Annotated in this window: 753 protein-coding genes, 8 tRNA genes, 2 other RNA genes, 13 pseudogenes and 1 other annotated feature (2 of these 777 only partly in view); of the genes and pseudogenes, 382 read left to right on the plus strand and 394 right to left on the minus strand. The window is 42.9% G+C overall.

The window, feature by feature from the left end; all coding sequences use genetic code 11:
* The 5 genes from A0256_14780 to A0256_14800 form a co-directional block, all read left to right on the plus strand.
* On the plus strand, nucleotides 1-1266 hold the 3' portion of the coding sequence (locus A0256_14780) for a hypothetical protein (GenBank protein ID AMR32598.1). Its footprint begins 1119 nt before the window's first position; only the last 1266 of its 2385 coding nucleotides appear in the window; its start codon lies off the left edge, out of view; its stop codon occupies nucleotides 1264-1266.
* Between the two features lie 23 nt (nucleotides 1267-1289).
* Entirely contained in the window at nucleotides 1290-1844 is a 555-nt protein-coding gene (locus A0256_14785) for a hypothetical protein (GenBank protein AMR32599.1), read from the plus strand.
* 286 nt (nucleotides 1845-2130) lie between these two features.
* A complete protein-coding gene (locus A0256_14790) occupies nucleotides 2131-3678 on the plus strand; it encodes an amine oxidase (protein ID AMR34561.1) in 1548 nt (515 codons plus the stop codon).
* 22 nt (nucleotides 3679-3700) lie between these two features.
* Nucleotides 3701-4873 carry a hypothetical protein gene (locus A0256_14795; GenBank protein ID AMR32600.1) on the plus strand — a complete coding sequence of 391 codons (1173 nt, stop codon included), beginning with the start codon at nucleotides 3701-3703 and terminating at the stop codon, nucleotides 4871-4873.
* 247 nt (nucleotides 4874-5120) lie between these two features.
* Nucleotides 5121-6029, plus strand: a complete 909-nt coding sequence (locus A0256_14800; GenBank protein ID AMR32601.1) for a hypothetical protein — start codon at nucleotides 5121-5123, stop codon at nucleotides 6027-6029.
* Nucleotides 6030-6131: 102 nt separating this feature from the next.
* Here the strand turns inward: A0256_14800 and A0256_14805 are convergent, their stop codons facing one another.
* Nucleotides 6132-7349 (minus strand): hypothetical protein, encoded by a 1218-nt coding sequence (locus A0256_14805; protein ID AMR32602.1) that lies wholly within the window; start codon nucleotides 7347-7349, stop codon nucleotides 6132-6134.
* Between the two features lie 368 nt (nucleotides 7350-7717).
* On the minus strand, nucleotides 7718-8797 hold the full coding sequence (locus tag A0256_14810; protein ID AMR32603.1) for a hypothetical protein: 1080 nt from the start codon (nucleotides 8795-8797) through the stop codon (nucleotides 7718-7720).
* 367 nt (nucleotides 8798-9164) lie between these two features.
* On the opposite strand from A0256_14810, the gene A0256_14815 reads away from it, so the two are divergent.
* Together A0256_14815 and A0256_14820 are read left to right on the plus strand one after the other, a co-directional pair.
* On the plus strand, nucleotides 9165-10358 hold the full coding sequence (locus A0256_14815) for a hypothetical protein (GenBank protein AMR32604.1): 1194 nt from the start codon (nucleotides 9165-9167) through the stop codon (nucleotides 10356-10358).
* Nucleotides 10359-10480: 122 nt separating this feature from the next.
* Complete coding sequence (locus A0256_14820; GenBank protein AMR32605.1) at nucleotides 10481-13867, plus strand: DNA helicase; 3387 nt, start codon at nucleotides 10481-10483, stop codon at nucleotides 13865-13867.
* Between the two features lie 72 nt (nucleotides 13868-13939).
* Here A0256_14820 and A0256_14825 read toward each other — a convergent pair whose 3' ends face one another.
* Both A0256_14825 and A0256_14830 read right to left on the minus strand, forming a co-directional pair.
* Complete coding sequence (locus A0256_14825; GenBank protein AMR34562.1) at nucleotides 13940-14959, minus strand: cytochrome D ubiquinol oxidase subunit II; 1020 nt, start codon at nucleotides 14957-14959, stop codon at nucleotides 13940-13942.
* Between the two features lie 14 nt (nucleotides 14960-14973).
* Nucleotides 14974-16299 carry a cytochrome BD ubiquinol oxidase subunit I gene (locus A0256_14830; GenBank protein ID AMR32606.1) on the minus strand — a complete coding sequence of 442 codons (1326 nt, stop codon included), beginning with the start codon at nucleotides 16297-16299 and terminating at the stop codon, nucleotides 14974-14976.
* Nucleotides 16300-16771: 472 nt separating this feature from the next.
* Here A0256_14830 and A0256_14835 point away from each other — a divergent pair, with 472 nt between their 5' ends.
* From A0256_14835 to A0256_14865, 7 genes are all read left to right on the plus strand, one after another.
* Complete coding sequence (locus tag A0256_14835; protein AMR32607.1) at nucleotides 16772-17692, plus strand: hypothetical protein; 921 nt, start codon at nucleotides 16772-16774, stop codon at nucleotides 17690-17692.
* Nucleotides 17693-18124: 432 nt separating this feature from the next.
* Nucleotides 18125-18421 carry a hypothetical protein gene (locus tag A0256_14840; GenBank protein AMR32608.1) on the plus strand — a complete coding sequence of 99 codons (297 nt, stop codon included), beginning with the start codon at nucleotides 18125-18127 and terminating at the stop codon, nucleotides 18419-18421.
* A 14-nt stretch (nucleotides 18422-18435) separates the two neighbouring features.
* Nucleotides 18436-20997: a hypothetical protein gene (locus A0256_14845; protein ID AMR32609.1), complete on the plus strand. Its 2562-nt coding sequence runs from the start codon at nucleotides 18436-18438 to the stop codon at nucleotides 20995-20997.
* A 47-nt stretch (nucleotides 20998-21044) separates the two neighbouring features.
* Entirely contained in the window at nucleotides 21045-21527 is a 483-nt protein-coding gene (locus A0256_14850; GenBank protein ID AMR32610.1) for a hypothetical protein, read from the plus strand.
* A gap of 142 nt (nucleotides 21528-21669) precedes the next feature.
* Nucleotides 21670-22251, plus strand: a complete 582-nt coding sequence (locus A0256_14855; protein ID AMR32611.1) for a hypothetical protein — start codon at nucleotides 21670-21672, stop codon at nucleotides 22249-22251.
* A gap of 181 nt (nucleotides 22252-22432) precedes the next feature.
* Nucleotides 22433-23302, plus strand: a complete 870-nt coding sequence (locus A0256_14860) for a short-chain dehydrogenase (protein ID AMR32612.1) — start codon at nucleotides 22433-22435, stop codon at nucleotides 23300-23302.
* Nucleotides 23303-23380: 78 nt separating this feature from the next.
* Nucleotides 23381-24235 carry a hypothetical protein gene (locus tag A0256_14865; protein AMR32613.1) on the plus strand — a complete coding sequence of 285 codons (855 nt, stop codon included), beginning with the start codon at nucleotides 23381-23383 and terminating at the stop codon, nucleotides 24233-24235.
* Here A0256_14865 and A0256_14870 read toward each other — a convergent pair.
* The 3 genes from A0256_14870 to A0256_14880 all read right to left on the minus strand — a co-directional run bounded on the left by A0256_14870 (nucleotide 24199) and on the right by A0256_14880 (nucleotide 28444).
* Nucleotides 24199-26619, minus strand: coding sequence for a hypothetical protein (locus A0256_14870; protein AMR32614.1), 2421 nt, complete (start codon nucleotides 26617-26619; stop codon nucleotides 24199-24201). The two genes, A0256_14865 and A0256_14870, sit on opposite strands and share 37 nt — an antisense overlap.
* A gap of 38 nt (nucleotides 26620-26657) precedes the next feature.
* A complete protein-coding gene (locus A0256_14875) occupies nucleotides 26658-27800 on the minus strand; it encodes a hypothetical protein (GenBank protein ID AMR32615.1) in 1143 nt (380 codons plus the stop codon).
* Between the two features lie 110 nt (nucleotides 27801-27910).
* Nucleotides 27911-28444 carry a phosphatidic acid phosphatase gene (locus tag A0256_14880; GenBank protein AMR34563.1) on the minus strand — a complete coding sequence of 178 codons (534 nt, stop codon included), beginning with the start codon at nucleotides 28442-28444 and terminating at the stop codon, nucleotides 27911-27913.
* 296 nt (nucleotides 28445-28740) lie between these two features.
* Between A0256_14880 and A0256_14885 the strand changes: the two genes are divergently transcribed.
* From A0256_14885 to A0256_14915, 7 genes are all read left to right on the plus strand, one after another.
* Nucleotides 28741-30012 carry a phosphohydrolase gene (locus A0256_14885; protein AMR32616.1) on the plus strand — a complete coding sequence of 424 codons (1272 nt, stop codon included), beginning with the start codon at nucleotides 28741-28743 and terminating at the stop codon, nucleotides 30010-30012.
* A 9-nt stretch (nucleotides 30013-30021) separates the two neighbouring features.
* Nucleotides 30022-32064, plus strand: a complete 2043-nt coding sequence (locus A0256_14890) for a polyphosphate kinase 1 (GenBank protein ID AMR32617.1) — start codon at nucleotides 30022-30024, stop codon at nucleotides 32062-32064.
* 7 nt (nucleotides 32065-32071) lie between these two features.
* On the plus strand, nucleotides 32072-32983 hold the full coding sequence (locus A0256_14895) for a hypothetical protein (protein ID AMR32618.1): 912 nt from the start codon (nucleotides 32072-32074) through the stop codon (nucleotides 32981-32983).
* Nucleotides 32984-33048: 65 nt separating this feature from the next.
* Nucleotides 33049-35622 carry a hypothetical protein gene (locus tag A0256_14900; protein AMR32619.1) on the plus strand — a complete coding sequence of 858 codons (2574 nt, stop codon included), beginning with the start codon at nucleotides 33049-33051 and terminating at the stop codon, nucleotides 35620-35622.
* A 404-nt stretch (nucleotides 35623-36026) separates the two neighbouring features.
* Nucleotides 36027-36962: a diguanylate cyclase gene (locus A0256_14905; protein AMR32620.1), complete on the plus strand. Its 936-nt coding sequence runs from the start codon at nucleotides 36027-36029 to the stop codon at nucleotides 36960-36962.
* A 6-nt stretch (nucleotides 36963-36968) separates the two neighbouring features.
* Nucleotides 36969-37592 carry a phospholipase gene (locus tag A0256_14910; GenBank protein AMR32621.1) on the plus strand — a complete coding sequence of 208 codons (624 nt, stop codon included), beginning with the start codon at nucleotides 36969-36971 and terminating at the stop codon, nucleotides 37590-37592.
* Nucleotides 37593-37653: 61 nt separating this feature from the next.
* Nucleotides 37654-37941 (plus strand): acetyltransferase, encoded by a 288-nt coding sequence (locus tag A0256_14915; protein AMR32622.1) that lies wholly within the window; start codon nucleotides 37654-37656, stop codon nucleotides 37939-37941.
* A gap of 79 nt (nucleotides 37942-38020) precedes the next feature.
* On the opposite strand, the gene A0256_14920 is transcribed toward A0256_14915, so the two are convergent.
* On the minus strand, nucleotides 38021-38545 hold the full coding sequence (locus A0256_14920) for a hypothetical protein (protein AMR32623.1): 525 nt from the start codon (nucleotides 38543-38545) through the stop codon (nucleotides 38021-38023).
* Nucleotides 38546-38613: 68 nt separating this feature from the next.
* Here A0256_14920 and A0256_14925 point away from each other — a divergent pair, with 68 nt between their 5' ends.
* The 6 genes and pseudogenes from A0256_14925 to A0256_14950 all read left to right on the plus strand — a co-directional run bounded on the left by A0256_14925 (nucleotide 38614) and on the right by A0256_14950 (nucleotide 45014).
* On the plus strand, nucleotides 38614-39198 hold the full coding sequence (locus A0256_14925) for a HupE / UreJ protein (protein AMR32624.1): 585 nt from the start codon (nucleotides 38614-38616) through the stop codon (nucleotides 39196-39198).
* A 24-nt stretch (nucleotides 39199-39222) separates the two neighbouring features.
* Nucleotides 39223-41628, plus strand: a complete 2406-nt coding sequence (locus A0256_14930; protein AMR32625.1) for an aminopeptidase — start codon at nucleotides 39223-39225, stop codon at nucleotides 41626-41628.
* Nucleotides 41629-41892: 264 nt separating this feature from the next.
* Nucleotides 41893-42648: pseudogene (locus A0256_14935) on the plus strand (MBL fold metallo-hydrolase).
* Between the two features lie 83 nt (nucleotides 42649-42731).
* On the plus strand, nucleotides 42732-43412 hold the full coding sequence (locus tag A0256_14940; protein AMR32626.1) for a pseudouridylate synthase: 681 nt from the start codon (nucleotides 42732-42734) through the stop codon (nucleotides 43410-43412).
* A 70-nt stretch (nucleotides 43413-43482) separates the two neighbouring features.
* Nucleotides 43483-44721, plus strand: coding sequence for a beta-ketoacyl-[acyl-carrier-protein] synthase II (locus A0256_14945; GenBank protein ID AMR32627.1), 1239 nt, complete (start codon nucleotides 43483-43485; stop codon nucleotides 44719-44721).
* An 11-nt stretch (nucleotides 44722-44732) separates the two neighbouring features.
* A complete protein-coding gene (locus A0256_14950) occupies nucleotides 44733-45014 on the plus strand; it encodes a hypothetical protein (GenBank protein AMR32628.1) in 282 nt (93 codons plus the stop codon).
* Between the two features lie 77 nt (nucleotides 45015-45091).
* On the opposite strand, the pseudogene A0256_14955 reads toward A0256_14950, so the two are convergent.
* The 10 genes and pseudogenes from A0256_14955 to A0256_15000 all read right to left on the minus strand — a co-directional run bounded on the left by A0256_14955 (nucleotide 45092) and on the right by A0256_15000 (nucleotide 56574).
* A pseudogene (locus A0256_14955) lies at nucleotides 45092-45469 on the minus strand (hypothetical protein).
* A gap of 212 nt (nucleotides 45470-45681) precedes the next feature.
* The gene (locus A0256_14960; protein ID AMR32629.1) at nucleotides 45682-46473 is read right to left on the minus strand and encodes a hypothetical protein; all 792 of its coding nucleotides are present in this window, start codon (nucleotides 46471-46473) and stop codon (nucleotides 45682-45684) included.
* 222 nt (nucleotides 46474-46695) lie between these two features.
* Complete coding sequence (locus A0256_14965) at nucleotides 46696-47634, minus strand: PA-phosphatase (protein AMR32630.1); 939 nt, start codon at nucleotides 47632-47634, stop codon at nucleotides 46696-46698.
* Nucleotides 47627-48253 (minus strand): fatty acid hydroxylase, encoded by a 627-nt coding sequence (locus tag A0256_14970; protein ID AMR32631.1) that lies wholly within the window; start codon nucleotides 48251-48253, stop codon nucleotides 47627-47629. The genes A0256_14965 and A0256_14970 overlap by 8 nt, the downstream gene beginning before the upstream one ends.
* A 5-nt stretch (nucleotides 48254-48258) precedes the next feature.
* On the minus strand, nucleotides 48259-48864 hold the full coding sequence (locus A0256_14975; protein AMR32632.1) for a CDP-alcohol phosphatidyltransferase: 606 nt from the start codon (nucleotides 48862-48864) through the stop codon (nucleotides 48259-48261).
* A complete protein-coding gene (locus A0256_14980; GenBank protein ID AMR32633.1) occupies nucleotides 48857-49573 on the minus strand; it encodes a CDP-diacylglycerol--inositol 3-phosphatidyltransferase in 717 nt (238 codons plus the stop codon). Before A0256_14980 ends, A0256_14975 begins: the two co-directional genes overlap by 8 nt.
* Before the next feature lie 33 nt (nucleotides 49574-49606).
* Nucleotides 49607-52177, minus strand: a complete 2571-nt coding sequence (locus A0256_14985; protein AMR32634.1) for a hypothetical protein — start codon at nucleotides 52175-52177, stop codon at nucleotides 49607-49609.
* 422 nt (nucleotides 52178-52599) lie between these two features.
* Nucleotides 52600-53922: an inositol-3-phosphate synthase gene (locus tag A0256_14990; protein AMR32635.1), complete on the minus strand. Its 1323-nt coding sequence runs from the start codon at nucleotides 53920-53922 to the stop codon at nucleotides 52600-52602.
* A gap of 246 nt (nucleotides 53923-54168) precedes the next feature.
* On the minus strand, nucleotides 54169-55287 hold the full coding sequence (locus A0256_14995) for a hypothetical protein (GenBank protein AMR32636.1): 1119 nt from the start codon (nucleotides 55285-55287) through the stop codon (nucleotides 54169-54171).
* 81 nt (nucleotides 55288-55368) lie between these two features.
* A complete protein-coding gene (locus A0256_15000) occupies nucleotides 55369-56574 on the minus strand; it encodes an 8-amino-7-oxononanoate synthase (GenBank protein ID AMR32637.1) in 1206 nt (401 codons plus the stop codon).
* 342 nt (nucleotides 56575-56916) lie between these two features.
* Here A0256_15000 and A0256_15005 point away from each other — a divergent pair, with 342 nt between their 5' ends.
* From A0256_15005 to A0256_15020, 4 genes are all read left to right on the plus strand, one after another.
* Nucleotides 56917-58314 carry a transporter gene (locus tag A0256_15005; protein AMR34564.1) on the plus strand — a complete coding sequence of 466 codons (1398 nt, stop codon included), beginning with the start codon at nucleotides 56917-56919 and terminating at the stop codon, nucleotides 58312-58314.
* A gap of 9 nt (nucleotides 58315-58323) precedes the next feature.
* Nucleotides 58324-59523, plus strand: coding sequence for an efflux transporter periplasmic adaptor subunit (locus tag A0256_15010; GenBank protein ID AMR32638.1), 1200 nt, complete (start codon nucleotides 58324-58326; stop codon nucleotides 59521-59523).
* A gap of 56 nt (nucleotides 59524-59579) precedes the next feature.
* Entirely contained in the window at nucleotides 59580-62759 is a 3180-nt protein-coding gene (locus A0256_15015) for an RND transporter (GenBank protein ID AMR32639.1), read from the plus strand.
* Between the two features lie 376 nt (nucleotides 62760-63135).
* Nucleotides 63136-63729: a hypothetical protein gene (locus A0256_15020; protein AMR32640.1), complete on the plus strand. Its 594-nt coding sequence runs from the start codon at nucleotides 63136-63138 to the stop codon at nucleotides 63727-63729.
* Nucleotides 63730-63885: 156 nt separating this feature from the next.
* On the opposite strand, the gene A0256_15025 is transcribed toward A0256_15020, so the two are convergent.
* Entirely contained in the window at nucleotides 63886-65025 is a 1140-nt protein-coding gene (locus A0256_15025; protein AMR34565.1) for an aspartate aminotransferase, read from the minus strand.
* A gap of 114 nt (nucleotides 65026-65139) precedes the next feature.
* Nucleotides 65140-65334: a hypothetical protein gene (locus tag A0256_15030; protein AMR32641.1), complete on the minus strand. Its 195-nt coding sequence runs from the start codon at nucleotides 65332-65334 to the stop codon at nucleotides 65140-65142.
* A gap of 368 nt (nucleotides 65335-65702) precedes the next feature.
* On the opposite strand from A0256_15030, the gene A0256_15035 reads away from it, so the two are divergent.
* From A0256_15035 to A0256_15050, 4 genes are read left to right on the plus strand one after another with little or no spacing between them, the layout of a single operon-like run.
* The gene (locus tag A0256_15035) at nucleotides 65703-66626 is read left to right on the plus strand and encodes a cation diffusion facilitator family transporter (protein AMR34566.1); all 924 of its coding nucleotides are present in this window, start codon (nucleotides 65703-65705) and stop codon (nucleotides 66624-66626) included.
* Nucleotides 66616-67065: an NUDIX hydrolase gene (locus A0256_15040; protein AMR32642.1), complete on the plus strand. Its 450-nt coding sequence runs from the start codon at nucleotides 66616-66618 to the stop codon at nucleotides 67063-67065. The genes A0256_15035 and A0256_15040 overlap by 11 nt, the downstream gene beginning before the upstream one ends.
* Complete coding sequence (locus A0256_15045; protein AMR32643.1) at nucleotides 67062-68327, plus strand: adenosylmethionine--8-amino-7-oxononanoate aminotransferase BioA; 1266 nt, start codon at nucleotides 67062-67064, stop codon at nucleotides 68325-68327. The genes A0256_15040 and A0256_15045 overlap by 4 nt, the downstream gene beginning before the upstream one ends.
* 3 nt (nucleotides 68328-68330) lie before the next feature.
* Entirely contained in the window at nucleotides 68331-68936 is a 606-nt protein-coding gene (locus A0256_15050) for a hypothetical protein (protein AMR32644.1), read from the plus strand.
* Nucleotides 68937-69023: 87 nt separating this feature from the next.
* On the opposite strand, the gene A0256_15055 is transcribed toward A0256_15050, so the two are convergent.
* The 5 genes from A0256_15055 to A0256_15075 all read right to left on the minus strand — a co-directional run bounded on the left by A0256_15055 (nucleotide 69024) and on the right by A0256_15075 (nucleotide 72962).
* On the minus strand, nucleotides 69024-69671 hold the full coding sequence (locus tag A0256_15055; GenBank protein AMR32645.1) for a hypothetical protein: 648 nt from the start codon (nucleotides 69669-69671) through the stop codon (nucleotides 69024-69026).
* A gap of 77 nt (nucleotides 69672-69748) precedes the next feature.
* Complete coding sequence (locus A0256_15060) at nucleotides 69749-70129, minus strand: hypothetical protein (protein ID AMR32646.1); 381 nt, start codon at nucleotides 70127-70129, stop codon at nucleotides 69749-69751.
* Nucleotide 70130: 1 nt separating this feature from the next.
* Nucleotides 70131-71825 carry a hypothetical protein gene (locus A0256_15065; protein AMR32647.1) on the minus strand — a complete coding sequence of 565 codons (1695 nt, stop codon included), beginning with the start codon at nucleotides 71823-71825 and terminating at the stop codon, nucleotides 70131-70133.
* A gap of 71 nt (nucleotides 71826-71896) precedes the next feature.
* A complete protein-coding gene (locus A0256_15070) occupies nucleotides 71897-72232 on the minus strand; it encodes a MerR family transcriptional regulator (protein ID AMR32648.1) in 336 nt (111 codons plus the stop codon).
* A 181-nt stretch (nucleotides 72233-72413) separates the two neighbouring features.
* On the minus strand, nucleotides 72414-72962 hold the full coding sequence (locus tag A0256_15075) for a hypothetical protein (GenBank protein ID AMR32649.1): 549 nt from the start codon (nucleotides 72960-72962) through the stop codon (nucleotides 72414-72416).
* Nucleotides 72963-73099: 137 nt separating this feature from the next.
* Between A0256_15075 and A0256_15080 the strand changes: the two genes are divergently transcribed.
* From A0256_15080 to A0256_15115, 8 genes are all read left to right on the plus strand, one after another.
* Nucleotides 73100-75793, plus strand: coding sequence for an alanine--tRNA ligase (locus A0256_15080; GenBank protein ID AMR32650.1), 2694 nt, complete (start codon nucleotides 73100-73102; stop codon nucleotides 75791-75793).
* 192 nt (nucleotides 75794-75985) lie between these two features.
* Complete coding sequence (locus A0256_15085; protein AMR32651.1) at nucleotides 75986-77203, plus strand: hypothetical protein; 1218 nt, start codon at nucleotides 75986-75988, stop codon at nucleotides 77201-77203.
* 449 nt (nucleotides 77204-77652) lie between these two features.
* Nucleotides 77653-80079, plus strand: coding sequence for an ABC transporter permease (locus A0256_15090; GenBank protein AMR32652.1), 2427 nt, complete (start codon nucleotides 77653-77655; stop codon nucleotides 80077-80079).
* Nucleotides 80080-80218: 139 nt separating this feature from the next.
* Entirely contained in the window at nucleotides 80219-82630 is a 2412-nt protein-coding gene (locus tag A0256_15095; GenBank protein AMR32653.1) for a hypothetical protein, read from the plus strand.
* 104 nt (nucleotides 82631-82734) lie between these two features.
* Nucleotides 82735-85158: a cell division protein FtsX gene (locus A0256_15100; protein AMR32654.1), complete on the plus strand. Its 2424-nt coding sequence runs from the start codon at nucleotides 82735-82737 to the stop codon at nucleotides 85156-85158.
* A gap of 346 nt (nucleotides 85159-85504) precedes the next feature.
* Complete coding sequence (locus A0256_15105; GenBank protein ID AMR32655.1) at nucleotides 85505-86182, plus strand: phosphonate ABC transporter ATP-binding protein; 678 nt, start codon at nucleotides 85505-85507, stop codon at nucleotides 86180-86182.
* A 13-nt stretch (nucleotides 86183-86195) separates the two neighbouring features.
* A complete protein-coding gene (locus A0256_15110; protein AMR32656.1) occupies nucleotides 86196-87536 on the plus strand; it encodes a transporter in 1341 nt (446 codons plus the stop codon).
* A gap of 229 nt (nucleotides 87537-87765) precedes the next feature.
* Nucleotides 87766-88323, plus strand: a complete 558-nt coding sequence (locus tag A0256_15115; protein AMR32657.1) for a hypothetical protein — start codon at nucleotides 87766-87768, stop codon at nucleotides 88321-88323.
* A gap of 71 nt (nucleotides 88324-88394) precedes the next feature.
* Here A0256_15115 and A0256_15120 read toward each other — a convergent pair whose 3' ends face one another.
* The 5 genes from A0256_15120 to A0256_15140 form a co-directional block, all read right to left on the minus strand.
* Nucleotides 88395-89510, minus strand: a complete 1116-nt coding sequence (locus A0256_15120) for a hypothetical protein (protein ID AMR32658.1) — start codon at nucleotides 89508-89510, stop codon at nucleotides 88395-88397.
* A 79-nt stretch (nucleotides 89511-89589) separates the two neighbouring features.
* On the minus strand, nucleotides 89590-90822 hold the full coding sequence (locus A0256_15125) for a nucleoside permease (protein ID AMR32659.1): 1233 nt from the start codon (nucleotides 90820-90822) through the stop codon (nucleotides 89590-89592).
* A gap of 551 nt (nucleotides 90823-91373) precedes the next feature.
* A complete protein-coding gene (locus tag A0256_15130) occupies nucleotides 91374-91973 on the minus strand; it encodes a hypothetical protein (GenBank protein AMR34567.1) in 600 nt (199 codons plus the stop codon).
* A gap of 28 nt (nucleotides 91974-92001) precedes the next feature.
* On the minus strand, nucleotides 92002-92979 hold the full coding sequence (locus A0256_15135; protein ID AMR32660.1) for an electron transfer flavoprotein subunit alpha: 978 nt from the start codon (nucleotides 92977-92979) through the stop codon (nucleotides 92002-92004).
* A gap of 29 nt (nucleotides 92980-93008) precedes the next feature.
* The gene (locus A0256_15140; GenBank protein AMR32661.1) at nucleotides 93009-93746 is read right to left on the minus strand and encodes an electron transfer flavoprotein subunit alpha; all 738 of its coding nucleotides are present in this window, start codon (nucleotides 93744-93746) and stop codon (nucleotides 93009-93011) included.
* Between the two features lie 77 nt (nucleotides 93747-93823).
* On the opposite strand from A0256_15140, the gene A0256_15145 reads away from it, so the two are divergent.
* Complete coding sequence (locus A0256_15145) at nucleotides 93824-94165, plus strand: hypothetical protein (protein AMR32662.1); 342 nt, start codon at nucleotides 93824-93826, stop codon at nucleotides 94163-94165.
* A 12-nt stretch (nucleotides 94166-94177) separates the two neighbouring features.
* On the plus strand, nucleotides 94178-95374 hold the full coding sequence (locus A0256_15150; GenBank protein AMR32663.1) for a chromate transporter: 1197 nt from the start codon (nucleotides 94178-94180) through the stop codon (nucleotides 95372-95374).
* 23 nt (nucleotides 95375-95397) lie between these two features.
* Here the strand turns inward: A0256_15150 and A0256_15155 are convergent, their stop codons facing one another.
* From A0256_15155 to A0256_15175, 5 genes are all read right to left on the minus strand, one after another.
* The gene (locus A0256_15155) at nucleotides 95398-96045 is read right to left on the minus strand and encodes a DNA-binding response regulator (protein ID AMR32664.1); all 648 of its coding nucleotides are present in this window, start codon (nucleotides 96043-96045) and stop codon (nucleotides 95398-95400) included.
* A gap of 1 nt (nucleotide 96046) precedes the next feature.
* Complete coding sequence (locus A0256_15160; protein ID AMR32665.1) at nucleotides 96047-96853, minus strand: hypothetical protein; 807 nt, start codon at nucleotides 96851-96853, stop codon at nucleotides 96047-96049.
* Nucleotides 96834-97493 carry a hypothetical protein gene (locus A0256_15165; GenBank protein ID AMR32666.1) on the minus strand — a complete coding sequence of 220 codons (660 nt, stop codon included), beginning with the start codon at nucleotides 97491-97493 and terminating at the stop codon, nucleotides 96834-96836. The genes A0256_15160 and A0256_15165 overlap by 20 nt, the downstream gene beginning before the upstream one ends.
* Before the next feature lie 9 nt (nucleotides 97494-97502).
* Nucleotides 97503-97985 (minus strand): hypothetical protein, encoded by a 483-nt coding sequence (locus tag A0256_15170; protein ID AMR32667.1) that lies wholly within the window; start codon nucleotides 97983-97985, stop codon nucleotides 97503-97505.
* A 581-nt stretch (nucleotides 97986-98566) separates the two neighbouring features.
* Nucleotides 98567-100126: a replicative DNA helicase gene (locus tag A0256_15175; protein ID AMR32668.1), complete on the minus strand. Its 1560-nt coding sequence runs from the start codon at nucleotides 100124-100126 to the stop codon at nucleotides 98567-98569.
* A gap of 307 nt (nucleotides 100127-100433) precedes the next feature.
* Between A0256_15175 and A0256_15180 the strand changes: the two genes are divergently transcribed.
* Nucleotides 100434-101204 carry a 23S rRNA (guanosine(2251)-2'-O)-methyltransferase RlmB gene (locus A0256_15180; protein AMR32669.1) on the plus strand — a complete coding sequence of 257 codons (771 nt, stop codon included), beginning with the start codon at nucleotides 100434-100436 and terminating at the stop codon, nucleotides 101202-101204.
* A gap of 134 nt (nucleotides 101205-101338) precedes the next feature.
* Here A0256_15180 and A0256_15185 read toward each other — a convergent pair whose 3' ends face one another.
* Nucleotides 101339-102424: a mannose-1-phosphate guanylyltransferase gene (locus A0256_15185; protein ID AMR32670.1), complete on the minus strand. Its 1086-nt coding sequence runs from the start codon at nucleotides 102422-102424 to the stop codon at nucleotides 101339-101341.
* 241 nt (nucleotides 102425-102665) lie between these two features.
* On the opposite strand from A0256_15185, the gene A0256_15190 reads away from it, so the two are divergent.
* On the plus strand, nucleotides 102666-104861 hold the full coding sequence (locus A0256_15190) for an ATP-dependent DNA helicase RecQ (GenBank protein ID AMR34568.1): 2196 nt from the start codon (nucleotides 102666-102668) through the stop codon (nucleotides 104859-104861).
* 78 nt (nucleotides 104862-104939) lie between these two features.
* Here A0256_15190 and A0256_15195 read toward each other — a convergent pair whose 3' ends face one another.
* The 11 genes and pseudogenes from A0256_15195 to A0256_15245 form a co-directional block, all read right to left on the minus strand.
* On the minus strand, nucleotides 104940-110567 hold the full coding sequence (locus A0256_15195) for a hypothetical protein (protein AMR32671.1): 5628 nt from the start codon (nucleotides 110565-110567) through the stop codon (nucleotides 104940-104942).
* Nucleotides 110568-110782: 215 nt separating this feature from the next.
* On the minus strand, nucleotides 110783-113416 hold the full coding sequence (locus A0256_15200) for a hypothetical protein (GenBank protein AMR32672.1): 2634 nt from the start codon (nucleotides 113414-113416) through the stop codon (nucleotides 110783-110785).
* A gap of 108 nt (nucleotides 113417-113524) precedes the next feature.
* Nucleotides 113525-114712: a hypothetical protein gene (locus A0256_15205; protein AMR32673.1), complete on the minus strand. Its 1188-nt coding sequence runs from the start codon at nucleotides 114710-114712 to the stop codon at nucleotides 113525-113527.
* 35 nt (nucleotides 114713-114747) lie between these two features.
* Nucleotides 114748-115974 (minus strand): glycosyl transferase family 1, encoded by a 1227-nt coding sequence (locus tag A0256_15210; protein ID AMR32674.1) that lies wholly within the window; start codon nucleotides 115972-115974, stop codon nucleotides 114748-114750.
* Nucleotides 115971-117308: a hypothetical protein gene (locus A0256_15215; GenBank protein ID AMR32675.1), complete on the minus strand. Its 1338-nt coding sequence runs from the start codon at nucleotides 117306-117308 to the stop codon at nucleotides 115971-115973. Before A0256_15215 ends, A0256_15210 begins: the two co-directional genes overlap by 4 nt.
* 13 nt (nucleotides 117309-117321) lie before the next feature.
* Nucleotides 117322-117936: an acetyltransferase gene (locus tag A0256_15220; protein AMR32676.1), complete on the minus strand. Its 615-nt coding sequence runs from the start codon at nucleotides 117934-117936 to the stop codon at nucleotides 117322-117324.
* Nucleotides 117937-118002: 66 nt separating this feature from the next.
* Nucleotides 118003-119454: pseudogene (locus tag A0256_15225) on the minus strand (hypothetical protein).
* 195 nt (nucleotides 119455-119649) lie between these two features.
* A complete protein-coding gene (locus A0256_15230; GenBank protein AMR32677.1) occupies nucleotides 119650-121797 on the minus strand; it encodes a hypothetical protein in 2148 nt (715 codons plus the stop codon).
* 3 nt (nucleotides 121798-121800) lie between these two features.
* The gene (locus A0256_15235) at nucleotides 121801-122481 is read right to left on the minus strand and encodes a hypothetical protein (protein ID AMR32678.1); all 681 of its coding nucleotides are present in this window, start codon (nucleotides 122479-122481) and stop codon (nucleotides 121801-121803) included.
* A gap of 3 nt (nucleotides 122482-122484) precedes the next feature.
* Nucleotides 122485-123576: a glycosyl transferase gene (locus tag A0256_15240; GenBank protein ID AMR32679.1), complete on the minus strand. Its 1092-nt coding sequence runs from the start codon at nucleotides 123574-123576 to the stop codon at nucleotides 122485-122487.
* Nucleotides 123557-123943, minus strand: a complete 387-nt coding sequence (locus A0256_15245) for a two-component system response regulator (GenBank protein ID AMR32680.1) — start codon at nucleotides 123941-123943, stop codon at nucleotides 123557-123559. The genes A0256_15240 and A0256_15245 overlap by 20 nt, the downstream gene beginning before the upstream one ends.
* A 282-nt stretch (nucleotides 123944-124225) precedes the next feature.
* Between A0256_15245 and A0256_15250 the strand changes: the two genes are divergently transcribed.
* Nucleotides 124226-125737 (plus strand): gluconokinase, encoded by a 1512-nt coding sequence (locus A0256_15250; protein ID AMR32681.1) that lies wholly within the window; start codon nucleotides 124226-124228, stop codon nucleotides 125735-125737.
* Here A0256_15250 and A0256_15255 read toward each other — a convergent pair.
* The 4 genes from A0256_15255 to A0256_15270 form a co-directional block, all read right to left on the minus strand.
* On the minus strand, nucleotides 125732-126136 hold the full coding sequence (locus tag A0256_15255) for a hypothetical protein (GenBank protein AMR32682.1): 405 nt from the start codon (nucleotides 126134-126136) through the stop codon (nucleotides 125732-125734). The two genes, A0256_15250 and A0256_15255, sit on opposite strands and share 6 nt — an antisense overlap.
* Nucleotides 126137-126238: 102 nt before the next feature.
* Nucleotides 126239-128647 carry a DNA topoisomerase I gene (locus tag A0256_15260; protein ID AMR34569.1) on the minus strand — a complete coding sequence of 803 codons (2409 nt, stop codon included), beginning with the start codon at nucleotides 128645-128647 and terminating at the stop codon, nucleotides 126239-126241.
* Nucleotides 128648-128819: 172 nt separating this feature from the next.
* Nucleotides 128820-129908: a tRNA(5-methylaminomethyl-2-thiouridine)-methyltransferase gene (locus tag A0256_15265; protein AMR32683.1), complete on the minus strand. Its 1089-nt coding sequence runs from the start codon at nucleotides 129906-129908 to the stop codon at nucleotides 128820-128822.
* 165 nt (nucleotides 129909-130073) lie between these two features.
* Nucleotides 130074-130748 carry an urease-associated protein gene (locus A0256_15270; GenBank protein AMR32684.1) on the minus strand — a complete coding sequence of 225 codons (675 nt, stop codon included), beginning with the start codon at nucleotides 130746-130748 and terminating at the stop codon, nucleotides 130074-130076.
* A 144-nt stretch (nucleotides 130749-130892) separates the two neighbouring features.
* On the opposite strand from A0256_15270, the gene A0256_15275 reads away from it, so the two are divergent.
* Nucleotides 130893-131324, plus strand: coding sequence for a hypothetical protein (locus A0256_15275; GenBank protein AMR32685.1), 432 nt, complete (start codon nucleotides 130893-130895; stop codon nucleotides 131322-131324).
* Between the two features lie 9 nt (nucleotides 131325-131333).
* Here the strand turns inward: A0256_15275 and A0256_15280 are convergent, their stop codons facing one another.
* Together A0256_15280 and A0256_15285 are read right to left on the minus strand one after the other, a co-directional pair.
* Nucleotides 131334-132578, minus strand: coding sequence for a gamma-glutamyl-phosphate reductase (locus A0256_15280; GenBank protein AMR32686.1), 1245 nt, complete (start codon nucleotides 132576-132578; stop codon nucleotides 131334-131336).
* Nucleotides 132579-133658 carry a glutamate 5-kinase gene (locus A0256_15285; GenBank protein ID AMR32687.1) on the minus strand — a complete coding sequence of 360 codons (1080 nt, stop codon included), beginning with the start codon at nucleotides 133656-133658 and terminating at the stop codon, nucleotides 132579-132581.
* Between the two features lie 459 nt (nucleotides 133659-134117).
* Between A0256_15285 and A0256_15290 the strand changes: the two genes are divergently transcribed.
* Nucleotides 134118-137033, plus strand: a complete 2916-nt coding sequence (locus A0256_15290; protein ID AMR34570.1) for an energy transducer TonB — start codon at nucleotides 134118-134120, stop codon at nucleotides 137031-137033.
* A gap of 95 nt (nucleotides 137034-137128) precedes the next feature.
* Here the strand turns inward: A0256_15290 and A0256_15295 are convergent, their stop codons facing one another.
* The 14 genes from A0256_15295 to A0256_15360 form a co-directional block, all read right to left on the minus strand.
* The gene (locus A0256_15295; GenBank protein AMR32688.1) at nucleotides 137129-138169 is read right to left on the minus strand and encodes a hypothetical protein; all 1041 of its coding nucleotides are present in this window, start codon (nucleotides 138167-138169) and stop codon (nucleotides 137129-137131) included.
* A gap of 163 nt (nucleotides 138170-138332) precedes the next feature.
* Nucleotides 138333-139583 carry a sulfate adenylyltransferase gene (locus A0256_15300; protein ID AMR32689.1) on the minus strand — a complete coding sequence of 417 codons (1251 nt, stop codon included), beginning with the start codon at nucleotides 139581-139583 and terminating at the stop codon, nucleotides 138333-138335.
* Nucleotides 139584-139763: 180 nt separating this feature from the next.
* Nucleotides 139764-140669: a sulfate adenylyltransferase small subunit gene (locus tag A0256_15305; protein AMR32690.1), complete on the minus strand. Its 906-nt coding sequence runs from the start codon at nucleotides 140667-140669 to the stop codon at nucleotides 139764-139766.
* Nucleotides 140666-141391 carry a phosphoadenosine phosphosulfate reductase gene (locus A0256_15310; GenBank protein AMR32691.1) on the minus strand — a complete coding sequence of 242 codons (726 nt, stop codon included), beginning with the start codon at nucleotides 141389-141391 and terminating at the stop codon, nucleotides 140666-140668. Before A0256_15310 ends, A0256_15305 begins: the two co-directional genes overlap by 4 nt.
* Entirely contained in the window at nucleotides 141385-142899 is a 1515-nt protein-coding gene (locus A0256_15315; GenBank protein AMR32692.1) for a siroheme synthase, read from the minus strand. The genes A0256_15310 and A0256_15315 overlap by 7 nt, the downstream gene beginning before the upstream one ends.
* Nucleotides 142877-143668 carry a uroporphyrin-III methyltransferase gene (locus A0256_15320; GenBank protein ID AMR32693.1) on the minus strand — a complete coding sequence of 264 codons (792 nt, stop codon included), beginning with the start codon at nucleotides 143666-143668 and terminating at the stop codon, nucleotides 142877-142879. The genes A0256_15315 and A0256_15320 overlap by 23 nt, the downstream gene beginning before the upstream one ends.
* Nucleotides 143665-145758 (minus strand): nitrite reductase, encoded by a 2094-nt coding sequence (locus A0256_15325; GenBank protein AMR32694.1) that lies wholly within the window; start codon nucleotides 145756-145758, stop codon nucleotides 143665-143667. Before A0256_15325 ends, A0256_15320 begins: the two co-directional genes overlap by 4 nt.
* A gap of 514 nt (nucleotides 145759-146272) precedes the next feature.
* Nucleotides 146273-147667, minus strand: a complete 1395-nt coding sequence (locus A0256_15330; GenBank protein AMR32695.1) for an arginine decarboxylase — start codon at nucleotides 147665-147667, stop codon at nucleotides 146273-146275.
* 206 nt (nucleotides 147668-147873) lie between these two features.
* Nucleotides 147874-148413, minus strand: coding sequence for a hypothetical protein (locus A0256_15335; GenBank protein AMR32696.1), 540 nt, complete (start codon nucleotides 148411-148413; stop codon nucleotides 147874-147876).
* Between the two features lie 426 nt (nucleotides 148414-148839).
* The gene (locus tag A0256_15340) at nucleotides 148840-149757 is read right to left on the minus strand and encodes an amidinotransferase (protein AMR32697.1); all 918 of its coding nucleotides are present in this window, start codon (nucleotides 149755-149757) and stop codon (nucleotides 148840-148842) included.
* 112 nt (nucleotides 149758-149869) lie between these two features.
* Nucleotides 149870-151315, minus strand: coding sequence for an amidinotransferase (locus tag A0256_15345; GenBank protein ID AMR32698.1), 1446 nt, complete (start codon nucleotides 151313-151315; stop codon nucleotides 149870-149872).
* Nucleotides 151316-151372: 57 nt separating this feature from the next.
* Entirely contained in the window at nucleotides 151373-152632 is a 1260-nt protein-coding gene (locus tag A0256_15350) for a hypothetical protein (GenBank protein AMR32699.1), read from the minus strand.
* Between the two features lie 242 nt (nucleotides 152633-152874).
* Nucleotides 152875-153729, minus strand: coding sequence for a hypothetical protein (locus tag A0256_15355; GenBank protein AMR32700.1), 855 nt, complete (start codon nucleotides 153727-153729; stop codon nucleotides 152875-152877).
* Nucleotides 153730-154121: 392 nt separating this feature from the next.
* A complete protein-coding gene (locus A0256_15360) occupies nucleotides 154122-154316 on the minus strand; it encodes a hypothetical protein (protein ID AMR32701.1) in 195 nt (64 codons plus the stop codon).
* 102 nt (nucleotides 154317-154418) lie between these two features.
* Between A0256_15360 and A0256_15365 the strand changes: the two genes are divergently transcribed.
* Nucleotides 154419-155981, plus strand: coding sequence for a hypothetical protein (locus A0256_15365; GenBank protein AMR32702.1), 1563 nt, complete (start codon nucleotides 154419-154421; stop codon nucleotides 155979-155981).
* A 215-nt stretch (nucleotides 155982-156196) separates the two neighbouring features.
* The gene (locus A0256_15370; GenBank protein ID AMR32703.1) at nucleotides 156197-157018 is read left to right on the plus strand and encodes a hypothetical protein; all 822 of its coding nucleotides are present in this window, start codon (nucleotides 156197-156199) and stop codon (nucleotides 157016-157018) included.
* Between the two features lie 2 nt (nucleotides 157019-157020).
* Here A0256_15370 and A0256_15375 read toward each other — a convergent pair whose 3' ends face one another.
* From A0256_15375 to A0256_15385, 3 genes are all read right to left on the minus strand, one after another.
* On the minus strand, nucleotides 157021-158889 hold the full coding sequence (locus tag A0256_15375; protein AMR32704.1) for a hypothetical protein: 1869 nt from the start codon (nucleotides 158887-158889) through the stop codon (nucleotides 157021-157023).
* Between the two features lie 108 nt (nucleotides 158890-158997).
* A complete protein-coding gene (locus A0256_15380; protein ID AMR32705.1) occupies nucleotides 158998-159717 on the minus strand; it encodes a hypothetical protein in 720 nt (239 codons plus the stop codon).
* A 150-nt stretch (nucleotides 159718-159867) separates the two neighbouring features.
* On the minus strand, nucleotides 159868-161031 hold the full coding sequence (locus A0256_15385) for a hypothetical protein (protein AMR32706.1): 1164 nt from the start codon (nucleotides 161029-161031) through the stop codon (nucleotides 159868-159870).
* A 231-nt stretch (nucleotides 161032-161262) separates the two neighbouring features.
* Between A0256_15385 and A0256_15390 the strand changes: the two genes are divergently transcribed.
* From A0256_15390 to A0256_15410, 5 genes are read left to right on the plus strand one after another with little or no spacing between them, the layout of a single operon-like run.
* Nucleotides 161263-165168: a hypothetical protein gene (locus A0256_15390; GenBank protein ID AMR32707.1), complete on the plus strand. Its 3906-nt coding sequence runs from the start codon at nucleotides 161263-161265 to the stop codon at nucleotides 165166-165168.
* Nucleotides 165169-165186: 18 nt separating this feature from the next.
* Nucleotides 165187-166548: a hypothetical protein gene (locus A0256_15395; protein ID AMR32708.1), complete on the plus strand. Its 1362-nt coding sequence runs from the start codon at nucleotides 165187-165189 to the stop codon at nucleotides 166546-166548.
* A 29-nt stretch (nucleotides 166549-166577) separates the two neighbouring features.
* Nucleotides 166578-170714, plus strand: a complete 4137-nt coding sequence (locus tag A0256_15400; GenBank protein AMR32709.1) for a hypothetical protein — start codon at nucleotides 166578-166580, stop codon at nucleotides 170712-170714.
* 30 nt (nucleotides 170715-170744) lie between these two features.
* On the plus strand, nucleotides 170745-171206 hold the full coding sequence (locus A0256_15405) for a hypothetical protein (GenBank protein AMR32710.1): 462 nt from the start codon (nucleotides 170745-170747) through the stop codon (nucleotides 171204-171206).
* A 28-nt stretch (nucleotides 171207-171234) separates the two neighbouring features.
* A complete protein-coding gene (locus A0256_15410; protein ID AMR32711.1) occupies nucleotides 171235-171558 on the plus strand; it encodes a hypothetical protein in 324 nt (107 codons plus the stop codon).
* Between the two features lie 287 nt (nucleotides 171559-171845).
* Here A0256_15410 and A0256_15415 read toward each other — a convergent pair.
* Nucleotides 171846-171917: transfer RNA gene (locus A0256_15415), tRNA-Met, on the minus strand.
* 546 nt (nucleotides 171918-172463) lie between these two features.
* On the opposite strand from A0256_15415, the gene A0256_15420 reads away from it, so the two are divergent.
* The 4 genes from A0256_15420 to A0256_15435 all read left to right on the plus strand — a co-directional run bounded on the left by A0256_15420 (nucleotide 172464) and on the right by A0256_15435 (nucleotide 176896).
* The gene (locus A0256_15420; protein AMR32712.1) at nucleotides 172464-173705 is read left to right on the plus strand and encodes a hypothetical protein; all 1242 of its coding nucleotides are present in this window, start codon (nucleotides 172464-172466) and stop codon (nucleotides 173703-173705) included.
* Nucleotides 173705-174346 carry a hypothetical protein gene (locus tag A0256_15425; protein AMR32713.1) on the plus strand — a complete coding sequence of 214 codons (642 nt, stop codon included), beginning with the start codon at nucleotides 173705-173707 and terminating at the stop codon, nucleotides 174344-174346. Before A0256_15420 ends, A0256_15425 begins: the two co-directional genes overlap by 1 nt.
* Nucleotides 174347-174640: 294 nt before the next feature.
* Nucleotides 174641-174910 carry a hypothetical protein gene (locus tag A0256_15430; GenBank protein AMR32714.1) on the plus strand — a complete coding sequence of 90 codons (270 nt, stop codon included), beginning with the start codon at nucleotides 174641-174643 and terminating at the stop codon, nucleotides 174908-174910.
* Between the two features lie 303 nt (nucleotides 174911-175213).
* Nucleotides 175214-176896 carry a hypothetical protein gene (locus A0256_15435; protein ID AMR32715.1) on the plus strand — a complete coding sequence of 561 codons (1683 nt, stop codon included), beginning with the start codon at nucleotides 175214-175216 and terminating at the stop codon, nucleotides 176894-176896.
* Nucleotides 176897-176934: 38 nt separating this feature from the next.
* On the opposite strand, the gene A0256_15440 is transcribed toward A0256_15435, so the two are convergent.
* The 5 genes from A0256_15440 to A0256_15460 form a co-directional block, all read right to left on the minus strand.
* Complete coding sequence (locus tag A0256_15440; GenBank protein AMR32716.1) at nucleotides 176935-178620, minus strand: hypothetical protein; 1686 nt, start codon at nucleotides 178618-178620, stop codon at nucleotides 176935-176937.
* Complete coding sequence (locus A0256_15445) at nucleotides 178598-179275, minus strand: hypothetical protein (protein AMR32717.1); 678 nt, start codon at nucleotides 179273-179275, stop codon at nucleotides 178598-178600. The genes A0256_15440 and A0256_15445 overlap by 23 nt, the downstream gene beginning before the upstream one ends.
* Nucleotides 179275-181290: a hypothetical protein gene (locus tag A0256_15450; protein ID AMR32718.1), complete on the minus strand. Its 2016-nt coding sequence runs from the start codon at nucleotides 181288-181290 to the stop codon at nucleotides 179275-179277. The genes A0256_15445 and A0256_15450 overlap by 1 nt, the downstream gene beginning before the upstream one ends.
* Nucleotides 181291-181533: 243 nt before the next feature.
* A complete protein-coding gene (locus A0256_15455) occupies nucleotides 181534-183669 on the minus strand; it encodes a hypothetical protein (GenBank protein ID AMR32719.1) in 2136 nt (711 codons plus the stop codon).
* A complete protein-coding gene (locus A0256_15460; protein ID AMR32720.1) occupies nucleotides 183653-185464 on the minus strand; it encodes an ATP-dependent endonuclease in 1812 nt (603 codons plus the stop codon). Before A0256_15460 ends, A0256_15455 begins: the two co-directional genes overlap by 17 nt.
* A gap of 572 nt (nucleotides 185465-186036) precedes the next feature.
* Between A0256_15460 and A0256_15465 the strand changes: the two genes are divergently transcribed.
* The 6 genes from A0256_15465 to A0256_15490 all read left to right on the plus strand — a co-directional run bounded on the left by A0256_15465 (nucleotide 186037) and on the right by A0256_15490 (nucleotide 193147).
* Nucleotides 186037-186846: a hypothetical protein gene (locus A0256_15465; GenBank protein ID AMR32721.1), complete on the plus strand. Its 810-nt coding sequence runs from the start codon at nucleotides 186037-186039 to the stop codon at nucleotides 186844-186846.
* 35 nt (nucleotides 186847-186881) lie between these two features.
* Entirely contained in the window at nucleotides 186882-188834 is a 1953-nt protein-coding gene (locus A0256_15470; protein AMR32722.1) for a hypothetical protein, read from the plus strand.
* On the plus strand, nucleotides 188813-190702 hold the full coding sequence (locus tag A0256_15475; protein ID AMR32723.1) for a hypothetical protein: 1890 nt from the start codon (nucleotides 188813-188815) through the stop codon (nucleotides 190700-190702). The genes A0256_15470 and A0256_15475 overlap by 22 nt, the downstream gene beginning before the upstream one ends.
* 741 nt (nucleotides 190703-191443) lie before the next feature.
* Entirely contained in the window at nucleotides 191444-191644 is a 201-nt protein-coding gene (locus A0256_15480; GenBank protein ID AMR32724.1) for a hypothetical protein, read from the plus strand.
* Complete coding sequence (locus A0256_15485; GenBank protein ID AMR32725.1) at nucleotides 191641-191997, plus strand: hypothetical protein; 357 nt, start codon at nucleotides 191641-191643, stop codon at nucleotides 191995-191997. Before A0256_15480 ends, A0256_15485 begins: the two co-directional genes overlap by 4 nt.
* Nucleotides 191972-193147 carry a hypothetical protein gene (locus tag A0256_15490; protein AMR32726.1) on the plus strand — a complete coding sequence of 392 codons (1176 nt, stop codon included), beginning with the start codon at nucleotides 191972-191974 and terminating at the stop codon, nucleotides 193145-193147. The genes A0256_15485 and A0256_15490 overlap by 26 nt, the downstream gene beginning before the upstream one ends.
* Nucleotides 193148-193154: 7 nt before the next feature.
* Here A0256_15490 and A0256_15495 read toward each other — a convergent pair whose 3' ends face one another.
* Nucleotides 193155-193574, minus strand: coding sequence for a hypothetical protein (locus A0256_15495; GenBank protein ID AMR32727.1), 420 nt, complete (start codon nucleotides 193572-193574; stop codon nucleotides 193155-193157).
* A 184-nt stretch (nucleotides 193575-193758) separates the two neighbouring features.
* On the opposite strand from A0256_15495, the gene A0256_15500 reads away from it, so the two are divergent.
* Complete coding sequence (locus tag A0256_15500; protein ID AMR32728.1) at nucleotides 193759-193995, plus strand: hypothetical protein; 237 nt, start codon at nucleotides 193759-193761, stop codon at nucleotides 193993-193995.
* A 29-nt stretch (nucleotides 193996-194024) separates the two neighbouring features.
* Here the strand turns inward: A0256_15500 and A0256_15505 are convergent, their stop codons facing one another.
* Nucleotides 194025-194444 carry a transcriptional regulator gene (locus A0256_15505; protein AMR32729.1) on the minus strand — a complete coding sequence of 140 codons (420 nt, stop codon included), beginning with the start codon at nucleotides 194442-194444 and terminating at the stop codon, nucleotides 194025-194027.
* A gap of 154 nt (nucleotides 194445-194598) precedes the next feature.
* Between A0256_15505 and A0256_15510 the strand changes: the two genes are divergently transcribed.
* Nucleotides 194599-195024: a hypothetical protein gene (locus A0256_15510; GenBank protein ID AMR32730.1), complete on the plus strand. Its 426-nt coding sequence runs from the start codon at nucleotides 194599-194601 to the stop codon at nucleotides 195022-195024.
* A gap of 305 nt (nucleotides 195025-195329) precedes the next feature.
* On the opposite strand, the gene A0256_15515 is transcribed toward A0256_15510, so the two are convergent.
* The 4 genes from A0256_15515 to A0256_15530 all read right to left on the minus strand — a co-directional run bounded on the left by A0256_15515 (nucleotide 195330) and on the right by A0256_15530 (nucleotide 200515).
* Entirely contained in the window at nucleotides 195330-196667 is a 1338-nt protein-coding gene (locus A0256_15515; GenBank protein ID AMR32731.1) for a recombinase, read from the minus strand.
* Nucleotides 196668-196852: 185 nt separating this feature from the next.
* Nucleotides 196853-196926 (minus strand) — tRNA-Met (locus tag A0256_15520).
* Between the two features lie 233 nt (nucleotides 196927-197159).
* A complete protein-coding gene (locus tag A0256_15525) occupies nucleotides 197160-197867 on the minus strand; it encodes a hypothetical protein (protein AMR32732.1) in 708 nt (235 codons plus the stop codon).
* A gap of 77 nt (nucleotides 197868-197944) precedes the next feature.
* Nucleotides 197945-200515, minus strand: coding sequence for a hypothetical protein (locus A0256_15530; protein AMR32733.1), 2571 nt, complete (start codon nucleotides 200513-200515; stop codon nucleotides 197945-197947).
* 395 nt (nucleotides 200516-200910) lie between these two features.
* On the opposite strand from A0256_15530, the gene A0256_15535 reads away from it, so the two are divergent.
* Nucleotides 200911-201705 (plus strand): hypothetical protein, encoded by a 795-nt coding sequence (locus A0256_15535; GenBank protein AMR32734.1) that lies wholly within the window; start codon nucleotides 200911-200913, stop codon nucleotides 201703-201705.
* Nucleotides 201706-201816: 111 nt separating this feature from the next.
* Here A0256_15535 and A0256_15540 read toward each other — a convergent pair whose 3' ends face one another.
* The 3 genes from A0256_15540 to A0256_15550 all read right to left on the minus strand — a co-directional run bounded on the left by A0256_15540 (nucleotide 201817) and on the right by A0256_15550 (nucleotide 204199).
* Complete coding sequence (locus tag A0256_15540; protein ID AMR32735.1) at nucleotides 201817-202032, minus strand: hypothetical protein; 216 nt, start codon at nucleotides 202030-202032, stop codon at nucleotides 201817-201819.
* Between the two features lie 272 nt (nucleotides 202033-202304).
* Nucleotides 202305-203423 carry a hypothetical protein gene (locus A0256_15545; protein AMR32736.1) on the minus strand — a complete coding sequence of 373 codons (1119 nt, stop codon included), beginning with the start codon at nucleotides 203421-203423 and terminating at the stop codon, nucleotides 202305-202307.
* 365 nt (nucleotides 203424-203788) lie between these two features.
* A complete protein-coding gene (locus A0256_15550; GenBank protein AMR32737.1) occupies nucleotides 203789-204199 on the minus strand; it encodes a hypothetical protein in 411 nt (136 codons plus the stop codon).
* Nucleotides 204200-204336: 137 nt separating this feature from the next.
* Between A0256_15550 and A0256_15555 the strand changes: the two genes are divergently transcribed.
* The 5 genes from A0256_15555 to A0256_15575 all read left to right on the plus strand — a co-directional run bounded on the left by A0256_15555 (nucleotide 204337) and on the right by A0256_15575 (nucleotide 210406).
* Nucleotides 204337-206769, plus strand: coding sequence for a transketolase (locus A0256_15555; protein AMR32738.1), 2433 nt, complete (start codon nucleotides 204337-204339; stop codon nucleotides 206767-206769).
* 224 nt (nucleotides 206770-206993) lie between these two features.
* Nucleotides 206994-207557 carry a hypothetical protein gene (locus tag A0256_15560; protein ID AMR32739.1) on the plus strand — a complete coding sequence of 188 codons (564 nt, stop codon included), beginning with the start codon at nucleotides 206994-206996 and terminating at the stop codon, nucleotides 207555-207557.
* Between the two features lie 996 nt (nucleotides 207558-208553).
* A complete protein-coding gene (locus A0256_15565) occupies nucleotides 208554-208976 on the plus strand; it encodes a hypothetical protein (protein AMR32740.1) in 423 nt (140 codons plus the stop codon).
* Between the two features lie 39 nt (nucleotides 208977-209015).
* Nucleotides 209016-209219, plus strand: coding sequence for a hypothetical protein (locus A0256_15570; GenBank protein ID AMR32741.1), 204 nt, complete (start codon nucleotides 209016-209018; stop codon nucleotides 209217-209219).
* Nucleotides 209216-210406: a hypothetical protein gene (locus A0256_15575; protein AMR32742.1), complete on the plus strand. Its 1191-nt coding sequence runs from the start codon at nucleotides 209216-209218 to the stop codon at nucleotides 210404-210406. The genes A0256_15570 and A0256_15575 overlap by 4 nt, the downstream gene beginning before the upstream one ends.
* Before the next feature lie 390 nt (nucleotides 210407-210796).
* On the opposite strand, the gene A0256_15580 is transcribed toward A0256_15575, so the two are convergent.
* The gene (locus A0256_15580; protein ID AMR32743.1) at nucleotides 210797-211885 is read right to left on the minus strand and encodes a histidine kinase; all 1089 of its coding nucleotides are present in this window, start codon (nucleotides 211883-211885) and stop codon (nucleotides 210797-210799) included.
* A 102-nt stretch (nucleotides 211886-211987) separates the two neighbouring features.
* Here A0256_15580 and A0256_15585 point away from each other — a divergent pair, with 102 nt between their 5' ends.
* Nucleotides 211988-212878, plus strand: coding sequence for a transcriptional regulator (locus tag A0256_15585; GenBank protein AMR32744.1), 891 nt, complete (start codon nucleotides 211988-211990; stop codon nucleotides 212876-212878).
* Between the two features lie 125 nt (nucleotides 212879-213003).
* Here the strand turns inward: A0256_15585 and A0256_15590 are convergent, their stop codons facing one another.
* Nucleotides 213004-214227, minus strand: coding sequence for a sodium:proton antiporter (locus A0256_15590; GenBank protein AMR32745.1), 1224 nt, complete (start codon nucleotides 214225-214227; stop codon nucleotides 213004-213006).
* Nucleotides 214228-214873: 646 nt separating this feature from the next.
* On the opposite strand from A0256_15590, the gene A0256_15595 reads away from it, so the two are divergent.
* Both A0256_15595 and A0256_15600 read left to right on the plus strand, forming a co-directional pair.
* A complete protein-coding gene (locus A0256_15595) occupies nucleotides 214874-215386 on the plus strand; it encodes a nitroreductase (GenBank protein ID AMR34571.1) in 513 nt (170 codons plus the stop codon).
* Between the two features lie 234 nt (nucleotides 215387-215620).
* Nucleotides 215621-216361: pseudogene (locus A0256_15600) on the plus strand (hypothetical protein).
* 266 nt (nucleotides 216362-216627) lie between these two features.
* On the opposite strand, the gene A0256_15605 reads toward A0256_15600, so the two are convergent.
* Nucleotides 216628-217500, minus strand: coding sequence for a hypothetical protein (locus tag A0256_15605; protein AMR32746.1), 873 nt, complete (start codon nucleotides 217498-217500; stop codon nucleotides 216628-216630).
* A gap of 247 nt (nucleotides 217501-217747) precedes the next feature.
* Between A0256_15605 and A0256_15610 the strand changes: the two genes are divergently transcribed.
* Nucleotides 217748-221293, plus strand: coding sequence for a hypothetical protein (locus tag A0256_15610; GenBank protein ID AMR32747.1), 3546 nt, complete (start codon nucleotides 217748-217750; stop codon nucleotides 221291-221293).
* A gap of 115 nt (nucleotides 221294-221408) precedes the next feature.
* Here the strand turns inward: A0256_15610 and A0256_15615 are convergent, their stop codons facing one another.
* Nucleotides 221409-222251, minus strand: coding sequence for an oxidoreductase (locus A0256_15615; protein AMR32748.1), 843 nt, complete (start codon nucleotides 222249-222251; stop codon nucleotides 221409-221411).
* A gap of 262 nt (nucleotides 222252-222513) precedes the next feature.
* Between A0256_15615 and A0256_15620 the strand changes: the two genes are divergently transcribed.
* Nucleotides 222514-224223, plus strand: a complete 1710-nt coding sequence (locus A0256_15620; protein ID AMR32749.1) for a GMC family oxidoreductase — start codon at nucleotides 222514-222516, stop codon at nucleotides 224221-224223.
* A gap of 106 nt (nucleotides 224224-224329) precedes the next feature.
* Here A0256_15620 and A0256_15625 read toward each other — a convergent pair whose 3' ends face one another.
* Nucleotides 224330-226357 carry a hypothetical protein gene (locus A0256_15625; protein ID AMR32750.1) on the minus strand — a complete coding sequence of 676 codons (2028 nt, stop codon included), beginning with the start codon at nucleotides 226355-226357 and terminating at the stop codon, nucleotides 224330-224332.
* Nucleotides 226358-226578: 221 nt separating this feature from the next.
* On the minus strand, nucleotides 226579-226950 hold the full coding sequence (locus A0256_15630) for a hypothetical protein (protein ID AMR32751.1): 372 nt from the start codon (nucleotides 226948-226950) through the stop codon (nucleotides 226579-226581).
* 391 nt (nucleotides 226951-227341) lie between these two features.
* Here A0256_15630 and A0256_15635 point away from each other — a divergent pair, with 391 nt between their 5' ends.
* From A0256_15635 to A0256_15655, 5 genes are all read left to right on the plus strand, one after another.
* Nucleotides 227342-227686, plus strand: a complete 345-nt coding sequence (locus A0256_15635; GenBank protein ID AMR32752.1) for a phosphoribosylpyrophosphate synthetase — start codon at nucleotides 227342-227344, stop codon at nucleotides 227684-227686.
* A gap of 518 nt (nucleotides 227687-228204) precedes the next feature.
* Complete coding sequence (locus A0256_15640) at nucleotides 228205-229485, plus strand: peptidase M16 (GenBank protein AMR32753.1); 1281 nt, start codon at nucleotides 228205-228207, stop codon at nucleotides 229483-229485.
* Between the two features lie 51 nt (nucleotides 229486-229536).
* Nucleotides 229537-230820, plus strand: a complete 1284-nt coding sequence (locus tag A0256_15645; protein ID AMR34572.1) for a peptidase M16 — start codon at nucleotides 229537-229539, stop codon at nucleotides 230818-230820.
* Nucleotides 230821-231021: 201 nt separating this feature from the next.
* Nucleotides 231022-232491, plus strand: a complete 1470-nt coding sequence (locus A0256_15650; GenBank protein AMR32754.1) for an IMP dehydrogenase — start codon at nucleotides 231022-231024, stop codon at nucleotides 232489-232491.
* Nucleotides 232492-232578: 87 nt separating this feature from the next.
* Complete coding sequence (locus A0256_15655; GenBank protein ID AMR32755.1) at nucleotides 232579-233163, plus strand: Rossman fold protein, TIGR00730 family; 585 nt, start codon at nucleotides 232579-232581, stop codon at nucleotides 233161-233163.
* A gap of 7 nt (nucleotides 233164-233170) precedes the next feature.
* Here A0256_15655 and A0256_15660 read toward each other — a convergent pair whose 3' ends face one another.
* Entirely contained in the window at nucleotides 233171-233767 is a 597-nt protein-coding gene (locus A0256_15660; protein ID AMR32756.1) for a hypothetical protein, read from the minus strand.
* A 262-nt stretch (nucleotides 233768-234029) separates the two neighbouring features.
* Here A0256_15660 and A0256_15665 point away from each other — a divergent pair, with 262 nt between their 5' ends.
* From A0256_15665 to A0256_15680, 4 genes are all read left to right on the plus strand, one after another.
* Complete coding sequence (locus A0256_15665; GenBank protein ID AMR32757.1) at nucleotides 234030-235658, plus strand: methylcrotonoyl-CoA carboxylase; 1629 nt, start codon at nucleotides 234030-234032, stop codon at nucleotides 235656-235658.
* Nucleotides 235659-235678: 20 nt separating this feature from the next.
* Nucleotides 235679-236134 carry a hypothetical protein gene (locus A0256_15670; protein ID AMR32758.1) on the plus strand — a complete coding sequence of 152 codons (456 nt, stop codon included), beginning with the start codon at nucleotides 235679-235681 and terminating at the stop codon, nucleotides 236132-236134.
* Nucleotides 236135-236164: 30 nt separating this feature from the next.
* Nucleotides 236165-237340, plus strand: a complete 1176-nt coding sequence (locus tag A0256_15675; protein AMR32759.1) for a dipeptidase — start codon at nucleotides 236165-236167, stop codon at nucleotides 237338-237340.
* Nucleotides 237341-237438: 98 nt separating this feature from the next.
* The gene (locus A0256_15680; GenBank protein ID AMR32760.1) at nucleotides 237439-238395 is read left to right on the plus strand and encodes a thioredoxin-disulfide reductase; all 957 of its coding nucleotides are present in this window, start codon (nucleotides 237439-237441) and stop codon (nucleotides 238393-238395) included.
* A gap of 164 nt (nucleotides 238396-238559) precedes the next feature.
* On the opposite strand, the gene A0256_15685 is transcribed toward A0256_15680, so the two are convergent.
* The 3 genes from A0256_15685 to A0256_15695 form a co-directional block, all read right to left on the minus strand.
* A complete protein-coding gene (locus A0256_15685) occupies nucleotides 238560-239051 on the minus strand; it encodes a N5-carboxyaminoimidazole ribonucleotide mutase (GenBank protein ID AMR32761.1) in 492 nt (163 codons plus the stop codon).
* Between the two features lie 131 nt (nucleotides 239052-239182).
* Complete coding sequence (locus tag A0256_15690) at nucleotides 239183-240322, minus strand: 5-(carboxyamino)imidazole ribonucleotide synthase (protein ID AMR32762.1); 1140 nt, start codon at nucleotides 240320-240322, stop codon at nucleotides 239183-239185.
* A gap of 49 nt (nucleotides 240323-240371) precedes the next feature.
* Nucleotides 240372-240653: a hypothetical protein gene (locus A0256_15695; GenBank protein ID AMR32763.1), complete on the minus strand. Its 282-nt coding sequence runs from the start codon at nucleotides 240651-240653 to the stop codon at nucleotides 240372-240374.
* A gap of 274 nt (nucleotides 240654-240927) precedes the next feature.
* Here A0256_15695 and A0256_15700 point away from each other — a divergent pair, with 274 nt between their 5' ends.
* Together A0256_15700 and A0256_15705 are read left to right on the plus strand one after the other, a co-directional pair.
* The gene (locus A0256_15700; GenBank protein AMR32764.1) at nucleotides 240928-242382 is read left to right on the plus strand and encodes an isocitrate dehydrogenase; all 1455 of its coding nucleotides are present in this window, start codon (nucleotides 240928-240930) and stop codon (nucleotides 242380-242382) included.
* A 216-nt stretch (nucleotides 242383-242598) separates the two neighbouring features.
* Complete coding sequence (locus tag A0256_15705) at nucleotides 242599-243876, plus strand: MFS transporter (protein ID AMR34573.1); 1278 nt, start codon at nucleotides 242599-242601, stop codon at nucleotides 243874-243876.
* 26 nt (nucleotides 243877-243902) lie between these two features.
* On the opposite strand, the gene A0256_15710 is transcribed toward A0256_15705, so the two are convergent.
* From A0256_15710 to A0256_15730, 5 genes are all read right to left on the minus strand, one after another.
* Nucleotides 243903-244718 carry a pyrroline-5-carboxylate reductase gene (locus tag A0256_15710; protein AMR32765.1) on the minus strand — a complete coding sequence of 272 codons (816 nt, stop codon included), beginning with the start codon at nucleotides 244716-244718 and terminating at the stop codon, nucleotides 243903-243905.
* A 2-nt stretch (nucleotides 244719-244720) separates the two neighbouring features.
* Nucleotides 244721-245512 carry an acetylglutamate kinase gene (locus tag A0256_15715; GenBank protein ID AMR32766.1) on the minus strand — a complete coding sequence of 264 codons (792 nt, stop codon included), beginning with the start codon at nucleotides 245510-245512 and terminating at the stop codon, nucleotides 244721-244723.
* 147 nt (nucleotides 245513-245659) lie between these two features.
* On the minus strand, nucleotides 245660-246316 hold the full coding sequence (locus A0256_15720) for a peptide-methionine (S)-S-oxide reductase (GenBank protein ID AMR32767.1): 657 nt from the start codon (nucleotides 246314-246316) through the stop codon (nucleotides 245660-245662).
* 123 nt (nucleotides 246317-246439) lie between these two features.
* Nucleotides 246440-246631 (minus strand): hypothetical protein, encoded by a 192-nt coding sequence (locus tag A0256_15725; protein ID AMR34574.1) that lies wholly within the window; start codon nucleotides 246629-246631, stop codon nucleotides 246440-246442.
* An 82-nt stretch (nucleotides 246632-246713) separates the two neighbouring features.
* On the minus strand, nucleotides 246714-247655 hold the full coding sequence (locus A0256_15730; GenBank protein ID AMR34575.1) for an MBL fold metallo-hydrolase: 942 nt from the start codon (nucleotides 247653-247655) through the stop codon (nucleotides 246714-246716).
* A gap of 437 nt (nucleotides 247656-248092) precedes the next feature.
* Between A0256_15730 and A0256_15735 the strand changes: the two genes are divergently transcribed.
* The 4 genes from A0256_15735 (at nucleotide 248093) to A0256_15750 (ending at nucleotide 255157) form a co-directional block, all read left to right on the plus strand.
* Complete coding sequence (locus A0256_15735) at nucleotides 248093-249709, plus strand: hypothetical protein (protein AMR32768.1); 1617 nt, start codon at nucleotides 248093-248095, stop codon at nucleotides 249707-249709.
* Between the two features lie 277 nt (nucleotides 249710-249986).
* On the plus strand, nucleotides 249987-252764 hold the full coding sequence (locus tag A0256_15740; protein ID AMR32769.1) for a TonB-dependent receptor: 2778 nt from the start codon (nucleotides 249987-249989) through the stop codon (nucleotides 252762-252764).
* 29 nt (nucleotides 252765-252793) lie between these two features.
* Nucleotides 252794-254056, plus strand: coding sequence for a hypothetical protein (locus tag A0256_15745; protein AMR32770.1), 1263 nt, complete (start codon nucleotides 252794-252796; stop codon nucleotides 254054-254056).
* Nucleotides 254057-254122: 66 nt separating this feature from the next.
* Entirely contained in the window at nucleotides 254123-255157 is a 1035-nt protein-coding gene (locus A0256_15750) for a 3-phytase (GenBank protein AMR34576.1), read from the plus strand.
* A gap of 122 nt (nucleotides 255158-255279) precedes the next feature.
* Here A0256_15750 and A0256_15755 read toward each other — a convergent pair whose 3' ends face one another.
* On the minus strand, nucleotides 255280-256389 hold the full coding sequence (locus A0256_15755) for a S26 family signal peptidase (protein AMR32771.1): 1110 nt from the start codon (nucleotides 256387-256389) through the stop codon (nucleotides 255280-255282).
* Between the two features lie 110 nt (nucleotides 256390-256499).
* Between A0256_15755 and A0256_15760 the strand changes: the two genes are divergently transcribed.
* Entirely contained in the window at nucleotides 256500-258125 is a 1626-nt protein-coding gene (locus tag A0256_15760; GenBank protein ID AMR32772.1) for a hypothetical protein, read from the plus strand.
* Nucleotides 258126-258167: 42 nt separating this feature from the next.
* Nucleotides 258168-259010, plus strand: coding sequence for a proline hydroxylase (locus A0256_15765; protein ID AMR32773.1), 843 nt, complete (start codon nucleotides 258168-258170; stop codon nucleotides 259008-259010).
* Nucleotides 259011-259062: 52 nt separating this feature from the next.
* On the opposite strand, the gene A0256_15770 is transcribed toward A0256_15765, so the two are convergent.
* Complete coding sequence (locus tag A0256_15770; GenBank protein ID AMR32774.1) at nucleotides 259063-260373, minus strand: sorbosone dehydrogenase; 1311 nt, start codon at nucleotides 260371-260373, stop codon at nucleotides 259063-259065.
* Between the two features lie 295 nt (nucleotides 260374-260668).
* Here A0256_15770 and A0256_15775 point away from each other — a divergent pair, with 295 nt between their 5' ends.
* On the plus strand, nucleotides 260669-261511 hold the full coding sequence (locus A0256_15775) for a hypothetical protein (protein ID AMR32775.1): 843 nt from the start codon (nucleotides 260669-260671) through the stop codon (nucleotides 261509-261511).
* Nucleotides 261512-261568: 57 nt separating this feature from the next.
* Here the strand turns inward: A0256_15775 and A0256_15780 are convergent, their stop codons facing one another.
* The 6 genes from A0256_15780 to A0256_15805 form a co-directional block, all read right to left on the minus strand.
* The gene (locus tag A0256_15780) at nucleotides 261569-262519 is read right to left on the minus strand and encodes an alcohol dehydrogenase (protein AMR32776.1); all 951 of its coding nucleotides are present in this window, start codon (nucleotides 262517-262519) and stop codon (nucleotides 261569-261571) included.
* A gap of 1 nt (nucleotide 262520) precedes the next feature.
* Nucleotides 262521-262751, minus strand: a complete 231-nt coding sequence (locus A0256_15785) for a hypothetical protein (GenBank protein AMR32777.1) — start codon at nucleotides 262749-262751, stop codon at nucleotides 262521-262523.
* Nucleotides 262752-263046: 295 nt separating this feature from the next.
* Nucleotides 263047-263463, minus strand: coding sequence for a hypothetical protein (locus A0256_15790; GenBank protein AMR32778.1), 417 nt, complete (start codon nucleotides 263461-263463; stop codon nucleotides 263047-263049).
* Nucleotides 263460-264110, minus strand: a complete 651-nt coding sequence (locus A0256_15795; GenBank protein AMR32779.1) for an electron transporter — start codon at nucleotides 264108-264110, stop codon at nucleotides 263460-263462. Before A0256_15795 ends, A0256_15790 begins: the two co-directional genes overlap by 4 nt.
* A complete protein-coding gene (locus A0256_15800; protein ID AMR32780.1) occupies nucleotides 264110-264517 on the minus strand; it encodes a hypothetical protein in 408 nt (135 codons plus the stop codon). The genes A0256_15795 and A0256_15800 overlap by 1 nt, the downstream gene beginning before the upstream one ends.
* A gap of 19 nt (nucleotides 264518-264536) precedes the next feature.
* The gene (locus A0256_15805) at nucleotides 264537-264998 is read right to left on the minus strand and encodes a hypothetical protein (GenBank protein AMR32781.1); all 462 of its coding nucleotides are present in this window, start codon (nucleotides 264996-264998) and stop codon (nucleotides 264537-264539) included.
* Between the two features lie 503 nt (nucleotides 264999-265501).
* Here A0256_15805 and A0256_15810 point away from each other — a divergent pair.
* Nucleotides 265502-266854 carry a beta-galactosidase gene (locus tag A0256_15810; GenBank protein AMR32782.1) on the plus strand — a complete coding sequence of 451 codons (1353 nt, stop codon included), beginning with the start codon at nucleotides 265502-265504 and terminating at the stop codon, nucleotides 266852-266854.
* Nucleotides 266855-266865: 11 nt separating this feature from the next.
* Here A0256_15810 and A0256_15815 read toward each other — a convergent pair whose 3' ends face one another.
* Both A0256_15815 and A0256_15820 read right to left on the minus strand, forming a co-directional pair.
* The gene (locus tag A0256_15815) at nucleotides 266866-268938 is read right to left on the minus strand and encodes a hypothetical protein (protein ID AMR32783.1); all 2073 of its coding nucleotides are present in this window, start codon (nucleotides 268936-268938) and stop codon (nucleotides 266866-266868) included.
* Between the two features lie 79 nt (nucleotides 268939-269017).
* Nucleotides 269018-270199, minus strand: coding sequence for an acyl-CoA dehydrogenase (locus tag A0256_15820; GenBank protein ID AMR32784.1), 1182 nt, complete (start codon nucleotides 270197-270199; stop codon nucleotides 269018-269020).
* A 305-nt stretch (nucleotides 270200-270504) separates the two neighbouring features.
* Between A0256_15820 and A0256_15825 the strand changes: the two genes are divergently transcribed.
* Together A0256_15825 and A0256_15830 are read left to right on the plus strand one after the other, a co-directional pair.
* Nucleotides 270505-270867: a dihydroneopterin aldolase gene (locus tag A0256_15825; protein AMR32785.1), complete on the plus strand. Its 363-nt coding sequence runs from the start codon at nucleotides 270505-270507 to the stop codon at nucleotides 270865-270867.
* Between the two features lie 3 nt (nucleotides 270868-270870).
* Nucleotides 270871-272268 carry a dehydrogenase gene (locus A0256_15830; protein ID AMR32786.1) on the plus strand — a complete coding sequence of 466 codons (1398 nt, stop codon included), beginning with the start codon at nucleotides 270871-270873 and terminating at the stop codon, nucleotides 272266-272268.
* A gap of 1 nt (nucleotide 272269) precedes the next feature.
* Here the strand turns inward: A0256_15830 and A0256_15835 are convergent, their stop codons facing one another.
* Both A0256_15835 and A0256_15840 read right to left on the minus strand, forming a co-directional pair.
* The gene (locus A0256_15835) at nucleotides 272270-272482 is read right to left on the minus strand and encodes a hypothetical protein (protein AMR32787.1); all 213 of its coding nucleotides are present in this window, start codon (nucleotides 272480-272482) and stop codon (nucleotides 272270-272272) included.
* A gap of 311 nt (nucleotides 272483-272793) precedes the next feature.
* On the minus strand, nucleotides 272794-273639 hold the full coding sequence (locus A0256_15840) for a 3-hydroxybutyryl-CoA dehydrogenase (GenBank protein AMR32788.1): 846 nt from the start codon (nucleotides 273637-273639) through the stop codon (nucleotides 272794-272796).
* Between the two features lie 97 nt (nucleotides 273640-273736).
* Here A0256_15840 and A0256_15845 point away from each other — a divergent pair, with 97 nt between their 5' ends.
* The 3 genes from A0256_15845 (at nucleotide 273737) to A0256_15855 (ending at nucleotide 276240) form a co-directional block, all read left to right on the plus strand.
* Nucleotides 273737-274333, plus strand: a complete 597-nt coding sequence (locus A0256_15845; GenBank protein ID AMR32789.1) for a hypothetical protein — start codon at nucleotides 273737-273739, stop codon at nucleotides 274331-274333.
* A gap of 422 nt (nucleotides 274334-274755) precedes the next feature.
* Nucleotides 274756-275556: a sterol desaturase gene (locus A0256_15850; protein AMR32790.1), complete on the plus strand. Its 801-nt coding sequence runs from the start codon at nucleotides 274756-274758 to the stop codon at nucleotides 275554-275556.
* Nucleotides 275557-275565: 9 nt separating this feature from the next.
* A complete protein-coding gene (locus tag A0256_15855; GenBank protein AMR32791.1) occupies nucleotides 275566-276240 on the plus strand; it encodes a hypothetical protein in 675 nt (224 codons plus the stop codon).
* Here the strand turns inward: A0256_15855 and A0256_15860 are convergent.
* The 3 genes from A0256_15860 to A0256_15870 all read right to left on the minus strand — a co-directional run bounded on the left by A0256_15860 (nucleotide 276225) and on the right by A0256_15870 (nucleotide 278400).
* Entirely contained in the window at nucleotides 276225-276848 is a 624-nt protein-coding gene (locus tag A0256_15860) for an ATP-dependent dethiobiotin synthetase BioD (GenBank protein ID AMR32792.1), read from the minus strand. The genes A0256_15855 and A0256_15860 overlap by 16 nt on opposite strands.
* Nucleotides 276838-277968 (minus strand): 8-amino-7-oxononanoate synthase, encoded by a 1131-nt coding sequence (locus A0256_15865; protein AMR34577.1) that lies wholly within the window; start codon nucleotides 277966-277968, stop codon nucleotides 276838-276840. The genes A0256_15860 and A0256_15865 overlap by 11 nt, the downstream gene beginning before the upstream one ends.
* A 69-nt stretch (nucleotides 277969-278037) precedes the next feature.
* The gene (locus tag A0256_15870) at nucleotides 278038-278400 is read right to left on the minus strand and encodes a hypothetical protein (GenBank protein ID AMR32793.1); all 363 of its coding nucleotides are present in this window, start codon (nucleotides 278398-278400) and stop codon (nucleotides 278038-278040) included.
* Nucleotides 278401-278880: 480 nt separating this feature from the next.
* On the opposite strand from A0256_15870, the gene A0256_15875 reads away from it, so the two are divergent.
* The gene (locus tag A0256_15875; protein ID AMR32794.1) at nucleotides 278881-280659 is read left to right on the plus strand and encodes a hypothetical protein; all 1779 of its coding nucleotides are present in this window, start codon (nucleotides 278881-278883) and stop codon (nucleotides 280657-280659) included.
* Nucleotides 280660-280795: 136 nt separating this feature from the next.
* Here A0256_15875 and A0256_15880 read toward each other — a convergent pair whose 3' ends face one another.
* Complete coding sequence (locus tag A0256_15880; protein ID AMR34578.1) at nucleotides 280796-281569, minus strand: transcriptional regulator; 774 nt, start codon at nucleotides 281567-281569, stop codon at nucleotides 280796-280798.
* Between the two features lie 84 nt (nucleotides 281570-281653).
* Here A0256_15880 and A0256_15885 point away from each other — a divergent pair, with 84 nt between their 5' ends.
* Entirely contained in the window at nucleotides 281654-282016 is a 363-nt protein-coding gene (locus tag A0256_15885) for a nuclease (GenBank protein ID AMR32795.1), read from the plus strand.
* Here A0256_15885 and A0256_15890 read toward each other — a convergent pair.
* A complete protein-coding gene (locus tag A0256_15890; protein AMR34579.1) occupies nucleotides 282006-282431 on the minus strand; it encodes a peptide-methionine (R)-S-oxide reductase in 426 nt (141 codons plus the stop codon). The two genes, A0256_15885 and A0256_15890, sit on opposite strands and share 11 nt — an antisense overlap.
* Before the next feature lie 276 nt (nucleotides 282432-282707).
* Between A0256_15890 and A0256_15895 the strand changes: the two genes are divergently transcribed.
* On the plus strand, nucleotides 282708-283382 hold the full coding sequence (locus tag A0256_15895; protein ID AMR32796.1) for a hypothetical protein: 675 nt from the start codon (nucleotides 282708-282710) through the stop codon (nucleotides 283380-283382).
* A 70-nt stretch (nucleotides 283383-283452) separates the two neighbouring features.
* Here the strand turns inward: A0256_15895 and A0256_15900 are convergent, their stop codons facing one another.
* Both A0256_15900 and A0256_15905 read right to left on the minus strand, forming a co-directional pair.
* Complete coding sequence (locus A0256_15900; protein AMR32797.1) at nucleotides 283453-286644, minus strand: tolB protein precursor; 3192 nt, start codon at nucleotides 286642-286644, stop codon at nucleotides 283453-283455.
* Between the two features lie 70 nt (nucleotides 286645-286714).
* Complete coding sequence (locus A0256_15905; protein ID AMR32798.1) at nucleotides 286715-289039, minus strand: transglycosylase; 2325 nt, start codon at nucleotides 289037-289039, stop codon at nucleotides 286715-286717.
* A 228-nt stretch (nucleotides 289040-289267) separates the two neighbouring features.
* Between A0256_15905 and A0256_15910 the strand changes: the two genes are divergently transcribed.
* Nucleotides 289268-290332: a gluconolactonase gene (locus tag A0256_15910; protein ID AMR34580.1), complete on the plus strand. Its 1065-nt coding sequence runs from the start codon at nucleotides 289268-289270 to the stop codon at nucleotides 290330-290332.
* On the opposite strand, the gene A0256_15915 is transcribed toward A0256_15910, so the two are convergent.
* Together A0256_15915 and A0256_15920 are read right to left on the minus strand one after the other, a co-directional pair.
* Nucleotides 290333-290884, minus strand: coding sequence for a protein phosphatase (locus A0256_15915; GenBank protein AMR34581.1), 552 nt, complete (start codon nucleotides 290882-290884; stop codon nucleotides 290333-290335).
* Nucleotides 290874-291773, minus strand: coding sequence for a hypothetical protein (locus A0256_15920; GenBank protein ID AMR32799.1), 900 nt, complete (start codon nucleotides 291771-291773; stop codon nucleotides 290874-290876). The genes A0256_15915 and A0256_15920 overlap by 11 nt, the downstream gene beginning before the upstream one ends.
* Nucleotides 291774-291920: 147 nt before the next feature.
* Here A0256_15920 and A0256_15925 point away from each other — a divergent pair, with 147 nt between their 5' ends.
* From A0256_15925 to A0256_15960, 8 genes and pseudogenes are all read left to right on the plus strand, one after another.
* Nucleotides 291921-292304: a hypothetical protein gene (locus A0256_15925; protein ID AMR32800.1), complete on the plus strand. Its 384-nt coding sequence runs from the start codon at nucleotides 291921-291923 to the stop codon at nucleotides 292302-292304.
* Between the two features lie 11 nt (nucleotides 292305-292315).
* Nucleotides 292316-293125, plus strand: a complete 810-nt coding sequence (locus tag A0256_15930) for a hypothetical protein (protein AMR32801.1) — start codon at nucleotides 292316-292318, stop codon at nucleotides 293123-293125.
* 7 nt (nucleotides 293126-293132) lie between these two features.
* A pseudogene (locus A0256_15935) lies at nucleotides 293133-294058 on the plus strand (epimerase).
* 4 nt (nucleotides 294059-294062) lie between these two features.
* Nucleotides 294063-294533 (plus strand): hypothetical protein, encoded by a 471-nt coding sequence (locus A0256_15940; GenBank protein ID AMR32802.1) that lies wholly within the window; start codon nucleotides 294063-294065, stop codon nucleotides 294531-294533.
* Nucleotides 294534-294631: 98 nt separating this feature from the next.
* Nucleotides 294632-295942: a hypothetical protein gene (locus A0256_15945; GenBank protein ID AMR32803.1), complete on the plus strand. Its 1311-nt coding sequence runs from the start codon at nucleotides 294632-294634 to the stop codon at nucleotides 295940-295942.
* A 22-nt stretch (nucleotides 295943-295964) separates the two neighbouring features.
* The gene (locus A0256_15950) at nucleotides 295965-296351 is read left to right on the plus strand and encodes a Fis family transcriptional regulator (protein ID AMR32804.1); all 387 of its coding nucleotides are present in this window, start codon (nucleotides 295965-295967) and stop codon (nucleotides 296349-296351) included.
* Complete coding sequence (locus tag A0256_15955; GenBank protein ID AMR32805.1) at nucleotides 296348-297394, plus strand: guanylate cyclase; 1047 nt, start codon at nucleotides 296348-296350, stop codon at nucleotides 297392-297394. The genes A0256_15950 and A0256_15955 overlap by 4 nt, the downstream gene beginning before the upstream one ends.
* Before the next feature lie 71 nt (nucleotides 297395-297465).
* Nucleotides 297466-298347, plus strand: coding sequence for a hypothetical protein (locus A0256_15960; GenBank protein AMR34582.1), 882 nt, complete (start codon nucleotides 297466-297468; stop codon nucleotides 298345-298347).
* Between the two features lie 29 nt (nucleotides 298348-298376).
* On the opposite strand, the gene A0256_15965 is transcribed toward A0256_15960, so the two are convergent.
* The 3 genes from A0256_15965 to A0256_15975 all read right to left on the minus strand — a co-directional run bounded on the left by A0256_15965 (nucleotide 298377) and on the right by A0256_15975 (nucleotide 303406).
* A complete protein-coding gene (locus A0256_15965; GenBank protein ID AMR32806.1) occupies nucleotides 298377-298718 on the minus strand; it encodes a hypothetical protein in 342 nt (113 codons plus the stop codon).
* Nucleotides 298719-298993: 275 nt separating this feature from the next.
* Complete coding sequence (locus tag A0256_15970; GenBank protein AMR32807.1) at nucleotides 298994-300304, minus strand: amidohydrolase; 1311 nt, start codon at nucleotides 300302-300304, stop codon at nucleotides 298994-298996.
* An 18-nt stretch (nucleotides 300305-300322) separates the two neighbouring features.
* Entirely contained in the window at nucleotides 300323-303406 is a 3084-nt protein-coding gene (locus A0256_15975) for an amidohydrolase (GenBank protein ID AMR32808.1), read from the minus strand.
* Between the two features lie 286 nt (nucleotides 303407-303692).
* On the opposite strand from A0256_15975, the gene A0256_15980 reads away from it, so the two are divergent.
* Nucleotides 303693-304343 carry a hypothetical protein gene (locus A0256_15980; protein ID AMR32809.1) on the plus strand — a complete coding sequence of 217 codons (651 nt, stop codon included), beginning with the start codon at nucleotides 303693-303695 and terminating at the stop codon, nucleotides 304341-304343.
* A 474-nt stretch (nucleotides 304344-304817) separates the two neighbouring features.
* On the opposite strand, the gene A0256_15985 is transcribed toward A0256_15980, so the two are convergent.
* Nucleotides 304818-305003 (minus strand): hypothetical protein, encoded by a 186-nt coding sequence (locus A0256_15985; GenBank protein ID AMR32810.1) that lies wholly within the window; start codon nucleotides 305001-305003, stop codon nucleotides 304818-304820.
* Between the two features lie 186 nt (nucleotides 305004-305189).
* Here A0256_15985 and A0256_15990 point away from each other — a divergent pair, with 186 nt between their 5' ends.
* Complete coding sequence (locus A0256_15990; GenBank protein AMR32811.1) at nucleotides 305190-308528, plus strand: hypothetical protein; 3339 nt, start codon at nucleotides 305190-305192, stop codon at nucleotides 308526-308528.
* A gap of 567 nt (nucleotides 308529-309095) precedes the next feature.
* The gene (locus A0256_15995; GenBank protein AMR32812.1) at nucleotides 309096-310217 is read left to right on the plus strand and encodes a metallophosphoesterase; all 1122 of its coding nucleotides are present in this window, start codon (nucleotides 309096-309098) and stop codon (nucleotides 310215-310217) included.
* Between the two features lie 6 nt (nucleotides 310218-310223).
* Here A0256_15995 and A0256_16000 read toward each other — a convergent pair whose 3' ends face one another.
* On the minus strand, nucleotides 310224-310703 hold the full coding sequence (locus A0256_16000) for an AraC family transcriptional regulator (protein ID AMR32813.1): 480 nt from the start codon (nucleotides 310701-310703) through the stop codon (nucleotides 310224-310226).
* Between the two features lie 272 nt (nucleotides 310704-310975).
* Complete coding sequence (locus A0256_16005) at nucleotides 310976-311605, minus strand: methyltransferase (GenBank protein AMR32814.1); 630 nt, start codon at nucleotides 311603-311605, stop codon at nucleotides 310976-310978.
* Nucleotides 311606-311897: 292 nt separating this feature from the next.
* On the opposite strand from A0256_16005, the gene A0256_16010 reads away from it, so the two are divergent.
* Both A0256_16010 and A0256_16015 read left to right on the plus strand, forming a co-directional pair.
* Nucleotides 311898-312359, plus strand: a complete 462-nt coding sequence (locus A0256_16010; GenBank protein AMR32815.1) for a GNAT family acetyltransferase — start codon at nucleotides 311898-311900, stop codon at nucleotides 312357-312359.
* Nucleotides 312360-312497: 138 nt separating this feature from the next.
* Nucleotides 312498-313676, plus strand: coding sequence for a histidinol-phosphatase (locus tag A0256_16015; GenBank protein ID AMR34583.1), 1179 nt, complete (start codon nucleotides 312498-312500; stop codon nucleotides 313674-313676).
* Here A0256_16015 and A0256_16020 read toward each other — a convergent pair.
* Nucleotides 313673-314878 (minus strand): multidrug transporter, encoded by a 1206-nt coding sequence (locus A0256_16020; protein AMR32816.1) that lies wholly within the window; start codon nucleotides 314876-314878, stop codon nucleotides 313673-313675. The genes A0256_16015 and A0256_16020 overlap by 4 nt on opposite strands.
* Nucleotides 314879-315020: 142 nt before the next feature.
* Between A0256_16020 and A0256_16025 the strand changes: the two genes are divergently transcribed.
* From A0256_16025 to A0256_16045, 5 genes are all read left to right on the plus strand, one after another.
* Nucleotides 315021-315512, plus strand: coding sequence for a peptide-methionine (S)-S-oxide reductase (locus A0256_16025; GenBank protein AMR32817.1), 492 nt, complete (start codon nucleotides 315021-315023; stop codon nucleotides 315510-315512).
* A 331-nt stretch (nucleotides 315513-315843) separates the two neighbouring features.
* Nucleotides 315844-316731, plus strand: a complete 888-nt coding sequence (locus A0256_16030) for a hypothetical protein (protein AMR32818.1) — start codon at nucleotides 315844-315846, stop codon at nucleotides 316729-316731.
* Between the two features lie 51 nt (nucleotides 316732-316782).
* On the plus strand, nucleotides 316783-317682 hold the full coding sequence (locus A0256_16035; GenBank protein ID AMR32819.1) for a transcriptional regulator: 900 nt from the start codon (nucleotides 316783-316785) through the stop codon (nucleotides 317680-317682).
* An 81-nt stretch (nucleotides 317683-317763) separates the two neighbouring features.
* A complete protein-coding gene (locus tag A0256_16040; GenBank protein ID AMR32820.1) occupies nucleotides 317764-318606 on the plus strand; it encodes a short-chain dehydrogenase/reductase in 843 nt (280 codons plus the stop codon).
* Nucleotides 318607-318637: 31 nt separating this feature from the next.
* The gene (locus A0256_16045; GenBank protein AMR34584.1) at nucleotides 318638-319486 is read left to right on the plus strand and encodes a short-chain dehydrogenase/reductase; all 849 of its coding nucleotides are present in this window, start codon (nucleotides 318638-318640) and stop codon (nucleotides 319484-319486) included.
* A 71-nt stretch (nucleotides 319487-319557) separates the two neighbouring features.
* Here the strand turns inward: A0256_16045 and A0256_16050 are convergent, their stop codons facing one another.
* Both A0256_16050 and A0256_16055 read right to left on the minus strand, forming a co-directional pair.
* Nucleotides 319558-320838 carry a hypothetical protein gene (locus A0256_16050; GenBank protein AMR32821.1) on the minus strand — a complete coding sequence of 427 codons (1281 nt, stop codon included), beginning with the start codon at nucleotides 320836-320838 and terminating at the stop codon, nucleotides 319558-319560.
* 30 nt (nucleotides 320839-320868) lie between these two features.
* The gene (locus A0256_16055) at nucleotides 320869-323376 is read right to left on the minus strand and encodes a TonB-dependent receptor (GenBank protein AMR32822.1); all 2508 of its coding nucleotides are present in this window, start codon (nucleotides 323374-323376) and stop codon (nucleotides 320869-320871) included.
* Nucleotides 323377-323603: 227 nt separating this feature from the next.
* Here A0256_16055 and A0256_16060 point away from each other — a divergent pair, with 227 nt between their 5' ends.
* Nucleotides 323604-325535: a hypothetical protein gene (locus tag A0256_16060; GenBank protein ID AMR32823.1), complete on the plus strand. Its 1932-nt coding sequence runs from the start codon at nucleotides 323604-323606 to the stop codon at nucleotides 325533-325535.
* A gap of 76 nt (nucleotides 325536-325611) precedes the next feature.
* Complete coding sequence (locus tag A0256_16065) at nucleotides 325612-326862, plus strand: hypothetical protein (GenBank protein AMR32824.1); 1251 nt, start codon at nucleotides 325612-325614, stop codon at nucleotides 326860-326862.
* On the opposite strand, the gene A0256_16070 is transcribed toward A0256_16065, so the two are convergent.
* Complete coding sequence (locus A0256_16070; GenBank protein AMR32825.1) at nucleotides 326859-327734, minus strand: hypothetical protein; 876 nt, start codon at nucleotides 327732-327734, stop codon at nucleotides 326859-326861. The two genes, A0256_16065 and A0256_16070, sit on opposite strands and share 4 nt — an antisense overlap.
* Nucleotides 327735-328159: 425 nt before the next feature.
* Here A0256_16070 and A0256_16075 point away from each other — a divergent pair, with 425 nt between their 5' ends.
* The gene (locus tag A0256_16075; GenBank protein AMR32826.1) at nucleotides 328160-328768 is read left to right on the plus strand and encodes a 2OG-Fe(II) oxygenase; all 609 of its coding nucleotides are present in this window, start codon (nucleotides 328160-328162) and stop codon (nucleotides 328766-328768) included.
* Between the two features lie 62 nt (nucleotides 328769-328830).
* Here A0256_16075 and A0256_16080 read toward each other — a convergent pair whose 3' ends face one another.
* Together A0256_16080 and A0256_16085 are read right to left on the minus strand one after the other, a co-directional pair.
* Nucleotides 328831-329529 carry a hypothetical protein gene (locus A0256_16080; GenBank protein AMR32827.1) on the minus strand — a complete coding sequence of 233 codons (699 nt, stop codon included), beginning with the start codon at nucleotides 329527-329529 and terminating at the stop codon, nucleotides 328831-328833.
* 1 nt (nucleotide 329530) lies between these two features.
* On the minus strand, nucleotides 329531-330595 hold the full coding sequence (locus A0256_16085) for a hypothetical protein (GenBank protein AMR32828.1): 1065 nt from the start codon (nucleotides 330593-330595) through the stop codon (nucleotides 329531-329533).
* Nucleotides 330596-330749: 154 nt separating this feature from the next.
* Here A0256_16085 and A0256_16090 point away from each other — a divergent pair, with 154 nt between their 5' ends.
* The 5 genes from A0256_16090 to A0256_16110 all read left to right on the plus strand — a co-directional run bounded on the left by A0256_16090 (nucleotide 330750) and on the right by A0256_16110 (nucleotide 335456).
* A complete protein-coding gene (locus A0256_16090; protein ID AMR32829.1) occupies nucleotides 330750-332420 on the plus strand; it encodes a hypothetical protein in 1671 nt (556 codons plus the stop codon).
* Between the two features lie 73 nt (nucleotides 332421-332493).
* A complete protein-coding gene (locus tag A0256_16095; GenBank protein AMR32830.1) occupies nucleotides 332494-332967 on the plus strand; it encodes a hypothetical protein in 474 nt (157 codons plus the stop codon).
* 148 nt (nucleotides 332968-333115) lie between these two features.
* Nucleotides 333116-334525, plus strand: coding sequence for a uronate isomerase (locus tag A0256_16100; GenBank protein ID AMR32831.1), 1410 nt, complete (start codon nucleotides 333116-333118; stop codon nucleotides 334523-334525).
* Between the two features lie 32 nt (nucleotides 334526-334557).
* Nucleotides 334558-335217, plus strand: a complete 660-nt coding sequence (locus tag A0256_16105; GenBank protein ID AMR32832.1) for a ketohydroxyglutarate aldolase — start codon at nucleotides 334558-334560, stop codon at nucleotides 335215-335217.
* Between the two features lie 11 nt (nucleotides 335218-335228).
* Nucleotides 335229-335456 (plus strand): hypothetical protein, encoded by a 228-nt coding sequence (locus tag A0256_16110; protein ID AMR32833.1) that lies wholly within the window; start codon nucleotides 335229-335231, stop codon nucleotides 335454-335456.
* A gap of 170 nt (nucleotides 335457-335626) precedes the next feature.
* On the opposite strand, the gene A0256_16115 is transcribed toward A0256_16110, so the two are convergent.
* On the minus strand, nucleotides 335627-336940 hold the full coding sequence (locus A0256_16115; GenBank protein AMR32834.1) for an RNA helicase: 1314 nt from the start codon (nucleotides 336938-336940) through the stop codon (nucleotides 335627-335629).
* A 375-nt stretch (nucleotides 336941-337315) separates the two neighbouring features.
* On the opposite strand from A0256_16115, the gene A0256_16120 reads away from it, so the two are divergent.
* Entirely contained in the window at nucleotides 337316-338593 is a 1278-nt protein-coding gene (locus A0256_16120; protein ID AMR32835.1) for a fucose permease, read from the plus strand.
* 79 nt (nucleotides 338594-338672) lie between these two features.
* On the opposite strand, the gene A0256_16125 is transcribed toward A0256_16120, so the two are convergent.
* Genes A0256_16125 through A0256_16135 form a run of 3 tightly spaced genes read right to left on the minus strand, consistent with a single transcriptional unit; the run spans nucleotide 338673 to nucleotide 342611 of the window.
* Nucleotides 338673-339353 carry an arylesterase gene (locus A0256_16125; GenBank protein AMR32836.1) on the minus strand — a complete coding sequence of 227 codons (681 nt, stop codon included), beginning with the start codon at nucleotides 339351-339353 and terminating at the stop codon, nucleotides 338673-338675.
* Nucleotides 339354-339359: 6 nt separating this feature from the next.
* Nucleotides 339360-341912: an ABC transporter permease gene (locus A0256_16130; protein AMR32837.1), complete on the minus strand. Its 2553-nt coding sequence runs from the start codon at nucleotides 341910-341912 to the stop codon at nucleotides 339360-339362.
* Between the two features lie 9 nt (nucleotides 341913-341921).
* Nucleotides 341922-342611 (minus strand): ABC transporter, encoded by a 690-nt coding sequence (locus A0256_16135; GenBank protein AMR32838.1) that lies wholly within the window; start codon nucleotides 342609-342611, stop codon nucleotides 341922-341924.
* Between the two features lie 154 nt (nucleotides 342612-342765).
* Between A0256_16135 and A0256_16140 the strand changes: the two genes are divergently transcribed.
* From A0256_16140 to A0256_16150, 3 genes are all read left to right on the plus strand, one after another.
* Nucleotides 342766-343470 carry a DNA mismatch repair protein MutT gene (locus tag A0256_16140; GenBank protein ID AMR32839.1) on the plus strand — a complete coding sequence of 235 codons (705 nt, stop codon included), beginning with the start codon at nucleotides 342766-342768 and terminating at the stop codon, nucleotides 343468-343470.
* Between the two features lie 100 nt (nucleotides 343471-343570).
* Nucleotides 343571-347083, plus strand: a complete 3513-nt coding sequence (locus A0256_16145; protein AMR32840.1) for a hypothetical protein — start codon at nucleotides 343571-343573, stop codon at nucleotides 347081-347083.
* Entirely contained in the window at nucleotides 347080-348096 is a 1017-nt protein-coding gene (locus A0256_16150) for a hypothetical protein (GenBank protein AMR32841.1), read from the plus strand. The genes A0256_16145 and A0256_16150 overlap by 4 nt, the downstream gene beginning before the upstream one ends.
* 138 nt (nucleotides 348097-348234) lie before the next feature.
* On the opposite strand, the gene A0256_16155 is transcribed toward A0256_16150, so the two are convergent.
* On the minus strand, nucleotides 348235-349710 hold the full coding sequence (locus A0256_16155; GenBank protein ID AMR32842.1) for an RNA polymerase sigma-54 factor: 1476 nt from the start codon (nucleotides 349708-349710) through the stop codon (nucleotides 348235-348237).
* A gap of 147 nt (nucleotides 349711-349857) precedes the next feature.
* Between A0256_16155 and A0256_16160 the strand changes: the two genes are divergently transcribed.
* Both A0256_16160 and A0256_16165 read left to right on the plus strand, forming a co-directional pair.
* Entirely contained in the window at nucleotides 349858-350247 is a 390-nt protein-coding gene (locus tag A0256_16160) for a mechanosensitive ion channel protein MscL (protein AMR32843.1), read from the plus strand.
* A gap of 14 nt (nucleotides 350248-350261) precedes the next feature.
* Nucleotides 350262-350603: a hypothetical protein gene (locus A0256_16165; protein ID AMR32844.1), complete on the plus strand. Its 342-nt coding sequence runs from the start codon at nucleotides 350262-350264 to the stop codon at nucleotides 350601-350603.
* A 48-nt stretch (nucleotides 350604-350651) separates the two neighbouring features.
* On the opposite strand, the gene A0256_16170 is transcribed toward A0256_16165, so the two are convergent.
* Nucleotides 350652-351521 carry a hypothetical protein gene (locus A0256_16170; protein AMR32845.1) on the minus strand — a complete coding sequence of 290 codons (870 nt, stop codon included), beginning with the start codon at nucleotides 351519-351521 and terminating at the stop codon, nucleotides 350652-350654.
* A gap of 374 nt (nucleotides 351522-351895) precedes the next feature.
* On the opposite strand from A0256_16170, the gene A0256_16175 reads away from it, so the two are divergent.
* From A0256_16175 to A0256_16185, 3 genes are all read left to right on the plus strand, one after another.
* Complete coding sequence (locus A0256_16175; GenBank protein AMR32846.1) at nucleotides 351896-352279, plus strand: ribonuclease P protein component; 384 nt, start codon at nucleotides 351896-351898, stop codon at nucleotides 352277-352279.
* Nucleotides 352276-352518 (plus strand): membrane protein insertion efficiency factor YidD, encoded by a 243-nt coding sequence (locus tag A0256_16180; protein AMR32847.1) that lies wholly within the window; start codon nucleotides 352276-352278, stop codon nucleotides 352516-352518. Before A0256_16175 ends, A0256_16180 begins: the two co-directional genes overlap by 4 nt.
* A 140-nt stretch (nucleotides 352519-352658) precedes the next feature.
* The gene (locus A0256_16185) at nucleotides 352659-353348 is read left to right on the plus strand and encodes a tRNA threonylcarbamoyladenosine biosynthesis protein TsaB (GenBank protein AMR32848.1); all 690 of its coding nucleotides are present in this window, start codon (nucleotides 352659-352661) and stop codon (nucleotides 353346-353348) included.
* Here A0256_16185 and A0256_16190 read toward each other — a convergent pair.
* Nucleotides 353345-354787, minus strand: coding sequence for a hypothetical protein (locus A0256_16190; protein ID AMR32849.1), 1443 nt, complete (start codon nucleotides 354785-354787; stop codon nucleotides 353345-353347). The genes A0256_16185 and A0256_16190 overlap by 4 nt on opposite strands.
* 117 nt (nucleotides 354788-354904) lie before the next feature.
* Nucleotides 354905-356515 (minus strand): hypothetical protein, encoded by a 1611-nt coding sequence (locus tag A0256_16195; protein ID AMR32850.1) that lies wholly within the window; start codon nucleotides 356513-356515, stop codon nucleotides 354905-354907.
* 85 nt (nucleotides 356516-356600) lie between these two features.
* Between A0256_16195 and A0256_16200 the strand changes: the two genes are divergently transcribed.
* From A0256_16200 to A0256_16210, 3 genes are all read left to right on the plus strand, one after another.
* Nucleotides 356601-356987 carry a hypothetical protein gene (locus tag A0256_16200; protein ID AMR34585.1) on the plus strand — a complete coding sequence of 129 codons (387 nt, stop codon included), beginning with the start codon at nucleotides 356601-356603 and terminating at the stop codon, nucleotides 356985-356987.
* A gap of 4 nt (nucleotides 356988-356991) precedes the next feature.
* Nucleotides 356992-359481 (plus strand): primosomal protein N', encoded by a 2490-nt coding sequence (locus A0256_16205; GenBank protein AMR32851.1) that lies wholly within the window; start codon nucleotides 356992-356994, stop codon nucleotides 359479-359481.
* Nucleotides 359482-359576: 95 nt separating this feature from the next.
* Nucleotides 359577-360233, plus strand: a complete 657-nt coding sequence (locus A0256_16210) for a protein-L-isoaspartate O-methyltransferase (GenBank protein AMR32852.1) — start codon at nucleotides 359577-359579, stop codon at nucleotides 360231-360233.
* 67 nt (nucleotides 360234-360300) lie between these two features.
* On the opposite strand, the gene A0256_16215 is transcribed toward A0256_16210, so the two are convergent.
* The 4 genes from A0256_16215 to A0256_16230 form a co-directional block, all read right to left on the minus strand.
* Entirely contained in the window at nucleotides 360301-360711 is a 411-nt protein-coding gene (locus A0256_16215; protein AMR32853.1) for a hypothetical protein, read from the minus strand.
* A 149-nt stretch (nucleotides 360712-360860) separates the two neighbouring features.
* The gene (locus A0256_16220) at nucleotides 360861-361310 is read right to left on the minus strand and encodes an SsrA-binding protein (GenBank protein ID AMR32854.1); all 450 of its coding nucleotides are present in this window, start codon (nucleotides 361308-361310) and stop codon (nucleotides 360861-360863) included.
* Nucleotides 361311-361329: 19 nt separating this feature from the next.
* The gene (locus A0256_16225; GenBank protein ID AMR32855.1) at nucleotides 361330-363246 is read right to left on the minus strand and encodes an iron/manganese transporter; all 1917 of its coding nucleotides are present in this window, start codon (nucleotides 363244-363246) and stop codon (nucleotides 361330-361332) included.
* Nucleotides 363243-363893, minus strand: coding sequence for an iron-dependent repressor (locus tag A0256_16230; GenBank protein ID AMR32856.1), 651 nt, complete (start codon nucleotides 363891-363893; stop codon nucleotides 363243-363245). Before A0256_16230 ends, A0256_16225 begins: the two co-directional genes overlap by 4 nt.
* Nucleotides 363894-364022: 129 nt before the next feature.
* Here A0256_16230 and A0256_16235 point away from each other — a divergent pair, with 129 nt between their 5' ends.
* Entirely contained in the window at nucleotides 364023-364493 is a 471-nt protein-coding gene (locus A0256_16235; GenBank protein ID AMR34586.1) for an AsnC family transcriptional regulator, read from the plus strand.
* Nucleotides 364494-364603: 110 nt separating this feature from the next.
* On the opposite strand, the gene A0256_16240 is transcribed toward A0256_16235, so the two are convergent.
* Entirely contained in the window at nucleotides 364604-365284 is a 681-nt protein-coding gene (locus A0256_16240) for a uracil-DNA glycosylase (protein AMR32857.1), read from the minus strand.
* Between the two features lie 72 nt (nucleotides 365285-365356).
* Between A0256_16240 and A0256_16245 the strand changes: the two genes are divergently transcribed.
* Nucleotides 365357-365914, plus strand: coding sequence for a hypothetical protein (locus tag A0256_16245; GenBank protein AMR32858.1), 558 nt, complete (start codon nucleotides 365357-365359; stop codon nucleotides 365912-365914).
* 18 nt (nucleotides 365915-365932) lie between these two features.
* Here A0256_16245 and A0256_16250 read toward each other — a convergent pair whose 3' ends face one another.
* The 4 genes from A0256_16250 to A0256_16265 all read right to left on the minus strand — a co-directional run bounded on the left by A0256_16250 (nucleotide 365933) and on the right by A0256_16265 (nucleotide 369806).
* On the minus strand, nucleotides 365933-366148 hold the full coding sequence (locus A0256_16250) for a hypothetical protein (protein ID AMR32859.1): 216 nt from the start codon (nucleotides 366146-366148) through the stop codon (nucleotides 365933-365935).
* A 295-nt stretch (nucleotides 366149-366443) separates the two neighbouring features.
* On the minus strand, nucleotides 366444-366968 hold the full coding sequence (locus tag A0256_16255) for a hypothetical protein (protein ID AMR32860.1): 525 nt from the start codon (nucleotides 366966-366968) through the stop codon (nucleotides 366444-366446).
* Between the two features lie 5 nt (nucleotides 366969-366973).
* Nucleotides 366974-367882 (minus strand): hypothetical protein, encoded by a 909-nt coding sequence (locus tag A0256_16260; GenBank protein AMR32861.1) that lies wholly within the window; start codon nucleotides 367880-367882, stop codon nucleotides 366974-366976.
* Nucleotides 367883-368084: 202 nt separating this feature from the next.
* The gene (locus A0256_16265; protein ID AMR32862.1) at nucleotides 368085-369806 is read right to left on the minus strand and encodes a lysine--tRNA ligase; all 1722 of its coding nucleotides are present in this window, start codon (nucleotides 369804-369806) and stop codon (nucleotides 368085-368087) included.
* Nucleotides 369807-369921: 115 nt separating this feature from the next.
* Between A0256_16265 and A0256_16270 the strand changes: the two genes are divergently transcribed.
* From A0256_16270 to A0256_16280, 3 genes are all read left to right on the plus strand, one after another.
* The gene (locus tag A0256_16270; GenBank protein AMR34587.1) at nucleotides 369922-370605 is read left to right on the plus strand and encodes an HAD family hydrolase; all 684 of its coding nucleotides are present in this window, start codon (nucleotides 369922-369924) and stop codon (nucleotides 370603-370605) included.
* A 1-nt stretch (nucleotide 370606) separates the two neighbouring features.
* Entirely contained in the window at nucleotides 370607-371230 is a 624-nt protein-coding gene (locus A0256_16275; GenBank protein AMR32863.1) for a chloramphenicol acetyltransferase, read from the plus strand.
* A 176-nt stretch (nucleotides 371231-371406) separates the two neighbouring features.
* A complete protein-coding gene (locus A0256_16280; protein ID AMR32864.1) occupies nucleotides 371407-372420 on the plus strand; it encodes a hypothetical protein in 1014 nt (337 codons plus the stop codon).
* A 38-nt stretch (nucleotides 372421-372458) separates the two neighbouring features.
* On the opposite strand, the gene A0256_16285 is transcribed toward A0256_16280, so the two are convergent.
* The 4 genes from A0256_16285 to A0256_16300 form a co-directional block, all read right to left on the minus strand.
* Nucleotides 372459-374372, minus strand: a complete 1914-nt coding sequence (locus tag A0256_16285; GenBank protein ID AMR32865.1) for an AMP-binding protein — start codon at nucleotides 374370-374372, stop codon at nucleotides 372459-372461.
* Between the two features lie 465 nt (nucleotides 374373-374837).
* Nucleotides 374838-375164, minus strand: coding sequence for a heme biosynthesis protein HemY (locus tag A0256_16290; GenBank protein AMR32866.1), 327 nt, complete (start codon nucleotides 375162-375164; stop codon nucleotides 374838-374840).
* Between the two features lie 91 nt (nucleotides 375165-375255).
* Nucleotides 375256-375669: a scaffolding protein gene (locus A0256_16295; GenBank protein AMR32867.1), complete on the minus strand. Its 414-nt coding sequence runs from the start codon at nucleotides 375667-375669 to the stop codon at nucleotides 375256-375258.
* A gap of 106 nt (nucleotides 375670-375775) precedes the next feature.
* Entirely contained in the window at nucleotides 375776-376987 is a 1212-nt protein-coding gene (locus A0256_16300) for a cysteine desulfurase IscS (protein AMR32868.1), read from the minus strand.
* Between the two features lie 100 nt (nucleotides 376988-377087).
* Here A0256_16300 and A0256_16305 point away from each other — a divergent pair, with 100 nt between their 5' ends.
* The 7 genes from A0256_16305 to A0256_16335 all read left to right on the plus strand — a co-directional run bounded on the left by A0256_16305 (nucleotide 377088) and on the right by A0256_16335 (nucleotide 383936).
* On the plus strand, nucleotides 377088-377525 hold the full coding sequence (locus tag A0256_16305) for a methylmalonyl-CoA epimerase (protein AMR34588.1): 438 nt from the start codon (nucleotides 377088-377090) through the stop codon (nucleotides 377523-377525).
* A gap of 243 nt (nucleotides 377526-377768) precedes the next feature.
* On the plus strand, nucleotides 377769-379148 hold the full coding sequence (locus A0256_16310) for a hypothetical protein (protein ID AMR32869.1): 1380 nt from the start codon (nucleotides 377769-377771) through the stop codon (nucleotides 379146-379148).
* Between the two features lie 213 nt (nucleotides 379149-379361).
* A complete protein-coding gene (locus A0256_16315) occupies nucleotides 379362-380465 on the plus strand; it encodes a hypothetical protein (protein AMR32870.1) in 1104 nt (367 codons plus the stop codon).
* A gap of 173 nt (nucleotides 380466-380638) precedes the next feature.
* The gene (locus A0256_16320; protein AMR32871.1) at nucleotides 380639-380887 is read left to right on the plus strand and encodes a 50S ribosomal protein L31; all 249 of its coding nucleotides are present in this window, start codon (nucleotides 380639-380641) and stop codon (nucleotides 380885-380887) included.
* A gap of 65 nt (nucleotides 380888-380952) precedes the next feature.
* On the plus strand, nucleotides 380953-382149 hold the full coding sequence (locus tag A0256_16325) for a glucose-1-phosphate thymidylyltransferase (protein ID AMR32872.1): 1197 nt from the start codon (nucleotides 380953-380955) through the stop codon (nucleotides 382147-382149).
* Nucleotides 382150-382252: 103 nt separating this feature from the next.
* Nucleotides 382253-383017 (plus strand): triose-phosphate isomerase, encoded by a 765-nt coding sequence (locus A0256_16330; GenBank protein ID AMR32873.1) that lies wholly within the window; start codon nucleotides 382253-382255, stop codon nucleotides 383015-383017.
* 82 nt (nucleotides 383018-383099) lie between these two features.
* Entirely contained in the window at nucleotides 383100-383936 is an 837-nt protein-coding gene (locus tag A0256_16335; GenBank protein AMR32874.1) for a ribosomal protein L11 methyltransferase, read from the plus strand.
* 82 nt (nucleotides 383937-384018) lie between these two features.
* Here the strand turns inward: A0256_16335 and A0256_16340 are convergent, their stop codons facing one another.
* Together A0256_16340 and A0256_16345 are read right to left on the minus strand one after the other, a co-directional pair.
* Nucleotides 384019-384660 carry a hypothetical protein gene (locus A0256_16340; protein AMR32875.1) on the minus strand — a complete coding sequence of 214 codons (642 nt, stop codon included), beginning with the start codon at nucleotides 384658-384660 and terminating at the stop codon, nucleotides 384019-384021.
* A 47-nt stretch (nucleotides 384661-384707) separates the two neighbouring features.
* Nucleotides 384708-385112, minus strand: coding sequence for an Rrf2 family transcriptional regulator (locus tag A0256_16345; protein ID AMR32876.1), 405 nt, complete (start codon nucleotides 385110-385112; stop codon nucleotides 384708-384710).
* Between the two features lie 180 nt (nucleotides 385113-385292).
* Between A0256_16345 and A0256_16350 the strand changes: the two genes are divergently transcribed.
* From A0256_16350 to A0256_16360, 3 genes are all read left to right on the plus strand, one after another.
* Nucleotides 385293-386147 (plus strand): hypothetical protein, encoded by an 855-nt coding sequence (locus tag A0256_16350; protein ID AMR32877.1) that lies wholly within the window; start codon nucleotides 385293-385295, stop codon nucleotides 386145-386147.
* 79 nt (nucleotides 386148-386226) lie between these two features.
* Nucleotides 386227-387591, plus strand: a complete 1365-nt coding sequence (locus tag A0256_16355) for a peptidoglycan synthetase (protein AMR32878.1) — start codon at nucleotides 386227-386229, stop codon at nucleotides 387589-387591.
* A 71-nt stretch (nucleotides 387592-387662) separates the two neighbouring features.
* On the plus strand, nucleotides 387663-388004 hold the full coding sequence (locus A0256_16360) for a transcriptional regulator (GenBank protein AMR34589.1): 342 nt from the start codon (nucleotides 387663-387665) through the stop codon (nucleotides 388002-388004).
* A gap of 23 nt (nucleotides 388005-388027) precedes the next feature.
* Here the strand turns inward: A0256_16360 and A0256_16365 are convergent, their stop codons facing one another.
* The 5 genes from A0256_16365 to A0256_16385 all read right to left on the minus strand — a co-directional run bounded on the left by A0256_16365 (nucleotide 388028) and on the right by A0256_16385 (nucleotide 393055).
* Nucleotides 388028-389146, minus strand: coding sequence for a hypothetical protein (locus A0256_16365; protein AMR32879.1), 1119 nt, complete (start codon nucleotides 389144-389146; stop codon nucleotides 388028-388030).
* Between the two features lie 79 nt (nucleotides 389147-389225).
* A complete protein-coding gene (locus tag A0256_16370; GenBank protein AMR32880.1) occupies nucleotides 389226-389414 on the minus strand; it encodes a hypothetical protein in 189 nt (62 codons plus the stop codon).
* A 136-nt stretch (nucleotides 389415-389550) separates the two neighbouring features.
* Nucleotides 389551-390111, minus strand: a complete 561-nt coding sequence (locus A0256_16375) for an SMC-Scp complex subunit ScpB (GenBank protein ID AMR32881.1) — start codon at nucleotides 390109-390111, stop codon at nucleotides 389551-389553.
* Nucleotides 390112-390310: 199 nt separating this feature from the next.
* The gene (locus A0256_16380; GenBank protein AMR32882.1) at nucleotides 390311-391435 is read right to left on the minus strand and encodes a dehypoxanthine futalosine cyclase; all 1125 of its coding nucleotides are present in this window, start codon (nucleotides 391433-391435) and stop codon (nucleotides 390311-390313) included.
* A 102-nt stretch (nucleotides 391436-391537) separates the two neighbouring features.
* Nucleotides 391538-393055 carry an ABC transporter gene (locus A0256_16385; GenBank protein AMR32883.1) on the minus strand — a complete coding sequence of 506 codons (1518 nt, stop codon included), beginning with the start codon at nucleotides 393053-393055 and terminating at the stop codon, nucleotides 391538-391540.
* Nucleotides 393056-393791: 736 nt separating this feature from the next.
* Here A0256_16385 and A0256_16390 point away from each other — a divergent pair.
* On the plus strand, nucleotides 393792-394250 hold the full coding sequence (locus tag A0256_16390) for an aldehyde dehydrogenase (GenBank protein ID AMR32884.1): 459 nt from the start codon (nucleotides 393792-393794) through the stop codon (nucleotides 394248-394250).
* 53 nt (nucleotides 394251-394303) lie between these two features.
* Here the strand turns inward: A0256_16390 and A0256_16395 are convergent, their stop codons facing one another.
* From A0256_16395 to A0256_16415, 5 genes are all read right to left on the minus strand, one after another.
* Nucleotides 394304-394741 (minus strand): hypothetical protein, encoded by a 438-nt coding sequence (locus A0256_16395; protein ID AMR32885.1) that lies wholly within the window; start codon nucleotides 394739-394741, stop codon nucleotides 394304-394306.
* A 153-nt stretch (nucleotides 394742-394894) separates the two neighbouring features.
* A complete protein-coding gene (locus A0256_16400) occupies nucleotides 394895-395095 on the minus strand; it encodes a hypothetical protein (GenBank protein ID AMR32886.1) in 201 nt (66 codons plus the stop codon).
* A gap of 144 nt (nucleotides 395096-395239) precedes the next feature.
* Complete coding sequence (locus tag A0256_16405) at nucleotides 395240-395446, minus strand: hypothetical protein (GenBank protein AMR32887.1); 207 nt, start codon at nucleotides 395444-395446, stop codon at nucleotides 395240-395242.
* A 93-nt stretch (nucleotides 395447-395539) separates the two neighbouring features.
* Nucleotides 395540-395746: a hypothetical protein gene (locus tag A0256_16410; GenBank protein ID AMR32888.1), complete on the minus strand. Its 207-nt coding sequence runs from the start codon at nucleotides 395744-395746 to the stop codon at nucleotides 395540-395542.
* A gap of 199 nt (nucleotides 395747-395945) precedes the next feature.
* Nucleotides 395946-396182, minus strand: a complete 237-nt coding sequence (locus tag A0256_16415; protein ID AMR32889.1) for a hypothetical protein — start codon at nucleotides 396180-396182, stop codon at nucleotides 395946-395948.
* Nucleotides 396183-396406: 224 nt separating this feature from the next.
* Here A0256_16415 and A0256_16420 point away from each other — a divergent pair, with 224 nt between their 5' ends.
* A complete protein-coding gene (locus A0256_16420; GenBank protein ID AMR32890.1) occupies nucleotides 396407-396976 on the plus strand; it encodes an RNA polymerase subunit sigma-70 in 570 nt (189 codons plus the stop codon).
* Between the two features lie 14 nt (nucleotides 396977-396990).
* Nucleotides 396991-398094, plus strand: coding sequence for a protease Do (locus tag A0256_16425; GenBank protein ID AMR32891.1), 1104 nt, complete (start codon nucleotides 396991-396993; stop codon nucleotides 398092-398094).
* A 205-nt stretch (nucleotides 398095-398299) separates the two neighbouring features.
* Here A0256_16425 and A0256_16430 read toward each other — a convergent pair whose 3' ends face one another.
* On the minus strand, nucleotides 398300-399799 hold the full coding sequence (locus tag A0256_16430; GenBank protein ID AMR32892.1) for a malate:quinone oxidoreductase: 1500 nt from the start codon (nucleotides 399797-399799) through the stop codon (nucleotides 398300-398302).
* A gap of 326 nt (nucleotides 399800-400125) precedes the next feature.
* Here A0256_16430 and A0256_16435 point away from each other — a divergent pair, with 326 nt between their 5' ends.
* Together A0256_16435 and A0256_16440 are read left to right on the plus strand one after the other, a co-directional pair.
* Nucleotides 400126-400602 carry a hypothetical protein gene (locus A0256_16435; protein ID AMR32893.1) on the plus strand — a complete coding sequence of 159 codons (477 nt, stop codon included), beginning with the start codon at nucleotides 400126-400128 and terminating at the stop codon, nucleotides 400600-400602.
* 274 nt (nucleotides 400603-400876) lie between these two features.
* On the plus strand, nucleotides 400877-401887 hold the full coding sequence (locus A0256_16440) for a glutamine synthetase (GenBank protein ID AMR32894.1): 1011 nt from the start codon (nucleotides 400877-400879) through the stop codon (nucleotides 401885-401887).
* Nucleotides 401888-401928: 41 nt separating this feature from the next.
* Here the strand turns inward: A0256_16440 and A0256_16445 are convergent, their stop codons facing one another.
* Nucleotides 401929-402342, minus strand: a complete 414-nt coding sequence (locus A0256_16445; protein AMR32895.1) for a hypothetical protein — start codon at nucleotides 402340-402342, stop codon at nucleotides 401929-401931.
* 312 nt (nucleotides 402343-402654) lie between these two features.
* On the opposite strand from A0256_16445, the gene A0256_16450 reads away from it, so the two are divergent.
* The 5 genes from A0256_16450 (at nucleotide 402655) to A0256_16470 (ending at nucleotide 408510) form a co-directional block, all read left to right on the plus strand.
* Entirely contained in the window at nucleotides 402655-404013 is a 1359-nt protein-coding gene (locus A0256_16450) for a glutamine synthetase (GenBank protein ID AMR32896.1), read from the plus strand.
* A gap of 263 nt (nucleotides 404014-404276) precedes the next feature.
* A complete protein-coding gene (locus tag A0256_16455) occupies nucleotides 404277-405314 on the plus strand; it encodes a hypothetical protein (protein AMR32897.1) in 1038 nt (345 codons plus the stop codon).
* Nucleotides 405315-405399: 85 nt separating this feature from the next.
* Nucleotides 405400-406251 (plus strand): haloacid dehalogenase, encoded by an 852-nt coding sequence (locus tag A0256_16460; GenBank protein AMR32898.1) that lies wholly within the window; start codon nucleotides 405400-405402, stop codon nucleotides 406249-406251.
* Nucleotides 406252-406257: 6 nt separating this feature from the next.
* Nucleotides 406258-407307, plus strand: a complete 1050-nt coding sequence (locus tag A0256_16465) for a glycosyl hydrolase family 43 (GenBank protein ID AMR32899.1) — start codon at nucleotides 406258-406260, stop codon at nucleotides 407305-407307.
* 27 nt (nucleotides 407308-407334) lie between these two features.
* Nucleotides 407335-408510 (plus strand): galactose mutarotase, encoded by a 1176-nt coding sequence (locus A0256_16470; GenBank protein AMR32900.1) that lies wholly within the window; start codon nucleotides 407335-407337, stop codon nucleotides 408508-408510.
* A gap of 218 nt (nucleotides 408511-408728) precedes the next feature.
* Here the strand turns inward: A0256_16470 and A0256_16475 are convergent, their stop codons facing one another.
* From A0256_16475 to A0256_16485, 3 genes are all read right to left on the minus strand, one after another.
* A complete protein-coding gene (locus tag A0256_16475; protein AMR32901.1) occupies nucleotides 408729-410093 on the minus strand; it encodes a two-component sensor histidine kinase in 1365 nt (454 codons plus the stop codon).
* A complete protein-coding gene (locus tag A0256_16480) occupies nucleotides 410090-410770 on the minus strand; it encodes a DNA-binding response regulator (GenBank protein AMR32902.1) in 681 nt (226 codons plus the stop codon). The genes A0256_16475 and A0256_16480 overlap by 4 nt, the downstream gene beginning before the upstream one ends.
* Nucleotides 410771-411184: 414 nt before the next feature.
* Nucleotides 411185-412114, minus strand: a complete 930-nt coding sequence (locus A0256_16485; GenBank protein AMR32903.1) for a xylose isomerase — start codon at nucleotides 412112-412114, stop codon at nucleotides 411185-411187.
* 269 nt (nucleotides 412115-412383) lie between these two features.
* Between A0256_16485 and A0256_16490 the strand changes: the two genes are divergently transcribed.
* From A0256_16490 to A0256_16535, 10 genes are all read left to right on the plus strand, one after another.
* Nucleotides 412384-412713 carry an L-fucose mutarotase gene (locus A0256_16490; GenBank protein ID AMR32904.1) on the plus strand — a complete coding sequence of 110 codons (330 nt, stop codon included), beginning with the start codon at nucleotides 412384-412386 and terminating at the stop codon, nucleotides 412711-412713.
* Nucleotides 412714-412725: 12 nt separating this feature from the next.
* A complete protein-coding gene (locus A0256_16495) occupies nucleotides 412726-414387 on the plus strand; it encodes an altronate hydrolase (GenBank protein ID AMR32905.1) in 1662 nt (553 codons plus the stop codon).
* A 12-nt stretch (nucleotides 414388-414399) separates the two neighbouring features.
* Nucleotides 414400-415164, plus strand: a complete 765-nt coding sequence (locus A0256_16500) for a short-chain dehydrogenase (protein AMR32906.1) — start codon at nucleotides 414400-414402, stop codon at nucleotides 415162-415164.
* Between the two features lie 6 nt (nucleotides 415165-415170).
* Nucleotides 415171-416028, plus strand: a complete 858-nt coding sequence (locus A0256_16505; GenBank protein AMR32907.1) for an ureidoglycolate lyase — start codon at nucleotides 415171-415173, stop codon at nucleotides 416026-416028.
* On the plus strand, nucleotides 416015-416842 hold the full coding sequence (locus A0256_16510) for an amidohydrolase (protein ID AMR32908.1): 828 nt from the start codon (nucleotides 416015-416017) through the stop codon (nucleotides 416840-416842). Before A0256_16505 ends, A0256_16510 begins: the two co-directional genes overlap by 14 nt.
* 8 nt (nucleotides 416843-416850) lie before the next feature.
* Nucleotides 416851-417630 (plus strand): short-chain dehydrogenase, encoded by a 780-nt coding sequence (locus tag A0256_16515; GenBank protein AMR32909.1) that lies wholly within the window; start codon nucleotides 416851-416853, stop codon nucleotides 417628-417630.
* A gap of 236 nt (nucleotides 417631-417866) precedes the next feature.
* Entirely contained in the window at nucleotides 417867-420062 is a 2196-nt protein-coding gene (locus tag A0256_16520) for a pyrrolo-quinoline quinone (protein ID AMR34590.1), read from the plus strand.
* Nucleotides 420063-420146: 84 nt separating this feature from the next.
* The gene (locus tag A0256_16525) at nucleotides 420147-420791 is read left to right on the plus strand and encodes a hypothetical protein (protein AMR34591.1); all 645 of its coding nucleotides are present in this window, start codon (nucleotides 420147-420149) and stop codon (nucleotides 420789-420791) included.
* Nucleotide 420792: 1 nt separating this feature from the next.
* Nucleotides 420793-421776: an FAD-binding molybdopterin dehydrogenase gene (locus A0256_16530; GenBank protein AMR32910.1), complete on the plus strand. Its 984-nt coding sequence runs from the start codon at nucleotides 420793-420795 to the stop codon at nucleotides 421774-421776.
* Nucleotides 421773-424097, plus strand: coding sequence for a hypothetical protein (locus A0256_16535; GenBank protein AMR32911.1), 2325 nt, complete (start codon nucleotides 421773-421775; stop codon nucleotides 424095-424097). Before A0256_16530 ends, A0256_16535 begins: the two co-directional genes overlap by 4 nt.
* Here A0256_16535 and A0256_16540 read toward each other — a convergent pair.
* Nucleotides 424094-425122: a LacI family transcriptional regulator gene (locus A0256_16540; GenBank protein AMR34592.1), complete on the minus strand. Its 1029-nt coding sequence runs from the start codon at nucleotides 425120-425122 to the stop codon at nucleotides 424094-424096. The genes A0256_16535 and A0256_16540 overlap by 4 nt on opposite strands.
* Before the next feature lie 107 nt (nucleotides 425123-425229).
* On the opposite strand from A0256_16540, the gene A0256_16545 reads away from it, so the two are divergent.
* Nucleotides 425230-426708 (plus strand): carbohydrate kinase, encoded by a 1479-nt coding sequence (locus tag A0256_16545; protein ID AMR32912.1) that lies wholly within the window; start codon nucleotides 425230-425232, stop codon nucleotides 426706-426708.
* A 37-nt stretch (nucleotides 426709-426745) separates the two neighbouring features.
* A complete protein-coding gene (locus tag A0256_16550; protein ID AMR32913.1) occupies nucleotides 426746-428074 on the plus strand; it encodes a xylose isomerase in 1329 nt (442 codons plus the stop codon).
* Between the two features lie 138 nt (nucleotides 428075-428212).
* Here the strand turns inward: A0256_16550 and A0256_16555 are convergent, their stop codons facing one another.
* Nucleotides 428213-428434, minus strand: coding sequence for a hypothetical protein (locus tag A0256_16555; GenBank protein ID AMR32914.1), 222 nt, complete (start codon nucleotides 428432-428434; stop codon nucleotides 428213-428215).
* Between the two features lie 548 nt (nucleotides 428435-428982).
* On the opposite strand from A0256_16555, the gene A0256_16560 reads away from it, so the two are divergent.
* The gene (locus A0256_16560) at nucleotides 428983-431841 is read left to right on the plus strand and encodes a peptidase M16 (protein ID AMR32915.1); all 2859 of its coding nucleotides are present in this window, start codon (nucleotides 428983-428985) and stop codon (nucleotides 431839-431841) included.
* Nucleotides 431842-431925: 84 nt separating this feature from the next.
* Here A0256_16560 and A0256_16565 read toward each other — a convergent pair whose 3' ends face one another.
* Complete coding sequence (locus A0256_16565) at nucleotides 431926-432198, minus strand: hypothetical protein (GenBank protein AMR32916.1); 273 nt, start codon at nucleotides 432196-432198, stop codon at nucleotides 431926-431928.
* A 301-nt stretch (nucleotides 432199-432499) separates the two neighbouring features.
* Here A0256_16565 and A0256_16570 point away from each other — a divergent pair, with 301 nt between their 5' ends.
* The 3 genes from A0256_16570 (at nucleotide 432500) to A0256_16580 (ending at nucleotide 435121) form a co-directional block, all read left to right on the plus strand.
* A complete protein-coding gene (locus A0256_16570; protein AMR32917.1) occupies nucleotides 432500-433756 on the plus strand; it encodes a radical SAM protein in 1257 nt (418 codons plus the stop codon).
* A gap of 3 nt (nucleotides 433757-433759) precedes the next feature.
* Complete coding sequence (locus tag A0256_16575) at nucleotides 433760-434518, plus strand: DNA metabolism protein (GenBank protein ID AMR32918.1); 759 nt, start codon at nucleotides 433760-433762, stop codon at nucleotides 434516-434518.
* Nucleotides 434519-434911: 393 nt separating this feature from the next.
* Nucleotides 434912-435121 (plus strand): hypothetical protein, encoded by a 210-nt coding sequence (locus tag A0256_16580; GenBank protein AMR32919.1) that lies wholly within the window; start codon nucleotides 434912-434914, stop codon nucleotides 435119-435121.
* A gap of 311 nt (nucleotides 435122-435432) precedes the next feature.
* Here the strand turns inward: A0256_16580 and A0256_16585 are convergent.
* Nucleotides 435433-435512 (minus strand) — tRNA-Leu (locus A0256_16585).
* Between the two features lie 16 nt (nucleotides 435513-435528).
* Complete coding sequence (locus A0256_16590; GenBank protein ID AMR32920.1) at nucleotides 435529-436065, minus strand: molecular chaperone Hsc20; 537 nt, start codon at nucleotides 436063-436065, stop codon at nucleotides 435529-435531.
* A gap of 272 nt (nucleotides 436066-436337) precedes the next feature.
* On the opposite strand from A0256_16590, the gene A0256_16595 reads away from it, so the two are divergent.
* The 23 genes from A0256_16595 (at nucleotide 436338) to A0256_16705 (ending at nucleotide 461303) form a co-directional block, all read left to right on the plus strand.
* Nucleotides 436338-438809, plus strand: a complete 2472-nt coding sequence (locus tag A0256_16595; GenBank protein AMR32921.1) for a capsule biosynthesis protein — start codon at nucleotides 436338-436340, stop codon at nucleotides 438807-438809.
* Nucleotides 438809-439891: a hypothetical protein gene (locus A0256_16600; GenBank protein AMR32922.1), complete on the plus strand. Its 1083-nt coding sequence runs from the start codon at nucleotides 438809-438811 to the stop codon at nucleotides 439889-439891. Before A0256_16595 ends, A0256_16600 begins: the two co-directional genes overlap by 1 nt.
* A gap of 886 nt (nucleotides 439892-440777) precedes the next feature.
* Nucleotides 440778-441821 (plus strand): hypothetical protein, encoded by a 1044-nt coding sequence (locus A0256_16605; protein AMR32923.1) that lies wholly within the window; start codon nucleotides 440778-440780, stop codon nucleotides 441819-441821.
* Between the two features lie 7 nt (nucleotides 441822-441828).
* Nucleotides 441829-442605 carry a glucose-1-phosphate cytidylyltransferase gene (locus tag A0256_16610; GenBank protein AMR32924.1) on the plus strand — a complete coding sequence of 259 codons (777 nt, stop codon included), beginning with the start codon at nucleotides 441829-441831 and terminating at the stop codon, nucleotides 442603-442605.
* A 2-nt stretch (nucleotides 442606-442607) separates the two neighbouring features.
* Nucleotides 442608-443684, plus strand: a complete 1077-nt coding sequence (locus A0256_16615; GenBank protein ID AMR34593.1) for a CDP-glucose 4,6-dehydratase — start codon at nucleotides 442608-442610, stop codon at nucleotides 443682-443684.
* Nucleotides 443677-444606, plus strand: coding sequence for a hypothetical protein (locus A0256_16620; protein AMR32925.1), 930 nt, complete (start codon nucleotides 443677-443679; stop codon nucleotides 444604-444606). The genes A0256_16615 and A0256_16620 overlap by 8 nt, the downstream gene beginning before the upstream one ends.
* The gene (locus A0256_16625) at nucleotides 444603-446321 is read left to right on the plus strand and encodes an acetolactate synthase (protein AMR32926.1); all 1719 of its coding nucleotides are present in this window, start codon (nucleotides 444603-444605) and stop codon (nucleotides 446319-446321) included. The genes A0256_16620 and A0256_16625 overlap by 4 nt, the downstream gene beginning before the upstream one ends.
* A gap of 20 nt (nucleotides 446322-446341) precedes the next feature.
* Complete coding sequence (locus A0256_16630; GenBank protein AMR32927.1) at nucleotides 446342-447643, plus strand: lipopolysaccharide biosynthesis protein RfbH; 1302 nt, start codon at nucleotides 446342-446344, stop codon at nucleotides 447641-447643.
* Between the two features lie 118 nt (nucleotides 447644-447761).
* Nucleotides 447762-449108 carry a hypothetical protein gene (locus A0256_16635; protein ID AMR32928.1) on the plus strand — a complete coding sequence of 449 codons (1347 nt, stop codon included), beginning with the start codon at nucleotides 447762-447764 and terminating at the stop codon, nucleotides 449106-449108.
* Entirely contained in the window at nucleotides 449096-450073 is a 978-nt protein-coding gene (locus A0256_16640; protein ID AMR32929.1) for a hypothetical protein, read from the plus strand. Before A0256_16635 ends, A0256_16640 begins: the two co-directional genes overlap by 13 nt.
* A gap of 100 nt (nucleotides 450074-450173) precedes the next feature.
* A complete protein-coding gene (locus A0256_16645; GenBank protein AMR32930.1) occupies nucleotides 450174-450779 on the plus strand; it encodes an acetyltransferase in 606 nt (201 codons plus the stop codon).
* A 26-nt stretch (nucleotides 450780-450805) separates the two neighbouring features.
* Nucleotides 450806-451690, plus strand: coding sequence for a hypothetical protein (locus tag A0256_16650; protein AMR32931.1), 885 nt, complete (start codon nucleotides 450806-450808; stop codon nucleotides 451688-451690).
* An 8-nt stretch (nucleotides 451691-451698) separates the two neighbouring features.
* Nucleotides 451699-453027: a hypothetical protein gene (locus tag A0256_16655; GenBank protein ID AMR32932.1), complete on the plus strand. Its 1329-nt coding sequence runs from the start codon at nucleotides 451699-451701 to the stop codon at nucleotides 453025-453027.
* Nucleotides 453028-453030: 3 nt separating this feature from the next.
* Nucleotides 453031-454158, plus strand: coding sequence for a hypothetical protein (locus tag A0256_16660; protein ID AMR32933.1), 1128 nt, complete (start codon nucleotides 453031-453033; stop codon nucleotides 454156-454158).
* A 6-nt stretch (nucleotides 454159-454164) separates the two neighbouring features.
* Nucleotides 454165-454740 (plus strand): lipopolysaccharide biosynthesis protein, encoded by a 576-nt coding sequence (locus A0256_16665; GenBank protein AMR32934.1) that lies wholly within the window; start codon nucleotides 454165-454167, stop codon nucleotides 454738-454740.
* Nucleotides 454737-455870 carry an epimerase gene (locus tag A0256_16670; protein AMR32935.1) on the plus strand — a complete coding sequence of 378 codons (1134 nt, stop codon included), beginning with the start codon at nucleotides 454737-454739 and terminating at the stop codon, nucleotides 455868-455870. Before A0256_16665 ends, A0256_16670 begins: the two co-directional genes overlap by 4 nt.
* Nucleotides 455870-456871 carry a hypothetical protein gene (locus A0256_16675; GenBank protein AMR32936.1) on the plus strand — a complete coding sequence of 334 codons (1002 nt, stop codon included), beginning with the start codon at nucleotides 455870-455872 and terminating at the stop codon, nucleotides 456869-456871. The genes A0256_16670 and A0256_16675 overlap by 1 nt, the downstream gene beginning before the upstream one ends.
* Nucleotides 456872-456929: 58 nt before the next feature.
* A complete protein-coding gene (locus A0256_16680; protein ID AMR32937.1) occupies nucleotides 456930-457883 on the plus strand; it encodes a hypothetical protein in 954 nt (317 codons plus the stop codon).
* 74 nt (nucleotides 457884-457957) lie between these two features.
* Nucleotides 457958-458167: a hypothetical protein gene (locus tag A0256_16685; protein AMR32938.1), complete on the plus strand. Its 210-nt coding sequence runs from the start codon at nucleotides 457958-457960 to the stop codon at nucleotides 458165-458167.
* A 191-nt stretch (nucleotides 458168-458358) separates the two neighbouring features.
* Nucleotides 458359-459708: a hypothetical protein gene (locus A0256_16690; GenBank protein AMR32939.1), complete on the plus strand. Its 1350-nt coding sequence runs from the start codon at nucleotides 458359-458361 to the stop codon at nucleotides 459706-459708.
* 3 nt (nucleotides 459709-459711) lie between these two features.
* A complete protein-coding gene (locus tag A0256_16695) occupies nucleotides 459712-460494 on the plus strand; it encodes a cobalamin-binding protein (protein AMR32940.1) in 783 nt (260 codons plus the stop codon).
* Nucleotides 460495-460590: 96 nt separating this feature from the next.
* Nucleotides 460591-460672 (plus strand) — tRNA-Leu (locus A0256_16700).
* A gap of 130 nt (nucleotides 460673-460802) precedes the next feature.
* On the plus strand, nucleotides 460803-461303 hold the full coding sequence (locus A0256_16705) for a cupin (GenBank protein ID AMR32941.1): 501 nt from the start codon (nucleotides 460803-460805) through the stop codon (nucleotides 461301-461303).
* A gap of 111 nt (nucleotides 461304-461414) precedes the next feature.
* On the opposite strand, the gene A0256_16710 is transcribed toward A0256_16705, so the two are convergent.
* Nucleotides 461415-462419: a hypothetical protein gene (locus tag A0256_16710; protein AMR32942.1), complete on the minus strand. Its 1005-nt coding sequence runs from the start codon at nucleotides 462417-462419 to the stop codon at nucleotides 461415-461417.
* Nucleotides 462420-462772: 353 nt separating this feature from the next.
* On the opposite strand from A0256_16710, the gene A0256_16715 reads away from it, so the two are divergent.
* The 4 genes from A0256_16715 to A0256_16730 all read left to right on the plus strand — a co-directional run bounded on the left by A0256_16715 (nucleotide 462773) and on the right by A0256_16730 (nucleotide 467311).
* Complete coding sequence (locus A0256_16715; GenBank protein ID AMR32943.1) at nucleotides 462773-463630, plus strand: RNA polymerase subunit sigma; 858 nt, start codon at nucleotides 462773-462775, stop codon at nucleotides 463628-463630.
* Nucleotides 463631-463718: 88 nt separating this feature from the next.
* Entirely contained in the window at nucleotides 463719-464057 is a 339-nt protein-coding gene (locus A0256_16720; protein ID AMR32944.1) for a ModE family transcriptional regulator, read from the plus strand.
* A 119-nt stretch (nucleotides 464058-464176) separates the two neighbouring features.
* A complete protein-coding gene (locus A0256_16725) occupies nucleotides 464177-466753 on the plus strand; it encodes a TonB-dependent receptor (GenBank protein ID AMR32945.1) in 2577 nt (858 codons plus the stop codon).
* 123 nt (nucleotides 466754-466876) lie between these two features.
* A complete protein-coding gene (locus tag A0256_16730) occupies nucleotides 466877-467311 on the plus strand; it encodes a histidine kinase (GenBank protein AMR32946.1) in 435 nt (144 codons plus the stop codon).
* A 73-nt stretch (nucleotides 467312-467384) separates the two neighbouring features.
* Here the strand turns inward: A0256_16730 and A0256_16735 are convergent, their stop codons facing one another.
* Nucleotides 467385-468554 (minus strand): hypothetical protein, encoded by a 1170-nt coding sequence (locus A0256_16735; protein ID AMR32947.1) that lies wholly within the window; start codon nucleotides 468552-468554, stop codon nucleotides 467385-467387.
* An 824-nt stretch (nucleotides 468555-469378) separates the two neighbouring features.
* Here A0256_16735 and A0256_16740 point away from each other — a divergent pair.
* From A0256_16740 to A0256_16760, 5 genes are all read left to right on the plus strand, one after another.
* A complete protein-coding gene (locus A0256_16740) occupies nucleotides 469379-470401 on the plus strand; it encodes a LacI family transcriptional regulator (GenBank protein ID AMR32948.1) in 1023 nt (340 codons plus the stop codon).
* A gap of 249 nt (nucleotides 470402-470650) precedes the next feature.
* Nucleotides 470651-473752: a hypothetical protein gene (locus A0256_16745; GenBank protein ID AMR32949.1), complete on the plus strand. Its 3102-nt coding sequence runs from the start codon at nucleotides 470651-470653 to the stop codon at nucleotides 473750-473752.
* A gap of 11 nt (nucleotides 473753-473763) precedes the next feature.
* The gene (locus tag A0256_16750) at nucleotides 473764-475266 is read left to right on the plus strand and encodes a hypothetical protein (protein ID AMR32950.1); all 1503 of its coding nucleotides are present in this window, start codon (nucleotides 473764-473766) and stop codon (nucleotides 475264-475266) included.
* 10 nt (nucleotides 475267-475276) lie between these two features.
* Entirely contained in the window at nucleotides 475277-476287 is a 1011-nt protein-coding gene (locus A0256_16755; GenBank protein AMR32951.1) for a hypothetical protein, read from the plus strand.
* A 117-nt stretch (nucleotides 476288-476404) separates the two neighbouring features.
* The gene (locus A0256_16760; GenBank protein ID AMR34594.1) at nucleotides 476405-477553 is read left to right on the plus strand and encodes a hypothetical protein; all 1149 of its coding nucleotides are present in this window, start codon (nucleotides 476405-476407) and stop codon (nucleotides 477551-477553) included.
* Nucleotides 477554-477822: 269 nt separating this feature from the next.
* Here the strand turns inward: A0256_16760 and A0256_16765 are convergent.
* From A0256_16765 to A0256_16795, 7 genes are all read right to left on the minus strand, one after another.
* Nucleotides 477823-477898: transfer RNA gene (locus tag A0256_16765), tRNA-Lys, on the minus strand.
* A 99-nt stretch (nucleotides 477899-477997) separates the two neighbouring features.
* On the minus strand, nucleotides 477998-478606 hold the full coding sequence (locus A0256_16770; GenBank protein ID AMR32952.1) for a hypothetical protein: 609 nt from the start codon (nucleotides 478604-478606) through the stop codon (nucleotides 477998-478000).
* The gene (locus tag A0256_16775) at nucleotides 478593-480071 is read right to left on the minus strand and encodes a hypothetical protein (protein ID AMR32953.1); all 1479 of its coding nucleotides are present in this window, start codon (nucleotides 480069-480071) and stop codon (nucleotides 478593-478595) included. The genes A0256_16770 and A0256_16775 overlap by 14 nt, the downstream gene beginning before the upstream one ends.
* Before the next feature lie 12 nt (nucleotides 480072-480083).
* Nucleotides 480084-480956: a hypothetical protein gene (locus A0256_16780; protein AMR32954.1), complete on the minus strand. Its 873-nt coding sequence runs from the start codon at nucleotides 480954-480956 to the stop codon at nucleotides 480084-480086.
* Between the two features lie 88 nt (nucleotides 480957-481044).
* A complete protein-coding gene (locus A0256_16785) occupies nucleotides 481045-482673 on the minus strand; it encodes an ABC-F family ATPase (protein AMR32955.1) in 1629 nt (542 codons plus the stop codon).
* Nucleotides 482674-483216: 543 nt separating this feature from the next.
* Nucleotides 483217-483612: an orotate phosphoribosyltransferase gene (locus A0256_16790; protein ID AMR32956.1), complete on the minus strand. Its 396-nt coding sequence runs from the start codon at nucleotides 483610-483612 to the stop codon at nucleotides 483217-483219.
* A gap of 4 nt (nucleotides 483613-483616) precedes the next feature.
* Nucleotides 483617-484258: an orotate phosphoribosyltransferase gene (locus tag A0256_16795; GenBank protein ID AMR32957.1), complete on the minus strand. Its 642-nt coding sequence runs from the start codon at nucleotides 484256-484258 to the stop codon at nucleotides 483617-483619.
* Here A0256_16795 and A0256_16800 point away from each other — a divergent pair.
* Nucleotides 484257-484889, plus strand: a complete 633-nt coding sequence (locus A0256_16800; GenBank protein AMR32958.1) for an NUDIX hydrolase — start codon at nucleotides 484257-484259, stop codon at nucleotides 484887-484889. The genes A0256_16795 and A0256_16800 overlap by 2 nt on opposite strands.
* Here the strand turns inward: A0256_16800 and A0256_16805 are convergent.
* Nucleotides 484864-485325: a pantetheine-phosphate adenylyltransferase gene (locus tag A0256_16805; protein ID AMR32959.1), complete on the minus strand. Its 462-nt coding sequence runs from the start codon at nucleotides 485323-485325 to the stop codon at nucleotides 484864-484866. The two genes, A0256_16800 and A0256_16805, sit on opposite strands and share 26 nt — an antisense overlap.
* A gap of 108 nt (nucleotides 485326-485433) precedes the next feature.
* On the minus strand, nucleotides 485434-486012 hold the full coding sequence (locus A0256_16810) for a GDP-mannose pyrophosphatase (GenBank protein AMR32960.1): 579 nt from the start codon (nucleotides 486010-486012) through the stop codon (nucleotides 485434-485436).
* 57 nt (nucleotides 486013-486069) lie between these two features.
* Between A0256_16810 and A0256_16815 the strand changes: the two genes are divergently transcribed.
* Nucleotides 486070-486819 carry a DeoR family transcriptional regulator gene (locus A0256_16815; protein AMR32961.1) on the plus strand — a complete coding sequence of 250 codons (750 nt, stop codon included), beginning with the start codon at nucleotides 486070-486072 and terminating at the stop codon, nucleotides 486817-486819.
* A 7-nt stretch (nucleotides 486820-486826) separates the two neighbouring features.
* On the opposite strand, the gene A0256_16820 is transcribed toward A0256_16815, so the two are convergent.
* The 3 genes from A0256_16820 to A0256_16830 all read right to left on the minus strand — a co-directional run bounded on the left by A0256_16820 (nucleotide 486827) and on the right by A0256_16830 (nucleotide 490623).
* Nucleotides 486827-489184, minus strand: coding sequence for an alpha-rhamnosidase (locus A0256_16820; GenBank protein AMR32962.1), 2358 nt, complete (start codon nucleotides 489182-489184; stop codon nucleotides 486827-486829).
* Between the two features lie 99 nt (nucleotides 489185-489283).
* Entirely contained in the window at nucleotides 489284-489835 is a 552-nt protein-coding gene (locus A0256_16825; GenBank protein AMR32963.1) for a 16S rRNA (guanine(966)-N(2))-methyltransferase RsmD, read from the minus strand.
* A complete protein-coding gene (locus A0256_16830; protein AMR32964.1) occupies nucleotides 489811-490623 on the minus strand; it encodes a hypothetical protein in 813 nt (270 codons plus the stop codon). The genes A0256_16825 and A0256_16830 overlap by 25 nt, the downstream gene beginning before the upstream one ends.
* 63 nt (nucleotides 490624-490686) lie before the next feature.
* Here A0256_16830 and A0256_16835 point away from each other — a divergent pair, with 63 nt between their 5' ends.
* Nucleotides 490687-492105, plus strand: a complete 1419-nt coding sequence (locus tag A0256_16835) for an ATP-dependent endonuclease (GenBank protein AMR32965.1) — start codon at nucleotides 490687-490689, stop codon at nucleotides 492103-492105.
* Nucleotides 492106-492232: 127 nt separating this feature from the next.
* On the opposite strand, the gene A0256_16840 is transcribed toward A0256_16835, so the two are convergent.
* The gene (locus A0256_16840) at nucleotides 492233-493597 is read right to left on the minus strand and encodes a hypothetical protein (GenBank protein AMR32966.1); all 1365 of its coding nucleotides are present in this window, start codon (nucleotides 493595-493597) and stop codon (nucleotides 492233-492235) included.
* Between the two features lie 153 nt (nucleotides 493598-493750).
* Between A0256_16840 and A0256_16845 the strand changes: the two genes are divergently transcribed.
* A complete protein-coding gene (locus tag A0256_16845; GenBank protein AMR32967.1) occupies nucleotides 493751-496342 on the plus strand; it encodes an ATP-dependent chaperone ClpB in 2592 nt (863 codons plus the stop codon).
* Between the two features lie 142 nt (nucleotides 496343-496484).
* Here the strand turns inward: A0256_16845 and A0256_16850 are convergent, their stop codons facing one another.
* The gene (locus A0256_16850; GenBank protein AMR34595.1) at nucleotides 496485-497993 is read right to left on the minus strand and encodes a hypothetical protein; all 1509 of its coding nucleotides are present in this window, start codon (nucleotides 497991-497993) and stop codon (nucleotides 496485-496487) included.
* Nucleotides 497994-498144: 151 nt separating this feature from the next.
* Here A0256_16850 and A0256_16855 point away from each other — a divergent pair, with 151 nt between their 5' ends.
* Nucleotides 498145-499161 carry a hypothetical protein gene (locus tag A0256_16855; GenBank protein AMR32968.1) on the plus strand — a complete coding sequence of 339 codons (1017 nt, stop codon included), beginning with the start codon at nucleotides 498145-498147 and terminating at the stop codon, nucleotides 499159-499161.
* 7 nt (nucleotides 499162-499168) lie between these two features.
* Nucleotides 499169-499684, plus strand: coding sequence for a metal-dependent hydrolase (locus A0256_16860; protein ID AMR32969.1), 516 nt, complete (start codon nucleotides 499169-499171; stop codon nucleotides 499682-499684).
* A gap of 201 nt (nucleotides 499685-499885) precedes the next feature.
* Here A0256_16860 and A0256_16865 read toward each other — a convergent pair whose 3' ends face one another.
* Together A0256_16865 and A0256_16870 are read right to left on the minus strand one after the other, a co-directional pair.
* Nucleotides 499886-500518, minus strand: coding sequence for a hypothetical protein (locus A0256_16865; GenBank protein AMR32970.1), 633 nt, complete (start codon nucleotides 500516-500518; stop codon nucleotides 499886-499888).
* Between the two features lie 34 nt (nucleotides 500519-500552).
* Nucleotides 500553-501800 (minus strand): annotated as a pseudogene (locus tag A0256_16870) (MFS transporter).
* A 144-nt stretch (nucleotides 501801-501944) separates the two neighbouring features.
* Between A0256_16870 and A0256_16875 the strand changes: the two are divergent.
* Nucleotides 501945-502655, plus strand: coding sequence for a DNA alkylation repair protein (locus tag A0256_16875; protein AMR32971.1), 711 nt, complete (start codon nucleotides 501945-501947; stop codon nucleotides 502653-502655).
* 45 nt (nucleotides 502656-502700) lie between these two features.
* Here the strand turns inward: A0256_16875 and A0256_16880 are convergent, their stop codons facing one another.
* From A0256_16880 to A0256_16910, 7 genes and pseudogenes are all read right to left on the minus strand, one after another.
* Nucleotides 502701-503792, minus strand: a complete 1092-nt coding sequence (locus A0256_16880) for a chorismate synthase (GenBank protein AMR32972.1) — start codon at nucleotides 503790-503792, stop codon at nucleotides 502701-502703.
* A gap of 77 nt (nucleotides 503793-503869) precedes the next feature.
* Entirely contained in the window at nucleotides 503870-505183 is a 1314-nt protein-coding gene (locus A0256_16885; GenBank protein AMR32973.1) for a 3-phosphoshikimate 1-carboxyvinyltransferase, read from the minus strand.
* 181 nt (nucleotides 505184-505364) lie between these two features.
* Nucleotides 505365-506495, minus strand: coding sequence for a 3-deoxy-7-phosphoheptulonate synthase (locus A0256_16890; protein AMR32974.1), 1131 nt, complete (start codon nucleotides 506493-506495; stop codon nucleotides 505365-505367).
* 216 nt (nucleotides 506496-506711) lie between these two features.
* Nucleotides 506712-507542: pseudogene (locus A0256_16895) on the minus strand (prephenate dehydratase).
* A gap of 497 nt (nucleotides 507543-508039) precedes the next feature.
* Entirely contained in the window at nucleotides 508040-508942 is a 903-nt protein-coding gene (locus A0256_16900; GenBank protein ID AMR32975.1) for a sterol desaturase, read from the minus strand.
* Nucleotides 508943-510001 (minus strand): 3-dehydroquinate synthase, encoded by a 1059-nt coding sequence (locus A0256_16905; protein AMR32976.1) that lies wholly within the window; start codon nucleotides 509999-510001, stop codon nucleotides 508943-508945.
* 1 nt (nucleotide 510002) lies between these two features.
* Entirely contained in the window at nucleotides 510003-510209 is a 207-nt protein-coding gene (locus tag A0256_16910; protein AMR32977.1) for an RNA-binding protein, read from the minus strand.
* Between the two features lie 142 nt (nucleotides 510210-510351).
* Here A0256_16910 and A0256_16915 point away from each other — a divergent pair, with 142 nt between their 5' ends.
* A complete protein-coding gene (locus tag A0256_16915; protein AMR32978.1) occupies nucleotides 510352-511521 on the plus strand; it encodes a proline dehydrogenase in 1170 nt (389 codons plus the stop codon).
* Between the two features lie 58 nt (nucleotides 511522-511579).
* Here A0256_16915 and A0256_16920 read toward each other — a convergent pair whose 3' ends face one another.
* Together A0256_16920 and A0256_16925 are read right to left on the minus strand one after the other, a co-directional pair.
* Nucleotides 511580-512212: a haloacid dehalogenase gene (locus tag A0256_16920; protein AMR32979.1), complete on the minus strand. Its 633-nt coding sequence runs from the start codon at nucleotides 512210-512212 to the stop codon at nucleotides 511580-511582.
* Nucleotides 512213-512297: 85 nt separating this feature from the next.
* Nucleotides 512298-514190 (minus strand): DNA helicase, encoded by a 1893-nt coding sequence (locus A0256_16925; GenBank protein ID AMR32980.1) that lies wholly within the window; start codon nucleotides 514188-514190, stop codon nucleotides 512298-512300.
* A 440-nt stretch (nucleotides 514191-514630) separates the two neighbouring features.
* Here A0256_16925 and A0256_16930 point away from each other — a divergent pair, with 440 nt between their 5' ends.
* Nucleotides 514631-516457, plus strand: coding sequence for a hypothetical protein (locus A0256_16930; protein AMR32981.1), 1827 nt, complete (start codon nucleotides 514631-514633; stop codon nucleotides 516455-516457).
* Nucleotides 516458-516557: 100 nt separating this feature from the next.
* Here A0256_16930 and A0256_16935 read toward each other — a convergent pair whose 3' ends face one another.
* From A0256_16935 to A0256_16945, 3 genes are all read right to left on the minus strand, one after another.
* Nucleotides 516558-517244 carry a hypothetical protein gene (locus tag A0256_16935; GenBank protein ID AMR32982.1) on the minus strand — a complete coding sequence of 229 codons (687 nt, stop codon included), beginning with the start codon at nucleotides 517242-517244 and terminating at the stop codon, nucleotides 516558-516560.
* 94 nt (nucleotides 517245-517338) lie between these two features.
* Nucleotides 517339-518031: a hypothetical protein gene (locus tag A0256_16940; GenBank protein AMR32983.1), complete on the minus strand. Its 693-nt coding sequence runs from the start codon at nucleotides 518029-518031 to the stop codon at nucleotides 517339-517341.
* 293 nt (nucleotides 518032-518324) lie between these two features.
* The gene (locus A0256_16945; GenBank protein AMR34596.1) at nucleotides 518325-518816 is read right to left on the minus strand and encodes a YajQ family cyclic di-GMP-binding protein; all 492 of its coding nucleotides are present in this window, start codon (nucleotides 518814-518816) and stop codon (nucleotides 518325-518327) included.
* Nucleotides 518817-518961: 145 nt separating this feature from the next.
* Between A0256_16945 and A0256_16950 the strand changes: the two genes are divergently transcribed.
* The 7 genes from A0256_16950 to A0256_16980 all read left to right on the plus strand — a co-directional run bounded on the left by A0256_16950 (nucleotide 518962) and on the right by A0256_16980 (nucleotide 526507).
* Entirely contained in the window at nucleotides 518962-521016 is a 2055-nt protein-coding gene (locus tag A0256_16950; protein AMR32984.1) for a polyphosphate kinase 1, read from the plus strand.
* Nucleotides 521013-521891 (plus strand): exopolyphosphatase, encoded by an 879-nt coding sequence (locus tag A0256_16955; GenBank protein ID AMR32985.1) that lies wholly within the window; start codon nucleotides 521013-521015, stop codon nucleotides 521889-521891. The genes A0256_16950 and A0256_16955 overlap by 4 nt, the downstream gene beginning before the upstream one ends.
* A gap of 168 nt (nucleotides 521892-522059) precedes the next feature.
* A complete protein-coding gene (locus A0256_16960; protein AMR32986.1) occupies nucleotides 522060-522623 on the plus strand; it encodes a 3-octaprenyl-4-hydroxybenzoate carboxy-lyase in 564 nt (187 codons plus the stop codon).
* 123 nt (nucleotides 522624-522746) lie between these two features.
* The gene (locus A0256_16965; protein AMR32987.1) at nucleotides 522747-524066 is read left to right on the plus strand and encodes a tRNA (N(6)-L-threonylcarbamoyladenosine(37)-C(2))-methylthiotransferase MtaB; all 1320 of its coding nucleotides are present in this window, start codon (nucleotides 522747-522749) and stop codon (nucleotides 524064-524066) included.
* 30 nt (nucleotides 524067-524096) lie between these two features.
* Nucleotides 524097-525269, plus strand: coding sequence for a diacylglyceryl transferase (locus A0256_16970; protein AMR32988.1), 1173 nt, complete (start codon nucleotides 524097-524099; stop codon nucleotides 525267-525269).
* Nucleotides 525262-525741 (plus strand): hypothetical protein, encoded by a 480-nt coding sequence (locus A0256_16975; protein AMR32989.1) that lies wholly within the window; start codon nucleotides 525262-525264, stop codon nucleotides 525739-525741. The genes A0256_16970 and A0256_16975 overlap by 8 nt, the downstream gene beginning before the upstream one ends.
* Nucleotides 525719-526507, plus strand: a complete 789-nt coding sequence (locus A0256_16980) for an inositol monophosphatase (protein ID AMR32990.1) — start codon at nucleotides 525719-525721, stop codon at nucleotides 526505-526507. The genes A0256_16975 and A0256_16980 overlap by 23 nt, the downstream gene beginning before the upstream one ends.
* Before the next feature lie 64 nt (nucleotides 526508-526571).
* On the opposite strand, the gene A0256_16985 is transcribed toward A0256_16980, so the two are convergent.
* Nucleotides 526572-527453, minus strand: coding sequence for a bifunctional 5,10-methylene-tetrahydrofolate dehydrogenase/5,10-methylene-tetrahydrofolate cyclohydrolase (locus A0256_16985; GenBank protein ID AMR32991.1), 882 nt, complete (start codon nucleotides 527451-527453; stop codon nucleotides 526572-526574).
* Between the two features lie 96 nt (nucleotides 527454-527549).
* A complete protein-coding gene (locus tag A0256_16990) occupies nucleotides 527550-529337 on the minus strand; it encodes an elongation factor 4 (GenBank protein AMR32992.1) in 1788 nt (595 codons plus the stop codon).
* A gap of 88 nt (nucleotides 529338-529425) precedes the next feature.
* On the opposite strand from A0256_16990, the gene A0256_16995 reads away from it, so the two are divergent.
* Entirely contained in the window at nucleotides 529426-530295 is an 870-nt protein-coding gene (locus A0256_16995; protein AMR32993.1) for a hypothetical protein, read from the plus strand.
* Here the strand turns inward: A0256_16995 and A0256_17000 are convergent.
* The 3 genes from A0256_17000 to A0256_17010 form a co-directional block, all read right to left on the minus strand.
* Nucleotides 530285-531925, minus strand: a complete 1641-nt coding sequence (locus A0256_17000) for a hypothetical protein (GenBank protein AMR34597.1) — start codon at nucleotides 531923-531925, stop codon at nucleotides 530285-530287. The genes A0256_16995 and A0256_17000 overlap by 11 nt on opposite strands.
* 255 nt (nucleotides 531926-532180) lie before the next feature.
* Nucleotides 532181-532705, minus strand: coding sequence for a hypothetical protein (locus tag A0256_17005; GenBank protein AMR32994.1), 525 nt, complete (start codon nucleotides 532703-532705; stop codon nucleotides 532181-532183).
* Nucleotides 532706-532738: 33 nt separating this feature from the next.
* Nucleotides 532739-532948: a hypothetical protein gene (locus A0256_17010; protein ID AMR32995.1), complete on the minus strand. Its 210-nt coding sequence runs from the start codon at nucleotides 532946-532948 to the stop codon at nucleotides 532739-532741.
* A gap of 205 nt (nucleotides 532949-533153) precedes the next feature.
* Here A0256_17010 and A0256_17015 point away from each other — a divergent pair, with 205 nt between their 5' ends.
* From A0256_17015 to A0256_17075, 13 genes are all read left to right on the plus strand, one after another.
* Nucleotides 533154-533966: a sugar dehydrogenase gene (locus A0256_17015; GenBank protein AMR32996.1), complete on the plus strand. Its 813-nt coding sequence runs from the start codon at nucleotides 533154-533156 to the stop codon at nucleotides 533964-533966.
* A gap of 272 nt (nucleotides 533967-534238) precedes the next feature.
* The gene (locus A0256_17020) at nucleotides 534239-534718 is read left to right on the plus strand and encodes a hypothetical protein (GenBank protein ID AMR32997.1); all 480 of its coding nucleotides are present in this window, start codon (nucleotides 534239-534241) and stop codon (nucleotides 534716-534718) included.
* Between the two features lie 242 nt (nucleotides 534719-534960).
* Entirely contained in the window at nucleotides 534961-535158 is a 198-nt protein-coding gene (locus A0256_17025; GenBank protein ID AMR32998.1) for a cold-shock protein, read from the plus strand.
* Between the two features lie 113 nt (nucleotides 535159-535271).
* The gene (locus tag A0256_17030; GenBank protein ID AMR32999.1) at nucleotides 535272-536516 is read left to right on the plus strand and encodes an MFS transporter; all 1245 of its coding nucleotides are present in this window, start codon (nucleotides 535272-535274) and stop codon (nucleotides 536514-536516) included.
* A 112-nt stretch (nucleotides 536517-536628) separates the two neighbouring features.
* Nucleotides 536629-537537, plus strand: coding sequence for a coproporphyrinogen III oxidase (locus A0256_17035; GenBank protein AMR33000.1), 909 nt, complete (start codon nucleotides 536629-536631; stop codon nucleotides 537535-537537).
* 122 nt (nucleotides 537538-537659) lie between these two features.
* A complete protein-coding gene (locus A0256_17040) occupies nucleotides 537660-538013 on the plus strand; it encodes a hypothetical protein (protein AMR33001.1) in 354 nt (117 codons plus the stop codon).
* 365 nt (nucleotides 538014-538378) lie between these two features.
* Entirely contained in the window at nucleotides 538379-541024 is a 2646-nt protein-coding gene (locus A0256_17045) for a DNA gyrase subunit A (GenBank protein ID AMR33002.1), read from the plus strand.
* A 2-nt stretch (nucleotides 541025-541026) separates the two neighbouring features.
* The gene (locus A0256_17050) at nucleotides 541027-542139 is read left to right on the plus strand and encodes a hypothetical protein (GenBank protein ID AMR33003.1); all 1113 of its coding nucleotides are present in this window, start codon (nucleotides 541027-541029) and stop codon (nucleotides 542137-542139) included.
* 65 nt (nucleotides 542140-542204) lie between these two features.
* Nucleotides 542205-543449, plus strand: a complete 1245-nt coding sequence (locus A0256_17055; GenBank protein AMR33004.1) for a hypothetical protein — start codon at nucleotides 542205-542207, stop codon at nucleotides 543447-543449.
* Between the two features lie 244 nt (nucleotides 543450-543693).
* A complete protein-coding gene (locus A0256_17060) occupies nucleotides 543694-545619 on the plus strand; it encodes a threonine--tRNA ligase (protein ID AMR33005.1) in 1926 nt (641 codons plus the stop codon).
* 1 nt (nucleotide 545620) lies between these two features.
* Nucleotides 545621-546187 carry a translation initiation factor IF-3 gene (locus A0256_17065; GenBank protein AMR33006.1) on the plus strand — a complete coding sequence of 189 codons (567 nt, stop codon included), beginning with the start codon at nucleotides 545621-545623 and terminating at the stop codon, nucleotides 546185-546187.
* A 152-nt stretch (nucleotides 546188-546339) separates the two neighbouring features.
* Complete coding sequence (locus A0256_17070) at nucleotides 546340-546540, plus strand: 50S ribosomal protein L35 (protein ID AMR33007.1); 201 nt, start codon at nucleotides 546340-546342, stop codon at nucleotides 546538-546540.
* A 76-nt stretch (nucleotides 546541-546616) separates the two neighbouring features.
* Nucleotides 546617-546961: a 50S ribosomal protein L20 gene (locus A0256_17075; protein AMR33008.1), complete on the plus strand. Its 345-nt coding sequence runs from the start codon at nucleotides 546617-546619 to the stop codon at nucleotides 546959-546961.
* Nucleotides 546962-547323: 362 nt separating this feature from the next.
* On the opposite strand, the gene A0256_17080 is transcribed toward A0256_17075, so the two are convergent.
* The gene (locus A0256_17080; GenBank protein AMR33009.1) at nucleotides 547324-548262 is read right to left on the minus strand and encodes a hypothetical protein; all 939 of its coding nucleotides are present in this window, start codon (nucleotides 548260-548262) and stop codon (nucleotides 547324-547326) included.
* Between the two features lie 47 nt (nucleotides 548263-548309).
* A complete protein-coding gene (locus A0256_17085) occupies nucleotides 548310-549557 on the minus strand; it encodes a hypothetical protein (GenBank protein ID AMR33010.1) in 1248 nt (415 codons plus the stop codon).
* A gap of 45 nt (nucleotides 549558-549602) precedes the next feature.
* Nucleotides 549603-549799: a binding site (cobalamin riboswitch), on the plus strand.
* Nucleotides 549800-549899: 100 nt separating this feature from the next.
* Here A0256_17085 and A0256_17090 point away from each other — a divergent pair.
* The 5 genes from A0256_17090 to A0256_17110 all read left to right on the plus strand — a co-directional run bounded on the left by A0256_17090 (nucleotide 549900) and on the right by A0256_17110 (nucleotide 555514).
* Nucleotides 549900-551927: a hypothetical protein gene (locus A0256_17090; GenBank protein AMR33011.1), complete on the plus strand. Its 2028-nt coding sequence runs from the start codon at nucleotides 549900-549902 to the stop codon at nucleotides 551925-551927.
* 9 nt (nucleotides 551928-551936) lie between these two features.
* Nucleotides 551937-553025 carry a hypothetical protein gene (locus A0256_17095; GenBank protein AMR33012.1) on the plus strand — a complete coding sequence of 363 codons (1089 nt, stop codon included), beginning with the start codon at nucleotides 551937-551939 and terminating at the stop codon, nucleotides 553023-553025.
* A 39-nt stretch (nucleotides 553026-553064) separates the two neighbouring features.
* A complete protein-coding gene (locus A0256_17100; protein ID AMR33013.1) occupies nucleotides 553065-553631 on the plus strand; it encodes a hypothetical protein in 567 nt (188 codons plus the stop codon).
* Between the two features lie 103 nt (nucleotides 553632-553734).
* Nucleotides 553735-554427: an NAD-dependent deacylase gene (locus A0256_17105; GenBank protein AMR33014.1), complete on the plus strand. Its 693-nt coding sequence runs from the start codon at nucleotides 553735-553737 to the stop codon at nucleotides 554425-554427.
* 46 nt (nucleotides 554428-554473) lie between these two features.
* Nucleotides 554474-555514 carry a hypothetical protein gene (locus A0256_17110; GenBank protein ID AMR33015.1) on the plus strand — a complete coding sequence of 347 codons (1041 nt, stop codon included), beginning with the start codon at nucleotides 554474-554476 and terminating at the stop codon, nucleotides 555512-555514.
* 9 nt (nucleotides 555515-555523) lie between these two features.
* Here A0256_17110 and A0256_17115 read toward each other — a convergent pair whose 3' ends face one another.
* Both A0256_17115 and A0256_17120 read right to left on the minus strand, forming a co-directional pair.
* Nucleotides 555524-557191 (minus strand): hypothetical protein, encoded by a 1668-nt coding sequence (locus tag A0256_17115; protein AMR33016.1) that lies wholly within the window; start codon nucleotides 557189-557191, stop codon nucleotides 555524-555526.
* Nucleotides 557184-557402, minus strand: coding sequence for a hypothetical protein (locus tag A0256_17120; GenBank protein ID AMR33017.1), 219 nt, complete (start codon nucleotides 557400-557402; stop codon nucleotides 557184-557186). The genes A0256_17115 and A0256_17120 overlap by 8 nt, the downstream gene beginning before the upstream one ends.
* Before the next feature lie 14 nt (nucleotides 557403-557416).
* Between A0256_17120 and A0256_17125 the strand changes: the two genes are divergently transcribed.
* Entirely contained in the window at nucleotides 557417-557617 is a 201-nt protein-coding gene (locus A0256_17125; GenBank protein AMR33018.1) for a hypothetical protein, read from the plus strand.
* Nucleotides 557618-557641: 24 nt separating this feature from the next.
* Here A0256_17125 and A0256_17130 read toward each other — a convergent pair whose 3' ends face one another.
* Nucleotides 557642-558121, minus strand: coding sequence for a hypothetical protein (locus A0256_17130; protein ID AMR33019.1), 480 nt, complete (start codon nucleotides 558119-558121; stop codon nucleotides 557642-557644).
* A gap of 359 nt (nucleotides 558122-558480) precedes the next feature.
* Here A0256_17130 and A0256_17135 point away from each other — a divergent pair, with 359 nt between their 5' ends.
* Nucleotides 558481-559188, plus strand: coding sequence for a hypothetical protein (locus A0256_17135; protein AMR34598.1), 708 nt, complete (start codon nucleotides 558481-558483; stop codon nucleotides 559186-559188).
* On the opposite strand, the gene A0256_17140 is transcribed toward A0256_17135, so the two are convergent.
* The 4 genes from A0256_17140 to A0256_17155 are packed head-to-tail and all read right to left on the minus strand — an operon-like array spanning nucleotide 559181 to nucleotide 562490.
* On the minus strand, nucleotides 559181-560437 hold the full coding sequence (locus A0256_17140) for an aspartate kinase (protein AMR33020.1): 1257 nt from the start codon (nucleotides 560435-560437) through the stop codon (nucleotides 559181-559183). The two genes, A0256_17135 and A0256_17140, sit on opposite strands and share 8 nt — an antisense overlap.
* Before the next feature lie 2 nt (nucleotides 560438-560439).
* Nucleotides 560440-561243, minus strand: coding sequence for a hypothetical protein (locus tag A0256_17145; GenBank protein AMR33021.1), 804 nt, complete (start codon nucleotides 561241-561243; stop codon nucleotides 560440-560442).
* Nucleotides 561243-561758 (minus strand): GNAT family acetyltransferase, encoded by a 516-nt coding sequence (locus tag A0256_17150; protein AMR33022.1) that lies wholly within the window; start codon nucleotides 561756-561758, stop codon nucleotides 561243-561245. Before A0256_17150 ends, A0256_17145 begins: the two co-directional genes overlap by 1 nt.
* Before the next feature lie 54 nt (nucleotides 561759-561812).
* Nucleotides 561813-562490 (minus strand): YggS family pyridoxal phosphate enzyme, encoded by a 678-nt coding sequence (locus A0256_17155; GenBank protein ID AMR33023.1) that lies wholly within the window; start codon nucleotides 562488-562490, stop codon nucleotides 561813-561815.
* 43 nt (nucleotides 562491-562533) lie between these two features.
* On the opposite strand from A0256_17155, the gene A0256_17160 reads away from it, so the two are divergent.
* The 3 genes from A0256_17160 to A0256_17170 are packed head-to-tail and all read left to right on the plus strand — an operon-like array spanning nucleotide 562534 to nucleotide 566366.
* Nucleotides 562534-562914 carry a hypothetical protein gene (locus A0256_17160; protein AMR33024.1) on the plus strand — a complete coding sequence of 127 codons (381 nt, stop codon included), beginning with the start codon at nucleotides 562534-562536 and terminating at the stop codon, nucleotides 562912-562914.
* Nucleotides 562895-565267 (plus strand): DNA mismatch repair protein MutS, encoded by a 2373-nt coding sequence (locus A0256_17165; GenBank protein AMR33025.1) that lies wholly within the window; start codon nucleotides 562895-562897, stop codon nucleotides 565265-565267. Before A0256_17160 ends, A0256_17165 begins: the two co-directional genes overlap by 20 nt.
* A 19-nt stretch (nucleotides 565268-565286) precedes the next feature.
* A complete protein-coding gene (locus A0256_17170; GenBank protein ID AMR33026.1) occupies nucleotides 565287-566366 on the plus strand; it encodes an electron transporter RnfD in 1080 nt (359 codons plus the stop codon).
* Nucleotides 566367-566477: 111 nt separating this feature from the next.
* Here the strand turns inward: A0256_17170 and A0256_17175 are convergent, their stop codons facing one another.
* On the minus strand, nucleotides 566478-566990 hold the full coding sequence (locus A0256_17175) for a hypothetical protein (GenBank protein AMR33027.1): 513 nt from the start codon (nucleotides 566988-566990) through the stop codon (nucleotides 566478-566480).
* Between the two features lie 215 nt (nucleotides 566991-567205).
* Between A0256_17175 and A0256_17180 the strand changes: the two genes are divergently transcribed.
* The 5 genes from A0256_17180 to A0256_17200 all read left to right on the plus strand — a co-directional run bounded on the left by A0256_17180 (nucleotide 567206) and on the right by A0256_17200 (nucleotide 571744).
* Nucleotides 567206-567904, plus strand: coding sequence for a succinyl-CoA--3-ketoacid-CoA transferase (locus A0256_17180; protein ID AMR33028.1), 699 nt, complete (start codon nucleotides 567206-567208; stop codon nucleotides 567902-567904).
* A gap of 125 nt (nucleotides 567905-568029) precedes the next feature.
* The gene (locus A0256_17185) at nucleotides 568030-568689 is read left to right on the plus strand and encodes a succinyl-CoA--3-ketoacid-CoA transferase (protein ID AMR33029.1); all 660 of its coding nucleotides are present in this window, start codon (nucleotides 568030-568032) and stop codon (nucleotides 568687-568689) included.
* Nucleotides 568690-568839: 150 nt separating this feature from the next.
* Entirely contained in the window at nucleotides 568840-569496 is a 657-nt protein-coding gene (locus tag A0256_17190; GenBank protein AMR33030.1) for a ribulose-phosphate 3-epimerase, read from the plus strand.
* Between the two features lie 149 nt (nucleotides 569497-569645).
* Nucleotides 569646-570710 (plus strand): 3-phosphoserine/phosphohydroxythreonine aminotransferase, encoded by a 1065-nt coding sequence (locus A0256_17195; protein AMR33031.1) that lies wholly within the window; start codon nucleotides 569646-569648, stop codon nucleotides 570708-570710.
* Nucleotides 570711-570793: 83 nt separating this feature from the next.
* Nucleotides 570794-571744 carry a 3-phosphoglycerate dehydrogenase gene (locus A0256_17200; protein ID AMR34599.1) on the plus strand — a complete coding sequence of 317 codons (951 nt, stop codon included), beginning with the start codon at nucleotides 570794-570796 and terminating at the stop codon, nucleotides 571742-571744.
* Between the two features lie 756 nt (nucleotides 571745-572500).
* Here the strand turns inward: A0256_17200 and A0256_17205 are convergent.
* Nucleotides 572501-572752, minus strand: a complete 252-nt coding sequence (locus tag A0256_17205; GenBank protein AMR33032.1) for a hypothetical protein — start codon at nucleotides 572750-572752, stop codon at nucleotides 572501-572503.
* A 133-nt stretch (nucleotides 572753-572885) separates the two neighbouring features.
* Here A0256_17205 and A0256_17210 point away from each other — a divergent pair, with 133 nt between their 5' ends.
* The 8 genes from A0256_17210 to A0256_17245 all read left to right on the plus strand — a co-directional run bounded on the left by A0256_17210 (nucleotide 572886) and on the right by A0256_17245 (nucleotide 581192).
* Nucleotides 572886-573365: a DUF4442 domain-containing protein gene (locus tag A0256_17210; GenBank protein AMR33033.1), complete on the plus strand. Its 480-nt coding sequence runs from the start codon at nucleotides 572886-572888 to the stop codon at nucleotides 573363-573365.
* Nucleotides 573366-573381: 16 nt separating this feature from the next.
* Nucleotides 573382-573825 (plus strand): GNAT family acetyltransferase, encoded by a 444-nt coding sequence (locus A0256_17215; protein ID AMR33034.1) that lies wholly within the window; start codon nucleotides 573382-573384, stop codon nucleotides 573823-573825.
* 11 nt (nucleotides 573826-573836) lie between these two features.
* On the plus strand, nucleotides 573837-574460 hold the full coding sequence (locus tag A0256_17220; GenBank protein AMR33035.1) for an AAA family ATPase: 624 nt from the start codon (nucleotides 573837-573839) through the stop codon (nucleotides 574458-574460).
* A gap of 84 nt (nucleotides 574461-574544) precedes the next feature.
* Nucleotides 574545-575936 carry an MATE family efflux transporter gene (locus tag A0256_17225; protein ID AMR33036.1) on the plus strand — a complete coding sequence of 464 codons (1392 nt, stop codon included), beginning with the start codon at nucleotides 574545-574547 and terminating at the stop codon, nucleotides 575934-575936.
* Nucleotides 575937-576018: 82 nt separating this feature from the next.
* On the plus strand, nucleotides 576019-577503 hold the full coding sequence (locus tag A0256_17230; protein ID AMR33037.1) for a sodium:solute symporter: 1485 nt from the start codon (nucleotides 576019-576021) through the stop codon (nucleotides 577501-577503).
* A gap of 22 nt (nucleotides 577504-577525) precedes the next feature.
* Nucleotides 577526-578233: a TIGR00730 family Rossman fold protein gene (locus A0256_17235; protein AMR33038.1), complete on the plus strand. Its 708-nt coding sequence runs from the start codon at nucleotides 577526-577528 to the stop codon at nucleotides 578231-578233.
* 374 nt (nucleotides 578234-578607) lie between these two features.
* Complete coding sequence (locus A0256_17240) at nucleotides 578608-579870, plus strand: tetracycline resistance MFS efflux pump (protein ID AMR33039.1); 1263 nt, start codon at nucleotides 578608-578610, stop codon at nucleotides 579868-579870.
* A gap of 50 nt (nucleotides 579871-579920) precedes the next feature.
* A complete protein-coding gene (locus tag A0256_17245) occupies nucleotides 579921-581192 on the plus strand; it encodes a tetracycline resistance MFS efflux pump (protein AMR33040.1) in 1272 nt (423 codons plus the stop codon).
* Here the strand turns inward: A0256_17245 and A0256_17250 are convergent.
* From A0256_17250 to A0256_17295, 10 genes are all read right to left on the minus strand, one after another.
* Entirely contained in the window at nucleotides 581176-581769 is a 594-nt protein-coding gene (locus A0256_17250; GenBank protein ID AMR33041.1) for a hypothetical protein, read from the minus strand. The genes A0256_17245 and A0256_17250 overlap by 17 nt on opposite strands.
* A gap of 238 nt (nucleotides 581770-582007) precedes the next feature.
* The gene (locus A0256_17255; GenBank protein ID AMR33042.1) at nucleotides 582008-583027 is read right to left on the minus strand and encodes a hypothetical protein; all 1020 of its coding nucleotides are present in this window, start codon (nucleotides 583025-583027) and stop codon (nucleotides 582008-582010) included.
* A 275-nt stretch (nucleotides 583028-583302) separates the two neighbouring features.
* A complete protein-coding gene (locus A0256_17260) occupies nucleotides 583303-585765 on the minus strand; it encodes a bifunctional UDP-N-acetylmuramoyl-tripeptide:D-alanyl-D-alanine ligase/alanine racemase (protein ID AMR34600.1) in 2463 nt (820 codons plus the stop codon).
* A gap of 64 nt (nucleotides 585766-585829) precedes the next feature.
* A tRNA-Leu gene (locus A0256_17265) sits at nucleotides 585830-585917 on the minus strand.
* Between the two features lie 47 nt (nucleotides 585918-585964).
* A tRNA-Gly gene (locus A0256_17270) sits at nucleotides 585965-586040 on the minus strand.
* A gap of 122 nt (nucleotides 586041-586162) precedes the next feature.
* Entirely contained in the window at nucleotides 586163-586645 is a 483-nt protein-coding gene (locus A0256_17275; protein ID AMR33043.1) for a RecX family transcriptional regulator, read from the minus strand.
* 243 nt (nucleotides 586646-586888) lie between these two features.
* Entirely contained in the window at nucleotides 586889-587776 is an 888-nt protein-coding gene (locus A0256_17280; protein AMR33044.1) for an AraC family transcriptional regulator, read from the minus strand.
* 8 nt (nucleotides 587777-587784) lie between these two features.
* The gene (locus tag A0256_17285) at nucleotides 587785-588789 is read right to left on the minus strand and encodes an aldo/keto reductase (protein AMR33045.1); all 1005 of its coding nucleotides are present in this window, start codon (nucleotides 588787-588789) and stop codon (nucleotides 587785-587787) included.
* An 82-nt stretch (nucleotides 588790-588871) separates the two neighbouring features.
* Nucleotides 588872-589237: a glyoxalase gene (locus A0256_17290; GenBank protein AMR33046.1), complete on the minus strand. Its 366-nt coding sequence runs from the start codon at nucleotides 589235-589237 to the stop codon at nucleotides 588872-588874.
* 83 nt (nucleotides 589238-589320) lie between these two features.
* Nucleotides 589321-590283, minus strand: a complete 963-nt coding sequence (locus A0256_17295; GenBank protein AMR34601.1) for a phytanoyl-CoA dioxygenase — start codon at nucleotides 590281-590283, stop codon at nucleotides 589321-589323.
* A gap of 149 nt (nucleotides 590284-590432) precedes the next feature.
* Here A0256_17295 and A0256_17300 point away from each other — a divergent pair, with 149 nt between their 5' ends.
* Nucleotides 590433-591278: an AraC family transcriptional regulator gene (locus tag A0256_17300; GenBank protein ID AMR33047.1), complete on the plus strand. Its 846-nt coding sequence runs from the start codon at nucleotides 590433-590435 to the stop codon at nucleotides 591276-591278.
* A gap of 103 nt (nucleotides 591279-591381) precedes the next feature.
* On the opposite strand, the gene A0256_17305 is transcribed toward A0256_17300, so the two are convergent.
* Nucleotides 591382-592314 (minus strand): AraC family transcriptional regulator, encoded by a 933-nt coding sequence (locus tag A0256_17305; GenBank protein AMR33048.1) that lies wholly within the window; start codon nucleotides 592312-592314, stop codon nucleotides 591382-591384.
* Between the two features lie 157 nt (nucleotides 592315-592471).
* Between A0256_17305 and A0256_17310 the strand changes: the two genes are divergently transcribed.
* From A0256_17310 to A0256_17320, 3 genes are all read left to right on the plus strand, one after another.
* The gene (locus A0256_17310) at nucleotides 592472-593974 is read left to right on the plus strand and encodes an aldehyde dehydrogenase (protein ID AMR33049.1); all 1503 of its coding nucleotides are present in this window, start codon (nucleotides 592472-592474) and stop codon (nucleotides 593972-593974) included.
* Nucleotides 593975-594304: 330 nt separating this feature from the next.
* Entirely contained in the window at nucleotides 594305-594679 is a 375-nt protein-coding gene (locus A0256_17315) for a UDP-glucose 4-epimerase (GenBank protein AMR33050.1), read from the plus strand.
* Between the two features lie 190 nt (nucleotides 594680-594869).
* Nucleotides 594870-596534, plus strand: a complete 1665-nt coding sequence (locus tag A0256_17320; protein ID AMR33051.1) for a hypothetical protein — start codon at nucleotides 594870-594872, stop codon at nucleotides 596532-596534.
* Between the two features lie 4 nt (nucleotides 596535-596538).
* Here the strand turns inward: A0256_17320 and A0256_17325 are convergent, their stop codons facing one another.
* Complete coding sequence (locus A0256_17325) at nucleotides 596539-597906, minus strand: amino acid permease (protein AMR33052.1); 1368 nt, start codon at nucleotides 597904-597906, stop codon at nucleotides 596539-596541.
* 666 nt (nucleotides 597907-598572) lie between these two features.
* Here A0256_17325 and A0256_17330 point away from each other — a divergent pair.
* The gene (locus A0256_17330; GenBank protein ID AMR33053.1) at nucleotides 598573-598995 is read left to right on the plus strand and encodes a secondary thiamine-phosphate synthase; all 423 of its coding nucleotides are present in this window, start codon (nucleotides 598573-598575) and stop codon (nucleotides 598993-598995) included.
* Nucleotides 598996-599016: 21 nt separating this feature from the next.
* Here the strand turns inward: A0256_17330 and A0256_17335 are convergent, their stop codons facing one another.
* The 3 genes from A0256_17335 to A0256_17345 are packed head-to-tail and all read right to left on the minus strand — an operon-like array spanning nucleotide 599017 to nucleotide 602558.
* Nucleotides 599017-601353, minus strand: a complete 2337-nt coding sequence (locus A0256_17335) for a hypothetical protein (protein AMR33054.1) — start codon at nucleotides 601351-601353, stop codon at nucleotides 599017-599019.
* Nucleotides 601346-601705 (minus strand): hypothetical protein, encoded by a 360-nt coding sequence (locus A0256_17340; GenBank protein ID AMR33055.1) that lies wholly within the window; start codon nucleotides 601703-601705, stop codon nucleotides 601346-601348. The genes A0256_17335 and A0256_17340 overlap by 8 nt, the downstream gene beginning before the upstream one ends.
* The gene (locus tag A0256_17345; protein AMR33056.1) at nucleotides 601689-602558 is read right to left on the minus strand and encodes a formate dehydrogenase accessory protein FdhD; all 870 of its coding nucleotides are present in this window, start codon (nucleotides 602556-602558) and stop codon (nucleotides 601689-601691) included. The genes A0256_17340 and A0256_17345 overlap by 17 nt, the downstream gene beginning before the upstream one ends.
* Nucleotides 602559-602664: 106 nt before the next feature.
* On the opposite strand from A0256_17345, the gene A0256_17350 reads away from it, so the two are divergent.
* Nucleotides 602665-602907: a molybdopterin synthase sulfur carrier subunit gene (locus A0256_17350; protein ID AMR33057.1), complete on the plus strand. Its 243-nt coding sequence runs from the start codon at nucleotides 602665-602667 to the stop codon at nucleotides 602905-602907.
* 2 nt (nucleotides 602908-602909) lie between these two features.
* Nucleotides 602910-603329: a molybdenum cofactor biosynthesis protein MoaE gene (locus A0256_17355; protein AMR33058.1), complete on the plus strand. Its 420-nt coding sequence runs from the start codon at nucleotides 602910-602912 to the stop codon at nucleotides 603327-603329.
* Between the two features lie 44 nt (nucleotides 603330-603373).
* Here the strand turns inward: A0256_17355 and A0256_17360 are convergent, their stop codons facing one another.
* From A0256_17360 to A0256_17380, 5 genes are all read right to left on the minus strand, one after another.
* Nucleotides 603374-604420: a thiamine biosynthesis protein gene (locus tag A0256_17360; protein AMR33059.1), complete on the minus strand. Its 1047-nt coding sequence runs from the start codon at nucleotides 604418-604420 to the stop codon at nucleotides 603374-603376.
* Nucleotides 604410-605030, minus strand: coding sequence for a molybdenum cofactor guanylyltransferase (locus tag A0256_17365; protein ID AMR34603.1), 621 nt, complete (start codon nucleotides 605028-605030; stop codon nucleotides 604410-604412). Before A0256_17365 ends, A0256_17360 begins: the two co-directional genes overlap by 11 nt.
* Nucleotides 605031-605568: 538 nt before the next feature.
* The gene (locus tag A0256_17370) at nucleotides 605569-606003 is read right to left on the minus strand and encodes a cyclic pyranopterin monophosphate synthase accessory protein (protein AMR34602.1); all 435 of its coding nucleotides are present in this window, start codon (nucleotides 606001-606003) and stop codon (nucleotides 605569-605571) included.
* A gap of 149 nt (nucleotides 606004-606152) precedes the next feature.
* Complete coding sequence (locus A0256_17375) at nucleotides 606153-607346, minus strand: molybdopterin molybdenumtransferase MoeA (protein ID AMR33060.1); 1194 nt, start codon at nucleotides 607344-607346, stop codon at nucleotides 606153-606155.
* A 15-nt stretch (nucleotides 607347-607361) separates the two neighbouring features.
* Nucleotides 607362-608351: a cyclic pyranopterin phosphate synthase MoaA gene (locus A0256_17380; GenBank protein ID AMR33061.1), complete on the minus strand. Its 990-nt coding sequence runs from the start codon at nucleotides 608349-608351 to the stop codon at nucleotides 607362-607364.
* 370 nt (nucleotides 608352-608721) lie between these two features.
* On the opposite strand from A0256_17380, the gene A0256_17385 reads away from it, so the two are divergent.
* The 4 genes from A0256_17385 to A0256_17400 all read left to right on the plus strand — a co-directional run bounded on the left by A0256_17385 (nucleotide 608722) and on the right by A0256_17400 (nucleotide 612301).
* Nucleotides 608722-609237: a hypothetical protein gene (locus tag A0256_17385; protein ID AMR33062.1), complete on the plus strand. Its 516-nt coding sequence runs from the start codon at nucleotides 608722-608724 to the stop codon at nucleotides 609235-609237.
* A gap of 32 nt (nucleotides 609238-609269) precedes the next feature.
* Complete coding sequence (locus A0256_17390) at nucleotides 609270-610199, plus strand: hypothetical protein (protein AMR33063.1); 930 nt, start codon at nucleotides 609270-609272, stop codon at nucleotides 610197-610199.
* A gap of 128 nt (nucleotides 610200-610327) precedes the next feature.
* Nucleotides 610328-610713: RNase P RNA component class A (rnpB, locus tag A0256_17395), an RNA gene on the plus strand.
* 208 nt (nucleotides 610714-610921) lie between these two features.
* Nucleotides 610922-612301 carry a Fis family transcriptional regulator gene (locus A0256_17400; GenBank protein AMR34604.1) on the plus strand — a complete coding sequence of 460 codons (1380 nt, stop codon included), beginning with the start codon at nucleotides 610922-610924 and terminating at the stop codon, nucleotides 612299-612301.
* A 96-nt stretch (nucleotides 612302-612397) separates the two neighbouring features.
* Here the strand turns inward: A0256_17400 and A0256_17405 are convergent, their stop codons facing one another.
* Genes A0256_17405 through A0256_17415 form a run of 3 tightly spaced genes read right to left on the minus strand, consistent with a single transcriptional unit; the run spans nucleotide 612398 to nucleotide 614927 of the window.
* Nucleotides 612398-613012 (minus strand): thymidylate synthase, encoded by a 615-nt coding sequence (locus tag A0256_17405; GenBank protein AMR33064.1) that lies wholly within the window; start codon nucleotides 613010-613012, stop codon nucleotides 612398-612400.
* Nucleotides 613012-613875 carry a transporter gene (locus A0256_17410; GenBank protein ID AMR33065.1) on the minus strand — a complete coding sequence of 288 codons (864 nt, stop codon included), beginning with the start codon at nucleotides 613873-613875 and terminating at the stop codon, nucleotides 613012-613014. Before A0256_17410 ends, A0256_17405 begins: the two co-directional genes overlap by 1 nt.
* Nucleotides 613875-614927, minus strand: a complete 1053-nt coding sequence (locus A0256_17415) for a bifunctional diaminohydroxyphosphoribosylaminopyrimidine deaminase/5-amino-6-(5-phosphoribosylamino)uracil reductase (protein AMR33066.1) — start codon at nucleotides 614925-614927, stop codon at nucleotides 613875-613877. Before A0256_17415 ends, A0256_17410 begins: the two co-directional genes overlap by 1 nt.
* An 18-nt stretch (nucleotides 614928-614945) precedes the next feature.
* On the opposite strand from A0256_17415, the gene A0256_17420 reads away from it, so the two are divergent.
* Nucleotides 614946-615857: a hypothetical protein gene (locus tag A0256_17420; protein AMR33067.1), complete on the plus strand. Its 912-nt coding sequence runs from the start codon at nucleotides 614946-614948 to the stop codon at nucleotides 615855-615857.
* Nucleotides 615858-615864: 7 nt separating this feature from the next.
* Here the strand turns inward: A0256_17420 and A0256_17425 are convergent, their stop codons facing one another.
* A complete protein-coding gene (locus tag A0256_17425) occupies nucleotides 615865-616764 on the minus strand; it encodes a tyrosine recombinase XerD (GenBank protein ID AMR33068.1) in 900 nt (299 codons plus the stop codon).
* 40 nt (nucleotides 616765-616804) lie between these two features.
* On the opposite strand from A0256_17425, the gene A0256_17430 reads away from it, so the two are divergent.
* Both A0256_17430 and A0256_17435 read left to right on the plus strand, forming a co-directional pair.
* Complete coding sequence (locus A0256_17430) at nucleotides 616805-617233, plus strand: 3-dehydroquinate dehydratase (GenBank protein ID AMR33069.1); 429 nt, start codon at nucleotides 616805-616807, stop codon at nucleotides 617231-617233.
* A gap of 253 nt (nucleotides 617234-617486) precedes the next feature.
* Nucleotides 617487-619910, plus strand: coding sequence for a hypothetical protein (locus A0256_17435; GenBank protein ID AMR33070.1), 2424 nt, complete (start codon nucleotides 617487-617489; stop codon nucleotides 619908-619910).
* A gap of 1 nt (nucleotide 619911) precedes the next feature.
* On the opposite strand, the gene A0256_17440 is transcribed toward A0256_17435, so the two are convergent.
* Nucleotides 619912-621015, minus strand: a complete 1104-nt coding sequence (locus A0256_17440; GenBank protein ID AMR33071.1) for a glycosyl transferase family 2 — start codon at nucleotides 621013-621015, stop codon at nucleotides 619912-619914.
* Entirely contained in the window at nucleotides 621012-621896 is an 885-nt protein-coding gene (locus A0256_17445; GenBank protein ID AMR33072.1) for a lauroyl acyltransferase, read from the minus strand. Before A0256_17445 ends, A0256_17440 begins: the two co-directional genes overlap by 4 nt.
* 40 nt (nucleotides 621897-621936) lie before the next feature.
* Between A0256_17445 and A0256_17450 the strand changes: the two genes are divergently transcribed.
* Nucleotides 621937-622548 carry a hypothetical protein gene (locus A0256_17450; GenBank protein AMR33073.1) on the plus strand — a complete coding sequence of 204 codons (612 nt, stop codon included), beginning with the start codon at nucleotides 621937-621939 and terminating at the stop codon, nucleotides 622546-622548.
* Nucleotides 622549-623673, plus strand: a complete 1125-nt coding sequence (locus tag A0256_17455) for a magnesium and cobalt transport protein CorA (GenBank protein AMR33074.1) — start codon at nucleotides 622549-622551, stop codon at nucleotides 623671-623673.
* A gap of 84 nt (nucleotides 623674-623757) precedes the next feature.
* On the opposite strand, the pseudogene A0256_17460 reads toward A0256_17455, so the two are convergent.
* Nucleotides 623758-624875, minus strand: a pseudogene (locus A0256_17460) (acyltransferase).
* Nucleotides 624876-625017: 142 nt separating this feature from the next.
* Entirely contained in the window at nucleotides 625018-626619 is a 1602-nt protein-coding gene (locus A0256_17465) for an ammonium transporter (GenBank protein AMR33075.1), read from the minus strand.
* 834 nt (nucleotides 626620-627453) lie between these two features.
* Here A0256_17465 and A0256_17470 point away from each other — a divergent pair.
* Nucleotides 627454-629289, plus strand: coding sequence for an ABC transporter ATP-binding protein (locus tag A0256_17470; GenBank protein AMR34605.1), 1836 nt, complete (start codon nucleotides 627454-627456; stop codon nucleotides 629287-629289).
* An 8-nt stretch (nucleotides 629290-629297) separates the two neighbouring features.
* On the opposite strand, the gene A0256_17475 is transcribed toward A0256_17470, so the two are convergent.
* Nucleotides 629298-629510: a hypothetical protein gene (locus A0256_17475; protein ID AMR33076.1), complete on the minus strand. Its 213-nt coding sequence runs from the start codon at nucleotides 629508-629510 to the stop codon at nucleotides 629298-629300.
* Nucleotides 629511-629739: 229 nt separating this feature from the next.
* On the opposite strand from A0256_17475, the gene A0256_17480 reads away from it, so the two are divergent.
* On the plus strand, nucleotides 629740-630060 hold the full coding sequence (locus A0256_17480; GenBank protein ID AMR33077.1) for a hypothetical protein: 321 nt from the start codon (nucleotides 629740-629742) through the stop codon (nucleotides 630058-630060).
* A gap of 61 nt (nucleotides 630061-630121) precedes the next feature.
* Here the strand turns inward: A0256_17480 and A0256_17485 are convergent, their stop codons facing one another.
* Nucleotides 630122-630316 carry a cold-shock protein gene (locus tag A0256_17485; protein ID AMR33078.1) on the minus strand — a complete coding sequence of 65 codons (195 nt, stop codon included), beginning with the start codon at nucleotides 630314-630316 and terminating at the stop codon, nucleotides 630122-630124.
* A 345-nt stretch (nucleotides 630317-630661) separates the two neighbouring features.
* Here A0256_17485 and A0256_17490 point away from each other — a divergent pair, with 345 nt between their 5' ends.
* Entirely contained in the window at nucleotides 630662-630985 is a 324-nt protein-coding gene (locus A0256_17490) for a hypothetical protein (protein AMR33079.1), read from the plus strand.
* Nucleotides 630986-631059: 74 nt separating this feature from the next.
* Here A0256_17490 and A0256_17495 read toward each other — a convergent pair whose 3' ends face one another.
* Together A0256_17495 and A0256_17500 are read right to left on the minus strand one after the other, a co-directional pair.
* The gene (locus tag A0256_17495) at nucleotides 631060-631602 is read right to left on the minus strand and encodes a hypothetical protein (GenBank protein ID AMR33080.1); all 543 of its coding nucleotides are present in this window, start codon (nucleotides 631600-631602) and stop codon (nucleotides 631060-631062) included.
* Nucleotides 631603-631643: 41 nt separating this feature from the next.
* Nucleotides 631644-632303, minus strand: a complete 660-nt coding sequence (locus A0256_17500) for a hypothetical protein (GenBank protein ID AMR33081.1) — start codon at nucleotides 632301-632303, stop codon at nucleotides 631644-631646.
* Nucleotides 632304-632469: 166 nt separating this feature from the next.
* On the opposite strand from A0256_17500, the gene A0256_17505 reads away from it, so the two are divergent.
* Entirely contained in the window at nucleotides 632470-633669 is a 1200-nt protein-coding gene (locus A0256_17505; protein AMR33082.1) for an MFS transporter, read from the plus strand.
* Between the two features lie 28 nt (nucleotides 633670-633697).
* Here A0256_17505 and A0256_17510 read toward each other — a convergent pair whose 3' ends face one another.
* From A0256_17510 to A0256_17520, 3 genes are all read right to left on the minus strand, one after another.
* Nucleotides 633698-634012 carry a hypothetical protein gene (locus tag A0256_17510; GenBank protein AMR33083.1) on the minus strand — a complete coding sequence of 105 codons (315 nt, stop codon included), beginning with the start codon at nucleotides 634010-634012 and terminating at the stop codon, nucleotides 633698-633700.
* A 257-nt stretch (nucleotides 634013-634269) separates the two neighbouring features.
* The gene (locus A0256_17515; GenBank protein AMR33084.1) at nucleotides 634270-635286 is read right to left on the minus strand and encodes a biotin synthase BioB; all 1017 of its coding nucleotides are present in this window, start codon (nucleotides 635284-635286) and stop codon (nucleotides 634270-634272) included.
* 130 nt (nucleotides 635287-635416) lie between these two features.
* Nucleotides 635417-636769: a magnesium transporter gene (locus A0256_17520; GenBank protein ID AMR33085.1), complete on the minus strand. Its 1353-nt coding sequence runs from the start codon at nucleotides 636767-636769 to the stop codon at nucleotides 635417-635419.
* A gap of 198 nt (nucleotides 636770-636967) precedes the next feature.
* Here A0256_17520 and A0256_17525 point away from each other — a divergent pair, with 198 nt between their 5' ends.
* Together A0256_17525 and A0256_17530 are read left to right on the plus strand one after the other, a co-directional pair.
* Complete coding sequence (locus A0256_17525; GenBank protein AMR34606.1) at nucleotides 636968-638302, plus strand: hypothetical protein; 1335 nt, start codon at nucleotides 636968-636970, stop codon at nucleotides 638300-638302.
* A gap of 114 nt (nucleotides 638303-638416) precedes the next feature.
* On the plus strand, nucleotides 638417-639718 hold the full coding sequence (locus A0256_17530; GenBank protein AMR33086.1) for a helicase: 1302 nt from the start codon (nucleotides 638417-638419) through the stop codon (nucleotides 639716-639718).
* A 3-nt stretch (nucleotides 639719-639721) separates the two neighbouring features.
* Here the strand turns inward: A0256_17530 and A0256_17535 are convergent, their stop codons facing one another.
* The 15 genes and pseudogenes from A0256_17535 to A0256_17605 all read right to left on the minus strand — a co-directional run bounded on the left by A0256_17535 (nucleotide 639722) and on the right by A0256_17605 (nucleotide 658941).
* Entirely contained in the window at nucleotides 639722-640387 is a 666-nt protein-coding gene (locus A0256_17535; protein ID AMR33087.1) for a hypothetical protein, read from the minus strand.
* A 110-nt stretch (nucleotides 640388-640497) separates the two neighbouring features.
* Nucleotides 640498-641064: a hypothetical protein gene (locus A0256_17540; GenBank protein ID AMR33088.1), complete on the minus strand. Its 567-nt coding sequence runs from the start codon at nucleotides 641062-641064 to the stop codon at nucleotides 640498-640500.
* Nucleotides 641065-641392: 328 nt separating this feature from the next.
* Nucleotides 641393-641629 carry a hypothetical protein gene (locus tag A0256_17545; GenBank protein AMR33089.1) on the minus strand — a complete coding sequence of 79 codons (237 nt, stop codon included), beginning with the start codon at nucleotides 641627-641629 and terminating at the stop codon, nucleotides 641393-641395.
* 473 nt (nucleotides 641630-642102) lie between these two features.
* Entirely contained in the window at nucleotides 642103-642870 is a 768-nt protein-coding gene (locus A0256_17550) for a DNA-binding response regulator (GenBank protein ID AMR33090.1), read from the minus strand.
* A complete protein-coding gene (locus A0256_17555; protein AMR33091.1) occupies nucleotides 642848-643924 on the minus strand; it encodes a hypothetical protein in 1077 nt (358 codons plus the stop codon). Before A0256_17555 ends, A0256_17550 begins: the two co-directional genes overlap by 23 nt.
* A gap of 35 nt (nucleotides 643925-643959) precedes the next feature.
* Nucleotides 643960-644331, minus strand: coding sequence for a hypothetical protein (locus A0256_17560; protein ID AMR33092.1), 372 nt, complete (start codon nucleotides 644329-644331; stop codon nucleotides 643960-643962).
* 20 nt (nucleotides 644332-644351) lie between these two features.
* On the minus strand, nucleotides 644352-645017 hold the full coding sequence (locus A0256_17565; GenBank protein ID AMR33093.1) for a hypothetical protein: 666 nt from the start codon (nucleotides 645015-645017) through the stop codon (nucleotides 644352-644354).
* A 26-nt stretch (nucleotides 645018-645043) separates the two neighbouring features.
* The gene (locus tag A0256_17570) at nucleotides 645044-649516 is read right to left on the minus strand and encodes a hypothetical protein (protein ID AMR33094.1); all 4473 of its coding nucleotides are present in this window, start codon (nucleotides 649514-649516) and stop codon (nucleotides 645044-645046) included.
* Between the two features lie 38 nt (nucleotides 649517-649554).
* Entirely contained in the window at nucleotides 649555-650646 is a 1092-nt protein-coding gene (locus A0256_17575) for a hypothetical protein (GenBank protein ID AMR33095.1), read from the minus strand.
* 1027 nt (nucleotides 650647-651673) lie between these two features.
* Nucleotides 651674-652299, minus strand: a pseudogene (locus A0256_17580) (transposase).
* A 690-nt stretch (nucleotides 652300-652989) separates the two neighbouring features.
* Nucleotides 652990-653220 (minus strand): hypothetical protein, encoded by a 231-nt coding sequence (locus A0256_17585; GenBank protein AMR33096.1) that lies wholly within the window; start codon nucleotides 653218-653220, stop codon nucleotides 652990-652992.
* 126 nt (nucleotides 653221-653346) lie between these two features.
* A complete protein-coding gene (locus A0256_17590) occupies nucleotides 653347-654804 on the minus strand; it encodes a hypothetical protein (GenBank protein AMR33097.1) in 1458 nt (485 codons plus the stop codon).
* Entirely contained in the window at nucleotides 654801-656660 is a 1860-nt protein-coding gene (locus A0256_17595) for a hypothetical protein (GenBank protein ID AMR33098.1), read from the minus strand. The genes A0256_17590 and A0256_17595 overlap by 4 nt, the downstream gene beginning before the upstream one ends.
* Nucleotides 656654-657814 carry a hypothetical protein gene (locus tag A0256_17600; GenBank protein ID AMR33099.1) on the minus strand — a complete coding sequence of 387 codons (1161 nt, stop codon included), beginning with the start codon at nucleotides 657812-657814 and terminating at the stop codon, nucleotides 656654-656656. The genes A0256_17595 and A0256_17600 overlap by 7 nt, the downstream gene beginning before the upstream one ends.
* A 44-nt stretch (nucleotides 657815-657858) precedes the next feature.
* Nucleotides 657859-658941: a hypothetical protein gene (locus tag A0256_17605; protein AMR33100.1), complete on the minus strand. Its 1083-nt coding sequence runs from the start codon at nucleotides 658939-658941 to the stop codon at nucleotides 657859-657861.
* Nucleotides 658942-659651: 710 nt separating this feature from the next.
* Between A0256_17605 and A0256_17610 the strand changes: the two genes are divergently transcribed.
* From A0256_17610 to A0256_17625, 4 genes are all read left to right on the plus strand, one after another.
* Complete coding sequence (locus A0256_17610; protein AMR33101.1) at nucleotides 659652-660857, plus strand: hypothetical protein; 1206 nt, start codon at nucleotides 659652-659654, stop codon at nucleotides 660855-660857.
* A complete protein-coding gene (locus A0256_17615; GenBank protein ID AMR33102.1) occupies nucleotides 660850-661296 on the plus strand; it encodes a hypothetical protein in 447 nt (148 codons plus the stop codon). Before A0256_17610 ends, A0256_17615 begins: the two co-directional genes overlap by 8 nt.
* A gap of 125 nt (nucleotides 661297-661421) precedes the next feature.
* On the plus strand, nucleotides 661422-664565 hold the full coding sequence (locus A0256_17620) for a hypothetical protein (protein AMR33103.1): 3144 nt from the start codon (nucleotides 661422-661424) through the stop codon (nucleotides 664563-664565).
* A 265-nt stretch (nucleotides 664566-664830) separates the two neighbouring features.
* A complete protein-coding gene (locus A0256_17625; GenBank protein ID AMR33104.1) occupies nucleotides 664831-665562 on the plus strand; it encodes a hypothetical protein in 732 nt (243 codons plus the stop codon).
* A 4-nt stretch (nucleotides 665563-665566) separates the two neighbouring features.
* Here the strand turns inward: A0256_17625 and A0256_17630 are convergent, their stop codons facing one another.
* Nucleotides 665567-667168, minus strand: coding sequence for a hypothetical protein (locus A0256_17630; GenBank protein AMR33105.1), 1602 nt, complete (start codon nucleotides 667166-667168; stop codon nucleotides 665567-665569).
* A gap of 446 nt (nucleotides 667169-667614) precedes the next feature.
* On the opposite strand from A0256_17630, the gene A0256_17635 reads away from it, so the two are divergent.
* Both A0256_17635 and A0256_17640 read left to right on the plus strand, forming a co-directional pair.
* Nucleotides 667615-668715 (plus strand): hypothetical protein, encoded by a 1101-nt coding sequence (locus A0256_17635; protein ID AMR33106.1) that lies wholly within the window; start codon nucleotides 667615-667617, stop codon nucleotides 668713-668715.
* Nucleotides 668712-669404, plus strand: coding sequence for a hypothetical protein (locus A0256_17640; GenBank protein ID AMR33107.1), 693 nt, complete (start codon nucleotides 668712-668714; stop codon nucleotides 669402-669404). Before A0256_17635 ends, A0256_17640 begins: the two co-directional genes overlap by 4 nt.
* A gap of 100 nt (nucleotides 669405-669504) precedes the next feature.
* On the opposite strand, the gene A0256_17645 is transcribed toward A0256_17640, so the two are convergent.
* From A0256_17645 to A0256_17655, 3 genes are all read right to left on the minus strand, one after another.
* The gene (locus A0256_17645) at nucleotides 669505-670290 is read right to left on the minus strand and encodes a hypothetical protein (protein ID AMR33108.1); all 786 of its coding nucleotides are present in this window, start codon (nucleotides 670288-670290) and stop codon (nucleotides 669505-669507) included.
* Between the two features lie 251 nt (nucleotides 670291-670541).
* Nucleotides 670542-670916: a hypothetical protein gene (locus tag A0256_17650; GenBank protein AMR33109.1), complete on the minus strand. Its 375-nt coding sequence runs from the start codon at nucleotides 670914-670916 to the stop codon at nucleotides 670542-670544.
* An 18-nt stretch (nucleotides 670917-670934) separates the two neighbouring features.
* Complete coding sequence (locus tag A0256_17655; protein AMR33110.1) at nucleotides 670935-671126, minus strand: hypothetical protein; 192 nt, start codon at nucleotides 671124-671126, stop codon at nucleotides 670935-670937.
* Between the two features lie 413 nt (nucleotides 671127-671539).
* Here A0256_17655 and A0256_17660 point away from each other — a divergent pair, with 413 nt between their 5' ends.
* Entirely contained in the window at nucleotides 671540-671914 is a 375-nt protein-coding gene (locus tag A0256_17660; GenBank protein AMR33111.1) for a hypothetical protein, read from the plus strand.
* 1210 nt (nucleotides 671915-673124) lie between these two features.
* On the opposite strand, the gene A0256_17665 is transcribed toward A0256_17660, so the two are convergent.
* Nucleotides 673125-674759, minus strand: coding sequence for a conjugal transfer protein TraG (locus A0256_17665; GenBank protein AMR33112.1), 1635 nt, complete (start codon nucleotides 674757-674759; stop codon nucleotides 673125-673127).
* Between the two features lie 69 nt (nucleotides 674760-674828).
* Between A0256_17665 and A0256_17670 the strand changes: the two genes are divergently transcribed.
* Both A0256_17670 and A0256_17675 read left to right on the plus strand, forming a co-directional pair.
* A complete protein-coding gene (locus tag A0256_17670; protein ID AMR33113.1) occupies nucleotides 674829-675038 on the plus strand; it encodes a hypothetical protein in 210 nt (69 codons plus the stop codon).
* A gap of 61 nt (nucleotides 675039-675099) precedes the next feature.
* Nucleotides 675100-676020, plus strand: coding sequence for a hypothetical protein (locus A0256_17675; protein AMR33114.1), 921 nt, complete (start codon nucleotides 675100-675102; stop codon nucleotides 676018-676020).
* On the opposite strand, the gene A0256_17680 is transcribed toward A0256_17675, so the two are convergent.
* Nucleotides 676012-676085, minus strand: a tRNA-His gene (locus tag A0256_17680). The genes A0256_17675 and A0256_17680 overlap by 9 nt on opposite strands.
* A gap of 117 nt (nucleotides 676086-676202) precedes the next feature.
* Here A0256_17680 and A0256_17685 point away from each other — a divergent pair.
* Both A0256_17685 and A0256_17690 read left to right on the plus strand, forming a co-directional pair.
* Nucleotides 676203-678290 (plus strand): ATPase P, encoded by a 2088-nt coding sequence (locus A0256_17685; GenBank protein ID AMR33115.1) that lies wholly within the window; start codon nucleotides 676203-676205, stop codon nucleotides 678288-678290.
* A 67-nt stretch (nucleotides 678291-678357) separates the two neighbouring features.
* Complete coding sequence (locus A0256_17690) at nucleotides 678358-678819, plus strand: ribonuclease HI (GenBank protein AMR33116.1); 462 nt, start codon at nucleotides 678358-678360, stop codon at nucleotides 678817-678819.
* A 74-nt stretch (nucleotides 678820-678893) separates the two neighbouring features.
* Here A0256_17690 and A0256_17695 read toward each other — a convergent pair whose 3' ends face one another.
* Nucleotides 678894-679388, minus strand: coding sequence for a phosphodiesterase (locus A0256_17695; protein AMR33117.1), 495 nt, complete (start codon nucleotides 679386-679388; stop codon nucleotides 678894-678896).
* A 7-nt stretch (nucleotides 679389-679395) separates the two neighbouring features.
* Nucleotides 679396-680055 (minus strand): hypothetical protein, encoded by a 660-nt coding sequence (locus tag A0256_17700; GenBank protein ID AMR33118.1) that lies wholly within the window; start codon nucleotides 680053-680055, stop codon nucleotides 679396-679398.
* Nucleotides 680056-680184: 129 nt separating this feature from the next.
* On the opposite strand from A0256_17700, the gene A0256_17705 reads away from it, so the two are divergent.
* Both A0256_17705 and A0256_17710 read left to right on the plus strand, forming a co-directional pair.
* Nucleotides 680185-682608 carry a penicillin-binding protein 1C gene (locus A0256_17705; GenBank protein ID AMR33119.1) on the plus strand — a complete coding sequence of 808 codons (2424 nt, stop codon included), beginning with the start codon at nucleotides 680185-680187 and terminating at the stop codon, nucleotides 682606-682608.
* A 134-nt stretch (nucleotides 682609-682742) separates the two neighbouring features.
* Entirely contained in the window at nucleotides 682743-683450 is a 708-nt protein-coding gene (locus A0256_17710) for a 3'-5' exonuclease (protein ID AMR33120.1), read from the plus strand.
* A 165-nt stretch (nucleotides 683451-683615) separates the two neighbouring features.
* On the opposite strand, the gene A0256_17715 is transcribed toward A0256_17710, so the two are convergent.
* Entirely contained in the window at nucleotides 683616-684953 is a 1338-nt protein-coding gene (locus tag A0256_17715) for a hypothetical protein (protein ID AMR33121.1), read from the minus strand.
* 374 nt (nucleotides 684954-685327) lie between these two features.
* Between A0256_17715 and A0256_17720 the strand changes: the two genes are divergently transcribed.
* From A0256_17720 to A0256_17735, 4 genes are all read left to right on the plus strand, one after another.
* Nucleotides 685328-687469 carry a ribonuclease R gene (locus tag A0256_17720; GenBank protein ID AMR33122.1) on the plus strand — a complete coding sequence of 714 codons (2142 nt, stop codon included), beginning with the start codon at nucleotides 685328-685330 and terminating at the stop codon, nucleotides 687467-687469.
* 78 nt (nucleotides 687470-687547) lie between these two features.
* Nucleotides 687548-688513 (plus strand): isoprenyl synthetase, encoded by a 966-nt coding sequence (locus A0256_17725; GenBank protein ID AMR33123.1) that lies wholly within the window; start codon nucleotides 687548-687550, stop codon nucleotides 688511-688513.
* A gap of 10 nt (nucleotides 688514-688523) precedes the next feature.
* The gene (locus A0256_17730; GenBank protein ID AMR33124.1) at nucleotides 688524-688937 is read left to right on the plus strand and encodes a hypothetical protein; all 414 of its coding nucleotides are present in this window, start codon (nucleotides 688524-688526) and stop codon (nucleotides 688935-688937) included.
* A gap of 47 nt (nucleotides 688938-688984) precedes the next feature.
* Complete coding sequence (locus A0256_17735; GenBank protein AMR33125.1) at nucleotides 688985-690613, plus strand: hypothetical protein; 1629 nt, start codon at nucleotides 688985-688987, stop codon at nucleotides 690611-690613.
* A 214-nt stretch (nucleotides 690614-690827) separates the two neighbouring features.
* On the opposite strand, the gene A0256_17740 is transcribed toward A0256_17735, so the two are convergent.
* The 5 genes from A0256_17740 to A0256_17760 form a co-directional block, all read right to left on the minus strand.
* Complete coding sequence (locus tag A0256_17740; GenBank protein AMR33126.1) at nucleotides 690828-691208, minus strand: 50S ribosomal protein L27; 381 nt, start codon at nucleotides 691206-691208, stop codon at nucleotides 690828-690830.
* Between the two features lie 50 nt (nucleotides 691209-691258).
* Nucleotides 691259-691567 carry a 50S ribosomal protein L21 gene (locus A0256_17745; GenBank protein ID AMR33127.1) on the minus strand — a complete coding sequence of 103 codons (309 nt, stop codon included), beginning with the start codon at nucleotides 691565-691567 and terminating at the stop codon, nucleotides 691259-691261.
* A gap of 68 nt (nucleotides 691568-691635) precedes the next feature.
* Nucleotides 691636-692139 carry a hypothetical protein gene (locus A0256_17750; GenBank protein AMR33128.1) on the minus strand — a complete coding sequence of 168 codons (504 nt, stop codon included), beginning with the start codon at nucleotides 692137-692139 and terminating at the stop codon, nucleotides 691636-691638.
* A gap of 45 nt (nucleotides 692140-692184) precedes the next feature.
* Nucleotides 692185-692559 carry a four helix bundle protein gene (locus A0256_17755; GenBank protein ID AMR33129.1) on the minus strand — a complete coding sequence of 125 codons (375 nt, stop codon included), beginning with the start codon at nucleotides 692557-692559 and terminating at the stop codon, nucleotides 692185-692187.
* A gap of 92 nt (nucleotides 692560-692651) precedes the next feature.
* Complete coding sequence (locus A0256_17760) at nucleotides 692652-694025, minus strand: C4-dicarboxylate ABC transporter (GenBank protein ID AMR33130.1); 1374 nt, start codon at nucleotides 694023-694025, stop codon at nucleotides 692652-692654.
* Nucleotides 694026-694081: 56 nt separating this feature from the next.
* On the opposite strand from A0256_17760, the gene A0256_17765 reads away from it, so the two are divergent.
* The 4 genes from A0256_17765 to A0256_17780 are packed head-to-tail and all read left to right on the plus strand — an operon-like array spanning nucleotide 694082 to nucleotide 696275.
* On the plus strand, nucleotides 694082-694609 hold the full coding sequence (locus tag A0256_17765) for a hypothetical protein (protein AMR33131.1): 528 nt from the start codon (nucleotides 694082-694084) through the stop codon (nucleotides 694607-694609).
* Between the two features lie 53 nt (nucleotides 694610-694662).
* Complete coding sequence (locus tag A0256_17770; GenBank protein ID AMR33132.1) at nucleotides 694663-695163, plus strand: RNA polymerase subunit sigma-24; 501 nt, start codon at nucleotides 694663-694665, stop codon at nucleotides 695161-695163.
* On the plus strand, nucleotides 695150-695740 hold the full coding sequence (locus A0256_17775) for a hypothetical protein (GenBank protein ID AMR33133.1): 591 nt from the start codon (nucleotides 695150-695152) through the stop codon (nucleotides 695738-695740). Before A0256_17770 ends, A0256_17775 begins: the two co-directional genes overlap by 14 nt.
* A 13-nt stretch (nucleotides 695741-695753) precedes the next feature.
* Nucleotides 695754-696275, plus strand: coding sequence for a hypothetical protein (locus A0256_17780; protein ID AMR33134.1), 522 nt, complete (start codon nucleotides 695754-695756; stop codon nucleotides 696273-696275).
* Between the two features lie 22 nt (nucleotides 696276-696297).
* Here the strand turns inward: A0256_17780 and A0256_17785 are convergent, their stop codons facing one another.
* The 3 genes from A0256_17785 to A0256_17795 form a co-directional block, all read right to left on the minus strand.
* Nucleotides 696298-697143, minus strand: a complete 846-nt coding sequence (locus A0256_17785; GenBank protein AMR33135.1) for a hypothetical protein — start codon at nucleotides 697141-697143, stop codon at nucleotides 696298-696300.
* Nucleotides 697109-697648 (minus strand): adenylyl-sulfate kinase, encoded by a 540-nt coding sequence (locus tag A0256_17790; GenBank protein AMR33136.1) that lies wholly within the window; start codon nucleotides 697646-697648, stop codon nucleotides 697109-697111. The genes A0256_17785 and A0256_17790 overlap by 35 nt, the downstream gene beginning before the upstream one ends.
* Nucleotides 697649-697935: 287 nt before the next feature.
* Nucleotides 697936-699120: a DNA polymerase IV gene (locus tag A0256_17795; protein AMR33137.1), complete on the minus strand. Its 1185-nt coding sequence runs from the start codon at nucleotides 699118-699120 to the stop codon at nucleotides 697936-697938.
* Nucleotides 699121-699190: 70 nt separating this feature from the next.
* Here A0256_17795 and A0256_17800 point away from each other — a divergent pair, with 70 nt between their 5' ends.
* Both A0256_17800 and ffs read left to right on the plus strand, forming a co-directional pair.
* A complete protein-coding gene (locus A0256_17800; protein ID AMR33138.1) occupies nucleotides 699191-699823 on the plus strand; it encodes a hypothetical protein in 633 nt (210 codons plus the stop codon).
* Nucleotides 699824-700073: 250 nt separating this feature from the next.
* Nucleotides 700074-700172, plus strand: an RNA gene (ffs, locus tag A0256_17805) — signal recognition particle sRNA small type.
* A 224-nt stretch (nucleotides 700173-700396) separates the two neighbouring features.
* On the opposite strand, the gene A0256_17810 is transcribed toward ffs, so the two are convergent.
* Both A0256_17810 and A0256_17815 read right to left on the minus strand, forming a co-directional pair.
* Nucleotides 700397-702415, minus strand: coding sequence for a peptidase M13 (locus tag A0256_17810; GenBank protein AMR33139.1), 2019 nt, complete (start codon nucleotides 702413-702415; stop codon nucleotides 700397-700399).
* 157 nt (nucleotides 702416-702572) lie between these two features.
* A complete protein-coding gene (locus A0256_17815; protein AMR33140.1) occupies nucleotides 702573-703034 on the minus strand; it encodes a DNA-binding protein in 462 nt (153 codons plus the stop codon).
* Between the two features lie 76 nt (nucleotides 703035-703110).
* Here A0256_17815 and A0256_17820 point away from each other — a divergent pair, with 76 nt between their 5' ends.
* Complete coding sequence (locus A0256_17820) at nucleotides 703111-704916, plus strand: DNA topoisomerase III (protein AMR33141.1); 1806 nt, start codon at nucleotides 703111-703113, stop codon at nucleotides 704914-704916.
* Nucleotides 704917-705191: 275 nt separating this feature from the next.
* On the opposite strand, the gene A0256_17825 is transcribed toward A0256_17820, so the two are convergent.
* Complete coding sequence (locus A0256_17825; protein AMR33142.1) at nucleotides 705192-707261, minus strand: transmembrane HD family protein; 2070 nt, start codon at nucleotides 707259-707261, stop codon at nucleotides 705192-705194.
* Nucleotides 707262-707371: 110 nt separating this feature from the next.
* On the opposite strand from A0256_17825, the gene A0256_17830 reads away from it, so the two are divergent.
* The 20 genes and pseudogenes from A0256_17830 to A0256_17925 all read left to right on the plus strand — a co-directional run bounded on the left by A0256_17830 (nucleotide 707372) and on the right by A0256_17925 (nucleotide 730653).
* Nucleotides 707372-708229, plus strand: coding sequence for a band 7 protein (locus A0256_17830; GenBank protein AMR33143.1), 858 nt, complete (start codon nucleotides 707372-707374; stop codon nucleotides 708227-708229).
* Between the two features lie 4 nt (nucleotides 708230-708233).
* The gene (locus A0256_17835) at nucleotides 708234-708776 is read left to right on the plus strand and encodes a hypothetical protein (GenBank protein ID AMR33144.1); all 543 of its coding nucleotides are present in this window, start codon (nucleotides 708234-708236) and stop codon (nucleotides 708774-708776) included.
* A gap of 339 nt (nucleotides 708777-709115) precedes the next feature.
* Nucleotides 709116-710294 carry an acetyl-CoA acetyltransferase gene (locus tag A0256_17840; GenBank protein AMR33145.1) on the plus strand — a complete coding sequence of 393 codons (1179 nt, stop codon included), beginning with the start codon at nucleotides 709116-709118 and terminating at the stop codon, nucleotides 710292-710294.
* A gap of 169 nt (nucleotides 710295-710463) precedes the next feature.
* Complete coding sequence (locus A0256_17845) at nucleotides 710464-711342, plus strand: hypothetical protein (protein AMR33146.1); 879 nt, start codon at nucleotides 710464-710466, stop codon at nucleotides 711340-711342.
* 111 nt (nucleotides 711343-711453) lie between these two features.
* Nucleotides 711454-712872, plus strand: a pseudogene (locus A0256_17850) (hypothetical protein).
* 242 nt (nucleotides 712873-713114) lie between these two features.
* A complete protein-coding gene (locus A0256_17855) occupies nucleotides 713115-713846 on the plus strand; it encodes a dolichyl-phosphate beta-D-mannosyltransferase (protein AMR33147.1) in 732 nt (243 codons plus the stop codon).
* 188 nt (nucleotides 713847-714034) lie between these two features.
* A complete protein-coding gene (locus A0256_17860; GenBank protein AMR33148.1) occupies nucleotides 714035-715057 on the plus strand; it encodes a Holliday junction DNA helicase RuvB in 1023 nt (340 codons plus the stop codon).
* Between the two features lie 168 nt (nucleotides 715058-715225).
* Nucleotides 715226-715822, plus strand: coding sequence for a hypothetical protein (locus A0256_17865; protein ID AMR33149.1), 597 nt, complete (start codon nucleotides 715226-715228; stop codon nucleotides 715820-715822).
* An 88-nt stretch (nucleotides 715823-715910) separates the two neighbouring features.
* A complete protein-coding gene (locus A0256_17870) occupies nucleotides 715911-716240 on the plus strand; it encodes a transcriptional regulator (protein AMR33150.1) in 330 nt (109 codons plus the stop codon).
* Between the two features lie 54 nt (nucleotides 716241-716294).
* Nucleotides 716295-716864, plus strand: a complete 570-nt coding sequence (locus A0256_17875) for a hypothetical protein (GenBank protein AMR33151.1) — start codon at nucleotides 716295-716297, stop codon at nucleotides 716862-716864.
* A gap of 11 nt (nucleotides 716865-716875) precedes the next feature.
* Nucleotides 716876-717301, plus strand: a complete 426-nt coding sequence (locus tag A0256_17880) for a hypothetical protein (protein AMR33152.1) — start codon at nucleotides 716876-716878, stop codon at nucleotides 717299-717301.
* Entirely contained in the window at nucleotides 717298-717720 is a 423-nt protein-coding gene (locus tag A0256_17885) for a protein tyrosine phosphatase (GenBank protein ID AMR33153.1), read from the plus strand. Before A0256_17880 ends, A0256_17885 begins: the two co-directional genes overlap by 4 nt.
* Before the next feature lie 48 nt (nucleotides 717721-717768).
* On the plus strand, nucleotides 717769-718854 hold the full coding sequence (locus tag A0256_17890; GenBank protein ID AMR33154.1) for an arsenical-resistance protein: 1086 nt from the start codon (nucleotides 717769-717771) through the stop codon (nucleotides 718852-718854).
* Nucleotides 718855-719170: 316 nt separating this feature from the next.
* Nucleotides 719171-720373, plus strand: coding sequence for a hypothetical protein (locus A0256_17895; GenBank protein AMR33155.1), 1203 nt, complete (start codon nucleotides 719171-719173; stop codon nucleotides 720371-720373).
* Between the two features lie 250 nt (nucleotides 720374-720623).
* The gene (locus A0256_17900; GenBank protein ID AMR33156.1) at nucleotides 720624-724031 is read left to right on the plus strand and encodes a hypothetical protein; all 3408 of its coding nucleotides are present in this window, start codon (nucleotides 720624-720626) and stop codon (nucleotides 724029-724031) included.
* Between the two features lie 22 nt (nucleotides 724032-724053).
* Nucleotides 724054-725550 (plus strand): hypothetical protein, encoded by a 1497-nt coding sequence (locus A0256_17905; protein AMR33157.1) that lies wholly within the window; start codon nucleotides 724054-724056, stop codon nucleotides 725548-725550.
* 80 nt (nucleotides 725551-725630) lie between these two features.
* A complete protein-coding gene (locus tag A0256_17910) occupies nucleotides 725631-727913 on the plus strand; it encodes an alpha-mannosidase (protein AMR33158.1) in 2283 nt (760 codons plus the stop codon).
* A 155-nt stretch (nucleotides 727914-728068) separates the two neighbouring features.
* Nucleotides 728069-729094: an oxidoreductase gene (locus A0256_17915; protein ID AMR34607.1), complete on the plus strand. Its 1026-nt coding sequence runs from the start codon at nucleotides 728069-728071 to the stop codon at nucleotides 729092-729094.
* Between the two features lie 89 nt (nucleotides 729095-729183).
* Nucleotides 729184-730092: a polysaccharide deacetylase gene (locus tag A0256_17920; GenBank protein AMR33159.1), complete on the plus strand. Its 909-nt coding sequence runs from the start codon at nucleotides 729184-729186 to the stop codon at nucleotides 730090-730092.
* Nucleotides 730093-730173: 81 nt separating this feature from the next.
* Entirely contained in the window at nucleotides 730174-730653 is a 480-nt protein-coding gene (locus A0256_17925) for a hypothetical protein (protein ID AMR33160.1), read from the plus strand.
* 279 nt (nucleotides 730654-730932) lie between these two features.
* Here the strand turns inward: A0256_17925 and A0256_17930 are convergent, their stop codons facing one another.
* Entirely contained in the window at nucleotides 730933-731166 is a 234-nt protein-coding gene (locus A0256_17930; GenBank protein ID AMR33161.1) for a hypothetical protein, read from the minus strand.
* Between the two features lie 212 nt (nucleotides 731167-731378).
* Here A0256_17930 and A0256_17935 point away from each other — a divergent pair, with 212 nt between their 5' ends.
* The gene (locus tag A0256_17935) at nucleotides 731379-732311 is read left to right on the plus strand and encodes an epoxyqueuosine reductase (GenBank protein ID AMR33162.1); all 933 of its coding nucleotides are present in this window, start codon (nucleotides 731379-731381) and stop codon (nucleotides 732309-732311) included.
* A gap of 84 nt (nucleotides 732312-732395) precedes the next feature.
* Here the strand turns inward: A0256_17935 and A0256_17940 are convergent, their stop codons facing one another.
* Nucleotides 732396-733424, minus strand: a complete 1029-nt coding sequence (locus tag A0256_17940) for a DNA polymerase III subunit epsilon (GenBank protein AMR33163.1) — start codon at nucleotides 733422-733424, stop codon at nucleotides 732396-732398.
* Nucleotides 733425-733544: 120 nt separating this feature from the next.
* Here A0256_17940 and A0256_17945 point away from each other — a divergent pair, with 120 nt between their 5' ends.
* Together A0256_17945 and A0256_17950 are read left to right on the plus strand one after the other, a co-directional pair.
* Nucleotides 733545-735518: a transglutaminase gene (locus A0256_17945; protein ID AMR33164.1), complete on the plus strand. Its 1974-nt coding sequence runs from the start codon at nucleotides 733545-733547 to the stop codon at nucleotides 735516-735518.
* Nucleotides 735518-737428 (plus strand): hypothetical protein, encoded by a 1911-nt coding sequence (locus A0256_17950; GenBank protein ID AMR33165.1) that lies wholly within the window; start codon nucleotides 735518-735520, stop codon nucleotides 737426-737428. Before A0256_17945 ends, A0256_17950 begins: the two co-directional genes overlap by 1 nt.
* A 222-nt stretch (nucleotides 737429-737650) precedes the next feature.
* Here the strand turns inward: A0256_17950 and A0256_17955 are convergent, their stop codons facing one another.
* The 9 genes from A0256_17955 to A0256_17995 all read right to left on the minus strand — a co-directional run bounded on the left by A0256_17955 (nucleotide 737651) and on the right by A0256_17995 (nucleotide 749698).
* The gene (locus A0256_17955; protein ID AMR33166.1) at nucleotides 737651-738265 is read right to left on the minus strand and encodes a glycoside hydrolase; all 615 of its coding nucleotides are present in this window, start codon (nucleotides 738263-738265) and stop codon (nucleotides 737651-737653) included.
* Between the two features lie 105 nt (nucleotides 738266-738370).
* The gene (locus A0256_17960; GenBank protein ID AMR33167.1) at nucleotides 738371-740980 is read right to left on the minus strand and encodes a DNA mismatch repair protein MutS; all 2610 of its coding nucleotides are present in this window, start codon (nucleotides 740978-740980) and stop codon (nucleotides 738371-738373) included.
* 575 nt (nucleotides 740981-741555) lie between these two features.
* Nucleotides 741556-741795 (minus strand): hypothetical protein, encoded by a 240-nt coding sequence (locus tag A0256_17965; GenBank protein ID AMR33168.1) that lies wholly within the window; start codon nucleotides 741793-741795, stop codon nucleotides 741556-741558.
* Nucleotides 741796-741992: 197 nt separating this feature from the next.
* The gene (locus A0256_17970; protein ID AMR33169.1) at nucleotides 741993-742586 is read right to left on the minus strand and encodes a hypothetical protein; all 594 of its coding nucleotides are present in this window, start codon (nucleotides 742584-742586) and stop codon (nucleotides 741993-741995) included.
* Between the two features lie 632 nt (nucleotides 742587-743218).
* Nucleotides 743219-743503, minus strand: coding sequence for a hypothetical protein (locus tag A0256_17975; protein AMR33170.1), 285 nt, complete (start codon nucleotides 743501-743503; stop codon nucleotides 743219-743221).
* A gap of 270 nt (nucleotides 743504-743773) precedes the next feature.
* A complete protein-coding gene (locus A0256_17980; protein ID AMR33171.1) occupies nucleotides 743774-745192 on the minus strand; it encodes a hypothetical protein in 1419 nt (472 codons plus the stop codon).
* Nucleotides 745193-745265: 73 nt separating this feature from the next.
* Nucleotides 745266-746504, minus strand: coding sequence for a sodium:proton antiporter (locus tag A0256_17985; GenBank protein AMR33172.1), 1239 nt, complete (start codon nucleotides 746502-746504; stop codon nucleotides 745266-745268).
* 289 nt (nucleotides 746505-746793) lie between these two features.
* Complete coding sequence (locus A0256_17990; protein ID AMR33173.1) at nucleotides 746794-749271, minus strand: cytochrome C biogenesis protein; 2478 nt, start codon at nucleotides 749269-749271, stop codon at nucleotides 746794-746796.
* Nucleotides 749272-749281: 10 nt separating this feature from the next.
* On the minus strand, nucleotides 749282-749698 hold the full coding sequence (locus A0256_17995) for a cytochrome C biogenesis protein (protein ID AMR33174.1): 417 nt from the start codon (nucleotides 749696-749698) through the stop codon (nucleotides 749282-749284).
* Nucleotides 749699-750230: 532 nt separating this feature from the next.
* Here A0256_17995 and A0256_18000 point away from each other — a divergent pair.
* Nucleotides 750231-750872 (plus strand): epimerase, encoded by a 642-nt coding sequence (locus tag A0256_18000; protein ID AMR33175.1) that lies wholly within the window; start codon nucleotides 750231-750233, stop codon nucleotides 750870-750872.
* Nucleotides 750873-751115: 243 nt separating this feature from the next.
* Here the strand turns inward: A0256_18000 and A0256_18005 are convergent, their stop codons facing one another.
* From A0256_18005 to A0256_18025, 5 genes are all read right to left on the minus strand, one after another.
* Entirely contained in the window at nucleotides 751116-752552 is a 1437-nt protein-coding gene (locus tag A0256_18005; GenBank protein ID AMR33176.1) for a glutamate dehydrogenase, read from the minus strand.
* A 150-nt stretch (nucleotides 752553-752702) separates the two neighbouring features.
* Nucleotides 752703-752912, minus strand: a complete 210-nt coding sequence (locus A0256_18010) for a CcmD family protein (protein AMR33177.1) — start codon at nucleotides 752910-752912, stop codon at nucleotides 752703-752705.
* 1 nt (nucleotide 752913) lies between these two features.
* Nucleotides 752914-753579 (minus strand): ABC transporter permease, encoded by a 666-nt coding sequence (locus A0256_18015; GenBank protein AMR34608.1) that lies wholly within the window; start codon nucleotides 753577-753579, stop codon nucleotides 752914-752916.
* Nucleotides 753580-753756: 177 nt separating this feature from the next.
* Nucleotides 753757-754941 carry a hypothetical protein gene (locus tag A0256_18020; GenBank protein ID AMR33178.1) on the minus strand — a complete coding sequence of 395 codons (1185 nt, stop codon included), beginning with the start codon at nucleotides 754939-754941 and terminating at the stop codon, nucleotides 753757-753759.
* A 160-nt stretch (nucleotides 754942-755101) separates the two neighbouring features.
* Entirely contained in the window at nucleotides 755102-755785 is a 684-nt protein-coding gene (locus A0256_18025) for an ABC transporter permease (protein AMR33179.1), read from the minus strand.
* A gap of 113 nt (nucleotides 755786-755898) precedes the next feature.
* On the opposite strand from A0256_18025, the gene A0256_18030 reads away from it, so the two are divergent.
* Entirely contained in the window at nucleotides 755899-756708 is an 810-nt protein-coding gene (locus tag A0256_18030; protein AMR33180.1) for a hypothetical protein, read from the plus strand.
* 33 nt (nucleotides 756709-756741) lie between these two features.
* Here A0256_18030 and A0256_18035 read toward each other — a convergent pair whose 3' ends face one another.
* From A0256_18035 to A0256_18070, 8 genes are all read right to left on the minus strand, one after another.
* Nucleotides 756742-758679, minus strand: a complete 1938-nt coding sequence (locus A0256_18035) for a hybrid sensor histidine kinase/response regulator (protein AMR33181.1) — start codon at nucleotides 758677-758679, stop codon at nucleotides 756742-756744.
* A gap of 9 nt (nucleotides 758680-758688) precedes the next feature.
* Nucleotides 758689-759282 (minus strand): hypothetical protein, encoded by a 594-nt coding sequence (locus tag A0256_18040; protein AMR33182.1) that lies wholly within the window; start codon nucleotides 759280-759282, stop codon nucleotides 758689-758691.
* On the minus strand, nucleotides 759272-760111 hold the full coding sequence (locus A0256_18045; GenBank protein AMR33183.1) for a chemotaxis protein CheR: 840 nt from the start codon (nucleotides 760109-760111) through the stop codon (nucleotides 759272-759274). The genes A0256_18040 and A0256_18045 overlap by 11 nt, the downstream gene beginning before the upstream one ends.
* A gap of 1 nt (nucleotide 760112) precedes the next feature.
* On the minus strand, nucleotides 760113-763550 hold the full coding sequence (locus A0256_18050; GenBank protein ID AMR33184.1) for a hypothetical protein: 3438 nt from the start codon (nucleotides 763548-763550) through the stop codon (nucleotides 760113-760115).
* A 97-nt stretch (nucleotides 763551-763647) separates the two neighbouring features.
* Nucleotides 763648-764070: a hypothetical protein gene (locus A0256_18055; protein AMR33185.1), complete on the minus strand. Its 423-nt coding sequence runs from the start codon at nucleotides 764068-764070 to the stop codon at nucleotides 763648-763650.
* A 4-nt stretch (nucleotides 764071-764074) separates the two neighbouring features.
* Nucleotides 764075-764404, minus strand: a complete 330-nt coding sequence (locus A0256_18060) for a gliding motility protein GldC (protein AMR33186.1) — start codon at nucleotides 764402-764404, stop codon at nucleotides 764075-764077.
* Between the two features lie 12 nt (nucleotides 764405-764416).
* On the minus strand, nucleotides 764417-764725 hold the full coding sequence (locus A0256_18065; protein ID AMR33187.1) for a hypothetical protein: 309 nt from the start codon (nucleotides 764723-764725) through the stop codon (nucleotides 764417-764419).
* Nucleotides 764691-766049, minus strand: coding sequence for a DEAD/DEAH box helicase (locus A0256_18070; protein AMR33188.1), 1359 nt, complete (start codon nucleotides 766047-766049; stop codon nucleotides 764691-764693). The genes A0256_18065 and A0256_18070 overlap by 35 nt, the downstream gene beginning before the upstream one ends.
* 158 nt (nucleotides 766050-766207) lie before the next feature.
* Between A0256_18070 and A0256_18075 the strand changes: the two genes are divergently transcribed.
* Together A0256_18075 and A0256_18080 are read left to right on the plus strand one after the other, a co-directional pair.
* Entirely contained in the window at nucleotides 766208-767542 is a 1335-nt protein-coding gene (locus tag A0256_18075) for a dihydroorotase (GenBank protein ID AMR33189.1), read from the plus strand.
* Nucleotides 767542-768054, plus strand: a complete 513-nt coding sequence (locus A0256_18080) for a hypothetical protein (GenBank protein ID AMR33190.1) — start codon at nucleotides 767542-767544, stop codon at nucleotides 768052-768054. The genes A0256_18075 and A0256_18080 overlap by 1 nt, the downstream gene beginning before the upstream one ends.
* A gap of 32 nt (nucleotides 768055-768086) precedes the next feature.
* Here the strand turns inward: A0256_18080 and A0256_18085 are convergent, their stop codons facing one another.
* From A0256_18085 to A0256_18105, 5 genes and pseudogenes are all read right to left on the minus strand, one after another.
* A complete protein-coding gene (locus A0256_18085; GenBank protein AMR33191.1) occupies nucleotides 768087-770243 on the minus strand; it encodes a hypothetical protein in 2157 nt (718 codons plus the stop codon).
* 23 nt (nucleotides 770244-770266) lie between these two features.
* On the minus strand, nucleotides 770267-771292 hold the full coding sequence (locus A0256_18090; protein ID AMR33192.1) for a peptidylglycine monooxygenase: 1026 nt from the start codon (nucleotides 771290-771292) through the stop codon (nucleotides 770267-770269).
* 58 nt (nucleotides 771293-771350) lie between these two features.
* Nucleotides 771351-772808 (minus strand): annotated as a pseudogene (locus tag A0256_18095) (sulfatase).
* 1 nt (nucleotide 772809) lies between these two features.
* Complete coding sequence (locus tag A0256_18100) at nucleotides 772810-775128, minus strand: hypothetical protein (GenBank protein AMR33193.1); 2319 nt, start codon at nucleotides 775126-775128, stop codon at nucleotides 772810-772812.
* A 442-nt stretch (nucleotides 775129-775570) separates the two neighbouring features.
* Nucleotides 775571-776515 carry a DNA-binding protein gene (locus tag A0256_18105; GenBank protein AMR33194.1) on the minus strand — a complete coding sequence of 315 codons (945 nt, stop codon included), beginning with the start codon at nucleotides 776513-776515 and terminating at the stop codon, nucleotides 775571-775573.
* Between the two features lie 53 nt (nucleotides 776516-776568).
* Here A0256_18105 and A0256_18110 point away from each other — a divergent pair.
* The 4 genes and pseudogenes from A0256_18110 to A0256_18125 all read left to right on the plus strand — a co-directional run bounded on the left by A0256_18110 (nucleotide 776569) and on the right by A0256_18125 (nucleotide 779488).
* Nucleotides 776569-776793: pseudogene (locus A0256_18110) on the plus strand (hypothetical protein).
* A 189-nt stretch (nucleotides 776794-776982) separates the two neighbouring features.
* Nucleotides 776983-778008, plus strand: a complete 1026-nt coding sequence (locus tag A0256_18115) for a glycosylasparaginase (protein AMR33195.1) — start codon at nucleotides 776983-776985, stop codon at nucleotides 778006-778008.
* Between the two features lie 206 nt (nucleotides 778009-778214).
* Entirely contained in the window at nucleotides 778215-778964 is a 750-nt protein-coding gene (locus tag A0256_18120) for a copper homeostasis protein CutC (GenBank protein ID AMR33196.1), read from the plus strand.
* A 26-nt stretch (nucleotides 778965-778990) separates the two neighbouring features.
* Nucleotides 778991-779488: a hypothetical protein gene (locus A0256_18125; GenBank protein ID AMR33197.1), complete on the plus strand. Its 498-nt coding sequence runs from the start codon at nucleotides 778991-778993 to the stop codon at nucleotides 779486-779488.
* A gap of 48 nt (nucleotides 779489-779536) precedes the next feature.
* On the opposite strand, the gene A0256_18130 is transcribed toward A0256_18125, so the two are convergent.
* Entirely contained in the window at nucleotides 779537-782350 is a 2814-nt protein-coding gene (locus A0256_18130; protein AMR33198.1) for a hypothetical protein, read from the minus strand.
* A 188-nt stretch (nucleotides 782351-782538) separates the two neighbouring features.
* Between A0256_18130 and A0256_18135 the strand changes: the two genes are divergently transcribed.
* Both A0256_18135 and A0256_18140 read left to right on the plus strand, forming a co-directional pair.
* On the plus strand, nucleotides 782539-784395 hold the full coding sequence (locus A0256_18135; GenBank protein AMR33199.1) for a heat-shock protein Hsp70: 1857 nt from the start codon (nucleotides 782539-782541) through the stop codon (nucleotides 784393-784395).
* 372 nt (nucleotides 784396-784767) lie between these two features.
* Nucleotides 784768-785709: a hypothetical protein gene (locus A0256_18140; GenBank protein ID AMR33200.1), complete on the plus strand. Its 942-nt coding sequence runs from the start codon at nucleotides 784768-784770 to the stop codon at nucleotides 785707-785709.
* Nucleotides 785710-785795: 86 nt separating this feature from the next.
* Here the strand turns inward: A0256_18140 and A0256_18145 are convergent, their stop codons facing one another.
* Entirely contained in the window at nucleotides 785796-786086 is a 291-nt protein-coding gene (locus A0256_18145) for a hypothetical protein (protein AMR33201.1), read from the minus strand.
* Between the two features lie 93 nt (nucleotides 786087-786179).
* On the opposite strand from A0256_18145, the gene A0256_18150 reads away from it, so the two are divergent.
* Nucleotides 786180-787307, plus strand: coding sequence for a hypothetical protein (locus A0256_18150; GenBank protein ID AMR33202.1), 1128 nt, complete (start codon nucleotides 786180-786182; stop codon nucleotides 787305-787307).
* 117 nt (nucleotides 787308-787424) lie between these two features.
* Here A0256_18150 and A0256_18155 read toward each other — a convergent pair whose 3' ends face one another.
* From A0256_18155 to A0256_18165, 3 genes are all read right to left on the minus strand, one after another.
* Entirely contained in the window at nucleotides 787425-788009 is a 585-nt protein-coding gene (locus A0256_18155; protein ID AMR33203.1) for a riboflavin synthase subunit alpha, read from the minus strand.
* Nucleotides 788010-788150: 141 nt separating this feature from the next.
* The gene (locus A0256_18160; GenBank protein AMR33204.1) at nucleotides 788151-789701 is read right to left on the minus strand and encodes a beta-glycosidase; all 1551 of its coding nucleotides are present in this window, start codon (nucleotides 789699-789701) and stop codon (nucleotides 788151-788153) included.
* A 45-nt stretch (nucleotides 789702-789746) separates the two neighbouring features.
* Entirely contained in the window at nucleotides 789747-790244 is a 498-nt protein-coding gene (locus tag A0256_18165; protein AMR33205.1) for a hypothetical protein, read from the minus strand.
* A 76-nt stretch (nucleotides 790245-790320) separates the two neighbouring features.
* On the opposite strand from A0256_18165, the gene A0256_18170 reads away from it, so the two are divergent.
* A complete protein-coding gene (locus A0256_18170) occupies nucleotides 790321-790785 on the plus strand; it encodes an NUDIX hydrolase (protein AMR33206.1) in 465 nt (154 codons plus the stop codon).
* A gap of 77 nt (nucleotides 790786-790862) precedes the next feature.
* On the opposite strand, the gene A0256_18175 is transcribed toward A0256_18170, so the two are convergent.
* The 3 genes from A0256_18175 to A0256_18185 all read right to left on the minus strand — a co-directional run bounded on the left by A0256_18175 (nucleotide 790863) and on the right by A0256_18185 (nucleotide 793680).
* Nucleotides 790863-792344 (minus strand): biotin carboxylase, encoded by a 1482-nt coding sequence (locus tag A0256_18175; GenBank protein ID AMR33207.1) that lies wholly within the window; start codon nucleotides 792342-792344, stop codon nucleotides 790863-790865.
* A gap of 267 nt (nucleotides 792345-792611) precedes the next feature.
* A complete protein-coding gene (locus A0256_18180; GenBank protein AMR33208.1) occupies nucleotides 792612-793091 on the minus strand; it encodes an NADH dehydrogenase in 480 nt (159 codons plus the stop codon).
* A complete protein-coding gene (locus tag A0256_18185) occupies nucleotides 793081-793680 on the minus strand; it encodes an NADH dehydrogenase (GenBank protein ID AMR33209.1) in 600 nt (199 codons plus the stop codon). Before A0256_18185 ends, A0256_18180 begins: the two co-directional genes overlap by 11 nt.
* Here A0256_18185 and A0256_18190 point away from each other — a divergent pair.
* A complete protein-coding gene (locus A0256_18190) occupies nucleotides 793679-794893 on the plus strand; it encodes a DNA-binding protein (protein ID AMR33210.1) in 1215 nt (404 codons plus the stop codon). The genes A0256_18185 and A0256_18190 overlap by 2 nt on opposite strands.
* Nucleotides 794894-795186: 293 nt before the next feature.
* Nucleotides 795187-795966, plus strand: a complete 780-nt coding sequence (locus A0256_18195) for a hypothetical protein (protein AMR33211.1) — start codon at nucleotides 795187-795189, stop codon at nucleotides 795964-795966.
* Nucleotides 795967-795994: 28 nt separating this feature from the next.
* Here the strand turns inward: A0256_18195 and A0256_18200 are convergent, their stop codons facing one another.
* The 8 genes from A0256_18200 to A0256_18235 form a co-directional block, all read right to left on the minus strand.
* The gene (locus A0256_18200; GenBank protein ID AMR34609.1) at nucleotides 795995-796744 is read right to left on the minus strand and encodes a hypothetical protein; all 750 of its coding nucleotides are present in this window, start codon (nucleotides 796742-796744) and stop codon (nucleotides 795995-795997) included.
* Between the two features lie 345 nt (nucleotides 796745-797089).
* The gene (locus A0256_18205) at nucleotides 797090-797563 is read right to left on the minus strand and encodes a hypothetical protein (protein AMR33212.1); all 474 of its coding nucleotides are present in this window, start codon (nucleotides 797561-797563) and stop codon (nucleotides 797090-797092) included.
* A 177-nt stretch (nucleotides 797564-797740) separates the two neighbouring features.
* A complete protein-coding gene (locus tag A0256_18210) occupies nucleotides 797741-798586 on the minus strand; it encodes a hypothetical protein (GenBank protein AMR33213.1) in 846 nt (281 codons plus the stop codon).
* Nucleotides 798587-798736: 150 nt separating this feature from the next.
* Entirely contained in the window at nucleotides 798737-800365 is a 1629-nt protein-coding gene (locus tag A0256_18215; protein ID AMR33214.1) for an alpha-L-fucosidase, read from the minus strand.
* Nucleotides 800366-800444: 79 nt separating this feature from the next.
* Nucleotides 800445-801971: a hypothetical protein gene (locus A0256_18220; protein ID AMR33215.1), complete on the minus strand. Its 1527-nt coding sequence runs from the start codon at nucleotides 801969-801971 to the stop codon at nucleotides 800445-800447.
* Nucleotides 801972-801987: 16 nt separating this feature from the next.
* Nucleotides 801988-805443 carry a SusC/RagA family protein gene (locus A0256_18225; protein AMR33216.1) on the minus strand — a complete coding sequence of 1152 codons (3456 nt, stop codon included), beginning with the start codon at nucleotides 805441-805443 and terminating at the stop codon, nucleotides 801988-801990.
* A 10-nt stretch (nucleotides 805444-805453) separates the two neighbouring features.
* Entirely contained in the window at nucleotides 805454-806491 is a 1038-nt protein-coding gene (locus A0256_18230; GenBank protein ID AMR33217.1) for a hypothetical protein, read from the minus strand.
* A gap of 66 nt (nucleotides 806492-806557) precedes the next feature.
* On the minus strand, nucleotides 806558-807187 hold the full coding sequence (locus A0256_18235) for an RNA polymerase (GenBank protein ID AMR33218.1): 630 nt from the start codon (nucleotides 807185-807187) through the stop codon (nucleotides 806558-806560).
* A gap of 257 nt (nucleotides 807188-807444) precedes the next feature.
* On the opposite strand from A0256_18235, the gene A0256_18240 reads away from it, so the two are divergent.
* The 3 genes from A0256_18240 to A0256_18250 all read left to right on the plus strand — a co-directional run bounded on the left by A0256_18240 (nucleotide 807445) and on the right by A0256_18250 (nucleotide 810232).
* Complete coding sequence (locus A0256_18240; GenBank protein AMR33219.1) at nucleotides 807445-807801, plus strand: transcriptional regulator; 357 nt, start codon at nucleotides 807445-807447, stop codon at nucleotides 807799-807801.
* A gap of 11 nt (nucleotides 807802-807812) precedes the next feature.
* Entirely contained in the window at nucleotides 807813-809696 is a 1884-nt protein-coding gene (locus tag A0256_18245) for a hypothetical protein (protein ID AMR33220.1), read from the plus strand.
* Between the two features lie 194 nt (nucleotides 809697-809890).
* A complete protein-coding gene (locus A0256_18250; GenBank protein ID AMR33221.1) occupies nucleotides 809891-810232 on the plus strand; it encodes a hypothetical protein in 342 nt (113 codons plus the stop codon).
* A gap of 79 nt (nucleotides 810233-810311) precedes the next feature.
* Here A0256_18250 and A0256_18255 read toward each other — a convergent pair whose 3' ends face one another.
* The 7 genes from A0256_18255 to A0256_18285 form a co-directional block, all read right to left on the minus strand.
* The gene (locus A0256_18255) at nucleotides 810312-810857 is read right to left on the minus strand and encodes a hypothetical protein (protein AMR33222.1); all 546 of its coding nucleotides are present in this window, start codon (nucleotides 810855-810857) and stop codon (nucleotides 810312-810314) included.
* A 25-nt stretch (nucleotides 810858-810882) separates the two neighbouring features.
* A complete protein-coding gene (locus A0256_18260; protein AMR33223.1) occupies nucleotides 810883-811551 on the minus strand; it encodes a hypothetical protein in 669 nt (222 codons plus the stop codon).
* 6 nt (nucleotides 811552-811557) lie between these two features.
* Entirely contained in the window at nucleotides 811558-812817 is a 1260-nt protein-coding gene (locus A0256_18265) for a dihydroorotase (protein AMR33224.1), read from the minus strand.
* 28 nt (nucleotides 812818-812845) lie between these two features.
* On the minus strand, nucleotides 812846-814888 hold the full coding sequence (locus tag A0256_18270; protein ID AMR33225.1) for a hypothetical protein: 2043 nt from the start codon (nucleotides 814886-814888) through the stop codon (nucleotides 812846-812848).
* A 238-nt stretch (nucleotides 814889-815126) separates the two neighbouring features.
* On the minus strand, nucleotides 815127-815876 hold the full coding sequence (locus A0256_18275; GenBank protein AMR33226.1) for a hypothetical protein: 750 nt from the start codon (nucleotides 815874-815876) through the stop codon (nucleotides 815127-815129).
* A gap of 10 nt (nucleotides 815877-815886) precedes the next feature.
* Entirely contained in the window at nucleotides 815887-818202 is a 2316-nt protein-coding gene (locus tag A0256_18280; protein ID AMR33227.1) for a beta-N-acetylhexosaminidase, read from the minus strand.
* A 144-nt stretch (nucleotides 818203-818346) separates the two neighbouring features.
* The gene (locus tag A0256_18285; GenBank protein AMR33228.1) at nucleotides 818347-818910 is read right to left on the minus strand and encodes a hypothetical protein; all 564 of its coding nucleotides are present in this window, start codon (nucleotides 818908-818910) and stop codon (nucleotides 818347-818349) included.
* Between the two features lie 111 nt (nucleotides 818911-819021).
* Between A0256_18285 and A0256_18290 the strand changes: the two genes are divergently transcribed.
* The 3 genes from A0256_18290 (at nucleotide 819022) to A0256_18300 (ending at nucleotide 821562) form a co-directional block, all read left to right on the plus strand.
* Nucleotides 819022-819669 carry a pyridoxamine 5'-phosphate oxidase gene (locus tag A0256_18290; protein ID AMR33229.1) on the plus strand — a complete coding sequence of 216 codons (648 nt, stop codon included), beginning with the start codon at nucleotides 819022-819024 and terminating at the stop codon, nucleotides 819667-819669.
* Nucleotides 819666-820163 carry an NADH dehydrogenase gene (locus A0256_18295; protein ID AMR33230.1) on the plus strand — a complete coding sequence of 166 codons (498 nt, stop codon included), beginning with the start codon at nucleotides 819666-819668 and terminating at the stop codon, nucleotides 820161-820163. Before A0256_18290 ends, A0256_18295 begins: the two co-directional genes overlap by 4 nt.
* A gap of 196 nt (nucleotides 820164-820359) precedes the next feature.
* The gene (locus tag A0256_18300; GenBank protein ID AMR34610.1) at nucleotides 820360-821562 is read left to right on the plus strand and encodes an NADH dehydrogenase; all 1203 of its coding nucleotides are present in this window, start codon (nucleotides 820360-820362) and stop codon (nucleotides 821560-821562) included.
* Nucleotides 821563-822425: 863 nt separating this feature from the next.
* Here the strand turns inward: A0256_18300 and A0256_18305 are convergent.
* Nucleotides 822426-824369 (minus strand): annotated as a pseudogene (locus A0256_18305) (peptidase M1).
* Between the two features lie 361 nt (nucleotides 824370-824730).
* On the opposite strand from A0256_18305, the gene A0256_18310 reads away from it, so the two are divergent.
* The 6 genes from A0256_18310 (at nucleotide 824731) to A0256_18335 (ending at nucleotide 831702) form a co-directional block, all read left to right on the plus strand.
* Nucleotides 824731-825681, plus strand: a complete 951-nt coding sequence (locus A0256_18310) for a glycosyl transferase family 2 (GenBank protein AMR33231.1) — start codon at nucleotides 824731-824733, stop codon at nucleotides 825679-825681.
* Nucleotides 825682-825808: 127 nt separating this feature from the next.
* On the plus strand, nucleotides 825809-826777 hold the full coding sequence (locus A0256_18315; GenBank protein AMR33232.1) for a glycosyltransferase: 969 nt from the start codon (nucleotides 825809-825811) through the stop codon (nucleotides 826775-826777).
* A 9-nt stretch (nucleotides 826778-826786) separates the two neighbouring features.
* Nucleotides 826787-827566 carry a hypothetical protein gene (locus tag A0256_18320; GenBank protein ID AMR33233.1) on the plus strand — a complete coding sequence of 260 codons (780 nt, stop codon included), beginning with the start codon at nucleotides 826787-826789 and terminating at the stop codon, nucleotides 827564-827566.
* A gap of 2 nt (nucleotides 827567-827568) precedes the next feature.
* A complete protein-coding gene (locus A0256_18325; GenBank protein AMR33234.1) occupies nucleotides 827569-829074 on the plus strand; it encodes a hypothetical protein in 1506 nt (501 codons plus the stop codon).
* 54 nt (nucleotides 829075-829128) lie between these two features.
* Nucleotides 829129-830316 carry a 1-deoxy-D-xylulose-5-phosphate reductoisomerase gene (locus tag A0256_18330; GenBank protein ID AMR33235.1) on the plus strand — a complete coding sequence of 396 codons (1188 nt, stop codon included), beginning with the start codon at nucleotides 829129-829131 and terminating at the stop codon, nucleotides 830314-830316.
* Between the two features lie 15 nt (nucleotides 830317-830331).
* On the plus strand, nucleotides 830332-831702 hold the full coding sequence (locus A0256_18335; protein ID AMR33236.1) for an RIP metalloprotease RseP: 1371 nt from the start codon (nucleotides 830332-830334) through the stop codon (nucleotides 831700-831702).
* A 95-nt stretch (nucleotides 831703-831797) separates the two neighbouring features.
* Here the strand turns inward: A0256_18335 and A0256_18340 are convergent, their stop codons facing one another.
* From A0256_18340 to A0256_18350, 3 genes are all read right to left on the minus strand, one after another.
* The gene (locus A0256_18340; protein ID AMR33237.1) at nucleotides 831798-832181 is read right to left on the minus strand and encodes a hypothetical protein; all 384 of its coding nucleotides are present in this window, start codon (nucleotides 832179-832181) and stop codon (nucleotides 831798-831800) included.
* A 79-nt stretch (nucleotides 832182-832260) separates the two neighbouring features.
* Nucleotides 832261-833418, minus strand: coding sequence for a hypothetical protein (locus tag A0256_18345; protein ID AMR33238.1), 1158 nt, complete (start codon nucleotides 833416-833418; stop codon nucleotides 832261-832263).
* A 138-nt stretch (nucleotides 833419-833556) separates the two neighbouring features.
* Nucleotides 833557-834057, minus strand: coding sequence for a hypothetical protein (locus tag A0256_18350; protein ID AMR33239.1), 501 nt, complete (start codon nucleotides 834055-834057; stop codon nucleotides 833557-833559).
* A gap of 73 nt (nucleotides 834058-834130) precedes the next feature.
* Between A0256_18350 and A0256_18355 the strand changes: the two genes are divergently transcribed.
* Both A0256_18355 and A0256_18360 read left to right on the plus strand, forming a co-directional pair.
* Nucleotides 834131-835054 carry a glycosyl transferase gene (locus A0256_18355; GenBank protein ID AMR33240.1) on the plus strand — a complete coding sequence of 308 codons (924 nt, stop codon included), beginning with the start codon at nucleotides 834131-834133 and terminating at the stop codon, nucleotides 835052-835054.
* Entirely contained in the window at nucleotides 835051-836226 is a 1176-nt protein-coding gene (locus tag A0256_18360; GenBank protein ID AMR33241.1) for a glycosyl transferase, read from the plus strand. The genes A0256_18355 and A0256_18360 overlap by 4 nt, the downstream gene beginning before the upstream one ends.
* Before the next feature lie 118 nt (nucleotides 836227-836344).
* On the opposite strand, the gene A0256_18365 is transcribed toward A0256_18360, so the two are convergent.
* The 7 genes from A0256_18365 to A0256_18395 form a co-directional block, all read right to left on the minus strand.
* Complete coding sequence (locus A0256_18365) at nucleotides 836345-837286, minus strand: large multifunctional protein- glycosyl hydrolase (GenBank protein ID AMR34611.1); 942 nt, start codon at nucleotides 837284-837286, stop codon at nucleotides 836345-836347.
* A 239-nt stretch (nucleotides 837287-837525) separates the two neighbouring features.
* Complete coding sequence (locus tag A0256_18370) at nucleotides 837526-838641, minus strand: hypothetical protein (protein AMR33242.1); 1116 nt, start codon at nucleotides 838639-838641, stop codon at nucleotides 837526-837528.
* A gap of 53 nt (nucleotides 838642-838694) precedes the next feature.
* Nucleotides 838695-839084, minus strand: a complete 390-nt coding sequence (locus A0256_18375) for a hypothetical protein (protein ID AMR33243.1) — start codon at nucleotides 839082-839084, stop codon at nucleotides 838695-838697.
* Nucleotides 839084-841312 carry a phosphoribosylformylglycinamidine synthase II gene (locus A0256_18380; protein AMR33244.1) on the minus strand — a complete coding sequence of 743 codons (2229 nt, stop codon included), beginning with the start codon at nucleotides 841310-841312 and terminating at the stop codon, nucleotides 839084-839086. The genes A0256_18375 and A0256_18380 overlap by 1 nt, the downstream gene beginning before the upstream one ends.
* A gap of 334 nt (nucleotides 841313-841646) precedes the next feature.
* Nucleotides 841647-842489, minus strand: a complete 843-nt coding sequence (locus A0256_18385; GenBank protein AMR33245.1) for a hypothetical protein — start codon at nucleotides 842487-842489, stop codon at nucleotides 841647-841649.
* A gap of 166 nt (nucleotides 842490-842655) precedes the next feature.
* Nucleotides 842656-843252, minus strand: a complete 597-nt coding sequence (locus tag A0256_18390) for a hypothetical protein (GenBank protein AMR33246.1) — start codon at nucleotides 843250-843252, stop codon at nucleotides 842656-842658.
* 45 nt (nucleotides 843253-843297) lie between these two features.
* Complete coding sequence (locus A0256_18395) at nucleotides 843298-844359, minus strand: hypothetical protein (protein AMR33247.1); 1062 nt, start codon at nucleotides 844357-844359, stop codon at nucleotides 843298-843300.
* A gap of 625 nt (nucleotides 844360-844984) precedes the next feature.
* Between A0256_18395 and A0256_18400 the strand changes: the two genes are divergently transcribed.
* Nucleotides 844985-847159, plus strand: a complete 2175-nt coding sequence (locus A0256_18400; protein AMR33248.1) for a glutamine synthetase — start codon at nucleotides 844985-844987, stop codon at nucleotides 847157-847159.
* Nucleotides 847160-847206: 47 nt separating this feature from the next.
* Here the strand turns inward: A0256_18400 and A0256_18405 are convergent, their stop codons facing one another.
* Nucleotides 847207-847602, minus strand: a complete 396-nt coding sequence (locus tag A0256_18405) for a hypothetical protein (GenBank protein ID AMR33249.1) — start codon at nucleotides 847600-847602, stop codon at nucleotides 847207-847209.
* A gap of 18 nt (nucleotides 847603-847620) precedes the next feature.
* Nucleotides 847621-849402 carry a hypothetical protein gene (locus A0256_18410; GenBank protein AMR33250.1) on the minus strand — a complete coding sequence of 594 codons (1782 nt, stop codon included), beginning with the start codon at nucleotides 849400-849402 and terminating at the stop codon, nucleotides 847621-847623.
* A 66-nt stretch (nucleotides 849403-849468) separates the two neighbouring features.
* On the opposite strand from A0256_18410, the gene A0256_18415 reads away from it, so the two are divergent.
* The gene (locus tag A0256_18415) at nucleotides 849469-850650 is read left to right on the plus strand and encodes a phosphoribosylformylglycinamidine cyclo-ligase (protein ID AMR33251.1); all 1182 of its coding nucleotides are present in this window, start codon (nucleotides 849469-849471) and stop codon (nucleotides 850648-850650) included.
* A 553-nt stretch (nucleotides 850651-851203) separates the two neighbouring features.
* Here the strand turns inward: A0256_18415 and A0256_18420 are convergent.
* On the minus strand, nucleotides 851204-852295 hold the full coding sequence (locus A0256_18420) for a hypothetical protein (protein AMR33252.1): 1092 nt from the start codon (nucleotides 852293-852295) through the stop codon (nucleotides 851204-851206).
* Between the two features lie 38 nt (nucleotides 852296-852333).
* Nucleotides 852334-855597 (minus strand): TonB-dependent receptor, encoded by a 3264-nt coding sequence (locus A0256_18425; GenBank protein AMR33253.1) that lies wholly within the window; start codon nucleotides 855595-855597, stop codon nucleotides 852334-852336.
* A gap of 319 nt (nucleotides 855598-855916) precedes the next feature.
* Here A0256_18425 and A0256_18430 point away from each other — a divergent pair, with 319 nt between their 5' ends.
* The gene (locus A0256_18430) at nucleotides 855917-857305 is read left to right on the plus strand and encodes a dihydrolipoyl dehydrogenase (protein ID AMR33254.1); all 1389 of its coding nucleotides are present in this window, start codon (nucleotides 855917-855919) and stop codon (nucleotides 857303-857305) included.
* Between the two features lie 135 nt (nucleotides 857306-857440).
* Here A0256_18430 and A0256_18435 read toward each other — a convergent pair whose 3' ends face one another.
* Nucleotides 857441-859075, minus strand: coding sequence for a carboxylesterase (locus A0256_18435; protein AMR33255.1), 1635 nt, complete (start codon nucleotides 859073-859075; stop codon nucleotides 857441-857443).
* A 66-nt stretch (nucleotides 859076-859141) separates the two neighbouring features.
* Here A0256_18435 and A0256_18440 point away from each other — a divergent pair, with 66 nt between their 5' ends.
* The 3 genes from A0256_18440 (at nucleotide 859142) to A0256_18450 (ending at nucleotide 860696) form a co-directional block, all read left to right on the plus strand.
* Nucleotides 859142-859420, plus strand: coding sequence for a SelT/selW/selH selenoprotein (locus A0256_18440; protein ID AMR33256.1), 279 nt, complete (start codon nucleotides 859142-859144; stop codon nucleotides 859418-859420).
* A gap of 69 nt (nucleotides 859421-859489) precedes the next feature.
* The gene (locus A0256_18445; GenBank protein ID AMR33257.1) at nucleotides 859490-859924 is read left to right on the plus strand and encodes an Rrf2 family transcriptional regulator; all 435 of its coding nucleotides are present in this window, start codon (nucleotides 859490-859492) and stop codon (nucleotides 859922-859924) included.
* Nucleotides 859925-859982: 58 nt separating this feature from the next.
* Nucleotides 859983-860696, plus strand: a complete 714-nt coding sequence (locus A0256_18450; GenBank protein AMR33258.1) for a methyltransferase type 11 — start codon at nucleotides 859983-859985, stop codon at nucleotides 860694-860696.
* 35 nt (nucleotides 860697-860731) lie between these two features.
* Here A0256_18450 and A0256_18455 read toward each other — a convergent pair whose 3' ends face one another.
* Both A0256_18455 and A0256_18460 read right to left on the minus strand, forming a co-directional pair.
* Nucleotides 860732-862240 carry a hypothetical protein gene (locus tag A0256_18455; protein ID AMR33259.1) on the minus strand — a complete coding sequence of 503 codons (1509 nt, stop codon included), beginning with the start codon at nucleotides 862238-862240 and terminating at the stop codon, nucleotides 860732-860734.
* Nucleotides 862241-862751: 511 nt separating this feature from the next.
* A complete protein-coding gene (locus A0256_18460) occupies nucleotides 862752-863471 on the minus strand; it encodes an RNA pseudouridine synthase (protein ID AMR33260.1) in 720 nt (239 codons plus the stop codon).
* 143 nt (nucleotides 863472-863614) lie between these two features.
* Here A0256_18460 and A0256_18465 point away from each other — a divergent pair, with 143 nt between their 5' ends.
* Nucleotides 863615-864142, plus strand: a complete 528-nt coding sequence (locus tag A0256_18465; protein ID AMR33261.1) for a hypothetical protein — start codon at nucleotides 863615-863617, stop codon at nucleotides 864140-864142.
* Between the two features lie 73 nt (nucleotides 864143-864215).
* Here the strand turns inward: A0256_18465 and A0256_18470 are convergent, their stop codons facing one another.
* From A0256_18470 to A0256_18495, 6 genes are all read right to left on the minus strand, one after another.
* Complete coding sequence (locus tag A0256_18470) at nucleotides 864216-864905, minus strand: DNA-binding response regulator (GenBank protein ID AMR33262.1); 690 nt, start codon at nucleotides 864903-864905, stop codon at nucleotides 864216-864218.
* 104 nt (nucleotides 864906-865009) lie between these two features.
* The gene (locus tag A0256_18475; GenBank protein ID AMR33263.1) at nucleotides 865010-866128 is read right to left on the minus strand and encodes a hypothetical protein; all 1119 of its coding nucleotides are present in this window, start codon (nucleotides 866126-866128) and stop codon (nucleotides 865010-865012) included.
* Between the two features lies 1 nt (nucleotide 866129).
* Nucleotides 866130-867599, minus strand: coding sequence for an aspartyl/glutamyl-tRNA amidotransferase subunit B (gatB, locus tag A0256_18480; GenBank protein AMR33264.1), 1470 nt, complete (start codon nucleotides 867597-867599; stop codon nucleotides 866130-866132).
* Between the two features lie 116 nt (nucleotides 867600-867715).
* Entirely contained in the window at nucleotides 867716-868900 is a 1185-nt protein-coding gene (locus A0256_18485; GenBank protein ID AMR33265.1) for a tryptophan synthase subunit beta, read from the minus strand.
* 4 nt (nucleotides 868901-868904) lie between these two features.
* Nucleotides 868905-869525: an N-(5'-phosphoribosyl)anthranilate isomerase gene (locus tag A0256_18490; protein AMR33266.1), complete on the minus strand. Its 621-nt coding sequence runs from the start codon at nucleotides 869523-869525 to the stop codon at nucleotides 868905-868907.
* Between the two features lies 1 nt (nucleotide 869526).
* A complete protein-coding gene (locus A0256_18495) occupies nucleotides 869527-870516 on the minus strand; it encodes an anthranilate phosphoribosyltransferase (protein AMR33267.1) in 990 nt (329 codons plus the stop codon).
* Between the two features lie 390 nt (nucleotides 870517-870906).
* Between A0256_18495 and A0256_18500 the strand changes: the two genes are divergently transcribed.
* Nucleotides 870907-871851: an ion transporter gene (locus A0256_18500; GenBank protein ID AMR33268.1), complete on the plus strand. Its 945-nt coding sequence runs from the start codon at nucleotides 870907-870909 to the stop codon at nucleotides 871849-871851.
* Nucleotides 871852-871864: 13 nt separating this feature from the next.
* On the opposite strand, the gene A0256_18505 is transcribed toward A0256_18500, so the two are convergent.
* From A0256_18505 to A0256_18585, 17 genes are all read right to left on the minus strand, one after another.
* On the minus strand, nucleotides 871865-872680 hold the full coding sequence (locus A0256_18505; GenBank protein ID AMR33269.1) for a short-chain dehydrogenase: 816 nt from the start codon (nucleotides 872678-872680) through the stop codon (nucleotides 871865-871867).
* Nucleotides 872664-873467, minus strand: a complete 804-nt coding sequence (locus A0256_18510) for a hypothetical protein (GenBank protein ID AMR33270.1) — start codon at nucleotides 873465-873467, stop codon at nucleotides 872664-872666. The genes A0256_18505 and A0256_18510 overlap by 17 nt, the downstream gene beginning before the upstream one ends.
* 38 nt (nucleotides 873468-873505) lie before the next feature.
* Nucleotides 873506-874120 carry a recombination protein RecR gene (locus tag A0256_18515; protein AMR33271.1) on the minus strand — a complete coding sequence of 205 codons (615 nt, stop codon included), beginning with the start codon at nucleotides 874118-874120 and terminating at the stop codon, nucleotides 873506-873508.
* Nucleotides 874121-874461: 341 nt separating this feature from the next.
* Nucleotides 874462-876864, minus strand: a complete 2403-nt coding sequence (locus tag A0256_18520; GenBank protein ID AMR33272.1) for a hypothetical protein — start codon at nucleotides 876862-876864, stop codon at nucleotides 874462-874464.
* A 153-nt stretch (nucleotides 876865-877017) separates the two neighbouring features.
* Entirely contained in the window at nucleotides 877018-879492 is a 2475-nt protein-coding gene (locus A0256_18525; GenBank protein AMR33273.1) for a hypothetical protein, read from the minus strand.
* A 97-nt stretch (nucleotides 879493-879589) separates the two neighbouring features.
* Complete coding sequence (locus tag A0256_18530) at nucleotides 879590-881956, minus strand: hypothetical protein (GenBank protein ID AMR33274.1); 2367 nt, start codon at nucleotides 881954-881956, stop codon at nucleotides 879590-879592.
* Nucleotides 881957-882185: 229 nt separating this feature from the next.
* A complete protein-coding gene (locus tag A0256_18535) occupies nucleotides 882186-884615 on the minus strand; it encodes a cell division protein FtsX (protein ID AMR33275.1) in 2430 nt (809 codons plus the stop codon).
* Nucleotides 884616-884697: 82 nt separating this feature from the next.
* Nucleotides 884698-887115 carry a cell division protein FtsX gene (locus A0256_18540; protein ID AMR33276.1) on the minus strand — a complete coding sequence of 806 codons (2418 nt, stop codon included), beginning with the start codon at nucleotides 887113-887115 and terminating at the stop codon, nucleotides 884698-884700.
* Between the two features lie 262 nt (nucleotides 887116-887377).
* Nucleotides 887378-888397 carry a hypothetical protein gene (locus A0256_18545; protein AMR33277.1) on the minus strand — a complete coding sequence of 340 codons (1020 nt, stop codon included), beginning with the start codon at nucleotides 888395-888397 and terminating at the stop codon, nucleotides 887378-887380.
* Nucleotides 888398-888526: 129 nt separating this feature from the next.
* Nucleotides 888527-890905, minus strand: coding sequence for a hypothetical protein (locus A0256_18550; GenBank protein ID AMR34612.1), 2379 nt, complete (start codon nucleotides 890903-890905; stop codon nucleotides 888527-888529).
* A gap of 242 nt (nucleotides 890906-891147) precedes the next feature.
* Entirely contained in the window at nucleotides 891148-893553 is a 2406-nt protein-coding gene (locus tag A0256_18555; GenBank protein AMR33278.1) for a hypothetical protein, read from the minus strand.
* A gap of 172 nt (nucleotides 893554-893725) precedes the next feature.
* Entirely contained in the window at nucleotides 893726-896116 is a 2391-nt protein-coding gene (locus A0256_18560) for a hypothetical protein (GenBank protein ID AMR33279.1), read from the minus strand.
* 124 nt (nucleotides 896117-896240) lie between these two features.
* Nucleotides 896241-898628 carry a hypothetical protein gene (locus A0256_18565; GenBank protein AMR33280.1) on the minus strand — a complete coding sequence of 796 codons (2388 nt, stop codon included), beginning with the start codon at nucleotides 898626-898628 and terminating at the stop codon, nucleotides 896241-896243.
* Nucleotides 898629-898762: 134 nt separating this feature from the next.
* On the minus strand, nucleotides 898763-901189 hold the full coding sequence (locus A0256_18570) for a cell division protein FtsX (GenBank protein ID AMR34613.1): 2427 nt from the start codon (nucleotides 901187-901189) through the stop codon (nucleotides 898763-898765).
* 111 nt (nucleotides 901190-901300) lie between these two features.
* The gene (locus tag A0256_18575; GenBank protein ID AMR33281.1) at nucleotides 901301-903658 is read right to left on the minus strand and encodes an ABC transporter permease; all 2358 of its coding nucleotides are present in this window, start codon (nucleotides 903656-903658) and stop codon (nucleotides 901301-901303) included.
* A 222-nt stretch (nucleotides 903659-903880) separates the two neighbouring features.
* Nucleotides 903881-904558 (minus strand): phosphonate ABC transporter ATP-binding protein, encoded by a 678-nt coding sequence (locus tag A0256_18580; GenBank protein AMR33282.1) that lies wholly within the window; start codon nucleotides 904556-904558, stop codon nucleotides 903881-903883.
* A 131-nt stretch (nucleotides 904559-904689) separates the two neighbouring features.
* Nucleotides 904690-905946, minus strand: coding sequence for an efflux transporter periplasmic adaptor subunit (locus A0256_18585; protein AMR33283.1), 1257 nt, complete (start codon nucleotides 905944-905946; stop codon nucleotides 904690-904692).
* 395 nt (nucleotides 905947-906341) lie between these two features.
* On the opposite strand from A0256_18585, the gene A0256_18590 reads away from it, so the two are divergent.
* The 5 genes from A0256_18590 to A0256_18610 all read left to right on the plus strand — a co-directional run bounded on the left by A0256_18590 (nucleotide 906342) and on the right by A0256_18610 (nucleotide 912326).
* The gene (locus A0256_18590) at nucleotides 906342-907700 is read left to right on the plus strand and encodes a sigma-54-dependent Fis family transcriptional regulator (GenBank protein ID AMR33284.1); all 1359 of its coding nucleotides are present in this window, start codon (nucleotides 906342-906344) and stop codon (nucleotides 907698-907700) included.
* A complete protein-coding gene (locus tag A0256_18595; protein AMR33285.1) occupies nucleotides 907690-909042 on the plus strand; it encodes a histidine kinase in 1353 nt (450 codons plus the stop codon). The genes A0256_18590 and A0256_18595 overlap by 11 nt, the downstream gene beginning before the upstream one ends.
* Before the next feature lie 228 nt (nucleotides 909043-909270).
* A complete protein-coding gene (locus tag A0256_18600) occupies nucleotides 909271-911154 on the plus strand; it encodes a molecular chaperone HtpG (GenBank protein AMR33286.1) in 1884 nt (627 codons plus the stop codon).
* A gap of 323 nt (nucleotides 911155-911477) precedes the next feature.
* Entirely contained in the window at nucleotides 911478-912041 is a 564-nt protein-coding gene (locus A0256_18605; protein ID AMR33287.1) for a hypothetical protein, read from the plus strand.
* Nucleotides 912042-912092: 51 nt separating this feature from the next.
* Nucleotides 912093-912326, plus strand: a complete 234-nt coding sequence (locus tag A0256_18610; GenBank protein AMR33288.1) for a hypothetical protein — start codon at nucleotides 912093-912095, stop codon at nucleotides 912324-912326.
* Between the two features lies 1 nt (nucleotide 912327).
* Here A0256_18610 and A0256_18615 read toward each other — a convergent pair whose 3' ends face one another.
* The 9 genes from A0256_18615 to A0256_18655 all read right to left on the minus strand — a co-directional run.
* Nucleotides 912328-913257, minus strand: coding sequence for a xylose isomerase (locus A0256_18615; protein ID AMR33289.1), 930 nt, complete (start codon nucleotides 913255-913257; stop codon nucleotides 912328-912330).
* A gap of 188 nt (nucleotides 913258-913445) precedes the next feature.
* Nucleotides 913446-916043 carry a glucosidase gene (locus A0256_18620; GenBank protein AMR33290.1) on the minus strand — a complete coding sequence of 866 codons (2598 nt, stop codon included), beginning with the start codon at nucleotides 916041-916043 and terminating at the stop codon, nucleotides 913446-913448.
* Nucleotides 916044-916051: 8 nt separating this feature from the next.
* On the minus strand, nucleotides 916052-917122 hold the full coding sequence (locus A0256_18625) for a peptidase M19 (GenBank protein AMR33291.1): 1071 nt from the start codon (nucleotides 917120-917122) through the stop codon (nucleotides 916052-916054).
* Between the two features lie 91 nt (nucleotides 917123-917213).
* The gene (locus tag A0256_18630) at nucleotides 917214-918317 is read right to left on the minus strand and encodes a threonine aldolase (protein ID AMR33292.1); all 1104 of its coding nucleotides are present in this window, start codon (nucleotides 918315-918317) and stop codon (nucleotides 917214-917216) included.
* A 16-nt stretch (nucleotides 918318-918333) separates the two neighbouring features.
* Nucleotides 918334-918801: a hypothetical protein gene (locus A0256_18635; GenBank protein AMR33293.1), complete on the minus strand. Its 468-nt coding sequence runs from the start codon at nucleotides 918799-918801 to the stop codon at nucleotides 918334-918336.
* 283 nt (nucleotides 918802-919084) lie between these two features.
* Nucleotides 919085-920182: a hypothetical protein gene (locus tag A0256_18640; protein ID AMR34614.1), complete on the minus strand. Its 1098-nt coding sequence runs from the start codon at nucleotides 920180-920182 to the stop codon at nucleotides 919085-919087.
* A 74-nt stretch (nucleotides 920183-920256) separates the two neighbouring features.
* The gene (locus A0256_18645; protein AMR33294.1) at nucleotides 920257-921069 is read right to left on the minus strand and encodes a hypothetical protein; all 813 of its coding nucleotides are present in this window, start codon (nucleotides 921067-921069) and stop codon (nucleotides 920257-920259) included.
* 28 nt (nucleotides 921070-921097) lie between these two features.
* Entirely contained in the window at nucleotides 921098-922642 is a 1545-nt protein-coding gene (locus tag A0256_18650; GenBank protein ID AMR33295.1) for a PA-phosphatase, read from the minus strand.
* A gap of 8 nt (nucleotides 922643-922650) precedes the next feature.
* Nucleotides 922651-922746, minus strand: partial view of a hypothetical protein gene (locus A0256_18655; GenBank protein AMR33296.1) — the 3' portion only. It continues 846 nt past the right edge of the window; only the last 96 of its 942 coding nucleotides appear in the window; the start codon falls outside the window, past its right edge; its stop codon occupies nucleotides 922651-922653.

The following is a 922746-nucleotide window of genomic DNA, read 5'->3' on the forward strand; positions in this document are numbered from 1 at the left end:
GGTAAACTCCTGAAATCCGGTTTGTCAATAGCAGTGTACCGTGTAGATAGCCTGCAGGCGCCAGATCCAGATGAGATTTTTAGCTACCTGTGGTTAAGTTCAGATCTTCAAGGTCATATCGAATCGCCTTCTTATTATATCAATAATATATCAGCTGAGGCCGAGCAAGCTGCAGATAACCTGATGCTTACACAAGGCTGGAGAAGATTTAACTGGATTAATATTGTAAAAGGAAAGCTACCGGCACTGAAGTTTTTGCCGGAATACAACGGGCATATTATAACCGTTAAAACTGTAGATTCGGTAAAAGGACCGGCGAAAAATGTGACAGCGTATTTAGCTGTGCCGGGCAAACGGGTGCAGGTTTATCCCGCCCGGAGCGATGCGGATGGTATATTACTATTTAATACAAAAGATTTTTATGGTGCCAATGAAATTGTGATACAAACCAATACAGAACGGGATACCGCTCATAAACTTGAAGTGCTGACCCCTTTTTATGATCAGTACAGCAATTCAATACTGCCCGAATTTGGTTTAACCAACGCAATGCAAGCCTCGCTGCAACAGCAAAGTTTGGGAATGCAGGTGCAAAACATTTATGCTGGCAGTAAGCTTAAGCGCTTTTATGAACCACTTGTAGATAGTGCAGGTTTTTTTGGTGAGCCTTATAAAACTTACAAGCTGGATGATTTTACCCGTTTTGTTACCATGGAGGAGGTGATGCGCGAATATGTGAGAGAAACGAGTTCGTCCCGGTCACAGCACCGTTATCACGTGACCATTTTAGGTGAGCGGGGGCCGCTCGAGGGCGATCCCCTGGTCATATTAGATGGTGTGCCAGTCTTTAATTTGGATAAACTGCTTGCTGTTGACCCGCTGAAAGTGCAACGCCTGCAGGTAGTGCGGAGGCGGTATTTCTACGGCCCGTCGGTTTATGATGGCATCCTTAATTACACAACTTACAAAGGCGACCTAGGCGGAACGGAACTCGATTCTCATGCCATTGTTGTGGATTACGAGGGAATGCAATATCAGAGGGAATTTTATTCTCCGCTTTATGAAACCGATGAACAGCAGAAATCCCGCTTGCCCGATTTCAGAAATTTGCTGTTTTGGTCACCTGAGATTAAAACCGGTACCGCCACGCCCAATTCCGTTTCGTTTTACACATCAGATCAAACCGGTAAATATTTTGGAATCGTGCAAGGTATAACCGCTAACGGCGATGCTGCTTCGCAATCCTTTACATTTGAAGTAAAGTAGCTCTGTTGCATTAAAATTGGCTGGTGCCAGCGTCAGCCTACAGTAATCTTCGTTTACAGGTAGTTGCCGAATTGCTTGCTTATTCCATCTTTACATTAAAAAAAATGGAACCACAACTATTTGTAAAGATGGCGCTGCAAGGCTGGAACACCCAGGTGGCAAGGGCTGAGAATTTTTTTAATAGTTTAGCAGATGACGATTTCCAAAAACCTATTGCGCCGGGCAAAAACCGGATCCTATATCTTTATGGGCACTTAACCAGTTACCATGGGTTATTGGCCGAGACTTTAGGTATCGGCGACGCAGTACACCCGGAACTGGCACCGGTATTTCTCCGCAGTCCGGATGGATCAGCCGTTGAGGCGTATTCGGTTGGGCAACTTAAACAGTATTGGACCGATGTGCATAATTACCTTACTGAATTGTTTGCCGCCTTGCCCGCCGAAGACTGGTTTAAACGCCATAACGCCATGACGGATGAAGACTTTGCCAACGACCCCACCCGCAACCGGCTAAGTGTTCTGCTGAGCCGCACCAATCATATTGCTTATCATTTTGGCCAGCTAATCCTGACCTGATATATAACCCGCAGGAATTTGCAAATATTTTGCTGACTAAAGTATTCGCAAGTAATATAAACCCGTTATTTAAAAGCCGCTCACTGGCTAATAGCTGCCATAACTGCTTTCATGGTAAGATAAAAGCCGAATTGCGATGATTTTCACAATTTAATTGTTAATATTTTAAAAAAGTGCTAAGTTTCCATTGTGAATCTATTGGCTACAGCCAAATCCCGGATTTGCAATTAGCACTGATCTGATTTTGGAAAAATTAACAAGGCGAAACTTCCTGAGCAGGGGCGCAATGCTGGCTGGTGGCACTTACCCGGCCATGCTGGCATTGGGTATGGTCAAATCTGCCCCGGCACATGCGTTTGACCTTACCGGAAGCGGTACCGGCAAGCACGTTATTATTTTAGGCGGCGGCCTGGCCGGTATGACGAGTGCCTACGAGTTGAATAAGCTCGGCTATAAATGCACCATTCTGGAAGCCCGTGAAAGGGCAGGAGGAAGATGCTGGAGCATTCGTAACGGCAGCACCAATGAGGAAACGGGCATGCCGAAAGCTACCGCTGCATTTGATGATGGCCTTTACTTCAATGCCGGGCCGTCGCGCATACCACACCACCATGAACTGACTTTACATTACTGCAAGGAATTAGGAGTGCCCATACAGGTTTACAATAATGTTAACGAGGGTGCTTACTACTTCGCCGAAGGAAAAGGGCGCTTATCTAACAAAAAAATTCGCGCCCGGGAAGTACATAATGATGTGCGTGGCTACATGGCCGAACTGTTAAGTAAAAGCGTGGATCATGGCGCGCTGGACGGGGCACTTACCAAAGAAGACACCCAAAAAGTACTTGAATACCTGGCCGCCGAAGGCGGATTGGATATCGACAAGCTATACAAGGCATCTGCCCGCAGAGGTTACGCAGAGTCGCCTGGCGCAGGTAGCAAGGCGGGCAAAATCGCTGATGCGAACAAACTGGCGGATATCATCCAATCGGGTTTGCTGGACCCCGATTTTTATAATGTTGCCGAATATACCTACGAGTTGCAGATGACGATGTTCCAAGCCATTGGTGGTATGGATATGATAGCAAAGGCATTGCAAAAGCAGGTGGCCCCTTCGCTAAAACTGGGTGCCGAAGTGACCAATATAACTAACCTGGCCGAAGGCGTAAAAGTCACTTACAAAGATGCTGCCGGCGAGCATCTGCTGCAGGGTGATCTGTGTATCTGCACTTTGCCATTGCCGGTATTGAGTAATGTAAGTAACAACTTTAGCAGCGATGTAAGCCGCGCTATCGACTATATCAGCTATATCCAAACCGGCAAGATAGGGTTGCAGTTTAAGAGGAGGTTTTGGGAAGAAGATGACCACATTTACGGCGGTATTACACACATTAATAACGATTTAACTCAAATTTTTTACCCTTCATATGATTATTTAGGAAAAAAGGGTATCTTAATTGGGTATTACAATTTCAACGAAAAAGCAGAGCGTACAGGCGAGCTAAACTACCCGGAACGCGAAAAGCTGGCCCTTCAAAAAGGCAGGCTCATTCACCCGCAATATGATCAGGAGTTTGAGCGGTCGTTCTCGGTGAGCTGGCATAAAACAAAGTACAATTTGGGTGGCTGGGCCATTTACAATAACGAAACCCGCAAAACGCAATACCCGGTTTTGCTAAAGCCCGATAAACAGGTTTATTTTGCCGGGGAACATTTAAGCTATCTCAACGCCTGGATGGCAGGAGCGTTTGAATCGGCCAGGAGCGTAGTTGCAGCAGTTCACGGACGACTGTCGGAACAACGGCTAAGTTATCCGGCCACAACGGACAAATAGAGAAATTAAAACGTAAAACGATATGGCAAACTCACAAAATCGCAGAAACTGGATCAAAAGCAGTGCTTTGATGGCCGGGGGACTGGCCTTTGTATCCGGATCTATCAGCAAACTTGCTGCAATGCCGGTTATTCGCAAAATGACTGGCACTAATACCCTGGCGGCCGAAAACGACGCTGTGTTACAAGGAATGCCGGTACTTAAGGCGCGATTGCTGGCTAATGAAAACCCCTTTGGTCCATCTGCCGCGGCCAAAAAAGCCATATCAGATTCACTGGAAACCAGTTATCAGTATTCGTTTTTCGCTTTAGGTACGCTGCAAAATAAAATTGCCCAGCATGAAGGTTTATCATCCGGTAACATTCTTTTAGACGCCGGATCTTCGCCGCTGTTGCTGGCTGCTGCTATGCACTTTAGCAAGGGTGGCAAAAATATTATTACTGCCGACCCATCTTACGAAGACCTGCCGACCCAAGCTGCTAATTTTGAAGGCAAATGGGTAAAAGTGCCAGTAACAGCAGACTATAAGCTGGACCTGGATGCCATGGAAGCCAAGGTTGACGGCAATACCGGCCTTGTTTACATCTGTAATCCCAATAACCCCACCGCAACCATAGTAGATACCGAAAAATTAAAAAGCTTTTGCGAACGAGTCTCAAAGAAAGCCACAATATTTGTTGATGAGGCCTACATCGATTACCTGCCTGATCCGGCCGGATCTTCCATGATTGGCGGTATAAAGGCTGGCCAGAACATCATTGTGGCCAGGACATTTTCTAAGTTGTACGGTTTTGCAGGTTTGCGCTGCGGATACATTGTAGCACAGCCCGAAATGATAAAAACATTGTCCATCTACACTTCCGGGGCTTTTGCCATGTCGGCGACTACCGCCGCGGCTGCTATAGCTGCCTATCAGGAAACCGGGTACCTGCAGGATGCGCTGAAGAAAACTAATGCATCCAAAGAATATTTATACAGCGTTTTGAAGAAAGAAGGCTATACCTACATCCCTTCATCGGCCAATTTTGTGATGTTCCCGCTGAAGATGGATGGCAAAAAGTTTGTAAGCGAAATGATGAAACGAGGCGTCGGCCTGCGCAACTGGAAGCTGAACGGGCAGGAATGGTGCCGCATCAGTATCGGACGCATGGACGAAATGGAAGCTTTTGCTGAAGCATTTAAACAGATCTCGTGAGCAACGGCTTGGGGGCATTACCAGTGTGATATTAACTGTTTATTCAACATACACCTCAATAAACTAATTTCTGTGTTCTCCGTGCCTCCTTTGCGCACGCTGTGGTTAAATAAAAACCATGCTGCGCGGAATTATGCACTTACTTAAGTAATCTTTTATAATGCGAAAACTACTAATTACAATTGGACTTACTTTTATAGTCGTTACTGGCTTTGCCCAGGAAAAAGTTAATCCCCGTCCGCTTACAATGGCCGAGTATACCAAAGGGAAAACTTACGCCATTGCCGACCTTGACAAAGATACCTATGTAAAGTTTGATAATGCTTACGTGCTTGACAGGTACGAAAGCCGTAAACCTTACTTCATTACCGGCAGCGACAACCTGAAGAAGCGGATCGATCTGTATAAATTTATTGCCAAAGAGGGAATGCAGGAGATAGGTACCATGGTTTTTTACACCAGTGAAACCGGCAAAAAATACCAGGCCCTGGTACCAGATTTTACTGCGGATGCCAAAGTGTGGGCTGCTTATTTCCAGGATATCGATGATATTAATAAAGTGGAGAAGAATTTCATCCTGAAGTTGTCATATGTGCTATCTAAAGAGCTCAGTTTTCAGCAATATAAAGTGCTGAATAATGGCAAGGATATGAAAGAAGAATCAGCTACTTATGGCAATGATATCTGTTTTCCGGGTGATGAATTGGTGACGATGAGTAATGGCAGTAAAAAGTTGTTGAAAGATGTAAAAAGCGGCGATGAAGTGATTACTATCGATCCGCTCACCCGTAAATCCTCGGCCACCAGGGTAAAAGAGCTAACGGTTCACGCTGCTAAGAATTATGCACTAACCCGGCTGGTGCTGATATCGGCTAAAGAAAATAATACCATTAGCGCTATCGGTGTAATTCTGCGCGCTAAAGTGCTGCAGGCCACCCCAAACCACCCGATGGCTACTAAAGAAGGCCGATTAAAAATAGGCGATATAAATATCGGTCAGCAGGTACTATGCCTTAACGAGCAAACCGGCAAGTACGAAGCCTACACCGTATTGCAAAAGAATGAGCTTGCTGGCGGGGTACAAAATGTGTACAATATCGTAGCCGAAAAAGGCAGCACGATCCTGATGAACGGGGTGATGGTGCTGCAGAAGTAAGATTTATTGAAAGAGCAGCCGTCATGCCGAATTTATTTCACTGTTGTCCGGTAAAAACTCAAATAATAAAAAAAGTTACGATTTAAGGCCTTTCAGAGTAGATCATGTCTTAAAACCAATTTCCAAGCCCCCCAGTTTTAGTTGTTCGGCATGATCGTACACTGCGGACAGCCGTTCGGGATTGTTAAGGAAGTCGAACAAATGAATGTAGCTCATCAAATGCAACCTGATGATCGACGTTAGATTTGAAAAGGCCCATTTCCTTTTGAGTTGTACCTGTACCAGTTTGATGAGCAGATCAGCAATGAAAGCACACCATATCTGGATCTTAATGGCGTTTTCATTATCGCCAAGGAAGTATTTAAGCGGGAAGTTCTGTTTAACCCGTTTGAAAAGCACCTCGATCAGCCATCGCTTTTTATAAATGTCTGCTACCACTTCAGGAGGCAGAGAAAAGTTGTTGGTCAGGAACTCAAATGTCCGGCCGGATTCCTTGTCGAAAAAGGTAACTACGCGGACTTTTAGCTTGATGCCTTCTTTTTGAGTCCGTGTTCCCTGTAAGAGAGATCTATCCGCTACTACACCCACATCTTTACTGTGTTCGCTCAACTCATGGACAGTGGTTACGGTGTAACGGGCATCTTTTTTCTGCCTTGTAACGAAAAATACGCCCTCATTACAGAATCTTTCATACTGGGCGTAACTGACATAGCCTTTATCAAAAACGATGAATGAACCTGGCTGTAAGTGTATCTCTTTCAAAAAAGGCATATCATTGGCACTGGCAGCGGTAAAGTTCACCTTTAGTGGTACATCGTCCGCAGCATTGATCAACGTGTGCACCTTGATCCCGCCCTTTCTTCTGCCATCTAACTTACCCGGGCTTGGAGCATTTAATATTCGCTGAAACAACGTGATGGTAGAAGCATCAGCTATAAATAGTTTTGGGTCTATACGCAACCGGCTGTCCGGTAAAAGATGCTTATGACGACGGTATAACTGATCATAGATACGGGCAAATACCTCAAAACTTCTCCCGGCATTGGCATCACATAAAGTGCTTCGCGCCGGACACTTAATAACGCCCGTATGGCTGAGTTTATGCAGGCAGGCCTTCATGCCGCTCACTACTTCACGACTACTGGTGCATTTATTGAAAGCACAATAAAGCATCGTTACCAGGTGGGTATAAGTGTCGAAATAACGATAATAGCGGTCATGCTCACCGCGCCGGGCTAATGACCTTATTCCATTACGGTCAAGTAAACTTAACAGCTGATTCAGCACCGGCTGTCCGGTAAAAAAAGTACTTTTGCCCATGTTGAATGTTTAAGTGTGGTAACTCAAATATCAACAACAAAGGGGTAGCTTGTAAACTACCCCTTAACTTTTATCAAAAAATCGTTTTACCGGACAACAGTGAACTTGTTTCGGCACCCCACATGCTAAAACGATAATCCCACCTTGCCGTCATGCCGAATTTATTTCACTATTGTCCGGTAAAAACTCAAATAATAAAAAAAGTTACGATTTAAGGCCTTTCAGAGTAGATCATGTCTTAAAACCAATTTCCAAGCCCCCCAGTTTTAGTTGTTCGGCATGATCGTACACTGCGGACAGCCGTTCGGGATTGTTAAGGAAGTCGAACAAATGAATGTAGCTCATCAAATGCAACCTGATGATCGACGTTAGATTTGAAAGGCCCATTTCCTTTTGAGTTGTACCTGTACCAGTTTGATGAGCAGATCAGCAATGAAAGCACACCATATCTGGATCTTAATGGCGTTTTCATTATCGCCAAGGAAGTATTTAAGCGGGAAGTTCTGTTTAACCCGTTTGAAAAGCACCTCGATCAGCCATCGCTTTTTATAAATGTCTGCTACCACTTCAGGAGGCAGAGAAAAGTTGTTGGTCAGGAACTCAAATGTCCGGCCGGATTCCTTGTCGAAAAAGGTAACTACGCGGACTTTTAGCTTGATGCCTTCTTTTTGAGTCCGTGTTCCCTGTAAGAGAGATCTATCCGCTACTACACCCACATCTTTACTGTGTTCGCTCAACTCATGGACAGTGGTTACGGTGTAACGGGCATCTTTTTTCTGCCTTGTAACGAAAAATACGCCCTCATTACAGAATCTTTCATACTGGGCGTAACTGACATAGCCTTTATCAAAAACGATGAATGAACCTGGCTGTAAGTGTATCTCTTTCAAAAAAGGCATATCATTGGCACTGGCAGCGGTAAAGTTCACCTTTAGTGGTACATCGTCCGCAGCATTGATCAACGTGTGCACCTTGATCCCGCCCTTTCTTCTGCCATCTAACTTACCCGGGCTTGGAGCATTTAATATTCGCTGAAACAACGTGATGGTAGAAGCATCAGCTATAAAAAGTTTTGGGTCTATACGCAACCGGCTGTCCGGTAAAAGATGCTTATGACGACGGTATAACTGATCATAGATACGGGCAAATACCTCAAAACTTCTCCCGGCATTGGCATCACATAAAGTGCTTCGCGCCGGACACTTAATAACGCCCGTATGGCTGAGTTTATGCAGGCAGGCCTTCATGCCGCTCACTACTTCACGACTACTGGTGCATTTATTGAAAGCACAATAAAGCATCGTTACCAGGTGGGTATAAGTGTCGAAATAACGATAATAGCGGTCATGCTCACCGCGCCGGGCTAATGACCTTATTCCATTACGGTCAAGTAAACTTAACAGCTGATTCAGCACCGGCTGTCCGGTAAAAAAAGTACTTTTGCCCATGTTGAATGTTTAAGTGTGGTAACTCAAATATCAACAACAAAGGGGTAGCTTGTAAACTACCCCTTAACTTTTATCAAAAAATCGTTTTACCGGACAACAGTGAATTTATTTCGGCATTCCACATGCTAAGTAACCAACAAGCTAAACCGTTTGGGATGTGTTGACCTGTTCTGTGAGATGCCGAAATAATTTGGTAGGACGACTCTATTGGTTCCGTAGTCGTTTTATCTGGCTAGCCGATAATATCGTTAGAGAATGATTATGTCAAAGAGGCTGCTCACTAATTAAAGTAAACTGGCAGAGATGGTTGGGGCAGCTTTGTTTTTATCAAACATTTGCATATTTTGCGTCAGTATTCCCAATCCTTATGACAACCTATTACACTAATACCCAAACTGATACCCGGCAATACCCTATAGCTGGTTTTTGGCGCTATTTTCTATATATTTCCCTTATTGGTTGTATAGGTCTTTTTTGCTGGCTTGGGTATTACGTGCTTACGGATGTAAAAAGTGATATCCCGGCTTACGTGGTCATTCCGGTATTGATTCTCCTGATCTGCGGCTCCGTTTACCTGCTCGTGCGTACTCATAACGAAAGATTGCTGATAGAAACTGACAGCTTTGTGTATATGGAGGCTTACAGTAGCCGCACTATTTATTTTACTGATGTAAAGGGCTTTAGGCTAGATGAGAACTACATCTCTATCATTCCGATGACCGCCGGTTTGAAAAAGATCAAGATCACCAAATATATATCATCTGCTGAGGAGCTTAAAAAATACCTGGCCGATAATTTTACAAACCTTGACCTGGTAGAGTATGAAGACCAGCTGACTGGCATACTTACCGACAACAGTTTAGGATTTACCGAGGAAGACCGGGAGCAAAAACTTAAACACGCCAAATTGTTATGCGATATTGTGAACTGGCCATCTTACGTGGTAGCCGGACTGCTTATCTTTTATCCTGCGGCATATTTAATTTTGGTCACCGTAGGCGTATTGTATCCGCTGCTGGCTATCGCTGTACTCAAATGTAATAGTCTGATCAGGTTCGACGAGGAAAAGAACAGTCCTTACCCAAGCATCGCATTAGGGTTTATCATGCCTTTAGCTGGTTTGGGTATACGACTAGTTTCGGATCTTTCGCTATTAAATTTTGACAGTTTGTGGCTTCCATCGGGAGGTTTATTTGCCATTTTGGTGCTGGTCTTGTTTTCGGGAAATAAGTCGTTCAATTTTAGCAGTGGTAAAAAGATAGGCACCTCGATTCTCATGATGGTGTTCGTTTATCTTTATTGTATCGCGGCAAGTACAGCAGTCAACTGTTTATACGATAAAGCTCAGCCAACGGAGTACACAGTTAAAGTTACCGGCAAGAACATTACCCGCGGTAAACATACCTCTTACCATTTGGTGCTTGAAAAATGGGGAACACAAACCGAAGGCGAAGAGGAGAGCGTTAGCAGCGAACTGTATGACCGTATCCAAGCGGGCGACAAGGTAACGGTGGGCTGTCGGCCTGGCCTTTTAGGAATAGCCTGGTACACGGTTTATTGATCATTCAGTGGGATATTATTGGCCGGAAGATGACGAAAATCGATTTTACGCCTTCCTGCCGTTCCCCCCGATAACAAATACTTCGCTCGTGTCGGCTATTATTGTAATTTGCAGCCATCCCAATGGAACAAGTTTTAACCGCAAATGATGGCAACAAAAAGAATGACTTTTACTTTCTGAAGGATAAGAGCCTGCCAACGCTCAATGCGGTAATCATTGCTCAACATTCTCCGGCTACAGCTTATGAAGATATGGGTGCCGAATCCTTAACATCGCAGGCATTTCAGATTAATAAAGCAAGTTTTACCGGTCGCGAGGGTGATACAACGGTTGATGTAAGGATACTGCAGGAGCCGGGTGCCATTGTACTTTACTGTAGCTGTAAACAATCCAAAAGCAAGCTTTGCACTCATCAATCTTCTGCATTGCTTCAAATTATCTCTACGGATAACTACCTCCTGTTTTTCGACCATGCGCTCCGCTACGAAAAACTAAATAAGGCAGCCGCAGACTATGGTATGGTTGGTCAGCCCGACCTTGATAGGTATTTTGAAGCCGAACTGGTGGATCATCGTCTGCTGATCCGCCCCAGAGAGCGTTCTTTGCTACCAGTAAATGCCGCGACTTTGCAGGCGATGGAGCAGCAGCTTATGTTTGGCGATACAGCTTTACCACAGGCAACTGTTACAGGTGAAACCACAAAAAATATTATCGTATTAAAGCAGCACAAATTCTATAAGCACCTGGTGATAGAGCTGTATGATGCTGGGTTAACCAAAGACGGGCAGATCAAGAACCCGATGACCGTACTTTCCCCATTGCAATTGGTAATGGAGACCAACGATCCGCTTGAGTTGAAATTTTTTACGGCCGTTTCGCGCTTTCAGCAAAACATCGATGCCAAGATTACAAAAGCCAACCTCGATGGACTAAAGTCGGTTGTGCAGAACCCTTTAAATTTTGATTTTTACCTGCATAACAGCGGCATATCTGAAAAAGTGTCGGCTGCCGCTTTGCAGCAGATTGGTTTGCGCAACAGCGGTCAGGGCATCCAGTTAACTGTGCTGCCGAAAGGTGATTTTTACGAGATCTCGGGCGAGTGGCACATTGGCGAGGGGCGTTTCCCGGTTAAGGACCTGGAGATAATACATTCCTATTTTATCCGGCAGGAAAATATACTATACCTTGTAAAAGATCTGGCCATGCTCGGAGCGATTAACTTGTTCCAATCGCGCAAGGAAAATTTGTTGATACACCGTTCGCAGTTCAAAGCGTTTCGATCACGGATCTTAGATAAGCTGGAGGAAAGTATGGCGGTTAATTATCCCCATATCTTGAAAGCTACTCCTGCACAAATTAAACAGCAGCAGTTTGATAAAAATGAGCAAATCATCTACCTGTCGGATTTTGGGCCGCATGTAATGATCCTGCCCGTAATGCGTTATGGCGAGGCCGAGATCCCGATCCGCAAGGATACCCAGATCTACGCCACCGATGCTAAAGGCAACGAATTTTTGGTACAGCGAAATGACGAAGCCGAAAAGCAGTTTAACCTGCTGATTGTTCAGCAACACCCGTATTTTGAGGAGCAGGGAAATGATGAGATCCAATACTTTTACCTGCACAAAAAGCGCTTTTTGGACGAAGATTGGTTTTTGAATGCTTTTGAAGCCTGGAATAAAGCAGGTATAACCATTTTAGGTTTCAACGAGTTGAGCAATAACAAGCTGAACCCTAACAAAGTAAAGATAACTATAAAGGTACTCAGTGGCATCGACTGGTTCAACGCTAAAATTATCGCGCAATTTGGCAAGCGCAAGGCCTCGCTTAAACATTTGCACAAAGCCATTCGTAATAAAACGAAATTCGTTCAACTGGACGATGGTACCATGGGTATTCTGCCTGCAGAATGGATGACCAAATTTGATGAATACTTTAGGGCAGGCGAAATCTGGGAGGATGAGCTGCGCATTGCCAAAACGAATTATGAGGTAATTGAAGAACTTTATACGGATGAGATGCTGGATGCTCCGGTTAAGCTGGAATTGAAGGAGATCAGGCGTAAGTTTGAAAGCTTCGAATCCATCAGTGATGTGGAGGTCCCCGACACCCTGTTAACTACCCTGCGGCCGTATCAAAAACAGGGATTGAACTGGCTCAATTTTTTAGATGATTTTAATTTCGGTGGTTGCCTGGCTGATGATATGGGGCTGGGTAAAACCATCCAGATCCTGGCCTTTATCTTGTCGCAGCGCAAAAAGGTTCAGCACAATACCAATTTGCTGGTAGTGCCTACGTCGCTAATTTTTAACTGGCAGGCCGAGGTGGCCAGGTTTGCACCATCCTTAAAGATCCATACGGTCTACGGTGCCGACAGGGTCAAAAGTATTGCCGACTTCACCCATTTCGAATTGGTGCTGACGTCCTACGGTACGCTCCTGTCTGATATAAATTTCCTGAAAGATTACACTTTCAACTACATTTTTCTCGATGAATCACAGAATATCAAGAATCCGGGCTCGCAACGTTATAAAGCTGCGCGATTGCTGAAAGCAAGGAACAGGATTGTCATCACCGGTACGCCTTTCGAGAACAACACTTTTGATCTGTATGGGCAACTGTCCTTCGCCTGCCCGGGTTTATTAGGGAGTCATCAATATTTTAAGGAGATTTATGCTGTACCCATCGACCAGTTTAAAGTTAGCAAACGCTCACTTGAACTGCAGAGCAAGATCAAGCCTTTTATTCTGCGCCGCACCAAGGCTGAGGTAGCAACCGAGTTGCCTGAAAAAACGGAGATGATTTTGCATTGCCCTATGGGCGAAGAGCAACGTACGGTTTATGCCGCTTACGAAAAGGAGTTTCGCGAGTATATTTCGGCAACTACACAGGAGGAATTACCGAAACGCTCGATGCATGTATTGAAAGGCTTAACCAGGCTCCGCCAGATCTGCGATTCGCCGCAATTGCTGGATGGTGTAAGGGTACCCGGCGATGCTTCTGCCAAAATTGAAGTTTTGCTGGAGCAGATAGAGAGTAAATCGCCTCATCATAAGATTCTCGTCTTCTCGCAGTTTGTGGGGATGCTCGATCTGATCCACAAAGCGCTTATAAAACGGGGTATTGGGTTTTCGTACCTAACCGGTGCCACGCGCGACAGGGAGCAGGTGGTCAATAATTTCCAGAATAAGGAGGATATCCGCGTATTTTTAGTGAGCCTGAAAGCTGGTGGTACGGGCCTTAATCTCACGGCTGCCGACTACGTTTACCTGGTTGACCCGTGGTGGAACCCTGCCATAGAAAATCAGGCTATAGACCGCGTGTACAGGATAGGGCAGGACAAGAACGTGGTAGCTGTAAGGCTTATTTGCCCTGATACGATCGAAGAGAAGATGATTTTGTTGCAGCAAACAAAGAAGGAACTTGCAGGGAAGCTGATCTCGTCAGATTTAATTTTTAAATCCTTGAATAAAGCAGATCTATTAGGCTTGTTAACGGGGGGATTGTAATACGAGGTTGAAATTAGCACATTGATTCACCCCGGGATTGCTCTTGTCCGGGTACTTCTACTCTTGCCGTAATTAGTGTTCAAATACCTCCCTGTCTTTTCGCTGAAAGCTGTATATCAGGTAACCAAGCGCGGGAAGAATAAAAACACTGCCGGCCAGTAACGCTATTCCCAAGCTCTCGATGGCTTTATCCGCTCCGTGGTTTTCTATCAGAGAGAGATAGCCCCCATTTTTAAGGATAACGATGTTCGGATAGTGCCGGTAGGTAGTCGTTAGCAGGATCATGGTCACCTGGAACCCCGCCAAAATGCGGATAATGAAACGCTTACCCTTAAAAATAAGATACCAAAGTAAAACCAGCGAAACGGAAGCTGCGCTTACTGCCAAAACGCCAACGCTATTACCGAAAACCCAATCTACCAGCGGGATCTTTTCGGTGAGGGAAGCGATAAAAACCATAGCCCCTGCAGTTACAGCCGCCACATTCATGATACGTGCTTTACGCACAAAGCTGCGGCGTTCAGTATAATCACGGGCTTCGCCGATAAGGTAAATAGCTGCCAGGAATCCGCATAGTGCCACGGTAAAAAAGCCGATAGCCACCGAGAACCAGTTGAGCCAGCTATAAATATAGGCCGACATAAAGTCGCTAGCCTGCGGATCTATCCGGCCGCTTACGGCACTGCCCGCTATAATTCCTAAGAACAGCGGGGTGATAAAGCTGGAGTAAACAAAGATCTTGTTATATACCACCTGCATATGATCAGTAACGGCATCATAGTTCCTGAATGTAAGCGCGGTTCCGCGTGCAATGATCCCCATCAGCATAATCAGCAGGGGGATGTGCAGGTAGGTAGACATGGTGGTATAGATGACCGGGAAACCTACAAACAAAATTACAATAGCAATGATAAGCCACATATGGTTGGCCTCCCATATTGGCCCGATGGCGTTGTACATGATCTTGCGCGTGCGCGATTTATTGGCGGAAGAGGTAAACAGCTCAATGATGCCCGCACCAAAATCAGCACCACCCATTACCAGGTACAACAGCAGGGCCAGCCATAAAAACGCCATTACAACATATATCATCATCAGCTTAGTATTTAATGTAAAATGCGTTTAGGTTCATCATAAAGAACAGGTACCATTTTTATTTGCCGGTAAAGCAGAAAAGTTACCGCTATACTCAAAGTAAAATATACCAGGGTAAACAGGTAAAAGGAATAGCCAATTCCCGGCATAGGGGTAACCGCATCTGCTGTTCGCATCACGCCCTGGATGATCCAGGGTTGGCGGCCAACTTCGGTAACTGTCCAGCCTGCCTCTACAGCTATAAAGCCTACCGGGGTAGCTGCAATGAATAATTTAAGGAACCATCCTTGTACCAGCCAGCTTTTCTTTTTTGATGACGCGATAAGGTAAATAATTCCAAGCGCCATCATCATCATCCCCAATGCCACCATCAGCTGGAAGGCATAATGCGTAACAGCTATTAGCGGCTGATCCTTTTCGGGAATTTGGTCCAGACCCTTAACAGGCGTTTTGAAATCCTCGTAGATCATGAAGCTGAGTAAGCCGGGGAGTTGGATCGCGTAATCCACCTTCTTGTTTTTCACATCCGGTATACCGCCAATAATAAGGGGTGAATAAGGCTCCGTTTTAAAATGGGCTTCCATGGCGGCCAGTTTTGCCGGTTGCCTTTTAGCCACCATTTTGGCCGAAATGTCACCACTTAACGGCTGCAAAATAGCGGCCACCACAGCAAATGTAGCCGCAATGCGGAACGATTTCATGTGGAAGTTAATGTTGCGCTTCCGGTAGATCATTAGTGCGTGGATCCCGGCAACTGCAAAACCTGTAGCTGCAAAAGCCGCTATACACATATGCAGGGCCTGCGAAAACCAGGCGGGGTTAAACATCGCTTTTATCGGGTCGATATTGGTGTATTGGCCATTTACGTAATCAAAGCCGGTTGGGCTGTTCATCCAGCTATTGGCCGCAACTACTAAGATGCCGGATGCTAACCCGCTTACGCCTACAACTACACCTGTAAACCAATGAAACCATTTATTAAACCGGCCCCAGCCATACAGGAAAAACCCAAGCGCTATGGCCTCGATGAAGAATGCAGTGCCCTCCAAGGAAAATGGCATGCCGAAAATTGGCCCCGCATGTTTCATAAAGGTTGGCCAAAGCAGGCCTAACTCAAAAGAAAGCACGGTGCCCGAAACTGCACCGGTAGCAAAGAATATTGCAACGCCCTTGCTCCAGGCTTTGGTTACGTTTTGGTAAACCTGGTTATTGGTTTTAAGGTACATGAAGTGTGATACCGCCATAAAAAAGGGCATCACCATGCCTATGCACGAAAATATAATGTGAAAGCCGAGGGACAATGCCATCTGCGAGCGCGCGGCCATAAAATTATCCATGCCCAAATTTAAGCACTAAGTAAAGCAAACCAGTACTTACCAAGGGTTTATCGCAATTTAAATTGATTATGTATTAATGTCTTATTTGGGTTAGTAATTTATTTTTAATTATTGTTCAGATAAACTCATTTGATGAACCGGCGAATCTTGAATCAAATTCATTTGGATAGCCACAGCCATTGGTTTATTTACTATTTTAATAGTCATATTAACTACTAAGCCGCATACCTCGGTATCACAATTCCACCATCAATATGCTCAGTAGCGTTTTTAACTTTACTCCATGTAAATTGCTTTTGCTTTTGTTGGCTAACCATCTTGCCTGCCCTGCTAAATTTACGGCGAAGGGATTAAGGAACTTACCGCAATTGGGGCGACCGGGCCTACCTGTTTTCCAGCAAACTGATTAATGCTTCCTACCCGTTTCCCATTGTCTGGAAATATTAGCAAATTTGAGTTCCTAAATATCACAATGAATAGAATAGAACCAATAGTATGCCTAAAAAGACTTTTATGCATATTTCTGCTGCTATCGGGCACCGGGGCAGTGGCCCAACAAAATGCATTTAGTTATAACCAATATGCGGATAACCTAACACCAGTGAATCCCGCATACTCCCTCCTCGATAAAGCAGGTAATGTCAACCTATTGGGCAGGCGGCAATTCATTGGTTTAGAAGGTGCACCAGCCAGTTTATTAATGAGCGCCAGTTTTCCTTTGGAAGCTTTTGGTGCGGCAGCAGGTTTGTTTTTAGTGAATGATAAATTTGCTGTAGAGAACCAAACAGAAGTAAATGCTTTTTTTGCCAAATCAATACGGTTAACAAGCACTTCTTTCTTATCTGTTTCATTAAATGCCGGTGTTAGAAGTTATTTAGCCAACTACTCATCACTTGATGCTAACGACCCCGTGTTTAGCAGCGATGTGCGCGAAATCAAGCCCAATATCGGTTTTGGCATCATGTTTTTCAGTGAGCACTATTACGTTGGACTATCGGTGCCCGAGCTAAGTTTCAGAAATTTAGGGGCAGGCTCTGTTCAACAGGCCAATTACCTTCGCAGTCACTATTATTTTAGCGGCGGTGTGCTTGCAAAAATAAACGATGATATTCAGTTTAAGCCTGCAACGTTGGTATCCTATCTGCAAGGTTCGCCGGTTATAGCTGATTTATCAGGTACGTTTTATTTGAAAGAGCAATTTGGTTTGGGTGTTAACTACCGCACCAATAAACAAGTAGCGGGTATAATCTCTGTAAATTCCAATAGTTTTAAAGTGGGCTATAGCTATCAGTTCGGCACGTCCTCTGCTAACTTGGGGGGATATAATAATGCCACCCACGAGTTAAGTATCAGCTATCGCTGGGGTACAGATCTGCAGCGAAAGTTGCTTTAAAAATTTAGAGATATCCCTTTCAAAAACAATCATTTATAACTTCATCTAAATTCTGTCTTGGATCTTATACTGAAAAACTAAGAATATAAGCACTGTTGATCCAACCAAATAGCCATTAAGTATTCCAGGGTATGCCCGATCAGGCCATCTTAGCAATTTTTTTTTTAATCACAGCTAAATGTCGTTCAACCACGCCATTTCGCTTGCTGTGGCTTTGAGCGCTTCTGGATACGGAACTGTTAATTTATGCTAAATAATGACGGATGTTAAAATGTTTTTAGGCCATAATCGTCTTTACTGGAAACGCCCGAACAATTACAGAACCGGTATTTTCATTTTAGTGTCACAAACACACTAACCTGATAAAATATCGTAAACTGGGTTGACTAATATAGTCAACTTAGTTTACCTTTGTATCATTATCTCGAAGCCATGAAAACAGCTAACTCAACAACAAACAATAATACTCCGGTTTTCGCCGGGTTTGCTAATAGCGCATTTGTTAAGGCATCTGCCAAATACCTGGCCGATGCCTTAGGGGAGGGTATAAAGCAGAGTTTGAATGGGATGGATATTAATGTTGAGTTCATCACCTTAACTGCTCGCAGCCTTGCACAAACATCGGGCAACATGGTGAAAAAATTCATCTCAAAATACAGCAATGAAGGCCGCCAGTTGGCCGACCGCCGCTACAATTATAATAACAATACAACCTTATCGCACTCTTAATAGCACACATCACAATGAAAACCTTTTACAAAACGCTTTTTTCGAAAAGCATTTTACTTATCACCTTAATTTCGGCCTCACTTACACTTCATGCGCAAACCACCGTGGTGAAAGGTACCGTTACTGACGCTAAAACACACCAGGCAATGCCCTATGTTACGGTAACCTTTGCTAACACAACCATAGGCGGAGGTACTACTACACAGGGCCGTTACAGTATCAGCACCACGGCAAATTACAACCGAATCCAGGTCAGTTTCGTAGGCTTTAAAACCGCCACGCGCAACATTGAAGTTGGTAAAGAGCAGGAGATCAACATTGCGTTAGTTGAGGATAACCACAGTTTGAACGAGGTGGTGGTAAAATCGGGTAAAAAGAAAAAATACACCAATAAAGATAACCCTGCAGTTGAATTGATTCGCCAGGTTATAGCCCACAAAAAGCAGAATCAATTAGAGAATTACAACTATGCCGAGTACAAGCAGTACGAGCGGATGAACTTCGCCCTGAGCAACGTGAGCGAAAAATTCAGGAACAAGCGCATTTTTAAAAATTACCAGTTCCTTTTCCGCGAACAGGATTCTACTGCCATTGGTGGTAAAACCTTGTTGCCTTTGTACCAGGAAGAAAAACTCTCAGATAATTATTTCCGCAAGGCACCTTATGCTAAAAAGCAGGTGATATCTGCCAACAAGCAAGTTAAATACGACGAGAGCTTTATAGATAACCAGGGCTTAACTGCTTATTTCAACAGGATGTACCAGGATATCAATATTTACGATAATAATGTATCCTTACTCAGCAACCAATTGCTGAGCCCAATTGCCGATCACTCCCCGGATTTTTATAAATTCTTTATTACCGATACCCTAAAAGATCAGCAGCCAAACCTGATCGAGCTAAGTTTTACCCCGCGTAATACAAACGGTTTATTATTTGAAGGAAAAATATATATTACGATGGATGGTAATTTTGCTGTGCAGAACGCGCAGCTGAATGTCAACAAAAACATCAACCTTAACTTTGTAAGGCAGATGCAGGCCACCCTTGCTTTTGAGAAAAACAACGATGGCAAATACCATTTGAGTCAAAGCGATCTGAAGATTGAATTTGGGCTGAACAAAAATAAAGGCGGTGGTGTATATGGTGAGCGTTTGGTTACCGTAAATAATTTTGTAATTAACTCGCCCCGTACCGATGATACTTACAAGGGGCCGGCCCAGATAGTGGCAGCCAACGCAGCCGATAAAGACGACACCTACTGGCTCATGAGCCGCCCGGATACGCTGGATGCCGCAGCTGCAAGCATTTATAAAAACATAGATAGCCTGCAAACTATTCCCTCGTTCAAAAAAACGATGGATATTGCAACCCTGCTGTTTGCCGGGTATAAAAACTATGGCAAGTTTGAAGTTGGCCCGGCTAATACCTTTTACAGCTTTAACCCGGTAGAAGGTTTCCGGGGCCGTATTGGTGGCCGCAGCACGCCTGAGCTGAGTAAACGTTACTATTTTGAAACCTACGGTGCCTACGGTACAAAAGATCAGCGATGGAAGTATTTTTTGAGCAGTACATACTCGCTCAACAACAAATCTATCTACTCCTTTCCGCAGAATTATATCCGGGCGAGTTTCCAGCACGATACCAAGGTGCCGGGCCAGGAGTTGCAGTTTGTACAGGAGAGTAACTTCCTGTTATCTTTTAAACGTGGCGCAAATGATACCTGGTTATACAATGATATTTTCAGGTTGGATTATGTGCATGAATTCACTAATCACGTATCCTACGCGCTTGGCTTTAAAAAATGGAATCAAAGCGCTGCCGGCTCATTGGTGTTTGAAAACCTTTTGCCAAACGGTAACCTCAATAATGTGGGAGTTATCCGCACGTCAGAGCTATCAGCACAGCTGCGGTGGGCGCCACACGAAAAATTTTACCAGGGCAAACTGTACCGTACTCCCATACCTGATAAGTACCCGGTATTTACACTTAACTATGCACAGGGTGTAAAAGGCCTTGCAGGTGGAGATTACAACTATCAAAACGTTACTGCCAATATTACTAAACGTTTCTACCTGTCGCAGTTAGGGTTTACTGATGTAAGTACGGAAGGTGGTTATTTATTTGGCCAGGTGCCTTTTCCGCTACTGGATATTCACCATGCCAACCAAACTTATGCCTTTCAGTTGTACTCGTACAACCTGATGAATTTCCAGGAGTTTGTGAGTGATCACTATGCAAGCATCGCTATCGACCATAACTTTAACGGTTTCCTGTTTAACCGTGTGCCATTGTTAAGGAAATTGAAGCTGCGCGAAGTTATCGACTTTAAAGCCCTTTGGGGCGGCGTACGCAGTGAGAATGATCCGACTAATAACGGTAGCCTGCTGCGTTTCCCTTCTGGTGCTAATGGCGGTACTTACTCTTTAGGATCAACGCCCTATGCAGAAGGAAGTATAGGTGTTGGAAATATATTTAAGGTGCTGCGGGTAGACCTGGTGAAGCGTTTTACTTACCTCGATAATCCGGGTGCTCCAAAGTACGGAGTGCGCGCATTTGTTAAGTTCGATTTTTAACGTAAATTCGTAAACCAGGTTGACTTTTAATTGTTAACACTATTAACATGGGAGATACTTGTAATACAATAGAAGATTCACAGCGAATCACCTGTAAACTGGTGTATATGCTGAAGCGGGCTATGGACGAGTGGAGCATGAAAAAGCTTTGCCGGATGAATCATCTCGATTTTAATAATGCGCATTTGCCGTTTTTTATGAGCATTGGTACCACCGGCATCACCAATAATGCCCTGGCCGCTAAACTGAATGTAAGCAAGCAGGCAGCAAGTAAGATTGTTAAGGAGTTGGAAGCCACTAATATGGTGCGAAGCGAAAAAAGTCCGGATGATGCGCGTGCAGTTATGCTGTATTTAACGGACGAAGGTGAAAAATTCTATCACCATTTAAAGGGCCAGGTAGAATACCTGGAGAATGAATACAAAAAAGTTGTAGGCGTAAAAAATTACGAAACAGCTATTGATGTGATGTTAAAACTGGTACAATTTCACGATAATTATAATTGCTCCGGATCAGAGACGACGGTTTAATTGTATCATACGGAAAGTATAATATAAAGGCCACAGGGTTTTACCGCTGTGGCCTTTTTGTATTTGATAAAGGTTAAAATTCAATAAGCGAACAAATTCGTCTTCGTTTAAAATGTGGTAATTAAATTTCTATACTTGCATAATGGATCATTCACCCATTTTAGCCAACATTGCCAAATATGTTATTCTTACCAGCGAGGAAGAAACTTATTTCACTTCGCTGCTTCGTTATAAAAAGATAAAGCGTAAACAATATTTGCTGGAAGAGGGTGAAATTAACACGAAGGTTAATTTTGTGATCAGCGGTTGCCTGCGAAGTTACGCGGTTGATAAAAATGGCGGCGAACATGTATTACAATTTGCCCCTCCCGGCTGGTGGATAGTTGATATGCGCAGCCTCTTGCAACATGAACCCGCACGCCTAAACATAGATGCCATTGAAGAAAGTGAGATCTTTTCTATAAACAAACCAGATCTGGACGCCCTGCAGCTAAAATTTACAAAGTTTGAACGTTTTGGCCGCATGCTGGCAGAGAATGCTATGGCCACTTATCAGCACCGCCAGATAGATGGGATGATCCTCAGCGCGATGGAACGCTACGCTAATTTCTGTACACTTTATCCTTCGCTTATCCGGAGCCTTCCTCAAAAACAGGTGGCCTCCTACATTGGCGTAACGCCCGAGTTTTTAAGCAAAATGCTGAATACCGTGATAATTAAGTAGTATTTAACTCTCATTCTTGTCATTGCAAGCAAGTTCAGCGACTATTGATATTATATCAATCAGCTTGATTACTAAGCTTTAATCTGCTAATTTCTTAATCTACATTAACAATTCCAGTTAACCTACTTTATTGGGCATCGTTAATTAACCGGGTATCTTTGTACTATACCGAGCAATTCAGATGAAAAAATCGATAGAAAGAATGATCCCCCGCCCGGCAAGACCGGGAATGGTTGGTGATGGTTTCAGGGTTTATAATATGATACCCGGTGCAGGTATTTCACAACAGCGCATTAGTCCGTTTTTGATGCTTGATTTTAATGCCGAGTTTGATTTTGGACCGTCGGATCATTTGAGAGGGGTAGATGTACATCCGCATAAAGGTTTCGAAACCGTCACCATTGCCTACAAAGGCAGTGTGGCCCATCATGATAGTACCGGTAATAGTGGTGTTATTAATCCCGGTGACGTACAATGGATGACAGCGGGAACAGGTATACTGCATAAGGAATATCACGAAGAAGAATTTTCGCGAAAAGGCGGGCCATTCGAGATGGTGCAGCTTTGGGTAAATCTGCCGAAAAAATATAAAAACACTCCGGCCAATTACCAGCCGATCACCGCCGCCCAAATGGGCAAAATAACTTTGCCGGATGATGCCGGTTTAGTAAATGTTATTGCTGGTACATATAATGAAATTAAAGGCCCGGCCAGTACATTTTCACCGGTAAATCTTTTCGATATCAAACTGAAGCAAGGGGGGCAGACCAGTTTCACCGTACCGGCCGACCATAATACTGCCTTGCTGGTTATCAATGGAAATGTAACTGTGAACGGTGAGCCGGCTAAAGAACACAGCTTCATCCTGTTTAAAAACGATGGTGAAGACATAACACTTATTGCTGGTACTGATGCAGTGCTTTTAGTTTTGAGCGGAGAGCCTATTAATGAGCCTATAGCCAGTTACGGCCCCTTTGTAATGAACACGCAGCAAGAGATAAGAGAGGCTATTGAAGAATTTCAATCGGGTAAATATGGTGTTTTAAACTAAGCTGCATTTTTTACAAAAGAGCAAGCGAAGTAATAGCCCGCGGAGATATCCGCTGCAGGTATGCTCAATTAATACGTTATGAAAAAGAAGATCCTCCATATCCTTCAGGGCCGCGCAAAGCAGATCACCAAAGATGATACCGTTATACAGCCCTTGCCGCATTTGGATTTTAGGTTTGCTAACCCGTTTATAGTGCTGCACCATATGGGGCCGAAGGAGATTGCACCCGGGCAGCAATTGCGCATGCATCCGCACCCGCATCGCGGGTTTGCGCCGGTGACTTTTATGCTGCAGGGGGAGGGTTATCATCAAGATAGTGCAGGGCACAGTGAAACCATTACAGCAGGTGCTGCGCAATGGATGTTTGCAGGTAAAGGCATTTTACATAGTGAAGGGCCAACAGAACAACTACTGCAAAATGGGGGGACGCAGGAATTGATTCAGCTTTGGGTAAATGTACCGGCAGCCAATAAGTTTGATGAGCCGACTTATCAATCTGCCACCCGGGCTCAACAGCCAAATGTTTTGGAGCAGGAGGGCGTAAACCTGCAATTGGTGAGCGGTGATTTCGATGGAAAGACTGGGCCTCTTCATAGCATTACTCCGGTAATTTTGGTAATAGGCAAAATAGAAAAGTGTAAAACGGTGCAACTAGCCGTTACTTCCGGTTATTGGACGCTAATTTACGTGATCAGGGGCAGCATCTGCGTCAACCAGGAAAGTATCGCACAGCATAATCTAATCGTTTTTGAAAAAGATAACGAAGAGATTATGCTTACTGCGGAAATGGATACTCAAATTCTCCTGCTCTCTGCGGAGCCTATTGAAGAACCCGTTGCTGCTAAAGATAACTTTGTGATGAACAGTTCCGCAGAAATAGAACAGGCAATTGCCGACTATAAAAGCGGTAGGTTTGGTTCGCTGGAGTCGTGATAGTGCAGTTCTTCCAAATCTATTTCTTCCAGTAGTTCCTCGTAAGTATAATGCCTGTCAAATGGTACACTGCTATTATACAGGATACCGATCCGGATGGCTTTAAGGCCCGATACGCCCTGCAGATCCTCCACCTCCAGCATCTCTACATTACTATCCAGCATCTTCTTAGTTTGCAGGAAATGAATGTATGTTAAATATTCCTTTTCTTCATCGCGGTTGGTATACACAATGGTCAGCTTCGCTATATCGGTGATGCGTTTGGTTGTTCCCTTAACACAGGCCTTATCTATCCGTTTTTTTACAATCTCGAAACGGGCGTTATAGGTGCCGTCCACATCAAATCGCTTTTCATCCATCCTGAAACGGATAGAAAGCGGCAGACTAAAAGCCAGGATCAGCGATGTTACTTCCAGCGGATAGGGCAGTACTTCACGGTTAAAATGATGTTCCAGTTCCATCTCGCACAATACCTGTATCTGCCCAAGGCGAAGGTTATGCACCTGGTTCATGTTAAACGGCTGGTTTGGAGCTATTTCTGCACCTATATATAAATTATGCTCTACACCATCAGTTTTAAACCGTTCGTAATAATGCGGAAAAGCTTTTTGAGCCTCCACCTGCCATCTATCCAACATAACGGCAAGGCGCTCGTTAATTATGGCTACAGTAGTTTCATACTTTCGTCGCTGCAAATGAAAGTCGCCCAATTTCTCTACATCTTCAAAGTATTCGGTAATAGCAGGGCAATTGTCAATTTCCAATACCAGCGCTTGTTTCAGAACGGGGTGCACCTGATTCTCCAGGTATTGAAGGATTTGCTGCTCGGTATCCGCTTTTACTTCAGAGCATAGTTCTATTTCAAATTTCCTTAATCGCTGGGCCACATCATCCAGCGAGTCTATTCCAGACGATACAGATAGTTCCTCTACCAGTGCCAGCGCTGATTTTAGCTGGTTCTCCAGGTCGGTTTGCAGGCTTTGATTGCGGGTATTTGATGAACCCTTAATATCTACCTGGCCATATAGCGGATAAACATTACGGAAGGTAATTTCCCGCAAATTATATTGTTTGTGATCGCGCTTTAATGCCAGGAACTTATTTACCTCTTTTTTAAATTTCCAATATACACTCGGATGAATGCTCGTGTACTCATTTTGCACAATTGCCTGAACCCGGTTGCGCATATCACCAAATTTACGCTCAATGGTATCGGTAATGAAAGGCATGACCACATCCAGCTGATTGGCGTTGATACTGTTTAGCTCGCGTTTTGTGCCCGATACCAGTTCGATGATCCCCAGCATCAGTCCGTTTTTAACCACCGGGGCTAGAATAAAGCTGTTGATGCCCTGTTCTTTAAATCTTTTGCCCATTACACTCTCCGGATTCTCTGCTATGTACTTATCCACGTCTGCTATGGCAAAGTAGATGCGCTCGTTGACAAGTGTAGAGAGCGACGTGGTACACAGAGTATCTGAACACAATTCTTCCTCAATCTCATCCGGCAATAAAAAGCTTTTGATCTGCTCATTAAAAGGGGCCAGGGTAAAAGTGTTTTCGTCGGGATCAAACGAAAGGAACCCTACCTGTAAGTCAGGGATCTTATAGATTGAACGGAAAACCGACTCGATGTCATCATGCGCATTTACGTCCAGATCGTCACCCCCAAGCAAAGTTCCTTTTAAAGAGGAAACCGCGCTTTCTACTGTGGCATCAAATAGCGAAACAAGTCCGAAGCCGCGCAGATCCCAGCTGCCCACCGGGAATTTTTCTTTCCAAATATCAATGTTGTTGTAGTTATCGGTCAGCAGCTCAATGTCTTCCGGCGTTAGTTTTACTGCTTTATCTGTTGGCGTCAGCTCTAAAAAGTCTGCGTTGTAAAGGATACGGTAATGTTTAAGGATGCCATCTTTGGTGGGGATGTCATAATAAAGCGGCTTGGAAAAATTAAGATGGGTGCCATATACACTATCCAGGATAATGCAGCACGCCATAATATAAAATTGCTCTTCGTTGTAATCCCTGAATGCGATGTTAAAGGTATCGCCGGCTGATGCAAGAATGTTTTTAAACCGCGCACTTTCATTAAACAGGATGTCCTGATACGGAACAGTTACGGCTTTTATGTCATTATTAGTCAGAATTTTTGGGAACAGAATTTCAAGCAGGTTACTTATTAGGGCCGTGTTATTTATAATCTGCTCCTTGTTGATGATCCCGGTCCGTAGCTCCGGAAACGGCTCCACCTGCTTTAAAATTGCCCTGGCGTAATCTGCCTGCGGGCCGCTTTGGCTGGCTGCTGCTTGTTCAAAGTGCTCGATTAGCTTGTGAAATGATATATGGAGAACAAAAGGGCTCTCGGTTAATGCATTCAGATTCATAATTACGAAATTACGCAGACTATTTTAAATTTGAATGATTACAGCAGCAACACATCTATACGGTGGGCGTGCACCATCTGCATATCTGTCGACCATGCAAAAACAGTAAACTGCCCATCCTGTGAAGCTACCAATGCAATAGCGTCGTTTTGATCGTGCACAAATTGTGCTGCAGCCAAGTGCCTGGTACCGCCATTTTGTGCCGGATGCACTTTGGTAGCTTTGGCGCCTGCCAGCGGTTCGGTTAATACAATCTGGCCCACAGGAGCGCTATTTTCGGCCCGGCTTATTTTTACACCAAAGGCCAGCAGATCATATTTATCCGTAATAACGGTTGCACCATCTACGGCAGTAAACCCGCCTATCAGGTCAATCGCCTCCAGCAAAGCTTCCTGCCACTCTAGTTTTTTCCTTTCGGTAGCGTTAAGTGTGAGTAAACCGGGTATAGCGCTATACGTTGGAATTACCGGGTATTTTATTGGATGCACTACCGATTGCTGCCACTTGTCAGTTCCTGGTGGTACAATTGCTACCAGCCCGCCTTTACCGTGTACACGCATAGATGCTGCAAGCTGTACCAGCACGTTAAAGGATTCGCCCATAAACGACGGCAAAGGCATTTTGGCCAGCGATTGCAGCAAAACAGGGCAATCGGCAACGCCCATGGTCACCTCATCTAAAACCTTTATCTGGTCGCCCTGTAAAACGGCAATATTTACAAACTTACCAAAGCCATCAACCCGGCGGTGTTTAATTACCAGTAGGCCGGGTTCCACAACCTCCAGCACAAAGCAAATTGAGGGGATACTATGCGTTGTTCCCCAGATGAAAAGGTCATCTCCTTCCGGCCATACGCCTAAATGGATGCCCGGCTGTTCAACAGCTGGTGCAAGTTTGTTCAGGTTTTGCGGGGTTAGCCTCAGCTTTTGTCCAAATATCAGTGGTTGTGCAGATTGGTCTGGCCGTAGCAGTGCCAGAGAAATTTTTGGCGAATGCCCCTCCTCACGGCGCAGGCTGGCCCAAAACCCAATATCGATCACCGCCTCGATGATCATATTATCCGGCTCGGTAGCCAGGTTTTGGTGATGCAGCTCATGCGCTTCCTGCAAATGCTTTTTAAAGTGCGCCTCAATTACAGGTGCAACAATCCGGGCAGGAAGGTAAGTAGGTTCTGATAGCATCTGGGGCAGATAGATTATAATTCAAAAATAAACATATTTTGCCCTTAGGTTAAAGCAAATTATTCTTTATGACTTAATTAGGAAAAAGGGCGCAAACGCTATTCTTATGGCTAAAACGCAGGCTTCAATAACAACGCTGTGCCTGTTCCTAGCGCGGCCCCGCTAAAAACATCCGTAGGGTAATGCACACCCAGGTACATTCTTGAGTAAGCTGTACCGCCTGCCCATAAAAAAGCAGGCGCAATTATGTACCATTTTGGATAAGCCTGCGAAAGTGCCATAGCGGTTGAAAAACTGGTAGACGAATGGCCCGAAGGGAATGAACTTTCGCCGGGTATATATACCGGTACTATTTTTAAATTCCGAAGAAAGGGGCGGGGCCGGCCAATCAGTTTTTTGATTAGGTAAGTAGCCACAAAAGTAATGGCGGTGCTGCTGGCCACGTAGCCGGCATTTTCGCGCATGTTACGGTCATTGGTAATAATGCCGCCAATAAGTAAACCGGCGGGTACGCCAATATTGCCGTACATGATATTCCTCGACAGAAAACGCATGGTTGGCGTAGCCTCCGGCGTACGATGCAGTGCAAGGCTAACCATGGTGCGGTCATCAAACCGCTGGATAAAATTATCGTCTTTCGGCACAACAACAGCAACCTTGGGTTTTTCCGCAGGTAAACCCGCAACAGTATCTTTCGCCGGTACCACCACGGTTTGGGCAAATAGTGTTGTGCAGGTACCAGCTATTGCAAAAAGCAGTGTTACAATTGATAACCTAACTGTACGTTTGCAAAAAAAATCAATCATGGGTTGCACCTATGTATTTATATTTATATTTATCCCAAACAGGGCAATACTTTAAGCAAAGTACTTAAAAAATTGTTTTCGCCCCGCATGCAATTGCACACAATTTTATTACGGGTTTGTTATCCAGCATCACTATGAACTACCATCCATTATTAAAACAAATTAACGAGTACGTTTCTGCTTATTACAAGGCCCATGCCGACCCGAGGTTAGTTTACCATGATTTACAGCATACCGATAATATGGTCAATCGTGCTGTTGAAATCGCCAACCATTATCAGCTTAATGACAAGGATTATTTTGTAGTTGTTGCGGCCGCATGGTTTCATGATACGGGCTATATGATTGATGTAAATAATCACGAAGAAAAGAGTGCCCAGCTTGCCGAAAAATGGTTAAGCGAGCAAGCCGTTGAGGAAAGCGACAGAGCCGGCATCAAAAGCTGTATAATGGCTACAAAAATGCCGCAAGCTCCCTCAAACTTGCTGGAGAAGATTATCTGCGATGCAGACCTGTACCATTTGGGTACCGACGATTTTTTTGACACAGACAAACTGTTGCGAAAAGAAGTGCAGACCTTACAAGGGATGGAAATAAGTAAACAAGACTGGCGCCGAAAAAGCATTGTTTTTTTATCAGAACATCAATACCATACCGATTATTGCCAGGTATTGCTAAACGGCACCCAACAAAAAAACATCCGGATCTTGAGGGATAAAGTGGCCAGGGCCGATGAGAAAGCTAAGGACGAAGCAGCAGATAAAAAATCTGAAAAGGTCGGGCAAAAACCAGCTGCGAAACAGCAAGATGATAAATCTGATGCTATTGCTGTTATCAGTAGGCAAGCCAAGGCAAAAGTAGAAGAGCCCAAGAAAGGGATTGAAACCATGTTTAGGATCACCTCTACCAACCACCAGCGGTTGAGTGATATGGCCGATAACAAGGCGCACATCATGATCACGGTAAACTCCATTATTCTTTCAGCAATAATTAGTTTGGTGCTGCGCCGGTTAAGCGAGAATCAATACCTCATTATCCCAACGTTTATTTTGCTGTCTATAAGTTTACTGGCAATCGTATTTTCTATCCTCGCTACGCGTCCGTCTATCCCCAGCGGAGAATTCAAGAAGGAGGACGTCGATAACAAGAGCGTCAACCTGCTATTTTTCGGGAACTTTTACAAATCTACATTAGCAGAATATAACTACGGTATGGAGAAAATGATGGAGGACAAAGATTTCCTCTACGGCAGCCTTATCAAAGACGTATATTCTCAGGGTGTAGTGCTGGGGAAAAAATATCGTTTGTTGCGTATTGCTTATAACATATTCATGTTCGGGCTCATCGTATCTGTACTCGCATTCATTGTATTCTCTGCGTTCTTTTCCGGCAAACCTATATTTTAAAGGCCTCTTATGCATTATTTTAGTCGTGATTTAAGCTGGTTGGGCTTTAACCAGCGTGTGCTTGATGAAGCCGCCAACACTTCTGTCCCGTTATTGGAACGCATCAGGTTCCTGGCCATTTACTCATCCAACCTTGATGAATTTTACCGCGTGCGGATGCCTGTTTTGCGTGCCCTCCAAAAAATTGGGGAAAAGAAAAGCAGCGACATCGATGCGGATAAACAAACCGACTTGCTGGCAAGGGCATCTGCAACTATCCTGGCGCAACAGCAGCGCTTTGGGCAAATTTTAACCACTGTCCTTATTCCGCAGCTGCGTGCGCAGAAAATTCATTTAGTATATAACGAGCCTTTTCCACAAGCGCTACTGACTGATGTAAGCAATTACTTTTTATCGGTAGTGCTGGCATTTTTGCAGCCAGTTGCATTAGATTCTACGCACGGCTATTTTCCGGAAAATAACAAGTTGTATTTTTTGGTGGAGTTGACCGGGGATACTGATAATAAACTTGTACTGGTAAACATCCCGTCGGATGAACTCCCCAGGTTTTTTTCCGCCAATGCTGATGGTGAACAATACATTTACTTTTTGGATGATGTGATCCGTTTTAACCTGGATAAGCTTTTTCCTAAAGCAGAAATAAAAAACTGTTACAGTTTTAAGATCACGCGCGATGCGGAGCTGGATCTGAAAGATGAATACTCAGGTGACCTTTCAGAACAGATTGAAAAACAACTGAATAAGCGCGATTTGGGCTATGCCACCAGGTTTTTATACCAGGCAGATATGCCGCTGCGTATTTTGGATAGCCTGGGCACCTACCTTAACCTCAATAAACCAACCACAGTAGAAGGCGGTAGGTATCATAACTTAAAAGATTTCTTCTCTCTACCCATTAGCGATCCCAAAATAACCTACGACAAGTGGCCTGCGATAGAATTAGCAGATGTGGGTACGGAAGAAAAGCTGACATCGGTAATCGCTCACAAAGACCTGCTGGTCAATCCGCCCTATCACTCTTATCATACCATTCTTCGTTTTTTTAACGAGGCGGCAGCAAACCCCGATGTAGAGGAGATCAGCGTAACACTTTATCGCGTAGCAAGTGATTCTAAAATTGTAAATGCGCTGATCACCGCTGCAAAAAGCGGCAAAAAAGTGCGGGTAGTTGTAGAGTTAAAAGCCCGGTTTGATGAAGCAAACAATATTAAATGGGCAAAAAAACTAAAAGCGGCAGGGGCGGAGATCATCTACAGTGTTACCGCATTGAAGGTACATGCTAAAATAGCGCTGGTAAAAACGCGGACCAATAACCGGATAGCCTATTCGGGGCTATTAGCAACCGGAAATTTTAACGAAGGCACTGCTAAAACGTATACCGATCATATCCTGCTGACCACCAATCATAAATTGCTGCGCGAAGTTGAGCTATTGTTCATCTTTTTAGCGAAACGCGAAAAACCGGCAGCAGAAAACCAGATCAAATTTAAGTATTTACTGGTGGCCCAATTTAACTTGCAGCAACGCTTTTTAGAATTGATAGACCGGGAAATTGAATTTGCCAAACAACAGTTGCCGGCAAATATCACGATTAAGATGAATAACCTGGAAGAGCGCAAAATGATTGATAAGCTCTATGAGGCATCATTGGCCGGGGTGAAGATTTCTTTGATCATCAGGGGCATTTGCTGCCTGGTGCCCGGCATTATTGGGCAAAGTGAAAATATCACCGTTAGACGAATTGTAGACCGCTACCTGGAGCACGGCCGCATTTTCATATTCGGTAACAATGGGCGCGAGGAGATTTTTATGGGATCGGCCGATTGGATGAACAGGAATATTCATCATCGGATAGAAGTTTGTTTCCCGGTATTTGACGAGCAAATTAAGCAGCAACTACTACAAATAATTAATTTGCAGCTAAACGATAATGTGCAGGCGGTGTTATTAGATGAGCATCTTAACAATATAAAACCCGAGGTTACTGGGGAACTGATACAATCGCAACAGGCGATCTATCACTTGTTGAACAGAAAAGATGCCGATAACTAGATTGAATATGAAAAAGATAATATTTTTAATGTCGGCAGTATTGATTGCCGTGACCATAACATCCTGCGGGCAGAACGGCAAAAAGAATACCGATAAGAGTGAGGATATAAAAGACCAAAAACAGGGTACTAATGATGAGGGGGGAGCTCAGCCACTTGCGGGTTATGATCTTTCCAGTCCGGTAAAATACGGTATGCCGGCGGATCTGCAGGAAATATCCGGCATTGCTTTTAATGATGGAGATAGCAAAAGTCTCTACGCGGAACAGGATGAGGACGGAATGATCTATTACCTGCATTTAGGTGATAAAGCAGCTAAAAGTGCTAAATTTGCCAAGCACGGAGATTACGAAGACATAGCCGTTGGCAATAACCAGGCAGTAATACTGCGCAGTGATGGTGAATTTCATAGTTTTCCCTTAAGTGAAGTAGCCTCGGGACAGATCAAAAGCCAGAAGGTGAAACACCTGATGCCTGCCGGAGAGTATGAGGCAATGGAGTTTGATAAGGATACTAAAAAGCTTTATGTACTTTGCAAACAATGCGAAGTGGACAAATCATCAAATAATAACAGCGGTTATATATTCGATTTGAACACGGACGGGAGTATCACTAAAACGGGCGATTTCAACATAATAATGAAAGATCCGTCGGACAGTGAGAAAAGCAAGTTTAAATTCCGCCCGTCAGCATTTGCAAAAAATCCGGTTACGAAACAGTGGTTCATCTTGTCCTCGATCAATAAAATACTGGTTGTTGCTGATGAAAATTGGAAAGTACAGGCCAGTTATCCACTTAAGGGTTTTTTGCAACCGGAAGGTATCGCCTTTGACAGTACCGGCAATATGTACATCTCTAACGAAGGTGACGAATTGGAAAGCGGTAATGTTATGCTTTTCAAATACACCGGGCAAAAGTAAAGCGTTGCGGATCAACAGAGCCGTAACGCATGGTTCATTGTTGTTAAATTTTTATGCCGCACTTTATGTTTAAAAACCTACTTATCCTTTGTGTTGTTTCTGGCTTGGCTTTAAAAAGCTATGGGCAGCAAAATACAGGAATTACACAGCCAGCATTTAGAGATAGCATTATCATAAAGGTGCACCCATCATATAATGATGTCTCAAAAGTGCATCGCTGGCTGTTTGGTGAAAACTACCGCAAGGAATGGGCCACGCCGGTTAAGTTGCCGCTCATCAAAATTTCGGAAATTTATGGCGGCCTGAAACCCCTGCGCGAAGGGGGAGGGATGCAATCTAAGTCACTCAGGCTGGCAGATAAAACCGGTAAAGAGTGGGTGATTCGCAGCGTTGAAAAAACACCTGATAAATTATTACCTGCAAACTTCCAGGGTACCATAGCAATCGACTGGCTGGATGACGCCCTGAGCAGCCAGCACCCGTTTTCGGCATTAATAGTGCCGCCATTGGCCCAGGCAGCCAACGTGCCGCATTCTACGCCGATCATCGGTGTAGTTGCCGATGATGAGGCTCTGGGTAAATACCGTAAAAAGTTTGCCAATACGGTTTGCCTGCTGGAAGAGCGCGAACCGGGCGGGGAATCTGACAATACCGAAAAAGCCCTTGGCAAGATCATCGCCGATAATGATAACCATTTTGACGGTGAGGCTTTTTTAAGGGCCCGGTTGCTCGACCTGCTGTTGGCCGACTGGGATAGGCATGAGGACCAATGGCGCTGGCTGGATAGGCAAAAGGGTAACGGCAAGATGTACGTTGGCGTTCCGCGCGACCGCGACCAGGTGATGCACGTTTCGCAGGGAGTGTTCCCAAGCGTGGCCGCAGTATCGTTCATCAACCCTGCATTTGATGATTTTGGCGGCACCATTCCCCGCCCCAAATACTCCATCTATAAAACCCGTTTTATAAAGCCATATACCGATGCCCAAATCCCCTATGAGGAATGGATGCGCATCACCCGCGAGTTTGTTGCTGCCGAAACCGACGAAGTTTTGGAAGCAGGCTTGCGCCGTTTACCTTCCGGGGTTTATCAAATGCGGCATGAGGAGTTGCTTACTAAATTAAAAGAACGGAGAGGTGCCATCCCGGCCGCAATGGATAACTACTATCATTTCATTAACCGTATTGTTGATATCCGCACCAGCAACAAGAGCGAATTAGTGAACATTAGCGATGCTGCGGATGGCGGCATGTTGGTGCTGATCCGCAAGATAAAAAAGAGCGGCCAGCCTGCCGATACCATTTTGAACATGGTGTACAAACCCGGGCTTACCCATGAGATCAGGCTGTATGTGTCTGACGGGGACGACCATGTAGTGATCAACAACACATCATCACCAATTAATTTGAGGGTAATAGGTGGTAAGGGCACCAAAACCTACGAAGGCATCAGAAGTAAAGGGAAGGTGCTGGTATATGACAAGCGTGACAGCGCCACATTTACAGGGGATGAAAGTGTGTTTGCCAAACGCCTCTCGCGGGATACGATGAACACCAAGTACGTGGCCACCAATCCCTACAATATCTGGATGCCGCTGGCTACCATAGCCCTTAATGCCGATGACGGCTTTTTGATAGGCGCGGGTGTGCAGTATACCAAATATGATGGGTTCCGCAAGGCACCATACACCAGTTTGCAGCAGTTGCTGGTAACCCATTCATTTTCTACCCGGGCGTTCCGCATCCGGTACAACGGCGAATGGATTGACGCCCTCGGCAAGGCGGATCTGGTGATGAGGGCTTATCTGCAGGCGCCGGATAATACGCAAAACTTTTTTGGCTTCGGCAATAATACTGCGCTGCTAAAGTTTCCGGGTTACCGCCGCTTTTATCGTACCCGTTACGATACTTACCAGTTTGACCCCGCCCTGCGCTGGCGGCTGGATAATACCCGGAGCATTACAGTTGGTCCCTCGTTTCAATACTACCACTTGGATGCCAGCGACAACGTGGGCAGGCTGATAGCCCGGCCTAATGCTGTAAACTCCTACGATAGCCTTGTGGTAGGTAATGATAAAGCACACCTGGGCCTTGCAGTGAACTATATTGCCAATCAGCGTAAAGGCGGGATCTTCCCAAATGATGGTTATTATTTTACCGCAACCCTGGCCGGCTACACCGGCTTGAATACCGACTCCAGATCTTTCGGACAGCTGCGGTCTGAATTTACTTTCTATAAAAAGATCACCGGCAACGGCGCATTGGTTTTAAGCGACCGGATTGGTGGCGGTATCACGGTAGGCAACCCGGCCTTTTACCAGGGTATGTTTTTGGGTGGGCAAGGTAACTTGCTGGGCTACCTGCAAAACAGGTTTGCGGGCAGGCACATGCTCTATAATAATTTACAGGCACGGCTAAAACTGGCCAACATTAAAAGCTATATACTACCAGGCCAACTGGGTATAAGCGGCTTTTATGATGCCGGCCGGGTTTGGACAAATGAAAGGGATGCCAACATCATTCACCAGGGCTACGGCGGCGGCGTTTACTTTTCGCCTGCAGCGGTTGTGGTGGTACAGGTCCTTGTAGGGCATTCTAAAGAGGGTACCTACCCATATCTGTCAATGAACTTCAGGCTGTAATACCTGCTTGCAAACTAGAGATCAAGGTTAAGTTGTGTTAATATATTGATAGTCAATTTTTTGTGATCTTCTAATGATAACCATATTAACCCTTAATTATTAGAATAACACTTTTTGCTTTTCTTCGTGAGGCCAATGAAGTTCTATCCCCATAAAGGATGCAACAAATAATAGATATTTTATCTAGCCAGCTATAATAATCACGCAACCACTGCTAACTATAAAGGCTTTGTGTCACTTAGTGCTTTCTCTGTGTAATCCATTCTCACCAGGCGATCTGTAGCTTCACTTAACCTACATTAACTTTTCTCTTTAATGTACATTAAGTTGAAATACTGTGATTATCCCGACATTTGAATCAACAAACAAGGCACTATTAAACACAAAAATAATCTAACAACAACATGGAAAATACAATCAACGGCATCCACCACATCACAGCCATAGCAGGCAATGCCAAACGTAATTACAACTTTTACGCCAATATTTTAGGGCAGCGGCTGGTTAAAAAGACCGTTAACTTTGATGATCCCGAAACTTACCATTTGTACTATGGCAACAGAGAAGGTGAGCCGGGAACTATCCTAACCTTTTTCCCCTGGGAAGGCATCCAAACAGGCAGGAGAGGCGCCAGGCAGGCAACCGAGATTGGTTATTCTGTACCCGAAGGTAGCTTTGATTTCTGGCTGAAACGATTCGAAAAACACAATGTGATCTACAATAAAGTAGCCGAAAAATTTGGTGAGCAATACCTAACCGTGTTGGACCCCGATGGCCTGAAACTAGAGCTGACCGCATCTAAAAACGCTGATCAACGTTTGCCCTGGGAAACAGATGAGGTAAAAGCGGAGAACGCTTTGAAAGGCTTCCACAATGTCACCATCAGCACCAATAAAATGCAACCGACAGCTGATATTTTAACCGGTGTGTTCGGCTACAAATTATTAGAGCAAAGCGTAAACCGTTACCGGTTCGTAACCGACGCAGTTGATAATGCGGCCATTGTTGACCTGGTGGAAGTGGCAGGTGAAGTAGCCGGGCATGTTGCAGGCGGCAGCGTACACCATGTGGCATTCCGGGTGAAAAATGAGGAAGTACTTATGCAGTACCGCGAAAAGATAGCAAGGATGGGTTTAAACATAACGGATAAAATAGACCGTAACTACTTCTATTCGCTATATTTCCGCGAACCGGGAGGTGTATTGTTTGAGATCGCGACCGATAATCCGGGATTTGCGGTAGACGAGCCGGTTGAAGAACTGGGCCAAAACCTAAAATTGCCGGAACAACACGAAAGATTACGTGCTCATTTAGAAAAATCATTACCGCAACTGTTCTAAATAACGATGTATAGCCACACTAAACAAATAAAAACGGCGGGTGCAGCACCCGCCGTTGCCAAAGGCGCTTTGATCCTTCTGCATGGCAGGGGAGGTACAGCTGCCAATATTATCGGTATTGCTAACGAGTTAAATATACCTGACTTTGCTATATACGCGCCGCAAGCCACCAACCAAAGCTGGTACCCTACTAGTTTTTTAGCACCCGATGCCCAAAATCAACCCGCGCTTGATTCGGCTTTGAGTGTTATTGATGAAACCGTGCAGCAGGTAATTGCCGACGGTATTCCGGTTCACAAGATCTACTTTCTGGGCTTTTCACAGGGGGCGTGTTTAACTTTGGAATACATTACGCGCCATGCGCAGCCTTTTGGCGGTGCGGTTGCCTTTACAGGTGGGTTGATAGGTGAGCGGGTTAATTTGGATAACTATACTGGCGACTTTGTGGGCATGCCCGTTTTGATCACTACCGGTAACCCTGACCCGCATGTACCGCTGACCAGGGTAGAGGAAAGCGTAAAGGTTTTGAAAAGTATGGATGCGGCAGTAACCCTGAAGGTTTATAACGGCAGGCCGCATACCATTAGTCGCGAAGAAATAGAATTGGCCAATAACACCATTTTTATATGAACAAACTATTAGCACTGCTGTTGGCTATTTGGACCGCAAGCAATTTTAAAAAAGTAAGGCAATGAACTACGACGATATCGAACTGATCAACAACCAGGCCAGCCACAATTTTGAACTACTTGTGGATGGGCAGCGCGCATTTATCGATTACAAAACGAAGGATAACAAAATTTATCTCGTCCACACTGAAGTCCCCAAAGAATTGCAGGGGCAGGGTGTTGCCGAAGCTTTGGTTGAAAAAGCTTTTAATTATATCGAGCAGCATAAGCTGGTAATGATCCCATCGTGCAGCTATGTACAGTTATTTTTGAAGAAGCATCCCGAGTGGGACCGGATTTTGGCAGCGTAATTCAACGCTTCTAACGGTTAGTATAGGAGTTGGGGTAGCGCCATCTCATTTTTATACGGTGCTACCCCGGCGGGACGAACTAAAACTCCTGCGTAATTTTCCGCGCCGGGCTCTCCAGTTTGCCGCTTTTGCGGATTCCGGCCACTGTCATATGCACAATGTTCAACTGGTCGTCATAAAGGTTTTGCAGTAGGCTAATATCCGCATCAATTTTTTTGGGTGCGCCAACTCTGGGCGATTCGAGGTAAACATTCACCGCTTCCTTGTTGATCTCGTATCCCAAATAGTTTAACGAAAGCACTGCCCCGCCGGTCTTTACCTGCAGGTGCCCCGCAGCATATTTTTTTACGAGCGCGTCCATAGCTGCGTGTACCTCTGGTCTGGTCAGGTCGACTTTGGTGTTGAATTGTTTTTCCAGTGCCCGCTCAAAATCATCGGTAAAAATAGTAAGGATTACCTCTACCTGACCGTCCTTGGCGTTGTAACTGATATCTGATGTGCTTACGTGCAGCGGATGAAAGCCATTGTTGGCGGGCTTTGATATGCCTAAAGTCCCCAATAAAATGTAACAATATAATAGCGGTTTGGCTAATAAAGCGGTCATAATAGTGCGCGGTTTTATTTATAGTTAAAACCTGCTAAATTTACGCTTTCAACCCCTGATTATTGCACATGTCTGATTTTGTTTTTTATTTTGGCTTAGGATGGAAGCACATAATCAGCATCGACGCCTTAGATCACCAACTTTTTATCCTGGCACTTGCCGCCGTTTACACCTTTAAAAATATCCGGCAGGTACTTATTTTAGTTACCGCTTTTACAATCGGGCACAGCCTTACATTGGCGCTCAGTGTGCTGGATGTTATCCGCTTTAGCAGTAAATGGGTGGAGTTTCTGATCCCCTGCACCATTTTTATAACTGCCCTCAATAATATTTTAAGGGTTGATAAAAGAGAAGGCAGCGCTAAGGTGAACTACTACCTTGCCTTGGGTTTTGGATTGATCCATGGGATGGGCTTTGCCAACTCCATTCGCATTATGCTGGCGCAGGGTCAGGGCATCGGGATGGGGCTTTTTGGCTTCAATATCGGTCTGGAGGCAGGTCAGATCATGGTGGTGGCAGTGATCCTGGTATTTGCTTTTGTATTCGTCAATATGCTGAACGTGAAGCGAAGGGATTGGATATTTTTTTTATCTTCGGGTGTGTTCGCATTGGCCATAAAAATGGCTATTGAGCGGCTACCTTTTTTACATTGAAAAACTATTAAACTAAACACATATATGAAGCGGATTTTTACCGGACTTTTATTCGTTCTTGGTACCGTAGGGGCTGCATTTGCGCAGAACATTCAAAACAACCCCGGCAGTAACCACGGCAACAAATTTGAGCAGTTGGGCACTATACTCAGCACGCCGAACGAGCAGCGTACAGCCAGCGGCGCCCCCGGCGTTAAATACTGGCAGCAACGTGCCGATTATAACATCAAGTGCGAGCTGGATGAAAAAAACCTGAAGCTGATTGGCAGCGAAACGGTTACCTATTTTAACAACTCGCCTGATCCGCTGACTTACATTTGGTTACAGCTAGACGAAAACCAGCACAGCACTAAAAATAACGCTGATTACCAAAGCAGCTCAACCATGCCGAAGCAAACTACTATCCAGAACCTGGAGCGTGCGGCTGGACGTAACAGCAATGAAGATAATGGCCTGGGTGACATGATCACCAAACTGACTGATGCTACCGGTAAAAAATTAGCTTTCACTGTTAATAAAACGATGATGCGCATAGAGCTGCCTGTTCCTTTAAAGGCTGGTCAGTCGTTCATCTTTAACCTCGACTGGAACTACAAGATAACTGACCGGATGACCATAGGCGGTCGTGGCGGTTATGAGTATTTTCCGGAGGATGGCAATTACCTGTTCACCATGACCCAGTGGTACCCGCGCCTTTGCGTTTACAGCGATTTCCAGGGATGGCAAAACCACCAGTTCACCGGCCGCGGTGAATTCGCGTTAACGTTTGGTAATTTCCACGTTCAAATGACGGTGCCTGCAGATCACGTTATCGGTGCTACAGGCGAGTGTTTAAATTATTCAGCCGTACTAAGTGCGGAAAAATTGGCCCGTTACAACAAAGCCAAAACGTCTCCGGTGCCAGTACAGGTGGTTAACCTGGCCGATGCTAAAAAAGCAGAAGCTGCACCGTCCACTGCTAAAAAAACCTGGGTATTCCAGGCAAACAATGTGCGCGATTTTGCATGGGGTTCTTCACGTAAATTCGTGTGGGATGCCATGGGCCAGAATGTAGGCGGCAAAAACGTAATGTGCATGAGCTTTTATGGTAAAGAAGCTTACAACCTGTACAGCAGATACTCTACCCGTTTAGTGGCGCACACCATCAAAAGCTATTCAGATTTTAGCATACCTTACCCGTATCCGGTGGCGCAAAGTGTAGAGGCATCAAACGGTATGGAGTACCCGATGATCTGCTTTAACTATGGCCGTACCGAAAAAGACGGTACGTACAGCGAGAGCACTAAAAACGGTATGATAGGGGTGATCATCCATGAGGTTGGTCACAATTTCTTCCCAATGATCATCAACAGCGATGAGCGCCAATGGAGCTGGATGGATGAAGGCCTAAACTCTTTCATTGAATACCTTACCGAAGAACTTTGGGATAATAAGTTCCCAAGCAAAAAAGGTGCGGCTTATACCATGGTTGATTATATGAAATTGCCAAAGAATGAGCTGGAGCCAATCATGTCTAACTCAGAGAACATTGTTCGCTTTGGCCCTAATGCTTACACCAAACCTGCAACCGGCTTAAACATTCTGCGCGAAACCATTATGGGCCGCAAACTGTTTGATTATGCCTTTAAAGAATACGCAAGGCGCTGGGCGTTTAAGCACCCAACGCCTGCAGATTTGTTCCGCACCATGGAAGATGCCAGCGGCGAAGATCTGGACTGGTTTTGGAGAGGCTGGTTCTACGGAACCGACCCGGTTGATATATCTTTAGATTCTGTTAAAGTAGCTAAGGCTGATCTGAAAGACAGCTACACCGCTCCGAAACGTAACGGTAACGCGCCAAAACTTGCGCCGCCGTCTGTTAATAGTTTTGAAGATATTTCCAAGGTTCGTAACCGTACCGATAAGAATATCAAGTTTCAAACGGATCTTGATACCGCCACTCATGATTTCTATTGGAAATATGATCGTGGAATGGTAGGTGCCGATTCGGTGAAATTTAATGAACTGATGAAGGCCCAGCCGGTACCAACTATGGCAACTGAAGCGATGACCGAAGAGGACAAAGCAAAATACGGGTCTAAATATTTTTACGAGCTAAATTTCACCAACAAAGGTGGTTTAGTAATGCCGATTATTGTTGAATTTAAGTTTGCAGATGGTACAACTCAAACAGATCGTACGCCGGCACAAATTTGGCGGATGAACGAAAAAACGGCCAGCAAATTTTATGTAATGGATAAAGAAGTAGTTTCTATTCAACTGGATCCGATGCGGGAAACTGCCGATATCGACGAGAGTAATAATTACTGGGGTAAAGGCGGCGAGGTATCTAAATTCCAGCTGTTCAAACAAAAGATGGGCGCAAATGGTCCGGTAAGAGGCCAGTCATCAGGGATCAACCCGATGCAGGTGACCACCGGCACTAAATAGTAAAAGCGTTATTATAATTGAAAAGGACCGGTTGATCTATTCAGCCGGTCCTTTTTTTGAACTTATAGGTGATGCTATCAGTTTTCGATAAAGTAATAATAGGTAGCTGCTGGTAGGTAATCTCTGTTCCTCTACTCAGTCCGTACTACGGTGATCTTCCTCAGTTGCAGCAAGTTTTTAAGGTGAATGTTTTTTTATTAAAAGTTAATAAATACCCGGCGTTAACCTTTCTATTGTAGCCTAAAATGTTTTATTTTGTAGCTTATGCCGGTATATATAGCATCATTAAATTCGGGAAGTAACGGCAATTGTTATTACGTTGGTAATGAGCACGAAGCAGTGCTGATCGATGCGGGTATCTCCTGCCGGGAAACCGAAAAAAGAATGTTGCGGTTGGGGCTGTCCATGCAGAAAGTGAAGGCCGTTTTTATCTCTCATGAACATTCTGATCATATTCGCGGTTTAGCCGTGTTAGCAAAAAAATACCGTTTACCGGTTTATGTTACCGACGGCACCGTTCATCATTGCGGAGATGTGCCTAAAGAGCTTTGCTACAGCCTGGGATCATATAGGCCCGTAACTATCGGCAATTTAGTGGTAACCGGCTTTCCAAAGCACCATGATGCTGTTGAACCTCACAGCTTTATGATCGCCGATGGGGACATTAAAATTGGTGTATTTACCGATATCGGTGCGCCCTGCGAGCACCTTATTCGCCATTTTACGCAATGCCATGCTGTGTTTTTAGAAGCCAATTATGATGAAGCTATGCTGGAGCAGGGCAGGTATCCGTATCATTTAAAACGACGCATTCGCGGCGGCAAGGGGCACTTGTCCAACGGGCAGGCTTTGCAGCTTTTTATAGATCATAAACCAAGTTTTATGAGCCATATATTGCTGGCCCACTTGTCTAAAGATAATAACGACCCTGAACTTGCGCTGCAATTGTTTATCCAGCATGCAGGGTCCACCCATGTAAGTGTAGCTTCCCGCTATTTTGAAAGTGAGGTTTTTTGTATTGATCCCGCCGTTGCGGCAGTAGCCGACCGGGTAGCATTTAATCAGATCACCGGGCAGTTTCAGTTTGCTTTAATTTAATTTTGATGCTGGAAATACTTTACCAGGACGATTACCTCATCGCTATAAATAAACCACATGGCTTACTGGTGCACCGGTCTTCAATAGCGGCCGATGCAGAAGAATTTGCGCTTCAAATGCTGCGCGACCAAATAGGCCTGAAAGTGAACCCGGTACACCGGATAGACCGTAAAACCGGGGGCGTGCTGCTTTTCGCCTTTGATAAACAAACGGAAATTGCCATGCAACAGGCCTTTATGGAAAACCGCGTGGGTAAAAAGTACCTGGCAGTGGTAAGAGGCTATACCCCGGATGAAATGGAAATAGATTACCCGTTACGGAAAGAGAACGGAACCTTGCAGGACGCCTTAACCCGTTTCACAACGTTGAAACAAGTTGAATTGGATGTTCCCCTGGGTAAACATCCTACTTCCAGATATTCTTTGGTAGAAGCTGTTCCGCAAACCGGCAGGATGCACCAGTTAAGAAAGCATTTCGCTCATATATTTCACCCCATTATAGGGGATCGTACCCATGGTTGTAATAAACAAAACAAAATGTTTAAAGAGAACTGGGAGATGGAGACCATGTTACTGCATGCTGCAGAGCTCAGTTTTAAACATCCGGTGAATGATGCCGAAACTATTTTGATCCTTGCACCGCTTCAACCCGGATTTTTGCAAGCGATGGCAATAATGGGATGGTAAAAAAATTGTTAAATATTAAGTATTACTGTAGTATTTTTGCGCCGCAGTAATTTAGTTGTAGAGATAATAGATGAAAAGAGTTGTAGTTACCGGCATGGGTGTAGTTTCCGCAGTAGGGATGGACATTGCCGGCTTTTGGAAGAATATTGTTGAGGGTAACAGCCCGGCTAAACCCATCACCAGGTTTAATACAGATAAGTTTAAAACGAAATTTGCTACGGAGATCGTTGATTTTCACCCTGCCCATCACCTGGACAGGAACGAAATTAAACGCAGTGATCTGTATACCCAATATGCACTTATTGCGGCTGAGCAAGCGATAAAGGACGCTGGTTTCGATATCAACAAGATGTCGCCTTTTGATGTGGGTGTTATTTTTGGAACAGCCCAGGGTGGGATGGAGACCTTTGAGCAGCAGTATAAAGAATTTGCCGAGGGAGGCTTCGAACCTCACTTTAACCCGTTTTTTATCCCAAAGACCCTGGTTAACATGGCATCTGGTTTAATCTCCATTAAGTTTGGTTTTATGGGGGTAAACTTTTCTACCGCTTCGGCCTGTGCCAGCGCCAATACGGCCATCATGGATGCATTCAACTATATTAAGTTTGGTAAGGCTAAGATCATCATAACCGGCGGATCTGATGCCCCTATCAGCGAAGCATCTATAGGTGGATACAATTCTTTAAAGGCACTATCTACCCGCAACGAAGATCCGACCAAAGCATCGCGGCCTTTTGATATTGATCGCGAAGGTTTTGTTATGGGTGAAGGAGCCGGGGTAATGGTACTGGAAGAATACGAGCATGCAAAAGCGCGTGGTGCGCATATATATGCTGAAGTTGGTGGCGCATCAATGACATCTGATGCCTATCATATCACCGCTACCCATCCGGAAGGAAAAGGGGCCATCAGAGCAATGCATTTGGCATTGGAAGATGCCGGGTTAAATACCAGTGATATTGGTTTTGTTAATGCACATGCCACATCAACTCCTGTTGGCGATTTAAGTGAAGCCAGGGCCATCAGCGCAGTTTTTAACGGCAATGAAGATTTGTTGGTGAGTGCCACTAAATCAGTAACCGGGCACCTTTTAGGAGCAGCAGGTGCGGTAGAAGCTATTATCAGTGTAAAAGTAATTACTGATGGTATTGTGCCCGCTACAATCAATACCACTACTATCGACCCGGAAATACCTAAAGGGCTTAACGTAGTGATCAACCATTCGGTAGACAGAAAGATCAACGCCGCTTTGAGCAATACATTCGGCTTTGGCGGGCACAACGGCGTGGTGGTTTTTAAAAAGATTTAAACAGCAGATTTATGAGCAATAATGATGTAATGAAAAAACTGCGCGTGGCTTTAAGCCTGCGTGATGATGATATTATCGAGATTTTAAAGCTCGCCAATTTCCGTACTACAAAAACCGAGTTGAGTGCCATTTTCCGTGCGGATGACCACCCAAACTTTCAGCCTTGTAAAGACCAGCTGTTGCGTAATTTTTTGAATGGATTGGTTATATACAAAAGAGGACCGCGACCAGATAACCGTGTAAAAAACACGGGAGAGCCTACCAAAGAAAGCGCCAAAACGAAGGAAGACTAGTGCTGATCAACTGCCTTTTGAACAAGGCGGTATTTGCCTGATTTGATCAAACGCTGCTGTTCCGCAGAAAAGGACTCGCGGCCGCCAAAGTCCTGCACCCAGTATTTCCTGTTCTCGGCCACGCCAATTTCTTTGAATTGCGGGTTCATTAAATTTTGGCAATGGCCCACGCTTTTATACCAACCAGCCGTAACCTCTTTAATACTTCCCTGGCCGAAGGCTATATTTTCGCCAACGGCAAAGCTTTTAAAGCCTTTAAAAACATATCCTGCAGCAAGAATGCGGTCGCTCATACTTCGCCCGTCTTTACTGGTATGGCTGAAATAACTCCGCTTAGCCATATCACCAGCATGGCCTTGCGCGGCACGCTCCAGGTTATCATTCCAAACGAGGGGGGCGGCTGCAGGGTAGTATTTACTGCCGCAATTACAGCCTTGTGTTCGTGTTTTGTTGATGAGCGCTAAAAATTCTTGTTTGAATGATTCTTGGTCGTATTGCCCGTATGCAGTGGTAAAAGCACAGACGATAATTACGCCTGATAAAAGAAGAGATACTAAGATCAATTTTCTCATTTCGGGATTAGACTAATATATTAGAAGTTGGTTTAGTCCAACCGCTATACCGTCCCAAAGGTCTTCGGTCGCATTTGAATAAAAAAATATTGTACCTATATGGTAGCCACCAATTTTTTAGGCAAAGGTTTTTTAGTTTTTACCACTGGTTTTTTTGCGGCTAAGATCACTTTTTTTTTCAGTACTGGTACTTTATTTGAAGGTGCAATTGCGGGTGCACCAACGCTATCCTGCGCAAATTTCTGGATGGCCACCATCGAAGCATCACCCTCTACCTTTACATTCGCCATTATCTCTTCAGAACGTTTAAATGCTATCTCACCCTGCTCGGGTTTATCCATGCGGTTATAAAGAAAGCCATAGTTTTTTTGAACTAAAGCCTCCATCTCGGGTATTTTATTTTTGATAGATAAAGCAAGAGCTTCGTTCAAATCGCGCATGGCCAATTTGTAATCCTTAATCTCTGATTTGATAGCGGCCAGCCTGATGAGTGAGGAAATCAACCCGGGCATGTCTTTCTTTATGCGTGAAATGCTGGCAGATTGCAAGTTGAACCATTTAGCCTCGCTAAATTTCCGCTGAGAGTAATAAACCTTAGCAAGTGCATCGAAACTTACCTTTAACCCAACAGAATCGCCATAACGGCTATATTTGTGCAGTGCCAGCATGGTATAGTTCAGTGCTTCTTTCTGGTAATAGTTTTTTAAGTTCCTATTTACAATGGTATCGTATCTCAGATAAACGTTTGCAATTTCGGTATACACAGGGCCCTTAAGCGAATCGGTAGTTAGTTGCAGTTTTTGTTTAAGGCTATCCAGTTCGCTGGGTGCGGCGAACATTTTTAATGAGGCTAATAATAAAAAGGAAAAGATAAAAAGCTTCTTCATCCGTATGGGGATTAGTAAATAGTCAATAACAGCTAATCAAATTGCATGCCCCAATTATCCTTAAGGTTTTGTTTAATACAATATAGAGCTATATAGGATAAGAGAGCTGCTAAGAGGCTGGTATTAAGGCAAAAATGGATAAAATATTTTTAACGGGAGACACTAACGGCCAAATAAAATTAAACATTTGTATCGTGTAAAGGTCAGTATAGTGAATTACACCTAGCGGATCACTTTTTCGTAGCTTAAAAGTGACCTTTTAAGCAGCGCGGAAGAGGAAAGAATAATATTAAACAGGCTAATTCCTAACGTTGCACACAATATGCCTGCTATTACATCTAAAACATAATGATGGCTGGCATACACTGCTGTAAACCAGATACCTAACGTTACTGTCGCGAAGAAAATATTTACGTAACCCAGTCGGTTTTTTAAACCGTAATATAAGACGATAACCGGGTAGGATGAGTGGAGCGACGGCATAGCAGCAAATACATTTGAACCTTTTGAGTAGATGGATTTGAATATACTGACGTTGAAAAATTTATCAAACCTGGCCAGGCCAGCGGTATTACCCATAGTAAGTGGCTGAAAGTTAAAACCGTGTACTTGGATATACCAGGGTGGTGCTGCAGGGTAGGCATAATACACAATAAAGCCAAGCAGATTTACCACCACAAAAGTTAGCGAAAAATATAAAAATTGTTGTTTGTTGCGGAAGAACAGGTAAGCTGCAAAACCAAGTGGTACGGGGATCCAGCACAGATAAAATAAACCAGCGAACACATCCATGGCATCACTTTTTTTAAGGAGCAGGTATTCGTTGGGCGTAAGTATGGTGTTATTGAAATGGATGCCAAACAAACCTTTTTCAGTGTCGTATAGGTCACGGATAGCCACATCGTTATAATTATAATTAGGGAACGCCTTCATATAATCAAAAATGATCCAATACACGATAAAGATGGCGAAGCCCAGGATAAACTTACGGGTTACCGTTGATGCGTAAAACAGCACGTTAAAAATCGCAATCAATACCAGTTGATCGGATTTAAACCCTACCAGGAAGTAGGATATGATTAAGTAAACTAATGACAGCCCCGATACAATACTAACACTTTTTGAATTGACCTGAACGCTGCCTGAAACAGCATCAGCCATTCTGCTTTTTAATAAAATCTGAATTAAAAATTTTGTCCCAAAGGGGAGAGCTTACGCCGTAACCCTTAGTTGGGTCCTGGTAATGATGCAGCATGTGGTGCTGTTTAATCTGTTTCCAGAAGCTGCCTTTAAAGTTAAAGTGGTGAATAGCATAGTGAGAAATATCATACACCAGGTAGCCTAAAATAAAGCCCGGGAAAAATCCAAAGATGAAATTTGCAGGTAATAAGGCATTAAATAAAAAGTAAAAGCCGGTTGCCAAAGGGATACTTGCCGATGGGGGCATTACCAAACGTTTTGCATCACTGGGATAATCATGATGTACGCCATGGAAAATAAAATGCAGACGGAGCGCCCAACCTTGCTTCGGTACAAAATGGAAAACGAAACGGTGCATGATATATTCGGTAAGCGTCCATATAAAAAGGCCCAATAAAAAAAGCCAAATGTAATTAAAGGCGCCAATTTGCTTATCGTAAGCAAAATAGCTGCAAACCAAAATAACAGGTACAAAAATTATAATGGGTACAAAATAATGCACCTTTGATAAACTCTCTAAAAAACTACTCTTAAACATTCTCACAGATTCCTGTGAGTTAGATACAAAATTCTTTGCCATAAAACTCAGGGTTTAAAACGTTCTGTAAATTCTTTTCCTGTTGCCGGGTCCGTTCCTTTCATTTCCACATACACTACGTTTGGCAACCAGAACGAACCTCCCTCTATTTGTATAAATATATAACGTAGCGCCATTGGTTTTCGCGCAACTGTTGCGAAGATATGATATTTTCCGTCAGCACCCTTCATCAAGGTGAGCGGAAATTTTTTGTATGACACAAACCTGATATCATACTTGTCGTCACCCATTGGTTTTTGCACCAATCCATAGGCAAATTTACGCTGGATATAGCTGAGTTCTTCTTTTTGCCCCTTTTCATTGTACCGGATCCAGTAGGGATGTACCGGCTCGTCGACATTTGGCTTGCCTGTTTTTTCGTCTACATTTAACTCGTAAATAAGCGTGTTGGTATTGGGCATCCGCTGGATGTAAAATAACCTTTCAACTGATGCAGGCGGAACCGGAAAAGTTAACTTTCTAATCAGTTTTTTACCTGCGGAATCTACTACGGGGCTGGTGCAAGCCGGTATTGCCTTAGCTTGCATTGGCAATACAAAAATAATAAATGCTGAGAAAATCAGAAGCAGCTTCAGCCAGGACAATTTATTCATGTTCACTCTCCGATAGTGCTTTTTTGGCATCTACCAGTCGCTTAAAGGCGGTTAAATTTGTTAATACAGCAAGTATGGCAATCGGGAAGGTAAAAATAGACATGGTTTCAAAAACATGAAATTTAATACCTGGAATAAAAAGTTTGTAGTCGCCGCCAATGTAGCTTGAGGTAATGCCACATGCAATTGCAAATGCCGCAATAGTAATTACCCTTTCCGGCCGTTGCATTAAACCACCTTTACACTCTACACCAAGCCCTTCGGCACGTGCACGTACATAACTCACCATCATGGAACCAATAAGTGCTATAAATGCGAATATAGAACTCAGGAAATAATGATGAGCGACAAGATAGTAGCAAATCCCCAGGAACATGATCAGTTCGCTGTATCGGTCAAGTACCGAATCATACAAAGCACCAAATACCGATTTCATATTTCCTAAACGCGCTACCTGCCCGTCCAGCATATCAAACAAGCCCGCAAAAAGGATCAGGCCACCTGCCCAGCCGATATAGCTTAAGTTAGCACGATCGCCATCTTCACCACCTATGATAAATATGGCGGCAACGCCTACATTAAGCACAAAACCGATGGAGGTAACCGCATTAGGCGTAAGACCAACTTTTATAAGCAGCTTTACAAAGGGGTCGATAATTTTATAGATCCCCAGCTGAAGGCTTGTCCGTACTGATGTTTGCTGTTCCATTTCTTTAATAATGATAATATTTTTTTTTAATAATTAAAAGTCGAACTTTATTTTCACCCTGACGCCAAATTTGGCAATATCCGGGTGGTCTAAATAGGTGAGACGTTTCACCATATCAACGCGCACAAACTTGAAAATGTTTTCGATGCCAACACTTGCTTCCATATAAGGTTTGCTGCCCAGTGCATAGGTGATCGGTACCCCATTTCCGTCAACCGGGAACTGGTACACGGCTGAATTTAATAAAGGGTTATTATTGTTGCCTATCCCTCCCCAAAGCCCCTTAAAAGAAGCAGTTTCGCGCCATTTTAATTTTTTAAATAAAGGCACTTTATTGAAGAAGAAACCTCCGAAGTGCTGATCAATATTAATGCTGGCATACCGGTCGCTCACGAACTCTAAAAAGTTCATCAGGTTATAAGAATCGATGGAGTAGGCATAGCTTTGATTGGCCCGGTGAATATTGAGCAGGGGATAGGGAATAGTACCAAATGTACGGCCACCTTCAATAGCGATATCTGAGAAACCAAATGGTGCAATATAAAAGCGTTTATCAGCCCGCCCTTTTACGCTTTGGTAACTGTACTGGCCATTTAACACGTTTTTTAAACCGGTAGTAAAATCTAATGAGAAGATCGGATACTGGTTAATTATAGGTGCGCGGAACAATTTCCCCTGGTAAAATTGCTCATGCGGGGCATACCGGATACCGGCTGTAATTTCTGTAGTAGTTAAATTGTTGAGAATTGTTCCGCTGCTGCCTGGTGCGCCCGGTGAATTATTTATGAACGAATACAAGCTGCCAGCAGGGGTTTGCACCCATTTCCTGCCGGTAAAGTTAAACGATAAATGATTCTCCAACTCGTGTACATAATCAATCTTATACTGGTCGGTATACAAATATTTGTCACTGGTACCACGCTTAAAGGATAGTAAAAAGTTATCCTCCTGTACAAACTGGAGTTCCTGCCCCGGAATCTTGGTATCCCGCTGAACACTGAAACGGACATAATTCTGCGGGAATTTATAGATGCTTTTGGCGTTGAAGGAGTAAGTTGCCGCCAGGAAATATTTCCAGCGTTCATCTTTAAATCCATATGCACCATAACCTTCGAAAAAGTAGTGCTTGCTCAATTCTGTTGTGGTACGGCCGCCCAACCTTAATCTGAACCCTTCCACAGGGTTAAAGCTGTAAAAAGTACTTGCGGGGCCAACCTCAAATTTGCCAAAGCTTTTAAATCCTGCAAAAAGAAGGGTTACCACATCAGAAAGGCGCCTGAACGAACGCATATGGGTAAGGCTGTCAATATTCTTGTACACCTTTGATTCTGCTGTAGTTAAGGTGTCCAAACGGTTCTCTGCCCAGAATTGCTCGCTTCGGTGTTTCACCTCCTCGTTATCAACTTCGGCACTTGGCGCGTAAATAAAAGCGGGTTCCTGCTTGTTAACAATGTAATTTTTGTGTGTTATGGAGCGGATGCCAAATAAGCCACCTTTTTGTTTTTCGGATGAGCCAAGAAAATCGGCAGAGGTGGTGCTTTTGCTGAGATGGTACCGGCCATCAGGGCTTGGCTCAAACTCCTGATCGATATACATCGCACGAACAAAATTAACATTAATGTTTTTGTTAATAGTTAAACTGGCTTTCTGCACCGCATAGTTGCCATCGAGCGTGATGTAAATTTCACCTTCGAATAAAACATCATTGGTATTACGAGGCGTAAAACTCAGCTGGATAAGTTTCTTGTTATCATCCGTGGTGATGGTATCGGTAATAAAAAATTTGTAGTAGGTAGGTGCCGCATCGGCAATAGGGCTTAAAAACTGCTTGTTGAGCAAGTATATACTGTTATCGTATATATCAACCTTTTCATAAAGATGCTTGAAGTATTGGCTAAGGCCTTCATTATCAACTGCTGGACCAAGGTTTACGCTTTTTTCGCCCAGTAAATTTTCTTTGGTGGTTTCGGGGCTTTTACGGTAATATACCTGCGACAGCTTTTCCGTAAGATAGATGGGCAATAGGTTCCTGCCGCCGTAAGTAGTACTATCGCGGTTATCAAAAACAAATTTGTATTTCCGCAGGAATTTTTTTTGCGTGAATTGTTCGGAAACGTCGCTAAGCGAAAACTGCAACTTATCATATTCACGGTACTCAACAAAATTGTAAGCTTCGGGTCGGTTATTCTTTTTATTGGCAATTACCTTGCGGATAAGCTCCACAGCGGGATTTTCTTTATTGGTATATCGCTCCCGTTTTTTAGTTCTCACAGTAACTTCGCCGAGTGATTGAGAAGATGGCGCCATCCTGATGTTAATCACCTGCTCTTTGCCGGGCTCAACTGCAACCAGAACATCTTTAAACCCAAGATAAGTTACTTTTAACTGGTTATAAGGTTGTGTGGAGCGGATGGTAAACTCCCCCTGCAGGTTAGTATTCACACCAATAGTGCTACCCGGGAAAGTAATAGTTACGAAGGAAAGGGGTTGTCTTTTTGAGTCGGTTACAACTCCGGTTACTACCGTACTTTGGGCAACCGCAAGGGTGCTTACAAATAAGAAAAGTAAAAAAGATAAAAGCTTAAAGCCCGACTTGAAATTCATTTATTAACATTACTAAACACAAACACAACCTCTACAGGAATTATACGATCAAACTGGTGGTTTTAAAGCCGCCTGCCCGTTGTATCTGGCTAATCAAAGGCGCTGATAATACCCTAAATTAAGCATCAAAGATAAAAAAAATCCGTACAGACTATTGTGGTCAAAAAGTCAAATATCGGTAAAATAGTTTCTTCGGTTGACGATTTTTCTTCATCGTAGGCAATCGCCTGATCACCCCGTTAATTTTACGATGAATTAACGTTAACCCTGTATTTGCTCTATGTACGTAAAAAATATGCCGTTAGTGTTGTAAACAAATAATAAATCTTGAAAAACATTATCTAAATGTTAAAGGCGCCATTAAACAAAAAAACAGGTTAGGCAACTGCCTAACCTGTTTTTTTGTAAAAGTTTAGCGAGGCTTATGCGCCGGCAAACATATCATCATAATAATCCAGGCCAAGGTGAGTAATCAGGTCTTCGCCCATTAAATAGCGCAGGGTATTTTCCAGCTTAATTAATTGCTTGAAGATATCATTCTCGGCATGCAGGCCGGGTGCGGTCTGCGGTGATTTTAAATAGAATGATAACCATTCCTGGATACCGCTCATGTTGGCGCGTTTTGCCATGTCGCTAAACAAGGCAAGGTCTAAAGCGATAGGTGCAGCCAGGATAGAATCGCGGCAAAGGAAGTTGATCTTGATCTGCATTTTGTAGCCTAGCCAGCCAAAAATGTCGATGTTATCCCAGCTCTCTTTGTTATCGCCATGCGGCGGATAGTAGTTGATACGGATCTTGTGGAAGATCTCGCCGTACAGTTCCGGGTTATCTTCAGGGCGCAGGATATGTTCCAGTACACCTAGTTTAGAAACCTCTTTAGTTTTAAAGTTATCGGGATCGTCCAGCACCAAACCATCTCGGTTACCGAGGATATTGGTAGAGAACCAGCCGTGTACACCCAAAGAGCGTGCTGCCAAACCCGGAGCCAAAACGGTTTTCATCAAAGTTTGACCTGTTTTAAAGTCTTTACCCGCAATAGGAGTTTGGGTAAGCTTAGCCAGCTCTATCATCGCCGGGATATCAACAGTTAGGTTAGGGGCACCATTAGAGAAGGGAACACCTAATTTTAAAGCTGCATAAGCATAGATCATACTTGGCGCAATGCGTTTATCATCATCTAATAAAGCCTGCTCAAAAGCTGCTAACGTTTCATGAATTTCAGAGCCTTCAAAGTAAACCTCCGTGCTGCCGCACCACACCAATACCACCCTGTCAAGGCCATGTTGCTCCTTAAAATTGGTGATATCTTCCATTACCTGCTGCGCAAGCTCGTGGCGGGTACCGGTTTTAACGTGTGTGCCATCCAGGTTCTTAGCGTAGTTTTTATCGAAAGCCGCTTTCATCGGCACGATAGATTCCAGGCCTTCTCTAACCTCGTTCAGCAAAGATGCTTCTAATACTTTCGCATTCATTGCAGCTTGGTAAACGTTATCTTCGTATACATCCCATCCACCAAAAACGATGTCTTCCAGTTTGGCCAAAGGCACAAAATCTTTAATTTTTGGGTGGCGGTTCTCTGTTCTTTTGCCTAAGCGTATGCTGCCCATTTGCGTAAGCGAGCCAACCGGCTGTGAAATGCCTTTTTTAACGGCTTCAACGCCGGCAATCAGCGTAGTAGCAACTGCACCTAAACCTGGTATTAATATTCCAAGTTTGCCTGCAGCAGGTTTGATGTTAATTTTCATTTGTACTTTTTGTTTAAATTGGTAGCAGGATAGTTTTATATGCTGCCGGAAGCAGAAGTCATATCCCGCGTAATTGTTTATTTATATTGGCTTCCGGCCTAAGACTTTTGTAAAAGTGTATTTACAAAGGCAAAGTTCTTTTTGGAACTGGCAAAATTAACACCGGCAGCGTGGATATTATAGTCGCTTTCTCAATCAAATGATATCCTAAAAAACCGCTGGCACCGGTTATTAAATCCCGTTCCCTTATATTGTCTTCTCGTAGATCCGGTAGGTTTTGTACTGCTCGCCGCCAATAGCTTCAATAGCACGGTTAACCATATCGTTCTTTTCGAGTGTCCATGATGCTTCGGCATATTTTAAGCCTTTGCGCCTGTACTCTTTTATGATGCTGCCGTATAAACAAGCTTCTATACCCATTTTGCGGTAGCCATCAATTACACCGAGCAGCATGATGCGGATCCCGGTGATCTTCTTTTTGTTAAGTAATAATTTAAATAGGCCGGTAGGCAGTAAGCGGCCCTTTTTAATAGTTTTCAGGATCTGGTTAATATCCGGTATGGCAACACCAAAACCAACTATCTTACCGTTTTGCTCTGCTACCAGCGCAAAATCCGGGTCCAGGATCATCTTCAGATCCTTTGCCGTGTAATCAAATTCATCATTGGTCATCGGAAAAAAGCCAAGGTTTTTATCCCATGCCTTGTTGTATACTTCACGCAGTGCGTCTGCCTCTGCCTTAAAATTCTTTAAATTGATCTTACGAATGGTAATGCCACTATTGCGCGTTAAACGCTCCTGCAGCCTATCCAGCATCTGTAAAGATTTGTCGTTGTAATTTTGGCCGTCCCAGTGCCATGCTAACAAATCTGTTTGTTTTTTAAAGCCGGCGTTCTCAATCAGCGTAACATAGTACTCGGGGTTGTAAGGCATCATAACAACCGGTGAGCTGTCAAATCCTTTTACCAGTAGTCCGCAAGTTTCGTTAGTGGAGGGGTTAACCGGGCCAACCAGGGTTGTAGCACCTTTTTCTTTCACCCATTTGTGCGCTGCTTCAAAAAGCAGGTCGGCGGTCTCCTGGTCATTGATACAATCAAAAAATCCAAAGAAACCATCACTGGCATTATTAAAGGTATTGTGGTTGGTATTAAAAACGGCTGCAATGCGCCCTACTAATTTATCGCCGTCATAGGCTAAAAACGTTTGCAGCGAGGAATGCTTGTGAAAGGGGTGGGTTGTTAAAATGTCCCTTTGAGCAATAAATAGCTCCGGTACGTAAAAAGGATCATTCTTGTACAAATCGTGCGGAAAATCGATAAACGTAGCTAATTCTTTTTTTGAATTTACCGGGACTATTTTTTTCATTTTTAAAAGGGCTTAAAAAATAAGGCCGATGCAAATGCAGAGAGCAAATGATCGGCTTTAAAAATTATAATTTACAATAGGTTAAATTCTTTCTTTAATGCTGGTAACGCCAACTTCTTTAAATGCTTTCGAAAGCTTATCAACGGCTTCATCTATTTGTTCGAATGTATGCGTTGCCATTAATGAGAAACGGAGCAAAGAAGAATCTGAAGGCACTGCAGGAGAAACCACCGGGTTAACAAAAACACCGGCAGATTGCAGATACTTGGTCACTGCAAAGGTTTTCTCGTTATCGCGTACATAAATAGGCAATATCGGGCTTTCGGTAGGACCAAGGTCAAAACCTTCGTCAAGTAATAATTTTGACGCATAATTGGTATTGGCCCAAAGTTTTTCTATTCTTTCCGGTTCAGATTCGATGATATCCAACGCTGCAATAACGCTGGCTACCGAACCCGGAGGCATGCTTGCGCTGAACATTAAAGAGCGCGCGCGGTGTTTGATATAATCAATAGTTTCTGCATCGGCTGCAATAAAACCACCCAGTGAAGCCAGTGACTTACTGAAGGTACCCATGATCAGATCCACATCATCGGTAAGGTTAAAGTGAGATGCAGTACCTGCACCTTTATAACCGATAACGCCTAAGCTGTGGGCATCATCAACCATAATGTTTGCACCATACTGATTAGCCAGTTCAACAATTTGCGGAAGTTTAACAATATCGCCTTCCATGCTGAAAATGCCATCTATAGCAATAACTTTTACAGCATCTTCCGGTAAGTTACTCAATTTACGTTGCAGGTCGGCCATATCATTATGGGCGTACTTTACAACTTTGGAAAAAGATAAGCGGCTGCCATCGATGATACATGCATGATCGTACTCATCAAGTATCAGGTAATCGTTACGGCCCGTGATGCAGGATAGTACACCCAGGTTAACCTGGTATCCTGTACTGAACAGAACGGTAGCTTCTTTACCTACGTAAGCGGCCAGCCTGGTTTCCAGCTCAATGTGAATATCAAGCGTCCCGTTCAGGAAACGTGATCCTGCGCAGCCGGTTCCATATTTATCAATTGCCTTTTTAGATGCTTCTTTGATTAGCGGGTGATTGGTTAATCCCAAATAGGAGTTAGAACCAAACATTAAAACTCTTTTATTATCGATAATAACTTCAGTATCCTGGGCAGACTCGATCGGTCTGAAATACGGATATAACCCCGCTTCCCTGAGTGCATTAGCCACCTGGAACTGAGCTATTTTATCGTGTAACTTTTTAACCATTTATTAACACTTCTTAAATTTTTTGTAAAAATACCATGAATCTGCTTATGTCTTGCATTAGAAATGTAAATTTTTTGACACTATCTTAATAAGCGGAATTTACAATCATAAGGCAAATTAATTAAAATTTTATGGAAAATCCACATAATTTAAAAATTTGTAACAAAACATATCTGATTTGTGTTGTTAATGTAAGAATTACACCGTTTAAGTAAAATTCCTGTTGCTTACTTTATAATATTTTATAATAATGTCATCTTCGTGTTCCCTAATTATTTTGAGTTCAGATTCGCACAGGATTTCGCGCCTGGGTTTCAGCTTCCATTTCGTATTAATATCTTTATGAAAACACTTTCCGGTTTATACATTACTAATATACTACTTTTTTTCCCGGCTTTACTGTTTGCCCAGCGTTCTGCAGATACCACAACGGCAACCATCACTTTAAAACAGAGTATAGATTACGCACTGCGCAATCAACCCCTTTTACGGCAGGCTCAAATTGATGAGCAGATCAATGAACAGGATATCCGTGTCAGCCTGTCGGCTTGGTTGCCTCAAATCAACAGCTCCAATAGTTTGCAGCATTACTTTCAGCGGGTAAACATCCAATCCGCAGGTGTTGGTGCCGGCACTACCACAGGAACTGGCACTGGCACCGGAACTGGTACCGGTACCGGCACAACAACTTCACAGCAAAATTTAGCAGTAGCCAATAACGTTTCATCCCTGGGCGTATCTGCAAGCCAGGTGTTAATTAACAGCGATGTTTTACTTGCCTCCAAAGCCTCAAAGTTTTCCAGGCAATTTTATAAACAAAGCACCGAAAGCAGTAAGATCGACCTGGTATCTACCGTAAGTAAAGCTTTTTACGATGTGTTGTTATCCCAGCGCCAGTTAGATATCATCCGCCAGGATATTGTAAGGCTGCGCCGGAGTCTGAAAGATGCTTATTCGCGCTACCAGGCAGGGGTAGTTGATAAAACAGACTACAAACAAGCCACCATCGCCCTAAATAATTCATTGGCATCGCTCAAGCAAACGCAGGAAGCTATAAAATCAAAAACTGCCACTTTAAAGCAGGCAATGGGTTTTACGCCCGAACGTCGTTTGGTGTTGGCATATGATTCTGCAAGGTTGCAATCCGATGCTTTGGCCGATACCAATCAAATGTTATCATACGGTAACCGGATAGAATACCGCCAGTTGGAGACCACAAAAAACCTTCAAAACTTAAACGTTTCCTACTACCGCTGGAACTTTCTACCCTCGCTATCTGCCGTGGGCGCTTACAATATGGCCTATTTTAGCGATAGCTTTTCAAAGCTTTACAACAACAATTATCCTACAAGCTACGTCGGCCTTAATTTGGCTATCCCAATTTTTACAGGAGGGAAGCGGTTGGCCAATTTAAGTAAGGCCCGTTTACAGGTAAAGCGCACAGACCTCGACCTGGAGAACACCCGTAATGCGATCAATACCGAGTATGCACAATCTTTGGCTACCTATAAAAGCAGCTATACCAACTGGGTTTTGCTGAACGAAAACGTGCAGCTGGCGCGCGACGTGTATAAGGTGGTAGATCTGCAATATCGTGAGGGAATCAAGACTTATTTGGATGTGATCGTTGCGCAATCAGACCTTCGCACCGCCGAGTTAAATTACTATAACGCATTATTTCAACTATTATCAAGCAAAATTGACCTGCAACGCGCACTGGGTACTCTACAAGTGCAATAAATAACGAATATGAAGAACAAATATATTTCCTTCGCCGCCGCTGTGGCTCTGTTATCGGTAACAGCGTGTAAAAACAAAAAAGATGCCGCTCCGGCTGCCCCGCCGGCTACACCGGTAAATACAACAGAGGCTATTAAGGCTGAGGCGCTTTATTATGATAAATACCAGGGCATAGTGGTTTCACTTAATACCGTGGAGCTGCGCAGCCAGGTTGCCGGTTTTATAACAGGAATATTTTTTAAAGAAGGTGATGTGGTAACTAAAGGCACACCCCTTTACGAAATTGACCGGCGTAAATATGTTGCGGCTTACGAGCAGGCAAGGGCCAACGTTTTAAGCGCGAACGCTAATTTGGTAAAAGCCCAAAAAGATGTTGACCGTTATAACATGTTGCTTAAAAATGATGCCGTGGCCCGCCAAACGGTAGACCAGGCTACTGCCACCTACGAAACCAGCAAGAGCCAGGTTGCTGTAGCCCAGGCAGGCTTATCATCAGCCGCTACAGATCTTTCTTACGCTACCATCCGCGCGCCTTTTACCGGCCGGATCGGGATCTCGCAGGTTAGGCTGGGGGCACAGGTTACACCTGGCACTACCTTGCTGAATACCATTTCTGCAGGTAACCCGATGGGCGTGGATGTGGTTATTAACGAACAGGATATCGAACGCTTCTACAAGTTACAGCAGCATAGTGCCGATACTACCTTCAGATTGCAGTTATCTGATGGTACCACCTATGATAAAACGGGTAAGATCTTTGCAATTGACCGCGGGGTGAATAACCAAACCGGTAGCATCAAGGTAAGGGTGAAGTTTGAAAATCAGCACGATGTTTTGCGCGATGGCATGAGTGCTGTTTTAAGGGTGCTGAATGATGATTCCGGCGAGCGGGTGCAGATTCCATACAAAGCGGTTACCGAGCAAATGGGTGAGTTTTTTGTATTTACAAGAAGAGACACCACCGTTAAGGATACCGATAAAGATAAGAATGTAAGAGACCGCCGCGATACGATTGCCAAACAGATCAAAGTAACGCTTGGCCCGCGTATCAACAGCAATGTTGTTGTAATGAAGGGCCTGAAGCCAGGCGACCAGGTGGTTACCGAAGGATTTCAGCGTTTGAAGGATGGCGGCAAAATTACTTTAGGTACGGCGCCACCGGCCCAGGGTGCAGATGGTAAAAAGCCCGCTGCCGCAGCTAAACAATAGGTTATAAAGATAGTATAGGAGCCCGGCTCCGGAATTTTATCTAAAAGATATAAAGAATGATCGCAGATACTTTTATAAAGCGCCCGGTAACAGCCATTGTAATATCACTGGTAATTGTTATTGTGGGCATACTCGCCATGTTGAGCCTGCCTATTGGGCAGTACCCGGAAATAACGCCTCCAACTGTGCAGGTAACCGGTACCTACACCGGTGCCGATGCATTAACGGTTGAACAAACCGTTGCAACCCCGGTAGAGGTACAGGTGAATGGTACACCGGGGATGACCTACCTGCAAAGTAACAGTACCAGTAATGGTGCCATGAGCATGACGGTGAATTTTGAGGTGGGTACAGATATTAATAATGCGGCACTGGATGTGCAGAACCGAGTTGGTATAGCACAGCCTACCTTGCCGCAGGAGGTACAGCGCCTGGGTTTGGTGGTACGTAAGCGTAACCCCAGCATTTTGATGCTGGTAGCCATGTTTTCGCCTAAGGGCAGCCATGATGTTACCTTTACTGATAACTACACCAACGTATTTATAAAGGATGCCTTGCTGCGTACAAAAGGTGTGGGTGATGTATTTACCCGTGCAGATGACTTTAGTATGCGTATTTGGTTAAAGCCGGATAAGCTGGCTGCCTTAAATATGACCGCCGCCGATGTTACCGCTGCCCTTACCGAACAAAATGCACAGGTTGCAGCTGGTACTGTGGGTGCCACGCCACAGCTTAAAGGGCAAACCTTTGAATATACGGTACTGGTGAAAGGCCGTTTGACCGATAAATCGGAGTTTGAAAATATTGTGGTGAAAACCCAGCCGGGCACAGGTTCAATAGTTCATTTAAAAGATGTGGCCCGCGTAGAGCTGGGTAAATTCAACTACTCCGGTAACTCATTTGTGGATGGCAAAAGAGCATCCTACCTGCTGATTTACCAGGCACCGGGAAGTAACGCAATCGAGACTGCGGATGCAGTAACTGCAACGATGAACGATTTAAAAAAATCATTCCCTGCTGATATTGATTACGTGGTGCCATTTGAATCGGTTACGGTAGTAAAAGTTTCACTGGAGGAAGTGGTGGAAACGCTGGTAATCGCACTGGCGCTGGTAATTGTGGTAGTTTTCTTATTTCTTCAAAACTGGCGGACCACGCTTATACCTGTTTTGGCTATCCCGGTATCCATTGTAGGTACATTCATCTTCTTCATACCGCTTGGCTTTACCATTAACACGCTTACCCTGTTTGGTTTTGTGCTGGCGATAGGTATTGTGGTGGATGATGCTATTGTGGTGGTTGAGGCCGTACAGCATTATATGGATGAAGAGGGGATGTCTCCTAAAGAAGCCACGCATCGTGCCATGCAGGATATTTCTGCGCCGGTAATTGCCATCGCTTTAATTCTTGCGGCGGTGTTTGTACCGGTAGGCTTTGTGCCCGGCATTGTGGGACGGCTTTACCAGCAGTTTGCCATCACTATTGCCATCTCGGTGTTGATCTCAGCCTTTGTAGCATTATCATTAACGCCTGCCTTGTGTACTATCCTGTTACGTCCGCATAAAATTGACGAAAACTCGGGTGGTTTAAACAAGCTGTTCTATAAATTTAACCAATGGTTCGACAGGGTTACCGGCCGTTACCGCAACGTGGTTGATAAGAGTATTAAGAACTCCAAATATGTGCTTATTTTACTGGTTTGTATTGTTATAGGTACTGTTCTGCTTTTCAAAAATAAACCATCCGGCTTTATTCCGCTGGAAGATGAAGGGCGTGTTTATGTTACTTATGATTTACCGGAGGGGTCTTCTACAGAGCGTACCGTGGCGGTATTGCACGAAATGATGCATATATTAGATAGTGTACCTGCCATTAACCACTACGCTGCACTGGGAGGATTGAACGCCGTAAACTTTGCAACAAAATCTAACAGTGCCACCATATTTGTGCAGCTTAAGCCGTGGGAGAAACGGGAAGACAAGAAAGATCAGCTGGCAGGTGTAATTGCGGATATCCAGGGCAGGCTTGCCAGGTTCAAGGAAGCAAGTGTTGTAGTGATCTCTCCGCCGGCAATTCCGGGTCTCGGTAATACTGGCGGTTTCTCCTTCATTCTACAGGAAAAAGAAGCCGGAGGTGATATTAAGAATTTTGAGAAGGTACTCAACAATTTTGTTGGCGCAGTTAACAAGCGGCCTGAAATTGGCAGGGCGTTCTCTTTCTTTGGTGCGCATACACCGGCCTACCAGTTAACGATAGACAGGGAAAAAGCTAAAAAGCTGGGGGTGCAGATCTCTGATATTAATAATGCCTTGCAAACCTATATGGGGAGCGCATACATCAACGACTTTACTATTTACGGCCGTAACTTTAGGGTGCTGGCCCAGGCCGATACCAATTACCGTACAAACATCCAAAACATCGGGCAATACTTTGTGCGGAACTCGGCTGGTTCAATGGTGCCGCTGAGTACACTTACCTCTTATAAGGTAATAGAAAATGCACCGTTGATATCGCACTATAATTTGTTTCGCTCTGCGGAGATCAACGGTAGTACCAAGCCGGGTTATAGTAGCGGTGACGCTATTACCGCCTTGAAAGAGGTAGCGGCACAAACCTTACCGCAAGGATATGGCTACGAGTTTTCGGGACTGAGCCGCGAGGAATTATTATCCGGATCTAAGACCGTTTATATTTTTGCTTTGTCAATTGGCTTTGTGTTCTTGTTCCTGGCAGCACTGTATGAAAGCTGGTCGGTGCCATTCTCGGTACTATTGGCCGTACCACTTGGTGCATTTGGGGCGATATTATTTTTAACCTTTAACAGTACTTTAACCAATAACGTTTACGCACAAATTGGATTGATAACCCTGATTGGTTTGGCTGCCAAGAACGCCATCCTGATTGTGGAATTTGCCAAAGAGCGGGTAGATAGTGGTATGGAGCTGGAAAAAGCTACGCTGGAAGCAGTAAGGCTCCGTTTAAGGCCAATTATCATGACCTCGCTTGCGTTTATACTTGGTGTGTTACCGCTGCTGTTTTCATCTGGAGCGGGTGCCGTGGCGCGTAAAACAATCGGCTTTACCGTATTCGGCGGGATGCTTACTGCAACTACGTTTGCCATCTTTATCGTGCCGGTGTTGTTTTTTATCATCACCAAATTTGCCTATGGTAAAGAAAAGCTGGCTGAGTTGGAAAAGAACTACAAGCCCGATAAAGAGCACCAACCGGAAGCTTAAACTTTTGAAGCCCCTGTCAAGGGGCTTTTTTTATGTTAAATAATGACTTAAAATTCCGTTATGGCATGAAAAACAAATGAAATTTAACATTAGAAATGGTTAGTGTAGGTACAACACTATACACTATTGTACCATAAGGCGAACGAATTTAATATTCCCTTAACAAATTGGATGCATGCTCTGCGCATGTGCCCAATGCCGTTAGTTGTGCAGACCAAGCTGGTAATCAGTACAAAAAGCCTCAAATTAGCTTAGAAACGATTGTTTGTGAAATGTAAAAGCCATTGTGGGTACTGTAGATACTGGCACGGTGGCAAAGTTTTTGTTCTTTAGCTGACATAACAATTAATATTGTTTTAATCTAAAGAACACAAAGATGAAAAAAATGACAACTTTAGTAGCAGCAGCTTTCACAGCAGCAGCTCTATTTTTCGGATCAAACGCAAATGCGCAATCAACCACTCCAGTAAACGGTTTACGCTTCGGTGTAGGTGTTGAAGGCTTGTTGCCAGTGAGCGGCCAAATTAAGGATATCTCCAACATTGGTTTAGGTGGTACCGCACGTTTACAATACGGTGTTGCAAGTAATGTTGCGCTTACTTTAACTTCTGGTTATTACAACTACTTTGGTAAATCTAACACTTCTACATTTACTGATGGAACAAATGTTACCAGAGTAACCAACAAAGCAATTGACTTTGGTATGGTACCGGTTAAGTTAGGTGTGAAAGCTTTTTTAGGTAGCGGTTTTTACTTTAGCGCAGAAGGTGGTGCAGGCTTTGAAACAAAAGATGCTTACAGAGGTGTTACAGGCGAATTGAATGGAAAAGCTACCAAACTGATCCTTGCTCCGGGTTTAGGTTATGCAGGCAAATCATGGGATATTGGTGCTCGTTATGAGAACTACTCTGGCCAGGATAACAACTACGGTACAGTAGGTTTACGTATCGCTTACGGATTTGGATTGTAATACTTTTACTTTTCTTAATAAAAACGCCCCTTGTCGAAGCTGACAAGGGGCGTTTTTTGTTTGTATAGATTGTCTGAGCCTGAATTTGTCGGATTGTTGGAATTGATCAGATGCTGACCATTCAGCAAATCAGTTTAATTCAAGCTGAGCTAAAGATTATACTAATTTACCCAGCGCTTCTTTTATCCGTCTTACGGCTTCAATCAGTTTATCTTCTGCAGCTGCATAAGAAATTCGGATAGATTTTTTATCGCCGAAAGAATCGCCGCCTACGGTGGCTACGTGTGCTTCTTCCAGTAAAAAGATGCTTAATTCGTCAGAATCATTAATTACTTTTCCATTGAAGCTTTTGCCAAAGAAAGAAGTAACATTAGGGAAGAAATAAAAGGCACCTTCTGGCAGGTTTACTTCCAGTCCGTCGATTTCCTTTAACAGGTTGTAAACAATATCGCGGCGTTTTAAAAATTGATCACGCATCGCAAAAACAGTCTCTAAGCCACCGGTATAGGCTGCTACACCCGCCTTTTGGGTAATGGAGCAAGTTCCTGATGTAATTTGTCCCTGCAATTTATCACAGGCAGCAGCAATTTCGCTGTTGCTGGCGGTATAGCCAATTCTCCAGCCGGTCATGGCAAAAGCTTTCGACCATCCGTTCACAATAACAACGCGGTCTTTAATATAGTCAAACTGCGCAATAGACTCATGCCCGCCGATAAAGTTGATATGCTCATAGATCTCGTCGCTCAGGATATAGATCTCCGGGTATTTGGCAAATACTTTTGCCAGGCCTTCCAGCTCATCTTTGCTGTATACGCTGCCAGTAGGGTTACAAGGTGACGAAAACATAAACAACTTGGTTTTTGGCGTGATTGCCGCTTCCAGTTGCTCGGGGGTAATTTTAAAGTTCTGTTCTACGGTAGTATCGATAAAAACGCTCACACCTTCTGCAAGTTTTACAATTTCCGAGTAGGATACCCAGTAAGGTGTTGGAATGATCACTTCTTCACCGGGGTTAACCAAACATAAAATAGCATTTGCTAATGCTTGTTTGGCACCGGTTGATACTACTATCTGGGTGTCGGTATAATCGAGGTTGTTTTCGTTCTTTAACTTGGCAACTACTGCCTTGCGCAGATCGGGGTAACCGGCAACAGGGGTGTAGTAGGTAAAATTTTTATCCATTGCTGTTTTAGCAGCCTCCTTAATATGCTCAGGGGTATGAAAATCAGGTTCGCCGAAGCTTAAGCTGATCACGTCAACCCCTTTAGCCGCCAATTCGCGACCCATTTTTGCCATCTTAATGGTCTGAGATTCCGACAGGTTATTTATCCTGTTACTTAATACGCTCATATTATTTGTGTTAATGCGGCAAATATAGAAAATTAGTTTGCCGATGGCAGGGACTGTTTGTCAATAATTCATAAACAAAATTTGATCTTTAATGCAAAGCAGTTTTACTGCATGAATTACAAAAATGCGCATCATCTGCTGCCGGTTTCGGGCTGTTAAAATGGATATATAGCTGATCGGGATTGTGTAATATCTGTGCCTCAACTGTAACAGTAAATTAGAATTTTTAACCACAGCGTAAACAGTTTTCGACAATATATAGCTTAAATCTGTTCCAACTTGTTCCAAAGAGCTGTTCCAATAGTCGTTTTTAACGCATGTTGGTATTTATATAAATATTTGAAAATAAGCAATATATGGATTTTACATCAATAACTGGGATGTTCCAATCTGTTCCATCAAATATTTGTAAGTAATTGGTTATCAAATAGTAATAAGATAAGACTGTTCCACATGCGTCAATTGGAACAACAAACCTTTTGCTAACTATTTAACGATTGAAATGTTATAGTTAGAAAACAAGGCAAGGGTAAATTTATGTAAGTTTGCCCCCTTTAATAATAGCCCCCTTGAAAGAACACAAACGGATTATTTTATTGTCGCTTATCACCGGTGTGGTGCTGATGGTAATGAAGTTTACGGCCTACTTTTTAACTAACTCCAATTTTGTATTAACGGATGCGGCTGAAAGTATAGTAAACGTGGTAGCAAGTTCCTTTGCTTTTTACAGCATTTACCTGGCATCCATGCCCCGCGACGAGAACCACCCTTACGGCCACGGTAAAGTAGAATACTTTTCGGTATTTATAGAAGGGGCACTGATCGGCATAGCCGGGGTTATCATCCTGCTAAAATCGGTCTACAGCTTTTTCAATCCGGAAGTTATTCATGACCTGTTGTTAGGTGCTGTGATCATTGGCATTACCGGCGCCATCAACGGCGGGTTGGGCTACTATATGATCAGGAAAGGTAAATCGCTGCCCTCGCTTACTATTGAAGCCGACGGCCGCCACCTGCTCACGGATACCGTAACCAGTACCGGCCTGGTGATTGGCTTATTGCTGATCTACTTTACAAAAATCCTTTGGCTGGATAGTGCGCTATCTATCCTGGTTGGCATTTATATATTGTATACCGGGTACAAACTCATCCGCCGGTCGGTAGCCGGACTGATGGATGAAACCGATTATATTGTCGTGAATGATGTGGTTAGCTTGCTAGGCCAGCAGCGCCGCGAGGAATGGATAGATATTCACAACTTTCGCGCGCAAAAATATGGTAACGAACTGCACATCGATTGCCACCTAACGCTCCCAAATTACTTCGACCTGAACAAGGTACACGATGAGGTAAAACTGGTAGATAAATTGATCAATACCGAAGCCGGGATCACTACCGAACTTTTTATTCATACAGACCCCTGCCTGCCCGATTGCTGCCATTACTGTAACATGCCCAATTGCCCAATCCGGTCGGAAGCTAAAAGTGAAGAAATAGAATGGACGCTGGAAAAGGTAATGCGAAACAAAAAGCACTATGAGCATTAAGCAATATTTCAATGTACGTGTGTACGGCATCCTGATCAATGCAGATAACGAAGTGCTGATCAGTGATGAGCAAGAGTGCGGGATGCGTTTCAGTAAGTTTCCCGGAGGAGGACTTGAATTTGGTGAAGGCCTGCCAGATGGCCTGAAGCGTGAATTCATGGAAGAGTGTTATACAGAAGTGGAAGTAACCGGACATTTTTACACCACTGATTTCTTTGTGAAATCGGCCTTTAACGATTCGCAGATCATTAGCGTATATTATATGGTAAATGCTGTTGGTAAATTAAACTTTACCACAAAAACCAAAGTGTTCGATTTTGATGGAGAGGGTGATATCCTGCAATCATTCCGCTGGGTAAAGTTGTCGGAATTAAATGCTGAAGATCTCACTTTCCCAACAGACCGGCACGTTGCTAATCTTTTAATAAAAACGATATGAGTTTGGTTGAACGGGATCTGGCCGTTATCTGGCATCCCTACACGCAGATGAAAACCGCCCAGCCGCCAATCCCGATTGTAAGAGGAGAGGGCGCCTGTTTGTTTACGGAGGATGGTACCAAATTTATCGATGCGGTATCGTCATGGTGGGTAAATATTCATGGTCACGCTAACCCTTACATTGCAAAAAAGGTAGCGGAGCAGCTTACCAAACTGGAGCATGTGATCTTCGCAGGATTTACGCACGAAGGTGCTGTTGAATTGGCTGAACGTTTGCTGGCAATCTTGCCATCCAACCAAAAAAAGGCATTTTATTCTGATAACGGCTCCACAGCTATTGAAGTAGCCATAAAAATGTGCCTGCAATACTGGCATAACAAAGGCGAACAGCGCACTAAGATTTTAGCATTCAAAAACGCTTACCACGGCGATACTTTCGGAGCCATGAGCGTGAGCGGCCGGAGCGCATTTACCGCTGCTTTTGATAGTTTACTATTTGAGGTGGAGTTTATCGATCTGCCGGATGCAGGCAATATCGAAAGGCTCAAGGCGCAGATATCCAGTCTCAAATCTCAGGTTTCCTGCTTTATTTTTGAACCGCTTGTGCAAGGTTCTGCAGGAATGGTCATGTACGGCGCGGAGTATCTTGATCAGTTGATGGCGCATTGCCGCAAAGAAGGTATTCTCCTGATAGATGACGAAGTGTTCACTGGCTTTGGCCGTACCGGTAAAAACTTTGCCTGTGATCATGTGCAGGTGCAACCGGATATCATGTGCTTTTCTAAGGGGTTAACCGGTGGCACTATGGCCTTTGGATTAACCACCTGTACTAATGAAATCTACAACGCATTCCTGTCTGACGATAAACTGAAAACGCTTTTCCATGGTCACTCTTACACGGCTAACCCTGTAGCCTGCGCAGCTGCACTGGCCAGTTTAGATTTGTTCCTTGACCCGGAAACCCAGCAAAATATCAATAGAATAGCACAAAAACACAGTGCCTTTGCTGAAAAAATAAAGGGCCATTCTTCCATAAAAACCACCCGCCAAACCGGGACTATTTTTGCGATGGAGTGGGAGACAGGTGCTGGTACTTCCTATTTTAGCGGCTTGCGTGATAAGCTTTATAATTATTTTCTGGCTAAGGGCGTTATCCTGAGGCCGCTGGGGAATGTAATTTACATTTTACCTCCGTATTGCATTACCGATACCGAACTCGACTATATTTACCAAACCATTGAGCAGGCGCTCGATGAGATCTGATTTATGCAACTGAACACTCTTTTACCAAAAATTATAGCTGATAACAGCTTACACGCCCGCTGGTTAAATACCTTGTCGCTGATGGAAAACACCGGCGCACGCAAGATCTCCGCCAGTGAGGATCCTGCTACGGTAACTTACATAATTTTAAAACATGCTGCCGAAGAACATCGCCATGCTTTTTTTCTTAAAAAACAAATAGAGAAAACAGGCCAGGATTGCCCTACTTACGCCGGCGAATACCTGCTGGCGCCGGCATACAGTAAATACTACCTGAATCAGCTGGATATTGATGTTTGCCGCTATTTAAAATATGGCCTGGAACTATCCGGTTGGGAATTGCGCTTCGCAGCCTATTTGCTGGTGACCTACGCCATTGAGGTACGCGCAGATGAATTGTATCCAATTTACCAGGATGCACTTGATGAGGCGCAAAGCAAGGTAAATGTGAAATCGATCATTATAGAAGAAGAGGGGCATCTGGAAGAAATGATCAAACAGCTCAAGGACTTCTCGGTGAATTGGGAACTACACGCCCAAAAAGCAGTGGATTTTGAAAAGGTACTGTTCGACAAGTGGGTGGCTAATCTTGCTGCAGCATTAAGTTGAAAAACAAATCGACTGAAATAAGTGATTAAATAAAAAACGCCGCAGCTTAAAAAAGTTGCGGCGTTCTTTATTATAGAGCAGGTAGGTTTAGTTACCGCCGCCGCCCATAGACTTTAAATCATCATAAGTGATTTTCTCAAAATCTCCCGGAACCGCAAATGTGCCTGCTGGTAATTTCTGCTCAGTGATACTTTTTACCGTTACATCGGTTGTTTTTCCATTTTGAAAGCCGGTGTACTGAATAGGCACACCGCCGGCACCACCATAAATTTTAGCCATTGCGCCCATAGGCATAGTAAAATCATTGGTTACCCAAATATCATAGGTTTTGCCGGCTTTGGCATCTTTTGCAGTCACTTTCTTACAATTGAAACCTGATATTACTTTTGTTTCAGTAGTCGGTGTAAACGTTAATACAGGAATCTGTGCTTGTGACTCTTCAATTTCGGCAGGTGATAAAATCGCTGCTTTCTTTATAGATGCTACAGAAACATCTACCAATATGGCCATATAAGTAGCTTTGGCATCAGATATTACTTTGATGCTTGCGGGTCCTGCATTAAATGCCACCGCAGATGAATCGGTACTGAAGTAACTTTTTGCCTCTGTAGGCTGGCCCATCATACTTGTGCTGATGGTAGCAAAGCCCTCTTTATAAGCTTTTTGGGCGTTGGCATTAATCGCTGTTGCAGTAAGGGCAAGGCCCGCTGCAACGGTAAATAGTTTAAAGTTCATAGTTTTAGTTTGATGAATACAATTTAGTGTGTAATTAATTCTAATGCAAATGTTTTATTATAATTACCAATTTGCTTTTAATTAGATAGGATAGTTACCGATTTGTTACGTTTTAATACCTTACAGTTACCAGGAATATTTTTTAAAGCCTCAATGAATCGGTCCGTATTGCTACCGTCTATTATAAATAATGGAGTTGCAAGGGTGTCATGGTTCCAAAAAGCATTGTTACTTACATATATATAGTTAATGTTTAATTGACGGGGGATAGACTGCAACGGAGCGCCAGGGTTTAACAACAGCACTTTTTTATTCAAAAACTGCACAAGGCTTTCTTTCTTCGCCAGCCAGGGCAATTCAATAAGTCCTTTAGTATTAACTATCGTGTAGTTTGTAATCCGGTTGCTATCCAGCCCGGGGCGTATCGAATAATTAAATACTTTGTCGGTATCTTGCAAGTCAGTTATAAATTACCGCCTTATCGCCATTTTTAAATACGATACCGGTGTGCTTGCGCAGGTTTAAAAAGGTTACCGATTGTTGTTTGTCCGCACGGAATTTCTTAACGCTGATGCTGATACTGAATACCAGTAAAGCAAAAAGCGAAAACTTGATGAGCCATTTTTGTTTATCGCAGAGCCAGTAGTATGCTGCAACAATGATGGCATATAACAGGATTTGCTCAAATCTGCTGATCCAGATCTTATTAATGGCGGCATAGGGGATATGTTCAACAATTGCGAGCATTTTATTCATCAGCAGGGCAGCATGCTCCAAAACGTAGCCTAACCAGCCCGATACAAAAGTAATTTGCGGGAGGGCCAGTAAAAATAAACCCGCGTACATGATGATCACCACCGGCAGCAAAATAAGCAGGTTACTTACCAGGAAGTAAACCGGGAACTGGTGAAAGTAAAATGCGCTTAACGGAAAAGTGATCAGCTGGGCAGCTATAGAAACCGAACAGGCATTCCAAAGATAATTCGCTGCGCGATTCTTAAAGCTCAGCCAACGGTAAACCATCGGCTGGAAAATGATTAGTCCGGCAACAGCGAGGTAGGAGAGTTGAAAACCCACATCCATCAGCAAATAGGGGTCATAAAGTAACAATGCAAATGCTGAAAATGCCAGGATGTTTAAGGTATTGATGTACCGGCTATACGTTTTACCGCAGATCACCATGCTGATCATCAGCGCAGCCCGGTTAACCGCGGGGGAGAAGCCCGTGAGCAGGGCGTAGCCCCATATCAGCACGATAATGATAACAGCTTTAATCAGTTTGCCACGCTTGAAATTATCTAAAAAGCCCAGCATCCAGGCCAGCAAAATATAAATGATGGCCACATGCCCGCCGGAAACGGACAAGATATGGATGGTGCCGGTTTTAGAATACGCCTGCAGCACATCGTTGCTCAAATCTGCCTTGTATCCAAGTATCAGGGTGGAGGCTACTGCAATTGCAGTGGTATCGTGCATGTTGCCCTTTAACTTATTCACCAATTGCTGCCGGGTTTGCAGTGCGTAGGCTATGACCGGGTTACCACATCCTGCTTTAATAACATGGTATTGCCCGGGATACAGGAACGATTGATGGAAAATATTTTTGTTGGCTAAATACTGCTTGTAATTAAATTCCCCGGGATTGTAAGGCGGTTCAACAGCAGTGAAATTTGACGGGATCAACAGTTGTTCCCCATAGAACAGGTTGCTGGCCTGCTTATCTTTTATAGTGATCAGCAGGGAGCCGTTCACCGCTTTTATTTTATCATGATCTATACTTTGGATAATGCTTGCTGTGAATTTTACCAGCCCGTTTTTAAACGTGGGCTCATCGCAGATATTGACTACAAGGTATTGGGCTGGTTGTTTAGAAAAATGCCCGGTGCTGTTTAACTGGTTGTGCTGAATGGTGAGGATCCAGCCTGCAAGTAAGAGTAAGGGAGTGATCAGCACGCCACCGATCCAACTTATTTTAAAAACCTTCAGGCGCTTGTAGCCAAAGCCTAGTAGGCTAAACAAAAGACCCAAACCAATTAGAACGGCCCACAGTAAAAACGGGGTTGTTCCGCGATAATTAAGCCCGGCGAATATGCCGCCCATTAAAGGCAACAACAAAACAACGATTGGAATTTCGCCCTTGTGCTCAGCTATCATACAACTATCCTGGCCCGGTGCAAAACAGGGCGATAAGGTTCAGGAAATAAAAATAGCTTATTAGCTGGTAATTACAACTCTCCGCGCACTTCCAGCAAGAATTTTTTTAGGTTTTCAAGCGAATCTATCACGCGCTGATTATCGCGGCTGTCGCCCATGTTGGTTTTCAGGTAGTCTTTAGCGCCTTGCAGCGTGTACCCCTTATCGCGGATGAGGTTAAAGATGATCTTAAAATTTTCGAGATCTTCGGGGGTGAAGTAACGGTTGCCCTTTTTGTTTTTCTTCGGCTGCAGAACATCAAATTCCTTTTCATAGAAGCGGATGAGCGACTGATTCACATCAAACATGGCCGATACCTCGCCCATTGTATAGTACATTTTACTGATCTCGCGTTCTTTGTAAGGCATATGCAAAGGTAAACGATTAGTAGGAAATCTGCGGATTTAGAGCGTTGGATTTATGAAATTTTTAATGACTCTATAATTATTGGGCATTGCCTTCGGCCCGCGCTTTTCAGGGCTGCGCTGCGCTCCGGCCCCGCTTTCCCTTTCACCGTCCATCGCAAGCGCGGCTAAACCCTTCCAATCGCTAATGCAAACCATTCTTATGTATGAAATTTGTAACCAGCTCAATCCTTTCCTGAACTCGCGTATCGCCCCTTATCTCTAAAACCCGGGTCTTTGCCCGCTGCAGCCAATCCTCATGCGCTTTGATATTTCTGCCGCTAAAGGTAATATCGTCATATTTTGCTGCCCAGGCGATAAAATCGAGATAAAGCTGGTGGCGTACCGGGTCGTTGAAGATGGCGTCGCCGTATCGGCTCACCTCCCGGGCTTGCAGGCGTTCCATCCTTAATTCAGTTGGCAGATACAGAAACACCACCAAATCAAACATTGGCTCCCATTCTTTGCCCCAGTTGATCACCGATCCGCCAAGGATCCAGTGCTCATAAGGTAACATATCCTCCAAAAGCTGCTGATTCCGCAACTGCGGATCGCGCTTTACGGTGTAAGGCACATCTGTTCGTTCCCAAAAGTAATCGTCCGTGTCGAAGTAGGGGACGCGGAGGCGTTCACTTAACGCATGGCCCAGCGTGGTAGAACCCGCGCAGGAAGCGCCCATGATCTGTATTTTCATTTGTCTGATCCTTTTTTAATCAAATTTCTGGAGTAGCCGGATTAGAAAGCGAAAGCAAAATTATAGCAAACCAGGCATTCTGCAAATTCCTTAATTCCTTCAATTCGGGTTCAGACAATTTTTTACCTTTGCATCTTATGACAGCTACCCAGATCCGCCAGGCATTCCTTGATTTTTTTGTTTCTAAGGGACACGTGATTGTGCCCAGCGCACCTATCGTGATTAAAAACGACCCAACGCTGATGTTTACCAACGCGGGGATGAACCAGTTTAAAGATGTGTTCCTGGGCGAGGCACCCGCCAAAGCCCCGCGCGTGGCCGATACGCAACGCTGCCTGCGGGTTAGCGGAAAGCACAACGATCTGGAAGAGGTAGGCATCGACACCTATCACCATACCATGTTCGAGATGCTGGGTAACTGGAGCTTTGGCGATTACTTTAAAAAAGATGCCATTGCCTGGAGCTGGGAATTGCTGACCGAAGTGTACAAGCTGGATAAGGACCGCCTTTACGTAACCTATTTTGAAGGCGACGAAAAAGAAGGCCTGGAAAAAGATACCGAGACTTACGACCTGTGGAAACAGTATGTAGATGAGGCACATATCCTCCCCGGTAATAAAAAGGACAACTTTTGGGAGATGGGTGAAACCGGCCCCTGCGGACCGTGCTCGGAAATTCATTTCGACAGTCGCCCGGATAATGAGCGTGCGGAAGTAAGCGGCGCCACGCTGGTAAATGCCGACCACGACCAGGTTATCGAGATCTGGAATAACGTGTTCATGCAGTTTAACCGTTTGAAGGATACTTCGCTGCAACCATTACCAAATAAGCATGTGGATACCGGAATGGGCTTTGAGCGCTTGGTGCGTGTATTGCAGGGAAAAACTTCCAATTACGATACCGACGTTTTTCAGCCGATGATTCAGTTCATTGCAAAGAAAAGCGGTAAGACCTACAACAGCGCTGCCAAACCGGGTGATGCCGATTGGAACGATGCTGTAGCTATGCGTGTTCTGGCCGATCATATCCGTGCGATCAGCTTCGCGATTGCAGATGGGCAATTACCGGCAAGTAACAAGGCGGGCTATGTCATCCGCCGAATCCTGCGCCGTGCGGTGCGTTACAGCTATCAAACCCTTGGATTTAAAGAGCCTTTCTTTAACGAACTGGTGCCTTTGTTAGCTGAGCAATTTAAAGGGGTGTTTGATGAATTGTGGAGTCAGAAGGATTTTGTGCAGAAGGTAGTCAAAGAGGAAGAAATCGGGTTTTTACGCACGCTTGATAACGGAATAACTAAATTCGGTGAGTTTACCAGTCTTCTAGCGGAAATGAGTAGCTCAAATTACACTGAAGATGCAGATTTGCAAAAGATTGTTCGTAAAATCTTATCTGGACAAAGGGCTTTTGAATTATCGGACACCTATGGTTTTCCAATAGACTTGACGGAGTTGATGGCTCGCGAGAAAGGTTGGACTGTCGATATTGATGGTTTTAACGCTGCTCTCCAAGCCCAAAAAGACCGCTCCCGCGCAGCTACCGCCATTGATACCGGGGACTGGATCCTCGTGAAAGAGGAGGACGAAGCGGTTGAGTTTACCGGTTATGACGAAACGGAGACGATTGCACATATTATTAAATACCGCAAAGTTACGGCTAAGGGAAAAGAACAGTTCCAGATCGTGCTGGATAAAACACCTTTCTATGCGGAAAGCGGCGGACAGGTAGGGGATCAGGGTGAGCTCATCTTTCCGAACGGGGAGATCATCGAAGTAACGGATACCAAAAAAGAGAACGGCCTGATCGTTCAATTCACAGATAAATTGCCGTCGACCCCGGAGGATGCTTTAACGGCGATGGTGGATGCCACCAAACGGGATAGCACCAACAATAACCACAGCGCCACGCACTTGCTCCATGCCGCTATGAAACAGGTATTGGGCAGCCACGTTAACCAAAAAGGCTCGTTGGTAAACGCCGATTACCTGAGGTTCGATTTTTCGCACTTTGCTAAAGTGACAGATGATGAACTGGCACAGATAGAGGCCATCGTCAACCAAAAGATCCGCGAGAATATCTATTTGCAAGAGGAGCGCAACGTGCCGTACGACCAAGCGATCAGTAGCGGCGTAACAGCCCTGTTCGGTGAAAAATATGGCGACTTTGTAAGGGTGATCACCTTTGATGCATCGTTCAGTAAAGAGCTTTGTGGTGGCACGCATGTAAAGGCAACAGGTCACATCGGTTACTTTAAGATCATCTCGGAAAGTGCTGTGGCAGCAGGTGTCCGCCGGATTGAAGCCATTACCGGCATCGCGGCAGAAAACTACATCAACGAGCAAACCAAACTGGTACAACAGGTTAAAGAACTGCTGAAGAACCCGAAAGACATCGGCAAAAGCATAGAGAGCCTGTTGGAAGAAAACAACCGATTGAAGAAAGAAATAGAGAAATCTATCCTTGAGAAATCATCCGGTTTAAAAGATGAACTGGCTAAAAAGGTGGAGAATATTAACGGCATTAACTTCATCGCCCATAAGGTAGAATTGCCGAATGCCGATGCGGTGAAAAACCTTGCCTATAACCTTAAGGATATCGTGTCAGACCTGTTCCTGGTACTTGCTGCTAATATCGACGGCAAACCCAACATCACGGTGATGATTGCCGAAAACCTGGTAAAAGACAAAGGGCTCAATGCAGGAAGCATCGTACGCGAACTGGCCAAAGAGATCCAGGGTGGTGGAGGTGGTCAGCCGTTTTATGCTACAGCAGGCGGTAAGGATTTGAGCGGACTGGATAAGGCATTGGAAAAGGCCCGGGGATTTGTAGCATAGGCGCATAAAATAAATCACAACCGTAGTTTAGAAATAGGTTCGGGATGAAGACATGACGGCATCCTATTCGACGTCGTGCTGAACTTGTTTCACTGTTGTCCGGTAAAACGATTTTTTGATAAAAGTTAAGGGGTAGTTTACAAGCTACCCCTTTGTTGTTGATATTTGAGTTACCACACTTAAACATTCAACATGGGCAAAAGTACTTTTTTTACCGGACAGCCGGTGCTGAATCAGCTGTTAAGTTTACTTGACCGTAATGGAATAAGGTCATTAGCCCGGCGCGGTGAGCATGACCGCTATTATCGTTATTTCGACACTTATACCCACCTGGTAACGATGCTTTATTGTGCTTTCAATAAATGCACCAGTAGTCGTGAAGTAGTGAGCGGCATGAAGGCCTGCCTGCATAAACTCAGCCATACGGGCGTTATTAAGTGTCCGGCGCGAAGCACTTTATGTGATGCCAATGCCGGGAGAAGTTTTGAGGTATTTGCCCGTATCTATGATCAGTTATACCGTCGTCATAAGCATCTTTTACCGGACAGCCGGTTGCGTATAGACCCAAAACTATTTATAGCTGATGCTTCTACCATCACGTTGTTTCAGCGAATATTAAATGCTCCAAGCCCGGGTAAGTTAGATGGCAGAAGAAAGGGCGGGATCAAGGTGCACACGTTGATCAATGCTGCGGACGATGTACCACTAAAGGTGAACTTTACCGCTGCCAGTGCCAATGATATGCCTTTTTTGAAAGAGATACACTTACAGCCAGGTTCATTCATCGTTTTTGATAAAGGCTATGTCAGTTACGCCCAGTATGAAAGATTCTGTAATGAGGGCGTATTTTTCGTTACAAGGCAGAAAAAAGATGCCCGTTACACCGTAACCACTGTCCATGAGTTGAGCGAACACAGTAAAGATGTGGGTGTAGTAGCGGATAGATCTCTCTTACAGGGAACACGGACTCAAAAAGAAGGCATCAAGCTAAAAGTCCGCGTAGTTACCTTTTTCGACAAGGAATCCGGCCGGACATTTGAGTTCCTGACCAACAACTTTTCTCTGCCTCCTGAAGTGGTAGCAGACATTTATAAAAAGCGATGGCTGATCGAGGTGCTTTTCAAACGGGTTAAACAGAACTTCCCGCTTAAATACTTCCTTGGCGATAATGAAAACGCCATTAAGATCCAGATATGGTGTGCTTTCATTGCTGATCTGCTCATCAAACTGGTACAGGTACAACTCAAAAGGAAATGGGCCTTTTCAAATCTAACGTCGATCATCAGGTTGCATTTGATGAGCTACATTCATTTGTTCGACTTCCTTAACAATCCCGAACGGCTGTCCGCAGTGTACGATCATGCCGAACAACTAAAACTGGGGGGCTTGGAAATTGGTTTTAAGACATGATCTACTCTGAAAGGCCTTAAATCGTAACTTTTTTTATTATTTGAGTTTTTACCGGACAATAGTGAAACGAGTTCGGGATGACGGCACCGTTCATCTTTTCCGTGGGATCCCGAAATTAATTCGACATGACGGCATCCTATTCGACGTCGTGCTGAACTTGTTTCAGCATCCCATAGGCAAGGTAGCCAGCCTGGCGTTTACCTGTCCCGTGGGATCCCGGAACGAGTTCGGGATCACGGCACCCTTCATCTTTTCCGTAGGATCCCGAAATTAATTCGGGATGATGGCATCTAAACGCACAAAATGACCGTCGATATTGTATCGTAACCGAACACCCACTGTTACATAGGCGTACACACCGCACAATATTTGCTACATTTAAGTATCTGATAATCAACCTTATAATAAACTGGTACAGCTTTTAACTATCAAAGGCAAATTACCCGTTTATGTTAAAGAATTACTTTAAGATCGCCTGGCGCAATATCATCCGTCACAAAGGTTACTCCTTTATCAATATATCCGGCCTGAGTGTGGGCATTGCGGCCTGTTTGCTGATATTTGTGATCCTGCAATTCGAGCTCAGCTTTAACAACAATTTTCCGGATCATAAAAATATATACCACCTTATTACCCAGCAGACGCAGGATGGGGATGTGCGCTATAATCCGGGTACCTCACCGGCAGCTATTGATGCCCTGCGGAATGATTTTCCGCAAGTGAAATTTGCTGCGGTGAATGCCAGCTATGGCAGCCAGATCACTGTGCCCGGTGCTGACGCCGCAAATGCCGCCGACGCCAAAAAATTTACGGAAAGCAGCGGGGTGATCTTTCTGGAGCCGCAGTTTTTTGATGTTTTTAAAACGGAATGGCTGGATGGCAGCAAGGATGTTTTGAAGGACCCTAACATGGTGGTGATTGATAAGGCCACAGCCACCAAATATTTTGGCGATTATAAAAATGCCCTTGGTAAAACGCTAAAAATGGATAACGTTTTAACCCTTAAGGTTGCAGGGATTGTGGCTGATGCTCCTGTTAACAGTGATTTTCCATTGAAAATAATGGTATCCTACATCACCTGGAAACAGCACCCGGTAGAGTACAGTTACGCTAACGACTGGAACACTGTAAGCAGCAACAACCAGATCTTCATGCAGCTTCCTGCAAACTTATCTGCCGATAACCTTACCAGGCAGCTGGTTGGCTTCACCAAAAAATACCTGGCCACAAAAAACGGCATTACTGATCGTGTGCATTTGCTGCAGCCTTTGGATGAATTGCATTTCGATACCCGCGTAGGGAACACCCTTGGCGATCATATTACCAGCAAAGCAACGCTGCGTACCCTGGGTTTAATTGGTCTCCTTATTATCGTAATGGCGTCTATCAACTTTATAAACCTGTCCACAGCACAGTCGGTGGGGCGGTCAAAAGAGGTAGGTATCCGTAAGGTGTTGGGCAGCAGTCGCAAACAGCTTATCTTCCAAGTAATTGGCGAAACCACGCTGATCATCCTTTTCTCTGCCTTGCTGGCTGTTGCAATAGCAGAGTTAGCATTGCCTTATCTTAAAAACATCGCCAGTGTACCGGATAATATCAGTTTGTTTAATAAAGGGACAGTGCTATTCCTGCTGATCACTACGGTTTCCGTGATCTTGTTATCGGGCATATACCCGGCTTTGGTGGTATCTGGCTTTAAACCCGTACTGGCTATTAAAAATAAAATTACCGCGGCTTCAATTGGCGGTATTCCTTTGCGGAGGGCGCTGGTAGTTGCCCAGTTTGCTATTGCCCAGTTGCTCATTGTTGGTACTATCGTAGCGGTAAATCAAATGAATTTTGTGAATGAGGCTGATCTTGGTTTTAACAAAAGCGCGATATTGATCTTGCCGGGTTATACCGATAGCGTAAGCCTGGGCAAATTGAATGCTTTTAAACAGCAGTTAATGCAGAAACCGGGGGTTAAGTCGGTTAGTTTTTCTTCGGATGCGCCCTCATCAGATAATAACTCCGCACAAAACTTTTACTTTAATCACGTAGATAAAGGGCCCGAATATCCAACCTTTTTAAAATTTGGCGACGCTGATTACTTCAAAACTTTTGAGCTGAGATTTGCCGCCGGGCACGGGTTTGACCAAAGCGATACCGCGAGACAAGCGGTAGTAAACGAAACTTTTATTCACAAACTGGGGATCCAAAAGGCAGAAGATGCCATTGGCAAGGATGTGAAACTAGGCAGTGGCAAATGGCTGCCGATTACAGGCGTAGTGAAAGATTTTAAAACCAATTCCCTGCGCGATGCGGTAAAGCCCATCGTAATTACCTCCCGCAAGCGTTACGAATCGCAGGCGGCGGTAAAACTGGATACGAAAAACCTTTCGGCCAATGTAGGAGCTATCCAAAAACTATGGGAAGGTACCTACTCGGAATATGCCTACAATGGGTATTTCCTTGACGAAAACATTGCCAAATTTTATCAGCAGGAAAATCAGCTTGCCCTGGTTTACAAGATCTTTGCGGCAATCGCTATTTTTATCTCCTGCCTTGGGCTTTACGGCTTAGTCTCTTACATGGCGGTACAGCGCACAAAAGAAGTAGGCGTGCGCAAAGTTTTAGGCGCTTCGGTGTTCAACATCGTATTGCTGTTTTCCAAAGAGTTCATGATCCTGATTGCGATATCATTTGTAATTGCGATGCCGGTATCGTGGTACATGATGTCGGCTTGGCTGCAGAACTTTGCTTACCGCGTTCCTTTAACAGCCGGCGTGTTTGTAATTGCCGTAGTAGCGTCTATGCTGATTGCCTGGGCCACAGTGAGCTATAAGGCCATAAAAGCAGCACTGGTAAACCCGGTGAAGAGCTTGAAGAGTGAATAGTGTTGATGTTTGGAAAATAATGATCTGGTGGGCAGACATTATCCTCAACAATGAACTCCGTACAAACAAAATCAAACCGGTGCAAAAAAAATGAACCGGTGTATTCAAAAACAAGTAATCGGTGTAATCATATAAAACAATGATAAAGAACTATTTAAGAACAGCCTGGCGCAATTTGCTGCAAAACAAGTCTACTTCAGTGATCAGCATGGCAGGTTTGGCGGTGGGTATTTGCTGCTTTTTGCTGCTGGCCACCTATTTAATCAACGAACTGCGGTATGATCGCTTTCACGAAAAGGCGGATCGGATCGTTCGCATAGATCAGGGTTATAAATCTGCTGATGATCCCGAGCCGGTTCTTATCGCCGTAACACCAACTGCTCCCGTGCCTGTTTTCAAACAGGAATTTTTTGAAATTGAGGATGGCGTTCGGATCGTCGACTACTCCAATATGCGCGCCGGCGTGGTGCAATATGGCGATAAGCTATTAAAAGAGAAGCATATACTGGTGGCCGATGATTCTTTCTTCAAGATCTTTACCTTTAAATTTTTGGAAGGCAATCCGGCATCGGCACTAAGCAACCCATCGTCGGTAGTGTTGACGGCTTCCACCGCAAAGAAATATTTTGGCGAGGGGGAAGCGGTAGGCAAGGTCTTAAAACTCGACCAAACCACTAACCTGATGGTAAGCGGTGTAATTGAAGACGTGCCGGCATATTCGCAGCTAAAATTTGATATGCTGGGCAACTACGCCATTATGCAACGTTCCAAAACCCGCAAGTGGGATTCCTCAAGCGATTACTCTTACCTGCTGCTTAAACCCGGGGCACACATGGCTGATCTGGAAAAGAAAATAGCAAGCTATGTAGAGAAGCTTTCTAGTGACAAGTCTAATACCGGAACCAAAACCTGGTTTGCGCTGGAGCCCTTAACTAAAGTACACTTGTATTCCAACGCGGGTGGATTAGAGCCCTCCGGCAACATCAAATATATTTACATTCTGGGCATCGTTGCTGTGATATTGCTGGTTCTGGCCTGCGTAAATTTCCTCAACCTGGTTACAGCAAGGTCTGCCGAGCGGGCCAAAGAAATTGGGGTTCGCAAAGTGATGGGTGCGCAGCGTAAGCAGTTATTCTTCCAGTTCATTACAGAAGCCGGTATTATTACGCTGCTGTCGCTTTTGATAGGGGTGGGTTTGGCGGCGCTGAGTTTTTCAGCATTCAGTACTTTTAGCGGGCAGCAGCTTAGCTTTGCCACCTGGAATATCAGCTGGCTTACCCTGGCGCTTTTCGGGCTCTTTGTTTTGGTAACCTTACTTGCAGGTACCTATCCCTCCTTATATTTATCAGCCTTTAAGCCGGTTGTGATCCTGAAAAGTAAAAGTACAGGCCATGCCGGGGGTAATATAGTGCGCAAATCACTGGTGGTGTTCCAGTTCGTGGTGTCGGTTTTCTTTATTATCAGCACGTTAATCGCTGGTAACCAGTTGCAGTATATCAGGCACGTAAACACAGGGATGAGCCGCGACCAGGTAGTAGTTGTAGATATTGGCGGGATGGCTTTTAGTCAGCTGGAAGCCTTTAAAAATGAGCTTAGCCAGCAACCCGGCATCAAGGGTGCTACAGCATCTTATAATTCGCCTGTGCATATTACCGGCGGCTATTCTATCAACAGCGCAGAGGGCAAAAGCTCAACCTATGAACTGTCGGTTGTGGCCATGCCGGTTGAAAAAGGTTTCATAAAAACCATGGGTATGCGTTTAGTTGCAGGCCGCGACCTTGACCAGGGAGATGTGCAACAGGTAACCGAGGTGCCCGATTCATTGCGCAAATACAGCTTCATTATCAACGAAACCGCACTGGCATCGCTCGGTTGGAAACCCGACGAGGCTATCGGCAAACATATCGGTGTAAATGGCCGTATGGGTACCATAAAAGCGGTGGCCAAAGATTTTAATTTTGCCTCATTGCACCAGAAAATAACACCGATAGTGATATTTCCGGAATACGATTGGTTTAGTAAGATGCTGATCAAAACCGATGGGAAAAATACGGCTAATGTAATTGCCGCCATACAAACCAAATGGCATCAGTTTTATCCAAACACGCCGCTTGAGTACAACTTTCTCGACCAGGAATTTGAAGCCATGTATAAAACTGATCAGCGTACAGGTAATATCTTAACCGCGTTCACGCTGGTAACCATTTTTATTTCCTGCCTCGGGTTGTTTGGCCTTGCCGTATTTTCAACCCGGCAGCGCGTTAAAGAAATCGGTATCCGTAAGGTGCTGGGTGCTAACGTGCTTACAATAGTCAATTTGATCTCGTCAGACTTTTTAAAGCTCGTTGTAATTGCCGTGGTGATCTCCTCGCCGCTGGCCTATTATGCCATGAGCAGGTGGCTGCAGGATTTTGCTTACCGGATTGATATAGGCTGGGGGGTGTTTGTACTTGCCGGCGGTATGGCGGTTGTCATTGCATTCCTAACAGTAGGCTATCAGTCTGTAAAAGCTGCTTTAAGTAACCCGGTTAAGAGTTTGAGGAGCGAGTGAGGGCGATAGTAAATAATCGATGACCTATAGATGCTGCCACATGCAAGGATGAAAGTGTTGAACTATCTATCACATCGTTAACCAATCAAATAAAACAACGGTCAATGTTAAAAAACTATTTTAAAATAGCAGCGCGCAATCTACGGCGCAACAAAGGGTTTTCTGCCATCAATATTTTTGGTTTGGCAATGGGCCTGGCGGTTTGCTTGCTGATTACCTTGTTTGTTGTTGACGAGTTAAGTTACGATAAGTTCAATTTGAAGTCGGCTAACATTTACCGGGTATATTCGGATTTTAAAGTGAACGGCAGCGTGTTTAAAGCCAAGGATTCGCCTGCGCCTATGGCGGCCGTTATGATGAAAGAGTATCCGAAAATTGAGCAGGCAACCCGGATTATAGGTGGTGGCAGAACGCTGGTTCAAAAAGGAAATGAAACGCTGACGGAATCTGGTAGCTTTTATGGTGACGCCAACCTGTTCACTGTTTTTACGTTGCCCATGATAGCCGGCGATGCTAAAACTGCGCTCGTGCAGCCTAACTCATTGGTTGTATCGGAAGCTATCGCAAAAAAATATTTTAACACTACCGATGTGATTGGCAAAACGTTACACCTGGACAATACAAATGATTATAAGATCACGGCGGTAATCAAGGATATGCCAGCGCAATCGCACGTGCATTTTACAATGATCAGGGCAATGTCGGGGTTAGACGACAGCAAACGGACCGAGTGGACCAACGTGAATTTTGGTACCTATATCCTGGTTCGCGACGGCACTACACAGCAGCAACTCGACGGCTATTTGAAACAAGCCACAAAAAAGTACGCGGAGCCCGAATTGCAAACCTTTATCCATACCACTATTGCAGATCTTGAGCGCAAGGGAGATCATTTTATTTATGCTACAACACCACTAACCAGCATCCATTTACAGTCGCCGGTTAGCGACGAGATCGAGCCCTCAGGAAACCTGCAATACGTTTATATATTTGTACTAATTGCCGTATTTATCCTGCTGATAGCCTGCATCAATTTCATGAATCTTTCAACGGCGCGCTCTGCCGGCAGGGCCAAAGAAGTTGGGGTACGCAAGGTTTTAGGCTCAGGCCGGATGACGCTCATCTACCAGTTTTTAACAGAATCCACCCTGACGAGTTTTATAGCACTGGCTATAGCAATAGTTTTCGCTTTGGTTTTATTGCCTTATTTTAATATGCTATCTGGCAAGCAAATTACAGTGAACTTTTTTGCAAATTCCTGGCTGTTGCCAAGCCTGCTGGCAACAACGCTTATCATTGGTTTGTTGGCAGGTTTGTATCCAGCGTTTTTCCTTTCGGCCTTTCAACCCATACAGGTGCTTAATGGTAAAATTGCATCGGGCTTTAAGGGCAGCGCGTTGCGCAATGGCCTGGTCGTATTTCAATTCGCTACCGTTATCATGCTGATTGTTGGCACGCTGGTTATCTATAGTCAGTTAAATTATATCCGTAATGTAAACCTGGGCTATAACCGGGAGCAGGTATTGATCGTCAAAAACACCTACTCGCTATTTAATCACGCAAAAACCTTTAAGGAAGATGTGATGCAGCTGCAGGGCGTTAAGTCGGGTACTGCCACTGAATATTTGCCTACTGCCAATAACGACCAGACGGAGGTTTATAACCTTGCAGATGGCCCCAACGCGGGGCAGTCCAAAGGTATTTCAACATGGCCGGTAGATAATGCCTATATCCCTACGCTGGGGATGAAGATGCTGCAAGGGCGGAATTTTTCTCCGGAAATGATCACCGATTCTACAGCCGTCATTGTTAACGAATCGGCAGCTGCCCTGCTTGGCCTTCGCCATCCGATAGATAAAAATATCTTTCGTTCGGGTGATAGCAAAAGAACCCCTCACCGGATAATTGGCGTGGTGAAGGATTTTAACGTAGGTTCATTGCGTGCCAAAGTAAGGCCCTTAATGCTGAGGCTGAAAGCCCGCTATGGTTCGATGGCTTTCCGTATAGATACAAAGAATGTTTCGGGCCTGCTTGCACAAATAGAAAAGCTTTATCATTCGGCAGATGCTAACATGGCGGGGCAACCGTTTGAATATTCTTTTATGGATGATGACTTTAATCACTTGTATAAGTCTGAGCAGAATACTGGAAAGATCTTTACATCATTCGCGTTTTTTGCCATTTTTATAGCTTGCCTGGGCCTGTTCGGGCTGGTTACTTATGCAGCCGAGCAGCGTACCAAAGAGATAGGGATCCGCAAAGTTTTAGGTGCTAGCGTTGCCAGTATTGTAACAATGCTTTCCAATGATTTTTTAAAGCTGATCGCCATTGCAGCGGTAATTGCATTCCCTGTAGCGTGGTGGGCAATGAATAAATGGCTGCAGGACTTTGCCTATCGCATAGCAATTAAATGGTGGGTGTTTGTGCTGGCCGGGGCCATAGCTATTGTTATTGCCCTTGTAACCATTAGCTACCAATCTATTAAAGCCGCCTTAAGCAACCCGGTAAAAAGCCTCAAGAGCGAATAGGCAGTTAGATTCAGGAAGATAAGACTCATGAGCCAGGATGTAACGCGTCCTGGCTTTTTGTTTTTATATCCCTACTTTAATCTTGCTTCTTGGTTCCTTAACTCTTTTCTGTATACTTTTTCTGTCTTTTCTCCTGCTTCTTCCCGTCTTAATTCCGGGTTGCGAGTGTATCATTACCGTACGCACCCTGTACACAAGCGAACAGTATATATTATTAATATAATTATAAGTGACTGATAATCTGATTTTTGATACTTTGGTATGTTATTGATACTTAATGCCAAAATCAATTACAGTAATATTGAAATCAGGAAACAGCTAAATCACTTAAACTAAAATTCATAACATGTTATCACTGCAGCATATTTCAAAGTATTACCAGGTTGGCGGCAACAAAAATTACGTTATCAACGATATCAGCTTAGACGTAGATCAGGGTGAATTTGTATCCATCATGGGCCCTTCCGGCTCAGGGAAATCTTCGCTGCTCAATATCATCGGCATGCTGGATGAGCCTTCTACCGGCTTCCATTATTTTGTAGAGCAACCCGTTCACCAGTTAAAAGAGAAACAAAGGTCGTCTCTATACAAACAGTACATTGGGTTCGTTTTCCAGGCTTATCATTTGATAGATGAACTTACCGTTTATGAAAACATCGAAACCCCGCTAATTTATCAGGATGTAAAAGGGAGCGAGCGCAAAGCCATGGTGGCCGATATGCTGGATCGCTTTAACATTGTAGGTAAAAAAGACCTGTTCCCGGCACAACTTTCGGGTGGGCAGCAGCAGCTGGTGGGTATAGCCCGCGCGCTGATTGCCAAACCAAAATTGTTATTAGCCGATGAGCCAACCGGCAACCTTAACAGCAAACAAGGGGAGGAGATCATGGAGCTGTTTAGCAAAATAAATAAAGAAGATGGCGTTACAATCATCCAGGTAACGCATTCCGAAAAAAATGCCGAATACGGTTCGCGCATTATTAACCTGCTGGATGGCAGGGTTGAATCATCCAAAAAATTCTGAACTATAACTCACAATGCGATACTTTAAATACCTTTTCTTTAGTCTTACACTTTCAATCCCTGTGCTGGCACATGGCCAGTCGGCAGATACCTCGCTTAACCTGCAGCAATGCATAGATATTGCCATTAAAAACAACCTGGATGTAAAAAAAAGCGAGTTGGCTTTGCAAACTGCGCAGGTAAATTCAAACCAGGCCAAAGAATTTCTTTTGCCGGCCATCAGCGGCCAGGTTGATCACAGCATTAGTAATGGCCGCGGTATAGATCCATCAACAAACACCTATGTAAATCAATCGTTCAAATCGGGTAATTATAACCTCAACAGTAGTCTTACCCTTTTTAGCGGCTTGCAAAATCTTAATAATATCCAACAAACATCGCTAGCTTACCAGGCCGGTAAAATGGACTTTCAGCAGGCTAAAGACCAGGTTACGATCAACGTGATTACCGCTTATTTGTCGGTGCTGAATAATACCGAATTACTTAACCAGGTGAAAAACCAGTTAACGGTTTCGCAAAGACAGGTAGAGCGGCTGGAAGTTTTAGAAAAAGAGGGTGCTAACAAATTACCATCAGACCTGTATGATTTAAAAGGTACCTATGGCGATAACCAGTTAAACGTAGTTAATACCATTGCCACGCTAAAATCATCCAAACTCAGTTTGTTGCAGATCCTCAACATTCCCTATAAGGAGAATATCAGCCTGCAACCCATCAACGCGGCGGAACTGGCCCAGCAAACGCCTTATTCGGCAGATCAGGTTTTTGATGTTGCATTAAACCAGCTGGCTTACGTAAAAGCGGCCACGTTAAGGCGCCAAAGCGCAGAAAAGGGTGTAAAGGTTGCCAAGGGTTCCTTATTTCCAACCTTATCTTTATTCGGCGGCCTATCTACCAATATTTCAAGTTCGGCCCAGGTGGCCGGGCAAAGCCAGGGGTATTATGACCAGTTTAAAAATAATTACGGTACCCAGGTAGGGGTTAGCCTTAGTGTACCCATCTTAAATTATTTCCAAAACCGTAATAAGGTTGCGTTGGCCAAAATCAATCTGCAAAATAATATTTATGTGGAGCAAACCACCAAGGTGCAGCTTAGGCAAAATGTTGAGCAGGCGTACCTGAACATGACCTCGGCTTATGACAGGTATAGCGTTTTGGTAGAGCAGGCGAAGGCGTACACGGAATCGTTCCGTACCGCAGAGATCCGCTTTAATGCGGGTGTGCTTACCTCGGTAGATTTTGTGGTTGCTAAAAACAACCTGGACCGTACTAAATTAGGCTTGATCAACGCCAGGTATAGCGTATACATTTATAACAAGATTTTAGATTATTACCAGGGTAAATTATCATTATAATAAAATTTGGTTCTAGATGTGATATATTATTACATTTATCATAGAATTGACCCCGGTATCCGGTACGCCATTGTCAACGGCGTACCGGATATTTCCAATCCAAACAATCCCCTTTTTTTTGACTCAATTTTTTAACACAAAATTTATAAATTTGGTGTTACTTTTAAAAATATAAACTCTTATGAAAAAATTAACTTTTACTTTATTAATATGCCTTTCTTCTGTTTTAATGAGCCAGGCTCAGATCCTCCCAAATTTCCAGGTCGGCTTAAAGGGTGGGGTGAACTTAAGCAGCCTGTCAACAGATAATAGTGTATTTAGCAGCAGTAACCGGGCTGGTTACCTTGGCGGCCTTTGGGCACGTTTCGGTGCATTGGGCTTCAACTTTCAGCCGGAAGTTTATGTGACGAGTAAAAATGTAGATATCAATACCAGCAACAACACATCCGCCAGAGCTAAATTTACCAGCATTGATGTGCCGCTGCTTTTTGGCGGAAAAGTTGGAGCGTTTGGTTTTGGTGGCAGGTTTTATGCCGGTCCGCTGTTTTCATTTGCCATAAATAAAGATAACTCGTTTACAAACGCCGTCGGCCAGGCAGCCACCCTTAATTACAACAATTCAAACTTTGCTTTAACCGCAGGAGCAGGGATCGATATTAGAAAAATCTCTATTGATCTGCGTTATGAAGCTGGAATCAGCAAGCAAAATTACACGCTTAATAATTCAACCAATTACAAAACCCGCGTGAGTTTGTTTAATCTGAGTGTGGGCTACGCTTTCTTGTAAGGATATCGATTTTCGAAATCATCAGGGCCTGTGTTGATAACACAGGCCCTTTTTGTGGGAGGATACTTTTATTAAACGGTAGTAATAGCGGTAACGGCAGCAATCAGTATAAAACATACACCGAATACCAGGAAGTACATAGCGGATACGCCCATCATTTTGCTTATTGTGCGCCATCTGCTGCGTTTATATACCACTTTGAGCGAACGGTAAATGTAGTATACAATAGCAAGTGTTACGATAAAGTCGATAATATCTGCAATTGCCTTCATACCAGGCGGAATCAGCATTTTAAGAAGGATGGAGGCAGCCAAAAACAGGAACAAGAAGCAATGCAAATGAATGGCATAAATCACATGCTCTACATAAAACTTCCTGTTTTTATAAAAAGCAACGCTCAGAATAAACGCAAACAAAGGCAACAGCAAAAACATCATCTTGGGCACATTGTGTTTAAAAGCTTCAGCAAAAACTTCTCGTGCGTTTTTTCCCTGGTTTTCCCAGTCGAAACTCTTTTTTTCAATATACCTGGTAATGAATCCATCCCGTTGATGGGCGGGTAATGTCTTTTGCTTGGCCAGGTAGTCACCATAATTCCTGATGCTTTTGTCGTCCTCTATAAAATTAAAGATACCGTTTTCATTGCGCTCCTGTTCGGCAATTGCTGGCTTCGACAATTTTTTTGTTGTGTCTTTCGCAAGTGAGGTGTCTAGCGCAACACCTGGTAAAAACCGGTTCAGCTTTTCTTTGACGGATTTCTTTTGAGCGGCGGTAAGGCTTTTATCATTATCAATGTCCTTACCCAGATTATGTTGTATCGTATCGATCGCCATGGCACCGCTTTCTTTTGAGTCTTTTATCTGCACAACATTCCTGTCGTTCCCGTGAAAGAAGAGGACAAAAAAGATCAAGCTAATAAAAATATACATTTTTACCGGATGCAGGTACTGCGCACGATGCCCTGCCAGGTATTCAACCGTAAGCTTGCCAGGATTGGCAAAAAGTGGTTTAAGCGTATGAAAAAACTGGTCGTCGAAGTGAAAATAATCACTCACGGCATGATTCAGCATATGCCAAAAGCTTTCCTTCATCTCCAGGTTTTCCTGCCCGCACTTGTGGCAAAATTTTCCTTCGAGGATCGTACTGCAGTTAAGGCAGTCGTTCTGGTGCCGGTAATGCTTTTTCATGTAAGGCAGGTAAAGTTATGAATAGGATAATAGGGTTATTTTCTCTTTTATCGTGTAATATCAGTTGCTGATAATACCGTTAAGCATGTTGAATGGCATGTTTAAGCGCTGCATTATGTTTGTACCTGAAAACGAAAGGAAAGATAATTGCAATTACCAGTGCATAACCGGCAAAGGCCAGCCAGATGCCATGCCAGTTCTTACTTTGATCTGGCAAAGTAAAGAAATGATCGATGGCAAAGCCGCTGATCCGGCTGCCAAAAAAGGCACCAAATCCGTTTACCATCATCATAAACATCCCCTGGGCGCTGCCGCGGATTTCTGGTGCAGCCTGTGTTTCTACAAACAACGACCCGGATATGTTAAAGAAATCAAAAGCCATCCCGTATACGATACACGATAAAATGATCATCCATAAACCACCGGCCGGGTCACCAAATGCAAATAAGCCAAATCTTAATACCCATGCCAGCATGCTGAACAGCATTACATACTTAATACCAAATTTGCGCAGAAAGAAGGGGATAGCCAGGATGAACAGCGTCTCCGAGATCTGGGAGATAGACATGATGATAGCCGGGTATTTTACTGCAAGCAGATCTTTATAAGCCGGAACGGTAGCAAAGTCATGAATATAGGTATCACCATATGCGTTTGTAAGTTGCAGTGCTGCACCCAGTAGCAACGAGAAGATAAAAAAGATAGCGAATTTTGGTGTTTTGAACAGTGCAAAGGCGTTTAAGCCCAAAAGATTGGCAAATGATTTATTCCCGGTGCGCACCGCATACGGCCGGCATTTGGGTAGGCTAAATGAGTATATACCCAATAACAGGGAAACAAAGGAGGCGATATAGAACTGGTTGGATGAGGTTTCGTTGTGCGTGATGCTCACCGTCCATAAAGCCACGATAAAACCTACAGTACCCCAGGTACGGATTGGCGGATACTCTTTTACGACATCGATGTTTTGGTTTTTTAAGGCCGAATAGGCGACGGTGATAGATAAAGATAGGGTTGGCATGTAGAAAGCCATGTTTAACAGTATCACCCAGAAAAAAGTGGCCGGATCTTTCACCATTGGCAGGCTAAATAGAACGCAGGCACCGAGGATGTGCATGATGCCGTAAAGCTTTTCCGCATTGATAAATCTATCTGCGATAATGCCGGTTATGGTTGGCATAAAGATAGATGCAATACCCATAGTGGAGAATATAGCGCCAAATTGTGCCCCCGACCAGTGTTTGTTTTGAAACCAGTAGGCACCGATGGTGAGTAGCCACGCTCCCCAGATAAAAAATTGCATAAAATTCATCACTATTAAGCGAAACTTAATATTCATACCCACCAGGTTTTTTAGAAACAGTTAATTAATTTTAATTAGAGGCTGAAAATAGCGAAATAAGGTGATATAGGAAAGTGAGATCGTTGTAATGAGGCAAACTGCAGTAAATAGACGAGCGATTTTTTGCATTACCGGCGCCGCACTTTAAGATTCGATAGCTAACCGGGATGGTATGTATTGATATTACGGGTGTCTTATCGTTCATAAATTAATGTACAACTAAAACATGATCGCTTAATAAAAAGTGTCAATGTTTTTCGGTACAACACAACGCTTAAGGGTGATTCACTGAAAGTGATTTATCTAATCATCTGTGTTTTTTATGTTTTATTAAATCACTGCTAATGAGCCTTTTGCAGGCAATACTTCCCGATTAGGGTGATTCGTATAAAAGTGTAAGTATTTGATAATGAAATGTATAAGTGTTTCACCCGATTCGCTTTCGCGGAGTGAAACACCTGAATATTTAATCACTAAAAGGTAAGCTTACTAATTGCTTACCGGTGGGATATTAAAATTATTTACGAAGCCTTACGCTTATTTAATTCATCACGGATCTTGGCCGCCTTTTCATAAGCTTCATCTGACAAGGCCTGGGCTAGTCGGGTCTTCAGCTCATCGTCGCTTAACGAATTAAAAGAACCCGCAGGCGTTGCCGGCGTTTTTTCTTCTGCTGTTTCGTTGATGTTTTCGAGGTATACAAAATCATTACCCTCAATAACAATACCTGCGGTAGAAAGAATAAACTCGTAAGTATAAATAGGGCAATCGAACCTCACCGAGACCGCAATGGCATCTGAGGTGCGCGCATCGATCTCCACCGTCTTTTTACCGTCGAAACAAACCAGTTTAGCATAAAATATGCCATCAACCAGGTTATAAATGATAATTTCCTGCACGGTAATGTTAAACGCCTGCCCCATACTTTTGAATAAATCATGTGTAAGCGGGCGGCTTGGTGTCATCTTTTCAATCTCTATGGCAATGGCCTGGGCCTCAAAACTGCCGATAATGATCGGTAACCTGCGGCGACCGCTAACTTCGCCCAAAACCAACGCATAAGCGCCTGATTGCGTTTGGCTGTAGGAGAGCCCCACTATATCAAGCTTTATCTTTTTCATATCGTTACCCATCACAAAAAATCGTTTTTTAAGCCGTCGCTTTATATTCTTTAACTGCCGCAATTAATTTGGGCAATACTTCAAATGCATCGCCAACAATGCCATAGTCAGCCACCTTAAAAAACGGGGCTTCAGCATCCTTATTGATCACCACAATAACCTTTGATGAACTGATACCGGCAAGGTGTTGGATAGCCCCCGAAATTCCTATCGCAATATACAAATTTGGACTGACAGCTATGCCCGTTTGGCCAACATGTTCGCTATGCGGGCGCCATCCTGCGTCTGATACCGGCTTTGAGCAGGCTGTGGCAGCACCCAGAAGGTCTGCAAGCTCTTGAACCATGCCCCAGTTCTCCGGGCCCTTCAAGCCGCGGCCCGCAGAAACTACAATCTCCGCATCGGGTAAAGAAACTTTATCCGTTGACCTTACGATATCTTTAATCATCGCTTTAAAATCCGATTCTTTAGTTTCGACCGCAAAATCTTCCACCCGTGCCGTTCCGTTACTTTCAACAACTTTGTAGGAGTTTGGTGTAAGTGCAATTACTTTATTAGAAGATGTTAATTCCACCACAGCGAAGGCTTTTCCTGAAAACGCAGTTTTTTTAACGGTGAATTTCCCGCCAACCAGCTCCGGTAAAGCCACTGCTCCATCAGCAACACCGGCATCCAGCTTAACACCTATGCGCGGCGCTAAACCACGGCCGCTAAAAGAGTTGGACAAAACCACGATATCCGAACCCTGTGCCTTGGCTGCTTCGGCAATTACCGATGCATATGCCTGGTTTACAAAGTTCTTTAGCTTCTCATTAGAAACATTCAGTACCTTCTCGGCGCCATACTTACCGAGTATGGATAGATCATCAGCGGCAACATCGCCAATAGAAATGGCTACCAGGTTTGTATTATGCTGATCGGCAATGGCCCTGGCATAACTTACCGCCTCAAAAGTTGATTTTTTGAATTTACCGCCGGCATTTTCCGCATATATTAAAACTGACATAAATCTTGTTCTTCGTAAATAGCAAATAATTAAATTACCCTGGCTTGAGCGTGTAATAGATCTACCAACTGTGCAGGGTCATCAGCGCCCACCAGTTTAACTTGTCCGCGTGGGGCAGGAGTTTCATAACTGATGATCTCTGAAAAGGTTTTTACCTCCGCAGGTTCAACTACGGTAAGTGGTTTGGTACGTGCGCTCATGATACCGCGCATGTTCGGGATCTTTGGTTCGGCAACACCCTCGGCACAACCGGCAACAAAGGGGAAGGGGATTGTTAGTACTTCTTTGCCACCTTCAATCTCCCTTTCAACAGTTGCTTCGGCATCCGTTGCATCCAGTTTTTTGATGATAGATACCGACGGTACATCCAGCAATTCGCCCAGCATACCGGCAACTTTAGAGCCGTTATAATCTATCGATTCTTTACCCGTCAAGATCAGGTCGAAAGGATTCGCTTTTACGTATTGAGCTATTTGATAAGCAACATACCACGCATCATGCGCTTTTGCATTGATACGCACCGCATCGGTGGCGCCTATGGCTAGTGCCTTACGGATGGTAGCATCGGTACTGGCTTCTCCAACGTTAATCACGGTAACGGTGCCTTTGCCGCCATCGGTTAGTTCAATGGCGCGTGCCAGGGCAATCTCATCCCACGGGTTTAAGATGAACTGAACACCATTTGTATTAAATTGGGTGTTGTTATCTGTAAAGGTTATTTTTGTAGTGGTATCCGGAACATTGCTAATACATACTAGTATTTTCATCATTATAATTGGTTATAATTCACAGGTTTTGTTTTGTAGTGGTGATGCAAATTTAGTTAAAAAAGAGAGAGTTTAAAATGGACACGAGCAGATTAGACAAGCTGTTGGCATTTATACAGAACGAGCCGAACGACGAATTTTTGAAGTACGCACTGGCTACGGAGTATCTGCGATTGAATGATACGGAAAAAGCTTTAAGTTATTATGAGGACCTGGTTGAGAATCATCCTAACTATTCAGGCACTTATTACCACCTCGGCAAGCTATATGAGGCGCTTGATAGAAAAGATGATGCTATAAATATCTACGAGAAAGGAATAGAAATAACGAGGGCTAAACGCGATATGCATGCCCTCTCTGAATTGCAGGGCGTTTATATGGCATTAAAAGGCTTTGATGATGATGATGACGATTATTAATTAGCCGAAAATTTGAGACGCAGGGAGTTACTGTTCATCCGGGATGTAACCTTTTATACTTTTACCGCCTTTGGCGGACCACAGGCGCATATTGCAGTTTTATTGCGCGAGTTTGTAGAAAAGCGAGGGTACGTTACCGAAGAGGAGTTGGTGGAATTAAATGCCCTTTCTCAAATAATGCCCGGGCCGTCATCAACGCAAACCCTGGTAGGTATCGCCTGGAAAGTTGGCGGAATCCGACTAGCGCTGGTTACTTTTTTGATCTGGATCTTGCCGTCGGCAGCTATTATGTGTATGGCGGCCATCAGCTATAAAATGTTTGCCGATAAGGATAAATTCAACGCGATCCTTAAATATGTACAACCCATGGCTGTCGGGATAGTGGGTTATGCTACGTATACTTTTGCAATGAAATTTTTACGTACAAAAGTCACCATGATGCTGGCGCTAGGCTCGCTTATCGCAACCCTGATACTGCATAACCCATACGCATTTCCAATACTCATTTTGCTGGGAGGGATTGTTTCATCTGCATTGGAAACTCAACCCATGGAAAATGAACTTCGGGTAAAGCTTTTTAGTAATGTTAACCCTAACAAGGTAGCCTACTTTATTGGCATTCTGTTATTTTTTGCAGCACTGGGTGCCTTGGTTAACCGTACTTCGCCGTTTAGTTTACCCATTCGCTTGTTCGAGAACTTTTATCGTAATGGCATTCTTATCTTTGGGGGCGGTCAGGTTTTGGTGCCCCTGATGTATACCGAATTTGTAGACCTGAAGCATTACCTCAGCAATTCCGAATTTTTAACCGGTTACGCTTTACAACAAGCTCTACCGGGGCCCACATTCTCTTTCACTTCTTTCGTTGGGGGAATCAGTATGGGTAATAAGGGTTATGGTATAGCGGGGCAAGTGGTAGGCAGCCTGGTTGCTGTAATTGGTGTAAACCTGCCGGGTTTAATCTTGATCCTATTCATCGTACCTTTCTGGAACGATCTAAAAAAGATCACCCGGATTAAAAATTCCCTCAGCGGTATTAATGCTGTTGCCGTAGGATTTATGGCAACAGCGCTCATCATGCTGGTTATGCCGTTTGGCCTCAACCTGATGGCGTATGGATTGATGGCAGCTACTTTTCTATTATTGAAGTTTACGCGAATAAAAGCACCTGTGATTATTGTTATCGGGATAGCATTGGGTTTGATGTAACCGAATGATTCCTGATTGAATTGCTATATCAAGTCGTTTTTAACGGCAAACATCACCAGGCCGGCAGTATTACGAACCCCAATTTTATCAATGAGGCGCTGCCGGATACCTTCAACCGATCGGGCGCTCAAGAATATTTGTTTACTTATTTCCAGCGCAGTTTTCTCCTCGCATATCAGTTTTAATACCTCCATCTCACGCTCCGTAAATTCTATTTGCTGATTAAATGATGGTTTGTTGATACCTTTTATCAGCAATTTTTTGATAAGCGCTTTGTTTACGATGTCATTAAAATAGTAGCCGTTTTCATGTACCGCATAGATCGATTTTCTTATTTCGTCGGGCTCAGCATTTTTTAGGAGATAGCCACTGGCACCGTTCTCCATTAAATGAATTATAAATTTGGGGTCATCGTACATGGTTACTGCCAGCACCTTAATGGTGCTGTGCCGCTTTTTCACTTCGCGGGTTGCCTCTATGCCATCCATCCCCGGCATTTTTAAGTCCATTAAAATCACATCCACATATTGCTTTTCCAGCCTGTCTATTAATTCAAAGCCATTTCCGGCTTCAAAAACCACCTGTAGATTGCGGTCGGGTTTTAGGCCAACCTTTAAGCCATCGCGAAAAATAGCATAATCATCGGCAATGGCAATCCTGATCTTTTCCATATCAATTAATTGTTAATGTAGGAATGGTGATTTGAATAGCGTAGGTAGTATCTTCTTTTATAAATGTGATTTCTCCTTGTAAGAGGTAAATACGGTTTTGAATATTTTTTAAGCCCAGGCCGGAACTAATATAGCGCAATTCTTCGAAAACTTGCTGTGTTAATCCGGCGCCATTGTGTATCACTTTTAATACTAAAATATTGTTGTTGTAAACCGAACTTATGCGAATGATAGTGGGAGATGCGTATTTGAAAATATTATTAAGCAGTTCCTGAGTAATGCGGTAAATTGCCAAATCGTTTTGCGGAATGAGGGTTGTATAGCTGTCATCAAGTGAGGTAGTAATGGCCACTGCCGAATTATCTGACAGTTTTTCTGTAAAATGTTTAATGGCTTCGTTTAGTCCAAATTCTTTCAAAATATACGAATGCAGTGTGTGTGAAATTCCCCTGATCTTACTTATGGCCTCATCCAGCAGCGTGTTGCCTTTTTCGTATAATACCTTACTGTCGGCACCTACTTTTTCAATTTCGATCATTCTGAAATGCAATTTAGAAGAGGCTAACAAAGCGCCCACTTCATCATGCAATTCCTCTGCAATGCGCTGTCTTTCTGTTTCCTCACTTCGTACCGCCGCTTCAACCAGGTGAAACTGCTGCGCTTTTTGCATCACGTGCACCTCTTGCTGGTACTGCAGTTTTTTACGCTGCGACAAAATAAAAATGATAAGAAAGCTGATGAAGAGCATAAGCATGGCAGCAATACCCACAACCAGCAGTAACCGTATATCATTGTTTGCCGGATTCATAAAAGCATTTGGCTATAAAAAGGTTAAGGATGATGAAAGATATGTTATGTACCGACCATAAACTGATAGCGAATGCCTGCATCCGGATGGTGAGCTCGTTGTATAACAAAAAAATAAAAAAGTTGATGGTGGTGTATATGCCCAACCCGGTTACCAGCCAAAAATCCGGCGTAAAAATGTTTACTTCTACATTTTCGGTTATTTTGAAAAGGTAGTACTGAAGCGTATAAAATAGTAAGCAGAAAGCTTCTACCGATAGTAGTCTGCTGCTAAACTGCCAATAATTAAAAAACCGCTCAAAGAAGCCAAAGTTTATGACCAAAAATAACAGGAAGACGAGCGGAACACTTATTTTCATCCAAACGATAAAAGGTTGATTAAGCCGGAGGAAAAACAAACTGAACAAAAATAACCGGATAACCGAGTGAATATTGTAAAGGTAGTTGTTGGAATTGATGGCCGCAGGGATATATGCCCGGAATTTCCAGGTAATGTCTATAGCTATATTTATAAACAGAGCGAGCCATAAATAAATAACAACCGGCCTGTAAGCTGCCGGTTGTTTTTTATAAAAAAGTAAAGGGATAAACAGAGCCCAAACTTCCGACCAATCTATTAATAACGATAGGATGTGAAGCATCGGTAAAGTTTACTTAGTCATGGTTGCAGGTGGCGAAGGGTTGGTAGGCACTGTAGGGTCGCCGGTGTTTACTTCGGTATCAGAATTGCCAACGCTAGTATAGGCCACAACATTGTAGTAGAGATAGTTGGTTTCGGTAAGTGCCGGAGTAAATAATAAAAAGCCGTGCGGATTAGTACTTTCGCCATTTTGATAGCCAATCAGCGTTTTCATATCGGCTATAGTAATGTAATTGTTAGACATAATTACTTCCCCGTTTACCAGAAAAGCCTGATCGCGATAGGGTTGTAAAACGGTAGTGAATGCGCTGTATTTGTACTGAGTTGGTGGAACAAACATTCTGCCATGCGAAATTAGTTGCATATAGCCATCACCATCAGTACAGATGTTTGAAAATACAAAATCTGTAATGTCTGGGCAGTTGTCAATCATGGCCACAACATCAAGAATATTGTAGCGTAAATAATAGAATTTAATTGGGTTTTGTTTCATGATAATTTAAAGGTTGAATTTGTTTTTGAGTTAGGTTTTTAAGTTGCACTGCTTAATGTTTAATTATTTAAGCCGCGCCCCTTATCACCAAATCTAAGGTAAGCATTGTGCAGTTTGATGCGTATAAATACGCATTTATAAAAACAGGTATTTATACACAGATTATAATTTGTGCAGGTAATAATTAATTCGCAGAAATGCTTTGAGTAAGAAGTATTATGCGATAGTATTTACGCTGCTATTGGTGTAATTAAGCTGATTGATACTTGAGTTTTTTACGCTACTAAAAGGCTGCAAAAATGCTTAACACGTCAGTTCAAAGTGCAATTAAAGCGGGAATATTTAGTGACGGTTTAAATAAGAAGTCAAAAGTTTAAGATGATGCTGCACGTGCTATTTACAAATAAGCAGCAGTGCTCCACATAGCCACGCCGTGTTTCACAAAGGTAAAGTTGCGCATAACAAACACGCACAAGCCGTATAGCTATTTAATCCATAAAAATGTTTAAGCTGCTATACGTTTTAATGGCATAGCAGCTTAAATTTAAAAGGACAAGATGCATTTAGTAGAAAGGGTGGAATTAAAACGGAGGCTCATCCTCCATATCGTTCATACTGGAAGGGCGAATAATAAAATTGCTTTGCTTCTCAAAATCCTGAGATGGTGCAAGGCCGGCAAAAGCATTGCCTGCCTGAGAGAAACTGTCAATACTTGTTTCTAAATCCTGGAACTTCACGTATTTACCTACAAACTTCAAACGTACCCGTCCGGTTTCACCGTTACGGTGTTTGGCGATGATTACCTCACCAACACCCTGTGTAGGGTTATTATCTTCATCCACATCTAGTCCGTAATATTCCGGGCGGTAAAGGAACAATACCATATCTGCATCCTGCTCGATAGAACCCGATTCACGCAAATCTGATAACATTGGCCTTTTCGAACCACCTGGTCTACTTTCCACTGCTCGACTTAACTGCGATAGCGCGATAACCGGCACATTCAATTCTTTGGCTACTGATTTGAGGGCACGGGAAATACTACCAATTTCCTGCTCGCGGTTACCGCCACCTGCTTTGCCTTCGCCTTTACCGTGCATCAGCTGCAGGTAATCGACGATGATCAGTTGTATATCATGCTGTGATTTCAAACGCCTGCATTTAGCTCGAAACTCGAAGATGTTCAATGCGGGTGTATCATCTATGATCAGGGGGGCAGCTTCCAGACGGCCAATTTTGGAGTGGATCTGCTGCCATTCCCATTCTTCCAAAGTTCCTTTACGAATCTTTTCTTGCTCTATCTCAGTCTCGCCGGAAATTAAACGATTAACCAATTGTACCGAGGACATCTCCAGGGAGAATACCACAACGGGTTTATTAAAGTCGACGGCGGCGTTACGTGCGCAGGTTAGTACGAAGGCTGTTTTACCCATCGCAGGGCGGGCAGCGATGATCACCAAATCAGACTTTTGCCAGCCGGAGGTCATGCGGTCCAAATCAGTAAAGCCGGAAGCTACGCCCGTTAAGCCATCTTTTTTATCTTTAAGCGCTTCAATTTCTTTTAAAGCCTCATTCATCAAATCATCCATCTTGCGGGAATCGCGACGGAGGTTGTTTTGGGCTATCTCGAAAAGATTCTTTTCGGCTTTATCCAGCATGTCTAAAACGTCGCTGGTGTCTTCGTAAGCGCTGTTGATCACATCTGTAGAGATGCGGATCAGTTCGCGCTGTATAAATTTTTGAATGATGATCCGCGCGTGGTATTCAATATTAGCCGCGGATGCTACGCGATTGGTCAATTCCGTAATATAATAAGCACCCCCAACCATCTCCAATTCACCCTGCTGCCGCAATTGGGCGGTAACTGTGAGAATATCCACGGGCGATGTTTTTTCAAACAGCGTGTGGATGGCCTGGAAGATCTTTTTATGAGCCTCTACATAAAATACATCCGGTTTTAGGATATCAATTACCGACGAAAGCGCATCTTTTTCAAGCATGAGTGCACCTAGCACGGCTTCTTCCAAATCTCGCGCTTGCGGCTGTAGTTTACCTGCACCTGCGTAAGGAGTAGGGGCGGTGAGGCGGCTTCTGCGGTCGGTATTGGTTTTATTATTAGGGGCGTCGTTCTCAAAAATCATAGCTTACAAAAATATACAAAATAAGCTCGCGGAGGTCCGATTTTTCGCTAACATCACAATTTATAACTTAATGAAAACGGTATCAGTTATATAAATTTAAGCCAATGTTATCAACGCCACATGTTAATAAGTTGTTGATTGTTTTATAAAATGCTTTAAATGAGATGCATATAATAATGTTAATAAAAGTTCGCAAATGTTAAGTATGTGGTTATGTTGAATTTTAATGACCAAAACGGGTGACCAGTTCAATAAGCGTTAAATGACTTAATATAGCTACTTTTGGTCTGAATTCAATGTTGAAAATATGACGTATAATACGAAGCCGGTGCGCGAAGGAAACCAAATGGTTTTCGGCATCCGGGCTGTGATAGAAGCTATACTGGCCGGTAAAGAGATCGAAGCTTTATACACCCAGCGGGGGTTGGGAGGCGGATTGTTGAACGAGCTGCGCGATGTGATGAATGAATATCAGATCACGGCTCAGCAGGTTCCGGTAGAGAAGCTGAACCGGATCACCATGAAGAATCACCAGGGCGTTATTGCGTTTATTTCGCCGATAACTTATCAAAAGGTTGAGAATATTGTACAAGACGTATTTGAACGGGGTGAGGTGCCGCTGATACTGGTGCTGGATAGTATAACGGATGTACGCAACATGGGCGCTATTGCGCGTACTGCAGAATGTGCCGGGGTGCACGCAATTGTTATCCCAGCAAAAGGCTCCGCGCAGATCAACCCAGATGCCATCAAAACTTCAGCGGGTGCACTGTATAAGATCCCTGTTTGCCGTCACGATAACTTCATGCAAACCGTAAAGTTTTTACAGGAATCGGGCCTGCAATTGGTATGTTGTACCGAAAAAACCAGTGAAGATATCTACACGCCAGACTATACTGCCCCAACAGCCATCATTATGGGCTCGGAAGAAGATGGTATCCGCAATGATATAATCCGTATTGCAGATCATTTGGCTAAAATCCCCATGTTTGGGGAAATTGAATCTTTGAACGTTTCGGTCTCCACTGCTGTGATCCTATATGAGGCGATCAGGCAGCGGGTGCAAGCCGCTCCCTAAATAATGTAAGAGCATTCGACTTTAAAATTTTGGAATTAAATAAACAAGAAACGCCAGGCAAGTGCCCGGCGTTTCTCGTTTAGATTGCAAAAGTTTGCTCTTTATGTGCAGAGGGTGCTTGCCCTCGGTTGTTATTAAATATACTTCGTTCCAAACTTATTCTTCACATCCGCCACTACCTGTTTGATATTCTGCTCCTGGTCGCGTGGGCAGATCAGTAATGAATTATTACTTTCCACCACGATGAAGTCGTGCAGCCCTTGCAAAATAACTAGTTTTTCACCGGGTACGTTTACCATACAATTGCTGCTATCGTACATAATTACCTTTTCTGAAGGAATTACTGCGTTACCGACATAATCTTTATCGGCCAGCTGGTAAATCGAGGCCCAGGTGCCTAAATCGCTCCAGCCAAATTCCGAAGGAAGCACATATACGTTAGCTGCTTTTTCCATGATGCCGTAATCAATAGAAATATTGATACAGCGCTGATAGATCTTATGTACAAAAGAGCGTTCCTCTTCGGTATTGTAAAATGGTCTGGCTTCTGCAAATATTTCATGCATCTCGGGCAAGTAGCTGTTGAACGCATCAACTATAGCCTTTGCCGACCATACAAAAATACCCGCGTTCCATAAAAAGTCCCCGCTTTGAATAAATGTCTTGGCAATGTCCACAGTGGGTTTTTCAGTAAATGTTTTTACTTTATGAAACTCCTCATTGATCGTATTCTCGGTATATTGTATATACCCGTAGCCGGTATCCGGGCGGGATGGCTTAATGCCTAAAGTCACCAGGCAATCTTTTTCGGTAGCCGTTTTCAGAGATTTCTCAATAGCAGTTATAAATGCGGCTTCGTCCAAAATCAGGTGATCGGAAGGGGCAACAATAATAGCAGCATTTGGGTTTATACTTTCTATTTTAAAACAGCCATAAGCAACACAGGGTGCTGTGTTACGCATCACAGGTTCGGTCAGGATCTGTTCATCGGCCATATCCGGTAATTGTTGTTTTACAAGTCCGGTATAGCTATCGTTAGTTACAACAAAAATATTTTCTTTAGGGCAAACCTTCAGGAAACGGTCGTAAGTGTTTTGAATAAGCGTTTTGCCGGTTCCCAGGATATCGATAAATTGTTTAGGGTGTGATGTTCTGCTGATTGGCCAGAAGCGACTGCCAATTCCGCCTGCCATGATTATGGCATAATTGTTTTTATTCATGTTGCGAGTAAAGATTTTTTATTTGGTAAACACATCCTAAAAGTGTACATTAATTTGTAAATTTAGTATTAAATAAAACTAAATATTTTAGGCTTCAAAATACCACTGGTAAACCTGCCAAATAAACAAAATGTTTTTAGCAGAATAATCATTTTTATATAAAATTTTTAACAGAAGTAGCCGTTTAGTAATAAATTTTTGTTATTTTGAACATAATTTTCAAACGTACAAGTAAATAATGATAGAAACGAAAAAGTCGCTTTTTGACAACCTGCAAAATTTCTTCGGGTTCGATAACTTCAAAGGTGAGCAGGAAGCGATTATAACTAATATTTTAGCGGGTAACGATACCTTTGTGATTATGCCTACCGGTGGCGGCAAATCCATGTGTTATCAACTTCCGGCCTTAATGAGCGAAGGCACAGCGATTGTGATCTCTCCGCTTATCGCATTGATGAAAAATCAGGTAGATCAGCTAAGAGCCTTTGGCGGATCTGACAGTATAGCACATTTTTTAAACTCCTCCCTAACCAAAGCGGATATTATCAGAGTGAAGGACGATGTATTGAGCGGAAAAACCAAGCTCTTATATGTTGCGCCCGAATCACTGACCAAGCAGGAAAATGTTGACTTTTTAAGGCTCAATCAAGTATCGTTTGTAGCAGTAGATGAAGCCCATTGTATTTCTGAGTGGGGGCATGATTTTCGCCCGGAGTACCGAAAGATCCGCCAGGTGATCAGTAATATTGGTGACGATATCCCTATTATTGCTTTAACCGCAACGGCTACTCCAAAAGTTCAGCAGGATATCCAAAAAAATCTGCAGATGAATAATGCGACTGTGTACAAGTCGTCCTTCAACAGATCAAACCTGTTTTATGAAGTAAGGGCCAAGCGCACGGCCATTAAAGAAATTGTAAAATTTGTAAAACAGAACCAGGGCAAATCCGGCATTATTTATTGCCTGAGCCGTAAAAAGGTTGAAGAAGTTGCAGAAGCGCTTAACTTAAACGGTGTAAAGGCCTTGCCTTATCACGCGGGTCTGGATCCGAAAGTACGTGCAGACACACAAGATAAATTCCTGATGGAGGATGTTGACGTAATTGTAGCTACCATCGCTTTTGGGATGGGGATAGATAAGCCAGACGTTCGTTATGTGATACACCACGATATGCCCAAAAGCATGGAGGGTTATTACCAGGAAACCGGCCGTGCGGGCCGCGATGGTGGAGAAGGTGTTTGCGTAGCATTTTATTCGGGCAAGGACATTGATAAGCTGCAGAAGTTTATGAAAGATAAGCCTGTTGCCGAGCGCGAAATAGGCACCCAGATCCTGAAAGAAGTAATTGACTACGCAGAGTCTTCGGTTTGTCGCCGCAAGCAGCTGCTGCATTACTTTGGTGAAAACTTTAATGAGGCGGGGTGTAACTGCATGTGCGATAACTGCAGCGCTCCCAAAACGCACTTTGACGGCGAAGAGCATTTGCACAAGGCGTTAAGCCTTATTAAGCTGATTGGTGAGAAATTTGACGATTGCCATATCATCAATATCCTGATGGGTAAAGATGATGCGCAGGTTAAAAATTACCAGCACGATAAGCTGAGTGACTATTTTGGCACCGGTATAGCTGACGGGCAAAACCTTTGGAACTCTCTGTTGCGCCAGGCATTATTAAGCAATTTCCTGGCTAAGGATATAGATCATTATGGCTTGCTGCATTTAACCAAATCCGGCCATGCGTTTTTAGAAAACCCTTACAGTATCCGTTTTGTGCTTAACCGTGAAATGGGGCCAACAGATGAGGACGAAGCAGAAGACGGGCCTAAACAAGGCGGCGGTGCGCTGGATACTCAACTTTTGCAAATGTTGAAAGATCTGCGCAAGAAGATTGCCAAGCAGAAGGCTTTGCCGCCATTTGTTATTTTTCAGGATCCATCGCTGGAGGAAATGTGTACGCATTACCCTATCAATACCGAGGAGCTTAAACAGATCTCTGGTGTAGGTGCTGGTAAGGCTCTTAAATTTGGAAAGCCCTTTACAGATCTGATCCAAAAATATGTGGATGATAACGATATCGACCGGCCGGTTGATATGGTGATCAAAAGCGCTGCAAACAAGTCTGCTTTAAAAGTATTCATCATTCAAAATATCGACCGACATCTTAATCTGGATGATATTGCTGCATCTAAAGGATTAACTTACGAAGAGATCCTGAAGGAAGTGGAAACCATCGTAAACTCGGGTACCAAATTAAATTTGAACTACTACATTGATGAATTGATTGATGAGGATAAGCAGGAAGAGGTATATGATTACTTCAAATCTGCCGAGGTAGATTCGATAGACGATGCGCTGGTTGATTTGGGGCCGGACGATTATACCCGCGAAGAAATACAATTGATGCGGATTAAATTCGTGTCTGAAGTAGGGAACTAATCAGCTGATCTTATATAAAAAACGGCAAAGGCTTTAAGCTCCTTTGCCGTTTTTGCGTTTATGGGCTGCTGCGGGATATTATTTTATCACCTCCGTCCACTGGCCTTTGATCAACGCATTAATATCCTGGTTATACATCGCTTCGCAATAAGCAGCAGGCAGGTAAAACTTCCCTGCGTAGGCAGCATTCAGCATCACAAAGTAGGTGACTTCCTGCCGTTCGTTTAGGCTGAAGTAGGTATTTACCCGGTCGTCGCGGATATCGCGATAATCTGATTGTGAGGATTTGAATGCCTCTTCATTATTTAGCATCCTGGTGTTGAGAATTTCCCAGCCAGACGGGAAGATCTGCGTAAGCGCCATATTATCATAACGCCCGCGCTTGCCTGGGTTCTTGATAGTTACCTGCGCAACAAAATCCGTACCCTGTTTAAGGGTGGTAGGATCAAGCGGTTTGCCGCCAAGCGTAAAATAACCCACGCGCATCTGCAATATATCCGGGTTAACCCGGCTTGCTGTATCCTGGCCTGATGACGGCTGCCCCTGTTGAATTAAACGAACGTAAAGCCTGTTTGCCCCATTGTTCTTCATTGCAACGTTGCCGCCATTGCCTGCCATTGCTGCCTGCCACATGTATGAACCGGAGTTTACGGATGCCTTAGCGCTGTTAGCCTGGTAATTAAAAATTAGCTTACTGCCGGATTTATTTACTCCGCAGTATTCCGCAATTGCAACAAGTGAGTAGGCGGTTGTTTGCGTACTGTACCAGTCATCAACAGATAGCCTGGATGCAATCTTACGCAACAGCTCTGCCGCTTTTTGGCGTTGGCCCAGTATGGTTAGCGTCTCCAGGATCATTGCCTCATCCCGAAGATCAGATCCGTAAGTGCCATACATCAGGTTGTATGGTGCAACCGTAAGCGGTAAGCCGGTAATCATTCGCAATCCAATTTCTGGCTGACCAGCAACCTTATAGGCTGCTGCCAGGCGCCATTTAGCTGCTACACTCAAGTATTTATACTCTTTCAGCAGGTTCATTGCCCCCAATTCCGGTGCGCCTGCAAGAGCTAAGAGATACAGGCGGTAGGCCTGCACCAAATCTGTGTAGAAATAATAATCATTGATGTTTTTCCTCGGATCAGGTGACCAGTTCACCGCTTTTTGTTTTTGGTAACGTTTCCAGTCGGTAAGCATTCCGGCAGGGAGGTTGTACCCCTTAGCTTGTGCAGCCAGCAAAAAGTGGCCTGCATAGTTTGTACCCCACTCGTTGGAGGTGCCTTCACCCGGCCAGTAGCTTAGCCCACCATCCTGTACCCTAAAGCCATTAAGGCGATTAATGGTAAGGCGGATATTGCGGTCGCTTTCTGCTTTTTGGCGGGATGTAAGATCAAGCAGCTGGCCAAGGTATAACTGCGGAAAACCCGAAGACGTTGTTTGCTCCACGCAGCCATGCGGATAGGTGATGAGATAATTTAACCGTTTACCTAAGTTCAGCGGTGGGATGCTGGCTACTTCCAGCGTGGCTTTATTGGTGCCATTAATGCCAATAGCAGCGTAAGGCGTGGTCCATGTTTCGCCGGGTTTTAATTCTTTCTCTAATACCTGTGTTACCGGTGGGTTAGGATTGCGCACTTTCAGTTCTACATCATAAGCGGCGGTTTCGCCTGCGCTTTTAGCAACAATTCTCACTTTGCCAATCCCTACAAAGTCTTTCACATCCAAATCAAAAGTAACGAGTTGATCGCCCGGTTTATCAAAGGTTAGCATGCGGGTATTGTTCCCTGCCAAATTACTAAAGGCGTTGCTTTGAACCTGCAGCGTTACGGTTTTGATATTATTCTCCATGGCAAAAACGGTTACCGGCAATTTGATCTTTTCTGCTGGGCCAAGCACCCTTGGCAGTGTCGCAATGATCATCAGCGGCTTTTTAACGGCCTCTACTTTTTCGGCAGTGCCATATGCGCCTTCGTGCCCGGCAACAACCATCGCCTTTACCGATCCCACATATTGCGGCAGGGTGAATCTCTTCGTTTGCCGCTCACCTTTACCTAATTCAAATGGCCCCAGGAATTTTACTACCGGCTTAAACCGGTTTATCGTTACATTCTTGTTTTTGCCGCCTGTGCCATCGCCCCCGATACTCAAGATGCGCTCCAGGCCGCCGCCATAAGCACCGATCACAAAATCAAACAGGTCCCAGGTTTTAACGCCAAGTGCTTCTCGGGCATAAAAAGCCTCATGTGGGTTTGGGGTTTGGTAATTAGTGAGATCCAGCAGGCCTTCATCCACAATAGCAATGGTATACGTCATTGCTTTGCCCGATGCCTCAGATACTGTTATAGCCGACTGCGTCTCCGGGCGGATCTTATCAGGCATCGTAATTACGGGTCTTAATATCGTTTCTGGGTTTTCTACTGCAAGGGGGATGACACCATACATGCGGATAGGCAGATCGTTTTTTGTTTGCGCGTGGCGCTGTAAAAGCGTAACATTTACAAAAACATTTGGCGCCATAGTTTCATCCACTTTAAAAGTATAGCGCGTTTCGCCTTTTTTGGTATCTATCCACTTGGTGCTGATCACTTTGCTGCCATTTTCAAAGCTGATCAAAGCCCGGCCATCACCTGCCGTTGGAATGGTTAGTGTGGCATCTTCACCAACTTTATAATTCTTTTTATCCGATGTGAAGGATAGCATGGCGGCCTCTGTAGGGTCGGTTTGCTGCAAGCGTTCCGACCAGTTTGGCCAGTCGAAGTAAATGATCTTCCCGGTGGAGTGGCCCGTACCCGGATCTTTAATCCGGATAAGGTATCGGCCCCAGTCGGCCTGGTTTACGCGAAGTTTATAGCTACCGTGACCATTTACTACTGTAAGTTTTTCGGTCTTTACCAGTTTGTTGTAATTATCCTGAGTAAAGTTGCTCATCTCGTTGCCAGTTTCATCCCACCACCAGCGCCACTGAATTTTATAAAGTTCGAGGTCCACGACCCTTGTTCCGGGTAACGACTTACCCTTGGTGTCCACTGCCGCGATATCGATTTGATGGTCTTTGTCTGTGACTAGCATGCCCGATAGTTCGCTGCCCTTTGGCGTTTTAATGCCTACATACCCCTTGTACACATTGTAATCCATGGCCGACTGCTGGATGCTAAAATTGCCGCCCGGCTCAAATACTTTTACCACAAAATTGGCACGCAACTGGCCGGGAGCCTGTTTTTCTACATTCACATCAGTATTAATGGCAGCTACACCGGTCTCATCCAGTTTGCCATCAAAAACGTTTTGTGTTTGGGTATTAAAGGATAGGGTAGGGTCATCGAAAACAAAATCATCATAACCCTTAAAAAGCGTTGTTTTTGAAGACAGAAAGGCATCTACCTTAGCCTTTAAATTTTGCGCCGTGCCGCCAAATAGCCATTGCGCAGTTAGTTTGCCGTTGGCCCCGCTGCCTTTAGTGAGTTCGCTTGCCCCGCCAAAATCAAGTTTGATCTTGAGGCGGTTAGGCATTATGGTTTCTACTTTAATCTTCTTTTCGAAATATGCACCGCCAACTTTGATCCGGGCAGACCAGTTACCTGTAGGAGAAGAAGTTTCCGTTGCTGTATGGAAACTGTAAAAACCGTACACCGAACGGGTCTGCGTAATCTTTTTATACAACTGCCCGTTTGGGTTGTACAATTCAAACTCCACCGGATGATCTGGAGGGAGCGACCTTAATTTATCCTCTAAAATAAAGGTAACGAAGATAGAATCGCCCGGTCGCCATACGCCCCGCTCGCCATAGATAAAACCTTTTAGGCCATTTTGCACCTGCTCGCCACCGACGTTAAACCGTGACAGCGGCAGTGAACTTCCGTCGTCCAGTTTAAGGTAGCCACGTTCTTTGCCATCTTTGGCAACCAGCAAATAAGGTTTGCGTTTCATTTGCACTACTGCCATACCATCAGCGTCTGAAGTTACCGAGGTAATAACTTGTTTTTGATAATCAAGCAAATCTAGCTGTACGCCTTTCATTGGCTGGGCAGTGATGATATTGGTTACCGCTATATTAAGGGAATTATCTGCACTTTTCTTTACGATGAGGCCAATGTTTGAGGCGATAATATTACGGGTGGCCCAATGTTGTTTGTTATAATAAGAACTGCTGCAAGGGTCGCCGCGTTTGCTCCAGTCATAATAGCCGCCGTAGTAATTATCATATCTCGACCAAAAGTCGTCATCATCATCGCTAACAGCACCAGAGTTGTTGCTATCGTTGTAATAGCCGCCACCTTCTTCTTCGTCGCCATTGGAGTTATTGGCTTCGCCGGATACAACCGCCCCGCCGCCCACGCTGCAATTGAAAAGAGAGTATTGTTGCCTGAAACCGATCAGTACCCGGTAAATAGCACCCGGTTCTGCACGAAAAAGCTTATCCACATCCAGCATAAAGCGATTCTTTTTGTGGAGGTTAAGCGCTTTGTCTTCATTTAGATTAATCGTTTTTTCGAGCACAGGTTTGCCTACCTGCCGTAAGCCGGTGCTGCCATCAAAACCATTACCTTGAAAATACTGCGGAACATTGTTTTCATAGATCTTGATGATGGTTACATCCACCGCTTTTAAGTTCACAGCTTCAAAAGGCAGCAATAACTTGCCGGAATCGGGCAGTATTACGCCTTTGCCCGGGATGGAAACCTGTGGCAGGCGGTTCTCAAAAAACACGTTGCCGTTATAAGGACGACTAATCTTTTTATGAAAATAACTTTCTACCCCCGGATTAACCACAATGCTGAAATTGCCTTCCAGGCGCTCGGGTGCATAAACTTTTACCACACTTCCCTCTATGGTGTAGGCCGCATCGCTAATGTTATTTACGGTGATTAGTCCGCTTAGCAATTGTCCAACCATTACAGGGTCCGAAAACTGTACCGATACATATTGATCGTTATCCTGTATTGCCCTGATAGCAAGTATTTTAAAGTCGCCTATGGCAGGTACGTCAAAGGATTGTACGCCCTTTTTTTCAATATCTAAAGCATCACCATCCCATTTAATGCTGATAGGCGAGGCCACATTTGTGCGTTTAATACCAGTAATAGAGAACAAATGCGTTTTAGCTGTGGCATTGTGTTGCCAGCGTATCTTAACAGGGCTTTGGTAATTTGCGGTAACTAGTTTTTCTATCGCAGCGTTATCCTCATTATCGGCAGTCTCCAGGCTACCGTTTAGGTTCATCAGGTCGGCAGATGTATTGGTAGTGCTGGTTAGGCCAACAAAATCTATACTGAAATCCGGTTTGATGGTTTGGAAATCGAATTTAAAATCCTCGTAATCTTCGTCGACCTTTAGTAGCTTATCCAGGTGAAACTCCGCGTCATATTGCTGATTGGGATCAAGTTTGCCGGTTGGTTTAAAAGCAATAGTGCGCTCGTCTACCCAATACGCCTTGCCTTTTATGGCTGGCGAAAATTCAAATAACTTGCTGCTGAGTTCCTGACCTTGCTCATGGCTAACCTGCAAGGTGCCCGCCAGTTTAATAAGGATGGGACTTTGCTTTGAAACTATCCCTGTGGTATACGATTCTATGTACTTGCCAAATTCTTGTCCGGCTGTTTTATGGTGGTGCTGCTTAACGTAGAAAATGATGAATGCTGCAAGTAAGAGTGCAACGGCAGTGGTAACCTGGCCCCTTTTTGAACGAAAGGAGCTGTTAATATAATCCATGGTAGAGGTGTATTGTTTGCCATGAATCTAAGCAAATTTGAAATATAAAAGGCCTGGAATGCGCTTTATAAATATTATTTTTTGGAGTTTTTATTTTGGTATTCCCACACAGTAATTCGTTAATTGAATGAAAAAAAGTTGCTCACACAAAAAAGACGCAAAGTTTTGCGTCTTCAAAATAATGTTAAGTTAAATGGAAATCTATCTGGATTCAACTATTGCTTAGCAGCCTTGTCCAAGCAATCTTGTAATACTTCGGCAAACTGCTTATCATTCGGCGGGGCAAAGATAGTGTTGTGCTCGCCTGGAATATCGTGAACGGCCACGCCTTTTCGTGCGTAGGGGATCCAGCCAAGGTGTTTAAAATCGTCCATGTAGAAAGTTTTCTTTTTTGCACGAAATAGCTCTATCTTTATGTCAACCGGGGTGAGCAAATAGTTCCGCTGCGCAGTCTCACTCTTTTCGTGAATGTCGTCCGTATAAGCAGCGAAGCCTTCTTTCTTTTTTACTTTATTTGGAAAAGCTTTTAGATAGGCCTTTTTAATTCTCCGGCCAATTTCTCTGCTTTTATATTCAATGGTTCGTTTTGGGTCTTCCAGAAACAATACCGGCGTGTAGGCTACCTGTTTAAGAAAAAACCAGGCATCGGTCAGTGCCCTTTTCAATGGCGGTGTGTGTATTTTAGTTTGATCGGCGTAGGTATCAAACATAGCCAGCATTTTTAAATCCTTACCCATGGCCAGCATTTGTTTAGCCATTTCATAAGCAATTAAGCCACCTAAAGAATACCCAGCAACTGCATATGGGCCAACCGGATCGTGGTTGATGATCTCCTCCACATAGTTGGCAGCAATTTCCTCCATCACATCTAAAGGCTCATCTATCCCGTTAATTCCTTTGGCCTGTAACCCGTAAACCGGTTGTTCATTGTCCATATTCATAGCCAAAGCGTTAAATAATAAAACGTTTAAGCCAGCGCCATGCACAATGTACAAAGGCATTTTACTGCCTTGGGGTTTAATCGGTACAAGCGAATCCCAGCTAATCGCTTCGTCGTTAATTTCTAAGCGGGTGGCCAGCTTTTCAATGGTAGAGTGTTCAAAAAGAGTGGCAAGTGGCAGGCGTTTTCCTGTTTTTTCTTCCAGTTTTGCCATTATTTTTACCGCAACAAGCGACCGGCCGCCTAATTGGAAAAAATTATCGATCATACTAATCTGATCCAAACCCATCATTTCCTGCCAGATATCTGCTACCAGTTTTTCATTGCTGGTGCGCGCCGCTATGTAACTCTCAGACCTTACAATGTAGCTGTAATCGGGTTTTGGCAAAGCTTTGCGGTCCACTTTTCCGTTTGGTGTTGACGGTATCGCGTCCAACAACACAAAATCATCCGGCACCATATATTCCGGCAGTTCGGCCAGTAAGGCGTTTTGCCAGGCATCCAACTGGTTAGCAGAAGGGTGACCGGTAGAACCATCGAGAAGTAACAGGTAAGCAACCAGGCGTGGATAGCCCGGAGTATCTTCACGCGCTATAACTACTACATCTTTCACCCCGGGCTGATTACTCAGGTGAAATTCTATTTCGCCGAGCTCTATCCGGTAACCGCGCACTTTAACCTGGTGGTCTATCCTCCCCAGGCAAATGATCTCACCATCGGGTTTGAATTTACCTAAATCGCCGGTGCGATAAATCTTATCTCCAGGTTTGTCAGAGAAGGGATTATCAATAAATTTTTCGGCAGTGAGCTCCTCCCGATTAAGATACCCCCAGGAGACACCGTCGCCACCAATCAGGATCTCGCCAATCTCGCCGTTGGTTAAATTGTTCATGGCTTCATCTACGATGTAGATCTGGGTATTATCTACAGGCCAGCCTACCGTAATGTCTTCTGCATCAGTAACGTGTTTTATAATCGAGTAGATGGTAGTTTCGGTAGGCCCGTAAAGGTTCCAAACTTCATTACAGCGCGGTATTAATTTCAAAGCCAGGTCTTTGGCTAGCGCTTCACCTCCGGTAAAAACCTTGATCGGCAGTTTTTCTTCCCAATCTACTTCCAGCATCATGCGCCAGGTATATGGCGTAGCCTGCAAAATAGTGATGCCTTGATTACGCACAATATCTAACACTGCACGGCCATCTTTAGCGGTAAGTGAATCTGCCACAACCAACTCTGCGCCCACACTAAGCGGTAAGTAAATATCCAGCCCTGCAATATCGAATGATATGGTAGCCACCGCCAACGTTTTATCGGCAGATGTAATGCCGGGTTTTTTCTGGCAGCTCAATATAAAGTTAACCAGGCTATGGTGCGCAATTTGAACACCTTTTGGCTTACCTGTAGAGCCGGATGTGTAAAGGATATAAGCAAGATCGCTGCCGGTTACCTGCGAGTTTGGTTCACTTACTGGTAAGCCAACCGAATCTGCTAATGCTTTTTCGATAATCAACTCCGTACTGTTGCCCGCATAGTGTCCGCTATATTTGGCTTGCGTAATTAAAATTTTAGCAGATGAATCTTCCAGCATGAATTCAATCCGGTCTTTAGGATATTCTGGATCAAGCGGCACGTAAGCAGCTCCCGACTTCATAATAGCCAGAAGCGATATGATCATCTCCGGTGAGCGATCTAGGGCCAAGCCGATAACATCTCCCTTTTTTACCCCCATAACCGATAGCAGGTTAGCGATCCGGTTAGCGGTATCGCTAACTTCGGTATACGTTAAACTACGATCCTGAAAACGAATGGCAACTTTGTTTGGATAACGCTGAACGCTTTCATTGAAGAGGGTGAACAATGCCTTTTCTTTTGGATAATCAACCTTGGTATTGTTTAATAATGCTTCCATATTTTCAATCACACTTTAGCCGGCGCCCCGGCCAAAGCTTACTTTTTCAAATTTTAAATTCAAAAACAACCTTTTATTTTAGGTTACCCGATGCCGCTATTTTAGTCACTAATTACTGGTTGTGCTATGTGGCGTATGTATAAACTTTTTGTTTGCGCCTTTCAATTTAAAAAGCAACGCCAGCATTGCAAAAAATATTAACGGTATTTTCAACACTGCACCCAATAATTTACTGTTGAAAAACTGGCCCGGTACAGCAACCAAAATACCAATGTAGCACAGCGCAGAAGCAGCCAGCCAAAGTTGCCATGAAGGGCCTATACCAGGCGTAAACAGCGATATAAACAACATAAAAGGCATTAGCCCGAGCATTAGAATGCGTGGTAAGATCGCCATTTGATAGATTTCGTTAAAATAATCGAAATTACCGTTTTTGAATAATTCGGTGAAACCGGTAAGTCCGTACTTTTTTAACAAGTTAAACTGTGCTGAAAGCCATCTGCGGCGCTGGTTTTTAAACACTTCTGGGTTACTTACCTTTTCATCATAAACCAATGCTGCATCGGCATATGCCACATGTATGTTTTGGCGGGTAAGCACGAGGCCCATTTCTTTATCAAAACCACCCACGGCATCAATTTTAGCCATGGTTTCTTTGAATAATCTGTATTCAAGGGCCATCCCTGAACCAATTATAGCTGCCGAAAGGTTTAAAACGCGCTGCGATTTGCGGAAGATGTGATTGTTTATTTCTTCACTTATGGCATCTAGAATAGCAACCGGTGTCTCTGTATTTTTAGCTATACGATGGCCCTGTATAACTCTGTCGCCTGCATGCAGGTAATTATTGATATGGCGCAGGTAATCGGTGGCTGCTATATTATCGATATCGAAAACTACTGCTGCATCAAAATCTTCGAATGTATTGGCTATTGCCTTGTGCAGTGCTTTGGATTTTGTGCTGCTTTCAAATACAACTTCTACTACTTGCAGGGGCATTTCTTTAAGTTTAACAATGGTTTCCGGCTGCATGGAATCGGCTATGACACAAACATGGAATTTATCCTGGGGATAGTCAATTGTTAGTGCCTGCGCTGCCGAGTTCAGAATTATAGCGTCTTCTTTGTAAGCACAAATATAAATTACAAACTTACTATAGGCCGCAGCAACAGGGGGGGCTTTTTTGATCATAAGCTTGCCAAGTACCGAAAAAATAAACAAGTACAGGCTATAGATACCAAGGTAAATAAATACCAGTGTAAATAATATCGAAAAAATGAGTCTAATAAAGTCCATGGTCAACCTTGTTTAAAATCTAAAAATTATTCGGATCAAAATGCGACGCCTTTCTCCTTAAGGCCCTTTACTAATAATTCCTTAATATCGGAAATTCTGTGCTCCCAAGTATTATCTGCGGCAATATTTATTCTTTGCTGTACCTTTTCCGGTGCTTTTGCATCTGCCAGGGCTATATTTAAAGCAGCAGAGAACTCGTCTGCTGTGCGGCAGTAGGGTACAAGCCCGGCGGTAAAATTATGCAGATCATCATTGAAATTGGTAGATACGACTGGTTTGCCTGCTCCCAGGTACTCAAATAGTTTGAGCGGAAATATATTAGCGCTAACTTCATCCTTTTTAAAAGGGATGATGCACACATCAAAGCCTTTTAAAACTGCAGGCATTTGCTCATACGCAACAGGGCCTGGTAAATGCAGGTTTGCCGCTGCGAATTGCCCTTCTTTAATATAATCTTCATCAACAGGGCCAACAAATACAAAGCTTTTATCCGGGTTATCACCTATTACTTGTTTGATCAAGGTGTAATCTATCCGGCGTTCAACCGCGCCAAAATAGCCTATCACCGGCTTTTTTATCCCCGATAGTATCTCCGCCAGCGACAACGAATGATCAAGTGCTTTTTGGCTGTGGGTGAGGTTTGCGGCATTGGGAACAAAGTACGAGTGCTTATTTAACAGTGCTTTCTTTCTCTGTAGTTCGCGGCTGGTGCAAATGATCATATCTACACTTTTAGCTAAAATCTGCTCGTTATTTACGCCGTGCTTCAATTGGTATTCCTCAATTATGGGGTCTACACAGTGGTATACAGCTATTGCAGGTTTTGGCTCGAGGATTTGATGAAGCTGCGGATACGAAAAGTTGTAGGAGTTGATATAAATATAGTTTTTAACGCCCAATTGTTTGAATACCTTTTTTAAGCGTGATGCCACCATCCACTCATTAAACTTTACGGCCATGCGATAAGCCTTTCCTTCGGGTATCGCGTTGATAGAAGGAACAGGTGGAGATATTATAATCTTGAAGTTTGGTAGATCTGATTGTATAAAGCTGTCCGCAGAGTTAAAAAAGTGTGCTTTACGTAATTGATAGGCTTTGGTATCCTTATATTTAAAATAATCTTTCCAGGTAAAGGGCCGGTCTACAAAATAAACATAATTGTCTTTTGCCAGCAGGCGCGCCATGGTGTAAATAGTAGACTCTAAACGCCCGTCGAACTGCATTTGCGAAAAAACTACGATATGTTTGCCGGTTAAAGTCATGCACCCTGGGTCTTTGATTTATTTTTTAAATGACCAATCATCGCTTTTAGCTGGCCATAGCCTAGCGAGAATAAGTCATTTAACGTAAAATTAAGATGTTTTTTCAATTGAAGGTATCCAAATATTACTCCTGAATAATAAGTAAACAGGGACGCTATAGCTACCCCGTACAAATTGTGGAAGATGGCTATCCCGGCAAAATCTGCTATCACGTTAACGGTAAGCATCAGAAAAACCTTTAGCATATTCAAATGCGGCTTATTCAGTATATCCAGCGTAATTCCAAAAAACCTGTCGATAGGCATAATGATCACATAACACATAAAAATCCGGAAGATATTGAACGCATCAGAATGCACGTATTTATCGCCAAATAACAACTGGATAACCAGCCCACCTAAAATACAGCCTCCAATTGCCACTGGTAAAAGCAGTACCGTTAACAGGCCGCCGTATCTTTTCATGATGTTGGCAATTTCTGGTCGGTTATCTTTTTGGGCAGCAGCGGATAATTCTGGCAGTGCGGTAGATACAAAACTCCGCATAGGTATTTCGAAAACTTCCATGAGCCGCTGAGGAATATAATATACCCCTACCAATTTTGTAGGGAACATTATTTTGATAATAAAAGTATCCGAACTGCGAAGCAGTGTTGACCCAAGTGAAGTACCCACACTATACTTACCAAAATTAGCCAGCTGTTTCATGGAAGCCAAAGATTTATGTCTGATACTACTCACCTTCGACCATCCGGCAAATACACATAAAAGGCTGGTAACGATATTGGTAGCAAGATAACAGTAAACTACCGAATCAAATTTGAGCTCTTTGAGATAAATAATTATAAAGATCAGGCCTAAAAAGCCACCCTGGTTAACGATCTGTATAATAAACATTTTGTCGAAGCGCTCTTCGGCCTGCAAAATCCAGCCGGCAATGGCTGATGGCAGTGTACATATATAAATAATACCAAACCACCTAAGCGTATCTTCCAAATCGCTGTTGCTGCTTTTTAAAAACAAATAAAGGAGGAGATCGATGAACGCCAATCCAAATGTTAATATAAAGCCGACGGCCCAGGCGGAGCCAGCTATATTAGTAGCGCGATCTTTTGGTGCCCCAGCATAAAATTTTACCAGCGAGGTTTGTAAAAAACCTGTGCGGAACATATCAGCCAGCAGAAAGGTTTGTAGAAAGAAAATGTAGTTACCAAAATCAACCTCGGGTAATTTGTGTGCCAGGATGGAGAGTACCAGCATGCCGATTAGAGGCATAGCTGCACTGCTTGCCAGGTTGATCGTATGTTTGTTAATTATCTTTTTTATAAACGACATTTGGCCAATGAGCTTAAGCTTTTTCCCAGCTAGCGGTTTCAAAATTGTATTTTTTAATTACCCTAGCCGGGTTGCCAACAGCCACGCTGTAAGCCGGCACATCTTTTGTAACAACACTGCCTGCGCCGATAACGGCATGTTTGCCAATGGTAACTCCTGCGGTAATTACACTGTTGGCTCCAATCCAAACATCATCCATTACGGTGATTTGGCCGGTTACCACTTTTTGTACACGCGGGGGGGTATTAATATCCTCATACCCATGGTTAAGGCCAGAAAGTACAACATTTTGCGCCATCATCACATAATTACCCAGCGTAACCGGGCCGATAATGGTATTTGACAAACCAACCCCTACGTGGTGCCCTATCAAAACGGCGCCTACGCCATTGTTAATTGCTGCGAAATCTTCCACAATGCTGTTTTCGCCCAGGGCAAAATCATTAAACGGGAAAACGTCCATCCGTGCGTATAAACCTACTTTTGCTTTCCAGCTGCGATTATGAATAAATGGATTTAAAATCCATCTTACCCATAGCCGCGGCCGGGAATGGCCCGATCTGACGATTAGCCAGTGCGCAAATTTTTTTATACGGGGGTGAGATTTGATTACTGTAAGTAACGACATCTATAAAAAGTTATTTGGCTTCGATATTGTTATGGCAGTGCCCTTCAGTTCGGCCTGCTCATTGTCATCCAATCTTTTGCATACAACAAGCAGCGCGCTTGCCATATAAAACAATATGTTTGAAGGGTATTGTACCAGCGCCTGCTGCGGATAATTACCGATATTATAAACGAATATAGATAATATCATGGCTAAACAGTAAGTTTTGAGCTCAGGATTTTGGATAAGATAGTAGTTATTTATCCCTGTCTTCAAAATAACAAACATCAGTGTGCAAAACAAAAGCAGGCCTATCCATCCCATTTCTACGGCAACGCGTACAAAACCACTGTCTGGCGGAAACTTTGCCAGCATAGAATTAGGCGCGAATCTGCGCCCCCATATACCTACTGAACCTAAGCCGCCACCAATAGGATGTGATAGTATATATGGCTTAATACGGTGCTGATTTTCGGCCCGCACGTTGAAAGAAGCATCTTTTGAGGGATTGAACGCCGATTGAAACCTTTTGATCGTAGCATTTGATGTCGGCATAAAAATAACAACTGCCAGTAGCAATCCTGCAGAAACAACCGCCACAATGATTTTCCGGTTAAACTTTAATATGGCCAGTAGCGCCAAGGCTGCAGGCAAAAGTACATAGGCACCCCTGGTACCACTGTAAAGCATGGTAAGCAGGTAAAATGGAATAAGGCACCCTAAAAAGATTTTTTTTGCTTTGCTGATATTAAGCATGAAAAAACAGATGCACATGGCTGATGCCACAACCATATTATAGGAAAAGGTTACCGGATCCGGGAAAATAGCCACTTTACGTAAATGTCCGTTTATAAACAAAAAGCTTAAGCGCAATGGATCTGAGTAGTACCAGGTTTTTTCGAAACCCATCAGGCCAAAGTTTTCCTGCTGAAAGCCTGATATGGCCGCCAGCAAACACAGAAAAAGCCAAAGCTTAAATAAGAAACGGATATATTTGATAGACCGGATCTGGTAGACAAATACAAAATACATCAACATTAAGAAGCCTACTGTTCGCACGGTATATACCCAGGCTAAAATTGAAGGCGAGGCCGGGTTTATGGCTTCGAGGAAATTGTATGCAAGCCAAATCAACACAAGGTAGCTAATCGGATTTTTAAAATAAAACCAATTATTATCGTATTTCTTCTTAACAAAAAAGCCAAAAATGAGTAAATAGGTGAGGGCATCCAGCAAAATTCCGGATGGAGCATCAGGAGGTAAAAACTCAGAAACATAGTTTAACATGAAGGACACGACTACGAATACGGCGATGCCAAACTCCGGATAAGCGATTACTCCATAAACAACGGGTACTCCAATGATCAGAACAAGTAAGCCTGCGGCGCCAATTATTCCTGCTTTTGCAACTACCAAACTAATGATAACGGCAACAGGCAGCAACAGTAAAATCATAGTTGTGGTGCTCCAATTGCTTATCGCTAATTTTTTGTGCAAATAGCTTCTTAGCCCTTTATTTTCTGCCTGGTTATCAATCATTTTGTAACTCAGCGTTTATGCAAGGATCAATATTTTAACAGCCCAGAAAAAAACACCTAGAAAAACAAAAATCACTGCTGCCTTGCGTGTTTTTTTCTCAATGGGGGTCAAGCCTTCAAACGGATCAACTTTAATATTTGAGTTTGGCGTAATTTTCATGGCAGCAATTGATTAAGCAGAATTTGGCTTAAAGTATTAATTCTCCTGTACGGTAGCCTTATTGAGGATCCAGCCTGCAAATTTCGTGTCAAGGTTTTTCAAATAGGTGATATCATTTTTTTGCGTTTTAAGAACACTTTTATTCGCTTCAAAAACTGCAATCACTTTATTGGCAAATAATATCCACTCCTTTGATTTATTTAGCGTAGATAGGGCAGGTGTCTCTATAATGATGATATCATATTTGGTCTTCAATTCGTTGAACCGGCTTCTGATAAAGTTCTCGTCGCTGACCTCTAAAAGCGTCACATCGCCGCCATGGTTTCCAAGTACCGTAGTTCCGCCGGAAAATGCCTGATAGGTATCCGGATTGTTTTTGAAATAATCTTCAATGTATAATTTTGGCTGTGCGGTAGCGGTAATAGTAGGATTGCTGAAGTTGCCATCTATCAATAATACTTTTTTGTTGATCATGGCGTAGGAGTAAGCCAAACTCAATGCTAATACTGTTTTGCCTTCATGGTGTCCAAGGCTGGTGACTGCTAATATTTTATCTCCTTTTAATTCCTGGTCAACTTCAAACCTTATCGAGCGGATCAGTTCCTTAAATTGCTTCATCTTATCCCTATGCTCAACATCCCATAGTTTGCGAAGATCCAATGTGCCGCCTGTAACGGTGTTAAGGTAGCCCAGCGATGGGAGATTGGTTTGCGTAACCAATTGGCCCGGATGTTTAATGGTATCGTCGAGGAAGAACCTCACAAATAATATAACTACGCAAAATGCAAAAGTGATCACTCCGCTCAGGATGATCAGCAACATCTTTTTAGAGGGCTCCGCGGCATCGGGCGTTGCATAATCAACCTGCCGCAATTTAATGGAAAAAGTAGATTGCAGATTGGTTTGGTTATACTTATTCAAAACATCCAGGTATTCCTTACTGGCGATATCCAGTTCAAAATTGTAAGTTTTCACCGTTGCATCAAATGGAACCAACCGCTGGAATTTTGCATTCAAGCCCGCCAGTGCATCATTAATTGCCCTTAAACTATACTTCGCCAAGTCCCGTGTCACCTCCAAGGTTGCTTTTTGAGTTACCAATGCGTCTTTGCCTACTAATGGGTTTGTAAGGTATTTGTCTGACGTAAGGTTAATCTGCTGGGTAAGTTGTTTCGTTAAAGAGTCTATCTGTGCTTTATACTGCGGGGCGAAGTTGCTGCGAACATACTTATTGGTAAGGAGATGCAATTGTTCCTGCGTCTCCACCAAAGCTGTATTATATTTGTTCAGCGATGCTTCGATATAGTTACGGTCTTTTGGGTCAAATTTATTATTGATATTGCTGATGGCACCGTTGTACGAAGCTACATCTTTTTCAGCCTGTTGTTTACGGTCGCTGTAAACCATAATTTGGTCAAAGATGGACTTTGACTGCTCTTCCAGATTAATCACGCCATTCTGTATTTTGTACTGCTGCAGCTGGGCTGTTTTCTTGTTTAGTGCGTCCCGCTTTTCGGCCAAAAGTTTAGCCAGGAAATTGACGGCATCGGTTTCATTTTGCCTGATGGTGTGCGTGTAGTAGCTAATGAATTCGCGGCATAGTACGTTTACAATAAATGCGGATAGCTGAGGGTTGGCAGATTCATAACTAACCGAAATAAAATCGCTATCCTCATCACGTATGATCTGGAGGTCTTCGCGCAGGTTGCGCTCGTCATACTTCATAGATCGGAGCAACTCATTTAGCCCGTTTTCGTCCTTATTATAAAAGTCCATCGGCTCCATGCGCTTGAGCTTTTGGTTAAATAACGCGATGGCGTGGTTTTTTGCGCCGGCATTCATCGTCAGAAAGAGTTTACTGTAAGGCTTGAAAGGAGTGGGGCTGGTTAAATCGTGCAAAATCAGCTGGTAGGATACCTGATTTATGAGCTTTTTAAGCTTCATGATCTCTATCAGATTGCTAAAGCCTTGTGCAATTTGTTGTTCCTGTGCAGCGCTGTTGCTCTCTTTATCAAGCAAGTGGCGAGATTCATCGATGATACCTGTTGCGATCTGCGCATTTGATACATATTTATCGGCCAGGTTTTTAACAAGGAAATAAGAAATAATTATAGTAGCAAGCGGAACAATTATCAGCAGGTTTTTATGTTTCCATAAAACTTTCAAAAAATTTGCGAACTCCATTCTTTATTTAACCTCTTCTAATTTAACGCCTAAAACTTCTTCAAGATTAGTTTTTGCTGTTAACATGGCCAACTCCGCCTGTACTTTAAACCCTCCCTGCTGATATAGGCTTGTTAAGGCCTCGTTGTACACCTGGAAGGTAGTTTCATTTTTTTGGAACGAATACTTCAATTGCTTAACGGCAGTTTCTCCATCGATAATAGCTCCAGAACGTAAGCGCAATTCAGCTTGTGCCGTAAGATACTGAAAGTATAGCTTTTTTACGGTAGATTCAAGCGCAAGGTTATATTCAGCCTGCTGATATTCGGCAACTTTAACTGTTGCTTTGGCGCCACGCACAGCAAATGGGGTAGTTAAAACCTGGCCTATATTAATTGAAAACGTTAATTGGTAACCGTTAAAAAGAGTTGGCTGAATTAAGTTTATAGAGTTTTTTGGACTGTAAATATAGGATGCCGTGAAAGCGTTGAACCAACCTGCCGCTGCCTGGCTGACAGCTGCCCTAGCCACGTTGACCTGCGACTGGCGAACCTTTATCTCCGGGTAGTTCTTTTTTGCTGTAGCAATAAGTTTTTCCATAAACTGATAGTTAATATCAGGTATCATAGACTCCTGGGCACGTAACCCGGAAGTCAAAAGCATAGCTATTGCAAAAAAGCCGAATAGTTTGAATCTGATAGTCATAATTTAAACTTTCTCTTTCTGAAACATAGCAGGAACGGTCCCGATAATTATCTTAACATCTAACCAAAAAGAATACTTCTGGGCATAAAAATTATCCAGTTTCTTCCTTTCCCTTTCGCTCATATCTTCTTTCCCACGCTTGCTTATTTGCCACAACCCAGTTAAACCTGCAGGTCCTAAGAAACGCATAGACCACTCATTAGAGGTGAGCATCTCTGCTTCGTATACAGGTAGCGGCCTGTTGCCCACTACAGACATGTCTCCTCGTAAAATATTAAATAGCTGCGGTAATTCATCCAAACTGCTATTACGTAGAAAATTCCCCAATTTAGTTACCCTTGGGTCGTTCTTAATTTTAACGAAAGCGGATTTGGCAGTGCCGGTTTCTTCGGCAGCATACTGGTTATTGGTAACGGCCATTTGCGCAAGCATTTGGTCAGCATCCGTACGCATTGAGCGGAATTTGTAAAAATCGAAAATTTTATAACCCGTTCCTACGCGTTTGCTTTTATAAAATACCGGGCCTTTAGAATCAAATTTAATAGCAATAGCAACTATTGCCATAACCGGCGAAAGGCCAATCAGCATCATGCTGGAGATGAAAAGATCAAGAAACCGCTTGCCTGCTGGCATTTGGTAGGTGGTATCTACTTCCTTTGAAAGCTCCAATAATCTGGGCTTGATCAATTTAAACCTTACTAAAAAGTTCAGGCGCTCGCGCAGGTCAGAAGTGGAAAACGGATAGGTATAAAAATCATGAAGTTTCAGCTTCATGGCAGTTTGTACCAGTTTTTTATCGTTGCGGGTAGAAAGCATAACGATAATCAAACCATTCATCAGAAAATTTTTTCTTAACGCATCAACCAGTGCGAAACATTTTTCGTCCTTATCTACTTCAACTAAAATTATATCAGGAATAGTTAAGATAGATTGATCGCCAAGATAATCTTCCAGATCTTTAAGCGTATCGTTAAAAGAAATGCGAAAGCTTTCGCCAAGATCATTTGAAATAAGGTCTTTTAATTCAAGCCCGGCATAGGCTATCCTGACCTGCGAACCTGAATTTTCGTTCCAATCAGTTGTCTGATGCATCATAAACTTGTAAAGCTTGATTAATAGCTGATTTTAAGGTGGTTGGGTTGAAAGGCTTGTGTATATAAGCCTCTACTTTAAAGGGCATTTTGGCAACTTGTTCTTCTAAATCATGCGCGGCTGAAAGCATGATAACGGGAATATTTCTGTAGAAACCACTGATTTTAACGTTTTTAATGAAGGATTGCCCATCAAAGTAAGGCATTTGTAAATCCGAGATGATCAACTTTGGCATATTGCCGTCTTCTAACCAGCTAAATGCTTCGATACCGTTGTTCTTAACAATAATTTCATAGTCCTTGGATAAGATGAAATTCAGTAATTTCAAAATACTCAAATCATCATCCACAATAAGTAGCGTTTTCTTCATGCCGAAATTGTCGTAGTTACTGCTATAAATATGATACTTTTAAATCAAAATATGCTAAAAAATTAATCTAAAAGCGATATTGGTACAAATTAAATCAATGTAAAATATTTATCCCATAACTTAAATGCCTTGTTTTATATCGCTTATATTTTTTATTAAAAGTAGATTAAAAAATTCGATTGTAGATTTTCATCAAATTGATAAAAGGTAAAATGTTGGTAAATTATGCTCATGTGGATTATTTAAACAGATATATTCGGCTCGGTTTACCCGTAATTAACAATGGTAGAAATAAATTCTAAACAATATTTTATCGGAATTGATTTAGGCACTGGAAGCGCTAAAGCGGTGTGTGTTGACGAGGATGGGAAAATAATTGCCACTTCCCAGTATCATTATCCAACCATTAATCCTCAGCCAACTGTGAGCGAACAAAACCCTGAATCTATATGGGATGCGTTTGTGAATTGCCTTAATGAGGTGCTGGGCGAATTGAATTCAGCCCCCTCGTCGATAAGTTTCAGCAGTGCCATGCACAGCATAATGCCGGCTGATGCAAAGGGAACTGCCCTTGCAAATGCAATGCTTTGGGCGGATTCCCGGAGTGCAGGTATAGCGGCCGGGCTAAGGGCATCAAGCGAAGGGGAGGCCATTTACAAGCATACTGGTACGGCAATTTATGCCATGTCTCCTCTTTGCAAAATAATTTGGTTAAAGCAAAATAAGCCGAATTTATTTACTGAAGCAGTTAAGTTCATATCTATCAAAGAATACATCTGGTTTAAACTTTTTGGCGTATTTGAAGTGGATCATTCTGTGGCGTCCGCCACTGGTATGCTGGATATTATTGCTTTAGAATGGTATCAGCCATCACTTGAATTAGCAGGTATAGATAGCGGCCACCTTTCTTCGCCGGTAAGCACTACCCATCTGCGCTTTTTAACGATGGAGAATCCGATGTTTCCGGCTCTGCCAATCACAACGGCATTCGTTATCGGTGCCACCGACGGTTGCTGCGCTAATTTGGGCGGTAACGCCATCAGACCGGGCGTTGCGGCTTTAACCATTGGCACCAGTGGAGCAGTTAGAGTTGGGCGCAGTAACCCCGTTTATAACTATAAAGCAATGACGTTTAACTATTTGCTGAACCGAAATACTTATATCTGCGGCGGTGCTGTTAATAATGGGGGCGCGGCGGTTGACTGGCTACTGAAAAGCTTTTTGAAAACAAACACAGTAGATGACGATGCTTATAAGAGATTATTTGAACAGATAGAGGCCGTTGAGGCTGGCAGTAATGGCTTGCTATTTCTGCCTTATTTGTATGCCGAAAGAGCCCCGATCTGGGATGCGAGTAGCTCCGGTGCATTTCTTGGGATCAATTTTAAACACCAGCAGCAGCACTTTTTGAGGGCCGCCCTTGAAGGAATTTGCTTTGCGCTGTATGATGTACTTCAGGCTGTAGAGGGATCGTCTGAGCCGGTTAGTGAGATTGTGGTGAGCGGTGGATTTATTTCTTCGCCAGTTTGGGTGCAAATATTAGCCGATATAACAGGTAAAAAGCTGGTGCTTTTACAAAGCGGCGACTCGTCTGCAATAGGCGCCGTTTACCTGGGTATGGAAGCCCTGGGGGTTGATATAGCACCTGTGTTAAAAGCGGAAAGCGAATCGCAAACGGTAGTGGAACCAAATGCAGCGCGCCATAAAACTTACAGTGCATTGTTTCCGATTTATAAAAAACTATACGACGATTTAAAAGATAGCATGCACCAGCTAAAACTACTGGACTTATAAAATCATTACACCAGGTTTGTTCACTACGGGTAATTTGATAAAATTACTATCGACGATGCTTTCTGGCAAAAAGATAAATTTTTTATCGAAGATATCTTTACCGATATAGTAGCTAAGCCAATATTCGTTATTTAAGCCAAACGTGGCCTCATCAATGGGTTCTATCAATTTAAACGAATTAGCAGGGATTAAGGGGAAAGCATGTCGAAGTACGGAAGTTTTTACCTGCTCACCGTCTTTTTCACCATAGCCTTTTGAGGTGATCAAAACAGTTTCCAACGGTGCATTTGTCAGATTTATAAGGTACACGTACCAAATTTTGCTCTCAACGGTCTCGCTCTCCAGCGCAACGGCTATGCCTATATCTTTTACCACGTTTACAGGGATATCTTTTATCATTTTGCGTTAGTTGTAAAGCCTTCTATTTATAAAAGGTTGTAAAAGTTGATGAGTGGATTAACACAACACCATTTTCACAACCTTTTAAACGCTCTTAATTAATTATTTCTTCTTTACTGCAGCTTTCTTTTTTGCGGGTGCTTTTTTTGCAGCAGGCTTTGCCGCTGGTTTTGCCGCCGCTGCGGATTTGCCAAACCTACCTTTTTTAGCATCTTTCGGTGCTGCATCTGCCAGGACTTTGCACTCATCGAAAGTTAGCGTAAGCGGATCTTTATCTTTTGGAATTTTAACATTCAGCTTGCCAAATTCAATGTAAGGCCCCCATCTGCCGTTCAAAACTTTTACCGTTTCATCTTCGGCGAATGCTTTAATCAGCTTTTCTGCATCTTTTTTGCGTTTGGCCTCTATCAGTTCTATAGCTTGCTCTTCGGTCACGTCAAGCGGGTCTATTTCTTTTGGCAGCGATACAAACGCACTGTTGTGGCTAATATATGGCCCAAAACGGCCAATGGCTACCTTCATTATCTTACCTTCGTATTCGCCAACAACTTTTGGAAGTTTAAATAACTCCAGAGCTTCTTCTAAACTTATGGTTTCAATGCTCTGGCCCGTGCGCAAGCTTGCATAAGCAGGCTTTTCTTCATTTTCGTCAGATGCACTCTCGCCTAATTGTACAAAGGGGCCATAACGGCCAATTCTAACCGACATTTTTTTGCCGTTTTCGGGATGTACCCCAAGTTCGCGTTCGCCGGTTGCTTTATCTGCAGTTTCTATAGTGCTTTGTACATCTTTATGGAAAGGGTCATAAAAGATGCGGATCATCTTAGTCCAATCCTGCAGTCCTTGTGCAATCTCATCAAACTGCTTTTCTACGTTTGCCGTAAAATGAAAATCAACGATGCCCTGGAAGTGCTGAACTAAAAAGTCGTTTACCACCGCACCGATATCGGTAGGGAACAATTTGCCGCGTTCTGCGCCGGTGTTTTCACTTTTTTCCTCTTTAGTAATGTTTTCTTTCTTCAGCGTAAGCACCCTGAAATTTCTTACCCGTCCTTCACGCTCTTCTTTAACCACATAGCCGCGGTTTTGAATAGTGGAGATGGTAGGAGCGTAGGTGGATGGCCGGCCAATGCCTAACTCTTCGAGTTTCTTCACCAAACTTGCCTCTGTGTAGCGGGCAGGTGGGCGCGAGAAACGTTCAGTGGCGGTCATTTCCTGCAAATCCAGTACCTGCCCTTTTGTTAAAGGCGGCAAAATCGCGTTCTCGCCATCTGCGGTCTGGTTATCTTCTTCATCATCGCTGCTTTCCAGGTAAACTTTCAGGAAACCATCAAACTTCATTACTTCGCCGTTGGCGGTAAGTTCTTCTTTACGCGTTGATATACTGATCTTTGCAACGGTTTTCTCAAACTGTGCTTCGCTCATCTGCGATGCGATAGCACGTTTCCAGATCAGTTCGTAAAGGCGTTTTTCGTTAGATTCGCCATCGATGGTATGGTTATTAAAGTACGTTGGGCGAATAGCCTCATGCGCTTCCTGTGCACTTGCATTTTTAGTTTTATACTTGCGCGATTGATGATACTTACTACCGTATGCCGATACGATCTCACTCTCGGCCGCTGCAATAGCGGTATCAGAAAGGTTTACCGAATCGGTACGCATATAGGTTATGTAACCGGCTTCGTACAAACGCTGCGCCACCTGCATCGTTCGCGCAACCGAGTAACCCAACTTACGGCTGGCTTCCTGTTGCAATGTTGATGTGGTGAATGGTGCTGCAGGAGAACGTTTGGTTGGCCTGGTATCTAAAGATTTAATATCAAAGATAGCTTTGGCGCAGTCCTGCAAAAACTTTTCGGCATCTTCCTGTTTGCTGTAGCGCTCGGCCAGATCCGCCTTGAATGCATTCCTGCCTGTGCCGAAGATGGCAACTATTTTAAAAGCAGCTTCACTTTTAAATCTATTGATCTCCCTTTCGCGGTCAACAATTAAGCGTACGGCCACAGATTGCACTCGACCTGCAGAAAGAGACGGCTTAACCTTTTTCCACAATACGGGAGAAAGTTCAAAACCTACTAAGCGGTCTAAAACCCGGCGGGCCTGCTGTGCATTTACCAGGTTATAATCTATTTTTCGTGGATTATCTATAGCGCGTAAAATGGCTGGTTTGGTGATCTCGTGAAAAACGATGCGTTTAGTGCTGGCATCTTTTAAACCTAAAGTATCAAACAAGTGCCAGGAAATAGCCTCACCCTCGCGGTCCTCATCGGAAGCGAGCCATACCATGTCGGCTTCTTTAGCTAGCTTCTTTAACTCGCTCACCACCTGCTTTTTATCGGCAGGCACTTCATATCTTTGCGCAAAGTTGTTAGCTACATCTATGGCATCTTCAGACTTAACTAAATCGCGGATATGGCCGTAACTCGATTTTACGGTGAAATCTTTACCGAGGTATCCTTCTATGGTCTTGGCTTTCGCCGGTGATTCAACTATAAGTAGATTTTTGGCCATTAAGTACTTTGTTTTTTGCAAAGAAAACATAAAATGCGGTAGAAACGCAAATTGTTTTCGGTTGAGACGGGAAATGTTGGCAAGTTTGGAGCCCTTGGAAAGGTTGTCAAAGTTATAAAATCACCAAACTGACCTAAAACTTCTTAGCCCGATGACCATTTGAACCCTGTAATTAAATCAGAAACCCGCCGCCCAGCAGATCATTGCCTTCATAAAAAACAGCCGACTGGCCAGGAGCAATGCCCGATACCATATGATCGAATGAAACCTTCATGTGGTCGCTGATCTGTACAATCTTACTTTCCGTACCTGCATCCTTATACCGGATCTTAGTAACTGCTTCGATCGGCTCAGGGATGCTCGCGTATTTAACAAGATTGAGGTTACGTACCCAGGCTTCTTTCTTTTCCAGTTCTTCCGGCGTACCCAATACAACCGTATTGGTATCTGGCTGTATCTGCGTTACAAACATAGGTTTGCCTAATGCGATACCTAAGCCTTTGCGCTGGCCAATAGTATAGAAGGGGTAACCCTGGTGCTTACCTACGATGGTGCCATCAGTAAGTACAAAGTTGCCGGGGCCAACACGTTCGTCCAGGTCTTCCACCTTGTGGCGCAGGAATGATCGGTAATCGTTATCCGGCACAAAGCAGATCTCATAGCTTTCGCTTTTGCCAGCCAGTTCCAGCTGACCCATATCAACAGCCATCTGTCTAATATCGGGTTTGGAAAAACTACCTAATGGGAATTTGGTACGCGCTAAATTCTTTTGCGATACCCCCCAAAGTACATAAGATTGATCTTTATTTTCGTCTTTACCTTTTGAAATTACGTAGCGGCCACTATCCTGTAAACGGATATTGGCGTAATGCCCGGTGGCAATGAATTCACAATCCAGTTTATCAGCACGTTTCAACAAGGCCTCCCATTTGATGTGGGTGTTGCACAAAACACAGGGGTTTGGAGTGCGCCCGGCCAGGTATTCATCAACAAAATTGTCGATCACAAAATCGCCAAACTCGTTACGGATGTCAAGGATGTAATGCGGGAAACCATAACCAACAGCTAACGCACGCGCATCGTTGATGCTATCCAGGCTGCAGCAACCGGTTTCTTTAGAACTGCCGCCGGAAGAGGCATAGTCCCATGTTTTCATGGTAAGGCCTATAACTTCGTAGCCCTGCTCGTGCAGCATCACTGCCGCTACCGAACTGTCAACTCCGCCGCTCATGGCCACTAATATTCTTCCGTGCTTACTCATATTGGGTGCAAAGATAAGTCTTTACAGCGGAATATGGTTTAAGCCTGGGTCAGGGGATGGTAAAATAGGTTGGGTGCATTTATTGGCAAACAGCAATGCAGACACTGACATTTGGAAAAAGAGCGTGTTGATACAACAGGGAAACATGCCATGTATGAATAAGTACTAGTCGTATTTATCAAATATTGGGGTGTCCGCCGGTGTCCACAAACAGGCTTTTTGGCCGCATGCTTTCAAGGCATTGTTTGCCCAGGTATTGCAGGTATAAAATAGGTTATACCTGCGTTTGGCTTCGTAAAAAGCATCAAACTCGTTGTAGTTAGCGGTAGTTTTTACATTAATGATATGGCCTGCATTATCCGTTTTAAAGCTTGATTTGATGTAGTCTATTAGCCTGGCATACTGTTCTTTACTAATAAGGATCTTTTTGCAGGATGAGCTTTCTATAAGTTCTTTATGGTAAGTAGCGTGAATGGCGGACGAACTTAAACCCGTAGCTGCTTTAAAAGCCACACTGAACTTTAATTGCGCCCAGGTAGGGGTGTTGAGGTAAAATCCTTTATCGCCCCAGCCCATACCCACAAAACTGGCACTGGTATCTTTGCTAACTGTGTTATCAAATCTGATCTCATTGCTCCAATCTATTTGGCTATTGCGTACCGGCACTACCATATCGGTATGTACGCCGTTGGTTAAAATGTATATGGTTATATCCTGCGTGGTAACAGGCTCGGCATCAATAGTGATTTTACCTAATACCCAAGCAGAAAGCAGGTAAACCGCTATAAAAGCAATTAGACCTAGGCCGACACGTAGCGTGATTTTAAGGAATTTTTTCATTTTTTAATTTAGGCCTGGCTGCTGGTGCCATGTAAACAAGTTAAGGAAACTATTGTGAATATAGTATATTTTACAGTTAAATGGTTAACCGATGCTATCTTTAGGTGCCAATTGCACCCAAGTAAGATCTCAAATTAAACTGCTATGCAAGAATATACAACCGATTTACATATCACCCTCCAAAAACCACCCCTTAACTTGCTTTATGCGCTGCAGAAGGGGTCGGGTTCCAATTACGAGTCGGTACAGCTTCAGCCATCTATGGGTAATGATCTCTATTTTAGTTTAAGTGTAATAGTTAAGGGCACACCGCAAACTCATAATTTGCCAGATTTTCGCGGGCCATTTGTGCAGGGGCCTGTAAGTGCAAGGTTTATTTATTTGAATATCGGCTCATACGCAGGCGGCAGTGGTTGGAGCGGTCGGCTCAAAATACCGCTCACAGGGATTACCTGGGCCCAGATACATTTGGGAACGAAACTAGCAACCAGCGTACAAGGTACCGGGAAAAATGGTGCTCCCAACTGCGCTACAGTAAAGCCTTTTATTGGTTGGAGCATTCACGCAGAAGGCTGACAAGCAGCGCTATTTTCGTACCTGTCCGTTTCCTCTGACTATCCATTTATAACTGGTTAATTCTTCCAGACCCATCGGTCCGCGGGCGTGAAGTTTCTGCGTGCTGATGCCGATTTCGGCCCCGAGGCCAAATTGAGCGCCGTCGGTAAATGCGGTTGAAGCGTTTACGTACACTGCTGCGGCATCTACGCGGTTTAAAAAGTTTTCAATGTTGACCGGGTCTTCTGAAATAATAGCTTCGCTGTGTTTGGAGCTGTTACTAGCGATATGATCGAGCGCTTCTTCCTGCGAGCCGACCGTTTTGATAGCCATTTTCATCGAAAGAAATTCGGTACCGAAATGTTCCGGCTCGGCGATGTGCAATAAATCGGACGGATAATGGCCGGTTAACACTCGAAAAGACGCTTCATCAGCAAAAATTGTTACCTGCTTTTGGGCCAAAGGTTTCGCTAAAGTGGGGAGATCGTTTAAACGGCTAGAATTAATAATTAAACAATCCAGCGCGTTGCAAACGCTTACCCGGCGGGTTTTGGCGTTATCTATTATGGCTGTTGCTTTCTCCAGATCACCTGTTATATCAAGGTAGGTATGCACGATGCCTGCACCGGTTTCTATAACGGGCACTTTACTATTCGCCCGCACATAGTTGATCAAACCCTGGCTGCCGCGGGGGATCAGTACATCTACAAAACCAACGGCATTGAGCAGTGCTTCTGTTGCTTCGCGCTCAACAGGCAGCAGGGTAGTGGCAGCTACGTCGATCTCGTGTGCAATAAGTACAGCATGGATCACTTTCATGATGGCCCTGTTGGAATGATCTGCATCGCTGCCGCCTTTAAGAATACTTATATTTCCTGTTTTAAAGCACAGTGCAAACACATCAAAAGTCACGTTTGCCCTGGCTTCGTATATTACGCCCACAACACCTAATGGTACACGTACTTTTGAGATCTTCAGGCCATTAGGCATCGTTCTATCAGATAGTACGGCACCAAGCGGACTGCTCAGCCCGGCAACAGTTTTTATGTCGCTGGCAATAGCATTGATTCGATCTGCCGTGAGGGCAAGCCGGTCATATTTGGCATCTGCGGCATCCATGCGCTCGAGGTCCTTTTTATTTTCTTGCAGCAGGTAATCCGTTTGCTCAACAGCCGCTTTAGCAACATCCAGCAAAATAGCATTGACAGCGGAAGGAGAGAGGTTTAGCTTTCTGGCGGCAGTAACTGCGTTTTCAAAATATGATGTATAATCCATTTAACCTTGCAAATAAAGATAATCGTAATGTACCAGTGCACGCTGATTTTTTTTGCCTGTGAATTCACGGGCTTTTTCTGCGCCATATTCTGCTAAACCCAAACCGATGAGCTTATTGTTCTCGTCTACTATTTTTATAATTTCGCCTTTTTTGAATTCTTCGAGCACGTTTATAATTCCTATAGGTAACAGGCTCGAGGCTTTGCTGGAAAGCAGCACCGTTTTGGCACCCTCATTTACCTGCACTACACCGGTAGCAGCGGTTTCCGAATGGGCTATCCATTTCTTTTTACCTGACGCTTTTTTAGTTGGCACGAACCGGGTATGGGTTGCCCGGTTTTCAAGCACATCGGTAACAATATTGTCTTTTGTGCCATTGGCGATATGTACCGCAATACCTAACTGCGCTACTTTATGGGCAATGTTTGATTTAGTGATCATACCGCCCCGGCCAAACTGCGACCTCCCGCTGCTTACAAACGAAGCAAAATCGATCCCGTCACCAGTTACTTCTTCAATTACTTTTGACACTTCTAATTTAGGATCGCCGTCGTATATGCCATTAACGTTCGTCAATACGATCAGTGCCTGGGCGTTTAGCATGGATGCGATGAGTCCGGCCAGTTCGTCGTTATCGGTAAACATCAGCTCGGTTACGGATACCACATCGTTCTCATTCACCACAGGTATCACCTCGTGCTGTAAAAGAAGTTCAAGACAGTTACGCATGTTTAAATAATGCAGCCTGTCGCGGAAATCCTCTTTGGTAACCAGTACTTGGGAACAAAGGATCTTGAATTTCTCGAACAGATTTGCGTAAGTATTAATGAGTTTTACCTGCCCAATGGACGCGAGTAACTGGCGGGTAGCCACTGCATCGTATTTGTCGGTAACGGTGATTAAGCTGCGGCCCGATGCTACTGCACCGGACGATACAAGGATTACCTGGATGCCTTGTTTTTTAATGGCGGCGATCTGATCTACCAAATGGGAAATGCGCTCGGTATCCGGCAGTCCGTTTGGTTTGGTGATAACGTTGCTGCCTACCTTAATAATAATGCGCCGGTAATTGAATGACATTAATGTAGATAAAATTAGTCGTCAATTATAAGAAATTATAAGGGGAAAATGGTGTATTACCTGATATTTGCTTGATTGAATTGCAAGGCTATTTTAACGCAAAGAATAGGAAGAAGATCCAAAGATGCGCATAGCCGATCGTTTAGCAATTGATTTTTTGTGGCTTTTCTCATCTGCGTAACGATTCTATTGTACATAAAGTAATGTCTTAGGATGGTGAATATCCAGTTATTTTGAAAAAATATTTGGATTGATATTATTATTTATATTTTTGTCTACATATTCTATAGACAATGTATTACTTTACCTTCCGTACGTACTTACGATATAATAAAATGCAGTACTCAACTGCTTGTTGTTGTTGCTAATCGGCTCATCGACAAATTATTATCAATTCAATTCTATTTCTTTCAAACTTGCTTATACTTTATGGACATTTCTACAAGATTTTTTAAATTCATTGTGTTCTTTTTGCTCCTTGTCCCCGCCGCCAGCTTTGCACAGCTCAACGGGAGCTATATACTGAGTGGAAAAGTAAACGACGAAACCGGCAAGCCGCTGGTTGGTACAACCGTTACCATTAAAGGTACCACCAATGCCGCTGTTACTGATAGTACAGGTAAATTCTCGCTCACCACCAGCGCCAAATTGCCGTTCACCCTGGTATTTAGCGCCGTTGGTTATCAGCCGCAGGAATTTAGCATAAAGAATGCTAACAGTGCAGTCAATATTCAGTTAACGTCTCAGTCTTTATTACTAAATGAGGTGGTGGTTACCGCGTCGCGCCGTGAAGAAAAGTTGCTGCGTTCTCCGGTTGCTATCGAAAAACTGAGCATCAACGCGCTGAAGCAATCGCCAGGCCCAAGCTTTTACGACGCCTTGGAAAACGTTAAAGGTGTGCAAATGACCACGACGAGTATCACACTTAAAGTGCCAAATACACGTGGTTTCAACAGCCCCAATAACTTTAGGTTTATGCAGCTGGCAGATGGGGTAGATATGCAATCTGCCACGTTAGGCGTGCCACTAGGTAATGCCATTGGCCCAACTGAATTAGATATCGCCAGTATAGAGATCACGCCAGGCGCCGCCGCTGCTTTGTATGGGACTAATGCTATCAACGGCCTGTCCAACTTATTCACTAAAGATCCATTCAAATATCAGGGACTCAGTTTTTATCACCGCAGCGGGATTAACCACGTAGGGGATAATTTAGGGTCAAGTGCGTTGACAGAAGATGCGATACGCTACGCCAAGGCCTTTAATAATAAATTTGCTTTTAAACTGAACGCTAGTTATTTAAAAGGGAAAGACTGGCAATCGAATACCCGCCTCGATCAAAATCCTACCAATTTAAAAACGGCAAATCCGGCTTACCCCGAACTGACCGGTACCAGCAACGCTGCGTACGATGGTTGGAATAAATATGGTGACGATGCGCTTGCCGGTAGTAATACGGTATCGGTAAAAGGTATTGTGGTTGATGGGGTTGCCCGCCCAAACCTTACAGTAGCCCGTACCGGTTATAACGAAGTTGACCTGGTAAGCCCAGATGTAACCAACCTTAAACTGGATGGTACACTGGCTTACAAACTTACGCCTAATACCACCTTATCCTATACTTACCGTTATGGCAAAATGGATGGGGTTTTTCAGCGCGGTAACAAGATCTCGCTTAACGGAGCTACGGTTCAGAACCATAAAGTGGAACTCAAGGGAAAAGACTTTCTGATCCGTGCCTACGAATCAATTGAGAATACTGGTAACTCTTTCAACGTAAAACCGCTGGCAGATAACCTGGATTTAAACCACGCCAGTAATTCTGCCTGGGGTACTACTTTCAAGGATGCTTTAAATACTTATGCAAACGCCAATGGCGGTTTAAAATCAACCAACCTTGCGGCTGCAGAACAATTTGCACGTGCCGCCGCCGATAAGGGCAGGGTAGAACCTGGCACCCCCGAGTTTGATGCATTGCGTAAAACCATTATCGGTATCAATAACTGGGATTTTAAATCAAGTCTGATCCCCAATGCACCTGCTACAGGTGGAGCCGCACTGGTGCAAAAGAGTAACATGTACAATGCCGAGGCGCAATGGGACTTAACCAGCAAGGTAAAGTATGTAGATCTGTTGGTTGGTGGCGATGTGCGTATATACCAGATCATTCCTGATGGAAACAACTTTGTTGATTTCACCCGCAGTATTGCTGACAGGAACACGCCGCTGGCAGATGGCAGCTTTGGAGAAAATGTAGTTTATAAAAAATACGGTGCGTTTACGCAGCTTACCAAAACCTTTTTCGAAGAGAAATTGAAAATATTTGGCTCGGTTCGGTGGGACTATAACCCGTATTTCGATCCTAAATTCACGCCGCGTTTGGCCGCCGTTTATTCGCCAAATCAAAATCACAACTTCAGGTTTACTTTCCAGAATGGTTACCGTTTCCCATCACTTTTTGAGGCCTTATCCTATGTTAACAATGGGCGGGTAAAACGGGTGGGCAGCCTGGATTTTATTAATGATGGGCTTGGTTACCTGAATAACAGCTACACCCAGCAGTCGGTAACGGCGTTTAACGCGGCAGTAAAAGCCCAGTCTACCACCGGCGATGATGCAACCGCGTTGAAAAACCGGAGCCTGTTGCAGGTTGCCGATCTGCTAAAAGCAAGGCCGGAGCAGATCACGTCGTACGAGGTAGGTTACAAAGGTATCTTGTTTGATAATAAGGTGTTTCTTGATATAGACGCCTATACCAATCGCTACAATGGATTCCTGGGCCAGGTGCAGGTGTTTGTTCCGAACGGAACGAATGTGGGCACAGATGCTGCCGTACTGGCTATGCTGGATGTCAATCGTGACCCTACAACCGCTACTGCGGCAAACGCCGCCAGCCAGGGCCAGAGCCGCTACCGCGTTTATACCAATGCCAAAAATATTTACAACAACTATGGTTCTTCGGCAGGCCTTACTTATAATTTTTATAAACGGTATACGGTATCCGGCAACGTGAGCTTTAATAAACTGAAGGCACAGCAAACCTCGGATATATTCGTAACCGGCTTTAACACGCCGGAGTGGTCGGGTAATTTCTCCTTTGGCAACCGTGAGGTGGTGAAGAATTTCGGTTTCAATATCGTTTACAAATGGCAGGAAGCTTTCCTGTGGGAGAGCCCGCTGGTTACCGGTGCAGTACCGGCTATCCATACGTTTGATGCGCAGGTTACCTACCGTTTGCCGGTTTATTATGCAACGTTTAAAGCGGGGGCTACCGATATTTTCAACAAACGCTACATCCAGTACGCGGGTGGCCCAACCATCGGCGGCATATATTATGTATCCGTTACGCTGGATGGCCTGCTGAGCGGAAAGTAGCCCGATAATCTAAAGGCAATAATCGCGGAAAAAAAATTTATTAGGTTTATTTAGTTTTTAAAAGAGCGGGCAAGCGAGTTGCCCGCTCTTTTTTATTAATCCCAGGCATCGCCTTTACTTTCAGGCGCGGGCTTTTCTGCTATTTCCTTTAATTTAATTAGCGCACCATTTTTATGGTCTATCTTCATATCAAAGGTTGCTTCATCGCTGCCGCTTGTTAGCAGCCCGCCCAACAAGCCAAACATAGAAGAGACAATCATCGTACCTGTACTTGCCGTTACTTTAGCTTTGCCGGTGAAAAAAAAATCATCGTTAACTTTCTTAAGCAGGTAAAGCCCAAAGGAGGTAACAACATACGGCTCGCCTTTATAAACTAACGCATAAGTTTTATTCAGTTTAATGTCCCTTAGTTTCCCTTTATCATCCAGCGCCTTAACATTGCCGGCGTATGGGTAAGCAGACGTTACAGTGATAGCCTTATCGGGTATTTGGGCTTTGAAAGATTGAAAATTAAGATAAAGCCCATCATTATAAACGGATGTTGTGTAAACCGTGATCTTCCTTTTTTCTATACTATCCATTTTGGCAACATCGTTATAACTGTACATTACGGTATCAGCAGGTTGCCTTAACAAGTTGCTTTGGATAAAGCCGGTTAAAGTATCACGTCCTTTTTCCAGCAACCCGTTGGTTACATCGATAGATGAACGTAAAGTAAATACAGTATCTATTGAAGCCACACGCTGGAATTTATCTAACTTTTGCGCATAAAGATCAGCCCGGAAAGTGCAGTACCCTATTTCTGACATTCCTCTAGTTAATTCCGCGAAACTAAACTGCCTAAGGTGCAGCAGTAAGCCATTAGTCGCGACATCGGCATCTGTTAACGAACTGAATACACTGGTCAATTCTTTTTTCAGGGGGTGTTTTGTAAAAACGGCCGCTGTCCTGTTAAACGCGCCCGTTTTTACGAAACCGAAGCTGGTATCCGGACGGGAATCTAATAGCGTAATACTATTATACAAACTGTGCGGCGTTTTCGCTGCTGATAGCTTGGGTTCAAAATAAACTTTATGCTGTGCATTTACCCTAATAAAGCTTAATAGCAGGAGTGTGCTGATCAGGATCTTAGTCATGTGATGTTTAGTTGGTGCTAAATTAAAAATTTAGTCCAACAAAAGCGGGTGCTTTTTATCGTGGATAGAAGAATGGCACCTAAACAAACAAACCCTACGCGAGTTGCACCTCGCATAGGGTTTTACTGCTCACTCAACAGTTTATAATTGGTTAATCATAGGCTTAATCTACGGCCTGCCTCAGCATGAGTGCTCCCACGGTAACGTTGGTACGGCTATCAATAATTATGGCGCCCCCATTGGCTTTATTAAGCTGGTAAGGGTCAAAAGCCAAAGGCTCTGCGGTCTTGATTACAATCCGGCCAATATCGTTCAGCTTAAACTCTTCATCGTAATCCTTTTCCAGGGTGTTGATGTTGATCTTGTAGAGTACCTCGCTAATCTTGCAGCGGATAGTTTTGGTATTATGCTGTACAAGGTAAGTCAGCGATGGATCAAGCGGACGGGTATCCATCCAGCAAAGGTCGGCCTCAATCAGATTGCTCAGTTGCGGCTGGCCCGCGCTGTTTACGATAATATCTCCACGACTGATGTCGATATTATCAGCCAGGTGTACGGTTACCGACATGCCTGCCAGCGCTTCCTTAGGTTGCGTATCATAAAGTTCTATCTTGGATATCGTAGAGCTGAAGCCTGATGGCAGCACGGTTACTTTATCATTTACCCTGAACGATCCGCTGGAAACACGCCCCGCGTAGCCCCGGTAGTCGTGCAGTTCATCCGTTTGCGGGCGCACCACCCATTGCACAGGCAGGCGGGCATGGGCTGATGTATCATCAATTTCTAAAACTACATTCTCCAGATGCGTCAACAGGCTGTCGCCGGTGTACCAGCTTATCTTAGCCGATGGATAAACGATGTTATCGCCTTTTAACGCACTCACGGGGATATAAGTAACATTTTTAAGTCCTACCTTACCTGCCAGCACTTTATAATCCGCCACAATTTTGTTGAATACATTTTCATCATAATCAACCATGTCCATTTTGTTTATGGCTACCACTACCTGCTGTATTTGCAGTAGCGATACCAGGAACGAGTGCCGGGTAGTTTGTTCGATAACCCCTTTGCGGGCATCTATTAAAATAATGGCCAGGCCTGCGTTGCTGGCACCGGTAACCATGTTACGGGTATATTGGATATGGCCTGGTGCATCGGCAATAATGAATTTACGTTTATCTGTCTCAAAGTATTTGTAGGCTACATCAATGGTAATACCCTGTTCGCGTTCCGCTTTCAGGCCGTCGGTTAATATAGCTAGGTCGATGCTGCCGTCGTCGTTTTTACGGTTGGATGCGTGGAGCGCCTCCAACTGGTCTACCAGGATGGCTTCACTATCGTACAATAAGCGGCCAATTAATGTGCTTTTGCCATCATCTACGCTGCCTGCTGTTATAAATTTTAAAATATCCATTTTCTATATTTCGGATGATCTGTTACTGTATGCCGCATTAAGCGATCACGCTGTATGCAAAACAACTTAAAAGTGTACCTATTAAGCTGTTGATTACTATAAGCGTACTTACAAACTTTAAGGTTCAGGGGCTAATAAAACGCTGAACCCGCCCTCTTTTGGAGGGTGCTGTGCTCAGGGTTAAAAATATCCCCCTTTTTTCCGGTCTTCCATAGCCGCTTCGCTCACCTTATCGTCCATACGGGCACCGCGCTCGCTGATCCTGGATGAGGCTATTTCGTTGATGATATCATCTATTTCGAAAGCGTAGGATGCTACGGCTGCGGTACAAGTCATATCGCCAACGGTACGGAAACGTACATTTTTGTTCTCAATTTTATCGTCGGCATCCATGTTTAAAAAAGGTGATGCCGCCATTAACTGCCCGTTGCGCGTGATACAATCCCGCTGGTGGGCAAAATAAATGGTTGGCAAAGGGATGTTTTCCCGGCGGATGTAGTTCCATACGTCCAGCTCTGTCCAGTTACTGATCGGGAAAACGCGTACGTTCTCGCCTTTATGGATCTTACCGTTATAAATATTCCAAAGCTCGGGGCGCTGGCGTTTGGGGTCCCACTGGCCAAACTCGTCGCGTACAGAAAAAATACGCTCCTTTGCGCGGGCCTTTTCTTCGTCTCTGCGGGCACCGCCGATGCAGGCATCAAACTGGTGTTTGGCTATGGTATCTAACAAGGTAACCGTTTGCAAGGCATTGCGGCTGGCATTTTTCCCTTTTTGCTCAATTACTTTACCCTGATCGATGCTATCCTGAACATGCCCGACAATGAGTTTTTCGCCTATCCTGGCGATCATCTCATCCCGGTAAGTAATAGTTTCTTCAAAATTGTGCCCGGTATCAATATGTACCAGCGGGAAGGGGAACTTGCCCGGGCGGAAGGCTTTCATAGCCAGGTGAACCAAGGTAATGGAATCTTTACCGCCTGAAAATAATAGCGCGGGTTTTTCAAACTGCCCGGCTACTTCACGCAAAATATATATAGCCTCTGCCTCTAACTCGTCGAGGTAATCTAACCGGTATTTACTCATTCTTTTAAATCATTTAGTTCAACTGCATGCAGGCCGCACTCTTTTTTACTTTGGTCTTCCCACCACCACCGCCCGGCACGGAAATCTTCTCCAGGCTGAATGGCCCTTGTGCAGGGCAGGCAGCCTATGCTTGGGAAACCTTTATCATGCAGGGTATTATATGGTATATTGTATTGTTTGATGTAGGCTTTAACATCCTCCAGCGTCCAGTTAAAAATAGGGTGGAATTTGTATAGATGATTACCATTATCCCATTCCACATTGCTCATATCCTCACGGTTGGGCGATTGATCTGCCCGAATGCCGGTAATCCACATTTTGTTACCTGCAACCGCGCGGTGCAATGGCTCGATCTTACGGATGCCGCAACATTCTTTACGGTTCTCTACCGATTCATAAAAGCTATTTGGGCCCTTGGCGTTTACCATAGTTTCCAGGGCAACATTGTTTGGATAGTAGGCGTGGATCGGCTTTTCATAAATCTCCATCGTGCGGTTCCAAACATAATAAGTTTCGGGGAATAACCTGCCGGTTTCCAGTGTGAAAACTTTGATGGGGATGTGGTTAGCGAAGATCATGTGTGTGATGACCTGGTCTTCCCAGCCAAAACTGGTGGAGAACACGATCTCGCCGGGGAACTCGGAGGCCAGGGCCTGCAATGCCCCCACGGGATCGTTCCCTGCTGTTAATTGCGTTATGTAAGAAATATCTGCCACTATAATATCTTCATTAAAAATAAAACAATACTGCGGATGCTGATGAGGATAACGATAACTGCTACCGAAAACATAATTGCTTTGGCGGAGATCTTGTTACTGATGCGCGCCGCGATAGGCGAGGCCAGGGCACTGCCGATAACCAGCCCTGCAACGGCTTCCCAGTGTTTGCCGTTGAGCATGATGATAAACGTAAGTGAACTGATCAGCGCGATGAAAAAACGTGATAATTTCACCGTTCCTAAGGAGAAACGCGGGTGCCGGCCGCCTGCTATCAGCGTAGATAATACGATAGATCCCCAGCCGCCGCCGCCAACGGCATCTATAAAACCGCCGCCTAAGCCCAATAAGGAAATATTTTTGATTTTCTCTTTGGTTCGTTTGCGGTTTAAGCTAATGGCTTTAAACAGGATAACAAAACCCAATATTAAGGTATAAAGCGATACTGCAGGTTTGGTGTAAACGGCGTAATGCTCTAATGAGGATACGAGATAGGCGCCGGTAGCTGCGCCGATAATGCCGGGTATGAGCAGTAATTTAAACAGCTTCCAGTTGATATTGCCCATGCGGTAATGCATCCAGCCGGCAATGCCGTTGCTCATGATCTCAGAGAGGTGTACCCCCATGCTTGCTGAAGCAGGCGGGATCCCCATTGACAAAGAAAAGGTGGTGGAAGTAACGCCGTATGACATACCTATGGCCCCATCTATCATAGCAAAAACAAAACCTGCCCCCAAAAAGTAGTAAAATGCAGGATTAACGTTTTCTACAAAAAGCTTAAAACCGGGTTCTCTAAGCCAAACTGCCGTAAGGGCAATAAGGGCAAACACCACAAAGGTGCCCCAAATGGCAAGTGTAAGGTGTTTTTTATCGGGTGGTTTTGGGCCTGCTATTAAACTGGCCGTAACCCGGTTAAGCTCCTGCACCTTGTAAGCGAAATCGCCAGAAAGGCTGTTACGGATCTGCTGCATTTGCTGCAGTGTGGTATCCAGTTCATCCGGCAGCGCTTCATTCAGCACTTCTTTAAGGCGCTTGGCTACCGTAGGCGATTTTCCATTGGTAGAGATGCCGATCTTGAGGTCGCCTTTCTGAACGATGGCACCCAGGTAAAAATCGCAAAGGCTGGGTTTGTCGGCAACGTTGATCAGTAATTTACGATCATGCGCCGATTGGCGGATAAATAGGTTGAGTTCGGGATCATTTGTGGCCGCGATCACTACATCGGCACCATCCAGATCGGTATCTGCGAACGCCTTTTCGATGATCCGCAGTTTTGGGAAATCACTTGTTAAGGCATGCACTTCGGGCAAAAAAGCTTTGGAAATAATGGTTACAGCTGCCGCCGGGCTATTGTTCAACAGGGCTGTCAGCTTTTCCAAGCCAACGTTCCCTCCGCCAATAACCACCGTATGCAGATTTTCCAGCTTCAAAAACACGGGGAATAATTTATTGCCCTGTGCGTCTAAAGCTGGCTCAGCAGCTTTTAAACTATTATTCCTGGGCAATGATGTCATAAAACTCCTTTATAGGCTGAAACTTCGCATGTAAAGAAACTACTTCGCCAAATACAATTAAAGCAGGTGAAGTAATCCGGGCATCTTTAGCCACCTCTGCAATAGTACCTGCCAGGCCAACCGCTACCTTTTCATTCTCCGTTGTTCCGCTCTGGATCACCGCTGCCGGTAGCCTGCTCTTACCTTCTTTAACGAAGATCTCTGCAATCTGGGCCAGTTTGTGGATGCCCATCAGCACCACAACAGTAGCGTTGCTTTTGGCTGCCTGGTACAGATCGGGCGAAATTTTACCGTCACTTGTGGTGCCGGTAACCACCCAAAAGCTTTCGCTTAACCCGCGATGCGTAACGGGGATGCCCTGCATGCCGGGGACACCTATAGAACTGGATATACCTGGAATAACCTGTGTTGGAATGCTGTAATCTGCCGCATGATCCAATTCTTCAAAACCGCGACCGAAAACAAACGGATCACCGCCTTTTAAACGGACCACGTGGCCGTAATTTAAAGCGTAATCCACCATTAATTTGTTGATGTTCTCCTGCGCGAAAGAATGATCACCGGAACGTTTCCCTACATAAACTTTGGTTGCATGTTTAGGAGCAAACTCCAGTAACTCTTCATTAACCAAAGCATCATACAATACTATATCGGCTGTTTGCAGTGCCTTAATACCTTTTATAGTAATTAGTTCAGCATCGCCGGGGCCTGCGCCAACAAGCGTGATACGCGGTTCTTTTACCGTAGTTTTAATTTTTGTTTGGATCATGACTGTAAAACCGCCTCTCTTTTATCTTTAACTGTTTGCAAAAAGTCTGTGGCCTGCTGTTTATAGGCCGTAGCAAATTCTTCCGATGGCTCGTTCTTGTTGATTTGCAATACCAGGTCAGTGAATGTACCTGATAAGGCCAGTTCGCCGGTAGCTACATAATTGTTATCAAATTCTTTAATAATACCGGATTGGGTGCTGCTGTTTACGCCTTTATCCAGCAATAAGGCCTTGGCCGCGCTGATCATGGTGTTATAGGAGTGATAAATGGCATCACTCCAAAAGCCTTTAGCATAGGCACCATTTGCCCAACCAAGTTTCTCTTCACTTTCAAAAAGGAGAGTAGCTACCAGGTCGATAATTACACCGGCACACTCGCCAACGCCAATGGCGCTCACGTAAGTTTCCTGGTGGCCCCAGTCCACAAATTCGTCATCGGTTAGGGTAGTGAGATCTGCAAGGGGTTTCAACAGGCGGTAAAAATAGTCCTTACCCTGCCTGTCATAATACGCATGATAGCTCTCGTTTTCCTGTGCAAAAGTCTTATAGTCATCAAGTACGGCGCGCAAAGCATGTGTGGCTCTTTTCGATGGGACTTTAATTACCCTGTCTGCCGCGCGGCCTTCTCCGTTTCCAACGGTACCGCCACCCAACATTACTTGGACTGACGGCAATACTTTCGCGCCAGCTTTTAGTGAACTGCCGTGGAAGCCGATATGGGCCAACCCATGCTGACCGCAGCTATTCATACAGCCACTTATTTTAATCTTGATCTCGCGATTGTAGATCAGTTCTTCATATTCGTTATAGATCACATCCTCCAGTACCTTGGCCATGGTCATGCTGTTGCTGATCCCGAGGTTACAGGTGTCGGTACCGGGGCAGGTAGTCACATCGGCCAGGCTGTCGAAACCCGGGGCTGCCATATCTAAGGCGTTCAATCCTTCGTACAAGGCGGGTAAGGCCTCTTTGCGGATGTATTTTAAGAGTAAGCCTTGGTTTTGCGTGATGCGAATCTCGTCGCCCACATAAGGCTGAATAGCCGCCACCATTGCGCGTGCGCTGGCTGTTGGGATATCACCCACCGGTACTTTTATAAATACGCCGTAAAAACCAGCTTGCTTTTGTTCGAAAACGTTTGTGGCCAGCCATTGCTCATAACGGAAAGGATTGCTGATCTCTATTACCGGATAGGTTGTGGGCTCCGGAAGCACGGGGGTTGGGACCGTATCGCGATCAATTTTAAACGTTTTTACTTTAATGGCTATGCGTTCTTCTTTTGCCAGGCGCAGTACTTCATCTAAGCCCAATTTTTGAATCAGGTATTTTAAACGGGCCTTATTACGATTATTACGTTCGCCATAACGGTCGAAAACGCGGATAATGGCTTCTGCGTAGGGAATAAGCTGATCTTCCGGCAGAAAATCTTCAACGGGGCTGGCCAGTAAGGGTTGCGCACCCAATCCGCCGCCTAACAAAACTTTGAATCCGCGTTCGCCGTCTGCATTAACTTTCGGAATAAAACCAAGATCATGAATATACGAAAAGGCAGTGTCCTCATCGCTTGATGAGAATGAAATCTTAAATTTTCGGCCCATTTCCTGGCAGATAGGGTTCCTTAAAAAATAGAGGAACATAGCTTGCGCATAAGGCGAAACGTCAAACGGTTCTTTAGGATCGATGCCTGAAGTGGGAGAGGATGTCACGTTCCTAACCGTATTTCCACATGCTTCACGCAGGGTAATATCATCCTGCTCGAGTTCTGACCAAAGTTGCGGGGTGCGATCAAGACTTACATAATGAATTTGAATATCCTGGCGGGTAGTAAGATGCAGGTTTCCGCTGCCGTACTCATCAGCGATGTCCGCAATCTTAAGTAACTGCTTAAAGGTTACTTTACCAAACGGCAGCTTAATCCGCACCATTTGAACACCCGGTTGGCGCTGCCCATAAACACCACGTGCTAAACGCAGGCTACGGAACTTTTCATCATGGATCTTACCCTCGCGAAATGCGCGGATTTTTTTTTCCAGGTCGATGATGTCCTGCTCTACTATCGGATTCTCCAGTTCGGTCCTGAAGCTTTGCATATCTTGGTGGTATTAATATTGTGTATAAAAAAGCCCCTTCACTTTGGCTGAAGAGGCACATGTTTTTAATTATGCATACCTACAACCATAAATTATCGCCCTGCATGCAGCAATAATTAGCATCGGAAAGATATGTACTGGCGCTCTTGCTCATATAATAAGCCCAAATATATACATACTATAGGGTTTTAGTAGAATTTATTTAAAAAAAGCATGGATTTGATTTTTAGATGAAGGATTGCAGAAGTAGTATTGCTTTTTATTGCTGTGAACGCGGAGGTTACGCAGGGCATCTAAGAGGACTGACTAATGCAAATTGAGCAAACACGAATTATACAGGTAATACAAATTTCACGAATGCTCAGCTTATATCAGGTTTTGAGATCGCCTGAATTTTTGCCAGCTTCAATTAGCAAAATTAATCTCCATTCGTAAAATTCTTATTTACTCAAAAGTGGGTAATAAAAAAGCACCGCCTTGCAGCAGTGCTTTGAAATATCTAAAGCCAAATTGCTTAGGTGGTATAACCGAGAATCTTCAATACCTGCTTACTGTTTTGCTCTTCGCCGAATACCTCAAAGTTGAACGTTTCATCCCGGTTTCTGCGGATGATAACATGCTTTGGTGATGGTAACAAACAGTGATGGATACCGCCGTAACCGCTTAATACCTCCTGGTAAGCACCAGTGTTAAAAAAGCCAAGATATTGCACCTTACGGGTTTTCGGCATAAAAACACTGTTCATGTGTGCTTCCTGATTATAATAGTCCTGGCCGTCGCAAGTGATGCCGCCAAGGTTTACACGCTCATACTCGTTATCCCAGTTATTTACGGGAAGCAGGATGTATTTTTGATTAAGCGCCCAAACATCCGGTAGGTTGGTGATAAAGCTACCATCCAGCATTAGCCACCGTTCACGGTCGTTTTGCTGTTTGCGGCCCAGTACCTTATATAATATACCAGAGGCTTCGGCCACGGTATATTTGCCAAATTCGGTGATGATATCCGGTTCCATGGTATCGTTATCAGCGCAGATCTCTTTAATACGGCTGACGATCTCATTGATCATGTATTCGTAATCAAAATCAAATACCAGCGAATCTTTAAACGGCATACCACCCCCAATATCCAGGGTATCCAGGTGCGGGTTCACCTTTTTAAATTTACAGTAAAGAGTTACATATTTCTCCAGTTCGTTCCAATAATAGGGTGTATCAGAAATTCCTGAGTTGATGAAAAAGTGCAGCAATTTCACCTGGAAGTTAGGATTGTCTTCTATTTTGTTATGATAAAAATCAATTACATCTTCCATCCTTACACCTAAACGTGAGGTATAAAACTGCGAATCCGGCTGCTCTTCTGCCGCTATCCGGATACCTAAGTTGCAAGGTGTATCGATATCTATTTCGTCATCATACAGGTTAAACTCTTCTTTATTGTCCAGCACGGGTATAATGTTTTTAAACCCGTCATGGAGCATGTCGATAATGTAAGTTTTATACTGGAAGGTTTTAAATCCGTTACAGATCACCGTAATGTCTTTGGTAAGCGCACCTTTTTTCTCCAACGCGTCTATCATCGGCATATCAAATGCTGATGACGTTTCCAGGTGGATCTCGTTCTTAAGCGCCTCTTCTACAATATGCTTAAAGTGCGAGCTTTTGGTGCAATAACAATATTTGTAGCTTCCGCGGTAATTATTTTTGATAATAGCCTGCTGAAATAACAGTTTTGCCTGTTGTATTTTCTTGGTTATCATTGGCAGATAAGTAAAGCGTAGGGGAGTGCCATACGTTTCTATCATCTCCATTAAATTGAGGTCCTGAAAGTAAAGTTCATCGTCGATGATCTCGAAACCATCCTGCGGGAAACCTACACTTAAATCAAGAAATTCCTGGTAACTCTGCATTTATTAAAATTTTGGCAAAAATGTAATTTTTAAACGGATTTTTTGCGAAAATATTGGTCTATTTTATGGGTGTATTGTAATTTGTTTGCTCTGGATAGATTTGATAACTATTAAATTGAAATGATATACAAAAAGCGCATTACAAATAAAACAAAAAGTCCCTCGCAAAATAGCGAAGGACTTTCAGTGGAGACCGATTCAATTTGCTATAAGCCATAAGCTACGCGTAACCCGATAGTTCCAAAGTTATCTGAGTGACCGGTGAAACTTTCGTACCGTAGGCCAACATCCCAGCGCTTGGTTGCATACCCAACTCCTCCCGAGCTGATAAATTTAACATAGTTGCTGCCTTCCGAAACCTCAAAGCCGGCCCCAAGTTCTCCGCTTATATAAAGGTTTTTGTACAAAAATGCTTTAAGTCCTAATTTAACGGGGATAATTCCTTTTCGTTGTGTACTATAGCCGCCATAACCATCTTCTTTATGAACAGTTTTCTCAAAAAAATGGTAATAGCCGGAGGAGAGCGTAAGCGCCACATGATCGCCGATGCCATATTGAAGTTGCGGAGTTATACCTAGCCCGAAGTTTGATCGATAGGATTTCAGGTCGCCTACAGGTGCCAGCGTTTCTACCCCGATGCCAAAACGGAACGCGTCTTTAGGTGTGCTTTGTGCAAACGACGTTTTACTTAATAATAATGTCGCCCCAGCGCAAATTACCGCCGCAAATTGTTTAATCTTTTTCATAATGAGTTAATGTGTTTAAGTATGCCGCAAAATTGAGCATAATGATGTGCAGGAAAAATACCCCAGTAGTTAAACAAGGTTAAAGTATGTTAACGGATGTTAAATGAGGAGGGGGACGCGATTCTGTCTTTGCTTTTGAGATACCATCAACGGTTACCACGGTCGCCTTTATGGTGATGCCGATGCATGACCCTCGTAGGTGAAAACAACAACAACGGCGGAAAGGATGCCAGAAAATTTAATTTTGCCTTATGACAATCCAAGAATGGAAATCATCAGCTTTAATACTTACAAAAAAAAAAGTTCCAAGGTACGTTAATGATCAAATGCTATCCTGGGGGGAGCATTACAAGCGGTTACATGATCATCACATACAGGAAAAGACTTTTTTACTTCAAAAATAAGGGAATCGGGATTGTAAAACCTTTACACCTCCTCCAAATGCACTTCCGCCATCATACACCTCGCGCTACCCCCGCCGTTGGTTTCTATGGTGTGGATATCTGCATAAACCAACTTACCGAAACCCGATAAGATTTCCCTTTGCTTATCGCTTAGAGACGAATACGCCGTTTGCGACATCACTATCAGCGTTTCACCAGCTTTGTTTTTCACCTCCAGCATGTTGCCTGCAAAGTGGTTCATCTGTTCAGAATTAATATCGATGATCTGCTTGCCGCTGGCTTCAAGCGATTCCACAACGATAAGCTTTTCGGAATAGTCGGGGATACTATCCAAACAGATCACGGCAAAGCAGCTGCCGATGGCCATTAGCACATTGGTATGATAAATCGCTTTATGGTTTTGGTCGAATGCATCAAAAGTTACTGCCCGGTAGCCGGTGTAATCGCAAAATGCTTTCAATACCTCCGCATTAGTACGGGGAGAATGGCAGGCATAAACAATTTGACTATCCCTATCCAGCACCATGCTGCCTGTGCCTTCCAAAAACTGGTCCTTCGTTTCAAAACCACTCAGATCTATTACATGTTTGGCATTAAAGCGATCTTCCAGCTGGCGGATGATATCCTCGCGGCGCTCTAACCGGCGGTTCTCTGCCTGCATCGGATATATGAAAATATCTCCGTTATCATGAAAGCTCACCCAATTATTAGGAAAGATAGAATCGGGCGTGTGCGGTTCGATGGTATCATCTACTACCGTAACGTTAACCCCGTTTGCGCGCAAAACGGCTACAAATCCATCAAACTCTTCAAGAGCTTTTAGTTGTACGGCCTGCTGATCGGCTTGCTGCACCTGGAAGGCATTGCTTTCGGCAGTCTGCGCATTAAAGCCGAACGCCACCGGGCGGATCATCAAAAGGTTGGAAGTAGATTGGCTCATGTTGTCTCAATCAGAATTTACAGGATTTTTGGATTTTCAGAATAATTAAAATACAAAATAAATATAAAAGCATGTAGAAATTCTGTTCATTCTTTAATTTGTAAATTCAGATTCAGATAACTTTGTCCCGTTGCAACGGCATACTCATGCAGTGAAAACCGCCTCTCGCACGCGATAGTTCTGCCGATGGCATTAGGATGAGCGTGTCCTTCATTGTTTGCGGGTCCAGGTCATCATTCTCAAATTTTTGCAGCAACTCCTCCACTTTTATGATCTCGAAACCGCTTTGTTTAAAAGCCTCAATGGTTTTGTCATTACGATCATAACCTAACACAACACCTTCTTTAAGCGCCAGCAGGTTACAACTGTCGGTCCATTGTTCACGGGCGTCGTAAGGGAACTCGTCATTACCGGAATAAATGAACCGGGTTGATTCTTCGCTGTGGAGGTCTTTCTGACTGATGTTATCCAGCAAGGCTTCCAGCGTGGCAAAGGTTTTTGGTTTTTTGCCTTTGCGAAACTGTACGATCTCAGGCTTGTCCTTATTCTTTTTGTCGGCGAACCAAGCTATAGGTTCGGCCTCTTCCTGGCTCGGCTCAGCAATGGTGAGCGACCGCAGTAATACCCAAACGTTGCGTTTTACCTGGGTAAACACCGTATCGATGTGCATATAATCACGCTTGTGCGGGATCTTTACGATAGTAACCTTGTCAACCACATTGTGATCGAACAGCAATTTAATGGCTTCATTGGCGCCACTTACCGAAGTACGCTCACTACAGCCGATTAGCAAGTGCTGCGGTGCTACCATCATCACATCGCCACCCTCAAGTGTCGTTTTGCCTTCCTGTTCTTCGCCCGGGCGCAGGAAATGCTGTACGGTGTCGGGGATTTCCAGAATATTATCGCGATAGCCTTCAAATAGCGGATGGTTAAAAAAGATGTAGCGCACCAGCAGCGTTTCGCGGGCACGGGCTTTTTTGGCGGGCCTGTTCAGCAACATATGGTTATTGATGGCGATACCAATATCCCTCGAAAAGATCATGTTGGGGATAGGAGCAAAGATCATCTGCTTATCCGTTAGTGAGCCGGAAATAAAGATCTTGGCCAGTTCAATAGGTTCAATATCTATTAACTGCAATTGTAAACGGTAGGTGCATCCTTCGATAGCGCATACTGCCGCAACCAGTTTTTTGCGGATATCTTTTTGTTCCAGGATATCGCTCAGCAAGGTTTGAATTTCTACAACTTTATTTGAATTGTGGAAGTCCGCATTATCGGGCTTAAAAAAACTACGTTTATAAGCAGGGTTGGTGATCTCATTTAGTTTGCCTTTGATCTTGGCAGGATCCAAAAAGTACATCAGTAGTTTGATGTAATGATCGTACTCGCCGCTACGCATGGTATCCAAGTGTACGATGTCTTCAAAAAGCCAGTCCTGCGCCTTGGAAGGTACCACTTTACCCAAGCCGCTATCCGGGCTATGCACTAATAAAACGCGAAGATTACCAATTTCGGAAGTTACATCAAGTTTAAAATCGTTGCTGTTTAATATCATAAAGGTTAAAAGAGAAGCAAATCTATTGTTTTTTATTTTGCCTTCATAGGGGCACTGCTAACCGCTAATTTTCGCCTTCCTCGCAAAGTAAACCGCTGAAAATAGTGTTAGAAACAAACCGATTACTGATAGCCAGATAACGCTGTTGGAAAAGAAGGTTACCCATTTGAGCTGAACTTTAAAGATCTCTTTGGAAAGCAGCACACCTACACTGCCGATGTAGCCGAATGAATCTGCCAGGTAGATAAGGAAGCCTACGTTACCGGCATATTTAAAGGTGGAGATGAGCCTTTCGAAAAAAACCGCGTTGAAGGGGATGTAAACCATATATAAGCCAAGGCCAACAGTAGTCATCCACCAAATAGGGGCCAGTTGGCCATTTACAAAATACAGGGTACATACGCCAGCCAGAATAAAGCCGATAGCAATAAACACATGGGCAGTGATTAACGCTTTGTAGCTGTCTTTTATCATGACCATGCTGCCGATGAATACAAGGATGATGAGTGTAATAGGTGTTTCTGTTTTTGAGAAGATGGCCGGCTGATTGAAAAAGCCCATTTCCTTCCACATTTCGGCGCCAAAATTATCGCGGATATCCCTAAAAATGGTTGCGAAGGTATAGATGAGGATACAAGCCAGCAAACCCGGCAAAAAGGTGCGTATGAACTTACTGCGCTGTGCTTTTGTCATAGGGGTACGTTCCATGCGTTCGGCAATATCTCCGGCATCCGGATCGGGAATGCGTTCCATCAGGTAAATGAAAACCAATAAAGGCCCGGCAAAAAGCAGTCCTGTATAAAAGGGTACCCAAAACTCGGTAATCCCGAAAGTAAGCATGAGCCATCCGCCGGCCGACCGTACAAAACCGGATGCGAAAATAAAACTCACTGCGAGGGTAGCCCCAATAAAATCGGTGCCGCGGCGGCCTTCTATATAGGAAAATACAACTCCCCACAACATCCCCAAAGGGAATCCATTTATAAACAGGAAAAAGATATTGTAGGGCACAGGCACCAGTGCGAAGCCTATCCAGCTAAACCAGGCGATACCGGTAAGCACTACGGTGACTGTTCCGCGCCCGCTGCGTTTTAGTTCGGCAATGTATTTTACACCATAAAATTTGGCCAGCATGTAGCCGAATACCTGGCAAATAACCAGTAGTGTTTTATAACTGTAACCCGCAACGGTAATTCCCTCAAAGGTAGCCACAGTGAACGATTTGCGAAACCCGAAGATCATCGTGTAAGCCAAAAAAACTACTACAGCCGCATAGATATTTACCTGTAATTTACTTCGGCTTTGTGGAAACGGCATAATTGTAATTTGCCGTAAGATAATAATTTTGGTGGACCGTTAGCATTTTACATTAACCCATTATCATCATCGGTTAACCTAGTTTGATAACTGTGTAGCCTTTAATAAAAGGTAGGTTAAAAGCAATAATTGATTAAAGCTTTTGCACAGCCTCAATTTTTTGCTTATTACACCGTTGAGGTACAAATCAATCCGGCATAAATTCAAAAAGCTCTGTGAAGAGCTTTTTGAATTAGTAATTATTATATCATACCTGCGCAGTATTTGTTCCAATAATTCATTAGAAGTTTTTGACCGAACCTTGTTGTGTTTCCTCCCATACTTGGCGTTGGCGTGAATTCACCGAATACTGCGCCATTGTTGGTCGCGTAAAAGTCTACCCGCACAAATATTTCATAAGCCTTACTTAATCTTTTTGCCTGGTCCAACATATCATTGAGACAGGCCGGGGGTGCCTGATATTTACCGCATAAATATTTTTTGTTGATCGGTTTTATTAAATTCCAGTTTGAATCATAGAAGCAAGCTGTACCCGAGGTTGGGCTAAGCCGGTCAATCACCCAGATACAAGCAATTTCGCCGTTGAAACAAAATATCTTGTAATCTTTCAAAATCTCAGTAGCGCCTTGCTCATTTTGCAAAAACTCTTCTACTAAAAAATGAATATGTTTATTTGCTGCAACCTGCTGTTTTAATATTGCCAGAATTTCTTTAGGTTGATAACGTTTTTTGTCAAAGAGGTTATAACCATCTTTCATAATAAAAACGTGATTGGATGAGTGGCCGATAGTTGGCCGAATTACATAGTGCTTAGGTAACGAATTGAAATTTATTTCATCAACGTTTCTGCCTTCCCAAATCAGGCTAGCTACCTTACAGCCAAATTTACCTGCGAATTCTCTGGCATTATGCTTATTACTTAGTTTGCGCTGCCAATGATCAACGTTTTTCCATTCGTCTATGCTATCCTCCGCATCCATGATCGTGTTTCTAATATGCTCCGCATTTGGATCATTCCAAAATTGCTGGTGGCGTTCACGAATTCTTGCAGGGTATGGCCCTCTGTGATCCAAAATGGATTTCAGGTAATTTAACATTGAATTAAAATTGATTTGTTATGATTAGTAATTGGTTGTTCAATATTACAATTAGTTAATTGGTATGCCATTAAAAATATAAATATCGTTATAATGTGTATACTTAAGTGTGTAATATTGCCAGATTGGTAATTGCAATCTCTTCGATTGCTGGCAATAATTAACTAAAGAGAAAATTTATGTTGAGAGATTTGAGTGGTTTCTTAAAATAATGAATGATTGGTGCCACTTGAAAACATAATTTAAACCGGTTGCGAAAAGTCATTATGCGATTTTCGCTTTTGAGGCAACCTTTGTCACTTTGATAACTTTCTCATCAGAAATCTTGCAAGCTTTTTTAAAAACCAATGTAAAGAATGACTATACGTCTCCTTTTAGATAATTTGTAATAACTAATTAACCTTAAATATCAAATCCCAAGCCCAAATAGGAATAGTTCCGGTTTTTATCGATTCGGTAAAATGTCGCAATTCAAAAATGCGGCTCGCTATTATTATTAAGTGCAGCTGTGAGCATGCCCATTTAACAACGAAGATTTTCCGCGCCATTTCACTTGGAATGTTCTCCATGAATTCCGATATTTCCATCTGACAGTCAATGTTATAAGCTCGCCGAACTTCAGGGAAAGTGATAAGTTTGCTGGGCGATTCAGATTGCCGTCACAACGTATTATAACCATTAGCAGGAATATGAAGCCTTTTAACATAAACAAAAAAAAATGGACGATTGCCCTATGCTTTTCCGTTCTGTTGGTTGTCGCGTTATTCATCGATTGGCGGAGTGGCATGGGGATCGGACCGATTCGAAATTTGGCAGCTGATCCCGCGATCCTGGCGAAAGTCAGGAACATTCCGGTTCGTAATACCGGTACCGAAGTCTGGGGGCAATACATAGACCGCATTTCCAGGTTTAGGGACACCATGCTGCAAATCACCTATAGGCACCAGGGCGCGGAAGGCACAACGCCCACCAATGTTTCTATTTTTAACCAGCCGATTTCTTTTTCGTCAGATACCATCGTGACAACGATGGACGGCCTGTACTTCCGGTCTGGTGTCAGTTTCGCATACTCCCGTTTTGAACAAAAAAACGCACATACCAGCAGCGTCATTTTAAAACCATACAGTTCCCTGTTATTTTACCAATGCATTGCTGAGGAACGCAGTAATTTTATTAACAACTCATTTGGAAGCGCTTTTGAAATTGCTTATTGCAGATTCAGGAAACCGGTAAGTTTTTTAAGCAAAGATACACTGACCACCACTGTGAAGTTCGAGGGCAACTTCTTTGGCGACGGCCTTTATTTTAACAACCTTGAAAAATTCGCTGCACTTAGCAAAGAGGTACAGCAAGTGCACATAAGAGATGGTAGAATCGGTTTCCAGCAAATTCGAGGTACGGTTGTGATCCGCGGCTGCGAACTACACGGTAAGCTCGACCTTTCCGGATGCGGCACTATCGGCAGCGGTAAGCTTATCTTCGAAGAAAATACATTGCCTGACACGCTGGACCTTTCCAAATTCAGCGGCAGCGAACTCGACCTGCGTGGCTTCCGCCCCGATTCAGCCGGAAACAGGATCTGCTACCTGAATCTGCTGGAGAACCGGATCGGGAAACTAAATATGGAATATCATAATTACCGGCTTTATTTTCCGGCCGGGACAACGGACGACCAGGTGAGCAGCACCTACCAGTGGCTCATGAAATCGGAAAAGGAAAACGGCTATGATTCGAGCTATGAGCAACTCGACATGGAATACCGCCACACGCTTGCGCTCCGCCATCCGTTAGATTCCAATGCTGGCGTCTTCAGATTTCTGCGACAGCATATCTCGAAAGCGCTGGCTTTCAACATTTGGAGCCTGGCGGAGGGGACAAGGCCCTCGCATTTCTGGGATACCATCCAACGTTTATGGTGGGGTTACGGCTACCGGAAAACGAGGGTGCTTTTTTGGTCGGTGCTGATCATCCTGATTTTCAGCTTCTTCAACATCTTTCATTACGAAAGACTATTGAAAGTATTAAACGTTGAGAACCTCAACCCGGAAAACATCCCGGCAACAATTACCAGCACTAAACGTAAAGTGCTCTGGTACTGGTACTGCCTGATTTACAGTAGCTTCTTATTTTTCAAGGTAAACTTTGAATTCAAGTCCATTGATTTCAAAAATAAATATGTGGTGGCGCTACTTGTGCAATATCTGATCGGCCTGGTCTGCTCTGCCTTTATTGTCAACCTGATCCTAGGATAATAAGGCTAATAGACGATTAACACGAAGTCAATCACCTGATCAATTAATTTTGAGTTTGTAAATCAGAAAAATAGTACACTGCTGACATGACAGCACCCCCGTTAATTTAGCTGCTCCTTGCTGAACCGGGGTTGCATTCAGCCTTTTAAAATGGCTATAAGTAGCTATTTTATAGTTGGTTAATTATATTTTAATTAGAAATATAAACCAACGTTATGAAAATTGAACATGACCTGCTGTTTGCCGACAACGGTGCGCAAATCCCATTCAAGGCTACGCCTAATATGGGAGGAATCTATATCCCGCAATACCTAATCATGCATTACAGCGCGGCTACGACGACTGAATCTACATTGAGCTGGTTCCCGAGCCCGGTTGCCAAGGCTTCGGCGCATTTATTGATTGGGCGCGATGGTGCAATTACACAATTTGTGCCATTTAACAGGGTTGCCTGGCATGCCGGCAAAAGCCAATGGAAGGGATTGGTGGGCATGAATCAGTTTGCGATAGGTATTGAGCTGGTTAATGGCGGGCGCCTTGCTAAAAGCGGCGACAAATGGTTTTGCCCGGTAGATATGCAAAAAGTAGCCGGCGATAACGTTATAATTGCAACGCATAAAAACGAGACGCAGCCGGCAGCGTGGCAAGACTATACGTCCATACAGATGGAAGTGGCTACGGAGATCGGGGCTTTGCTCACAAGTACTTATAAGCTAAAAGATGTTTTGGGCCATGAAGATATATCGCCTATCAGAAAATCAGACCCGGGGCCTGCCTTTCCAATGGGCAGTTTCCGTTCAAAAACAATGGGCCGGGAAGACACGACGATCGACGAGTATATAACTTCAGCCGTACTTAACATTCGGTCTGGCCCTGCAACAACATTCCCAACCTTAATCGATGCTTTGCCCAGTGGTACAAAAGTAAGCGTTTTAAAAACCGACACTACCTGGAGCTTTGTTGATGTTATTGATACTGTACATGGTGTAATGGACCTTGAGGGTTGGGTAGCCTCAAAATTCCTGGTAAAGCCATAAGGCTAAGCCAGATCATCGTTTATCAAATCGCGCTTTTCCATATCCGTGATAATTACATCGATACACTTATCCGCTACAGAGCCTTTACCTGCATTTTTGCCTATAGTGAGGTATAAGCTCATCAGGTTATTGGTAACAGCATTATTAATAAGTTTCTGGAACCATGATTTCTTGCGGATACGGGGCACTATTTTACTTTGCCAGCTTTGCGCCGAATTATTATCAGCGGCATCACTTTCAGCAATGTTTTGTATGTTGTTTAATATGCATTGGATACGTTTTTCAATTGGGTTCTTTAAATTCAATAGGTAGGAAAGCTTGATTTTAGGATACGGAATTATAGCCTCTTCGCCAGGTTTTACCACTTTATAGCCATCGGTATCATTACCTGTTACGCGTATATCGGGCACTATGGGCAGATAGACTTTCCCGTCAGCATCGGCGTCAAAATTAATTCCGTCATAACCAAAAGTAAGAATAGGGTTATTAGCCAAGAGTGGTACAGTAAAATGCCGGTGTAAAAATTGTTGGCAGTTGCGCCTGCCTAAAAAGAAATCGTGCTTTCTGAAATCTTTTGAGAAAAATCCTCCAAAACCACCTAAGGATCCGCAGGCAATGGTATATTTTTCCGATAAGCCTTTATCGTTATACCTAACCGGCATAATCAAAAAGCGCGTATAGTCATCACTTAAATAAGCACGTTTAATTTGCTCGTCCTTCATCATCAGTTGCCCTCTCATAGCAGATAGGATTGATGGCAGCACATTTCTCCATGCTCGTTTAGTTACATAAGAACTTGTTTCCGGTTCGTCATCGTTGGGGAAGGGATCTATCATTAAAACCAGGCTGTTAAAATCAGCTGCACTTGTTTTTACCGCTGCAGCTGATATATTCTGCCTGTCGTTAAGCAGGTTTTGGGTAATATCATAAGGCTCATTATTGATAACGCCTCCATCAACGTTTAAGGTAAGAAAATTTTCTTCGGCGGGTAAAAACTCGTATTTAACAGTAGCTGTATCGTCAAGTTTGCCGGTTAGCATCAAATTGAGATACTTGTTTTGCTCAATATCTAATGTTGACCTTTCAAGGTCCCGGCTTTCCAACCCAACGGGGAACGCGCCTGTCGCCATTGCCGCCTGTTTTAAAATATTTGTATTTAAACCATTAGGCGCATTAAAGTTTACGGGTATGCGGCCGTCGTTATTACCGTTTTCGCCAAGCCTGAAAAATGCATAATCACGATGCATTTTCATTCGATGTTCACGCGGCCCCGTGCTTGTTTCAAAAGTTACCTTGTAGTTAAAGCCCCGTAAATTAGTGATGGTCGTAAATACATCAGCGTCGGCTGCGAAATAGGGGCGTTGATAAACCTTTTCTTTCTCAACCCTTTTGTCGAGCATATTACTTGCTATTTCTTGAATAAACGATGAGTTGAACCCGGCTCTTACTTCTTTGCTTTTGTTATCGTTAATATCGTTTTCAATATCATCTGTATTCAGCATATGATGCATCATATCTTTATCACCCTGCTCTTTTAGATTAACCCAGCAATTATAGAGCGGATTTTGGTCCGTTTTCGCACTATCATTTTGGTCCGCTTGATAAACTGGAGCGAACGCTGACTGAACGGCGGCCGCTGTAATAGCGGCAGTCATGCCCCCGGCCGAAGCGCCCCCTAACACTTCTATTTTAAAACGATGTTTAGGTATACCGGTCAGTTTCCCTTGAGCTTGAAGTGTTTTTGCCCGCTCCCAGTTTTCAAGGGCTTCAAGAAGGTAGTCCATCACACCTGCTGTATAGGCGCCCGCAGATACGGCCCCGGCCATGCAAATACCTGCATGAAACGTGTTTGCTTCAACTTCTACACTCATTGTATATAGGGGTTTATAGTTGTTTCGACGGGCTGAATGCCCACTTTTATAAGCAATTTGAATAAATAATGCTTATAATAAAATAGCTATAAGTAGCTATTTTAAGCTTCATAACAAACCGAAGCAAACAGCCAGCTTGATCAGTTGGGAAAGTGATGTGATCTCCAGTTTATGGATAATGTTTTTGCGATGATTATTAACCGTGTGTTTAGAAATATATAACGTATCAGCAATTTCATTGCTGCTTTTTCCTTCTACAATCAGTTTGATTATTTCTTTCTCGCGCAAGGTGAGATTGTTGAAACGAGCTAAATTTTTGGTGATGAATATATCGTCTTCTACCAGGTTCTTTAACTTTTTGCCCGCGTAGCTAAGCATATTTGCCTGTATGGCCACATGAATCATTTTTAAAGGGCTGTCTTGCGTAATAGTAGGATACAGACGCGATGTGGTGAAATACCAGGTATAATCAGTTGACGCATCGGGCCTTACACGCTGGTAAAAGGATTGCATATTATTACGGTCGCCATGGCTTACCAGTTTTACAAGTTCTGTTTTAAGAACACTTATCTCTTCTACCGGAAAGAATTTTTTAAAGTATTCATCACCCATCAGGTAGAGCTCTTCACGACTGTGTTTCAAAAAATCGCATCCATATTCATTCATGTAAGTATTGGTCATTACACCGAGATCTTGTACCATTACACTCCCGGGTAAATAATCGCCTACATCTTCTATGCGCAGGATGTTTTTGGAGAGATCTTTTCCAACAATAAAAAGCTTTGTTCTACAATCTTGCTGAAATTCAGCTTGGGTGTGGACCTTCATGGTTGAAATATTGATTTCTCTTTACTTGATAAGGTACTATTTATTAATCAATACTATCAAGAAATCCAGTCAATATTTCGGCTTTTTTTACTTTGGGTGAAATTTGTATAATGATTGATTCATACTTGTAAATATTTAGTAATTAAACGTTTAGCCCTTTGCTTCGTTCCCTGTATTTGTTGTGTTTTTAATATCTGCTTCCATAGGTATCCGGGGGTTTTCTGGCCCTTTCGAAGTTAAGTATAACGCTGAGCTTACCCCCGCAAGTAAAAGCAGCGTGTCACTAAAAACGGGCATTGATTTGTTGCTAATAATATACCATATAAAATAGGCGCCTAACACAAGGTTCCATAAAAGTATTTGCGCGCGCTGTACGCTGATATTTATCCCGTCAGATACGATATCTAATAAAAAACTGCGGTGTTTTTTTAGGAACGTCGCTGTGCTTGGCAGCACAGCATTTGTCATTTGGGCTTTGGTTTGTTCCTGCTTTTTATAAAAGTCAATAAAACCGGCAACACCGGTGGTACCGCCGCTTATGCCTAGCAGCACCAGGCTTGACTGATTCAGCGAGTCTGACAAGCCTGTAAGTAATACAAGATAAATAAAACCCCCAAGGATGATAACCGTCCAAAATGCAAGTTGTGTTTGTGCAAGGCTAAAGGGGCCTAATGTTGCATTTATTCTATCGGGATCTCTTATTAGCCCGGTTGAAGAGCATAGGTATATAAAATAAAACGTAAACGCGAAGTATGTCGCCAGCACAATCCAAAATATACGGGGTTCGTAAAAACATACAATTATATCAGATATGGTACTTTTGGTACCGTAACCTAACGGGTACATACCCTGCCAGCCTAGAGAAAGCCCTATCTTGATTTGGCTTTCGTTCCAGTGGGCAAGTCTGAACAGGTTATTCCAGGCATTTTTATTAGTGCTATCTCTCTTGAAAATAAACGGCACCCAGAGTTTATCGGGCCATATTTTTGATTTGTCATTGATGTCTTGCTGCCTTATTTCTTCAAAGTAGGGGGTGGTCATTCCTTTTAAAGGTAACCCATCAGCATATAAGATTAATTTAGTCTGGTCGGTTGGGCGTTGTTGCAAAAATCCTTTCGGATTACTTATCAGTATGCTAATTTTATAATCAACCCTAATAATTTTGGCCTTGGTGCCAGGGGCCAGAATATCCCTTGCTTTAATGTCTAATATCTCCGATTTGACGTTCGTTTCATTTAAACTATCTACCTGTAAGGCAAGAGCATTTGTAAAACATGCAGAACCACAAAAAAGTACGATAATTAAGGTTTTCATAGAAGAGGTATTTGAATTTATGGGTACCCAGGCAGGTGAACACTTAATAGGCGACATAAATCTATGGCTAGCTAAACTTTATGTCAATAGCCATAAGTAGCTATTTATCAGATTTTACATAGGCTAAGCTTCTGTATGGCCATCCGGTAAATGGCTACTAGTAGCTATTTTTTTTGTGTTGAGGGATGATAACTTTGGTATTCATCTACTTGCTTCAAAAAACCTTATAATATGACAAGAGATCAAATTTCCCGGCTGTTGACCAGCATAACCGGTAACCTTCAGGTATCATCTGCAACTGACAAAAAAAGTGTTGACGACCTGCAACAAACACTTGAATCTGTATTGCTTTCGCAAACTACAAGCCCGGATGCTACAAAACGCCTGACCTTTGCAAACGCCGATTTTTTTGCGTCGCGACTACGAGAAAAGGTTAGCACCGATTTTAAAGACCGGGTTGTAAATAAGACCGATACGCAACTTGGCGATAATGAAATGCATGTGGTTGTTAGAGACAGCCCTATACGCTCGACGCAAATTGCAGGGAGCATGACTAAAATTACCGCAGGGGCACGCATAACAAAAACTATTGGGCCTTTAAAAGATATTAGCGGTAGAGACCTCTTCTTTGATTTTATCCGGATACAAAAACTGATTCCGCTGTATATTCAGGGTAATGCACTACCAGCATTGTTGTTCAAAAGTACATTCCTTTCAAAAACACGGAGACCAATAGGTACAAAACCAGGGTTGACGCAGCAATATTCCATTGATGCTAATACGATATGGATAGCAGCGCGCATATTTGATGCCGCTGCACCACAGGACTTGTATTTTGGGCTGAGGGTAAAAAGCGGCTCACTTTTATTAAGCGCAGCCCCTGTGTTTAACGGCGATAAAGTAACCATTGCCGCAACCACCACCGCAACCATCGCACTCAACCTGGAACAAAAAGTTGCCACGCTACCGGCTGCAGACGATACCTATGGCTTAGACGCCACAGCCTGTGAATTACTTTTGCCCGAGACATTTAATTTTAGTTTTACCGGAAATACTAAAAACATACAGGAGATATCTGCTTTAACCTGCAAGATTTACGGTGAGCAGTACACCTTTAGTTACAATGGCAACCTGCCTTCGGGCTACAATGGAATATTAAATCGAATTTGCTTCCCGATAAAATGTGATTGCGCAAATTTTACAGTAACCGATTCCAAATCACCCTTCCTGAAGCTAGATGGAAGCGCGCCCATTACAAACGCCTGGTGGACGGTTGCTACAGCGACCATCGACATCACTAAACCGCTCGAAGCCGATGGCAACGGTGGTTTTCTGATAGCCTGTGGTAAAGGCATATTGGCTGATATAGTAGGTATGGACGGATCACTTGCATTCCCCGCTCCGTTTTTTATTGTTGAACCGGGGCGCATTGGTGTAACTGAGCTTGAAAGCAATGGAAGCGGTTATCGCCATGTATTGGAGGCATGGCGAGATGAACAGCGTAGTTTTGGTACAACTATTGAATTAAAACTGTTAAAAAAGGCACTATTTTTATATAATTCACTTTCTCAAGGGATTGAGGCGCTCAGTTTAATTGTAGACCTAGACTTTAAGGTTGATAGGCCTGTTAAGGTAAATGGCGAAGCAGTAGCGGTAAAATCGAAAAATTCTATTGTGGCTTTGTCTGCTACTAAAGCAAACAAGGGAATAATATTATATGATGATAATATCTTATGGGATAATAATCTTCACTCTACCCAGATACCGGTAGTAAAACCATATGCATTAGCTATGCATAACGCTTTATTTACGGTTACCCCGCCTAACGGTGCAGTACTTTTAGGGGAGTATGAAGATGGGTTAAAAAGGGTTTTTACCGGTAATGTTTATTTAACTTTTGGCTTGCTCTCCTATCTGCCTACCTTGCCAGATCCCTACGCCGCTAACCTTGGCGCATTAAAAAGCCAGTTTGAGAATCGCGGCAGGTCCCAGGTTTGGCTTTGGCTGGTATGTCGTGTCCAATGGGAAAATTCGGGTGAAGTAGCAGGGAAAGTTGGCCTATCCTTTCATTTCGCGCCATTAAAAGAACAATTTACGGTACTCAGGGCCAGTGCCAGCGCGGTCGATGCTGCAGGCGCCCAAATTGACGGTCTTGACCATTCTAAATTATTTTACAGCAACCTCGAACCGTCGGTGGCTGCAACAGATACCCATAGTACAATAGGTGTTGAGCCAGATGGCGGCCTACAAACATTTGCCGCTTCGGTGTTCAATCGGCGCCAGTTACCTGTCGGCGACCAGTTGAATTTAGAAGCCTTTTCACTACTTGACGTCAGTAGCAAGGCTAACCAAATGGGAATTGCATTTACCGGTACTCAACAAAACTTTGCTCTTATGCGCCGCATGGGCGTCGAACTCAACAGCAATAGGGAGGGGGGCACGCTCTTTCCAATACAGGTAAGCGGGCTTAATGTTGTTACCCCCGGATATAACGCCCGTGCGTTCACGGTACCGCAGGTAGCCTGGGAGCCGGTATTAAATGTGAGCCCACCGGCACCAAACCCGGAACCATCAGCCGAATGGCCGAACCCTTCAAATGACCCGCCTCTGGGTTGGAATTATTTTCCGGATGATGGGTTTGCAACAAGGATAGGTAATTCGTCGGCCGTGCCGGTAACCCTTTCGCCAATACCCATGGCTAAATACCTAACGCAAATGTATCAACATCAGACGGATGGCAAAACCTATGCGGTTTTTAATTTGCCGTTTGGCATGTTGGCCATGACGATCTTGAATAACCAATCGGGGCAAATCAACCTGCCGACAATCAGCAATGTTAAACCTTTATTCAATAAATATATACATGGCGGTATTCAATTGGAGCTAGCAGCCGGCTCATCTTTTAAAAGCGGGGAAGATAATCTTTTTCAGGGCCTTACTTTTCAGCTGGTCAACGTGTTGGATATGTATGGCAAATTCAATAACCAAAGTACGCTGGGTTCAAGCGTTGAAAGTATCTTTAACGGGGAGTTTTCCAAGGCACCTGCCAATCCGCAGGATACTACAAGGCCCGGAGTTCCGCTTACGCGTATTGGGCTAAGCGGCTATGGTGCCAACGCCTTTAGCGACTGGCACAACAAAGGTGCAGCTTTTGCTGAAACCAGCCAGGCCACATTTAATATCGTAAGCGGCCGCACTGCCCATGAGGTAGTGCAGGTAAAAAGCGTTATATATCCCTGGGGCATTTTTGTGGTGCGCACAATTACCCTGTTCCGGCTGAGCAATGGCTATGTAGGCCGCGTAGATAGCGGTTGGCAGGCCGAAAGCGATGGCAAGTTTTATTTTGGTGTACGAGACAGCGCCAACCCTTATGAAATACACACTGGTATTGTTAAAGGCTTATATCACATCCGGAACATCCGCGAAAATGAGCTAAGCCATGGCGGCAAAATGGACATTAAGGATGGCGATAGAATTTTTGATCCGAACACAAATGCAGAGGTGGTTTACAACGGCCCAACTTACCAGGAAACTGCTACTTTAAGGGGATTAACTTTTGATGCTGATTTTGATATAGAGGACGTAATTGAAGGGGCGGGTGCAAACAATCTTGTGCCATCTAAACAGCTATTGGGCTATGTGCAGCTTTCGCCGAGGGGTACGGCTATTAGCAGTGAACTATTTAGGTCATTACTTCAATCTCAAAATAATTCTATTGGGGGCGCTGTAAACTGCACTATAAAAGTAGCGGGGACCAACCAGTACATGAAGTTAAACCGTATTGATGTAAACAATTCACTAGACAATGTAGATGCCCCAATATTTGTAGCTGCCGCCAGGGGTTCTGTTGTTTTACCTAAAGACGGCAGCTGGAGTATGGTTACCCACCAGGTAAGTGATGGCACGGTATCTCCATTAACGCAAAGCCTTTCCGTTCCGCTTATTCGCATAGGTAAGTGGGCTAAAGATAGCCTGGCAAATCCGGATGACGCTAATAACTTATTAAGGATTGCGCATCCTGCAGAAATTTTGAGGTTACCGGGAGCAGACACGATAAATTTTGGCTTCCTTCAAAATTTAAATACGCAAAAGGTGCTTTTCTTGACTCCTTCATTTAAGACAGGATTTAATTCGTGATTAAGCAAAACGCCACCTTTGCTTGCAGATGCACATCGCCTGCTCAATACTAAAGGCATTTTCCCCAATATCGGCAATGCAAGTGATAATTTGGGTGCTGCAATTCAATTATTAACGGGTACAGATGATAATGGCAACCCGTTGCAGGCTTTTGAGAAAGCAGCAGATATGGCCGGCGATGTGTTGGATGCCGGCAAACAGGTTTATGAGATACTCAGTATCGATTTAAAAAAGGAAGGTGATAAATTGCTGGATCAGGGGTATAAGCTTATCAAACAAAAGGGAGATGAGATTTTAAATGCCGCCTTCAAATTTGATTTACCCGACCTGGAATACACCTTAATTGATGTTACCGGCTTGAAAATATTTGTTGAATATAAAGCCAGCGGTAGTGCGGGCAATTTTAAAGGCAAGCTTGATTATGATGTAGATTCATTCGCCAATAAAATGGCCGACCAATGGAAGGGCCGTATGAATAATTTAGCCATGGTGGTAAATCTTGGTCCGTTTGATAGGTTAATGACCATAAAAGGCAACTTTAATGCGCAAAAAGGAAAGGAATCTAATTTTGGCAGTAAAGAAACCGCTGATGGCAACACACTACCTACACCTGAGATAGAATTTAGCGATGCGCTTGAGCCGGTGATAAAAATACTGGAGATACTTTCACAGCTCAGCCAGGGTAACTATAAAGATGCGCTTCAAAAAGGTCTCAAAGTAGCCATGAGCAACAGTGCGAATATTTGGGAGTACAAATACGAGGCTACAAAAGACATTCCATTGGTTCGCTTTCCATTGGGAGCTCTTTATGAATCTCCACAGGTTCCGTTGAAACTGGAAGCCAGCATGAGCCTGGGCGTTTACTTTAATGCCGCGTTAAAGGTAACTACAGATCCGTCACAGCTTTTGCCGACTGCCGGGGCGTTCTTCAAATTCCATGGTGGGTTGCAGGTAATGTGCGTAACTGTTGGTGCGGGTACCATTTACGCCGTTGGTAACGTAGACCTTAAATTGGCTGCAGATACCAGCCCGCTTATTGCTTTGGCCATGAAATTTGGCTTTGGCGCCCAGATAGGGGTAGGCCTACCGGTTATTGGTAATGTAAGCGTGTTGTTCATGGTAGGGGTTGAGATCTATGTCGATTCATCGCAAACAATCATCGTAACTGCATTTATGTATTTCCGTGGGCATGCAGAAATTTTAGGCGGCCTTATTGGTGTAACCATCACCATCGAAGCCAAAGGATCTATTATAAAGCCCGGTTCTGGCGCACCTACAAGCTGCAAGGCAAGCGTCTCTTTCGGCCTTGATATAAGTATATTCCTGGTTATTGATATTAGTTTCCATGAAAGTTGGGAAGAGACCAGGCAGATCGCATAACCATTTATCAAATTAAACTTATCCTTGCTATGGCAAATTCTAAAGATACACGGTTTACGCTGATGGCCTTCCCTCAGCTGGTCAAAGAGGATGGTACCCTCACCGTTAATTTTCTTTTTATTCCGCGCAATATCAACCCATTATTGCCGGTTAACACAATTTTTGGCGATGCAGGGCAGGCAGCTCCCTTTGCCACAGCGCAGCTTGTTTTTAACATTGTGGTTGTAAATAACCCCGACGAATTCCCGGGTAAAATTGCAGCTGATGAAAGGGCAGATTGGGCAAATATTGTCTATTCCGATCAAATTGCGGATATCTACAAAACGCTTAGGGATGCCAGGGATGAAGAGGGCAGGCCAAAATATTTTGATATTGATGAAACCTACAGCTCAGACAACGCAGCTCAACCCGAAGAACAAAAAGCGCCGGTTGCTGAAGAAAGAAGTACAGCTATAAAGAAATATTTGCCGGTAAGTTATCGTAAGGCTTTTAATTTTACGTCTCCACGGTTGCCAAACGCGGTCACTGATGACAGTTATCACTGCGCCATGCGCGATCAGCAGCAGCCTGCATCTATCCCCAAAAGCAATAAGATAAGTTGGGGTAAAGTATACGCGCATCTTTTAAGGCAGCCGCTGATGGCAGAAAAAGCCGGCCTGCTTTATAAGACGCAAATAACATTAGCACCTGATGATTTTAAGCGGGGCGGTTGGCTTTATATAGATATTGCAGCGGGTAGCCTATACGCCGCAGAACAGGCAAAATCAATTGCGCTTGCCAGTGATTTTTTTGTAAAACGTTATGCGGCACGTATCCCGTCTCTAAAAAAGGCTGCAGATGGAAAATTTCTTGCAAGAGCGTTGTTCGCTTCAGTATTATTCCCCGTGGTAAATGCCGGCGATAGTCCGGATGGTGCTTATGACGATCTGTACATCGAAGCGGCAGATTATAACAATGGCCTGATAAAGATCATACATGCAAACCAGCCGGTAAGCGCTAACTTACTTGCCGAAAGCCAGGATGGATTTCATCCGCAAAAAGAAGCTGGCATACGCCTTGGCTGGGATGACGAACAGATCTTAACCTGGTATTTACGGCAATTGGCAAAAGACGATAGCGTTGCTGCTGGTGCCGGCAGATTAGATGCACCGCTGGGTATAGCCGGTTATCACATCGATGTAAAAGATGCGGAAATATCAGGCGCCGAGTGGGAAAGCCTTAATGCCGTAACCAGTAATGGCAACATGATGTTGGAAAACATCAATATTGGCAGCTACGCAGGTGAATTGCCTTTTCAGGTTTACCCGGTTAAGCTTTTTGGGGTTGCTACAAGCAACTACTGGCTACCAATGTATTTTGCCAACTGGAACGATTGCTCGTTGGTGATACCTGATAAAACAGCAGCAGAAATTTATCTCAACGCACAGGCCCTCCAAATGGTTGAAGGCGTTACCGAAAACCGCAATGTAAAGGTTAGCGACACTTATACGGCCAATGTTAATGTAAAATTAAAATATGGCCATGCTTATGATTTTAAAGTACGCCTGGCCGATTTAACAGGTGGCAGCCCCGCCATTGCTGGAGAACCAACCGGCAACAGGCCGGGCAGCGTAGCTAGTCTTCGTTTTAAAAGATATGTGGCGCCTTTTGCATTGCGGATTGTAAACGAGGCGGATATTAAAACATCTACCGATGATCTTAATTTCAATGGCAACATGCTTGTCTTGAAAAGACCATTAATGGGGTATCCATCGGTAGTTTATACAGGAAAATACACCGATGCGATAGGTTTGCTGAAAGCATCTGTTGCTGCGCAGCTAACTATAGTTAACGAGGATAACAAAGCGAAGGTTCAAATTGGTTTGGCCGATCCGGATGTAGTGGCTGTGATGATTAAAGTTGAGGTGGAGACGCTTCAAATGGATAATCTGGCTAGCGATGATGGGAAGCAAAATTACATAACCCTTTACAGTTGCAGGCGCAAATTTGCCGACGATTATGAAAGCGATCTTTCCATTTCCTTAAATTATAAAGACTACCAGGTTTTAAACCTGACAGCTATAAACCACCCATTTGGCAATGCTAACGACGACGCAACGATAATTGCCGATAGTGGCGAAATAATATTGCCAACTTGCCGTAACATCAGGATAACGCTGCGCGCTGTTGCAGATGGTTCAGATGATTACTGGGGGTCTTCTTCAACGGATCCAGATTTGGACAGCCGTTATGGTAAGCCTACAGTTTTAAAATTACGCAAGGATAGCGTACAAGAACCTCAGCTTTTTGCCGGCTTAGATGATGCAAGGCTATTACAGGGAATTTACCTGCAGCCCGATCCTCAGCCCGAGTACACCGGAAAGATCACTGTTAAGCAAACCGTTCCAATAAGTGAAGGGCTGCCAGATATTTTACATCGGTTTGCCAAACAACTGGATGTTGCCTGTAACGGCTTGACATTGGCAGCCAATAAAGGCGAGCGGGTTCAGTTTTGGTGCAGCAATTTGCTTAGGCACAGCCTGGCTCCTGATAATAGTAGTATTACTTTTGCCGGTAAAAATGAACTTACGCATCACTGGCTCGTGGTAATAAGCCTTACCGTTAACCGCGATTGGAGCTGGGACGGCTTAAACACTTTAAGTTTTGAAATAGAACGCCGAAAAAGTACGGAAGATAACCCTTTTGATGTTCATGAGCGTAAAACTAAAGCAGACAACTTGACCTATAACCTTATAGGCACGATGGAACTTAGGCGTATAGCCCCCTTCCAAGCCATACAGGCTGGAGATGATGGTTTTATCCATCGAGAGTATACAAAAGTTGTTTTAATTGATGTGATAGACTCTTTACCTGCCCCAGGTAAATTCCCCGATACGATATTGGCACAATACAAGATTACGCCGCGATTTATAGACGGGGTTGTGCCTGATGTGGAATTTTTTGAAACAAAAGATATATTGCTGCCTGCAACTATCAATCCCACACAGTTGCCTAAGGTAATAGGAGCGGGCATAGCACTATCACCTTATGTGCGTAACGATAAATATTCATCTACCGATGCCAGAAAACGTTTTCTATGGTTGGAGATGGATGCCGCGCCTGAAGATAATAGAGATGAAATATTTGCCCGGCATCTTTCCTATTCTCCCGACCAGTTGATCAGCAATAATCACCCACTATTATACGAACCTCCGGCGGAGCCGCCGATACCTCTAGATCCGGAACATGTTAGGGTGATAACGCCCGATTCGGGTCACGATCATTTTGGCTTGAAAGCAATGCAAAAGATGGAAAAATCTGTAGATGCAGGCCGGCAATTTTACTTGTTACCGTTGCCTGAAGGTATGCATAGCGAAAGCGCGGAATTGTTTGGCTTTCATACTTACGAATTTAGATATGGGCATACAGAAAAACTCTGGAGTACCGCGCAAGGCAGGTTTGGCCGGGCCTTTAGGTTAACCGGGCTGCAGCACCCTGCGCCAAATTTACTTTGCACAGTTAATCGCGACGATATAAAGATTAGTGTAAGCGCGCCATATGCCATGGCGGTTTATAACGGGCAAAATGTAACCGCAAATCCGCCAAAAACAGCTATCTGGAGCTTACTCTATGCCCAGGTATCACAGGCCGACGGTTTGGGGTATCGCAATATTTTGATAGCTGAAAGAAAACTGGAGTATGTACCAGAAAGCAGGGACAGCTTTAAGAAAAAAATAGAAATGCATGTGGATTTTAACGGTAAGCCCTGGTCGCCCCAGGTGCAATTACAGTTTATGCAGCAAAAGTATAATCTAAACGTTGCAATTGACCGGGATGCGCCCAAATACGCGCAAACTGAGTGGACGAATAAAGAGATTGAGCAGCAGCTAGCACTATACGGTTTACCGATAGATTCGCCGCTGAGCGTAGTTAGCGTTGAAGTATTTGGCCATACACGAAATATAGCCGAACATATATCTGATTTTGAGAATGTCAAAGAACATGTTATAGCGGGCGTAAGGCTGAACATGGACGAAGTGGCAGCAGATTATATGCAACAAAACCTTACAAAGCCGGTTGAGGCGCAACCCGACGAATCGATGCCATTAAGTAGTCAGCTAGGTTTATACAGAATATTGCGGACCTCCCCGTTAACCGAGGTGCCGTTTATCTGCTGTACAAAATAGTTTTACAAACAACAATAAACAGAATGTTATATGAATACACTTATTAATCAAACTAGACAGGTAACCAAAGCAAAATGGTTGATCTATTTGTTAGCAGTTATTTTATCGGGTTGCAGCAGGGTGGTCCTGGTGCCAGACTATAGCGCCGGGATAGAAGCAGAGATAGTCAACGGTGCCATGTTAAATGATAAGCTATACCTGGACCTGGCAGATGCACAACCTTCTAAAAGGGAGTATATCGATTTTTCGGAACGGTATTCGTCGGTAGAGGCCGTGATAAATTCTATACAACTAAAAAACGAGATCCGGCAAAAAAACACGGATATGCTTGCTATCATTAATAACTTAAAAGCTGCTTTTACCAAATACCGTGATGAACATAAAAAAAATAACACGCTCTCTGATGGCGAAGTAAAGGCCGATCAGGCATTCATCAAGGCTTTTTGGAAACCACTGTTAATAGCCGAGCACGGGTTGAAAAATGCCAAATAAATAATCACCACCAATTAATTAACAGACCATGCAAATAGACATAAACGAAGTGCTGGCAAATATGCTAGGTGCTATAAAAAATAGTGTAAAAGAAGATTGGCCATTAGTAAAAACGGCCGCGTCTGGTTATGTAGAGGATAAAAAACTTCGCCTCGAACTCCTTATGCAGTTGCGGTTGGCAAATGATATAAACGACGATGTTTTTTTGGCAAGGCTTGCTGACGAGAAAGACATCCTGGTATCTGAACTTCATTCTATCGCTATCCTGTCAAAAGTAGCCGCGCAAAATGCGGCCAATGCAGCGCTCGATGTACTGTCTAAAGCGGTTGACACTGCGCTAAAACTTATTTAACATGCTTTTAATTAAAAAAGCAGCCCCACTGTAAGCGAACGGAAATTAGCAAAATTAGTCGCGGGTTTTATAAGCCGATGATCTGAGCCATCTTTACAAGCGTATAAAGAAAATCGTTTTAGACTGTGCAACTAGCAAGAATTTTCTAAAAGCGAGATTAGCACTATCGAATACGGACACATTCTAAACGATTTTAAACTTTAATTTAGTTTGCTTTAGCTAAAAAAATAAAAACCTGTAAATTAATTAATTTACAGGCTTTTTGGGGTCATTTTATTGGATTTCTGTGCGCCCACCTGGGCTCGAACCAGGGACCAAAAGATTATGAGTCTTTTGCGGTAACCAACTTACCATGAGGCAAAATCATTATTCGTGATTTACAGAGGCTAATTTAAGACTATTTTTCAAATTGGTCAAGATTGCGCTGTTACATATTTGTAACAAAATGTTTCCGGCTTTTAACTGCGGTCGAAAACTTCGCTGTCTTTTTTTTCGTTATCTGGCGGAAAATAGACCTAGGGAAATCTGAAATAGACAAAGGCTGAAATCGGTAACGGCGGCCTAAATCCGCCTGAGCAACGAAGAGTGGTGAACAAGCCGGAACAAATAAAACTTTGGATTTTATGCATGCGCTTGTCGCAACGGTGATGTTTTTGCACACAGCAAAAGATTCAGGAGTCGAAATCTGTCAGGCTGTTGTTAGGGATTGCAATATCATCTTTTTCAAAAAAATTTAGTAAAAAGTGCGGTGGGAATGAGACATTCCCATTCCACTTATTCGCTGTAAAAAATCTTACGCATAGGCTATTGAGGAAGTGTAATGTTTTAAAAAATAGAACACATTAAACTATTTTTTGGCTATATTTGGCTGTTTTTAATGTTAATGTTATTTAAAATCAAACGCAATGATCAGAATAGCGAGTTATAGGTTACAACATTTTCGGAATATCAGATCTGCGGAACTGGTTTTCGATAATTACAACGTGATTATCGGCACAAACAACTCCGGAAAGTCTAATTTTATTCAGTCGTTCGGTTTCTTGAACTACATTTTATACAGCGCTTCGGAAGAAGTGACTGCCTCATTTCGCAATGGATTCAGAGGCACGTCGTACAGCAATGCATTGCCTAACAATTGGATAATTACCGAAGATGCAGAAGCTATCCCGGCGATATCTGCGGAATTGGAATTTGAAAACACAGAAACCAACCGGAAATTTACCTACTATATCCGTATTCGTTACCGGATCAGTGAACGGTCGAGACTCCCAATATTTTATATCGACAGCGAAAGCTTTCGTTATAAGGAAAATGGTAAAACCGGCGCCCCTGTGAGGATTTTTGCTCGTCATGAGAACGAGGTCCAGTATGGCAGTGATTTCCCGAAATTCAAGTTTGAAAACGGTGTGCCCGATACTTTCAGCCTCGTACGTGTTCTACAGCTTAGCAGCGGATCGAATGAGGCTTATACGGATGCGCAACAGTGTTTAAGCCAAGTATTAAAGACACCCGTGTTTTATTTTTCGCACACTGAGCTCACCAAAAACGATAGCACGGACCGTTTAGGGCTTTATAATGGTAGGGTCGTTGCATTTGATCTTGAAAGTGAAGTCCTTAACTTGGAAAAAGGTGAAAACTGGGATATTTTCAAAAGTGCTCTTTACAACGTGCTTGGCATCGAAGATGTAAACGTGGTCAGATTCTACATGGGCGACAAACAAAAGACAAACCAAGAAGAAATCAAATTTCTCCGTTTTCGTCATGCGAGCAGCCTGAAAACGTTGAAGGAGCTTTCCGACGGAAGTATTCTTTTGATCGCACTTATCGTCAAGGTGCTGAACAGTGATCACGATATTTTCTTTATCGAGGAACCTGAGAATTCGACGCACCCCAAAGCGCTGATGGACTTGGTAGCTTTCCTGAAAAGTTTCAGCGAAAATAAGCAGTTCATCATCACGTCCCATTCCATCGTATTACTCAATAAAAGCAAACTGGAGGAAATCATTACCAGCCGAACTACGGCTATGGGGATGAGCGAGTTTGAAAATGTCAGCTCCCGTAAGGAGTTAAAGACGCGCCTGCGTTCGGGGAGCAGCAGTTTTGCTGATGAATTATTTTTTGAGCAAACTGAGGAGGAGTTCGACTAGTGGCCAAGACGGAAAAGAACCCGAATTCTATCCTGTTTCTTTACGAGGGTGAAACAGAAGATGATTTTTATAAAAAGATTTTTAAGAAGTATATTCCCGAACGAGCGATCCGTCATAATTTCGGGAATCTGAAGGGTGTATATAATGTAACGGAAAAGGTAAGAAATAAGATCAAGGCGTACCTGGAAAATAAATCTTTTCAGGACTGCCAAGATATAAATGTGTTTGTGGCCATCGACCGAGAAGGTGATCGAAGCACGCCTGCTTTGCTACGGTTAGCCGAGTTGGAGAAGGAGTTTATTTATGAAGGGTCACGTATCAAAAAAATCCACGGACTGATTGCTACGCAGGATCTGGAATCCTGGTTTTTTCACGACCTCGGGGGTATATACAAACATTTGCAAGTACCTGTCAAGCAACGGAAGATGAATGCTTATCCCAATAAGGATAAGGTTAATAACAGGGTTCTTTCAGAGCTGTTTCACCGGTATAAGAAACATTACCAAAAAGGTCGCCGTGTTGCAGGTTTTGTAGATGCGCTTGATCTTGGCTTGATCTATGAAAATGTGCCCGAACTTAAAGAGGCTATTACGGCCATGCACGCATTGATACCGGCCCGGAAATCAGGTGCTAAAAAATAGACTATATAACCATATAAGCTTGTTCGATTTATGCAATTATATATTGATTAGGATCAGAGGTTAAGAGATCATCACTTTCCTATAATGCATATTTAATTAACAAAAACCATCCTTGTTCGCTAGGGAAGAATTTGAACCGTTCGATGTGACAATTTGAAACTTTATGGTTATTCGAAGTGTATATGGTTAGATTTTTCTGAGGAATCTGAAGACAATAGCATGGACATTCCGGTGCCATTGACCATCCGGAATAGCAAACAGTTGATTCCGTAACACTTTGATCATATTAATTTGTTGATTACTGATTACGATTTCCCTAATTGCCTACACAACCCAGTGCTCCAAAGCGCACGGAATAGCCTGGTCGTCAAGCCTCCCGGAATATCACATATAGCACAAATTCAGTCGCATGAATTCAGAAGACCTGTAGCATCAATTTTAGGCTTCATGGAATACTTCAGGATCTATAATTATTTAGCGAATAAAGAAAATTTGAAAATAATGGAAGTCGCCACTGGCGAATTGGATGAAAATAGGAACATTGTTCAGGTAGTTGGTAAATGATAAATAACAATCTGAATTTCATAAATCGACAGATAACACTTGAACAACTCACCGATCATCCAGGGTTTAAGACTACTAAAGTTTCAATTAAATTTTACAACACTTTATTAAAGCTTACCGCAAACTGAGATTGGTTTTATAATTAAAGAATTCATAATATTTCAATTACCTTAATGATTATACTTGTACTCTAAAATAGTTGCCTAAACTTGATGATACAAAAGTTAAATTAAGTCCGATAAACATACGGTATTGCTCAAAGCCTACATTTTAACTCACTAACCTTAAAATTTACAATTATTCATGAAAGCTGACGCATTAAGTCTTGCCGCTACTCTTAATAATTCAGAAGTTGATATTTATACCATTCCGCAATATCAGCGCCCTTATACATGGGATACACAAAACTTTGAAGTATTGTGGGAGGATTTAACAGATGCGTTTAAGGAATATTTAGATGCCCTAGATCGTAATGAGCAACCTGAATATTATTTTTTGGGTCCGGTTGTATTCGTCAAAAATGCCATTAAGCGCAGTTATGACATTATTGATGGGCAGCAACGAACGACGACTTTCCACGTTTTATTATGGTATCTCTATAGACGTCTCACTGATGAAATTGAGCAAAAGCGACTACATCAAATTTTGACCTTTTTAGGTAAAGATTCCAAATTAAAAGTGTCAGCAAAAGATGCATCAACCTTTCTTAAAATCAGCCAGAATAATGAAGAAATCGAAGGTATTACGAGAATGGCGGAATGCGCAAATTACTTTCGCCAAAAGGTAAAGGAATTGTCCGACGCTAACCTTTTTTCTGCATTTCTACGGGATTACACTCAATTCATAGTAATCGTTGCAGATGATTACGCCAAGGCCTGGGATTTATTTATAGGCCTTAACGGCAAAGGTGAACCTTTGAATCCTACTGATTTAGTAAAAGCATTTGTTTGCGGCAGGTCGGACGTGGGAGATATCGCAGGCTCGATATGGGAAGAAAAAATATTGCCTTTGAAAGATGATTCTACAGCATTCCTACTATTTCTAACACGCTATAAATCCCAAAAGTTCGTTTCTGAAAATTCATTATTCAAAGAAATTACAAAGCAATTCCCACAGACAATTAACACCTTGAACATTGCTGAATTCAGTGAAGTTTTTCATTTATTCTGGCATGTAGCGGTGGAGGCCATTACTAAGCATTTCCCGGGGGGCTTAAAAATCACAATTGAAGGTAAAAAATCATTAAGGGTGTTAAGGGACTTGGGAAGAAGGGATTTTACAACATTGATTTTCCAATATAGCGAGGCCTTTGGCAGAAAGAGCATTTTTGAAGAAGATTTTCTTAAAGCGCTGGCCTCCTACCAAATCAGGATGGCAATTTCAAGAAAAAGGTCGCGTGAGCGTAAATTTGTGGTATGGTTTAAAGATGTTGATTTCTTAGCTGACAAGAGCGATGAGACACTTAGCCAGGACGAGATATTACAAAATAATAAAACCAAAGCGCTCGAATTGATCATCCGGACACTAAAAGCTGATGCACCTGATGATGAGCAGTTCCGAATGCTTGTTGCCTGGGCAAGTTATCATGGAAACTATCCGGCGAGGATTATCCTTCGTCATCATGAAGAAGGCGAAAGAGGTATTAGGATCATCCATGATTACCAGTTGGAGCATTTAATCCCGCAAACCGGAACGGACTATTGGTACGCTGTTACAAACGTAGTTAACGACGCGGGCGAAATAGATAACAGTGCATATTTGCCTATTGTCAACAATATAGGTAACCTGTTTGTGATTGACCCGGAGACCAACAATCAGGTAAAAAATAAAGAATACGAAATCAAAAAAGGCTTTTACCAGGAATACTTAAAAGATTGGTCAATAGCAAGGGTAACGGCGGCAAAAGCAGCCTGGGGGCCATTAGATATCTTCGAGAGAGCCACTACGATATCGCAGTGGGCGATTGCTTATTGGAAATATAAATAACACAATTTACACTAATAGTTGGAGCAAGTCATTTTTCTTTAATTATTAGCCCTAAACAAATGAATTATAGCTATTAAATCAAAGAAATTACTGACATCTAACAATGTGCTTCCTCCGGTATGCGCAATATCATTACGAATCTTTACAAGGGTTCCTACTTTTATTAAATAAGTATCGTCTTTGCTAAACTTAAATGCCATGATAAAGGAGAGTTTCGTCAGTGTTGCATATTGTAATGAAGCATTGGTATCTAATTTTTCTAAATAATTTCCATTGACAGTATCAGCACGAAAGGTCATGTGGTAAGTACTACCAGTCTTTGCGTGAATAGTTGTACCGTTTGAATCGACAACGCTCTTAGAGTTACTGTCAAAAACAATCTCATCGTAGTTTTCGATGATCTGAAAATAATTGATGTATGCCGCTTCAAACATCCCCAGTCTGATTAGCTCAAATGACCGCTTTAGCCCAAATTCGGAAAACGTCAAAAAACCTGTATCTGAAAACGTCGTTTGTGCAATAGCATTTTGATGTGCTTTGAAGATACTTTTAAGATAAATTCTATCAAAACATGCCTTTACCTGTTCTTTAAAAGCTTCGTAATTTTTCAAGCTCAAATCATCAGGGATCAAATATTCTGGTGATTCTTTAATATAGTATCCGTCCGCCTTCAGCTCCAATAATTGCTTCATATTCCAGGCTTTATTAGATGCTGTAAAAATTATCACCTGTGTGCCTTCATTACGATCTTTGATCTCCCTTAAAATTTCCGTTCCGCTATAACGATCTATTGGTAATACAATGCCTGCAATGTCCTCTTTTAAGGGAAGCAATCTTAAGTCCAATAAAATAAGATCCCAATCTTTTCCGATTTCTTCACGAATACTTTTAAAAAATTCAGTTTCAGATAACCCATCTCCGGTGATTGACGTAACAGTTCCACCTTTAAATATTACAGATAGAGCGCTTGTCCATCCTTTAAAACCTTCATCATCGATGTAAAGTATCTTTTTGCGAATAGCATCTATAGTATTTGGCCCGACAGGTTGACCTGGACTCCCCACAACAGCAGAACCAGTAGCCGCTTGCCTAGCCAATGCCGAGGCTATGGCATTGTTTTTAGCACGAAGGTATTTAAAATACAGCGTTTTCGACTTTAAATAAGCAGGTGCGGTTGCGCTCAAACTTGCCAATTTTGCAACACGGTCTAATTGATAAACGCCCCATTCATTAGCAAGGGAATGAGGACCCATAGTTTCAGGCTTATTTATAATCAGGCTATTAAGAACGTTTAGATAATTTTCATTTCTTAATGGTTGTATGGCATCAAGATTTGCCCTTATTTCATTGATATCTTCAGGACAAAGCATGCAGCCTTCCGTAACTGCTATTAATGGATATTTTTCGTTGCGAGATAGTAAAAGAGTTTCCAAGGACTTGTCGGAGATAAAAATTATCGGAACCAAATAATCATCATTTATTTCATTTGAAAACCTGATATGTAAACCGAGTTTAAATCCAATTTGATTATTGGGAGTCACGCCCAATGACACAGGGATAAGAATTTTATCGATTTTATTTTTTTGGAATTTGGGTATAATAAAACCATCCGTCTCAGGCTCATCGACGAGTTCATGAAAATCAAGTGATTTCACCTTTAATTCATCAACTATTTTTTTGGTGAAAGTATTCGCCTGATCATTAACTATATATATTTCGCCCATGTCGAAGGATTGATTGTATGATTTTTTCTAAATAGTTTAATAATACTCCAGGTGCACTACTGTGAGCCGCCGCTTCAAACTTAGCCATAACAGCCATTTCAGACTTTGCAAGCGTGGCAAATTGAGCTGTAAGTTCTTTTATTTTGGGCAGTTTATCCTTAAAACTATATGAATTGATTAATGAGGAGATCTGAGCGGATATCAAAGATAAATCCTGAGCAATAAAACTTTTACCATAAGTCAAAATCTTAAATTCTGCATTCCCAGTTTCTTTAAAATGATAGAGAAAATCTTTCAGATTTGAATAAAATAAGCGTTTATTGATTCGACTTATATTCACAGCCTCGCTTTTGTTATAATCTAAATCTAATATGCTATTTGTAAAAATCACAACCGGTATAGTTTTCTCACCAGCTAAGGTCAAGATCGATTCATAGATATTAGTCTGCGCTGAAATAGCTTCGCCGGAGGCGTTAAAATCTGGAAAAGAATTATGGATTAAAATACACGTAGAATCTTTAAGATAAGTTATATCAGTCCCCACTATTATTTTAGAAACAATTTTAAAAAAAGACAGTAAATCAGTATCCGTTAGGAAATCGCAACCATATTCTTTTTGTTGTTCCCGCCGATTATCATCAATTAAGTAGATCATTAATAAAAATATAAGGAATGTGTAAAGCCAAGGATTTCGTCTGAAGCAATAGGTTCTCGCTCAATATATGGATCACTATCATTTAACATATTTAACTTATAATTTCCGTCTGCGAAAGATGCTGTAATTGACCAATTACAAAGCCCTTGAAAGGCTCTTTTTGCTTCGATAAAGTTACCACTTAATAAATCGTTGATTTTGGCTTCTTTAAAACAGCTCGAATTTACATGGGTTATCTCAACGACTTTAATTAAGCGGCCATTGATTTCCGTTCTTTTAAAACTTATAATAATTTCATTTGATAGGGACAGTCTCTCGATAATACCATCAAATAAATGCCTAATCCCCCCCATTATGATGTCAACATCAGTGTAGAATTCAGCAGTTTCAAGATATTTAAACGAGATGTTGAACTCTGATTTATAATCTTGAAATTTCTCCTTAATACTATTTTCGATCAGCTCTTTAAATTTCGGGGCCCGAATCTGGATACTGTCTTTGAAAGGCGTTATTAATTCATCGCGGAATATTTTGAAACGTATAGGGTGTACACCAGGGTTTTCGTTGATCCAATTTTTAAGCTTTGTTGACTTCCACCCTAAATTATAAGTACTTTTCTCTCCGTTTACCCATCGCCACCAGCTCGGACGCTCGGTAAATGCAAATTGTTTGATCCTTGCATACAGCGCGCGCGTAATGGCATATTTAGTAAACCCAGTACTGAATTCGGTATTCGCAGTATCCATGATCTTTTCGTAACTAAACTTCGCCCCTGGGGTATCAAAATCGTGTGTTAAATATTTTAGCCCTGCGCTATCCTGAAATAATCTTAAAAAATTGGCGACATCTTTTGGCTTGTGTGTATTAAAATACTCATCTCTGAATTCTATAGTTCGGCTATCAGGATTTGTCAGCCTAAGCCACCTTTTTTTAAGGTTCTTATAAACGTTGTCATCAGCACCCTTAACCATTTTTAAAAAATCAATTCGGCCTTTTAAAAGGTCAAACAGACTTTTGGGCTCTCCGAAAAAAAGTTCGGTATCAACATCTTTATTATAAAGCTGTTCCGCTTTCTGGTATCCATATTTTTCCCAGTAATGCAAATACATCCGCAACGAACGGATATAATCTCTGTTCACGTTGGTTCTTTCGTTTACTACCAAGCCCGTTACCACCTGCCTTGAGTGCTTTTTCTGCAGTCTCGTTTTATTGCCATTTAATGCAAAACCCTGGGATATAACAATACTTTCCAACATGTGCCGGAACTTCGATCCTTCCTGGTAAAGATTTCTGTTGGACGAGAAAGTAATATCATCCGCATATCGGGTATAATTTATTTTGAACTTGTCAGCTAACTCTGCTAATTGATGGTCCATAGCATAACAAACGATATTGGAAATGATAGGTGATGTTGGCGCACCCTGTGGCAGTACTTTTAAAGTTCCTATTGAGGTATCATTTTCTTTGTCTTGGCCAAGTTTAATAGGAATGCATGTTAAATACACCAAATGATTGATCAATTCCCTCTTTTCGCCACTCAAATTAAAGGGGCTTTCTTTAAAAGCGCTCTTTATTCTCTCTGCATCAATCGTTGTAAAAAAATCAATTAGATCGATGTTGAAGACATAATTGTAATTAACATGAACTGCTGCATTATCGCGGATTGATTGAGATTTACTAAATCCAAATGAATTTGGATGTGGAACAAAAACGGTATTTAAAACTAAATTAAACAGTCTTTGAATAAACTTTAAAATATCGTTAGGCGAATGTATAATCCTGTCTTTGCCCGAAGCTTTCCTAATTGTAAAATAAGTGTATCTCCGGGGGAATCTTAAACGGATAAACTGCGTTATCCAGGCTTTGAATATTTCTTTTTCCTCGTCCTTAACATTTAATATATCAAGGAGATCAACTAACAGTAGGTAAAAGTCCTTAGATGAATTTAATCCATGAAATCGCTCATTAATTCCTTCGACTTGTTCGGGCTTTAAATCGTTAAAAGGATTATTCAAGTTGATTAAGTATAAAAGAGCCTACTAAATTCTTTATGTATAAGTAATATGTATTCAATGATATAACTAATAGTATAGACAACCATTTTCCCCAGGATAAACCTGGTTGATATGCCGATCAATGGTTACTACACAGCAACCCAGCATACGGATTCAATTTTAGTAGGCTCTATTTTTATCAAATATAAGATTAACAAATTCTCGTTTAAAATTTAATATACATATTAATTTGAAGATATAAACTTAATATTCTTTACCCGCCACAAACTCTACTTGCCATTTTTCTCTATCTAAGCCTTTTAGATATAATTCATATCTCTTTTTATGTACGGCATAACACAATAAGTTTGTAGATCTCGACAAGCCTACATAAGCCATTTTTGCACATTGGCTGACTTTAGCAATCTTAGCATATACAGAATTCAAATCGGTCTGTCTTGCTTTAGAACCCTTGGCACCGTTCAGATTCGTTATTGTTTCCTTTAAAACTACAGCTTGTTCCCGTAACTTATTGAGGCTATCGTGAGTAGCATGCATTAAAAATGCGTCTGAAAGTATTTCCGATTCATAATGCCCATCATAATAACTTTCAATGTATAGTGTTGCGCAGTGAGTTTGCCCCTTTGCGGCGTGTATAGTTGAAACTTTAAATGGTTCAATGACGGGTTGATTGCCTACAACAACATTTTGGGTTATTGTTTTTTGACTGCAAAATTGTTTTCCGGTACAGGAAATCGGTTTGCTCCATATGTTCACAAAATGATCTGCGTAGGCAATTACCTCAGTGTGAACGCTTTCTATTTCGTCCATAAGGACTTTTATTGACCAGTTATAGATATGTAGTTTTAGTTCCGTTAAATTTTCAGTACCATTTTTCAGGTCATATTCGTTTATAAATTGGAGCATACTTCTTTTAGTGAAAAATCTGCCACCCGTATTATAAAGATTTTCTATCCTAAGTAATTTAACTAGGCCATTCAAGATGTTTTTCCGGAAAGACTCCAGCGTATTTTTATTTTTATCACAATGCTCTAAATAAGCATAGTAATTTTCATAGTCTGGCTTTTGGCTCTTAATAGTTTTATTATAGTTGCCGTAAAAATCGATCAGCCTTAATTTTTCAATATTCTGAGCATCTATTAAATTTTTCCAATCAGCGTTCCAGGCTATAACACAAATCGGATATTTCAGATAATCAGGAAGCAGATTTTGAATTTTATATTTTTCAACTATATCTACATAAAAAGGGATAAGCTCCCCTGTTGAATCATCATCAAATACTAATAAATGTGCTTTAAGCGGGCATTCTTTTAAACCTACTATTTTTTGGTCATCATCTTGCTCTATTGCAAACTGATTAACGATTTCGCCTATTAGCCTACTTAATCTTTGACTGCCTTGCAATGGCAATTTGGGGATTCTATTAACCCATATTGTTGACTCATTAACAGCATGATAAATAGCTTGATTTTTGTCGCCAATACGTTGGTAGATGCATCTATCGGCGGCATCGAAATGAAAAATTGTTTCTAATAATTCATATTGCCTATTATCCATATCCTGCATTTCATCAACAAATACAAATGCAAATCTCTCTTGGACATAAATTTTCGAGTTAGGGATTTTTGAAATAAAGTACTTTGCTAAACAATAAGCGTAATCAAATGAGATAATGCCACATTGTAAAACTTCGAGTATAATCTTTTTAAGTCCAATAAATTTAAGGTTATCGGGCGTTTTTAAAACCACTTCTAAAGTCTTAAATGATTTGATTGTATCATCGTTAAAATCATAATAAAGCGATTTTACTTCAGCGTCAATCAATCCATTCACAACCTCTTTTTTAAACTTCCCTTCTTTCGCGGCTTCCGCTGTAGCCCTTGTTATAAATCGTGAATAAAACCATTTTGTTGGCTCACCGTACTCTTCCAGCCAGGCGATCTGATGAAATTTTTTTAATAAGGTTTCTTCATATTTATCTTTATCAATCCACGAAAATCTTGATTTTAACAAATTGTGCCCACATGGCAAAGCCAGGAATGTATCTACAAAACTTTGAATAGTACCCACAAAATTTGGATAGGAAAATAGCTTCGGGCAATATTTATGTATTTTCTCTTTTATTTCGTCTACAGCTGAATTGGTATGAGATAAAACTAAAATCCCCCGACCATTTTTGAATGGTAGTTTCTGTTCAATTATTAAAAGCTTAGCAAGTAAAGCTGTTGTTTTCCCACTACCTGGAACCGCCTGCAAATCTAAAGTGGCTAAATTTTTGATGAATTCTTTTCGCTCATGGTCAAAACGACAACCTAACGGAAGTAATATGCTTTCTGCATATTGAATGTCAGCATCGGTAATTTCAAATTCCAGCTGCATATTTGATAGCATTTAAAATATAACTAATCGTATCACTATCATCTGTGGCATCAATAAAAACATTGTTGGATATATCCTTATCAATTGAAAGCGCAAGGTTATAAGCAATTTCTGTTTTATGTAATACTTTATTGATTAAACTTTTACCCAAATTATATTCAAAATCATCTTTCCACTCTTGTCCGGAATGGATTTTCGTTGTTTCTGCAATAAAGGATTTTGTTAACGAGGTTGATTTAAATAAGCTGTATTCTAAGGTCCATATTTTTGCAGGAAAGTATTTTACATTTGCAACAGAAAGTCTTTCTATATCCTTGATTTTATTAGCAGTATCCTTTTTAAATTGATCTTCCTCGACTTTATAATACTCATATTTCCCATCGGGCTTTTTATTCCTTGAATAAGCTCTTACATCAGGGTCAGTAACAATCGCTATCGGCATTTCCATCGCGGAACCAGTTTTGCGTAAAAAAATTTTGGAATATCTGTCTAGTGCAAGATTCCCGACATTCACTATGGAGATGCCAGCTTCAGTTAAATTTACTCCAATACTTTTAGCGATGCTTGGTATAAGTATTTCTTCCGCCCACCCCTCTACTAAAATTATGCCTTTAGCAAAAAAAAGATTAGCCTTTGTTGTATCCAAAAACTTTTCCAAAAATTTGTAGTCGTCTTTTTCAAGTCGGGTATAATCATCCCCCATAGGATAGGCTTTGCCTTGCTGACAAATTATCAAATTCTCAATCTTCAACTTAGAGGCTAAGTTTGGACTATGTGTAGTTAAGATCAGTTGAATTTTATCTTGACTTTGCAATGCCTCAATAACTTGCATTTGTGCCTGAGGGTGAAGGTGCGCTTCCAATTCTTCAATTAGCCCTAACCGAATACCCGACCATTCCTTTTTATTCAAATGCAATAGCTCGGCGGCCATAAAAAGCCTGTTAAGCGTACCAAGCCCTGGATGTTGTTCATTAATGAGCGAAAGCGATAACTTTTCAAGTATTGCTTTAATATCATTTGGGCTGGCATTAAAATGAGATTCATGTTTTTTTCCATGAAATTGTTTAACATGTATATCAATACTATCCTTAATTCGCTTACCATCTTGAGGCAGGTGCTTTTTCTCAGTTATGCCATCTTCCTCTTTAGTCACTATTTCAAAAGTGCCCTTAAAATAATCAGTTAGGTTCTTATTCAAGACCTGAAATAATTTTACAAGGTCATGGGATTTTTCTTTTCCTTTAAAGGTAGCATCACCTAAAAGGATTTGGGACAATCTTGAATTTCTTTTAGCGATAAGTTCGTTTTCGGCATCCCTGAGCGGTTTTAAATAAGTCGCTTTCAAATATTCTCGTGCCTCAGCAGTAAGAATATAACAGTCCTCATCTACTCCAGCCTTAACATCGGCCGGAAGTATTTTTTGTCCATCTTTCCGAACATCAAAAATCACCCTTAAATAGGTTACTATTTTACTATCTATAGTTTCATAGCCGAGCCATTCTGTAAAATTCTTTGCTTCCTCAGGCTCAAATCCGGTAAAAACCAATTCTATTCTAAACCTATTGGTATTGTCGAAAAAATCACTGTTTTCAACTTTTATATACTCATAGCTATGTGTCTTTAGAACGAGTTTAATGGCATCTATTATAGCAGTTTTTCCGGAATCGTTTTCACCAATGATAACATTCAATCCCGTCGAAAAGTCCAGGGATAAGTTTGGCTGTTTAGACGCATCCAATTCCACGGGTGTACCGAATTTTCTAAAATTCCAAAGCTTAAGGTTTGATAAGTGCATCTAATTAGGTTGTGAAATGCCTAAAGAATCTTTGTTCTCCAGTCATATAATATAATTGTTTATAAACTTAAATATTTTTCCCAATATCGAAGATACCAGGGTTCATATTTATAAAGCAATTACAATGCATACAATATGTCGAATTTCAAACGAGTCATCGCTTGTAATCGTCAGTTCAATTTTTGGTGAAATTGCTCTTTGTAAATTCACCTGCTTTAAAATATATTTACAAAATGATGCACCAATAATGATACCTGAACACACTTTGTTTTTTTTCGCGGATACGGTAGCCGCATTTGGGAAAGGATCAATTCACACAGAAACGGGAAAATCGGAGATCCGAAAGTTGCTGAATGATCCGGCATTAACACATTGGGCATCAAAAAATCTTAGGTAAAAGACCTGTCTGATTAAACACTACCTTTTCAGGCTGGGCTTTTATTTAAGGTATAATTACACTTACTGGATTTCAAATCACCTATCAATTCCCTAGTTAGTAAATCGAATAGATAAAAGCCATAAAAGTCCGATCAAAATATTTACTTTTAAATTCTAAACCTTCCAACTCTATTATGCCTGACACAACTGATGATGATCAAGCCGGACCTAAACATCGTTGGTTTATGGCAGAATTTCTACCGGAGGGCCTGCCGGAAAAGCTATATAAATTCTCTGCAATAAACGCTAATTTTTATAGCGGTTTAAAAGAAGGTTATTTATGGCACTCCCGGCCTTTAACATTCAATGATCCGTTTGATTGCTATAAACATCTGCTGAAATTTGAGCCATCTGAGGCAGACATTGTAGATTTTTGCACAAGGAACTATAAAACGGGTGACCCTCCGTTGAACCAACAGATTATCAACTTATTGAGAAATCCGCAGCATTTGGTTGACGCGCAATGGGAATCATTGGAAGATTCAATTAATGGTCAGGGTATTTGCTGCTTTGCTGAAAACTATAGCAATACATTGATGTGGTCGCATTATGCCAATAATCATTCCGGAATTTGCTTGGTCTTTTCACCGCATCTTGACCTAACACCCTTTATTGTAAAAGTTCGTTATACTTCCAATTTCACACCGCTAAACTATTATGAAAACAACCGGATTGGAGCATTAGTTATGCTATCGACAAAATCCGAAGATTGGGCCTATGAAAGCGAATACCGCAGTATCAGTGCCACCCCGGGTAAGAACCATTTTGATAAAAAAATGCTTACCGAAATAATTTTCGGTTGTAAGACAAGCCGAGATGATATTTTTGATGTTATTGACGCCATTGAAAAAAGCGGCTATAAAAATGTGGCTTTTACAAAAACCTATATGGAGACAGATAGTTTCCGCTTAGGTTTCAGACCATTAATGCCATTTCAATCCTGATCTTATTAAACCTATAAAAGGTCACTATGATATCAATGAACTACGAAAGAGAACTTAATCAACTCCGAAATAAACTGGTGAGGGATCAAATGAGTGTGATGGTCGGCGCTGGTTTTAGCATGAATGTTCATCCAAATTTTTTAAGCTGGGCGGGCTTGTTGTTTGACCTGGTAAAAGAATTATACATCGATGAAATAGAGCAGATCTGGCATTTAAAAAACCGCGAGGCACCCGTGTCAGAAATGCCCGATAAATTCGTCATGGATCAATGCCGTAAAATTACCGACCGCATCGGGCACCTCGAAATTGTAGAAGAATATACGCGTAGAAAAGGCTACCCTGAGGCAATGGTTTCTTATATAGAGCAACGTACACCCGCTATAGAGAAAAAAGGAAACAAATTCTTCCTGCATATCAAAAATAAGGAGATCGAACTTCCGTCTGAAAAATTAGCCCTGCATCAGAAATTGATCAAGCTACCATGGAATAATATCTATACGACAAATTATGATGAGTTACTGGATTGCTTTGTGGGTGAAGACCAAGTAGCGCAACTACGACAAGAAATTTTAGAACTGGAAAATGAAAATGTAGTTTATTACCAAGAAAAGGCGGGCCTCAGCGATCGGTTAGCAAACTTGCCTAATACTCCGGAAACTAATCAGCCAACTCCAGGACTGCAACCGGTTGGATTAAAAGCCACCGCGCTTGACGTAGATGAAGTTTCGAAAATCAATGAACAACGCAAAGAGATTGAAACGCTGATCAGTGAAGTGGAAACTAAAATAACGGATAATGAACAGGCACTGCGCGATAAGGAAACTTTGTTATTAAGACGATACGATGTTGTGCGTGGTGCCGCTGACCTTCGCCTTAAACGCACAAAAAACATCATTAAGCTTCACGGTTCCCTGCGGTCCGTTAGTGACCGTAAAACATTCAAATTTGGATTTGATGGGGATCCCCATAAGCAATACATTATCTCTCGCAGCCATTTTGAAAATTACCCACAGCAACACCAGGCATTTACCCAACTGATGCGAATTGCCTTGCTGCAGGAATCGTTCTGCCTTATTGGTTTTTCCGGCCAGGATCCGAACTTTAAAGCCTGGTTAAATTGGGTAAAGGATATCCTGCATAAACAGGCTGTAAAAAACGACCGCAATAATTATAAAGTTTATCTTATTGATGTAGGCGCTGATGAGATCACAGATGAACTCCGGTTGTTTTACGAAAATCACAGCATCGTACGCATTCCCTTACAGCATAAGGAGGTAAAAAAGTTCTTAAACCAACAACTGGAAGGAGCCAATAAGATCAACAATGAGTGGTCTGCCCTAATGGCATTTATCCTTTTCCTGGAAAACGCGGACCATAATAATTTTGATATTCCACAAATTCAGTTGCCATTAGAGGAAACCCGAAAAAAATATTGGGCGAATCTCGGCGTATTCGGATTAAGAGAGCAGCCTGATTTAAAAAAGGCCGGGGCAACATTGGAAAATTTGCAAAAGATTGATCAGCAAATATGGTTTCCAAATTTCGATCATGCCCATACCTATGTGCAGGATCGATTTATCCGCCATGCTAAACTTGATGAACATATGAGCCAATGGCAGGAAAATGATCCTGATCACCCGCTAAAACGCCTGCTCCTGAAAGCGATAACTGAATTATACATTCCAGTAAATGATGCCCTCTATCCCCAGGTACGTCAAATTATTGCCGATAGTCCTGTTGCAGGGCAATTAGAAAAGTTAAGCATGCGTAATTTGGCCTTAATGGGTCAACCGGGGGAAACACAAACCACCCACGACCGGCTATTGGCTGCTGCTTATAGTTTCAATTTCGTTGAATTACAAAAATTACTTAGCAATTGGGATGTTGTTGGCCGTGATCAAATTACCAAGCTGGATTTTCAGCTTTATTTAATGCAAGTGGTGCGATTGAAAAACTTTGGCAGATATTGGAGGAAGGTAGCGGAATAAATGAGGAAGAAGCCCTTTATGGTTACGAACTACTTCACTTCGTTAAACTTTCAAAAAACTGGAACCGGGATAAAAAGATAGCACGCATATTACGAAGCTATGAAAAAGCCGGATATCAGACCCTTGATGATAAATTTGATGCGCTAATAGGTGATCTGAATAAAAATGATGATAAACCGGAACCTTTGGGTAAAGGTAGATTTTCGACCGGGCGTTCAGGAAGGGGCGGGCGAAAAGTGATCGCTGAAAGCGCCCTGCAATATCTGACAGTACTTGGGGAGTCCGGCTTCCAGCTCTGCCTGCCCCGGGTTTATCGCGTTTCCGTGAAAAAATGGTGGGAAATTCAATTAGGCGGATTTGAACTGTACCCCGCCGCCTTTTTATTTTATAGTTTACAGTATAGTGAAACCGATTTTTTGCAACGGGTTGGCCAGGAATATGCTTACAGTGAAGCGATAAGGCCAAGCTTATCCTTAATCATTCAGCAACTGATAGCAGGCTATCATGATGCTCCTGTTTATTATCGAGACAGTACCTTAATATTCTTATCCAACGCCATCATCGCCATAGATCCTCAAATTTGGGAGCCAGGATTCGTGCAATTCTGGCATCATTATAAACAGGAAGGTTTGCTCTTTGATGCCGACCATCGCCGGGAAAACTTTTTAAAGTTTTTTGAAGCAGGGATAAAATATGTAGACCAAAATGAGACGATCCAAATGATCGTTAAAGATGCGATTACGCAAGTTATAGCAGGTAAAGGCGATCAGGCCATTACTTATCTCTATTTACTTAACCAAAATAAAAATTTTAAGAATTTTTCAGTAGAGTTTTCGGCTGATATTGATGAGCTGATCGTTGAAGTGATCAAAAGATTACGGGAAAACAAAGAGGACGCGATATATGCATTAGGGAATATTCATAAACGATTGAAAAGTGAACATCAGGTTTTACTGGCGCAAGCACTGGCGGACTTTGATTATAGTCAAATAAAAAATGGTAACTCCTGGTCGATATTTTTGTATTTCATCAGCGCCGACAGTAATCTTCAGGAAAGACTTAAACAGTCTATAATTAACAGTGGCCTTGCTTTTTATACGGGCATTGAAGGCCACACAGCAAGCTTTGGCGGTACAAATTATGTTATACCTATTCATCGTTTGACCGCTGGCGAAATCCGTAAAAATGGGCTTATTTGGAGTGAGGTAGAGATAATTGCGCTTTATAAACAATTAAAAGAAAAAGCAGCACCCCTCGAACGGTACATGGACAAGGATCAAATGATGTTTTCTTTTACAGAGGTTTTGGAAGAAATGCAATGGTTCCTTGACCGTTACAAAGAAGAATTAAAAAATCAGCCGGATTTTATTGAACAGTTTGCAACGATCACAAGGTATTATCAGGATAACCGTAATTATAAGGAACTGGAAAGTGGCTTGATCAGTAATGATCATAGTACTGTTGTCTGGTCATTAGCTGAACTCAGCACTGCGGTATATACTGGCATCGCCACTGTGAAACAACTTAGCCTGGTTGTTTATAAAGTTTTAATGCAAAGTGACCCTGCTCTTGAAGCAAGTATTGATTACCTGGCTGCTTGGATGGATAAACTAATGAAGCGTCCTGAATTAAGCGTTTTACACCCCTTGCTTTCTGACATCTTAAAACAATACCGTGAAAATCCGCTACTAAATTATGACGTGGCATTCATACAAGAAAAATTTATTCGCATAGCGAACAGGTTATCCCGAAACAAGCTGGCAGATGAACATACGAAATGGTGGCTCGATGAAGCAAATCAGTCCGAGTATAACAACATTAAACAATTCGTAAAAACCATTCAATTGAATGAAGAGTCGGAGGAATAACACAGCTGTAGGATTTTTTGTTTACTAGTATAAACAGTTAATAATGAGATCACTGCACTTTTAGACCAATAAAAAATAATGGATATCAACATGTTATCAAGTCGTGGTAGTCAGTTTTAATAGCATGTAAACAATTGATTTATAGTATATTGCAAGCCAAGGTTTAGGCACTTAGTTCTCTATTTTTATTTTAGTTATTTCTCCAGGTTATTATTTTTACAAATGAGTTTCTGGTGTCTATAACGGCCTCTAAGTAGCAGGAAAATTAGAGCTTTGCCGCTTCACCCATCTTAATTATTTGAGTCTAAACAATAAAATTCGCGCTATGTAGTAGTTTATTTCTAACAGCTAATGACATTTAACACTAGCTATCTGGATAACAAACTGTTCATGAACGTTCATATATCATTTCAATTGTACACTAAAGAATGATTTTTTTATATTTATGTAACAATAAACGATAACTGAAATTATCAACTTTCAGGAATAAAGTAAAGTAAAGCAAGCCATGTTTCGGTCTTACCGAAACAGCTTGCCGGGATACCCGGACCCGATATACCTCACTTCGTTCAGCACATCAAAACAAAGAGATTCGTCACGATGGACGATCAAAACACGGCATTGCAGTCAATACCTGTCTTCAGAATGATGCAATCTGACAAAAAATCTTTGGTGACAACCCAACAAGGCACCATAAAATAAACTTCCTGTATGCAAATTTTGCTCTTCTAATAAGAGTTTATGACAGATTTGAATACAGAAAGGCACCGACAATCACTATCATGCAAGTACGAAACAGAACTCAACTCTGATAAATCGCTTGTTTCTGCCTCTGAGATGCATTTAAAGGCACCGCTAAACAGCGGAACAGCTACACCGCGACGCAACAACACCGCCAAACAGCGGTGTAGCTATGTGAAATTAAAGCAGCAATACGTATGAGCAGGCCGCAATTGCCGAAGGAACAGAAGCGTTCCATCAAGATCACGTTCAGGCTGGCTGAAAAAGAAAAAATAAAGATCGAAGAAGCGGCCAAAGTTTGCGGCCTGCCAGTCGGTATTTTTATCAGGGAGAAATTGCTGAAAAGCAAATTTCCTGAACCCAAAGTTGCCAAAGTTGATCTGCAAACCTATCAGGAACTGAAAAAGATCGGTGTCAACGTTAACCAGTTGGCAAGGCATGCCAATGCCGGAAGGTTACCTACAGGTATCCTTGCGATCCTGATGAAACTGATACAGCAGGAAAATAAAATCATTAATCTTTTGCTTTATGATCGCGAGTCAGAAAATAGGTAAAAGCTTTATGGGTGCTTTAAACTACAACCTTAAAAAGCTTGACCATCCCGATCCAAAAAAGCGGGCGGACTTACTGGATAGTAATTTCAGTTCGATGGATGTCAAACTTATTAAACAGGAAATTGACCTTATTAAATCATTGAAACCGAATCTGGGCAGGTACGTGTACCATACCAGCCTGAACTTCTCAAAGGAAGATCAGTTGGACAATAATAAGCTTTTGACTATCGCCCATGATTATCTAAGGGAAAGCGGCTACACCAATAACCAGTATATGATATTCCGGCACCATGATGCAGACCATCCGCATATCCACCTGCTTGTAAACCGCATAACTTTTGATGGTGAGGTTGTTTCAGACAGCAATAATTATAAGAAAAGCGAGGCTATACTTAGAAAACTGGAACAGCTGTACAGCCTGACAGCAGTACAGCCAAGCAGCAAAGTAGCGCAAAAGGCAGTCACAAAGGATGAACTGGAAATGGTCTTGCGAACTGGTAAAGCATCTGAAAAGATGGTACTACAGGAATTAATGAAGGGACTACTTAAACAACGGAACCTTGATATTAAAATCCTTATCAGGCAGGGAGAGCAAGCAGGTATTAATTTCTTGTTCAATCAGGCATCTACCGGACGGGTAACAGGCATCACTTATTTCCACAATGGTTTTAAAATAAAAGGCCAGGCATTGGGCAATCAGTTCAAATGGGCAGAGATCATCAAGAAAATTGAATATAAACAAAATAGAGACCGCGAAACAATTAGCCAGGCAAACAGCCGGACAACAGCAAAGTACGGGCAGCAAACAGCAACAGGAGAATATACCGCCGCAAGCTGGCAGCCCGGAACAGGAAGTAACGTGGTTCCTTCGGATCTTACAACAGGTTCACCAGAACTCGGAGGAGACGAAAGAGCAATTGGCGGTGGCTTGGTTACAGATGAAGAACTTGGAAACCCAGCTGGCAGAACTGAAGAAAGAACATGGAAAGCAGGTCAGGATGCTGATCTTTCTGATCATCGCCCCATTGATCGGGAGTATGGTGGCTTTGGTCATAATTTCGGCAATGAAATAAGCGACGATGTAGATGATGAAGCAATACATGGCAGAAACAGGCACCGGGAAAGAAAAGCACGTACTAACAGAAGATAAGAGATTTTTAAGACCAACCGTTTTGCTTCATTACTTCGAACTGTAAGTATAGCCAGCTGATGTGTCCGGCTAATTTTTCCCTGACTAAAACTTCGTCTTCCGATTTAATTGTCAGCCCATGAGCTGCTAATATGATATTTTCGGTAATTTCTATTTTGACCGTCAGCAACAAAAAGCGATCATAAAGATCTTCACGGCTGAAAAAGCCGTCAGCAGGATTCTTAGGATCAAAATCAGGTAAAGCCCTTCGCGCTTCCAGCCGTTCAGGATTCGACAGATCGTCTTTCGGAAAACCGATTATGTCTAAAACAACATCATAATTATTGACAAGCAGATTTGTTAAATCGATGCCCAGATCACTCAACTGCCCGGTAAAAGTGGCTAATTTATACTGTTCAAATAACAGGTTAACGAGATGTTTTTTCATGGTGCTATTTATTTTTATAAAGTTACTGCAAATCCATACCTCAGCGGTAAAACGTATGTCAGTAAAGCATGAGTAAAAAACAATTGCTGTTGGTAATTTACCATTTGCATGCGTATGGTAGAATTTACATTTTCACATGATTGGTTAGTGGAAGAAATTATACAGCATAATTTGAAAGCAAACGATGTTAAAAGACTACAACAAGAATGTTTTAGAGTTCGCTCAGAAATGGCGAACGGGAACGATTAGCGTTCAGGAAATGAATATGCTGAATGATTGGTTTTATGCCCTTGAGGGCGTTGCTTTGGGCTGCCCTGACGAAGATACTGTTGATAAAGTGGAGAAGCGGTTACACCAACAGCTTTGGGAGCCAATAAAAAAGCAGGATGGTGAAGATGGGCCGCCACATCCTTGGCATTGAAAGGATTGGCATTTAATATCGCATTTAGGTTATCTGCTTCTAAGTAATTCGACTTTTTCCTTTTCAGATTGCAATAGGCGTTCAAGTAGTAACACCTTTTCATCATACAATTCAACTATTTTCTCAATAGGATTAAAATAAAATGTGCCGTGATTACCGTAATTACTTTGGGCACCGTGATTATTCGAACCCTCGTAGTTATTTTGAATATTATAAATCACAGCTTCATCACTGTAGTTCTTTATTGCCTCAGAAGATACACCTAAAATTACTGCGACCTTTTCCAATACTTCATCTTCGATGGTTTCTGCTTGTTCCATACGCGAAACCGTCTGTTGGCTAACACCTAACTCAGAAGCAAGATGTTCTTGCTTGATGCCGCGTAATTCCCTGATACGGCTAATCTTACGGCCTATATGTGTGTTGGATGGTTTAGCAGTTGTTTCCATATCTCAAAAATACAAATTTTCTTCCTTGTAAAAATAACGCTTTCGTAAGTAAAATACTAATGCTTTGAGTTCGGTACCGCTCCATTCATAAGTTGATTTGTATTACGGCTAATAAACTAAGTAATTGATACAAATCCACAATCCCATTACTATTATGAACAAGGTATTATATGTAGGAAGAAAGGCTAAAGGACTAAGCACAGCCCAGATAGCCAAAGTATTGCAGATTGAAGAGAAGGAGTATGTTGAAATCGAAAACTCGGTGACCGACCTTACCGCTCAGCAATCTTTAAAACTTTCAAAGTTGTTCGATATCGACCCGGAGATATTTATCTATACCGAGGGACGTGAGCCGAGACTAATCAAATATGCAGCAGATGAAATTTCAGGTTACCTGAAAGATGGATTGTTAGACGGGTTATCGCCTCAGCACCTGCTTTCTCTTACCAGAATGGTTAATACCGGACTTTCGCTGTCAGTTCAACTGAACCATGCGCTTTATCAGCAATACGAACTGGAACAGGATAACAAAGCATTGAGGTGGCTGAATGCGGAGCTCAAAGCAAAACTGACAGTTTAATATGAATTATGCCGGTTGCGGCAGACGTTTCAATTCCTTCCGCGTTCCGCTAAATCCTTTCTCCGTCAGCCTCTCGGCAAAGCAGGAGTAAACTCGTACCTCGTTTACACCTGTAAAAAGAAGCGGAGACTCCCTTTGCACCGCAGTCACAAAATTAGCCGCACAGTAAAACAGTAAAGGCCATGTAAATGGGCTGTGTTTATTTTTTTAGCCCAGCCTTGACAGTTTTGCTGTTTGCTGCCTCCCGTTGTTTAAGCGGAGCAATGGGATGGTATGTTAGAAACTCACATATGACAGCGTCTCAATTAAACAACCAAGCGCATACTATCTCGTCTTTTGGTACCATAAATATCTTGTTCCGATTTTTCTTTTAGATATGAGAGACTGTCATTGGGGTTATTAAACGTTTTAATTAAATCTATAACAGCCGATTGTACGTCATCTACAATTTTCCAGTCTTTGGCTATATAAATATCTGTGATTTTGTGGCCGTGATCAATATGATTCAATGCTGCACTAACATCATCTAATGACATTCTGCAATTGTTTCTGGCGATGGTTGCAAAAGAGTGACGCGCCCAATATATTGTTAAATCATCTATACCGGCCTTCTTTCGCAGTTGCTTCATCCCCTCAGACAGAGCTGTATCTAAACCAGCGTATGTTGTATATCGCTTTGAAAGATGACCGACGTACTTCCGTAAAAGCGGTAATGCTTCGTTGACGATCTTTACGCTAAAAAATGCTTTATCCTTTCGCCTGCTCTTTGTTTTTGAGCGATTATATTCAACTCGTCCACAGTTAATCCATTTTTCGTTAGAATTATAAATGTCAACTGCGTTCATTCCGCACATGTAAAAGGACAGCATATAAAGGTCTTTGGCTAACTCCGCTCTGCTGCCTTCTTTTACTTCTAAATTGGCTATCAATTTAATTTCTGTTAAGGAATTTGACCTCGAACGGGTTAAGGGTGCTGATCCTACTTTATATTTGTTAAAAGGATAATGCTTGATTTTAACAATACCGAGATCTTCGTCATTATATACAGTGCGGGCAGCATTAAAAAGAGTTCTCAGATCCCGCATGTGATTATGAACCCCACTGTCAGATAACCCTTTTTCTTTCGTTCGTACTTCTTTACCCAACTGATTTACCCTGATCATTTCCCGCTCGCTTCTCAAGTATCTTTCGTAAGCGTGAAGCATATTGGAATTAATTTCCGTGATTGAAGCTGAACTTCTCTTAAAATAATCAATTAAACTATTTTTTACTGCTCTAAAACTTCTTGAATAAGGTTCCCTTCCTTGCCTTTTGAGTTGCTCAATGTGATCATTTGCAAAGCAAATAATATCTATTTCCCTGTCCTTGCTTTCCAGGTAATCTCGTAGTTCTCCGCAGGAAAAGAAGTCAATTTTCGGTCCCAAATCGCTTATTACCTCTCGATAGCTGTCAAGCAGTTCATTAAGTTTAAGCAAAAGGAATTTGTCCTTAACTTCAAAATTTGAATTAAGTTGCCTTTTAGAGACATAATGAGGAGTTTCTATAAACTTCCTCTGTTGATTGTGATAAACGACGATCTTAACGTTGAAGGTGCCGTCATCTTTTTGGTGGTGCTCATAAACTTTTGCACTTACAGTTGCCATGATTTACAAAAAATTACACGCAATCGCTGTTACATATTTGTAACAAAACCGCGTTAAGTTCAACAAAAAATGATGTAAATCCTGTAACTATAGTGTAACAGTCACAGTGTTGCGGTCGATCCTAAACCGCTTTTGACGAATAAAAAAACCCGTTTTTTATAGTAAAAAACGGGTTTTTGATGATGTGCGCCCACCTGGGCTCGAACCAGGGACCAAAAGATTATGAGTCTTCTACTCTAACCAACTGAGCTATAGGCGCGGATTAAATACTGATATTTTTTCCGGCTGCAAATATGGAAATTTGCAGCCGGAATTGCAATAAATGATTAGTGTTTTTTAAATTAAGCAGGTAATTGCTTGTTTTTGAATTGATTTAGTTTTTAAATAATAGAGATATATGCAATAGGCAGCTTCACACTTTATACTTCGTCGCATTTAATAAATTTAAATACCCTTAGATTTTTGTGGAAATAAAGAACAATGAAATCAAACTCAATGAGGGATTATATCTTGATAATCAGGATCTATAAACCTAATGCCTTCATTGCCAGCTACGATTGCTTTGCTTGCAAGCCGGTAGAAAAGTGAATGATCTACTATGCCGGGTATCATTTTAATCTGAGTATTTAAAAGTTGAGGCTGCGGCATATCAGCAAAATGTAAATCAGCCAGCAAATTACCGTTATCGGAAATCAGCGCACCGTCTTTTTGGGTACTCATACGGAGGATGATCTTTGCCTCAGGATATCCGGTTTCGATTTTTCGTATTACCGATGATAATGCCTGCGGTAGTATCTCTATCACCAGAGGGTGTTTGCCATTTAATTTCGGACTGAACTTGGCATCATCACCCATCAGGATAAATTGATCTGCCATGGCAGCCAGGATCTTTTCGGTTGTATGGATACCGCCACCGCTTTTGAGGGCGTTTAATTCTGCATCAAATTGGTCGCAGCCATCAAAATATATATCTAGGTGATCTATAAGTGATGGAGGCAATACTTTTAATCCTGCTGCCACCAAATTACCTGTCGTTTTGAAAGAGGAGGAGGTGAACGTGAGTGTGGAAGATAGGCTTTTATGATTAGCTATCGAGGCAATAAAATGAGCTACAGTTGACCCGGCACCGAGGCCAATAATTTGCCCAGATTGTACTAGTTTGAGCGCCGCTCCGGCAGCTGCTATTTTGTGATCGGGCATATTATTTCAAAGTTTGATTGACTAATGTATATATAAAACAAAGCATACGTGCACAGGTTTTGACTCGTCCCGGCAATTTAAAACCTGAAGTCAAGCGAGAAATACGGGTACCAGCCTTCAACAGAGTGGCCGCCTAAAAGCTGCACCACAATGAGCGAAGCAGGCGAATAGTATAAACCACCTCCCACGCCGGTGTGCCATTTGTTGCTGGTATCATTATCTGTCCATACCCGGCCAGTATCGTAAAAACCGGTTACCCCAAGTTGCCCCGGTAAAACATAGCCGCCAATATCGGCCAGTTTAGCCCGTGCCTGCAGGTTGTTAAATGCCATGTGTTTGCCCGCGAAACGATTTTGAAGGTATCCTAATAAATTGCCCTCGCCGCCGAGATACATCAATTGGTAAAACGCAGGTTTCCCTACAGATACACCGCCTCCAAAACGGTCAAAAATAACCACCGAACCACTAGGGGTAAGTTTTTGGTAAAAAGAGAACTCGGGCCTTAACTGCACAAAAGAATTCGACACGCTGTTTAACCCGGAATAGCCGGTGGCGGTGACCGTAAAATAGAAGCCTGCGGTAGGGAAACGCTTATTGTCGCGATGATCGGTAGTGAAATTTACTTTCATACCGGCGTGTATTTTGTTTTGGTCGATTGTGGTGCTATCTGATGAATGCAGATTACTGGATTGCGTGATGAACCTGCCGGCATTATCTGCTAAGTTGAGCCCATAAATTTGAACAGAGGGCCCTGCGGTAATGATACTACGTATGCTGGTTTTCCAGCGCAGGGCAGCATCAAATTCATAGGTGTTGAAACGGGTGCGGTAAAAGGTACGATAGTCATCAAATTTCCTTAGCTCCGTTCCGTTACCAAGCCCGAAAAAGTTTTGGGTATTATTGGGGGCTTGTATCAGCGAGGACAATACAATGTCAGCACCCCAGGCAACCTTTGTCCATTCGCCTTTATACCTGATGCGAAAGGCATTGGTCGAGAACGAATGGGTAAGCATTAGCTCTTGCAAAGTAGAGTAGGGGAACTTGCGGAAATTGCCATATCCGGCATACCTTATGCCGAGTCCAACCAACAAACCGTCATCACGGTTTAGGGCAGCCGTGGCTAGCGGACCGTAAAAGTTGTACAGATAAGTAGGAAAGAACTTAGCATTGAGCGTGTCTGCAGAAAAGTGAGTATCTACTCCCGCAGCATCACCGGTGATCACCGTATTTTCCTTCTGGCCGTAAACCCGCAACTTACTGCCCTGGCCAACCTCAAATGTTTTGTTGCCTGTGCTATCAATAATGCGCAGTTTAATCGGAGACGCGGCGTTATTTACGATCACTTTATCTTCACCGCCTTCCAAGTACAGGCGGATTTCGTGCGTGATATCAGGGCTGTACAGCATATTCAACAAAGAATCCTTTTGTACCCCTTCTTTATTGAGGTTGATGATCGATAGCCTGAGGTTTCTGTTTGGTGCATCCTCAATTTTTACTAATTCATCCTTATGAGTGGCGCGGATATCTACAATGTTGTACAAAAACTTATAGTAGTTTTTAATTACATGCGGAAGGTGCCCACGGCGTTCCTGCATCGCATTTAACAACGCCTGGTGCCGAAGATCATATGCCGCTTTAGGTAACCTGCGCAGGCCGGCCTCCAGCACCTCGTCGTTTTCTGCCTTTACAAATTCATCGGTTATCTGCATCATGCGCTCATAACTCATCTGCATATCGGGGTAGGCTTTCATGAATTTAACCTTGTAAAACCACCAGTTTGGAAAAGTGATATTTCCTTTAAAACTGCCTATAGCGGGTACAATGGTAGTTTGCGATAATGCCCATGGAAAAACTCCTTGGTTCACGTGAAACACCTGGTCGCGGTCTGTTGGCACAGGTTCGTAATATTTACCCTCGCCTTTCTTTTTATCCAGCCAGTTCCATTGGCTGGCGTGGCGGTCCCAGTCGCCTATCAAAAAGTCTAGCAGCATGGCACGAAAGAAAGCCTCGCCATCAAACCTGTTGTCATGGTCACCTATTAACTTCTTATCAAATTTTTCAGTATCATCTGTTTCCCCCTCGGGTTCGTGCTCTTCCAGCAGGCAAACTTCCCCTTTAAATTGCTTGCTGTATGCACCAAGTGCCGGGTCATCTGCCACTACGCCAATTACAGGATTGGTATGGTATACACGGGCAGCATCAGCAAGCGGCGGCACTACCAATGCCGAAAACGGATGCTGTGCACTAAACTCATCATCTACCCATTTTACTGCAAATGTTTCTTGCAACTCATCAGGCAACAGGGCATCGGGCACTTTCTCAACACTGCGCAACACCCATTCGCGGCCGCTTTTATCTTTTAATCGTAATGATTTGGTTTGGGTGCCGCCACCTGTTTTCACAAAGGTGAGTCCGCCGTTTATACGCGATAGCTTTAGCAAGGGGAGTTTGACAGGTATAGCCCATTCCTTGCGATAATTTTCGCCGAAGAATATTTTATGGAAGCCGTTGGCTTTGTTGTAGGAGGGGTGTACTTTAACGGTAATACTATCCGGAAACTGTTGCCAGGCCGACGGCAATATTTTTTGAGCTCGGGTGGTGTAGATAAAGCAAAATAATAAGGCAGGGATAAGAAAAGGATGTTTCATTAAAGGATATTATTCGAGTACATAAATGCAAAATAAGAGAAAATGTTTTAAGTTGCTCATTGGTGTTGAAAGTTGGACCGGTTTACAGAACAGGGTAGGTATTTTGTTGCAGGGATCACCTATTATCTTGCTGAAAAAACGCATCATTCATGGACCGCTCTATGCGTTATGGGATGGGCGCGGATACCGGCCTGTGGCTAAGGCCGGTGCAGTATGAGCAGACAGCCCGGCCGAAAGGCAACGCCCTGATTTGGCACTGTTACCCAAACCTGAGCGGTTAAGTTTTAGGTATTACAAATGATCAAACGATTTTTCGCAAGCGAAAAATAACTGCAATATATCCGCAATATTTTATTTATTTTTATTCCATTAAAAAATACTAAATCTTATCACGAATGAAACTGAAATTACTAAGCCTCATAGGGGCATTTGCCACCATTGCTATTGTTTACACTTCCTGTAAAAAAGATGCGGTTGATTACGGCAGCAAAGGCACCACCAGTACCGTGTCGTCTAAAGATGTCACCAGTCAAATCGCGTTAAACCTATCACAAAGCTTATTTGGAGGTCTGGGCGGGTTCGATATGAGTGATGGCTTGAGCCCTAAGATCAATGCACTTGCGCCGAATCATCAAAAGATAATTATCAATGAGCTTAACCCTAGCGGCTGTGGTACACTGATGGATACCACCATGACCTATAGCATGGATATTGATACTACCAAGCTAAGTATAAGTGGCCGCTACAAGATCGGTACCGTCTGTACGGCAGGAAAGCCAACAGGATTAACTATGTATGATAGCTTGCTGGTTGCCATGAGCACACCTTCGTTAGCTGCAAACTACAAAATAGGCCAAAATTTAACCATCACCAGCCTTAACCCCCAAAATTCGGACTCGCAGCTATCTTTTAGCGGCGCCATGAAAATGCAAACAAATTTGCAATACAAAACAGGTAGTAAAGCCAAGTTCAACACGCTGTTTGATTACACATTAACAGCGTTGATCATCGATCCTGCCGACGATGCCGACATTAAAAGCGGCTCTGCTACGTTCCACACAACCGGTGATGTACCGCAGGGTAAATGGGATTATAAAGGCACCATCACTTTTCTAGGGAACCATAAGGTAAAGATCACAATAGATAGTAAAACTTACACGGTTGATATCCAAACCGGGCTTATTGTTTAAGCGCACTGTTTACAATAATATCACAGGCCCTTTCTGAAATGCAGAAAGGGCTTTTATAGTTCCGGATTTAAATACCGAGAAGATCAATATGGTTTAGTTTGATGCTGATTATCAAACGTGGCAAAAAGCGCCTATGCCTTTGGATAGAATGTATTTGATGGCCGGTTTAATAAAAAGCCGGATAATAATGCCTCCCGGCATAATAGTGGAGATTGCCTCCAGGATAGCATCAATGATCTCTTGTGTAGTAGAGCCTTCATTGACAATGCCGCAAACAAAATCCCGGATCTGATTAAGGATGCCGCCTAGTCCGGGGGAAGCCGCCATTTCTGCAGGCGCTGCGAACGAGGCTTTAAATCCAAAATGGGCACCCTCCAGTTGTAAAGCCTGATGGTAATAATCGTTTAAAATAACTTCGACCTCTTCTTTTGACGGCGTAGCTACTTCATCAAGATCGCCTAATTCCCGACTGCGGACTACACCATAATGACAAGGTTTTTTATCATATTGGGCTGGCAGGCGAGTCCTCAGGGTAAATCCTGAGTTGATAGAATGAAGGGGACTGTAGGGGAAGTAGTAATTTAGAATTTTTAGATTATTTATTTCGCCACCCGCAAATTGGCTTTATCGTTTATCACGATTTCCATTTTTCCTTTACGCTTTTTCAGCATGCCGGTTACGGTGATTTGTTTACCGTTGATAAGGCTGGCCAACGTTATAGCATTGCCTTTCAATACGAGGGTAAGTTTTTGATTCGGATAGGGGGCACCCAAATCTACCAGTACCAAACCCGGGAAAGATTTATACCCGTATACCTTACCGCTTACATCTGCTTTATAGCCAACATAATCGGCAACGTTGTTGATATTGATGGCCCGGACCTCGCCGGCGGTTTTTACTTCGGGGATCGGAGAGGCGGGGAGTTGATGATTATAGACCGGGGCGGCAAATAGCCCGTTTAGCAGGTTCGCCAGTCGTAAACCAGCCAGTTGCAGGCGCTGATTTACTACGGCAATATGCGACTGGTAATAAGCATCGGTAAGTGTCTTTTTGGAGCCTACTTCGGCGTAGACCTTATTGCTGATCTGGTAGCTTTCAAACAACCAATGCATTACCGGATCGGTCAGGGTAGGCTTTGGGCTGGTGCCATTGTCCAGCTTTGCGGCAAGATCCTGGTAGGGTACAGCCTGGTGATTGAGCAGTCCGCTGTCATAAACCTGGTGCAGGTTGGTCCCCTTGCCATCGTACTGTAACTGGATGTTATTGCCACCGCGGTCGGCACCTATACGGGTAACGTGCATGGGCTGGTGAATATCGCCCACCAGATGTACAATGAATTTTAGTGCGGTGCTACGAGCCTGCAGGTCGCTGGTTGCAGCGGTCAGGATGGCTTCGTTTTTGAGCAGCGCGTTGTAAATATTGTCGGCTTTGTCATTTTTAACGGCACGCTCAAACGCTGCAAAACCAAGGTTGGGCGGCACGCTGATATAATGCCACGGGCCAGTGTTTTTATATTGCGGCTGGTTTTTTACCTCATCGGCCCAGGAGCTTACCGATCCAAGGGAATGCTTTCCGGCTAGTAGCTTTATACAGCTGTTCGCGCGGGCGCTGAGATGGTTTTCGGCGATTTGTGCCACCGTTTTATGCCCGGTAACACTCCAGGACATAAGCAGTAGGCTACTGCTTATGAGTGTGATAACAGTGAGCGCCTTTCGCATAACAGACAAGTTTAGTTAGGGCTAAGGTAATAGATTCACATTTAAATAAGAGGCTCAATATTTGCAGAAATGCACCGCTGTTCCACTTTATAAAGGTGGAACACTCGAAATGTGTTTCGTGTTGATAATCAGATTCTTACGGATGTTCGGTGGAGCAAATTGGAACATCCCTGTTGTTGAGGTGATTTATGTAAATACTTAAATAATAGGCAGCTATAATTTTTATCCCTACGGAAATAATGGAAAGTGGAACACCCCGATGGAACAGAATGAAACGCACTGATTTACACTTTTTCCAACAAAAAAGGCACCTCAATTTGAAGTGCCTTATATCTCGAATTCCCCTTTCGGAAGAACAAACATGATTATTTACTACTCGCAGGTGCTTTTCCAATAACCTTACCTACAATGTTGAGGTATTTGGTTGGTGTTTTAGAATTCGAAGTCACCACAATGGTTTTGTTAAATGCTGATGCTACAGCTGCATTGTAAGTGATCTTAATCATTCCTTTTGCGCCGGATAATACCGGAGTTTTAGTATAATCGGCAATGGTGCAACCACATGTTGGCCTCACTTCCGACAAGATAAGCGGCTCTTTGCCCACATTGGTAAACTCAAACACGGTGGTAACCGGTGTACCTTGGGGTATATCGCCAAAATCGTGCTTTTCTTCGTTGAATTTAAATTCAGCCTTGGTATCATCCTGAGCCATAGCGGTATTGGCAGTAAAGGCCAGGCCTAAAAATACCGCGCAAATCATCATTATTTTTTTCATAGTTACCTGTTTGATTATCACAAATATAAAAGGTTTAACTTAATTAAAAAACTATTACATAAACTATATGTTTTATAGCTACCGATTACAAAAACAGAATAGAATTTTTTAATTTTACCGCCTAAACAAAATTTTATATGCCCGAAACTGTAATGCACACTGGCAATGAACTAAAGGCTGCCGAACTCAGTTTTGATGATTTCAGAAAGATAGTGATCAGCGATTACCGCGTTGGTTACGAGAGCAGGCAGGCAAGTATTTTGGGGCGCCGGGAAGTATTGACCGGTAAGGCCAAGTTTGGCATTTTTGGCGACGGCAAGGAAGTCGCCCAACTGGCTATGGCCAAAGTTTTCCGCAAGGGCGACTGGCGGGCCGGCTATTACCGCGACCAAACATTTATGTTTGCCACCGGGATGAGCAATCTAAAAGAGTTTTTTGCGCAGTTATACGCGCATCCCGATATTGAAAAGGATCCTGCTTCTGGCGGCAGGCAAATGAATTGCCATTATGCAACACGTTTTGTGGACACCAATGGTAACTGGGTTAATCAAACCGAAACAAAAAATACCTCTTCGGATCTGTCAACAACTGGTGGACATATGCCACGTTTGCTGGGGTTGGCTTATGCATCCAAATTATACCGCCAGAATAAGGAGCTGGCTTATTTAAAAGATTTTTCCATCAATGGCAACGAGGTAGCCTTTGGCACCATTGGCAACGGCTCAACATCCGAAGGTCTGTTTTTCGAGACCTTTAATGCAGCCGGGGTTTTGCAGGTGCCCATGGCTATCTCTATCTGGGATGATGCTTATGCCATCTCAGTACCCGCCCGGCTCCAAACCACCAAAGAAGATATCTCAGAAGTATTAAAAGGTTTTCAGCGCGATGCCAAAGGCAATGGCTATGAAATTTTTAAAGTAAAGGGATGGGATTATGTGGCCCTTTGCGAAACTTACGAACGTGCCATCAATATTTGCCGGGAAGAACATGTGCCGGTAATGATCCACGTAATTGAAATGACCCAGCCGCAGGGGCACTCTACCTCCGGCTCGCATGAGCGTTATAAATCTAAAGACAGGCTTACCTGGGAAGACGAGCATGATTGCCTGCTGCAGATGCGCAACTGGATGGTTGCATCGGCCATTGTCACCAGCGAGGAGGCGGATGAATTGGAGGCTGTCGCCAAAAAGCACGTGAGAGATTGCCAGAAAGAAGCATGGGCCGAACTGCAGGATGAGATAAAAGCGGAGATTGACGATGTTGTTGAACTGATTGAAAACATAGCCGAACATTCCGAACAATTTAGTGAACTAAGCACCATCTCAACCGAATTGCAGCAATGCGTTGATCCTGCAAGGCGGGATGCTATCTCGGCAGTGCGCAAGGCACTCCGGATCACCATTGGCGAAAATACTGCTGAACGCGCTTCCCTTTTAGAATACCTTCAGGAAGAAAAGGCTAAAAATAAAGAGCGTTTCAATACTAAATTGTTTACCAATACACCATCATCTCCTTTACTGGTGCCGGTAATTGCGCCTGAGTATGCAGATGATGCACGCTTACTGGATGGCCGGGAGGTATTGAACGCTTGTTTTGATGCCAATTTTGAACGTGATAAAAGCATCGTTGCGTTTGGTGAAGATGTTGGCGCCATAGGCGACGTAAACCAGGGTTTTGCCGGGTTACAGAGCAAGTATTCCGATCTGAGGATCACCGATACGGGGATTCGTGAAGCCACCATCATAGGGCAGGGCGTAGGCTTGGCTATGCGTGGTTTAAGGCCCATTGCAGAGATCCAATACCTTGATTACCTCATTTATGCCATCACCGTTTTAAGTGATGACCTGGCTAGCTTAAGCTACCGTACTAAAGGCGGACAAAAAGCGCCGCTGATCGTGCGGTCGCGCGGGCACCGTTTGGAAGGTATCTGGCACTCCGGTTCACCGCTGGGTTTAATCTTGAACTCCATGCGCGGCATGCACATTTGTGTACCACGTGATATGACCCAAGCTGCCGGTATGTACAACACCTTGCTGCGTGGCGACGAGCCTGCTTTAGTTATCGAATGCTTGAACGGCTACCGGTTGAAGGAAAAATTGCCTGCCAATGTAGGTGACTTTACCGTGCCTTTGGGTAAAGCCGAGTTGCTTAAAGAAGGAAAGGATGTTACTGTTGTAAGCTACGGGTCCACCCTGAGGATTGTGATGGAAGCTGCCGAAGAATTGGAAAAAATGGGCATCAGCATAGAGGTGATTGACCCGCAAACACTTTACCCTTTTGATACCGATAATCTGTGCGCAGCATCTTTGAGCAAAACCAGTAAATTACTGGTGATCGATGAGGATATTCAGGGCGGTGGGTCTGCTTTTATTTTGCAAAAAGTACTTGAACAGCAAAAAGGTTATTATTTGTTGGATGCACAACCGAAAACCCTTTGCGCCGCCGAACACCGGCCGCCATACGGGTCCGATGGTGATTATTTTAGCAAACCATCTTTGGATGATGTGATCGAAACAGTCTACAACATGATGAACGAGGCTAATCCCGGGAAATATCCGGCGTTGTTTTAAATTCGGAAAACAAGGTTTATAGATAGCATTTCCGTCCCCGCAGGGTCTCTTTAAAAAAGGACCCGGCGGGCCATTTATTGTCTTTGTGTGAATCTCAACAGGCCTTCGCTGTCATTACCTAGCACATACGTAGAAAAACGCAGGGTCCTCTTACGAGAGGCCCTGCGCGGACGTCAAATTTGAAGGCTGCGGTTGGTTTTGGCCTTAATTTAAATACTAGCCTTATGACCTTCTCTTTTGAATTATTCCGGCAAATACTTCATCAGTTCGATGTCGAAATCATACAATGCTCTTTTATAAGCTTGCTGGTTATTATGATCACTAAACTTTTCTTCGATCGTTGGATACATACTAAAACGGCTCTTGTAATCCTTAAATGGCTGCTAATCTCTTCTGCTTTTTTGAGACTGCTTTTTTTAATTATTGAATTAGTTTGTGGTTACCTGGGCCCAGATTATGTTAGTTATGTTACTCCCACAAGCTCAATCGGTGCATATGCAACCATATATTGGTTATTGATGGTATCAGAGTTGTTGTTGCCATACATTTTGCTTGTGAAAAGGACAGGCAATAATGTTTATATGGTTTTTTTAGTATCCCTATTGATGAATATTGGTTGGCTGTTCCAACTGTTTGTCATTCATGTAACACAGATGAAACGTGAATATTCAATTGATAAAGATTTGAATTTTCCTACTTCCGGAGAATTGATAAGGATAGCCCAAGGCATTGCAATTGGTTTAATATTGTTGATTGTGGGAAATATTTTAGATAGAAAACGAAGCTAATTACTGCTTGGTTATTATAGCAACCCATGTCGAATATCCGGTGATGTTTTAGACGTTAACATAGTAATCTTTTGTGTATTTTTGATTATGGAAACATTAATTGTACAACCTAAAACCCAGGAGCAATTAGCTGCGCTTAAAGCATTTATAAAAGCTTTAAAAATAGAATATACATCTCAGGAAAATCATATGATCCGGAGTTCGTAGAAAAAATTCTCCAGGGGAGAGAGGATATCAAAAATGGTAAGGGTGTAAAGATCGACGTTAAAGATTTATGGAAGTAGTTTTTAGTCCTCGTGTGTTTGAGGATTTAAATTACTAGAAAAAATCTGGTAATAGCCTGTCCAAAATAAAATTGCGGTTCTTATAGAAGCTATAAAAATAGTCCGTTTGAGGGGATCGGATAATCCGAACCGCTTAAACATAATTTATCCGGATCCTGGTCCCGCCGCATTAACAGGGAGCACTGTTTAGTTTACCAGATAACCGGGAACAATCAAATTATAATACTAGATATATTATCTTTAAAAGGTCATTACTAAATGTTGCCATTTCCGTCCCTGCAGGTTCTCTTTGAAAAAGGACCCCGCGGGATACTTATTGCCTTTGTGTGAATCTCAACAGAACTGCGCGGGCATTACTTACACGTACGTAGAAAAACGCAGGGTCCTCTTACGAGATACCCTGCGCGGACATCAATCCTTTTACGAGAAACCCTGCGCAGATGTCAAAGGGTAACCTCCGCCAATTTTCATATATTAACTTTTAATTTATTTATTTTCAATATCGAAAACAAAGTCAACTCTAGAAAGTTGTACTATCTATGTTTCAGCACCCTATATCACACTAGCAATCTGAACATACTTACTGTTCACTTACACTGCATGTATAAATTTTAATTAACCTACAATTGATGAGCACCTGCAGATAAGGGGGGCAGCAAAATAACACACCATATTTTTAGACAGCTGCTTTCATAATCCAGCTTTTCCCCGCATGTTTAACAAACAAGAAATAACCTTTATGATAAAAAAAGCTTTAATATTTGATCTTGACGATACAATTTACCCAACCCGGTCTGTTGCAGATGAAATGTACAAAGATTTGTACGCTCTGTTAAAAAAGCACTTACCTGAGGAAATTTTTCAACGTATTAAAGAAGACCTTTTAACTACACCTTTCCAAAATGTCGCAGCTCGTTATGAGCTGGATAAACAGCTTACAGATGAAGGAATGAAAATATGCCTGGAGATGGAGTATAACGGCTCAATGACCACTTTTGACGATTATCTAAAGGCAACTGACAACACCGCAGTGAAGTTTTTGGTGACGGCAGGTTATACCAAACTTCAAAAAAGTAAGATCAAACAACTCGGTATTAAAAGTGACTTTAAAGAAGTGATCATCGCTGATCCGTAAAACTCGGATCTTACTAAAAAAGATGCCTTCAAATTGATCATGGATAAGTATCAATACCAACCGTTTGACATTTTGGTGATCGGTGATAATCCTGAATCTGAAATAGCAGCAGCCAAAGATTTGGGAATTGAAACTTACTTGTATGACTATGAAGGTAAGTTTTCACCTGCATTAGCAGATTACTACGGCACAAGTTATGATCATTTAAAAACTATGTTGGATAATGGAGCGGATAATAAATGATTAGTAACATCCCCGGTTCCGGCCTTAAGTTGAGCCTGATTTCGCTACTCATCGGTGGTTTTTGCATCGGCATGACAGAGTTTTTGATGATGGGCGTGTTACCAGATCTATCCAGCTCATTGAAAATTTCTATTCCATCAGCAGGTCATCTGATCTCCATTTATGCACTTGGCGTTGTAATTGGTGCACCATCATTGGTTGGACTGACCAGCCACATGGCTCCAAAGAAAATTCTAATCATACTCATGCTGATGGTATGTGTGTTTAATGCATTGTTCGCCCTTGCGCCAAACGTTCCATTGCTGCTGTTTACCCGCTTCCTGGCGGGCTTGCCGCACGGGGCTTATTTTGGCATTGGAGCGGTAGTTGCCACCAGGCTTGCAGAGCCTGGCCGCGAGGCCAAGTCTATCGCTGTTATGTTTGCCGGATTAACCGTAGCTAATATCATCGGTGTCCCGTTAGGGACGTATATCGGGCATCACTTAAATTGGCGGATTTCCTTCATTTTAATTGCGGTTATAGCGCTGGTAGCGGCTGGCGCCTTAAAGCTTTGGTTGCCCGAATTAGCCGCAGGCCAGGAAAGCGATTTCAAAAAAAGCTTGGGTATATTTGCTAAACCCGGATTATGGATCATTATAGGTATTTCCGCTATAGGTACCGGGGGTATGTTTGCCTGGATTAGTTACATTGCGCCTATGATGACGGATGTTGCCGGATTTAGTGCCAATAGCATTACGCTGATCATGGTAATCGCTGGTTTGGGTATGGCTTTTGGCAACTTTGCAGGTGGGCGTTTGGCAGATCGCTTTTCACCTTTGGTCACCACCGGCGTACTGCTTTCCTTCATGATCCTGGCGTTGTTGGCAACGGCATTATTGGCACCGTTTAAACCTGCTGCGATCGTGATGATCTTCGTTACCGGTGCAATCGGTTTTTCGGTGATAGCTCCGATGCAGATGCTAATCATGCAGGAAGCACAGGAAGCCAAAATGCTGGCTTCAGCAGTTTTACAGGCTACCTCCAATATGGGCAACGCGTTAGGCGCATTTTTAGGCGGTATTCCGATTGCGGCTGGAATGGGCTACACATCACCTGAATACGTTGGCGTAATTCTGGCATTTACAGGATTGATTTTTTGTGTGCTGCTCTTTTGGATGCGAAGGAAAAAAGAGAACAATGTTACTTAATACTAAGGTTCGATAGATATGATGAGAGCCTACTAAACAAATTATCCGTCTAACCGGGGCGAATCCGAAGGGGAGGGGACATTTATACCTCCGCCTGTTCAGGTGTACTCACTTAATTGAACCACAAGACAAATATGTACGCTTGCGCATCGTTAAATACTTGACTAAGAATGACTTATTGTTAGTAGTATTATTATTTATTTGAACCGCTGGGCAATCTTAAAATTGGTATAGCTAAATACCAAACATTCCCACCCCGTTAGCAAAAACACAGAGTAAATTACCCGTCGAATTATGGACATTTGGAGGGGCGGATTAAAGAACGCAGGGTCCTATTACGAGAGGCCCTGCGCAGACACCAAAATACCAATACCGGTTATTTTTTCTTCTTTACCTGAAGCCCGTGACGGTTTTTCCATCATAGCGGTACACGCCATCCATGGCGCCAAACCAAATATTGCCTTTATCGTCTTCTAAAATCCCAAAGGTCATTGATTTATTTGCTATTTCGGTTACAATTGGCTTTTTACTAGTCAACGATCTTTCATCATAACGGGAAATTGCCCACGTCGGCGCATTAGCCCGGTTACCAAATGGTAGCTTGTTTAAGTCGTTGGAACTTTCTGAACTGGTCCAAATATTGCCCTTTTTATCTTCGTATACATAGCCAACAAACTTCTGGCTAAAATTGGTAAAGGTGCTGCCGTCATAGCGCCAAAGGCCATCAGCGCCACCGAGCCAGATGTTGCCTTTTTTATCTTTAATTATCGAACGGATGTTGGCAAAAGGTTTTCCGTTTTTATCGGTTATTAATTTAAATGTCGTTCCATCGTAAACACGGGCATAGCCCCTTGTCCCAAACCAGAGTTTTCCGGTTTTGTCATCAATGATCGCATTAACATCATTGTGCATCCAGCTGCTTTCCGGTAGCGTTTGTAAGTAAGCCGATCCGTGGACAGAATCTGCCATGGCTGGGGATTTGGCTATCGTCATTTTAAAATTTTGAAACGATTTCCCATCGTAACGGCTTGCACCGCTTGCGGTGCCGAACCAAATATTACCGGTTTTATCTTCATAAATATTAGTAACCCCATCACCGGCGAGCCCCTGTTTTGTCGTGAAATTTTGAAACGATTTTCCATCGTAATAAAAAACGCCCGACCCAATGGAGCCAAACCAAAAATTGCCCTTGCTATCTTCCAAAACAGTAAAGAAGCGGGCCGAACTTACGTTACGGGTGATATTGGTAAACGATTTTCCATCGTATTTAAAAACACCTTCCCATGAAGTAATCCAGATATTGCCCTTCCTATCTTGCTTAACGGTGCGCACGATGCCGTTTGGCCCGTGAGCAATGGTTAGGTCTTTGATTGCGGGGGCTTCCTGGGTGCCACTTTTTTGTTGGGCCTGTGCCGGCAAATTAACTACTGCTGTCAGCATGATGATCAGGCTGTACAAAACATTTTTTTTATTTTTCATAGCTTATCTAATTGATCCAACGAAATTACTTTGATACTTTTCGGAGCAGAGAATTTGGATTGTAAATAAAAATGTAAACTTTGTAAATAATCAATTGACAATATGTTTGATAGCCGAAATCTCCTTTATAAGAAAGGCAAGTACGTCTTTGGATTGCTAGCGCTTTTATCTGTTTCTGTATGCTGTGCAGCTTTCAGCGTAACCGGCAATGACGAATTTGCTGTAGCCAGGAGGGAAGTATTGCTGCGGAGGATAGGAGACGAAGTACTCCGGCAATCGGGCGACCATACTTCAAGGGTACTTCCGGTAAAGAAGATCGCCGAAAATGAATACCAGATCAGCTTCGAAAAGCAGCTTACCTTTATGCCGGATTCCCTGGTGAATACTACCCGGCGTTTGTTGGCGAATGACCCGCTTGCAGGCGATTACATTGTCAACGTGCTGAAATGTGGCAACCCTGATGTAGCTTATGGCTATGCTTTATCAAAAAATATAAAAAATGATATTGTGCCCTGCAAAGGCAGGAAGCAACCCAGAGCCTGTTATCTCATCGATATTAAGTTCAAAGCTACCGGCATCAACAAAGTAAACAGTGGATACCTGCTGGGCAGCCTGTCGTTTTTGGCATTGGTTGGCTTTGTTTTCTTTCGATCGGCGAAACCCGTAAAAGCATCGCCTCTAGCGCAGGATACCGGCATGTTAAGTTTTGGTGGGGTATTATTTGATGTACAGCACCGGAAGCTGGTTTTAAACGGAGAGACTATAGAGCTGACCGGTACCGAAACACGGATATTGAAGATATTGGCATTGTCGCCCAATGAAACGATAGAAAGAAGCAGGCTGCAAAAAGAGATCTGGGAAGATGAAGGTGTTATTGTGGGGCGCAGCCTGGACATGTTCATATCCAAATTGCGGAAAAAATTGGAAGTTGATGAGAATAGCAACATCGTTGTTGTGCGCGGCAAGGGGTATAGGTTGGAGGTGAATGCTTAAGAAGAATTACTGCTATTTTAAAGGTTCTTTAAAAAGATCTTGTAGTATACCTCGTGTTGTTCCAAATATATCTTCGCCCGGTCAAGTGTGAACACTTGACCGGGAAACAAGGTAGGCGTGTACGCCTAAGCTGCCTCATCCACCAACTTGCCTTCCGCAAACCGGTTGATCATCATGGCAGCTACCGTATCGCCCGTGGAATTTAAAAGCGTAGCGATCGGATCGATCAGCGTGCCGATAATGATAGCGGGAGGGAGGGCCTCGGGAGGGAAGCCATAAGCCGAGATAAACAGCAACTCGCCAATATAGCCGCCGTTGGGGATTCCGCCTTCAACCATGCTCACCAAAACCGTCATTCCCAAAGCCAGCAAAATCATCTGCGGACTATCGAAACCCTTCCCGAACATCGTAAATACCACGGCCATTTTTAAAATGGACGAAATGCTGGAGCCATCCTTATGCAGCGTGCCGCCGAGCGGGATTGTAACCCCGGCAATCACATCGCTAATGCCCATTTTTTTGGCGGCATCTAAATTAGCCGGTATGGTGGCAATGCTGCTGCAGGTGGCTACCGCGGTAGCCGAGGGAATGATATTGTTTTTCCAGTACCGTTTGATGCCACCTACACCGCCGGCAATAAAGGCGTAAAGACTATAAAATACGGCATATAAAAACAGGCTCACCCCGTAGCCGATACCCAGTGTGTGCGCATAAGTGCCAAATAAACTAGGGCCGAAGACAGCCACCTGGTAGGCAAAATAGGCGCCAAGCCCAACTGGCCCGGCTTTCATGATAATGATAAACACCTGTTTAAAAACCTCGTTCCCGGAGTTTAAAAAGCCAGTAAACGCTTTGCCTTTGTCGCCCGAGCGGAGTGCGCCGAAGCCCACCAAAATAGCAAAGATGATCATGGCCAGCATGTTTTTGCGGGAGAGGAGGTTGTAAAATTCGCTGGTGGTGAAGAGCTGAGTTACGGCATCGCCGGTAAGTTTTTTGCCAGCCTCGGTAACGGTGCCGCCCACTGCTTTCACCGTGCTGTTATCCAGCGGGAAGATCCACAGGGCTACTATGGTGAGGATGGCAGCTACGATAATGGTACCCAGGAAAACAGCAGCCATGATGCCCATTATCCTGCTGAGCTTTTGCGTGCCCTGCAAATTGGCAATGGCTGATGAGATGGCGAAGAACACCAATGGAATTACGGCGACAAACAGCAGATTGAGAAATATATCGCCGATGGGTTTTAATATTTCTGCTTTGTCGCCCAGTATCACCCCGACTATGCTCCCGATGATAATACCTGTGAGCAGCCAAATTATCCCGCTGTAATTTTTAAACCAATTATTCATACGCTGCGCTGATGTAAATGCTATCCGTGAAAGTAAAAATTTTATCGGACTAAACGAGCAACCTGCCGTCGTGCTGAATTTATTTCAGCATCTCACTCACAAGGTAGCCGCATGGTGTTGAATTATCCTTCACCCCGCCGTCGTGCTGAATTTATTTCAGCATCTCACGCGTAAGGTAGCCGCATGGTGTGAATTGTCCTTCAACCAGCCGTCGTGCTGAATTTATTTCAGCATTTCACGCGCTAAGTCTTGAACTGTGCCGGGAGATCCCGAAACCAATTCTGGACGACGAAGCTCACACCCCGCCGTCGTGCTGAATTTATTTCAGCATCTCACGCGCAAGGTAGCCGCTTGGTGTTGAATGGTCCTCACACCCCGCCGTCGTGCTGAATTTATTTCAGCATCTCACGCGCTAAGTCTTGAACTGTGCCGGGAGATCCTGAAACCAATTCTGGACGACTATCCTCAACCCTTGCGAGCCGAGGCTGCGCCAAATTTCCGCACCATTTTTCAACCCGTGGGCCCTTATCAAAATCTATTTCCCTATTTTTGCCAGTCTCAACGAACACAATCAATCATTATGGATAATACTTTTTCTGCAGTCGCTAATAACATCAAGGCCCGCCGTACCATTAAACCGTCAACCATGAACGGTAATAAGATCCCAAATAGCCATGTAGCTTCTATTTTGGAGCTGGCCGACTGGGCGCCAAATCATGGTAATACCGAGCCATGGCGCTTTATCGTTTTTGAAGAGCCTTTGCAATACTGCGCGCAACATGCCGAAATTTACAAAGCCGGCACTACCGAAGAAACTTTTAATGCCACTACGTTTGCTAATTTAAGTAGTCAGGGTAACAACACCTCACACGTAGTAATTGCTTACCAAAAACGTGGCGACCTGCCAAAGATCCCGCAGTTTGAAGAAATTATTGCAGCATCATGCGCCGTACAAAATATGTTGCTGGGTGCTACCGCGCTTAACATCGGCGCTTTCTGGAGCACCGGCGGTATGGCACTTAAACCTGCTTTCGCGGAACATTTTGGCTTAGGTGCTGATGATAGCGTTTTAGGCGTAATTTATTTGGGCTACACCGAAACACAGCCAGTTGGCGTACGCAAAACGCCGATAGAGGAGAAGATCGTTTGGAATAAATAATTTAATCCCTCATAAATTTTCTTCAATCGTCCCGTGCTATCGATCAGATGGCCCGGGACGATTTGGTTAACTAATAATAAACCAAGTGTCGTCAGACTACTTAATTATATTGATGTGACAATATAAATCACCATATTACGTATATTTGTTGTTGTAAACATTAGTTAATTAACACCAATTAATATTTGCAAACCTGATTGATTAAATTATTTACTGGATTAAACCGAACAATTTATGAGAAAACACTTGTGGTGGACTATCGGCGTTTTAATGTTATTTTCCATAACTATTATTAGTTGGAAAGCCGAACATGCTATCAATTCAAACAAAATCGTTAAGAATACTTCATTAAATGCAAATGGATATTTTGCGCAATACGTAAACGATTTATACCAAGCCGCAAATTTACAGCAGACTGGTATGGATGTCACCGTGTTGCAGAAAGCCGTAACCGGATATTTCAACCTGAAATTAACCAACAGGCTTGCAGGTAACAGCAGTGTAATTACTGTTGTCGATTTTAACAAATCCAGCCGGGAAAAACGGATGTGGATCATTGATGTAATGAGCAAGACGCTATTGTTAAACACTTGGGTTGCCCACGGACAAGGCAGTGGCGATGATATGGCTACCAATTTTTCAAATAATAACGAATCGCACCAAAGCAGTTTAGGTTTTTACCTTACTGATGATGTTTACTTCGGAAAGCACGGTCGTTCGTTACGTTTGGAAGGCTTGGATGCGGGCATTAATAGTGCAGCGAAGGCGCGTGGTATTGTGATCCATGCTGCAGACTATGTTTGCCAAAATACTATAAACCAGATCGGTCGTTTAGGCCGTAGCTTTGGCTGCCCTGCGGTTAGTCCGGAAGTGTCTGATATGGTGATTAACACGATTAAAGGCCGTTCAATGTTATTTATCAATGGTAACAACCGCAATTACACATCTAAATTATTGGATGAAACTGCACCTGATCATTACCTGATGCCTGTTGTTGCAGACACTGCAAACAAAAGCATTGCTACGTTGGCTAAACTTTAGTCACGGGAAATTTGCAGCCTCTTTCAATTAGTAAGGTTTTATAAAAATATAAGGGCCGCTTCATTTACATATGAAGCGGCCTTTTTTTATGGCGTAATATGAAGGTGATTTTATTCTTGATTTACTTTTTTGCGATGCCGAGAAGTTTGGCTCATGATGCCGCCGCTTGGATTGGCCATTCGGCTTTAGACCGCTAATAATTAATGCCTCGCTCTTTTCTTCAGCACCCCGCCGGCGGCTTCTTTGATCGTACTGGTGAAAATAAACGCTTTTGGGTCTATATCGTGAACCAGGTTACGCAGTCGGCGAACTTCTAAACGGGTGATCACGGTAAATACGATATCCACCGGCTGGCTGATATCAAAGCTTTCCCGCAGGAAACCACGCTCGCCTTTGTAAACGGTGATACCGCGGCCCAGCTCCATTACCAGGCGTTCTTTCACCAGCTCGCTTTGTGCGGAGATGATGGTTACCCCGGTGTATTCTTCCAGTCCTTCAATTACAAAACTAATCGTTTTCGATGCGGTATAATAAGTCATGATAGAGTACAGGGCCGTTGGCAGGCCGAGTTCAAAGGCAGCAATCAGGAAAATAATGATATTGATGCCGAGGATGATCTCACTGATGGTGAAGCTGATCCGTTTGCCGGTATATAAGGCCAAAACCTCGATACCATCCAGCGCGCAGCCCCCGCGTATAGCCAGCCCGACACCTATCCCCATAAACACACCGCCGAAGATGGACACCAGTAATTTGTCGGAAGTGATCTTATCCGGGTAATGTACAAACTGCAGGCAAAGGCCAAGTAGAATGATAGCTGCTAAAGTTTTGACTGCGAATGTTTTATTTACCTGGAAGGCTCCCATGATAATAAATGGGATGTTGACCAAAACAATCACAAGGGCAATATTAACATGATACAGCTCGTGGATCAGTAACGACATACCCGTTACCCCGCCATCAAAGAACGCGTTTGGGATAAGGAAACTTTTAAGTGCGAACCCGCAGAAAAGGATGCCGGCCAGGGTATAGCCGATATCGGTTGCCCAATGCATTATATTAGTGCTTTTCATTCAGTATGCTGATTTACAGGAACGTTTAATGTACCATGCAAGGCGTTTAGTAATCCGGTTGATAATGTACAGCTAAACGCCTTTTAATGGCGAATATATTAAATGTTTGCCTCTTTGCGTCTGCCGAACTGTAGTTTTAAAGAGCCGAAAAAAATTAATCGTTCTATCATTTAATTAAATCCGCGCTATTTGATATTTCGCTTATTAATTAGTTAATTAAACAATTAATTCAACCGATTTCTTGCACATGAAAAGAGCCCTGATGCTGATTTTGCTGGTTTCCCTGTTTACCTGCAGCCGGGGGCAAAATAATCACCTTTATTTTGATAGGCTGGATATTCAAAAAGGCCTGCCAGAGTCTTTCGTTCGTGCAATTGTGGAAGATACCGAAGGGTATATGTGGATTGCCACGCAGAACGGATTGGTGAGATACGATGGCTACAAATACAAGATCTATGTCCTGGGTTCCGAAAAATTGAATGTGACATCCGTTACCAACATTTTCAGCATCGTGGCTGACAATGCCCGTAAAACAATCTGGGTGAGTACCGCCGGTAACGGCATCTTCAGGTATAACAGGCAGAAAGATAGTTTCGATCAGTTTGCTACCCCCTCCAAAAAATACTTTCAATATACTACAGTGAGGGCCATAGATGGCGAGGGCAATCCCTGGGGGAGTATAAATGATGATGGGATCAGTAAGGCATTTAAACTCGATCTTAAAACCGGCAAGTATGACCTTTTTAGCAATAAAGAAAAAGGCGATCATTTTATAAACGCGGGCGCTATCTACAGCGTCCGGGCAACCGACAATAATAAAGTATGGTTATGTACCAACAATGGCCTATATGGCTATAGCGGCAACAGTAAACCATTTACCGCAATTTTAAACACTGCAGATACTTTGCATACTATAGGTTTAAATCCGGTTTATGAGCCGGCATCCCAGCCGGGCGTTTTGTGGGCCAATATTTTTCACGGCTATAACCAGGATCTCCGCCTTGCCGCTATCGACCTTAAAACCGGTAAAATAATCAAACAGTACCTGCCGGCTAAGATGCCGGATAGCCTCGCAAACGCCGGGATAAACGCTATTTATGAAGATAAAAAACAACGGCTTTGGTTCGGTACAACAACCGGCCTTTCCATGCTGAACAGGCAAACCAGTAAATTTTCCAATTATACATTTGCCGATACCTCGGTAAAAAATCTCAGCCAGATCAGCAGCACGGCAGATGGTAAATTATGGATAACCACGGGGAGGGGGCTGCTTTACTTCGACCCGGATAACGGGAACTTCAGGTATTACAAACAGGACGCAACGCAAGCCGGCGGACTAAGTTCCACCAGCGTTCAAACAAAATTTATTGATCATACCAACACGCTATGGCTTGGGTTGGCCTACGCAGGTGTAAACAAAGTGAGTAAGATCAAAAGCGCTTTCGAAACCTTTAAACTGCCCGGCGGGCCGCAGGGTACTTATCGCGGAGAAAAGGTGCGTGTGGTTTCCGCTACAAAAGATCATACCTGGCTGGCCACCAATTCTGCTATTTACAATTGGCGCGAAAGCAGTGGCCAGATGAATAAAATATTCAGCGCCTTGCCAGGGCAAAAACTGGCAGATGTTTTTGCCGACGATGACGTGCTCTTTATCGGCAGTAACAATGGTTTTATAGTCTACGATGTTTCTACTGGCCAAAAAGATACTTACAAGAATAATGCAAACGATTCAGCATCTGTACCTGCAAATACTGTGCAGCGGGTGTTTAAAGATCACGAAGGTATAGTTTGGCTGGGTATTGGCAATGATCTGGGTATCTGCTCCTTTAATCCCGCCACGAAAAAGTTTACCCGTTATCCGTTTCATATCAACTACGATAAATTGTATAATATTAATGATGGTTCGCTGGACGATGGCCGTGTGGTGACTATTTATGAAGACAGGCAGAACACGCTTTGGATAGGCACCAACTCGGGTAGTTTAAACAAGTTCGACCGTAAAACGCGAAAGTTTTTTTCCTACTTTAATAAGCAAAACGAGCGGATGTCCTGCGTATCACAAATCTATGAAGATCGCAGCGGTCGTTTTTGGGTAGGTACCTACTTAACCGGAGTTTTCGAATTCGACCGTAATAAAGGGGTTATCACACGGCAAATAAATGAAAAATCTGGTTTGATGTTTAACAGTATCACGGGTTTAAAAGAAGATTCTGCCGGCCGCATCTGGATAGGCAGCGACAGAGGAATTACCCGCCTTGATCCGCGCACCATGACTTTGAGAAACTTTAAAATGAATGATATTTTGCCGGGCCGGGAATTATCCTCACTGGATCCTGTCAGCCTGTCGGATGGCCGTTTCGTGTTGAGTACCAATGAAGGTATTGCGTTCTTCCACCCGAAAGATCTGGATGATGATCCTAATGTACCCGTGGTGCATCTCGAAAATATCCGCTATAATAAACCGGGTGCAAACGACAGCCTGGCTTCCGTGGTGCTTACCTACGGCCTGCATGAACTAAAACTATCCCACAATGAAAATAGTGTGCAGTTCAACTACATTGGGCTGCATTACGAAAACCCCGCCAACAACACTTACGTCTACATGCTGGAAGGTTACGATAAGCAGTGGGTGCAGGCGGGTACAAACAGGTCTGTTACTTATAGTAACCTGCCACCGGGCACTTATACCTTTAAAATAAAGGCGGCAAACAGCTCCGGCGTGTGGAGCAGGGTAGTGTATGGTATAACTGTAGTAATAAGTCCGCCGTGGTGGTTAAGCTGGTGGGCGTGGTTGCTTTACATCGTGGCGCTTGCTGCAGCGATCTATATTTATATTAACTATCGCCAGCGCCATTTAAAGCTGGAAAATGAACTACTGGAGGAGAAAGTTGAGGAGCGGACCAATGAATTGCAGGATGCGAATAAAGAGTTGCAGGAGCAACAGGAAGAAATAAAAGCACAGCGCGATCAGTTGGCCAATACCCTTGGCGAGCTGCAATCTACCCAGCAGCAATTGATCCAGTCGGAAAAGCTGGCTTCGCTGGGCGAGCTTACTGCGGGCATTGCCCACGAGATTCAGAATCCTTTAAACTTCGTCAATAACTTTTCTGAGGTAAGTATAGAGCTGGCTGTTGAAATGAAACAGGAGCTGCACAGCGGCAGCAAGAATGAAGCGGCGGCGTTGGCTGATGACATTATTCTTAACCTGGAAAAAATTGTGCACCATGGTAAACGTGCAGATGGCATTGTTAAAAATATGCTGCAGCATAGCCGGAATAATACGGGAGAAAAACAGCCTGCTGATATCAACGCCCTTGTAGATGAGTACCTGCGCCTGAGCTATCATGGCCTGCGGGCAAAAGAAAAGAATTTTAACTCGGAGATGGTGTTGGATCTTGACCCCGACCTGCCGAAGATCACCATAATACCGCAGGATATGGGGCGGGTAATGCTTAATTTGTTTAACAATGCATTTTATTCTGTGCAGCAAAAAAAGGCAGCAAGTGATAGGAATTACAAGCCGATGGTTGAAGTAACCACGCACTTATTTAAACCGCCTACCGGACCGGCCGAGGTGCGGATCTATGTAAAAGATAACGGCATTGGCATATCCGAAAATATTAAGGATAAGATCATGCAGCCTTTTTTCACCACCAAACCTACTGGGGCAGGTACGGGGCTCGGCCTCAGTTTAAGCTACGATATTGTTGTAAAAGGCCATGGCGGAAAAATGAAACTGAGTAGTAGGGAAGGGGAGTATGCCGAATTTATTATTCAGTTGCCGTTGGTGTAACTGAGTAGACTTAGGTATAAGTAGGAAGTCTTAGTTTAAATCCGGCTATTGGTTTCGGGTAAATTTCAGCAATCAATTATAATTCCGCTTTAGCGTTTTGGCCCGGGTTGTAACATTAAGTTGTTTGCACTTTTCCAATAAAAAACCGCTCTTCAGTATGCCTTTGCAAAACGGTTAACACATCACCAACGCTTAGGATTCCTTCGCCACTATGCACCAGGTTTTGCCCAAAGTAAATTTTGTGATTACGGAGGCGATATTTAGCCAGCGTTTTTGAGGGTTCCTTGCCTTTGGTAGCATTATTTTGATCTATCGTGGTCATCACGCACCGCGAACAAAGCTTTACACCGTACATATTTACACCGCCAGCTTCAACATGTTTCATTGTATCCTCGCTATACGGCTCACCCCCGGCAAAAACAATGTTTGGCCGGAAACGCTCTATTGGGAGCGGTTCGGGCATGCGGCTGTTAAGATCGTCCAACGATGCCTGCCCGATGATCAGCATTGGATAGCCATCAGAAAATGATGTAAAGGTGCCTTTTTCGGTATACCGCAGATCGGTTTGCCGCTCGGTGTTATCCGGCATATATACTAATCGCGCCGGCATATTTAATTTTTGTGTAAACCAAGCATCTACTGCCGGGCTCACCAATGCAGCGGCGCAGGTATCGTCCCAAATAATTACTTCAAGCAATTCGTTAGTTTGCGGCAAAAAGGGGATGAGTATCTCCGATGCATCGGGTGCATAAGTCACCCTGATACCACCCTTAGCCATTTCAGTTTTTAACAAAGCCATTTGCAGGTTTTCCCTTTGGGATAGAAACCTGTTGTTTTCATCAATCAGCATCCAGCGGCGATCATGCTGCAGACCCCGGTTGGTGAGTTGTGCAGCATCGAGCGCAATTCCGCCCAGAGATTTAATGGGATATATGTATAGCTGGCTGATTTGAAGCATGCGGTAAAAATAAGCTTTTGATTCATCTATTGATTGAAAAAATAGCGCCGCCGGATAAATAATGAGATAAAGGCTGCTATAGGTAGCCGTTGCCTGAAGGTTCAGTTGACAACCCCTTTAAATATATTGGTTTAATAGGAAGTTAATCAGAATTGCCTTCGCATATTAAATATTACAATCGATTGCTTTTTCATTGTTTAATTTTTATTATTGTTCAACCGATTATCAATTCCCGCTCTTCAGGGGTTCAACCATTAATACGATGTTAGCAGATACCACCAATTTAAACCTAAAGGCCAGGGCCAATAATACCTATGATGCCATTGTAGTAGGGTCAGGCATTAGCGGGGGATGGGCAGCCAAAGAATTAAGCGAACGAGGTCTTAAAACCCTGATGCTGGAGCGTGGCCGTAATTTTGAACATATAAAAGATTATAAAACAGCAAATAATAATCCATGGGACTTTCCGCACCGCGGCAACGTTACCCTTGAACAGCGTAAGCAGCGCCCGGTTATATCCCGCAACTGGGGAGCGGTAGAACAGGTAATGGATTACTGGACCGACGAGCAAGCCTCCCCCTATACAGAAATAAAACCTTTCAACTGGTGGCGTTCATACCAATTGGGTGGCCGCTCCATATTATGGGGGCGCCAAAGTTACCGCTGGAGTGATTTTGACTTTGAAGCCAACGCGAAAGACGGCTGGGCCATTGATTGGCCGATTAGGTATAAGGACCTTGCGCCATGGTATGATCATGCGGAAAAATTTGCCGGCATCAGTGGTTCAATGGAAGGCATCCCGCAATTGCCGGATGGGCATTTTTTGCCGCCGATGGATATGAACTGGGTAGAGCGTGTGGCAGCCAGCATTAAAAAGAAATTTGGCAGGCATATGATTATTGGCAGGGCGGCAAATTTAACTCAGGCCATTCCGGGCAGAACGGCCTGCCAGTTCAGAAACCGGTGCTGGGAAGGTTGCCCTTTTGGTGGTTATTTTAGCACGCAGTCATCCACCTTACCCGCTGCATTGGCAACAGGTAACCTAACGGTTAGGCCCCAATCCATCGTAACCAAAGTTTTGTATGATAAAGACAGCAAGAAAGCTACCGGGGTGGAGGTACTGGACGCCGAAACCAATAAAACTTATGAGTTTTACGCAAAGGTGGTGTTTGTAAATGCCTCGGCTTTAAACAGCGCGTGGGTACTTATGAACTCGGCAACAGATATTTGGCCAGACGGACTTGGGAGCAGCAGCGGCGAACTCGGGCACAATATTATGGATCATCATTACAACCTGGGTGCCAGTGGAACGATGGAAGGATATGATGATAAATACTATTACGGCAGGCGGGCCAATGGCGTTTACGTAGTACGTTTTGCTAACCTCTTTAATGATAAACGTGATTACCTGCGCGGGTTTGGTTACCAGGGTGGTGCAAGCAGGCAGGGATGGAGCCGCAATATTGCGGAATATAATATAGGCGGACAGTTTAAGGACGCGTTGGCCGAACCCGGCGACTGGCAAATGGGCATCGGCGGGTTTGGTGAACTGTTGCCCTACCATGATAATAAGATTACCCTGGATAAAACGCGCAAAGACAAATGGGGGCTGCCTATACTAGCGATGGATGCCGAGATAAAGGATAATGAGAAGAAGATGCGTATCGATATTGTTAAGGAAGCCAAAGCCATGCTGGAAGCTGCAGGTGTTAAGAATATTGAAACGCACGACAAAGGCCATAATGTAGGCGATGGGATCCATGAAATGGGTACCGCCAGGATGGGCCACGATCCTAAAACTTCGGTGTTGAACAAGCACAACCAGGTGTGGGATGCGCAGAATGTGTTTGTAACCGATGGCGCCTGTATGGTATCATCGGCCTGCCAAAACCCTTCGCTCACCTACATGGCCCTAACAGCCAGGGCCGCAAATTTTGCAGCCGATGAGCTAAAGAAAGGTAATTTGGGGTAATGGGCAATTAGTACATGCTGCGTGCGACTAGAAGACAATTATTAGGATTAGTGATTACAAGCCAATCGCCTGCAATCACTATTTTCAATGTAACCTCTCAATAAAATTATTTACAATACGCCGCCAGTTGTTGCATTGCAGCGGCCAGACCCAATGATGCCGCTTTATTAAGATCCACACAGCCGGCCGTTTTATCACCATGTTGTGCCCTAATGATGCCGCGGTTAAGATATGCCGTTGCGTTTTTTGCATCCATGGAAACAACTGCGGTGTAGTCTTTAATGGCGCCACTCCAGTTTTTGAGATTAGTCAATGCAACCGCACGTGCCATATAGGTTTCGGAATTCTTGGGCTCTATTTTTAATGCGGTAGCAAAGTCTTTTTTCATAGCCAGCGTATCGCCTGTAAGGCTTTCGGCCACAGCACGCCCCGCGTAGGCCTTAAAATTGTTTTGATTTAGCAGCAGTACGTTAATGTAATCATAAATGGCACCAGGATACTCCTGTTTGGCCAATTTAAGATCGGCTCGTGCCAGGTAGGCATCGTCATTGTTTTCGTTTAAGGCGATCCCCTTGTTAATGTCCCTAAGTGCCTCATCATACTTTCTTAAAGCTGCAAAGCTGTTGCCGCGGTTGGTATAGGCTTCAGAAGATAAAGGCGCAAGCTTAATGGCCATATCATGGTCGGCCATGGCACCGGTCATATCATCCAGTTTGCTTTTGGCAACGCCCCTGTAGCTATAAAAATTAACGTTTTTGGCATTTACCTGCAAGGCATCATCAAATACTTTAATGGCCTGCGTGTACCTGCCAGAAGCAATGAGCGCTTTGCCATAAGCCACATACAGGTCGTTGTTTTGCGGGGTTGAGGCTATCGCAGACAAATAGTCGGCCAGGCTGCCTTCTACATCTCCATCTTTCATTTTAGCCCTTGCGCGATGCAAGAGAGCGTCAGGATTTCGCCTGTCCAGTGCGATTGATTGATTGTACAATGCTATTGCTGCCTGGTAGTTATGTTGCGACGATTTAATATCTCCGCTGCCTATATAAGCATAAGTAGCTTTTGGCTCAATTTTTAGCGCCATAGCGAAATCTGCCAGGGCGCCTACCGTATCATTCAATTCAATTTTTGCTTTGGCACGCGAGAGATACCCGTATCCGTTCTTAGGATTAAGTTTTATAGCTGTATCCGCATCCGCAATGGCCGATTGGAAGCTTTTCATATTGATTTTCGTATCAGCCCGGTTTTGGTATGCTTCGTCATATTTAGGGTTAAGTTTGATTGCTTCAGACATATCGTCTGCAGCGGCACCCCAATCGCGGGTGTTGTTTTTTGCGATGCCACGGCCCAGGTAGAGCTCTGCCTTTTTAGGGCTTTGGTCTATAGCTTTATTAAAAAAATCTATCGCCCCCTTATCATCGTCGGCATTGGAGGAGGCGGAGGCCAGGTAACGATATAAATCCGGCATTTGTGGGTTAAGTTCTATTACCTTTTTATAATCGGCTATAGCGCCTTTATAATCTCTCAGGTTAACTTTTGCATTACCGCGATAAAACCAGGCTTCGGCATTGCCGGGTTCCGCTTTTACAGCAATATCATAATCGACTACGGCTGCTTTAAAATTGCCCATATTGCTTTTAGAGTTTGCACGGTAGTATATCAGATCGGCATCACCTGGCAACATTTTCCCCGCTTTGTCAAAGTCGGTTAGCGCCCCGGCATTGTCGTTAAGGTTGGCTTTTGCCAATGCACGATACTTGTACAGCTCGCCATTTTGCGGGTTTAGGGCAATGGCTTTATTAAAATCAGCCACACTGCCGGCGTAGTCTTTAAGGTTGCTTTTCGCATTTGCGCGGTAATGCCAGGCATCAATCAGGCGCGGATCAAGCTCCAGTGCTTTTGTAAAATCTGCAACCGCACCCTCGTAATCCGCAATATTTGTTTTGGCGTTGGCACGATATAGGAACGCTCTCGCAACACCCGGATTTATTTGAATAGATTTGTTAAAGTCGGCAATCGCCTCCTTATAATCCTTCATATTTGCTTTTGTATTGCCACTGGTCAGGTAATCGGTAGCAGTTTGGGCCATGCAGTAAACCGGCAATAAAAACAGAATAATTAATAAGCGCTTCATTAATACATTTTCAAATATGCCTAATGTACGTAAAAGCTATTAAATGGTTTCGGAAGGCAAATAATTATGGCCTGTTTTAATCTTATGATTAATGAACCCCACAGCTCCGGTTATAGAATTAATTTTAACAAAAAAGCACAGTCTGTCGGCTGTGCTTTTTTAGGATGGGTAATTTTTATTGAACGAACTATCCATTGTCGCCCCGCATTGGTTTGGGCAACTTACTGTAAGAACACGAAAGTTTTTTTGCCGTATTCTTCAAAAACGTTAACCTGTTTTTTCACAACCTGTTTGTTGGAAGTTACGGCAATAGTGTAGGTGCCATATCTCAATTGAGACAGGTTATAGTTTTTGTTTACCGATAGGTTGTTTGAAAGGTAATCCGTCATGAGTTCATTGTTCTCGTTATCAAAAAAGGTAACGTATGATCTTCCTTTAGTTTCTTTTTGGATGCTCAGGTCTATCACAAGATCCTTGGCGGATGATTGCAGCGTGATTTCGTCTTTTGGAGTTTCGGTTCTGGCCGGGGTTGCAGCAAAAATGCCTGAACTTACTAATAAGAAAAGAGCTGTTAATTTGATCGAATTTTTCATGATATTTTTAATTGTTGTGTGTTATTTGTTTGTTTCAATATCCAAAGCAACAGCAAATAAAGTAGTCGGAGAAACCTAATAGACGGCCCCGCAATTTGTATAGACGGATAGCTGTTATGCATCGTTAAGGGCACATAGTCAATATGTTGTGCTAAGCATTCAACCACTCGTCGGTTATTTTAAAGGCTCCGTCGGTGTTTGTAGTTTAACCGTCGGCTATAGCGCTAATCTCAGGCGGGTGTCCGGTTAAATTTCCGGTAACTATTTTAATTACAGGGTGTAATTTGCAATAGGCGCTATGGGCCTTTATTTAGGCGCTTAAATTAAAACTAAACCACTGCTTCGGGGTTTAATACCTATAATCGATTATCACAGCTAAAACTTAACTGCCATGAAAAATTTTGAAACTTTAGTGGATGCCACTAACGATTTAATGAAAAGAGGATACGAAGCCAACCTGAGTTTGGAGGGAGATACCATAGATGATAAATCAAAGGATCTGCATATGACTGCCGACGATTTTGAAATAGATGAGTTTTACCGATTTGAGGGCCAAAGCAATCCATCAGATATGTCTATTGTTTATGCCATCAGTTCCGCTAAATACAATTTGAAAGGTATTTTGGTAAATGCGTACGGTATGTATGCAAACGATAGTTCATCAGCTATCCAGGCGAAATTACACCATAACCAGGTGAGCGATAACCTTCACGGCAGCGACAGGCCGACGGAGTAGTTGCAGCAGCAATAGGCGGTTAGCAGTTAACAACAAATGTTGCAAACTGCTAACCGCAGGCTGCGAATCAGTGTAATACCCATTTCAATAATTTCTTTCCTCTGGATTGTACGGCTTTGCCGCCATCTCTTTATTGACTGGCTATTTTATTAATTACTCGTTTCTCTAATTCTGCCGACTGCTCCAATTTTGAGGGGTGTCTCTAACTATTTCTTTCAATTTCCAGTGCATGGGGGAGTATAAAGACTAAATGATGCCTGCCTGGTGAGGCTTGTCACGTCGATCAGGTCTGTTACCCGCTAATTTTCGATGTTCAAAAATTGTCGGCAATCCGTTGTATTGAACCTGCTGCCTGCCCATCGTTTACCTATTTATCAGCTGATCCTTGTTAAGGATTGGCATGAATCCCGAGGCGTTTAAAACAAAAGGGAAATTAAATCTTTACAAGCTATATACATTTACAACTTTTCATCTTCCCCAAAAATTATACATTTGTCGGGTTAAATATTTGTAACTACATGGTTAAATTCAACCGATTTACACTGGATAATGGTCTTAGGGTTATTGTTCACGAAGATAGTACCACGCCAATGGCGGTGCTCAACATCCTTTATGATGTAGGTGCACGAGACGAAGATCCCGAGCAAACCGGCTTTGCCCACTTGTTTGAACACCTGATGTTCGGCGGATCTGTAAATATTCCAAATTACGATGGCCCCCTGCAACGGGTAGGTGGTGAGAACAATGCTTTCACCAGCAATGATATTACTAATTATTATATCACCCTGCCGTCGGCCAACCTGGAAACCGCATTCTGGCTGGAAAGCGACCGAATGCTGAACCTTGCCTTTAGCGAAAAAAGCCTGGAAGTACAGCGCAACGTGGTGATAGAGGAATTTAAACAGCGTTACCTCAATCAGCCTTATGGCGATGTATGGTTAAAACTGCGGCCAATGGTTTACAAGCAGCATCCATACCGTTGGGCAACCATCGGCAAAACCATAAAACACATTGAGGATGCCAGGATTGAGGATGTAAAAGCCTTCTTCAAAAAACACTATAACCCGCAAAATGCGATCATGGTAGTTGGCGGCGATGTGAAAACGGACGCCATAAAAGCCATGGCCGAAAAATGGTTCGGGCCGATCCCTGCCGGTGACAAATACAACCGTAACCTGCCTCAGGAAGAAACCCAGCATGAAGAACGCAGAGATACCGTTACGGCGAAAGTGCCGCTGAATGATGTTTATATCGCTTTCCAGATGGAAGGCAGGGGTGATGAAGCTTTCTACGTAGTAGAGTTAATGTCGGATATCCTGTCGCGCGGCAATTCATCGCGACTGTATAAAAGTTTGGTGAAGGATAAACAGCTTTTCAGCGAGGTGCACGCGTATATTACCAGCAGCATGGACAAAGGCATGTTTGTGCTGGAAGGTAAGCCATTGGAAAATGTTACTATCGAGCAAGCCGAAGCAGCTTTATGGCTGGAACTGGAAAACCTCAAAAATGAGGAAGTGCCTGCCGATGAACTAACTAAGGTGAAGAATAAAACTGAATCAACCATGGTTTTTTCAGAGATGTCGCTTTTGGATAAGGCTATGAACCTGGCTTACTATGAGCTTATGGGTGATGCCGAAGATTTTAACAACGAAATTGGCAAATACCTGGCGGTAACACCGGCAGAAATCAAAGAGCAGGCCAATAAATTGTTCCGGAAAGACAATTCTTCCACCCTGATTTATTTGGCAGAGCAAATGGAAATGTCGTCTGAATCAGAATTAACAGAATTAGAGAATTAATAAAATTGTGTGAACCGGATGAAAATGCTGGTTCAGACAAAAGCTTATGCCATGACAGAACTCAACAGAACAGAGGCTCCTGCTTTTAACGGAGTCGACAATATAACCTTAATCAAACCCGAGCATCAAAAGCTGGCTAATGGCTGTAATGTTTTTTCATTCAACTCCGGCGGGCAGGACCTGGTGCGGATTGAATGGATCTTCAAAAATCTGCGCTTCGATCCAAAAAAGCCCTTGTTAAATGTGGCTACCAATACCATGCTTACTGATGGCACCGGGAAAATGAATGCTGCGCAGATAGCTGACACCATTGATTTTTATGGTGCTTTTTTACAGGTGGATTACAGCTACGATATTTCGCATATCACCCTCTACACTTTAACCAAGCATTTGGCATCTACGCTGCCGGTTATAAAAGACATCATCACCAATTCAATTTTTCCGGAGCGGGAGCTGGAGACTTATGTTCGTAACCAGCAGCAAAAGTTACAGGTGAGCCTGCAAAAGAATGATTTTGTTGCAAGGAGGGCGTTTAACAAAGCGCTTAACGGTGAAACTATTTACGGACTAGCCGCCGAGCCGGAAGACTTTAAAAGCCTTACCCGCGACGACCTGGTGGCGCACTTCAAACAAATGTACCAGCCGGCTAATTGTACAATGGTTATTGCCGGTAAAACGGATGGTTCCGACTATCAACTGCTCGTAGATACCTTTGAAAACGGTTGGGATAACCAACCTGATGCTGCAGATATTTCGCAGCCGGTGGTAAACTCTTCGCAGGAGAAATTCTTTTACACTGAGAAGAAAGACGCTCTGCAATCAGCTATACGGATCGGGACGCCTTTTATTAACCGCACACATCCGGACTTTCCAGCTGTGCAGGTATTGAACACTGTTTTGGGCGGTTATTTTGGCTCACGACTAATGGCTAATATCCGCGAAGATAAAGGGTATACCTATGGGATAGGTTCAGGCATCACCTCCTTTAACCATACCGGTTCGTTTTTCATTGCCACAGAAGTAGGTGCTGATGTGTGCCGGTCTGCCATGGCGGAAATTGAAAAAGAGATCAACCTGTTAAAAGAAGAACTGATCCCGGTAGAAGAGCTATCGCTGGTTCGGAACTATATGCTGGGTTCGCTATTGGGCAGCCTGGAAAATGTACTCTCCCACGCTGATAAATTCAAGAGCCTGTATTTTGCCGGTTTAGATTACGATTATTACGACAGGTACACCGAAACGGTGAAGAACATCACCTCGCAGCAATTGAAAGAACTGGCTAAACAATATTGGGATTTTGATGCGTTTGTAAAAGTGATCGTTGGTAAATATTGATAGATGTGCAGATTTCGATAGGCAAATCTGCAGATGAAGGTTTAATGATTTTAATCAGTTCAATGTAATTTCGAGCAAATAAGTTTGATTTGCCCTGATTCGTACTGATAAATATTTATTTGCACATCCGCATATTTGCATATCTGCACATCTAACCGTATCTTTGCCCGGCAAATAATAACTCCAAAATAATTATTTGCTATGCAGTTAGACCCATCCAAATTTGTTGCCGAAGGATTAACTTACGACGACGTTTTATTACTCCCCGCTTATTCTGAAGTATTACCGCGCGAAGTTAACACGAGCACTTTTCTAACGAAAAGTATCCGTTTAAACATTCCTATTATTTCGGCTGCAATGGATACCGTTACCGAAGCTGGTTTGGCTATTGCCATAGCGCAGGCGGGCGGTATTGGTATGCTGCACAAAAACATGACCATACAGCAACAGGCTGACGAGGTTCGTAAAGTGAAACGTTCTGAAAGCGGGATGATCCAGGATCCGGTTACCTTGCTGGAAGATGCACTGTTATCGGATGCCGTTAACATCATGCGCGAGTATAGCATCGGCGGTATACCGGTTATTGATGCCGAGCATAAGCTCAAGGGCATTATTACCAACCGCGATCTTCGCTTCCAAAAAGACCTTACCGTTCCGGTAAGCGAGGTGATGACCAAAACTAACCTCATCATCGCACCGGAAGGAACCGATCTTACCGAAGCCGCAAATATTCTGCAAGCCAACAAAATTGAGAAACTACCGGTTGTAAATGATCATGGCACCCTGGTAGGCCTCATAACCTATAAAGATATTCAAAAAGTTAAGAACTTTCCTAACGCTTGTAAAGACCAGTACGGCCGTTTACGTGTTGGGGCTGCTGTTGGTGTTGCCTCAGATAATATCGACCGGGTAACGGCCCTGTATAACGCCGGTGTGGATGTTATTACCGTAGATACCGCTCATGGTCACTCAAAAGGTGTTATCGAGATGGTAAAAGCAGTTAAAGCATTATACCCAACCTTACAGGTCATCGCCGGTAACATTGCCACTGCCGATGCTGCAATTGCCCTTGCCGATGCAGGTGCTGATGCCGTTAAAGTTGGTATTGGTCCGGGTTCTATTTGTACTACCCGCATCATCGCCGGGGTAGGTGTACCACAATTATACGCCGTTTACGAATGCGCCAAAGCACTGGAGGGCCGCGGCGTTCCGGTTATTGCCGATGGCGGGATCAAGCAAACGGGTGACATTGTAAAGGCTATTGCTGCCGGTGCAAGTTCTATTATGGCGGGTTCGTTATTTGCAGGTGTGGAGGAATCGCCCGGCGAAACCATTATTTACGAAGGACGTAAGTTTAAATCATACCGTGGTATGGGTTCGGTAGAAGCCATGGCAAAAGGATCTAAGGATCGTTATTTCCAGGATGAGACCGACGTAGTAACCAAACTGGTACCAGAAGGTATTGTGGGCCGCGTACCGTTTAAAGGTAATATGGCCGAGGTGATCTTCCAATACATTGGTGGTCTACGTGCCGGGATGCATTATTGCGGTGCCGCGAACATTGAAGACCTGCAACGTGCCAAATTTGTACGCATCACTGCAGCCGGTATGCGTGAAAGCCACCCACACGACATTACGATAACAAAAGAAGCTCCTAATTATACAAGATAATCTAACGAAAGTCCGCAGTCCGAAAGTCCGGAAGATTAAATTCTTCTTTCCGACTTTCGGACTTCCCGGCTTTACTGACTCAACAAGATGAAATCCCTTTGCGTTTTTTGTGGTGCCAACTTTAACGGCGACCCTGTTTTAAAGCAAAATATCGATCAACTGGCCGAATTGATGGTTAGTCGCGGCATTCAGTTGGTGTTCGGCGGCGGCAGAGTAGGCGTGATGGGTTTGCTGGCCGATGCGGTGCTGAGCAGGGGTGGCCGGGCGGTTGGTATTATTCCGCAATTTTTGATGGATAAGGAAGTTGGCCACAGCGGTTTAACAGAATTGCACATTGTCGATAACATGCACCAGCGCAAGCAAATGATGAACGATCTTTGCGATGCCATAGTTATGTTACCCGGTGGTTTTGGCACCCTCGAAGAGTTTTTTGAAGTGCTTACCTGGTTACAGCTCGGCTTGCACAATCACCCGGTTGGTATCTTGAATACAGGTGGTTTTTATGACCACTTGCTGCAGCAAATGGATGTTATGGTAGCGCAGCGCTATCTTAAACCGGCTAACCGCCAGTTGGTATTAAGCTCTGCCGACCCGATTGAGCTTATTAACCTGATGGATAATATTGATATAAAACCTGATGACGTTTGGTTTAAAGACCGGAATTTAACGTAACAACGTTTTATTCGACAACTGCGGTGCTCACGTACATCCTGATCCTGTGCGTTGGCAAAATGCTGACGATGCCGTTCGTTTCCTGCTTGTTGGATAGCACTACATACATTTCTACGGTAACACCGTCTTTTAAAAAACCATCCTTGAGCTTAAACCTGCCCGTTTCTATTAAGGCGGCATCGTTTGCCGATCCTCCGGTTTCACTCGTTCCGAAAATGGCTTCAGCCTGTTTTTTTAATACCAGGTACCTGTCGATATAAGGCGATAATTTCTCAATCGGTTGTGTAATGGCCTGGTGGTTTTTTGTGAAGTTAGATTCATCCCACTCATACAAAATTGAATTAATGGTGGAATCTTTGGTGTTTGGAAAATAATAGACCAGCAGATCGGGCAGCAGGTTTTCTTTACGCCGATAGATCAACGGCTGCCCCACATCTGCGCCGCTCAGGTATTGACTGCTTGGTTCAACAGGTGTACTTTTAGCGGCTTTCTCATAGCCCCGGGCGTAGGCCATGGTTTTATCCTTGATATCAAAGGCATATTGTGCAAAGGAAGTTGATTGCAAACCAAGAAGAATCAGTAAGGAAACAACAAATGTTTTCATGTTATCAAAATTGCGGTAAAATTCGGTGTTTGTGAAACTAATATTTTAAACACAAAGAACACAGAGAAACTGCCGGGTTACACGAAATTTTTATGCCAGTGAAGTAAAATACAACTCCTGGCAAAAAATACAGGTAATAGCTGTACCATGCTCTGTGGCACTCTGTGCCTTCTCCGGGCTCTCTGTGTTTAAATCAACGTTCTGCATTTTAATAATTACCCGATTTATTTTCCTAAAATTGAAGTACCTATTATAAATACTTATGGATCTGGAATTCAATAAAAATGAGGATGTTAACAAACAACTTGTTTACGAATTTAATACCAAGCTGAAGAAGATCTTCCTGGGTGGTGGCGAAAAGGCCGCGGCCAAGCAAAAGGAAAAAGGCAAAATGCTGGCCCGCGAACGCGTTGCTTACCTGATAGATGCGGATAAACCCTGGCTGGAAGTGGGTGCCTTTACGGCTGATGGCATGTATGCCGAGCACGGCGGCTGCCCGAGCGGGGGGGTTGTTTGCGGTATCGGTTACGTAAGTGGCAGGCAGTGTGTGATTGTTGCCAATGATGCTACGGTAAAAGCCGGTGCCTGGTTCCCGATAACAGCCAAGAAAAATCTGCGCGCTCAGGAGATTGCCATGGAAAACCGCTTGCCCATAATTTACCTGGTAGATTCGGCAGGGGTGTACCTGCCTTTGCAAGATGAGATCTTTCCGGACAAAGAGCATTTCGGTCGTATATTTCGCAACAACGCGCAGATGAGCAGCATGGGCATCATCCAGATAGCAGCTATTATGGGTTCCTGCGTTGCCGGGGGCGCATACCTGCCTATCATGAGCGATGAGGCCATGATCGTTGAAGGTACCGGTTCGGTTTTCCTGGCGGGATCATACCTGGTAAAATCTGCCATTGGCGAGGATGTGGATAACGAAACACTGGGTGGTGCTACCACGCAATGCGAGATCAGCGGTGTTACCGACTACAAGCATCCCAACGATAAAGCCTGCCTGGATGCTATCCGCAATATCATGAACAAGGTTGGCGATTATAATAAAGCAGGGTTCGACCGTATCAAAGCCTCCGCTCCAAAACTCAACCAAAAAGATATCTACGGCATCTTGCCGGATAACCGTGAAAAGGCTTACGATATGCGCGAGATCATCTTGAGGCTCATCGATGACTCCGAATTTGGGGAATATAAAACAGGTTACGGTCAGTCAATAATTTGCGGGCTTGCCCGGATAGAGGGCTGGGCAGTTGGCATTGTTGCCAACCAGCGCAAAGTGATTAAGTCTAAAAAAGGCGAAATGCAGTTTGGCGGCGTAATTTATTCAGACAGTGCCGATAAAGCCACCCGATTTATCATGAACTGTAACCAAAAGAAGATCCCGCTGGTATTTTTGCAGGATGTTACCGGCTTTATGGTGGGCAGCCGCAGCGAGCATGGCGGCATTATAAAAGATGGTGCAAAAATGGTGAATGCAGTTGCCAATTCTGTTGTGCCGAAATTCACCATCGTGATAGGGAATTCTTACGGAGCAGGTAACTACGCCATGTGCGGCAAAGCGTATGATCCGCGATTGATCTACGCCTGGCCTTCTGCTAAAATAGCGGTTATGGGTGGCGCGCAGGCTGCGAAGGTTTTGGTGCAGATGCAGTCGGCAGGATTAAAAGCTAAAGGCGAGGAGATTGATGACGTTAAGGAAGCGGAATTACTTAAACAAACTACCGACAGGTATAACGCCCAAACCACACCCTATTATGCCGCAGCCAGGCTTTGGGTAGATGGTATCATCGATCCGCTGGATACCCGCAAGGTGATCTCGATGGGTATAGAGGCAGCTAACCACGCGCCAATTGAGAAGGCCTTTAATGTAGGAATTATACAGACCTAGGCTATTTTTACATTGAGCTAATGTTCCATATCGATATTTCAGACCGTACATACTTTGAGTTGCTGGTTGCACTTGGCAGCTTATGCATTTTTATTTATGCTAATGGTAAAGGGATGCAGCAGAATCGATTACTCAAAAATGGAATCCGTGTACAAGGCGAAGTTATTGAGATTAAAGAAACTCGGTGGGACGGTACGCGGTATGGTACGCCGAGCTACTATCCGGTGATTCGTTTTGAAACATCAAGTTCCACTGCCGTAACTGGCGACTATGACATTTTTTGCAGTAACCCTTCGGCATATAAACTCAACGAGAAGGTTGAAGTGTTTTATGACCCTATAGATCATGAAAATTTCACCGTTAACAACTTAAGCTCAAAATTAGCGGTAGCAGTGATTTTAATAGTGAGTTCGGTTGTGTTTTCTGCTGCTGTAATTTTCTATATTTTAGATCCTGATAGCTTCATCCGTTTTTGATGAGCTAGGTAATTTTCCTATCTTCCAACCATGAAAAAACTATTGCTGCCGTTTTTACTGTTTGCTGCGTTAAAACTTTCGGCGCAGGATGTGGAAAGGATCCATCAAAAAGCGATCCTGGTTGATACCCATAATGATATCCTCTCTAATGAGCTGATCACCAAACAGGATGCGGGTAAATTACAAACTAATGGCAATTTTGATTTGGTACGCGCTAAAACCGGTGGACTGGATGTACAGGTATTTTCCATCTGGTGCGGCGATCAGTATGGCAATGGTACCGCCTACGCTTTCGCTAACAGGGAGATCGACTCACTCCAGGCGCTGATCAACCGCAATCCGGATAAGATGATGCTGGTTACCAACGCTAAGGATCTAAAGAAAGCAGTAAAGCAAAAAAAGCTGGCTGCGATGGTTGGCGTAGAAGGCGGCCACATGATAGAAGACCGGGTGGATTACATTGATAGCCTGGTAAAACGCGGGATGTGCTACCTTACCTTAACCTGGAACAACAGCACCAGCTGGGCAACGTCGGCACGGGATGAAAGCCTCCACGGCGATACCCTGCCACACAAAGGCTTAACCGAACTGGGAAAGCAGATAGTTCGAAAATTAAATAAGGAAGGGGTGATGATCGATCTTTCGCATCCCGGCGAGCAAACTTTCAAAGATGTGATGGCTTTAACCACCAAGCCGGTAATTGCTTCGCATAGTTGCGTTTATGCTTTGAACCCGCACCGGCGTAATTTAAAAGATGAACAACTAAAGGCCATTGCTGCTAATGGCGGCGTGGTGTTTGTGAATTTTTACAGCGGTTTTGTAGATAATAGCTATGAGGCTAAGCATGCCGTGTTTATGGCAAGGCACAAAGCGCAGTTCGACTCTTTAAGGGTGGTCTACAACGACTATGACCTGGCCAGTATCCGTCTTAACGCACTCAACAAAACAGAGGCCGATCAGCTGCGCCCACCATTAAGTATGCTGATCAAGCACATCGATTACATGGTGAAGATGATGGGGATTGAGCACGTAGGGATTGGTTCTGATTTCGACGGTGCAGAGTCCTATCCGCTTGGGCTGGATAGCGTTACCGATTATATTAAGATCACCGCTGAATTGTTAAAGATTGGTTATTCGGAAAAAGATATTGATAAGATTTTAGGCGGTAATTTCATCAGGGTACTGAAAGCGAATAAGGGGAAGTAAGCATTGCTAACAATCTGTATTTACCGTGGATAAGTTTTACTGATAACTGACGATCTGGCCTTATCTTTTTGCTAAATTTGCCAATATTTTATAAATAAATGTTACAAGATACCGAACACGTTAAATGCCTGATTATAGGTTCTGGTCCTGCTGGTTATACAGCCGCGATATATGCTTCAAGGGCCGATCTTAAACCGGTTATGTATACCGGGATGCTGGCCGGCGGGCAGCTTACCCAAACTACTGATGTAGAAAACTTTCCGGGTTACCCTGAAGGAATTATGGGGCCGGAGATGATGGAAGATTTCCGCAAGCAAGCGGAGCGCTTAGGTACAGATATCCGTTTTGGCTATGTAAGTTCAGTTGATTTTTCTTCTTTGCCGCATAAAGTTACGGTTGATGAAAATAAAACGATTCTGGCTGATACCGTTATTATATCTACAGGAGCATCTGCTAAATGGTTGGGACTTGAGTCTGAACAAAAATACAGCGGTTTTGGTGTTTCGGCATGTGCCGTTTGCGATGGCTTCTTTTTCAAAGGGCAGGATGTGGCGATTGTAGGGGCAGGAGATACCGCTGCCGAAGAGGCAACCTACCTGGCTAAACTTTGCCGCAAAGTTTACATGATCGTGCGCCGCGATGAGTTCCGCGCTTCAAAAGCGATGGTTCACCGCGTACTGAATACACACAACATTGAGATTTTATACAATACCGATACCATAGAAATTTTAGGCGACGGGCAAAGTGTAAACGGCGTTAAAGTATGCAATAACATTACACAGGAAAATACCGAATTAGATGTTACCGGTTTCTTTGTGGCCATTGGGCACAAACCTAACACGGATATTTTTGAAGGTTGGATCAACATGGATGCAACGGGTTATATTCTTACCCGCCCAGGTACAACGGAAACTAATGTGGAGGGTGTATTTTGCTGCGGCGATGCGCAGGACCATATCTATCGCCAGGCGGTAACTGCGGCCGGTACCGGTTGTATGGCAGCTATAGATGCCGAGCGATATTTAGCTGGTAAAGAGCATATTGTAACGGCTTAATTAACGCTTTAATTTTCGGATAAATAGAAAAGACGCTTGCCAGGTAAGCGTCTTTTCTATTTAATAGCGCTGGGGCGAATAGCGAGGTAGAAGCAATCTCGATACGATATCATACGACTTGCACTGTGTGCAAATTGTACCGTCTTACGAAATGACGGATTAATTTAAGCTTCCATTTCTTTTGCTGACTCTTCCACTTTCCTGGCCAGCTCTTCTTTAAAGGCTTTTAGGTTAGCTACAAGATACTCATCTGCAGTGGATAAGATCTGGGCAGCCAGGATCCCCGCATTTTTTGCAGCATTAAGTGCAACAGTAGCAACCGGTATGCCGTTTGGCATTTGGAGGATGCTCAGGATAGAATCCCAGCCGTCAATAGAATTACTTGATTTTACAGGCACGCCGATCACCGGCAGGTGGGTTAATGAAGCTACCATTCCCGGCAAGTGGGCTGCGCCACCTGCACCTGCGATGATCACCTTAATACCACGATCTGCAGCGGCACGGGCGTAGCTGAACATCCTGTCGGGTGTACGATGCGCCGATACTACAGTGATCTCGTAACTTACACCCAGTTCTTTTAATACGTCTGCGGCATCCTGCATAATATGCAGATCCGACTTGCTGCCCATGATAATGGCTATTTTTGGTTGACTCATAAGTTTTTTAAGTATTATTTATGCTTTATATGCGATTACTAGCGATAGTGCGGCAATGTCTAATTGTGCACACCGTCAACGCACGGGTTGAAGGTTGCTATGTTCCTCGCAACGACGCGTTGAATTAATCGCTAAGCAATCACCTTTAAAGTTTCCTGCACATAACGCGCCTTCTCAATTGCCTTTTCTCTATCGCTATCAATTATTGTCACATGGCCCATTTTACGGAATGGCTTGGTAAGCGCCTTGCCATACAAATGCACATAAACCCCTGCACATTTCAGAATCTTTTCTATCCCCTGGTACACGGCGGGTCCTTCGTAACCGGCTTCACCAAGTACATTTACCATAATGGCATTGCTTAAGCAAGCCGTATCACCCAATGGCTGGTTAAATATAGCGCGTAGATGCTGTTCAAATTGCGATACCACATTGCCCTCAATACTTTGGTGACCGCTATTATGTGGGCGCGGAGCCAGTTCATTCACCAGGATCTTACCGCTCTTATCTAAAAACATCTCTACCGCTAGTATGCCCACGATGTTTAAAGTCTCTGCGATACGTTTAGCGATATTCTCGGCTTCCATCTGTACCTCAAACGGCAGGGTAGAGGGTGCGATTAAAAACTCTACCAAATTGGCTTCGGGGTTGAATTCCATCTCTACCAGCGGGAAGGTTTTTACTTCGCCGTCTTCGTTACGGGCCACGATAATGCCAATCTCTTTTTCAAAATCAATCATGCGTTCTATCAGACTTGGCTCGGTGAATGCATTTTCAAGATAGCTTTCGTCCAATACTTTATAAACACCTTTGCCATCGTAACCGTCGCGGCGGAGTTTTTGGATGTAGGGGAAAGGAATGTGACTTTCCTTTAATTGCTGTGCCGATGAAATTACCTGGAACTCGGCTGTGGGAATGTCGTTTTCTTTAAAGAACTGTTTTTGCAACCCTTTGTCCTGGATCAACCGGATAATGCGCGACTGCGGATAAACCGCAACGCCCTCTTTTTCCAGCTGTTCCAACGCATCTACGTTTACTTTTTCTATCTCAATCGTGAGCAAATCAACCTTCTTGCCAAAGTTGTAAACCGTTTCATAATCGCTTAGGGAACCGACTACAAATTCGTTGCATAACCGGCGGCAGGGAGCCTCGCGGTCGGGGTCTAAAACCTTAACGGTAACATTGTAATTGATGGCTTGTTGTATCAGCATGCGGCCCAGCTGGCCCCCGCCTAAAATTCCTAATCGTAAATCGCCGTAGAATGCTTTCATGGTATAGCTGCAAATTTAGCCTAAATCTTTTTAATTGGGTAAAGCAATATTAGTCTTCAAAAGCCTCATTTACATTATTAGGTGTGAGATTTTTATAAAAGAAATAGGCCAGTACCAACATGAAAGACAATGCGGTAATCGCGTAGGCCTCCATATCTCCCTTTTGGAGGCCCGTCAAACCGGTAAGAATAACGAGTAAAATAAATAAAGGCGTTAAAAAGCAGGCTGCAAAAGCTTTCTGTTTTTCGTTTACGAAGTTGGCAGAAATGATTATGCCTGGCGCCGATATAAACAATAGGGGTAAGTTAATAAAAAGACCGCCTGCAATCATCATGTAGAACACTCGGACATCATTGGGGTTCCCCTGAGTACACAAAAAGAAGATCGACAGTAAAACCGAGGTCAGCACAAAGGAAAAGGAATAGAGCAGAAAAAGTAGTTTGCTTATGCTCACTAATATTGAGTTATTAACATTCACACAAAAGAATCAATAATCTGTTGAAGCCACAAGACTATGTCACAAATTAATTGTGATGTTGGCAACGGTGTAAAAAAAGCCTCTAAAACAGTACCTTTGCGCCGTTTTTACTATAATATACTTTTCTATGAATACCAAAATAGCAGTAGCAAAAGGAGATGGTATAGGCCCGGAAATTATGGCCGCCGTTCTCCGAATCTTCGAAGCCGCAAATGTAAACCTTGAATACGAATACGTGGAGATGGGTAAATCATATTTCGATGCCGGGCACTCCACCGGGATGACCGCCGCCGCCAAGGAAACCATCGAGCGCCTGGGCATTTTGTTTAAAGGCCCAATGGAAACCCCTAAGGGTAAGGGTGTTAAAAGTATCAATGTTACCGCCCGTAAAGTTTGGAATACCTATGCCAATCAACGAGATTTCCGTTCTTTAAATGGTGTTGATACCGTATTTTCCAAAGCGGGAATACCTATCAACCTAACTATTGTACGCGAAAATATAGAAGATACTTACGGAGGCATCGAGCATATGCTGACCAGCGATGTCGCTGTTGGCCGCCGCATCATCACCCGTCCGGGTTCTGCCCAGGTAATTCGTTATGCATTTGAGATGGCCCGCCGTAAAGGTTATACCAAACTGGCATGCGGCCATAAGGCAAATATTATGAAACTGACCGACGGCCTGTTCCTGGAAACATTCCAGGAGATTGCTAAAGAATATCCGGACATCGAATCATCAGACATCATCGTAGATGATTTGTGTATGAAGCTGGTATCCCGCCCGGAACTGTTTCAGGCCATTGTACTAACTAACTTACAGGGCGACATTGTATCTGATTTGTGTGCAGGTCTCGTGGGCGGTTTAGGTTTCGCTCCTTCTGCCAATATTGGTGATAACATTTCAATTTTTGAGGCGGTGCATGGTACTGCGCCGGATATTGCTGGTCGCGGAGTAGCAAATCCAACTGCCTTGTTATTATCGGGTATATTGATGCTGCGCTATTTAGGGGCTACTACCGCTGCAGCTCAAATTGAGAACGCTTTGCTTTATACCCTGGAGCAGGGCATTCACACGGGTGATTTCGGCGACAGAGCCATACCATCTGCCAATACAGATGAGTTTGCCAATAATATTATAGCTAACCTGGGTCAATTACCGCAAAAAGGCGTTGTAATTGCGCAGCCGGACTTTGAAGTACAAGTTAACCATGATAAACCCTTAAAAAACAAACTTACGGTATTAAGGGACGAACCGGAAGAACTGGTTGGGGTGGATGTATTTGTAAAATCAAGTGCCCAGGCCGCCGAGGTTGCGGACTTAGCCAAACAATCAGCTTCCGACACTTTTCAGCTGGTAATGATCAGCAATCGTGGTACACAGGTGTGGCCAACAGGTTCCATCTTTACAGAACTGGTAAATGAGTACCGCATCCGTTTTGAGAAGAAAGAAGGCACTACCATCACCCAAAAAGATACCCTGCAAATCGCAGCTGACCTGTCGGAAGATTTTAAAGTTTGCTCAGTAGAGTTTCTAATGAAATTTGGCGGAAAAATAGGCTACACTTTGGCCCAGGGACAGTAAATTGAGATTAAAGACAGGAAGATAAAAGAGATAAGATAGTACCTTTCGGAAAGGGCGTCTTATCTCTTTTGTTTTATAACTACATGAAGTACTTCAAGTTCCTTCTTGCAGTAGGTGCAAATTTCTTAAAACAAAAATTTAAGTTTGATTATTCATTGGGTATAAACTTAAATTAGCTTGCTGTACCAACTTCCGGTGCTTAAACAAAGCGCTAAACTGCGATATTTTACCTTTTTCTATTTGTACATCATGCAAGGTATCCCATCGGGCTTTGCGCTTACTGCTGTAGCAAATTATCTCGCAGCTAAGGGGATGACTTCTCAATCTATAGGTTCTTTTGTAGCTATCGTAGGCATCCCATGGATACTGCAATTTATCTGGGGACCAATTATAGATAGATACCAGTTCTCGGTAATAGGGCACCGAAAACACTGGGTAGTGCTTACACAATTGCTGGCCTTTATCGCATCGCTGAGCTTATTGCTTATCCACGATCCGGTAAAACAACTTACTTTAATGTCTCTGGTATTTTTTATCCATAGTAATTTTGCAAGTGTACAGGATGCCAGTGTGGATGCCATTGCAATTTCCATAGTGCCGGAAGCAGAGAGGGGTAGGGTAAATGCCTTCATGAGGGGAGGGTATTTAATGGGTATTGCGGTAGGCTCTGCAGGCTTATCCACTATTCTGCATTATTACGGTTTCTTCTATGCGGCTGCCGTCCAATCCACTTTGCTCTTGCTGATGACCGTGCTCACCTTTTTCATTAAGCTTGATAATGCGGATAGTTATGTACCCCAATTTAATTTACGAAACAAAACAGCGCGGCCTTTGCCTGCTGGCGATAGCAATCCTGATCTGAAATGGCTTTTTAAACAATTATATGCGGGTATCACCGAAAAAAACAGCCTTGGTACTTTTGGCATTATTGCTTTAGTTTACACCTGTAGCAGTATTTTTATACGATCTTTTTCATTCCACCTCATTCATACATTGCATTGGGCGGATAATTCAGTTTCGGTGTTACAAGGCGGCTGGGGCACCATTGCTACCCTTTTCGTAACTATCGGAGGGGGCGTTATCGCGGACATAATAGGGCCCGCCAAATTACAGGTTCGGGTAATGCTGGCCATCAGTCTCTTTTTGATCCTGTTTTGCAGTTTTGGATATTTTTGGGTGCACAAGCCCATTAGCATCACCGGTTTGTTAATGTGGAATTTTGCCGACCCGATGTTTAGTGTGGCTGCAATGCCTGTGCTGATGGCACTATGTCGCGAAAAAGTTGAAGGCTCACAATTTACGGCCTACATGGCCATGGTGAACTTTTGCGATGTAATGGGCGCTTATATTTCCGGCTGGGCAATGAGCATAACAACAGCCCCGGTATTGGGTTTAATTTGCGGCTGTTTGGTGTTTTTAGCTGTAATTAGCCGGTTATTAAAGCTACGTAACGTTTCAGTGCAGGTAATAACCGTTCGGAACGGTAGTAATTAGTATTGCTTTCTTTACTATTGATCAGTTCACTCACTTTTGTAAAGTGCACCTGCTTTCTCCGCGGATACCTTGATGCCCTTAATCATCGCTGAGCTAAAGCCGTTGTGTTCCATCTCATTTAAACCGGCAATGGTACATCCTTTTGGCGAAGTTACCTTATCAATTTCCTGTTCCGGGTGTGAACTTAGTTGCAACAGCAAATCGGCGGCACCTTTTGCGGTTTGAGCAGCCATTTTAAGGGCATCATGCGCGTGAAAGCCAATTTCTGTACCACCCTGTGATGCAGCACGGATGGAGCGAAGGAAAAAGGCAATACCACAGGCACAAAGCGCCGTGGCGGAGGTCATCAGTTCTTCGTTGATCTGGATACTAACACCAACCGTATCAAATAACGATTTTACCAAACTCACATTAGCATCCGATGCCGTATCTGTAGCAATACAAGTCATGCTTTGTCCAATAGCGATAGCCGTATTCGGCATAGCACGGATCACCTGTACATTCAAATTTAATTGGTTACGGATATCCTGGCAGCTTACGCCGGATACCACCGAGATCAGCAAATGCTTGCTTTGTTCAGTTGCCGGTTTTATTTCTTCCAGTAGCTTATTAAGCTGTTGCGGCAATATCGCCAACACTACGATTGAGGCTCTGGTTACTGCTTCCGCGTTATCTGCGGTAACATTGTAGCCTTCCGCGGCTAATGGGGCCAGTGCCGTGGTGTTGCGGCGGGTAAGCGTAATTTGGGCCGGGGTAAATATACCCGCCTTAACCAGTCCTTTAGCTAATGCTAATCCAATATTTCCGCTGCCTAAAATGGCAATATGCTGTTGTGCTTCCATTGTTAATTACTTAAGCGGGTACCAAACCCCTTTTTATTTTTTAACTGACCTAAATCATCAGAATGCCCGATGATAACTGCTTTAACCCCGCAGGATATCGCTGTAAATGCGTTATCCATTTTGGGCAGCATACCGCTATGAATGATTTTATCGGTTTTTAGTTGTTCGTACCGTTCCGGGTCGATATCTCTAATCAATGAATCTTCATCATCAATATCCTGTAATACACCCTTCTTTTCAAAGCAATATACAAGTGTAGTTTCGTACAAGCCGGATAAGGCCACGGCCAGGGCAGAAGCTATGGTATCTGCATTGGTGTTCAGCAGCTGCCCCTCACCGTCATGCGTTAAAGCGCAAAAAGCTGGTGTAAAGCCGGCATCCAGCAACCTGGCGATATTATCCGGGTTGATAGAGTTTTCCGACAAGTCGCCCGCAAAACCATAGTCAATCGTTTTAACGGGGCGTTTTTTTGCACGGATAAAATCACCATCGGCACCGGTGAGCCCTATCGCATTATTTCCGTACCGCTGTAGTTGTGCTACTATGTTTTTGTTAATGAGCCCGGCATAAACCATCGTAACCACACGGAGTGTATCTATATCGGTTATCCGGCGGCCATCAACCATGCGGGCTTCAATCCCCATGGTTTCGGAGATCTGCGTAGCAACTTTACCGCCGCCATGCACCAGGATCTTGTGGCCATCCAGCGCCGTAAAATCTTTCAGGAACCGGTGCAGGTTTTCTGAATTGTCAATAACGTTTCCGCCTATTTTGATGATGTGCAGGGCTTGCATAGTACCGTATATATGTTCAAGGGCAATTATAGGCAAAAATACCGGAAGAGGGGAAAGTGCTACGGTCAAATTGACCTGTGATTTAAAACAAAAATAGCGGCAGGACTTACCTGCCGCTATTTCTGTAAAACACTTAACAGTTTTTTATTACTTGGCGAACTCAGGTTTCAACTCTTCCTTCATCGCTTTGCGAAATTTCATCACTTTTGGTACCGATACAGCGCCTATATAAGGATTATCGCCGTTGGTGCGATAATAGCCCTGGTGGTACTTTTCAGCCGCATAAAATACTTTAAACGGCACAACCTGGGTAACTATCGGGTTGCTGTAATGCTTGGTTGCATTAACTTTTTTGATAGCAGCTTCCAGAGTTGCTTTTTCGGCGTCGTTACGGTAAAAAGCTATAGAGCGGTAGTCTGTTCCCTCATCCGGCCCCTGTCGGTTCAATGTGGTAGGGTCGTGAGCAAAGAAAAATGCCTCTGCGAGTGTTGCGTAACTAATCACTTTAGGGTCATAATAGATTTGCACGGTTTCCGCATGATTGGTGGTACGGGTGCTAACATCTTCATAAGTAGGGTTAGCCGTATTACCACCCGCATAGCCCGAGATCACTTTATTAACGCCCTTTAATTCGCTCATCGCCTCAGCCATGCTCCAGAAGCAGCCTCCGCCAAAAGTGGCAACAGCTTCCCCCGAAGCTACCTTGGGTAATACTGCCATACTATTCTGCCCGGTCTTAGGCTGGCCATTAGCGCAGCCTAAAAACAGTATTACGGTTGCAAAGTACAATGCTATTTTTTTCATGCTATTATTTTATCTCTTTGTAGCTATTAACGTAAAAACCTTACAAAACAGCTGAGATAAATGGTCATGGTAAGGTAAACGTATCGTGTCGCATTTCAAAGCCTTGTTTATTAAGACTATGCGTTACAATTCCCCTTTTCTTACTTTATCTTTTATCATCCATACCAGCTTGTCGAGACCGTTCAACTTTATTTCATAAGCGGTGCTCATCAGCATGCCCAATTTGCCGGGTGGAAAGCCTTTACGCTGCATCCATTCCAGGTAACTGATAGGGATATCGCATATCAGTGTATCTTTATATTTACCGAACGGCATACGGGTTTTCACAATATCCACAAGTACCTGCGGGTCGGCGTTTAAATTTTCCACGCTGTAAATGTAGAAAATTAGTGGGCGCTTACCAGATTTTTGTAGCCTTGCTCACTACGAGAAAACCAATTAGTGCGGCAGTAACGGCCACAGCTGCTTTCATGCGGTTATTACCCCTGTAGGGCGGTATATATTGCACACCATTTTCATCACTAACGGCACCATGGCCAACATATCGGCCACTGTTTGGAACCGCAACCTCTTCAAAACGGTTGGCTAAAAAGCTCAATTCAGTCAGCAATTCGCGTCCACGCATTACCGGTCCGTGCCCGGTGGCTGCAATCCGGGGCTGCAATGCGGCCAATTTTCGGACCGACTTGCCGGCGGCGATCCAATCGCTGGTTATATATTTTGGAGGGCCGGATACTTGCTTTTTATAAAGCATCAAACTCCAAGCGGACTCAGCCCGGGTGGTAGTGAATGCATCACCAGCTATGAGGGTGGTATTCAATGGTAAAAACAGTGAAATATGCCCGGGTGTATGTCCGGGAGTGTGGATCACCTTCCATTCAGGCAGTTCCGGAATACCATCGTACAAATCTATTTCACGTAGGTTACGCCTGATATTGATAGGTTTAGTGGAAAATAAAACCGATGCCAGGCTCATAAGTCCACCGCCGGTGGCCGGGTCAACAGGTGGGTAGGATGATTTTCCGGTTAAGTAAGGTACTTCCATGTGGTGTGCATACACCGGTACGTTCCAAATTTTCAGCAATTCGCAAACAGAACCAGCGTGGTCGCTGTGGCCATGAGTAAGCACGATGGCAGATGGCCTTGAACCTGGTCCGAATAATGCTTCGGCCATGGCGACGATCTTACTTGCCGATCCTTTTGTGCCAGTATCAACCAGCACCCAACCCTTGCCGGCACCCCTTCGGTTAGCAATCATGTAAACATTTACGAATATTAAACGCATGCCCCAAACGCCCTGGGCTACCTGGAAGTACTTGATTTTTTCTTTACTAAGCATATTTATAATGGTTGCTTTAATAACAGGCCTAAGCCAAGATGGTTTTAAAATAGTCGCAATCCAGGCAGTCAGGTAACATTTTAGCGTCTCTACGTTAATTATGTCTAACAAAAGGCCATTATGCTGCGTCGGTCAAAAGGATTAGCAACTCCTTAAACCATTCGCGGCGTCCATCAATTTTATATAATAACATTAAAGCATCGCGGTGGGCCTGCGAATAACCCAGACTATCCACTACATCGGGGCCAAATATTCAATCGCCGTAGCCATCACCAACGAGCGTGCTTGTTTCGGCTAGTTGATGCTCAATATTACCAATTGTTTAGCATTGGCCCATATATGCACTTATTAAGTTATCAATTAAATATCCCGGGTGTTAATTAACAATAACTTAACATAAAAAAGGTTAATTTGCCCTACATCACCGGCATACCCTAATGCGTAAACAAATAAATCCGTTCGTGCTACTTATAATAGCATTTTGTTTAATAGCCGGTACCATACGCGCTCAGGATAACCGTTTTAAAACTATAGTAGCCCTAAGCCAAAAGCAACCAGATTCCGCTCTCATTTTATTGCGAAAATTGCATAGCCAGGCTATGGATACTAAAGATTTGCGCATGCAAGGGATTTGTATGCAGCAAATGGGGAAGATCTGTTACAACCAGGGTCATCTTTCTCAATCGCTTGATTTTTACCAACGCGCCGATAAACTTTTCAACGAAGCCGGTAATGCTAACCTACTGGCAGCCAACCTCGGCGAAATGGGTGTTTTATACTATTATAACAAACAACTCGACAGATCGCGAAGTATGTACAACCGTGCGTTAGCTATTTACAGGCAAAACGGAAACCTTAAAGGGCAGGCACAGATTTTTGGCGATATCGGCCACTTGTACGAAAAGCGAAAATCGTACGACAGTGCTTTTTATTACCAGCACCTTGCACTGGATAACTATACCCGGGCCAATTATAAGCAGGGCGCAGCCAAGATCTACGAGAACCTGGGTAGTATTTATGAAGACCTGGCTAAATATGATTCGGCTTATAGTAGTTTTAAACATTCATTGGCTTTATATAACGATGATCACAATGAGGTAGCTAGTATAGAGGTGATCAATAATCTTGGCGACATTTTACGCAAAACGGGTAAGTATGAGGCAAGCCTTAAGCAATCTCATAAGGCGCTCGCCATTGCAGTGCAAACCGGTAATGTGTATCAAGTGGCTGCCTGTACCAAAGATTTGGGGCAGGCATTTGCCCTGATGAACAGGATGGACAGTGCTTATCATTACGCCGAATTAAGCCGCAAATATTCTCTGGAGGTTTACTCTAAAGAGGGAGTGAACCAAACCGCGTTTTTACAAGTACTTTACGAGATCAATAAAAAGAGCGAGGAGATAGGCCGGTTGAACAATATCCGTAAGATCAACCGTATTATAACCATTGCAGTAGTGGTGGTAGTTTTACTGCTAATTGTACTGGCGATGGTGATATTTAGCAGGCAGCGGTTTAAAATTAAAGATCAGCTGGCCAAAGCCAAACAAGCTGCTGCTGAACACGAATTGGTTGAACTGGAATTGCAGAATAAGCATTTGCAGGAAGATAATTTAAAACAGCAGCTGGATATTAAAAGTAAAGAACTATCTGTGCATACCCTTAACCTTATTAAAAACAACCAGCTGCTGGAACATCTGCGCAGCACTTTACAAGTAATGGTTAAAGAGGACAAACGCGATCAGAAAAAACAGATGCAGCAAATAATCCTGCAAATCAACGAAAGCTTTAACCACGAGCAGCACTGGAAAGAATTTACCCTCGCTTTTGAACAGGTGCATCAGCGTTTTTACGATAACATAAAGCTTTACAGCAGTGAGCTTACCTCGGCAGATATGCGCCTGATTGCATTGCTGAAGATAAACATGGATTCGGCGGACATTGCCTCGCTGCTCAATATCTCTACAGATAGTCTCCGTGTTTCCCGTTACCGCCTGCGTAAAAAGTTAAATATACCACAGGGCGATAACCTTACAGCATTCATCCAATCGTTGTAATAAACCGTCACAACTGCTTCTTTCCGTCACCTGATTTTTAAAGCAATTTTTAGTTAACATTAACTTAATGTAACGGTAATGAAATGGTAACGGAGTTTTTAATCGACATTAAATACTTGTAAATAAGGTAATTAGATAATGTTGTTGCTTTTGCATCTACGCGGCTTGTAACGGTGTTGCCTTTATGTAACCCTCTAAACTTCTTTTGTATAAAAATGTGATACACCTTTGCAACGTCGAAATAAAACAACAGACGTTATCACAAATCATTTAAAAAATGAACAAACTTTTACAAATTCTATTGCCCATGCTGTTTTGCGTTAGTATTGCAAACGCAGCTAAGATCAAAGCGCACGTTTACGATAAGCAAACCGGTGAGCCATTGGTGGGCGCAACCGTGTTTATTGAGAAAACCGGAAAAGCAACCAGCACCGGGTTGGATGGTACCTTTGAGTTTAAAGGTGTAGCGGTTGGTCCTGCGGTTATCCGTGTTTCATACATCACCTATAAAACTATAACGCTAAACGTTGTAGTTGAAGAAAAAGATAACGACCATCTTAAGATTTATATGGAGCCTGCCGGTAAAGATCTCACTGAAATTACCGTAAGCGCAAGAGCAGGCGGCGTTACGGATCGGGATGCACGCCGGCTTGAGCAAAATGCCAGCCAGGTGATGAATATTGTATCCGGCAAGTCGATCGAGATCTCTCCCGATCTGACTGTCGCAAACGTTCTTCAGCGCGTATCGGGGGTTTCAATCGAGCGTAACAGCAATGGCGATGGCCAGTATGCCATTCTTCGCGGTATGGATAAGCGTTACAATTATACACTGGTTAATGGCGTAAAGATCCCGAGTCCGGACAACCGTTACCGCTACGTACCGTTGGATCTTTTCCCATCCGACTTGTTAGACCGCCTGGAAGTATACAAAACCCTGACGCCTAATTTGGAAGGTGACGCAGTGGGTGGCGTGGTAAACATGGTAATGAAAAACGCGCCGGATCGTTTCCAGGTGAACGCAAACTTCAGCGGCGGTTATAATCAACTGTTTTTCGACCGGGATTTTTTAAGCTATAATTCGTCGGCTGTAAATCACAAATCGCCTTATGAATTAAATGGCCGCAGCTACAACGCTACGCAAAATGATTTCCCTAAAGCTACGCTGGATTACACATCAAAAAAGCCTGCGCCTAATATGGTCGGCAGTTTATCCATCGGGCAGCGTTTTTTTGACAGCAAACTGGGTGTTATCGTAGCAGGAAGTTATCAAAATACTTATCGCGGCAGCAACAGTACGTTCTACAATTCTGCAGTGAACGGGACCGATGCCTATGCCGTTATTACCAGCAAGAGCGACCGCCAATATTCGGAGCAGCAGCAGCGCCTTGGTTTACACGGCAAGGTTGACTATGCATTTGATAAAAACAACAAGCTAAGCTTATACAATGTATATGTAAATCTGAAGAACATCCAGGTGCGCGATGCGGTAAGCACCACGTATAATGGGCAATATGACCCTGCTGCAGGTAACGCCGAACTTGGGTACAGTACACGCAGCCGTTTAACCAAACAGCAGATCTATAATAGCACCTTACATGGCGATCATAAACTGTTTGATAATAAATTTAAGATCGGCTGGTCGGCAGTTTACTCAACCGCACAAAACGATGTGCCAGACAATACGACAATCAGCCTAAACGGCATCCGCCAGAATAATGTAGATAAACGCACATCACTGGTGAACACTTCACCGGTACAGCACCGTTGGGAGCGTAATACCGATGAGGACAAGGCCGGCTACCTGGACCTTACCTACACGGTATTGTTTGGTAAAACCAAGGTTGATTTCAGCGCGGGAGGCTTATATCGTGATAAGCAACGCAGCAGTTTCTTTAACCAGTATACACTGGCGCCAACTGCAGCAAACGCCAACCTGCAATACGGTGTTGATTTTCAAAAGTACTCAGATCTGAACCTTCTTGTTACCAACCCAACCGGAGCAGTAAGTAATCCGCTTACTTATGATGCGACCGAAAAAACTGCGGCTGGATACGGTATGTTTAAATTAACATCAGATGCGCTTGAATTAATTGGCGGTGCCCGTGTAGAACACACCAATCAGGGCTACAATTTATTATTCCCTGCCGGAGAAAAATCCCCAACAGGCAGCCAGATCTATACGGATGTATTGCCAAGCCTAACCCTGAAATATCACTTAACTGATAAAACCCAGTTACACGCTTCATACTACAAAGCGCTTAACCGCCCGGGTTTTTACGAAATTGTACCAAGTAAAATTGTTAATGAAGAATACCAGGAACGCGGTAACCCGAACCTGAAAAGGGCGCTTGCCGATAATTACGACCTGCGCTACGAACTATTTCCGGGTGCTTCCGAGCAATTATTGGTTGGCGCGTTCTACAAAAAAATCAAGGATCCGATAGAATACACCTTTCAGCCGGATGCAACCCGCGGTCAGGACGTGTATTACAGCCCGGGTAATTTTGGTACTGCCAATAACTATGGTGCCGAGATTGATTACATTAAATACTTTAATAAATTCGGTATCAAAGCCAACTACACCTATACACATTCGCGCATTACCACGCCAAAAACCTCAAGAAGGATTAATGCTACCAGCGGCGATATTGAGGCTTTTTTAGTAAACCAGTCGCGCCCGCTTTATGGTCAGTCTGAGCATATTGCTAACATTTCCCTGCTTTATAAAGACACCAAGAAAGGTTGGGACATCCAGGTTGCAGGTGCTTATACCGGCCCACGCATTAATACGGTATCGCAGTTTCTCAATAATGATCTGTGGCAGCAAGGCTTTATCCAAATGGATGCTTCAGCAGAGAAACGCTTTAAACACGGTTACAGTGTATTTCTTAAAGCGGGCAACATCCTGAATACGCCAGCCAAATTATTTATAAAAGGTACCAATGCGGCTAATGATGTTATTAAAGAAAACCTGGTCTCAAACGGCCATACTCTCATCCGCAGTGATTATTACGAGCAAAGTTACTTATTGGGTGTACGGTATAAATTCAATTAAGAGACGATCATTCTTAAAAATATAAAAACATGAAATTAAAAGGATTTTTAACAGCAGCTGCGCTATCGGCAATTGTACTTGCAGGTTGCGAAAAGGCTAATATTGATGTAGATACTACGCCCACAAGTGGCTCCGCCACGGGAGAGATATCGGGGGTATGGGAAAAAGGTAGCACGCACGAAATCAAAGGCGACGTGATTATACCAGAAGGCAAATCATTAACCATACAAGAGGGTGTGACTATACTGATGGACACTTTAGCAAAACCGGAGTTCATTGTAAGGGGTAATCTTTACGCTTTAGGTACAGCAGAAAATCCGGTTAAATTTACCGTTAACGATGCTTACAAGACAGCAGCAAAACAATTCGGCAAGCTTTGGGGCGGTATTTTAGCTGCATCAACCTGTTCCGAACTGGTACTGGACCATACCATACTGGAGTATGGCGGCAATACTACATCAGATGCTTCAACATCCGTAAAACAAGGGCTATATAAAGCAGTAGCGGGGGAGAACCTGCCTGCACTTTGGTTCTCTAATGTTAACGGGAAACTAATTGTGGTAAATAGTACCATTCGGAACTTTAATGAGGATTGTACATATATAGAAGGTGGCAAAAGCATTTTTGCCAATAATGTATTTTATACAACGGGCGTAACGGGTGGTGAGGCGATGAATTTTAAATCGGGTTGTTTGGCTGATATAGCTTTTAACCTAATTTACAGCGCCAACACCAATGCGCTGAAACTCTCTAACGCAGGGGACCGCACTCCACAGGCTTATATCATAGTTTACAACAACACCATGTTAAATACCGGATGGCGCCGGCCGACTGCCAAAGGTGGTTCGGTATGGTTAGAGGCAACCGTACGGGCCGAGTTACATAACAACCTTTTCGCCAACACGCGGTTTGGTGTAAAAAGAGACCCTAAAAAACCCGAAGATGCACGCTCATTATATACTAACAACTGGTATTATGGTTTCGATCAAACTACGGTTAACCAGTTTCAGCCCGGCAAAAACGACGTTATCGCAGGCGTAAATGATGTTAAAGGAACCGTGGCAGGGGATAACGATCCGAAATTTGTAAACTACCCCTTAAGTACAGCAGTAAGCAACGCCACTTTTGATACCAACTGGGATTTTCATTTACTGGGCAATTCACCTGCGCTTACCAAAGGTATCAACAACTTTACACGCCACCATAAAGGCGGTTTAACATTAACAAATGGTTTAACCTATGCATCGCCCGAGCCGGCTCTGTTTGTAGGCGCCTACGGTACAAAATTGTAATTGATGAAAAAACAAAGTATTTTTTTATTGATCCCGGCTGCCTATTTAACGCTATGCGTAGCATGTATGTCAACAAATGCGCAAAAAGATGCGTCATCTGTGGCTATTTCGCCGCTAATTAAACCGGCTGTTATTACCGAGCCGGTGAAGTACGATACCGATGACCCGGCCATTTGGGTGAACAAGTCTGATCCCTCAAAGAGCTTGGTCATCGGTACGGATAAAGATGCAGATGGTGCTTTATATGTATATGATCTCAATGGTAAGATCGTTGCTGATAAGGTGGTACATGGTTTAAAACGGCCAAATAATGTAGACCTGGCCTATGGACTGATGCTGGGCGGTAAACCTACCGATATTGCCATCACTACTGAAAGGTTGAGCCACAAATTACGCATTTATTCGCTGCCGGATATGAAGCCCGTTGATAACGGCGGCATCGAAGTTTTTGTGGGAGAAGAGGGATTTGAATATCGCGACCTGATGGGCATATCCATATACACCGCTAAGGATGGTGAAATGTACGCCATTGCCGGTAGAAAAAACGGACCCAAAACCGGCGGCTATCTATGGCAGTACCTTTTAACCGACGATGGCACAGGTAATGTAAAAGCAACGCTTGTGCGAAAGTTTGGCGAATACAGCGGCAAAAAAGAAATAGAGGCGATCATGGTAGATAATGAGCTGGGCTATATTTATTACTCTGACGAGCAAACCGGCGTGCGTCAGTACTATGCCGACCCGAAAAAGGGGGATAAGCAGCTGGCTATATTTGGAACCACCGGCTTTAAGGCTGACCATGAAGGTATCTCTTTGTACAAAACGACTGATAGTACCGGTTACATCTTAGTATCAGATCAGGGGGCCAGCCGTTTCCAGGTGTTTAGCAGGGAAGGTACCAAAGCAAAACCCTTCGAACATCAACTCCTTAAAATTGCTAATGTTGCCGCACAGCAAAGCGACGGAAGCGATGTGGTGAATATGCCGCTGAATAATACATTTAAACACGGCTTATTTGTAGCCATGAGTAACGATAAAACATTTCATTTTTACCGTTGGGAAGATATTGCCGGGAAAGATCTGGTAGTGAAAGCGAAGTAAGCTATCTGTTGTCATACTAGCGAAGGAAGGATCTTTTGGGCTAATGCTATCTACTTGCATGTAGTTTAAAAGATCTTTCCTTCGTCAGTATAAGAAGCTTTTTTGAGCAATGTAAGATCAGCCTATTGCTTCACACTTGGTATCGGCCTGAAGATCCTGTTCCAGCGGATCTTGCTGAGGAAAGATTCCGTACTGTCGATGCTCATCCACGTTATTACCGCCTTACCTACAATATGGTCCTCAGGAACAAATCCCCAAAAGCGGGAATCTTCTGAGTTGTGCCGGTTATCACCCATCATCCAATAATACCCCATTTTAAAGGTATAGGTGTCGGCTTTTTTATCGTTGATGTATACCTCTTTGCCTTTTACTTCCAGCTTGTTATGCTCATACACTTCGATGGCGCGGCTGTATAGCGCTATGGTAGAGTCATTTAATTTAATTACCGTTCCTTTTTTCGGTACCAGTATCGGCCCAAAGTTATCCTCGTTCCATTTAAACAAGTCACTTTGAGGGAAAACGCGCTGATCTGCCAGGTCTTTTGGTTCAATAACCGGTTTAATGTCCTTAACATTGTTTTTTAATTCGGCATAGCTAGCCGCCGGAATGACCATTTCATAACTGTTGGCATCCAGCTGTTGGCGCACTTCTATTTTTAGATTTTGAATGAGTTCAGGATTTATGGGCGTGCCGTTAGTGGTAACGATAGAGGATGTTTGGGCTTCCGGGGCGTTATTTACAAATTTACCATCGGCATAAGCTTGTCCGTTCACAATCGTAATCGTTTCTCCTGGCAGGCCAACGCAGCGCTTAATATAGTGCACGCGCATATCAACGGGGCGGGGCACAGTTTCTGCCGGGTAATTAAATACTACCGCATCACCTCTTTGTACATCTCCAAAACCCGGCAGCCGGTAATAAGGTAATTGCAGGCCATCCCAATACGTTTTAATTTGCGTGCCACTGATGGTAGATTCTAAAAAAGGAACTGCTACAGGCGTTATTGGCATGCGTGCCCCGTAAGATAGTTTGCTTACGAAAAGGTAATCACCAGTCATTAAGCTGCCCTCCATAGAGGCCGACGGAATAGCAAAGGCCGAAAATAAAAGGCCCCGGATAATGGTAGAAGCTACCAGCGCAAAAATAATAGCATCCAGCCATTCCCGCGTTTTGCTTTTCTTTGGCTTAATAGCTTCTGCTTCTTTTTTGCGGGATAAAAACTTCCAATTCATAGTAATTGCTATTTAAATTTAACGGTCCGTAGTATTTTGACTTGCACCAAGTACAATTGTTACATCGATTTTTTAAATTAATTACTAGTTTTAACACAATTATATATCCTATGTTAAGACGTAATTTCATCAAACTGTCTGCTGCAACGCTTGCCGCAACTATGTATAGCAGGCTTACCTACGCTACCGGCACAAGTGAAGCACTCATTAGTCATCCTTCGGAAGCCTGGGCGCAGACTATTGAAGGGTGGGTAAAACTTCGGGCCTCCGGTTCGGCTTATACTTATAAAGACATTATTGTTGCCCTGAAATCAGGCGGTAATGCACAGTCGGTAACTATCCAGGCATCACAATCCGGGTTAATGGCAGTTCGCCTGGTATGGAAATATCAGACGGCGGCACGCACCAAAGTTTTAGGCGATCACTGGGAACGCAGCTACGGTGATCTAGGGTGGGCAGCTCCCGAATCCAGCGCAAAAAAGCCCTGGTACGTATTACTCCACGATGATAAGCAAACGGCCTGCTTTGGGGTGAAAACCGGTGGCAATACCATTTGCTACTGGGAGGTGAAACCGGCAAGTATGGAACTTACCATGGATACCCGCAGCGGGGGCTCCGCGGTATTGCTGGGGCAACGCAAATTACATGCGGCGGATATTGTTACTACGATGAGCAAGCCGGGAGAAAACGCTTATGCAGTGGCCACCCGCTTTTGCAAAATCATGTGCACTAATCCGCGGCTTCCCAAGCAGCCGGTGTACGGTATTAACGACTGGTACGTGGTTTATGGCAAAAATTCCTACCAAACCATAAAGGAGCAAACTGCCGCTATGGCTGAGTTTGTAAGCGATCATAACAATAAGCCGTTTTCGGTGATCGATGACGGTTGGCAGCAGTCCGATGATTTTTCGATGGTGAACGACAAGTTTAAGGATATGCATAAAATGGCCGACGAGATAAAAGGCCTTGGTATGCGGCCCGGCCTATGGACAAGGCCGCTTATTGCCCGTAAGGATGATAAAGAAAGTATCCTTGCACCTGCCATTCCAGGCCGGGAGAAAGGAGAGATCCTTGACCCAACTGTTCCGGAAACCATCGAACGGGTAAAACGTAACATTGCTTTATACAAGCAATGGGGCTACCACATGGTAAAGCACGATTTCAGTTCGTATGATATTTTTGGCAAATGGGGTATGCGAATGAATGATAGCCTGACTGCGCCCGGCTGGAAATATGCCGACCAAACAAAAACCAATGCAGAAATCATCAATAATCTTTACAGCGCTATCCGCGATTCGGCAGGTGATATGTATATAATTGGCTGTAATACGATGAGCCATTTATCTGCGGGAGTATTTGAACTTAACCGCACAGGTGATGATACCAGCGGTAAGGAATGGGCCCGTACCAAAAAAATGGGGGTGAACACCCTCGGGTTCCGCTTGCCGCATCATAACACTTTTTACGCGGCAGATGGCGATTGCGTAGGCCTCACAAAAGACGTTCCCTGGGATAAAAATAAACAATGGCTGGAACTATTAGCAGGCAGTGGTTCACCTTTATTCATCTCGGCCGAATTAGAGACCTTAACAGCCGATAAAAAAGCAGCTATAAAAAGTGCATTTGCGCAAGCCGCCAGGGTGCAGCCAACCGGCGAACCCTTAGACTGGCTAACAGAGCAGTTTCCACAAAAATGGAAACTGGATAATAAGATAGTAACCTTTAATTGGGATTGATAATTTCTGCCTGGATTTAGTTGGCCATTGTAAGTTAAAAGTATGGATAGCAACGCACTCAGCAATGAACAGATCGAAGCGTATAAGCGCGACGGCTATTTAGTGGTAAAGCAATTCTGCACCGATACAGAAATTGAAAAGCTATACAGCACTGCTGTTAGTGACGATGCCATGCGTAAAAATGCATTGGATTTAAATGATCAATCCGGCAAAAAAACAAGGTTGTCCTTGTGGTTTACACCGGGAAACGATGTATTTGGTTATCTAACGCGAAGTAAGCGAATGATAATTCCCGTGGCGCAACTGTTGGGCGGGCATGCTGCGGTGTGCCACTTTCACTCTAAATTAATGCAGAAGGAACCCAGAGTTGGTGGCGCTTGGGAATGGCACCAGGATTATGGTTATTGGTATAAAAACCAGTTTATGTTTCCCGATGAAATGTTGAGCGTTATGGTTGCCCTAACTGATGCTGATCAACAGAACGGCTGCCTGCAGGTAATTAAAGGATCGCATAAACTGGGGCGGCTAAATCATGGGTTTTCCGGCGAGCAGGTAGGTGCAGATATGACGATGGTTAACAACGCCCTCCAAACAATGGACCTGGTTTACTGTGAGATCAAGGCAGGGGATGCTTTATTTTTCCATAGTAACCTGTTGCACCGGTCTGAGGCTAATTTATCCGACAAGCCGCGCTGGTCTGTTATCAGCTGTTATTCGCTGCAATCAAACCTGGCTTATAATGAAACATCCACCTCTTGGCAAAAACCTGTGGAAATTGTACCTGATGAAGCCATTTTAGAATGGCAAGCAGGTCCCTTATCTAATAATGATTTCCTTGCGAAAGATAACGACCCGGCCCTCAAGGAAACAGGCTGGGAGAAGTAGTTTAAATATTAAAAAATCCCCGCTCCTGAAACAGGGCGGGGATTTTTTAACGCTATTTTTTGTAGCTGATCTTATAGAGATTACCCTTGGTATCATCCGTCACATAGAGCGAGCCATCTGGACCCTGGGCCAAGCCGCAAGGGCGGTGTTTGGCGCTGCCTTTGGCGGTATTTTCCGCTGAGCCAGAGAAGCCGTCGGCAAATACTTCCATTTCACCATCGGCTTTGCCGTCTTTCATCGGTTGAAAAACTACAAAGTAGCCGGCCTGTGGTTCGGGTGCGCGGTTCCATGATCCGTGGAAGGCGATAAATGCACCTTTCTTATATTTCTCCGGGAACTGGCTACCAGTATAAAATAACAACCCATTAGGTGCCAGGTGACCGGGGAACGCCGCCACAGGTGTTAAATATTTAGCATCGCCTTCTTTTTTGCCATCGCCGCCATATTCCGGCATCACCAGTTTCTTTTTCTGCTGTGGGTCGTAGTATACATATGGCCAGCCGGCATTGTCGCCTTTATTAATGGCAAACAGGCACTCGGCCGGTAAAACAGCTGATTGCTTATCCGTATACAAGTCTGGGAATAGCTCATGTAATTGGTCGCGTCCATGCTGCATCACAAATAGTTTGTTCAGTTCTTTGTTCCAATCCATCCCTACTACATTGCGCAAGCCGGTAGCATAACGGATGCCGTCTTTATACGTTTGGTTGAGCTTGTCGGCCTTAAATTGCCAAATGCCGCCTGCCGAATCCAGTATAGGGCAACCAGGCTGACCTGGTGAGCCTTTTTTGCGGTCTTTAACCTGGCATGAATTTGAATAAGCACCAATGTTAACATAAAGGTTACCTGCATCGTCTAACAAGATTGCCTTCGCCTCATGCTCATTGCGGGAGATCAGTCCGGTTACAACTTTCTCCGGCTTATTTGGGTCGATCACTTCATTTTTTTCATTCAGTTTATATCTGAAAACCTCTTCATCAGACGAGGCATACAGGTAGCCATTTTTTAAATAGATGCCTGTTCCTCCGAAATCGCCAAACTGCGATTTGACGGTAGCTTTACCATTGTTTTCTGTGAGGTAGAGGATACCGCCTTTGGTCTCCTTACCGCTATTCCGTTTCAGGTAGATGCCGCCTTGAGGCGAAATGGCGATATGCCTGGTAACCCCTAAATCTTTGGCGATAACCGAGGCGGTAAACCCGGCCGGTAAAGTTAAACCCGGTCCGCTTGTGTCAGCGGAAGCGCTCGTGGTATCGTTTGAGTCGGCTGTTTTGGCTTTGTCGCCGTTGCAGGCTACAAATAGAATGCTGAGGCCGGCAAAGGCCAGCGCAGGCAATGTGCGTAAGATCTTGTTGTTTTTCATATGATATTATTGGCTTACTCAAATTAACTCATTATATAGGGGATGCGGAAATTTGAAGTTCAAAAAAGGTCCGGATTTGTGTGATTTTCAAAACGGCAGAAATATTTTTCAACCATGTCTAAAGAATTTTCAATTGCTAAACCGATACTGTTATTTGATTTTTAGAATATAATTCTGTTTCGATAGATAATTTAGTAATAAAGTTTGTCAGATCTGTTTTGTGAAGATATTATAGGTAACCGTCAATTAAACTTTTGGTTTTTGCAGTGGTCATAGCTGTATAAAATTTAAAACGATGAAAAAGATATATTTAGTTTCCGCAATAGCATTAAGCAGTTTGTTTGTTAACAAGGCCAATGCGCAAATTTCTGTACATATCGGCTTTAACGTACCGGTAAGGCAGGTATACGCCCCAGCCCCCGCGCCAGTTTACGGCCCGGTGTATAATGATAGTTTTGATAACAGCGATGATTATTATTACCTGCCAGATGTTGAAGCCTATTATAGCGTACCATTAAACTGTTATTTTTATAATGATGGAAATCGTTGGGTAAGGGGTCAATATTTACCCGGTGCTTACCGCAACTACGATTGGCGAAATGCACGCCGTTTTGAAATTAGAGGCCATAGGCCATACATGAATCATGATACTTACCGTGGCCGTTGGGGAGGTAATGATGCCCACGGCAACTGGGGGCGTAGAAATAATGATTACGCCAGCCGTGGGAATGATCGTGACTATAACAGGGGCGACTGGGGCCGGAATAATAATCGAGGCGGTGGGTACGGCCAACCAGACCGAAATCAGGGCGTTGTCGGATGGCGGCGTGATGACCGTCGCGGAGACTTTGGCCAGCCAGGCGGAGATCAAAGCGGTGGCCGTGGCGGAAGGGGCGGCCAAACTGGTGGCGGACAAATGCCTACTCAGCCCACTAACGGCGGAGGAAGCCAGCATGGCGGATGGGGCGGCCAGAACGGTGGCGGGCAACAACAACCCGGCCAGCCAGGTAATGGCGGCGGCAACCAACATGGTGGTGGCAGACAAGACAGGGGGAGTTTCGGTGGCGGCCAGGTTGCGCAAAACAATGGTGACCGCGGTGGGAATCGAGGTGGTTTCAACCGCCCATCAAGATTCTAAGCTTCTGATGCCTGATTATATTAAAAAAAAACCTCCCGGGTGGGGAGGTTTTTTTTGTTAGTAGTTACTGGCCGTGGTCAGTAATTCTATCTGCTGCGGGCTGAGCTGCAATTCAGCGGCTTTGCTTGTTTCTTTTAATTGATGAACGCTGGTAGCGCTGGCAATAGGCCCCGTAATGCCCGGCCTTGCCATTACCCAAGCCAGCGCGATGGCTGCTGGTGCGGCATTATGTTCGCCCGCCACCTTGTCAAGCGCCGCCAGGATCTTATATCCGCGCCCATTAAGGTATTTTTTAACACCTCCGCCACGCTGGCTTTTACCCAAGTCGTTTTCAGACCGATATTTTCCGGTAAGGAAACCGCTTGCCAAGGAAAAGTAAGAAATTACTCCCAGGTTATTTTCACGGCACAAAGACTCGTATTGCGTTTCATAATCTTCACGGTCATAAAGGTTATATTCCGGCTGCAAACTTTCATAACGGGCCAAGCCGTTATCTTTGCTTACCTGAAGCGCCTCGCGTAACCTGTCGGCTTTAAAATTTGATGCGCCGATGGCACGAACCTTACCCTGTTTGATCAAATCGTTAAAAGCTTCCATTGTTTCCAGCAGTGGCGTATCTGCATCATCGTCATGCGATTGATAAAGATCTATATAGTCGGTCTGTAATCGTTTCAACGAAGCTTCTACGGCACTGGTAATATAAGCTTTCGAAAGGCCCTTTTTGCCTTCCCCCATGGGTTTCCCAACTTTGGTAGCCAAAATAACTTTATCTCGCCTGCCGCCTTGTTTAAACCATTTACCTATAATTATTTCAGATTCGCCACCGCTATGGCCTGGCACCCAGTAAGAGTATACATCGGCAGTGTCAACAAAGTTAAACCCCTCATCAATGAATGCATCCAGCAACGAAAACGATGTTTTTTCGTCGGCAGTCCAACCGAAAACGTTCCCGCCAAACACTAATGGATGAACTAATAAGCCAGATTTTCCTAATTCCCTGTATTCCATATTAATTATTTACAGCCGTACTTATTTGTTCGGCCAGTTCATCTACCCATCCGCCAAAATATGGCTCGCTGCCGGCAATGCGTTCCCATTTGTTTTCTGCATTGCGCGCAATGGTTAGTTGCAGGCTGCCATCAATTGAATTAAACTCGTAAGCACCGCTTTCGTGGCTTGTAACGATTCCGTTTACATCACCTTCCGAACCCGTAAGTACGGCATCAAATTGTTGTTCCATAATATTTGCTTTTGTTTTTTTAACAAAGGGTTAAGCGTTTGTGTTTGCACAGCGTTGATTAAGATTTCAACGCGGTGTAAACCAGAATTTTGACAAGGGTATTTAATTCAATCAACTGAAAGATGATCATCTTACTATCAAGCTCACAGGTAAACATTGGCAACGCAATATCTCGACTTAATAAGCATACAGATTAACAGTATGTTGGGAAGGAGTCCATCGGAGCTTATTAACGGTTTCGAGATCTTTCCCGGGAAGTTTCGGGCGTCTAAAACAGAATGCATTGATTATTAAGTTACTTACAATCTTTCAATTGCTTGCTCACTTCATCGGAAGAAAAAGTACCCATTTTATTGCCAAATGAGTTGCCTACGTAGGTAAGTACTTTGGCGATGTCGACCGGGGCGATGTCGTTCGCAGGCATATCGCCGACGAAGCTTTTGCCATTAATGACCATTATTTTGCCTTTAATGCCATTATTGACATAGCAAGCCAGTAAGTTTTTATTTGTTTTCAGAAAAGTGCCGTCATTAAGGGCGGGGTACAAGCTGGATAGGCCTTCGCCATTTGCTCCATGGCAGTTTTGACAACGCTGCCGGTAAATAGGCTCGCCGCCTATATAATACCGCTTAAACTCCATATCGGTGTCACACGATGCTACTGCGATCACGGCAATTATAAAGATAATACCGGTAATTATTCGCGTTTTCATTGCGCAATTTCCGTATTGGTTTCAGCTCTCAGCGTTTTAATATCAGCTATGAGTCGGGCCACATCGTTATCGTCGGTACCATCATAACTGCCACGAATTTGCTTTTTCTTGTCGATAAGGATAAACATGCCATCATGGATAAAGATCTCCTTGGCGCTTTCTTCGGGCCGGCGAACCAGGTAGCTTGCGCTAAGCGCATAAGTTTCTTCTTTATTTCCCTGCAGCAACCACCAGGTATTACCACTAATGCCCAATTTATCGGCATAGGTTTTAAGCACTTTTACGCTATCATGTTTCGGGTCGATACTGTGTGAGATGATTTTTACATCAGGCGTATTTTTAAACTCCTTATAAACATTAAGCATATTGCGATGCATAATAGGGCAGATAGACGGGCAGGTGGTAAAAAAGAAATCGGCTACATAGATATCACCTTTAAGGCTTTTATCAGTGATGCTATTGCCGTACTGGTTTACAAACTTAAAAGCGGGAATAGTTTGGTAAATAGTATCCACCACTTTTTTGCCATCGACAATTTTTGTAGCAGTATCCCTGTTGCCATAAATAGGCAGGGTGCGTTTAGTATCGCTGCTTTTACAGGCAGCGAAAAGGAGGATTATTCCAAATAATATAGCTAGTTTTCTCATTATCTTTTGTGAACTTTAATAAAATTGTCGGACGCCGCAATGGCTGCATCAAATTGTTTAGCGATACTATCGATCTGTTTTTTCTGATCGCTTAAATAAGCCATAACTGCCTCATGCGATTTTCCTTTATTTTCCGCATCAAATTTGTGCATCCAGTCTTCCATAGCATTATCGGTTTGTTCTAAAGATGCGGAAGTTACTGCTATAGATTGTTTTTCTTCGGGGACGGACGCTTTTTTAAGCATGGTGTCCAGCTGCATTTTGTTCTCCATCATCTGGCTTTCTTTTGCCATTACTTTATCATGTACGGCGATTACCTGGTCGAGCAATTCCTTTTCCTGTTTTTTTGTATCGGTACAGCTTAAAAATAAGCTGCTTAAAATGATGGCGGCAAAAAATTTAGTCATATAGGTTATTGTAGTATTATTATTTATTCAATTGGCGCAAATAAAAGATATAGTCTGTTTGAGGGAGAGAGGCACCTGCTAATTTTAAAAGCTGCCCAATTTGTGCCCGGTGATGCGTGCCATGATTTACCAAATGGGCCAGTACATCAGCCAGTTGATCAGAAAAATTTTCTCCCAGCGTGTTTTGATAAGTAATTGTGCTGTTAAACTCTTCTGGTTGCAAATGATCAAGGTAGGTGATCCAATCTAAATTATTGGATTTTATGATTTGCGCAAATTCATTTGCCGGCCAATCCGGCCACAGTGAAGTAGCTGGAGCGGGTTCAAATTTACAACGGCTTAGCCATCTCTGCTGCGCGGATAATAAATGTGCCATTAATTTAACGGGCTGCATTATTTCCGGCCACTGTGAAATCAAATTATTCATTTGCAGGTTGGCATAGCAGTCGTAATTAAGCAGTTGACTAAAATGGCTTTTCATCGCATCAAAAGTAATCAACGTGCAACCAAATATTCAACAGGACAGGGTAAATATTGTGTTAAAGCGCCACGTAAGCAGGCCCATTTGATCACGATACTTCTACTTAAGAGCATGCGGGGCAACGCAAGAATAAATGTGCCAGGGATTGTAAGGGTTTAGCCCGAAGGGCCGGAGCGCAGCGCAGCCCTGCAAAGCCCGGCCCGAAGGGGGCACCCAAATGAATACTTAAGCCACATAGAGGTGAAGATCCTCAAGTTGTCAGGGAATTCTTAACAATAGTATAACACAAAAACCACACCCGCTACATATTGCAACAATACCTTAGTAATACTAATAACAGCAGCCATATGAAGATCTTCATTAAAATAACCAGCATGATCAATGATATTCGGGAATACCTGTTTTTAAAAAGCATGCGTTCTTCGTTCAAACATTAATTATTTAACGAAAGCGTTTCGTTTATAAAATTATAATGCACATTTTGGGCTCAGTAGCTCAATTTAATGGTATCTAACACACATAATACACCGCTCGATAAAAAACTTTTCGGCGACGATTTCGCTTGGGGAGTATCTACTGCTGCACTGCAAACTGAAGGTTCTTGCGATGCCGATGGCAAAGGCATATCCATTTGGGATACATTTACCAGCCGGAAGGGAAAAATTTTAAACGGCGATAAGCCCACGGTTGCCTGTGATTATTATGCAAATTATCAGCGGGATATCGACCTGGTAAAGCAGCTCAATATTCCTAACTACCGCTTTTCAATCTCCTGGGCTCGCATTTTGCCAAATGGCGAAGGCACTGTTAACCAGGCGGGGATAGATCATTACAATAAAGTTATAGACTACTGTTTGCAAATTGGCGTAGAACCCTGGTTAACTGTTTATCATTGGGATTTGCCACAGGCACTGGAAGATAAAGGCGGCTGGACCAACCGTGAAATTGTTGGTTGGTTTACAAATTATGCTATTATTTGTGCCGAAGCCTTCGGCGACCGGGTAAAAAACTGGATGGTGATGAACGAACCTGCCGTTTTTACGGGTGCAGGTTATTTTTTAGGGATCCACGCGCCGGGGAGGATGGGCCTGCGAAACTTTTTACCGGCGGTGCACCATGTGGTGCTTAGCCTTGTTGCCGGTGCAAAAGCAATCCGCAAAGTACTGCCCGATGCTCACTTAGGCACCACATTCTCCTGTTCGCATATTGAACCTTACTCCAATAAGCCACGTGACGTAGGTGCCGCCACCCGTGCAGATGCGCTTATTAACCGGCTATTTATTGAGCCGATATTAGGTATGGGTTATCCAACCGAAGTTGCCGCTATAAAAGGCATTCAAAAGTATTACAAGCCAGGGGATGAGGATAACCTGAATTTCGATTTTGATTTTATAGGGCTTCAAAATTATACCCGCGAAATTGTTAAATACTCTTTTTTTACACCTTACATCGGTGCCAGGCTGGTAAAGGCCGAAAAGCGGAGCGTAGAACTAACCAGTATGAAATGGGAAGTGCATCCGCCAGCCATTTACAACATGATAAAACAATACAGCCGATATCCTAATATCAAGAACATTATTGTTACTGAGAATGGCGCGGCTTTCCCGGATGTGGTAACTGGAGATACGGTTGACGACCCTAAACGGATAGCCTACCTGCAAACGCACTTGGCGGAGGTATTGAAAGCTAAGCAGGAAGGTTGTAAAGTGGGCGGGTACTTTGTATGGACGTTAACCGATAACTTTGAATGGGCCGAAGGTTACCATCCAAGGTTTGGACTTGTGTATATAGATTTTGCTTCCCAAAGGCGTATTGTTAAAGGGTCAGGGCACTGGTACGCTGATTTTTTAAAGTAAATCGGTTCGGGCTATTGATTGGCTGCAGGTAAGGTCACAAAAAATGTAGAACCACCTGTTTCATTACCCTCAAACCAGATCTTCCCCTGATGCTTTTCTATAATCTGGCGGCAAATAGATAACCCAAGTCCGAATGATTTTTCACCGGCAGTGCCAGGGCGCTGTGCGATAGTGAAAAGGTTAAACACCTGGTCTTTCATCTTATCTGGTATCCCTATCCCGCTGTCTTTTACTGAGATCGTAATTTGGTGCTCTCCTTTTTCTACTTTAACATTTATAGGCGCACCGCTCGGGCTGAATTTAATAGCATTACTGATCAAATTGCTGATTACCCGCCAGATTTTTTCGCGACTAATGAGCAAATTAGTTGGTTCGGCAAGTGTTTCCAAGTAAATAGGCTGTTTTTTTTCTGCGGCCTTAAAACGCAAAAGCTCTACACTATTGTTTACCAGTAAATTGATCTCCACTTGCTCTAAATTCAATTTAACCGATGATAGATTTGTAGCTTCTAAGATTTCATTTATGAGTTCAAGAGAATTTACTGAGGTTTCTTTTAACAGGTTGATCAGTTCTTTTTGCTCGTCAGTATAATCATCATCGGCCATCATACTGGTTAATGACGCTATTCCCCCGATTGGATTACGGAGGTCATGTGCAACTGCACGTAAAATACGGTCTTTTTCCTGGCTGCTGTTATTTAATTCGTTGAGCGCATTTTCCAGCACATGGTTTTGTTCATTTATTTGCTGATTAAGAATGTTTACCGTAAGCACATCTTTTTTTGAACGCGTCCAGTTACGATATACTAAAAACATGATGGTAGCAATTAAAATGGCGGCTATTGCGATAGCGTACAAAAAAATTAATTGCAATTTATTGTTATTGCTTAGAATATCAATTTCTTGTTGCTTTTGATAATTGGCCAATTGTTGGTAAACATCGCTTTTTAAGATCAAACGGGAATTCTCCGAGAGAGAATCTTTCGATTTGTTATATTGCTGAATATGATCGAGTGCTTTTGGAAGGTCTTTCTTCCAAAGAAAGTAATTTGCGGATAAGCGATGCCAGTCGGCTTCAGCTTCCGGGTTACGTACCGAATCTAACTGCTTGCGCAAGTTGCCCAATAAACCTTCGAGTGAATCGTGCTGACTCCGCTGAAGGTAAATTTCTCCCAGTTTTATCTCCGAAAATTCGGCATCTACATTATCATTTCCCTTAGTTAGGTTGATACTTATACTTTGGCGCAGAAGGCCGGCCGCCTCTGCATATAATTTGCGTGGTATGTAAATCTCCGCTTTATTGCCATAAACCACACCACGGGCTACGGTTAACAAAACATTTTTATCGCCAAATTTGCCTTCGTAGGAATTAATTAATTCAATAGCCTTGTCAAAATATGCCAAAGCACTATCAATTTTATTGTCGCGCCGGTAGCTGATCCCAATATTGTCTAAAACCTCTTGTTTACGGTAAAACCCTGGGAAATCATTAGGTACCGATAAGCTTTGCTTGTAACTTTCTTTAAAATAGTTGGTGGCAAGTTTATAATTACGCTGCTTATACATAATCATTCCCATGCGATACGTATAATCGGAAAGTACTTCGTTATTTAAGTGACTTTTACCAATCAGATACCCGTCGTAATAGTTCTGGTAAGCATTGCTGAAGAGTTGCAGTTCAAAACAAGCATCGCCCTTAGCAAAAAAGGCTTCGGCAGTAAGGGCGGCATATTTAGGTTTGTTGCTACCTTCTTTAGTCGTACTCATCATACTATCGGCATACAATGATGCCTTAACAAAATTATGCCTGACCCGTTTTTCAATAACAAAATGAAGCGAATAGTATCGAACCCGGTCGGGGATAGAGGGGTTTGTCAGCGTTTTGAAAGCAGAGTCGAGGTAATGGAGACCGCTGTCAGGATGCTTGTCAAGGATTTTATTCGCCTTCGCGAGTATAGGTTTAAATGCTTTAGTGTAGTCGCCGGGATCGTCTATTTTTTGAACACAGGATATCGTTAGAGAAAGCAGTAGGCACAGACAAAATTGTTTAAAATAGTTCCAGTATCCGTTGCCAATATTATGCATCAAGGTATTAGTGTCGGTTTAACACATAAACAAATATAATATTAGCGACGGGAATATTATTAATTAAACTGATATATTATCATTTAAAGGCATCCTCGCCGGTAATATCCATGCCCGTAATCAATAGGTGTATGTCGTGTGTACCTTCATACGTAATAACAGACTCCAGGTTCATCATATGCCGCATTATTGGATATTCTCCTGTAATGCCCATACCACCAAGCATTTGGCGGGCTTCGCGGGCAATATTGATCGCAATTTCTACGCTGTTACGTTTCGCCATTGATATTTGCGCAGGTGTGGCGCGATTTTCGTTCTTCAGCATGGCCAATCGCCAAACCAGCAGTTGTCCTTTGGTGATTTCTGTGATCATCTCCGCCAGCTTTTTTTGCTGCAACTGAAACCCTGCAATAGGTTTTCCAAATTGAATCCGCTCCTTAGCATAGCGCAAGGCGGTATCGTAACAATCCATTGCGGCACCTAAGGCGCCCCAGGCAATGCCATAGCGAGCCTGGTTTAAACAGCCCAGCGGGCCTTTAATACCTGTTACGTTTGGCAGCAGGTTGTCTTTAGGTATTTTAACATTATCAAAAACCAGTTCGCCGGTAGCCGACGCCCGTAATGACCATTTATTATGCGTGGTAGGTGTACTAAAACCCTCCATGCCACGCTCCACAATTAAACCGCGGATCTTACCAGCTTCATCCTTAGCCCAAACAATGGCAATGTCTGCAAAAGGCGAATTGGAGATCCACATTTTGGCGCCGTTGAGCAAATAGTGATCACCTATATCTTTTATATTGGTGGTCATGCCGCTTGGGTTGCTGCCATGGTCTGGTTCTGTTAAGCCAAAACAGCCCATCATTTCACCGGATGCAAGTTTGGGCAAATACTTATGTTTTTGCTCTTCTGACCCATAGGCATTAATAGGATACATCACCAATGAACCTTGTACCGACGAAGCGGAGCGGATGCCCGAATCGCCCCGTTCAATCTCCTGCATAATAATGCCATAGGCCAGGTAATCCAATCCAGCGCCACCATACTCCACGGGGATGGTAGGCCCAAACGCACCAATCTCTGCAAGCCCTTTTATCAAGTGCATTGGGAATTCTGCTTTTTGGGCATAATCCTCGATGATAGGGCTTAATTCTTTCTTCACCCAATCCCGAACCGTTTGGCGAATCAGTTTGTGTTCGTCAGATAGGAATTCGTCAATCTGGTAGTAATCGGGTGCCTCGTACAGATCAGTTTTAGCCATGAGCGTAGAAATTGGTTGACCAAAGATATTGATTTGAGGGGGAGATAAACAGGGCTAAATCATTGTTTTTGGCAAAGCGAGCGCGGTTTTGACTAAAATGTAGGTTTAGTTGATTTAAACTTGGTTTTCCTTGAAAAAATATTTTTGTCAGTGATTTGCTTAGGTCGGAATTTGACAATGAATAATATAAAATCAGCTTTAGTATCTTAAGAATAATAGCCAATAAAACCGCACAGAATACCGGTGGTTTGTTTACGCTGTATGAAATTAACTGCTGTTATTAAATAATCCATTACTTTTGGCTTATGGTAAAAGTGGCATTGGAAGGCGCAGAATTTTTTGCTTATCACGGGTTTTACCCAGAGGAGCAACTTTTGGGGACCCGCTTTGTTGTTGATATTGAAGTGCTGTTTGAAAATGGTTATGATTTTAACGATGATAAAATAGCCAATACCGTTAATTACGAAGAATTGTATCAGATTGCTAAAAGCGAGATGGCTAATACGCACAAGCTGATAGAAACTGTAGCGCAAAAGATCATCGATGGCATTACCAACAAGTATTCGCATATCAAAAACGTTTGTGTTACCATTAAGAAAGCACACCCTCCGCTCGGCGGACCGGTAAAAAATTCTGTAGTTTCCATTAGTTACAAAAAAGATAATTGAGAGATGGCATTTAATAACATAACAACAGAACTACTTACCGCATTAACAGAAATAGTTGGAGCAGATGCCATACTGAGCACACCCGCAACTATAGCAGCGTACAGTCACGATGAAACGGAAGATTTAGTTTTTTATCCGGAGGTGGTGGTAAAGCCGAAAGATACGCAAGAGGTTTCCAAATTAATGCAGTTTTGTAATGAGCATTTGATTCCTGTAACCCCAAGAGGAGCTGGAACCGGATTGGCGGGCGGTGCATTGGCCATTAACGGTGGCCTGATGATCTCCATGGAACGCTTTAATAAAATCATAACTATTGATGAGCAAAACCTGCAGGCTACTGTTGAACCGGGAGTGATCACCGAGGTGTTTATCAACGCGGTGGCCGAAAAAGGTTTGCTCTACCCGGTAGATCCTGCTAGCAAGGGCAGTTGCTTTATTGGCGGCAATGTGGCCAATTGCAGCGGCGGACCAAGAGTGGTAAAATATGGTACGATTCGCGAGTATGTTTTAAATATGGAGGTAGTGCTCCCGTCAGGTGAAATTATCTGGACGGGTGCCAACACCCTCAAATATGCGTCGGGCTATAACCTCACACAACTGCTCATCGGTTCGGAAGGGACCTTGGGCATTGTAACCAAGATTGTAACCAAGCTCATCCCTAAGCCCACGCTGGATGCGTTAATGCTGGCGTCTTTCAGTTCAAATGAGGATGCTTGCGCGGCGGTTTCAGCAATATTCAGGGCGGGGGTGGTGCCATCCGCACTGGAATTTATGGAGCGAAAAGGCATAGAATGGGTGATCCAGCACGATGGCTTAACTTTTGATCTTAAAGATGGGGTGGAAGCCTTTTTGCTGATAGAGGCAGATGGCAGCAGCCAGGATGTAATATTTTCTGATTGCGAAAAGATAAACGAAGTGCTTGAAGCGCATAATTGCCAGGATGTTTTGTTTGCCGATTCTGCCGCACAAAAAGAAGAGCTTTGGCGCATAAGACGCACCATGGCAGTCTCAGTAAAATCTAACTCGATTTATAAAGAAGAGGACACAGTGGTGCCGCGGGCAGCTTTACCCAAGCTTATTAATGGCATTAAAGAAATTGGCAGCCGCTACGGTTTTGCTTCCGTTTGCTATGGGCATGCGGGCGATGGTAACCTGCACGTAAACATTATTAAAGCAGGTATGAGTGATAAGGATTGGAATAGTAAATTAAAAGACGGCATTACCGAAATTTTTGAGCTAACCGTGTCGCTGGGCGGCACCTTATCGGGTGAGCACGGTATTGGCCTGGTGCAGAAAGATTATATGCAGTTAAAATACACGCCTGTACATTTTGCTTTATGGAAGGGCATCAAGGCGGTATTTGATCCTAACGGTATCCTGAATCCGGGTAAAATCTTTTAAATTATGTACTGGTAATTGGCGGTTTGCATACGGCGAACCGCCAATTGAATAACAGTTTACCGCCAGTGACCCCGTCTCCAAGCGTATCCGCGCGGCCCGTGTGCCCATACTCCCCGCACGTAAACACGATTAGCCCGTGCGCGTGCATAATATCCGTTTTGATAAACGTACCTGTTGCCTCCCCAAACCCACTCGCCGGGTACCCAATAGGCATTTGCGTAAGGAGCAATTGGTCTTACATTTACCGGTTTAATAGGTTGCTCTGTAACGTAGGCTTCACTTGCACATGATCCAATGAACATCGAGCCTGCCAAGGCGCAAATGATCCCTAATTTTGAGAATGTTTTCATCTGTAGTATGTTTTAATATACTATTGACGCATGAAAAAAGTAAAGGTTTAAGTACCAGGTCGCCTCATCCAACCTATTAAAGGCTACCCGGGTTTGCTCTAGCGTATCCCATCAAAGAGACATAATTCCCTGTTTATGGTAGTAATTTTAACTTCTTTGGGGCTTGTGCGTTGCCTCAATAACTATAAAAGCCTTTACCTGCTTTCACCCCCAAGTGGCCGGCCATTACCATGTTGACCAGCAGCGGACAGGGCGCATATTTGGGGTTGCCAAAACCTTTGTGCAGTACATTCAATATGGCAAGACAAACATCCAAACCGATAAAATCTGCCAGTTGAAGGGGCCCCATCGGATGTGCCATCCCCAGTTTCATTACGGTGTCAATTTCGGTTGCGCCTGCTACGCCTTCAAACAGCGTGTAAATTGCCTCGTTGATCATCGGCATTAAAATACGGTTAGCTACAAAGCCTGGGTAATCGTTTACTTCTACCGGCGATTTACCCAGTTGCTCTGCAAGTTGCATAACGCTTTTGGTAACTTCATCAGTAGTAGCGTAACCGCGGATCACCTCAACAAGCTTCATTACCGGTACGGGGTTCATAAAATGCATACCGATTACATTGCCGGGGGTATTGGTTGCGGCAGCAATTTCGGTTATAGAGATAGAGGAGGTGTTGGAAGCCAAAATGACTTCGGGTTTGCAAATGCTGCTGAGTTGCTTAAATAGATTGAGCTTAATCTCCCGGTTCTCGGTAGCAGCCTCAACAACCAGGTCGGCGTTGGCAGCACCTTCATAAATGTCTGTGCAGGTTTTTATATTGCCAAGCGTTGCAATTTTGGCAGCTTCATCAATGGTGCCTTTTTTGATTTGCCTGTCAAGGTTGGCAGCGATGGTTGCCATTGCTTTTGCTAGAGCTATTTCGCTGATATCAACCAGTGAAACAGCAAAGCCGTTTTGGGCAAAGGTATGGGCTATGCCATTACCCATGGTACCGCTGCCTATTACTGTAATGTTTTTCATAAACTAAGGTTTAATAATTACGACCAGACGCTATTATTGCGATAGCAAACTTAATATTTACTGTTAGGTTTGTGCTACCATTTTTAATTATTGTTGCATGCTTAATGCCGAAGACATTAGCTTTTATCTCGCTATTTTTAAAGGGCTCGACTTTAAAGACATGTACGACCTGTTCAAGCTGGCCCAAACCCGTAAAATAGTTTCAGGCGGTGTTTATATCCCATTAGCGTCTGCTAATCAAAAGCTGGCCTATATCAAAACGGGATTGATCAGAGCCTATTTACTTAAACCAAATGGTGAAGAAATAACGGTACTGCTACGCTGGGAGAACCAGTTCATTGCATCGCATGATACCATTATTCTTAACCAGCCCTCGCGTTTTACCTATCAGGCGCTGGAGGACACCGTAGTTTTGGAGATTGACTACAGTAAAGCCCAAACTATCTTAGATAATAATCCCAAGCTATCGGCAACGCGTAATCATTTTTTGCAGCGAATGCTGGCAGAATCAATGACACGGGTAGAATCATTCATCCTGTTTTCGCCGGAGGAGCGCTATTTGCAGCTGGTGAAGGAAAAACCCGATATCGTTAACCGGGTGCCGGATAAGTACATTGCAACCCTGCTGGGTATTACACCGGTATCTTTAAGCCGAATCCGCAAGCGGATTGCAACTGCAAAAAGCATAAAATAAATGCTTTCAGCCTGAAATTTACGGTAATAAACGCACTGTGTTCCAATTGCGAATGTGGAACACTAGTATTGTGTTACTTATTGTATATCAATGCATTGCAGCTTTTAGGTGGAACAAATTGGAACATCCCTGTTATTTAGGTAAGTTCTGTAAGTGATTAATCTATAGGTATTTATATAAAAATTGTGTATCTTAAATTATTGCCGTTAAACACCTTTTTTGGAACACTTTGGAACACGGTGTAAATCTATTTAAGGACTAAGTGTTATGTATTCCAGGAGATAGCTTAGCGTTTAGTCTTGACGATGGGTTTGAGCCGGGTATTTCCTTCCCTAATCCTATCAGCGATTTATCTTCGCTGCCGGTTCGTTAATTAACTTTTGTTAATTTTTTTGGGGCAGAAGCCAGTGTATATTTGTATTATGGAAAAAATAGCAGCAACTATCGCCGTTATCTTTGGGATCACTATCGTGAGGTATTTTGTACTGGCAGGCGTCCCCTTTTTTATTTTCTATAAACTTTTAACAAACTGGTACAGCAGATCAAAAATTCAAAACCGCAATGCTGATCTGAAAGATTTTAAGCGCGAGATCTTCCAGTCTACACAAACAGCTGCGGTATTTGCGCTGATAGGTTACCTGGTAGCCTATTCGCCATTGAGGCAGTATACGCAATTGTATTCAAATATTAATGATTATTCCCTTTGGTGGATCCCCGTTAGTTTGTTGCTGAGCCTGGTACTGCATGATACCTATTTTTACTGGATGCATCGCTTATTGCATCATAAAAAGTTATTTAAACTGGCACACGTAACGCATCACCAAAGTACTAATCCGTCGCCATTCGCTTCTTATTCCTTCCATTTCATTGAAGCCTGGACGGAGGGTATCGTACTGGCGGTTATCGTCATGGTATTGCCAATGCATTCCATCGCTATTACCTCTTTCATTGTAGTTGGCTTTATCATCAATGTGTACGGGCATTTAGGCTACGAGATAGCGCCGAAGTGGTTACGCAACTCGTTCCTTTTCGAGATCGTTAATACATCGGTTCACCATAACCTGCATCACAGTAAATTCAAAGGAAATTACGGGTTGTATTTCCGCATTTGGGACCGGGTGTTAAAGACCGAGCACCCCGATTATGTAAAAGATTACGATAGGGTACAGCAAAACAGATTTGGAACGACAGTGGTTGCAGTGAAGAACGAATCTTTTTCGTAATTTGTGGGTATGAAACTCCTGCTCCATATTTTCTTATCGGTTTGCAGTATTGCGGCGGTAAATACAGCGCGTGCACAATTTGTGCACGAAAAGGATTATAAGCCGGTGACGACTAAAGATTATACCGAAATGGTCGGTTCGCCTTATTTATATGACGATTGGGTACCGGGAACGGTAAAATTGAGCAATGGCGTAAGCAGTAAAGATGAAATGTTGTTAAAATATGATCTTCTGAATGATGAGGTGTATTTTAAAGATAAAAGCGGTGAAACGATGGCCTTTGTAGTGCCGGTGCAGGAGTTTATTTTAAACCCTACCGTTATAGATGCCACAGCTGCAAGCATTTACCGCAGCGGGTACAAGGGCGTAGAAGGAAGCAAACCAAGCGCATTTTATGAAGTACTGAGCGATGGGAAAGTACAATTGCTGAAAAAAGTAAGTAAAATTATATTCGAAAGCCAAAATATAGGGTCGGCCACTAAGACCAAAACCTTTATGGACAAGACCAAATATTACCTGGTGATCAATGGCGCTGTGCTTGCAATTAAAAATGATAAAAAATCCCTGCTGACTGCCCTGAGCGATAAGCAGGTAGCTTTAGCCGAATATTTAAAAACCAACAAGATAAATTTTAAGAACGATAACGAGCTGGGCAAGTTGGTTAACTATTACAATACTTTATAATTTATCAATGTTCCGGCCTCCGCTACAGCGTCTTTGTTTATGCTGACAATTGCCGGGATTCTGCCCAAACAGGTAATGCCGGTATAGCTAAGGATATATTCTTCAGATGAGGCGTTCTCCTCACCATTAAATATAATCCCCTTTACAGCGATTCCCCGGTGTTTCAGTAGTTCGATAGAAAGCAGGGTGTGATTGATACTACCCAGGTAATTTTGTGATACCAATATTACTTCGGCAGCAAGTTGCGCAATCAGGTCGATTATTAAAAAATGATCATTTAATGGCACCATGAGGCCACCGGCACCTTCAATAATTAACGTATTATCGGTATCGGGCAGAGTTATTTTATTTTCCTCAATAGTAATTCCATCCAGTTTTGCTGATTTATGAGGTGAGTAGGGCTGTGTCAGACGATAGGCCTCCGGGTGGAAAAAAGAAACCGGGTTGGAAACCAGTTCGCGTACCTTAAGCGAGTCTGAATCAGCCAAATCTCCCGACTGGATCGGTTTCCAGTAATCCGCCTTTAACTTCTCTACTATGATGGCAGCTATCAGCGTTTTGCCGATACCCGTTCCTATTCCTGTGATAAAAATTGGCTTATGCTGCATTGATAATGGTGTTTATAGTTTGCGTCAATAATTCAATTTGCTCTGCGGTATTAAAACTATGCAGGCAAATACGGATGCGTTCGGCACCAAGCGCAACGGTTGGGCTCAGGATCGGCCTTACATCCAGCCCTGCTGTCTGGAGGCGGTCCGCAGCGGCTTTAGCTTTATCATTACTCTTAAATAAAATGCACTGTATGGCGCTATCGCTGGCTAATAAGTGGCGGTCAGGATGGAGGGTTACACCAGTCTTAAACAGTTCAATATTTTGCCTCAGCCTGTTGACGGCAGCGCCACTGGAACCCAACAGTTGATAAGCCATTTTGATACTGGCTAACTGTTGAAAAGGGGCAGCTGTGGTATAGATAAACGAGCGCGCAAAGTTAATGAGGTACCGGCGCAACAGATGGCTGCCCAGGATAATGGCGCCATGGCAGCCAAGTGCTTTTCCAAAGGTAACTATCCGCGCAAAAATGCGATGCTGTAAACCCTGGTCTGCTACCAATCCTGTTGGGTATAAACCTACTGCGTGCGCTTCATCAACAATTAAATGAGCACCATAATATTCGGTCAGCTTCAATATTGATAAAATAGGAGGCGTATCTCCGTCCATTGAATACACACTTTCTATCACTACATAGCAAATACCCTTTGCTTGTTTTAGTTTGCCCTCCAGGCTTTCCAAATTGTTATGCTTGAAGGTATATCTATTGGCGTGGCTCAACCTGGCACCATCAATGATCGAGGCATGGATCAGTGCGTCATGTATAATGGTATCGCCTTTTTGCGGTAGCGCAGAAAACAGCCCCACGTTGGCATCGTAACCGGAGTTGAAGATAAGTCCGGCTTCACTGTCATGATAATTTGCCAGTGTTTGCTCCAGCAGTTCGGCATAAGTGGAGTTACCGGAAAGCAAACGCGAGCCAGTGGCACCGATCAATTCTGCCGGGTGCCTGCTCAGCTCTTCTGAAATACTGTTCTTTAATTCATCAGACCGGGCAAAACCGAGATAATCATTAGAACAAAAATCTATCAGCGAATTGCCGGGCCTCAGCTGCCGGTAGGTACCTGCCAGCCGGCGTTCGTTAAGTTTGTTTTGTATATATAAATCCGCTGCACCCAAAGCCTTCAAAATTTCTGCTAAAATAAAAAAAGCGGCTCATCGCCGCTTCATTTATTATCCCCGAAGGAATTATTTCTGTGGTGGAGCGCCGCCGCCACCGCCATTTTGCATGCGGGCACGTCTTTCGTCCATCATTTTTTGCCATGCAGCAGCTTGTTCAGCTGTTAATATAGCCTTTATCTTGTCGTTAGAAGCCTGCATTAAAGGGCGCATAGCAGAACGATCTGCACCGGCGGTACGTAAGCTATCCATAGATTTGGTTTGGCCTTCGTAAATTGCGGTTATTTTAGTTACCTGGTCATCGGTAAGCTTTAAACTTTCTTTAAGAGCCTTCACCCGGTCGGCAGCGCTCATTCTCATACCACCACCTTGTGCATGGCTTACTGCTGTAATTCCAACAAGGAAACAACAGATCAACATAAGTTTTTTCATCATTCTTTTGTTTAGTTTTTAATTGATGTTTTGATAAAGATAACATGCAATGGTTTAACAACGCGACTGTAACTTAAATGTTGCTATAGGAGGGAGTGCCCTGCGTTTACAAAATGATTAAAGTTTTTTAAAAAGATAGGGCAATCAGGATGATAAGGTAGTTGAATATCAGCATAATATCTTTTCCGTATCGGTATAAGAAACTTTTAGCTCAATAAACAGATGTATAGACGGTAACGCGATAATTTTTGTATAAATTCAAATAATAACTTTTTTATAAATTAAAAAAGCCAAATTTGCAGGTGTTTTCCGGTCAGCAGTTACTTCCTTCTATTCTGTTCCTCTTTTTCTCATTTTCAAGGGAGTGATTTTATAATTTCTTGTACACACATCTTTATCTATACTTAGTGCATGAGCGTTCCGAACGAATACACATTTAGAACTATTGTTGAAAATTCTCCGTATCCGGTTTACCTGTGCATGGGCGAAAATATGACGATTAAGGTGGCCAATGCTGCAACGCTTAAAGCCTGGGGGAAAGCTGCTGACGTGATCGGGCTCCCTTTGATAGAAGCCTTGCCGGAACTTGCCTCTCAGCCGTTTTTACAACTTAAGAGGTCCGTTTATGAAACCGGGGTACCCTACCATGCAGTCGACCAGCGGGCCGATCTGGAAATCCGGGGGCAACTCAAATCTTTTTATTTCAATTTTTCTTATCAGCCTTACAAAGATGAGGAAGGCAATACTGTGGGCGTATTTTGTTATGCTACTGATGTAACCGAATTGGTTTTGGCCCGGAATGGGTTGGACGAAGGCAAGCGCATTTTATATAACCTGATTATGCAGGCACCTGTTGGTATATGTACTTTAAAAGGGTCGCCTTTAAAAGCCGAAACGGTAAATGATGCCTTTTTAGCCCTGGCCGGAAAGAACCGAAGCGATTTTGAAAAGAAGCCCTTTTGGGAAGTGATGCAGGAGGCTGCCGAATTTTATCAACCAATTGCCGATGAGGTAATGAGTAGCGGCATTGCCTACCAGGCAAAGACCCGCCAGGTTACAATCGTAAAAAATGGCAGGGAAGAGCAAAGAATCATTGACTTTGTATATGAGCCGATCAGAAATGATTTTGGATTGATTGACGGATTGATGATGATTGGGATAGATTTAACGGAGATGTTAGAGGCGGAGGAGAAAAGCGCGAAATTGGCTGCCATTGTAGACTCCACCGGTGACGCTATCATCAGTAAAACTTTAAAAGGTGTAATTACGAGCTGGAATAAAGCGGCTGAAAAAATGTTTGGTTATACATCCGGTGAAATGATCGGCCAGTCTGTTTTACACCTCATCCCAACAGACAGGGTAGATGAGGAGACAGCGATTTTACAGCGACTGCATCGGGGCGAACAGGTGGATCATTTTGATACAAAAAGAATTACAAAAAGCGGGGATCTGGTGGATGTTTCGCTTACAATTTCGCCAATAAGGGACAAAAGCGGGCAAATTATCGGTATCTCAAAAATTGCAAGAAACATTACCGAAAAGAAACAAGAAGAACAGCGTAAAAACGATTTCATTACGATTGCCAGCCACGAGTTAAAAACACCACTCACATCGGTAAAAACTAATGTGCAAATGTTGTTAATGAAAGCAAAACAAACGAATGACGAGTTCACACTTAATTTTTTGGGGAGAGCAGATAAACAGATCGTTAAAATGACCACGCTGATCCAGAACTTTTTAGATAATGCGCAAATTTTAAACGGACACTTCGTTTTAAATAAACAGCAATTTGATGTCTATTCTTTTTTGGAGGAAGTAATTGTGGAAGCCCGGCTTTTTTATCCGTTCAACAAATTTATCCTCCAGGCTAAGGAGGCAATTACTGTGGTGGCCGACAAAAGCAAAATAGCACAGGTACTTGAAAACCTGATCAGCAATGCTGTTAAATATTCAGAAAAAGACAGCACCATTATTATTGCCTGTGAAAACATCGGCAACCATGTAAAAATATCGGTAATTGATGAAGGTATAGGCATTGGCCGCTTAGACCAGGAAAGGTTATTTGAACGTTTCTACAGAGTGAACAACGATAGAATCAAGCATGTATCAGGTTTTGGCATCGGTTTATTTTTGGTGGCGGAAATATTGCAATATCATCAAGCCAAAATCAAGTTACATAGCACAGAGAATGTAGGTTCTACCTTTTACTTTGAATTGCCATTAATAGAACCGATACCTGCTGTAAGTCCCTTACAATAATAATTTGGCCTATATCAATCAGTCGATGAACTGGTTCTTTTATAATATAGTACGCTTAAGTTATGGTTGCAAATTACCATAACTTAAGCGTATCCCTTTCTTAGTCACAAAGCCGCCTTTGGTGTTCTTTGCTACCTTAGTTGTTTCCCTTTAAACCTGCTATAGAGCGCTGCATATGGGCCATCATGCTGGTGAGGCTTTCCATGGTTGGCTCAGGCGTTGGCAAAGGCATATGGGTAGAAATATAGGCCTTTGCTTTCCAGATCTCTAAAACATCTTCGCCTGCAATATCATAAGGCTCGTAAACCGGGTTATCTGATATCAGCTTTAGCTTTTTATTCTCCTTAAATTTATTACCCGTACGCTTGTAAACAATACCGTCATTTTTAGAGATGATCACATAGGTTTCGCCGGCTTTTACTTCCGCCCAATTTTCCTGGTATTCACCTATAATAATCGTTCCCGACTGCAGGGGCAGCATAGAGTCACCTTTAATCTCGAACCCGCGGAAGGTGCCTTGTTTAAACATGGGTAGATAAAGCTTTGGCAACGCGGCCACATATTCGGTATCGGCATAGCCATTTAAATAGCCTGCGCTGGCCTTCATGGGCACTAATTCAATATTCTCATTATCTTCCCTATCTACAGAAATACTAAGCACCCGCAGGTTGGCCGGATTGCCTTTTGGCTTTGGTGCCCATTTCTCATCAATCGTTTCATTTATAAAATCATCGATAGATACATCAAAAAACACTGCTAAATTTTTTAGTAACTCGTATTTTGGTTCTGCCCGCTCTTCTTCATAAGCGCCTACGAGTGAGCGTTTTATACCTACCTGATCTGCAAATTGTTGCTGTGTTAACCCTTTCTTTTTGCGAAGAAACTTAATATTTTGAGAAATATTTGCCATAAAATTTGGAATTGCTAAATTTATTAGTAATTTTATGCTCATAAAGTTAGTAATTATTTTTTAACCGCCAAATTTTTTTATCAAATGAAGAGGTTCGTTTATATCATCACCGACAGGAACAGAAAAAATCTACACGTGGGAATGTGCACAGATCTGCTGAAAACGCTGAAGTTTTACGGCGAGATGCCCACTTTGTTTTTTGATAGCGCGCAGCAGTTAAACAGGTTGGTTTACTTTGAAGAGATCAATACCGAAGAGCAGGCAATGGAGCGCTTTAAATTTGTAAGCACCTTTACCAGGCCGCAAAAAGAAAAGATGATCAGGCAGGTGAACCCGGATTGGGTTGACCTTACGGTTGGGTTAAACTTTGAAAGCGGGGTAAAAGTAAGGCCCTCCATTTACGGAAGGCCTTCTATACAACCGGCACGCAGGGCGGTTACTTTTTAACAAATTTTAAGGCGCCCGAGTTCATACAGAAACGTTTGCCGCCGCGGTCTGCCGGGCCGTCGTCAAACACATGGCCCAGGTGTAAGCCGGTGCTTTTTTCGATAACCTCGTCGCGGGTCATGCCGTAACTGTTATCGCGCACCACTTCTACCTTCCCGGCGTCAACTGCTTTAACAAAGCTTGGCCATCCGGTGCCGCTTTCAAACTTATCTGCCGAGCTAAACAGCACATCGCCGGTAGCAGCACTTACGTAAACACCTTTTTGGTGGTTATCATAATACTCGTTCTTGTAGGGTGGCTCGGTGCCGCTCTCTACCATAATATTATACTGATTGGGTGTTAGCACCTTTTTCCATTCTGCAGCCGGCTTACTCTTTGGCCTGCTGGCGGTTTGTTTTTTGGTTTGTCCGTTGATATTCTGGCAGCCGATTGCTCCGAATATGCTGATGATCAGTATGGCTAAAATTGATTTTTTCATTTGTTTTTCTGTCTTTTTTGATGAATTGTTAAGCTGATTTAAATCCGCTTCCGCATAATAAATTTACGAAATATTATGCCAAAGCGATTGTCATCTATTGGTCGTAATAGTTGGGTATTCCTTACAGCTGTTTGGAGAGAATAATGATGACCAATTACATCCACACAAAGTAATGGAGATGATATTAACATTAATCTTTATTATATTTCCTGAATGGAAGCTAATTACGATACACTAAGTTGGGCTGAAGCCAACGAACTGAAATCCCGCATGAACGGTGAGGCTATAGATCTTATTGATTTCAACCTTAGCACGGTTTTCAAATTGAGCGATGGAACCTTTTTAGTAATGCCCATTAATCCATTCGCAAAATGCCTGGCTACCAAGGACATGCTATTGTTAGAAAACTGGCGAACGGATCGCTACTATCCAACAAACGAGAAGGTTAACGCCTTCTACTTTGCCAATAAAGAAAAATTTGAAAATTTACCGCAATTTCAAAAGTTACTTGTTAGCGATCTGTTAGCGTATCTGGCTAAATATCAGTTAACTGAAACGTCAGATCTTGACGGGATCTGCCGATTATTAAAAATGAAGAGAACTTTTAATAGATTTAAGCTGAATTTTATTGTATTGGTAGGCAATTACTTTATAACTAGCTATCCGGATGATGGCCTTAAATGGTCAAAGCTTGTCAACAAACAATTATTGAATCCACTGGTGACACTTGTTTTGTCGAGAGTAGTAGATAACGATGAAAGGTATTTCGATCTTCAGGAATTAGTTGATGGTAAATGGGGGTATAGTGGTTTACAATATATTGAGCACCGTTATAAATATCCATTGAGATGGCCGGGTGAGATTACCTCCTTGCAAAAATTTATTTAATTATGATTAATGTTTTGCTCATAAGCTATCAGAATTTATTTTTTTATTAATAATGTCACCACGCTAACGCTTACCATCCCGGCGCAAACGTCAAACCAAATACAGGTTTTTTAACATCGGTACGGTTCAGCGGGAAGGCATAGTAAGGCTCCAACACAAAGTATCCGAAGAAGTTAACCCTCAGCGAGATCCCGGCGCTTAGTGCAGGTACGCGCTGGTTGGTATTGTAAACTGCTTGTGTAACCGGTTGGCCGTCGGTACCGATCGTTGGTTTGCCGTTAGCATCCAGCACTACGGCATCGCCTGTTTTGTCGGGGCCGCTTTGGAATTTGATCTGGTTACCTTTGTTCCAGGCAAGGCCGGCATCAAAGAATACATTCAGATCGCTAAACAGGAATTTTGATTTTACCACAGCCAGTTTCTCCGGCCCGGTAAAGGGCAGGCGCATTTCAAAATTGGCAACGGCTATGCGGCTACCCGAAAGCTGATCGATGGTAAACCCGTTGGTGGTTTGTTTGGCATTGTTGTAAAACGTTTGTGCTTCGTACCCCCTGATGAGGAAAGGGTAGCCGATGAAGAGCGGATAAAGGCCCCGGGCTTCCTGGCCGAAACGGCCGTAGCCGTATAGCCTTGCGGCAAAGGTCACCGGTTCTACCCGTACGTATTTGCGCAGGTCGATTGTTGGTGAGAAAAATCGGTACGTTCCCACATTGTATTCTGCCTCGATCCGGTAACGATATCCGTTTAAAGGCGCAGCAATACCAAAGTAAGAATTATCGCCCACCAATGCGGTGTTAACATGAACGGTGGTAAAAGGGACAAGGTTATAACCGGTTTCGCTGGCAAACTGCTCGCTCGAGATCTTATGCTTTTGATAGTCAATAGCGCTGTACACCCCGGTTGAATCGTACGGGTAATAGGTGCTGTACCGATCTACCCGGTAAGAATAGCGTGCTGCACCGGTACCAAACTCCACCCGGGTAGAGCGGGAGATGGGGTAGGAGGTAAAGCCCTGAACGGCATCCTCAAAAGTGCGGATGATATCGGTATGCTGATCTAACACGTTAATGGTTTTGCCATCTACTTCCCTGGTGGTCTGGCTTACACCGTAGGTGCCTGATTGATAAGGAATATGCGATAAGCCCAAACCAAAGTTCCAGCGGCCCTGCTGGTTAATGTAAACAAACTGACCGCCAAAATCATACACCTCACCGTTAACCGCTAAACCGCCGTAGATCTGGTTGCGGCCCAATATATCGCTGAACACGCCTTGAATACCGCTGGATAGGCCTGTTCCGTAAGAACCTACCGAGGCACCAATGCCGTTACTTGCCAGATAATCCATTTTAAATTTTGGCTTGTATGGGATATTGATAATCGAATCGGCAGGAAGCTTAGGATAGGCTAAGTAGTTATTTAAGTTGGCATTGATAAGATCCACCCCTACAGCGCGGGTAGGCGGCAGTAAGGCCATCTCGAAATTCGTATTGGCGCCATCAACGATCACCGGCGTAAAATCGGTGGATTTGGCATTGTAGATAGCGTATTTCTGCTTGCGGTAGTAGGAGTATACCACATCATTATTGGCCGATACGCTCAGTGCCGGTGAAAATTCGGTGATCCCGCAGATACCGGTAAAGAGGTTGGTCAATTGTTCCACTTGTCCGTTGCCGGTGGTATAGCGGTAAAGGTTACGGAAACCGTCCCGGTTGCTCAGGAAGTAAACCTGGGTACCATCTGACGAATAAACCGGGTTAAGGTTGTTGGCGTGGTTGAACACCTTGATATCGGTTACTTTGCCGGTAGCAATATCCAGTTCGGCCAGGTTAAAGGTGAGCTCCTGCGAAAGTACCTGGTCATAAGTGCTGCGGTCACTGCTGAAAATGATCTTTTTGCCGTCGCGTGAAAAGCTTGGCTGGTAATCGGAATATTTATCGTTGGTAAGCTGCGTAACTTTTTTGGTATCGAAGCTGTATATATACAGATCGCCCTGTCCTTCTGAAAGGCCCTGGAAAGCGATATGATTACCATCCGGCGACCAGGTGAGGTTACTGAACTGCTCGGCCTTACCCATGGAGATATCGTTAAGGATCTCGCCGTTAGGCACGCCTACCACCAGCATCCGATTGCGCCCCTTGCTGAATACGCTGAAGGCAAACCGCTTACTATCCGGCGACCAAGCCCCCGCCGATTCGATAAAATTAAATTCATCTACATGCGAGTTGGAGACCTTGCTCGTGAGCCGCTTGATCACTCGCCCGGTTTTTGCATCGGAGAGGTAAAGATCTATACTAAAGAGGCTTTTTGAGGAAAGAAATGCGATGAACCTGCCATCCGGGCTTACCGCCGGGGCAACGGTAAGGTCGCCGCCAACTTTATCATCAATTACCCTTAAACCAACCGGTTTCTGTACGGTATCTTTCAGGAAAGATTTATAGGTGTTTTCAATCGAGTTTTTCCACAAGCGCGAGAGCGTTTTGTCATCATACCCAAACGTACGCCTGATGCCGTACTGCAAACCAAAACGGGCCGTGTTTTTAAAGAATGGCACAATGATGGTATCCCCATAAGTGGAACCTAAATAGGACCAGAACGCCTCGCCATAACGATAGGGGAAATATTTGTTACTATTGGTTAGATCTGCTACGGATGGGATATCGTGATTGAGGTAGGCATCGCGCATCCACATAGCGGTGTAAGCATCCTTTTTACCTATGGACAGGTACTCTGCCATCCCTTCAACCATCCACAAGGGTAAATTGCCAATGTTCTCTAAGTTGGAAGAATCGCGGCCCAGCAGGGTATGGTATTGAAATGCGTGTACCAATTCGTGGCCAAGTACATGGCGGGTGGTTTGATTAGTTTCCATTACCGGCATCACCACCCGGTTTTTTAAACCTTCGGTTATACCGCCCGTACCCACGCTGATCTCCCCATCGATAGCCGTAGTTTGCTGGAAATCGGGGTGGTTGGCGTAAAGAATTATGGGGTTAGGCTTGCTGAACGTATCGCGGAACACCTGCTGGTGCAGCGTGTACCAAAGTTCGCTCTCCTGTGCAAATCGTTTGATCATGCTATCATTTTTTACATAATAGTAGATCTCGAAATGCGGGGTCTTGTAAACTTTAAAGTCTAATTTTTTATAACGAACCTTATTCTGCCCAAAGTATTGCGCCTTTGCCTGCTGACTAAACAGCATTGCCGAAACAATGCAAAACAATAACAACGAGAATTTTATGCAGCAAGCGTAACGTTTCTTCATAAAGCTGATTTAGACTATCGCAATTTATATAAAAGCCGTTTGACAGGCAAACGGCTTTTACTACTATTTATTAAGGTGCGGGCGTGGTGCTTTCCGGTGCAGGATCGGCTGGTGGGGTTACAACTGCGCCTGCCGTATCTGCCGGCATCTCCAGGCTGTCTGTAGCGGTGGTATCTGATGAAGTGATCCTTGGCGACGGACACATATATTCCTTGGTGATCTTCACCCATGGTTTTGGGAACGGGCCGTAGCCATAACCGGATTTCGGATCGGCGTATACACGTTCCATAAAGCTCCCAAAAATGGGCAAGGCCGTATGCGAACCTTCGCCGGATTCTGACGTGGTAAAGTGTACGCTGCGGTCATCTGCACCCACCCAAATACCGGTTACCAGGTCTTTGGTGATGCCCATATACCAGCCGTCTACATAATCACTTGAAGTGCCGGTTTTGCCGCCGATCTGATTATTTTTTTTCCATAAACCGGGATACTCCCAAAGTGCCTGCGAGGTACCACCCGGTTCTTCCATACCACCACGGAACATATATAACATCAGCCATGCGGTTTCTTCGCTTAAAACCTGTTCAGCTTTCAGCGCAAACTCCTGGATCACGTCGCCTTTCTGGTCGGTAATTTTAGTAACCAATAAGGGGTTAACCTTTTGGCCCTTATTTAAGAAAGTGCTGTAAGCGCGTACCATTTCATACACAGAAACATCATTAGAACCCAGCGAAACAGATGGCACCGATTTAAGCGGACTTTCGATACCTATTTTATGCGCATACTGCACAATTTTATCCCAGCCAACATGTTCGGTAACTTGGGCAGTAATAGAGTTCACGGATTTACCCATGGCCCAGCGCAACGACATCTCCCGGTAGGAGAAATTAAAATCGGCATTATTGGGCTGCCATACATCATCCTTGCCGTTATCTTTGAACTTGATGGTGACCGGTTTATCGGTGAATTTATCGCAGGGCGTAAAGCCGTTATCTAAAGCGGTTACGTATGCAAATGGTTTAAAGGTAGAACCTGCCTGGCGCTTCGCCTGGTTTACGTGGTCGTAGTTGAAATATTTATGATCGATACCGCCAACCCACACCTTTATTTTCCCGGTGGAAGGCTCCATGGTCATCATACCGGTATTGAGGATCCTGGTATAATACTTTATAGAATCCACACTGCTGAAGGTGGTATCCTGGTCGCCCTTCCAGGTGAAAACGCTCATGCGTTTTTTCTTTTCAAAGTAAGCGTTGATCTGGGTGGTATCACCTTTATATTTCTTGGCCAGCAGTTTATATATTGGAAGTCGCTGCTCGGCTTTCAATAAAAAATCTTTTATCTCAACACCCTTGCTATCGCGCCAGGGGTTTTTAGTTCCCCATAAATTATTGAAGCGCTTTTGCAGCATTTTCATTTTTTCGGCCACGGCCTCTTCGGCGTATTGCTGCAGTTTGCTATCGATGGTGGTATAGATCTTGAGTCCATCTTCATACAGGTCGTAACCGTTATCCTTACACCATTTGTCCAGCCATTTTTCCACCGCCCGGCGAATGTAGGAATCGCCCTGGCCCGTTTTATCTATGTAACTCAGATCCAGGCCAAGCGGCATGGCTGTAGCGGATGCATAAGTCGGCTGATCAATGTAATTATATTTCAGCATTTGGCTTAGTACCACGTTCCGGCGTTCAACTGCACGTTGCGGGTAAACCCTTGGGTTATAGGTAGACGTGGCTTTAAGCATGCCTACCAACGTTGCAGCCTCTGAAGGCGAAACCTGGTCGGGCATTTTATTGAAATATTTTAAGGTGGCCGTTTTTATCCCGTAAGAATTGTTACCAAACGGAACCGTATTAAAATACATGGTGACGATCTGTTCCTTGGTATATAAATGCTCGATTTTGAAGGCGGTAATCCATTCTTTCATTTTAAAAACTACGGTACGCAATACCGGAACATACTTAATAACTCCCTGCGATTTACGCTTGCGGGTATTAAATAGGTTTTTCGCCAGCTGTTGGGTAATGGTACTTGCACCGCGCCTGTCGCCTTTTGCAGTAGCCACCATACTGGTGATAAAGCCATAAAAATCTACCCCGCCGTGCTTGTAAAAACGTACATCTTCGGTTGCAACCAATGCATGGACCAGGCCAGGCGAGATGCCTTTATAATCAACAGGGGAACGGTTTTCCTTATAAAAACGACCGATCAGTTTGCCATCGGCAGTGTAAACTTCTGAGGATACCGATACTTCGGGTGTTTTAATGTCCTTCATGTCAGGCGAATAGCCGAACAGCCATAGAAAATTCAATTCAATGGCACAGAAAAAGATGATAACAAAGTAAACGAATATGGTTAGATATCTGAGGTATCGGTTTCTTATACTTCTAAACATTGGGTAAAGATGGATATTTATGCAGCTAAATCAATCACGGCAATACAAATAATTAACAACGCAATTTTAACAAGTAAATTTTATTTAGCGGGTGATTAGTGCATATATTTTTGATTAGAACTTAATCGCTTGTATAAGTTGTTTAAACTATAACTAAATCAGCTTTCGTGAGTATTATAAATAGTTAGAATTACGAAAATGAAGAAATCACTTACCATCACGTTTATTATGGCAATAATTTATGGCGCGGCGGCGCAAAAGGATGAAAAATTAATTGAAGTAGCATCCTTTGGGAAAAACCAACCGATTGGAGTCACTGTGGATCGTTCATCAAATCGCCTATTTGTTTCGTTTCCGCATGCGGAACCCTTTTTGTATGGGCTCACCGAGATTATCGATGGCAAACGCGTGCCCTATCCAAATGAAGAGTGGAATAAATTCATGCCCGACCAGCCCGAAACCCATTTTGTAAATGTTCAGGACCTTTATGCTGATGATCGTAATTGCCTTTGGGTGCTGGATTCGGCACCGGCCGGCGGAGCCGCTGTAATCGGGGACAGTAAGAGCAGTCAGGGCAAATTCAAACTGATCCAAATCGATCTAAATAAGAACAAGATCAAACGTATTTACACTTTTGACGATCTTCCAAAAGATAAGAGTGCCCTGAACGACATGTGCATCGACAATAGCCGTAACCTGGCCTACTTGTCGGATCCCGGGTTGCACGCCATTGTGGTGCTGGATCTGACGAGTGGTAAAAGCCGGGTTGTGCTGAAAGATGACAAATCAACCCTGGCAGACCCAAACTTCAGGCTTCATATTGACGGAAAAGACGTAGCAGATAAAGATGGAAAAGTTTTCGTATCTAATGTCAACGGGATTGCCCTAACCCGCGACTATAAATACTTTTATTTCCGGGCAATCAACCAAACTAAATTATACCGCATAGCAACGGCTTATCTCGCCGATATTTTGTTGAGCAATGCGGATTTAGCCCAAAAAGTAGAAACGGTTGCGGAAACGGGTGTGTGCCATGGTATGATAGCGGACGCCAAAGGCAATATTTACCTCAGCAATTCACCCGATCATTCCATCCAGTATATAACGCCGGATGGTAGATTAAATACGCTTGTAAAAGACGAAAGGTTGATCTGGCCCGATTCCTTCGGCATCGGTGCCGATGGTTATTTGTATCTAAGCGCCTCGCAAATGAACCGCCTGGGTAAATACAATAGTGGTGAAAACAGGGTGGAGTATCCGTTTAGGGTATATAAAGTTAAGTTGCCGAAGTGATTACGTGTTAATACTGTATTTGGGGTGCTGATGATAAAATAGTTCCAGCTCCTTTAACCGGGCAACCTGAGAGGGGCGGGGTGCTATAAAAGTGCGCACCCGCTTTATAACTTTAAAAGCATCTTCATAAGTTGCCCCGGCCTTAATAAGATAGGCCAGCGCCATGGTAGGCCCACGGCCCAAACCCTGGCGGCAGTGTACATATACAATACCACCCTTATTAATTTCGGTAGCCATGAACTCGGCACCCTTAATCAAGATATCCAATGGCGGCGGCGTATTATCCACGGTTGGTAAATGCAGGTATTTGATACCGACATATTTCGCCTTGGGGTAAACAGCGTGTTCGCGCATATTTACGATAGCAGTGATCCCAAGTGCTTTCAACTTTTTAAGGCCTATCAAATTATACTGGCTGCCTAAGTATAAATGAGCCGTTATCTGGCTTTTTTTAATATTAGGTAAGCCAAAAATATAGCGATGTAAAATGTCGATCATCTTTTGAAAAAAGATGACGATAACCACCCATATGCTTTTAATTTTAAACAACATCATTATTTTTTTTTGCCGGTACCAATACATTTAAGGCAAGCGGGAGTAGGGTTACTTCAAGTTTACTAGTCTGCCGTTCGGTATCATCGCAGATGTAATGCATGTTTTGTTCCGGTTCGACCGTTATTTTTTTACAGCGCCAGTGTTTCAATACTTCAGATTCCGTATGGAAAAGCGTACAGCCTGCCACTTTGATAACGGAAAGCGGGTCGGTATCGTGCATCAATATCACGTCCAGGTAACCGTCGGACACACTTATACCGGGCAGCAAAGCCATATCGCTGATCCCGATACTGCCTGCATTGGTGATGGTTAACGATACGCCCGATTCAATAATTTCAACATCATCTAGCCACATCTTATACGTTACGGGTTTTGCGGTAACCGCTGTTTTAAATGCGGAAATACCATAAGCCAACTGGCCTAGCTTATTTTTAAGGTAGGTATCTACGTCCAGTATCATATCTGCCATAATACCCATGTTTAACCTGAGTACAAAAGGGCAGCCGTTAGCAAGGCCCATATCTATTTGTCTTACTTCGGTATCGCCACTAATGATCAAGGCCAGCGCATCCTGAGAATCCTGCGGAATGCCCAAATCTTTCGACATTACGTTGGCCGTACCCCCCGGGATGATGGCCATAGGGGTATCACTTCCACAGAGCGCCCGGGCCACCTGGCTGATGCTGCCGTCGCCACCGTAAATTACAATTAGCTGAGTTTTGCCAATTAAATTCTTTGCAATAGTGTAGGCGTCATCTTCTTTAATGCCCACTGTTATTTGCCAGCTAATTGCAGTTTTACATAAAGCATGTTGCAGGTAGCTTAAAATAGCTTCTGATTTGCCCGATGCGGGATTGATTATGATGTGTATATCGCTGATTTGCATGTATGGGCAAGATAATCAAATATCAGTCCGCTATCTGTGCAACATATCATCAAATCCTATAAATAAACTTTCAATATATTTTGAAAGTTCAGTAATGTTGTTCTATATTTGTCCATGCAATAAGCAGAACAATAAAACATAAAAATCATGAACTACTTCATCCTTACTTACACAGTTTATTTAACCATCAGTATTTTATTAACTATTTGGGTGGCCAAAGTTTTGTTTAACAATGGGCGCATTTTCCTGGTAGATATTTTTCATGGCCACACGCCGCTGGCCGATAGCGTGAACAAATTATTAGTGGTAGGCTTTTACCTCATCAACATCGGGTACATGACCCTGGTGTTGAAAGAAACCGACACCATAAAAAGCACGCAGGAGGTAATAGAGGTGCTGAGTTATAAAGTAGGTACCATTATCCTTATTCTTGGTGCCATGCACTTTTTTAACATCGTTGTTTTTTTTAAACTCCGTAACAAAGCGCAACAGACCAAAGCCACAAACAATGTAGTATTTGTAGAACGCTAATCCCTGTAGCTATGAAAACGCTGAATAACCACATTATCCTGTACGATGCTGACTGCCCCATGTGTAAAGCCTATACCAAAGCCTTTACTGGCAGCGGGATGCTGGCTGCCGGTGGCCGGGCAAGCTACCAGGATATGCCCGAGGCCGTTTGCCCGCTGGTTGACAGGCAACGCGCCGCAGACGAGATTGCTCTTGTTGATACGCAAACCGGTGAAGTGAATTATGGCATCCGCAGTTTGTTCAAGGTAATTGGCAACAGCTTCCCTGTATTTAAAAAATTGTTTTTATACCCGCCATTCGTGTGGCTGATGAGCAGGGTTTATGCTTTTGTATCTTACAACCGCAGGGTTATTATCCCGGTTGCTCAGGCGGGGCAGGGTGTACAGCCCAGCTTTCGCCTGGGTTATCGTATGGCTTATCTGGTATTTGCCTGGTTGGTGGTGGGCAGTATCTTAACGGTGTACGCCCGGCACTTAACACCGCCGGTTCCGTTGGGTCATCCGCTGAGAGAGTATTACATCTGCGGCGGGCAGATTGTTTTTCAGGGCGTTGTAGTGTTTTACACACCGGCCAAACGCTGGGAGTACCTGGGCAATATGATGACCATTTCTTTAGCGGGTTCCCTTTTATTGCTGCCTGTATTACTAGTAGTCCAATTTGTGGCGCTAGGTCCTGTAGTTTGTATCTTGTGCTTTTTAGCCGTGGCCGGGCTAATGTTTTTAGAACACATCCGCCGCAGCCGCTTAATGGGATTAGGTTGGTTGCTTACAGTGAGCTGGGTGCTGTACAGGCTGCTGGTTTTGGCAGTAATTTTAAATTAGACTTATCATGAAATATAATAGAATAGTAATGGCAGGCGGCAATGGATACTTAGGTACCGTGCTGGCCAAATATTTTAAAGCAATGGCCGGCGAGATCATTTTGCTAAGCCGAAAACCAGCCGCTCCTGATGGTAATATTAAAACCGTGCTATGGGATGGGCAAACGGCCGGAGACTGGACAAATGAATTAAATGGTGCCGATTTACTGATTAACCTATGCGGTAAAAATGTTAATTGCCGATATACCGAAGAGAACAAAGCGGCAATCATCAGCTCAAGAGTAGTGCCTACCGCTTTGCTTGGCCGCGTAGTTGCTGCCCTTAGTCATCCGCCCAAGTTGTGGATCAACCTGGTATCCGCTACCATTTATCGCCATGCGGAAGACCATGCCAGGACGAGGCCACCGGCGAAATTGGCTACGGGTTTTCTATAGATGTGTGCAGGCAATGGGAACAAACTTTTTTTGATGCGGATACGCCCGGTACACGAAAAGTGGCCTTACGCCATGGTATCGCATTGGGCCGGGGCGACAGCGTTTTTCCGCGCTTACTTAACCTGGTAAAGCTAGGCATGGGTGGCAAACAGGGAGATGGTGAACAATATGTAGCCTGGATTCATGAGCATGATACTTGCAGGATCATTGAATTTTTGATGGATCACCCGGAACTGGATGGCATCATTAACTGCGCGGCCCCCGAAGCGGCAAAAAATAAGGACCTGATGCGCATTATCCGCAAAGCCTATGGCATTCCTTTTGGTCTGCCTGCGCCGCAATGGCTGCTGGAAATTGGCGCGAGATTAATCGGTACCGAAACCGAGCTGATCCTGAAAAGCCGCTGGGTTGCGCCAAAGCGATTGCTGGAAGCAGGCTTCGTTTTCCAGTTCCCAAAAGCAGAACATGCCATTCACGATATTTTAAGTTTGAGGGTATAACGTTATGGCTATTATTCAATTAACCACAAAGATCAATGCGCCTGTTGCGGTCTGTTTTGATCTGTCACGAAGTATAGATCTGCACCTCAATTCCATGCAACACACCGGTGAAAGAGCCATAGCCGGTAAAACGAAAGGCTTACTATCGCTCAACGATTGGGTAACCTGGGGTGCAAGGCATTTTGGAATGAACCTGAAAATGACCATCCGCATCAGCGAAATGGAGTTGAACGATTACTTTGTAGACGAGATAGTGAAAGGCCCGTTTAAAATGCTGCGCCACCTGCACCAGTTTAGAAAAGAAGGTGCACACACCCTGATGATGGATGAGTTTATTTTCAAATCGCCATTTGGCTATTTAGGGAAATTGGTGGATAAGTATATCCTGACCGATTACATGAACCATCTATTATTAAAACGCAACATGGTATTAAAGAATGCTGCGGAGCAGCGCTGTTATGAAATGCAGGACTAAAGTTAATCTGCCCCAGCCGGTAGTTTAGGTATTTTATCTTAAATAAATAAGTTCGTCGCTTATATTTATCTTAGCGCATAACTAATCCGAAATCAAGCATGTTTTTCTTTTCGTACCTGGCTGCGTTTATGTTATTGAGGCGACTTAATGGCACAATTAAATTTACAGACCTTAAGCTCAAATGGGGCAATATGCTTAATACCGGCAGCTGGATGATATGGCTGATATTTGTTGCATCCAGCAGCGCGTTCTCTGAGCATAATAATATGCTGGCTGGTGCGGTGTTTTTATTCGGTGTAATTACTTTTTTATTGCGGCAGGAAGATTTCCTGCCGATGCGCTTTCTGATCATTGCCCCTTACCCGCTTGTCGGCGTCACTTTTGCCAGTTGGCTTGCAGAACTGGTTGCACCGAAACTTTTTGATGACTACGAAAGTATTTTTGTTTACGGTATCATCATCGCCTTTGCTTATACTTTTTACCGCTGGGCAAATACCAAAAAGCAGCAGGAAGAAATTAAGATCGTAAGCAAACGAAATGAGGAACTGGACCAGCTGGTTGCCGAGCGTACTGCCGAATTAACCCGCCAGAAAGATGAGTTGCAGGATGCTGTAAAGCTTTTACAAGCCACACAACAGCAGTTGATCCAAAGCGAAAAGCTTGCATCATTAGGCGAGCTTACCGCCGGTATTGCTCACGAGATCCAGAACCCGCTTAACTTTGTAAACAACTTTTCTGAAGTAAGCATGGAGCTGATTGACGAAATGGGAGAGGAGCTGGCGAAAGGTGATACCGAAGAAGCGATGGCAATTGCCAACGATATAAAACAGAACCTGGAAAAGATCCGACACCATGGCAAGCGGGCCGACGGGATTGTAAAGGGAATGCTGCAGCACAGCCGCGCCAGTAGTGATATACAGGAACCTACCGATCTCAATAACTTAGCCGATGAATATTTACGGCTGGCTTATCATGGCCTCCGCGCCAAGGATAAAACCTTTAATGCCGACCTGGTCACTAACTTTAACCCCGCATTGCCCAAAGTTAACGTAGTTCCGCAAGATGTGGGTAGGGTGCTCTTAAACCTTTTTAACAACGCCTTTTATGCCGTGCAGCAAAAACAAAAATTAGCTTTGGAAGGATTTAAGCCAACGGTATCGGTTACGACGTTTTTGGCCGGGGATGCGGTAAAAATTATGGTAAGGGATAATGGTATAGGTATTCCGGATGAAATTAAGGACAAAATTCTTCAGCCATTCTTTACTACTAAACCAACCGGGGAAGGTACGGGCCTGGGTTTGTCGCTGAGTTATGATATCATTGTGAAGGCACATGGTGGTAAAATTGATATTATAAGCAAAGAGGGGGAATACACCGAATTTATTATTTCCTTCCCGGCAAAGGCTTAAAAAAAGTATATTTACGCACCTTATGAAGATATTAGTAGTAGATGATGAGGCGGATGTAGAGCCGCTTTTCTTACAGCGTTTTCGCAAAGAGATTAAAAACCATGAGATAGAATTTAGCTTTGCCCAAAGTGGTGAGCAGGCACTTAACTACCTCGCTGATAAACATTCGGAGGTGGTGCTGATACTGAGCGATATTAATATGCCGGGAATGAGCGGCATTGAACTACTAACTCATATTCGCGAAGATTTTAATATGCCGCCGCCGCCCGTGGTAATGATGATCACTGCTTACGGCGATGAAGAGAACCACCGCCAGGCAATGGAGAAAGGGGCCGACGACTTTTTAACCAAGCCCCTGGATTTTAACCTACTTAAAGAGAAACTTAAAACTTTTACCGAACAGCAATAATGGCCAAAATTTTAGTAGTAGATGATGAGGCTGACCTGGAACTGCTGGTAAAACAGAAGTTCAGGAAAAAGATCAGGGAAAATATCTACGAATTTGTGTTCGCCCAAAACGGCGAAGAAGCCCTCCAAAAAGTAAAAGAACACCCGGATCTGGATATCATCCTGAGTGATATCAATATGCCGGTAATGGACGGACTTACCTTGTTGAGCCGCCTGCCAGAGGCCAATCCTATGCTGAAAGCGGTAGTGGTATCAGCTTATGGTGATATGCAGAATATTCGCTTGGCGATGAACCGGGGCGCGTTCGATTTTGTGTGTAAGCCGGTGGATTTTGAGGATCTTGATCTCACGATGGAGAAAACTATCCTCCACGTAAAGCAGCTGCAGGAAACCTTCAAGGCCATCAAAGAGAATAACATCCTTAAGATGTATGTGGATGAAAATGTGCTCAACTTCATGACGCATAAGGAGTTTGAGAACAGCCTGTTAAAAAACGAAGTGGTAGAAACCACCATTATGTTTGTAGATGTTTGCGGCTTTACAGCAATTACCGAAAACGTACCGGCAAACACCGTGGTAACCCTGATCAATAGCCTGTTTGATGTTATTGTAAAGGAAATAGTTGCACAGGGTGGACATGTGGATAAATTTATGGGCGATGCGGTGATGGCCGTTTTCCGTGGCGAATACCATTTAGACAGGGCCATTGATGCCGCAATTGCAGCACGCACAGTTATTAGCGGTATGGCCGCGGTACACGCAGGGGAGAAATCTTATCAGCCACAAATTGCGGTAGGCATCAACTCCGGTGAAGTAGTATCGGGTAATATCGGCTCGGCTTCCTTAAAGCGGCTTGATTACACGGTTATTGGTGATGCGGTAAACTTGGCCCAGCGACTGCAGTCCGCAGCAAAAGGCGGGCAGATCATCATCTCCGAAGAAACCTTCCATAAAGCCAAGGAATCTTTCCATTGCAAGAAAATAGGGGATGTGAATTTGAAGAATAAAGCACTGCCGGTAACTATTTACGAGGTGGTTGAGTAAGCAGACCAGTATTGCATTTTTATCTTGTTACCGATATGAAATATTTCTACAAATTTAGTTTAGCTGTATTATTGTTAACGAGCCAATGCCTTTGCATTTCCGCCCAGCATCAACTGCCTAAATTGTTGATCCGGCTGGATGACATCGGCATGAACCATTCCGTAAATATGGCCATGCAGCAAGTTGCCAAAACCGGGATGCCTTTTTCTGCTTCGGTGCAGTTTGCCTGCCCCTGGTACCAGGAGGCCGTGGCTATTTTGAAAAAGAATCCGCAAATAAGCGTGGGGGTGCACTTAACCCTTACATCCGAGTGGCGCTACTACCGCTGGGGACCGGTGTTGGGTAAAGAGGCTGTTCCGGGCCTGGTTGATGAAGTAGGTTATTTTCGCCAGTCAACCGGCGACTTTGCCAAAAGCGGCTATAAGATGGAAGAGGTTGAAAAGGAGCTTTCAGCACAGATAGCGCGTGCCCAGGCATCGGGTTTAAAAATATCATATATCGATCCGCATATGGGCGTTGCATTATCCACGCCGGCCTTGCGTGCACTTACAGAAAAACTGGCGCACAAATATAAACTGGCTATTTCACCGCTAAGTTCGGTGAGCTACTTTCAAGAAACTTACCTGGAAATGTGGGGTGAGCCGGTTGCCACTAAAAAGAAGGCTTTTCTGGCTTATGTGGGCAAGAAGCTAAATGCTTCGCGACCAAATTTAGTAGTGATCCACGTGGCGCAAATGGGCCCGGAGATGGATGCTCTATTTGATATGAATAGCAGCATGATGAATACAAAAGAAGGTAAACCCCTTACGAGCCTGCACCGCCAAACCGAGTTGAATATGCTGTTATCGCCGGAATTGAAAGCGATGCAAAACAAGAATTTTAAGGCGATCAACTACGAGGAAATGCTGAAAGGAAAAGATATCAGCATTTTGAAGCCTGTGGACGGGAAATAAAAGAAACAATGAAGTGCTGACCGACTATATTAAATAACTACATCATCAGGTTGTGCCTTGGCTTTGACCTTCTTCCACACGGAATAAGCGGCATAAATTAAAACCCCGCCTATGTAAACGTAGAGCCAGATAGAAATATCGGTACCAAAAATAATGAGATACAGGTATGGCAGACTGTATCCCGCCCCTGCGATGCTTAAGGGCACAAAAATTGGCTTTTTAGCTCTCAGATTCTTTAATGCTATGCCCAGAAATACCAGGAATACACTTTTCGCCCCCAAGTAGATACCACCAAAAATCAGCGGGTTAACGTGATGATCCTCTCCAAGTTTACCCAGCCAATCGATAAATGATTTAAAATATTCTGCCATTGGGCACAAGGTAGGGTTAATTTTATTAAGCTGATATTAATTTTTGCTGATTGATAAATAGGGTTGATAGTAAGTGGATTGAATAGTTAACATTAAAACAGGATCTATTTTCTCACAATATAATTAGCTTGTGCTGCAGCCCCATACAACAATCATTCTTTCATTTTCAGAAGGGTAAAATAGCAAGAGGTAATTTTATTTTAGAGATACCTGTAAAAAAGCCGCCGGACTTTATGAATAGTCTGGCGGCTTAGTTGCATGCGTATTAAATTATTTTAGTCAGCTTTAAAACCATACTTATCGCTGAATTTTTTATACAACTGCTTGTGTAAATTATCCAGGTTGATATTCCGGCCCTGTATAAAGGCGGTTTCAACATCCAGGGTGATCATATCCAGGGCATCACCTGCAGAGATAAACAGATTGGCATCTTTACCTACTTCCAGCGTGCCGGTAGTTTTATCGATACCCAGGATCTTTGCATTGTTGATGGTGATCATCGATAGTGCCTGCTCTTTGGTTAAGCCATATCCAACGGCCTGGCCGGCCTCAAAAGGCAGGTTGCGTTGCCGCCAGAATCCCGTACCTGTTAAGCCATAAAGTACGCCTGCATCCTGCAGGATCTTTGGCATTTTGTAGGGCAGGTAAACATCATCCTCCGCGCGATCGGGCAGGGTCTGCGTTTCGCGGATGATGACCGGCACACTGTTTTCTTTCAAAATATCCGTCACCAGGTAAGCTTCCTTGCCGCCCACTATAACAGCTTTTACACCAAATTGCCTCGCAAAGGCAACTGCCTGCATAATTTGTTTGGCAGTGCTGGCTTCTACAAACAGCTTTTTGCTGCCATTAAACAAACCTTTCATCGCTTCAAACCGGATGTTGGCGGCAGATGGCCTGGTGCCTTCGCTGTACGCTTTGGCTTCGGTAAATAAGCGGGTAATGGCATCAATAGATTTTTGCGCGCGCTCTGCGGGGCTTTCCTGCGCCACCCCGGGTGTTGCCGGGCGCCTGCGGCCGTTGTTACCTGTTGATGGCCAGTTCAAATGAATTGCCATATCGGTATTATAGGCAGCATCTTCCCAGTTCCAGGCGTCCAGCTGTACTACTGATGATGCTCCGGAGATGATGCCACCATTGGGCGTTGGCTGAGCCAGCAAAATGCCGTTACTTCGTACAGTGGGGATCACCTTACTGTCGGTATTATAAGCAATGATAGAACGGACATGCGGATTGAGTTCGCCTGTTTCTTCATCATCCACCGTACCGCGCGCGCCGGATTCAACTTCTACCAACCCGAGCGTGGTCATAGGGGCAATAAAGCCGGGGTAGATCTGCTTGCCTGCAGCGTTGATGACTTCATAGCCGGCATTGGCCGGGCCTGCACCTTCGCCTATGGCGGTTATTTTACCTTTATCAAAAGAGATATAACCGTTGCTGATCACCTGGCCGTTGCCAACATGAATGGTGGCTCCGGTTAATATTATGGCTTTGCTTTGCGGCTTTGCCGGTGAGATGTTAGCCTGGGCGTAAACGAGGTTGATGCCAAGCAATAACCCTCCTAAACTCAATATTGTTGTTTTCATTTTTTTCAATTTTGGGGGTTATTTAATTCTCGCAGCGGATTGTTTGGCTGAACGTTCTTTCTCCATTTCGGTATAGTCGTCCTGCACCACAAAGTTATCTTCTTCCAAAGTTTCGCATTGGTAAGATCGCGGCCTGCGCGGTCCTGATGGCTTTTGTGTAGTTGCACCGGCGTTTTTCAAATCGAGCATTTTTTGAACGATGCGTGCCTCATCTGCCTGTACAGTTTGTTGCTTAGCCGCATCCTGCGAATAATCCCAATACAGTACGCCATCTACATACGTTTTCTCGGCAACTGCATAGATGGATAAAGGATTTGCCGACCATACCACAACGTCGGCATCTTTGCCAACCTTAATACTGCCGATGCGGTTATCTACATGCATCATTTTGGCGGGGTTTAGCGTAACCAGTTTCAGCGCTTCTTCCTGGCTCATGTGCCCGTAAGTAACCGCCTTGCCGGCTTCCTGGTTTAACCGGCGGGCCATCTCGTCGTCATCCGAATTAAACCCGGTAACCAAACCCACCTCGTGCATCAGCTTGCCATTATAAGGGATTGCCTCGGCTACCTCATTTTTGTAAGCCCACCAGTCGCTGAAGGTTGATCCCGCAATGTTATGCGCTTTCATTTTATCGGCTACTTTATAACCCTCTAATATGTGAGTAAAGGTGTTGATCTTAAATCCCAGCGAATCGGCCACGTGCATCAGCATGTTGATCTCTGACTGCACGTAGGAGTGGCAGGTGATAAAGCGTTTGTTATCCAGGATCTCTACCAGCGCATCTAACTCCAGGTCGCGGCGAACCGTATTTCCTTTTACAGCACGGGCGGCTTTATATTCTTTAGCCCGGGTAAAAGCATCTATGTATACTTCTTCCACACCCATCCTTGTTTGCGGAAAGCGGAGTACAGAGCCAGGCGTAATATTATTGTTGCTGCCTTTAACGTTCTCGCCCAGTGCAAATTTGATGAAACCGTCAGCACCGGCAAACTTCAACTCCTCCGGCAGCATACCCCAGCGGTGTTTGATCAGTTGTGTTTGACCGCCGATAGCATTGGCCGAACCATGTAAAATGTGCGATGTGGTAACCCCGCCAGCCAGCTGTCGGTAAATGTTAATGTCTTCCCCATCAATGATATCGGCTATCCGGACTTCCGAAGTTACAGATTGCGTACCCTCGTTGATCCCGTTGGAGATCGCAATGTGTGAATGCTCATCTACAATCCCCGCGGTAACGTTTTTGCCGGTAGCATCTACTACTTTGGCGCTGCCTGCGGTCAGGTTTTTACCAACGGCTTTTATCTTACCGTTCTCCAGCAGTACATCGGTATTTTGCAGAATGCCTTCTTTTTCGTTGGTCCAGACGGTAGCGTTTTTCAGTAATACGGTTTCAGCTTTTGGTAGCTCCGTGTATCCAAACGGCGCAAAGGGATATATAACAGGGCCAATAGCCAGATTTGGTTTAGGCGCATCCTTTTTAGAGGGTGCTATTACCAAAGCAGCTGCGGAATAAGTAGCACTGAATGCAGTTGTATTACCATCAGGTAAAATTGCATTACCGCGAATAGTTAAGGGAGACACGGCTGAAATATGGCCCGCCAGCCGGATGATCCCCGCCGGTTTGGCTTTGTAGTTAAAGTAAATGCTTACGTCATCACCTGTGCGTACGATAGTACCTTTGACTTTTACGCTGTCATTGCCGGCCCTTTCGATGTTTACATCATAACTACCCGGTGTGCCGCCTATCTTTAAAACCGTATTTGCGAAGGCATCGCCGGTGAGTGTGTATGTTCCGCGCAGATCGGCTACATCCATTTTGGATACAGTGTAAGGCCGGCCTTCCACCCAGTTTTCATAGATTACATTTTCGGATTTGAACAAGCTATCAGAAGTGATAATGAAACTGGCCAGTTTACCTTTGGCAAGCGTACCTACCTTATCGCTAACGCCCAGCATTTCTGCCGGGATAGTAGTTAGGGACTGCAGGGCCTGTTTTTCTGTCAACCCGTAACTAATGGCGCTGCGCAGGTTGGTCCAGAAATCCTTGGCGCTTGTTAAACCATAAGAGGTGATCGCAAATTTAACCCCTGCTTTTTCCAGCGCCGCAGGATTAGTTGGTGCCAGTTCCCAGCCTTTCAGTTGTTCGTAGCTCACGTTACGGGCATCCAGCGGATCTTCGATCTCGTAGGGTGCCGGGAAGTTCAACGGGATGATCAACGCGCTGCCCGTTGCTTTAACTGCGGCAATACGCTGATACTCCAACCCATCTGTCTTTAAAATAAATTGTTTGCCAAACTCTTTGGCAATTTTTACGGCACGCAAGATAGATTGCGGATCATTCACCTCGAAGATCTGCGGCAGGTTTTGCGTTTTATTAAATTCATCCAGCGAAATATTGTACTCGTTTTTTTGGGTTTTGTAACAGGCCGCATCCAAATAAGTTTGGCGCAACAGGGCTATACTGCCCATTAACGAAGAAGGGTAGTTGGTTGCTGCGGTACCTTTGCTGAAGGAATAATGGGCCGCTGCCTGGTCGTTCAGCATGACGAAGTTGTCTCGCTCATCACCAAGGCTCACCACTGCAGAAGTGCCTCGGGCAATACCATCGTGAATTAAAGACTGCACGGTGCTGAAGCCATTCTTTTTAAGCACTTCCGCTGCATCGGTATTTACATGAAACACGGTTTTTGCGCTCATTTCCGGCTTAATGGCCTCGTTCCAGCCATAAGCACCGGGTTTGTTGGATACATATACCCTTGCGCCACCAAAACCGCCGGCGCCAAAGGCTTGTCGCGGGGCTTCGGGCATGCCATAGGTGGTATAAGCATCTATCAAACCGGGGTAAATGAATTTTCCTTTAAGGTCAACGGTAATGTAGCCTTTGGGGATAGTGACCTGCGCGCCTACGGCTTCAATAGTGCGGTCGTTCACCAGCAGCGTACCCTTGGCAATGCTTAAGTCGGCACTGGTAACAATGGTAGCGTTAATAAAAGCGTATTTCCCGGGGCGGATATCCCAGCTGCCATTAACAGGAAATGTTTCCTGTGCCCGGCAAAATTGAAATATCATCAGGAAAAAACAAAAAAGTAATGGTTTTTTCATCGTGAGTGTTAGTTTGTTACTAAATTATTAATTTTTTGTCTTAAATAGCCTTAAAGAGCAATAAAAAAGATCGTGGTTGCCTATTCAGGTAGTTTTTAGAAACTAAGAATGAAGTATTTTACTAATAGCTTAAATTTTGTCTGAGATGTGGTAAAATTTAGTCAGCACGATCAGCAACAATTGATTTTTGTCCTTAATTTTTTACTATTGGGTTAAATTAAGTTTTTCAGATAATTATGGCTAATTATTTACGTGCATCTTTCTGATAATGATCTATTTTTGAGCTATGCGAATCCTCATTTTAGGTGCTACTGGCCGTACGGGTAAATTACTCTTGCAGCAGGCTTTAGCCAGCGGTTATCATATTAATGTTTTACTGCGCGATAAAAGCAAAGTGGCTTTACATGCTGCCTTAACAATTTTTGAGGGGACACCCGCAGACAAAAACATTTTGGCCAACGCCATGAATGGTTGCGAAGCGGTTTTAAGCGCACTTAATATCTCCCGCACTTCAGATTTTCCATGGTCGCCCTTGCGTACACCAAAAACACTGCTCTCCGAAACCGCGGCGCATTTGATTGATCTGGCACCCAATTATGGCATTTCCCGGGTTATCGTAATTTCTGCCTGGGGCGCTGGCAGCAGCCGGCAGGAGATACCCTGGTGGTTTAAATGGTTGATAGATAATAGTAACATCGGTATCGCTTACCGGGACCATGAAAAACAGGAAGAACTTTTCGAGGCATCCGCATTGAACTACACAATTGCGCGCCCTGTTGGACTGGTTAATTCACTTAAAAGCAAACCGGTGAGGGTAAGTTTAAATAATATTCCCAAACCACACTTAACCATCAGCCGCCTTGATGTAGCTAAGTTTATGCTCCAGATTTTAGAGGGCGGGCAATATATTAGGCGAATGCCGGTGTTATCCTTTTGACGGCAACACTATTTTTTTATACGCACTAAATTAACTTCAAATAAAGCATAAATCCCGCGTGGCATTTTTTTCAAGGCCCTAATGGTCTTTTCTAAAGTAAAGTTTATTTTAAAGCGATTTAGTCCGAAAAGCGGTTTTTCCTGCAGAGTGTTAATTAATCACTTAAATTGGTTCTCTGATGATTATTTAAATAGTATTTTAATAATAAATAATATTTAAATAGCTATATTTGGCTTATAATAACTGTATGTAGCTGAATATTAGGGTTAAAATCAGTTATGTAAAAACTAACCTTATCATATCAGTGGGCGCATTTTGAAAAAAAATATGTGCATTTAATGGTAAGTATTTAGCAATGCCATAGAATGTAATATTTATTTATATGATTAACGCCTTAACCTTATACGCAATTTCATTCCCTCAACTTTGTTATCGAAAAGCCAAATGCATTGTACTGGTGCTTGCAATAGCATTTTACGCCATATCTGCATCTGGTGCTAAACCGACATCCTCTGCAAACAGCATGCATGCAACCGCATTTGCGTTAACCATCACATCTTTTATGCCTTCGTCAGGGGCACCAGGTACTTTAGTTACTGTAAGTGGCAGCGGGTTTACGTCTTCATCAACACTTATTATAGGTGGTAAGCCTGCTATCATTACATCGTATACGGCTACTCAAATAGTGGGGATGGTAATGCCGGGGGCAATTACTGGCAAAACGGTAGTTGACGGTGTAAGTTCTGCCACTGATTTTACCGTAACCACATACCTTATCCCATTTTTCAGCAAGGCGCAAAGCTTATCGATAGCGCTAAACGTTCATCATCATATGGTAATCAAGTTGTGGCTCAGCAGGGCTCATCGGTTACGCTGAGTGCTGACGGCAATACCGCCATAGTTTCGGGTTTGCAAAACTATTATAATGTATACCTATTGTACACGCGCACAAACGGTAGGTGGAATGTTACCCATGTTTTTAGTGCTGGTATTGGGAGTATTGCGAGTCAAAACGACGTATCCTTAAGTGCCGACGGAAACACGGTATTAATAGGTAAGGAAGTAGGTGTGTCGGGACCGGTAGCGTTATATAAACGCAACAATAATATTTGGACCGATGGAAAAACCTTAAATGATTCGGTGGGCAGTACGGTTGCCCTTTCGGCAGATGGTAAAACAGCCATATTGGGCAGGCAATCGCGCGGTGGTAATTATGGCGGCGGGGGGTATACACCACGTGGCTTAACTATTATGAAATTTATCAATAATACCTGGCAGGCACAAGCAGTGCCCGATGTGCCTGCTGATTCGGCGAGGTATGCGGTCTATCAAAGGCCTCAAATTGACGAGTATGGAAACGATATCCCTCAGGAACCACAATATTATAATGCCTACACCGGTAAACCGGGAAACCTGGTAGCAATAAGTGCCGATGGTAAAACAGCCGCATCTGTATCGTTTGGCCTTTACGGACGATATAATTATGTTTTTCAAATTCCTTACACTGTTATCTATGTTCTTAAACCTACAGGCTGGGCTGTAGAAACTAAAATATTGCAAGACGTTAGATACATCAAACTAAGTGCGGATGGTAACACTTTTATTGCTGGTGGTGCCGTTTACCAGCGCACCGCCGGTATGTGGACAAAACAAGAGGGCGTACACGGAACTGCTCTGAGTGCAGACGGTAATACCGTGCTGGCTGCAGGCGAACATCTAATAGCCTTTACCCGCAACGGCAGCACCTGGACCCAAAGGGAGGTGCCGGCGGAGACTCCTCCCGCTGATGTTGATCAGTATTCAAACACTTCATGCGCCTTGAGCGCGGACGGGTCAACCGCATTCTTCGGCGTCCCCGGCGATAAAACAGTTCCCATATATGCGGCTAACGGCGATTTCGATAATTATGCCGGTTCGGTAACAGCATTTGGTACTACGCTATATAACCCCCTTGATCACGCTACCACCATAACTTTTTCCAATACAACAGATACGAGCACCACGCTAAGCTGGCCGCGCGGAGACGGAACCACCAAACGCGCAGTATTTTTAAAGATGGGTACGGATGGCTTACCTGCAGTGATTAACGGTACGGCGTATGTCGCTGATAGCCTGTTTATGTCAACCGGTATTTCTAAACCAACCGGAAGCGTTGCGGCTAAAGGCTGGTATTGCGTTTACAATGGTACAGGCGGTTATGTAAATATTAAAGGACTAAAAACCGGCACCACCTACACGGCATCGATAGTGGAATATACGGGCAATACCGGATCCGAAACCTACCAGGTAACAGGAGTTACGACCAGGGTAACTACGTCCATTGTTGCTCCCAATTATTATACTCAAATAAGCACAGCTCCTGGTAAAATCCCTGCCACAACGCGGGATATTGTCTCTTATAGTGCATTTGGACCGGTACCGGTGGGGGTGGCCATATTTGTGAAAGAAATAATTAAAAAGGATGGCGTATACCCATCTGATTACAACGAAATACCATTGCCGGGAACAACAGCCTACATGGCGAATTTTAAATTTGGTGCCGGCGATCAAATCCATAACAGTGGCTGGTTCTGCGTATACAACGGTGCATATTCCACCGACAGGCTAATTATAACCGGACTGCAACCAGGTGCATATTACCGTATAGCGGGTGTTAATTATAACGGAAGCAAAACAGAGCCGGTTTATACCGAACCGGGCTATATGATGTATTCTGGTGAAACTTTTAAAACAGCATACCTTGATCCACCAAGCGGTTACGCCACAGCATTGGCTTTTACCAACACAACAGCAACCAGCACTACCCTAAGCTGGACAAAAGGCAACGGGGGGCTTCGTGCTGTGTTCATTGGTGTAAAAGGAAATGCATTACCTGTTCCGGCAGATTTTACCACTTACAAAGCCAACGCTGCAATCGGTTCGGGTACCCAACTGGGTACATCCGGCTGGTATTGTGTGTATAACGGTGCCGGTTCAACGGTAAATATTTCTAATTTACTAGCTGGTACCACTTACCGTGCAGAGGTTATTGAGTATAACGGTGACCCTGGCAGCGAACGCTATCTTATTTCAAGGTTTGCCCCCCTGGATGTGACAACGCCTAAAGTTTCGCCAACGGTGCAGGCATCGGGTGTAACTTTTGCGGGCACTACCGGCACAAGTACAACGGTAAGCTGGACGAATGGTAACGGTGCAGGCCGGGCTGTTTTCGTGAGTAACAGTGCAATAGGTGCTCCATTACCAGCAGAAATTTATTATGCAGGCGGCCCCAAATTTAATAACGGTACTCAAATAGGTAATAGTGGCTGGTATTGTATTTATAACGGAACGGGAACTACAGCCAATATAAGCCAGTTAATCAACGGGCAAACTTACCGGGTGGCGGTTGTTGAATACAATGGCACGCTAGCTGCGCCAAAATATCTTACGGCAGCCATTACTCCCGCCAATTTTACCACACCAATAGAGGCCCCAACGGGTTATGCAGTATCACTCACATTTACTAATACGGCAGCCACAAGTACTACTTTAAGCTGGCTCAGTAGCAACGGCGCAGCGCGTGCAGTATTTATGAGATTGGGCACCAGCGGGGTACTGCCTGCTATTAACGGAATGACCTACCAGCCGGGCGCGTTTGGCGCAGGCACACAGGTAGGTAACAGCGGCTGGTACTGCATATACAATGGTACGGGTAATACGGTAAACATTACAGGTTTGTCGGCAAAGACAAACTATCGCGCTGTTGTGATAGAATACAACGGTTCGGGGGCAAATTCAGTATATAACATTTCCCGGTATAACGGAGCGAATGTAGCTACAACAGCGATGCCTGTTGTACTCTCTGCGAATTTGAAGCCTGTTATGGCAGCGCAGGATGTATTGGCGAATGAGCCTGCCCCCGCTGAGGTGAATATTCACCAGGGGATGTCACCAAATGCTGATGGTATAAATGATGTATTTACCATAGATAATATAACTGCTTACCCGGATAATACGGTAAAGATCATGAATACCAATGGAGACGTTATTTACAGTGCAACAGGTTACGACAATAGCAGCAAAGTATTTGATGGCCATGCGGCCAATGGAACAATGCAGAAAGCTGGTACATATTTTTATGCGCTAGCCTATAAAAAGGGCGCCGAAGTGATCCGCAAAACGGGCTACCTGGTCATTAAAATTTAAAGGCGATCTGTCTTTAGAAACTTACGATCCATATCAATAAGAAGGCCGCGAAATTCTCTTCGTGGCCTTTTGGCATTACCTGTATTCTGTTGGTTTGCAAATTATGCATTTACGGATTGCTTATATTTATAGTCACAGGATTTGTTTCAAAATGTATTTAAATCTTTAGATACGTCTTACACCTGCAGCTTAACATTAGTTGCCAATCGTTATGCCGGCTCTTTCATACCGGTTCAGCGTCCCCGGTTTTCCGCTTGCATTAAGTCTATACGGGAATAGAAATCAAAACGGGATGCGGGATAATTGTGTTTTAATTACTTGCGGGGCCAAAAAGAGGGCATCCAAAGCAATAAATAGTAAGTATGATTTTTAACAAATGATCTTGAAAGATAAAAAAATCTTAACCATTTTGATTCGGAGTAAGCGCATCAAAATGAGCCTTTTGTTGCCAAACTGTTAACGACTAAATTAATACTTTGCTGACTTGAACTCTAACACACTATTACGAGTTAACGCTTACTTAATATGTTATATGTATTTTTGAGTTTAATTTAAAAACTGGCACCATTGAGCGATACCAAACATACAGGCCCCGTATTTAAACTGCACCAACCGGATGACAGCGCTAAGTTTCAGCCCATGCCTGCTGCTACAGGCGAATATCCATACCACCTTAAGCTTTCAGCTGTAAAGGCTGCTACACAGCAAAATAAGATGGTGTTTCAGATGCTGGGTGATAGCGGCAGCGTTCGCGATCTTTCTTTTTTGCATAAAGTTGCAGCCGAAATGACGGAGCAGTTTACCCAAACCCAAAATTTAGCCGACCGGCCACAGTTTTTATATCACCTTGGCGATATTGTATATAACCATGGCGAGGCGAGCGAATACCACAGCCAGTTTTTTGAACCCTTTAGCCAATATCCTGCACCTATATTTGCGATTGCAGGTAACCATGATGCTGATGTGAACCCGGATAGCACCGCACCATACAAAAGCCTGGATGCATTCAACACGGTTTTTTGCGATAGTGCCCCCCGTATGGTAGCGTTCAGCAAAAATGCCGCCCGTAAAAGCATGATACAGCCTAATGTTTACTGGGTATTGGAAACGCCACTGGCAACTATCATAGGGCTTTATAGCAATGTGCCCAAATTTGGCATTGTAACTAACGAACAACATTTATGGTTTGTTGACCAACTAAAGTTGGCCGATGCGCAGCGCCCGGGAAAGGCCATAATAGTATGCATGCACCATGCTCCTTATTCGGCAGATATTAACCATGGCAGCAGTATCCCTATGATAACTTTTTTACAGGAAGCATTCACGGAAAGTGGGGTAACACCAGATATCGTTTTAAGCGGTCATGTGCATAATTATCAGCGTTTTAGCAAGGTGTATGCAAATGGCGGGGAGGTTACTTTTGTAGTAGCCGGAGCCGGCGGATATGACGAACTCCATTCGATCGCACGTATTGATGACGACATGTTTACAGGAGATAATCAATTATTTGATGAAGTGAAGCTGCAGGGTTATTGTGATGACCGACATGGTTTCCTTACACTATCGCTCGAAAAAACAAGTGAATCTTTTACATTGAAGGGCGAGTTTTTTGCTTTGCATTATGCGGGTACAGCGAAGCAGGAATTGAATAGCAGTATGGCGGACAGCTTTACTATTGGGTTAAAATAACCTATACTATTTCAACTTAATTGGGATCCAGATCTCTTCTTCAGAATCGGTAGAATTTGGCAGGTATTTATTGCCCATGATCGCAAAATGCGGTCTTTGATCTATACCATAACCAGATTTTGGCAGCCAGCCTTCGAAAATAGCACGGTAAGTTTCAGGTCCGTTAATCGCGAGTCCGAAGTGTATGAAAACTGCGTATAGACCCACTGGTAAAGTCATTGCCTCCATTTGGGGCGGGATGTTAATGAGGTCCATCACTTCAACCGCTGCCCATTTTTTAAATTCTTTTACAGGGTCGAAAACATCAAAATACGCCGGCGGGTAAACTTCTATTGAAAATAGTTCTGAACCTAAGCAATTTGGTATTTGTTTTTTCGCAGGCATAAAGCTTTGCCATAGTGTAAAGGTTTTATTATCTATATAACTGGTACTGAAACTTTTGCCAATAACGTACTTTTCTGTAAGATGGGTTATTCGTGGCTGCATGAATTGTTAGGGATATCTCTGCAAGATGATTCGTCTAAGGCTCGATAAATACGATCTAATTAAGCAAATATAATAGAGCGGGATATATAGTTTGGGGTTGAACAGTGGCATAGGAGGGACTCGAACCCTAAACAGACTACCTTACCAGCTCCCAGCCTGTTTAAACACGCTGCGAATGTAAAAAGGCCTTTTTTGTGTTTTATTTTACCTAATCATATACTGTCTATTTGACAATTTCTAAGCATTACAACGATGCCGGATGTTTACAATTGCTAAACGTTTAATTTAGCTTTCATCACCATTGATTTCCACATGTAGGGCATGCGGCCGCAACCTGCGAAATTAGTTACTGTAAAGCCGCTTTGGGTGAGTAACTTGCTTAACGAGGCTTTTGACCAGAATTTTATATGCCCGCCAACCGCCACAGCATTTGTATGTTTATCCCACTTATCAAAAATACTTAAAACCAGGTTTTTTAAGTAGCCATGATAAGGCGTGGTTAAAATGATATCGCCGCCACCATTTTTAGTAAGCACTTCTTTGCAAAGAGCCATAAAAATAAAGGGGTTGTAGATATGTTCTATTACCTCAGTGGAAACGATTGTATCAAAGGGCTGAGCGCGAATCTCCGCAGGCAGCTGATTGTCATCCAGATCCTGGATAAAAAACCGGCCGGGGTTTACCTGGTTAGCAATGCCGATACCAGTTTGTGACGCGTCGATACCATAAGCATTGTAACCTTGCGAGATTAGGAAGTTAACCAGGTAGCCATTTCCGCAACCAAGATCAAGGATGCAACGATTTTTATCTTTTTGAAGCAACGAGAGCATAGTCGCCTGTACGTATTGCCAGAAAGGGCGTGCGTGTTCGCTAAAAAAACTATGTTCTTGGTATTCGCCCATAAATTATACAAATTAGGTAGCAAGATAATACATTTTTAAGTAGGCTTATAAAAGTGATCATTTAAAAGTTTAAATAGGCTGGAATAAATGAGGGCGTGGATTTACCCAGGGTTTGCTAATGAGCTAGTTTTGACTAATACGGGGCAGAGAACTTGTGTTTGCAATTTGAAGCTGTAGGGGAATCAAAATTTTTCGAATTCGAATTGATATTTGAAGTTCGAAACAAAAAATCCGGGTCATTCCTGTCCAAAAGTTACCTTCAACTGAACCCAATAATATTTAACTTCGCCACATGGACAACCCCGGCACATTTATTCTCAAAACTTTTGAAGACTTAAGCGTACATGAACTTTATCAGGTTCTGCGGCTGAGGAGTGAGATCTTTGTGATAGAGCAGCAATGTATTTATTTGGATGCCGATAACAAGGATCAAAAATGCCACCATTTGCTATTTTTCGATGACGGCAGATTGGCTGCTTACACCAGGTTGGTGCCTGCCGGCGTATCATTTGTTGAAATCTCCATTGGCCGGGTAGTGGTTGGCGCTGATTTTCGCGGCAAAGGGCTGGCCCGCAAACTGATGGAGGAATCTATTAAACAGGCTTACCGGGTGTTTGGAACCCAACCCATCCGGATCGGAGCGCAGTTCTATTTAAAAGAATTTTATGCTTCGCTTGGGTTTGAACAGCAAACAGAAGTTTACCTGGAAGATGATATTGAGCATATTGATATGCTGTTGCCTGTAACAGCTTAGATACAGTACAATTTGATATTGCCCTCGTAACCTTACCTTAACAACGCCAAAATAGCTTTGCCAACTATGGAAAACTATTTATCCAATCAAATTAGAATTAGTAATCATATTGCTTTGCGGACCGGCACCTTTTGCGCTTTGGTATTGCTGAATATCGTGGGATGTTTTAATGCGGTGGCTCAGCAGAAATCTGCGCACGTAAATCCCTGGACGGCAAAACCAATTAAAGCTATCCCGCCGGTACCCGACCTTGCGAAGGGGGTCTGGCTGAAAGGTGAATTACATATGCACTCACGCCATAGTACCGAATCTTCAAATAATTCTATTAAAAAGATCCTTGATTTTTCGCAGTCGGTAGGGATGGACTATATCTGCATAACCGATCATGATAACCACGTACAAGGCGACGTAGCACACAATACCTGGACCGATCCTGAATTTAAGTCAGATTCGGTGCTATTGCTTTACGGTGCGGAATGGACAACTACCCGCGGCCATGGCAATGTGTTTTCTGCGAAACCATATGATCATCAGCAATTGTACGATGTGCGCGATCAGCGTGATTTGGAAATTGGAAAAGTGAAAAAAGCGCTGGGCATACACTTATCGGCCAATCATCCAAGCGGTAAAGATAATTTTGGCTATTCTTATGACCTGGTGAACTCCATAGAAGTTTGGAACTCCGCTATATGGAGTAAAAACGCCAACGCTATTATGATCTGGGATGATATGTTGTCCTCGGGTCGAAAGGTAACCGGCAGGGGCGGCAGCGATGCTCATCACGGTACACCAGATTCGCCGGACAAGGCAACCTCCAATACCTACCAGCGTAATGCTAACTATGTAGGTACACCAACCACCTGGGTATTTGCTGCGGCGCGCAAATCGCAGGCAGTGGTTGATGCTTTAAGTAATGGCAGGGTATCGGTAAGTGCCAATCCGTTTGGACCAAGGATAGAATTTTACGCTGATATTAACCAAGACGGTAACATGGATATGATGATGGGCGATAATACTTTATCAACAGGTAAGCCTGTAAACTTCCGCATCCAGCTAGGCGGCACCACGATACCGGATGGCGTTTACACGGTTAAGGTGATTAAAAATGGCGGTCCTTTTAAAACGCTGACTGCAAAAGGAAAAATACCTGCTGCTGAATTTGAAGATACACCTGAAGCAACTGGCCGCACTTATTACCGCGTGGTAGTAGAGGGGCCGCAAACCGCTTATCCGCAAGTCCCGGGGTCTATGGCATTAAGCGGAAATATGGTAGGGTTATCAAATCCAATCTATTTTAATTTCGATCCGAACTTTTAGGCAGCTTGAGTTTTACTGCGGTCACGGTAGTACAGCGCAAATATAACCGACATAACCACCGCAGATAAAACAATGAGGATAAAGTAACTATGGCTTAAATGCGCTTCATCTTTAGGTGGCAAAATATTGACGATGCCATAACTGAAGAACGATACCAGGATATAAACCACACCGCCGGTCATCCCACCGGAGATGGCCGCATATTGTGGAAACCTGCTGAGGCAATAAGTGAAATAATTGTTATAAGTAAACCCTGCGCCAACATGGATAAGAAATGCGAATATGAGCAAAGAAGCCAGGCTTTGCTGGAATATTAAACTTGCTATCATTACTACTACGAAGAGGAGCTGCAGGCCAATGTTGACCAGCATTTTACCGTAAAATGGCTTTTTGATGAGAGCCCTGCCAATGAACCCGCCAATCATCCACGCAAAGCCAAGCAATAGGGAGCAGTAGCCGGCAATAACAGGAGTCAGCATCAGCTGATGCTCGATAATGAATGGCCCGGTCATGTTATAGATCATCACCATGGCATATGCGAAGCTCAGCATAAGTATGCCTAGTGTAAAGCCCGTAGTTCGGATCATCGTCATGTAAATGCCGCCAATATTCTTTAGATTAAATGTCACTGGATTTTTTAACGTTTCACCGCTGTAAAAGTACTCCAGAACAGCAATTACGAAAGCCAGCAGCGCCAGGAAGTAAAAATTGGACTGCCAGCCGAAAAGATGTTCGAGGTATCCGCCAATGAACGGCGCAACAATAGGCCCGGCCGACCAGATGATGGTAAACATACTGAGGTAATGTTTAAGCCGGTCGCCTTCGTAAACATCTAAAAAATAGGCGCGTTTGGCTACAACGATCATTGCAACGGTGATGCCCTGGAGTATGCGCATTAAGCAGATGAGATAAATATCATGGCTAAGCGCAACGGCGAGGCATGAAAAACCGAAAACAACCAGGGAAATCAGGCTGAATTTATACCGTCCGTAACTATCCAGCACACTGCCAATAAAAAGCTGCGATACACCATAACTGATAAGGAACAGGGTCAGCGTTAACTGCACTTGTACATTACTGATATGCAGGGCGGAGCCCATAGCAGGCAGGCTAGGAATATAAATATCGGTAGCGAAACCTGATAAAGGTAGAAGAGAAAAAGCGAGTACGGTAGATACCCGTTGCTGTTGTGCTGGTGTCATAGTATTAGCCGCAAAAGTAAACTACCCCCCGTCAACTTTATTGGCACGCAGGATTAATGACAGCTGCCTGACGGTTTGCACCTGCCACAAGTATCAATTGGCTGGTTTTTTGTTCCTACCTTTAACATATAAATTATAAAATATGAGTACAGAAAAAGCCATTTTGGCCGGCGGATGTTTTTGGGGAGTGGAAGAACTTTTCAGAACCTATCCGGGTGTTATATCAACCGTTGTTGGCTATACAGGCGGCGACGTTAAAAATGCGACGTACAGAAATCACGGCTCCCATGCTGAAGGGATTGAGATCGTTTTTGATCCTGAAAAATTGTCATATCGCCAATTGTTGCAGTATTTTTTCATGATCCATAACCCAACAACCCGCAACAGGCAGGGTAATGACGTTGGAACATCGTACCGCTCAGCTATCTTTTTTGAGAATGACGAACAGCGAGAAACTGCTGAGGCACTGATAGCCGAAATGGATGCTTCTGGTATCTGGCCCGGCAAAATAGTAACCGAGGTGGTACCCGCTGGCGATTTTTGGAATGCGGAAGAAGATCATCAGGATTATCTTCAGAAAAACCCATATGGGTACACATGCCATTTTGAAAGGCCGGAGTGGCATTTGGGCTAATTACAACGTCGCAAACAGAATATGCTGTAAAGCGTCTGCGAATTGTGCAGTAATATTGTTGGTTTAATGCTAGGATTTGGCATGGGAATTTCAACTGAAGATGCCGTGAAGCTTATAAATAGCTCCGCGGCATTTTTAATATCAGGTTATTACAGTAGGTGATTTGTTCAGCACAATGTTCAACATGCCCTGTTAGGCGACCAGAAATTAATAGCGATGTAGGGTGTGCTGCGGCGGAACGGAAAATGTAATAACTTCTTTACTTATCCGCTTGCAATAAACATCCAGCCTTACAGTTTAAGCGGTATCGATAACTCATCACAACGCAACAATGAAAGCCCCCCTTTTTTATTTCGTGCTGGCAGCACTTGCTTCGCCGCTATCCGTTTTTTCACAGTCAAAAAGCTCACAAACAACCTTGCAGCCGCCACCAGCTAATTTAGTTATCGATGGCGATTTGAAGGAATGGGGTGATAGCCTGCGCTATTTTAACCAGGAGAAGAAGGTTAATTACACGATAGCCAACGATAAAGAATATCTCTACCTGGTGTTGCGCATTAACGACTATAGCGAACAACAGCGTGCTTTGATGGCGGGAATTACTTTTTCGATTGATCCGAAAGGGAAGAAGAAGGAAACTTACAGCGTAACTTTCCCATATACCGATCCGGGTGCCGCACCGGAAATGCGATCCGAGCCCCAGCCAGGCGGAGGAGCGCAACCCAATAGCGATGATGACCGGGAACAGCGCATGCAGGCCCATCTAACCAAACTGAAACAGATTAAAGCGACGGGCTTTCCCGATGTACTGAATGATATTATCACCACATCCAATACGTATGGCATAAAAACGGCCATGAATTTCGATGCAGCCGGCTACCTGACTTACGAAGCACAGGTACCCATCAGCATGTTGCACGCGGACAATGCGGGCAAAAACGAATGGGCTTTCAATATCAAAATCAACGGTATCATACACAAAACGCCGGATGGGAATGGCGGTAGGAGCAAAGAAGGCGGTGACTTTGGGGGAGGCGGAATGGGTGGAGGCCGCGGTGGTATTGGCGGTGGTGGTGGCCGCGGCGGAGGTAAGGGTGGCGGCGGCGGCCGCAGAGGGGGCGGCATGCGTGGCGGTGGCCAGGGTGCAAATACTGGAGATAGGAGTGAATTAGCTAAGTCGGTTGATTTTTGGGGTAAGTATTATCTGGGAGGCAAGTAGGTGTTGAGCGATAAAGCTATGCGATTTGTTTGAATTATGTAACTTTGTGTTATGGCAACAGAATCGCTGGAAGACTTTTACAAACAGAAAATGAATTACCTGCCGGATAACCTGAGCCAGGATATCGGGCATTTTAATGTGTTTCGTATTGAGGATTGTTACCAGCCCGGTGCCAAACCCGTAAAATACAGCCGCCGGGATTTTTACAAAGTGAGCCTTTCCCGAGGTACAAATATTATTCACTATGCCGATAAAAGTTTGGAAGTAAGTGGGTCAACGCTGATCTTCTTCAACCCGAGTGTGCCTTACACCATCGAGCACCTGGATGAAAATCACAGTGGTTTTTTTTGTATCTATCGCGAATCATTCTTTGCAGAAATGCTGCGCGGTAATATGCACGATCTGCCGATGTTTAACTTGGGAGGTATGCCTGCTTACACGCTAAATGCGGAGCAGGATGCTTATGCTTCACAGGTGTATGAAAAAATGCTGAGCGAGATCAATTCCGAATACCGTTTTAAATATGATCTCATCCGCAATTACGTTACCGAACTTATCCATTACGCACTTAAGGTGCAGCCATCAGAAACTCTTTATAAACACCCTGATGCCAATTCGCGCATTACCGCCATATTTACAGAACTGCTTGAACGGCAATTCCCGATAGAAACCCCTGCGCAACGTTTCAGCCTGCGATCTGCAAAAGATTTTGCTGAGCAACTCTCAGTACATGTAAACCATCTTAATCGTGCCATCCGGCAAACTACCGGCAAAACCACTACCGATCATATTATGGAACGCCTGGCTACAGAGGCCCGGGCTCTTCTCCGCCACACCAACTGGAACATTGCTGAAATAAGCTACAGTCTTGGCTTTGAAGAACCCGCACATTTCAATAACTTTTTCAAAAAACAAACCAATACGACGCCATCCGCTTTCAGGGTTGTTTGAATTTTGCAATAATTGGTTTGAATGCTGCAAACGGTAGCGGCTGCCTGTCCGTACTTTTGATCTATCAACAAAATCAAATTTATGAACAACAGCAAGACATGGTTTATCACAGGTGCCTCCAAAGGTTTTGGCTTAAGCCTGGTTAAACAGCTATTACAAGCCGGGCACAACGTGGCAGCCACGTCCCGCAATTTGAATGAGCTTATAGAAGCGGTGGGCCGCCCAATCTCTGGAAACTTTTTACCGCTGCAGGTTGAACTTGGCAATGAAGACAGCGTAGGTTGTGCCATCCATCAAACAAAAGCCGCTTTTAAGCAAATTGATGTGGTGATCAACAATGCAGGCTATGGCATTGGCGGTAGCATTGAAGAATTAACCGACCGAGAAACTCGCGACAGCTTTGAAGTGAACGTTTTTGGCACACTAAACGTTATCCGCATGGTGATGCCTTATCTGCGCCAGCAACAGTCGGGGCATATCATCAACATTTCGTCCATTGCGGGTATCACCGGGAACGCCGGCTGGGCAGTCTACGCCGCTACCAAGTTTTCGGTTATTGGCCTCTCGGAGGTACTGGCACAGGACGTGGCCGAATTTGGTGTAAAAGTAACGGTAGTAGCACCGGGTGCATTCCGTACCAGTTTCCTTAAACCAGATTCCCTCGCAATAGCCAGGCACCAGATACAGGACTATAGCCTTGTCCGCAATATCCACAACAAGTATCTGCAAATGGATGGCAAGCAAACCGGGGACCCGGAAAAGGCAGCAGCGGCCATTATTGAGGTAGCACAATCGGCACACCCGCCGCTCTACCTATTATTGGGAGAAGACGCCTTCGACCGCGCGATGGGTAAACTCGATAAACTGGAAAAAGAATTCATGCTCAACGAGGAGTTATCAAAATCTATGGCCTATCATGGCTAATCAATTAATTACCTTACAAACAAAACACAAAATGAATAATCAAAAAACATGGTTCGTAACCGGCGCTTCCAAAGGTTTAGGCTTGACCCTGGTGAAACAATTACTAGATAAAGGTTACAAGGTGGCGGCAACAAGTCGCACCATCAACGATTTGAATAGTGCAGTGGGAGAGCACGGGGATTTTTTACCGCTTGCAGTGGACATAAAAACAGAGGCTAGTGTACAGGAAGCCATCAATCAAACCCTTAAACGATTCGGCAAGATAGACGTTGTGGTAAACAATGCGGGCTATGGCCTTACCGGCAGCCTTGAAGAACTAACCGACGAGGAAGCACGCGAGAATTTTAATGTAAATGTGTTCGGTTCCTTAAACGTGATTAGAGCAGTTATGCCGCATTTGCGCGCACAGCACTCGGGACATATCTTTAACGTTTCCTCTATAGGCGGTTTCACGGGTAATTTCCCAGGCTTTGGCATTTATTGCGCCACCAAATTTGCGGTGCAAGGTTTTACAGAATCGCTTGCCGCCGAAGCGAAAGCGTTTAATATTAAGGCTACCGTGGTGTCGCCGGGATATTTCCGCACAAACTTCCTCCATCCTGATTCATTAAGCACACCAAAGAACGAAATTCAAGAATACAAAGATGTGCGTGCCGTACAAGCTGCTCACCAAAACGAAATCAATGGCAACCAGGCCGGTGATCCCGAAAAAGCCGCCGCGGTGATCATCGCTGTGGCAGAATCGGCTGGTGCTCCTTTGCATCTGTTCCTTGGCGAGGATGCGTATCACCTGGCCTACCAAAAAATGGAATCGGTTAAAAACGATCTGGAAAGCTGGAAAGAAATAACTACTGCTACAGGTTTTGTAGCAGTAGCATAATTCGCAATAATATGATTATGCAGAGCGGCTTAATACACAGCCGCTTTTGCTTTTAAAAGAAAGCCCAAAGGTTAATGAGCTAATACGATCTTGTCAACGGGTAATGGTCGTCTCTTTCTCACCTTTTTATCTTTCTTTTTGATCCTGTCCAGCCACATCATTACACCCGTTACCGGGAAGATCAGTGATAACAAACAAACTATAAAGCTCAGGATCTTGGTTGGGAGCCCAAATACTGACCCGGTATGCACTGGCTTTACCAGGGCTCTTACCCGTTGACCAAAGCTTTTGCTTTGATAACTCGATACGCCCAATTGTTTTCCACTATACTGATCGATGTAATAGGTATCTCCTGTATTTTCTGCCGAACCTCTTGGCTGAATATTAATGGTATATATCCCGGCGGAATCACCCGGTACACGAAGAGTGAAATACGCCGCGGTTTTAAGTGGAACTGCTACAGCCTGCAGCGCCTGGTCGGATGGAAGCGATCGCAACCCTGCAGCATATTTAGATTTTGGGGGTTCCAAATCTTTAGAGGGCTCAGATGCTGTAATAGCATACAAAGCTTTGTTGGCCCAATCGAAAGACATGATTAAGCCGGTTAGTACAATAACGATTAAAAATACCGAGGTGTAAAACCCGAATACGATATGCAGATCATGGGTAAGGCGTTTAGTGCTGCCACCCCATTTGATCTTCATTCGCTGACGCATGATATTGAGTGTTTTAGGCCACCACAAAATCACCCCGGTGATCAATATAAATAAAAAAATAACAGTAGAAATGCCTACTATTTTGTTGCCAAAACTGTCTTTACCAGCCAATAAAAAGCGATGCAGCATTTCTACTGTATTTAAAAACGATTTGCGCTTATTGAATTGCCCCAGCACATCGCCTGTATACGGATTTACATAAATGGTTAAAGATGGTTTCTTGCCTTGTCCAGGCTTTTTGCTTTTATCATTGTCCTTTGCTTTAAGCTGTTTAGCAGTTTCCTTACCGTCGTTGCTGCTCTTACCTTTTTGGCCTTTATTGTCGGGCAACGTTATATTGATCTCAACAGCTCTCTCTGGTTCATTATAAACCATTATCGAGCTCAGTTTGGCCTTAGGGGATTGCTTTAAAGCGTTTTGCGCGAGCGCAGACAGCGGTAAGCGTTCACCCTTTGCTTCCACGAAATATCGTTGCGGGTACAATAAATGGTTAATCTCTTTCTCAAAAACCAAAATTGTTCCGGTGAGGCACGAGCAAAAAATAACCAAACCTGCGGCAAGGCTCAGGTACAAATGGATATTACGGAAAAATATTTTCATGCGGCTGGTTTGAAAAAGCCGGGACATGCAGCGCACGCCCCGGTTTGTATTGTTTATTAGTATATTTTAAAATTTATAGCTCAATGTAGTTAAAAACTGTCGCGGTGCAATTGGGTTAATGCTATAATTTTCGTGCACATTCCAATTAAGAACATCACCTATGTTTGATATTTTACCGATGATGGAGATTTTCTTATACGTATAGCCAATAGAGGCATCTACTGTAGTAAATTTTGGAACATAAACGAGTCTTGATCCGGTTTGTGATTGGCCCACAGTATTCAAGAAGCCAGAAATACGGTTACCCAGGTAAAATACCGAAACACCGGCTCTGAAACCTTTCAGGCTGCCATCTAAAAAGTTGTAAAATGCGCTGGCGTTGGCGGTATGTTTGGGTACGTTGAGTAGCGGCTGGCCAGCTATAACACTGCCCGTAACAGTTGATGTTTTGGTATAACGTGCATTAGTATAACTGTAACCGGCTAACAGATCAAGGCCCCTTACCGGGTGCCCGGCAATATCTAATTCTACTCCGTCGCTTTTGGTCTCGCCGCTGAGCACTTTAATATTGGTGTTGGTGTTTGGTGTTACCCCATCTGCCTGGAAAGGAGCCGTTTGCGCCAGGTTGTTGTTTAAAATTCGGTAGGCGGTTACATTGACAGATAAATTACCGTTCAAGAAGTCATTCTTCACACCGACTTCATACTGCCCGATGATCGACGGATCTACAGGGTTGTTGTTGATATCAACACCTGTATTAACTACGAAGGAGTTGGAGTAACTGGCAAATAGTGCAGTATTTTCTTGTGGTTTGTACACCAACCCAAACCGGGGTGAAAACGCTTTATCTGTCTTACTTTTTGAGGACGCAACTGCACCGTAACTTGAAAGTGAATTAACAGTTGTTGGCGCAATGTACTGATAAGACCAGCGGATGCCCGCCAATACCTTTACTTTTTCGGATAGGCTGATGAGGTCATTGAAATATGCCCCGAAACGATCAGTGTTGGTAACAATGTCATAAAACGGATTCATGGATGGCATATCAGTACGGGCGGTATACTTGCCTAGGTCGAAAATATTTATTTTATCATACGTGGAGCTTTTAGTTGTTCCATCGGCATCCAGATAGCTGGATACACCGCCTGATGCAACAACTTGATTTGCGCCGTTCACCGTATTGATATTAGCAACGTATGTATAGTTGTCGTTCTTGTATTTATCAGCATCCATACCTGCTAATATATTATGTTTAAGAGGGCCTGTATTAAACTGGCCGGTTATGTTGATCTGGCCAGTAATATAGTCCTCGATAGTTTTAGTACGGTTTAACGGGCGCGACCAATCGCCGCTGGCATCAGGTTGTACGCGTTCTGTTGTTTGATACTGCCTGTCGAAGTATTGGTAGGAAACCCCGCCATTTATTTGCCACAAACTGTTTAGCTGATGATTTACGGTTACGGTAGCCGTAGACTGCTTTGTTTTACCGGTAGACCACCGCGGACTAAGGTATCGGTTACGGGGAACGTTAGCAATGATGTTATTCACCTGGCCAGTGCCGAAATCGGGAGTGAAGTCATAATCCAGGTGGTCGCCTTCAACAATGATGGTTGTTTTATCGGTTGCTTTGTATAGGAGCGAAGGGTTGACATAAATCCGTTCGTTCTTGACCACATCCCGGAAACTTTTTGAATTTTCGTATGTACCATTTAACCGGTAAGCTAGTTTTGAACTTATTGGTCCGTAAATGTCTACAGTGGGTTTAAAAAGTTCATAACTGCCATAGGTCATAGAAACCTGGCCGCCTTGTTCAAATTTCGGCTTTTTAGTAATCATATTAAGAACTCCGCCAGGCGCAACATTACCATATAGCAAAGCCGCACTGCCCTTTAAAATTTCAACCCGCTCTAATGAGCTGATCTCTGGCATTGCCCCGGAATTTACTCTGAAGCCATTTTTGAACATGTTGGTACTGGAGAAGTTATAGCCCCGCGCAGCAAAGGTTTCCTGTGTGTTGCCACGTGCGCTGTATAAGTAAACGCCGTTAACGTTTTTAATTACATCGCTTAAACGCAAAGCTTGCTGTTGATCCAAAACGTCGCGGCCAATAACAGATACGCTTTGCGGGAGATCAATAGGGGCAACGGCCATTTTACCAATGCTGAGGTTTTTGCGGTTGATGGTTTTGGTAGATGAAACAGTTACTTCATTCAAACTATTGGCATCGTCTGCTAAGGTAAAGTTTGCGGTTGTAATATGGTTAGCGGTTACGGTAACACTTTGCTCATCAGATTTTGCTCCCGTAAATGAAATTTTAAGGATGTAGTTACCGGGTTTAATGTTGTTAAACAAGTACGAACCATCATCTATGGTCATGGTTGTTTTATTAACGCCCTTTAGCGTCACGGTTACAAATGATGCAGCTTTACCGTCTGCCGTTTTAACAAAACCGGTTATTTTACCATTGTTACCTTCGTCGTCATCGGCCTTCACTGTGAGGCTATACAGAGAGCAAGTAAGAATTAGTAAAAAAATACTTAATCGTTTTAGATAGGGATGTAGGATTATTTTCATTAGTTATTTATATTAAGTCTAATTAAGCGCAAAAATAGCCTTACAAAGTTAAATTGCAAACTTTATTTAGAATAATTTTAAATAAGCTATTTAGGGTATACGTCTCCTGTAAAAAAAAGCGCCTATAGGCAATTTTTACAGTTTAGGGCCTAATAATTGTTGGGGAATTATTTAAGATGAGCACATTCCCGAGCAACTTTAGTCCGGAACAGTTACTGGACATACTAATGCAATCCAAAACGGCCACTGCCATACACAGTACCGATGAAATGATAATTGAAATGGCCAATGATAGTATGATCGCTATCTGGGGGAAGGATAGAAGTATAATCGGTAAACCAATTGAAGATGCTTTACCCGAATTAAAAGGACAGCCATTCCTAAAAATGTTGCAGAGCGTGCTGCATACGGGACAAACAATATCCGGCAGTGATACCATGGCGGAACTAGTTGTAGCAGGTGAGTTACGTCAATTTTACTTCGATTTTGAATACAAAGCAATAAAAGACGATCGTGGAATGGTCATGTGTGTATTGCACACCGCCCTTGATGTAACCGAACGGTACCTCAGCCGTTTGCGCGAAAAAGAATTGAATTCTGAGCTTAAAGCAATTAACGAGGAACTGGCAGCAGCGAATGAAGAGCTGGTTTCTACAAATGACGAATTGGGAGAATACCAACATACGCTATTGCAGCTTAATGATAATTTGGCTGCAAGCGAAACCGAATTGCAATTTGCAATTGATGCTGCCAGTTTGGGCACATGGGATCTTGATCCGGCAACCTATCGCTTTTCGGGGAATGAGCGCTTAAAATCATGGTTCGGCCTGAAGGCAGACCAGGAAATAGAACTTAGTAAAGCAACTGATATTATCGCAGAAAGCGACAGAGAAAGAATAATAGAAGCGATTAGCTATGCTATGAACCCAGCGTCGCGCGGTGTGTACGACGTAGAGTTTACGATAATTAATCCACAAACCGGGCTTCCGCGCATTGTGAAAGCGAAAGGGAGGGCTCTTTTTGATCCAGACGGAAAACCTGTCCGTTTCAGTGGCACCTTACAGGATATAACCGAAGAAAGAAAGGCGCAGGAAGAGTTGAATGAAACCAACCAGCGCCTCAACATTGCGCTTGATGCAGGTAAGTTGGGATCGTACGATATTGAACTGGATAGCGGCCATATTATTTGCACCGATCAGTTTAAACTTAATTACGGCCAGCCAATTAATAAGCCCTTTAATTTTACAGGGCTGATGCAAGCGGTTAATCCGGATTATAGATCGTATCTGCAACAGCAGTTAGAAATTGCTATTGCAAATCATAGCATATACAATGCAGAGTATCAGATAACATGGCCAGATGGTTCTTTGCACTGGGTTAGTGCATCGGGTACGCCGCGTTATGATGAAAATGCAAATGCCATTAGAATGGTAGGTGTAACCTACGACATTACCGAACGAAGGCAATTGGAGCAGCGTAAAGATGACTTTATCAGCATTGCCAGTCATGAACTAAAGACACCTGTTACGAGTTTGAAAGCCTCTTTGCAATTGCTGGATAGAATGAAGGAAAACCCAACGGCTCCAATTTTTACCAGGCTCATTGAGCAAAGTAACCGAAGCATGGAAAAGATCACCAGCCTTATTGAAGATCTGTTGAACGTTAGCCGAATGAACGAAGGGCAGTTGCAATTGAATCGCTCTGTATTTAACGTGGGTGATCTGTTAAAGTCTTGTTGCGATCATGTACGGGTTACCGGTAAACATGAACTCGTTTTTCATGGCGACCCGAATACCATGGTCTATGCGGATGAGCACCGGATAGACCAGGTTGTAGTCAACCTGGTTAATAATGCGGTAAAATATGCGCCAAACTCGCGGGAAATCTATTTTCATGTATCTACAGAAGGCAAGATGGCGAAGATATCGGTAACAGATGGTGGCCCTGGCATTTCTCCGGAGAAATTGAGCCAGTTGTTCAATCGCTACTATCAGGCCAACTCACAGGGTTTCCAAAATAGCGGGCTGGGATTAGGACTTTACATCAGTTCGGAAATTGTTAACAGGCACGGCGGCCAAATTGGTGTGGAAAGCGAATTAGGTAAAGGGAGCACTTTTTGGTTCACTATTCCTTTACAACCGAATGCTAACTTAAAGTAAAATAATTCAACTGGTTGTTGTGAATTATAGAAACTATAGTAACAACTATTATCTTTGCACAAACTATTGATAACCATTGGCTAATTCGTATCCAATCCTTAATAATGAAGAAGACCGTTTAGAGGCACTGACATCTTACAATTTGTTGGACACGCTGCCCGAGGATGATTTTGAAGAACTGACCGCATTAGCATCAGAAATATGCCAAACTCCTGTGGCATTGATCAGTCTCATTGATGACAAAAGACAATGGTTTAAATCTATTGTAGGGTTTGACGCCGCTGAGACAGCTAAAGAGCATGCATTTTGCGCCCACACCATCGCCCATGATAACGATATTATGGTGGTTCCGGATGCCCGGGAAGATCTTAGGTTTGCAGATAACCCGCTGGTAACCGGTAATCCAAATATTGTTTTTTATGCTGGGGTACCACTGGTTAACCAGGATGGCTTTGCTTTAGGGTCCTTGTGCGTGATCGATAAGACACCCAAAGAATTGTCTCAAAGACAAATTAAGTCTTTAAAAGTGTTGGGTAAGCAAGTACTTGCTCAGATGGAACTAAGGAGGAAAGTGGAGACACTGGAAAAGGCTAATCAGGACCTTCTAGAAACCAATGCTTTTATTCAGAAGTTTGCCAGCACAGCTGCACATGATATTAAGAACCCCTTGAGTAGTATACTACTTACATCGCAGGCACTGCAGATGCGTTTAAGGAAATTAAACGATGATCAAAGCCGGAATCTGGCAGAGATCAATATTACAGCAGCAAGAAAACTGCTTGGTTTGGTGGACGATATGCTGGAATACTCGTCAGCACCTGCCAGTTTGCTGAACAATCAGAAATCGTTGCAAATGAATGCCCTGTTAAAAGGAGTTGTGGCGCTGATTGATGTGCCTCAAGGTATTACTATTAATCTTCCAAAAGTAGATCATTCCATCACCTGCTCCGCTATTGCGCTGGAGCAAATTTTCTTAAACCTGTTAACCAATGCCATCCGTTACAACGACAAAGCCGAAGGACTTATCAGTATCATGTTTAGGGAGGAGGGAGAACGCTATCATTTTAAGGTTTCGGATAACGGCATAGGTATTGAAGAAAAAAACCTCGAAAGAATTTTCCATAAAGAAGTTACCTTAAATGAAACTGATCGTTTTAACAGTAAGGGCACAGGCATTGGTTTATACACGGTTAAAGCGCTGATAGAAAAATTACTTGGCAAAATCTCAGTATCTTCCAGGGTTGGATCCGGCACCACTTTTGAATTTTCTATCCGTAAGAATGTAGAAGTTGATGAAGCCGATATTGCCAAAATAAAAACTGTTTAAATTTCTGTTAATACTTTTTCCAGCTGCTTATTAAACTCATCCGGTGCTTCGATCATTGGGAAGTGCCCGGTGCCGCGCACAGTATAAAGTTTAAAAGGGATGTTGTTTTTTATCAATCCGGTGGTGTCTGTAGGCTGGTAATCACTGTTGATCATAAATAATTTTTTCTTCAATTTCATGAGGTTGGGCGCTTCGTTATAAATGCCTTGTTCCTGCGATGCAACTGCAACTATTGTATCGGCATGCGCCACATCATTTAATATCCGCATTTTAATCGGCTCGCTTGTGGTTTTAGAAAAAAGGTCATGCTTAAACCAAGACAATACCACTTTTTTAAAATCTCTTTTCATCATAGCAATAGCACCTGCAAATTCTTGTTTATCCTTATCCGTAAATTTGCCTCCCACGCCTTTAAAATTATCCACTCCTACAATACCGATTACTTTATCAGGTTCATTAAGCGCCGCTTGTAATACTATGCTTCCTGCCATTGAATGACCTACCAAAACTACTTTTTTTAATTTGAGCTGATCCATTACTGCGTTTACATCACTTGCAAAAGCCTGTGTATCCCAGTTGCTTCGGTTTTTGCCCGATTTGCCAAAGCCGCCCAGATCAAGTGCTACTACCCGGTATTTTTTCCCAAAATGGGATACCTGCTGATCCCAGTACGTTTTGTTAATGCACCATCCGTGCGCAAAAAGTAAGGTAGTATCGCCGTCGCCGGTATCGGTATAATCGATATGAAGATTATGATTTCGAACATCTATATTAGCCTTAGCAAAATTGACATGCCTTGATGGTCTCGTATGTAAGCATGCGACTTGCAGCAACACAACGAATGATAAAAGTAATAGGCGAAATGATTTCATTATGTAAGGTTTATGACCGCAATTTAAACAATTGCTTTGATCAAGCCATCACCCTATATTTCATTTAACTTTATTTAACATTTTCGAAATTAGAAACAGGTTAACAGAACGTGTATGGCAAAAAAACATTACAATTTCGGTTGAAACATCAACCGTTGATTCCATTGCGGCGTACGTCCTCGCAGACGGGTTTGGGGCATTTATCAGTAAGTCGTTATATATCCATCTTGGGCCACAATTCGACCAGGTTTTTGGCGATACATATAGTAAACTAGTTAAAGGGTTATGTATTTTAATAATTGATTGTCTGACACTTTACCGGCTTTACCGAAAGAAAATATTTATAAAGATTTAGGTTGATTATCTTATAAAGGTTGATAGTTGAAGTGACAATACTTTAACTCCTGCAACGTTAATATGGCCTGATGGAACAATTGAGTTTTTTTAACGGGGGATTGCAAAGCCCAAAGCTGCCGGTGGAGCTAATGGAGTACAAACCTGAATTTTTTAGCGCCGGAGAGGTTGCGGAATTAACACCGAAATTAAAGAGTACGATCCGATGGACCCAGGAAACGATACAAATGTATGGCAAGCTTTTAAATACACCCAGGCTTACCGCATGGTATGGTGATAATAGTAAAACATATGCATTCTCCGGGAAAAAGTATGACCCTCATCCCTGGACACCGGAGTTATTGCTTATCAAAGCGCGGGTTGATGCCGCCTGCGGAATAACGTTTAACAGCGTTCTGCTCAATTTATACCGTAATGGTAATGACTCGGTAGCCTGGCATGCCGATGATGAGCCTGAGCTCGGCAAAAACCCTATGATTGCTTCAGTAAGTTTTGGGCAGGTACGCCGTTTTGATGTCAGACACAAAAGCGACCATACCTTGAAATATTCAGTAGACTTGGAAAACGGTTCACTGCTCATTATGCGCGGCGATCTGCAGCATCAGTGGGAGCACCAGGTGCCAAAATCTGCAAAAGCTTTGAGAGAACGGATCAATTTAACTTTTAGGGTCATCAACTAATAGTTGTGATCCGATCTCGTATTAATTAGCCTGCTAGGATGTTTGAAAATTCAGCAATCGGGTTATTGTAAATTCAATCTCAGAAAAACCTTATCCCGGTAGGATTGACCGATTGGCAGATCTTTGTTTGCCACCCTTAGGATATTCCCCTCAGCAAATTGGATGTGTGCTGTGTTCACCAATGTGCTACGGTGGATACGGAGGAATTTATTACTCGGCAGTAATTGTTCCAGTTTGGTGAAGGTCATGTAAGTGACATGAGTTTGCATTGTCGTGTGCACTTTCAGGTAGTCACCGTAGCCCTCCACGTAGGTAATCTCCGGCTGATTTACTTTTACCAGCCGCCTGTCTATTTTCAGGAAAAGGTAGTTTGCTTCATCAATGGGTAACGGGGCATTAGCCTCGGCTATTTTTTTTGGGGCAACCTTCTGAATCGCTTTAATAAAGCGTTCAAAAGTGATAGGTTTCAATAGATAGTCTACAGCTTCCAATTCGAAGGCATCAACCGCATAATCGGTATAAGCCGTTGTAAAGATCACTCTTGGCGCATTTTTTAACGAGCGCAGGAAGTTGATGCCGGTTATGCCCGGCATCTGAATATCTAGAAACATCACATCAACTTTTTGCTCATGCAAAATAACAAATGCCTCTACTGCGCTTTGGCAAATCCCCACGCAAATAAATCCAGGCATTTGGTTTACGTAGCCTTCCAGCAGTTGCCTTGCTAAGGGTTCGTCGTCAACAATGATACAGTTGATCATCTTATTTCAAATGGATAGTAAGTGTTACCGTAAAAATTTTGTCGGCTTCATGAAGCGTAAGCTGGTACCTGCCAGGATAAAGCAACTCCAGTCGCTTACGCACATTCCGGATGCCGATTCCGCCAGCCGGCTGATGGTCTGCCTCCGCCACAGGGTTGGCCGTTTGGAAGATCAATTCATCCTCATCCATAGCCAACACCAACTTTACCCACTTTTCCGCAAGGTTCTTTTGCAATGAGTGTTTAAAACTGTTCTCGATCAAGGGAAGAAACAACAAAGGCTCGATCTCAACGCTCCCGATATCGCCCTGAATTAAAAACTCAATAGCGTCCGGATTATCATGCCGTACATTTTCGAGCTGGATATAACTACGGATAAAACTGATCTCCTGCTGCAAACGTACCTTATCCTGCTGGGCATTGTAAAGTACATAACGCATAATACTGCTTAGATCGGCAATCATACCAGGCGTTTTTGGCGAACCCTGCATACTTAAAGCGTATAGATTATTGAGGGTGTTAAAAAAGAAATGGGGCTGCACCTGTGATTTGAGATGATTAAGTTCCAGTTTAAGCTTTTCTGTTTCAGAGGTGAAAAGGATGTGTTGGTTTCTAAAAAGTAGCCTGATGACATAAATGGAGGTAGCTGCTGCCAACACGAGTGTGGTGTAACCAAGTGTTTGGTGGAAATATCCATGCTTGAAATCGCCGGGATAACCCGATTTGAGATTGTATTTGTAACCTTCGGGGATAAAGGGTAAAGCGATAGTAATTAATGCGGTTGCACGATTCCAGAGTTCGTAAACTCCCAGGTAAGCAGGAAACAAAATCATAAAAAGCCAGTTGCGGCCTTTACCAATGGTGAGTGGGAGATAAAGGCGGTAAAAAAGAACAACTACAGGCAGGCCTATAATATTTAAAAATACCAGGCTAAGCGTAAAGCTTAAATCGCTCCAGATCTGGCTGCCCACTGCATAAGGGGAAATAATACCTACGAACAACAAATAGGACATTTCGGCCACAAGGCTTTTTTGTTTGTAATTGAGCGATGCAAAGGAAAAACGCATGGGTAAAGGTAGACTTGCTGATGGGAAGATAGCAGTTTTTTCGACGAATCACTGGTTTAACACGGTGAATTTTTTGCAAACACATTGAACGAATAAATAGCGCACTTAATCTAATACTTTTTCAAAGCAGACGGGGGAACCGCAAATTTGAGGCATGAAAAAATACGTCGCCTTTATCATTATCATAATCATTTGCCGGGGCAAATCGCAAGCACAAAATCAACTCCAAATAAATAACCTGGCCACCTTCACAAAAGTTTGGGGCTTTTTAAAATACTATCATCCAGAGGTGCAAAAGGGCAGGCTAGACTGGGATTTGGAGTATGTAAAGACAGTATTAACTATTAAGAAAATTGATCAGAAAAAAACATTTAATAGCGTTATAATCAACTGTTATCTATCATTACCTAAAGCAAAGATTAGTAATCAATATACCCAATTAAAGAGCGATTCTATTTTGCAGATATTTAATGAGCAGGATTTTGTGGATATGAATATACCTGCCTCTCTAAAGAAAAATCTGGAGGAATTATATCAGCATCACCTACCAGATTCCAGCAAATATGTCGACAATATTTACAACGGTTACAAGCTTGATTATGTGTACCACAAAGAAGAGCCATACGCTGCCCCAGCCTTCCCGGATGAGGGGCACCGGTTGCTTGCGCTTGCCCGGTGGTGGAACATCATTACCTATTTTTACCCCCATAAAGCAAAGGCAGCGCCTGATTGGGATGCAACTTTAACCGAGTTTATTCCACAGATGATTGCCGCCGCAAATGCCAACGAATACAGGGAAACTTTCCTGCGCCTCATTAATAAATTAAAAGACAGTCATACATGGTTTAAACAAAAAGAATGGAATGCGGCCCACGGCGATTTTATGAATGTTCCTTTCGATGTCTATTATGCGGGAGGTAAATTTGTGATCGGTTACAGCAAATACGATTCGCTGATGAAAGCAAATGATCTGAAGATCGGCGACGTAATTGTAGCTGTAAAAGGATTGCCGATAGCCTACAGGCTTAAGCAAGTTGCCAACTATACCACGGGTAGTAACAACGCTTCTTATTACCGTGATTTAGGCAGAAATATTTTCAGACTTGATTCAAACACTAATCTGCAAATAACAATAAGCAGAAATGGAAGACTTCAGAAAAAAAACATAAAGCTTTATACTTACGGCCAGCTTTATCAATATCGCCTTAAACATCTGCCCCAAATTGCGCAAAAATTGGGCAATGGTATCTGGTATGTCCGGTTTTGCGAGATCGGGAATACAACGGCACTGAAAAAGATGTTCAATGACATTAAAGATGCCAAAACGGTGATTTGGGAGATGCGCGATTATCCCAGTTTTCAGATTACCGAGGCCATGTGGCCCGGCCTGATCGCCAAACGCGTGTTTGCTAGCGCGGATTATAATGCTGTGCTGGAATTCCCGGGAACCTTTAAAAAGGCATCAGGGCAGATTCCTTCCGCGCCGGACACGCTTGGTTTACCATTATTTAATGGCAAACTGATCGTTTTGGTGAACGAACAAACTCAGAGCCTTGCCGAAAGTGTGGCCATGGAATTACGCAGCCGGCCCAATACCGTTATTGTAGGGCGGCAAACCGCTGGCGCAACTGGTAATATGCTTTTTACAGATTTTCCAGGTGGCATAGAAGCTTCATATACAGCGGTTAAAGTCGTGGGAGCTAATGCGAGTTTTGAACAGGGAAGAGGTGTGAAGATTGATCAGAAGATTAAATTAACACCGGCAAATATTGCTTCGACATCGGATTATCTTCTTTCACAAGCTTATCAAATGGCCTTAAAATAAAAAAGGATTGTACCAGCTAATATTTTAATTTTGAGCCGAAGCCCCTTTTTATAAATATAACCAATCCAATCGTATGAAAGCCATCTCTTTATGCATCATTTGTCTTAGTTTCTCTATAGTTACTCTGGCGCAGTCTGCCATTAGGCCAGCCGAAGCCGGTGTAAACTATGGCAAAGTGCTTACAGCCGATCATGCTTTGACCACCGAAGCCTTACAAAATACATTAAGTACCGATTCCGCTTACCTGGGGAAGGTTACGGGTATTGTGGTAGAGGTTTGTAAAAAGAAAGGCTGTTTTATGAAATTGGCTCAGGGCGACGGAAAAACCATAATGGTTCAATTTACCGATTACGCCTATTTTATGCCGCAGAACATCGTTGGTAAAACGGTAGTGGTAGACGGCCTTGCTAAAGTGAAGGAAACATCTATAGAGCGACTAGTGCACTACGCCAAAGATGCGGGTAAGAGTCAGGCCGAAATTGCGGAGATCACAGCACCTAAAAAGGATATCTTTATTATGGCTGATGGGGTCCTGGTAGTAAAATAAGTAGATAAGCCGTAAATCGACATTGCCTGCTTAACAGGTGCAGGCTGTTATTTTGCTGCTTTTGCGTTCTTTCTGTTTACGTTTTCGTTAAAATATTTGTGCGATTCGGCAGATTAACCCTATAATTACAAATTCCCGGAAAATTACCATGAAGACCTTTCTTAACGAGGATTTTTTACTGCAAAGCAATACGGCTAAACAACTATACCATGACTATGCGGCTCCTATGCCCATTATAGATTACCATTGCCACCTGCCCCCAGGCGATATAGCTAATGACATTAATTTTGATAATCTGACTGCTATCTGGCTCCACGGCGACCATTACAAATGGAGAGCAATGCGCACCAATGGGGTAGATGAAAGTTTTATCACAGGTGGCCGTTCAGACAGAGAGAAATTTGAGCAATGGGCAGCCACGGTTCCTTACACGCTTCGTAATCCGCTATATCACTGGACGCATCTTGAACTACAGCGTTACTTTAATATTGATTCCCGCCTGATGCCTTCTACAGCGGATGATATTTACGCTGACTGTACAGCAAAACTGCAAACACCGCAATACAGGGTTCGCAGCCTGATCACTAAAATGAACGTAGAAGTTATCTGCACCACTGATGACCCCATTGACCATTTAGAATATCATAAAAAGATCAGGAACGATAATTTTGAGACCAAGGTATTCCCTGCTTTTCGGCCTGATAAGGCCATGAACAGCGATAATATCCCCGCATTTAATACTTATATCAACCAACTGGAAAAAGTGGCGGATATGGATATCGGTAATTTTTATACTTATATCTCAGCTTTAAAAAAGCGCCATAACTATTTCGCTATCAATGGTTGTACGGTTTCAGATCATGGGATTGATCAGATGTATGCGGAGGACTGTACAGAAAAAGAAGCTGGAGAAATCTTCGGCAAGATAAGAGGTAACCAACCCATTAGTAATAGCGAAAACGTTAAGTTTAAATCTTTTATGTTGCACCAGTTTGCCATTTGGGATTATGAGAAAGGCTGGGTTCAGCAATATCATATCGGTGCGATCCGCAACAATAGTACACGCGGTTTCCGTCAGTCGGGAGCCGATACCGGGCGCGACTCCATCGGGGATTTTCACCAGGGGAAGAGTCTTTCCCGGTTTTTAGATAAGCTGGATGCCGATGATAAACTCGCCAAAACCATTATATACAATATAAATCCGGCGGATAATGAACTGATGGCTACTATGGCCGGCAATTTTAACGATGGATCCATCGCCGGCAAAATTCAGTGGGGATCGGCCTGGTGGTTTCTCGATCAGAAAGATGGGATGACAAAGCAACTGAATGCCCTTTCTAACATGGGCCTGATCAGCCGCATGGTAGGAATGCTGACAGATTCCAGAAGCTTTTTGTCATTTCCCCGGCACGAATATTTCAGGAGGATCCTGTGCAACCTTTTTGCGGAAGATATTGAAAACGGTGAACTGCCGAATGATATCCAGTGGACTGGCAAGATTATCCGCGATATTTGTTATTTTAACGCTAAGAATTATTTTGATTTTGATAAAAAATAGCGTGTCGCAGCGCTGAATAAATACAACAACGCATGGCCAATAAAGAAGCCGTTTTAGACGCAATTATATCACAAGGTATATTACCTCTGTTTTTCTATGAAGATGCAGTGGTGAGCCTTGAAGTGCTCCGTACGCTATACAAAGCGGGTGTAAGAGTGCTGGAGTATACCAATAGGGGCAAAGAAGCCTTACATAACTTTCAGATCCTTAAAAAGGCGGCAAAAGCAGAGATGCCTGATCTGTACCTGGGCATAGGTACGATAAAATCTGGGCAGGAAGCCGAAGTGTTTGTTGATGCCGGAGCGGATTTTTTAGTATCGCCTATTTTAAATAATGAGGTAGCAATGGTTGCAGATGGTTATAAGCTGTTATGGATCCCCGGATGTATGACCCCAACAGAAATCTATATTGCCCAGCAGTATAAAGCATTGCTTATTAAGCTTTTCCCCGCCAATATTTTAGGTCCTGCTTTTGTAGCTTCTATCAGAGACTTGTTCCCCGGACAGTTGTTTGTGCCGACAGGCGGAGTAGAAATTGAAAAAGGTAATATTTCAGCCTGGTTCCGCTCGGGCGTATGCGCGGTGGGTATGGGTAGCAAACTCATTAGTAAGCAGGTGCTTGATGAACGTTTGTATGATCAACTTCACGCAGATACAATCAAGGCATTGGAACTGGTACAGCTGAGTAAATAGTATCTTTGTTTATGGAGCAAAAGCCGAAAGATCCCCTACAGGGCAAAACACTCGAAGCGATATTGAACGCATTGGTAGCGCATTTGGGCTGGGCGGAAATGGGTTATCGGATCCGCATAAATTGCTTCCTGGACGATCCCAGCATTAGCTCCAGCCTCAAGTTTTTGCGTAAAACACCCTGGGCCCGCAAAAAGGTGGAAGATCTTTACATCAAGTACCACGATAAGTTTTCTGATTAGCGCTTTAGGGGGTTGCACCTTTTGTTACGTTCTTAATGATGTTCAGCAACAACATTGTCCGCGTTATTAGTGTATCCAACAACAACCTTTATAACAGGTAAACGGTTGTATAGTTCGATTACTAATTCGCTTGAAATTACTAAATCAGCAAAAGCGACAATGAATTTAATTTAGGAGTGTTTACGCTTGTTATTCATTTTTGCTTTAGTTCCCGAACTGTAATTGTAGGTTTTTGAATTTTCCGGCTTTTTTTCATGGAAAGCTTCGCCCGGCACATATTTGTTTGGATCAACTTTAGCCGGTTGTTTTACCTTTTCGCTCTCTTTCTGCTTGCGGTCCTTTTCTATGACCAGGTCATCCGGCAGTTCGGCGTTTTGCATTTTTTGCCCTGTTGCCTGCTCTATTTTGCGCACCTGGTCCAGTTCAATGTCGGTAGCAAAAGTAATCGCCAGGGTCTCTTCTTCCGTTTCTGCATCGTTATTTACGATGTGACTGATAAAAACTTCCCTGTCCTGCGGAAGGTCGAAGTGGATAATGAAAGGGATACCTCTCAAATCGATAGCTTCAATGCTTTCATTGGCAACAATAAGCACCCGTAGCTGCTCATCGGCTTTAAATTGCTCAATATCCTTTACCTGGTTAAATTCAAAAAACGTGGGACTAAGTACCGCTATCGCTTTCCGCAAACGGTTCTCCAAGCTTTTGTAAAGCTTTTCAGCCGTTAGTTTAGTATTTGCAAACACAACAGTTTTAGTAAACAGCTCTTCATCGTACATAAACAAATTCAGCAGATTTACCTTGGTGCCAAAATTTGGTACGTGATAAAGCATTTGCGGGTGGGTAGCTACTTTTTCTTCCGGCAACTCATCTACTTCTATCAAAGCAGGGTTTACCATAAAGGGAGCAATCATCTTTCCTAACTTGTCATGCATTACCTCGCTAAATACAACGTGCTGGCCCTTGTCAATGCTGTTAGCTAGTTCAACCACGGGTAGTTGCAGGCCTTGTTTAACGATGAGGTGCGCGTCATCGATCACCAAAAAGTTAACCTTATTCAAGTTAAGACCCAGTTTTAGATAAATAGCACGTGCGCGGTCTGGGGTGGCTACTACAATGTCGGCACCGTCCGCCAGTTCATCCATTTGCTGGTCGGCTGGTGTCCCGTTGTGCAGGCTAACTATGCGGATGGAGCTGTTGCGGTTGAAGCGTTCAAACTGGGTAACGATCTCAAGCACCCGTTCCTGGTCTGGAGCAAGAATCAGTGCACGCGGTACGCCATCGGCTTTGTGATTAAAGCGGTTTAGAGTGCCCAGTACAAAAGCAGTGGTTTTACCAGCACCTTCGGGGCCTACACCAATCACATCCTGGCCGCCGGTGATCCGGGTAAGGGTTTTCAGCTGAATTTCTTTTGGAATTTCAAACCCGGCTTCGGTTACCGCTTTTACCAGTTGCTTATTTAGCTTAAATTTTTCTGACCACACCATTACTCAATTTTTAAGGGTGCAAAGATAAGGAAAGCATCTTGCTTTTACTGTAAGGGTGGTAAAGCTTTAAGTGAGTGTGGAATACGAGGCCTTACCCTTTCAATGTTTAAAACTGCATATGCCAGTAATTTAAATGCGAAATGCTGAGGTTGAAACCTCTGATCTGCAACCCGGCAAAATCGTTTGGAAAGGAATTCGAAAGTAAAGCTGCGACCCTCGGCAGACTCGTTTACGGGCAATTCATACATTTCTATGATGGTTTACTAAAGATTTTTATTGGGATACGTCCTGTCAAAGCTATGCTTTGCCGTTAAAGGATGGTTGAATGTTAATTAAATAACTATATTCAGCCCTCGAATTTATCAGTACAAACTAATGTCTAAAAACAACACTTTTGCAGCGGTAGCGCTTATTACTTCCTTATTTTTTCTTTGGGGATTTGCGCTGAACCTCAATCCGATACTTATTCCGCACTTAAAAAAGGCCTGCCAGCTAAGCGATTTTCAGTCGTCGCTGATCGATTCGGCCTCCTATATCGCTTACTTCGTGTTCCCGATACCTGCGGCATTGTTTATGAAAAAATATGGCTACAAAGGCGGTATAGTACTTGGCTTGCTGTTGTTTTCGGTAGGGGCGTTGTTATTTTATCCAGCAGCGGCGGTTCGCAACTATACGTTTTTCCTGGGCGCGCTTTTTATCGTTTTTTCGGGAATGGCCTTCTTAGAAACTGCTGCAAACCCCTTGATAACCGTTTTGGGCGATCCGGCCAAGGCTACGCAACGTATTAATTTCGCGCAGTCTTTTAACGGACTGGCAGCAACCGTAGGTCCACTTATCGGGGGCACCTTTATTCTTTCTGGAAAAACCTTAACAGAGGCAGAAGAGAAAGGCATGTCTGCTGCGCAATTGAATGAATATTTGAACAAAGAGGCATCATCGGTACAAATTCCTTTCGTAGTTATAAGCATCGTAGTGTTTTTGGTAGCAGTAATGGTTTGGCGTACGGCGTTCCCGGTTATTAACGAAGAAAGCGAGATTGATACCGAACAAGTACCGCTAAGTAGCCGAATTGCCGAATTGTTGAGAAACAAACAATTAATGACCGGCGTATTAGCAGAATTCTTTTATGTTGGCGGCCAGGCATGTGTAAGCAGTTTCTTTATCCGCTTTAGCGATAAGGTTGCTCAGATCCCGGAGAAAGCAGCGTCAACTATTTATTTGCCGCTAGCATTTTTCGGCTTTATGATGGGCCGGTTCATCGGCACATTTTTAATGCGTTATTTTAACCCGGTAAAGTTGCTGGTTACATATGCAATCATCAATATCATCCTGATTATAGCTGCGGTGAATCTCTCAGGCATGCCTGCTGTTTATACCCTGATGGCTGTTTGGTTCTTCATGTCCATCATGTTCCCAACCATATTTTCCCTAAGTATCAGGGATCTGACTCCAAAAACTAAAAAGCTAGGATCTTCGCTGGTAATCATGGGCATTGTGGGCGGTGCAATTTTACCTCCGATAATGGGCAAGGTATCAGATTTGTCCAATATCCACACAGCCTACCTTGTTCCCGGTATTAGTTTTGCAGCTATCCTATGGTTCGCACTCAAAAATCTTAAGGCTAAACCTGTTGAGGTAGTTGGAGGGCACTAAAAAATGACTAAATTATAGATTACAACTCCGCATGCTGAAGGTAAATTCAGTATGCGGAGTTGTAATTAGTACTATTTACCTACAACAATCCTTTCAACACCTCCCAAACGTTATTACCTACAATTTTGGCACCTTCGGCAGTAGGGTGGATACCGTCGCCCTGGTTCAGTTTGCGAATACCGGCAACATTCTGCAGTAGAAATGGTACCAGTGTCATTTTATTTTTAGCAGCCAGCTTAGGAAACAAATTTTTAAAATCAGCTGCATAAGCTGCACCCATATTTGGTGGCACCATCATGCCGGCCATCACTAATTTTGCGTTGGGGTATTTGGCTTTTACTTTATCAATGATCCCTTGCAGATTTTTTTCGGTTGATGCAACGGGCAATCCGCGAAGACCGTCGTTCGCGCCCAGTTCCAGTACGAAAATATCTACTGGTTGTTTCAACAGCCAGTCTACCCGGCCCAGGCCACCTGCGGAGGTTTCGCCGCTTAGTCCACCGTTTACAATGCTGTAAGGCAGTTTTGCCGAATCTATTTTGGCCTCCACTACTCCCGGGAAAGATTCGCTGACATCATCCAGTCCGTAGCCTGCCGTTAAGCTGTCACCAAAAAATAAAATGGTTTTCTTCGTTTTGGCTGAAGAACTTGTTGTTTTGGTAGTGGTTGTATCGGAAGCTGTTGATTTACTGCCGCCGCTGCATGCAGCAAGAGATACGGTAAAGATAAAGGCGAAAGCTATTTTGAAATTGTGTTTCATTGTCAATTATGCGTTAGATCTTAATACTTCTAATGGTGGTTTGTTTAAAATTCCACGGCTATTCAGCAGGCCTATAACAACAGTGAGTAATGTAATGATGCCAAAAATAGCAGCTACAGGTCCCCAGTTAATATTGTAAGCAATCTCGAAACGATACTTAGCCAGCAACCAGCTGGATGCTATAGCGATAACAATACCTGTAAGCGCAGATAAAGCGCCAAGGAATAAGTATTCTAATGCGGTAATAGCAAAGATTTGTTTGCGACTTGCGCCCAGGGTTCGCAACAAAACGCTTTCACGGATGCGCTGGTACTTACTGATGCGTACAGATGAGATCAATACGATGATACCCGTAATGATGCTGAAACCACTCATAAACTTGATCACGTAACCTATTTTATCCAGCAATTCATCCAACACCGTCAGGATCAATCCTAAATCGATAATTGATACGTTAGGGAATGCCCGCACAACCGCCAATTGATAATTTGCGGCCGCTTTTTGCGAAGGTACGTGAGTGAGTAACACGCTTGATTGCGGCGCATCTTCCAGCACACCTTTGGGGAAGATCACCTGGAAGTTTGTTTGAATCTTGCTCCAGTTTACTTTGCGTATACTGCTTACGTATGCTGGCATCACCACTCCCTGCACGTTAAAAATCAATTTATCGCCAACTTTTACATTAACCCGTTTTGCAAAACGCTCCTCTGCCGAAACGGGGATATCTTTACCGGGTTCTGCTTTGCCAATAAACTTGCCCTCGGTAATTTGCTCTGAATTAGTCAGGGAGTCCCGGTAGGTTACCCGGTATTCATAGGCAAAAGCTTTTGGCGAGATATGCAGCGTGGTGTCTTTTTTAGCATCGTTTGCAGTTTTACCATTTACCTTTTGCAGCCGCATGGTTACTATGGGTACTTGCGATATCACGGGCAGGCCCTGTTTACGGGTAAGGTCTGCCACACCTTTTTCCTGGCTGTTCTGGATGTCGAACAAGATCATGTTACTTTGGTTCCCACTAGCCGAAAGCGAAACCTGGCTAATCAGCAACTGCTGGATCATAAAGAGCGTAACAATAAAGGCGGTGCTTAAACCGATGGAAACCGTTAGGATGATCGTTTGATTATTTGGCCTGTACAAATTGGCAAAACCCTGCCGCACGAAATAACTCCATGAGCTCATGACCAATAAACGGGTAAAACGGATAAGCAGCCAGGCAGTCGCCGTGAGAATGAGAAACGCGATCAGGATCCCAATCGTGAAAATGATGGCGCCCAGCCAATCCTCCAATTGCAGGTAGGCAAACGAAGCAATAAAGATTAGCACCAGAAAATAAACTAACCAGCGAAAAGGATCACGACTGGTGGATGTATCCTCGAAAGAAAGGCGCAATGTATTGAGCGGAGATATGTTACGGATGTTAATCAGCGGTAGCAGCGCAAACAATACCGAGATGATAACACCTAACAAGATCCCCTGCAAAATAGCCATCCAGGATATACTTACCGATATGGTGAAAGGCAAAAAATCTTTCAGCACCAATGGCAGCAAATGTTGAATGGAGGTACCCAAAATTGCCCCTGCAATGGAACCAATGAGGCCGATGCCGGTAATCTGAATGAGGTAAATCAAAAATGCTTCGGATGCTTTAACGCCCATACAGCGCATAATGGCAATAGAGGCAATTTTTTCGCGGATGTAGATATTGATGGCACTGGCTACACCAACGCAACCCAATAGCAGTGCAATAAAACCAACCAGCGATAAAAACCTTGTCAGATCCCCGAAGGACCTGCCAGTATTTTCTTTCCGGTTTTCTACGGTATCGTACCCGAAATCAGCCTTATCAATAGCGGGTTCTATCTTTTTTACCAGTTTTTCTACATTTACCGATGGATTAAATTTGTAGTAATAGTTGTAATTGATGCGGCTGCCGGTACCAATCAGTCCCGTACCATCCAGGTATTTAAAGGGGATATATACAATAGGCGCAATGCCCGCAGCAATGCCGGTTTGCCCCGGTGCTTTGTTTAGTATTCCGGCAATCAAAAAAGTGGTTTTACCAATTTTGATAGAATCGTTTACGCTGGCATTAAACTGCAGCATCAGCGTTTTATCTACCAAAGCGTACTTGCCAGTTTTAAAAGAATTGCCAGCAATTGTTGGCGTAGTTTCTAATGTGCCATAATATGGAAATGAGCCATCCAGTGCCTTCACCTGCACCAGGCGGGTTCCTTTTGTGCGGGGAAAATAGACCATAGATGCAAAACTGCGCTCCTGTGAGCGGTCACCTCCTAAGGAATCCAGTAACTTTTGCAGCTTTGCATCAGGTTGTTTATTTCCGTTGATGCTTAAGTCGGCACCTATTAACGTAGCCGCCTGGCTGTTTATATCGTTCTGGATGTTGTATCTGAACGAGTAGATGGCAACCAAAGCCGCTATCCCGAACACGATTGAAGAGATAAAAAGCAGCAACCGGCTCCGGTTGCGGCGGCTATCCCGTATGGCCATTTTAACCAGCCAGCCGAAGTTTATTTTGCGGTTATAATTAATGTTATCCATTGTCGCCGCTTAAATTTTAGCTGTTTTTTCATCAGACACCAGCTTGCCGCCTTTGATCTTCAGAATTCGGTGCGTTTTAGCAGCCAACTCCAAATCATGTGTAACCAGTACAAGCGTGGTGCCTGCTTCTGTATTAAGATCGAAAATAAGCTTCACCACTTTTTCGCTGGTTTCCGCGTCGAGATTACCGGTTGGCTCATCGGCGAATAATATTTTAGGCGAGTTGGAGAAAGCTCTTGCCAGCGATACCCGCTGCTGCTCGCCACCCGATAGCTGGGCAGGGTAGTGGTGCCCCCGCTCTGCAAGGCCCACTTTATCGAGCAGGTCAAGCGATCGCGCCCTAATATTCTTTTCGCCGCGCAGTTCCAAAGGCACCATTACATTTTCCAAAGCGGTAAGTGTTGGGAGCAGCTGAAAATTCTGGAAGATAAAACCAACGTATTGGTTACGCACCTGGGCTCGCTTGTCTTCACTTAGCCCGTTAAAGTCAACTCCATTTAATTTTACAATACCTGATGAGGCGCTATCCAGCCCAGCGCACAAACCAAGCAAAGTTGTTTTGCCGCTTCCGGAAGGGCCAACTATCGCGTTGGTTGAGCCGGCATCGATACTGAAGTTGATATTATCTAAAACGGTGAGGGTTCTGCCTGCGCTTTTATAAGTTTTGCTGAGGTTAGCAATATCTAAGATAGTTTCCAATGTTTATGTATATTTTGCTGAACTAATAGTGTAAATATCAAAGTATTATTACGAAGCCGGTGTGTTAAAAAGTTTTTTACAAAAGCATTACATTGTGGTATAGTTTTTAAAATGCTGATATTATTTTTACACTTGTAAATAAACTGTGCGCATAATGGGCGAATACTCCGGAGAAAGTAGGATTTTAGTTGCTGTAGATTGTATCATCTTTGGGTTTGATGGTGCAAAAGTTAAATTGTTACTGGTAAAACGGAGTTTAGAGCCCGAAAAAGGGATGTGGAGTTTGATGGGCGGCTTTATTCATCCAACGGAGAGTCCTGATAACGCAGCTACCCGTGTGCTTGAAGAGCGTACCGGTTTAAAAAACGTTTACATGGATCAGTATATGGTTTTTGGCAATCCTAACCGTGATCCTGTAGAACGTACGCTCTCGGTATCGTATTTTGCACTGATAGATATCCATGAATATGAAGAACAGATAACCGGCGACTATAGCCCTGAATGGTTTTTGCTGGATGAAATGCCTCCGCTAATTTTCGACCATACGGATATGGTTAAACTGGCTTTGAAACAATTGCGCTATAAAGCAGCACTTCACCCTATATTATTCCAGCTGCTGCCAGATAAATTTACTATTCCCCAGTTACAGGCACTTTATGAGGGGGTGTATCAAACTGAATTTGACGACCGCAACTTTAGCCGTAAACTTCTTTCAACAGGCTTATTGGTGAAACTGTCTGAAAAGGATAAACAGTCATCAAAGAAAGGCGCGTTCTACTACAGGCTTGATCAATCTCACTACGAGGAAAATTTTGAGAAGTTTTTAAACCTGGTGCCTAACCCCGATAAGTTTTTTTAACCTGCTGATTGATTTGATGTTTATGAACAATACTGTGTATTTTTAAGGTCCGTTTGTGCGTTGTTAGCACTTTTTATAAACCAAAAAGCTAATCTATATATTGAATTGGGTGAAAGCGATAGGTACTGTTGTATCAATTCTTATAGTGTTTGGTGGGTTTACCGTATACGGCCAATCTAACCAGGGTAAAGAGTTCTGGACCGGCTACATGTCGCACGTTGAGAGTACCGGTAAAAGCCAGATGAGCCTTTATATTACCGGCGGTGTAAATACCACAGGCAAAGTGGAAATTGCCGATGGATCCTATGCTATTCCTTTTACGATAAAAGCCAACCAGGTAACTACAGTAGAAATTCCCCGCAGCGCCTTTATGAAAAATCAGGGGCAGTTTCTAAAAGGGATACATATAACGTCGCAAAAAAACATTGCAGTGTACGCGCATATTTACGCCAGCAGTGTATCAGGCGCAACACTGCTCTTACCGGTAACCTCGTTGGGGAAGAGTTATTATTCCATTAATTATACCCAGGCATCAAATTCCGATTCGGATACATCACGAACCTATTCTTCTTTTATGGTAGTTGCAACTGAGGATAATACCACGGTTGAAATAATTCCCTCGGCAGATCTGTTAAATGGTATACCTGCCGGTGCTACCATTACGCTAAATCTGCGGAAAGGGGAGGTTTACCAGGGGCTATCCCTGATTGATTTAACCAATACTGTGATCCGCGCGAAGAGCACCACTGCTGGTGAATGTAAACGGATTGCGGTTTTCTCCGGAAGTACAAAAATTGGCATTGGGTGCCGGCAAGCAGGCTTTACATCAGATAATTTATTTCAGCAGGTGTATCCTACGGCTTCATGGGGCAAAAACTATATCACCGTCCCGCTGAAGAGCCGGGGATATGATATCATCAGGATAATTTGTAGTGCCGATAACACCAATGTTAAAGTTAACGGACTAAATACCTTTCAACCCGTACGGGGACTCTTTGATTTTACATTTTCCTCGCGTGAAACTAATGTTATATCTGCAGACAAACCTATCCAGGTTGTGCAATATGCAGTATCACAGGGACAGACACTTGGTAATTGCACCAATAACAGTTTTGATGTAGGCGATCCCGAAATGATCTATTTAACGCCTACTGAGCAAACGCTTGATCATGTAACGCTTTATTCTACCCCCAACTATGATATCATTAACAATTATATCAATATAGTTATAAAGACATCGCAGACAGCAACTTTTGTTCTAGATGGCAAGCCATATACCAATTTTACACCTGTTAGCGCCGACCCTTCTTTCTCTTATGCTCAAATTAATGTAAGCCAGGGTACGCATAATATAAGCGCTGCTGATGGCTTTAATGCAATTGCTTATGGATTTGGCAATGCAGAATCTTACGGTTATGCTGCGGGCGCCAACCTTAAAAATCTTAATCAGTTTATTGATCTTCAAAATAATAACAACACCCAAGCATTGGCAACTATAAACGGCTGCCGCGATGTTGAATATAAACTGCACTTAACTTTGCCTTACCCAACAACCAATATTAAATGGAATCTAAACGATGGCACGCCGGACTATGTGGATGCTAACCCCCAGGTGGCCTATACTACGGTACAAACTGATGGTAAGGTGCTATATAATTACAACTATTATAAATCCCTTAAATTTATTCCGGGCGACTACAGTATTACGGCAACCGTTCTGAATCCTAATAGCGATGTTTGCGGTGTCACAACAGATATTGATTTCGACTTCAATATTGCAGATTATCCTGAACCCAAATTTACTTTTGAAGGAAACTGCCCGGGAGATACGACCTATTTTAATGACGTTAGCGATGCAAAAGGTGACGAGGTAAAAACCTGGTTATGGGATTTTGGCGACGGGCAAACAAGTTCATTGCAAAATCCGAAACATATCTTCGCCGATAAAGGCACTTACAATGTTATTTTAACCGCTACTAATTTAAATGGCTGTTCGTCAATTTCCCCTCCTCTAAAAGTACTTATTTCTGATAGACCGATAGCGGCATTTGATATCAGCAGTCCCAATTGTGTTGGCGGGGATGTTTTATTTACCGACAGGTCAACTTCAGCAACCAGCAAAATTGTAAAATGGGTTTGGGACTTTGGGGATAAAACGACAGAAACACATGCAGACAATAAACCCTTCACTCATTTATACAAAAATACGGGCAGGGATACCGTAAGGCTTACGTTATGGGATGATAAAGGATGCAGCAGCGCGGCCTACTTTAAAATATTAAATATTACACCACTACCTCAGGTTGATTTTACCCTGCCAGATGCATGTGTAAATGATTTAGTAGAGTTCACCGACAAAAGTATTATTGCCGACGGTAGCGAGGCTGATTTTACCTACAGATGGAATTTTGGTGACGATATGGCAAATAGTATTCACCCGAATACAGGCATCGGAAAAACAACAAACCATCAGTATGCCCACTTTGGCGTCTATACGGTTACGCTTACCGTTACCTCTGCTGCCGGGTGTTCATCTACAAGATCGCAGCAATTCACCGTAAATGGTGCGCAACCTGCTGCTAAATTTACAACCCAGGATAAGGACAAACTTTGCAGTAGTAACCCGGTAACATTTAAGGAGGCGTCAACAGTAAATTTTGGCCGTATTACTAAATTTGTTTGGTACTATGATTATGATGGCGACCGGGCGGATGTAGCAACTTTCGATAAAGATGTGCTGCCGGCAAACCGAATCTACCTGCACAGCTATCCAGTGTTTAACGCACCTGCTACCAAAACCTACAAAGTGCATATGGAAGCCTATTCCGGTGAAAGCTGTGTTGACATAGCTGAAGACGTAATTACGATAAATGCCAACCCTGTAGTAAATTTGCCCCAAGTAGGGCGGGTTTGCCAGGATGCCAAACCATTTTTGGTTATACCAGAAACAAATGGTTTTATTGGCACCGGTGTTTTTACAGGTAGTGGTATTTCCCCTGCAGGCTTGTTTACCCCCGCAAGTGCAGGTACCGGAGTGGTGACGATTACTTATTTATTTACTGGCCAAAATGGTTGCGACTATACCACTAGCACAAGTATTACTGTTAACCCTGTGCCAACTGTTGATGCTGGCGGAAATACAGGTTTGCTTGAAGGTGGAATTGTTAAGCTGCCTGCTAACGCGAAGGGGAAGAGTCTTTCCTACAAGTGGACCCCTGCCACCGGGCTGGATCATGATGACGTCTTAAAGCCGATATGTTCTGCCACCGACGACATAACTTATAAGCTGACTGTTACTAGCGAAGACGGCTGTACAGCAGCGGATGAAATATCTGTTAAAGTCCTGAAAAAATTAACGATAATAAATACCTTTACACCTAACGGCGATGGCGTTAACGATACCTGGACCATAAAATACTTAGAAACTTATCCGGGAAATAAAGTCAACATATACAACAGATATGGAGAAAAGGTATATTCGTCTGTTGGATATGGCAATCCGTGGGACGGAACTTATAAAGGCTCTAATTTACCGGTAGGTACATATTATTATATTATAGATCCGGGGAACGGCGTAAAAGTGGTTTCAGGAAGCGTCACGATTATCAGATGAAGAAAAATTTACCCTTATCACTGCTTTTATTCCTTTTAACGCAAATGGCGCTTGCACAGCAGCGTCCACAATATTCACAATACGTATTCAATAATTTCCTTTTAAACCCTGCTGTAAGCGGTATTGAAAACTACACTGATGCCAAGCTGGGTTACCGCAGCCAGTGGACAGGTTTACAAGGTGCGCCTGTAACCAGTTACTTCAGTATTAACGCCCCGTTGGGAGATAACTTTGTACAGGGAGATGCCACCTCGTTCCCTGCTGCCGGCGGCGAGAATCCGTCCAGTAGGCTGTATACACAGTATTACCGTGCTGCCGAACCGCATCACGGTATCGGTTTTATGGTAGTATCTGATAAGGCGGGGCCAATAAGCCAAACTAATCTGAATGCAACTTATGCTTATCACCTTGGTATTACTGATAAACTTAATTTGTCGGTTGGTGTATCTGCCGGTGTTAATAATCTTTCTATCAATCGTGATCTGATCACGGTAGTTGATCAGGATGACAGAGTTATTAATAATCTGCAAGCAAGCCAGTGGAAACCGGATGTCGGGGTTGGTATCTGGGCCTATTCCTCAACCTACTATTTTGGTATTTCGGCGCAGCAAATATTGTCGCAAAATTTATACGTATCATCAGGAACAACTGCCTTACAAAGTAAAACAGTTCCCCATTTTTTTGCCACCGGTGGGTTTAAAATATTCCTGTCTGATGATGTTACTCTGCTGCCTTCAGCATTGCTAAAATTTATTGATCCAGCGCCCATTAGCTTTGATATCAATATGAAGATGTCATTTCGCGACAGATTCTGGTTCGGAGGCTCTTATCGCCGTGGCGATTCTTATGCAGTATTGATGGGCTTTAATTTAAGTTCGGTAATCAATGTAGGTTACTCGTATGATATTACCACATCCGCGCTTCGTACCGTTAGTAACGGATCACACGAATTGGTGTTGGGGATACTGCTCAATAACCGATATAACTTAAAAAGTCCGCAACACGGCTTTTAATAAGGGTCTCAGTTTCAAAAGGGGAAACCGGTCGGTAAGAATTTAGCAAATAGGTAGTCAATAATAAAGCCCTTCGATAGCTATCAAAGGGCTTTATTATTGACTATATTTTTCTGCTAAGGGCGGAGAGACTGTTTTCTACAACTCTTTCCTCAACCGGGCTACCGGTATATTCATTTGTTCGCGGTATTTAGCTACAGTTCGCCGGGCTATATTATAACCTGCATCTTTTAATATGTCGGTTAATTTTTCGTCAGCCAGCGGATGGCGTTTATCTTCCTGGCCAATATGCTCTTCTAAAATCTTTTTAACTTCTTTATTTGATACCTCTTCGCCACTTTCCGTTTGAATAGCTTCGCTAAAGAATGATTTTAGTAAAAACGTACCATGCTCCGTTTGCACATATTTAGAGTTGGCCACGCGCGATACGGTGGAGATATCCATGCCGATACGGTCAGCAATATCTTTCAGGATCATAGGTTTCAGATTTTTATCATCGCCTGTTAAAAAGAAATCGTACTGATACTGCATAATAGCATTCATCGTTTTCAGCAGGGTTTGCTGGCGCTGTTTGATAGCATCGATAAACCACTTTGCCGAATCGAGCTTTTGTTTTACAAACTGTACGGCCTCTTTTAACTTTTTATCTTTTTGTGCAGCCTTATCATAGTGCTGAAACATTTCCTGATAGGACCGGCTCACTTTGAGTTCCGGCGCATTTTTGGAGTTTAGGGTTAGGATCAGCATACCATCGTTATTGGTGATATGAAAATCCGGTATTACCTGCATTTGTTTGGTGCTCACCTCATTGCTATCGCCTGGTTTTGGGTTTAGCTTCAATATTTCGTTTACTACTCCACGCAGCTCCAAAGAGTTCATGTTGAGCGAACGCTCCAGCTTATCATAATGCTTGCGGGTAAACTCATCCAGGTAATCCTCAACCACCATTATCGCTTTTTTGATAATAGGATCGGCGGGGTCTTTCTTTCGGAGTTGTATTAGAAGGCATTCCTGCAGGCTTCGGGCACCAACGCCGGCAGGGTCAAAGCTTTGGATAACTTTAAGCATATCCTCTACTTCTTCATCCTCGGCCATTACGTTTTGCGAAAAAGCAAGGTCGTCGGTGATGTTCATAATAGGCCTGCGCAGGTAACCGTCGTCATCCAGGCTGCCTATAATTTGCTGGCCAATTTTAAAGTCTTTGTCAGAAAGCGGCAACAGATCCAGTTGGGCCTGCAAGCTTTCGAAGAATGAGCTTTGCACAGCGATAGGGATTTCTTTGCGTTCATCTTCATCATCACCATTTTGGTCATAGCGCGATCCATAATCGTTCACGTTATCTTCCTGCAGGTAATCATCTATATTGAACTCATCCATTTCTCCCTTTTCTTCATCACCGTTGTAGGTGTCTTCGTCAGGGTCGCGGTCCGGATATTGTTCTTCAGGTTCGTTTATATTGGTTAAGCTGATGTCTTCAAGGGCCGGATTTTCTTCCAGTTCTTCTTTTATCCGGGTATCAAGCGATACCGTAGGCACCTGCAAAAGTTTTATAAACTGTATTTGCTGGGGAGAAAGTTTTTGTAAGAGTTTTTGTTGAAGGTTCTGTTTAAGCATAATTTAAGACAAGGGCAAAAGTACATCAATTCCCTTAACTAATAAAATAAGATATAGAGCAGTATGATTGTGTAAATGTTTTTTGCAATATTTTGTTTGGGAGGCTTGTGAAATATTAATAACTTTAAAATATAAATATTTAAAGTTATGGGATTTGTAAAGGAATTTAAAGAATTTGCCGTAAAAGGTAATGTATTGGACTTGGCTGTAGCAGTGGTAATAGGTGCTGCGTTTGGAAAAATTGTGAGTTCGCTTGTGGAAGATATTATTACACCTGCTATTTTAACACCCGCTTTAAAAGCAGCTCATTTATCTAATCTGAGCCAGTTAGTTATACCCGGCACCGCTATTAAATATGGTAATTTTCTATCACAAATCATTTCTTTCATCATTGTTGCCTTGTCACTGTTTTCAATTATCACAGCGGTAAACAAATTTAAAAAGGCAGAGGCTATTGCGCCAACTATTGTACCTGCGCCAACAAAACAAGAACTATTGCTGACAGAGATCCGCGATATTTTGTCAGAAAAAAAATAGATCGAAAATAATCAATGATCGATACCGAGACTGTCCGACGGCTTGCTTTGGCTTTACCCGAAGCAACGGAAGCCTCGCATTTCAACAATCGGTCATTTAAGGTTAACAAGAAAATTTTCGCCACGCTAAATGCAATAGAAAAACGGGCAACCGTTAAGCTCTCAGCTATCGATCAGGATATCTTTTGCACATTTGATAAGGCTGTTGTTTACCCTGTGCCCAACAAATGGGGTAAACAGGGGTGGATGCACATCAATTTGCAAGCCGTTAATGATGATATGTTTATTGATATATTGAAAACGGCTTATAAAACGGTTGCTCCAATAAAACTGGGTGGCTTGGTGAGTTTTGAATAAATGAGCGGACTTTATTTTATGGTAGCTTCGTTTGTCGATCGTGCTTCCCTAAAAAGTTTTTGGCAATTGCGGGTCAGTTAAAATAATATAATCTCCAAATTTCGCAAACTTAGCCCAATCCGGCTTCCCAAAGGTTTCGTCTGCGTAAGCCTGGATGTTGATGATTCTGACGGCTGGGGCATACTTCTTTAATTGTGCAATGGTTCCCAGTTTTTCTTCGCTGTGGAAGCCGCCATTTACCTGAAAGATTTTGAAATTCTGATGTGCTCTGTAAAACTTAGCGATGAAATAGCCCATGGTCGCGTCCCAAAGGTTTTGCGACTGATACATCTTCATTTCGCTGTGACCGCCCATAATTGCGCTAAATTTTTCGTAGTAGGCACCAGTAGCCGTATCGATAGGCAAGGGGGGCAACCAGCTTTTAGCGGTGGCATCCAGCTTTTGCAGTTCTGCCAGGCCAAATCGCGTGGTCATATTTGTATAACGGGTAGGGGCGTTGGCTGCTATAACCGGTAAATGATTTTCTTTAGCCATTTCTACCATAGGGCGGTAATCTTTGTAATTTTGCCATGCACGACCCTCCGTGATCAAATTCTTTTCGCGGATGAAACCAGCAAGGTATTCATTCAAAACAGTTTGGCAATCCGTTTGGAACATTTCCATCGATAAAGCTGTTTTTGCCGGATATTTCTCTGCCAATTTTTTAAAAAGCACATGCTCGAGGTAATGTCCGGTGCTATCATTATGTTCCTCGCCAAAGAAAAGCACATCTGCTTTGTCCATATCGTTTATAATATCATCGAGAGTTACTTGCGCTCGTTTAACGGTGCTGTAGATTTTGTAATGTGGAGCCATAATATCCTGACTGGCCGCAAATAAGGGGAGGGCAAAAAGTATTAAAAAGGCTGTGAATTTCATAGTCGGTATATATATGTTAATATGTTGATAAATACACGTTATCAAATTACCACATTAGTATTTGAAAAAACTAAAAAAAAGGCTACATTTGCACTCTTGTTTTTAAAAGCGACAGATTAGAATAATTAGTATAAAATATAGCCATGAAAAGAACGTTTCAGCCCTCACAAAGGAAAAGAAGAAATAAGCACGGTTTCCGTGAGCGCATGTCAACTGCTAACGGCAGAAGGATATTAGCAGCAAGAAGAGCCAAAGGCCGCAAAAGATTAACAGTATCTGACGAGCGTAGCCACAAAGCTTAATTCTCTGGTTGTTTCTCCTTATAAAGGGGCTGAGCCGGTTAATAGCTTAATTTAGGTTCGGCACTAACAACTATGCATACTTTTAAAAAAGAAGAACGGTTATGTAACAAAAGGCTTATTGACGGTCTTTTTCATAAGGGTTCTTCTTTTTTATGTTATCCCTTCAGAGCCTCCTGGCTCGCTGCAGATGCCGCGCAGGTATTTCCGGTACAAATATTGTTTTCGGTTGCTAAAAAACGGTACAAGCGTGCTGTGGAACGTAACCTGATCAAACGCCGTATGAGGGATGCCTACAGGCTAAACAAACAATCTCTTTTATATAGTTCAATACTTGCTGCTGATAAAAAAATAATTTTATCGGTTGGTTATATTGGTAAAGAAATTGCCGATTTTGAAATGATGGAAAAAAAGATGCGGAAATTATTAATACAGCTTGAAGGGCAGGTGTTGAAATGAAATTATTGTGGGATTCTTTTAAAAGTGTGGTTGGCTGGATCTTCCTGATACTGATAAAGGGATACCAATATTTTATTTCACCTATAACCGGAGCATCATGCAGATATACGCCAACTTGTTCGCAATACGGGGCAGAAGCTATCAAAAGGCACGGTCCCTTTAAAGGTGGCTGGTTAACTTTAAAGCGCATTGCGAGTTGCAATCCTTGGGGCGGACATGGGCATGACCCGGTGCCGTAACTTGCGTGGTTAGATGTAAATTGATATAGATTCACAAAGAAGAACTTCTTTGCATTGATGAAATAATGGCTAGCCCAACACACATTCCTATTTTTCAGTCGTTATTAATCACACATAACGCAACACTGATTGCTGACTAAATGAGTTACCTACTGCAAATCGAAACTGCAACAACATCCTGTTCAGTTGCACTGTCGCAAAACGGCAACGTATTGGCCTTTAAAGAAATAAATGCCCGTAACATCCACGCCGAAGTAATAACTGTGTATATCCAGGGATTAATAACAGAGGCTGGTTTAAATTACGCTGATATTGACGCGGTAGCAGTTAGTTGCGGCCCGGGATCCTACACCGGATTAAGGATTGGCGTATCAACCGCTAAAGGCTTATGCTTTGCCTTAAATAAGCCTTTGATTTCGGTGGATACATTAGCTGCTATGGCAAGTGGTATTGCTAAAAAAAGAAATATATCGCCAGGGACGCTTTTATGCCCGATGATAGATGCACGGCGGATGGAAGTTTTTACCGCTGTATTTGACACAGCAGGGGACATAATCAAACCTACTGCCGCAGAAATAATAGACGAAAATAGTTTTGCTGATCTGCTGTCAAAAAATGCCATTTTGTTTTTTGGGGACGGAGCTGAAAAATGCAAAGTTGCGTTGCGTCATAACCAAAATGCCTGCTTTCAAGAAGACTTCATAAACTCAGCGGTGGATATGACTAACATTTCCACTGATAAATTCAATAATGCTGAATTTGTAGATGTTGCCTATTTTGAGCCTTTTTATCTAAAAGATTTTATTGCCGGCAAAAAAGCAGGTTCCTAGTAGCCCTCGTTTCTCCTGAAGATCTTCAAGTATAAACGTTTTAGAAATCCCGGATTATTCTCGTTAGGGATAGAACTGGCGTTTAACGGGTGCTCAATCAAGTGGCCAAATTTAAAGGCCGCACCTAAAAATAAACTGGCACCTGTGTAAGATGATTTGTCATTTATCTGCGAGCTACTGCCCGTTGATGCAAAGGCCAAACTGGTTGTTTGGAATAACTTTTCGCTTCCAACAAAAAACTCAACATTGGGAGTTTTAAACATAAACTGACCGCCTACACTTAAAGTTTTGTAGTTGTTATAGGAAGTTGTTAATGTTAACGTGTAGTTGTTGTAGGATACCGGGTTGACTAAAGCTGCGGCAAGTCCTTTAAAAAAAAGTTCTTTAGATACGATCAACGTAGGAGAATATTTTAATTGATTATCGTAGTCCAGCCAAAAAACTTTGTTGGCGCTTATTTCAAATTTGCTATTAGTAGGTGTAACAAATGAACCTGTTGTAACATTATTTTTAGTTATTGATTTTGCTGCATTGTAAATATTCTTTTCCCGGGCTGCGCTTGAAAATTGTTTGATGGTGTCACTTCTGTCGAAATTATAGGTGTATGATCGTGAACTCCAGTGAATAAACCCTAAGTCCTTCAAGTTAAATTGCAGGTTAAAATTGTCATTTGTGCGGACAGTAGACCCGATGCTGATGGCAGCTCCCGGGTTCCTGAGATTTGGGATATAATCATGTGTAGTGAAGCCACCGGGAATATAATTTAATAAATATTTGCCACGCATGCTTAAAACCGCTAAATCATTTGGCCGGTCGATATCTATATGTGATTCTCTAATATCTACATTTTGGTACCTTATTCCCATTAGCAAGCTTAATTTGGCACCAAGTGCAAACCGTTTGTTTATTTTTTCGCGATAGGTAAAACTCAGTTGGTGGTACGCTTGGTAAGTTCCGCTATTGTTGAAGATGTTATCATAATGATTTTGCGGTAATGCGGAAGGGCCATTAAAAATTGCCACAGATTCATCAGTAAAGATTCCCCGCATTTCAAACCGGGTTTGCGCAGAAATGCCTATTTCTGCGTCGCCGGCCAAATTTGTGTAGGCCTTAAACATGAACAAGTAATAATTAATGTCGGTATTTGTCTGATTGGTAAAGTTTCCGTTACCGATTCTCAAATTATTTTTAACATAATTCCCATTAAAAGCTCTGCTCTTAAGTGGTACCTGAGCATTGCCGCTTAAATTAAAATTCAAGTAGAAGTTGGGTAGAAAAAAGTTAGATGCATACTGGCGGCTGGAGTCGGGGATGAAGCTACGCTGGGCGTTGTTTTCAAATGAATCATACAAAGTACCGGTATTGTACTGTGAAAATTGTTGGCCGAAGGATTGTATCGTGAAAGTAAGAAAGAAAAATGCCAATAAAATTTTCGTCATATCTCGCAGTGTCGTTTGCCGTTGATTATCGTATCTAATTATGGAATGCTATCCGACTGAGAAATAATCAAAGCCCAATTATAGGCCTTCTACGTATAATGAGTGTAAGGGTTATAATTATTTTTGGATTTTGACAGTGTCGGCATTTTTGATAATTTCTGCCGGATTACGGAGCATGCAAAAATTAGTGTAGTAGTTTTTATCGGCGGCCGTAAGTTGGTAGGATGCTGCGTAAAAGTTTTTGATCGATAGTTTATCGTTATCGTATAGGTCAAAAAACTCATTTTTCAGGTCGTTCTTCAGAATTGACTGCGAATTTTTAAAGTGGATAAAAAATGCAAGATTACTTCGCTCAGCAAGTAAATTATCAAAACGAACATACTGTTCCGTTTTGTTCAAAAACTTGCGGTTTATGTAACTATCGTAGTAGCTATCCAATTCCTTTCCGCTATTGGCAAATACCAGGTAATTATCCACGATACGGAAGTATGGCCTGCGAAAAATATTGAAAGCATCGCCAAGTAAAAAATAGGGCAATTTATTATAGTTCAGCTGCCCTTCGTCCTCGTTAACCATGGTACTTATACTACCCATTAATGGCCGCATTTTTGATCCGTCCTTAAGCATTATCAGTCCAAATTTTTCCCGGTACCGGGTAGTGATTACGGCAAATTCGGTGCCCAGCAATTTGGTGAATTCCGCACGGATATCCAGTCCTGTTTCACCTTTTATTTTATTGAATAATGTATCGCGCTCAACCTTTAGCCCAGCCTTATCATGAAATTTACCCAAGTCGTTAGAGAATTTAACAGGGTCAGAAACCGCCATACTCATAGAATAAGCGATCGTTGAGGGGGATATTTCTTTAAGGTGATTTTCTACAGGAGCTTGCCGGGCAAATAGGTTCAGGTAGCTGGCGGGCTTATCGCTTTGTACGTTGGTGTAGCCGTTAAACATTAGCGCATCGGTTTTGTAATTCAAGTTTAAAGCTGCCAAAGCGTTTAGTAAGCGGAAACTTTTAAACAGATCGTTGTTCTTGTTCCTGAACAATTGATTGAATAGGGGCTCAAGCTGGCTGTAATTGATATAAAGATTGGCCAGGGAATTGGAGTTCTGCTGATCGGGCAATTGTAGAAACGATTGCTTGTCTTTATCGTATTTGTACCGGGCCGCCTTCGTCACCAAATCTTTTGAAAAGCTCGCCGAATAAATGCTGCCTTCGGTATTGATAATAAAGAAGCGTTTTTTTAAAGCAGGAAAGAAAATGGTATATCCCTTTTTTTCATCGATGCTGAGTGGGGTGATCAGAAAGCCTTTGTTCTTTAGTTTAGCAAGGGCGTCGAAAGCCCCTGCATCAAAATCTTTTGCCGCGGCGGCGGTCAACAATAATTCGATGGAAGTTTTTTCCAGGGGATGGAGAGAAATGAAGACGTTGCTGTTATCGAAAAAATTTTGGAGCAAAGGATGCGCAAACAATACTTTTCTAACTGTATCCAATTCAGCCATTTTACTGTCGCTAACCAAACTGCCAATCAATGAATTATCAGTAAAAATGTCATAGAAGCCCTTGTCATTGCTAATTTCAAAAACGGCGGCGGCACTGTCGGGAATGGTGCGCATAACATTGCCAGCATGCACACCTGACAAGTTAACGCTTCTAAAATATTTTACGGTCACAAACCCGGTGGCGGCAATTAATAATAAAGTGAGTAGTATATATCTTTTCATTGCTGTTTGGGCCCGCAAGTTAGAATTTTACCGTACCACAATAAAGTAATACTTTCATTTGGTTAACTTAGCCTTTTATATCTGGATGAACAAACAAATTATAGTTACCGCAGCCGTATTTGGTGCCTTTGCTGTTATCTGCGGCGCATTTGGGGCACATGCTTTAAGGGAGCAACTCCAGCCAAAGCAATTAGAAGTATGGCAAACAGCTGTTCAATATCAATTTTACCATGTATTTGCATTGTTATTTTTATCCACTTTTAGCCGCTTTAAAACACGCCTGGTTACCATAAGTTACTACCTGTTTACTTTGGGGATAATTTTGTTTTCGGGTTCACTTTACCTGCTTGCCTGTCGCGATCTTTTAAAAATGCCGGGTTTAGCAGTTTTGGGTCCGGTTACCCCCATTGGCGGCTTACTTTTTATAATCGGCTGGTCAACACTGGCATTAGCTGCGGTCAGAAATAAATAACCTAATGTTAGAGTTTGCCGAAGTACAGCAGCATACCCGTAAAACGCTTTTTGTTGAAGTGATATTGCCTTTGGCAATCAGCATAAATTATACTTACCGGGTTCCGTATGAAATGAATACTGCTGTAGTTGTAGGTAAAAGGGCAGTTGTGCAGTTTGGTAAAAGCAAACTCTACACCGCTATCATAGCCTCAATTGGTGAACAAGCTCCCGAAAAATACGAGGCTAAATACATCATAGAAATATTGGATGACTCCCCGGTAATTACCGAGCATCAATTGCGCTTTTGGCACTGGATAGCCGAATATTATATGTGTAACGAAGGCGAAGTGATGAATGCAGCTTTGCCATCAGCTCTTAAACTCGCCAGCGAAACCAAGGTAATGCTGAACCGGGAGTTCGAGTATGACAAAACTAAGCTCAACGATAAGGAGTATTTAATCACCGAGGCGCTTGATATACAGCCCGAACTCACTATTAGTGATATCGTAAAGCTATTGGGGCAGAAGACGGTGATGCCAATATTGAAATCTTTATTTGAGAAGAATATTATCACTATATCTGAGGAGGTTAGCGAGCGGTACAGGCCCAGAAAGAGAACTTATCTTACCTTGAATCCAGTTTATCAAAATTCTGATAACAGGCGAGAACTTTTTGAAATTCTGGAAAAACGCGCTCCCAAACAGGCCGATGCCTTGCTGGCTTATCTGAAACTTTCACGGCAGCAAAAAGCAGTATTAAAAAGCGAATTGATTGAAGAAAGCGGGGCAGGAGATGCCAGCATTAAATCTTTGATTGAAAAGGAGATATTTTTTGCCGAACACAAAACGGTAAGCAGACTTGGTTACGAGGAGGATGATGAATCAATAAGCAATTTTATCCTGAGTACTGCCCAGCAAATTGCACTGGATGATGTTCGCAGCCATTTTGAAAAAAAGGATGTGGTGTTGCTGCATGGCGTTACTGCATCGGGCAAAACACAGATCTATATCCGTCTGATCGAAGAAATGATTGCTTCCGGCCGTCAAGTGCTTTACCTTCTTCCAGAGATAGCGCTAACTACCCACATCATTGAGCGGCTCCGGATTTACTTCGGCGGTACCATCGGTGTTTACCACTCACGGTTTAATGATAACGAGCGGGTTGAAGTGTGGCAAAAGGTACTGCGTGGAGAATACAAGGTTGTACTGGGTGCCCGCTCTTCAGTTTTTCTTCCTTTTCAGGATCTTGGACTCATCATTGTAGATGAGGAGCACGAAACCTCTTACAAGCAATACGACCCCGCACCAAGATACAACGCACGGGATGCGGCTATTTACCTTGCCAATATGCATCATGGTAAAGTTTTGCTAGGCTCGGCCACACCATCTTTTGAATCTTATTATAATGCACGTACTCATAAGTACGGTTTAACGGAACTGGTGGAACGCTTTGGAGGCGTACAGCTGCCATTAATACAGGTGGTAAGTATTTCACAGGAGATGAAGCAGAAAACCATGCAGTCGCATTTTACGGGCGTGCTGATGGCTGATATGCAGCTTGCGCTTGATCATAAGGAGCAAGTGATCCTTTTCCAAAACCGCCGGGGCTATGCACCGGTGCTGATGTGTAAGGTATGTGCATTTACCCCCAAATGTATCAATTGCGATGTGAGCCTTACTTATCACAAGCATACCACCAAACTACATTGTCATTACTGTGGTTATAAAGAAGATACCCCCTCAGTTTGCCCTGCATGTGGTTCTACCCATTTAGAATATAAGGGTTTTGGCACAGAGAAGGTAGAGGATGAATTATCGGTTTTGATGCCGGATGTCCGTCTCGCCAGGATGGATCTGGATACTACTCGGTCACGCAACGCGTTGCAAACTATCCTGAATAATCTTGAAGAAAAGAAAATAGATATACTAATTGGTACTCAAATGGTAGCCAAAGGACTGGATTTTGCAGATGTTACGGTAATTGGTATTATCAACGCAGATAGTTTATTAAAATATCCAGACTACCGCGCAAACGAGCGGAGTTTTCAAATGCTTGCGCAGGTAAGCGGGCGCGCGGGCCGCAGGGGGAAGCAGGGCAAAGTGGTCATTCAAACCTATGATCCAAATCACCGGGTAATTAAACAAGTAATTGAAAATAATTACGCCGACCTGTATTTTACCGAGATGGAGGAACGCAAAAGCTTTAAGTACCCACCTTTTTACCGCATTATCAGCGTTGATATCAAACACAAAAACCCTGAGATCCTGTATAATCAGGCAGAGTATTTTGCTAATGAGCTGCGCAAACATTTTGGTGATAGAGTAATCGGTCCCGAGCCTCCTCTAGTAAGCAGGGTACGCAACTACTATATCAAAACCATTATGCTGAAGTTTGAGAAAGATGCAATTTCAATTGTAAAGGCTAAGGCCTTAATGCGGGATGTGATCACCCAATTTCAAACAACTAAGCTGAGCAAAGGCAGCATAGTGCAGCCGGATGTAGATCCATACTAGGGGTACATTTTTATCTCCATCGCTATCAGCATTATAAAATCTAAGTAGGTTGGTTTCCGCTTTAAATTCCATAATCGTATTAACTTTGCTGTATAATGGCATATAAGTTCGTAGATAACTATCGGGAGCAAGGCGCACGCAAAAGGCTGGTTGAGGTATTAAGGAAAAAGGGAATAGAAGACGAGGGAGTTCTTAAAGCAATAGCAAAAGTGCCCCGCCACTATTTTTTTGATGAGACTTTCTGGAACCAGGCTTATAAGGATATCGCTTTTCCGATAGGAGCCGGGCAAACTATTTCGCAGCCTTATACGGTAGCATATCAAACGGAACTATTACACATACGCAAAGGAGATAAGGTACTTGAAATTGGAACCGGCAGCGGTTATCAAACTTGTGTGTTACTGGAAGTAGGGGCTAAGGTTTTCACCATAGAGCGCCAGGAAAAACTTTACGAGCGTACCATACAGGTACTGCCCTACATGGGCTATAAGCCCAAATTCTTTTTGGGAGACGGATCAGTAGGGATTGCTTCTGACGCACCTTATGATAAGATCATTGTAACAGCAGGCGCGCCAACCGTACCCGAATTATTACTTAAACAGCTCAATATAGGTGGTGTCCTCGTTATCCCGGTAGGGGATGAACAATCGCAAAAAATGGTAACCGTTCTTAAAACCGGCGAACATGATTACGAGCGACATGTTTTGGATACGTTTAGATTTGTACCTTTAGTAGGTGATAGAGCCTGGTAGAAAAAGTTTGTGAAAATTTACCGCTGATCAGGATTTTATAGCCAGACCAACGATAAATATCAAGCTACTAAATTTCTTTACCCAATTGCTTTAGAATTCCTAACTGATCTGAACTTCCCCAACGTTCGGTCATTTTACCTTGGGTAAATTTGCTGATTTGCAATCCATGGGCTTTAATAGGTTTTCCAGTAGCTGGTATGCCCATAAATACGCCACTATGTGTACCGGTAATTTCGTAAGCAAATGATACGTTGTTTTCATCCGCTACTAGTTGTTTCACTTCCAATTTGAGATCAGGAAATGCGGTACGTAATTCTGTAAAGAAAGCAATATAACCTTGTGGTCCAGCAACCTGCCCGTCTGCAGGGTCATGGTCCACACAGTTTTCAGCTACGAGTTCTTTAAATCTTTCTAATTCTCCACTGTTTACCGCTTCACCAAATTTTTTTTGTTGTTCTATGTTGCTTTGTATACTCATGATTATTTTATTTATCTGTAAGCAATAGTAAAGCCAAACAATAGGTGTGTGATTTTACCTACGTATATTAGAGATAAAGCATATAAATCAATTGAAGTTATGCAAATTAAAAATCTGTCTGGCTTGCGCGTAAAAAGGTTTTGTTGTCTTTAGCTTTTCATAGCCCTGTTCATTTCAATCTTTGTATCCCGCTCTTTCATGGTTTCGCGTTTATCGAAGGTCTTTTTACCCTGTGCAAGGCCTATTTCTAACTTAGCAAAACCGCGCTCGCTGATGAAAAGCGCAAGCGGAATGATGGTTAAGCCTTTTTCCTCACCTCGTGTCAGCAATTTCTTCAACTCTTTTTTATTGAGTAGTAAGATACGGTCACGTTTGGCTTCGTGGTTGTAAAACGAGCCAAAAGAATATTCTGAAATGTGCAAGTTGCGGATATACAGTTGGTTGCCAATAAAAGTGCAGAATGCATCGTTCACATTGGCCTTACCCTCACGGATGGATTTGATCTCTGTACCCAGCAGTTGGATGCCGGCCACGTATTTATCCAATATATGATACTCGAAGTATGCTTTCTTATTTTTAATGTAGATGTCCTGCTTCATTGTACTGCAAATATGCGAATTAATTTGTGCCCGGTTTAACAACCAGCACCGGTACGTTAACCTTATGTCGCACGGTGTTTACTGTTGTACCAAAAATAAGGTCCTTCAGCGCTTTATGCCCGTGCGAACCCATTACTATAAAATCTATGCCAGACTTGTTTACAATTTCTGCTATAGCTACTGCCGGGGCACCGTATCCTATTTCTGCTTGGGCATGGTAATGTAAAACTTTAAGTGCTTCCACATACTTTTCAAGGTTATTAACATCGCTTTGGGTTTCGTTGTCCATCACTTGTTTGCCATAATACCGGGCGCCTGCCGTTTCTACCACATGGATTAAGGTATAATGTGCTTTTTTACCCCCTTGCATCAGAGCGTGCCGTATGCAGTCCTGGTCGTTTTTGGAAAAATCTATGGTAACTGCAATATTATTATACTGTATCGCTTCCAAATTATCTAAAGACGCCGCTATACCGTGGGGAACGTAAGCCGGCTGATCGCTGTGTTTGTAAAGCAGCGGGCGAAGAAACACATATATGAGTAAGAGCCCAATCCCAACTACTATCGGTACCACAAAAATGTAGATGTACAGGTCGGATTGTTTACTTTCTGCAAGCCAGCCATTAACCTGGTCATAAACAAGTTTAGCGTTTAGCCCAACGATGAGGATTGCGCTCGCCCATGCCAAAATTCTTACTTTTAGGCTGATTGCAAAATCGCCCATTCGCTTTTTATCGGATGTAAAATGGATAAGGGGAATCACTGCAAAACCAAGCTGTAAACTCAGCACCACCTGACTCAGAATAATTAAACCGCCTAAGGCATCTTCGCCAAGGTATAAAATGGTGAAAACTGCGGGAACTATTGCAAATACCCGGGTAAGCAGGCGCCGCAACCAGGGTTCTATCCGCAGGTTGATGTGGCCCTCCATAATGATCTGCCCGGCAAGCGTGCCTGTAATCGTAGAACTTTGACCCGAAGCGATGAGTGCTACGGCGAACAAAACCGGCGCTATTTTTCCGAATATATGTTCCAGTAACTTGTATGCATCCTGAATCTCTGCAACCTCAAAGTAACCATTTTTGTAAAATGCTGTCGCCGCAAGTATCAGTATGGCGGCATTTACAAAAAAAGCCAGGTTAAGGGCTATAACCGTATCAAAAAGGTTAAACTTTATCGCCGATTTGAATCCTTCTTTTGTGCGGCTTATCTTACGCGTTTGCACCAGCGAAGAGTGCAAATAAAGATTGTGCGGCATAACGGTAGCACCAATTATGCCTATAGCGATATACAACATTTGCTGGCTTACCTTATCGTTTTTAAAAAGATTATTTGGTATAAAGCCTTTGGCAATGTCTACAACATCCGGGCCTACAATAAACATTTCTACCAGGAACGATACCCCGATTATGAAGATCATAGAGATAATAAACCCCTCCAGCTTGCGCATTCCCTTATTCATCAGCCACAGCATCAGCACCGTATCTGTGATGGTTAACGATACCCCCCAAATGAGCGGCAGGTTAAACAGCAGTTTTAATCCGATGGCCATCCCGATGATTTCGGCGAGGTCACAGGCTATAATGGCTATTTGTGCCAATATGTAAAGCCAGAAGTTTACAAATTTGGGGTAGGCGTTCTTAGATGCCTGCGCCAGATCCAATCCGCGTACAATCCCAAGCCGCGCGGCAAGCGACTGCAAGAGTAATGCTATTAAATTTGATGCAAACAGCACCCAGATAAGTTTATAGCCAAAGGCACTTCCACCAGCCAGATCGGTAGCCCAGTTGCCTGGATCCATGTAACCAACACTGACAAGGTAAGCAGGCCCTAAAAAAGCCATCAGCTTGCGCCAGCCTTTTAGGCTCTCCGGGTTTACCGAGCCGTGTACATTCCCTAAAGAGTGGCTATCATCATGTGTATCAGTTTTGCTCATATTGCAATCAGTAAATTGTTAGCCACCTCACGGCTTATTTGCAGGTCTTTATTCTCCATTTCCAGCACTACCGTATTATCATACAAAATGATCTCTTTAACCCTGATCTGCTTTCCAATGGTTAATTGTTGTTTTTCCAGGTACTGCAGAAAAATAGCAGAATGATCGCGCACTCCGGAAATTACACCCCCGGCATTAACAGAAATTGCAGAAATTGGTTTAAGATCATTTATTTTAAAGTTGCCGTTACAGTCGGGTATAGGGTCGCCATGTGGGTCACGTTTTGGGAAACCCATAAACTCATCCAGCCGGTCTATCAGTATATTGGATGATATGTGTTCCATTTCTTCGGCCATCTCGTGTACCTCGTCCCATTTAAAATTGAGCTTCTCTACCAAAAAGTATTCCCAGAGCCGGTGTTTCCGGATAATGTTCAGCGCAACCTTTTTGCCTGCGGCAGTAAGACTTACGCCCTGGTATCTGGTATAATTGATTAACTCTTTGTCAGACAACTTGCGCAGCATATCAGTTACTGAAGATGCTTTAGTTTCCAGCGAAGCTGCAATTTGATTGGTGCTTACGCTTTCCGCAGCAGCAGCTAATTTGAAGATCGCTTTTAAGTAATTCTCCTCGGCTAATGTATTCATTTAGTCAAATATAATAATAAATTTAGACTTGTCTAAAAATACAATCCCTTAGCCGATTTGTTTTGCTGATTGATATTTGTGTGGAATTATATTTGGCGTAATGCAGATTATTTTATATTTGCATGTACCATGGCAGCTGAATTAGACAAGATAGATCTCCAAATACTCAAGATATTACAAGAAAATGGCCGCATAACCAATCTGCAGCTATCTACCGAAATAGGCCTTTCACCGGCGCCTACCTTGGAGCGTGTGCGTAAGCTGGAGAATGCAGAGTATATAAAAAGCTATCATGCATTGGTGGATGAGGAAAAGCTCGGGCTTGGCATAAAAACCTTTATCCAGATTTCGCTTGATTTTCACCAGAAGAACACCATTCAGACTTTTTTAGATGAGATCCAGTCGATAAAAGAAGTCACCGAATGTCACCACGTAACAGGTCAGTGCGATTTCCTGTTGAAAGTTTACGTACGCGACATTAAATCTTATGAACGCCTGATCATGGAAAAAATAAGCCGCATCACGGTGGTGAAGACCTTTCAAACCATGATGATTATGAGTACCAGCAAAAAGGAACCGATAGTACCGCTGGAGTATTAAGTTAGGCATGCAGATGTGCTAACTGCAGATGTACAGATTAGCGCACGTGCAATTCTGCTACAGCATCTTTTTTCATCTGCATATTAGCTCATTTGAAATTTGCACATTTATTATATCTGCCAATTAATCGGCTCCTTACCATTTTTTACCAAGAAATCATTTGTCTTCGAAAATGGTTTTGACCCAAAAAATCCGCCATGACTTACCGCCAAAGGAGAGGGGTGCGTGGATTTAATGATAAGATGATTATTATTCGGGTTAATCAACACGCTTTTTGATTGTGCGTAGGCTCCCCACAAAATAAATACGATTCCATTTTTAGCATCCGATAAGGTTTTAATTGCTGCATCTGTAAATTTCTCCCAACCCTTTTTCTGATGTGATCCGGCGGTGGCTGCTCTTACAGTTAAAGTTGCGTTCAACATCAACACGCCTTGCTCAGCCCATTTAGTTAACTCACCCGTGGAAGGAATTTTAAAGCCTTGTATATCGGTGGCTAGTTCTTTATAGATATTTTTTAACGACGGCGGCGGCGTAATGCCATCCCGAACTGAAAAAGACAAACCGTGTGCCTGGTTGGGGCCGTGGTAAGGGTCCTGGCCCAAAATAACCACTTTTACATTATCTATTGGGGTAATGTTGAATGCAGCAAATATTTCCTTACTTTTTGGGTAAGTAATATGCCCTGCTTCTTTCTCCTGCAACAGGAATTTCTTCAATTCCGCCATATAAGGTTTTGTTAACTCTTCACCAATTACCTGATGCCATCCGGCTTCTAATTCTCCTGCCATAAATATTAAATACAGATGTTTTATTTAGCTACAAATAACGATATTTGCACTTTGAATATACTAATACAAATTATGTCGAATATAGTTAGGTTAATTATCGCATGTGTAACAATGGGTGGCGCTGTGGCCCTTTGTGTGTTTGGTTTTTGGGGCTGGGGGATACCTTTATTTTTAATTGGCGCTTTAATACTACTGACATACTTTTTTAATGAAAATATGCTTGTAGCGCAGTATTACCTGCGTAAAGAAAAGTCGGACGAGTCTGAAAAATGGTTGTTAAAAATCACTGATTACGAGAAACAGTTATACAAAGGCCAGCATGGATATTATAACCTGTTAGTAGGTTTGATTGAATCCCGTAAGGCACCATTGAAATCTGAAAAGTATTTTAAGAAAGCACTTAGCCTTGGTATGGGGATGAGCCACAACACGGCGTTAGCCAAGTTGAGCCTCGCCGGTATTTGCATGGCAAAACGTGATAAGCGTAATGCAGAGATTTATTTAAAAGAAGCTGCTAAAGACGACAAAAATAAATTACTTGCCGATCAGATCAAAATGATGAAAGGCCAAATGTCACAGATGGACAAGCAGCAGGTAGTACGCGGAGGTTTCCGCCAGCAACGTTTTTAATAGCAATTAAATGAGCTGTTATTTTTCATCCAGCGAGCTGTAATAATCGGGCTCTGAGGAATGATTTTGGTTGGCAGAAATATACCTGTCAACCACATTAAATGAAGTCTCTTCCGATGGTTTAGAAATCTCTACCATCTTTAATAAATTGCGAATAAACGAAAGATCAAAATTGCTTCTGTTCAGCTTGATCAGGTATTCGTTTTCTGTTATTTCTAATATTGAGTTAGTCATGTTTTTCGTATTTGTGTGTTTGAGATAAAGTTAACTAGGATGTTTAAGAAGAAAGTTTTGTTTGTTTTATGCTTTTGTTAAGAAATTGTGAATAATGGACAAATATTTCTCAGAATTTAGATTTTTTGCATCAAAATTGGTCAAGGCGCTTTAATTCTGATCAATTTATCACGGTCGTAGTAGTTATATCATAGGCAGAAGATACAGGTAAAAATCTCCCTCGACTTATCATGATCTGTTAAATCATCCAGTTTGCCAACGGCTTAACTAAGAGTTATCTCCATGTTTGCCAATCCTAGTTAAATATCAATCCAGGAACGCCCACTCCAATAGCTACACCGTAAGCAAGATCTGCCCAAAAGAATCGTAGTATATTAAAGATATATACTAACCCCACCAGCGGGAACGACACAATAGCTAGTACATTTTTGTCCTTAACCTTTATTTTAGCTTGCTCGAAGATGTTCTTAGCATCTTGTGTGGATGGTACGGCATGCATCCCAATGGAAACCCCCAGCCACATTAAAAAGTAAGATAAGGGATGGGCTAATCCAAAGAATGTGATGGGCATATAAGCAGGGATACAAATCAGCAGGCATAATATGGTGTTTACAAAAAATGGCCCCATACTGATTAGAAATGTGCTGTAAAAATTACTTGTATTTTCATGAATAACGTAACCTGCCGGGTTCCCTATCCGGATATAGCAAACTTCAAAAACAGCCACCTTGCGCAGCCTGCAAAAAAACAAATGTGCAAACTCATGGACTATGACGCCAGGAAATGTCAGAATAGTTATTAAAAAGCCCGGGATAAACATGTTTGTTATTTTGAGGTGTAGCCGTTTGGAAATTTTTTGTCGAACTGGTCTTTGCTGATAATTTGCCTGCTATCGAGCCTGTACAGAATGCGGCTCGAATAATTTTTAGCTTCGGTACTTGTATCATCAATCGCGCGGGACCTTTTTAAGTTGTAGAGTGATAATTTCTTTAATGAATCGGTGCCTTTTTGTGCATACAGGCAGGCGTATGCAGACGCTACCCCACCCCACGAGCCCGCAAGTGTTGTATCAGCCTTTAAAAAATCTTTTGAAGAGTTCAAAAAGGCCTGGTAGTCGGCTCTGTCAAATTCCGCCCCAATTTGTGCCTGTAATTTTAATTCTCTCAGGTGATAATCGGCTGGGAGTGAATCGCTGCACAGATTTAGTTCGACTAAACCTAGTGCTGATTTGTCTTTTGACAGGTAGCTAATGCCTTTGTAAAAATGTGCCATATCGGCCAGTATAGTAACTTCGGGTACATTTTCACTTGCATCCTTCATAGTAGTGGCAGCTACCTCCATTTTACCTTCAGAAAATGTTTTATTAGCAGAATTTAATTCTTGATAAGCCGCGAAAAAGCGCCAGTTCCAAAAGATAGAAAACACAACGAGCGCCAGGACACCAGCAAAAAAAGCCTTTACCCACAATGGGAAAATTTGTTTGTTAAGATCCGTTTTGCATGCGGTACAAATATGGAATGAGCCAAGTTTTTCCAACTTATTATCAGCAAATTCCTTTTTACATAAAGCGCAGGTGGGTATGGGAGGTTCAGCTTCTTGAGCTCCTTTTACGTGGATTTCCCCGTAGGTAAGTAACTGCTCTGAGCAAGACCTACAATAATCTTGTTGGCTAATTTGAACGGTTTGTTCCTGGGGATGCCCGGTATTACAACCGAAGCATGTAATGAGATCCATAGTTTAATCGTGATAAGGTTACTCACATATTTTACCTAAATATTAGGTTCATATGCTAAATGTAAATATATCAAAATTTAACAACAAAAAACACTGACTATGGAAAAGAAATATTTATTACCATTTATCAAAAAACGAGGTGCCAAAAATATAGCACCTCGTTTTATTAATTAGTTAAAGGTTAATTGTTCCAATAATTCCTCTATTCAAACCATCTCATTACGTCTTCTTTATTAGGCATGGTAATATCCAATTTTAACTTTTTCCGCATTCCGCCCAAGTCATTATAGACTTTGTTTGGACTTGCGGTCTTCAATTCCTCAACGGTATTGAAGCCCATTTTACTTAACACAGGCACCCACTCGGCCGGGACACCTATGTTGATGAAATCCTCTTCCGTAGCAACCTTAGCTTTTTTCTCAGGGCGCATTTGCGGGAAAAATAACACTTCCTGTATGGTGCTTTGGTTTGTCATTAACATCACCAAACGATCGATACCTATTCCGAGGCCGGACGTAGGAGGCATACCGTATTCCAAAGCGCGTAAAAAGTCGTCGTCCATTGCCATGGCTTCGTCATCGCCACGGCCCGCCAATACCAATTGCTCTTCTAAACGCTCCCGCTGATCTATTGGATCGTTCAATTCCGAGTAGGCGTTAGCGATCTCTTTACCATTAACAAATAACTCAAAACGTTCTACCAGTCCATCTTTTGTACGATGCTTTTTTGCCAGCGGTGTCATCTCGATAGGGTAGTCGGTAATGTAGGTAGGCTGAATAAGTTTAGCTTCAACTTTCGCGCTAAAAATCTCGTCGATAAGCTTTCCTTTACCCATCGTGGCGTTTGTTTCAATACCCAGATCTGTACAAACCTGCAGCAGACCGGTTTCGTCCATTTCAGACACGTTGATGCCGGTATATTTCAATATCGAATCATACATGCTGAGTTTCTCGTATGGCCCGGCAAAGTTAATTTCGTTTTGCCCAACCTGTACAACCGGAATGCCATGCACAGCTTTGGCAACAGTTTCTAAACATTCCTCCACCATGTCCATCATCCATATGTAGTCCTTGTAGGCTACGTAGATTTCCATTGCGGTAAATTCCGGGTTGTGGGTTCGGTCCATGCCCTCGTTACGGAACATTTTGCCAAATTCATATACACCATCAAACCCTGCTACGATCAATCTTTTCAAGTAAAGTTCGTTTGCTATACGCAGAAACAACGGCATATCAAGTGTGTTGTGATGCGTCGCAAAGGGACGAGCCGCTGCACCACCATGAATCTGCTGCAAAATTGGGGTCTCCACTTCCATCCAGCCTTTTGTATTAAAGTAACTACGCATAGCGCTAATCACTTTAGAGCGGTTGATGAAGATGTTTTTATATTCCGGGTTAACGGTTAAATCCACATACCGCTGTCGGTAACGCATCTCCGGATCGGTGAAACCATCATGTATGGTACCATCTTCTTCACGTTTCACCACCGGCAGTGGTTTCAAAGATTTAGAAAGAATATTCAGTTCCTGTACGTGAATAGATACCTCGCCGGTTTGCGTTAAAAATACGTAGCCTTTTACACCAACGTAATCGCCGATATCAAGCAGTTTTTTAAATACGGTATTGTACAAGGTTTTATCTTCGTCGGGGCAAAGGTCGTCACGTTTCAAATAGATCTGAACGCGTCCTGTCGAATCCTGTATCTCGGCAAACGATGCGCTGCCCATAATGCGGCGGGTCATGATGCGGCCAGCTATGGTAACCTGTTTATATTTATCCGGGGTAGCTTCAAAATTGTCATTAATGTCCTGGGCCCAGGCAGTCACTTCGTAAGCTTCAGCAGGGTAGGGATCGATGCCCAGTTCGCGAAGCTTTTGCAGCGATTCGCGGCGTATAATTTCCTGTTCGGATAGCGCAATACTCATAGTAAAAACGTTGTATTTTGAGGCTGCAAAAATAGTTTTTTTTAGTGACAGTTGGCGTATGGTAACTTACAATAGGCAATGCTTAAATTTTATTACCATTTTATACCTTTACGGAATGAACGTAAAAGTTATCGCTTTTGATGCCGATGATACACTTTGGGTGAACGAACCTTATTTTAGGCAAACAGAAGAAAAATATTGTGAGCTTTTAGCCGAATATGCTTCACGCCACGAGCTGGAGCGAGAATTAATGAAGAAAGAGATTGAAAATCTGCCGTTATACGGCTATGGTATAAAAGGCTTTACGCTATCCATGATTGAGGCCGCAATGAAAATAACCGGCAACAATATCAGTATGCATGTGGTAGGCCAATTGATAGATCTGGGCAAGCAAATGCTTAACCAGCCGATAGAATTGCTTGATGGGGTGGAACAGGTACTGGAATCTCTAAAAGGTAAATACCGGCTGGTTGTTGCCACCAAAGGCGATCTGCTGGATCAGGAACGCAAGCTACGTAAATCATCCCTTAACGGTTATTTTCATCATATTGAGATCATGAGCGAAAAAGATGATGCCAATTATCTAAAATTGATCAAGCACCTCGATATCAGGCCCGAAGAATTGCTAATGGTTGGCAACTCTTTAAAAAGCGACGTGCTGCCGGTTTTAAATATTGGCGGATTTGCCGTACATGTGCCGTACCATATTACCTGGGCGCACGAGCAGATTGAAGGCAGTGTTGATAATGATCGTTTTAGAAGCGTGGATAACATTGCTGAAATCTTGAATTTTTTATAGAATGAGAACCAAAGTAGACCTGGCCACCTGGCCACGAAAAGAACATTTTACTTTTTTTAATAGTTTTGACGAACCCTATTTCAGCGTTAACGCAGATGTGGATTGTACCATAGCTTACCAACGTGCAAAGGAGCAAAATGTGTCCTTTTACCTGTATTATCTTTATTGTGCCATTACAGCTATCAACGCTATTGATAGTTTTAGATATCGTGTAATCGACGGAGAAGTATTTATTTATGATCAAATAAACGTTACTCATATTGTGCTCAGGCCTAACGATACCTTTGGCTTTGGCTTTGTGGAATTTAAGCCAACGCTGGCAGAGTTTATAGCCGATGCGCAAAAGGAAACCGACCGTATATTAAGCACTTCAGGGCTTGATTTGAGTATTCCCGGGGATAATATAATTCACTTTTCGGCCATGCCCGGCATCAAATTTACCGGCTTAACACATGCCCGCAGTTTTTCCTACAAAGACAGTTCTACTAAAATTTCGGTTGGAAAAGTTACAGAGGTTGATGGCAGACGGATGATGCCCGTATCGATAGCCGTACATCACGGACTGACTGATGGCGTTCATGTAGGGCGCCTTATAAATCTTTTTCAGGAGATTTTAGATCGGTAATTGCTGCTGGCTAAAGTTTGTTTTAAAGCGCTTTTAACTTGTAGAGATTGGGCTTAATTTCCATTCAAATTTTTGCCAGGGGCAACTCAGCGGCGATATAATTCGTATAGCAACTAATTGTGAGCATATGGTTTATTAAATGATAATCATATATTTACATTCCTCGCATACCAATTATGATCTTCAAGAAATTAAGTATTTTGCTGCTTGCCTGCGTAATGCTATGCTCCTGCAAAAAGGAAAAGCCTTTTGTACCCAATTATGCAAATGGCTTACCTGGTTTATGGAAACAATTGGCGGATTTTCCCGGAAATGGCAGGGTTCGTGCGTCCGGGTTTACTATCGGCAGCAAATGCTATTTGTTGGGAGGTAATGCTGGCTCGGGCTTTAACGTGGTGCCGTTATATGATTTTTGGGAATACGATCCGATAAATGATAAATGGACGCAAAAAGCCGATTACCCCGGCCAGGGTGCTGAATATGTAAGAGGATTTAGTATAAACGGCAAAGGCTATTTTGGTACAGGGTATGGACAAAGGCAATACCGGGCAGATGAATCAGGGCAAAACAATGATTTTTGGGAATACGATCCTGCAACAGACAAGTGGACCAAAAAAGCAAATTTTGCCGGAGTTGCTCGCGAAAATGTCGTGGCATTCGAAATAAATGGTGTGGGCTATCTCGGCCTCGGCACCAATAATAATTACGATGCCAATTATAAAGACTTTTGGAAGTATGATGTGAATGCAGACAAATGGACACGAATTGCAGATTACCCCGGCAACGGAAGTTTTGGTTCCGCAGCTTTCTCGATAAATGGAAAAGCTTATGTAGGCTTGGGCGGTGCGGCACCTGATCTTGTTAAGCAGGATTTTTGGGAATATGATCCCGCACTAAATAAATGGACTGCTAAAGCCAATTTTACAGGTAGCGCGAGAGTATTTACCGGGCAATTTGTAATCGGTAGTGATGGTTATATCGGCCTTGGTACAACAGAAACACAATCTGCTGATGATTGGTATAAATATGATTCACTTAAAGATAGTTGGATAAAGATCACCACATTTGGTGGGAGTGCGCGTTACGATGTGGTTAATTTTGCTATCGACGGAGTCGGTTACATCGGAACAGGTAATCCCGGCCTGCAAAAGGATTTCTGGAAATACACGCCAACGAAAAAGCCGAATTGAACTTGTCAATTCGGCTTTTTTAAAACATTATCAATAACTTAATCTGCCTCCGCTTCCTGCAAGTACAAGTCATCTATAGCCTCGGCATATTTCTTTTCGATAACTTTGCGTTTGGCTTTTAGGGTGGGGGTTATTTCTCCGGCTTCCATGCTGAATGGATTTCGTTTCAGTTTGAAGTTTTTGATCCGTTCGAATTTCGCGAGTTCATTTGAATATTTACGAATGTCCTGATTAACCCAATCGATGATCTCCTGATCATCAATGAACACGCCGGGCTTTTCAAAGTAATCGCTACCCAGTTTAAAGGTTTCCTGCAATAACTCGTGTGCAGGTACTAATATGGCGGTAATGTATTCGCGCTTATCACCAATTAAAAATACCTGCTCAATTTTGGGGCTTTTTAAATAGGTGTTCTCTACCGGCGTAGGGTAAACATTTTTACCATAGGCATTTACCAGCATATTTTTTAGCCTGTCGGTAATTTGCAGGTTGCCCCTGTAAAATCTGCCGATATCTCCGGTGTGGAACCATCCTTCGCTATCTATCACGGCGGCTGTTTCTTCCGGCTTGCGCCAGTATCCTTTCATTACGCAATGCCCGCGCACAATAATCTCTCCCTCGTCAGAAGTATAGTCAGGGTTAAAATTATCATGATTTTGAATGGTGTAGATCTTCCTGGTATCTACATTCTGAATGGCTACTTCAATACCCGGAATGATACGCCCAACAGTACCGATGATAATGCGGTGATCTTCGGTTACTGCCATAACCGGCGATGTTTCTGTAAGGCCAAAGCCTTCCAATACCATTATCCCTATGTTGCCGAAAAATTCTCCTATATTCTTTGGCAATGCGCCACCACCCGATACCAGAAGCTTTAACCTGCCCCCGGTTTTTTCTTTAACTTTACTAAAAACCAATTTATCGGCTAATTTATGTTCTGCCGCTAAAATCAGTCCGGGTTTTTTACCGGCCTCATGGGTAAGTCGCACCCGTTCCCCAATCTTCATGGCCCAGGTAAAGATCTTAGTTTTCATACCGCCGGCAGATAGACCGTTTTTCATAGCCTTATCATGGATCCTTTCAAGCAGGCGGGGTACACAACACAATACGGTAGGCTTCACTTCCATCATGTTTTTGGCCAGTAATTCCAGGTTTTGGGCAAAGGCAATGGTACACCCTTTGTTCATACAGATGTAGTAGGTTGCTGTCCGCTCAAAAACATGCGACAGCGGCAGGAAGGACAAGAATAAATCGCTGCTTTCTATTATTGGGATTTGGGTGAGGCTCCATTTAACGTTGCTGGTAAGGTTGCTGTGCGTAAGCATTACCCCCTTTGGGGTACCGGTAGTGCCCGATGTGTAGATAAGGCATGATAAGTCTGAAGGCAGAATAGCCTCTCTGGCAATATTTATCGCCTGGGCGTACTTTTCAACACAACCCAAGCCTTCAGCAATTACTTTTTTAAATCCTACCACACCGGCGTTTAGGTTTAACTTATCACTGAATTTTTCGAAATCCTCAAAAGCTGGGATGATGCGGATTAGAGATGTACAATCGTTGGCGATCTTTAAAACCTTTCGAAAAAGAAATGGGTTACCGCACAAAATAGTTCGCGCTTCAGAATCGTTAAGGATGTATTCAACTTCGGCTTCGGAAAGCGTAGGATAAATAGACGTGTTCACCGCCCCGATTTGCTGAAGAGCCTGATCATAGTATATGTAATCCGGACCGTTTTCCATGATCAGGGCTAGTCTGTCGCCCTTTTGAATACCAATGTCTAAGAACCACGCGGAAATCGCATCAATTTTTTCAATCGCTTCCCGATAGGAAATATCCACCCAGGTATCCTGTACTTTATGTTTAAGAAAAGTGTAGGTATCGGGGTGTATGTTCGCAACAATATTACGGATGAGTCCGGGAATGGTTGTTTGCTCAGCAACAATGTTCATGAAGATTAAATCAGGTTTATATTATAACAAATCTATGTTAAATTTAACAATAAAACCAATATCCTTATCATAGCTTGATATCGCAGTTGGACGAATAGGCACTTCTTTTTGTCATGGTAAATAAAGGCTTATATTTAACTAGCTTAACTAAATAAATAAACCTATGAAGCAACTTATAGTATTGTTATTATTCACGATTAAAGGTTTGGCTGACATTGTATTGTGATTGATGACACAAGATAAAACTCATTTTGGAAAAGTGTAAGAAGATATCATACCAGACCCGCAAACTGGGGAAGAGGGTTAGACTGATATAGCATAAACTATTGCCAATCTATTTTTGAATTATCGACAGGTCATTCATATAAGATGGATGGAACGGATGCTTAATCCAAAAAAAAAGGCCCCGAAAACGGAGCCTTTAAAACCTCTAAAACCCCTCATTAAGAAAGGTTGTCGATGTAATTATACTGAGAAACTTTCGCCGCAGCCGCATGTACGGGTCGCGTTGGGGTTATGAAAGTTAAAACCTTTACCATTTAATCCATCACTGAAATCAAGCTCGGTACCGGCAAGATAAAGGAAAGATTTCATATCGAGTGCGAAACGTACGCCGCGATCCTCGAAAAACTGGTCACCTTTTTTTTCCTCGTTATCAAAATCGAGATTGTATGACAACCCCGAGCAGCCGCCACCCTGTACAGATACACGCAGAAAATAGGAGGCATCAAGCCCGCCATCCTGCATGAGGTTGTCAATTTTAGCTTTCGCTTTATCAGTTACAGTTACCATATTAGTATCAAGTAATTAGTATCAAGTATCAAGATAACATTTTGAGTTAGCGCAATTTCGAAACTAACTACTTGATACTTGCTACTACAAATTAGTGATGTGATTTTTCCAGTACGATTGGCTCCATGCCATTCTTAACACGAAAATCGTTAATGGCTGCCTTAATTGCATCTTCTGCTAATACAGAACAGTGAATTTTCACCGGCGGAAGAGCAAGTTCTTCTACGATATCCATATTGTCAATCTTCATGGCATCATCCACGCTTTTACCTTTAAGCCACTCGGTAGCCAAAGATGAAGAAGCAATAGCAGAACCACAGCCGAAAGTTTTAAATTTTGCATCAGTGATAATGTTGTTATCATCCACCTGGATTTGCAGGCGCATAACGTCGCCGCACTCAGGTGCACCTACCAGGCCAGTACCAACTTTGTGGCTGCTTTTGTCTAACGTGCCCACATTGCGGGGGTTAGTATAATGATCAATTACTTTATCTGAATAAGCCATAGCTCTGTTTGTTTAGCCCTCTAACTCCCCAAACGGGAACAGAAGTTGTTTATTTTTTTATTCTTTAATTAATTTATTCCGGCTCCACATTTAGTGCACCGGTAGCTTAGTGTTCCGCCCACTCTATCGAGTCAAGGTCGATACCTTCTTTAAACATTTCCCAAAGCGGTGACAGTTCGCGCAGGTGTGTAACCGCTTTTTTGGTTACTTCAACTGCGTAATCAACCTCCTCCTCGGTAGTAAAACGGCCTAAACCAAAACGAATAGATGAATGCGCCAGATCGTCTGACAAGCCTAAACTCTTCAGTACGTAAGATGGTTCTAATGATGCGGATGTACAGGCTGAACCAGATGATACAGCCAGATCTTTCATTGCCATCATTAAACCTTCACCTTCAACATATTTGAAAGAGATATTTGCTACGTGTGGCAAGCGATGTTGCACGTTACCGTTAACATAGCTTTCCTCCAGCACGGTCAATGCAACTTCTAATTTATTTCGTAAACCTGAAAGGCGCTTTGCTTCAGATTCCATTTCTGCACCCGCTAATTCGCAAGCTTTACCCAAGCCAACGATACCCGGAACATTTAATGTTCCAGAACGCATGCCACGTTCGTGTCCGCCACCGTCCATTTGAGCGGTAACCTTCACACGTGGTCCTTTACGACGAACGTATAATGCACCAACACCTTTAGGACCATACATCTTATGAGCCGATAAAGCCAGCAAATCTATACCGTCTGCAATTACATCCACCGGGATCTTTCCAACTGCCTGTACAGCATCTGTCATAAACAAAGCGCCATATTTATGGGCAATATCTGCAATCGCTTTAACCGGCTGAATAACGCCGATCTCATTGTTTGCATACATGATGGATACCAGGATAGTTTGATCTGTCATGGCTGCTTCAAGCACTTCCAGGTCAACCAAACCATCTTCTTTTACCGGAAGATAAGTTACCCTTCCACCCAGTTTCTCAACGTGTTTGCAAGCATCTAAAACCGCTTTATGCTCTGTAACCGCCGTAATAATGTGGTTGCCTTTTTCTTTATACATTTCAAAAACGCCCTTAATAGCCAGATTGTCCGACTCGGTAGCGCCCGAAGTGAAAATGATTTCTTTTTCTGTAGCGCCGATTAACTTGGCCACTTGTTCGCGTGCATAATCAACACCTTCCTCCGCTACCCAGCCAAATGGGTGGTTACGGCTTGCGGCGTTACCAAACTTTTCGTTAAAATAAGGCAGCATAGCTTCCAGCACCCTGGGATCCATAGGTGTGGTGGCGTTGTTATCTAAATAAATTGGGATGTTCATGGTTAAATATTAACAACACAAATATACGCAAAGTTTTACTTTAATGCTTTCTTGTGCCTGTAAATTGCTGCTGCATGCTATTTATTTACAATATTTGGACATGAACAAGATAGAGCATATTGGCATAGCCGTTAAGGACCTCAAAGTAGCTGCGAATATCTATCAGTTATTGCTCAATACAACGGTTTATAAAACCGAAGATGTGCCATCAGAAGGTGTGAAAACGGCTTTTTTACAAATTGGGCCCAACAAGATCGAGCTGCTGGAATCCTCTAACGCTGAAAGCCCCATAGCGAAATTCATCGAGAAAAAAGGGGAGGGTATACATCATATTGCATTTGATGTTAAGGATATAGCGGCTGAAATGGCGCGATTAAGAGCAGAAGGATTTGTCCTTTTAAATGAGCAGCCACAATTAGGGGCGGATAACAAACTGGTGTGTTTTGTGCATCCCAAAACCGCCAATGGTGTGTTGATAGAACTGTGTCAGGAGGTTGGCGATCAAATTCCTCATTGGGAAGCAGAAACTCTACTATAAGTGATGGCAGCATTGATTGCACATACCCATATCACTCTTGGCGTCATCGCTAAATTTATCTTGAAATCGAATTATTTAGTACGCTTAGATTAAAGAAATAAATTTTCAGTAAGTAGTAGTCCCAGTTAGAGTCTTAAAGGTAACAAAAATAAAAAATCAACGTATAATTAAATAGTCATGCAAAGCTGATAAAAAATCGACTTCTAATTAAACGCATTTTGCAGGCAGCTTTGAATTTAAACTATGAAAAATAAACTTTACCTGATGAAGTGCCTTGCTGGTGTTTTGATATTGGCATCACTTGCCATGTGCAAAAAGAATGTTAATAAAGCTGAAGTAGCACCAGGTTTAAACTCAACCACAAATAAGCTCGTAACGATAGCTGCCGAACCAACTGCCAATTGTAGTTATACTGTTCAGACGTCCCAGTGGTTTGTAGACGGGACTGGTATAGCACCTGGATCCGTTATTTGTATTCCCGCAGGTAATCGCGGGGCATTACTGCTTAAGAATTTTAAAGGTACTGCTGATAATCCGATCATCATAATCAATAAAGGTGGTGTGGTAAGGTTTTCTACTACAACTACTGCTTCATACGGTTTTAAAACACAAAATTGCCAGTACTTTAAAATAGTTGGAACCGGTGTATCATCTATAAAATATGGCTTCGTTATCAGCGGGGGAAATATTAGCATGACAATGGACGATCTAAGCTCGGATTTTGAAATCTCCAACGTGGAGGTAAAAAATAGCGGCTTTGCTGGCATTATGGCTAAAACTGACCCGTCCTGCGATATAGCTACACAGCGCGGGCATTTTACGATGCGCAATATTAAAATGCATGACAATTATGTTCATAAAACAGGCGGAGAGGGGTTTTATGTAGGAAATTCATTTTATGCCGATGGTAGCTCCATTTCCTGCGGTAAGGTTTTGCCTCATGATGTAGTTAATGTAAATATCTACAACAATATTGTTGATTCTACAGGTTGTGAGGGAATTCAGGTGGGTAGTGCAATCTCCGGCGCGGAGATCCATAATAACATCGTCACTTCTCCGGGTTTAAGCCCCTTTGCCAGCGGTCAAAATAATGGCATCCAGATAGGCGAGGGAACCGGGGGGAAATGCTTCGCTAATCTTATAAAAAATGCTCCTGGTAATGGTATTATTGTGCTGGGCCTTGGCGATAACCTTGTTTACGCTAACATAATTATAAATGCTGGCGCTTACGGTATTTTTGCAGATTCGAGGTACACCCCAGGTCCGCATTTTGAGTTTATTAACAACACTATCATTGCGCCGGCTTTAGATGGGATAAAACTAAATTCTGAAAGCATCCCGATGAATACCGTTATCAATAATCTTTTTGTGATCCAGGGGGCGGGTACAGCAATAAACAGGATGAGTACAAGTGTTAGGCTTACTGCTTCAAATAACTATGTGGTTAAAGATGTTAATGCCTGTAAATTCAAGAATTTTACAGCAGATGATTTCCATCTTACTGATTATTCACCAATGATTGGTAAAGGAATGATTGTATTATCTTATGGCGTTGGATTTGACTATTACGGTACACCAAGACCCAACCCTAACGCTGTTGACGTTGGGGCGACAGAATTTTAATGGTGATTGGATTAATTTAATTTAAGGTGACTGAAACCGATAATTTCCTCGTTAGATAGTACTAGCTGCAGAGAAACTAGTTAGGCCGACAGATATAGTTTTGACAATCCGGGCTGGTTGGTTGAAGAATTGCCGCGCCCTTTAAATAAAAGGTGTAAATTGGAGTTCCGTGTGGAAGGGAAAAAAAATGTATCATTACCATTTTGAAATTAGATGGTAAAAGAGATAAGATCTTTAACAGGGGTGAGGGGTTTAGCCGCTTTGTTTGTAGCGGTATTCCATTTTTATAAATTCGCCATTTTAACGCCGGAAGCAAATGGAAGTATATTCTACACGAACAGCTATCTTTCTTCTTTCCTTGGGCACGGATACTTGTCTGTTGATTTATTTTTCATTTTAAGTGCTTTTGTGATGACGCTGTCGTCGAGAAGGCTTTTTGAAAATGGATTTACAAAATCCAACTACGCACTCTTTATGAAAAAACGTTGGATAAGAATTTATCCGTCGTATTTTATTGTTTTGTTATACGGCTACCTTGTGCAGCACCACGGGGGGCGGACTCCCAATTTTATAGTGAGTTTAACTTTATTGAATATTTTATTTGGAGTGTCCTTTATGATTCCCCATTTATGGTCTTTAACTGCCGAATGGATAACCTATCTGCTTTATCCATTGCTATTAAAGCTGTGCCGCAACGCCCGGAATGTTAACTGGAACTACATTTTAATCTTTATAGGAATTTTGTTTTTGTACATCGTTGCATTGTACCGATGGAAATATATCGATCCGCCTTTTATGCTGGAGATCTATCAGGGATACCCATGTTTGTTAAAATGTTTTGCCGACTATTTATTAGGGATAGCAGCTTTTGGCTTATATGACCAAGATAAGCTTAATTTTTTGAGCTCACCAAAATATAGCGTAGGGGTGGTAGTATTAATTTTGGTATCACTGCTTTTTGCAAAGCTTGATTTACTTACCATACTACTATTCGTCTTTTTAATAATTGCGATCGTTAGGCGTAATGTTGTCAGCATTTTTTTAGGATCGAAAATTATCTATTTTTTTGGCGAGATTTCTTACCCGCTTTATCTGATCAATTTTATGGTTTATTTAAAACTGAGAGATATGAATGTTTTGCTGGGTCCGTATATTTCAGATAACTACAGACTTTATATCTTGTTTGCTATTTTCATGTTCTTATCTATTTTTATAGCATACTTATTTCATATCTTAATAGAGAAACCACTTTTAAATTTCTTTAACAAACGTTTAAAAAGCAATAGCTTTCCGTTTAATTTTCAGACCACATACTGAGATGTATTTTTGGAGTAGTAATTGGTGTTTAGATATCCTTGAGATCGCGTAAAGTCAGCTGCAAAGGTTATTTTAAATATTTAATGGTTTAAAACATATTCTTTTTAACACCCCTTTTACTTTTGAAAGTTTTTCTTATATTTGCACCTCTTTTATAAGAAGTATTAATAACAATGAAAAAAGATCTGCATCCATCAAACTATAGGTTAGTAGTATTCAAAGATATGTCTAACGACTATTCTTTTATGACCAAATCATGCATCGATAGCCGCGAAACCGTTAAATGGGAAGATGGCAACGAATATCCGCTGATTAAATTAGAAATCTCACACACTTCACATCCGTTCTATACAGGTAAAATGAAGTTAGTTGATACTGCCGGACGTATCGATAAGTTCCGCAGCCGTTACAACAAAAAATAAGTGTTTTTTCGATAAAATATTTACAAGTCCCCCGTATACCGGGGGACTTTTTTTATTTTTGGCCCATGGCAATCATTCTTTTCGACGATAACGCCCGCAACTCGCTCCTTCCTTTAACGTATACCCGCCCGGTTGCCGATCTGAGGATTGGTATCTTAACGATTGCGGAAAAGTGGAGCAAATATCTTTCCCTGGATCATTCCTTTTTGACAGAAAAATATCTACAGGGAAAGTTCCCCACCCGGATACAGGATAATAATATCTTTATCAATGGTTCAATTTGCCCCGATGAATCTTTAGTGGTTACAATAGCTAATCTGGCTAATGGTCAGGCGCTGAAATTTAATGATACACTTGTGGCGGTTAAGCTTACAGCTATTCACGCTCAGAGCTTCGATCCGTTGGCCAACTACGCCAATGAAATTGCTTATGCGGGCGAGCCAGTAATTATTACGTTGCCCGAACATTTGTTTAAGAGAAACGATATTGAGCTTCGAAAGGACTTTACACTGCTTACTGAGGGCCGCAAAAGTGCCACAATAAGCAATACGAATACCATAATAGGGCATTCGTTTTTTGCTGAAGAGGGTGCGCAAACCGAGTGCTGTACTTTTAATACCACTAACGGGCCAATTTATTTGGCTGCTAACACCGAAGTGTGGGAAGGTACCAATATCCGCGGGCCGTTTGCTATTTGCGAACATTCGCAGCTTAAAATGGGAACCAAGATTTATGGGGCTACTACGGTTGGGCCTTACTGCAGGGTTGGCGGTGAAGTAACTAATGTTGTTTTTTGGGGTTACTCAAACAAAGGCCACGAAGGCTATCTGGGCAACTCGGTAATAGGCGAGTGGTGTAACTTAGGCGCCGATACCAACAATTCAAATCTGAAAAATAATTATTCGGATGTTAAGCTTTGGGATTATGATGCTCAAAGCTACCGCGATACCGGCCTGCAGTTTTGTGGTTTAATCATGGCGGATCATGCCAAAAGTGGTATCAATACCATGTTTAACACCGGCACCGTTGTGGGGGTAAGCGCAAACGTATTTGACGCCGGTTACCCGCCAAAGCACATTGCCGATTTTAGCTGGGGCGGTTCAAATGGCTTTGAAGAATACGCCTACGATAAAATGATGGAAACTACCAGCCGTGTTTTTGCCCGCCGGCTGCACCGTAATTTTGATGATGCCGAACGAAACATATTAACAACGGTGTTTGAATTAACAAAGTCGTTTAGAGAGTTTCAAAATAGTCATTAGTTTATTGCTTATAAACTAATGACCGATAAAAGTAAAAACCATAAAAAATAAATAACCATTACCATGAACCGTTAAATATGGTCCATGGACTAATCAAAACGCAATGAGAAAGAAAATTGTAGCCGGAAACTGGAAAATGAACTTAGATTATAACGAGGGTTTAACCTTGTTTTCTGAAGTAATAAACATGATTAAAGACGAAGCCACCGGAGATCAGCAAGTAGTGGTTTGCAGCCCGTTTATACACCTGCACAGTCTGGCTGGTTTGGCAAAAGGATATCATAACATAGCAGTGGGTGCGCAAAATGCACACCAGGCAGAATCCGGCGCTTACACAGGCGAGATCTCTGCAAAACAAGTAAAGTCTACAGGTGCCGAATATGTGATCCTGGGCCACTCCGAGCGTCGCCAGTATTTCGGCGAAAGTAACGAATTGCTAGCCAAAAAGACCGATACTGCTTTGGCAAATGGTTTAAAACCAATCTTCTGCATTGGCGAAACATTGCAACAGCGCGAAGCTAACGAGCATTTCGACATCATTAAAAGTCAATTACAAGAAGGTGTTTTTCATTTAGAAGCGGTTGCCTTTGATACCATTGTGTTAGCATATGAACCAGTTTGGGCCATAGGAACGGGCGTAACCGCAACTTCTGCACAGGCGCAGGAAATTCACGAATTTATTCGAAAAGAAATTGCGGCTAAATACGATCAAACGGTTGCCGATGCTACAACTATTCTTTATGGAGGTAGCTGTAACCCTAAAAACGCATCCGAACTGTTTGCTTGTGCAGATATAGACGGTGGTTTGATAGGTGGGGCTTCCTTGAAATCACGCGACTTTACGGATATTGTTAAGGCTTTTAATTAACTAGATAGGAGGTATCAGACTTGAGTTATAAGAACGATTGTTTTTATCTCAAGCCTGACACCTCAAATCTCAACTGTGTATCATGAATTATTACGAGCTGCTCTTTACCACTATAACAACCGAAGATTATCAGCAGGACCTACTTATCGGAGCGCTGGGCGAGATAGGTTTTGATACTTTTGAAGAGGTTGATCTTGGCTTCAAAGCCTACATCCCCGAGACCGATTTTAATCAGGGCCATTTGGATGAAACACTGGAGAACTATCGCGAAATGTTTACGTTCAGTTATGATGTAACCCTCATCCCCCAAAAAAACTGGAACGAGGTTTGGGAAAGTAACTTTGAACCGATTCAAATTGGCAACCAGGTATTTGTAAGGGCAACCTTTCATGCCGCAAAGCCCGAGTTTCCTTATGAAATCGTTATAGACCCTAAAATGGCTTTTGGAACGGGCCACCACCAGACTACAGCTATGATGATGGCGCTGATGCTGGAAAATGATTTTAAAGGGAAACAAGTGCTTGATATGGGCTGCGGGACAGGTATTCTGGCTATTCTTGCTGTTAAATTAGGTGCTGCAAGAGTAGTAGCTATCGATTATGATCCCGTGTGTTATGAAAGTACGATCGAGAATTCAGCTTTAAATGGTGTGGTTGAGATCGAAGCCCTTTGCGGTTCAAAAGAAGCAATACCTGATGAACAATATGATATTATTTTGGCCAATATCAACCGTAATATACTGCTTGACCAAATGTCCCGATATGCAGGAGCATTAAAGCCAGGTGCTGAAATTTACTTTAGCGGCTTTTACGAGTCGCCCGATCTTGACATCATAACCGATGAGGCTCGTAAATACGGATTGAAATATATTACCCACAAAAAAGATAGAGAATGGGTAGCTGCTAAGTTTGTATTGTAAAACGCATAGTTTAACATATGATAACACCGATAATTTTATAAATCGGTGTTATCATAAATGATTAATAGATTATCTGATAAAATTAGTAGCCTAAAGTGAACCGGCTTCTGATAAACTGATTATTTTGCAATTCATCAAATATCGCAACGGCCAGGTCGGCAGTTGAAATATCGTTCTTGCCTTCTGCGTTAAATACGGGGTTTTCTGTACCTAAACGGAACGTACCGGTACGCTCACCTGGGTGCAGATTAATAGCCGGGCTTACGAAAGTCCAATCCAATTCTTCTTCTTTTCGTAAAATATTTAGATAGTCACGGGCAGCAGTTGCGCCTGCTTTCCATTCTGCCGGAAACTGTGGGGAATCTACTAGCTGGCTTTCGCCGATATATAAACTGCCAGCGCCGCCTACAGTGATAAAACGGCTAACACCTGATTTTTTTACAGCTTCTTGAATGTTTTTGGCACCGTCCAGCGAATCTGCGTAGATGTTTGGGTTTTCCCAGCCCGGGTTGTAGGCACTTATTACCGCATCGTGGCTGGTAAGCGCTGCCGATAATGCATCTACGTTATTTACATCAACCGATAATGCGGTTATGCCTGCAGCCTTTTCGACTTTAGCTGTATCTCGCACTATTGCAGTTATTTCATATCCGCGTTGTATACCTTCTTTTATTATTGCGCTACCTACAAAGCCGGTCGCGCCAATTACTGCTACTTTCATGATGTGAATTTTAGTTGTGAATAATATTGTTATTAATGGTTATAAGTGTACTAATCAAACTTAGCGCAAAACTCAGCAAGGTTTTTGCTTCCAAGCCGTTGTATTAAAGCTGTATCAATTTCCTCATATAAATCATAGAGGTGCAAGTTGATTTGTTTTCCAATGGGGCACGCCGGATTAGGCCGGTTTCTTGGCTGCCCCAAAATGGCTCCTTGTTTTACTGCATTATAGATGTCGGCAAGTGATATCTGTGTTGCCGGCTTCGACAGTTTGTAGCCACCATTTTTTCCACTTTTGCTCGCCACTAGATTGTTTCTAATCAAATTGCTTAGTTCTTTACGTACCAATACGGCATTCACGTTGATACTGCCTGCCAAATATTCTGACGACTGAACACTGTCCGTCTTTGTTAAGAGTGTCATAATGTGCAGCGTTATAGGAAATCTACCGTTCATTTAATATGTAATAATTAATATTACAGTTCAAAAGTAAGTGATAAATATCATAATTCAATGTTAACTTTATGCCGGCTACAAATATGTGTTGTTGTTGACAATTGAACTTAGAATGCTAAATAAATTTGTTGCATATTAAATTTTAGACCTTATTGGTCAAAAAATATAGATCCTATCGATATGAAAAGCTACTTAGTACCTATGGACTTTTCCGAAGCTGCTTTCAATGCTGCCAATTTTGCTGCCAGGTTGAGCCACGAAACGGATGTCGGCCTTATCGTTCTAATGAATGCCTATTATATTTCACCCTATGAAGCAATGCTTCCGAATACGGATTTGGTGATGCTGCGCCAGGAAGAAATTGAAGAGGATGCGGTTGATAGATTAGCTCAATTAGAACAGCTTAAAACTAGATTGCTTAAACTTGTACGCAACGGGGTAGTTATTCGAACGCAGGTAAAGAGGTCGCACCTCGTGAGGGCCGTTGTTGATACCGTAACATCCCATAAAATAGATCTAGTAATATTAGGAACAATTGGCAACAGTACCGTACGCGAAGGGGGAATCGGTATCGGAGATCATGTGATCAAAATTTCGAAGGTTTCCCCGGTTCCGGTATTGGTTGTTCCGCCAGATTATACTTATCACATAATCGAAAGTGTAGTAATTGCATGTGATTTTAAAAAAGTCAAAGATTCTGTCCCTGCTGAGGCGCTAAAAAAATTATTGGGAAGGCGGCCCGTTGAGTTGCTGGTGCTTAATGTTGAGGTCAGTTCTAATCTGCCTGAGGCAAGCCCGCAACAAGTTGGCGAAGATACTGCACTACACCAAATGCTCAAAGGCTTAAAACCTCGCTACCACTATATCAACCATCCTAAAGTAATCACTGGGGTGCTGAATTTTGCGTTAGAAAATAACGCGCAGCTGGTAATTGCATTACCGCATACCTATAGCTTTATGCAGTCGTTATTACATAGTAGCATATCCGAACAGCTGGCTACAAGCTCGTCGGTACCGGTGTTATTGTTGAAATAAGTTTGACAGGTGTTAATTAAATGTGGTTTGACGTTAAAGCTTTCTAGCTTAAAAATGCTGTTATTTGCACAAAATCAAGATGAAAGTACATTTTATAGCAATCGGCGGTAGCGCCATGCATAATTTAGCCATAGCCCTTCACAAAAAAGGGTTTGAAGTAAGTGGTTCTGATGATGTTTTATTTGAACCGTCCGCTTCGCGCCTGGGCAAATACGGTATATTGCCTGCAGCTGTAGGCTGGTCCCCGGAGAAGATCACTAACCAACTCAATGCGGTTATATTAGGGATGCATGCGCGCGTCGACAATCCTGAGCTGCTGAAGGCACAGGAATTGGGTGTAAAGATCTATTCGTACCCGGATTATATATACGAACAAAGTAAGGATAAAAAGCGTGTAGTAATAGGTGGCAGTCATGGCAAAACCACAATTACCAGCATGATTTTGCATGTATTACAACAAGCCGGAAAAAAGTTTGATTATCTGGTAGGAGCACAGCTGGAAGGCTTCGAAACAATGGTAGGCCTTACGGAAGATGCACCTGTAATCATCATAGAAGGAGACGAGTACCTCGCTTCGCCTATTGACAGGCGCCCTAAGTTTCATATCTACAAGCCAGATATTGCCGTTATCAGCGGTATTGCCTGGGATCATATCAATGTGTTCCCCACTTTTGAAAACTATATCGATCAGTTCAAGATCTTTGCGCAATCCATTGAACCGGCCGGAGCCCTTATTTATAGCCAGGGAGATTCCGTATTAAATAAGATGGTAGAGCAATTAGATATTATTGCTGAAATAATACCATACGATCTTCCCCAGTATGTTATAGATCAAGGGTCTACAAATATTATTTTGGATGATAAAAGGTATCCTCTTCAGGTATTCGGAGACCATAACTTGCTCAATCTGCAGGCTGCCAGAATGGTCTGTGAAAGACTTGGAATTACGCAACAAGACTTCTATAGCTATATTACCACATTTAAGGGGGCAGCACGCCGTTTGGAAGTGGTTGGCAAAACTGACAACTCAACATTGTTTAAAGATTTTGCGCATTCTCCATCTAAACTCGCAGCCACTATTCAAGCAGTTAAAAGGCAATTTCCCCAACGCCGCTTGATCGCCTGCATAGAATTACATACATTTAGTAGCCTTAATAAGAATTTTCTGGACGAATATGGCGGGACGATGGATGAAGCCGATGAAGCTTTAGTGTTCATCGATAGTAAAACATTTGAACAGAAAAAGATAGTTCCATACTTGGCGGAAGATGTAAAAAAGGCCTTCCACAACGAAAATTTGAGGTTTTTTAATCAACCGGCAGCACTATTAAAATACCTGGAAACATTGGATATCAGCAGCAGTAATTTATTGATGATGAGTTCCGGAAACTTCGGTGGAATTAATTTGAACGACCTAAAAAATAATTATTATAAATATTATTGATAATTAGTTTATTGTTCAAATATGTTGTAACTTTATTAACTATTGAGAAATCCTTATTCCTAATTAACAATATGAAAACACTTGGAAAAAAAATCCGGTTATTACGCCATCAAAAAGGTTGGAGCCAGGAAGAAGTAGCTAAAAGATTAGATATTTCTATACCCGCTTTCTCTAAAATTGAAACTGGCATAACTGATATTAATCTCTCCCGCTTGGAGCAAATAGCTGCGCTTTTTGAAATGTCGGTTGTTTCGTTACTTACTTATAACGAAACTGAGCAAGACGCAAAAATTGCCAGCGAATTAGAAAATGTCAATAAAAAACTGATGGATCGCGAAACAGAGGTTATTGATCTGCAGAAAAAAGTTATTGAGCTTTTTGAAGAATTACGCCACAAGAGAGTAACAGCATAATTTGAGCCCGGAGTAATCCGGGCTTAAAATTTATATCTCATTGTAAGATGCCGTTTGCCGAACGTAGCCCCCACAGCTGCGTGCATGGCTATCATTTTCTCATTAAAATCGCCAACCCACGATAATTCGAGTTCATCGTACTGGTTTAGCGGCAATACATATTCTTTTAGTTTAATGAATATTGCCGATTCCAGTCCGTGGTTTTGCCATTTTTGCTTGGTACCCATTACAATTGCGCGCATGCGCGATACCCCCCGCCAACGTTTGTAAACAAAAAGTAATTTACCTACTAAGTTGAGTTTTCCTTTCAGTGGCTTTATTAGCTGATTGGCATCCGGTAATATCACTATGAAAGACGCCGGTTCACCATTGATGTAGGCGAACCAAATAAGCTTCTCATCCATTATAGCCTTCATCTTTCCGAAGCTTTCTAAGATGGTGGCATGGTTTATTGGTACAAAATTTTTGAAATCCTGCCAGCCATTGTTGTAGATCTCCAGAAAATCATTCGCAAATCTCTCAATCTCGTTAACCTTAAAATGCTCAAAACTATAGCCGGGCTTTTTAATTACCCAGTTGGCTATTTTAGTAAACCGGTCTGAAAAGGGCTTATGAACGTCTAAATGATTGGTGATTTGTTCGTATTGTGTTACAAATCCGTAGCTTTCAAAAAAAATTCTATAATAGGGTGGGTTGTAATTCATGCCATAGGAAGGCGGGGTAAAGCCATCTACCAGCAAGCCCCAGAAATTATCATTTTCACCAAAGTTAATCGGGCCATCCATTGCCTGCATACCTTTGTCTTGAAGCCATTTTTTTGCCGTATCAAATAATAAGTTGGCTGCCACTTTATCATCAACGCATTCAAAAAACCCCATCCCGCCTGTTGGCTGCTCGTACTTGTAAGCCTTCTTTTCATTAACGAAAGCGGCTACCCGTCCAATAAGTTTACCAGTAGCGTCTTTTAATATCCAACGAATTGCTTTGCCATGTTCATGGAAATTATTTCTGGGAGGGTCAAATATTGCCTCAATATCGTTATCAAGTGGGCACACCCAATTCGGGTCGTCCTTATAGATGATTTTGGCAGTCGCCAGGAATGCTTTTTTGTCGGCTTTGTTTTTAACTTCAGTAATCGTCATCCACACAAATTTTACCCGTTTACAAAAAAAGCATCCAGCGGGGGACTGAATGCTTTGAGAATATCTTTAAGTGATGTTATTAGTCGTCTTCCTCGTCATCATAGGGGTCAAAAGAGTCAAATCTACCCAGATCATCATCAAGGGGCACGTTATCGTCAAAGTCATCATCGTCATCCGCTACTTTCTTGCCGGGTTTCACATCCTCATCTAAATCGTCATCCTCGTCATCGACTACTTTCTTAGTAACAGGTTTTTTTGGAGTTGCCATTTTAATAAATGTTTATTTGTTAAAACTTATTCGGTTAACCTAATTGTTTTTAAATGTAAAGGTTGTTGCTTATATATCAAGCCGTTTATACAGTAAAAATAATTAAAATCATTTTTAATTAAAATATCTTTTGAATTTATTCTGCAGCTTCGCCAACACTACTACTACTCTCTGTAAATTCCTTAAGCTGTGGTAGTTCAGCTATATTGTTGATGCCGAAATAATCCATGAACAAACTGCTGGTTCCATATAAAATAGGTTTGCCAACACTTTCTGCCTTTCCGGTAATAGCTATGAGTTCTTTTTCCAATAATTTTTGGATGGAGTAATCACAATTCACACCGCGGATCTGTTCCACATCCAGTTTTGTTACCGGCTGTTTGTATGCGATGATGGCTAGGGTTTCCAACGCAGCCTGGCTCAGTTTTTTCTTGGATCGCTGCAACTGCAGCAAACTAATCACCGGGTGATATAGCTTTTTGGTAAGGAATTGGTACCCGTTATTGATCTTGACAACCTCAATGGCGTATTGATCTTTTGCATACCTGACGCGGATAGTTTCGATGTGGGTGTTGATCTCATTCAACGCAAAGTCATGTTCAAAAGCCGCCTGCAAGCAGTACAGAATTTCTTCTGTTCTAATGCCATGCTCAGATGCGAATATAAGTGCCTCGATGTATTGTTCGATTTTATCCATTGAAGTCAAAAAGCCGGTAAGTCGGTGAAGATCAAAAGTAATAGAAAGTACAGAAGTCGGAATGACAACTCGCCGGTATTCCAAAAGCCATCAACAGAAAATCAAAGCGAAAAATTAAATTCTTATACATCGCAATTTTGGATTGTTAAGAATTTCGAATTTTGGCTTTCGGACTTCCCGACATCCGACTTTGGACTTATTAATAATCTATCACTTGCTCTTCAATCTCTATGGGAACATCCCGCCAATCGTATTTTTGTGTTCGAAGTTGCGGTTCAAAGCCCGCCTCATTGATAGAATCCTGTATGCCTTTGGCCGTAAAGCGGTGAGGCGCGCCTGCGGCAGAAACCACATTTTCTTCAATCATGATCGAGCCGAAATCGTTGGCGCCAGCATGCAGGCACAGTTGGGCAACCTGTTTGCCTACCGTAAGCCATGAGGCCTGAATATTCTTAATATTCGGCAACATGATCCGACTTAGCGCGATCATGCGGATATATTCATCGCCGGTAACATTATTGGTGATACCGCGTACTTTTCTTAACAACGTGCCATCGTCCTGAAATGGCCAAGGAATAAACGCTACAAAACCGAAATGGCCCTCGGGCTTTTCACTTTGTACCTCGCGAATCCAAACCAAATGTTCAAATCGCTCCTCAATTGTTTCTATATGGCCAAACATCATTGTTGCGGAACTTGGCAAGTTTAACTGGTGAGCTGCACGCATTACATCCAGCCACTCTTTGCCGCCGCATTTGCCTTTGGAAATCAGGCGGCGTACGCGGTCGTTCAGGATCTCAGCACCGGCACCTGGCAGTGAATCAAGTCCTGATTCCTTCATCGCTTTCAGTACGTCATAATGACTCATGCCTTCCAGTTTTGATACGTGTGCTATTTCCGGCGGACCTAAGGAGTGCAGTTTTAATTTAGGATACAGCTGTTTAAGCTCACTAAACAGATCAGTATAAAATTTTAAACCAAGGTCCGGATGGTGGCCGCCCTGTAACAAGAGCTGATCTCCGCCGTAGCGAAAGGTTTCTTCAATTTTCTTTTTGTAGGTTTCAATATCAGTTATATAACTATCCTCGTGGCCAGGGCGACGAAAGAAATTACAAAACTTACAGTTGGCGATACAAACGTTGGTGGTGTTGACATTCCGGTCAATCTGCCAGGTGACTTTACCATGCGGCACCTGGATCTTGCGCAGCTCATTTGCCGTATACATTAAATCGGCAGTTGAGGCATTGTTGTATAAATAAACCCCTTCTTCGATACTTAAAAAATCAAAGGCTAACGCTCGCTCCAACAGATCTGCTGTATTCATGTACAAATATACGTAGTGGATGCTGAAAGGAGAAAGCTAAAACGGGAAAGGTGGTTTTGGGTTGACAAAGCAAAACTGGATGATTAATGGGGGGACACTGATCTAATGTTCATTTCGTTGAGTCCAAAAGTCCGATTCAGACATTTCTCCCTGATCCAACTTTAAAACTTTGTCCACACTATTTGGGATCTCATGTTGGTAATGCGTTACATAAATAAGGGTTACATTGCTGCTGTTGCAAATAGTGTCTACCACAGTTTTGAAATGGAGCTGTTGGTGGTCATCCAAACCCTGGCAGGGTTCATCAAATATCAGCAGGGCAGGGTTCTTTATCAGTGCCCGGGCCAGCAGGCATAAACGCTGGGCGCTTGCGGGGATGTTCTTAAGAAGTACCCGGGCATATCTATCTATTTCAAGGGCTTTCATCCAATTTAGTGCCATGGCAGCTTTAGCGGGACTAGATGGTCGGAAAAGACCCAGGGTATCATAAAAACCGGATTCGATCACCTGAAGGCAGGAATTATCAGTAGGGAAGTACTGGTAAAGTTCGGGAGATACAAAGCCGATCTTCTTTTTGATATCCCAGATACTTTCGCCCGAGCCGCGCTTTTGATCAAATAGAGTGATATCATTGGCATAAGCTTGCGGGTTATCTCCATTAATTAAGCTCAATAAAGTTGATTTACCGGCACCATTCGGCCCAAGCAGTGCCCAGCGTTCGCCTTGGTTAATGCTCCAGTTGATGTTATTTAAAATTGTTTTTTCGCCGTACCTGATGCAAACGTTATGCATTTGCACTATTTTTTGATACAAGGCGGGTTCACCTGCCGATACTATCAATCTTTTTAATGCTGAAACATCTATTGAGGACGTTTGCGGAATTTGCGCTAATTCTGTTTGGAACTGTTGCCTGCTTAAACTTTTAATTATCGCGCCATTTTCCAAAACAGCCACATGGGTTATCGCGTCCGGTATTTCGTGGGCGGAGGTGGCCATGATAATGGTAATGCCAGAGCTGCTTATTTCATCTATCAGCGTATTAAAATAATTGCGGGTAGCTATGTCAAGCCCTGTCAGTGGGTTGTCCAATAAGAGTATCGCAGGGTTTTTGAGCAGTGCAGCAGCTAACATCAGCCGTTTGGTTTCGCCGTTCGATAGTTTAATCACCTGCTTGTCTTGCAAATGAAGCAGGTTTAACGTTGCAATTGTTTTCTCCAATGTCCAATAAAGAGGTAAATGCGCATTTGTCTTAATGCAGGCCAAATATTGGCTTGTAGTAAGGGCATCTTCAGCGTCTGACGAATTGTAACGTTGCTGATAATAGAAATTGCCGGTGTTTGATAAATTTTTGAAATTATGCTTAGCACCTGCAAAAGCGATGTAGGGATGAAAATCTATTACAGGTTGCCCATCAACATCAGCAAAATTGTAATTGATACTACCGCTACTGGGACTTATGTTACCTGCAATAGCCTGTAGCAAAACACTTTTACCAGAACCACTCTGACCGGTGATCACCCAGTTGTCTAGCTTATTAATCTCAAAGTCTAGCCTGTCAATTATGAGGTTATTTGTAAACTTTATTGTAAGGTCTCTTAGCTTCAGCAGTGTTTCTTCCATAGTATTGGGCAGCAAAGGTAAAAGTCTTTACGTTATGATGCCATAAAGAGTAGAATATTGAACTATTTGTTCATTTACAGTTAAGATTCTTTCATTGGTTTTCTTTAAACGAATAGCCCTAAAAAATTTCATCATTTTTTCATAAAAGTATTTTTATTTATGATTTCCATTCTATAATTTAGTAATTCCTATCTGATAAAACAGCACTTTGAGCCGGGAATTAACCTGCAACCTAAATTAATTTTTTTGTTTCAAAGGTGCATTGCACCAGTTAAATTTTCTGGAAATGAATTTACTATTGGTTATTGAAACCGTATTACTACTGTTTTTTATAAGTTTTTTTATTGTATTGATTGCTGTACGTTTTTTACCAATGGAACGCCACGAGGTAGAGGAAAATTAGCCTGATCCACCCTTTTGTGAATCAGGTGCGATTATTGTATAGGTGAATTAACGACAAAATCTTACAATTTTTAAACATGAAAAAATTTAACCTCATCATTGTTCTGGCTTTGGCCATGTGTGCATTTAGCAGTTGCTCTGTAATTGGCGACATCTTTAAAGCAGGTGCTTACACCGCTATTATCGGAATTATCATTTTGGTGCTCATCATTTTTTGGATAATTTCCAAATTCAGGAGCAATTCGTAATCACCAGTTAGTATAATCAGCTATTGTTTTTAATTAAAACAATAGCTTTTTTATGGAGTTGTAATTTACAAACAGGAGGAATACTTATGATAGATGAAAAAGCTGGTTTAGCAACGCTGAACGACCTTATATTAATAAACAACGATCGTATTGCAGGTTTTGAACGTGCTACCGGAGAGCTGAATGATGACGATACAGATCTTAAACTTACATTTACAAATTTGATTGCGCAAAGCCATCAGTTTAAAATGGAAATAGCAACAGAAGTTGCTGCATTAGGCGCTGACTTGGCAGAAGGTACAACAACAGGGGGCACTATCCACCGCACGTGGTTGGATGTTAAAGCAGCCTTTGCCGGACATAGTACACATAGCATTTTGGAAGACTGTGAATTTGGAGAAGATGCGATCAAGAAAGCTTATAAATCTGCGCTTGAAGATGAGAACATCCCGGCGTATATTCAAGAAATTTTGATTGCGCAACAGGTGAAATTAAATTCAGCACACGATTTAATAAAGGGGTTACGCGATAGCGTAAATAAATAATAATAGCATAGACTTAGCAGGAAAAGGGGCACCAATTGGTACCCCTTTCCTGTTTACGGGTTCAGCGAAAGGTCTTTCACTGTCCAGCTTTTTCGATCGGCCCAATCACCCCCTGTGTAGGAAAGTTTTATATTCCATGATTGTTGAATGATTTTTCCAGCGCTGTTCTGCGATTTTACCGAGGAAGAAATTTGGTATGCACTGTTTGCGGTATCCACAATTGCTTCAAACTTATTGCCGGGGAAACTTGCAGTTTGTGGCTGTTGCAGTTTATCCTTAACAAACGATTTGGATATCGTAAAAGCTTCCATTTTATTGGGCTTAACATTAACATGCATCCTTCTATTCTGAAATACCCTTAACAGTACTACTACGAATACCAGCGCAAACAAGATTGAAAATATGGTGGCTATACGGATGCGCGGATGATGTTTCCAATGCCTGCTTTTTCTTTCGTCTTCGGTTAATCTGTTCCATTCCGCGTATCTCATAAGTGTTATAGTATTTCAGCAATAAACAAAAATTAGCGCAAATGTTTTGAAGAGCGGAGTTAGTAATGTTTGCCCGATTTTGGATTAGGAGAAAATCAGCCATAAAAAAAGCCCGTCAGAATTAACTGAAGGGCTTCTTTCAATAAAAAATGATTACATTTTTTTAGTGGTATCCATTTTAGTGGTGTCCATTTTAGTGGTGTCCATTTTAGTGGTATCCATTTTAGTGGTATCCATTTTAGTAGAATCCATCTTAGTAGTGTCAGATGCTGATTCGCCAGTTTTACCTTTACAAGCAGCAGCAGAAACAGCAATAGCTAAAGCTAAAAATGCGATTTTGAATGAATTTTTCATTTTTTGTTTTTTTTTAAAGTGATTTAATAGTTTTCACACCTTAATACCATAAATCAAAAAAGGTAACCCATATATTTTAAATAAAATATACAGATTACCTTTTTATTGGAAAACTAATAAATGAAAGGCCTATACAGGCTTAAATTACATTTTTTTAGCTGTATCAACTGCTACAGTGTCCTTCTTAACAACTGTGTCTTTCTTTACACTTGTGTCAACTACAGTTGAATCAACTTTTAAAGAATCAGTTTGAGTAGTGTCACCACCATCAGCGCCAGATTTACCTTTACAAGCAACAGCAGAAACAGCGATAGCTAAAGCTAAAACTGAAATTTTGAACGAATTTTTCATGTCTTTTTTAGAATTGAGAATTAATTAATAAGTGAGTTTAATTTGTTCACAGGTTGGTCAATGCTGGAATTGGCACAGATAACCTGTGAGAAATTACATTTTTTTAGAAGAGTCAACTTTAACAGTATCTTTCTTAGTCACAGTATCAGTTGCAGTTGAGTCAACCGTAGTTTTTGTTACACTTGAATCTATAACAGTTTTAGTAGTGTCGCCACCATTTTCGCCAGCATTACCTTTACAAGCAACAGCGGAAACAGCGATCGTTAAAGCTAAAACTGAAAGTTTGAATGAATTTTTCATGATTGATATTTTTGTTAGTGTTTAAATTTAATACGCTAAAGTTAAAAAGGTAACCCACGAGATATAAAAAAACCACTAAAACGTTAGTAATCAATACCCAAAAATTGAAATTTTGCTATTGATCACTAACGTATGGAATCATAAAAAAGGAAAGGAACTCGGCTCTATTTAATTCTTAAATTATAAAATAAACATGCCATTAGGGGGTTTTTGTTGTGTCGGCACCGCCAGAACCGGATTTATCTAGACCTGTATCCGACGATATAGCTGAGCCATTAGAACCGGCTGCAGGCATCGTCTTGTTTGTGGAATCACTCATTACCGAAGTGTCGGCTTTCAATGAATCGGAATGCTGGCCGCCGCTGTTGCCAGAGCATGCAGCCACCGAAACTGCTATACATGTTGCTAAAAAGCCAAATTTGAATGCATTTTTCATAAGATGAATTTAACGTTCGTAAGTGTTTAAATTAAAGTTTGTTAAATATTGCGGTTCAATTATTATGCCATTGAAAGGGTGCGTTTAAATTAATAACACGATATTGCAGGTTAATACCATACATATTGCAGATCATTATTGATAGTTAGCGTTTGTATATAACATGGTGCGAAAAAATAATTTTATAACATTGGGTTACAATTCAATATAAAGCGTATTAAGTAGTGAATAATCAGTTAAATGTGGAGATACCGGCGGATAGCGAAGTCATACTTGGTATACTTAACAATTCCGACAGTGTTTTGAAAAGGCTTTACCTGGCCTACTTTCCTATGATATTGCAGTTAGTTATCAATAATAATGGTAGCGAGGACGATGCCAAGGATATATATCAGGAAGCGATAATTGTTCTTTATAATAAGGTTAAACGGGGTGATTTTGAATTGAGCAGCAAACTCAAAACCTATATATATTCCATTTGCCGGCGTCTTTGGCTTAAAAGGCTAAAGCAAATGAACCGTTACGGTGGCGATATCAAAGATTTTGAAGATCACCTGCCTGTTGAAGATGAAGTGGAAAGCCACCAGGATCGGGATCTGCAGCTCAATAAAATGGGCGAGGCACTTGGTTTGCTTGGCGAGCCCTGCAAGACCATCATCGAGGATTATTACATGCACAGTAAATCGATGCAGGATATCTGCGAAAGATTTGGTTATACAAATGCGGATAACGCAAAAACGCAGAAATATAAATGTCTGCAAAGGCTGAAGAAATTGTTTTTTCAGCAACACTAGGAGAGGAGAGAGCCATGAAGAATGAGCAACTAACAGATATTATAGAACGTTACCTGGAAGGCGAATTGAGCGTTGAGGAGCGTAATGAGTTTGATGTTTTGAGACAAAACGATGCATCAGTAGACACCAAGGTAGAGGAGCACCGCCATTTTACGGGTTTATTAAAGCAATACAATGAACGGCTTAACATGGAATTGAGGTTAAACGCCATCCATGATGAGATAGATGTACACACTTTAAAAGAAGATCTGATGGCACATCCATCCCTTTTTGTACGTTTATGGCGCCAGCACCATTCTAAAATCTCCGTAGCAGCGTCTATTGCGATATTTGCTACGTTACTTACATTGTTTTTTACAGGATATTTAACTAATAAGGATCCTCGTGTAGAACAGCTTAAAAAAGAAGTTGATGGCGTAAAAGACAGGCAGAAAAAACTGGAAACTAATGTTGGGACTGGTGTAAAACCTGTTAAAACGGGACCTACCATGATAGCAAAGTATCGCGGTACCGGTTTTGCATTATCTTCTGACGGTTATATTTTAACAAATATGCACGTTGTTAATGGTGCCGATTCCGTGTATGTGCAGAATGCAGATGGTGAATCGTTTCATACCAAGGTGATTTTTACAGATCCTGTTTACGATATGGCTGTATTGCAAATAAACGATCCTGCCTTTAAAAGTTTGGGTGCCATACCATATGGGTTCAAAAAAGGGAAAAGTGACTTGGGTGAAGATGTATACACCGTTGGATACCCAACTGATGCTGCGGTATTCGGTCCGGGTGCTTTAACTTCTGATGCAGGCTTCCAGGGTGATACCGCCGAATATATGATTTCGGTGCCTGTCAATCCTGGTAATAGTGGCGGGCCTTTGTTTGATTCAAGAGGCAATATTATCGGGATCATTAGTGGCCGGCAAACCCAAACCCAAGGTGTTGCTTTTGCAAAAAAATCAGCGTTTATTTTAAAAACGATCCAGGACATTCCCGCTGATTCCGTAAAAAATAAGGCTATCGGGCTTAATACTAAAAATACTTTAGCAGGGCTTAGCCGGACACAACAAATCAAAAAACTGCGTAACTACGTTTTTATAGTTAAAGTTTATAACCAATAGCAATCCAACAAAATCAATAATTGAAGGGAGGGGCAAGAATTTGTTACTCCCTTTTTTATTAGCAAGATTAGTATTGCAAAAAGTTTGAAGAAAGTTTTTAATTCGGTGATTACAGGTTTCTTTCGACAAAAAGTTAGCTTGCAAATTGATAAGGTTGAAGCTCTAAACTTCAACCTTAAAATGATTATGTTGTTATCAGTTGTAACTATACCAATCCTAAAATCTTGCTTGTCCTTGCCCTTGTAGCATCAGCTAACGCTTGATCTTTAGTCAGTGATTGTCCATAAGAAGGAATCATCTGTTTTAATTTTGACTGCCAGGCGGGTGTATTTACCTGATCTTTAAAGCAGCGTTCAATTAGCTCGATCATAATAGGTACCGACGTGGATGCCCCCGGAGAAGCACCCAATAAGGCAGAAATGCTGCCGTCTGCTGCGGTAACCACTTCCGTACCAAATTGCAAGACACCTGTGCTTTTTTTATCCTTTTTGATGACCTGAACACGCTGCCCAGCAATTTCCAGTTTCCAGTCAGAACCTTCAGCATCAGGAAAATATTCTTTTAAGGCATTTAACCTATCCGCAGGAGATTGCATCACTTGGCTAATAAGGTACTTGGTTAACGACCAGTTGTCGCGGCCAACAGCAAGTAATGGTAAAATATTATTTGGCTTAATTGATCCGAAAAGATCCAACAACGAACCCTTTTTAAGGAAGCGGGTAGAGAAACCAGCATAAGGCCCGAAAAGTAATTCTTTTTTACCATCTATCATCCTGGTATCCAGATGTGGCACAGACATAGGGGGGGCGCCTACAGAAGCTTTTCCATAAACTTTAGCGTAATGCCTGTTTATAATCTTTGGGTTTGTGCAAACGAGCCATTGGCCACTCACCGGAAACCCACCGAACCCTTTACTCTCTGGTATGCCCGATTTTTGCAGCAGGGGTAAGGCGCCACCGCCGGCACCTACAAACACAAATTTTGCGTTCAGTTTGCGGCTTTGCCCGCTATCTTTATCAGTTACAGAAATGGCCCAGCTGTTATCTTTATTGCGTTTAATATCACTTACATCGTGATTCAGGCTCAGGTTAACATTGGGTTGCTGCTTAAGCGTTTTAAACAGGTTACGGCTCAGCGCGCCAAAATTAACGTCAGTACCAATATCCATAATCGTACCGGCAACTTTTTGGTTCGCATCGCGGTCCTGCATCACAAGCGGCATCCATTTAGCAAGCTGTGCATGATCTTCTGCGTACTGCATATCTTTAAAGAAGTGGTGCTTAACCATTGCTTCGCAACGCTTTCGCAGGTAATCAACGTTATCGGCTCCCCAAACAAAACTGATATGGGGAATTTTGCTTATAAAGGTTTGCGGAGCGCCAACATATTGTTTCTCAACCAGATGAGCCCAAAATTCTTTCGTTATCTCAAACTGCTCGGCAATCTGAATGGCCTTATCGGCTGTAACTGTGCCATCCTTCTTCTGCGGTGTATAATTAAGTTCGCAAAATGCAGAGTGACCGGTACCCGCATTGTTCATAGCATCAGAACTTTCTGCTGCTATACCATCCAGCCGCTCAAAAATCTCTATTGACAGATTTGGCTGCAATTCCTTAAGCATTATCCCAAGCGTAGCGCTCATAATGCCTGCGCCCACTAAAACCACATCTACCATTGTACTAGAACCTATATTGCCGTTATTCATGATATTATTGAATGATAAAGATACATTCAAATAAATTGTTTGCTTCGTGAAACTTTGTTATTAACTATAAAAGATAAAATTTTTACACTTTGAAGAAAAAGCTAGGTTATTAGCTTTTGCATGAAGGTAAAAACTATAAATCGGGCAATTTTAACAATTTATACGTCAATTTTCTTGAAAAACGCTCATTATATTTAAGTCTTACAGATATAATTACCGGCTACGCTGCACACAAATTATATTTGAAACTGTAGTACCTTGTATAACCGTACCCAATTATGAGCAGATCATTTTTAAATACAATATTGTCCATTTCAGCAATAATTATGTTTTCTTGCAATGGGAATAAACCAAAACCTATATCCGATGCCATTAACAAGACGACCGTAATGGTTAACGGTGAAAAAGATAGTGTAATTAATAACCCACAAAAAAATTATGGAAACGCTACAATTGGTGATCCATGTGTGAGGTGTTTACTAAGGGTTATACAAGCTGACGCTTTTTACAAGAAAAGTGCAGCTAAAAGCAATCACATTAAGTATGTTATAAATTATGTGAAAACTACACAGCCCCAGGATACGGTAAGTGAGATTAAGGCAACCAACGCACTACGGGTAGACGTAATTGACAACAAAAACGGAATGACAAGGCTCTCAACCTTTATTTATGACAATAGCCTTGGCAAACTATACTCCGTGAATAAAGCAACCAAAATTGAATTGATTACCGACACTAATTCTTTAATGAGGATTAGGAACGGGTGTTATTGGGGAGTAGCGTCTGCCAAGCAGCGATTGTAGATTAGAAAAAACTGAAATTTAAGGGATATATACTATGCACGCATTGTATATAATCCTTTTTTATTGCCAGTCGATGCAATTCCTATCATTTAACTATTGAATTTATCGACATTTAATTGATTTAGGAATTAAAGAACTGATTTATTATAGAATTTTATATTTTTTATAATTATCGCTATGAAATTTATAAAAATAATTTAAATTCGCCTTTAATAAAACAAGAAAAGCTCAGTGCAAACTATAATTTAAACTCAATTTTACAAATTTCATTAAAATGGCAACAAAACTCGAGTACATCTGGCTTGATGGGTACAAACCGACACAAAGCTTACGTAGTAAAACAAAAATTGTTAAATCTTTCAGCGGTAATGTAGAAGATTTAGATAACTGGAGCTTTGACGGTTCATCAACCGAGCAGGCGCCAGGTGGTTCTTCTGATTGCGTTTTGAAGCCGGTTTTTGCATGCCCTGATCCACAACGCAGAGATGCTTACCTGGTGATGTGCGAAGTGTTGGATTCTTCAGGTGCTGCACATGAATCTAATGGTCGTGCACTTATTCAGGATGATGATAACGATTTCTGGTTTGGTTTTGAACAGGAGTACTTTTTATGGGATCCTGAAACAAATAAACCACTTGGTTTTCCGGCAGGCGGCTACCCTGGCCCACAAGGTCCATACTATTGTTCGGTAGGTGCAAACAACGCTTATGGCCGCGATATTGTTGAAGAGCATTTAGATGCATGCTTAGACGCAGGCTTGAACGTAGAAGGTATCAATGCTGAGGTTGCTGCAGGCCAGTGGGAATTTCAGATCTTCGCTAAAGGCGCTAAAGAAGCAGGTGACCAAATTTGGGTTGCACGTTACTTACTGGAAAGAATTGGTGAGGCACATGGCGTATCAATTAACTGGCATTGCAAACCGTTGGGTACTTTAGACTGGAACGGTTCTGGTATGCATGCAAACTTCTCTAACACAACGTTACGTACCGCAAACAGCAAAGCTACTTTCGAAACTATTTGCGAGGCTTTCCGCCCTGCAGTAGCTGAGTGTGTTGCTGTATATGGTGCGCATAACGAGTTACGTTTAACCGGTAAGCACGAAACCGCCTCTATTACCGATTTTAGCTACGGTGTATCTGATCGTGGCGCTTCTATCCGTATCCCGCTTTACACAGTTGATCACGACTGGAGTGGTTACCTGGAAGATCGTCGTCCAAACTCGGCAGCAGATCCATATAAAGTTGCAGCTGTAATTATCAAAACGGTAAAATCTGCAAAATTATAATACCCCTTTTTTTTAACTTTAACTGATCTTAGATCCCCCGCCTAACTATCGGGGGATTTTTTTTTCTTTACATATTGGATGTAATCACCACCTTTAATAAGGTGCAGGCCTGCAACCGGTCGATTATAAACATATACCCAGGCGGCAATGGGCCCTCGTTCGGTTTCAATCGGATGCAATTGCCGCAGGTAAAGATCCGGCTGTTCCTCATTTTCCCCCACACCTTCATAGTCATCTAGCTTTTTCAGTATCGCCACATTATCTATCACGTAGATGGCTCCATAAACATAATCGCTCTTCAAATCTATCACAAGGCCGGGATATTCTCCGATATCGTACAATCTGCCATGGATTTTCCCTTTAGCGACAAGTTTGCAATTTCTGGTTAGATAGGCGCCAAACAAATTTCCGGCTTGCAGCAGGGTGCCATAAACAAAAAGGGGGGTAGTAGACAATGCTGATACTTAATTAATGTTGACGCAAATTAGTAATTAAAGTGTACAAGGATTTTGACCTCTCGAAAAAATGGATAACTAAAGTTGCGGATAGTCGTAATTAAGCTAACAAAAAAACACTTAATCATATATGCGGAAGCTCTGCTAGCCTGTACTTGAAACAAATGTCTCAAGTCTGCCTTCTATTACTAAATGAGGTTTTAATATCAGTGACTTCGTCCCTTTGTAAAGCCGTCAGTTTTAAATAATAAACCATCAACAGGTCAATTATAACATTATCTTGCTTAAATTGCCATTTTTATGCTAAACCCTATGAACCAGGATCAAGTAGTTGCTTACATCAAAGAAAATAACATAACTAAAATAAAATTTGCTTTTGCAGATATTGATGGCGTTTTGCGTGGGAAAGTGATCAGTACAAAAAAATTTCTTGCCGGACTAAAAACTGGCTATGGTTTTTGCGATGTGGTTTTTGGTTGGGACAATACAGATGCCTGCTATGATAACGTAAAGTTAACCGGCTGGCACACCGGTTACCCGGATAAACTTTGTTACATAGATCTGAATACTTTACGCAACGTGCCGTGGCAGGATAATATTCCCTTCTTTCTGGCAGATTACAGCGGCCCTTATGGTAATACTGTGCCAGCCGACCCGCGCAGCCTGTTGAAAAAAATAATCGGCGAATGTAAAGCACTGGGCTATCACGCCGAATTTGCACAGGAGTTTGAGTGGTTCAATTTTAAAGAAACTCCGCATAGCTTACAGGTAAAAGGTTTTGCCAACCTGGAAGCGCTAACGCCGGGTATGTTTGGTTATTCTATTTTACGAACATCTCAAAACAGTGCATTTTACTACGATCTTTTCAATCTGCTAACACAGTTTAATATACCGATAGAAGGCATTCATACAGAAACAGGCCCCGGGGTTTATGAGGCTGCTATTGAGCATTGCGAAGTTTTGGCGGCTGCCGATAAGGCCGTTTTGTTTAAAACAGCAGTTAAGGAAATTTCTGCAATACACGGTATTACTGCAACCTTTATGGCCAAATGGAACCAGGATCTCCCTGGCTGCAGCGGGCATATTCACCAAAGCCTTTGGAGCGAAGATTGTACCGAGAATTTGTTTTATGATGGTACCGATCCTAACAAAATGAGCGAATTGCACAAACAGTACCTGGCTGGTCAGTTGTATTGCATGCCGCATCTGCTACCGATGTATGCGCCAACCATCAATAGCTATAAACGGCTGGTAGAAGGTGCCTGGGCACCAACAACCATAACCTGGGGTGTAGATAACCGCACAACAGCATTGAGAGTTATCAATACGTCGATCGGGAATACCCGGCTGGAAACCCGCATACCAGGTTCAGATACAAATCCATACCTCGCTATCGCAGCAGCGCTTGCATCAGGTTTATACGGTATCAAAAACAAACTTAAACTGGATATTGCTCCAACCGTAGGAAATGGTTACCTAAATAAATCCAACGGCAGCCTCCATACCAACCTGTTCGATGCGGCAACAGCTATGCAAAATTCTGCAACTGCCAAAGATCTGTTTGGCGAAGAATTCGTATACCACTTTACGCAAACCCGCCTATGGGAACACAGGCAGTACGCAAAAAGTGTTAGCGATTGGGAATTGAAACGGTATTTCGAAATAATTTAGGTGATGCAATTGTAGAAAGCTTACAAAGAATGTTTGTTTTATAAATTGTTTAAGTCAGATTTGTACGTTGAGAAAGAAAAACCTATGCCGATAATTTTTCAACAGATCAAATTGGAATCGCCATTTATCCTCCACACTATAGTTGAACAATAAAAGTTGTAACTATGCACTACCAATTAGCAAACATAAATTACTAAGCAGAATTATACAAACAGGATCTTCAACTTCCATCAATTGTATATATCCGCTCAATTCCGGTTACCATGGACTCTTCTATTATTATAAAAAAAGCATGGGAAGGCTACGACGCCTCCAAAACTATCAGCAAGATCGAGGATATCAGTGCGATGGTTTCTACCAACCATGTTTACCGTATTACCTTTGATGATGAGGATATCATTATTGCCAAACTATCGCTATTCGGTAAGTTTGAGCATTTTAAAGAAGATCATCGCATCATTCATTCTTTAAGCAATAACCTGCTATATCCGTTTGAAAACCTGCTTGCCAAATCGCTGCTTAAAAATAACCGCGTTTACATCTACCATTATAAATATGGGCGTACAGATGCGTGGGTGGTGTTTTATAACCCAACCCGTATACTTGACAGGCTTCCGCGCCGGTTGGATGATAACCTCATCCGGAAACTGGGGCAGCAGGCCGGCAAGTTTCACAAAGCATGTTCCCGGGTTACCAACGTGTTGCCGAAATCATCAAAAACTTTACGTACCGACATTTATTCCCTTCAGCAACAATTAGAAAAGAACGAGACCCGTTTTGGTACGGCCATGCAGGTTGATTTTTTAAAGTATCATTGCGACCAATTTTTGAGGAATCGTTCCAAGTATAATATGAGCTCGTTCGATATCATTCCCGTTTTTATCGATTGGAACATCGGCAACTTTTCGGTCACGCCAAATTACGAACTTTATTCCCGCTGGGATTATGATTGGTTCCGAATGAGCTACCGGGTGCTTGATTTTTACTTTTTTAGCCGGGTAGTATCAGATGCAGGTGACCGTACGGTCTTCAGCTACGTTATTGGGCCAATGATGGAGGACAGATTCATCACATTTTTACAAGAATATCATAAAATATATCCTTTAACTGCCGATGAGATTCGGTTTATGAAAGAGGCGTATCGCTTTTTTATTCTCAATTATGTAATTAAAGATGGTAAACATTTTTTTAGCGAGCAGTATGCAAAGAAACTTCAAGCTGAAGCGTTTGCTGTTTACCTCCCATCTGTCGACCGTGATTTTGATGCCGACAAGATAATCGACGCGCTAAAATTAAGATAAGCGAATCGCTTGCACATTTTATCCCGAACATAGTGGTATTTCTTTTTAATAACTGTATTTTGCACATTTAATATCAATAATCAGAATGACACGCATTGATGATTTTCGTGAGATAATAGATAACTACGAAGTAATATTTTTTGATGCATTTGGCGTAATAAAAAATTATGGCGGGTTGGTGCCGGGCATCGAACGGACCTTTGATTATCTGGAAGAGGAAGGTAAAGAATATTATATTGTAACAAACGATGCATCGCGCAGCCCGGCGCAACTGGCAGAATCTTACCATCGCAAGGGCTTGCATGCAATTACTGCGGAAAGAATCATTTCCTCGGGTATGCTTACAAAAGAGTATCTCGACCTGAAGGTGGAGGACGGTATTGTTGCTTACCTCGGCACTGATGATTCGGCGCACTATATTGAGAGTGAGGGACTACACACCCTCCCCGTAAGCCAGATTACGGCCGAAAATATCGATAAAGTAAACGCGCTAGTTTTTTTAGATGATGAAGGCTTCGATTGGTGCAGCGATCTGAATAAGGCGGTAAATTTGCTGAGGCGACGAACTATCCCGGTTATTGTAGCCAATACCGATTTTGCCTACCCGGTGAACGTTAATGAACTCGCTATCGCAATTGGTGGAATTGCGGCCATGGTAGAAACTATTGTCGGCAAAAAATTTATCCGCTTCGGTAAACCCGACTCACAGATCTTCATGTTTGCGTATGATTTGATCCGCGAGTATCGACCGATCAGCAAAAAAGAAATTGTGATGGTAGGTGACACCTTACAAACTGATATTTTGGGTGGAAACAAGTTTGGTCTGGATACCGTGCTGGTATTGTCAGGTAATACGCTGGCCGGAGATGCGCAAACCCGCATGACCAGCACCGGGATAGTCCCAACTTATATTTGCAATTCTGCTGTTATAAAGTAAATAGACATGAAGATAGGTAAATTTTTATCAGGGTTTTTGCTGATGGTTTTAATCAGCCAGGGTATGTTTGCGCAGGGCTTAAAAACCTTCACTAATCCTATACTGCCTGCTGGTGCCGATCCATGGGTGATCTACCAAAATGGATACTACTACTACACCAATTCTACGCAGAACCAGTTGATGATCTGGAAAACTAAAAACCTGGCAGATTTGAAATCAGCTGAGCGCAAAACCGTTTGGACACCGCCCGCTAATACCAACTATTCTAAAGAACTTTGGGCGCCCGAACTCCATTATATCAACCATAAGTGGTATATGTATTTTGCGGCAGATGATGGCGACAACAATCATCATCGTTTATATGTGCTTGAAAACATAAATACCGATCCTATGAAGGGTAATTGGGTGTTCAAAGGTAAGCTTGCAGATCCTGCCGATAAATGGGCCATAGATGGTTCGGTTTTTAATCATCAGGGCCAACTATACCTCATCTGGGCAGGGTGGGAAAGTGATCAAAACGGGCAACAGGATCTATACATTGCTAAAATGAGCAATCCCTGGACGATCGCAGGCAACCGGGTAAAGATCTCCAGTCCGTTGTATGATTGGGAAAAGAACGGTGATTTGCACGATGCAGTAAACCCGCCGCATGTTAATGTTAACGAAGGCCCCGAAATATTAAAACATGGCGACAAGCTTTTTCTGGTTTATTCTGCAAGCGGTTGCTGGACAGATTTTTACGCACTTGGCATGTTGACAGCCTCTGCTCAAAGTGATTTAATAGATCCACGGTCATGGACCAAATCCGCCCAGCCTATATTTAAAAAATCGGAGGCAAACAGCGTCTACGCGCCCGGCCACAATTCTTTTTTTAAATCGCCGGATGGTAAGGAGGACTGGATAATCTATCATGCAAATTCGCAACCTGGGCAGGGGTGTGGCGGTTTCCGCTCGCCGAGGATGCAAAAATTTGCATGGAAAAAAGACGGTACTCCAAATTTTGGTGAGCCGGTTAAAGCAGGAGAGGTGTTGGCTGTACCGTCCGAAAGCGAATAAACAAACCCAATTATTAAGATAAAAATTATGCAAAACACCTTAAAAAAACCAACTTTGGCGCTGGCAATTGCCGGTAGCCTATTGATGGCCGCCTGCAATCAATCTGCACCAAAAAGCACAGCTACCATGACTGACAGTACAACCACAAAAGCAAGTTTGCCGGCAGCGGCAGGCTTCGAAAAGAACCTCGACGGAAAACAAACCCATTATTTTATCCTAAAAAATAAAAAAGGGGCTTCAGCTGCGATAAGCGATTACGGCGCGCACTTACTTGGTTTGCTGGTACCAGACAAAGACGGAAAATTAACTGATGTGGCTTTAGGCTTTGACGACATAGAAGGCTACAAGAAGGCTGGAAGCGCCTACTATGGGGCTACGATAGGCCGCTATGGTAACCGCTTGGCGGGGGGGAAGTTTAAGCTGGATGGTAAAGAATATACGCTTTTTAAAAATAACGGACCTAATACGCTGCATGGAGGCAAAAGTGGCTTCGATAATAAAGTTTGGGACGGTAAGCAAATTGACAGCAGCACAGTTGAGCTGATTTACCTTTCAAAAGATATGGAAGAAGGTTTTCCTGGTAATTTGAAAGTTAAGGTGACATACAGACTGGGTGATGATAACTCGCTGAAGATAGCTTACGAAGCTACAACAGATAAAAACACAGTTGTGAATTTAACCAATCATTCGTATTTTAACTTGAACGGAGCTGGAAGTGGTACTGCGCTGGATCATTTGGTTCAAATTGATGCCGACAAATACACGCCGGTTGATGCTACCTTAATTCCAACCGGCAAAATAGATATGGTTAAAGGAACTCCTTTCGATTTTACCACAGCTACGGCTATCGGCTCTCGCATCGGGAAGGAAGATACCCAGCTTAAATACGGTAAAGGCTACGACCATAACTATGTTTTGAACAGTCATGATATCAGCAAACCAATTGCTACCGTAATTGGCGATAAAAGCGGAATAAAAATGGAGGTTTTTACAGAGGAGCCAGGTTTGCAGTTTTATACAGGAAATTTTATGGATGGCAGCCATACATTGTTTGGCGGCAAAACTGACGATCATCGTACCGCTTTTGCAATGGAGACTCAGCATTACCCTGATTCTCCTAACCAACCAACGTTCCCATCAACCGAATTAAAGCCAGGAGCAGTTTACAAAACTCAAACCATTTATAAATTTTCAGTAAAGTAACGAGTATTAAAGCAACGGAAAAGGTACTTTTGCTTTTGAAGAACACAGGGATATGCTTAGTCCCTGTGTTTTTTGTTTAAAGCACGCTATGATTCTGCAAGTGTTATAGAAGCTTGGCTGCAACTTGGCTTAAAATTCCAGTAACGGTTGATATTTATTTACTGATGTTTTTCGAAATAGTTTCAGGCTACCTCAGCGGTAAAATCGGCACTGAAAAACTATGATTTATACACAGGTAACATCACCCTGATCGTTGTCCCTTCATCTACTTTTGATGATATAGCTATACTTCCTTTATGCAAGCGAACAATATTTAGTGCCAATGGCAAACCGACCCCATGCCCTTCAAATTTAGCAGTGTTGGATGCCCGGAAGAAGGGCTCGAAGATATGCTGCATTTCCGGTTCGGGTATGCCAATTCCTTCATCTTTAATATTGAAAACCACGCTGCTGTTTTCAGCCAGGATCTTAATGGTAACGGTCTTATTGTCAGAGTATTTGCATGCATTAAGTACTATGTTACTTAATGCAAGGCGCAACAGGTTAATGTTACCATTAATAATGAGTCTGTGTTCATCTTCCGGAAGATCCGAAAGATCAATAATTACTTTATTTTCGGGGATGATCTGGTCAGCCGATTCTTTTATCATCCATAATAATTCATCACCACGGATCTGTTCCCAATTTTGCTTCCGACCGTCAAATCCTGTTTGTGCGAGGCCAAGCAAACTTGTTAAAATATCCTGCAGGCTTTGGGCGCCGGTAAGTATCGTAGTAAAGGCTTTAATAGGATCGGCCCCTGGTTTGCTATTATTTTTCAACGCCAGTTCTGCTTCTCCTTTAATTACCGCCAGTGGGGTTCTCAATTCATGCGAGGCATTGCTGATAAAATTATTCTGCGTTTCAAAAGCGGTCTCCAACCGGTCAAGCATGTCATTAAAGGTTTGCATCAATTCGGCTATCTCATCCTTGCCATCATAATTCTCCAGCCTTAAATGCAGATTACTGGCCGTAATGGTGTTTACTTTTTTAATTATTTTCCTGACGGGTTGAAAGGTATGGTAAGAAAAGCGCCTGCCGATTAGATATGCGATCAAGATTGACGCAAAAAAGCCAATAATCAGGATCTCTTCCAGGTTATTAAGTTCTTTGAAGCCGTAAGGGTCAGTAGCCGACACGATCACCATCACATCGCCGTCTGAAAAGCGAAAGAGCTTACCGGCGTAAAAAATATTATCAGTATTATATCTTGTTTGCCCCTCGGTCAACACCGTTTTTATTAGTGCTGAAGGAAGGCCCTTAAACGCTTTGTCGCTCTCATAATCTGATGGCGTTAAAATGTAAACCTTTTCCGAAGTAAGCTTTTCCAGATAGCGCTGACGGATTTCTTTAACCATACCCACGGTATCCTGATCATTGGAATGGTAGATTTGAGAGGATATATTTACCCTGGCTTCCAGTCGTTTATAGAAGTCTTCGAAAGTGAATTGATGAACAAAATAAAAAATGGATCCGCTCAAGATTAATATAATGGATACGTTTAAGGCAAGAAATAGCAGGGCAACCTTCTTTTGGATACTCATGTGTTTTCTTTTAGTATATAACCCATCCCAAAAACAGTATGGATCAGCCTGGTTTCGTCACCGTGTTCCAGTTTCTTTCTAAGGTAGTTGATGTATACATCTACCACGTTGGTTCCCATATTAAAATCGATGTTCCAAACGTTTTCCAGTATCTCTATCCGCGACAATGTATGATTTCGGTTCTTAACTAAAAACTCAAGCAATCGGTATTCTGTGGCCGTAAGATCAATTTTCCGCTCATTTCGTTTTACAGACTTTTCAGATGTGTTGATGAGTACATCTGCAAATTGCAGCAAGTTAGCGTTGGCGCCGGTATTGCCGTTTCGCCGTGCAAGTGTACGGATGCGTGCATTCAGTTCGGCCAGACTGAAAGGTTTAACCATATAATCGTCGGCGCCGCTATCCAAGCCTGTCACTACATTTTCCGTTGAGCCAAGGGCGGTAAGCATCAGTATTGCTGATTTGGTATCTGCCAGGCGCAGCTGCCGGCATACCTCAATACCATTCATACCCGGCAGCATGATATCCAAAATAATCAGCTGAAATTCCATTTTTAAAGCCATCTGAAGCCCGGTAGTACCATCCAGTGCCACGCTTATTTCGTGCCCCTCCGCATGCAGGTCCCGCTGAATAATGGATACCAGCTTGGCTTCGTCTTCTATTAAAAGGATCTTCATCCGGGCAAATATATTTAACCGCAGCCACAATCGGCATAAGGTCAAAGTAAAACAATTTACTTTGCTCCTTTAAAAAGTAAAATGGGTTGATTTTCTACAAATTTTACCAGATTTGAAACTTTAGTGTTTTGCCACATCGTCCGTGAGTTACCAAACGGCGGTTTGATCACTAAGAATGAATTAGTTATCATTAACCCATACAATATGGTAGGGGCGGGAGGTGAGTTAACTCGCGGAGCGATTTAAAAGTTTCAAAACACCCGGCTGTGACGAGTCTCAAAACTTTGCTTCGGATGCAGGTTTACCCTTATCTCAATTCCGGGCACCGCAGCTTTCACTTTATCAGGCGCATGTTCTGCTACGCAACCTTTAGTTAAAACCATATGGTTGTTACCGAAAAGGCTACAGCAGTACCTACAAAAAGTTATCGGCTTCGCGATAGGCCTTTATCAGGGCCAACTCGCCTTCTTTTCCTTTGCCGGCATTACCATGCTCCATACCCATAACTCCCTTATAGCCTTTGTTGTAAATGTGTTTAAATATATTTTTGTAATTCAGTTCACCAGTACCGGGTTCATTGCGACCGGGGTTATCGCCAATTTGGTAGTAACCTATTTCGTCCATGATCAGGTCCATTGTTGGGATAATGTTGCCTTGGTTGCGCTGTACATGATACATATCATACAAAATCTTGCATGACGGACTGCCAACGGCCTTGCAAATGCCATAGGCCTGATCCGGTGTTTGCAGAAATAGGTCCGGGCTATCGCTTAATGGCTCTAATACCATAGTTATGCCTTCAGGTTCCAGTATCGCAGTTCCCCTCTTCAGGGCTTCTATCACATTCCCGGTTTGCACACCTATTGGCAACCTTCTTACAAAATCGCCGGGTACAACAGTTACAAGTTTACTGTTGATTCGTTTTGCAACTTCTACTGCCTGTTTGCAGGAATTGATGAAGTTTTCTACTTGGTCAGCTTTGCCGGATGCCAGCATGTTACCGTCATTACTCAAGCCGGGCTGTACAAAAACCCCCATGGCCATGCCGAGTTTGGCAAGCGTTTCGCCTATTTTTTTCTGATACTCCACAGTACGGCCGGATAAGCCGTTGTCTTCAATGGCGCGGAAGCCCTGCTCATGCGCAAATTTAATTTGGTTAATAAAGTCATCGCCCGCATGGTTTTTAAACATGCCATGATGAATACCGTAGTTAAGATTAAATGCGCCGCCGTCAGCTCCTTCCCGATGACTTGATTGGGGTTTGGTTGCCGCGTTTAAAGTGCTGCCTGCAAATAATGCCGAACCGGCCAGCACCGAGCTTTGTACAAAGTTTCTACGTTTCATAATGATGTTTAAAAGGTGTGGCAAGATAAGGCAAACTAACCAAAAAAATTAATGCAATTCACGGTGCTGCCTTATTTGTGCGTCTATTTTTAAGATAAGCACAGGGGCAAATAATACTGTAAAGGCTTCATTTAATATTTCTGATCCCATGACAAACACAAATTCACCAAAACGAATTATAGATTATTTATCGAAATATTGATTTTTTAAGTTTAGTAATTGCTTAATTTGCGCACAATCGATTGCTAATTAAAAAACTATTTAACTCCGTGAAACGATATTCCCTAACGTTAGACCTGAAAGATGATGCTGCTTTAATTGCAGAATACGAAGCCTGGCACCAAAAAGTATGGCCGGAGATATTGGCGAGTATAAAAGAAAGCGGTATTGAAAATATGGAGATTTACCGCTTTGCCAACCGTTTGTTTATGATAATGGAAGTCAACAATAATTTCAGTTTTGAAGCCAAAGCAGCTGCTGATGAAGCGAATGCAACGGTACAGGAATGGGAAACGCTGATGTGGAATTTTCAACAGCCAGTTGCTCACGCTAAACCCGGCGAGAAATGGGTCTTAATGGATAAGATTTTTCAATTATAATTATACAAAAAGATGTCAGCTAACAGGCATACATTTATACAAATTCACCCTATAGACAACGTACTTGTTGCTTTAACGGATCTACCGCAGGGCACACTCGTTACCTTTAATGGTACAGTGTTAGTTTTGGCTAACGATGTGGCCGCCAAACACAAATTTACGCTGCAGCAACTAAATCCAGGTGATGAGATTTTTATGTACGGCGTTTTGGTGGGTAAAGCCAGTAGCGTTATCCTGCAGGGTGGCGTTGTAACCGTAAATAATATCGAACATGCTTCGGATAGTTTCGAACTGCAGGGGCGCAAAACGGAATGGCACCAACCTGATGTGGCGTCTTATCGCGATAAAACATTTATGGGCTTCCACCGTGCGGATGGCTCGGTAGGTACTGCAAATTACTGGCTGGTTATCCCATTGGTTTTTTGTGAGAATAGGAATATCAATGTATTAAAAGACGCGTTATCTGCCAAATTAGGCTTCGCTAAGCCTAGAGGGTACGAAAACGAGGTAGATAGCCTGATTGACATGTATCAAACAGGTAAATCGGTGCAAGAGATCCTTGATGCGGACTTGCAGTTAAGTCCCGATCATCAGCCTGCCAACAAGTTGTTCCCGAATATTGATGGTATCAAATTTTTAAACCATGAGCTTGGTTGCGGCGGTACGCGTACAGATTCTGATGCGCTTTGTGGCTTACTTGCCGGATATATTACCCATCCAAACGTGGCAGGCGCAACGGTGCTAAGTTTGGGTTGCCAGCATGCCCAGGCGGGTATTTTACAGGAGGAGATTGCCAAACGCGACCCGGCCTTTAGCAAGCCGCTGATTATGCTGGAGCAGCAGCAACTCGGAACCGAAAGTAAATTACTTCATGAAGCTTTAAAGCAAACATTTGCAGGGCTGATCAAAGCTAATGAGCTGGAACGCAAACCGGCACCTTTATCAAAATTATGTATAGGGCTCGAGTGCGGCGGATCTGATGGATTTTCCGGTATTTCTGCAAACCCGGCACTCGGATATTTATCGGATATATTGGTAAGCATAGGCGGCAGTGTTATCCTTGCCGAATTCCCCGAACTGTGCGGGGTAGAGCAGGAGCTAAGCGACCGCTGTATTGACGAGCCAACGGCGTTGAAATTTATGGATCTGATGCGCACCTACGCTGCGCGCGCAGAAGCGGACGGTTCGGGCTTTTATGCTAACCCTTCGCCTGGTAATATAAAAGATGGGCTAATCACTGATGCCATCAAATCTGCCGGTGCGGCAAAAAAAGGTGGTACATCTCCGGTGGCGGCTGTTTTGGATTATCCCGAGAAGGTAACTAAACCGGGTTTAAACTTATTGTGTACGCCAGGAAGCGATGTGGAAAGTACAACCGCTGAAGTGGGCTCTGGTGCAAATATCGTTTTGTTTACCACGGGTTTGGGTACTCCAACAGGTAACCCGGTCACACCTGTAGTTAAACTTTCAACCAATACCAAATTGTATAACCGTATGCCGGATATTATTGATATTAATTGCGGTACCATTATAGAGGGTGAAGAAACCATCCCCCAGGCGGCTGAGAGGATCTTGGATTATGTAATTGAGGTGGCAAGCGGCAATATCAAGCCGAAAGCTGTATTGCTTGGTCAGGATGATTTTATTCCCTGGAAAAGAGGGGTTTCATTATAAAAAGTTAAGTATATGTTCAGTTTAAAAGAAAAAACAGCCGTAATAACTGGCGGCGGCAGCGGTATAGGCAAAGCAATTTCGCAACTTTTTGCGAGGCAAGGTGCAGTTGTACACCTGATTGAATTAAATGCCGAAGCAGCAGAACTCACCGTAAAAGAAATCGAAGCTGAAGGTGGAAAAGCCTATGCCCATAGCGGCAATGTTACCGATCAGCAGCAGATTGTATCGCTGTTTGAAACAATTGGTACCGTTGACATCCTGGTGAACAACGCCGGTATTGCCCACGTAGGTAATGTGGAAAAAACCAATGAGGAAGATTTTGACAGGGTTTACAGTGTTAACGTTAAAGGTGCTTATAACTGCGTATTTGCAGCTATCCCGCTGATGAAAGCCAATGGCGGCGGGGTTATCCTTAACATGGCCTCTATCGCATCCTGGGTGGGTTTAGCCGATAGGTTTGCCTACTCGATGAGCAAGGGTGCTATCCATGCCATGAGTATGTCCATCGCGCGGGATTATATTAACGATAACATCCGCAGCAACAGTATTTCACCTGCAAGGGTGCATACCCCGTTTGTAGATGGTTTTATTGCTAAAAATTATCCGGGCCGGGAAGAGGAGATGTTTGGCAAACTTTCAAAAAGCCAGCCCATAGGCCGTATGGCGCAACCGGCAGAGATAGCTGCACTGGCACTTTATTTATGCTCCGAAGAAGCTGGCTTCATCACCGGTAGTGATTACCCTATTGATGGTGGCTTTATAAAATTGAATAACTAATTACCTATGAAATTAATAAGATACGGCGCTGCCGGAAGTGAAAAACCGGGTGTAATTATCAATGACATCCGCTATGATGTTTCGGCATTTGTAAAAGATTTTAATGAAGAGTTCTTCGCCAGTGATGGCTTATCATCACTGAAAGAATATATAGGAGAGAACAGCGGTTTGCTGGTGAAAATAAGCGACGATGAACGCTTAGGAAGCCCGGTGGCCAGGCCATCAAAAATATTGTGTATTGGCCTGAACTACGCCGATCACGCTAAAGAAACTAATGTACCGCTTCCGCCGGAACCTATCTTGTTTATGAAGAGCACCACTTCGCTGGTTGGGCCAAATGACAATATCATGATCCCGAAGGACTCTGAAAAAACCGACTGGGAAGTTGAACTGGGCGTTGTGATCGGCAAAAAAGCATCATATGTAGAAGAAGCTGATGCTGAAAGTTATATAGCAGGTTATGTATTGCATAATGATGTATCCGAACGTGCTTTTCAGCTGGAGCGTAACGGCACTTGGGATAAAGGAAAAGGCTGCGATACCTTTGCGCCAATGGGCCCTTATCTGGCTACGCCGGATGAGATAGAAGATATCCACAACGTTAGGCTTTGGTTAACGGTAAATGGCGAAAAAATGCAGGATGGCACAACGTCCAATCTAATCTTTAACATTCCATTCCTGATATCATATTGCAGCCAGTTTATGACATTGCTGCCCGGGGATGTTATATCAACCGGCACACCCGCGGGGGTAGGTTTAGGCTTTAAGCCGCCGATTTATTTAAAGCCCGGCGACGTTGTTGAATTGGGGATTGATGGCTTGGGTACCGCTAAACAGCAGGTAGTGGCGTATGCAAAAGATTGATGCACATCAGCACTTTTGGCACTATCACCCGGTAAAAGATGCCTGGATCACCGCTGATATGGCGGTGATTCAAAAGGATTTTATGCCCGAGGACCTGTTACCTGTACTTAAAGAGAATACGATTGATGGTTGCATTGCCGTACAGGCCAGCCAAAATGAGGAAGAGAATATTTTCCTGACCCAGTTGGCTACAAGCTATCCGTCTATCAAAGGCATAGTAGGCTGGGTTGATCTGCAGGCAGACGATATAGACGACAAACTACAGTTGCACGTACTTAACCCGTTTATTAAAGGATTTAGGCATGTGTTGCAGGCTGAGCCAAATGAGTTTATGCTGGCTGAAAAGTTTATGCGGGGTATCTCGCTGCTGGCAAAGTACAATTTTACTTATGATATCCTGATCAATTGCGGGCAGGTTAGACATGCTGAAAAACTGGTGCGTGCCTTTCCAACACAGCGTTTCGTGATAGATCACCTGGCTAAGCCAATGATCACTTCACAGGTAATAGAGGGGTGGAAGCAGGATATGGAGGCATTAGCACAACACCAAAATGTATGCTGCAAGATATCCGGTTTTTGCACTGAAGCGGACTGGCAAAACTGGACTCATCAGCACGTCGCTCCCTATTTTGATGCAGTGTTCAACGCTTTTGGCCCAAACCGGGTTATGTTTGGCTCAGACTGGCCGGTTAATTTACTGGCCGGTGGTTACAATAAAACAGTGCATTGCCTTAGGGAGTACACAGCCGGATTTTCTGCTCCAGACCAGGATAAATTCTGGGGCGGTAACGCTGCTGATTTTTACAATTTATAATACGCATAATGGATTTGCAATTAAAAGATAAGGTGATCATCGTAACCGGTGGCGCCAGGGGGATAGGCAAAGGAATTGCCGTATTATTGGCGCAGGAGGGAGCAATTCCATTCATTATAAGCCGTACGGAAGAAGAGAATTTACATACTGTTAAAGAAATAGAACGAGCCGGGGGTAAATGTTTCCAAACCGTGGCTCAATTAACTGATCCTGCGGCTTGTGAACTGGCTGTTATGGAAGTGGTAAAAGTTTGCGGACGTATTGACGGCCTGGTTAACAATGCGGGTGAAAACGATGGCGTTGGCTTGCTCAACGGCAGCTACGACAAATTTGTGCAGTCATTGCACAAGAATTTGATACACTATTACATGGTGGCACATCATGCAGTTCCCGAACTGATAAAAACACAGGGAAGTATTGTGAACATTGGCTCTAAGGTAGCCGATACCGGGCAGGGGGGCACGTCAGCTTATGCCGCGGCCAACGGTGGCCGGAATGCTTTAACCCGCGAGTGGGCGGTGGAACTGCTGCCGCATAAAATTCGTGTAAATGCTGTAATTGTTGCCGAATGTTACACTCCCTTATACGACAGGTGGATAAAAACGCTTCCTAATCCGGAGGAGAAATTGTCATCCATCGTATCCCATATCCCGCTAGGTAAACGGATGACAACCGTTGAAGAGATAGCGAGCATGGTTGCCTTTTTGTTGTCGCCGGTTTCCAGTCATACTACCGGGCAGATCACCTACGTAGACGGAGGTTATACACACCTCGACAGGTCGATTTAGATATATATCTACGCTCTGGCATAGTCGAACATTTAAAAAACAAAGCAGGCGCAAATGCCTGCTTTGTTTTTTATAGGATTAATTACCGCTCTCATCAGACAGGGTTTTTTACAAAATGTCATTCTTTATTGGATGATTTTTTTGGCAAGCAATCAGCTTTTTTTGCCGCTAATTTCATAGCTTGCCTTCTTAGGATATTGCTGATCAACCAGCTGTATCTCATCATTCAAAATATCATGAAGCTAATATTTTCTGTTACGTCAGCTATTATTTTAGCGGGCGCTGTTTTGTCGTGTCAAAGGTCAAAGCCACAAGTAGGGGAAGAATATAGAGGATGGTCGGCCTATGGCGGTACAAAAGATGGCTCTCGATATTCTACCAGTGAGGAAATAAACCTGCAAAATGTGACCCGTTTAAAACAGGTCTGGTTTTATTGTACAAATGATAAAGATACTGCCGGTAAAACACAAAACCAGTGTAACCCAATTATGGTGGAAGGAATGCTATATGGCTCTTCACCCAAACTGAAGCTTTTCTCTCTAAATGCAGCTACCGGTAAACAAAACTGGATCTTTGATCCGGCCTCGGTTGATACTGTTGGGCGAAACCAACCGATGGCTTATTATAAAGTGAACAGAGGTGTGGTTTACTGGCAGGATGCCGATGGCAACAACAAGCGGGTGTTTTACAATGTGGGGAATAAGGTTTACTGCATCGATATACAAACCGGCAAGCCTGTGCTAAACTTCGGTGATGGCGGCTATTTGGACATGACCGAAAACGTGGGCCGCACAGTCCACTCGTTCGTGGCATCTACAACACCCGGGATTATTTATAAAAATGTACTCATCATGGGCGTGCGCGTGGCCGAGAGTGAAGATGCCGCACCTGCACCTATCCGCGCTTATGATGCCCTAACCGGTAAATTACGCTGGAGTTTCAATACCATACCACATCCCGGCGAAAAGGGCTATGAAACCTGGGAGAACAAAGATGCCTGGAAAACACTTGGCGGTGCCAATAACTGGTCGGGTATGTCGCTGGATGAGCAACGCGGAATTGTTTATATCCCAACAGGTTCCATCGGGGGTGATTTTTATGGCGGTAACCGAAAGGGCACTAACCTCTACGCTAATTCGCTGATTGCTCTAAATGCCGGTACAGGTAAATACATCTGGCATTTCCAGTTTGTACACCATGATCTCTGGGACCGCGACCTTCCGGCCAATCCTAACCTGGTGACCATAAAACACAAAGGTAAAATCATAGATGCGGTTGCCCAGATCACCAAGAACGGCTATATTTTTATGTTCGACCGAACGAATGGAAAACCCATTTTCCCGATCAATGAAGTGCCCGTGCCAATTAACGGGCTGCCCGGCGAGCAGCCTTGGCCAACGCAGCCTATCCCCACGTTGCCGCAGCCTTTTGCCCGGCAAAATTTTGGGCCTGGGGATGTTACCGACATCAGCCCGGAAACTCATAAAGATATGATGGGGAAATATCTGAAAGTAAAAAATCGGGCGATGTTCAGTCCGCCAAGCAAGGAAGGCGGCTGGATCTTCCCCGGGTTTGATGGTGGCGGAGAATGGGGCGGGGCTGCGGTAGACCAGCAAACCAAGATCATGTATATCAACAGCAGTGAAATGCCCTGGGCCCAGGTAATGATAGATGTACCTAAGAACGATAAAAATGACCACACACTTGCCGGTGCCGGGCATGCTGTTTATAATCAGCGCTGTATAGCCTGCCACGGTGCAGATTTAAAAGGTAACGGATCCAGCATACCATCATTACTAGTTCTCGAAAAGAAGTACAACGAATTACAGGTACGCAACATTATTGAGAACGGGCGCAATATGATGCCATCGTTCAAAGCCATACCCGAAGGTGAAAAGAAGGCACTAGTCAGCTTTTTGCTCAAGCTGCCCGAGAAGGAAGCAACCGGCCCAACAGGCAGGGGCGGCTTACAGCAAACATTAACAGTTGATAAGAATAGTTTGCCATCTGCACCTTATACCATGGCAGGCTACAACCGGTTTGTTGATAAAGACGGATACCCGGGCATTAAACCGCCATGGGGTACTTTAAACGCAGTGGATCTTACCACTGGTAAACTGTTATGGAAAGTACCGCTGGGGGAATTTGCTGAACTCACTAAAAAAGGCATCCCCATCACGGGTACAGAAAATTATGGCGGTCCGCTGGTTACCAAAGGTGGCTTGGTTTTTATAGCCGCCACCAAAGATGAAAAGATTTGTGCATTTGACAAAAAAAACGGTAAGATGGTTTGGCAGGCTCAACTTCCGGCAGCTGGGTACGCCACACCAGCTGCATATGAGATAGACGGGAAGCAATATATTGTGATAGCATGCGGCGGCGGCAAGATCGGTAGCAAATCGGGAGATAGTTATGTGGCGTTTGCATTGTAACCAATTGATTTGTTAAAAGATTTAAATTATTATCGCTAAACATTTACCTCTAAAGAAATGTTATTTCGCTATAATTCTTTTATAGTGGAAAATCAATATAGCAATGAATTTGCCGCTGAAGATAATTCTTCAGGAGGCACCACCCGGCGTGGGTTTTTATCGCAACTAACGTTCGCCGGTGCAGGGTTAACGCTTGCACCTATACTCACTGGTACCCGGGTTGAAGCAGCAGAGAATGCTCCTGCAGAAGCTACAGCGGTAGAAAATAATGCAATAAGCCTTACTGTTAATGGCAAAAAGTATAGCCTGGAATCTGATTCAAGGGTTACTTTGCTGGATGCGTTGCGCGAGCGGTTAGCGATGCCCGGCACCAAAAAAGGCTGCGACCACGGGCAATGCGGTGCTTGCACCGTATTGGTCAATGGCAGGCGGGTCAATTCCTGCCTCACATTTGCAGCCATGTGTGAAGGTGATGAGATTACTACTATTGAAGGCCTTGCCAGTGCCGACACCTTGCATCCAATGCAGGAAGCCTTCCTCAAACATGATGCTTTCCAGTGCGGATATTGCACGCCAGGCCAGATCTGCTCTGCAGTAGGATTGGTAAGCGAGGGGCGCGCTAAATCAGATGAAGAAATTAAGGAATCAATGAGCGGTAACATATGTCGCTGCGGTGCTTACCGCAACATTGTTTCTGCTATAAAAGAAGTTCAAAACACCCACGCATAACATGGAACCATTTAAATTTTTAAAGGTACAGGATAGCCTGGCTGCATTAAATAATACCTCGGCTCCGAATACAAAGTTTATTGCCGGGGGCACCAATCTCATCGATCTGATGAAACTCAATATCGAAACACCAAAACAGGTGGTAGATATTAACCGGCTAAAATTAAATACGGTAGAAAAGCTACCTAATGGCGGCGTGAGGATTGGCGCGTTGGTAAAAAACAGCGATCTTGCTTATCATCCGCTTATTAAAGATAATTATAAGGTTTTATCTGAGGCTTTACTTTCAGGCGCATCCGCACAACTTCGCAATATGGCCAGTGTGGGCGGTAATCTTTTGCAGCGTACGCGCTGTCCTTATTTTTACAATACAGAGTTTCCGTGTAACAAACGCATTCCGGGTTCGGGATGTCCGGCTATAAACGGTCATAACCGCAATAACGCTATTTTAGGTACAAGCGAAGCCTGCATTGCAGCTCATCCATCTGATATGTGTGTGGCTATGGCCGCATTAGGAGCTATCATTAACGTGCAGGGATCAAAAGGTAACCGGGCGATACCCTTTGCAGATTTTCATCTGCTGCCTGGTAAAACGCCAAATTTAGAAACAACACTGCACCATGGCGAACTGATTACATCAGTTGATCTTCCGGCAATAAATTATGGCGCTAAGTCGCATTACTTAAAGGTAAGGGATCGTGCTTCATACGAGTTCGCACTTACATCGGCTGCCGTAATTTTAAACATACAGGCTGGCAAAATTGTAAAGGCACATGTAGCGCTGGGTGGCGTAGGTACCAAACCATGGCGCTCTGATGCAGCAGAAAGAGTCTTAATTGGTGCGTCTGCAAATCAAAAAACTTATACTGCAGCCGCAGAGGCAGCTTTAAGCCAGGCAAAAGGCTACAAGTACAACAACTTTAAAATTGAATTGGCAAAACGCACCTTGATGCGTGCCTTAACCACAGTAGGAGGTATAGCATGAGCTTAACAGTTGGACAACCGATAGACCGTGTAGAGGGAAGATTAAAAGTTACCGGTGCTGCCACTTACAGTGCAGAATATTATCCGCAAGGTTTACTGCATGGTGTATTGGTACTTAGTACGATTACAAAAGGCCGCATAAAAAATATTAATACATCAATTGCTGAACGTGCTCCCGGGGTTGTTAAAGTAATGACTTACCAGAATGCACCGCAATTACATTTCCCGCAGAGTGCTGACCCAGGTGGAGGTAAGTTTGCAGAGAAAGATTTAATGCCCTTGCAAAGTGACCGTATTTTTTACGGAGGGCAGGTGGTAGCGGTAGTGATAGCCACAACTTTTGAACAGGCAGAACAGGCCGGCAAATTGCTGATTATTGATTATGAAAAAAGTGCGCCCGACTTTGACATTCTGCAAAATTTAGAAAAAGCATATCAACCCGAGAAAGGTTTGGGCGGGGCTCCGGTGCAAATCAGTCGTGGAAATGTTGACGGCGCGCTCAGCAGCGCACCAACAAAAATTGAGCAAACCTACACCACCCCGGTTTACCATCATAACGCTATGGAGCCGCATGCTACCATTGCGGAATGGAAGGGCGACCAGGTGACTATTTATGACGCAACGCAGTCTGTTGCGGGCAGCAAAGCGCTCATGGCGTCGATGTTAGGGCTTCCTGCCGATAAGGTGCGCGTGGTCTCTTTGTATATCGGCGGTGGATTCGGCTCCAAAGGTTTTTCCTGGCCAAATACGGTTTTAACGGCTATGGCGGCAAAATTGGCGAACAAGCCGGTAAAGCTGGTGCTTAAACGGCAAGATATGTTTACTACCGCTGGTCGCAGAACGGAAACTATCCAAAAGATCTCTTTAGGAGCAGATGCAACCGGGAAGCTATCTGCCCTAAAGCATGCTACAACTTCAGAAACTTCATTTGTAGACGAATTTGTTGAACCAGCTGGTGTAGCATCAGCTATGTTATACAGTACGCCAAATGCAGAAATCAGCCATAGCCTGGTACGTTTAAATAAAGGTACACCCTGCCCGATGCGTGCGCCGGGTGAAGCACCGGGGACGTTTGCAATTGAGGTAGCGATGGATGAGATGGCTGAAAAACTAAATATGGACCCAGTACAATTCAGAATCCGAAATCATGCTGATACGGAAGAGCAAAAGAAAAAACAGTTTTCTGAAAAGAATTTAATAGAATGTTACCAAAAAGGTGCTGCCGCAATAGGCTGGGATAAACGTAACGCAAAACCGGGCAGTACCATTGAAAATGGTATGTTGGTGGGTTATGGTATGGCTACTGCAACCTATCCTGCCAATAGGAGTGCCTCTTCTGCCAAAGCAATAATTCATGCAGACGGGACCGCTGAAATTCTTTGTGCAACGCAGGACATAGGCACGGGTACTTACACCATCATGACGCAGATTGCAGCCGATGCATTAAGCTTGCCTATAGCTAAAGTAAAAGTAAAACTTGGGGACAGTGCCTATCCAAAAGGTGCTAACTCAGGCGGTTCGCAGGTGTCTGCCAGTGTTGGTCCCGCAATAAGAGCTGCTGCGTTGGGTGCAGTAAGCAAGCTAACAAAAATAGCAGTCATCAATCCTAGATCGGCATTTTATAATCATAAAGAAGAAGATATTGTTGCAGGCAAAGGTGGTTTAGTACTGAAAAACAAGCCGGAGACTTCTGAAACTTTCTCACAAATTTTGGCTGTTGCGGGGATGCAAAAGCTGGAGGCGCTGGCAAAAACAAATGTTTCAACGCGCCAGAGCCAAGAGGCAAATCCTGCTGCTAAAGGATCGCCTGAGGGCATGGCTGAAGAGGAGAGCAAAACAAATTCAGCCGTAACAGATGATCAACAGGTTGATCGTAAACCTTACGCCTTCCATTCTTTTGGTGCCCAATTTGTAAAAGTACTGGTCGATCCTTTATTAGGTACGGTTAAAGTAGATAAGGCGGTTGGCGTAATGGATATAGGTACGGTACTTAATTTAAAAATGGCAGAAAATCAAATTATGGGCGGGATGATTTTTGGTATCGGGATGGCACTTATGGAAATGACAGCTTATGATCCTAATGATGGTAGGGTAGTTACAAAAGATCTTGCGCAATATTTAGTGCCAGTAAATGCCGATATGCCTGAGTTCAACATTCAATTTTTGAACAAGCCGGATACAATTATTTCTCCAATTGGCGCCAGAGGTATAGGGGAAATTGGAGTAACCGGTATTACGGCGGCAATTACCAATGCTATTTACAATGCCACAGGCAAAAGAGTAAGAGATTTACCGGTAACACCGGATAAACTTATTGCTTAACTTTTCCGAGTAGACGAACGGATGATCAGCTTCGGTTTGATGCTGATCACCTTCGGTACTACTGTAGTCTCGGTATTATCCATTTCCTGAAAGTACAGATTGGCCACCGTTTTACCCATGTAAATGCTAAACTGATCAATAGTAGTAATTGAAGGACTGGTGATTTCAGTAAAGTCCTCGTTGGAATAGCCGCAAATCCCAAGAGAAGACGGTACCTTGATCTTCATGGCCGTCGCTACTTCTAAAACACCTAATGCAGAGAAATCGGAAGTAGATGCAAAGATTGCATCAGGAGGATTATTGAGGCTCAATAATTGGCGGGTAGCCTTTGCACCAAGTTCTTTTGTCCAGGCGTTCTCTATGATCAATTCCGGTATAGCCGCCATGGAATTAGTTTCCAGCGCACGTAAATAACCCACCTTCCGCTGGCGGAAAATACTGAGATTCTGCGGCCCCTCCAGAAGGGCTATACGTTTGTAACCTTGCTGAATCATGTGATGTACGGCCTCGAATGAAGCCTGTTCGTTATCATTGATCACCTTTAGTGTTTCCAGTTCTTCAGCTACGCGATCAAATTGAATCAGTTGTATATTGTGATTCATTACGTTTTGCAAGTGTTTATAATCATTTGTTTCTATCGATATAGAAATCACGATACAATCTACATGCTGATTGATAAGCGTATTGATACACTGCACTTCCTTGTCATAAAGCTCGTCCGATTGGCAAATGATTAAATTATAGCCTTTTTTATAGGTGGTGGCCTCTATCCCGGCAATAACATTGGCAAAGAAATTCTGGTTGATCCGGGGAACCACTACGCCAATGGTTTTTGTTTCTCCTTTGCGGAGGTTAGATGCAAGCGTATTGCGTTTGTAGTTTAATTCTTCCGCCGTTTTTAAGATAAGCTTTTTAGTTGCCTCATTCACGTAATTGCTGTTATTCAGCGCCCTCGATACCGAAGATGGGTTAATGTTTAGCTTTTTAGCGATGTCGTAGATGGTAGTTCGTTTTTTGGGCTTCATAATCAGCTGCAAAATCGTAAAAATATATTTTAACAATCGATTGCATATCCAAAAAAAAAATTAATTTCGTTCCTTTCAATTATTAACAACCGATTCTACATAAAGATATGTTATTATTAGGAATAGACTTAGGAACATCCTCGGTAAAAGTTTCTGTTATCGATTCGTCCACACAACAATCGATAGCATCTGCCCAATATCCGGATGTGGAATCGCCAATTAAGGCACTGCAACCCGGCTGGGCAGAGCAATCGCCAGATACCTGGTGGGATCAGGTTCAAAAGGCTATCCTTCTTTGCCATCAAAAAGGCAGTTACAATCCGCAGGATATTGCTGCCATTGGCATCGCATATCAAATGCACGGCTTGGTTGTAGTTGATAAAAATAATAAAGTGCTTCGCGATAGCATCATTTGGTGCGATAGCCGCGCAGTAGAGATTGGTAATGAAGCTTTCCACTCTATTGGAGAGGAAAAATGCCTCGCTACGTTTTTAAATTCACCGGGTAATTTTACGGCCTCTAAACTAGCCTGGGTAAAAGCCAATGAGCCGGAGATCTATGCAAAGATTGATAAGTTGATGTTACCAGGAGATTTTATTTCACTGAGATTAACTGGGCAGGCAACAAGTTCGGTATCTGCGTTGTCCGAAGGGGTGTTTTATGATTTCCTGAAAAATGAGCTTTCCGCAGATATATTAAATTATTTTGAATTCGATAAAGATCTCTTCCCTCAGATAGACCCGGTGTTTTCGGTTCATGGTACGGTAATCCAAACCGTAGCTGAAAGTCTGAAATTAAAAACCGGTATCCCGGTTACCTATAAGGCCGGCGATCAACCTAATAATGCTTTATCTTTAAATGTGCTTAAACCTGGTGAAGTTGCTGCAACAGCGGGCACATCAGGTGTTATTTATGGGGTAAGCGATCAGCTTGTTAGCGATCCGCAATCACGCGTCAACACGTTTGCACACGTAAACTATGCGACGGATGAAAGACGAACTGGCGTGCTGCTTTGCATTAACGGTACCGGAAGCCTTAACCGCTGGGCTAAATCGCTTTTTGGTACCGGAATGGATTATACAGAAATGAACAGATTGGCAGCCAGTGCTCCAACCGGTAGTGAAGGCATCCGGATGCTGCCATTTGGCAATGGTGCTGAAAGGATGCTTAACAATAAGCAAATAGGGGTACACCTGCATCATATCGATCTTAACCTGCATACCCATGCACATATTTTCCGTGCAGTGCAGGAGGGTATTGCCAGCGCATTCAGATACGGACTGGATATTATGCGGGAGAATGGTATGTCGCCTTCGATCATTAGAGCCGGCGCTTCAAATTTATTTTTGAGTGATGTGTTTGGACAGAGCTTTGTGAATTTTACGGGTGTACCTGTTGAACTTTACAAAAACGACGGCAGCGTTGGCGCCGCATTAGGAGCGGGGATAGGCGCCGGAATTTACAGCAATGCTAATGACGCATTCACCAATATGATGCCTATCAAATTGATTGAACCTACGGAGAACGTAGAACACATTTATGACGAATGGCGGGCATTATTAACAGCACAATTAAAAACAACATAATTAAAACTACCATCAATAAACATTAAAATAAAAAGCTATGACAGTTGTAACGGGCGAGAAAGAATTTTTTAAAGGAATAGAACAGATAAAATACGAAGGGCCGCAGTCTGATAATCCACTGGCGTTTCGCTGGTACGATGCAGATAAAGTAGTTGCTGGCAAAACCATGAAAGAGCAACTGCGTTTTGCTTGCGCTTATTGGCATTCCTTTAATGGTAACGGTGCCGATCCGTTTGGAGGTGCAACGCATGTATTCCCCTGGGATGCCAAAGCTGATGCTATAGAACGCGCAAAAGACAAAATGGATGCCGCATTTGAATTCATTACCAAAATGAATTTGCCATATTATTGTTTCCATGATATAGATGTTGTTGATTATACCAACGATGTAGCTGATAACGAAAACCGTTTACAAGTCATGGTGGAATACGCCAAACAAAAACAAGCCGCAAGCGGCGTTAAATTGCTTTGGGGTACGGCTAATGTGTTTAGCCATTCGCGTTATATGAATGGCGCATCTACCAATCCTGACTTTCATGTGCTGGCACATGCTGGTGCACAGGTAAAAGCAGCTATTGATGCAACCATTGCTTTAGGTGGCGAAAATTATGTTTTCTGGGGGGGGCGTGAAGGTTACATGAGCCTGCTTAATACAGATATGAAACGCGAACAGGAGCACTTAGCTAAGTTTCTGCATACAGCTAAAGACTATGCACGCAAACAAGGATTTAAAGGCACGTTCTTTATCGAACCAAAACCTTGCGAGCCGACCAAACACCAGTACGATTATGATGCCGCTACCGTATTAGGTTTTCTACAGAAGTACGATTTAATGGGCGACTTTAAACTTAACCTGGAAGTTAATCACGCTACACTGGCCGGCCATACTTTTCAGCATGAATTACAGGTTGCGGCAGATAACGGTCTGTTAGGCTCTATAGATGCTAACCGTGGCGATATCCAGAACGGATGGGATACCGATCAGTTCCCTAACGATATTACCGAGGTGTCAGAATATATGCTGATCATATTAGAAGCAGGTGGTTTTGCTGGTGGCGGTATCAACTTTGATGCAAAGATCCGTCGTAATTCAACAGATCCTGCGGATTTGTTTTATGCACACGTTGGCGGTATGGATGTATTTGCAAGGGCTTTACTCATTGCCGATAATATTCTCCAGAAATCCGACTATAAAAAAGTAAGGACAGACCGCTATGCATCTTTTGACAGCGGTGCGGGTAAAGATTATGAAAATGGCGCAATGTCATTAGAAGATCTGCGCAATTTTGCAGCTAGTAGTGGCGAACCCGCAGTAACCAGCGGTAAGCAAGAATACCTGGAAAACTTGGTGAACAGGTACATATAGCCTTTGAATTAAATTTTAGTGAAAGGGGCCGCACCGAAAGTGCGGCTCCTTTTGCTTTGCAGCTGATTGACCAATTACTAATTTTATCGATCAAGCTCATGTTGTGGCCTTAACATAGGGTTATCAAAGTACTTCGCTTTAGTTTTTCTTCTTCCGTCTTGCGATAGTAATTGCCTGTGCATTTGCCGTCCCCCCTTTTACGGTAATTTTTTCCATATGACTCAGTGTGGCCGGTTTGGGTGTATGACTACAACTGATAAACAATTTTAACAGTATGGCGGCACCTAAACTGATCATAAATCGTTTGATCTTTATTGGCGTAAACCCTTTAAATTCCGGCAGATGTTTTAATAAAGTCATGAGAAAGCATGCGTTTTTTGGATAAAAACGCGGTTTATCGCCTATTCATATTGCTACCACCACCAATTTAACATAATTTAACCTGAGCTTTAATCGCATTAGATAACTGGATTTAAGTTAGTTTTATATAAATTTTCAAATAGCCTATATTCCGATTAAGCCGGTCAGCTCCAAATCATTAAAATTCATTTCAAAATCGCTTTTAGATGCTTTCTGGGCTGACACCTTTCAATGGACAAATAAGGCAAATGCCGGCTTTACTAAAGGCATGCAATCGATATAGATCCATCATTAATAAGCTGCAAATTTTTGCTGGAAAATTATACTAGTCGCGCAATAAGCAGTTCATTGCTCCCCTACGACGTTGTTGTTTTCGAGATCATCTGAAATTTTAAGATTAGCATGGGTGCACACTCGTCACAAATACGTTACATATTTTAAATAGCACAGCGCCGGTTTCTATGAGTAAGTAATTTTGTTAATATTAGCGATGTTTAACTCTTTATTCCAAGCGGAGTTATAGCTATTTTTAACCAAAAGAAAAACACATGATCAAACCTCTAAAGAGTGTCCTGCTTACCTCGTCATTCGCGCTAATGGCGCTTGCGGCATCGGCTCAGGTAAGCGCCCAGCCTAAACTGGTAGAAAAAGTAGCACGCAAGGGAACCGAGTTAGTGATTCCATATGAAAAATATGTTTTACCTAACGGACTAACTGTTATACTGGCTGAAGATCATTCGGATCCTTTGGTGCATGTCGACATTACTTACCACGTTGGTTCGGCAAGGGAGGAGATCGGTAAATCGGGCTTCGCACACTTTTTTGAACACATGATGTTCCAGGGAAGTGAGCACGTAAGTAATGGAGATCATTTTAAGTTCATTACCGAAGCAGGGGGCACACTTAACGGTTCGACCAACCGCGACCGTACCAATTATTACGAAACGGTGCCTGCTAACCAGTTAGAAAAAATGCTATGGCTGGAATCAGACCGTATGGGTTTTCTTTTGGATTCGGTAACCCAGCGTAAATTTGAAGTGCAGCGCGCAACAGTTAAGAACGAACGTGGCCAAAACTATGATAACCGCCCTTACGGTCTTGCTTCAGAATATACCTCTAAAAATTTATACCCATACGGACACCCTTACTCCTGGTTAACTATCGGATATATAGAGGAGTTGAACAAAGTTGGCGTGAATGATCTGAAGAACTTTTTCCTGAGATGGTATGGTCCAAATAACGCTACGATCACGATCGGGGGAGATTTAAATCCTAAACAAACCCTGGAGTGGGTGAGCAAATATTTCGGCGGTATTCCCCGCGGCCCGGTTGTAAAGGGTGCCACATTCCCGGCACCGGTATTAAGTGCAGATCGTTATGTGTCATACGTTGATAATTACGCTAAACTACCTTTGTTATCCATAACTTATCCGGGCGTGAAGATTTATGATAAAGATATGTCACCGCTGGATGCTTTATCTGAAATCATCGGCCAGGGCCGTAATTCTATCTTTTACAAAAACTTCGTAAAAACCCGTAAGGCCGCCCAGGCTTCCATGGGTTCATCCAATACAGAATTAGCTGGTGAAATCACCTTGCGCATTATTCCATTCCCGGGTCAAACGCTGGCAGATGCACAAAAGTTAGTTGCAGAATCTTTAGCTGAATTCGAAAAAACCGGCGTTACGGAAGATGCGCTTACCCGATTCAAGGCCAGCGCTGAAGCAAATTACATCAATGGGCTGGCAAGTGTCAGTGGCAAGGTTTCTGAGTTGGCACAGGCACAGTACCTTACCGGCAATCCTAATCAACTCGGCCGGGAGCTCGCGGATATCCGTGCGGTGACTAAAGAGGATGTGATGCGGGTTTATAATCAGTATATTAAAGGTAAACCGTCGGTTATCTTAAGTGTATTACCAAAGGGAGGTGCCATAGCACCATCTGCCCCAGACAACTTTACCATAAATACTTCAGGTTATAACAGGCCGGATTATGGCTATAACGGTTTAATTTATAAAAAAGCAAAAGACAATTTTAACCGTTCGGCAAAACCGGGAGTGGGCCCAAACCCGGCTATCAAAGTTCCGGCTATTTGGTCGGCTACTACGCCAAATGGTATTCAGATCATCGGTACAAAAAACAGTGAGATTCCGTCAGTTTCCCTGCAAATGACCATTAAAGGAGGGGGGCTTTATGCTATAGATAACTCGGCAAAGGCCGGTGTTGCTGGTTTGGTAGCCCGTATGATGAACGAGGATACAAAAAATTACACAGCTGAGCAGTACAACTCCGAATTGGATAAGTTGGGAAGCAGTATCGGTGTATACGCCGGTGGTGAAGAGATTGCCATCAGCGTTTCATCGTTGACCAAAAACTTTGCCAAAACCATGGCGCTTTTGCAGGAGCGTTTATACAACCCTAAATTTACCCAGGATGCTTTAGATCGCTTGAAAAAACAAACGATGGAAGGCTTTAAGCAGGCAAAAACCCAACCGGCGGGTGTAGCATCTACTGTTTACAGCAAAATTTTGTATGGTAATGAAAATGTGCGAACTTATGCTACTGGTGGCAACGAGGAAAGTGTTGCTGGTATTACGTTACAGGATATACAGGATTATTACGACAAATATATTACGCCTTCACAAACAAAAATTGTAATTGTGGGTGATGTTAACGAAGGAACTGCAAGGGGTAACCTAGCTTTCCTGAATACCTGGAAGGATAAAAAGGTAAGTATTCCAACCCCGGCAGCGGGTAAATCGTTCGATAAAACCACACTGTATCTGGTGGATATTCCTAATGCTGCACAATCTGAAATCAGGATAGGTTACCTGGATAATTTGAACTACGATGCTACCGGCGATTATTACAAACTGGGCATTGCTAACTATATATTGGGTGGTGCTTTTAATAGTCACATTAACCTAAACCTGCGCGAGAAAAAAGGCTGGACCTATGGTGCACGCTCTGGCTTCAATTCGGGTAAATACGGGGGCGACTTCACAGCATCAGCAGGTGTGTTAGCTACCGCTACCGATAGCTCTGTTGTAGAATTTATTAAGGAGATTCGCAATTACAATGCACAGGGGATTACGCCTGATGAATTGAAATTTACCCAAACCTCCATAGGACAAAGTGATGCCCGCCGTTATGAAACCAACGGACAAAAAGCGGCATTCCTCTCGCGGATATTAGAGTATGATTTGAGACCCACTTATGTTGATGAACAAAATAAAATCCTGCAAAATATTACACCTGCGGAGATCAACAAGCTTGCATCAAAATATTTGAATACCGATAACATGGTTATACTAGTGGTGGGAGATAAAGCAAAGATATTGCCCGGGCTGCAAAAATTAGGCTACCCAATTGTGGAGCTGGATGCTGATGGCAAACCTAAACAATAAAGACAACTTAGTATTCAAGCGGCCCTGGGATTTTTCCAGGGCCGCTTTTTTGTGTGATAAAATCGGGCTGGCTATCCGGATTGCCTAATATTCAACAAATTCCTCATCGGGGTAGCACCATAACCATCTTTCTCCGGGCTGCGCAGATGCAATAACCGGGTGTTGCGTGGACCGGTTATGCTTGGTCATATGCTGGTGTTCCGATTGATCGCAGCAGAGGGTTGCGCCGCAACTTTGGCAGGTTCGCAGGTGAAACCATGTGGCGTTAATTTTTATACATTCTTCGCATACATTATTATCGCTGAGTTTTACTTCAATTATCGCCTGCAAATGCTGACATAGGGTTGGGTCATTCATGATTGTGGGTTATAGTTATAAAAATAAGTAACAAGCTCTAATTTTCAAGATAATTTTTCTCTGAATTATCAACGAGCGTAAATTTTAAAACATCAGACTGCTATTCCGCTTTTGTGATGTGCCGGCGGTGCGTAAATTCTCAGCTATATTATAAATAATCTACGTGGATAGGATTGACAATGTCTAAAAACGTTTTGACGCGTCAAATTTCACAAATGCCCCTCAGAATATTCTCAAAAAGAGTAGTAAATAAAAGGCTTTTAGCGTTAAAATACTAATATTGTTAGTAATTTTGGATATGATGAATGAGGAGAGGATTACGGAGAAGTTGAACATATTGGCAGATGCCGCAAAATACGATGTGTCTTGTGCCAGCAGCGGAAGCAAGCGTAAGAATGAAAACAAAGGTTTAGGTAATGCCAGCAATGGCATTTGTCATTCCTATACAGAGGACGGGCGCTGTGTTTCATTGCTGAAGATTTTGCTTACCAATCATTGTATCTTTGATTGTGCCTATTGCGTATCCCGAAAAAACAATGATATCAAACGGGCTGCCTTTACCGTTCAGGAAGTGGTTGACCTCACCATCAACTTTTATCGCAGAAATTATATCGAAGGACTTTTTTTGAGTTCGGGCATTTTTAAAGATGCTGATTATACTATGGAGCGCCTGGTAAGGGTAGCCAAAAAGCTAAGAACCGAACATAAATTCAATGGATATATTCACCTTAAATCAATTCCTGGAGCTAGTGATGAATTGATGAACGAGGCTGGTTTGTATGCAGATCGGTTAAGTGTTAACCTTGAATTACCAACGCCTGCCGGGTTGAAACTTCTGGCGCCAGACAAAGATCAGCGTGATATGATCAAGCCGATGGGTTATTTAAAGCATGCCATCATCAAACATACCGAGGAAAAAAAACTTTTTAAAAAGGCACCGCTGTTTGCTCCGGCAGGGCAGAGTACCCAGATGATCATTGGCGCAACACCCGAAAACGACAGCCAGGTTTTGCAATCAGCTAACTATTTTTATAAAAATTTTAATCTTAAAAGGGTTTATTATTCTGGCTATGTTCCTGTACTTACAGACAGTCGCTTGCCTGCTTTGAACACTGCGGTACCTATGGTTCGTGAAAACCGATTGTACCAGGCCGATTGGTTAATGCGTTTTTATGGCTTTAATGTAAATGAGATCGTGAGTAAATCACAGCCTCATCTAGATTTGGATATTGATCCCAAATTAGGATGGGCCATTCGTAATATGCAAGCTTTCCCGGTTGATATCAACAAAGCTGATTTGCAAATGATTCTCAGGGTACCAGGCATCGGCTTGCTTTCTGCAAAAAAAATTGTAAGCGCCCGCAGGTTTGGGAAATTGAATTGGGATCAACTCAAGAAAATGGGAGTGAGCCTAAATCGGGCGAAATATTTTATGATTTGCAACAGCAATGAATTCGAACGGCGGGATTTAACCGGGACTAATATTAAGCAGTTCATTTTGGCTACATCCCAAAGTAAGTATTTAAAGAATAACCAATCCCAACTTAATCTTTTTTAAGTGATGACCACCTTAATATATGATGGCACATTTGAAGGGTTGCTTACCGTGATTTTCGAAATATACGCCCAAAATTTGGGGCTGGTAAAGTTGCAAACGGGCGTCGAACGGGATGGGGCTTTGTTTGAAAATGTGTTGACTGTAGTGACAGACGAAGCCCGCGCCACCCGGGTGCTAAAAGGATTAAAACAAAAAGTGTCGTCTACTGGCGTACAGCGCCTCTATGCCGCTCATCTTGCTGAAATAAGTGGCGAGGATTTGAATTTGGTAGGATATATTCGGCATGCATTTGATAGCGCTATCAATATTGAGGAAGACTATGGGAACAAATTTGTAATGCGGGTATCAGAATTGGTTCGCATGATCAGGCGGGAGAAGCACCGGATGGAAGCTTTCATCCGTTTTCAAAAGCTCACAGATGAAACTTACTATGCTTCGATTGAGCCCGACTTTAATGTTTTGCCATTGCTTAACCGACATTTCAAAAATCGCTACGCGGATCAAAAATGGCTGATCTATGATATCAAACGGAAATATGGCCTGTATTACGATCTGCACGATACGCAATTTATTGATATTGATTTCTCTGGCAATAATAAAGCCGGTAACGTAATGGTTTCATTTTCGCCGGATGAGCCCATTTATCAGCATCTATGGAAAAATTATTTCCATAGTGTGAACATCATTTCCCGGAAAAACACAAAGTTACATTTGCGCCATATCCCCAAGCGGTATTGGCGACATTTAACTGAGAAAATTTAGTTTTTATGTTTTGTCTTTTTTTGGGCAAGTAATTTCAGCATCGATTTTGGCCATCTAGCTAGGATTTGTGAATGAATTTGATAATTAAATTTGTTGATAACAAGTGTAACCTCCTAGTATTTAGGCTTTATAAATGTTGATAACGCCATTGATCTGTGGAAAAGATGTTGAGAAGATTTACGATAAAATATCATGTTTCACTTGACTATTATAGGTGAAACTTCCGATATTGTAAATATCAAGAACGACGTACTTTGACAGCCTTACAGGAAACAAAAACTTAATCGGGTGAACCTCAGGGCGATCTAAAGATAAGGGGAGTGCCTGGTCATTTGAAGAAAACAGGAGGCGAAAGGCTCCTGCATTGGAGAGTGAAATGAGGTATTATCAGTTTTGCAATACTTTACGAAGAATAGCAAACGAGATAATGACCTTGAAGCAATCAGCGTTAGCAAACAAGGTTATTTTGCATCCATTAAGAATAATGATGCGCCAGTGTGCACAGATAACGACAAAGTCGGAATTCCCAAGGGAGATCAACTAAATCAATGTCTGCAGAGAACGAAAGACTCAACGGAGCGCGAAAGAGCTTGGGGAAGTTAGGAGTAGGAAGCAATTTTGATTAAGTTTCCTCCGCAAGGACAAAGGCAATGTCTGCATATTGTGTTATTATTTGGTCTTTCGGATTTCAGGATGATGTGGGAGAACAATGTTCGCAATTAACAACGAGGAGTTCAGGTAGGTCAGTTTACACAAAACTTGATACTTCTGGGGGGCTATGGCCACTAACGAAGTCAGGAGACGGAAGTCAATTCGCAAGAGTAGGCTTCCGTTTTCCTATTTTGGCGCGGATCACTTAATTATCATCCTTCGAAAATTAAAAAACCCTCTCTACGTTTCGTAAAGAGGGTCAGTACCCAGCGCCGGAGTCGAACCGGCACGGTTTCCCACAGGTGTTTGAGACCAGCGCGTCTACCAATTCCGCCAGCTGGGCATTTTCGGCTTTGCAATCATACAATTGCGCCAAACCGGGCTGCAAATGTATTCAAACTGTCTTTAATTCGCAACAAATATTTTTGTCTGTAGTAGATATTTGCAATATCGATGAGCCGACTTTCCTTAGCGCTATCGTCCAAGTCTTCGTAACCATCAGTTAGGGCGGCCATCTCGTCAACTATATCTCCCTCAATGGCAATAACTTCGCTCGTAATCGCCGCTAACTGGTCTGCAGTTTCAATTTCCATCAGTCGCTCATTAATTTCCATCATTTCCATTAAAAAATCTGCCGGTAATTGCGGTTTTGCGCCCTCATTTAATAGTCCGTGCTGTTTTAAAATGTAGGCCGACAACTTATTTGCATCAGATAGGGTTTGGTACGCCTTATTGTTGAGTGTAGATAATTCAAGTATTTCTTGCTGGCGAGCCTCATTTTCATTTGCAAAAAAATCGGGATGGTATTTTTTACTCAGCGCATAAAACTGCTTTTTCAAGTTCGCTGAATCTGGCTTAAATGTTTCAGCGATATCGTAAAAATCGAAATAATTCATGCTGCAAAATTACAATTTTATTGTTGTGCATTAATCAACCAATTGAAAAGCGAAATCCATTATGTTCAAATTATTTCCCATTAATATAGTTGAAACAGGCAGCGCTAATTTTAAACTTTAACCGTTCAAAATTTAATATATCTTTGTTCACTTAAATCAGTTACCAATAATTTTTTGATGTTAATTCAAATAAGTCAGGTCTGGAATTTAGACTTAAAGCTGATGTTATACAATGCTTTAAAAAACCCAGCTCTAGCGTTATTTTGTGATCTATGAACCAGTTGAAATTCTACCTATTAGTTGTTTTTATTTTTTTGTGTTTCGGGGTTATTGTTCCTGCTAGTGCACAAACTATTCCTCAAAACCTATCTGGTGTAAGCGTAAGTGATCTTTCTGAGAGCCAGTTACGTCAACTCATGCAACAGGCTCAGGCTTCTGGCCTGTCTGATGAACAATTATTGCAAACATTGCAAAGCAGAGGTCTAAGCGCTGAGCAAAGCAAAATTTTACAAACTCGTGTTACAGCGTTGCGTAAAACTACGGGTCCTGCCGTAGATGCGCAACAAGATCTACCTGCTACCAGAGAGTTGAATTATAAAAATGACGCTGATACTAATTCTGTTAAAGAGTCTGTAGCTAGCATATTTATACCGAAAGTGTATGGTGCTAATCTGTTCAAGAATAGCAACACCACATTTGAGCCAAATTTGAAAATTGCAACGCCGGTAAATTATATCGTAGGGCCCGATGACCAGCTAAATATTAATGTTTACGGCGCTTCCCTAGTGAGTTGGAAATTGAATGTATCACCTGAAGGAAATATTAACATTCCAGGAGTAGGTGTACTCAACGTAAGCGGTAAAACGATAGAACAGGCAACCTCTTTGATAAAAAGTAAACTTGCTGCAAATAATTATGCAGTAGACAGGGGAACGACTGTGCAGGTTACACTTGGAAATATAAGGAGTATAAAAGTAATTATGGTTGGAGAGGTTACTAAACCAGGAACCTATACTTTGCCATCGCTAGCTACGGCTTTCAACGCGCTCAGTTCTGCAGGCGGGCCAAATGATAATGGCTCTTATCGTTTAATCGAAATTATAAGGAACAACAGAATAGTTAGACGGTTGGATGTGTATGATTTTTTAGTTAAAGGAGATCAAAAGGATAATATCGGCTTACAAGATCAGGATATCATTCGTGTACCAACATACCGCACACGCGTGGAACTGAGAGGCGAAATAAAAATTCCAGCATTATTTGAAATTATTGCGGGCGAAACTTTGCAGGATGTATTAAAATTTGCCGGAGGTTTCACTGATCAAGCTTACACTGCGCGCATAAAAGTATCACAAATAAGCGATCAGCAGCGGCGTATCAGTGATGTTTTAGAAGCCGATTATAAGAATTATATTCCGCTGCGCGGCGACAAATTTACAGTAGACCGTATCCTTGACCGTTACGAAAACCGAGTTACTGTTACCGGTGCAGTTTTTCGCCCGGGGGAATTTGAATTACAAAAAGGATTAACCTTAAAGCAACTGATCAACAATGCAGGTGGCCTAAAAGAGGATGCTTTTACGGGTAGAGGAAGCATTACTAGGCTTAAAGCAGATAATTCAACGGAACTCATATCATTTGACGTAAACGCTGTCATAAATAACAATGTTCCGGACATTGTATTACAGCGGGAAGACCAAGTGAATATATCATCTATTTTAGATTTAAGAGATGAATATCGCATTACCATTAAGGGAGAGGTACGTAAAGGAGGCGATTACGCTTTTGCAGAGAATATGAGTGTTGAAGATTTAATTCAAAAAGCAGGAGGATTTACCGAAGCGGCAAGTATAAAACGGATAGAAGTTGCCCGCAGGATAATAGATAGCGATCCTAGTTCCAAAACGAGTAGGCTTGCCCAGGTATTTAGCGTAGATGTAGATGCACAGCTGAAAAGCGGCGCGGCAAATTTTAAATTGAAACCTTTCGACATCGTATCAATTTATAGTTTGCCGGGCTACGAGAAGCAAACTATAGTAAAAATAGAAGGAGAAGTATTATACCCTGGATTTTACACTATAAAGCAGAAGAATGAACGAGTATCTGACTTGATTGCCCGTGCAGGTGGGCTCACTGCCGCTGCTGATGTTGAAGCAGGAACGCTGAAGCGCGATAACTTTGCTATTTTAGGTATCAATAAAAATAAAATTGACACAGTTGCCGTTGAGCGGGAGCGTATTAATCGTTTAAATCGAATTAAACAAACCATCAAGGATTCTACTGTTGTTGATGCCCAGCAATTGCGCAATAATTTTGTTGGAATAGATCTGAAAAAAATTTTACAGCGACCAGGAACTAACATTGATCTCGTATTAGAGGATAATGATCTGATAAGGATACCTAAGCAGCAACAACTTGTTCGGATTAATGGTGAAGTACTTTATCCTAGTGCAGTTATATATGATGATTCTAAAGGTTTTAAAGACTATATCATCAACGCAGGTGGATATGCACCTAACGCGTCAAAAAAGGGATCGTATGTTGTATACGCCAACGGTACAGTTAAGGGAACAAGGAAATTTTTATTTTTTAATGTAAATCCTACAATTAAACCTGGCAGCGAAATATTTGTTTCAAAAAAACCTGTTAAGCGTAGCTTATCCGCGACAGAAGTTGTGGGTTTAACAACAGGGTTGGCATCTTTGGGCGCCATTATTTTAGGTATAATAAACTTAAGCAAGTAATGCAGGAAGAATTTTCAAATTTAAGGAATACTACCGTCGATGACGAAATTACACTGAAGGACCTTATAAATAAAAGTAAAGCTGGTTTCAAACATTTACGGAAAAAGTGGCCTGTTATAGTATTATATGGATTTTTGGGTGCTATACTAGGTGCTACTTATACACACTTTAAAAAGCCTGTTTTTACTGCTACCAGTACATTTGTATTAGAAGAAGCCGGCAAAGTTGGAGGTATGTCCCAGCTTTCTGGCCTTGCATCCTTGGCTGGTATTGATGTTGGCAGTGGTGGTGGTGGCATTTTTCAGGGCGATAATATCGTGGAGCTTTATAAATCCCGCCTCATGATAGAAAAAACATTGCTATCATCAGTTGAAATAGATGGCAGAAAGATGTTGTTGATTGATAGGTACATTGCTTCAAATAAATTAGCAGATAGGTGGAAAGAAAAGGATGGCATAAAAAACTTTTCTTTTAATCAGGACCCTGCAAAATTTAGCCGATGGCAGGATAGCATAATTACTGGAATCGTTATGAACTTTAATAAACAGGTGTTAACGGTTGGAAAAGTAGATAAAAAACTAAGTATTTTAGAGGTGGACGTTGTAACAAATGACGAACTCTTTTCGAAGTTATTTAATAGCAAACTTGTTGAAACCGTTAACGATTTTTACACGCAAACCAAAACAAAGAAAAGCGCACAAAATATTAAAGTATTACAGCACCAGGCAGATAGCGTAAAACGTATTTTGGGTTATTCTATCAGTGGCGTAGCTTCAGCTTTAGATGCCTCCCCAAACGCCAATCCTGCATTATTATCTTTAAGGGTTCCCTCGCAAAAAAAGCAGGTAGATGTACAAGCTAGCGGGGCAATATATAGTGAGATTGTTAAAAATCTTGAGGTTTCAAAAATTTCTTTACGACAAGAGACACCGCTAATACAAATGCTAGATCAACCTGTATTACCTTTACCTAAAAGCGAATTAGGAGTTGTGAAATCGACGTTGATTGGTTTTATACTGGGTGTTGGTATTATGATTCTTTGGATTACTGGAAAAAGGGTTGTAGAGAAGATAATGACTTAAATTGCTTTCCGGATATAACTTATAATGCATACAAATTAGCTTTTATTTATGATCTTCAGTTAAATTGATAATAGTTGTAGTAATAATCTTAGCTTGCTTATATTATTTGCCGCCATTGCCTATACCATTCATTCCTTTGTAAACATTAATTAATTGACTATCTTTTCGTGTTCTACATATTTAGATGCCACAAGCAAAACCCTTCTAATAGATAACTTTACAGTTGGAATTTAGTTAGGCTATCTACTTATTTCTTAGCACGACATTATGCAGTTATGATGGAATAGGCTATTTTGTCATTTCTGACGATTACATCATTCCAGTAGGCAGTTTTGATTTCTAAGTCAAAAAATAAAGACATGCTTAATTTTATTTCTAGTTCGAATACGTTTAGAGTTTATGTAGTGATGAAAGCCGCTGAACTGATGATGATCTTTACCAGTTATTGATTGCAACAAACTGTTTAGCTACAATCCCTATCTAAGATTTCACATTAGAAAAAAACATTTTTAAAAAACTGAATTCTTTCGATTAGTTTTATTGCTTTTACAAGATAGTTAAAGCATTTAATCATTATGTTGATAATTGGTGATATATTTGAAACGTTTTAAATTACGACTTGAAATGAGCAAAACAATCGGCTGCTATATAAAACTGACTAATTCGGTTAATCATTTAGCTTTTTAATATACCTGACAAGTTATCTGTCTATATAAATACTTTTTGATTTTCAATTTAATATAACTTCTGCATAATGACTTTCAACCTAAACAAACATTGTGAATTAATCGTAAAATCCACACCACAATCTACATTTGTATGCATTGATTACAAGCAAATCGGCTTACTTAAATCTTTATAAGTTTATTATTTTTTTGGTTATTAGATGCAATTTATCAGCTTAAAAGTTATTGGGGTTACTATAGAGACAGCAGATACGGTAACAATAACTTTCAAACAACCATCACTGAAAAAAATACGATATCTCGCTGGTCAGTATTTAACGCTAATATTTAGAATCAATGGACGTAGGTTTATCCGCCCATACTCATTTTCTTCAGCACCTCTTGTTGATAATAATTTGGAAATCACGGTTAAACGTGTGCCCGGCGGAATTGTATCAAATCATATTATCGACCAAATTAAAGTTGATGATATAATAGAGGTTATGCCGCCTATGGGTGATTTTGTTTTAGAAGAAACTGCATTAACACCAGCAACACACATTGTTCTGTGGGGGGCAGGTAGCGGTATTACACCTTTAATGTCAATAGCTAAATATGCCCTGGGGAACCAAATTGCCGGGCATGTTACTTTAGTATATGGTAACAGAAATACGGAGACCGTAATATTTGCGAAGGCAATTGAGCAATTGCAAGAGAAATACGCGAACTCATTTAAAGCGTGGCATTTCCACACTCAGCCTGCGATTAAACTAACTAATCCTTTCCATGTACAGGGCCGTATTGATCCGCGGTTTGTTTTAAATGTGATTGCTAAAGAAGGAGACCTTAACCGAACTTTACACTACATTTGTGGACCTACAGGGTTAAAAGAGTCTGTAAAGGCAACTTTGGAAAGTTTAGGGGTTGACAGCAGTAAGATTTATTCAGAAGATTTCGAAATTGTACGTGATCCTGCCCAATTTCATGATATAACTACCCGCGTCGTCACGCTGAAGAAAGATGGAGCAGTTTATAAGGTTGAAGTTGCTAAAGGCAAAAGCATATTGGAAAGTGGTTTAGATGCGCTTATCGATATGCCTTATTCTTGTCAAACGGGTAATTGCCAGGTATGTAAAGGGAAATTAATTGGCGGAGAGGTAAAGATAATTGGAGGAGAAAAAGAATCTGCACAACTTGAAGTTAATGAAAAATTACTTTGCTGTAGTTTTCCGCTTACTGATAATATAGAAATAGAAGTTCAATAATAACAATATGAAAGTTGTATTACTTGCGGGCGGCTTAGGAACCCGGTTAATGGAAGAGACAGAAGCGCGCCCAAAACCAATGGTTGAAATTGGCGGAAAACCAATCTTGTGGCATATAATGAAAATTTACGAAACATATGGTTATAATGACTTCGTTTTATGTTTGGGTTACAAAGCGCAATCGATTAAAGAGTATTTTTTGAATTATTATCTATATAATTCAGATGTAACTATCGAGTTAGAGCGTAACAAAGTTGATGTACATTTTTCGAATTCCGAATCTTTTAAAGTTACATTGGTTGATACTGGTTTAACAACTAATACCGCCGGTCGTATAAAGCGGATCAAAAAATATGTACAGGATGAAACTTTTATGCTTACTTACGGAGACGGCGTAGCTGATATTAATATCGAAGAATTGGTTGATTTTCATCGTTCTCATAAAAAATTAGCTACACTCACAACTATTCAAATTCCTGGTCGTTTTGGCAATATCGAAATGGGTGAAAATGGTGAGGTGGAGCATTTTATTGAAAAACCGCAGGGAGATGGCATGTGGATTAACGGCGGATTTTTTGTTTTAGAGCCGGGTATATTTAATTATCTGGACGGAGATATGGACGATATTCAATGGGAAAAAAAGCCATTGAAAGAAATTGCGGAAGATGGCCAGCTTTCAGCATACAAACATAAGGGATTTTGGAAGCCAATGGATGCCATGCGCGATAGAATTGAGCTTGAACAACTTTGGAGTGGAGGAAGCGCGCCATGGAAAATTTGGTAAATATGTTTAACAAACTCACTGAAGTTTATAAAGGGAAAAAGGTTTTTTTAACCGGGCACACTGGTTTTAAAGGCTCGTGGCTATTAAAGATTTTCAGTATGCTGGGCGCGGAAGTAAAAGGGTATGCTTTGGCACCGGAGGGGGAATTTAATCTTTTTAGTGTACTTAATGGTGAAGCTATCTGCGATTCGGTAATAGCTGATTTGCGGGATAGAGATTCCCTCAAAAAAGCGATGACGGATTTTAATCCCGATTTTGTTTTTCACCTTGCTGCACAGCCGCTAGTAAGATTATCCTATCGAATTCCTTCGCAAACATTTGAGGTTAACGCAATTGGGACGGCAAATTTGCTCGATGCAGTTATGCTACTTGATAAACCATGTTATTGTGTATTGATTACTACAGATAAGGTGTATCATAATAATGAATGGGAATATCCATACCGCGAAACTGACCGTCTTGGAGGCTATGATCCGTACAGCGCAAGTAAAGCATGTACAGAATTGGTTATAGATTCTTATCGGAATTCATTTTTTAATCCAACCTCTTATTCTGTTCACCAAAAAGCTATTGCCGTAGGCCGGGCAGGTAATGTAATAGGTGGCGGTGACTGGTCCCCAGATCGCCTGATTCCTGATATTGTAAATGCATTGCAATCGGACAAAGCAATTGAAATTCGCAATCCAGATTCAGTAAGACCGTGGCAGCATGTTCTGGAACCTTTAGCAGGCTATTTATTGTTAGGGGCAAAGTTGTTTAGTAACCCAGTTTTATTTTCGCAGGCCTATAATTTCGGTCCAGAGGTTAATGATGCATTGCCTGTTTATAAAATGGTTGAAATGGCTATATCAGCCTGGGGAAATGGTAATTTTAACATTGTAAAAAACCTTGAACAACCCCATGAGGCTGGATTACTAAAACTGGATATTAGCAAGGTTAAAGCAGAACTTAGTTGGCATCCAAAAATGAATGCCGAGCAAGCAGTAGGCACAACTATCAATTGGTATAGGGAATTTTACAATAGTGGCAAGATGTCTGTTTTTACTGAAATGCAAATTCAGGATTTTTTTAATGGCTAAGATTTTTATTACAGGTATAACGGGCTTCCTTGGAGCCGGTGTTGCGAGTGTACTTATTGATCACGGACATCAGGTAATTGCTAATTATCGCGAAAGTTCATCGTTAGACTTATGCCGGGAATTTGAAGATCAGGTTATCTGGATTTTACAAGACCATGAGAATGGTTGGATTGATAAAATAGTTGCCTTTTCTCCGTCAGTTATAATTCATTCTGCGTGGTTAGGGGTGGGGCATTCAGATAGGGACAACTGGCAAGTTCAATCCTTGAATATTAATTTTTTAAGTACGGTTTTAGAAATTGCGAGAAGAAGCGGTGCAAAAAAATTCATTGGAATGGGTTCTCAAGCAGAATATGGCGTTTATAACGGTTGCATTAACGAAGAACAACCGGTAAATCCAACAGAAGCTTATGGCAGGATAAAGGTGATATGTGCTGAACTTGTGAAACAATTTTCTAATCAATATCAAATGGAATGGTATTGGCTTAGGCTTTTTTCTTTTTTTGGCAAAGGAGAAGCCGATAATTGGTTGATTCCGTCTTTGATAAAAACAATGGTTAGTGGTGAAAGCATGGCGCTTACCGCAGGTGAACAAAAATATTCTTATCTGTATGTGAGCGACTTAGGGATAGCAATAAATAAAATAACAACAAATAAGGGTAAAACTGGTATATATAATATATCTGGAAAAAAGATACTTGCGCTGAGAGAGTTAGTAGAAAGCATCAGAGACCAAGTAAATCCGTCATTCACGCTTAATTTCGGTGGTTTACCCTATCGCGATAATCAATCTATGCATATGCAAGGTGATTCTAATAAATTTGTTTCTGCATTTGGCGAATTTGACGTAACTGATTTTGAAGTTGCGCTATCAGAAACCGTCGAACATCTGACAATGAAATTTAAAGATAAAAAAAAATGAAGGCATCGGATTTTATAGCTACTTTTTTAGAAAAAAAAGGAGTAAAGCATGTTTTCGAATTATCGGGTGGGATGATTACCCATATATTGGATTCGTTAAACCAAAAAACATCTATAAATATTATCACCATGCATCATGAGCAGTCAGCCGCTTTTGCAGCAGATGCTTATGGTCGTGTAACTGGAGTGCCAGGTGTTGCTTTGGCTACAAGTGGCCCGGGCGCCACTAATTTACTAACAGGAATAGGTAGCTGCTATTTTGATTCTACCCCTGCTGTTTTTATAACGGGTCAGGTAAACCGCCATGAGCAAAAAGGTAATCGCAACATTCGGCAATTGGGTTTTCAGGAAACTGACATTATAGCAATGGCCCAGCCTATAACAAAAGCCTGCTTTAAAATTGAGAGTGAACACGATTTACCGGAAGCAATGGAACGGGCTTTCGAAATAGCTATGGAAGGAAGGCCCGGACCTGTTCTCATAGATGTTCCGATGGACATACAGCGTGCTCAGGTAAATGAAATGCCGGATACGAAAGTAGTTGCTGCTTTTGAAGATCCATCAATAGATGTATTGCAGGATATTTTCAATAGTATTAAGGGAGCCAAACGCCCACTTTTACTAGTCGGCCGAGGTGTACGTGCCGCTTTTGCTAAGAAAGAAATGGATGCATTTTTGCAAAAGACAGAATTACCGGTAATTACTACTTTGCTTGCAATAGATGCTGCCGAATATGATCATCCTTCTAGAGTAGGGTTTATAGGGAGCTATGGCAACCGTTGGGCAAATATTGCTTTCGGTGAATGCGATTTGTTGGTAGTGGTTGGTAGTCGATTAGATATTCGCCAAACAGGTGCTGATACCAAATTTTTTGAAAATCGTACTATTTACCATATAGATTGCGAAAGCGAGGAGATAAACAACCGCGTTAAGGGTTGCGTACCGATAGTTACTGATGCCAGACAATTTTTTGAAGCATTCAATAAAGCCGCTAAAGAGGAGAAATTTGAAAAGCCGGTTGAATGGCTTCAATATATAAGTGGGTTAAAGAAACAATGGCCGGATACCAAAGAATTAACGCCGGAGGGTATCAACCCCAATTACTTCATGCACGCACTGTCGCACAATTCACGCGCAGCCAAATGTTATGTTGCAGATGTAGGAAGTCACCAAATGTGGGCTGCGCAATCTTTAGAGATCTACAAAGATCAGCTATTTTTAACCTCTGCAGGCATGGGTGCTATGGGCTATGCGTTACCAGCAGGAATCGGTGCCTGTTTCGCATTAGACTTAAGTCCAGTGATTGTAATTGTTGGCGACGGCTGCATGCAGATTAATATCCAGGAATTGCAAACCATAGTTCGTAATAAGCTGCCTGTTAAAGTTGTGGTAATGAATAACAAAAATCTCGGCATGATACGACAGTTTCAGGATAGCTATTTCGAATCCCGTTATCAAAGCACCTATTGGGGGTACAGCGCGCCGGATTTTGAAAAGGTTGCTAAAGCATACGGCATGGCAGCCTTAACTATCGATAGCGAAGACGAAATGCAAGAAGCTGTAAACTGGATGTGGAATGAAACTAATGGTGGTGAACCGGTGTTATTACAGGTGATGATAGACCCCCACACCAATACCTACCCCAAGATTGCATTTGGAAAACCAATAACTGAGATGGAACCATTTGCAAAGCCAATAGAAATGGAAAGTACCTAATACCTATATAATATATAATCATGTTAAAAAACATTACCACCCCTGAGCTGGAAAAGAGCCTTAGAGAAATTGCTAAAGCTAAAACAACACAAATCATTATACCTGGTAAAAACTATATCCCTGTTACCGGCAAGGTATTAGATGAAGAAGACGTATTACTTGGTGTTGATGCCGCTTTAGACGGCTGGCTTACGGCGGGCCGCTTCGCCAATTCTTTTGAATACGATTTTGCCAAATACTTTGGTGCGACAAAAGCGCTGCTAGTTAATTCTGGCTCATCAGCCAACCTTGTTGCTTTTTATGCTTTAACTTCAACTAAACTGGGAGACAGAGCATTAAAACCGGGAGATGAAGTTATTACCGTCGCAGCGGGATTTCCTACCACAGTGAATCCTATCATACAGTTTGGTGCTATCCCGGTTTTTGTTGATGTAGATATCGCAACACACAACGTTAAGGCCGAAGACATAGAGGCAGCTGTATCGCCTAAAACAAAAGCAATTATGATTGCACACTCATTAGGCAATCCGTTTGATTTAGATGAGGTGATGCGTGTAGCAAAAAAATATAATCTTTGGGTAGTAGAGGATGATTGCGATTCGTTGGGAGCTACCTATCGCGGGCAAAAAACAGGCACATTCGGTGATATATCTACCTTTTCCTTTTACCCGGCTCACCATATTACCATGGGCGAGGGCGGTGCGGTTCTGATCAACAATCCAGAACTGGCTAAAGTTGCAGAAAGTTTTAGAGATTGGGGGCGTGATTGCTATTGCGAACCAGGTAAAGATAACACTTGCGGTTGCCGTTTTTCGCAGCAATTAGGATCTTTGCCCTACGGATATGACCATAAATATACCTATTCTCATATTGGATTTAACTTAAAAGTTACCGATATGCAGGCTGCTTTCGGTGTATCCCAGCTTAAGAAGTTAGATTACTTTGTGCAGCGCCGCCGCGAAAACTACAAGGCTTTGTACGAACGCATGAAAGAGCTGCAAGATATATTCATCTTGCCAGAGGCAACTAAAAACAGCGATCCGTCGTGGTTCGGTTTCATGCTTACGCTGCGCGAAGGGGATGCAGCCGACCGGCATATGCTGGTACAGCACCTGGAAGAGAAAAAGATAGGTACCCGGTTATTGTTTGGTGGTAATTTATTACGGCAGCCTGCCTATGCCAATATAAATCACCGCACGGTAGGTGAACTTACCAACACAGATACGATTATGAACCAATCGTTCTGGCTGGGTGTATGGCCGGGTTTGAACGAAAGTCACTATGATTATATGCTGGATGTAATTAAGGCCTACATAAGTTGATATTTATACTATAAATCTTAGCAATGTTAAAGTTGTTATGATCAGGTATAAACAGTGTATGCTTAAAAGATACTCTTATTACACTGGTGCATTCTGAGGCAGTTACAGACAATTGGAAATGTTAATTTTTTTTAAGAAGATTTTAGGGAAATTAGGTATAGATGGTGCTATTGCTTTCACATTACTTACCAGGGTAATACAGGCATTAGGAGGATTCGGCTCAGTTGTTTTTATAGGCCTCTTTCTTTCTGGTGATGAACGTGGTTATTTTTATACTTTCTCCAGCATATTGGCTATTCAGGTTTTTTTTGAACTTGGGTTAAGTGGAATAATAACTCAATATACAGCGCATGAATGCGCTCACTTACAATGGATACATGGTAGTTTAGCGGGAAATGATTATCACAAATCAAGATTGTCATCACTATTAAGATTTTTCATTAAATGGTTTGGGGTAATCAGTATATTACTATTCTTTATATTGTTGGCCTCTGGGTGTTACTTTTTTTCTACTTTTAATCAGAATCCTTCAGTTAATTGGAGGAGCCCTTGGATATTGCTCTGTTTAGCAACTTCACTTAATCTGTTTATTGATCCTTTATTAGCTTTTCTTGATGGACTGGGGGAGGTAAAAGATATGGCTAAAGTACGGCTAGTACAGAAAACGGCAAATGTGATTTTGCTGTTTTTGTTTTTCGGGCTTGGGTTTAAATTATACTCCAGCGCACTTGCATCATTACTTTCCATCCTTATAAATTATGTTCAAATATTTTTCACATCTCGTAGATATAAGTTAGTAGCTATTTGGAAGTTGCAGGGCAAAGAAGTGATAAATTATATGACCGAGATATTTCCTTTTCAATGGCGAATAGCGCTGAGTTGGGCAAGTGGATACTTTATTTTCCAGTTATTTAATCCGGTAATCTTCGCGTTCGACGGAGCGGTTGCTGCTGGTCAAATGGGCATGTCGCTGCAAATTCTAAATGGGATATCGGGTTTGTCCATGAGCTGGATAACTACAAAAGTGCCAAAAATGTCAGCTTTAATTGCTACAAAACTATTTGGGGAGCTAGATCAGTTGTTCAATAGAACTTTAAGAAGTTTAATTTTCGTAAGTTGTTCAATAGTCATAGTGTTTTACGGCTTTTACTTTGTATTCTACTATTTTAACAATCCTCTTAGTCAAAGATTTTTACCGCCAATACCTTTAACTGCCCTTTGCGTTGTCACAATAATCAACCAATTTATATTCTCTTGGGCAACCTATCTCAGATGCCATAAACAAGAACCGTTTTTACTTAACTCTGTTGTAATCGGATCAATTTGTGCGTTATCGACTTTTGGCCTCGGAAACTATTATGGTATGAAAGGCGTTGTGTTTGGTTATTCAGCGATCTCGATTTTCATTTCATTGCCATGGGCGTTTTTCATATTTAGAAATAAAAAACAATTATGGCACAATTAGCGAAGCCACTTCTGACAATAGCTATACCTACTTATAATCGTGCTGAGTATTTAAAACTCACACTGCAATCTATTACTCGGCAAGAAATTTTTAGAAATTCATATGACGTTGAAATAGTGATTTCAGACAACTGCTCAACTGATGAAACAGAAGCGTTGTCAAGATTGTATATGGAAGAATTTGGCAATAAAGTTCTATACTCCAGAAATCTGTCAAATATTGGAGACAAAAACTTCGAGCAAGCACTATCACTTGGTAAAGGTGATTTTTTAAAATTAAACAATGATACGCTCACCCATACCGACAATTCGTTAGTCACAATGTTAGCTGACATTAAAAAACATAATGAATCCAGAGCGGTTATCTTCTACCTGAATCAAGGCCTTGATAAAACCGGATCAGTATTGTGTGACAGTATGGATCAATTTATCGATAGGGTCTTGTATATGGGTACGTGGATAGGCTCATTTGGAATTTGGCGTGATGACTTCAACAGGCTGACTAATTTTAGCAGATATTCCAATCTTTTACTTACTCAAACTGACGTTTTATATAGAATGATCAGTGCAACTCAAAAAGCTTTTGTAAACAACGATCTGCTCTTCGTTTCGCTGGATTTTCAAATAAAGAAAAAAGGGGGGTATGATTTGCTAACTGTATTTTTGGATAATCATAATATCATCTTAAAAGAATATTTAGATAAGCGTGCGATCTCAGCTAAAACATATCATAAATTTATTTCAAAGTTATTACTTGTTTTTTTTCGGAAGTATTTTGTATTGCACGCTCTATATCCAGATAAATATCAGTTTCAAACTAAATCAAAATTTAAAAGAATAATTGATTTCTATAAATCTGACTATTGGCTTTTGCTTAGGTTTATTATAACTTATTACATCTACTTGTTTTTAAAATTTATACAAAAAATAGTTAAGTCTATATTTAAGCCAAAAACTATAAATTAAGTTATTAAACAGCTGTCAAAGTAATAAAAACTGTTGGAAATTAATCGTTTTGATCGATTTATCATTTAGTTAAGTTCAATGAGCCCTATTGTTAATAGTTATGAGTTTATATAAAAATTTTAAATCGCTTTTTTATTACATTTTTATATTTCCGTATTACAGGATTTTGTTTAAAGAATTAGGGCTTGGTTCAAAAATTTCCTCGCCCCTAAAAATAGACGGAGCTTCTAATATTTATATTGGTAGCGGTGTAACCATCGCCTATAAAACGTGGCTGGGAGCCTTACCTCAAACCGGCCAAGTCGCGTGCAAATTAGTAATTGGAAATGGTTCTAGTATCGGGCACTTTAATCACATATATGCTACAACAAATATTACTATAGGCCGAAATGTACTAACTGCAGACAAGGTTTATATAAGTGATAATTTACATAGTTACGAGAACGTTAATTTGCCTATTTCTCATCAACCGATTAAGCAAATTTCGACTGTAACTATTGGTGACGGAGCATGGCTTGGCGAAAACGTTTGCATAATCGGTGCAAACGTAGGCAAAGGTTCTGTAATAGGTGCTAATAGTGTTGTAACCAAAGATATTCCTGACTATTGCATTGCGGTAGGCTCACCTGCTAGGATTATCAAAAGGTATTCTTTTGAAGCGGGTGCATGGTTAAAGTCTGATCATAATATTGAAATCACTGAATAGTTAACATTATTACTAAATATTCTTAAATGCCGAAAATAGGTTTGGTTACAGTTTTATATAAATGTGACAATGTGCTGGAGGGTTTTTTTAAAAGCTTGAGTAAGCAAACATTTAAAGACTATGAATTATACATCATTGATAATTCCGCATCAATAGCTACCGATAGAATATTAGAAAAATTAAGTAATGAATTTATTTTACCGGCGATAACTCATATAAAGAACACGGAAAATTTTGGCGTTGCAAAAGGAAATAATCAAGGTATTGAACTAGCTTTGAATGACAATTGCGATTTTGTGTTGCTTTTGAATAACGATATAGAGTTCGACGATCATTTATTAATAGAAAGGATGATAGTTCACGCTCTAAAAAATAACGAACTAATTATAATTCCTAAGATTTTTTATTTCGATACACGTACAATATGGATGGCAGGCGGAAAGCTTCTTAAAAGTAAAGCTATAGTTGAACATGTTGGTGTAGACGAGCAAGATGGGCCGAAATTTAATAAAGTGCAATATTTTGACTACGCCCCAACCTGTTTCATGTTGCTAGGGAGAAGGGTTTTTGATGAGGTAGGCCTGATGGACGAACGATATTTTGTATATTATGACGATACGGATTTTATTTTAAGAGCTGTTAATGCCGGATTTAAAATATTATATCTTCCTAACCTGGAAATTTTCCATAAAGTGAGCAGTAGTACAGGCGGCGGCGTTTCGTTGTTTTCAATATATTATTTAAACAGGAATAGAATTTATTTTATAATGAAGAATTTTACATTCCCAGTTAGGCAAATTGCTTTATTATATACATTTTTTACCCGTTTTCTAGTTTATGTTAAATATGATCGTAAAGAACGTAAAGAGTTATTAAGATCGCTAAGAGATGGTTTTAAGTTGAGTAAATAGCTAAAAAATTGGTGTTGAACAAAATTATTTTATGCATTTCGTTATGTACGTTTACGATCGGTAGCTATCTTATTTGGTTTGATCGTAAAAATGTATTCAATCATGCACTAATTGGCGTCTGTTTTGTCGCGTACATTGTTCCTATTTGCATAATTGATTTTGATTTAGTAGCTCCTTCCGAGATCGTACGTTTGTATTTCAATATTAATGTCATCGGTGGGATTTTTTTTGTATTTGGATTATTATTAGGCTTTAAATGGAAAAAAGTTAAATTAGTTGATTCCGTTATGCAATTTTCACTTGTTGAAGGTGCTATTACCTCATCAGTATTTGAAACTAAAATACTGCGGATTTCACGTAGATTTTTTCTTTTTAGCATAGTTGTGATGATATTATGCTTCGCTTATATGGGTTATTTACCCATGTTTGCCAATGACCCCTATTCTGCAAAACAATTTAAGGGCATCTATCAACCACGTTATCAGCATGTTGCTTTATTTTACCGTACATCGAAACAATTTGTTCAGATACTTTTACCTTTTTTCTTAATTGATTTCTATGATAAGCGTAAAATAAGCACATTATTATTGATTTTGACGGGAATGACACTTGTTCTTGTTTCCTTGAGCAGATCTGAAACTGTTACTGGTTTGCTACTTATTATTTCAATAATAATTTCTATGAAAGCTAGTCGTTTGGTTTTTATTAGCTATATGGTCTTTATCGTCATATTTTTCTCAATTGGCAGTAGCTTTTGGGTAATCGCATCTTATTTTTTTCCAAATAGTGGTTTTGTGAGTTTAGTAGATGGGCAAACGGCTGCAGACATAATTGCTTCTGGTGCACCTGACATTATGGATCAGTTAGGTTTCCTCAATGCATTTGTCAATAACCACGTGGACTACACGTACGGACTAACGTTCTTTGGAGCACTAATACCATTTAATTTCAAATGGAATCCATCAGTTTGGACACTTGCCGTTTTGAATGATACAGATGATATTTCCGCAATTGCATCGGGGGGGCTTAGATTGCCTGTTTCGCTTTGGGGGTATGTCTGTTTTGGTTGGTTCGGCGTGGCAGTCATTCCATTTTTTTCTGCATTTTTTACGGGGTACATCTTAAAAAAAATTAAGAGAATTGTGGACAAATTGCGGGCCGGGTACAAAGGTTACATAATCTTCTATTACCTTGTGTTCCTGTATTTAAATATAGCGCTCGTATTCACTGATTTTTATAGGATTTCTATATACTTATTGCCTGCTTTCATATTTTTTTATCTCGTGGTTTATAAAAAGAAAAAATCAGATGTTATTACTATTAAATCATTCAATTAAACTATGAATACCGGCTTTGAAATTTTTTTGGACAGCATTGTTTTCCAAATACAAAAATTTGGGGGGGCTTCAACTTATTGGAAGGAACTTCTATCAAATTTTGTGAAGCTTAATGGTGTCAATATTATACTCCAGTCTGCAAGAAAAGAGGACTTAAATCATGATGGCAGAATAATCTGTGATTTGGTCGAATCTTTCAATGTAAACTTATTAATTGAAGATACGATACCGGTTTCGCTACTCCGCTATTTACCTTTAACAAGACGCTTACCTCCCAAATCACTTTATCATAACAGTTATTACCGCACCTGTCTGCAAAAAAATGTAGTGAATATTTTTACTGTTCACGATTTTACGCATAAACGTGGATTAGCCTCAAAGTTTCCCCGTAAATTGATTCATATAGGGCTTACTGCGCTCGGTCTTAAAAATGCCGACGGCATCATCTGTATCTCGCAAAGTACTAAGAATGATCTCCTTCATTATTATCCACACATAAGGGAGGATAAAATTAGGGTGATATACCATGGCGTAAGTGACGTTTTTTCACCGTTGAGAAATTATACAGGTGCGAAAATATTTAACGATCAGCTAAATCTAGCCGAGCAATATGTGTTATTCGTGGGTAAGCGAGCAGGATATAAAAAATTTGAAATCATTCCGGAAGCTTTATTAAAGCACAAACATTTAAAATTGGTTATAGTTGGAGGCGGTGATATAAAGCAACAAGAGTGGGCGAGTCTAAATGCAGCGTTGCCAGGCAGATTTATACATTTGAACGGCGTAAATAACGAACAGTTAAATGTCTTATATAATTATGCTCACTGCTTAGTATATACTTCCGTTTACGAAGGATTTGGTATACCTGTCCTAGAAGCCATGAAAGCTGGATGCCCAGTAATTACAAACAGGTTATCGTCGCTAGGCGAAATTTCCGGCGACGCCGCACTTTTTATCAATGATGTTACCGCTGCATCGCTAGATCAAAAGTTAACGGAAATAAATACTCCCGAAATGAGGCAGCAATTAATTGCGAAGGGCTTAGAAAGAAGCAGATTGTTTACCTGGGAAAAATGCTCTGCCGAAACGTTAAACTTTTATAAGGAAATTTACAATACTAGATTTAACTAAGCGATTATGCTTTACAAATGCCTTTGGTTCTTTCAGACTTTGTTTTTACGTCTGCTTATTAAACATATTGGATTGATAAGTTATGTAGGTAAGCCAACATTCATTTACGGTGGCAAAAGAATTCAAATAGGCAATAAGGTGCGTATATTTCCCGGCCTCCGTGCCGAAACTCATTATAACGGAAGCATTCAGATAGGTGATGATGTGTCTATTGGGCAAAATTTTCACATCGTCAGTTCCGGAATTATGCTTAGTATTGGTAGTCACACTACTATATCTGGCAACGTATTCATTACAAATGTAGACCATGATTATACCGCAATAGGCGAACACATTCTTAAACAAAAATATCTCGAAAAGAATACGATGATTGGAGAAAATTGCTTTATAGGCTATGGTGCTGTTTTACAAGCAGGAACTATTTTAGGAAAGCAATGTATTGTCGGCTCAAATTCGGTTCTTCGTGGTACGTATCCTGACTACGCTGTAATAGCAGGTGCTCCGGCAAAAATTTTAAAACGGTATAATTTAAATACCTCCCTTTGGGAGAAAACAGACGCAAAAGGAAATTTTATCTTATGAATATATTAATAACAGGCGGAGCGGGCTTTATCGGCTCAAACTTAGCGCTTAAGCTAATTGCTAAAGGACATAATTTGACTGTGTTAGATAATCTGTCCAAACAAATACATGGCGAAAATCCGGAGGGGGATTCACCCTTATACAGATCGATTATTGGAAAGGTGAAATTTCTAAATGGCAGCGTAGAATCTGAAGCAGATTTAAAAGCTGCGGTAGCTGATCAGGATGTTATCGTTCACCTTGCTGCCGAAACAGGCACAGGCCAATCTATGTATCAAATTAAAAGATATACAGATGTAAATATCGGCGGAACCGCGTTAATGTTGGATATTTTGGCTAATAATTCTCATCGCGTAAAGAAAATTGTAATTGCATCATCGCGATCAATTTATGGTGAAGGTAAGTATTTAAGCGAAGAATTAGGATACGTGTATCCGAACCATCGCACAGATAATTATATGCAGGCTGGAGATTTTGAGGTAAAGTATGCTGGTTGCAAAAAACCGCTAAAACTAGTTGCTACTGATGAAGAATCAAAAATACATCCTTCTTCGGTTTATGGAATTACTAAACAAAACCAGGAGCAAATGATTATGACTGTTTGCCCTACTATTGGTATCGCGCCTGTTGCCTTCAGGTATCAAAATGTCTATGGTCCCGGTCAATCATTATCAAACCCTTACACAGGGATCTTGTCTATATTTTCAACCCGCATTAAAAATAACAAAGACATAAACGTCTTTGAAGACGGAAGAGAAACCCGGGATTTTGTATTTATTGATGATGTTGTAGATGCGACAATTTTAGGAATAGAAAAGGACGAGGCCAATAATAAAATATTTAATGTTGGAACGGGCGTACCCACTGAAGTTAATACGGTTGTAAAGGAACTGATGGCCAATTACGGTCAAATTGTGCCGGTTACTATATCCGGCAATTACCGTTTGGGCGATATCAGACATAATTATGCCGATCTTACGAAAATAAAAGCAGCGTTAGGGTTTGAACCCAAAGTGGATTTTAAACAGGGTATAGCAAAATTTGCTGCTTGGGTAAATACTCAGGAAATCAAAACAGATAAATATCAGCAGTCGTTACAAGAGATGAAAGATAAAGGTTTATTTAAGTAATGAGCGCTCATAAGAAAAATATACTTTTTGTAGGACCAAGATTTTTTGGATACGAAGTATCAATATGTAAGGCTTTAGAAGCTAATGGTTATGCTGTTGATTTTTACGATGAACGGACCTCAAATAATTCTTTTATGAAAGCCGTGTTCAGGGTGAAAAAAGACCTGTTAACCGCTATTGTAGAGAAATATTATAATAATATTACAGAGCTTATAAAAAACAATGACTATGATTTCTTTTTCTTATTAAAAGGAGAAGTTGTGCCGCAAAGTTTTATTGTCGATTTTAAGAAGAATAACCCCAAGGCCAAACTGATCTATTACACTTACGATTCAATTAACAACAACAATAAAAACTCAATGTATATACTAAAGCATTTTGATAAATGTTTTAGTTTTGATTTTAATGACACTAAAAAGCATCCATCGTTAAAATTAAAGCACCTCTTTTATTCTAAAGAATATCCTGAGCGGCGGAAGCTGGCACAAGATAGAAAATACACATTGTCATTTGTGGGAACGTTACACTCAAACCGATATGCTATTATAAAATCGTTAATGGCAAATTTCAAAAATACATTTGTGTTTTTCTTTTCGCCCGCGAAATGGTTTTTTTGGTTCGAGAAAACTTTCAAGAGTCATTATAAAGATATTAGTTGGGCCGATGTTAGTTTTGATAAGCTTACTCAACAGGATGTGGCAGATATCTTCGGGAATTCTAAAAGCGTTCTTGATATACAGCGTTTTGGGCAGACCGGTTTAACAATGCGTACCTTTGAGGTGCTTGCCGCAGGGGCGATACTTGTTACTACAAATTCAGCTATAAGGGAGGTTGATTTTTTTGATCCTAATTTTATAGTAGTCGTTGACGATATCAATGATGCAAAAAACACCGTAGAGATCACAAAGCGAACTGATGCATTGAGGGGCGGTATTTTAGAAATCAACCCGAAATTTGAACAATATTTCGTGAATAATTGGATAAAAGAATTCTTTGAATAGAACATGATTTAATTTGAATACCCACAAACTTTTCTAGCTGTTGTTGATTTAGCACATTATGATTTGTGAAATAAAAAATGATTTAAACATTCTCGTAATAGGCGATATAATGGTAGATCATTATATTTATGGTAACTGTAAACGCATTTCGCCGGAAGCACCAGTGCCTGTAGTAGAAATCACCATGGAATCTCATAGGCTTGGGGGCGCTGGCAACGTTCTGCAAAATATTAGATCTTTTGAGTGCCGCACTAATATTGTGTCTGTGGTTGGCGACGATGATAATGCATCTATTGTTTTAAGCGAGCTGGCATTGAGTAAAATATCGGGGGAGGGTATTGTTAAAGATGAAGACCGCTGCACTATTATGAAATCGCGCGTGCTTGTTTCCAACCACCAATTAATTAGACTTGACAGGGAAGTAGTTCAACCTATAAATGAAAAAATTGAAGGCCGCATTTTAAATTACTTAAAGGCCCATTTAGTGCAACATGATATCGTATTAATATCCGACTACGACAAAGGTTTGCTTACACCTTCGCTACTGGCGAGCATATTATCTCTTTGCCGCAAATATGAAATTCAAAGTATTGTGGACCCTAAGGGGGGAGATTTTTCCAAATATAAAGGCGTGAATATTATCAAGCCGAACAAGAAAGAGGCGATTATTGCCTCTGGCATTGATATTGTAGACGCTCAAAGCTTAACAGCGGTTTGTATGAAGATTCAGGAACTTACGGATTGCGACAGCGTAGTTATAACGATGTCTGAGGATGGAATTGCGATGTTTAACGGCGGCAAGTTGGAAATTATACCAACCAAGGCACTGGATGTAATTGATGTTACCGGTGCCGGTGATACTGTACTGGCAGCTTTGGGCGTTGCACTAGCGTCAGGAAATTCTCTTTATGCCTCTTGTAATTTTGCTAATCATGCCGCTGCCGTGGTAGTAAGCAAAGTTGGTAGCGCAACCGCCTCATTGGAGGAGGTTAGTAAGAATTTTGAAGATTAAATTTTCAGCTACATGAGCACTAATAAGGCATTTTGTGTGGTTGGTGCAGCGGGCGTTGATAGGCTTTTCCAAAAATGCAAATAAGCCCCCATGTAATTAAGGCATTTGTTGCAGGCAAAACCGCAGGATGCAAAACTATAGGCCTTTCTGGCCGGGATGGGGGTGAAATGAACGAATGCTGCGACTTAAATATTGTAATTCCGTCAAATATTACCGCGAATATTCAAGAGGTGCACATCCTCGTTGGCCACATAATTTGCGCCGCTATAGACGATGCTTTTTAGCTGTTTGAGTTTTACCAGATACTCGATGAAGTAATCGTAAGGATTGAATGCGCTAAAGTCAAGTTATTCCGCGTTGAAATTTTTTTATTATTTTGGCACTAATATTGGCAAAATAACATAATTGGTTCTATTTATTTGTAACAAATGTTATAAAAATTCTTAATTTTACCAAATCTTACCCGGATAAACATATGAATACACGCTACTCAAAGCACTTGCCAGGATTGGTTTTTTTAAGTGATCTTTTGCTTCTCAACCTTGCGCTGTACACGTCTCACTTTATAAAGTTCAATACGTTCCGCCCAGAAAATACTTCCCTTACGTTCATTTTGTTGGTAAACCTTGCGTGGGTGGTTGTTTCAGCACTCTCAAAAAGTTTTTATATTTTTAGACCGCTTTGGTTGCGTGATAATATAAATAAGTTTTTGCTCACGCTTATTTACCATTTGCTTTGTGTTTTCGGCATAATTTATTTCCTTAGTTTATTCAATATTTCAAGGACTGAGGTAATGCTCAGTTACACGCTTTTTTTCTTTTTTGTTGTTGTACAAAGGTCAGCACTGTTCTTTTTTCTGGACTATATCCGTAAAAAAGGATACAATCACCGTCAAATTGTAATTATTGGTGATGGAAATATTGCTGAAAGATTAGTTAAATCGTTCGATCAACATCCTGAGTATGGCTATGATCTTACCGACTTTATTTCGGAAGATAAATTGGACGAGATGCCAGAAAATGAATTGGTTCAGCAACTGCTGGAAAAGGGTCCAGCCGAAATTTTTATTTGCTATAAGCAGATGAATCCCCAATTATTGAGCAGATTGATTCAATTAGGAAATACCTATTCGATCAAAATTAAGGTTGTCTCAGATCTCATCCTGATTAACAATAGCGCACAATTGATAAATTACAATAATGTGCCTGTGTTGCATTTAAACGCGCAACCGGAAATTGGATTAAAAGTCAGGTTTCTTAAAAGAGGTTTTGATATAGTTTTTTCGTCCGCTGTGATGATCTCTGGTGCTCCTGTTTTTTTTATACTGTATCTAATAACCAAATTTACTTCTAAAGGCCCTGCTTTTTTTCGTCAAGAACGTATTGGTAAAGATGAAAAACCTTTTTATATGTATAAATTCCGCAGTATGAAGGTGAATGCAGAATTGGGAGGCCCACAGTTATCCAAAGATAATGATCCTCGGATTACCAAATGGGGTTTCATTATGCGTAAAACACGTTTGGATGAACTACCTCAGTTTTGGAACGTTTTAAAGGGTGATATGTCTGTTGTAGGACCCAGGCCTGAAAGGCAATACTTTATTGAGCAAATTGTTGAGAAAACACCTAATTATAAACGGTTGTTACAGGTAAAACCGGGTTTAACTTCTATAGGCCAGGTACATTATGGCTATGCCGAAAATGTGGATCAAATGTGCGACAGGATGCGTTATGATTTGATTTATCTGAAGAGAATCAGCCTCAATTCAGATTTGAACATCATACTGAAAACTGTAAAAGTGATGGTGCAGGGTAAGGGTAAATAAACAATGCCAATATTTTATGATCAGATGAAGAGGGCTGTTAATATCCCCTTCATACCGAAAAGAATAATATCATTAGTTCCGTCGCAAACGGAACTTTTGTTTTTTCTGGGTCTGGACTCCGAAATTGTTGGTCTGACTAAATTCTGTATCCATCCCGCAGGCAGTGTATCAGACAAGGCAGCAATTGGAGGAACCAAGCAATTGAATATGGCGGCTATATATCAGCTTAAGCCAGATCTGATTATTGCGAACAAAGAAGAAAACGAGCAGGCGCAGGTAGAAGAGCTGATGAAAAACTACCCGGTTTGGATAAGTGATATCAATGATATTGACAGTGCTTTAAAGATGATTATTGCTATAGGATCAATTACAGGCAAAGAAGAGGAAGCAAAAGATTTAATTTTGGATATCATTAACCAATTCGAAAGCATAATAAAGCCGACAGTACTTATCAGAACAGCCTACCTTATTTGGCGGAATCCTTATATGGCAGTAGGGCAAGGCACGTTTATAAACAGTTTATTTGACATGATCGGGCTCACCAATGTATTTAGTCAAGGCCGTTACCCGCAGATTACATTAGCCGAACTAAGAGCCGCAGATCCGCAATTACTGCTGCTCTCCTCTGAGCCATATCCTTTTAGCGAAAAACATATCGCTGAGTTTAGGATACTATTGCCAAACGCCCGGATATTATTGGTGAATGGAGAGCTGTTTTCCTGGTATGGCAGCCGTTTACTGCAAGCTCCAGCCTATTTTAACATGCTGATTGCTGGGCTTCGGTAATTTAAATGCTAACAAATGAGGTAGATAGCAGAAAAGAATGAATTGCATTTTTAAATTTCATATTTAACGCTATCTTTGCCAACTCTAAAACAAGACGCGGAAGTGGCGTAATTGGTAGCCGCACCAGACTTAGGATCTGGCGCCGCGAGGCGTGGGGGTTCGAGTCCCTTCTTCCGCACTGAATTTTAAAGGCCGTTAACTGAATAAGTTAGCGGCTTTTTTTATGGCTTATTTTATTCTACCGATATATTAAAAATTGCAGAAGTTTTATTATTAATGTTTGTTAGCTTTGATTAAAAGTGAAAAAAATGGAAAATAACCATTTAAATCCAATTGCCGTTGCTGTAAATGAAGGCGATGCCCTGTCGGTCATGGGCGGCACTTACCGTATATTAATATCCGGAAAGGACACGGGTGGAGCCTTTGCAATTATTGATATGCTCATCCCGCCAGGTAGCGGCCCGGGACCGCACGCGCATCCGGATTTTCAGGAATCATTTTACGTAGTGCAAGGTGAAGTTGAGGTAAAAACCGAAATTTCAACATATATTGCAAGACAGGACGCTTTCGTAAGCATTCCAAAAGGTGGTATGATACACTGCTTTAAAAATAAAACTGGTAAAGTGGCACGCTTGCTTTGTACGGTAGTACCCGCGGGATTGGAAGAAATGTTCTTAGAGATTGGGAAGCCGGTTGGAAATGGTGAGTTTTTACCACCGCCTATCATGACTGCCGAAACTGCCAAAAACATGAATGCGATAGCTGAGAAATACGGGCAAAAACTTTATGCGCCGGATTTTTTGGGTTAACTAAATGTTTATATTTAAGAATTCAAAGTATTCCATTTTACAAATTTAGGTAGGCATAAAAAAACGCCCTTTGCTTTGCGCAAACGACGTTTAATGCAAAAAAGGGTTTGATTACTCTTTCATTGCTTTTGAAAAAATTTCATAAGACCGCAGCCTCGCCTGGTGATCGAAAATATGCGAGGTCACCATTACTTCGTCTACCTGCGTGGATTCGATAAACGAGCTGATCTTATTCTTAACGGTTTCCGGCCCGCCAAATATGGAATAAGCCAGCATTTGCTCAACTGCTTCTTGCTGAAAATAGTTCCAAACCCCATCCATCGTATCGATAGGAGGGGGGAGTAACTCCCTTTTGCCGGTTACTATGCCCATGATAAATTGCTGTACCGATGTGGCTAGCCGGTTAGCATCGTCATCCGTATCGGCAGCCACAACGTTGAGGCAGCTGATTACATATGGTTTGTCCAAATATTCCGAAGGCTTGAAATTATCACGGTATAGCTGGATAGCCTCCATGAAATGAGCTGGCGCAAAGTGACTTGCAAAAGCATATGGAAGACCTTTAGCGGCAGCGAGTCTTGCGCTATCGGTACTGGATCCAAGGATCCATATTGGAATTTCCAGCCCTTCGCCCGGTATTGCGCGCACCTTACTGTCAAAATTATCTTCGGAAAAATACGTTTGCAGCTTTTCAACGTCACGGGGAAAGTTAAATGCAGCATTCATGTTTTCACCCCGAATGGCAAGTGCAGTAACCTGATCGGTCCCAGGGGCACGGCCCAGGCCCAGATCAATCCGCCCAGGATAAAGTGATGCCAGCGTACCGAATTGCTCGGCCACTACAAGTGGGGAATGGTTAGGCAACATTACACCGCCCGAGCCAACCCGGATAGTTTTTGTGCCACCAGCAATATAACCGATCAAAATAGGTGGGGCTGAACTACCAACGTTCATCATATTATGATGTTCGGCAAACCAATAACGGGTATAACCCCATTTTTCGGCATGGCGGGCTAGATCGAGACTTTTACGGAAAGTATCGGCCAGCGTTGTATCTTGTATAACAGTAGCGAGATCAAGAACCGAGTAGGGTATTTCTGATAGGATGGATGTCATAATTAAATATTATCAAATCAAAATTACGCCAAAGGTGTTGTATCAAATGTCAGCTTGTTATAAATGACTTTGCATAAACATTGTGTAACTAACAAAATTTAAGGCAACAAAGGTGTTTGTTTTACACTTTAACTACAATTAATTCTTTATCTTCGCAGATTGATTCAGAGCACGAAAATACTAACACTTCTAATTTCGGTTTATACGGTAAACATATTTACACATTTGCTCTTTTCGTTTATAAGTAAAGCTTATCACCGAATCGCTTCAATACATTTTAATTTCTATTTTCATTTTCTATTTACTTGCCAATATTAATAATTATATTGGCCTAAACGGTTGAACTTTTATATATGAGACAGCTTAAAATTTCACAATCCATTACCAATCGCGAATCACAATCACTTGATAAATATCTTACAGAGATTGGCAAGGTTGACCTAATTACCGCACAGGAAGAGGTTATACTTGCGCAAAAGATTCGCGAAGGCGACCAGGCAGCGTTAGAACGTTTAACCAAAACAAACCTGCGCTTTGTGGTATCGGTTGCGAAACAATATCAAAACCAAGGGCTTACCCTTGGCGATTTAATAAATGAAGGTAACCTTGGCTTAATAAAAGCGGCAAAACGCTTTGACGAAACAAAAGGCTTTAAATTCATTTCTTATGCTGTATGGTGGATTCGCCAATCGATCTTATCGGCTGTTGCCGAACAGAGCCGTATTGTACGATTGCCTTTAAACCAAATAGGTTCTTTAAGCAAGATTAATAAATCTGCATCAAAGTTAGAACAGACTTTAGAGCGCCAGCCTACGCCAGAAGAGTTAGCTGATGACTTGGAAACCACTACTGATAAGATCTCTGATTCTTTATCAAACTCTGGCCGCCAGGTATCTGTTGATGCACCGTTTATTGCAGGTGAAGAAAATACGTTGCTGGATGTTTTACAAAGCACTGATGCCGGTACCGATAGCGACCTGATGCAGGACTCGCTTTCGCAAGAAATCAAACGCTCCTTGAATATTTTAGCGGAAAGAGATAGGCAGGTGATCGTTTTGTTTTTCGGACTAAATAATAACGCTGCTCATTCTTTAGAGGAAATAGGTGAAAAATATAGCCTAACACGCGAACGTGTTCGCCAGATAAAAGACAAAGCGCTTATGCGTTTAAGACAAAATTCTAAAGCTAACGTGTTGCAATCATATTTGTAATACTCACAATTTTATTTTTTAAAGCCGCAAGCCTTATCGTTTGCGGCTTTTATTTTTGCATATTTTAGTGGCTTAGGTAGGATTCGAGATGAGCAGGTATCAAATTAATGGCCGCGTCTGGCTGGAAGATAACGGAGAGAAAATATTGGGCCATGGCCGCGTGGAGTTGCTTGAGCGCATTAAAGACTCCGGTTCTATCCGGCAGGCTGCGCTGCAAATGAAAATGTCGTATAAACAGGCCTGGGATCTTATTAACCATATGAATGCACATTTCATTTCGCCTTTAGTGCTATCACAACGTGGAGGAAAAGGTGGGGGTAATGCCATTATCACAGATACAGGTTTGGAAATGATAGCAAAATTCAAAGTGTTGCAGGAGACATTCGATGAATTTTTAAAAAGTGAAAAAAATTTAAACAAATTATAATAAAATCATCTTTTGTAAGCATTTAAAAAGGGCCATGCTATTCGCTGGCTATTTTTTTGATGATCGTTATATTTTTAAAAGTATAACGAATTAAGATAATTTATTTTAAAGCTACCGATATGCATAAAAAACTACTTTTTGCAGTACCGCTGTTATGCCTGCAGATAATTAGTCTCGGCCAAGCCAAAACCCCTCACACTCCTTTGGTAGATTCTACTGCGATCAAACAGAAACAGCTTACAGAAGTGGTCGTAACGGCATCACGTATCAGCGAAAGTTGGCTAAAATCGCCGGTGAGTATCGAAAAACTAACTGGTAAATTTATTAGATCGTCAGCCGCACCTTCTTTTTTTGATGCGCTTGAAAATGTAAAAGGCGTTCAATTGATTACCCCGAGTCTTGGATTCCGTATTATCAACACTCGTGGTTTTGCTAACACAACCAACGTGAGGTTTACGCAGTTGGTTGACGGTGTGGATAATCAGGCGCCGCATTTAGGGGCGCCGATTGGAAATGCGATGGGCCCGAGTGATCTTGATATTGAAAGCGTGGAGATTATACCGGGCACGGCATCTGCGCTGTATGGGTTAAATGCCATAAACGGCCTCGCTAATTTCATCACTAGAGATCCTTTCAACTCCACTGGTATCACCTTTCAGCAAAAAACCGGTATAAATCATTTGGGAGATAAAGAAACATCCGTAAAGCTTTTTTCCGAAACGAGTTTCCGGATAGCTGAGCTGATCACCAAAAAATTTGCTTTTAAATTGAACGGGACTTATTCCGGCGGATATGACTGGATAGCAGATAACACTACCGATCAAAACAGTTCCGCCAACGCAAAACTTGGTATTTCTGCAGGGCCAACAAACCCGGGGTATGATCCTGTTAACGGTTACGGTAATGAGTCGCCGGACCGGCGCACGGTTACACTTGGTGGTAAGCAGTATTCTGTAGCCCGAACTGGTTACGCCGAAAAAGATCTCACCAGTTACGGACTTCACAACGTGAAAATTGATGCGACCCTGGCCTATAAGCTTACTGCCGGTACACAATTATCCTATACCTTTCGCTTTGCTGATCTGGATAATATATACCAACGTGCAAACCGTTTCCGCTTGAAAGACTACACTTTGCAGCAACATGCGCTGGAATTAAAAAACGACATTTACCAGGTGAGAGCCTATTGGACCCATGAAAACACCGGAGAATCCTATAACCTGCGGTCAGCGGGAGAAAATCAGGACAAGAACTTTAAAGCCGATGATATTTGGTTTGCAGATTATACAAAAGCTTTTAATGCTGCTGCAACCGGCGGTGCCAGTGTTGGGCAGGCCCTGCAGCAAGCGCGTGATGCTGCAGATGCAGGCAGGTATCAACCGGGTACTGCCGCTTTTAGTAATAAGTTAAACCAACTCGCTAATATCAACAATTGGGATATTGGTTCTGCATTGCGTGTAAAGGATGAACTGGTTCATGTAGAAGGACAATTGAATATCTCAAATGCAATTGCTTCAACATTTAAAAACAATACGGGATTGGAACTTTTGGCTGGATTTGACCATCGCACCTACATTATCCATCCGGACGGTAACTACTTCATTAATTATACTCCCGGGCATGAGTTCAATAATATTTATTATAGTAAAACAGGTGGTTTCGTACAGGCCGCTAAAGAACTGTTTGATAATAAACTAAAATTATCAGCAACGCTGCGTGCAGATAAAAACGATTACTTTAACACCAGATTTAATCCACGTTTTACAATGGTCTTTTCGCCAGTTGTGGAGCATAATATTCGTGTGTCTTTTCAAAGCGGCTACAGATTCCCTAGTATTTTCGAGGCCTTTTCTAATGTAAACAGCGGGGGTGTAAAACGGATTGGCGGGTTGCGCGTAGCATCTGACGGTGTTTTTGAAAATTCCTATTTGCGTACTTCTATTGATGCCTTCCAGGCAGCTGTAAAGAATGATTTTAACGGAGGCATAGCTACCAATTCGGCAATCGAAAAAGAGAAGTACTTATTGGTTAAAAACCCCTATACCTACTTAAAGCCGGAGCATATCAACGCTATAGAAATGGGGTACAAGGCAATTTTAGTAGAAGGTAAGCTAAGTCTGGATGCAGATTTTTATTTCAACAAGTACGATAATTTTATTGCCCAGGTTGAAGCTAATGTGCCCGGTACCGCCAGGCCCGATTCTATCGCCTATTATTTGAATGATAAAAATAAACAATCGCGCTATCGTTTGTGGACAAACTCGCAAAGCCAGGTGTATAACATTGGCGGTAGTTTGGGACTTACTTATCGTTTAATCAATAAATTTTTAGTCGGTAGCAATTTTACTTATGCTAAATTGCAACGCAAAACCAATGAAGATGCTTTGGAAGATGGTTTTAACACTCCGCAATGGATCGCCAACGCATCTTTTGGCGGTTACCGTATTGCAGGTAACTTTGGCTTTAACATTAATTATAAATGGCAAAGCGGCTTCTATTGGCAGTCGTTTCTTACTAATGGCAATGTTGATTCGTACGGCATGGTGGATGCGCAGGTGAACTATGATTTTATCAGCACCAGGCTAAATGTTAAACTGGGCGCTACCAATGTTACTAATAAATACTACAATTCATTTCTAGGTGGCCCGGCCATTGGCGGCTTTTATTATACTACATTGACGTATGCCATAAAGTAGGGAAGTCGTTAATATTTAACATGTTGTTCAGTTTATGAAATAAATTTAAAATAATAGTGATAACCTGTTGTTTTATAATTACTTATTTGTAAATTCAATCATCCAATTAAACCTGTATACTTTATGAAAAGCGTTAAACACATCCTTGCCCGCAAGGGGAGTGCGGTTATTGCTGTACCCGCTGATACCACTGTATTAAATGTGCTAAAGTTGATGGCCGAGAAGAACATCGGATCAGTTGTAGTAACCAAAAACGAATCGTATATCGGCCTTGTTACCGAACGTGATTACGCCCGTAAAATCATATTGATGGGTAGGCACTCAGACGACACCACTGCCGGTGATATTATTACAACTAACCTGCCGCGCATCACACCAAATTCCACTGTAGATAATTGCATGTTGATTATGAGCGAGAGTAATATCCGATACTTGCCCGTTTTTGATGATGCGGATAAACTTTGCGGCATCATTTCAATCAATGATGTGGTTTATGAAACCATCCATTCGCAAAAAGAAACCATAGATCAATTGCATAGCTATATCCATGCAACCTAGTACTAAAGCTGAAGCAGATATCGAAGCTCGGCCTTGATGCCCTGGTAAATACTAAGTCTGATTTCTCGCGGATTTAAAATTCGTAAGAGGATTGTCGGGTAATTTCGGATACAAGTTCATTGATCAGCTCGCGGCCACTATTCCAGCGCTTAAGCCGGTTGATTTTTTGAATAGTCTGTCGGTCTTTAATTTCACGGTCTTGATGATAATAATCCGGCATCAGATCTTTCATCGCATTATGGATATCAGCTGCGCTTCCTTTTAACAGCAGTTCGGGAGCCATCTTTACAATATCGGCCAAAGCATCCGCCATACTTGCAGCGTAGTAGGGGCAATCCCAGTCGTGACGATAGGGATGATCTCCCTTAATATTTACCTTTTGAAGCGGATGGGAGAGGTCTTCTATAATTTCTGCTATTGCATCGCCAAATACATTCGAATATTCGGCAATAAAATGATTCCACCACCTTGGGTGATGTGGCAATTCTTTCAACAACGTGTCACAAACCAATACGCGTGGCGGAAAATCCGGGTTGGGCGGATCCATTATGACAAGCGATGTACCAAAATGCCCTTCTGTAGGCGAATGCCTGCTGTATATTACGAAGAACTGCGGTTCGGTTACCCCTTCAGCGTGCATAACAGTAGTAAGTTCCTTTACCTCCAGTAAGCGTTCTTCCAGGAAACCACGTTTGAACAATACATGTAAATTGCCTTCTTCTTTAGCAACACAGCGCCTGCTGTTTTCATCAAAAACATTATTGTTGGCCGGGCGACTGGTAAAATGATTACCACTGTTGTAGCGCATCTCTTCCGAATCGAGTGGATAGGTAGCTATGTGCGCAGTGTCGCCAGCTTCGGTTTGTTTATTGGGATAAATGAACCTGAATGGCACATGCATCTTCTCACTATCCATGCGGCGCGCAAGGTTGTAAATTCGCTCTTCGGTAGCAGCTAATAATGGGTCGCCACTCATTGGGTTAAAGTATACGCTATCTGATGGCCTGCCGAGATGAGATGCAATAACTGGGTTTTTTAATAATTCCTCTAGCGGGTGCTCCGTATTTAAAAAGAAATCGCGTAATGCGTCATTTTTAAGGTATTCATCCAACGACTGATCGAATTGAAGCAAAGTTTCACCTTTAGGATTCCGAATCCATGCACGCAAAAAATCATAAACTTCCTGCTCAAAAATAAAATTAGCAGCTTCCGCCATGTATTTATTGCAAATGCTCAGTTCCATAGATAATTAAAGGGATTTAAGAGGTTGTGAAGTATCAAATATATAATTAAAATGAAATAAAATTGCTTGAATAATGGAACGTTGCAATCTTTTTACAAAATAAGTTATGCACATTTCTTAACTTATAATCCGCCCATAAATATATGCGTTATAAATAGCTGATATTTAACATGAAATAAAATTGCTACGCTTTCTCAAGCGATAATTCGTCACACAGATATGCCGATCACAGTAAATTTGTGTAAAAACACCTATCAATTTTAAAATGGATCGCGCGTTTAGGGCTCCAGGGGGCCATTTAAATTATATTTGTTGCGGAAAACTCCATAATTGAAAGTTAAAAGGTTATTCTTTATCGCCATATTGATAAATTTCGTTAATCATTAAAAATTTATCACTGAATAGGGCAATAAATATAATATTGCCAACCTAAACTAATAGAATTCAAATTGAAAAAAAAATCTCACCGGGAAATCAAATCTAAATTAATTTTAGTGGCCTTGACACTTCAGTGATGCTAAATTTGTAAGCAATTCAACATTTATTATCGAAGTTTTAACCCTTGCTGTTTGGTGATTGGTATCTTGTAACATAATGTTGAGGCCGTGCTAATTTCACTATCGAAACAATATTTTGATTGGTAGCCTTTCAGGAATTAAGCCAAACTAAACAGCTTGACTCCAAGCCCTTCAACTTGATGTAAACAGCAAGTTGCAAATTTTTATAAAACAAGAAATCCCGGATGTTATCGTCCTGGTCGCTAAAAAAAATTCCGTTACAATTGCTAATTACTTTACATTAGCAGCCTAAAAAACAGGGAGTTTATGAATAAGAAAATTTCAATGGACGATATCGCCCGTGAGTTAAATATTTCAAAAGCTACGATTTCATTTATTATTAATGGCAAGGCCAAAGAAATGAGAATCAGCGACAGGTTGACTACCAAAGTGCTGGATTATGTAAAGGAAAAAAATTATAACCGTAACGCGCTGGCACAAAGCTTGAGAACCGGTAAATCTAAGATCATAGGACTTATTGTTGAAGATATTGCGGATGCCTTTTTCTCCAGTGTCGCCCGCCTAATTGAAGAACGGGCGTATAAAAAAGGCTACAAAATAATTTACTGCAGTACAGAAGATAACCCAAAAAAAACGGTAGAGCTGATCAATATGTTCAAAGGCAGAAACGTGGATGGCTTTATCATCACAGCACCAAAAGGTATTGAAGAAGATGTATCTCTTCTGTTAAAGCAAAATCACCCGTTCGTTTTGTTCGACAGGTATTTTCCGGAAATCGATACTGATTATGTGATCATCAATAATTTCAAAGGGGCAAAGATAGCGGTAGAGCATTTAGCTGGGGAAGGTTTCAAGCAAATTGCCTTTGTTACCCTTGCATCTGATCAGACGCAAATGGTGGAAAGGCTCAGGGGATACCAACAGGCTGTTGCCGCTACAGGCATGAAGCCGACCGTGCTAGCCATCAAATTCACTTTAAAACCAGAGAAAGTTATTGAACAGATTTCCAACTTTCTCATTAAAAACAAGGATGTTGATGCCATTCTATTTGCAACTAATTATTTAGCATTACAGGGTTTTGAAGCCTTAAACCGGCAAAATTTAAGCATTCCGGACGATGTGGCCGTGGTTGGTTTCGACGATCATGCATTTTTTAAAGTCTTTAATCCGCCTATTACAGCGGTTTCACAACCAATGAAAGCATTATCAGAGCAGTTGATTGATGTACTGTTCAAAAGAATGGGAGATGGTGCTTACACAGGCCCAAGCATTCAAAAAATGCTGGAACCTGAACTCATTATCCGTAAGTCATCATTAAAAAAGCAGTAAATATATTTTTTTATAATTTGCTAAATCCGTTTAGTTTTTCTAGGTTTGGGCACCAATTTAACTAATACATAATGTCTTCCAGTAATTTAATACACCTGCATCTTGTGCAGGATCCTGAAAAACAGACTGTTATATCAATATTTATGTCCTTTATACGCTATAGCTTCTTAGTTTTAAGATGGGGCTGTTTGGCGCGTTTAGTTTTCAGATTTCCAGAAAAAATTCTATCAACTTCAATATAAATCGCTTATGATTAATTTTACTTTTAAAAAAGGAGGAAAGGCAATACTAGTTTGCTTTTTCTTTATCCTCGGCCTCGGTTTGCAGAGCCGGGCTCAGAGCCGAACAGTCACCGGTAAAATACTGGATGCTGCTACTAATGAAACCGTTATTGGTGCTACGGTTCAAGTTAGAGGAACCACCAACGGAGTAGCCACCGATATAAATGGTAGCTTTAAATTGAACGCACCGGATGGTGCAGTGCTGGAAGTTAAGAGCATCGGATACATTACCCAAACGGTAAATGCCAACTTTGATGCACCCATGCTTATCAAATTGGCGGCATCAAGCAGTAGCCTTAATGAGGTGGTTGTGGTTGGTTATGCAACACAGAAAAAGGTTGATTTAACCGGCGCGGTGTCGATTGTTAAAAGCAGCGATATTGCTAACCTTCCGGTAGGAGGGGCCGACCAGGTACTGCAGGGTAAAGCCGCAGGTGTGTCGGTTACGCAATCGACAGGGGCACCCGGCGACGGGATTAACATCCGCATCCGCGGGGTAGGTACTCTTAACGACAACAGTCCGCTGTATGTTATCGACGGCATCCCTACCAAAAACGGGATCAATGAGATCTCGCCGAATGACATCGAGTCGATCAGCGTGTTAAAAGATGCCTCATCGGCAGCTATCTACGGCGCACGTGCCTCTAATGGGGTAGTTTTGGTAACCACCAAAAAAGGTAAAAGCGGCAAACCCCGAATCAACGTGAATGCTTATACCGGGGTACAAACTTCGCAGCATTTAATAAAAATGGCCAATACCGCTCAATATGTTGCCGCTTACAATACTGCTGCTACAAATGACGGCCGCGCGTTAATCCCGGCAGATGTTATAGCAGGCCTGCCAGATGTGAACTGGCAAAAAGAAGTATTGCGCCCGGCACCGATCAGCAATGTGCAGGCCTCCATCAGCGGTGGTAATGATAATACGACGTATATCGTTTCTGCCAATTATTTTGGCCAAGATGGCTTGGTTCAAAACTCATCGTTCAACCGTTTAAATTTGCGTACAGCTATCAACAGTAATCTATCCAGGTATCTTACTGTGGGTACAAATGTAAATCTTGGGTATGCTAAAAACCGCCAGGTGGGTACATCAGGCGACGGTTTTGGCGCAGGTAACCCCGGTGCCAGTGTTTTACGCTATGCGTTATTCCGTACGCCGGCAACGCCTGTACGGAATGACAATGGAGATTTTGTCGATCTGCCGCAGTACCCCAGTTTTTTTGGTGACGGCTTAAATCCTGTAGGTTTTGCTGATAATTACAACCGTAACTTTATGAACTATTCTGTTTTAGGCAACATATTCCTGGAACTGAAACCCATCAAAAACCTGAAAATAAGAACAGATTTTGGTACTAACTTTTTAATTACCGATTACAAGCAGTTTTTTGCCACCTGGGGTATAGACCGTAAGTTAAACTCCCCGAATAGCCTGGCACAGTCAAACACCAACCTGTTTGATTACAACTGGACCAACACCGCTACTTACGACTGGACACTGGCTAAGAAACATGTATTTAACTTTCTCTTAGGTACTGAGGTGATTAAAAGTAACAGTAGGGCGCTAAGTGCATCGCAAACTACATTTGCAGACCAAAGCGCTCCTTTTCAATACCTTGGCCTTGGCCAGGGCCCTCAGCTAAACGGAAGTAACCAGGTGCATTCGGCGTTGTTCTCCATTTTTGGCCGCATTAATTATGCCTATGATAACAAATACCTGGCAACCTTTAACGTAAGACGTGACGGATCATCGCGCCTGGACCCCAGTAACCGCTATGGTGAATTTTACGGCGGTTCATTAGGTTGGAGAATAGATCAGGAAGATTTTCTGAAGGACAACAAAACGATCAGCTTATTAAAATTACGGGCAGGGATAGGCCAACTGGGTAATCAACAGATAGACGAATATGCTTACGCAACGCTGGCCAATAACACAGGGTACTATCCTTTCGGCGGGACCAGCAATCTTGGTAACTCTATAACCAGGTTAGGAAACCCAAATGTGCGGTGGGAAACAAGCACGCAGACAGATGTAGGTTTGGATTTAGGATTGTTTAACAGTGCCTTAACTATTTCTGCCGATTACTACATCAAAAATACATCAGGTGTATTGTTACCGCCAACAAAACCATCAAGCACCGGCGGGGCGGGTGCCGCGTACGTGAATGCAGGCGGCGTACGTAATCAGGGCTTCGAGTTGGAGTTAGGTTACCACAACACCATAGGTGACAAGTTTAAATATGACCTTATCGGCAATTTCGCTACGGTTAAAAATAAGGTGACGTCATTAGCTGGCGGTGCACCACTTGTAGGCGGTCGTATCGATAACGATTATTACGCTACACAAACAGATGTTGGCCATCCGATTGGCGCGTTTTACCTGTTGCAACAGGAAGGGATCTTCCAAAATGCACAGCAGGTATTTACACATGCTTACCAGGGACCCGGCATTCAACCTGGTGATGTGATGTTCAAAGATATCAGCGGACCAAATGGCGTGCCTGATGGTGTGATAGATGACCGCTATGATCGTACTTATGCAGGTAGCCCGATTCCTAAATTCACTTATGGATTAACGTCCAACTTTTCTTATGCAGGGGTAGACATGAGTCTGTTTTTCCAGGGGGTGTATGGCAATAAATTGTACAACCAGGTAAATACAGATATCGAAGGTTTTTACCGTGCCTTTAATATTACCGAAAGGGCAGCTACACAGGCCTGGACAGGCGAAGGAACTTCGAATGAGTTTCCGCGCCTGTCATGGAACGGGGCAACCAATAACAAACGCCCGTCCTCCCGCTTCCTGGAAAGTGGCTCTTACCTGCGTTTAAAAAACGTTCAGTTAGGCTATACCATTAGTGATCGTATCACCAAAGCAATTAAGTTATCATCCGTTAGGATCTTTGTTAGTGCGCAAAACGTGTTTACGGTAACCAAGTACACCGGTATCGACCCGGAGATGTACACCAATAGCAACTCAGCAGGTGATGGTGCACGCGCTGTAGGCATCGATTTTGGGACTTATCCGTCGGCACGCACCTTTACTGCTGGGTTTAACGCAAACTTTTAATTTTACCAATCATGAAAAGATACTTATATATAATCCTGGCAGGCGGTTTATTCCTGTCTGCAGGCAGTTGCAAAAAGGCTTTGGACCAACCTCCTTTGGGTACTTATCCATCTGCAACTTTTTTTAATTCTTCGTCCAATGCAAAATCAGGCGTTAACGCGGCCTATGTGCCCTTAAACTATACTGGTGCTTTTTCAAATGAACAATGGGTACTTGGTGATGTAGCATCAGACGATGCTATAAAAGGCGGTTTAACCGGCGACCAGGCAGATATCGATAATATCAATAATTTCAATATACTAAATACCAATTCGGCATTGGGGCTGGTGTGGGGGAGGAATTACGACGGTATCTCTAAAGCGAACTTTGTATTAGAGGGTTTGCCGGATGATAACAAAGCCGTATCTGATGCCGACAAAGCCTTATATATAGGGCAGGCTAAATTTCTGCGGGCTTACTATTATTTTATGTTAACCATCAATTATGGCGATATCCCGTTGCGCCTGCAGGTGGCTACAGCTGATAATTTGGATGCACCTGCAGTACCGCAAGCACAGATCTTCGCGCAGATAGAAAAAGATTGTACGGAAGCTGCGGCAGCATTGCCAACAGCATGGACAGGCGCTGATCTTGGCAGAGCTACCAAGGGTGCAGCGTTAGCTTTACTGGCTAAGACTTACCTGTTTGAAGCCAAATATCCCGAAGCAGCGCAAACTGCTCAGCAGGTAGAAGCATTGGGGTATGCTTTAACTGCTAAGTTTACAGATAATTTTAGTGCAGGCACAAAAAACAACAAAGAAGCGATATTTTCCATCCTGCACACAGCGGGCCTTAGCCCTAAGCAAGGTAATGCGCTAAACCAGGCTTTTGCACCCCGCGGCGCCTTAAATGGCTATGGTTTTTTCCAGCCTACGCAAAGCCTGGTAGATAATTTTGAAAAGTCATCTGCCGGCGTTGTAGATCCTCGCCTGGATTATACAGTGGGACGTGCAGGTCATCCCTATTTCGACAGTGCCTTTGATCCAAACTGGAGTGCCACAGGTTATATAACTAAAAAACATATTCAGCCGCTTTCTGAAGTGCCGGTAGCTACTAAAGGTGATGGTAACCTGAATATTGAGGTACTGCGTTTTGCAGACATATTACTAATTGAAGCAGAGGCACTTAACGAATCTAATAATCCTGCTGCCGCCCTTGTTCCGCTCAATAAAGTGCGTAAACGGGCGAGAGAAAGCTATTTAAACGATACTTCTTTACCGGGATCGGGTACGGTACCCGACGGTTTATTGCCGGATATCACAACAACCGATCAAGCTCAGCTGCGTGTTATTATTCGCAGGGAAAGAAGGTCTGAGTTAGCATTGGAATTTGGCCGTTTTTATGATATCATTCGTTACGGTAACACTTACGCAACCAATGCTTTAAGGGATGTGCCGAACTTTAGTTTTACTACCAACAAATTCTTCCCAATTCCTTTCAGCGAGGTATCAACAAATAAATTATTAGGAAAATAATATTAAATCCATGAAGACATATCAAAAAATTGCGGGGATAGCCACATTAATAGTGGCACTGCTGTTTAACTTTGCTGCTTGCAAAAAGGATGCTAAAACGCAACAATCCTATAATGCCGATAAAGCTACTATTAGCATTGCGATTGATACAGCTAATGCTTTATACACCAATTCTATTGAAGGTAAAAGAGCCGGCTATTATGCAGTAGGTTCCCGTACTGAACTGAAAACCGCGATTGACCTGGCGATAGTAACTAAAGAAGCCTCTCAATACACCCAAAGAGAAGTTGATAACGCTACTGCAAACTTGAACCGGGCAGTGGCCGCTTTTAAATCAAGGAGGATCCAGGATGTATCTACAGAAAATCTTATTGCGAAATGGGAATTTACAGGGAATGCCAATGATGTATCCGGCCATGGCCACAACGGAATTTTGATGACCGGTTTTATCAACTCTACAACAGATGGCAATACGCTTCCAAAATTAGTGGCCGACCGTTATAACCAGGCAGATAATGCATTTGATTTTCAGAATGGTTCTAACATAGAGGTACCTTACACCGCCGATCTTAACCCTAAAGAGTTCACGATTAGTATGTGGGTAAAGCGTCATGAAACCAATCCGGATAATTATATGTTTTCGTTAAATACATATAACGGATTCAAGTTTCAACTGCAGGGCGCCAACTTTTTATTTTTGACTTTTAAAGGTGATAACGGTTACCACGACGTAGACAGTAACCCGGGAGTTGTACCCGCAGATGTTTGGACTTATATCAGCGTATCATATGTAAACGGTACAATGAAGTTTTACATAAACGAAAAACTGGTTAAAACAGCGGCAGTAACCGGCACACCGGTTACTATTCCTTCGCCTGTAAATCTTGTGATTGGCCAAAGCCTGCCGAAGAGCATGAAGGGTACTTCTTATTTTAAAGGATCGATGGATGATATCCGTTTTTACAACCGTGCGCTAACTGATGCGGAAGTGTTATCTATTTACACAACAGAACAACCGTAACTCTTTATAAGTAGACTATATTGTATCCATATCGGTGACTTCCAGATTCGATCTTTCAGGTCTCCGGTATGGTCACAATTAGTAATAAAATTGTATATGCTGAACAAGAAATTTTTCATGAAAAACACCTTTATTTTTTTTAGAATATTAGTTATTACTGTGCTGATTCCGTTTGGAGTTTACGCGCAGGACAATCGTTTGCCCGACTGGGCGTTTGGCGGTTTTGAACGACCAGTGGGTATCAATCCTATCATTTCTCCAGACAGTACTACCAGGTTCATGGATCCTATCTTACAAAAGCTGGTAGGGTGGGAGTCTAATGATACTTTTAATCCAGCTGCTGCACTTTTAAAAGGTAAAATCGTGGTGCTTTACCGTTCCGAAGATAAATCAGGTGTTGGCATAGGGTTCCGTACTTCCCGTTTGGGTTATGCCTCGAGCAGTGATGGCTTGCACTTTAAACGTTCAAAAACACCGGTATTTTATCCGGCGAATGATAACCAAAAGAAATATGAGTGGCCGGGGGGCTGCGAGGATCCACGTGTTGCAGTTACCAAAAATGGTACCTATGTAGTGTTCTACACACAATGGAATCGTGAAACGCCGAGGCTTGGTGTTGCTACTTCAAAAGATTTAAAACACTGGACCAAACATGGGCCTATATTTGAAGATGCCTACAATGGTAAATTTGTAAATATTGCCCATAAATCAGCGTCCATTCTCACTAAGATAGCAGGTGGCAAACAGGTAATTACTAAAATAAACGGTAAGTACTGGATGTACTGGGGGGAGCTCCATGTATTCGGTGCGACCTCATCAAACCTGGTGGATTGGGCTCCTGTTGTAAACGAAGATGGCACGTTAAAGGAACTGATCTCTCCCCGAAAAGGTTACTTTGACAGCGATCTGACCGAATGCGGTCCACCTGCATTACTTACAGATAAAGGAATAATCCTATTTTATAATGGTAAAAATAAATCGAATGAAGACAGGGATAAGCGCTTTACTGCGAATTCATACTGCGCTGGCCAGGCTCTATTTGATAAAAACGACCCATCTAAACCAATCACCCGTCTTGATGTGCCTTTTATGCGTCCGATGGCATCCTTTGAAAAAAGTGGGCAATACCCGGCCGGAACGGTTTTTATAGAAGGTATGGTTTACTTTAAGAAAAAGTGGTTCTTATATTACGGCTGTGCAGATTCACGGGTTGGTGTAGCGATATACGACCCCAAACATCCGTCACCTCCAGACCCGATAAATTAATACTGCTTTAGCATGCGTTTACGCTCTTAATCAGCATTTAAAAGGCCCCGGCGCAAGTTGGGGCCTTTAATTTTAATAATTGCCGTAACCAAATACAATGAAATAATGTATAAACTGTTTTTCTCAAAAGTGATAGTATTGTTGAAGAGCCAATTCCAAGCTGCGGAAAGTATTGCCATAAATCATGCATGGCCTAGCTAATGAATAACGTAAACGGCATAAAAGAGGCATTAAAAAAGCCTCTCAACTTACGCTGAAAGGCTTCAAAAAGGTGACCTGGGAGAGGATCGAACTCTCGACCCACTGATTAAGAGTCAGTTGCTCTACCGGCTGAGCTACCAAGTCGTTCCATAAAACCGCAATGGCTTAAATGGGGTGCAAATATGCTGTTTTTTTCTCGTTAAACATATAGCAACAGCATTTTAAAAAGTATTTATTTTTTTACTATTTAGCGTAAAAATGCCTGTAAAATTGGTGGGTAGATATGGCTAATAATGGCTTATCTCCATTGCTATCTCCGTAGGTGTATATTTCTTTGTAGGTATCTAGTTGTAGAAAATGTGCCATCACTCTTTTTACTTTTTCATCTCCATAACAATTAGGGCTTGCAAACTTTCCGGTTAGCAGGGCGTTTTCGATCTCCAGTTGGGTGCAGATCAATTCCAGCTGGTAATGATCTGCGAAATCCTTCAAAAGCAAATCGAAATTTGCGCTTACGACATAAACCTCATGTCCCTGATTTTTATGCCAATGGATTTTTTTTATAGCGCTCTGCCGTATTAGCGATGGTAGTATTTTATCCGAATAAAGTTTAGCCCAGGCTGCAAAATTATTTACCGGTTCACCATTGAACAGCTTATTAAATATCTTTTCTTTTGCAGTATCGTTTCTAATGAGCTTTAAGTAATACAACACCAAAGTTGGTAAACAACTTATAAACTTTAAAATGGACAGTCCATTTTTAAGGCGATACAGTAAAAAATTACCGAAAATATCCTTTGTGGTTATCGTTCCGTCAAAGTCAAAAAAGGCAATAGTTTTATTCCCTTTCATAAACTGCTGTTTGATGGCCGGGATAAGTGTTACCCAGAGTTAAATGCCAAACCTTTACATTATCAGTATTAAAACCATTTTTCACCAATTTAAATCGTGGGTAAACTTTAGGTTTTAGCAGCCCGCTGTTACTCTGTTGAATCAACATGAATTTTACTGATACATTATTCAATATATAATTCATGTCTCCCGTTCTATATAATATAACCTTTTCGTAATTGCCTAATGCGTAAGGCCATAGGCCGTTAGAGACAACAACTTTTTCATTTGGTTTTGTTTGCTTAATAATGTTTGAAAGCTGCGTTCTAAAATCTCCGGGTGCTACCAACTGCTCTTTTGTTATAAAGAAAACAACCGTTTTACGGATAAACCCTGTAGTATTAACAAAAAGTATTAGTGCAATAACCAGGTTTAAATTTTTTAACAAAGATATGCTTCGATAATTACGTGCAAAAATTACTGCTATAAGAAAGATGGCCAGTGGCGACAATACATAAAGATTGTAAGCCATATTCAAATCTTTATAAAAGGCAAAATACAACACCGTTCCGATTAGGAGGGTCGAAAAAATAAAGGTTAAAGTTAATTTGCGGTTTATGAGATATACATAAATGTATACGCAAACGATTACGAACGGAACAATTCCCAGGGGTGTGGCTGGGGCTGTGATATACTTCGCTATAAACGTTTGTAACATATCGCTTCCATTTCGGTTAAAAATGACATTGGCAGAGTGGATTCGCATACCATTTATAAGTTCTGCAAGTGGATAGGGGTAAACCAAAATAAATATGCCAATTACGCTGATAACGCCAAAGCAGGTACTTGCAATAGGTTTTAATGTGAAGTTGTTTGAATAGCTTAACAATGCTGCAGCAATAAATACAAGATAAAAGCCGGATATAGGAGAAGTAATAAAAGCCAGTCCCACTAATAACCCGTTTAGGGTATATTTTAGCGTACTAGGCCAACCTATATTATTTAATATAAAACAGGATATGAGCAACCTGCTTAAAATTTCTGGCCTACCGGTACTGATTCCCTGGAAAGCAAATGAGGCGGTAGCAAGTAACCCGAAATAAATGTAAGCGGATTTTCCTGCAAGGAACCCCGTCTTTTTTAAGTATAAATAAATAGATAGGAAGGTAATAATTATAGTTAGATCATCGATAATTGTTAGACTGATAAACAGGTTATTTATGTCCGTTGGTAATAGGCGATTGATAAACCCTACTACATAAGGGAACAACGGCGGATAAAATAAAAACCGGTGACTAACCTGGTCTATACCTGCATCATAAAACGGGTTGACGAGGTGATTGCCATGATTGATAAAATAGCTAACTGGCAAAAAACAGCCAGAATCGACCACGAATAACGGATATCCACTGAACGCAAATAGAAATGTTGCAATTGCGCATACTGTAATCACCAATAAAACAGGTATTGTCAAGGATAACCGCATTGGCTGTGTAAATTATTTAAAGTAAATTAATATAGCAAATACTGACACCCAGCAGAAAATGCAAAATTGAATAAACTTATCGTTTAAAAGAACCTTAACCGGCGACCCTGTGGCTTTGCGTACAAAGGTAAGTTGCAGGTATCTCAATAAACCTAACAAAACAAAAAATGTGCTGCCATACGAGTTTGCGCCAAGCCTTGCTATGATATCTGGTTGTACAATATACATAATGTAACAAACCAGCAGTACGCCCGATAACATAGACACGGCAATTTGCAGGAAATCTAAATTATAGCCTGCCAGAGATTTGCGGCTTTGTGAGTTTGCATCAAGTTCAATAAGATAAATATCATCCATCCGTTTCGTGAGAGCCTGAAACATAGACAATAGGAAAACCATAATAATTAGCCAATGACTAATTACAATGCCGGTTGCTACTCCTCCTGCAACAACCCTTAACACAAATCCAATGCTGATCACAGCGACATCAACTATAGCAATATTTTTCAATCCCAGGCAGTAACAAACATTCAATGCGCAATACAGTAATATTATTGCAGCTAATTTGACTGATACCAGTAAGGCAATTGCAAGGGATGCAACGGAAAGCATAGCCAATAAAAAATAACAAAACCTTATAGAAACTAAACCTGCGGGTATTGCCCTTAATTTTTTTACCGGGTGCAGTTTGTCATATGCTACATCTTGTATATCATTTAAGATATATATAGCACTTGCTGCCAGGCAAAATGAAAAAAAAGTGATTGTTGTGACGGCTAATTGTTTTGTATTTAGAATTTGCCCGGAAAAGAATATTGGAAGAAAAACGTAAACGTTTTTTAAATAGTGTGGTATACGCAGTATAGAGAAATATCCTGAAGACATCTTGGCGATAGGTATAGGTTAAAGAAGGCTACATTAATGAAAATTGTGATGCAATTCTGCACTAATGTAGCCTAAATTCCCCGTATAACTATGCTAAGGCATACATTTCTTCCCGTTGTTTTTGCACTACATCACTGTTGATGTACTCATCGTACGTCATCAGTTTATCTATAACACCACCCGGGGTGATCTCTATAATACGATTTGCAACCGTTTCTACCAGCTCATGATCCCTGGATGTGAAAAGGATAGTTCCACGGAAGTCGTTTAAGCCATTATTAAGCGCCGTAATCGATTCCAGGTCAAGGTGATTGGTTGGTTCATCAAACATCAGCAGGTTGGCTTGCTGCAGCATCATTCGGCTAAACATACAGCGCATTTTTTCACCGCCAGACAGTACATTGCTCTTCTTCAAAACCTCTTCACCGCTAAATAGCATCCGCCCCAAAAAGCCACGGATAAACTGATCGTCCTTTTCGCCTGGTGAATATTCGCGCAGCCAATCGATCAGGTTAAGATCCTTGCCCTTAAAATAGTCAGAATTGTCAATAGGAATATCAGCTGCATTGATTGTAACGCCCCATTTAAAGCTACCCTTATAATCCTCATCGCGCCCTGCTAAAACATCGTACAATGCAGATGTAGCTAAGCTATTGTTAGAAATTATAGCAATCTTATCGCCTTTGTTAACTAAGAAATTAATGTTTGAAAATAGCAGATCGCCATTGAGACTTTTGCTCAGCTTCTCTACCTGCAGAATTTGATCGCCAGCCTCACGCCCCTGGTTATTAAATATAATCCCGGGATATTTACGGTTAGATGGCTGGATCTCATCCAGGTTGATCTTATCCAGCGCCTTCTTACGGCTGGTAGCCTGTTTAGATTTGGAAGCATTTGCACTAAACCGTCGGATAAATTCCTGTAGCTCTTTTACACGGTCTTCCGTCTTTTTATTTTGATCGCTGCGTTGTTTTAAAGCTAACTGGCTCGATTCATACCAGAAAGTATAATTACCGGTATAAATGGTCATTTTAGAGAAGTCGATATCCACCACATGGGTGCAAACGGTATCCAGGAAGTGCCTGTCGTGTGATACAACTAATACGATAGCTTCGTATGATGCCAGAAAATCCTCCAGCCAGGTAACGGTGTGGATATCCAAATCGTTGGTAGGCTCATCCAACAGCAGGATATCAGGTTTACCAAATAACGCCTGTGCTAATAACACCCGCACTTTTTGTGTGTTATCCAAATCCTTTACCAAGCTGTAATGAAATTCTTCTTTAATGCCAAGGTTGCTGAGCAGGGTAGCAGCGTTGCTTTCCGCGTTCCAGCCATCCATCTCAGCAAAAAGATTTTCCAACTCCCCGGCACGTTCGCCGTCGGCATCAGTAAAATCTTCCTTCAGATAAATGGCATCTTTCTCCTTCATCACCGCATACATTTCTTTATGGCCCATCATTACGGTTTCCAGCACGGTGTACTCATCAAATGCATAGTGATTTTGACTCAATACAGCCATTCGCTCCCCGGGCGTGAAGCTTACTGATCCGCTGGAAGGGTCAATTTCTTTTGATAGAATCTTTAAAAATGTTGATTTACCTGCGCCGTTTGCGCCGATGATACCATAACAATTGCCTTGTGTGAATTTAAGATTTACATCTTCAAAGAGGGTGCGCTTGCCGTAACGCAAAGAAAGATTAGATACCGTTATCATTACACTTAAAATTTATGCAAAAATACGGTTAAATACTTAATTTATTAGCATCAATATGCCCCTTACCTAACCAGCATGTTTACATGTGGGGAATATTTTGGGCACTACTTATGATTTCGATAAAAATTTGGGCATTTACTTAATTTATTAACAGTAACGTAATAGGAAAATTACTGACCGAATAAGCTTTAAGCAGCGTGCCCACAATTTTGTAAAATGCAACATTCAACTGTAGATAATATTTCCCAATTTAACACTAAACCTATTGTGTACACGTTTAAATAAGCTAGTTTTATAGCGGAGTTTGCTAATTACAGATCGGCATGATTATCCTGATATTCATTTATAAATAAATGTGGTATTTGGAATAATATTTGACCTGTTTATGCTAGAGAGAATTGAAGTAACTATTTATTAACCGGAGTTATGGGATCTGTAATCATCTGTTTGGTTGTCATCAACGTTATGATGGCCATACGTAAAAGTCACGAACGAAAAGTATATTGAGAAAATACACTTTGCTCCCCCAAGCTAACCCAAAGATTAACTGAAAATCTCAGCTAATCTTTGGGTTTCGTTTTCTGTAAGTTTTTGCAGCGGGCCTGATGCCATCATTTTCATCAACATATTCAGATCCGCATTTATGGTGAAAATGGCTTGCGTATTCCCTCCGGCCTCGGCAAGCTCCCACTTTAGTTCCATACTAAAAGGAGGCTTTTCTGCCGGTACAATTCTTATCTCCCGGTCGGTTATCCGATGATCTATTTTTAAGCTCAGCTTTGTGATGTTCTCAATGTTAAAACTTGCTACATCTGCGGTTGAGATCCAGTCGGTAACGTTATCTGGCATTAATTGCCCGTGGTTATTCATATCCGCCAAAAATTTGTAAACTATCGGGGCGGGCTTATTTACGATTACTTTGCTCTCAAATACACTCATGATCTTATTGTCCCCAGGTTGATGGTTTTTCGCGCCATTGTTTAAGCACCTCAATGTCGCCGGCAGAGATATATTGTTTCTCTTCTGCGTACTTTAACAAAGCCGTGTAATTGGATAGGGTGACATAGGGGCATTTAGCGTTTTTGAAATTTTCTTCCGCCAAATCGAAACCATAGCTGAATATAGCTGCTAAACCGGCCACATTGTAACCAGCATCCCGAAGCGCTGCAACTGCCTGCAAACTACTTTTACCGGTAGATATCAGATCTTCAATCACAACCACCCTTTTGTCGGTAGAAATTTCACCTTCTATCAGGCTGCCTGTTCCGTGTTCTTTAGCTTTGGCACGAACATAAATAAAAGGCAGGCCCAATTCCTGAGCTACCAGTACTCCTTGAGGTATTCCGGCGGTAGCCACACCTGCTATGCAACCAACTGCGCCAAATTTTTCCTGAATTACAGAAGATAGCTGCTGCCTGATATAGGTGCGGATAGTGGGGAACGACAGGGTAATTCGGTTATCGCAATAAATCGGCGATTTCCAACCCGAGGCCCAGGTAAAAGGATTATTAGGTTGTAATTTAATTGCTTTAATTTGCAGCAGGAACTCGGCAACCTGCTGTTCAGTCTCACTATTGGTAAACATGGCTCAAAAATACAGAATTTATATTAACGAAAAAGTGATTTTACTTACGGCTGAAATGCCGGAGCAATCAGAAAAATTTCAACGGATTGATGATGAGGATTTTGATCTCGAAATAATTTATCAATGGGTAGCTAATCAGGAAGGTAAACTGTTCTACGTAGTTTCTGCGGATCCGAAGGCATTTCTTAAAATGATCACAAAGACGGTTAAGTTAGTCGAGGCAGCTGGCGGGTTGGTACGCAACGAGGATGGTAACCATTTGTTCATCTACCGCAACGAAAAGTGGGATTTGCCCAAAGGTAAGATTGAAAAGGGGGAGAAAACCAAAGTAGCGGCTGTACGTGAAGTTGAAGAGGAATGCGGAATTAAGGTATACAAACTCGAAGATAAGATCTGTAAAACCTACCACATGTATGTTTGGAAGGGTAATACCGTTTTAAAGAAAACACACTGGTATGCAATGAAGCATAAAGGCAAAGCTAAATTAGTACCGCAATTGGAAGAGGGCATCACAGCTGTGCGGTTTTTTGACCGTGAACAGATTGCGGCTATCATCGCCAATACGTTTCCTTCTATTATTGATGTGTTGCACAAATCAGACCTGATTACAGATAAAGTAGTGCCTCTTTAGGCATAAACTGTGCTACATCACCATTGTAACGGATTATTTCACGTACGATGCTGGAGCTGATGGAGGAGTAGCCGGGTTTGCTCACAATAAAGATACTTTCGATATCAGGTTCCAGCGCATGATTCATCTGGGCAATGGCTTTTTCGTATTCAAAATCTGATACCGTACGGATACCCCGGATCATGTAATCAGCACCGATGCTCTTGCAAAAGTTTACGGTAAGTCCTTCGTAGGCAACAATATGGATCCGGGTATCATTGGCAAAAACGGCCCGAAGCATGTCTTCGCGTTTACCAACACTTAGCAAACCTTGCTTGGTGCTGTTTACGCCAATACCGATATAAACCTTGTCAAACAAATCTACCGACCGCTTTACAATATCCACATGGGCCTTGGTAACAGGATCGAATGAGCCGGGAAACAGCGCTATTTTCATAAGTTTGGATATGTGTAAGCTTTATCAAAAGTAGCAAAATAACGGTTGGATTATTTTATTTGAGCTTTTTAGCAGTAAGAAACTGTAAAGCTGAGAACAATAAATAAGTTACAATAATAGATTGTTGATCTGTGCATGCTGTAATAGTATGATGGTTTTAGCATCACGGATCTCGCCGGTTTTGATCATATCGAGGGCAGCATTAAAGGACATTTCCAGCACTTCAATATTCTCCTGTTCGTGTTCAGCGCCACCGCCGTCGTTTACTTTCATATCCTTGTGGTATTCGGCCACAAAAAAATGCAGAATTTCTGTTACCGAGCCGGGCGACATATACACTTCAAATACTTTTTGTACCGATTTGATTTTGTAACCGGTTTCCTCCTCTGTTTCACGCCTGATGCATTCTTCCGGTTGGTCATTGTCCAGCAGGCCGGCACAGGTTTCTATCATCATTCCTGTTTCGTTACCATTGATGAAGGTTGGTAGCCTAAATTGCTTTGTCAGCACAACAGATGCCTGTTCCCGGTTATATAGCAGGATGGTAGCGCCGTTTCCGCGATCATAGGCTTCCCGTTCCTGGGTAATGATACTGCCGTCTTTTTGGGTAGCCTCAAAAGTGATTTTATTCAATTTATACCAATTATCAGAAAGCAAATCGGTTTTAAGAATTTTGATACTTTTCATACTGTTGAACAAATTTGATCATTATTGATTATATTTGAACAAATAAAGGCTAATAAAATGAACTTTCAAAAGCGAAAGCAAAAAATATTTGATGCTTTAAAAACAGATGGCGAGGCAGATATTAAGAAGCTTGCTGTTGAACTGAATATGGCTGAGATTACCATCCGCAGGGATTTAAATCAATTGGCGGCCGACGGCCTTCTTTATCGAACCCACGGTGGAGCCACAAAGATTGATCCTAATGAAAAGCCTCATGCTTTCGTCAATAAGACTGCTCAAAATGCAGTTGTAAAAGACGAGATTTGCCGAATTGCCGCCGCCGAAATTATTGATGGCGATCGTATATTTATGGACTGCGGTAGTACGGTTTTTCGCCTTTGCCAGTTCATTAAACATAAGAAGATAAAGGTGATAACCAATTCGTTGCCTGTGGTTTATGAATTGCAGAATAGCAAAGTTAGTATTAATATCATTGGCGGGGAATTAGATGCAGAAAGGCAAGCTGTACATGGGAGCGTAGCTGCTGAACACATAGCCCGCTACCGCGCTACAAAAGCATTCCTTGGAGTGGATGGCATTTCACTAAACGGACTGTTTGCCAACAGCGAGAAAGAGGCGAGCATTACCACCGCATTTATCGCCAACAGCCACTTCACCTATTTGCTTTGCGACTCGGCAAAAATCGGTAAAGAAACCTATTTAAACTTTGCCCCACTGAACAAGATAAATGCAATAATCACCAACGGCACTGCAGATCAGCTACAAGGCTTTGGAGAGCAGGGAGTTGCTGTGTTTAATGTTAAATAGGAACTGACTAAATAGCTAAGCTGTTACTCCCGGCTTTTAGCTCATACTGTTTACCTTTCCAAATTAAAACACCTGTAGTACCTTTTGGTAATTCAGCGCTTATTTTCCAATGTTTGTCTTCAAGTTTGTAGGCTGCTGCTATTTTGCCGTTAGGATGCGGAATTTCACCGCTGATTGTGGTGATATCTCCCAAATGTGGTTCTATCTTTATTTTTTTAAATCCCGGGGCATAGCTGTCTATCCCTAAAACGGTTCTGAAAAACTCAATATTTGGACTTGATCCCCAGGCATGGCAATCTGAACGCGATGTGTTGACATCCGAGTATTCGGCCCACGTGGTAAGGCCCATCGCCATGTTTTCCCTATAAATGCCAAGCCAGTTGAGGTAGTCGTTACCCCGGCCTGCCTTTGCCAATGCCTGATTGAGATAGTATTTGAAATAAACCGAACACTGTGTGAGGCTTTTGTTGTTAAGTAGTCCGTTAGCCACTGCCGGCAAATCAGCTTTGCTTACCATACCAGTGAGGATGGCCAGCGAATTTGCATGTTGCGAGTAGCCGGTTTTTTCCCTGGTATCGGCATACAGCTTTTTAGCCGGATCCCAGTATTTGCGCTGAATGGTAACCTTTAATTGCGCTGCCTTTTGGTTGTATAAAGCAGCGTATTCTTTCAATCCAATTTTAGCTTCCATATCAGCCGCCCATTGGTAGGCATACAAAAGCTGCAGGTCATAAATCGCGGCGCTGCCATCGTTTCCATCAATTCCACCGGCCATATTGCCTGCCCAGTCTACAAAAGCCCAATAGGGCGTGTCTTTCAACGAGCCGTCTGCTTGCTGGTACCGGGTAAAAAATTGCAGCACGCCACGTGCACCCGGCAATTTATCTTTAATAAAGTCGTCGTCGCCGCGATACATCCAGTAATCATGCAGCATACCGATATACCAGAGCGAAAATGGAGAGATCACCTGCGTTCCGTTTGATGGATAGCAACTCGCCGTTACGCCCTCCGGTAAGCGCGAGTGATCAATTTGTGTCAGCGCATTTCGGGCCAGCTTATCGTCGGATGTGTTGAAATAGGATACTACCGCCTGGATCCGGGTATCGCCGATGTATTGCAGCTGCTCATAATAAGGGCAGTCTGTATAGGTTTCCCAGGCATTTAGCCTGGCCGTGCGCCAGCCAATATCCAGCATCTGGTTTATTTCGCTGTTGTCTGTATGAATTGAGGATGTTCGTTTGAAGGGGTAGCCGGTAAAGGTTCCATAAAGGTCGTCGATCACCAGCGGCTCATTACTGGTTTTTACAAACAACTTGATGTAGCGATAAGTACGAAAGTTTAAAGTGGTAAATGATTGGCCCTTACTGCCATCTGCTATAAGGCTGTCCGTCCGGCCAATAAATTCCTTTCCATCAACTTCATTGCGGTTTCCCTTATTTACGCCCTTTGTGCCATTCTCATAAAGCGATTCTGCATAGCCAAGCGAGATGCCTGCATCCTTGCCACCGCTAAATTTAAAAGTTACGAAAGCGTTTGTTTCGAACGATTGATCCAGCAGCAACGATACCGTTGTGTTGGGTGGGATCGTCACTGCAGTCGTTCTTTCCGGAAAGCCTGCGGGGACATCAATACCGGTTGCGCTGCGGAGTTTGGCCAGCCGCTGGTAGGTCATTTCTCTTGCCGGGAGGGTGGAGGGTACAAGTGCCCATTCTATGCCCCACGCTGTTCCTTTACGTTTCGCGTCGGTTATTTTATTGGCGCCGGGCCATTTGCTATCGTCGAAATCCACAGCCGTCCAGTCTCCTTTTATGGCGTTATTCATATTTACCATTTCGCCTTTGCTGGCAGCAAAAAAATAACCGGGGATAGGCTGATGGCCATTATCCGGAACGCCCTTCCAGGTACTATTGGTATTCAGGGAATCTTCCGCAGGTGAATTACCTTGCAATACAAAACCTGCCCTAACACTTATTTGCGCCGCCGGGCTAAATCTGCCTTCGTTCCAAACAAGTGCTGCTACAGCATTTTTACCGGATTGGAGGTAAGGTGCCAGGTTCACCGTTTCATAATTCCAGAAATACGTATCACCACGAGCCGGGCCTAAAGATACCAGTGTACCATTTACATAGAGTTTGTACCGGTTATCGGCCGATATATGCACCCAGAAGCTGGATGGCTTTGCTTTTAAGCTGATGCATTTGCGGAAGTAATATACACCGTATTCTTTACCATGGTCAAACGGAGCAGATATCCATTGCCCTTTCCAATCTCTTGGGGCGGTTGGTGCATCGGGGGTTTGAGCTTTAAGGGTTTGTGCAGCCACCAATAAAAAGGCTGGCAGCAATAACGTGAATAATGATCTCATCAGGGTTGGTGCTTGGGTCAGCAATGATAAAGAAAAATTAAATAAATCGATTTAGCAAATTGAAATAATTTAATGATCTTAAGAAATCAGCTGAAACAATTATCCAGGGGTATTTGCGGGTGTCTTAAAAAATGAGAAGGAAGAATGGCCATACTTCCGTTGCTCCACAAAGGCGGGGTGGTTGCTCAGGTTTTGAAGCGATTGATGTTCAACGATTAGCAATCCATCAGGTTTAAGCAGCTGTTTGTCAAATATGATTTTCGGTATCTCCGGAATCTTGTTAAGATCGTAAGGCGGATCGGCAAAGATCAGATCGTACTGCTCCGTTTCCATCTCCAGATATTTGAAAACATCTGCCTTAAAGGTTTGCACATTAGTGAGGCCATGCTGGCGGGTGGTGTCTTTTACGTAAAAAACACATTGCTGGCTACGGTCAACCCCGGTAACCTGGGCCGCACCGCGAGAGGCAAATTCCATAGCAATATTACCAGTGCCGCTAAACAGATCGAGTACGGTGATGTCTTCAAACTCAATTTGGTTTAGCAGGATATTAAATAACGCCTCTTTGGCAAGGTCGGTTGTAGGGCGTACGGGTAAATTCTTAGGCGGGTTAAGCCGCAAACCTTTTAGTTTTCCTCCGATGATGCGCATAGCGATAAGGCCGCAAGGCTAAGTATTTTGTGAGGTATAACCTGTTCTGGCAAATCCAAAACCTGGATACGATTAATTCTTACTTTTCCAAAAAACTCGGCTAAGTAGCTGACAGATTTGTCTGATATGCTTACATCGCCGCTTAGGACTAATGTCAAGTCGGCTGGGCTCAGGTTCAATTCGTTCGCTACAAAGGCGCTGAAATAGGCCAGTTCTTCATGGTTTTTGTACAGGAACGAATTGTAAAAGCGCAACCTGTCCTGGGTGAAATTAAGCAGTTCCACTGTGTCGTTTTCAATATTTAAAAACAAATCGGTGCTGGTAGGATAGTTATTTGCAATGGCAGCTATCCATCCTTTAGCACGGTGAACAACGGTTTCATTTGGTAAACGACCATGTGTTTCAGCCAATGCTGCATCAACCTTATAAACAATGGTATTTTTATCGTCCAATGGTTGAGCAAAAACTTTGTCACTAGCACCAACATCCAACAGGCGGGCAATATTGGCGGCATATTCATTGTCGAACAAACTTTCGGGAACCAGTGTAAAGCCGGTTGCACAAAGCCCGGTAATCACCTTGTTGTAATTTGCGGTAAGCACATCCCGTAGTTCGCGCGGATCGCTCAACTCATTAAGCGGGCAATTTTCGGCCCAGGCCACTAACCTTTTCCCTTCAGCAATTGCATAGCTAAAACTATGCAGATCAACTTGTATCAACAAATTGTAATCAGTTGCCTCGCTTAGGTTGAGGCGCTCGTCGGTGTATTTGTAAGTATGCTCGCTCATGCAGGGATTTGAACAAAAGTAATATTTTTTCGCACTACTTAATTAACATAGTTATCAGCATTTTTGCATGTGCCCGTATTAGAACAGATAACCCGATTCTTCCCGCATCAGCCCACAACACAGCAAACCGAGCTGTTTGGCAGGCTGCACCGTTTTTTGCAGAGCAATAACGGCGATGAGTGTTTTATTTTGCGGGGCTACGCCGGTACGGGTAAAACAACCGTATTAGGTGCGCTGGTAAAAGCGTTACCACAGTACGAATACAAATCGGTATTACTGGCGCCTACGGGCAGGGCTGCCAAAGTGATCACCAATTATTCGGGCCGTAAAGCTTTTACCATCCATAAACGGATCTACCGGAAGAAATCGGCGATGAATATGAATGAAGGCTTTGCCCTTGCCGAAAACCTGAGCACCAATACGATTTTTATTATCGATGAGGCATCGATGATCTCGCATGAGTTGGGTGGCCACATGCGTGCCACCTTGCTGCAGGATCTGGTAAGTTACGTTTACAACGACAGAAATTGCAAGCTGATGCTGGTAGGAGATACCGCACAATTGCCGCCTGTGGGTGCTTTTGACAGCCCGGCGCTGGATGCCCGGCTCATGAAGGCCGAATTCCGGCTGGCCATCCATGGCTATGAACTTACAGATGTTTTGCGCCAGCAAAAGGATTCGGGCATTTTGCTCAACGTAACGAACCTGCGCGAAATTATTCGCAAGGAAGAGGAAGAGATGCCGCAGATCATCACCGATGGATTTAAGGATGTTACCCGTATGACCAGCGAGCTGCTGGAAGAGGGGTTAAATGATGCCTACAGCAGGCACGGCTATGATGGTACGCTCATCATTTGCCGAAGTAATAAGAACGCCAATATGTATAACCGGCAAATTCGCGGGCGTATCCTGATGCGTGAAGAAGAACTTACCGGTGGCGACCAGCTGATGATCGTTCGGAATAATTATTTCTGGCTGAAAGACGAGGAGGAGCAGCAGAGTACTGGTTTTATTGCGAACGGTGATATTGCCCGGGTGCGTAAAGTACGCCGGATAGAGGAGATGTACGGTTTCCGGTTTGCGGATGTGCAGCTGGAATTTATTGATTATGCCGAAGACCCGGTGCTTGATTGTAAGATTTTGCTGGATACCCTATATTCTGAAGCACCCGCCTTACTGCCAGCCGATCAGAAGCGCCTATACCTGGAGGCTATGAAGGACTACGACCATATCCCAAACAAACGCCTTAAACACGAAGAACTGAAGCTGAACCCGTTCTACAATGCCCTGCAGGTAAAGTTTGCCTACGCCATCACCTGCCATAAAGCCCAGGGCGGCCAATGGGAAGCCGTTTTTGTAGACCAGGGCTACTTAACCGACGAGATGGTGAATACCGATTTCCTTCGATGGTTTTACACCGCGTGTACCCGCGCAACAGAGAAATTGTTCCTGGTGAATTTCAACGAGAAATTTTTTGTCTGAATCAGAATTCACAGAATAGAATGAACAGAATAATAAGCTTGGTACTTTAGGAATGGCCTGATAATTACACAAAACTATAATTCATAATTCTGAAAATTGACTAATTCTGAAAATTCTGATTCAGACTCTACTCCGCCTGCGGCAATTCTATCGTAAACGTGCTGCCTTTACCCTCAATACTCTGCACACTTATCATCCCGCCGTGCCCTTCTACAATATCCTTTACAATGCTTAGTCCGAGTCCGGTGGATTGCTCGCCTTTTAAGCCGGTACGGCCCGCGCCGGAGAATCGGTCGAAGATCTTTGGTACCATCTCTTTCGGGATACCAAGGCCCTGGTCTTTCACTTTAATGATCACCCGCCCCTTTATGCTGCTAAGGTGGATCTCCACTTTGTCGGTGTCTTTAGAGAATTTAAGTGCGTTGCTCACCAGGTTATCTATCACCCTCGGGAATTTATCGTGGTTGATGAGTGCGTACACCGTTTTAACCCCGCTGATCAGCACCACGTTATTTTTGCCGCCAAGCTGTATTTTCCAGCTATTTACCAGGCCCTGCAGCAGGTGATTCAACTCTGTGCGGTGGGTATCGAAATTGGCATTACCCTGATTGCGGGCGGCCTCCAGCAGGTCATCTATTATGGTGCGGGCCTTTACGCAACTATCTCGTATCATAGTCAAATTTTCCTGCGTGTCTTCATCAATATCCTCCAGCTCCATCATCATCGCCAAGGATTCTACCGCTGCGATAGGATTACGCAGATCATGCGCTACGGTGCCTAATACCTGGTTTTTGAAGATGTTTGCTTTTTCAATAACCGTTTTTTTTTCACGGATCTCGATGATCTGGAGGTAATAGCTGGCCTTGTAGGAGAAGAAATACCGGGAAGTGAGGAAAAATCCTGATAATAAAATGGCAGAGATCATCTGATTGTAAGTCATTTCTGTTGCATCGGCCTGGGCATGAAAAAGCAAGATGGTAAACAGGATCTCGGTGCTCACCAGCAGCAGCAATATTTCATAGTACTCAAACACCAACAACACACTAACTAAACTCAGCGCAACAAGGTATAGTGTAAGGGCATTGCTTGGATCGGCTGTGGCAATAAAACTGGAATACATACCACAACTGATGATATACAATGAAAACATAAACACAAAAAGGGCCATCCCTGCAGATCCCCGCTTTGTAGTTTTAAAATTCCTGATGAATAAATGACTGCCTAAATAAAATAGCGGAGTAACTATTATGTAGATCCAGTTGGTCAGGCTAAATTCCGGGAAATTCTGGGCTTTGGTCAAACTCTCCGGAAAAATGTGGTAAAGGACCCGGATTACCAGGTTAAGTACCAGGAAGACGAAACTTGCAGTTCGTACACTAAGTAGGTTTTGATAGGTGTAGTAGTTCCGGTAGGCATGGCTGGACTTTGCCGGTAGTTTGGAGAAATAGTGAGTATCCAATTTGTGTAAGTAAGGGTTGGCTAAAAGTAACAATTTGTGTAAAGAATCTAGAACAAAACTGTAGACTAGACGGCATTTTGACCGATTTTTCTGGATGAAGCGACAATCTGTCCGTTCATTTATAAACCAAGCGCCAATTATTCCTGACTTGATGCGTGGCAGCAGTTTTGAGCATAATCAAGTACTATGAATTTTAACAACTTTACCATAAAAGCACAGGAGGCCGTTCAAAAGGCTTCCGAGATAGCAACAGGCAACCAGCAGCAGGCTATTGAAACAGCACACCTGCTTAAAGGCTTACTATTGGTTGATGAAAATGTTATAACCTATTTATTAAAAAAACTAAATGTTAACCTCAACAGGTTAAACGATACGCTGGATACCCAGATAGCAACTTACCCGAAAGTAAGTGGCAGTAATGTGTATCTGTCGTCAACTGTCAATACTGTGTTGCAAAAGGCGCAATCTTATCTCAAGGAATTTAAAGATGAGTTTGTTTCGGTCGAGCATTTGCTGCTGGGCGTATTGGCTGCCGGCGATAAGACATCATCGGCGCTAAAAGACTTTGGCGTAAATGAAAAAGACCTGAAAAAGGCCATTACCGAATTACGCGGCGATAACAAAGTGACTGACCAGAACGCTGAAGCACAATATAATGCACTAAATAAATATGCACGCAACTTAAATGAATACGCAGAAAGCGGCAAACTCGATCCGGTAATCGGCCGGGATGAGGAAATTCGCAGGGTAATTCAAATTTTGTCGCGCCGTACAAAAAACAACCCCATACTGGTTGGTGAGCCGGGTGTAGGTAAAACCGCCATTGCCGAAGGGATTGCGTTCCGCATCATTAAAGGGGATGTTCCCGAAAGCCTGAAAACAAAAACGGTTTTCTCCCTGGACATGGGAGCCTTGATTGCCGGCGCCAAATACAAAGGCGAATTTGAAGAACGTTTGAAAGCGGTTATTAAAGAAGTGATTCAAAGTGATGGGGAAATTATCCTCTTTATCGATGAGATCCACACGCTGGTAGGTGCAGGCGGCGGGGAAGGCGCAATGGATGCTGCAAACATCCTAAAACCGGCTTTGGCACGTGGCGAATTAAGAGCCATTGGCGCAACTACCCTGAATGAATACCAAAAATATGTGGAGAAAGATAAGGCTCTGGAACGCCGTTTCCAAAAGGTAATGGTAGATGAGCCTGACACCGCTGATGCGATCTCTATTCTGCGTGGCTTAAAGGAACGCTACGAGGCACACCACAAGGTGCGGATCAAAGACGAGGCGATCATTGCTTCCGTGGAAATGTCGCAGCGTTATATCGCCGACAGGTTTTTGCCGGATAAGGCGATCGACTTGATGGACGAAGCTGCATCTAAACTACGTTTGGAAATGGATTCGGTGCCGGAAGCCGTTGATGAACTGGAGCGCCGCATTATGCAGCTGGAGATTGAACGCGAAGCTATTAAACGGGAGCGCGACGACCGCAAGGTTGCAGAGCTGAGCGAAGAGATAGCCAACCTATCCGCCCAGCGGGATTCACTCCGGGCGAAATGGCAGGGAGAAAAGGATATAGTGGACGGGATCAACAAAAAAGTTGAACAAATAGAAAATTATAAGCTGGAAGCCGAGCAGGCTGAACGTGCCGGTGATTACGGTAAAGTTGCTGAACTGCGCTATGGTACCATCCGCGAAGCACAGGCTGAGGTAGAAAAACTGAAAGCTGCGCTTGAGGAAAATAAGGATGACAGCCGTATGCTGAAAGAAGAGGTTACTGCCGACGATATTGCCGGTGTGGTAAGCCGCTGGACTGGTATCCCCGTAAGTAAGATGATCCAGAGCGAGCGCGAGAAATTACTGAACCTGGAAGGCGAACTGCACAAACGTGTGGCAGGGCAGGAGGAAGCCATTGAAGCAATAAGTGACGCTATCCGCCGCAGCAGAGCTGGTTTACAGGATAAGCGCAAGCCAATCGGTTCTTTTATATTTCTTGGGACTACCGGTGTTGGTAAAACCGAATTGGCTAAAGCACTGGCCGAATACCTGTTTAACGATGAGAATTCACTGGTGCGGATAGATATGAGTGAGTACCAGGAGCGTCATGCTGTGTCGAGATTGATTGGTGCGCCTCCGGGCTATGTGGGTTATGATGAGGGCGGACAGTTGACCGAAGCCGTACGCCGCAAACCTTACAGCGTTGTATTGCTGGATGAGATTGAAAAAGCACATCCGGATGTGTTTAACATTCTGCTGCAGGTATTAGATGACGGGCATCTTACGGATAATAAAGGGCGTGTGGTAAACTTTAAAAATACCATCATCATCATGACGTCTAATATCGGCTCTAACGTGATACAGGAGAATTTTCAGGTTTTAACAGATAAGAACCGTGACGAAGTGATCGCCAAGACCAAGAATGATCTTTTCAATATTCTGCGGGCAACCATCCGCCCTGAGTTTTTGAACCGGATAGATGAGATCATTATGTTTACCCCTTTGAGCAGGGACGAGATCACCGATATTGTGAAGCTGCAGTTTAAACACCTGCAAGGCACACTGGCCGAACTTGGCATTACCATCGAGGCATCGGACGAAGCATTGGACTGGTTAGCCCAATTAGGCTATGACCCGCAGTTTGGTGCCAGGCCGTTGAAACGGGTGATCCAAAAGAAGATTATGAATGAACTATCTAAGCAGATCCTGGCCGGCACAGTAGATCGTGACAGCAAGATAAAACTGGACATGTTTGATAACAACTTTGTTTTTATTAACGCTTAACGGGTGAGTGGTCAATGGCTGGATTAATAAAGTAATTTGATTTATCAATAAATCTAATTCCTAAAATAAGTTAGATCTATAAGCACAAAGGCGGTGTCGAACATTACGACACGGCCTTTACTGTTTCTACGCACCCTATTTATTACAACTTTGCTATCTGATCGTTGCTAGCCAAAAATCTTTGTAGGTGACCATATAGTACCACATCTAAACCGTATACATCCGGGCGGAACTGAATAGTACCGGTACTGTCTGTCCAGCAGGTAATGTAGGTAATATAAATAGGTAATTTACCTGGCACACCAATAGTTGTCGGATCTGGATTATCTTCGGTCATTGCTTGCGAGATCTTATCATAAGTTGAACCTTCGCCAAAAACAACCTTAGCAAACCCATCGGGGTTACCTAAGCGCACGCATCCGTGGCTTACAGCGCGCATCGATTTATCAAATGCCGCCTTGGCCGGGGTATCATGCAGGTATACACTGCTTTTGTTATTGAATAAGAATTTGATTTTACCCAAAGCGTTATCATCACCGGGGCGCTGTTTAAACTCATATTTGTCTTTCGGTGCATTAGCAAAATCTAATGTTTCAGGGTCTTCAATTTTTTTACCGTTTTCGTAAACATCGATATTTTTATTCGACAGGTAGTAAGGATCTTTAGCCGCTTCCACCATGATCTCCTTACTGGCTATGCTTTGCGGAATGTTCCATACCGGATTTACCTGTACGCTGTGAATCATGCTGTTCAACTGCGGGGTTTCGCGGTCAAAAGGGCGGTCGATTTTATCACTTTCGTCGTAATCTACCAATGATTCAGTTTTGTCGGTATTGCGGCCTTCACCAACACAAACTTTCATATCCAGGATAGATTTACCATTATCCATTACATCCAAACGGTAATCGGGGATATTAACGATAGCATATTTAGCCTGCGTTGGTTTATTTTTCCATCTCAGGCGTTCCAGGTTCACCACCAGGTAGCGGGTGGTTTCTTCTTTGCTGATGCCCGGGGCGGTAGTGCCATCTTTTAGTGCTTTTTGCAGAGAAAGATATTGTGGATCTTTCGGCTGGATGCTATCCAGAAAATGCCTCATATCCTTGATGTAAAAGATGCGCGACATGCCGGCGCTATCCGGGCGTTTGGTTGCGGTATAGTAACGCTGGTAAATCTTGCGCGGACTTAATATCCCGTATTGCAAGGCGTTTGAATAATTGATCAGCGAATTGGCAGTGGTGATCTCCAGTAAAGCAATATCACGGTAAGCCTCATCTAAATTTTTGATCGCTTTCTTATCCTTAAATTTAGCTACCAGCGCATTGATCTGGTCAGCGTTGAACATCTTCGGATCCAGACCGTGCTCCCCGGCCTTTGAAAAATACGTAGCTGTTACATCCACGTCGCCGTTAAAAATATGATCCATTACAAAAGCCGGGTCATAATCGTTTGCTTCGTAATAGGCGTTGATCAGGTTAGGATTATTTACATGGCTTTTTTCCTCTGCAAGTACTTTTTTAAATACTTCAGCAAGGCCTTCGGGTGTTGCATCTTTAAAAACCTTGTTATTCGTTTTTTTGAAAAGTGTAGCGCCAAGGTCAGACCGGCTCTTTTTTGAGCAGCTTTGGAAAACCAGCGCCAACGCAGCCATCATGAAGATGGTTAAAGCAAGTTTATTTTTTAGGATAGATTTTTTCATCTGCTAATTTAAATGGTAAATTTGGTTCAACATAGCAATAGGCATACCACAATTCCAATTTGTTGTAGGCCTTGGCCGGCTAGCTATCTATCAGCTCATATACATGAAAAAATATCTCTTACTGTTTCCGTTAATTGTGTTGGTTGCCTGCAAGCCAATGGCGCAAACATTTAAGCCTGTAAATAAAAACGCGACCAGGGAGGTTAATGATTTGCTGGCTTATCTTTATGAGATAAATGGTAAACAGATCCTTTCTGGTCAGCATAATTATAATAGCGATCTGAATGTGTTTTCGGATAGCGCCCGTAACATCACGGGCAAAAATCCGGCACTTTGGGGTACTGATTTTATCCTTTGGGGTGATAAAGATTTGGGGCAGAACATTGTTAACGAATCGATCAAAAAATCGCGTGAGGGTTACCTCGTTAGCCTGATGTGGCACCAGGGCAGGCCTACGGATGAACCGCCGTACGATTGGAAGAAGAGTGTACAAGGAAAACTTACCGCAGCCGAATGGAAAGAATTGATAACACCCCATACTGCTCTAAACAAAAAGTGGCTGGCCCAGATCGATGTGATAGCCGGATACCTGAAGCAGCTGCAGGATGCGCATGTGCCGGTGCTTTGGCGCCCATACCATGAAATGAACGGTGTTTGGTTTTGGTGGGGGAACAAAAAAGGCCCCGACGGTATCGTTAAGCTGTACAAAATGATGTACGACAGGTATACCAATTACCATCATTTAAATAACCTGATCTGGGTTTGGGGGGCAAACAGCTTGCGTGATATTCCTGAGGATGAAGCTTATCACTATAAAGACTACTACCCAGGCGCAAATTATGTAGATATTTTAGGTGCCGACGTTTATCATTTTGATTACGAACAAAACGATTACAACGAATTGCTGGCCTTGGCAGCAGGTAAGCCCATTGCACTAACCGAGAATGGCGAATTACCCAATGCCACGATCTTAAAACATCAGCCCAAGTGGCTTTGGTTCATGACCTGGACGAGCTGGCTATGGACTGATAATACCAAAGAAAGAGTTAAAGAGGTTTATGCCCTGCCCACTACGCTAAGCCATGATGATGTGAAAGCACGCCTGGCAACCAAGCCATAACCAAACTATGAGTAAACAACCCGAAGTGTGGATGCGCGGCCCCTTGCCGGGGATGGCTCCATTAGTGCAACCCGTTGCGTTCGCATTGCTGCAGGTACGAGAAGAACTTGATGTATTGATGGATGGTTTTCCGGATGATCAGCTTTTTGAAACGGTTGCGGGAATGGCATCGGTTGCATTTCATTTGCAGCATCTGACGGGTGTGCTGGACCGGCTTTTTACCTACGCCAGAAATGAAAGATTATCTGAGACCCAGCTTGAATATCTTGCAGCCGAAGGCAAAATGAATACAAAAATATACACTGCTTCGCAATTAGTCGAAAAATTTAATTTGCAGGTAGATGAAGCACTTGCTGAACTTAAGCAGGTAGAGGAGGTTACGCTTACAGATTTCAGAGGCGTTGGCAGGGCAGGGTTACCATCTACCAAAATGGGCCTTTATGTACATGCTGCGGAACATACAACCCGGCACTTTGGACAGTTGCTGGTAACTGTAAAAGTTTTACAAAGCACCGGCCTTTAATATGATTTGGAATAAACACTTCTTGGTTACCGAAACGAAGTCAAACCAACACAAGAGGGTTGCCGCATAATTCGTCAATTATTTTCAAATAATTGATTGTCGATAGTATAATATGGGTTGACATTGAATAAAGTTAAGTGGTGGTAACCTTTCTTCGCTGAACTATACCGGGACGATGTGCTCCTGATAAAATCAGTAAGATCAGCCCTTGGTTACTATCCGCGATATTTCCTTGTAATCTTTTCCACGGTAAGTTACCGTAGCATCTGTATGGTTATCCCCCGGGTCAAATAAAAAGGTATCTATGCCCAGCTCATTTGCCGCTCTGATCTCTGATTTGGGATCGTCGCCAATAACCAGCACCTCTGCAGCTCCGTAGTGATTCTCCTGCATGATCATCTCAAAAATATCCTTCTTGGTTTGGGCTGATTTTTCAGGGTCTACGATATAGATGCCTTTAAAATCTGCCTCAATGCCCAGCATTTTTACTTTACTTAATTGAAGTTTGGTAAAACCGGTTGTTACCAGGTATTTTTCTATCAGGATTTCCCGCAAATCGGTATACTCGTCGAAAGCCTTCATGGGAATTTCCACTTCAATATCGCTCAGCAATTCCATCCCCCGGGCTTTTAATTCCGGACTAAAGCCAAAATCATCTGCCACATACTGGTAGGGTCGGCGGGTGAGTTCGTGTTTTGCCTTTGTTACTATGTCGCTGTCTCCCGGCTGCAAATGTTCATCTATCAATAGAAACAAATTTGCAAATAGGTGATCGCCAATTGAGCTAACCGGGTAAATGGTATTATCGAGGTCGAGTATCAAAACGCGTTTCATGTGGGAATGTTGGTGGGGTAAATTAATAAGTTGCTTATGCTTCCTGCATTTCTGCTTCGGCAAGTTTAATGTCTGCTAATATCTTGTCTTCGGCATGGTAGCGGTACATCAGGAGCATGCCTGCGCAGACCACCGCAGAGATGCCGCCCAGGATTCACCATAGGAGCTTAAAGCCCCCATGCTGAATAACCTGGCTGCCAAATGTTGGTGCGATAACCTGCGCTGCCGACCAGGCCATGGTATAAAGCGCCGCATACTGCCCCCGATTAGTTGAAGTTGAGCGTGATACCCAAAACGAGTTCATAAAAGGCATGCTTAGCATTTCGCCAAGGGTAACGATGAGTACCACCAGGATAGCTGCAGCTGCACTTGCAGGTAAAAAATTAAGCAGCACAAAGCCAATTCCCGTAACTACAACACCGGCGGCGATGATCAGCAACGGGTGCTTTCGCCGTTCCAGGTAGTTGACCATCACCAGTTCAACGAGTGCAATGATAATACCGTTTAGCGCCAGCAGCGAACCAATAAAACGCTCGTTAAAATGCCATTCCAGCTTGTAAAACACCGGTTCCATGATGAAGAACTGAAAGAAACAAATATTAAAAGGGGTGATCAGCAGGATAAAGAGCAGGTATACTTTATCTTGGTAAGCGGATCTGTTAGTTGCTGATGCAACTTTGTTTTTCACCGGCGGGGTATACGCAGATCTTGGCATCAACTTTAACAGCATTAAAGCCGCAAAAATATTAGTACAGCCATCTACCCAAAACAATAAATGGTAATTGAATGAGGCCAGAAAGCCACCGGTAGCAGCACCCACGGCCCAGCCTAGATTCACGGCTAACCTGTGCAGTGAGTAGGAGCGGGTTTTATTTTCGGGCTTGCTGTAAAACGCAACGGCAGTAGAATTGGCCGGGCGAAAAGCTTCATTACAAAAGCTAAGTAAAAAGGTGCCGATAGCCAAAGTGATAAATGTTGTTTGGAATCCCAATACGATAAACATTAACCCGCCACTTAATAAGGTGCCTACCTGCATATCATAAAAGCCGATCTTATCAGATAGTAAACCTCCGAAATAAGCACCGATGATAGATCCAATACCAAAAAGAGCCATGATATACCCGGCCTCTGTAACCGAAAAGTGCAATTGTTTGATGCAGTAAATGGTTAGGAGTGGCACCACCATGGTGCCACTCCGGTTGATGAGCATTACGATGCTCAGGTACCAGTTGTTGCGCGATAAGCCGCTGTAGGCATTTTTGTATACGGTAATTATAGACACGAAGGAAAAGATTAAGGGTTAGCCTATAGGATAATCAAATTTAGGTTTTGTATCTAGAAATACGTTGTTTTGAGAATTATAATATTTTAAGTCATAAGCGGGCTATCTTAAAATCAGTAATTTTAAATACTAAAAAAGATCACCATGAACGTTACCGAGATTATGGCCGAACTGGAATCAAAGGGTAGCGAAAGCATCAAAAAAATCCTGCTGAAGCACGGGGTTAAAGAACCGTTCTTCGGCGTTAAGGTGGAGTATCTCAAACCGATTCAAAACAAGATCAAAAAAGATTACCAGCTAGCAAAAAACCTTTTTGCTACAGGCAATGCCGACGCTATGTACCTGGCCGGCTTAATTGCTTATGATGCTGCCATGACGCAAGCTGACCTGCAAAGCTGGGCTGAAGCAGCGGTGTCTAACAACATTAGTGAATATACTGTACCATGGGTTGCTGCCGGCAGCAGGTATGGTTTCGGGATGGCGCTGCAATGGATAGAAAGCCCTGTTGAACACATTGCAGCCACCGGATGGGCTACGCTGAGTAATACTGTTGCTTTGAAAACCGACGCAGAGTTGGACATGGAGAAGTTGCACAATTTGCTATCCCGGGTGGAGCAACAGATCCACTCCTCGGCAAACCGGGTGGTGTATACTATGAACGGATTTGTTATTGCATTGGGCTCCTATGTTGACGAATTAGCAGCGGAAGCCATTGCTGCAGCCACGCGCATAGGCACAGTTACTGTGGATGTGAGTGATACGGCCTGTAAAATACCAGTTGCGCTGGAAAACATTAACAAAGTAAGGTCGAAAAGAGGCGGTACGGCACCTAAGAAAAAGAACCTTAAATGTTAATAAACTTATTTTTAAAAAAGCACAATAAGAAACGCGAAGTAAGGTTTACAATTTCGAATTTCTGTTCCGCAGCCAATGATCTGCTAAAACCAGTGCTGCCATAGCTTCTACAATGGGCACCGCACGTGGCACTACACAAGGGTCATGCCGTCCCTTCCCGGTGATCTCGGCAGCATTGCCCTCGCTGTCTATCGTTTGCTGGTTGTGCATGATCGTAGCAACTGGTTTAAAGGCTACTTTAAACTCGATTGGCATGCCATTACTGATCCCACCCTGAATACCTCCCGAAAAATTGGTGCGGGTGGTTACATTACCAGCTGCATCTTTTAAAAAGATATCGTTGTGTTCTGATCCCAGCATTTCACTGCCGCTAAAGCCCGAACCGAATTCAAATCCATGTACAGCATTAATGCTAAGCATAGCTTTACCCAGGTCGGCATGTAGTTTGTCAAAAACCGGGTCGCCTAGGCCAACCGGGCAATTTTGTATATAGCAGCTTACTTTACCGCCCACCGTATCGCCCTGTTTGCGAATGCCATCTATAAATTCTATCATCTCTACGGCGGTAGCCGGGTCGGCACAGCGTACAATGTTTTGCTCGCGGATAGCTAAAAACTCCTGCGCGTCTTCAATAAATACATTGGGCGCATCTATTCTGCCAACGCTGCTTACATGGGCCAGTACTTCGATGCCCTGCGTTTTCAATAATAATTTGGCTAATGCACCAGCGGCAACACGCGCCGCGGTTTCGCGGGCAGACGAACGGCCGCCGCCACGGTGATCGCGGATGCCGTATTTTGATTGATAAGTGTAATCTGCATGCGACGGGCGGAACACATCCACATTATGGCCGTAATCTTTTGAACGCTGATCCTCATTCGGGATAATCATTGCTATCGGTGTACCTGTAGTTTTTCCTTCAAAAGTGCCTGAAAGAATTTTTACGGTATCAGCTTCTTTACGCTGTGTGGTGATCTTACTTTGCCCTGGTTTGCGCTTATCCAGTTCGCCCTGGATATAATCCAGATCAACCGTTAAGCCTGCCGGGCAACCATCAACGATCACGCCGATAGCCTCGCCATGCGATTCACCAAAAGTTGTTATCCTGAATATTTGCCCGAATGAGTTACCTGCCATATGGCCCCCTAACCCCCCGAAGGGGGAATGTTTGATAATGTGAAATTAATAATTGTGCTATAATCTTCGGCTCTGCTTCAAAAGGCCGGGTGGCTCGCAAAGCCCACCTTTGCCAAATCCTTCCAAAATGCCGGGTATGATTTTTCTACCACATCGGCATCTTCTATTTCCAGTTCGGGGATCAGGATAGCCAGCGGCGCAAAGGCCATCGCCATACGGTGATCATCGTAGGTATTTACAAACATGCGCTGCGGCAATTGTTTTTGGCTGCAGTCCAGTTTGTACACCTGGCCTTTTTCTGCCAGTTTCACCCCGATCTTGTCCAGCTCTGTCTGCAGGGCAAGGATACGGTCGGTTTCTTTGATCTTCAAAGTTTCCAGCCCGGTAAAGCTGGCTTCGTGGCCCAAAGCTGCACATACTACGATAACTGTTTGCGCCAGATCCGGGCATTCTTTCATGTCGAAGATTTTCCGAACAACCGGCTTTGGTTCCTTGGTTAAAAGCACACCACCATCTTTAAATTGCGATGTGATACCAAAGTTAGCCATGATCTCGGTAATTACGCTGTCGCCTTGCAGGCTGTAGGAAGTTAAGCCCGGCAGAAATAACTCGGCCTCATCACTTAGGGCCGCTATGGCGTACCAGTAGGATGCTGCGCTCCAGTCGGGTTCGATGTGTAACGATGTAGTTGCAAACTCCTGATTTAAAATCGAAATAACATTGCCCTGCCAGCTGTGCTGTATATTTGCCTGCTTCAACATCGCTAAAGTCATTTCTACATACGGTTGCGAAGTTAATTCGCCCTCTATATGTAATTCCAAACCGAAAGGCAGTTTGGCAGCAATGAGTAGTAGCGCAGTGATATACTGACTGCTGATATTACCCTTTATACTGATCTTACGAGTTTGCTGCTCAAAACTGCCTTTTAGTTTGATAGGAGGATATCCGGCCTTTTCTTCAAATTCAATATGGGCACCCAACTCGCTCAGCGCATCAACCAATATTCCAATTGGCCTTTGCTTCATCCTCTCGCTGCCTGTTAATATTACTTCTTCTTTACCAATGGCGTAATATGCTGTTAAAAACCGCATCGCCGTACCAGCTGGACCGATGTTGACGGTTTGTGGTATCTGGTTAATTACCTCGATTTCATGCTCCTCATCCTCACCAATAACCACTTTCGGACTTTCGGACTTCCGGACTTCCGACGTCCTCAAAATTCCCGCAAGAGTAACCGTATCCGCCGCATCTGAAATGTTCTCAACTTTTACTTTACCATCGCTAAGCGCTTCGATTACCAACGCACGGTTACACTCACTTTTTGACCCGGTAAGCTGTATGGTGCCATCGGCTGATTTGCCTGTTTTGGAAAGTATGATGTTATGTTTCATTTTATTAATTCGATCTCGCTTCTAAGCCTAACTATAAAAAATGTCGTCCGTAGGAGTTACAAGGAGAAATCCTACACGCTTAGCAAATTGTGTAAGATTTCTCTTTTGTGTCTCCCGCTATCCTTGCCTGGCACTATCGAATGACCGGGTTGTATAGTTTCAAACAGAACTTTAGCGTTTATTAAACGTGTGTTAACTTTTCTGCCGCCTGGCCTGCTTCACTTTTGTTCATGATCTCGGTTTGTTTACGGATCGATTCACTGTGCATCAGCTCCAGTAATTTTTCTGTAAACTCCGGGCTCAATTTTAGGGCTTTTGCGTAGCTGGTGCGTTTGTGCAGAATCTCGTCCCAGCGGTTCACCTGTAAAATAGTAATGTCGTTATCTTTTTTGTAATTACCGATCTTCTCAACTATCTGCATGCGTTCTGCCATTTTCTGGATCACCAGGTCATCAATCTTGTCGATCTGGCTACGTAGTTCGTGCAACTTGTCATTAACTTCCGTGTTACGAACTTCGGGCTTGCGCAGGTGCAGGTTATCAATGATATCGGCTAAAGCAGCAGGGGTAACCTGTTGTTTAGCATCTGTCCAGGCAACGCTTGGGTCAATGTGCGATTCGATCATCAAACCCTGCATGTCCAGGTCTAACGCTTTTTGAGAGATGTACCCGATCAGGTCACGGTTACCGGTAATATGGCTTGGATCGTTGATGATTGGCAAATGTGGCGCAAGCGTTTTTAATCCGATCGCCAGATCCCACATTGGCTCGTTACGGAATGCTGTTTTTTCGTACGATGAAAAACCGCGGTGAATAGCCGCCAGTTTGGTGATACCTGCGTTATTGATACGCTCCAGTGCGCCTACCCATAAAGACAGATCTGGGTTAACCGGATTTTTTACCATTACGGGTATATCAACACCACGCAGTGCATCAGCAATTTCCTGAACGGTAAATGGGTTAACAGTTGAGCGTGCACCTACCCAAAGGATATCCACACCAGCTTTTAAAGCTTCTTCCACATGTTTAGCAGTAGCTACTTCTACAGCGGTTGGCAAGCCGGTTTCCGCCTTAGCGCGTTTTAACCACTCCAAACCAATGCTGCCAATACCTTCAAACTCTCCGGGGCGGGTACGGGGTTTCCAAATACCTGCGCGCAGGGCACTTATCTTGCCGGTTTTGGCTAAGATGTGCGCTGTGGCTACCAATTGATCTTCTGTTTCGGCGCTGCATGGGCCGGCAATTACTAATGGCTCTATGCCCGATTTGTTGATCCAGGTGTTAAGCGGCTGTATGTTTAAGTCAAGTTTCATATCGATTTGTTGTTTTTTTTGGAGTCCGGATAATCGGAAAGACCGAAATTCCGGAAGTAATTTTTTGGTTATGTTATTTAATTGTTATGCTTTTATTGTTTAAATTTATAGTTCAGACTTACCGGCTTCCGGTCTTCCCACTTAATCTTAGTCCATTTTTTTGATCGTGATGTACTTCCTGGGTTTGGTTGCCTTAGGCAGTAAGGGCGCTATTTCCTCTTCGTATTTTTCATACTCACCCAGGATATTAAAATTATGTGTGTATTTCAGGATTTGGCGGATGCATGCATCGTAATGCTTTGTCTCCGTCCATTCAATGTCTACATAAAAGTTATACTCATTGCGTTTGCCCAAAACCGGCATACTTTGAATTTTGCTCATATTAACATTTTCCTGAGCGAAGATATTGAGCACTTTGGCCAGTGACCCAACCTCATTGCTTACCTGGAAACAAAGGGATGCTTTATTGCCGGGTTTCTTTTTAGCGTTCTCGTGTGTGGTTAGAATTAAAAAACGGGTGAAGTTCTTTTTGTTCGATTCGATCCTGCGTTCCAAAACTTCTAAACCGTATAAGTTTGCCGCTAAAGAGTTAGCTATGGCAACGGTATCGGTCAGCTGCTCATCGCGGATCCGTTTGGCGCAGGCGGCGGTATCGTTGCTCTCCACAATTTTCAGATTCGGGTACTCATCAAAAAAGTCAACACACTGGCGAATGGCGATGGGATGGGAGGTTACGTATTTTACGTTCTCAAACTTTACGCCGGGCAAAGCCATCAGGTGCAGTTGGATCGGTACGTAAACCTCGCCAACTACCGGGAAGCTGTAGCTCATCAGCAAAGAGTAGTTGGGCAGGATACTGCCGGCAATGCTGTTTTCAATCGCCATTACAATGTAATCAGCCTCATCGTTCTTAAGCGCATCAAAGGTTTGCTTAAAAGAATTGCACTCTACAGTGTGGATTTTTTCGCCAAAATATTTGAAGGCGGCCTCTTCGTGAAAGGAGGCGCGGATCCCCTGGATAGCAACTCTTGGTATTTCTGGTTTCATAAAAGCTTCAAAGCAAAAAGTCCCGGCTGTTTGGGCCGGGACTTTTTAGTTTATATGTTTTGTTAGTACATATCAGTCCCGGCTCTTACTGCTAAAGTAAAAGTAGAAACCATAAAAATATGCACGTGAATTGTTCATTGTTGTTGTTATGCTGTAAATGTACAAGTAAAAATCAATTTGTCAATAGATAATTTTATTTTTTGTAGATATTTTGGAGCGAACAAAATTTTATTGGGTAAAAATGGTAAATTTCAATTGTTTAGAACAATATAATGATTTTTTTAAAGTGCAAATCGGAATATAAATTTTACGGGTAAATGCGGCAGCAATTCAGCTTGATCCGTAAGCTATTAAAATAAACAGCCAAATCATGGCCAATACATCCTCCCGCTCATCTACTGGAGCAAATTTCCAGTGATTTACTGCCTAACCTGTCAACTATTTTTTAGGATGGAGTGTCTTAAAACATTTGTTGAAATCGAGAGAAAAAAAATTACCTAATGAATGCTAGCCGCTTCCTTCCGGTAAGCCCTCTGCATCGCCCTTGCTGTTTGTGTGCTGCCATCATGGCTCCATCCCGGGGGCTTCACAAAATAGAGCAGCTTATTTCTTAGCCCGGGTGCTTTGCTTGCATCGGCTATGAGTGCCTTCCATTCATGAAAGAGGACGTTCACCGGTCCCATGTGTTCAGGTTGATGCGTCAGGCCGTATTTAACAGGTTCTGCAGGGTCTTCGTCATGAAAGGTGCCGAAGAGGCGATCCCAAACGATAAACATCATCCCCATATTCTTATCCAGGTAGGGGATGTTTGATGCATGGTGTACACGGTGATGCGCCGGCGTAACAAACACAAAAGCGTACCATTTAGGCAGTGGAATTTGATATTGGGTATGCACGATATTCCCGTACAACTGGGTAAGCAAATACGCGTACAAAATATCTATTGCGTTAAAACCGATCAGTGCCAGCGGCATATAAAAAAATGTCCTGTACAATGGCTCAAAAACGGTGGACCGGAAACCCGTGGTAAAATTAAAATGCTCCGAAGAGTGATGTGTAACATGCATGGCCCAAAACATACGGCAATAGTGGCCGGTATAATGCAAGATCCAGTATAAAAAATCCTGTAACACCACCAGTACACACCAATAAACTATTGGGTTACCGATCTCAAAAAACCTGTACCGGTAAGCAAAGTTAAGCAGGAAAAACCCGGTACCGTTTACGGCCAGGTTCAAGAAAAAGGCTAGCGTGGTTAAATAGAAATTGGTAAAGGTATCGCGCTTATCGTAATAGTTCCTGTTTTCGCGGTAGCTGAAATACATTTCCGTTAAGGTAAGTATGATCAGCAGGCTAATTAGTACAATTACAGCTTCGTTACGGGCATTTAAATGGGGCATTTATAAATTTGCGTAATATCTTAAACTATCGCAAAGTTCGTCCTCCGTGCAGATATTATCAATACTATACTGTCCTATCCGTGTCAATAAAGTACAATTGATGTGTGCATTGAGGTTTTTCTTGTCTTTCAGCATTAGTTGGTACAATTCACTGTGACATACTTCAGGCACCTGGTGTATCGGGTAAAGCTTGTTTAAAACACTGCTGATCTCCGTCAGTTGTTCTTCCGGTAAACCCACTTTTTTGTGAGACAGCCACGCTTCACAGATCATCCCAACGGCAATAGCCTCACCATGGGTTAAAGGATGCTTATCATTCAGCATGGAATAGGTTTCTATAGCATGCCCAATGGTATGCCCAAAGTTAAGGGCCTTGCGAATGCCTTTTTCCAGCGGATCTGCAATTACCACATCGTTTTTGATCGCTACCGAACGGTGTACCAGCTCAGCAGATGGCAAACTCAGGTCGCTGTTCTTAAGCTGATCCCAATAGGCTGCATCGCAGATCAAGCCATGTTTAAGCATCTCTGCCAGGCCGGAGAGGATCTGTCTTTCTGGTAGTGTCTTAAAAAAATCCGCAGACATAAACACCGCCTTTGGCTGCGTGAACGTGCCGATGATATTTTTAATGCTATCCATATCAATGCCGGTTTTGCCGCCAACAGATGCATCTACCTGCGAAAGCAGGGTAGTGGGTACGTGGACAAAATCTATCCCCCGTTTGTACGTTGAGGCTACAAAACCGCCCAGATCAGTTACCACACCGCCACCGAGATTGATCATCAGCGCTTTCCTGTCGGCACCAAAATCTATCAGCATTTTCCAAACGCCTATACAAAAATCAATGTTCTTGCTTTCTTCGCCCGCGTTTATCTCAATGATATCGTAATTATCTGCCTCGCCCAGATACTCATGGAGTAAAGGCATGCACTGTTTAGAGGTGTTTTCGTCTGTTAAAACAAAAGTACGGGAATAGTTACCGTGTTTAATAAAGTTTACCAGTTCGGCCAGGCTGTTCTCAAAGAAGATCTGGTAGCCGTCGCTTTGTATCGTATCCATCTTAAATAACCTTGATCTTTTGGCCCCTGAATTCAACCAGGTCACCCTGTTTTACTTTGAGGCGTTTGCGATAGTCGATAGTGCCATTATAGGTTACTTCACCGTATTGCACGGCAATTTGTGCCTCCCCGCCGGTTTGCACCAGTCCGGTTGCTTTTAGCAGCTGTATCATAGGGATGTAGTCTCCCTCTACCTTAAATTCAATCATGGATGGCAAAAATAAACTATTCGTGCAATAATGGGTTATCATTTTATAATTTTGCACCATAGATCACAGTTAATGGTTCGTAGATGCCGGCAACCCGGCAACCTGCGTAAACCATCAGCCACGATCTGTGAACTAATCCAACATGAACGAAAAACTATCCTTCGAAAATACCGAGATCGCTTTTAAACACTCATCCAATACTGATCTTAACCGGGCCTACTGGCTATTTAAAGCGATCAACGTAAATGCGCTGGTTAAGATAGGGCCACCCATCACCAACTTTGCTATTAAGATCGGCTTGCCGATCAAGGGTATCATCAAGGCGACGATCTTTAAACATTTCTGCGGAGGAGAAACTATCGAAGAATGTAATAAAGCAATCAAGAACCTGGCGGATGGCGGTGTAGGCACCATCCTCGACTATTCCATAGAAGGCGAGGATGACGAATCGGTATTTGACAATACCCGGGAGGAGATCATCCGAACGATAGTGCGTGCGGCTAAAGATAAGGCTATCCCATTAACCGTATTTAAGGTTACCGGAGTTGGCCGGTTTTCTTTGCTCGAAAAACTGGATGAAGGCTTGAAACTAAATGTTGACGAGCAGCTGGAATGGCAAAAAGTGCAGGACCGTGTATTGGAGATCTGCGAGATGGCACATTCTGAAGGCGTACCGGTAATGATTGATGCCGAGGAAAGCTGGATCCAGAAGACCATAGATCACCTCGCTATAAACATGATGCGTTTTTTTAACAAGGAAACGGCTATAGTTTACAATACTTACCAAATGTACCGCCATGATAAGCTGGCTTCATTGATCAGTGACTTTACCGTTGCGGAGGAGGAAGGCTTTATTTTAGGCGCCAAAATAGTACGTGGCGCCTACATGGAAAAAGAACGGAAACGCGCCGATGAACGTGGCTATCCGTCGCCGATTCAGCCCGATAAAGCAGCTACCGACCGTGATTACAATGATGCCCTTGTTTTTTGTGCCGATCACGTAGATCAAATAGCCATTGTAGCCGGTACCCACAACGAAGACAGCTGCCGCCTGCTGGCTGACTTGTTAGATGAAAAGAAAATAGCGCATAACAACCCGCATATCTACTTTTCGCAATTGCTGGGCATGAGCGATAACCTGAGTTTCAACCTCGCTAACTCAAAATACAATGTAGCCAAGTACGTGCCATACGGACCAATAAAGGCAGTATTACCATACTTGTTCCGCCGGGCGCAGGAAAATACCGCTATTGCCGGGCAAATGAGCCGCGAGCTGAGCTTGATTGTAAAGGAAAAGAAGCGGCGGGGGTAGTAATCGCCGGGTTAATTTTATACAAGCAGCGTTAATATTTCCTGGCTTAACGGGACTGTCAAATCAGCTGTTCGCGTTGGGCAAAAGCCTGTAGGGTATCTGGCGCGGTCATTAAAAAGGTTTTAATCCCCAACGTTCTGGCGGCTTCCAAATGCTGCGGACTATCATCTATAAACAACGTTTCGTTGGCAATAAGGTTATTTTCCGCTAACACTTGCTCAAAGAAGTTAATTTCGGGTTTGCGTTTGCCCTGCAGGTGAGAATAATAAGTACGCTCGAAAAGATGTTCATTATTATCAAACCCAAAATCTTTCTTCAGATATTTCATAATATAGGTATAATGGATATCATTGATATTACTGAGCAGGAAGGTGCGGTATTTCTTCTTCAATTGCAGCAATAGCTGATTGTTGCCTGGCGCTATGCCAAGCAGCAAGCTGTTCCAGGCATCGGTGATCTGCTGGTCGGTTATTTGAGGGTTGCCAATTTTTTCTTTAACATAGGAGCGAAACTCGTCAGCAGTAACCTCGCCCCGGTCGAATTTATCAAAGATCTGATCCTGATGGCGATGGCCGAAAAAAGTCTCTGGGTCGGCAATGCCGAGCTTTTTGAACTCTTCCTGCGCAATGCGGAAATCAATTTTAAAAATAACGTTACCGTAATCGAATATGATGTTTTTAATGTTTTGCATAAATCGTTCTTACATAATGTAGTTCCAAAAATACAGTTCAGCGGATATTTCCAATTAAAATCTGTGTTATTTTATCAAACTATGCTCAACTTATATACTCCCACGCGCTTTGGTAACCACCAATTTGTTCTGCGTAGGTCATCAGATCTGCATAGAAAGGGAGCCTTGTAATTGTGGCACTATCGCCGATGATCACCAGTTTCTTGCGTGCACGCGTCATGGCTACATTTGTGCGCCGAATATCTGCCAGAAAACCAATGGTGCCTTCCGTATTGCTGCGGGTCATGCTGATGTATACCACATCGCGTTCTTGTCCCTGGAAACTATCCACCGTATTGATGGAGATTTGCCCGGCATGCTGTACCAATGAGGAGGCTTCAAATAATTCCTTGATCATTCTTACCTGGCTTTTGTAGGGAGAAATAATTGCTATAGATGGAAATGCAGTTCCCGATGCCGATATTTGATCAGCCAGTTGCTGTAGGTGTTTCAGCAGGAACACTGCCTCATCCGGGTTAACGGAGCTGGTTCCATCAGGTTTTTCATCAAATCCGCATCCGGCCGTATCTACAAAGCTCATCGGCAAGTCGCCATTAAAAAGTAGTCGGTTGGCAACCACTGCATTTGCTATTAAAGCATCACCATAAAACTCCCGCGACGAGAACCCCATGATGGCCACATTCATCCGGTATTGCTCCTGCAAAAGGGTTACGGCAGCAGGATGGAGGGCCACGCATTTCTCCATTAGTGTGGTGCTTAAGCCGTTTCTGGCAGCCCTATCCGATTTGATGGTTGGGGGCAGTTGCAGGTGGTCTCCCGCCATCACCACCTTTTGGGCTTTCAATATGGGGATCCAGCAGGCGGGTTCCAGCGCCTGGCCTGCCTCGTCAATCACAACAGTATTGAACTTTACATTGCGGATGGTATGGTGATTGGATCCAACCAATGTTGCGGTAATCACCTGCGCCTTGGCCACCAGGTCATCAATGATGAACTGTTCTATCTTACCCGCATCTTTTATAATCCGGTGCGCCTCATCAAACAATGCCTTCCGCTGATCGCGCTCTGCTTTGCCAAAGCTGCGCTTGTATTTATGGGCCATATCCTTATAGCCGGCGGCCTGCTTCTTTAGTTGCTTTATGTCTTTTTTATACACATGAGCGTTCATCTGGCTATCCAGCGTTAGCGAAGTCAAGCGCTCGGATACACGTGACGGATTACCGATCCGGAGCACGTTCAATCCTTCGCCCGCCAGTTTTTCGCTCAGCAAATCTACTGCGGTATTGCTAGGTGCAACAACCAGCACCTTCTGATCGCCCTGCGTAATTAAATTCTTAATGGCTTGCACAAGCGTGGTAGTCTTCCCTGTTCCCGGCGGGCCGTGTACTATCGCAAGATCTTTTGCAGCAACAATTTGCTCCGCGGCTGCCTTTTGGCAGGTGTTTAATCCCGAAGTATCGATGACGGTTACCTGTTCAACAAATGAAGGTTCGGCCTGGCCCGTCAGGATGCGGATAAGTTTACCCTCGGGCTGGCTGGCTAGTAAGGCTGCCTGCTTAAGCGCGTTTTGCATTTCATCATAACTGTTATTATCAAAAAGCAGTTCCACGCCCAGTTTACCATTGCGGGTCCAGTCTGGCAGTTCATCGGTAAAAAGGTTGATCTTTATGCGGTCGCCACCCTGGTAGGCAATGGTACCATCCACACGGTCGGTGCCTGCATCATGGTTGGAGAACAATACCGCAGGCGCACCAAAACGAAACTGATGAGCGATATCCTTATGAGTAGTGCGTTCCAGTTCAACAGTTAAGTAATCACCTTTACCGATTTCACTGCCCCGGATGGCGATGGGGTACCAGGTGATACCGGTAGAGCGCCTGTCGGTTACCGACGAATTTTGAATGAGTTTTAAGTAACTCTGCTGGTCTTCGTCGCGTTCGGTTTTGAGCAGGGTAAGCAAATTTTGAAAATAGTCCATTGCGGCAAAGGTAAGGCAAAATTTTAAGCCTGTTTTGAATTGGATGATGCCTTATAGGAGGCCGCTTAGCGCCAGGAGGTACGCAATAAGTTACTCATAGATTCCTGTGTGATCAAAGCAAAAAGTCCCTGTCTAAGTTTAATCATAACACCAGGCTGCACTTGATTATTTACGTTAATTAACAATAAAGTAAAAACATAACACTTCTTTTGTAGATTCAATTATTGACCGGACGTATAATTTATACTTACTTTCAGATCATCAATTGAAGCAAAGGTAGTTTAGCGTGTATTGTAATCCAGCTATTGCGCTATATTCCGATACCTTACAAAGGTTAACCTGTTCCTATTGAAATTTTGAAATCACCGGCTGTTAAATAAAATAGATTATACCAAAGCCCGATCAATCCGGCTTTTGTTTGTTAATATTAAACTATGAGAATGATCAACAAATTTTTTGTTTTTAGCGCATTGATCTTGAGCGGCCACATGGCCAGCGGGCAGATAAAAACCTACACAGTTGCCAACGCCCACTCGCACAACGACTATAAAAACAGCATCCCGTTTTACCGGGCCTATGAAAAAGGTTTTGGCGCTATAGAGGCCGATGTTTATGCCGTTAACGGGCGGCTGATAGTAGCCCATGATAAAAAAGAAATTACCGAAACCCGCTCATTAAAAGCGCTTTACCTGGACCCATTGGTAGAAAAGCTGCAAAACGATCAGCATAGGCGGCTAAGATTGCTGATTGAGATCAAAGAAGATTACAAAGCCGTATTACCGCTGGTTATTTCAGAACTGCAGCCATTAGCCAAATATATTTCTTCGCCGGGCAACCCGGGGCGTTTATCCATTGTACTAACAGGCGCGGTGCCCCCGGCTGCAGTAATGCCCGGTTATCCGGCCTGGATAACTTTCGATGTAGATCATATGGACGGCTTTAACGCTCAGCAATGGCAAAAAGTGGGCTTGGTAAGTTTTCCATTAAGCAAGTATGTAAAATGGAATGGCAAAGGCGTATTCAATACAGCCGAGATCAGCCGGCTGAAAAGTGCTATAGACAGCGTGCATCAATCAGGCAAAATGATCAGGTTTTGGGAAACTCCGGACACCAAGAGCAGCTGGCTGGCCATGATGCGTTTAGGGGTAGATGTAATTGGCACAGACAAAATTGAAGAACTTGGGGATTTTTTAAACAACAAAACCAGGAACGAATACCTGTCGCCCCCGGCTTATGCGTTATACCAGCCAACTTATAAAACAGACGGAGCGGTCAAAAAAGTAAAAAATATCATCTTATGCATTGGCGATGGGATGGGGCTATCCCATTTATATGCCACCTACACGGCAAATAAAGGGCAGCTGAATATCTTCCAAATGCTTAACATCGGTTTTTCAATAACCAATTCGGCCGACGCGTACATTACCGATTCGGCGGCTGGAGCTACCGCTTTTGCATCCGGACAAAAAACAAATGACCGTGCTGTTGGTGTAGATCCTGCCGGTAAACCGTTGGAGTCGCTTGCTTTTTACAGTGCCAAAGCCGGGAAAAAAGTAGCCGACCTGGCGGTATGCGAATTGACTGATGCTACCCCGGCTGCGTTTTATGCACACCAAAGTGAAAGAAGCAACGGTACGGCTATTGCTGCAAACATACTTTCGTCGCCAATTGATATTTTTTTGGGTTCGGGTTACCAGGACTTCACTACAACGGTGAACGGCAAATCTGTTATGAGTCAAATGGAGCAAAGAGGTTACACCGTTACCCGCACATTCGATGCTTTTTTAAAATCACCTGCAACAAAATTATTGGGGTTGATGGATGATAGTGTTACACGTTCGAAACTGGCGGGCAGGGGAAATTATTTACCGCAGGCTTTTAACAAAGTGGCTCAGGCCTTAAAAAATAGCCCAAAAGGTTTTTTTATGATGATAGAAGGATCGCAAATAGACTATGGCGGCCACAGCAGCAACCTGGCCCAATTGGTTACCGAGAACGCTGATTTTGACAGGACAGTAGGAGAGGCCTTGCGCTTTGCGGATGAGGATGGCGAAACACTGGTAATTGTAACGGCCGACCATGAAACGGGCGGACTTACGCTGCTTGATGGCAATATCAGTAAGGGTTATGTACTAGGAGATTTTAGCACTAATGACCACACAGGCACGCCTGTACCAGTATTTGCCTATGGTGTGCACGCTGGTGATTTTAGAGGTGTATACAGCAATACCGAAATATTTGCCAAAATATTAAAGCTGCTCCAGTAGAAAACATGCTTAGGCCGGCATTAAAGCCCAATTAAAGCAGAAGGCTACAAGTTCTCCCGACTTATGGCCTTCTGCAATTATAGCTTATCCAGGCAACTCGTTATAACCGTTTGATCTTTATATTTTTCAACCAAACCTGTTGCCCATGATGCTGAAACATAATGTGGCCGGAGGTAGATTTTGCGAAATTTGGGTTGGTGCTGTATTTACTGTGAGCTATCAGGTCATTCAATTCTTTTGAACCAATTTCGTATGCCACAACTTTTTTGCCGTTTAGCCAATGCTCCACATGGCCATGATTAACAAGTAATCTTGCGGTATTAAATTCCCCAACAGGTTTAAGGAGCTTGTTAACTGGTGTAATGAGATCATATAGGGATCCTGCGGAACGCCGGGGTTCATGATCATTAAAATCGATATCATCTAGTAGCTGGAATTCGAAATTATCAAGCCAGTTTGGGCTGTTCCCATTTCCCGACTCATGCTTTGAATTTTCCTGCACGTTATAAAACACACCGCTATTACCGGCCTTCGACACCGCCCATTGAAAGGTAAGATCGAAATTAATATAGTTTTCCTTGCTCACCAGGTCAACATTGGGTTTATCCGGAAGGGCGATTAATGCACCATCTTCAATTTTCCAGGCATCCGAAAAATCGGTTAGCTTGTAACCCCGCAACTCATTTGTTGCTTTGCCATCAAATAAATAGTGCCATTTATGGTCATTCTGAGCTAATAAATTTAATGTGATCGTTGATGATAAAAATAGGATCAGAATTTTCTTCATGACTTTAATTTTGGTATATGGAGGTAGTTTGTTTTATAGGTACGGTTAAATTGCCATCTGTCGAATTTGCTAATCAAATCCGTAAGAATAAGGGTCAGGCAATCCTTTTGGTATCAATGGCTGCTACCCAAATTTCCTGGTCACAGCGTGAACAGCAGGCAGGGGCTGTTAAATTTTCAACATTGCCACAATAGATACAGGCGTAAACTCCGGGTGATTTAATTTCTTTACTGGCCAAATCATAAACTTTAGGCAGTACAGGCAAGCCGGGGATAACCTCACCATCGTCGTAGTAAAAGAAGCTTACCGTTCCCGTTGTTTCCAAAATGGCTACACGCACCTGACCAAGATGTTCTATGCTCTTCTGACGCATTTCAGACAAAAACTCGTCCTTTGCAAAAGTATGTTTGTTTTTTTCTAACAGCACAAATCTGCCATCTTCAATCACATATTCAGGATCGCCCTCTAACAAAGTCTCAATGCGTTCAGATCGTACAGCAAGCCAGGTTATGAACCGGTAAACAAGTACAATCACCAAAAACACAATCAGTGCCGGAACGATTGGGGTGTCCTCATTAAACATTGGGTCGCCCGGGGCAGAACCAAGACTAATTATTATGGCAACCTCAAAGAGCGATAACTGCCGGACTCCTTTTTTTCCCGATAGCCGCAGTATCACCAACACCATAATGAACATAATTATCGTTCGCATCAGGATCTCTAACGCGAAAGAAAAATTCAAGTCATCCAGGAAAATCTTGTTCCAGTCAAAATTAATCGCACTCATTGTATTCTAACACAAGCGGATAGGTTTTGTTTAGTATAATCACTTAGGTTACTCCAGATCGGAGTATCAGTTGCCGATATAATCTGCTCTTAAAATTGCTTGCGGATAGCAATACAGTAAGTTGGAAAATGAGCCGGTTGAGACCACCAAAAAGCAAAGGCAGAGATCGCAAAAAACAAAAACCCGGGTAGCGGTATGAGTACCGCCCGGGAATGCACTTAACAGGAAGATATCAAAGAGCCACTCATTGCAAATTGATAGATCATGGTAAGGAGTGGGCTTTTACCTGATGATCAGGCCCGCATATTGATATACTGTAAGGGCTGGCCAAAATCTTCCGTACGGCACAGGCTGATCACGGCTTGCAGGTCGTCTATCTTTTTGGCGGTTACGCGCACCTGGTCGTTCATAATCGATGCTTCCACCTTTAGCTTGCTGTCTTTGATCTTTTTGATCACTTTTTTGGCAGCTTCTTTGTCGATACCTTCCTTGATCTTTATTTCTTTGCGGATCATGTTGCCCGATGCATACTCTTCTTTACCAAAATCCAGCGCTTTGGCATCAAGGCCCTGCTTCATCATCCGGCTGATGATGCTGTCGATAATAGCTTTAAGGCGCATATCGTTTTCGGTAACCACGGTAAGTTCGTTTGTTTTCTTATCCAATTCTATACTGCTCTTGCTGCCGTTAAAATCATAGCGGTTCAGGATCTCTTTTTTGGCGGTATTGATAGCGTTATCCAGCGTTTGGCCGTCTATCTTGCTTACTATATCAAATGAAGGCATCGTCTTTTTTGGTTTTTGTTCTGCAAAGCTAATGTAAGATTTGCATAAGCTATCAACTATAATGCAGATATTTGGTTTACCTGCTTTACACTCATTACAATTACTTAATATAATCTTAACAAATAAATAAGCAGATTTGTGCTTTATGGATACTAAAAACATTCCGTTAATAAACAGGGAAATAAGCTGGTTATATTTTAACGACAGGGTTTTGCAGGAGGCTGCCGACCCCACAGTTCCGCTTATTGAAAGGATTAAGTTTTTAGCCATCTTCTCGTCTAATCTGGATGAGTTCTATCGCGTTAGGGTGGCTACACTCAGCCGCCTCTCTAATCTTAACGAAAAGGCAAAAGAAATTCTCGGCTATAATCCTAAGAAGCTGCTTAATCAGATCAAGAACATCGTTGTAAAGCAGGAAAAGAAGTTCAATAACCTTTATGAGAACATCATTGTAAAGGAACTTGCCGAAGAAAAGATCTTTTTGCTGAATGATAAGCAACTCAACGTAACGCGCGGCGAATTTGTGAAGGATTTTTTCCGCGAGCGGTTGCTGTCAACATTGGTTCCGATTATGCTGGATGATGACCTGCCGTTGCCGGAACTGCGCGACAGGGCCATTTACTTTTTTGTAAAGCTGACTAAGGGAAAAAAATTCCGGTACGCACTGATAGAAATTCCCGACAGTTTATCACGGTTCTTAGTATTGCCCGAAACCAACAAGCTAAAATTTATCATTTTACTGGATGATATCATTCGCTATAGTCTCGAAGATATCTTTTTCATTTTCGAACATGATAGCATAGAAGCCTACTCGATTCAGCTAACCCGTGATGCGGAACTGGACCTGGATAAGGAAGTAAGCGTTAAATTCATCGATTCACTGGCCAAAAGCCTTTTAAAAAGGCGCAAAGGCAAACCCATGCGTTTATTGTTTGATAACGAAATGCCGCCTGATATGCTGGGTTACCTGGTTAAGAAGATGCGCCTGCTGGGCGAGAATCTCATCCCGGGCAACAGGTACCATAATTTTAAAAATTTTATTAATTTCCCTAACGTTGGCCGCCCGGAACTGGAGTATACCAAGCAGCGGGCTTTACCGCTGGAGGGTTTATCTTTTGGCAAGAGTTTGATGGGCATGATCGCTAAACGCGATTACCTCATTAGCACACCCTATGAATCATTTGATTATATCATCCACTTTTTGCGCGAGGCGGCTATTGATCCAAAGGTTAAAGAGATCAGCATAACCGTTTATCGTTTGGCTGACAATTCCAAGATCATCTACGCTTTGATCAATGCTGCCAAAAACGGTAAAAAGGTAAACTGCTTAGTGGAGCTGCGTGCCCGGTTTGATGAACAGAACAATATCTACTGGAGCAACAGGCTGGAGGAAGAGGGGGTAAACGTACTTTATGGCATCGACGGTTACAAAGTACATTCCAAAATTTGCCTGGTTACCCGGATGGAAAAGGGGAAACCTGCTTATTATGCGTGCCTGTCTACCGGTAACTTTAACGAGAAGACCGCAAAGACCTATGCCGACCATACTTTACTAACGGCCAATAAAAAGATCACCGCCGATATGGTGAATGTTTTTAGGGCTCTTGGTAAATTGCAGCTGCCGCAAGGACTGAAGAATTTGATCGTTTCCCCTATAGATTCGCGCCCGGCAATTTACAAACTGATAGATTGTGAGATAAAAAATGCGAAGGCCGGGAAAAAAGCCTACATGATCTTTAAGATGAACAGCCTGGCCGATGAGCAGATGATAGCCAAGTTGTACCAGGCAAGCAATGCGGGTGTAAAGATCAAAATGATTATCCGCGGAATGTGCTGCCTGATCCCTGGTATTAAAGGATTCAGCGAGAATATAGAGGTGATCAGTATTGTTGATAAATACCTGGAGCACGCCCGGGTACATATCTATTGCAATGGAGGCGATGAGCTGATCTATCTCACCTCGGCCGATTTCATGACCCGTAATATCGATAACAGGGTAGAGGTTGGATTTCCGATATATGATGAGGCCCTTCGGAAAGAGATCAGGGACATTATTGATATCCAGCTGAGCGATAACACTAAAGCCCGCCAAATTACCGGCAGCGCCGTTAATAAATACCATAAAACAAGTGCCGAGACATTAACCCGCGCACAAATAGATATATACAATTACCTCAAACCCAAAACCCCTGCAAATTGAGATACGCTGCAATTGATGTTGGTTCTAACGCTGTTAGGTTACTGATCGCTAACATTATAGAAAATAACGGCTCTGTGTCGTTTAAGAAAAACACGCTGGTGCGTGTACCCGTGCGACTTGGTGATGATGCTTTTTTAAACAAGCATATTTCTGATAAAAAAGCCGATGACCTGGTAAAATCCATGCAGGCGTTTAAAAACCTGATGGATGTATTTAAAGTGACAGATTACATGGCCTGTGCCACATCGGCCATGCGCGAGGCGAAGAACGGCCAGGAGGTGGTGGCCCGGATAAAAGAAGAGGCGGGCATCGACCTGGAGATTATCCACGGCGAAAAAGAGGCCAAGATCATCTACGCCAGCCATGCTGAGATCGAGATCGATAAGGATAAAAACTATCTTTATATTGATGTTGGTGGTGGTAGCACGGAGCTATCGCTATTCTCCCGGGGGGAATTGCTGGCTTCTCAGTCCTTTAATCTGGGTACTATCCGTATCCTCGATAACCAGGATAAAGAAGAAACCTGGAACGAAATGAAGGAGTTTATCAAAGAGCAAACCAAGCACCAGAAAAATATTTTTGGCATTGGCACGGGGGGTAATATCAACAAGCTATATAAACTTTCTAATGAGAAAGATAATGCGCCGCTTACGTATACCAAACTAAAATCGCTTTACAATTATCTCGACTCTTACTCTATGAAAGAGCGTATAAATGTTTTAGGCTTAAACCAGGACAGGGCCGATGTAATCATCCCCGCCTGCGAGATTTATTTAACCGTATTAAAGTGCGCTAATATTAAAAGTATGTTTGTACCAACTGTGGGCATGGTGGATGGTATAATTCAAACACTTATAGAAAAAAATATTGGTTAAGCAGGTTAAATTTATTTTAATAAATTGTTCATAAATCGGAAAACAACTAGTACATTTGTAATGCCCGTCAAAAGGCATGTTTTTCATAGGTAGATGTAGGGTCGGGTATTTATACTCGATCCTTTTTTTTGCTCCTAACTTTAGTTCCTTACGTTTGTTGTGTGAATAATGAAGAAAAAAATCGTAGTGGCCGTAACCGGGGCAAGCGGAGCGATATACGCCAAATTACTGTTGGATACCTTGCAGAAACTACAAGACCAGATTGCAGAGGTAGGTGTGGTCATGTCTGATAATGCCAAACAGGTTTGGGAGTTTGAATTAGATAACACCGCGTTTACAAATTACCCTTTTAAGTTTTACCGTAAAAACGATTTTATGGCGCCATTTGCTTCGGGCTCTGCCAGGTTTGACACAATGGTGGTTGTGCCTTGCTCCATGGGTACCATGGGGCGTATTGCTTCGGGCGTATCGGATGACTTAATTACCCGTGCAGCCGATGTGGTGCTGAAGGAACGCCGCCGGTTAATCCTCGTAGCCCGCGACACCCCGCTAAACCTCATTCACATCCGTAATATGCAAACGGTGACCGAAGCCGGCGGTATTATTTGCCCTGCGATACCTTCCTATTACAGCAAGCCCAAAACGATTGAAGAGGTAGCCATGACGGTAGTGAACAGAATCATTGACTTAATAGGGTTGGAGCATGAGAGTTACAGATGGGACGGAAAATGATGATTAGCGGTTAGCGTTTAAATATTATCTGTTTTGTTTGTTTAATTTTACGTTTACCAAACAAGCACCGAATTTTATAAGCTTTTAACGTTCCAACAAAACCTGTATCTTTGCGGCTTCAAAATGAATAAGAAAGTTGCATTTTATACGCTGGGTTGTAAGCTCAACTACTCGGAGACATCGTCGATAGGACGCTTGTTTACCCAGGCCGGCTTTACTTCGGTAGATTTTACTGATACACCAGATGTTTATGTGATCAATACCTGCTCGGTAACTGAAAACGCGGACAAAAAATGCAAAAAGATTGTCAAGGAAGCGCTTAAGATCTCGCCTAACGCTTATGTAACCATAGTAGGCTGCTACGCGCAATTGAAGCCGGCAGAGATTGCTGAAATTCCCGGCGTTGATATGGTTTTAGGCGCGGCAGAGAAATTTCAGATCGTTGATTACCTGACCGATCTAACCAAGAACCCAAAAACATTAGTTTATAACCAGCCGGTATCCGAAGCCAACGAGTTTGTGCCTTCGTATTCCTTTGGCGACCGCACCCGTACCTTTTTGAAGGTACAGGATGGCTGCGATTATTCCTGTACATTTTGTACCATTCCACTGGCGCGTGGCAGCAGCCGCAGCGATACCATTGAGAATGTAATTAAACAGGCGTACGAAATTGCTGCATCCGGTGTAAAAGAGATCGTACTTACAGGGGTAAACCTTGGTGATTTCGGGATCCGCAATGGCAGCAGGGAAGACAAATTCTTCGACCTGGTAAAAGCATTGGATGAGGTGGAAGGTATCGACAGGATCCGCATTTCTTCCTGCGAGCCTAACTTGCTCAGCGATGAGATCATTGCGTTTGTGGCTACTTCTAAAAGATTTGTTCCGCATTTCCATATTCCGCTGCAATCCGGGTCTGATAAGATCCTGGGCCTGATGCGCCGCCGTTACCGGCGCGACCTTTACGCCAGTCGTGTTGCGAAAATAAAACAGGTAATGCCAAATTGCTGTATAGGTGTGGATATTATCGTTGGCTTCCCTGGTGAAACCCGCGAAGACTTTATCGATACGTACAACTTTCTGAACGATATTGCTGTCTCATACCTGCATGTATTCACCTATTCTGAACGGGAGAATACGCCTGCTGCTGAAATGAGCGGGTCTGTTCCAGGATCGGCACGTGCCGACAGGAGCAAGATGCTGCATATCCTGTCTGAAAAGAAGCGCCGCTCTTTTTACGAAACCCAATTAGGCAGAACCGATGAGGTTTTGTTTGAAGGGGATATAAAAGAGGGCTTTATGCATGGCTTTACACGTAACTATGTGAAGGTAAAAGCTAAGTACGACCCGGTACTCGTCAACGAGCTCAGGACCGTAACGTTAACCGCAATTTCATCAGATGGTGATGTTGAAATAACAGAAGGCACGGAAATATTAGTGCATTAAACCTATATTCGCCCTCACAAATACCTGCTTATGTTCCCAACCATTTCCTCGCTTATACATTACCTTACCGGTTTAAATATTCCATTGCCTATCCAAACTTTTGGGTTTTTTGTGGCACTTGCCTTTATGGCGGCTTATTGGTCATTCACGCAGGAATTTAAGCGTAAAGAGAAAGCAGGGTACATTCAATCGGCACAAAAGGATGTGATGGTTGGAGAGCCTGCTTCTGCGGGCGAACTGGCAGGTAACGGAATTTTTGGATTTATTTTCGGCTATAAGGTGGTTGATGCAGTACTGCACTATTCCGCGCTGATTGATAACCCCCAGGAGTTTCTTTTATCAACAAAAGGCAACTTTATCGGGGGTATTATTTTTGCGGCTTTATTTGCATACTGGGCTTATTACGAATCTAAAAAGCAGCAATTGCCAAAGCCCGAAAAACGCCGGGTTACCGTACACCCACACGAATTGATGGGCAGCATATTGTTATGGGCCGCCATATTTGGTTTTGCAGGCGCCAAGATTTTCAATGCATTAGAGAACTGGAACGATTTTATGGCCGACCCGGTTGGTATGCTCATCGGTTTTAGCGGTTTAACCTTTTACGGGGGCTTAATTTGCGGCGGTGCAGCAGTATTATACATCGCTAATAAAAATGGCGTAAAACCGCTGGATATGTTGGATATCGGCGCTGCCGGAATGATGCTGGCTTATGCCGTTGGCCGCATAGGCTGCCAAATGTCTGGCGATGGTGACTGGGGCATCCCTAACCTTAATGCAAAACCGGGCTGGCTAAGCTGGGCACCCGACTGGATGTGGAGCTTTAAATTCCCGCATAACGTTAACGAAGTTGATAAGGGTAACCATATTGCTGATTGCATTGGAAAATTTTGTAATGAGTTGTTGCTTCCGGTATATCCTACATCCTTTTATGAATCAGTAGCTTGTTTGTTGTTGTTTGCTTTTCTATGGCAGATCCGCACCAAAGTTAAAGCGCCAGGCGTGTTGTTTGGTATTTACATGATTCTAAATGGTATCGAAAGGTTCCTGATTGAACTGATCCGGGTAAATACGCGGTACAATGTTGCCGGTATTTCATTTACACAAGCAGAAATGATCTCCCTGATTATGGTGATAGCAGGTGCGGGACTAATTTATTTCGGTCACTCGCGCTACAAAAAATCAAATTTGGTAAATGGCTAAAAATCTTTGGTATAAGATCACCAAAAGCCATATCATCAGATTCTTACTCTCGGCAAGTGCCGGTTTTTTGGTAGATATGCTGTTGTTTTATATGCTGTTTAACGTGGTATTTAAAAGGCCATCCTATTTAATATTTACTTTTCCGGTGAGCAATTCTTCGCTTGCTTTGGCTATTTCTTACAGCCTTGGAGTGGTAGTAAATTTTACCATGACTAAATTGCTGGTCTTCAAAGCTTCAGAAACATCCCCTGCACAACAATTTATCCGGTTTTCAGCGGTTGCATTCGTTGGCTTCTTTGCTAATTTAGGCGTACTTACTATTTTAATAAAAAATCTGCATGTTTATGCCCCTTATGCCCGTGTAGGAGCAGCCTTAAGTTTATTTGTTGCGAGTTACTTTGTACATAAATTTTTCTCTTTCAGTTTATCACTCCGTCAGCACCATCAGCATGAAGTACAACCAAATCATTAATAACGTAACCGAAGTAGCTAAGTCAGCCGGCCAGTTTATCCGCCAGGAACGTTTAACCTTTGATCCGGATAAGATAGAATACAAGGGACTCAATGACCTGGTATCTTACGTGGATAAAACGGCTGAGCAGCAAATTGTAGCAGGCCTGGAGAAGATCCTGCCTGAAGCAGGTTTTATCACGGAAGAGAAAACAACCACCAAAATAGGCGACACGTACAATTGGATCATCGATCCGCTGGATGGCACCACTAATTTCATTCATGGCCTCCCGGTATATTCAGTGAGCATTGGACTGCAGAAAAATGATGAACTGGTTTTGGGGGTAGTGTACGAGATCAACCAGGACGAATGCTTTTACGCACATATCGATTCGCCGGCATATCTCAACGGTAAAGAGATCAAGGTGAGTAACAAAACAAGCGTTGCGGATAGCCTCATCGCCACGGGGTTTCCCTATTATGATTTCCGCAAGCAGGCTGCGTATATCGAACTATTTACCGAGCTGATGCGTAATTGCCATGGTCTGCGCAGGTTAGGCTCTGCCGCTGTGGATTTGGCTTACACCGCATGCGGCCGCTTTGAGGGCTATTACGAATACAATTTGAATGCCTGGGATGTAGCTGGCGGTATTGTTATCGTAAAACAAGCCGGGGGAGAAGTACTCAACTTTAAAGGTGGCAGCGAAGTGCTGAACACCCGGGAACTATTAGCCACGAACGGAAAAATCACAAATGAGATGCTGGCCTACATCCAAAAATATTTTTAATTGAACGGCCAGCCGCCCAACTCACTTCTCCCGGCAGTTTTTGACGTATTTAACGAAGAATTTACTACTGATAAACTTCCTTATTAGCAGAGCTTAAGGTATTCTTCAACAAGCCAATAATGGTCATCAGGCCAACTCCACCGGGTACCGGCGTTATCCAGGATGCTTTTGCTGCAACGTTCTCAAAATCCACATCACCAAAAAGCTTGTAGCCCGATTTTGTTACCGTGGAGCTTTCGCGGTTCATACCAACGTCAACCACTACCACGCCGTCTTTCACCATATCGGCCGTGATGAAGTTCTTTTTACCGATCGCTACGATCAGGATATCGGCGTCCAGCGTAAATTTTTTAATATCGGGTGTTTTGCTGTGGCAAATGGTAACGGTACAGTTACCGGGCTGCGTATTGCGGGCCATCAGGATGCTCATAGGAGAGCCCACGATATTGCTGCGACCGACTACAACGCAATGTTTACCGGCGGTCTCAATACCGTATTCTTTCAGCATCAGGGTGATGCCATAAGGTGTTGCCGGAATAAAAGATGGCAGATTACGCTGCATGCGGCCCAGGTTTACCGGGTGGAAACCATCTACATCTTTACGATGATCAATTCGCTCGGTAACTTTCTCCGGGTCGATATGTTTTGGGAGTGGCAGCTGTACAATGATACCATCGATATCTGCATCGGCATTCAGTTCGGCAACTTTAGCCAGCAATTCTTCTTCGCTAACGGTATCTTCATAACGCACCAGCGATGATTTGAAACCAACCTTTTCGCAGTTCTTCATTTTGCTGGCCACGTAAGTTTCGCTGCCACCATCGTGCCCAACCAGTACCGCTACCAAATGCGGTTTGCGGCCCGTGCGCGCCAGAATTTCCGCCGCCTCTTCAGCGATTTCTACCTTAAGTTTTTCCGATACGTATTTTCCGTCGAGTAATTGCATAATTTCTAGCTCCCTAACCCCCTCAAGGGTGAATAATATTTATAAGCCCGGCCCTGTTGCTTATCAAAAAGCTCCCCCTTTAGGGGGCTGGGGGGCCTAATCGAGTTTCAACACTGCCATAAACGCGCTTTGTGGTATCTCTACGTTACCAACCTGGCGCATGCGTTTTTTACCAGCCTTTTGTTTTTCTAACAGTTTACGTTTACGAGATATATCACCACCGTAACATTTGGCGGTAACATCTTTACGCATTGCCTTAACCGTTTCGCGGGCAATGATCTTGGCACCAATGGATGCTTGTATAATGATCTCAAATTGCTGGCGCGGCAATAGCTCTTTCAGTTTTTCACAGATCTTCTTACCGAAATCGTAAGAGTTACCCCGGAAGATCAGTGACGACAAAGCATCAACCGGCTCCGCGTTCAGCTTGATATCCAGACGCACTAAATCTGATCTGCGGTAACCTATCTGGTGATAATCAAACGATGCATAACCTTTACTGATGGTTTTAAGCTTATCGTAAAAATCAAATACGATCTCGCCCATTGGCATCTCGAACACCAGTTCTACCCGATCTGATGTTAAATAGGACTGGTTTTTGATAAACCCGCGTTTCTGAATACACAGCGACATCACCGGGCCAACAAAATCTGATTTGGTAATGATGGTAGCCTTAATATAGGGCTCTTCAACAAAATCTATCTTACTTGGATCGGGCAGGTCCGACGGGTTATTAACGATGATCGGCTCGTTACGGGTGGTATAGGCGATGTACGATACGTTGGGTACCGTGGTGATCACCGTCATGTTAAACTCCCGCTCCAAACGCTCCTGGATGATCTCCATGTGCAGCATGCCCAGGAACCCGCATCGGAAACCAAAGCCTAATGCAGCAGATGATTCCGGCTCAAAAACCAGCGATGCATCATTCAACTGCAGCTTGGCCATAGACTCGCGCAGCTCTTCGTAATCATCGGTATCAACCGGGTAAATACCCGCAAATACCATTGGTTTTACTTCTTCAAACCCCTGGATACCACCTTCACAAGGGCGGGCGATGGTAGTGATGGTATCACCAACTTTTACCTCGCGCGATTCTTTTATTCCGGAAATAATATAACCTACGTCGCCGGTTTTGATCACGTCCTTAGGCGATTGTTTCAGTTTAAGCGTACCTACTTCTTCAGCAATATACTGTTTTTCGGTAGCGAAGAATTTCACACGGTCGCCTTTACGGATCTCACCGTTCACCACTTTAAAGTAGGCAACAATACCGCGGAAAGAATTGTAAACCGAATCGAAGATCAGCGCCTGCAGCGGCGCCTCAGGGTCGCCAACTGGGGCAGGCACACGCTCTATAATGGCACGCAGGATGTCAAAAACACCCATACCGGTTTTGCCGGATGCCGCCAGAATATCTTCGCGTTTACAGCCAATCAGTTCAACGATCTGATCTTTCACCTCCTCAGGCATAGCGCCGGGAAGGTCCATTTTATTTAAAACCGGGATGATCTCCAGGTCGTTTTCCAACGCTAAATAAAGGTTGGATATGGTTTGCGCCTGTATTCCCTGTGCAGCATCTACAATAAGCAATGCACCTTCGCAGGCTGCTATGGAGCGGGATACTTCGTAGGAAAAATCCACGTGCCCGGGGGTATCAATCAGGTTTAAAACATATTTTTGCCCGTCGAGTTCGTAATCCATCTGGATGGCGTGGCTCTTGATAGTGATCCCGCGTTCCCGCTCAAGATCCATATCGTCAAGCAGTTGTGCCTGGCTTTCGCGCTGGGTGATGGTACCGGTATACTCTAATAACCTATCGGCCAATGTGCTTTTGCCGTGGTCGATATGGGCTATAATACAAAAATTACGTATGTGCTTCATTCAGTCGCAAAAATAACTTTTTAGGCGGATAATTCGGCATAATTTAAGCGATTTAGCTAACTTGCTACGGCTATAAAATTCAAGGTAAATGATAAATTCGGGCATCATCAGCTTAATCGAGCAAAGGCTTTCGGTAACAATTGCCAATAGCAGCCCCGTGAGCGGCGGCGATATTAACGCTGTTTACGGTTTGCAAACCACTGCCGCAAAATACCTGCTCAAGGTAAATTCAGCCGGTAAATTTCCGAATATGTTCCTGCGTGAGCAGGAAGGATTATACGCTATGGCCGCCACCCAAACTGTCCGCATCCCTAAAGTATACTTACATGATGAGGTAGACGGAGAAAGTTTCCTGCTGATGGAATGGATCGAAAGCAAGCGGGCCACACCGGCCGGATCAGCTAACCTTGGCCGTAAACTTTCAGCAATGCACCGTTATACATCCGGAAGTTTTGGGTTTGATCAGGACAATTACATCGGCTCGCTGCATCAGTCGAATAAGCAGCAGAGCAATTGGGCGAACTTTTATATCACCGAGCGTTTGCAGCCTCTCCTTAGTTCTGCCATCAAAAAGCAGCAATTGAACGATAGCGATCAGGCGCAATTTAACCGGCTTTACCAGCAGCTCCCGGATCTGTTTGTGCCTGAAGCACCAGCGCTTCTTCATGGCGACTTGTGGAGCGGCAATTACCTCATTGATACCAACGATGAACCTTGCCTCATAGATCCGGCCGTATACTATGGGCACCGGGAAATGGATCTTGCGCTTACCACTTTATTTGGCGGATTCAGCCCGGAATTTTATAAAAATTATCAGGAAACCTATCCACTAGCAAAAGGATGGGAGCAGCGGCTCGATCTTTGGAATTTGTATCCTTTATTGGTACATGTGAATTTGTTTGGCGGTGCTTATGTGCAGCAATTACGAGGGAGCCTTAAAAAAATCCTTACTCGCTGATCCCTTCCACAAAAACCGGCGTTTCCGATACCTTTACCAACAGCTTGCCCCCATTAGTTTTCACCAGGATTTTGGTCATCGCATCGGCACCAGCCTTTAAATTATAAATCGCTGCCGATTTTGCCCACCTACCCAAATCGAGCGTATAATTTGCCCTGCGGCCTTTTTGATCAGGCACTGTTAATATATACATTGTTTTTGTCCCCATTTTATATTGATCTACCAATGGTTCCTGGCTAATGGTGCCCTGGTAAGTATACCCGCCCATCAGCCTGGTAGTTTGCAGAATGTAATCTGCGGCCGGGCGTCGTTTATTTCCTTCTGCCAGTCCGGATGTAGCATATTGCTCGCTGTTATTGGGTGTGGCATCAAAAAGCTGGTAAAAGAAGAGTCGTTTAACACCATGGCGCATGTACAATAAGGCGCTGCGTAAGATCCAGTCGGCCTGGGTAAGCAATGCCGGTTTGTTGCCAATGGCATGGGCGTGCTGGTAACTGCCGCCGTTAATATCGTATCCTGTTTCGGTAACCCAAACCGGGAGTGGTTTACGTAAACCGTTGGCCAGCTTTATAAAACCGTTGGCAATGGCTCCGGCTTCCGATAGTTCGGGCGCTACACCTATGGTTGGCTTTTTATGGGTTAAAATTTGGCCATCGTTTGCGTACAGGTGATAATTGATCACATCAAAACAAAGATCAATGCTGCCGTCCGGCTTAAGGCCCCGGTTTTTTTTGCACCATTGTATCATCCGGCTTACGTAACTGGTATCCGCAGTAGCCAAGCCGCTCATCACTACTTGTATGCTGGCATCTGCCGTTTTTACACCTGCATTTTTGCCAAGGGTACCTTTATGGCCATCATAAAAAGCAGAAAGGTTTGCTGCGTATTGCTCCGGGCTTTGTGTGGCTTTGTCACCTTTCCACCAGCGGTCGTTTTCGTTACCGCACTCCATGTACTTAATTAAACCCAGGCCGATCTTCACTTCGTTAGGCTTGTCGTTCGCCCAACGGGGGCGGGTATCTACTTTAACTAAAGCGGGATCGATAGCCTTGTTATAACCATATCTTGCGGCAAATTGAAAAGCTGTACGGGCCTGGATGACATAGGATGATGGTAAAGACAGATCCGAGCCATAGGGCACCGGCACGTTCTCATCATCACGCTGGTCTGCAGGGTAAGTATTCATCATCCAAACGGGCAGGTTTTTCAGATCGGCCAGCACCAGTATACTATCCTGCTTACACCGGGTGTAAATCAGGTCGTAATTCCAACTACCATCGTTGGTGGGGTTGTAGGTATAGTTTCCTTCGGTGTTTTCCAGCTTTTTCCAGTTCATGTAATGCCTCACCGCGCTGAACGATTTGATGAGCGCCATATGGGGTTCATAGATCTGATTGCGGTTATTTGGCGCGGCCGGGTCTTCCAGAAAATTCCATTCGTAACTATTAACGCCGAAAGCATTCTTTAAAGGCGTATCATGCGGGCCTTTTTTAATCGAATTATTGGTGGTAGTATCAGCGATCAAAGCCCCTTGTCCGGCTTGATCTTTTGTTTTAAACCGGCAGGCGGAAAGTGCCATTGCCAAAGTGCATACCGAAATTATCGCATAAGGTTTAAAAATTGCATTCATATTGGCGGATAGGGTTGTAGCCAGCTGAATCAACCGGCGGGGCTGTTATTTGGTTGCTGTTAAGCAAAGTTATCATAATTGGTTAGGGCATCTAACAAATCCCTATTAAGACAAATGCTGATATACATTATTCACCTAAACAAACTATACGATGAGGAAAATTCATCATTCCGGCAGTAGGTCTGGCGGGTAATGAATCAAAAAAGCAGAGCTGCATTAGGCGGCTCTGCTTTGAAAATTATTTTGAATGCTTCTTTAAAACAACATTTCCGGCGGTGGGGTAACACCTTTTAAGCGCAGATATATAGTGCCCTGGCCGCGGTGATGGGTTTGGTGTTCAAACGCCTTTGCCAACAATTGGCCGCGGGTGGTTTTCATTTTGCCCATCTCAACCGTTTCCTGCATTTGAGCATCAGCCAAGGTGGCTATGGAAGCAATGGCAAAATCATAACTATCCAAAACGGCTTTCGTAGTCGCCTCCTTGGTTTGCTCCACCGTTTTTTCTACCGATACGCCTTTGGCTAATGGCGGCGTTTTTCCGGTAACGGTTGCAATAAAAAAGTAGTTGGCATCGGCCAGGTGAAGGAACTGCTGAGCATAAGTGCGCACCTCCGGGGTGGCTTTGGATGTAAAACCATCGGCTGGCATCGCATCCAGGTAGGCTTTCGTATAAGCCTTGGCACGTGTCCATTCGGCTACAACTTGTTCCTTGGTCATTTGTGCAAAAGAGCTGGTGCAGGTAATTAATACTACCGCAATTAAAAGTGATAATTTTTTCATGGCTGGTTTTATTTTTAAGCTAAGATAGTTTGATTATTGATAATAAACTTTTTTTACAGCTTTTAAAATTGAATTTCCGGGCTTTGAGTCACCAAGATCTTCTTTCTTGAGCTTAACTTGAGCCTTCCCGTTTTTTAAATGATAGTAGTACGCGTATTCACCGCCAAATAAGCAGATTAGCACCAGCGCATTAGCCATAATATTTTTGAAAAACGTTTTTATCTGCCTATCATGAATGATCATATATTAGATTGTGTTAAAGCCGGTTATTAATTCTTTTGCAAAAGTATAGCAGTAATTTGGTGTTTTTGCGCGAGTTTAAACATTGCCCATATAACGTGAAGTTTTCTCGCAATTGCTCAATGGTAACTTTAACAAGTTAACTATCATCTTTATTAAACATTTTCAGCTAAATCGGACTTTATCCGTTAAAATAACTTTGTAGCAAATGACAACAGGATTGAAAAAACTTGACGGCCAGGTGGCCATGGTAACCGGCTCAGATAGCGGTATAGGCAGAGGCGTGGCGATAGCAATGGCTGCCGCAGGCGCAAAAGTGCTAATAAACTACGCCCATAACGGTGACGCTGCAGAGGAAGCGGTGAAAGAAATAACAGATAGCGGCGGCGAAGCATTTGCTTATCAGGCAGATGTGAGCAAGGAAGATGACGTGAAAAGCATGTTCGAAGCAATCATCAAAAAATATGGCACGCTGGATATCCTCGTAAACAATGCAGGCTTACAAAAGGATGCCAGTTTTGTAGATATGACACTTGATGAATGGAACACGGTAATAAGCGTTAATTTAACTGGTCAGTTTCTTTGTTCGCGGGAGGCAGCTAAAGAATTCATTAAAAGGGGAGTGGTGGAAGGCCGAAGTGCGGCAGCAGGTAAAATAATTTGCATGAGCAGTGTTCATGAGGTAATACCCTGGGCCGGCCACGTAAACTACGCTGCCAGTAAGGGCGGCATCAGTATGTTTATGAAAAGTATTGCACAGGAACTGGCCCCGCACAAGATCAGGGTGGTTGGCATCGGCCCCGGTGCTATTCAAACCCCTATTAACACAGACGCCTGGGAAACACCGGAAGCCTTGGATAAACTATTGACATTGATACCTTACGGCCGCATAGGGCAGCCGAAGGATATTGGCCAATTAGCCGTTTGGCTGGCTTCTGATGAAGCGGATTACATCACTGGAACCACGATTTTCATGGATGGGGGGATGACTTTGTATCCGGGTTTTGCGGATAACGGGTAAAAAAGGAGATAAATGGTCAAATTTGTCATCGTAAGGTCACAAACGCTGAACTGCTTTACATTAAATTAACTTAGTGTATTCTTTACAATAAGCTGTAGTCGATTTTATTTAGATATTGTAAATTTCACACTAAGTATCAGGCTGATTTTTTAATTTTTCTTATTTCGATGCCTTTATTTATCAAATATTCATAATAATTGATCATAATTTGGAGTATTGTTAACGGGAGTGTACTTTTGTTATGTAAATTAAAATATTAAAAAATAAAAGATATGAAAAAGATATTTGTAACAATCGCCATCGCTGCCAGCTTGTTCACCACTAACATATATGCTGCAACCAGCGCTCCTAAAATTGAAGATGGTACTGAAAACGTAACTTACGCCGCCATCACCAAATTCAACAGTGATTTCGCCCGTGCTCAAAATGCTTCATGGAAAGTTAGTTCAAACTTCCAGAAAGTAAGCTTTACTTTGGATGACGTTAAAATGTCAGCTTTTTACAATCTGCGTGGCGAACTGATCGGTGTAACTCAAAACGTACAGTTCAATGCATTGCCTGAGAAAGCAAGAAAAGAAATTGGTACTAAATACGAAGGTTACTTCGCTAAGGAAGTTATCAAATTAGAGACCGGCGACGACAACAGCTTTGATAACACTGTTTACTTTGTTGACCTGAAAAAAGATAACGACGAATTTTTGGTAAGAGTTACACCATCTGCCGGTGTTTACTTCTTCCAGACCGTAAAATAATCTGCAAGGCAAAATCCAAAAAATCACAAAATAAAAGCTACCCAATAGGGTGGCTTTTATTGTTTTAACCCATTTTTTACAATTTGTTTACTTGCACAAATATTTTTATTTGCTTAGTAATAATTTTATATATTTGAAATGATAGTTGTACATTCTATAATTGAATATCAAACCTTTTTATACTCAGTTGAATTACTCACTCATCATCAAACAAAATTATTAATACCGATTATAACAAGATTATGAAAACTGGAAAAGTAAAATGGTTTAACACACAAAAAGGTTATGGATTTATTGTTACCGATGATGGCAAAGATTTGTTTGTGCACTTTAAAGATGTACAAGGCGGCGTAAATGCTATAAAGGATAACGACAGCGTTGAATACGACGTTGAAGATGGCAGAAAAGGGCTACAGGCTGTAAACGTAAAAAAAGTTTAGTCAGCTTATTAAATAATAGCACCCCTGTGTAAGCAGGGGTTTTTTTTATGTAAAAAAATTAGGCGCGACCTGGCGCTATATTTACTTTAGCCTTACCAATTAAACTACCTGATATGAACGACAGCTCCCCGGCGAACATCCCTAAAAATGTAATATTCATTGTACTGGTAGCCTCGTTAGGCTATTTTGTTGATATCTACGATCTACTGGTGTTTTCTATAGTGCGTAAAGCAAGCCTGCAAGATATTGGTATAGCAGATGCAGACATGCTTATTAAAGGGCAGTTTATCATCAATGTACAAATGTTTGGTTTACTACTGGGCGGCATTGTATGGGGCGTTATTGGTGATAAGCTCGGCCGTATTAAAGTTTTGTTCGGTTCTATTTTGCTTTACTCCGTCGCCAATTTTGCCAACGGGCTGGTACACGATGTTAATACTTACGCATTTATCCGCTTTATTGCAGGTGTTGGTTTGGCCGGAGAACTTGGTGCCGGCATTACGCTGGTGAGCGAAACGCTGAGCAAAGAAAAGCGGGGTTATGGTACCATGATCGTGGCAGTAATTGGCCTATTTGGTGCTGCCGCGGCCTATGCGGTAGCCAAATACGGCTGGCGCGAGGCTTATTTTGTAGGTGGCGGCCTGGGTATTCTTTTGTTATTGTTGCGGTTAGGCACCTTTGAATCCGGCATGTTTAAAAACGTTAAGGATAGTGCGGTATCTAAAGGCAATTTCTTTATGTTGTTTACCAGTTTTGCGCGATTTAAAAAGTATTTGTATTGCATACTCATAGGCGCACCGCTTTGGTACGTAGTGGGGGTGCTGGTAACGCTGTCGCCGGAGTTTGGTAAGGCTTTGGGAGCGGCCGTTCCCCTTAGCGCAGGTGAAGGGGTACTTTATACCTATATTGGCATCTCTATAGGCGATATTTTTGCAGGTTTGCTGGCGCAGGTAACTAAATCAAGAAAATTGACCATGGCCGTATTTCTGCTGCTTTCTGTAATCAGCGCGACCACCTATTTAAGTTCAAAAGGAATTTCGCATGATAAGTTTGTGTGGATCTGTTTTTTTATGGGGTGCACAGTTGGCTATTGGGCTACGTTTGTAACCATAGCGGCGGAACAATTCGGCACCAACATACGTTCAACCGTTACTACTACCGTACCGAATTTTGTACGTGGATCGCTGATCCCCATTAATCTGGCGTTTAACGCTTTTGTAGTGCATTATGGGATGATCACCAGCGGGTATATTATGATGGGGATTTTAACACTGGTAGCGCTGTTTGCCTTAAGTCAGCTAAAAGAAACCTTTGGTAAAGATTTAAATTACATAGAAGAGGAAGCGGGGATAAGCTAGTACAGTTTAACCAGATTGGTTAAACAGCCCGGCAAGGGATTGAGTAAAACCGATAGTTTGTTTAGTTTTGCTGGCTAAATAAGTAATTCACAAGACTAATAAACACTAATTGATGATTACTAAGGAACAAGTTGCTGCCGGTTACCGCGAGATACAGGACGAGATTTGTGCAGCATTGGAGGCTACCGACGGACAGGCAAAATTTGAAGAGGAAATTTGGGAACGCGATGGCGGGGGCGGTGGCCGTACGCGCATCATCCAGAATGGGAATATCTTTGAAAAAGGCGGCGTAAACTTTTCTGCGGTGCATGGCACCCTGCCGCACACTATGAAAAAGGCGCTGAACGTGGAGCTAGATAACTTTTTTGCCACCGGCATATCTATCGTTATCCATCCCAACCACCCGATGGTGCCGATCATCCACATGAACATCCGCTATTTTGAAATGCCCGTGACCAATGGCGAAGCGCCGGTGCGCTGGTTTGGCGGGGGGATAGACCTCACACCTCATTATGTAATTGAAGAGGATGCAAAATTCTTCCACCAGCAAATTAAAAATGTTTGTGATCATTTTAACGACGGCTTTTATCACCGGTTCAAGATCTGGGCGGATGATTATTTCTTTATAAAACACCGTGACGAAACCCGGGGCGTAGGCGGCATTTTTTATGACAGGCTCACCGCCAACGACAGCATGAACTGGGAAATGATCTTTGAATTTTCTAAAGTGCTTGGTCGTTCATTCATACCTACCTACACCGAATTGGTGAACCGCCACCGTAACGAAGCATTTACGCCGGAGCAGCAGCAGTGGCAGTACCAGCGCCGCAGCCGTTACACCGAATTTAACCTGGTGTACGATGCCGGAACCCGTTTCGGACTGGAAACCAATGGCCGGATAGAATCGATCCTGATGAGCCTGCCGCCAACTGCCAAATGGGTATATGATTATCACGCGCAGCCCGGCAGTGAAGAAGAAAAGACCTTGTCGCTTTTGAAGAAAGGCATCAATTGGGTTTAGATATGTTAAAGAAATTCATACCTCCAATTTTATTGGTCGGAACGCTTCTCTCTTTCCGACCCAATGATATCGTGCATGAAGGGAGTTTAGAGGGCGGAAAACCCCCGGGAACCGCTCATCGTATGCTCAAGGCCCTGGCCGGCACCTACCAATACGCGGGCGGTATTTACAATGGCAAAGCTGAAAAACCCTCCGGGGGTTACACACTCCAGCGCAAATACGATAAAATGACCTATACAGGCTTGTTTATCGAGAAAGGCGAGCAAACCCTCATCTATGAAAAAGGCAACTACCGCTTGGCGCAGGATACCTGCTTTGAAACCCAAACTTACAGCAGTCAGCCATCTAAAGTAACAGGGGTTACCCTGCATTATCAATACCAGTTAAGGCACGATACGCTCAGCTTGAAGGGGGGTCTGCCTAACGGAACAACCGTGCTGGAATATTGGAAAAAAGTAAATGGCAACCCACTTTAATTTGCAAAAATGCTTATGATAGGTGATTCCGAAGTGTTCCAAATGTCTGTTCCAATCTATTTTTTTGAGAAGTATAAAAATTTGTTTAAATGTCTTATTACAAGCATTTTAAAAAGCTTTATCTAAACAACAGGGATGTTCCAATTTGTTCCAGGTCGCATCGGTAAAATACTGATAATCAGCGATAAACACAATAGTGGTGTTCCACATTCGCAAAGCGGAACAGCCTGCTCATTTACAGGGCATAAGGTGTCAAATGTTAGGAAAAAAAGAAGCGATCACCATATAAATTCTTAACTTCGCAGGTCGTTTAAGAAAACCAATTTCAAACGCATTACTGATTATATTTTCCACTTACAAAAAAAATGGCTGAAGAGACAGAAAACGATAATCCGCATAAAGAAGACAGAATAATTTCGATAAATATTGATGAGGAGATGCGAGCCGCTTACATTGATTATTCAATGTCGGTTATAGTATCCAGGGCACTCCCCGATGTCCGCGACGGTTTAAAACCGGTTCACAGGCGTGTGTTGTATGGTATGCTCGATCTGGGTTTGGCTAACAACAAGCCATACAAAAAATCTGCTCGTATAGTAGGTGAGGTACTGGGTAAGTACCACCCGCACGGTGATACTTCGGTATACGATGCCATGGTACGTATGGCGCAAGACTGGAGTCTTCGCTACCCATTTGTGGAAGGTCAGGGTAATTATGGTTCTATTGATGGTGACCAGCCCGCAGCAATGCGTTACACCGAAGCTCGTTTGGAGAAGATTGCCGAAGAGATGCTGGCCGATATCAATAAAGATACGATTGACTTCCAGTTGAACTTTGACGACTCCCTGCATGAACCAACGGTACTACCTGCAAAGTTCCCCAATCTTTTGGTGAATGGCGCCAGTGGTATTGCAGTAGGTATGGCCACCAACATGGCACCGCACAACTTGTCGGAGATTATTGATGCAACCGTTGCCCTGATAGACAACCGCGAAATTGAAATTGCGGAATTGATGAAATATGTAAAAGGCCCGGATTTCCCTACAGGTGGTATCATCTATGGTTATGAAGGCCCGCGCCAGGCACTCGAAACAGGCCGCGGACGTATTGTTATCCGTTCCCGGGCGGAAATAGAAACCTATAATGGCGAGCGCGAACGCATTATCGTAAGTGAAATACCTTACCAGGTGAATAAGGCGCTGATGATTGAGCGTACTGCAGAGTTGGTTAACGAAAAGAAAATTGAAGGTATTACGGCAATCCGTGATGAAAGTAACCGCGAGGGGATCCGCGTGGTGTACGAGATCAAACGCGATGCGAATGCGGCTATTGTACTGAATAATCTTTACAAATATACTGCCCTGCAAACCTCTTTCAGTGTAAATAATATCGCGCTGGTACATGGCAGGCCAATGATGCTCAACCTGCGGGACCTGATCCATCATTTTGTTGAGCACAGGCATGAAGTAGTTATCCGCCGTACTAAATATGAACTGGCCGAAGCCGAAAAACGTGCCCACATCTTAGAGGGTTTACTGATCGCATTAGATCATATTGAAGAGGTGATCCGCCTGATCCGCGCCTCTTCCACACCGGATGAAGCCCGCGAAGGTTTGATGGCTAATTTTGCTTTGAGCGATATCCAGGCACGTGCCATTTTGGATATGACCTTAAGGCGCTTAACCGGACTGGAGCGCGATAAGATCAAAGATGAGTACGATGCTTTAATGAAAACCATCGACTATTTGAAATCTATCCTTGCCGATGAAGGCCTGCGCATGCAGATCATCAAAGATGAGCTATTAGAGATAAAAGAGAAATACGGCGATGAGCGCAAAACCGAAATAGTGCATTCATCTGCAGAGATGCAGACAGAAGACTTTATTGAGGATGAGGACGTAGTGATCACTATCTCCAGAGAAGGTTATATTAAACGTACCTCGCTGACCGAGTATCGCAGGCAGGGCCGTGGTGGTAAAGGCGCTATAGGGAGCAACAGCCGTGACGCCGACTTTATAGAGCACTTGCTGGTGGCATCTAACCACAACTATATGCTGTTCTTTACCGAGAGTGGGCAGTGTTTTTGGTTGCGTGTGTTTGAGATCCCTGAAGGTACCCGTACCTCTAAGGGCCGGGCCATCCAGAATATCATCAATATCCCGAAAGAAGAAAATATTAAAGCTTACATCAAGCTTAAATCGCTGAAGGATACTGACTACCTGGAAAATAACTTCATTATCATGTGTACCAAAAAAGGTGTTATCAAGAAAACATCTTTAGAGGCCTACAGCCGTCCGCGTGCCAATGGTATCAACGCCATTAATATTAACGAAGGTGATTCTTTACTGGAAGCAACATTGACAACAGGTACCAGCGAAATTGTTATGGCACTGCAGTCAGGCCGTGCTATCCGCTTTAATGAGTCAACCGTTAGGCCAATGGGCCGTACAGCCACAGGGGTACGCGGTATCAGCTTGGATAGCGACAATGATGAGGTTGTAGGTATGATCGCCGTAGACGATAAAGAAACAACTGTTTTGGTGGTGTCAGAAAAAGGTTATGGTAAACGTACCGACATTGACGACTACCGTGTTACCAACCGTGGTGGTAAAGGTGTAAAAACTTTGAATGTTACCGATAAAACCGGAAAACTTGTTGCCATAAAAGGTGTTACTGATAAGGAAGATTTGATGATCATCAACAAATCGGGCGTTATCATTCGCATAGCAATAAGTGAACTGCGTACTATGGGCCGCGCAACACAAGGGGTAAGGCTGATTACATTGAAAGGTAACGATGCGATTGCTTCAGTTGCGAAAGTGGAGCATGATGAAGATGAAGAGCTGGATAATGCAGTAATTGCAGAAGCTGAGGCGGATAAAGAAATCTTAGCCGCTACCGAGGCAGATATTGAAGCCGGTATCGATAACGAACTGCCGATCCATCCGGATACGGAGATTGACAAAGGTGAGGCAGATGATGAACCTGCAGACGATGACAAAACAGAATAAAAATGCAGCATAGCCGTAAATTCGGAATATTAATCTTAGGGTTGTTTATCACTTCCTGTGCTTTTGGTCAAACAGAAGCACTTAAGGCAGTGGTAAACAACCTTGCTTTTTATAAGCAAAAAGGCGATTTGGCCTTTTTGTCAAGAGCTAAAAAATCTGCCGACAGTTTGATCGTAACCCGTAAAGACTCTACGGACCTGGAGAAGAACATCTATCGGCTCATCGTGAATTCGAGCATTTTGAATACCGATACGCTAAACAAACTCAATCAGCCGGATGCGTTTCTTGATCAAACTGCCGATCTGCTTGATAAATTATCTACCAAGCAACAATCTTACAAGTATCAGCCCGAGATAGATTATTCAAAACGCTGCCTTACCGATGCCTATATTCGCAGAGGCTTTATAGCTAGCACTGCAGGTGATTTTTCAAAAGCCACTATTCAATTTCAAAGAGCCAAAACCTATTCTCCTTCATTTAAACCGATTAATTCTTATTTGGCATTTGCCAATAACAAACAAGGGAATTTGCAGGAAGCGGCTAAAAACTACAGCAATCTCATCAATACGGATAGTACACGTGTTGAGTATCTCGCTACCGCCTCATCAATATACAAATCGTTGGGAGACACTGCTAAAGCTTTACAGGTTTTAAAAAAGGGACGCAAGCTCTTACCAAATGACAAGCAGCTTTTGCAGGATGAAGCTAACATCTATAATAACGAAAGAGACTATAAATCGTTAGAACCCTTGTTAATTCAACTGATAGACAACAATCCAAACAACGCTGATATTACATTTGTGGCTGCCAACTGTTATGATCATTTAAATCAGTACGATAGAGCAGAATCTTTATATCTTAGAGCGATAGAGTTGAATGGCGCAGCTTACGAGCCCGTGTTTAATTTAGGCCTGCTGTATTTTAAAAAAACCGCTTTAAAAAATGATGATGGAAACAAGAACATCACCAGCGCCATACTTTGGCTGGAGAAAGCTAATGAAATGGCACCGCGGGATAAAAATTGCCTGGCGTTATTACAGTTAGCGTATACAAAAACTGGTAATCAAAATCAGCTGAACAGGATAAACAGCAGCTTGCAACAAGTAACTAACTAAATGCAAAATAGCTGTGGCGCGTAGCTCACGGCAAACTTTTAACTTAAATACAAAAACTATTTAAAATGAAAATTAAATTTTTGATGGCTGGCCTTCTCGGCCTTATCTCGGCAACAACTTTTGCACAAAAGGGCGAGCTGAATAATGCTCAAAGCGAGTTTGACAAGTACGAAGCATTCCTTAAAATACAACCGGCAACTGCTTTCACTAATTTAGCTAACGCTAAAACATCTATAGATAAAGCTGTTGCCAATGAAAAGACCAGCCAGCTGGCACAGACCTTTGCTTTGAAAGGTAATATTTACGCCGGTTTGGCTCTAAAAGACAGTACTGCCGCACCAACTCTTATACCTGTAGCGGATGAGGCTTTGAAAAAAGCAGCAACCTTGGATACCAAAGGCGAACAGAAAAAACTGATTGATAACGGCAACTCTTATCTGGCCCAATACTACATTAACCGTGGTGTAAAAGAATTCCAGGCGGCAAAGTATGATCTTGCCTACAAATCATTCGACGGTTTCCGTACACTTCGCCCGGATGATACCACTGCTATTCTATACACTGGCCTTGCAGCTTATAATTCCGGCAACTTTGACGGAGCTATAACTAACTATACCAAACTGGTTACTACCAAGTATTCTGGCGTAGAACGGATCTATGATGAAATGTCTAATGCTTATTTGAGCAAAAAAGACACCGCAGGTGCTTTAAAAATAGTAGCGGAAGGTGTTACAAAATTCCCATCAAGTGCCCAATTACGTAAAAAAGAGATTGAAATTAGCTTGCAAAGCGGTAAATCACAGGCCGTACTTGAAAAAGTTTTGGAGGCAATTAAAAACGATCCGAAAAATAAATCGCTTTACTTTTACGCGGGCTTAGTGTATTCTCAAACTGCAGATGGTGCCTCTGCTGCTGCTAAAAAAACTAAAGACATTCCTGCCAAAACCGCAGCTAATCTGAAGAAAAAAGAAAACTACGAAAAAGCTGCCGATATGTTTAAAAAGGCCATAGAGGTTGATCCAAATTATTTTGAAGCTAACTTGAACCTTGGTTACGTACTGCTTGCACCTGCAATTGAAACTTATAACTCAGCAAACGCATTGCCTGGCACTTCGGCAATGACTAAGCAATACAATGCTTTAGTGGCCAAAGCCGGACAAGAGTTTGATCTTGCAAAACCGTACTTGGTAAAAGCAGTTGAACTGAATCCCAAGAGTGCTGACGCATTATCGAATCTGATTACTTATTATAAAGGTAAAAAAGATGACGTTAATGTTGCCAAATACACTAAGCTATTAAAAGAATTGTAGTATTGCTACCTTGAAACACAAAAAGCTGCCCCTAAACAGGCAGCTTTTTGTGTTTACACCCAGTAAGTTGTGGTTTGCTTATCCTTTTCCGGCGACCGTCTTTTTTGAGAATGAATCATTTCCAAAAAGCTTAAATTTACTTTTCTGCTATATAAAAATTCCTATTTTTGCGGCAAGAGATAAATCACAGTAGTAGGTGATTTACATATTTCATTATTTATAAAAATTTAAATCATAGTTGTAGATGATTAGTATTACACTCCCAGATGGTTCCGTTCGTCAGTATGACAAAGGAATCAGTTCTATGCAGATAGCGCTGTCTATCTCCGAAGGATTAGCAAGAAACGTTTTAGCCGCCGAAGTGAACGGCGAAGTGTGGGATGCCACTCGCCCCATTGAAGAAGATTCAGCCGTTAAATTACTGACCTGGAATGACCCTAAGGGTAAAGCAACCTACTGGCACTCTTCTGCTCACTTGCTAGCTGAAGCACTAGAAGCGCTTTATCCCGGCACAAAGTTTGGGATAGGCCCGGCGATCGAAACTGGTTTTTATTATGATGTTGATTTTGGCGACAAAACCTTATCATCTGATGATTTCAAGAAGATTGAAGATAAGATGATCGAGTTAGCTAAACCTAAAAACCAGTACATCCGCAAGCCGGTGAGTAAGGCAGATGCCGTTGCTTATTTTACGGATAAAGATGACGAGTATAAACTCGACCTGATCAAAGACCTGCCGGATGGTGCGATCACCTTTTATTCTCAAGGTAATTTTACGGACCTGTGCCGTGGGCCGCATATCCCCAATACAGGCTTTATAAAGGCCGCTAAGCTCATGAGCCTTGCCGGTGCTTACTGGCGTGGTGACGAAAGCCGTAAACAGCTTACACGTATCTATGGGGTTACTTTCCCCAAAGCAAGTGAGCTGACCGAATATCTTCATTTGATTGAAGAAGCTAAAAAGCGAGATCATCGCAAATTGGGAAAAGAATTAGAATTGTTTGCCTTCAGCGAAAAAGTAGGGATGGGCTTGCCTTTGTGGTTGCCTAAGGGCACCGCTTTGCGCGAACGCCTCCAAAACTTTTTGCAAAAAGCACAAGTAAAAGCTGGTTACGAACAGGTAATGACCCCACACATCGGGCACAAAAACCTGTATGTAACTTCAGGGCATTACGATAAATATGGTGCGGATTCATTCCAGCCAATAAAAACCCCGCAGGAAGGGGAGGAGTTCTTTTTAAAACCAATGAACTGCCCGCACCACTGCGAAATATACAAAACTAAACCACGGTCATACAAAGACCTGCCGGTTCGTTTGGCCGAGTTTGGTACGGTTTACCGGTACGAGCAAAGTGGCGAGCTGCACGGCCTAACCCGTGTTCGTGGCTTTACACAGGATGATGCGCACTTGTTTTGCCGCCCCGACCAGGTGAAGGAAGAATTTAAAAAAGTGATAGATCTGGTGCTGTACGTTTTTAAAGCATTAGGCTTTGAAAACTATACCGCACAGGTGTCCTTGCGCGACCCGGAGAATAAAACCAAATATATCGGTACCGATGAGAATTGGGCTTTAGCGGAGTCAGCAATTATAGAAGCCGCAGCAGAGAAGGGTTTAAGTACCGTTGTGGAGTTAGGCGAAGCCGCTTTCTACGGCCCTAAGCTTGATTTCATGGTGAAAGATGCCCTTGGCCGTAAATGGCAGCTGGGTACTATCCAGGTAGATTATAACCTGCCCGAGCGTTTTGAACTGGAATATACCGGCAGCGACAATCAAAAACACCGCCCGGTGATGATCCATCGTGCGCCTTTCGGTTCAATGGAACGTTTTATTGCAGTATTGATTGAGCATTGCGCAGGTAATTTCCCGCTTTGGTTATCTCCCGAGCAATTTATTATCTTGCCGATATCGGAAAAATATGAAGATTATGCAAAAAAACTTTCTGATGTGTTAAAAGATTCCGATATTTGCGGGCTAATTGATTTCAGAGACGAGAAGATCGGGCGTAAAATACGTGATGCTGAAGTTAAAAAGATCCCATATATGCTGATCGTGGGCGAAAAAGAGGCTGCTGAAGGGCAGGTTTCTGTACGCAAGCACGGCACAGGAGATTTGGGAAGTATGAGCATTGAAGAATTTAAAGTTCAAATAATTAAAGAAATAACAGTATAACTTGGCATTAAACAAACCTTTCAACAGAGGACCAAGGCTTCCATTTAAGAAAAAGGAAGCTGAACACAACATCAATCAGTTCATTAGGGCTCAGGAAGTGCGCCTTGTGGGCGACAACGTTGAGCAAGGTATTTTCTCTTTAAGAGATGCTTTAGCCATAGCCCAGGAGCAGGAACTCGACTTAGTTGAGATCTCCCCGAATGCAGTTCCGCCGGTTTGTAAAGTAACGGACTATAATAAGTTCATTTACGAGCAGAAGAAGAAGCTTAAGGAGATCAAAAGCAACGCCAAGCAAACTGTAATTAAAGAAATTCGTTTCGGGCCAAATACAGATGACCATGATTTCGACTTTAAGTTGAAGCATGCCACCAAGTTTTTGGAGGCCGGCGAAAAGGTAAGAGCTTACGTTCACTTTAAGGGTCGTGCGATTGTTTACAAAGAGCAGGGCGAAATCTTGCTGCTTCGTTTTGCACAGGCGCTTGAAGAAGTTGGTAAAGTAGAACAATTGCCGAAACTGGAAGGTAAACGGATGTTTTTAACCGTTGCACCGAAGGCGCTGAAAAAATAGATTTGAGATGTTGGATTTGAGACTTTAGATTTTTATCGGTCTTTTACTAACAGATTATAAAGCAAAAACCCGGGAAATGAAGTGTGCCGGTAAGAGAAGTTTCTTCTCATATCTCACATCTCAAATCTCACATCTAAATAAATAATAGAGTTATGCCAAAAATGAAAACCAATTCCAGTGCTAAAAAGCGCTTTAAGCTTACTGGAACCGGTAAAATTGCCCGTAAAAACGCATTCAAAAGCCACATCTTAACCAAGATGTCGACTAAACGTAAGCGTAACTTAAGTCACACAAGCTTAGTTTCTAAAGCTGACTTAGGTAACGTAAAACGTATGCTTTGCATCGGAAAGTAATTAAACAATTTTTTAACCAGGTATTAGAGTAACAAAAGATCCTTAGCTGGACACTCACTACCAAAAACAAAAACAAATGCCACGTTCAGTTAACGCAGTCGCGTCGAGAAGACGCCGTAAAAGGATCATGATCCTCGCCAAAGGTTATTGGGGATCAAGAAGCAAGGTTTATACCGTTGCAAAAAACACAGTAGAAAAAGGTTTACAGTACGCTTATCGTGACCGTAAGACCAAGAAAAGAGAATTCAGAGCATTATGGATCCAGCGTATCAACGCAGGTGCCCGTCAGCACGGCATTTCTTACTCACAATTAATTGGAAAATTAGCTGCTAAAGAAATCGGTTTAAACCGTAAAGTTTTAGCTGATTTAGCAATGAACCATCCTGATGCTTTCAAAGCTATCATTGATGCTGTGAAATAAGAATAGAATTCTTAGATATATAAAAGGCTTTCAGAGTAATCTGGAAGCCTTTTTAGTTTAAAATTATCGCGGTTACAATTATAATTGGAACCTTGCGGTCTGGTTATTGAAACGGTGAAAAATTTGCATGGAAGTTTTGGCGCTGTAGCTTTTAGTCGTCATCAAGATGAAGCCTAAGAAGATAAAAAAGCTCGCTAATGATATACTGTGGCTTACCTACAACATTAAGTAATTTGGTAACCATGTCGCAAACCACCCATGACGGTGCGTTCGGGTATGTTCGGGCTGTTTTTTGGCGTTTCTACCTGCGCTTGTATGCGAACGCGAACAAAAGAAAGGCCCCTATTAAGGGGCCAAAGCTATTAAAGGTTAGTAGCGGTTCCATCACCAGGTGCCTGGCGATTTTGCCATGGTCGGTCAGTTTCATCAGAAGGTTGTTTCAGGTTGTCCACATCATGCGCAATATCCCGATCATTTTGCTCGATGCCACCCTGGTCATTATCCGGCATGCCATCAATAAATGTTTCTGTAACTACAAAAGCAATGGGTTCCTCAAATGCACCTGCATCTTCCATCAGCCCGTTATCTTCAATATCCATGTAGCGTTTAAAATTCCGGATATCGCTATCCACCATGCTTTTGAAAACCGGGTTCAGAAGATGTGCGATACCACCGCCAAAGCCACCCGCAGGCGGGCGATAGGAAATGGTAACATCCAGTAAGGTACCCAAAGCATCGGGGCTGTCTTGAAAACGTACTTTACCTGCATTATCAATCATAGAATCAGGCAAAGAACTCCATCCGATCATGTATCCCGGGTCATCATGTACAATAGCAGCATCCCAGCTCAGAGATGGTGCACCCAAAGGCATTTTTAATACCCAATGCGAGTGGATGTCATCAACCAGTTCCACACTCTTCAGGTGATTCATGAATAGAGGGAGGTTATCCAGTTTTCGCCAAAATGCATAAATTTCTTCACGTGGCTTCGCGACAAAGAAGGTTGATCTTATATTTATATTTACCGGTTCTGTTGAATTGCGGCCCATTCCGGCATATAGCTGGCAATGACCTGTAATACCACGATTGAGCAGGTAACCCCCTGCGCCTATTTTAATAATGCTTGAAAAAGGGCTACGAAATATCCCTTTTAAACCGGATAATGCCAGCTTTGTACCGCCAGCTATAGAAATGGTTCGTTCAGCTGCTGATAAATTTATTGCAGGCTCCTGCTTAGCAGCGGGGCCTTTATATCTGTTTTGCATAGTTGCTATTCTCATGGTAGGTGGTTTTGATACCATTTTAAACAGCTGATAGCAAATGTGGTTTGCCTTTAGTTAAATAAATTTCATTCAGTGTAACTCATGCGGAATTTATCAAGGTTGGGCAGGAATTTTTTGGCCCGTTTTTGTTCGTATTGCATAATCACTTGCCCAAGGTTTTTAAGAAACGGCAGGCATACTGTTTTGTACTCATATTTGTCGTCATTCAGAATTCCATCTTCGTTGGATTGCACAACGGCACTCAGCATAAACTCTACCTTAGTGCTAAAATCAATAATGTAGGCGTTATCGATATCGTAACCGTACGAGTCGCCAACCTTATTAAAGATGCGTACATTGGGGTTGATCGTTGCCAGGCTGTCTGCGCCGTAATAAAGGAATTTACAATAGGCCGGGTAATATTCCGGGCGATTGTAGGTTGGCTTGTTACTTTCAGTGGGGAACATACTCATGTAACGGTAAATAAGTTTATAGTCGCCGGCCGTTAAATTGTAACGCTGGTCTTTAGTGAAAGCTTCCGGAAAAAGCAACCGGCGGATCACCATCTGTTGATCGGCCAGTGGGTAAATATTCATACTGCTAAAATCAAACGGTGTCATCACCAGGCTGTCTTTATTGTCCAGATGACCTTTGCCCTGGATCATATTCTCCAGTTGCATCGGGTAATCATTGGTGTCGCGCAGTGACTTTTTTGTATAGATCAGCTTATTGCTCGAATAGAAATTAACAGGGTTGGTGTTGCGTGCGCTTTCACCCCGGTCGCCAACAGCAAGGCGGCTCACAATGCGGGTATTAAGTAGACCATACTTTTTTAGATTTTTGTTGATCTCCTCCCGGCCGGTAAATTCATACAGGCGGTTGTAGGCGTCGTTGTCGCTCACCAGCAAAATTTTCTTAATGTAATTCTCAATAGAAGGCAACCCTGTTTTGGATAAGGTATCTGACAATACACGGCTTTGTCCTTTAAAAGCACTATCGGTAAGCATATCGGCAGTTTTTAATTTCTTTAATCTCAACGCGTTGATCTTTTCTAATGTAAAGATGGCTGTAGGCAGTTTCACGGTACTGGCCGGGTAAAAATAATGGTGCGGATTGAGCCTATAGCTGTAAGTTGTGAAGTGAGGATTATTACGTTCGTCGCGGTTTATCTGTGTGTAAAGAATCTGTATTTCGTTTTTGGCGGGGTGGTTTAAAATACCGCTAAATAGTTCCGGGTGCGATTGCAGCAGCTGTTTCAGCAACACGGTATCGGTTTTTTGTGCCAATGCAGCATTAGTAATCAATAAACAGAATAGGAGCAGGCGAGTTGTCATAGGATAAATATACAAGCAATTGTTTGCCGATGCTAAATGTTGTTGTACTTTCGCAGCGCTTTAGGTTCCTGATGTTGTCATTAGGATTAAAAGGGAATACAGTGTAAATCTGTAACTGTCCCGCAGCTGTAAGCGCTATCAACCGGAGTCCATTCTTAAAAAGTCACTGTTCGCATGCGCGGATGGGAAGACGGGACAAAGGGGCGCAAGTCAGAATACCTGCCTCAGCATTATATTATTCATAGCTTTCGGGGATTGAAGCTTGGATGTGAATGCTCTTATCAAAAGTGGCGTATTTCCATTCTATTCATTCTTGTATGCTGTGGGGTTTAACAGATCAGCATGAAGTATTATTTCCTGTCATTTTCTAAAGCGCATTTTTTCTCCCAAAAAGAGATGTTTATGCTATTGGGATTGCTGATGTTTTCGTTTCATGCTTCGGCACAAACCGATACTATAAAAAAACTAAAGGAGATACAGGTAAAAGCGAAATTTGCACCAAATGTTCAAACACTTGTTCCAACACAAGTGCTCAATCAAAAAGATTTTGCGGGGATTGGCGCTTTTAATGTGGCCGACGCAGTGCGCAATTTCACGGGTGTAAATATCAAGGATTACGGTGGCATCGGCGGGTTGAAAACAATTTCGGTACGCAGCCTGGGCGCAAGTCACACCGCGGTATTATTCGACGGCGTACAACTCAACGATGCCCAAAACGGGCAAATTGACCTGAGTAAATTTAATTTGATAAATGTACAGGACATTGTTCTTTACAACGGCCAACCCGAAAGCCTGTTGCAACCCGCCAGATCCTTTGCATCGGCAAGCGTACTTAGCATAAAAACCACCCAGCCAATTTTAACGCCTGCAAAACCGTATCAAATCCAGGCAGGGGTAAAGGGAGGGACCTTTGGGCTAATCAATCCCTATTTGCAATGGCAGCAACGCATTAGCAGCCAGTGGTCTTTTATAGCCAACGGAAACTACATCCAGGCCAACGGGCAGTATAAATTTAAAGTTGATGGTGATAGATCGGATACCTTAGCTATCCGCAAAAATGGTGATGTTAAATCGCTACAAAGCGACGCAGCATTGTACTGGACAAAAAACGATAGCAATAAATTCAACATCCACATAAATTATTATAATGCAAAGCGCGGTTTACCCGGCGCTATAGTATATTATAACCCAGCTACCGGACAACGATTAAACAATGAAGATTTATTTGGCCAGGCTACTTATCAGCATACCTGGTTAAATGGATTGGCCTTGTTACTCAACAGTAAAGTATCACAACTTAAAACATCCTATTACGATCCTAACTTTTTAAATGCACAGGGCTTCATAACACAGCATTACAAACAACGCGAGTACTACCAGTCTGCTGCACTGGCTTACCATTTGCTGCCCAATTGGGAGATATCATGTGCGATAGATGCTTCCCGGGTAAATGTCGATGCCGACATTTACAATTATGCTTCCCCTACGCGCTTTACGCTATTAAATGTATTGGCCTCCAACTATAAAATAGGCCGTTGGATTTTCCACGGCAACCTGCTTCAAACTAACCTTTCCGAAACTGTCAAAAGTGGAACAGCATCTAGAAGTCAATCCATCTTGTCTCCAACGTTAATGGCATCTGTAAAGCCGTTTGCAATTCAAAACCTTCAGTTCAGGGCATTTTACAAAAACGTTTTTAGAGCGCCTACCTTAGATGAACTTTATTTTTTTGCTTTCGTACCCCGAACCATTAAACCGGAATTTGTAAAGGAATACGATTTAGGATTTACCTGGTCTAAAAACCTTAACAACCTACTGGAATACGTTACGGTAACTACTGATGCCTATTATAATGATGTAACTAACAAGATCCAGGCAATACCAAATCAAAATCCCGCGATATTTTCTTTTAGCAACCTTGGCAAGGTAAACATCAGGGGGGTAGATTTGGGAATCAAAACCCAAAGCCGGCATTTTAATAGGTGGAGCGGTTCACTCAGTGCAAATTATACCTATCAGCAGGCACAGGATGTAAGCAACCCTGGTGCATCAACCTATCTTGGCCAAATAGCTTACACGCCTAAAAATACGCTAGCCTTAAACGGAGGGCTCAATCATGGCAACCTGGGGGTTTATTATAATTACCTGTTTTCCTCATCAAGATACTACACCGGTAATAATGACCCGCAATACAAGTTGCCTGTTTATGCTATCAGTGATGCCTCAGCTGTTTATAGATTGATGAGCGGGCACATTCCATTGCTCGCCTCAATAGAAGTTAATAACCTATTTAATAAAAATTACGCTGTCATTCGCAGTTTCCCCATGCCGGGCCGGTCGTACAGATTCTCTATTCAAATAACAATTTAAAATTACACTATGAAGCAATTCAAACTTAAAACTCTTTTAGCGGCCACCGCACTTATTAGCCTGCTGGCATCATGTAGCAAAGATTATGTACCTGCCCCGGATGCGCCAACTGCCGAACGCGCCGGTATCTATATCTTAAATGAAGGTGGCTTTGGGCACAATAACAGTTCGTTAACCTATTATAATTACAGCGCTAAAACAACTACCCCTGATATATTTGCAGCGGTAAATGCCGGGGCAGGAATTGGTGATACTGGTAACGACATTAAAGTTTATGGTTCAAAAATGTATGTCGTAGTAAACGTATCGAGTACTATTGAGATCATTGATCCTAAAACAGCGAAATCTATCAAGCAAATTAAACTTTTTGACGGAACAAAGGCCCGTCAGCCCCGCTCTGTTGTTTTCAATAAAAACAAAGCATTCATTTCTACCTATGATGGCAAAGTTGCTGTGCTGGATACTGCTAGTCTGGTAGTTGAAAAATACATTTCAGTTGGCCGTAACCCGGAGCAAATGGTGGTTTCTAATGGGAAACTATATGTTGCTAATTCCGGCGGGCTCGATTCTTTCACGCCCGGTGTAGGGCCGGATAAAACGGTCTCTGTTATTGATTTAAACACCCTGACCGAGCTTAAAAAAATTGAGGTACCGAGCAACCCAATAGATATTGCTGCTGATGCTTATGGTGATGTTTACGTGATTTCTTACGGTACCGATTATCCATCCAAACCACTTTTAACCATTATAGATAATGCTAACGATGCTGTTAAAAAAAGCACCAGTATCGATGCAGGTTATGGTTCATCTTTCCTCATAAATGGCGACCTGGCTTATTATCTTACCGATGCAGGAAAGGTTAAAGTGTACAATGTAAAAAATGATGTCGTTTCTAACGAAAACTTCATAACTGATGGAACAACTTTTTCTGTAGCTTACGACCTTGCTATAGATAACACCACCGGCGAAGTTTTTGTTACCGATGCGATTGATTACGTAAGTAACGGAAAACTGTATGCCTTTGATAAAACAGGTAAAAAGGAATATATTTTAACTACAGGGGTAAACCCGGGTGCTGTAGTTTTAGTGAATAAATAGCGTTTTATAATCCAGTGGATAATCAATAAATTTGCCCTTATGTCAGAACAGAAGACCAATATAAGATTTGTTACCATCCTTTGTATGGTGGTTGCGGCCATTGCGATGCGTATCGTCAATACCCAGTTCCCGGCTTTGAGTAATTTTACACCTGTTGGCGCTGTTGCATTATTTGGCGGTGTTTACTTTACCCGGAAATGGGAAGCTTACGCGGTGCCGCTAGCAGCCCTTTTTGTAAGCGATATCGTTATTAATTATATTTATACATCTTCACTTACATTTTATAGCACATCGCTTTACATGTATGGTTGTTTTATATTAATGGTATTTGTAGGTACTTTAATAAAAAAAGTAAACGTGGTAAACCTGGCTACCGCTTCGGTAGTATCCGTGTTGATTCACTGGTTAATAATGGATCTCCCATTTGTTTATGGTCTCCCGGCAACATGGGCCAACTACACTAACTTACTAATGAAGGCTGTTTATCCGTTTGAAACCAACATGCTGATAAGTGATGCCATATACGGCGCAATCCTTTTCGGCGGTTTTGAACTGGCAAAAAGTAAGTACACAAGCCTACAAGGTAAAAAACAACTGGCACTTTAGAGGCCTCAATAGCGCATAATCAAAAGCGGTTCTGTTTAGGCAGAGCCGCTTTTTTGTTTGCCTGAAAATCGATACGGCAGTCCATAAAACTTAAATTTACAGCATGAAAAAGATAGTGATCCTTACCGGAGCAGGCATCAGTGCGGAAAGTGGTTTAAAAACTTTTAGAGATAGCGACGGCTTATGGGAAGGCTATAACATAGAAGATGTGGCTACTCCCGAAGCCTGGGAACGAAACCCGGCAATGGTGCAGCAGTTTTACAACGAGCGCCGTAAATCTGTTTTAGAGGCTAAACCAAATGCAGCTCACCTGGCGCTTGCCCGGCTGGAGGAAAAGTATCAAGTAACTATCATTACCCAAAATATAGATGATCTGCACGAGCGCGGCGGCTCTACCAATGTAGTGCATCTGCATGGTATTATTACCCGCTCACAATCAAGTCTTAACCCAAGGCTCACATATCCTATAGTTGGATGGGAGATTAAAATGGGGGATAAATGTGAAATGGGGTCGCAACTCCGGGCGCATGTAGTTTGGTTTGGTGAAGCGGTGCCCATGATTGAAACAGCTGCGCAGATCTGTGCAGAAGCTGATATTTTCATTCTCGTAGGAACGTCGCTGGCCGTCTACCCGGCGGCAGGGTTAATTAACTATGTACCACGTGATGTGACCCGTTATATCATTGATCCAAATATTCCGGTGTCATCAAGCTCCAGGGTGGTGGAGATGCCATTTAAAGCGTCTGTTGGGGTGCCAATGCTGGTGGATGAATTATTAATGGCTGATCACCGATAAAGGTATTGACGGTTGCCACATCAACTAATTTTATTTACTTTGGGTTATGAAGTTTACCGTTGTTGTTCTTTTAGCATCTGCTATTTATTTTTCGTCATCCTTTTCTGTCGTGAGTGCTCAAACGAAAATTATCGAAAACAGTAGCATTTTCAACTTGGGGACATTTAATGCCTGCCATGCGTCAACCATTGTACAACTAGGCAAGCAAACGCTGATGGCTGCCTGGTTTGCAGGCGACCATGAAGGCAGTAGTGATGTAGCTATCTGGGCATCTATTAAAACAGCAGCCGGCTGGAGCAAACCTGTAAATATTGCGGATGGTAAACAGACGGACGGTAAAACGATTGCGTGTTGGAACCCTGTATTGTTTAAAACAGCCGACGGGAAATTATACCTGCACTACAAAGTTGGGCCAAATCCTCGGGAATGGTGGGCACTGTATAAAGTATCTGCTGATGAGGGTAAAACATGGTCAGCTGCCGTCAAATTGCCGGATGGTTTTTTGGGACCGATAAAAGATAAACCTATACAATTAACATCAGGCAAAATTTTATATCCATCGAGCGTGGAAAGTGTGGATGAAAAATCATGGACCATTCACCTTGAGCAAACCGACGCTGATTTGACTCACTGGCAAAAGATCACGATCAACTGTGATACCTTTCAGGCCATACAGCCAACAATTTTAGTGTATCCCCACAATCGTTTACAATTACTTGCCCGAAGCAAACAGAATGTGCTGGTACAAAGCTGGTCTGAAAATGGTGGTGCCAGTTGGAGCAAGGTTGCCAAAACCAGTATCCCCAATCCAAACTCAGGCGTTGATGCGGCTACCACAAATAGCTTCCAGCAGTACCTGGTTTACAATCCGTTAACGGCAGGTAAAAATTGGTGGGAGGGAAGGTCGGTACTTAAACTGGGTACATCGGCAGATGGCATCCATTGGGCAGACGTTTTTACATTTGAAAATGAAACCAGCGGTGAGTTCAGTTACCCGGCAGTTATTTATGACCCAGCCGGTTTTCTGCATGTAACTTATACCGATAAGCGCAAACAGATTAAGTATTTTAAGCTGGCAGCAAAATGATCCGGTTATTTATTGTCCAACTACAATCAGGTCTTTTTTATCCAGCCAGCCGGTGCTTACCTGGCCTCTGTCATTTGTAAATATTACGTAGATATAACCGTTTTTATCATCCAGGGCTTTTAGCCGCACATTGTTGAAGCGATTAATATAAGCCCGGCGTACCGAAGCTGCTGTTGGTTCGGTATGGAAATTGGCTTGTGTACTGAAAACGGTGAAAATTTTACCCACGTCGCCACCTTTTATAGTTGGCACAGCGGTATCCGCAGGCTGGGTAACCTGTTCGGGTTTCTTAACTGTAGTAGAAATAACTTTAGGTTTCAGAGAATCTTTTTTGTTTTTCTTGGCAACAATCACTTTTGGTCTGGCTGTATCTTTATGTTTGATCTTAACCGGAACTTCATTTTTATTCTGTTCAGCTTTGGTGCTGTTAATTGCGCTTACGGTGTCTTTTCTTTTGATAGCGCCCACAGCAGTTTCGCCCGTAATTAGGTAGCGCCCGGCAACGCCCCCCAATCCAAGTGTCAACAAAGCAATCCCAATAATTGCACCATTGGAGATGCCCTTTTTTAAATGACTTATCTGCGGTATTTTATTATTATCAGCGGTTATAGAACTTAATTGTTGATTGCGCTGGGTAAGCGTTTCTTTCAATTGCAATAGTTGCTGCAGCTGGCTTTTCGTTTTGGCACGTTCCTGAAGCAAGGCGGTTTGTAGGCGCTCATTCTCGTTTTGCAGGATCAGTGCACGCTCGTCTTTGTTTTTTACGGCAAGTACGCTGTGCTGCATTAAAATGGTATCGCGCAATTCCATACCGTTAGCAAACCGCTCTCGGGGATCCTTTTTCAGGCACTTATCAACAAGGTTTAAAAACCATTCCGGCACCTGCATCTCCCGTTCATGAATTTCTTTGCTCCAACTTGCCGGCATGTTCTGATCTCGCAGTTTTAACGGATCTGGCGGCTGGCTGTCCATGTGGGCAAGCATCACATGGTTGCGGGCGGTTTGGCCGTTATCATTTAATGGGAACGGAACTACACCAGCCAAAAGCTCATATAGAACTATTCCATAACTGTAAACATCAGACTGCGGCAACATGCTGCCCTCATTTTGCTCAGGCGCCATAAATTCCACTGCGCCGGCATTTCGCAAACTATCACGACGCTGCTCGTCGCTCATGATAGCCAGGCCAAAATCCAGCAATACGTAGTTGCCTGTATTAGCGTTGTACTTTACATTGTTACTTTTAATATCGCCATGTTTTACCGACACCTTATGGCAATGGTTTAATGCATTTGCCAATTGGTCGGCTACTTTTATTAATTCGGGAATAGTAAATACCGCATCGTGAGGGGGTTTCAGTAATTCTGCCAGATCCGGGCCCTCAATAAATTCCATTTCAATGAAGGGGAAAGAGCCACTCTCAGTGATCCCGAAGTTAAGGATCTTCACCACGTTCGGGTTTGGCTTTTCATTAACCTTTTTTAGTTTCTCAACTTCATTTTTAAAGTCGCTATAGTTTTTATCGTCGTCAGTTTCTGTAATAACAGGGGTGGGTAGCAGCTTTACGGCAACCAGTATATCACCGGTACGTTTAGCTTTATAAACCGAACCCTGGCCACCGGTGCGTAGCGCGCCCATATTTTGGAGTCCTTCAGCTATCGTAAAAATTTTACCCATAAATTGTAATTTGCATACGCAGTTTTTTCAGGCCACCTAACTTAACGTAGACCGAATAGCCTTTAAAAGGCTTAATGAAAATACTAAAAATTTTAATAAAGCAAAGATAATCTGGAAATTGATCTTCATTGCACGCCGCATTTCGAAAATTGCTAAACTGAACATCATTTGACCAATTCCAAAACCATCTGGCCAATTTGATGTTGTTCATCAAAATCTAGTCATATGAACAATTTTTTCAGAGGAATCATAGCAGCCTGGGGCGCTAAAAAGTTAGGTGGCGGTTGTTTTTCAACCATTGTAATCTTTATAGTTATATGGGTATTGTTGGGTAAATGCAACCAGCGGTCTAACGCTAGCCCGGTAGTACCACAGAAAAAGATTACAATGTTGATGAACACAGATAATCATTTCCGGGCTGCATAAATATTGATTTGCGCAGCCATACCGTTAAAACTGGTTGAATAACCATCGTAATAATACGTAAGATAAATATACAGTCGCGGTTAGAAAAACAAGCATAACGATGATTATGAATATAACTATCCCATTTCCGTTTCCCTGATGTTTGCCTTCCTGGTAATGTTCTTTCAGCAGCTTGATATTGCGGGTGTTCGCTTTAAAATAAAAGTCGGTTATCTGGCCAAGTAATGGGATAGCTCCTATCAATCCATCTACGCAAATATTAACGGCCATTAAAACCAGCACTTTGCGACTTACGCCGCCATTTTTTGCAATTATAAACAACAGCGAAGCTGCGACGACGAAGCCTGATAAATCCCCGGCGACGGGGATAAAATTCAGGATTGGATCAAGCCCGAACCGAAAGTTGGTGCCGGGCACCCGGAACTTGTCATCCATCACGGAAGCTATTCGTTCTACCCATTTCAACTGGCCGGTGAGCGCTAAATTTTTGTCTTGCTGTTTCATATCTTAATAAATAAATACTTCGCTACGCAATTTGTTTTGTTGCGGTATGGTTATTGTTCAATTTATGGCAAAAGTGTTTATTTATAAATTAATTTATTTGTTATGAATACCAGTAAAAACAAGAATGCCACACAGGGAAGTTCAACCTCCGATCGTGCTTTTAACGATCAAACAGAAATACAAAAACAAAAGGGGATCAGCAATTCGGGTGGACAACGATCAGACCAGACGTCAAGCAAAGACGGTAAACACACGCCCGAGCAGAAAAAATAATAGTAATGAACGCCCCACCAAGGGGCGTTTTTTATTTGTTATAAATCACCACAATCACTTTGGCTTTTTATGCTTTAATTAGCGTAATGCTTACAAGCACTATCATATTCATCTTTATTTTACTTTTAGTTTCGGTTAGCGTATATGCCCTCGGTAAACTCACTTTGGCGGGAACCATAACAGGTGCATTAACTGCTATCTCTCTTTATCTCGGATTTTTATTTGCCGGATTATCATTACTGGGAACATTTTTTATACTGGCTACACTGGCCACTTGGTGGCAAAAGCGCGTGAAGGCCCAAACCGGCAATTTTAAGCATCCGGAAAAAAGAAATGCCTACCAGGTTGTGGCCAATGGAGGGATTGCCGCATTTTTTGGGCTTTTGAATTTTTACGGTTTCTCCTACTATAATTCATTCGCCACATTGGCGGCAGCTGCATTGGCTTCAGCTACAGCTGATACCTTATCATCAGAAATGGGCACCGTTTACGGTAAGCGTTTTTACAACGTTATCACCTTTAAAACCGATTTAAATGGGAGGGATGGCGTTATCAGTTTGGAAGGAACGCTTATAGGTATAGCAGGCTCGGTTGCTATAGCATTAGTTTTCTCTGTCTCGGCCGGCTTTAGTCGGCACTCCATTATCATCCTTATAGCAGGTACTGCCGGGAACCTTTTCGATTCGGTTTTGGGTGCCACGCTGGAGCGTAAGGGCTATATTAAAAACAACATCGTGAATTTCTTAAATACTGCATTTGCTGCCCTGCTGGCTTATTTGATTCTGCTTATCTAACTACCAACTGAGCGGTGTTCCGGTTGGTTTGTTTCATCAGGATAGCCTTACCTGAGGTGATCTCGTTAAGCGATGCATCAGTGTAATGCCTCAAAGTGATCAGGGTTAAATTGTCGTTATATTTTACTTTAAATCCTAATTTAAGATCGGTTAAGAGCTTCGGAAACCTCTCTGAAACAAAATCGATACAGGCTGTAAATGTAAGCGCAGAGGTTTGCATCACATTAACCTTTACATGGTTTTTAGCGAAGAAACCAAAGATCTCGCTGAGATGGCTTTCGGAAATAAATGAATAATCAATAGCCGATACCGACAACATCACCTGTTGCTGTTTAACGATAATTACCGGTTTAACAAAGGTATTGGTTACGTTTTCTTTAATTACTGTACCTGTTGCAGAGGGATCTGTGAACGGTTTTACCAAAAGCGGTATCCTGGCATTTTGCAATGGTTTGATGGTTTTGGGGTGGATGACGCTTGCGCCGTAATAAGTCATCTCTATAGCTTCCTGGTAGCTCAATTCGTCAAATTTTACCGTTCCCGGGAAAAACTTGGGGTCGGCATTCAGGATGCCCGGAACATCTTTCCAGGTAGTTACCGATTCGGCGCCCAGGCAGGATGCGATAATGGATGCGGTATAGTCAGAGCCTTCGCGACCTAACGTGGTAGTAAAGTTTTCTGATGTACCACCAATAAATCCCTGGGTTACAATTACAGTTTTTGATAGCAATGCAGGGATATCTTTTTGAATGCTTTCCCTGGTTTTATCCCAATCAACTTCGCCCTCACGGTAAGTGTTGTCGGTATGGATATAACTACGCACATCCAGCCATTTACTGGTGATGCCTTCATGATTAAACCAGGCGTTTACAATCCGCGTGGACACCAGTTCTCCTATAGAAACGATCTGGTCATAAATAAAGTCGTAATCGTCGTGCGGTTCGTCCTCTATCATCCAATCAATCTCTACAAAGGTATTCTCCACTTCATCAAAAACCGGGTCATTTGCATCAAATAATTCGGAAAGAATTTGATAGTGGTAATGTTTGATTTTTTCAAAAACTACATGTACATCTTCCCCGCCGTACACATAGGCATTCGTAAGCTTTTCAAGGGCATTTGTAGTTTTGCCCATAGCAGAAACCACTACCAATATTTGATTGCCGGCATAAGCGTTCATTACTTTACCTAAATTAACAACACCTTGTGCGTCTTTTACAGATGCGCCTCCGAATTTGAATACCAGCATTTTTATTTGACGTATTGTGCAATTACAGCGTTTGGCCTTATCAATGTTTTTATATCAGCGTAAGGAATAATAATTTCGGTTTGCCCCGCCGCGTAAGGTTTAATTTCATATTGATTGTAAACGAACCTTATACCGATAGGGGTGAGCAAATAATTTTCGTTCAGTGCGAACTTATTATCTTTGAAAAAGTAATCGCGTGCAAGCGATGAAGTATCTTTCAGCTTTTCATCTTTCCTGAATATACGCTCAGCAGCTTTGTTTAGTTGGGCTTTGTACCCGTCTATTAAAATTTCATCTATAGTTATTTGCTTGTTTGCCTTTGGGTTCCAATTTAAAAAACCGGTAAAGCTGCTACCATGCGCACCACCCTGGAAAGTATAACCGCCATATTCCAAAGCCACCAGTGCAGAATCCTGATCGATTATTTTGGCATAACTATTCAGTGTGTAAAACATCTGCGATTTTGGATTGCTTTTCTTAAAACTCGTATAAGATTTTAAGAAATTCCTGGTCATCTCCTGGATCGAGCTGTCGGGTTTACCCTGCATGACAAACATACCGGTAAGTTTCCTTGCTATACTATCGTTTAAAGCGCGCTGCCCTTTAAATACCGGGAAAGTTAATTTCACACTGCTACACAGGCTGTCTGCCTTATCGCCGCAATCTGCTCCGCGTTCTGTTATTTTCTGATAACTATAAGCAAGTGTGTCTTTAAAAACATCACCCTTTTGCGTTGCCGGTGCATTGCCGAATTTGCAAGCTGCCAGCGAGAATGTTAAAAAACAAAGTACTGCACGTGTTTTCATCACTTAAATTTTATTACCTGTTCCTTAGAAAGTGCCGCGTTCAACCAGCCGGCCTCAATGTTTGCCTCGTATTTGCGATAAAATTGGATAGCCAGCTCGTTCCAATCAAGCACCTGCCAAACCATCCCATTAAAGCCCAGCTCCCGGGTTTCCTGTATGATCCTGTTAAACAATAATTTACCCAGGCCTTTACCACGATGCGATTCGGTAATGACCAAATCCTCCAGATACAGGCGCTGACCTTTCCAGGTAGAGTAACGGACGTAATACAAAGCAAAGCCGACAATGATACCGCCGTCTTCTACCACAAAAGCTTTCCACACAGGGGTAATACCAAAACCTGCATCCTCAAATTCCTGCAAAGTGACTGTAACCGCATCCGGTTCCTTTTCAAATATCGCCAGCTCGACTACCAGTTCCAACAAACGCGGACAATCGGCTTTGACGGCTTGGCGTAAACCCGCCGCTTCCTGAAGAGGGAAAATTTGGTCTGCTTGTTTAATATTGTGATCCATTAATTCTATAAATTCGTTGATTTGGATTAGCTCAAAAAGTGCTGCCTAAACCAGTTATTGTTTAATATTCCGCGTCCCGAAAATAGTACTTCCCAATCTTATCATGTTACTGCCTTGTTCAATAGCCAACTTGTAGTCTGAAGACATTCCCATCGATAGCGTATCAAACGAATCTTCTTTACGGAAAAAGCTGGTTTTAATGCCATCGAAAAAGGTTTTAAGTTCGTAGTATTCTTCTTTAACTTGTTTTTCGTTATCCGTATTAGTGGCAATGCCCATCAGTCCGCGGATTCGAATATTTTTTAATGCACCGTATTCTTCGCTTCGCAACAGCTCTATTGCCTCGTCGAATCCCAATCCAAACTTTGTTTCTTCATCAGCGATATAAATCTGTATGAGGCAATCAATTACCCGTTTGTTTTTCTCGGCTTGCTTGTTGATCTCCAGCAATAGCTTCATGCTATCTACCGACTGGATCATACTGACAAACGGGGCTATGTATTTTACCTTGTTGGTTTGTAAGTGGCCAATCAGGTGCCATTGGATATCTTTTGGCAAGTTTGCCTCCTTTTCTACCATTTCCTGTACAATGTTCTCGCCAAAGAAGCGTTGTCCTGCATCATAGGCCTCTTTAAGGTCTTCGGCGGGTTTGGTTTTAGAAACAGCCAGCAAAGTCACCTTTATTCCGTCGGTTTCCTTTTTTAGGCTTTTGATATTATCTGCAATGCTCATTTATCAGTAAATTTGCTTTTTATAAACGCCGCTAAATTACAGAATGCATAAACATATCATCTTGTTTTTTTCAGTATTGCTATTTTTAACCGCATGTGGTGGTGACAAAACTCCAGACGGAATAATTCCCGAACCCCAAATGACCAGTTTGCTTACTGATGTTCACCTGGCTGACGGTGCCTTGTACACCATACCCCAGGTACCGGATAGCTTGTATAAATATGGGACAGCGAAGTATGTTGCTGTATTTAAAAAACACAGGGTAACTGCTCAGCAATTTGACAAAAGCTTTAAATATTATACCACTCAGCCCGAACAGTTGGCAGATATTTATAACCAGATTGCGGCCAATATAAAAAACAAAACAGATTCATTAAACAAAAGTAATACGCCTAAAACAAACAATGCTATACCCGCAAAATAGTGCAGATAAACTGGGTTTTACCGAGATAAAGGAATTGATAAAGGCACACTGCCTGAGTGTTATGGGCCAGCAAATGGTTGATAAGATACAGGTGATGAGTAATTATGATCTGATAAACAAATTTTTAAACCAGGCTAATGAGTTTAAAAACATCCTCCAAAACGACGATGCGCTGCCCATAAACCACTTTTACGATATTAAATCGCTTGCCAATAAGGCAAGGATTGAAGGTGCTTTCCTGTCTGAAGAAGAATTTTTCCAGGTGCAAGCTTCGCTTACAACGGTGTTTGCGGTGATTGCTTATTTTAACGAGCGTAAAGATGTTTATCCAAATTTGGAGGCGCTTTTCGAACATTTGCCGATAGAAAAAGCGATCCTTAAAAAAATTGACCTGGTCATTGATCAAAAAGGTAAGATCAGAGTTAACGCCTCAAGGGAGTTATTAGATATAACAACCGGAATAGCAAAAGCAGAACAGGAAGCGCGCAAAAAGATAGACCAGATATTTAAAGCTGCTACATCAAGCGGATGGACGGCAGACGGTTCACTAACCGTGCGCGATGGCAGGCTTTGTATTCCGCTTTTAGCAGAAAACAAGCGTAAAGTAAAGGGATTTATCCATGATGAATCCGCATCCGGCCAAACCGTTTATCTGGAGCCTGAGGAAGTTTTTACGCTAAACAACCGCGTGCGCGACCTGGAGTTTGACCGCCGCCGGGAGATCATAAAAATACTGACTGCTTTAACCGACGAATTGCGGCCATACGTGCCGCTGCTTTTGTCATACCATGGGCTGCTAACCAAACTTGATTTTGTACGCGCCAAGGCGCTGTTTGCCATTGATATAGAAGCGGAGATGCCGAAGCTGGTAAATGAAGGCCGGATGACCTTATATAATGCACGCCACCCGCTGCTGTTTCTTAATTTTAAAAAGGAAAAAAAAACGGTAGTGCCGCTTAATGTATCGATAAACGAAGGTACCCGCATTATTGTCGTATCAGGGCCAAATGCCGGGGGTAAATCTGTTTGTATGAAAACTGTTGGGCTGCTGCAAATGATGGTGCAGGCAGGCTTGCTTATTCCGGCCGGTGCTGATAGCACAGCAGGTGTATACAAACAGCTTTTTGTAGATATTGGCGACGACCAATCCATAGAAAGTGATTTGAGTACTTACAGCGCGCATCTTTCAAAGATGAAGCACTTTGTAGAGAACGCAAATGGCAAAACGCTGATACTGATAGATGAATTTGGAACCGGTACCGATCCTCAATTTGGCGGGCCGATTGCGGAAGCCGTGCTGGAAGCGCTTAATCATAAAAAAGTAAGGGGTATGGTTACCACCCACTACTCTAATTTAAAGATCTTCGCCAGCCACACCGAAGGTATAGAGAACGCATCGATGCTATTTAACAATACAGAGATGAAGCCCTTATACATGCTGGAGGTGGGTAAGCCGGGAAGTTCTTATGCCTTCGAGATTGCGCAGAAGATAGGTTTGCCGCTAAATGTGCTAAATCTTGCCCGAAATAAAGTGAGTGCCGGCCAGAAGAAAGTGGATAGCCTGCTGGTTGATCTGGAGCGTGAAAAAAAGGAGATCTTCGACACTAAGCATCATTTGGATAGGCAGCAACGCCGGGTAAATACCTTGTTGGCCGAAAATGAAGAGCTTAAGACATTTTTGGATGAGAACCGCAAAACCCTCATGAAAGAGGCCAAGCAGGAAGCCAAGAGCATTATATTAAATGCTAATAAACTGGTAGAAAACACCATAGCCGAAATAAAAAGCAGTAACGCGGATAAAGAGGTAACCAAAACTTTACGCGATAACCTATCTGCCGAGGTGAAAAAGAATACGGTTAAAACTGACGCACCGAAACCCGTTATCGCAACTGATGAGGAAATCAAAGTTGGTGATTGGGTAAAGTTGATAGATGGTGATACCACGGGCCAGATCTTGGAACTGATAAAAGACAATGTGGTACTTGCCATGGGCGAACTGCGCACCGTAGTAAAGCGTAAACGGGTTGAGAAAATAACCCGTGCGGCAGTGCCTAAAGAATTACGCCGGGCTACTACAAGTGCAAATACAAATACCAGCGATATAGCCAGCTTTAGCCCCGAAATTGATGTTAGGGGTATGCGTACCGAAGATGCGTTGTTTGCGATAGAGAAGCTGTTTGATCGTGCACTGATGATGAGCTTCGGTACCTTGAAGGTAATACACGGAAAAGGCGACGGGATACTAAGAAAGATGATACGACAGTATCTTAAAAAGTATGACCAGGTTGAAAGGATGGAGGATGAACATGCCGACCGTGGCGGTGATGGCATCACTTACGTTTACTTGAAATAGATTCTATAACTTATTAATTATGAGTCGATTATTGGCTTTTGGTTTAGTAATACTTTTAAGCGCAAATGTATGTAAAAGTATTGCCCAAACAGATGTGAATTACCGGGACAAGCAAATCCATTACATGGGCCGCGTTGCCTATCGGGATAGCGCTGCCGTACTCACCTGGTCAGCTTCATCAGTAGTTATCCTATTCGACGGAACGGGCGCGAAGGCCACCTTACAGGATGAGAGCGGTTATGATTATGTAACCGTGTTAGTTGATGATAAAGTAGTAAACACCATTCGCCCGGAGACAATTAAAAAAGAATATAACCTGATTTCCGGCTTACCGTCGGGTCCCCATAAACTGGAATTGTTTAAACGAACCGAATATGACATGGGTCGTTTGTTATTTTATAAGTTTACTTTAGATGGAACTAGTAAGCTTTTGCCGCCTCCGGTATATAAACACCGGATTGAATTTTATGGCAATTCCATCACGTGTGGTTACGCCATAGAGGATTTGGAGAAAAAAGACCGGGGCACTTTCGAGTTTGAAAATGGTTTCAAAAGCTACGCAACTATCACAGCGCGCCATTTCAATTCCGATTTGTCCATTATTGCAAAAAGCGGCATCGGCATCACCGTAAGCTGGTTTAATTATGTGATGCCGGATATTTACAATCTTACAGACGCCAAACTTCCGGCATCTTTTTGGGATTTCACTCAATATACCCCGGAGGTGGTGGTTGTCAACCTTTTCCAAAATGACTCCTGGATAGTAAGACAGCCGGAGAATGAACAGTTTAAAGCTAGATTTGGGGGCAAAGCACCCGACCCCGATTTTATTATTAACGCATACCAGAATTTTATCGGCAACATTCGCAGTAAATATCCTTCTGCAACTATAATTTGTGCTTTAGGTAGCATGGACGCGACAAAGAAAGGATCTGCCTGGCCAGGATATATTAAAAAAGCCGTTTCAGATTTAAAGGATAAAAAGGTGGTCACCTGTTTTTTTACCTATAAAGATACTTCCGGACACCCAAGCGCAGAAGAGCAGCAGATTATGGCCGATCAATTAATCAGCTTTATACACAAAAAGATGAACTGGTAATATCAGTTATCCTTACTGGGTTTGGTTGTGCCGTTGTTATTTGATCTTACTTTGAACGCAAAATAAGATAGCTATGACAACTCTTTTAAAAGTTGCCATAGCTACTAAATATTATTCTCCAACTTTTTGCTGATCCGGGGTTTCATTTGGCCCGGGTATATTTACGTCATTACCGTCAGCCGTACCTTCGGAATAAGTTTGCTGTGGTTCATTTTTGTTGCTATCGCCATCCGAATTTTCAGTTGCTGTTGCATCTCCTTCATCTGACCGGCCTGTTTTGGAAGCATCATTAGCTTGGGTATAATTTGATTGCCCTGACTGATTTGGGTCTTTAAAGTTGGTATGCTCCGGGTGCTCGTCAGATGGCTCTGTTCGGCGAAAATATTCATTAGTATAGCCGGCATTTTGCGACGGATTGTTTTTATCATCACCGGATGGCGTATTATTGTTTTCGCCAAATTTTTCACCACCTGATCCGGAACCTTCCGAAGCCTTTGCTTTGCCAATCTCTTCCTGACCGCCGCTGCCAAACAAGAAACTTCGTTGTAAGTCTTTTTCTTCTAAATTGTCATCATCCTTAACCTCGTAAGCACTGGGTTTGGTATTTTCATTATCTGGTGTCATGATATTTATAATTTGATGTACTTAGTAAAGCGTTGGCCAAACAAATTGTTTGTTTTTACCTGGTAGTTAATGGGGTTTGGTTAGGATAATGAAACTTTCATTTCGGAGCAAACACAGATTCGATGAAGATTCGCAATGCCCGGAAGCATTAAAAATATTACTGCGTGATATGTCAGGTTGAATTTTCTTAATTTCGCTTTTACCAATTATATACTATGAACAAAGTTGTTAGCGGTGCTGATGAGGCGATCCGCGATATTGAAGACGGCATGACCTTGATGCTGGGGGGATTTGGCATGTGCGGCCTCCCCGAAAATTGCATATCAGCATTGGTAAAAAAAGGCGTTAAGGATCTTACCTGTATCTCTAACAATGCAGGTACGGATGATTTCGGCATTGGATTACTACTGCATCAGCATCAGGTTAAAAAAATGATCTCATCTTATGTTGGCGAAAACGCTGAATTTGAGCGCCAGCTTTTGAGTGGCGAACTAGATGTTGAGTTGATTCCGCAAGGCACACTGGCCACCCGTTGTATGGCTGCCGGCTACGGCATGCCTGCAATATTTACACCTGCAGGCATCGGCACAGAGGTAGCCAATGGCAAAGAAGTACGCAATTTTAAAGGTAAAGATTACTTGATGGAGATGGCTTTCGAAGCCGACTTTGCCATCGTAAAAGCCTGGAAAGGGGATAGGATGGGTAACCTGGTTTACCATTCTACCGCCCGTAATTTTAACCCGGTGATGGCTATGGCCGGCAAGATCACAATTGCGGAGGTAGAACAACTGGTAGAGCCCGGTGAGCTGGACCCGGATCATGTGCATACGCCTGGCATATACGTACACCGCATTTTTCAGGGCGAAAATTATGAGAAGCGGATAGAGAACAGAACGTTGAGAAAGAAAATTTAACATAGCACACGCAGCGTTAATTGTCTTATGCAGTCTTCCTGATTTGAAGATAAAGAATTGCATTTTATTATAGTGTAGTTCAGAGATTGTTTAGTCCCTCTTAATGATGTTTTTATATAATATCGATGTTAGATAAAACTGGAATAGCGAAACGTATCGCTCAAGAAATTAAAGACGGTTACTATGTTAACCTGGGTATTGGCATCCCTACGCTGGTAGCAAATTACATTCCCGATACTATTGATGTGGTATTGCAATCAGAAAACGGACTGCTTGGGATGGGGCCTTTTCCATTTGAAGGGGAGGAGGATCCTGATACTATTAATGCAGGTAAGCAAACCATCACTATGCTGCCGGGCTCGGCTATATTTGACTCGGCGATGAGTTTTGGCATGATCCGCTCAAAAAAGGTAAACCTTACTATATTGGGTGCTATGGAAGTCTCCGAAAACGGTGATATTGCCAATTGGAAAATCCCCGGTAAAATGGTGAAGGGAATGGGAGGGGCGATGGACCTGGTGGCATCGGCAGAGAACATTATCGTTGCCATGCAACATGTAAACAAGGCGGGCGACTCGAAATTGTTACCAAATTGTACATTGCCACTAACAGGTGTAAACTGTGTGAAAAAGATTGTTACAGAACTTGCTGTGCTCGACGTGCTACCTAATGGCGGATTCAAATTGTTGGAACGTGCCCCCGGCGTAAGCGTAGAACAAATAAGAAATGCAACTGCAGGTAAACTGATTATTGAAGGGGAGGTAGCGGAGATGATTATTGAATGATTAAATAAAATTAACAACAACGGTTGGTTGAAACCGACGCTAGCAAAGTTCAAAGCGTAATTCGCATTATCATCTCGCTAAGCAGGGCAAATTATATTCGTAAACTTTTCAAATTTTCAACCCTTAAAACAAAACACTTATATTTACCGCATGAACCACCTGATAGCTCCTTCAATTTTAGCCGCTGATTTTGCCAACCTGCAACGCGATGTTGAAATGATGAATAACAGCCAGGCCGATTGGATGCACGTTGATATTATGGACGGCATGTTTGTGCCCAACATCTCATTCGGTTTCCCGGTGATGAAAGCGGTGAAGCAACATGCCCTAAAACCGCTGGATGTGCACCTGATGATTGTAGATCCCGACAGGTATTTAAAAGCATTTGCTGATGCGGGGGCTTACAGTATTACCGTACATTATGAAGCTTGCCCACATTTACACCGTACCATACAGGCTATAAAAGAGCTGGGTTGTAAAGCTTCAGTCGCCATTAATCCGCATACACCGGTATTGCTTTTAAAAGATATTATTGCAGATTTGGATATGGTGTTGGTCATGTCGGTTAATCCCGGTTTTGGTGGCCAGAAATTTATCCCACACACCTACACTAAAATAGCAGAAGTAAAGCTGCTGGCCAAGGACGTAAACCAAGATCTGCTAATTGAGGTAGATGGTGGAGTTGACAGTTCCAATGCGGCCGATCTTTTATCAGCAGGCGCAAACGTTCTGGTTGCCGGTAATTCGGTATTTTCAGCAGCAAATCCTACAGATGCTATCGCAGAATTAAAACATGCAGCCCTCTAAATTTTACGTCGTTTAAAAGGTGGAGTTGCCTTATGTCAACTATTTTTAAAAAATGCAAAAAAAGTCTATTAGACTTATAGGAATTATTAACTTCGGCGCATTAAAATACAAAGTTGGTAACCAATATCAACATTAAATAAACTCATAATATGAAACACAATTTCGGTGCCGGCCCCGGCATACTACCACACGAAGTTTTAAAACAGGCTGCATCGGCAGTTATTGATTTTAACGGCACAGGTTTGTCATTGCTCGAGATCTCTCACCGATCGCCGGAATTCGAAGCGGTATTGGACGAAGCTGTAAAGCTGGTAAAAGAACTTTTCGAAGTTCCTGAAGGATATTCAGTATTGTTTTTACAGGGCGGAGCCAGCACACAATTTGCATTAGCACCCTACAATTTAATGCCGGAAGGTGGTAAGGCTGCTTATGTAGAGACCGGTGTTTGGGCAAACAAGGCTCTAAAAGAAGCTAAGTTTTTTGGTGACGTGCAAGTTTTAGCTTCTTCAAAAGAAAGCAATTTTACCTACATCCCTAAAGATTACGATATACCTGCTGATGCAGCTTATCTACACTTAACATCGAACAACACAATTTACGGTACACAGTTGCAGGAATTCCCTGCTTCGCCGATACCTATTGTTTGCGATATGTCGTCTGACATCTTTAGCCGCAAGATTAATGTTGCTGATTTTGGCGTAATATACGCGGGCGCACAGAAAAATATGGGGCCTGCTGGTGTAACGCTTGTAATTGTTAAGGATGATCTGCTAGGCAAAACAGGTCGGAAGATACCAGCAATGTTCAATTACCAGGTACAAATAGAAGGTGGATCGATGTACAATACCCCTCCATGTTTTGCCATTTACGTGTCAATGCTTACCTTAAACTGGCTGAAAAGCAAAGGTGGAGTGTCTGCAATAGAAAAAGAAAACACAGCAAAAGCAGCCGTATTGTACCAAGAAATAGAACGCAACCCATTATTTAAAGGTGTGGCTGCTATAGAAGACCGCTCGAAAATGAACGTTTGTTTTGTTGCCGAAAATCCTGAGCACGAAAAACCCTTCCTTAAACTGTGTGATGAAAAAGGCATAGTCGGCTTAAAGGGTCATCGTAGCGTTGGCGGTTTCCGCGCATCTATTTACAACGCATTGCCAATTACCAGCGTGTACGTGCTGATAGAAGCTATGCAGGAATTTGCTGAAAAGAATTAGCCCCCTGGGCCCCCTAAAGGGGCATTCATATTTAGCTCCCCCTTCAGTGGGCGGGGGGCTACACTTAAATGCAACATAAAATGATTAAAATATTGGCCAATGACGGCATCGACCCGATAGGCAAAAAAATGTTAGAGGATGCTGGATTTTTTGTTGAAACCAACAATATCCCGCAAGAAGAATTACCGATACGTTTACAGGAATTTGATGCGATAACTGTTCGCAGTGCTACTAAAGTCCGCAAAGCGTTAATAGACTCATGTCCTGGTCTTAAACTGATTGGCCGCGGTGGGGTAGGTGTAGACAATATAGATGTTGACTACGCTAAAGAAAAAGGCATTGGTGTGTATAACACGCCGGCTTCTTCGTCGTTATCTGTTGCCGAGCTGGTTTTTGCCCAACTTTTCACAGGCGTTCGTTTTCTGCATGATAGCAATCGTAAAATGCCGGTTGAGGGCGCCACAAAATTTAATGATCTGAAGAAAGCCTATGCGAAAGGTGTTGAGTTGCGAGGTAAAACGCTAGGTATTGTTGGCTTTGGGCGAATAGGCCGCGAGGTAGCGAAAATTGCTATTGGCGTTGGCATGGATGTAGTTGCTTACGATCTTTTTCCATTCAATCCCGAGGTTGAAATTGTTTTAGGCACAGGCGGCACTAAAATTAACGTAACTGTAAAAACTGCCACGCTGGAGGAGATCATCAAAACTGCAGACTTTATTACTTTACATACGCCATTTATTGATAAGGCCCTTATAGGTGCCGAAGAATTAGCGCAAATGAAAAAAGGCGTTAAATTAATCAATATTTCCCGTGGTGGTTTAATAAATGAGGCCGATTTGATAGCTGCTTTAAATAGCGGCCAGGTTTCATATGCCGCGCTGGACGTGTTCGATAATGAGCCAACACCAAGTGCAGATATATTGTCTCACCCAAAAATTTCTTTAACTCCACACATTGGAGCTGCCACTAACGAAGCGCAGGAACGAATTGGTGTGGAACTGGCAAGTTTGATAATACAACATTTCAATAAATAGTTTCATTCAAATATTATAACGCGGCTGCCCTTAAAAAGGGTAGCCGTTATTATTTAGTTTAAAATTAGAATAACTAAAAAACAATCTACTTAACATAATGTTAATTATCGGAATTAACAAATAACCTTATTTTAAATATGCTTTCAGTGTTTAAAGTTGCAATTGAAGTACGCGAAAAGATAAACGTAAGTCATAAACAAAATCTTTAAAGGTTGGCAGCAGACTTTTCCAAAGTTACAACAACTCACTTAAGCACTGAATCGCCTGAAGTTGATATTCCTGTAATAATGCAGGTATTTTTGAACTGAAACAATATAATTCTATTTCTGATAAAGATTAGTTTAAATTTTTTGAAGTAAAATCTGATGAATGGCGTGCAACTATCTTGGGCCTGTTTTGACAAATGACGATCGGCACAAATGTTGCTGTTAGTGCCATTTTACCTCGCCCTACAGCTTCTAAAGGCGTTAGTAAGTTCATAAGATTAGTTGCCGATCAAAAAAGGCCTAGGAGACGTGAAATGGAGAAAGAATTTTTTAGGAATATGCGCGGAACGTCTGGTTGAAACGCTATATCGAAACTAATGAGATAACTGATATGGCAACTTAAATCGCAAGTCAGCTATGATCAGCTACCAATTACGCAACTTTAAGGGTCAGTGGCGGTGTAATTAAAACTGCTTTTTAAATAGAAATATCGTAAAAATAAAACGGCCAGCATTTTTTGCCGGCCGCTTTGATTAAGCTCAAGATCAGATTATTGAGGAACCTTCTTTGAAGTGTCTCTTGTTGTAGTATCTGCCTTGCTGGTGTCTTGCATAGCAGAACTGTCAGGTTTTGCCATCATAGATGATGAATCAGTTGATGTACTGTCTGTACCACTACCTGCTTTTTTTTCGGAACTGCAACCCGCTGCAATCGATCCGATCATTGTCGCGACTAACGCGAAACTTAACATTTGCTTTTTCATAATAGATATAAGTTTGAGTTGATGAACTATTCGTTTCAATTCCTTGTAGAACCCCTAATCAGCAAAGTTGTTTTAATAAAATTTTTTTATCTGATGCAATTCCTAAACGCATTCATAACATTCTTGCGACCGAAAGCCATTATAACCGATAATTTCCTGATATTTATCGGTAATGGTTGTATCAAAAAACATGCTAAAATGGCTGATGCGCTTCTACCCTCCCCTGTTGCTTCAACGTATATGGGTTATTGGTTTTGATGATGGCTTCAATGGAGTGAAAGTAAAGATCAGCAAAAGCTGGCTTAACAGAAATTACAATGGCTCTATTTTCGGAGGTACAATTTTTGCAGCTGCAGATCCGTTTTACCCTATACTTTTTCACCAAATAATTAACAACGATGGCAAACGGAAATTAAAAATCTGGTCAAAATCTTCCAAAATAGACTTTGTAAAGCCAGCGGTCAGTGATCTTTTCTTCGAAATAAAATTAACGGCTGCCGATATTTTAATTGCTCACGAAACGTTAATTGTAACTGGGAAATACCAGGCCATATTTCCGGTTTATATATATAATAAGGCTGGAGAGCTTTGCGCCTCCCTGCTGAATGAAGTTTACATCCGTGATCTGGACATTTCTAAAACCCTGATATAGCGTTATGCGTGTTTTTATGAATGATGAGGCTTTTCTAAAAAAAGGATTTGAAATATCGACTGAATTTAAAAAGCTGGACTTTAACATCATATTTAATTACCTTGATAAGGAATCGTACTGGGCTAAAGGCATACCGGTAGACAAATTAAAAATTGCATTAGAACACTCCATGTGCTTTGGGGTTTACAAGGATGGCGCACAAGTAGGATTAGCTAGAGTAATTACAGATAAGGCCACTTTTGCATATTTGTGCGATGTATTTATTTTAGACAAATACCGTGGCATCGGTTTATCTAAATGGTTGATGCAAACTATAATGGAGTATCCGGAGCTGCGAGGTTTAAGGCGATGGTCTTTAGCCACCGCTGATGCACAAGGACTTTACAAACAATTCGGCTTTGGGCCGATTAAAAATCCTGAAAATTGGATGCAGATCCATACGCCTTATAAAACGGACTAAAAACACCGTCTATGAATTTAAAACGACAGATTTTTGAGGGGGAAGGCGTATCGCTCGATTTTAAGAAAACGATTACCAGCTGCGAAAAGATAGCCAAGACCATGGTGTCTTTTGCTAATAACGTAGGTGGCCGCCTCCTGATCGGTGTATTGGACGATGGCACTATAAAGGGGGTAAAAGCCGAAGATGAAGAGCGGTATATGATCACAAAGGCTGCTCATTTTTACTCCCGCCCTGCCCTGGAGCCAGTGTTTGAAGAAGTTTATTGGGATGCTAAGCTGGTATTGGTGGTTGATATCCCCGAAAGTACTGACAAGCCCCACTATGCGCTTGCTGAGGATGGTAAATGGTGGGCCTATATCCGTGTAAAAGATAAAAGTGTGTTGGCCAGCAAGATCGTATTGGAAGTGTTGAAGCAATCAAGCAATAATGAGGGTGTCTTGATTGAATATACATCCAAAGAAAAAGCTTTATTGGAACATCTGGACAAATCAGAACGTATCAACATAAAACAGTTTTGCGAATTGCTCAACATCGGACGCCGCCGGGCACAGCGCATTTTGGTTAACCTCGTTTTGACCGGAGTTATTCGCGTGCATACTACCGAAAAAGAGGAATATTATACAGCAAGCTAATTGCGTTTACTTATCCTATGCAAACTTAACTTAAGCATGGTAGGTACAATGTTTTAAACTCACTACTTTTGCCTGCCTTAAGTAATGAGAAGCATTTTATACAAATATAAACCCTATTATAAGGATAGCCTTAAGCTGGCCATTCCTATTGTGCTTTCGCAGCTAGGCCACACCCTCGTTCATTTTTCCGACACGATCATCATCGGTCATTTTGCCGGAACGACCGCATTGGCGGCCGTAGCACTTTCTATAAGTCTGTTTATCGTACCGTTTGTGATGGCCTTGGGAATCAGCTATGGCATTACCCCGCTTATCGCTCAGCATAACGGGCGCAAAAATTTTGCAGAATGCGGACGGTTGCTTAGCAATAGTTTATTTCTCAATGTGATATCCGGCGTAATTCTTTTTGTGTTGTTTTACTTTGGCATTATCTTTTTCATAGATAAACTTCATCAATCGCCCGAAGTAGTGCTACAGGCCAAGCCTTTCCTTATTCTATTGATTACATCGCTAATACCCTTAATGGTATTTAATACATTTAAACAGTTTGCTGAGGGCCTCGGGCTAACCCGACAAGCTATGTATATCACCATAATAGGTAATGTGCTGAATATATTGGTGGGAATAATATTGGTTAAAGGGCTTTTAGGAATCAGCCCTATGGGCATAAAAGGTGTTGGCTACAGTACGCTGATAGATCGCTGCCTCATGGCAATCGCCATGAGTGTTTATGTTTTCCGTTCGCCGCATTTTAAAACATACCTTTCGGATTTTGCTTTTAAGAATATTGATAAACATAGGATTTCGCAATTGTTAAAAATCGGTATGCCCGTTGCGATGCAGTCTACTTTTGAAGTAAGCGCCTTTGGTGGTGCTTCCATTATAATTGGTACTATCGGAGCGATTCCGCAGGCCGCACACCAGATTGCTCTGAACCTCGCCAGTATGACGTACATGATGGCTGCAGGAATCTCATCAGCGGCAGCTATCCGGTCAGGAAACTACTATGGTGCTAATGATCATAAAAATTTGCGTTTCTCTGCCATTTCTAATTACCATATCGTGATAATATTTATGTGCTTTACAGCTCTGCTGTTTACGATATTCAATCAATGGCTCCCGTATATTTATACTTCTGACAAACAAGTAATTCCTATTGCCGCTCAATTACTTATAGTGGCTGCATTATTCCAATTATTTGACGGCACGCAGGTAGTGGGCTTAGGGGTGCTCCGTGGTATGGGCGATGTAAAAATTCCGACCATCATTACTTTTATATCTTACTGGATCATCGGCCTGCCTATCGGTTATTTGCTAGGCGTAAGTTTTGATTTTGGAGTTACCGGGGTATGGTTCGGCCTGGTTGCCGGCCTGGCATCTGCTTCTATAATGTTATTTCTACGTTTTCAGATCATTAGCAAAAACAACAATAAAAGAGTGGTTTTAGCGGTCGAAGAGAGTTTGCTTAAATTTTAAATAGTAGCCCATAATAACTGACAACGTCAATAATTTGGTTGATAAATCCTAAACTCATACATTCGGAAAAACACAAAAAGCCATGTCACCCGGAATATTGCTCACATTTATAATAGGTTACTTTTTGGTATTGCTGGTTATCTCCTACCTCACCTCCAAAAATTCAGCTAATAACGATACCTTTTTTGTGGCCAACCGCAACTCAAAATGGTATTTGGTAGCCTTCGGGATGATCGGTACTGCGTTGAGCGGGGTAACATTCATCTCTGTGCCCGGGAAAGTTGGTGCACCCAGTGGCGATCAGTTTGCTTACTTCCAGTTTGTGTTGGGTAATGCGGTGGGTTTTATCATTATCGCTACGTTGTTGTTGCCACTTTATTACCGCTTAAAGCTTACTTCTATTTACAGTTATATAGAACACGCGCTGGGTACCTGGAGTTACAAAACTGCAGCCGGTATCTTTTTAATCAGCCGTACTATTGGCTCTTCCTTCCGGCTGTATCTGGTTGTAATAGTGTTACAGAAGTTCATTTTCGATGCCTACGGTGTTCCTTTTGCTGTTACGGTGCTTATCTGCCTTATCCTCATTTGGAGCTACACTTTTAAAGGCGGGTTAAAAACCATCATCATTACCGACAGTTTACAAACCTTTTTCCTTGTAACTTCGGTATTCCTATCCATCTATTTTATTTGCAAAAGCCTGGACTATAACATCATTCAGGCGGCCGATGCGATTAAAAACAGTGGCTATTCCAAAATCTTCTTCTTTGATAATTTCATGAGCAGTAAGCTCCATTTAAGCAAGCAATTTCTGGGTGGTGTATTTATTACTATCGGTATGACCGGACTCGACCAGGATCTGATGCAGAAAAATCTCAGCCTGAAAAACATTAAAGAAGCACAGAAGAATATGTTCAGTTTCGTGGCGGTGTTTGTGGTGATCAACATCTTTTTCCTGAGTGTTGGTGCGCTGCTTTATATCTACGCCAACAAATATGGCATCAGCGTAGAAAAAACCGATTACCTATACCCTACCATCGCCCTAAAATACCTCGGGGTTGTGCCGGCCATGGTATTTATGCTCGGCTTGACCGCTGCGACCTTCGCTACTACCGATTCGGCGTTAACGGCATTGACGACCTCCTTTTGCGTAGATTTCCTGGGCTTCAATAAGAAAAACGATGTTAACAGCAAGAAAAATGTAAACACCAGGCATCTGGTGCACGTTGGATTATCGGGACTGATGTTTTTAACAATCATCGTGTTTAATGCCATCAATAACGATGCGGTGGTAGGCGCTATATTTAAGGTTGCATCTTACACTTACGGGCCGCTGCTTGGGTTATATGCCTTTGGTTTATTTGTAAGCGGCAGACAGGTCAATGATAAACTTGTGCCCTTTATTTGCCTTGTATCCCCTGCCATCTGCTTCTTTTTAAGCACCGAATCAAAAACGCTGTTAGGTGGTTACGTGTTTGATAACGAGCTAATCATCGTTAACGGATTGATTACGTTTGCCGGGTTATGGCTGTCATCCAGCAGAAAAACAAAGGTGGTTGTATTGTAGTTATATCAGAATAGTATATTATATGACAAGTGAAGATAAGATAAGACAAGCGTTTGAAAATAAGAACTGGCAGGAAATAAAGGTTACCGATTCCTGGCAGATTTTTAAGATTATGGCCGAGTTTGTAGACGGCTTTGAGAAACTGGCTAAAATTGGCCCATGCGTATCCATATTTGGGTCGGCACGTACCAAGCACGAAAATAAATTTTACAGCCTGGCAGAAAACTGCGCGCGCTTGTTAACCGAGCGCGGCTACGGTGTCATTTCAGGCGGTGGCCCGGGTATTATGGAAGCAGCCAATAAAGGTGCTTACGAGGCCGGTGGTAAATCGGTAGGGTTAAACATCGAGCTGCCCTTTGAGCAGTTTCATAACAAATATATCGACCGGGATAAGATCCTTGAGTTTGACTACTTTTTCATCCGGAAGGTAATGTTCATGAAGTACTCACAGGGTTTCATTATTCTGCCCGGCGGTTTCGGAACGATGGATGAATCTTTCGAGGCGATCACGCTGATACAAACCGGAAAGATTGCCCGTTTCCCCATCGTATTTGTTGGCAAGGATTATTGGGGCGGCCTCTTCAAATGGGTGGAAGAACGCATGCTGGACGAAGAGCACAATATCAGCCCGGATGATCTGAATCTTTACCGCCTGGTGGATACTGCCGAAGAAGCTACGGAGCACATCTTCCGTTTCTACGATAAGTATGTTTTGAAACCCAATTTTTAAGATTTGCGGCCAGGTGTTCCACATTGCGAATGTGGAACACCAATAATGTGTAAGTATCTTATTATCAATTTATTGCAGACTTTTAGTGGAACAGATTGGAACATCCCTGTTATTTAAGTAAATTATGCAATCAATTGATAATTAGTAAATTATATTATTTTATAGAATTCCTTTTTCAAATAGTGGAACAGTTTTTTGAAACACTTTGGAACAAACATTTCCAACGTTTTGCTTTGCGCGAACGCTTTAATCATTCGCGACATGGTTGCCCATAATAGCGGCGTTTAATTTAATGGCGTCCTCCTTCTCCTTAATATTTAGGGTTTTCGTTCAGCAATTTTTGGGATGTAGATTTAAAGTCGTTTATTTACGTCATGGACTCCACAGCCCAAACCAAAAAACCGGCAGCCTTAGGCTTTATCTTCGTTACCCTTTTAATTGATATCACCGGCTTTGGTATCATCATCCCTGTATTTCCGGATCTGATCAAGAACCTTATCCACGGCGACCTTAGTCAGGCAGCGCAGTGGGGTGGCTGGTTGCTCCTCGCCTATTCGGTTATGCAATTCTTGTTCTCTCCGGTATTAGGTAACCTGAGCGACCGCTACGGCCGCCGGCCGGTATTGCTCGCATCTTTGTTTGGCTTCGCGGTTGATTATACTTTTCTGGCGTTTGCACCAACCATTTGGTGGCTGTTCTTAGGCCGTATCATTGCCGGTATTACCGGTGCAAGTTTCACCACGGCATCTGCCTATATCGCCGATGTGAGTCCGCCCGAAAAGCGGGCACAAAACTTCGGGATCATCGGCGCAGCCTTTGGTATGGGTTTTATCATCGGGCCTGTTTTGGGCGGTGTGCTGGGCGATATCAATATCAAATTACCATTTCTGGCAGCTGCGGGGCTGGCTTTTATCAATATGCTGTACGGTTATTTCGTACTGCCCGAGTCGCTGGATAAATCCCTGCGCCGCCCGTTTGAATGGCGAAGGGCCAACCCCATCGGCTCACTCAAGCAACTTAAAAAATACCCGTCGGTAAGCGGACTCATCATCTCGCTTATCCTGATCTACCTGGCAGCCCACGCTGTACAAAGCACCTGGACCTTCTTTACCATGCTCCGTTTCGACTGGACCAAGAAAGTGGTGGGGCTTTCACTTGGCCTGGTGGGTGTACTTTCGGGCCTGGTACAGGGTCTGCTCATCAGGGTAACCATCCCCAAACTGGGGCAAAAGAAAAGTATCATTTACGGCCTGTTGCTATATACGGCAGGCTTGTTCCTGTTTGCCTTTGCTGATAAAAGCTGGATGATGTTTGCCATACTGGTTGTTTACTGCCTGGGCGGCATCGCCGGGCCTGCACTTCAGGGCCTCATCAGCGGGCAGATCCCGCCAAATGAACAGGGCGAACTACAGGGCGGGCTCACCAGTTTAATGAGTGTAACCTCTATAGTGGGCCCTGCTTTAATGGCTAATTTATTTGCCTGGTTTACGGGCAAAAGTGCTCCTATTCATTTCCCGGGTGCCGCATTTTTTGCGGGCGCCCTACTCATGCTTTTAAGTACCATCCTGGCAATTTTAAGCTTTAAACGTGCACGCGAAACTAAAAACACACAACCAACAGATGTTGCAGCTCACTAATTATTCAATGCCGGTGAAACTTTCTGCATTTTATCTGTTTAAGTAAAAAGATGGCAGATACGAATGAAAAGCCTAATAAAGGGCGGGGTGCATTAGGGTTTATTTTCGTTACGGTATTGATAGATACGATGGGGTTGGGCATCATTATCCCTATCCTCCCTACACTTTTAGAGCAACTGGGCCACGTTGGCGTAAGTATGGCCAGCCAGTACAGCGGCTACCTTACCTTCACCTACGCTACGATGCAGTTTGTGTGCGCGCCTATCCTGGGTAACCTCAGCGACCGCTATGGCCGCCGTCCGGTACTTTTGATCTCACTCCTCGGCTTCGGTATCGATTACCTTTTTATGGGCTTTGCACCAAGTATATTCTGGTTGTTTATCGGCCGGTTCATAGCAGGGATTGCCGGCGCCAGTACAACCACCGCCACTGCATACATCTCAGATGTAAGCACAGGCGACAAGCGCGCGGCCAATTTTGGGCTGATCGGCGCAGCCACCGGCCTTGGCTTTATATTGGGCATAGGTTTGGGTGGCTTTTTAGGCGGCGTATTTATCAGGCTACCTTTCTTTGTTGCCGCGGGACTGGCATTTATCAATGCCATTTACGGGTTTTTTGTATTGCCGGAGTCGCTGGATCTGAAGAACCGGCGCAGGTTCCAGTTCAAACGAGCCAACCCGATAGGGTCGCTGCTGCGTTTAAGGCATTATTCCACGGCCGTGAGCACACTTATTACAGCTTATACCATCGTTTATATCGGTCAGCGGGCGGTGGAGAACGTGCTGCCGTTTTATGTGGTAGAGAAGTTTAAATGGACCGAAACCAGCATCGGCGCTTTGGGCATCTTCCTGGGTTTGCTGATTGTTGGCGTGCAGGGGGGACTGGTACGGTGGACCATCCCCAAATTCGGATTAAGAAAAAACATCATGGCCGGTATTGCTTTTTACGGTATCGGGCTCATATTGATATCACTCAATAACACCCCCTGGTTAATGTATGTGGTCATGATCCCCTATTGCATGGGTGGCATTGGCGGCACGGCCATGCAGGGCTTTATTTCCGAGCACGTTTCAGCCAATGAACAAGGTGAGCTGCAGGGCGCTTTAACCAGCCTGGTGAGTTTAACCACTATTATTGGCCCCTTGATGATGGCCTCTATATTTCATCATTTCACTTCGCAGGAAAGTAAAGTGTATTTCCCGGGCGCGCCATTTATGTTTGGTGCCATATTGATGGGGATCGCTGTGATCCTGACGATCCGGAGCTTCAAGAAAAAAGAACCGAAATTGCTAAACAGCGATACCACTATTCCAAGCCACTAACACCGCCACTGATCACAAACTTCATGATCTGGGCCGCACTTTTGTCGATAGGTTTTACTTTATCTGCCGATACGATCACCACCTGCCCCGCAAACGAGTAGGAATATGGAAAGTAAACCGCTACCTCGCCGGGCAAGCCGATAGTGCTCATGTCTTTCTGTACCATGAAGCCTATTTTCTTCAGTCCGAATTCATTTACTTCTACCAGTACCGGCTCGTTAAATTTCTTCTCCTCTCCCACAAAAGCTTCCGTAAGGTCTTTAATAGAGGAATACAAAAACTTAAAAATAGGCAGGCGGTTAAGCCAGCGGTTAAACCAGCCTTTAATCGGGTCGGTAATTACATTGGTGACCAAAATTCCCGCTATGAAAATGATTACGATGACATTCAGGATGCCCAAGCCGGGGATGTAAAGTGGTTTGCCGGTTTTGCTGTCATACCATAGGTCGCTGATGTTTAGCGCATTATCGATAGTTGCAACCGCCCAAAAGATCAGAAAAAACGCTGCACCAAGCGGCACAACAATTAACAGTCCTTTAACAAAGTAATTAAGCAGCGCACGGAATAATCGTTTCATGAGGCGTAGATTAAGTCGGCAAAAATACGGGTTTTGGAGGAGATAAGGACTTAAAACATTTACTATGATCTGCGGAGAGGGGGGGATTCGGTTTTGAGCATTATATATGGTGAGTAAGCTTAAATCATCCTTTATTTTTGCCATTTTTGGCAGACTTCGGAAGACTTATTTGCCGCACAGGTATTATATAACCCGCCCAATTGCGTCAGTCCTGCCAATTTAAGTATTAAGGTTGGCACTAATTTCTATCTAGCCCGTCCATGTATCCCAATTCTTTCAAACGGGATTTCAATTGTGAATCAACTTTGTTTTTTGCGGTGTAGAACGCCAAAATTTTCAATTTTGATGGTAGTGGTTGTTTAATAAACTTTTCAAAGTCTATATCTGTCTTATAGACTCTAAGTTGATTAAGTTGTGGAAGTTTTTCGAGACCAGTTAGAGATGCAAGTGTTTTACAGTTAAGAACCTTAATGTCGGTCAGATTAGCAAGCCCATCGTCAAAATTGATTTTCGGCAAGCGGATTTGGTCTTGAACTAATAGAGTTTTTAACTTATGGAAGCTGTTTATGTTTTGTAAATTATTTAAACCTCGTATCCAAGTTAGATTTAAATTTTCAATGTTATTACCGCCTATCTCATTGATATTATCTCTTCCTCCAAGGATGATGTTCAGAGTTTTCAGAAGTGGCAATTCATTTACAAATGATAAATGGACTTTTGATATACCATTTAAGTTAAGATGTTCTAATCTTTTTAAAGCGCCTATCGCTTGTATGTTCTTGGTATGACCTGCTAAAATCAAATAATCCAAATTTTTATAGCTGGATAAATACTCTAAATTTAACGCCTTCGTTTTGGTGTCAAAAACATATAACCTATTTAAATTTTGGAAGTTCTTAGCACTTAGTATATCGGTCTCTTTAAGCTCAAATACGCCTATTCCCAATTTCTTCAGATTTCTTAAATGAGTTATGCTTTCCATATTATGAACTTGCCGCAAACAGTCAACACTTAACGATTTTACCTCTGGTATTTGGTTAACAATGCTACAATCAAATATGCTGCTGTGATGTCCATAAAACCGTATCGTCAAATTTTCATCATGTTTTCCTGCCAGTTCATTAAGTTTAGATAACATATGACGGTCATAAACTTCGGATGAGAATTGTATTATTACTTCATTATCTTCCTCCAGTAAACTGGCAATAGCGTTTTCATCAATTACATTAGGGTCTTGAATTCTGTGCTGCTTTCTCATTTAAAAATTGTGTTGTATTAGGTTTGGCTTTGTTTACTAAAACAATATTCTTTTGAGGAATTTTTTTCTTCCCATTATATTATTGTTCTTTAATGAGGTTTATATATATCAAGCTAGCTATATATTTTACTATCTATTAATCATCAAACTGATAGAATGCCCTTGTTTTATGACTATAAATTAGTTACAGCGGGTCCCATACTTGCCTTAATTTTGAGAATTATAGTATTATTATGGAAAAATTAGAGGTATAGCGCTTAGCTTCTTCTTCCCCCCTATTCATAAAAATAAACCCTTTTCACCCTTTGGGAAATATTGGTCAATATTTCATAGGGTATTGTGCCTGCCTGGGCGGCCAATTGTTCTATGCGTTGCTGGTCGTTAAATACAATTACTTCGTCGCCTTCTTTTATGCCGGGTACTTCGGTTACATCCAGCATACACATATCCATTGATACGTTACCTACCGTGGGTACCGGCACGCCATTGATCAGCATGCGGCCCACACCATTGCCAAAGGCGCGGATGTAGCCATCTGCATAGCCAATGCGTACTGTGGCGATATAGCCGTCGCGTTTTAAGCTACCGTTGCGGTTATAGCCAATGGTATCGTTAGCCAGTACTTTTTTCACTTGCGATACGGTGGTTTTTAACGTGGCGATGGGCTGCAAACTGGTATCATCCGCCGGTACCGCCCCATCTACCCCATACAAACCAATGCCGAGCCTTACCATGTCATACTGCGCTGTGGGCCAGCGGGTAATGCCCGATGTATTGCTGATATGCTTGATCACCTGATACCCGATCGCTTCTTCTATCTGTGCAAAAGCTTTTTCGAACAAACCAATTTGTTTGAGCGTGAACAGATCATGTGCTTCCGAGTCGCTGGCTACCAGGTGCGAAAATACCGACATCACCTTTACATACGGGTTAATCTCCAGCATATCGCAAAGGGTTTCTATCTCAAAATCCTCAAAACCCAGGCGATGCATGCCCGTGTCTATCTTAATATGGATAGGGTAATTGCTGATCTCCGCCTCCTGAGCATATTTCACAAACTCATCCAGCAGGGTAAAACTATAGATCTCTGGCTCCAGCTGGTTGGCCACCAGCCGGTCGTAGGCCAGCGGTTCGGGGTTCAGCACCACAATGGGCAGCGTAATGCCGTTTTCGCGCAGGGCAATCCCTTCATCTGTATACGCTACGGCCAGGTAATCTACCTTGTTATACTCTAATATATTGGCCACCTCGAACGTGCCGCTGCCGTAGGAGAATGCCTTTACCATCGCCATCAACTTTACGCCGGGGTGTAGTTTGGATTTATAATAGTTGAGGTTGCTCAGTAATTTATTGAGGTTGATCTCCAGTACGGTTTCATGTGCCTTTTGCACCAGTGCCCGGCTGATCCGCTCGAATTCAAAACTGCGCGAACCTTTAATGAGGATGGTTTCTTTTCTGAAATGCAGTTTACCCAGGTCTTTTAATAAGGCATTGGTATCATTATAAAAATGTTTTTCCGGTGCGATAAAATAATGTTGATGCGCCTTAAGCGCCGGGCCTACTCCTACCAGGCGCTGTACCTTTTTATCGGCAATGAGCTGGGCCACCTGCCGGTACAGGGCCTCCTGCTCCAATCCGGACTGGTAGATATCCGACAGGATAAGGGTTTTCTTCTGATGCTGGTTTTGCTGGGTTAAAAAGTTGAGGGCAATCTCCAGCGACTGGATATCCGAGTTATAGGAATCGTCGATCACCGAGCAATCGTTGATGCCGTGTTTAAGCTCCAGCCGCATGCTTACGGCGGTAAGGCGTTCCAGCCGGTCGTCGGCATCCGCAGGCGAATAGCCCATGGCCAGCATAGTGGCCCAGCAAACAATCGCGTTCTCTATGGAGGCTTCATCCCTAAACGGGATCAGGCATTCAATTTCCTGTTCCCGGTACATGGCGCGGAGATAATATTTGCCGGAGATCGTGGTTTCACTGAACACATAGAGATCGGCCGGTTTAAATTTGCGGCTCCAGGTAAAGGTTTCGCCGGCTTTTATAACCTCGTGCCGGGCCTGCAGGATCTCGTAATTACAGATGAGCAGGCGGCAGTCTTTAAAAAGCTTTAGCTTCTCCTCCAGTTTAGCCTCCGGCGATGGGAAACCCTCATCGTGTGCAGTGCCCATGTGGGTTAAAACACCTATGGTGGGCTGAATAACCGCCTCCAGCTTTTCCATTTCACCTGAGGTGGAGATCCCGGCTTCAAAAATACCGAGGTTTTGACTATCGTTTATGGCCCAAACAGAGAGCGGAACCCCTATTTGCGAATTATAACTCTTAGGATTACGGACAATATTTTTTTCGGGGCAAAAAAGCTGGTAAAGCCATTCCTTCACAATGGTTTTACCGTTGCTGCCGGTAATGCCAATCACATCCAGATTAAACCGGCTCCTGTGATTGGCCGCCAAACGCTGCAGGGCTGCTAATACATTATCAACTACCAGGAAATTAGCATCGGGCATGATGAGTTCCGGCTGGTGCTCAACTACAAAGCTGCGCACGCCAGCGGTATAAGTATCTATAATGAACTGGTGCCCGTCGCGCCGGTTACTCAATGCAAAAAACAAAGATGCAGCGGGGTTGATGATGCGGCGGCTATCGGTCAGCAAAATGCTCACCTGGCTATTATTTACCACATCGCCGGCGGCGTTAATGATCTCCTTAATTTCACTTATGGGATAGGAACCTTGCATGGCACGAATTTGCTTATATTTAAAATGTAAAGCAAAAAAACCCGATACGGGCATGTATCGGGTTTTGTACTCAGAGCGGGAATCGAACCCGCACTCCGTTTACGGGAACAGGATTTTAAGTCCTGCGTGTCTACCAGTTCCACCATCTGAGCAGGTGATTAACCTTTAAAAATAAAACCCTTCGTTTAACGGAAGGGCTTTGAGCGAAAGACGAGATTCGAACTCGCGACCCCGACCTTGGCAAGGTCGTGCTCTACCAACTGAGCTACTTTCGCATTGGTATTTCTTACAAACTTTCGGCTTTAGTTTAACCCTTTGCCGATTTCGTTTGAGGGAGTGCAAATATAGCCAGAATTGAATGTTTCGCAAGGGAAAATTGAAGTTTTTTTCAAGTTTTTTATAACTCGCTGTTTTTCAAAACCTCCGCAGCCAGCTCCGGTTCAAAACCACGGCTAAAAGCATACTGTTGTAGTTTATAGCAGCGTTTAAGCGGGTGCTTCTCGATAAGCGTACCCGATTTTTTTTCTATTAATCGGGTTAGTGTTTCCATGTAATCCGTCAGATCGATCCCCTGAAGTGCTTTTTTGATCAGCACCGGCGAAACATTTTTCAGCTTAAGCCCCTGTTTAATCTTGATGCGGCCCCAGCCTTTCTGGTTAAATTTACCGCGGACGTAGGCTTTCGCAAACCGCTCCTCGTTTAAAAAGTTGGCTTCTATCAACCGGCTGATGATATTTTCGACCCCCGATGGATACAAACCCCATTCGTACAGTTTGTTCCTTACCTCCTGCTGGGAGCGTTCCTGGTAGGCGCAATAATGCTCGGCCTTGGCCAGCCCAACGGTTTCATCGGTAATTTTGATCTTTTTAGGAACGTCCATCGAAATCAAAAATCGACAAAATTATGGTAACGTGAAATATTGTAATGTTTAGGATTTTTGATTGCTTGCCGTAAATGCTATTACTTCCCCTAAAATCTGGTCTTAAAGTATGGAATCTACGGCAGCTTATGGTATAGACCCGATAATGCTTCGTATCGGGTTTGATTGTTTTACAAACTGCCGGTGTCTACAAACTAACGGGGCTATTATTTTCATACTTGATCGGGTTTGTACCACCAATTGTTAATTAAACGCCGCCCGAAACTCCTGCGGCGATAGACTGGTCTTCTTTTTAAATAGGGTGCTGAAAGATTGGGCATGCTCAAAACCCAGGGCATAGGCGATCTCGCTGACTGATAGACTGGTGGTAGATAATCGCTCCTTGGCTTTCCCGATCAGCTTTTCATGAATGTGTTGCTGTGTGCTCTGCCCGGTGTGGATCCGCAGCAGATCACTCAAATAATTTGGCGATAAGTTCATCTTATCTGCGATATATTGTACAGTGAGCAGTTCCTGAACGGCGCCATAGAAATGATCATCCATCAGCTGCTCAAACTTTACCAGCAACTCAGAATTATTATTCTTCCGCGTGATAAATTGCCGCTCATAAAAACGGTTGGAATAATTTAGCAGCAGTTCGATCTGCGTTATTATGATCTCCTGGGTATGCTTATCAATGTGCACACACTCCTTATCAATTTTGTGCAAAATGGTGATCAGGTTATCCTCCTCTTCCGCCGACAAATGCAAGGCTTCATTTACCGCATAAGAAAAGAACCCGTAGCTGCCGATACTTTTTGCCAACGGGTGCTGCAGCAAAAAATCGGGATGAAAGATCAGCAGGTAGCCGGAGCCGCATTCCATATTCTGCAGATCGAGATACTGCACCTGGTTAGGTGCCGTAAAACTCAAAACCCCTTTATCATAATCGTAATGCTGCTGCCCGTATTTGATCTTGCCCTTTGCATCGCGTTTTAAAGCCACACAATAAAAGCGGTTAACAAAGCCCTTCCATATATCATCTTCTAAAAAGATGCTCTCGGCCAGGTTTATTACACTAACCAGGGGGTGTCGCGGCTGGGGTAACGACAGCAAACGGTGAAATTCAGCAATCGAATTAATGGCGTTCATGACCAAAATTAATCAATTAAGCCCATACTGAACTCATCATAGGGTGCGCCTGTATCCGTACCCAGTGGAACAATGCTTTCCAGCTGTGACAGCTCTGCTTCACTTAAATTAATGGCAGTTGCCGCAATGTTCTGCTCCAGGTATTTTCGGCGTTTAGTTCCCGGTATGGGCAAGATGCCTTTACTCATGATCCAGGCCAGCGCCAATTGCGAAGCGGTTACCTGCTTGTCTTCAGCCATCAGTTCGATTGCTTTTACCAATTGGATATTCTTGTCAAATTGCTCGCCCTGGAAACGCGGTATGGCCCGGCGGAAGTCGTTCGCCGGCAAATCATCCAGGCTCTTGATCTGTCCGGATAAAAATCCCCTTCCGAGTGGTGAATAAGCTACAAAACCGATGCCCAACTCCTTTAAGGTAGCCAATACGCCGCGTTCTTCCACTGTACGCTCAAATAAAGAATATTCGCTTTGTACCGCCGTAACGGGATGTACCCCATGCGCACGTTTCACGGTTTCTGATGATACTTCCGATAAGCCGATATAGCCAACTTTGCCTTCTTTCACCAATTCGCTCATCGCCTCAACGGTTTCCTCTACCGGTGTATTTTTATCCAGGCGATGCAAATAATAGAGATCGATATAGTCTGTCTTCAGGTTTTTAAGCGACCGCTCCAAAGATTTCTTCACATAAGCCTTTTTTCCGTTGATGGCCCAGGTCACTTTATTGTTGTCGTCAATCTCCCAGCCAAACTTTGTTGCCAATATATACTGGTCACGCTTGCCTGCAATAGCTTTGGCAATCAATTGCTCGTTCTTCAGTGGCCCGTACAGGTCTGCCGTGTCCAGGAAGTTGCCGCCCAGCTCCAGCGAACGGTGGATAGTAGCAATGGCTTCCTGCTCATCTGCCGGGCCATACATGTGCCCTTCTTCAAAACCGGTCATGCCCATACAACCCAGCCCAATCATTGGGACAACCAAACCCTGGCTACCCAATTCAATTTGTTTTATTTTCATGATTCAAAGGTCGCGCAATGGCATCCGGCAGATGTATGCAAACCCCTGAAGCATGTAAGCAAATCAAGGATCAATGCAATTTCTATTTCGCGAACTCCCCAAAATGCCACAAGACACCCGAAGGATCGTGCACAAAACACTCGCTGCCCCAGCTTTCAGTGCGAACCGGGACAACGCGGGCGCCGGGGTATTTATCCGGCAAACCAAGCGCTATCAGCTCATTAAAAAAGACATTAACATCTTCCACTTCTAAAAAAACCATGGAGTTATCAATCCAATCCTGCATATAATACCTTTGCAGGTAGAAACCCATATCGCCTGTCTTAAAAAGCGACATATCCGCCGATAGCACCACCTCTTCAAAACCAAGGTCGCGGTAAAAAGCGCGGGAAATTTCATAGTCTTTTGCACCAATAAAAGGGCGGATAGATTTGGCTTTATGTTGCATTATTTTATAATTGTTACTGCGAATTTATATAAAAAAATCCTTGCCGGTCAACTCGATAACAATTGCTTTCAGGCTTTCGGCAATTACCATTTTTGCAGTCCCAGTAACTTCTTACCAAGATCCGATAGTTCTGCAACCGGGTTTTTCTTTTCGCGTTCCATCGGGTCGCCGGGAAAAGCGTAGCCCTGCATGGCTTCGCGGCTTTGCCAGCTGTTTAGGCGCCATTTTATCAGTTCCTCATTATCTTCCTGGGCGGGCATCATGGCGATATACTGCGCTATCCGCACCTTATTACCGCTGTTGTTGGCACGGATGCCATGTGGCAGCAAGCTGTTAAATATCAGCAGATCACCGGCTTCCAGCTTTACTTTAACAAGATCAAATCCGGTGGTATCCGGTTTGTAATGGTCACGGTCGTGGGGCTGTGTAATTTTCCACGTATCGTAGGTGCGGTAAAGCTCGGGGATACACTGAAAGCCACCCATATTTTCGTCGGTTTGATCGGCCAGCGCCAGTACGCCCTGCACGTTTTGCGGTTTGGTTTCGGGGTCGTAATCCCAATGAACAAAACCTTTATATTCAAAACCCGGGCGGAGCGGAAAGTTCAGGTTAGCCCTGTCAATGGTGGCCCATAATTTTTCTGTTCCCCAAATATCGGCAAAGGCCTGGTGTACACGCGGCGACTGGCGGTTATCCCACATCAACTGATGGTTGTAGATCTCCACCATACCCGTGTTGTTCAATTCCTTCATTTGCATTTGGGCATTGGGCCTTTTATACCAGGTGTCGATATCATTTGGGTCTTTGTCCTCATATGTCCATAAGTAAGCGGCCAGCTTTTCGGCTTGCTCACGCGGCACTGCATTCTTTACGATTACATACCCGTTTGCTATCCAGAACTTCCAATCGTCTTCAGTTAAAACCTGCAAGGGTTTCCCGTTGCTGCGGTCGTTTAGTTTTAGTTGGCTGGATTTGGCCGTTGAAGGGTTGCCGGGAATCTCCTTGTGGGCATTGGCAGGGCCCGGCGACATGCTCTGGGTGCCCATTGATTTATTTGCTGCAGCGATCATATGATTATTGGTTTGATCTTCAAAGTTAGGCAGGCACGGTCAGCCAAATTTCCTTTCCAATGATCAGATTTTGCTCTGTATTGACATATCTGCTATATTTATACGTTTGGTAAAGACAACAGGGAATGAATGAGATCCAATTAGAGAAAGTAGATTTTGAACCGGGGAAATCTTTTAAACTGTTTTCTCCGCGGCTGCGTAATACATTCCTTTGGCATTACCATCCGGAGTTTGAGCTGGTTTATGTGGAAGCAGACGCCGGGATAAGGCACGTAGGGTCACATATCTCCGGGTACACCCAAAGCGACCTGGTATTTATTGGTGGCAACCTCCCCCATCTAAACTTTGATTACAGGCTGCGCAGCGATTACCACCAGATCGTGATTCAGCTCCGCGAAAATTTCCTGGGTTCGGCCATTAATACATCTCCGGAGTTTACGGCAATTGGCCAGCTTTTTAAACAGGCAGCGTTCGGGATAGCCTTTCATGGAGAAACGAAGGCAATTGTTACTCAAAAGCTGAAAGCTTTGCGTGTACGCAATTCATTTGAACAGTTAATGGAACTAATGGCGGTTTTCAATATCCTGGCAATCTCCAGCGAGAAAACCATTTTAAACGCAAACGATATCAGTTTGCAATTTTTCCTGAAAGATAAGATTAGGATGGGGGCCATTTATGAGTATATCGATGCCAACTACAACCGCAAACCCGATGTTAATGTAGTTGCCGGAAAGGTGAACCTTACTACTGCCGCCTTTTGCCGCTATTTTAAGCGCCAAACCAATATGACCTTTACCGATTTTGTAAACCAGTACCGCATAGATATCGCCAAGAATTTGCTCATGCAGGACAAAAACGTTACCGAAACCTGTTATGCAGTCGGCTTTGAGAGCCTGTCCTATTTCAATAAATTGTTTAATAAAATGGTGGGAGAAAACCCATCGGACTTTAAGCGAAAACGGCTGGTTTAAAAACAGGTAAAATTTTGGAGCGCAATGTGCGCGAAATGCAGGTGCAGAACCGGAAAGCTCGTGGCTTTCTGATACCTGGAAATTCGATCTTTAGAGAAGAATTTTAATTCAAATTGGTCAGCTTCATGCTCAGTTTATATTGGCTGGGTGTAATTCCTTCAACTTTTCTAAATGCACGGCTAAAATAATTAAGGTTATTGAACCCGGCTTTAAAACAGGCTTCGGAAATACTGTTGAACGGGTTATTCATCAGCTGCTTGGCAAACTGAAGCCGCTCCTTGATAATATAGTCTACCGGTGAAATGCCAAGTTCATGTTTAAACGCCCGGAAAAAGCTGGCCTTGCTCATAAAAGCCAGCCGGCACAGGGCATCTATGCTCAGTTTACTGGTTAGGTTGTTATTGATGTATTCCAAAACATAGGCGAAGCGGTTGCCACCGGCCAATTCATGCGCGCAATCCTTTACGTCGTGAAAATTTTGCATCTGCATAATGCGAATCAGTAATTCTTTCAAAGTTAAGTTGGCCAGCACATCTTTGGTAAGGGCCTCACCGGTACTGATCCGGATGAGTTTATTGATCAGTTGCGCCAGCTCATAATTATTAAAAAAATGAAACTGGTTGTAATTCAATTGCCATAACCGGTTATCCTCCCGGGGATAGTTCTGATTAAGAAAATCGAGGGTATTTAAGATCTCCTGTTGATTAATGGCCAGGGCCGTACACTGAGAGGGCTGGCTGGCGGAAGCCTCCGGAAAATCTATCGTCATGGTGATATTGGGCGGCACAATTACGGTTTCGCCCGGCAGGTAGTCAAAGCCCGGTTTATCAAAAAGGTGCATCACTTTTTTACCGCGCAGCATGCTGGTGATCACCAGGTCACTAAAAGTTAAAGGCACCAGTTCGCTGCGCTGATAGGTTTCAAAAACATTCAGTTCGCATTGGTTCATGGTGTAGGCCTTGCGGTTTTCTACCAGTGTATTTATTTCTTTTCCGTTAGAGAGGTTTAGCGGAGTTAACAGGGTTCTGTTAGGCATCAGCTTATAATTTAAGTACAAAATAGCACATTTATAATTTATTAACAACTTTTTCAGATATTGACATTATTGTGCTAATAAATGATAGCATCGTGCAAATAGGCGTAGTAGTCTCCAGCTACCTTAGCCTTACCAATTTTAACAAAATCTTATTCATATGAGCATCAACGCTAAACCTTCTTTTCAGGAGAAGTACGACAATTTTATTGGCGGCAAATTTGTCCCGCCGGTTAAAGGCGAATATTTTGACAATGTATCACCCATTGATGGACAGGTATTTACCCGGGCCGCCCGTTCAACCAAGGAGGATGTGGAACTGGCTTTGGATGCCGCACATGAGGCTTTCAAAACGTGGGGTAAAAGCTCTGCTGCCTACAGGTCTTCGGTATTGAATAAAATTGCCGATGTAATTGAGGCTAACCTGGATTACCTGGCAATTGTAGAAGCCATTGACAACGGTAAAGCCATCAGAGAAACCAAAAACGCCGATTTGCCGCTGGTGATTGATCACTTTCGTTATTTTGCCGGTGTTATCCGTGCGGAAGAAGGTGGCATTTCAGAACATGATGAATTTACCGTTTCAATCGTACTCAGCGAACCGTTAGGTGTGGTAGGCCAGATCATCCCCTGGAACTTCCCACTGTTAATGGCCACCTGGAAAATAGCACCGGCCCTGGCGGCAGGTAATTGTTGCGTGGTAAAACCGGCAGAGCAAACCCCTACCTCTATCATGATCCTGATGGACCTGATCAAAGATATCCTGCCTGCGGGAGTACTGAACATCGTTACTGGTTTCGGCCCGGAAGCAGGCAAGCCTCTGGCGCAGTCGCCGCGGATTGCTAAGGTCTCCTTCACCGGCGAAACCACAACCGGCCGTTTGATCATGCAATACGCATCAGAAAACCTCATCCCGGTTACGATGGAACTTGGCGGTAAATCACCGAATATTTTCTTCGAATCTGTGGCCGATAAGGATGATGAGTTCTTCGACAAGGCCATTGAGGGTGCAGTGCTGTTCGCGCTTAACCAGGGCGAGGTGTGTACCTGCCCTTCGAGGATCCTGGTGCATGAAAATATCTATGATAAATTCATGACCCGCGTTATCGAGCGTACCAATGCGATCAAAATGGGTGATCCGCTGGACGACAGCACCATGATGGGCGCCCAGGCTTCAAATGATCAATACGAAAAGATTCAATCCTATCTCAAAATAGGTAAAGAAGAAGGTGCCGAGGTTCTTTGCGGTGGTGAAATAAAACAGTTGGATGGCGAATTGGGCGGTGGTTATTATATCCAACCAACACTCTTTAAAGGAAACAATAAAATGCGCATTTTCCAGGAAGAGATCTTTGGACCGGTTGCCTGCGTTACCACTTTTAAAACGACCGAAGAAGCTATTGAAATTGCTAACGATACGATGTATGGCCTGGGTGCCGGCGTGTGGACCCGCGATGCACATGAGATTTACCAGGTGCCCCGCGCTATCAAGGCCGGCCGTGTTTGGGTAAATAATTATCATTCCTACCCGGCACACGCCCCGTTCGGTGGGTACAAAAAATCCGGCTTTGGGCGCGAGAACCACAAAATGATGCTGGATCATTACCGCCAAACCAAAAACATGCTGATCTCTTACAATAAAAATAAATTGGGTTTCTTTTAAGAGACGGGGGGTAAAACACAAAGGGCACGGAGATTTGCTGATCAAAGAAAAACACAGAGCGCACAACAATTGGAATGCTCATCTATTATGGATTTTGCAAATCTCCGCGCTAGCTAAATTACAAGTCCTCCGGGGCTATGCTATTTATTTTGACAAGGAGGCTGCCGGGATTTGTTAAGCACACAAAAACATAGAGAGCGCCAAAATCAATTCACTTAGCTCCTGGCCAGTGTTCAAATCTTCGCGATAGTTATATTGCAAGTCCTCCGTGTTCTCTGTGTTAAAAAAATGCCAAAGTTTGTAAAAAAAACCATCCATTAGCCCAACAAAATGATCCAACGAGTTTTAGTATCTCCCGAAGCATCCGCCATGATTGCACAACTTAAAGATCGTTTCGGCGAGTTGATGTTTCACCAAAGCGGGGGCTGTTGCGATGGCTCGTCGCCTATGTGTTTTGAAAAGGGTGATTTTAAACTTGGTGCAAGTGACGTAAAGCTGGGCGAGATAGATGGTTGCGAATTTTGGATGAGTAAGGATCAGTTTGAATACTGGCAACATACCCAGTTAACAGTTACAATCACTAAAGGCCGGGGTTCCAGTTTTTCAATCGAGATCCCCACCGGGTACCGGTTTTTGATCCAGTCGCGGCTTTTTACAGACGAAGAATTACCCAACCTGCAGCCGGTTGAATTCATAGAAGATTAGGATTTTATAAGTATCTAATTGAAGGCCCCGGTATGCGAAAGCTCCGGGACCTTTTTTATGAGCAATAGATTTATCCTATAACGAACACAACTTCCTCCAAAAAGAAATAATTCTTAATAGTTGTTTAATAAAACCTATCTTAGAGGCAGTAGCAAATACTTGTAACACAACTTTACTCCCCTTCGTTGAAATGAGCAATCTACCTAAAAGTATCCAGGCAGACGTTGACGCAATCAGCCGGATTCCTATAGTAGCATCGATATTAGAAGTAATTTGCCGTAGTACCGGGATGGGTTTTTCTGCTATTGCAAGGGTTACCGAAGATAAGTGGATTGCCTGCGCTGTTCGCGACGAGATAAATTTTGGCCTTGTGGCAGGTGGAGAGTTAAAATTAGAGACAACCATCTGTAATGAAATAAGGCAAACCGGTCAGCCTGTTATAATTGACCACGTGGCGCTCGACGAAGCATTTAAAGATCACCATACGCCCGCCATGTACGGGTTTCAAAGTTATATCTCGATACCTATCAGACTCAGAAACGGAGAGTTTTTTGGAACGCTTTGCGCAATAGACCCACGTCCGGCGATTTTAACAACTCCCCAGGTTACCGGGATGTTCAAGATTTTTGCCGAATTGATCTCGTTTCATTTAAACGCCACAGATGAACTTAACCTGTCTGAATTTCGCTTAATTGAAGAACATCGGCGGCTAACCGCTAATCAACAAGTTAACAGCGAGCTGGAGGCGGCCAATCAGGAACTAAGCGCTATCCAGGGCCACCTGGAAGATGTAATTCATAAACTGACCAGCAGTGAGGAACGGTTAAAACAGGCGATAGATACCGGGCGGATGGGCACCTGGAACTTTGACCTGCTGACACGTAAAATCACTTTATCACCATTTATAAAGCACATGTTCGGCTTCCCTGCAGATGATGATGTAGAGACTGAAAGAATCACAAAAGCTATAGATCCGAATTACCATCAACTATTAAAAGACGCACTTGAAAATGCAGTGGCGAAAGGCGAAAGCAGCGATACCGAATTCCCGATAACTAACCAGCTAAGCGGAGAGATAAAATGGGTGCGTACAACAGGTAAAACATTTGCAGACACTAACGGAAAAGTTACCGAATATTCGGGTTTGTTTATGGATATAACCGAACGTAAATTAGATGATCTGAGAAAAAATGATTTCATAGGGATGGTAAGCCACGAGCTAAAAACACCGCTTACCACATTGAGTGCTTATGTGCAAATGCTGCAGAGCAAAGCCCAAAACAATGGAGACGATTTTACAATTGGCGCTTTAGGGAAAGTAAGTAATCAGGTCAGGAAAATGAGTACAATGATCAACGGCTTTCTCAACGTTTCGCGGTTAGAATCCGGCAAGATCATCCTCAATCAACAAGAGTTTTTATTGGATGAGCTGCTATTGGATATGATCCAGGAAGCCAAGCTTACCGTTACAAGCCATCAAATTGCACTTGTGCCATGCAGTTCGGTTATCATAAGGGCTGATCAGGATAAAATAGGCAGTGTGATCAGTAACTTTCTAAGCAACGCCATTAAATACTCTCCCCGTGGCGTACTGATAGAAGTTGCCTGTAAAGTTATAGATAAGCAGGTTGTAGTAAGCGTGCGCGATGAAGGCATGGGTATAAAACCGCAGCACCTGGATAAATTGTTTGATAGATTTTACCGGGTGGAAACCAAACACACGCAGCACATCAGTGGCTTTGGCATAGGACTATACCTAAGTGCAGAAATTGTGCGGCGCCACAACGGAAGAATTTGGGTGGAGAGCGAGGTTGGTGTAGGATCTACTTTTTATTTTAGCCTGCCTATAGCATAGCCGACTAATTATTGCCCTGCTCCTGCTTTACTAATTGTGGTTCAAATGGCCATTCCTTGTTCATCTTGGCTTTTACAAAGTATACGATGATACCGGTAAGGATAGCCGTTAAGCCTCCCAGAACCATATGCAGCCCTGTTGAGATCAGGATGCCAAACCAGATGATGATAGCGAGATAAACCGGTAATGGAAATAATGGCATTTTGTACGGGAACAGGGTGGTTTTCCTTGCTTTCCGCAACAATAACAGGCCAACTGCCTGTGCTATGAACTGTACCAGGATCCGCATGGCCAATATAGCACTGATGACATCCCCAAGCTTAAAAAGCAAACTGAATACAAAGGCTATTCCTCCTAAAAATAATAATGAAATATAAGGAAAGTTACCCGTGGGGTGAAGTTTTGCAAAGATCTTAAAAAAAGCACCATCAACCGCAGCAGCATACGGAATGCGGCTATAACCAAGTGTTGCTGAAAACACTGAAGAAAATGCCACCAAAAGCACCAAACAAGTCACCACTTTAGCCGCAGTGTCACCCGCTAATTGCTGCATAAATTCACTGATCACAAATTTGCTGTCCTTGGCATGGTGCCATGGTATTACACTTACTACACTTACATTCATTAACATATACAATACAGCGATGCCGGCGATAGACAAAAACATACTCCGGGGTATGTTACGCGACGGGTTAATGATCTCGCCGCCCAAATGGCAAACATTATAATAACCTAAATAACTGTAAACACTCTTAACGCTGGCAAAACCAATTGCGGTGATAAATGCATAATTAATGGTGAGGCCGTTATTAACCTCACGCATGGGTTGTAAAAAATTACCGTGAAAAATGCCCCCGCCGATGATCCAAACCATGGTAGCCAGCACCCCTACCCAAAGCACTATGCTTATTTTACCTATAGATTCTATCTTTCGGTACAATAATGCAACAATGGCGATGACAACAGCGCCGCTCAGCATTTTGCTTTCGATAACGGATAAAGGCACTAAATATGAAAAATAATAGGCGAAGCCTATGGCTGCCGAAGCGATTACCAGGGGCGCCTGGATCATGGTTTGCCAGACAAAAAGAAAACTCATAAGCCGGCCGAGCTTTGTTTTGCCGTAGGTTTCTTTCAGAAAGTTATAAGACCCTCCCGCCATCGGAAACGCCGCCCCAAGTTCACTCCAAACCATCGCATCGATAAAAGATAGTATCGCGCCTGCCAGCCAGGCATATAAAAACCATGGGCCGTTCATCATCCCAATAACCATTGGTAAAGTAATGAACGGGCCTATGCCCACCATATCCGTCATGTTGATGGCTGTTGCCTGTGCCAGGCCCAGGCGGCGCGCGAGTGAATTTTCAGCCATTTGTGTGTACGTGCAAAATTAATTTTATTACTTCAGGGCAGAAATTTATTGGGTCAGCGATTTGTAATTAGTGCCCTATACCGTGTTGTGGTATCATATAGTATAAAATAAATATAAATTAACGCTTTCGTTCCAAAAAAACCGTCCATGTAACATTGTCTATTTCTGCTGAACAACAAGGGGTTATCGTATAAGCGATAGGTTTAACAATTGATGCTTTCTGGAATTGTGTAAGTAAATAGCGTTTTATTAGCATTATTTTGAATCTGGCTGTTACATATCGGTTATAACTTCCGTATTGCAAATGAAAAACAGCCGGTTTTTCTATTTGTTAAGTGGTAGTCAAACGCAATTGGCCAATTGCTTCAACCTGGATTAAGTGAGTGAATATGAAATACTGGTTGATCGGCTGTTTTTTATTTGAGTTCTTCCCTGTCAATCCACCCTTATAATATGCAGTTTACCATGTTACCGGCCTTCGGAAAGCGAATGATTGGCGTTATGAAATTTGCGCGTGCTTGTTATCAAGATACCGGGCATTAGTGCCGATAGCCTATTGCTTTTATGTTAGGCAGATTAATCTTCGCAATAACCTCTTTGCAGCGTTTTATTTTTTATTGCTGATATTGGCATCGAACATCTCACCTATTCCTCTGTTTCGATACCATGAAGATTTACCAGCAAACTTTAGATCTGCGCCAACGCCGGCGTGGCTTTCACATCATCACCTCCGAAGTAACAGCTGCCCTGCCGCAGCTATCCGAGATAAAAACCGGGATTTGCCAGGTGTTTATTCAGCACACCTCCGCCTCGCTCAGCATTAATGAAAATGCGGACCCCACCGTGCGACTGGATTTTGAAATGTATTTTAATAAAGCGGTTCCGGAGAACGATCCTGATTATCGCCACGATGACGAAGGATCTGACGATATGCCGGCACACCTAAAAGCGGCTATGCTGGGCTGCTCGGTTACCATCCCGATCCGCAACGGCAGGTTAGCTTTGGGTACCTGGCAGGGCATCTATCTCTGCGAACACCGTAACTATGGCGGACAGCGCAGTTTGGTCATCACCGCCTGGGGCGAATGACGACCAAGCTCCTTTCTGCAATTAGCGGCTCTGAACTATTGCCTGTTCTTCGTGCTTCTTAATTTTTATAAATATCAGCTTGCTGGTTGGTGTATTGCTTTTTAAGGCAACGCTGTTAATCGGTATCAGCACGTTTGCTTCGGGATAGTAAGTAGCCGTGTTTCTTTCAGGAATATCGTAAGGTACTACTACAAACAACCGCGCCACCCTTTCTATAGCGTCGAAATAATTATAAAGATCAACTTTGTCTCCCTGCATTAACCCAGCTTTGCTAATGTCCGCGGGGTTCATGAAAATCACCCGGCGCTCGTTATGGATGCCACGGTAGCGGTCTTCCAACCCATAGATAGTCGTATTAAACTGATCATGGCTGCGAATACTGGTCATCATAAACTCATCGTTCGCCATCGCATGGTTGGGGATCTGTGTTATGGTAAACGGTGCCTTATCTTTAAATAAGTCAGTTTCAAATATACCCTCACGAGGCCCGTTTGGTAAATAGAAACCACCCGGTAAACGCACCCGCTGGTTGTAGTTTTCAAATCCGGGAACTACCTGGCCTACCACATCACGAATTGCATCGTAGCTGTTGGCATACTTATCCCAATTGATAACGCTGCGTTTGCCAAGCGTTGCTTTGGCCAGTTCGCAAATAATCTGTGTTTCGTTCAGCAGATCATCTGATACCGGATCCAGAATCCCCTTTGACATTTGAACCACGCCCATCGAGTTTTCGCCACTGATAAATTGTACTTCGCCGTTAATCACATCTTTATCGCTCCGGGCAAGTGTTGGCAAAATAATAGCCTCTTCTCCGTGAACTAAATGACTGCGGTTGAGCTTGGTAGATACATGTACAGAAAGCTTTAGTTTGCGCATTGCCTCAGCAGTATACCCGGTATCCGGACTGGCAGAAAGGAAGTTGCCGCCCATTGCAAAAAATACCTTTAGTTTTTCTTCATGAATTGCTTTGATGGAATCTACCACATCATACCCGTGTTCCCTTGGCGGTTCGAACCCAAAAACTTCTTTCAACTTATCCAGCTGCTCTTGTTTAGGCTTGTCAAATATCAGCATGGTACGGTTACCCTGCACATTACTATGTCCGCGTACGGGGCACAGACCAGCTCCCGCCTTGCCAATGCTGCCTTTCAGCAGCGTTAGATTCAAAATCTCTTTGATGACATCTACGCCATTTTTTTGCTGCGTAATACCCATGGCCCAGCAGATGATAATGCGACTCTTGTGGCGGAGTAATTGGGCAGCTTCCACGGCTTTATCTACCTGTACCCCCGCAGCCGCACACAATGCTGCAACATCAAAATGCTTCACCCGCTCTATAAATTCGTCATAGCCCGTAGTGCTTTTATCGATAAAAGCACGGTCAAATACCTGGCCGGGCTCCTGTTGCTCAAAATCGTACAACAGCTTTTCTATTGCTTTTAGTATGGCCATGTCGCCATTGATCTTCACTTGCAAGTACACGTCGGCGAGTTGGGTTTTGATACCCATGATGCCTTTGGCCGACTGTGGATTTTTGAAACCCATTAAACCTGCTTCATGCAGCGGGTTGATTGCAATGATCTTTGCACCGTTCTTTTTACCTTTCTCTAATGCCGTAAGCATCCGGGGGTGATTTGTGCCCGGGTTTTGCCCCATAATGATAATCACATCGGTGTCGTAAAAATCATTTAAGGTTACGGTTCCCTTCCCGATCCCTATCGACTCTGCAAGCGCCACACTGGTAGATTCATGGCACATGTTGGAGCAATCGGGCATGTTGTTGGTACCGTACTCCCGTACAAACAGCTGGTAAATGAAGGAAGCCTCATTGCTGGTACGGCCCGAAGTATAAAAGGTGGCCTCATCAGGTGACGCTAAACCATTTAAATGCGTGGCAATTTTTTTAAATGCATCAGGCCAGCTAATGGGTTGGTAATGCGTAGCTCCTTTAGGCAAATACATTGGCTGGGAAATCCGCCCTTTTTTACCAATGTCCATATCATCCAGCCGGGAGAGGTCTGCAACAGAATTATTGGCAAAAAATTCCGCGCCAATTCTTTTGGTGGTTGCTTCTTCGGCAAGTGCCTTTGCGCCATTCTCGCAATATTCGGCAATTGGCGAACGGTCATCATCCGGATCTGGCCAGGCGCAGCTGGAGCAATCGAAACCGCCTTTTTGATTCATTTTAAATAAAGCGCCCGGCCCGCGGATAGCGCCTGTTTCCTCCAGTATATCCGCAAAAGCCGCTGTCACAGCGGGTATTCCCGCTGCCCAAGTTTCGGGCTTGGTTACTTTTAAATGGCGCAATTGTTCCGGATTTTCTGCAGCCGGCTTTTCCTTTTCTTTCTCACTCATGATCTTTTAAAGCTAAAGGATTTGGGTAATTATCGCTCTGGTCTTCTTCTACGTTGTCGAGACAGGTAAAATCTTTTTCTATCAATAAATGTAAACTACGGTCTTCGCCGGATATGCCTACCTTATCGGTCCCGGTCCACTCGTCAGCCATTTGCTCCGGCACCAGTAAATTGATGATGTTATTTTTGAATGTTGCCGATAATCGGGCTTCGGCTGTCCGCTGTAAAACGTAGATCAATTGATCATCGCCTATCTGCACTTTTTCCTTTATCACGCCTTCTCTTTGGAACAGCGCAACCTCACTGCGGGTGAGCCGATAACGTAAAGCGCCGCTTCTAATACGAATTTTCATGTAATGCTAGTAAAATGCGCTCAGGCGCAGTGTAAATATTAAACCGCTGTCCGCGTAAAAAACCGACCAGCGTTATGTTAAATTCTTCTGCCAGCTGAACGGCCAGACTGGATGGTGCCCCTACAGCTGCAATAATGTTGATACCTGCCATAGCTGCTTTTTGAACCAGCTCAAAACTGGCGCGTCCACTCAGCAGCAATACCGACTTGTTTAATGGCATAGTGAATTGCTTCATCGCAGCCCCTATCAGCTTATCCAGCGCATTGTGCCTGCCAACATCCTCCTTAACCAATTGCAACTCGCCTTGGGCATTAAACAACGCGCAAGCGTGTAAACCACCGGTGTCAGCGAATACCTTTTGATGAGTTCGCAGTTTATCCGGTAGAGCGGTAAGTAATTCTGCGCTAATGGCGTTTTTATCAGTCTGCGCGGCTGAAAAACTGCTAACCGTCCTGATGCCATTGATCGAGCCCTTGCCGCATACACCGCAGCTGGAAGTGGTGTAAAAGTTCCGTTCGGTATTTTGCAAATGAGGTACTACACTTTCTGCAAGACTTACCTCAATAATATTTTCCTGATTTTCTGCACAGGCGATAAAAGTATGCGATGCCTGTTGAATGTCTGTGGCCCGTTTAATGATTCCTTCAGTAAATAAAAATCCTGATGCCAGGTCTTCATCATTACCGGGAGTACGCATGGTAACAGAAACATTTTGCATTTTACGCTCGCTGGCAGGCCCGTAAATAATGCGGATTTCTAAAGGCTCTTCTATAGCAATTGCGTCGCTTTTATCTTCCTTTTCGCCATTATTGATCGTTGTAACTGGGATTCTTAAAACAGCATTAGCCGGCATACTCAAATATACAATTAACCACTACGCTTTGTTCTGAAAATGTAATAACACCGGGCATTATTTAAGTTGTAAACAAGATTGTCGCATATTTGTCTATCATTAAGCTATGGAGATTAATATACTTGCATTTGGCATTGCCCGGGAAATTTTTGGAGCAGAAAGCATTATAAGCACGCTTCCTGAAAACGCAACTACAGCCGGATTAAAAAATCAGCTGGAGGCAGCTTATCCCCGGCTAAAGCAATTGAAAAGTTACCTGGTGGCTGTAAATAACGAGTACGCCGAGGACGGAGCAGTGATTACAGAACGCGACGAGATCGCTATCATACCCCCAGTAAGCGGAGGCTAAGCATGAACACACAAATAGAGATCCATACCGAACCTTTAAATATCCAATCCTGCATAGATTGGATCATGTCGCCACAGTCTGGCGGAATAGATGTTTTTATCGGTACCGTTCGTGATGCTACGAAAGGAAAGCCCGTAGTGCAACTTGAGTTTGAAGCCTATAACCAAATGGCTATCAACGAAATGCGAAAAATAAGTGAACAAGCTTTTATCAGGTGGCCCGTGCAAAAAATACTGATTCATCACCGCACCGGGGTGTTGCAAATTGGCGAAGTGCCTGTGGTTATCGCTGTCTCAGCAGCGCATCGCGATGCTGCGTTTGACGCTTGCCGCTATGTAATCGATACGCTTAAACAAACCGTTCCGATTTGGAAAAAAGAGATTTTTGAAGACGGAGAAGTTTGGGTGGCTGCGCATCCCTGAACAATGCAACTACAAGTTTGATCAGGAATCGGTTACTTTATTTTTTAGATAGGATCCATGCCATTCTCCAGCGAAAAGACTTTTAATTCTGGCCTCAACTTACGGATCAATTTAACAGCTTCCCCGCTCCTTTTTCCGGTTGCACAGTAAAAAACAGTTGTTTTTTCGGGATCAAGCTGAGAAACATTTTCCTCCAATTCATCAAGCGGAACATGGTCTCCGCCAATATCGTCCAGATCACGTTCCTGATAGGTACGAACATCAACCAACTGCACCCGGCCGGCTTCCTGTAACTGATAAAGCTCCTGAGCGGTAATGGTAGCAACTGGGTTGGTTTGGGTTAAAGCAACGATATTAGTTTTTGTAACGGTACCAATTTTGATCACCCGGCTTTGCATACTTCGTGCATCAAATAGCAAAACTTTCCCGGATAACAGGTCGCCGGTTTGGGTAATGTATTTGATCACTTCGTTGGCCTGCATGCAACCGATGATACCGGCCAGCGTGGGGATCACTCCGCCAACGGAACAGTTGGGTACCTGTGTGGCATCCACTTCAGGGTACAAGTCGCGGTAATTCGGCGAGCGACTGCCATCCTGGTTTATTAGATTCCAAACTGCAACCTGGCCCTCGTATTGATAAATTGCCCCATAAACTACTGGTTTGCCTGTTAAAACAGCTGCGTCGTTGATCAGGTAGCGGGTATCGAAGTTATCAGTGCCGTCTATTATAATATCGTAAAAATCAAATACTTGTATAATGTTATCCGAAGTGATTTTACTAGTAATAGGAATCAGCGTAACAGCCGGATTTTGTTCTGAAAGCCGTTTGCAGGCGGTGAGTGCTTTACTTTTACCGATATCATCAGGACTGTATAAAATTTGCCGGTGTAAATTACTTTCAGATACAATATCGAAATCGGCAATACCAACAGTGCCCACGCCACTGGATACTAAGTATTGTGCAGCTGGACAACCTAATCCACCGGCGCCTATAATAAGCACGCGGGCCATTTGCATGCGCTGTTGCGCAGCTTCGCCAAACCCGGGGAGGTTGACCTGGCAACTATATCGTAAAAGTTCAGTCTGCATTTGCTGGGGTCGATCTTTCGGTGATGATCCGTTTTACTCTTTCCATTTCTTCGGGTGTGTTGACATTGGCCAACACTTCCTGATCCGGCAACTCCAGGAGATGAATATCAGAGTTGATCAACACTTTACGCGGACAAGAATATCCCTGTGCCAAATATTGAAGTAAAACAGGGTAAGCTTTTGGCTCCCAAACGGTTATCAGCGGTTCCGGGAAGTTGGTTGCCGCACTATGATACGCTGTTGCCAAATATGTTGGATTGCGGTTACGCTGTAAATTAAGCAGGGTTGCCTCATCTATCAGCGGCAAATCGCAGGCAACTACCAGCCATGCAGCGTCCGGCTGCTCGCGGAAGGCAGACAAAATCGCTCCGTACGGGCCTAAACCGGTGAATGTATCCATCAAAGACTGATATTCCAGATCAATTTCCTGCATTTGTCCCTCATCCCGGCAGGAAATGAACACTTCACTACAATGGACATTCAAAAGATCGGCCATGTGATAACGTTGCCCTTTACCGAACCATTCCAAAGTTCCTTTATCGGTACCCATTCGGAGGCTTTTACCACCCGCAAGCACTAATCCATTCAATTTGGGAGTTGCCTCCTGAATTCCGGCCTGAAAAAAATCAACGATTTGTGCTGTATCTGCCAGCTTAAAGGTTGGCAAATGTTGCCATTCAGGCACCACCTCCTTCACGAAATCATAGATTTCTTCACTTTCATCCGCAAGGATGATCATTTGGACATTAGTCAGTTGTCGCTCCTTTTTTTGCAAGGATACCTTCTTACGATTGTCGATGATCAACACCTGGGCTTTAGCATGCTGGTGGTTGCCGTTGACCAGCACCAGGTCCATACCGGCAAATAAAGCCCTTTGATGAAATACGGTAAGTGGTTCCTGGTAGTTTAATTGGCTAAAATTAATCTGATCGGTATATTCTAATGCAGCGCCAACGCCCATGCTGCCTGGTAACTGCATCAGATCATCGTTATGCGAGGTATCTGCATAAGCGCATTTATATTGTGGCGCTAATGCACTGATGATAAGATCTGCTAGTTCCTTAATTACCGAGCACGGCGCTCCTAAGATTGCCCATTCATTACGGGCAAAACTGCCATTTGCAGGCCGGTTAATAGCGGTATGCTTTTTATGCTCTTTTAAAATCACGTTTACCCCCTGTTTTCGAAACTAATTTGGTTTCTTTTATTACAATATCATGGCTCATGGCCTTGCACATATCATAAACGGTGAGCGCAGCCATCGACGCACCAACTAGTGCCTCCATCTCTATTCCGGTTTTAGCAGTGATACTAGCCGTACAATTTATTACAACTTCATTATTATTGTTTAACTGAATATCAATCTGGCAGTTATCCATTCCTATCGGATGACAAAGGGGAATCAGTTCTCCCGTCCTCTTAGCCGCCATTATGCCTGCAATGATCGCCGTTTGAAACACCGCTCCTTTTTTTGTTTGCAACTCACCGTCCACCAAATGAGCCAATATTTCAGCCGGCAACACCACGATGCTTTGCGCGGTAGCCGTGCGGTGTGTTGGCTGCTTTGCCGATACATCAACCATAGTAGGATTGTCCTGCTTATCCAGATGACTTAATTTATTTTGTTGTTCCACCTATTGAAATTCTTTTTATTGCAAAGATTTGTACTATCTATATTTGGTGAGGCGACTCATTAAACAATCAATATTTTAAAACCGCATGCTGTTCTATTTTAAAAGCTCAAAACCTTAAAGGCTTCTCCCTTCACAAATTCATTTCTCTCTGCGGGCAACTCTATAAAGGCATCTGTATCTGCTAAGTTAGCAAAATCGCCGGAGCCATTCCCTTCTACCGGGGTAGCTACTAGGCTTCCCTGCTGATTAAAATTCAGTTTAACCTGGAGAAAATATTTTAATTGTGGTAAAAACTTAAAATCAGTCCCTAGAACAGCATAAACGGGTTCTTTTTCCGGCAGCCCAAGAGTAGCATTCAACCAAGCCAGGCAATAGCGGTGCAGGCACATAAATGTGGCAACCGGGTTACCCGGAAACGCAAATACAATTGCACCGTCATTGTGGCGTCCGAACCAAAATGGTTTGCCGGGCCGCTGCGCTACCTTGTGAAAAAGTTTTGTAACCTGCAAAGCTTCCAAAGCTTGCGGGATGTAATCAAATTTGCCCATGCTGATGCCGCCACTTAAAAGCAGCACATCATAATTTTGAAGGCAATTTTGAATTTGTTGTTTGGTAATATCAGGGTCATCAGGTATGTGGATCATATCGGCAGACAAGCCCTGGTTAGTCAATACCGCTTTAACAGTGTAATTATTGGAGCGACGAATCTGGTAGGTTGTCGGCGTATCACTCACATCAACTAACTCATCTCCCGAAGAGATAATAATGATTCTGGGCAGTTTCCTGACATCTATTTCTGATTTACCGACTGATGCAGCAAGACTAATGATGGCCGGTGTAATCTTTTGCCCCGCAAAAGCTACCACATCTCCAGCGTGTTTATCTTTTCCCTTAAAATGTACATTTTGTGCTTTTTTAACATTCGGGCTGATTATCGTGGCAAGCCCATCTTTTAACTTCAGGTCTTCGTAACGAACAATCGTATCCAGCGATTCATGAAGTGCGGCACCTGTCATGATCTCGATGCACTCCCGCGGCTCAGCTGTGCCTTCAGGCTCGTCGCCGGCGGCTTGTGTTGCTTTAATGCCGAAAGTATTTATACCGCTTGCAAAGGCTTCGTACGATATGGCTATACCATCCATCGTCACCCGGTTATAGGGGGGCAAGTCGCGGTCGGCTTTCAGGTCTTCCGCCAATACGCGGTTCAGGGCCTGCTCAAAGGGCACCGTTTCTGTACCGAAATCTTTGAGCTGTCCGAGTATAGTTTTTTCGGCTTCTTCTACCGTTGTCATTTTAAATAATTTTTGTTAGCCGCCGATTGTGGCCATAGATTCATGAAAGTCGGGGTTATCTATGCGCTTACGCTCGGCTGCCCAACCATCCTTTTCACGTTTATTGAATGCTGCATGCAACGAATCGGCAATTGCAGTATTGCTTTTACCTTCTCGCATCAGGTCTCTTAAGTTCATTACACCTGCATCATACAAGCAGTTTTTTAAAGTGCCCTGAGGTGTAATCCGGATGCGGTTACAGGTGCCGCAAAATGTACGCGAGTAGGCAGCAATGATCCCAATACTGCCCTGGTGACCCGGAATGCTATAATTATATGAGGTAGAATACAAAGGATCAGTAATTTTTTGAATCGCAGCGTAGCTATTCCTGATCTCCTCAAAGATCTTTACATAATCCCATACTGCCCCGCTGTAACTGTGCCCATCACCGTTAAACGGCATTTCTTCAATAAAGCGAACACTTACAGGCAATTCCCTGGTTAAATCCACCAGCGGGATAATGTCCTGTGTATTTTTGCCCGCCATAACAACGGTATTAATTTTAACCTCAATATCATGTTTAAGCAACTGCTCCATCGTTGCCATTACATCGGCAAACTCGTCCCGGCGGGTAATAGCAAAAAAGCGATTGGCATCAAGCGTATCCAAACTCAGGTTTACCGAATGCACCCCTATAGCTTTAAGTTCAGCCACATGCGGTGCTGTTAAAACACCGTTAGTAGTTAAGCTCAGTTCTTTTAGCCCTTCTAGTTTGGAAAGCGCAGTGAGCAGTTGCATCAGATCCTTGCGCACGAAAGGCTCGCCGCCGGTGATCCTAATTTTCTCGATACCCATTTTAACGAGGATCTCGCAAATCCGCAGCATTTCTTCATATGTCATTAGTTCTGCCCGACTAAGCCAGTTGAGGCCTTCTTCGGGCATACAATAAAAACAACGCAGGTTGCAACGGTCGGTAACTGCCAAACGCAGGTAATTTATTATTCTTCCGTGATTATCTAATAACAAGTTCTTGAATTATTAAAACACAACAATATTTAACAGGCAATAGTTTGGGAGACGAAGCAAATATAACAATTAGATTATTGATAGCTGCCAATACTGCACGGGCTAGTGTTGACTCAATGACTGAAAAACGGAGTAAATCAAAGCATTACAAAGCCTCGTTAAATATTTGGAATGATGTTGTACTATCAAACAATTAATAAACTAAACCGATCTCAGATTGGATGCCTTCAGATGATGTTGAGTCTTCTACACTCTATCAGTTGTTGGAAAATTTCATAATTATAAAACTCTAATCAAATTCTAATAAGTTTCTTATATCATTCTAATGAGTGTACGCCATTATTGTATCAAACAATTAAAACGCATCACCATGAAAGCTACAAACATTTTAATCCCAACAGATTTTAGCTTAACATCATTAAAGGTTATCCCTGCTTTATTGCAGCAACAGCCGGCTCAACAATTTAATATCGTACTGGTGAATTTCCTGGGCCTATCAGATTCTATTACTGATTTGTTAATGCTCTCCCGCCGCAGCCGCGAGCGCGAACTCATTACGCAGGAATTTATGGACGAGTGCACTAAGTTATCACGCCAGTATGCTGATCAGATTTTGTGCCTGCAAACCGAATTCTTTTATGGAACAACTATAGCCGTGTTTAAAAACTACCTGGAAGCGCGGGAGATAACGCAAATAGCCAAATTGAACAACTACAAGATAGAAAAATTAACCACTTTGAGCTATGATCCAGACCTTTTGCTGGAGCGGAGTAAATACAAGGTGGTTAGCCTTGCACCTGTTGCGCAATTAAATTCTGCTGCAACAAAACCAGGCAAAGTTACAGTACCGCAGACCTTACAAGATATGGAACTACTGGAGGTTTAAAATTAAATTGATTACCTCAAAATACATCACTTATGTTACTCAAAGATAATATCCCCGTTAACTATGTTCTCGGTAAAATAAAAAAAGAGCTGTTTTTAGTTGCTGCTTATGCCTTTCTAATAGCTGGTTTTCACCATTATTTTCCGCAGCTGCGTATATCCATACCCATTGCGGTGCCTTCTATCCTTGCAACCATCATATCGTTACTGCTGGCCTTCCGGTCAAACCAGGCGTATGACAGGTGGTGGGAGGCGCGCGGTATTTGGGGTGCGATTGTAAATGATTCAAGGTCGTTAACGAGGCAATTGATCACATTTTTAGATGCAGGCGATTCCACACATGAAAAAAACCAGTTCCTTAAGCGCTTTGTAAAACGGCAAATTGGCTGGTGTTACAGCCTTAGCCAAACTTTGCGCGGGCAAAATGGCTATATCCGCAGCATAGACTTTTTGGTGGAAGAAGAGATAAAATATAGCCGGCGTTTTACTAATATGCCCAACAGTTTATTAAAACTACATGGCCTGGACCTGCAACTGGCTTACAAGAACGGCTGGCTTAACGATTACCAACAAGTGCAGATAGACGCCACTTTAGTCCGCCTGTGCGATGCGATGGGTAAATGCGAGCGGATCAAGAACACCATTTTCCCCTCTACTTACAGTTTGTATATTCATTTTTGCCTTTATCTTTTTATAACGTTGCTGCCTTTTGGGATGATAGAATACTTCGGTATTTTTGAAGTACCGCTTATCATTGCTATAGCAGCTGCATTTTTATTGGTAGAGAAAATGGCTATCCATCTGCAGGATCCGTTTGAGAACCGGCCAAGCGATACGCCTACAACAGCCATATCACAAACCATTGAGCGCGATTTAAAACAAATGCTGAATGACAGCAACGAGGAATATATTTCGCATGCCAAACCAGTGGTGGCTGATCAAAAAGTTTTTTACGTTCTTTAGTGCTGATTGATTAAACCGCAAGGCCTGCCCGATTTTTTGGGCGGGCTTTTGTATTTTACAATTTGGAATGTACGGGCGATATTGATGACAAAACAGCCTGAATAGCCCGTGGAAAACCTTATCTTTACGGCGCAAAACGTTCTATCGCTGCTTCTCTCGGGGAGCGGAGGAAAGTCCGGGCAACGCAGAGCATCCTGCTTCCTAACGGGAAGGCGCCCGCAGCGGGCGACAGCAAGTGCCACAGAGAATATACCGCCTTGGCTTCGGTTGAGGTAAGGGTGAAAACGTGAGGTAAGAGCTCACGGCTTTTCCGGGCGACCGGGATCGCGGTAAACCTCAGGAGTTGAAAAACCAAATAGGTTCTGAAAGTGGAGCTGCTCGCTCCCGCCTTTCGCCTACGGCGAAACGTCAGAATGGGTAGGTTGATAGAACCTGCCGGCAACGGCAGGGCCAGATTAATGATAGAAATTCCCCACGGGGAGTACAGAACCCGGCTTACAGGTTTGCAGCTGTATTAAACCCCTCTCCGGAGGGGTTTTTTTCTTGGAAGTGATGGCGATTTGTTGAGTAAATACAATAGTTAAACCGGGACGAACCGCTCAATGATCGTATCATACCGGCTATTCGATATCCCTGCTGCATTAAATTACTGTTTAAAATACTATACATTTTTCTATATTAGCCGCAAACATATTTACCTACAATCTGTTTCAAAAAAACAAATGGCAAAAATTTTAATAATTGACGATGAGCGGTCTATCCGCAATACCCTGCGCGAAATTTTAGAATACGAAGATTACGCTGTAGACGATATAGACAATGGTGTAGACGGCCTTGAACTGATTCGCAAAAATGATTATGACCTGGTCCTTTGCGATATTAAAATGAATCGCATGGATGGCATGGAAGTGCTTACTGAAGGTTTAAACCTAAAGCCCGATCTGCCATTCATTATGATCTCCGGCCACGGCACGGTGGAAACCGCCGTTGAGGCCAGTAAAAAAGGCGCCTTTGATTTCATTTCAAAACCACCGGATCTGAACCGCCTGCTGATTACCGTACGTAACGCACTTGATCGCGGAAGTTTGGTTGTTGAAACTAAAGTACTTAAGCGCAAAGTAAGTAAGGTTCGCCCTATTCTTGGCGAATCGCAGGCAATTGTTAAAATAAAAGAAACGATAGAGCGGGTTGGACCTACCGATGCCCGTGTACTGGTTACCGGTGCAAATGGCGCCGGTAAGGAACTCGTAGCCCGCTGGCTTCACGAAAAATCTAACCGCAGCAATGGTCCTATTATCGAGGTAAACTGCGCGGCCATACCGTCGGAATTGATAGAGAGCGAACTTTTTGGCCATGAAAAGGGTTCATTTACCTCCGCCATCAAACAACGTATTGGTAAATTTGAGTCGGCCAGTGGAGGTACTTTATTCCTGGATGAGATCGGCGATATGAGCCAGTCGGCACAGGCCAAAGTGCTGCGTGCTTTGCAGGAAAGTAAAATTACCCGTGTAGGCGGCGAAAAAGAAATAGATGTAGATGTTCGGGTTGTTGCGGCAACCAACAAGGATCTGTTAAAGGAAATTGAGGCCGGTAACTTCCGTATGGACTTGTACCACCGGTTAAGCGTTATCCTGATCCACGTACCACCGCTTACCGAACGCCGCGATGATATTGCCCTACTTACCCAGGCGTTTCTGGATGAGATCTGTAACGAGTATGGTATGCCAACGAAACGGATCTCCGATTCAGCTTTGGAGGCACTAAAAGCCCTGCCATGGACTGGTAACATCCGTGAATTGCGTAATATGGTTGAACGCCTGATTATCCTGAGTGATAAAACGATCACCGACGGTGATGTAAAGGCATTTGCCAATCCATCGGCACCGGTTGCCATCACTGCAACTGCCGCTGCGGCCCCACAAACCGATTTTGATCAGTTTACAAACTTCCAGGAATACAAAGATTTTGCAGAACGCGAATACATCAAGTTCAAGCTGGAAAAAAATAATTGGAATGTATCTAAAACGGCAGATGATATTGACATTCAGCGAAGCCATTTATACAGTAAAATAGAGAAGTTCGGATTGAAACGCGGGGAATAATAATAGCGTTCAAAACAAATTGAAAAGGCTGCCAGATTTAAAATTGGCAGCCTTTTTTATTTCTGTAAACGAATGCTGAGCAGTAGCGAAATAGTGCTATCCGCTATAGTTATAGGTTACCTTCACGCCGTTCTGTTTATTTAGTTTACTCATCACCTGTTCAACCTGCGTTTTACGCACCGAAAATTTGATGCTGCAATTTAATTCAGACGTTTGTTCTAAAACCGCTAAGTGGTTCTCTTTTATGATACGCATCACATCATTCATTTGCGCGTAGCCGAAGATGATGGTATAAATATCGTTAACGGTTTTTTCTATAATTGCTGCCTGCGATAATGCAGCTTCGGTTGTTAACTTGTAGGCATTGATCAATCCCGGCACGCCGAGTAAAGTACCTCCAAAATAACGTACTACTACAACCAATATATTAGTAAGGTCTTTAGACAGCAGCGTATTTAAAATTGGCCGGCCGGCTGTGCCTGATGGCTCGCCGTCGTCGTTCATACGAAATACAGACCGGTCGACACCCAATCGGATGGCCCAGCAATGATGGTTTGCTTTAGGGTGAAGCGCTTTTAACCGGGCCACTATCGGCTTAATTTCGCTATCCGAGCTAATTGGATAGGCATAGGCCAAAAACTTGCTGCCACGGTCACTAAAAAGGCCCTCAGCAGGGGCGATAATGGTTTTATAAGTATCGTCGAACAGCATTAATGTTTAGCGTAGGTAATGATAACAATAGCGATGATTGCCAATCCGATGCCAATTTTGTTTAAAAGGCTGAGCCTTTCCTTAAACACAACCAGCCCAACAATAGCACCCGCAGTAATAACACCTATGTTCATGGCAGAAAACACAACAGATGGATTTGCTGATAAAGCCTGGTGCGCCTTTAAGTAAAACAAAATGTTACCAAAATTAGCTACACCCAATATCAGGCCGAACATAATGTGCGGCCAGGAGATCCTTACCTTCTTCGAAACAACCTGGTAGCACAAACCACTAAGAGCAATTAATAATGCCAGGATATAGATGAGAAATAACGAAGTGGTGTAGGGTACAGCTTTAAAAGCCGCAACCTGCTTAAACAGGATATCAATAGCGCCGTATCCACAAAAAACAACCACGAGGTAAATCCAGGCATTACTAACTACCTTGCGGTTGGCTGTTTGTTTTTGCCAGGGGATGGAACATAATATTGCGGCAATCCCTATGACCATTCCGATAATCTTAAGTGGGGTAACAGGTTCACCAAACCAAAGGAAGGCAGCTAATAACGGTATAAATAGTGATAACCTTTGTGCCACATCCGTACGCACTATACCAGCAATTCGTACCGATGATGCCATTATTAAAAATATAAGGGGAAGCAATACACCCACCGCAACATACAAAGTTACTGGCGGTGCCTGTAGCGTTTGCAATTGTGGCTTAAAAAAGAACCAGGTCAGCGCTATGGCCATAAGATAATTCCAGGTAATGGCCTGGAATATATGAATACTGTACCGGCGTGCCAGTTTAAGTAATACCGATACCACAATACTGCAGCAAACACTTAAAAAAACGTATAACATCAGTTAGGCCTATTATAAAATAATTGTAGTTGATCGGCACCTACGACAGATGTGCCGCCATTAGTACCACTTACCCTTGGTGCCGGTACGCCATCGGTTAAAACACTCCACCCGGTAAAAATACGCGCTTCATCCCATAATCCATCCTTTATAAACGAATTTAGTGTGTTTGCTCCGCCTTCGATAATAACCGACTGGATATCCTGCATATACAATTGATACATGATGTACTGCGGTAAATAATGATCAAAGTTTTCCAGTGCGATATACTTTAGATTGCCGATGATGTCGGTTTTAATTTCGTTAAAAATCAGGGTTTCGGTGGTGCCATCAAAAATATTGAGCTGTTCACTCAGTTCCAGTGTTCGGTCTATTACAATACGTTTTGGAGATTTTCCCTCTGCAAGCCGCACGTTAAGTTGGGGATTATCTACAAGCGCGGTGATCCTGCCCACAAGTATTGCATCCTCTTCTGCCCGCCACCGGTGTACCAATTTTTTAGCTTCGGGGCCTGTGATCCAGTATTGGCTGCCATCCGCAGGAGCAAAAAAGCCGTTGGCAGTTTGCGCCCATTTTAAAATAATGTAGGGCCTTTGCTTTTGCACCCGCGTAAAAAAACGCCGGTTGAGCCATTGGCATTCCTCCTCCAGCACACCTGTAACAATTTCTATTCCTGCGGCAATTAACTTTTCAATTCCTTTACCGTCTACCTGAGCAAATGGATCGCGGCAGCCTACCACCACTTTCGGGATTTGATGCTTAATGATAAGATCGGCGCAGGGCGGCGTTTTGCCGTAATGCGCACAGGGTTCCAATGATACGTAAATTGTAGACTGCGCCAACAACTCCGCATGATTTTGGTGGCTACTAATCACCATTTGAACAGCATTAACTTCCGCGTGTGCTTCGCCATATTTGCGGTGGTAACCTTCACCAATAATCTTACCGTTGTGTACAATCACCGAGCCCACCATCGGGTTAGGGCTTACCGATCCTGCACCTAAGGCGGCTAACTCCAGGCAGCGACGCATATATATTTGGTGTTGTGGCATGCTACAAAAGTAGGTTTTATGTTACTTTGTTGCATGAAAACTATTAAGGATGTATTCCTCAATTTTCACCGGGAGCTTGATGGGCTTTATGGATCACAGGAAACTGAAGCCATAACCCTTATGTTGCTGAGCGAGATATGCGATCTGTCGCGTGCAAAAATAAAGGCATTTCCGGAGGATGATGTCCCTGCTGGGGCTCTTGAAAAACTTCCCCTGATGCTGAAAGAACTTAAAACTGGTAAACCGGTTCAATATATTTTGGGCAATACGGAGTTTTACGGTCTCCCCTTTTTAGTCAACCCGGCGGTGCTTATCCCCCGACCTGAAACGGAGGGACTTGTTCAATGGGTGTTATCAGCTTCCAACGGACAATCAGCAATTAGCAACCAGCATCCGGCGATATTAGATATTGGTACCGGGAGTGGTTGTATTGCCATCAGCATCAAGAAAAATATGCCGTTTGCAACCGTATCTGCCATTGATATATCCCCGGACGCTCTACGTACGGCTATGCAAAATGCGGTGATCAATGAAGCAGATGTGAATTTTATCCTTGCAGATATTTTGCAAATCAAATCGGCAATTCATCAATCAAAATTCGACATCATCGTTAGCAATCCACCCTATGTTACACTTGCTGATAAAAGATTGATGCAATCCAACGTTACAGATTTTGAACCACACTCAGCATTGTTTGTTCCCGAGGATGACCCATTGCTGTTTTACCGGGTTATAGCTGATTTTGCGTTACAATACCTTTCTGATAATGGCTTATTGTTTTTTGAAATTAACGAAGCATTTGGCAAAGAAACAGTTGCACTACTAAACGATAGCGGCTTTACGGACATAGCGCTAAAACAAGATTTAAGCGGACGAGACCGGATGATCAAGGCTACAAAACCCCGTTATACTAAAAACGACGTTGGGTGAAGCCAAATTAGTTACGGGGATGAAAAGCAATAATGGTACTTTTCAAAAACTGCTTATCTAAATGCGTATAGATCTCTGTAGTGGTAATACTTTCATGACCCAGCATTTCCTGTACGGCGCGCAAATCGGCGCCACCTTCTACGAGGTGCGTTGCAAATGAATGCCTGAATGTGTGCGGACTGATATTTTTCTTCAGATTGGTAAATTCAGCCAATTCTTTTATCATCAAAAAAACGTATACCCTGCTTAATCGTTTCCCTCTGCGGTTAAGGAACACTAGATCTTCCTCCCCTTTTTGAACAGGCACATGTACACGTACCAATTCTATCCAGATCTTTAACGCCCGGATAGCCTCGCCGCCTATGGGCACCAATCGTTCCTTACTGCCCTTGCCTGTAACTTTAATAAATTCTATTTCGGTAAAAAGATTTGATAGCTTTAGTTCCGTTAGTTCTGATACCCGCAGCCCACAGCCATACAGTACTTCCAGCATGGCTTTGTTGCGCGGGCCCTCCGGGCGTGAAAGGTCAATAGCTGCGATCATTTTGTTAATTTCCTCAACGCTCAATGTGTCCGGTAGTTTCCGGGTAATCTTGGGGGTTTCCAATAATTCGGAAGGATCAGATACGATATAATCTTCCATTAACAGGTATTTGTAGAAAGCCTTAATGCCCGAAATTATCCTTGACTGCGTAGAAGGAATCATGCCCAATTCATTGATCCAAGCGATAAAAGCCCGCAAATCTGTTAAAGAAAAATCTTTAGGTGATTTTTTATCTATTTGAAATTCAGCATATTGATAAAGTTTATCTAAATCTCTTGTGTATGCTTCTATAGAATTTGCGGCAAGGCTTCGCTCCAGTTTGAGATAAGCCTTAAAACCCTTTATTGCCGAGGCCCAGTTCAATAGATTTTTGTTTTAATGTTTTATACTTAAATTTGAACAAATGAATATACAAATTATAAACGGCCCAAATTTAAACCTGCTTGGTGTACGTGAAAAATCCATTTACGGCAACGCAAGTTTTGAGGACTATTTAAAAGAATTGCAAAGCCATTTTTCAAACATCACCATTAATTACTACCAAAGTAATGTTGAAGGCGAAATTATAAATAAACTGCACGAAGTTGGCTTTAATAGTGATGGCATTGTGCTGAATGCCGGTGCCTACACGCATACTTCCATAGCCATTGCAGATGCAATTGCCGGAATTAAAACGCCGACAATCGAAGTTCATATTTCTAACGTATATAAGCGGGAAGAATTCAGACATACTTCTATGCTGGCAGCCAGCTGCAAGGGTGTTATAGCGGGTTTCGGTATGCACTCTTACAGGTTGGCGATAGAAAGTCTGCTATTAGATTATCAGACTTGACCCGCAATCCAATTTGCCTGGATTTTTTTAAATGAATGAAGGTTAAAAAAAATATTAATAAGACTTAATATAAACTGACCTCCATCCGAAATTCAATAACCGGTTGATATATAAAATGGCTAAAATTTTTAGGATACTCCCCTTACTCCTGCTCCTGAGCACGGTACTTGGAACAAATGCATCAGCACAATCGGCTAAAAGAAAAATAAGCATACGTGATTCACTCCGCCAATCCATCATTCGGCGAGATTCTATGATGCGGAGTTTTAAAAAATCCGATACATCCATTAATAATCTACTGCAAAGAGTGGAGTATTATACTTCATCTTTCAACCAGATAAAAACAAGCCTTGCCCGTAATGTTGATACAGTTGACATCAGTACACAACTCCCGGGTTTTGAAAAGCGGATCGGTCTTATTAAAACTTTGATAGACAATGATCGTAGTAGTACGTTGCGCTACCTCTACGCCATTCGGGATATCCTTACCCGCAGCGACGACCAGCTTGATCTGTGGCAGGAACGCCTGAGCGATATCAACGTTAAACTTCAGCAAAATCAGACCGAGCTGGGCTCAATGGCTAAGGATCCCGCCCTCAAGATGGTACCTGCTGATAGCAGTCTTGCAACGTCTTTCCTTATTCAAAAAATTGCAATAGATAGTAAGTATAAACGCTTGGATGCGGGCAATAAAAAGCTTTTGCTAAAAATTGGTTTGCTGCAAAACAGAACCGCATCTGTATATATTTCGCTGATTGACCTGAAAGACCAGATAGATCTGAAGATCCGTGAATTTGGCATTCAGGCGCTGTCAAATGAATATAACCCGATTTGGCAATGGGATAGTAACCCCGAAAGTACGTTTGGTAGCGCCCTTACAAAAACCTGGCAGATGAACACAAAATTGCTTAGTTTTTTTGTAGGGCGTGATCCACTGATCCATTTCGCAGGTTTATTGATCCTCGTGTTTTTTTATACCTGGATCTACACGAACCGTCGCAAGCTTTTACGTATTAAAGAATCGCCTCATACGGTATTTGGCCAGGCAAAGTACGTTGCGTTGTATCCTCTAATATCGTCGCTAATAATAGCCTTCGCAATCTGGCCCAATTTTTACGACCACCCGCCCGTTGTGGTGTTAGAAATATTTTTTACCGTTTTAACGGCCTCAATTCTTTTGCTGGTTAGGGCTACCTGTCCGCAAAAGCTGTTTAAATTCATTAATCTTCTATTCTGGATTACAATTGGATACAGTTTCAGTAATTTATTTGTTGAAGTAAGCAATACCGATAGGATTATCGTTCTACTCCTAACGGCGGCTACTATTTACATCACCATCAAATTCCTGGAAGTGGTTAAGGCCGAGCCTGATGATTATATTCGCCATACTGGCATAGTACTCAAAATTTTTATAGGCCTGCTCATTATTGCTTTTTTATGTAACGTATTTGGGCGGGTGACTCTTGCCAAAATCATAAGTGTAACAGCGGTTTATAATCTTTGGCTGGCACTGGGTATGTACTACCTGGTACAAATTCTGATGCAAAGCCTTTTTATGCAACTGGAGGCAAATAAAAACAGCAATAGCTTAAGTTCTTTTATAGATTTCAAAATGCTGCAGACCAAATTTCGCAGTATATTGAATGTTTTGGCAAGTGTGCTATGGCTGATCATGTTAACACAGAATCTAAGTGTTGAAGATGCCGTTTTTAGCTACATAAAAACCTTTTTAACCGAAAGCCGCAGCCTGGGCGGCACGGCCACTCAATTTACTTTTCAAAGCATTATCATCTTTATAGCTGTGATATGGCTATCGTCTGTTGCAGCGCGGATCATCAGCTATCTGTATGAAGTGGCGGGAAAAACTACGACCGATATCGATATACTGAAGAAAAAGAACCGTACTTCTACCCTGCTCATCAAACTGGGTGTTTTTTCCGTTGGCTTTTTACTAGCGGTTACAGCTTCCGGCTTTCCCTTAGATAAGATCACCATCATTATCAGTGCGTTTGGTATCGGTATTGGTTTTGGTTTACAAAATATAGTAAATAACCTTGTTTCCGGACTGATCCTGGCGTTTGAAAAACCGATAGAGATTGGTGACATTATTGAGGTAGACAACCGCAGTGGAACGATCATGGAGATCGGGATCCGAAGCAGCAAAATCGCTACGAGCGATGGTGCCGAAGTGATCATCCCCAACGGCGATCTGATATCGCATCACGTAATTAATTGGACGCTGAGCAACAACAACCGCAGAATAGAGCTGATCATTGGAGTTGCCTATGGGTCTGATATTGAAAAAGTGAAAGCACTGTTAAGTGGTTTGATCAGTCACCGTGAAGATATTATGACTAACCCGGCCCCCTTAGTATTTCTGCATAATCTCAATGAGAACTCGGTAGATTTCAGGCTGTTGTTTTGGGCAGCAGATATCACAACCTGGTTATCACTAAAGAGCAATGTGTTGTATGATATTTATACCACATTTGCCAGAGAAGGTATTGAGATTCCATTTCCGCAGCGAGACTTGCACGTTACGCTATCTAACAAGGAAGCCGAGATCATAGCCAACAATAAAAAACCTGTGGGCGAACCTGCACAAGCTACCAATACGGATGTAACTGATACGGTTTTGCCGGGGGCGGATCAAGCGACCACCACACCAGGAAAGTAGACTAATGAAAACTATCTTTTGGGAGGTCGGTGAATTTCTTTTTCTTGGCCACAAAGAAATCCCAAACGATACTGCGGGTATAAAAGCCGGTTAAGACCCTAGCTTTGAGATTTGACAGGCGATATTCTGGTACGACTTCCCTCTTTTCGTCTTTCCGACTTTCGGTCTTACCGTCTTTCCGTCTTTCGGACTTTCCACCTTTACGACTAAACAACTGCCTCACAAAATTCTGATGCGCTTTGCTGATGGCCCACGCATTTTTACTTTTACCATCTGCCAGGAATTTGACCAGAGCTAACAGGTCCATCCAAAAACGAATGCTGATCACCCAGAATGCCTTCCAGGCAGGCAGGTTATTTTTCAGCAACAACAGGTTATTGCGAAAATTAAGATATGTTTTAAATGGGCTTTCGGCATTTAAAGTGCCACCGCCAACATGATAAACGGTGGATTGCGGGCAATACATCACTTTGAACCCCATATTTTTTAAACGCCAGCAGAGGTCAATTTCCTCCATGTGCGCAAAAAAGGTTTCATCAAATCCACCGGCAGCATCCCAATATTTCTTTTTTATAAACAATGCCGCGCCCGAAGCCCAAAAGATCTCGCCAGGCATATCGTACTGTCCTTTATCTTCTTCCAGCTCATCAAAAATACGACCGCGGCAAAATGGGTAACCAAAACGATCAATAAAACCACCTGCAGCTCCGGCATATTCAAAGTGGTTTTTTTGTGCAAAAGATCTTAGCTTAGGCCCGGCGGCTGCGATGAGGTCATCGCTTTCCATCAGGCTAATTACCGGCTCTATCCAATCGGGCGCAACCTCCACATCGGAGTTTAGCAAAACATAATAGTCTGCCTCTACCTGTGCAAGAACCCGATTATAGCCCCCTGTAAAGCCATAATTCTCTTTGTTTTTGATTAACCGCACAGCAGGATATTTCGATTGCAAAAATAGGATAGATTCATCTGTAGACGCGTTATCGCCCACAATGATCTGCATGTTAGGATATGACGATGCTAAAATGGAGGGCAGAAACTGTTTGAGAAATTTGAGGCCGTTCCAGTTTAATATCACAACGGCTACTTTGGGCATTGGCATCATCGGTTTAAATCCTCGGGCTTATATTTCCAGCGTCTATGGCTCCAAAGCCAATACTGAGGTGTTTCTTTAATTTGCTTATCCAGATAGGCTACATGCGTATTGGTAATCTCATATTGCGCTGTTTCTTTTGGATGATCAATCAGCGGGATAAGCTCGTAAGTATAATAACCCCTTTTAACCCGCTCTATCCGGTAAAATACAACTGCGGCGTCGGTCATTTTCGCTATCTTTTCTATACCTAAGAATACCGCCGTAGGCTGATTTAAAAAAGTAGTAAAATAAGTGATTTCATGCCTTACAGGTGTTTGGTCTGAAGCCAAAACGCTTACGGTAAGTTCATCCTTTAGCGCAATCATCGTTCGCAAGGTTTGCTTCATGGTCACCAGCATGGAGCCAAACCTCGCCCGTTGCTTATTTAAAAAGGCGTCAAACGTTGGGTTGGAAAGTGGCTTGTAAACAATAATGGTTTTATTTGAGGTGAGCATACCAAAAGCCAGGGCCGACATTTCCCAATTACCATAATGACCAGCAGCTGCAATTATGCTTTTACCCTGTTTAAAGTAATGACCAACAATTTCAGGATTTACCAGGTGCATGCGTTTCCGCAATTCTTTTTCGTTTATACTGATCATCTTGAAGGTCTCAACCAGCAGATCGGCCATATATTTATAATAGAGCTTTTCAATTTTCAGGCGTTCGGGGTCCGTTTTATCAGGGAAAGCATTTCTGAGATTATCTGTTACAACCCGCCGTCTGTATTTAAGCAGGTAGTAGATAATAAGGTATAAAACATCCGAAACCAGGTAGAGAAACCAGAAAGGCAATAAGGAAAACAGGTACCAAAAAAATATACCTATACCATCCGCCGCCTTTTTTAACATTATTTTAAGCAATTTTGTGGCACAAACATAAAAAATATATATGATTGAGAATGGTGCTGTTTTACCTATGTTCTATTTACCGCCAGTAGCGTATTTTACACAGCTAAATAAATACAGGCCAAACATCCTGATAGAAAAGGAAGAACATTTCCCAAAGCAAACATATCGCAACAGGACTAATATTTCTTCTCCCGATGGTTCGCTGACCCTTACTGTTCCGGTGTCAAAAGGATCAAAAAATCACACCAAAACTAAGGACGTGCAAATAAGCTACGATTTCAAATGGCAGCGCCTGCACTGGCTCAGTCTACAGGCCTGTTACCGGCGGTCGGCTTATTTTGAATATTACGAGGATGATTTTGCCCCTTTTTTTGAAAATCATTTTGAATATCTATTTGATTATAACCTCCAAATGATGGAATTGCTATTGCGTTTGTTAAAAATCAAAATGCCATTGCAATTTACAGAAACCTACGAAACCGAGTACCCAAACCTGATAGATCTGCGTTACAGCATGAGTGCTAAAAACGTAAAGGATACCGAACAAAAGCCTTATTTTCAGGTTTTTGATGAACGCCTTGGCTTTTTAAAAAATCAAAGTATTGTTGATTTACTTTTTAACCAGGGCCCGCAAGCAATAAATTATTTGTAAATGACTAATAACGGCAAACGCGTAAAGTTTAAACATCGTAAACATAATAATGCTGTTGGCGCCAGGCCGGGCACTATCAATATTCCAGACGATGCCTTAAAGCCCAAAATAGTCATCTACTCTTTTAACGATGATGACTTGCAAACCAGGGAAGGCTCTGATATGAAAACTATCACCGAGCAATTTAAAACCTGCAGCAACCATACGCACTGGATAAAAATAAACGGCATCGGCGATGCCCGGCTGATTGAAGATATCGGCACCTTTATGGGCGTCAACTTGCTGGTGTTGGAGGATATTGTAAATACCCACCAGCGCCCTAAATTTGATGAATACGAAGGATACGTATTTGGCACCAGCCGCATTATTTACTTTAACGAAGAGAACGAATTGGTGAATTGCCAGTTTAGCGGCATCGTTAAAGATAATATTATCATCAGTTTTGAGGAAAGCTATATAGATTATTTTGAGCCGGTAACGGTTAGGCTTAAAGCAGGCAAGGGCATTATCCGCACAGGCGGCCCGGGCTACATATTTTACGCACTTACCGATACTATTCTGGATAATTATTTCGTCGCCCTTTCCCAAATCGGGGATAAAATTGACAGTATAGAAGATAAACTTTATCAAAGTGCTGATAAAAGCATCATGTTTGATGCCCAGCAATTAAAACGCACGCTGATCATCATCCGCCGCTCCTGCTGGCCGGAGAGAGATAAGATCAATGATATGATCCGCAGTGAAAACGATCTGATCACCAAGGATGTAAAAATCTACTTGCGGGATGCGTACGACCATTGTATCCAGGCGATGGATATGGTAGAAAGCTACAAGGAGGTAACCAGCAGCATTATCGATCTTTATCTCAGCATGGTAAGTAACCGCATGAATGAGATCATGAAAGTGCTGACCATTATCTCGGTTGTCTTTATCCCGCTGACGTTCATTGCAGGTGTTTACGGCATGAATTTTAGCCGCGAAGATGCACATGGGAAAATAATCCCCGACAATATGCCTGAGCTATACATACAGCATGGGTACGTGTATGCGCTTTTGCTAATGTTTAGCATCGGCGCGGGCCTGCTTTTTATTTTCTGGAAAAAAGGCTGGTTCAACAAGCTATAAAGAGCCATATGCAGCTGGGAATGATAAGAGCTTTTATTGCGGAAATAGGTTTAACCCCTATCATTTAAACGGCTGATATGCAAATCAATTAACTGCAGTTTTGACTCTTTTCTTAAGCCATGCTCTCACCGGTTCATCATATAATTTTAAAGCTGTGTAGCCTAATAGGATGATGAATACGAATAAACCAATTCCAACCGGGATCACGGTTATGCCTGTAGATTTGGTTTTGGCTATCCAAAAGGTGTAGATATATATAAATGGATAATGCGTGATATAAATCGGGTACGAGATCTCTCCTGAGAACTTGCACAATTTGGCCCATTTACCTTTGATCTGCCCCCCTGCTCCTGCTGCAACAATAATTGGGAAAGCGATAATGATACAAGCCGCATCGTAGTATCCGTTCCAACTGTACCATGGGAAAAAGAAAAGCGCCATAAGCAATAAGGAACAAACCGTGTAAGCCATCGGCACCCGAATAAGTTTACCGGTACGGAATAACAACAAGCCCGCAAAGAACGGGAACATCATCCGCACTGGTGCAACCCATATATTGGGTAACCGCCTGAGTTGGGACCATAGAAGAAGTCAGCAATAAAAGCAGATGTTATTTTTCCATAACCCCAGCCTGTGCCCAAATCGCCATGATCTACCGAAACCACAATCAGCACAACTGCACTAATGATCACTACGCCCCACAGGGCAGCTTTATTGAGTTTACGGCCTATTACCGCATAGAGAATATTGGCGATATATTCCTGCATCAAACTCCAGCACGGGCCATCTAAGGGGTGGGTTTCGCCCCAGCCGCGTACGTCTACAGGTGCAGGCAGTAAGGTAAAGCCAAACAATATTACCGCTACAAACTTGCCGATATCGATGATCTGCATATCCTTATACGGATCGAGCCAAAAGCAAATTGCCCCTATTACCGTACCCAATATAACCAATGGATGCAGCCTCACCAGTCTGATCTTCATAAACTGCTTGATCGTCATCCCCTTTGCCCATCGGTCGTCATAAGCATAACCCACCACAAAACCGGAGAGCAGGTAAAAGAAATCAACTGCCAGGTAGCCATGGTGCATGGGATGTTTAGGCAATTCGGGAAAGTAGGCTTCCAGCAGGTGAAATATTACCACCAAAATAGCAGCAGTTCCACGCAGGCCATCTAATATAGGATAGTGAGGTTTGGTCATAAAGGGTTGAACAATCGGTTGGATGACAAGGTAACAGATTACAACCGCATAAACAATGAATGATCACATAAACACAAAGCCCCATGAAATTGCCAACCTAAATCAGCAACCACACAGGGCTTAAGGGTTTGTTACTAAAAATTTATGCAGGCTCTTTAACGCCTTTATCCATTAAATCGCTCAAGCTAACTTCATCATCCTGTAACGGATATACCTCGAAGCCATGATCAAATACATCAAGGCCTCCTAAGCCAAGCTCACCATGCTCTTCAACACGAAGTCTCCAAGGGTTTGGTAATTTGTTGATGATATACATCATAGCAAACGTTACAATAAATACCGATGCGGTAATTACGAAACTACCCATTGCCTGCGATGCTAAAACAGAACCGCCGCCGCCGTAGAATAAACCGGTAACCGGTGCAGTATTATCAGCGCCCGTTGGTGTAGTAGCACCAAATTGTCCGGAAGCAAATAAACCCAGTGATAATGTACCCCAGATACCGTTTAAACCGTGTACAGAAAAGGCACCCACCGGATCGTCTATACGGAACCATTCAACCAGATAAATACCACCTACTACGATGAACCCGGCTACACCGCCAAGCATAATAGAACCGAAAGGGCTAACCCAGTAACACGGGCAGGTTATAGCAACTAAGCCGGCTAGGAAACCATTAACAGTAAAGGCTAAATCGAATTTACCTTTTGTTGGGCCCCACCATAAAGCGGCAAGCATTGCGGTAAACCCGCCGGCGCAAGCTGCCAAAGTAGTGTTGGTAGCCACACGGCCAATACCCTGCATATCCATTGCATTTAGTGTACTGCCGGGATTAAAACCATACCAGCCAAACCATAGGATAAACCCACCCACTGCAGCAACCAATAAGTTATGTCCGGCTGGTAATCCGCCTTTAGCTTTATCGTCGCGAGCGAATATGCGGCCCAGGCGTGGTCCCAAAACTATTGCACCAGCCAATGATGCAACACCACCTATAGTATGCACTACAGTAGATCCTGCAAAGTCGCGGAATGGTTGGCCCAATACTTTTGCAAACACGCCGGAAGTCCCCATAGTAGCAAGAAAACCGTCCGGGCCCCATGCCCAGTGGCCAATGATTGGATAAATAAAACCGGTGATACCGATAGAATAAAGAATATCGCCACGGAAACTTGTGCGGCCTATCATAGCGCCTGAAACAATGGTTGAACAGGTGTCGGCAAATGCAAACTGGAAGATCCAATGTGCAATAACCGGTACGCCGTAAGCCAAATAAGTATCGGGCAAATTTTGTAAAAAGAACCAGGTTTTACCGTCGGCACCACCCCAGCCAATAAAGCCGTTGCCCTGTCCGAACATAAATGCATAACCGATTGCATAAAACAAGATACCGCAAAGGCAGGTATCGAATATACATTCCATCAACACGTTAACCGTCTCCCTTTTGCGGGCGAAACCGGCCTCGAGCATCACAAAGCCGGCCTGCATACCAAATACAAGAAAAGCCGCTACTAGTGTCCAAACTGTATTGATGGTGTTCATCATGGTTGTTTCATGAGCCGTGTAAACTTCAGCTGCATGGGCAGGCGTTCCAAAAAAGTTCGGAACAATCATCATGGCCATTATGACTAAAAACAGGCCAACCATTTTGCCCACGAAAATAGTGGCGCCGAGCTGCCATTTCTCCCGGGATAGCTGCCGGAAGGAGTCCAGCAGGCTGATTTTTGTAGAATTACTCTTCATTCGTTGTTTAATTAAGTGGATTGATATGTTAAAAAAGTTTTTTAGCAAACGGGGGCGATTAATCGTTTATTTAAACTTTAACTGACAAATAAATTTACATAAAAGGAATTAATTATCAATATTTCATGAAATTATAACTAATTTTTAAAAAAAGCAAATTGATTATCAATATAACAATGATAAATATCATTAAAAATCAAATAAACCATTAAAATAAATAGCTACACTTCAATATATTTTTCTTTTTTGTTCCGAAAATGTTATAATCAGTAGATTATAACATTTGATTTCGATCAATTATAATGGGTTATTAAAAATACAATGCGATATTTATTATTTTAAATCTCGAATTGCAATAAGTGAAGAATATCTTTCATTTAATCCTTCTTTTCGGTAAATCTAATTGCCATTAGTAACTATAATCTGCGGCTAGCGTGCAGTCACCTAGTTCCTTTGATTTTTTCTATATAAAAATTTAAAGGCCACTTAAAACATTTATAATTGGGATATCAGACCTTTAGAACATTCAGCTTTATTTAAAGGAGAGGATTACCACATCGCTACCCGCTACCGGTAATTAATGTGTCAATTGTAAGAGACTTTTTACAGAACATTGCCACAGTAACCCTATTCCTTAAATTCTTTCCTTAATTTGCCGGACTTGTATGGCAAGTGCAATTTGTCCTTTCGCTTTTAAAAAAGTTGGCAAATGCCGCGAAATTTGGACAGGAAGAATATGCTGAAACCTTTAAACTAAAGCAATCACTATACGCTCCCGCCTAACTCTTAAATTGGACCATGCATCCGCAAAAAAATCGCGGTATAATTTTGAAAATGGCAAGAACAAGAAACGCTATACCCACAGAAAATATTACCTTTAAACAACGCCTGTCTGCGTTAAGCAATCTACCCCAGCTTTTCAAATTGGTTTGGGAAAGCAGTCCGGCTAAAACTACCCTGACATTCATCCTCCGCATCATTCGCTCGGCTATGCCTGTTGCGCTGCTTTATGTCGGCAAGTTGATTATAGACCAGGTGGTGCTGCTCAATGGCCATCCGTTGGGTGCCGACCAGCATTACCTTTGGAAATTGGTTGCGATTGAATTTGGGCTTGCAGTAATAACAGACGGCCTGAACCGGATGATTAGCCTGGTAGACGGGCTTTTAGGTGACCTATTCTCCAATCATACGTCCATCCGTATCATGCAGCACGCGGGTACGCTGGATCTCGATCAATTTGAAGATTCGGTATTTTATGATAAACTGGAACGCGCCAGGCAGCAAACCGTAGGCCGGTCAATTTTATTATCCCAAGTAATGAGCCAGGTGCAGGATTTTATCTCAATCGGGTTTTTACTTGCCGGCCTTATTGCTTTCAATCCCTGGCTTATCGTTTTATTAGTAATAGCAATTATCCCAGCCTTTTTAGGCGAATCATATTTTAACAGCCAAAACTACGCACTTACCCGCAGCCAAACCCCCGAAAGGCGTGAACTGGATTATCTGCGATATCTTGGCGCCAGTGATGAAACCGCCAAAGAAGTAAAGATCTTTGATCTATCGGGTTTTATTATTGAGCGGTTTAGTAAACTATCACGTAAGTTTTATACCGATAACAGCAAGTTGGCCTTACGCAGATCCGGGTGGGGAACTTTTTTTTCCATATTGGGGAGCATCGGTTATTATACAGCATATGGATACATTATTTATGAAACCGTTACCGGTAAAACATCGGTTGGAAGCCTTACATTTTTAGCGGGCTCTTTTCGCCAGCTAAGTACGTTAATGGAAGAAATGCTGAGCCGCTTTACCACCGTTTCTCAGGGCGCCATTTACCTGAATGATTTCATCGAATTTTTCCAGATCAAACCCAAAATCACGATACCGGCCAAACCACGCCCCTTCCCCGATCCTATTTTGCATGGCTTTACCTTTGAAGACGTAGGCTTTCAATATCACAATTCAGACCGCTGGGCCAACAGGCATCTCAACTTCACGCTCCATCCAGCGGAAAAGCTGGCATTGGTTGGAGAAAACGGAGCTGGTAAAACCACGCTGGTGAAACTATTAGCCCGCCTTTATGACCCTACAGAAGGCCGTATACTTTTGGATGGCATTGATTTAAAAGAATATGATATTGAGGCTTTAAGGTTAAATATGGGTATCATTTTCCAGGACTATATCCGCTACCAAATGACCCTATCGCAAAATATTGCTGTGGGTAATATAAAGGAGATCAATAATGACCGACTTATAGAGAAAGCAGCGCAGGAGAGTTTAGCCGATGCATTGGCCGATAAATTACCGGGACATTACCAGCAATGGCTTGGAAGGCGCTTTAACGAAGGCATTGAACTATCCGGCGGCGAATGGCAAAAAGTAGCGCTGGCCAGGGCCTATATGAAAGACGCACAAGTTTTGATCCTGGATGAACCAACTGCAGCTTTGGACGCCCGCGCGGAGTATGAAGTTTTTCAGCGCTTTGCCGAATTAACTAAGGGAAAATCAGCGGTGCTTATATCACACCGGTTTTCCACAGCACGTATGGCCGATAGGATTTTGGTATTGGACAAAGGTACAATCCTGGAAACGGGCACACACCAGGAATTATTGGCAGCTAATGGCCGTTACGCTGAACTATTTAAACTGCAGGCAATGGGATATCAATAAGCTGGCATTCAAAATTGATCAGGTGACGGCTTGTTGAGCGCATCATCACAACTTCCGGGCAACTTATTTTGTTTAAAGCAAAGTTCGCCATTTATTTTTGCTCTAAATCTATAATACCGTTGTTTCTCAAACAGGCTAAGGTTGTACCGCATATCATCGAGCATTTCCAGTGCTTCCTCCAGGTAGCGCTTGCATAGTTGTTGTTCTGTTAAATTTTCCATAAGCTGGTAATAGCTATCAAACCTACAAAGTAAATGCTAAATATACTAAATAATTTAGCATTGGTTGATGTTTTGGCATACGCTGTAGCCTTGCTATTGCCCGTTAGCGTACAGTTCACTGTATTGACAACGAACGAATTTTTTAACTTAAATCAATCTAAGCAACTATTAACCAATGCATTATAGCCATGGCACCGGATTTGAGGGACCAGTTCATACACAGTGACTAATGAAAAGCAACAGACCACTCATCCGGCAAACGTTCAGACAGGAGCGCTTTGATGTCCTCATTAAAAAACAAATGGAAGGTAAAGCGACTTTCAAAGACCTTACCGAACTTGATGATATTGTAAACCGTGACCCGGAAATCAGGGAGTGCATTTTGGATGAAATGCACGATAGTGGCTTCCGTACAGATGATCAGGATCTGTCATCCATCTTAACGCCCCATAAAGCAAAAAAGACAGGTTTATGGGCACAGTTCAAGTCGTTACTCAACCGCTTTATGCTGCAGACACATCTAAATTCAAGGTTGTGCTATAATATTTGAGGCATAAAAAAAGCATCTGCTTTACAACAGATGCTTACGATTAAATTTTATAGTGATTTTGTTAAACTACTTTTACATTTACCGCGGTAAGGCCTTTTTTGCCTTCTTCTACATCGAAAGTTACGCTATCGTTTTCACGAATAGTATCGATAAGACCAGTTGAGTGTACAAAAACATCGCTTCTGTTATCAGTTTGTGAAATGAACCCGAATCCTTTTGTAACGTTGAAAAACTTTACAGTTCCTTCTTTTGACATTATATTATTGTTTTAATAAGCATGCAAGGTAGTCATTAAAAACGGCATTAATTTTTAATTTAAACTTTTACTTCATTTTAGTTTAAAAACCTGCTCATTTTCAATAAATAAAGACTACATTTAACCATTACCACAACACATCGTAAAAATATCTGCTGCGCTTATAGCGAGGCGGTATTTTATTATACTTTAATTAATAATTATACACTATCATGAGTAAAGACAAGAAGCAGGTTAAAGAAGTTAAGAAAGAGAAAACGGTTAACGTAAATAAAAAAGTATCATCTTACCAATCCGGCAAATCAACATCATCAGCCGATCTTACCTCTAAGAAAAAATAATTGCATGAACGAAAAAACAATAGAAGATCAAACCCGCCTGTATCTGTACGACCTGATGAATACTGCCCGCGAACATGGCTTTAAACCTGATGACGTTTGGGAATTCAGCCTAGTTGGCGATGTAGAAAAACTGCGATTACAAAAGGCTTATCACCCTACAATAGCCACTAAAATGTTACCAGAGGCTGTATTGGAAGTTTTTCACAAAATAAAATCGCGTTTAAACCAATCGTTTAGTAAAGAGGAGCAATCTCTCGATAAGCGTTCCGTAGTTACCGATAATTTAAACTACCTGGTGGCCTATAATTTAAAACGGCCTCGTTCATAGTTAGTATCAATCCATCATTTAAAATAGCAGCGCGGTCATTCGTGCTGCTATTTTTGTTAAATGTTATCGTATTCTTAAAGTAAACTATCTGACTGATTTTCGGGTGTTTCCATATTATTTTGGCTTACAGACGTGTCTCCCACAGAATGTCTTCGTTTTCCGTAGAACTTCGTAGCGCTAAAATGGTCATGATCGTAAAAATCATTTCCTACTGTAACGTTCGCATCCGGATCGGCGAAAACATGTCGAATCTGCTCCTCCGTATCTGAATTAATCTCCCTGCCGTGCTCATAAAGCGGCAAGGCCAAAATCTGCGCTTTGGTAATATTAGGGATAATTACATTATCATCTTTCTCATGCAATTCGGCTACACCAATGGGCACCAATATACGGCCATCTTCTAATCCAATATCATTATTTTCCATATGAATAATGATATATCGCACCTTGCGCGATTGCGGATTGAACAGTAGTTCATCCACCTCCCCAATTTTCTTAGCCTCGGAATCTCTTACATCCCAACCCTGAATATCGGGCTGGTGGTCAACAATTTCGAAATCGCTTTCGCTAAGCTCTTCCAGCTTGCTATATTCCTGTCCATTTTCTGCCGAAGCCATAATTGATATTGTTTAATTTTACCTGGATTAGGTTTGCTTTATTAATTTTTGAGTGTATCCCGAAATGCCACAATCTCCACACTCCTGTTTTGTTGCCTTCCGCTTGTGGTGCCGTTATTGGCGAGGGGTTTGGCTTCACCTAAAGCATGAATTGTGATCATCGCTGATGCAAAACCTGCTTTTGCTACCAGCCACTCCTTCACCGCTACCGCCCTTTTTTCTGCAAGCGCTGTATTGACTGCAACAGTGCCTGTACTATCGGTACGACCGTAAATGCCAATGTTCCCATTCTTAAAACGCTTGTTGAGCGATGCAGCGATAAGCTTTAATTGCACATCTGCACTGTTTTGAAGAGTGCTTTCACCTGTTCCGAAAAGAATATTCCCACCAAGGCCATAAATTGAATAATTAGCATTACTGCGAATTACTACAGATGTATCGCTGATTTCGTCAAAAGTGGATTTTGGCAGGGTGAATTCTACATTGTCCCAATCGGGCTGTCCGGGGTCCACTGTAGTTTTGGCTTTTTTGGTGGTATCTGCTAAGGTAGAATCGTTACCATTGGTTTTTAGAGCAGTTGGCCGGTAACTCTTATTGCATCCCCGAAACAGCATAAATATGATACCTATTACTACTAAACCCACAACGATCCAGATCCAAAAAGGTCCTTTGTGTTTGGGTTGAACATCCAATTGCGCCATATGAAAAATTATTGTGTTGGTTAATTACTTACCTATCAAAGCATCTTGCCGTAATTTGGTTTTAAAAAATTCCGAAATGATGTTGATCCGTTTGCAATTGGCATTAGATAATAGCTGTTAACAATCTAAAATGTAAGTTTTAAATTGCGGCCGTTTTCAGTTGCTTATGACCCGTCCCGTACAATCTATATACACTTTCCAATTTGGCTTGGTTTGCCTTAGTTCATTGTTATTTTCCGCAAGTTATAATATGCTCATACCAGAGTTGCCGGCGTACTTAAGCAGTATGGGGGGCGGCGAACATAAAGGTTTAATAGTTGCCTTATTTACACTTACAGCGGGTATTTCGCGTCCTTTCAGTGGCAGGCTTACTGACAGGTTAGGCCGTGTGCCCGTTATGGCAGTAGGGTCCATCGTGTGCTTTATTTGTGGTTTTTTATACCCGGTTTTGGGTACGGTAGCAGGCTTCTTATTCTTGAGATTGCTACATGGCTTTTCAACGGGATTTAAGCCTACGGCCACCGCTGCTTACGTAGCAGATTTGGTACCCCGTGAACGATGGGGAGAAGCCTTGGGCATGCATGGGCTTTGCTTTATTACCGGCATGGCGGTTGGGCCGGCCATAGGCAGTTCTATCCGCATGTCGCATTCGCTAAACACACTTTTTTACACTTCATCATTTTTTGCGCTGATGTCAATCGTCCTACTCATGAACATGAAGGAAACTTTGAAAGTTAGGGAAAAGCTTAATCTCGATATGTTCAAGATCTCCCGAAAAGACATCATTGCCATAGAGGTACTGCCTGCGGCTATCGTTACCTTATTATCTTATGTTTCTTATGGAGCGATTTTGACACTGATTCCGGATTGGAGTCACCATTTAGGGATCGGTAACAAAGGATTGTTCTTTATGGTTTTTACTATTGCATCGCTGGTGATTCGATTTGTTGCGGGCAAAATATCAGACCAATATGGACGACTGGTAATTATAAAGACAGGCTTGGTCATACTCGGCGCAGCGTTGTTAACTGTAGCTTTTGCAAGTACGGTTACCGGTCTGCTATTTGGCTCCGTTATTTATGGCGTGGCGCAGGGCATTCTGTCCCCTGCCCTTAATGCCTGGACAATTGATATGAGCCAGCCAAGCCATCGTGGAAAGGCTGTTGCCACTATGTATATATCGCTGGAGGCTGGCATTGGGCTCGGCGCCTTAGTAGCAGGCTGGTTTTACCAGGATGTTATTGGCAAGGTGCCATATATTATATATGGCACCGCGGCAGTTAGCGCTGTGGCTCTTGCATACATGTTTTTGCGCAAAGAACCTGTTAGAAAAACTGAGGCTGTTGAACCGGAGCCTGTAATATGATTATTTACACTGCGGCCTCGCGTATAAATTATTCCGATGCTTCCTCGCCTTTTTCTCCAAGTTGCACTATATCGCCTTCTTTAAAAAGAATAGCTTGGAGGGTTTTACGCCAAACCGGTTTCTGCCTCAGCAGAAATTCAAGATCCATGCCGAAGTGTTTAAACTCTTCGTGCTGCGCATTTTGCATAATTGCTTTAGCTTGTTGATTGTTCTCCACTGAAATTCGCTGTTCATACCAGTTGATCGCTTCAGCTTCTTCACCCAATGATACGATCATACGTGCAAAGGTCCTGGTTTCATCGCTCAATTCATGAGCCGGTTCGTGATATTGGTCAAATGCCATAATAGTGTTTTTTGTGAATAAAGCGATACTATGCCATTTTTGTTTTAAGCGTATTTTAGGCTATTACTTTTTGTTGATAAGGGGTAGATGACCTATCAATATAATTTCAGGCCACGGGGCTAAACCTGTTTGCTGAACTCATTTGCCGAGTTCGGAATTGATACCAATAACAAACTTTCACCCTTAATTAAAAAACCGGCAAAAATTCGCCGGTTTTCAGTTTCGTATCTTATAAATTGATATTCAATTAAGGGCGTCTAAATTACCTCATTGATGCTCATCTCTTTTAGCTCCTGAGGAACATTAGGGCGGCCATTTTTAAATGCTTTACGTGGTTTTAGACCTAAAAGCTCGAACATCGCCATATCATCATCGAAAGAAGGATTAGGAGTTGTCAATAGCTTCTCCCCCGCAAAAATAGAGTTAGCACCAGCCATAAAGCAAAATGCCTGCTCCAGCGTGCTCATCTCCGTACGGCCCGCTGAAAGTCTTACTACGGTTTTAGGCATCACGATACGTGCGGTAGCAATCATTCTTACCATTTCCCAAACAGAAACCCGCGGCTGATCAGCCAACGGAGTGCCTTTTACAGGTACCAGCGCATTAATCGGTACTGATTCCGGATGCTTAGGTAAATTTGAAAGTGTTTTCAACATTGAAATCCTGTCGGCAACGGTTTCACCCAAGCCAATTATGCCACCGCTGCAAACGGAAATTTTGGCTTTGCGCACATGATCCAGCGTTTGTAAGCGATCATCATAAGTACGGGTAGTAATAATGCGCTTATAATCTTCTTCAGATGTATCTAAATTGTGGTTGTAGGCATATAAACCGGCATCTGCAAGTCGCTGCGCCTGTGATTCGGTAAGCATACCCAGCGTGCAGCAAACCTCCATATCCATAGCGTTTACGGCTTTCACCATATCAATCACCTTGTCAAAATCACGGTTATCACGTACCTCTCGCCATGCGGCACCCATACAAAGCCTGCTCGCACCGCCATTCTTTGCTTTTTGGGCAACGGCTATTACTTCTTCTTTTGGCATAATAGCATGCACGTCAACTCCGGTGTTGTAGCGCGCGGCCTGCGGGCAATACGCGCAATCCTCGGGGCAGCCACCAGTTTTAATAGATATTAAAGAACTGATCTGCACTTCGGAATAGTCCTTGTTTTCCCGGTGGATACTTGCTGCCCTATAAACAAGATCTAGTAATGGTGAATGATATATTTCGGCTATTTCTTCCTGAGTCCAGTTATTTCTTACTTCGGTCATGGGTATAAAGTTTACGCAAATATTAAAAGTTTATTTACTAATATAATGAGTTAAATTTTATTTAAAGCAAAGATGCTAAGGTGCAAAGATTTAAAATTTAGTTTAATTTAAAAGTTGTGCCGTATTTGTCTCAATTCAATAAGAATTTGCTGGCCAGCCATAGCGGCAGTAAAAAACCGATGCAATCGGTAAAGGTTGTAATAATGATAGATGAAGCCACAGCCGGATCTATCCCAACTCTTTTTAAAATTAGTGGAATGCCTGCTCCCGTTAACCCGGCTACAATCAGATTTCCAGTCATGGCCAAAAACAATACTACGCCCAACATCGGGTTCTTATCATAAAACACTGCGAACAACAACACAATAACTCCGTTGAAAGCGCCATTGATCATCCCTACTAAAAACTCTTTTACAACCGTTTTGTAAGCCTGCGCATCAGACAAATCTGTAAGTGAGATACGCCTGACCGTTACAGCTAATGCTTGTGTCGCAGCATTACCACCCATGCCTCCAATTATGGTAACGTAAGCCACAATAATAGGCAACTCTTCTTCAACATAAGTAAATTGCCTGATAACCGCAGCTGCTAAAAAAGCAGTACCCAGGTTTATGATGAGCCATGGCAGGCGACTCTTTACCGCATCTTTCCAATTACCGCTTAGTTCTTCATCCTCTGAAACCCCGGAGATCTTTAAGATGTCTTCGGTGTTTTCCTGCTCCATCACGTCGATGATATCATCTACCGTTACACGGCCGAGTAACCTCATATTATCATCTACCACGGGAATGGTAGTAAGATTATATTGGGATATCAACCCGGCAACATCTTCCTGATCAAGCTCGGCTTTTACGTAAACAAAATCTTTTATTACTAAGTCACGTACACGGGCATAAGAGGGTGCTTTAATGATTGATTTAATGGAAAGAATTCCCTGTAAAATATCGGCGTCATCTACCACATAGATGGTATAAAACTCCTCCATCTCTTCAGATTGGCGGATGATCTCGTCCAGCGCATCTTTTTTATCAAGGCTGATGTTCACCTTGATGATCTCCGAGTTCATTAAACCACCCGCGGTATCTTCGTCATACTTTAAAAGCGCACGGATGTTCGTAGCATCTTCCTGGTCGATGTCCTGTAAAATCTCGTGCTGCTCATGCTCCTCAAGCTGCGAAATGATATCGGTGGCATCATCATAATCCAGCTCCTCGATAATATCCGATCGTTTGCCGGGATGCAAATTCAGCAACAACTCTTCCGGGTGCGATTCTTCTGTCATTTCCGACAGAACTTCTGAGGCCAAATCCGCTGGCAGCACATTGATAATTCGTGCTTTAGCTTCTTGAGGCAACTTCTCAAATAAGATCGCTATCTCAGATGCATGATACTCTTTCAGAACAAGCTCTAAATCAGCATCATTCCCTTCCAGCGCGGTTTTAATGCGTAACAGGTCCGATTTATCTATTTCAAAAGACTGCATATGCTGGCAAATTAACGAAATTTAACGAGTTAAGGGGGATTGGATAGTCATTCACTAAAGAATTATCAGCTAGAATTCTGCGTAGCTGTGTCACGAATCGGTAACTTGTTGACTGTGAAGCAAACTTTTTTAATTTTTCCAAGTTGTTTTCGAAAGTAATTTACGCCAACGTCGTATTTTATTTAAATGATCTATTCGATGCATCAAAAAAAAATATCTACCATTTTATTTGTTAACTTTTTAATTGTGGCGTTACTTGCTTCTTTACCAGGTAGTAGTTACGGACAAGTACAGGTACCAACCGATACTTTAAAAGTTGATTCTGCCCGGGCAAACGCACTACGCTATCAAAAGCAGCAGGCAGCCATGCTGGCTAAACAATATGATATCGGTGATTTGATTAAAGATATTTTTAATCCACACAAAAAACCTGATACAGTTTTTAAAAAGCCTTCGGGTATAACCATTATACCAAATATAGCATCCAATCCAACCATAGGTTCGCAAATAGGTATCAAAGCGGTAGCTGGTAGAAAATTGGGAACCGATCCTAATACATTATTGTCGGTGGCTGCTACATCAGCGTCGATTACTACGAAGGGCATTATTTATTTTTACGTCAATCATAACATATATACGCCGGGTAACGCCTATAATTTCCAGGGAAATATTGTTGCAGCCAAAACGGTGTCGCCTGATTACGGCCTTGGCATTGGGGAACGAAATAACGGCACCGAAGCCGACCAGGTGCTGGCTAATGCGGATCGGAAAGGCAGGGCATTGAACTCCCTGTATTTCAATGTCAGAGAGAAAGTTTACAAGGAGATTCAGAAAAATCTTTTTGTTGGGGCGGGCGCTTCGTTTGACATAAGGCGGAATATTGAAGATAAAAAGTCAACCGGACTAACTCCTTATAGCATCTACAATGATCGGCACGGATTTGATAATAATGGTTATAGCGCAAATGGCTTGTTATTTAACGTACAATATACAACGCGGGATAACCAGAACAGAGCTTACAAAGGCCTGTATCTAGATGCAGGATTCAGAGTAAATCAAACCTGGTTGGGTAGTTCGAAAAGTGCAGTGCAGTTTACAACCGACTTTAGGAAATATTTCAGCCTTTCTACAAGTGAACCGGAGCATGTCATTGCTTTCTGGAATTGGGGATCGTATCTTATTTCGGGTAATATCCCCTACCTCGAGTTGGCTGGAACCGGTAAAGACGGATCGTTTCGCAGCGGGCGTGGCTATGTGAGTCAATACTTTAAGGGCACTCAATATAATTATTCGGAGGCTGAGTACCGCTTTCCGATCACCCGTAACAAATTTTTAAGTGGTGTAGCATTTTTAAACGTGCAGACCACCAATGATGAGGCCGGCACCAAAATTTTTGAAGTTTGGCAACCCGGTGGTGGAGCTGGTTTAAGAGTATTGTTCAACAAAGCAACGCGCACCAATCTTTGTCTTGATTATGCATGGGGCAAAAACGGCCAGCGTGGATTCTTTTTGGGTTTGAATGAGGCATTTTAACAAGCTCGATATTTTATTTCAATCTCTATTTTTTTGTTGTAGCTGGAGAATCTGGCATGCGAGCCATGGCCCAAACTTTTAACTTATCTTCGCAGGATCGTAATCCGACAGCAAATGATACAGCAAGCGCTCAAAAACCTCAAGATAAATGCCCTTAACCCAATGCAGGAAGCTGCCATTAGCGCTGCAAAAAAAGGCGATGTGATTTTACTTTCGCCAACAGGATCCGGCAAAACACTTGGGTTTTTACTGCCTATACTTGCCTTGCTGCAAAAAGACGTCAACACGGTGCAAGCACTTATTTTAGTTCCCTCGCGCGAGTTGGCTTTACAAATAGAACAGGTATTTCGAACTATTGGCAGTGGCTTTAAAGTAAACTGCTGTTACGGTGGGCACCCTGTTAAAACGGAAATGAAAAATTTATCGCAGCCACCTGCCCTACTGGTTGGTACACCTGGCCGGATAGCGCACCACCTCCGTCGCAAAAGTTTCAGCACTGATACAATTAACACCCTGATCCTTGACGAATTTGATAAAGCCCTGGAGTTTGGTTTTCAGGAGGATATGAGTTTCATCATCAGCGAGCTGCCCAATGTGAAGAAACGCATGCTTACCTCCGCAACAAGAATGGATGAAATTCCACGCTTTACCGGGATACAGAAGCCAATCGTGTTGGATTTTCTGGGTCAAACAGAAACGGTTGCCAACTTGAAACAGAAAGTAGTTATAGCGGAACCAGCAGACCGGCTGGAGGCACTTTTTGCATTGATCTGCAAGATAGGTGATAAGGCCACCCTTGTTTTTTGCAATCACCGTGAAGCGGTAGAACGCATCAGCGATGTGCTTTGGGATAACGGGCTGCCTAACGACATCTTTCACGGTGGCATGGAACAGGAAGACCGCGAACGCGCGCTCATCAAATTCCGTAATGGCAGCCATCGCATCCTCATCACCACCGATCTTGCATCGCGGGGTTTGGATATCCCGGAAATAGAACACGTGATCCACTACCAACTACCGCACACTGAAGAGGCTTTTGTTCACCGTAACGGACGCACAGCCAGAATGCATGCTACCGGTACCTCCTACCTTCTTCTTTCCCCAGGTGATAAACCAGCTTATTTAAAAGAATTACCGGAAACGGAAGACCTGACCGGTGACATTGTTATCCCTCCCCCGTCGGAGTGGACGACGCTGTACCTTGCCGCCGGTAAAAAAGACAAAGTAAACAAAGTGGATATTGTTGGCCTACTTTTAAAGAAAGGCAACCTTAATAAGGATGATCTGGGTTTAATAGAGGTTCTTGATTTTTCATCTTATGCCGCAGTAAAACGCTCACAAGCCGAGCGGGTGGCTGCGCTTGTAAAAACGGAGAAGATCAAAGGCAAAAAAGTAAAAATAGAGATCTCGAAATAAAATTTAAACAACTGTGCTCAAAGATTTCAGCATAGCGATCAATTCCGGCTGTGGGTGGCAATCCTGTTTGTCACTGGCGATCCGATAAGAAGTGTGGGTCCATATGCCCGGTTCGCTGCCTATTGCTTTTTTGCTTACATCCCACATCTCCGGATGGTATGTTTTGGGTAAATGGTAGGTATCGCACAGGAAGTTCAATAGTTCCTTTAACGACTTGATCTGTAACGCCGAATATTTTTCGAATCCGGCGTAACCACGGAATTTTGGACTGTAAACCTGCACATCACTTTCCGGCACAATGCCGCCTGCGTAATTAAGCCATTTGTTATTCTTTTTCGTTAAACCACCCCAACAGGTTAGTTCAATTCCCACACTTTCTTTATGCAGTTTATCACAACGGGTGCCGTAATCAGCAAAGCCCAGGGCATGCAAAAGAGCAGCCGGTACACCTAAGTGAGCTGCATAATACTTCGAAGAAAATGCTTGTACAATAATGCCATCCTTACCAATTACAAAGGCCGTGGCAACGGCAACCGGATCGCTTTTCCAATAATCAATATTTGCCCTGGCTGACGGGCCACTGGCAGTGTGGTGAATTACAATTTGTTTTTTAGCGAATTCCTGTTTGTGAAACTGGTTATCCGGTAATGGATATTGATCGATATTCATAAGGGTAGGTTTTTTGTATAAACCTACGGAATGCTAATTTAAATAGCAAATTTAATGCAATTATAATATCACAAATTAATTGATGTTGGTGAACAATCTCAACAATGGCTTTACCTGATTCCTTTGCGGATGCGGCTAAGAGATGTTGGTGTAACCCCTATAAAAGAAGCCAGATATTTCTGCGGAATTTTTTGAAGATATGGCGGCTTAGCCATCAGGTCGAGATACCTTTTCTCTGCGGAATCACGCTGCAGTGCGGTGAAACGGTCAATCAAATTTAGCACTGCATCTTCCCAGAAATTCCGCATCATTTCCTGCATAGTTGGGAATAGCCGGTACAGTTCGGTCAATTCAGTTTTCGGCAGATAGAAGATCTTACTGTCCTCAATAGCCTGCAGGTAATAGTTTGAAGGCTTATCGCTAATAAAACTATAAATATCTATGGCTGAGGAGTTTGGAAATGCAAACCAAACGGAAATTTCTACGTCCTCGTTAAGGTAATACAGGCGCAAACATCCCTCCTGCACAAACACAAGATCCTGGCAAACGGTACCTTCCCTCAACAAGAAATCATTCTTAGCTATTGTTTTTTCTTTAAACCGCCCAACAATATCTTCAAGGTCGGCATCGCTAAAAGTTGCATAGCTGCTGATGTAGTTCTTTAGTTCGGCGGTCATTTATTGGATGGAAGTTTCCGCTAATTTCAGCAAAAAAACCTATCTACAATAATTTCAGCTCTTAATAAATGCAATTATTATCTTGCGTTGCTATAAATAATCACATGTAATTGGACCGATGCAATGCAAAACGTTAGCCCGTAAGTTGAACGGATAATGATCTTACTTGGTAGTGGTCACATTAGTTAGATAAAAAAGTTTATAGATGACGAAGGCGCATATAAGGTTGTGGAATTAGTTGATATAATGAAGAAGTGACGATCATTATTCAAGCGCCTGTTAAGTATTAAATTAAGTCGTCGGTTCAGCAAAAACTATAATTACTATTTCAATTTGCTTTGCTAAACTTAGTTTCTACACGTTCTGCCTGAAATAAATAGTTTTGAGTGAGCTTTGTGTAGGCGGCAATAACTTGATCATCATCAAAAAATTGTTCTATAACAAAAGAGATCGGATCACCAGTCTGTGGAACGTGCGGCGGATTTTCTATAATAATATTTCTTGGGCCGCTATAATCGGTGTAAAAGAACTTGGTATCAAACTCAAATCTAAGTAAAGTTGTCATTTGGGGGGATTGTTAAGTTTAAGTCGGTATTACAAATACTGATATAATTAGAATGCTAGTCGTCAACTGAGGTACATATATTATGCATAAACAACATCAAACACTAAAATTTAAAAGAAAGCGCGAGCAAAGCAATTCTCTTATCACTTAGTCCGGACAACTATTGAACTCAAAATTATAATCAGCGTATTAGAACCCCATTAGAATAACATTAAATTTGGATTAGAATTCATATGGTACTAAATATCAACTATATACAGCAAATTCACAAGAATTTTTACTGGCCTTATAACAAAAGGTCTGTCGTTAAATAATTTCGTATTTCTAACAAATTTATTGTGAGACTATAATTTATATAGCTGTAGCATCCTCTGTTGCGTTTTTCAAGAAAATGCAGATTTATATATTAATTGTCAGTCAATATTTAGAATAGTCCTTTGTCGTATTTTCAATTTCACAACCGGGCAATATTTTTAAAGACCAGATTGGTTGAGCCAGTTTTTTAACTGGTTAGATTTTTCTCTGCTGATTAATACACCTTCATTTAACGATGGTGCGAGATCAATTTTTAATTGCCCGTTGAAGGATTGGTGAATATTGAGAATTGCCTTTATAGAGACGATGTATTGCCGGCTGATTCGAAAAAAACCATCCGGATTCATCTCCTTCTCCAATATCTCCAACGTCTGATCGATCATAAACCGCTGGGCATTGTGCCTAACCAAAAAGGTGGTTTTATTTTCAGAAGTAAAATAGGCTATCTCATCGGCCATCACCAATATAAATTTATCACGGTAGGCAATCAAGAAGCGCGTACGGTAGATAGGCTGCCTGGCATGCATGTTTTTAACCATTTTTAAGATAGTCTCATCATGGCCTAAGCCGGCAAGAGATTTGGTCTTCGTCAAACAAGCTTGGAGTTTTTCAGCTTCTAATGGTTTGAGCAGGTAAGCAATTCCATTAACCTCGAATGCTTTTAAGGCGTATTCATCATAAGCCGTAATAAAAATGACCGGAGCAGTTACATCAACATGGGTAAAGATCTCAAAACTCAGGCCATCGGTTAGTCTTATATCCATAAATATAATATCTGGCTGTTGGTTACTTCTCAACCATTCCACACTGGCAGCAACCGTTTGCAACTTCGCGGCTATGCTAATATTTCTATCAAGGGCGTGAAGCATTTTTTCTAGCCTTTGGATATTTGGAAGCTCATCTTCAATAATTAAAACCGTTAACATCGTATTTTTTTTTAGTCAATTCGATCAAAGGTATCGTCACCCGAAAAAAGAAATCATCATTATTCACTATTGGTAATTGCTTGTTTAAAAGACGGTATCGTTCACTAATATTTTTCAGGCCGATTTGAGTACCTTGTTCCGGTGATTTTTTAGGAGTCTTATTATTTTCCACTATTAAAATGTTGCTGTCATCAGCACGGATATGAATGCGAAGGGGCGCATCGGTGCTAAAAACATTATGCTTAATTGCGTTCTCGATCAGCAATTGCAAGGTCAGTGGCGGTAGGCCAAACCGTTTAGCATTTTCTATAGGATCAATACGGACGCTGATACCGCTGCCGTACCGTATCTCGTACAAGAACAAATAGGCTTTGATAAACTCCAATTCTTCAGTCACGGGGATCACATCTTGTATCCTGTTCATGAGCATGTACCTATAAATTGAGGATAACTTAGCGATATACGATACGGCAACAGCCGGCTGATCTTCGATCAGTGCGGTTACAATACTGAGGTTGTTGAACAAAAAATGTGGATCAAGCTGCAATTTTAAAGCCTCCAGTTGTGCTTGGGTGCTCAAGTTTTCCATTTCCATCGATCTCAGCCTGGAATCATTCCAACGGTAGAAGAAATATTCTGCAGCGAAAACCGCGGTAATTAACAGGGAGAAGATGATGCCGATGATAGTGGTCTGTCTCTGCATCAAGGCATCATAATCAAAATGAGCGGGGAATCTAATGCTGAAGAACAAATTAAGAATGATGTAGATAATCAAGATATGTACCGAAAGCTGTGTAGCGAACCTGATTTTCGGCCGGCTTTCCCAAGGAATGTATCTGTTTAATAATGTAGTAAGCTGTATGCCTGTCTCAAATAAAACGGCAGCATATGCCGCGCTGAATGAGAATTCGAGTAGAAAGTCACCAAATGCATAATAATGCCAGCTGTTAAAGGTCCGCTCAAAAGGATTGATCATTACGAGGATCAGGTACAGTATCAATCCGAAGCCAGGATAACCGTAGATGCGGAATAATCGATAGCTGTGTTTATGCATGTGCTAAAATAGGGATAAAGTACAATGATACGTACTCAATTTATCCGTTTCCATGTCTCTTTAAAGCTTAAAAAGCCCCATTTGACTTTAAGATTCAGCTCTGTTCCATTCTCATTAACCGTGAACTGCCCGTGATAGGTCTTGTTATCTTTCGGATCGATCACAATCCCATCAAAAACCTTATTAATTGTCAGTCTAAGTTCTCTGGCGATTATCTTATTGTTGTTGATCTTGTCTTTTTCGCTTGATGTACTGATTTGTTTGGCGCTGAAAAAAGCTCCGTCAGGATAGAATTCAATAATATCTTTATCGGGGGTTTCCCATCTCCCTGTTATTGCTGCCTGTTGAGCTGAGCAAATGCAACTTAAAAAAACAACGAATAACGTCAAAACAACTTGTTTACACATGGTTATAAAATTAATACTTATTATAGAGGAGCTTTAATGCCCACCATCGCACTAATACCGCTCAGATGGGTATTTGATTTATTGGGCAGATTGGGTATTGTGGATGCCTGGCTTTCGAAATAAAAAATAAATGCATTGGATACTTTGAAATTGACACCACCGCCTGCATTTACATAGAGATAAGTCCCCGAAGACGTGGTATAACTGACCGTTTTGGATACTTTGACGAATGATGTAGTGGGGACATCTATAAAAGATGTACCGGCTCCACCCAAAATATAGGGCTGCCATCTTCCAAAACTATGCTGGTAACCTAAGCCTAAACCGAGGTTGGTACTGTTGGCCTTGGCATCGATTGAAGAATAAACGTTTTCGAAATTGCTTTGTGACTTGAAATCTACAGTAGACTGGCCGAATTGTAATTTCGCAAAATAATCCTGCTGATAATTGAGTTGCAACGATGTCATCGCATTAGACCCTACAAGGGTCTTTGTACCTTTAGCCTGATCATATGGAATGAACAAACCTACGGAGCCGCCAAAATCCAGGTATAATTTCCGGGCTGTTGTTTCAGCCTTGTTTTGTGCACGGGCGATAGAAAAGAATGCGACAAAACAAATCAGTAAAATAAAAAATTTAGTTTTCATGAAGCGTTTATGGTTAAACCTAGCCGACTCAATTATCATCGGTGCGACAGTAAAGGATGCTTTAATCAGCGGGTATTTCCGGTTGCTTTGTAATAACCAGCCACTGCGGTGAGGTATTCAAAAACACTTTGAGTGTAGTCGTTATCGGCCTCTACCACCCTCAGTTCGGCATCTGCAATCTCAACGTATTTGGCAAAACCCTTTTGCCATCTGGCCCGGACAAATGCAAGCGCCTGTTCACGAGCACAACGGATATTTTGCTGGCCTTTCATTTTTTCGCTATTTTCTATAATTGCCAGGCGGTTATTCCGAATTTGGAGCTTGGCCTGATTTTCCATCAGCCTTCGTTCGGTTGTCATCTGTTCCAGCGCTAGCCTGCTTTGCTTTACTCTGGCATCAGTACGAAAACCGGTAAAAATAGGGATGCTTAATTGTATGCCTATATAAAAGCTATTCGGCACATTGTAATGATCAAATTTGAAATTATCCGACTGCGCCTGCAGCGTGTACTGGCTAACAAACGCCAGTGAGGGCAGGTATTTTGACTGCTCATTTTTAACCTGTTGGCTGGCAATCTGTATTTTCCAGTCACGCAGATACAAATCCGGGCGTATACCGTTTTTTAACGTATCAACATTTACGTTTTGTTGCCCGCCTAATAAGTTTACACCGATAGTATCGGTCAATGCCAATTCTTGATCCAGCGATACATTTAACAGACTTTTCAGATAATTTTCAGATTGTTTAATCGCAGTTTGAGCCTTGTTGCAATTAATCTTCATCAGTTCTAAATTGCTCCATGCATTCAGGGTATCTGCTTTATTGGCATAACCCTTGCTAAATAATAAACGGCTATCAGTAAGATTGCGTTGCGAACGATTGAAGGCAGCATTTGTCAATACCTGGTTTTGACCAGCGATTAAGCTGTTAAAATAAGCTTTCCTGATCTCATCTGCCAGTTCCCAACGGCTTAGCGCTGCATTGGCATCGTTTAGTCCCATGTTTAGTTTTGCCGAATGAACATTGCCGGCAACTTCCTGGTTAAAGATTGGCATCCTGACATTAAGGTTACCCGTATAAGCATTTTTGGAAGAAGCGGGTATAGCCTGTAAACTACCAATATCATAAGTAATCTGCGACGCAGCATTAATGCCGAATGTTGGGAGAAAGAATACAGCCGGCTTAATATTCCTCAGATAATCTACAGTGATTTCAACCTGCGGATATTGATAGGATTGAGCTTCTTTTAGGCTGAATTTTGCTTTTTGAGCGTCGAGTTCTGCCAGCTTAATCTGCTGATTGGCACTTAAGCCAATGCTAACTGCCTGCTTTAAGGACAGCGGCATTTTGTGTTGTGCACAGGCGGTGCCCACGCAACTTATACTAATGATAAGGGTAATAAAAATGCTGAGCGTAGTTACTGCCTTTTTTTTCATTAACTGCCTTTTCAAAAAGTTACTAAGGCTGGCTTTTAATTTAAACATGGTGCTGTAGACCACCGGTACAACCACCAGTGTTAAAAACATACTGCTGCTCAGGCCGCCGATTAACACCCAGGCCAGCCCACTACTGAATGCGGAAGACCCGCCTTTGGCCACTGCCAAAGGCAACATGCCAATTACCATAGCAAGCGTGGTCATCAATATTGGCCGCAACCTGGCCTTGCCTGCCTCTATAAGTGCGTGGCTAACGCTACGACCGTCGACTGCGCCATTTAAAACATCGTTAGTTTTGTCCACCAGTAAAATACCGTTTTTAACTACCAATCCCATCATCATTATAAGACCGAAAATTGAAAATACATTCATGGATTTGGCGGTGAGCGCCAATGCCATTAATGCACCGGAGATAGCCAGCGGAATAGAAAAAAGGATCACAAACGGAAATAGCCAGTTATTGTACAGGGTCACCATGATCAGGTAGATGAGCGCGAAAGATACCAGCAGAGCTAACCCCAAATCATTGAAAGCATCTCCTTGCTGTTCCAGATCGCCTTCGTAGATCACCTGCACGCTTTTACTCAAGCCAATTTTTTCGATTTTTTTTTTGATATCTTCGCCAACATCGCCAACGGGCCTTCCGGAAACCTGTGCCAATAAAGTGACGCTAGGTTGCTTATTACGGCGTTCAAGCCCTGACGGCCCTGACTGCTGAACCATTTTGGCAAACTGATTGAAATAGACCAATTGGTTATCTGCATTGATGAAAGTAAGTTTCATCAGCTGATCAGTTTGTTTACGGTCATGAACATCCAGCTGTATCCGGGTATCGGTTTCCTTATCCTGGTTCCGAAACTTCAATTGATCATTTCCATAAATCGCCAGCCGCAAAGCATTTCCAACGACTTCGGTATTTAACCCAAGTTTGGCCATTTTATCCCGGTCTGCAAGCAACTTTATTTCCGGCGTACCTAATTCAGATGATAACCTTGGGCTAACCAAACCACTTACACTACGAATATGGCCGAGAACAACTGCTGCTGCTGCGTTTACGCTATCCCGGTTGGTTCCGGTAATTAGTAACTGTACCGGTGCTTCATTGGCACCAAATAAACCAATTGGAGAAACCCTGCTTTTTACACCTGCTACCTGTATAGATAAGGCTTTCAGCTCTCTGGATAGTTGTGACAGGCTTTTCTTTCTTTCTGTTTCGGGTATCAGAGATATATTGATGGTGGCGAGGTTCGAACTGTATTTTTCATTAAAGCCATCATTTTGGTAACCGGTATTGGAAAAAACCTTCGTGATTTCAGGCACTGATTTTAATTTATTTTCAATGATCCTAATGGTAGAATCTGTTTCCGCTAGTTTAGTCCCCGGCTGCAGATCAACGAATAGAGATAACTCTCCTTTATCTGCCGCTGGCAGAAATTCAGTGCCGACGGTATCGGAAGTCAGCAATAACAGCGAGCTGCCAAAAATGGTGAATGCAATTATACCGATGACGACTTTATGGCTGAGACTCCATCGTAGTAGTTGACCATATCCTTCGGTGAGGCTGTGCATTACCGACTCAAACCAATGGCCGGCCTTTCCAAAGATCGTTTTTGAGCTCAAATGCTCCAGCCTGGCAAAACGCGATGCGATCATGGGTGTCAGCGTGAAGGAAACAAAAAGGCTGGACAGCGTAGATATGACAATCACTAATGAAAATTCTTTTATTAAGCTACCTACAAGTCCGGGAACCAATGCCATGGGCAAGAATACGACTACGTTTACTAACGTGATCGATAGCGCGGCAAAACCGATCTCGTTCCGACCATCCAGCGCTGCATCCCGCTTATCTTTTCCTTTTTCTAGGTGATGATAAATATTCTCCAGCACCACTATGGAATCATCAACCAGCACACCAATCACTAGGCTCATGGCCAATAGAGTCATCAGGTTAAGCGAATAATCCAACGCATACATCATAATGAAGGCGCTGAATAAAGAAGCCGGTATGGAAACCATAATGATTAGTGAATTACGGATGCTGTGTAAAAAGACCAGCATAACCAATGCTACCAGAAGTATGGCAATAGCAAGGTCATCATAAACCTGGTGGGCGGCTTTCAGTGTAAATTCCGAACTATCCTGAGCCACGTTAAATTTGATTTTTTGTGCTGCATACTCCTGTTCTAACTGTTGCAGTTCTTCCCTTACTACCTTGGTTACTTCTGCTGCATTTGCGCCGTTTGTTTTATTGATAAATAGCGCTATAGATGTTTGCCCATTAAGGCGACTGCTGATCTCTTCGTCCTTTTGGCTGATCTGCACTGTGGCAACGTCTTTTATACTCAGGTTACTGCCATCGGGAAAGGTTTTTATTCTTAAGTTGCTAACCTGGGAGGTATCCGTTAACTTTCCACTCAACTTAACGCCGAACTGCGCATCCTTGTCTTTTATTATACCAACAGGGTAATCGGTATTGGCTTTGCGGATCGTTTCGAATACATCGGTGATCGATAACCCGTTGCTGATCAGTTTATCCTGTTTGATCAGCACTTTAATTTCTTTAGGGGTGCCGCCCAGTATCTTGACTTTCCCTACGCCTTTTATCTGCGCCAGCCTTGGTCTAAGCCGGTTATTCACCAGCTCGTATAATTCGGAAGAGGAAACTGATGCAGTTACGGCCAGTTTTAATACCGGCAGGTCATTTACATTAAATTTCTCCAGAACGGGTGCTTTAATACCTTCAGGGAAATCTGCCAGGGTACTATTTACAGACCGCTGCACTTCTTGCATCGCTTGATCAGGGTTGGCATCAGCCAAAAATTCAATAGATACCACGGAAAGATTATTCGCCGACAATGAATTTACCTTTTTACTTTTACTTACGCCCGAAACGGCATCCTCAATTTTTTTGGTAATACTGTTCTCCACATCTTCTGGCGAAGCGCCGGGGTAGGCTGTAATAACCGAAATGGTTGGCGTGGCCAAGTTGGGCAACAGTTCATATTTTAAATTCTGATAGCTGATGATGCTTAAACCACCAAGAATAAGAAAGAATACGATAAATAAGATCGGCCTTTTGATGGCCAGTCCGGTAATACTCATAAAAATAGATTTGGAGTGATTTTAGAGTGATGAACTGCCTAGTTATTAATGGTAAGCGTTTGTAGTTTCTTACCTGGCTCTACATTCAAAAGGCCCGTTGTCATTACGGTATCCCCTACCTTTAAGCCGCTTGATACCGACAGGAAATTGTCGAATTCTTTCCCCAATACAATGGGTGTGAGGACGGGGTGACGTGAACGGTGGATCAAGTAAACAGCACTTTGTCCTTTATTATTTGTTAATGCACTGCGGGGTATAACTAGCGCATTTGAGCGTTTATCTCCCTGAAAGGTTACGGTCACATTCATTCCGGATAAAAGCTTGCTAGCCTTGTTGTTTACAACCCTGATTTCCACCGGGAAAGTTTTGGCGGAAGACGCAACAGGGATGATAGCCGATATTTTACCTCTAAAAGTAATATCCGGGTAGGCATCAGCCTTTACCATTGCGGTATCGCCGTTTTTTAAATGAGCAATTTCATTTTCCTGAACAAAAACGTTAACTACAACATTATTCAGACAGGCCATTGTGCCCAGGGTAATGCCGGACGTAACATATTCGCCCTGGTTTATTTTCTTATCTATCACCGTTCCGGTTTCAGGAGCCAGTATTAATGTTTGCTCAACCTGCTTTTTACTGATGTTGCGTTGAAACCCGGCATTCTGCATCAGCAGCCTGGCATTCTCTACTTCCATCCCGGAAGCATTTCCTGACTCCTGGAGTTCTTTTAATTTTAGATAGTCCGCTTTAGCTTTGGTGTAGAAATGCTCATTGATCTGATTGCCCGAAGCACGGGTTGATGGATCAACTCTGACCAAAATGGCACCTTTGGTTACCACGAGACCCTTTTCAATAGCAGAGTAGATTACTTTACCGTCAGTTTCCGACGTTAATGTGATGGTTTTTCCAGCTTCTACGGCCCCTCTATAAGTAAATGCGTCTGAAAAATGCATTTCTTTAACTAAAGCAGCGTGGGCTGCGTAACCTACCGGTTGTAGCTCTTGAATGATTTCGTTTTGGACAGCCTCCTTATTGTTGTTTAAACGGCTGATTATTGCCACTGTTGCAAGGAGCAACAGTCCTGATGAGATTATTTTTGGGTAGTGCTTTTTGAACATTTCCTCGAACATATTGCAATGATTATAATGCAAAAATGCAGCTGCCCACCCGGCTATTAATTTTCAACTGACTGAGTTGACGAAAATGGCAACCGAAGTTTCAAAAACTGGGAATGATCGAAACGCAGGCGATCCGGCAATTAGAATATAATTAGAAATGACGAAGGATGACTAGAATTGGTTTTTCGACAGCATAAGAATTCAAATGGCGACTTGGAATTTGCCAAAACTTGAAATAAGGCATAAAAAAAGCCCTTTTACTACTGTAAAAAGGCTTCTTATAAGGGGGTGGATAACGGTGCAAAATCCGCACCTTTTTGTGGAAGAATTAATTGAAATAGGCGGTTTTTCTAAAATGCTAAGGATCGAAGAGCAAATATGAATCATCAATTGATTTTGCAACTAAATCATCAGTGAAAAATAATTATATATGTGGAGAATAAATAGAATAATCCTTTACGGTCTGAAGATTGATTGATTTCTTACGAAAATCCTATTGGCGGAGTTATAATATCTGACACTGCATCTATTGAATATCAGTAATATAATTTCAACCGTGTCGAATATCGCGTTCTCAATACGCGGAGTTTCGTCGTGACTAGCTTCAAGGTTAGTTTAAACACGATCTGCCTTGTCTAATATTTTTTGTATTCAAGGGCAATAGTTATCGTCCGTTCTTTTTTAAAATCGGAGTTCGGTTTAAGCGGCTAAAAGTAATTGCTTGTCATAGTTTCAAAAACGAAATTTAGGGAAGGTTTTTAGGGAAGAAATGATAAGCGGAAATAGCGCCCATCGTGTTCATTAGAAAGTTTCCAACGGAACAGTGCCTGGTATTAAGACCAATAATTTATCAGTGTATCGACTGACCCATATATTTCCGTTGGACGCACTGTCTCGTAATTGATCGAAGTTAAGGCCGTCAACGTGTTCTCATACAAAAGAATGTTACGGTAGGGGCTGTTTGGAGGATCGGGTGCCAGCCTAAAATTGCTAAGACTTCCAGCAATCTACTGCAGCGTCATATCAAACTAGTGTTATGTTAATCGTGTAATGACGGATAAAGCCTTTTCAGTTTTATGCGCGCATCTTTATTTTTGAACTGCCAGTTAATTTTGCTGTTCTTATTATTTCTGTTGTCTTGCCAAGCCGCTACCTCTTCGGTGATTTCTTGCATTGTTGAAATATGCCTGTTTAAGCATTGCCTATTCAATACATGCAATTCTATCTCGGCCATATTGAGCCAGCTTCCATGCTTGGGCGTATAAACAAACTCAAACCTATCCCATAGCCTTTTGGCTTCGGCTGGTTCAAATGTCTCATAAAATGCAGAGGCCGAATGGGTTTTAAAATTGTCCATTACTAAAGTTATTTTTTCGCCGCCGGGTAGCATTCATCTGCTATTCTTTTTACGAATAAAGCCCAGTCTTTTTTGGTTTTAAATACCGTAACTCCTACAAAGCGATTGCCCTTCAACGGTTCGTTGGCCATAAATATATTGACTACCCCATGCCTTATATACTCGTAATCTACTCTTGCCTCCTGGCCAGGCTTCATGGCTTGTGAGGGTTGCCCTTCTTCTATCAACTATTTTGGCGACTCATCCATGCATACAACCGGAAAATCCTCACCATAAGGCTTTTTGTATATATCCAATACCCGTTCCATATTGGCTACAAATTCGCTGCTTTTTTCCGGCGGTATTACCCATCCCTTCACTTTCCAAGGCTTAAGTTCGTTTTTTTAAGCACGCTTCTTACAGTCACATGCGAAATGCTTTCTACATATTCCAACTCCACCATCTTATCGGCAAGTAACCTTAATGTCCATTTAGCAAACCCCTTAGGCGGCTCACTGCAACATAAAGCTACCAGTTTAGCTTCTACATCGCCATCTGATTTTGTTTCATAAACCCGGCTGGTGGGCCGACGATCTCAAACACCTTTAAAACCCTCTTCAATAAACTTTTTCTTCACCCGGTCTATCGTTCGCATCCCTACTTTCAGAACTTTACTGATCTGTTCATTGTTTATCTTCTCCGCATATTCCCCTTCATCACAATTCAGAAGTACATAGGCTGTCCGGAATGTTTGATAACTATGGGAGCCTTTGTTGATTATTGAGTATAACTCTCCAACCTCTTCTTTGGTAAGTTTATCGTATAGCGTATCATCTGTAAATCGTTTTACAAATATATACTTTTATACGTCATATTATATTTAACTCAACACTAGATAACCGGGACAGTCTTTCTGGAATTAGGTATCGTGACTTCTATCGGCAGGTTCTTGTTTTTTAGGCCAAGTTCAACTTGGTCAGGGAATATTAATCGCGTATAAACTTCTGGGTAACGATATTTTAGTATTCCAAACGCCTTACCGTAAAAAAAATATTCAACAAGCTTTTTGCACTATTATCAGCAACAAAAATGTAAACGCCATCGTAATTATAAATTTCCAGATCCTTGTTTAGGAAAGGAAGATCCTTTACAAAATATATTGAGTCAGGAAACGAAACATTCAATGGGTTTTTACGCCCAATGAATTTCAACTTTCCAACGTTGATGGGAATTTCAGTCTGGCCAAGCATTGGCTGTTTTACAAGAGATTTGATCCTTTCATCAATTTGATCAACCGTGAGGTTGGCCTGATTAAAGTCATTTGTAGTTTTTTTTGTTCGTTGGGGTTATTTTAAGGGCCATTATTTGCGCACTTTTTAGTCAGCAGCATCATAATTTATTTTTTTACCGCCTACAAAATCAAAGAGCGTTAGCCGCCGGATATGATAATAGGATTCCCAGAACAAACGGAGATTTTTGATAAAAGACCGTTTGGCCTCATCTTTTTCCGTTAATGCAATATGAAGGTCAGTAAGGCTGATCCGACCGATTAAAAATTGCTGTTCGGCCAATTCATAACGTTCGTTGGCGATACTATCGGCCTGTCTCGCTATTTGAATATTGTCGCTGATCAATTCCGTATTTTGAACAAGGCTAACTATCTCTTGCACGATCGCAAGCTGTTCGAGTTCAACGTTGTATTGTTCTGTTTTTAAATTTGACAGCGCGAGGTCGCGTTTACCTTTATTTCGCCCCCAGTCCACAATTGGAATGCTCAAATTCAGCGAGAGTTGTTGCTGGCCCTTAGAGGAACTGTAAATACCATATATGTCGGCGTCCGAGCCGCTTAACCCGAGAACCGCGCTTAGGGTTATCGAATAACGCTCCCTGTTGGCGCTTTCAAGGTTACTTTTTGCCTCGAGGATTCTCCTTTTGAAGGCAATAAACTCTTTCCTGTTCATTTTTGCCTCTGCTATGGCCTGATCCAGGGAAAGCCGCATAACCGGGAGGGTATCCGGAATCAGGAGATCGTTGAGCGCCGTATCCTTAATACCCGCATAAGTCTTCAACTTGTAGATGGCGGACTTAAAGTCGACGTTAGACTTTTGCAGATCCTGCTGTGAATTTAAGATCCGGAGTTTAAGCTGCAGGATTTTATCTTTGGTGGTCGTACCTAGGCTGACCCGTTTATTTTCGATCTCGTATAAGTGCTGGATGTTGAAGAGGTTTTTAACAGCGAGTTGCTTATTAACGGATGCTTCAACCGCGTCAAAAAAATAGGTCACCACATTATCAGAAAGGTTTTCCATTTCCTGCGTAAATGCCTTCCTTGACTCCTGTAATTTCAAAGGCTCGATCTGTTTTTGCCATTTGAACCGGTTATAGGCGAATAAGGGCTGGTTGACCATCAGGTTGTAGGGACTCCCACTGTATTGCCGGTAATGGTTTCCGAAATCATCAAACCTGGACAAGTTAGTTGTCAGTGAAATATCCGCTCCGGTCGCTAATACACTCTGACTGAGCGTAGCTCCCAGGCTTGAATAATTTTGCCTGATCGGTATGAAACGGAATGAACCATCATCCTGAGATATTTTAGAGTATTCTTTCGAATAATTCGCCAGGCTCCCGGATATCACCACCTGCGGCTTCAGTGTGGCCTTGTAATTTTCGAAGGACAATGCCAACGCCTGTTTGTTACTACCCGCGAGTTTGGCGGACGTGGAATGATGTATCGCAAGATCGATGATATTGGCAAGTGAATAACTCTTTTTTTCCTGGCCGTGAGCGCATAACGGGAACAGCAGTAAACATCTCCAAAGGTATTTTATGGTCATTTTGAACGTTTGAATTTGGTCGTTAGGAAGAAGTAAGAAAGGGGCACAAACCATACGGCCAGGAATGTACCGATGGTCAGCCCCCCGATGATAACATATACCATGGGCCGTTGCAGGTCACTGCCGATACCCGGGGTAAATAAGACCGGGAGTAATGCCAGGCTTGTGCTCAGGGAAGTCATCAATAGCGGTTTCAGACAAATCTCACCGGCCTGGTGCAACAGCTGTTCCAGCTGTTCTGTCGTTTCTTCTCGCCCCGATTCCTTATACTGCCTGCGGATCCGGTTGATAGTCTCCACTTTCAATATCGGGTCGTCGACAATGATCCCCAGTACCACGACGAATCCCACTGCCGCCATGATGTCCAGAGTACCGCCGCACATCCACAGTAGTAATAAGGCGGCAGAAATACCCAGCGGGAGTGTCAACATCACGATGAAGGGGTAAGCCAGGCTCTCGAACTGCATAGCCAAGATAAAGTAAAGCAGCAAAATCGAGATAAAAAAGATGATGGCGAGGTCCTTAACAGCGGCCTGGTTGGAAAAGTATTTGCCCGTGAACATGACCGTACAGTTTGAACTAAGCGCTATCCTCCTCAGCGTGGTCGATAGGTATTCAATATTTCCACTGCCCGCTTGTGTAAACAGAACAGACCGGTAAGGGCCGGATTTATCGGATGTAATGTTTTTAGTATGCCGCGCAAAACCGTAATTAACCAGTGCAGAAAGTGGGTAAGAAACCTTGTTCTTGTTGATCCGGGATTGGGTCATGAGGTCCGTGAAATCGCCATCGGGGCCGCTTAGCACCAACGATTCCCAGTCCTCCTTGTTCCTTTGACTCATCCGGTAAGAACCGGTTATCCTTTTCAATTCGGATTTGACTTCGTCATCATTAATGTGGTAGGCTTCCAGCACCTCTTCCTTAAGCGACATGTCTATATTGTCTTCTTCCTGAAATCCCGGCCCGAATTGCCAGGCCCGGTTATGGAGGCCTGACAAGGCGCGCTTCACCGACCTGAAGTCCGCTTCACCCGAAGATTCTGTGATTGGCTTGAACCGGGCTTCAAAGTACGGCTCTCTGTTTTCGAACAACTGGGTAAAGGCATTCGGCGCATCCGTTACCGTAAAAGAAACCCCTGGAAACCTAGATTTTAAGCACCCCGAAAGCCTGTACTCACCCTGTTTTTTTTCATTTTCGGTTGGGAAACTCAGGTATACTTCGGTGTGCTGTGTGTTGTTCGTGTTTTCGTTGAGCAAAAATTGCCTTATCCCTATTTCAGCCTCCCACGTTACCTTGCTATTCAACGTACTGATCACCTCAAGTGTACCGGCCCTATTTGCATCGACCGATAGTGGCCTGTTCCAGTCAATAGTCAGGAGGATTTCATTTTGTGCGATATGCGGTAATGAAGCGATCGGCACATAACGGAAAAAGACCGCGCAAGCTGGCATAAAAAGGATTGTGATATAGAAAAAACGTTTTTTGTGCCTGAAGATATGATTGATCATCCGGTGGTATTGATGAGATATCCATAAATAGAACCGGGTGTCCTCCTTTAAGGTAAGTTGCCTTTTGCCGATCAGGAGCTTATAGAGCAAAGGGTTCAACATAAACGCCACCAGAAGCGAAACGATCAGCGATATAGTCAGGGCGGTTGCCTGATCATAAACGAGCGCGCCCGCGATGCCACTCAGGTAGATCAAAGGCGCGTAAACCGCCACGGTTGTAAGTACCTGACTAATTACTGGAACAATCACCTCATTCGTGCCCTGTACACAACTTTCGTCGATGTTCAATCCCTCCAGTTGTTTCCTGTAGATGTTATCTAATACGACAATAGAATTGTCGATCAGCATACCAATCCCCAGTGCAAGCCCCGATAGGGAAATAATATTGAAAGATATTTGAAAGATATTTGAAAGATATAAAAGAAAACAAAGGAAATAACAAGCGATAGCGGGATACTGATACTCATCAGCAGCGGCATAGCATAATTTCCAAGGAAAAGAAACAATAACAGCACGCAGAGTATACCCCCAAAAATCAGGTCCTGAACGAGATTGCTTATACCGGCCTCGAGCAGGAAATTCTGGTTTTGGGTCGTCGAAAAACGAACACCCGGATAATCTTTGCTGAGGAACTTAATGGTGTTCAGCACCCGTGGCAGCAGTTCGTTCATTTTAGCATCGGGTTGTTTTAAAATATTAATGACCAACCCTTCCTTTCCGTTATACAAATGATACCCGGAAGGCTCCTCCCGGTAATTGGTCACCCGTGCCAGGGTCGCGAGCGGGACGCTATGGGATGAATCAACTGGAATCATGACGCGCCTGAGCTGGTCCAAATCACCGGAACGGTTTTTGAGCTTTAAAAAGTAGGTGTTAGTACCATCCTTGACGGTCAGCGAACCGACATCAGCATCCGACGTATTGATAACCTCCGCTATTCGGTCAATATTGATGCCTAGTGCGGACATCGCCCTGGTGTCGGGTGTGATTTTTACCGCGGGATGCTGGGCGCCATTGATATCTACCATAGCGACCCCGGGGATCTGTTCAAATCGCCTCTTGATCGATTTTTTAACCAGCACGGATAATTCCACCAATTTAGCCGTGTCCTGCGGGACCAGCTGGACCCGCAGGATAGGGACATCCGATGTATTCAGCCGCGATATCTGTGGCCTTGGCAAATCCGTGGGCAGCGTGCTGATCAGCCTGTCTATCTTTTCGTTCATATCCACGTAAGCCAAGTTCATATTCGTACCGAAACTGAATGAGATATGCAGGATAGCGGCATGATTGGTACTGGTCGCTTCGATATCCTTCAGGTGATCCGCATTTACAATACTTTCCCTGATCAGGCTGGTGACATTCTTTTCGATCGCCGCTGCCGCAGTATTCGGATAACTTATTTTGATCAGAATGACAGGTACATCGATACCCGGAAGTAAAGAAATCGGGATTTTCCGCAACGCCAGTACCCCCAATACACTGATAACCAGGAACGACATTAAAACCGCTATCGGTCTCGCTATTAAATACCTGACCATAGCCGCTATTTTGTGGGGTTACTAATTTTTACAGGGCTGTCGTTGTTCAGCTGCTGGTTATTGGATACAATTACACTTGAACCGGGTGTAACACCAGATAATATCTCCACCTCTTTACCATCATCATGTCCAGTATTAACATAATTCCACACCGCCAGACCATGTTCAAACGTAAATACGATCATTTTTCCGCTCCTGGTGACAACGGCACGTTTCGGGATCATCAGCGCGCGGTTTTCCGGAATATTGATAACTGCCTGTGCGTTCATCCCAGGTAGCAGCCCCACAAAATCTCGGATATGTAGCCGGACCCTGACCATGCCATTTTCGTCGACGATTGGGTTGATTTCTCCGACAACCGCTCCGTGTACTTTTCCTGTGGCCAAAGGGATCACAGTACCGGCCTGCCCAATTTTTATTTTATTGATGTCCTCCTCCAGCAGACTGGTTTCCAGCGACAGTTCACCGGACGAGTAAACAGTAAACAATTCATCCCCCGCACGAACAAAATCCCCTTGGTGCACCTTGACATTGGCCACTTTCCCGGCAAAAGGGACTCGGACAGAGGCCCTGGAAAGTTCATTTTCACGTTCCTGAATGTCAAGTTCAGCCTGGACTAAGCCCGCGTTCGATTTAATTTTATGGTAAACCGTATCAAGCGTTGCACGGCTTTTGTTTTTCAGCAGGCTTTCCTGACTCAACAGATCGCTCTTATAGTTAACGGAACTGTTAAAAGCAGTTTCTTTGGCCCTGTTCAATTTGATGATCAGGTCTTTGGTATCAAATTTCAGCACCTCTTCACCCGATCCGAACACCGCGCCGTTACCAGCCCTACTCAGTTCAATAAAGCCGCTCATCGTGCTGTAGATTTTTGCAATTTTCTCAGGGTAAACTTTTCCGGCACCTTCGACTTTAAACTGTATTTTTTTTGTTTGGGCGCGAATAGTGTCGACCGGTATCTGTTCCATTGTTACTGGCACCAGGCTTAAAGAATCAGCGTTTTCTTTTTCCTTTTTTGGCCCTGAGCAAGATTGAAAAAAGCAGAACAGCGCCGCCGCAGAGAGTATAAAAACCATTTTTTCTGTCATAAATTGATCCCATGTTTAGAGTTTTTAAAAAGCGTTATTGTTTCATTTTTATGTGAAATAGTATTTATATATATATCAAATATCATTTTATCAGGATTAACAAGAAAAAATGAAAAAGCAAATTATATTCTCAATAATAACAAAAAAAAATATTTTATTCTGTTGTTATTTAATTTTTTGTTATATAGTTTTGTTTAGCAGTCGGCCGACAGCGTTCAATTAAATTATTATTTATTATTAATTAAAAAAACATCATTATGAACAGCTTAAAAAAACACTTTTCAAAAATCGTCGCAACTGCTCTTCTTGTAGGTTCAGGAATTATTTTCCCAGTAAGCAAATCGAATGCAACTGTACCTACCACTTATTGCTGGGGCTCACTGCGTACAGTGCAAGGCATCGCAGTTTGTGATGGTAGCGCAAACAACTGCACACATCCATGTTCACCGGCTAATTAATCGTGAAAGGCCTGTCAGGTTTAAAAGCCTGACGGGCTTCTTTTCAAAACGTGTCCGATCATATCTTTGGTCGATACGATCAAGGTCTGCAAATATTTTTTCTTCAGCAACTGTAAAACTGACAGAGTCGAACGGTTGCCGCTACCCATTTCCCAGTTTGCGATAAATTCCTTTTTGATAGTGTTGAAAACTATGTAAAGGTCACAAAAGAGCCAGCTACCCGATGTAATTCTTCAATCAATATACGAGAACATGAAACAACTGCAAAGCATTCAGATAAAAACCATTGCAATAGCTGCCTTATCCAGCCTTTTGCTCTTTTCCTGCCGGTCATTTGGAAACAGAAACCCTGAGGCCAAGGAAATCTCCTTTAAAATTACCGACAGCATCCCGTTGTACAACGACTCGCTTTCGTTCCGGTTCTTCGATATCAGTAAGATAGCACACGATTCGATACTCGCATTTCAGCACCCAGCCTTAAATTTATCACTGTTAAACCACAAAGGCGTTTTTCAGAAAACCATCAGTAAAAAAGGAGAGCTGCTCGGACAATTTGTTGGCACCTTTATTCAGCCTAACCTGTCAACAGATAATTTTCTTTTTGTTGTAGAAGACGGTAATACACCATGCATTTCCATTTTCAATCCTGCATTTAAATTTGTAAAAAGGATATATCTTAACCAATATATTGACTACGATTATGTCCCCACGTTGCAATCCACATCCTTTGTAGAAAAAACGGACGGCGTAACAAAATTATTCCTGAGCACGAATACCACTCAATATGGATTCAGTTCACCCGACCTTTACAAAAGAACCAGTAGTGTTATGGAACTCGATCTGGATAAAGACTTCAATGTGATTAGTAAAAAAAGGTACCTGCCCTACAAAAATTACCCTAAAATCCAGTCAGCCTTAGCCGCAAATAAAAAGGACTGGGACAGCCCGGTCGCGCAGATTGCCGCAGATGCACCCACGAAAACCAAATACGTTAAATACGAGTTCGATGATAACCTCTATGCTTATGACGATAATTGGCATTTAATCAAAACCTATGCCGTTTCACCGCCATATGCGACCGGAGGCTACAGCATTCCGTTTAACCAAGGTATCAGAGACCAGCAAAAAAGCACCGAAACGGACTTTAAATTAAGGTATGCCAATATTTATTATTACAGCATGGACATCAAAGATGGTAAAGCATTCATCCTTTACCTCAAACCTCTGGAGGCAGATGCGATACCTAAAAATCAATTTGAAGAAAACAAAGTAGTGGTTACGCCCGTGCTACATGTAATCGATCTTAAAACGGACAAGCAATTTTTTGTAAACCTTCCCGTGAAGCTTTCCCCTTACAGTCACGTAGCCGCACTAAATAGTAACGAGGTGATGATCTCGGGAAATTCCAAGATCAACGAAGATATTCAACTCTACAAAATCAAGCTTAATTATGAATAAGGCGAATCTCGTGGTAGCTGCATGTATGATCGGCTGCCTCTTTTCCTGCAATAGCCATCAGAAAGATGAAAGCGATAGATTCCGGGTAGCTGATTCCATTTTAATGAAGAACCTGGTGGGGACTAACAAGTCTGCTACATTTTACCTGATTGCTGATGCTTCGTGTGAATTTTGTATTAAAAACCTGGAATTTTACCTAAGTAAAATCCCTCGGAAAGAGCGGTATATTATTTATACCACTGCTTTCCGTAAAATTCGTTACAGAGATCTTCCCGTCAGCAATATTGTAGATAGCAGTAATCTCGTGATATTACAGGGGTATACCCTGCTCGAGAATGTTGCCGCGCTCACAAAGGATATCAAAGGCCCATATAAAATAACAATGGACAAAAATCGGGTCAAAAATATTTCTCCGCTGATGCCTCACGTCACCAAATAAAGCCCGGGTATAATATAACAAAGACATGTCCGGAAAGAAAGGCAAAAAGAAAGCGGTGAAATCACCTTAAAAACTGACAAGTAGCCAGACCATAATCATAATTAATGACGCCGATTAGAATTGTCATGCTGTTTATTGTGACCGCAATGCTGAGCATTTTTTGTCTTAGCAAATTAAATATCAGTTATTTACCGGCGCAGACAACGGCTAACCAGATCTCTATACTTTTTAGCGTTGCTGATGCCGACCCGGAACAGACGGAGACACTCGCAACAGAACCGTTAGAGAATATCCTTTCCGGAATTAATGGGATCAAAAAAATATCTTCCGTCTCCTCTTACAATTCCGGGCGCATAGTTGTTACTTTTGAGAGTAAATCTGATTTCGACTATAAATATTTTGAAATCATTTCAGCGGTTCGGGAAGCGAGACAGCACCTTTCGCCACGTGTCTCATTTCCATTGGTGAGTAAAGGCGAAGAAATGAACACGGCTGATAAAACCCCGCTACTGGTTTATACGATCGAGTTCAAAAAAAACAGCGCTGAAACCAGCAATAACGTACAACTTTCTATCAGACAAAAGCTCGCTGCCGTACCAGGTATCAGGCGGATAGAGTTATCAGGGTATGACGATCAGCAGTTGAATATTATTTATGACCAGCAAAAACTACAGGCATTACAGCTTCGGCCGGAATCCCTGGTATCTGCTATCAGGAAAAACACGACGGAGTTTTATCCTGGACTGACCAATGTCGGCACTTACGGGCAAATGGCCGTGAGGGTATTCCATCCCATCAGTTCTTTATTGGACATCAAAAACATCCCGGTTGTCACTCTGCAGGCAGGACTGGTTCATTTGGGCGATTTAAGCAATGTTTATCTCGGTAATAAGCCTGCCGAAAATATCTTCAGGATTAACGGTAAAAAGTCGATTAATTTAAGCATATATGCTGACGACCGAAAAAATCAGCTTGAAGCAACAGTGCACATCAAACAGGCAATCCTAGGCATTGAAACGGCGTTTGATAAAAATTGCAGTTTTGTACTTACCCATGATAACTCGGCATATATCAGGACCGAACTTCGGGAAAACATTATCAGGAGCTGTTTTGTGGTCATCATTTTGGTCATTCTGCTATTTATTTCATACCGCGACTGGCAGCCTCTTATCATATTAACGGGTACATTACTAATCAACCTCGGACTCCTCGTATTGTGCTGCTGGTTTCTTCGTGTGGAAATCCATCTTTACTCCCTGGCCGGTATTACCATCGCCTTCGGTATAATGATTGACCATGCGATCATTATATTCGACTACTTCCATCAGTATAAGAATATCAAATCGTACACCGCATTGTTGGGTGCGACGCTCACGACGATCGCCTCCCTGTTGTTGGTTTTTCTTTTACCCGATGAAGAAAAGAAAAACCTGGGTGATTTTTCCATTATTATTTGCCTGGCATTGGGTTCATCCCTGCTGACAAACCTGTTCTTTACAATTTCACTTTACAAAATCACATACGGCTCCGGTTGGAACAGGCCGGCACCCGGCGTTGTGACGGAAGCCCAAAAAGTCTCGATGAAAGCAGGCCGGGTTTATTTTATCCTCATTAAAAACACAGGGAGGTTCAAAAAAACATTCCTGGTTGCAGTCACCCTATTATTTGGATTACCAATTTTCCTGCTTCCTGATAAGCTGGAAAATTCCTCTCTTTATAACCGGACAATAGGATCTGATGTATATCAGCAATACCTCAGGCCTTACCTGGACAAATACACTGGCGGATCGCTCCGTTTATTCAAGGTCAATGTATTTGATGGCAGCGGTTTTCGGGACGCAGGCAAAACAAAACTGGTGATCAACGCAGAAATACCACCAGGCAAACCAATTGAACAAATGGATCAGCTTTTCATCGCGCTGGAAAATTTCCTCAAACCGTACGAAGGCATCGATAAATATATCTCAAGAATCTATTCCCCGCAGAATGGCGTTATGGAAATCTTTTTTAAAAAGGGCTTTGAACATTCGGATTATCCAGGGCGGATTAAATATCTCTTGACCAATAAAGTGATTTTTTATGGCGGGGTGACCTGGAGTATTTACGGTTCCGGACAGGGCTTCAGTAATTCGATGGAAAATCAACTACCTTTTTTTCGGATAAAGTTGAGCGGTTATGACGCGGGGACATTGGATAGGCTGGTATCCGACTACGGCCATTTACTCAGCTCCAATAAACGTGTGGGCAAAGTTGAACTAAACGAGCGGTACACTTATGAAGATAAACCAGGCCAGCAATATAATTTCCATATCAACGACAGCGCATTGACGGCAAGGAACCTGAACCACGCAGATCTCAACACAGCCCTGGCCTGGGAAAGGGATAATCCCGAAATCTCCGCCATTAACGTGGACAACACTTTTTACCCGCTTCATTTCACCGCATCCGGAACGTCCACACTTACCGAATGGGACCTGCTCCATGACCCGCTTCTTATCAGTAATGAAAAGGCGATCAGGTTTTCAGGCATGGGAAAGATAACCCTGGATAAGACATCCGGTGCTATTTATAAAGAGAACAGACAGTACCTCAGGGTTGTCAGTTTTGAATACAACGGATCGGCAAACTTCGGGGACCGCTTTCTGGAAAAAAGTATGACGAATTTCAAAAAGAGCCTGCCGGAGGGTTATTTCTTAGAAAGGGTCAATGATTCAAGAACTCAAAAGAATGATGATGCCATCTATGGAACCATCGTTGTCTTGTTGATAATCACAAACTATATCATTTGTTGTATCCTGTTTGAAAACCTCTTCCAGCCGCTGGCCATCATCTTTACCATACCAGTTTCTTTCATCGGTATATTTTTGACTTTCTATTGGTTTGGTATTTCGTTCGATCAGGGTGGCTACGCTTCATTTATCATGCTTGGAGGCTTGGTAGCCAATGCCGGTATCTTCATCATCAACGATTACAATATGCTGCAGAAGAAATTCCCGGAAGAAAACAGAAACAAGCTTTTGACCAATGCAATCTTAAACAGGTTCAGGACCATTTTACTAACAAGTATATCGGCCGTTTGCGGTTTAATCCCGTTTTTATTCCAGGGAAATAATGAGGTATTCTGGTTCTCCTTTGCAACAGGTACCATCGGCGGCGTCGCCTGCTCTTTTTTCAGCGTGTTTATTTTTCTTCCCGTCATGCTTTGGAACCGGGATGGCAAACGCGACGTCCCTGATTTATCTTTCAAGCTTCAGGAAACCCGGAAATGAAATTAGTATTAGTCGGGTGCCATATACCGTTTCGCTCCAATCGCCATTTCGTCACCCGATAATAGGTATTAGTCACATATTTTGATAGGTTCGTCATTCTCCTGACAGATCATCGATTAATTTTCCATAATTTAATACAGTAAAAAGTTTTGACGTTCGGCTTCGCGAGGGGGCACATCGACGAGTGGGACATACGCCCGTTACGTTTGATAGGAAGCACAATCTTTTTTCAACCAACCTTTGCCTTAATAAATTTTTTATAAAAATGCTGAAATGCTGTATTATCGAGGATGTACCGACCTCATCACAACTTATTGAAAATTATATCAACGATACCCCAGGACTAGAATTCGCAGGCTGTTCCGTTGGGTTGAACAACGGGATCAATCTGGTTAACCGTATATTACCAGACCTCACGTTTGTTAATGCCAGTATGCGGGAAATTTCCGGGATAGATCTCGCCAAATTGACAAGTAGCCTGACAACCGTTATACTGATCACCGAAGATCCGGATCTCGCCTTGGCCGCATATGATAACGAGATCTTCGATTACCTGCTCCAACCTGTCCCTTACTGGCGCTTTATAAAGTGCCTGACCAACCTGAAAAACATAGCCAAAAGGCTTAGCGCTTATTCCCGCGAAAACCATTTTTTCATTCGAACAGAGGCCCGCGGAAAATTCATCAGGATCAATTTTTCGGATATCGTCTATATAGAAGGAGCTTTAAATTATATTCATATTCACCTTGTCGACGGTACCCGGATTAAAACCTACATTTCGTTGACCGATATTTACGCCAATCTGAACCCTTTCAAGTTCACCAGAATTCACCGGTCCTATATCATCAACAACGACCTGCTCACAGAAGTCAACGGAAATGACATTGTCATGTGCGGAAGGGCTTCTCTGACAATTGGAGCCGCTTACAAAACCAGTTTCTTTGACAGCCTTGCACACAAGGTAATCGGGGCAAAAAAAGTAACGGAAGAAGTATAAGTCATCAGGAACCACCGCTATGACTTTCAATCACCTCTCTCAGGGAAACTCTAATATCCACTCTGGCTCCGACTGACTGGTGAAGAATCTCACCCGATTTACCAATCACAATATGCACCGGCAACACGTTGGTATTGAATTGTTTGCTTAGATTGCCTTCAAAATTCAGAATTTTATATTTGAAGATCCGGTTATCCAGAAAATAATCTACTCTCTGCTTTTTATCCGCTGTAATCGCCAGGAAAACTATATCCGACCGGTTACGGTACCCGTCGACCAGTTGATTTAACTCCGGAATTTCCGCAACACATGGAGCGCAACCAATGCTCCAGAGATTAATAACGATGATTTTGCCTTTAAAATCAGCGAGCTGAACCTGCGAGCCATCTAATGCCGTACAATGAAAATCAGTAATTGGTGGGACATCAGGATCCGCATGTATCTCCCCCTTTCGCGCTATTGAAGACAGAAATGTCGCAAATGAATCTTGCGTTATATTGTATTCTTTAAATAATTTCCGCAGAGAATCTAATGCAGCGGGATCGGCGTCCCGGTATAAACTTACATAGTCGTTCAGCGCACGGGTATAATCCCCGGCAAGCTTGTATGAATTTGCCCGTACAGACAGAATTGATCGCTTGAAATTGTCTGCAGTACTGCTGCCACCGATTATCTGTAACGCTGCCGAAGCATGAACGATTGCGCTGCTGTAATTTTTTTGCAACACAGCGACCTTGGCAAGGTCCAGCAACGTGAGGGGTACATAAAGCTGGTATTGTGCGTCTGTGATGCGCTCCTCATGGTTAACACGGCCATCCTGAAAATATTTCAGTTCTTTTTTCAGTAATAACTCCGCTTTTCTGGCTTTTAACTTACGGGATATATATATTTCAGGCAGTTGATTTAAGCGGTAATAGCTGATAGTTCCGTTTTTATAAGCAGGGCCCGATACCCGCTCAAACGCACGAACCGGAATCGTTCGATCATCCTGCAGGTAGTCCCAAATGATATCGTCTTTTGAAAGTTCGGCATCCGGGTATCGCATAAAAATTTCCCTGAGCCGGGATCGAATATCATCCGCGATTGCCTTACCGGATGCTTTATAGTTTTCATAATTATAAATGGTAAAGGCAAACCGTGTTTCTGCACTCGCCGGGAAAAGGTTTAACATCCGCAAAAGATAATCCTTTCCGCTTTTCATGTCCCCTGTTTTAGCGTAAGCGACGCACAAAGCAGCTAATAGTCCGGAATTCCCGTCCGGTGATCCTTTCCTCCCCCTGGCTATCTCCAGCAGTTTATGCAGCATGTCCTGAATCTCCTTCTTTCCCTCGCTACCTTCCTTGATCATGGAAACCACGTTGATATAGCTGGCATAGGCCAGGAAATTATCCGGATACCGGCCAATTTCCTGGAGAAATAAGCTATCGGGGTGATCGGAAAAAAAAGCCTGTAATAAGGCGCCCCTTACCGGTGTCCTTTTATTCGGTGTATAAACCAGTAAGTCTATCGCTGCATTGTGATCGTCTTTATTTAGGGTGTAAAATCCTGCTTTAAGGGAAGCTGCCTCCGGTACCTTAAATAATGCGGTCAGCAGTTTCCCACACATTCTCATTCTTCGGTGACAACTTTGCATCGTTCCATCCTGAAAATAAGTGCTTACCCTTAAAAAGACCGGGGAATTTCCACGTAAGGCAGCCTGTGGATCCAACGAATCATAAGTGAAACGGATAGTTTCCCCCGCTGCGGGCTTTAAGATATTCACCCGTCCAGGCTGCGTCCATGCCAAAAAAGGCAGGCAGCATATGAATACATATAAGAAAGAAATTTTGACCATGTTCTTGCTTTTTTGTAAATTGAACACAATCATTTTGAGAAGCAATATAATTTGACGAACCCCCAATTCAACCGTACAAGGCAAGGTTGTCAGGCATTAAATACAGGAATGGCACTGTGAATTGTCGTTCATCGGGAAAAAACAGCTATCCGTCATAGCTTTTTAGTGGTTTGTCATTAAAATCCAACGATTATTTATAATATCTATACCTTGAGCACATGAAATGGTTAAAGACCTTTTGGGATAAATCTTTTACAAAACTTCCATACCGGTTGTTTTTGCATGGCAGTTTTTGGTTTATTCTTCTTTTTTTCGGGATGGAAGAAAGCACTATTGTGCGCATCGATCTACAGCAGCGTATTTTCGTATCACTGGTGGGGGTGTTTTTCGCCTTGTTTTTATATTACCCCCTGATCTATTTCATTTTACCCTTTTTACAAAAAAAAAAATGGTTGCCGGCACTATTCTTTTTCGTACTTTATTACGTCGCGGCCATAATATTGAGGAATTACCATATTCAGCTGGTGGTGGGGCTTTACAACCTCAAAGGCAAATGGGTAGTTGGTGAAGACTTTTGGGACAGACTTTACCAAAATAGATTCAATATGACTGGTATAACAGAAATTCTTTTCAGCAGTTTACCCAGCATGTTACAGGTCATTTATATCCCGTTAGCCATTAAATTTATCCGTTATGCCTATCAATTCAATATCAGACAGGCCTGGCTCGCCAAGGAAAACGCACAATTACAGTTATCGACGCTGAAGGCCCAGATCAATCCTCATTTTTTCTTTAACACGCTGAACAATCTTCAATCTTTTATTGTGCAGAACGAGAAAGAAAAATCGGTTGACTTGTTGAACAAGCTGGGTGAATTTATGCGTTCAACCCTATACGAATGCGAAGATGAATATATCACGATGAACCAGGAGATTACCCTGCTGCAGAATTATGTGGCCATTGAGCGGGTACGTTTCGCTGAACTGGCAAAGATCAGGATCAGCTTGATCGATGAAGACCCGAACTATCGCATCCCTCCTTTTATCTTCCTGCCTTTTATGGAAAATGCATTTAAATATGGTGGGGCTTTGCCAACGAAAGAAATTGCCATAAATGTGGAATTGGTCAATTCAGCGGAACGGCTTTATTTAAAATCAACCAATAAGTATTACCAGGAACCAGGTGCAACCGCTCAAGGAGGGATTGGCTTACACAACGTCCGGCAGCGTCTGAATTACTACTTCAAAGAAAAACATAACTTGGACATATGCCAGACACAAGACTTTTTTAACGTAGAACTACAAATTGATAAACAATGAATTACCTGATTGTTGACGACGAACCCCAAGCCCGCAAATTGCTGCAGGCTTATATGGAGAACATGAACTCCTACCATCTCGTGAGGCAATGCGAGAGCGCCATGGAGGCATTTGAAACGCTTTACAGTGAAAAGATCGATATGATGTTTCTTGATATTAAGATGCCTATCATATCCGGAACTGATTTCCTGCGTTCATTAAAGAATCCTCCACTGGTAATTTTTACAACTGCCTATAATAAATATGCTATGGAAAGCTACGAGTTGAATGTCGTCGACTATTTGTTAAAACCGATCGCTCTTCCAAGGTTACTACAGGCATTGGAAAAAGTTCAAAACAGATTGTTAAGTCAAAGAAACCCGGCAATAAACGACCAGGTTAGACATTTGTTCGTTAAAGTAGGGCTCAAAATTCTCAAAGTAAATTTAGATGAAATTTTATTGATTGAAGGAATGCAAAATTATTGCAAACTGCATTTGAAGGATAAAGTTATGGTTGCCGGTAATACTATGAAAGCCATGGAAGATATGTTACCTGCCAATGCGTTTATCAGGGTTCACCGATCTTATATTGTACCTGTTGCGACAATTAACGCCATTATTGGCAACACCATTGAAACTTCCTATCAACAGGTTCCTATCGGCGTAAACTACCGATCTGCAATTTTAAAATATGCTAACGCCAGGTAATCGGGCAGGGATAAAATCCCTGCAGAACTAATCTTGAAAAAACGCTGGCGCCTGTTCCCGGGGTGGCTTATTTAACACATCAAACAACCCTCTGGCGGCCCTACGGTGTGTACACATCTTGTTGATAATTTTGGTAAAGCGTCCAGCCCTCATAAATGTTGTAAAATTTGGCCAGTCCCTTTTGTAAAACGATTGGGCCTGGCTTTCTTTGGGATGTATATCCTTTCCACCCTCCCAGCCGTGCAGTTATCCAGGTAGCCCACTTTAAGGTGTTTACTTTGGCGTGTTTCTTTAATTTCCCTGTTGCCCCGTCCATTTTGTCGCCTACCATTTGTAAGCACCTTTGTTCCTGATGGTCAAACACTTCATTGATATCCTGCTCATTATCATCATCGTAGGCAAGCATCATTTGCAATATTCTTAAACTGGCCATCATCGCCAATAACGTTAGTTTACGGATTGCCCACCCCTCTTCCAATTGTGACCGTTCGATGCGGAAACCGTCCGTTTTCAGTAGCCGGTGAACCTGTTCGATATACCACCGCTCTTTATACCATGAAATGACCGATAGGGCATCTTCGGCATTTGTCACTTCATGGGTGGTCAGTATGCGCCAGTGAATGCCTTTGCCTTCACTTAGTTCGGCAGCTTCTACCACATATACTTCCTGGGTCTCCGGCATATTCCCGTCCCTACAGGATTTTGGTTTCAAAAGCAGTGTTTTCGTCCATTTCAGCCCCATGTGTGCTACACGCTTTGTGACGCTTTTCCTGTTATCGCCAATTACCCGGAGGTGATACCAATGCATCACGGGCAATTCATCCAGGCAACTGCTTAGCTTTTTGTTCCCCGCTACCTGCCGGTCATGGTTAGAGCGGATTAACAATTCTACCTTTCCCTTTTTAACTACGCCAAACAGATCATAAATATCACTTTCCCGGTCTGCGACAATAGTTATTGAGGCTGCTTCCTTTAACAGTTCCTAGCTTGCATTAGCTGCTTTTATCCAGTTGTAAGATTCCTTTTCTTCAATTGGCAACTGTCGGTAACCCCGCCCAAGTTTGTCCGGGGCATACTCGGGCCTTTCCCATGCATCTATGTGAGAATAACCTAAGGCGTGGCTGCTAACGGCATCTACTACCAAACTGCTATGCAGCATAAACCCAAGTATATCTTCCCTCGAAGTTGTCCCAAGCCGCTTTTTGCCTTTTTACGCCCGCGTTGCGCCGAAAAGTTAAACTCCGTCGTATCTTGTATGCACAATAAATGCCTGCCTGGGCACAACGTTAGGCAACGGCCTCTTATACTTTTTATAATTCCTTCTTCAGTGAAACTATCATTGTTGAACAGCCTGTAAAAACTTCGCTGCTCGCTTTCGCTCTCTGTAATTTGTCGCAAACTGCTATCGCGTCCCATTGTTAACTTCCGAAGCGCATTTATTGCCCGCTTTTCTATGCGCTTGTCTCCGAATGCACCTGCAAAATCAGGGTTCGAATTAATCAATTCCACCATCCCGCTAAATTCAACTTTTTATTCCCATACTTGTGTACACACAGTAGCCAAAGGGAGGGGGACTTCGCCTCGATTTATGAAGAAGTTCATGGGCAATCGATAGGCGCTATGACTATCTCCACCCAACTGAAAGCCTTCGGATTCGGCTTCCGCAAATCCCGGGAAATCCTGACCAGCCCAGATCCCCTCTTTCGTGAAAAACTCAACCACATCAAATAAATCCTCTCCAACCTGAGCGTGGAAAAAACTATAGCACTGTTATATCATTGAACAGGTCAAAAAGTATGCAGTTGGATACCATTAGAGAGTTGGAAGGTCACGAAAGTTTGAAACCTTGACATCAAGGATATCAATAAGCGGAATCCTGCCTTAGGTTTACTTAACATACGAATATCTCACGCACAATACGAGGTCAAAAAAATCGATAAACTGCTCAAATCCAAACAAGATAGTTTAAACGATGACTTTCTTTCCGACCCTTTTGAACGTTTTAACCTAGCGAAATATCAGAAGAAAGGGACCTCAAATGAAAAGTTAGAACTTCAAATTCCTAACAATAGCGGTTGGAAAGTCATCTATTCCTACAATTTTTATGGCGTAAGGATTTTTGTTATCCCAGGGTTTTGGATAAACACGAAGCTTATCTGATACACAACAAAAAGAAACCACCTGTAAAACCTGCTTTTGTTTTTTTAAATACCTGCAGCAGCGGTATTGTTAGTGATCCGGATTTTGCAGACGTCCTATCAGATTTATATCCTGCTTATGCTCTTGAAATAATAATAACTACTTTTAATATTATGGATGTACATGCAGGTGAATTGCCAAGAGCATTTTATGATAATTTTATAAGGCAAAATAAAACTGCGTTTGATTCATTTATTACCGCAAAAAATTGGCTAATCCTGGGAGAAAAAAAATATTCAGCTTTTGGATACTTATTATGGTTTGCCCGTCCCGATTTAAGGTACTCACTTAAACCTTCGGCAATCATCTAAAAGACTTTGTGTAAAACTAAAAGGAAATTAACAACGGCTGAAAAAAATTAAAAGCATCGGAAATAAAAAAAGCATCCTAAACTTAAAGTTATGAAAAATCAAATTGAAATTATTGGTGGCGAACCTGTTGAAGAAGATCTTACCCGAGGGTTAAAACAAAAATTCTAAATTAAACGAAATCATAAAATTCGGTCAAATCTCTGCTGATAAGCTTTCAGACGAACTGAAAAACACAGCAACCGCTATAGGCAAGGCTATGGATTTTGTCGATGAAGCATTAAACAAATATGATCTTGATGAAATTACAATTAAACTTGCCATAACTGCAAGTGGAAACATTGGCATTTTAGGAACAGGGGTTACTGCTTCAGGCACGGGCGGCATAGATTTAAAATTCAAAAGAAAGAATTGTGCTTGAGTGGTAAAAGACTAACATGCCTCTTATTTTAGGATCTTTTCAATCTCCGCGATGTCAAAATAGCTGAATTTTTAGTGGAGAATAGATGAAAAAAAGGCTAAAAATCACAAAAAAGTCAGTATTTTTATAAAAGGCAATTTTGAAAAAAGTATAAAAAACCGCATTTCTGATTGGATATTCCGGCATGCTTGACCATGCTGTTCCGTGCCCATTAGACCAATCGATTGTGTTGATGAATATAAAATTTCAAAAATGTAATTCAGGATGATAGCATGGTCAAAGTGTAACGGAATGCCTTGTACTCATTTCCGGAACACATTGATCAACGACTCCGGAATATCCAGTCATGCAAGGACACTTTGCTTAATGCGGATCTCCAATTGTTTTATAAAAATCACCCATATATGGGTTTATTGGTTACATTTTTTTGAATCATTTTCGGGTTGTAAAAGTCAAGCGCGACCCTCAGCTAAGTAAAGATTTCGGAGAGACTCTCCGGGAGCTTCGCAATGAGAAAAACTTTCGCAAGAAGACGTCGCAAATATGCTTGAGACCTCGCCGTCGCAAGTAGGAAGGCTAGAGCGTGGTGAGACCAACCCCACCCTTGCCACCATGGGTGCTTTTTTCGGTGTTCTCGGAGTTTCATTAAGAGAATTACTTCGGTTAAAAAATTATAAGAATGACAATCACACTTAAATTGTTCTCAATTTTAAAATAGATTTCGCCAAGCACGATGACGGAATTAATTTTAAACATAAAAAAGGCACCTTTCTCTATACTTTTCAAGAGTAATTACATAGAAAACGCTTTTTGTGGCTCATCGCTATCGTCTGACTTTTTAGGTTCATCATCGTCAACGGAGCTGTTAGCTTCAAGCTTTTTCAACTCCTTCGCCAGTAATTGCGCAACGTCTTTTTTAATCCTTTTATAATTCTCCTGGATATCTTCTTCCGTTACCCGAGCCCCCCCCGGCAAAGGCTTATACAGCGCCTCCTCACGCTTAATACCCTCATAGTTGTTTTGCAACTCCGCATGAAACATTTTTAAATCGGTCCTGCAATCCGGGTTATCGGCCACAATACCCACAAATTCACCGGAAGATAAAGCCGCTGTCTTCGAGGCTGGTATTGCATATTCTAATTGCGTTGATTTGGAAACCGAAGTGTCCGAACTATTGATACTTAGGCTTTCCCGGTTCTGCATGATCTTCTCGAAATTCTCGCTCATCTTTTTAGCCGTATCCCCGCTCACCTGCCCGCAGATCACATTGCCCACAATACCCGTAATCACATCCGCATGATCCGCGCCATAATCCTTTTTGAGTTGGCTAAAATACTGTATTCCAATCGTCACACTGATCAAATTCGATCTGCCTGTAGAAATTGTGGGTATCAAGTCGGCCGTTAAGGTCGGAAATTCATCAAAGATCAGGCTGCTTTTTAACTTGCCTTTCTTATTGACGAGTTTAAGCATCCGATTTACATACAAAGAAAGTACCGCACCATACACCTGTAGCTTTTGCGGGTTGTTGCCCATACACACGATTGTAGGCTCATCCGGGTTATTGATATCTAAGGTGAAATCATTGCCTGATAACACATAATATAATTGTGGCGAAGCCAAACGGGCCAGCCCGATCTTGGCCGAAGCGATCTGCCCCTCTAACTGCGCCATCGCCTTGTTGTGGTAGGCAGATATAAAAGGATTAATCAATACCTTGATTTCTTCTTCCTGTTCCAGCACCGCGAAAAGCCGGTCATAGTCGGTTTGCATCAATTCGATGACATGGAGTAAGGTACAATACCGGCCTTTTTCATGCTTTCTTAAATACCATATAATAGCCGTCAGGAAATTAATGGGGTTTTCCACGAAGAAATCACCCTGCTTTTTCAGCCATTCCCGGTTCAAACCTAACATGATCGTGCGGCTGGATTCCGTCGCATCGGTAATATCCTCCATACTTTGCGGGTCTAGTGGGTTGCAACGATGGTAGATCTTATCAAAATCGATCACCCAAAAAGTGGGCTTGACTTTGTAGTTAGCATAATACTTTAACAATGCATTATAAGCGATCAGAGTCAAATCGCTAAACTTGAAATCATACAAAAACACACTGTGCCCTTTACGAATGTGCTGGTCGATCACATGCCGGATGACGAAGTATGTTTTACCTGCACCTGCCAGGCCCAAAACCGCCGTTGAGCGGTGTGGATTGATCACATTGATATAAGAATCCCTCACTTTGCCGTTGAGTTTATACTTAGCAGGCAGGTTGATTGAATATTCATTTTCCAATAGCCTTTCTTCCTGCGGGAACGTTTCGTTATCCCTATTAAAAATATCTTTATTGAGATTACCCTTGATCTGTCGCGACAACCAGTTGCCGCCAGTCAGGATAAGTAAGTAGCCGATACCGGTTAGAACCATATACAGGATAGCCACTATGTTATCCCCGCATTGTAAGTAGAACCGCAAGCTATTGAGCAGCCGTTAGACATGACAGTGCCGGAAAATAAGATGATGCTGGCCATTTATCTGACAGCCCCTGAAATTGAGAATGACAGGCGTGGATTGAATACGTTTTATGGTATTCGAAGGGCAAGAAAAGAAGGACGCTGGCCCGGCCTCGCCCCAGTTGGTTACCTCAACCGTACCGCAGAAGACGGCAAAAATATATCAGTCCTGACGGAGAACAGGCTAAGTTGATGGAATGGGCATTTAAGGAAATCTCCAAAGGCAAATATTCCACCGAACAAATATTTAAAAAGTGGTAGAATCAGGTTTGAATTGCAGTAAAAACAATTTTTTAAGGCTCGTTCGCAATCCGATCTATTGCGGTAGAATTCCCATAGCGCAATATAAAGATGAGGATGCTTTTACTGTTACCGGATTACATAAACCAATCATATCAGAATACTTGTTTTACGAAGTTCAGGATATCTTAGACGGCAACAAGCGGACGATTAAAACTAAAATTATCACCAATAAACATTTTCCTTTAAAAGGCTTTATTAGTTGTTCAAGGTGTCCCCGAACGCTATGCACAAGCGGTTCAAAAGGGCGGAGCATGTATTATTACTACTACCACTGTTGCTCAAAATGTGGTTGCAGGTATAAAGCTGATGAGGTTAATAACGAACTTTTACAATTGCTTGATCTATATACGCTCAATCCCCGCGCTATTGAGTTGTTTAAAATTGTTATCCTTGACGAATACGCTAATGACACCGTTGGATATAAAGAGTATAAGATTTCTTTGGCAAAACAGCTTACAGAGTTTAATAACCGACTTTCCAAAGCGCGGGAATTATTATTGGCTGGGGATCTTGACAGTGCCGATTATAAAGGGATAAAAGCAGATTGTGAGCGGGGAATACTGATTACAGAGGCTCAACTTGCTGAGTTAGGTAAAAATAAGTATACAAAAAGCCAATTAGAGCCCATTATAGACAAAGCGATAGCAACTTACGCTAATCTAAGTGTAATTTACTGTAAATCAAATGATGAAGAGAAAAGAAGGCTAATTGGTTCGATGTTTCCCGAAAAAATCCCTTTTGAAAATCTAAAACATCGAACCGCTAAAGTTAATGATAGCTTCCGCCGTATTTACCTGACAAACAAGCAATTATCAAGCAAAAAAAGGGGCAAAAGACTTCTGAAAATCTCTTGCCCCGTGAAGGGTAAATGATGGGGCTCGAACCCACGACCCTCGGTACCACAAACCGATGCTCTAACCAACTGAGCTACATCTACCGTGTTGGGAGTGCAAAAATAGAAATTTTGTTACGTTTTGCAAACCTTTTTTAAAATTACAATCGCCTTACCCTATTTATTTAGAATCGTTCTGCTTAATGGTTAAATTTGTACATCATGGCAGAGGAACTAGTTGAATTAAACGTTACAGGGATGCATTGCAATAATTGTGCGATGAGCATTCATAAGTTATTGGAAAAGAAAGGACTGGAAAATATACTGGTTAGCTTTGCTTCCGAAGAAGTGAAATTCAGCACAGCCGACCAGACACTGGTTCCAGGAATTATTAACGATATAGAAAATTTAGGTTTTCACGTAGTTGACGATGTTGACACTCATAAAACTATGTTTTATGATAAAGTGGAGAACAAATTTATATTCTGCGCCTTTTTTACCGCTCCCCTTCTGTTGCATATGTTTTTGCCATGGCATTTTTTGCATCATCCAATTGTTCAATTTGTGCTATGCCTGCCAGTTTTTGTAGTTGGTTGTTTGCATTTCGGTAAAAGCGCCTGGAGTTCGATAAAGGGCGGAGTGCCTAATATGGATGTGCTGATCTTTATCGGATCCGCCTCCGCTTTTGTTTATAGCCTGGTAGGCACTATCCAGGATCTTGGTGAGCATTATTTATTCTATGAAACCTGCGCAACGATAATTACCCTTGTGTTGCTTGGCAATGTATTGGAGAAAAGGTCGGTTAATCAAACTACCTCTGCTGTAAAAGATCTGATGAAGTTTCAGCAGGTTAATGCTAATCGGGTAATTAATGGTGTAACGGAAGTTGTTAGTGCCAAAGAGGTGCAAACAGGCGATATCCTGTTAGTGAATGAAGGCGACCAGGTACCTGTAGATGGAGAGGTTTTAAGCGGCGATGCATTGGTCAACGAAGCCATGATTACCGGCGAAAGTGTTCCGGTTGCAAAAAAGAAATATGATACAGTCATCGGCGGCACCATATTACAGCAGGGTAATCTCAAAATCATGGCTACCAAGATCGGAAGCAACAGCACACTGTCGCAGATAATTGATTTGATGAAACGGGCGCAGGCAGCCAAGCCTCCTGTACAAAAACTCGGTGATAAGGTAGCTTCCATTTTTGTCCCCGTTGTGATTGGCATTGCTGCTTTGACATTTATAATAACATATTTTGCGACCGATGCAGGTATGCAGCGCTCCATGATGAACGCGATAGCTGTGTTGGTTATTTCTTGTCCATGTGCCATGGGTTTAGCAACCCCCACAGCCGTAATGGTAGGTTTAGGCCGGGCAGCAAAAAATGGCATCCTGATAAAAGGCGGTGATACAATTGAAGCGGTAGCCAATACCAAATTTGTAATATTTGATAAAACGGGAACCCTAACTACGGGTAAATTCAGTATCAAAGATATTAAAGTAGAGCAAGGGTTGGATCTGGAGTATATCCGCGGGGTAATCATCGCTATCGAAGAGCGCTCCAATCACCCGATAGCAAAATCATTAGTTGCTGAGTTGGCCAGCCATCCCAAACAAAAAGTGATATTGAAAACGGCGGTGGAAGAAAAAGGGCTCGGTATGCGCGCAGAAGACGTTGAAGGCAACCATTACTTTTTGGGCACTGCCAAGCTAAACAAAGATGATAACTTTAACCTTGTTCTTTACAAGAACCAGGTATTAGCAGCGCAAATAGCGGTTGAAGACACACTTAAACCTGATGCGTTGCATCTGGTAAATCAACTGAAAAAAGCAGGGATAACGCCGGTTTTATTAAGCGGAGATAAGGCCAGCAGGTGTGTATCCGTAGCGCAGACATTAGGAATAAAAGAGGTTCACGCCGAAAAATTACCGGATGAAAAATTAAGCGTGGTTGATATGTACCGCAAAAAAGGCAAAACCATTATGATAGGCGATGGTATTAATGATGCCCCTGCCCTTACGCAGGCTGATGTGGGTGTATCTATGAATGATGCCAGCCATATCGCAATTCAATCGGCTAAAGTAATTTTGTTGAATACCGATCTGCAATCCGTAGTAACTTTTCTGCAGATCAGCAGGCACACCCTGCTAACCATAAAACAAAACCTGTTTTGGGCATTTGCCTATAATATAATTGCTATACCCATTGCTGCTTTAGGCTTTCTTAACCCTATGGTTGGCGCACTGGCAATGGCATTTAGCGATGTCATCGTAATTGGGAACTCTTTGAGGTTAAAGGTCAAAAAACTTTAACCCGTTACTTGATTAACCTGCAATCAGGAATTTATTACTTTTGTCGCCCTTTTAACATTCAGGGTTTATGATAGAAATTTATACTGACGGCGCATCTAGCGGAAATCCGGGACCGGGTGGTTACGGAGTTATATTACGTTCCGGGCAGCACTATAAAGAGCTTTCCGCCGGTTTTCGAAAGACAACCAATAACCGTATGGAGCTTCTTGCTGTTATCAGCGGACTGGAAGCTATCAAAACGCCCAATCAACAAGTAACTATTTTCTCCGATTCGAAATATGTTATAGATGCTATAGAAAAGCGTTGGGTGAATGGCTGGCTAGCCAAAGGATTCGCAGGTAAAAAAAATAAGGATCTATGGCTGCGCTATCTCAATATTGCTAAAATACACCAAGTTAAATTTGTGTGGGTTAGGGGCCACAATGGGCATCCCGAAAACGAGCGTTGTGATGTATTAGCTGTAGCTGCAGGCAAACAAAAAGAGCTGCTGATTGATTCTGTATTTGAAATGGAAGCTGCAAAAGGCTAATCTTTAAATTATGGTCAATGGACAAATGCAGTAGCAAGTTTATTGTTAACCGCGATAGCATTTTGACCAGGAAACTACTTCCCTCCTAGCTCAATTACATCCATCCCGTGAATTTTGTCTCCGGTAATACTAAACCGCAATAATGTTCGCACTTTATGCCAGCCTTGTTTGCCTGCCGCGCCAGAGTTGAGGTGCAGGCAGCTGATCTTTTTATCATAAATTACTTTTAAGATATGCGAATGCCCGGTAATGAATAACTGTGGTGGGTTGCTGTAAATTTCAGGTTTCACCAGCGGGCTGTATCTGCCGGGGTAGCCTCCAATATGCGTTATCCAAACATCTACTTCCTCACATTTAAAGCGAAGATACTCCGGGTAAGTCTGGCGGATATCTTTATCGTCTATATTACCATAAACCCCTTTGAGAGGTTTAAAAGCCGCAAGTTTTTCTGCTAATTCGAGTGTCCCGAAATCACCGGCGTGCCAAATCTCGTCGCAACTGTCAAAGTGCTTAAAAACAGCATCATCAAGGTAACTGTGTGTATCGGATATAAGGCCTATTTTGGGCATTTTAGATTTAGAAAATTGTTAAAAAGTCTTTTAGTAAGGTTTGATATTCCAAAGTGTAAACTTTCGGTTCATCGTAAATCACAAGTTCACTTTCGCTTGATGGCGTAATTTGATAACTCATTGTAATTATCTCCCTGTGCGGCATTGATTCTGCAAAAGATTTTATGACGATACGACCATTCAAATGCAAGTTCATTTGCGGCAGTAGCTTTTTTACGAGGACCCCTGTTTCCACCGGTAATATCATTGCACAAATACCACGATCCGTTAAATGGCTGCTAATTGCTGAAAGCAGTCGCTCAAAAAACGGCTCATCAGTGTGTTTAGCCAGGGTCTTCTTTTCGCCGGGAGAAGTTAGAGAATTTAAAAAGAATGGCGGATTGGATACTATGAGATCATAGCGAACGGTAGGCAATGTTTCAAAGTAGCTCTCGAAACCAGTGCCAAACATCTTTAACCGATCTGAAAAGGAAGAGGTTTGAAAGTTCCTATTCGCCGTTATCGCTGCGGCTGCGTCGACTTCCACTGCATCGATGATTGCATTGGAAAATCGTTGCGCCAGCATAAGGGCAATAACACCCGTGCCGGCACCGATATCAAGGATTCGTTCAGGAAGGTTTGCGGTAGCTAATGCCCCCAGCAAAACGCCGTCAGTATTAACTTTCATGGCGCAATTGCTCTGGTCTACGTTAAATTGCTTAAACTTAAATATGCCTGCCAATCCCTGATAATTTACCTTGAATTCCTTAATAATTTGACTACTTTCATGCTGTTAATTTAACGTTCCGGCTTTTTAATGCAACTGCGTCTACAACAAGTTAAACATCAATTTAAAAAGCCAAAAGTAATTATAATAACGGCGTTTTTATTGGGACTGGGAATATGGTTTGCTTTTTGCCTGCCAAATCCTTTGTTTAAAACACCTACCTCTTTTGTTATCAACGATGATGCGGGGCAGTTGCTTGGTGCGTCTATCGCGTCCGACGGTCAGTGGCGATTCCCTTATAATGATAGCGTGCCCACTAAGTTCCGGCAATGCATAATCGCTTTCGAGGATAAACGATTTGAACATCATCCCGGCTTTGACCCCTTTGCATTTGTTCGGGCTGTCAAACAAAACATTCGCTCCAAAAGGGTGACTAGCGGGGGTAGTACGCTAACCATGCAGGTGATTCGCCTTGCCACGCACCACAAGCGTACTATTTTGAATAAGGCAGGTGAAATCTTTATGGCACTGCGGTTGGAATGCGGGTACAGTAAAGATCAAATCATGGCCATGTACGCCAGTAACGCTCCATTTGGCAGTAATGTTATTGGATTGGATGCCGCCGCCTGGCGATACTTTGGCCGGGGGCCGGATAAACTATCCTGGGGTGAAATGGCCGCTTTAGCGGTGTTACCCAACTCCCCGTCGCTGGTTCATCCCGGTAAAAATCGCCATACACTTTTGAAAAAACGCAACCTTTTACTCAACCGGCTTTACAAGCAAGGCATTATCGATAGCACCACAGCGAAGCTTGCTGAGTTTGAACCGGTTCCGGAAAAGCCGATACCGTTACCGCAGGCCGCTCCTCACCTGCTGCAAAGATTTAAAGCTGAAAACAGGAGTAAAGGAAACCAGCTTACCAGGATCAACACCACTCTGAAAGCCAACCTGCAGCAGCAGGTAACCGGCATTTTAGAACGCCATCACCAGGTGTTGAAAGGCAACGATATCAATAACATAGCGGCAATAGTCCTCGACGTGGAAACCGGGGCAACCCTCGCCTATGCAGGTAATATCTCGCACCGCGAAGACCCTAATATGGAGAGTGATGTTGACGTTATCGGCGCTCCCAGAAGCCCGGGAAGCACCTTAAAGCCCCTGTTGTACGCATCCATGATGCACGATGGATTAATTCTGCCGAACAGCCTGATTCCAGATATGCCAACGCAGATTTCAGGCTATCATCCGGAAAATTTTGATCTGAGCTATGATGGTGTGGTACCTGCTTCTAACGCTTTATCGCGCTCATTGAACGTTCCGGCTGTTAAAATGCTTCAGCAATACAAATACGAACGTTTTTACGATATGATGCGAAAGGCGGGCGTGACAACGCTTACGCAACCTGCAGATCACTATGGCTTGTCCCTGATATTGGGCGGCGGAGAAAATACCCTCTGGGAACTTACCGGTATTTACGCGGATATGGCAAGAGTGCTTAATCACTACCAAAAATATAACGGGAAGTACGATGCCGCCGATTATCACCACCCTGTATATAAATTACAAACAAAAGAAAAACCCGTACTGGAAAACAATGGCTTGCTGGACGCCGGCTCCATATACTACACTTTACAGGCCATGGAGGAGGTGATGCGCCCCGGGGAAGAAATGCTATGGCAACAGTTTAGTTCAACGCAGCGCATTGCCTGGAAAACCGGAACCAGTTTTGGTTTCAGAGATGGTTGGGCTATTGGCATTACGCCAAAATACGTGGTGGGTGTTTGGGTAGGCAATACCGATGGCGAAGGCAGGCCGGGCTTAACCGGGATCAACACCGCCGCCCCTGCCATGTTTGAGATATTCCGGCAGTTGCCTGCTGCCCGCGACTGGTTCGATATGCCTATGGGCGAAATGATAAAGATCAGCGTGTGTAAAGAAAGCGGTTACCGGGCGGGGCAGTACTGCACTAATCTTGCAGAAGAATGGGTACCAAAGCCGGGACTAAAAGCACCTTCATGCCCATGGCACCGGCTGGTACACCTCTCCCCCGATGAACACTACCAGGTCACCGGAAATTGCGAACTACCGGAAAATATAGTGAATAAAGGCTGGTTTGTGCTGCCCCCATCAATGGAGTACTATTACAAAACCAAAAACTATCAATACCATGTGTTGCCCGGCTTTAAGCCGGGTTGTGGCGAGGCAGATTATGGTAACCCTATGGAGCTCATCTATCCAAAAGACAATGCCAAGATCTACGTACCGCTGGAGGTTGATGGGAAACGCGGGAAGGTGATCTTTAACGCTGCTCACAGACAGCCCGGCATTAAAATTTTCTGGCATTTGGATAACAAGTACGTAGCCGAAACTTCAACTTTTCACCAGGTTGCGTTGAGTCCATCTCCAGGTAAGCATAAATTAACCCTGGTTGATGCCGAAGGGAATAATCTTGTGATCTATTTTGAAATTTTAGATAAAAACAATCAGCGCAAAACAGATTTAAAAAGCCAATAACAGAGTAAGTACAAAATTTGCAACGCAAGTGAGTTTTGAAAATCAATAGTCAGCTATTGATCCAACAAGTAGTAGCAACTTCGTGACTTTACACGAATTAATATTATCTACATTAGTTTCCAAATCAAAAACCCATGCTTGAACAATATGACCTTGGTAACCTGATGGTATTGGACATAGAAACCGTACCGCAATATGCAACCCACGCAGAAGTACCCGAACATATGCAGGAGTTATGGGCGCATAAAACCCGGTTGCAGCGCAATGAGGCTACAGGCGAAGAATTTTATGAACGGGCCGGAATCTGGGCGGAGTTTGGTAAGATCGTCTGCATCTCAGTGGGCATCTTTTTAAATGGAAAACGTACGGCTCTCCGTGTTAAATCATTTGCAGGGCACGAGGAAAAGGAACTGCTGGAAGATTTCAGCAAGATGCTGAGCAGTCAACCAGCGAGTATTATACTCTGCGCTCATAATGGCAAAGAGTTCGATTTTCCCTACATCTGCCGCCGGATGCTCATCAATGGCGTACAGTTCCCTCCCCATTTGCATATAGCAGGTAAAAAGCCATGGGAGATCAACCACCTCGATACCATGGAACTCTGGAAATTCGGCGATTATAAAAATTATACTTCGCTAAACCTGCTCACCGCTATCTTCAATATTCCAACCTCAAAAGACGATATTGATGGCAGCCAGGTAGGCTATGTTTATTGGGTGGAAGATGATCTGCCCCGTATCTGTACCTATTGCCAAAAGGATGTGATTGCCACGGCGCAACTTATCAGGCGCTACCGTGGCGAAGCATTGGTTGAAGAAGAATGTATTACAATTGTGGGCTGAGCGAGACGATTAAAGCTTTTAAAATCGTATTATCTACGATTTTTAGATCAAATCAGGGTTAACTCAACTTAATCTAATTCAATGTTTAACTTTTTAAATTAACTGATTGTCAACACATTAAAACTATCTATCAATCACCATGTCAACTCTTATTATTTATGGGATTTACCCCATCGCCTCTTCCTCCACATGAACAATGATGGATTTTATCACCGTATCTAACTCTTCACCAGCCTGCTGTAATTTGCTGAGTGTTTCTTTGTCTACCTCATAATCATTAGCTTTTAAAACATTGATCAGACCCATAATGGAAGCTACAGGTTTGCGGATCTCATGCGACTGAACAAAAGCGATATTCTGTAACGCTTGATCCTTCTTCACGTTACTGATTATATTTAAACGATTATCTTTCCTTATCAGTCGATATTGCAAATAAAGAACAATAGTGAATACGATAAACAAAACACATCCTGCCACCACAATCAGCAGTTGCCTGTTTTTTTCAGATTGCTGGTGTCCCATTTCAGCAATAGCTTTATCTTTTGTGGCGGTTTGATATTTGATCTCCAGTTCGCTCATCTTTACTTCATTCTGCCGCACTTTTAATGAGTCGCGCATTTTTTGGGCGCGCAGAACAAGGTTAAGTGATGTTTTATAATCCTGCATGGCAACGTAGCAATCTTCCAGGTGCCCATAAAGTTCCATCTCGCGGTAAGGCTCTTTTATTTCTCTTGAAATAGCTATCGCCTTATTCAAATAGTCCAATCCCTTTTGCTGCTCCCCCTTAAAGAACCAGGCTTGCCCTAACCAAGCGTAAGCATAAGTTAACGATCGTGGTTGGTTTAGTTTCCGGGCCAAAAATGCACCTTTGCCGGCGTAGTAAATCGCTTTATCAAAATCTTTTTTGTCCAGGTAATACTGCCCTACATTGTCGTAAAGCGGTATAGATACGCGCTCATACTTGCTATTGCTTTCAGCAATTTTCAAGGCCCTGATCTGGATATTGATTGAAGTATCCCGGACTGTATCCCTTCTTACTTTCCTGATCGAATGCGTCAGCATCGCTTTTTGGCTCAGCGCACTGATGATCATCATAGTATCCTTATTTGTTGTTGCCCAGCTCAATGCGTTTTGCTGCGACTCAAATGCCTTTTTATAATTAGTATTTTCTTTATGCAGATTACTGATCAAACTATAAATCTGTGGATAGGCTTGGTTGATCTTGTTTTTATCGATGTCAGCCAGTGCTTTTATAGCCATGCCCATAGCCTGTTGATGATCGGCAGACATCCACAAGTAATGCGCTTTAAATAATTCGCTGTATACTACAGCGGTTTTATCATGGGTGTGCTCTGCAATTTTTGAAAGTTTTTCAGCTATTGCCAAAGCCGAATCTGCATGGGCACTTTGTAGATTTTTACCTTGTTTTATCAGTTGCTGTATTTGGGAATTATCAGATCCATTTACAGGCAGATAAACAGGCTTTTTCCTGCAAGAAAACATCGAGAATAATAGAGAAGCGATTATATAAACACGGATGGCAAAAGCGGTCATAAGGGCCGGGCAGATTTAGGTGTTTTTGTGAGCATAAAACTAATAAAATTCATCAATAAATAAATGCCCTCATCAAATATTACCTATCTGTCTTGTAGAATGTCTGTAACTTATAAAGTAAGATACCACCCAAGTTTAGTGAAGTAATTTTATTGGCGTAAACACAGTGCGATTAATAGAGATTGAATTAGCTAATTTCAACCCATACGGCCATTTTGCATGCCAAATACTATCTTTTCACGCTCCGGGGTTTAATAGAAACACGCTTCATCGACAACCCAATTCAGCATAAATCCTTATCTTAGCTGCATTACATATTACCTATGTCTAAAAAGAAAAGTAAAGGCAATTCATCCATCAACAAAGTGCTTGCGCAAATGGTGTTGGATATATTCGAGCAGAACGGCAATACGCCACTTAATCATAAGCAAGTTTCTGCTAAACTTAATGTACGTGATCCTGATGCCCGCGACGTAATATTCGACGTATTGAAAGAGGAGGCATTTAAAGGTGTTTTAAAAGAAATTACACCGGGAAAATTCCAGCTGCTTGAATTGAAAACCTTCGTGGAAGGTAAGGTAGATCTGACCAATGATGGGTCCGCCTTTATCGTTACAGATGACCCTGCAGAAACCGATATTTTTGTGGCTCCGCGTAAACTACGCAACGCACTGAATGGCGATCGTGTAAAAGTTTATGTTTACTCCGCCAGTAAAGGCAAACGGCAGGAAGGCGAGGTAATCGAGATCATCCAGCGCCACAAAATGGAGTTTACAGGTATCGTAAAACTCTCCGAACGCTTTGCTTTTTTCATTCCGGATGACCGTAAGATGATGCACGATATCTTCATCCCCATCACCGATCTGAACGGTGCCAAAAACGGGATTAAAGCGGTTGCTGAAATTACCGACTGGCCTGCCGGTGCAAAAAACCCAATCGGGCGAATTAAGCACGTTTTAGGTAATCAGGGTGAGAACGATACGGAGATGAACGCTATCCTGGCCGAATACGGCTTCCCGCTCTCCTTCCCCGCCGATGTGGAGAAAGATGCTGAAGAAATTCCGGCTGAGATCTCCAGTGAAGAAATTGCCAAACGCCGCGATTTTAGAGAGGTGCTTACTTTCACTATCGACCCGTTTGATGCGAAAGATTTTGATGATGCATTATCTTATAAAAAACTAGAGAACGGTAACTACGAAGTAGGCGTACATATTGCCGACGTATCACATTATATTATCCCCGACTCTGCATTAGATAAGGAAGCATACGAGCGCGGTACGTCTGTTTACCTGGTAGACAGGGTGATTCCGATGCTGCCAGAAAGACTATCAAACGGCCTGTGCTCACTCAGGCCAAAAGAAGATAAACTGTGTTTTTCAGCTGTATTTGAACTTGACTACAATGCCAATATAGTAGAACAATGGTTCGGCAGAACGGTGATCCATAGTGACAGGCGCTTTACCTATGAGGAAGTGCAGGATGTAATAGAAACCAAAACCGGCGACTATGTTGAAGAGATAGAAAAACTGAACGGACTGGCCTACAAACTGCGCGAACGCAAGTTTAAAGCGGGAGCCATCAGCTTTGAAACTACCGAGGTTAAATTCAAACTGGATGAAACCGGCAAGCCAACCGGTGTATATGTAAAAGAACGTAAAGATGCCCATAAGCTGATTGAAGATTTTATGCTGCTGGCTAATAAAAAGGTTGCAGAATATGTGAATAAGATGGGCAAAGGCAAGCATAAATACACTTTTGTTTACCGTGCTCACGACTCCCCTAAACCTGATGCCCTGGCCAACTTTGCCCAGTTTGCAGCAAGGTTTGGGTATAAGATCAATACCAAGTCTGACAAGGAAACTGCAAAGTCCCTGAATTTTTTGATGGAGGATGTTGAAGGGAAGAAAGAGCAAAACGTACTTACTCACCTGGCTATCAGGTCGATGGCGAAGGCTATCTACACCACAAAAACCAGCAGCCATTACGGCTTAGCGTTCGACCATTACACCCATTTTACCTCGCCTATCCGGAGGTACCCCGATGTGATGGTGCATCGCCTGCTTTTTCATTACCTAAACGGTGGACAAAGCGCCAATGCCGATCATTACGAAGAACTTTGCAAGCACAGCTCGCAAATGGAAAAGAAGGCGGCTGACGCCGAACGCTCGTCTGTTAAATACAAACAGGCCGAGTACCTTAAAGACCAGGTGGGCAATACATTTACCGGCATTATCTCTGGTGTTACCGAATGGGGCATGTATGTGGAGATCATCGAAAATAAATGCGAAGGCATGATTCGCCTGCGCGATATCAGCGATGATTTTTATACTTTAGACGAGAAAAATTATGCTATCATCGGCCAGCGAAAGAAGAAAATTTATCAACTGGGCGATGAGGTTAGTATCAAAGTAAAAAATGTGGACCTGACCAAGAAACAAATAGATTTTAGTTTGGTACAGAGTTAATGATTGATTTAGTGAATTACTGATTTAGTGATTGTTGGAAAAAATATACCCCTAACATTTCACCCAGTCGACCCCCAAATGAGAAAACTCGAAGATCTGCAAGCACTGATTGCTACATCCGTTGCAAAATTAAAGTATCCACTTTACCCGGCGGAATTGTATGAACCGATAACCTACATATTAGCCATTGGCGGCAAACGTATGCGCCCTGCCTTGCTTTTGATGGCCTGCGACCTATTTGGCGGCGATGTTGAAGCTGCCTTACCTCCCGCTTTGGCTATTGAGGTGTTCCATAATTTCACGCTGATGCATGATGATATTATGGACAACGCTCCTAAGCGGCGCGGCCGCTCCACAGTACACGAAAAATGGAATCAAAATGTAGCTATCCTGAGCGGCGACGTGATGCTGATAGAGGGTTATAAACTAATGATGCAGGTTCGTAACGATATTTTGCGCCAGGTGCTGGATATTTTTAACGATACAGCAGTAGGCGTTTGCGAGGGACAACAGCTGGATATGACGTTTGAGACCAGCAGTGACATCAGTATTGATGAATATATCAACATGATCCGCCTTAAAACTGCTGTAGTGTTAGGCGGGGCCCTAAAAATTGGTGCGCTCATCGGCGAAGCTGATCAAAAAGATGCCGATCTGTTATCCGTTTTTGGGATCAACCTCGGCATTGCTTTTCAATTGCAGGATGATATTCTGGACGTATACGGCGACCCGGAAAAATTTGGCAAGCAGGTTGGCGGCGATATCATCTCCAATAAAAAAACATATTTGCTGATCAAGGCGCTTGAATTAACAAGCAGTGCTGAACTGGATACATGGCTGGCTGCAAAGGAATTTAATGCCGCTGAGAAAGTAGCAGCAGTAACAGCTATATATAACGCTGCAGACGTACGCCGTTATGCCGAAGATGAAATGCAGGCCTATGCTGAAAAAGCTTTTAAAGCACTGGAGCAGATCAATCTCCCCGAACAAAGCAAACAATATTTGCGCGACTTTGCCGATGGGTTGCTGGTGAGGGAATATTAAATACACGGAGATGAAAAAGTTATTACCTGCCGCTTTTCTGTTTGTGACGATAGTGAATGCTCACGCACAATCACCGCAAGCAAAAACCGATTCGGTAAGTCCGCAAAATTCTTTCATCGAGTACGAAGTTTCTCCAAAGTTCCCCGGAGGTGAGGACGCTTTCAAAAATTTCATTAAAGAAAATTTACGCTGGCCAAAAAACGACCCTCAAATAGAAGGCAAAGTTATTATCACTTTTATTATTCAGAAAGACGGAAGATTAACGAATTTCAAAATTTTAAAAAGTCTTCGTCCGGCCTACAATAAAGAAGCATTGCGCATATTAAAAGCATCTCCAAAATGGACTCCCGGAATGCAGATGGGAAAACCGATAGTTGTGGCCTATACAGTGCCGATAATATTCAGCGCTGCAAAAAGTTATTAAGCCTCCTGTACAAAAATAAGATTGTTAGATGTAGTTTCACACTTCCAATGAGCATCGAATATCCAAAAGAGAAAATGAAAAAAACAATCTATACCCTAGCATTCGTAGCATCAACACTGGTTGTCTCCGCGCAAAAAAGCAAGATCACATCCGGTGGCAAACTTAAACCCGAGCAGGCCAATGTGGATATCCGGCATTATACCATTGCCTTAGATGTTAACTTTGAGCAGAAGTCGATAGATGGATACACTACCATAGATCTCATCACGGCCAAACCAACGCATGTATTGTTGTTTGATCTGTTGGATTCTTTGAATGTAAAACAGGTATCGATCAACGGCACGAAGGAACCGTTTGAATATAAAAACAATATGATCACCATTAACACAGTAAAGGAATTGCCTGCAGGTAAGGCCAGTGTGAAAGTGATCTATGGCGGTAAGCCGCATGTGGCCGTCCGCCCGCCGTGGGATGATGGATTTACTTGGACGCGCGACTCCACCGGCCATAACTGGCTGGCCATCACCGCCGAGGGCACAGGCGGCAAAATATACTATCCTTGCAAAGATCACCCGTCTGATGAGCCAAATGAAGGTGCAGAATTGATCATTACCGTTCCAAAGGATTTGGTTGTTGCAGGACCTGGTATCTTGGTAAAGAAATCTACTAATGGCGATAAAGCTACCTTCCACTGGAAAACCAACTACACCATCAATAACTATAGCATACTGTTCAATGTAGGCGATTATAAACTGGTTAAACGCACTTACAAAAGCGTAGCCGGTCGTACCGTACCCATGGAGTTTTATGTACTGAATGAACATGCCGGCAAAGCAGCAAAGCTGATGGACATCTGGGAGCAAACGATCCACGAGAAGGAAAAATATTTTGGCGAATATCCCTGGGCAAAAGAAAAAGCCGGTTTGGTAGAAACGCCCCACCTTGGTATGGAGCACCAAAGCATGGTGGCTTATGGCAATAAGTTCAGGTACGTAAAAGTTGGCGGTCAGGATTACGACTGGCTGCTGCACCATGAATTCGGTCACGAATGGTGGGGCAACAAAGTTACCGCTATTGACTGGGCCGACTATTGGATCCATGAGGGGATCAATACTTATGCAGACGCGTTGTTTACTTTAGAGTTCGCAGGGAAGCCTGCTTACATCAAGCTATTCCAAAATTCAGTTAAGGGATTTCAGAATAAATTACCGATCGTATTGGGTAAAGATATCGACGAGGAATCTGCCTATAACGGAGATATTTATGGCAAGGGCGGGTTCTTTATGCACACCCTTAACTATGTTATGGGCGATAGCCTGTTTTTCCCCACCCTAAAAGGTTTTGTCACCGATCCGAATCATACCTACGATCACCTGAACAATACCGATGATGTGGAGCAATATTTCAGCAAGGCCTATGGCAAAAGCCTGAAACCTATGTTTGACCTCTACCTGCGTACTACCAATAAGGTAGAGTTTGATATAGTAGCGCAACGACAAGAGGGCAAATATTTGATCAAACTTCAAAACCTGGATATGGCGTTACCGCTGGATGTTACTACGGATGCGGGTGTTCAACATGTTACGGTAACTGCCAAAGGAGTAAGCGTCACGAGCAAGACTATGCCGGTCATTGATGCGGACGGCTGGTATTTTAAGAAGGTGAGCTATGAATAGATCATAGCTCCAAATTCTCAGATTTTTGCAAGACTCGGCATAAGCTAAGAGCAAATTGGCGGATAAACAATCTCACCCGAAGTAGTTGACTACTTATCCTACAAGATTGATTTGTTTTGGCAAGTCATGAAAAGGTTTATCACAGGAATAAAAGCATAAAAAAGCCCCGAATCAAACGATTCGAGGCTTTCTCAATATTGTGAGCTTGCTAAAATTATTCAGCAGCTGCTTCTTCTTTTTTAGCTTTTGGTGCCTTCTTAGCAACAGACTCTTCTGCAACGGGTGCAGCTTCAGCAGCAGCAACAGGTGCTGGTGCAAGGTCTTCCGCTACAGCTGAGATCTCAAAAGGAATAACAGAAACGTAAGAACGGTTATCTGCTTTCTTTTTAAATACTACATGTCCGGCTGTTAAAGCAAATAAGGTATGATCCTTACCAATGCCTACGTTTAAACCCGGGTTATGTTTAGTACCACGCTGACGAACGATGATGTTACCTGCAATAGCTGGTTGACCACCGAAAATTTTGATACCTAAACGCTTGCTATGTGATTCGCGGCCGTTTCTTGAACTACCGGCCCCTTTTTTGTGTGCCATTTCTTAATTTCTTTTGTGAGCAGACGTTGATCGGCCCGGTTAAAATTTAATTATAATGTGATACCTGTGATCTCGATCTTGGTAAATTGCTGACGGTGACCATTTTTCTTCTGGTAGCCTTTTCTTCTTTTCTTTTTGAAGATAATTACTTTATCACCTTTTAAATGAGACACGATCTTAGCTGAAACTTTAGCGCTTGCCAGGTCTGAACCTAATTTAAAGCTACCTTCGTTTTCTGCTAACAATACTTGGTCAAATTCAATACTAGCGCCTTCATCTCCCTGTAAACGGTGTACAAAGATCTGCTGGTCTTTTGCAACTTTAAATTGCTGTCCGGCTATACTTACTATTGCGTACATTGTTGATTAATTATTGTTTTAAATTTTGAGGTGCAAACATACGGATTAATAAATTAAATTCCAATGCGTTATTTGATGTTTTTTTGACGCGATTCCGCACCCGACAGCATCTTCTGCAACTCTTTAATAAGGCGCTGGTTGGCATCAACCAGTTTCTCGTGCCCGTCAAAATTGGCATCAAACGTAACTTTTTTGCTTTTACGTTTATAGTTATACTGAATAATGAAGCGGGGTACACGCGCTTTAGATTCATTGTTAGTCTCGTCAGCCGGGAAATCCCAAAAACCCAGCTCTGCTGCTTTACGGTGCAGGTAAAGCAGATCATCGTTAGTTAAACGCAGGTGGATTTTAACTAATGAATCCTTCCGGTTAAGATATTGGTAACTATCGGTGCGGGAATCATACTTATTCAGCATGCTATCGCGATATCCATACTGAAACTGGATAGACTGAAGCTCCGAAAACTTATACGGTGCATTTTTTACCATCATACCGTAATAGTATATACAGTAAAACAAAATAGGAACGATTATACTTAAAACAAGGAAAATCTTTTTAGAACGCACGGGGATAATTAATTAGTGAATGAATGAGTTAGCGATTGAGTGAATTTAGAATTATCTATCTTTAGAAACTGTCTTTCTCGCAGCGGAGGTGACTCTCAGGATTTGATTAGCTTCTTCCAACAAAGTGATTAAATCCGTATGTTTAACAACGTCGGATTCTACAAGAACCTCCATCCAAAAAGCAGACTCATCCGCCTCTTCTACCACGATAGATAGCTTGGCGTGGAATTCCGCTTGTGACCTTGCCCGACAAGCGGCGCGATAATTGGAGCCTACTGAAGAAGATGATCTCAGTAATTGTCGACCAATAATTTTGGCTTCCTCTGTTTTCGGCAGCGTTCTGAAGAATTTGATATTATCTACAACAAATCTTTTAGTTCGATTTCTGAATGCCTCAGCAAAGTCAGCTTTATTAGTATCTGGCATAATTAAAATAATCGGAACAAAGTAAGTATTTATTTAACTAAGTTTCGCCACGCGCCAGTCAATAATCACTAAATCAGTCATTCACTAATTCACTAATTATCCAGCTCTCCCTCCCATTTGCTCACTACGGCAGTAGCCATAGCATTACCCAATACATTGGTTGCAGATCGGCCCATATCAAGTAAGGGATCTATGCCTATTAACAGGGCCAGGCCCGCTTCCGGAATATTAAATAATGATATTGTACCTGCAATTACCACCAAAGATGCACGGGGCACGCCAGCTATCCCTTTGCTGGTCAGCATCAATACCAGCAGCATGGATAATTGCTGACTGAACGATAAATGAATGCCGTAGGATTGTGCCAAAAACAGAGATGCAAAGGTCATGTACATCATCGAACCATCGAGGTTGAATGAGTAACCTAACGGGAGCACAAAGCTTACGATCTTGTTATTGCAGCCAAAGCGTTCCAGTTCAAGCAGTACTTTGGGATAAGCTGCTTCGCTTGTTGATGTGCTAAAAGCGATCAGCATGGCATCCTTGATTCCGGCAACCAGGTTAAACGCCCGTTTTTGCAATACTGCAAATCCGGCCAACACGATAACCGTCCACAGGATCAACAGCGAGAAATAAAACTCACCAATAAAAATGGCGTAAGTGGATAAAATACCGAGCCCCTGTTTGGCTATAATCGCTGTGATCGCTCCAAAAACCGCCAGCGGTGCCAGCTTCATTACATAGCCGGTGATCTTTAAGATCACGTGCGCTATGGCATCCAATGCTTTGATGACAATCAGTCCCTGCTCTCCAATTGCAGCGGTAGCTACACCAAAAAAGAGAGAGAATACGACAATCTGCAAAATCTCATTATTGGCCATCGATTCTATAAAACTTTTGGGGACAACGTGCCCTATAAAGTCGCGAAGCGATAAAGCTGTTTTTTGAATACCTGTAGCTAAGTGACTATCAGGCAAGGGCAGGTGCATGGCCTCACCCGGTTTAAAAAAGTTAACCAGCATCATGCCAAGCAATAACGAAACAAGGGTGGCGCTCAAGAACCAAAGCAGCGTTTTTCCTCCAATTCGCCCTACCGACTTAATATCCCCTACCTTGGCAACGCCCACCACCAAAGTGGTAAACACCAGTGGTGCTACGATCATTTTTATAAGTCTTAAAAAAATATCGCTGAGCACAGTAAAACCAACAAGTTTATCTTCCCTTGCGGTATCGTTTTCTTTGCGAACTTTTACTTCGTCTTTGCGTTGTGTTTTAAGCGCGGTATAAACTGCGGTTGTGGTATCTTTACTGGCCAGCAAGCGGGTGTCTATGGCTTTTATATTTGCCTCGGCAACACTCATTTTATTATTGATGGAATCTATAATGGTTACATTATAAATGTAGCCGGCAATAACGCCAAGTACCAGCGCAATGAAAATATACAGAGTGAGTTTGTTTTTTTGCATTTGATTTGATCAGTGCCGCTAAACTACAAATTTTACTATGCTGCAGAAACTTTAATATGAGCATCACTACTTACGGTCTACAACAAATAAAGAAAGAAATACAGCACCTGCCGCAAGAGCAACTAGCCGAGTTGTGCCTGCGACTGGCACGTTACAAAAAGGAGAACAAAGAATTGCTGGCCTACTTGCTGTTTGAGGCTACCGCGGAGCAGGATTTCATAGAAAGCATTAAAGCTGAAGCTGGGTTTATGTTCAGCCAGTTGCCTCCCCAAAGCTATTTTACGGCAAAAGGTCTCCGCAAGATCTTGAAGATGCTTAGCAAATACACCAAGTTTATTGGTACAAAACCCGCCGAGATAGAATTGTTATTGAATTTTTGCCAAAATTACCTGCAGTACGTTGTTCGCCAAACTTCTTATAAGCCCATTCGGCTGATTTTGACCCGGCAACTGGAAAAAGTTAAAACTTCTATTGGAAAACTGCATGAGGATCTGCAGTTTGATTACAGCCAGGAATACAATGCTTTACTGGAAGATGCCGACAATAAATTGCCATGGCTAAATAAAAAAAGTTATATGTTGTAACAAACACCATATATCTTCGTCGAAACTATAAAAATCTACTAAACTATTAACAAGTGGCCGATAATAAAGAAGAAGCTTTCAGGAAGGTATATGAAGCCAATTCGAAGAAAATTTTCCACTTGTGCTACGGTTACACGGGTGATGATGATGCCGCCAACGATCTGTTGCAAGAAACGTTTTTAAAGGTTTGGCAAAATCTGCACAAGTTTCGTAATCAGGCGCTGATATCAACCTGGATCTACCGAATTGCGGTTAACACCTGTTTAACCTACCTGCGGTCGGAAAAAAGGCAGGCAAAGGATGAGCTGACCCCAACCATTGCTGAAACCAAACGCGAGGAGTTTTCTGAAAAGAATGAACAGGTGGCTTTGTTGTACAAGTGTATATCTAAACTGGAGGAGTCGGAAAGAATTATAATAACGCTGGTACTCGATGAAGTGCCATACCCCGAAATAGCAGATGTTTCGGGTATATCAGAGGGGAATTTAAGAGTGAAGATATATCGTATCAAACAAAAATTAACAGAATTATACAACCATTATGAAAGACTTTGATCATTTATTGATGGTTTGGCAGGGACAGCCAAAACTGGAGCCGATAGCGGTTGATGAAATATTAAAGCAGGTTAAAAAAGGAATGAGTAACTTAACCCGTAACTTATTCTGGAGTATTACGGGCATGTTGCTGGCTTTATCCGGGATTTTTGCCGTGATGCTATTCTTTGTATTTCAATCCTGGATAACCTATATGGGCATCGCGGTGATCCTGTCTACCATGGTGGGTTATGTTATTATGATGATTAGAGATTACCGCCTTATCAACAAGCAGGATCTAACAACAAATCCATCGGCATACCTGGAAGACTTAAAACAATATCAAAAAAGTCGTGCTACCATCTACGGTTGGATGTATTATCTTTACGTACTGCTGCTGAGCATCGGACTTACACTTTATTTCTTCGAAGTATTGCAAAGCGCGTCCACCACATTTAAATTGCTGGCTTACGGTTTAACGGCTTCCTGGCTATTGTTTTGCACTTTTTATCTAAAGGGTCGGATTTTTGCCAGTGAACAGGAAAAGCTGAATTTAATGATAGACCGACTGGTACGATTGCAGGATCAGTTTGATTGAGTATTTTCACGAAATGCCGCCGAAACTTACTATAGTCCGGGTTCCCAGTGATCATGCACTAACCCTGCTGGAGCTTAGCCGCGTAACCTTTTTTGATGCGTTTGCCCATCTCAATAAGGCAGCAGATATGGAAATATTTGCTGCTAATGCATTTACGCTCCCATCTTTTGAAAAACAGCTTAGTAACCCCAATTCGCATTTCTATTACGCGTTAGTCAATGGCGAGATTGCCGGTTATATCAAATTAAATTACAACACTGCCCAAACAGAGTTTAAGGATCCGGACGCTTTGGAAATTGAGCGGCTTTATGTGCTGCAAGCCTACCAGGGGCAGCAAATAGGCAAACAGCTGATAGATTTTGCTATTAAAAAAGCTATGGAAAATAAGTTTAGTTATATCTGGCTCGGCGTGTGGGAGCATAATCCAGGAGCGATTCGCTTTTACGAAAGCCAAGGGTTCGCTGTTACCGGGAGCCATCCATTTATGCTCGGGAACGATCTGCAAACCGATCTGTTGATGAGGAAAAGTCTGTAAATCTGCACAGTAAGACCAATAGTTAGATGTGTTGCCTGAGCACTTTCTCTATTCTACGCGCTTTAGTTATCAAATCCTTATCAGCAATATAACTGTCTACATTTATCACTTTACTTATCAGATTTTTTTTAAATATCGTGCTGAAATTACAGTAAGTAAGGTCAAATTTCCAGTTTTCAATTAAATGATTAAACACTTTTTTATCATATTCAAACAAATCCCGATGATCAACCACTATAAAATGGCTGGCGGGCAGCGTTTGAATATTTTTCAGGATTTCCTCATTATAACTTAACCATATCTGCAGGTAAAATGCTGCGCGCTCATGGTAAAATTTATTCATTTTCCTCGCTCTTCGTAATTTTAGCCACACCTGCTTTGAGAGCCATGGCCTTATTAAGTATTTGGCTTCAAATTCCATAAAGTCCCTACGAATCATGGAGCTTACCGTTGATTTATAATCACGTACGATATTTAAATAGTAAGCGCCCGGCAAAAACTCCCTATAATGCAACAGAAACAGGCAGGTACGCGGATCTTTCCAACCCCATTGTCCTTGCGTCTGACTTTTAAAATCGATGATCCATTGGAGTTTTTCTTTCTGGCGCGGTGATAATAGTTCTATTGATTTTGTGGTAAATCCGGAATTTGCGAGATTGTTGGCATCCAGTATATCGCTATGAAACCGCAAAAAGTCCAAATCTTCAAAATGTCCGTCCAAATTGCCCGAGCTGGCACCCAGCATGTCATCGCCCAGGTTTAAGCCGCAGCGGTTTAACCACTGGCTTATTAAAGATGTACCCGAGCGGTGCATACCGGCGATTATTAATGTGTTAGCAGGCACGTACCAATTGTTTTTGGTTAACAATGAAATTGTAAAGCATATAAGTACAGTCCTCTACGCTGTTGATATTTGTGTTAATATAAAGATCTGGCTGCAGGGGCCTATCAAACTGGTCGTTGATCCCGGTGAGATTAGGCAGCTTATGGGGGTGCTCCTCTGGCAACATAGCCCTGCTGTAAAATCCTTTAGTGTCACGCGAAATCAGCACTTCCAATGGGCAATCCACAAAAACAGTGTATAAATCGGGGTAGGATACTAACAGTTCATTCCTGATCTGTTCATAAGGATTGATGGCGCTAATGATGGTTACAATGCCATGATTGCTAAATTTGCCCGCAATAAAACCCAGGCGGCGAATGTTCTCAAACCTGTCTTGCCGGGTATAAGTCAATTCTTTAAATAGCTTAGTGCGGTATTCGTCGCCATCTATAATTTCAACGGATTTGCCGCTAGCCTGAAGCTTTAACTTTACCTTTTTTGCCAGCGTAGTTTTACCGGCCCCTGATAGGCCACAAAGGAGAATAATCATTTCAGTAGGTATTTTGATGTTAACTAGCAGGCAACACGCAATCTTTCACATCGGTATGATTCGAAATTTATCCTTGATGCCTTAGGCCAAATTCAGTCAAAAAAAGTGTGCCCCACGTTAAGAATCGGCAAACAGGACGTTTGTACCGATAAACAAAAAGGCTAACAAAATGTATCGAAATTTTTACTTTTAAGCAAAGACGCTCAAAGCTTTATATCAGAATTGTTATAGTACGTACGATATTCAAGCATTAATTTTGCAGTTTCCAGTCATTGGCAAACAAACGCCTAGCTTTTCATAAAAGGATTAAAGGTCCTTGCTCCGATCTCCATACCCGCGGCGCGGCAAACCGTCTTATCGCCAAACTTAAAATTGATATTATCCATAGCCTGGTAAAGACGGATGCGCTCTTCGTTATCTTCAAATAAATTGATCTGATAACTGCCGGTACAAAGGTTGCTGAGCTTTACACCAATGAGCCGGATGGGCCGGTGCTGGTTCCAGGCCTTGTTCAACAAATTTTTGATACCTGGTATAAGGATATGCTCAGCAGCCGTAAGGGAGATTTTTTGCTGCTGAGTGTGGGTTTCAAAATTAGCATACCGAATTTTGATGGCAAGGCAACTACTCACCTTATTTTCCCGGCGCAATTTGCCCGCAAGTTCTTCGGTCATACTTACCAGTACGTTTTCCAGGGTGCGCTTGTCGTTCACGTCACTCTCAAAGGTTGTTTCAGTAGAGATGGATTTTCTGCCTTCGTGAGGAACGATTTCGCTATCATCAATTCCGTTGGCTTTATTATAAATGTAAGTGCCGGATTTTCCAAAAACGGTTTCCAGAAACTTAATATTTACTTTTTGAAGATCGCCTATTTTCTCAATACCATACTGATAAAGCTTTTGGCAGGTATGCTCGCCCAGTCCCGGAATCTTCCGGATATTCAACGGAGCCAAAAAAGCTTTCTCCTCCCCTGCTTTTACCCATAGCTGCCCGTTTGGCTTTGCCTGGTTAGTAGCCATTTTTGCAATGGTTTTGCCCGTCGCCATCCCAAATGAGATGGGCAGTCCAGTTTCACGCATCACTGTTTGGCGCAGTTCGCTGGCTATCTGGTATGGGTCATGAAATCGTTCCATACCACTCAGATCTATATAGAACTCATCTACTGATGTTTTTTGGTAAAGCGGCACACTGCGGTGGATGATCTCTGTAACTTCTCTTGAGGCCTCGCTATAGCGCCCATGCCTGCCATGGATAACAATAGCATGCGGGCAAAGCTTCAGGGCCTGGCGCGTAGGCATCGCTGAATGCACCCCAAAGGCCCTGGCCTCATAACTGCACGAGGCAACCACACCACGATCTGCCGAGCCGCCAATAATTACCGCCTTACCGATAAGGGAAGGATCGAACTTCCGCTCCACGGAAACAAAGAAAGAATCGAGATCTATATGTACAATATGCCGCTGCGCATCCATTCACAAATATGAAAATTAAGTTTGAAATACTAAAGTATTTAGCAATTTTTGTACTGATAAATCGTGTGATATGACCGGCTATACTGATTACCTTTTCCTGCTGACACCACCTGAAGTGATCAAAACCGAAGTCATGCGTTATAAGAAGGCATCGGCAAAATATATCGGCGATTTCCCTGGCTTGCAATCCCCGGCTAATATTATCGTAAACCAATTAGACCGGCAAAAACCATACATGACTGAAACCGCGATGGAAAACCTGCATGCCAGACTAAGCGTCATGCCGCCTGTATTATTACACATGGATGGCTTTAAGAACATTTCCCAATTGCATGGTAAATTTGCCATTTACGCCTACATGCGGAGTACACCTGCTATGGAGAGTTGGTTTGCACTGCTTTGCAAAAATCTGAACATAAAAAAAACGGTATTCCCCCACATTCCTGTTGTGCGGAATATAGCCGAAGTAGACTTTAAGAAATTATGGCCAAACTTTCAGCATAAGAAGTTAGCGGAACCGTTTTGGTTAAGAGAACTAAAAGTACTTCAACGGGAAAGCTTTGGTACGACACACGGAAAGTGGGAGCCTTACAAAACAATTGAGTTTAAAAATGCGACGGCAATGCTGGAGAAAAATACGTGGAAAGCCCAGCAACTGGCAAAGGCAGAGATAGCTGCCGAGAAACAGGTTAAGTTTTTTTAAGCTAACCTGAGGATGATTATTGCAAATGATTGCGGGAATGCATTTATTTTTTGCGTTGGCTATATTATGACGCGTCCTGATGCAATCAAAGGCTTCACCTGCCTATAACCAGCATTGTTAAATCATCTACTGCAACCTTCAAACTACTGCAAACAAATCTTTCGTACTGATAATGAGGCAACAGTAAGCAAAAAGAGCTTTTTTAACAATTTATTAACCGTAAACACATCATTTTTCTATCTTTGCGCCGGGGTAAGTCTTTTACGGCCAGCTCCTCTTGAACTCCCCCAGGGTGGGAACACAGCAAGGGTAGAGAGTTGAGCGGCGCGATAAAAGTAGCTTACCCTTTTTTATTTTCCTTTTTTCCAAAATTCAACTTTTCCTGATCTAAGAAACCATCATGCAGAAAATTTAAATCTGGATGAAATTGTTAATACCCTTGCAATCGTTATAGCTAGCTCGAAATTATTAAGACTATATTATAGATTTTAGAAAGACTTCGTCAAATTTCGTTATAGTCGAACGAATGGGCGCCCATTAATGTATGTACACCCATTCGTAAAGATATGTTTACTACCAAATCTTGATTCTTTGGTCAGGTGCCTTGTAATTTTGATCACCTGGCTTTACGGCAAATGCCTGGTAAAATGGCTCAAAATTCATCAAAGGCCCATTTACACGCCACATGGCCGGTGAGTGCGGATTGGTATTTACATATGTGCGGAGAAATGCATCTCTGGTTTTCACACGCCAGATCCTGGCGATAGACAGAAAAAAGCGCTGGTCTGGTGTAAAACCATCAATCTTATCATTGCCTTTACCCTGTTGGGTCATCTTAAATGCATCATAGGCAATTGCTATTCCGCCGTTGTCTGCGGTATTTTCTCCCAATGTAAGCGCGCCTTTTATATGCACCGTGTCTAAAACGGTAAAAGAACCATATAGCTTGGCTAACTGGTTGGTTTTATCCCTGAACTTTTGATAATCACCCTTTGTCCACCAATTTTTCACATTGCCATCCTTATCGAACTGTGCACCCTGGTCGTCAAAAGCGTGCGTCATTTCATGACCGATTACCATACCGATACCCCCATAATTGATAGCATCGTCAGCTGAAAAGTCAAAATAAGGAAATTGCAGAATACCAGCCGGGAAAACAATTTCATTAAAAGGCGGATTGTAATAAGCGGTAACCGTAGCCGGCGTGGTACCCCATTCCGTCTTATCAACCTGCTTGTTCAGTTTGGCTAATTGAAACTGATAGTCATTCTGTTTAAGCAACACAATATTTTCAAAGTATTTTGTTCTGCTGATCTGTACGTTATCATAATTCCGCCATTTATCAGGGTATCCTATTTTTTTGGTGATTGCATATAATTTTTCCCGGGCTTTTTGTTTGGTGCTATCGCTCATCCAATCCAGCTGATTAATCCTGTTTTCAAAAGATTTTTGAAGATTGTTTACCAATATTAGCACGCGTTTTTTTGCATCTTCGTTAAAATAACGCTTTACATATAGTTGCCCTAATGCTTGCCCTAAATAGCTATCTACGTTTTGGGTCATGATTTGCCTGCGGGATTTTTGCGTATTCTGACCGTACAATACCTTGTTGAATTCGAAAGAGGCATCTACAAAGGGTGTGCTTAGTGTTTCAGCATAGTTTTGCAGCGTGTTGGCTTTCAAATAGATCTTCCAGTCATTTAGCGATATCGATTTAAGCAGGCCGTTTAACTTGCTGTAATACACTGGCTGAGCCATATCTATTGAATCGGTTTTGGCACCCAGATAGCCAAGTAGTTTTGTCCAGCCTATATTAGTTTGTGATTTGTTAATGGATGCAACCGCTATTTTATGGTAATTTGCGTTAATATCCCTTAACTCTATATTGGTTTTATGAGACGCAGCATTTTGTTTCTCGATGCCGTAAACGATATTTGCATTCCTGGTAGCGTTTGCAAGCGTGCTCCCTGTTAATTGGAATAGCGTGCGCAAATATTTTTTATAGGCTTGCTGAATGCGGATCGTAGGTGCATCCGATTTAAAATAATAATCTCTTTCAGGCAAACCTATGCCAGTTTGATAAACATGGGCAATATTGATACTGCTGTTTTTGTTATCCGGAGAAACATCAAAACTAATAATCTGGCCATTTCCTGTTCTAAGTTGCTCCGCTATAAATTTCATCAATGATGGTACGCTGGCGATAGCATCTATATGTGCGAGTATGGGTTTAACAGGCTGATACCCGCGCTTATTTATAGTTGCGATATCCATACCCGAGGCATAGAAATCGCCTACTTTTTGGTCAATGCTTCCTGTGAGATTGTTAGTTCTTGAAACACTATCCAGGATGTTTTGCAGCAGCTGCTTTTGGGGTATGTTCATGAAACTGTATGAGCCCACTCCTGATTGGTCACCAGCGATTTTTGCGGTGTCGTACCAGCGGCCGTTAACAAAGCGAAAGAAATTATCACCGGGTTTAATCAGGGAATCAATTCCTGCTACATCAACAAAACTTTTCCGTTGATCATCCAGGTAACTCCAGGCACTTAGAACTATCAATGCTGCACAGAGGTAGAACGCTTTATTCATAATTATCAATTTGCTTAAAGATAATTATTTTCTGTTAAGTAGCACAAAAATTTGCCCGACCATCAGTTTTGGCATCGGCACCAAAAAACAATGCCATACCAGGTGGATTAAGATAATCTCACTGAGTACGGCATTTAAAATCTACGAAGTTGCTATATTATGCTTTCGGAACAATCTTTACCTTAATGGCATTCAGGCCTTTTTGACCCTGCTCGGTTTCAAAGTTGACCTTGTCGTTTTCTCTTACTTCTTCTGTTAAGCCATTAACGTGTACAAAAATGCTTTCCTGCGTAACATGATCACGGATAAAGCCGAAGCCTTTAGCGCTGTTGAACATGGTTACCGTACCGGTTCGCAATCTGTCTTGCTCAGTCAGTTCCGCTTGTTTTGGCACACTGATCTGGATGTCTTCGGTAACAATCTTCTTGCGTTTGTTAGGATCTGGTGGCGTAGAGGTAATGTTACCATCTTCATCGATATAAGCCATCATGTCATCAAGCGATTTGCCCTTTGAGCCATTTGCCTTACGGTCTTCTGCCTTTTCTTTTTTCTCTTTTAACTTGATAGATTTTTTCTTCTCGCGTTCTTTTTTACTAAATGTTTCTGTGGATCTGCCCATAATTACAAATATAACATCATTTCTCCACATTGGTTGCACCTGGCTGCGTATTTCTCTACTTTCGCCGGCATTCCTTATGAAAGTTATCATTGCCGAGAAACCCTCTGTTGGAAGAGAGATAGCAAAAGTGTTTGGTGCCACCACTAAAAAAGACGGGTATATTGAAGGCAAGGGCTACACTTTTACGTGGGCTTTTGGCCATTTGCTGCAGCTTGCCCCGCCGCAGGAATACGGCTTTTACGGATGGAATGTGCAGAACCTGCCCATGCTGCCAGCTAAATTCAAGCTTTCTATCCGTAAGATAAAAACAAAAGATGGTATGGTGGAAGACCCGGGTGTGCGCAAACAGCTGGATATTATCAAAGCGCTTTTTGATGAGGCCACAGAAATAATTGTTGCTACCGATGCCGGGCGCGAGGGAGAATTGATCTTCCGCTATATCTACTATTATCTTAAATGCAAAAAGCCATTCAAAAGGCTTTGGATCTCTTCACAAACTGATGCAGCAATTAAGGATGGTTTTCGCAATCTTAAACCCGGATCGGACTACGATACCCTTTTTAATTCCGCGCATTGCCGCTCTCAGTCTGATTGGCTGGTGGGAATGAATGCCACACAAGCCCTAAGTCTATCATCTGGCACACAGGCGGTATTGTCGCTTGGCAGGGTACAAACGCCTACCCTGGCGATGATCTGCGCGCGCTACCTGGAAAATAAAAACTTTATACCGCAGTCCTTTTATCAGGTCAGCATCGAGCCGGATAAAAACGGGCAGCGTTTTAAGGCCATATCAGAAAAAAACTTTAAAACCAGGGAAGAAGCGCAAGCCGTTTTGGAACTGGTAGAAGCCACAGGCGTGGTAGAAAATGTGGACGCCAAACCACGTAAAGAGCCCCCTCCGCTATTGCATGATTTGAGCAGCCTGCAACAGGAAGCCAATAAACGAAAGGGCTTTACTGCCGACCAAACCCTTGGTTTACTGCAGAACCTTTATGAAAGCAAACTGGTAACTTATCCACGTACGGGGAGCCGGTACATTGGTGATGATGTTTTTGCGGAAGTTCCCGCCCTGATTGCTAAGTTTTCCGATCATCCAGAATTTGGTAAACAGGCAACTTTTCTGGTAAGTGCCAAACTGAACAAACGGAGTGTGAATGCAAAGAAGGTAACAGATCACCATGCCATATTGCCCACCGGTGAGCAGGCTCGAAATTTATCAGCCGACCAGCAGGCTATTTATGATATGGTAACCGGCCGGATGCTGGAAGCATTTCATACGGATTGCATTAAAGAAATCACCAGGATCACGGTACTATCAGGCACTAAATTCGTAGCAAGCGGCACGGTAATCAAAACAGCCGGCTGGCGGGCGGTATTTAATGATAAGGATGAAGAAAAGAAAGATGAAGAAAACGCAACGCTGCCTAAAGTGAAACAGGGTGATATACTGCCTATTAATGATAAATTACTGCTGGAAAAACAAACCAAACCAAAACCGCTGTACAACGAAGCCAGCCTGCTCAAAGCGCTTGAAACCGCCGGTAAAGAAATTGACGACGAGGAACTTCGCCAGGCCATGAAGGATAGCGGACTGGGTACCCCTGCAACCCGTGCAGCCATGATAGAAACGCTATTGAAGCGCAGCTACATCGCCCGCGAAAAGAAAAACCTGGTACCCACTCCAATGGGCCTTTCGGTTTATGAAGTTGTAAAAAACCACCGAATAGCACAAGCCGAACTTACCGGCAACTGGGAAAAAAGATTGGAAGAGATCAGAACAGGTGCATCGGTAGCTGAATTTCAGGAAGAAATAAAAACATACACCCGCGCCATTACACAAGAGTTGCTTACAGCAGGTAAGGCTATGGTATTGGCTAAATAAAATTAGCTACAGATGTTCATCTCCTAAAGTAGTTTTAATAGTGGGGCAATACAGCGTAAGTGTGACATCGCTGAAACACCCGTAGGCAAACACTTTGGCGTTTCTGTGTACTTCGGCACATATGCCGAGCCAAACTCTACAACTCCCCTAGTTGATGCATACAGCGTAATCTTCCGCATTTCCAAACGCCTACGGCATGGCCCGTATCTAAGCCACGCTGCGAAATCTAAAAAGAAATTTGATCGTTCAAACAATAGCATCAAAAGGCTTTGCAATTAATAATCAATTCGCACGTGATAGATGCTCATCAGCATGCGCTTAAAAATGGTTTTAATCGTTTCCAGGTCTTTCAACGTGATGTTACTATCTTTCAGCTGGTTTTGATCTAGTTTGTACTTAATAATCCTATCCACCAGCACACTTATAGACTCTTCATCCGGTTCTTTCAACGAGCGAGAGGCTGCCTCAACAGAATCCGCCAGCATGAGCACACCCGCCTCCTTAGAAAATGGAATAGGCCCGGGATATCTGAAAATATTCTCGTTGATAAACTTTTCAGGAAAGTTCTTTAAAAACGACTGATAAAAATAATCAACCCGGGTGTTACCGTGGTGCGTACGTATAAAATCAATCACTATCTCTGGCAGGTTAGCTTTCCGGGCCATTTCAATCCCTTTACTTACGTGGCGGATGATGATCTGGGCACTCTCTTCATACGGCAGCTTATCATGCGGGTTAAAATGCGAACTCTGGTTCTCGATGAAAAACAACGGATTTTGAAGTTTACCGATATCGTGATACAAAGCCCCTGCCCTCACCAGTAAAGCGTTACCGCCGATGGAATAAATGGCATTCTCGGCAAGATTGGCTACCTGCAGGGAATGCTGAAAAGTGCCTGGCGCACTAAAGGCCATCTCTCTTAATAACGGTGCGTTGGTATTTGTTAATTCGATCAGGGTAATATCCGAGGTGATGGCAAATATCTTTTCGAACAAATAAATGAGCGGGTAGGCCAGCAAGGTTAATCCTACACTACCTACAAAAGGCAGGAAGTCGGTCCAGTCGATAGTTGTTATAGAACCCTCTCTGATTAACGATACCCCTACGAACGATACAAAGTAAGATAAGGTGATAATTACCGCCGAAATGAGGAATTGCTCGCGCCTGATAAGGTTTTTGATGCTATAGATGGATACCATCCCTGCTGTGATTTCGAAAAAAGCAAACTCAAAGCTATTCGGCACAAAAAAACCGGCGATCAGCACTACCAACAGGTGGATGTTTAACGCAAGCCGGGTATCAAATAAAATGCGGATTATTATAGGTACTATGCAGTAAGGGATGTAATACAAATTGCTGGGCCATTGCAGCTTAATAGCTAAAGATAACGTGGCAAGCATAGCAGTGACCACCAGCAGGATCAGGCTCACCAGGCGGTTGTCGTCATAAATATCCCGTCTGAACAAATACAAGAATATCATTAGCAGGGTGATTACCAGGCCAACTAATAAATATTGCCCTAATAATACTAGCCGGTAATTACCATTGATTCTGGCATTATCTTCAAAGGCTTTTTTGTAAGATGCCAATTTTTGAAACGCTTCATCATTAATTACAGAGCCTTTGGTAATGATGGTCTCTCCTTTTTGCACCATGCCTCTTGTTATAGAAAGATTATCAATCACCTCCTGCTCCAAACGTTCGGTGAGTTTATTATCATAAGTAAGGTTGGTTTGCAGCCTATCCTGGATCAGGTTCAGCAAAAAAGCCTTGTCAATATTGGGGCTTTTACTAATTATATCGTCGCAATATGCTATAGCTTTTTCACGGGTAAAAAGATCGGCCGTATTACGCTCAGCAGCGATATTATTATCCAGAATGGTGATCTTGTAATTTAAATTGCTCTGCTGATACTTTGGATTAAGTTTGAGAACACCCCTATTGTAAACTTCAGTCAATAAATTGGTTCCGGTTTGCAAATATTTTGGTTTGTAATTATCGCTGATACCCGCATTATGCCATTTTATTTCCAGGTCGTTTTTAAAGCCTTCCAGCAATTGCTTGCTCACTTCCGGGTTATATTGATAAACCGGGGTAATAGTAGCAAGAGCCGATTTCTGATCGGCGTCTATTTCCGGATTGGTTTTCAGGATTGCAAAATTGTAAGGCGATATGAGATCTTTCTGGTTCCAGATCCTCCCCTTTTCATATTCGTAGGCAAACTTTGCCTGTTTAGGCAGCGCAAAAACGATAACGCTTACGCTCACTATCATCATAAAAAATTTAACATTAAGGGCGTATTTACGCAATAATGCCTTCTGCCTCGACGATGATAATTTTGCCATTGATGTGTTTATCCTATCAAAATTAATATAAGTTTCTGTTATCTGTATTATTTCTTGTTTTTATCAAACCAAAGTTGATATCTTTATGATATCATTTTAAATCACAAACCATGAATACCGAAAAAATTATCACAGCACCTTCCGGCTACATAGCCTTGATTTTATTCTTCTTACTCGGTGGAGTCTCAGCTTGGCTGATCGTAGCCCAGCACCCAGTCCCGGGAATCATCCTGGCTATTGTAGATGTTTTAATTGTCCTGTCGGGCCTCATTATCGTAAACCCCAATGAATCAAGGGTTTTGATCTTGTTTGGTAACTATGTAGGTACGGTTAAAACGGGAGGTTTTTACTGGGTTAACCCTTTTACCGTAAAAAAGAAGATTTCGCTGCGGGCGTTTAACTTAAATGGCCAGCAATTGAAAGTGAACGATAGTGTAGGTAACCCCATTGAAATTGCTGCCGTAATTGTTTGGCAGGTAAATGAAACTGCCAAAGCAGTATTTGCTGTTGAAAACTATCTGCAGTATGTAAATATACAAAGCGAAGCGGCGGTGCGCCATTTGGCAAACTCCTACCCCTACGATCACATAGAAGACGAAACCGCGAGCATAACGCTGCGTGGCGGCGCCGAAGAGGTAAGCCGGATGCTGGAGCAGGAATTGAACGAACGACTTAGCCGTGCCGGTATCGAGGTGATAGAGGCGCGGATTTCGCACCTGGCTTATGCGCCGGAAATTGCACAGGCTATGTTGCAGCGCCAGCAAGCGTCTGCTATTATTGCCGCCCGTAGGCTAATCGTTGAAGGTGCTGTTGGTATGGTAGAAATGGCCTTAAATAAAATGGCGGAAAAAAATATTATTGAATTAGATGAAGAACGCAAGGCGGCAATGGTAAGCAACTTACTGGTTGTTTTGTGCGGGGAACGTGCCGTATCTCCTGTTGTTAATACAGGTACTTTATATCATTAATTGCATGAGCTACTTTAGAGATTTTGCAATGATTAAAACAAACCAGCTATCTATTAGCCGGAAAGGTTGGTTCAACCCCTGCTTTGAACTTACCGACGGGCAGTTTGTGTACGGAAAACTGAGCCACTCGGGGACTTTTAAACGGACTGTACGGATAGAAACAGCCGATGGCTATTGGACACTTAAACGCGGTAGCCTATTTAGCCGGGTGATGGATTTAAGGAGGAATGAAGACGAACGATCAGGCACCCTTTCCCCCGAGATTTGGAAAAACAAGATCGTTTTAAAAATGGCTAATGGCTTCGAAGCGGAGTTCATCCGAAAAAAACTATTGAGTTCATCTCACACGTGGGACGCCGGGCTTTATGGCGAATTATTGCAGATAAAGTTGAAACCTTTTTCGTTTAAGACTCCCTATGTAGTTACAATCAATACAGATAACACGAAAAGCGAAAAATCGGGTATTCCGCCTTTGCCATTATTGACATTGATGGGCGTAAGTATCATTATTCACCGCCAAAAGGAAGCGGCCGCCTTAGGGATTTAATCAGACAGAGCATGGCAGAGAAAAAAGCATTTGTTTTACGCATAAATCCCGAAGTGCTTAAAGAAATAGAGTGTTGGGGAGCAGATGAATTCCGCAGTACCAACGGGCAGATAGAATTTTTGCTGCAGTCGGCGCTCAATGGGCGCAAGAAGAACGCACGCAAAAAAAAGGAATAAGCAAATGCAGCTACAATAAGTTAAATTACTGAAACATTCCATAGCGCGTTTATTTGAATTTATTACCTCAAAATACTATGCACGCATAATAAATTAAGGATATATCGTTATTCTTTAATCAAAAAATATAAATTTGCCCCACCAATCATAAAATGTTTGCGTCATGAAAGAAGTGTATATCGTATCGGCAACCCGTACGCCTGTTGGCAGTTTTGGTGGCAGTTTAGCAGCCTTATCGGCAACGCAGCTAGGCGCGGTGGTAATTAAATCGGCTATAGAAAAAGCCGGTCTCCAACCAATTGATATACAGGAAGTATTTATGGGCAATGTGCTATCTGCCAACCTGGGCCAGGCACCTGCCACGCAAGCTGCGATATTTGCCGGCTTGCCATATATACCAGCTACTACGGTAAACAAGGTTTGCGCTTCGGGCATGAAAGCTGTTATGCTGGCGGCCCAAAATATTGCCAATGGCGATAATGATGTTGTATTGGCCGGTGGTATGGAAAGTATGAGTAATGTGCCTTATTACCTGGATAAAGCACGCAATGGTTATCGTATGGGTAATGGGCAAATAACAGATGGCTTACTTAAAGACGGCCTTTGGGATGTTTACAACGATTATCATATGGGCTCGGCGGCCGAACTTTGCGCCGTAGATTGCAATGTTACGCGTGAAGAACAGGATGCTTTTGCCATAGAATCCTATAAACGTGCGCAAGCAGCACAAACGGCAGGTAAATTCAGGGACGAAATAACCCCGGTAGAACTTAAAGATAAAAAGGGTGAGGTAACCTGGTTCAGCAATGATGAAGAACCAGCCACCGTAAAATTCGATAAAATCCCTACGCTCAAACCTGTTTTCAAAAAAGACGGAACGGTGACAGCCGCAAATGCATCAACCCTGAATGATGGTGCTGCTGCCTTAGTACTCATGAGCAAAGAAAAAGCGGAAGCTATGGGGATAAAGCCCCTGGCAAAAATCATTGCTTTTGCAGACGCACAGCAAGCCCCTGAATATTTTACGACGGCACCAGCAAAGGCTATTCCGCTCGCTTTACATAAAGCAGGACTTACAGCGGATCAAATAGATTACTTCGAGATCAATGAAGCTTTTTCAGTAGTATCACTGGCGAATAATAAATTATTGAAATTGAAAGAGGACAAAGTCAATGTAAATGGTGGCGCAGTGGCTATCGGTCACCCTTTAGGCGCTTCCGGTGCAAGGATAATCGTTACGTTGATCCATGTGCTCCAACAAAACAAAGGTACTTATGGAGCTGCAGGTATTTGCAACGGAGGTGGCGGCGCAAGTGCAATTGTGATAGAGAACTTGATTTAACGATTATTGTAATTTACCTAAATTAGCCATAGACTGTTTCGAGTATCTGGCAGGATAACAGCTCAATAATGCAGAATTAATTTCAATATTTCCATTTTTAGGACATAACAAAATAAACACAGTGCAAAAAAGAACAATCATTTTATTTTTACTTCTTTTTAGCTCAGCGTTGGCCTTCGCCCAACATTCTGATGAAAGCGGCAGCAGTAAACAACTCCGCGTTTTCCAGGACAGCCTTGCCCGGCTCGGGAAAAGGTTTATCAATGATACTAATGATCTAGACCGCAAAGCCGCGAATTATAAATTTATCCCTACGCTTGTCGGAGCTTTGAAGATACCCCATTCTTTTAATTTTCCATTCGATTCGGTTAAGGCGGTAAGCATTACTACAGCGCCAGATAGCCGTTTCAGAATTTTTAGCTGGCATATCATGAATCAGGATGGCAGCTATCGCTTTTATGGTGCCATACAAATGAATACTGGCGAAAAGTTGCAGATGTACCCTTTGGAAGACTACTCGCCCCTGCTCAAAAATCCCGAGGATTCGATACTAACCAACCGGCATTGGTTTGGTGCACAATACTATAAAATAATCCGAATCAGTGCTGATAAACCTTATTATGTGTTATTAGGGTGGAAAGGCAATACTGTACGGTCAACAAAAAAGGTGATCGATGTTTTGTCTTTCAACCGGGATGGCTACCCGGTTTTTGGAATGCCGGTATTTTATGGAAATAATAAAAACCGAAAGCGGGTTGTGTTTGAATATGCCAGGCAAACCTCTATGCTGCTGCGTTACGTGCCGGAAGAAGGACTCATCGTATTTGATCACCTGTCCCCGCCTGATCCCAAAATGAAAGAGCCATCGAGTTTTGGCCCCGATTTAAGTTATGATGGCTATAAGCTCAAAGACGGCAAATTTCAGTACGTAAACGATTTGGATATGCGTAACATCCCCGAAGCGCGCGATGCTGAATATGTTGACCCTAAAGCCCAGGCGCTAATCGACCGGGGCGAAATACCGGTTAGAAAGAAAACAAAACCATAGCAAACAAAGCCCATACACAATATAAACATACTGGCATGTAATAATTTCGGTATAAAATTTTGGTATGGCAGATTTATATTACTTTAGACAAATTTTATCCCCAGAACAGTAATGCAGGAAACTCCAGTCGTAACCGCCAAAACCGGCAAGATCCCCAGAAGTGTACCTTTTATAATTGGCAACGAATTTGCCGAGCGGTTTAGTTTTTATGGTATGCGCAGCATATTGGCTGTATTCTTGGTTCACCAGTTTTTCAGTAATGATGCTACTGCCATCGCCAACGCAAAATCCAGCAGTATCAACCATATGTTTTCTACGTTGGTTTACGCAACTCCCCTGTTAGGTGCCATATTAGCCGATTGGTTTTTTGGCAAATACCGGGTAATTTTAATCGGCTCACTAATCTATACCATAGGTCACTTTTTGTTGTCAATGTTTGATACTAATCTTCTTGGCTTCCAAACGGGATTAATTATCATCGCTTTTTCTGCAGGTGCTATTAAATCCTGCGTTTCAGCCAATGTAGGCGATCAGTTTGACCATAGCAATCAGCATTTAATGAGCAGCATTTACAGCTGGTTTTATTTTAGCATCAATGCAGGTTCTATGGTTAGTTTAGCTATCATTCCCGTTATATATGAAAAATACGGCGCAGCCTGGGCTTTCGGTGTACCCGGTATATTAATGGCACTAGCTACAATAATTTTCTTTTCAGGCCGCAAATCTTATGTAAAGCTGCCGCCGAAAGGCATTAATAAAGACAACTTTGTATCGGTAAGTTTATACGCGCTGATCAGCAAATTAAATGGTAAAGCAAAATCAACAGGAAAAACAGGCTGGGAATGCGCTGAAGCAAAGTATGGTGAAGAAAAGGTAGATGGTATAAAAGCTGTTTGGCGGGTAATGGCAGTATTTGCCTTTATACCTGTATTCTGGTCGCTTTGGGATATGAATAGTGCCGAATGGGTTCTGCAATCAGAAAAGCTGGACCTGAGTTTGGGAATCTTCGGCTGGAAAGTACTACCCTCACAAATACAAACCGTTAATGCATTTTTCCTGTTAGCATTCATTCCTATTTTTAATTACGGGTTATACCCGCTGGTAGAAAAACTGGGACTAAAACTCACGCCATTGCGTAAAATAGGTTTCGGTTTGTTTGTTACAGGTTTTAGTTTCGTTATCATAGCACTTTTGCAGGAGAAAGTTGACAAAGGCCTCCATCCATCGGTATGGTGGCAGATCTTCGCTTTTGCAGTGCTTTCGGCAGGCGAAGTTTTGGTTTCTATCACTGGCTTAGAGTATGCCTATACACAATCACCTCCGTCTATGAAAAGTACAATGACAGCCATTTGGTACTTTACTTATTCGATAGGCTCGTTTTTTAACGCCGTAGTGACCAATAGTATTGCCGGGGGCGGACTTTTCAGCGGCTTTACCGGTGCATCGTTTTTTTGGTTATTCGTTGGCATTTGTTTCGGGTTTGTTATCTTGTTTGTGTTTATTAGTCCTTTCATTAAAGAAAAGGCATATTTCGCTGCAGATGTGCTGGCAAAGGGTATGAATATCCAGGATAACAAAACTTCGACTATCCACCCAGATAATCCAATTGTATAAATTATTTAAAACTGTTGATCATACAGATAATATAAAACATACATACAACGTTACCATAAATTACAGGTTGGCAAATGCTTTCCTGTAATTTTTATTTTATGGCAAGGTAATTTGAGTTACTTTAGCCGCAACATTTAGCAAACCTCAAGAATTTTTAAGTGCCTGATAGCATAGTAATTATACCTACCTATAACGAAAAGGAGAACATCGAGCGGATGATTCACAAGGTATTTTCACTTGTGCATGATTTCCATCTCCTGATTATCGATGACGGATCACCAGATGGTACCGCGAAAATTGTAAAATCTCTGCAGCACGACTACGGCGAAAAACTTTTTTTAATAGAGCGCGCCGGAAAACTCGGCTTGGGAACTGCCTATATACGTGGTTTTAAGTGGGCTATAAAACAGCAATACGACTATATTTTCGAAATGGATTCAGATTTTTCACATAATCCTGATGACCTTTTACGCTTGCGCCAGTGTTGTATTGATGGAAATGATGCCGTAATAGGTTCTCGGTATATAAAAGGCGTCAATGTTGTGAACTGGCCAATGAGCCGCGTATTGATGAGCTATTTCGCATCTGTTTACGTGCGCTTTATAACCGGCATTAATGTACAGGACGCTACGGCTGGTTTCATGTGCTACAAACGTAAGGTGCTGGAAACAATCAATCTCGACAAAATAAAATTTGTAGGCTACGCTTTCCAAATTGAGATGAAGTATACGGCTATTAAACATGGCTTTAAGGTAAAAGAGATCCCAATCATCTTTACGGACCGAACCGCCGGAACTTCTAAAATGTCAAAAGGAATTTTTAAGGAGGCAGTCATCGGCGTTCTCCAAATGAAACTCAACAGCATATTCAGAAAGTATCCTGAGGGATGAATGGAACCCGGAGGCAGAAAGCCCAAAGTCTGCAAGTCATAGCGATAACTTACCTACCCAATATCTTCAACATTTGAAGACAGGAATTTCGCTGAATTTTATATTGAAACTCTCACCCAAATATTTCTTCCGGACTTTAAGGTCCACCGACTTTCGGACTCAAAGAAAAAATACTAATTTCGTTGGCAATGAATGAGAATCTTGACCCGGAACGCGAGCGCCTTTCCCCAGCCGAACGTGATATAGAGAAAGTATTGCGGCCACAGGCTTTTGAAGATTTTACTGGTCAGCATAAGATCCTGGCTAACCTAAAAATCTTCGTACAGGCTGCGCGTTTACGTGGCGAAGCGCTTGATCACGTATTGTTGCACGGCCCCCCTGGTTTGGGCAAAACTACGCTATCATACATTGTGGCTAACGAAATGGGTGTTGGCATCAAGATCACATCAGGGCCGGTTTTGGATAAACCGGGCGACTTAGCTGGTTTATTAACTAATCTTGAAACGGGCGATATTCTTTTTATAGACGAGATTCACCGACTGAGCCCACTGGTTGAAGAATATCTGTACTCTGCCATGGAGGATTTTAAGATAGATATTATGCTGGAGAGTGGCCCAAATGCACGCTCTGTTCAGATCTCCCTTAATCCATTTACGCTCGTTGGTGCTACTACCCGCTCTGGTTTGCTTACTGCCCCGCTAAGGGCTCGCTTTGGAATCAATGCAAGACTGGAATATTATGATGCTAAGTTACTTACAACTATTGTATTACGGTCTGCATCGATATTGAAAACACCTATCAGCGATGAAGGCGCTTATGAAATTGCACGACGGAGCCGTGGTACTCCCCGCATCGCAAATGCCCTTTTACGCCGCACCCGCGATTTTGCCCAGATAAAAGGCGACGGAACTATAGACACTGCTATTGCTAAATATGCCCTTAACGCACTTAATGTGGACGAGCATGGATTGGATGAGATGGATAATAAGATCCTTTCTACCATTATCGACAAATTCAAAGGTGGCCCTGTGGGCCTTAAAACCATTGCCACGGCAGTTGGTGAAGAGGAAGGTACCATTGAAGAAGTTTACGAGCCATTTTTGATACAGGAGGGATTTTTAATGCGTACCGCACGAGGCCGTGAGGCTACGGAAAGCGCCTATAAGCACCTGGGCAAGATTAAACTGGGTGGAAATCCATCGTTGTTTTGACGCAACCAACAAATTTGTTACTTTTTACAATAGCCTCATAAATCACTGGTGGTCAACAATTAACAAATGTGTGATTATTACGCAATGTAGAATTATCTTAACATTTGAGCAACTTTCAGTTGCAGTTGCTGTTAATTTTTCATTATTTGCCTGCACCAATATTCACCTATGTTTGAGCAGATATCTACTGAAAAAGAGCTTCTTTTGAAGGTTGCGCATGGAAATGAGCATGCTTTTAGCGAGCTTTTTAGCGAATATCATCAATTATTAGCGTCGCATATTTTCCGAATTACAGAGTCGGTGGAGCTGGCTGAAGAAATTGTGCAGGATGCCTTTCTAAAAATATGGTTAAACCGGGAAGCACTTACCAACGTACAAAATTTCAGGGCTTACCTTTTCGCAATATCTAAAAATCACGCGCTTAACTGCCTGCGGAAACTGGCTAAAGAACGCAGCCATCAAAGGTCTATTGAAGCAAATGCTGTAATGACGCCAACAGCCCATGATGGTGGCTTAGATGGCTATTATGAGCTGTTAGATCAGGCGATAGATCATTTACCGCCGCAACAGCAAAAAGTTTACTTGCTTAGCCGACATAAAAGGTTAAAATACGATGAAATAGCTAATCAATTGGGCCTTTCACGCGAAACAGTTAAGAAATACCTGCAATCATCCACGCTATCGATCACTAATTTCGTGCAAGCCCACAACGATGTGGCAACGCTGGTGATTGGTATATCTTTGTCGCTTACACTTTTATACTAGCATTTACATGCTCCATTCATCCTTATTGAAAAAAAATATACATAAAATTTTGAAGGTTCCAATATCAATCGTAATATTGCAATAAATAATGGGCTTAACAAAAACCGAAATATTTACAGATGAGCAAAATAAATTAGCAGTAATGCTAAAAGCTATTGCTCATCCTGCTCGCATTGCCATTTTACAGGAGATCATCAAGTCTAATACTTGTATCTGTGGCGATTTGGTAGGTGAACTTGGCCTGGCGCAGCCAACGATTTCGCAGCATTTGAAAGAACTTAAAAATGCAGGTCTCATCCAGGGAACGATAGAAGGCGTTAGCGTTTGCTATTGTATTAATCCGCCGGTTTGGAATGAGCTAAAAGAACATGTGGGAGGCTTTTTTGCGGCATTTAATGTTAAAACCAACTGTTGCTAAAAAAAATTGCTCAAATCAATCGCCATATTGCAATAATATAATTATAAAAAAATTATGGAAAATAGTGAAGCAGTTACCTGGAACATTTTTAAAGATACCCTTTTGCTGTATCCTGATCTCGAACTGCAATTCCAATATGGAAAAGGCAAATTGGTTGATGCAGCTTATCATATTACAGAGATTAAACAAGCACCTGTCACATCGGTAGATTGTGGCGGCATAATGAATGCCTGGACGGAAATTATTGTACAGTTATGGGTACCTGAAGGCGAAGAGCAAAGCCGATCGATGAAAGTAACGAAGGCATTGTCGATTATCAACATCGTAGAAAAAATGCTGCCGCTTAACCCAAACGGATTGGTGAAAATAGAATTCGGCAATGCGGATTTTGATACACGACAAATGTTTCCGTATGAAATGATCGCTCACGACGATACATTAACTATAAATCTTCGCCCCGATGCAGTACAATGTAAGGCACAATCACGTGGCGGCAGTTGCGGCACTAATGATAAAGGAGAGGAATGCTGTACCCCTGCCGCAACCGAAAAACCAAAAATACAACTGATAAACCTTGCTGCAACTGCCGAGGCTTGCTGCACCCCTGGCGGTGGTTGCTGTTAAATCGTTAATATATGCGCATCCATAACGCCCTACCCTATAAAGAAATGGTCGTAGCATTGCTGAAGGCTGAAAATTTGCCGGTGGCAGATTTGCCATATATGCTGGACAACTTTTTTGTAGCTATACAAAACGATGAAGTGATAGGTGTTGTAGGTTTGGAGATATACAATGATTGTGGATTACTCCGGTCCTTTGCGGTACATCCCGGTTATAGAGGATTAGGAATTGGAAGTAACTTGTTGGCACGACTTGAAAATTTAGGCAAACTAAAAACGCTTTCAGTATTATACCTTCTCACTGAAACTGCAGTGTCTTACTTTGAGCAAAAGAATTATATAAAAACTACACGTGAAAATGTTCCTCCAGAAATTCTGCGATCGCCGCAATTCAGTCACGTTTGCCCCTTGTCGGCAGTTGCTATGAAAAAAACATTATGAGCAAAAAAAACATATTAGTATTGTGCACAGGCAATAGTTGCCGCAGCCAACTAGCAGAAGGTTACCTGCGTTACTTTGCAGGTGATAAAGCCAACATTTACAGTGCCGGTATTGAAACTCACGGAGTAAACCCAAAAGCCGTTCAGGTTATGGCTGAAGATCATATAGACATCTCCGGGCATACCTCCAATCATGTGGATGAATACCTGGCCATTCCTTTTGACCTGGTGATCACCGTTTGCGATAATGCCAACGAGGCCTGTCCCTATTTTCCTGGCAAGGTAGTACGCTTTCATCACAATTTTCCTGATCCGGCTAAAGCAATTGGTTCACCGGAGGAGGTGATAAACGAGTTCCGCAGGGTTAGGGATTTGATCAAATTTTATGCGGCCGACTTTGTAAGCAAGCAATTAGCATAACTATTAGTGTGTCGTTAAAATAAAAAGTCAATTTTCTATAGAAAGAACATGTCTGCAAATACTTGCGCCCCGATAGCCGAACGAAAAAAACTGAGCTTTTTAGATAGGTACCTTACTTTATGGATATTCCTTGCAATGATTATTGGTGTATCCGTAGGTTACTTTGCACCCTCATCTTCAACATTCATCGATTCTTTTTCCAGCGGGACAACTAATATCCCATTAGCATTTGGTTTGATACTCATGATGTATCCGCCATTAGCGAAAGTTAAATACGAAAACATGGGTAAAGTATTTAAGGATACCAAGGTCTTGAGTGCGTCGCTTGTCCTCAACTGGATCGTTGGGCCTACACTCATGTTTGTATTGGCTATTACCTTGTTGCGTGATCACCCTGCATACATGGTCGGCCTGATCCTGATTGGATTGGCGCGGTGTATCGCAATGGTAGTGGTATGGAACGAACTTGCAGAAGGCAACAGGGAATATGCGGCGGGCCTAATAGCATTGAACAGCATTTTCCAGGTTTTACTATATAGCGTATACGCGTATTTATTTATCACTGTGCTGCCACCACTGTTTGGAATGAGCGGCTTGGCAGTGAATATTACTATAGGCGAGATTGCCAAGAGTGTCGGCATTTACCTTGGTGTCCCATTTCTGGCCGGAGTTGTCAGTCGTTATGCTTTAATACATTTAAAAGGCGAAGAATGGTTCCAAACCAAATTCATTCCTTTTATTTCCCCAATCACTTTAATTGCGCTGCTTTTCACGATCATCGTGATGTTTAGCTTAAAAGGCACCCTGATCGTTCAGATTCCATTCGATGTATTTCGTATTGCCATTCCTTTAGTCATCTACTTCACCATCATGTTTGTATTGAGTTTTATCATAGGGAAATATTTCGGTGCAGATTACTCCAGGACTACAGCAATTGCCTTCACGGCAACCGGCAATAATTTTGAATTGGCAATTGCTGTGGCTATTGGAGTCTTCGGGATCAACTCAGGTGAGGCATTCGCAGGTGTCATCGGGCCCTTGGTTGAGGTACCCGCGTTGATTGCTTTAGTTAACCTGGCCTTTTACTTTCGTAAAAAATATTACAGCACTAAACCATCAGTCAACGCACAATAATCTAGCAGTGCTTTATCAGCATTGCTTTTAATTCTTCAAGCTATACTCAACCTTGCTTTCGTTTTTGCATTAAACAACTGTAGAACTTTGATTTTTTTTCTAATTGTCTGAAAATCAATGTTAAATACAGAAGGAAACGACCAGCCTATCGCTTTCCAAATAATTTAAAAAGTAAGGACTGCACAACTCTCGGGCTCCCAACCAAAAAATAATTTTATTTTTTGGTTGGGAGCTACCCCCTTTTTCAATCTATTCGGTGTCTTGTAAAAGAAGACCTCCAATTCTTCCGCCCTGCCAATACCTATTTAAAACATACATGAATACCACAAAGCAAAGGTTAACGTACCTTTTTAATTGCTACTATGCAAAAATCGCCACGCCTGCCGAGCGCGACGAACTTTTTGCTTTGATAGCGACGGAGTGTGTAAGCGATGAGGAATTAGGGAGGATAATGCAGGAATGTTGGGTCAATCTTGAAATTGACAAATCTTTATTTAATACTGCTAAAAGTGACCAAATCTTAAAAACCATTTTAAATAGCGCCCAGCAAAAGTCAAAACAGATAAAAAATAATAGTTCAATTATTTTATGGACAAAATTGGCAGCAGCGGCTGTAGTCATGTTTTTTTTAAGCGTTGGTGTTTACCAGCTTCTCTTTACAAAAACAGTTGAACATCATTATGCCATAAAACCTGCCTCCCGCCCGCAGCATGACGCACTGCCCGGTAGTAATAAAGCTGTGTTAACGCTTACCAACGGGAAAACAATTGTGCTGGATAATGCGCAAAATGGTACGCTGGCGAAACAGGGCGAAACTGTTGTAAATAAAACAAATGATGGCCAGCTAGTTTACAACGCTTCTATTGCAGGAAAGGCAGATGAGCCGGTTGCTATTAATACGATAACAACACCGCGCGGAGGCCAGTATCAGATCAAACTACCGGATGGCACCCAGGTTTGGCTCAATTCAGCCTCGTCCCTTAAATTCCCAACTCGTTTTAGTGGAGACTCCCGCAATGTGGAAATAACTGGTGAAGCATATTTTGAGGTTTTTAAAAATCCACTAATGCCATTTAAGGTTAAGACAAGCCGGGCCGAAATTGAGGTATTGGGTACCCATTTTAACATTATGGATTATACCGATGAAAGTGTTATGAAAACCACTTTACTGGAAGGTGCTGTGAACGTGATAACCGGAACGTCTTCAAAAAAGCTAAAGCCAGGGCAGCAGGCGCAAATAAAAACCGGCGGACAAACAAAGGTAGTGGACGACGTGGATGTTGACGATGAAACAGCCTGGAAAAACGGCATCTTTCAGTTTAACGACGCAGGGGTTGACAAAATTTTGCGCCAGGCGTCACGCTGGTATGATGTGGATGTTGTTTACAAAGGCAAAGTTCCAGACAGGGAGTTCACTGGGCGTATCTCCAGAAATGTAAAGGCATCAGAATTATTAAACATGTTAAAGTACACGGGGATAGATTTAAAAATTGAAGGAAAAAATATCATCGTATTATAGAGAGCCAAAAGAACATCACTATACAATAATTAATTTCACCTAAAAAACACCACATGATGAGAATGATACGAAGACCAAGTTAGCCCGCAAGGCGAACCCGGTTGTCCCTACTATTTAGTAAAGGCGCATCGAAAGAGCATAAAAAAACCGGGAAGTGTTTCGACCCACTTTCCCGGCTATGTATCTGGGTTCCCCATCCATTGCAATTGACGAATTGAAACTTTTTGTTTAACCCAAACTCAACAAACTTATGAATTTTAATTCTAAGGCTGCGCCCTTCGCGTGGCCTAAAATTTCCAAAATCCTATTGGTTATGAAACTCACTGCTATTTTAATAATCGCAGCTATTACCAATGTACTTGCAGCCAAAACTTACAGCCAGGTTGTGTCTATAAAGGAGAAGAACACCTCCGTTCAGAAGGTACTGAAAGCAATAGAAAAACAAACCGGATATCATTTTTTATATGACAAACGGGATGTATCGAAAGCAAATGCCATCAATATCGACGTGTCTAACGTTAGTATTACTGATGCACTTGATAAAGCTTTTCAGGATCAGCCGCTTACCTACAAAATTTTCCAGGAAACTATTGTAGTTAAAAAGAAAGAAACTGGAAATACCGCTAATGCTATTGCTGCATTTGAAGTCAGTGGTACAGTATCTGATGCAAAAGGAACCTTACCAGGCGTGAATGTCAAATTAAAAGGAACCACTATAGGGGTAAGTACCGATGTTAACGGTAAATATAAACTAAGCCTTCCGGATGGTAATGGCACTCTTGTTTTTAGCTTTATAGGCTATACTACTCAGGAAATCCCTGTAGGCAACCGCCAAACGGTGGATGTATTGTTGGCTGAATCGCCCAAATCACTTAGTGAAGTTGTGGTGGTAGGCTACGGTACGCAAAAACGAGCGGATCTTACCGGTTCCGTTGGGAGTGTAAGTTCCAAACAACTGCAGGAAAGGCCGCAAACTAACCTGGAGCAAGAACTAGCGGGAAAAATTGCCGGTGTAAACGTTTCACAAAGCTCGGGAGAGCCGGGTGGTGATACCAAAGTACGCATCCGTGGGTACAGTTCCATCAACTCCAATACCGACCCGCTTTATGTTGTAGATGGTGTAATTTGGCCACAGGGTGGTAATACGATTAACCCTAATGATGTAGCGAGTATCGATGTATTAAAAGATGCATCGTCTACCGCAATTTACGGTACCAGGGGTACAAATGGTGTAATTTTAATTACCACCAAAAGGGGATCGCAAAACAAGGTAAGTACCGTAAGTTACGACAGCTATGTTAGCGTAAGCCGAATGGCTAAAGAAATTCCTGTTCTTAATGCCAAACAGTTTTTAGATCTGGAAGATAAAGCCTATGCAAACATTCAGAAATACGACCCGGTGGGCTGGGCAGCTGGCAATTATGTAAGCAAAAACCCAAAAACAATTCGCACAGCGCTTATAGGTAAGCTGTTCGATGCTAACCTGAACCCTTTGTATGATGTAGATTGGCAAAAAGCTACTACCCGTACGGCTTACAGCAACAATCACAATCTTTCGGTTACCGGAGGGTCTGACCATATCAACTATGGCTTGTTTCTTAACTATGCCGATGACCAGGGTATTATTCTAAATAGTAGTTTAAGACGGTACAATGCCCGTTTAACCGTTGATGACCAGATTAAACCATGGTTAAAAATAGGTACAACCATCAACTACAACTCTCAGGATCAACAATTGGGTAATTACGGAACCGGTGGAAATAACATACCACGTACACTCATCGAAATGCCGCAATTTATTCCCATCAAGTATCCTGATGGCACTTATGGTAAAAGAACTGATTACCCTAACCTTGAAGGCGGTGACAACCCGGTTGCACAGGCTACCGAGATACAGCAATTGCGCAGATTGCGTTTATTTAGTGGAAACGGTTATGCTAATATCACGTTTTTTAAGGGGCTCGATTTTAAATCTGTAATTGGTGTAACGCGGGCTTCAAACTTCTACCCGTATTCGCAAAGCGGATTAGTAGGCGGCCCAACAGCTGATCAGTCTTACAGTAATGCCGGTATAAGTGAAGACAATAACACTTTTTGGCAATGGCAAAATTACCTTACCTATAACACTAAGCTTAATGAGAAAAATTCATTAAACGTTGTTGTAGGTTCCGAGCGTTCTAATTATCAGCAATTAAGTTTAGGCGCATCTACGCGAAACCTTTCTGACAACTTTTACCAATATTATAACTTGGGAGCAGGGTCAATTCCAGGCCTGCCATCATCAAACTTTACAGCGTATCAGATTCAGTCCTATTTTGGACGTGTAGTTTATAATTACAACGAACGATACCTGTTAACAGCTACGGGTCGTATTGACGGTTCATCCAGATTCGGTTCTGATAAAAAGTTTGGATTCTTCCCTTCAGCAGCATTTGCCTGGCGTGCATCGCAGGAAGAATTCCTGAAAGACAATAAAACAATTTCTGATCTGAAACTGAGGGCAAGCTATGGACTTACCGGTAACTCGGAAATTGGCAACTACCCGTCGCTTGCCAGCATAAATACAACTAATTACGTATTTAACGGTGCACAGGCTATAGGAACAACACAAACGTCAATTGGTAACCCGGGTCTCGGCTGGGAAAAAACAGCAGAGTATGATCTTGGAATCTCTTTCGGTTTGTTCAATAACCGCATTACTTTAGAGGCCGACGCATATCTGAAGAAAACGCAGGCATTGTTACTTAATGCCCCCTTACCGCAAACCAGTGGCTTTAGCAGCGTGTTTAAAAACATTGGTAAATTGGAGAACAGGGGTCTTGAATTTACGATCAATACGATCAACATTAAGAACCAAAATTTCTCCTGGTCAAGCAATTTCAACATTTCGTTCCTGAGCAATAAAGTTTTGGCACTTGGCTCATCTAACGATGATATTTTCCTTGACCCGGTATTTTTATCCCAATTCAACCTGGTTCGCGTAGGCTTACCGGCAGGTAGTTTTTACGGGTACAAAGTTTTAGGCACCTGGGGCACGGCTGAAGCCACGCAAGCGGCAAGTTACGGATTGCTTCCTGGCGACCTGAAAATTCAGGATACCAATGGTGATGGTCGGGTTACATCTGCTGATAAAGTAGTTTTAGGAAAATCCATTCCGACTGGATATGGCACCTTTACCAATAATTTTGCTTACAAAAACTTTGATTTAGGAGTAGAGTTGCAGTTTAATTATGGTAACCAGATCATGAACCTTACACAGCACTCTGCACAGGATCGTACGGGACAAGCCAATAGTTATACTACTGTTTTGAACGCCTGGACACCAACCAATCAAAATACCAACATTGCTGAAACGAGACCAGCGTATGTTCGCTACCAAACAGAAATTTATTCTACAAAAGTAGAGAACGGTAATTTTATACGCGGCCGTGCGGTAACTTTGGGTTACAACTTTGCCCCTACCCTGGTATCTAAATTGAAGCTGACACGGTTGAGATTGTACGCACAGGCACAAAATCTGTTTGTTATTACTAAATACTCTGGTTATGATCCTGAAGTATCTACTTATAACGGATCGAGCAACTTTGCACAAAACATACAGTTTTTTGATTATCCAAAACCAAGAGTGTTTTTGATTGGGGTAAATGCAAGTTTTTAATTAAATGCTAATAGCTATTATTATGAAATTTAACTTAAAAAAATACAAAATAGGTTTGTTATTGATCCTCACTGTTGCTGTTAGCAGCTGTAAAAAATATCTGGATGAAGACAATAAGAGCAACTTCGTAAAGAACACATATTTTCAGAATCCTTCGCAGGCGCGATCTTTTGTGAATGGTATTTACACGTCTCTTTACTTCTTCCAAAACGGTGATGCCTACGGTGAAAGCCCATTCATCACTATGGAATTATTTGCCGGCCATGCAACTTCATTGGGCCAAAGTGTTAATAATGGTAACGTTATAAATCAACGTACAGATGCCGTTAATCCCGGTTTTGAAACTGTTTGGCGTGGCAGCTACAACGCTATCGCCAATGCAAACCTGGCTATTGAGCAAATTCCAAACGTACCTTTAATAACTGAAGCGCAAAAGAACCAGCTGTTAGGCGAAGTTTACTTCTTAAGAGCTTTCTTTTACTACCACTTGGTGCGTTTGTATGGAGATGTTCCACTGATCACTAAAACCGTTGGTGTGGATAGCCCGGATCTTTATCCATCCCGCTCGGCTACAACAGCCGTTTATGACTTGATCCTGAGCGATCTGCTTGCAGCACAAGCCTCGGGGTTACCGGCAACAGATCAAACCGGAAAGGTGTCTATTGGAGCCGTAAACACATTGCTGGCCAGCGTGTACTTAACTACCGCAGGTTTTCCGTTAAATAAAACCGAAAACTATGCAAAGGCCGCCGCTACAGCAGAACTGGTGTTACCATCTTACACCCTATTTGATAAGTACGATTATCTGCATGATAATGCGCACAAAAATCAGGGTGAATTGATTTTTCAAAGTCAGTACCTTGTAGGTGTTAGAGATAATGCGATCCCACAACTTATATTACCTTTTAACCTTCCGGTAGGTGCTTATGGTGATCACCTGGGCGCTATGATCCCTACTGATGCATTTTTCAATAGCTACGAAGCCAACGATCTGCGTACTCAGGATCGTCAGTTTTATTTCTCCAGCTATCCGCAGTACGGCAATCCTGCCGTAACAGTTACTTTCGGAGTACACGCATTATACAAATATTTTCATGTTGAAAGTGCTGCCAGCAGCGGTATCAGCGATGAAAACTGGACTTTCTTACGCCTTCCGGAAGCCATGCTGATTTATGCAGAAGCCTCTAATGAAGTGGGCGGTCCAACCGATAAGGCTTATCAGCAGTTAAATGCAATCAGGGCACGGGCAAAGCTGCCTGCCTTAAGCGGTTTAACCAAAGACCAGTTTAGAACAGCTATCTGGAAAGAGCGCTATCACGAACTGGCCTATGAAGATAAAGCGTACTTTGATATACAGCGTACCCACAAAATTTATGATGTGAGGAATAACACCTTCGGCGATGCAACCTCTACTGCAAACGAACAGGGAGTTATAATGAAGGATCAGTATTACCTTTGGCCCGTTCCGCAGCGTGAAATCAATACTAACATCAATCTGAAACAAAACACTGGTTGGTAACAAATTCAACATAAAAGACTGGCAATAACCGCCAGTCTTTTATATTTACAGCTGTTTTATATCTATTAAGTACATATTCAATGAAAAAAAGGCTACTCCTCATTCCTGTTCTTTTATTTACCGCTAATATTTTTGCGCAAAACGTTACGAAAGTAGCTGACCCCGTTGAGTGGATCAACCCACTTATGGGTACCCAGTCCAAATATGATCTGAGCAATGGCAACACCTATCCTGCAATTGCTTTGCCGTGGGGTATGAATTTCTGGACACCGCAAACCGGTAAAATGGGCGACGGCTGGCAGTATACCTATGATGCTTACAAGATCAACGGCTTTAAGCAAACCCACCAGCCATCCCCATGGATGAATGATTATGGTCAGTTTGCTATTATGCCGGTTACCGGCAAATTACGGGTTACTCAAAACCAACGTCAAAGCTGGTTTTCACATAAAACCGAAATAGCCAAGCCGTACTACTACAGCGTTTATCTGGCAGATCATGACGTAACTACCGAAATAACCCCTACCGAACGTGCAGCGCAGTTTCGTTTCACCTACCCTAAATCTGACAGCTCTTTTATTGTTATAGACGCGTTTGACAAAGGTTCTTATATCAAAATCATTCGTGGTGAAAATAAAATTGTGGGCTATTCAACGAAGTATGCCCGCGGGCCCCTCAAAAATTTTAAAAACTACTTTGTAATTTATGTTGATAAGCCAATTGCTATGGCGCAGGTTTACAGCGATTCTGTTTTGAATGATGGCAATGAATTAACAGCGAGGCACGTAAGCGCTGTGTTGGGCTTTAAAACGGCCAAAGGCGAGAAAGTGAATTTAAGAGTAGCATCATCATTCATCAGTATTGAGCAGGCGGAGATCAGTTTACAGCGGGAAATTGGTAAAAACAGCTTCGATGTTACCAAGGCCAATGCAAAAGCTACGTGGAACAAAACACTTAGCCGCTTACAGGTTGAAGGCGGAAGTACCGACCAGGTACGTACCTTTTATTCCTGCCTTTACCGCATGTTATTCTTTCCAAACAAGATGTATGAGATAGATGCGAAAGGACAACCCGTACATTACAGCGCACAAAATGGCAGTATTCAACCCGGTTACAAATTTGCAGGTACAGGATTTTGGGATACTTTTCGTGCTTTATACCCTTTCCTTGACTTGGTTTATCCATCTATCAACAAAGAGATGCAGGCCGGCTTAGTCAATGATTATAAAGAAGGCGGCTGGTTGCCCGAATGGAGCAGCCCGGGCTATTCAGACGTAATGGTGGGCAATAACTCTGCTTCGGTAGTATCAGGCGCTTATTTAAAAGGTGGCCGTGGTTACGATATCAACACCTTGTACGCCGCTTTGATCCATGGTGCCAACAATGATGGCCCTGCGGCAACAGGCCGCGATGGTGTAGATTATTACAACAAACTTGGCTACGTACCTTATGATGTTAAGATCAACGAAAACGCAGCCCGCACATTGGAGTATGCCTATGATGATTTTACCATTTATAAATTGGGTAAAGCATTAGGCAGACCGGCATCTGAAACTGATATCTATAAAAAACGCAGCATGAATTACAAAAACCTGTTTGATCCGCAAACTGGTTTGATGCGCGGAAAGAATAAAGACGGCCAGTTTCAAAGCCCTTTCAATCCACTAAAATGGGGTGATGCTTTTACCGAAGGTAACAGCTGGCATTACACCTGGAGTGTTTTTCACGATATCGACGGCTTAGTTAATTTAATGGGTGGTAAACAAAAATTCGTAACGAAGCTGGATTCAGTTTGGACTATGCCACCAACATTCGACGATAGCTATTATGGTGAGGTGATCCACGAGATCCGTGAGATGCAGATTGCGGGTATGGGCCAGTATGCCCACGGAAATCAGCCAATCCAGCACATGCCCTATCTGTACAATTACGCAGGTGAGCCCTGGAAAACACAATTGCATGTACGCGATGTAATGAATAAACTATATAAAGCTACACCAGATGGTTATTGCGGCGACGAAGATAACGGGCAAACATCCGCCTGGTATGTTTTTTCGGCAATGGGCTTCTATCCGGTAACGCCGGCCAGCGATCAATACGTTTTAGGTGCACCGCTTTTCCAAAAAATAACACTTACACTTGAGAATGGTAAAAAGGTTGTGATCAATGCGCCAAATAACAGTGCCGCTAATCGCTATGTTACCACACTAAAAGTAAATGGTAAACCTTACGATCTTAACTGGCTTAGCCACAAATCTTTATTACAAGGTGGTGTATTAAATTTCAATATGTCGGCAACGCCAAATAAAAGCCGTGGTATTAAAGCCGAAGATGCCCCATATTCTTTGTCAACTGAAAAATAGTATTTGAACCGATGGTAAAATTTTCAAGAATTTTATGGTGCCTGTTCATCTTATCAGGTTCAGTTAAATCAATTTCATTTGCCCAGGTAGTGCCGGCTGAACAGCCGGCATCTCCTGTATCGGTGGCACTGGCAGCTGTACCATTTGTGCCGGTGATGCCATTAAGCACCCTGCGATTAGGGATTGCCGGCCTGACACATGATCATGTTAACGGCATTCTTAACGATTATCATGAAGGAAGGGTGATCATAGTAGGTATAGCTGAGGCTGATAAACAGCTCCGGGCCAAATACCAGCAAAAATACAAACTGCCGGATTCCATCTTTTTCGATGATCTGAAAAAAATGGCACTCACCAAGAAACCTGATGCGGTTCTTGGTTTCAATGCAGTAGCCAAACACATAGATGTAGTAGAGATCTGTGCGCCATTAGGTATCAGTGTAATGGTAGAAAAGCCGTTGGCTGCAACGCTTGCACAGGCCAAACGCATGGAGTTTTTAGCCTTGAAATATTACATAAAACTGCTTACCAGTTACGAAACGACTTGGTATCCGTCCTATCAGCATGTGTACAATATGGCAGCGAAGGATTCGATAGGCCATATTCGCAAAATGGTGGTACACGATGGGCACCAGGGGCCTAAAGAAATTGGCTGCAGTAAAGAGTTTTTAAGCTGGTTAACAGATCCTGATTTAAATGGTGGTGGAGCGCTCATCGATTTTGGTTGCTACGGTGCCGATTTGATGACCTGGTTAATGGATGGCCAAAAACCGGTTGCCGTAACCGCCGTGGCCCGCCATTTTAAACTTAATGTTTACCCCAAAGTGGAAGATGATGCTAATATTATTATTGAATATCCAACCGCAACCGGTATTATAGAAGCGTCATGGAACTGGCCCTTCTCCATTAAAGACCTGGAAGTTTTTGGAGACAGCGGCTATATGCATGCATTTGATAAAAACAATACGCTAACGCGGATCCATGATGTTGCAAACACCGCAAATATCACCAACACCCTGGAAGCCCCCTTGGATAACCCGGTAAGTTATTTGCAACTGGTATTGAAAAACCGGCTACTGGGAATAAATGACAGGTCATCTCTAAAATATAATATGGTGGTAATGCAAATCCTGGACGCCGCCAAAAGATCAATAGCGGAGGGCAAACGCATCGTACTTTAATTTGCCGGGTATTTATTTACAGTTAATAATATATCCTGACTAATTGTATTATTTTAGCCGCTTCAACTTATAATAATTCATCCTTGCATATGTTCAAGCAATTTTCTGCCCTACTACCACTACTTATGGCAGGCATGGTATCCTGTCAATCCAAACCCTCAGCAACAGAAAAAAAAGGCGTCGATAGCACTTCGGCGAACATTGAAACACCTTCGGGCAATGTAAAACTAGCTACCGGCCCGGTTGATAATGCGACTGTAATGGCGCGTAAACAAGTGCCGATTGTTTGTTACCACCAGATCCGCGATTGGAAAGCAACCGACTCCAAAGGAGCTAAAGATTATATTGTGCAGGTAGCTGCTTTTAAAGAGCATTTGAAAATGCTGTCCGACAGCGGTTACCACACTATCCTCCCTGATCAGTTATATAATTATTTAACAACGGGTGCTGCCTTGCCAAAAAAACCCATTATGCTTACGTACGACGATTCCGACCTGGATCAATTCACTATTGCAGCGCCTGAAATGAAGAAATATGGCTTTAAGGGTGTATTTTTCGTGATGACGGTTTCTCTCGGACGCCCGCACTACATGACAGCCGAAATGGTTAAAAAATTATCTGATGATGGTAACGTGATTGCCAGCCACACCTGGGATCATCACCGCGTTGACAAATACTCGCACAATTCAACCCTAAAAATAATTGGAAAAAACGGCAAAGTAACTGAGCGCGCCGTTGATGATTGGGTTACGCAGATTGATAAACCAACAAAAAAACTGGAAGAGATCACCGGAAAAAAAATAAACTACTTTGCTTACCCATTCGGCGTTTGGAAAAAGCCGGTATTGCCGGAAATACAAAAAAAAGGCTTTAAAATTGCCTTCCAACTTGCCGACAAACGAGATCCGGAATACCCTTTAATGACAGTTCGCCGCATCCTGGATAGTGGTTATTGGACTACTAAGACCTTCAGCAATAGTGTAAGAAATAGTTTCTAACCTAATGTTATTGCTAATCAACAAGGCCCTTTTGAGTTTCAAAAGGGCCTTGTTTTTTATATCGAATTACTATATTTAGCCATGCATTTTAAATTTCAACCATTCCTTACTGCCTCATTTTTTTCATTATTCATCATTTCTTGCAACCAACAACCTGAGAAACCGGTTATAGATAAAAAGGAACAGGCGCATTCGCTGATCCAGGAACATTTCAGGTATTTGAACGATCATGACCTTAAAAGTGTTGTAAGTCAATATGCAAAAAAAGCAAGCATTACATCTAGTGATTGGAAAGGTACGGCGAACGGACCTGAAGGAGCGGATGAGATCTTCCACCTGGAGTTTTATGTATCGCCGGATGCAAAATACCTTGTCGACAAAACCATCAATACTGATTCGACCGTGGTAGTGGAGTACGACGTAATTGGTTTGAAAGACAAGGCTAACGGCGGTGTGCGTTTCGATGTACGCAAGTGCAGCATTTTTAGGCTAAATGATAAAAACCAAATTGCCAGCGAAGCAACCTACATCAATACGCTCGCTTACCATAGTGGAAATTAGTTAATAACTATTAAAATCACCGGATCAATAGTTTAAATTATTGATTTACTGGGGCAGTATATCATAAAAAATCTAGTATTACTTTCATCTGCAGTTGTCATCGGGGCTACAGTTCAGGGCGGTGCAATTATTGCTAACGCAGCCGTGGCATCGAAAGCGGTCATCACTCAGAGCCTTGTGGCAAGATACCGCCGACGTTTCAATGAGGAACCTATTCTTAAATCAAAAGTATAAAAAATTAAAAAGCCGCTTAACAAATTTTAAGCGGCTTTATATTCATTATAAGTTTTCTCCGGCTGGTCCTTGTCCTTTATTGGATGCACTTTGAGGTTTCGGATTTTCCAGTTCCGGTGTGTCGTTATCTGGCGTTACCGTTGGTATTTCTTTTGCCTTATCCTTATCATCGGTGTTTTGCTTAAGCATGTCATTGCCAACATTAGCAACGTTTCCTGCGGTATCATGATTTTGACCCTGGCCATTGGCCCTGTCAAATCCTTCTGGTTTGTTTTCCATTTTAGTAGTTGTAAATTTATTATTTGTTTGTCCCGCCAATTAAGCAGGCAATATGATGATAGAAAAAACCGTACCAATAATTGGAAGGTGATAGATCAGGGAGATCGTTTAAACGACAATTCTCAATTTTGATTGCCAAATTTTGGTATAAAAAGTAATTCCATCTTTCAAACTAGCCAACTCTTAGCACATTCAACCTATCTTTGTGCAATATGACAAATCGCGCTAGCTATTCTCAATTGATAAAGACTGAGGCAAAAAACCTAGGCTTTATTTTTTGCGGGATAGCTAAAGCTGAGTTCCTGGAAGAAGAAGCGCCACGGTTAGAGACCTGGTTGAAAAAAGGGATGCATGGCGAAATGAAATACATGGAAAACTATTTTGATAAGCGCCTTGATCCGCGTTTGTTAGTAGATGGTGCCAAATCAGTGATCTCGCTTGGCCTTAATTACTATAATGAGAATGTTCAGTTAGATCCATCTGCACCTAAAATCTCAAAGTACGCCTATGGCTCTGACTACCATTCGGTTATAAAAGGCAAATTAAAAGAATTATTAGATATAATTAACAGGCAGGTTGGTGAAGTGGGCGGCAGGGCATTTGTAGATTCGGCACCGGTGCTTGACAGAGCCTGGGCAAAAAAAGCAGGTCTTGGTTGGATCGGGAAAAATTCCAACTTGCTTAGCAAAAAGGTTGGCTCGTTTTTTTTCCTGGCAGAGCTTATTGTAGATATTGAACTGGAGTGCGACATTGAACCCACTGCTGACCATTGCGGAAGTTGTACAAAATGCATCGATGCCTGCCCTACCGACGCCATTGTCGGGCCGTATATTGTAGACGGCAGCCGATGTATTTCTTATCTTACTATTGAACTAAAAAACGAGATACCGCAAGAATTTAAGGGCAAAATGGATAATTGGATGTTTGGCTGCGATATTTGCCAGGACGTTTGCCCCTGGAACCGCTTCTCCATCATCCATAACGAGCCCTCATTTCATCCACACCCGGAGCTTCCCGGCCTAAAAAAACAGGATTGGGAAGATATCACTACCGATGTATTTCAGAAGGTTTTTAAAAACTCGGCGGTGAAACGCACTAAATTTGATGGGCTGAAGAGGAATATTGAATTTCTGAAAAAAATTTAAAAGGATTCAGAATCAAGATCCAAGTAAGCCAACTTTAAAAATGTCGGCTTACTTGGATCATCAATCTTTACCTTTGATACTGCTTTATGCACCCTTCCCAAACTTATTCTTTAATTGTGCCAGCATATCTTCGTCAACAGGTTTGGCTGGCTCCTCTTTCTTTTTAAAAGACTGGTTATTATTATAAGGCCTGTTTAATGCAGGCGATGTTTTAGGGCCATTATTTTGAAATGCCGGTTTAGGCTGCTCGGTGCGAGGTGCCGGTGCTGCAGATTGCGCAGGTTTTGCTGCCTGGCGCTCCGCCGATTTTTTTGCACTCCAGCGTTTATGGATCTCTTCCAGTTTGCGTTTGGTATATAAAGGAAAGTCGCCTTGCATGATCCATGAATAATAGCTTGGTTCCACATTCAGCACGTCTTCTACCCTTTTACCTTTATGCTTACCAAAGTTTATCAGCTCTTCACCTTCTTCATTATAAACCATTCGGCCAGCAAAATCAACAGGGCGGCTCAAATTGGTAAATTTATGTAAGGCTTCTACATCTCCGGTAACTGGTATACTCCTGTTACCTTTTTTATCTTCATACTCGGTATCAATATAACGGTCTACCTGGGCCAGTAAAACCTCCATAGTTGCACGGGTATCGGCTTCGGCAGAGTGTGCGTTGATAATATCTTTCTCGCAATAAAATTTATAGGCCGCTTTAAGCGTACGCTGCTCCATCTGGTGAAAAATATTTTGCACATCTACAAAGAAGCGGTTCTCCAAGTCAAACATTATCCCTGCTCGTAAAAACTCCTCCATCAGCATGGGTATGTCAAATTTATTACTGTTGTAGCCGGCAAGGTCACTATCGCCAATAAAGGCCGCCACAGATTCACCAAGTTCATGAAAGCGCTTTTCATCCTGCACATGTTCATCGTAAATACCGTGCACGATGGACGATTCCAGTGGAATTGGAATTCCCGGATTAACTTTAAAAGTCATTACTTCTTCGCTGCCATCGGGATTCAGCTTAATAACAGATAATTCTACAATACGGTCAGCGCCGATGTTTGTACCGGTAGTTTCTAAGTCAAAAAAGGCAAGAGGCCGCTTTAAATTTAATTTCATTTTCACAAATAAAGAGAACTGCAAAGGTGGCAAAACTCTTAAAATTATTGGCTTTTATTTTTTGAATAATATATCGCAGTAAATCGCTATTTTCATTGCGCTCTTTTAACTTAAACCATTATGAATAAATTTTTATTTGCTATTTTTTTCTTTTTAGTAACATCCAAATTTGCCCAGTGCCAGGACTTTAAATACCTGGATTATGCACCCGGCGATATGGATATGAAGAAATACGCTAAGGATACTGCAGCAAATGCCGTAGTGCTTGAAGAGTATGGTGTGGCAAAGATCAACGTAGCCAGCGATGATAACATCAAAATATTATACGATTATCACGTAAAGATCAAAATCTTCAATGCTAAAGCTTTTGATAAAGGGACAGTTGAAATCCGATTGCCCATCTATAACCAATCTGAGGACGAAGTAACCGAGCTGCAAGGTGCAACTACTTACCTGGACGATAACGGCAGCACGCAGCGGTCTGAGTTGAATGTTTCTTCTGCTTTTAAAGTGAAGCAGAATAAATACTTTAATGTATACAAATTCACCATGCCCAACCTACGTAATGGATGCATCGTTGAGTATAAATACTCGATGACCTCATCAAACTGGGGGCTTTTTCCAGAATGGCATTTCCAGGATGACATTCCCAAAATGATCTCTAGATATGATGCTTTTATACCGGGCTTCTGGAATTTCAATGTGGCACTTCGGGGTAATTTGAAACTAACCAAAAACAAAGCAGATTTGGAACGGGGCTGCTTCACCACGCATGGTTCATCTGCCGATTGCTCACATTTAACCTTTGAGATCGATGATATTCCGGCATTCATCGAGGAAGATTATATGACGGCGCCAAAAAACTTCATGTCGGCTATCTACTTCCAACTGGCTGACTTTACCAATCCATTTACCGGGGTGAAAAAGAAGTGGACGCAGGAATGGTCGGACATTGATTACAATATGAAGCATTCGGACTATTTTGGTACGCAGCTAAAGAAGAAAGATCAGCTTAAACCATACATTGCGCCCGTAATTGCCGGCATAACTGATGATCTGGCAAAAGCTAAAGCCGTATTTGCCTACATAAAAAAAAATATTAAATGGAATGACCTTTATGCTACCGGGAGTAGCGGTGGAAAGAAAGCGCTGGATAGCCACAGCGGAGATGTCGGAGATATCAACATAACACTTGCAACTGCCTTGAGCGCAGCAGGTTTAAACACTGAAGCTGTTTTGCTAAGCACCCGCGGTAATGGCCTCATCAATAAGCTTTATCCAGTTGAAAACGATTTCAATTATGTAGTAGTAAAGCTTAACATTGGCGATAAAAGCTACATGCTGGATGCTACCGACCCCTTAATGAGTTTTGATATGCTGCCGCTAAAATGCCTTAACGACCAGGGCCGGGTAATGAGCCTGGATAAGCCAAGTTACTGGATAGACCTTACCACCAGGCAGCGCAAGGCCCAAACCAGTGCATATGAACTTACCATGCAAAATGATGGTAAAATAAAAGGTACAATCACTGTATACTCTACAGGTTACGAAGCTTACGAGGGCCGTAAAGCAATAAAAAAATTTAACAGCGAGGATGAGTACGTTGAAAACCTGGATGAACGGTTGGCCAAAATAAAAATTCTCAAATCGGAAATCACCAATGTTGATAGTCTCGATCTGCCGCTTACCGAAAAATATGAAGTAGAGATAGATGCTTTTGATAACCTTAATCACAACAAACTATCTTTCAATCCCTATATTCTTGGCAGAATTACTAACAATCCTTTTAAATTGAACGAACGGACCTTTCCGGTAGATTGGGGAATGCCATCGGACGACCGCTTTGTATTGATCATGCATTTGCCGACAGATTACGTTGTTGATAGCGCACCGCAAGCTACCGCCCTCGCACTACCAAATGCCGGTGGCAAGTTTATTAATAATTTCACAACGGAGGGTAATTCCTTTACTTTCTCAAATGCGCTGCAATTCAATAAATCTGTTTACGAAACAGAAGAATATCCCTATTTAAAAGAATTGTACAACAAAATTATAGCCACCGAGAAATCAGAAATAGTGTTTAAGAAAAAGTGATGAGACTATTATATACCTTATTCTTTGTGTTGCTGCTATGGTCAATGGCCAATGCACAACAAAATTATGATGTGAGCCTTATTCCAAAAGAGTTACTGCCTTACGCCAGCGCTGTAGTGCGCAACGAGGAGGTGAACTGTGAAGTGAAAGACCTGGATAACGTGGTATACCATATTAAACGCGCGGTAACGGTGCTCAATAAAAATGGCGAGGACAACGTTAATATTGTTGTTTTTTACGATAAGAAAACATCTATCAAATATATAAAAGGCATTATATATAATGAATTTGGCAAGCAGACAGACAAGTTTACCGAAAAACAGTTTGGCGATCATGCTGCTATCAGCAATTTTTCGTTATTTGAAGATAACCGTGTAAAGACCTTTAGTCCAGGTGCATCCGGGTATCCTTACACGGTTGAGTATGAGTATGAGGTACGTTACCGGCAATCGTTAAATTTCGACGATTGGCAGCCTAATCCGGCGGATGGATTATCAGTGGAAAAAAGCAGCTACACATTTGCCGCCAGCCCGGGTTTCGGGATTAATTATAAAGAAATCAACCTGCCTGCTAAAGTAACTATGGGCTCTACCAAAGAAGGTCTTAAAACTTATACCTGGCAGGTAAGCAATCTCAAAGCATTTAGAGATGAACCCTATAGTCCAAATTCTGATGACTACTTGAGCGTGCTAAAAATTGCACCGCTTAATTTTAAATATGAGGGACTGACAGGATCGTTCAACAACTGGAAAGAACTTGGCAAATGGAGCTATGATAAGCTGTTGGCCAATCGGCAGACCTTACCCGCTGAAACTGTTGAGCACATTAAACAAATTACCGAAGGCATTACCGACGAAAAGCAAAAAGCTAAAAAGATTTACGAGTATATGCAGGGTAAAACCCGTTACATTAGCATACAGGTAGGTATAGGCGGCTATCAGCCTTTTTTGGCCAGCGAAGTTGACCGTAACAGCTATGGAGATTGTAAAGCACTGGTAAACTACACCCAGGCTTTGCTAAAGGTGGGCGGTATCGATTCCTGGTATTGCGTTGTACAGGCTGGAAGCGAAAAAGTAAATTTCTTAAAAGATTTTGCAAGCATGGCGCAGGGTAACCATGTTATTTTATGCCTGCCGTTTAAAAACGATACCACATTTACAGAATGTACCAGCCAGAAGATCCCATTTGGTTTTTTGAGTGATTTTACAGACGACCGTACAGTGCTTGCCTGCACCCCTGAAGGTGGTAAACTGATGCATACCCCAAAATATACTGCACAGGCAAACCTTCAGGAACGTAAAGCCAATTTCACTATTAACGACAACGGAGATCTTTCCGGACAGATCACTACTCTATTTAAAGGCACACAATATGATAACCGTGAGCATATGCTTGATGATCCGCGACCCGAGCAATTAAAAATTTTTCCGAAGTTATATCCGGCAATCAACAATCTGGAGGTAGATACATATAATTTTAAAGAGGATAAAAGTATAATGCCTTCCATTGCAGAAAATATTAAATTGAGTGCGCGTGATTTTGCCACGAGTAATAATGGCCGGCTTTATTTTTCTATAAATCCGGTTAACCGCACGGGGCGTTCTCCAAGAGAGGTGCGAAACCGGGTTACCGCCCTTTATATCAACCGGGGTTACACTGATGAAGATGATATAGTTTATAAGATCCCGGACGGCTATAAATCAGACCTAAACGAGCTGCATATAACATTAGACAAACCTTTTGGCAAGTTCAGCGCTACAATGTCTATCAAAGATAATGAGATCACTTTTAAGCGCCACATACAACTGATTGACGGAACCTATAAAAAAGAACTTTACAACGAATTTGTAAACTTTTTTCAGCAGGTAGGCGAAGCAGACAACTACAACGTAACGCTCGTAAAAAAGTAACTAGCTGAATATAATAATTCCAAGAATGATGCCTACGATCATGATCACATAAAGCATAATTTCCGTACCGGCAAAGCGCTTGTATTTTGTCCAGAAAGAGTAATCTTGTTTTGGTTCCGACATAATAAACAAATTTACCAAATAAATCCGGCAATCTGCCCGGAATAAACATTACTCAGCAGCACATGTAGCATTAATTGAATAAATAAAATTAAAGCTAACCTAATCTTCACCTGCGGTGGCGGCCGCTTCAGTAGGAGCTATCACAGAACCGCCCCTAGAGAAGTATTTGTAAATACCAAGATCGTGCAGCCTGGCTATCATTACCCCTTTGCGGGTGCTGGCGTGCACAAAGTAGCCATTTTGGAGATATACCCCTACGTGGCTAAATTGCTTACCATCAAAATCAAAAAACACCAGGTCACCCTCCTTCAACTCTTCTTCGTACTTGCGCTTAATGTTGTTTACTTGCAAAGCACAGGTGCGTTGTACCGGCATATCATAAACTTGTAGTTGCAATAGAAAAACCAATCCCGAGCAGTCTACGCCATCTTTATCCATACCGCCAAAACGATACGGTACGCCCATCCATTCGTCAATAAATGTATATAGCCTGCCATTTTGGATATCATTGCCTTTTAGACCCATGAGTGCGGAATACTTGTCGGCAATTTCCTTATCCGGTTTCACCATCACATATGGTCCGCGTTTTACTACTGCCGTAGGGCTAGCGTTACCATAACCACTTTTAACAGTCATTTTCCGCGAATGACAAGCAGAAAAAACTATGGCCAGGGCACAATAAAGGATGATTTTATAATGGCGGGAAATAATCATGAGCTCAATAAAATAGACGAAGTTTGGATGGCAAATCAACTTTGATGTAGCGACAGATTTGCTGATCATTTGCCCAATTGCATTTTTGAAACTTGCTTACATAAATTAACCTTTTATCACTCGCTGTATTTCATCCAGCTTCATTAAGGCTTCCACAGGGGTAAGAGTATTTACATCTAAATTATTCAGCGTATCACGGATTTTTACCAGCACCGGGTCGTCTATCGAGAACATTTGCATCTGAACCGCCTGTTTTTGCACTTTGCGGATACTTTCCTTAATATGCTCTCCGCCCGTACGTTCGTTCTCTAATTTTTTCAGGATCTCATGGGCACGGTTCAGTACCTTTTGCGGCATACCTGCCAATTTAGCCACATGGATCCCGAAACTGTGCTCACTCCCCCCTGGCACTAGCTTACGCAGAAAAATGATCTGCTGACCGACTTCTTTTACTGATACATTAAAGTTTTTGATGCGATTAAAACTATTGCTTAACTCATTCAACTCATGATAATGCGTAGCAAACAGTGTTTTGGCCCTGGCCGTAGTTTGGTTATGCAGATACTCCGCTATTGACCATGCGATCGAAATACCATCATATGTTGATGTACCCCTGCCGATCTCATCAAGTAAGATCAAACTCCGGTCGCTTAAATTGTTGAGGATACTGGCTGTTTCGTTCATTTCCACCATAAAGGTAGATTCGCCCGACGACAAATTATCGGATGCGCCCACCCTGGTAAAGATCTTATCCACCAAACCAATGGATGCGGCCTTAGCAGGAACAAAGCACCCCATTTGTGCCATCAACACAATAAGACCAGTTTGCCGTAACAGCGCCGACTTACCGGCCATGTTTGGCCCGGTAATGATGATGATCTGCTGGGAATCCGAATCGAGGTACACATCATTAGTGATATACTCTTCCCCCAGCGGCAGGTTTTTTTCAATCACCGGGTGGCGGCCGCCCTTTATATCCAGCACACGGCTGTCGTTCACATCTGGTTTTACATAGTAATTTTTGATGGAGATGGTAGCAAAGTTCAGCAATACATCTAATCTTGCTATCAACTGTGCATTTAGCTGGATAGGCTTGATGTACTCGGCCAGCGCATATAGCAAGTCGTTGTATAACTTTGTTTCCAGCACCAGAATCTTCTCCTCGGCACCTAGGATCTGCTCTTCATATTCCTTAAGTTCCGGGGTTATATAGCGTTCGGCGTTCACCAGCGTTTGCTTTCTTATCCACTCGGCAGGCACTTTATCCCGGTGACTATGGGTTACTTCTAAATAGTATCCGAAGACATTGTTGAACGAAACCTTCAAAGAAGGAATGCCCGTGAGCTCTGCCTCCCGTTTTTGAATCTCCAATAAATAACCTTTACCACCAAAGGCGATCTTACGCAGCCTATCCAGCTCCTCATTGATACCGTCGCTCATCACCGAACCTTTTACCAGCATTACCGGTGGCTCCGGGTGCAATTCACGGGCAATTTTTTCGCAGATAGATGTGCAGGGATTTAGTTGTTCACCTATGGCCCTTAGCGGCTCGCTATCGGTAGTTTCTGCTATCTTTTTAATACTTTCTATCGCGACCAATGCTTTCTTCAGCTGGCAAACTTCACGGGGATTAGCTTTTTGTAAACCTATTTTAGAGATTAGTCTTTCCAGATCTCCTATCTGGCGAATCTGGTTTTGGAAGGTTTCCCTTAGCTCTTCCTGTGCTATGAGATAATCCACTACGCCGAGGCGGTCATTAATTGGCTTAATTTCCTTCAGGGGCATCACTATCCAGCGACGAAGAAGGCGGGCACCCATAGGCGTGCAGGTATGATCCAGTACATCAACCAATGTTAAGGCATTCTCGTTTGCAGAGCCAACCAGCTCCAGGTTGCGGATACTGAACCTGTCCAGCCACAAGTATCGGTCCTCTTCAATACGGCCAATGGCACTAATGTGCTGCAAATTACGGTGCTCGGTTTCATTGAGGTAATGAAGGGCCACGCCGGCTGCAACTATGCCAAGGCTAAGTTTATCTATGCCGAAGCCTTTTAATGACTTTACACCAAAGTGCTTTAAAAGCGTTTCGTGCGCATAATCGCCACTGTAGGGCCATTCATCCAGCGTATAGGTATAAAAGCGATCTCCGTATGTGTCTTTAAAATCGTGCTGGCGGCTTTTAGGAAAGATAACCTCGCTCGGCGCATAGCTTTGCAAAAGTTTATCGATGTATGCCGTATTGCCCTGTGCGGTTAAGAATTCGCCAGTAGAGATATCAATCAGTGCAATGCCTATCGTATTTTTTTCAAAATAAAGCGAAGCCAGGTAATTGTTATTCTTCTGTGTGAGGATATTATCGCTGGTGGCAACGCCGGGCGTCACCAACTCGGTTACGCCCCGCTTTACAATGGTTTTGGTTGTTTTTGGATCTTCCAGCTGATCGCAGATGGCTACCCTTTGCCCTGCCCTAACCAGCTTGGAGAGGTAAGTATCCAGCGAGTGATGCGGGAATCCGGCTAGCTCAATATGAGTTGCGGCTCCGTTTGCCCGGCGGGTTAACACTATTCCCAGGATACCGGCAGCTTTGACGGCATCCGCGCCAAAGGTTTCATAAAAATCACCTACGCGAAAAAGCAATAAAGCACCGGGATACTTTGCCTTTATGGCGTTATACTGCTGCATTAATGGGGTTTCTTTCGTTTCAGTCTTGGCCAAGTGTTTGCTTTTAATAATCTGCTAATTTAATTGATTGCGCCTGCATTAAAGCCATTGTGGAAAAGTTGACGGATTGTGGAGAGCGGTGGGTGGTGAGGTGGAAATGGTAAGCAGTAAATGAAAAGCGTTAGGAATAATTATTAACCGCGATAAGAGCACTCAAAATAACAGCTTGATGTATAGATATTTCAGGACGGGTTACAGGGTTAACACAACTTAACACAATTCAATGTTAAACCTATATAAAATAGTAATATTCAATTACTTATATAATTTATGGTTTTTGATGGTAACCCAAATCAGTGTTTTTATTTAAGGTAAAATTCATCTGACCGAGTGTAAACCCCGGTCAAATAAACCTAGAAGCTTGTACGTAAAATTTAGAATATTTAACTCATCTCCCGTAATTCCTCAACAGGCGAACCAACATTGTAAGCGAAAACGCTTACAATGTTGGTATTAAAATCAGCCTTAATTAAACCTTATTTTAAGATAACATCCTTAAATAAAGTTCTGGATTTTTCAGATGATGACAAAATAACTTAACTCCCCTTTTTCAATAGTGATAAATGACATTATGCATCTTGCCTAAATTCAAAATATATAATAGCTCTATTTCTGAGGGTAACTATTAAGATGTCTTTTAAATCATCTGTATTAAATTTCTTTTTCACCCCTATAAAATCATTGTAGCGAAATATTTCAAATTTTGACCTATCGAGTTTGCTATTAGCTTTTACCAGCGTGTCAATCATATACCTTATTACACCTTCTTTTTGTACCATTGAAATAGTATCATTCGAAGGTAGATACATGTATTTTGCAATGATCGTACGGGTATCTTTTTTATCTTGTAAAACATCTGTTAAAAAACCTTGACGCTTGAACTTCGCTTGGAAAATAGATCCTGAGCTTCGGCCAAATGACCAAAGAGAGTTACAATAATAAATATAACGATATGGATTTTTTTCAACAACGTGTGTCCGAAATTAATGAGAATTACAGATATTGACTATTGGTAAGTGATGCTTGATTTGCTACTTCCATCAAACGTTATGGAGTCAATTAGCCAACTACTTTCGTTTTTTGTTAAAGTGAACACAAGTTCTACAAACCTTGAAATTTTAAATTTCAAAAGGCCATTATGGTAAATTAGATAAGTGTTTGAAAATCTTCCTTTATCAATGTAATCTAAAACGTCATCTTCCCCAAATCCAAATAATATGTCAGCTCCCAAACCCGGAACCGGGCCAAAGTAATCTTTCAAAGGATGAACTTTTAAACTATCGGATACGCTGATGTAGACTTGTCTTAAGTTATTTATAAAGTTTTCTGACACGTAACCAGATTGTTTAAAATTTGTTAAATAATTTTCAACAGCTTTCATGTCAATATGTATTACGCTATCCTTTTTTATAGTATCCTCATTAAATCCCTTTACTATAGGCAAAGGCGATAGGTGATACTTGTTTTGCCTATACCACTTTAAAAATGATACAGATACTTTTTTCATTCTATTAATCTCAATAGTTTGATTTTGGATTTGAGCTAAACTTGCTGAAGATAGCAGGGAAACAAATAATCCGGTTAAAAATATCTTCATCATTTTTTAATGCTTTTACTACTGGGTTGATGATTTACTTATGATAAATAAGGAACGCGACATACGTTGACTATTACGAACTGTTTAAACATATCATTCTTATCGAAGCTCAACCATTACAGTTCTACTTCGGGCATGTTTGAACATTGTTGTTACCAATAAATCCAGTTCCAATCAAAAAGCAACAAAATACGACAAATCCTTACGCCCTTTTTAAATTGTAAAGAACGATTTGATCTTATCACGATCAAACGAAACGTACATTAGTACCCGTTTTTCATTTACTAAAGCAAAAATATTGTTCTGTGGAGCTTAGTAAACACAGCACAATTCTCCAATGATTTCAGATTTATATAGGGCACAAAACCAATTCGTTCTTTTGAATAATTCCATCTATATAGCGTATCTAACGAATTCCTCATAACACTTATCAGATTTTTAACTTTTAATCGCTGTCACCTGTAGGTTCCTGCAATGACATAAATTTGGTGATAATATCCTCCGGTTTATCTGACGAAATAAAAAGACTATTAGCAAAACTGTCGAGTATCCTAAGCCTATTTTTTTCAGTAGGCTGGCTAAAGCATGAGGTGCAGAAAAGAATTACTAATGTAATTACAAATAAGGTTTTCATATTATCCAACTTTATTCAGTGTAGTTTTGTATCCGGCTGATTTGTCGACTATACTACCTGTAGGCGGCACCAGATTTCTGATAACTTCTCCTAAGTCGCCTGGATTTCGACCACTACCCCAAGTTTGCCCTAAAGCTTGGTAAGAACCCGTCAAGATAGTCCCCGACTTTATGAGTATTAAACAACGATTTGATAGCAGCACAAAGAATACTTTTAAATTTAGAAATTGAATTTTGGAAAGTTGGCGAATTAGCAATTTTTTGAGATTGTTCTTTTTTGCAAGCAATAAATAAAATTATTAGTGCCAATAAAGAAAAAAGGCTTTTTTTCATTTTGGATAAGGTTTGGTTTTGCGAAAAACACCATATTATTTATCAAATAATAAAATAAAAAAAAGATTTTATGGCAGAGTTTGCGCGGCCCGGGGTTTCTCTGAAAAAGCCCCTAATGACCACCAATCTACAGCCCTATCAATCATTCAAAACACAATTCTATACCCGAAGAAAAACTATACCCTTTGGGCTTACGGTAGCGAATGTTAATGAACCAATTGTCGCTAAAATCCTAATTCCTTCTTTGCATTCTGCAAAGCTTCATCAGATGTAAAATATTTGGCCACTATCTTGTCGCCCAGGGCTTTGTCGGTAATAGAATTTTTAAAACTATTGAGCAGAAAATCATAATTGGCGTGGTCGGATCGTGAGGCAATCATGCCATTCAGCCATTGCCACATGGCCGGGCGGCCAATTTCCTTTTCTATCGCCATAAATAATACCGGGGCATAGTAATACAAATAATACTCCCGGTTGCCATAGTCATTTTCAGTTTTTACCTGTGCGAATGGCTTGTAGTTACGCAGGTATTTGAGACTTTTTATCTTGTTGCTCAATAAAGCTTGATAGACTTGTTCACCTTCCAGGTCCTGCGTTAGTTTGTACGACAAATACTCTGCAAAACCCTCACCAATAACATGCCCAAACTCATCGGCGGGTTTTACCACCGTGCCAAAGTAATAGTGAGCAAGTTCATGGGCCATCACCTGTTTGTGCCGGGCACTGTCTGCATCGCTAAATAAATTTTGCAAACCGTATTTACCCGCTCCCACATTAAACGTGGTGGGCGACGAATAAAAAGAGAAAGCCCAATCCTTTGGTTCAGCAACGGGTGTTGTTTGTATAAAAGAAAGATTGCCTTTATAAGGGGTTTTAAATTGTTTCTCATAATAAGCCTGGTAACGACCTGCAATATTGAAAAGCTTTTGCTCATCATCTTTTGCCATTTTTGCGTTTAGCAACCACACCCCTTTGCGCTCTACGGCTTTATAATCGCCGCAGAACATCGACATTTCATATGGTGCATTGCTTTCAAACCTGGCCTGCCTGGCCCTAACCGGGCTGCTGCCGTTAATGAACAACATGCTACAATCGCTGCAAGTTACCGTGATATTATAGCGCACACGCTCATACCGTTTTCGTTTGTCTTTATCGTAAAGCACCGGATACCAATCGCCCTGGATACCTTCGGCACGTACCGAATAACCATTAAAGGCAATGTTGCCCCGCCAGTCCTGCCCCATGTAGCCACTGGTAGAATCTTTTATAACCGGGTACATGCCCAGGTATTTCACCTCCAGTTCCTTAGGAATATAGCGCGCCGGGTTGCCGGTATTTTCATGCAGGTAATAAGCCTTTGTCTCGTCCGACAGAACACTGTCCTTTGTATCCATATCATAATACAAAGGGCTGTTGCTGCGCTGTAAATCCTTAAAATAATGGATGTTCATACCCGAGTTGAGCCTGATCACATAATTTTTGATCTCCGGCAAATTGCTTAGGATTAAATCGCAGGCAATGGTTCCTTTTTTTACGGAAATTTCTACGTTCCCCTTTATCAGCGGTGATGTTTCCTGCGCCGATGCGGTTGTTACAGTAGTGATTAGAAAAAGTATAATGAAGACAGGCTTTAGGTTTAACATGGTGTATTTAATTATATCCAAATTTAAGTTCTTGAATGATCAGTGCAAAAAAAAAGCAACCTTACAACACAATTTACCCGTTAGATAACCTCTTGGCCAGTGGCCCGATTGTGAGCCCCTGCACCAATATAGAAAAAACCACGATCATATAGGTGATCAGTACAAATTCGTCCTTATACATATGTGTACCTAGCGATAATGCTAGTGCTACTGAGATGCCGCCACGCAGACCGCCCCAGGTAAGGATAGCTACAGCGTGCCGCTCGAACTTGATGCGGAACAGCATGAAAAATACAGGCACCGTTACGGATACCCAGCGGGCCAGCAAAACAATAACGATCATGATACCACCGATCATCAGCACCACCGGGTTGATCTTAATTACCAGCATCTCCAGCCCTATCAGTAAAAACAGAACCGCGTTGAGGATCTCGTCTATCAGTTCCCAAAACTTGTTGAGATAGTCTCTTGATACGGCCGACATGCCCTCATGATCGTGCCTAACCTTATTACCTGTAATAATCCCTGCCACCACCATTGCCAACGGACCGGAAATATGCAGTTTGCCGGCAAGGAAATAGCCGCCTGTAACCAGGGCAAGTGTAATTAGCACCTCTACTTTATAGTCATCGATAGAACGCAGCGCCCAATAACCTAAATAACCAAGCACGGCACCAAACAGCAACCCTCCTACAGCTTCCTGTAAAAAAAGCTTGGTAACGCTCAGCATCGAAAAATCACCAGACTGTGCCACCTCGGCAATACTGATAAAAATAACAACCGCCACACCGTCATTGAATAATGATTCACCGGAGATCTTCAGTTCCAGCGATGCGGGGATCTTAGCCTGTTTCAAAATGCCCAGTACGGCAATCGGGTCGGTAGGTGAAATCAGCGCCCCAAATAACAGGCAATAAATAAAAGGTACGTTAATACCAAAAGCAATGAAAATATAATAGGTAAAACCGCCAACGATGAACGTAGAAATAATAGTGCTGGCAGAAGCCAGGATGATAATTGGCCAGCGTTCTTTTTTTAAGCCCGCACCATCGATATGAATGGCACCGGCAAAAAGTAAAAAGCTCAACATAAAATTCATCAGCACATTTTCAAAATCAACAGACGCCGCTAACTGGCGGGCTTTGTCCATTAGAAAGGAATTGGAATTGCCTAAAAGAACCAATAAAATGGAGCTAACGAGTGAAAGCACCATGATACCGATAGTAGGCGGCCATTTGATAAAACGGTGGTTGATATACGCGAAAGAGGCGGTGATTACGATAATGAGCGTTAATATTTCCTGAATCTGCATGAGTTGCCGCAATTTACGAATTACATAGGTAAAAGGTCATTTACATGGACATTAATTCAGTCTGGTTTTTCCGACCAGTTAGACGAACTTTCATGTTTCTTTAGAAGCAGTTTTCAAAGCAGTACGGTAGCCAAAAATTTAGTTTGTGCTATAGTAATCCTATAATAGACGGACAAATTACGCAAAGAAAATGCACAAAGGTCATAAAGCTTGAAACCTTTATGACCTTTGCGGGATGTAAACCAGAAAATCTTCGGGCGCTGTGTGTTAATAACAACCTGCGCTATAGCTAAGCGGTTTTAACTTTTGCAGGTTGCTCTTTATTTCTTCTCAAAATCGACAGGAAGAATCCAATCACCATGATAACCGTACCTGCCCAGAAGAAGTTAATATACGGGAATTTAATAGCTTTCATCACAATATATTTCTTTTGGCTTTCCGGCTGCTGGTAAACGGTGATCTCTATTTTGTTCTTATCAGGCAAAATTTTGGAGAATCGAAGCTTCAAACCTGCATCATCCACTTTTTTAGCGAAATCAAATACGCCTTTACCCTTAATCAGGTAGATAGGCTCGGCCTTATAGGTTTTACCGTGCGATACAATTTCCAGCTCGGCCCCAACCGAGATATCATCGCTTTTCAGTGGGATGTTCTCCACCTTAACGCCTTTGTTTAGCTTCTTTAAAACGATGAATCCTTCGCGGTACGGAATGGTATCCCCTATCTGCACCTCGTGCGGCACAGGGGCATCATAGGCTTTATCATCGTTGGTGGCATCGTGCTCCTCACCTTCTTTACCAGGTTCCTCGCTTACGCTGATGGAGTTGGTCATGGTGATGTGCGTATACAAATCATGGAACAGGTAATGCTTGGTATCCGGTGAGGCCGCCAAAGCACCTTTATTCACCTGCGCCTTAGGGAACAAAGTAAATTCATCAATCACCTTTCCTGCACCATCCATTTGCTTGTAGTTCACTTTATAAAAGTGGTCTGGCGCAGCGATAGAGTCGCCGGTATAGGTTACCATATAGTCGCCCATTTTCAAAGGTTCGTTACGGTAAACCAAAATATTTTCGCGTGGATTATTGTCCTTCGCAAATTCTGCTGAGAAGCCTTCGCCCGTGTTATTGATCGAGATCACGGTACTGGTACCTGCAGAGATTAACGCCCCGATCATCAATAACCCAAAACCAATGTGTGCCACAGCCGAACCGGCCAGTTTAAACTTACCTTTAAGCGCATCGGCAAGTACTTTACCATTGGCGATAACCGAATATACCGATCCCCACATCACCAGAACAAATACAAAATTAAGTTTATAAAGGCCCGAGGCATAAACGATCAAAGCCGCAATCAGCCCGGCAAATACCAGGTAAACTGCTGTAGTGATAAAAAAACGCGTAACGTCCGTTTTTTTATATTTTAAGAACTGGGTAACCGCTGTAAGTATGGTAATTACAAATACAAAGGAAGATTGGATAACGTTGTAATGCCTCATCCTTGCGGCTTCAACGGGCGGTGCTATATTGGTATGAAAAATGGCATTCCAAACCGGTATAGATGTTACAATAATCAGGTGAAAACAAGAGAGGCCCAAAAATACCGCACCAACAAACATCCAAAATTCGCGGGAGTAAGTTTCTTCGTCTTTTTTGGTAATTGGAAGTTCTTTCCAGCGGACAACCAAAAACCAAACCGATAAAGCCAGGAATATCCCTACGCCAATAACCAGTTGCCAAAACATTCCCAAGTCGGTAAAGGAGTGCACGGAAGTGTCACCCAAAATCCCGCTCCGGTTAAGGAATGAGGAATACCAGGTTAGCACAAAGCTGATCAATACTAAAAATGTTGCGGTAAAATAAGAGTGGCCGGTATTTTTAAATACAATAAGAACGTGCAGCGCGGCTACAAGCGTAATCCATGGGAAGATAGAGGCGTTCTCAACCGGATCCCAGGCCCAGAAACCGCCAAAATTAAGCGACTCATAAGCCCAGAACGAACCCATTACCACGCCGGTACCTAGTATCATACAGGCAAACAGTGTATAAGGGATAGCAGGCTGGATCCATTCTTTATATCGTTTTTGCCAAAGGCCGGCAATTGCGTAAGCAAACGGCACCACCATGGAAGCAAACCCCAGGAACAATGTAGGCGGGTGAATGATCATCCAGTAGTTCTGGAGAGACGGAACCATTCCCTGCCCGTCTTTAATGAACGACATGTAATCCGGATTGGAAAAGATGGGGCCCTCCATATCATTCCGCAGCAGCAAAAATGGCGAACTCCCCAATTTAGCACCAAAGATCTCAACACCTAGCACCATGGTAGCTAATACCACCTGTGATAAAGCAATAACCGACATGACCGGGCGCTCCCAGGTTCCTGATTTAACGATCAGAATTAGCCCTAGAACAGCCTGCCAGAATAGCCACAACAAAAAGCCGCCCTCCTGCCCGTTCCAAAATGCGGAAATAACATAACGCACAGGTAACGACCGGGAAGTATACGCCCAGGCATAATGATATTCAAAATAGTGGTTGTAAATAATATAAAAGAGGCAAACACCAATACCTATGATTGAAAAGGAGTTGAGATAAAAGCCGATCCGGCCGAGCTTTTGCCATTGGCTGTTAGCTTTTCCGGCATCATCTGTAGTAGAAAAAAAATAACCTAAAAACGAAAGTAATGCTGCCCCGAATGATAGTACGATGAAAAACTGGCCAATTTGCCCGGGTAAAAGGTGTTCACCTTTAAAATCTATATCCATTAAAAAATTGTTAAATGCTGGCCTGTTTAGATGTGGCCTTAAACTCTTTGGTATCTAACTTATCCTGGGTGTATTTAGAGGGGCATTTCATCAGGATTGTAGACGCGTGAAACTCATTACCAACCATTTTTCCGGTCAGTACTATCTGTTCCGATTTCTCGAAATCTTCGGGCTTGGTGCCGGTATAAACCACCTTGCACTCTTTGCCTTTATTATCTTTCATGTAAAACGAAAAGTAATTGGCATCTTTTGTAGGCTCGTAAAACAATTCTTTGGATTTATTCACCTTACCCACCACGTGCAGTTCACTGCTGGTTTCTTTGGCTTCACTGAATGACCCGTAAGTGCTTGTACTTGAATAAGTACTGATGATAACAGCTATGGCAATAGCGATAACGATTATCCCGAATATTGAACTTTTCTTCATTAATTGATTAGTGCTGAAAAAGCGATTTACAAAAATACAAAACGCTTAGTTAATAATGTTTATTACAAGGCATATATACTATTTAGAATTGTTATTGATAAATTTAATTGAAAAGGTGAATGCAGGTAACGAACGGTAAGTTTTAAAATTCTGGAAATTTTTACATTGTGAGAATTCTGATTCAGATAATTAATCATGGCGCCCCCTGCGGGCCGGGCTTTGCAGGGCTGCGCTTTGCTCCGGCCCTTCGGGCTAAACCCTTACAATCCCTGGCGCAAATTACTGATCAATGATTATTGAATCAGCAATTGAAATTCAATTTGGTAAGCACTGGCTAAAACCAACTGTCGTGGGGCAATAAGCGGGCTTTTGAAAAAATTAATACTACCATAGCCTGCTATTCACTATATTTAGCCTATTAAAATCGCCCTGTAAATCACTCATCTCTGTACACTGCCTGGTGGGCATGTTGTATCATTCGGCCCTAAAAAGACTGACTAAAACTTCTATTTAATTTTTTACAGAGCACATTATGCCACAAAATTTGAAAGTCGCTATTATTGGCGGCACCGGTAAAGCCGGTAAATACGTTGTTAAGCAATTGCTTAGCCGCAATATCCCTGTTAAATTTCTGCACCGCAGTCCCGAGGAATTGCAGATAGATAACCCCCTCATCCAGTTTATTAAAGGTGACGCACGCGATTACGATGCGCTGCTTGAATTATTGAAGGGTTGTACAGCCATCATTAACACGGTTGGCCAGCCTATAGGCGAACCTCCGCTTTTTAGCGATGTAACTACTAAGTTATTAAAGGCTATGGCCAAACTTAACATCAGGCGTTATATCTCAGCGACAGGCCTAAATGTTGATACCCCATTAGATAATAAAAGCGCCAAAACTAAATTCGGCACCGACTGGATGTACCAGCATTACCCTAAAACCACCCGGGATAAACAAGTGGAGTATGAACTACTGGCAGCAAGTATGCTCGACTGGACACTTGTGCGGCTACCCATGATCCAGCAAACGGATGAATTGCCGGCAACGATAACCAGCCTGGAGGATTGCCCGGGTGATTTCATCAGTGCTTCAAGCTTGGGTGCCTGGATGACAGACCAATTAACGAGTGACAAGTTTATCAGAAAAGCACCGTTTATCGCGAACGCCGGATAAACAATTTCTAAAAAAGTCGGATCCCGGGTTTACCGGGCTCCGTCTTTTATTTTGCACCGCTGATGCCTAAGCCGCCTTTCTGCTACCAAACCAGTTTATACCCTGCCCCTCTTATGCTATCTGGATATTGGGATCTACAATGATTTCCCTAAGTAATTTCTATATCAAACTAAACCATAAAAAATAAAAAAGGCTGGAATGTCGATCCCAGCCTTTACAACTCTTAAAATTTTCCCAACGTGATCACGGCCATACACCTAAATTCATGTAAGATACCGCAATTTTATTAATAGCGCCTACCATGGCTGCGTTGCGCAGTGTACCCACTTTAGGATTATTTTTGTAGATCTCACGGATCTCATGGTAGGAACGGATCATGGTATCTTCCAATCCGGAGTTAACCAGTTCCAGCTCCGATGCTCCTTTTATAATAGTTGAGCGTTGCATTGGTGTTAATGCAGTACCGGTAATGCCTTCAACCATGTTTACCAAATTCAGGTTAGAGGTTTCCTCAAACCTGCGGTTGATGCGGCCAAATGCCACATGGCTTAAATTCTTTAACCACTCAAAGTATGATACCGTAACACCACCTGCGTTAGCATACATATCCGGGATGATCATGCCGCCATTAGCATAAAACGCCTCCTCAGCTTCCGGTGACGTTGGCCCATTCGCGCCTTCAGCAATGATTTTTGCCTGAATATTGTTTACGTTCTGACTCGTGATCTGGTTCTCCAGAGCAGCCGGCACCAAAATATCGCATGGTTGCTCCAGGCCGTCCATTGTATTTTTGAATTCTTTTTTCGCGCCTGCATAACCCAGGATGGTACCCGTTGCCTTACGGTGCTGAAACACCGCTTCAACATCCAATCCGTCCTCATTATAAATGGCACCTTCAAATTCACAAAGGCCTACGATCAATGCACCAAACTCCGAAAGGAATTTCGCAGAATAGTAACCTACGTTACCCAAGCCCTGAACAATGATCTTTTTACCACTCAAACCTGCTGTAAGGCCTATCTTTTGCATATCCTCTGCCACGCCAACGCACTCGCGCACGGCAATAGCAACGCCACGGCCGGTAGCTTCTCTCCTGCCCGCAATACCGTGTAACGCAATAGGCTTGCCTGTTACAGCCCCTAAAGCATCAAGCTGGCCCGGGTTCATGGTAGCGTAGGTATCAGCAATCCAGCTCATCTCTCGTTCGCCCGAACCGTAATCCGGCGCCGGTACGTCGATGCTTGGGCCGATAAAGTTTTTCTTGATCAACTCTACCGTATAGCGGCGGGTAATATTTTCCAGTTCGCCTACTGTATAATTTTTAGGATTGATTTTGATGCCGCCTTTAGCACCTCCAAACGGTACATTTACAATAGCGCATTTGTAAGTCATCAAGGCAGCAAGTGCCATCACCTCATCCTCGTTCACCATTTCGCTGTAACGAATACCGCCTTTGGTTGGGCTTTGGTGGTGAGAGTGTTCTACGCGCCAGGCGTCTATCACTTCAAAGCCATTACCTTTTCTAATTGGGAAACGAAAACGGTATACACTGTTACATGACTTTATCTGGTCTAATAAACCGGCATCATGCTGGGTAAATTGTGCTGCATGATCAAAGTTTTTACATACATCACCAAAAAAGTGTGTATCCTGATCTGCAGTTGGATTATTGATATTCATAATTTATAATTGGCTAAAAAATTAATTCCTTAAAAAACTGCGCAAAGTTGATGCTTTTTTTATCAACTACGTAATTTTTTAAGGAATGTATCTGTTTAAGATGTAAACAAAGTGAAACCCTTTTGTTAAACAGTTTAAGGGCAGATTGGTTTAATCTTGCTTCTCTATTTTTCTGAGGCGGCGATCCATACTGAACAGGTAAATAGCCAGGCCGATGAATACAATGGTGATGGTTACTACAACCACATAGATTCTGCCGTTTGACCGCAGGGCATCGGCCATTTCTACATCCTTACCCGGCTGGGCATTAGCGATAAAAAAGCAAAGCAGCATAGCCGCTAATAAAGCAAGTTTTTTCATATTAGTTTACGGCGTTCTTTTTGTATTCAATTAAACGGATGCGGTAGCGTAGTGTTGCGATCCAAACGGCGATTAACGCCCAGGCAATAAAGGCCGGATAAAGCACTATACGCATATTGTTATCCATATCGAGCCTACCAAAGGCAGGGTTCCCACCGTTGCCGGGGTGCAGCGAATCGGTTAAACGTGGCAGTACCATAATCAGCACCACCATGATTGGGAAAGCGAAAATATTGTAAATGGCAGAGATCTTTGCGCGCTTTTGCTCCTCATCTATAGAATTACGAAGTACACTGTAGGCGCAGTAGAGCAAAAAGGCAATAGCAGCGCTGTTTTGTTTTGGGTCGTTACTCCAATATTCACCCCAGGTATATTTGGCCCAAAGCATACCTGTTATCAGGCCAAGCGCAAAAAAGAAAAGGCCCGTATTGGCACATTCAACAGCTATCAGATCATCTTCCTCTTTGCCGGATTTGAGGTATTTAATACTATAAATTACCGATACGGTAAATACCGTAAACATGGCTATCCACATCGGCACGTGGAAATAAGTATTGCGAATGGTTTCATGCATAATAGGCAACCGGGGCACCTGGATCAGGAAACCACCAATTAACGTATAAAATATCAGCACAACGGCTAATATCTTCCACCAGATTTGATAAATAAATTTCATATTACGCGGCAAAGGTAAGGGATTTGGCGATTAGTTCAATAGTTGATTGGTTCAATAGTTTATTGGCTTTATTGCTGCCCGCTGCTAATCGTTTACGCTGTCTGATAATCCGATATCTTACAGGCCTAATAGTAATAAAACAAATAATCAAGTAAGGTATTGAACTGGCTAATCACCAGGTTCATAATCCACCGGCAATAAATTAGCTAATTTTGCCTTGCTCCAGGTACCTTCGTACAGCGGGCTCTCGGCTATAACGATGCCATTCATATCAAACACTACGTAATGTTGTTTGGTAGGCGTCATTACGCTGGTTTCAAAGTTCTCCATATCAAGGGGGTGATAGATATCTTTAAACTGTTGCTCCTCATGTTTCTTTGTATAAACCACATATAGATAAGCCGGGAAGGCAACCGCAAAGATCCCCTCCTGCGGCGTTCTTCTCAGGATCTCCAAAGCCTTCAGTTCGGGTTTGATTAAATTTTCATGATACCACAAAGGCATGTCCCGCTGATTAAACCAATAAACTACCGAATCGCGGTTTATTCCATTAAACTGTTTGATCTTACGCTGTATCACATCTTCTGGGTAACGATTTGGGTTGGGTGCGCGGGTATAGTTATAAACCACAAAGCCTTCTTCAACCAGCTTGTTTTTATACAGGGTACGGTAAAAATGCTGTGGAGACCCGTAATAGGATTCTTCGCGCTTAGCTTTCCATTTCTTCTTTTGCGATTCGTTGCCCGGTAACTCTTCAAATAAGGCTTTGCCCGCATAGGAAATGGTGTGGCTAATGTTATCGCTGCTAAACCTGTTAAGCAAAAATTTGGTGCGGTAACCAAGGGCCTGGTTTTCTACCACTAAAAACTCTTCGGAAGAAGCTTCCAGGGTTTGCCTTTTACGGTAATAATTAAAATCAAGCACGCGTGGGTTCACCACCTTACATTGTTTTGAATTTTCGTTAACACCAATAAAGTCTTTCTTAAACTGTTCGTAATTGCGTTTCCAGTCGGCGCTGCTAATAACAGTCACCGCCCGCATCATCATCACTTTTGGGGTAAGTTCTATATTTAAAGAAATTGGCTGGCTGCCCACCAATACCTCCTTTGAATATTCCTCAAAGCCGATAACGGTTACCACCAGGTTGTACTGCCCCGGCTTAACCCCCCTTAAGCTAAACTCTCCTGCCTCATTAGAGGCCGTACCATAGCTGGCATTGCTTAAAAAAACACTCGCTCTAGCTACCGCAGCTTTAGTTCCTGAGCTTAGTAATTTACCGGTTATTACACCATTCTGGGCTGCCAGACTAAAAGGCAGGCATAAACAAATCATTATAAACCACCAACGGCGCATGTACGTTTAATTTTTTAGAGGATGCTAATAAAGATATAATTTATGAAGCAGAGATGAAAAATATTAAGGTAATTAAAATGATACACTGTCTGCTTTAAATCTGCTCTTAAAAACAGACTTAATAAGCTCCACTCCCTGCGCTGGAAATTGCAGAATGAGGCTAATCCCTCCATAAAAACGGAAACAAGATCAACGATGTAGCAATCACGATCACATTAATTGCAGCCAGCACCCCGATAGAGCCATAGCTTAGTCCCCTGTCTAATCCATCCATTGCAGTTTTGCTTACTTTAATAAGCAACAGTATTACCGGAATAATTACCGGAAAACTCAAAATGGCCATTAATGTGCCGTTGTTTCCAGCTTTTGAAGCGATGGCGGAGATCATGGTAAATACTGTTGAAAAACTGATACTACCCATTAAAACAGCCAAGAAGTAAAAGAGCAAATCTCCCACCGTATTGGGAAAAAACACCATGTAAACGAGCAGCGCCAAAACACTCAGCAGGCCCATCAACATCGAATTGTAAATGGTTTTAGATAAAATAATAGCCTGCGGCCTTGCTATGGTATAGTAGTAAAGCAATCGCCCCTTACTTTCCTGCAAAAAGCTTTTCGCAATCGCGTTAACAGAAGCAAATAGCATTATGATCCAAAACAGAATGTTCCACACAATAGAATACCCCGTGCTGTTTTTGAAGCCTGGATTAAGGTTGAATGATATATAGCATACAAAAACGGTGGATACGATGTAAAGCAGGATACCATTAAAGGCATACTTTGATCGCCACTCCAGGACGATCTCTTTTTTAAGCAAATTGAAGGTTTCGTTAAAAAGCCGCATTTGGGCGCAAATATAATGCTTATTACGGGGAGTTAATTATTTTAACAACAGTGGTTGAGGAGTGAGCAAAGAGAAACACCAATTATTAATTTAATACCTACTTTTACCCCTGAATGAAGAAACTTGAATTATCCGGAAAATGGGTCCTGATCACTGGTGCATCATCAGGCCTGGGACAGGAGATGGCCCGACAACTGGCTACAAAACACCGGGCAAATTTAATTATAGCTGCGCGCCGCCAGGATAAATTGGAGCAATTAAAAATTGAACTGGAGGCTGGTACCAGTATCAGCGTGAAAGTGATCGTAGCAGACCTCTCCCTGCACGCCGATGTGGTGAGGATGATTGATGAAAGTCTTGCAGGTGGTGAACTTTATGGTGCTATCCTGAATGCTGGCATCACCTATTTTGGCAGGCATGCAGATTTGCCGTGGGAACAAACTGAAAACATCATGAAAACTAATGTGAATAGTGTGGTTTACATGACCAGCCGCCTCATCAGTCATTTCGAGCAAACTAAAACTGAAGCCGGAGTAATGATCGTATCCAGCATGGCGGCATTCTTCCCCGTGCCGTACCAGGCAATCTATTCCGCAACCAAGGCATTTATTATGGCTTTTGCTAATGCTCTTTCCGTAGAAATTAAAAATCCGTTGCTTAGCCTAACCGTTTACGCCCCGGGCGGCATTGCAACAGAAATGACCGAAGGCAAAAACTTTAACGATTTAAAAAGCTGGCTGATGCCGGTTGGGCAGGCCGCTACCGAAGGCCTCAGTTCTTTCATCTCACGTAAGCATGTACATATTCCGGGCTTTTTTAACCGGGTAGGAAATGTATTCATGGGTTTTATGCCGCGTAAATTTATAACCAAAAACATGGGTAAGGTTTACTACAAGGCCTTGCTCAAAGCAGAAAGCCTCTGACATGTATGAAGCGCTCCATGAAACGTGGCCAAACTAACTTATTTTTTTAGCTTTAATCACCAGCTCTTCTATTTTGCTATACAGCTCGTGTGCTTCAAATGGCTTGGGCAACACATCATTCATACCGGCAGATATTGCTTCCTTGTGTTCGTGTTCAAAAGCGGCTGCCGATAGTGATATGATTGGAACACTGCGTTTAGGCTCCTCAAAATCCATCCGGATGGCCCGTGCGGCCTGGTAACCATTCATGCCGGGCATATGTGTATCCATTAATATCAGGTCGTAGTCTTCTTCTTTAAACCTTTCCAGGGCGGTAGTGCCATTATCGGCCACCACCACATTTACATTCCAGTCTTTAAGCATTTTCACCAGCATAAACTGGTTGATCATGTTATCCTCCGCTAGCAATACACTTACATTTGCAAAAGGCTCCAGGGTTTTGACTGGTATCACGGCTTTATGCTCCGGTGTTTGGGCAAGCCCAAACCAGTTGCTGAAATTAAAAACGCTGCCTATGCCAACCTGGCTGCTTACTGTAAGCTCGCCACCCTTAAGTTCTACCAGTTTTTTTACAATGGTTAAGCCTAACCCCGTGCCACCATACTTAGTGGCGGTATCGTCTTCGGCCTGCTCAAAGGAATCAAAGATCTTTGAAAGCTTGTCGCCCGAAATACCTATGCCACTATCTTCTACGCTAAATTTAAGTTTAACCTTGTCGATGTCTTTTTGCAAAAGCGATATTTTCAACTTTACTATCCCTCTATCGGTAAATTTAATGGCATTGCTTAAAAGATTCATCAAAATCTGGTTAATGCGCAAAGAATCGATCACGAGTGCTTCGGGCACGTCGGAATTTACCTCCAGAACAAATTCAATACTTTTTTCGTCGGCGCTAAATTTAAGGAGCCCGAAAACCGATTCAACTATGTTACGGAGGTTATGCGGTGCCCTAACAATGTTAAACTTACCTGCCTCAATTTTCGAGATATCAAGCACATCATTAATAACACCCAGCAAAGACTGAGAAGAAGAATCCAGCATATCCACCAAATTGGCCTGCGGTGCGCTAAGACTTGTTTTGCGCAATAAATTACTGAGGCCAATGATCCCGTTAACGGGAGTGCGTAATTCATGGCTCATGTTCGCTAAGAAACTTTCTTTAACCTTTTTGCCGTATTCGGCGGCCTCTTTTGATTTGATGAGTTGCTGTTGATAGCTCTTTTGTGGAGTGCAATCTCTTAGGTTCATAAATAACATCTTATTGCGGTAGGATACCCTGCAATCTATCCAAACGGTACGTTTATCGAAAGTATCAAACCTGAACTCAAATACCGAAAACTGCAGATTATCTTTTATGATCTCTCCCAGCTTTTTTTTGAAAGCCCCTTTATCAGATTCAACCGCAAAATCAATAATACTCCGCCCAAACGCTTCCGACTGGCGGTAGCCCAATATCTTTTCAACAGCCGGATTAATTGTTTTAATACGAAGGGTAGCGGCATCAACAGAACAAATGATGTCAACGCTATTTCTCACAACAACTGCATAATCTTCCAGTTCATTGTTTTTCTGCTTGATTTCTTCCTGTTGCCGGGCCAGTTGAATAAACGAATCAACCTTAGCTGAAGTAATATACGGGTCTAATGGTTTGTATAAATAATCCACTGCACCGGCAGTTAGGCCTTTTACAGCATATTTGCTCTCTTTAGATATAGCAGTTACAAAAATTACAAGGATATCCCGTGTGCGTGGATTTGATTTTAACATTTCCACGAGTTCAAAACCATCCATTTCAGGCATCTGAACATCCACCAGTGCTATGGAAATATGATTTTCCCAGGCTAGTTTAAGCGCTTCATTAGGAGACGTAGTGCTGAGTAACCGAATATCGTTCCGTTTCAACAGCGCCTCCAGGGCAATAATATTCTGTTCTTTGTCATCTACGATCAGGATATTTATCGGGATAGTCATTCGATAAGGTTAAGTACTGTTTGTTAAAAGCTCAAATATTTCAGTAGTACGTAATATAATGTCAGCAGCACCAATACCTATTGCAGCATTTGGCATTTCGGCCATTTCTGCCTCTTCGGGGTCTTGTACAATAGTTAAGGCCCCTGTTTTTCTTAGCTTAAGTAGTCCCTCTGCCCCGTCCTGGTTGGCTCCGGAAAATAGTATAGCAGTACAGTTATCACCATATGCTTCAGCAGCACTTTCAAAAGTTACATCAATAGACGGTTTTGAATACCACACAGCTTCTGAAACATCCAAACTAAAATAGCCTCCTTTTTCAATCAGCGTGTGGTAGTTTGGGGGAGCTATATAGATAGCGTTATCCTGTATTGGATCCTTGTCGCTAATTTCTCTCATCAACATACGGCTATTTTCAGCAAATAGTTTTTCTATTTCGCTAAAAAAATTCTTTTTTCTGTGAATGATAATGATCACCGTTTTATTGAAGTCGTGCGGAAACAGTTTGACCATCCTGAACAACAATTTGAACGCCCCGGCAGAGCCCCCTAAAAGAAGTACTTTTGATTTGCTAAACCGCCTAGATATTTCGCTGTCAGGTGCCAATTTTTTGATATATATTTTCTTTCTGATTGATCACCCTAAACTTTTTACGAAAACTATCGCTCCTGATAGTTTCTTTATTACCCAGGCATAAATAGCCCAGCGGGCAAAGGCTTTTATAAAATAGATCGAGAATACGCTCCTGCAATTCTGTTTCGAAATAGATAAATACGTTTCGGCAACTAATCAGTTGAAACTCGTTAAAAATAGTATCAGAGATTAAATTGTGAACAGAAAACAGTGTATTTTGCTTTAGCTCACTATGGATAGCGGCCGCATCATACATAATCGTAAAATGATCTGTTATTGACCCCGGTAAACCGGTAAACAGGTAATTTTCGGCGTAGCTTTTAATTTTACGAAGGCTGTATATTCCCTTTCTTGCCTCCTTTAATACCTCGGTATTAATATCCGTGCCGTAGATGAATGATCTATTATTCAGTCCCTCCTCTTTTAGCAAAATAGCCAGGGAATAAACTTCTTCGCCCGATGAACAACCTGCGCACCATATTTTACTGTGCTGATAGGTTTGCAAGCCTGGTATGACCTGTGTATTTAAAGCCTTATAGAAAGCCGGGTCGCGAAACATCTCGGTTACGTTCACCGTTATTTCTTCCAAAAACTCCTGAAAAAAGGCAGGATCGTTCACCAGGATATGCTTCAGATCATAAAACTCCAATTTTTTAAGCATCATGATCCGGCCCAAACGGCGTTTTAACGATGCTTTGGTATAATCACCAAAATCAAATCCATGGATCTTTTTTATAAGATCTATGAGTTCTGCTAATTGAGCCTCAGTTAAATTGTTATCTTTTCCCAGCGCGTTATTCATATCAGTTATCAAGCCACAACTGCATCAACGAAATAAGACGGTCGATATCAACAGGCTTAGTAATATAATCATTTGCACCTGCTGCTATACACTTCTCGCGGTCATCTTTCATCGCTTTTGCGGTAAGCGCAATAACAGGCAATTTAGTCCATTTGTTTTGCTTCCTGATGTATCGTGTTGCCTCGTAACCATCCATTTTTGGCATCATGATATCCATTAGCACGATGTCGATATCAGTAATTTCCTCCAGCTTGGCTATGGCTTCTTCGCCGTCGTTGGCTATTACCACGTCAAACTCATAGCTTTCCAAAGCACTGCTCAAAGCAAAGATGTTACGCATATCGTCATCTACTACCAATACTTTTTTACCTTTCAAACTATCCTTGCTCTTGGTAATTATTTTTTTGGGTGATATTGGTGCGGAACCTTGTTGTGGCTGTGCCCCGGTTTCGCTCAATTTATTTAGGAAAAGGTTTACTTCATCTATCAGCCTGTCTGATGATTTGCTGGTTTTTACTACCATCGCATTAGCGTATTGCATAAGGCGATTTACCGATGTTTTATCCAGTTCCATTGCTGTATTGATAATTACAGGCAGGGCGATAAACTTGTCTATCTCTTTGATTTTGTCCAGCAGATCCAACCCGGAGATATCTGGCAAGTTCAAATCAAGGATCACGCACTGGTATTCATTTTCGTGCAGCATTCTAAATGCCGATTCACCGTCGAAAGCCTGGTCTACCGTAATGCCCTGGCTCTGCATCAGATCTTTTAATGCCTGGCTTTGGGCTTTGTGATCTTCTACCAACAGGATTTGCTTGAAGCGGGTACCACTATTCACCATTATATCGGTAAACAGCTTATCCAGCGTTTCGGTAGCAACCGGTTTTTTCAAAAAGCTAATAGCGCCTTCCTTACGCACACGGTTGGCAGCCGCTTCGCCTGCCGACATTAAATGTACCGGGATAGACATCGTTGCTTCATCATTTTTTAATTCTTTCAAAATCTGCCAGCCATCTTTACCGGGCAGCATAATGTCAAGTATCACTGCGTCCGGTTGTTTTTCTTTGATGGTTTCAAATGCATGAGTTCCTTCATTCACCATAATGGCTTTGTAACCATGATCGCGTGCGTAATCCTGTAAAATGCTGGCAAAGTTTTTATCGTCCTCAACTATCACCACCGTAGGCTCGTGTGCAGCATCCGGTTTCTTTATTGCTTTGGGTAAGAAACTGGCTGCCGGGGTAAAGTCTTCAACCGTTTGTACCGTTTGTTCTTCTTCCACATGCTTACCCTCAAACGGAAGCGTAAGAGTAAATTCGCTGCCTTCACCAGGTTCACTTTTCAGCGTAATGTAGCCGCCCAACAAGCTGGCTAGTTCTCTGCTGATGGATAAACCTAAACCCGTACCACCATATTTACGGCTTGTTGAGCCATCAGCCTGTTGAAATGCCTCAAATATGATTTTTTGTTTCTCTGCAGGTATGCCTATGCCGGTATCTTTTATATTAAAGCTCACTGTTTTGGCAATAGGGCCAGGCATTGCAGTTACAATAATAGAGCCCCCTTCCGGGGTAAATTTAAATGCGTTTGAAAGTAGATTTTTAACTACCTGTTCTACCCGCACCTTATCCGTATAAATGGTTGCAGGTACTTCTGTCGCACTTGTTTTAAAGGTGATATTTTTGTTCATCGCCATCTCTGCAAAAAGCGACTGCACATCACCAAGAATTTCGGATATGCGAATATTTTCGTTTTGCATATCCAACTTGCCTGACTCTATTTTAGAGAGATCCAGGATATCATTAATCAGCGTAAGCAAATCATTACCCGCATTAAATATCACACTTGCGTATTTAATCTGATCTTCAGAAAGGTTGTGCGGTTTATTATCTTTAAGGATCCGGGCCAGCACCAAAATACTGTTTAGCGGGGTACGCAGCTCATGGCTCATATTGGCCAAAAACTCAGATTTGTATTTTCCTGTTGTTTCCAGTTCGTCGGCCTTTTGGGTGATAGACTGCCGGGCTTCTTCTATCGCCTGGTTTTTTTCCTCCAATAAGCTGGCTTTTTCTTCCAGTTCAGCATTAATGGTGCGCAATTCTTCCTGCTGTACACGGAGCTCTTCTTCTGAAGCCTGCAACATTTCTGTCTTATTCATCAGTTCCTCATTCGTTACGCGCATCTCCTCCTGCTGTGCTTCCAGTTCTTCCGCTTGCTGTTGCGTTTCTTCAAACAGATCGTGCATGATGGTACGTGCCTGAGCAGTATTAACTGCAATACCGATATCGTTAGCAACTAAAAGTATATAATCCTTAGCCTGAACCGGCAGCGAGTCTCGAAAACCCAACTCTAAAACACCTTTCAACTGCTTATCAAAAAAGAACGGCACTATAAATGACTCAATCATTTCCTCTGAAATGATTGAAGAGCCTAATTCTACCTTATCATTCAGTTTACCTTTAACAACTGCTGCCCGTTCGTCTTTAGCCGCCTGTCCTATCCAGCCTTCAGAGATCCGGATAGATCTTTTCAGAGATGCCGGATCATTGTAAGCGTAGCTAGCATAAAGGTCCAGGCGTTCTTCAGATTCATTCAACAAATACATCGTGCCGGTAAGCGCATTGGCATATTTGCTTACTTCTGCTAGTATGTTCTCAGAAAGTTCCTTTTCGCTTTGCTGACCCTGCATTTTTTCATTAAGCACCCCGGTACCTGTCAGCAACCAGTTTTTATTTTCATTTTCAGCCAGTACTTTTTCCAGCTCAACGTTCGCTACTCTAACTTCTTCTTCAATTTGCTTCTGCCGGGCAAATGTTCCCTGGATATAGCGGAACATAAAAAATACAATTACCAGGAAAATTCCACAGCCTGCAGCTATGATAATTATCGCTTGCGTTGAGGCTCTTTCGGAACTGGCTTTACGCAAACCCAGTAAGTTGTTTTCTGTCTCTACAACCCGGCTGTTTAGTTCCCGGATGCTATCCATATTGCCTTTGCCCGCTAGAAACATATGGTTGGCCACCATGAAATCGAGCCCCTTTTCTTCGCGGGTATCGATATTGAGTTTTAAAATAGCCAGCTGCCGAGCTACCAGCAGCTTTAGTGAATCCACTCTTTTTACCTGTATGGGGTTGTCTGAAATGAGTTCACTCAGCTTGGTTACACTTTCGTTAATACGGGGAACTGCAATGTTGTATGGGTCTAAAAAATCTTTGTTAGCAGTGGCCCCAAAGCCGCGCATGCCGGTTTCGCCATCAATTAAATATTGCAGGATATTGGTTGTTGTTTTAATCACCTTTTCGGTATGATCAACCATTACGGTATCATCTTCCAATTGTTTGATGCTGGTGTAAGATAGTATCCCAACGATTAATACCAGCAGAATAGATACACCAAAGCCGGCTAGTACCTGATTACGAAAGGAAAGCTTTAACATGAATTGTGGATGTGTTAAGTTTATTACAAATATGTTTAAAAATTAGGTTGTAAGATAAATATATTGCTTTTAACCTAATTTAAACACAATAGGAATATTAAATAGTTTTTGCAGAAATGTTATTGTTGCTTTTAGTAAGCATAGTGCCCAATACTGAAAACGCCGGGCCGGCAAATAATACAAACCACCCCCATTTAAAAGCTATTTGCCTGGTGAGGAAGGCATTGATGCCTTTAAAAGGAATAAAGCTAAAACTGGTCTTTACTTTTAAAACGGCCGCTATAAAAAGCAGTGCCACCAATATCAGCGAAATAAAGGCTGCAAACCGGCTTACTTTAAGCTGGTTGAGAAACGTGCAAATGATACCAATAAAGCCTACCAGCATCAACAATAAACCAAATGGCTGATTGAGCTGGTAAACGTTCCAGTTCATCAGGTGAAACGGACGCAGCATTGGGCAGTATGTACCCGCAATCAGCATTATAAAACCAATCAATGATAATAGTGAGGGCAGGCGCATTGTGCTATTTTTTTATATCCATTTTATCGGCGAAGTGGGCGCAGTAATCACGCAAGTCCTCCACAATATTTGTTTCGCCGGTAGCGCGTAAAAAAGTGTCGCCCATGGTTTGTAAGGTTTCGTAAAAAAAACGCTTCATTTCATCAACAGGCATGTCTTTGGTCCACAGATCTATCTTAAGTGTATTTTTATAGCCCTGATCCCACAAAGAAAGCATAAATGCCTGCACGGGAAGTGCTTCATTATTTTTAGAATCGGTAGATTCCCAAAGAATTTTTTCAGGGATGTTATTATCGTCGAGTTGTACGGTAAGCTTTATTTCAGCGGTCTTCATTTAAAACAGATTCTATTTAACAAGTAAAAATATAATAGCTACCAAAGTTATAAAGCTTAACTCTATAACCCACAGTTTTTTGGTTTCGGTAAAGAAATTACGAAAAATTATATCCAGCAATGACACAACCACACCAAAAAGAATAAAAATAAGGGTGATGGTACCGCTCCAATGCTCATAAGGAGTGCCGGTTATTTTAGCACCATTTATAAAAAAATAGGCCGCTAAAATAAATAACCCGGCAGTTGCAAAGTTTAAAGGGCTAATTCTGAATTTACGTGGGTGATCAACGCTTCCGGCCTGATCGTTTTGGTCCGCCATGTTTTACGGGTTTCTTGTTAGATGGATGATTCGGGTTCTTTTTTGCTTTGTTAGCTTCAAATTTTTTGATCTGCGCCAAAGACTTTTTCTCGTGGAATGCTCCTTTAAAATCAGGGTCTTCCTTACGTTTTTGCAAGTCGATCTCTTTGGCCTGCTCCTGACGTTCCTCGTAAGGTGTTTCTTCAATAAACACGCCCGTAGGAATTTCGTGAACCGGGATAGTTTGCCTGATCAGCTTCTGGATCTTGTTGACGTAATATTCTTCAGAAGGCACGGCAAATGTAATGGCTACGCCGGAGTTATACGCGCGCCCTGTGCGGCCAATGCGGTGTACGTAATCCTCAATCACTACGGGCACATCAAAATTGATCACGTGACTTACATCGCTCACATCAATCCCACGCGATGCCACATCAGTTGCAACCAGTATCTTCACCAAATCGTTTTTAAAAGAATTGATAGAGTTTATACGGGTGCTCTGCCCCTTATTGGCGTGCAGCACTTTTACGCCGTCTTCGCCGTATTTGCGCAGCAGAAACTTGTAAACATCCTCTGCAGCTACGCGGGTTTTACAAAAAACCATCAGCTTTTTAATATCACCTTCTTTATCCAAAAGTGTTTTAAGCAAGTTGATTTTGGTTTTGTTATTGGGAACATGGTACAGTTGCTGATCCACCGTTTCGGCAGTGGTAGCCTGTGGTGTAACTTCAATAACAGTAGGGAACTCCAGGAAATTATGAGACAGCTCCTGAATCTTATCAGACATGGTTGCAGAAAAAAGTAAATTCTGACGCTTAACCGGTACAATTTCCAAAATTCGGTTGATCTGCGGCATAAAACCCATATCCATCATTTTGTCGGCCTCATCCAATACCAATGTGGTGATGGTTTTGGTAACAATGTGGCCGGCAATATAAATATCAAGGAACCTGCCGGGCGTAGCTACGATAATATCCACCCCTTTATTGATGTTCTCTATCTGCGTTTTTGGGCCAAGCCCCCCGTACACCACTACAACACGCAGATCGGTATTTACGGCAAACGCTTTGATGTTCTCTTCTATCTGCATCGCCAGTTCGCGGGTTGGCGATATAATAAGCGCCCGGGGATTATCGCCCTGTGCGTATTTAAGCTTCATTAATATCGGCAGCACGTAAGCCGCGGTTTTACCCGTACCTGTTTGTGCTATACCCATCACATCCTGCCCGTTCAATATCGGGGGGATTGCTTTTTCCTGTATCGGCGTAGCTTCGGTATAACCGGCATCGGCAACAGCATTCAGGATCTGCCGGTTAAATTTAAATTCTTCAAAGGATATGCCCATAGCCGCAAAGATAAGGTTTTTGTTTTAAGGTAGCTGAATAGTACGGATGTAGGGAGAGTCCAAATAAGGAACAAATGAACTATATAAATTTTTTCTCCCTATCCGATTTCGGAATTCAACGGCTGCCTGACATTCATACTTAATTATATCTTTGCGTTATGGCTTCTATTCTCATCAAATCCGCAACTATTGTAAACGAAGGTAAGCAGTCCGTATCCGACCTGTTGATTAAAGACGGGTATATTACGCGTATCGACAGCACCATTGATTTAAAAGCCGATAGAGAGATCAACGCGGAAGGTTTGTACCTGTTTCCGGGCTTTATTGATGACCAGGTGCATTTTCGGGAGCCGGGTTTAACGCATAAGGGCAACATCCACTCAGAATCCCGTGCGGCAGTGGCCGGAGGGATCACCTCATTTATGGAGATGCCAAACACCGTGCCCAACACATTAACGCAAGCATTACTTGCAGATAAATATGAGATAGCCGCCCGTAACTCCCTCGCCAACTACTCATTTTACATGGGTGCCAGTAATGATAATCTGGATGAGGTTATGCGTACCGACATTAAAAACGTATGCGGCATTAAAGTTTTCATGGGCTCTTCAACCGGGAATATGCTGGTTGATAACCCTACTACACTGGAGCATTTATTTGCCAACTCCCCTATGCTGATTGCTACCCATTGTGAAGATGAGGCAACCATCAAGGGCAACCTGGAGCATTTTAAACAATTACTGGGCGATAATATTCCACCAAGACTGCACCCCAAGATCAGGAACGCAGAGGCTTGCTACCTTTCATCCAGCATGGCGGTGGAACTTGCCAAAAAACACAATACCCGTTTGCATATCCTGCACATCTCTACCGAACGGGAAACACATCTGTTCAGCAATGATATCCCGCTGGAAAATAAGCGAATAACGGCAGAAGCCTGCATTCACCATTTATGGTTTACCGATGCAGACTACGAACAGAAAGGCAACCTGATCAAATGGAACCCTGCTATTAAAACCCAAAACGACCGTGATGGTATTTTAGCCGCTTTACTGGATGGACGGATAGATGTAGTAGCCACTGACCACGCCCCGCACATCCTGGCGGAAAAGGCGCAACCCTACCTGCAAGCTCCGAGTGGCGGCCCATTAGTACAGCATGCCCTGGTAACCCTGCTGGAACTTTACCACCATGGCAAAATCACCCTTGAACAGATCGCCGAAAAAATGGCGCATAATGTAGCTAAATGCTTCCAGGTAGAAAAACGCGGCTTTATCCGCGAAGGCTACTTTGCCGACCTGGTGCTGGTGGATTTGAATAAACCATGGCAGGTAAGCAAAACAAATATTTTGTATAACTGCGGCTGGTCGCCATTTGAAGATCAGTCATTTAAATCAAGTGTCACGCATACCTTTGTTTCTGGTAACCTGGCTTATGAACAGGGAAAGTTAATTGAAGGGGTGAACGGGCAACGGATGAGCTTTGTGAGATAATGGAAAGCGCTGGCATATATAATCGATGCGACCGTCTTTTAAACGAGCTCTACATATTCGACGGCGATCTCCTTCACTTGGGTACATCGATAATCGACGATAGATTGCGGTTGTTCGAAAAAAATATCGGTTTCTACCTTCCGCTCGATTTTGAATATATGCTCACCCTGCACAACGGCATTTCTTTAATGGGCACTGAAGTTTATGGTATCGACGATAGGTTTTCTGGCCCCGCTCTAAACAAAATATATCAATTCGAACATTTTGAAGCAGGCAATCCTATGCCGGCACATTTCATGCCTTTTTCTCCCGATGGTGCCGGAAATCATTATTGTCTTGACCTGGCAAAAGTTATGGATGGGCTTTGCCCTGTTATATTTTGGCAGCACGATTTCGAGTATCATTCGCTGGATGCCGTTGAAATTTGTAATAGCAACTTTATGGATTGGTTTAGTGAAGTTTTGATTGACTGGACGCTGGAAGATTATAATTATGATGGATCAGAAAAATAGAACAATTCATTTCCAGCCTATATAAGTGCCCATCAGTTTATAAATACCTCATCTAAAAACACCCATCCCGGTTTGCCTTTTGCGGGATGCCAATCTGGGACGGTTTTGATAGGCTTTGCTACTAATTTGATACAGGCTACGGTTTCTACCGATTTCAATTTGCAAGCTAACGGCACCAAACCAAATGCTGCACCCTTTTTAGGTGCATCGGGTTTTATCTGCGTTAATAATTTTAAATGGTTTTTGTCTGTACCTCCCCAAACCTGCATCTCTGCCGCTAAAAAGATTTGCGACCCAATGTTCCGCATGGTGCTGATTTCAACGGCATGAACCGCAATTGGCTGCTTAAACAACAGCAAGATCTCCATATCTTTTTGGGAGGCGAGCCATTTGCCATTGCCAAAATTTGTGCCGCCCAACTCTTTATCTATGATTGTTTTCGGGCCATCGCCTTTATACCTGGTATCGGGCCCTTTTAAAAACACAACGCTATCTGGTGTATACAAACTTTTGTACACGTTAAACTGAACGGTATCGCTTCCAATCCAGCCGGGCTTAAATGCACGGGCACGAATTACCGTACTTTGATTTAGCACAGCACCGGGCTTATATAATGTCGAGTGTAGACTGTCCGGTGCACTGCCATCTGTGGTGTAACGGATATCGGCACCCTTTATTGGATTAGTTAATTGCAGCGGATAGTCTTGTTTAAATATAACTGCTCCATCCTTCATTTGCGGGCTGGTTAGTTTCATGGCCTTCCCATCGTCTTTAAAACCGGTAAGCACTTTAAGTGCTTTGTTACTCTGCTGAAGCGATAACATATCTGCCGGCTTTAACCCGGTATCCCAAACGGCCAGCTCGGTTAGGCTCTTAATAGCAGTCAACGGTTTTATATCGGCGGGATTTAACTTTACGCCCGCAAGCGATAGGCTTTTAAGATGCTTAAGCCTTGTTAACTCCTTCAATCCGGGCCCGGTCACTTCACTGAAATTCAGCACCAGTTGCCGTAGGTTCTCTAACTTGGCAACCGCTTTCAAATCTGCATCTTTTACCGGCATCTTATTCAAGTTGAGCGATACAACCTGTTTGCTGACCGGCCCCAGTTCCTCCAATGCCTTTCCACTATAGGTACTTTTGTTGTAGATGTTCACCGCCAATGCCGGCGATTCATTGGCCAGCGGATAAATTACCCGGTAATTATTATTCAATTTTTTGATGTCATCTTCATTCGCTGCCGAAAAATCGTAAGATTCGGAAGTGCTTTCTGCCGGTTTAAACAAGCTTGCAGTGAGCATTCGCAAGGAATCACTAGCCGGCAGGTCGATCACCTTTTTCTTAAAGTCGGCATTGTTCTTCACCCAAAAATAAAGCAAAAGCTTTTCGTCATCGGTAAGCTGGGGTTTACCGGCCGGCGGCATATGCTTTTTCTCACGCTCGGGCATATGAACACGATCAAGCAATAAGCTGATTTTTGGATCACCGAGGATGAAAAGCCTGCCCTTTTTCCCGCCCTTTAAAATCGAAGCTTCATCACTAAGCGACAGGCCCCCTTTCATTTTATCTGCATTGTGACAACTCTGACATTTTACCTCAAAGATAGGAGCTATAACATCCCTGTAAATCAAGGCCTCATCCAATGATACCTTTGATTTTTCTTTATCCATTACAGGGGCAAAAACAAAGTCATCACCGTGGGTAATATTCCCTCCAAAATGCCCGGCCATGATCAAACAAAACACCGTTACAAACGCACCTGTTTTAGCAATAGCAGCACTATAGCGATCGCGGTTACGAATAAGGTAAACCCCATAACCAAGGTAAGCTACACTTACCCCAAACCATTTATGCCATTGTAAATTACCGCCCTCATACCCCGCTTCGCGGGATAGCAACAACCCCATTATAATAGTAACTGACGAGAGCACCGCTCCCAACACCAGCAAGTAATTGGTAAATGCCTGGTACAATCGTTCGTTGACAAACTCCGGCCGATAGCGAAAGAATTCCATCAGCATGGCCAGCGTCAAAATAACTATCGGGAAATGCAATATAAGCGGGTGCATCCGGCCGAGAGGTTGCAACCATTGCGGCACTACCAGGCTATTTCCCGCGGCAAGCAACACCAAAATGAAAATATTAAGCGCAAACAGTGCTGCGTCCGCAAAACCTTTGTGGCTGCTCTTCATAGTTGATTAGTAATCTGCAAGGTTTAAACGCGCGTAAATTTATAAGGAAAAACCTTGCCCGAAGCCCACTGCGCCACATATAGATTGTCGTCTTTATCAACGCATACATCATGCGGATTCAAAAAGATTTGCTCGGCCTGCGCCATTGGCTGTAATACACCGTTGGTATAAACCGGCTCGGTACCGCCTATATTTGATACCACCTTATTGCCTTTATCCAATATCGTAGTAAAACCGGAGTTTGCCTTACCAAGATCAGGGGAACGAAGCACGGCTGCGTACAGATGATCGCCTTTGATAACCGGGCGGCAAACACATGCGCCAGGGAGTTTGATGATCTCCTGTAATTTGCCATCCATACTGAATCGCTTAAAGCAATTACGGGTACGGTCTGTAATTAGCAATGTAGGCACAGCGTTCCGCCTGTCTATTACAATGCCATGCGCATTATCCAAATGTTCGTCACCTTCCCCTTTACCACCAAATACGCCTTTTAGCTTGCCGTTCTTATCATAATGCGTTATAAACTGTGCGCCATAACCATCAGCTATAAAAATATCACCATTGGTATCTATGGCAGTTTCAGTTGGTACAAACTCTTTGGCTTCTTTATATACCCCGGTGTCCATTGGCACGTCAATGGTCATCAGCAGGCGGCCATCAAGTGTTGTTTTATAGACCTGGTTTTTTACAGTATCGGTTATAAAAAGCACCTCGGTACCATTTTCGTTAAAAAGTGTAAGCCCGTGTGCCCCCGGGAAATCGTGCCCCCAGGTGCCAAGCAGCTTACCGGAGGTATTGTAGATCATTACATTATTCTTCGTTTCATTGGTTAGCAGTAAAATCCGGCCTTTAGAATCCTGCACCATTTCGTGGCAATCATTCACCGGGTTCTTTTGTGAATCTGCCTTGCTCCAGTCCTTATCCATCCGGTAACGCATGTTCCCATGGCCATACACCGGCCCTTTATCCTTTGCAAATAGATCTTTAGTTATAATAAGCCCTGCAGCCATAACTGTTGTGTGTTTTATAAATTCTTTACGTTCCATTATGTGTAGATTTCACCGATTAAGATATCACTCCACCGGTCTGACATTTGCCGGTAAATTAACTAATTATACCTTTGATAACATTCCCTGCCACATCGGTGAGCCGGTATCTTCTACCCTGGCTTTTGAAGGTTAATTTTTCATGGTTAATACCCAATTGGTTGAGTATGGTAGCATGAAAATCATGCACATGTACAGGATCTTTAACAATGTTATAACCAAGTTCATCAGATTTCCCATACACCAGACCCGGCTTAATTCCGCCGCCGGCCATCCAAACGCTAAAGCAGCGCGGGTGATGGTCGCGGCCATAATTGCCTTTTTCCAACTTGCCCTGGCTGTAGTTGGTGCGGCCGAATTCACCGCCCCAGATCACCAAAGTTTCATCCAGTAAGCCACGTTGTTTCAAATCAGTTACCAAAGCAGCCGATGCCTGGTCAACATCCTTTGCCTGGCCAGCCATTTCCTGCGGCAAGTTATTGTGCTGATCCCATCCCTGGTGATAAAGCTGTACAAAACGCACACCGTTTTCTGAGAGCTTACGCGCCAGCAAACAGTTGGCAGCATAAGTACCTGGAATTAAACACTCCGGGCCATACATCTTAACAATATCATCAGATTCTTTGGACACGTCCATGATCTCCGGCACGGCAGTTTGCATGCGGTAGGCCATTTCCTATTGCTGGATCTTGGTATTAATTTCAGGGTCGCCAAATTCTTTATAATTGATATCATTCAGCGCCGCCAAATTATCCAGCATTTTACGGCGATCGTGTCTGTTTAATCCCTCAGGATCATTGAGGTAAAGTATCGGATCTTCACCACTGCTGAACTGTACCCCCTGGTGAATAGAATCTAAAAAGCCGTTGCTCCATAATTTGGAATATACTCCCTGCCCGTTGCCTTTACCTTTAGACAGTAAAACTGTAAAAGCCGGGAGGTTTTTATTTTCGCTACCGAGCCCGTAACTTACCCAGGAACCCATGCTTGGCCGGTTACCCTGCTGCGCACCGGTTTGGAAAAAGGTGAGCGCCGGGTCGTGGTTGATCGCATCGGTATTCAACGAGTTGATGATGCAGATATCATCTGCAATTTTGCCAATATGCGGGAAAAGATCGCTCACCCAGGCACCGGATTCGCCATATTGTTTAAAATCGTAAAACGACCCAACCAGCGGAAATGAGGCTTGTTTAGCCGTCATCCCAGTGAGGATCTGGTTACCGCGTACAGAAGGAGGCAGCTCCTGCCCCATCATTTCGCGCAGCCTGGGTTTATAATCAAATGATTCCAGCTGTGATGGTGCACCATCCTGAAAAAGGTAGATCACCCGTTTTGCTTTGGGTGCGAAATTGGGGATACCGGGAATAAAATCGGCTTCACTTTCATCACCCTTTCCGGTAAACAGATCAGGGATCAGCAAGGAACCTAAGGCTGCACTGCCAATCCCCAGGCTCAGCCGGGATAAAAACCTGCGCCGGTTGATATTGAGCCTGTTTTCTAAATAGTCTTTTTCCATATCACGTTTTAGTTATGGCCTCTTCTAAATTGTACAATGTATCTACTACTTTCATCAAAGCCGCCAACTTTAGTCTATCGGCATTAGCTGGTACAGCCGATTCGCCCACATGCAATAGCTTCTCCGCATCTGATTTTGTCATTTGCTTTAATTCAGCGTTGTAGTAAGCTGATAATATGTCAAGTTCTCTTTGCTGTGGGTGCCGGCATAGGATCAACCGGAAGGCCTTCGTTATCTTGTCAACCGGGTTACTTTTATCCTGCAAAAGTTTAGCAGCAAGCACGCGGGCCGATTCCAGCACAGTAGGGTCATTCAGCATTACCAGGGCTTGCAAGGGTGTATTGGTACGCAGGCGTTTCACTTCGCATTGATCGCGGTTGCTGGCATCAAAAATCCCAAGCGACGCAGGCGGCACCGTGCGTTTAATAAGCGTATACATACCCCTGCGATACAAGTCAGAACCGTGCACCTGTTTGTAAGTAGCCAATTGCCCTCTGCCCGATGTGGCGTTTTCCCAGAGGCCGGGTGGTTGATAAGGGTTCACGCTGGGGCCGCCAATTTTCTGGTTGAGTAAACCGCTACTGGCTAAAACCATATCGCGCACAAATTCAGCCGGTAGCCGGTTTCGCGGGCCACGGGTTAAATAGGTATTTTCAGGATCACTTTTCAATCGTTCGGCAGTCACCACCGCAGATTGCCGGTAAGTTGCCGACATCACTACCTGCTTCACCAGGCGTTTGATGTTCCAGCCATGATCCCTAAAATCTACTGAGAGCCAATCCAGCAATTGCGGGTGTGATGGCAAGTCGCCCTGCATCCCGAAGTCACCCGAACTTTTTACGATACCCTTGCCAAAAAACTCCTGCCAAACCTGGTTCACGAAAACTCTTGCAGCTAAAGGGTTATTTTTATTAAAAAGCCACTGCGATAATCCCAACCTGTTTTGCGGATAATTACCCGTAAATGGCAAGATGGATTTTGGCGTCCCGGCGGCAACCATGTCGCCATGCGCATCGTAATTACCCCGCTTAAGTAAATAAGTAGGCCGCACTTTATTACTATCTGCCATTATGGAAACGATGAGCTTATCGGTATCCTGCTTATTGATGAATTTCAGTACCTTTTTAACATCGTCATTGCTGATCTGCATCATCGGGCGTTTGGCGTAGGTTTCCGGCCCGCCAACGGTTGATTGCAGGCCGGGTTCTATCACATTATTAAAAAATGCAAATACCTGGTAGTACTCCTTTTGTGAGAAAGGGTCATATTTATGATCGTGGCAATGGGCACATTCCAGCGTAACACCCAACATTGCTTTACCAAAAGTATTGGTGCGGTCGGTTACATAGCTGATACGGTATTCTTCGTCAATTACGCCCCCCTCTTCAGTAATCTTATGGTTGCGGTTAAAACCCGTTGCCAGGATCTGCTCTTTGGTCGCATTGGGCATCAGATCACCCGCTAATTGCCAGGTTATAAATTTATCGTAGGGCAAATTTTCGTTAAAAGCATGGATCACCCAATCGCGCCACGGCCATTGGCTGCGGTAGTTATCATCCTGGTAACCGTGCGAATCGGCGTAACGTGCAACATCCAGCCAATGCAAGGTCATCTTCTCTCCGTATTGCGGACTTGCCATTAACTCATCTACTACTTTTTGATAAGCATCCGGGCTTTTATCAGCCAGGAATTTATCCATTAGCTGCAAACTGGGCGGCAACCCGGTCAAATCCATCGCTACTCTTTTCAACAAGCGTTCTTTATCGGCTTCCGGATTAGGTGCAAGACCCTTTTCCTCCATTTTTGCGAGCACGAAGTTGTCTATCGTATTTTTTGGCCATTCTTTATTATCCACCTGCGGAACCACCTGGCTATGCGGAGCTAAAAAGGCCCAGTGCTTTTCATATTTAGCACCCTGTTTTATCCATTTTTCTATCAGTTCAACTTCATATGACGTAAGCTTTTTGAGGTTGGACGACACCGGCGGCATTTGCTCGGCAGTATCTTTAGTAGATATCCTCCGATAAACTTCTGAAAGATCAGGATCGCCTGGCACTAGTGCATGGGCTGTGGGATTATCTTTTAAAGCCCGGTAAGCCACTTCCGGCAGATCAAGCCGGAGATCAGCTTCCCGGTGCCCGGCGTCTGGCCCGTGGCACTTAAAGCACTTATCCGAAAGAATTGGCCGGATGTTAAAATTGTAACTGATGGTATCGGGAATCCGCTCCGCTTCTGCCTGCCCGGTTGAATTACAGCCATTCATCATATATAGCAAGCATCCGGCAATGAGTAGCCAAACATAAAATATCTTCCTGAACATTAGCTTTGAGTTGGTTTACAATGCGCTTAGTTCAAATATAGAAATTCGAAAACTTTTTTGTTTACTAAATATATGGCAAGAATTATCCAATATGTGGCTATATTTTCAGTGGATAAACCATTAAAACGGATTGATATTAGCCTAGGCTAAGAAAAGTACGTGGCATGTTAATCTCCATATTGCAAAATACGTTAAGCAAAAGCCAGCATAGCCAACCTGAGCGTTTCTTACTTTCGATGTATACACCATATGCCAATTCGGGATACAAAAACTTGGCATCGGCCGCAGATAGGCGCCTATAAATAGTTATTACTAAATGTTATACTGTTGTATAAAAACCTATCAAACAACATTCTACATAATCTAAATATAGTAAAGGTTTTAGTTTTCCTTCCTCAGTTTCTGCTGTCCGGATGAGAGCGCTTGGCCAAGTTGCAGCTGTCTAATTTTTCCCAACAATCTGCTGGGCAATATACTTTACCCTGTCGCGCACCACTTGTGGAGTGATGATCTCGGCGTGGTCTCCAAACATCATAAACCAACGGACAAAGCCTTCAGTGGAGTTGCTCAAAAAGGTCATTTCAGTCATGTCTTCTTCTACCTTTTCTGAAACAAAACCGTTATAATAACGCTGCTCGCTGATAAAAGGAATGATATCATTAGCCACGCGCATCACTATAGTTTCGAGTTTCTTATCCTGTGCAGTTTGCCTGATAAATGCCTTCAAGGTAGGATGCTGCTTATCATCAAAGCTTTGCACTGTTTCGGTGAGCGTCTTAATCCGGTCGATGCGAAAGTCGCGGTAGTCGGCTCGCATCCGGCACCATGCAATCAAATGCCAATAGCTATCCAGGTAAAAGATGCCCACTGGCTCTACCTCGCGCCTGGTATCTGCCTGCGTGTACCCGGCTGTATAATCAATACAAAGCACCTTTTTATTGGCAACCGCCGCAAGGATGGCTTGTAAATGATCGTTATTATTTAGCCTTTGGCGGGCCGGGCTTTTAAATACAGCGATGTTGTTGTCCATACTTTCCAGCAGGTCCTTCTCGGCGGTTTTTAAAATTGCCCTTACTTTGTACATGGCCGATTTATGTTGTGCAGCTGTAGAAACATCTGTCATGTTCTCCACAAACTTTTCTGCCGTAAGGAATGCTGTAGCTTCTTCCCTGGTAAACATTACGGGGGGCAAACGGTAGCCTTCCACCAGGGAATATCCTACTCCGGCTTCGCCTATGATCGGGATACCTGCTTCCTCCAGCGATCTTATATCCCGGTATACTGTGCGCAGGCTGATCTCAAACCGGTCGGCAATATCACTGGCTTTTACCACCCGGCGAGATTGCAGCTGGATCAAAATAGCGGAGATACGGTCGATGCGGTTCATAGACCAAAATAAGTTAAATTAAACTAATTTAAACCCACAAGGTTTATATAATTATGAGCGATACCACCAATGACAAGATCATCACTTTTCAAACCTATTACGATCCAATGCTGGCCCACATCATCCGCACCAGGTTGGAGGATGCAGGCGTCCCCTGTTTCATTGCCGATGAAAACGCCATTACCGCCTACCCATTTTACAACCAGGCCATTGGTGGCATAAAATTAAAGATCTTTGAACACGACCTGGAACGCTGCAACGAAATTCTGGCAGAAGACAACGAATTGTAATCATAGTTAATACACCTCGTATATTACTCTCCAGCAGGAAGGGCTCAATTACTATAAACATTTAAAGTACTACCTACCCGGAAATATTTAGCATGCCTTAATGAGGCCGGATAGCGATTTTTGTATCAAACCTGATAAAGAGGCAATTATTTATACCTGATTATTTTATATTGCGGAATGTTTAACCGTCGGAAATTCATCAAACTTTCTGCTGCAACCACCTCGTTAGCAGCTATATCTAAATACTCAATCGCAAAGCCAATAACGGTTCCGGCTGCTGGCAGTCTACCTATCGTTATTTCCACCTGGGATTTTGGTATCGCAGCGAACAAAGAAGCCTGGAAAACACTGTCGGCTGGCGGTCGGGCATTAGATGCCGTTGAGGCCGGTGTGAAGATCCCAGAAGCGGATATGAAAAACCACACCGTTGGCCGGGCAGGTTACCCCGACCGTGACGGGCACGTTACTTTGGATGCTTGTATTATGGATGAATTTGGTAATTGCGGATCAGTAGCGGCAATGGAAGATATTGCCCACCCTATCTCTGTAGCGCGTTTGGTGATGGAAAAAACACCGCATGTGATGCTGGTGGGCGACGGCGCAAGCCAGTTTGCTGTTGAGCAAGGTTTTAAACGTGAAAAATTACTGACAGCAGAATCTGAACGCGATTGGAAGAAATGGCTGAAAACAGCCAAATATTCTCCTCTAATGAACATAGAAAATCAGCAGCATCGTTTGGGCGGTAAATATAATCATGATACCATCGGTATGCTGGCCATTGATGCTAAAGGCAATATTAGTGGTGCGTGTACTACTAGTGGTATGGCGTTTAAGCTACATGGCCGCGTTGGCGATAGTCCCATAATCGGGGCCGGTCTTTATGTAGATAATGAAGTGGGCGGTGCCACTTCTACCGGTGTAGGCGAAGAAGTGATCCGTAACGTTGGCAGCTTCCTGGTTGTTGAACTGATGCGCCAGGGGCGTTCTCCTGAAGAAGCATGCAGGGAAGCTGTAGAGCGCATCATTAGAAAGAAACCCGAAACCGCAAAGAGTATCCAGGTTGGGTTTTTAGCTATCAATAAAAAAGGCGAATATGGCGCTTATGCCATTCAGGAAGGTTTCTCTTTCGCGGTGTGTAATGCCGATAAGCAAGATTTATTGATACCGGGTAAAAGCGCATTCAAGGATGCGAAAAAGGGTTAATTCGATTCTGAAGGGCGGTTTAACACGAAGATAATCCGAAACTTCGCAATCGCCTGGCTAGTTCACTCCGCATTAACCTTGAGCGAGTTTGATCTGCGTGTGCTAATTAGCGCATTGGATGTTACGAAAAATCAACATTCGAAAGCCATCGTTTTAATAGAGCGTAGTAAATTAAATATAGAAAGCCTGATTAATACATTCTCACTATGGTAAATTTAGAAGTTTGCGCAAATTCTGTAACATCTGCTTTGGCCGCGCAGGAAGGCGGAGCGGTTCGGGTAGAACTCTGTGAAAATTTAGCAGAGGGTGGTACTACCCCATCTTATGGTCAACTGTTACTTACCCGCAAATTGCTGCACATCCAGGTGAATGTACTTATTCGCCCAAGGAGCGGCGATTTCCTTTATACTGATCTGGAGTTTGAAGTAATTAAAGCCGACATAAGTAACTGTATAGAAGCGGGTTGCGATGGTATCGTTATAGGCATACTTAATACTGACGGCACCATTGATAAACCACGCTGTACTGAACTTGTGCGTATGGCCAAACAATTTGGACTAAGCGTTACCTTTCACAGGGCCTTCGATATGTGTGCGGATCTGTTTCAATCGCTGGAAGACGTAATTGAACTGGGCTGCGACCGCATTCTGACCTCAGGTGGCAAAAGCACTGCCATGGAAGGTGTTAACATTATCAGGCACCTGGTAGAACAAGCCGCCGGACGAATATCCATTATGCCTGGCAGTGGCATTAATGACCATAACGTGGCTGACCTGGTAAATTATACCGGTGTAACCGAAGTGCATTCTTCAGCACGCATCCAGGTGCCCGGCAAAATGGAATACAAAAACGACCATATTTTATTAAGCAACGGATTTACCGATGAGTTTGGCGTTGACGTGACTAGTGTAGAGTTGGTTAAGCGTGTGGTTGAAGCGGCTAATAGCACTTCTTAGAAAAATTAGTATTTTATTTATCTAGCATGTTACCTGTCAAAAATTTTGCTTACAGTAAATTTTCGGTATATGCCGTATCTGTCTTTTCTCTAGTTGGCTTTTTTCTTTTTTTCGCTGTAAATTATACCGACGGAGTGCGGGACTTTAGTGTTTTGAATGTATTACTTGGTTTATTAGGCGCATGTTTAATTACACGTTATCTTGCCAGAGTCCTTATTCCAACCATCGCAGGTAAAAGCGCCTTAATTCTTGATGAAGAAAAATTATACTATAGGGTTAGCAACAAAACTGTTTATTGGGGTGATGTAACCTTCATTGCAGAACGTGGCCTTTCAAGCGGCAGGGGCACATACATTGCCTTCGAATTGTTAGACACCAATAGAGAGATCCACATCACTTTAAATTTCTTGAATTCCGAAGACGACCTGGTGTATAACACGATACTGGATTATTTTGAACAGTCACTTATTATTGACGGGCAACTCGGATACACCGAGCGAAAAAGGACAGCGAAAGCGGATTAATTCGCCTTTTAATTCATTTTGGAAAACGTTAAATTAGGTTGGATTATCCTAAAAAATACTCACTGGCAACACCAGCTCTATCCTATTCTTTCCATTACCACCAAACAGGTCGGGGTCCATCAGGTAAGTATACCGGATACCAAAAGATATCGAGCCTTGGTTAAACAACTTCCCATCAAAAAATACAGCTGCACCTGCAGAGCGAAAATCAGCTTTGAAAGGTTTGTTATTCAGCAGGAAACTGCCATCGGTAGCGTGGGTATGATCATAAAAAAAATAACCACGCACACGCAGCAGGTAGGCCAAATTAGCGAAGCCTGCATCCGGGTAAGCTATCGGGAAGTGATAGCTCGCGCTTGCTTTGGTCATGTGATCCAGGCTTTCGGCAGAATAACCTTTGGAGAAAGGAAAATCGTTAGAAAATCCGATCCCGTTATCCTGCCCTTTTTGCTGATAAGCGCCGCTGATCACCAAACTATGGTTGATCCCTATTCCGGGAAAGTATAAGGATCCTGTCGCCAGAAATTGCCTGGCATTTAACCCTCCGATAGCGGATTTATAGTTCAGGCGGATGTTTTGTGCAAAGCGAGGATTAATATTCTTTTTGGCCTGCTGAATCTGATTGCTGAACTCAATAAAGTTATTGAGGTAGGTATAGTGCTTATCTTTAAACAAATTGCTATACGCTTGTTGAAACCTGCTTTCGCTATAGTAAACATCACTACCAAAGTTGAGGTAGGTGTAGGTTTTGCCAGCGGTAAAATCAAGCGGAACCGCCAGCCCTCCGTGCAGGTCGGTTTCATTGTAATAGATGTTGTTGCCTTTATAGAAACTCCGCCTATCGAACGTGTAATTAGCACCTGCTGATAGATAAGGAAATAATGCCCCGTAAATTCCGGTATAACCAATCCTTTTATAACCCTCATTACGATTGTAATTGAAGGAGAGCCGCGATTCAAAAGTATTCAACACGTTTTGCCCTGCCAGCTCTAATGCATAGTTTGGGTCGTTAATCGTAGGGAAAATACTATGGAAATTGAACAGGCCATGCGCTTTGCTGTACTTAGTTGCCGCAATTGGCACAGTTGGTGCCGATGACAATAGATTTGCGGCAGAATCCGATTTTAAAATAGCTATTCCCAAGTCAGATAAGGGTACGGCTAGATTAGTGGTCATTATCCTTGGCGTTTGTGTATTGATACGGCTTATCTCATTTAGGCGAAAACCATAAGCAGTTGGTGTAACCCATGCTATTTTTTGAGCACTAACCGCAGGCTCGTAAAATCCTAAAGATTCGTTTTGCGCTGCCTCCCGGATCTCTGACACGCCCACATCAGCCCTGAACGTAAAAAGCCGGTCCTTGCCGTTGTCTGTTTTGGTAAAATAAATAGTATGATCGTATACCTGTAAAAAGCCTATGGGCTGATAACCCGATTCTACTAGGTAGCGCACTTTGCCAGAAGTTATATTAATGGCATACAGCGCCATCTTTCCATCACCTGCCCGTACGGCTGATACTACTTCTGTCTCGCTGTAAAACCTTGGGAAAGTGAAAAAAACATGATTTAAATTTGGAATTACGGCGATCACCTTTCCGCTAAACGCATCCAACACATGCAATTCGCTTTTCCCTGAGGGAGATACCTGTACAGCTACAATGGTTTTACCATCATGGCTAAAAGAAGGTGAAAAATATTTGGCCTTGTGCGTAATGCGGTGCGATTTACCGGTTTGCACATCCATTACTACCAATTCATTAAAGTTACGGTAGCCCCATCGCGGGTCGGTCCCGTAAGCGGCGTAAACTACCTTGCCATTGTTATAGCTAAAATAACTATCGGTAGTGATACCCTGAGCGCTGATCACCCGCTCAGTACTACCTGTTCGGGTGACAAATTTAGGGATCTCATTGTAGGTAGTTTTGAGGTAGATCAGCGTACTGTCGTTGATGTAGGCCGGGTATTCTTCGTTAGCAATAAAGTGCTGGAGTTTGTTAGCGCCAGTGAGCGGCTGGTCATTTTTAAATTCCGCCTTAAAATGATCAAATGCGTGAGTGCGAAAGGTTTTAAAATTTAAACCGGCGTACTTTTTAACAGCATTTTGAAAGGGATATAAGCCCGTTTTGTAAGCGGCGGCGTCATGCGTAACATTTCTCCAAAAGGTATTACCATACTTTTCACGGCCATAGGCAACCATCATGTAACCCAGCGAGTAATGATCGGGGATATAATCCTGGTACGATCCATTCCTGAGTTTCATCCAACTATAGCTTTTGCCGGCAGCCCAAAGTGCCCTGAAGCCATTATAAAAGTATGGTAAGCGCCCTCTGCCCTGCTGGCTTACCAGCGTTTCATTATACACGGCATCACCTTCAAAAAACCAGTTTGGTATTGCAAGGTCATTCCCAAGTGCTTGTCCCCCTTCGCCAAAAACCACCCGCAAAGCATGCGAAAGCCCTACATTGAAGTTATTATATTGCTGCACATGCCGGAACTCGTGGATGGCGAGTTGTGCCGGCCAGTTAAGGCTGCCCAGCTCAAAACTATTTTGCGAGGGTGTTAAATAAAACTCGCTCCTGAAGGGTGCCAAACCCACATAAGCATTAGAAATAGTGGTTTGGTTTTGCAGTACAATACTGATCTGATTTTGTTTATATCCTATGGTATTGCTGATTTGCGGATTGATGTATTGAATGATATTAGCCACCCGCATCGCCGCCGTATCCATTCCCTGTGGAAAGATGATCTTTGTAGCCGGGGTGTTTACCTGCTGCCATTTAACAGATGGCGGATTGCCGCCAAACTGCTGCGCGGAGGCTGAACTAACTGCGAAAAACAGCATTGGGAAAAGCAGGCGTTTCATAGGGCTGAAAGTAGCTAATCTGGATCAGAATTTACAGATTTATAAAACTAACCAGCTAATTAAGCAACCACTATAACCTGAAAATACTTCAATTCTGCAAATTCTGAGGCTGACGACCCCGTAAATTCTGATTCAAATGACATTCGCCTATCCAAATCTGTTTACATTTGCGCTTTGTTAAAAATACCATGGCTAAAGTTTCTATCAACCTGGCAACAGGCTCTATACAAAAAGAAGATATTATTGTAGGCATCGACTTAGGTACCACCAACTCTCTTGTTGCTTTTATCGATCCGGACAAAAACCCTAAAGTGATTAACGATACCGGTAAAGGCGTTTTGGTGCCATCAGTTGTGCATTTTGGTGCGAGCGGTGATATTAAGGTTGGGAACGAAGCCAGGGAATTTTTAACAACCGACCCACAGAATACAATTTTTTCGGTTAAGCGCCTGTTGGGCAGATCATATGCTGATGTAAAAAATTATCAGAATTTCTTCTCTTACAAGATCATCGATGATGACAGTGAAAGCCTGGTAAAGATAAAGGTTGGCGAAAAGTTCTTTACCCCTATCGAACTATCGGGGATGATATTAAAGGAATTGAAAGAACGTGCGGAGCACGCGCTGAAAACGCCGGTTAACCGAGCAGTGATCACCGTTCCGGCCTACTTTAATGATTCGCAGCGCCAGGCCACGCGGGATGCGGGTAAACTGGCCGGATTGGATGTTTTGCGTATCGTTAACGAGCCTACTGCTGCAAGTTTGGCTTACGGCATCGGTTTAAATCCTGACGACACCAAAACGGTAGCGGTTTATGATCTTGGTGGAGGAACATTTGACGTGTCAATCCTGCAGATCCAAAATGGGATCTTCGAAGTATTATCAACAAACGGCGATACCTTCTTAGGCGGTGACGATTTTGACCGTGCCATAGCTGATTACTGGATAGAAAAAAACAATATTGATAAAGCGCAGCTGGCCGAAAACCGCGAGCTAACGCAACAACTTCGCTTAAAAGCAGAAGAGGCAAAAAAGGCATTTGCACACCAAAGCATTTTTAATGAACAGATAGGTAATATCCATTGCACTATCGATCGCAATACTTTTGAAGCGCTGATATTGCCGAAAGTACAGCAAACTATAACTGCCTGCCAAAACGCATTAAAAGATGCTAAACTGAGCGTTACCGAAATCGATGAAGTGATTATGGTGGGTGGCAGTACCCGCACAGCATTGGTTAAAAAGATGGTGGCTGATTTTTTTGGCAGACCAGTGCACGATAATGTAAACCCGGATGAAGTGGTGGCTCTTGGAGCCGCTATTCAGGCAGATGTTTTAGCTGGTAACCGCAGCGATATTTTACTGCTGGACGTTACCCCGCTATCCTTAGGCATTGAAACCATGGGCGGGCTAATGGACACTATCATTCCCCGTAATTCGAAGATCCCAACCAAAGCCGGCAGGCAATATACTACCAGTAAAGACGGGCAGGTAAATATGAAAATAGCTGTTTACCAAGGTGAGCGCGACCTGATTAAAGAAAACCGTAAGCTGGCCGAATTTGAATTAAAGGGTATCCCTGCCATGCCTGCAGGTTTCCCCAAAGTGGATATTAATTTTATCCTTAATGCAGATGGCATCCTGAAAATTCAGGCGATTGAGCTGCGCAGCGGTGTAAAACAGGAAGTAGAAGTAAAACCGGCTTATGGTATAAATGACGACCTGGTAGAAAAAATGCTGATGGACAGCATTACTAACGCTAAAGACGATGTTGCTGCCCGCATGCTGATTGAAGCCAAAACGGAAGGTGAACAAATGGTTTATACTGTAGAACGCTTTATTGAAAAGAACGGCCAGTTGTTAACCGCTGACGAAGTAACCGCAACAGAACAATACGTTACAAACTTAAAGGTATCCCTGGGCACCGAAGATAAAGACCAGATCCACGCTAAGATTGATGAGTTGAATGACTTTACCCGCCCCTTTGCAGAGCGGGTGATGGATGTGGCGATCGGTGCGGCGATGAAGGGTAAAAGCGTAGACTAAAGGTAAACCGGCCTTTAATGGATATTTTCGATTCCTTGTATGATTTGCTGCTATTTTTTTAATTAGATCGTAATTTCGCTTTCAATAAACGGCCCCACATTAAAGCTATTGAAGATTTGTGACCTCGTTTGCTGTAGAGGAGCCAATCTTTGCCACTCTAGCAATGCTAAAAACAGATCCTTAGCGTATTTATCGGCGTGAATAGCTTCCATGCAAATAATGTTTATCGGTGCACGAATAAATTGTCCGATTTAATCGGATTGCGCCCGAATCTCGCATCCATTAAATTACTTCCAAACCCAAACCGATAAATTGCGTTATTTGTACCAAACAACAACCGCTATTTTGAAAAAATTTTTCTCTCTCCTACTTTTGGCACTTGCTATTACTTCTGCTTCTGCACAAACCACTCCACCAGACAGTACTTTAAAAACCACACTTGACACTGCACGCTACGATTCTTTAATGGTCAGGATGGCCAATGGCGATAAACGCTGGCCGGTTAAAAAATCTCCTTATCCCATGCCGGGTGCTATCCTTCCTTTCAAAAGGATTGTTGCTTACTACGGTAATATGTATTCTAAAAACATGGGCGTGCTGGGCCAGTATGAACCAACTGAAATGCGCAAACGGTTAATGGCCGAAGTAAAAGAATGGGCAGCAGCTGATCCGGCTACACCGGTTATACCTGCTTTGCACTATATCTGCGTCACGGCGCAGGCGGATGCTGGTCGTAATGGACTGCACAGCTTACGCATGCCGTTCAGCCAGATCGATAAAGCGATTGAGATGGCTAAACCGATCAATGCGCTGGTATTTTTAGATATTCAGGTTGGCTTTAGTACGGTGCAAACAGAGTTGCCCCTATTGGAAAAATATTTGAAGATGCCAAACGTTCATTTCGGAATCGATCCCGAATTTTCTATGAAAGAAGGTAGCGTGCCGGGCAAGCGGATAGGCACGTTTGATGCGGCAGATATCAATTACGTTACCGGTTATTTAAGCGATCTGTGCAAAAAGTACAACCTGCCTCCGAAAGTATTTGTAGTACACCGCTTTACCAAGCGAATGTTAACGAATTACCAGGATATTAAATTACGCAGCAATGTACAGTTCGTAATGGATATGGACGGATGGGGCGGCCCGGAATTAAAGAAAGGCACCTACAAGTATTTTGTTCAGGGCGAGCCGGTACAATTCACCGGCTTTAAGCTGTTTTATAAAAATGATATAAAAAACAAGCCCAACCGTATGCTGACCAAAGAAGAAGTGCTGAATTTGAAACCGGTTCCGCTGTATATACAATACCAATAATATAATAAAACAATAAAAAAGCCCCTATGGGGCTTTTTTATTGTCTGCAAGTCGAGGCTTTCTCCTTAGAAAGAAATTAGCCAGGATTATAAATTATCGATCTCAGCTTGTTCTTTCAAAGCCGCAATATTATTTTTATCGCTGAATTCATCAGTTTGGCTGGCAAAATCCTCCAGGATAGATGCTATGGTGTCCAGGTTATCGGCAACACGCTGGTGCATATCCGGCATGTCTTTTTCAAGGCGTTTATCACCAAGTTCTATATTGTCTACTTCTATTTTCGCTAATTTTTGGATGATCGCCTGTTGGCTGTTCTTCAAATCTTCTAATTCGTGAACTATCTTTTCCATCAGTCCGAATTTCTTTAACTTATCCATGGTATCTGTTTTTAATTGTTTAGATAGATAACCTTCAAAATATAAAATTGTTTAAAATTTGCAATTTTGATTTATAACTAATACTTTAGTTATATGAAAGCTACCGTTTATTTCATCCTTTTATGTTGTGCTTGTACAGCTGTATTCGGGCAGGCAAAAGTTGATGAAGCGTTACTGTTGGATTATTATCAGAACCAACGCTTCGCCGATGCTTCGACCTACCTTAAAACGGTATATACCGAACCTGTAACCGATTTAAAAGCCCTCTCCCAATTGGCCTACACCGCTAATATGGCGGGTAAACTGCCGGAAGCAGAGGCCTATTATCAACGGATACATGATATTGATTCAACCAAAACCGGCGTATTATTTAGCCTTGGCAGTATTAACCTGCGGCGAGGCAATCTCCAAAAAGCCGAATTGTACTATAAACAGATAGTGGCCAAAGACACCACAAATTTTGTTGTTTACAAACAGCTGGCGCAAATATGCCAGGACAAAAATGATATAGCCGGCCATATTGTGTATCTGCAAATGGCCAACAAGCTTAATCCGGCAGAACCGGATGTAGCTGCTGACCTGTCTGCCAGGTACATAGATGTAAAAATGATTGCACTTGCAGAGCAGGTTTTAACTAAGGCGGTTACGGCCGACCCGGAAAATAGTACACTCCTGGAAAGCCTGATGAAGCTTACCTACGCACAAAAAAAGTGGCCCGAAACCATCGAAATCTGCCTTAAGCTGATCAGGAACGGTAATGAGTCTGGCCAGGTTAAAACCAAACTGGGGGTTTCATACTTCAACCTTAAGAATTATATATGTGGTGCTGAGACCTTTGCAGATATTCCCGATATCTATCAAAGTGAATTTACCTACTACTATGCCGCCATGTGCTACAAGGCATTAAAAGATCATAAAAACGCTATCGCATTTTTAGAAAAAGCCATTCAAGATGGCATTTCCACCAGCATTGCCTCCTACTACGGAGAAATAGCCGACAGTAATGAGAAGCTTAAACGAAACAAAACCGCAGTGCGGGCTTATCAGAAGGGATTGCAGTTTGAAGAGAGCCGGATGATCTACTACTCACTGGCCAATTTATATGAGACCGGCTTAAGGGACAAGACCAATGCCCGAAAGTATTATAAAAAATACCTGGCTACCAAACCGCCGGAAAAGGAAGCAAAATATATTGCCTACGCAAAAAGTGTGGTTAAATAGTTACAGACATTTTCATCTTGAATATAGCACTTGTGAGTAACAGCCCCATATAGCTTTTACTAAACCCCTCGTCTCAAAAAGCTAACAATGGGAGGTAACGAACGCTAAATAACTTATCTACCGATGCATCAGCCGCGCAACATATTTGCCGATGATATCGAATTCTAAATTCACTACGCTGCCTTGGCGCACGTTGTGCAGGTTGGTATGTTCATAGGTATAAGGAATAATGGCTACCGAAAAATAGTTAGGGCCGGAGTTCACCACCGTTAAACTAATACCATTAACACAGATAGAGCCTTTTTCTACCGTTACATTGCCAGTGGCTTCGTTATAGGCAAACGTATATTCCCAGCTGCCATCCAGCTCGGTAAATTTGGTGCAAGTGGCGGTTTGGTCTACATGGCCTTGAACAATGTGGCCATCCAATCGTGCATTCATTTGCATACATCGCTCCAGGTTTACCGGCTCACCCACCTTCAAGTAGCCAAGGCTGGTTTTGTTCAGGGTCTCTTCAATGGCGGTCACCGTGTGTGTATTTTCGGTAAGACCCACCACGGTAAGGCAAACGCCATTATGCGCCACAGACTGGTCTATCTTCAATTCATTGGTGATAGCCGATTCTACGGTAATATGCAGATTGCCTTGCTCGGGTTTTAACTCCGTGATCTTTCCTAAAGTTTCTATAATTCCTGTAAACATCGTTTCGAATTTAACCAACGTGCCATTGATGAGTTAACCGCAGAACACGTGAAGTATTCATCTATAGCGCAAAGGAACGCGAAAATAATACTTTTTAGCCGCAGATTTTTTAAGTACTAATAAGAGGAGATTTCCATGAGATTATTGTGCCACCAGCGTTGCTAGGGACCGGGCCGGGAGTGTTAAACCATCTGCCAAATACTTCTTGCCTGGCAGTTTTTGCATGTTGTTGTTTTGATCAGCAGTGCTTATATAGACGGCCGCCTTTGAGTATAGCTTCTTAGCATGACTTAATCCCAGTTTTAGCTTGACCGGGGCGGTGCCATAGTTGATAGCCACTACTACTAATTTATTTGTTATCTGATCTATGTAGGCCGATGTCATGATATTTCCGTCGCCGGAAACAGCGTCAACCCGCTGCATACCCGGGCGCACAAATAAACTGTAATGGCCCAGGGCCCATAGGTTTTTTGTTACCGTGAATTCGCCATCTTTATAATCGGGCTGCGGGTTCAGTGCAATTAAATAGTAGCGGGTATCAAAATCGGCGGCCCCAGGTTCGTATGAATTCCAAAACTGCCAGGCTGTAGCATTGCCCACGGTGAGGTCGGTGTGAATCACTTTTGCTAAGAACAGGGCGCAATCCATCGCACTGCGTTTTCCCTTGTTACCATCTTTGTACCCATCGCCCAGCATTGAATACTCAGTTTGCCAGTAGTTTACGCCGTAGTGCCGGGCAGTATCTGCCAAATGCTTACGAACGGCAACCCGGTTGCTATCAGTTGCTTCCGAAAAATAACTATGACCACCAATTAACTTCGGCAGATGCTGAAGGTTACCCAGGTAAAGCGGATATCCCTGTTTAAAAAATTGCTGAATCTGGTTCGATGTGCCCGTTGTACCCGAATACAAGTAGTTGAGCATGCCAGCCTCCGTGATCAGGATCTTGCTATTGAGCTGATTTTCGGTGAGGCTTTTATCAAGGGCATTTACAATATGAGCGATCTCTTCGTTTTTCCAGGGTGATCCCTCCTGCTTAGCTTGCATGTACTGATCAGCCCAATCCCATTGGGGTTCGTTCACTGGGCTGATGTAGTTAAAATGCAATCCCTCCGCATCAAAATGTTTAATTACAGCCGAAAGAAATGCTGCGTACGCATCATAGGATTCAGGTTTTAAATTGGACTTATAATCCTTCTCCAGTTTATAGCCCAAACCATTTTTGGTGAACTGAACCGGAGGAGAATTAGTGAAAGCGATTAGGGTCTCCACTCCATAAGCATGCGCTTTTTTCAAAAAGAACTGATAACCGGCCTGTTTGCTCCAATCGTAATGGCCGTTTTTATCCAGGAACGATTCTGTTCTTTTTCTAAAATCCTTAATACCACTGCTATCGCCCTGCTCTGCCGTCCCCGCGCCGATATTAAAACGCCATGCTGAAAGACCAATACCCTGCGGATTACCATGCAGATCTAACTTGCGGCTAAACAATAGTTCCGCTATTTTCTCTTTCTTTTGCGAAGGCCAGTATTTACCGATACCCTCAGAAAACCAGCAACCCGAAGCGCCGATGTTATCGATTACCTGTGCACGATGATTTAGATCGATAGTCACGTTAACTATGGTATCCCGACTATGGTTTTGCGGGTTGTAAAAAGCACTAAATAACGATAAAACAAACAGATGCAACATGAAAAAGATTCTGATTTAACTACAAATATTAAAAATTATGGCGCTTTATTTAAAGCAACTGTCTAACTCCACCCGTTTATTGCGCAAATCTCTACCGCCTTCCATCACAGATTTGAGATTGGCCAGGTAAAAGGTCCACCCTATCTGGCATTTTACCAGCAGGTTTTTCTTCGGGTCGCTTTCCTGCGGGATATCATCCTGCACAAGATCGATAATTGTCAACCCATTGCGGGTAGAGAATGATACACTCACCGTGCTGCCACCTGTAAAAGTAAATTTAATAAAGTCATGTCCGTTTGCTTCCAGCACGCTGCCTCTTTCAGTAACCGAATTATCGTGACCATGCCAATGCCAAACGTAAGTGTCTTCTTTGCAAATTTGTTCGTCTGCAGCTCTCAGGCGCATCGGCACTGTGAAAAAATCAGCTTTACGCAGAAACCATTTTTCCAATCCGCCTGGCGTTGCCCAAGCCATATAAAGGCTGCGCAGATCCACGTTGTAATCGCCGCAAAGCGTAAATTTTTTCCACCTGATGTCTTCCATAATTGGTTTGATTACCCAGATAAAACTAAGAATAATAGTTTGTCTTTTGCTAATTTGCCGCCAAATCTATTTATACATGCCAAAGCAAAGTGCAGGGATATTAGCGTACCGAAAAACGGGTCACATCCTCGAGGTATTCCTGGTACACCCCGGCGGGCCTTTCTGGAAAAACAAAGATACCGGTGCCTGGAGCATCCCTAAGGGCGAATACGAGGAGAATGAAGAGCCTTTACATGCGGCCAAACGGGAATTTACAGAAGAGACAGGCCAAAGTATTGCTGGTGATTTTACCGTGCTAACGCCCGTAAAGTATAAAGGTGGTAAAATAATTCGTGCCTGGGCCGTAGCAGCAGATATAGATCATACTAATATCAAAAGCAATTTTTTTGAGATGGAATGGCCCCCCAGGTCTGGCAAGAAGGCGAGCTTTGAGGAGGTAGACCGGGCAGATTGGTTTGATATTGAAACAGCCAAACGAAAGATAGTTCCGGCACAGGTACCATTGCTGGATGAGTTGGCTATCTGTTTGAACCTTGTTTAGCTTGATAAAAAGGATTAAGTGAGCATGTGTTTTAATAACTCGCAGCGTAAATTCGATAGTACTACAATAAACCGATATTACAAACTGCTCCTGTTCCTAACCCAATTACTTCCCTCAACCGAAACATTCACGCTTTGAGCAAGTTTATTTTCGGCCAGCAATCGTTCCATAAGTATGGCCGCAACTAGTGCTTCGTCTTCGTTGCCGGTTTGTAATACTTCCGGAGTGAAGTACTTTTTAACAAAATGGGTATCAAAGTTCCCATTGGTGAAGGCTTCATGTTGCATTACAAATTTACCAAAGGGTAGTGTAGTAATAATTCCGGTGATCTGATATTCGTCGATAGCGCGGATCATTCTTTCGATGGCTTCAGTACGATCTTTACCAAAAGTGATCAACTTGGCAATCATCGGGTCATAGTAAATCGGTATCTCCATCCCTTGTTCAAAGCCATCGTCTACCCGCACGCCGGGGCCTTTTGGGGTAACATAGGTTTGTAGTGTGCCAATATCCGGCAGGAAATTATTAGCGGGGTCTTCTGCGTAAACGCGCAGCTCCATGGCATGCCCGTTAATTTTCAAATCTTCCTGCTTAAAGCTGATGGCCTCACCGCGAGCAATTTTGATCTGCTCCTTTACAAGATCTATCCCGGTGATCAGCTCTGTTACGGGATGCTCCACCTGCAGGCGCGTATTCATCTCCAGAAAATAAAAGTTCAGCTTTTCATCCATAATAAACTCCACCGTGCCAGCTCCTGTATAATTTACGGAGCGTGCCACATCCACTGCGCATTTACCCATAGCTTCGCGGATCCCGGGCGTTAAAACGAAGGATGGTGCTTCTTCCACTACCTTTTGATGGCGGCGCTGTACAGAGCAATCCCGCTCGAAAAGGTGGACAATATTACCATGAGTATCACCCAAAACCTGGATCTCAATATGGCGCGGTGAAGAGACATAACGCTCTATAAATACGGACCCATCGCCAAAGGCCGAAGTTGCTTCGGAAACAGCCAGATCCATTTGCTCTACAAAATCTTCAGCGGTATCCACTATGCGCATGCCCTTGCCGCCGCCACCGGCGGCGGCTTTAATCAGGATAGGAAAGCCTACTTCCTCCGCTCTTGCTTTAGCTTCGGCAATGTTGGTAATGGCTTCTTCGGTGCCCGGCACCATGGGAATGTTATACTTTAAGGCTGCTGCTTTAGCAGAGAGTTTATTGCCCATCACCTCCATAGCTTCCGGAGAGGGGCCGATCAGGGTGAGGCCTGCATCACGTACCTGCCTCGCAAAACCCGCATTCTCACTTAAAAAGCCATAACCCGGGTGGATACCCACAGCACCGGTTTGTTTACAGGCAGCAATGATCTTGTCGCCGACCAAATAACTTTGATTAGATGGCGCTTCGCCAATAAATACCGCCTCATCCGCATAGCGCACATGGAGTGCGTCGCGATCTGCAGCAGAATAAACGGCCACGGTTTTGATCCCCATTTCGCGCGCAGAACGCATTACCCTTAAGGCTATTTCGCCCCGGTTGGCTACCAGTATTTTTTGCATAGAAAACAAATGTAATGGATTATTTGAAAGCGGAAAATTTGTCTGAAAGGATTATAATTTTCTTCTTCAAGCATTCCTCGGTAACGTTAAGATAAATGTGATCACACATAAACTTAAATAAAATTCGCATAACGTTTAGCAATAAAGCGGATGCAAAGATTTAGGCGAAGAGAAGAATCAAAAAACCGTTTACATAAAACCGATTTCTATTCGGTGCGCCATCCTATAAACACTGGTGCTCGTCGAAATTATAATTGGAAGGCTAGACTACCCTACCAAACTTTCCTGCTCAATTTTCTTCTGGAGTTCTAAAATAGCGCCAATGAGCGCCTCGGGGCGAGGCGGGCAACCTTGTACATATACATCAACCGGGATCACCCTGTCAACTCCTTTAACCACATGGTAACCGTGCTGCCAGTAAGGGCCACCACAATTGCTGCATGAGCCCATAGAGATCACATACTTTGGATCAGGCATTTGCTCGTACAGGCGCTTGATGCGTTCGGCCATTTTAAAAGTCACCGTTCCTGCTATGATGATCACATCTGCCTGGCGGGACGAAGGCCTGGGGAAAACACCAAACCTGTCCAGATCGTAAGTGGCTGCTAAAGCGCCCATCATTTCTATAGCACAGCAGGCGATGCCAAAACTTAATGGCCATAAAGATGATAACCGCGCCCAGTTGAGCAGATCGTTCATTTTGGTGACCACTACGCCACCGCTTTCATTGGTCAGGTCAGGCGTCATTAGCTGGCTTTTTAAATGCTGGTTTAAACATGGGTTTCTTTAAATCGGTAGTTGCTGGTGAAGCTGGCAACGGGGCTTGAACGTTTTGGATACTGAAGTCCTTCACTTTAAAGCCGCTTTGTTGTACGTTGAGCTGGTCGTACAGTGACTGTGGGATGCGTGACCCGGATGCTGGCAAAGTGGGCGCTGGTTTGATCCAGTCGAGATCGCCTTTCACCCAAACATAGGCCAGGCCCAATATCAGGATGCCTAAAAAAACAAACATCTCACCAAGCGACACCCAGCCCCAGCGGGCATCGCCCTGAATGATATCTTTGTTAGCGAATACGGTGGCCCATGGAAACACAAAAACCATCTCCACATCAAATAACAGGAACACCAAAGCGATAACATAAAAGCGCGAATTGAATGGCAACCAGGCATTTCCGGTGGGTTCTTCCCCGCATTCGTAGGTGCTAAGTTTCTCAGCATTAGGGTTTCGCGGGGCAATCAACCGGTTTGCAAAAAAAAGAAAGCCTATCATTACAATGCCTGTAATTAAAAAGATCAATATCTTTCCAAATTCTGATATTTGCGAAACATCATCCATGACAGCAAATTTAACAAAACAAACCCAATTTGACGCTATAATAATAGGAGGCGGCGCCTGCGGGCTCATGTGCGCAGTGCAAGCAGGCTTTATGGGCAAGCGCACACTTATTTTAGAAAAAAACGAAAAGGTGGGTGCCAAGATCCTTATCAGCGGTGGAGGGCGTTGCAATTATACCAACCTATATACTACCCACAAGCAATTCATATCTCAAAACGAACATTTCAGCCGGTCTGCCCTGGCACAATGGACGGTGGACGACAGCGTGACATTTTTCGAGACCTATGGTGTTGCGGGAAAAGAAAAGACGCTTGGACAACTATTTCCAGTAAGCGATAAGGCTAAGGACGTAGTAAACGTTTTTACAGATCTGTGCAATGACCTGGGCCAGGAGATTTGGTGTGATGCAGAGGTTTTAAGTATTGAAAAAGTTGAGAATGGTTTTAACATATTGCTGGATAGGGTTGGCAAAACGCAAACTTTATTTGCCCCAAAAGTGGTGATGGCAGCAGGCGGCTTGCCTATTGCTAAAATGGGTGCCTCCGATTTTGGGATGCGGACAGCCCGTAAATTCGGGATGGCGGTTACGGAGACCTCCCCTGCCCTTGTACCGTTAACCATTACCGGTAAGGATTTGCCCTGGTACGAAAAACTATCCGGCAATAGCGTTTTTTGCCGCGTTTGGAACGATAAGGCCAGCTTTGAAGAAAATATTCTGTTTACCCACTGGGGTTTAAGCGGACCAGCCATTTTACAGATCTCATCCTACTGGAAACCTGGCGAAAGTATTTACATAGATCTGCTGCCAGGCAAAGATATAACCGGGATGATCCTGTCTGAACGTGAGCAGGGCGGCAAAAAAATGCTGCTGGCTTATCTCTCCGGCCTATTTACCCGCAAATTTGCAGAAGCACTAAGCGATTACGTACCGGCTGAGAAAAACCTGGCTTCACTTACCAAAACCGAACTGGACGATATCAGTATTCTGATCCACGAGTTTAAGGTAAAGCCTGCCGGTACAAAGGGTTATGATAAAGCTGAAGTGATGACCGGCGGAGTAGATACCAACGAACTCTCTTCCAAAACGCTTGAAGCTAAAAAAGTACCGGGCTTATTTTTTGGGGGAGAATGCGTAGATGTTACCGGATGGCTGGGTGGCTACAATTTTCAATGGGCCTGGGCCAGCGGGTTTGTAATTGCGCAAAACCTGTAACTCACTATTACTTGTCCTTTCAGTTTGCTTTGCATTGCCGAATCATCGGCTAAATTTTTACATAACACCTTCCAAGTAAAAAATCTCCTAGCGATAGCTAAAGAAAATAGTATTATAATACCGTAATTTTACGGTAGACGTGGAAAAAATCAATAACGATATTAGCGTTACGGAAACAATCTCACGAAATGAAATCAGCATCACAAAAACCTGTCTATAAAATATTTAGATCAGGAAAAACAGTTTATTTTGCTTTGTTGGCAACACTCATACTGCTTACGTCGCATAAATGTATGGCGCAGGACATCCCGGGTCCGCTGGACGTAAATTCTTTCGCCGAATTAAATTTTCAGCGTAACCAACTAAACATAGATATTCCTAAAGCAGAAAGCAGAATAAATGATGTAACCTTTAAAGCTGATACGTCATATCTGTTTAACAGCAGTTTGGATGCGAAAAAAAATATGGATTACTATAAAAAAATTGTGGACCAATTTGCAACAAAAAAAGACACCTCCGGCATTTCGAAAGCAAAGTATGGTTACGAATTTTATTCAGATCAGTTTGATCAATTAAACCGCAAACTATCAGAATCGCGGTCGGCTAACAAAGAACTGATCGAACTCAAAAAATCATTGAGCGATAAAAAAGGCGACTTGCTCCGAATTCAAAGTAAAATAAGCCAGTTAATGATCCCTAAAATCAATCAACAAAATCTAATGTTTTGGGCCGGGATTGGATTTGTGTTACTGATGTGCATATTACTGGGGACATTCTATTTCGTAGTAAAAACTGACTCAATTATACGGGGTATCATATTCAGCGGAGATTCCGGCATTCAGTTTATTGCTTTATTTAGTATTATTGTAGCTATCATTCTGCTAGGGCTTACTGGTGTTCTAGAGGGTAAAGAACTATCGGCGTTGCTAGGTTCTGTAGCAGGCTATATCCTTGGCAAAGTGAAATTCTCATCGGCAAGCAGTAATCCGAGCCCTGGCCCCGATCAAAACCCTGATGGTAACCCAAATCCCGTTGATGACCCTAAACTTAACACAAACCCGGCAATAGCTTAAGCAGTGCTTTTACTAAGCAGCCCATTTCTTACATCCAGGTAAACGGGTCACCGGATGCAATGTGGGTTATTTTTACGCCCGGCAATACCGGCTGGAGCCATTCTACAAAATACTCCATTCCCGGTTCTTCGCTTACAGCATGTCCCAGTACGATCAGGGCAACCTTTCTCCCTTGCTCATTGGCATTGCGGATAAATTCGGCCGTTTCCCATTCCGATTGCTCACCGATGATCAATACATCGGGTTTATCGTTAACAACGGTGGTAAGATGCCATTTACCACCGGCCGCACCCGGAATTATTGCTAATTTTTCGCAAGGCTGATTCAAATCACCTATCACCCTCAAATGTGCGATGTTGAGCGTCGATTTTAAATGCTGCACCACCTGGCGTAAACTTTGTTTTGGGATCATCACCGTGGTGTCGCCTTTGTAATAAGGCAGCCAACCCGTTTTTTTCAACACACCGTATCCGACTATATCAGGATTAATGGAATGGATGTAGTCGTGGCAACGCCAGACGGTTATCTTGTATTTGTTTAAAAGATCTAATTTTTGTTGAACTACCGGGTTATTCTTTACCATTTCCTTATCATCGGTATGATTATAAAAGGTTGGTTCGTGCGCGATGATAAAATTAGCACCTAAATTTGCTGCTTGTTCAATCACAGCTACTGTAGCAAACATCGTAGTTACAATGCCGGTTACTATACTGTCTGCACTCCCGCTCTTAAGAGTATCAACCGTTCCCGGAATTGGTTTAAGGTTACCCTTTTTCATGATCATGTCGATCACTTGTTGCACGGTAAATTGCTCTGCGGACTTGAATAAACCAACACCCGCAAAAGATGTCTGCAAATTAAACAACGCTAATCCACCGGTTGCAGTTAACGTATTGGCAATAAATCTTCTTCGTGAATGGGTTGAGATCACAGGCGCTTTCATAGATGTGCGGGCTAATTATGTTAATACGAATTAACACAAATAAAACTGGATTTAAAGCACGCAGGTTGGGTTAATAATTACTTTCAAATTCCTAAGGGATTAACTCTGTGATTGAGAAAATTAAAAAAGCCGCCTCTTTTTTAAGGAGGCAGCTCTGATGATTGTATTATCCAAATTATCTTATTTCTGCGGAGGAGCCGGCGGTGTAGTTCCCTGACCAGCCGGAGGTGGGGTACCCGGACCACCCATACCACCAGGAGGCGGGCCACCAGGGCCTTGACCAGGACCACCACGACGAGGCGGCGCTGGTGCAGCTACTACTTCGGGATGCGAAACGCCACGATGGCAGCTGTAGCAATTGATGCCTGTTGTCATCATCATGCCTAAACTGTCCTTCTTGGCCTCAAAATATTTTTTATTAATGTCATTCATCATTTTATACATATGGCGGGCCATATCTTTTTCTGGCTTTGCATCGCTTGCAAAATCCATCTTATTGGTAGTTTCATTACGGGCGTGGCAAAAATTACATCTTACATTTAAAGAGTGCGCCCATTCATCCATCACCGCATCCAGTTGCCTGTCGGTTATATTTTTCGGCAACACTTTTAAGTTGGTAAACTTATGCTCCTCCTCCTGACGCGCAGGGGTCATTGCCATTATTGCTACCACTGATAAGAGGCAAAAGGTGGCTAGTAATTTCTTGTTGATTGTCATTGATTAAAGGGCTTTAGTGCGACTAATTTAAATAAATAATATCTACATAACACCCATAACACATAAATGTTACAGAAATGTCATATTATTTATGTTTGAACATGCTTCTGAAGCTTATTGATTGAATGGTTGGATCAAATCAGCACTAATATCCCAAAGAATCTGTCGTTGCTTTTCATCGGTTGCTAAGTTAGATGTGCTGTGCACTTCTTTATTCTTGAAATATTTGCCGCTTTTCGCATCCACCCTGCTACCCGTAGCCAAATAAATAGAAGTTTGTGCGCCTTGCTCTGCCGTGATCATGAAGGGCTGTGATAACCACATCATCGTTTTAGCGATCCCCGTAAGATTTAACCCAAAATTTGAATTAACGAAGCCGGGATGCAGCGCAAACGCAGTAATTCCTTTCGGTCCATATTTTACGGCCAGCGACTTCGTAAAGTAAATATTAAATAGCTTAGCCATAGCATATGACTTAAGCGGCGAATAATCTGTGTGTTCCCATTTAAGGTCTTTAAAACGTGGCTTGGCAAATCGGTGCGCTTCACTGCTTACGTTGATGATCCGCGCCTGTCCCCGTTCCAATAAAGGAAGCAATAAATTTGTGAGTAAAAAATGGCCAAGATGGTTTACAGCGAAAGTCATTTCAAATCCGTCCTTACTCAATTCGCGCTGCTCAAAAATGCCACCGGCATTGTTGAGCAAAACATTTATACTGAACAAACTACTCTTTAGCAGGTCAGCCGCGTCGCGAACACTGCACATGTCAGACAAGTCGCAATACACAACGTAAATATTAGCATTGTTTGAAGCTGAGATGATCTGCTGTCTTACTAACTCCCCTTTTTCTTTATCACGCACTAACAAATAAACGGCATGATTTTTTTTTGCAAGGGCCAGGGCGGTCTCTTTGCCAATACCGGATGTTGCACCGGTGATAACTGTTGTAGTAATGGGCATCCTGGTATTAATTAAATATATTTCTCAAATCAAAACTAAGATATTAAACAGTGTATACAAAGCTTAATGCAAAAAGCAATCCCGGAGGATTGCTTTAGCAAATCTTAGCTCTTTTTGGCACTGAGCAAGTATAAAAGAAATGTTTGTGTACTATCTGCTCACTTTATTTTCACCCTCTATAGCAATCCCATTTTGTTCGGCAATTGCTTTGTACTCAAAAGCACCTTTGAGGCCTTTCATATTAAATGTAAATTTCCCATCTGCTGGTACATTAACCCAATTGGTATAAATCCACTTGCCTGCGTAAAGGGTTTCTATTTGCCCGCCATAGGTTCTATAAGCAAAACGGGCCCTTTTCACCAATTTGTTTTTATAGTTGTATATACTTCCGCTTAACAACAGACCCTGTGGCGATTGCTTTGCATCATCAGTTTTTACAACCACAGCCTCGTCAATTGTAGGCTGTACGTTTTCAAGTTTAATTACTACGGCGTTTGGCCACCGGTGATCATCATAGATGCGCTGCGCCTTTACCACAGATACCAGCAGGCCTGCTGGGGTTTGGCTGTATCGGCATTCAACATGCGGGTTGGCATTGTATTCAATTATCTTACTGTTTTGCCCCAGCACATTTACTACAGTATTGCCTGTTGCTTTTACCGAATGCAGTAAAAAGGTTTTGCGTTCCCCCTCTTTCCATTTGGGCATTCCCGTAATTATCGCAAAAACGGTACTTCCCTTAGCGGTAAAAAGTATATTCTCTTCTTTATCTACCACCCAGGCCCTGGTGCTGTCAATGCATTCTCGGTTTATAAAATACCAGCCGGCTACTTCCCGCAGGCGGTCTTCCTCTTCTGCCGGTAGCTCTCCGTTAGGTTTTGGGCCTACATTTAATAGTAAAGAACCTCCTTTTGAACGTGCTTCCAGCAATAATTCAATTAATTGTGTGCCCGATTTATAGCGCTCGTTGGTAGGTTGATACTGCCAGGCGGTACCAATTGTGATCGGTGCCAGCCAGGGTTGTGTTATTTTAGTCCCTGGCAGCGTTTGCTCAGGTGTTTTGATAGCACCACGGGTAATTAATATATCAGGCTGTAGTTTCCAGCAGGTTTCTTTAACTATTTCTTTGGGTTCGCCGTCAATAAAAAACACATCGATTTTACCATAATTAGTCATCAACTCCTCGCATTGTTTACGGTTGTATTCATCGTAATCTTTACGCGTTTGAGCATCCATTTTCACATCGGTACGGCTGATAGGAAGATGATGATCGTGCAAAAAGTTAAAATCTTCAGGAGAAAAATAAAAGCCAACATCCAACCCAACTTCACGGGTGGCCTTTACAAACTCTTTAAGCAGATCTTTTTTATAAGGCGTTTGGGTAATGTTAAACTTGGTTGTTTTGGTATCCCACATACAAAAGCCAGAGTGGTGCTTGGTAGTAAACACAATATATTTCATCCCCGCCAACTTTGCCAAAACCGCTATTTGGTAAGGGTCGAACTTTGCCGGATCGAATGTTTTAGGCAGATCATTAAAATACCGGTCAACATAATCGTCGCTGGCGCCAACAAGCGAGTGGCTAATCACCACGCCAAGTTGTGAATCCATACTGAAATGGATAAAAAGGCCCATGCCGGTGTTTTTTAACCATTGCTCACGCTCAGGTTTGTTTAAGTTATAATTACTTGATACATCATCTTTAACAAGATCGTTTTGAGCCGAAACAATAAAGAAGGAGAATAAAAGTATGATAGATAAAAGCTGTTTTTTAAACATATGCTGGAGGTATTTTCAAAAAACCAGGAAGGGAACCACCCCTTCCTGGTTAATCAAATATAAAATTACTAAACTGTTTCTATTGTTTATCCCAGTAAATGCGGGTGAGCAGATCGTCAGCGCCTTGCCTGGCCACTGCTGCAGCGTAAGCTGCCCCATTTAGGTTTTGCTCAGTAACCGGGTAAAGCAATCTCCTGAAAATTTTGCCTCCGGTTGCATTACCCGGATAGTTGTTAGGCGTTAAAGCCGGGTAACCGGTGCGGCGGTAGGATGCAAATACTTCCTGCGCATCAGGGAAGATACTCACCCAAAACTGGGTGTAGATCTGTTGCATTTGCTGATCAAAAGTCCCCGCAACATTCAGTTGGTTATTGGCCAGGTAAGTGTTGAGCTGGGTTGATGTTATCGTACCTGCGTTGCCGGCGATAATTGCCCACTGACGCATTGCGGACGATATACCGTTTTGGTACGACACTGCCGCAGTTGCACCGCTGTACCATCCCCTCAAATTTGCTTCGGCTAACAGGAAATAGCCTTCAGCTGCTGTGAATACTAAACGTGGTGAATTTAAAAGCAGGATGGTTTTGGGGTTCGGCTCAGAAAAAGTGACAAAATTAGCTGGTTTTGCACTTAGCGTTGCCGGCATCCCATTTTGTACAGCGAAAGTAGTATCAGGCACACCTGCATTGTAAACTATGGAAATTACCCCCAGGCGGGGATCTTTATTGGCTTTTAAGTAATTGATAAATACATCCTGGTATTTGCCGCCTTCGGTATTGGTGTTTCCGTTACCTGCAATATAATCATTATTTAGCAGGTTAAGTGCAAGTGGGTTTTTGCTGATATCCTGACCTGCCCCGGTATAAGTCACTTTCGCTATATCAACGTCATCCATAATAATGCCACCTGCTATAGCTTTAGTGGCCCAGCTTTGCGCTGCAGCAGCATCAACCTTGGTTAGGCGCATTGCGGTGCGCAGCATCAGCGAATAAGCAAATTTCCTCCACTTATCGGTATTGCCACCGTAAATGAGGTCGGCAGCTCCAAAAGTTGGTTTGGCGGCATCAAGACTTTTAGCAGCCTCGTCCAATTCGGTTAGCAGGTTTGCATAGATATCCTTTTGGGCATCATAAGCCGGAGAAAATATCCCGCTTATATAGCCTTGTGCTGCCTGGGAATAGGGAATATCGCCATAAAGATCGGTAAGGCGACTAAAGCAATACGCCCGCCAGATACGCGCAGATGCAAGCAGGTTGATATTGGCGGGATCGGTTTTTACACTTTTGATCACTTCCGCAAGCTCATTAATCTCGTTAGGGTAAGCACTGCCAAAGGTATTGGCCGTTACGTTTACCTGGCTGGCCACGTATTTAGACCCAAAGCCGGATACATCATTAAAGCTGGTTGTATATTGCATAGTACCTAAAAGCAGAACTGGCATATTGGCCGCGCCATCATATTCAGCTTTTGTAAATATGTACTGCGGGGAGCTTGTATTTACCGCATCCGGATTGGTATTCAGTTCCGCGAAATTTTTGGTGCAGGATATAAAGGCAACCATACCAAAGGCTGCCGCAATCGTATATATTTTCTTAATCGTAGTCATGTTGATAATTTAAATATTAAAATTTAACTGAAAGATTTAAACCGAACGACCGGGTACGTGGCAATCCAATTGATTCAAGACCTTGAAAATTGCCGTTACTGTAGCTTTGTTCCGGGTCAAAATTATCAGTCTGTTTGTAAATGATCGCGATGTTACGTGCTACCAGCGAAAGGTTTACAGATTGCAATTTCAAAAATTTTATGTTGTTTACCGGCAGGCTGTAGGACAATATGATTTGCCTAAGCTTCACAAAGCTCCCGTCATGCAAAAATAACTCCGAATAATTTTTGTTGTTATCGTAGTATGCACGCAAACCGCTTACCGGCACCGTACGGCTGTAAGCTGCACCATCCTGATCAACCCCGTTTAGTGCTAAACCATTTTCACGGCCCGGCAGTGTTGTTTTAAGTAAACCTAAGCGCGTTTCGTACACCTCGCTGATGGAGAACACCTTGTTACCAAATTTACCATCAAACAATACACTAAGATTAAAGCGTTTGTACCTGAAATTATTGGTAAGGCCCATGGTATAAGGCGCTACACTTTTGCCCAGCGGCTGTAAAGCTGTAGCTACAGGGAAACCACTTGTTTTGTTGAATACCGTGTTACCTGCTGCATCCTTTAAAATACGGGTACCTACAATTTCGTTAGACGCATAACCTACTATATTGTTGATATAGCCCCAGTTACCAACAGTGCTTGAGAGCGGTATATTGGTTAGCTGATCGTTAAGAAAAAGCACCTTATTGTCGTTGTATGCAAAATTGTAACTCAGATTCCAGTTAAAATCGCGTGTTTTCACGGGCGTGCCGCCTACCAGTAATTCGATACCGCGGTTCCTTACTTTACCGGTATTGAGCGGAACGCTGTTATAGCCCGATGTGGAGGAGATAGTAGCATTTACGATATCATTGTCGGTTACCCGGTTATAATAAGTTACATCCAAATTAAAGCGGTTGTTAAACAACTGTGCTTCAAAACCACCTTCTGATGTGGTAGATGTGTATGGCCTTAGTAAAGGGTTGCTCAGTGCTGTACTACCAACATTTTGCAATGGCTGATCGCCGGTTGGTACGTTACGATAGGTAAGGGTAGTTAAATAGGGTTCCGGTGAACCACCGCCAACTTGTGCATAGGCACCGCGAAGTTTAAATAAACTAATTACCGATGGAAGTTTCACCGCATCAGAGAGAATAAAGCTGGCATTTACACTTGGATAAAATATACTAACGTTCCCGTTATTACCGGCTGAGTATAAGGTAGAGAACCAATCTTTACGACCAGTTACCGTAACAAAAACTAAACTTTTGTAATCAAAATCTGCTGAAGCGAATACTGAATTGGTTTCCAGGTGCTTGGTAACCGGCACAGTGGATGCTACCGATAAATTGCTGTAGCTATAGAAGAACGGCACGATAAAGGTGTTACCCGATAGATCTAGCTCGTTGTTTTGGAAATGCCTTTTGTTTACACCGCCCAATACAGAGACGTTGAAGTTTTTCAATTGCTTTTTATAATTAATTGTGGCAATACCATTGGTTTCTGTTACATCACTTTTTATACCTACATATTGGCCGTTTAGTGCGTATAGCGTTCCGGTGGGCGTTATATTGGTATAATTGTAATCATAATGATCCTGGCTAACCGAACCTTTGATGAACAGGTTTTTTACTGGCTCGTACGTTAAAGTACCCTGGCCTATAAACCTGTTCTTTGTATCATTCTCTTTAAATTTACTGGTTACAAAATAACCGTTGGTTGCCACAGAGGCATCGTTCCAAACGGTTTCGTAGCCCCTGGCATCATAGCCCGGGCTTAACCAGCGCACATCAGCCGTGTTGGCGATCATGTAAGGTGACCAGTTTGGATTTGCGGTTGCATCACCTGCGCTTGCTCGGTTCTTGCCTGTTTCTATGTTGTATTGTGCCAAAGCCTCAAAGCTGAGTTTGCTGCCCAATTTGCCGTTTAACGACAGGTTACCTGTTTTACGGTCATAGGTATTATTTGGCAAAATACCTTTTGCATTTAGGTCGGCAACAGAAAAACGATAAACAACTGCATCTGTGCCGCCCGATAACGCAAGCGTATTCGTATAGGTTGACCCGGTTTGGTAAAAGTTTTTGATATTATCTTTCTGAGCGGAATAAGGATGGTTTTTGCCATCAACCCCAACGTAATCTGTAGAGCCGTCAATTTTAGATCCCCACGATCTTCTGCCTGTTGATTGCGCTGCCGCAAGCGTGGTTGGCTTTACTCCGCCATCGCCCTGCCCGTACTCGTATTGAAAGTCAGGAAAAACGGCTGCATTTTCCATCGTAGCAGTAGAATTGAACTCCACCCCAACGCCTTTCTGAGCCTTACCTTTTTTAGTTGTGATCAATATAGCACCATTGGCAGCCCGCGAACCGTATAGCGCAGCAGCGGTACCGCCTTTAAGTACGGTCATCGATTCAATATCATCCGGATTAATTCCTGCGATACCATCGCCACGGTCAACATTAGACCCGCCGCCATTGGTGGTTGGCGCAGCGCCTGGCACTGAATTGTCTAGCGGGAAACCGTTGATTACGTATAACGGCTGGTTATCACCGGTAAGTGAACCGTTACCTCTTATAACCACCCGGCTGGATCCGCCCGGACCGGTAGATAAGCCGATAGCATTAACACCGGCTACTTTACCTGATAAGGCATTTGCGACGTTATTTTCCCGAGCCTGGGTAAACTCCTCACCCTTAACTTCGGTAACTGCATAGCCTATAGATTTTTTTTGTTTGCTGATCCCTAAAGCGGTTACAACAACTTCGTTGAGCGTATTATTGGCTGGTTTTAACTTAATTTGAATAACCGCACCCGCATCGGCAACCGTAAACAGTTCTTTGGTATAGCCAATATAAGCTATTTCCAGCAAGAGTGGCTTCCCGGCATATTTATCCGGAACATTCAGTTTGAAGGTTCCGGTTACATCGGTAGTAGTACCTACGCTGCCATCATTTTTTAAATAGACAGAGGCACCCACTACCGGTTGCCCGTCTGTGCCATCTACTACCTTACCCGATAAAACGATTGCTGCGATCCCTGAGGTTGTTTCTCTGCCATCCATTGCAGTAAAGATGGAGATCTGGCTTTCGTTAATTTTTTTATAAGTAAGTTTAAATGATGAAAGCAGCAGGTTTAAATTATTCTCCAGGCTTAAATTTTTAGCGTTGCCAATTGTGCTGGCATTTACAAATTTATCTTCCAGCAAACCTTCCTGGTAGGCAATTTGAATTCTAAATTGTTGTTTGAGACCGTCTAATGCATCTTTGAGCGATACTTTGCTGTCGGAGTTTTGCTGACCTGTGTAAACCGAAGTCTTGCTGTGAAGTTTACCGCTGTTCATTGCCAATTGCCCATAGCCGAAAACCGGCCGGCTCAGCAAAATGAACAGAAAGCAACAACATTTTAAGGAAGTTGATAAGTCGAGTTTTTGCATAATTACTTTGTTAGGGGTTTGATATAGTGATGGATTTGTTTGTTTGTTTTATTTTAACATGAAGAGTAGTCGAGATAGCATCAACCAGTTCAGTAACACTCGGCACGCTGATCTCCCCTTCTATCTTCAAGTCTTGCATCCGCGGATCGGCAAAGGAAACCTGGTAGCCGTAATCATCGGTGAGCACGCCTGCTATATCTGCCAGAGTTGCATTATTGAAATTAAGCTGGCGAAGGGTCCATTCGGTTAGTTTGATAGGCTCGGCGAGCTTACTTTGGGCAAGAACGCCCTTTTTACCATAAGCTACATAATCGCCCGGTTTCATTACCAGGGATTTGCTGTGCCCGTTTAACGAATCAGTATAGTCAAGGCGGATTTTGCCGCTCACCAAGCCTATATTTGTTTTACTGTGCCGGTTGCGTACGTTGAATGATGTACCCAACACCTCTATGTTGACGTCATTACAGTGCACGATAAATCGCTCTGAGGATTTGATGTGAAGCTGATCCTGGTTCAAATGTTTTACCTTAAAAAAACCTTCCCCGGTTATCCATACCTCACGCGGCCCATCTACCCAGTTTTTAGCATAAGTAAGTTTAGTGTTACCGTTTAGCACCACTACTGAATTATCCGGCAGGGTTACGGTACGCAGCTCGCCATAAGCTGTTGAAATATTTTGTTTTGAATTGGCGGTAAGTACCCATAATGTAAACCCTATGCTGCTAACCAATAACAGCATGGCCGCAACACGCAACCAGGTATTCAGCCAAACCACCTTTTTTAAAGGCTGCGGCTGGTTCTGAATGCTGCTTTCAATGCGCTGCCAAATAGCCTGCTGGTTACCTGCGTTGGTAAAAACATCTTGTTCGCGGTATGCCGCCACAAGTGCGGCTGCCTGATCAACTATTGGTTTTTTAGAAGGGTATTTATCGGTGAAGTTTTTCCAGAAGATAGTACGCTCTTCATCAGGCGCTATTATAAACGCAATGAATTGATCATCTTCTAGAAAATCCTGGATGGTGTAGGTGCTATATTGCCCAAATTCCATGTTTATAAGTTTTATTACTTATAGACATGTACTTGCTCAAATTATCCCTACAAATTAAATATATATTTATTTAATGTTAACATTAGCCCTCAAAAGCGCAACCAGACTGAGAATTATGGCTAGTTTTGACACTTTTAACACTTCCTGCATTTTATTTAAGGCTTTATAAAGCAGTTTATAGGCCGAATTAATATTGATTTCCATAATGTCGGCTATTTCTTCGTACCCTAAGCCTTCGTAAAAGCGCAGGTAAATGATTTCCTGCTGCCGGGCGGGCAGGGTTTGCACAACCATCTTAATTTTTTTTTGCAAATCGCGCGCCTGTTCATCAGCAATATATTGCTGATCGAAGGAAACCTCGAATGTAAAATCATACTCCGTGCCATCTTCAATTTTCAGAAACCGCGATTCGGTATTCAACTTACGAAAAAGCACACTGCGCAAAGATTTAAATAAATAATTTTTTACCGATGATGGCGTACCGAGTCCGGCGCGGTTAGTCCACAATTTGATGAACAGATCATGCACCGAGTCTTCGATCACTTTGATATCCCGCGTGAATTTGTAGCCGTAATTGTTTAATTTTTTGAAATGCCGGTTGTACAATTCGGTGTATGCGCCCCAATCTCCTTCTTTAAAAGATAGCCAAATGGCCAGATCCTGCTTATTAGCTGTATCAGCGGTGTTAAGAGACATTAATTCAAATCAACAAAACTAAATTGCACATTAATCCAACAAGGTAATGAAAAACTTTACAAATAAAACAGAAGGTGTTGAAAAACCGAGCCTGTATAATGTGTTGCCATATCTCTCAGTGCCGGATCACGTAATCGATTTTCAATCCGTTTAAGACGTCGGCATTACCCAGGTCATCATGAAATCTTTTGTTAAAATCTGTTAAATTATTTTGATAATTACGAAATAGTCGTAGATTTACGAAACAATCGTAGAACATGGAGAAATTATCACAACAGGAAGAAGAAGCCATGCAGGCAGCCTGGCAGGCTGGCACCGGTTTTATAAGGGATTATTTAGAATTGCTTGGCGAACCCAAACCACCTTATACAACCCTTGCCTCTACCATAAAGAACCTGGAGCATAAAGGCTTTTTGAAGAGCGAAAAGTTAGGCAACTCTTTCCGCTACACTCCCGCCATACAAGAGGAGGAATACAAAAAGCGGTTTATGAGCGGATTTGTAAGCGACTACTTTAAAAATTCTTATAAAGACCTGGTTACTTTTTTTGCCAATGAGAAAAAGATCAGCGCCAGCGAATTGAAAGAGATCATAAAACTGATTGAAAAACCTTAACACCTCATCAAATGCCAGCTTTATTTGTTTTTTTATTTAAAGTGAACATCGCTCTGCTGCTGTTTTGCGCGGGCTATTACCTGGTGCTGCGCCACCTTACTTTCTATTCTTTAAACAGGGTTTATTTAATAAGTGCGATCATCTTTGCCAGTATCTATCCAAAGATAGACTTGACGAGCTTTGCGCAGCGGCACGACAATATTGCCCTGCCTGTGCAGACCGTATTGTTAAACTGGCAGATACCAGCAGCCAGGCTCGTTAAGCCGCTTACGCAGCCCGATTATTGGGCCTGGGGAGCCATGTTATTTTGGGCGGGGGCCGCATTATTGGCTACACGCCTGCTTGTGCAGTTGTTTTCACTGCTAAAACTTTACCGTAATTCTAAACAGGCTATAATTCTTAACCATGAGGTGCGCCTGATGAACGGCAAAGCGGCGCCATTTTCATTTTGGAGGAGCATCTACGTGAACCCGGAAAACCATACGCCTGCCGACCTCAAAGCCATCCTCCTGCATGAGCAGGAACACGTTAATGGCTGGCATACCATAGATATAATGCTGGCGGAACTTAGCAGCATTTTTTACTGGTTCAATCCTGGTGTGTGGCTAATGAAAAAGGCGGTGCGTGAAAATATTGAATTTATTACCGACCGAAAGATATTAAACAATGGCATCGACACAAAAGCTTACCAGTACAGCCTTGTAAATGTAAGCTTTAACGCTGCAACACCAGGAATTGTCAATCACTTCAATATTTCAACTATTAAAAAACGAATTATCATGATGAACGCCAAACGCTCTTCAAAGTTTAACGTAGCACGGTATGCCTTTATACTGCCAGCGGTAGTCCTTTTGCTGATATTTAGCTTTTCTGATGCCGCAATCATAAAGCCGATATCTGCCAAAATAAATAGTACCATACAGCCGCTAAGAAAGGTTACATTAAATATAATATCACAGGCAGATACAGCTATTACCCTTCGTTTAAATACAAGCAATTTAAAAAAAGGCAACTCTGCTACATTAAAACAGGACACGATAAAGTTTGCAACATTAACCCTCCATAAGGCGGATACAGGCAAGAAGAAACGGTTTAGTTTCCATACAGAAAATGTGCGAATTTTTACTGATGCCGATTCAGCGAATTTTGTTGTAGATGGAAAAAAAATTAGGCCTGCAGACTTTAAAGCTTTAGACCCAAATGATATTCTGGCAGTGAATGTTGTGAACCCGACAGATGCCAAAGCTTTATTGCTGGAAGCAGACGAGTTAACCTTTGATAATAACAAAAAGATCGTTTTTGTAACTACTACAAAGTCTGATGCAGGGAAGAAACTTTTAGCGCGGCTGGGCAACCGTAAACAAATTAATAATCTGCGCATCACAAAAGATGGAGTACCGCAAAACATCAGCGGACAAGAACTGGTTAGTTTCGGGTCTGCCAAGCCAGCCACTATTGTTTTAAACAGTGGCGATAAGCTTACAACTATTTTAGGCAATATTAAACATCCCGACCTGGATTCGCCTGTCATCGTAAAGGGATATCCAAACACCCTCACCTTGAAAAAATCAAACGGAACAACTGTACAGGCGTTCATATCCAAAACAAGTGACTCTCCAGAAAGTTTAAAGGCAGTTTCGATAACAGGCTTTGGAAGTAGTAACCGCAGTGCTACTGCTAAAACGTATTCCACATTCAGCACTGCTACCGTAAACCGCATCTCTGATAAATTGATCATCATCGACGGTAAAGAGGCCACTAAAAAGGAACTTAAGAAACTCTCTGCGTTTGATATCGACAGAATGAGTACTTTATTGGATATCGACACTGTAAAGAAATATGGCAGCAAAGCCAAATATGGCGTAGTCTATATCTACACTAAAAAGGCGAAATAGTACACATCAGTTAATAGTTAAATTAGTTAACATGGCCGGGCAGTTACTGCCTGGCTTTTGTTTTAAATTGAGGGCTATGATGTAGTCATAATTAGCCATTCAATGCCTTTAGGCCCATTTTCCATGTACAAATTACTTTGGCCGAGATTTTGTAATAGTTAATATGTATAACTACAAATAAACAAATAACATCTATGCCAATCTCAGCACTTCAACAACAGCCAGCAGACGTTCAACTTAAAGTTGTTACCGTTACTAATGAGCAAACAGCTAAAAACAGTAATGGACTGGCATCCTCAAAAATATTTACCATATCTTTTAGCTATCTTAAAAAAGCATATCGCACCAAAGTAATGAAAGTTATTTATTCTGATAGGGAAGCAATGTACAAAGTTGTAATGCCATCCGATTTGAATAATGGTACAATTGTACACTGGCTTCAGCGCCTTGATGAAAAATGGAACATCCTTTTAGGAGAAGATATGGAAGCAAAGTTATTGAAGTCTGTAACAACAGCTATTGACTGCCTCGAATAACTAGAGCGAACTAAAACTATATAAATGCAAAAGGCTCCGAATTCGGAGCCTTTTGCATTTATATAATAGGACCAGATATTTAAACTGTAGTGCCTTCATAAGTATCTGGTACATCAAACGGCGAGCGTTCCTTTTTGAGAATAGCAGCACCTATCAAAGAAACAATGCAGCCAGAGATAAGTGTACCGATAGCAGCACCCAGTGTACCGATTAAAACACCCCACTTTTTAGTAACCTCTGTAGCAGCATCTATTTGTTCCTGAGGCATATTTTTTTCTGCCAGGATAACTTGCTGTTGCTCTATCATTTTATCTAAAGCACCGGTATTCAACACCTTTAAATATACAAGGGTAAATATTGCCAGTAAAAATCCAGCGAATAATGCATAACGGAACCCTGCCTTAAATCCCTGGCCAAAGGTCAAAAAACCACCTAGCTGGTCCCGGAACTCCTTTTGAGTCAACACGCAAAAAGCAATAAACGGTAAGTAACTAATGTATTTTATTGCAGAGTTAGGATCTAAATTAAGAAGATCGATAGCGTAGGTAATGACGATTGATACACCGACATAAAATAACGCCCACTTGGTGGCAATTTTGGTAGGATTTGCAGCTAATTGTTCCATCTGATTAGGTTTTTTTATAGTTTGATTATTTAAAACGCACTAATATTTCCAACACCGCCATATCAAAAGAAGCATCCACAGCATTTGATGCAATAACCTCCTTGTCTTCTTCGTCCGGTTCGGTATTTTGGAAAAAACTGATCATTGGGTAAAACAACTCTTTCAGTTCCGAGTCGTCATCCAATGTGCCGGCCACTTTAGCAACTTCGGCTGCGGGGCTTTCCACCAGGATCTGGTTGGCAATTACAGGTTCATAGATTCGGTACTCATCCTGGAACTCGTCCTCATCTACCAATAAAAATTCTTTCAGGTAATCTTCCAGTTCCGGATCGATATTTTCGTCATCGCATTCGTTCAAATAAAGCAGCAGGTTCAACAATTCTGTACCCCTATCCAGCGTTTGCTCCTCTATTTTTTCCCACTCCGGGGTTTCAAGATAGTCGTCTTCCAGTTTTTTCACGTCCTCGCTGAAGAAGTTTACCAGCAACAGGTCAAAGAAAACCTCGTGCAAAGCCTCTACTTTGGGGTTATCGTTAAAGATCTCATCTAAAGCATCTACTTTTTGCAAGAAGGTTTTATCAGATGAAAATACAGTTTCAAATTGCGCATTTAGCGCAGTGGCTTCAAAGTCATCATACTTTGTAAAAGCCTGTAAAGCGCCTGTAATTGCCGAACTTATTTTGGGATCAGTCATTTTGTATTAATTAGAGTTAGCTATTTGATTATTATTACACGTTAACAAAACTTTTCCTTTTAAGTTCTGGCCCATAAATGGGGAGTTGTAACTTTTAGATTTATTAGTGGCACGGGTATATTCCCATTCTGCATTTATATCCAGTAGTACCAGGTTAGCATTTTCGCCTTCGGCAAATAAGGGCGCATCCACATTCAATATTTTGCGCGGATTGATAGATAGTTTCTCTACAATGAGACCTACCGGCAGACCGGCTTTTACCGCCAGAGCAAAAGCTGTTTGCAAGCCAATGATGCCATATTCAGCCACCTCAAACTCTACATCTTTATATTCCAGTTCATGCGGGGTGTGTTGTGTTACCAGTGCATCTATTGTGCCATCCATTAATCCCGCTATCAGCGCATCCACATCCAACTGGGTACGCAAAGGTGGTTTAACTTTATAGAGGCTGTCGAAACCCACTAAAAATTCATCGGTCAATACAATGTTATGGATCGCCGTATCACAGGTTACTTTTAACCCGCGTTTTTTTGCTTCGCGGATCAACTCAACCGAGCGGGCTGTAGATATCGTCGTAAAATGAATATCAGTACCGGAGTCTTCAGCCAGGTAAATATCCCGGGCTACCATCAGTTCCTCTGCCAGAGACGGAATCCCCTTCATCCCCAGCATGGTGCTTACCACACCTTCGTTCATTTTGGCTTTGCCTGCAATAAAACCGTCTTCGGCATAGGAGATCACTTTTGCGCCAAAACCCTGCACGTATAATAGCGCACGTTCCATTAGCCCTGCATCCTGTACCGGCTTGTTACCATCTGTAAATGCCCTGGCACCGCTCTTAAACATATCATACATTTCGCTCAGATCCTTACCTTCCCGCTTGTGCGATATGGTGCCCAGGGGATAAATATCTACCAAATTGCCTTTAGCGCGGTTCAGCAGGTATTCTACTTCAGCCTTAGAATGCACCGGTGGATAGGTGTTTGGCATCAATGCTATACCGGTAAATCCTCCGGCTGCGGCTGCGGCAGTTCCTGTTTGCAGGTCCTCCTTTGTTTCCAGGCCTAATTCGCCCACATTGCAATTGAGATCGAAAAAGCCCGGGGCAATATACTTTCCGGTGCCATCGATAATTATGGCGTCATCATCATTTATTGATGGGCCTATTTTATCAATAACACCATTTTTTATTAAAATATCGGTAACCTGGTTATTATAAGATGATGCCGGATAGATAACAGTGGCAGATTTGATTAGCAAATTCATTTTCGCTGTTTAAGGTGGGTATTAATGATCAACTGGCTGGTTCTACATCGCTTTTACCGGTTTTGTAAAAACGGATCAGCATGGTTTCTGCAGCCAGAAATATCAGTGCCAAAATTATACAAAGTTTCCATAATTGCAGACCTGAATTTTCGGCACTGTTGATATTATTCACATTGAATTTATTACCGGTCATCAATCCCGCTGTATTCGGTATTAGTTTGGCCAGGTCGGTATCGGTTAGATAGGAAAGATCAGATTCGCTGCGGTTATCGTTGATCGCCAATACAGCAGCAATACTATCCTGTTTTTTTAAATCGAAGATGCCTGTTTTGGTAAGCTGGCCCGGCAGATAAAGCATGGTGCTTCCCTCCTGTTGCTTCACTTCAGGAATGATAGTCTCTGTACCTGAGGTTAGCTTCACCATTTGCTTTTCGGTAGATTGCAGCGGTACGGTTTCTATCACATCAGTATTCCCCAAAGTATAAAAAAGTGGCTGATCGTGACCGCTTAGCAGGGCTATCTTTAACATAACCGGTACAAAAAGCGCATGTACCGGCAAATTGCTAAAATCCTCGTTTAATGCTACGGCGGAAATAAATACCTTGCCCGATCCAAAAACATAAGCTTCCCAAAACGGCTCGCCGGCTTGCAGTTTCATCAGGTTTTCTGCGGATTTGGTTGCACCTGCCAAATTGAAATATTTCTTTACGACGGGCAGATCGGGATTTTGCGGAACGGATTCAAAAATATTTTTAAAAACGGCACTTTGGAGGTTGATGGAAGAAACCCGGGTATTTTCCGACATTAATTTTACCGGCCAGGCGGCACCCATTGGCTGTAGCAGGGCCTTGTAGCTGGAGATATCTAACTCTTTTGAGGGGAAAGCCGCCAGCGTACCGCCCTTTTTAACGTAGGCGGTTAACTGCTGGGCCAAACCTGCAGAAACATTCCCGATATCGCTTAATACGATCAGTGGATAGCTGTTTAATGAAGCATAATCTACATTGCCATCGTGTACGCTTTTTACGCTAAAGAACGGATCGGCACCAAACACGGCCTGCAGATATTTATTGGCCTGCCCGCCATCAATTAGTAATACTGGTAATTTATTATTGACGTTGAACGCAAAGTAAAAGGAGTTATCGAAAATTACCGGGTTATCTTCCAGCAATAACTCTCCACGCTGCCAACCGGCGGTTAAACCCGAAAAAGTTAGCGTATCAGTTTGAAACGACCGCGCTGCAACACTGAAACTCCCGAGCGATTTTGGTTTGCCGTTAATGAGCAGTTTTAATGCAATTTTTTCTGCTGCCTTTCCTGCATAGTTGTGTAAGCGTACTACCAGTTTTTCCGTTTCGCCAGGCCTGTGTGTCGCATTGAGCAACCAGACAGAATCTACCGCCACATTGGGCAATTCGTTAGCCTGTAACCGGATCAACGTAACCGGTACCCGGGAGCTGCCAGACCCGCTCCTGATGTTTTTCTGAAAATCTGACAGGATATAATTATGCTTACCTGCACCAGGTTGCAGATTTAACAGGCTTTGCTGCCTCGCGATGATTTGCTCAAGATTCCTGCTTTGTGGGCTCACCTTTACGGCATCAACGGCATCGTTGAACTCATCTCGGCTTAACAGGCGCTGGTGCTTACCTTCAAAATCCTGGGTGAGTACTTGGAACCGATCGTTAATCGAATAGGCTGATGCGATTTCTTTGGCTTTTTGTTTGGCTTCGTCCAGCAGGCTGCCTTCCCTGCTGAGGGTTTGCATAGAATAAGAGTTATCTATAAAAATACTAACTGCTTGCTGTTTGCCCGCATTGGCAGCATCCTTGCCCGGGATAAACGGCCTGGCAAAAGCAAACACCAGGAAAGCCAAAGCGAGCATGCGGGCTGCTAAAATAAGCCGTTCCTTAATGTTGCGACGCGATGCCTGTTGCTCCTGCACCTCTTTTAAGAACTGTACATTGCTGAAATAAAGCTTTTTATACCGCCTGAAATTGAAAAGATGTACCAGTACCGGGATAATCAGCGTGAGTAATGCAAACAGGAAAGCCGGGTATAAGAAATGCATTAAGCAAATTTGCAAATTAAAGGCGAGGTTTGGTGTAAAGCAATTAAGATTTGACAACTCTGTATGAGTTGCCAAATCAAATAGGCTGTTAATTAATGTAAATCCTTGTCGCAATACCAACCAACTAATTGGGCTTGTTCGGGGGTGTTCGGGCTTGTTCGGGCTTGTTCGGGGGCGGTCAGGTTGTTGGAGAAAATCAGCAACGCGAACAAGATCAGCGTTTGATTAACGGTCGCTGTTAACTCCTGCGCCTTCTATGCTTCCTTTTCCCTTCGGCCTTTTTCTTTTTAGCCGACTTTTTAGTACTGCTTTGTTTGTCGGTTTGCTGCAATGCCTGCTTGGCCGGTGCTACAGAGGTTTTCACATCTGTGGAATCCTTACTTAGCTGGGTAACTGTGAATTCATTGCGGCTCAAACCGTATTCTAACTGGCGTTTAGCCCCCGTAGGCTTGGCCAGGCTATCATTACTGGCATAAATGGGGAATTCGCGGATCAACTTGCCATCTTTAATATAAAAGTTATCATTACCCCGGTAACCTTTACGCTGTGAATTGGTGAGCTTTGGGAAATCGAGCTTGTTGGCGTTACTGTTATTAAATTCGTATGCATAGATCTTGGCATAATTAACGGTGTCTTTCACTTTGGTCTGGATCAGAATTTCCGGGTTACCGTCGGTATCCATATCCGCGTTATACACATCGGTGATGGCTCCATTTAAATCCCCGGTGGTGGTAATGTACTTACTGTTGGCCGAATCTGAATGCAGTATCATAAATGCACCTACCACTGTAGCCCCCCTGCCCCAACTTAATACATCGTAGGTTTCTCCAGGCGATACCTCAATTGCTTTGTGAAACCGAAAAGGCGCCGTTAATAATGGCGCCGGATTTCCGGCACCTGTAGTTACTAACTTCTTTTGCGGATCGTTGCTGCAGGCAGCAAGTAAGATGCAAAAGGAAGCTATTAATACACAATATCTTGCATTCATATTTGTAAACTTAGTAGTAAAGCATATCCGGAGAGATCTCTCCTTTAGGCTTGCCTGGTATAGTCATATAAACTCGTAAAGCACTGTTTGCCTGGTTAGCATCTACATATTTAATACTGATTTTATGGAAGCCCTTCAGCAACGGAATGGCGCCATATTGCTCAAACAGACCCTTTCTGCCATCGTTGTCAACTATTGGCAAGTCATCTATATAAAGCACCGAGCCATTTGTTGACTGGGTAGAAAAGCCGTAGTTACCATCAGTATCAATTTTGATAAACCCATTATAAACCACCCCATACTTACCGAACGATTTTTTAAAAGCAGAATTAGCAGTGGTAAAACTTTTGGCAATCCCTGTGTCAATAACTGCTGCCGGGTTGATCTGCATAGTATTTACGTAGGTTCCTGCGGAAACCTGATACTTTAGTCCCATGTTACCACCTGAGTATGAAACGGCAGTCAGCGGAGCTTTATTATACACCATTGTACGCGTTATCGGGCTGCGCTTGCCGGCTTTGGTAACCACTATGGTTTGCAGCTCGCGGTACTGGTCTATCGGCACCTGGTAGGTGATCGGTTTGGTATAGGCAATTTCTGTTTCACGGGGTGTGTAGCCATCAATGGTATAATAAATGGTTGCGCCTTCCACCGGCGATTTCAAATTAACCGTTAATTGTGAAGCTATCATAGTTGTATCAGTCGCACCTATTGCAGTGGGCACATGGTACTCATATCCTATCTTGTCCAACCAGGCTAAATGGCCGGGCAGGCGGGTCTCGGCAAAATCTTTAAAGTTTTTATTTGCAACCGGCGACCATGCAATTTCCGACAAAGCAAGCATTCTTGGCAACAGCATAAATTCAACCTTTTTATCGGTAGTGATGTACTCCGTCCATAAATTGGCCTGCACACCCTTAATATGAGCCTGTTGCTCCGGCGTTAAAACTGCCGGTGTTGGATTGTAGTTGTAAATCTTGGTAAGCGGTTCATTGCCACCAATACTTAAGGGCTCCTGATTCAGTTTTCCCTGGCCATGATCAATGTACAGGCCCTGGCTGCCCGGGGTCATGATCACATCGTGATTTTGCTGTGCAGCAGCTATTCCACCCTCCTCGCCTCTCCAGCTCATAACGGTAGCATTTGGTGCTAAACCACCCTCCAATATCTCATCCCAACCAATGATGCTGCGGCCTTTGCTGTTAACAAACTTCTCCATCCGTTGTATAAAGTAGCTTTGCAAACCATGTTCATCCTTCAATTTCAGCTTTTTGATCAGGTCCTGGCAAAATTTAGAATTCTTCCATACCGTTTTTGGTGCCTCATCGCCGCCAATGTGAATGTATTTACTCGGAAACAGGTCGATCACCTCGGTTAAAACATCCTGTAAAAAGGCAAAGGTTTTTTCAGACGGGCAATAAATGTTATTGAAAACGCCCCAGGTTTCCGCCACTTTGTAATCCAGCTTTGGGTCGCAGCTTAATTCCGGGAAAGCAGCGAGTGCAGCTTGTGCGTGGCCCGGCATTTCAATCTCAGGAACGATAGTAATATATCGAGCGTCGGCATACTTGATCACGTCACGGATCTGATCCTGTGTGTAAAAGCCGCCGTGAGGGGTATTATCATATTGCTGCGGCGTGCGGTCGCGGTAGTTGCCAATAACCGTTTGCGCGCGGATGCTGGCCACCTGGGTAAGCCGCGGATATTTCTTAATCTCTATGCGCCAGCCCTGATCATCGGTTAAATGCCAGTGAAAAGTATTCAGCTTATAAACAGCCATGATATCAATATAGCGTTTTACCATTTCTACCGAAAAAAAGTGCCGGCTCACATCCAACATTACGCCACGGTAGCCAAAGCGTGGGTAATCCTCAATAACGGCACATGGCAGCTTAGCAGTGGCGTTGCGCTCCAATGGCATCATTTGCATGAGTGTTTGGATACCGTAAAACAATCCGGCCCCCTTTCCTACAACCGTAATCTGTTGTGGAGTTATGGTTAAACGATACCCTTCGGCTGGCAGGCCCTCGGTACCGTTTGCTGTTAAATAGATAGTATTTGAATTTACATTTGCATTACGTAAGCCAACCTGCTTGTTATAGGCCAGGTTTTCTGCGAGGTATTTAGAAAAGAAAAGCACTGCCTTGTTATTAGGCGTATCTGCCTGGATACGGGTTTCCTGGCTTAAAACAAATTCGCCAGCCGATTTTCTTACCGAAACCGGAGCGGGAATGATACCCAAATTGGGATCTGTGTTTTGGGCTTTTACAAATGTTGTTGCAGTAATCAGAACGGAAAAAAGCAGAGAAGGAATTCGTTTTAGCATAATAATAAATTAACCTGTTTATTAAGAGGTGGTGAATTTAATATTTTTTTGCAACTACCCTTATACTTTTTAAAATAGTGTAAAAAGAATTCCGTGGTTCAACTGTAAAGCCAAACAGAAAAAAAATTGAAAATAATGCGAACTTTAATTCAAAGCTGGATTTTCAGGGAAATTGGCTATATGTGCGTATCGCTGCCCCATACCAATTACTATCTCTTTCCAAAGATTTTGCTCCTGGTTGCTAAAAATAGCATCCGCTTCGAACTTGCCGGATACTATCCATGCATCCTCGCGCAGTTCATCATCCAATTGGCCGGGTGTCCACCCGCTGTAGCCAGTGAAAAATTTAACCTCATTTTCCGTGAGTTGGTAATTGGTGATTAACTCTTTTATCTGGTCGAAGTTCCCACCCCAGAAAATACCGTTCCAAATTTCTATACCACCCTCAATTTTTTCAGGGCAACGGTGAATATAATGCAAAGTATTGGCCGCCACCGGGCCGCCCATGTATACCGGAATCTCTGAATAGGAAACATCAGGCAGAATATCGCCAAGCAGATATTCAGTTTGATGATTGAGGATAAAACCCATAGCACCAGCCTCGGAGTATTCCGTTAATATGATGACCGACCGTTTAAAATTAGGATCGGGCATAAATGGTTCTGATATTAAAAGGCGACCTGCTGCCGCCGATATTTGACTAAGCATACGTTGGTAAATTTACCTTCTATAACGTGAATTGTAAAATTATGTTCAATATCATTTAAAATGGGCGGCTTTACAATATGTACGGTTTATTTAATTTGTAAGTTTGCAATAATGGATCAACAAGATATAGAAAATTTAAGGCAGGACTACAGCGCCGCTTCGTTAAATGAAACGGATGTAGATGCCAACCCGATGCGCCAATTTGATAAATGGTTTAACGAAGCCATTAATTCAAAGGTGCATGAACCAAATGCTATGACGCTGGCTACTTCTACCCATGACGGCCGCCCATCGGCCCGTATTGTATTATTAAAGGGATTTAGCGATGATGGCTTTAAATTTTATACTAACTACCTCAGCCGTAAAGGCAAAGAGATTAGTAGGAACCCACTGGGCGCACTGGTATTTTACTGGGGCGATATGGAAAGGCAGATCCGTATAGAAGGTACGATTGATAAGCTCGATCGTGATTATTCAGAAAAGTATTTTCACTCACGCCCCAAGGCAAGTCAGTTAGGTGCTGTTGCATCGCCACAAAGCCAGGAGATTACCGGTCGCGAGACTTTAGAGCAGAAGATGGCAGAACTGGAAGCAGAATATGCTGATAAGACGATACCGAAACCATCTTTTTGGGGTGGCTACGTTTTACGCCCGCGCCTTATTGAGTTTTGGCAGGGTCGCCGTAGTCGCTTACACGACCGGATCGTATACAAAAAAATAGATAACAAGACCTGGAAAATAGTTCGCCTGGCGCCATGAGTTTTGATGACATTAAATTATTGCTGACCGAAAAGTTTGGCGAAACGGTTGTAACCGGCGAAGAACGCACCGGTATGCAGCCCGCCCTGCTGATTGATCCTGATAAAATAGTGGCGGTTTGCCTTGAGCTACGCAATAACCTGCGTACTTACTTTGATTTTCTGAGCTGTTTAAGCGGTGTAGATTATGGTGTGGAGGACGGGCGATTCGGTGTAGTTTATCACCTTTCGTCTATTCCGTATAATTTGCAGCTGGTACTTAAAATAAGCAGATCCAACAGTCGGGATTTGGAAGATCTGCCTTCTTTCCCCAGCATTACATCGGTTTACCGGGCCGCCGATTGGCACGAGCGGGAAGCTTTTGATATGTACGGAATTTATTTTGAAGGCCACCCTGACATGCGCAGGCTTTTGATGCCGGATGATTGGGAAGGGTTTCCATTGCGTAAAGACTATCAGAATGCGGAGTATTATAAAGGAATAAAGATAGATTAATGAGCCCCGCTCCCCCTAAAGTGGGAGTAGAATTTGAAAGCTAAAAATTAAGCTTTCTGTCATTTCGAACAATGAGAAAAATCAAAAGCTAGGTTTAACGGCTATTTATAAAAATTGATTTGAATGGTAAGAAAATTTTTCCGTCATTCATTCGCTTAAAAAAATATAGTTATTGATTTGATATAAACAAAACGTGATAACTGCTACTTCAAAATATAACCTTGCTTTAGAAACCTATCAAAAAAAGATAGCGGACGCCGCCGTGGAAGACATGGTGCTCAATATGGGGCCGCAGCACCCTTCTACGCACGGCGTTTTAAGGCTGGAGCTGATTACTGATGGCGAAATCGTTAAAGAAGTGATCCCTCATATTGGTTATCTGCACCGGTGTTTTGAAAAACATGCTGAATCCCTTACTTACCAGCAAACTATCCCTTTTACTGACAGGATGGACTACCTGGCATCTATGAATAATAGCCATGCCTGGGTAATGGGAGTGGAAAAAATGCTGGGTATTGATCAGGACATTCCCAAACGTATTGAATACATCCGTGTGTTGGTTTGCGAACTCAACCGCATCGCTTCTCACTTAATTGCCATTGGTACCTATGGTATCGATATAGGGGCTTTCACGCCTTTCCTGTGGTGTTTTCGTGATAGGGAACATATTATGGGCATGCTGGAGTGGGCTTCGGGCTCTAGGATGCTTTACAATTATATTTGGGTGGGTGGCTTATTTTATGATCTGCCGGTTGGTTTTGAAGAGCGCTGCCGGGAGTTTGTTGATTATTTCAAACCGAAAATGGTAGAGCTTAACCGACTGCTTACAGATAATCAAATTTTCATTAGCAGGACGGCTAATGTAGGCGTGTTGCCACTGGATGTCGCGATCAATTATGGTTGCTCAGGCCCTGTTTTACGTGGATCCGGATTAAAATATGATCTGCGCCGGATAGATAACTACTCGGCTTATCCTGAACTGGATTTTGAGATACCGGTAGGTACAGGGTTAATGGGCAAAACCGGGGATTGCTGGGACCGCTATAAAGTGCGGGTTGATGAAATAGATGAGTCGCTAAAGATCATTGACCAGTGCCTTAACCGCTTGCAAAATGAATTGAAACGCACACCGGATTTCGACCCAAGAGCTAAACTCCCCCGGAAGCTCACTCCCAAAAAACAGGATTACTATGCCCGGGCCGAAGGCACTAAGGGCGAACTTGGCTTTTACTTTATTCATGATAACGAGCGCAGCGAAATCCCTTTCCGCGTAAAATCCCGTGGGCCCAGCTTCTGTAATCTAAGCGTACTGGAAGAATTAGGCAAAGGCGTAATGATTGCCGATCTCGTTGCCACCATCGGCTCGCTGGATTTCGTATTGGGCGAAGTGGACAGGTAGGGATAAAGTTTTGCGGTTGCCGTAGATTAGCAACCTAACTTCAATTTTATCATCCTTCGTGTTATTAAAAATTCTGCATCAATTTTACACTTTACCAGATGAGAATAATCAATCAAAAGCCAACAAGTTAAAATGGCGGACATAAATTAAAAAAGGCCCTCCTTGTTAGGAGAGCCCTATATTAACATCTTCAGCCAAGTTAACTATTTAAAATCCTCATTACCCAAACTCCCGTTAACGGTAAAGTCGGTTACTTTGAATTCGGTCAACGTTCCGCCTATGTAAGTTTTCTCACTGTAAGGAATTTTGATTCCGGTGGCTATGCTACGGTAATCGCCATACATAGAAGGCGTGCTGCCCTCCACATCAGTCACTCTTTTTATTTTAAAGCCGGTCTTAGGATCGTAATAATGTTTAACTTTTACGCCACCTGGGGTAGTGATGGTTACCAGGTAGGTAAGCATTCCGTTCACAACCTGCATATTCGGATCCAATTCCAGCTTGAAACCGGCTTTGCTGTAGTCCAGTTCGGGGAAAAGCTTATACCGGTTTAAAACACGTGGCTTCTCCTCGCTTTTTAAAGTCACTTCGGCATTGTATTGCTTCATGCGGATGCTGTCACCATTAGCAACAATATTTGAAAGTACAAAGTTGTTGTACGATGGCGCAACAATGTTCTGGTAAAACTTGTCAGGAGATTTATATTTCACAACCAGGTTTACCCCTACGCCCTGGAAGCTGGCCTCCGATTTAATGGTAAGGTCTTTTATATCTTTCAAGTTTGCCTCGCCTCCTATGGCTTTGATATAAGCATTGATCACCTCCGTTGCCGTTACACCTTTACCGACCGCTTGCCCGCTGAGCGAATTATTATCCGGGTTAATATCCGGCAAAACATGATCCGGATCCAGCGTTACAAAAGCTATTTTAGAGGTAGACTTATAAGGAAATACCCAAATGCTGCCACGCTGCCATATCTCGGCCGGTAATTTTATGGTGCTGGTGTTGCCGTTTTCTTCTTTAATTAGCGCGGTAACAGGCAGAGCCATTTCCTGCAGGTTCTCAATGGTGATGAGCGAACCTTTCGCCGGATCGTTATCTGTGTAGTTGATTTCTTTAACTGCCTGATCAAGTTTCCAGGTGGTCATAAACCATTCGTTCCAAAACCAGCTCAGATCTTCTCCTGCTGCGTTATCCATGCTATGGAAAAAATCCCAGGGCGTTGGATGTTTAAATGCCCAGCGTTTGATGTAGGTGCGGAAGGCAAAATCAAACCGCTCCTCGCCCAGGATCTGCTCGCGCAATATGGTCAGACCTACAGCGGGCTTTTCGTAAGCAGCCACCCCCAGAAAATCCGTTTGGATCACATCCGGTGTATTTAATATCGCATCTGCATTCGGACTAAACAAATAGCCGGCGCTGGTTTGCACATCACCTTTTTCATAATACTCTCCTTTGTTAAACACTTTGGTATCTACCTTATTTATAAAAGTGTTGAAACCCTCATCCATCCATGCATATTTCCGCTCGTTGGATCCGACGATCATCGGGAACCAGTTGTGACCAAACTCATGATTGGTTACCTCCCATAAGCTGCCGCCCTGGCTCTCATGCCCGCAAAATACAATACCCGGGTACTCCATGCCACTCACAGGGCCGCCCACGTTGGTAGCCACGGGATAGGTATACTCAAACCATTTGCCCGAATAAAGTTCTATAGATGCTTTTACATACTCTGTACTGCGGCCATAAGCACCAACACCACCACTGGCAATTGGGTAAACCGATTGTGCCAAAGCTTTTTTGCCGTTTGCAAGGTTAATACGCGCAGCATCCCAAACAAAGGCCTTTGAAGCAGCCCATGCCACATCGCGGGCATTTTTGCAGAAGAAGTGCCAGGTAAGCGTTGGTTTTTTAAGATAAGCTTTGCCGCCAAGCACATCGGCCGAATCTTTTATCATGATGGTTTTATCACTTACTTTAGCAAGAGCCAATTGTTTCAACTCTTTGGGAGTAAGTACTTCGGCCGGGTTTAATAACTCGCCAGATCCAACAATTACCAGGCTGGCCGGTGCGGTGATGGTATAGTCGAAATTACCGTATTCGAGGTAAAACTCAGATGCGCCCAGGTACGGTATAGTATTCCAACCATTTACATCGTCATAAACCTCCATACGCGGATACCATTGGGCAATATCATAGATCCAGCCCTGGGCGGTATTAAGCCTCCCTGTGCGGTCGGTGCCGTATTCCGGAACGGTATAAGCATAGTCAATTCTGATCTGGATCTTGGCGCCGCCCGCCCTTAAAGTATCTTTAAGTTTAAGCTGCATGCGGGTATCGTTCACCAGGTAATTAGCTTTTTCGGCTTTTCCGTTTTTAAGAATAGATACCGCCTTAATTTCGTAACCTTTTGTAAAACCACTATTGGCGAAACGCCCCCCGCTTACAACGGTGGTTGCCTGGGCACGGGAATCTTCGCGGTAGATATTTTGGTCGGCCTGTAACCACAGGAAGTCCAGCGCATCGGGGCTGTTGTTAGTATAAGTAATAGTGACGCTGCCGCTGAGCCGGTGGGCAGCGGTATCCAGCGCCACATCAATTTTATAGTCGGCGCGGTTTTGCCAGTATTTGCTGCCGGGCGTGCCGGCCGCCGAACGGTATACGTTACCTCTCTCGGGGTAAAAAAAAGGGTTAAACACCTTGTGCTGGTCGTATTTTGATACAGGTGGCGCAGAAACCTGCGCTTTTGCAGCAAAGTTGAACAACAACAAAAAAAATAAAAGGGGCTTGATGGAAAATTTCATATAGTAGCTATTGAATTCGAGGGCAATATATTAATTTTATGTAAACCGTATTTAGCATGTTTTCATATATAAATAAACGGATTCAAAATACTGCTGCAATTATCCCGTTAGCATACAACCGGGCAGCAAAATATTACGTCGCAAGCAATAATTCCTGTAGGCTGTCATTATAAAAAAGCAAACTCATTTAGATGTTACGATAAGTATATGATTAAGGTTAATATTCAAAAAATGTCACGTTATATCAATCCTGCGGGCGGTTTGTTTCAACACGTTTTAAACATCCCCTATTTTTCATATTTTTGCGGTTGAGTCGTTGCTGTAATTTAACCACCCGGCCTATGTTTTCTTTTCCTTATAAATGGATATATCAGTAGTAGTACCACTGTATGACGAAGTAGAATCGTTACCAGAGCTTACCTCATGGATAAGCAAGGTAATGAACGATAACCGTTATACTTACGAGATAATTTTAGTTGATGACGGCAGCCGCGACGGATCGTGGGACATGATCATTAAATTGCAGAACGGCAACCCTTACATCAGGGGTTTCAAATTCAGGCGAAATTACGGCAAATCTGCGGCCTTAAACATAGGTTTTGAAGCTGCGCATGGCGATGTTGTCATCACTATGGATGCTGACCTGCAGGACAGCCCGGATGAGATCCCGGGTTTGTACCGCCGCATTACCGAAGATAAATATGATTTGGTTTCCGGTTGGAAAGCTAAACGATATGACCCGCTGAGTAAAACCATCCCCACCAAACTTTTTAATGCGGCTACCCGCAAAATGAGCGGGATACCCAATCTGCACGATTTTAATTGCGGCTTGAAGGCCTACAGAAACGCTGTAGTAAAAAATATAGAGGTATATGGTGAGATGCATCGCTACATTCCTGTTTTAGCCAAGTGGGCCGGCTTTACAAAAATTGGAGAGCAGGTGGTGGAACACCGCGCCCGTAAATACGGTAAAACAAAATTTGGCTGGAGCAGATTCATTAATGGTTTCCTGGATCTGCTTTCGATATTTTTTGTTGGCAAATTTGGTAAGCGCCCTATGCACTTTTTTGGCATGATGGGTACGCTGAGTTTTTTAACGGGGCTGGGTCTTGCAATATGGCTGATAGCCGATAAGCTGATAGACCTCGCACACCATATTAAGGCAAGGCAACCAACAGATAATCCATTATTTTATTTTGCATTAGTGGCTATTTTACTAGGTTCACAACTCTTTTTAACGGGTTTCGTTGCCGAATTAGTTTCACGCAATGCGCCGGAACGTAACAGGTATCAAATTGAAGATACGGTGTAGATTGAAGATTTCAAATGTGCGGATGTGCAAATGAAACAAGCAATGCTTTCTTCCATAGGTCTTAAAATATTTTCATTATAAAAACCATCTGCACATTTGCATATCGGCACATCTGTTTATCTGAAACATGTTTTTCTCCATTATTATACCTTTATATAACCGCCCTCAGGAGATCGATGAACTGCTGGGCAGCCTTGTTCTGCAAACTTATAAGCAATTTGAAGTATTAGTAATTGAGGATGGATCGACCGAAAAGGCCGAGGATATTGTAGAAGGCTATGCCGACAGGCTCGACGTAAAGTATTTTTTTAAAGAAAACGAGGGTCAGGGTTTTACCCGGAACTTTGGTTTTAAACGTGCCAAAGGTGAGTACTTTATCGTATTCGATTCGGATTGTTTGATTCCGGACGACTACCTGCAGATTGTTAATGATTCACTTAGTGCAAACTGGCTAGATGCTTACGGCGGGCCGGATGGTGCTCACCCCTCATTCACGCCCATTCAAAAAGCTATCAGCTACAGCATGACTTCCCCTTTCACCACCGGTGGTATCCGTGGTAATAAAAAAGCAATCGGGCAGTTTCACCCCCGAAGCTTTAACATGGGCATCTCCCGGCAGGTTTGGGAAAAGGCAGGTGGTTTTATCATTACCCGCCTGGGAGAAGATATCGAATACAGTATCCGAATACATGCTAAGGGATATCAAATTGGTTTGATAGCCGATGCGATCGTATTCCATAAACGCCGTACAGATTTTGTGAAGTTTTTTAAGCAACTCCATTTTTTTGGACGGGCCAGGATAAATATTTACAAATTCTTCCCAAATCAACTAAAGGCTGTACATTTCTTCCCGGCGGCATTCACGCTTGGTTTAGCCTTTACACTTATCGCAAATTTGTTAGGCTGGCAGATCGCTTTATTGGGAAATTTGGTATTGGCTATTATAATTTTGTTGATATTTTTTCACGCATGGTGGAAAAATAATTCTTTAAAAATTGCATTTTTGAGCGTAATAGCAGCCTTCACTCAACTGACCGCCTACGGGATAGGATTTATACAGGATTACTGGAAGCGAATAGTGTTAAAAAGATCTTAAGAACGTAGTATGTACCACCCATTTTCTGTTATCGAAACCATTAAAGCTGCCTGGCATGTCGTAAAAAAAAACTACGTAACACTGATAATTTACTCGATCATTTCACTTGCGCTTTATAAGATCATTAGTTTTTCAACCTCATTAATTTATTTCACAGACAGCACATATAACAAAATCATAATTGTTCTGATTATGATGATTGTTCAATCTTATCTCACGCTGAGCTTTTATAAGCTAATTCTTACGTTAATATACAGAGAATATTACGAATTTGAATTTAAAGACATCGTTCCTACAATAAAGATGGTTTTAAATTTTGTAGTGATTGCGTTATGCTTGGTGGTATTAATAGGTACAGTCATCTTTATTAATTTAAGGCTGCATAATCATGACTCAATAATTTGGGTACTGGATAAATTGGAGATAATGGCATTAATTTACCTCCTGATCAGATCGATGTTTTGTATATGCTTTATAGTAGATGACGATTCAGGACCATTCGAATCATTAAAACAAAGCTTTAACGCTACCAAAGGAAATTTTTTTAGATTGATTGGTCTGATTTTAATGGTTTTGCTATTTATCGCTTTACTCCTGTTTGTACTTAACGAATTCATAACGCTGTTTGTTAGTGAGGATAGCAAAAGCGCTGATTACATTTTTGAAATAGCGGGATTGATATGGTTTGCAATATCTTTCCCAACTGTACAAGTGATGATTATGACAACATACAAAAAATTGGTTTATAGCCATCTTGATGTTGACGATGACATTGCTGAAACCAATTAATTATGGGTTTTAAAGCAGCATTGAGTAAGGTATTCGCTTTTTTTGTAAATCGCGAGCTGGATAATATCCGCCATAATGCTGTAGCCCTTCAGCAAAAAGCCTTTACAGATCTGGTAGATGCAGCTAAAAATACGGCATTCGGTTTAGACCACAACTTTGCCTCAATAAACACTTACGAAGATTTTAAAAAACAGGTTCCTGTTCGCGACTATGAACAGTTGCGCCTCTATATAGACCGGGTGGTAAATGGAGAAACCGATGTATTGTGGCCGGGCAAACCAGCCTACCTGGCCAAAACATCGGGCACAACCTCCGGTGTAAAATATATCCCTATCTCTAAGGAGAGCATGCCACAACATATTAAGGCTGCCCGCAATGCTTTATTGAGCTATATTCATGAAACCGGTAATGCGGACTTTGTAGATGGTAAAATGATCTTTCTGCAGGGTAGTCCGGTGTTGGTTGAAAAGCATGGGGTAGCTACAGGAAGGCTATCGGGTATAGTAGCACACCATGTTCCCGGCTATCTGCAAAAAAACAGGTTACCGTCTTATATCACTAATTGCATTGAGGATTGGGAGGATAAAGTAGATGCCATTGTAAACGAAACCCGTAATGAAGATATGCGGCTTATTTCAGGTATCCCGCCTTGGTGTCAAATGTATTTCGACCGGCTGTCGGCAGTTTCGGGTGGCAAAAAGATCAAAGAGATCTTTCCTAATTTTAAATTATTCGTACACGGCGGCGTTAACTACGAACCTTACCGCGGCCGCATGGAAGAAGTTATAGGAGCTAAGATTGATTCGATAGAAACCTATCCTGCCTCTGAAGGCTTTATAGCCTTTCAGGATTCTCAAAAAGATAGAGGATTGCTGCTGATGGTGGATGCCGGCATCTTTTACGAGTTTATCCCATCTGAAGAGTATTTTAATGATCATCCGACCCGTATCAATATTAAAGATATTGAACTGAATAGGAATTACGCGCTCATTATGAACACCAGTGCCGGGTTGTGGGGATACAGCCTTGGCGATACCATCAAATTTGTATCTAAAAACCCATATCGGATCACCGTTACCGGTCGCATAAAACATTATATTTCCGCCTTTGGCGAACATGTGATAGGAGAAGAAGTAGAACAGGCGTTGATGAATGTAGCCGCCGCAGAGGATGTGGATGTGATAGAGTTTACCGTTGCGCCGCAAGTGGCCCCCCATTCAGGCGAATTGCCATACCACGAATGGTTTATCGAATTCGGTAAGGCTCCCGTTGATTTGCAAGCTTTTGCTTTAAAAGTTGATAAGGCATTACAGACAAAGAATATCTATTATTTCGACCTGATCGAGGGTAATATCTTACAGCCTTTAATCATCCGTAATTTAAAAAAAGATACCTTTATTAATTATATGCGGAGCCAGGGCAAGCTCGGTGGACAAAACAAGGTACCAAGGCTTTCTAACGATCGTAGGATCGCCGAAGAATTAAAGCCATTCGTTAGTAACAATTAACAAACATAAAGCGTCTTAAACCGTATAAAGTGGTGACGTGTTATTAAAAGAATATTGAGCAAAGATTTAAAAAATATAGCCATTTTAGGCTCTTCAGGCAGCATCGGAACGCAAACATTAGAAGTAATCGCCGAAAACCCGGCCTTGTTCCGGGCTTTTATGCTTACCGTGAATATTAATGCCGAGTTGTTGATTCAACAGTCGTTGAAATTTGTGCCTCAATACGCTATAATTTGTGATGAAACCAAATATCAGCAAGTAAGAGATGCCCTTATTCACTTGCCTGTGAAAGTTCTGGCTGGATATGAAGCTATAAAAGAAACGGTAACCCATCCAGATATCGACGTTGTAGTGACGGCCATGGTTGGTTTCGCAGGTTTGGAGCCAACCATAAATGCTATCAAGGCAGGTAAAGATATCGCATTAGCAAATAAGGAAACGCTGGTGGTTGCCGGGGAGCTTATCACAGCCCTTGCCAAAGAGAATAGTGTAAATATATTGCCGGTTGACAGTGAGCATTCAGCAATATTTCAGTGCCTGGTTGGCGAAGAAAATAATAAGATAGAAAAGATCATCCTGACTGCATCCGGTGGTCCCTTCCGTGGTAAAACAACCGATTTTTTGGCTGGCGTTACCCGCGAACACGCTTTAAAGCATCCTAACTGGGTGATGGGTGCTAAAATAACAATCGACTCTGCCTCATTAATGAACAAGGGTTTAGAAGTTATCGAAGCTAAATGGCTTTTTGATTTAGAGGCAGAACAGATTGACGTGATTGTTCATCCGCAATCCGTAATTCATTCGATGGTTCAGTTTGAGGACGGATCTATCAAATCACAAATGGGCTTGCCCGATATGAAACTTCCGATACAGTACGCGCTCTCCTACCCTGGCCGACTAAAAAACAGTTTTAACCGGTTCAATTTCGTTAATTATCCCAACCTTACTTTCGAGAAACCGGATCTGGAAACTTTCAGGAATCTCGGGCTGGCTTTTGAAGCCCTAAACCGCGGGGGCAACATGCCCTGCATCATCAATGCAGCTAATGAAATTGCTGTTGCAGCTTTCCTTAACCACGAGACTAGCTTCCTGGCGATGAGTGATATCATCGAAACGTGTATGGAGAAAATCAGCTACATAAAGCAGCCCTCGCTTTCTGACTATTTGAATACTGATAAAGAAACACGCATATTTGCGCAAAATTTAATTAAGCAAATGCCGTTAAAGGCATTACAATCTTAAAGAGAAATATAACGAATGGACATATTGATAATGGCGGGCCAATTAATTCTTGGTCTTTCAATTTTAGTGATACTGCACGAATTCGGGCATTTTTTAGCCGCCCGGGCCTTTGGTATAAAGGTCGAGAAATTTTATCTGTTTTTTGATGCATGGAACTTTAGCCTTTTTAAATTCAACTTTAAAGGCGTTGAGTACGGCGTAGGCTGGTTGCCGCTTGGTGGTTATGTAAAGATAGCCGGCATGATAGATGAATCTATGGATACCGACCAACTGGCCGGCCCGCCACAACCCTGGGAGTTTCGGTCTAAACCGGCGTGGCAGCGATTGATCGTAATGCTTGGCGGTATCATCGTTAATATTATCGTTGGTATATTTATATTTTGGGTATTAACTATCAAATACGGTGAAACCTATACACCAAATGCAAACATTAAATATGGCATTGTACCGGGAGTAATCGGTCAAAAAATGGGCCTTAAAGCAGGCGATAAGATCACAGAGGTTAATGGGAAGCCAATTGAACGCTTTGAAGATCTGATCAGCTCTAAAGTATTGCTGGATAAAACTGTGTTGACTGTGCAGCGCGGTACACAAACTTTGGAAATTAAAGTTCCGTCAACTATTTTAAACGATCTTTCAGATTACGGAATTGAAGAGTTTATTAGCCGGATGCCAAGAACCACTTTCATGGTAGACTCGGTTGTTGCTAATAGTAACGCGCAGAAAGCTGGCCTTCAAAAGGGTGATAGCATTTTGGCTGTAAATGGCACTGCAATACACTTTTACGATGAATTTCAGAATCGCTTAAAGGAATTTAAAAGTAAGAAGGCGAATTTGACAGTGAAACGTAAAAGCGACACGCTTGCTTTGATAACAGATGTAAATAAAGACGGTATGCTTGGTTTTGCCGACGGTCGTTTTGGTATTAAAGTTAAAACTGATTTACCGCAGGAGAAAACTGTTAATTATGGGTTTTTCGGATCGTTACCAATCGGCGCTGTAAAGGCCTGGGGTATGTTTACAGATAATGCAAAAGGTATCGGTAAGATTTTTACCGGTCAGGTTAAAGCGCGTAAAGCAATATCCAGCCCTATAGGCATTGCGGTAATGTTTGGTTCACACGTAGACTGGATCCGTTTTTGGAGCCTTGTAGGGTTCCTTTCCATGGTGCTTGCACTCACCAACTTGTTACCTATACCCGGCTTAGACGGCGGCCATACTTTGTTCCTTTTAATAGAGATGATAAAAGGTAAACCGCTTAGCGATAAATTTCTGGAGCGTGCACAAATTGTTGGCTTCGTGCTGCTGATTTCATTGATGGTATTTGCCTTTGGCAACGATATAGTTAAACAGTTTACAAAAAAGCCTACCATCGAACGACGGTAATTTCCGTATTTGGTTCAACAAAAAATGCCAAGGATTACATCTGAGGCATTTTTTTGTTGAGGCTGTCACCTGTTCTTACTAAAAATAGTAGTCGGTTAAACCTGCAGCAGCTGTATCCAATTCCCGCAGGTATCATTTAACACTGCAATTTTCACCGGGCCGGCTTGCATGGGGGTTGTTTTAAATTCTACGCCGAAACCCTTTAACCTTTCGTACTCCGAATTGATATCGTCTACGTTAAAAATTGTTGAGGGTATCCCCTGCTCAAATAAAGCCGCCTGGAATGTTTTAGCTGCGGGCAGTTGATTGGGCTCTAGAAGCAGCTCAACTTCGTCGCCCGCTTCTGGTGCGGTTACCGTTAGCCATTTAAATTCACCCAACGGGATATTTTGCTTAGTTACAAAACCTAAGACATCAGTATAGAAATTATGAGCTTTGTCTTGGTCGTTAACTAATATGGAGGTAATTTTTATCTTCATAATTCAATAATTTCAATAAATGCAACTGATTTCCAAATACCGAGGTAACACCATTATAAAATTACCGAATTGGCAGCAATTATAGCTGATTTACTGCCGATTTTGTTGCGGTAATTTTTTGAAACCGTGTTTTTAGCCGGAGAAAATAACGCTCGTATCCGTAATAGGAAATGGTGGCCAATAAAATTACCAAGGTGATGGTGCCGAGGTAAACAAGCGTGTTTTGAAAAAATGCACTTTGGTTGCTAAAGTAAGTCTTAATCAAATACAACATCAAAAACAGCGGATATTTATGTAACAAGTAGATCCCGTAAGATATTTTACCACAGTAGCCCATCACTTTATTACCCAGGATGATTGTATTGGATGATGGTTCACATAGCCGCACCATGATCAGCGAAACGAGCGATGAAATCACGATATCGCCATGACCTATTTCTTTCCTTACAAATAAGAAAATGAAGCCTAATAATAAAAGGATCAAACCTGTGTGCACATACTTGTTGAAGAGCAAATTGAATGCCCGTTGAAACTGGAAAGCAAACACATGATTTTTTGTATTAAAATACAGCAATGACACTACCGAGCCTATCATCATATCATCAAACCGGGTAAAATAAAGGAATTGATCCAACGCAAGCATAAAGCTACTGGTGTATTGCAAATGACTTACCACAAGGTTGAGGATGATTAAAGCCAATAGAACCGCTGTGAGCATATATAGAATATGCTGCATCTTTTTAAATCGAAAAATATGCGGATGAAAAATATAAAACTGCTCTTCAACCCCTATCGACCAAATTGGGTCGAAAATATTTGGTAACAACTTTAAGCAAAAGGCAACATTAGGCATTAGCAAAATACTAAGCAAAAGTGCTGTTACTGAGCCCTGTGCAGGGTAAATAAAAAATCCGATGACGATGAGCAGGAAATATAATGGCCAGATCCTCAGGATGCGCCTGATATAGAAATTTTTGCGGGCAATAAAACCGAATTTTGTCTTCTCTTCCAGTAACAGGTAGCTGATCAAAAATCCGCTGAGGGTGAAAAAAATGGTTACTCCAATTTTTCCAAAATTTCGCGAATCAATGAACTGAGACGTATAGATGCCGGAATTTTCTTTGTGCAGCTGAATGTGCGAACAAACCACCATAAAAGCCGCAATGGCCCTAACGCCGTCTAGATTGGCAAAATACAGGTAAGATCTTTTCGGAGTGGAAGCGGCTGAATCGCTCATTACTGAATAATTTTTTCGGATAAAATATTAATTTGGCAATAAAGATAGGCTAGTAATAATAACAAAAACTAATCAAATTCCATTGAAATGGATATCTAAAAACATATGGACAAGAGTAATTTAGCTATTGATGATGGTTCAGCGCCCTGCAACACTTTGCTTTTTTAAAATGGAGACCAGTAACAAATAGATGCCCGTAAACACGATAAGCAAGGATATCACATCCATTATGGTAACGCCATCGTTGGGGTTAAAATGAAAGATAGTGAACATTTCGAAGTAAGGCGGCGCCGGCATAATGATCATTGCCATTCCTAATGTGACCATGACGAGTCCGATCATGCAGACAATAATTTTTTTCACACGGTCACGGATGACATCGCCTATGATAACTTTACTATCCATTTGGTGCTTTGATAAAAGATCCGCAAAATCATTCACGAATGTTGCCTTGCCCAGGTTTGGCTGCACCGCTGATTTTGTTTGCTGTACCAAAGCTTCATCGAACGCCCTGTTCAATTTTTCCTGCATAATTTTTGCCCGGTCAAAATCTGCAACTCCTTTTTGAAGTAAAACAACCAATTCGTTGGTTTTTACTTCCAGCAAAGCGTCATCGTCTGTAAATGTTTGCTTGTCCAATCGTTTAAAACCTTAATAAATGCCTAACTTTTGCTAATATTATGTCGTAAAACATATCACAATATTATATTACATGAAAAGGGTTTCCGTAGTTACCATCAATTTCAACCAGGACAAGATCACAGAAGAACTTTTACATTCTATCGCTGAAACAAACACCTATGAAAACATAGAGATTATTGTAGTTGATAATGGCAGCACCGTGAATCCTATCCCTAAATGGACTGCTCAATATCCTAACGTTAAATTTGTACGTTCTGAATTGAATTTGGGTTTCTCCGGAGGCAACAATATAGGAATAAAACAAGCCACAGGCGATTATTATTTTCTGGTTAATAACGACACCGAATTTACAGCTGGACTGGTGCAAAAACTGGTTGATATCCTGGATACCCATCCCGAGGTTGGCATCATATCTCCAAAGTTAAATTATCACTTCGATAAAACGCTGATCCAGTATATGGGCTTCACACAGGTAGATTATTATACTTGCCGTAACAAGGCTGTTGGTAAAAATCAAAGGGATGTTGGCCAGTACGACAATTTCTTGGGCCAAACGGGTTATTGCCACGGTGGCGCCATGATGGTAAAAAAAGAAACATGTGACAAGGCTGGCCTAATGGCTGATAATTACTTTATCTACTACGAAGAGGTAGACTGGGGTGAAAGGATCAACAAATCAGGCTACCAGGCCTGGGTACGTGGTGATGCAGTTATTTACCACAAAGAATCTATGACGGTTGGCAAGAACAGTCCATTTAAAGAATACTTTATGAATCGAAACCGCATTCTGTTCATCAGGCATAACGCCCCTGCTTTAAAAGCTTGGGTGTTTTATGTTTATTTTATGGTGATGGTGGTGCCACGAAACCTGATGAACTATATTAAAGATAAACGTTACAATTTTATTGCTTTGCTCTTCCGTGCGGTTTGGTGGAACATCACCCATAAAAAAACAAGTACAGAACTAGGTTACACCATTAATAAAATTTCATGAAAGTTGCCTTTTGGATAAGCCTGTTTATTGCCTTCTACACCTTTGTTGGATATGGCATCCTGCTGTTTATCATCATAAAAATAAAACGCGTAGTTAAAGGGCGTACAGTTGTTACCGATATTGATGATAGTGCGCTGCCGGAGTGTACGCTGGTTGTTGCCGCCTACAACGAGGAGCACTTTATGCAGCAAAAGATTGATAACTGCCTGGCATTAAACTACCCGGCAGGTAAGCTGAAGCTAGTATTTGTGACTGATGGATCTACGGACAGAACAACCGAAATAATTACTCGGTACCCACAGGTACAGCTACTGCACCGACCGGAACGGGCTGGGAAAATTGCAGCCGTACATCGCGCAATGGCGTATGTGCATACCGAAGCGGTAGTGTTTACCGATGCCAATACCTTTTTGAATACCGATGCGATCAAAAAGATCTGTCGTCATTATGCCGACTATACCGTTGGCTGTGTTGCCGGAGAAAAGCGGGTGCAGATTGATGAAAATGCTGATGCAAGTGCTGCCGGGGAAGGCTTTTACTGGAAATATGAATCCGCTTTGAAAAAATGGGACTCAGAATTATATTCGGTGGTAGGTGCAGCAGGCGAGCTGTTCAGCGTGCGGCGGAATTTATATGAAGATGTGCCGGCAGACACCGTTTTGGATGATTTTATGATCTCTATGCTGATTGCCAAAAAAGGTTACAGAATAGTTTACGAACCAGAGGCCTATGCGCTGGAGACCGCATCTGAAAACGTAACAGAGGAATTGAAGAGAAAAGTACGCATTGCGGCGGGTGGCGTTCAATCTATCCTTAGGTTAAAACCACTGCTGTTTTCCTTGAAATATCCGTTGCTTTCATTTCAATACGTTAGTCACCGTGTGTTGCGATGGACGGTTACCCCTTTCTTCCTGATCCTGGCGTTTATAACCAACCTTGCTTTAGCCTTTGCCGAAATGGGCTGGGTATATGAGTTACTTTTTGCCGGGCAGGTTTTGTTTTACCTGCTGGCATTTCTCGGGTTTATAATGGAGAAAAGGCAGGTCAGGGTTAAAGCACTTTTTGTGCCTTACTACTTTTGCGTTATGAATTATGCTGTAGTGGCTGGCATCATCCGCTATTTTACAAAAAAGCAAAGTTCGGTTTGGGAAAAGGCCCAGCGGAAAATGTGATAAGTATACCACGGATAATTATAAGCAAAGAGGCAAGCCGGGGTTCACCCGCTTGCCTCTTATTTTTTACGCTCTGCTAGCAGGAGCGATCATCAAATACATTTGCAGCCTGCAAATGTTACTTAGCAGGGGTAATTATGATATTGCGATAATCGATAGGCCCATGGTCACCCTGTATAAATACGGGGCCCGGTTCACCTTCTTTACTGTTGATGGCACCACCCGTTAAGCCCGGGATCTCGGCCCGGCAAATTACTTCGGTACCGTTGGCTACAATCGTTACGAGTCTGCCTACCAAAGTAATATCATACGATTGCCATTCGCCTGCGTTTTTTGCCATCATTTTATTTGGCGGTAAAAAGCCGTACACCGCGCTAAACTGATTGTTTATCGGTTCTGGTTCTCCGGTCTTGGTATCAATTATCTGAACTTCGTAGCGGCCACGCAGGTAAACACCGCTGTTGCTACCCTGCTTGTAACGAAATTCGATATGCAACTTAAAATCATTAAAAGTTTTATCGCTGATGAGGTTAGCGCCCGACTGAAGGCTGCGTAAAATACCGTTCTCAACCGTCCACTGGTTTTTGCCATCGGTATGCCAGCCTTTGGTATCCTTCCCGTTAAAAAGGCGGATTGGTGTGCCCCAAACAGGTGCTTTAGCACGTACCATAAGTGGCGCGCGCTCACCGCTGAAATTGTAGGTTTTGCCATCAGTATACACCATGGTGCCTTTTATTTTATTACCATCTACCTCAAATTCAAAATCCATATAGCGGTCACCTTGCTCCCATTGCGGCGGGATAGAAAAACTAAATTTGCCGCCATTAGGTTTCACCTCGCTGATGGGCCTTGCGCTGCCAAAAGCATAAGTGAACCTGCCGATAAGCGTATGCGTGCCCGATTTTTGTACCTCCAGCCACGACGGCATAATTTTTCCGTCCTTCTCTAGATTCAGGTCCCAACGGCCAATTACATCCTGGTCTTTAACCATGGCATGCTCTTGTGCTGATGCGATAAAGCTGGTACCCAAGCATAGCCACAAAACAAATGATAAACCGATAAGGCGGGCAGCCCCGCGAAAAGGTATTAGTAAGATTTTCATAATGGTTTTTTATAGTTTTTAAAGCTACAAAGTAATTTGGGATTATGAAATGACCTGTTAGCTATTTGAAATCCGCTTATAAGAAATGTATCCTGATTTAAAAGAATTACGCTAATTATCATTTTTGGGTGTACGAACACGTAAAGCTGCAAAATTTATTAGCACCCAACCATCTTATCAATAATCAACTATCGGTATCAGTTGACTTTGATTAGATTGGCCAATGTGTTTTGAAGCACCTTATCCTTAATGTTACGTGCAATGATCTTTCCCGATGGATCTATCAACACATTAGCAGGAATTGTAGTTACACCGTAGAAATTCTTGACTTTTTTGTCCGAGTCCAGAACTTGTGACCAAAGCAGTCCATCGTTCTTAATGGCTGCCAGCCAAGCATTTTTAGAGGCCTTATCATCAATGGAAACACCTAAAACTGTAAACCCGTTAGCTTTGTATTGCTCATATGCCGCTTTTACATTTGGGTTTTCCTGCCGGCAAGGCAAACACCATGAGGCCCAAAAATCAATCAATATATATTTACCTCTAAAGTCGGATAATTTAACAGGCTTACCCTCAGTGTTTATTAGCGTAAAATCTGTTGCCGTAACACCTATCCGGGACTGCTTTGCGAATGTGATCAATTTACCCACCTTTACCCCCAACCCGCTTTTTTTCAAACTTAATGTCAAATCGTTATAAGCCTTTTCAACCTCAAAAATATCAGTATTGTTTATCATACTATTCAATGTGATTAGGCTGATATACGAATTAAGATGTGCTTTAATAAATGCCAACCTTATCGGTTCCATTTTGGAGTTTATAATTTTAAGTTTGGCGCGCAGGTCAGCTACAGCACCCACTTCAGCCTGCTTTGCAGGGGGAAGTGCGTCGTATGCATTGTTCGCTTCGATAAATTGCGTTTGTAAAGTTTTTAAAGCACCAGAAAGTTCACCATTATCCTGGTTAAGTTTCGTTCCTGTGATAACGGCATTTTTTAAAGAATCTGCGTTGGCAATTAAGATATTCCCGGATTCAATATAGATGATCTGCTGGTCATAAAGAATTTCAGCGGTGATGGGATTATCGTTTCTGCAGATATATCCGATGCCAATGCCGGTAACCGTACCTTTAAATGCAAAAGCGTTATTTTGTACTACGGTAGAATCAAAAAACTTGACATCATTAACGCGGTAAAAAAGGTATATTTTATCACCATTAGTGAAAGACGGGACACGGGCATTTATGGTGAATGATGACTGCCCAAAAACTGCTAAAGGCAGCAAAACAATAAACAGCTGTATGTATAGCTTCATAGCTTAAGCAAATCAGATTTGTATTTGCTTTGAAGGTACAGAAAAGATTTTATCTATCCCTCGTACAATTCCAGGGGTAAACCATCCGGATCGGCAAAGAATGTAAAACGTTTGCCTGTCAGCGGGTCTATCCGGATCGGCTCCATTGCTACGCCATATTCTGCGATGTGAAAAATGGCTTCCTCTATATTGTCAACCTCAAAGGCTAGGTGGCGCAGGCCGGCCGCTTCGGGATGAGAAGGGCGTGTTGGCGGTGCAGGGAAAGAGAAAAGTTCAATCTGGTACTGGCCGCCAACTTCCAGGTCAAGCTTCCAGGAGTCGCGGGCTTCGCGGTAGGTCTCTTCTAAAATATTAAATCCAAGCACTTCGGTGTAGAAGTGCCTGGATTTTTGATAGTCGCTGCAAATGATTGCAACGTGGTGGATCTTATTAAATTTCAGCATTATGCTTCGCCCAGGCTTACATGCAATACATTACTATGTACCATTTTAATATCGGTAATATTTCCAAAAAGCTCTTCATCTATTGTAGTATTGCCAATACCATTAACGGTACCCAACAGGCTAAATTCTACCTCACTGGTAGCCATCAGCTCAATAAACCGTTCCTGATCATCCGGCGCGATACTTACCACTACCCTTCCTTGTGCCTCACCAAAAAGGAAAGCATCTTTACGGATAGCACTGTCGCTTTCTATATCGAAGCCAAGCCCGTTTGGCAGGCAGGATTCTACAAGCGCCACATATAAGCCACCATCAGCCACATCATGTGCAGACTGCACCACTTTTTGTTTGATAAGTTGTTTCACAACCTGGTGCATATCATATTCCTTATCTATGTCAAAATATGGAGCCGGTGCTTTAAAGATCTTGTGGTAAGAAGCTAAATATTGTGAGGATGCTATACAGTTTTGCGATTCGCCTATCAGATAGATCAAATCACCGGGTTGTTTAAAATCAAGCGTCATCAGATTGCTCTGGTCATCCATCACACCCAGCATACCAATTGTTGGTGTAGGAAACACCGGGCCCTCATCGCTCGATTGATTGTAAAAACTCACGTTACCACCGGTAACGGGGGTTTCAAACTTTCGGCAGGCTTCGCCCATACCTTTTATTGCCCCAACAAACTGCCAATACACTTCAGGCTTGTAAGGGTTGCCAAAGTTAAGGCAGTTGGTTATAGCAACCGGTTCACCGCCAGCGCAGGTAATATTACGGGCTGCTTCGGCCACAGCGATTGCTGTACCTTTTTGCGGATCTGCATAAACATAGCGCGAGTTACAATCACAGGTTAATACAATTGCTTTATCGGTATCCTTAACCGCAACAACAGCAGCATCACTTGGGCGATTGGTGGTCATAGTAGCCGTACCGATCATAGAATCATATTGATCGGTTACCCAACGCTTTGAAGCGATGTTGGGATGCGCTATCAGGTGCTCCGCAACGTCAACCAAATTCTCTGGTTCGGCAACGTCTTCTATTTTAAATTTCTGGTTCTCGGCAAAGTAAGCCGGTTCGCGGTATTCGCGTTCGTAGATAGGTGCACCGCCGCCCAATACCAAATCGTCGGCAGGTACGTCGGCCACTTTTTCGCCGTTCATAAAATACTCCAGGCGCCGGGTATCGGTAACTTCACCAATAATGGCGCAGTTGAGATCCCATTTATCAAAAACAGCTTCTACTAAAGCCTCTTTACCTTTTTCAACCACAATTAGCATGCGCTCCTGCGATTCGGAAAGCAGGATCTCGTAGGGTTTCATATTTTCCTGGCGCATCGGTACTCTATCCAAATGGATGATCATACCATGTTCACCCTTAGCACTCATTTCAGAATTAGAGCAGATAATACCTGCCGCACCCATATCCTGCATGCCAATTACAGCACCGGTTTTAATCACTTCTAAGCTAGCTTCTAATAAAAGCTTTTCCTGAAAAGGGTCGCCTACCTGTACGGCAGGCAAATCATTTACCGAGTCTTCGGTAATATCCTTTGAGGCAAAAGCCGCTCCGTGGATCCCATCCTTACCAGTAGCAGAACCCACTATATAAACCGGGTTGCCCACACCGTATGATGTAGCAGAAACCGTTTCGCCGGCCTTAACAATACCAGCAGAAAACGCGTTCACCAGCGGATTGATGTTGTAGCATTCATCAAAGAAAAGTTCGCCACCTACGGTAGGGATACCAAAAGCATTGCCGTAATGGCTGATACCTTTTACCACACCTTTTACCAGCCACTTGGTTTTATCGAGGCTCAGGTCGCCAAAGCGCAATGAGTTCATCTGGGCAATCGGTCGGGCACCCATCGTAAATATATCGCGGTTAATACCACCAACTCCGGTTGCGGCACCCTGATAAGGTTCCAGCGCCGATGGGTGGTTGTGCGATTCTATTTTAAACGCGCAGCCAATGCCATCGCCAAGATCAACAAGTCCGGCGTTTTCTTCACCAGCCTTTGCCAGCATCCGGGGACTATCCTTTGGCAGGGTTTTTAGCCAGGTAATAGAGTTTTTGTATGAGCAGTGCTCACTCCACATTACCGCAAAAATAGATAGTTCGGTAAAGTTGGGTACGCGGCCCATTATCTCGTTTATTCTGTCGAATTCTTCAGGTAAAAGTCCCAGATCGCGGGCGGTTTCAACGGTTGTTAATTCCTGGTGCTCCAATGTATTCAAATTTAGTTGAAAGGATGTGCGAAATTAGGAAAAAGAGCCGAAAGCCGAAAGGTTTTGGGAAAAGGTTAAGCGAAGTGCAAAAGATTAGAGGTTAGAGGTTAGAGGTTAGAGATAATGCTCGCTAACCTGTTTGGTTTTGCAATTCTTCAAATTTATGATTCAGACTGAACTATGGCGATACCTCCGGTCCGGGTTATCCGCTCATACGCCTTCAAGGCATTAAGCGCGTGGGCCGGTATCCGCTACTACCCCTATCGCAGAACTGTGAAACACCAAAAAGATTTGTCAACTTTTAAAAAGTTGACAAATCTCAGGTAACATTTAATTACTCCGCAGGCAATTGAAAATTGATAGGTATAGAATACCGCACACGTACCGGTTGCCCATTTTGTATACCGGGTTTCCAAGCCTTGGCCAATTTTAATACCCGGGTTGCTTCCTGGTCGAAACCGTAACCTGCCGGATTGTCAATATTGATATTCGTAATGTCGCCATTTTTTTCAATAACGAAGGTCAATGTTACTCTGCCGGCTACGCCTGCATCCTGTGCAGCACCAGGGAAACGCAAATTCTTGCCAAGAAATTTCCCAAAGGCTGCAAAACCGCCCACAGGCTCGGGCATTACCTCTAAGCCAGCAGAATTATGCACAGTGTTATCGGCTGCCGGTGCCGTTCCGGTGCCACCACCACCGGTGACTGGTGCCGGCTCAGGAGCGTTTCCTCCTGGTGCCACATCTACGCCTTTAACGGTTACTGTGCCAACAGCAGCTTTTGCCAAATCTTCCGTTTTTACAGGTTCTTTGGTAACAAGTTCATCCGGTTTTACAACTGGCGGTAAATGCTGTATGGTAGTAACAGTTGGTTGCGGTTTAATTGGTACAGCTGCCTTAGGAGGTTCAATCTTTTTTTGCGGTTCAACCACCGCTGCCTTGATTGATGGTAAAACGACGTCAACTATCGTTGTTTCAGGAATGACTGCCTTCTGATGAGAGCTAATGTAGATAAAGGTAGAAGCAGCAAGCAAAACTGCAAATGTAATGGCCATAGCCTTATTAAGGTTCCTTGCATAATGGTTCCTCAAATCATAAGCACCATACGCTTTGTTGCGGTCATCAAATACAAGGTCGAGCCACTCGGTCTTGTACAAATCAAATTTTGTGTTTAGCATAACGTTTAGAATTAAATTTTTCTATATAACGTTATAACAATATAAAATGTTGTTCAAATCGGCATTATTGCCAAACAATCAATTGAATAAAGAAATAATGAGATATTTTATATCGCCAATAGCCATTTATTACAAATTATATTCGGAACACGATTATGAATAATCGTCACCATTTATCAGTTATCACCTTCTTTACTGGTTGAACTGTCTTAGGTGCTTGTATTTTGTCCATATAGCTGCTTAATTGTTTCGCTCCAGCTATACAAAAAGTGGCAATTTGGTCTAGAAAAGCTTCCGACTCTTTTTTATTATATTTTGAAGAAAGCTTTTCTGCCGGGATAGCAATACCTGGAACAGCCACCATGCTGCCAAATCTGTCGATCTTATATGGCGTAAATACAAATCCACTAAATTTATAGCGATATTTCCCTTCTTTAGTATCGATATTTAATTGGTATGCTACTTCCCCTGCCTCTTTTTTAGAAACCAATGCATTGCCATAAACCATAAATTTACCCCGACTAATGATATTATTGGGCGAGGTTTTATTTACAGATTTTGCCTGAATAGATTTAAGGAATATTATCCCCCGGTTGTACAAAGTATCACTGCTCATGCCCGGCTTTTCTGCAACTTGGTAATAAACATATTTGTTGCTTTCGTCGAACTGTAAAGAATCTTTCTGAGCAATGGCAGCAGTAACCGAGAATAAAAAGAGGGAAATAGCAAAGAATAATTTTTTCATATAATAAAGATAAGCCATCCATAAACAAATATGGATGGCTTATAAAATTTAATTGTGTGTTTTTTAGAAAGCGTATACCGCAGCCAAAACAAATTGAGAGGCTGATTTTTTTGCCAATAAATCATTATTAACAAAACCATCGGTAATAGACTTGTTTTGATCAAGTCTAATTTCCGGTATAAAAGTTAAAGGACCGGCTTTTACGTTTGCTGTAAGCGTAAAGGCTGTAACAGAGCTACCTGGCGCAGGGCCTAACAGGGTGTATGAACCGTCCTTAGTTTTAAAATACTCTCCTCTTAAACCCAAAGTAACATCTTTAGAAACTGCAATTTGCGGATACAGAGCAACACCGGAGAATCCGCCTTTTGCGATCTTGTCATTGGCGGTGAAGGTAGCAGCATTTAAACCTAATTTAAAGGCATCAGTGATTTGGTAAGCTGTTGTAAAGTCAACCTCTGTACCAGATGTTTTTCCACTAACCAGGTTAATGTAAGCTGTCCAGCCTTTGGCTGGACTTAAAAACAACTGTGCGCCGAAGGTAGATACATCTTTAGCAGATGAGTATGCATTCCAGCTATCGTTGAAGATACCAGCCATTAAGCTTGCTTTATCAGAGAAAGTATAGGTACCTTTTAAACCTGCATTTTGGAACGGGCCATTAGTGAATAGATAGGAAGTTGAGTAGTTGAAATTACCAACCGGTGAAATCACTTCGTACCCTACAAAGGTTGCCATATAACCGCCTGTTACCGTAAACTTGTCACTAAGATCGTAGGAAACGTACAAATTCTGAATGTGGAAAGAATCACCGCTGGTGCCATTTGGTATTGATTGTGCTTGCCCACGGGGACCGAAACTCATTTCGCCTACGAAGGCCGCTTTACCAATTTTTTTCTTTAAGCCTAAGTCTATCATACCGATCGAAACGGAGTTTTGATCACTTGCAAAACTGGTTGGAATATTTGAGCTGCCGGCAGCATTTCTGATACCGGAGAAATCATATTTATAATAGGTATCAACCGAACCCGATATTACCAGAGGTGGATCACCTTTAGGGGCGTCCTGTGCATTTGAGGTGAATGCTGCTGCTGCAAGAAAAGATAAAAGTAAAAGTTTTTTTTTCATGATGAGGAATTGAGTTGATAATTTGTGTTAATTGTTATTGGTTTTTACGTTAAAAATTAAAAAAACATGCTTATCGTATCATTAAAAATGATAAAAAGCGATACTTCCTAAGAGTTATAAAATTTTAACAGATCAATTTCATTATAAAATCGACTATTATCTGATGCAAATTGAAAATCGGAAACAAACCAATTATATAATCCTGTTTTTCAAATACAATTTGTACTATTTATAATTATTTTATGAAAATATGGATGAATTTTAATAAAAACAAATTATAAATAATAAAATACCAATAAAACAATGGTAAATTTCCATAAATATCATTTATTGCCTACTTAAGTGACTATAAAAACTTCAAATTAGCTGCAAGTTTGTGTAAAATTTATAATTTTAAACTTACAGAAGCTTTTTCCTTTTAATATTTAAATGAAATTCCATTTTAAAATATCAATGTAATTGAAACTTACATTGGTTTAGGAGCATTCACGAACAAACAATTCTTTAGATTTTGAATTTGCATTCAAACGGTTGTTAAAAATCACTTCTCTTCTAGATTCAATTGAGGTTTATACCCTTTATTTTAAATGATTTCCTAATTTTGGCATAACCAATAGTTGTATTTATGCCTAATATCAGATTCCAGGCTCTGCAAATTGTTCAGAGCCGAGAAATACCCGAAGTAAAGCCACCATCGTCAAAAATATCCGACTACTTTGGAGCGAATGTTTTTGACAAGCATAAAATGAAGGAATACCTTTCATCAGAAGCTTACGTAGGTATTGTAAATTCAATAGATAACGGCGAAACCATACCCCGCGACCTTGCCGAACAGGTAGCTTCCTCTATGCGTTCATGGGCGATGAGTAAAGGTGCCACGCATTATACCCATTGGTTCCAACCGCTAACCGGCACAACTGCTGAAAAACACGATGCCTTTTTTGAACCAACTGCAGATGGAGGCGCTATAGAACGGTTCAGCGGCGATGCCCTTGCACAGCAGGAGCCCGATGCCTCCAGCTTTCCGAGCGGTGGTATTCGTAATACTTTTGAAGCACGTGGTTATACCGCATGGGATCCCTCCTCTCCGGCTTTTATAATTGGGCGCACGCTGTGTATCCCAACTGTATTTGTTTCTTATACCGGCGAAGCGCTTGATTACAAAGTACCTCTGTTAAAAGCCTTGAGCGCGTTGGATAAAGCCGCGGTAGACGTTTGCCACTACTTTGATAAAAGCATTGAAAAGGTCAACGCTTCCTTAGGTATAGAGCAGGAGTACTTTCTGGTAGATACCGCTCTATTTAATGCTCGTCCGGATCTTTACTTAACCGGCCGTACGCTATTTGGGCATATGTCTGCCAAGAACCAGCAGCTGGAAGATCATTACTTCGGGTCTATCCCAAGCCGGGTTTATGCCTTTATGCAGGATATGGAAACCGAAGCCTTACAATTGGGCATCCCATTAAAGACACGGCATAACGAAGTGGCTCCTTCACAATTTGAATGTGCCCCGGTATATGAGGAAATTAACCTGGCGATAGATCATAACCAGTTGCTTATGGATATCATGGACCGAGTTGCGCTCCGCCATCATTTTAAAGTATTGCTGCATGAAAAACCATATGCGGGCATTAACGGATCGGGTAAGCATAACAATTGGTCGCTTATTACTAATACGGGTAAAAACCTGCTATCTCCCGGTAAAACGCCCAAGAACAATCTGCAATTCCTTGCTTTCTTTGTAAATACCATTAAGGCTGTTCATGATCATGCCGATTTACTCCGCGCGTCGATTGCATCAGTAAACAATGATCATCGATTAGGAGCTAATGAGGCGCCTCCAGCAATTATTTCCATTTTCCTTGGCAGCCAGCTAAGTGAGGTACTGGATGAAATAGATACGTCCCGCCTCAGTAAAAAAATAAAGGATGAAAACTCGTTATGGCAAGGCATCCCGAAGATTCCGCAGATCTTAAAAGATAACACCGATCGCAACCGTACGTCCCCTTTTGCATTCACAGGCAATAAGTTTGAATTACGGGCAGTTGGGTCCTCGGCAAATTCAGCCAGTCCGATGACCATCCTTAACCTGATCGTTGCAGATCAGCTAAAGAAATTCAAGGTGGATGTAGATAAGCTGATCAAAAAAGGGGAGAAAAAAGATGTCGCCTTAATGATGATCATCAAACGCTACATTAAAGAATCGCGCAATATTCGTTTTGAAGGTAACGGCTATAGCGAAGAATGGGAACAAGAAGCTGCTGCGCGAGGATTAGCCAATATCAAAACCACACCAAAAGCCCTTGATGCTTTTTTAACGGAAAAGGCTGCTGAACTGTTCGCCGACACCGGCGTATTTACCAAGCGCGAAGCGCAAGCCAGGCACGAGATCCTGTTGGATAGTTTCTATAAAAAACTCCAGATCGAAGCAAGAGTTATTGGAGAGCTGGTGATGAACGTTATCATTCCATCAGCAATAGCTTACCAAACAAAATTGGTAGGCAGTATACAAGGGTTAAAAGAAATAGGCCTGGACGAAAGCACCTATGCCGCCCAACTTGATCTTGTTACCCGAATTGCCGGGCATATCAACTTTATCAAAACAAATGTTGATGAGATGATCGCAGAGCGTAAAAAAGCGAATGCTATAGATGACCTGCGCCAGCGGGCTGTTGATTATGACGAAAAGGTAAAAAGCTACTTCCAGCCTATCCGTTACCACGTAGATAAATTGGAGCAACTTGTTGATGACGCGCTGTGGCCACTACCAAAATTCAGGGAGCTGCTGTTTACTAAGTAATTTCAGTATGCTAATAGGGAAGAACGAATTCAGGCTGATGTAATCACCTAAATTCGTTCTTTTTGTTTAAGAAGTTGCCTGTATTGAAATAAGCAAAGCGAATAGGCTACGCAAAAAGGCAGGGCCGTTAATAAAATTCGGGGTTCGGAAAGGTAGAAACCCAGGGCATTTAGGGTATGAATGACCAGGAACCCAACCGGAAACCAAATTAAATACCTGGTGTAAGTGTACCTATCCTGGTCTCTGAACAAGAGGGACAATAAACAAAGGTGCATTGCGATGAGCACAATAATCTTAATAGCATCCAAGATGTTGCTTTGGCCGTTCAACACCCTGGCCACCGACGTAACTTCCAAATCGAGTGTGTGAATGGGGAAGCCAATTAAAAAGCTAAAAACGATCACCAGGAATAAAAGCAATCGGAATCTGCGGCGCATATCCATAATATTTTCGTTGGTAATTTAGTTGTGAGCAAAAAGATCCGTTTCGTTATGCTGCTTAATAATTATTTCGCGGTATTGGCTTAACAGGGCCGATTTTGAAACAAAGCCTATAAATTTATTTTGCTTAATTACCGGCAGTTGCCACACGTCCATACCGTCAAATAATTCCATTACCTCGGTTACGGGCTGGTCATAGTCAATGATGGCCGGCGGCGGTACCATGAAATCGGCAACCGTATGCTGGTCTGCCTGCAGGTCAAAAAGATTCTTGCGGATCTCATCCATTAAAACTACCCCCTCCAGCTCTTTATCCGTATTTAGTACCGCAAAAATATTAAACCTGGTGCCTGCCAAAAGTTTGTAAAAATCAGCAATAGACATGTCACGGGTCACTGCGCCATATTCTTTATTAATTATACTATCCAGCTTTATGGCATTCAACATCCCATAATCTTGTCCCGGTAAAATATTCCGTTCGTGCACCAAGTGGTGCCAATACATATTATGCGGATTAAACAGTTTGGATATCATATAAGAAATAGCCGAAACGATCATCAGCGGGATAAATAGCACATAGCCCCCGGTAATTTCAGCGATCAGGAAAATCGCCGTTAACGGGGCATGCAATACACCGCTTAACGCACCAGCCATACCTACCGCTATAAAATTGCTGGTATTTAAATGGATCAATCCGGTTTGGTTGACGCCGAATGCAACAAAAAGCCCAAGAAATGCTCCGGTAAACATAGTAGGTGCAAATGTACCACCGTTTCCACCTGCGCCAATCGTGATACCTGCTGCTACTATTTTCATAAGTACCAAGGCGGCGATAAACAGCAGCATGATAAGCGGCTCGGATAAGTATACCCCAAAGAAAGTTTCTTCTTTGAGTGCCTCCAGGTTACCGTTTAAAATTTCCTGCAAGTAATGGTAACCTTCTCCAAAAAGAGCAGGAAACACCATTATAATCAACCCCAGTATCAATCCGCCGCCTATCGCACGTACATAACGGTTTTGATTTAAAAAAATACCGCCTTCCAGCTTGCCGGCTACCCTGGCTATGTATACGGCCGTCCAGCCGCTTAGTAAACCTAATATAATGTAGAAAGGAAGAGCACTGATCACCCATCCTTCTGTAACCAGGTGAAACAGCTGACCAGAATATAATACTTTTGATACCACTACCCCGGTTGCCGATGCGATAAGCAATGGTATAAAGGTTGGGATAGTGATCTCCCCTATCAGAATCTCCAATGAAAATAATACACCCGCTATCGGGCTGTTAAATACAGCGGCAATACCGGCAGATGCCCCGGCAGCTATCAGCACTGTTTTTTCATAAGGGCTTAAATTAAAAAACCTCCCCAGGTTTGAACCTATTGCTGCGCCTGTGCAAACAATGGGAGCCTCCAGGCCGGATGAACCACCAAAGCCAACTGTTAACGAACTGGTGATTAAATGCGAGTAGGTGTTATTGGAGCGGATGCTGGACCGGTTCTTTTTGATATTAGCAAGTATATTGCCTATGCCCTTCTCCATTTTATCGCGGTTAATGAGGTGCTGCCAGGCTACGGTTAACAAAATTCCGAATGCCGGCAAAAACACATAGATGATATGGTAAGGTAAATGCGAAGAGATGTTGCGGCTCACATCTTCCATAAAATGCACCAGGAATTTTAAAGCAACCGCAGCAAGGCCGCCAATCAGGCCAACAACTACGCTACAGTATATCAAAAAGTTTCGCTGGCTGTTGCGCTTAAACCGCCAACGGTTTAATTTGTGACCAATGGATTTTAACATAGATAAAGTAGACTGGCAAAGTGATAATTTTACTGCTTAAAAGGGTATTAAGCAGTATATTTGCCCATGAATTCTCCGCAAAGATACGATCAAAGGGGTGTATCTGCATCAAAAGATGATGTACATAACGCCATTAAAAATATTGATAAAGGCATTTTCCCAAAAGCATTCTGCAAAATTGTACCGGATATATTGACGAATGATGCTGATTACTGCAATATTATGCATGCGGATGGTGCAGGCACAAAATCCTCTTTGGCTTATACCTACTGGAAAGAAACCGGTGATATTTCCGTTTGGCGGGGCATTGCACAGGATGCCATCATCATGAATCTGGATGACCTGCTTTGTGTAGGCGCAACAGATAACATCCTGCTATCATCAACTATCGGCCGAAATAAAAACTTGATACCCGGCGAAGTTATCGCAGCTATAATTAATGGTACCGAAGAAATTCTTGCTGAATTACGGGATGCCGGTATAGGGATTTATTCTACCGGCGGCGAAACTGCTGATGTGGGCGATTTGGTGCGCACCATTATTGTAGATAGCACGGTTACCTGCCGTATGAAACGGAGCGATGTGATCTCAAATGACCGCATCAAACCTGGCGACGTTATCGTTGGCCTGGCATCAGCAGGGCAGGCTGTTTACGAAAGAGAATATAACGGTGGTATGGGATCAAACGGCTTAACATCCGCACGCCATGATGTGTTCAATAAAACCATCGCTGACAAATTCCCTGAAAGTTTTGACCCTGCACTACCTCAGGATCTTGTTTTCTCTGGCAGCAAAAAACTTACTGACGAGATAGCAATTGGCAATGGCCAAACCATCACTGCCGGCAAATTGGTATTGTCGGCTACACGCACGTACGCCCCTATTATTAAAACCATCTTAGACAAGTATCGCAGCCAGATCAACGGCATGGTGCATTGCAGCGGCGGCGCTCAAACCAAGGTATTACACTTTATTGATCATCTTCATATTATTAAGGATAACCTTTTGCCTTTACCTCCGCTATTTAAGCTTATCCAATCAGAATCAAATACGTCATGGCAAGAAATGTATAAGGTTTTCAATATGGGCCACCGGATGGAGTTGTATGTTCCTCAAGAAATTGCTGCGGACATCATTCGCATATCCGAAAGCTTCGGTGTGCCAGCCCAGATTATTGGCCGTGTTGAGGCTGCCGGTAAAAAGAAGGTAACCGTAAGTTCCGAATTTGGAGTGTTTGAATACGAATAGGCGCATCGAACATCCCGTTTACTGTTCGCGTTCGCGCTAAGAATTCCAAAAAAACAGCCCGAACGTGCCCGAACAGCCGCGAACGCACCTTGGCGGGTTCTTTACGACATGTTTTGGGGCCCGGTAGAATGCTTAAAATATTATTCATGTTAATGAATTTATATTTTCTACCTAACCTGGAACGTAAAATTCCGGTAGGTACAACTTTGACATCCAGAGCCGTCCTTTATATTTAACGGTCAATGTGGTGTCTGGCATCGCCGGCATTAGGAATAGATCCGGGTATCGGCTAAATTAGAGCGAAATTTAATTTTAAATTCCTCAACAGGTCAACTATTCATCACCAGCATCAATCATACCGGTATCAATCACAATTTTGTTGTCTACACCCGAATGTGGGATAGGTTGTTTAAAACCCATAAGCGTTAGTCAGCGCTATTTCTGCCGGCGCCTCCGCGAATTGTAAATTCAAATTGGCGGCTGTGTATTTAAAACTCTTTATAACAAAAAAACCCCGGTATTACTACCGGGGTTTTTGTTATGGCTAAATTAATTACTTTACGGTATGGATAGTATTGCCAAGTGCGCTGGCTACATAAACCATAGTGCCTGCTGCATTTACAGTGATGCCTGCAGGAGCATTGAATGGTGCGGTTAAAGTTAAGTAACCACTACCTGCCAAAGACGAAACAACACCGGCTGCAGTAATTTTACGTACCAGGTTGTTATTAGTATCAGCAACATATACATTGCCCAATGCATCTACAGCTACACCAGCCGGATGGTAAAAAGTAGCAGCAGTACCTGCACCATCGGCATTTCCGATTGCACCTGTACCGGCTAATGTAGTTACCGTTCCGTCTGCAGCAATCTTACGAATAACATTGTTATTGGCATCTGCTACGTATACGTTACCTGTTAAATCAACAGCTACGCTACGCGGGCCATTAAATTTAGCAGCGGCGCCTACACCGTTTACATTACCAGCAGTTGAACCTGCTAATAGGGTAACAACGCCGTCCGCGCTGATTTTGCGGATTTGGTTGTTATTGTAATCGGCAACATAAATATTTCCTGTTGCATCGGCAGCAACCCCGGCCGGGCCATTAAATCTTGCCGCAGCACCAATTGCATTAACTGATCCTGATGCGGTTGCACCTGCTAAGGTTGTTACAGCTCCTGTAGCAACGGTGATCTTCCGAATCTGGTTATTTAAAAAATCAGCAATGTAAACATTGTTGGCTGCATCGATAGCTACACCAGATGGGTTGTTATAGGCTGCAGTTGCACCAATTGCCGTTGCATTTGTACTACCAGGCAATAAGGTACCAGATAATGTTGTTACTGCGCCTGCGGACGTGATTTTACGGATCTGGTTATTCGCCTGATCAGCAACGTAGACGTTACCTGCAACGTCAGTAGCTAGTCCTGTAGGGTAGCTAAATGTTGCTGCAGCGCCAGTGCCATTACCAGAACCAAATGTGTTACTGCCTGCAAATAATGCTACAGTACCGGTTGTAGTAACCGGAGAGACCGTGGGTGGAGTTGGCGGGATAGCAGTATCTTTAGTACAGCCGGAAAGCACAATTGCCGGCAGTGCTGCAAATAAAGCAATGCGTATGATATTAAATTTATTCCTTTTCATATATCAATTTTTATATGACCAATTTTTTATAAATGAGATTAGTTGAACAGGTATCTTAAACCAATTTGAGCTTGCCAGCGTGATGACTGTGATACACCATTACCGAATGTAGAAGTAAGCGGAATCTGGTTAGTATTATCAAAGTAAGGGAAAGAATAAGATGGCTTGCCTGTAGCTGCATCAATACCTTTATAGGTTAACAATAACGCTCTGTTCGCAAATTTGTAATTACCCCAGTTACGGTATAAAAAGTTACCAAGGTTAATGATATTGAACTCAAAACGCAGGGTATTTTTTATTTTACCGCTTGTTTGATACAAATCCTGGGTAAAGTTTAGATTCACCAAATGGAAGTAAGGTAAAAGTAAACCGTTACGTTCAGCATACTTGCCTTTACGTTTGCTCAGGTAAGGATCCTGGTTGATGTAAGCACTCAACTGGTTGTAGGTCTGGCCTATTGTACGGGTGTCAGCAGCGTTATCTTTAACAAGTAAAATGTCATTGGCATCTTTTGGTACATAGATCAAATCATTACTGGTTTGTCCGTCACCATTAACATCACCGCTGTATACATAAGAGGTTGATCCAACGTTAGCTGCTTCATAAGTTAAACCTATGGAAGTAGTTAAATGGTTAAGATACTGTTTGCGGTAAGAAGCCGACGCGATAACACGGTTTGGCTGACGGAAATTTGTGTAAGATGTAACATCAGCATTAGGATCGCCATAAACCGCACGGTCTCTCCAGGTTGATTGTGCAATAGAACCACCATCGTTAACCGAACGTGAATCTGAGTAAGTATAAGCCACATTAAAGAAGAAATCTTTAAACGTCCGCTGTAACTGGCCTGTAATAAAATAAGCGTACCCTTTGCTGGTGTTTTTCAGCAAGATTGCATCGGTAATATTTGGTAAAGCTGCTGTTTGTGCAGCACCCAGTGATGGATATACTGTTGTGTTGCTGTAACGGATCCGGTTGTCTGAACCAACCAGTGCAGTGCCTGTGCTAGGTAAGGCAACATTCTGGAAAATAACCGCATTGATATCTTTTGAATAGCTACCCTCTAAGGTACCCAGGATACCAAATGGCAATTTTTGATCTATTGCTAAGTTTACGCGGAAGTTTGACGGGAATTTAAAATTCCTGTCTGTCATTACCAGGTTGTAAGAAGTGTTTGCTGCTGCAGTAGTAGGCCTGTTTGCATCAACATTTGGATTGAAAACTAAACGTGGATCCGTTGCTGTTACACCGCCCGAACCCGGTACCAACGTGTACGAACCAAATTGCACACCGTTGTTACTTGCCTGGTTAGATATGTAAACATAAGGAACAGGACCTGTAAAGATACCAGCACCACCACGAATCTGTGTAGTACCGTTACCATTAACATCCCAGTTAAAACCTACACGCGGAGAAAACTGCAATGCATTTTTAGGGAATTGTGCAGTGTTAACCTGATAGCCGTCTCTAAAACCGGTCAAAGCATTAGCAGATGCATTGAACTGGCTGTCTGTATTGTAACCCGGCATATCAATGCGGGCGCCATAGGTCAGTTTAAAGTTATCGGATGCCTGCCATTTATCTTGCAAGTAGAAACCTATTGTGTACGCTTTTACATAGGCAAATGGGAATGAACCGTCTGGCAGCGCTGAATACTGGTAAGCGTAACGTGCAGCGTTTGGTGTGCCGCTGTTAGCAGAAGCATAAAAATCAGCAATGCTGTTAAAGCGGTACAAACCGTTATAGTTAGGCGCGAAACCATTTTTGTAGCTGTTGAACTCACCAGATACACCAATATTGATTTCGTGTTTACCAGCGTAAATACTGAAGTTATCGCTTACTTGTGTGGTATTGGTGTTCAATAAATTGTTTGCAGTAAAAGGCTCGTAACCAAATGAGGTTAAGGTACCTGTACCTTGAGCGTTTAAGATATCAACCAACGGGAATGAACCACCACCTGGTGATGAGCGAAAATCGCGCAGTGCCTGGTAACCCACAGTTAATTTATTGGCAAATTTGCTGCTGATCCTTGTGTTTAGCTCGGCAATACCGATGTTGAAATTATTGTTGATGGTGTAATAAGAAGAAAAGAACGGTAAGCCAGTCAAACCCGGGCTACGGGAACCTTGTGCGCCCGAACTGCTTGGTGGCACGTCACGTAAAGATTTCAGGTAGAAATACTTTAATGACAAGGTATTGTTCTTATCGATGTTCCAGTCTAATTTAGCTGTAATTTTATCAGAACGGGTACGTAACTGATAGTTTTCAAAAGATCCTGCGTCATAGTTATATTTAGTTTTCAGGAAATCTTTCAGGCCGTTCAGATCATCGTAAGTAGCTTGTGATACTGTTCCGCCAGATGTTTGACCAGCACGTAAAGCGGTGTAGGGAGTTGCCGGATCGCTGATTCTTTCCTGCTCACCAGATACAAATAAGAATAATTTGTTTTTGATGATCGGGCCGCCTAAGCTGATACCACGTTGCGTGTAATCTACACTTGGTTTAGCTACATCTGCGGTAAGAGCATGCAAACCTACTAAACCTGCACTGCGTTTGTACAGGTATACAGTTCCTTTAAATTCGTTAGTACCAGATTTGGTTACGGTGTTGATACCGGCACCTGCAAACCTGCCCTGGGTAACGTCAAAAGGGTTAACAGCCACCTGGATCTGCTCAATTGCGTCCAAAGAAATAGGCTGTGAATTGGTTTGGCCACCTAAAGATGATGCTAAACCAAACGAGTTGTTAAACAAAGCACCATCAACCGTTAAGTTGTTGCTGTTTTGATTACGACCGCCAAAGCTGCTACCGTTAGCAGATGGGGTCAATTTGGTGTAATCGCTGATAGACCTGCTGATAGTAGGTAAACGATCGATCTGTGAGCGGGTAATGATCTCCTGTGAACCTGTACGGGAATTGTTAATTACCTTGTTTTGGGTGCTTCTTACTGTAACCTCACCTAGCTGGGTACTGGTTGGCAACATTTTTGAATCAACTTTAAATTCCTGGCCTAATGACAAAGTAATGTCACTCTGAACCTGTGAGTTGAAGCCAATGAAGGAAAAAGTAACCGTGTACGGCCCGCCTATACGTAAGTTAGGTAAATTGTAACGGCCATCCACACGGGATACGGTTGAGTAGTTTGTTCCGGTTGGGGTATGAACGGCCGTGATGGTAACACCCGGCAACGCCAATCCCTTCTCGTCAACTACCGAGCCCGACATACTACTTGTTGTTTGCTGTGCAAAGCCAACAACTGCAGTAAAAAGGGAGAAAATTAATAGAAGTAAATGCTTCCTCATACTCTGTTTTTTAGTTTTTAAACGTTAAGTGATTTAAATTTGGGACAAAGATAGCTAATAGACTGATCGCCAATGTTAAGTTAGTGTTAACATTAATTATATATTTTTCAACATTTTACACATTATGTAGCTAATAATTGAATCGGCGGGAATTTTTTCTATAATATTTACATAAATAGCGCAATTCATCGACGCTATATTTATTTTAAGTAAACTTAGCGCCTTGCATCATCGCAAAATCCTAAAAACCTTGATTTTTTTCATTTCCCCGCTTTTTAATTAGCTTTGGCTTTCCAAATCAAAAAAGATATATAACTATATGGACTACGATTTAATTGTTATTGGTTCTGGCCCGGGCGGCTACGTTGCCGCTATACGCGCTTCACAACTGGGTTTAAAAACCGCTATAGTTGAAAAAGAATCATTAGGTGGAGTTTGCCTTAACTGGGGCTGCATACCTACAAAGGCGCTTTTAAAAAGCGCCCAGGTTTTTGAATATCTTAATCATGCTGCCGATTACGGTATTACAACCCAGGGCGGCGAAGTGAACTTTGAAGCCATGATTAAAAGGAGCCGCGGCGTTGCCGATGGCATGAGCAAAGGTGTTCAGTTCCTTATGAAGAAAAATAAGATAGATGTAATTATAGGCTACGGATCGTTGAAAAGCAAGAATACTGTAGCTGTTAAAATTGCTGATGGATCTACCAAAGAATTTACTGCTAAAAATATTATCCTGGCAACAGGTGGCCGCTCCCGCGAGTTGCCAAATCTTAAACAGGATGGTAAAAAAATAGTCGGCTATCGGCAGGCCATGATTCTGCCTCAAAAACCGGCATCAATGGTGATCGTGGGTTCTGGTGCTATCGGCATCGAATTTGCCTACCTATATAATGCCATCGGTGTAAAGGTAACGGTTGTAGAATTTTTAGATAACATCGTTCCATTAGAGGATGAGGAAATCTCCAAAGGATTGTTGCGGATACTCAAAAAACAAGGCATCAATATCATGACCGGCTCTACTGTCGAGTCTGTTGATACAAATGGCGAGGGTTGCCGGGTAAATGTGAAAACAGCCAGCGGCAACATCGTGCTGGAAGCTGATATCGTATTGTCTGCAATTGGTATCTCCACCAATATTGAAGGAATTGGCCTTGAAGAAAACGGAGTTAAAACCGATAAGGGCAAAGTGATAGTTGATGATTTCTACAAAACCAATGTAGATGGCGTTTACGCCATTGGCGATATCGTTAAAGGCCAGGCCCTGGCACACGTAGCATCTGCCGAAGGCATTATTTGTGTAGAAAAGATTGCAGGCCATAATCCTGAGCCTTTGAACTACAATAACATTCCGGGTTGTACCTATTGCTCTCCAGAAGTTGCATCGGTTGGCTATACCGAGAAAGGCGCCAAAGAAGCAGGTTACGATATTAAAGTAGGTAAGTTCCCATTCTCAGCATCTGGTAAAGCAAGTGCTGCCGGTGCAAAAGATGGTTTTGTGAAACTAATCTTTGATGCAAAATACGGTGAATTCCTTGGCGCACACATGCTGGGTGCCAACGTTACCGAAATGATTGCTGAAGTAGTTACAGCGCGCAAGCTGGAAGCCACAGGGCACGAGATCATCAAATCGGTGCACCCGCACCCTACCATGAGCGAGGCTGTAATGGAAGCCGCAGCTGATGCGTATGGCGAAGTGATCCACTTATAAGATAATAAAGAATTAAAAATAAAGCCGTATCTGTTCAATGCAGATACGGCTTTATTTTTACAGGGAGATTTTAATTGAAAAACAAAGCCGCCTTTACCATGGGTAAAAGCGGCTTTCACGTGTTGCTATTGCTAATTATTTTGAATATTCTTTATCAAGAAATAAATAACGATTTCTTAGCTGGCTATTTTCTTTTTCTAACTGGGTTTTAACGGTTATATTGATGAACGAGACCGGGCTGCCTTTAGTGTTTGCAGTCCACTTTGGCACTCCTGTACCATTAGGATTTCCTGTCTTGACAAAATTAGCGAAATAAGTTTCCATTGTGTTGGATACGCTGTAATCCGCAGGCTTCCAGGCATACACTTCATTGGTTGCCAAATTACCCATAGCATACTCTATTTCTGATGCATGTGCCGCACCAACGTAGGGCTCGGTTGTTTTAACAACTGGCTTAGCCGGATCGGCCTTGGTTACACCACCTGCCAGCCCGGCTGTAGCGCCAGCCATTTTAACAGTCATTGGTGGCCTTGGGTGCGAAAACAAATATCGGTAAACTGGTCTGCCGCTGGTTTCTGCATGCAGGTCTGCCCATTTCCAGGTACTGTAGGAAATAAAGCGATCACTGGCCAGCTCTGTTGCAGATTTAATTACTTCTTTTTCATCCGCTCCGGGGTAAAGCTTCAAAACCTCTTCCGCCCTGTCGCCATAAAACGACTTTAATTGCGCCAGGTAGTTTTCCGGTGATGGTGCCTTGCCATACATCACCGCCTGAAATGGGATCTCGGCATTGTTCCAGCCAACAAGTAACGGCACTTTAGCCTGCTCACCGGCGGCAAACGAATCTGACGGTTTTTTTGTCAAAAAGTAGCCATCTACCGTACCTGACGATAATGGCGGCATGCCGGGCTTTGATGCATCCTCCAGCAAGTCGGCTGCAGGTAATGCTCGCAGGGCAGCTAAGGATGTGGCACCTGTTTTATCGCCAAATTTCACTCCATTGGCTTCCGCATCCGCCAGCGGGATAGCTGCTAAGGTAGGTTTTATCATCGCGCCACTTTCTCCGATGGCACCTGCAATCAGATCCTTCGATAAAGGTGATACCATCTGCGCAGATACCGCAATGGAGCCTGCCGACTCCCCTGCTATCGTAACCCGTTTAGGGTCGCCTCCAAATTTCGCTATGTTAGCTTGCACCCAACGCAATGCAGCATTCTGATCCAATAAACCGTAGTTGCCTGATGAGTGATGCGGTGATTCTTTACTCAACTCGGGATGCGCCATAAAGCCAAACGCCCCGAGGCGATAATTTACGGTTAGCGCGATTATCCCTCTTTTTGCCATACTCTCGCCATCGTACCGGGCTTCTGAACCATCACCGGCAACAAAGCCTCCGCCATAAAAATATACCAGCACCGGTAGTTTGGTTGCTGATGAATTGGCCGGTTTCCAAACATTCAAATAAAGGCAATCTTCACTCATTCCCGGGGATCTGAACCCCATATCGCCAAATACTTTCTTTTGCATCGGGTTGTAGCCAAAGGCATCGCACTTCCGCACACCGCCCCAGTTATTTACCGGCTGCGGATCTTTCCACCTCAATTCTCCTATCGGCGGTTGCGCAAATGGAATTCCCTTGTAGCTAATTACGCCGGATTTTTCCGTTACGCCCTCTAGTACTCCGTTTACAATCTTAATTTGAGTACTTTTTTGAGCAAATGCTATCGTGCAAGTTAGCTGCGCGATCAAAACGAAAGTTATTTTTTTCATGAAGATTTATAAGTTGGTTGGTGATTACCTTGTAAAGATATTCAATAATGTTTATCTTTCAGGTAAATGAAACCCACCGTACGAATTGAATATTGCCCAAAATGCAATTGGATGATGAGAGCCGCTTATATGGCGCAGGAATTACTTACTACTTTTAGCGATGAACTTTACGGCATAACATTGCAACCAAGCGAAACATCCGGCCGTTATACAATTTATGTAAATGACAGGGAGATATTCGATCGGAAAAAGCAGGGACGTTTCCCGGAAATTAAGGAACTAAAACAGCTGGTGAGAGACGTGGTCAATCCTGAAAAAAGCTTGGGCCATTCAGATAAACACTAAAAATTGGGTTATGTTTACACATTATGCTTAACAAATTTGTTTGCGTAACTTTGTCAATTATCTCAGTAGATGTTATCGAAAAAAACTAAATACGCAATAAAGGCGCTGGTTGTCATGGGCAAAAATATGGATAAACCCCCCATGCAGATCTCAAAAATTGCCGAGCTGGAAAAAATCCCCAAGAAGTTTCTGGAACAGATCCTTTTAGATTTGCGCAATGCAGGTTTTCTGTATAGCAAAAAAGGCGCGGGCGGTGGCTACAGCCTTAATAAAGATCCAAAGGATATTTATCTCGTCAACATTATGCGTATTACTGATGGGCCGATAGCGATGGTACCCTGTGCCAGCCTCAACTTTTACCACAAATGTGATGAATGCCACCAGGAACATACCTGCGGAATAAGGGACGTATTTATAGAAGTAAGGGATGCAACCTTAAAAATATTATCAGAAACCAGCGTGGCCGATATTATAGGCCGGGAAACTACCTTAATCAATTTATAAACCTTTTTCGTAAATCATTGCTGTAAAACATGTTGGTGTAAATTTGCGTTAGATTAGCATGCTCAACATTAAATTTGCGCTTGGTTTGCTCTCAGCTTTGGTTTTATCCAATGCGGCTCCACAGCAGCCCAAAGATTCAGTCTACACTTATCATACACCCACCCGTGATGGAAAAGGTAAATTTTACCAGGGCCGTGAAATTGCGCAGGTGATGAGTTTTGAAGGCGCGGCCTGGCTGGAACGCAATAACAGGCAACAAGAAGAAAACACAGAATTAGCCATATCTAAATTACCCATTGCTCCAAACAGCACCGTAGCAGATATTGGAGCAGGCACTGGTTATTACACCTTTCGCATTGCTTCTAAAGTGCCGCAGGGAAAAGTTTACGCGGTTGAGATTCAGAATGATGCCATCTCCTATTTAAAAAACAAAAGCCGCTCCTTAAAAAACAATAATATTATCGTGGTAAAAGGCAGCGAAAAATCACCAAACCTGCCAGCAAGTTCCATAGACCTGGCGATGATGGTTGACGTTTATCATGAATTGCTTTATCCGCGCGAAATGTTGCAAGCGATTCGCAATGCGCTAAAGCCCGGCGGTAAACTTCTATTGCTGGAATATCGCGCGGAAGACCCGGCGGTAGCGATAAAAGAACTGCATAAGATGAGCGTAAAACAGGTAACCAAAGAGCTGGTGGCAAACGGCTTTCATCTGGTGCAGGATGGGGAATTTATGCCAATCCAGCACTTCTTGGTATATCAGAAAAATTGATAACTGGGAGGCTGTCCATCAGTCGAAGTGTGACATTACTCGTTGATCTTCTCCGAAATATTTTTGATTGCCTCGTCCAGCCTTTTTGCAGAACTTAATAGATATTGCTCGCATCTTCTGTATTCCTGCAGATTGTTATCGCTGTGTTTGATGATATCCATTATGCCAAGTATATTGGTCAGATGCTTTCGCACTTCATGTGAGTTTATAAATGAAAGTTCGGCTTTTTTGGTTGCAAACAGTAACTGTTCGTAATGGCGCTTTTGCTTAACGTTACGGTAAATAAGTGCTATCGCGATGATAATGAATGCAGCGGTTATAACCAAAAATATCAGCCAAAGCCGCTCACGTTCGTAAATTTCGGTTTGCTGAATATAAATATTTTCCGCTTCGTCTATCTTAATTTGCGAAGAAATATTACCTACCTGGGTTAGCCTCGCATTATTCTCCTGTGACTCCTTTAGCGCCAGCATAAAATTCTGAGCAGCCAGCTTTTCATCACCTCTTTTCTCCGCTATTTGTGCCAGCAATTCGTAGAGGTGATACTTTATCTCCGGATGATTATTGGCTGAAGCAATGATTAGCTGTTCATCAATCTTTTTCTTAGCAGAATCAAGTTGGCCACTCATAAAATAGGCATCGGCCAGGTGCTGGTTCTCCAATTCATTATGAACGTAACCAGCATCTTGCATCATGGCATTTATTTGCTTTATTGCCCCTGCATAGTTTCGTTTAAGTAAAGTGATATAATATGCGGTTCGCTGCCGATAATTAAAAATCTTGTAGTTTTTGTTACTCGGATCATTTAATTTTTTATGATAAACTTTCAGCGAATCAATTTTATCCATCCTGAAATAATTTTCAGATTTATTGTAGAAAATAACACTGGACAGATTGTTGCGGGTCGTTTTATCTTTATAGACCAATAACCAAGCTTTATCAAGATAATTTAAAGATTCATTATAAAAACCTGATTTATAATAAAGATCTGAAATATTAATGGCAAGCGTGGCCTGTGGGCGATTGTCCTTTAGCCTGCTTCTTAAACTGGTGACCTCTTTCATCGCCATGCGATAACTATAAATAGCGCCAATAAAGTTACCCTGGTCTGTTTGTATAAAACCAAGATGGGTGTAAAGCTGGTAAAGCAGGTAAGCAGCATGCCGTTGATCAGCTTCCTGAATTGCCCGGGACATAGACCGTTCTGCACTTTTGAGGTCGTGCTGTTTGTACGCGGCAAAACTGGTCATAAATACTGCGTATATATCCCGATCAGCAACATTATTCCTCGCAAAAACCTGGTTAAAAGTATCTTGCACCGTTACAAGCTTATCATCAGCAGATGCCTGAAGATAGTTTTTCATAAAAACAATAAGCCTTTTTTGTCGTAGCAAATCATCTTTATAACCTATAATGTGTTCCAGTGTATCCTGATTTATTTTTGGCTGGCGCTGAGGCGTACGGATTTCAGCAAGTACATTTGCATGCACAGTAATAAACGAAATAAAAAGGAGAAGGCAAGTGATACAAAGCCTTTTTAGCATGCTGTATATTTTCTATAAATTTACGGTTGTAAGCGATAAATGCAAACATTCACTTGCGAAACTTATTTTGTAAAACCACGTAGAAATACTTGCTTAATCAAAAAAAGTTATAACTTTGCATTAATAATCATAATAATAATTAAACTTAGACCAAATGAAAAAAATCGTATACTTAGTACTCGCTGTGGTAACTATTAGCGTTTACTCATGTCAGAAAGACAATACCTCTAAACTTAAAACAAGCTCATCGTTAAAAACTAAAAGGGATACAACTCCTCCAGGTGCAGCGAGCAGATTGATCATTCAAAAAGATACAACTCCTCCAGGAAAATAATTTATCCGGAGCAAAATAAAAGCCTCTTTATGAAAATGAAGAGGCTTTTTTACTTTTAAAAGGTTTCCTGAAATGATAAGTGCCTGATGAAAGACTGATGTATTCAAACCCTGCGCTATTCAGCATGGCCAATTAATCTGACATATTCAAAACAGCACAGGGCGAGAAAGAAAACACCTATAAATCAAACTTGTCCAATAGCTTCAACAACGTTTCAAAATCTTTAGGATATGGAGCATGTACCGTTATCTCTTCTTCATTCAATAGTTTAAAACTCACCTCGTAAGCATGTAAGGCAAAGCGTTTCATGATAGGCAGTTCTTCCTGATCTTTACCTAATTGATATTTACGTTTTAGCTTGGATAAATAAACGGGCAAGCCCTTATACATCTCATCGCCCGCAATAGATGCCCTCTGTGTAGCCAGGTGAATGCGGATCTGGTGCATCCGACCGGTAACGGGCCTGCACTCTACCAGAGTGTAATGCTTGTAATATTTCAGCGACTGAAACCAGGTTTCGGCACGTTTACCCTCCTGCCTGCTAATGGTTACACTTCCTTTGCCGACATTGAGAATCGGCAGGTCGATAAACAAATTGTCGAAAACGTGCGTTCCGTCTATGACAGCATGGTACACTTTTTTCACTTTTCGCCTTTCAAATTGCATGCTCACTGCACGATACGCTTCCGGGTTTTTAGCGACGATCAGGGCACCCGACGTCTCCTTGTCTAAACGGTGACAGATCTGCGCATCATCAGTATACTGTTTTGCCAGCCGCAACATATTAATGTCACCACCTTCACGCTCATCCAACGAACTGATAAAAGGTGGTTTATTCACCACAATAATATCATCGTTCTCGAATAAGATCAGGTCGGCAAATTTTGGAAATTTCATAGCCGGCAAAAATACGGTTTATATACGTAACCATTTGCATTGTTATGCAATGTGCTTGTAATGATAGTGATAAAACAAACATAACTGAGCCCTGTTGTCAATCAGATAAACTAATTGATCGAATTTACTTGGATACCGAAAACATGAGTACGGATAAAACACAACCTGAACATAAAGGCTTTTTCGAAAAGATAAAAGAAACGATCGGTGAATTTTGGGACGGCACCAAAGACACTGCAGAAGATGTAAAAGATATTTCCGAAGAGAAAATTGCAGATACAAATGAAAAAGCTGGCGTCAAAAAGACAATTGCAAATAAAAACGCAAACGCTGCACTACCATCGGTATCTAAAAAAATAAGTAGTGCTACCGTTAAAACCAAAAAAGGTGTTGCAAAAAACAAAGCCACAACAGCGGATAAAACTAAGGAAGTAAATGTAAATGCAACGAATAACGCAATTACTGTTGAGAGCAAAAAGGATAGTAAGTTAGAAGCTATTGAGGCCAACTCCAAAGCGGCCCCTGATGTAGTAAAGAAAAATTTAATTAAAGTGAAAAAAGAAATATCAGGTAAAACGGATGAAGCAGCTATAACAGTAACACCGAGCGTAACTGCGGATCAAAAGTCCGCGTCAGTTAAAACTGCCAAAGCTAAATCAGCTCCGCAATAAAATGCTGCAAAAGTTCAAAGGAGCGATTAAAACGAAACGCCTCCGGAATTAATCATCTGGAGGCGTTTTTTATTTAATGAGCTTCAAATTTGTATCCAACTCCTTTTACAGTGGCTACACAGTCATCTCCAAGTTTTTCGCGGAGCTTCCTGATGTGTACATCAATTGTTCTGTTGGTTACCACTACTGAATCTTCCCAGATATTTTTAAGAATCACTTCACGTGTATAAACCTTTCCAGGTTTTGAGGCCAGCAAATAAAGCAACTCAAATTCTTTTTTGGCTAACACAACTTTAACGCCATCTTTATAAACCAGGTATGCCTCACGATCAATCACCAAATTACCAATTTCCAATTTGTTGTCGGTAACCTCTTCCGGCGGTGCGTTTCTTCGTAAAATAGCATTAATACGGCTAACCAATGCGCGTGGCTTGATTGGTTTTGCGATGTAATCATCTGCGCCAACATTAAAGCCGGCAATTTCGCTGTACTCTTCGCTCCGTGCCGTTAAAAACACCATAAATGTATTTTTAAACTCTGGCATGGTACGCATGATGCGGCAAGCTTCGATACCGTCCATCTTGGGCATCATGATGTCCAGCACGATAAGATCTGGCAGTGTTTTTTTTGCTTCAGCTACTGCTTCCTGGCCATTACGGGCCGAGAAAACCTGATAACCTTCTTTTTTTAAATTGTATTCAATCAGCTCTAAAATATCGGGTTCGTCGTCAACAATAAGAATCTTCTGTTTTCCGGTGCTCATGTACGTTGTATTTTGGCATAAATGTATAACCTTAATACAAGCTAATGGTTAATAACATATTAACAAATTGTTAATTACCGTAAAAACTTAACGTAAGTTATAGACTAATTAAACGTTTTCTTTAAAAAAGTTTCCAAATCTGCGCCTGTGATATTTTTAGCTACTATATTACCGCTGGGGTCTACCAGGAAGTTTGAAGGAATAGCCTCTATATGATAGAGGCGTTCAGTGGGGCCTTCAAAACGCTGAAGATCAGATACGTGCGTCCATTTCAAGCCATCGGCTTTAATAGCGCCCGCCCAGTCTTTCTTCTCAGTGTCGAGTGATACGCCCAGGATCTCGAAACCTTTATTATGGAATGCCGCGTACTGCTTTACTACATTTGGATTTTCCTGCCTGCAAGGCGCACACCACGATGCCCAAAAGTCAATCATCACATATTTCCCCTTGTAATCAGATAACTTAACATCCTTGTCATCAATACTTTTAGCAGTAAATTCGGGCGCCTTATGACCTACCGATATCGGTTTCACCAACTCCATTTGACGGATAAAAGTCTGCACAGCAGGATTGTCCTTAAAGTTGTCTTTTATCTCATCGGCGTAAGCAACTAATTGCTGCTCGTATTTGAACTGATCGAGCGAAGTGGCTGCATAGAACCCTGTTAGCGATTTCTTATTATCGTTTATAAATTTTAAAATCTCAGTACTGTAATCAGCGATGTTTTTTTGGAAAACCGGCATGTAAATTTTAAGCAGGGAATCTGAGGGATGACCCAGAGCCTCAGACTTTGCGGTATATTCTTCTGATAGTTTACTGTTTTTGTTGCCGTACAAGGTGCTGATCGTGTTGAATTCCTTGATCTTTTCCGATTCATCAGACCCGGAAACTTCATAAGTATGCGCAACATCCGAAGCATCGGTACTGAATTTTACATCATCTCCATTCTTTAGAACAAAGTCGAAGATCGGGCCTTCTTTACCAAGCTTAACTTTATATAAATTAGCATATGGTGCATTATGCTTAAATTCAAACGTGTGGCTATCGCCCAGAACTGCTGAATCGATAAACGCGGTGCCTGCCGTATCTGCAACGATAAGGTAAACTTTTCCAATTTTATCAGGATTATTTACAGTACCCGAAAGTTTAAAAGAAGATTGGTCTTTACAGGATACTAAGGCAAGAGCAGAAAATGCAGCGAAAGAGGCGAAACGGAATTTCATTTTATTTTGATTCTAATTCTTTTATCAATAATTGATTGGTTTTTTTCGGGTCGATTTTGCCTTTCGAGATCTTCATGATCTCCCCCATAAACAAGCCTAAAACGCCTTTCTTTCCCTTTTGGTATTCAATTACCTTGTCCGGAAACTTAGCCAGGGCAGCTTTAATAAACTCATCTAGTTGGGAAGCATCATCGCTGATGCCCAGGTTGAGGTCTTTGGCTAACTGGTCGGCAGTTTTATTATTGCCCTTGATCATCTCCGGAAACAACTTGTGTGCCGCTACCGAATTATTCACCTTACCCTCGTCTACCAGTTTTATTAAGCTGGCGAGTTGTGCGGGCTTTAGGGCTATTTCGTCAATGGTCAGGTTATGATCGTTGAGATAGGATCTAACCGCTCCCATCAGCCAGTTGGCTGCTGATTTATAATGATCAGTATGTTTAATAACCTCTTCAAAATAAGCAGCGAAGTGCTTGTCTGCAGTAATAACACCCGCATCATAATCAGACAGACCTAAGGTTGTAGTGTATTTGGCAAACAATTCTTTAGGCAATACCGGCATTTGCTCACGTATTCCATCAAGATAGGCATCGGTAATTAAGACAGGCAACAGATCCGGCTCGGGAAAATAGCGGTAATCGTTAGCCATTTCCTTTGATCGCAACACGGAAGTTTCACCGGTATCGGCATTAAAGTTCAAAGTATTTTGATCTATCCGGCCACCCTCTTCAATAATACCTATCTGGCGCGCAAATTCGTGCTCTATGGCCCGCTGCACATTACGGATAGAATTTAGATTTTTTACCTCGCAGCGATTGCCGTATGCTGCCGCACCATGTAATCTTACCGAGATATTTGCATCGCAGCGCATACTGCCCTCTTCCATATTACCGTCGCAAATGTCCAGGTAACGCAAAAGCCGGCGCACTTCAGTAAGGAACTGCCCGGCTTCTTCAGCACTGCGCAAATCCGGCTCTGAAACAATTTCTATTAAAGGTACCCCCGCCCTGTTCAAATCAATCAGAGAATATTGGTCATGTTGATCATGTGAGCTTTTACCGGCATCATCTTCCATATGTATATGGTGGATGGCGATATCTTTTGTGGTATGGTCGGATAATTTTACGGTTACGAAACCACCCAAACAAATAGGGTGCTGATCCTGGGTAGTTTGATAGCCTTTTGGCAAATCAGCGTAAAAATAATTCTTACGGGCAAAGGTATTCTGCAAATTAATAGCAGAATTACACGCAAGGCCCATTTTTACCGCGTACTCCACCATTTTTTTGTTAATGCGCGGTAGCGTACCCGGATGGCCTAAAGAAACAGGACTTACATGTTCATTCGGGCCCGCACCAAACGCTGCTGAATCTGATGAAAATGCTTTACTTAAAGTAGATAATTGCGCGTGTATCTCTAATCCTACAACTAACTCATATTTATCACTCACGCAGCCTGTTAGAACTTCCATATTATTACTCAGATGATATTCAGCGTTGACCAAACCTGCCAAATATAATGTTATTAGTTATTTATTCACAGGTATTATTTTTTATTACGGTTGTTAAATACCTGCATCAATGGCTATTAATAGCCGAAGTACTTGATATAGGTATCCAGATCTTTGTCACCTCTGCCTGAAAGACAAATTACCACGTTTTCATTTTTATTAAACGTCATCTTCTCGAGATAGGCCAGCGCATGCGCCGTTTCGATAGCAGGAATAATTCCCTCCATCTGCGAGCAAAGCAAACCGGCCTGCAAGGCCTCGTCGTCTGTAATACTTACATATTTTGCCCGGTTTATTTTATATAGGTGGGCATGTTGTGGCCCAATACCCGGATAATCAAGCCCGGCAGAGATGGAATACGGCTCTTCTACTTGCCCATCAGCTGTTTGCATTAAAATAGTACGACTACCATGCAAAACACCCTCACGGCCCAGAAAAGTTGTTGCAGCAGATTGTCCGCTTGTTACCCCTTTACCAGCTGCCTCAACAGCTACCAGTTTCACAGCTTCATCATCTAAAAAATGGTAGAACATACCCATGGCGTTACTGCCTCCGCCTACACAGGCCATTACGTATTGCGGCAACTCACTGCCGGTTTGCTGTAATAGCTGCTTTTTTGTTTCGTAGGATATAATAGCCTGAAAACGGGCAACCATATCCGGATAGGGATACGGGCCAACTACAGAACCAATGATATAATGCGTATCCACGGGGTTACCTATCCAATCGCGCAGGGCTTCATTAGTTGCATCCTTCAGTGTTTTACTACCGGAAGTGGCGGGCACCACTTTTGCCCCCAGCATTTTCATCCGCGATACATTTGGTGCTTGCCGCGCCATATCCACCTCACCCATGTACACGATGCATTCAATACCTTTCAAGGCACAAACCGTTGCGGTAGCTACACCATGCTGTCCGGCACCTGTCTCGGCGATGATGCGCTTTTTGCCAAGGCGCTCGGCTAATAAGATCTGGCCGATGGCATTATTTATTTTATGCGAGCCGGTGTGATTAAGGTCTTCACGTTTAAAAAATATATTGGCGCCGTACTTTTCAGAATATCTTTTAGCGTGGTAAAGCGGTGAGGGCCTGCCTACATAATCACGCATCAACTGGTCAAACTCAGCTCTAAAACTTTCGTCATTCATGATCTTTAAATACTCCTGCCTCAGTTCTTCCACGTTAGGATATAGCATTTCGGGTATATATGCTCCGCCAAAATCTCCGTAATATCCCTGCTCGTTAACTCCGTACTTCATCATTGCTTTAAATATTTTTTATAGTACTAAATGCCGTTTTTAGTTTATCAACATCTTTAAGTCCCGGCGACACTTCAAATTTGCTGTTCAAATCTACCCCATAAAACATAGGATGATCTATTTTAGCTACTTCCTGCAGATTTTCCGGGCTTAAACCCCCTGATAAAAAGAACGGGATATCGCCGGCATACCTGTTCAACATTGTCCAGTCGAACGTTTTGCCAGATCCACCGTGCACTGGGGTCTTGGTATCGAACAGGAAAAAATCAACTTTGTTGCGATAATCAATCAACCTTCCGAATTCAAATTCCTCATCGACGCCAAAGGCTTTAATTACCAATAATTTGGGTCTAAAAAAGGCACATGCTTCCGGATTTTCAGTTCCGTGCAGCTGTATCGCGTCAAACCCGTATTTGTTCATTACTTTACTGATATGCTCTATCGAGGCATTTACAAAAACGCCTGTTTTGAGGATATGATCAGGCAAGGTAGCTAATACATCTTCATCCAGATCGCTAATAAACCTGGGAGAACGATTGTAGCATATAAAACCCATATAATCGGGTGATAGGGCTGCTACCGCTTTAATATTAGCCGGGTCTTTTAACCCGCATACCTTAATTTTCATATCAGTTGGCAATTAGTGTTTTGAAGCTTCTTAAGGCCTTTTTGCTTACTAAAGATTCTTCGGCCTCGTAAAAACTATCGGCGAAGCTTTTGCCGGGGCTCATCGTCTTTATAGCCAGGGCCGCATTGCTTAGTACAACACTGTTTTGTGCCGCCGTACCCTCATCGTTAAGCACCTTCATAAAAATTTCTGCAGATTCGCCAACGGTGTGGCCCCCTGTAATCTCATGTTCATTCAGTTTGGTAAATCCAAGAGCTTCTATGCTGTTTATTTTCTCGCCCTCAGCAGAGAATGTCTTAAAATCGCAGGTGAGCGAGATTTCATCATAACCATCTAAAGCGTTTACGATGGTATATTTGACATCAGATTTTTGATACAGATAAGCATAAACCCTCGCCAGCTCCAGGTTAAATACACCAACCAGCTGATTGCCGGGTTTTGCCGGGTTAACCAATGGCCCAAGCATATTAAAAAACGTTTTAACTCCCAATTCCCTACGGATGGGCGCCACCGTTTTCATGGCCGGATGAAAAAGCGGTGCGTGCAAAAAGCAAATATTAGCTTCATCGATACTTTTACGAAGCTTGCCAGGATCATTGGTGAATGTGTAGCCTAAATACTCTATTACGTTAGAAGAACCACAACCTGATGATACGCCATAGTTGCCATGCTTGGCTACCTTATATCCTGCGCCTGCAACAACAAAAGATGCCAGGGTAGATATATTGAAAGTATCCTTGCCGTCGCCCCCGGTTCCGCAAAGATCAATTAGGTTGCCGGATTGCAAGTCGATAGGCAGGCAAAGTTCCAGCATAGCATCTCTAAAACCTTCCAGCTCATTTACGGTGATGCTGCGCATGCAATAAGCAGTCATAAATGCCGCCATTTGCGAGTTGTTATATTTACCCAAAGCGATGTTCTTCAGGATTTCATTCGACTGCTCGCGGCTAAATGTTTTATGTTCAAAAAGATGATTAAGTATCTGTTTCATGTGCCTGCTAATTTCCAAAGGAGAAATAAATATTAATTATAAAATTTGCAATTGCAATGCTGCTTCACAATCCGTTTTGCGGCTATCGCTAACAAAAAAAGGGTTACCATATGGCAACCCTTTTATATATCTGTAAAAAACAAAAAATAAGGTTGCCTCACGAGTTCTCGTTAAGCCACCACCAATTATTGTTTAAACTTAAATTCTTCATTTGTTGTGGCAAAGATGGAAATACTTTTCACTAAAAGCAAGCATAATGATATTTTTACAGTTACGATTTAGCGATTGTGATTTAGCCAATGGCTGACTGCAGAAAACAATATGTAATAGCTTAGATTTTTAAAATACATAAAATCACCGACTAAGAAACCTACCCATTCAATTATAGATATGGCTATACGCGAACAACAGATAAGAGCAGAAAACGATCTCGGTTTTGGCCCTCAGCCGGTGATCAAAAGCCAGCCGTTGATCAATAAAGATGGTACAGTAAACGTAAGGAGAAAAGGCTTGTCCCTATTTAATACGGCCGACAACTACCATACCCTTATTAAAATGAGTTGGGGCAGGTTTTGGGTGATCGTGCTTAGCGGTTACTTGTTTGCCAATCTACTGTTTGCAACAATATATGTTACGATAGGAAGAGATAGCCTTGAAGGAGGCGCCGGAGCAGAACCATTTGGCCGTTTTCTGGATGCCTTCTTCTTCTCTGCCCAAACCATCTCTACCGTGGGTTACGGTCATATCACCCCAAAAGGTATTGTGGCCAACAGTGTGGCCGCGGTAGAATCTATGATGGGCTTGCTTGCTTTTGCATTAGCTACAGGTTTACTTTACGGGCGGTTTTCCAGGCCATCTGCCAAGATTGTATACAGTTATAATCTACTGGTGAGCCCTTACAAAGATGGTAGCAAAGGCTTAATGTTCCGGATAGCTAATTTGCGGCGAAATGTATTGATAGACCTGGATGTACAGGTGATTTTCTCCTATAATGAAATCGTAGACGGCAAACCGGTGAGGCGCTTTTTTCCTTTAGAACTGGAGCGGAAAGAAGTGAGCATCCTTACCCTCAATTGGACGATTGTTCACCCACTGGATCACAACAGTCCGCTCGCTGAGATTACCCCAGATGAACTGGAACGCGGAGAGGCTTCGTTCTCCGTTTTACTCAAGGCTTTCGATGACACCTTCTCTCAAACGGTACATTCACGCACCGCTTTTCAGTACAACGAAATGGTTTGGGATGCCAAGTTTGTACCAATGTTTGACCGGGATGAACACGGCCGTATCATACTGGATATGAGCAAAATAAGCGCCTACCAGGCTGTAAATTAATAGGATTAACAACTTATTTTAACAGCGGATTTCGTTCCTTGGAAAAAACCTTGTACACCTGGGTATCTAAAAAGCCCGGCAGAAATTTGCTGATAAAAACGGTTAGCTTCCCCTGCCCTGTCATGATAAGCGTTCGCTCACGATTCTCTATGCCATTGGCAATAATCTTAGCGACCTGTTCGGAACTCATCATTTTATCTTCCTCCAGGGTACTTTTCCGCTGTTGCGAGCCGTATTGATCAAGAGCGGTGTTCCGAATATTTGAAGCAGTAAAACCCGGGCACGCTACCATGATATGTACACCTGTTTTTAGATGCTCCACCCGTAACGCGTCAAAAAAACCGTTCATCGCATATTTGGAAGCAGAGTATCCAGAGCGCCCCGGCAAACCTTTGTATCCAGCTATAGAAGATACTGCCACTATGCTGCCTTTTGTTTTAGTAATCTCGGGCAATGCGTATTTGGTGCAATATACCGCTCCCCAAAAATTTACGTCCATCAGGCTTTTCAAAACCTTGACATCTACATCTTTAAAAAGGGCACGCATGGAAATACCGGCGTTGTTAATCAATATATCAACACGCCCAAAAGTAACCATCGTTTGTTTGACCAGTTGCGCGCAATCTTCTTCTATAGTTACATCACAAGCAATTGCGAGGGCCTGCGTGTTGTATTTACGTTCAATATCCTGGCTAATCTGGCAAAGACTAACATAATGCCGGGCGGCCAAAACCAGTTTTGCGCCGCGTTGCGCAAGTTCAATTGCAAGTGCTTTACCAATGCCTGAGGAAGCACCGGTTATGATGATAACCTTATCTTTCAACTTCATATTTCGGGGCAAATAGCTGCGGTACGGCCGGCATATTCAGCTCGGGCATACGGAACATATATTTGGACGCGAATATAAACATAGCACCATAGAAATGCCTGATATACCTCCAGGTAAATTTGCTGGTTACTTGCTTGCGGAAGTTAAGAATGTACGTTTTTGGAAAGTAGTAATTTTTGAAACCCGCCAGGCGAATCCGGTACGAAAGGTCAATATCATGTCCAAACATACTGAGGCGCTCATCTAATCCCCCAACCTGTTTAACTACATCTCTGCGTAGCAGCATAAATGCCCCGTTTATCACATCTACCTCTGCAGTTTCAAATTCATCAACCCAGTTTTCCCTACCGTGTTTATACAATCTGGATTTGGTGAAATGCTTACTCAAACCTGTCACTTTAAAAAATGCTTCCCAGGCACGGTTAAACCCGCGGCGGGAAATATGCAGAAAACGCCCCTGCGGAGTAAGCATTCGTACACCAACGCCACCTGCTTCCGGATGCTCATCCATGAATTTGACGGTACTTTCCAGCGCGGTAATGGCGGTAATTGTATCCGCACTGACTAGTAAAACATACTCGCCTGTTGCTTTGGATAAACCAATATTTCGGCTCCTTGCGGTACCCACCTGCTTACTGTTCTTAATGATTTCAGCTTCGGCAAATTCTGTCTGCAACATATATAACGACCTGTCTGTAGATGCATCGTCGATCACAATCAACTCGTAGTCAATTTCTTCACAAGCTTTTACTAAAGAAGCAAGTGACTGTTTTAGTAAGGAACACATATTGTGATTTACAACAATGACAGACAGTTTCATACAGGTCAGGATAATGAATTTTCGTACGGTACTCTTGTTACGATAGATCGGCCTAAAGTAATCTCGTCAACGTACTCTAATTCACCTCCAAAAGCTATGCCACGGGCAATGGTTGAGATGTTTATATTGAATTGCTTTAAGCGCTTATGCAGGTAAAAAATCGTGGTATCCCCTTCCATGGTTGCGCTAAGGGCAAATATGATCTCTTTTGCCTCGTTTTCTTTTAATCTTTCAACCAGCGTATCAACCTGCAAATCTGACGGGCCTACGCCATCCATTGGCGAAATCAGGCCCCCAAGCACATGGTAAACGCCGTTATACTGATTGGTGTTTTCAACGGCCATCACGTCTCGCGTGTCTTCCACCACGCAAATGAGTGAATGGTCGCGTTTTGCGGAAGAACAAATCTCACAAACGGCCTGATCTGATATGTTATGGCAGGTTTGGCAGAACTGAATTTCATTGCGCAGCCGGTTTACCGCCTTCGTAAACTGGCCCACCTCTTCCTTTTCTCGGTTTAGCAAATGCAGTACTAAACGCAGGGCGGTTTTTTGCCCCACCCCGGGTAATTTGGCAAACTCAGCAACAGCATCCTCCAGCAGTTTCGAAGAAAAATTCATCGTGCGAAAATAGGGAATTTACCCGACATTTATAGTTGGCTTCCAGACCCGGGCTTAAATTTTACCGCCCCATGTTCCACTTTAAAAATGTGGAACAGCCAAATATGATTACCCACTGATTTTCAATGTTTTGCAACAAAATAGTGGAACAGATTGGAACATCCCTGTTCTTTAAGTAAACAGCCTTAAAACACTCATCATTAGTTAGTAAACAAAAATTTAAAAATACTTAAAATAAATAGTGGAACAAGATTTTGGATCAGTTTTGGAACACGATTATTTGCTAATTTACCTCAAAAAATTACCCGGATCCACATATTTGTTTAACATTAATTAAAGCTTTATTCATCGCGCAAACTTTTTACCGGGTTGGCTAGGGCTGCTTTTACCGACTGCACCCCGGTGGTAACAAAAGCCACCATTAATGACAATACTGCTGTTGCGGCAAACACCCATCCGGGAATATGGATATGGTAAGCAAAGTCTTGGAGGTAGTTATGCATCAGCAGCCAGGCCACCGGGGTCGCAATAACTATTGCTACCAGCACCAGCTTCACAAAATCTTTCGAGAGCAGTAAAGTGATCTGCCCAACTGAGGCCCCTAATACCTTGCGGATACCGATCTCTTTTACGCGCTGCGCGGTGACTAACGATATCAATCCTAATAATCCGAGACAGCTGATCATAATCGCAACGGCTGTACTGGCTTTGATCAATTTGCCCAGCAGGTCCTCTTTCTTGTAGAGATCGTTGATCTGTTCATCCAAAAAATGATATTCAAAAACACTGGCCGGATAGACAGATTTCCATGCATTGCGCAGCTGCGTTAGCGTGTTGCGATTGTGACTGCTTAGTTTCACTGCTGCAAACTGGTAGTAATCGCGGCTGGATGTTACCAAGTCTGCATCAATAGGTTTGTACAGTGATTTGGAATGAAAATCTTTTACCACTCCTACTATTGTGCCTTCCGAATCGCCCAGGTCACCGCAAACCAGCCTGCGACCAATCACATCGTTTACATTTTTTACGCCTAACTTTTGAACTAGTTTTTCATTGATCAAAAATTGGCGTGCACTGTCACTTTCAGCAATATCCCGGCCGGCTATCAGGTTAAGGCCGAAGGTTTTGGCATATTGGGCATCGCCGATCTTGGTGAATACCGTAAAATTTTCCCATTCACGGTTATCATATTTAACGCTGCCGCCTTTATCTAAAGCTGATTGCGCTGCGCTATAGCAGAAAGAAACATTTTTTACACCCGGCTTGGCCATCAGTAAATTGCGCAGGTAGTCTGTTTTAACCTTTGCATGATCGGGCAAAGGCAGCATCACAATAGCGTTTTTATCAAAACCCGGATCGCTGTTTTTAAGGTAATCGGTTTGCAGGGTAATGAGCAAGGTACAAATGATGAGTACCTGAGCAATCACATTTTGTATGATGATCAATCCCTTGCGGGTAAACCTGGTGCTTTTGATATTGGCACTAACCTGGTCTTTTAGGGCATATACTGGTTTAAAGCGACTCAACAACATTGCCGGGTAAAAGCCGGCGGCTAAAATAACCAATAGTAATACCGCCAGCAGGAACAAGAAAAGTTTATAATCGGAAAATATAGCCAGCGTAATCTGCGTGCCCACCCAACTGTTAAACACCGGCAAAAACAAACTGACTGCAACCACGGCTGTCAGGATAGCTAAAGCGGCGATGCAGCCGGTTTCCGTGATAAATTGTTTAAAAATGGCTGCCGAGCTGCTGCCCAAAACTTTCCTGGTACCTATTTCTTTTGCGCGTTTAGTACTTTGCGCAGTGGCCATATTAATGAAGTTGACGCAGGCAATCGCCAAAAGTAAAAATCCCACAAAACCTAAAGTGATGAGCATAGATTTCTGGATGACCCCACCGCGTTTGCCATCGAAATGCAAGCCAAGCAGTGGCAACAGCTTGTAATCATAACTGCTTTCCTTTTGATTGATCGCTTTATTAACTATCGCTGTAAGTGTTTTTTCAACTTGTATGGGCGAAACGTTTTCCGGCAGTTCCACAAACAACGCGCTGTGCGAGTTGATGAAGTTCCAGTCCGTCTGCATTTGCGCTGCAAAATCCGGGTAGAGCTGGTTAAATGATCCGAGCGATAGAAAAAGCTCCTCCTTCATATCCGTATTCGGCTTGTTGTTGGCCAGTACGCCGGTTATGGTTACCGGCATGCGATTGTCAACCGTAATGATTTTACCTACAACATCTTCGGTACCAAAATATTTTTGTGCCAGGTTAGCCGTTAGCACTGCTTTATTTGGCTGATTTAAAGCGGTTACGAAATCACCCTGCTTCCACTGGTAAGTAAATAATTTGAAATAACGGCCATCTGTTAAAGCAATACGCTCATTTTCGGCAAACAGCCGGGTAATGCCATCCGCTGCATTAACGGTTACAGTGAACGAACGGTCCTTTAAAAGAATAGCGCTGTTTTTCACTTGCGGAACCTGTGTATCTATAGCTTTTGCGAGGATTAACGGCGCGCCCCGCTCATATTCTATAGAACCATCCGGAATATGCAGATCATAACCTACTTTGTAGATCTGCTTTGCATTGGGATGGTAGTTGTCGAAACTTAAATGATAGCTGATAAACTGGAATAAAATAATGCAGCAGGCCACCCCCAACGCCAGGCCAAATACGTTGATGAGCGTGTAAAACCGGTGTTTAGTTAAATTTCGAAAGGCTATTTTAAAGTAAGTGTTCAGCATGCGATTTTGGTTTGATAATACTTACAAGATCATAACTTTTGCACTGATCTTTAAAACTTTAACATTTTTTAACGGCCCCCTGTTAAATACAAAAAGCGATGAATTTATAAATCGCTTTTTTGTATGGTCTCGAAAGAAAGGTGATTGCTAATTCTATTCGCTCCGCAGGCTCCGTACCGGGTTGGCCACTGCTGCTTTCACCGTTTGGAAACTTAAAGTAAACAAAGCAGCCATAAGCATGCCTGCGCCACTCAGTGCGAAGATCCACCAGCTGATTGGTGTACGATCTGCAAAATTCTCCATCCACTTTTGCATGGCATACCACGCCAGCGGCGTTACCAGCACAAAGGCTAGCACAATCAGCAAGATCAATTCGGTAGATAACAGGGTAACTATTTGCGCTACCGAAGCACCCAGTACCTTGCGTACACCGATTTCTTTGGTACGCTGGCCGGTTGTGTAAATAGCAAGCCCCAGCAGGCCCAGGCAGCTGATAAAAATAGATAAGCCTGTTGCCCAGGTAAGCAGTTGAGACGTATGCTGCTCCTCGGTATAAAACTTGGCTATATTTTCATCGTAAAAATTGTATTCGAAATCATCATCGGGATAAACTTCCTTCCAGGCTTTTTCAAATGAAGCTATGGCTATCTTCCATTCGCTGCCTCCGGCTGTTTGCGGTTTAAGTGCGATGTGGAAGGTACGGTTATTCCATTTTCTGTTTCCGGGCAATAAGATAGCCAATGGTTTAATGGCAGAATGCAGCGACTTTTGATAAAAATCAGCGGTTACGCCAATGATTGCCGATTTTTTGCCATTGTACTCCAGGGTCTTGCCAATTGCATCATCCGGATTACGAAAACCGAGCACCTTCGCATAGGTATTATTGATTAGTATAGCGCCGCCACCGGTAGTATCTGTTGAGCGCAGATTGCGTCCTGCCAATAATTTAATCTGGTAAACTTTCAAATAATTTTCATCGGCATATTTTTGCTGCACATCCGTCTTAATTTCTTTTTTGCCATCCATGTAAGTAGCAGAGGTGGAATTGGTGTTGAATGATGAAGGTGCCGCACCGCCTACACTCAGCAATGCTATCTGCGGAATAGCACGAATCTTATTCATAAAGACCTGTTGTTTATTGGTCTCCATGGTTTTGTAAGGTGTGCTGATATTTACTATGGCATCCTTTTTAAAGCCAAGATCTTTATGCAACGCATAATAAATTTGCTTGCTTACCAAAACAGTAGCCATAATGAAGAACTGCGCGATAACAAACTGGGTAACCGTGAGTGATTTGCGGAGCCAGGCATTTCGTGTTTTACTGCTACCGCTTATTGCCTGATTTTTTAATACACTTACTGGTTTGTAACCGGATAAGACGATTGCAGGATAAAATCCTGACAGACCACTCACTAATACCGTAATCAAAACAAGAAAAACAATAACACTCGGTTGACTAAATAAGTTAACGGATACTTCCTTGGGAATAAAATCAGAAAAAAGTTTCAGGATAACAGGCGCTAACAATACCGAAACCACCACCGCAAAAAGGGTAATCAAAAACGTTTCGCTTAGGAATTGAATAATCAGCTGGCTGCGTTTGCTGCCCATAGTTTTACGAATCCCGATCTCTTTGGCCCTTTGCGATGCCTGGGCAGTGGTTAGGTTAATAAAATTGATACAGCCTAATATCAATAAGAAGCCCGCGATCACCAGCAAGCCATACAAGGTAGTTTTATTGGCTGTGCGCACACCATCCATGCCACCGTATACCTGGTCAAAGTGGATATCACTAAGAGGCTGTAGGGTAAAACTTTGGGTATTGCCTTTATTTTCCGGGGTTGGCGGGTTGTGCTTGTTCAGCATTACGTTGAGTTGCCTGGTTACTTTTGCAGCAGCCGCATTTGGCAACAATTTCACAAATAGTTGCGAAGCGGAATTGGTGCTACCCCATTGCGTAAGTTCAAAATTCTTTTTCAGATAGGGGTCCGTAACACCGGTATTGTATGATATGAAGTCCTGAAACTGAAAATCGGTATTTTCTTTAATTGGCTGTATAATACCTGTTACGGTAGTTTTAATAGAGTCGTCGTAAATCAATTCCCTACCTATCATATCTGCGAAGTTTAGTTTAGGAAAATAAACTTTAGCACGCTTAGTTGTCAAAACCACTTTATTAGCTTCTTTTAAAGCCGTTTTAGCGTTTCCAGTGATCCATTTATAATTGATAAGATTAAAGTAGGATTCATCAGTAACAATAATACCGGGCTGCTTTTTAATCTTTTTATCCGGAGCCGACCCTCCCGGTACGAGTACGGAGGTTTCACCGTAAATATAAAACGGAGCCACGTTTTCGATACCCGTAGCTTCGGTTCGTGCTGCTGAAGCCAATGCCATTGTAACCCCGCCATTATGCCCAATCTCACCCGAAAATGAATAATCAGTGGTAACGCGGTAAATTCGGTCGCTATCCTTATGAAACTTATCAAATGTAAAATCGAAGTGGACGATCAGGTAAATTACCAGTGCGGCACTTATGCCGATGGATAATCCTACCACATTAATTACCGTAAACAGCTTGTGCTTACGGAAACTCCTGAATGCGATTTTTATGTAGTTTTTTATCATAAGTTATTGATTACAAAGATTATTTGGGAAATTACACTGATTTTTAATATAATAGATTTCCTGCCGCCGGGCTCTTGTCCTCCTGCATCTGGTTATCTTATTCGCTTCTTAAATTTTTCACCGGGTTTGTCAGGGCCGCTTTGATGGCCTGCCAGCTAACCGTTGTAAGGGTTACTGCCAGGCTGATGACAATCGTTGCGATAAAAACACCGGCACCTATGTTTATGCGGTAGGTGTAATTGTGCAGCCAGTCGCTCATGAAATACCAGCTCAGCGATGCGCCTATCACAAAAGCGATAACAACTAGCTGGATGAATTCTTTTGATAAATTAAACCAAAGGTTAGCTATTGATGCGCCCAGTACTTTACGAATACCGATCTCCTTGCGGCGCTGCTCTGCTGAGAAAGATGCCAGGCCAAACAAACCAAGGCAGGAAATAACGATAGCCAATATGGTAAACGAGTTGGAAAGCGTTCCCAATAATTGTTCGGTGCGAAACTTCTCATTATACAACTCATCTACAAACTTATAATCGAACGGATAATCGGGATTATACTTTTTGTAGATGCCCGCCAACTTTTGCATGGCCTCAGATACTGCTATTTTTTTATTAAGCCTTACCGTTGCGGTACCTGCCCAGCCTTTCATATAACCGATAATTACCGGTTTGATAGGCTCGGAGGCCTGCCCCCAGATGAAATCTTTTACAACACCAATTACAGTGCGCTGCACGCCCTGCCATTTAACCTGCGCACCAATTGGCTCTTTCAGCCTCATCATTTTAACAGCCGATTGATTAAGCATTATTGCTGTAGAATCTGATGGCCTGCTGCTATCGAAATCGCGCCCCTCTACTACTTTTACATCAAACGTTTTGGTAAAATGATAGGTGGTAACCATCTGGCTGATCGGGGCTTTATCCTCACCGGGTAATTGCCCGGGCCAAATAATGCCCCAGGATGCACCATCTTCCCTCGCGATGGTGCCAGAGGTGCTGGCGCCCTCGATTATAGCGCCTGCTGCGATGGCATCCCTGCGGAAATTTTCAAACTGATCATACAGTTTTCCGTCTAATGGCACCTCCACCAATCCATCCCGGTTGAAACCGGCGGGCAGGTTTTTAATATAATTGAGCTGATTATAGATAAGCATGGTACATAAGATAAGGCAGGTAGCAAAAGCAAACTGCACAATTACCAATACCTGGCGTGGCCTCAGCGTTGCCTTACCAGCGTTGTTGATGCCTTTAAGAACTTTAACCGGCCTGAAGGATGACAGGAACAAAGCCGGGTAACTCCCTGCTATGATGCCGGTTATTACGGTTATACCGAGCCCTGCCGCCCAAAACAAAGGCATGTTGTAGGGAATGGTTAAATTTTTATGAATGATGCCATTAAAGTAACCCAATGAAAGCGTAACCAACAGCAAAGCGAATACAAAAGACACTATAGACATCAATAGTGATTCGCCGAAAAACTGTTGGATGATCGCAAAACGGCTTGCCCCTACCACTTTACGCACGCCCACCTCGCGTGCGCGGCGCTCCGACCGCGCGGTAGACAAATTCATGAAGTTGATGCAAGCGATGAGTAAGATACCTATTGCCAGGCACAGGAATAAACGCACATATGCAATTGCGCCCCCTACGTTTACACCGTTTTTAAATTCGGAGTGCAGGTGAAGGCGCGAATATTGAAACAAGCTCAGCTTGTTTTCCTTGTCATCGGGGTTATTCTTTACTATCAGCCCGGCCATTTTAACGTTGAGCTTTTGAATATCTGTGCCGGGTTTTACCATTGCGTAGGTACTGAAGGCATAGTTTGCCCAACCGGATGTTTTCAACCACGGTTCCTTAGATTCAAACATGGCCCATGATCCAATTGCCTGTAATTTTAATGAGGCGTTATCGGGTTGATCTTGAATAATACCCGTTACTTTGGCAGTGTGCGCATTATCCAGTTTAACGGTTTTACCCATGGCATCCTCACTGCCAAAAAGAGCTTTGGCAGATGATTGAGTAATTACAACCGAATTAACTTCGGTAAAGGCCGAGCGGCTGTTACCGGCAGTAAATTTGAAAGTAAAGATATCGAGGATAGCGGGGTCTGCCGACAACATCTTCAAATTAAACGACTTGCCCTGGTAGTTGAAAAGCGTACCACCCGGGTAATTGGTGCGGGCAACTTTTTCTATTTCGGGCAGGTCTTTTAACATCGCACCCGCCACAGGCAGCGATGTACCACCACTGGTTGATATTTCACCATTGGTAGTTTGGTTACGCATTACGGCATAGATGCGTTCGTCGTTCGTGTAAAATTTATCGTAAGTAAACTCATTATAAACATAAAGCAGCAGCATAAAGCTCACTGCCATACCCACACCTAAGCCACCTATATTGATAAGGCTGTATAACTTGTTCTTAAATAGGTTACGAAATGCTATTTTAAAATAATTCCTGATCATGAGTCGCTTATTAAATGTCTTTTTGTTAAACTGATCTTATTTATTGACAGGAGATCACACCGAATTTTTTTTTTGATCCTATCTCTTATCAGTTCTCGATCTCTTGAATTCCTTGTCTTGATTTCCTGCCCCCTGCTTGTCAGATCTTAATTTCTTGAACTCTTGAGTCTTGTTTTATTGAACTCTTAAGTCTTGATTTCTTAGATCTTGATTTCTTGCCGCTAGTGCCCTATTCGTTCTTCAAACTCGTTACCGGGTTAGCCAATGCCGCCTTTATCGACTGGAAACTAATAGTGATGAGTGCAATGGTTACTGCACCGCCACCCGCTGCTGCCAGTATCCACCATTTGATCCCGTCGCGATAAGCAAAGCTGTCTAAAAACCAATGCTGCATACTGTACCAGGCCAGCGGTGAAGCAATGGCAATGGATACAAGTACCAGTTTAATAAAATCCTGAGAGAGCATCGCCACAATGACGGATACATTTGCGCCCAAAACCTTGCGGATGCCTATCTCCTTGGTACGCTGCTCGGCTGCATAAGCAGCAAGCCCGAATAAGCCTAGGCAGGCAATAATAATTGCCATAGAGGTGAATGCGATAAAAATGCCGCCAATGCGCTGCTCGGTGCGGTAATTATTTTCAAAATCCTCGTTCATGAACGAATACTCGAATTGCTGATTCGGCGACAGCGAGGCCCATTTTTGTTTGACCTGCTCCAAAACAGCCATCGCATTAGCTGGATTTAGCCGGATACTTAGGGCTCCGTTATTTTCCTGAAAAGTAAAAACAATGGGGGCAATATTTTCGCGCAGCGAGGTAAAATTAAAGTCTTTTATAACGCCGATAACATGCAATTTTAATACAGATTTACCCAACGGATCCAAAGGAAGATACAATTCATGGTCTAACGGATGTTTGAGCCCCAATATTTTTACAGCGGCTTCATTTAAAATAATTGCTGTAGAATCAGTTTTCATGGCGGCGGAGAAATTGCGGCCAGCCAGGATCTTCATCTCTAGTGTGGGGATATAATCCTCGTCTACATCCCAGTAAGCCGTAGATATGGCATGTTTACTATTTAATCCCGGGTCTTCAAACAAGGTGTTATTGTTTTGCCATCCCCCGGTTGGTATATAGCCAGATAAGGTAGCATTTTTAACCCCGGGCATTTGTTGAATCTCGTGTTTAAATACTTTGGCCTGTTTGTTAAGTACACCAACATTATTCACAATCAGTACCTGCTCGCGGTTGTAACCCAGATCTTTATTTTGGATAAATTTAAGCTGGTGATAAATTACTAAGGTGCCGATGATGAGGAATATAGAAATGGAAAATTGGAAGACGACCAGGAAGCTGCGCAGAAAGCCACCTTTGAAGCCGGTTGACAGCTTACCTTTTAAAACATCAATAGGCTGAAAAGCCGATAAAAAGAATGCCGGGTATGAGCCTGCTAAACAACCAATTATTAATACGATGGCCAGTAAGGCAGGCATCAGCCAAACAAACGTAGCCTGCGTAAAAGCTAATTGTTTATCTGCCATCTGGTTAAATAAAGGCAACAGCAGCGAGGCGGCAGTTACCGCAATTACCGTAGCAGCGAAAGTAACCATCACCGATTCTGCAAGGAACTGCCCGATGAGTGAACCACGAGATGAACCTAATACCTTACGCACGCCGACTTCACGCGCCCGGTTTGATGACCTGGCGGTAGAAAGATTCATAAAGTTTACGCAAGCGATCAGCAATATAAAAAGGGCTACTGCCGAAAAAATATACACATACTGAATGTTGCCGTTGCTATCCATCTCACCGTCTGCATTTGACCGGAGATGAATGTTTTTTAGCGGGACCAAATTCAGCCTGAAATAGTCGCCGGTTTTTTCAAAGGTGGCATAGTCCATATGAATGGCCGGCTCTAACTGGCCACCTACATATTTACGCACAAACGCGGGGAATTTAGCCTGAAGGTTATTAATGTTGCTGCCTGGCTTTAATAAAATATAAGTATTGAAATTGCTGTTGAGCCAAAAGTTCTGTTTGCTTTCAGCGCTGCCTGCCATAGCCAGTATAAAATCAAAATGAAAGTGCGATTGCTTAGGGAAATCTTTGATCACACCGTTAACTTTATACTGAATAGTATCATTAAATGTTAAAAAACGCCCAACTACATCGGCAGTTGTATTAAAATACTTTTTGGCGATGGTTTCTGTCAGCACAACCGTCTTGGGATCTAATAGCGCTGTTTTAGGGTCACCCTCTATCATTGGCAACGTAAACACAGCAAAGATGGAAGCATCTGCATAAGCCATGCGATTTTCCTGTACATTTTGATTGCCTTTACGCACCTTGAAGGACTGCCAGCTCCTGAACCTTACCGCATTTTCCACTTCCGGAAAATCAGTCACCAGCGTAGGACCCAGCGGCGCTGCGGCTACCGCAGATTCACTTGACTTGCCACCAAATTTAGTATTATTGTTTACCCGGTAAATCCTATCAGCCTTTACATTGTAGTTATCATAGCCAAGTTCATCTATCACATAAAAAACGATCAGCATACATACGCACAGGCCAAGGGCCAGGCCCAAAACGTTGATGAGCGTGAAACCCGTATTTTTTTTAAGGGTCCTGAAGGCTGTTTTGATATAGTTTTTAAACATGATATTTGTAATTACACCGTTTATTAAATTGATTGCACCGTTTTGTTTCTTGCTTCCCGAATCTTGATCTCCTGTATCTTACTCATTCGCTCCTTAAGCTTTTTACCGGGTTGGCCAGGGCGGCTTTTACCGATTGAAAGCTTACCGTTACAAAAGCTACCAGCAGTGCGATAATGCCTGCCAGCGCAAATACCCACCAGGAGATTTCTATCCGGTAGGCAAAATCCTGCAGCCATTTGTACATGGCATACCAGGTTACGGGCACGGCTACTAATATGGCAACACCTACCAGTTTTAAAAACTCTGCCGATAACATGCCCGTGATTGTACCCGAGGAGGCTCCAAGTACCTTGCGGATGCCAATTTCTTTAACCCGCTGCCTGATGCTGAAGGCGGCTAAGCCAAACAAGCCCAGGCTGGCAATGATGATGGCGACTGTTGCAAATGCCGTAAAGATCTGGCCGGTGCGCTGCTCTGCACCGTAGAGGGCTGCGTACTGCTCGTCCAGGAAGGAGTAGCTGAATGGTGCTGTGGCCCGGTAGTTATCCCATTGCGTTTTTATACCGGCTATCACATGCTTCATGTCGGCCGAATGCACTTTAATCGCCATCAGTAAATTACTGCGGCCGGGTAAAAACATCAGCGGCGCTATTGCCTCCCTGGCAGATTTGTAATGAAAATCTTTAACTACACCAACCACTTTAAATTCACGCTTGCCAGATCGCACGATAGTTTTTCCGATGGGATCGCTGTTACCCCAGCCTATTTCGCGCACCAGGGCCTCGTTAATTACCACTGCGGACGAGTCTGCCGGTTGTGCAGAAGAAAAATTACGGCCCTGCGCTACTTTAATGCCTAGGGTATTCAGGTAACTGTCTTCTACATGGAATATATTGGTATGGATCTCTTTCCGCTCCTGCCTGTCGCTAAAATCTTTTGCGTAGATCTGCGTACCATCCATATTGGGGCTGCCCGGAACGCTGCCGGTAACGGTGGCATTGCTTACGCGAGGGTCGCGGAGCAACTGCTGTTTAAAGGCATCGATATTATTACCCAACGTGTAGGCATCGTTAATCACCAGCACTTGCCCTTTATCGTACCCCAGCTTAATGTTTTGCATATAATTAAGCTGCCGGTAAACCACCATGGTGGCAATGATGAGCGACGTAGAGATAAAAAACTGGAAGACTACTAGTCCGCTTCGCAGGAAATTCCGTTTCGATGGCCCGGCTGAAGTGTTGCCTTTTAAAACATTAAGCACCTTGAATGACGACAGGAAGAAAGCCGGGTAAATACCTGCCAGCACACCTACCAACAGCACCAGGAAAACTTCGATAGCGATAGTTGTTTTACCAAGAAACAGGCCGATGGTAAATTGCTTCCCGGCCAGGTTATTGAAGTATGGCAGTGCGAAATATACCAGCACCATAGCAATCACCATGGCAAATGCGGTTATCAATACCGATTCCGTTAGAAATTGAGCAATAAGCGAGCCTTTTAAGGAGCCCATCACCTTACGGATGCCAACTTCCTTAGCCCGTTTCACCGAACTGGCGGTGGAGAGGTTCATAAAATTAATACAGGCCAGCAACAGGATAAAAACAGCCAGTGCGCTAAAGATGTAAACGTAATGGATATCGCCGTTCGGCTCCATTTCGTATTTTGTATTGGAGTGCAGGTGGATATCGGTAAGCGGCATCAGCCTGAAGACAAAAGTATTGACTGATTTTTGGGCCTCGGCCAGGCTCACCCCCATATCTTGCTGAATTTCGGGCACTACATATTTGGCAACCAGGGCGGGAAACTGCGCTTCTACCTTTTTGGCGTCGGAATGGTCATTTAGCAAAAGGTAAGTATAGTAGCTAAGATTGCTCCAGGTTTCATGCTGCGTTGGATAGCTGGTTTTGCTGATAAAAGCATCCGCATGGAAGTGCGAATTGCCGGGAATTTCAGCCATAATGCCGGTAACTTTTACATCCCGTTCGCCCTGCAGGGTTAGGGTTTTACCCATTGCAGCTTCGCCACCAAAATACTTTGCGGCCGTTTGACGGCTGATCACGATACTGTTTGGATCAACCAGCGCGGTGCGGATGTCGCCTTCCAGCAATGGCAGCGAAAACATGGCCAGAAAATTAGAATCGGCTATGGCGAATTTCTCCTCCTTAAAAACCTTGCTGCTGTATTTAACATACACCGGGCCGCGCCGCCCCATCCGGGTGGCAGCCTGTACACCCGAAACGTTATTTTTGATTCCCTGTCCTACTGCATTATCCACCTGCGGGTAAACCGACGTACCACCACCTTCACTTACATGGAGGCTAACGCGGTAGATATTTTTGGCCTTTCCTGGATAGGTGTCATAGGTAACCTCCTGGTAAATATAGGCGCTGATGAGCATACAGCAGGTAAGGCCAATTGCCAACCCTAATATATTGATGAAAGAGAACACCTTATTCTTGGTAAGGCTTCTCCAGGCGATGGTTAGATAGTTTTTTATCATAGCAAAAGAATAGTAATGGCATCAGGTTAAAATTAGTACCAAATATATAAATAGCTTTAAATCAATCGCTTAACAAGCTGCCAACACAACTACTGTGTTCGTATGCGTAACAGTGGTTGTTCGGTTATGATACACTGTTGTGAGCGGTTGGGGGCTCACAGCGAGCGTTAGGTGATCGGGCTATGGTTAGATTTGCCGTAAAAACAAAAATGGTGAGCTGCAACCTGCAACTCACCATTCCCGATTTATTTTTACCTGTAGCTTAGAAAGTAACGGTCACGTTGCCATCGCCGCGAACCTCTACCGGTGCGCCACCACCGTTATACTTGCCTACTACTTTCTCTTTCTCTTTCTGGCCTTCAAATTTGCCGTTCATAGCCGCTGTAACACGGTCGCCACGCACGTTCAGGTCAACACCCTGGCCGGCTGGTAAACTCAGGTCAACATGGCCCGAGTCGCCGTCAATTTTAACATATTTATCCACGCGGGTCATTTGCACATGGATGCTGCCAGCGCTGGTTGTGGCGCTCACGCTGCCTGCAATCTGCATCAGGCTAACGCTGCCACCGCTGGTACCCGCAATCAGCTCACCATCAATATTGTTACCATTTACGCTGCCGCCGCTGGTAATGGCTTTTACGTAACCTTTTAAATTTTGCAGTCTAAGCGAACCACCGCTGGTTTCCAGTTTAATGCGGCCCTGGCAGTCGCTGGCGGTGATGCTGCCACCACTGGTGTTTAGCGTGATATCCTGCTTTGCATTGCTTACATTGATACTTCCGCCACTGGTTTCCCCTTTAATGACCCCTGCTATGTTGGCAATGCTCAGGCTACCACCGCTGGTTTCAAAATTTTGGTTGCCGGTTAAATTAGCTATGCTGATACTGCCTCCGCTGGTGTTCAGGTTGGTTTCGGTCGCCTTATTTACATAAACTTTAAAGCCGATGTTCAGGCTTCTTCTCCAGTTGCTGATATTGTGCTTTTGTTTGGCGGTTGCATGCAGCTCGCCATCGTGTACCGATACATCCAGTGTATAGTCTTGCTCCAGGCGTTTAGCAATTTCCTCCTTGCTCAGGTTTTGGCTATTGTTTCCCGATATATACACCTCAACACGCGGTTCCTCGCCGCCCTTAACTGATATGCTACCGCCGCTGGTGTTTACAAAAACGGTTTTAACGTTATCAGCTGCCAATGATTTGGTTAAATAGGGCACCCGGTTATCCTGGGCCGATGCCAAATATGCAGGTGATGCCAATAATAAAAATACGAAGAACTTTTTCATGATGTTTGGTTTTGATATGAGATGAATATTTATTGTAAAAGGTTGCACAGTGAGCTCAGATTAAAGATGATAAGATTCAACAATCAAGAATTCTCTTGCTACCTGGTTCCTGATATCCTGTACTTTTCCTCACTCGCTTTTTAAGCTCTTAACGGGGTTGCTTATTGCCGCCCGGATGGATTGTATACTGATCGTTGCCAGCGCAATTAAACTTGCGCCACCTCCTGCCAGCAGAAATACCCACCAGTTAACATTTATTTTGTACTCAAAATTCTGCAGCCATTTGTTCATCGCATAGTATGCTATGGGGCTGGCAATGACGGTGGCAATGATCACCAGTTTCATCAGGTCGGCGCTTAACAGGCTTACGATGCTACCCACACTGGCACCTAATACCTTTCTGATACCAATCTCCTTTATGCGTTGCTCGGCCGTAAACGTAACCAATCCGAATAGGCCCAGGCATGCAATACTGATGGCCAGAATGGTAAAGATCAGCAGGATGTTACCTTGTTTTTGCTCCGTTTGGTATTGGGCAGCAAAGTTTTGATCCAGGAAGTGGAACTCCGGTTTGTCGGCCATATCGAAACCGGCATATATTTTACTGATATAATCCAGCGATGCTTTTACATTATTCTTGCCGATGCGAACATACAGGTTATCCTTATCCTCCGTACTGGCGGGTAGTTTCATCACCAGCGGGGCAATTTTATGCTGAAGCGAATAGGTATTGAAATCTTTAACTACGCCCACTATTGTTTTCTGGATCGGCTTGCCCTGCTCGTCCTTGCCTGTGAAAACACGCATGCCTATAGGATCCTTAACCCCTAATTGAGTAACTAATGTTTGATTTACCATGATGGCCTCTGTAACATCGCTTGGAATGGCTTTCGAAAAATTGCGGCCCTTATCCATTTTGATTTGTAAGGTGGATACAAAATCTTCATCTACATCAAGGTGTTGTACCATCAAACCATCACTATTGGCAGGTGTACTTAAACCGCTGGTGCCAATGTTGTTATTACCAATCGGGCTGCCTGCGGTTGCTACGCCTTCAATATTCGGGTTTTGCAGCAACTGTTGTCTCAGGGCAGCTGCTTTAGCCCTTACATTCTTGTTATTGATATGGAAAGTAAGCGTTTGCGCTTTGTTAAAGCCAAGATCTTTATTCATGGCGAAAGTGATCTGCTGGTAGATAACGCAGGAACCAACGATCATGACGATTGTGATCACAAATTGAAACACAACTAATGACTTGCGAAAGAATACTGTAGAAAACTGATTGCCTAACTGGCCCTTCATGGCGTTAATGGTACCGAAGCCGGATAAGAACAAAGCGGGATAGATCCCGCTTAGGATGCCGGTAAATAATGAAAAACCTACAAACAGCGCTACCGTTTTAGCCGTTCCGAATTGCAGCAGGACCAATTCTTTACCAGACAATTGATTGAAGTAAGGCAAAGCGAACCGGATCATAGCGGATGCGGCTATCATGGCAATAAAGGTAAGCAATACCGACTCGGCAAAGAACATGACGATGAGCTGTGTCCTGTCTGAGCCGATTACTTTACGCACACCTATTTCTTTCAAACGAATCGAGGATCGCGCTGTAGCCAGATTTACATAGTTGATTACGGCGATGATGAGAATAAGTAAAGCAGTGACAGAAAACACATACACATAGGTAATGTTACCGTTTGAGCCCAGCTCATAGCTCAGATTTGAATGGAGGTGGATAGAAGTGAGCGGCTGTAGTTCCATATTAAACTTCAGGTCGCCAAAACTTTTCTTTAAATATTTGTCATAAAATTTGCTGTTTGATGCTGCTATGATTTTGCTGTCGCCAGCATTTTTTAGTAAAACGTAAGTGTAAATACCTGAGTTGTTCCAGGCGCTGGTATAACCATCAGGCATAGAACGGAGGGCCTTGAATGAGAAATGCGAATTGACTGGTACATCGGCTATTACACCGGTAACGGTTGATGGTGTACCTTCTATAGCAATGGTTTTGTTGACTGCATTTTCAGCATTACCAAAAATACTTTCGGCCAGCGATTTAGTTAATACGATGCTTTGCGGTTTGCTTAAAGCCGTTTCGGCATCGCCGGATAGAAACTGATAACTGAAGATCTTAAATACAGCGTTGTCGGTAAATATCATGCTTCCCTCACTGATGGTTTTATCGCCAAAGGTTATTTTCCCTCCGCCTTCTGCATCGATACGGGCGGTTTCTTCCACCTGCGGAAAATCGGCTTTTAAAGCTGGTGCATAAGGTGCAGAGGTAACCGCCAAGTCGAATTTGCCACCGTTCCAGCTGCCGTGCTGCACCACGCGGAAGATCCTGTCGGCTTTGGTATTATACCGGTCATAACTCCACTCATCGGTAACGTACAAGGTTATCAGCCAAAAAGCTGCAATACCAACGGCCAAACCAAAAATATTGATAAACGAAAAAGCTTTGTGCTTTTTAAGATTTCTCCAGGCTATTTTAAAGTAATTACTCAGCATAATGCAGTGATTTGATATATCAATAGTAAAAGCTGTACCAAACATACAAAACACTGTTTAAAAGCGCATTATAGCATAAAATAAAAAGCCCGCTGTACGTATGTGTTACAGCGGGTGTTCGTTAATGATACATTTTGAAGAAAAGTCAAGACCGCAAGAAACAAGAGTCAAGACGGCAAGAAACAAGAAACAAGATTGTCAAATTTCAGATACTTTGATCTACTCATGTTGCGTCTGCAAAGCTACTCGCTCCTCAAACTCTTCACCGGGTTAGTCATTGCTGCTTTTACAGCCTGGAAGCTCACCGTAATAAAGGCAATAATTATTGCTACCACACCCGCCGCAAGGTACATCCACCAGCTGATGTTTATCCGGTAGGCAAAGTTTTCCAGCCATTTGCCCATCAACCAGCCGGAGAGCGGGGCCGCGATAACTAGTGCTACCAAAACCAGCACTACGAAGTCTTTGGAGAGCAAAGTTACCAGGCCCGATACCGAGGCACCCAATACTTTGCGAATGCCGATCTCTTTGCCCCGTTGCTCTGCTGTAAATGCCGCCAAACCAAATAAGCCCAGTGCTGAAATGATGATCGCCACCAAAGCAAATACGGTCATCAGACCCGAGGTTTTTGCATCGTCTTTATAAAGTTTGTCAAACTCCTGGTCAAGGAAGGTGTATTCCAGCGGCTCGCCGGAGAAATATTGATTCCAAACCCGTTGCAATTTTTGCACAACTTCGGTTTGTTTACCGGGTAATACCCCAATGATATAAGTACCGGCCCATGATTGGCGGTTTTTAAATATCGCCGGGCCTATTTTATCGTGCATACTGCGGTAATTAAAATCCTTTACAATGCCAATTACCTGCCCGGTATCGCCCCTGGCAACAAAGCGCTGCCCGATATAGGGCTTGGGCAGGTTAATTGCCTTGGCTGCCGTTTCATTCATGATCACGTTACGCTTATCATTTAAGTCGCCCGATATAAACCATCGGCCTTCGGCCATTTGCAGTTTCACAATTTTGGTATAATCGGGGTCCACGTTAAAATATGCAAAAGCGGGGTTGAATTCTTTTGCCCTGCCATTCCAGTCTACGCCGCCCGAAGATTGGTTTTGATTGTTTTGTATGGAACCTGTGCCCAATAAGGATACAGCCTTAATGCCCGACTGCTGCACAAGCGATTGCTTAATTGTTGCACACAATGCATCGCGTTCTTTATCTTTATACTGATAATAAATTTTTATGGGCAGCGAAAAAGTAAGCACCTGGTCTCTTTTAAAACCGGGGTTTTGTGATCTAATGAAGTTCAGCTGGCGGTATATGGTAATTACGCCGATAATGAGGAATATAGAGAAGCTGAACTGGATAATTACCAGCCCTTTGCGCAAAGCACTATCTTTTACGTGCAGTACGCTGCTTCCTCTGAAGATGTTCATTGGTTTAAATGACGATAATAACAGCGCAGGGTAAATGCTGTTTAGCACAACCGCTACCAGTAATGTGCCCATCAAGATTAGCCACAAATAGGCAGCATCAAAAGAAAACGCAAAATTACGGCCGGTGAAACTGTTAAACACCGGCAGGCATATGGATACGAGGATGATCGTTAACACAAGCGCCAGCAAGCTTACCAGGCCCGACTCGGCAATAAATTGCATAAAAAGATTCGCCCTGCCCGCTCCCACTATCTTTTTTATGCTCACTTCTTTGGCGCGTAAACTAGCACGGGCCGTGGTTAGGTTTACATAGTTGATACAGGCAATAGTTAGCAACAGTATGCCCAAAGCCACAAAGATGTAAGTAACCTTTTTATCGCCGTGCAGTAAGGACGAGTTCTGCAGATCGCTTTCAAAGTGCAATTCGGTTAGTGGCGTTAAACCAATTTGCAGGTTATCATCTTTGCGGTTTTTACGCAAAATGGATTTTACCTTTTGCGAAGTTTGCCTGAGGCCGGTGCCGGGGTGGATTTTCAAGAACGTCATGTAATTGAAGTTTCCCCACTCCATATCGTTATCCTTTTCCTGCTTGTTACTCAGCTTAGCGGCAATCGGGATCAGCACATCAAATGTAAAGCTGGAATTAGCCGGTATATCTTTTATAACGCCCTCCACCTGGTAGTTCACCGTGTCAATCTTAATCATCTTGCCTACCACATCCAGGTTATTAAAATACTTTTTGGCTTTGCTTTCTGTAAGGATTATGCTGAACGGGTTCCCGGTAAATGCAGCTGCACCACCCCGTATAAAATCGTACTTAAATACTTTAAACCATTCGTTATCTACATAGGCCGTATTTTTCTCAGGGAAAAATTCTCCGTTTATATTTAAATTAATGGGCCGCCAGCTATTTGGCGAAATGCGTGCAACAGCTTCAACCTCTGGCAGTTGTTTTTCAATTGCATCGCCAAGTATGTAAGGCGAATTTTCCCAGATCCAAGTGGTGGTTTTATCAATAGATAAATAACTTTTTATCCGGTAGATCTGCGCGCTGTCCGGTTGGTTTCTATCAAAATTAAATTCGTTTTGTACCCAAATAAATATCAATACCGCCGCTGCCATGCCAATAGCTAAGCCGCCGATATTGATAATGCTGGTTACTTTGTGACTGCGCAGGTTGCGCCATGCAATTTTGAAGTAGCTTTTTATCATGACTTTTTTGATTTCACCGATTATTTATTGTCGGATTGCACCGATTGTCTTTTTGATTTCACCGATCACGCAAATTTGTCTTTCTTCCTGATTCTCGAATCTTGTCCTCTTGCCAGCCCCCTCTAAATCTCCCCCGGAAGGGGAGACTTTTAGAGCCTTTCCTTCGGTGGGGCTACTCGCTCCTTAAACTATTCACCGGATTGGCTAGTGCTGCCTTGATGGCATGGTAGCTGATGGTTACTACGGCAGTTAAAACCGCGGTGATCCCTGCTGCAGCGAATACCCACCAAGGTATGGCAATGCGGTAGGCAAAGTTTTGCAGCCAGTTGTGCATGGCCCACCACGCAATGGGTGATGCAATAACTACGGCAAGTACCACTAGCCTGATAAAATCTATCGAAAGCAGGGAGGTAATACTGGTAAGGCTTGCACCCAGGATCTTGCGGATGCCAATCTCTTTGTTGCGTTGCTCTATGGTAAAGGCAGTTAACCCAAACAACCCCATTGTTGCCAGTGCGATGGTGATACAGGTAAACAGGCTGAAGATGGCAGCCAGCCTATCTTCGGCTTTGTACTGTTCGTTAAAAGCATCATCCATAAAGCTGTAGCTAAACGGGGTGTCCTTATCATATTTGCTATAAATGCTTTGTATCTTGCTGATTACTGTCGGCAGGTTGGTATGCGGCTTAATCTTGGCGAACAGGTTACAGCCTTTCGACCAATAACCAGCAGTATCGGGGTAAATATATAACGCAAGCGGATTAATATCAGTAACCATTGAACTGAAGTTAAAACTCTTTATTACACCGATCACTTCACATTTTCCGTTACCGGATGTAATAAAACTGCCAACAGGATTTGCTTTGAGGCCGAGCTTAGCCACGGCTTCCTCATTGAGCACTATTTTATTAGAACCAGTTATCGTAGTTCCCCTTGCAGGGGCAACCTTCCATTTTAAATTTAGCGTACTAATATAACTGCTGTCAATGTTAAGGCCCATTAAGGCAACGCTTTCACCTTTTATTTTGCCATCAATAAAGTTCACATCGTAACCTTTAAACATGCCGTACCGGGCGGTTGCCGTTTTAGCTATGCCAGCCAATGCCTGTATATCACGCTTAAACGGCTGGTAATTTGTACCGATGCTGTTACCCACGGGGATCATAACAATATTTTCCCGGTCCATGCCCGTATCCGCGTGGCGGAAGTAATAGAGTTGCCGGTCGATAATTATTCCGCAGATAATTAACCCAACAGAAATAGTGAATTGCAGTGTGGTAAATATTTTGCGGACGGGCACACCACATGCCTGCCTGCTCATTTTGCCTTTAAGCGTTGTAATGGGCTTGAATGCTGACAGTACTAAAGAAGGATAACTCCCTGCTATCAAAACAGTTATTATCAATAGCAAAATAAAGAGTGACAGCAATAACGGGCTATATAAAAAAGAGTCGTCTATTTTTAATTGCAGGGTATTGGTAAACAAAGGCTTAAAGGCATAACATAACACGTACCCTAAAATAAACGCCAGCGAAGCGTAAATACCTGATTCTATGTAGAACTGGGTTGCTATGGTCTTTCTACTGGCGCCAGAAACTTTGCGCACCCCAACCTCTTTGGCACGTAACGTTGAGCGGGCTGTGGAAAGGCTCATATAATTAACCAGCGCAAGTAACAGGATAAGTATGGCAACCAGAGGAAAGATTTTTAAGTATTTGATATTCGAATTGTCGCCGAAATTGTTTTTAAGATGCATATCGGTAATCGGCGCAAGACTGAACTTGATGTCTTCATATATCTTATTGTTTTTACCGGCTAAGTTCAACCCCCGTTTTACAGATGCCGAGTCGGCTGCGTTTTTTAATTGGAAATAAACCTCGAATGATCCCGGTCCTACGGTTTGGTCGAATGTGAAATTTTTCGCTTCTTTCATAGCCAGCAAACTCGGCCCGGATGCAATAAAGTTATAATTGATGGAGGAATTTGAAGGATTATTTTCCGCTACACCGGTAACCTGGTAGCTATACGCGCTGTCGGTTTTGATAGTGATGCTTTTGCCAACCGGGTTGGTTGTTCCGAAATACTTTTCGGCCATTTCTTTGGTAATTACCACCGAAAAGGGTTTATCCAGTACACCTGCCGGTGTACCGGATAGCATTTTAAAAGTGAAAAAATTAAAAAAATCACGATCTGCATATATCAGTTTCTGCTCTGTAAACTTGTTTTCAGGTGTCGACGGATTACTTACAACGACGGGTTTATAATATTTCAACAACCGCATGTAGCCCGCAACACCCGGCTGTGTCTGCTTGATAATGGGCCCGGTAGCGTAACTGAGAAATGCCATGTTCATTTTATTACCGCCAAGCTTAAGAGATGCGCTGGTAGTAAAAATCCGGTCGGCATTCTTATGAAAACGATCGTAGGTCATTTCATGCGAAACGTACATCATAATGATCATACAAACGGCCAGCCCGATGGCTAGTCCGCTGATATTGATAAGGCTATAAAGCTTTTGCCTGGTTAAGTTGCGCAAGGCAATTTTGATGTAGTTTTTTAGCATGACTATTTTGATTTCGCCGATTATTTATTGTCTGATTGAACCAAATATTAGTTGATTTCACCGATCATACAGATTACCGAATCTTTCTTCCTGACTCTTATATCTTGACTTCTTGCATCAAATATCACTCATTCTTCAAACTCTTCACCGGATTGGCAACGGCTGCTTTTACCGATTGGATACTAATGGTGGCGAGAGCAAGTACTGTAGCCCCGACGCCTGCCAGGATGAAAACCCCGGCGGTGACGGTGGTTTTATAGGCAAAGTTTTCCAGCCAGTTATTCATAGCGTACCACGCCACCGGGATGGCAATGATAATGGCGATGATGATGAGCACCATAAATTCAGTGGCTAACAGACTAATGATACGGCTTACACTCGCTCCCAGCACTTTGCGGATCCCGATCTCGCGGGTTTTTACCTGTGCCGAGTAGGTAGCCAGGCCAAATAAACCCAGGCAGGAGATCACAATGGCGATAGCCGAAAAGACATTGAATAATGTTCCTTCACGCTGGTCATCATTATAGAGTTTGTTAAAGCTATCTTCCAGGAAAGTATAGGTTAAAGGTACATCGCTGCTATACTGCTTCCATTGGTTTTGTACGGCAGCAATTGCAGTCTGTGCATTTTGGCCGGTAGTTTTTACATAGATCCGCCAGGCATCATCGGGCGCATAGGTAAACACCAGCGGTTCTATTTTTTTATGCATGGTGGTAAAGTGAAAATCCTTTACTACGCCAATGATGGTACCGTTAATTTTGCGGATGCGGAGCCTTTTACCGACAGGGTTTTTGATGCCCATGTTGGCAACGGCCGATTCATTCACTATAAAGTGCGTAGAATCTGCAACTGCACCGGTAAAGTCGCTCCCTTCTGCAAATTTCATTTTGAAGAAGCTGATAAAATCTTTATCGGCGGGGACGATGTTGAACCAAAGGTTTGATTTTGCGGGTTTACCATCCCAATCGTCATCACCGGTAGAATTACCGCTATTTACAATATCGGTACCCGCGCGTGAAACTTCCCTGATGGCCGGGTTGTTCAGTAATTCTGCCTTTACGGCCGCATAGTTCTTTTTCATCTCCGGCCGCATCCAAAATGCCAGCACGTTTTCTTTATCGTAACCCAGGTTTTTATTACGGATATAACGCATTTGATTGCCGATGATCAGCGTGCCGATAACCAATATAATGGAGACAGCAAACTGCAGCACCACTAAAATGCGGCGAAAAGCGGCGTTGCCTATGCCAATGGATACCCGTCCCTTAAGTGCTTTAAGTGGCTCAAACGACGAAAGCAGCAGGGCTGGATAAATGCTGGATGCAGCAAGCGTGCCCAACAAGGTAATGCCGATACAGGCCCAAACATTATAATTAGATAAGGTAAAGGTGATCTGCTTTCCGGAGAACTGGTTATAATAAGGCAGGGTTAAATACATCAGCATAAAAGCTAGTACAGCGGCGATAGTAAACAGCAGGGCCGTCTCTACCATAAACTGCATAAACAGCTGGAATTTACCGGCGCCGATGATCTTACGCATGCTTACTTCCTTTGCCCTCAGCATGGAGCGTGCGGTAGACAGGTTTACGTAGTTGATACAGGCGATAACCAAGATCAATAAAGCCACTATGGCAAAAGTTTTTACCGTTTCTATCCCGGCATTGGTACCATCTGCTTTATAGAGGTGCATTTTTAGCATTGGCTGTGCCAGGTATGGCACGGGTGCATCCACCGGTTTGTTGCGCTCATGAATTGCCCGCAGCTTCTTCTCTAAAACGGCGGTACTTACACCCGGCTTGGTCAGCAGGTAGGTTTCAAAATTAAAACTCGACCAATCGGCATCCATTGAAGCAATGCGGTTCTTGCCGTCGTAATTTACATTGCCTTTAATATAGGCTTGTTCATTAAACCGGGCAATCGGCAGTAAAACATTGTATTTCAAACTCGAATTGGCAGGGTAGTCATCTATCACCCCGGTTACTTTAAACAGTTCGTCGTGCCCCACAATGACTGCCTTACCTATCGGATCTTCGTTTCCGAAGATTTTTTTCGCGGTAGTCTGGGTGATGACCAACGAGCTGTTATCAGGAAATGGGTTTAGTTTATCCCCTTTAATTAGGGCGAAGTTGAACATTGTAAAGTAGGCAGGATCGGTAAAGGCGGCACCGTCCTGAAGTAAAACTTTGCTTTTATATTTAACCGGCGTATTGCCGAAATCCATGATCCGAACGGCGTTCTGCACTTCGGGCAATTCGTTTTTGGCAAAGGTGGCCACAGGTGCAATAATGTGGGTAAAGATCTGCTGACTGATCCCCGTACCACCGATGATCCCAATTTTATAAATGTTATCGGCTTTGGTATTAAACTTATCAAAGCTGAGCTCATCCTGCACCCAAAGCAGCATAAAAAGGCCAACCACCAGCCCCACCGTAAGGCCTGCAACATTAATGGCAGCGTAAAACTTGTTTCCTAAGATATTGCGCCAGGCTGTTTTGATATAGTTCTTTATCATTATTTTTATGGATTACATCGAATGGTGTTTGATTAAACCTATCTCTCGTCTCTTAATGCTAGATTCTAAATTCTTGTCTCTTAACTCCTGGTTCTTGATTATTGACCCATATTTATTAATCCCTGATTCAGGTCTCACTCACTTTTCAAACTCTTTACCGGGTTGACCAGTGCTGCTTTAACAGATTGAAAGCTTACCGTTACAACGGCGATAAACACCGCAGCAAACGCTGCTACGGCAAATACCCACCATTGAATGCTGATGCGGTAGGCAAAGTCCTGCAGCCAAAGGTGCATTACATACCAGGCAAAGGGCGAGAAGATGATAATGGCGATGACCACCAGCTTTACAAAATCTTTGGATAACATACCAACGATGGCGCTAACGTTTGCCCCTAAAACTTTACGGATTCCGATTTCTTTGGTGCGTTGTTCTGCCGCATAAGCTGCCAGGCCGAATAGGCCCAAACAGGCAATAACGATAGCCAGCGTGGTAAAGATGATGAAGATGGTACCTATCCGCTGCTCTGCCCGGTAGGATGCATCAAAATCCTGGTCCATAAAACTATAATTCATTTGTATCGGCGAAAACGCGGCCCATTTGGTTTTTATCTGCGACATTAAGGCCGGAAGGTTGCTGGTACTCACCCGCAGACTTATCGCGCCGTTATTTTCGCCAAGGCGGATGATCAGCGGTTCTATCTTATTATGCAGAGAACTGAAATGAAAATCCTTCATTACACCAATTACCTGGTATTTTACTGTGTTGGCTAATTCCACTTTTCCGCCGAGCGAGTTGTATAACGTTTGGTTTAAAGGATTTTTGTAACCGAGGAATTTGGCCGCGGCTTCGTTGATGATAACGGCAGACGAATCACTAAGCCATTCTTTTGCAAAATTCCGTCCTGCCGCCATTTTTATACCCAGCGTGGGGATCCAGTCGGCATCCACCTGCCAGCTTTGCGGGAAAATTGAATTTTTTTGATCGAGTGTTGCGTCCTTATAATAAATTGAGGTGCTGCGGTAATTGGATACCGGGAGAAAGCCTGTCATGGTAGCGCTGCTTACACCCGTCAATTGGCTCAATTCGTTCTTAAATGTTTGTGCTGCTTTGTTAAGCTCGTAGGGATTTTGAATAATGAGCAGCTGGTTGCGGTTATAGCCAAGGTTGGTGGTTTGGATATAATTTAGCTGATTATTAAAAACTAACGTGCCAATAATAAGGAATACCGAGATCCCAAACTGAAAAATCACCAGGAAGCTCCGCAATCTGCCGCCTTTAAATCCTGCGGATAACTTACCTTTTAATACATCGATAGGTTGAAACGCGGACAGAAAGAAAGCCGGATAAGAGCCGGCAAGGGAGCCTACCAACAGAATAATGAGTACCGACGCAGGTACCAGCCATATCAAAGTGTGAGCGTTAACGGCGATCTCTTTACCGGCAATTTGATTGAATACCGGCAACAAGGCTATAGCAGCAAATAAAGCTATCAGCGTTGCAAAAAATGTGATCATGATAGACTCTGACAAAAATTGGGCAATTAAATACTTACGGGGCGAACCCAGTACTTTGCGTACTCCAACCTCGCGCGCACGATTGGATGAGCGTGCGGTAGAGAGATTCATAAAGTTTACGCAGGCTACCAATAATATAAAAACGGCAATTGCCGAAAAGATGTAGATATACTGCGCCGTACCATTTGCGCTTAATTCGCCTATGCGGCTTGAACGGAGGTGAATATCCGTAAGTGGTGTAAGGTTTAACCGGAAGTAGCTTCCGCTTTTTTCAAAATCGGCGTAACTCATCCCTATCTCGCTTTTCATCTGGTCTCCGCTCATTTTCAACAGAAATCCATCCAGGCTGCCTGCCAGTTTCTTAGCATCTGCAGCATCTTTTAGCAAAACGTAGGTATTATAATCATTACGCAGCCAGGCGTTAGACCGGCTATCGGCATAGGTGGCCATCGATATAAAGAAATCAAAATTAAAGTGCGAATTTTTTGGCACATCCTTAATCACCCCTGTTATTTTCAAATTTTGATCATCGTTGAGGATCATCACTTTGCCTACCACATCCGTTTTATCAAAATATTTTTTGGCAATGTGCTCGGTCAACACTACGGAATTTGGCTCAACAAGTGCAGTCTTTGTGTCGCCATTTATCATCTGCAGAGTAAACACATTAAACAATGATGCATCAGCAAAGGCACCCCTGTTCTCTACCATGTTTACGCTTCCTTTTTTAATGTGTACCGTATAGGCATTTTTTAACCGTACGGCGTCTTCCACGTATGGATATTCGGATACGAGCGTTTTGGCTAAGGGCGGCATGACCACGGCATAGTCTTTTTTATTTTCACCCAATTTCAGTTCGGCGTTTACACGGAAGATACGCTCACTTTTGATATTATAGCGATCATAACTTAACTCGTCGGCTACATAAAAAATAATAAGCAGGCAGGTGCCCAAGCCAAGGGCAAGCCCCAAAACGTTAATAGCCGTAAAGCCCTTGTTTTTCAAGAGGCTCCGGAATGCGGTTTTTATATAGGTTCTAAACATGATCTTAATCATTAATCGATTGAAAATGGTTATTTTTCATTACACCGACTCCAGTCGACAGTCCCTGGTTAGTTTTCCATTATTTGTTACCATGGTCTATAGACCATCAACCTACTCGCTTCTTAAACTCTTCACAGGGTTAGCCAGCGCGGCTTTAACCGCCTGAAAACTTACTGTAATAATGGAGAGCAGCGTAGTTACAAAAGCAGCTATCGCGAATACCCAAATGCTGATATTTACCCGGTACGAATAGCCCTGCAGCCAGTTGTGCATGCCATACCATGCTACCGGCGTTGCAATTAGAAAAGCCACACCCACCAGCATCAAAAAATCCTTCGATAACATGGAGGTAATGCCCACCACAGATGCGCCCAATACTTTACGCACACCAATTTCCTTTATTCTGTTCTGGGCCATATAAGTAGCTAAACCAAACAAACCCAGGCACGATATAAATATGGTTAAGCCCGCAAAAAGGGTAGCCAGCGTACCTGTACGCTGCTCATCTTTAAATTTCTTGCTGTATTCTTCATCTATAAAGTGATAATCAAAAGGGTAATCGGAATTGTACTTTTTAAAAACTTGCTCGGCGAGTTTCAAATTCGCTGCTGTGGTGTTCTTGTCATTAAGTTTATAGTGGATCACGTTAAACCAGGCGGATGGCCCGTGTATCACCATAGGATGAACCGGCTCATAAGGCGATTGCAAAATGAAATCTTTAATAACCCCTACTACAATAAATTTCCCGTTGCTTCTCTTTACAATACTACCCACCGGATGCTTGAACCCCATAATTTTCACAGCCGCTTCGTTGAGCATGATACCTGTAGAATCCGATGGGAACTTCTTTATGTCTATCTCACGACCGTCAATCACTTTCAAGCCCATCGTTTTGGCGAAGTCACCGTCGGTATTGAAAACGTTGAAATCTAGTTTCGCCCCCTCTGGCTTGCCCTCCCAGTTGTAATCCCAGGTATCGCTCCAGCCCTCGGTCATAGGCGCACTTGTTTTACTTACTGCAGTGGCGGCACCGCTGTTCAACAGATCATTTTTAATGAGGGAATAGTTTTTTTGCACAGTGCCCGACATGAAACTGTAAACCAGATTATTCTTTGTATATCCGGTATCGCGATTTTGGGCGTAATCCAATTGTTCTTTTATAATGATGGTTGAAATGATCAGCACTATGGCAAACGTGAATTGTGTTACGACCAACACCTTGCGGGGCGAAAGAGCAGCCCTGGCTGCCTTAAACGTACCCTTTAAAACTTTTACCGGGATAAAAGAGGAAAGATACAGCGCAGGATAACTGCCGGACAGCATTCCTGTAAATAGGATAAAGGCAAGAAAGATTGTCCAAAACGCCGGACTAGTGTAAGGTATAAACAATTGCTTGTCGGTAAGCATATTAAACGAGGGCAGCGATAACTGGATGATGACGAGCGCCACTAAACCTGCAAAAAAAGCGATCATGGTGGATTCGCCCAAAAACTTAGCAACTAGGCTTGTTTTTGAAGCGCCTACAACCTTCCTGATGCCCACTTCTTTTGCACGTTTTTCGCTCCTTGCAGTGCTGAGGTTCATAAAGTTGATACAGGCAATCAACAATATAAAGCCTGCAATTATGCTGAATAATTTAACGGTTTCAATTCTGCCGCCCACTATCTTTCCATTCTCGAATTTTGAATAAAGCCGCCATTTGGTAGCCGGATGCAAAAAAACGTCTATGTCTTTTATGTCCGAATGTCTGCGGGTGACATCTTTAACGAGCTTATTCGCACTAGCTTCGGTTACGCCCGGCTTCAGTAGTACCCAACTATTCACAGAATTATTGCCCCAATTTTTATCAACTTCTCTATTCGTTTTCTCAAGATATGTCCACGGCATTAAATATTCAAAGTCGAATTGCGTGTTGTTAGGCAAGTTTTTCATCACACCGGTTACGGTGAAAAAATCAACACTGTCTATTTTGATGGTTTTGCCCATCGCATCCTCATCGCCAAACAGTTTCTTTGCTGTTTTTTCGGTAAGGACAATATTTTTCATTTCATTCAGCGCAGTTTTAGGATTGCCCTTTAGCAAGGGAAAACTAAACATTATAAGAAAATCAGGGTCAGTAAAATTCCCCGAGAGCGTAAGGTGCTTATTGCCAATGCTAAATAAGAAGTTGGCGCGATCGGTCCGTGCTGCCTGCTCTACCTGCGAAAATTCTTGCTTAAACGTAGTGCTCATGATCTTAGGTGTAGTACCCCAGCACCAAAGCTTGCCATCGAATACCGAGCGGTTATACATCTGGTATAAGCGGTCTTTATTGGCGTGAAACTGATCATAGCTTGCCTCGTTCTGTACCCAAAAGAGGATCAATGCAGCACTGGCCATACCAACAGCAAGCCCGGCTATGTTAATGGCGGTAAAACCCTTATTTTTCATTAGGTTCCGCCAGGTTAATTTCAAAAAGTTTTTTAACATAATAGCTTATAATTACACTGATTTATAATTATGATTACACCGATTTAAATCGCTTTCATTGGGCTGCAGAACTTGTGTGTAATGGGGCAGTTCAGCGCTCAAAACCTAAAAACAAGGCAATTCTCAAGCCTTCCCACCGCCAAAACGCTTTTGGCAGTGGGCGAAGCCGGAGGCACACTTAACTATATATTAATCAAAAAAGGTAGTTCCTGCTGGTCGGTATTAAACCATAATGTTTTCCATTACGGTTTGTCCGTCTAATAAACGGATGATACGGTGGCTGTAACGGGCATCATGCTCAGAGTGGGTAACCATAATAATGGTAGTTCCCTGCTCGTTCAGGTCGGTTAATAGTTCCATTACGTCGTTACCGTTGCTGCTATCCAGGTTACCGGTAGGCTCATCCGCAAGGATTAGTTTTGGTTTGTTTACAACCGCGCGGGCAATAGCCACACGCTGCTGCTGTCCACCAGATAATTGCTGCGGGTAGTGGTTGCGGCGATGCATGATCTGCATCTTATCCAGTACTTCTTCCACCCTTTTTACACGATCGGCACTGCTTACACCGGTGTAGATAAGGGGTAGCTCCACATTTTCAAAAACGGTTAACTCATCAATCAGGTTAAAGCTTTGGAAAACGAAACCAATGTTGTGTTTACGCAGATCGGCACGTTTGCGTTCGTTAAAGTGCGCTATCTCCACACCATTAAATACATAGCTGCCATTGTCCGGATCATCCAGCATGCCGAGGATGTTTAGCAAAGTTGATTTACCGCAGCCAGACGGGCCCATGATGGCCACAAACTCGCCGGTGTTAACATCCATTGACAGTTTGTTCAATGCAATGGTTTCTACCTCCTCAGTGCGGTAAAATTTCTCAAGATTTGTAATTTTTATCATTTGGCCTCCCTTGTGCCCTTTCGCCGGTTAAGCGAAAGGACGTTTTGATTTAATTGTGATTTTTATATTTTAATAGTACTTATTTCGTCTTTATCAATCCCTTCTGACAGTGAATACTGGGCTTCCTTGCATTACTTTTTCAGCACCAGTTCCTGTATATCCCCATAATTCTCATAACTGGAGGTAATCACCTTGTCACCAGGTTTTAAACCCTGCAGCAGCTCATAGTTATCGGTATTGAAGCGGCCTATCTGGATATCAACCTTATAAGCGGTTTTGCCATCTTCGCTCACTTTAAAGATCCAGTTACCACCGGTTTGCTGGTAAAATCCACCCTTCGGAACCAGTAATGCAGTTGTTTCGTCGCTCAGGGCCAGGCGAATCTGTAAAGTTTGCCCCTTGCGGATGCCTTTGGGTACCTCGCCTACAAACTTCATATCTACCTTAAAACGGCCGCCAACAATGTTGCTGAACACCTTAGTAATGGTAAGCTTGTAGGTTTTATCGGCAAAGGTAAAATCGCCCATAAGCCCCGCATAGATCCGCGACAGGTAATGTTCCTCAACATCAACACTCACCTTGAAACCGCCTTGGGCATCCAGCTGCCCCAAGTGTTCACCTTTATTTTTGTTTTGACCAACCTCGGCATCCATCGCGGTTAATTGCCCATCTATAGGGGCACGAACGGTTAAATCGGCTACTTTTTTACGCATCAGTTCCAGCGTGCTTTTCATGTGGGCATATTGCTCACGGGCCTGCTGGGCTTCCTGGGTTGTTAAAGTGGTATCTTGTTTTAAAATTTGGGTAGTCAGCTTTTTTCGTTTTAGCTGATAGTTATAGGTATTCTCCGCAGTTTTATATTCCTGCAAGCCGATAGCTTTCTGATCCAGTAATTTTTTATCAAGATTGTAAACCCGTAAAGCTTCAATATATGCGCTTTCCACATCAGCCATTTGATTAAGTTTATTAATAGTGCTAGATGTTGCGCTGTTATGTGAAATCTGCATCTGTGTTTGTGCCGCATATACCGCGGTTTCCTGGTTCGCCAGGTTTAGCTCCAGATCGGTATTAGATAAACGGATGATCGGATCGCCTTTTTTAAGGTTGGCACCATCTTCAACAAACTTCTCTTCCACACGGCCGCCTTCTATTGCATCCAGGTAAATAGTTGTTTTTGGCGTTACCACACCGTTCACCGGGATAAACTCCTGGAAAGCCCCTTTCTTAACTTCGCTGATCGTGATCCGTTCGGTATCAACATTTAATTTGCTTTTACCCCCCACAGCACCAAAAACCATCCAGCTGCCAAATAATACCACACCTGTTATACCGGCTATAGTCGCAAGCCGATTGGTACTCCATGTCTTTTTTTCTATTACTCTGTCCACAGTGTTATCTTAATATTTTCATGATAGATACAAAAACACATGCCACAAATTAAAATACTGTATTTCAATACATTAAATCACTTTAGCAATAATCCACCGTACGCTAATGTTACAGCATGTGTTCGGTTATGATACAATGCGTTTTTGAGCTAAGCGATGGGATAGCATATTCCATACTTGATTTTCAACCCAATAGCTATTATAGCATAAATGGTATGATATTTAACAATCAAATATTAAATTGCAGAGGTATTTTTAGCCGAATATTATTAATATGAAGCCGCGTTTGGCTTAGTCTCTTGATGCAGCACAGAAGCAGGCAACGGGAAGCTAATCGAGTTTAATATCTGCCCAACACCGTTGAACATTTGAACCAACGAACTATCGATCTATATATGATACTTAAAAAAGCTACTGTTTTAATTGTTGACGACGACCCCGATGTATTAACGGCAGTTAAGTTATTACTTAAAACAGAGACACAGGAAATTATCACTGAAAAGAACCCGGAGAACCTGAACTGGCTGTTGCAACGCAACCAGGTAGATTTGGTGCTTTTAGATATGAACTTCAACAGCGCCATTAACACCGGCAACGAAGGTATTTACTGGCTGCGCAAAATTAAAGAGTGGAAGCCCAACGTTTGCGTGATCATGATCACTGCATATGGAGATATCGACCTGGCGGTGCGCTCTCTTAAAGAAGGCGCAAATGATTTTGTGGTAAAACCCTGGCATAATGAAAAGCTGATAGAAACCATTAAAGATCTGCTGGATAAAAAAGAGGGCACCAGTAAAAGCAGCAAACCAACGGTGAAAGGCGATGCCGGTAAAGCTATTCTTGGCGAATCGGACGTGATGGAGGATATTTTTCATAAGGTAAATAAAATAGCCCCTACCGATGCCAATATTTTGATCCTCGGCGAAAACGGAACCGGTAAAGACCTGATGGCGAAGGCCATCCACGATCGCTCGCTACGGGCTAATAAGCCTTTCATTAAAGTAGACGTGGGCGCCCTCACCGATAGTTTGTTCGAGAGCGAACTCTTCGGTCATAAAAAAGGTGCTTATACCGATGCCCGTGAAGACCGGATGGGCCGTTTTGAAGAAGCCGAAGGCGGCACCCTCTTCCTGGATGAAATTGGCAACATTAGCCTGCAGCAGCAAGCAAAACTGCTTACTATTTTGCAAAACAGGCAGGTTACGCGATTAGGCACCAACAAGGCTATCGATATCGATATCCGCCTGATCTGCGCTACCAATGTCCCTATATCTGAGTTGGCCAATGAAAATAAGTTCCGTAAAGATTTAATTTACCGTATTAATACGGTGGAGATCAACATGCCGCCATTGCGCCGCCGTAATGATGATATCGTGATCCTGGCGCGGCATTTCGCAAAACTATATGCAGGCAAATATTTAAAGCCAAGTATGGATTTTGATAACGCAGCACTTACCAAGTTAAAATCGTACAACTTCCCGGGCAATGTACGCGAGCTGCAATACACAATCGAAAGGGCGGTGATCATGGCAGATGACCATATTCTGCATGCAGACGACCTGATCTTCTCCATATTGGAAACCCCGGGAGAGACCGCACTGGAGGATGACAGCAATATCCCGCTAAGTGAAATGGAAAAAAATGCTATACTACGCGTTATAGATAAACACAGCGGCAATATTACCCGTGCGGCTAAAGAACTGGGCTTAACCCGCACCGCACTTTACCGCAGACTAAGCAAGTATGACATTTAACCGGTATGAATGGCGGCTGCTGCTGCGTGTTTTATTCTTGTTTGTAGCTATCACCGCTACATCCATGGTAGTTGTGGCAGGTAAGGGTGCCTATTTATATGGGGTGATCACCATACCGCTGGTGATCTATTCGGTGTTGGATCTCATCCGTTTCCAGCGCAAGGCACAGGACGAGGTGAACCAGTTTGTAGAGTCGATCCATTACCGGGATTTTAGTCGCCACTTTGACGTTCGGCGTGCGCCAAATGAATTGAAACCGTTAAGAAAGGGTTTTAATGAGATCAACTCCACCTTTAAACTCATCAGCCGGGAGCGCGAAACGCAGTATCATTACCTGCAAAAGATCCTGGAACTGGTTGACACGGGTCTGCTCTCTTACGAACAGGAAACCGGCGAAACCGGTTGGATCAACGAAGCCTTTAAAAGCCTGATAGGTGTCCCCTATTTAAAAACCATCCATTCCCTTGAAAAGCGCGAGCCCGAACTTTATGCCAACATTATAAGGCTAAAGCCCGGCGATGCCGAAGTGTTGAGTGTTACCCGGAATCAGCAACAGGTAAAAATGCTGGTAACTGCCAGCCTGATGCGCAGCGATGAGAAAATGTACAAACTTGTGGCTTTCCAGAATGTAAGCGAAGCTTTGGACGAAACAGAATCGAAGGCCTGGTCGAAGTTATTGAATGTGATGACGCATGAGATCATGAATTCGGTGGCGCCAATTTCCTCGCTGGCTGATACGCTGAAGAATAGATTGCAGAGCCCAGAGATTACCGGATCGGTGAACAGCTCCGACCTGGAAGATATCGAACTGGGTATAGACACCATTAAACGCCGCAGTGAAGGTCTGCTCAAATTCACGGAAAGTTATCGCAGCCTTAACAAAATTACCCGACTGGATTTGGATAAGATACTGGTGCGCAACATGTTCGAGAACCTGAACAGCCTGATGCGCCCGACCCTGGAGAAAAAGAACATCGAGCTGGAGATCATTCTGCGAGATCCTGCCCTGGCTATTGAAGCGGATATTAACCTTATCGACCAGGTGATGATTAACCTGCTGGTAAATGCCATAGAGGCGGTAAAAGACAAGCCGGAACCACGTATAACCCTGTCTGCCGAAACCAAAGGCAACAAGGTCCTGGTGAAAATTATGGACAACGGCCTGGGTATGCCGCCAGAACTGCTGGATAAGATATTTATCCCCTTCTTCAGCACGCGTAAAACTGGCAGCGGTATCGGCTTAAGCCTCTGTAAACAAATTATGCTGCTGCACAAAGGTAACATACAGGTACAAAGTGTGGATGGGAAAGGTGCCACGTTTATTCTACAGTTTAGCGCCTGAACAATTAAAGAATAGCTATTAATGCCCTTGTTGGTGTTTTCACCAACAAGCCGCTATGCGTACCACTGTGCACAAGTTCACCGTCCTAAAGGTTGTTGGTGAAAACACCAACAACGGCGGAAATTCTTACACCCAGCAGCTCTGCCAATTCGTCACTATATCTCACTTTGGAACGCTGGTTGATAAAGCCTTACTGTAAATTCAAACATCACACTAAATTATACTACAATGCAAGAAAAAGGATCTATTTCGATTCACACCGAAAACATTTTCCCTATCATTAAGAAATTCTTATACTCTGATAACGAGATCTTTCTGCGCGAGCTGGTTTCTAATGCTGTAGATGCTACGCAAAAAATTAAGCGTTTAGCGTCATTAGGCCAATACACCGGCGAACTGGGCAACCTGCGTGTGGAAGTTGCTTTTGATGCAGACAAAAAGACCATCACCATATCTGATAACGGTTTGGGGATGACGGCTGAAGAAATAAAAAAATACATTAACCAGATAGCTTTTTCAGGCGCTACCGAGTTTGTAGAGAAATTTAAAGAAGCTAAAGATGCTAATGAGATCATCGGCCGTTTTGGTTTAGGTTTTTATTCGGCATTTATGGTGGCAGACCGGGTTGATATTGAAACCCTTAGCTACCAGGATGGTGCAGAACCTGCCCGCTGGACCTGCGATGGCAGCACCGAGTTTGAAATAAGCGAAGGCAGCCTGGAAGAGCGCGGTACCGAGATCACCCTGCACATTAACGCAGAATCTGAGGAATTTCTTAACCAGCAAAAACTGCAGGAGATCCTGGACAAATACGCTAAATTCCTGCCGGTACCTATTAAGTTTGGTACCACTACGCAGGAAGAGGAAGATGGTGTTGACGAAGAAGACAAGCCAAAATACAAATCTGTTGAAACCGACAATATCATTAACGATACCACCCCTATCTGGACGAAATCGCCAAATGAGCTGAAGGATGAGGATTATCTTAAATTTTACAAAGAACTTTACCCTTACAGCGAAGATCCTTTGTTCTGGATCCACCTGAATGTTGATTACCCTTTCAACTTAACCGGTGTATTGTATTTCCCTAAACTGAAGAACGATTTCGAGATCACCAAGAACAAGATCAAATTGTTCAGTCGCCAGGTATTTATTACTGATGAGGTGAAGGATATCGTTCCGGAATTTTTAATGTTATTACATGGTGTTATCGATTCACCGGATATCCCGCTGAATGTGAGCCGGAGCTTTTTACAGGCTGATAGCAACGTTAAAAAGATTAACAGTTACATTACTAAAAAAGTGGCTGATAAACTTTCTGATCTGTTTAAAGCAGACCGTAAAAACTTTGAAGACAAATGGACCGACATTGGCCTGTTTGTAAAATACGGTATGGTGAGCGAAGAGAAGTTTTACGATAAGGCTAAAGACTTTGTTTTAGTGACCAATACCAAAAAAGAGAATTTCACCTTACCGGAATACAAAGACAAGGTTGAAGCTACCCAAACTGACAAAGACGGCCAATTGGTTTACATTTACACCAACGACCCAGATAAGCAAGATGCGTTTATACAGTCGGCCGGTAAAAAGGGCTATGATGTATTGGTGATGAACTCGCCAATAGATAACCACTTCATTAGCCAGTTAGAGCAAAAATTAGAGAAAACATCATTAAAACGTGTGGATGCTGATGTTGCCGATAAACTGATTAAGAAAGATGAAGTACTGGAAACAGTATTGAACGAAGAGCAATCGACTAAGATCAAAGAGATCTTTGATAAAGCCATCAACAAACCAGCCTATAAAGTTCAGCTGGAAAGCCTTAACCCGGATGAATTGCCGGTTACTGTTACAATGGATGAGTTTATGCGCCGGATGAAAGATATGGCTGCTATGGGTGGCGGTATGGGTTTCTACGGCAACATGCCCGATAACTACAAGGTTATTGTAAATGGAAACCACAAACTGATCAGCAAGATCCTGGCTGATGATAATACTGAAGTACAGGCTCAGTTGGCCAAACAAGCCTTTGACCTGGCATTGTTATCGCAAGGCCTATTAACAGGTGCCGAATTAACTGAGTTTGTTAACCGGAGCGTAAGCTTGATATAATTTACTCTCGTTCCCCTAAGGGGGGAGTTGAAAAAATAAAGCCATTCTGCATATGCAGGGTGGCTTTTTAATTTTAACCAGTTGAAAACAGTTTATGGAATTAGGCTTAATAGTGCATCCTTCTTTTAAATAAGCAGATCATGAGAAGGTTAATAACATTTGCAATGTCTTCGAACGTAAGGACAGGTATTTCAAAAGTAAACAGCAGCTAAGAGGTATAAATATTGTCGATAAAGGTTTAATGTCTGCGGATGTTAAACTTATTTACATACATAATGTTATACCCTAAGCAAACGTTATATTTATAATATAATTAGTTAACAATGAAAACTTTAATAAAGATATTGATGGCAATGACTGTCGTTTTTTCGATCAGCATGCCGGGCATGGCTCAGCCAACAAAAGCCGACAAGGAGGCTGCTAAAATTGCAGCAGTGAAACAGCTTATTCAATCAAAAAACTACGTGTTTAAGGCGCAGTATGTTTACCCCTTAAATAATGATGTAATACAACTATTAAATGGGCAGGGTGCCGGCAACCCGAGATATTTAAACTATGGATACGACCTGCAGGTAAAACCGGATACGATCATCTCCTACCTGCCGTATTTTGGCGAAGCTTATTTTAATGTGGGCTATAATTCAACCAATGATAGCGGTATAAAATTTACATCTACCAAGTTTGATTACGCTACTACAGAAAAAAAGAAAGGAAAGTTCCTTATCAACATTAAGCCGAAGGATGCCCGGTATACCAATCAGCTTATCCTTACCATTTCTGCCACAGGTTCGGCAAGTTTATCGGTCATTAGTGTTAACAGGCAATCTATTACCTTTACCGGGTATGTTGAAGACAAAGAAAAACCAAAAGAAACAACTAAAAGCTAAAAAATGCTAAGAATTGACATCCCACAAAGTTCTGCCCTGATAACAAGGGACATGTTTGACGAATATAGTATCCCAAAACCACCGAATGGTACGGACACAGAGGTTAATGAAGATGTTATCCTGCTGTTCGACGACGAACAGCAGGCGGTAACATACTTGGATGAATTAGAGGACTACGCCGACGATGTAGACGACGAGTCGCCGGAAAAAGATATTTTAAACGCGCTCATCACCGCAATAAGCGATGATAGCTTCGTGCAAACGTATATTGAAGAAGAAGAATAAGCTAAACGTTTAAACTCTTTTGTACAAATGCAAAGCTGCTGGCCATGCTTGCAAACGGATCTTTAGGCATATCATGCTCTACAAAGAAATGCTGCATGCCTGCTGATTTTGCTGCTGCGAAGACCGGTTTAAAATCTATAGTGCCGCTGCCTACCGGCAAGATGGTCTCTCTTGCAGCATCCAGGTCTTTCACGTGCCAAAGCGGGAAACGACCCGGATGCTGTTTAAACATTTCGACCGGGTTTTTGCCGGCTTTAATGGCCCAGGCCAGGTCAAGTTCAAACTTTACCTCATCTTTGTCTGTTTCGGCAAGCATAAGGTCGTAAGGTATTTTGCCGTCAACGGTGTGGAATTCTGCATCGTGATTATGATAACAAAATTGCAAACCTGCTTTTTTTGCAGCAGCGCCTGTCTTTTGCAATATCGAAATAGACGAATTAATATCATCGAGGGTATTGATTGGTGCATTGGCGCAAACCAGGTAGGTAACACCGCCCTCTGCTGCTTCGTCAACCAGCTGCTGCATGTTATCGCGCAGATTCAGCATTGAAGGCACTACCATAGGTTTACCATCTGGTGTGGTGGGCATTTTCATTCCCGGAGGCATTTTGAAGGGAGCGCCCAACACATGGTGCGATTTCCATGCAAGGCCTTCCCCATTTACCATCGCCTTAAATTCTTTTGGCTTCATACCGTAATATCCACCTAATTTGCTAAAAGCAGATTCAATCTCCTTGTAGCCAACGGCAGAAATTTTGCTTAACGTGCCTTTAACATCTGCATCCATTACATTAAAAAATGTAAATAATTGGATCCCGACGGCATGTTTATCTGGTAAGCTTAACAAAGAAGCCGCATTGCCCGATAAAGCAACACTACCAAGTGCCAGCGCACCGGCACTTTTTAAAAAGTCACGTCTGTTTGAATTCATCATAATTGGTTTTAGTTTACTTGGTCAATAAATCTAAATCAATTAAATTGAATAAAAAAATATTAATGTGTCTTTTGAACGCAATGGGAGAATCAGGGGAAAAATTTAAATTATCTGCGCAAAAAGTCAATAAAGGATTTTTCTAAAATGCATTAAATTACTGATATGATTCAGCCCGGCATTTTATCCTACTGATACAAACAATTTGCTATCAACCCCGTCCAGCCGGTTTGGTGGGATGCACCTTTGCCGCTGCCATTGTCACCGTCGAAATACTCATGATACAGAATATGATCCTTAAACTCGGGATCGTTCTGCATTTTAATATGCTCTCCGAATACCGCCCGACGGCCCTTTTCATCCTTTAAAAAGATGTTAGAAACACGCCGGTAGATCTCGTTAGCAACCTCCTTCAGGCTCATCATATGGCCGGATCCTGTTGGGCATTCAACTTTAAAATCGTCGCCGTAATATTGGTGGTAGGTGTGCAGGCTTTCAATCAGGAGGTAGTTCATTGGCATCCACACCGGGCCTCGCCAGTTGCTGTTGCCGCCAAAAACACCACTATCGCTTTCGGCTGGCACGTACGCTATTGTAAAATCATTACCCTCCACATTAACGCTGTATGGATGGTCGAGATGGTGTTTTGACAAAGAACGGATACCGTAGGGGCTCAGAAACTCATTCTCATCCAGCATGTATCGCAACAGCCGCTTCATCCTGTAGCCTCTTAGTAAGCTAATGAGATGTTTGCCAGTACCTCGTGTCTCATCCCAGCGCGATACAAGTGAAGCCAGATCGGGCCGGTTAGCCGCAAACCAATCCATCCTATCCCGGAAAATAGGGTTGTTAACGATAGCGGAATCATCCAGCACCTCTGCAGCGAATAATGGGATCAGACCAACAATGCTGCGCACCCGCATTTTTTCGGTACTGCCGTCGGCACGGCGCAGCTGATCGTAAAAGAAACCATCACCCTCATCCCAAAGGCCGGTATTATTGTCGCCATGACTGGATATCGCACTTGCGATATAAATAAAGTGCTCGAAAAATTTAGAGGCAATATCCTGGTAAGCTTTGTTTGTAGTTGCCAGCTCGTTTGACATACGCAGCAGGTTGAGCGAATACATGGCCATCCAGCTGGTACCATCCACCTGCTCCAGGTGCGCGCCATTGGTAAATCGGGTGTTTCGATCAAATACGCCTATGTTGTCCAGGCCTAAGAAGCCGCCTTCGAAAATATTATTTCCGGCCTCATCTTTTCGGTTTACCCACCAGGTAAAGTTCAGCATCAATTTATGGAAAATACGTTCCAGGAAATACGTATCACCCTTGCCATCATTATTGGCCTTGTCCAGCAGGTAAATTTTCCAGGTGGCCATGGCATGCACCGGGGGGTTAGCATCGCCAAAATCCCATTCGTAGGCGGGCAGCTGCCCGTTGGGGTGCATATACCATTCTTTCACCAATAGTGTTAGTTGCCTTTTGGCAAAGGCCATATCCAGATTGGCTAAGGGGATACAGTGAAAGGCCAGATCCCATGCGGCAAACCACGGGAATTCCCACTTATCGGGCATAGAGATGATATTGCCCCTGTTATTAAATTGCGGCCAATGACTGTTACGACCAGTTAATCTTTCCGCCGGCGGTTTTGGCTGCGCCGGGTCACCATTAAGCCATTGATGAACATCGTAATAATAAAACTGCTTGCTCCATAACATCCCTGCATATGCCTGGCGCTGAATGAGTGCTTTGTCTGAGTTACCGGCAGGCTGTAACTCCTGGTAAAACAGATCTGCTTCTGCTTGCCGTGTTTTAAACATTGCTTCAAAATCATCAAAACCAGCATCTGCCGAACGCGATAATCTTAGCCGCAATACGTATTGCCCTTTACCGGGAACCGTAACATCATAATTAACAGCCGCTTTGGTGCCGGTATTATTTGGATTAATGCTGTTTGCACCGTGAACTATATGATCGTTAATTCCATCTTTATAAAACGGCTTGCCATCGTCATAAGTATTGAGGCGAACCGTATTGCTTTCATTATCGCAAAAAAGCAATTCTGGCGACCCTTCGGCCTGGAGATACAGCGCTCCTAATTCCTTGTGTTCTATTTTTACCTCGTTGGCATTAGCGACAGAAAGCTTCGGAACATCGCTATCATAACCTAAGGCCCAGGTATTACGGAACCATAACGTAGGCAGCACATTAAGGCTTGCAGCTTCTTGTGAATGGTTCTTAAGTGTTATTTTGATCAGGAGATCATCCTGCGAGGCTTTGGCGTACTCTACAAATACATCGAAGTATTCGTCATTGTCGAAAATCCCAGTATCTATCAGTTCATATTCAGGGTCTTTACGTCCCCGTTTTTTGTTTTCATTCAGTAAGGTGCTATAAGGATATTGTTGCTGCGGATATTTGTAAAGCATTTTCATATAAGAATGCGTAGGCGTATTATCCAGATAATAATACAGCTCCTTTACATCCTCACCGTGGTTACCCTCGCTATTGGTTAAACCAAAATAGCGTTCTTTTATAATCGGATCTTTTTTGTTCCACAGCGCTATCGCGAAGCATAGCTGCTGGTCGCGGTCGCTAATGCCAGCTATTCCCTCTTCGCCCCAACGGTAAGCCTTACTGCGGGCCATATCGTGGGTAGTATAGTTCCAGGCATCGCCACCTGCGCTATAGTCTTCGCGTACGGTACCCCACTGGCGGTCGCTAACGTAAGGTCCCCATTTTTTCCATCCGGTACCGCTTAACCTTTGCTGTTCTGCACTCATACTTAACTTTATTTCCAGGCATTGCGTAAAAATCGTAACCAATTACCATGCATCATTCCTTCTATTTCCTCGTTAGTATAACCACGCTTTTGCAGAAGGGTTGGAACATTTTGCAAATCTGCAATTGTTTCCAGGTCGTATGGGCATTGCTCTTTACCAAATGCGCCATCCAAATCGGTACCCATTCCCACATGCAGCGCGTTACCGGCTATCTGGCAAATATGATCGATGTGATCTGCCATCACCTCCATATTACAGGCCATCCCTTTTGGAGTCGATTGCCTTCTCACCCACCCGGGCACCATCATCCAGGCGTCCAGCGCTGCGCCAATCACAGCGCCACGGTCTACAAGCGCTTTGATCATTTCATCACTATACTGCCGGTTATGGTTCACCAGTGCCCGGCAATTATTATGGCTTGCCCAAATGTGGCCGTTAAAGTTATCCAGCGCCTGCCAAAACGCATCATCGCAGAGGTGAGTAGCATCCAGAATAACGTTTAGGCGCTCCATCTCCTTTAAAAGCGCTAAACCCTCCGCCCCCATTTTGCCTGTTGCGTCGGTACCGTTGGCATAACGGCCCGGCCCGTAATGTGCCGGCCCTACCGCACGTAAACCATTTTTATAAGCCCGCTCCAGGTAACTTATATCCACCAAAGAATCGGCCCCTTCTAAGCTAAGAATATAGCCAACAGGTTTGTGTTCTTCGTGGCTGTCTTCTGCCCAAAGTTTCAAATGATCTTCCAGTGAGGTAAGATCATTGATCTGTACCATTTCGCCATCATCTTCCATTGCCTTATACCAGGCTAGCTGGCCCTGCGTCTGCGCCCAGGCTTGCTGCGGAGAGTGCCAACCGGGCAAATTATTGGCGGGTGCCACATAACGGCCAATTTGGGTAGCCACCACCAGGCCAATATTCCCTTTTCTTAAATCGGGTAACGACACTACACCAAGGCCGCGATCTGGTTTATCGGTTAAACCTTGCTCACGCAAATTGATTTCTCCAATAGGTTTACGCAGGTCGCGGTTCCATTCCAGTGCGTTCATGCTGAGGTCGAGATGAGCATCTATTATGAACATAAATTTTTTTTTTGATTGATGGTGATGACTAAATTGTTCGGTTGATCCAACTCAAAAGCAATTAGGCAAAGTCAGTTTGATCGTGCCAGTGTTAAATTGTGATCTTTCTATCCCTTGCCGTATTTAGCCATTCGCCTTTGACGTGCTGCTCTTCAATAACTAGCGCACGTTCATACAAAGCAATAGTGGGGCAAATGTGATAAGGCAATCCGTATAAAATGTCACCGATTTTAAAAGTGTGATTTTCGCCGGCATCAGCAACTAAATGTTCCTCGCTTTGGCTGGTAAAAACCAGATCGGGAGCATTAAGGAAATAAATACGCTTAGCAAGTTCGTTTTCTGCGGATACAGATTTATGGCCCACATCAATGCATATTTTCCCAGTATCAGGCAGGGATATCACCCTTGCAATAATTAATGCGGCAGGCAGAAAAGGCTGTTCATCAAAAGCCATCTGATAACCCCTGTCCCAGTAAGCAAAAGTTCCAGGACTACATTCCAGTCGTTTGTTGCCTGCGAGAATGGGGTAAGTTGGCGAGCCGCCGGCGATGATGACGGGAAGTGGTAAACCAGCCTCTTCAATTAACCTTGCCAGGTGATAAACAGCTTGCATAGCATCGTCTGCCTTTTTCATCCTTACTTGTATGTCGGCATCATGTATGTGCCCATCGTAAGCATGAAGACCTATGACTTTAATGCCGGGCAATTTTGTACAGGATACATAAAGGGCGAGTGCGTCTCTTCCCGGCACGATGCCTGTGCGGTTCATGCCAACATTCAGGTCAATAAATACCCTGACGATCAAACCATTTAGTCTCGCCGCAGAATCGATCAATTCAGCGGTGATAACATTGTCTACCACACAGGAAAACGTCGTTTCAGGATACTTTTTAATAAGCTCAATAAATCTATTGAGCTTTGGCCCGCTTGGTTGATAGGCAAGCAAAACATCCGGGGCTTTGCACATAGCAAGCATTTCGCCCTCGGCTATAGTTGCGCATTTATATTTAGTAATGCCTGCCTGTAGCATCAGCTTGGTTACCTGCGGGCTTTTATGAGTCTTTACATGCGGTCTTAACCGGTCCACGTCATCAATCATGGATTTTACCATATCGATGTTAAACTTAATCCTGTCAGGATAAACAACCAGGGCAGGCGTATCTAACTCATCTGTATCGGCAATGGTGTACCACATATATATATTGGCGGTTTTAGTCTTCCAGTTCAAACATGGCTTCTATTTCCACCGGTATATTATCCGGCAATGAGCCCATACCTACCGCACTGCGTACTCCAATACCACTTTCTTCACCCCAAACACTGGCGAATAATTCGCTTGCGCCGTTGATGATAAAAGGATGTTTCTCAAAGTCAGCAGTACAATTAACCATACCCAATACTTTCACAACCCTTTTAATATTATTTAAGCTGCCTATATTGGCTTTAATTGTAGCTAAAATCGCTAATCCTACCTGGCGTGCTGCCAGCTTACCATCTTCAGGCGACATATCATCTCCGATGCGGCCAATAATAAGCGTACCGTCGCTTTTAACTGTTCCGTGTCCGGATACATAGAGAAATTTACCAACTACTAAGCATGGTTTGTAAACCCCAAGAGGTTTTGGCGCGGGCGGCAATATGAGTCTTAATGCTGCAAAATTTTGTTCGGCGTTATTCATGCCGTAAAACTATTAAATGCAGGGGGATTAAAACACTTGTACAGGTAAAAAAAGAGAAGTTGTGGACTTGTTGCTGTAAAATACACGAAGAAGGCGCAGAGACCAGCGGTCGGTAAGAAAATCCAGATATAATATTGCAGGTGCATTCCAGTGTTGCTTGATTTGGTAGATCAGGTGTACACGAAGTATTATTGCTGAATTTTTATCCTGATAAAATTAAAATAAAAAAGCCGGGGTCACTACGCCCGGCTTTTAACCAATTTATTAAACTAAGTACAGAAATTTAGAATTTGAATGAAGCGCCTATATTAATAGAATAGTCTGCAAAGGCAGCATCGCCAATTACGTATTTGCCGGTTGTAACCGTGTTTTCTTTATCAGTTACACTTTGCAGTCGGTTACGTTTCAACGCCACAGGTACACTTGCAAAAATATTGATACGTTTTAAGCTGTAATTTAAGGACGGTTCCACCGAAAGCACGTATCCGGGGCGGCGGAAAGCATCGCTCTTACCAATAAGATCTCTAACCGGGATGCCTTCCAATCTTGCACCTGCAGAAATGGTTAATGCGCTAAACCTGCCGCCAAACCTGTAGTTAACGCCTAAACGTGCCAGGTATTGATCTGGTACGCTAGTATTTGCCTCATTAGCTAAAGTTGCGTTAAGTGTTTCCCGGTAAGTGCGGGTGCCGTTGGTATTGCGCGGATTAGCCATGTAATAAAGGTTGGTATAACCGCTGAACCTTTTGCCGAAGTTGAGGTAACCATTAGCTTCTGCAATGATACCAACGCCGCCGTCACCTAACTGGATAGATTGATCTACCGGGCGTTCATTTGGGGTAACATTGTAAAAGTAGCTATTGTAGTTATAATTTCCGGTAGGCAGTTTTACGCCCAAGCCTACTTGAATATTGCCCCGGTGGGTGGTATGGCTATCAAATAACCATCTGTTAGCTACTATACGCATATCGCCGATGCCATGTGACTCTGAATTGTGGCGTTCTTTACCACCGTGTTCATATAAAGACGAACGTGTATTGATCAGATATGGGATCCCTACCGATAGTGACCAGAAACGGTTAAAATTACGGGTGAGGTTCAGATCAATGGTGTTTTGATGATTGATCACCTCGTTGCCCAATACCTGGCGCTGTTTCTGCTCGTCTGCACCTTTGAAGTGTCTGAACGACTTAAAATACCGGTACGAGGTAGTAAACTCCCAGCTTTTATCAGACAGATTGGAAGAATCCAGCATAGGGTGTTCCATAACCGCGAACGATCCGTTGCCCCTGATTGCTACGCAACCTTGCGCATTTACGTTAGTGTTATAGAAAAAAATAGCTACAGCGATAGCTGCAATGAATTTAAAAGTAAATTTCATGGTTAAGGATTTTAAAAAAATGATGTAATAGCCCGGCTCTTCCGAGCCGGGCATAATCTGCAATTGTGCAGGATTTAGGTTTGATTAATAGATTCTTGTTTGTTATTTTTTAGCAAAGAAGATAGGTCGATACGGGAAGATTTTTGTTTCAGAGCGAACCAAAGCGCAAGTATAGATCCATAGCTGCCACCGCGCTCTATCCATTCAAAAACTTCGTAATGTGGGTAGAACAGTTCGGACGCTACTTTCCAGATGAACAAAACCAGCAAAATATTGGCCATTGGTTTAATCAGAACACTCAAGGCTGCGGTAATTTCAAAAACGCCTACAAAAATGGCTGCTTTCCCCGGCTGTGAAAACCCAAGTGCCGCATACTGCTTAAGCAGGGATTTCTTTTCCATTAAATTTAGCCAGCCATGACCCATCAACAGCAAAAACACAACTATTACCAAACATTTGCTTACAGTTTCAAATGTTTTGGCAGATACCTGCATCTCCGGATCTACTTTCGTGAATACTTGTTTCCAACTATTTACCCCGCCGGTTAAGATCAAAAACGCGAGCGGTGCACCGAAGTTACCCGCGCGTTCCAGTACCTCGGCAAACGGCTCGCCAGACAGTGGCCTTAAAAATGCAGTGATGGTGCCCCAAAGTACCAGCCAAAGTGCAACAGCGCGGATGGGATAGGCAAGCATTACCAGCCCCATAATGATATCAATTACACCAACCCATGGCATAAGCACATATGCGGATGCTTTACTGATATTAAATACGGCGAAATAATTGCACCAGATCTCTTTGGTTATAATTCCAAAAGCCCCGTGCCCTATAAAACACATGGCAATTGCAACTCGTAAAATATAATGCAGCCTTACCTCAGTTTTCATCGTTTCGATTCTCTTATCTTCAATTATTTTAATTGGCTCCGTCGGCTTTCCCTCTTGCGACGGCAAATTCGCCTACTTTGATACCGGTTTGTAAACCAACCTCACAATCGCTACGGTAATGGATTGCGCCATATAAACGTGACATGGCCGCTTCATGCGCCATATCCATAAATGCGCTGGCTTTTTCGGGTATAATGTATCCTAAAACCGTTGCAGCAGCTCCGCTAAAGTTAGAGTGGCCCGAGGTATAAGATGGAAAGTTGGGAATGCCGGTAAGCGTTTTTATACCTGCCATCATTTGCGTAGGGCGGGGATTAAAGTAATAATACTTAGCATCCCAGCATACAATAGCCGCATCCATTTCGGCCATGTTGAGCAGTGCAAAATTGCGCGCCCAGCGCACCTCGCTCCAGTTATGTTTTACAAACTCCTCGGCGGCGATACTGTTCCAGTGGCCCGGAGGGGTTGCTGTACCCACACCATCGGCCCAAAAACTTACAATTCGCTCATGCTCGCGGTTATGATCGTTACTCATAGCCAGCACCTCTGCTATTTCCTTTTGGTGTTCTGCAGAATTTTCTGCATACGGTGCTACCGGGCGCAGGGCTACAACGGTAGTTGTAGGAAATAACATGGGTGTTACTTTTGTAAATAACGGTAGCATCGGCGGGCGGTGAGGTAATTCTAAACTGATCCAGGGGGTGGTTCCATTAGCTTTTGCAGTTGTTTCAAAGGCAGTCCAGTCGGTTTGCGTACCAATCGCAGCACCGGCTTTGTCCGTACGGGCACGTGCCAGGAAAACAGCTGCTACCTGTTTGCCTAAAGATTCGCCAGCATCCCAGTCAGACCGGGTATTTGCCCCTGCCATCAGGCGGTATAGTTTCTCTTCGGCAACTTTCTTCTGAATATAATCCAAATCTCCCGGAAACAGCAGTACCATCATCTGTGCAGTTACCCCCGCAACAACAGCATCTTCGCTGGGATAGGCAGGCAGATCAGATTTTGGAATAAGCGCCTGGACATTCACATCATTAGTATAAGGTGCAGGACGGTTAAATTGCTTTTTAAACTTCCAGGCCTGTACCAATGCATCGTATTGAGCGGTACTAACATAAGCGTAGGCACGGGCAGCATAAGGCGGGTTTGAAAATGGAAATAAGGGATAAGCCAGCGGATTTGCAGCACTGGGGAAAGGATAACTGCCATCGTCATTTTGATAGGGTGGCAGATTATGCTTGGCTACCAGTTCCCGAAGGATTTCGTTCCAGCGCAATACCGAACCTGCGCTCCAGTATTTGATAATATCTTTTTGCTCGCTGGTTAAGTTCTTCTGGTAGCTTTTTATCTCGTTCAAATCGGCCAGATAATTTGGAGCGGTGATCGCTTCCGGAGTTGCAACAGTAAATGTAGTAGTGGCCGTTAAAATTGGTGTCCAGCTGTCAGCATTCAAATCGATATTGGCCGGTGCCAGCGCCGGAAACTGCTGATTACGTTCGGTAATATCCTTTTTACAAGATGAAACAAAAAAAGCTGCAGCTAGTATGGTTGATATGTAAAGTATCTTTGTTTTCATAATTTGTTCTATTTATCAGATTTTTCCTTCTTAACAGAAAACACATAATCTATTCCACCAAAAACCTGTGTGTTTTGGCCTACGTTGCGGCCTGCTACTACATA

The organism is Mucilaginibacter sp. PAMC 26640 (genome assembly GCA_001596135.1).
In the GTDB taxonomy this organism is placed as follows: domain Bacteria; phylum Bacteroidota; class Bacteroidia; order Sphingobacteriales; family Sphingobacteriaceae; genus Mucilaginibacter.

Excerpts from the sequence above, each read along its gene's own strand:
- A0256_15370 (AMR32703.1), top strand. The coding sequence starts at position 156,197 with ATGAAAATTGAACATGACCTGCTGTTTGCCGACAACGGTGCGCAAATC.
- A0256_16155 (AMR32842.1), bottom strand. The coding sequence starts at position 349,710 with ATGCTTAAACAGAACCTTCAACAAAAACTCTTACAAAAACTTTCTCCC.
- A0256_15795 (AMR32779.1), bottom strand. The coding sequence starts at position 264,110 with ATGAGAAAACTAGCTATATTATTTGGAATAATCCTCCTTTTCGCTGCC.
- A0256_15930 (AMR32801.1), top strand. The coding sequence starts at position 292,316 with ATGAAAACGCTGAATAACCACATTATCCTGTACGATGCTGACTGCCCC.
- A0256_16930 (AMR32981.1), top strand. The coding sequence starts at position 514,631 with ATGATCAACAAATTTTTTGTTTTTAGCGCATTGATCTTGAGCGGCCAC.
- A0256_16960 (AMR32986.1), top strand. The coding sequence starts at position 522,060 with ATGAAGAAAAAAATCGTAGTGGCCGTAACCGGGGCAAGCGGAGCGATA.
- A0256_18390 (AMR33246.1), bottom strand. The coding sequence starts at position 843,252 with ATGGCTTATCTTTATTATATGAAAAAATTATTCTTTGCTATTTCCCTC.
- A0256_16465 (AMR32899.1), top strand. The coding sequence starts at position 406,258 with ATGAAGATAGGTAAATTTTTATCAGGGTTTTTGCTGATGGTTTTAATC.
- A0256_15175 (AMR32668.1), bottom strand. The coding sequence starts at position 100,126 with ATGATTTTTGAGAACGACGCCCCTAATAATAAAACCAATACCGACCGC.
- A0256_14965 (AMR32630.1), bottom strand. The coding sequence starts at position 47,634 with ATGGCTGATGCTGTTTCAGGCAGCGTTCAGGTCAATTCAAAAAGTGTT.
- A0256_14970 (AMR32631.1), bottom strand. The coding sequence starts at position 48,253 with ATGGCAAAGAATTTTGTATCTAACTCACAGGAATCTGTGAGAATGTTT.
- A0256_17895 (AMR33155.1), top strand. The coding sequence starts at position 719,171 with ATGAATACCACAAAGCAAAGGTTAACGTACCTTTTTAATTGCTACTAT.
- A0256_15235 (AMR32678.1), bottom strand. The coding sequence starts at position 122,481 with ATGACTATCAGATTCAAACTATTCGGCTTTTTTGCAATAGCTATGCTT.
- A0256_15495 (AMR32727.1), bottom strand. The coding sequence starts at position 193,574 with ATGAAAAAACATCTCGTTAACCTGTTATTTGAACAGTATAAATTAGCC.
- A0256_16940 (AMR32983.1), bottom strand. The coding sequence starts at position 518,031 with ATGAGTGCGATTAATTTTGACTGGAACAAGATTTTCCTGGATGACTTG.
- A0256_15500 (AMR32728.1), top strand. The coding sequence starts at position 193,759 with ATGTTAAAAGACTACAACAAGAATGTTTTAGAGTTCGCTCAGAAATGG.
- A0256_15915 (AMR34581.1), bottom strand. The coding sequence starts at position 290,884 with ATGTTGTTTAAAATTAAAAGCATATGGGTGGTTATCGTCATCTTTTTT.
- A0256_15080 (AMR32650.1), top strand. The coding sequence starts at position 73,100 with ATGACAGCTACCCAGATCCGCCAGGCATTCCTTGATTTTTTTGTTTCT.
- A0256_16500 (AMR32906.1), top strand. The coding sequence starts at position 414,400 with ATGTTCAGTTTAAAAGAAAAAACAGCCGTAATAACTGGCGGCGGCAGC.
- A0256_15645 (AMR34572.1), top strand. The coding sequence starts at position 229,537 with ATGACAGAACTCAACAGAACAGAGGCTCCTGCTTTTAACGGAGTCGAC.
- A0256_16085 (AMR32828.1), bottom strand. The coding sequence starts at position 330,595 with ATGCGTTTTTCCTTTGCATCGCTCAATTACAAACAAAAAAGCCTTGTG.
- A0256_17035 (AMR33000.1), top strand. The coding sequence starts at position 536,629 with ATGATTACTAAGGAACAAGTTGCTGCCGGTTACCGCGAGATACAGGAC.
- A0256_15340 (AMR32697.1), bottom strand. The coding sequence starts at position 149,757 with ATGAGCCAATCTACTTCCAACCTTTTGATGATCCGCCCGGTGGCGTTC.
- A0256_15265 (AMR32683.1), bottom strand. The coding sequence starts at position 129,908 with ATGAGTAAGCACGGAAGAATATTAGTGGCCATGAGCGGCGGAGTTGAC.
- A0256_17105 (AMR33014.1), top strand. The coding sequence starts at position 553,735 with ATGAAAAAGATAGTGATCCTTACCGGAGCAGGCATCAGTGCGGAAAGT.
- A0256_16140 (AMR32839.1), top strand. The coding sequence starts at position 342,766 with ATGGGCGAATACTCCGGAGAAAGTAGGATTTTAGTTGCTGTAGATTGT.
- A0256_17990 (AMR33173.1), bottom strand. The coding sequence starts at position 749,271 with ATGGATATAGATTTTAAAGGTGAACACCTTTTACCCGGGCAAATTGGC.
- A0256_16190 (AMR32849.1), bottom strand. The coding sequence starts at position 354,787 with ATGACGAAAATTTTATTGGCATTTTTCTTTCTTACTTTCACGATACAA.
- A0256_17400 (AMR34604.1), top strand. The coding sequence starts at position 610,922 with ATGGCAAAAATTTTAATAATTGACGATGAGCGGTCTATCCGCAATACC.
- A0256_15610 (AMR32747.1), top strand. The coding sequence starts at position 217,748 with ATGAAAAGAGCCCTGATGCTGATTTTGCTGGTTTCCCTGTTTACCTGC.
- A0256_18310 (AMR33231.1), top strand. The coding sequence starts at position 824,731 with ATGGATATATCAGTAGTAGTACCACTGTATGACGAAGTAGAATCGTTA.
- A0256_15665 (AMR32757.1), top strand. The coding sequence starts at position 234,030 with ATGGATCTGGAATTCAATAAAAATGAGGATGTTAACAAACAACTTGTT.
- A0256_14840 (AMR32608.1), top strand. The coding sequence starts at position 18,125 with ATGAAAACAGCTAACTCAACAACAAACAATAATACTCCGGTTTTCGCC.
- A0256_15005 (AMR34564.1), top strand. The coding sequence starts at position 56,917 with ATGAAAACACTTTCCGGTTTATACATTACTAATATACTACTTTTTTTC.
- A0256_15135 (AMR32660.1), bottom strand. The coding sequence starts at position 92,979 with ATGTCAGTTTTAATATATGCGGAAAATGCCGGCGGTAAATTCAAAAAA.
- A0256_15680 (AMR32760.1), top strand. The coding sequence starts at position 237,439 with ATGTTACAAGATACCGAACACGTTAAATGCCTGATTATAGGTTCTGGT.
- A0256_14980 (AMR32633.1), bottom strand. The coding sequence starts at position 49,573 with ATGGAACAGCAAACATCAGTACGGACAAGCCTTCAGCTGGGGATCTAT.
- A0256_17685 (AMR33115.1), top strand. The coding sequence starts at position 676,203 with ATGGCAGAGGAACTAGTTGAATTAAACGTTACAGGGATGCATTGCAAT.
- A0256_15140 (AMR32661.1), bottom strand. The coding sequence starts at position 93,746 with ATGAAAATACTAGTATGTATTAGCAATGTTCCGGATACCACTACAAAA.
- A0256_16900 (AMR32975.1), bottom strand. The coding sequence starts at position 508,942 with ATGCCCCATTTAAATGCCCGTAACGAAGCTGTAATTGTACTAATTAGC.
- A0256_15050 (AMR32644.1), top strand. The coding sequence starts at position 68,331 with ATGCAACTGAACACTCTTTTACCAAAAATTATAGCTGATAACAGCTTA.
- A0256_17115 (AMR33016.1), bottom strand. The coding sequence starts at position 557,191 with ATGGGTAAAATTTTTACGATAGCTGAAGGACTCCAAAATATGGGCGCG.
- A0256_15070 (AMR32648.1), bottom strand. The coding sequence starts at position 72,232 with ATGCCTTACAAAGAACGCGAGATCAGTAAAATGTACTATACAATGGGC.
- A0256_17885 (AMR33153.1), top strand. The coding sequence starts at position 717,298 with ATGAGCAAAAAAAACATATTAGTATTGTGCACAGGCAATAGTTGCCGC.
- A0256_14805 (AMR32602.1), bottom strand. The coding sequence starts at position 7,349 with ATGGGCAAAAGTACTTTTTTTACCGGACAGCCGGTGCTGAATCAGCTG.
- A0256_17430 (AMR33069.1), top strand. The coding sequence starts at position 616,805 with ATGAATATACAAATTATAAACGGCCCAAATTTAAACCTGCTTGGTGTA.
- A0256_17760 (AMR33130.1), bottom strand. The coding sequence starts at position 694,025 with ATGCAAAAAAACAAACTCACTCTGTATATTTTCATTGCGCTGGTACTT.
- A0256_15925 (AMR32800.1), top strand. The coding sequence starts at position 291,921 with ATGAACTACTTCATCCTTACTTACACAGTTTATTTAACCATCAGTATT.
- A0256_17405 (AMR33064.1), bottom strand. The coding sequence starts at position 613,012 with ATGCTGTTCGACGATACTTATAAAACCATTATCGCCCCTGCTGAGGGC.
- A0256_17160 (AMR33024.1), top strand. The coding sequence starts at position 562,534 with ATGCATAAACATATCATCTTGTTTTTTTCAGTATTGCTATTTTTAACC.
- A0256_18400 (AMR33248.1), top strand. The coding sequence starts at position 844,985 with ATGCCTAATATCAGATTCCAGGCTCTGCAAATTGTTCAGAGCCGAGAA.
- A0256_18335 (AMR33236.1), top strand. The coding sequence starts at position 830,332 with ATGGACATATTGATAATGGCGGGCCAATTAATTCTTGGTCTTTCAATT.
- A0256_15970 (AMR32807.1), bottom strand. The coding sequence starts at position 300,304 with ATGAAAACAACAATATTGAGTTTAGGAGGGTTATTGCTTGGCATCAAC.
- A0256_16025 (AMR32817.1), top strand. The coding sequence starts at position 315,021 with ATGAGTACAGAAAAAGCCATTTTGGCCGGCGGATGTTTTTGGGGAGTG.
- A0256_16405 (AMR32887.1), bottom strand. The coding sequence starts at position 395,446 with ATGAAAAATTCGTTCAAAATTTCAGTTTTAGCTTTAGCTATCGCTGTT.
- A0256_17055 (AMR33004.1), top strand. The coding sequence starts at position 542,205 with ATGAAAATTAAATTTTTGATGGCTGGCCTTCTCGGCCTTATCTCGGCA.
- A0256_17635 (AMR33106.1), top strand. The coding sequence starts at position 667,615 with ATGAAATGGTTAAAGACCTTTTGGGATAAATCTTTTACAAAACTTCCA.
- A0256_17575 (AMR33095.1), bottom strand. The coding sequence starts at position 650,646 with ATGTTCGAGGAAATGTTCAAAAAGCACTACCCAAAAATAATCTCATCA.
- A0256_17080 (AMR33009.1), bottom strand. The coding sequence starts at position 548,262 with ATGGTATCAAAACCACCTACCATGAGAATAGCAACTATGCAAAACAGA.
- A0256_18475 (AMR33263.1), bottom strand. The coding sequence starts at position 866,128 with ATGAAATTCCGTTTCGCCTCTTTCGCTGCATTTTCTGCTCTTGCCTTA.
- A0256_17060 (AMR33005.1), top strand. The coding sequence starts at position 543,694 with ATGATTAGTATTACACTCCCAGATGGTTCCGTTCGTCAGTATGACAAA.
- A0256_16705 (AMR32941.1), top strand. The coding sequence starts at position 460,803 with ATGGAAAATAACCATTTAAATCCAATTGCCGTTGCTGTAAATGAAGGC.
- A0256_16175 (AMR32846.1), top strand. The coding sequence starts at position 351,896 with ATGCATACTTTTAAAAAAGAAGAACGGTTATGTAACAAAAGGCTTATT.
- A0256_16005 (AMR32814.1), bottom strand. The coding sequence starts at position 311,605 with ATGGGCGAATACCAAGAACATAGTTTTTTTAGCGAACACGCACGCCCT.
- A0256_16920 (AMR32979.1), bottom strand. The coding sequence starts at position 512,212 with ATGCAAAACATTAAAAACATCATATTCGATTACGGTAACGTTATTTTT.
- A0256_16590 (AMR32920.1), bottom strand. The coding sequence starts at position 436,065 with ATGAATTATTTCGATTTTTACGATATCGCTGAAACATTTAAGCCAGAT.
- A0256_16385 (AMR32883.1), bottom strand. The coding sequence starts at position 393,055 with ATGGAAGAAACACTGCTGAAGCTAAGAGACCTTACAATAAAGTTTACA.
- A0256_16570 (AMR32917.1), top strand. The coding sequence starts at position 432,500 with ATGAATGAGGAGAGGATTACGGAGAAGTTGAACATATTGGCAGATGCC.
- A0256_15615 (AMR32748.1), bottom strand. The coding sequence starts at position 222,251 with ATGCTTCAAATCAGCCAGCTATACATATATCCCATTAAATCTCTGGGC.
- A0256_16720 (AMR32944.1), top strand. The coding sequence starts at position 463,719 with ATGAGCAGGTATCAAATTAATGGCCGCGTCTGGCTGGAAGATAACGGA.
- A0256_16265 (AMR32862.1), bottom strand. The coding sequence starts at position 369,806 with ATGAGTATTGCGCTATCCGAACAGGAAATTATACGCCGCGAATCGCTG.
- A0256_16965 (AMR32987.1), top strand. The coding sequence starts at position 522,747 with ATGAATAAGAAAGTTGCATTTTATACGCTGGGTTGTAAGCTCAACTAC.
- A0256_16600 (AMR32922.1), top strand. The coding sequence starts at position 438,809 with ATGCAGGAAGAATTTTCAAATTTAAGGAATACTACCGTCGATGACGAA.
- A0256_16355 (AMR32878.1), top strand. The coding sequence starts at position 386,227 with ATGAAAGTACATTTTATAGCAATCGGCGGTAGCGCCATGCATAATTTA.
- A0256_16880 (AMR32972.1), bottom strand. The coding sequence starts at position 503,792 with ATGGCAGGTAACTCATTCGGGCAAATATTCAGGATAACAACTTTTGGT.
- A0256_15315 (AMR32692.1), bottom strand. The coding sequence starts at position 142,899 with ATGACATCATTGCCCAGGAATAATAGTTTAAAAGCTGCTGAGCCAGCT.
- A0256_18150 (AMR33202.1), top strand. The coding sequence starts at position 786,180 with ATGAAAGCTACCGTTTATTTCATCCTTTTATGTTGTGCTTGTACAGCT.
- A0256_16750 (AMR32950.1), top strand. The coding sequence starts at position 473,764 with ATGAAAAGATACTTATATATAATCCTGGCAGGCGGTTTATTCCTGTCT.
- A0256_17310 (AMR33049.1), top strand. The coding sequence starts at position 592,472 with ATGAGCATCAACGCTAAACCTTCTTTTCAGGAGAAGTACGACAATTTT.
- A0256_17880 (AMR33152.1), top strand. The coding sequence starts at position 716,876 with ATGCGCATCCATAACGCCCTACCCTATAAAGAAATGGTCGTAGCATTG.
- A0256_16180 (AMR32847.1), top strand. The coding sequence starts at position 352,276 with ATGAAATTATTGTGGGATTCTTTTAAAAGTGTGGTTGGCTGGATCTTC.
- A0256_16255 (AMR32860.1), bottom strand. The coding sequence starts at position 366,968 with ATGTTTATCCCGGGCTTTTTAATAACTATTCTGACATTTCCTGGCGTC.
- A0256_15985 (AMR32810.1), bottom strand. The coding sequence starts at position 305,003 with ATGATAGCAGGCTTACCACCTATAATAAGTGTTGATGAAGACGTAAAC.
- A0256_15285 (AMR32687.1), bottom strand. The coding sequence starts at position 133,658 with ATGTCATTCAATTACCGGCGCATTATTATTAAGGTAGGCAGCAACGTT.
- A0256_16560 (AMR32915.1), top strand. The coding sequence starts at position 428,983 with ATGATCAAACCTCTAAAGAGTGTCCTGCTTACCTCGTCATTCGCGCTA.
- A0256_17940 (AMR33163.1), bottom strand. The coding sequence starts at position 733,424 with ATGAAATTAAATTTAAAGCGGCCTCTTGCCTTTTTTGACTTAGAAACT.
- A0256_17455 (AMR33074.1), top strand. The coding sequence starts at position 622,549 with ATGACTAATAACGGCAAACGCGTAAAGTTTAAACATCGTAAACATAAT.
- A0256_17890 (AMR33154.1), top strand. The coding sequence starts at position 717,769 with ATGTCTGCAAATACTTGCGCCCCGATAGCCGAACGAAAAAAACTGAGC.
- A0256_15575 (AMR32742.1), top strand. The coding sequence starts at position 209,216 with ATGATTAGTAACATCCCCGGTTCCGGCCTTAAGTTGAGCCTGATTTCG.
- A0256_15510 (AMR32730.1), top strand. The coding sequence starts at position 194,599 with ATGAACAAGGTATTATATGTAGGAAGAAAGGCTAAAGGACTAAGCACA.
- A0256_17650 (AMR33109.1), bottom strand. The coding sequence starts at position 670,916 with ATGGTGGAATTGATTAATTCGAACCCTGATTTTGCAGGTGCATTCGGA.
- A0256_15670 (AMR32758.1), top strand. The coding sequence starts at position 235,679 with ATGTTCCATATCGATATTTCAGACCGTACATACTTTGAGTTGCTGGTT.
- A0256_17030 (AMR32999.1), top strand. The coding sequence starts at position 535,272 with ATGAACGACAGCTCCCCGGCGAACATCCCTAAAAATGTAATATTCATT.
- A0256_17520 (AMR33085.1), bottom strand. The coding sequence starts at position 636,769 with ATGCAGTCTTTTGAAATAGATAAATCGGACCTGTTACGCATTAAAACC.
- A0256_15115 (AMR32657.1), top strand. The coding sequence starts at position 87,766 with ATGAGCCAGGCTCAGATCCTCCCAAATTTCCAGGTCGGCTTAAAGGGT.
- A0256_17620 (AMR33103.1), top strand. The coding sequence starts at position 661,422 with ATGCTGTTTATTGTGACCGCAATGCTGAGCATTTTTTGTCTTAGCAAA.
- A0256_16625 (AMR32926.1), top strand. The coding sequence starts at position 444,603 with ATGAAGGCATCGGATTTTATAGCTACTTTTTTAGAAAAAAAAGGAGTA.
- A0256_15120 (AMR32658.1), bottom strand. The coding sequence starts at position 89,510 with ATGAAAAAGCATTACCGGCACCAGAACGACTGCCTTAACTGCAGTACG.
- A0256_18410 (AMR33250.1), bottom strand. The coding sequence starts at position 849,402 with ATGTTAAAATCCATTGGTCACAAATTAAACCGTTGGCGGTTTAAGCGC.
- A0256_16000 (AMR32813.1), bottom strand. The coding sequence starts at position 310,703 with ATGCAGCCACGAATAACCCATCTTACAGAAAAGTACGTTATTGGCAAA.
- A0256_17350 (AMR33057.1), top strand. The coding sequence starts at position 602,665 with ATGGAGATTAATATACTTGCATTTGGCATTGCCCGGGAAATTTTTGGA.
- A0256_15095 (AMR32653.1), top strand. The coding sequence starts at position 80,219 with ATGATAAAGAACTATTTAAGAACAGCCTGGCGCAATTTGCTGCAAAAC.
- A0256_16415 (AMR32889.1), bottom strand. The coding sequence starts at position 396,182 with ATGAAAAATGCATTCAAATTTGGCTTTTTAGCAACATGTATAGCAGTT.
- A0256_17170 (AMR33026.1), top strand. The coding sequence starts at position 565,287 with ATGAGTCGATTATTGGCTTTTGGTTTAGTAATACTTTTAAGCGCAAAT.
- A0256_16435 (AMR32893.1), top strand. The coding sequence starts at position 400,126 with ATGTTTTCTTGCAATGGGAATAAACCAAAACCTATATCCGATGCCATT.
- A0256_17905 (AMR33157.1), top strand. The coding sequence starts at position 724,054 with ATGAAATTTAACTTAAAAAAATACAAAATAGGTTTGTTATTGATCCTC.
- A0256_16735 (AMR32947.1), bottom strand. The coding sequence starts at position 468,554 with ATGGAACTGAGCATTTGCAATAAATACATGGCGGAAGCTGCTAATTTT.
- A0256_15835 (AMR32787.1), bottom strand. The coding sequence starts at position 272,482 with ATGCCTATTGGGTACCCGGCGAGTGGGTTTGGGGAGGCAACAGGTACG.
- A0256_15845 (AMR32789.1), top strand. The coding sequence starts at position 273,737 with ATGCTTAATGCCGAAGACATTAGCTTTTATCTCGCTATTTTTAAAGGG.
- A0256_16305 (AMR34588.1), top strand. The coding sequence starts at position 377,088 with ATGAACAAGATAGAGCATATTGGCATAGCCGTTAAGGACCTCAAAGTA.
- A0256_17710 (AMR33120.1), top strand. The coding sequence starts at position 682,743 with ATGCTTGAACAATATGACCTTGGTAACCTGATGGTATTGGACATAGAA.
- A0256_18235 (AMR33218.1), bottom strand. The coding sequence starts at position 807,187 with ATGTCTCTTAACACCGCTGATACAGCTAATAAGCAGGATCTGGCCATT.
- A0256_16235 (AMR34586.1), top strand. The coding sequence starts at position 364,023 with ATGGCAGCTGAATTAGACAAGATAGATCTCCAAATACTCAAGATATTA.
- A0256_16100 (AMR32831.1), top strand. The coding sequence starts at position 333,116 with ATGAAGACCTTTCTTAACGAGGATTTTTTACTGCAAAGCAATACGGCT.
- A0256_16290 (AMR32866.1), bottom strand. The coding sequence starts at position 375,164 with ATGGTAACTGTAACTGATAAAGCGAAAGCTAAAATTGACAACCTCATG.
- A0256_15410 (AMR32711.1), top strand. The coding sequence starts at position 171,235 with ATGCAAATAGACATAAACGAAGTGCTGGCAAATATGCTAGGTGCTATA.
- A0256_16665 (AMR32934.1), top strand. The coding sequence starts at position 454,165 with ATGCTTTACAAATGCCTTTGGTTCTTTCAGACTTTGTTTTTACGTCTG.
- A0256_17125 (AMR33018.1), top strand. The coding sequence starts at position 557,417 with ATGAACAATTTTTTCAGAGGAATCATAGCAGCCTGGGGCGCTAAAAAG.
- A0256_16245 (AMR32858.1), top strand. The coding sequence starts at position 365,357 with ATGTCGAATATAGTTAGGTTAATTATCGCATGTGTAACAATGGGTGGC.
- A0256_17505 (AMR33082.1), top strand. The coding sequence starts at position 632,470 with ATGACCCGTCCCGTACAATCTATATACACTTTCCAATTTGGCTTGGTT.
- A0256_16780 (AMR32954.1), bottom strand. The coding sequence starts at position 480,956 with ATGTCTTCAGGATATTTCTCTATACTGCGTATACCACACTATTTAAAA.
- A0256_16980 (AMR32990.1), top strand. The coding sequence starts at position 525,719 with ATGAAGTACAACCAAATCATTAATAACGTAACCGAAGTAGCTAAGTCA.
- A0256_16695 (AMR32940.1), top strand. The coding sequence starts at position 459,712 with ATGCCAATATTTTATGATCAGATGAAGAGGGCTGTTAATATCCCCTTC.
- A0256_15675 (AMR32759.1), top strand. The coding sequence starts at position 236,165 with ATGAAAAAACTATTGCTGCCGTTTTTACTGTTTGCTGCGTTAAAACTT.
- A0256_17145 (AMR33021.1), bottom strand. The coding sequence starts at position 561,243 with ATGAAAACACGTGCAGTACTTTGTTTTTTAACATTCTCGCTGGCAGCT.
- A0256_17970 (AMR33169.1), bottom strand. The coding sequence starts at position 742,586 with ATGATGAAGATATTTTTAACCGGATTATTTGTTTCCCTGCTATCTTCA.
- A0256_18105 (AMR33194.1), bottom strand. The coding sequence starts at position 776,515 with ATGAACCGCATCGACCGTATCTCCGCTATTTTGATCCAGCTGCAATCT.
- A0256_14925 (AMR32624.1), top strand. The coding sequence starts at position 38,614 with ATGTCTGATTTTGTTTTTTATTTTGGCTTAGGATGGAAGCACATAATC.
- A0256_14820 (AMR32605.1), top strand. The coding sequence starts at position 10,481 with ATGGAACAAGTTTTAACCGCAAATGATGGCAACAAAAAGAATGACTTT.
- A0256_17490 (AMR33079.1), top strand. The coding sequence starts at position 630,662 with ATGAACGAAAAAACAATAGAAGATCAAACCCGCCTGTATCTGTACGAC.
- A0256_17285 (AMR33045.1), bottom strand. The coding sequence starts at position 588,789 with ATGAAAATAAAACAAATTGAATTGGGTAGCCAGGGTTTGGTTGTCCCA.
- A0256_17980 (AMR33171.1), bottom strand. The coding sequence starts at position 745,192 with ATGTTAAACCTAAAGCCTGTCTTCATTATACTTTTTCTAATCACTACT.
- A0256_18320 (AMR33233.1), top strand. The coding sequence starts at position 826,787 with ATGTACCACCCATTTTCTGTTATCGAAACCATTAAAGCTGCCTGGCAT.
- A0256_15275 (AMR32685.1), top strand. The coding sequence starts at position 130,893 with ATGCAAGAATATACAACCGATTTACATATCACCCTCCAAAAACCACCC.
- A0256_16690 (AMR32939.1), top strand. The coding sequence starts at position 458,359 with ATGAATACACGCTACTCAAAGCACTTGCCAGGATTGGTTTTTTTAAGT.
- A0256_18155 (AMR33203.1), bottom strand. The coding sequence starts at position 788,009 with ATGTTTACAGGAATTATAGAAACTTTAGGAAAGATCACGGAGTTAAAA.
- A0256_16505 (AMR32907.1), top strand. The coding sequence starts at position 415,171 with ATGAAATTAATAAGATACGGCGCTGCCGGAAGTGAAAAACCGGGTGTA.
- A0256_16105 (AMR32832.1), top strand. The coding sequence starts at position 334,558 with ATGGCCAATAAAGAAGCCGTTTTAGACGCAATTATATCACAAGGTATA.
- A0256_17875 (AMR33151.1), top strand. The coding sequence starts at position 716,295 with ATGGAAAATAGTGAAGCAGTTACCTGGAACATTTTTAAAGATACCCTT.
- A0256_15460 (AMR32720.1), bottom strand. The coding sequence starts at position 185,464 with ATGCACTTATCAAACCTTAAGCTTTGGAATTTTAGAAAATTCGGTACA.
- A0256_16090 (AMR32829.1), top strand. The coding sequence starts at position 330,750 with ATGAAAAAATACGTCGCCTTTATCATTATCATAATCATTTGCCGGGGC.
- A0256_15855 (AMR32791.1), top strand. The coding sequence starts at position 275,566 with ATGAAACTCCTGCTCCATATTTTCTTATCGGTTTGCAGTATTGCGGCG.
- A0256_14960 (AMR32629.1), bottom strand. The coding sequence starts at position 46,473 with ATGAAGAAGCTTTTTATCTTTTCCTTTTTATTATTAGCCTCATTAAAA.
- A0256_18275 (AMR33226.1), bottom strand. The coding sequence starts at position 815,876 with ATGAATGCAAGATATTGTGTATTAATAGCTTCCTTTTGCATCTTACTT.
- A0256_15965 (AMR32806.1), bottom strand. The coding sequence starts at position 298,718 with ATGGCAGAATATTTTAAATCATTTATCGATTGGCTGGGTAAACTTGGA.
- A0256_15640 (AMR32753.1), top strand. The coding sequence starts at position 228,205 with ATGGTTAAATTCAACCGATTTACACTGGATAATGGTCTTAGGGTTATT.
- A0256_14795 (AMR32600.1), top strand. The coding sequence starts at position 3,701 with ATGGCAAACTCACAAAATCGCAGAAACTGGATCAAAAGCAGTGCTTTG.
- A0256_17300 (AMR33047.1), top strand. The coding sequence starts at position 590,433 with ATGAATGAGATCCAATTAGAGAAAGTAGATTTTGAACCGGGGAAATCT.
- A0256_17245 (AMR33040.1), top strand. The coding sequence starts at position 579,921 with ATGGCAGATACGAATGAAAAGCCTAATAAAGGGCGGGGTGCATTAGGG.
- A0256_15860 (AMR32792.1), bottom strand. The coding sequence starts at position 276,848 with ATGCAGCATAAGCCAATTTTTATCACAGGAATAGGAACGGGTATCGGC.
- A0256_18005 (AMR33176.1), bottom strand. The coding sequence starts at position 752,552 with ATGAATATCAATAATCCAACTGCAGATCAGGATACACACTTTTTTGGT.
- A0256_16330 (AMR32873.1), top strand. The coding sequence starts at position 382,253 with ATGAGAAAGAAAATTGTAGCCGGAAACTGGAAAATGAACTTAGATTAT.
- A0256_18030 (AMR33180.1), top strand. The coding sequence starts at position 755,899 with ATGAAGAAACTTGAATTATCCGGAAAATGGGTCCTGATCACTGGTGCA.
- A0256_17870 (AMR33150.1), top strand. The coding sequence starts at position 715,911 with ATGGGCTTAACAAAAACCGAAATATTTACAGATGAGCAAAATAAATTA.
- A0256_15480 (AMR32724.1), top strand. The coding sequence starts at position 191,444 with ATGACAGATTTGAATACAGAAAGGCACCGACAATCACTATCATGCAAG.
- A0256_17075 (AMR33008.1), top strand. The coding sequence starts at position 546,617 with ATGCCACGTTCAGTTAACGCAGTCGCGTCGAGAAGACGCCGTAAAAGG.
- A0256_17765 (AMR33131.1), top strand. The coding sequence starts at position 694,082 with ATGAGCATCACTACTTACGGTCTACAACAAATAAAGAAAGAAATACAG.
- A0256_15725 (AMR34574.1), bottom strand. The coding sequence starts at position 246,631 with ATGCCGTTCGGTAAATATAAAGATACACTGATATGCGATATCCCTATC.
- A0256_17840 (AMR33145.1), top strand. The coding sequence starts at position 709,116 with ATGAAAGAAGTGTATATCGTATCGGCAACCCGTACGCCTGTTGGCAGT.
- A0256_17450 (AMR33073.1), top strand. The coding sequence starts at position 621,937 with ATGATTGAGAATGGTGCTGTTTTACCTATGTTCTATTTACCGCCAGTA.
- A0256_17420 (AMR33067.1), top strand. The coding sequence starts at position 614,946 with ATGTTACTTTGTTGCATGAAAACTATTAAGGATGTATTCCTCAATTTT.
- A0256_15555 (AMR32738.1), top strand. The coding sequence starts at position 204,337 with ATGCCCGAAACTGTAATGCACACTGGCAATGAACTAAAGGCTGCCGAA.
- A0256_15620 (AMR32749.1), top strand. The coding sequence starts at position 222,514 with ATGTTAGCAGATACCACCAATTTAAACCTAAAGGCCAGGGCCAATAAT.
- A0256_17440 (AMR33071.1), bottom strand. The coding sequence starts at position 621,015 with ATGATGCCAATGCCCAAAGTAGCCGTTGTGATATTAAACTGGAACGGC.
- A0256_18210 (AMR33213.1), bottom strand. The coding sequence starts at position 798,586 with ATGCCCATTACTACAACAGTTATCACCGGTGCAACATCCGGTATTGGC.
- A0256_17725 (AMR33123.1), top strand. The coding sequence starts at position 687,548 with ATGAGAAAACTCGAAGATCTGCAAGCACTGATTGCTACATCCGTTGCA.
- A0256_16380 (AMR32882.1), bottom strand. The coding sequence starts at position 391,435 with ATGAATACAGCAGATCTGTTGGAGCGAGCGTTAGCCTTTGATTTTTTA.
- A0256_17920 (AMR33159.1), top strand. The coding sequence starts at position 729,184 with ATGTTCAAGCAATTTTCTGCCCTACTACCACTACTTATGGCAGGCATG.
- A0256_14895 (AMR32618.1), top strand. The coding sequence starts at position 32,072 with ATGAAAAAGATAATATTTTTAATGTCGGCAGTATTGATTGCCGTGACC.
- A0256_18245 (AMR33220.1), top strand. The coding sequence starts at position 807,813 with ATGCCAGCTTTATTTGTTTTTTTATTTAAAGTGAACATCGCTCTGCTG.
- A0256_15090 (AMR32652.1), top strand. The coding sequence starts at position 77,653 with ATGTTAAAGAATTACTTTAAGATCGCCTGGCGCAATATCATCCGTCAC.
- A0256_17100 (AMR33013.1), top strand. The coding sequence starts at position 553,065 with ATGTCAGAACAGAAGACCAATATAAGATTTGTTACCATCCTTTGTATG.
- A0256_18115 (AMR33195.1), top strand. The coding sequence starts at position 776,983 with ATGTTTAACCGTCGGAAATTCATCAAACTTTCTGCTGCAACCACCTCG.
- A0256_17700 (AMR33118.1), bottom strand. The coding sequence starts at position 680,055 with ATGAAAGTTAATACTGACGGCGTTTTGCTGGGGGCATTAGCTACCGCA.
- A0256_17740 (AMR33126.1), bottom strand. The coding sequence starts at position 691,208 with ATGGCACACAAAAAAGGGGCCGGTAGTTCAAGAAACGGCCGCGAATCA.
- A0256_14825 (AMR34562.1), bottom strand. The coding sequence starts at position 14,959 with ATGATATATGTTGTAATGGCGTTTTTATGGCTGGCCCTGCTGTTGTAC.
- A0256_16035 (AMR32819.1), top strand. The coding sequence starts at position 316,783 with ATGGCAACAGAATCGCTGGAAGACTTTTACAAACAGAAAATGAATTAC.
- A0256_17535 (AMR33087.1), bottom strand. The coding sequence starts at position 640,387 with ATGAATATCGATCAATATCCATTACCGGATAACCAGTTTCACAAACAG.
- A0256_18430 (AMR33254.1), top strand. The coding sequence starts at position 855,917 with ATGGACTACGATTTAATTGTTATTGGTTCTGGCCCGGGCGGCTACGTT.
- A0256_15690 (AMR32762.1), bottom strand. The coding sequence starts at position 240,322 with ATGAAAGCATTCTACGGCGATTTACGATTAGGAATTTTAGGCGGGGGC.
- A0256_15330 (AMR32695.1), bottom strand. The coding sequence starts at position 147,667 with ATGCAGAGTTACCAGGAATTTCTTGATTTAAGTGTAGGTTTCCCGCAG.
- A0256_17340 (AMR33055.1), bottom strand. The coding sequence starts at position 601,705 with ATGAAAATTCGTATTAGAAGCGGCGCTTTACGTTATCGGCTCACCCGC.
- A0256_16675 (AMR32936.1), top strand. The coding sequence starts at position 455,870 with ATGAGCGCTCATAAGAAAAATATACTTTTTGTAGGACCAAGATTTTTT.
- A0256_17800 (AMR33138.1), top strand. The coding sequence starts at position 699,191 with ATGACCGGCTATACTGATTACCTTTTCCTGCTGACACCACCTGAAGTG.
- A0256_17280 (AMR33044.1), bottom strand. The coding sequence starts at position 587,776 with ATGAACGCCATTAATTCGATTGCTGAATTTCACCGTTTGCTGTCGTTA.
- A0256_15170 (AMR32667.1), bottom strand. The coding sequence starts at position 97,985 with ATGAAACAAAACCCAATTAAATTCTATTATTTACGCTACAATATTCTT.
- A0256_15635 (AMR32752.1), top strand. The coding sequence starts at position 227,342 with ATGAAAAATTTTGAAACTTTAGTGGATGCCACTAACGATTTAATGAAA.
- A0256_18540 (AMR33276.1), bottom strand. The coding sequence starts at position 887,115 with ATGATAAAAAACTATCTAACCATCGCCTGGAGAAGCCTTACCAAGAAT.
- A0256_17540 (AMR33088.1), bottom strand. The coding sequence starts at position 641,064 with ATGACCGCCGAACTAAAGAACTACATCAGCAGCTATGCAACTTTTAGC.
- A0256_17795 (AMR33137.1), bottom strand. The coding sequence starts at position 699,120 with ATGGATGCGCAGCGGCATATTGTACATATAGATCTCGATTCTTTCTTT.
- A0256_16975 (AMR32989.1), top strand. The coding sequence starts at position 525,262 with ATGGCTAAAAATCTTTGGTATAAGATCACCAAAAGCCATATCATCAGA.
- A0256_15560 (AMR32739.1), top strand. The coding sequence starts at position 206,994 with ATGACCTTCTCTTTTGAATTATTCCGGCAAATACTTCATCAGTTCGAT.
- A0256_16855 (AMR32968.1), top strand. The coding sequence starts at position 498,145 with ATGAAAAAATATCTCTTACTGTTTCCGTTAATTGTGTTGGTTGCCTGC.
- A0256_16860 (AMR32969.1), top strand. The coding sequence starts at position 499,169 with ATGAGTAAACAACCCGAAGTGTGGATGCGCGGCCCCTTGCCGGGGATG.
- A0256_18270 (AMR33225.1), bottom strand. The coding sequence starts at position 814,888 with ATGCATTTCTTATACCCGGCTTTCCTGTTTGCATTACTCACGCTGATT.
- A0256_18345 (AMR33238.1), bottom strand. The coding sequence starts at position 833,418 with ATGAGCGATTCAGCCGCTTCCACTCCGAAAAGATCTTACCTGTATTTT.
- A0256_18240 (AMR33219.1), top strand. The coding sequence starts at position 807,445 with ATGGAGAAATTATCACAACAGGAAGAAGAAGCCATGCAGGCAGCCTGG.
- A0256_15875 (AMR32794.1), top strand. The coding sequence starts at position 278,881 with ATGGGCGAAAATATGACGATTAAGGTGGCCAATGCTGCAACGCTTAAA.
- A0256_16520 (AMR34590.1), top strand. The coding sequence starts at position 417,867 with ATGAAGCTAATATTTTCTGTTACGTCAGCTATTATTTTAGCGGGCGCT.
- A0256_17640 (AMR33107.1), top strand. The coding sequence starts at position 668,712 with ATGAATTACCTGATTGTTGACGACGAACCCCAAGCCCGCAAATTGCTG.
- A0256_16540 (AMR34592.1), bottom strand. The coding sequence starts at position 425,122 with ATGAAGCCCAAAAAACGAACTACCATCTACGACATCGCTAAAAAGCTA.
- A0256_18370 (AMR33242.1), bottom strand. The coding sequence starts at position 838,641 with ATGAAGCTATACATACAGCTGTTTATTGTTTTGCTGCCTTTAGCAGTT.
- A0256_16785 (AMR32955.1), bottom strand. The coding sequence starts at position 482,673 with ATGATAACGGTATCTAATCTTTCTTTGCGTTACGGCAAGCGCACCCTC.
- A0256_15260 (AMR34569.1), bottom strand. The coding sequence starts at position 128,647 with ATGGCCAAAAATCTACTTATAGTTGAATCACCGGCGAAAGCCAAGACC.
- A0256_17050 (AMR33003.1), top strand. The coding sequence starts at position 541,027 with ATGCAGCATAGCCGTAAATTCGGAATATTAATCTTAGGGTTGTTTATC.
- A0256_17295 (AMR34601.1), bottom strand. The coding sequence starts at position 590,283 with ATGGGCACCCAGAGCATGTCGCCGGGCCCTGCCAATGCCCACAAGGAG.
- A0256_16545 (AMR32912.1), top strand. The coding sequence starts at position 425,230 with ATGTTATTATTAGGAATAGACTTAGGAACATCCTCGGTAAAAGTTTCT.
- A0256_17735 (AMR33125.1), top strand. The coding sequence starts at position 688,985 with ATGAGCATCGAATATCCAAAAGAGAAAATGAAAAAAACAATCTATACC.
- A0256_15870 (AMR32793.1), bottom strand. The coding sequence starts at position 278,400 with ATGAAAAAACTTATGTTGATCTGTTGTTTCCTTGTTGGAATTACAGCA.
- A0256_15145 (AMR32662.1), top strand. The coding sequence starts at position 93,824 with ATGGACACGAGCAGATTAGACAAGCTGTTGGCATTTATACAGAACGAG.
- A0256_15355 (AMR32700.1), bottom strand. The coding sequence starts at position 153,729 with ATGTTAAATTACCTGAAATCCATTTTGGATCACAGAGGGCCATACCCT.
- A0256_18190 (AMR33210.1), top strand. The coding sequence starts at position 793,679 with ATGACAGCAAATTTAACAAAACAAACCCAATTTGACGCTATAATAATA.
- A0256_18360 (AMR33241.1), top strand. The coding sequence starts at position 835,051 with ATGAAAGTTGCCTTTTGGATAAGCCTGTTTATTGCCTTCTACACCTTT.
- A0256_15920 (AMR32799.1), bottom strand. The coding sequence starts at position 291,773 with ATGCAAATCAGCGATATACACATCATAATCAATCCCGCATCGGGCAAA.
- A0256_15045 (AMR32643.1), top strand. The coding sequence starts at position 67,062 with ATGAGTTTGGTTGAACGGGATCTGGCCGTTATCTGGCATCCCTACACG.
- A0256_15075 (AMR32649.1), bottom strand. The coding sequence starts at position 72,962 with ATGAAAATACAGATCATGGGCGCTTCCTGCGCGGGTTCTACCACGCTG.
- A0256_14910 (AMR32621.1), top strand. The coding sequence starts at position 36,969 with ATGTATAGCCACACTAAACAAATAAAAACGGCGGGTGCAGCACCCGCC.
- A0256_17555 (AMR33091.1), bottom strand. The coding sequence starts at position 643,924 with ATGCATAAACACAGCTATCGATTATTCCGCATCTACGGTTATCCTGGC.
- A0256_15775 (AMR32775.1), top strand. The coding sequence starts at position 260,669 with ATGAAAAAGATATATTTAGTTTCCGCAATAGCATTAAGCAGTTTGTTT.
- A0256_16080 (AMR32827.1), bottom strand. The coding sequence starts at position 329,529 with ATGATCAACTGTATCATTGTTGACGACGAACCCTTAGCAAGGCAACTG.
- A0256_18060 (AMR33186.1), bottom strand. The coding sequence starts at position 764,404 with ATGAAGACCGCTGAAATAAAGCTTACCGTACAACTCGACGATAATAAC.
- A0256_15660 (AMR32756.1), bottom strand. The coding sequence starts at position 233,767 with ATGAAAACATTTGTTGTTTCCTTACTGATTCTTCTTGGTTTGCAATCA.
- A0256_16885 (AMR32973.1), bottom strand. The coding sequence starts at position 505,183 with ATGAAACATAACATCATACTTTCCAAAACAGGCAAATCAGCCGATGGC.
- A0256_16850 (AMR34595.1), bottom strand. The coding sequence starts at position 497,993 with ATGGCTGCGTTGGCGCTGGTTTTCCAAAGCTGCTCAAAAAAGAGCCGG.
- A0256_17590 (AMR33097.1), bottom strand. The coding sequence starts at position 654,804 with ATGACCATAAAATACCTTTGGAGATGTTTACTGCTGTTCCCGTTATGC.
- A0256_15230 (AMR32677.1), bottom strand. The coding sequence starts at position 121,797 with ATGGAGTTCGCAAATTTTTTGAAAGTTTTATGGAAACATAAAAACCTG.
- A0256_16020 (AMR32816.1), bottom strand. The coding sequence starts at position 314,878 with ATGACACCAGCACAACAGCAACGGGTATCTACCGTACTCGCTTTTTCT.
- A0256_15390 (AMR32707.1), top strand. The coding sequence starts at position 161,263 with ATGACAAGAGATCAAATTTCCCGGCTGTTGACCAGCATAACCGGTAAC.
- A0256_17025 (AMR32998.1), top strand. The coding sequence starts at position 534,961 with ATGAAAACTGGAAAAGTAAAATGGTTTAACACACAAAAAGGTTATGGA.
- A0256_17130 (AMR33019.1), bottom strand. The coding sequence starts at position 558,121 with ATGAAACAGCAAGACAAAAATTTAGCGCTCACCGGCCAGTTGAAATGG.
- A0256_18165 (AMR33205.1), bottom strand. The coding sequence starts at position 790,244 with ATGGAAGACATCAGGTGGAAAAAATTTACGCTTTGCGGCGATTACAAC.
- A0256_16615 (AMR34593.1), top strand. The coding sequence starts at position 442,608 with ATGTTTAACAAACTCACTGAAGTTTATAAAGGGAAAAAGGTTTTTTTA.
- A0256_16430 (AMR32892.1), bottom strand. The coding sequence starts at position 399,799 with ATGAATAACGGCAATATAGGTTCTAGTACAATGGTAGATGTGGTTTTA.
- A0256_17250 (AMR33041.1), bottom strand. The coding sequence starts at position 581,769 with ATGAAACGATTATTCCGTGCGCTGCTTAATTACTTTGTTAAAGGACTG.
- A0256_18495 (AMR33267.1), bottom strand. The coding sequence starts at position 870,516 with ATGAAACAGATACTTAATCATCTTTTTGAACATAAAACATTTAGCCGC.
- A0256_17180 (AMR33028.1), top strand. The coding sequence starts at position 567,206 with ATGAACAAAGTTGTTAGCGGTGCTGATGAGGCGATCCGCGATATTGAA.
- A0256_16535 (AMR32911.1), top strand. The coding sequence starts at position 421,773 with ATGAGCTTAACAGTTGGACAACCGATAGACCGTGTAGAGGGAAGATTA.
- A0256_17860 (AMR33148.1), top strand. The coding sequence starts at position 714,035 with ATGAATGAGAATCTTGACCCGGAACGCGAGCGCCTTTCCCCAGCCGAA.
- A0256_16650 (AMR32931.1), top strand. The coding sequence starts at position 450,806 with ATGCCGAAAATAGGTTTGGTTACAGTTTTATATAAATGTGACAATGTG.
- A0256_17745 (AMR33127.1), bottom strand. The coding sequence starts at position 691,567 with ATGTACGCAATAGTAAGTATAGCCGGACAGCAATTTAAAGTTGCAAAA.
- A0256_17110 (AMR33015.1), top strand. The coding sequence starts at position 554,474 with ATGAAGTTTACCGTTGTTGTTCTTTTAGCATCTGCTATTTATTTTTCG.
- A0256_15185 (AMR32670.1), bottom strand. The coding sequence starts at position 102,424 with ATGAATAAAAACAATTATGCCATAATCATGGCAGGCGGAATTGGCAGT.
- A0256_18290 (AMR33229.1), top strand. The coding sequence starts at position 819,022 with ATGGATCAACAAGATATAGAAAATTTAAGGCAGGACTACAGCGCCGCT.
- A0256_16375 (AMR32881.1), bottom strand. The coding sequence starts at position 390,111 with ATGGATAAAATCGAACAATACATCGAGGCACTTATATTCGCATCTGAG.
- A0256_14815 (AMR32604.1), top strand. The coding sequence starts at position 9,165 with ATGACAACCTATTACACTAATACCCAAACTGATACCCGGCAATACCCT.
- A0256_14835 (AMR32607.1), top strand. The coding sequence starts at position 16,772 with ATGAATAGAATAGAACCAATAGTATGCCTAAAAAGACTTTTATGCATA.
- A0256_15820 (AMR32784.1), bottom strand. The coding sequence starts at position 270,199 with ATGGCTAAAACTGATCTGTACGAGGCACCCGATTACTACCAGATTGAC.
- A0256_18505 (AMR33269.1), bottom strand. The coding sequence starts at position 872,680 with ATGAAGTTGAAAGATAAGGTTATCATCATAACCGGTGCTTCCTCAGGC.
- A0256_18000 (AMR33175.1), top strand. The coding sequence starts at position 750,231 with ATGCCACAAAATTTGAAAGTCGCTATTATTGGCGGCACCGGTAAAGCC.
- A0256_18580 (AMR33282.1), bottom strand. The coding sequence starts at position 904,558 with ATGATAAAAATTACAAATCTTGAGAAATTTTACCGCACTGAGGAGGTA.
- A0256_16815 (AMR32961.1), top strand. The coding sequence starts at position 486,070 with ATGAACTTTCAAAAGCGAAAGCAAAAAATATTTGATGCTTTAAAAACA.
- A0256_18100 (AMR33193.1), bottom strand. The coding sequence starts at position 775,128 with ATGTTCAGGAAGATATTTTATGTTTGGCTACTCATTGCCGGATGCTTG.
- A0256_16595 (AMR32921.1), top strand. The coding sequence starts at position 436,338 with ATGAACCAGTTGAAATTCTACCTATTAGTTGTTTTTATTTTTTTGTGT.
- A0256_16550 (AMR32913.1), top strand. The coding sequence starts at position 426,746 with ATGACAGTTGTAACGGGCGAGAAAGAATTTTTTAAAGGAATAGAACAG.
- A0256_17485 (AMR33078.1), bottom strand. The coding sequence starts at position 630,316 with ATGTCAAAAGAAGGAACTGTAAAGTTTTTCAACGTTACAAAAGGATTC.
- A0256_15205 (AMR32673.1), bottom strand. The coding sequence starts at position 114,712 with ATGGACTTTATTAGACTCATTTTTTCGATATTATTTACACTGGTATTT.
- A0256_15035 (AMR34566.1), top strand. The coding sequence starts at position 65,703 with ATGGTAATGAAGTTTACGGCCTACTTTTTAACTAACTCCAATTTTGTA.
- A0256_16755 (AMR32951.1), top strand. The coding sequence starts at position 475,277 with ATGAAGACATATCAAAAAATTGCGGGGATAGCCACATTAATAGTGGCA.
- A0256_15125 (AMR32659.1), bottom strand. The coding sequence starts at position 90,822 with ATGAATTTTATGCAATTTTTTATCTGGGGAGCGTGGCTACTCACCATC.
- A0256_16555 (AMR32914.1), bottom strand. The coding sequence starts at position 428,434 with ATGACTTTATTAAAACATCTGCCGGAATTTAAAGGGTTTACGCCAATA.
- A0256_18625 (AMR33291.1), bottom strand. The coding sequence starts at position 917,122 with ATGTTCATAATAGATGCTCATCTCGACCTCAGCATGAACGCACTGGAA.
- A0256_16915 (AMR32978.1), top strand. The coding sequence starts at position 510,352 with ATGAACGAAAAACTATCCTTCGAAAATACCGAGATCGCTTTTAAACAC.
- A0256_18420 (AMR33252.1), bottom strand. The coding sequence starts at position 852,295 with ATGAAAAGGAATAAATTTAATATCATACGCATTGCTTTATTTGCAGCA.
- A0256_16480 (AMR32902.1), bottom strand. The coding sequence starts at position 410,770 with ATGAAGATCCTTTTAATAGAAGACGAAGCCAAGCTGGTATCCATTATT.
- A0256_17615 (AMR33102.1), top strand. The coding sequence starts at position 660,850 with ATGAATAAGGCGAATCTCGTGGTAGCTGCATGTATGATCGGCTGCCTC.
- A0256_15420 (AMR32712.1), top strand. The coding sequence starts at position 172,464 with ATGATCAGAATAGCGAGTTATAGGTTACAACATTTTCGGAATATCAGA.
- A0256_17720 (AMR33122.1), top strand. The coding sequence starts at position 685,328 with ATGTCTAAAAAGAAAAGTAAAGGCAATTCATCCATCAACAAAGTGCTT.
- A0256_15830 (AMR32786.1), top strand. The coding sequence starts at position 270,871 with ATGGCATTTAATAACATAACAACAGAACTACTTACCGCATTAACAGAA.
- A0256_15490 (AMR32726.1), top strand. The coding sequence starts at position 191,972 with ATGATCGCGAGTCAGAAAATAGGTAAAAGCTTTATGGGTGCTTTAAAC.
- A0256_18395 (AMR33247.1), bottom strand. The coding sequence starts at position 844,359 with ATGAAAAAAAAACTTTTACTTTTATCTTTTCTTGCAGCAGCAGCATTC.
- A0256_15380 (AMR32705.1), bottom strand. The coding sequence starts at position 159,717 with ATGAAGGTCCACACCCAAGCTGAATTTCAGCAAGATTGTAGAACAAAG.
- A0256_18070 (AMR33188.1), bottom strand. The coding sequence starts at position 766,049 with ATGGGCATATCCTTTGAAGAATTTAAATTTAACCGGCAGATCCTGAAT.
- A0256_17345 (AMR33056.1), bottom strand. The coding sequence starts at position 602,558 with ATGCCGGCTAATGCTGTTTTAAGAATCCCAGTTACAACGATCAATAAT.
- A0256_15100 (AMR32654.1), top strand. The coding sequence starts at position 82,735 with ATGTTAAAAAACTATTTTAAAATAGCAGCGCGCAATCTACGGCGCAAC.
- A0256_17155 (AMR33023.1), bottom strand. The coding sequence starts at position 562,490 with ATGAGCATTGCAGATAATATCAAAAGCCTAAAAAAGGAAACCGACGGA.
- A0256_17780 (AMR33134.1), top strand. The coding sequence starts at position 695,754 with ATGCCGCCGAAACTTACTATAGTCCGGGTTCCCAGTGATCATGCACTA.
- A0256_15215 (AMR32675.1), bottom strand. The coding sequence starts at position 117,308 with ATGTCGTTTATAAAAAAGATAATTAACAAACATACGATCAACCTGGCA.
- A0256_17510 (AMR33083.1), bottom strand. The coding sequence starts at position 634,012 with ATGGCATTTGACCAATATCACGAACCGGCTCATGAATTGAGCGATGAA.
- A0256_15975 (AMR32808.1), bottom strand. The coding sequence starts at position 303,406 with ATGAAAAAACCATTACTTTTTTGTTTTTTCCTGATGATATTTCAATTT.
- A0256_18515 (AMR33271.1), bottom strand. The coding sequence starts at position 874,120 with ATGAATTTTTCTTCGAAACTGCTGGAGGATGCTGTTGCTGAGTTTGCC.
- A0256_17445 (AMR33072.1), bottom strand. The coding sequence starts at position 621,896 with ATGTTAAAAAAGGCGGCGGATGGTATAGGTATATTTTTTTGGTACCTG.
- A0256_16800 (AMR32958.1), top strand. The coding sequence starts at position 484,257 with ATGGCTCAAAAATACAGAATTTATATTAACGAAAAAGTGATTTTACTT.
- A0256_15710 (AMR32765.1), bottom strand. The coding sequence starts at position 244,718 with ATGGAAGCACAACAGCATATTGCCATTTTAGGCAGCGGAAATATTGGA.
- A0256_16830 (AMR32964.1), bottom strand. The coding sequence starts at position 490,623 with ATGAGCGAGCATACTTACAAATACACCGACGAGCGCCTCAACCTAAGC.
- A0256_15655 (AMR32755.1), top strand. The coding sequence starts at position 232,579 with ATGAAATCCCTTTGCGTTTTTTGTGGTGCCAACTTTAACGGCGACCCT.
- A0256_14885 (AMR32616.1), top strand. The coding sequence starts at position 28,741 with ATGAACTACCATCCATTATTAAAACAAATTAACGAGTACGTTTCTGCT.
- A0256_15800 (AMR32780.1), bottom strand. The coding sequence starts at position 264,517 with ATGACTAAATTTTTTGCCGCCATCATTTTAAGCAGCTTATTTTTAAGC.
- A0256_18375 (AMR33243.1), bottom strand. The coding sequence starts at position 839,084 with ATGCTGAAATTTAATAAGATCCACCACGTTGCAATCATTTGCAGCGAC.
- A0256_15685 (AMR32761.1), bottom strand. The coding sequence starts at position 239,051 with ATGAGTCAACCAAAAATAGCCATTATCATGGGCAGCAAGTCGGATCTG.
- A0256_17230 (AMR33037.1), top strand. The coding sequence starts at position 576,019 with ATGTCACCCGGAATATTGCTCACATTTATAATAGGTTACTTTTTGGTA.
- A0256_16995 (AMR32993.1), top strand. The coding sequence starts at position 529,426 with ATGATAAATTCGGGCATCATCAGCTTAATCGAGCAAAGGCTTTCGGTA.
- A0256_15435 (AMR32715.1), top strand. The coding sequence starts at position 175,214 with ATGAAAGCTGACGCATTAAGTCTTGCCGCTACTCTTAATAATTCAGAA.
- A0256_16770 (AMR32952.1), bottom strand. The coding sequence starts at position 478,606 with ATGAAAGGGAATAAAACTATTGCCTTTTTTGACTTTGACGGAACGATA.
- A0256_15165 (AMR32666.1), bottom strand. The coding sequence starts at position 97,493 with ATGCTTCACATCCTATCGTTATTAATAGATTGGTCGGAAGTTTGGGCT.
- A0256_17140 (AMR33020.1), bottom strand. The coding sequence starts at position 560,437 with ATGCTGGTATTCAAATTCGGAGGCGCATCTGTAAAAGACGCACAAGGT.
- A0256_18325 (AMR33234.1), top strand. The coding sequence starts at position 827,569 with ATGGGTTTTAAAGCAGCATTGAGTAAGGTATTCGCTTTTTTTGTAAAT.
- A0256_14860 (AMR32612.1), top strand. The coding sequence starts at position 22,433 with ATGAAAAAATCGATAGAAAGAATGATCCCCCGCCCGGCAAGACCGGGA.
- A0256_18555 (AMR33278.1), bottom strand. The coding sequence starts at position 893,553 with ATGATAAAAAGCTACTTCAAAATTGCATGGCGCAACCTGCGCAGTCAC.
- A0256_17935 (AMR33162.1), top strand. The coding sequence starts at position 731,379 with ATGACAAATCGCGCTAGCTATTCTCAATTGATAAAGACTGAGGCAAAA.
- A0256_16210 (AMR32852.1), top strand. The coding sequence starts at position 359,577 with ATGGCATATAAGTTCGTAGATAACTATCGGGAGCAAGGCGCACGCAAA.
- A0256_17820 (AMR33141.1), top strand. The coding sequence starts at position 703,111 with ATGAAAGTTATCATTGCCGAGAAACCCTCTGTTGGAAGAGAGATAGCA.
- A0256_18450 (AMR33258.1), top strand. The coding sequence starts at position 859,983 with ATGCTCAACATTAAATTTGCGCTTGGTTTGCTCTCAGCTTTGGTTTTA.
- A0256_18055 (AMR33185.1), bottom strand. The coding sequence starts at position 764,070 with ATGCGCCTGCCCTCACTATTATCATTGATTGGTTTTATAATGCTGATT.
- A0256_17565 (AMR33093.1), bottom strand. The coding sequence starts at position 645,017 with ATGATAATTGAGTCGGCTAGGTTTAACCATAAACGCTTCATGAAAACT.
- A0256_18065 (AMR33187.1), bottom strand. The coding sequence starts at position 764,725 with ATGGCGGACCAAAACGATCAGGCCGGAAGCGTTGATCACCCACGTAAA.
- A0256_17910 (AMR33158.1), top strand. The coding sequence starts at position 725,631 with ATGAAAAAAAGGCTACTCCTCATTCCTGTTCTTTTATTTACCGCTAAT.
- A0256_18520 (AMR33272.1), bottom strand. The coding sequence starts at position 876,864 with ATGCTGAACACTTACTTTAAAATAGCCTTTCGAAATTTAACTAAACAC.
- A0256_18045 (AMR33183.1), bottom strand. The coding sequence starts at position 760,111 with ATGAATAACGCGCTGGGAAAAGATAACAATTTAACTGAGGCTCAATTA.
- A0256_16125 (AMR32836.1), bottom strand. The coding sequence starts at position 339,353 with ATGAAACACAATTTCAAAATAGCTTTCGCCTTTATCTTTACCGTATCT.
- A0256_17185 (AMR33029.1), top strand. The coding sequence starts at position 568,030 with ATGTTAGATAAAACTGGAATAGCGAAACGTATCGCTCAAGAAATTAAA.
- A0256_17435 (AMR33070.1), top strand. The coding sequence starts at position 617,487 with ATGATGCGGAGTTTTAAAAAATCCGATACATCCATTAATAATCTACTG.
- A0256_15895 (AMR32796.1), top strand. The coding sequence starts at position 282,708 with ATGGAAGCTAATTACGATACACTAAGTTGGGCTGAAGCCAACGAACTG.
- A0256_15335 (AMR32696.1), bottom strand. The coding sequence starts at position 148,413 with ATGAAAAAGATTAAACAATTTGCGGCGGTAATTTGCGCTGGGGCGACA.
- A0256_15210 (AMR32674.1), bottom strand. The coding sequence starts at position 115,974 with ATGACTTTAACCGGCAAACATATCGTAGTTTTTTCGCAAATGCAGTTC.
- A0256_16910 (AMR32977.1), bottom strand. The coding sequence starts at position 510,209 with ATGATTGAATTTAAGGTAGAGGGAGACTACATCCCTATGATACAGCTG.
- A0256_16565 (AMR32916.1), bottom strand. The coding sequence starts at position 432,198 with ATGAATGACCCAACCCTATGTCAGCATTTGCAGGCGATAATTGAAGTA.
- A0256_17985 (AMR33172.1), bottom strand. The coding sequence starts at position 746,504 with ATGCAGATTCAGGAAATATTAACGCTCATTATCGTAATCACCGCCTCT.
- A0256_18185 (AMR33209.1), bottom strand. The coding sequence starts at position 793,680 with ATGGATGATGTTTCGCAAATATCAGAATTTGGAAAGATATTGATCTTT.
- A0256_15765 (AMR32773.1), top strand. The coding sequence starts at position 258,168 with ATGGATAGCAACGCACTCAGCAATGAACAGATCGAAGCGTATAAGCGC.
- A0256_16130 (AMR32837.1), bottom strand. The coding sequence starts at position 341,912 with ATGGATAACATTAATTATAACCGCAAAATAAACTTCGGCTGGCTGGTT.
- A0256_16350 (AMR32877.1), top strand. The coding sequence starts at position 385,293 with ATGAAAAGCTACTTAGTACCTATGGACTTTTCCGAAGCTGCTTTCAAT.
- A0256_18215 (AMR33214.1), bottom strand. The coding sequence starts at position 800,365 with ATGTTTAAAAAACAGCTTTTATCTATCATACTTTTATTCTCCTTCTTT.
- A0256_18145 (AMR33201.1), bottom strand. The coding sequence starts at position 786,086 with ATGGATAAGTTAAAGAAATTCGGACTGATGGAAAAGATAGTTCACGAA.
- A0256_15825 (AMR32785.1), top strand. The coding sequence starts at position 270,505 with ATGGTAAAAGTGGCATTGGAAGGCGCAGAATTTTTTGCTTATCACGGG.
- A0256_17900 (AMR33156.1), top strand. The coding sequence starts at position 720,624 with ATGAATTTTAATTCTAAGGCTGCGCCCTTCGCGTGGCCTAAAATTTCC.
- A0256_16605 (AMR32923.1), top strand. The coding sequence starts at position 440,778 with ATGCAATTTATCAGCTTAAAAGTTATTGGGGTTACTATAGAGACAGCA.
- A0256_16935 (AMR32982.1), bottom strand. The coding sequence starts at position 517,244 with ATGAAGAAAATTCTGATCCTATTTTTATCATCAACGATCACATTAAAT.
- A0256_17545 (AMR33089.1), bottom strand. The coding sequence starts at position 641,629 with ATGACAACTTTACTTAGATTTGAGTTTGATACCAAGTTCTTTTACACC.
- A0256_17755 (AMR33129.1), bottom strand. The coding sequence starts at position 692,559 with ATGCCAGATACTAATAAAGCTGACTTTGCTGAGGCATTCAGAAATCGA.
- A0256_15470 (AMR32722.1), top strand. The coding sequence starts at position 186,882 with ATGAACTACGAAAGAGAACTTAATCAACTCCGAAATAAACTGGTGAGG.
- A0256_16725 (AMR32945.1), top strand. The coding sequence starts at position 464,177 with ATGCATAAAAAACTACTTTTTGCAGTACCGCTGTTATGCCTGCAGATA.
- A0256_15785 (AMR32777.1), bottom strand. The coding sequence starts at position 262,751 with ATGGAACAACAATTTGATGCCGTACTTACGGGTTCGGAAGGTGATGTA.
- A0256_18525 (AMR33273.1), bottom strand. The coding sequence starts at position 879,492 with ATGATAAAAAACTACATAAAAATCGCATTCAGGAGTTTCCGTAAGCAC.
- A0256_15735 (AMR32768.1), top strand. The coding sequence starts at position 248,093 with ATGCGTAAACAAATAAATCCGTTCGTGCTACTTATAATAGCATTTTGT.
- A0256_18550 (AMR34612.1), bottom strand. The coding sequence starts at position 890,905 with ATGCTGAGTAATTACTTTAAAATAGCCTGGAGAAATCTTAAAAAGCAC.
- A0256_15545 (AMR32736.1), bottom strand. The coding sequence starts at position 203,423 with ATGCGAAAGGCGCTCACTGTTATCACACTCATAAGCAGTAGCCTACTG.
- A0256_17210 (AMR33033.1), top strand. The coding sequence starts at position 572,886 with ATGGTTGTATCAAAAAACATGCTAAAATGGCTGATGCGCTTCTACCCT.
- A0256_16345 (AMR32876.1), bottom strand. The coding sequence starts at position 385,112 with ATGAACGGTAGATTTCCTATAACGCTGCACATTATGACACTCTTAACA.
- A0256_15010 (AMR32638.1), top strand. The coding sequence starts at position 58,324 with ATGAAGAACAAATATATTTCCTTCGCCGCCGCTGTGGCTCTGTTATCG.
- A0256_15360 (AMR32701.1), bottom strand. The coding sequence starts at position 154,316 with ATGGAAATATCGGAATTCATGGAGAACATTCCAAGTGAAATGGCGCGG.
- A0256_15250 (AMR32681.1), top strand. The coding sequence starts at position 124,226 with ATGGTAGAAATAAATTCTAAACAATATTTTATCGGAATTGATTTAGGC.
- A0256_16185 (AMR32848.1), top strand. The coding sequence starts at position 352,659 with ATGAGTTACCTACTGCAAATCGAAACTGCAACAACATCCTGTTCAGTT.
- A0256_17585 (AMR33096.1), bottom strand. The coding sequence starts at position 653,220 with ATGCTTGGCCAGACTGAAATTCCCATCAACGTTGGAAAGTTGAAATTC.
- A0256_16485 (AMR32903.1), bottom strand. The coding sequence starts at position 412,114 with ATGAAACGTAGAAACTTTGTACAAAGCTCGGTGCTGGCCGGTTCGGCA.
- A0256_17705 (AMR33119.1), top strand. The coding sequence starts at position 680,185 with ATGCAACTGCGTCTACAACAAGTTAAACATCAATTTAAAAAGCCAAAA.
- A0256_16575 (AMR32918.1), top strand. The coding sequence starts at position 433,760 with ATGACCACCTTAATATATGATGGCACATTTGAAGGGTTGCTTACCGTG.
- A0256_16775 (AMR32953.1), bottom strand. The coding sequence starts at position 480,071 with ATGCGGTTATCCTTGACAATACCTGTTTTATTGGTGATTACAGTATGC.
- A0256_18220 (AMR33215.1), bottom strand. The coding sequence starts at position 801,971 with ATGACTACGATTAAGAAAATATATACGATTGCGGCAGCCTTTGGTATG.
- A0256_16200 (AMR34585.1), top strand. The coding sequence starts at position 356,601 with ATGAACAAACAAATTATAGTTACCGCAGCCGTATTTGGTGCCTTTGCT.
- A0256_15630 (AMR32751.1), bottom strand. The coding sequence starts at position 226,950 with ATGAAAAATTCGATCAAATTAACAGCTCTTTTCTTATTAGTAAGTTCA.
- A0256_17955 (AMR33166.1), bottom strand. The coding sequence starts at position 738,265 with ATGATTATTTCCCGCCATTATAAAATCATCCTTTATTGTGCCCTGGCC.
- A0256_18485 (AMR33265.1), bottom strand. The coding sequence starts at position 868,900 with ATGATGAAGTACGGAGTTAACGAGCAGGGATATTACGGAGATTTTGGC.
- A0256_15570 (AMR32741.1), top strand. The coding sequence starts at position 209,016 with ATGGATAAGTATCAATACCAACCGTTTGACATTTTGGTGATCGGTGAT.
- A0256_15755 (AMR32771.1), bottom strand. The coding sequence starts at position 256,389 with ATGAATTGGAAGTTTTTATCCCGCAAAAAAGAAGCAGAAGCTATTAAG.
- A0256_17390 (AMR33063.1), top strand. The coding sequence starts at position 609,270 with ATGTTACTCAAAGATAATATCCCCGTTAACTATGTTCTCGGTAAAATA.
- A0256_16095 (AMR32830.1), top strand. The coding sequence starts at position 332,494 with ATGAAAGCCATCTCTTTATGCATCATTTGTCTTAGTTTCTCTATAGTT.
- A0256_15790 (AMR32778.1), bottom strand. The coding sequence starts at position 263,463 with ATGAAAACGCGAATAATTACCGGTATTATCTTTATAATTGCCGTGATC.
- A0256_18035 (AMR33181.1), bottom strand. The coding sequence starts at position 758,679 with ATGACTATCCCGATAAATATCCTGATCGTAGATGACAAAGAACAGAAT.
- A0256_16440 (AMR32894.1), top strand. The coding sequence starts at position 400,877 with ATGGCAACAAAACTCGAGTACATCTGGCTTGATGGGTACAAACCGACA.
- A0256_18575 (AMR33281.1), bottom strand. The coding sequence starts at position 903,658 with ATGTTAAAAAACTTTTTGAAATTAACCTGGCGGAACCTAATGAAAAAT.
- A0256_16275 (AMR32863.1), top strand. The coding sequence starts at position 370,607 with ATGAGAACCAAAGTAGACCTGGCCACCTGGCCACGAAAAGAACATTTT.
- A0256_16410 (AMR32888.1), bottom strand. The coding sequence starts at position 395,746 with ATGAAAAATTCATTCAAACTTTCAGTTTTAGCTTTAACGATCGCTGTT.
- A0256_18445 (AMR33257.1), top strand. The coding sequence starts at position 859,490 with ATGTTATCGAAAAAAACTAAATACGCAATAAAGGCGCTGGTTGTCATG.
- A0256_18565 (AMR33280.1), bottom strand. The coding sequence starts at position 898,628 with ATGATAAAGAACTATATCAAAACAGCCTGGCGCAATATCTTAGGAAAC.
- A0256_17090 (AMR33011.1), top strand. The coding sequence starts at position 549,900 with ATGAAGTATTATTTCCTGTCATTTTCTAAAGCGCATTTTTTCTCCCAA.
- A0256_18470 (AMR33262.1), bottom strand. The coding sequence starts at position 864,905 with ATGAGCACCGGAAAACAGAAGATTCTTATTGTTGACGACGAACCCGAT.
- A0256_18120 (AMR33196.1), top strand. The coding sequence starts at position 778,215 with ATGGTAAATTTAGAAGTTTGCGCAAATTCTGTAACATCTGCTTTGGCC.
- A0256_17320 (AMR33051.1), top strand. The coding sequence starts at position 594,870 with ATGAGCAATCTACCTAAAAGTATCCAGGCAGACGTTGACGCAATCAGC.
- A0256_16470 (AMR32900.1), top strand. The coding sequence starts at position 407,335 with ATGCAAAACACCTTAAAAAAACCAACTTTGGCGCTGGCAATTGCCGGT.
- A0256_14865 (AMR32613.1), top strand. The coding sequence starts at position 23,381 with ATGAAAAAGAAGATCCTCCATATCCTTCAGGGCCGCGCAAAGCAGATC.
- A0256_17925 (AMR33160.1), top strand. The coding sequence starts at position 730,174 with ATGCATTTTAAATTTCAACCATTCCTTACTGCCTCATTTTTTTCATTA.
- A0256_17175 (AMR33027.1), bottom strand. The coding sequence starts at position 566,990 with ATGACACCAGATAATGAAAATACCAAACCCAGTGCTTACGAGGTTAAG.
- A0256_14920 (AMR32623.1), bottom strand. The coding sequence starts at position 38,545 with ATGACCGCTTTATTAGCCAAACCGCTATTATATTGTTACATTTTATTG.
- A0256_17260 (AMR34600.1), bottom strand. The coding sequence starts at position 585,765 with ATGCAAGGTTCCTATCCCATAAGTGAAATTAAGGAGATCATTAACGCC.
- A0256_18280 (AMR33227.1), bottom strand. The coding sequence starts at position 818,202 with ATGCTAAAACGAATTCCTTCTCTGCTTTTTTCCGTTCTGATTACTGCA.
- A0256_17475 (AMR33076.1), bottom strand. The coding sequence starts at position 629,510 with ATGGAAAATTTAACAGAACAACAACTATGCAAGCGCTACCTGGAGGAA.
- A0256_17415 (AMR33066.1), bottom strand. The coding sequence starts at position 614,927 with ATGCCACAACACCAAATATATATGCGTCGCTGCCTGGAGTTAGCCGCC.
- A0256_15540 (AMR32735.1), bottom strand. The coding sequence starts at position 202,032 with ATGGCGGCTTCCCCCGGACTAGGCGGCATCCTTAATCAGATCCGGGAT.
- A0256_15730 (AMR34575.1), bottom strand. The coding sequence starts at position 247,655 with ATGCTTAGTAAAGAAAAAATCAAGTACTTCCAGGTAGCCCAGGGCGTT.
- A0256_16055 (AMR32822.1), bottom strand. The coding sequence starts at position 323,376 with ATGAAAATAATCCTACATCCCTATCTAAAACGATTAAGTATTTTTTTA.
- A0256_18385 (AMR33245.1), bottom strand. The coding sequence starts at position 842,489 with ATGCTAAACACAAAATTTGATTTGTACAAGACCGAGTGGCTCGACCTT.
- A0256_16790 (AMR32956.1), bottom strand. The coding sequence starts at position 483,612 with ATGAGTGTATTTGAGAGCAAAGTAATCGTAAATAAGCCCGCCCCGATA.
- A0256_15880 (AMR34578.1), bottom strand. The coding sequence starts at position 281,569 with ATGGCAAATATTTCTCAAAATATTAAGTTTCTTCGCAAAAAGAAAGGG.
- A0256_15850 (AMR32790.1), top strand. The coding sequence starts at position 274,756 with ATGGAAAAAATAGCAGCAACTATCGCCGTTATCTTTGGGATCACTATC.
- A0256_16985 (AMR32991.1), bottom strand. The coding sequence starts at position 527,453 with ATGCAATTACTCGACGGAAAATACGTATCGGAAAAACTTAAGGTAGAA.
- A0256_18640 (AMR34614.1), bottom strand. The coding sequence starts at position 920,182 with ATGAAATTTACTTTTAAATTCATTGCAGCTATCGCTGTAGCTATTTTT.
- A0256_16905 (AMR32976.1), bottom strand. The coding sequence starts at position 510,001 with ATGGATACGATACAAAGCGACGGCTACCAGATCTTCTTTGAGAACAGC.
- A0256_16045 (AMR34584.1), top strand. The coding sequence starts at position 318,638 with ATGAATAATCAAAAAACATGGTTCGTAACCGGCGCTTCCAAAGGTTTA.
- A0256_17695 (AMR33117.1), bottom strand. The coding sequence starts at position 679,388 with ATGCCCAAAATAGGCCTTATATCCGATACACACAGTTACCTTGATGAT.
- A0256_15375 (AMR32704.1), bottom strand. The coding sequence starts at position 158,889 with ATGAGTGTAGAAGTTGAAGCAAACACGTTTCATGCAGGTATTTGCATG.
- A0256_15015 (AMR32639.1), top strand. The coding sequence starts at position 59,580 with ATGATCGCAGATACTTTTATAAAGCGCCCGGTAACAGCCATTGTAATA.
- A0256_16170 (AMR32845.1), bottom strand. The coding sequence starts at position 351,521 with ATGAAATTCACAGCCTTTTTAATACTTTTTGCCCTCCCCTTATTTGCG.
- A0256_16865 (AMR32970.1), bottom strand. The coding sequence starts at position 500,518 with ATGAAACGCGTTTTGATACTCGACCTCGATAATACCATTTACCCGGTT.
- A0256_16740 (AMR32948.1), top strand. The coding sequence starts at position 469,379 with ATGAATAAGAAAATTTCAATGGACGATATCGCCCGTGAGTTAAATATT.
- A0256_15700 (AMR32764.1), top strand. The coding sequence starts at position 240,928 with ATGAATACCAAAATAGCAGTAGCAAAAGGAGATGGTATAGGCCCGGAA.
- A0256_18440 (AMR33256.1), top strand. The coding sequence starts at position 859,142 with ATGAAACCCACCGTACGAATTGAATATTGCCCAAAATGCAATTGGATG.
- A0256_15550 (AMR32737.1), bottom strand. The coding sequence starts at position 204,199 with ATGAAAAAAATAATGATGATTTGCGCGGTATTTTTAGGCCTGGCCTTT.
- A0256_14915 (AMR32622.1), top strand. The coding sequence starts at position 37,654 with ATGAACTACGACGATATCGAACTGATCAACAACCAGGCCAGCCACAAT.
- A0256_15085 (AMR32651.1), top strand. The coding sequence starts at position 75,986 with ATGGGCAAAAGTACTTTTTTTACCGGACAGCCGGTGCTGAATCAGCTG.
- A0256_16110 (AMR32833.1), top strand. The coding sequence starts at position 335,229 with ATGGAGCAAAAGCCGAAAGATCCCCTACAGGGCAAAACACTCGAAGCG.
- A0256_15160 (AMR32665.1), bottom strand. The coding sequence starts at position 96,853 with ATGAATCCGGCAAACAATGATATACGGTTACTGCTGGTTGTGGGTATT.
- A0256_16360 (AMR34589.1), top strand. The coding sequence starts at position 387,663 with ATGAAAACACTTGGAAAAAAAATCCGGTTATTACGCCATCAAAAAGGT.
- A0256_16270 (AMR34587.1), top strand. The coding sequence starts at position 369,922 with ATGAACGTAAAAGTTATCGCTTTTGATGCCGATGATACACTTTGGGTG.
- A0256_15815 (AMR32783.1), bottom strand. The coding sequence starts at position 268,938 with ATGCATAATATTGGCAACGGATACTGGAACTATTTTAAACAATTTTGT.
- A0256_15780 (AMR32776.1), bottom strand. The coding sequence starts at position 262,519 with ATGGAATACAGGGAATTAGGAAAATCTGGCTTATTAGTTCATCCATTA.
- A0256_18560 (AMR33279.1), bottom strand. The coding sequence starts at position 896,116 with ATGCTAAAAAACTACATCAAAATTGCCTTGCGCAACTTAACCAGGCAA.
- A0256_18435 (AMR33255.1), bottom strand. The coding sequence starts at position 859,075 with ATGAAAAAAATAACTTTCGTTTTGATCGCGCAGCTAACTTGCACGATA.
- A0256_17045 (AMR33002.1), top strand. The coding sequence starts at position 538,379 with ATGGCTGAAGAGACAGAAAACGATAATCCGCATAAAGAAGACAGAATA.
- A0256_15270 (AMR32684.1), bottom strand. The coding sequence starts at position 130,748 with ATGAAAAAATTCCTTAAAATCACGCTACGTGTCGGCCTAGGTCTAATT.
- A0256_16390 (AMR32884.1), top strand. The coding sequence starts at position 393,792 with ATGATAGATGAAAAAGCTGGTTTAGCAACGCTGAACGACCTTATATTA.
- A0256_16670 (AMR32935.1), top strand. The coding sequence starts at position 454,737 with ATGAATATATTAATAACAGGCGGAGCGGGCTTTATCGGCTCAAACTTA.
- A0256_15585 (AMR32744.1), top strand. The coding sequence starts at position 211,988 with ATGTTTGATAGCCGAAATCTCCTTTATAAGAAAGGCAAGTACGTCTTT.
- A0256_18570 (AMR34613.1), bottom strand. The coding sequence starts at position 901,189 with ATGTTTAGAACCTATATAAAAACCGCATTCCGGAGCCTCTTGAAAAAC.
- A0256_16890 (AMR32974.1), bottom strand. The coding sequence starts at position 506,495 with ATGAAACTTGACTTAAACATACAGCCGCTTAACACCTGGATCAACAAA.
- A0256_15695 (AMR32763.1), bottom strand. The coding sequence starts at position 240,653 with ATGATTGCAGGCGGTCTTTTTATTAACTTACCCCTATTGTTTATATCG.
- A0256_16280 (AMR32864.1), top strand. The coding sequence starts at position 371,407 with ATGATCTTCAAGAAATTAAGTATTTTGCTGCTTGCCTGCGTAATGCTA.
- A0256_16070 (AMR32825.1), bottom strand. The coding sequence starts at position 327,734 with ATGAAATCATTTCGCCTATTACTTTTATCATTCGTTGTGTTGCTGCAA.
- A0256_16805 (AMR32959.1), bottom strand. The coding sequence starts at position 485,325 with ATGAAAATAGCGCTGTTTCCCGGCTCATTCGATCCTGTTACCAAGGCC.
- A0256_16515 (AMR32909.1), top strand. The coding sequence starts at position 416,851 with ATGGATTTGCAATTAAAAGATAAGGTGATCATCGTAACCGGTGGCGCC.
- A0256_15530 (AMR32733.1), bottom strand. The coding sequence starts at position 200,515 with ATGAAACATCCTTTTCTTATCCCTGCCTTATTATTTTGCTTTATCTAC.
- A0256_15485 (AMR32725.1), top strand. The coding sequence starts at position 191,641 with ATGAGCAGGCCGCAATTGCCGAAGGAACAGAAGCGTTCCATCAAGATC.
- A0256_16455 (AMR32897.1), top strand. The coding sequence starts at position 404,277 with ATGGACTCTTCTATTATTATAAAAAAAGCATGGGAAGGCTACGACGCC.
- A0256_15245 (AMR32680.1), bottom strand. The coding sequence starts at position 123,943 with ATGAAGAAAACGCTACTTATTGTGGATGATGATTTGAGTATTTTGAAA.
- A0256_15505 (AMR32729.1), bottom strand. The coding sequence starts at position 194,444 with ATGGAAACAACTGCTAAACCATCCAACACACATATAGGCCGTAAGATT.
- A0256_17195 (AMR33031.1), top strand. The coding sequence starts at position 569,646 with ATGAAACACAATTTCGGTGCCGGCCCCGGCATACTACCACACGAAGTT.
- A0256_17325 (AMR33052.1), bottom strand. The coding sequence starts at position 597,906 with ATGGCTGAAAATTCACTCGCGCGCCGCCTGGGCCTGGCACAGGCAACA.
- A0256_15760 (AMR32772.1), top strand. The coding sequence starts at position 256,500 with ATGTTAAGACGTAATTTCATCAAACTGTCTGCTGCAACGCTTGCCGCA.
- A0256_15400 (AMR32709.1), top strand. The coding sequence starts at position 166,578 with ATGGCAAATTCTAAAGATACACGGTTTACGCTGATGGCCTTCCCTCAG.
- A0256_16620 (AMR32925.1), top strand. The coding sequence starts at position 443,677 with ATGGCTAAGATTTTTATTACAGGTATAACGGGCTTCCTTGGAGCCGGT.
- A0256_17085 (AMR33010.1), bottom strand. The coding sequence starts at position 549,557 with ATGACAACTCGCCTGCTCCTATTCTGTTTATTGATTACTAATGCTGCA.
- A0256_17610 (AMR33101.1), top strand. The coding sequence starts at position 659,652 with ATGAAACAACTGCAAAGCATTCAGATAAAAACCATTGCAATAGCTGCC.
- A0256_16970 (AMR32988.1), top strand. The coding sequence starts at position 524,097 with ATGTTCCCAACCATTTCCTCGCTTATACATTACCTTACCGGTTTAAAT.
- A0256_16630 (AMR32927.1), top strand. The coding sequence starts at position 446,342 with ATGTTAAAAAACATTACCACCCCTGAGCTGGAAAAGAGCCTTAGAGAA.
- A0256_16495 (AMR32905.1), top strand. The coding sequence starts at position 412,726 with ATGTCAGCTAACAGGCATACATTTATACAAATTCACCCTATAGACAAC.
- A0256_17135 (AMR34598.1), top strand. The coding sequence starts at position 558,481 with ATGCTTACAAGCACTATCATATTCATCTTTATTTTACTTTTAGTTTCG.
- A0256_16315 (AMR32870.1), top strand. The coding sequence starts at position 379,362 with ATGGTAAAAGAGATAAGATCTTTAACAGGGGTGAGGGGTTTAGCCGCT.
- A0256_17070 (AMR33007.1), top strand. The coding sequence starts at position 546,340 with ATGCCAAAAATGAAAACCAATTCCAGTGCTAAAAAGCGCTTTAAGCTT.
- A0256_18180 (AMR33208.1), bottom strand. The coding sequence starts at position 793,091 with ATGACGCCTGACCTGACCAATGAAAGCGGTGGCGTAGTGGTCACCAAA.
- A0256_16260 (AMR32861.1), bottom strand. The coding sequence starts at position 367,882 with ATGGATCTCATTACATGCTTCGGTTGTAATACCGGGCATCCCCAGGAA.
- A0256_15980 (AMR32809.1), top strand. The coding sequence starts at position 303,693 with ATGCGAATCCTCATTTTAGGTGCTACTGGCCGTACGGGTAAATTACTC.
- A0256_15385 (AMR32706.1), bottom strand. The coding sequence starts at position 161,031 with ATGAAAACCTTAATTATCGTACTTTTTTGTGGTTCTGCATGTTTTACA.
- A0256_15770 (AMR32774.1), bottom strand. The coding sequence starts at position 260,373 with ATGAAAAACAACAAGATCTTACGCACATTGCCTGCGCTGGCCTTTGCC.
- A0256_15000 (AMR32637.1), bottom strand. The coding sequence starts at position 56,574 with ATGGTTAAAAAGTTACACGATAAAATAGCTCAGTTCCAGGTGGCTAAT.
- A0256_18630 (AMR33292.1), bottom strand. The coding sequence starts at position 918,317 with ATGTGGTACACCATTGCCGATACAGATGAGTTAGATACGCCTGCCCTG.
- A0256_15740 (AMR32769.1), top strand. The coding sequence starts at position 249,987 with ATGAACAAACTTTTACAAATTCTATTGCCCATGCTGTTTTGCGTTAGT.
- A0256_17670 (AMR33113.1), top strand. The coding sequence starts at position 674,829 with ATGACAGTGCCGGAAAATAAGATGATGCTGGCCATTTATCTGACAGCC.
- A0256_17465 (AMR33075.1), bottom strand. The coding sequence starts at position 626,619 with ATGAAGAGTAATTCTACAAAAATCAGCCTGCTGGACTCCTTCCGGCAG.
- A0256_14905 (AMR32620.1), top strand. The coding sequence starts at position 36,027 with ATGGAAAATACAATCAACGGCATCCACCACATCACAGCCATAGCAGGC.
- A0256_18175 (AMR33207.1), bottom strand. The coding sequence starts at position 792,344 with ATGCAAAAAATACTGGTAGCCAACCGGGGCGAAATAGCCTTAAGGGTA.
- A0256_18285 (AMR33228.1), bottom strand. The coding sequence starts at position 818,910 with ATGCTTAGTCAAATATCGGCGGCAGCAGGTCGCCTTTTAATATCAGAA.
- A0256_18510 (AMR33270.1), bottom strand. The coding sequence starts at position 873,467 with ATGTGTTCCTTACTAAAACAGTCACTTGCTTCTTTAGTAAAAGCTTGT.
- A0256_15280 (AMR32686.1), bottom strand. The coding sequence starts at position 132,578 with ATGGATTATACATCATATTTTGAAAACGCAGTTACTGCCGCCAGAAAG.
- A0256_17815 (AMR33140.1), bottom strand. The coding sequence starts at position 703,034 with ATGGGCAGATCCACAGAAACATTTAGTAAAAAAGAACGCGAGAAGAAA.
- A0256_17600 (AMR33099.1), bottom strand. The coding sequence starts at position 657,814 with ATGTCGTTCCTGGTTATCAGTGTATTGGGGGTACTGGCGTTGCGGAAA.
- A0256_15320 (AMR32693.1), bottom strand. The coding sequence starts at position 143,668 with ATGATCCAAACAAAAATTAAAACTACGGTAAAAGAACCGCGTATCACG.
- A0256_16075 (AMR32826.1), top strand. The coding sequence starts at position 328,160 with ATGGAACAATTGAGTTTTTTTAACGGGGGATTGCAAAGCCCAAAGCTG.
- A0256_15885 (AMR32795.1), top strand. The coding sequence starts at position 281,654 with ATGAAGAGGTTCGTTTATATCATCACCGACAGGAACAGAAAAAATCTA.
- A0256_17000 (AMR34597.1), bottom strand. The coding sequence starts at position 531,925 with ATGAATGCAATTTTTAAACCTTATGCGATAATTTCGGTATGCACTTTG.
- A0256_15180 (AMR32669.1), top strand. The coding sequence starts at position 100,434 with ATGACGTATAATACGAAGCCGGTGCGCGAAGGAAACCAAATGGTTTTC.
- A0256_17730 (AMR33124.1), top strand. The coding sequence starts at position 688,524 with ATGAAAAAGTTATTACCTGCCGCTTTTCTGTTTGTGACGATAGTGAAT.
- A0256_15840 (AMR32788.1), bottom strand. The coding sequence starts at position 273,639 with ATGAAAAACATTACAGTAATAGGCAGCGGTACCATGGGTAATGGCATA.
- A0256_17630 (AMR33105.1), bottom strand. The coding sequence starts at position 667,168 with ATGTGTGGGAAACTGCTGACCGCATTATTTAAGGTACCGGAGGCAGCT.
- A0256_16825 (AMR32963.1), bottom strand. The coding sequence starts at position 489,835 with ATGCGCATCATCGGAGGAAAACTAAAAGGTTTGCGGCTTAACCCGCCT.
- A0256_15345 (AMR32698.1), bottom strand. The coding sequence starts at position 151,315 with ATGATATTAAACAGCAACGATTTTAAACTTGATGTAACTTCCGAAATT.
- A0256_18600 (AMR33286.1), top strand. The coding sequence starts at position 909,271 with ATGCAAGAAAAAGGATCTATTTCGATTCACACCGAAAACATTTTCCCT.
- A0256_14845 (AMR32609.1), top strand. The coding sequence starts at position 18,436 with ATGAAAACCTTTTACAAAACGCTTTTTTCGAAAAGCATTTTACTTATC.
- A0256_14990 (AMR32635.1), bottom strand. The coding sequence starts at position 53,922 with ATGAAAATTAACATCAAACCTGCTGCAGGCAAACTTGGAATATTAATA.
- A0256_18545 (AMR33277.1), bottom strand. The coding sequence starts at position 888,397 with ATGAAAAAGTTCTTCGTATTTTTATTATTGGCATCACCTGCATATTTG.
- A0256_14890 (AMR32617.1), top strand. The coding sequence starts at position 30,022 with ATGCATTATTTTAGTCGTGATTTAAGCTGGTTGGGCTTTAACCAGCGT.
- A0256_15905 (AMR32798.1), bottom strand. The coding sequence starts at position 289,039 with ATGTTTAGAAGTATAAGAAACCGATACCTCAGATATCTAACCATATTC.
- A0256_15650 (AMR32754.1), top strand. The coding sequence starts at position 231,022 with ATGCAGTTAGACCCATCCAAATTTGTTGCCGAAGGATTAACTTACGAC.
- A0256_14800 (AMR32601.1), top strand. The coding sequence starts at position 5,121 with ATGGCCGAGTATACCAAAGGGAAAACTTACGCCATTGCCGACCTTGAC.
- A0256_15445 (AMR32717.1), bottom strand. The coding sequence starts at position 179,275 with ATGATCTACTTAATTGATGATAATCGGCGGGAACAACAAAAAGAATAT.
- A0256_15580 (AMR32743.1), bottom strand. The coding sequence starts at position 211,885 with ATGAAAAATAAAAAAAATGTTTTGTACAGCCTGATCATCATGCTGACA.
- A0256_16875 (AMR32971.1), top strand. The coding sequence starts at position 501,945 with ATGAACGTTACCGAGATTATGGCCGAACTGGAATCAAAGGGTAGCGAA.
- A0256_16530 (AMR32910.1), top strand. The coding sequence starts at position 420,793 with ATGGAACCATTTAAATTTTTAAAGGTACAGGATAGCCTGGCTGCATTA.
- A0256_17005 (AMR32994.1), bottom strand. The coding sequence starts at position 532,705 with ATGAAAAAATTATCACTTTTAATTGCGGTAGTATTAATTACCTGCACC.
- A0256_17550 (AMR33090.1), bottom strand. The coding sequence starts at position 642,870 with ATGTTAACGGTTTTAATTATTGAAGATGAGCTTCCAAATATCCAAAGG.
- A0256_17690 (AMR33116.1), top strand. The coding sequence starts at position 678,358 with ATGATAGAAATTTATACTGACGGCGCATCTAGCGGAAATCCGGGACCG.
- A0256_17470 (AMR34605.1), top strand. The coding sequence starts at position 627,454 with ATGGCAAGAACAAGAAACGCTATACCCACAGAAAATATTACCTTTAAA.
- A0256_16400 (AMR32886.1), bottom strand. The coding sequence starts at position 395,095 with ATGAAAAATTCATTCAAAATCGCATTTTTAGCTTTAGCTATTGCTGTT.
- A0256_18615 (AMR33289.1), bottom strand. The coding sequence starts at position 913,257 with ATGAATTCAAACAGACGTGACTTTTTAAAAAGTGCCGGTGCGCTGGCA.
- A0256_16365 (AMR32879.1), bottom strand. The coding sequence starts at position 389,146 with ATGACGATTACTGAAGTTAAAAACAAAGCCGACAAAAAAGCATTCCTG.
- A0256_17595 (AMR33098.1), bottom strand. The coding sequence starts at position 656,660 with ATGCTGATCGACAATTCTATTGTCGTATTAGATAACATCTACAGGAAA.
- A0256_15910 (AMR34580.1), top strand. The coding sequence starts at position 289,268 with ATGGCAATAATTTATGGCGCGGCGGCGCAAAAGGATGAAAAATTAATT.
- A0256_17775 (AMR33133.1), top strand. The coding sequence starts at position 695,150 with ATGAAAGACTTTGATCATTTATTGATGGTTTGGCAGGGACAGCCAAAA.
- A0256_16150 (AMR32841.1), top strand. The coding sequence starts at position 347,080 with ATGAAGAAAAATTTACCCTTATCACTGCTTTTATTCCTTTTAACGCAA.
- A0256_16730 (AMR32946.1), top strand. The coding sequence starts at position 466,877 with ATGAAAAGCGTTAAACACATCCTTGCCCGCAAGGGGAGTGCGGTTATT.
- A0256_14830 (AMR32606.1), bottom strand. The coding sequence starts at position 16,299 with ATGGATAATTTTATGGCCGCGCGCTCGCAGATGGCATTGTCCCTCGGC.
- A0256_15810 (AMR32782.1), top strand. The coding sequence starts at position 265,502 with ATGGTATCTAACACACATAATACACCGCTCGATAAAAAACTTTTCGGC.
- A0256_16745 (AMR32949.1), top strand. The coding sequence starts at position 470,651 with ATGATTAATTTTACTTTTAAAAAAGGAGGAAAGGCAATACTAGTTTGC.
- A0256_15025 (AMR34565.1), bottom strand. The coding sequence starts at position 65,025 with ATGGCAAAAATGGGTCGCGAATTGGCGGCTAAAGGGGTTGACGTGATC.
- A0256_16760 (AMR34594.1), top strand. The coding sequence starts at position 476,405 with ATGAAAAACACCTTTATTTTTTTTAGAATATTAGTTATTACTGTGCTG.
- A0256_14930 (AMR32625.1), top strand. The coding sequence starts at position 39,223 with ATGAAGCGGATTTTTACCGGACTTTTATTCGTTCTTGGTACCGTAGGG.
- A0256_14975 (AMR32632.1), bottom strand. The coding sequence starts at position 48,864 with ATGAATAAATTGTCCTGGCTGAAGCTGCTTCTGATTTTCTCAGCATTT.
- A0256_17215 (AMR33034.1), top strand. The coding sequence starts at position 573,382 with ATGAATGATGAGGCTTTTCTAAAAAAAGGATTTGAAATATCGACTGAA.
- A0256_15240 (AMR32679.1), bottom strand. The coding sequence starts at position 123,576 with ATGATGCATCAGACAACTGATTGGAACGAAAATTCAGGTTCGCAGGTC.
- A0256_17190 (AMR33030.1), top strand. The coding sequence starts at position 568,840 with ATGAACCACCTGATAGCTCCTTCAATTTTAGCCGCTGATTTTGCCAAC.
- A0256_16710 (AMR32942.1), bottom strand. The coding sequence starts at position 462,419 with ATGACATCCATCCTATCAGAAATACCCTACTCGGTTCTTGATCTCGCT.
- A0256_16990 (AMR32992.1), bottom strand. The coding sequence starts at position 529,337 with ATGAAGCACATACGTAATTTTTGTATTATAGCCCATATCGACCACGGC.
- A0256_17480 (AMR33077.1), top strand. The coding sequence starts at position 629,740 with ATGAAAAGCAACAGACCACTCATCCGGCAAACGTTCAGACAGGAGCGC.
- A0256_16120 (AMR32835.1), top strand. The coding sequence starts at position 337,316 with ATGTCTAAAAACAACACTTTTGCAGCGGTAGCGCTTATTACTTCCTTA.
- A0256_18050 (AMR33184.1), bottom strand. The coding sequence starts at position 763,550 with ATGTTAAAGCTTTCCTTTCGTAATCAGGTACTAGCCGGCTTTGGTGTA.
- A0256_17220 (AMR33035.1), top strand. The coding sequence starts at position 573,837 with ATGAATTTAAAACGACAGATTTTTGAGGGGGAAGGCGTATCGCTCGAT.
- A0256_18500 (AMR33268.1), top strand. The coding sequence starts at position 870,907 with ATGGCTATACGCGAACAACAGATAAGAGCAGAAAACGATCTCGGTTTT.
- A0256_17625 (AMR33104.1), top strand. The coding sequence starts at position 664,831 with ATGCTGAAATGCTGTATTATCGAGGATGTACCGACCTCATCACAACTT.
- A0256_14945 (AMR32627.1), top strand. The coding sequence starts at position 43,483 with ATGAAAAGAGTTGTAGTTACCGGCATGGGTGTAGTTTCCGCAGTAGGG.
- A0256_15565 (AMR32740.1), top strand. The coding sequence starts at position 208,554 with ATGTTTAACAAACAAGAAATAACCTTTATGATAAAAAAAGCTTTAATA.
- A0256_17385 (AMR33062.1), top strand. The coding sequence starts at position 608,722 with ATGAAAGCTACAAACATTTTAATCCCAACAGATTTTAGCTTAACATCA.
- A0256_14810 (AMR32603.1), bottom strand. The coding sequence starts at position 8,797 with ATGGGCAAAAGTACTTTTTTTACCGGACAGCCGGTGCTGAATCAGCTG.
- A0256_18605 (AMR33287.1), top strand. The coding sequence starts at position 911,478 with ATGAAAACTTTAATAAAGATATTGATGGCAATGACTGTCGTTTTTTCG.
- A0256_16250 (AMR32859.1), bottom strand. The coding sequence starts at position 366,148 with ATGACTAACTCAATATTAGAAATAACAGAAAACGAATACCTGATCAAG.
- A0256_17330 (AMR33053.1), top strand. The coding sequence starts at position 598,573 with ATGAAGATTTACCAGCAAACTTTAGATCTGCGCCAACGCCGGCGTGGC.
- A0256_18535 (AMR33275.1), bottom strand. The coding sequence starts at position 884,615 with ATGTTTAAAAACTATATCAAAACAGCCTTCAGGACCCTTAAAAAAAAT.
- A0256_18080 (AMR33190.1), top strand. The coding sequence starts at position 767,542 with ATGGAAAGCGCTGGCATATATAATCGATGCGACCGTCTTTTAAACGAG.
- A0256_18195 (AMR33211.1), top strand. The coding sequence starts at position 795,187 with ATGGCGCAGGACATCCCGGGTCCGCTGGACGTAAATTCTTTCGCCGAA.
- A0256_17360 (AMR33059.1), bottom strand. The coding sequence starts at position 604,420 with ATGCAGACTGAACTTTTACGATATAGTTGCCAGGTCAACCTCCCCGGG.
- A0256_16475 (AMR32901.1), bottom strand. The coding sequence starts at position 410,093 with ATGAGTATCCAAAAGAAGGTTGCCCTGCTATTTCTTGCCTTAAACGTA.
- A0256_16395 (AMR32885.1), bottom strand. The coding sequence starts at position 394,741 with ATGAGATACGCGGAATGGAACAGATTAACCGAAGACGAAAGAAAAAGC.
- A0256_18465 (AMR33261.1), top strand. The coding sequence starts at position 863,615 with ATGAGTACGGATAAAACACAACCTGAACATAAAGGCTTTTTCGAAAAG.
- A0256_18595 (AMR33285.1), top strand. The coding sequence starts at position 907,690 with ATGACATTTAACCGGTATGAATGGCGGCTGCTGCTGCGTGTTTTATTC.
- A0256_17305 (AMR33048.1), bottom strand. The coding sequence starts at position 592,314 with ATGCCTAACAGAACCCTGTTAACTCCGCTAAACCTCTCTAACGGAAAA.
- A0256_18415 (AMR33251.1), top strand. The coding sequence starts at position 849,469 with ATGAATTCTCCGCAAAGATACGATCAAAGGGGTGTATCTGCATCAAAA.
- A0256_17530 (AMR33086.1), top strand. The coding sequence starts at position 638,417 with ATGATACAGCAAGCGCTCAAAAACCTCAAGATAAATGCCCTTAACCCA.
- A0256_15220 (AMR32676.1), bottom strand. The coding sequence starts at position 117,936 with ATGTCGTTACTTACAGTAATCAAATCTCACCCCCGTATAAAAAAATTT.
- A0256_18125 (AMR33197.1), top strand. The coding sequence starts at position 778,991 with ATGTTACCTGTCAAAAATTTTGCTTACAGTAAATTTTCGGTATATGCC.
- A0256_16060 (AMR32823.1), top strand. The coding sequence starts at position 323,604 with ATGCAATCCAAAACGGCCACTGCCATACACAGTACCGATGAAATGATA.
- A0256_17605 (AMR33100.1), bottom strand. The coding sequence starts at position 658,941 with ATGACAGAAAAAATGGTTTTTATACTCTCTGCGGCGGCGCTGTTCTGC.
- A0256_17370 (AMR34602.1), bottom strand. The coding sequence starts at position 606,003 with ATGGTTGATGTATCGGCAAAGCAGCCAACACACCGCACGGCTACCGCG.
- A0256_16010 (AMR32815.1), top strand. The coding sequence starts at position 311,898 with ATGGACAACCCCGGCACATTTATTCTCAAAACTTTTGAAGACTTAAGC.
- A0256_17825 (AMR33142.1), bottom strand. The coding sequence starts at position 707,261 with ATGGCAAAATTATCATCGTCGAGGCAGAAGGCATTATTGCGTAAATAC.
- A0256_16205 (AMR32851.1), top strand. The coding sequence starts at position 356,992 with ATGTTAGAGTTTGCCGAAGTACAGCAGCATACCCGTAAAACGCTTTTT.
- A0256_17275 (AMR33043.1), bottom strand. The coding sequence starts at position 586,645 with ATGGACGTTCCTAAAAAGATCAAAATTACCGATGAAACCGTTGGGCTG.
- A0256_16635 (AMR32928.1), top strand. The coding sequence starts at position 447,762 with ATGTTAATTTTTTTTAAGAAGATTTTAGGGAAATTAGGTATAGATGGT.
- A0256_16225 (AMR32855.1), bottom strand. The coding sequence starts at position 363,246 with ATGAGCAAAACTGATACACATGATGATAGCCACTCTTTAGGGAATGTA.
- A0256_15155 (AMR32664.1), bottom strand. The coding sequence starts at position 96,045 with ATGGAAAAGATCAGGATTGCCATTGCCGATGATTATGCTATTTTTCGC.
- A0256_17355 (AMR33058.1), top strand. The coding sequence starts at position 602,910 with ATGAACACACAAATAGAGATCCATACCGAACCTTTAAATATCCAATCC.
- A0256_17495 (AMR33080.1), bottom strand. The coding sequence starts at position 631,602 with ATGGCTTCGGCAGAAAATGGACAGGAATATAGCAAGCTGGAAGAGCTT.
- A0256_15515 (AMR32731.1), bottom strand. The coding sequence starts at position 196,667 with ATGGCAACTGTAAGTGCAAAAGTTTATGAGCACCACCAAAAAGATGAC.
- A0256_15745 (AMR32770.1), top strand. The coding sequence starts at position 252,794 with ATGAAATTAAAAGGATTTTTAACAGCAGCTGCGCTATCGGCAATTGTA.
- A0256_18130 (AMR33198.1), bottom strand. The coding sequence starts at position 782,350 with ATGAAACGCCTGCTTTTCCCAATGCTGTTTTTCGCAGTTAGTTCAGCC.
- A0256_15625 (AMR32750.1), bottom strand. The coding sequence starts at position 226,357 with ATGAAGCGCTTATTAATTATTCTGTTTTTATTGCCGGTTTACTGCATG.
- A0256_16685 (AMR32938.1), top strand. The coding sequence starts at position 457,958 with ATGCAAATAAGCCCCCATGTAATTAAGGCATTTGTTGCAGGCAAAACC.
- A0256_16450 (AMR32896.1), top strand. The coding sequence starts at position 402,655 with ATGAACCAGGATCAAGTAGTTGCTTACATCAAAGAAAATAACATAACT.
- A0256_14995 (AMR32636.1), bottom strand. The coding sequence starts at position 55,287 with ATGAAAAAAATAGTCCCGGTAAATTCAAAAAAAGAATTAGCTACGTTT.
- A0256_18205 (AMR33212.1), bottom strand. The coding sequence starts at position 797,563 with ATGACCCCTGCGCGTCAGGAGGAGGAGCATAAGTTTACCAACTTAAAA.
- A0256_18645 (AMR33294.1), bottom strand. The coding sequence starts at position 921,069 with ATGAAAACTGAGGTAAGGCTGCATTATATTTTACGAGTTGCAATTGCC.
- A0256_16295 (AMR32867.1), bottom strand. The coding sequence starts at position 375,669 with ATGGCTTATTCAGATAAAGTAATTGATCATTATACTAACCCCCGCAAT.
- A0256_17570 (AMR33094.1), bottom strand. The coding sequence starts at position 649,516 with ATGAGTATTACCGGACTGGCCATCAAAAGGCCGATCTTATTTATCGTA.
- A0256_17790 (AMR33136.1), bottom strand. The coding sequence starts at position 697,648 with ATGATTATTCTCCTTTGTGGCCTATCAGGGGCCGGTAAAACTACGCTG.
- A0256_18025 (AMR33179.1), bottom strand. The coding sequence starts at position 755,785 with ATGCGGCTTTTTAACGAAACCTTCAATTTGCTTAAAAAAGAGATCGTC.
- A0256_17410 (AMR33065.1), bottom strand. The coding sequence starts at position 613,875 with ATGTTATACGTTTTTTTAAGTGTTTGCTGCAGTATTGTGGTATCGGTA.
- A0256_18610 (AMR33288.1), top strand. The coding sequence starts at position 912,093 with ATGTTTGACGAATATAGTATCCCAAAACCACCGAATGGTACGGACACA.
- A0256_14875 (AMR32615.1), bottom strand. The coding sequence starts at position 27,800 with ATGCTATCAGAACCTACTTACCTTCCTGCCCGGATTGTTGCACCTGTA.
- A0256_18090 (AMR33192.1), bottom strand. The coding sequence starts at position 771,292 with ATGGAACGTAAAGAATTTATAAAACACACAACAGTTATGGCTGCAGGG.
- A0256_17835 (AMR33144.1), top strand. The coding sequence starts at position 708,234 with ATGAGCTACTTTAGAGATTTTGCAATGATTAAAACAAACCAGCTATCT.
- A0256_18255 (AMR33222.1), bottom strand. The coding sequence starts at position 810,857 with ATGGAACAATTAGCTGCAAATCCTACCAAAATTGCCACCAAGTGGGCG.
- A0256_14850 (AMR32610.1), top strand. The coding sequence starts at position 21,045 with ATGGGAGATACTTGTAATACAATAGAAGATTCACAGCGAATCACCTGT.
- A0256_17165 (AMR33025.1), top strand. The coding sequence starts at position 562,895 with ATGCTATACCCGCAAAATAGTGCAGATAAACTGGGTTTTACCGAGATA.
- A0256_16645 (AMR32930.1), top strand. The coding sequence starts at position 450,174 with ATGAGTTTATATAAAAATTTTAAATCGCTTTTTTATTACATTTTTATA.
- A0256_16320 (AMR32871.1), top strand. The coding sequence starts at position 380,639 with ATGAAAAAAGATCTGCATCCATCAAACTATAGGTTAGTAGTATTCAAA.
- A0256_18355 (AMR33240.1), top strand. The coding sequence starts at position 834,131 with ATGAAAAGGGTTTCCGTAGTTACCATCAATTTCAACCAGGACAAGATC.
- A0256_18260 (AMR33223.1), bottom strand. The coding sequence starts at position 811,551 with ATGACTGATCCCAAAATAAGTTCGGCAATTACAGGCGCTTTACAGGCT.
- A0256_16240 (AMR32857.1), bottom strand. The coding sequence starts at position 365,284 with ATGGCAGGAGAATTAGAAGCCGGATGGCATCAGGTAATTGGTGAAGAG.
- A0256_15900 (AMR32797.1), bottom strand. The coding sequence starts at position 286,644 with ATGAAGAAACGTTACGCTTGCTGCATAAAATTCTCGTTGTTATTGTTT.
- A0256_14940 (AMR32626.1), top strand. The coding sequence starts at position 42,732 with ATGCTGGAAATACTTTACCAGGACGATTACCTCATCGCTATAAATAAA.
- A0256_18020 (AMR33178.1), bottom strand. The coding sequence starts at position 754,941 with ATGCGCCGTTGGTGGTTTATAATGATTTGTTTATGCCTGCCTTTTAGT.
- A0256_17525 (AMR34606.1), top strand. The coding sequence starts at position 636,968 with ATGCATCAAAAAAAAATATCTACCATTTTATTTGTTAACTTTTTAATT.
- A0256_15715 (AMR32766.1), bottom strand. The coding sequence starts at position 245,512 with ATGCAAGCCCTGCACATCATCAAAATAGGCGGAAACGTTATTGACAAT.
- A0256_16370 (AMR32880.1), bottom strand. The coding sequence starts at position 389,414 with ATGGCAACTCCAAAAAAACCTGTTACTAAGAAAGTAGTCGATGACGAG.
- A0256_15590 (AMR32745.1), bottom strand. The coding sequence starts at position 214,227 with ATGAATAATTGGTTTAAAAATTACAGCGGGATAATTTGGCTGCTCACA.
- A0256_15110 (AMR32656.1), top strand. The coding sequence starts at position 86,196 with ATGCGATACTTTAAATACCTTTTCTTTAGTCTTACACTTTCAATCCCT.
- A0256_17095 (AMR33012.1), top strand. The coding sequence starts at position 551,937 with ATGAAGCAATTCAAACTTAAAACTCTTTTAGCGGCCACCGCACTTATT.
- A0256_16945 (AMR34596.1), bottom strand. The coding sequence starts at position 518,816 with ATGCCTTCATTTGATATAGTAAGCAAGATAGACGGCCAAACGCTGGAT.
- A0256_16510 (AMR32908.1), top strand. The coding sequence starts at position 416,015 with ATGCAAAAGATTGATGCACATCAGCACTTTTGGCACTATCACCCGGTA.
- A0256_15595 (AMR34571.1), top strand. The coding sequence starts at position 214,874 with ATGAACGGTAATAAGATCCCAAATAGCCATGTAGCTTCTATTTTGGAG.
- A0256_14985 (AMR32634.1), bottom strand. The coding sequence starts at position 52,177 with ATGAATTTCAAGTCGGGCTTTAAGCTTTTATCTTTTTTACTTTTCTTA.
- A0256_15040 (AMR32642.1), top strand. The coding sequence starts at position 66,616 with ATGAGCATTAAGCAATATTTCAATGTACGTGTGTACGGCATCCTGATC.
- A0256_15720 (AMR32767.1), bottom strand. The coding sequence starts at position 246,316 with ATGAAAAAAATAGCATTGTACTTTGCAACCGTAATACTGTTTTTAGGC.
- A0256_15535 (AMR32734.1), top strand. The coding sequence starts at position 200,911 with ATGAAACTGAAATTACTAAGCCTCATAGGGGCATTTGCCACCATTGCT.
- A0256_16195 (AMR32850.1), bottom strand. The coding sequence starts at position 356,515 with ATGAAAAGATATATACTACTCACTTTATTATTAATTGCCGCCACCGGG.
- A0256_18085 (AMR33191.1), bottom strand. The coding sequence starts at position 770,243 with ATGAAGAGCAGCCACAAAGGTTTTGCGGACGCAGCACTGTTTGCGCTT.
- A0256_17010 (AMR32995.1), bottom strand. The coding sequence starts at position 532,948 with ATGATCATTCATGATAGGCAGATAAAAACGTTTTTCAAAAATATTATG.
- A0256_17500 (AMR33081.1), bottom strand. The coding sequence starts at position 632,303 with ATGGCGCAATTGGATGTTCAACCCAAACACAAAGGACCTTTTTGGATC.
- A0256_18250 (AMR33221.1), top strand. The coding sequence starts at position 809,891 with ATGCCAATCTCAGCACTTCAACAACAGCCAGCAGACGTTCAACTTAAA.
- A0256_17015 (AMR32996.1), top strand. The coding sequence starts at position 533,154 with ATGACAACAGGATTGAAAAAACTTGACGGCCAGGTGGCCATGGTAACC.
- A0256_16335 (AMR32874.1), top strand. The coding sequence starts at position 383,100 with ATGAATTATTACGAGCTGCTCTTTACCACTATAACAACCGAAGATTAT.
- A0256_16640 (AMR32929.1), top strand. The coding sequence starts at position 449,096 with ATGGCACAATTAGCGAAGCCACTTCTGACAATAGCTATACCTACTTAT.
- A0256_17335 (AMR33054.1), bottom strand. The coding sequence starts at position 601,353 with ATGAGTGAGAAAGAAAAGGAAAAGCCGGCTGCAGAAAATCCGGAACAA.
- gatB (AMR33264.1), bottom strand. The coding sequence starts at position 867,599 with ATGGAAGTTCTAACAGGCTGCGTGAGTGATAAATATGAGTTAGTTGTA.
- A0256_15465 (AMR32721.1), top strand. The coding sequence starts at position 186,037 with ATGCCTGACACAACTGATGATGATCAAGCCGGACCTAAACATCGTTGG.
- A0256_18650 (AMR33295.1), bottom strand. The coding sequence starts at position 922,642 with ATGAAAACAAAGATACTTTACATATCAACCATACTAGCTGCAGCTTTT.
- A0256_17290 (AMR33046.1), bottom strand. The coding sequence starts at position 589,237 with ATGCAACATAAAGCCAAATCTATCCGCCCTTTTATTGGTGCAAAAGAC.
- A0256_17995 (AMR33174.1), bottom strand. The coding sequence starts at position 749,698 with ATGAAGAAAAGTTCAATATTCGGGATAATCGTTATCGCTATTGCCATA.
- A0256_15455 (AMR32719.1), bottom strand. The coding sequence starts at position 183,669 with ATGCAGCTGGAATTTGAAATTACCGATGCTGACATTCAATATGCAGAA.
- A0256_18460 (AMR33260.1), bottom strand. The coding sequence starts at position 863,471 with ATGAAATTTCCAAAATTTGCCGACCTGATCTTATTCGAGAACGATGAT.
- A0256_15440 (AMR32716.1), bottom strand. The coding sequence starts at position 178,620 with ATGGGCGAAATATATATAGTTAATGATCAGGCGAATACTTTCACCAAA.
- A0256_16230 (AMR32856.1), bottom strand. The coding sequence starts at position 363,893 with ATGAATACATTAGCCGAGGAGAATTACTTAAAAGCGATCTTCAAATTA.
- A0256_16165 (AMR32844.1), top strand. The coding sequence starts at position 350,262 with ATGATCGATACCGAGACTGTCCGACGGCTTGCTTTGGCTTTACCCGAA.
- A0256_15365 (AMR32702.1), top strand. The coding sequence starts at position 154,419 with ATGAAGCCTTTTAACATAAACAAAAAAAAATGGACGATTGCCCTATGC.
- A0256_18010 (AMR33177.1), bottom strand. The coding sequence starts at position 752,912 with ATGAAAAAACTTGCTTTATTAGCGGCTATGCTGCTTTGCTTTTTTATC.
- A0256_16300 (AMR32868.1), bottom strand. The coding sequence starts at position 376,987 with ATGAACATCCCAATTTATTTAGATAACAACGCCACCACACCTATGGAT.
- A0256_17225 (AMR33036.1), top strand. The coding sequence starts at position 574,545 with ATGAGAAGCATTTTATACAAATATAAACCCTATTATAAGGATAGCCTT.
- A0256_18075 (AMR33189.1), top strand. The coding sequence starts at position 766,208 with ATGGCTTCTATTCTCATCAAATCCGCAACTATTGTAAACGAAGGTAAG.
- A0256_18590 (AMR33284.1), top strand. The coding sequence starts at position 906,342 with ATGATACTTAAAAAAGCTACTGTTTTAATTGTTGACGACGACCCCGAT.
- A0256_16030 (AMR32818.1), top strand. The coding sequence starts at position 315,844 with ATGAAAGCCCCCCTTTTTTATTTCGTGCTGGCAGCACTTGCTTCGCCG.
- A0256_14900 (AMR32619.1), top strand. The coding sequence starts at position 33,049 with ATGTTTAAAAACCTACTTATCCTTTGTGTTGTTTCTGGCTTGGCTTTA.
- A0256_16715 (AMR32943.1), top strand. The coding sequence starts at position 462,773 with ATGAGACAGCTTAAAATTTCACAATCCATTACCAATCGCGAATCACAA.
- A0256_15605 (AMR32746.1), bottom strand. The coding sequence starts at position 217,500 with ATGAAAAGCACTAATATAATGCATTGGGCAACCGATATCGGCTATACC.
- A0256_18620 (AMR33290.1), bottom strand. The coding sequence starts at position 916,043 with ATGAGTGCAGAACAGCAAAGGTTAAGCGGTACCGGATGGAAAAAATGG.
- A0256_15525 (AMR32732.1), bottom strand. The coding sequence starts at position 197,867 with ATGCCCGATCACAAAATAGCAGCTGCCGGAGCGGCGCTCAAACTAGTA.
- A0256_16425 (AMR32891.1), top strand. The coding sequence starts at position 396,991 with ATGAAGAATGAGCAACTAACAGATATTATAGAACGTTACCTGGAAGGC.
- A0256_17965 (AMR33168.1), bottom strand. The coding sequence starts at position 741,795 with ATGTATCTACCTTCGAATGATACTATTTCAATGGTACAAAAAGAAGGT.
- A0256_17515 (AMR33084.1), bottom strand. The coding sequence starts at position 635,286 with ATGACCGAAGTAAGAAATAACTGGACTCAGGAAGAAATAGCCGAAATA.
- A0256_15325 (AMR32694.1), bottom strand. The coding sequence starts at position 145,758 with ATGCAAAGCTTCAGGACCGAACTGGAGAATCCGATAGTAGAGCAGGAC.
- A0256_15405 (AMR32710.1), top strand. The coding sequence starts at position 170,745 with ATGAATACACTTATTAATCAAACTAGACAGGTAACCAAAGCAAAATGG.
- A0256_17810 (AMR33139.1), bottom strand. The coding sequence starts at position 702,415 with ATGAATAAAGCGTTCTACCTCTGTGCAGCATTGATAGTTCTAAGTGCC.
- A0256_14870 (AMR32614.1), bottom strand. The coding sequence starts at position 26,619 with ATGAATCTGAATGCATTAACCGAGAGCCCTTTTGTTCTCCATATATCA.
- A0256_18225 (AMR33216.1), bottom strand. The coding sequence starts at position 805,443 with ATGCAAAAACTCGACTTATCAACTTCCTTAAAATGTTGTTGCTTTCTG.
- A0256_16040 (AMR32820.1), top strand. The coding sequence starts at position 317,764 with ATGAACAACAGCAAGACATGGTTTATCACAGGTGCCTCCAAAGGTTTT.
- A0256_15255 (AMR32682.1), bottom strand. The coding sequence starts at position 126,136 with ATGATAAAAGATATCCCTGTAAACGTGGTAAAAGATATAGGCATAGCC.
- A0256_16925 (AMR32980.1), bottom strand. The coding sequence starts at position 514,190 with ATGGACTATTTTCAAAATTTGCTTACCCTGCTCAAAACCGAACGCGAC.
- A0256_17150 (AMR33022.1), bottom strand. The coding sequence starts at position 561,758 with ATGGATCACAATATTAAACAAGCAGACCAAATTTTCCCTCTTCAGGAA.
- A0256_17945 (AMR33164.1), top strand. The coding sequence starts at position 733,545 with ATGAATAAATTTTTATTTGCTATTTTTTTCTTTTTAGTAACATCCAAA.
- A0256_16820 (AMR32962.1), bottom strand. The coding sequence starts at position 489,184 with ATGAGATCATTATTCACGTTATTGCTGCCAGCCTTTTTATTGGTGGCT.
- A0256_17915 (AMR34607.1), top strand. The coding sequence starts at position 728,069 with ATGCCATTAAGCACCCTGCGATTAGGGATTGCCGGCCTGACACATGAT.
- A0256_16115 (AMR32834.1), bottom strand. The coding sequence starts at position 336,940 with ATGGTGTGGTCAGAAAAATTTAAGCTAAATAAGCAACTGGTAAAAGCG.
- A0256_18265 (AMR33224.1), bottom strand. The coding sequence starts at position 812,817 with ATGAATTTGCTAATCAAATCTGCCACTGTTATCTATCCGGCATCATCT.
- A0256_15950 (AMR32804.1), top strand. The coding sequence starts at position 295,965 with ATGAAGATATTAGTAGTAGATGATGAGGCGGATGTAGAGCCGCTTTTC.
- A0256_15065 (AMR32647.1), bottom strand. The coding sequence starts at position 71,825 with ATGATAGCTGAGCACAAGGGCGAAATTCCAATCGTTGTTTTGTTGTTG.
- A0256_18340 (AMR33237.1), bottom strand. The coding sequence starts at position 832,181 with ATGAAGATAAAAATTACCTCCATATTAGTTAACGACCAAGACAAAGCT.
- A0256_17950 (AMR33165.1), top strand. The coding sequence starts at position 735,518 with ATGAGACTATTATATACCTTATTCTTTGTGTTGCTGCTATGGTCAATG.
- A0256_18425 (AMR33253.1), bottom strand. The coding sequence starts at position 855,597 with ATGAGGAAGCATTTACTTCTATTAATTTTCTCCCTTTTTACTGCAGTT.
- A0256_15295 (AMR32688.1), bottom strand. The coding sequence starts at position 138,169 with ATGACTAAGATCCTGATCAGCACACTCCTGCTATTAAGCTTTATTAGG.
- A0256_18135 (AMR33199.1), top strand. The coding sequence starts at position 782,539 with ATGGCTAAAGTTTCTATCAACCTGGCAACAGGCTCTATACAAAAAGAA.
- A0256_16460 (AMR32898.1), top strand. The coding sequence starts at position 405,400 with ATGACACGCATTGATGATTTTCGTGAGATAATAGATAACTACGAAGTA.
- A0256_15945 (AMR32803.1), top strand. The coding sequence starts at position 294,632 with ATGTTTTTCTTTTCGTACCTGGCTGCGTTTATGTTATTGAGGCGACTT.
- A0256_15350 (AMR32699.1), bottom strand. The coding sequence starts at position 152,632 with ATGCCGTTTCCACAAAGCCGAAGTAAATTACAGGTAAATATCTATGCG.
- A0256_14950 (AMR32628.1), top strand. The coding sequence starts at position 44,733 with ATGAGCAATAATGATGTAATGAAAAAACTGCGCGTGGCTTTAAGCCTG.
- A0256_16660 (AMR32933.1), top strand. The coding sequence starts at position 453,031 with ATGAATACCGGCTTTGAAATTTTTTTGGACAGCATTGTTTTCCAAATA.
- A0256_18160 (AMR33204.1), bottom strand. The coding sequence starts at position 789,701 with ATGTTGCATCTGTTTGTTTTATCGTTATTTAGTGCTTTTTACAACCCG.
- A0256_17255 (AMR33042.1), bottom strand. The coding sequence starts at position 583,027 with ATGAGAAAGCAGCACAGAATTCAAGACCCTAATGTAATTGATGAAAAC.
- A0256_18490 (AMR33266.1), bottom strand. The coding sequence starts at position 869,525 with ATGAAAATTAAGGTATGCGGGTTAAAAGACCCGGCTAATATTAAAGCG.
- A0256_17715 (AMR33121.1), bottom strand. The coding sequence starts at position 684,953 with ATGTTTTCTTGCAGGAAAAAGCCTGTTTATCTGCCTGTAAATGGATCT.
- A0256_15200 (AMR32672.1), bottom strand. The coding sequence starts at position 113,416 with ATGGAAGCATTATTAAACAATACCAAGGTTGATTATCCAAAAGAAAAG.
- A0256_16610 (AMR32924.1), top strand. The coding sequence starts at position 441,829 with ATGAAAGTTGTATTACTTGCGGGCGGCTTAGGAACCCGGTTAATGGAA.
- A0256_18405 (AMR33249.1), bottom strand. The coding sequence starts at position 847,602 with ATGGATATGCGCCGCAGATTCCGATTGCTTTTATTCCTGGTGATCGTT.
- A0256_16325 (AMR32872.1), top strand. The coding sequence starts at position 380,953 with ATGGCAATCATTCTTTTCGACGATAACGCCCGCAACTCGCTCCTTCCT.
- A0256_15055 (AMR32645.1), bottom strand. The coding sequence starts at position 69,671 with ATGAACTTTAAACTATTTACCGTTGCAGCGGGCCTTGCCCTTACTGCA.
- A0256_18200 (AMR34609.1), bottom strand. The coding sequence starts at position 796,744 with ATGAAAAAGGGTAACCTTAAACCAATTCCGGGAACGGTTGATACTCTT.
- A0256_15195 (AMR32671.1), bottom strand. The coding sequence starts at position 110,567 with ATGGATTATATTAACAGCTCCTTTCGTTCAAAAAGGGGCCAGGTTACC.
- A0256_15300 (AMR32689.1), bottom strand. The coding sequence starts at position 139,583 with ATGGATATTTTAAAATTTATAACAGCAGGCAGCGTAGATGATGGCAAA.
- A0256_15305 (AMR32690.1), bottom strand. The coding sequence starts at position 140,669 with ATGAGTAAATACCGGTTAGATTACCTCGACGAGTTAGAGGCAGAGGCT.
- A0256_16810 (AMR32960.1), bottom strand. The coding sequence starts at position 486,012 with ATGAAAAGTATCAAAATTCTTAAAACCGATTTGCTTTCTGATAATTGG.
- A0256_17120 (AMR33017.1), bottom strand. The coding sequence starts at position 557,402 with ATGAACAACATCAAATTGGCCAGATGGTTTTGGAATTGGTCAAATGAT.
- A0256_17830 (AMR33143.1), top strand. The coding sequence starts at position 707,372 with ATGAATACCGAAAAAATTATCACAGCACCTTCCGGCTACATAGCCTTG.
- A0256_15940 (AMR32802.1), top strand. The coding sequence starts at position 294,063 with ATGGCTATTATTCAATTAACCACAAAGATCAATGCGCCTGTTGCGGTC.
- A0256_18170 (AMR33206.1), top strand. The coding sequence starts at position 790,321 with ATGCCAAAGCAAAGTGCAGGGATATTAGCGTACCGAAAAACGGGTCAC.
- A0256_17235 (AMR33038.1), top strand. The coding sequence starts at position 577,526 with ATGACAAGTGAAGATAAGATAAGACAAGCGTTTGAAAATAAGAACTGG.
- A0256_17665 (AMR33112.1), bottom strand. The coding sequence starts at position 674,759 with ATGGTTCTAACCGGTATCGGCTACTTACTTATCCTGACTGGCGGCAAC.
- A0256_18455 (AMR33259.1), bottom strand. The coding sequence starts at position 862,240 with ATGCTAAAAAGGCTTTGTATCACTTGCCTTCTCCTTTTTATTTCGTTT.
- A0256_14790 (AMR34561.1), top strand. The coding sequence starts at position 2,131 with ATGCTGGCTGGTGGCACTTACCCGGCCATGCTGGCATTGGGTATGGTC.
- A0256_17375 (AMR33060.1), bottom strand. The coding sequence starts at position 607,346 with ATGACAACGGTAGAAGAAGCCGAAAAAACTATACTCGGACAGCTCAAA.
- A0256_16795 (AMR32957.1), bottom strand. The coding sequence starts at position 484,258 with ATGTTTACCAATAGTGAGACTGAACAGCAGGTTGCCGAGTTCCTGCTG.
- A0256_16680 (AMR32937.1), top strand. The coding sequence starts at position 456,930 with ATGATTTGTGAAATAAAAAATGATTTAAACATTCTCGTAATAGGCGAT.
- A0256_17315 (AMR33050.1), top strand. The coding sequence starts at position 594,305 with ATGATCCAACGAGTTTTAGTATCTCCCGAAGCATCCGCCATGATTGCA.
- A0256_15020 (AMR32640.1), top strand. The coding sequence starts at position 63,136 with ATGAAAAAAATGACAACTTTAGTAGCAGCAGCTTTCACAGCAGCAGCT.
- A0256_15105 (AMR32655.1), top strand. The coding sequence starts at position 85,505 with ATGTTATCACTGCAGCATATTTCAAAGTATTACCAGGTTGGCGGCAAC.
- A0256_18230 (AMR33217.1), bottom strand. The coding sequence starts at position 806,491 with ATGGAATTTGGGCAATATAGCACCTACACCATCCAGGATTTTCTAGAA.
- A0256_16950 (AMR32984.1), top strand. The coding sequence starts at position 518,962 with ATGGATACTAAAAACATTCCGTTAATAAACAGGGAAATAAGCTGGTTA.
- A0256_18530 (AMR33274.1), bottom strand. The coding sequence starts at position 881,956 with ATGATCAGGAATTATTTTAAAATAGCATTTCGTAACCTATTTAAGAAC.
- A0256_18295 (AMR33230.1), top strand. The coding sequence starts at position 819,666 with ATGAGTTTTGATGACATTAAATTATTGCTGACCGAAAAGTTTGGCGAA.
- A0256_16845 (AMR32967.1), top strand. The coding sequence starts at position 493,751 with ATGAATTTTAACAACTTTACCATAAAAGCACAGGAGGCCGTTCAAAAG.
- A0256_18635 (AMR33293.1), bottom strand. The coding sequence starts at position 918,801 with ATGAATAACGCCGAACAAAATTTTGCAGCATTAAGACTCATATTGCCG.
- A0256_14855 (AMR32611.1), top strand. The coding sequence starts at position 21,670 with ATGGATCATTCACCCATTTTAGCCAACATTGCCAAATATGTTATTCTT.
- A0256_17240 (AMR33039.1), top strand. The coding sequence starts at position 578,608 with ATGGACTCCACAGCCCAAACCAAAAAACCGGCAGCCTTAGGCTTTATC.
- A0256_18315 (AMR33232.1), top strand. The coding sequence starts at position 825,809 with ATGTTTTTCTCCATTATTATACCTTTATATAACCGCCCTCAGGAGATC.
- A0256_16310 (AMR32869.1), top strand. The coding sequence starts at position 377,769 with ATGAAAAATAAACTTTACCTGATGAAGTGCCTTGCTGGTGTTTTGATA.
- A0256_15805 (AMR32781.1), bottom strand. The coding sequence starts at position 264,998 with ATGAAAAGCCATTTTAGTCAACTGCTTAATTACGACTGCTATGCCAAC.
- A0256_15130 (AMR34567.1), bottom strand. The coding sequence starts at position 91,973 with ATGAAAAAGATAAAGCTTGATATAGTGGGGCTCTCCTACAGCCAAACG.
- A0256_15750 (AMR34576.1), top strand. The coding sequence starts at position 254,123 with ATGTCAACAAATGCGCAAAAAGATGCGTCATCTGTGGCTATTTCGCCG.
- A0256_16285 (AMR32865.1), bottom strand. The coding sequence starts at position 374,372 with ATGAACATTGTTGCTGAGCAAACAACCATTCCCGGACTCATCCGTAAT.
- A0256_16160 (AMR32843.1), top strand. The coding sequence starts at position 349,858 with ATGGGATTTGTAAAGGAATTTAAAGAATTTGCCGTAAAAGGTAATGTA.
- A0256_16215 (AMR32853.1), bottom strand. The coding sequence starts at position 360,711 with ATGAGTATACAAAGCAACATAGAACAACAAAAAAAATTTGGTGAAGCG.
- A0256_17865 (AMR33149.1), top strand. The coding sequence starts at position 715,226 with ATGTTTGAGCAGATATCTACTGAAAAAGAGCTTCTTTTGAAGGTTGCG.
- A0256_17930 (AMR33161.1), bottom strand. The coding sequence starts at position 731,166 with ATGGAAAACAAACCAGAAGGATTTGACAGGGCCAATGGCCAGGGTCAA.
- A0256_17040 (AMR33001.1), top strand. The coding sequence starts at position 537,660 with ATGCTCAAGGCCCTGGCCGGCACCTACCAATACGCGGGCGGTATTTAC.
- A0256_17020 (AMR32997.1), top strand. The coding sequence starts at position 534,239 with ATGAAAAAGATATTTGTAACAATCGCCATCGCTGCCAGCTTGTTCACC.
- A0256_16220 (AMR32854.1), bottom strand. The coding sequence starts at position 361,310 with ATGAAGCAGGACATCTACATTAAAAATAAGAAAGCATACTTCGAGTAT.
- A0256_17560 (AMR33092.1), bottom strand. The coding sequence starts at position 644,331 with ATGTGTAAACAAGTTGTTTTGACGTTATTCGTTGTTTTTTTAAGTTGC.